828 protein-coding genes, 14 tRNA genes, 3 rRNA genes, 1 other RNA gene, 7 pseudogenes and 1 riboswitch (2 of these 854 running past the window's edge) are annotated in these 919,738 nt (G+C 60.6%); of the genes and pseudogenes, 381 read left to right on the forward strand and 472 right to left on the reverse strand.

Features of this window, described 5'->3' with window-relative positions; translation table 11 throughout:
* The 10 genes from tolQ to GDV60_RS20890 all read right to left on the reverse strand — a co-directional run.
* Nucleotides 1–71 carry the 5' end (the start) of a protein TolQ gene (tolQ, locus tag GDV60_RS20845; RefSeq protein WP_029300305.1) on the reverse strand. Its footprint begins 625 nt before the window's first position, so only the first 71 of its 696 coding nucleotides appear in the window; the start codon lies at nt 69–71; its stop codon lies beyond the left edge, outside the window.
* A 1-nt stretch (nt 72) separates the two neighbouring features.
* Entirely contained in the window at nt 73–528 is a 456-nt protein-coding gene (ybgC, locus tag GDV60_RS20850; RefSeq protein ID WP_029300306.1) for a tol-pal system-associated acyl-CoA thioesterase, read from the reverse strand.
* 138 nt (nt 529–666) lie between these two features.
* Nucleotides 667–1,725, reverse strand: coding sequence for a Holliday junction branch migration DNA helicase RuvB (gene ruvB, locus GDV60_RS20855; protein WP_029300308.1), 1,059 nt, complete (start codon nt 1,723–1,725; stop codon nt 667–669).
* On the reverse strand, nt 1,726–2,337 hold the full coding sequence (gene ruvA, locus GDV60_RS20860; protein WP_029300310.1) for a Holliday junction branch migration protein RuvA: 612 nt from the start codon (nt 2,335–2,337) through the stop codon (nt 1,726–1,728).
* Nucleotides 2,338–2,400: 63 nt separating this feature from the next.
* Nucleotides 2,401–2,925 carry a crossover junction endodeoxyribonuclease RuvC gene (gene ruvC, locus GDV60_RS20865; protein WP_005790910.1) on the reverse strand — a complete coding sequence of 175 codons (525 nt, stop codon included), beginning with the start codon at nt 2,923–2,925 and terminating at the stop codon, nt 2,401–2,403.
* Between the two features lie 157 nt (nt 2,926–3,082).
* Nucleotides 3,083–3,829 (reverse strand): YebC/PmpR family DNA-binding transcriptional regulator, encoded by a 747-nt coding sequence (locus GDV60_RS20870; RefSeq protein WP_029300315.1) that lies wholly within the window; start codon nt 3,827–3,829, stop codon nt 3,083–3,085.
* 135 nt (nt 3,830–3,964) lie between these two features.
* On the reverse strand, nt 3,965–5,740 hold the full coding sequence (gene aspS / locus GDV60_RS20875; protein ID WP_029300316.1) for an aspartate--tRNA ligase: 1,776 nt from the start codon (nt 5,738–5,740) through the stop codon (nt 3,965–3,967).
* Nucleotides 5,741–5,850: 110 nt separating this feature from the next.
* The gene (locus GDV60_RS20880; RefSeq protein ID WP_029300317.1) at nt 5,851–6,072 is read right to left on the reverse strand and encodes an FmdB family zinc ribbon protein; all 222 of its coding nucleotides are present in this window, start codon (nt 6,070–6,072) and stop codon (nt 5,851–5,853) included.
* Between the two features lie 163 nt (nt 6,073–6,235).
* The gene (locus tag GDV60_RS20885; RefSeq protein ID WP_029300318.1) at nt 6,236–6,586 is read right to left on the reverse strand and encodes a ribbon-helix-helix domain-containing protein; all 351 of its coding nucleotides are present in this window, start codon (nt 6,584–6,586) and stop codon (nt 6,236–6,238) included.
* Between the two features lie 192 nt (nt 6,587–6,778).
* Complete coding sequence (locus GDV60_RS20890) at nt 6,779–7,252, reverse strand: Dps family protein (protein WP_029300319.1); 474 nt, start codon at nt 7,250–7,252, stop codon at nt 6,779–6,781.
* Between the two features lie 405 nt (nt 7,253–7,657).
* Between GDV60_RS20890 and GDV60_RS27030 the strand changes: the two genes are divergently transcribed.
* On the forward strand, nt 7,658–8,260 hold the full coding sequence (locus tag GDV60_RS27030) for a cold-shock protein (protein ID WP_029300321.1): 603 nt from the start codon (nt 7,658–7,660) through the stop codon (nt 8,258–8,260).
* Nucleotides 8,261–8,341: 81 nt separating this feature from the next.
* Here the strand turns inward: GDV60_RS27030 and GDV60_RS20900 are convergent, their stop codons facing one another.
* Nucleotides 8,342–8,548: a SlyX family protein gene (locus GDV60_RS20900; protein ID WP_159908624.1), complete on the reverse strand. Its 207-nt coding sequence runs from the start codon at nt 8,546–8,548 to the stop codon at nt 8,342–8,344.
* A gap of 3 nt (nt 8,549–8,551) precedes the next feature.
* Nucleotides 8,552–8,977 carry an HIT domain-containing protein gene (locus tag GDV60_RS20905; protein WP_029300324.1) on the reverse strand — a complete coding sequence of 142 codons (426 nt, stop codon included), beginning with the start codon at nt 8,975–8,977 and terminating at the stop codon, nt 8,552–8,554.
* Nucleotides 8,978–9,705: 728 nt separating this feature from the next.
* Here GDV60_RS20905 and GDV60_RS20910 point away from each other — a divergent pair.
* Nucleotides 9,706–11,001 carry an OprD family porin gene (locus tag GDV60_RS20910; RefSeq protein WP_092237826.1) on the forward strand — a complete coding sequence of 432 codons (1,296 nt, stop codon included), beginning with the start codon at nt 9,706–9,708 and terminating at the stop codon, nt 10,999–11,001.
* Between the two features lie 174 nt (nt 11,002–11,175).
* Here the strand turns inward: GDV60_RS20910 and GDV60_RS20915 are convergent, their stop codons facing one another.
* Together GDV60_RS20915 and GDV60_RS20920 are read right to left on the reverse strand one after the other, a co-directional pair.
* Nucleotides 11,176–12,018 carry a mechanosensitive ion channel family protein gene (locus GDV60_RS20915; RefSeq protein ID WP_092237829.1) on the reverse strand — a complete coding sequence of 281 codons (843 nt, stop codon included), beginning with the start codon at nt 12,016–12,018 and terminating at the stop codon, nt 11,176–11,178.
* A 127-nt stretch (nt 12,019–12,145) separates the two neighbouring features.
* A complete protein-coding gene (locus GDV60_RS20920) occupies nt 12,146–12,631 on the reverse strand; it encodes a YajQ family cyclic di-GMP-binding protein (protein ID WP_159908626.1) in 486 nt (161 codons plus the stop codon).
* A gap of 137 nt (nt 12,632–12,768) precedes the next feature.
* On the opposite strand from GDV60_RS20920, the gene GDV60_RS20925 reads away from it, so the two are divergent.
* Genes GDV60_RS20925 through GDV60_RS20935 form a run of 3 tightly spaced genes read left to right on the forward strand, consistent with a single transcriptional unit; the run spans nt 12,769 to nt 16,350 of the window.
* Nucleotides 12,769–13,686 (forward strand): putative 2-dehydropantoate 2-reductase, encoded by a 918-nt coding sequence (locus GDV60_RS20925; protein ID WP_159908628.1) that lies wholly within the window; start codon nt 12,769–12,771, stop codon nt 13,684–13,686.
* 46 nt (nt 13,687–13,732) lie between these two features.
* Nucleotides 13,733–15,769 (forward strand): ATP-binding protein, encoded by a 2,037-nt coding sequence (locus GDV60_RS20930; protein ID WP_092237835.1) that lies wholly within the window; start codon nt 13,733–13,735, stop codon nt 15,767–15,769.
* 2 nt (nt 15,770–15,771) lie between these two features.
* Entirely contained in the window at nt 15,772–16,350 is a 579-nt protein-coding gene (locus tag GDV60_RS20935; RefSeq protein ID WP_159908630.1) for a cob(I)yrinic acid a,c-diamide adenosyltransferase, read from the forward strand.
* Nucleotides 16,351–16,465: 115 nt separating this feature from the next.
* On the opposite strand, the gene GDV60_RS20940 is transcribed toward GDV60_RS20935, so the two are convergent.
* From GDV60_RS20940 to secA, 3 genes are all read right to left on the reverse strand, one after another.
* The gene (locus GDV60_RS20940) at nt 16,466–17,410 is read right to left on the reverse strand and encodes a Nudix family hydrolase (protein WP_029295488.1); all 945 of its coding nucleotides are present in this window, start codon (nt 17,408–17,410) and stop codon (nt 16,466–16,468) included.
* A 58-nt stretch (nt 17,411–17,468) separates the two neighbouring features.
* On the reverse strand, nt 17,469–18,686 hold the full coding sequence (gene argJ, locus GDV60_RS20945) for a bifunctional glutamate N-acetyltransferase/amino-acid acetyltransferase ArgJ (RefSeq protein ID WP_029295486.1): 1,218 nt from the start codon (nt 18,684–18,686) through the stop codon (nt 17,469–17,471).
* A gap of 120 nt (nt 18,687–18,806) precedes the next feature.
* Nucleotides 18,807–21,542, reverse strand: coding sequence for a preprotein translocase subunit SecA (gene secA, locus GDV60_RS20950; protein WP_029295483.1), 2,736 nt, complete (start codon nt 21,540–21,542; stop codon nt 18,807–18,809).
* Nucleotides 21,543–21,850: 308 nt separating this feature from the next.
* On the opposite strand from secA, the gene GDV60_RS20955 reads away from it, so the two are divergent.
* Complete coding sequence (locus GDV60_RS20955) at nt 21,851–22,306, forward strand: DUF721 domain-containing protein (protein ID WP_029295480.1); 456 nt, start codon at nt 21,851–21,853, stop codon at nt 22,304–22,306.
* Nucleotides 22,307–22,435: 129 nt separating this feature from the next.
* Here GDV60_RS20955 and GDV60_RS20960 read toward each other — a convergent pair whose 3' ends face one another.
* A complete protein-coding gene (locus GDV60_RS20960) occupies nt 22,436–23,914 on the reverse strand; it encodes a helicase HerA-like domain-containing protein (RefSeq protein WP_029295478.1) in 1,479 nt (492 codons plus the stop codon).
* Between the two features lie 197 nt (nt 23,915–24,111).
* Between GDV60_RS20960 and GDV60_RS27185 the strand changes: the two are divergent.
* Together GDV60_RS27185 and GDV60_RS27190 are read left to right on the forward strand one after the other, a co-directional pair.
* A pseudogene (locus GDV60_RS27185) lies at nt 24,112–25,143 on the forward strand (cache domain-containing protein); the annotation flags it as partial.
* 93 nt (nt 25,144–25,236) lie between these two features.
* Nucleotides 25,237–26,001 carry a methyl-accepting chemotaxis protein gene (locus GDV60_RS27190; RefSeq protein ID WP_371923390.1) on the forward strand — a complete coding sequence of 255 codons (765 nt, stop codon included), beginning with the start codon at nt 25,237–25,239 and terminating at the stop codon, nt 25,999–26,001.
* Between the two features lie 54 nt (nt 26,002–26,055).
* On the opposite strand, the gene GDV60_RS20970 is transcribed toward GDV60_RS27190, so the two are convergent.
* Nucleotides 26,056–26,253, reverse strand: coding sequence for a hypothetical protein (locus GDV60_RS20970; RefSeq protein ID WP_029295474.1), 198 nt, complete (start codon nt 26,251–26,253; stop codon nt 26,056–26,058).
* 86 nt (nt 26,254–26,339) lie between these two features.
* The gene (gene purU, locus GDV60_RS20975; RefSeq protein ID WP_029295472.1) at nt 26,340–27,188 is read right to left on the reverse strand and encodes a formyltetrahydrofolate deformylase; all 849 of its coding nucleotides are present in this window, start codon (nt 27,186–27,188) and stop codon (nt 26,340–26,342) included.
* Between the two features lie 349 nt (nt 27,189–27,537).
* Here purU (GDV60_RS20975) and mvaT point away from each other — a divergent pair, with 349 nt between their 5' ends.
* Nucleotides 27,538–27,912 carry a histone-like nucleoid-structuring protein MvaT gene (mvaT, locus tag GDV60_RS20980; RefSeq protein WP_029295469.1) on the forward strand — a complete coding sequence of 125 codons (375 nt, stop codon included), beginning with the start codon at nt 27,538–27,540 and terminating at the stop codon, nt 27,910–27,912.
* Nucleotides 27,913–28,001: 89 nt separating this feature from the next.
* On the opposite strand, the gene sbcB is transcribed toward mvaT, so the two are convergent.
* Nucleotides 28,002–29,429 (reverse strand): exodeoxyribonuclease I, encoded by a 1,428-nt coding sequence (sbcB, locus tag GDV60_RS20985; protein WP_104910792.1) that lies wholly within the window; start codon nt 29,427–29,429, stop codon nt 28,002–28,004.
* A gap of 210 nt (nt 29,430–29,639) precedes the next feature.
* Between sbcB and GDV60_RS20990 the strand changes: the two genes are divergently transcribed.
* The 6 genes from GDV60_RS20990 to GDV60_RS21015 are packed head-to-tail and all read left to right on the forward strand — an operon-like array spanning nt 29,640 to nt 36,307.
* The gene (locus GDV60_RS20990; RefSeq protein ID WP_159909291.1) at nt 29,640–30,332 is read left to right on the forward strand and encodes an RDD family protein; all 693 of its coding nucleotides are present in this window, start codon (nt 29,640–29,642) and stop codon (nt 30,330–30,332) included.
* On the forward strand, nt 30,329–31,309 hold the full coding sequence (locus GDV60_RS20995; RefSeq protein WP_159908632.1) for a stage II sporulation protein M: 981 nt from the start codon (nt 30,329–30,331) through the stop codon (nt 31,307–31,309). The genes GDV60_RS20990 and GDV60_RS20995 overlap by 4 nt, the downstream gene beginning before the upstream one ends.
* A complete protein-coding gene (locus tag GDV60_RS21000) occupies nt 31,296–32,825 on the forward strand; it encodes a DUF4129 domain-containing protein (protein ID WP_159908634.1) in 1,530 nt (509 codons plus the stop codon). Before GDV60_RS20995 ends, GDV60_RS21000 begins: the two co-directional genes overlap by 14 nt.
* Nucleotides 32,822–33,979, forward strand: a complete 1,158-nt coding sequence (locus tag GDV60_RS21005; protein WP_159908636.1) for a DUF4350 domain-containing protein — start codon at nt 32,822–32,824, stop codon at nt 33,977–33,979. Before GDV60_RS21000 ends, GDV60_RS21005 begins: the two co-directional genes overlap by 4 nt.
* Complete coding sequence (locus tag GDV60_RS21010) at nt 33,976–34,968, forward strand: MoxR family ATPase (protein WP_159908638.1); 993 nt, start codon at nt 33,976–33,978, stop codon at nt 34,966–34,968. Before GDV60_RS21005 ends, GDV60_RS21010 begins: the two co-directional genes overlap by 4 nt.
* A gap of 7 nt (nt 34,969–34,975) precedes the next feature.
* The gene (locus GDV60_RS21015; protein ID WP_159908640.1) at nt 34,976–36,307 is read left to right on the forward strand and encodes a DUF58 domain-containing protein; all 1,332 of its coding nucleotides are present in this window, start codon (nt 34,976–34,978) and stop codon (nt 36,305–36,307) included.
* 61 nt (nt 36,308–36,368) lie between these two features.
* Here GDV60_RS21015 and GDV60_RS21020 read toward each other — a convergent pair whose 3' ends face one another.
* Together GDV60_RS21020 and GDV60_RS21025 are read right to left on the reverse strand one after the other, a co-directional pair.
* On the reverse strand, nt 36,369–36,728 hold the full coding sequence (locus tag GDV60_RS21020; RefSeq protein WP_029295457.1) for a PilZ domain-containing protein: 360 nt from the start codon (nt 36,726–36,728) through the stop codon (nt 36,369–36,371).
* A 223-nt stretch (nt 36,729–36,951) separates the two neighbouring features.
* Nucleotides 36,952–37,326 (reverse strand): hypothetical protein, encoded by a 375-nt coding sequence (locus GDV60_RS21025; protein ID WP_032862465.1) that lies wholly within the window; start codon nt 37,324–37,326, stop codon nt 36,952–36,954.
* Nucleotides 37,327–37,502: 176 nt separating this feature from the next.
* Between GDV60_RS21025 and pyk the strand changes: the two genes are divergently transcribed.
* Complete coding sequence (gene pyk, locus GDV60_RS21030) at nt 37,503–38,954, forward strand: pyruvate kinase (protein ID WP_159908642.1); 1,452 nt, start codon at nt 37,503–37,505, stop codon at nt 38,952–38,954.
* 176 nt (nt 38,955–39,130) lie between these two features.
* Here the strand turns inward: pyk and GDV60_RS21035 are convergent, their stop codons facing one another.
* Nucleotides 39,131–39,880 (reverse strand): enoyl-CoA hydratase, encoded by a 750-nt coding sequence (locus GDV60_RS21035; protein ID WP_029295453.1) that lies wholly within the window; start codon nt 39,878–39,880, stop codon nt 39,131–39,133.
* Between the two features lie 22 nt (nt 39,881–39,902).
* Nucleotides 39,903–40,835 carry an iron-sulfur-binding ferredoxin reductase gene (locus GDV60_RS21040; protein WP_029295450.1) on the reverse strand — a complete coding sequence of 311 codons (933 nt, stop codon included), beginning with the start codon at nt 40,833–40,835 and terminating at the stop codon, nt 39,903–39,905.
* Nucleotides 40,836–41,135: 300 nt separating this feature from the next.
* On the opposite strand from GDV60_RS21040, the gene GDV60_RS21045 reads away from it, so the two are divergent.
* The 4 genes from GDV60_RS21045 (at nt 41,136) to GDV60_RS21060 (ending at nt 47,781) form a co-directional block, all read left to right on the forward strand.
* Nucleotides 41,136–42,659: a fumarate hydratase gene (locus GDV60_RS21045; protein ID WP_070994445.1), complete on the forward strand. Its 1,524-nt coding sequence runs from the start codon at nt 41,136–41,138 to the stop codon at nt 42,657–42,659.
* 260 nt (nt 42,660–42,919) lie between these two features.
* Nucleotides 42,920–44,686, forward strand: coding sequence for an ATP-binding protein (locus GDV60_RS21050; RefSeq protein WP_159908644.1), 1,767 nt, complete (start codon nt 42,920–42,922; stop codon nt 44,684–44,686).
* A complete protein-coding gene (locus GDV60_RS21055; protein ID WP_092237869.1) occupies nt 44,680–46,014 on the forward strand; it encodes a sigma-54 dependent transcriptional regulator in 1,335 nt (444 codons plus the stop codon). The genes GDV60_RS21050 and GDV60_RS21055 overlap by 7 nt, the downstream gene beginning before the upstream one ends.
* A 447-nt stretch (nt 46,015–46,461) precedes the next feature.
* Nucleotides 46,462–47,781, forward strand: a complete 1,320-nt coding sequence (locus tag GDV60_RS21060) for an MFS transporter (protein ID WP_029295432.1) — start codon at nt 46,462–46,464, stop codon at nt 47,779–47,781.
* Nucleotides 47,782–47,846: 65 nt separating this feature from the next.
* Here GDV60_RS21060 and GDV60_RS21065 read toward each other — a convergent pair whose 3' ends face one another.
* Entirely contained in the window at nt 47,847–48,602 is a 756-nt protein-coding gene (locus tag GDV60_RS21065) for a hypothetical protein (protein WP_104910801.1), read from the reverse strand.
* Nucleotides 48,603–48,791: 189 nt separating this feature from the next.
* On the opposite strand from GDV60_RS21065, the gene GDV60_RS21070 reads away from it, so the two are divergent.
* A complete protein-coding gene (locus GDV60_RS21070; RefSeq protein WP_029295430.1) occupies nt 48,792–49,424 on the forward strand; it encodes a flavin reductase family protein in 633 nt (210 codons plus the stop codon).
* 159 nt (nt 49,425–49,583) lie between these two features.
* Here the strand turns inward: GDV60_RS21070 and GDV60_RS21075 are convergent, their stop codons facing one another.
* A complete protein-coding gene (locus GDV60_RS21075; protein WP_104910802.1) occupies nt 49,584–49,865 on the reverse strand; it encodes a hypothetical protein in 282 nt (93 codons plus the stop codon).
* An 8-nt stretch (nt 49,866–49,873) separates the two neighbouring features.
* Nucleotides 49,874–50,215, reverse strand: coding sequence for an antibiotic biosynthesis monooxygenase family protein (locus GDV60_RS21080; protein ID WP_029295426.1), 342 nt, complete (start codon nt 50,213–50,215; stop codon nt 49,874–49,876).
* Between the two features lie 327 nt (nt 50,216–50,542).
* On the opposite strand from GDV60_RS21080, the gene GDV60_RS21085 reads away from it, so the two are divergent.
* Entirely contained in the window at nt 50,543–51,472 is a 930-nt protein-coding gene (locus GDV60_RS21085; protein ID WP_029295424.1) for an AraC family transcriptional regulator, read from the forward strand.
* Between the two features lie 32 nt (nt 51,473–51,504).
* Here the strand turns inward: GDV60_RS21085 and GDV60_RS21090 are convergent, their stop codons facing one another.
* The 4 genes from GDV60_RS21090 to edd all read right to left on the reverse strand — a co-directional run bounded on the left by GDV60_RS21090 (nt 51,505) and on the right by edd (nt 56,598).
* On the reverse strand, nt 51,505–52,932 hold the full coding sequence (locus tag GDV60_RS21090) for an ATP-binding protein (RefSeq protein ID WP_166647890.1): 1,428 nt from the start codon (nt 52,930–52,932) through the stop codon (nt 51,505–51,507).
* Between the two features lie 16 nt (nt 52,933–52,948).
* Nucleotides 52,949–53,680, reverse strand: a complete 732-nt coding sequence (locus tag GDV60_RS21095) for a response regulator (RefSeq protein WP_029295420.1) — start codon at nt 53,678–53,680, stop codon at nt 52,949–52,951.
* 138 nt (nt 53,681–53,818) lie between these two features.
* Entirely contained in the window at nt 53,819–54,775 is a 957-nt protein-coding gene (locus GDV60_RS21100) for a glucokinase (protein WP_029295418.1), read from the reverse strand.
* Nucleotides 54,772–56,598, reverse strand: coding sequence for a phosphogluconate dehydratase (gene edd / locus GDV60_RS21105; protein WP_029295417.1), 1,827 nt, complete (start codon nt 56,596–56,598; stop codon nt 54,772–54,774). The genes GDV60_RS21100 and edd overlap by 4 nt, the downstream gene beginning before the upstream one ends.
* A 221-nt stretch (nt 56,599–56,819) precedes the next feature.
* On the opposite strand from edd, the gene gap reads away from it, so the two are divergent.
* From gap to GDV60_RS27200, 8 genes and pseudogenes are all read left to right on the forward strand, one after another.
* Nucleotides 56,820–57,821 carry a type I glyceraldehyde-3-phosphate dehydrogenase gene (gene gap / locus GDV60_RS21110; protein WP_029295415.1) on the forward strand — a complete coding sequence of 334 codons (1,002 nt, stop codon included), beginning with the start codon at nt 56,820–56,822 and terminating at the stop codon, nt 57,819–57,821.
* A gap of 217 nt (nt 57,822–58,038) precedes the next feature.
* Nucleotides 58,039–58,557 carry an RNA polymerase sigma factor gene (locus GDV60_RS21115; RefSeq protein WP_032862444.1) on the forward strand — a complete coding sequence of 173 codons (519 nt, stop codon included), beginning with the start codon at nt 58,039–58,041 and terminating at the stop codon, nt 58,555–58,557.
* Between the two features lie 82 nt (nt 58,558–58,639).
* A complete protein-coding gene (locus GDV60_RS21120; protein WP_029295411.1) occupies nt 58,640–59,608 on the forward strand; it encodes a FecR domain-containing protein in 969 nt (322 codons plus the stop codon).
* Nucleotides 59,609–59,723: 115 nt separating this feature from the next.
* Nucleotides 59,724–62,291, forward strand: a complete 2,568-nt coding sequence (locus tag GDV60_RS21125) for a TonB-dependent receptor (protein ID WP_159908646.1) — start codon at nt 59,724–59,726, stop codon at nt 62,289–62,291.
* A 127-nt stretch (nt 62,292–62,418) separates the two neighbouring features.
* Entirely contained in the window at nt 62,419–63,027 is a 609-nt protein-coding gene (locus GDV60_RS21130; protein WP_092237877.1) for a biliverdin-producing heme oxygenase, read from the forward strand.
* 213 nt (nt 63,028–63,240) lie between these two features.
* Nucleotides 63,241–63,645 carry a YbaN family protein gene (locus GDV60_RS21135; protein WP_092237880.1) on the forward strand — a complete coding sequence of 135 codons (405 nt, stop codon included), beginning with the start codon at nt 63,241–63,243 and terminating at the stop codon, nt 63,643–63,645.
* A gap of 397 nt (nt 63,646–64,042) precedes the next feature.
* A pseudogene (locus GDV60_RS27195) lies at nt 64,043–65,050 on the forward strand (HAMP domain-containing protein); the annotation flags it as partial.
* A 102-nt stretch (nt 65,051–65,152) separates the two neighbouring features.
* Nucleotides 65,153–65,908, forward strand: a complete 756-nt coding sequence (locus GDV60_RS27200; RefSeq protein WP_371128906.1) for a methyl-accepting chemotaxis protein — start codon at nt 65,153–65,155, stop codon at nt 65,906–65,908.
* 43 nt (nt 65,909–65,951) lie between these two features.
* On the opposite strand, the gene GDV60_RS21145 is transcribed toward GDV60_RS27200, so the two are convergent.
* Nucleotides 65,952–66,515: a nitroreductase family protein gene (locus GDV60_RS21145; RefSeq protein ID WP_092237887.1), complete on the reverse strand. Its 564-nt coding sequence runs from the start codon at nt 66,513–66,515 to the stop codon at nt 65,952–65,954.
* 148 nt (nt 66,516–66,663) lie between these two features.
* Here GDV60_RS21145 and GDV60_RS21150 point away from each other — a divergent pair, with 148 nt between their 5' ends.
* The 5 genes from GDV60_RS21150 (at nt 66,664) to GDV60_RS21170 (ending at nt 74,625) form a co-directional block, all read left to right on the forward strand.
* Nucleotides 66,664–68,094: a di-heme oxidoredictase family protein gene (locus tag GDV60_RS21150; RefSeq protein WP_070994459.1), complete on the forward strand. Its 1,431-nt coding sequence runs from the start codon at nt 66,664–66,666 to the stop codon at nt 68,092–68,094.
* A 31-nt stretch (nt 68,095–68,125) separates the two neighbouring features.
* On the forward strand, nt 68,126–69,190 hold the full coding sequence (locus GDV60_RS21155; RefSeq protein ID WP_029295394.1) for an imelysin family protein: 1,065 nt from the start codon (nt 68,126–68,128) through the stop codon (nt 69,188–69,190).
* 2 nt (nt 69,191–69,192) lie between these two features.
* Entirely contained in the window at nt 69,193–70,290 is a 1,098-nt protein-coding gene (locus GDV60_RS21160; RefSeq protein WP_159909293.1) for a DUF1513 domain-containing protein, read from the forward strand.
* A 135-nt stretch (nt 70,291–70,425) separates the two neighbouring features.
* The gene (locus GDV60_RS21165; RefSeq protein WP_159908656.1) at nt 70,426–71,589 is read left to right on the forward strand and encodes an efflux RND transporter periplasmic adaptor subunit; all 1,164 of its coding nucleotides are present in this window, start codon (nt 70,426–70,428) and stop codon (nt 71,587–71,589) included.
* 3 nt (nt 71,590–71,592) lie between these two features.
* On the forward strand, nt 71,593–74,625 hold the full coding sequence (locus GDV60_RS21170) for a multidrug efflux RND transporter permease subunit (protein WP_029295388.1): 3,033 nt from the start codon (nt 71,593–71,595) through the stop codon (nt 74,623–74,625).
* A 219-nt stretch (nt 74,626–74,844) separates the two neighbouring features.
* Here GDV60_RS21170 and GDV60_RS26960 read toward each other — a convergent pair whose 3' ends face one another.
* From GDV60_RS26960 to colR, 5 genes are all read right to left on the reverse strand, one after another.
* Nucleotides 74,845–75,072 (reverse strand): hypothetical protein, encoded by a 228-nt coding sequence (locus GDV60_RS26960; protein ID WP_159908658.1) that lies wholly within the window; start codon nt 75,070–75,072, stop codon nt 74,845–74,847.
* Nucleotides 75,072–75,788 (reverse strand): lipopolysaccharide kinase InaA family protein, encoded by a 717-nt coding sequence (locus GDV60_RS21180; RefSeq protein ID WP_159908660.1) that lies wholly within the window; start codon nt 75,786–75,788, stop codon nt 75,072–75,074. Before GDV60_RS21180 ends, GDV60_RS26960 begins: the two co-directional genes overlap by 1 nt.
* A 4-nt stretch (nt 75,789–75,792) precedes the next feature.
* A complete protein-coding gene (locus GDV60_RS21185; RefSeq protein WP_029295381.1) occupies nt 75,793–76,473 on the reverse strand; it encodes a class I SAM-dependent methyltransferase in 681 nt (226 codons plus the stop codon).
* A gap of 179 nt (nt 76,474–76,652) precedes the next feature.
* A complete protein-coding gene (locus GDV60_RS21190; RefSeq protein WP_029295380.1) occupies nt 76,653–77,933 on the reverse strand; it encodes a HAMP domain-containing sensor histidine kinase in 1,281 nt (426 codons plus the stop codon).
* Nucleotides 77,923–78,606: a two-component system response regulator ColR gene (gene colR / locus GDV60_RS21195; RefSeq protein WP_029295378.1), complete on the reverse strand. Its 684-nt coding sequence runs from the start codon at nt 78,604–78,606 to the stop codon at nt 77,923–77,925. The genes GDV60_RS21190 and colR overlap by 11 nt, the downstream gene beginning before the upstream one ends.
* A gap of 201 nt (nt 78,607–78,807) precedes the next feature.
* Here colR and GDV60_RS21200 point away from each other — a divergent pair, with 201 nt between their 5' ends.
* Nucleotides 78,808–80,745 carry an LTA synthase family protein gene (locus GDV60_RS21200; protein ID WP_159908662.1) on the forward strand — a complete coding sequence of 646 codons (1,938 nt, stop codon included), beginning with the start codon at nt 78,808–78,810 and terminating at the stop codon, nt 80,743–80,745.
* Between the two features lie 164 nt (nt 80,746–80,909).
* On the opposite strand, the gene groL is transcribed toward GDV60_RS21200, so the two are convergent.
* The 4 genes from groL to GDV60_RS21220 all read right to left on the reverse strand — a co-directional run bounded on the left by groL (nt 80,910) and on the right by GDV60_RS21220 (nt 84,406).
* On the reverse strand, nt 80,910–82,556 hold the full coding sequence (gene groL / locus GDV60_RS21205; protein WP_029295372.1) for a chaperonin GroEL: 1,647 nt from the start codon (nt 82,554–82,556) through the stop codon (nt 80,910–80,912).
* A gap of 49 nt (nt 82,557–82,605) precedes the next feature.
* Nucleotides 82,606–82,902, reverse strand: a complete 297-nt coding sequence (gene groES, locus GDV60_RS21210) for a co-chaperone GroES (protein WP_003175874.1) — start codon at nt 82,900–82,902, stop codon at nt 82,606–82,608.
* Nucleotides 82,903–83,131: 229 nt separating this feature from the next.
* Complete coding sequence (locus GDV60_RS21215; RefSeq protein ID WP_104910809.1) at nt 83,132–83,608, reverse strand: FxsA family protein; 477 nt, start codon at nt 83,606–83,608, stop codon at nt 83,132–83,134.
* A 66-nt stretch (nt 83,609–83,674) separates the two neighbouring features.
* Nucleotides 83,675–84,406 carry a HugZ family protein gene (locus GDV60_RS21220; protein ID WP_092237903.1) on the reverse strand — a complete coding sequence of 244 codons (732 nt, stop codon included), beginning with the start codon at nt 84,404–84,406 and terminating at the stop codon, nt 83,675–83,677.
* A 75-nt stretch (nt 84,407–84,481) separates the two neighbouring features.
* On the opposite strand from GDV60_RS21220, the gene GDV60_RS21225 reads away from it, so the two are divergent.
* Nucleotides 84,482–85,240 carry an SDR family oxidoreductase gene (locus GDV60_RS21225; protein ID WP_029295359.1) on the forward strand — a complete coding sequence of 253 codons (759 nt, stop codon included), beginning with the start codon at nt 84,482–84,484 and terminating at the stop codon, nt 85,238–85,240.
* A 96-nt stretch (nt 85,241–85,336) separates the two neighbouring features.
* On the opposite strand, the gene GDV60_RS21230 is transcribed toward GDV60_RS21225, so the two are convergent.
* Nucleotides 85,337–86,344, reverse strand: a complete 1,008-nt coding sequence (locus GDV60_RS21230; RefSeq protein WP_029295357.1) for a DUF481 domain-containing protein — start codon at nt 86,342–86,344, stop codon at nt 85,337–85,339.
* Between the two features lie 165 nt (nt 86,345–86,509).
* Here GDV60_RS21230 and GDV60_RS21235 point away from each other — a divergent pair, with 165 nt between their 5' ends.
* The 4 genes from GDV60_RS21235 to GDV60_RS21250 all read left to right on the forward strand — a co-directional run bounded on the left by GDV60_RS21235 (nt 86,510) and on the right by GDV60_RS21250 (nt 91,349).
* Entirely contained in the window at nt 86,510–86,863 is a 354-nt protein-coding gene (locus GDV60_RS21235; protein ID WP_029295355.1) for an MGMT family protein, read from the forward strand.
* A 43-nt stretch (nt 86,864–86,906) separates the two neighbouring features.
* On the forward strand, nt 86,907–88,439 hold the full coding sequence (locus GDV60_RS21240) for an AmpG family muropeptide MFS transporter (protein WP_029295353.1): 1,533 nt from the start codon (nt 86,907–86,909) through the stop codon (nt 88,437–88,439).
* A 220-nt stretch (nt 88,440–88,659) separates the two neighbouring features.
* Nucleotides 88,660–90,375: a proline--tRNA ligase gene (locus tag GDV60_RS21245; RefSeq protein WP_029295351.1), complete on the forward strand. Its 1,716-nt coding sequence runs from the start codon at nt 88,660–88,662 to the stop codon at nt 90,373–90,375.
* A gap of 20 nt (nt 90,376–90,395) precedes the next feature.
* Nucleotides 90,396–91,349: a hypothetical protein gene (locus tag GDV60_RS21250; protein ID WP_029295348.1), complete on the forward strand. Its 954-nt coding sequence runs from the start codon at nt 90,396–90,398 to the stop codon at nt 91,347–91,349.
* A gap of 28 nt (nt 91,350–91,377) precedes the next feature.
* On the opposite strand, the gene dinB is transcribed toward GDV60_RS21250, so the two are convergent.
* A complete protein-coding gene (gene dinB / locus GDV60_RS21255; RefSeq protein ID WP_159908664.1) occupies nt 91,378–92,436 on the reverse strand; it encodes a DNA polymerase IV in 1,059 nt (352 codons plus the stop codon).
* 291 nt (nt 92,437–92,727) lie between these two features.
* On the opposite strand from dinB, the gene GDV60_RS21260 reads away from it, so the two are divergent.
* The 4 genes from GDV60_RS21260 (at nt 92,728) to GDV60_RS21275 (ending at nt 97,353) form a co-directional block, all read left to right on the forward strand.
* Nucleotides 92,728–92,804: transfer RNA gene (locus GDV60_RS21260), tRNA-Met, on the forward strand.
* 270 nt (nt 92,805–93,074) lie between these two features.
* A tRNA-Met gene (locus tag GDV60_RS21265) sits at nt 93,075–93,151 on the forward strand.
* Between the two features lie 279 nt (nt 93,152–93,430).
* On the forward strand, nt 93,431–96,073 hold the full coding sequence (gene mprF / locus GDV60_RS21270; RefSeq protein ID WP_029295344.1) for a bifunctional lysylphosphatidylglycerol flippase/synthetase MprF: 2,643 nt from the start codon (nt 93,431–93,433) through the stop codon (nt 96,071–96,073).
* Nucleotides 96,073–97,353 carry a virulence factor family protein gene (locus GDV60_RS21275; protein ID WP_029295343.1) on the forward strand — a complete coding sequence of 427 codons (1,281 nt, stop codon included), beginning with the start codon at nt 96,073–96,075 and terminating at the stop codon, nt 97,351–97,353. Before mprF ends, GDV60_RS21275 begins: the two co-directional genes overlap by 1 nt.
* 73 nt (nt 97,354–97,426) lie before the next feature.
* Here GDV60_RS21275 and GDV60_RS21280 read toward each other — a convergent pair whose 3' ends face one another.
* Nucleotides 97,427–99,328 (reverse strand): potassium transporter Kup, encoded by a 1,902-nt coding sequence (locus GDV60_RS21280; protein WP_029295342.1) that lies wholly within the window; start codon nt 99,326–99,328, stop codon nt 97,427–97,429.
* Between the two features lie 303 nt (nt 99,329–99,631).
* Here GDV60_RS21280 and rimO point away from each other — a divergent pair, with 303 nt between their 5' ends.
* From rimO to tsaA, 5 genes are all read left to right on the forward strand, one after another.
* Nucleotides 99,632–100,972: a 30S ribosomal protein S12 methylthiotransferase RimO gene (rimO, locus tag GDV60_RS21285; protein WP_029295337.1), complete on the forward strand. Its 1,341-nt coding sequence runs from the start codon at nt 99,632–99,634 to the stop codon at nt 100,970–100,972.
* A gap of 103 nt (nt 100,973–101,075) precedes the next feature.
* Nucleotides 101,076–101,546: a GNAT family N-acetyltransferase gene (locus GDV60_RS21290; RefSeq protein WP_029295335.1), complete on the forward strand. Its 471-nt coding sequence runs from the start codon at nt 101,076–101,078 to the stop codon at nt 101,544–101,546.
* Nucleotides 101,547–101,971: 425 nt separating this feature from the next.
* Nucleotides 101,972–102,682, forward strand: coding sequence for an rRNA pseudouridine synthase (locus GDV60_RS21295; RefSeq protein WP_029295333.1), 711 nt, complete (start codon nt 101,972–101,974; stop codon nt 102,680–102,682).
* Between the two features lie 66 nt (nt 102,683–102,748).
* Nucleotides 102,749–103,210 carry a DUF1456 family protein gene (locus GDV60_RS21300; RefSeq protein ID WP_029295331.1) on the forward strand — a complete coding sequence of 154 codons (462 nt, stop codon included), beginning with the start codon at nt 102,749–102,751 and terminating at the stop codon, nt 103,208–103,210.
* Between the two features lie 3 nt (nt 103,211–103,213).
* Entirely contained in the window at nt 103,214–103,909 is a 696-nt protein-coding gene (tsaA, locus tag GDV60_RS21305) for a tRNA (N6-threonylcarbamoyladenosine(37)-N6)-methyltransferase TrmO (RefSeq protein ID WP_092237912.1), read from the forward strand.
* A gap of 177 nt (nt 103,910–104,086) precedes the next feature.
* Here tsaA and fpr read toward each other — a convergent pair whose 3' ends face one another.
* The gene (gene fpr, locus GDV60_RS21310) at nt 104,087–104,866 is read right to left on the reverse strand and encodes a ferredoxin-NADP reductase (RefSeq protein WP_003172178.1); all 780 of its coding nucleotides are present in this window, start codon (nt 104,864–104,866) and stop codon (nt 104,087–104,089) included.
* Between the two features lie 125 nt (nt 104,867–104,991).
* Between fpr and GDV60_RS21315 the strand changes: the two genes are divergently transcribed.
* On the forward strand, nt 104,992–105,918 hold the full coding sequence (locus GDV60_RS21315; protein WP_029295328.1) for a LysR family transcriptional regulator: 927 nt from the start codon (nt 104,992–104,994) through the stop codon (nt 105,916–105,918).
* Here GDV60_RS21315 and GDV60_RS21320 read toward each other — a convergent pair.
* The 3 genes from GDV60_RS21320 to GDV60_RS21330 form a co-directional block, all read right to left on the reverse strand.
* Entirely contained in the window at nt 105,915–106,277 is a 363-nt protein-coding gene (locus GDV60_RS21320) for a diacylglycerol kinase (protein ID WP_029295326.1), read from the reverse strand. The genes GDV60_RS21315 and GDV60_RS21320 overlap by 4 nt on opposite strands.
* 74 nt (nt 106,278–106,351) lie before the next feature.
* On the reverse strand, nt 106,352–107,002 hold the full coding sequence (gene erdR / locus GDV60_RS21325; protein ID WP_029295324.1) for a response regulator transcription factor ErdR: 651 nt from the start codon (nt 107,000–107,002) through the stop codon (nt 106,352–106,354).
* A gap of 161 nt (nt 107,003–107,163) precedes the next feature.
* Nucleotides 107,164–107,874: a tRNA-uridine aminocarboxypropyltransferase gene (locus GDV60_RS21330; RefSeq protein ID WP_070994808.1), complete on the reverse strand. Its 711-nt coding sequence runs from the start codon at nt 107,872–107,874 to the stop codon at nt 107,164–107,166.
* A 193-nt stretch (nt 107,875–108,067) separates the two neighbouring features.
* Between GDV60_RS21330 and GDV60_RS21335 the strand changes: the two genes are divergently transcribed.
* Together GDV60_RS21335 and GDV60_RS21340 are read left to right on the forward strand one after the other, a co-directional pair.
* Nucleotides 108,068–108,502, forward strand: coding sequence for a PA3611 family quorum-sensing-regulated virulence factor (locus GDV60_RS21335; protein WP_070994807.1), 435 nt, complete (start codon nt 108,068–108,070; stop codon nt 108,500–108,502).
* A gap of 273 nt (nt 108,503–108,775) precedes the next feature.
* Nucleotides 108,776–109,888, forward strand: coding sequence for a TIGR00730 family Rossman fold protein (locus tag GDV60_RS21340; RefSeq protein WP_159908666.1), 1,113 nt, complete (start codon nt 108,776–108,778; stop codon nt 109,886–109,888).
* A gap of 168 nt (nt 109,889–110,056) precedes the next feature.
* Here GDV60_RS21340 and recX read toward each other — a convergent pair whose 3' ends face one another.
* The 23 genes from recX to GDV60_RS21455 form a co-directional block, all read right to left on the reverse strand.
* Complete coding sequence (gene recX / locus GDV60_RS21345) at nt 110,057–110,524, reverse strand: recombination regulator RecX (protein ID WP_159908668.1); 468 nt, start codon at nt 110,522–110,524, stop codon at nt 110,057–110,059.
* 8 nt (nt 110,525–110,532) lie between these two features.
* The gene (recA, locus tag GDV60_RS21350) at nt 110,533–111,591 is read right to left on the reverse strand and encodes a recombinase RecA (protein WP_029295312.1); all 1,059 of its coding nucleotides are present in this window, start codon (nt 111,589–111,591) and stop codon (nt 110,533–110,535) included.
* Nucleotides 111,592–111,674: 83 nt separating this feature from the next.
* Nucleotides 111,675–112,175 (reverse strand): CinA family protein, encoded by a 501-nt coding sequence (locus GDV60_RS21355; RefSeq protein ID WP_029295310.1) that lies wholly within the window; start codon nt 112,173–112,175, stop codon nt 111,675–111,677.
* 81 nt (nt 112,176–112,256) lie between these two features.
* Nucleotides 112,257–112,745, reverse strand: coding sequence for a lysis system i-spanin subunit Rz (locus tag GDV60_RS21360; RefSeq protein WP_256679326.1), 489 nt, complete (start codon nt 112,743–112,745; stop codon nt 112,257–112,259).
* Between the two features lie 8 nt (nt 112,746–112,753).
* Complete coding sequence (locus GDV60_RS21365) at nt 112,754–113,302, reverse strand: glycoside hydrolase family 19 protein (RefSeq protein WP_159909295.1); 549 nt, start codon at nt 113,300–113,302, stop codon at nt 112,754–112,756.
* 19 nt (nt 113,303–113,321) lie between these two features.
* Nucleotides 113,322–114,332, reverse strand: a complete 1,011-nt coding sequence (locus tag GDV60_RS21370) for a contractile injection system protein, VgrG/Pvc8 family (protein ID WP_029295299.1) — start codon at nt 114,330–114,332, stop codon at nt 113,322–113,324.
* Between the two features lie 9 nt (nt 114,333–114,341).
* Nucleotides 114,342–114,554 (reverse strand): tail protein X, encoded by a 213-nt coding sequence (locus GDV60_RS21375; protein ID WP_070994803.1) that lies wholly within the window; start codon nt 114,552–114,554, stop codon nt 114,342–114,344.
* Nucleotides 114,547–114,930 carry a phage tail protein gene (locus tag GDV60_RS21380; RefSeq protein ID WP_029295297.1) on the reverse strand — a complete coding sequence of 128 codons (384 nt, stop codon included), beginning with the start codon at nt 114,928–114,930 and terminating at the stop codon, nt 114,547–114,549. The genes GDV60_RS21375 and GDV60_RS21380 overlap by 8 nt, the downstream gene beginning before the upstream one ends.
* A complete protein-coding gene (locus GDV60_RS21385; RefSeq protein WP_159908672.1) occupies nt 114,930–116,294 on the reverse strand; it encodes a hypothetical protein in 1,365 nt (454 codons plus the stop codon). The genes GDV60_RS21380 and GDV60_RS21385 overlap by 1 nt, the downstream gene beginning before the upstream one ends.
* Before the next feature lie 128 nt (nt 116,295–116,422).
* Nucleotides 116,423–116,989 (reverse strand): phage tail assembly protein, encoded by a 567-nt coding sequence (locus GDV60_RS21390; RefSeq protein ID WP_029295295.1) that lies wholly within the window; start codon nt 116,987–116,989, stop codon nt 116,423–116,425.
* A 170-nt stretch (nt 116,990–117,159) separates the two neighbouring features.
* Complete coding sequence (locus GDV60_RS21395) at nt 117,160–117,666, reverse strand: phage major tail tube protein (protein WP_159908674.1); 507 nt, start codon at nt 117,664–117,666, stop codon at nt 117,160–117,162.
* Complete coding sequence (locus GDV60_RS21400; protein WP_029295293.1) at nt 117,666–118,832, reverse strand: tail protein; 1,167 nt, start codon at nt 118,830–118,832, stop codon at nt 117,666–117,668. Before GDV60_RS21400 ends, GDV60_RS21395 begins: the two co-directional genes overlap by 1 nt.
* 2 nt (nt 118,833–118,834) lie before the next feature.
* Complete coding sequence (locus tag GDV60_RS21405) at nt 118,835–119,038, reverse strand: hypothetical protein (RefSeq protein ID WP_029295291.1); 204 nt, start codon at nt 119,036–119,038, stop codon at nt 118,835–118,837.
* Between the two features lie 92 nt (nt 119,039–119,130).
* Nucleotides 119,131–119,400, reverse strand: a complete 270-nt coding sequence (locus GDV60_RS21410; protein ID WP_224791125.1) for a hypothetical protein — start codon at nt 119,398–119,400, stop codon at nt 119,131–119,133.
* A 2-nt stretch (nt 119,401–119,402) separates the two neighbouring features.
* A complete protein-coding gene (locus GDV60_RS21415; protein WP_159908676.1) occupies nt 119,403–120,248 on the reverse strand; it encodes a hypothetical protein in 846 nt (281 codons plus the stop codon).
* 39 nt (nt 120,249–120,287) lie between these two features.
* Nucleotides 120,288–120,818, reverse strand: a complete 531-nt coding sequence (locus GDV60_RS21420) for a phage tail protein (protein ID WP_104910822.1) — start codon at nt 120,816–120,818, stop codon at nt 120,288–120,290.
* Nucleotides 120,815–121,453, reverse strand: coding sequence for a phage tail protein I (locus GDV60_RS21425; RefSeq protein ID WP_159908678.1), 639 nt, complete (start codon nt 121,451–121,453; stop codon nt 120,815–120,817). The genes GDV60_RS21420 and GDV60_RS21425 overlap by 4 nt, the downstream gene beginning before the upstream one ends.
* Entirely contained in the window at nt 121,450–122,445 is a 996-nt protein-coding gene (locus tag GDV60_RS21430; RefSeq protein WP_159908680.1) for a baseplate J/gp47 family protein, read from the reverse strand. Before GDV60_RS21430 ends, GDV60_RS21425 begins: the two co-directional genes overlap by 4 nt.
* The gene (locus tag GDV60_RS21435) at nt 122,442–122,774 is read right to left on the reverse strand and encodes a phage baseplate protein (protein WP_159908682.1); all 333 of its coding nucleotides are present in this window, start codon (nt 122,772–122,774) and stop codon (nt 122,442–122,444) included. The genes GDV60_RS21430 and GDV60_RS21435 overlap by 4 nt, the downstream gene beginning before the upstream one ends.
* Nucleotides 122,775–122,783: 9 nt before the next feature.
* The gene (locus GDV60_RS21440; protein ID WP_092237950.1) at nt 122,784–123,395 is read right to left on the reverse strand and encodes a phage baseplate assembly protein V; all 612 of its coding nucleotides are present in this window, start codon (nt 123,393–123,395) and stop codon (nt 122,784–122,786) included.
* Between the two features lie 3 nt (nt 123,396–123,398).
* On the reverse strand, nt 123,399–123,911 hold the full coding sequence (locus GDV60_RS21445) for a hypothetical protein (protein ID WP_159908684.1): 513 nt from the start codon (nt 123,909–123,911) through the stop codon (nt 123,399–123,401).
* A gap of 21 nt (nt 123,912–123,932) precedes the next feature.
* Complete coding sequence (locus GDV60_RS21450; protein ID WP_029295276.1) at nt 123,933–124,265, reverse strand: phage holin family protein; 333 nt, start codon at nt 124,263–124,265, stop codon at nt 123,933–123,935.
* Nucleotides 124,266–124,866: 601 nt separating this feature from the next.
* Nucleotides 124,867–125,595, reverse strand: a complete 729-nt coding sequence (locus tag GDV60_RS21455; protein ID WP_071610020.1) for an XRE family transcriptional regulator — start codon at nt 125,593–125,595, stop codon at nt 124,867–124,869.
* A gap of 156 nt (nt 125,596–125,751) precedes the next feature.
* Here GDV60_RS21455 and GDV60_RS21460 point away from each other — a divergent pair, with 156 nt between their 5' ends.
* The 4 genes from GDV60_RS21460 (at nt 125,752) to fdxA (ending at nt 129,949) form a co-directional block, all read left to right on the forward strand.
* On the forward strand, nt 125,752–126,510 hold the full coding sequence (locus GDV60_RS21460) for a zeta toxin family protein (RefSeq protein ID WP_256679327.1): 759 nt from the start codon (nt 125,752–125,754) through the stop codon (nt 126,508–126,510).
* Entirely contained in the window at nt 126,507–126,677 is a 171-nt protein-coding gene (locus GDV60_RS21465; protein WP_159908687.1) for a hypothetical protein, read from the forward strand. Before GDV60_RS21460 ends, GDV60_RS21465 begins: the two co-directional genes overlap by 4 nt.
* A 214-nt stretch (nt 126,678–126,891) precedes the next feature.
* Nucleotides 126,892–129,483 (forward strand): DNA mismatch repair protein MutS, encoded by a 2,592-nt coding sequence (gene mutS, locus GDV60_RS21470; RefSeq protein ID WP_159908689.1) that lies wholly within the window; start codon nt 126,892–126,894, stop codon nt 129,481–129,483.
* Nucleotides 129,484–129,625: 142 nt separating this feature from the next.
* Nucleotides 129,626–129,949, forward strand: a complete 324-nt coding sequence (gene fdxA, locus GDV60_RS21475) for a ferredoxin FdxA (protein ID WP_029295271.1) — start codon at nt 129,626–129,628, stop codon at nt 129,947–129,949.
* 498 nt (nt 129,950–130,447) lie between these two features.
* Here fdxA and apbC read toward each other — a convergent pair whose 3' ends face one another.
* On the reverse strand, nt 130,448–131,542 hold the full coding sequence (apbC, locus tag GDV60_RS21480; RefSeq protein WP_070994790.1) for an iron-sulfur cluster carrier protein ApbC: 1,095 nt from the start codon (nt 131,540–131,542) through the stop codon (nt 130,448–130,450).
* Nucleotides 131,543–131,713: 171 nt separating this feature from the next.
* Between apbC and metG the strand changes: the two genes are divergently transcribed.
* The 8 genes from metG (at nt 131,714) to GDV60_RS21520 (ending at nt 138,623) form a co-directional block, all read left to right on the forward strand.
* The gene (gene metG / locus GDV60_RS21485; RefSeq protein WP_029295265.1) at nt 131,714–133,765 is read left to right on the forward strand and encodes a methionine--tRNA ligase; all 2,052 of its coding nucleotides are present in this window, start codon (nt 131,714–131,716) and stop codon (nt 133,763–133,765) included.
* 106 nt (nt 133,766–133,871) lie between these two features.
* On the forward strand, nt 133,872–134,423 hold the full coding sequence (locus tag GDV60_RS21490; RefSeq protein ID WP_159908691.1) for an Rnf-Nqr domain containing protein: 552 nt from the start codon (nt 133,872–133,874) through the stop codon (nt 134,421–134,423).
* Nucleotides 134,420–135,628: an electron transport complex subunit RsxB gene (gene rsxB, locus GDV60_RS21495; RefSeq protein ID WP_159908693.1), complete on the forward strand. Its 1,209-nt coding sequence runs from the start codon at nt 134,420–134,422 to the stop codon at nt 135,626–135,628. The genes GDV60_RS21490 and rsxB overlap by 4 nt, the downstream gene beginning before the upstream one ends.
* Complete coding sequence (locus GDV60_RS21500) at nt 135,615–136,580, forward strand: RnfABCDGE type electron transport complex subunit D (protein WP_159908695.1); 966 nt, start codon at nt 135,615–135,617, stop codon at nt 136,578–136,580. The genes rsxB and GDV60_RS21500 overlap by 14 nt, the downstream gene beginning before the upstream one ends.
* On the forward strand, nt 136,577–137,182 hold the full coding sequence (locus tag GDV60_RS21505; RefSeq protein WP_159908697.1) for an RnfABCDGE type electron transport complex subunit G: 606 nt from the start codon (nt 136,577–136,579) through the stop codon (nt 137,180–137,182). Before GDV60_RS21500 ends, GDV60_RS21505 begins: the two co-directional genes overlap by 4 nt.
* Nucleotides 137,175–137,678: an Rnf-Nqr domain containing protein gene (locus tag GDV60_RS21510; protein ID WP_159908699.1), complete on the forward strand. Its 504-nt coding sequence runs from the start codon at nt 137,175–137,177 to the stop codon at nt 137,676–137,678. The genes GDV60_RS21505 and GDV60_RS21510 overlap by 8 nt, the downstream gene beginning before the upstream one ends.
* A 16-nt stretch (nt 137,679–137,694) precedes the next feature.
* Complete coding sequence (gene nth / locus GDV60_RS21515; RefSeq protein WP_029295251.1) at nt 137,695–138,333, forward strand: endonuclease III; 639 nt, start codon at nt 137,695–137,697, stop codon at nt 138,331–138,333.
* Between the two features lie 107 nt (nt 138,334–138,440).
* A complete protein-coding gene (locus GDV60_RS21520) occupies nt 138,441–138,623 on the forward strand; it encodes a PA3496 family putative envelope integrity protein (RefSeq protein WP_029295249.1) in 183 nt (60 codons plus the stop codon).
* Nucleotides 138,624–138,684: 61 nt separating this feature from the next.
* On the opposite strand, the gene GDV60_RS21525 is transcribed toward GDV60_RS21520, so the two are convergent.
* From GDV60_RS21525 to GDV60_RS21535, 3 genes are all read right to left on the reverse strand, one after another.
* Complete coding sequence (locus GDV60_RS21525) at nt 138,685–139,317, reverse strand: response regulator transcription factor (RefSeq protein WP_029295246.1); 633 nt, start codon at nt 139,315–139,317, stop codon at nt 138,685–138,687.
* Nucleotides 139,318–139,939: 622 nt separating this feature from the next.
* Nucleotides 139,940–141,157, reverse strand: a complete 1,218-nt coding sequence (locus GDV60_RS21530) for an argininosuccinate synthase (protein ID WP_029295244.1) — start codon at nt 141,155–141,157, stop codon at nt 139,940–139,942.
* A 212-nt stretch (nt 141,158–141,369) separates the two neighbouring features.
* Nucleotides 141,370–142,278 (reverse strand): OmpA family protein, encoded by a 909-nt coding sequence (locus GDV60_RS21535; protein ID WP_159908701.1) that lies wholly within the window; start codon nt 142,276–142,278, stop codon nt 141,370–141,372.
* Nucleotides 142,279–142,434: 156 nt separating this feature from the next.
* On the opposite strand from GDV60_RS21535, the gene pyrC reads away from it, so the two are divergent.
* Nucleotides 142,435–143,481, forward strand: coding sequence for a dihydroorotase (gene pyrC / locus GDV60_RS21540; protein WP_070994783.1), 1,047 nt, complete (start codon nt 142,435–142,437; stop codon nt 143,479–143,481).
* Nucleotides 143,478–144,149 (forward strand): ribonuclease T, encoded by a 672-nt coding sequence (gene rnt, locus GDV60_RS21545; RefSeq protein WP_029295237.1) that lies wholly within the window; start codon nt 143,478–143,480, stop codon nt 144,147–144,149. The genes pyrC and rnt overlap by 4 nt, the downstream gene beginning before the upstream one ends.
* Nucleotides 144,150–144,219: 70 nt before the next feature.
* Here the strand turns inward: rnt and GDV60_RS21550 are convergent, their stop codons facing one another.
* Nucleotides 144,220–144,822, reverse strand: a complete 603-nt coding sequence (locus GDV60_RS21550; protein ID WP_003172097.1) for a peroxiredoxin — start codon at nt 144,820–144,822, stop codon at nt 144,220–144,222.
* A 235-nt stretch (nt 144,823–145,057) separates the two neighbouring features.
* Between GDV60_RS21550 and GDV60_RS21555 the strand changes: the two genes are divergently transcribed.
* Together GDV60_RS21555 and bfr (GDV60_RS21560) are read left to right on the forward strand one after the other, a co-directional pair.
* Nucleotides 145,058–145,276: a bacterioferritin-associated ferredoxin gene (locus GDV60_RS21555; protein ID WP_038442994.1), complete on the forward strand. Its 219-nt coding sequence runs from the start codon at nt 145,058–145,060 to the stop codon at nt 145,274–145,276.
* A gap of 201 nt (nt 145,277–145,477) precedes the next feature.
* Complete coding sequence (bfr, locus tag GDV60_RS21560; protein ID WP_038442996.1) at nt 145,478–145,948, forward strand: bacterioferritin; 471 nt, start codon at nt 145,478–145,480, stop codon at nt 145,946–145,948.
* Nucleotides 145,949–146,114: 166 nt separating this feature from the next.
* Here bfr (GDV60_RS21560) and grxD read toward each other — a convergent pair whose 3' ends face one another.
* Nucleotides 146,115–146,453 (reverse strand): Grx4 family monothiol glutaredoxin, encoded by a 339-nt coding sequence (grxD, locus tag GDV60_RS21565; protein WP_029295186.1) that lies wholly within the window; start codon nt 146,451–146,453, stop codon nt 146,115–146,117.
* Nucleotides 146,454–146,556: 103 nt separating this feature from the next.
* Nucleotides 146,557–148,665 (reverse strand): molybdopterin oxidoreductase family protein, encoded by a 2,109-nt coding sequence (locus GDV60_RS21570; protein ID WP_159908703.1) that lies wholly within the window; start codon nt 148,663–148,665, stop codon nt 146,557–146,559.
* 435 nt (nt 148,666–149,100) lie between these two features.
* On the opposite strand from GDV60_RS21570, the gene argF reads away from it, so the two are divergent.
* Nucleotides 149,101–150,021, forward strand: coding sequence for an ornithine carbamoyltransferase (argF, locus tag GDV60_RS21575; RefSeq protein ID WP_159908705.1), 921 nt, complete (start codon nt 149,101–149,103; stop codon nt 150,019–150,021).
* Entirely contained in the window at nt 150,018–151,127 is a 1,110-nt protein-coding gene (locus tag GDV60_RS21580; protein WP_092237980.1) for an ABC transporter ATP-binding protein, read from the forward strand. The genes argF and GDV60_RS21580 overlap by 4 nt, the downstream gene beginning before the upstream one ends.
* A 159-nt stretch (nt 151,128–151,286) precedes the next feature.
* Here GDV60_RS21580 and ybaK read toward each other — a convergent pair whose 3' ends face one another.
* Nucleotides 151,287–151,757: a Cys-tRNA(Pro) deacylase gene (gene ybaK / locus GDV60_RS21585; protein WP_029295178.1), complete on the reverse strand. Its 471-nt coding sequence runs from the start codon at nt 151,755–151,757 to the stop codon at nt 151,287–151,289.
* A gap of 371 nt (nt 151,758–152,128) precedes the next feature.
* Between ybaK and GDV60_RS21590 the strand changes: the two genes are divergently transcribed.
* The 11 genes from GDV60_RS21590 (at nt 152,129) to GDV60_RS21640 (ending at nt 164,592) form a co-directional block, all read left to right on the forward strand.
* A complete protein-coding gene (locus GDV60_RS21590) occupies nt 152,129–152,983 on the forward strand; it encodes an MIP/aquaporin family protein (protein WP_029295174.1) in 855 nt (284 codons plus the stop codon).
* Between the two features lie 78 nt (nt 152,984–153,061).
* On the forward strand, nt 153,062–154,567 hold the full coding sequence (gene glpK / locus GDV60_RS21595; RefSeq protein ID WP_070994780.1) for a glycerol kinase GlpK: 1,506 nt from the start codon (nt 153,062–153,064) through the stop codon (nt 154,565–154,567).
* A gap of 97 nt (nt 154,568–154,664) precedes the next feature.
* Complete coding sequence (locus GDV60_RS21600) at nt 154,665–155,420, forward strand: DeoR/GlpR family transcriptional regulator (RefSeq protein ID WP_029295172.1); 756 nt, start codon at nt 154,665–154,667, stop codon at nt 155,418–155,420.
* Between the two features lie 292 nt (nt 155,421–155,712).
* Nucleotides 155,713–157,251, forward strand: a complete 1,539-nt coding sequence (gene glpD, locus GDV60_RS21605) for a glycerol-3-phosphate dehydrogenase (RefSeq protein WP_070994779.1) — start codon at nt 155,713–155,715, stop codon at nt 157,249–157,251.
* Between the two features lie 317 nt (nt 157,252–157,568).
* Complete coding sequence (locus tag GDV60_RS21610) at nt 157,569–158,501, forward strand: glutamate/aspartate ABC transporter substrate-binding protein (RefSeq protein ID WP_092237983.1); 933 nt, start codon at nt 157,569–157,571, stop codon at nt 158,499–158,501.
* A gap of 192 nt (nt 158,502–158,693) precedes the next feature.
* The gene (locus GDV60_RS21615) at nt 158,694–159,440 is read left to right on the forward strand and encodes an amino acid ABC transporter permease (RefSeq protein ID WP_029295164.1); all 747 of its coding nucleotides are present in this window, start codon (nt 158,694–158,696) and stop codon (nt 159,438–159,440) included.
* Nucleotides 159,440–160,111: an amino acid ABC transporter permease gene (locus tag GDV60_RS21620; protein WP_029295163.1), complete on the forward strand. Its 672-nt coding sequence runs from the start codon at nt 159,440–159,442 to the stop codon at nt 160,109–160,111. The genes GDV60_RS21615 and GDV60_RS21620 overlap by 1 nt, the downstream gene beginning before the upstream one ends.
* The gene (locus GDV60_RS21625; protein WP_092237986.1) at nt 160,108–160,842 is read left to right on the forward strand and encodes an amino acid ABC transporter ATP-binding protein; all 735 of its coding nucleotides are present in this window, start codon (nt 160,108–160,110) and stop codon (nt 160,840–160,842) included. Before GDV60_RS21620 ends, GDV60_RS21625 begins: the two co-directional genes overlap by 4 nt.
* A gap of 162 nt (nt 160,843–161,004) precedes the next feature.
* Nucleotides 161,005–162,906: an ATP-binding protein gene (locus GDV60_RS21630; RefSeq protein WP_159908707.1), complete on the forward strand. Its 1,902-nt coding sequence runs from the start codon at nt 161,005–161,007 to the stop codon at nt 162,904–162,906.
* Complete coding sequence (locus GDV60_RS21635; RefSeq protein WP_029295159.1) at nt 162,903–164,243, forward strand: sigma-54 dependent transcriptional regulator; 1,341 nt, start codon at nt 162,903–162,905, stop codon at nt 164,241–164,243. Before GDV60_RS21630 ends, GDV60_RS21635 begins: the two co-directional genes overlap by 4 nt.
* Before the next feature lie 10 nt (nt 164,244–164,253).
* Nucleotides 164,254–164,592 carry a GlpM family protein gene (locus tag GDV60_RS21640; protein WP_029295158.1) on the forward strand — a complete coding sequence of 113 codons (339 nt, stop codon included), beginning with the start codon at nt 164,254–164,256 and terminating at the stop codon, nt 164,590–164,592.
* A 147-nt stretch (nt 164,593–164,739) separates the two neighbouring features.
* Here GDV60_RS21640 and GDV60_RS21645 read toward each other — a convergent pair whose 3' ends face one another.
* The 6 genes from GDV60_RS21645 to GDV60_RS21670 form a co-directional block, all read right to left on the reverse strand.
* A complete protein-coding gene (locus tag GDV60_RS21645; protein WP_029295157.1) occupies nt 164,740–166,137 on the reverse strand; it encodes a sigma-54 dependent transcriptional regulator in 1,398 nt (465 codons plus the stop codon).
* Nucleotides 166,127–167,905 carry a HAMP domain-containing sensor histidine kinase gene (locus GDV60_RS21650; protein ID WP_159908708.1) on the reverse strand — a complete coding sequence of 593 codons (1,779 nt, stop codon included), beginning with the start codon at nt 167,903–167,905 and terminating at the stop codon, nt 166,127–166,129. The genes GDV60_RS21645 and GDV60_RS21650 overlap by 11 nt, the downstream gene beginning before the upstream one ends.
* The gene (locus GDV60_RS21655) at nt 167,902–169,029 is read right to left on the reverse strand and encodes a GNAT family N-acetyltransferase (RefSeq protein ID WP_159908709.1); all 1,128 of its coding nucleotides are present in this window, start codon (nt 169,027–169,029) and stop codon (nt 167,902–167,904) included. Before GDV60_RS21655 ends, GDV60_RS21650 begins: the two co-directional genes overlap by 4 nt.
* Before the next feature lie 168 nt (nt 169,030–169,197).
* Complete coding sequence (locus GDV60_RS21660; protein ID WP_159908710.1) at nt 169,198–170,052, reverse strand: carboxylesterase; 855 nt, start codon at nt 170,050–170,052, stop codon at nt 169,198–169,200.
* Nucleotides 170,049–171,443: an aspartate aminotransferase family protein gene (locus tag GDV60_RS21665; protein WP_104910840.1), complete on the reverse strand. Its 1,395-nt coding sequence runs from the start codon at nt 171,441–171,443 to the stop codon at nt 170,049–170,051. Before GDV60_RS21665 ends, GDV60_RS21660 begins: the two co-directional genes overlap by 4 nt.
* Nucleotides 171,436–172,134, reverse strand: a complete 699-nt coding sequence (locus tag GDV60_RS21670; protein WP_029295151.1) for an MtnX-like HAD-IB family phosphatase — start codon at nt 172,132–172,134, stop codon at nt 171,436–171,438. Before GDV60_RS21670 ends, GDV60_RS21665 begins: the two co-directional genes overlap by 8 nt.
* A gap of 230 nt (nt 172,135–172,364) precedes the next feature.
* On the opposite strand from GDV60_RS21670, the gene GDV60_RS21675 reads away from it, so the two are divergent.
* Nucleotides 172,365–173,129: a MipA/OmpV family protein gene (locus GDV60_RS21675; protein WP_159908711.1), complete on the forward strand. Its 765-nt coding sequence runs from the start codon at nt 172,365–172,367 to the stop codon at nt 173,127–173,129.
* Between the two features lie 171 nt (nt 173,130–173,300).
* On the opposite strand, the gene GDV60_RS21680 is transcribed toward GDV60_RS21675, so the two are convergent.
* The 5 genes from GDV60_RS21680 to GDV60_RS21700 form a co-directional block, all read right to left on the reverse strand.
* Nucleotides 173,301–173,714: an EamA family transporter gene (locus GDV60_RS21680; protein WP_029297410.1), complete on the reverse strand. Its 414-nt coding sequence runs from the start codon at nt 173,712–173,714 to the stop codon at nt 173,301–173,303.
* Nucleotides 173,711–174,091 (reverse strand): EamA family transporter, encoded by a 381-nt coding sequence (locus GDV60_RS21685; RefSeq protein ID WP_065944150.1) that lies wholly within the window; start codon nt 174,089–174,091, stop codon nt 173,711–173,713. The genes GDV60_RS21680 and GDV60_RS21685 overlap by 4 nt, the downstream gene beginning before the upstream one ends.
* The gene (locus tag GDV60_RS21690; RefSeq protein ID WP_159908712.1) at nt 174,088–175,008 is read right to left on the reverse strand and encodes an arginase; all 921 of its coding nucleotides are present in this window, start codon (nt 175,006–175,008) and stop codon (nt 174,088–174,090) included. Before GDV60_RS21690 ends, GDV60_RS21685 begins: the two co-directional genes overlap by 4 nt.
* 206 nt (nt 175,009–175,214) lie before the next feature.
* Nucleotides 175,215–175,868: a DsbA family oxidoreductase gene (locus GDV60_RS21695; RefSeq protein ID WP_070994772.1), complete on the reverse strand. Its 654-nt coding sequence runs from the start codon at nt 175,866–175,868 to the stop codon at nt 175,215–175,217.
* 61 nt (nt 175,869–175,929) lie between these two features.
* A complete protein-coding gene (locus GDV60_RS21700; RefSeq protein WP_029297417.1) occupies nt 175,930–176,949 on the reverse strand; it encodes an alpha/beta fold hydrolase in 1,020 nt (339 codons plus the stop codon).
* Between the two features lie 182 nt (nt 176,950–177,131).
* On the opposite strand from GDV60_RS21700, the gene metR reads away from it, so the two are divergent.
* Entirely contained in the window at nt 177,132–178,049 is a 918-nt protein-coding gene (gene metR, locus GDV60_RS21705) for a transcriptional regulator MetR (protein WP_032859924.1), read from the forward strand.
* A gap of 4 nt (nt 178,050–178,053) precedes the next feature.
* On the opposite strand, the gene GDV60_RS21710 is transcribed toward metR, so the two are convergent.
* From GDV60_RS21710 to GDV60_RS21725, 4 genes are all read right to left on the reverse strand, one after another.
* Nucleotides 178,054–178,692, reverse strand: coding sequence for a LysE family translocator (locus GDV60_RS21710; RefSeq protein WP_159908713.1), 639 nt, complete (start codon nt 178,690–178,692; stop codon nt 178,054–178,056).
* Nucleotides 178,693–178,717: 25 nt separating this feature from the next.
* Nucleotides 178,718–179,131, reverse strand: coding sequence for an NUDIX domain-containing protein (locus tag GDV60_RS21715; protein ID WP_092238016.1), 414 nt, complete (start codon nt 179,129–179,131; stop codon nt 178,718–178,720).
* Between the two features lie 271 nt (nt 179,132–179,402).
* Nucleotides 179,403–180,734: an HD domain-containing phosphohydrolase gene (locus tag GDV60_RS21720; protein WP_159908714.1), complete on the reverse strand. Its 1,332-nt coding sequence runs from the start codon at nt 180,732–180,734 to the stop codon at nt 179,403–179,405.
* A gap of 150 nt (nt 180,735–180,884) precedes the next feature.
* Nucleotides 180,885–181,157: a type B 50S ribosomal protein L31 gene (locus GDV60_RS21725; RefSeq protein ID WP_029297428.1), complete on the reverse strand. Its 273-nt coding sequence runs from the start codon at nt 181,155–181,157 to the stop codon at nt 180,885–180,887.
* A 268-nt stretch (nt 181,158–181,425) separates the two neighbouring features.
* Between GDV60_RS21725 and GDV60_RS21730 the strand changes: the two genes are divergently transcribed.
* The 3 genes from GDV60_RS21730 (at nt 181,426) to GDV60_RS21740 (ending at nt 190,956) form a co-directional block, all read left to right on the forward strand.
* Nucleotides 181,426–183,045, forward strand: coding sequence for an FMN-binding glutamate synthase family protein (locus GDV60_RS21730; RefSeq protein WP_092238022.1), 1,620 nt, complete (start codon nt 181,426–181,428; stop codon nt 183,043–183,045).
* Between the two features lie 224 nt (nt 183,046–183,269).
* Nucleotides 183,270–184,403: an OpgC family protein gene (locus GDV60_RS21735; RefSeq protein ID WP_159908715.1), complete on the forward strand. Its 1,134-nt coding sequence runs from the start codon at nt 183,270–183,272 to the stop codon at nt 184,401–184,403.
* A 70-nt stretch (nt 184,404–184,473) separates the two neighbouring features.
* Nucleotides 184,474–190,956 carry an NEL-type E3 ubiquitin ligase domain-containing protein gene (locus tag GDV60_RS21740; RefSeq protein WP_159908716.1) on the forward strand — a complete coding sequence of 2,161 codons (6,483 nt, stop codon included), beginning with the start codon at nt 184,474–184,476 and terminating at the stop codon, nt 190,954–190,956.
* 37 nt (nt 190,957–190,993) lie between these two features.
* On the opposite strand, the gene GDV60_RS21745 is transcribed toward GDV60_RS21740, so the two are convergent.
* Entirely contained in the window at nt 190,994–192,409 is a 1,416-nt protein-coding gene (locus GDV60_RS21745) for an amino acid permease (RefSeq protein ID WP_092238031.1), read from the reverse strand.
* 781 nt (nt 192,410–193,190) lie between these two features.
* Here GDV60_RS21745 and GDV60_RS21750 point away from each other — a divergent pair.
* The 3 genes from GDV60_RS21750 (at nt 193,191) to GDV60_RS21760 (ending at nt 202,841) form a co-directional block, all read left to right on the forward strand.
* Nucleotides 193,191–193,649 carry a transposase gene (locus GDV60_RS21750; RefSeq protein WP_092238034.1) on the forward strand — a complete coding sequence of 153 codons (459 nt, stop codon included), beginning with the start codon at nt 193,191–193,193 and terminating at the stop codon, nt 193,647–193,649.
* An 834-nt stretch (nt 193,650–194,483) separates the two neighbouring features.
* Nucleotides 194,484–197,642: a transglycosylase domain-containing protein gene (locus tag GDV60_RS21755; protein ID WP_159908718.1), complete on the forward strand. Its 3,159-nt coding sequence runs from the start codon at nt 194,484–194,486 to the stop codon at nt 197,640–197,642.
* Between the two features lie 108 nt (nt 197,643–197,750).
* Nucleotides 197,751–202,841 carry an NEL-type E3 ubiquitin ligase domain-containing protein gene (locus GDV60_RS21760; protein ID WP_159908720.1) on the forward strand — a complete coding sequence of 1,697 codons (5,091 nt, stop codon included), beginning with the start codon at nt 197,751–197,753 and terminating at the stop codon, nt 202,839–202,841.
* A 1,046-nt stretch (nt 202,842–203,887) separates the two neighbouring features.
* Here GDV60_RS21760 and GDV60_RS21765 read toward each other — a convergent pair.
* The 5 genes from GDV60_RS21765 to GDV60_RS21785 form a co-directional block, all read right to left on the reverse strand.
* A complete protein-coding gene (locus GDV60_RS21765) occupies nt 203,888–204,370 on the reverse strand; it encodes a CS1 type fimbrial major subunit (protein ID WP_092238445.1) in 483 nt (160 codons plus the stop codon).
* A 5-nt stretch (nt 204,371–204,375) separates the two neighbouring features.
* A complete protein-coding gene (locus GDV60_RS21770; protein WP_159908722.1) occupies nt 204,376–205,137 on the reverse strand; it encodes a molecular chaperone in 762 nt (253 codons plus the stop codon).
* 59 nt (nt 205,138–205,196) lie between these two features.
* Nucleotides 205,197–206,435 carry a hypothetical protein gene (locus GDV60_RS21775; protein WP_240160325.1) on the reverse strand — a complete coding sequence of 413 codons (1,239 nt, stop codon included), beginning with the start codon at nt 206,433–206,435 and terminating at the stop codon, nt 205,197–205,199.
* 8 nt (nt 206,436–206,443) lie between these two features.
* Nucleotides 206,444–208,963: a TcfC E-set like domain-containing protein gene (locus tag GDV60_RS21780; protein ID WP_159908724.1), complete on the reverse strand. Its 2,520-nt coding sequence runs from the start codon at nt 208,961–208,963 to the stop codon at nt 206,444–206,446.
* Nucleotides 208,964–209,082: 119 nt separating this feature from the next.
* Complete coding sequence (locus tag GDV60_RS21785) at nt 209,083–209,580, reverse strand: CS1 type fimbrial major subunit (protein ID WP_104910852.1); 498 nt, start codon at nt 209,578–209,580, stop codon at nt 209,083–209,085.
* Between the two features lie 496 nt (nt 209,581–210,076).
* On the opposite strand from GDV60_RS21785, the gene GDV60_RS21790 reads away from it, so the two are divergent.
* Together GDV60_RS21790 and GDV60_RS21795 are read left to right on the forward strand one after the other, a co-directional pair.
* A complete protein-coding gene (locus GDV60_RS21790) occupies nt 210,077–210,649 on the forward strand; it encodes a PadR family transcriptional regulator (RefSeq protein ID WP_159908726.1) in 573 nt (190 codons plus the stop codon).
* A complete protein-coding gene (locus GDV60_RS21795; protein WP_159908728.1) occupies nt 210,646–211,413 on the forward strand; it encodes a siderophore-interacting protein in 768 nt (255 codons plus the stop codon). The genes GDV60_RS21790 and GDV60_RS21795 overlap by 4 nt, the downstream gene beginning before the upstream one ends.
* 157 nt (nt 211,414–211,570) lie before the next feature.
* Here GDV60_RS21795 and GDV60_RS21800 read toward each other — a convergent pair whose 3' ends face one another.
* Both GDV60_RS21800 and GDV60_RS21805 read right to left on the reverse strand, forming a co-directional pair.
* Nucleotides 211,571–212,194, reverse strand: coding sequence for a Pr6Pr family membrane protein (locus GDV60_RS21800; RefSeq protein WP_159908730.1), 624 nt, complete (start codon nt 212,192–212,194; stop codon nt 211,571–211,573).
* Complete coding sequence (locus GDV60_RS21805) at nt 212,191–212,424, reverse strand: VF530 family DNA-binding protein (protein ID WP_029297450.1); 234 nt, start codon at nt 212,422–212,424, stop codon at nt 212,191–212,193. Before GDV60_RS21805 ends, GDV60_RS21800 begins: the two co-directional genes overlap by 4 nt.
* A gap of 295 nt (nt 212,425–212,719) precedes the next feature.
* On the opposite strand from GDV60_RS21805, the gene GDV60_RS21810 reads away from it, so the two are divergent.
* The 3 genes from GDV60_RS21810 to GDV60_RS21820 all read left to right on the forward strand — a co-directional run bounded on the left by GDV60_RS21810 (nt 212,720) and on the right by GDV60_RS21820 (nt 218,897).
* On the forward strand, nt 212,720–214,738 hold the full coding sequence (locus GDV60_RS21810) for a TonB-dependent receptor (RefSeq protein ID WP_159908732.1): 2,019 nt from the start codon (nt 212,720–212,722) through the stop codon (nt 214,736–214,738).
* A gap of 309 nt (nt 214,739–215,047) precedes the next feature.
* The gene (locus GDV60_RS21815; protein WP_029297452.1) at nt 215,048–216,385 is read left to right on the forward strand and encodes a carbohydrate porin; all 1,338 of its coding nucleotides are present in this window, start codon (nt 215,048–215,050) and stop codon (nt 216,383–216,385) included.
* 100 nt (nt 216,386–216,485) lie between these two features.
* Nucleotides 216,486–218,897 (forward strand): glucose/quinate/shikimate family membrane-bound PQQ-dependent dehydrogenase, encoded by a 2,412-nt coding sequence (locus tag GDV60_RS21820; protein WP_133714545.1) that lies wholly within the window; start codon nt 216,486–216,488, stop codon nt 218,895–218,897.
* A gap of 266 nt (nt 218,898–219,163) precedes the next feature.
* Here GDV60_RS21820 and GDV60_RS21825 read toward each other — a convergent pair whose 3' ends face one another.
* Nucleotides 219,164–221,500, reverse strand: coding sequence for a bifunctional diguanylate cyclase/phosphodiesterase (locus tag GDV60_RS21825; RefSeq protein WP_159908734.1), 2,337 nt, complete (start codon nt 221,498–221,500; stop codon nt 219,164–219,166).
* A gap of 398 nt (nt 221,501–221,898) precedes the next feature.
* Between GDV60_RS21825 and lon the strand changes: the two genes are divergently transcribed.
* From lon to cmoB, 5 genes are all read left to right on the forward strand, one after another.
* A complete protein-coding gene (gene lon, locus GDV60_RS21830; protein WP_029297455.1) occupies nt 221,899–224,319 on the forward strand; it encodes an endopeptidase La in 2,421 nt (806 codons plus the stop codon).
* 200 nt (nt 224,320–224,519) lie between these two features.
* Nucleotides 224,520–224,912: a protease inhibitor I42 family protein gene (locus GDV60_RS21835; RefSeq protein ID WP_159908736.1), complete on the forward strand. Its 393-nt coding sequence runs from the start codon at nt 224,520–224,522 to the stop codon at nt 224,910–224,912.
* 1 nt (nt 224,913) lies between these two features.
* Entirely contained in the window at nt 224,914–225,570 is a 657-nt protein-coding gene (locus GDV60_RS21840; protein WP_092238070.1) for a lysoplasmalogenase, read from the forward strand.
* 36 nt (nt 225,571–225,606) lie between these two features.
* Nucleotides 225,607–226,350, forward strand: a complete 744-nt coding sequence (cmoA, locus tag GDV60_RS21845; RefSeq protein ID WP_029297461.1) for a carboxy-S-adenosyl-L-methionine synthase CmoA — start codon at nt 225,607–225,609, stop codon at nt 226,348–226,350.
* Nucleotides 226,347–227,303 (forward strand): tRNA 5-methoxyuridine(34)/uridine 5-oxyacetic acid(34) synthase CmoB, encoded by a 957-nt coding sequence (gene cmoB, locus GDV60_RS21850; protein ID WP_029297462.1) that lies wholly within the window; start codon nt 226,347–226,349, stop codon nt 227,301–227,303. Before cmoA ends, cmoB begins: the two co-directional genes overlap by 4 nt.
* Nucleotides 227,304–227,457: 154 nt before the next feature.
* Here cmoB and tadA read toward each other — a convergent pair whose 3' ends face one another.
* From tadA to lptF, 10 genes are all read right to left on the reverse strand, one after another.
* Nucleotides 227,458–227,958: a tRNA adenosine(34) deaminase TadA gene (gene tadA, locus GDV60_RS21855; RefSeq protein WP_092238073.1), complete on the reverse strand. Its 501-nt coding sequence runs from the start codon at nt 227,956–227,958 to the stop codon at nt 227,458–227,460.
* Nucleotides 227,958–229,337 carry a multicopper oxidase family protein gene (locus tag GDV60_RS21860; protein WP_133714549.1) on the reverse strand — a complete coding sequence of 460 codons (1,380 nt, stop codon included), beginning with the start codon at nt 229,335–229,337 and terminating at the stop codon, nt 227,958–227,960. The genes tadA and GDV60_RS21860 overlap by 1 nt, the downstream gene beginning before the upstream one ends.
* A 213-nt stretch (nt 229,338–229,550) precedes the next feature.
* Nucleotides 229,551–230,294, reverse strand: a complete 744-nt coding sequence (gene pdxJ, locus GDV60_RS21865) for a pyridoxine 5'-phosphate synthase (RefSeq protein WP_029297469.1) — start codon at nt 230,292–230,294, stop codon at nt 229,551–229,553.
* A gap of 51 nt (nt 230,295–230,345) precedes the next feature.
* Nucleotides 230,346–231,035 (reverse strand): DNA repair protein RecO, encoded by a 690-nt coding sequence (gene recO, locus GDV60_RS21870; protein ID WP_104910860.1) that lies wholly within the window; start codon nt 231,033–231,035, stop codon nt 230,346–230,348.
* Between the two features lie 166 nt (nt 231,036–231,201).
* Nucleotides 231,202–232,104, reverse strand: coding sequence for a GTPase Era (gene era / locus GDV60_RS21875; protein ID WP_029297473.1), 903 nt, complete (start codon nt 232,102–232,104; stop codon nt 231,202–231,204).
* Nucleotides 232,097–232,786, reverse strand: coding sequence for a ribonuclease III (rnc, locus tag GDV60_RS21880; RefSeq protein WP_029297476.1), 690 nt, complete (start codon nt 232,784–232,786; stop codon nt 232,097–232,099). The genes era and rnc overlap by 8 nt, the downstream gene beginning before the upstream one ends.
* A 154-nt stretch (nt 232,787–232,940) precedes the next feature.
* Nucleotides 232,941–233,795 carry a signal peptidase I gene (gene lepB, locus GDV60_RS21885; protein ID WP_029297478.1) on the reverse strand — a complete coding sequence of 285 codons (855 nt, stop codon included), beginning with the start codon at nt 233,793–233,795 and terminating at the stop codon, nt 232,941–232,943.
* 5 nt (nt 233,796–233,800) lie between these two features.
* The gene (lepA, locus tag GDV60_RS21890; RefSeq protein WP_029297480.1) at nt 233,801–235,600 is read right to left on the reverse strand and encodes a translation elongation factor 4; all 1,800 of its coding nucleotides are present in this window, start codon (nt 235,598–235,600) and stop codon (nt 233,801–233,803) included.
* A gap of 152 nt (nt 235,601–235,752) precedes the next feature.
* Nucleotides 235,753–236,832 carry an LPS export ABC transporter permease LptG gene (gene lptG / locus GDV60_RS21895; protein WP_029297482.1) on the reverse strand — a complete coding sequence of 360 codons (1,080 nt, stop codon included), beginning with the start codon at nt 236,830–236,832 and terminating at the stop codon, nt 235,753–235,755.
* On the reverse strand, nt 236,825–237,943 hold the full coding sequence (lptF, locus tag GDV60_RS21900) for an LPS export ABC transporter permease LptF (protein ID WP_029297484.1): 1,119 nt from the start codon (nt 237,941–237,943) through the stop codon (nt 236,825–236,827). The genes lptG and lptF overlap by 8 nt, the downstream gene beginning before the upstream one ends.
* Nucleotides 237,944–238,225: 282 nt before the next feature.
* Between lptF and GDV60_RS21905 the strand changes: the two genes are divergently transcribed.
* From GDV60_RS21905 to rlmF, 5 genes are all read left to right on the forward strand, one after another.
* Nucleotides 238,226–239,716, forward strand: coding sequence for a leucyl aminopeptidase (locus GDV60_RS21905; protein WP_029297486.1), 1,491 nt, complete (start codon nt 238,226–238,228; stop codon nt 239,714–239,716).
* A 156-nt stretch (nt 239,717–239,872) separates the two neighbouring features.
* Nucleotides 239,873–240,301: a DNA polymerase III subunit chi gene (locus GDV60_RS21910; protein WP_029297488.1), complete on the forward strand. Its 429-nt coding sequence runs from the start codon at nt 239,873–239,875 to the stop codon at nt 240,299–240,301.
* Between the two features lie 7 nt (nt 240,302–240,308).
* Nucleotides 240,309–240,692: a DNA polymerase III subunit chi gene (locus GDV60_RS21915; protein WP_159908738.1), complete on the forward strand. Its 384-nt coding sequence runs from the start codon at nt 240,309–240,311 to the stop codon at nt 240,690–240,692.
* Nucleotides 240,693–240,905: 213 nt separating this feature from the next.
* Nucleotides 240,906–243,752, forward strand: a complete 2,847-nt coding sequence (locus tag GDV60_RS21920; protein WP_029297493.1) for a valine--tRNA ligase — start codon at nt 240,906–240,908, stop codon at nt 243,750–243,752.
* Between the two features lie 226 nt (nt 243,753–243,978).
* On the forward strand, nt 243,979–244,995 hold the full coding sequence (rlmF, locus tag GDV60_RS21925; RefSeq protein ID WP_159908740.1) for a 23S rRNA (adenine(1618)-N(6))-methyltransferase RlmF: 1,017 nt from the start codon (nt 243,979–243,981) through the stop codon (nt 244,993–244,995).
* Between the two features lie 110 nt (nt 244,996–245,105).
* On the opposite strand, the gene GDV60_RS21930 is transcribed toward rlmF, so the two are convergent.
* Nucleotides 245,106–245,387: an HU family DNA-binding protein gene (locus tag GDV60_RS21930; RefSeq protein ID WP_029297497.1), complete on the reverse strand. Its 282-nt coding sequence runs from the start codon at nt 245,385–245,387 to the stop codon at nt 245,106–245,108.
* A gap of 396 nt (nt 245,388–245,783) precedes the next feature.
* Between GDV60_RS21930 and yejK the strand changes: the two genes are divergently transcribed.
* Entirely contained in the window at nt 245,784–246,788 is a 1,005-nt protein-coding gene (gene yejK / locus GDV60_RS21935; RefSeq protein ID WP_029297499.1) for a nucleoid-associated protein YejK, read from the forward strand.
* Complete coding sequence (locus GDV60_RS21940; protein ID WP_029297501.1) at nt 246,788–247,138, forward strand: glutaredoxin family protein; 351 nt, start codon at nt 246,788–246,790, stop codon at nt 247,136–247,138. Before yejK ends, GDV60_RS21940 begins: the two co-directional genes overlap by 1 nt.
* Nucleotides 247,139–247,312: 174 nt before the next feature.
* Here GDV60_RS21940 and GDV60_RS21945 read toward each other — a convergent pair whose 3' ends face one another.
* From GDV60_RS21945 to GDV60_RS21965, 5 genes are all read right to left on the reverse strand, one after another.
* Nucleotides 247,313–248,248, reverse strand: coding sequence for a glutathione S-transferase family protein (locus tag GDV60_RS21945; RefSeq protein ID WP_159908742.1), 936 nt, complete (start codon nt 248,246–248,248; stop codon nt 247,313–247,315).
* A gap of 81 nt (nt 248,249–248,329) precedes the next feature.
* Nucleotides 248,330–248,614 (reverse strand): GIY-YIG nuclease family protein, encoded by a 285-nt coding sequence (locus GDV60_RS21950; RefSeq protein ID WP_133714553.1) that lies wholly within the window; start codon nt 248,612–248,614, stop codon nt 248,330–248,332.
* A 36-nt stretch (nt 248,615–248,650) separates the two neighbouring features.
* Entirely contained in the window at nt 248,651–249,121 is a 471-nt protein-coding gene (locus GDV60_RS21955; RefSeq protein ID WP_159908744.1) for a nuclear transport factor 2 family protein, read from the reverse strand.
* A gap of 304 nt (nt 249,122–249,425) precedes the next feature.
* Nucleotides 249,426–250,061, reverse strand: coding sequence for a response regulator transcription factor (locus GDV60_RS21960; protein ID WP_029297509.1), 636 nt, complete (start codon nt 250,059–250,061; stop codon nt 249,426–249,428).
* 211 nt (nt 250,062–250,272) lie between these two features.
* The gene (locus tag GDV60_RS21965) at nt 250,273–251,064 is read right to left on the reverse strand and encodes a response regulator (protein ID WP_159908746.1); all 792 of its coding nucleotides are present in this window, start codon (nt 251,062–251,064) and stop codon (nt 250,273–250,275) included.
* 502 nt (nt 251,065–251,566) lie between these two features.
* Here GDV60_RS21965 and GDV60_RS21970 point away from each other — a divergent pair.
* From GDV60_RS21970 to GDV60_RS22005, 8 genes are all read left to right on the forward strand, one after another.
* Complete coding sequence (locus GDV60_RS21970) at nt 251,567–252,181, forward strand: DUF1120 domain-containing protein (protein WP_092238100.1); 615 nt, start codon at nt 251,567–251,569, stop codon at nt 252,179–252,181.
* A 32-nt stretch (nt 252,182–252,213) separates the two neighbouring features.
* Complete coding sequence (locus GDV60_RS21975; RefSeq protein ID WP_092238103.1) at nt 252,214–252,834, forward strand: DUF1120 domain-containing protein; 621 nt, start codon at nt 252,214–252,216, stop codon at nt 252,832–252,834.
* A 36-nt stretch (nt 252,835–252,870) separates the two neighbouring features.
* Nucleotides 252,871–253,494: a DUF1120 domain-containing protein gene (locus GDV60_RS21980; RefSeq protein WP_092238105.1), complete on the forward strand. Its 624-nt coding sequence runs from the start codon at nt 252,871–252,873 to the stop codon at nt 253,492–253,494.
* Nucleotides 253,495–253,496: 2 nt separating this feature from the next.
* Nucleotides 253,497–254,168, forward strand: a complete 672-nt coding sequence (locus GDV60_RS21985) for a DUF1120 domain-containing protein (RefSeq protein WP_133714558.1) — start codon at nt 253,497–253,499, stop codon at nt 254,166–254,168.
* A gap of 38 nt (nt 254,169–254,206) precedes the next feature.
* On the forward strand, nt 254,207–254,911 hold the full coding sequence (locus GDV60_RS21990) for a fimbria/pilus chaperone family protein (protein ID WP_159908748.1): 705 nt from the start codon (nt 254,207–254,209) through the stop codon (nt 254,909–254,911).
* Between the two features lie 184 nt (nt 254,912–255,095).
* A complete protein-coding gene (locus GDV60_RS21995) occupies nt 255,096–257,447 on the forward strand; it encodes a fimbria/pilus outer membrane usher protein (protein ID WP_178121367.1) in 2,352 nt (783 codons plus the stop codon).
* Between the two features lie 11 nt (nt 257,448–257,458).
* Nucleotides 257,459–258,595 carry a DUF1120 domain-containing protein gene (locus GDV60_RS22000; RefSeq protein WP_159908750.1) on the forward strand — a complete coding sequence of 379 codons (1,137 nt, stop codon included), beginning with the start codon at nt 257,459–257,461 and terminating at the stop codon, nt 258,593–258,595.
* A 23-nt stretch (nt 258,596–258,618) separates the two neighbouring features.
* Nucleotides 258,619–259,263: a DUF1120 domain-containing protein gene (locus tag GDV60_RS22005; RefSeq protein WP_159908752.1), complete on the forward strand. Its 645-nt coding sequence runs from the start codon at nt 258,619–258,621 to the stop codon at nt 259,261–259,263.
* Here the strand turns inward: GDV60_RS22005 and GDV60_RS22010 are convergent.
* The 5 genes from GDV60_RS22010 to GDV60_RS22030 form a co-directional block, all read right to left on the reverse strand.
* Nucleotides 259,260–260,516 (reverse strand): CynX/NimT family MFS transporter, encoded by a 1,257-nt coding sequence (locus GDV60_RS22010; protein WP_104910868.1) that lies wholly within the window; start codon nt 260,514–260,516, stop codon nt 259,260–259,262. The genes GDV60_RS22005 and GDV60_RS22010 overlap by 4 nt on opposite strands.
* Nucleotides 260,517–260,760: 244 nt before the next feature.
* Nucleotides 260,761–261,525, reverse strand: a complete 765-nt coding sequence (locus GDV60_RS22015) for an amino acid ABC transporter ATP-binding protein (RefSeq protein WP_029297941.1) — start codon at nt 261,523–261,525, stop codon at nt 260,761–260,763.
* An 11-nt stretch (nt 261,526–261,536) separates the two neighbouring features.
* Complete coding sequence (locus GDV60_RS22020; RefSeq protein WP_159908754.1) at nt 261,537–262,634, reverse strand: amino acid ABC transporter permease; 1,098 nt, start codon at nt 262,632–262,634, stop codon at nt 261,537–261,539.
* 10 nt (nt 262,635–262,644) lie between these two features.
* Entirely contained in the window at nt 262,645–263,826 is a 1,182-nt protein-coding gene (locus GDV60_RS22025; protein ID WP_092238124.1) for an amino acid ABC transporter permease, read from the reverse strand.
* Nucleotides 263,827–263,898: 72 nt separating this feature from the next.
* Nucleotides 263,899–264,930 (reverse strand): amino acid ABC transporter substrate-binding protein, encoded by a 1,032-nt coding sequence (locus GDV60_RS22030; protein ID WP_029297935.1) that lies wholly within the window; start codon nt 264,928–264,930, stop codon nt 263,899–263,901.
* Between the two features lie 343 nt (nt 264,931–265,273).
* On the opposite strand from GDV60_RS22030, the gene GDV60_RS22035 reads away from it, so the two are divergent.
* From GDV60_RS22035 to GDV60_RS22045, 3 genes are all read left to right on the forward strand, one after another.
* Nucleotides 265,274–265,930 (forward strand): alpha/beta hydrolase, encoded by a 657-nt coding sequence (locus GDV60_RS22035; protein ID WP_159908756.1) that lies wholly within the window; start codon nt 265,274–265,276, stop codon nt 265,928–265,930.
* 96 nt (nt 265,931–266,026) lie between these two features.
* Nucleotides 266,027–267,502 carry an ATP-dependent RNA helicase RhlB gene (gene rhlB / locus GDV60_RS22040; RefSeq protein WP_092238130.1) on the forward strand — a complete coding sequence of 492 codons (1,476 nt, stop codon included), beginning with the start codon at nt 266,027–266,029 and terminating at the stop codon, nt 267,500–267,502.
* 148 nt (nt 267,503–267,650) lie between these two features.
* Nucleotides 267,651–268,778 (forward strand): FAD-binding oxidoreductase, encoded by a 1,128-nt coding sequence (locus GDV60_RS22045; RefSeq protein WP_159908758.1) that lies wholly within the window; start codon nt 267,651–267,653, stop codon nt 268,776–268,778.
* Between the two features lie 67 nt (nt 268,779–268,845).
* On the opposite strand, the gene moaE is transcribed toward GDV60_RS22045, so the two are convergent.
* From moaE to GDV60_RS22070, 5 genes are all read right to left on the reverse strand, one after another.
* A complete protein-coding gene (moaE, locus tag GDV60_RS22050; protein WP_092238136.1) occupies nt 268,846–269,298 on the reverse strand; it encodes a molybdopterin synthase catalytic subunit MoaE in 453 nt (150 codons plus the stop codon).
* A 2-nt stretch (nt 269,299–269,300) separates the two neighbouring features.
* Nucleotides 269,301–269,543, reverse strand: coding sequence for a molybdopterin converting factor subunit 1 (gene moaD, locus GDV60_RS22055; protein WP_092238139.1), 243 nt, complete (start codon nt 269,541–269,543; stop codon nt 269,301–269,303).
* A complete protein-coding gene (gene moaC / locus GDV60_RS22060; protein WP_029297921.1) occupies nt 269,540–270,013 on the reverse strand; it encodes a cyclic pyranopterin monophosphate synthase MoaC in 474 nt (157 codons plus the stop codon). The genes moaD and moaC overlap by 4 nt, the downstream gene beginning before the upstream one ends.
* A gap of 150 nt (nt 270,014–270,163) precedes the next feature.
* Nucleotides 270,164–271,558, reverse strand: coding sequence for a PhoH family protein (locus GDV60_RS22065; protein ID WP_029297919.1), 1,395 nt, complete (start codon nt 271,556–271,558; stop codon nt 270,164–270,166).
* A 339-nt stretch (nt 271,559–271,897) separates the two neighbouring features.
* Nucleotides 271,898–273,022, reverse strand: a complete 1,125-nt coding sequence (locus tag GDV60_RS22070) for a polysaccharide deacetylase family protein (RefSeq protein WP_159908760.1) — start codon at nt 273,020–273,022, stop codon at nt 271,898–271,900.
* 236 nt (nt 273,023–273,258) lie between these two features.
* Between GDV60_RS22070 and yaaA the strand changes: the two genes are divergently transcribed.
* From yaaA to GDV60_RS22135, 13 genes are all read left to right on the forward strand, one after another.
* On the forward strand, nt 273,259–274,038 hold the full coding sequence (gene yaaA / locus GDV60_RS22075; RefSeq protein WP_159908762.1) for a peroxide stress protein YaaA: 780 nt from the start codon (nt 273,259–273,261) through the stop codon (nt 274,036–274,038).
* An 870-nt stretch (nt 274,039–274,908) separates the two neighbouring features.
* Nucleotides 274,909–276,225 (forward strand): nucleotide sugar dehydrogenase, encoded by a 1,317-nt coding sequence (locus tag GDV60_RS22080; protein WP_029297911.1) that lies wholly within the window; start codon nt 274,909–274,911, stop codon nt 276,223–276,225.
* 148 nt (nt 276,226–276,373) lie between these two features.
* Entirely contained in the window at nt 276,374–277,855 is a 1,482-nt protein-coding gene (alg8, locus tag GDV60_RS22085; RefSeq protein WP_371923372.1) for a mannuronan synthase, read from the forward strand.
* A 38-nt stretch (nt 277,856–277,893) separates the two neighbouring features.
* Nucleotides 277,894–279,063, forward strand: coding sequence for an alginate biosynthesis protein Alg44 (locus tag GDV60_RS22090; protein ID WP_029297907.1), 1,170 nt, complete (start codon nt 277,894–277,896; stop codon nt 279,061–279,063).
* 98 nt (nt 279,064–279,161) lie between these two features.
* Nucleotides 279,162–280,607 carry an alginate biosynthesis TPR repeat lipoprotein AlgK gene (gene algK / locus GDV60_RS22095; RefSeq protein ID WP_050492962.1) on the forward strand — a complete coding sequence of 482 codons (1,446 nt, stop codon included), beginning with the start codon at nt 279,162–279,164 and terminating at the stop codon, nt 280,605–280,607.
* The gene (locus tag GDV60_RS22100; protein ID WP_159908764.1) at nt 280,604–282,091 is read left to right on the forward strand and encodes an alginate export family protein; all 1,488 of its coding nucleotides are present in this window, start codon (nt 280,604–280,606) and stop codon (nt 282,089–282,091) included. The genes algK and GDV60_RS22100 overlap by 4 nt, the downstream gene beginning before the upstream one ends.
* Nucleotides 282,091–283,680, forward strand: a complete 1,590-nt coding sequence (algG, locus tag GDV60_RS22105; protein ID WP_159908766.1) for a mannuronan 5-epimerase AlgG — start codon at nt 282,091–282,093, stop codon at nt 283,678–283,680. Before GDV60_RS22100 ends, algG begins: the two co-directional genes overlap by 1 nt.
* An 11-nt stretch (nt 283,681–283,691) precedes the next feature.
* Nucleotides 283,692–285,140: an alginate O-acetyltransferase gene (locus GDV60_RS22110; protein WP_029297898.1), complete on the forward strand. Its 1,449-nt coding sequence runs from the start codon at nt 283,692–283,694 to the stop codon at nt 285,138–285,140.
* Between the two features lie 8 nt (nt 285,141–285,148).
* Nucleotides 285,149–286,249 carry a mannuronate-specific alginate lyase gene (locus GDV60_RS22115; RefSeq protein WP_159908768.1) on the forward strand — a complete coding sequence of 367 codons (1,101 nt, stop codon included), beginning with the start codon at nt 285,149–285,151 and terminating at the stop codon, nt 286,247–286,249.
* A 217-nt stretch (nt 286,250–286,466) separates the two neighbouring features.
* Nucleotides 286,467–287,999: an MBOAT family protein gene (locus GDV60_RS22120; RefSeq protein WP_029297894.1), complete on the forward strand. Its 1,533-nt coding sequence runs from the start codon at nt 286,467–286,469 to the stop codon at nt 287,997–287,999.
* 11 nt (nt 288,000–288,010) lie between these two features.
* Nucleotides 288,011–289,201: an alginate O-acetyltransferase gene (locus GDV60_RS22125; protein ID WP_029297893.1), complete on the forward strand. Its 1,191-nt coding sequence runs from the start codon at nt 288,011–288,013 to the stop codon at nt 289,199–289,201.
* Nucleotides 289,202–289,217: 16 nt separating this feature from the next.
* The gene (locus tag GDV60_RS22130; protein WP_029297892.1) at nt 289,218–289,871 is read left to right on the forward strand and encodes an alginate O-acetyltransferase AlgF; all 654 of its coding nucleotides are present in this window, start codon (nt 289,218–289,220) and stop codon (nt 289,869–289,871) included.
* Between the two features lie 185 nt (nt 289,872–290,056).
* Nucleotides 290,057–291,508, forward strand: coding sequence for a mannose-1-phosphate guanylyltransferase/mannose-6-phosphate isomerase (locus GDV60_RS22135; RefSeq protein WP_029297891.1), 1,452 nt, complete (start codon nt 290,057–290,059; stop codon nt 291,506–291,508).
* 78 nt (nt 291,509–291,586) lie between these two features.
* On the opposite strand, the gene GDV60_RS22140 is transcribed toward GDV60_RS22135, so the two are convergent.
* The gene (locus GDV60_RS22140) at nt 291,587–294,391 is read right to left on the reverse strand and encodes a dermonecrotic toxin domain-containing protein (protein ID WP_159908770.1); all 2,805 of its coding nucleotides are present in this window, start codon (nt 294,389–294,391) and stop codon (nt 291,587–291,589) included.
* A 202-nt stretch (nt 294,392–294,593) separates the two neighbouring features.
* Between GDV60_RS22140 and GDV60_RS22145 the strand changes: the two genes are divergently transcribed.
* The 4 genes from GDV60_RS22145 (at nt 294,594) to GDV60_RS22160 (ending at nt 297,964) form a co-directional block, all read left to right on the forward strand.
* Nucleotides 294,594–295,058 (forward strand): multidrug transporter, encoded by a 465-nt coding sequence (locus tag GDV60_RS22145; RefSeq protein WP_159908772.1) that lies wholly within the window; start codon nt 294,594–294,596, stop codon nt 295,056–295,058.
* 24 nt (nt 295,059–295,082) lie between these two features.
* A complete protein-coding gene (locus GDV60_RS22150; RefSeq protein WP_159908774.1) occupies nt 295,083–295,895 on the forward strand; it encodes an SDR family oxidoreductase in 813 nt (270 codons plus the stop codon).
* Between the two features lie 91 nt (nt 295,896–295,986).
* A complete protein-coding gene (locus tag GDV60_RS22155) occupies nt 295,987–297,342 on the forward strand; it encodes an AAA family ATPase (RefSeq protein ID WP_159908775.1) in 1,356 nt (451 codons plus the stop codon).
* Entirely contained in the window at nt 297,335–297,964 is a 630-nt protein-coding gene (locus GDV60_RS22160) for a TIGR02646 family protein (RefSeq protein ID WP_159908776.1), read from the forward strand. The genes GDV60_RS22155 and GDV60_RS22160 overlap by 8 nt, the downstream gene beginning before the upstream one ends.
* Nucleotides 297,965–297,966: 2 nt before the next feature.
* On the opposite strand, the gene GDV60_RS22165 is transcribed toward GDV60_RS22160, so the two are convergent.
* Nucleotides 297,967–298,824 (reverse strand): LysR family transcriptional regulator, encoded by an 858-nt coding sequence (locus tag GDV60_RS22165; protein ID WP_159908777.1) that lies wholly within the window; start codon nt 298,822–298,824, stop codon nt 297,967–297,969.
* 111 nt (nt 298,825–298,935) lie between these two features.
* Here GDV60_RS22165 and GDV60_RS22170 point away from each other — a divergent pair.
* The 4 genes and pseudogenes from GDV60_RS22170 to GDV60_RS22185 all read left to right on the forward strand — a co-directional run bounded on the left by GDV60_RS22170 (nt 298,936) and on the right by GDV60_RS22185 (nt 302,084).
* Nucleotides 298,936–300,117: pseudogene (locus tag GDV60_RS22170) on the forward strand (MFS transporter).
* On the forward strand, nt 300,117–300,521 hold the full coding sequence (locus tag GDV60_RS22175; RefSeq protein WP_159909301.1) for a DUF4440 domain-containing protein: 405 nt from the start codon (nt 300,117–300,119) through the stop codon (nt 300,519–300,521). Before GDV60_RS22170 ends, GDV60_RS22175 begins: the two are co-directional and overlap by 1 nt.
* A gap of 188 nt (nt 300,522–300,709) precedes the next feature.
* Complete coding sequence (locus GDV60_RS22180) at nt 300,710–301,633, forward strand: NAD synthetase (RefSeq protein WP_159908778.1); 924 nt, start codon at nt 300,710–300,712, stop codon at nt 301,631–301,633.
* Nucleotides 301,623–302,084 (forward strand): hypothetical protein, encoded by a 462-nt coding sequence (locus GDV60_RS22185; RefSeq protein WP_240160228.1) that lies wholly within the window; start codon nt 301,623–301,625, stop codon nt 302,082–302,084. The genes GDV60_RS22180 and GDV60_RS22185 overlap by 11 nt, the downstream gene beginning before the upstream one ends.
* Here the strand turns inward: GDV60_RS22185 and GDV60_RS22190 are convergent.
* Genes GDV60_RS22190 through GDV60_RS22205 form a run of 4 tightly spaced genes read right to left on the reverse strand, consistent with a single transcriptional unit; the run spans nt 302,081 to nt 306,848 of the window.
* Nucleotides 302,081–302,941: an HlyD family secretion protein gene (locus GDV60_RS22190; protein ID WP_029297880.1), complete on the reverse strand. Its 861-nt coding sequence runs from the start codon at nt 302,939–302,941 to the stop codon at nt 302,081–302,083. The genes GDV60_RS22185 and GDV60_RS22190 overlap by 4 nt on opposite strands.
* A gap of 10 nt (nt 302,942–302,951) precedes the next feature.
* Nucleotides 302,952–303,152 carry a DUF1656 domain-containing protein gene (locus GDV60_RS22195; RefSeq protein ID WP_029297878.1) on the reverse strand — a complete coding sequence of 67 codons (201 nt, stop codon included), beginning with the start codon at nt 303,150–303,152 and terminating at the stop codon, nt 302,952–302,954.
* Nucleotides 303,142–305,325 carry an FUSC family protein gene (locus tag GDV60_RS22200; RefSeq protein WP_029297875.1) on the reverse strand — a complete coding sequence of 728 codons (2,184 nt, stop codon included), beginning with the start codon at nt 305,323–305,325 and terminating at the stop codon, nt 303,142–303,144. The genes GDV60_RS22195 and GDV60_RS22200 overlap by 11 nt, the downstream gene beginning before the upstream one ends.
* A gap of 11 nt (nt 305,326–305,336) precedes the next feature.
* Nucleotides 305,337–306,848 carry an efflux transporter outer membrane subunit gene (locus GDV60_RS22205; protein WP_159908779.1) on the reverse strand — a complete coding sequence of 504 codons (1,512 nt, stop codon included), beginning with the start codon at nt 306,846–306,848 and terminating at the stop codon, nt 305,337–305,339.
* Between the two features lie 181 nt (nt 306,849–307,029).
* Between GDV60_RS22205 and GDV60_RS22210 the strand changes: the two genes are divergently transcribed.
* The 5 genes from GDV60_RS22210 (at nt 307,030) to GDV60_RS22230 (ending at nt 311,594) form a co-directional block, all read left to right on the forward strand.
* Nucleotides 307,030–307,998, forward strand: a complete 969-nt coding sequence (locus GDV60_RS22210) for a LysR family transcriptional regulator (RefSeq protein ID WP_029297870.1) — start codon at nt 307,030–307,032, stop codon at nt 307,996–307,998.
* 200 nt (nt 307,999–308,198) lie between these two features.
* Nucleotides 308,199–309,173, forward strand: a complete 975-nt coding sequence (locus tag GDV60_RS22215) for a D-glycerate dehydrogenase (RefSeq protein WP_159908780.1) — start codon at nt 308,199–308,201, stop codon at nt 309,171–309,173.
* Between the two features lie 183 nt (nt 309,174–309,356).
* The gene (locus tag GDV60_RS22220) at nt 309,357–310,259 is read left to right on the forward strand and encodes a chemotaxis protein CheV (protein WP_159908781.1); all 903 of its coding nucleotides are present in this window, start codon (nt 309,357–309,359) and stop codon (nt 310,257–310,259) included.
* Nucleotides 310,260–310,742, forward strand: coding sequence for an N-acetyltransferase (locus tag GDV60_RS22225; protein WP_070995630.1), 483 nt, complete (start codon nt 310,260–310,262; stop codon nt 310,740–310,742). It abuts the gene before it with no gap.
* Between the two features lie 108 nt (nt 310,743–310,850).
* Nucleotides 310,851–311,594: a YkgJ family cysteine cluster protein gene (locus GDV60_RS22230; RefSeq protein WP_159908782.1), complete on the forward strand. Its 744-nt coding sequence runs from the start codon at nt 310,851–310,853 to the stop codon at nt 311,592–311,594.
* Between the two features lie 2,014 nt (nt 311,595–313,608).
* Here GDV60_RS22230 and GDV60_RS22235 read toward each other — a convergent pair.
* The 3 genes from GDV60_RS22235 to GDV60_RS22245 form a co-directional block, all read right to left on the reverse strand.
* On the reverse strand, nt 313,609–315,183 hold the full coding sequence (locus GDV60_RS22235) for a PAS domain-containing methyl-accepting chemotaxis protein (protein ID WP_092238192.1): 1,575 nt from the start codon (nt 315,181–315,183) through the stop codon (nt 313,609–313,611).
* Nucleotides 315,184–315,279: 96 nt separating this feature from the next.
* Nucleotides 315,280–316,491, reverse strand: a complete 1,212-nt coding sequence (locus GDV60_RS22240; RefSeq protein WP_159908783.1) for a transporter substrate-binding domain-containing protein — start codon at nt 316,489–316,491, stop codon at nt 315,280–315,282.
* A gap of 146 nt (nt 316,492–316,637) precedes the next feature.
* The gene (locus tag GDV60_RS22245; RefSeq protein WP_029297855.1) at nt 316,638–316,871 is read right to left on the reverse strand and encodes a hypothetical protein; all 234 of its coding nucleotides are present in this window, start codon (nt 316,869–316,871) and stop codon (nt 316,638–316,640) included.
* 215 nt (nt 316,872–317,086) lie between these two features.
* Here GDV60_RS22245 and GDV60_RS22250 point away from each other — a divergent pair, with 215 nt between their 5' ends.
* From GDV60_RS22250 to GDV60_RS22275, 6 genes are all read left to right on the forward strand, one after another.
* Nucleotides 317,087–318,253 (forward strand): efflux RND transporter periplasmic adaptor subunit, encoded by a 1,167-nt coding sequence (locus tag GDV60_RS22250; protein WP_159908784.1) that lies wholly within the window; start codon nt 317,087–317,089, stop codon nt 318,251–318,253.
* A complete protein-coding gene (locus tag GDV60_RS22255; RefSeq protein WP_159908785.1) occupies nt 318,250–321,345 on the forward strand; it encodes a multidrug efflux RND transporter permease subunit in 3,096 nt (1,031 codons plus the stop codon). Before GDV60_RS22250 ends, GDV60_RS22255 begins: the two co-directional genes overlap by 4 nt.
* A 9-nt stretch (nt 321,346–321,354) precedes the next feature.
* A complete protein-coding gene (locus tag GDV60_RS22260) occupies nt 321,355–322,032 on the forward strand; it encodes a heavy metal response regulator transcription factor (RefSeq protein ID WP_029297848.1) in 678 nt (225 codons plus the stop codon).
* A complete protein-coding gene (locus GDV60_RS22265; protein WP_092238202.1) occupies nt 322,022–323,386 on the forward strand; it encodes a heavy metal sensor histidine kinase in 1,365 nt (454 codons plus the stop codon). The genes GDV60_RS22260 and GDV60_RS22265 overlap by 11 nt, the downstream gene beginning before the upstream one ends.
* Nucleotides 323,387–323,732: 346 nt before the next feature.
* Nucleotides 323,733–325,055 (forward strand): OprD family porin, encoded by a 1,323-nt coding sequence (locus tag GDV60_RS22270; protein ID WP_159908786.1) that lies wholly within the window; start codon nt 323,733–323,735, stop codon nt 325,053–325,055.
* An 84-nt stretch (nt 325,056–325,139) separates the two neighbouring features.
* Complete coding sequence (locus GDV60_RS22275) at nt 325,140–326,639, forward strand: sensor domain-containing diguanylate cyclase (RefSeq protein WP_159908787.1); 1,500 nt, start codon at nt 325,140–325,142, stop codon at nt 326,637–326,639.
* 100 nt (nt 326,640–326,739) lie between these two features.
* Here the strand turns inward: GDV60_RS22275 and lpxC are convergent, their stop codons facing one another.
* The 18 genes from lpxC to rsmI all read right to left on the reverse strand — a co-directional run bounded on the left by lpxC (nt 326,740) and on the right by rsmI (nt 346,217).
* Nucleotides 326,740–327,651, reverse strand: a complete 912-nt coding sequence (gene lpxC, locus GDV60_RS22280; protein WP_029297841.1) for a UDP-3-O-acyl-N-acetylglucosamine deacetylase — start codon at nt 327,649–327,651, stop codon at nt 326,740–326,742.
* Nucleotides 327,652–327,763: 112 nt separating this feature from the next.
* Complete coding sequence (gene ftsZ / locus GDV60_RS22285) at nt 327,764–328,957, reverse strand: cell division protein FtsZ (RefSeq protein ID WP_029297839.1); 1,194 nt, start codon at nt 328,955–328,957, stop codon at nt 327,764–327,766.
* Between the two features lie 65 nt (nt 328,958–329,022).
* Nucleotides 329,023–330,282 (reverse strand): cell division protein FtsA, encoded by a 1,260-nt coding sequence (gene ftsA, locus GDV60_RS22290; protein ID WP_029297837.1) that lies wholly within the window; start codon nt 330,280–330,282, stop codon nt 329,023–329,025.
* Nucleotides 330,283–330,297: 15 nt separating this feature from the next.
* Nucleotides 330,298–331,164: a cell division protein FtsQ/DivIB gene (locus GDV60_RS22295; protein WP_029297835.1), complete on the reverse strand. Its 867-nt coding sequence runs from the start codon at nt 331,162–331,164 to the stop codon at nt 330,298–330,300.
* 4 nt (nt 331,165–331,168) lie between these two features.
* On the reverse strand, nt 331,169–332,128 hold the full coding sequence (locus tag GDV60_RS22300; protein ID WP_159908788.1) for a D-alanine--D-alanine ligase: 960 nt from the start codon (nt 332,126–332,128) through the stop codon (nt 331,169–331,171).
* Nucleotides 332,125–333,576 (reverse strand): UDP-N-acetylmuramate--L-alanine ligase, encoded by a 1,452-nt coding sequence (gene murC / locus GDV60_RS22305; RefSeq protein WP_159908789.1) that lies wholly within the window; start codon nt 333,574–333,576, stop codon nt 332,125–332,127. The genes GDV60_RS22300 and murC overlap by 4 nt, the downstream gene beginning before the upstream one ends.
* Nucleotides 333,569–334,639 carry an undecaprenyldiphospho-muramoylpentapeptide beta-N-acetylglucosaminyltransferase gene (gene murG / locus GDV60_RS22310; protein WP_092238209.1) on the reverse strand — a complete coding sequence of 357 codons (1,071 nt, stop codon included), beginning with the start codon at nt 334,637–334,639 and terminating at the stop codon, nt 333,569–333,571. The genes murC and murG overlap by 8 nt, the downstream gene beginning before the upstream one ends.
* Nucleotides 334,629–335,852, reverse strand: a complete 1,224-nt coding sequence (gene ftsW / locus GDV60_RS22315) for a putative lipid II flippase FtsW (protein WP_029297828.1) — start codon at nt 335,850–335,852, stop codon at nt 334,629–334,631. The genes murG and ftsW overlap by 11 nt, the downstream gene beginning before the upstream one ends.
* Entirely contained in the window at nt 335,849–337,195 is a 1,347-nt protein-coding gene (murD, locus tag GDV60_RS22320) for a UDP-N-acetylmuramoyl-L-alanine--D-glutamate ligase (RefSeq protein WP_159908790.1), read from the reverse strand. The genes ftsW and murD overlap by 4 nt, the downstream gene beginning before the upstream one ends.
* A 6-nt stretch (nt 337,196–337,201) precedes the next feature.
* Nucleotides 337,202–338,284 (reverse strand): phospho-N-acetylmuramoyl-pentapeptide-transferase, encoded by a 1,083-nt coding sequence (gene mraY / locus GDV60_RS22325; RefSeq protein ID WP_029297824.1) that lies wholly within the window; start codon nt 338,282–338,284, stop codon nt 337,202–337,204.
* Nucleotides 338,284–339,654 carry a UDP-N-acetylmuramoyl-tripeptide--D-alanyl-D-alanine ligase gene (gene murF, locus GDV60_RS22330; RefSeq protein ID WP_159908791.1) on the reverse strand — a complete coding sequence of 457 codons (1,371 nt, stop codon included), beginning with the start codon at nt 339,652–339,654 and terminating at the stop codon, nt 338,284–338,286. Before murF ends, mraY begins: the two co-directional genes overlap by 1 nt.
* Nucleotides 339,647–341,110: a UDP-N-acetylmuramoyl-L-alanyl-D-glutamate--2,6-diaminopimelate ligase gene (locus tag GDV60_RS22335; RefSeq protein WP_159908793.1), complete on the reverse strand. Its 1,464-nt coding sequence runs from the start codon at nt 341,108–341,110 to the stop codon at nt 339,647–339,649. Before GDV60_RS22335 ends, murF begins: the two co-directional genes overlap by 8 nt.
* Nucleotides 341,110–342,852 (reverse strand): penicillin-binding protein 2, encoded by a 1,743-nt coding sequence (locus GDV60_RS22340; protein ID WP_166647860.1) that lies wholly within the window; start codon nt 342,850–342,852, stop codon nt 341,110–341,112. Before GDV60_RS22340 ends, GDV60_RS22335 begins: the two co-directional genes overlap by 1 nt.
* Nucleotides 342,852–343,145: a cell division protein FtsL gene (ftsL, locus tag GDV60_RS22345; protein ID WP_029297818.1), complete on the reverse strand. Its 294-nt coding sequence runs from the start codon at nt 343,143–343,145 to the stop codon at nt 342,852–342,854. The genes GDV60_RS22340 and ftsL overlap by 1 nt, the downstream gene beginning before the upstream one ends.
* Nucleotides 343,142–344,089, reverse strand: a complete 948-nt coding sequence (gene rsmH / locus GDV60_RS22350) for a 16S rRNA (cytosine(1402)-N(4))-methyltransferase RsmH (RefSeq protein ID WP_371923796.1) — start codon at nt 344,087–344,089, stop codon at nt 343,142–343,144. Before rsmH ends, ftsL begins: the two co-directional genes overlap by 4 nt.
* Complete coding sequence (gene mraZ, locus GDV60_RS22355; RefSeq protein ID WP_003171868.1) at nt 344,086–344,541, reverse strand: division/cell wall cluster transcriptional repressor MraZ; 456 nt, start codon at nt 344,539–344,541, stop codon at nt 344,086–344,088. The genes rsmH and mraZ overlap by 4 nt, the downstream gene beginning before the upstream one ends.
* Before the next feature lie 354 nt (nt 344,542–344,895).
* Nucleotides 344,896–345,249, reverse strand: an RNA gene (gene rnpB, locus GDV60_RS22360) — RNase P RNA component class A.
* A 95-nt stretch (nt 345,250–345,344) separates the two neighbouring features.
* Nucleotides 345,345–346,217: a 16S rRNA (cytidine(1402)-2'-O)-methyltransferase gene (gene rsmI / locus GDV60_RS22365; RefSeq protein WP_029297815.1), complete on the reverse strand. Its 873-nt coding sequence runs from the start codon at nt 346,215–346,217 to the stop codon at nt 345,345–345,347.
* Between the two features lie 219 nt (nt 346,218–346,436).
* On the opposite strand from rsmI, the gene GDV60_RS22370 reads away from it, so the two are divergent.
* The 4 genes from GDV60_RS22370 (at nt 346,437) to GDV60_RS22385 (ending at nt 349,895) form a co-directional block, all read left to right on the forward strand.
* The gene (locus GDV60_RS22370; protein ID WP_104910895.1) at nt 346,437–348,248 is read left to right on the forward strand and encodes a penicillin-binding protein activator; all 1,812 of its coding nucleotides are present in this window, start codon (nt 346,437–346,439) and stop codon (nt 348,246–348,248) included.
* Entirely contained in the window at nt 348,248–348,619 is a 372-nt protein-coding gene (locus tag GDV60_RS22375; protein WP_029297812.1) for a YraN family protein, read from the forward strand. Before GDV60_RS22370 ends, GDV60_RS22375 begins: the two co-directional genes overlap by 1 nt.
* Nucleotides 348,620–348,723: 104 nt before the next feature.
* Nucleotides 348,724–349,317: a phosphoheptose isomerase gene (locus tag GDV60_RS22380; protein ID WP_003171862.1), complete on the forward strand. Its 594-nt coding sequence runs from the start codon at nt 348,724–348,726 to the stop codon at nt 349,315–349,317.
* Nucleotides 349,314–349,895, forward strand: a complete 582-nt coding sequence (locus tag GDV60_RS22385) for a BON domain-containing protein (RefSeq protein ID WP_029297811.1) — start codon at nt 349,314–349,316, stop codon at nt 349,893–349,895. The genes GDV60_RS22380 and GDV60_RS22385 overlap by 4 nt, the downstream gene beginning before the upstream one ends.
* A 68-nt stretch (nt 349,896–349,963) precedes the next feature.
* Here GDV60_RS22385 and GDV60_RS22390 read toward each other — a convergent pair whose 3' ends face one another.
* From GDV60_RS22390 to GDV60_RS22425, 8 genes are all read right to left on the reverse strand, one after another.
* Nucleotides 349,964–350,725: an OmpA family protein gene (locus tag GDV60_RS22390; RefSeq protein WP_029297808.1), complete on the reverse strand. Its 762-nt coding sequence runs from the start codon at nt 350,723–350,725 to the stop codon at nt 349,964–349,966.
* A 166-nt stretch (nt 350,726–350,891) separates the two neighbouring features.
* Nucleotides 350,892–351,536 carry an MBL fold metallo-hydrolase gene (locus tag GDV60_RS22395; protein WP_029297806.1) on the reverse strand — a complete coding sequence of 215 codons (645 nt, stop codon included), beginning with the start codon at nt 351,534–351,536 and terminating at the stop codon, nt 350,892–350,894.
* Between the two features lie 12 nt (nt 351,537–351,548).
* The gene (locus GDV60_RS22400) at nt 351,549–353,738 is read right to left on the reverse strand and encodes an OsmC domain/YcaO domain-containing protein (RefSeq protein ID WP_029297804.1); all 2,190 of its coding nucleotides are present in this window, start codon (nt 353,736–353,738) and stop codon (nt 351,549–351,551) included.
* Nucleotides 353,739–353,810: 72 nt separating this feature from the next.
* Entirely contained in the window at nt 353,811–356,546 is a 2,736-nt protein-coding gene (locus GDV60_RS22405; protein ID WP_159908795.1) for a LuxR C-terminal-related transcriptional regulator, read from the reverse strand.
* Between the two features lie 257 nt (nt 356,547–356,803).
* A complete protein-coding gene (locus GDV60_RS22410; protein ID WP_029297800.1) occupies nt 356,804–358,168 on the reverse strand; it encodes a DUF1329 domain-containing protein in 1,365 nt (454 codons plus the stop codon).
* 28 nt (nt 358,169–358,196) lie between these two features.
* Entirely contained in the window at nt 358,197–360,071 is a 1,875-nt protein-coding gene (locus GDV60_RS22415) for a DUF1302 domain-containing protein (protein WP_092238225.1), read from the reverse strand.
* Nucleotides 360,072–360,406: 335 nt separating this feature from the next.
* Nucleotides 360,407–362,089, reverse strand: coding sequence for a fatty acid--CoA ligase (locus GDV60_RS22420; protein ID WP_029297796.1), 1,683 nt, complete (start codon nt 362,087–362,089; stop codon nt 360,407–360,409).
* A gap of 147 nt (nt 362,090–362,236) precedes the next feature.
* Nucleotides 362,237–362,866, reverse strand: a complete 630-nt coding sequence (locus GDV60_RS22425) for a LysE family translocator (RefSeq protein ID WP_029297794.1) — start codon at nt 362,864–362,866, stop codon at nt 362,237–362,239.
* Between the two features lie 84 nt (nt 362,867–362,950).
* Between GDV60_RS22425 and GDV60_RS22430 the strand changes: the two genes are divergently transcribed.
* The 3 genes from GDV60_RS22430 to GDV60_RS22440 all read left to right on the forward strand — a co-directional run bounded on the left by GDV60_RS22430 (nt 362,951) and on the right by GDV60_RS22440 (nt 365,791).
* Nucleotides 362,951–363,916, forward strand: coding sequence for a 2-hydroxyacid dehydrogenase (locus GDV60_RS22430; protein ID WP_133714589.1), 966 nt, complete (start codon nt 362,951–362,953; stop codon nt 363,914–363,916).
* A 31-nt stretch (nt 363,917–363,947) separates the two neighbouring features.
* On the forward strand, nt 363,948–364,946 hold the full coding sequence (locus GDV60_RS22435) for a class I SAM-dependent methyltransferase (RefSeq protein ID WP_029297791.1): 999 nt from the start codon (nt 363,948–363,950) through the stop codon (nt 364,944–364,946).
* 51 nt (nt 364,947–364,997) lie between these two features.
* Nucleotides 364,998–365,117, forward strand: a riboswitch (yybP-ykoY riboswitch).
* Between the two features lie 89 nt (nt 365,118–365,206).
* Complete coding sequence (locus GDV60_RS22440) at nt 365,207–365,791, forward strand: TMEM165/GDT1 family protein (RefSeq protein ID WP_029297789.1); 585 nt, start codon at nt 365,207–365,209, stop codon at nt 365,789–365,791.
* A gap of 116 nt (nt 365,792–365,907) precedes the next feature.
* Here the strand turns inward: GDV60_RS22440 and GDV60_RS22445 are convergent, their stop codons facing one another.
* Complete coding sequence (locus GDV60_RS22445; RefSeq protein ID WP_029297787.1) at nt 365,908–366,726, reverse strand: M48 family metallopeptidase; 819 nt, start codon at nt 366,724–366,726, stop codon at nt 365,908–365,910.
* A 1,306-nt stretch (nt 366,727–368,032) separates the two neighbouring features.
* Here GDV60_RS22445 and GDV60_RS27205 point away from each other — a divergent pair.
* Nucleotides 368,033–368,227 (forward strand): annotated as a pseudogene (locus GDV60_RS27205) (HAMP domain-containing protein); the annotation flags it as partial.
* A 114-nt stretch (nt 368,228–368,341) separates the two neighbouring features.
* Complete coding sequence (locus GDV60_RS27210; RefSeq protein WP_371923833.1) at nt 368,342–369,085, forward strand: methyl-accepting chemotaxis protein; 744 nt, start codon at nt 368,342–368,344, stop codon at nt 369,083–369,085.
* Between the two features lie 368 nt (nt 369,086–369,453).
* Here the strand turns inward: GDV60_RS27210 and GDV60_RS22455 are convergent, their stop codons facing one another.
* The 3 genes from GDV60_RS22455 to GDV60_RS22465 are packed head-to-tail and all read right to left on the reverse strand — an operon-like array spanning nt 369,454 to nt 370,565.
* Nucleotides 369,454–370,074, reverse strand: a complete 621-nt coding sequence (locus GDV60_RS22455; RefSeq protein ID WP_159908799.1) for an SOS response-associated peptidase — start codon at nt 370,072–370,074, stop codon at nt 369,454–369,456.
* Between the two features lie 36 nt (nt 370,075–370,110).
* Nucleotides 370,111–370,371, reverse strand: a complete 261-nt coding sequence (locus tag GDV60_RS22460) for a putative signal transducing protein (protein ID WP_029297781.1) — start codon at nt 370,369–370,371, stop codon at nt 370,111–370,113.
* Between the two features lie 11 nt (nt 370,372–370,382).
* Nucleotides 370,383–370,565 (reverse strand): CPXCG motif-containing cysteine-rich protein, encoded by a 183-nt coding sequence (locus GDV60_RS22465; RefSeq protein WP_159909305.1) that lies wholly within the window; start codon nt 370,563–370,565, stop codon nt 370,383–370,385.
* Nucleotides 370,566–370,708: 143 nt separating this feature from the next.
* On the opposite strand from GDV60_RS22465, the gene GDV60_RS22470 reads away from it, so the two are divergent.
* Nucleotides 370,709–371,872, forward strand: a complete 1,164-nt coding sequence (locus GDV60_RS22470) for a 1-acyl-sn-glycerol-3-phosphate acyltransferase (RefSeq protein WP_029297779.1) — start codon at nt 370,709–370,711, stop codon at nt 371,870–371,872.
* 119 nt (nt 371,873–371,991) lie between these two features.
* Here the strand turns inward: GDV60_RS22470 and GDV60_RS22475 are convergent, their stop codons facing one another.
* Nucleotides 371,992–372,249, reverse strand: coding sequence for a hypothetical protein (locus GDV60_RS22475; RefSeq protein ID WP_092238240.1), 258 nt, complete (start codon nt 372,247–372,249; stop codon nt 371,992–371,994).
* A gap of 160 nt (nt 372,250–372,409) precedes the next feature.
* Between GDV60_RS22475 and GDV60_RS22480 the strand changes: the two genes are divergently transcribed.
* Nucleotides 372,410–372,619, forward strand: coding sequence for a hypothetical protein (locus tag GDV60_RS22480; RefSeq protein WP_008434269.1), 210 nt, complete (start codon nt 372,410–372,412; stop codon nt 372,617–372,619).
* Between the two features lie 57 nt (nt 372,620–372,676).
* Here GDV60_RS22480 and GDV60_RS22485 read toward each other — a convergent pair whose 3' ends face one another.
* Nucleotides 372,677–373,264: a YajG family lipoprotein gene (locus GDV60_RS22485; protein WP_029291738.1), complete on the reverse strand. Its 588-nt coding sequence runs from the start codon at nt 373,262–373,264 to the stop codon at nt 372,677–372,679.
* 170 nt (nt 373,265–373,434) lie between these two features.
* On the opposite strand from GDV60_RS22485, the gene GDV60_RS22490 reads away from it, so the two are divergent.
* A complete protein-coding gene (locus tag GDV60_RS22490) occupies nt 373,435–373,671 on the forward strand; it encodes a hypothetical protein (protein ID WP_092238243.1) in 237 nt (78 codons plus the stop codon).
* Between the two features lie 733 nt (nt 373,672–374,404).
* Complete coding sequence (gene mqo / locus GDV60_RS22495; RefSeq protein ID WP_029291742.1) at nt 374,405–375,931, forward strand: malate dehydrogenase (quinone); 1,527 nt, start codon at nt 374,405–374,407, stop codon at nt 375,929–375,931.
* 132 nt (nt 375,932–376,063) lie between these two features.
* Here mqo and GDV60_RS22500 read toward each other — a convergent pair whose 3' ends face one another.
* From GDV60_RS22500 to GDV60_RS22510, 3 genes are all read right to left on the reverse strand, one after another.
* Complete coding sequence (locus GDV60_RS22500; RefSeq protein WP_070994097.1) at nt 376,064–376,351, reverse strand: PA4642 family protein; 288 nt, start codon at nt 376,349–376,351, stop codon at nt 376,064–376,066.
* Between the two features lie 102 nt (nt 376,352–376,453).
* Nucleotides 376,454–376,921 (reverse strand): WbuC family cupin fold metalloprotein, encoded by a 468-nt coding sequence (locus GDV60_RS22505; RefSeq protein ID WP_029291746.1) that lies wholly within the window; start codon nt 376,919–376,921, stop codon nt 376,454–376,456.
* A 3-nt stretch (nt 376,922–376,924) separates the two neighbouring features.
* On the reverse strand, nt 376,925–377,482 hold the full coding sequence (locus GDV60_RS22510) for a hypoxanthine-guanine phosphoribosyltransferase (RefSeq protein WP_029291749.1): 558 nt from the start codon (nt 377,480–377,482) through the stop codon (nt 376,925–376,927).
* A gap of 163 nt (nt 377,483–377,645) precedes the next feature.
* Here GDV60_RS22510 and upp point away from each other — a divergent pair, with 163 nt between their 5' ends.
* Both upp and GDV60_RS22520 read left to right on the forward strand, forming a co-directional pair.
* Nucleotides 377,646–378,284 carry a uracil phosphoribosyltransferase gene (gene upp / locus GDV60_RS22515; protein ID WP_029291751.1) on the forward strand — a complete coding sequence of 213 codons (639 nt, stop codon included), beginning with the start codon at nt 377,646–377,648 and terminating at the stop codon, nt 378,282–378,284.
* 2 nt (nt 378,285–378,286) lie between these two features.
* Nucleotides 378,287–379,561: a uracil-xanthine permease family protein gene (locus GDV60_RS22520; RefSeq protein ID WP_029291753.1), complete on the forward strand. Its 1,275-nt coding sequence runs from the start codon at nt 378,287–378,289 to the stop codon at nt 379,559–379,561.
* Between the two features lie 369 nt (nt 379,562–379,930).
* On the opposite strand, the gene hisC is transcribed toward GDV60_RS22520, so the two are convergent.
* The 10 genes from hisC to GDV60_RS22570 all read right to left on the reverse strand — a co-directional run bounded on the left by hisC (nt 379,931) and on the right by GDV60_RS22570 (nt 387,990).
* Nucleotides 379,931–380,983 (reverse strand): histidinol-phosphate transaminase, encoded by a 1,053-nt coding sequence (gene hisC / locus GDV60_RS22525; protein ID WP_159908801.1) that lies wholly within the window; start codon nt 380,981–380,983, stop codon nt 379,931–379,933.
* 3 nt (nt 380,984–380,986) lie between these two features.
* On the reverse strand, nt 380,987–382,303 hold the full coding sequence (hisD, locus tag GDV60_RS22530; RefSeq protein WP_029291757.1) for a histidinol dehydrogenase: 1,317 nt from the start codon (nt 382,301–382,303) through the stop codon (nt 380,987–380,989).
* 127 nt (nt 382,304–382,430) lie between these two features.
* Nucleotides 382,431–383,066, reverse strand: a complete 636-nt coding sequence (hisG, locus tag GDV60_RS22535; protein ID WP_003188599.1) for an ATP phosphoribosyltransferase — start codon at nt 383,064–383,066, stop codon at nt 382,431–382,433.
* Nucleotides 383,067–383,306: 240 nt separating this feature from the next.
* Complete coding sequence (murA, locus tag GDV60_RS22540) at nt 383,307–384,572, reverse strand: UDP-N-acetylglucosamine 1-carboxyvinyltransferase (RefSeq protein WP_029291769.1); 1,266 nt, start codon at nt 384,570–384,572, stop codon at nt 383,307–383,309.
* A 23-nt stretch (nt 384,573–384,595) separates the two neighbouring features.
* Nucleotides 384,596–384,835 carry a BolA family protein gene (locus tag GDV60_RS22545; protein WP_010567702.1) on the reverse strand — a complete coding sequence of 80 codons (240 nt, stop codon included), beginning with the start codon at nt 384,833–384,835 and terminating at the stop codon, nt 384,596–384,598.
* 114 nt (nt 384,836–384,949) lie between these two features.
* Nucleotides 384,950–385,255 carry a lipid asymmetry maintenance protein MlaB gene (locus tag GDV60_RS22550; RefSeq protein WP_029291773.1) on the reverse strand — a complete coding sequence of 102 codons (306 nt, stop codon included), beginning with the start codon at nt 385,253–385,255 and terminating at the stop codon, nt 384,950–384,952.
* Nucleotides 385,252–385,905 (reverse strand): phospholipid-binding protein MlaC, encoded by a 654-nt coding sequence (locus GDV60_RS22555; protein ID WP_159908803.1) that lies wholly within the window; start codon nt 385,903–385,905, stop codon nt 385,252–385,254. Before GDV60_RS22555 ends, GDV60_RS22550 begins: the two co-directional genes overlap by 4 nt.
* An 11-nt stretch (nt 385,906–385,916) precedes the next feature.
* Complete coding sequence (gene mlaD / locus GDV60_RS22560) at nt 385,917–386,384, reverse strand: outer membrane lipid asymmetry maintenance protein MlaD (RefSeq protein WP_029291777.1); 468 nt, start codon at nt 386,382–386,384, stop codon at nt 385,917–385,919.
* Complete coding sequence (mlaE, locus tag GDV60_RS22565; RefSeq protein WP_029291779.1) at nt 386,384–387,181, reverse strand: lipid asymmetry maintenance ABC transporter permease subunit MlaE; 798 nt, start codon at nt 387,179–387,181, stop codon at nt 386,384–386,386. The genes mlaD and mlaE overlap by 1 nt, the downstream gene beginning before the upstream one ends.
* Complete coding sequence (locus tag GDV60_RS22570) at nt 387,181–387,990, reverse strand: ATP-binding cassette domain-containing protein (RefSeq protein WP_029291781.1); 810 nt, start codon at nt 387,988–387,990, stop codon at nt 387,181–387,183. The genes mlaE and GDV60_RS22570 overlap by 1 nt, the downstream gene beginning before the upstream one ends.
* Nucleotides 387,991–388,277: 287 nt before the next feature.
* Here GDV60_RS22570 and GDV60_RS22575 point away from each other — a divergent pair, with 287 nt between their 5' ends.
* From GDV60_RS22575 to GDV60_RS22620, 10 genes are all read left to right on the forward strand, one after another.
* The gene (locus GDV60_RS22575) at nt 388,278–389,252 is read left to right on the forward strand and encodes a KpsF/GutQ family sugar-phosphate isomerase (RefSeq protein ID WP_159908805.1); all 975 of its coding nucleotides are present in this window, start codon (nt 388,278–388,280) and stop codon (nt 389,250–389,252) included.
* On the forward strand, nt 389,253–389,777 hold the full coding sequence (locus GDV60_RS22580) for an HAD family hydrolase (RefSeq protein ID WP_029291786.1): 525 nt from the start codon (nt 389,253–389,255) through the stop codon (nt 389,775–389,777). It abuts the gene before it with no gap.
* An 8-nt stretch (nt 389,778–389,785) separates the two neighbouring features.
* Nucleotides 389,786–390,358 (forward strand): LPS export ABC transporter periplasmic protein LptC, encoded by a 573-nt coding sequence (gene lptC / locus GDV60_RS22585; RefSeq protein ID WP_029291788.1) that lies wholly within the window; start codon nt 389,786–389,788, stop codon nt 390,356–390,358.
* Nucleotides 390,345–390,878, forward strand: coding sequence for a lipopolysaccharide transport periplasmic protein LptA (gene lptA, locus GDV60_RS22590; RefSeq protein WP_159908807.1), 534 nt, complete (start codon nt 390,345–390,347; stop codon nt 390,876–390,878). Before lptC ends, lptA begins: the two co-directional genes overlap by 14 nt.
* Nucleotides 390,878–391,603, forward strand: coding sequence for an LPS export ABC transporter ATP-binding protein (lptB, locus tag GDV60_RS22595; protein WP_029291791.1), 726 nt, complete (start codon nt 390,878–390,880; stop codon nt 391,601–391,603). Before lptA ends, lptB begins: the two co-directional genes overlap by 1 nt.
* A 184-nt stretch (nt 391,604–391,787) precedes the next feature.
* The gene (locus tag GDV60_RS22600) at nt 391,788–393,281 is read left to right on the forward strand and encodes an RNA polymerase factor sigma-54 (protein ID WP_029291792.1); all 1,494 of its coding nucleotides are present in this window, start codon (nt 391,788–391,790) and stop codon (nt 393,279–393,281) included.
* 75 nt (nt 393,282–393,356) lie between these two features.
* A complete protein-coding gene (gene hpf / locus GDV60_RS22605) occupies nt 393,357–393,662 on the forward strand; it encodes a ribosome hibernation-promoting factor, HPF/YfiA family (protein ID WP_029291794.1) in 306 nt (101 codons plus the stop codon).
* Between the two features lie 12 nt (nt 393,663–393,674).
* Nucleotides 393,675–394,139 carry a PTS IIA-like nitrogen regulatory protein PtsN gene (gene ptsN / locus GDV60_RS22610; protein ID WP_029291796.1) on the forward strand — a complete coding sequence of 155 codons (465 nt, stop codon included), beginning with the start codon at nt 393,675–393,677 and terminating at the stop codon, nt 394,137–394,139.
* A gap of 2 nt (nt 394,140–394,141) precedes the next feature.
* Complete coding sequence (gene rapZ, locus GDV60_RS22615; RefSeq protein ID WP_092238260.1) at nt 394,142–394,999, forward strand: RNase adapter RapZ; 858 nt, start codon at nt 394,142–394,144, stop codon at nt 394,997–394,999.
* Between the two features lie 16 nt (nt 395,000–395,015).
* The gene (locus tag GDV60_RS22620; RefSeq protein WP_057438107.1) at nt 395,016–395,288 is read left to right on the forward strand and encodes an HPr family phosphocarrier protein; all 273 of its coding nucleotides are present in this window, start codon (nt 395,016–395,018) and stop codon (nt 395,286–395,288) included.
* A 145-nt stretch (nt 395,289–395,433) separates the two neighbouring features.
* Here the strand turns inward: GDV60_RS22620 and GDV60_RS22625 are convergent, their stop codons facing one another.
* The 6 genes from GDV60_RS22625 to pmbA all read right to left on the reverse strand — a co-directional run bounded on the left by GDV60_RS22625 (nt 395,434) and on the right by pmbA (nt 400,704).
* Entirely contained in the window at nt 395,434–396,327 is an 894-nt protein-coding gene (locus tag GDV60_RS22625) for a ZIP family metal transporter (RefSeq protein WP_029291803.1), read from the reverse strand.
* 31 nt (nt 396,328–396,358) lie between these two features.
* A complete protein-coding gene (locus GDV60_RS22630) occupies nt 396,359–396,970 on the reverse strand; it encodes a superoxide dismutase (protein ID WP_029291805.1) in 612 nt (203 codons plus the stop codon).
* A 1-nt stretch (nt 396,971) separates the two neighbouring features.
* A complete protein-coding gene (locus GDV60_RS22635) occupies nt 396,972–397,415 on the reverse strand; it encodes a hypothetical protein (RefSeq protein ID WP_029291807.1) in 444 nt (147 codons plus the stop codon).
* 27 nt (nt 397,416–397,442) lie between these two features.
* Nucleotides 397,443–398,819, reverse strand: a complete 1,377-nt coding sequence (locus GDV60_RS22640; RefSeq protein ID WP_029291809.1) for a lyase family protein — start codon at nt 398,817–398,819, stop codon at nt 397,443–397,445.
* Nucleotides 398,812–399,207: a hypothetical protein gene (locus GDV60_RS22645; protein WP_029291811.1), complete on the reverse strand. Its 396-nt coding sequence runs from the start codon at nt 399,205–399,207 to the stop codon at nt 398,812–398,814. Before GDV60_RS22645 ends, GDV60_RS22640 begins: the two co-directional genes overlap by 8 nt.
* Nucleotides 399,208–399,357: 150 nt before the next feature.
* Entirely contained in the window at nt 399,358–400,704 is a 1,347-nt protein-coding gene (pmbA, locus tag GDV60_RS22650) for a metalloprotease PmbA (RefSeq protein WP_070994106.1), read from the reverse strand.
* A 108-nt stretch (nt 400,705–400,812) separates the two neighbouring features.
* On the opposite strand from pmbA, the gene yjgA reads away from it, so the two are divergent.
* Entirely contained in the window at nt 400,813–401,334 is a 522-nt protein-coding gene (yjgA, locus tag GDV60_RS22655) for a ribosome biogenesis factor YjgA (RefSeq protein ID WP_029291815.1), read from the forward strand.
* Nucleotides 401,335–401,379: 45 nt separating this feature from the next.
* Here the strand turns inward: yjgA and tldD are convergent, their stop codons facing one another.
* From tldD to mreB, 8 genes are all read right to left on the reverse strand, one after another.
* Nucleotides 401,380–402,822, reverse strand: a complete 1,443-nt coding sequence (gene tldD / locus GDV60_RS22660) for a metalloprotease TldD (protein WP_029291818.1) — start codon at nt 402,820–402,822, stop codon at nt 401,380–401,382.
* A 16-nt stretch (nt 402,823–402,838) separates the two neighbouring features.
* A complete protein-coding gene (locus tag GDV60_RS22665; RefSeq protein ID WP_159908809.1) occupies nt 402,839–403,687 on the reverse strand; it encodes a carbon-nitrogen hydrolase family protein in 849 nt (282 codons plus the stop codon).
* A 48-nt stretch (nt 403,688–403,735) separates the two neighbouring features.
* Entirely contained in the window at nt 403,736–407,551 is a 3,816-nt protein-coding gene (locus GDV60_RS22670) for a YhdP family protein (protein ID WP_159908811.1), read from the reverse strand.
* Nucleotides 407,552–407,626: 75 nt separating this feature from the next.
* On the reverse strand, nt 407,627–409,084 hold the full coding sequence (rng, locus tag GDV60_RS22675) for a ribonuclease G (RefSeq protein WP_029291823.1): 1,458 nt from the start codon (nt 409,082–409,084) through the stop codon (nt 407,627–407,629).
* A 69-nt stretch (nt 409,085–409,153) separates the two neighbouring features.
* Nucleotides 409,154–409,750 (reverse strand): nucleoside triphosphate pyrophosphatase, encoded by a 597-nt coding sequence (locus tag GDV60_RS22680; protein ID WP_159908813.1) that lies wholly within the window; start codon nt 409,748–409,750, stop codon nt 409,154–409,156.
* 50 nt (nt 409,751–409,800) lie between these two features.
* Nucleotides 409,801–410,289: a rod shape-determining protein MreD gene (mreD, locus tag GDV60_RS22685; RefSeq protein WP_029291827.1), complete on the reverse strand. Its 489-nt coding sequence runs from the start codon at nt 410,287–410,289 to the stop codon at nt 409,801–409,803.
* Nucleotides 410,289–411,365 (reverse strand): rod shape-determining protein MreC, encoded by a 1,077-nt coding sequence (mreC, locus tag GDV60_RS22690; protein WP_071609992.1) that lies wholly within the window; start codon nt 411,363–411,365, stop codon nt 410,289–410,291. The genes mreD and mreC overlap by 1 nt, the downstream gene beginning before the upstream one ends.
* A gap of 138 nt (nt 411,366–411,503) precedes the next feature.
* Complete coding sequence (mreB, locus tag GDV60_RS22695; RefSeq protein ID WP_002555108.1) at nt 411,504–412,541, reverse strand: rod shape-determining protein MreB; 1,038 nt, start codon at nt 412,539–412,541, stop codon at nt 411,504–411,506.
* 210 nt (nt 412,542–412,751) lie between these two features.
* On the opposite strand from mreB, the gene gatC reads away from it, so the two are divergent.
* The 6 genes from gatC to GDV60_RS22725 all read left to right on the forward strand — a co-directional run bounded on the left by gatC (nt 412,752) and on the right by GDV60_RS22725 (nt 417,978).
* Nucleotides 412,752–413,039 carry an Asp-tRNA(Asn)/Glu-tRNA(Gln) amidotransferase subunit GatC gene (gene gatC / locus GDV60_RS22700; RefSeq protein ID WP_003216077.1) on the forward strand — a complete coding sequence of 96 codons (288 nt, stop codon included), beginning with the start codon at nt 412,752–412,754 and terminating at the stop codon, nt 413,037–413,039.
* A 16-nt stretch (nt 413,040–413,055) separates the two neighbouring features.
* On the forward strand, nt 413,056–414,507 hold the full coding sequence (gene gatA / locus GDV60_RS22705; RefSeq protein WP_159908815.1) for an Asp-tRNA(Asn)/Glu-tRNA(Gln) amidotransferase subunit GatA: 1,452 nt from the start codon (nt 413,056–413,058) through the stop codon (nt 414,505–414,507).
* A gap of 10 nt (nt 414,508–414,517) precedes the next feature.
* Nucleotides 414,518–415,963, forward strand: a complete 1,446-nt coding sequence (gene gatB / locus GDV60_RS22710) for an Asp-tRNA(Asn)/Glu-tRNA(Gln) amidotransferase subunit GatB (protein WP_159908817.1) — start codon at nt 414,518–414,520, stop codon at nt 415,961–415,963.
* Between the two features lie 157 nt (nt 415,964–416,120).
* A complete protein-coding gene (locus GDV60_RS22715) occupies nt 416,121–416,492 on the forward strand; it encodes a septal ring lytic transglycosylase RlpA family protein (protein ID WP_029291879.1) in 372 nt (123 codons plus the stop codon).
* A 59-nt stretch (nt 416,493–416,551) separates the two neighbouring features.
* Nucleotides 416,552–417,598: a calcium/sodium antiporter gene (locus GDV60_RS22720; protein WP_032866451.1), complete on the forward strand. Its 1,047-nt coding sequence runs from the start codon at nt 416,552–416,554 to the stop codon at nt 417,596–417,598.
* Nucleotides 417,595–417,978, forward strand: a complete 384-nt coding sequence (locus GDV60_RS22725; protein WP_159908819.1) for a carboxymuconolactone decarboxylase family protein — start codon at nt 417,595–417,597, stop codon at nt 417,976–417,978. Before GDV60_RS22720 ends, GDV60_RS22725 begins: the two co-directional genes overlap by 4 nt.
* A gap of 110 nt (nt 417,979–418,088) precedes the next feature.
* Here the strand turns inward: GDV60_RS22725 and GDV60_RS22730 are convergent, their stop codons facing one another.
* From GDV60_RS22730 to kdgD, 5 genes are all read right to left on the reverse strand, one after another.
* Nucleotides 418,089–419,030 carry an AEC family transporter gene (locus GDV60_RS22730; protein WP_070994111.1) on the reverse strand — a complete coding sequence of 314 codons (942 nt, stop codon included), beginning with the start codon at nt 419,028–419,030 and terminating at the stop codon, nt 418,089–418,091.
* 168 nt (nt 419,031–419,198) lie between these two features.
* The gene (gene garD / locus GDV60_RS22735; protein WP_070994112.1) at nt 419,199–420,752 is read right to left on the reverse strand and encodes a galactarate dehydratase; all 1,554 of its coding nucleotides are present in this window, start codon (nt 420,750–420,752) and stop codon (nt 419,199–419,201) included.
* Between the two features lie 12 nt (nt 420,753–420,764).
* Complete coding sequence (locus tag GDV60_RS22740) at nt 420,765–422,129, reverse strand: MFS transporter (protein WP_029291889.1); 1,365 nt, start codon at nt 422,127–422,129, stop codon at nt 420,765–420,767.
* Nucleotides 422,130–422,321: 192 nt separating this feature from the next.
* Nucleotides 422,322–423,767, reverse strand: coding sequence for an aldehyde dehydrogenase family protein (locus GDV60_RS22745; protein ID WP_159908821.1), 1,446 nt, complete (start codon nt 423,765–423,767; stop codon nt 422,322–422,324).
* Nucleotides 423,768–423,821: 54 nt separating this feature from the next.
* Complete coding sequence (gene kdgD, locus GDV60_RS22750) at nt 423,822–424,733, reverse strand: 5-dehydro-4-deoxyglucarate dehydratase (protein ID WP_029291893.1); 912 nt, start codon at nt 424,731–424,733, stop codon at nt 423,822–423,824.
* A gap of 228 nt (nt 424,734–424,961) precedes the next feature.
* Between kdgD and GDV60_RS22755 the strand changes: the two genes are divergently transcribed.
* The gene (locus GDV60_RS22755) at nt 424,962–426,116 is read left to right on the forward strand and encodes a phospholipase (protein ID WP_104910906.1); all 1,155 of its coding nucleotides are present in this window, start codon (nt 424,962–424,964) and stop codon (nt 426,114–426,116) included.
* A 48-nt stretch (nt 426,117–426,164) separates the two neighbouring features.
* Here GDV60_RS22755 and GDV60_RS22760 read toward each other — a convergent pair whose 3' ends face one another.
* The 8 genes from GDV60_RS22760 to rplM all read right to left on the reverse strand — a co-directional run bounded on the left by GDV60_RS22760 (nt 426,165) and on the right by rplM (nt 431,953).
* Nucleotides 426,165–426,914, reverse strand: coding sequence for a FadR/GntR family transcriptional regulator (locus GDV60_RS22760; protein WP_029291897.1), 750 nt, complete (start codon nt 426,912–426,914; stop codon nt 426,165–426,167).
* A gap of 150 nt (nt 426,915–427,064) precedes the next feature.
* The gene (locus GDV60_RS22765; protein ID WP_029291899.1) at nt 427,065–427,481 is read right to left on the reverse strand and encodes a ClpXP protease specificity-enhancing factor; all 417 of its coding nucleotides are present in this window, start codon (nt 427,479–427,481) and stop codon (nt 427,065–427,067) included.
* A gap of 17 nt (nt 427,482–427,498) precedes the next feature.
* Nucleotides 427,499–428,116 carry a glutathione S-transferase N-terminal domain-containing protein gene (locus GDV60_RS22770; RefSeq protein ID WP_027604841.1) on the reverse strand — a complete coding sequence of 206 codons (618 nt, stop codon included), beginning with the start codon at nt 428,114–428,116 and terminating at the stop codon, nt 427,499–427,501.
* A 150-nt stretch (nt 428,117–428,266) separates the two neighbouring features.
* Entirely contained in the window at nt 428,267–429,046 is a 780-nt protein-coding gene (locus GDV60_RS22775; protein ID WP_029291902.1) for a cytochrome c1, read from the reverse strand.
* Nucleotides 429,046–430,257 carry a cytochrome bc complex cytochrome b subunit gene (locus GDV60_RS22780; protein ID WP_003188526.1) on the reverse strand — a complete coding sequence of 404 codons (1,212 nt, stop codon included), beginning with the start codon at nt 430,255–430,257 and terminating at the stop codon, nt 429,046–429,048. The genes GDV60_RS22775 and GDV60_RS22780 overlap by 1 nt, the downstream gene beginning before the upstream one ends.
* Entirely contained in the window at nt 430,257–430,850 is a 594-nt protein-coding gene (petA, locus tag GDV60_RS22785; protein WP_029291905.1) for a ubiquinol-cytochrome c reductase iron-sulfur subunit, read from the reverse strand. Before petA ends, GDV60_RS22780 begins: the two co-directional genes overlap by 1 nt.
* A gap of 267 nt (nt 430,851–431,117) precedes the next feature.
* The gene (gene rpsI / locus GDV60_RS22790; RefSeq protein ID WP_003171743.1) at nt 431,118–431,510 is read right to left on the reverse strand and encodes a 30S ribosomal protein S9; all 393 of its coding nucleotides are present in this window, start codon (nt 431,508–431,510) and stop codon (nt 431,118–431,120) included.
* A 14-nt stretch (nt 431,511–431,524) separates the two neighbouring features.
* Nucleotides 431,525–431,953 (reverse strand): 50S ribosomal protein L13, encoded by a 429-nt coding sequence (gene rplM, locus GDV60_RS22795; protein ID WP_029291908.1) that lies wholly within the window; start codon nt 431,951–431,953, stop codon nt 431,525–431,527.
* A 247-nt stretch (nt 431,954–432,200) separates the two neighbouring features.
* On the opposite strand from rplM, the gene GDV60_RS22800 reads away from it, so the two are divergent.
* Nucleotides 432,201–433,241 (forward strand): NADP(H)-dependent aldo-keto reductase, encoded by a 1,041-nt coding sequence (locus GDV60_RS22800; protein WP_029291910.1) that lies wholly within the window; start codon nt 432,201–432,203, stop codon nt 433,239–433,241.
* Nucleotides 433,242–433,354: 113 nt separating this feature from the next.
* On the opposite strand, the gene GDV60_RS22805 is transcribed toward GDV60_RS22800, so the two are convergent.
* Nucleotides 433,355–434,491: an acyl-CoA dehydrogenase family protein gene (locus tag GDV60_RS22805; protein WP_029291912.1), complete on the reverse strand. Its 1,137-nt coding sequence runs from the start codon at nt 434,489–434,491 to the stop codon at nt 433,355–433,357.
* 220 nt (nt 434,492–434,711) lie between these two features.
* Between GDV60_RS22805 and GDV60_RS22810 the strand changes: the two genes are divergently transcribed.
* Entirely contained in the window at nt 434,712–435,632 is a 921-nt protein-coding gene (locus tag GDV60_RS22810) for a GlxA family transcriptional regulator (RefSeq protein WP_169851207.1), read from the forward strand.
* Nucleotides 435,633–435,759: 127 nt separating this feature from the next.
* Here GDV60_RS22810 and zapE read toward each other — a convergent pair whose 3' ends face one another.
* The 3 genes from zapE to GDV60_RS22825 all read right to left on the reverse strand — a co-directional run bounded on the left by zapE (nt 435,760) and on the right by GDV60_RS22825 (nt 438,943).
* Nucleotides 435,760–436,854, reverse strand: coding sequence for a cell division protein ZapE (zapE, locus tag GDV60_RS22815; protein WP_029291916.1), 1,095 nt, complete (start codon nt 436,852–436,854; stop codon nt 435,760–435,762).
* 79 nt (nt 436,855–436,933) lie between these two features.
* Nucleotides 436,934–438,289 carry a tryptophan--tRNA ligase gene (locus GDV60_RS22820; protein WP_159908823.1) on the reverse strand — a complete coding sequence of 452 codons (1,356 nt, stop codon included), beginning with the start codon at nt 438,287–438,289 and terminating at the stop codon, nt 436,934–436,936.
* Between the two features lie 24 nt (nt 438,290–438,313).
* Nucleotides 438,314–438,943 (reverse strand): alpha/beta hydrolase, encoded by a 630-nt coding sequence (locus GDV60_RS22825; RefSeq protein ID WP_029291919.1) that lies wholly within the window; start codon nt 438,941–438,943, stop codon nt 438,314–438,316.
* Nucleotides 438,944–439,090: 147 nt separating this feature from the next.
* Here GDV60_RS22825 and GDV60_RS22830 point away from each other — a divergent pair, with 147 nt between their 5' ends.
* Both GDV60_RS22830 and GDV60_RS22835 read left to right on the forward strand, forming a co-directional pair.
* Nucleotides 439,091–439,528, forward strand: coding sequence for a YhcB family protein (locus GDV60_RS22830; RefSeq protein ID WP_029291922.1), 438 nt, complete (start codon nt 439,091–439,093; stop codon nt 439,526–439,528).
* Nucleotides 439,529–439,945: 417 nt separating this feature from the next.
* Entirely contained in the window at nt 439,946–442,450 is a 2,505-nt protein-coding gene (locus GDV60_RS22835) for a dermonecrotic toxin domain-containing protein (protein WP_133714605.1), read from the forward strand.
* A 125-nt stretch (nt 442,451–442,575) separates the two neighbouring features.
* Here GDV60_RS22835 and GDV60_RS22840 read toward each other — a convergent pair whose 3' ends face one another.
* Both GDV60_RS22840 and GDV60_RS22845 read right to left on the reverse strand, forming a co-directional pair.
* Nucleotides 442,576–443,136 carry a response regulator transcription factor gene (locus GDV60_RS22840; RefSeq protein WP_029291924.1) on the reverse strand — a complete coding sequence of 187 codons (561 nt, stop codon included), beginning with the start codon at nt 443,134–443,136 and terminating at the stop codon, nt 442,576–442,578.
* Nucleotides 443,129–444,391: an ATP-binding protein gene (locus GDV60_RS22845; protein WP_029291925.1), complete on the reverse strand. Its 1,263-nt coding sequence runs from the start codon at nt 444,389–444,391 to the stop codon at nt 443,129–443,131. Before GDV60_RS22845 ends, GDV60_RS22840 begins: the two co-directional genes overlap by 8 nt.
* Before the next feature lie 225 nt (nt 444,392–444,616).
* Here GDV60_RS22845 and GDV60_RS22850 point away from each other — a divergent pair, with 225 nt between their 5' ends.
* The 13 genes from GDV60_RS22850 (at nt 444,617) to GDV60_RS22910 (ending at nt 464,328) form a co-directional block, all read left to right on the forward strand.
* Complete coding sequence (locus tag GDV60_RS22850; RefSeq protein ID WP_029291927.1) at nt 444,617–445,327, forward strand: SIMPL domain-containing protein; 711 nt, start codon at nt 444,617–444,619, stop codon at nt 445,325–445,327.
* A 304-nt stretch (nt 445,328–445,631) separates the two neighbouring features.
* Nucleotides 445,632–448,412 (forward strand): hypothetical protein, encoded by a 2,781-nt coding sequence (locus GDV60_RS22855; protein ID WP_256679341.1) that lies wholly within the window; start codon nt 445,632–445,634, stop codon nt 448,410–448,412.
* A 111-nt stretch (nt 448,413–448,523) separates the two neighbouring features.
* Nucleotides 448,524–450,125 (forward strand): ABC transporter substrate-binding protein, encoded by a 1,602-nt coding sequence (locus GDV60_RS22860; protein WP_159908825.1) that lies wholly within the window; start codon nt 448,524–448,526, stop codon nt 450,123–450,125.
* Nucleotides 450,126–450,382: 257 nt separating this feature from the next.
* Nucleotides 450,383–452,008 (forward strand): ABC transporter substrate-binding protein, encoded by a 1,626-nt coding sequence (locus tag GDV60_RS22865; RefSeq protein ID WP_092238310.1) that lies wholly within the window; start codon nt 450,383–450,385, stop codon nt 452,006–452,008.
* Between the two features lie 305 nt (nt 452,009–452,313).
* Nucleotides 452,314–453,918, forward strand: coding sequence for an ABC transporter substrate-binding protein (locus GDV60_RS22870; protein WP_159908827.1), 1,605 nt, complete (start codon nt 452,314–452,316; stop codon nt 453,916–453,918).
* A gap of 169 nt (nt 453,919–454,087) precedes the next feature.
* Nucleotides 454,088–455,491 carry an OprD family outer membrane porin gene (locus GDV60_RS22875; protein WP_159908829.1) on the forward strand — a complete coding sequence of 468 codons (1,404 nt, stop codon included), beginning with the start codon at nt 454,088–454,090 and terminating at the stop codon, nt 455,489–455,491.
* An 81-nt stretch (nt 455,492–455,572) separates the two neighbouring features.
* A complete protein-coding gene (locus tag GDV60_RS22880; RefSeq protein ID WP_159908831.1) occupies nt 455,573–457,168 on the forward strand; it encodes an ABC transporter substrate-binding protein in 1,596 nt (531 codons plus the stop codon).
* A gap of 73 nt (nt 457,169–457,241) precedes the next feature.
* The gene (locus GDV60_RS22885) at nt 457,242–458,252 is read left to right on the forward strand and encodes an ABC transporter permease subunit (protein ID WP_032860135.1); all 1,011 of its coding nucleotides are present in this window, start codon (nt 457,242–457,244) and stop codon (nt 458,250–458,252) included.
* A 10-nt stretch (nt 458,253–458,262) separates the two neighbouring features.
* Nucleotides 458,263–459,174: an ABC transporter permease subunit gene (locus tag GDV60_RS22890; protein WP_029291943.1), complete on the forward strand. Its 912-nt coding sequence runs from the start codon at nt 458,263–458,265 to the stop codon at nt 459,172–459,174.
* 10 nt (nt 459,175–459,184) lie between these two features.
* A complete protein-coding gene (locus GDV60_RS22895; protein WP_029291945.1) occupies nt 459,185–460,153 on the forward strand; it encodes an ABC transporter ATP-binding protein in 969 nt (322 codons plus the stop codon).
* A complete protein-coding gene (locus GDV60_RS22900) occupies nt 460,153–461,124 on the forward strand; it encodes a peptide ABC transporter ATP-binding protein (RefSeq protein ID WP_029291946.1) in 972 nt (323 codons plus the stop codon). Before GDV60_RS22895 ends, GDV60_RS22900 begins: the two co-directional genes overlap by 1 nt.
* A 343-nt stretch (nt 461,125–461,467) precedes the next feature.
* On the forward strand, nt 461,468–463,726 hold the full coding sequence (locus GDV60_RS22905; protein WP_133714610.1) for a TonB-dependent siderophore receptor: 2,259 nt from the start codon (nt 461,468–461,470) through the stop codon (nt 463,724–463,726).
* A 254-nt stretch (nt 463,727–463,980) separates the two neighbouring features.
* Entirely contained in the window at nt 463,981–464,328 is a 348-nt protein-coding gene (locus GDV60_RS22910; protein ID WP_104910915.1) for a hypothetical protein, read from the forward strand.
* Nucleotides 464,329–464,415: 87 nt separating this feature from the next.
* On the opposite strand, the gene GDV60_RS22915 is transcribed toward GDV60_RS22910, so the two are convergent.
* Together GDV60_RS22915 and GDV60_RS22920 are read right to left on the reverse strand one after the other, a co-directional pair.
* Entirely contained in the window at nt 464,416–464,844 is a 429-nt protein-coding gene (locus GDV60_RS22915) for a hypothetical protein (protein WP_133714612.1), read from the reverse strand.
* 243 nt (nt 464,845–465,087) lie between these two features.
* Nucleotides 465,088–466,671: a peptide chain release factor 3 gene (locus GDV60_RS22920; RefSeq protein ID WP_029291952.1), complete on the reverse strand. Its 1,584-nt coding sequence runs from the start codon at nt 466,669–466,671 to the stop codon at nt 465,088–465,090.
* A 295-nt stretch (nt 466,672–466,966) separates the two neighbouring features.
* Between GDV60_RS22920 and GDV60_RS22925 the strand changes: the two genes are divergently transcribed.
* From GDV60_RS22925 to GDV60_RS22945, 5 genes are all read left to right on the forward strand, one after another.
* On the forward strand, nt 466,967–467,719 hold the full coding sequence (locus tag GDV60_RS22925) for an ABC transporter permease (RefSeq protein WP_262375158.1): 753 nt from the start codon (nt 466,967–466,969) through the stop codon (nt 467,717–467,719).
* 20 nt (nt 467,720–467,739) lie between these two features.
* Nucleotides 467,740–468,633, forward strand: coding sequence for a glycine betaine ABC transporter substrate-binding protein (locus tag GDV60_RS22930; protein WP_029291956.1), 894 nt, complete (start codon nt 467,740–467,742; stop codon nt 468,631–468,633).
* Nucleotides 468,634–468,646: 13 nt separating this feature from the next.
* Nucleotides 468,647–469,300 carry an ABC transporter permease gene (locus GDV60_RS22935; RefSeq protein ID WP_027604864.1) on the forward strand — a complete coding sequence of 218 codons (654 nt, stop codon included), beginning with the start codon at nt 468,647–468,649 and terminating at the stop codon, nt 469,298–469,300.
* Nucleotides 469,297–470,454: a betaine/proline/choline family ABC transporter ATP-binding protein gene (locus GDV60_RS22940; protein ID WP_029291958.1), complete on the forward strand. Its 1,158-nt coding sequence runs from the start codon at nt 469,297–469,299 to the stop codon at nt 470,452–470,454. The genes GDV60_RS22935 and GDV60_RS22940 overlap by 4 nt, the downstream gene beginning before the upstream one ends.
* 468 nt (nt 470,455–470,922) lie before the next feature.
* Entirely contained in the window at nt 470,923–472,086 is a 1,164-nt protein-coding gene (locus GDV60_RS22945) for a type III PLP-dependent enzyme (protein ID WP_032861941.1), read from the forward strand.
* A gap of 106 nt (nt 472,087–472,192) precedes the next feature.
* Here GDV60_RS22945 and GDV60_RS22950 read toward each other — a convergent pair whose 3' ends face one another.
* Together GDV60_RS22950 and GDV60_RS22955 are read right to left on the reverse strand one after the other, a co-directional pair.
* Nucleotides 472,193–472,948 carry a tetratricopeptide repeat protein gene (locus GDV60_RS22950; RefSeq protein WP_159908833.1) on the reverse strand — a complete coding sequence of 252 codons (756 nt, stop codon included), beginning with the start codon at nt 472,946–472,948 and terminating at the stop codon, nt 472,193–472,195.
* Nucleotides 472,949–472,950: 2 nt separating this feature from the next.
* Nucleotides 472,951–473,631: a Fe2+-dependent dioxygenase gene (locus GDV60_RS22955; RefSeq protein ID WP_092238343.1), complete on the reverse strand. Its 681-nt coding sequence runs from the start codon at nt 473,629–473,631 to the stop codon at nt 472,951–472,953.
* A 216-nt stretch (nt 473,632–473,847) separates the two neighbouring features.
* On the opposite strand from GDV60_RS22955, the gene GDV60_RS22960 reads away from it, so the two are divergent.
* Both GDV60_RS22960 and GDV60_RS22965 read left to right on the forward strand, forming a co-directional pair.
* A complete protein-coding gene (locus GDV60_RS22960) occupies nt 473,848–476,136 on the forward strand; it encodes a TonB-dependent siderophore receptor (protein WP_159908835.1) in 2,289 nt (762 codons plus the stop codon).
* A 136-nt stretch (nt 476,137–476,272) separates the two neighbouring features.
* Entirely contained in the window at nt 476,273–478,798 is a 2,526-nt protein-coding gene (locus GDV60_RS22965) for a sulfite reductase flavoprotein subunit alpha (protein WP_154906597.1), read from the forward strand.
* A 213-nt stretch (nt 478,799–479,011) separates the two neighbouring features.
* Here the strand turns inward: GDV60_RS22965 and GDV60_RS22970 are convergent, their stop codons facing one another.
* From GDV60_RS22970 to ptsP, 3 genes are read right to left on the reverse strand one after another with little or no spacing between them, the layout of a single operon-like run.
* Entirely contained in the window at nt 479,012–480,718 is a 1,707-nt protein-coding gene (locus tag GDV60_RS22970; RefSeq protein ID WP_159908837.1) for a PTS fructose-like transporter subunit IIB, read from the reverse strand.
* Nucleotides 480,719–480,729: 11 nt separating this feature from the next.
* Nucleotides 480,730–481,671 (reverse strand): 1-phosphofructokinase, encoded by a 942-nt coding sequence (gene pfkB / locus GDV60_RS22975; protein WP_029291966.1) that lies wholly within the window; start codon nt 481,669–481,671, stop codon nt 480,730–480,732.
* On the reverse strand, nt 481,672–484,530 hold the full coding sequence (gene ptsP / locus GDV60_RS22980; protein WP_159908839.1) for a phosphoenolpyruvate--protein phosphotransferase: 2,859 nt from the start codon (nt 484,528–484,530) through the stop codon (nt 481,672–481,674).
* A 295-nt stretch (nt 484,531–484,825) separates the two neighbouring features.
* Between ptsP and cra the strand changes: the two genes are divergently transcribed.
* Entirely contained in the window at nt 484,826–485,821 is a 996-nt protein-coding gene (gene cra, locus GDV60_RS22985; protein ID WP_070994124.1) for a catabolite repressor/activator, read from the forward strand.
* A 2-nt stretch (nt 485,822–485,823) separates the two neighbouring features.
* Nucleotides 485,824–486,627, forward strand: coding sequence for a TatD family hydrolase (locus GDV60_RS22990; protein ID WP_159908841.1), 804 nt, complete (start codon nt 485,824–485,826; stop codon nt 486,625–486,627).
* On the opposite strand, the gene GDV60_RS22995 is transcribed toward GDV60_RS22990, so the two are convergent.
* The 6 genes and pseudogenes from GDV60_RS22995 to GDV60_RS23015 form a co-directional block, all read right to left on the reverse strand.
* On the reverse strand, nt 486,547–486,987 hold the full coding sequence (locus tag GDV60_RS22995; RefSeq protein ID WP_029291972.1) for a hypothetical protein: 441 nt from the start codon (nt 486,985–486,987) through the stop codon (nt 486,547–486,549). The genes GDV60_RS22990 and GDV60_RS22995 overlap by 81 nt on opposite strands.
* A 129-nt stretch (nt 486,988–487,116) precedes the next feature.
* Nucleotides 487,117–488,046 carry a methyl-accepting chemotaxis protein gene (locus GDV60_RS27215; RefSeq protein ID WP_371923834.1) on the reverse strand — a complete coding sequence of 310 codons (930 nt, stop codon included), beginning with the start codon at nt 488,044–488,046 and terminating at the stop codon, nt 487,117–487,119.
* Nucleotides 488,023–489,114 (reverse strand): annotated as a pseudogene (locus GDV60_RS27220) (methyl-accepting chemotaxis protein); the annotation flags it as partial. The gene GDV60_RS27215 and the pseudogene GDV60_RS27220, both read right to left, overlap by 24 nt.
* 399 nt (nt 489,115–489,513) lie before the next feature.
* Nucleotides 489,514–490,350, reverse strand: a complete 837-nt coding sequence (gene ampE / locus GDV60_RS23005; protein WP_029291976.1) for a regulatory signaling modulator protein AmpE — start codon at nt 490,348–490,350, stop codon at nt 489,514–489,516.
* Nucleotides 490,347–490,910, reverse strand: a complete 564-nt coding sequence (gene ampD, locus GDV60_RS23010; protein WP_029291979.1) for a 1,6-anhydro-N-acetylmuramyl-L-alanine amidase AmpD — start codon at nt 490,908–490,910, stop codon at nt 490,347–490,349. The genes ampE and ampD overlap by 4 nt, the downstream gene beginning before the upstream one ends.
* A 62-nt stretch (nt 490,911–490,972) precedes the next feature.
* A complete protein-coding gene (locus GDV60_RS23015; RefSeq protein ID WP_159908845.1) occupies nt 490,973–493,132 on the reverse strand; it encodes a DUF1631 domain-containing protein in 2,160 nt (719 codons plus the stop codon).
* A gap of 266 nt (nt 493,133–493,398) precedes the next feature.
* Between GDV60_RS23015 and nadC the strand changes: the two genes are divergently transcribed.
* On the forward strand, nt 493,399–494,247 hold the full coding sequence (gene nadC, locus GDV60_RS23020; RefSeq protein ID WP_159908847.1) for a carboxylating nicotinate-nucleotide diphosphorylase: 849 nt from the start codon (nt 493,399–493,401) through the stop codon (nt 494,245–494,247).
* Between the two features lie 66 nt (nt 494,248–494,313).
* Here the strand turns inward: nadC and GDV60_RS23025 are convergent, their stop codons facing one another.
* From GDV60_RS23025 to GDV60_RS23040, 4 genes are all read right to left on the reverse strand, one after another.
* Nucleotides 494,314–494,619 (reverse strand): DUF6388 family protein, encoded by a 306-nt coding sequence (locus GDV60_RS23025; protein WP_159908849.1) that lies wholly within the window; start codon nt 494,617–494,619, stop codon nt 494,314–494,316.
* A 136-nt stretch (nt 494,620–494,755) separates the two neighbouring features.
* Nucleotides 494,756–494,828, reverse strand: a tRNA-Thr gene (locus GDV60_RS23030).
* Between the two features lie 39 nt (nt 494,829–494,867).
* The gene (locus GDV60_RS23035) at nt 494,868–496,274 is read right to left on the reverse strand and encodes an O-antigen ligase (protein ID WP_159908851.1); all 1,407 of its coding nucleotides are present in this window, start codon (nt 496,272–496,274) and stop codon (nt 494,868–494,870) included.
* Nucleotides 496,275–496,351: 77 nt separating this feature from the next.
* Entirely contained in the window at nt 496,352–496,762 is a 411-nt protein-coding gene (locus GDV60_RS23040; RefSeq protein ID WP_029291989.1) for a pilin, read from the reverse strand.
* 203 nt (nt 496,763–496,965) lie between these two features.
* Here GDV60_RS23040 and GDV60_RS23045 point away from each other — a divergent pair, with 203 nt between their 5' ends.
* From GDV60_RS23045 to yacG, 4 genes are read left to right on the forward strand one after another with little or no spacing between them, the layout of a single operon-like run.
* Nucleotides 496,966–498,186: a type II secretion system F family protein gene (locus GDV60_RS23045; protein ID WP_159908853.1), complete on the forward strand. Its 1,221-nt coding sequence runs from the start codon at nt 496,966–496,968 to the stop codon at nt 498,184–498,186.
* A gap of 2 nt (nt 498,187–498,188) precedes the next feature.
* Nucleotides 498,189–499,061, forward strand: a complete 873-nt coding sequence (locus tag GDV60_RS23050; protein WP_159908855.1) for an A24 family peptidase — start codon at nt 498,189–498,191, stop codon at nt 499,059–499,061.
* On the forward strand, nt 499,058–499,681 hold the full coding sequence (gene coaE, locus GDV60_RS23055) for a dephospho-CoA kinase (protein WP_159908857.1): 624 nt from the start codon (nt 499,058–499,060) through the stop codon (nt 499,679–499,681). Before GDV60_RS23050 ends, coaE begins: the two co-directional genes overlap by 4 nt.
* Nucleotides 499,678–499,881 carry a DNA gyrase inhibitor YacG gene (yacG, locus tag GDV60_RS23060; RefSeq protein WP_092238375.1) on the forward strand — a complete coding sequence of 68 codons (204 nt, stop codon included), beginning with the start codon at nt 499,678–499,680 and terminating at the stop codon, nt 499,879–499,881. The genes coaE and yacG overlap by 4 nt, the downstream gene beginning before the upstream one ends.
* Here yacG and GDV60_RS23065 read toward each other — a convergent pair.
* From GDV60_RS23065 to GDV60_RS23075, 3 genes are all read right to left on the reverse strand, one after another.
* On the reverse strand, nt 499,878–500,093 hold the full coding sequence (locus tag GDV60_RS23065) for a hypothetical protein (RefSeq protein WP_029292000.1): 216 nt from the start codon (nt 500,091–500,093) through the stop codon (nt 499,878–499,880). The two genes, yacG and GDV60_RS23065, sit on opposite strands and share 4 nt — an antisense overlap.
* Before the next feature lie 63 nt (nt 500,094–500,156).
* Nucleotides 500,157–500,846 carry an energy-coupling factor ABC transporter permease gene (locus GDV60_RS23070; RefSeq protein ID WP_029292001.1) on the reverse strand — a complete coding sequence of 230 codons (690 nt, stop codon included), beginning with the start codon at nt 500,844–500,846 and terminating at the stop codon, nt 500,157–500,159.
* The gene (locus tag GDV60_RS23075) at nt 500,843–501,334 is read right to left on the reverse strand and encodes an FAD/FMN-containing dehydrogenase (protein ID WP_169390310.1); all 492 of its coding nucleotides are present in this window, start codon (nt 501,332–501,334) and stop codon (nt 500,843–500,845) included. The genes GDV60_RS23070 and GDV60_RS23075 overlap by 4 nt, the downstream gene beginning before the upstream one ends.
* A 78-nt stretch (nt 501,335–501,412) precedes the next feature.
* Between GDV60_RS23075 and GDV60_RS23080 the strand changes: the two genes are divergently transcribed.
* Genes GDV60_RS23080 through GDV60_RS23090 form a run of 3 tightly spaced genes read left to right on the forward strand, consistent with a single transcriptional unit; the run spans nt 501,413 to nt 503,614 of the window.
* The gene (locus GDV60_RS23080; RefSeq protein WP_029292005.1) at nt 501,413–502,042 is read left to right on the forward strand and encodes a DUF1780 domain-containing protein; all 630 of its coding nucleotides are present in this window, start codon (nt 501,413–501,415) and stop codon (nt 502,040–502,042) included.
* Between the two features lie 39 nt (nt 502,043–502,081).
* On the forward strand, nt 502,082–502,255 hold the full coding sequence (locus GDV60_RS23085) for a DUF3094 family protein (RefSeq protein ID WP_104910930.1): 174 nt from the start codon (nt 502,082–502,084) through the stop codon (nt 502,253–502,255).
* Nucleotides 502,256–502,315: 60 nt separating this feature from the next.
* The gene (locus GDV60_RS23090; RefSeq protein WP_159908859.1) at nt 502,316–503,614 is read left to right on the forward strand and encodes an NAD(P)/FAD-dependent oxidoreductase; all 1,299 of its coding nucleotides are present in this window, start codon (nt 502,316–502,318) and stop codon (nt 503,612–503,614) included.
* A 157-nt stretch (nt 503,615–503,771) separates the two neighbouring features.
* On the opposite strand, the gene GDV60_RS23095 is transcribed toward GDV60_RS23090, so the two are convergent.
* From GDV60_RS23095 to rluD, 7 genes are all read right to left on the reverse strand, one after another.
* Nucleotides 503,772–503,848 (reverse strand) — tRNA-Pro (locus tag GDV60_RS23095).
* A 96-nt stretch (nt 503,849–503,944) separates the two neighbouring features.
* Nucleotides 503,945–504,020, reverse strand: a tRNA-Lys gene (locus tag GDV60_RS23100).
* A gap of 5 nt (nt 504,021–504,025) precedes the next feature.
* Nucleotides 504,026–504,102: transfer RNA gene (locus GDV60_RS23105), tRNA-Pro, on the reverse strand.
* A gap of 9 nt (nt 504,103–504,111) precedes the next feature.
* Nucleotides 504,112–504,187 (reverse strand) — tRNA-Asn (locus tag GDV60_RS23110).
* Between the two features lie 303 nt (nt 504,188–504,490).
* Entirely contained in the window at nt 504,491–507,055 is a 2,565-nt protein-coding gene (gene clpB / locus GDV60_RS23115; protein ID WP_092230488.1) for an ATP-dependent chaperone ClpB, read from the reverse strand.
* 154 nt (nt 507,056–507,209) lie between these two features.
* Complete coding sequence (gene pgeF, locus GDV60_RS23120) at nt 507,210–507,935, reverse strand: peptidoglycan editing factor PgeF (RefSeq protein WP_029292012.1); 726 nt, start codon at nt 507,933–507,935, stop codon at nt 507,210–507,212.
* Nucleotides 507,932–508,894, reverse strand: a complete 963-nt coding sequence (gene rluD, locus GDV60_RS23125; protein WP_029292014.1) for a 23S rRNA pseudouridine(1911/1915/1917) synthase RluD — start codon at nt 508,892–508,894, stop codon at nt 507,932–507,934. The genes pgeF and rluD overlap by 4 nt, the downstream gene beginning before the upstream one ends.
* A gap of 149 nt (nt 508,895–509,043) precedes the next feature.
* Here rluD and GDV60_RS23130 point away from each other — a divergent pair, with 149 nt between their 5' ends.
* On the forward strand, nt 509,044–510,069 hold the full coding sequence (locus tag GDV60_RS23130; protein WP_029292017.1) for an outer membrane protein assembly factor BamD: 1,026 nt from the start codon (nt 509,044–509,046) through the stop codon (nt 510,067–510,069).
* Nucleotides 510,070–510,196: 127 nt separating this feature from the next.
* Nucleotides 510,197–510,430, forward strand: coding sequence for a PP0621 family protein (locus GDV60_RS23135; RefSeq protein ID WP_029292019.1), 234 nt, complete (start codon nt 510,197–510,199; stop codon nt 510,428–510,430).
* A gap of 50 nt (nt 510,431–510,480) precedes the next feature.
* Here the strand turns inward: GDV60_RS23135 and thiO are convergent, their stop codons facing one another.
* From thiO to pilV, 5 genes are read right to left on the reverse strand one after another with little or no spacing between them, the layout of a single operon-like run.
* Complete coding sequence (thiO, locus tag GDV60_RS23140; protein ID WP_070994137.1) at nt 510,481–511,581, reverse strand: glycine oxidase ThiO; 1,101 nt, start codon at nt 511,579–511,581, stop codon at nt 510,481–510,483.
* 59 nt (nt 511,582–511,640) lie between these two features.
* Nucleotides 511,641–512,039, reverse strand: coding sequence for a type IV pilin protein (locus GDV60_RS23145; protein ID WP_070994138.1), 399 nt, complete (start codon nt 512,037–512,039; stop codon nt 511,641–511,643).
* A gap of 12 nt (nt 512,040–512,051) precedes the next feature.
* Nucleotides 512,052–512,543: a PilX N-terminal domain-containing pilus assembly protein gene (locus GDV60_RS23150; protein ID WP_092230491.1), complete on the reverse strand. Its 492-nt coding sequence runs from the start codon at nt 512,541–512,543 to the stop codon at nt 512,052–512,054.
* Between the two features lie 34 nt (nt 512,544–512,577).
* Entirely contained in the window at nt 512,578–513,285 is a 708-nt protein-coding gene (locus tag GDV60_RS23155; RefSeq protein ID WP_092230494.1) for a PilW family protein, read from the reverse strand.
* Nucleotides 513,282–513,767, reverse strand: a complete 486-nt coding sequence (pilV, locus tag GDV60_RS23160) for a type IV pilus modification protein PilV (protein ID WP_371923835.1) — start codon at nt 513,765–513,767, stop codon at nt 513,282–513,284. Before pilV ends, GDV60_RS23155 begins: the two co-directional genes overlap by 4 nt.
* 203 nt (nt 513,768–513,970) lie before the next feature.
* On the opposite strand from pilV, the gene GDV60_RS23165 reads away from it, so the two are divergent.
* Nucleotides 513,971–514,552 (forward strand): GspH/FimT family pseudopilin, encoded by a 582-nt coding sequence (locus tag GDV60_RS23165; RefSeq protein ID WP_029292030.1) that lies wholly within the window; start codon nt 513,971–513,973, stop codon nt 514,550–514,552.
* Here the strand turns inward: GDV60_RS23165 and ispH are convergent.
* The 6 genes from ispH to murJ form a co-directional block, all read right to left on the reverse strand.
* Nucleotides 514,506–515,453: a 4-hydroxy-3-methylbut-2-enyl diphosphate reductase gene (gene ispH, locus GDV60_RS23170; RefSeq protein WP_029292032.1), complete on the reverse strand. Its 948-nt coding sequence runs from the start codon at nt 515,451–515,453 to the stop codon at nt 514,506–514,508. The two genes, GDV60_RS23165 and ispH, sit on opposite strands and share 47 nt — an antisense overlap.
* Before the next feature lie 139 nt (nt 515,454–515,592).
* The gene (gene fkpB, locus GDV60_RS23175; RefSeq protein ID WP_178121370.1) at nt 515,593–516,030 is read right to left on the reverse strand and encodes an FKBP-type peptidyl-prolyl cis-trans isomerase; all 438 of its coding nucleotides are present in this window, start codon (nt 516,028–516,030) and stop codon (nt 515,593–515,595) included.
* 7 nt (nt 516,031–516,037) lie between these two features.
* Nucleotides 516,038–516,547 carry a signal peptidase II gene (gene lspA / locus GDV60_RS23180; protein WP_029292036.1) on the reverse strand — a complete coding sequence of 170 codons (510 nt, stop codon included), beginning with the start codon at nt 516,545–516,547 and terminating at the stop codon, nt 516,038–516,040.
* Nucleotides 516,540–519,371 (reverse strand): isoleucine--tRNA ligase, encoded by a 2,832-nt coding sequence (gene ileS / locus GDV60_RS23185; RefSeq protein WP_159908863.1) that lies wholly within the window; start codon nt 519,369–519,371, stop codon nt 516,540–516,542. The genes lspA and ileS overlap by 8 nt, the downstream gene beginning before the upstream one ends.
* Nucleotides 519,372–519,384: 13 nt before the next feature.
* Nucleotides 519,385–520,323: a bifunctional riboflavin kinase/FAD synthetase gene (ribF, locus tag GDV60_RS23190; RefSeq protein ID WP_029292040.1), complete on the reverse strand. Its 939-nt coding sequence runs from the start codon at nt 520,321–520,323 to the stop codon at nt 519,385–519,387.
* 118 nt (nt 520,324–520,441) lie between these two features.
* Complete coding sequence (gene murJ / locus GDV60_RS23195) at nt 520,442–521,980, reverse strand: murein biosynthesis integral membrane protein MurJ (protein WP_092230500.1); 1,539 nt, start codon at nt 521,978–521,980, stop codon at nt 520,442–520,444.
* A 253-nt stretch (nt 521,981–522,233) separates the two neighbouring features.
* Between murJ and rpsT the strand changes: the two genes are divergently transcribed.
* A complete protein-coding gene (gene rpsT / locus GDV60_RS23200; RefSeq protein ID WP_029292043.1) occupies nt 522,234–522,512 on the forward strand; it encodes a 30S ribosomal protein S20 in 279 nt (92 codons plus the stop codon).
* Nucleotides 522,513–522,941: 429 nt separating this feature from the next.
* Here rpsT and GDV60_RS23205 read toward each other — a convergent pair whose 3' ends face one another.
* From GDV60_RS23205 to rplU, 5 genes are all read right to left on the reverse strand, one after another.
* A complete protein-coding gene (locus GDV60_RS23205; protein ID WP_029292045.1) occupies nt 522,942–523,406 on the reverse strand; it encodes a CreA family protein in 465 nt (154 codons plus the stop codon).
* A 13-nt stretch (nt 523,407–523,419) separates the two neighbouring features.
* Nucleotides 523,420–524,538, reverse strand: a complete 1,119-nt coding sequence (gene proB / locus GDV60_RS23210; protein WP_070994146.1) for a glutamate 5-kinase — start codon at nt 524,536–524,538, stop codon at nt 523,420–523,422.
* A gap of 123 nt (nt 524,539–524,661) precedes the next feature.
* A complete protein-coding gene (cgtA, locus tag GDV60_RS23215; protein WP_154906582.1) occupies nt 524,662–525,885 on the reverse strand; it encodes an Obg family GTPase CgtA in 1,224 nt (407 codons plus the stop codon).
* 193 nt (nt 525,886–526,078) lie between these two features.
* Nucleotides 526,079–526,336: a 50S ribosomal protein L27 gene (gene rpmA, locus GDV60_RS23220; RefSeq protein WP_029292052.1), complete on the reverse strand. Its 258-nt coding sequence runs from the start codon at nt 526,334–526,336 to the stop codon at nt 526,079–526,081.
* A 34-nt stretch (nt 526,337–526,370) separates the two neighbouring features.
* Nucleotides 526,371–526,685 carry a 50S ribosomal protein L21 gene (rplU, locus tag GDV60_RS23225; RefSeq protein ID WP_003176051.1) on the reverse strand — a complete coding sequence of 105 codons (315 nt, stop codon included), beginning with the start codon at nt 526,683–526,685 and terminating at the stop codon, nt 526,371–526,373.
* 377 nt (nt 526,686–527,062) lie between these two features.
* Between rplU and GDV60_RS23230 the strand changes: the two genes are divergently transcribed.
* From GDV60_RS23230 to GDV60_RS23240, 3 genes are all read left to right on the forward strand, one after another.
* On the forward strand, nt 527,063–528,031 hold the full coding sequence (locus tag GDV60_RS23230) for a polyprenyl synthetase family protein (RefSeq protein WP_092230507.1): 969 nt from the start codon (nt 527,063–527,065) through the stop codon (nt 528,029–528,031).
* Between the two features lie 172 nt (nt 528,032–528,203).
* Entirely contained in the window at nt 528,204–528,545 is a 342-nt protein-coding gene (locus GDV60_RS23235; protein WP_029292067.1) for a zinc ribbon domain-containing protein YjdM, read from the forward strand.
* A 196-nt stretch (nt 528,546–528,741) separates the two neighbouring features.
* Nucleotides 528,742–528,999, forward strand: a complete 258-nt coding sequence (locus GDV60_RS23240; RefSeq protein ID WP_029292069.1) for a hypothetical protein — start codon at nt 528,742–528,744, stop codon at nt 528,997–528,999.
* Nucleotides 529,000–529,146: 147 nt separating this feature from the next.
* Here GDV60_RS23240 and GDV60_RS23245 read toward each other — a convergent pair whose 3' ends face one another.
* Both GDV60_RS23245 and GDV60_RS23250 read right to left on the reverse strand, forming a co-directional pair.
* On the reverse strand, nt 529,147–529,764 hold the full coding sequence (locus tag GDV60_RS23245; protein WP_029292071.1) for an FKBP-type peptidyl-prolyl cis-trans isomerase: 618 nt from the start codon (nt 529,762–529,764) through the stop codon (nt 529,147–529,149).
* Nucleotides 529,765–529,910: 146 nt separating this feature from the next.
* A complete protein-coding gene (locus tag GDV60_RS23250; RefSeq protein ID WP_029292073.1) occupies nt 529,911–530,399 on the reverse strand; it encodes a TIGR00645 family protein in 489 nt (162 codons plus the stop codon).
* 164 nt (nt 530,400–530,563) lie between these two features.
* On the opposite strand from GDV60_RS23250, the gene GDV60_RS23255 reads away from it, so the two are divergent.
* On the forward strand, nt 530,564–532,384 hold the full coding sequence (locus GDV60_RS23255; RefSeq protein WP_159908865.1) for a hypothetical protein: 1,821 nt from the start codon (nt 530,564–530,566) through the stop codon (nt 532,382–532,384).
* A gap of 41 nt (nt 532,385–532,425) precedes the next feature.
* On the opposite strand, the gene GDV60_RS23260 is transcribed toward GDV60_RS23255, so the two are convergent.
* Both GDV60_RS23260 and GDV60_RS23265 read right to left on the reverse strand, forming a co-directional pair.
* A complete protein-coding gene (locus GDV60_RS23260; protein WP_029292076.1) occupies nt 532,426–532,746 on the reverse strand; it encodes a hypothetical protein in 321 nt (106 codons plus the stop codon).
* Between the two features lie 272 nt (nt 532,747–533,018).
* Nucleotides 533,019–535,457 carry a Lon protease family protein gene (locus GDV60_RS23265; protein ID WP_029292078.1) on the reverse strand — a complete coding sequence of 813 codons (2,439 nt, stop codon included), beginning with the start codon at nt 535,455–535,457 and terminating at the stop codon, nt 533,019–533,021.
* 265 nt (nt 535,458–535,722) lie between these two features.
* Between GDV60_RS23265 and GDV60_RS23270 the strand changes: the two genes are divergently transcribed.
* The 4 genes from GDV60_RS23270 to GDV60_RS23285 all read left to right on the forward strand — a co-directional run bounded on the left by GDV60_RS23270 (nt 535,723) and on the right by GDV60_RS23285 (nt 539,327).
* The gene (locus tag GDV60_RS23270) at nt 535,723–536,211 is read left to right on the forward strand and encodes a DUF3015 domain-containing protein (protein WP_029292080.1); all 489 of its coding nucleotides are present in this window, start codon (nt 535,723–535,725) and stop codon (nt 536,209–536,211) included.
* Nucleotides 536,212–536,303: 92 nt separating this feature from the next.
* Nucleotides 536,304–538,157: a DUF4105 domain-containing protein gene (locus GDV60_RS23275; protein ID WP_070994149.1), complete on the forward strand. Its 1,854-nt coding sequence runs from the start codon at nt 536,304–536,306 to the stop codon at nt 538,155–538,157.
* 378 nt (nt 538,158–538,535) lie between these two features.
* A complete protein-coding gene (locus GDV60_RS23280) occupies nt 538,536–538,838 on the forward strand; it encodes a chorismate mutase (RefSeq protein WP_159908867.1) in 303 nt (100 codons plus the stop codon).
* Between the two features lie 132 nt (nt 538,839–538,970).
* Nucleotides 538,971–539,327: a hypothetical protein gene (locus GDV60_RS23285; RefSeq protein WP_092230517.1), complete on the forward strand. Its 357-nt coding sequence runs from the start codon at nt 538,971–538,973 to the stop codon at nt 539,325–539,327.
* 66 nt (nt 539,328–539,393) lie between these two features.
* Here GDV60_RS23285 and gdhA read toward each other — a convergent pair whose 3' ends face one another.
* The 3 genes from gdhA to GDV60_RS23300 all read right to left on the reverse strand — a co-directional run bounded on the left by gdhA (nt 539,394) and on the right by GDV60_RS23300 (nt 544,063).
* On the reverse strand, nt 539,394–540,731 hold the full coding sequence (gdhA, locus tag GDV60_RS23290; RefSeq protein ID WP_029292088.1) for an NADP-specific glutamate dehydrogenase: 1,338 nt from the start codon (nt 540,729–540,731) through the stop codon (nt 539,394–539,396).
* A 349-nt stretch (nt 540,732–541,080) separates the two neighbouring features.
* Nucleotides 541,081–542,745 carry an energy-dependent translational throttle protein EttA gene (gene ettA, locus GDV60_RS23295; protein ID WP_029292090.1) on the reverse strand — a complete coding sequence of 555 codons (1,665 nt, stop codon included), beginning with the start codon at nt 542,743–542,745 and terminating at the stop codon, nt 541,081–541,083.
* A gap of 121 nt (nt 542,746–542,866) precedes the next feature.
* Nucleotides 542,867–544,063 carry a benzoate/H(+) symporter BenE family transporter gene (locus GDV60_RS23300; RefSeq protein ID WP_159908869.1) on the reverse strand — a complete coding sequence of 399 codons (1,197 nt, stop codon included), beginning with the start codon at nt 544,061–544,063 and terminating at the stop codon, nt 542,867–542,869.
* 127 nt (nt 544,064–544,190) lie between these two features.
* On the opposite strand from GDV60_RS23300, the gene GDV60_RS23305 reads away from it, so the two are divergent.
* The 13 genes from GDV60_RS23305 (at nt 544,191) to glyA (GDV60_RS23365) (ending at nt 558,557) form a co-directional block, all read left to right on the forward strand.
* Nucleotides 544,191–544,862 carry a GntR family transcriptional regulator gene (locus GDV60_RS23305; protein ID WP_029292093.1) on the forward strand — a complete coding sequence of 224 codons (672 nt, stop codon included), beginning with the start codon at nt 544,191–544,193 and terminating at the stop codon, nt 544,860–544,862.
* Nucleotides 544,863–544,896: 34 nt separating this feature from the next.
* Nucleotides 544,897–545,889, forward strand: a complete 993-nt coding sequence (locus GDV60_RS23310; RefSeq protein ID WP_029292095.1) for a trans-aconitate 2-methyltransferase — start codon at nt 544,897–544,899, stop codon at nt 545,887–545,889.
* An 83-nt stretch (nt 545,890–545,972) separates the two neighbouring features.
* Entirely contained in the window at nt 545,973–546,755 is a 783-nt protein-coding gene (locus tag GDV60_RS23315) for a hypothetical protein (protein WP_256679343.1), read from the forward strand.
* Nucleotides 546,756–546,812: 57 nt separating this feature from the next.
* Nucleotides 546,813–547,043 (forward strand): acyl carrier protein, encoded by a 231-nt coding sequence (locus GDV60_RS23320; protein ID WP_029292099.1) that lies wholly within the window; start codon nt 546,813–546,815, stop codon nt 547,041–547,043.
* A gap of 11 nt (nt 547,044–547,054) precedes the next feature.
* Nucleotides 547,055–547,903, forward strand: coding sequence for an alpha/beta fold hydrolase (locus tag GDV60_RS23325; protein WP_159908871.1), 849 nt, complete (start codon nt 547,055–547,057; stop codon nt 547,901–547,903).
* The gene (locus GDV60_RS23330; protein ID WP_159908873.1) at nt 547,900–549,675 is read left to right on the forward strand and encodes a non-ribosomal peptide synthetase; all 1,776 of its coding nucleotides are present in this window, start codon (nt 547,900–547,902) and stop codon (nt 549,673–549,675) included. Before GDV60_RS23325 ends, GDV60_RS23330 begins: the two co-directional genes overlap by 4 nt.
* 8 nt (nt 549,676–549,683) lie before the next feature.
* Nucleotides 549,684–550,610 carry a chlorinating enzyme gene (locus GDV60_RS23335; protein ID WP_070994156.1) on the forward strand — a complete coding sequence of 309 codons (927 nt, stop codon included), beginning with the start codon at nt 549,684–549,686 and terminating at the stop codon, nt 550,608–550,610.
* A 12-nt stretch (nt 550,611–550,622) separates the two neighbouring features.
* Nucleotides 550,623–551,045 (forward strand): VOC family protein, encoded by a 423-nt coding sequence (locus tag GDV60_RS23340; RefSeq protein WP_070994157.1) that lies wholly within the window; start codon nt 550,623–550,625, stop codon nt 551,043–551,045.
* A 10-nt stretch (nt 551,046–551,055) separates the two neighbouring features.
* Nucleotides 551,056–551,820 (forward strand): thioesterase II family protein, encoded by a 765-nt coding sequence (locus GDV60_RS23345; protein ID WP_159908875.1) that lies wholly within the window; start codon nt 551,056–551,058, stop codon nt 551,818–551,820.
* 5 nt (nt 551,821–551,825) lie between these two features.
* Complete coding sequence (locus GDV60_RS23350) at nt 551,826–552,464, forward strand: alanyl-tRNA editing protein (RefSeq protein ID WP_159908877.1); 639 nt, start codon at nt 551,826–551,828, stop codon at nt 552,462–552,464.
* A 37-nt stretch (nt 552,465–552,501) separates the two neighbouring features.
* A complete protein-coding gene (locus tag GDV60_RS23355) occupies nt 552,502–553,113 on the forward strand; it encodes a LysE family translocator (RefSeq protein WP_159908879.1) in 612 nt (203 codons plus the stop codon).
* A 115-nt stretch (nt 553,114–553,228) separates the two neighbouring features.
* Complete coding sequence (locus GDV60_RS23360) at nt 553,229–557,080, forward strand: bifunctional diguanylate cyclase/phosphodiesterase (protein ID WP_159908881.1); 3,852 nt, start codon at nt 553,229–553,231, stop codon at nt 557,078–557,080.
* Nucleotides 557,081–557,303: 223 nt separating this feature from the next.
* Entirely contained in the window at nt 557,304–558,557 is a 1,254-nt protein-coding gene (gene glyA, locus GDV60_RS23365) for a serine hydroxymethyltransferase (protein WP_029292115.1), read from the forward strand.
* A gap of 188 nt (nt 558,558–558,745) precedes the next feature.
* Here glyA (GDV60_RS23365) and yjiA read toward each other — a convergent pair whose 3' ends face one another.
* The 3 genes from yjiA to GDV60_RS23380 form a co-directional block, all read right to left on the reverse strand.
* Nucleotides 558,746–559,705 (reverse strand): GTPase, encoded by a 960-nt coding sequence (gene yjiA / locus GDV60_RS23370; RefSeq protein ID WP_029292117.1) that lies wholly within the window; start codon nt 559,703–559,705, stop codon nt 558,746–558,748.
* Nucleotides 559,706–559,855: 150 nt separating this feature from the next.
* Nucleotides 559,856–560,053 (reverse strand): YbdD/YjiX family protein, encoded by a 198-nt coding sequence (locus GDV60_RS23375; protein ID WP_029292120.1) that lies wholly within the window; start codon nt 560,051–560,053, stop codon nt 559,856–559,858.
* 15 nt (nt 560,054–560,068) lie between these two features.
* Entirely contained in the window at nt 560,069–562,135 is a 2,067-nt protein-coding gene (locus GDV60_RS23380) for a carbon starvation CstA family protein (protein ID WP_029292122.1), read from the reverse strand.
* 173 nt (nt 562,136–562,308) lie between these two features.
* Here GDV60_RS23380 and GDV60_RS23385 point away from each other — a divergent pair, with 173 nt between their 5' ends.
* Nucleotides 562,309–562,677 carry a PilZ domain-containing protein gene (locus tag GDV60_RS23385; RefSeq protein ID WP_159908883.1) on the forward strand — a complete coding sequence of 123 codons (369 nt, stop codon included), beginning with the start codon at nt 562,309–562,311 and terminating at the stop codon, nt 562,675–562,677.
* 89 nt (nt 562,678–562,766) lie between these two features.
* Here GDV60_RS23385 and radA read toward each other — a convergent pair whose 3' ends face one another.
* The 3 genes from radA to GDV60_RS23400 all read right to left on the reverse strand — a co-directional run bounded on the left by radA (nt 562,767) and on the right by GDV60_RS23400 (nt 566,379).
* Nucleotides 562,767–564,134: a DNA repair protein RadA gene (gene radA / locus GDV60_RS23390; RefSeq protein WP_029292126.1), complete on the reverse strand. Its 1,368-nt coding sequence runs from the start codon at nt 564,132–564,134 to the stop codon at nt 562,767–562,769.
* A 35-nt stretch (nt 564,135–564,169) separates the two neighbouring features.
* Nucleotides 564,170–564,700 (reverse strand): ankyrin repeat domain-containing protein, encoded by a 531-nt coding sequence (locus tag GDV60_RS23395; protein ID WP_029292128.1) that lies wholly within the window; start codon nt 564,698–564,700, stop codon nt 564,170–564,172.
* A 137-nt stretch (nt 564,701–564,837) separates the two neighbouring features.
* Nucleotides 564,838–566,379: a catalase gene (locus tag GDV60_RS23400; RefSeq protein ID WP_159908885.1), complete on the reverse strand. Its 1,542-nt coding sequence runs from the start codon at nt 566,377–566,379 to the stop codon at nt 564,838–564,840.
* 286 nt (nt 566,380–566,665) lie between these two features.
* Here GDV60_RS23400 and mscL point away from each other — a divergent pair, with 286 nt between their 5' ends.
* The gene (gene mscL / locus GDV60_RS23405) at nt 566,666–567,082 is read left to right on the forward strand and encodes a large-conductance mechanosensitive channel protein MscL (RefSeq protein WP_029292131.1); all 417 of its coding nucleotides are present in this window, start codon (nt 566,666–566,668) and stop codon (nt 567,080–567,082) included.
* Nucleotides 567,083–567,141: 59 nt separating this feature from the next.
* On the opposite strand, the gene GDV60_RS23410 is transcribed toward mscL, so the two are convergent.
* The gene (locus GDV60_RS23410; RefSeq protein ID WP_159908887.1) at nt 567,142–567,918 is read right to left on the reverse strand and encodes a ferredoxin--NADP reductase; all 777 of its coding nucleotides are present in this window, start codon (nt 567,916–567,918) and stop codon (nt 567,142–567,144) included.
* 428 nt (nt 567,919–568,346) lie between these two features.
* On the opposite strand from GDV60_RS23410, the gene GDV60_RS23415 reads away from it, so the two are divergent.
* Together GDV60_RS23415 and GDV60_RS23420 are read left to right on the forward strand one after the other, a co-directional pair.
* Complete coding sequence (locus tag GDV60_RS23415; RefSeq protein ID WP_159908889.1) at nt 568,347–569,057, forward strand: LuxR family transcriptional regulator; 711 nt, start codon at nt 568,347–568,349, stop codon at nt 569,055–569,057.
* 165 nt (nt 569,058–569,222) lie between these two features.
* The gene (locus GDV60_RS23420) at nt 569,223–570,347 is read left to right on the forward strand and encodes a methyltransferase (RefSeq protein WP_159908891.1); all 1,125 of its coding nucleotides are present in this window, start codon (nt 569,223–569,225) and stop codon (nt 570,345–570,347) included.
* A gap of 48 nt (nt 570,348–570,395) precedes the next feature.
* On the opposite strand, the gene GDV60_RS23425 is transcribed toward GDV60_RS23420, so the two are convergent.
* From GDV60_RS23425 to GDV60_RS23435, 3 genes are read right to left on the reverse strand one after another with little or no spacing between them, the layout of a single operon-like run.
* Complete coding sequence (locus tag GDV60_RS23425; RefSeq protein WP_065942821.1) at nt 570,396–570,563, reverse strand: DUF2474 domain-containing protein; 168 nt, start codon at nt 570,561–570,563, stop codon at nt 570,396–570,398.
* 12 nt (nt 570,564–570,575) lie between these two features.
* Entirely contained in the window at nt 570,576–571,583 is a 1,008-nt protein-coding gene (gene cydB / locus GDV60_RS23430; RefSeq protein WP_029292140.1) for a cytochrome d ubiquinol oxidase subunit II, read from the reverse strand.
* Nucleotides 571,584–571,586: 3 nt separating this feature from the next.
* Nucleotides 571,587–573,026 (reverse strand): cytochrome ubiquinol oxidase subunit I, encoded by a 1,440-nt coding sequence (locus tag GDV60_RS23435; RefSeq protein WP_029292142.1) that lies wholly within the window; start codon nt 573,024–573,026, stop codon nt 571,587–571,589.
* Nucleotides 573,027–573,369: 343 nt separating this feature from the next.
* Between GDV60_RS23435 and GDV60_RS23440 the strand changes: the two genes are divergently transcribed.
* Complete coding sequence (locus tag GDV60_RS23440; protein WP_159908893.1) at nt 573,370–574,602, forward strand: MFS transporter; 1,233 nt, start codon at nt 573,370–573,372, stop codon at nt 574,600–574,602.
* Between the two features lie 39 nt (nt 574,603–574,641).
* Here GDV60_RS23440 and GDV60_RS23445 read toward each other — a convergent pair whose 3' ends face one another.
* On the reverse strand, nt 574,642–575,088 hold the full coding sequence (locus GDV60_RS23445; protein WP_154906569.1) for a DUF4879 domain-containing protein: 447 nt from the start codon (nt 575,086–575,088) through the stop codon (nt 574,642–574,644).
* A gap of 211 nt (nt 575,089–575,299) precedes the next feature.
* Between GDV60_RS23445 and GDV60_RS23450 the strand changes: the two genes are divergently transcribed.
* Both GDV60_RS23450 and trmA read left to right on the forward strand, forming a co-directional pair.
* Nucleotides 575,300–576,595, forward strand: coding sequence for an NCS2 family permease (locus GDV60_RS23450; RefSeq protein ID WP_029292147.1), 1,296 nt, complete (start codon nt 575,300–575,302; stop codon nt 576,593–576,595).
* Nucleotides 576,592–577,671, forward strand: coding sequence for a tRNA (uridine(54)-C5)-methyltransferase TrmA (gene trmA / locus GDV60_RS23455; RefSeq protein WP_029292149.1), 1,080 nt, complete (start codon nt 576,592–576,594; stop codon nt 577,669–577,671). The genes GDV60_RS23450 and trmA overlap by 4 nt, the downstream gene beginning before the upstream one ends.
* Nucleotides 577,672–577,836: 165 nt before the next feature.
* Here the strand turns inward: trmA and GDV60_RS23460 are convergent, their stop codons facing one another.
* The 5 genes from GDV60_RS23460 to GDV60_RS23480 form a co-directional block, all read right to left on the reverse strand.
* Nucleotides 577,837–578,274: a DUF2442 domain-containing protein gene (locus tag GDV60_RS23460; RefSeq protein WP_092230561.1), complete on the reverse strand. Its 438-nt coding sequence runs from the start codon at nt 578,272–578,274 to the stop codon at nt 577,837–577,839.
* Nucleotides 578,271–578,699 carry a DUF4160 domain-containing protein gene (locus GDV60_RS23465; RefSeq protein ID WP_070994169.1) on the reverse strand — a complete coding sequence of 143 codons (429 nt, stop codon included), beginning with the start codon at nt 578,697–578,699 and terminating at the stop codon, nt 578,271–578,273. The genes GDV60_RS23460 and GDV60_RS23465 overlap by 4 nt, the downstream gene beginning before the upstream one ends.
* 162 nt (nt 578,700–578,861) lie before the next feature.
* Nucleotides 578,862–581,612, reverse strand: coding sequence for a TonB-dependent receptor (locus GDV60_RS23470; protein ID WP_133714640.1), 2,751 nt, complete (start codon nt 581,610–581,612; stop codon nt 578,862–578,864).
* A gap of 209 nt (nt 581,613–581,821) precedes the next feature.
* Nucleotides 581,822–582,808: a FecR family protein gene (locus GDV60_RS23475; protein WP_159908895.1), complete on the reverse strand. Its 987-nt coding sequence runs from the start codon at nt 582,806–582,808 to the stop codon at nt 581,822–581,824.
* 62 nt (nt 582,809–582,870) lie between these two features.
* Entirely contained in the window at nt 582,871–583,392 is a 522-nt protein-coding gene (locus GDV60_RS23480) for an RNA polymerase sigma factor (protein WP_029292158.1), read from the reverse strand.
* Nucleotides 583,393–583,608: 216 nt separating this feature from the next.
* Between GDV60_RS23480 and aroQ the strand changes: the two genes are divergently transcribed.
* Both aroQ and GDV60_RS23490 read left to right on the forward strand, forming a co-directional pair.
* Nucleotides 583,609–584,046: a type II 3-dehydroquinate dehydratase gene (gene aroQ, locus GDV60_RS23485; RefSeq protein WP_029292159.1), complete on the forward strand. Its 438-nt coding sequence runs from the start codon at nt 583,609–583,611 to the stop codon at nt 584,044–584,046.
* Nucleotides 584,043–584,897 (forward strand): shikimate dehydrogenase, encoded by an 855-nt coding sequence (locus GDV60_RS23490; protein ID WP_029292162.1) that lies wholly within the window; start codon nt 584,043–584,045, stop codon nt 584,895–584,897. The genes aroQ and GDV60_RS23490 overlap by 4 nt, the downstream gene beginning before the upstream one ends.
* Before the next feature lie 74 nt (nt 584,898–584,971).
* Here the strand turns inward: GDV60_RS23490 and GDV60_RS23495 are convergent, their stop codons facing one another.
* Nucleotides 584,972–585,637 (reverse strand): TetR/AcrR family transcriptional regulator, encoded by a 666-nt coding sequence (locus GDV60_RS23495; RefSeq protein ID WP_029292164.1) that lies wholly within the window; start codon nt 585,635–585,637, stop codon nt 584,972–584,974.
* 71 nt (nt 585,638–585,708) lie between these two features.
* On the reverse strand, nt 585,709–587,604 hold the full coding sequence (gene quiC / locus GDV60_RS23500) for a 3-dehydroshikimate dehydratase QuiC (protein ID WP_159908897.1): 1,896 nt from the start codon (nt 587,602–587,604) through the stop codon (nt 585,709–585,711).
* Nucleotides 587,605–587,857: 253 nt separating this feature from the next.
* Between quiC and GDV60_RS23505 the strand changes: the two genes are divergently transcribed.
* Nucleotides 587,858–589,192: an MFS transporter gene (locus tag GDV60_RS23505; protein ID WP_029292168.1), complete on the forward strand. Its 1,335-nt coding sequence runs from the start codon at nt 587,858–587,860 to the stop codon at nt 589,190–589,192.
* A gap of 1 nt (nt 589,193) precedes the next feature.
* Here GDV60_RS23505 and GDV60_RS23510 read toward each other — a convergent pair whose 3' ends face one another.
* Nucleotides 589,194–590,072 carry a DMT family transporter gene (locus GDV60_RS23510; RefSeq protein ID WP_032861818.1) on the reverse strand — a complete coding sequence of 293 codons (879 nt, stop codon included), beginning with the start codon at nt 590,070–590,072 and terminating at the stop codon, nt 589,194–589,196.
* A 193-nt stretch (nt 590,073–590,265) separates the two neighbouring features.
* Here GDV60_RS23510 and GDV60_RS23515 point away from each other — a divergent pair, with 193 nt between their 5' ends.
* The 3 genes from GDV60_RS23515 to GDV60_RS23525 all read left to right on the forward strand — a co-directional run bounded on the left by GDV60_RS23515 (nt 590,266) and on the right by GDV60_RS23525 (nt 592,702).
* A complete protein-coding gene (locus GDV60_RS23515) occupies nt 590,266–590,679 on the forward strand; it encodes a hypothetical protein (protein ID WP_029292170.1) in 414 nt (137 codons plus the stop codon).
* Nucleotides 590,680–590,836: 157 nt separating this feature from the next.
* On the forward strand, nt 590,837–591,724 hold the full coding sequence (locus tag GDV60_RS23520; protein ID WP_029292172.1) for a neutral zinc metallopeptidase: 888 nt from the start codon (nt 590,837–590,839) through the stop codon (nt 591,722–591,724).
* Nucleotides 591,725–592,702: a hypothetical protein gene (locus GDV60_RS23525; RefSeq protein WP_029292174.1), complete on the forward strand. Its 978-nt coding sequence runs from the start codon at nt 591,725–591,727 to the stop codon at nt 592,700–592,702.
* A 136-nt stretch (nt 592,703–592,838) separates the two neighbouring features.
* Here the strand turns inward: GDV60_RS23525 and GDV60_RS23530 are convergent, their stop codons facing one another.
* The 3 genes from GDV60_RS23530 to GDV60_RS23540 all read right to left on the reverse strand — a co-directional run bounded on the left by GDV60_RS23530 (nt 592,839) and on the right by GDV60_RS23540 (nt 595,021).
* Nucleotides 592,839–593,426, reverse strand: a complete 588-nt coding sequence (locus GDV60_RS23530; protein ID WP_029292176.1) for an HAD family hydrolase — start codon at nt 593,424–593,426, stop codon at nt 592,839–592,841.
* Nucleotides 593,423–594,292, reverse strand: a complete 870-nt coding sequence (gene tesB, locus GDV60_RS23535) for an acyl-CoA thioesterase II (RefSeq protein WP_029292178.1) — start codon at nt 594,290–594,292, stop codon at nt 593,423–593,425. Before tesB ends, GDV60_RS23530 begins: the two co-directional genes overlap by 4 nt.
* Nucleotides 594,293–594,451: 159 nt before the next feature.
* Nucleotides 594,452–595,021, reverse strand: a complete 570-nt coding sequence (locus GDV60_RS23540) for a GNAT family N-acetyltransferase (protein WP_070994176.1) — start codon at nt 595,019–595,021, stop codon at nt 594,452–594,454.
* A 75-nt stretch (nt 595,022–595,096) separates the two neighbouring features.
* On the opposite strand from GDV60_RS23540, the gene GDV60_RS23545 reads away from it, so the two are divergent.
* Nucleotides 595,097–596,017, forward strand: a complete 921-nt coding sequence (locus GDV60_RS23545; protein ID WP_029292181.1) for a histone deacetylase — start codon at nt 595,097–595,099, stop codon at nt 596,015–596,017.
* 174 nt (nt 596,018–596,191) lie between these two features.
* Nucleotides 596,192–597,427: a TIGR03862 family flavoprotein gene (locus GDV60_RS23550; RefSeq protein WP_133714645.1), complete on the forward strand. Its 1,236-nt coding sequence runs from the start codon at nt 596,192–596,194 to the stop codon at nt 597,425–597,427.
* 118 nt (nt 597,428–597,545) lie between these two features.
* Here the strand turns inward: GDV60_RS23550 and GDV60_RS23555 are convergent, their stop codons facing one another.
* Both GDV60_RS23555 and yedA read right to left on the reverse strand, forming a co-directional pair.
* Nucleotides 597,546–598,877, reverse strand: coding sequence for a DEAD/DEAH box helicase (locus GDV60_RS23555; protein ID WP_070994178.1), 1,332 nt, complete (start codon nt 598,875–598,877; stop codon nt 597,546–597,548).
* A 48-nt stretch (nt 598,878–598,925) separates the two neighbouring features.
* On the reverse strand, nt 598,926–599,822 hold the full coding sequence (yedA, locus tag GDV60_RS23560; protein ID WP_029292188.1) for a drug/metabolite exporter YedA: 897 nt from the start codon (nt 599,820–599,822) through the stop codon (nt 598,926–598,928).
* Nucleotides 599,823–599,981: 159 nt separating this feature from the next.
* Here yedA and GDV60_RS23565 point away from each other — a divergent pair, with 159 nt between their 5' ends.
* Nucleotides 599,982–600,440: an Lrp/AsnC family transcriptional regulator gene (locus GDV60_RS23565; RefSeq protein WP_029292189.1), complete on the forward strand. Its 459-nt coding sequence runs from the start codon at nt 599,982–599,984 to the stop codon at nt 600,438–600,440.
* 166 nt (nt 600,441–600,606) lie between these two features.
* Here the strand turns inward: GDV60_RS23565 and GDV60_RS23570 are convergent, their stop codons facing one another.
* The 3 genes from GDV60_RS23570 to GDV60_RS23580 form a co-directional block, all read right to left on the reverse strand.
* Nucleotides 600,607–601,218: a PolC-type DNA polymerase III gene (locus GDV60_RS23570; RefSeq protein ID WP_029292191.1), complete on the reverse strand. Its 612-nt coding sequence runs from the start codon at nt 601,216–601,218 to the stop codon at nt 600,607–600,609.
* Between the two features lie 25 nt (nt 601,219–601,243).
* Nucleotides 601,244–601,720, reverse strand: a complete 477-nt coding sequence (locus tag GDV60_RS23575; protein ID WP_029292193.1) for an NYN domain-containing protein — start codon at nt 601,718–601,720, stop codon at nt 601,244–601,246.
* Between the two features lie 119 nt (nt 601,721–601,839).
* Nucleotides 601,840–602,556 (reverse strand): DUF2076 domain-containing protein, encoded by a 717-nt coding sequence (locus GDV60_RS23580; RefSeq protein ID WP_070994179.1) that lies wholly within the window; start codon nt 602,554–602,556, stop codon nt 601,840–601,842.
* 169 nt (nt 602,557–602,725) lie between these two features.
* Between GDV60_RS23580 and GDV60_RS23585 the strand changes: the two genes are divergently transcribed.
* Both GDV60_RS23585 and GDV60_RS23590 read left to right on the forward strand, forming a co-directional pair.
* On the forward strand, nt 602,726–603,388 hold the full coding sequence (locus tag GDV60_RS23585; RefSeq protein ID WP_070994180.1) for a YciC family protein: 663 nt from the start codon (nt 602,726–602,728) through the stop codon (nt 603,386–603,388).
* A 72-nt stretch (nt 603,389–603,460) separates the two neighbouring features.
* A complete protein-coding gene (locus GDV60_RS23590) occupies nt 603,461–604,549 on the forward strand; it encodes an endonuclease/exonuclease/phosphatase family protein (RefSeq protein ID WP_029292198.1) in 1,089 nt (362 codons plus the stop codon).
* A gap of 142 nt (nt 604,550–604,691) precedes the next feature.
* Here the strand turns inward: GDV60_RS23590 and hrpB are convergent, their stop codons facing one another.
* Nucleotides 604,692–607,199, reverse strand: a complete 2,508-nt coding sequence (gene hrpB / locus GDV60_RS23595) for an ATP-dependent helicase HrpB (protein ID WP_092230606.1) — start codon at nt 607,197–607,199, stop codon at nt 604,692–604,694.
* Between the two features lie 167 nt (nt 607,200–607,366).
* On the opposite strand from hrpB, the gene GDV60_RS23600 reads away from it, so the two are divergent.
* Together GDV60_RS23600 and GDV60_RS23605 are read left to right on the forward strand one after the other, a co-directional pair.
* Nucleotides 607,367–607,786, forward strand: coding sequence for a hypothetical protein (locus GDV60_RS23600; RefSeq protein WP_029292202.1), 420 nt, complete (start codon nt 607,367–607,369; stop codon nt 607,784–607,786).
* Nucleotides 607,787–607,801: 15 nt separating this feature from the next.
* Nucleotides 607,802–608,695, forward strand: a complete 894-nt coding sequence (locus GDV60_RS23605) for a cation diffusion facilitator family transporter (protein ID WP_029292204.1) — start codon at nt 607,802–607,804, stop codon at nt 608,693–608,695.
* Here GDV60_RS23605 and GDV60_RS23610 read toward each other — a convergent pair.
* On the reverse strand, nt 608,692–609,690 hold the full coding sequence (locus GDV60_RS23610) for a DUF6515 family protein (RefSeq protein ID WP_104910963.1): 999 nt from the start codon (nt 609,688–609,690) through the stop codon (nt 608,692–608,694). The two genes, GDV60_RS23605 and GDV60_RS23610, sit on opposite strands and share 4 nt — an antisense overlap.
* 417 nt (nt 609,691–610,107) lie before the next feature.
* Here GDV60_RS23610 and GDV60_RS23615 point away from each other — a divergent pair, with 417 nt between their 5' ends.
* Complete coding sequence (locus GDV60_RS23615; RefSeq protein WP_003176264.1) at nt 610,108–610,587, forward strand: Lrp/AsnC family transcriptional regulator; 480 nt, start codon at nt 610,108–610,110, stop codon at nt 610,585–610,587.
* A 496-nt stretch (nt 610,588–611,083) separates the two neighbouring features.
* Nucleotides 611,084–611,293 (forward strand): DUF2788 domain-containing protein, encoded by a 210-nt coding sequence (locus GDV60_RS23620; RefSeq protein ID WP_029292208.1) that lies wholly within the window; start codon nt 611,084–611,086, stop codon nt 611,291–611,293.
* Here GDV60_RS23620 and GDV60_RS23625 read toward each other — a convergent pair.
* The 4 genes from GDV60_RS23625 to GDV60_RS23640 all read right to left on the reverse strand — a co-directional run bounded on the left by GDV60_RS23625 (nt 611,288) and on the right by GDV60_RS23640 (nt 617,731).
* Complete coding sequence (locus GDV60_RS23625; protein WP_029292210.1) at nt 611,288–611,923, reverse strand: pseudouridine synthase; 636 nt, start codon at nt 611,921–611,923, stop codon at nt 611,288–611,290. The genes GDV60_RS23620 and GDV60_RS23625 overlap by 6 nt on opposite strands.
* 70 nt (nt 611,924–611,993) lie before the next feature.
* Nucleotides 611,994–613,493, reverse strand: coding sequence for an AMP nucleosidase (amn, locus tag GDV60_RS23630; protein ID WP_169851182.1), 1,500 nt, complete (start codon nt 613,491–613,493; stop codon nt 611,994–611,996).
* Between the two features lie 136 nt (nt 613,494–613,629).
* Nucleotides 613,630–615,276, reverse strand: a complete 1,647-nt coding sequence (locus GDV60_RS23635) for an acyl-CoA dehydrogenase family protein (protein WP_159908899.1) — start codon at nt 615,274–615,276, stop codon at nt 613,630–613,632.
* Nucleotides 615,277–615,364: 88 nt separating this feature from the next.
* A complete protein-coding gene (locus GDV60_RS23640; protein ID WP_159908901.1) occupies nt 615,365–617,731 on the reverse strand; it encodes a 7TM diverse intracellular signaling domain-containing protein in 2,367 nt (788 codons plus the stop codon).
* Between the two features lie 286 nt (nt 617,732–618,017).
* Between GDV60_RS23640 and GDV60_RS23645 the strand changes: the two genes are divergently transcribed.
* The 4 genes from GDV60_RS23645 to GDV60_RS23660 all read left to right on the forward strand — a co-directional run bounded on the left by GDV60_RS23645 (nt 618,018) and on the right by GDV60_RS23660 (nt 621,538).
* Nucleotides 618,018–618,815, forward strand: coding sequence for a hydroxymethylpyrimidine/phosphomethylpyrimidine kinase (locus tag GDV60_RS23645; protein WP_038443553.1), 798 nt, complete (start codon nt 618,018–618,020; stop codon nt 618,813–618,815).
* Between the two features lie 18 nt (nt 618,816–618,833).
* Complete coding sequence (gene thiE / locus GDV60_RS23650) at nt 618,834–619,457, forward strand: thiamine phosphate synthase (protein WP_029292218.1); 624 nt, start codon at nt 618,834–618,836, stop codon at nt 619,455–619,457.
* Nucleotides 619,458–619,474: 17 nt separating this feature from the next.
* Nucleotides 619,475–620,758: a glutamate-1-semialdehyde 2,1-aminomutase gene (gene hemL, locus GDV60_RS23655; protein ID WP_133714651.1), complete on the forward strand. Its 1,284-nt coding sequence runs from the start codon at nt 619,475–619,477 to the stop codon at nt 620,756–620,758.
* Nucleotides 620,759–620,983: 225 nt separating this feature from the next.
* Nucleotides 620,984–621,538 carry a tetratricopeptide repeat protein gene (locus GDV60_RS23660; protein WP_029292222.1) on the forward strand — a complete coding sequence of 185 codons (555 nt, stop codon included), beginning with the start codon at nt 620,984–620,986 and terminating at the stop codon, nt 621,536–621,538.
* 118 nt (nt 621,539–621,656) lie between these two features.
* On the opposite strand, the gene GDV60_RS23665 is transcribed toward GDV60_RS23660, so the two are convergent.
* Nucleotides 621,657–621,983: a DUF1820 family protein gene (locus GDV60_RS23665; protein ID WP_003215457.1), complete on the reverse strand. Its 327-nt coding sequence runs from the start codon at nt 621,981–621,983 to the stop codon at nt 621,657–621,659.
* Nucleotides 621,984–622,115: 132 nt separating this feature from the next.
* Here GDV60_RS23665 and miaB point away from each other — a divergent pair, with 132 nt between their 5' ends.
* The 5 genes from miaB (at nt 622,116) to lnt (ending at nt 627,551) form a co-directional block, all read left to right on the forward strand.
* Complete coding sequence (gene miaB / locus GDV60_RS23670) at nt 622,116–623,444, forward strand: tRNA (N6-isopentenyl adenosine(37)-C2)-methylthiotransferase MiaB (RefSeq protein ID WP_159908903.1); 1,329 nt, start codon at nt 622,116–622,118, stop codon at nt 623,442–623,444.
* Between the two features lie 237 nt (nt 623,445–623,681).
* On the forward strand, nt 623,682–624,686 hold the full coding sequence (locus GDV60_RS23675; RefSeq protein WP_029292238.1) for a PhoH family protein: 1,005 nt from the start codon (nt 623,682–623,684) through the stop codon (nt 624,684–624,686).
* Complete coding sequence (gene ybeY / locus GDV60_RS23680) at nt 624,679–625,137, forward strand: rRNA maturation RNase YbeY (RefSeq protein WP_029292240.1); 459 nt, start codon at nt 624,679–624,681, stop codon at nt 625,135–625,137. The genes GDV60_RS23675 and ybeY overlap by 8 nt, the downstream gene beginning before the upstream one ends.
* Before the next feature lie 42 nt (nt 625,138–625,179).
* Entirely contained in the window at nt 625,180–626,019 is an 840-nt protein-coding gene (locus GDV60_RS23685; RefSeq protein WP_005791724.1) for an HlyC/CorC family transporter, read from the forward strand.
* Between the two features lie 8 nt (nt 626,020–626,027).
* Entirely contained in the window at nt 626,028–627,551 is a 1,524-nt protein-coding gene (gene lnt, locus GDV60_RS23690) for an apolipoprotein N-acyltransferase (RefSeq protein WP_092230644.1), read from the forward strand.
* 141 nt (nt 627,552–627,692) lie between these two features.
* Here the strand turns inward: lnt and GDV60_RS23695 are convergent, their stop codons facing one another.
* Together GDV60_RS23695 and GDV60_RS23700 are read right to left on the reverse strand one after the other, a co-directional pair.
* Nucleotides 627,693–628,454 carry a YdcF family protein gene (locus GDV60_RS23695; protein ID WP_159908905.1) on the reverse strand — a complete coding sequence of 254 codons (762 nt, stop codon included), beginning with the start codon at nt 628,452–628,454 and terminating at the stop codon, nt 627,693–627,695.
* Nucleotides 628,455–628,538: 84 nt separating this feature from the next.
* Complete coding sequence (locus tag GDV60_RS23700; protein ID WP_092230650.1) at nt 628,539–628,856, reverse strand: hypothetical protein; 318 nt, start codon at nt 628,854–628,856, stop codon at nt 628,539–628,541.
* A gap of 262 nt (nt 628,857–629,118) precedes the next feature.
* Between GDV60_RS23700 and leuS the strand changes: the two genes are divergently transcribed.
* The 5 genes from leuS (at nt 629,119) to GDV60_RS23725 (ending at nt 635,198) form a co-directional block, all read left to right on the forward strand.
* Nucleotides 629,119–631,725 carry a leucine--tRNA ligase gene (gene leuS, locus GDV60_RS23705; RefSeq protein WP_159908907.1) on the forward strand — a complete coding sequence of 869 codons (2,607 nt, stop codon included), beginning with the start codon at nt 629,119–629,121 and terminating at the stop codon, nt 631,723–631,725.
* 90 nt (nt 631,726–631,815) lie between these two features.
* Nucleotides 631,816–632,421 (forward strand): LPS assembly lipoprotein LptE, encoded by a 606-nt coding sequence (gene lptE, locus GDV60_RS23710; protein ID WP_092230657.1) that lies wholly within the window; start codon nt 631,816–631,818, stop codon nt 632,419–632,421.
* A gap of 39 nt (nt 632,422–632,460) precedes the next feature.
* Entirely contained in the window at nt 632,461–633,498 is a 1,038-nt protein-coding gene (gene holA, locus GDV60_RS23715) for a DNA polymerase III subunit delta (protein ID WP_029292250.1), read from the forward strand.
* A gap of 148 nt (nt 633,499–633,646) precedes the next feature.
* Nucleotides 633,647–633,811 (forward strand): alternative ribosome rescue factor ArfA, encoded by a 165-nt coding sequence (gene arfA, locus GDV60_RS23720; RefSeq protein ID WP_003176285.1) that lies wholly within the window; start codon nt 633,647–633,649, stop codon nt 633,809–633,811.
* Between the two features lie 61 nt (nt 633,812–633,872).
* Nucleotides 633,873–635,198, forward strand: coding sequence for a lytic murein transglycosylase (locus tag GDV60_RS23725; protein ID WP_104910972.1), 1,326 nt, complete (start codon nt 633,873–633,875; stop codon nt 635,196–635,198).
* 55 nt (nt 635,199–635,253) lie between these two features.
* On the opposite strand, the gene GDV60_RS23730 is transcribed toward GDV60_RS23725, so the two are convergent.
* The 13 genes from GDV60_RS23730 to GDV60_RS23790 form a co-directional block, all read right to left on the reverse strand.
* Nucleotides 635,254–636,216, reverse strand: coding sequence for an LD-carboxypeptidase (locus tag GDV60_RS23730; RefSeq protein WP_159908909.1), 963 nt, complete (start codon nt 636,214–636,216; stop codon nt 635,254–635,256).
* 153 nt (nt 636,217–636,369) lie between these two features.
* Nucleotides 636,370–637,371: a lipoyl synthase gene (gene lipA, locus GDV60_RS23735; protein WP_166647861.1), complete on the reverse strand. Its 1,002-nt coding sequence runs from the start codon at nt 637,369–637,371 to the stop codon at nt 636,370–636,372.
* A gap of 25 nt (nt 637,372–637,396) precedes the next feature.
* Nucleotides 637,397–638,044 carry a lipoyl(octanoyl) transferase LipB gene (gene lipB, locus GDV60_RS23740; protein WP_029292255.1) on the reverse strand — a complete coding sequence of 216 codons (648 nt, stop codon included), beginning with the start codon at nt 638,042–638,044 and terminating at the stop codon, nt 637,397–637,399.
* Nucleotides 638,044–638,319 (reverse strand): DUF493 domain-containing protein, encoded by a 276-nt coding sequence (locus GDV60_RS23745; protein WP_015886061.1) that lies wholly within the window; start codon nt 638,317–638,319, stop codon nt 638,044–638,046. The genes lipB and GDV60_RS23745 overlap by 1 nt, the downstream gene beginning before the upstream one ends.
* Nucleotides 638,320–638,404: 85 nt before the next feature.
* On the reverse strand, nt 638,405–639,562 hold the full coding sequence (locus GDV60_RS23750) for a D-alanyl-D-alanine carboxypeptidase family protein (protein ID WP_029292257.1): 1,158 nt from the start codon (nt 639,560–639,562) through the stop codon (nt 638,405–638,407).
* A gap of 183 nt (nt 639,563–639,745) precedes the next feature.
* Nucleotides 639,746–640,741, reverse strand: a complete 996-nt coding sequence (locus tag GDV60_RS23755) for a septal ring lytic transglycosylase RlpA family protein (RefSeq protein WP_029292258.1) — start codon at nt 640,739–640,741, stop codon at nt 639,746–639,748.
* Nucleotides 640,741–641,751, reverse strand: coding sequence for a lytic murein transglycosylase B (mltB, locus tag GDV60_RS23760; protein WP_029292259.1), 1,011 nt, complete (start codon nt 641,749–641,751; stop codon nt 640,741–640,743). The genes GDV60_RS23755 and mltB overlap by 1 nt, the downstream gene beginning before the upstream one ends.
* Nucleotides 641,752–641,768: 17 nt before the next feature.
* Nucleotides 641,769–642,872: a rod shape-determining protein RodA gene (rodA, locus tag GDV60_RS23765; protein WP_050492738.1), complete on the reverse strand. Its 1,104-nt coding sequence runs from the start codon at nt 642,870–642,872 to the stop codon at nt 641,769–641,771.
* Between the two features lie 31 nt (nt 642,873–642,903).
* Nucleotides 642,904–644,799 carry a penicillin-binding protein 2 gene (gene mrdA, locus GDV60_RS23770; protein ID WP_029292261.1) on the reverse strand — a complete coding sequence of 632 codons (1,896 nt, stop codon included), beginning with the start codon at nt 644,797–644,799 and terminating at the stop codon, nt 642,904–642,906.
* 15 nt (nt 644,800–644,814) lie between these two features.
* Entirely contained in the window at nt 644,815–645,282 is a 468-nt protein-coding gene (rlmH, locus tag GDV60_RS23775) for a 23S rRNA (pseudouridine(1915)-N(3))-methyltransferase RlmH (RefSeq protein ID WP_104910974.1), read from the reverse strand.
* A gap of 9 nt (nt 645,283–645,291) precedes the next feature.
* Entirely contained in the window at nt 645,292–645,786 is a 495-nt protein-coding gene (rsfS, locus tag GDV60_RS23780) for a ribosome silencing factor (RefSeq protein ID WP_032861691.1), read from the reverse strand.
* Nucleotides 645,787–645,856: 70 nt separating this feature from the next.
* Nucleotides 645,857–646,501 (reverse strand): nicotinate-nucleotide adenylyltransferase, encoded by a 645-nt coding sequence (gene nadD, locus GDV60_RS23785; protein WP_029292264.1) that lies wholly within the window; start codon nt 646,499–646,501, stop codon nt 645,857–645,859.
* Nucleotides 646,501–647,766, reverse strand: coding sequence for a glutamate-5-semialdehyde dehydrogenase (locus GDV60_RS23790; RefSeq protein ID WP_159908911.1), 1,266 nt, complete (start codon nt 647,764–647,766; stop codon nt 646,501–646,503). The genes nadD and GDV60_RS23790 overlap by 1 nt, the downstream gene beginning before the upstream one ends.
* Nucleotides 647,767–647,943: 177 nt before the next feature.
* Between GDV60_RS23790 and GDV60_RS23795 the strand changes: the two genes are divergently transcribed.
* A complete protein-coding gene (locus GDV60_RS23795; protein ID WP_159908913.1) occupies nt 647,944–648,627 on the forward strand; it encodes a DNA-3-methyladenine glycosylase in 684 nt (227 codons plus the stop codon).
* A gap of 143 nt (nt 648,628–648,770) precedes the next feature.
* A complete protein-coding gene (locus tag GDV60_RS23800; protein WP_029292267.1) occupies nt 648,771–650,087 on the forward strand; it encodes a bifunctional DedA family/phosphatase PAP2 family protein in 1,317 nt (438 codons plus the stop codon).
* A gap of 1 nt (nt 650,088) precedes the next feature.
* On the opposite strand, the gene GDV60_RS23805 is transcribed toward GDV60_RS23800, so the two are convergent.
* The 4 genes from GDV60_RS23805 to GDV60_RS23820 form a co-directional block, all read right to left on the reverse strand.
* Nucleotides 650,089–650,295: a hypothetical protein gene (locus GDV60_RS23805; protein ID WP_029292268.1), complete on the reverse strand. Its 207-nt coding sequence runs from the start codon at nt 650,293–650,295 to the stop codon at nt 650,089–650,091.
* Nucleotides 650,296–650,402: 107 nt separating this feature from the next.
* Nucleotides 650,403–650,993 (reverse strand): LON peptidase substrate-binding domain-containing protein, encoded by a 591-nt coding sequence (locus GDV60_RS23810; RefSeq protein WP_070995636.1) that lies wholly within the window; start codon nt 650,991–650,993, stop codon nt 650,403–650,405.
* A 21-nt stretch (nt 650,994–651,014) separates the two neighbouring features.
* A complete protein-coding gene (locus GDV60_RS23815; protein ID WP_029292270.1) occupies nt 651,015–651,731 on the reverse strand; it encodes an LrgB family protein in 717 nt (238 codons plus the stop codon).
* Nucleotides 651,728–652,090 (reverse strand): CidA/LrgA family protein, encoded by a 363-nt coding sequence (locus GDV60_RS23820; protein ID WP_029292271.1) that lies wholly within the window; start codon nt 652,088–652,090, stop codon nt 651,728–651,730. Before GDV60_RS23820 ends, GDV60_RS23815 begins: the two co-directional genes overlap by 4 nt.
* 281 nt (nt 652,091–652,371) lie before the next feature.
* On the opposite strand from GDV60_RS23820, the gene GDV60_RS23825 reads away from it, so the two are divergent.
* The 3 genes from GDV60_RS23825 to GDV60_RS23835 all read left to right on the forward strand — a co-directional run bounded on the left by GDV60_RS23825 (nt 652,372) and on the right by GDV60_RS23835 (nt 655,354).
* Nucleotides 652,372–652,827, forward strand: a complete 456-nt coding sequence (locus GDV60_RS23825) for a MaoC family dehydratase (RefSeq protein WP_159908915.1) — start codon at nt 652,372–652,374, stop codon at nt 652,825–652,827.
* 138 nt (nt 652,828–652,965) lie between these two features.
* Complete coding sequence (locus tag GDV60_RS23830; protein ID WP_092230683.1) at nt 652,966–654,684, forward strand: C13 family peptidase; 1,719 nt, start codon at nt 652,966–652,968, stop codon at nt 654,682–654,684.
* Nucleotides 654,685–654,712: 28 nt separating this feature from the next.
* Nucleotides 654,713–655,354 carry an oxidoreductase gene (locus GDV60_RS23835; protein WP_029292274.1) on the forward strand — a complete coding sequence of 214 codons (642 nt, stop codon included), beginning with the start codon at nt 654,713–654,715 and terminating at the stop codon, nt 655,352–655,354.
* Nucleotides 655,355–655,504: 150 nt separating this feature from the next.
* Here the strand turns inward: GDV60_RS23835 and GDV60_RS23840 are convergent, their stop codons facing one another.
* From GDV60_RS23840 to GDV60_RS23860, 5 genes are all read right to left on the reverse strand, one after another.
* Entirely contained in the window at nt 655,505–655,789 is a 285-nt protein-coding gene (locus GDV60_RS23840; protein ID WP_029292275.1) for a YceK/YidQ family lipoprotein, read from the reverse strand.
* Entirely contained in the window at nt 655,782–656,411 is a 630-nt protein-coding gene (ubiX, locus tag GDV60_RS23845; RefSeq protein WP_038443595.1) for a flavin prenyltransferase UbiX, read from the reverse strand. Before ubiX ends, GDV60_RS23840 begins: the two co-directional genes overlap by 8 nt.
* Nucleotides 656,408–657,757, reverse strand: a complete 1,350-nt coding sequence (gene mpl / locus GDV60_RS23850) for a UDP-N-acetylmuramate:L-alanyl-gamma-D-glutamyl-meso-diaminopimelate ligase (RefSeq protein ID WP_133714658.1) — start codon at nt 657,755–657,757, stop codon at nt 656,408–656,410. The genes ubiX and mpl overlap by 4 nt, the downstream gene beginning before the upstream one ends.
* A 191-nt stretch (nt 657,758–657,948) precedes the next feature.
* Nucleotides 657,949–659,049, reverse strand: coding sequence for a hypothetical protein (locus tag GDV60_RS23855; protein WP_159908917.1), 1,101 nt, complete (start codon nt 659,047–659,049; stop codon nt 657,949–657,951).
* Between the two features lie 404 nt (nt 659,050–659,453).
* Nucleotides 659,454–661,373, reverse strand: coding sequence for a sigma-54-dependent Fis family transcriptional regulator (locus GDV60_RS23860; RefSeq protein ID WP_159908919.1), 1,920 nt, complete (start codon nt 661,371–661,373; stop codon nt 659,454–659,456).
* Nucleotides 661,374–661,664: 291 nt separating this feature from the next.
* Here GDV60_RS23860 and GDV60_RS23865 point away from each other — a divergent pair, with 291 nt between their 5' ends.
* The 9 genes from GDV60_RS23865 (at nt 661,665) to GDV60_RS23905 (ending at nt 671,098) form a co-directional block, all read left to right on the forward strand.
* Nucleotides 661,665–663,185, forward strand: coding sequence for an aldehyde dehydrogenase family protein (locus tag GDV60_RS23865; protein ID WP_029292280.1), 1,521 nt, complete (start codon nt 661,665–661,667; stop codon nt 663,183–663,185).
* 212 nt (nt 663,186–663,397) lie between these two features.
* Nucleotides 663,398–664,831 carry an ethanolamine permease gene (gene eat / locus GDV60_RS23870; RefSeq protein ID WP_029292281.1) on the forward strand — a complete coding sequence of 478 codons (1,434 nt, stop codon included), beginning with the start codon at nt 663,398–663,400 and terminating at the stop codon, nt 664,829–664,831.
* A gap of 52 nt (nt 664,832–664,883) precedes the next feature.
* On the forward strand, nt 664,884–666,278 hold the full coding sequence (locus GDV60_RS23875; protein WP_092230694.1) for an ethanolamine ammonia-lyase subunit EutB: 1,395 nt from the start codon (nt 664,884–664,886) through the stop codon (nt 666,276–666,278).
* Nucleotides 666,275–667,117: an ethanolamine ammonia-lyase subunit EutC gene (gene eutC, locus GDV60_RS23880; protein WP_159908921.1), complete on the forward strand. Its 843-nt coding sequence runs from the start codon at nt 666,275–666,277 to the stop codon at nt 667,115–667,117. Before GDV60_RS23875 ends, eutC begins: the two co-directional genes overlap by 4 nt.
* Before the next feature lie 105 nt (nt 667,118–667,222).
* Nucleotides 667,223–667,681, forward strand: a complete 459-nt coding sequence (locus GDV60_RS23885; RefSeq protein ID WP_029292284.1) for an N-acetyltransferase — start codon at nt 667,223–667,225, stop codon at nt 667,679–667,681.
* A gap of 288 nt (nt 667,682–667,969) precedes the next feature.
* Complete coding sequence (locus GDV60_RS23890; RefSeq protein ID WP_029292285.1) at nt 667,970–668,626, forward strand: DedA family protein; 657 nt, start codon at nt 667,970–667,972, stop codon at nt 668,624–668,626.
* Nucleotides 668,627–668,632: 6 nt separating this feature from the next.
* Nucleotides 668,633–669,445: a zinc-dependent peptidase gene (locus GDV60_RS23895; RefSeq protein ID WP_133714660.1), complete on the forward strand. Its 813-nt coding sequence runs from the start codon at nt 668,633–668,635 to the stop codon at nt 669,443–669,445.
* Nucleotides 669,446–669,556: 111 nt separating this feature from the next.
* Nucleotides 669,557–670,084 carry an inorganic diphosphatase gene (gene ppa, locus GDV60_RS23900; RefSeq protein ID WP_003176323.1) on the forward strand — a complete coding sequence of 176 codons (528 nt, stop codon included), beginning with the start codon at nt 669,557–669,559 and terminating at the stop codon, nt 670,082–670,084.
* Nucleotides 670,085–670,309: 225 nt separating this feature from the next.
* Nucleotides 670,310–671,098: an XRE family transcriptional regulator gene (locus tag GDV60_RS23905; protein ID WP_029292287.1), complete on the forward strand. Its 789-nt coding sequence runs from the start codon at nt 670,310–670,312 to the stop codon at nt 671,096–671,098.
* 399 nt (nt 671,099–671,497) lie between these two features.
* Here the strand turns inward: GDV60_RS23905 and GDV60_RS23910 are convergent, their stop codons facing one another.
* From GDV60_RS23910 to GDV60_RS23940, 7 genes are all read right to left on the reverse strand, one after another.
* On the reverse strand, nt 671,498–673,681 hold the full coding sequence (locus GDV60_RS23910; RefSeq protein ID WP_371923799.1) for a TonB-dependent receptor: 2,184 nt from the start codon (nt 673,679–673,681) through the stop codon (nt 671,498–671,500).
* A gap of 66 nt (nt 673,682–673,747) precedes the next feature.
* Nucleotides 673,748–674,680: a siderophore ABC transporter substrate-binding protein gene (locus tag GDV60_RS23915; protein WP_159908923.1), complete on the reverse strand. Its 933-nt coding sequence runs from the start codon at nt 674,678–674,680 to the stop codon at nt 673,748–673,750.
* 8 nt (nt 674,681–674,688) lie between these two features.
* Nucleotides 674,689–675,453: an ABC transporter ATP-binding protein gene (locus GDV60_RS23920; protein ID WP_029292290.1), complete on the reverse strand. Its 765-nt coding sequence runs from the start codon at nt 675,451–675,453 to the stop codon at nt 674,689–674,691.
* Nucleotides 675,450–676,382: an iron chelate uptake ABC transporter family permease subunit gene (locus GDV60_RS23925; RefSeq protein ID WP_029292291.1), complete on the reverse strand. Its 933-nt coding sequence runs from the start codon at nt 676,380–676,382 to the stop codon at nt 675,450–675,452. Before GDV60_RS23925 ends, GDV60_RS23920 begins: the two co-directional genes overlap by 4 nt.
* Nucleotides 676,379–677,311 (reverse strand): ABC transporter permease, encoded by a 933-nt coding sequence (locus tag GDV60_RS23930; RefSeq protein WP_029292292.1) that lies wholly within the window; start codon nt 677,309–677,311, stop codon nt 676,379–676,381. The genes GDV60_RS23925 and GDV60_RS23930 overlap by 4 nt, the downstream gene beginning before the upstream one ends.
* A complete protein-coding gene (locus tag GDV60_RS23935) occupies nt 677,311–679,038 on the reverse strand; it encodes an ABC transporter ATP-binding protein (RefSeq protein ID WP_159908925.1) in 1,728 nt (575 codons plus the stop codon). The genes GDV60_RS23930 and GDV60_RS23935 overlap by 1 nt, the downstream gene beginning before the upstream one ends.
* Nucleotides 679,032–680,810, reverse strand: coding sequence for an ABC transporter ATP-binding protein (locus GDV60_RS23940; RefSeq protein ID WP_159908927.1), 1,779 nt, complete (start codon nt 680,808–680,810; stop codon nt 679,032–679,034). Before GDV60_RS23940 ends, GDV60_RS23935 begins: the two co-directional genes overlap by 7 nt.
* Nucleotides 680,811–680,926: 116 nt before the next feature.
* Here GDV60_RS23940 and GDV60_RS23945 point away from each other — a divergent pair, with 116 nt between their 5' ends.
* Entirely contained in the window at nt 680,927–681,538 is a 612-nt protein-coding gene (locus GDV60_RS23945; RefSeq protein ID WP_029292295.1) for a TetR/AcrR family transcriptional regulator, read from the forward strand.
* 387 nt (nt 681,539–681,925) lie between these two features.
* On the opposite strand, the gene GDV60_RS23950 is transcribed toward GDV60_RS23945, so the two are convergent.
* The 6 genes from GDV60_RS23950 to GDV60_RS23975 form a co-directional block, all read right to left on the reverse strand.
* A complete protein-coding gene (locus GDV60_RS23950) occupies nt 681,926–683,299 on the reverse strand; it encodes a DUF1329 domain-containing protein (protein WP_029292296.1) in 1,374 nt (457 codons plus the stop codon).
* A 60-nt stretch (nt 683,300–683,359) separates the two neighbouring features.
* Nucleotides 683,360–685,345: a DUF1302 domain-containing protein gene (locus GDV60_RS23955; RefSeq protein WP_159908929.1), complete on the reverse strand. Its 1,986-nt coding sequence runs from the start codon at nt 685,343–685,345 to the stop codon at nt 683,360–683,362.
* A 57-nt stretch (nt 685,346–685,402) separates the two neighbouring features.
* Nucleotides 685,403–686,707 (reverse strand): phospholipase, encoded by a 1,305-nt coding sequence (locus tag GDV60_RS23960; protein ID WP_159908931.1) that lies wholly within the window; start codon nt 686,705–686,707, stop codon nt 685,403–685,405.
* A gap of 223 nt (nt 686,708–686,930) precedes the next feature.
* Nucleotides 686,931–688,520 carry an FGGY-family carbohydrate kinase gene (locus tag GDV60_RS23965; protein ID WP_050492741.1) on the reverse strand — a complete coding sequence of 530 codons (1,590 nt, stop codon included), beginning with the start codon at nt 688,518–688,520 and terminating at the stop codon, nt 686,931–686,933.
* Between the two features lie 10 nt (nt 688,521–688,530).
* Nucleotides 688,531–690,120, reverse strand: coding sequence for a glycerol-3-phosphate dehydrogenase/oxidase (locus tag GDV60_RS23970; RefSeq protein WP_159908932.1), 1,590 nt, complete (start codon nt 690,118–690,120; stop codon nt 688,531–688,533).
* A 4-nt stretch (nt 690,121–690,124) separates the two neighbouring features.
* A complete protein-coding gene (locus GDV60_RS23975) occupies nt 690,125–691,720 on the reverse strand; it encodes an FAD-binding oxidoreductase (RefSeq protein ID WP_159908934.1) in 1,596 nt (531 codons plus the stop codon).
* Nucleotides 691,721–691,949: 229 nt separating this feature from the next.
* Between GDV60_RS23975 and GDV60_RS23980 the strand changes: the two genes are divergently transcribed.
* Nucleotides 691,950–692,969, forward strand: coding sequence for an AraC family transcriptional regulator (locus tag GDV60_RS23980; protein WP_159908936.1), 1,020 nt, complete (start codon nt 691,950–691,952; stop codon nt 692,967–692,969).
* Nucleotides 692,970–692,980: 11 nt separating this feature from the next.
* Here the strand turns inward: GDV60_RS23980 and GDV60_RS23985 are convergent, their stop codons facing one another.
* Complete coding sequence (locus GDV60_RS23985; protein WP_159908938.1) at nt 692,981–694,054, reverse strand: GlxA family transcriptional regulator; 1,074 nt, start codon at nt 694,052–694,054, stop codon at nt 692,981–692,983.
* Between the two features lie 249 nt (nt 694,055–694,303).
* Here GDV60_RS23985 and GDV60_RS23990 point away from each other — a divergent pair, with 249 nt between their 5' ends.
* The 15 genes and pseudogenes from GDV60_RS23990 to GDV60_RS24060 all read left to right on the forward strand — a co-directional run bounded on the left by GDV60_RS23990 (nt 694,304) and on the right by GDV60_RS24060 (nt 714,792).
* Entirely contained in the window at nt 694,304–696,163 is a 1,860-nt protein-coding gene (locus tag GDV60_RS23990) for a DUF1302 domain-containing protein (RefSeq protein ID WP_256679345.1), read from the forward strand.
* Nucleotides 696,164–696,190: 27 nt separating this feature from the next.
* On the forward strand, nt 696,191–697,483 hold the full coding sequence (locus GDV60_RS23995) for an MFS transporter (RefSeq protein WP_104910985.1): 1,293 nt from the start codon (nt 696,191–696,193) through the stop codon (nt 697,481–697,483).
* Nucleotides 697,484–697,557: 74 nt separating this feature from the next.
* The gene (locus GDV60_RS24000; protein ID WP_159908940.1) at nt 697,558–698,646 is read left to right on the forward strand and encodes a M14 family metallopeptidase; all 1,089 of its coding nucleotides are present in this window, start codon (nt 697,558–697,560) and stop codon (nt 698,644–698,646) included.
* Nucleotides 698,647–698,700: 54 nt separating this feature from the next.
* Nucleotides 698,701–700,341 carry a CapA family protein gene (locus GDV60_RS24005; protein ID WP_159908942.1) on the forward strand — a complete coding sequence of 547 codons (1,641 nt, stop codon included), beginning with the start codon at nt 698,701–698,703 and terminating at the stop codon, nt 700,339–700,341.
* Nucleotides 700,342–700,455: 114 nt separating this feature from the next.
* A pseudogene (locus GDV60_RS24010) lies at nt 700,456–701,051 on the forward strand (NAD(P)H-dependent oxidoreductase).
* Nucleotides 701,038–701,436, forward strand: coding sequence for a MerR family transcriptional regulator (locus GDV60_RS24015; protein ID WP_104910988.1), 399 nt, complete (start codon nt 701,038–701,040; stop codon nt 701,434–701,436). Before GDV60_RS24010 ends, GDV60_RS24015 begins: the two are co-directional and overlap by 14 nt.
* A 340-nt stretch (nt 701,437–701,776) precedes the next feature.
* Nucleotides 701,777–706,396, forward strand: coding sequence for an RHS repeat-associated core domain-containing protein (locus tag GDV60_RS24020; RefSeq protein ID WP_159908946.1), 4,620 nt, complete (start codon nt 701,777–701,779; stop codon nt 706,394–706,396).
* Nucleotides 706,396–706,785, forward strand: a complete 390-nt coding sequence (locus GDV60_RS24025) for a hypothetical protein (protein ID WP_159908948.1) — start codon at nt 706,396–706,398, stop codon at nt 706,783–706,785. Before GDV60_RS24020 ends, GDV60_RS24025 begins: the two co-directional genes overlap by 1 nt.
* Before the next feature lie 1,035 nt (nt 706,786–707,820).
* Nucleotides 707,821–708,267 carry a hypothetical protein gene (locus GDV60_RS24030; protein ID WP_240160306.1) on the forward strand — a complete coding sequence of 149 codons (447 nt, stop codon included), beginning with the start codon at nt 707,821–707,823 and terminating at the stop codon, nt 708,265–708,267.
* Nucleotides 708,268–708,381: 114 nt separating this feature from the next.
* Nucleotides 708,382–708,795 carry a hypothetical protein gene (locus tag GDV60_RS24035; RefSeq protein WP_159908950.1) on the forward strand — a complete coding sequence of 138 codons (414 nt, stop codon included), beginning with the start codon at nt 708,382–708,384 and terminating at the stop codon, nt 708,793–708,795.
* 287 nt (nt 708,796–709,082) lie between these two features.
* Complete coding sequence (locus GDV60_RS24040; RefSeq protein ID WP_070995311.1) at nt 709,083–709,499, forward strand: hypothetical protein; 417 nt, start codon at nt 709,083–709,085, stop codon at nt 709,497–709,499.
* Between the two features lie 111 nt (nt 709,500–709,610).
* Nucleotides 709,611–709,853 carry an exodeoxyribonuclease VII small subunit gene (locus GDV60_RS24045; protein ID WP_029299452.1) on the forward strand — a complete coding sequence of 81 codons (243 nt, stop codon included), beginning with the start codon at nt 709,611–709,613 and terminating at the stop codon, nt 709,851–709,853.
* The gene (ispA, locus tag GDV60_RS24050; protein WP_070995310.1) at nt 709,850–710,737 is read left to right on the forward strand and encodes a (2E,6E)-farnesyl diphosphate synthase; all 888 of its coding nucleotides are present in this window, start codon (nt 709,850–709,852) and stop codon (nt 710,735–710,737) included. The genes GDV60_RS24045 and ispA overlap by 4 nt, the downstream gene beginning before the upstream one ends.
* A 110-nt stretch (nt 710,738–710,847) precedes the next feature.
* Nucleotides 710,848–712,746, forward strand: a complete 1,899-nt coding sequence (dxs, locus tag GDV60_RS24055; protein WP_159908952.1) for a 1-deoxy-D-xylulose-5-phosphate synthase — start codon at nt 710,848–710,850, stop codon at nt 712,744–712,746.
* Between the two features lie 153 nt (nt 712,747–712,899).
* Nucleotides 712,900–714,792, forward strand: a complete 1,893-nt coding sequence (locus GDV60_RS24060; protein WP_159908954.1) for a TonB-dependent receptor domain-containing protein — start codon at nt 712,900–712,902, stop codon at nt 714,790–714,792.
* Between the two features lie 130 nt (nt 714,793–714,922).
* On the opposite strand, the gene GDV60_RS24065 is transcribed toward GDV60_RS24060, so the two are convergent.
* The 11 genes from GDV60_RS24065 to nrdR form a co-directional block, all read right to left on the reverse strand.
* Entirely contained in the window at nt 714,923–715,720 is a 798-nt protein-coding gene (locus GDV60_RS24065) for a cobalamin-binding protein (protein ID WP_070995308.1), read from the reverse strand.
* A complete protein-coding gene (locus tag GDV60_RS24070; RefSeq protein WP_159908956.1) occupies nt 715,720–716,139 on the reverse strand; it encodes an MFS transporter in 420 nt (139 codons plus the stop codon). The genes GDV60_RS24065 and GDV60_RS24070 overlap by 1 nt, the downstream gene beginning before the upstream one ends.
* Complete coding sequence (ribA, locus tag GDV60_RS24075; RefSeq protein WP_029299440.1) at nt 716,136–716,753, reverse strand: GTP cyclohydrolase II; 618 nt, start codon at nt 716,751–716,753, stop codon at nt 716,136–716,138. The genes GDV60_RS24070 and ribA overlap by 4 nt, the downstream gene beginning before the upstream one ends.
* Before the next feature lie 255 nt (nt 716,754–717,008).
* Nucleotides 717,009–717,737, reverse strand: coding sequence for an ABC transporter substrate-binding protein (locus GDV60_RS24080; protein WP_029299439.1), 729 nt, complete (start codon nt 717,735–717,737; stop codon nt 717,009–717,011).
* 65 nt (nt 717,738–717,802) lie between these two features.
* Nucleotides 717,803–718,768, reverse strand: coding sequence for a thiamine-phosphate kinase (gene thiL, locus GDV60_RS24085; protein WP_159908958.1), 966 nt, complete (start codon nt 718,766–718,768; stop codon nt 717,803–717,805).
* Between the two features lie 18 nt (nt 718,769–718,786).
* Nucleotides 718,787–719,287: a transcription antitermination factor NusB gene (gene nusB, locus GDV60_RS24090; RefSeq protein WP_029299437.1), complete on the reverse strand. Its 501-nt coding sequence runs from the start codon at nt 719,285–719,287 to the stop codon at nt 718,787–718,789.
* Complete coding sequence (ribE, locus tag GDV60_RS24095; RefSeq protein WP_003176356.1) at nt 719,284–719,760, reverse strand: 6,7-dimethyl-8-ribityllumazine synthase; 477 nt, start codon at nt 719,758–719,760, stop codon at nt 719,284–719,286. The genes nusB and ribE overlap by 4 nt, the downstream gene beginning before the upstream one ends.
* A 90-nt stretch (nt 719,761–719,850) precedes the next feature.
* The gene (gene ribBA, locus GDV60_RS24100; protein ID WP_029299436.1) at nt 719,851–720,942 is read right to left on the reverse strand and encodes a bifunctional 3,4-dihydroxy-2-butanone-4-phosphate synthase/GTP cyclohydrolase II; all 1,092 of its coding nucleotides are present in this window, start codon (nt 720,940–720,942) and stop codon (nt 719,851–719,853) included.
* Between the two features lie 15 nt (nt 720,943–720,957).
* Nucleotides 720,958–721,620, reverse strand: a complete 663-nt coding sequence (locus GDV60_RS24105) for a riboflavin synthase (protein WP_029299435.1) — start codon at nt 721,618–721,620, stop codon at nt 720,958–720,960.
* Nucleotides 721,621–721,667: 47 nt separating this feature from the next.
* Nucleotides 721,668–722,804 (reverse strand): bifunctional diaminohydroxyphosphoribosylaminopyrimidine deaminase/5-amino-6-(5-phosphoribosylamino)uracil reductase RibD, encoded by a 1,137-nt coding sequence (gene ribD, locus GDV60_RS24110; protein WP_029299434.1) that lies wholly within the window; start codon nt 722,802–722,804, stop codon nt 721,668–721,670.
* A complete protein-coding gene (gene nrdR / locus GDV60_RS24115; protein ID WP_029299433.1) occupies nt 722,801–723,265 on the reverse strand; it encodes a transcriptional regulator NrdR in 465 nt (154 codons plus the stop codon). The genes ribD and nrdR overlap by 4 nt, the downstream gene beginning before the upstream one ends.
* Before the next feature lie 139 nt (nt 723,266–723,404).
* Between nrdR and GDV60_RS24120 the strand changes: the two genes are divergently transcribed.
* The 3 genes from GDV60_RS24120 (at nt 723,405) to trxA (ending at nt 725,488) form a co-directional block, all read left to right on the forward strand.
* Nucleotides 723,405–723,860: a YbaY family lipoprotein gene (locus tag GDV60_RS24120; RefSeq protein WP_029299432.1), complete on the forward strand. Its 456-nt coding sequence runs from the start codon at nt 723,405–723,407 to the stop codon at nt 723,858–723,860.
* Nucleotides 723,857–724,513, forward strand: coding sequence for a methyltransferase (locus GDV60_RS24125; RefSeq protein WP_159908960.1), 657 nt, complete (start codon nt 723,857–723,859; stop codon nt 724,511–724,513). Before GDV60_RS24120 ends, GDV60_RS24125 begins: the two co-directional genes overlap by 4 nt.
* Before the next feature lie 102 nt (nt 724,514–724,615).
* Nucleotides 724,616–725,488, forward strand: coding sequence for a thioredoxin (gene trxA / locus GDV60_RS24130; protein ID WP_029299428.1), 873 nt, complete (start codon nt 724,616–724,618; stop codon nt 725,486–725,488).
* Here trxA and GDV60_RS24135 read toward each other — a convergent pair.
* Nucleotides 725,485–725,835, reverse strand: coding sequence for a hypothetical protein (locus tag GDV60_RS24135; protein ID WP_029299425.1), 351 nt, complete (start codon nt 725,833–725,835; stop codon nt 725,485–725,487). The two genes, trxA and GDV60_RS24135, sit on opposite strands and share 4 nt — an antisense overlap.
* A gap of 135 nt (nt 725,836–725,970) precedes the next feature.
* Between GDV60_RS24135 and GDV60_RS24140 the strand changes: the two genes are divergently transcribed.
* The 5 genes from GDV60_RS24140 (at nt 725,971) to GDV60_RS24160 (ending at nt 730,032) form a co-directional block, all read left to right on the forward strand.
* Nucleotides 725,971–726,564, forward strand: coding sequence for a DUF2796 domain-containing protein (locus GDV60_RS24140; RefSeq protein WP_159908962.1), 594 nt, complete (start codon nt 725,971–725,973; stop codon nt 726,562–726,564).
* 136 nt (nt 726,565–726,700) lie between these two features.
* Nucleotides 726,701–727,411, forward strand: coding sequence for an ABC transporter ATP-binding protein (locus GDV60_RS24145; RefSeq protein WP_092230762.1), 711 nt, complete (start codon nt 726,701–726,703; stop codon nt 727,409–727,411).
* 1 nt (nt 727,412) lies between these two features.
* Nucleotides 727,413–728,678, forward strand: a complete 1,266-nt coding sequence (locus GDV60_RS24150) for an ABC transporter permease (RefSeq protein WP_029299419.1) — start codon at nt 727,413–727,415, stop codon at nt 728,676–728,678.
* A gap of 11 nt (nt 728,679–728,689) precedes the next feature.
* Complete coding sequence (locus GDV60_RS24155) at nt 728,690–729,208, forward strand: DUF3299 domain-containing protein (RefSeq protein ID WP_159908964.1); 519 nt, start codon at nt 728,690–728,692, stop codon at nt 729,206–729,208.
* 125 nt (nt 729,209–729,333) lie between these two features.
* The gene (locus GDV60_RS24160; protein ID WP_029299417.1) at nt 729,334–730,032 is read left to right on the forward strand and encodes an OmpW family protein; all 699 of its coding nucleotides are present in this window, start codon (nt 729,334–729,336) and stop codon (nt 730,030–730,032) included.
* 167 nt (nt 730,033–730,199) lie between these two features.
* Here GDV60_RS24160 and GDV60_RS24165 read toward each other — a convergent pair whose 3' ends face one another.
* Nucleotides 730,200–731,084, reverse strand: coding sequence for a sugar nucleotide-binding protein (locus tag GDV60_RS24165; RefSeq protein WP_032867470.1), 885 nt, complete (start codon nt 731,082–731,084; stop codon nt 730,200–730,202).
* Nucleotides 731,085–731,318: 234 nt separating this feature from the next.
* Between GDV60_RS24165 and GDV60_RS24170 the strand changes: the two genes are divergently transcribed.
* From GDV60_RS24170 to GDV60_RS24180, 3 genes are read left to right on the forward strand one after another with little or no spacing between them, the layout of a single operon-like run.
* Nucleotides 731,319–732,098 carry an endonuclease/exonuclease/phosphatase family protein gene (locus GDV60_RS24170; RefSeq protein ID WP_159908966.1) on the forward strand — a complete coding sequence of 260 codons (780 nt, stop codon included), beginning with the start codon at nt 731,319–731,321 and terminating at the stop codon, nt 732,096–732,098.
* On the forward strand, nt 732,095–733,372 hold the full coding sequence (gene clsB, locus GDV60_RS24175; RefSeq protein ID WP_070995293.1) for a cardiolipin synthase ClsB: 1,278 nt from the start codon (nt 732,095–732,097) through the stop codon (nt 733,370–733,372). The genes GDV60_RS24170 and clsB overlap by 4 nt, the downstream gene beginning before the upstream one ends.
* Complete coding sequence (locus GDV60_RS24180; RefSeq protein ID WP_092230771.1) at nt 733,350–734,318, forward strand: lysylphosphatidylglycerol synthase domain-containing protein; 969 nt, start codon at nt 733,350–733,352, stop codon at nt 734,316–734,318. Before clsB ends, GDV60_RS24180 begins: the two co-directional genes overlap by 23 nt.
* A 5-nt stretch (nt 734,319–734,323) precedes the next feature.
* Here GDV60_RS24180 and GDV60_RS24185 read toward each other — a convergent pair whose 3' ends face one another.
* The 3 genes from GDV60_RS24185 to GDV60_RS24195 all read right to left on the reverse strand — a co-directional run bounded on the left by GDV60_RS24185 (nt 734,324) and on the right by GDV60_RS24195 (nt 737,381).
* Nucleotides 734,324–735,079, reverse strand: coding sequence for a S9 family peptidase (locus tag GDV60_RS24185; protein ID WP_029299412.1), 756 nt, complete (start codon nt 735,077–735,079; stop codon nt 734,324–734,326).
* Complete coding sequence (locus GDV60_RS24190) at nt 735,069–736,178, reverse strand: DUF3182 family protein (RefSeq protein WP_159908968.1); 1,110 nt, start codon at nt 736,176–736,178, stop codon at nt 735,069–735,071. The genes GDV60_RS24185 and GDV60_RS24190 overlap by 11 nt, the downstream gene beginning before the upstream one ends.
* 219 nt (nt 736,179–736,397) lie before the next feature.
* Entirely contained in the window at nt 736,398–737,381 is a 984-nt protein-coding gene (locus GDV60_RS24195; protein ID WP_092230779.1) for a GlxA family transcriptional regulator, read from the reverse strand.
* 96 nt (nt 737,382–737,477) lie between these two features.
* Here GDV60_RS24195 and GDV60_RS24200 point away from each other — a divergent pair, with 96 nt between their 5' ends.
* Nucleotides 737,478–738,026 carry a cysteine hydrolase family protein gene (locus tag GDV60_RS24200; RefSeq protein WP_159908970.1) on the forward strand — a complete coding sequence of 183 codons (549 nt, stop codon included), beginning with the start codon at nt 737,478–737,480 and terminating at the stop codon, nt 738,024–738,026.
* A gap of 10 nt (nt 738,027–738,036) precedes the next feature.
* Here the strand turns inward: GDV60_RS24200 and tam are convergent, their stop codons facing one another.
* The 3 genes from tam to GDV60_RS24215 all read right to left on the reverse strand — a co-directional run bounded on the left by tam (nt 738,037) and on the right by GDV60_RS24215 (nt 740,876).
* Nucleotides 738,037–738,798 carry a trans-aconitate 2-methyltransferase gene (gene tam, locus GDV60_RS24205; protein ID WP_159908972.1) on the reverse strand — a complete coding sequence of 254 codons (762 nt, stop codon included), beginning with the start codon at nt 738,796–738,798 and terminating at the stop codon, nt 738,037–738,039.
* Between the two features lie 158 nt (nt 738,799–738,956).
* Nucleotides 738,957–739,472, reverse strand: coding sequence for a single-stranded DNA-binding protein (locus GDV60_RS24210; RefSeq protein ID WP_017849542.1), 516 nt, complete (start codon nt 739,470–739,472; stop codon nt 738,957–738,959).
* Nucleotides 739,473–739,481: 9 nt separating this feature from the next.
* Entirely contained in the window at nt 739,482–740,876 is a 1,395-nt protein-coding gene (locus GDV60_RS24215) for an MFS transporter (protein ID WP_029299405.1), read from the reverse strand.
* A 180-nt stretch (nt 740,877–741,056) separates the two neighbouring features.
* On the opposite strand from GDV60_RS24215, the gene uvrA reads away from it, so the two are divergent.
* Nucleotides 741,057–743,891 carry an excinuclease ABC subunit UvrA gene (uvrA, locus tag GDV60_RS24220; protein ID WP_029299403.1) on the forward strand — a complete coding sequence of 945 codons (2,835 nt, stop codon included), beginning with the start codon at nt 741,057–741,059 and terminating at the stop codon, nt 743,889–743,891.
* A 67-nt stretch (nt 743,892–743,958) separates the two neighbouring features.
* Here uvrA and bfr (GDV60_RS24225) read toward each other — a convergent pair whose 3' ends face one another.
* The 55 genes from bfr (GDV60_RS24225) to tyrS all read right to left on the reverse strand — a co-directional run bounded on the left by bfr (GDV60_RS24225) (nt 743,959) and on the right by tyrS (nt 786,433).
* On the reverse strand, nt 743,959–744,423 hold the full coding sequence (gene bfr, locus GDV60_RS24225) for a bacterioferritin (RefSeq protein WP_029299402.1): 465 nt from the start codon (nt 744,421–744,423) through the stop codon (nt 743,959–743,961).
* A 155-nt stretch (nt 744,424–744,578) separates the two neighbouring features.
* Nucleotides 744,579–746,024: a catalase gene (locus tag GDV60_RS24230; RefSeq protein WP_029299400.1), complete on the reverse strand. Its 1,446-nt coding sequence runs from the start codon at nt 746,022–746,024 to the stop codon at nt 744,579–744,581.
* Nucleotides 746,025–746,251: 227 nt separating this feature from the next.
* Nucleotides 746,252–746,638 carry a 50S ribosomal protein L17 gene (rplQ, locus tag GDV60_RS24235; protein ID WP_007918448.1) on the reverse strand — a complete coding sequence of 129 codons (387 nt, stop codon included), beginning with the start codon at nt 746,636–746,638 and terminating at the stop codon, nt 746,252–746,254.
* 41 nt (nt 746,639–746,679) lie between these two features.
* Complete coding sequence (rpoA, locus tag GDV60_RS24240; protein ID WP_003176403.1) at nt 746,680–747,681, reverse strand: DNA-directed RNA polymerase subunit alpha; 1,002 nt, start codon at nt 747,679–747,681, stop codon at nt 746,680–746,682.
* A gap of 22 nt (nt 747,682–747,703) precedes the next feature.
* The gene (gene rpsD, locus GDV60_RS24245; RefSeq protein WP_003210056.1) at nt 747,704–748,324 is read right to left on the reverse strand and encodes a 30S ribosomal protein S4; all 621 of its coding nucleotides are present in this window, start codon (nt 748,322–748,324) and stop codon (nt 747,704–747,706) included.
* 18 nt (nt 748,325–748,342) lie between these two features.
* The gene (gene rpsK, locus GDV60_RS24250; RefSeq protein WP_002555466.1) at nt 748,343–748,732 is read right to left on the reverse strand and encodes a 30S ribosomal protein S11; all 390 of its coding nucleotides are present in this window, start codon (nt 748,730–748,732) and stop codon (nt 748,343–748,345) included.
* 30 nt (nt 748,733–748,762) lie between these two features.
* The gene (rpsM, locus tag GDV60_RS24255; protein WP_024077676.1) at nt 748,763–749,119 is read right to left on the reverse strand and encodes a 30S ribosomal protein S13; all 357 of its coding nucleotides are present in this window, start codon (nt 749,117–749,119) and stop codon (nt 748,763–748,765) included.
* A gap of 129 nt (nt 749,120–749,248) precedes the next feature.
* Nucleotides 749,249–749,365 (reverse strand): 50S ribosomal protein L36, encoded by a 117-nt coding sequence (rpmJ, locus tag GDV60_RS24260; protein WP_002555468.1) that lies wholly within the window; start codon nt 749,363–749,365, stop codon nt 749,249–749,251.
* A 28-nt stretch (nt 749,366–749,393) separates the two neighbouring features.
* The gene (secY, locus tag GDV60_RS24265; RefSeq protein WP_018612224.1) at nt 749,394–750,722 is read right to left on the reverse strand and encodes a preprotein translocase subunit SecY; all 1,329 of its coding nucleotides are present in this window, start codon (nt 750,720–750,722) and stop codon (nt 749,394–749,396) included.
* Nucleotides 750,723–751,160: a 50S ribosomal protein L15 gene (gene rplO, locus GDV60_RS24270; protein WP_016969471.1), complete on the reverse strand. Its 438-nt coding sequence runs from the start codon at nt 751,158–751,160 to the stop codon at nt 750,723–750,725.
* A gap of 3 nt (nt 751,161–751,163) precedes the next feature.
* Nucleotides 751,164–751,340 (reverse strand): 50S ribosomal protein L30, encoded by a 177-nt coding sequence (rpmD, locus tag GDV60_RS24275; RefSeq protein ID WP_003176408.1) that lies wholly within the window; start codon nt 751,338–751,340, stop codon nt 751,164–751,166.
* A gap of 2 nt (nt 751,341–751,342) precedes the next feature.
* Nucleotides 751,343–751,843 carry a 30S ribosomal protein S5 gene (gene rpsE / locus GDV60_RS24280; protein WP_003186035.1) on the reverse strand — a complete coding sequence of 167 codons (501 nt, stop codon included), beginning with the start codon at nt 751,841–751,843 and terminating at the stop codon, nt 751,343–751,345.
* Nucleotides 751,844–751,846: 3 nt separating this feature from the next.
* Nucleotides 751,847–752,197, reverse strand: a complete 351-nt coding sequence (rplR, locus tag GDV60_RS24285) for a 50S ribosomal protein L18 (RefSeq protein ID WP_003186037.1) — start codon at nt 752,195–752,197, stop codon at nt 751,847–751,849.
* A gap of 10 nt (nt 752,198–752,207) precedes the next feature.
* The gene (gene rplF / locus GDV60_RS24290) at nt 752,208–752,741 is read right to left on the reverse strand and encodes a 50S ribosomal protein L6 (protein WP_003176412.1); all 534 of its coding nucleotides are present in this window, start codon (nt 752,739–752,741) and stop codon (nt 752,208–752,210) included.
* 12 nt (nt 752,742–752,753) lie between these two features.
* Nucleotides 752,754–753,146: a 30S ribosomal protein S8 gene (gene rpsH, locus GDV60_RS24295; protein WP_017848802.1), complete on the reverse strand. Its 393-nt coding sequence runs from the start codon at nt 753,144–753,146 to the stop codon at nt 752,754–752,756.
* 208 nt (nt 753,147–753,354) lie between these two features.
* On the reverse strand, nt 753,355–753,660 hold the full coding sequence (gene rpsN, locus GDV60_RS24300) for a 30S ribosomal protein S14 (RefSeq protein ID WP_003176414.1): 306 nt from the start codon (nt 753,658–753,660) through the stop codon (nt 753,355–753,357).
* Nucleotides 753,661–753,673: 13 nt separating this feature from the next.
* A complete protein-coding gene (gene rplE / locus GDV60_RS24305) occupies nt 753,674–754,213 on the reverse strand; it encodes a 50S ribosomal protein L5 (RefSeq protein ID WP_003210069.1) in 540 nt (179 codons plus the stop codon).
* A gap of 22 nt (nt 754,214–754,235) precedes the next feature.
* A complete protein-coding gene (rplX, locus tag GDV60_RS24310; RefSeq protein WP_029299388.1) occupies nt 754,236–754,550 on the reverse strand; it encodes a 50S ribosomal protein L24 in 315 nt (104 codons plus the stop codon).
* 11 nt (nt 754,551–754,561) lie between these two features.
* Nucleotides 754,562–754,930 (reverse strand): 50S ribosomal protein L14, encoded by a 369-nt coding sequence (gene rplN / locus GDV60_RS24315; RefSeq protein WP_002555479.1) that lies wholly within the window; start codon nt 754,928–754,930, stop codon nt 754,562–754,564.
* A 23-nt stretch (nt 754,931–754,953) separates the two neighbouring features.
* A complete protein-coding gene (gene rpsQ / locus GDV60_RS24320; protein WP_003176419.1) occupies nt 754,954–755,220 on the reverse strand; it encodes a 30S ribosomal protein S17 in 267 nt (88 codons plus the stop codon).
* 2 nt (nt 755,221–755,222) lie between these two features.
* Nucleotides 755,223–755,414, reverse strand: a complete 192-nt coding sequence (rpmC, locus tag GDV60_RS24325) for a 50S ribosomal protein L29 (RefSeq protein WP_002555481.1) — start codon at nt 755,412–755,414, stop codon at nt 755,223–755,225.
* Nucleotides 755,414–755,827: a 50S ribosomal protein L16 gene (rplP, locus tag GDV60_RS24330; RefSeq protein ID WP_003232424.1), complete on the reverse strand. Its 414-nt coding sequence runs from the start codon at nt 755,825–755,827 to the stop codon at nt 755,414–755,416. Before rplP ends, rpmC begins: the two co-directional genes overlap by 1 nt.
* 12 nt (nt 755,828–755,839) lie before the next feature.
* Entirely contained in the window at nt 755,840–756,526 is a 687-nt protein-coding gene (rpsC, locus tag GDV60_RS24335; protein ID WP_003176422.1) for a 30S ribosomal protein S3, read from the reverse strand.
* A gap of 13 nt (nt 756,527–756,539) precedes the next feature.
* Nucleotides 756,540–756,872, reverse strand: a complete 333-nt coding sequence (gene rplV / locus GDV60_RS24340; protein ID WP_003103908.1) for a 50S ribosomal protein L22 — start codon at nt 756,870–756,872, stop codon at nt 756,540–756,542.
* Between the two features lie 11 nt (nt 756,873–756,883).
* Entirely contained in the window at nt 756,884–757,159 is a 276-nt protein-coding gene (rpsS, locus tag GDV60_RS24345) for a 30S ribosomal protein S19 (RefSeq protein ID WP_002555486.1), read from the reverse strand.
* 16 nt (nt 757,160–757,175) lie between these two features.
* Nucleotides 757,176–758,000 carry a 50S ribosomal protein L2 gene (rplB, locus tag GDV60_RS24350; protein ID WP_003176423.1) on the reverse strand — a complete coding sequence of 275 codons (825 nt, stop codon included), beginning with the start codon at nt 757,998–758,000 and terminating at the stop codon, nt 757,176–757,178.
* Between the two features lie 14 nt (nt 758,001–758,014).
* Nucleotides 758,015–758,314 carry a 50S ribosomal protein L23 gene (gene rplW, locus GDV60_RS24355; RefSeq protein ID WP_002555488.1) on the reverse strand — a complete coding sequence of 100 codons (300 nt, stop codon included), beginning with the start codon at nt 758,312–758,314 and terminating at the stop codon, nt 758,015–758,017.
* On the reverse strand, nt 758,311–758,913 hold the full coding sequence (gene rplD / locus GDV60_RS24360) for a 50S ribosomal protein L4 (protein WP_029299292.1): 603 nt from the start codon (nt 758,911–758,913) through the stop codon (nt 758,311–758,313). Before rplD ends, rplW begins: the two co-directional genes overlap by 4 nt.
* A gap of 12 nt (nt 758,914–758,925) precedes the next feature.
* Nucleotides 758,926–759,561, reverse strand: a complete 636-nt coding sequence (gene rplC, locus GDV60_RS24365) for a 50S ribosomal protein L3 (RefSeq protein WP_003194649.1) — start codon at nt 759,559–759,561, stop codon at nt 758,926–758,928.
* A gap of 81 nt (nt 759,562–759,642) precedes the next feature.
* Nucleotides 759,643–759,954: a 30S ribosomal protein S10 gene (gene rpsJ / locus GDV60_RS24370; RefSeq protein ID WP_003186070.1), complete on the reverse strand. Its 312-nt coding sequence runs from the start codon at nt 759,952–759,954 to the stop codon at nt 759,643–759,645.
* A gap of 158 nt (nt 759,955–760,112) precedes the next feature.
* Entirely contained in the window at nt 760,113–761,306 is a 1,194-nt protein-coding gene (tuf, locus tag GDV60_RS24375; RefSeq protein WP_029299269.1) for an elongation factor Tu, read from the reverse strand.
* Between the two features lie 30 nt (nt 761,307–761,336).
* Nucleotides 761,337–763,442 carry an elongation factor G gene (gene fusA, locus GDV60_RS24380; RefSeq protein ID WP_029299268.1) on the reverse strand — a complete coding sequence of 702 codons (2,106 nt, stop codon included), beginning with the start codon at nt 763,440–763,442 and terminating at the stop codon, nt 761,337–761,339.
* A 30-nt stretch (nt 763,443–763,472) separates the two neighbouring features.
* Entirely contained in the window at nt 763,473–763,943 is a 471-nt protein-coding gene (gene rpsG / locus GDV60_RS24385) for a 30S ribosomal protein S7 (RefSeq protein WP_002555493.1), read from the reverse strand.
* 117 nt (nt 763,944–764,060) lie between these two features.
* A complete protein-coding gene (gene rpsL, locus GDV60_RS24390) occupies nt 764,061–764,432 on the reverse strand; it encodes a 30S ribosomal protein S12 (protein ID WP_002555494.1) in 372 nt (123 codons plus the stop codon).
* A gap of 216 nt (nt 764,433–764,648) precedes the next feature.
* Nucleotides 764,649–768,848 (reverse strand): DNA-directed RNA polymerase subunit beta', encoded by a 4,200-nt coding sequence (gene rpoC, locus GDV60_RS24395; RefSeq protein ID WP_029299253.1) that lies wholly within the window; start codon nt 768,846–768,848, stop codon nt 764,649–764,651.
* Nucleotides 768,849–768,912: 64 nt separating this feature from the next.
* Complete coding sequence (gene rpoB / locus GDV60_RS24400) at nt 768,913–772,986, reverse strand: DNA-directed RNA polymerase subunit beta (protein WP_029299252.1); 4,074 nt, start codon at nt 772,984–772,986, stop codon at nt 768,913–768,915.
* Between the two features lie 219 nt (nt 772,987–773,205).
* Nucleotides 773,206–773,571, reverse strand: a complete 366-nt coding sequence (gene rplL / locus GDV60_RS24405; RefSeq protein ID WP_092230792.1) for a 50S ribosomal protein L7/L12 — start codon at nt 773,569–773,571, stop codon at nt 773,206–773,208.
* A gap of 78 nt (nt 773,572–773,649) precedes the next feature.
* Nucleotides 773,650–774,150, reverse strand: a complete 501-nt coding sequence (gene rplJ / locus GDV60_RS24410; RefSeq protein WP_003176433.1) for a 50S ribosomal protein L10 — start codon at nt 774,148–774,150, stop codon at nt 773,650–773,652.
* A 199-nt stretch (nt 774,151–774,349) separates the two neighbouring features.
* The gene (rplA, locus tag GDV60_RS24415; protein ID WP_003176434.1) at nt 774,350–775,045 is read right to left on the reverse strand and encodes a 50S ribosomal protein L1; all 696 of its coding nucleotides are present in this window, start codon (nt 775,043–775,045) and stop codon (nt 774,350–774,352) included.
* On the reverse strand, nt 775,045–775,476 hold the full coding sequence (gene rplK / locus GDV60_RS24420; RefSeq protein ID WP_003210097.1) for a 50S ribosomal protein L11: 432 nt from the start codon (nt 775,474–775,476) through the stop codon (nt 775,045–775,047). Before rplK ends, rplA begins: the two co-directional genes overlap by 1 nt.
* 117 nt (nt 775,477–775,593) lie before the next feature.
* On the reverse strand, nt 775,594–776,127 hold the full coding sequence (gene nusG, locus GDV60_RS24425; protein ID WP_003176436.1) for a transcription termination/antitermination protein NusG: 534 nt from the start codon (nt 776,125–776,127) through the stop codon (nt 775,594–775,596).
* A gap of 9 nt (nt 776,128–776,136) precedes the next feature.
* Nucleotides 776,137–776,505, reverse strand: a complete 369-nt coding sequence (secE, locus tag GDV60_RS24430) for a preprotein translocase subunit SecE (protein WP_029299242.1) — start codon at nt 776,503–776,505, stop codon at nt 776,137–776,139.
* A gap of 45 nt (nt 776,506–776,550) precedes the next feature.
* Nucleotides 776,551–776,626 (reverse strand) — tRNA-Trp (locus tag GDV60_RS24435).
* A gap of 158 nt (nt 776,627–776,784) precedes the next feature.
* Nucleotides 776,785–776,860: transfer RNA gene (locus GDV60_RS24440), tRNA-Thr, on the reverse strand.
* A 26-nt stretch (nt 776,861–776,886) separates the two neighbouring features.
* Nucleotides 776,887–776,960 (reverse strand) — tRNA-Gly (locus tag GDV60_RS24445).
* A 24-nt stretch (nt 776,961–776,984) separates the two neighbouring features.
* Nucleotides 776,985–777,069 (reverse strand) — tRNA-Tyr (locus GDV60_RS24450).
* Nucleotides 777,070–777,211: 142 nt separating this feature from the next.
* Entirely contained in the window at nt 777,212–777,658 is a 447-nt protein-coding gene (locus tag GDV60_RS24455) for a hypothetical protein (RefSeq protein ID WP_029299240.1), read from the reverse strand.
* Between the two features lie 7 nt (nt 777,659–777,665).
* Nucleotides 777,666–778,415, reverse strand: coding sequence for a pantothenate kinase (locus GDV60_RS24460; protein ID WP_029299238.1), 750 nt, complete (start codon nt 778,413–778,415; stop codon nt 777,666–777,668).
* A complete protein-coding gene (gene birA, locus GDV60_RS24465) occupies nt 778,405–779,364 on the reverse strand; it encodes a bifunctional biotin--[acetyl-CoA-carboxylase] ligase/biotin operon repressor BirA (protein WP_092230795.1) in 960 nt (319 codons plus the stop codon). The genes GDV60_RS24460 and birA overlap by 11 nt, the downstream gene beginning before the upstream one ends.
* A gap of 164 nt (nt 779,365–779,528) precedes the next feature.
* Nucleotides 779,529–779,644, reverse strand: a 5S ribosomal RNA gene (gene rrf / locus GDV60_RS24470).
* A 150-nt stretch (nt 779,645–779,794) separates the two neighbouring features.
* Nucleotides 779,795–782,688: ribosomal RNA gene (locus GDV60_RS24475) — 23S ribosomal RNA — on the reverse strand.
* 247 nt (nt 782,689–782,935) lie between these two features.
* Nucleotides 782,936–783,011 (reverse strand) — tRNA-Ala (locus GDV60_RS24480).
* Between the two features lie 30 nt (nt 783,012–783,041).
* Nucleotides 783,042–783,118, reverse strand: a tRNA-Ile gene (locus tag GDV60_RS24485).
* A gap of 82 nt (nt 783,119–783,200) precedes the next feature.
* Nucleotides 783,201–784,737: ribosomal RNA gene (locus GDV60_RS24490) — 16S ribosomal RNA — on the reverse strand.
* The 16S, 23S and 5S rRNA genes sit together here with 2 tRNA genes alongside, the layout of an rRNA operon.
* A gap of 496 nt (nt 784,738–785,233) precedes the next feature.
* Entirely contained in the window at nt 785,234–786,433 is a 1,200-nt protein-coding gene (gene tyrS / locus GDV60_RS24500; RefSeq protein ID WP_029296731.1) for a tyrosine--tRNA ligase, read from the reverse strand.
* Nucleotides 786,434–786,643: 210 nt separating this feature from the next.
* Between tyrS and GDV60_RS24510 the strand changes: the two genes are divergently transcribed.
* Complete coding sequence (locus GDV60_RS24510; protein WP_029296733.1) at nt 786,644–788,056, forward strand: peptidoglycan DD-metalloendopeptidase family protein; 1,413 nt, start codon at nt 786,644–786,646, stop codon at nt 788,054–788,056.
* A gap of 3 nt (nt 788,057–788,059) precedes the next feature.
* Nucleotides 788,060–789,151: an anhydro-N-acetylmuramic acid kinase gene (locus GDV60_RS24515; RefSeq protein WP_133715447.1), complete on the forward strand. Its 1,092-nt coding sequence runs from the start codon at nt 788,060–788,062 to the stop codon at nt 789,149–789,151.
* 67 nt (nt 789,152–789,218) lie between these two features.
* Here GDV60_RS24515 and erpA read toward each other — a convergent pair whose 3' ends face one another.
* Together erpA and argC are read right to left on the reverse strand one after the other, a co-directional pair.
* The gene (erpA, locus tag GDV60_RS24520; protein WP_003176443.1) at nt 789,219–789,569 is read right to left on the reverse strand and encodes an iron-sulfur cluster insertion protein ErpA; all 351 of its coding nucleotides are present in this window, start codon (nt 789,567–789,569) and stop codon (nt 789,219–789,221) included.
* Between the two features lie 163 nt (nt 789,570–789,732).
* Nucleotides 789,733–790,767, reverse strand: a complete 1,035-nt coding sequence (gene argC, locus GDV60_RS24525; protein WP_092239439.1) for an N-acetyl-gamma-glutamyl-phosphate reductase — start codon at nt 790,765–790,767, stop codon at nt 789,733–789,735.
* A 136-nt stretch (nt 790,768–790,903) separates the two neighbouring features.
* Here argC and hemJ point away from each other — a divergent pair, with 136 nt between their 5' ends.
* The 6 genes from hemJ to coq7 all read left to right on the forward strand — a co-directional run bounded on the left by hemJ (nt 790,904) and on the right by coq7 (nt 795,419).
* Entirely contained in the window at nt 790,904–791,332 is a 429-nt protein-coding gene (gene hemJ / locus GDV60_RS24530; protein WP_029296744.1) for a protoporphyrinogen oxidase HemJ, read from the forward strand.
* Between the two features lie 35 nt (nt 791,333–791,367).
* Nucleotides 791,368–792,330 (forward strand): nitronate monooxygenase family protein, encoded by a 963-nt coding sequence (locus GDV60_RS24535; RefSeq protein ID WP_029296746.1) that lies wholly within the window; start codon nt 791,368–791,370, stop codon nt 792,328–792,330.
* 74 nt (nt 792,331–792,404) lie between these two features.
* The gene (locus tag GDV60_RS24540; protein ID WP_092239466.1) at nt 792,405–793,367 is read left to right on the forward strand and encodes a DUF805 domain-containing protein; all 963 of its coding nucleotides are present in this window, start codon (nt 792,405–792,407) and stop codon (nt 793,365–793,367) included.
* 63 nt (nt 793,368–793,430) lie between these two features.
* Entirely contained in the window at nt 793,431–794,216 is a 786-nt protein-coding gene (locus tag GDV60_RS24545) for an SDR family oxidoreductase (RefSeq protein ID WP_029296749.1), read from the forward strand.
* Between the two features lie 46 nt (nt 794,217–794,262).
* On the forward strand, nt 794,263–794,601 hold the full coding sequence (locus GDV60_RS24550; protein ID WP_029296751.1) for a histidine triad nucleotide-binding protein: 339 nt from the start codon (nt 794,263–794,265) through the stop codon (nt 794,599–794,601).
* Nucleotides 794,602–794,771: 170 nt separating this feature from the next.
* Nucleotides 794,772–795,419 (forward strand): 2-polyprenyl-3-methyl-6-methoxy-1,4-benzoquinone monooxygenase, encoded by a 648-nt coding sequence (gene coq7, locus GDV60_RS24555; protein WP_029296753.1) that lies wholly within the window; start codon nt 794,772–794,774, stop codon nt 795,417–795,419.
* Between the two features lie 119 nt (nt 795,420–795,538).
* Here the strand turns inward: coq7 and GDV60_RS24560 are convergent, their stop codons facing one another.
* Complete coding sequence (locus GDV60_RS24560; protein WP_005792019.1) at nt 795,539–795,961, reverse strand: OsmC family protein; 423 nt, start codon at nt 795,959–795,961, stop codon at nt 795,539–795,541.
* Between the two features lie 235 nt (nt 795,962–796,196).
* On the opposite strand from GDV60_RS24560, the gene crp reads away from it, so the two are divergent.
* The gene (gene crp / locus GDV60_RS24565) at nt 796,197–796,841 is read left to right on the forward strand and encodes a cAMP-activated global transcriptional regulator CRP (protein WP_029296757.1); all 645 of its coding nucleotides are present in this window, start codon (nt 796,197–796,199) and stop codon (nt 796,839–796,841) included.
* Here crp and GDV60_RS24570 read toward each other — a convergent pair.
* Genes GDV60_RS24570 through GDV60_RS24585 form a run of 4 tightly spaced genes read right to left on the reverse strand, consistent with a single transcriptional unit; the run spans nt 796,838 to nt 800,079 of the window.
* The gene (locus tag GDV60_RS24570; RefSeq protein WP_159908974.1) at nt 796,838–797,533 is read right to left on the reverse strand and encodes a lipoate--protein ligase family protein; all 696 of its coding nucleotides are present in this window, start codon (nt 797,531–797,533) and stop codon (nt 796,838–796,840) included. The two genes, crp and GDV60_RS24570, sit on opposite strands and share 4 nt — an antisense overlap.
* Before the next feature lie 60 nt (nt 797,534–797,593).
* A complete protein-coding gene (gene trpC / locus GDV60_RS24575) occupies nt 797,594–798,430 on the reverse strand; it encodes an indole-3-glycerol phosphate synthase TrpC (RefSeq protein WP_029296761.1) in 837 nt (278 codons plus the stop codon).
* Nucleotides 798,427–799,476: an anthranilate phosphoribosyltransferase gene (trpD, locus tag GDV60_RS24580; protein WP_029296763.1), complete on the reverse strand. Its 1,050-nt coding sequence runs from the start codon at nt 799,474–799,476 to the stop codon at nt 798,427–798,429. The genes trpC and trpD overlap by 4 nt, the downstream gene beginning before the upstream one ends.
* A gap of 9 nt (nt 799,477–799,485) precedes the next feature.
* A complete protein-coding gene (locus GDV60_RS24585) occupies nt 799,486–800,079 on the reverse strand; it encodes an aminodeoxychorismate/anthranilate synthase component II (protein ID WP_029296765.1) in 594 nt (197 codons plus the stop codon).
* 419 nt (nt 800,080–800,498) lie between these two features.
* Here GDV60_RS24585 and estP point away from each other — a divergent pair, with 419 nt between their 5' ends.
* Complete coding sequence (gene estP / locus GDV60_RS24590) at nt 800,499–802,421, forward strand: esterase EstP (protein WP_159908976.1); 1,923 nt, start codon at nt 800,499–800,501, stop codon at nt 802,419–802,421.
* 152 nt (nt 802,422–802,573) lie between these two features.
* Here estP and trpE read toward each other — a convergent pair whose 3' ends face one another.
* The 10 genes from trpE to GDV60_RS24640 all read right to left on the reverse strand — a co-directional run bounded on the left by trpE (nt 802,574) and on the right by GDV60_RS24640 (nt 814,962).
* Nucleotides 802,574–804,055 (reverse strand): anthranilate synthase component I, encoded by a 1,482-nt coding sequence (trpE, locus tag GDV60_RS24595; RefSeq protein ID WP_159908978.1) that lies wholly within the window; start codon nt 804,053–804,055, stop codon nt 802,574–802,576.
* Nucleotides 804,056–804,123: 68 nt separating this feature from the next.
* Nucleotides 804,124–804,942 (reverse strand): phosphoglycolate phosphatase, encoded by an 819-nt coding sequence (locus GDV60_RS24600; RefSeq protein ID WP_133715451.1) that lies wholly within the window; start codon nt 804,940–804,942, stop codon nt 804,124–804,126.
* Nucleotides 804,939–805,613: a ribulose-phosphate 3-epimerase gene (rpe, locus tag GDV60_RS24605; RefSeq protein WP_029296776.1), complete on the reverse strand. Its 675-nt coding sequence runs from the start codon at nt 805,611–805,613 to the stop codon at nt 804,939–804,941. Before rpe ends, GDV60_RS24600 begins: the two co-directional genes overlap by 4 nt.
* 84 nt (nt 805,614–805,697) lie before the next feature.
* On the reverse strand, nt 805,698–806,846 hold the full coding sequence (locus GDV60_RS24610; protein ID WP_029296779.1) for an iron-containing alcohol dehydrogenase: 1,149 nt from the start codon (nt 806,844–806,846) through the stop codon (nt 805,698–805,700).
* 216 nt (nt 806,847–807,062) lie between these two features.
* Complete coding sequence (locus GDV60_RS24615) at nt 807,063–807,890, reverse strand: ABC transporter permease (protein ID WP_029296783.1); 828 nt, start codon at nt 807,888–807,890, stop codon at nt 807,063–807,065.
* Nucleotides 807,891–807,902: 12 nt separating this feature from the next.
* Nucleotides 807,903–809,150, reverse strand: coding sequence for an ABC transporter permease (locus GDV60_RS24620; RefSeq protein ID WP_029296786.1), 1,248 nt, complete (start codon nt 809,148–809,150; stop codon nt 807,903–807,905).
* A gap of 165 nt (nt 809,151–809,315) precedes the next feature.
* A complete protein-coding gene (locus tag GDV60_RS24625) occupies nt 809,316–810,356 on the reverse strand; it encodes an ABC transporter substrate-binding protein (protein ID WP_159908980.1) in 1,041 nt (346 codons plus the stop codon).
* A gap of 46 nt (nt 810,357–810,402) precedes the next feature.
* Nucleotides 810,403–811,515, reverse strand: a complete 1,113-nt coding sequence (locus GDV60_RS24630; protein WP_029296791.1) for an ABC transporter ATP-binding protein — start codon at nt 811,513–811,515, stop codon at nt 810,403–810,405.
* A gap of 291 nt (nt 811,516–811,806) precedes the next feature.
* Entirely contained in the window at nt 811,807–812,436 is a 630-nt protein-coding gene (locus GDV60_RS24635) for a response regulator transcription factor (RefSeq protein WP_029296794.1), read from the reverse strand.
* Between the two features lie 132 nt (nt 812,437–812,568).
* The gene (locus tag GDV60_RS24640; protein ID WP_175581910.1) at nt 812,569–814,962 is read right to left on the reverse strand and encodes a PAS domain S-box protein; all 2,394 of its coding nucleotides are present in this window, start codon (nt 814,960–814,962) and stop codon (nt 812,569–812,571) included.
* Between the two features lie 61 nt (nt 814,963–815,023).
* Between GDV60_RS24640 and GDV60_RS24645 the strand changes: the two genes are divergently transcribed.
* Nucleotides 815,024–816,001 (forward strand): alpha/beta hydrolase family protein, encoded by a 978-nt coding sequence (locus GDV60_RS24645; RefSeq protein WP_092239457.1) that lies wholly within the window; start codon nt 815,024–815,026, stop codon nt 815,999–816,001.
* Nucleotides 816,002–816,169: 168 nt separating this feature from the next.
* Here GDV60_RS24645 and GDV60_RS24650 read toward each other — a convergent pair whose 3' ends face one another.
* Genes GDV60_RS24650 through GDV60_RS24660 form a run of 3 tightly spaced genes read right to left on the reverse strand, consistent with a single transcriptional unit; the run spans nt 816,170 to nt 818,635 of the window.
* Nucleotides 816,170–816,937, reverse strand: a complete 768-nt coding sequence (locus tag GDV60_RS24650; RefSeq protein ID WP_029296800.1) for a DnaJ domain-containing protein — start codon at nt 816,935–816,937, stop codon at nt 816,170–816,172.
* Between the two features lies 1 nt (nt 816,938).
* Nucleotides 816,939–817,613, reverse strand: a complete 675-nt coding sequence (gene murU / locus GDV60_RS24655; RefSeq protein WP_092239459.1) for an N-acetylmuramate alpha-1-phosphate uridylyltransferase MurU — start codon at nt 817,611–817,613, stop codon at nt 816,939–816,941.
* Nucleotides 817,610–818,635, reverse strand: a complete 1,026-nt coding sequence (locus GDV60_RS24660; protein ID WP_159908982.1) for an aminoglycoside phosphotransferase family protein — start codon at nt 818,633–818,635, stop codon at nt 817,610–817,612. Before GDV60_RS24660 ends, murU begins: the two co-directional genes overlap by 4 nt.
* Nucleotides 818,636–818,765: 130 nt before the next feature.
* Here GDV60_RS24660 and GDV60_RS24665 point away from each other — a divergent pair, with 130 nt between their 5' ends.
* From GDV60_RS24665 to GDV60_RS24715, 11 genes are all read left to right on the forward strand, one after another.
* Entirely contained in the window at nt 818,766–821,552 is a 2,787-nt protein-coding gene (locus GDV60_RS24665; RefSeq protein WP_092239461.1) for an LPS-assembly protein LptD, read from the forward strand.
* Nucleotides 821,533–822,867 carry a peptidylprolyl isomerase gene (locus GDV60_RS24670; protein ID WP_169851218.1) on the forward strand — a complete coding sequence of 445 codons (1,335 nt, stop codon included), beginning with the start codon at nt 821,533–821,535 and terminating at the stop codon, nt 822,865–822,867. The genes GDV60_RS24665 and GDV60_RS24670 overlap by 20 nt, the downstream gene beginning before the upstream one ends.
* Nucleotides 822,864–823,853, forward strand: a complete 990-nt coding sequence (pdxA, locus tag GDV60_RS24675) for a 4-hydroxythreonine-4-phosphate dehydrogenase PdxA (RefSeq protein WP_029296810.1) — start codon at nt 822,864–822,866, stop codon at nt 823,851–823,853. The genes GDV60_RS24670 and pdxA overlap by 4 nt, the downstream gene beginning before the upstream one ends.
* A complete protein-coding gene (gene rsmA / locus GDV60_RS24680; RefSeq protein ID WP_029296812.1) occupies nt 823,850–824,662 on the forward strand; it encodes a 16S rRNA (adenine(1518)-N(6)/adenine(1519)-N(6))-dimethyltransferase RsmA in 813 nt (270 codons plus the stop codon). Before pdxA ends, rsmA begins: the two co-directional genes overlap by 4 nt.
* A 137-nt stretch (nt 824,663–824,799) precedes the next feature.
* The gene (gene apaG, locus GDV60_RS24685) at nt 824,800–825,180 is read left to right on the forward strand and encodes a Co2+/Mg2+ efflux protein ApaG (protein ID WP_133715459.1); all 381 of its coding nucleotides are present in this window, start codon (nt 824,800–824,802) and stop codon (nt 825,178–825,180) included.
* Nucleotides 825,180–826,031, forward strand: a complete 852-nt coding sequence (locus tag GDV60_RS24690) for a symmetrical bis(5'-nucleosyl)-tetraphosphatase (RefSeq protein ID WP_029296816.1) — start codon at nt 825,180–825,182, stop codon at nt 826,029–826,031. Before apaG ends, GDV60_RS24690 begins: the two co-directional genes overlap by 1 nt.
* Before the next feature lie 32 nt (nt 826,032–826,063).
* Nucleotides 826,064–826,393 carry a thiosulfate sulfurtransferase GlpE gene (glpE, locus tag GDV60_RS24695; RefSeq protein ID WP_092230873.1) on the forward strand — a complete coding sequence of 110 codons (330 nt, stop codon included), beginning with the start codon at nt 826,064–826,066 and terminating at the stop codon, nt 826,391–826,393.
* A gap of 283 nt (nt 826,394–826,676) precedes the next feature.
* Nucleotides 826,677–828,599 (forward strand): PrkA family serine protein kinase, encoded by a 1,923-nt coding sequence (locus GDV60_RS24700; RefSeq protein WP_017739508.1) that lies wholly within the window; start codon nt 826,677–826,679, stop codon nt 828,597–828,599.
* Nucleotides 828,600–828,712: 113 nt separating this feature from the next.
* On the forward strand, nt 828,713–829,984 hold the full coding sequence (locus GDV60_RS24705) for a YeaH/YhbH family protein (protein ID WP_029296821.1): 1,272 nt from the start codon (nt 828,713–828,715) through the stop codon (nt 829,982–829,984).
* On the forward strand, nt 829,981–831,543 hold the full coding sequence (locus GDV60_RS24710) for a SpoVR family protein (RefSeq protein WP_029296823.1): 1,563 nt from the start codon (nt 829,981–829,983) through the stop codon (nt 831,541–831,543). Before GDV60_RS24705 ends, GDV60_RS24710 begins: the two co-directional genes overlap by 4 nt.
* A 63-nt stretch (nt 831,544–831,606) precedes the next feature.
* Nucleotides 831,607–832,836, forward strand: coding sequence for a multifunctional CCA addition/repair protein (locus GDV60_RS24715; RefSeq protein WP_159908984.1), 1,230 nt, complete (start codon nt 831,607–831,609; stop codon nt 832,834–832,836).
* A 73-nt stretch (nt 832,837–832,909) separates the two neighbouring features.
* Here GDV60_RS24715 and folK read toward each other — a convergent pair whose 3' ends face one another.
* Nucleotides 832,910–833,422 carry a 2-amino-4-hydroxy-6-hydroxymethyldihydropteridine diphosphokinase gene (gene folK / locus GDV60_RS24720; RefSeq protein ID WP_070994512.1) on the reverse strand — a complete coding sequence of 171 codons (513 nt, stop codon included), beginning with the start codon at nt 833,420–833,422 and terminating at the stop codon, nt 832,910–832,912.
* Nucleotides 833,413–833,766: a dihydroneopterin aldolase gene (gene folB / locus GDV60_RS24725; RefSeq protein ID WP_092230882.1), complete on the reverse strand. Its 354-nt coding sequence runs from the start codon at nt 833,764–833,766 to the stop codon at nt 833,413–833,415. Before folB ends, folK begins: the two co-directional genes overlap by 10 nt.
* 74 nt (nt 833,767–833,840) lie before the next feature.
* Here folB and plsY point away from each other — a divergent pair, with 74 nt between their 5' ends.
* The gene (gene plsY, locus GDV60_RS24730; protein WP_029296831.1) at nt 833,841–834,410 is read left to right on the forward strand and encodes a glycerol-3-phosphate 1-O-acyltransferase PlsY; all 570 of its coding nucleotides are present in this window, start codon (nt 833,841–833,843) and stop codon (nt 834,408–834,410) included.
* Nucleotides 834,411–834,444: 34 nt separating this feature from the next.
* Here the strand turns inward: plsY and tsaD are convergent, their stop codons facing one another.
* Complete coding sequence (gene tsaD / locus GDV60_RS24735) at nt 834,445–835,470, reverse strand: tRNA (adenosine(37)-N6)-threonylcarbamoyltransferase complex transferase subunit TsaD (RefSeq protein ID WP_159908986.1); 1,026 nt, start codon at nt 835,468–835,470, stop codon at nt 834,445–834,447.
* Between the two features lie 203 nt (nt 835,471–835,673).
* Between tsaD and rpsU the strand changes: the two genes are divergently transcribed.
* From rpsU to pqqE, 16 genes are all read left to right on the forward strand, one after another.
* Nucleotides 835,674–835,889, forward strand: a complete 216-nt coding sequence (gene rpsU, locus GDV60_RS24740; protein ID WP_002551877.1) for a 30S ribosomal protein S21 — start codon at nt 835,674–835,676, stop codon at nt 835,887–835,889.
* A 454-nt stretch (nt 835,890–836,343) separates the two neighbouring features.
* A complete protein-coding gene (gene dnaG / locus GDV60_RS24745; RefSeq protein WP_029296866.1) occupies nt 836,344–838,314 on the forward strand; it encodes a DNA primase in 1,971 nt (656 codons plus the stop codon).
* A 67-nt stretch (nt 838,315–838,381) separates the two neighbouring features.
* The gene (gene rpoD / locus GDV60_RS24750; RefSeq protein WP_154907915.1) at nt 838,382–840,232 is read left to right on the forward strand and encodes an RNA polymerase sigma factor RpoD; all 1,851 of its coding nucleotides are present in this window, start codon (nt 838,382–838,384) and stop codon (nt 840,230–840,232) included.
* A 125-nt stretch (nt 840,233–840,357) separates the two neighbouring features.
* Entirely contained in the window at nt 840,358–844,101 is a 3,744-nt protein-coding gene (locus GDV60_RS24755; RefSeq protein WP_092230891.1) for a bifunctional diguanylate cyclase/phosphodiesterase, read from the forward strand.
* A 15-nt stretch (nt 844,102–844,116) separates the two neighbouring features.
* Nucleotides 844,117–844,193, forward strand: a tRNA-Ile gene (locus tag GDV60_RS24760).
* Nucleotides 844,194–844,436: 243 nt separating this feature from the next.
* Nucleotides 844,437–844,937: a hypothetical protein gene (locus GDV60_RS24765; protein WP_070994509.1), complete on the forward strand. Its 501-nt coding sequence runs from the start codon at nt 844,437–844,439 to the stop codon at nt 844,935–844,937.
* Between the two features lie 10 nt (nt 844,938–844,947).
* Nucleotides 844,948–845,190 (forward strand): hypothetical protein, encoded by a 243-nt coding sequence (locus tag GDV60_RS24770; RefSeq protein WP_070994508.1) that lies wholly within the window; start codon nt 844,948–844,950, stop codon nt 845,188–845,190.
* Between the two features lie 380 nt (nt 845,191–845,570).
* Complete coding sequence (locus GDV60_RS24775; RefSeq protein WP_104911025.1) at nt 845,571–846,032, forward strand: Lrp/AsnC family transcriptional regulator; 462 nt, start codon at nt 845,571–845,573, stop codon at nt 846,030–846,032.
* Between the two features lie 145 nt (nt 846,033–846,177).
* On the forward strand, nt 846,178–847,869 hold the full coding sequence (locus tag GDV60_RS24780) for an NAD(P)/FAD-dependent oxidoreductase (RefSeq protein WP_070994507.1): 1,692 nt from the start codon (nt 846,178–846,180) through the stop codon (nt 847,867–847,869).
* Nucleotides 847,870–847,880: 11 nt separating this feature from the next.
* Nucleotides 847,881–848,675: a carbon-nitrogen hydrolase family protein gene (locus tag GDV60_RS24785; protein ID WP_070994506.1), complete on the forward strand. Its 795-nt coding sequence runs from the start codon at nt 847,881–847,883 to the stop codon at nt 848,673–848,675.
* 50 nt (nt 848,676–848,725) lie between these two features.
* A complete protein-coding gene (pqqF, locus tag GDV60_RS24790) occupies nt 848,726–851,122 on the forward strand; it encodes a pyrroloquinoline quinone biosynthesis protein PqqF (protein WP_159908988.1) in 2,397 nt (798 codons plus the stop codon).
* Nucleotides 851,123–851,285: 163 nt separating this feature from the next.
* Entirely contained in the window at nt 851,286–851,360 is a 75-nt protein-coding gene (gene pqqA / locus GDV60_RS24795; RefSeq protein WP_003194766.1) for a pyrroloquinoline quinone precursor peptide PqqA, read from the forward strand.
* 75 nt (nt 851,361–851,435) lie between these two features.
* Nucleotides 851,436–852,347 carry a pyrroloquinoline quinone biosynthesis protein PqqB gene (gene pqqB, locus GDV60_RS24800; protein ID WP_070994504.1) on the forward strand — a complete coding sequence of 304 codons (912 nt, stop codon included), beginning with the start codon at nt 851,436–851,438 and terminating at the stop codon, nt 852,345–852,347.
* Between the two features lie 10 nt (nt 852,348–852,357).
* Complete coding sequence (gene pqqC, locus GDV60_RS24805; RefSeq protein ID WP_070994503.1) at nt 852,358–853,110, forward strand: pyrroloquinoline-quinone synthase PqqC; 753 nt, start codon at nt 852,358–852,360, stop codon at nt 853,108–853,110.
* Nucleotides 853,107–853,382: a pyrroloquinoline quinone biosynthesis peptide chaperone PqqD gene (gene pqqD, locus GDV60_RS24810; RefSeq protein WP_070994502.1), complete on the forward strand. Its 276-nt coding sequence runs from the start codon at nt 853,107–853,109 to the stop codon at nt 853,380–853,382. Before pqqC ends, pqqD begins: the two co-directional genes overlap by 4 nt.
* Nucleotides 853,375–854,505, forward strand: coding sequence for a pyrroloquinoline quinone biosynthesis protein PqqE (pqqE, locus tag GDV60_RS24815; protein ID WP_187699388.1), 1,131 nt, complete (start codon nt 853,375–853,377; stop codon nt 854,503–854,505). Before pqqD ends, pqqE begins: the two co-directional genes overlap by 8 nt.
* Nucleotides 854,506–854,509: 4 nt before the next feature.
* On the opposite strand, the gene GDV60_RS24820 is transcribed toward pqqE, so the two are convergent.
* From GDV60_RS24820 to GDV60_RS24835, 4 genes and pseudogenes are all read right to left on the reverse strand, one after another.
* Nucleotides 854,510–854,668, reverse strand: coding sequence for a YqaE/Pmp3 family membrane protein (locus GDV60_RS24820; RefSeq protein WP_007904205.1), 159 nt, complete (start codon nt 854,666–854,668; stop codon nt 854,510–854,512).
* Between the two features lie 97 nt (nt 854,669–854,765).
* The gene (locus GDV60_RS24825; protein ID WP_159908990.1) at nt 854,766–855,086 is read right to left on the reverse strand and encodes a DNA-binding transcriptional regulator; all 321 of its coding nucleotides are present in this window, start codon (nt 855,084–855,086) and stop codon (nt 854,766–854,768) included.
* A pseudogene (locus tag GDV60_RS24830) lies at nt 855,070–855,434 on the reverse strand (type II toxin-antitoxin system RelE/ParE family toxin). The gene GDV60_RS24825 and the pseudogene GDV60_RS24830 overlap by 17 nt, the downstream one beginning before the upstream one ends.
* Nucleotides 855,435–855,666: 232 nt before the next feature.
* Entirely contained in the window at nt 855,667–856,938 is a 1,272-nt protein-coding gene (locus tag GDV60_RS24835) for an aspartate aminotransferase family protein (RefSeq protein ID WP_159908992.1), read from the reverse strand.
* A 206-nt stretch (nt 856,939–857,144) separates the two neighbouring features.
* Between GDV60_RS24835 and GDV60_RS24840 the strand changes: the two genes are divergently transcribed.
* Complete coding sequence (locus tag GDV60_RS24840; RefSeq protein ID WP_159908994.1) at nt 857,145–858,065, forward strand: LysR family transcriptional regulator; 921 nt, start codon at nt 857,145–857,147, stop codon at nt 858,063–858,065.
* A 227-nt stretch (nt 858,066–858,292) separates the two neighbouring features.
* Here the strand turns inward: GDV60_RS24840 and GDV60_RS24845 are convergent, their stop codons facing one another.
* The 10 genes from GDV60_RS24845 to bioB all read right to left on the reverse strand — a co-directional run bounded on the left by GDV60_RS24845 (nt 858,293) and on the right by bioB (nt 870,747).
* The gene (locus GDV60_RS24845) at nt 858,293–860,071 is read right to left on the reverse strand and encodes an acyl-CoA dehydrogenase C-terminal domain-containing protein (protein ID WP_159908996.1); all 1,779 of its coding nucleotides are present in this window, start codon (nt 860,069–860,071) and stop codon (nt 858,293–858,295) included.
* A 134-nt stretch (nt 860,072–860,205) separates the two neighbouring features.
* Nucleotides 860,206–861,990: an acyl-CoA dehydrogenase C-terminal domain-containing protein gene (locus GDV60_RS24850; RefSeq protein ID WP_159908998.1), complete on the reverse strand. Its 1,785-nt coding sequence runs from the start codon at nt 861,988–861,990 to the stop codon at nt 860,206–860,208.
* A 90-nt stretch (nt 861,991–862,080) separates the two neighbouring features.
* Nucleotides 862,081–863,373, reverse strand: coding sequence for a diguanylate cyclase (locus GDV60_RS24855; RefSeq protein ID WP_159909000.1), 1,293 nt, complete (start codon nt 863,371–863,373; stop codon nt 862,081–862,083).
* 206 nt (nt 863,374–863,579) lie between these two features.
* Nucleotides 863,580–865,385 (reverse strand): phenylacyl-CoA dehydrogenase, encoded by a 1,806-nt coding sequence (locus GDV60_RS24860; RefSeq protein WP_029296902.1) that lies wholly within the window; start codon nt 865,383–865,385, stop codon nt 863,580–863,582.
* Between the two features lie 387 nt (nt 865,386–865,772).
* Nucleotides 865,773–866,054: a hypothetical protein gene (locus GDV60_RS24865; RefSeq protein ID WP_029296904.1), complete on the reverse strand. Its 282-nt coding sequence runs from the start codon at nt 866,052–866,054 to the stop codon at nt 865,773–865,775.
* A 107-nt stretch (nt 866,055–866,161) separates the two neighbouring features.
* Nucleotides 866,162–866,842 carry a dethiobiotin synthase gene (bioD, locus tag GDV60_RS24870; protein WP_029296906.1) on the reverse strand — a complete coding sequence of 227 codons (681 nt, stop codon included), beginning with the start codon at nt 866,840–866,842 and terminating at the stop codon, nt 866,162–866,164.
* On the reverse strand, nt 866,839–867,651 hold the full coding sequence (bioC, locus tag GDV60_RS24875; protein ID WP_159909002.1) for a malonyl-ACP O-methyltransferase BioC: 813 nt from the start codon (nt 867,649–867,651) through the stop codon (nt 866,839–866,841). Before bioC ends, bioD begins: the two co-directional genes overlap by 4 nt.
* Nucleotides 867,644–868,375: an alpha/beta fold hydrolase gene (locus tag GDV60_RS24880; RefSeq protein ID WP_104911034.1), complete on the reverse strand. Its 732-nt coding sequence runs from the start codon at nt 868,373–868,375 to the stop codon at nt 867,644–867,646. Before GDV60_RS24880 ends, bioC begins: the two co-directional genes overlap by 8 nt.
* A complete protein-coding gene (bioF, locus tag GDV60_RS24885) occupies nt 868,368–869,546 on the reverse strand; it encodes an 8-amino-7-oxononanoate synthase (RefSeq protein ID WP_154907925.1) in 1,179 nt (392 codons plus the stop codon). The genes GDV60_RS24880 and bioF overlap by 8 nt, the downstream gene beginning before the upstream one ends.
* Nucleotides 869,547–869,691: 145 nt before the next feature.
* Nucleotides 869,692–870,747 (reverse strand): biotin synthase BioB, encoded by a 1,056-nt coding sequence (gene bioB, locus GDV60_RS24890; protein ID WP_029296913.1) that lies wholly within the window; start codon nt 870,745–870,747, stop codon nt 869,692–869,694.
* A 92-nt stretch (nt 870,748–870,839) separates the two neighbouring features.
* Between bioB and GDV60_RS24895 the strand changes: the two genes are divergently transcribed.
* The 4 genes from GDV60_RS24895 (at nt 870,840) to rarD (ending at nt 874,884) form a co-directional block, all read left to right on the forward strand.
* Nucleotides 870,840–871,577 carry a ComF family protein gene (locus GDV60_RS24895; RefSeq protein WP_092230931.1) on the forward strand — a complete coding sequence of 246 codons (738 nt, stop codon included), beginning with the start codon at nt 870,840–870,842 and terminating at the stop codon, nt 871,575–871,577.
* A gap of 65 nt (nt 871,578–871,642) precedes the next feature.
* The gene (locus GDV60_RS24900; protein WP_092230934.1) at nt 871,643–872,407 is read left to right on the forward strand and encodes a TOBE domain-containing protein; all 765 of its coding nucleotides are present in this window, start codon (nt 871,643–871,645) and stop codon (nt 872,405–872,407) included.
* Nucleotides 872,408–872,817: 410 nt separating this feature from the next.
* On the forward strand, nt 872,818–873,792 hold the full coding sequence (locus GDV60_RS24905) for a serine/threonine protein kinase (RefSeq protein WP_029296919.1): 975 nt from the start codon (nt 872,818–872,820) through the stop codon (nt 873,790–873,792).
* 207 nt (nt 873,793–873,999) lie between these two features.
* A complete protein-coding gene (gene rarD / locus GDV60_RS24910) occupies nt 874,000–874,884 on the forward strand; it encodes an EamA family transporter RarD (protein ID WP_029296920.1) in 885 nt (294 codons plus the stop codon).
* Nucleotides 874,885–875,106: 222 nt separating this feature from the next.
* Here rarD and GDV60_RS24915 read toward each other — a convergent pair whose 3' ends face one another.
* Complete coding sequence (locus GDV60_RS24915) at nt 875,107–875,625, reverse strand: glycine cleavage system protein R (RefSeq protein ID WP_159909004.1); 519 nt, start codon at nt 875,623–875,625, stop codon at nt 875,107–875,109.
* 431 nt (nt 875,626–876,056) lie between these two features.
* Between GDV60_RS24915 and GDV60_RS24920 the strand changes: the two genes are divergently transcribed.
* Complete coding sequence (locus GDV60_RS24920; protein WP_092230935.1) at nt 876,057–878,234, forward strand: malate synthase G; 2,178 nt, start codon at nt 876,057–876,059, stop codon at nt 878,232–878,234.
* 71 nt (nt 878,235–878,305) lie between these two features.
* On the opposite strand, the gene GDV60_RS24925 is transcribed toward GDV60_RS24920, so the two are convergent.
* Together GDV60_RS24925 and GDV60_RS24930 are read right to left on the reverse strand one after the other, a co-directional pair.
* Nucleotides 878,306–878,737: a hypothetical protein gene (locus GDV60_RS24925; RefSeq protein ID WP_159909006.1), complete on the reverse strand. Its 432-nt coding sequence runs from the start codon at nt 878,735–878,737 to the stop codon at nt 878,306–878,308.
* Between the two features lie 121 nt (nt 878,738–878,858).
* Nucleotides 878,859–879,305, reverse strand: a complete 447-nt coding sequence (locus GDV60_RS24930; RefSeq protein WP_070994488.1) for a response regulator — start codon at nt 879,303–879,305, stop codon at nt 878,859–878,861.
* A gap of 245 nt (nt 879,306–879,550) precedes the next feature.
* Between GDV60_RS24930 and GDV60_RS24935 the strand changes: the two genes are divergently transcribed.
* The 8 genes from GDV60_RS24935 (at nt 879,551) to GDV60_RS24965 (ending at nt 888,818) form a co-directional block, all read left to right on the forward strand.
* Nucleotides 879,551–881,473, forward strand: coding sequence for a putative nucleotidyltransferase substrate binding domain-containing protein (locus GDV60_RS24935; RefSeq protein WP_159909008.1), 1,923 nt, complete (start codon nt 879,551–879,553; stop codon nt 881,471–881,473).
* The gene (locus tag GDV60_RS24940) at nt 881,470–882,177 is read left to right on the forward strand and encodes a PolC-type DNA polymerase III (RefSeq protein ID WP_159909010.1); all 708 of its coding nucleotides are present in this window, start codon (nt 881,470–881,472) and stop codon (nt 882,175–882,177) included. The genes GDV60_RS24935 and GDV60_RS24940 overlap by 4 nt, the downstream gene beginning before the upstream one ends.
* A gap of 129 nt (nt 882,178–882,306) precedes the next feature.
* A complete protein-coding gene (locus tag GDV60_RS24945) occupies nt 882,307–882,825 on the forward strand; it encodes an RNA polymerase sigma factor (RefSeq protein WP_070994528.1) in 519 nt (172 codons plus the stop codon).
* On the forward strand, nt 882,822–883,802 hold the full coding sequence (locus GDV60_RS24950; RefSeq protein ID WP_092230946.1) for a FecR domain-containing protein: 981 nt from the start codon (nt 882,822–882,824) through the stop codon (nt 883,800–883,802). Before GDV60_RS24945 ends, GDV60_RS24950 begins: the two co-directional genes overlap by 4 nt.
* A gap of 440 nt (nt 883,803–884,242) precedes the next feature.
* Nucleotides 884,243–886,672 (forward strand): TonB-dependent siderophore receptor, encoded by a 2,430-nt coding sequence (locus tag GDV60_RS24955; RefSeq protein WP_159909012.1) that lies wholly within the window; start codon nt 884,243–884,245, stop codon nt 886,670–886,672.
* Between the two features lie 72 nt (nt 886,673–886,744).
* A complete protein-coding gene (locus GDV60_RS24960; protein WP_159909014.1) occupies nt 886,745–887,848 on the forward strand; it encodes a PepSY domain-containing protein in 1,104 nt (367 codons plus the stop codon).
* Nucleotides 887,845–888,024, forward strand: a complete 180-nt coding sequence (locus tag GDV60_RS26980) for a hypothetical protein (RefSeq protein ID WP_256679346.1) — start codon at nt 887,845–887,847, stop codon at nt 888,022–888,024. The genes GDV60_RS24960 and GDV60_RS26980 overlap by 4 nt, the downstream gene beginning before the upstream one ends.
* A 164-nt stretch (nt 888,025–888,188) precedes the next feature.
* On the forward strand, nt 888,189–888,818 hold the full coding sequence (locus tag GDV60_RS24965) for a glutathione S-transferase family protein (protein WP_159909016.1): 630 nt from the start codon (nt 888,189–888,191) through the stop codon (nt 888,816–888,818).
* A 331-nt stretch (nt 888,819–889,149) separates the two neighbouring features.
* Here the strand turns inward: GDV60_RS24965 and creD are convergent, their stop codons facing one another.
* The 4 genes from creD to GDV60_RS24985 are packed head-to-tail and all read right to left on the reverse strand — an operon-like array spanning nt 889,150 to nt 893,235.
* Entirely contained in the window at nt 889,150–890,508 is a 1,359-nt protein-coding gene (gene creD / locus GDV60_RS24970; RefSeq protein WP_029296947.1) for a cell envelope integrity protein CreD, read from the reverse strand.
* A gap of 51 nt (nt 890,509–890,559) precedes the next feature.
* Nucleotides 890,560–891,999: a two-component system sensor histidine kinase CreC gene (gene creC / locus GDV60_RS24975; protein ID WP_159909018.1), complete on the reverse strand. Its 1,440-nt coding sequence runs from the start codon at nt 891,997–891,999 to the stop codon at nt 890,560–890,562.
* On the reverse strand, nt 891,999–892,676 hold the full coding sequence (creB, locus tag GDV60_RS24980) for a two-component system response regulator CreB (protein WP_159909020.1): 678 nt from the start codon (nt 892,674–892,676) through the stop codon (nt 891,999–892,001). Before creB ends, creC begins: the two co-directional genes overlap by 1 nt.
* A gap of 58 nt (nt 892,677–892,734) precedes the next feature.
* Entirely contained in the window at nt 892,735–893,235 is a 501-nt protein-coding gene (locus tag GDV60_RS24985) for an ATP-dependent zinc protease (protein ID WP_029296952.1), read from the reverse strand.
* Nucleotides 893,236–893,410: 175 nt separating this feature from the next.
* Here GDV60_RS24985 and GDV60_RS24990 point away from each other — a divergent pair, with 175 nt between their 5' ends.
* A complete protein-coding gene (locus tag GDV60_RS24990) occupies nt 893,411–894,298 on the forward strand; it encodes an acyltransferase (protein ID WP_159909022.1) in 888 nt (295 codons plus the stop codon).
* Here GDV60_RS24990 and GDV60_RS24995 read toward each other — a convergent pair.
* Nucleotides 894,295–894,864 (reverse strand): DUF2780 domain-containing protein, encoded by a 570-nt coding sequence (locus GDV60_RS24995; RefSeq protein ID WP_029296955.1) that lies wholly within the window; start codon nt 894,862–894,864, stop codon nt 894,295–894,297. The genes GDV60_RS24990 and GDV60_RS24995 overlap by 4 nt on opposite strands.
* A gap of 182 nt (nt 894,865–895,046) precedes the next feature.
* Here GDV60_RS24995 and GDV60_RS25000 point away from each other — a divergent pair, with 182 nt between their 5' ends.
* Complete coding sequence (locus GDV60_RS25000) at nt 895,047–895,505, forward strand: anti-sigma factor domain-containing protein (RefSeq protein ID WP_029296957.1); 459 nt, start codon at nt 895,047–895,049, stop codon at nt 895,503–895,505.
* 162 nt (nt 895,506–895,667) lie between these two features.
* On the opposite strand, the gene fdhA is transcribed toward GDV60_RS25000, so the two are convergent.
* The 8 genes from fdhA to GDV60_RS25040 all read right to left on the reverse strand — a co-directional run bounded on the left by fdhA (nt 895,668) and on the right by GDV60_RS25040 (nt 905,646).
* Entirely contained in the window at nt 895,668–896,867 is a 1,200-nt protein-coding gene (fdhA, locus tag GDV60_RS25005; protein ID WP_029296959.1) for a formaldehyde dehydrogenase, glutathione-independent, read from the reverse strand.
* A gap of 199 nt (nt 896,868–897,066) precedes the next feature.
* Nucleotides 897,067–897,924: a formyltetrahydrofolate deformylase gene (purU, locus tag GDV60_RS25010; protein ID WP_159909024.1), complete on the reverse strand. Its 858-nt coding sequence runs from the start codon at nt 897,922–897,924 to the stop codon at nt 897,067–897,069.
* A gap of 142 nt (nt 897,925–898,066) precedes the next feature.
* Nucleotides 898,067–898,699: a sarcosine oxidase subunit gamma gene (locus GDV60_RS25015; RefSeq protein WP_159909026.1), complete on the reverse strand. Its 633-nt coding sequence runs from the start codon at nt 898,697–898,699 to the stop codon at nt 898,067–898,069.
* A gap of 123 nt (nt 898,700–898,822) precedes the next feature.
* On the reverse strand, nt 898,823–901,840 hold the full coding sequence (locus GDV60_RS25020) for a sarcosine oxidase subunit alpha (RefSeq protein ID WP_092230973.1): 3,018 nt from the start codon (nt 901,838–901,840) through the stop codon (nt 898,823–898,825).
* On the reverse strand, nt 901,837–902,139 hold the full coding sequence (locus tag GDV60_RS25025; protein ID WP_003194855.1) for a sarcosine oxidase subunit delta: 303 nt from the start codon (nt 902,137–902,139) through the stop codon (nt 901,837–901,839). Before GDV60_RS25025 ends, GDV60_RS25020 begins: the two co-directional genes overlap by 4 nt.
* A gap of 15 nt (nt 902,140–902,154) precedes the next feature.
* On the reverse strand, nt 902,155–903,405 hold the full coding sequence (locus GDV60_RS25030) for a sarcosine oxidase subunit beta (RefSeq protein ID WP_010207084.1): 1,251 nt from the start codon (nt 903,403–903,405) through the stop codon (nt 902,155–902,157).
* Nucleotides 903,406–903,427: 22 nt separating this feature from the next.
* Nucleotides 903,428–904,681: a serine hydroxymethyltransferase gene (gene glyA, locus GDV60_RS25035; RefSeq protein WP_092230979.1), complete on the reverse strand. Its 1,254-nt coding sequence runs from the start codon at nt 904,679–904,681 to the stop codon at nt 903,428–903,430.
* Between the two features lie 236 nt (nt 904,682–904,917).
* Nucleotides 904,918–905,646 (reverse strand): TraX family protein, encoded by a 729-nt coding sequence (locus tag GDV60_RS25040; RefSeq protein WP_159909313.1) that lies wholly within the window; start codon nt 905,644–905,646, stop codon nt 904,918–904,920.
* 90 nt (nt 905,647–905,736) lie between these two features.
* Here GDV60_RS25040 and GDV60_RS25045 point away from each other — a divergent pair, with 90 nt between their 5' ends.
* Nucleotides 905,737–906,777 (forward strand): low specificity L-threonine aldolase, encoded by a 1,041-nt coding sequence (locus GDV60_RS25045; protein WP_029296975.1) that lies wholly within the window; start codon nt 905,737–905,739, stop codon nt 906,775–906,777.
* 63 nt (nt 906,778–906,840) lie between these two features.
* Here the strand turns inward: GDV60_RS25045 and GDV60_RS25050 are convergent, their stop codons facing one another.
* On the reverse strand, nt 906,841–908,655 hold the full coding sequence (locus GDV60_RS25050) for an NAD(P)/FAD-dependent oxidoreductase (RefSeq protein ID WP_159909028.1): 1,815 nt from the start codon (nt 908,653–908,655) through the stop codon (nt 906,841–906,843).
* A 264-nt stretch (nt 908,656–908,919) separates the two neighbouring features.
* On the opposite strand from GDV60_RS25050, the gene GDV60_RS25055 reads away from it, so the two are divergent.
* Both GDV60_RS25055 and GDV60_RS25060 read left to right on the forward strand, forming a co-directional pair.
* Nucleotides 908,920–910,365 carry a cytosine permease gene (locus GDV60_RS25055; protein WP_029296979.1) on the forward strand — a complete coding sequence of 482 codons (1,446 nt, stop codon included), beginning with the start codon at nt 908,920–908,922 and terminating at the stop codon, nt 910,363–910,365.
* Nucleotides 910,362–911,177, forward strand: a complete 816-nt coding sequence (locus GDV60_RS25060) for a nitrilase-related carbon-nitrogen hydrolase (RefSeq protein WP_159909030.1) — start codon at nt 910,362–910,364, stop codon at nt 911,175–911,177. The genes GDV60_RS25055 and GDV60_RS25060 overlap by 4 nt, the downstream gene beginning before the upstream one ends.
* Nucleotides 911,178–911,180: 3 nt before the next feature.
* Here the strand turns inward: GDV60_RS25060 and gbcB are convergent, their stop codons facing one another.
* Nucleotides 911,181–912,281 (reverse strand): glycine-betaine demethylase subunit GbcB, encoded by a 1,101-nt coding sequence (gene gbcB, locus GDV60_RS25065; RefSeq protein ID WP_029296985.1) that lies wholly within the window; start codon nt 912,279–912,281, stop codon nt 911,181–911,183.
* A gap of 281 nt (nt 912,282–912,562) precedes the next feature.
* Here gbcB and gbcA point away from each other — a divergent pair, with 281 nt between their 5' ends.
* A complete protein-coding gene (gene gbcA / locus GDV60_RS25070) occupies nt 912,563–913,858 on the forward strand; it encodes a glycine-betaine demethylase subunit GbcA (RefSeq protein ID WP_092230991.1) in 1,296 nt (431 codons plus the stop codon).
* Nucleotides 913,859–914,662: 804 nt separating this feature from the next.
* Here the strand turns inward: gbcA and GDV60_RS25075 are convergent.
* The 4 genes from GDV60_RS25075 to dgcA form a co-directional block, all read right to left on the reverse strand.
* A complete protein-coding gene (locus GDV60_RS25075) occupies nt 914,663–915,433 on the reverse strand; it encodes an electron transfer flavoprotein subunit beta (protein WP_092230994.1) in 771 nt (256 codons plus the stop codon).
* A gap of 15 nt (nt 915,434–915,448) precedes the next feature.
* The gene (locus GDV60_RS25080; protein ID WP_092230997.1) at nt 915,449–916,669 is read right to left on the reverse strand and encodes an electron transfer flavoprotein subunit alpha/FixB family protein; all 1,221 of its coding nucleotides are present in this window, start codon (nt 916,667–916,669) and stop codon (nt 915,449–915,451) included.
* Nucleotides 916,669–918,612 carry a dimethylglycine demethylation protein DgcB gene (dgcB, locus tag GDV60_RS25085; protein ID WP_159909032.1) on the reverse strand — a complete coding sequence of 648 codons (1,944 nt, stop codon included), beginning with the start codon at nt 918,610–918,612 and terminating at the stop codon, nt 916,669–916,671. The genes GDV60_RS25080 and dgcB overlap by 1 nt, the downstream gene beginning before the upstream one ends.
* 155 nt (nt 918,613–918,767) lie before the next feature.
* Nucleotides 918,768–919,738, reverse strand: the 3' end of a protein-coding gene (dgcA, locus tag GDV60_RS25090) for a dimethylglycine demethylation protein DgcA (protein ID WP_029296994.1). Its footprint extends 1,090 nt past the window's final position; the window shows 971 of its 2,061 coding nt (coding positions 1,091–2,061); its start codon lies beyond the right edge, outside the window — the gene reads right to left on this strand; the stop codon is at nt 918,768–918,770.

The raw sequence follows: 919,738 nt of genomic DNA on the forward strand, positions 1-919,738 counted from the left end.
AGTTGAACCACGACACTGGCATTGCTGACCAGGCTCCACATGGAGGAATGGTCGACGACGGTAGGTTCCACGCTAAATCTCCTGCTCTGATTGTTTACCGGCGCCGCTCACGCCGGCAAAGGCCGCACGTAAAGCTTCGGGAATGGCCCGGGGTTTCAAACTATTGGTGCGCACACACGCCACCAGGAACTGCCCCTCACAGAGCAGCGTTGCATCCGTTGCCCGCCTGACCTGCTGTTTAAAGCGCAGGCTGACACGGTTCAATTCGATTACTTCGGCGCTGACCAGCAACTCATCGTCCAGTCGCGCCGGCGCGTGGTAACGGGCCTCGCTGGAATGCACGACAAATAACAGGTCCTCCCCTGCAAGCTGGGATTGGGCAAAGCCCAGCTCCCGCAGCCGCTCGGTTCGAGCCCGTTCCATGAATTTCAGGTAGTTGACGTAATACACGATGCCGCCCGCATCGGTGTCCTCGTAATAAACGCGACAGCGATGTGCGAACGACTGATCCCCGTTTTGCGCGCGCATACTCTAGTGCTTACTCCTCAGGTTGCCAATCCGGCCAGGCAACTGTTTTTCATTCTCTGCAACATTTCTAACGAAAGAATGACGACGCCAGCCACTAGGACAGCACAAACGTCGAATAAATCGACTCGCCATGCCTTTTTAATCGTCCACTGCATCGAGGAATTCGTCTACCACAGGCATCTCCCCCAATCGTGACGGAATGTTTAGCCCGAAGTGCAAATACGCATGGCGCGTGACCACACGGCCCCTCGGTGTACGCATGATGTAACCCTGTTGAATCAAGTAAGGCTCCAAAACATCCTCGATGGTATGGCGCTCCTCACTGATGGCAGCGGCCAGGCTGTCCACGCCCACCGGCCCACCATCGAATTTTTCGATCATGGTCAACAGCAGACGCCGGTCCTGATGATCGAAACCATGTTCATCAACGTCCAGCAGGTTCAGCGCCAGGTCGGCCACGGCCTTGGTGATATGCCCCTTGGCTCGCACTTCGGCAAAGTCCCGTACCCGACGCAGCAAACGGTTGGCGATCCGTGGCGTGCCACGGGCGCGCCGGGCAATCTCAAAGGCACCTTCCGGATCGAGCGGCAAACCGAGAATCCCCGCCGAACGACTGACAATCGTCGCCAGGTCGGCCGTGCTATAGAACTCTAGACGTTGAACAATGCCGAAACGGTCTCGCAACGGGTTGGTCAGCATACCCGCACGGGTGGTGGCGCCAACCAGGGTGAACGGCGGCAGATCCAGCTTGATCGAGCGCGCAGCCGGCCCTTCGCCAATCATGATATCCAGCTGGAAGTCTTCCATAGCCGGGTACAGCACCTCTTCGACGATGGGCGACAACCGGTGGATTTCGTCGATGAACAGCACGTCATGGGGCTCAAGGTTGGTCAACAGCGCGGCCAGGTCGCCCGGGCGCTCCAACACCGGGCCGGAGGTGCTCTTGATCGACACCCCCATTTCCTGGGCGATGATATTGGCCAGGGTGGTCTTGCCCAGCCCCGGCGGGCCGAAGATCAACGTGTGGTCCAGGGACTCGGCACGCCCGCGCGCTGCCTGGATGAACAACTCCATCTGCTCGCGCACGGTGGGTTGGCCGATGTAGTCGGCAAGGCTCAGGGGGCGAATGGCCCGATCCTGGACCTCTTCACGGTCGCGAGGGCCGGTGGCTGCAATCAGACGATCAGCTTCAATCACTTAAATCATTCCCTTCAGGGCTCGGCGGATCATGTCTTCGGCGCTCAGGTTCTTGTCCTTGATGGCTGACACTGCCTTGCTGGCTTCCTGGGGTTTGTAACCCAGGGAAATCAGCGCATTGACGGCGTCGCTTTCGGCACTGGCAACCTGCGCCGCCGGCAGATCCGGCTGGTTGGGTACCAGGGCAAACATGCTTGGCACCACTTCCCAGGCCTTGAAGCGGTCCTTGAGCTCTACCAGCAGGCGTTCGGCGGTTTTCTTGCCGACCCCCGGCACCTTGGTCAGTGCCGAGGTGTCCTGGGCCGAAACGGCACGCACCAACTCGTCCACTTCCAGGCTCGACATCAATGCCAGGGCCAATTTCGGGCCGACACCATTGAGGCGGATCAGCTCGCGGAAGAAGTCCCGGTCGCGCTTGCCAATGAAACCATAGAGTAGTTGCGCGTCTTCGCGCACCACCAGATGGGTGTGCAAGGTTATCGGTTCACCGACCGACGGTAGGCGATACAGGGTGGTCATGGGCACTTCCAGCTCATACCCCAACCCGTTTACATCCAGAATCAGGTGCGGCGGCTGTTTCTCAGCCAGGGTGCCGCGCAAGCGTCCAATCACGGTTCAGATCCTTAAAGCTTGAGGTCAGATCGAGGCCCGACCATAACGATTGCGCTGATGCTATCAGAGACGCAGGCGCCCGCCACGACTGCGTGCCGTACCGAGGCCGTGGGGCAGCAGGCTGGAACGGGTATGGGCATGGCAAATGGCGATGGCCAACGCGTCAGAGGCATCGATCTGTGGTTTTGACGTGAGCTTGAGCATGTGCATGACCATCATCTGCACCTGCTCTTTATTGGCCGCACCGGTGCCGACCACGGCCTGCTTGACCTGGGTCGCGGTGTATTCGGCGATTTCCATACCCTCCTCCGCCCCGGCAACAATGGCTGCGCCACGGGCCTGGCCCAGCTTCAGGGCCGAGTCGGCGTTCTTGGCCATGAACACCTTTTCAATGCCCATGGTCACCGGCCCGTAGGTCTGGATCACTTCGCGCACGCCGCGATAGACGATCTGCAAGCGCTCGGCCAGCTCGCCAGCGCCGGTACGGATACACCCCGAGGCGACGTAGATGCAGCCACGCGGCGTCTGCTGCACCACGCCAAAGCCGGTGATGCGCGAACCGGGGTCGATACCTAGGATTAAAGTCATAACGCCTGCGGGTTGGATAAACACATTTTTTGATACAGAGAAGATCCCATGTGGGAGCGGGCTTGCTCGCGAAAGCGGTACTTCAGTCACGCATGTACTGATTGACAGACCGCTTTCGCGAGCAAGCCCGCTCCCACATTTTGGCCTACACCAGCCTTCAGACTAGCTGTTCGGCGACGGATTCCGGGATGTCGGCATTGGAGTACACGTTCTGCACATCATCCAGGTCTTCAAGCATATCCAGCATCTTCAGCACTTTCTGTGCGCCATCCAGGTCCAGTTCGGCGCTGGTGGTCGGCAGCATGACGATTTCCGCGTCGGTGCCCTTGAAGCCAGCAGCTTCCAAGGCGTTACGCACCGCGTAGAAGCCGGCAAACGAGGTAAACACGTCGATGGAGCCGTCTTCGTTGGTCACCACGTCGTCGGCATCCGCCTCCATCGCGGCTTCCATCAGTGCATCTTCATCCGTCCCCGGCGCGAAGCTAATCTGCCCCTTGCGCTCGAACAGATAGGCCACCGAACCATCCGTACCCAGGTTGCCGCCACACTTGCTGAACGCATGGCGTACGGCAGCTGCAGTGCGGTTGCGGTTGTCGGTCATGCACTCGACCATTACCGCGACACCGCCCGGGCCGTACCCTTCATAGGTCAGTTCGACCATATCGTCGGTATCCGCCGCACCCGCACCACGGGCCACGGCGCGGTCGATGATGTCGCGACTCATGTTGGCGCCCAGGGCCTTGTCCAACGCCAGGCGCAGGCGTGGGTTGGAGCCTGGGTCACCGCCGCCCTGGCGGGCTGCGACGGTCAGTTCGCGAATCCACTTGGTGAAGATCTTGCCTTTCTTGGCATCCTGACGCTCTTTGCGGTGCTTGATGTTCGCCCACTTGGAATGGCCAGCCATAACACAACTCCGAAATTCTCTAGAAACCTTTCAATCCCACCCCAGGCAGGATTTCCCTCTTTTAAACGCAAAGGCGCATCCGAAGATGCGCCTTTTTGACTGCGTACAACCTTATTGCGCTTTCACGCCGCAGCCTTACTCAGCCTTCGGCGCCTCGCGCAGACGGATGTGCAGCTCGCGCAGTGCCTTGGCATCCACCACACCTGGTGCCTGGGTCATGACGTCCGCAGCACTCTGGGTTTTCGGGAAGGCAATTACTTCACGGATCGACTGGGCACCGGTCATCAACATCACCAGGCGGTCAAGGCCGAAGGCCAGGCCACCGTGGGGTGGAGCACCGTATTTCAGGGCGTCGAGCAGGAAGCCGAACTTCTCTTCCTGTTCCGCTTCGTTGATACCCAGCAGGCGGAAGACCGACTGTTGCATTTCTTTGCGGTGGATACGGATCGAACCGCCACCCAGCTCAGTGCCGTTGAGCACCATGTCGTAGGCACGGGACAGAGCGCCAGCCGGGTTGGCTTCCAGCTCTTGCGGCGTGCACTTGGGCGCGGTGAACGGGTGGTGCAGGGCGCTGAAGCTGCCGTCGTCGTTCTCTTCGAACATCGGGAAGTCGACGACCCACATCGGGGCCCACTTGCAGGTCAGCAGGTCGAGGTCGTGACCCAGCTTGATCCGCAGCGCGCCCAGGGCTTCGCTGACGATCTTGGCCTTGTCGGCGCCGAAGAACACGATATCGCCATCAACGGCACCGACGCGATCGAGGATCACATTGAGCTTGTCTTCCGGGATGTTCTTGACGATTGGCGACTGCAGGCCTTCAACACCCTTGGCACGCTCGTTGACCTTGATGTAAGCCAGGCCCTTGGCGCCGTAGATGCCGACGAACTTGGTGTAGTCGTCGATCTGCTTGCGCGGCATGCTCGCGCCGCCAGGCACACGCAGTGCGGCGATACGGCATTTCGGGTCGTTGGCCGGGCCGCTGAACACCTTGAAATCCACTTCCTTGAGCTGATCGGCAACGTCGACCAGTTCCAGCGGGTTACGCAGGTCTGGCTTATCGGAACCGTAGCGGCGCATGGCCTCTTCGAAGGTCATGTGCGGGAACTCGCCGAATTCCAGGTCCAGCACTTCCTTGAACAGGTTGCGGATCATTTCTTCGGTCAGGCCCATGATCTCTTTTTCATCGAGGAAGCTGGTCTCGATGTCGATCTGGGTGAATTCAGGCTGGCGATCGGCGCGCAGGTCTTCGTCACGGAAGCACTTGGCGATCTGGTAGTAACGGTCGAAACCGGCAACCATCAGCAGTTGCTTGAACAGCTGCGGCGATTGCGGCAGGGCGAAGAAGCTACCGGCGTGGGTACGGCTCGGCACCAGGTAGTCACGTGCGCCTTCTGGCGTAGCGCGAGTCAGGATTGGCGTCTCGACGTCCAGGAAGCCATTCTCGTCGAGGAAGCGACGGATGCTGGTGGTCATGCGCGAACGCAGGCGCAGCTTCTCGGCCATTTCCGGGCGACGCAGGTCGAGGAAGCGATAACGCAGGCGGGTTTCTTCGCCAACGTCAGAGAACTCGTTGAGTGGGAACGGCGGGGTTTCCGACTCGTTCAGCACTTCCAGTTCGTAGCCCAGGACTTCGATCATGCCCGACGCCATGTTGGCGTTGGTGGCACCGGCCGGACGCAGGCGAACCTTGCCGGTGATTTTCACGACGTACTCGCTGCGCACGCGGTCGGCGGCGGCGAAGCTCTCGGCGCGATCCGGGTCGAATACCACCTGGGCCAGACCGTCACGATCACGGATATCGAGGAAAATCACCCCGCCATGGTCGCGGCGACGGTGAACCCATCCGCAAAGGGTGATTTCCTGACCTTCCAGGGTCTCGTTCAGTTGGCCGCAATAGTGGCTGCGCATCATGGTAGTGGTTTCACTTCTCGTAATTCGAAATTCGGTGGAGTTCCTGCTCGGGCACCGCACCTGTTGAGTCAGGCCACGGATAATGCAGGAGCTCGCGCGTAGAGTTCAACTCAGTCTGCTTTGTCGCCGCCCGCCAGATTCTTCTTGGCGCCGGTCTTGAAGTCGGTCTCGTACCAGCCGCTACCGCTCAGGCGAAAGCCCGGCATGGACAACATCTTTTTCAGCTCGGGCGCCCGGCAAGCGGGGCAATCGACCAACGGCGCGTCGCTGATCTTCTGAATGGCTTCCAATTGGTGACCACAGGAAGCGCATTGGTAATCGTACATGGGCATGGAGTATCTCGGCGATCACGTCACTGCTGCGCCACGCCCCGTACCAGCCGGGTGCGCAGCAAAGGGCGAGATTATATCCGTTAAATCGAGGCTGTGCAGCCGTAGCAACGTGCAGCGCACTATATAGAGAACCGCCCAGCCCCTGCACTACCGCGCAACCCGACTACATGAGGCCGGCCTGGCTTGTGGCCGATGCCTGCCCTTTAAGCGCATGAACCACACACACCACCCGGACCAGCCCGCTGAAATTCTTGACTCCGCCATAACGTAAATGCACTTCGCGATCCACGTACGACAGCAGCGCACTGATCGAGCAGGTATTGATCCTGGCAATCTCAGCAAGAATATTCCAATAGACTTCTTCAAGCCGCAGGCATGTCGAGAAACCATTTAATCGGACAGACCGCGACAATGGCCGCGCCAGCGCCATATCAAACCCTTTGACAAAGGGATCAATCTTGATCTTTTGAAAACCGGAAGTTTCCATCACACCATTACCCATACCACGCGACATACACTTGACACTCCCTTGCCAAACGGCTGTTGAATGAACTGCTCTTAGTTGCCGTTGAGCCTATAAAACATCAAGCAGCCACGAGCAGCCAGAAGACGGGGAGTCGGTGTGCGTAGGACAAGCCAACGTGAGTATCCGGAAGTGATCAGGCCAAGCCAGTGGCGCCTGCCAGGCACCACTGGCCCGTAGGGTTTATTTGCCTTCGAGCAGCGAGCGCAGCATCCAGGCGGTTTTCTCGTGGATCTGCATGCGCTGGGTCAGCAAGTCCGCGGTCGGCTCGTCGCTGACCTTATCAAGCAACGGGAAGATCCCGCGCGCCGTCCGGGTAACGGCTTCTTGCCCATCGACAAGTTGCTTGATCATGTTTTCAGCGCTGGGCACGCCTTCTTCTTCCTTGATCGAGGACAAACGGGCATAGATGGAATAAGCACCCGGCGCAGGAAAGCCCAGGGCACGAATACGCTCGGCAATGGAGTCAACTGCCAGCGCCAGCTCGTTGTATTGCTCTTCAAACATCAAGTGCAATGTACGGAATTGCGGCCCCGTGACGTTCCAATGAAAGTTATGGGTTTTCAGATAAAGTACATAGGTATCTGAAAGCAGCCGTGAAAGTCCGTCAACAATGGATTTACGATCTTCTTCACTGATACCGATATCGATTGCCATGTCTATTCCCTTCAATTGATGAAAATTCATTGATCAGGTGCTTACCCACTCTAGCAAGAGTACTCGCCTTGCGCAGCCCTGGTGCCGCAGCAGGCCTGCGGCAAATCGCCGTGTTACAGCGCGCGTAACCACGAGCGGCAAGGCGTGGCGTGGCAAAAAGCAGCCTGACCTGTCTAGGACAAGGGTTTGCCGCACAAATGCCATGATCTTCGCAACGCCTTGAAACGCTTGATTTGAGAAGGCACAGGCTTTGCTGTTAAATAGGCAGCGTGTCGCCACCGCTATTTCCTGCGGCAAGCGGCATAGGCTGATAACCGCGCACGTGCCCAACGCCTCCCATTGTTCAGAAGCGAACCGTGCCAGTCAGCTCTTCCTTGTGATCCGTCTTAACGTGAGTTAATCAAAATGTTGAAAATCGTCCACCTGCTAACGGGCGCTGCAGCTTTGCTGCTGTCCTTTATCCCGAGCCTGCAACCAGAAAGCCTGCCGTACCTGCAACAACACGACGCGCTGTACCTGGCTCTGTTCGGCCTTCTCAACCTGACGCTGGCGCCAGTGATTCCCTACTGGAACAAAGGCACACGCCATCAACTGCAAAACCTGGTCAGCGCATTGCTGGTACTGACTGTCGTCGTACAAACCCTCACCCTCCTGGCCCCCATGCCTGAAGTCGGCGGCCATCCAGCCATCCTGCTCAGCCTGGCCATCGCTGTGGTCGCTATCGTTCTTCACCTGGCCATCAGCTTCTACCGTTCGTCTGCTCCGGCCACTTCGCAAAACTACGACATGACCAACCGGGATACCGGGACCGTCAAATGGTTCAACACCTCCAAAGGCTTCGGCTTTATTTCCCGGGACTCGGGCGACGATATCTTCGTCCACTTCCGGGCTATTCGCGGCGAAGGCCATCGCGTTCTGGTAGAAGGCCAGCGCGTGGAGTTTTCCGTCATGAACCGTGACAAAGGCCTGCAAGCTGAAGACGTGATCGCCGCCCTGCCGCGTCGCTGATTCAGACCAGGTCCGAAAAAAAACCGCGATGCAGTTGAAACTGCATCGCGGTTTTTTATGGCTGCAAGTTTTCCCCTGCCCTCAATAATGAGGCGGCGGCGCCTCCTCCTCGGAGGATTCGAACTGCCCGCCCATTTCTTCCTGACGCTTGAGCAAGGCAGCCATCTGCAATTGCAGGCGCTCTACCACACGCTGCTGGGCAACCAGGATGTCATTCAATGTCTCGATGGTGTCGTCCTGGAAAGCCAGGCGGCTCTCAAGGTCCATCACGCGGTCTTGCAGGTCCATGGTTCAATCCTGGGCAAAAGTGAATTCGGGCGGCATCAACTCCCGCAGGCGGGCTCGAATCAGCGCTACCTGGTCGTCGGAATAAGGTACCGCCGGGTGCCTGCCCCAGACCGGTGCGGGCCAGGCCGCATCGTCGCGCTTGCGCACAATCACGTGCACATGCAGCTGGTTGACCACGTTACCCAGCGCACCGATGTTCATCTTATCGGCGCCGAATCCGTCATTGAGCAGTTGCGCCAACGTGGTGGTTTCGTGCCACAACCGGGACTGGTCGCCAGCATCAAGCTGGAACACTTCGCTGATACCGGCAATGCGCGGCACCAGGATAAGCCAGAGGTAGTTAGAGTCGTTGGACAGCAGCAGCCGGCACAGGGGGAATTCCCCGATGGGCAAGGTGTCGTTTTGCAGACGTGGATCCAAGGCGAACACCGCAGGCACTCCGTTCGGCTAGTCAGTTTCAGGCGCCCAGCATACCTGCGAATGACGGCTGCTTCACGGGGCAATCGCCGCACATCCAATGGGCAATCTGCCGACCGCAAGCCAACGCACCAAAATGAGTCTTTTATGCCCCGCATCGGGCAGGGCCTATCCGCCGATTACTCACTGCGCAGGGTGAACCGGTAACATTTCTGACGGAAACGTATTTTCACCCGTTCGAAATCCCGCACAACCAACGCCCCGAATTCCAAAAAAAACCACGAAAAAGCCCCGCATCCAGGCGGTTTTCACAGACTCAACACATTTTTCACGAAAAAATTACATCTACCTGGCAGTTTGAGCACGCTTGTTGCATTCACTCCCATATCGTCGACAACGGCACCTGCCAGGAAGGCGGTGTTTCACGATAAAAAGAACAGTGAGTCAATACACAAACAGGAAGTTTTAAAACTTTGAACAGGGTACTTTGCACCTCTGTCCAGGGTATTAAAAACAGTATTGAAGTTGTCAGTCTGGCTACAAACAGACTGTAGATTTGCGACATGGATCTAGCAATTTACGACAGCCTCGTAAAGAAGCTGAAAGGACAGATGTGCAAGTATCGCCAATTATTGCCAGCGTGCTATAAGTTTGCGCTGTCACAAAAAAGAAAGAGCCGCCCAGACAAAAATACAGGTGGGACGGCAGTACTCTTCCTAAAACCAAAGGAGCAAATCACGATGCGCGTGATGAAGTGGAGCATGATCGCCCTCGCTGTTTCAGCAGGCACCTCACAGTTCGCAATGGCGTCCGCCCAAGATGATGCCAAGGGCTTTGTCGAAGACAGTACGTTCAGCATCAATACCCGCACCCTGTACTTCAGCCGAGATAACCGCAACAACAAGTCGGGTACGAGCTACACCCGGGAAACCGGCCTGGGCTTCAACGGTTTGTACCAGTCGGGTTTCACCCAGGGCACCATCGGTGTGGGTGTTGACGTTATCGGCCTGCTGGGCGTGAAACTGGACAGCGGCAGAGGCCGTAATGGCACCGGCCTGTTCCCGGAAGGTTCGGATGGCCGCTCAGAGGATGAATACTCCAAGGGCGGCGGCGCCATCAAGTTCCGCCTCTCCAATACCGTGCTGAAAGTCGGCGACCAGTACACCACCGCACCGGTATTCGCATCCGACGACAGTCGCTTGCTGCCAGAGCTGCCACAAGGTATCTCGATCGTCAGTAACGAGATCAAGGACCTCAAGCTGGAAGCCGGCCACTTCACTTCCAGCGTTGCCCAGGCGCAAACCTTCAAGGACAGTATCCTCGACTTCCCTGAAACCTCCCGAGGCATCAAGCAAGCCAATTTCGTGGGCGGCACCTACGGTTGGACGCCTGAGTTCACCACCAGCCTCTACTACTCGAAAGTCGAAGACTACTGGCGCAAATACTACGCCAACGTCAACTGGACCCACGCTCTGAGCGATGACCAGTCGGTAGCCGTAGACTTCAACATCTACGACACCAAGAGCGAAGGTGCCGGCCTGCAACGCGCCGCCAAAGACGACGTGACCAAACTCGACAACCGCGCGTTCAGCTTGCAGGGTGCCTACACCATCGGTGCACACACCTTCACCCTGGCTGCACAGAAGGTTACCGGTGACGGCGATTACGGCTACGGCATCGATGGCGGCGGTACAGTGTTCCTGGCCAACTCCGTGGCCCGTTCCGACTTCAACGCCGAAGGCGAGAAATCCTTCAAGGCCCGTTATGACATCGACATGGCCACCTTCGGTGTACCTGGCCTGAGCTTCCTGGCTGCGTATGTCACTGGTAGCGGCGCCAACACCGCCTCGACCTCGAACGGCAAAGAGTGGGAACGCGACCTTGAAGCCAAGTACGTGATCCAGAGCGGCCCGGCCAAAGACCTGAGCCTGCGTATTCGCCAAGCGACTTATCGTTCGTCTGATGGTGTTTACTACGGTTCGGCGTCCATCGACGAACTGCGTCTGATCGCGCAATACCCGCTGAACATCTTGTAATCAAAGATGCCCGAGGGCTTCGGCTCTTAATGAAAAAGCCGCTCACTTTTAACCAGTGAGCGGCTTTTTTATTACACTTTTATTTCTGCGACCTTGATAACTAGCAAGCTAACTATCAAGTTTATTGCCGAGACGAAACCTGACTCTTCAGCCAAGTTAAATCCCTGTACCCGTTTATTTGGCAGGCGCTTCTTGCATCACGCGAATAACACGCTGCGGGAACGGGATATCAATTCCAGCCGCTTTCAAACGGTCACGCGCCAGTTCATTGAACATGAACATCACATCCCAATAATCCGCCGTCTTGGTCCATACGCGCAGGGAAACAGTGATTGAACTGTCGCCCAGGGTCGAAACCACAGCGACCGGCTCTGGGTCCGCCAGAACCCGTGGGTCCTTGGCCAGTTCCAGCAGCACTGCGCGGGCTTTCTGCAGGTCGGCTTCGTAGTCGACACCCACATCAAACACCACCTTGCGGGTTGGCTGGCGGTTGGTGTTGGTGATGATGCCGTTGGACAAGATGCCGTTAGGCACGATGACCGTCTTGTTGTCGCCGGTACGGATCACCGTGTGGAAGATCTGGATGCTATCGACGGTGCCCGCCGTGCCCTGGGCTTCGATCCAGTCACCGATACGGAACGGACGGAACAGCAGGATCAGCACGCCACCGGCGAAGTTGGCCAGGCTGCCTTGCAACGCCAGGCCAATGGCCAGGGTCGCGGCACCAATCGCGGCAACAAACGAAGTGGTTTCGACGCCAATCATCGAGGCCACGCTGACGATCAGCATCACCTTGAGCACGATGTTCGCAAGGCTGGTCACGAAGCCCTGCAACGCCAGGTCGGCATTGCGCAGGGCCAGCAGGCGCCCAACCTTGTGGGTCAGCTTGTTGATCAGCCACCAGCCAATGGCCAGGGTCAATACCGCCAGCAGCACCCGGCTGCCGTATTCCATGATCATCGGGACCCAGGCTTGGGAAGCCTTGATCAAATGATCCACTTCAGCATTCAAGTCCATCTAGATTCTCCTGTTTACCACTGCATATATAGGTCGCCACAGCAATTGAGCCCCGAAGGGCTCAATCGTTTCTGCAGGTGCTGGGGCGTGGGACGTCGAAAAGCCCCGCGGGTTCCCCAAAACCGGGTCAGTCGCGGAAGTTATTGAACTGCAGCGGCATATCGAAGGTCTTGGCGCGCAGGGCGGCAATCGCGTCCTGCAAGTCGTCGCGCTTCTTGCCGGTGATACGCACCTGCTCGCCCTGGATCGCGGCCTGGACCTTGAGTTTGGCATCCTTGACGTGAGCGACGATTTTCTTCGCCAGCTCCTTGTCGATACCTTCCTTGAGCATCGCTTCCTGCTTCATCAACTTGCCCGACGCATAGGCCTCCTTGACTTCAAGGCACTGCACATCGATCTTGCGCTTGACCAGGGCCAGCTTGAGGATCTCGATCATCGCTTCCAGTTGGAAGTCGGCTTCAGCGGTCAGGTTGACCGTCAGTTCCTTTTCCTTGAACTCGAAGCTGCCTTTGCCTTTCAAGTCATAACGACGGTCCAGCTCCTTGACGGCGTTCTCGACGGCGTTGGTGACTTCGTGCTTGTCCAGTTCAGATACCACGTCGAACGACGGCATGTAGTTTCTCCAATAAAAAAGGGGCGCGGCTCAGTAGAGATGGAGCGCGCCTGGCTTGCGGGTAAAATGCCGGGGCATTATAACGATTCTTTACCCTGAGCTGCTTGGCTCACCCAAAGGCCGACGGAGCAAAATTGATGTCCACCACCTGGCATGTCCTCGGCGCCGGCAGTCTCGGTACGTTATGGGCCGCACGCCTGGCCCGTGCAGGCTTGCCTGTCACACTGATCCTGCGCGACCAGGCACGCTTGGCCCGCTATCGGACAACGCCCGGGCTGACCTTGATCGAGCAGGGGCATGCCCAGTCGTACCCGGTTAGTGCACAAACATCCGACAGCCCCGAGCCGATTGATCGCCTGCTGGTCGCGTGTAAAGCCTACGACGCACCTGGCGCCGTCGCACAGCTGGCCCGACGCCTGACACCCAATGCCGAGGTGATCCTGCTGCAAAATGGCCTGGGCAGCCAGGATGCGGTTGCTGCGCAACTGCCCCAGGCCCGGTGTATCTTCGCCTCCAGCACCGAGGGTGCGTTTCGCCAGAGCGATGGCAGTGTGGTTTTCGCCGGCCATGGCTTTACCTGGCTCGGTGACACTACCCATCCCACGGCGCCGCTGTGGCTGGACGACTTGGAGGCCGCCGGCATTCCCCACCAGTGGAGCACCGATATCCTCACGCGCCTCTGGCGAAAACTGGCACTCAACTGTGCGATCAATCCACTGACCGTGCTCTATCAATGCCGCAATGGCGTGCTACAGCAGCACCAATGCGAAGTAGCGACCCTGTGTACCGAACTCGCCGAACTGCTGGAGTACTGCGGCCAGCCAGCGGCGGCGCAGGACCTGCAGACCGAAGTGGCGCGGGTGATCCAGGCGACGGCAGCGAATTTTTCGTCGATGTACCAGGATGTGGCCAGCGGCCGACGCACTGAAATCCGCTACCTGCTCGGCCATGCCTGCCAGGCGGCCTTGCGCCATCGCCTGAGCCTGCCGCACCTGCAACAACTGCATGTGCGCCTGGCCGGCTACCTGGACGCACGCGGATTGCCCAGCGACTGAAGCACGCGCTACCCTGCCCACTTGATCCTTGCCTGCGAACAACCTGATGCCACTGCGCCAGCGTCTCGAAAATCTCCCCGTTGGGCAGAAACTGCTGGCGGCCCTGCTGGTACTGCTGACCACCGTGCTGCTGGTGGCCAACCTGACCTTTATCAGCGCCGCCTACTGGATCTCCCAGGAAAGCATGGCCCCCCAGGCCCTGCAGGCAATTGGCCGACTGGTTTCCAATCCAGCCCTCGCCGCGCAAGCCCTGGACTCTCCCGCCAAGGCCGACGCCCTGCTCAACGAGCTGACCAGTTACTCGCCACTGCGCGCGGCGGCCCTCTACGACGGCGAAGGCAGCCGCCTGGCGCAGTTGCAACACGGTGACCGCCTGCAATTGCCGGCGCACTATCGTGACATCGAAGCCTGGCGGGTCACCGAGTTTCGCAGCAATCAAATCATCACCCTGCCCCGCCCCGGCCTGCCCTCGGGGCACCTGCTGCTGGTGGCCAGCAGCGAACTGCCGGTGGCCTTCTACACCGGCACCCTGACCGCCAGCCTCGGCATCCTGGTTTTCAGCATCCTGCTGTGGATGGTGATCGCCCGGCAGATCAAGCGCCTGATTACCCGGCCCATCCACGAGCTGGAAGAGTTGTCGCGCCAGGTCACCCGCGAGGAGAACTACGCGCTGCGAGCCGGTCGCGGCAACCATGACGAAATCGGCAGCCTGGCCGAAGCGTTCAATACCATGCTGTCACGCATCGAAGCCCGCGAGCAGCAACTCAAGCGCGCGCGGGACGACTCCCAGGCCGCCTATGACCAGGCCCAGGGCCTGGCCGAGGAAACGCGCCATACCAACCGCAAGCTGGAACTGGAAGTCCAGGTGCGCAGCAAAATCGAGAAAAAACTCACCGGGTTCCAGAATTATCTCAACAGCATCATCGACTCCATGCCCTCTGCCTTGATCGCCCTGGACGAGCAGCTTTACGTTACCCAATGGAACCAGGAAGCCAGCGCCCTTTCCGGCACACGCTTGGACCAAGCGCTGAACCAGCCAATCTTCCTCGCCTTCGAACCGCTCAAGCCCTACCTGCCCCAACTCAAGGCCACGGTGGAGCAACATACGGTGGAGCGCATCGAGCGCGTCACCTGGATCAAGGACGACGAGCCCAAGCACTACGCCCTGACCTTTTACCCGCTGATGGGCGGTGCCGGGCGCGGGGTGGTGATCCGCATCGATGACATCACCCAGCGCCTGTCCCTGGAAGAAATGATGGTGCAGTCAGAGAAGATGCTGTCCGTCGGCGGGCTGGCCGCCGGCATGGCCCACGAAATCAACAACCCCCTGGGGGCGATCCTGCACAACGTGCAGAACATCCGCCGACGCCTATCGACAGACCTGCCGAAAAACCTGGAGCACGCCGAGCAGGTGGGCGTGGAACTGGAAACGGTGAACCGTTACCTGCAAAGCCGCGAAGTACCGCAACTGCTCGACGGTATCCAGCAAGCCGGGGCCCGCGCGGCGAAAATCGTCACCCATATGCTCAGTTTCAGCCGCCGCAGCAACCGCCAGATGGCGCCTTGCGACCTGCCAGCCCTGATCGATCAGGCCGTGGAGATCGCCGGCAATGACTTCGACCTGGCGATCGGCTTCGACTTCAAGGGCCAGGCGATCATTCGCCAGTTCGACCCAACGCTGGGCCCGGTGCCCGGCACCGCCAACGAGCTGGAGCAGGTACTGCTCAACCTGCTGAAAAACGCCGCCCAGGCCATCCACCTGCGCGAAGACGACAGCGAGCCAGGGCGCATCATCCTGCGCACCCGGCTCAACCCGCCCTGGGCCGAGATCCAGGTGGAAGACAATGGCATCGGCATGAGTGAGAGCGTACGCAAACGCACGTTCGAGCCGTTCTTCACCACCAAGGAAATCGGCCAGGGCACGGGGCTGGGCTTGTCGGTCTCGTACTTCATCATCACCAACAATCACAAGGGCCAGATGGAGGTTCACTCCACCCTTGGCCAGGGCACCTGCTTTACCTTGCGCCTGCCGTTGGCCGGCAGCCAGCTTGCCCCCCTCGAACTGACTCAACTGGAGCACTGACCATGGGCTTTCGCCTGTCGAAAATTTACACCCGTACCGGCGACAAAGGCGAAACCGGCCTGGGTGACGGTCGCCGCGTCCCCAAGGATCACCCCCGGGTGGAAGCCATCGGCGAAGTGGACAGCCTCAACAGCCAATTGGGCCTGCTGTTGGCCGGGCTCGAGGAGCAAAGCGGCCAGCATCCTGCGTTGAAGGATGTGGTCGAAGTACTGACACCTTGCCAGCACCGGCTGTTTGACTTGGGTGGCGAGTTGGCAATGCCGGTCTACAAGGCACTGAATGCAGGCGAAGTGGACCGCTTGGAAGCCGCGATCGATCGCTGGAATGAAGAGGTAGGGCCTTTGGAAAACTTCATCCTGCCCGGCGGTTCGGCGCTGATCGCCCAGACCCACGTATGCCGCAGCCTGGCCCGCAGCGCCGAGCGCCGCTGCCAGCAGTTGAATGCACTGGAGCCGTTGGAAGGCGTGGGATTGGCGTATATCAATCGCCTATCGGATTTGCTGTTTGTCGCAGCGCGAGTAATTGCCAGGCGCCAGGGGGTTGCGGAGATTTTGTGGCAGGCGGCGGCTAAGCCGCACTGAGGTTTTGTAGAGCTTTATCGGGCCTCATCGCAGGCAAGCCAGCTCCCACATTTGAATGTACTCACCAATCAAATGTGGGAGCTGGCTTGCCTGCGATGGGGCCATCACTGACGACTCAAACCTCAGGCCAGAACGCCCGAATCCCCGCCACACCCTGTGCTCCGTTCTGCCAGGCCTTCTCCCGCTCGTCAGGCCCAACCCCACCCAACAGAAACACAGGCTTGCTGAAGCCCTTGATCAACTGCGCGGCCTCTTCCCAACCCAAAGGTTGAGCATCAGGATGAGTCTGGGTCGGCTGCACCGGCGACAGAGTGACAAAGTCCACGTCCATCAATTCGGCCAATGCCAGCTCCTCGGCATTGTGGCAAGACGCCGCCAACCAGCGATCCTTGGGCAATGGCCGGCCTTTGCTGGCGTATTTGCGCAGTTGCGCCGAAGTCATGTGCCAGCCCGCCGCCGGGAAATCACCGAGCCATTCAAACGGCCCCTTGAGCATCAACTGTGCCTTGCCGGCACACAACCCCACGGCATCCACCGCCAGGTCGCGGTACTTGGGGTCGTAGCCATTGGGTGCGCGCAATTGGATCAGCTTGATGCCGCCGGCAATGGCTTTCTGGATACCGCGCAACAACACTGGGGTTTCCAGTTCACCTGGGGTGATCAGGTAGTCAGCGGGCAAGCGCGCGGCAGCGACGATTGGCGCGTTGGCGGCTGGAAACTCGTAGTTCTGCAAGTCCCGTGGCGCCACCCATTCGAGGGGTTGCCCTTCTGCGCCATGGGGCTCGCCGGTAAACGCCGAGACCTCCCAGACATCCAGCAACACCTGCTTGTCCGGGTAATCATGCTGCACCTGGATCAACGGCCGCGCCGTGGTGACCTGGATACCCAGTTCCTCCTGCAGCTCTCGGCCCAGTGCGGTGAAAACCGATTCATCGGCCTCCACCTTGCCTCCGGGAAATTCCCAGAGGCCGCCCTGGTGCTGGGTATCTGCACGACGCGCCAGCAAAATCCGGCCATCGATACCGCGAATAACTGCGGCTGCTACATGAACTCGTTTCACGGTATTACGTCCTCTAAGCCGGCGTCTGCCGGGGCATTGCCAATGCCCCGGGCAGGTATCAAGTGCGGTATTCGGCGTTGATTTTCACGTATTCGTGGGACAGGTCGGTGGTCCAGATGGTTTCGCTGCACTCACCGCGTCCCAGTTCGATGCGAATGGTGATTTCTTCCTGCTGCATCACCGCCGAGCCCTGGGCTTCGGTGTAGGTTTCGGCACGGGCGCCACGGCTGGCGATGCACACATCACCGAGGAACACGTCGATCTTGCTCACGTCCAGGTTCGGCACGCCGGCACGACCCACCGCTGCGAGGATCCGGCCCCAGTTCGGGTCGGAGGCAAACAGCGCGGTCTTGATCAGCGGCGAGTGGGCCACGGTGTAGCCGACATCCAGGCATTCCTGGTGATTGCCGCCGCCATTGACTTCAACGGTGACGAACTTGGTCGCGCCTTCGCCATCACGCACGATGGCCTGGGCCACTTCCATGCACACTTCAAATACTGCCTGCTTCAACGCCGCGAACAGCGGGCCGTTGGAGGAGGTGATTTCCGGTAGGTTGGCTTTACCGGTGGCAATCAACATGCAGCAGTCGTTGGTCGAAGTGTCGCCGTCGATGGTGATGCGGTTGAACGACTTGTTGGCGCCATCGAGCATCAGGTTCTGCAGCACATCGCGGGAGACTTTGGCGTCAGTGGCGATGTAGCCGAGCATGGTCGCCATGTTCGGGCGGATCATGCCCGCACCTTTGCTGATGCCGGTCACGGTGACAGTCACGCCTTCATGCACGAACTGGCGGCTGGCGCCCTTGGGCAGAGTGTCGGTGGTCATGATCCCGGTGGCCGCGGCCGCCCAGTTATCCACCGACAGGTCGTCCAGCGCGGCCTGCAGGGCGCCTTCGATTTTTTCCACGGGCAACGGCTCGCCGATCACCCCGGTGGAGTACGGCAGCACCTGGCTGGCGTCCACCCCGGTCAACTCCGCCAGCTTGGCGCAAGTGCGCGCAGCCGCAGCCAGGCCAGGCTCGCCGGTACCGGCGTTGGCATTGCCGGTGTTGGTCAGCAAGTAGCGCACCGGGCCTTCGACACGTTGCTTGGCGAGGATCACGGGGGCTGCGCAAAACGCGTTCAGGGTGAACACGCCAGCGATGGTCGAGCCTTCGGCACAGCGCATCACTACCACGTCCTTGCGCCCGGGGCGCTTGATACCGGCCGAAGCGATACCGAGTTCAAAACCGGCAACCGGGTGCAACGTGGGCAAAGGACCAAGACCAACAGCCATGAATGCGCTCCTTAACGATGTGATGTCTGCACCGTCGTCGTCGACGGTGAATAAATGGCAAAACGCCGCGACGGCTGATGCCGGTCGCGGCGCGGGGTATTGCAGCGTCAGGCAAAAATCTTAGTTGATTTCGCCATGGCAGTGTTTGAACTTCTTGCCCGAACCGCACCAGCATGGCTCGTTGCGACCCAGCTTCTGCTCGTTGCGCACAGGAGCCTGGGCCAGGGCCACATCGACCTCTTCACCCAACACTTCCGGCGACTCAAGGCCCGGCGCTTCGTCATGCTGGAACTGCATGCGCGCGGCCAGGGCTTCGGCTTCCTGGCGCAGGCGGGCTTCTTCTTCGATCGGGTCTTCGCGACGCACCTGAACGTGGGACAACACACGAATCGAATCGCGCTTGATCGAATCCAGCAACTCGGAGAACAGCGTGAACGACTCGCGCTTGTACTCCTGCTTCGGGTTCTTCTGGGCGTAGCCACGCAGGTGGATACCGTGGCGCAGGTGGTCCATGGTCGACAGGTGGTCTTTCCACAGGTCGTCCAGCACACGCAGAACGATTTGCTTCTCGAAGGTGCGCAGTGCTTCGGCACTGGCTTGCTCTTCTTTCTCGTTGTACGCGGCCAGCAGTTCGGCCATCAGTTTTTCGCGCAGGGTTTCTTCGTACAGGTGATCGTCTTCGTCGAGCCATTGCTGGACCGGCAGGTCGACACCGAAGTCGCTCTTCAACGCAGCTTCCAGGCCTGCAACATCCCACTGCTCAGGCAGCGACTGTGGCGGGATATGGGCGCTGACGGTGGCGTTGAGCACGTCCTGGCGGAAGTCGGCAATGGTTTCGCCAATGTTGTCGGCGGCCAGCAACGTGTTACGCATGTGATAAATCACTTTACGCTGTTCGTTGTTGACGTCATCGAACTCCAGCAGTTGCTTACGAATATCGAAGTTGCGGCCTTCGACCTTGCGCTGGGCCTTTTCGATGGCGTTGGTCACCATGCGATGCTCGATCGCTTCGCCAGACTGCATGCCCAGGGCCTTCATGAAGTTCTTCACCCGGTCAGAGGCGAAGATGCGCATCAGGCTGTCTTCCAGGGACAGGTAGAAACGGCTGGAACCGGCGTCGCCCTGGCGACCGGCACGGCCACGCAGCTGGTTGTCGATACGGCGCGATTCGTGACGCTCGGACGCGATCACCTGCAAACCACCGGATTCCAGCACCGCCTGGTGGCGCTTCTGCCAGTCGGCCTTGATCTGGGCGATCTGCTCAGGCGTCGGGTTGTCCAGGGATGCCACTTCCACTTCCCAGTTACCGCCCAACAGAATGTCGGTACCACGACCGGCCATGTTGGTAGCGATGGTCAGTGCGCCTGGGCGACCGGCCTGGGCAATGATCTCGGCTTCTTTTTCGTGGAACTTGGCGTTGAGGACCTTGTGCTCGATACCTTCCTTGTTGAGCAGGTTCGACATGTGCTCGGAGGTTTCGATGGTTGCAGTACCCACCAGGACCGGACGGCCTTGGGCCATGCATTCCTTGATGTCGGCAACGATTGCAGCGTATTTCTCGTCGGCGGTCAGGAACACCAGGTCGTTGTAGTCTTTACGCGCCAGCGGCTTGTTCGGCGGGATCACCATCACCGACAGACCGTAGATCTGGTGGAATTCGAACGCTTCGGTGTCAGCAGTACCGGTCATGCCGGACAGCTTGTTGTACAAGCGGAAGTAGTTCTGGAAGGTGGTCGAGGCCAGCGTCTGGCTCTCGGCCTGGATGTTGAGCACTTCCTTGGCTTCGATGGCCTGGTGCAGGCCTTCGGACAAACGACGACCGGGCATGGTACGGCCGGTGTGTTCGTCGACCAGCACGACCTGGCCGTCCTGGACAATGTATTCGACGTTGCGATGGAACAGCTTGTGGGCGCGCAGGCCGGCATACACGTGGGTCAACAGGCCCAGGTTGTGTGCCGAGTACAGGCTTTCGCCTTCAGCCAGCAGGCCGATCTGGGTCAGCATCTCTTCGACGAACTGGTGACCGGCTTCGTTAAGCTCGACCTGGCGGGTCTTCTCGTCGATGGAGTAATGACCTTCTTTGGTCACGACGCCTTCCACTTCCTCGATATGTTGCTCAAGGCGCGGGATCAGCTTGTTGATTTCGGTGTACAGGCGCGAGCTGTCCTCGGCCTGGCCGGAGATGATCAGCGGAGTACGGGCTTCGTCGATGAGAATGGAGTCGACTTCGTCGATCACGGCAAAGTTGAGTTCACGCTGGAATTTTTCTTCCATGCTGAACGCCATGTTGTCGCGCAGGTAGTCGAAACCGAATTCGTTGTTGGTGCCGTAGGTGATGTCGGCGGCGTAGGCGGCACGCTTCTCTTCCGGCGGCTGGAACGGCGTTACCACGCCGACGGTCAGGCCGAGAAATTCATACAGCGGGCGCATCCAGTTGGCGTCCCGGCGAGCCAGGTAGTCGTTCACCGTCACAACGTGCACGCCCTTGCCGGACAGTGCGTTGAGGTAAACGCCCAGGGTTGCCACCAGGGTCTTGCCTTCACCGGTGCGCATTTCGGCAATCATGCCTTCATGCAAGGTCATGCCGCCGATCAACTGGACGTCGAAGTGGCGCATACCCATTACACGCTTACCGGCTTCGCGGGCGACCGCAAAGGCTTCGGGCAGCAGTTTGTCGAGGGTTTCACCTTTGGCTATGCGGGCCTTGAACTCTTCGGTCTTGGCGCGCAATTGCTCGTCCGACAAAGCAACCATCTGCTCTTCGAAGGCATTGACCAGCTGCACCGTCTTGAGCATGCGTTTGACTTCGCGCTCATTCTTGCTTCCAAAAAGTTTCTTTAACAAAGGCGCAAACATATCGGCAGGTTCTTCCACACATTAGGGATGAAGGGGCGCCCCGTAAGTCGCCCGAGCAGCCCTCACGGCCGCATGCGAACGAGCATTCTACCCGGAAACGAGGGTGAGGAAAGTGGCGTTGTTCCACGATGCAGGCACAGCGTTCCGGGAGGGCTTGTTTAAAATAAGGGCTTTTTGCTGACTTTCAACCCATTGGAGCGAGAAGTTACTTATTGATTTAATGGATAAACTGCTGACAAAGCAATGACCACAGTGCCGCACACGCTTTCTGCTACCATGGCGGCTCTGTTACCTAAGGTGTCTAGACCATGGCATTTCGCCCTCTTACGGCCCGAGCTCCCGCCGTGCTGCTGCGCGAAGCCAAGCCTTTAAAAGCCATCTTCGGCCATGCCCAGCGCCTTGGCCACCTGCAACGCCTGCTGGAAAGCCAACTGCAACCGGCGGCCCGCGAGCACTGCCATGTAGCATCGTGGCGTGACGGTACGCTGCTGCTGATTGTCACAGATGGGCATTGGGCCACCCGCCTGCGCTATCAGCAAAAACGCTTGCAGCGCCAGCTCCAGGCGTTTGAGGTCTTTGAGAGCCTGCTGCGCATCCAGTTCAAGGTCCAGCCTCCAACCGTGCAGCAAGGTGCGGTGGGGCATACCATGGATTTGTCGGTGAATGCCGCCGAAACCATCCAGGCGACAGCGGACGGCATTACCGATCCGAAGCTGCGCGCGGCGCTGGAGCGGTTGGCCGCTCACGCCAAGCCCAAAACCTGAGAGCGGCACAACCTAATGTAGGAGCGAGCTTGCTCGCGATTGCGAGAGGTCAGTCGATACAGGTATCGACTGAAACTCCCTCATCGCGGGCAAGCCCGCTCCTACAGTTGATTCCATCTGCCGTAAGAACTACTTACGCTTGCTACCGCCCAGCAAAGAACCCAACAGCCCGCGCACTAATTGGCGGCCCATCTGATTGGCAGCCTGCTGCATCGCCGACTTCAACGCCTTGCCCGCTGTAGTTCCCAGGAACGCCCCGGCCTTGTCGGTGAAACTCGGCTCTTCTGCGGCAGGCGCAGCACCCGCCTCCGGCCCCAGTTCCTTGCGCGCCATCAGCACTTCATAGGCCGACTCACGATCGACCGGCTTGTCGTAGCGCCCCAAGAGCGACGAACTGCCGATCAAGGCCGTGCGCTCAGCGGCGGTCAATGGCCCGATCCGCGATTGCGGCGGCGCTACCAGCACCCGCTGGACCACCTCGGGCGTGCCTTTTTCCTGCAGCGTGCCCACCAGCGCCTCACCGGTACCCAGCTCGGTCAACACCGCCAGTGCATCGAATGCCGGATTCGGCCGAAAACCATCCGCCACCGCCCGCAGGGATTTCTGTTCCTTGGTGGTGAATGCCCGCAAGCCATGCTGGATACGCAAACCCAATTGGGCCAGCACGTTGTCCGGCAGATCGCCCGGCGACTGGGTGACAAAATACACACCCACCCCTTTCGAACGAATCAGCCGCACCACTTGCTCCAGACGGTCCTGCAAAGCCTTGGGCGTATCGGCAAACAGCAGATGCGCCTCGTCGAAAAACAGTGCCAGCAACGGCTTGTCGGCATCCCCGCGTTCCGGCAACTGCTCGAACAACTCCGCCAACAACCACAACAGGAACGTCGCATAGACCTTGGGCGACTCGTGCACCAGGCGGCTGGCGTCCAGCAGATGAATGCGCCCTCGCCCATCGCTGGCCGGTTGCAAAATATCTTCCAGCTGCAGCGCCGGCTCACCGAACAAAGCTTCGGCGCCCTGCTGTTCGAGCACGGCCAAGCGCCGCAGCAAGGCCTGGCTGGAGCCGGTGGTCATCAGGGCGGCGTCATCGCCCAGCAGTTCGGGGTGGAACTTGAGGTGGTTGAGCAGAGCCTTGAGGTCCTTGAGGTCCAGCAGCAGCAAGCCTTCGCGATCCGCCACTTTAAAGGCCGCATACAACGTCGACTGCTGGCTGTCGGTCAGTTCCAATAGACTGCCCAGCAGCAACGGGCCCATTTCGCTCAAGGTTGTGCGAAGCGGATGACCGGACTGACCATGGATATCCCACAGCGTTACCGGATAAGCCTTAGGCGCGTAATTCAGGAACGGCATACCGGCAATACGCTCGGCCACCTTGCCCTGGGGGTTGCCTGCGGCGCCGAGGCCACACAGGTCACCCTTGATATCGGCGGCGAACACTGCGACGCCAGCATCACTGAACGCCTCCGCCAGCCGCTGCAGCGTCACAGTCTTGCCCGTGCCGGTGGCACCCGCGATCAAGCCATGGCGATTAGCCAGGCGCATGGCCTGGGCGATGGGCTGACCTTCGAGATCTGCGCCAATAAGAAGTTGCGAGGAGTCAGACATTTTGTCACCCATGGTTAATCTTTAGCGCTGCACGGTCGATACAGACAAAGCGAGAGACCCAAAAAGTCTAAAAAAGTTAGACCGGATAATTCCTGCAGGAGCAGATGGAAATATCACACTTTATTTAATGCTGCCATTTGCGCGTCTGCATAAAAGACGCGCCTCGGACACTAAGACCTTAGCGGACACGACGAGCCATGAATAAAAATCTGCGCTTCAGCCACAAAATCCTGCTTGCAGCCGCCCTTATCGTCATTGCCGCATTTGCGTTGTTCACGTTGTACAACGACTACCTGCAACGAAACGCAATTCGCGACGACCTCGACAGCTACCTGCATGAAATGGGCAGCGTGACTGCCAGCAATACCCAGAGTTGGCTGGCCGGGCGCATCGTCCTGGTGGAAAACGCCGCCCAGAACATCGCCATCAACTCCGAACCGGCCGTGGTTGCCAGCCTGCTGGAGCAGAAAGCCCTGACGTCATCGTTCATGGCCACCTATCTGGGCGACAGCCAAGGCGGCTTCACCATTCGCCCCGATGCGAAGATGCCCGACGGCTTCGATCCCCGCGTGCGCCCCTGGTACAAAGGTGCCCAGACCAGCAACGGCTCGACCCTGACCGAACCTTATATCGATGCAGCCACCGGCCAGTTGATCATTTCCATCGCCACCCCCAGCAGCAAGGCTGGGCAAAGTGTCGGTGTGGTCGGCGGCGACCTGAGCCTGCAAACCCTGGTGGACAACATCGGCGCGCTGAGCTTCGGCGGCATGGGCTACGCGTTCCTGGTCAGTGCCGACGGCAAGATCCTGGTACACCCGGATAAAAGCCTGGTGATGAAGACCCTGGGCGAGGCGTACCCGAACCAGGCCATCAAGATCAGTGCCGACTTCAGCGAAATCGAGGTTGATGGCAAAACCCGCATTGTCACCTTCGCTCCGATCAAGGGTTTGCCGTCGGTGAACTGGTATATCGGTCTGTCGGTAGATAAAGACAAATCCTTCGCCATGCTCAGCGAATTCCGCACATCGGCCATCATTGCCACCGTGATAGCCGTAGCGATCATCATCGCGCTGCTAGGCATGCTGATCCGTGTGCTGATGCAGCCTCTGTATGTAATGACCCGCGCCATGGAAGACATCGCCGATGGCGAAGGCGACCTGACGCGCCGCCTGACTATCCAGAACCATGACGAATTCGGCATCCTCGGCAAAGCCTTCAACCGCTTTGTGGAGCGGATTCATACCTCGATTCGCGAAGTGTCTTCCGCCACCGGCCAGGTCAATGAAGTGGCACTGCGCGTGGTCAGCGCCTCCAACTCGTCGATGGTCAATTCCGACGAGCAGGCCAACCGCACCAACAGCGTCGCGGCGGCAATCAACCAGTTGGGCGCCGCCGCCCAGGAAATCGCCCGTAACGCCGCCCAGGCCTCGCACCAGGCCAGCGATGCACGGCACCTGGCCGAAGATGGCCAGCAAGTGGTGGAGCGCAATATCAAGGCCATGACACAGCTGTCCGAAATGATCAGCGCCTCGAGCAGCAATATCGAGGCGCTCAACAGTAAGACGGTGAATATCGGGCAGATTCTCGAAGTGATCACCAGTATTTCCCAGCAAACCAACCTGCTGGCGCTCAACGCCGCCATTGAGGCTGCGCGCGCCGGGGAAGCCGGCCGTGGGTTTGCGGTGGTGGCAGACGAGGTGCGCAACCTGGCCCATCGCACGCAAGAATCGGCGCAACAGGTGCAAAAGATGATCGAGGAGCTGCAAGTCGGCGCTCGGGACTCGGTCAGCACCATGAGCGAAAGCCAGCGCCATAGCCTCGACAGCGTAGAAATCGCCAACCTGGCAGGTGAACGCCTGAGCAGCGTGACCCAGCGTATCGGTGAAATCGACGGCATGAACCAATCGGTGGCTACCGCGACCGAGGAGCAGACCTCGGTGGTTGAATCGATCAACATCGATATCACCGAAATCAATACGCTCAACCAGGAAGGCGTGGAAAACCTGCAGTCCACCCTGCGCGCCTGCTCCGACCTTGAGCAGCAAGCGGCACGCCTGAAACAACTGGTGGGGAGTTTCCGTATCTAAACCGGAGTACAGCGCAAATCAACTGTAGGAGTTGGGGCTAGACCTCTCCTACATTCAACCTGCGTTGTTTCTGTCAGGGCCGGGCTTGTCGTGCGGCTCTGACTCTTCCTGCAACTGCTCCCACAACCGGGCGGCGCCGGGAAAATCCGTGCCGTCCTCGGCATCCAAGTCATCCGGGTCATAGCGGCTCAAACACCCTTCGCCCAAGGTAGCGGGCGCCTTGGACGTGGCTTTATCCAGGGGATCACTCATCGTTGGATCCTCATCGCTGACACAAATAAAAAGGGCCTGGGTGATTTAACGCCCAGGCCCTTTTTGCTTCAACTAAAAACAGTCGGTCAGAACACCACGGTCTTGTTGCCGTGCACCAGCACGCGGTCTTCCAGGTGATAGCGCAGGCCGCGGGCCAGGACCATCTTCTCGACGTCGCGGCCGAAGCGCACCATGTCTTCAATACTGTCGCTGTGGCTGACGCGCACCACGTCCTGTTCGATGATAGGACCGGCGTCCAGCTCCTCGGTGACATAGTGGCACGTTGCGCCGATCAGCTTCACGCCGCGCAGGGAGGCTTGGTGATACGGCTTGGCGCCGACAAACGACGGCAGGAAGCTGTGGTGAATGTTGATCACCTTGCCTGCATATTCGCGGCACAGCTCCGGCGGCAGGATCTGCATGTAGCGCGCCAGTACCACGACGTCCGCTTGATGCTGCTCGACCAGGCGCGAGACTTCGGTGAAGGCCGGCTGTTTGTTCTGCGAGTCGACCGGCACGTGGTAGTAAGGAATACCGTGCCACTCAACCATGCTGCGCAGGTCGTCGTGGTTGGAAATCACGCAGGCGATTTCGCAGTCCAGCTCATCGCTGTGCCAGCGGTGCAGCAGGTCCGCCAGGCAATGGGACTCGCGGCTGGCCATCAGCACCACACGTTTTTTCTGCTCGGTGTCGGTAATGCGCCATGTCATCGAAAACTCTTCGGCGATGGGCGCAAACGCCTCGCGAAATGCCTCAAGACCAAAGGGCAGCGTGTCGGCACGAATTTCGTGACGCATGAAAAACCAACCACTGAGATTGTCCGAGTGATGACTCGCTTCGGTGATCCAGCCGTTGTGAGAGGCCAGAAAGTTACTGACTTTAGCGACGATACCAACCCGATCCGGGCAGGCAATCACCAGACGAAAAGTGCGCATTAGGGGCAAACTCCAGAACTTCGCAAAGGCCGCCATTCTAGCGACACCGTAGAAAAACTGCAGTATTCCTCAACGCTTATTCGAGCGATTGCTGGCGGTATCCCTAAACAGCGTACGGTTTTTACCCCAGCACTATGTCAACACAAGCATCTGTTACCGCAATAAGCCAAGATCTAATGAGAATATCTTTAGCCGGTCGAGCGCACTAAATAATGCACTCAGCGTCTCTGACTACAAACGTTCAAAGTAAATTACATAAAACAGAGCTTAAATGTTTACTTGGGGAAACTGTCTGACTATTATTAGGCCACTATCCCTGTCCCTCAGCGCCCCGCATAAGGTAGTCCACATGTCCCTGATCAACGAATACCGTGCCACCGAAGAAGCTATCAAAGAGCTGCAAGCCCGTTTGAAGAATCTGTCCCAAGACGACAAACTGCAAACCGAGCTGGAATTCGAAGGCAAATTGCGCACCCTGATGGGTGAATACTCCAAATCCCTGCGTGACATCATCGCGCTGCTGGATCCGGAATCGAAAGTTAAAGCACCTCGCGGCGCAGTAAAAGTTACCGGCACCAAGCGCGCCCGTAAGGTCAAGCAATACAAAAACCCGCACAACGGTGAAGTGATTGAAACCAAAGGTGGCAATCACAAGACTCTGAAAGAGTGGAAAGCCAAGTGGGGCGGTGACGTGGTTGAAGGCTGGGCCACCCTGCTGGGCTAAGGCTCCCTGGGTCGTCACCTGATTCGCGACACAATAAAAAACGCCAGCTTGCTGGCGTTTTTTATTGCCCGCTGTTTATCAAGCGCTGATTACAGGCTCAGGCGCTGACGTAAAGCATCAGCATATTGCTGCCATTCATCCAGTACCTGACGCTGAAACGTTGTAGCACTAACGTCCAATTCAAGCCTGGCCATATTAAAACTCTCCAGGGTATTGGGTGCACCGTAATCCGCGTCTGACAAGCGTTGCTGACAGAATAGTTTCCAGCGTTGTTGCTCTTCGTCATCCAAGGTGTACGCAAAGTTACGGGCACGATAGCGAAACAATAATTCCGGCAAACGATGATCATCAAAAGGCCACTGCTGGCGTGCTAGTTGCGCAGGTTCGGCAGCCCGGACTTGTTCACATAAACGCCGATCCCGATCACCAATAAAACCATCGTAGAGCTGTTGTTCCGGATCGGCGGTTGCCGCGAAATCTTCTTCGGCATAAATCGCCGGCAATTTATCCCGCCAAAGTTCCTGTGCGTCAGTTAGCCGCAGCGCCCGGGCCTGATACTCACCCATGTCCAGATTCAAACGCTGCTGGTCTTGCGCCCGCAACACACTCAGCGGTGCGACCACCGGGCAGCGGTTGATGTGGACTAATTTGAGCGGCACCGGCAACTCGCCTTCAGCCAACTCATCGCGCCGGGTGTACAGACGCTGGCGCAGTGTTTCGGCATCCAGGTCCAGCAATCCCTGCGGGTCGAGCCCCAGGTCACAGACGATCAACGCGTTGCGATTGCGCGGATGCCACGCCAACGGCAGCACCACCCCCAGGTAATGGCGCTCGGCGGAAAAACGCCCGGAAATATGCACCATGGGCTGCAACAGGCGGATTTGATCCATGACCCGCTGTTTGCTACGCAGTTGAAACAGCCAGTCGTACAACTTCGGTTGTTTTTCCCGGACCAGGCGCGCCAATGCGATGGTGGCACGTACGTCGGCCAATGCCTCGTGGGCCTGGCCATGGTCGATCCCATTGGCCGCCGTCAGGCGCTCCAGCTTGAGGGTCACGCGCCCGTCCTGCTCGGGCCAGACGATGCCATCGGGCCGCAGCGCATAGGCCGTGCGCAGCACATCGATCAAATCCCAACGGCTGTTGCCGCCCTGCCATTCCCGGGCATAGGGGTCGAAGAAATTGCGATACAGGCTATAGCGGGTCATTTCATCGTCAAAGCGCAGGGTGTTATAGCCTGCGCCGCAGGTGCCGGGGGCCGCCAACTCGGCATGCACCCGCGTCATGAAGTCGGCTTCGGCCAGGCCTTTTTCCGCCAGTTGGCCGGGGGTAATGCCCGTGATCATGCACGCCGCGGGGTGCGGCAGGATATCGTCGCTGGGCTGGCAATAGAGGTTGACCGGCGGCCCTATCTCATTAAGGTCAAGGTCGGTGCGAATCCCGGCGACCTGCAGCGGACGGTCGCTGCGTGGGTTGATGCCAGTGGTTTCATAGTCGTACCAGAAGATCGAGGTCACGGGCTATTCCTGTGCTGAAGACCGACAAAGTCTAGGCGCTGGACGCCGCCCGGGGCCAGCGCCATGTGCACTGGATAAACATTCAGTGAAACCTTGGCGCATTTTCAGGTGTCACTTCCATCGACGACACTGCTAGCATCGGCCTCTCAATTTGCCGGCCGCCCCAGAGGGTTGCCCATGCCAAGCCACGCCGCACTGCCAGGGAACGCAATGCCCATCGCGCCATTGGACACTCGCTACCAGATCGAGACCCCGGAAGGCATCGACCTGCCCTTGCGCCCCGCCGGGCTGATGCCTCGAGCCCTGGCCTTCGGCTTCGACCTGGGCCTGCGCGGCCTGATCCTCGGCATCCTGTTCATTGCCCTGGCGTTTCTCGGCAACCTGGGCGTCGGCCTGGGCTCGATCCTGCTGTTTCTCGTCAGTTGGTGGTACATGGTGCTCTTCGAAGTGCTCAACCAAGGCTGTTCACCGGGCAAGCAGGTCATGGGGCTGCGCGTGGTACAGGATGACGGCACGCCCATTGGCTGGTCTGCCTCCTTGATCCGCAACCTGTTGCGTTTTGTCGATATGTTGCCGTTCGGCTACTTCCTCGGTGCCATCAGTTGCCTGCAACATCCCCACTTCAAGCGCCTGGGTGATATCGCAGCCGGGACCCTGGTTGTTTATCGCGAACAGCCCCTGTCTCGTCCCCAGTTGCCCCAGGCCCCGGCATTGCGCCTGCCCTTTGCCCTGGAGTTGAACGAGCAGCGCGCGATCCTGGGTTTTGCCGAGCGCCAGGGTGAACTGTCCGCCGAGCGGACCCATGAGCTGGCAGCGATTCTGGCCACGCCCTTGCAGGTTTCCCCGGCACGTGCCGTGGAGCAGCTCAATGGCGTGGCTCGCGGCCTGTTGGGGCCAACATGAAACAGAGCCTGTTCGAAACCCGTCACCAGCCGCACTGGCAGGCCTTTGCCGCGCAACTGGCACTGCTTGAACAAGGCAAGGCCAAAGCCCACGATCTGACGCGCTTCCCCCACGATTACCGACGCCTGTGCCAACACCTGGCACTGGCACAGGAGCGCGGCTACAGCAGCTACCTGGTAGACCCGCTGCAACAACTGGCCTTGCGCGGCCATCAACAGCTGTATCGTCATCGCAGCCAGCTCGGCGCCAAGACCCTGGGCTTCCTGCTGGCGGATTTCCCCCGTACGGTTCGCGAACAATGGCGCTTCGTGCTGGTAGCCAGCCTGCTGTTCTTTGGCAGCCTGGCCGGCATTGGCCTGCTGGTCTATCTGTTCCCCGACTTGATCTACACCATCGTCAGTACCGAGCAAGTGACCGAGATGCAAGGCATGTACGACCCCGACGCCAGTCGCCTGGGACGCGCGGCCGAGCGGGCATCGAGTGAGGACTGGATGATGTTCGGCTACTACGTCATGAACAACATCGGTATTGCATTCCAGACCTTCGCCGGCGGCTTGCTGTTCGGCCTGGGCAGCGTGTTTTTCCTGTTTTTCAATGGCCTGATGATCGGGGCCGTTGCCGGGCACCTGACACAAATCGGCTACGGGCAAACCTTCTGGTCCTTTGTCATCGGCCATGGCGCCTTCGAACTGACAGCCATTGCCCTGGCCGGCGCGGCAGGCCTGCAATTGGGCTGGGCGTTGATCGCTCCGGGAGCGTTGCCCCGGGGTGAGTCGCTGCGGCTGGCAGCCCGCAAGAGCGTGCAAATGATCTGCGGTGTGATGGTGTTCCTGCTTATCGCAGCCTTTATAGAAGCCTATTGGTCCTCCACCACCGCCGTACAGCCTTGGGGCAAGTACCTGGTGGGCGCTGCACTCTGGGCGCTGGTGATCGCCTATCTGTTGTTCGCCGGCAGGAGTCGTCATGCGCCTGAGTGACGCCAGTGTGGTGATTCGTCCTCGCTCCTCGTGGGAAGCCATGGACCTGGGGGTGTTGCTGGCCCGCGAGCACCGCGTGCTATTGATGAGCAGTTGGGCCCTGGTGAGCCTGCCGATCTTTATCCTGATCAGCGTTTTGCTGTGGGACTACCCGTCTGTAGCCGTGCTGGTGTTCTGGTGGTTGAAACCGGCCTTTGAGCGCTTGCCGCTGTACATCCTGTCCAAGGCGCTGTTTGGCCAGACGCCCACGCTCAAACAGGCACTGCGCCAATGGCCGCACCTGCTCAAGGGGCAACTGCTGGCCAGCCTGACCTGGAGGCGCTTTAGCCTCAGTCGCAGCTTTACCATGCCCGTGGTGCAACTCGAAGGCCTCGCAGGCCTGGCCCGCCAACAACGGTTGGGGATCCTGCAACAGCGCAACGCTGGCGCGGCGCGCTGGCTGACGCTGATCGGCATTCACCTGGAAACGGCGCTATGGGTGGGCTTGATGGCGCTGTTCTACCTGTTCCTGCCACAACAGGTAGAACTGGACTGGGACTGGCAACAGTTGGCGCTGGCCAGCAGCCAGGATTGGCTATGGCTGGAGCACCTGAGCAATGCTTTCTACGCCCTGATCCTGGTGTTCTGGGAGCCCATCTACGTGGCGTGTGGATTCAGCCTCTACCTCAACCGGCGTACGGTGCTCGAAGCCTGGGACCTGGAATTGGTGTTCCGCCGACTGCGCCAGCGCCTGGAAGCAGCAGTGGCCGTCCTGCTGCTGGCGGTCGGCCTGCTCGTGATCGCGCCAACACCCCAGGCCATGGCCAATCCACCGGTCGACTCGAAACCATTGAGCACGCCGCAAGCCAGCCAATCGATCAAGCACCTGCTGGAACAACCCCCGTTCAAGAATCCGGAAACCGTTACCCGCTACCGTTTCGGCGAGGACCAGGGCGCCAACAAAACCAAGCCCGGCACCGATGCCAAGTTGCCTGCCTGGCTTGAATCCTTTCTGAACAACCTCAACAGCGACACATTCAAGTCCCTGGCCCTGGTGATGGAGGTACTGCTCTGGGGCCTGCTGATCGCCGGGATTACCCTGCTCGCCTGGCGTTATCGCGACTGGCTGCAGGCCTTTGTCAGCCGTCGCCGCGCCCCGCGGCCCAAGGCGGAGCAGCCCGTGCCGTCCCAGCTGTTCGGCCTGGACATGGGCGTGGCAACCCTGCCCACAGACATTGCCGGTGCCGCCGAACAACTGTGGGCCACCAAGCCCCGCGAGGCCCTTGGCCTGCTGTATCGCGGCCTGCTCAGCCGGCTGCTGCATGACTTCAACCTGCCACTGAAAAACGCCGACACCGAAGGCCAGGTCCTGGAACGTGTGCGCCACTTGCAGCAGCCGCAATTGCTGGCATTCAGCGACGACCTGACCCGGCACTGGCAAAACCTCGCCTACGGCCATCGCGTGCCGCCTGCCCTGGCCCAGCAACAGCTCTGCGCAGATTGGCGCAGCTTGTTCGACAGCGAGGCCGCGCAATGAACCGGCCGCTGATCTGGTTCGGGCTGATCCTGGCTTGCCTGCTGACAGCCGGGGGCTTCTACGCCTGGCACAAGGCGATTCCCTACAACGAAGTGGTCGACCGCGGGCCGTCACCCGAAGCCCAGGCCAACCCCTACCTGGCTGCAGAGCACTTCCTGCGCCAGCAAGGCCTGGCCGTCGAACACGCCCTCAGCCTGGAGCGCCTGGCCACCCTGCCCGCCAAGGGCACCAGCCTGCTGTTGCTCAGCGAGCGCAGCAACATGACCCCGCACCAGGTTGACCAACTGCTGGAATGGACCCAAGCCGGCGGCCATCTGCTGTTGGTGGCCGAAGCCATATGGGATGAAGAAACCCAGGACAGCGGCGACCTGCTGCTTGATCGCCTGCAGTTGCGCCAGGCCTTCAGCGATGACTTCGATCAGCCGCCCAGCGCCCGCAAGGGCAAGAAACCTGACCTGACACGCCTGTATGTCGATAACGAAACCGCACCGGCGTTTTTCAGTTTCGACACGGACTACACCCTGATCGACCCCAGGCACCTGGCCCAGTTTTCGGCCAACAGCGCCAAGTCCAGTCACCTGATGCAACTCAACCTCGGGCATGGCCGCGTGACCGTGATCACCGACAGCGAGCTGTGGAAGACCCCGGCCATCGGCTTGCACGACAACGCCTGGCTGCTCTGGTACCTGACCCAGGGCAGCGATGTAACCCTGCTGTCCAACACCGACGTCGAAAACCTGTTCAGCCTGTTGCTGCGGTATTTCCCCCAGGCCCTGGTGGCACTTGCCGCCCTGATTCTGCTGGGGTTGTGGCGTGCCGGCATACGCCTGGGGCCGATCCGGGCGCCCGCCCCGAAAGCCCGCCGCCAATTACAGGAACACCTGAATGCCAGTGCCGATTTCCTGCTGCGCCGCAGCGGGCAAAACAGCCTGTTGCAAGCCTTGCAGCGTGACATCCTGCGCACCGCGCGTCGCCGCCACCCCGGATTCGAGCAACTGGATACCGACGGCCAACGGCAGGTACTTGAACGCCTGACCCGCCAACCGTCTTCAATTATCAGCCAGGCCCTCGGCCCTCTCCCGGCAAAGCGGCTCTCCAGCGCCGACTTCAGCCGCCAGGTGGCTTGCCTGCAAACCCTCAGGAATGCCCTATGAGCGACTCTCCAGTGGATGTATCCACCCCCCTAGACACCGGGCGAGCCACCCAACTGGCCCAGGCTTTGCGCACCGAGCTGCGCAAAGCGGTGATTGGCCAGGATGCGGTGATCGATGACGTACTGACTGCGCTGATCGCCGGCGGCCATGTGCTGCTCGAAGGGGTTCCGGGCCTGGGCAAGACCTTGCTGGTACGCGCCCTGGCCCGCTGCTTTGACGGCGACTTCGCGCGCATCCAGTTCACCCCGGACCTGATGCCCAGTGATGTTACAGGCCACGCCGTGTACGACTTGCACACCGAGCAGTTCAAGCTGCGCAAGGGCCCCTTGTTCACCCACCTGCTGCTGGCGGACGAGATCAACCGGGCCCCGGCGAAAACCCAGGCCGCCTTGCTCGAAGCCATGCAGGAACGCCAGGTCACTCTGGAGGGTGAGGCCCTGCCCATCGGCCAACCCTTTATGGTGCTGGCCACCCAGAACCCCATCGAACAGGAAGGCACTTACCCGCTACCGGAGGCTGAACTCGACCGTTTCATGCTCAAGGTACGCATGGACTACCCTGACGCCCAGCAAGAGTTGGAGATGGTGCGTGAAGTAACCCGCTCCGCCCGCGCCGACATGCTCGACGTACAGCCACTGCGCACCGTGCTCCAGGCCGAAGATGTGCTGATGCTGCAGCAGGTCGCCAGTGAGTTGGCCCTGGATGAACAGGTGCTTGACTACGCCGTGCGCCTGGCACGCACCACCCGCACTTGGCCCGGCCTGGCCCTTGGCGCCGGTCCCCGCGCCTCCATAGCCCTGGTGCGAGGTGCCCGCGCCCGTGCGTTGCTGCGTGGTGGCGAGTTCGTGATCCCGGACGACATAAAGAGCTGCGCGCTGGCGGTGTTGCGCCATCGGGTACGCATCGCCCCGGAGCTGGATATCGAAGGGCTGGAAGTCGATCAGGTGCTTGCCCAGTTGCTCGACCAAGTGCCGGCGCCGCGACAGTGACTTGCCCATGAGACCCACTCGCCTGTTGCTGGCCTGGCTCGCGGTGCTGCTGGGTCTGGGCATCGCCCTCGGAACAGCCATGGCCCTGCAACTCAAGGTGCCAGCCGCCCTGCACTCCGTGGCATGGGGCCTGCTCCTGGCGCTGCTTTTGCTCGCATTGCTTGATGCTGTCCGCCTCAAACGCCGCCCCTCGCCACGCCTGCGGCGGCAGATGCCGGGCAGCCTGGCGCTGGGGCGCTGGAGCGAAGTGCGGATTACCCTGGAGCATGACTATGCACATCCCCTGGCCCTGGAGGTGTTTGATCATGTGCCGGATGGGTTGAGCGTGGAAAACCTGCCGCAGTCCATCCCACTGCGCCCCAGCGAACGCAGCGAGCTGGGCTATCGCCTGCGCCCCTTGAGCCGTGGGCACTTCAGCTTTGAGCGTTGTGAGGTGCACCTCCCCAGCCCTCTAGGGTTATGGACCGCAAAACGCCTACTGCCACTGCAGGATGACACGCGGGTCTATCCGGATTTTGCCCGCCTGTACGGTGCGCAATTGTTGGCGGTAGACAACTGGCTCAGCCAACTGGGTGTACGTCAGCGCCAGCGGCGCGGCCTGGGCCTGGAGTTTCACCAACTGCGGGAATTTCGCGAGGGTGACAGCCTGCGCCAGATTGACTGGAAAGCCACGGCACGGCAACGCACGCCGATCGCCCGGGAATACCAGGATGAGCGCGACCAGCAGATTGTCTTCATGCTCGATTGCGGCCGGCGTATGCGCAGCCAGGACGGCGAACTGTCGCATTTCGACCACGCCCTCAACGCCTGTCTGCTGCTCAGCTACGTGGCCTTGCGCCAGGGCGATGCGGTGGGCCTGTGTACCTTCGCCTGTGACCAGCCGCGCTATCTGGCACCGGTCAAGGGCAGTGGCCAACTGAACCAGTTGCTCAACGCGGTATACGACCTGGACAGCACCCGGCGCGCGGCCGATTACCAGGCCGCAGCCAATCAGTTACTGGCTCGTCAGAAACGTCGAGCGCTGGTGATCGTCGTGACCAACCTGCGTGATGAGGACGACGAGGATCTGCTGACTGCGGTCAAGCGCATCAGCCGCCAGCATCGGGTATTGGTGGCAAGCCTGCGCGAAGAAGTACTGGATCATCTGCGCCAGGCCCCTGTGCAAACCCTGCCGGAAGCGCTGGCCTACTGCGCCAGCGTCGACTATCTCAACGCCCGGGAAGAACTCCATGACCGTCTGAAGGCACAGGGCTTCGCCGTACTGGATGCTCACCCGTCGGATTTGGGTGCGGATCTGGTAACGCGTTATCTGGGCTGGAAAAAAGGCGGCGTGCTATGAAGGTGCACCTTTTACAGGTATCCGTTCAACGATCAGCACGGGGCCGACAACGTTCGTCGCGCTAGGCCGAGGCCTGCTGGGGAACAAAACTGAAGTACTGCGACAGTGCCAGGATCAATTGCCCGTACTCGGCAGGTGCCTGTAACAGCATGAAACCCGAATCATAATGCTGAGGGTTGATGTCTTCACGGCTCCACAGGCACCTGGCAGTGAAGTCAATTGCATGCACATCTCCCTCAAGCCCGGGGATCTTCAAGCACAGCTCGAAATCCACGTTGATCATCATCGGTAGCTGACTGACCAACATCAGGCCTTCACTGGAAATGTTCCCCAGATAACCGATGGGTTTGTCCGTGAAGCGGTTGAACACCTGCAAGCAACAAGGCAACTGGTGCCGCTCAATCCGTCGATTGGTAAACATGATGCCGTCCAATGGCCATGATTTGGCCGTTCAGTGGTTCGGACCGGAGCGTTATCAACAACACCCCACGCTCCATGGTTCTCGGTGGGACAGCAACCTCTGCCCTGGCACTACCGCCGCCGAATCCGAGAATTGCATCTGTTTGAATTGAAAGTTGTACAAACAGACATCCAAAGGATAGCCCAACTCCGGCAAGAGACCAGCTATGAAATGATAGACGCCATCACAATGCAGCTGGCCTTGCTCGTGCGGGGCTTGCACCTGGGTAATGCCCCAGTTGTTGCAGCGTATCCAGGCGTGCACGGGCGCGGAATGCGTATTCGCTCGCCGGGTACTGGCTGATGATGAACTGATACGTCTGCACCGCGTCCACAAACAACTTCTGCCGTTCCAGGCACTGCCCACGCAGCATCGAGACCTCCGGCTGCACGTAGCGCCGTGAGCGGCTCTCGCGGTCGACCTGGGACAATTCCAGGGTGACCCGTTCGCAGTCGCCTACGTTGTAGGCACGGTAGGCATTGTTCAAATGATGGTCCATCGACCAACGGGTGCAGCCGACAACACTGACGGCCAGGGCAGCAATGATCAAAACTCGCATGGGGTGTTCTCCTGTCTTGAGCAGTGTATCGACCCTTGGGCGAAAATCTTCAGGGTTGTTCGTCCCGCTCCTTAGAGTGAAAACAAGCGAATCGATAATAAGTAGTGCAAACGAACAATGACTACAGCCAAAGAGCATAGTAGCCTTCCCCAGCGCTAGAACTCAGGAGTCCGTGCATGTCCGTCCGTCGTACCAAAATCGTCGCCACCCTTGGCCCGGCCAGTAACTCGCCGGAAGTCCTCGAACAGCTGATTCTGGCTGGCCTGGACGTTGCCCGTCTGAACTTCTCCCACGGCACCCCGGACGAGCACAAGGCTCGCGCCAAGCTGGTACGTGACCTCGCCGCCAAGCATGGCCGCTTCGTCGCGCTGCTGGGTGACCTGCAAGGTCCGAAGATCCGGATCGCCAAATTCGCCAACAAGCGCATCGAGCTGAAGATCGGTGACAAGTTCACCTTCTCCACCAGCCATCCGCTGACCGAAGGCAACCAGCAGGTTGTGGGTATCGACTACCCGGACCTGGTGAAAGACTGCGGCGTCGGCGACGAACTGCTGTTGGACGATGGCCGAGTGGTCATGCGCGTCGACACCGCCACCGTCACCGAGCTGAACTGCACCGTGATCATCGGCGGCCCGCTGTCCGACCACAAAGGCATCAACCGTCGTGGTGGCGGCCTGACTGCACCGGCCCTGACCGAGAAAGACAAGGCTGACATCAAGCTCGCCGCCGAAATGGAAGTGGACTACCTCGCCGTGTCCTTCCCACGCGACGCTGCCGACATGGAATACGCCCGCCAACTGCGCGACGAGGCCGGCGGTACTGCCTGGCTGGTCGCGAAGATCGAGCGCGCTGAAGCCGTGGCCGACGACGAAACCCTCGACGGCCTGATCAAGGCGTCCGACGCAGTGATGGTTGCCCGTGGCGACCTCGGCGTAGAAATCGGTGACGCGGAACTGATCGGCATCCAGAAGAAAATCATCCTGCACGCACGCCGCCACAATAAAGCGGTGATCGTTGCGACCCAGATGATGGAGTCGATGATCCAGAACCCGATGCCAACCCGTGCCGAAGTGTCCGACGTGGCCAACGCCGTGCTCGACTACACCGACGCCGTAATGCTCTCGGCGGAAAGTGCCGCCGGCCCGTACCCGCTGGAAGCGGTCCAGGCCATGGCGCGGATCTGCGTCGGCGCTGAAAAGCACCCGACCAGCAAGACCTCCAGCCACCGCATCGGCAAGGTGTTCGGAAGCTGCGACCAGAGCATTGCCCTGGCCGCCATGTACACCGCCAACCACTTCCCGGGTGTGAAGGCGATCATCGCCCTGACCGAAAGTGGCTACACCCCGTTGATCATGTCGCGCATCCGCTCCTCGATCCCGATCTACGCGTTCTCCCCGCACCGCGAAACCCAGGCCCGCGCGGCCATGTTCCGTGGCGTGTACACCGTACCGTTCGACCCGGCGTCGTTGCCGCCTGAGCAAGTCAGCCAGGCTGCCATCGACGAACTGCTCAAGCGTGGCGTCGTGGAGAAAGGCGATTGGGTGATCCTGACCAAGGGTGACAGCTACCACACCATCGGCGGCACCAACGGCATGAAGATCCTGCACGTTGGCGACCCAATGGTCTGAGTGACCTGCTGAAAGCAAAGGCCCTGTCATGTGAGTGACAGGGCCTTTTGCATTTCTAATCAGGGTGAGGGGGTGGTTGCACTGGCGCTTTCGCGGGCAAGCCCACACACACTTCAAATGCATCCCCATGTGGGAGCGGGCTTGCCCGCGAAAGCGTCAGTCCAGCCACTTCGATTTCAGCGCCGGGCAATAAACCCCGACAACGCCGCAATCGCCTCCGGCGACCTCAACCGCTGGGTAAATAGCGCGCCTTCCTCCTCAATCACCTGGCGCAACTGCTCGCGATCAACGCTCTTCATCAACTGCTTGCTGATTTGCACTGCACCCGGCGCCAGAGTCTCGAAGCGTTCGGCCACCTCCCGCGCCTTGGCCAAGGCTGCCTCACCACTGTCCAGCGCTTGCGTGGCGATGCCCCACTGTGCAGCCTGCTCGCCGCTGAACCCTTCGCCCAGCAGCAACAATTCGGCAGCCTTTGCATGCCCAAGCAAGCGCGGCAGGATCAGGCTGGAGCCGAACTCCGGGCACAGTCCCAGGTTGACAAACGGCATGCGCAACCGGGCATCACGGCTGACATACACCAGGTCGCAATGCAGCAACAGCGTGGTACCAATGCCCACTGCAGCGCCCGCCACACCGGCAATCACCGGTTTGCGGCAATTGAGCAGGCTCTTCATAAAGAGGAACGGTGGGCTGTCCAGGTCCGTGGGCGGTTGCTGCAGGAAGTCGCCGATATCATTGCCGGCGGTAAAACACTCGCTACTGCCCTGGATCAGCACCGCATTGACCGTGTTGTCGGCATCGGCCTGCTCCAACGCCGCGGCCAACTGGTGGTACATCGCGCGGGTCAGGGCGTTTTTCTTGTCGGGGCGGTTGAACTGCAGAATCAGCAGCCCACGGTCACGTTGCAGCACAATGGCATCGGTCATGGCGAGTCTCGCAGATAGGCGCTCAACCACGGGGCAGGAACACATCGGCCAGCAGTTGATTACGCGGCAAGCCCGCCAGGAACAGGCGCTTGGAAAAGGCCTCGACACTGCCGGGATGCCCGCAGAGTAAGGCCAGGGTTTGCCGGGAAACAAGCCGCAGTTGCGCCAAAGCACCGGCCAACTGCGCCGCTGTCCACAACTCGACGATGAGGTTTTCATGGCTGGCGGCCAGCTGGGCCAGGGGCTCGGCCAGATAATGCGCGTGCGTATCATGGGCCAGGTGAATCACGCGGATGACGCCCTGGTGATCCTGGCGCAAGGCCTCACGCAACACGCCCCACAACGGGCCCAGGCCAGTGCCGGATGCCAGCAGCCACAGCGGCCGGGATTGCCAGTCCGGGTCATAGTGCAACGCCCCACCGCGCAATTCGCCCAGGCGCAGTTGATCACCGGCCTGTAACTGCCGGGCAAGATCGCTGAACTCGCCGGGCAGGCGGCAATCGAGATGGAACTCCAGGAACGGATCTTCCCCGGGCAAGCTGGCCAGGGAATAAGGCCGCGCCACCGTACCCGCCCACAGCACCAAGTGCTGCCCGGCCCGGTAACGCAGGCCTCGCTCCGGTTGCAGGCGCAGGCGCAGCACCGTCGGGTGCAGCCAGTCCGCGCTCAGTACTGTTGCCGCCGTGCCGTCGCGCAATGGGTCAAAGGCCTCAACCTGCACATCACCTGTAACCTGGCACTGGCAGGCCAGGCGCCAGCCATCCTGGCGCTGGGCCGGGCTCAGGGCGTCGGGTTGCTTGTCCTCGACCTCACCCCGGCAACGCACCAGGCAGGCATGGCAACTCCCCGCCCGGCAGCTGTAGGGCACCGCCACACCGGCCTGGTTCAAGGCATCCAGCAGATTGCTGCCGGTGGAGACCGACCAGTGGCGTGCGCCGACGTGCAGTTCAGGCATAAAACTCTTCAACTGTAGGAGCGAGCTTGCTCGCGAATGTCGCTAACGATAACGCGGGCTGCCTGACGAAACCCACCAGATTCACGTTTTTCGCGAGCAAGCTCGCTCCTACAGCTAAATCGAGCCGGCCATTCATGACCATCGTCGGGTGTATCGGCCACCGCGCCGGGTTATACTGCCGCGCCTTTTTAGCGTCGCGCCAGCACTACCCGGCGTGCCTTGGAAAAGGTGGCTCCAGCGACCGATACACCCATCTGAAGCCACCTTTATTGAATGTTCCCTTATAGAGGAGCGCGACTCATGACCGTGATCAAGCAAGACGACCTGATTCAGAGCGTTGCCGACGCCCTGCAATTCATTTCCTACTACCACCCCGTTGACTTCATCCAGGCAATGCACGAGGCCTACCTGCGCGAAGAATCGCCGGCCGCCCGTGACTCCATGGCCCAGATCCTGATCAACTCGCGCATGTGTGCCACCGGCCACCGTCCGATCTGCCAGGACACCGGGATCGTTACCGTGTTCGTACGCGTCGGCATGGATGTACGTTGGGATGGCGCCACCATGGGCCTGGACGACATGATCAACGAAGGCGTGCGTCGCGCCTACAACCTGCCGGAAAACGTCCTGCGGGCCTCGATCCTCGCCGACCCGGCAGGTAGCAGGAAGAACACCAAGGACAACACCCCAGCGGTAATCCACTACTCCATCGTTCCGGGTAACACCGTGGAAGTGGACGTGGCCGCCAAGGGTGGTGGTTCCGAGAACAAGTCGAAAATGGCCATGCTCAACCCGTCCGACTCTATCGTCGACTGGGTGCTCAAGACCGTGCCGACCATGGGTGCCGGCTGGTGCCCACCGGGCATGCTCGGCATTGGTATCGGCGGCACCGCCGAGAAAGCCGCGGTGATGGCCAAGGAAGTGTTGATGGAATCCATCGACATCCACGAGCTGAAAAAGCGCGGCCCCTCCAACCGTATCGAAGAGATGCGCCTGGAGCTGTTCGAGAAGGTCAACCAACTGGGGATCGGCGCCCAGGGCCTGGGTGGCCTGACCACCGTGCTCGACGTGAAGATCATGGATTACCCGACCCACGCCGCCTCGTTGCCGGTGTGCATGATCCCCAACTGCGCCGCCACCCGTCACGCACACTTCGTGCTCGACGGTTCCGGCCCGGCCTCGCTGGAAGCGCCACCGCTGGACGCCTACCCGGAAATCGTCTGGGAAGCCGGCCCGTCGGCCCGCCGCGTCAACCTCGACACCCTGACCCCGGAAGACGTGCAGAGCTGGAAACCGGGCGAAACCGTGCTGCTCAACGGCAAGATGCTCACCGGGCGCGACGCGGCGCACAAGCGCATGGTCGAGATGCTGAACAAGGGTGAAACCTTGCCGGTAGACCTCAAGGGTCGCTTCATCTACTACGTCGGCCCGGTCGATCCGGTGCGCGAAGAAGTGGTTGGCCCGGCTGGCCCGACCACCGCCACGCGGATGGACAAGTTCACCCGCCAGATCCTCGAGCAGACTGGCCTGTTGGGCATGATCGGCAAATCCGAGCGCGGCCCGACCGCCATCGAAGCGATCAAGGACCACAAGGCCGTGTACCTGATGGCCGTGGGTGGCGCGGCTTACCTGGTGGCGCAAGCCATCAAGAAATCGCGTGTGGTGGCGTTCGCCGAACTGGGCATGGAAGCGATCTACGAGTTCGACGTCAAAGACATGCCGGTAACGGTTGCTGTCGACAGCAACGGTGAGTCGGTCCACATCACTGGCCCTGCCATCTGGCAGAAAAAGATCAGTGAGAGCCTGGCGGTAGAAGTGCAGTAAGCACCTCCCTGCAAGGTTAAAAGGCGACTGTGGCTCCGTGCTGCAGTCGCCTTTTTTGTGGTCACAGTGAACGCAGTTATGTGGGAGCGGGCTTGCTCGCGAAAGCGCTGAATCAGGCGCTGGATGTGTTGAATGACACACTGCTTTCGCGAGCAAGCCCGCTCCCACACAAGCCCAGCTGTTACACCAGCCCGCTCATCACAAGATCCAAGCGGCGCATGTTATGGTGCTCGCCCCTTACTGCAGCTGCTCATTCTCGTATGATCGCGATCCCTCGCCCATTGCGTCTGACCTTCTATTCCCTGCTGATTATTGCCGGCGCCGTTCTGGCGGCCAGCGTTGCCATCCGCCAGGCCGAACGCCAGTCCCTGGTGGACGATGCCGGGCGTGCGAACCAGCAGTTGGCGCTGTATGCCAACTCCTTGCACACCCTGATCGAACGCTACCGCGCCCTGCCCGCCGTGCTGGCCCTGGACTCGGAAATGATCCGGGCCCTCAAAGGCCCGCTGGATCCGGCGACCCAGGAGGTGCTCAACCACAAACTGGAACGCATCAACGGTGCTGCGCAGTCTTCGACCCTGGAATTGATGGACCGCAGCGGCCTGGCCGTGGCGGCCAGTAACTGGCGCCTGCCCAGCAGCTATGTCGGCCACAACTACGCGTTTCGCCCCTACTTCAGCCAGACCCGCAGCCAGGGCAACGGGCGCTTTTATGCGGTGGGAGTAACCACCGGCATTCCGGGGTACTTCCTCTCCAGCGCGGTAGTGGATGAGCAGGAACAATTCCTCGGCGCCATGGTGGTCAAGCTGGAATTTCCGGAGCTGGAGCGCGAATGGGCCCAGGGCGACGACCTGCTGCTGGTCAGCGATGCCCGGGGCATCGTGTTTATCGCCAATAAACCCGGATGGCGTTACCGCAACCTGCGCCCGCTGTCGGCCAACGATCTGGCCGAACTCCAAGCCACGCGCCAGTACGACAAGAAGCAACTGCAGCCCCTGGAGACCCAGACCTTGCAGCGCTTCGACGAAAACAGTCACCTGGTCCGCGTGGCCGGCCCTGAAGGCAACGCCAACTACATCTGGGAATCCCTGCCGCTCAAAGCCGAAGGCTGGACCCTGCACCTGCTGCGCAAACCCCAGGTGGCCTTTGAAGATCAGCGTAACGCCGGCCTCGCCGCGGCCGGCCTGTGGTTGGCGCTGGTGTTCCTGCTGTTGTTCCTGACCCAGCGTTGGCGCCTGGCCCGCTTGCGCCAGCGCAGCCGCGAAGAACTGGAGCGCCTGGTGCAAGAGCGTACCCAGGCCCTGCGCACCGCCCAGGATGGCCTGGTGCAATCGGCCAAGCTGGCGGCGCTGGGGCAGATGTCTGCGGCCCTGGCCCATGAAATCAACCAGCCGCTGACCACCCAGCGCATGCAACTGGCGACCTTGCGCCTGCTGCTTGATCACGGGCGCATCGACGACGCGTACCAGGCGCTGACGCCATTGGACGACATGCTCACCCGCATGGCCGCCCTGACCGGCCATCTGAAAACCTTCGCCCGCAAAAGCCCCAGCGGCCTGCGCGAACGCCTGGACCTGGCGACCGTGGTCGACCAGTCCCTGCACTTGCTCGACGCGCGCCTGCGCGACGAAGCCATCGGCACTGTGCTTGACCTGACCCGCCCGGCCTGGGTACGCGGCGACGCCATTCGTCTGGAACAGGTGCTGATCAACCTGCTGCGCAATGCCCTGGACGCCATGGCCAACAAACCGCGCAAGCGCCTGGAAATCCGCCTGCACGCCGATCAACAACTGTGGCACCTGAGCGTCAGCGACAGCGGCGGCGGCATTGCCGAGGAGCACCTGAACAACGTGTTCGACCCGTTCTTCACCACCAAGCCGGTGGGTGACGGGCTCGGTCTCGGGTTGGCGGTGTCCTACGCTATCGTGCATGAACTGGGGGGGCGCCTGAGTGTTGCCAATCAGGGCGACGGCGCCGTATTCACCCTGACCCTGCCCATCGCACTGGAGGCGCCAGACCTATGCTGAACGCGGTGATCGTGGTTGATGACGAAGCCAGCATCCGCACGGCCGTGGAACAGTGGCTGAACCTCTCCGGGTTCGAGGTGCAGCTGTTCAGCCGCGCCGAGGACTGCCTGGCGCAACTGCCCAGGGATTTCCCCGGGGTGATTCTCAGCGACGTGCGCATGCCAGGCCTCAGCGGCCTGGAGCTGCTGGCCGAGGTGCAACGACGCGATGCCGACTTGCCGGTGATCCTGCTGACGGGCCACGGTGACGTGCCAATGGCCGTCGAAGCGATGCGCGATGGCGCCTACGACTTTCTCGAAAAACCCTTCAGCCCCGACGCCCTGCTCGCCAGCCTGCGCCGGGCCCTGGACAAGCGCGGGCTGATCCTGGAAAACCGCCGCCTGCACCAACAGGCCGATCATCGGGCCAAGCTGGAGTCGAGCCTGCTGGGGGTGTCCCGCAGCCTGCAGACACTGCGCCGCCAGGTCCTGGATTTGGCAGCCTTGCCGGTCAACGTGCTGATCCGTGGCGAGACCGGCAGCGGCAAGGAACTGGTCGCCCGCTGCCTGCACGACTTCGGGCCCCGGGCGAAGAAGCCGTTTGTCGCGCTCAACTGTGCGGCAATTCCCGAGCAACTGTTTGAAGCCGAACTGTTCGGCCATGAAAGCGGCGCCTTCACTGGCGCCCAGGGCAAGCGTATCGGCAAGCTGGAGTACGCCGACGGCGGCACGTTGTTTCTCGACGAGATCGAAAGCATGCCCCTGGCCCAGCAGGTGAAACTGCTGCGGGTGCTGCAAGAGCAGAAGCTCGAGCGCCTGGGCTCCAACCAGAGCATCAAGGTCGACCTGCGCATCATTGCCGCGACCAAGCCCGACTTGCTGGACGAAGCCCGCGCCGGGCGGTTCCGTGAGGACCTGGCCTACCGCCTGACCGTCGCACAATTGCGCCTGCCGCCGCTGCGCGAACGCCGCGAAGATATTCCGCTGCTGTTCGAACACTTTGCCCAGAGCGCCGCCGAGCGCCTGGGCCGCGCGGCCGCCCCCCTCAGCGGGCCGCAGCTGGGGCGACTGCTCAGCCATGACTGGCCGGGCAACGTGCGCGAGTTGGCCAACGCTGCCGAACGCCAGGTACTGGGCCTCGGTGAGCCGGAGCCGGAGGGTATCGAGGCCGGGCAGTCCCTGGCAGCGCAGCAGGAAGCGTTCGAGGCGCACTGCTTGAAAGCCGCGCTGACCCGGCACAAGGGCGATATCAAGGCGGTACTGGCCGAGCTGCAACTGCCACGGCGTACGTTCAATGAAAAGATGCAGCGCCATGGGCTGACCCGGGAAATGTTTCTGTCGATGGACTGAGGGGGCTGCTGGAGGCCTCATCGCTGCATAGGTATCTACACAACTTTCAGAAACTGACGAACTCTCCTGTGGCGAGCGGGCTTGCCCCGCGCTGGGCTGCGAAGCAGCCCCAAAACCAGCCGCTGCGGTGTATCTGGTACAACGCATTCTGCTTATTGGGGCTGCTTCGCAGCCCAGCGCGGGGCAAGCCCGCTCGCCACAACTGCGCTATCTGCCTGGATTTAGGCGTTGCAGCAAAGTTGTGTAGATACCGATGCAGCGATAAGCACAGCCGCCATAAGCGGATTTCCGCTCATCACCCAGAAATCATCAGCGACTTTCCGCTCAAAAAATCCCCCCAACCCTTCTAAACCGGGCTTTCACCCGCTTGGCACAGCTCCTGCTATAGCTTGCGCCAGGCTGCGCTGACGCGCGCTCCACAAAAACAATGACATGAAGGATCCTTCAATGGATAACTCCAACTCCCTGCCTCTGGGGTCGGCCGCCGTGCCGGCAAAAGAACGCACTACCTCCAGCCGGATCAAGTCGATCTTCAGCGGATCGGTCGGCAACATGGTCGAGTGGTACGACTGGTACGTCTACGCCGCCTTCTCGCTGTACTTCGCAAAAACCTTCTTCCCGAAAGGCGACACCACTGCCCAACTGCTCAATACCGCCGCGATCTTCGCCGTAGGCTTCCTGATGCGCCCGATCGGCGGCTGGTTGATGGGGCTGTACGCTGACAAAGTCGGGCGTAAAAAGGCCCTGATGGCCTCTGTCTACCTGATGTGCTTCGGCTCATTGCTGATTGCCCTGAGCCCGGGCTATGAAATCATCGGTATCGGCGCGCCGATCCTGCTGGTATTTGCCCGTTTGCTGCAGGGCCTGTCGGTGGGCGGCGAATACGGCACCTCCGCCACTTACCTCAGCGAGATGGCGACCAAGGAACGTCGCGGTTTCTACTCCAGCTTCCAATACGTGACCCTGATCTCTGGCCAGCTCATCGCATTGGCGGTGCTGATCGTGCTGCAACAGCTCCTCACCACCGAAGAACTGTATGCCTGGGGCTGGCGTATCCCGTTCGCCATTGGTGCCCTGTGCGCGGTGGTGGCCCTGTACCTGCGACGCGGCATGGAAGAAACCGAATCGTTCACCAAGAAGGAAAAAGCCAAGGAAAGCGCCATGCGCACCTTGATGCGCCACCCCAAGGAACTGATGACCGTGGTCGGCCTGACCATGGGCGGCACCCTGGCCTTCTACACCTACACCACCTATATGCAGAAGTACCTGGTGAACACCGTCGGCATGAGCATCTCCGACTCCACCACCATTTCTGCGGCCACGCTGTTCCTGTTCATGTGCTTGCAACCGATTGTCGGCGGCCTGTCGGACAAGGTCGGTCGCCGACCGATCCTGATTGCCTTCGGCATCCTCGGGACGCTGTTCACCGTGCCGATCCTCACCACCCTGCACACCGTCCAGACCTGGTGGGGTGCGTTCTTCCTGATCATGGCGGCGCTGATCATCGTCAGCGGCTACACCTCGATCAACGCGGTGGTGAAGGCCGAGCTGTTCCCTACCGAAATCCGTGCACTGGGTGTAGGCCTGCCTTACGCACTGACCGTGTCGATCTTCGGCGGCACCGCCGAATACATCGCGCTGTGGTTCAAGAGCATCGGCATGGAAACCGGCTACTACTGGTACGTGACCGCGTGTATTGCCGTGTCGTTGCTGGTCTACATCACCATGAAAGACACCCGCAAGCATTCGCGGATTACCACGGACTGACCGTTCGCCAGGTGTAGAAAAGGGGCCATGTCATGCAATGACATGGCCCCTTTTTTCATCCTGTGTCAGGACAGCTCAGCCAGCGGCTGGCGGTTGTCCCGGCGCTGTACATACCAGGCACCGGCGATCATCAACAACAGCACCGCCGCCAGCACCGCCGACGAGCCAACCGTGCCAAAGTCCAGGCCGCCCTTCTCATGGGGTTTGGTCAGGAAGTCCCCGAGGGTCGCGCCAAAGGGGCGGGTCAAGACAAACGCTACCCAGAACAACACCACCGACGAAACCGTCGTGCAGTACTTGAGCGCCACCACCAGCAGGATACTCGCGCCGATCAACATGGCACCGCCGGCAAAGCCCAGCCCCGAGTCGTCGGCGAGGAAATCCCCTAGCGCCGTACCCAGGGTGTTGGAGAGCAGGATTGCCACCCAGTAGAACAACTCGCCGCGCGGGGTCTGCACCTTATTCACGTTCAGCGAATTGCCGCTCAAGTGCCAGAGCGCGAAGACCATCAGCAACAGGACAATCAGAATCATCGAGCCGCAGGCGTACCCCAGGCCCAAGGTGCGGTCCATAAAATCGGACATAGTGGTGCCCGCCGTACTCGTCGACAAAATCACGATCCAGTACAGCACCGGATTGTAGGTTTTCGACCATAACTGCGTCAGCAATGTGATCAGGAACACACTGAGCAGGATCATCGAACTGATGGCATAGCCGACGTTCAAGGTCATCGACAACAAGTCCCCGGCGGTTTCGCCGAGGGTGGTCGCACAGATCTTCATGACCCAGAACGCCAGGGTAATCTGAGGAAGTTTGTTCATTGTGCAGAAGGCTCCAGAGTTCAGTCTCGAAAGGCCGACTCAGGGGGGGGGGGGTATCGACCTGGCGTGCAGACTGGCCGTGCAGCGGTGAAAAATAGGTGGGCGATAAATGAAAATTCCATACGGTCGGTAGAAATCCTGCCCTTGGGCCTGCACTATTGCGCTTTTCCCGCCGCAGGAACCCCGTCCATGCCCGACGATATCCATTTCTACGAACCCGCCAACGGCCACGGCCTGCCCCATGACCCGTTCAACGCCATCGTCGGCCCGCGGCCAATTGGCTGGATTTCCTCCCAGGACAACGAAGGCCGCCTGAACCTGGCGCCCTACAGTTTTTTCAACGCGTTCAACTACATTCCGCCGATCATTGGTTTTTCCAGCGTCGGGCGCAAAGACAGCCTGAACAACATCGAGCAGACCGGCGAATTTGTCTGGAACCTGGCCACGCGCCCACTGGCCGAGCAGATGAACCAGAGCTGCGCCGCCGTGTCACCCGAGGTCAACGAGTTTGAACTGGCCGGGCTGACGCCGGTGGCGTCCAAGGTGATTGCCGTGCCCCGAGTGGGCGAAAGCCCGGTGTCGTTCGAGTGCAAGGTGACGCAGATCATTCAGCTGCAGCGGGCTGACAAGGAACTGGTGCCCAGTTGGCTGGTGCTTGGCGAAGTGGTCGCGGTGCATATTGCCAAATGGCTGCTCAAGGATGGGGTATACGACACGGCGGCTGCCGAGCCGATTCTGCGAGGTGGTGGGCCGGCGGATTACTTCCAACTGGGCCCGGAAGCGCTGTTCAAGATGTACCGCCCGGGTGCCGGCAAACCCTGATTGGATGGAATGCAATTAAAAATGTGGGAGCGGGCTTGTGTGGGAGCGGGCTTGCCCGCGATAGCGGTGTATCAGTCGACTCATGTATCGACTGACACTCAGTCATCGCGGGCAAGCCCGCTCCCACACAGAACCCCACAGCTGGGTCGGTGGCGCTCTTTAGTTTGCTGCGATCGCCCAGGCCAACTGACCCTCTTCATCGATATCGATCAAGCGCTCCAATTGCTGGGCCGCTGCATCGTCAGCGTCATCAGCAGTCTTGAACAATTGGCCATCGAGGATCTTGTGAAAGCGCGGGGCGCTCATGCCATCCAGTGCCTTGACGGCGATGGCGGCGCTATAGCCCCCCTGGTCTTCACGCACTAGGGCGGAAACAGCTTCGTGGTGGGCAAACTCTTTACGTGCCATGTTGCAGGTCCTGGCCAATGGAAAGTCGGCCATTCTAAACCCTAACCGGCCAATTGCAGGTACTCGCCGTAGGCATTGGCGGCGGATGCGTCGGTGAAGGTCTGGAAGTCCATGCTGCGCACGACCATGTCGTTCAACAGCTCGGTAAACAGCATCAAGGCCGGCGAGTTGAAGTAGGCACTCATCGCCTGTTCACTGCTCCAGAAACCTGAGACCAACCATACATCGGGGTCAACCTGAGAGTGCTGCAACGAGAATTGCAGGCAACCCTGAGCCTGGCGGCCCGGTTCGATCAAACTGCTCAAGCGCGCACCCAGTTCGGTGCTGCACCCGCTGCGGGCGCGGATAAAGGCCATATGGCTCGCGGGAATGGGGGTGGACATGTTCGACTCTCCCGTTGAGAAGTGATGCTCGGCAAGCACTGTGAGGGCGTGCTGCCACAGGGTCAAAGATACGGGCGCCTGCCCCTGGCCGGTTAGTCGATTCCTGCCGGCTTATTGCACAATCCTGCCAGAAGCCTGGAAAGACGGTTTGGCGCCCGGCTTTATTCCACGCATCGGCGCCTTGTTTCAGGGAGATGACAGGCCACGGGCTTGCCTGATTCAAGACGCGCCGCAGGATCAGGCAAGGATTGTGCAGAATCGACCTAACACGACTGCAACAGGCACCGCTAAGCTGTGCCCATCAAAGAAGCATGCAGAGGACGCCCCATGTCGTCGCCCGAACAGCAGTCCATTCCCCTCGATGCCGAGATGGAAAAACAGCGCGCCGAACTGGCCGGTATCGTGCACAGGCATACCTGGGAGGACGGTTCCTACGGCACGGCGATCACTTCGTTGTACCTGAACCGCCACAACACGCCGCGCGATTTCATGCCGGTGCTGGTGGAACCCGCCCTGTGCATCCTCGCCAACGGCAGCAAGGAGGTGCGCCTGGCCGACGAAATCTTTGCCTACGATCCGCTCAACTACCTGGTGTTCTCGGTCGCAATGCCGGTGGCCGGGCGGGTCATCGACGCCACGCCCGAAGACCCCAACCTGTCGGTGCGGATCAATATCGACCCGGCGCAACTGACCGCCTTGATTGCCGAAGCCGGCCCGATGGGCGTGCCTACACGCCCGACATCGCGCGGGATGTATGTCGACCGGATCGACACCCAGTTGCTTGATGCCGTACTGCGCCTGGCACGCCTGCTGGATACGCCCAAAGACATCGCGATGTTGGCGCCGTTGATCAATCGCGAAATTCTCTACCGTCTGCTGCGTGGGCCACAGGGCTATCGCCTGTACGAAATTGCCGTGGCCAATAGCCAAAGCCATCGGGTCAGCCGTGCGATCACCTGGTTGAACGGTAACTACGAACAACCGCTGCGCATCGACGACCTGGCCAAGGAAGTGAATCTGAGCGTGTCGACCCTGCACCATCGCTTCAAGGCCATCACCGCCATGAGCCCGCTGCAGTATCAGAAACAGCTACGCCTGCAGGAAGCACGACGGCTGATGATCGCCGAAGGCCTGGAGGCCTCGGCGGCGGGGTATCGGGTGGGGTATGAAAGCCCGTCGCAGTTCAGCCGGGAATACAGCCGGTTGTTTGGCGCGCCGCCGTTGCGCGACTTGGCCAGGCTACGCCAGAGCATCTGACCCAGCGCTCCTACAGGGTGACGCGGTGTTGTTTAGTCCAGGGTCCGGGGCAGTTGCAAGGTCACCCGTAGGCCACCTTCGCGCAAATTCTGCAGGCTGACTTCGCCGCCATGGCTGTGGGCGATATTGCGTGCAATTCCCAACCCCAAGCCATAGCCCTGCTGCTGACCGGCCAGGCGAAAGTGCGGTTCGAAGACCTGTTCCAAACGCTGTTCCGGCACACCCGGCCCCTCGTCATCCACATGCAGGATGAACTGCGCACCATCGTCCTCGATACGCAGGTGAGCGTTCTGCCCGTACTTCAAAGCATTGTCGATCAGGTTGCCAATGCAGCGCTTGAGCGCCAGCGGCTTGCCCGGGTAGGCCGTCAGCGCCCGACCGTGCTGCGTCACCCGCCCATTGCCATGGGGCGCCAGGTACGGCTCCACCAGACAGTCGAGCACATGATTGAGGTCCACCGGCTCGATGTTCTCGTGGATATCGGTGTCCTTGACGCACTGCAACGCGCCCTTGACCAGCAGTTCCAGCTCATCCAGGTCACGGCCGAACTTGGCTTGCAGCTTTTCATCTTCCAGCAGCTCCACGCGCAGCCGCAGGCGTGTGATCGGCGTGCGCAGGTCGTGGGAAATTGCGCTGAACAACTGGCTGCGTTCGGTCAGGTAGCGGCTGATCCGCTCGCGCATGGCATTGAACGCACGCCCCACTTCCACCACTTCGCTACCACCACCTTCGGCCACCGGTTCCACGTCGGCGCCCAGGGACAGGTCCCGCGCCGCCCGCGCCAGGCGCTTGAGCGGCCGGCTCTGCCAATGCACCAGCAAACCGATAAACAGCAGCAGGAAACCACTGGTCAGCACGATAAACCACACCTGTTGGGAGGGCAGGCCCTGTTCTTCGAGGCTGGTGTAGGGTTCGGGCAGCAACGAGGCGATATACAGCCACTCGCCGGCGCCCAACTCGATCTGCGTCACCAGCACCGGCGGGTTGACCGGTTCCAGGGTCAGTGCGTAATGCGCCCAGGAACGTGGCAACTCATCAAGCTTGAGCCCGGCATTGAAAATGCGCAGGTCTTCGGCACTGACAAACTCCACCGAAAAATGCACGTCACTGCCCAGGGTCTGGCGCAGTACTTCATCCACGGCACCGAGCACCGCCTGTTTGCGCGGGGTTTGCGGCAGGATCTGCATATCCAGGGGCTTGTCGTTGAGCGTTACGACAAAGCGCGTACCGCCCATGCTGCGCAACTGGTCAAGCACCAGCGGCCGATAAGCCACCGGCAGTGAGCGGAAATAGCTGACGCTGGCAGTCATCGAGTGGGCCAGGCTGCGGGCGCTGGTGACCAGGCCTTCGAGCTGGGTAGCGCGCAATTGCGACACCCAGATCACACTGGATAAAGCCTGGGCAAACAGCACTGCCAACAGGGTCAGCAGCAGCATGCGCCCCAGCAATGAGCGCGGCACCGGAATACGCCGGCGCTCAGTGGGCATTGCTGGCAACCACACTGGCCGCCAGTTGGTAACCGCTGCCACGTACGGTGCGGATCAGCCGTGGAGGTTTCTCGGTATCGCGTAGGCGTTGTCGCAGGCGGCTGACCGCCATATCCACAATTCGATCGAGGGGCATCAGGTCACGGCCACGGGTGGCGTTGCCAATGGTGTCGCGATCAAGGATTTGCTGCGGATGATCAAGGAACAGCTTGAGCAGGGCAAAGTCGGCACCGGACAGGATGACTTCCTCACCATCGAGGTGAAACAGCCGATGGCTGATCATATCCAGCCGCCACTCATCGAACACCAGCACATCGCCGCCGGTACGTTCCTGGCCAAACTGGCAGCGGCGCAGCAGGGCCTTGATGCGGGCCTGCAACTCTCGCGGGCTGAAAGGTTTGCCGATGTAATCGTCGGCGCCCAGTTCCAGGCCGATGACCCGGTCGGCTTCGTCGGAACTGGCGGTGAGCATGATGATCGGCACCTGGGCCTGGCGCGGGTGCTGGCGTACCCAGCGGCAGAGGCTGAAGCCGTCTTCGTCGGGCAGCATCACGTCGAGGATCACCAAGTCGCACGGAGCCTCGTCCATGGCCTGGCGAAACCCCGCGCCATTGGGCACGCCCCGCACCTGGAAGCCGGCGCGGCTGAGGTAGGTTTGCAGCAACTCGCGGATTTCCTCGTCGTCATCGACGAGGAGAATGGATTTACTGATTACGCTCACGGGGGCCTCCTTGTTGTTATGGGCCAAGCCTTGAAGCATGGGTTGTTCTCAGGGGCCTCATCGCGGGCAAGCCCGCTCCCACCTTTGGAATGCATTCTCCTGTGGGAGCGGGCTTGCCCGCGATGAGGCCATCACTGCCTACGCAAATGCCTGTTCGAGCGCCACACCCGCGCCGGTCAACCCCGAATACGGCGCCGTCACCAACCACACCGGGATCCCCTTGAAGTAGTCACTCATGCAGCCTTTGTCAGCAAAGCTCTTGGCAAAGCCACTGTTGATAAAAAACTCGGCAAACCGCGGGATCACCCCACCCACGATATACACACCGCCCCGGGCACCCGTGGTCAGCACGTTATTGCCGGCGACGCGGCCCAGCCAGATGCTGAACTGGTCGAGGACCTCCAGCGCAACCGGATCGCCAGCCAGCCCCGCCGCTGTAATCGCCTCTGGGGTTTCCAATACCGCCGGATGACCATCCACCGCACAGATCGCCCGGTACAAACGTGGCAATCCGCCGCCGCTCAGGGCCGTTTCGGCGCTGACATGCCCGATCTCGTTGTAGATGTGCTGCCACAACTGGGTTTCCCGGGGGCTGCTCAAGGGCAGGTCGACATGCCCGCCCTCCCCCGGCAACGCTGCCCAACGGCCGGCGCCCAGGTCGAGCAAGGTGCCCACGCCCAAGCCCGTTCCAGGGCCAATCACCACCGCCGGGCGCCATGGTTCCGGGGTGCCGGCGCACACCACGCGGTATTCGTCGGGTTGCAGGCGGGTCATGCCCAGGGCCATGGCCGAGAAGTCATTGACCAGCAGTAGCTCGTCCACTTGCAGGGCCTTGCAGAACGCGGTCTTGCTCAGGCGCCAGTGGTTGTTGGTGAACTTGAACTCATCACCGCTTACAGGCCCGGCGACCGACAGGCACACCGCGCCTATGGAGCCCGGCTCCAAGCCTTCCTCGGCGAGGTAGACCTTGATCGCTTCCTCGGGGCTGGCGTGATCCGCCGTGGCCAACACTCGGATCGAATGCAGTGCCTGGTCCCGCCACAACGCGAACCGGGCGTTGGTACCGCCAATATCACCTACCAGCGCAAGCTTCACTTAAGTGTCTCCAGGGCAGAGGTAAAGGCGCTGGCGCCCTGCTCTGCGGAGCTTGCGGCCAGACGCATAAATGCAAACAGCTCGCGACCGGCCCCCACGTTATTGCCCAACAGGCCCGTGGCAGGCGCGCGCGCTGCAAATTCTTCGGCGTCCACCTTAAGCTCCAGGGTGCCTTTGACGCCATCGACGCGAATGATATCGCCATCCCTGACCCGCGCCAGCGCCCCACCGCGCTGCGCTTCGGGGCTGACGTGAATCGCGGCGGGAATCTTACCCGAGGCGCCGGACATGCGCCCGTCTGTCACCAGTGCCACCTTGAAGCCACGGTCCTGGAGCACGCCGAGGAACGGCGTCATCTTGTGCAATTCCGGCATGCCATTGGAGCGCGGGCCCTGGAAGCGCATCACGGCGACGAAATCCTTCTCCAACTGGCCGGCCTTGAACGCATCGGCCAGGTCCTGCTGGTCCTGGAACACCACGGCCGGCGCTTCGACGATTTGATGTTCGAGGGCCACCGCCGAGACTTTCATTACCCCACGGCCGAGGTTGCCTTGCATCACACGCAAGCCGCCCTCCGGGGAGAAGGCACGGGCGACGGGGCGCAGGATGGTTTCGTCGAGGCTTTCGATCGGGCCTTCGCGCCAGATCAGTTCGCCGTCCACCAGGAAGGGTTCGCGGGTGTAGCGGCTCAGGCCATGGCCGGCGACGGTGTTGACGTCTTCGTGGAGCAGCCCGGCTTCCAGCAGCTCGCGGATCAGGAACGACATGCCGCCCGCCGCCTGGAAGTGGTTGATGTCAGCCTTGCCGTTCGGATAGACGTGGGACAGGGTCGGCACCACTTCCGAGAGGTCGGCCATGTCCTGCCAGGTGAGGATGATCCCCGCCGCCATGGCGATGGCTGGCATATGCAGGGTGTGGTTGGTCGAGCCGCCGGTGGCGTTGAGGGCGACGATGGAGTTGACCAGGGATTTTTCGTCGACGATCTCGCCAATCGGCGTGAAGTTGCCATTGGCCTTGGTCAAGCGCGTGACCTGGTGCGCGGCTTCACGGGTCAGCGCATCACGCAGCGGCGTGTACGGGTTGACGAACGAGGCGCCCGGCAGGTGCAGGCCCATGACTTCCATCAGCAACTGGTTGGTGTTGGCGGTGCCGTAGAAGGTGCAGGTGCCGGGGCTGTGGTAGGACTTCATCTCCGACTCCAGCAGCTCTTCACGGCTGGCCTTGCCTTCGGCGTAGCGCTGGCGCACGTCGGCCTTCTGCTTGTTGGAGATCCCCGACGGCATCGGCCCGCCGGGCACAAAGATCATCGGCAGGTGGCCATAACGCAGGGCGCCCATCATCAGGCCCGGGACGATCTTGTCGCAGATCCCCAGCATCAGCGCGGCGTCGAACATGTTGTGGGACAGCGCTACCGCCGTGGACATGGCAATCACTTCGCGGCTCAGCAGGCTCAGCTCCATCCCAGGCTCGCCCTGGGTCACGCCGTCGCACATGGCCGGGGTGCCACCGGCGAACTGGCCGACCGAGCCAACCTCGCGCAGGGCTTTCTTGATCTGTTCCGGGAAGTGTTCGTAGGGCTGGTGCGCCGAGAGCATGTCGTTATATGACGAAACAATTGCCACGTTGGCAGCGTTCATCATTCGCAGGCTGTTTTTGTCTTCGGTGCCGCATCCGGCCACGCCGTGGGCAAAGTTGGCGCATTGCAGCTTGCCGCGCATCGGCCCGTCGCTGGCCGCGCCGCGAATCAGCGCAAGGTACGCCTCACGGGTTGCCCGGCTGCGGGCGATAAGGCGTTCGGTGACCTCAAGTACGCGGGGATGCATGTGTAGAACTCCAGGCTAACGGATGTGGCGACCTGAAAGTCTATGCTGGTCAAAAGCCCGCCGCGCAGAGGTTGGCAGGGAGTTACTTGACCAATCGGACCAGTTGATTCAGGTCACTCGTTGTAGATTGAACAAAATATTGCCACTAAAAAGGCTTGTTTTCTATTTTTATGCGAATAATCTTGTAATTCTTACAACAAATCGACGACAGGCGCTTTCAAATGACTCTTCGAATTGCAATCAATGGTTTTGGCCGCATTGGCCGCAACGTCCTGCGCGCACTTTATACCCAAGGCTACCGCCAGGATTTGCAGATCGTCGCCATCAACGATCTGGGCGACAGTTCGATCAATGCCCACCTGCTCAAATACGACACCGTCCATGGCACTTTCGATGCAGAGGTCGCTCACGATCAGGAAAGCCTGACCGTCAATGGCGACCGGATTGCCGTCAGCGCCATTCGCAACCCCGCCGACCTGCCGTGGGCTGCACACAAGATCGACGTGGTGTTCGAATGCACCGGCCTGTTCACCGATCGTGACAAGGCTGCCGCCCATATTAGCGCCGGTGCGCGCAAGGTGATCATCTCTGCCCCGGCCAAGGGCGCGGATGCGACCGTGGTCTACGGGGTGAACCATGACATTTTGCGTCAATCGCACCAGATCATCTCCAATGCGTCCTGCACCACCAACTGCCTGGCGCCTGTCGCCCAGGTGCTGCACCGCGAACTGGGCATTGAAAGCGGCCTGATGACCACCATCCACGCCTACACCAATGACCAGAACCTGACCGACGTCTACCACACCGACCCGTACCGCGCCCGTTCGGCCACGCAGAACATGATCCCGAGCAAGACCGGCGCCGCCGAGGCGGTGGGCCTGGTACTCCCGGAACTGGCCGGCAAGCTGACCGGCATGGCGGTGCGGGTGCCGGTGATCAACGTGTCGCTGGTGGACCTGACCGTGCAATTGAAAAAAGAAGCCACGGCCGATGAGGTCAACGCGCTGCTCAAGGAAGCCAGCCAACACTCGAAAATCCTCGGTTACAACACCTTGCCGCTGGTTTCCAGCGACTTCAACCATAACCCGCTGTCGTCGATCTTCGATGCCAACCACACCAAGTCCAGCGGCAAGCTGCTCAAGGTATTGGCTTGGTACGACAACGAATGGGGCTTCTCCAACCGCATGCTGGATAACTGCCTGGCGCTGTGTAACGCCGAATAACTCCACTGAAAACCTGATCGACCCGATCACTGTAGGAGCGAGCTTGCTCGCGAGAAACGCAAAGGCGCCACGCTCATTCAGGATGCCAGCGTTATCGTTGACGATCTTCGCGAGCAAGCTCGCTCCTACAGGGTTGAGCAGATTGCAGCAAAGTGATACTTGCCATTTGCGTTGATGATAAGCATTATCATTAACTGCCTATCGGTCTGGTACCCCCGTGAGCCTATCTCGCTTCAATCAAGTCTTCCTCAGCCAACGGCTGGTGCTGCTGCGAACCCTGCAGCGGATGGTGAACAACCACAGCACCGCCGAGGACCTGTTGCAGGAAACCTACCTGCGCGTGACGCGGGCCCTCAGCGAACGACCGATTGATCACCTCGAACCCTTCGTGTTCCAGACCGCGCGTAACCTGGCTCTGGATCATCTGCGCTCGCGCAGGATCCAGTCCCGCACCTTGCAGGAAGATGTCCCGATGGACGTCCTGCAAAGCGTCGCCTCCCCTGTCACCACCCCTGAAGATGCCGCCCACGCCGAGCAATTACTGGAGCACCTGAGCGTCAGCCTTGGGCAGTTGAGCGCCCGCCAGCAGCAGATCTTCATCCTCAGCCGCCTGCACGGCTGCAGCTATCAAGAGATCGCCGACCAGTTGCAAGTGTCGTTGAGCACCGTGCAAAAGGAACTGAAGTTGATCATGGCCATCTGCATAGGTGTGGCCGAACGACTCGATCACCCTTAAGCTTTGTCGGGACAAGCCGACAGAAATGTCGCAAAAATACGCAAGACACTGAATAAAACGTGGCGAAGACCCGAGGAACACCGTGACGGACCCGAACAAACTGCATCCCCATGAGCTGGCTCATGAGGTGTTGCAACATGCGGCTATGGACCAAGCCCTCGACTGGCTGATCGCGTTGCAGTGCCCGCAGCCAGGGCAGCAAGCCGAGTTCCAGGCCTGGCTGGATGCCGACCCGAGTCACGCCCAAGCCTTCGCCAAGGCCCAGGCCGCCTGGGGCGGTGCGCCCGTGCACAGCGCCGCCGTGGCCCTCAATGCACCACGCAAGCCCAGCGCCTGGCGGCGGATCAGACCGCACTGGAAGCCCTTGGCCACAGCAGCGGTGTTGCTGCTCGGGCTGTTCAGCTTCAGCAACCTGCCGGTACGCCTGCAAGCCGACCATTTGACCGTGGTCGGCGAGCGCCAGCGCTTGCAACTGGATGACGGCTCCAAGGTACTGCTCAATACCAATTCGGCGTTTTCCAGCACCATCGACGAGCATCAGCGCATTGCCCGCCTGTATCAGGGCGAGGCGTTTTTCGAAGTCGCCGCCAACCGCGGCCTGCCCCTGCAAATCGACGCCGGCCCGGTGCGCGCCAGCGTCAGCGATACGGCATTTGCCGTGCGCTACCTCAACGGTGAGGCGCAGGTCCAGGTGCAACGCGGGGATGTCGACCTGAGCACCACCTTCGGCAACAACCGGGTGCGCCTGAGTGCCGGCGAGAGCATCCGCGTCGGCCCCAAGGGCTTCGGCCAACCAGCCAAGCTCGATGCCACCAAGGAACTGGCGTGGGTCCAGGGCCGGCTGATCTTTGAAAACTGCCCGATGAGCGAGGTGCTGGCTGAGCTGCGGCGCTATTACCCGGGCTGGATCGTCAATACCAATGAGCAATTGGCCAGCGTCGCCGTGACCGGCAATTACCGCCTGGACCAGCCGCTGGACGTGGTGCGCTCCCTGGCCCACATCACCTCCGCCAAGCTCTCGGAGTTCCCGGCGCTAGTCATTCTCAACTGAGAATAATTATTTTTACTCGATAGTCCCTGCTGGTACGTCTCGTCTTAGCCAATGCAACTGATTCCTATTTGATTCAGGCTCGCAACTATAAGACTCGTCCCTCGGAGCGCTCTCGATGTCCTCTCGTTTCAACCGCCGGTCCTCTTCGCCCACGCTGTGCCTGCTGACCGCCGCGATCCTGCTGGCCGGCAGCCCGGTGCTCACGGCCAATGCGGCCGAACCCGCTGCGCGCAGCCACGCCAATTACACTTTCAGCATCGAGCAGCAACCCCTGGTATCGGCACTCAACGCCTTTACCGCCGTCACCGGCTGGCAGATCGGCCTGCCAGCCGAACTGGGCCAAGGGGTTTCCTCCCCCGGCGCGCGCGGTTCGCTGACCCCGGAAAAAGCCCTGGACCGGCTGTTGGTGGGGACCAATCTGAACTACCGCAAACTGGGCAATAACAACATCGTCCTGGAAAAGCGCACGGCGGGGAGTGCCATCACCCTGCAACAAATGACCATCAGCGCCACCCGCACGGAACAGGCGGTCGATAGCGTGCCCAGCACCGTCAGCGTGCATGAGCGCGAGGAACTGGACCGCCAGAACGTCAACACCATCCGCGAACTGGTGCGCTACGAGCCCGGTGTCTCGGTCGGCGGTGCCGGCACCCGCTCCGGTAATTCGGGCTACAACATCCGTGGTATCGACGGTGACCGCATCCTCACCCAGGTGGACGGCGTAGAAGTCCCGGACAACTTCTTCAACGGCCCGTACGCCAAGACCCGCCGCAACTATGTCGACCCGGAAATCGTCAAGCGTGTGGAAATCATCCGCGGCCCGGCCTCGGCCCTGTACGGCAGCAGCGCCATCGGCGGCGCCGTCAGCTACTTCACCCTAGACCCGGATGACATCATCAAGCCCGGCCAGGACGTGGGCGCACGCCTGAAGACCGGCTACAGCTCAGCCGACGAAAGCTGGCTGACCTCCGGCACCGTCGCCGGGCGCGTCCAGGACTTCGATGGCTTGCTGCACCTGAGCCAGCGCAATGGTCACGAGATGGAGTCCCACAACGGCAACAACGCCACCGGCCTGGCCCGCACCGGCGCCAACCCGGAAGACGTACGCACCACCAACGTGCTGGCCAAGCTGGGCTGGAACTACGGCGATGAAAACCGCCTGGGCCTGACGTACGAAAAGTACAAGGACGATCGCGACATCAATCAGAAAAGCGCGGTGGGTGGGCTTTTCCTTCAAGGTCAAGGCATGAACTTCTATCGTGACCGTCGCGGTAACGACACCATCACCCGCGAGCGTTTTGGCCTGGAAAACAAGTTTGCACTCGACGCCCCGTTTGCCGATCACATCAAGACCAGCCTCAACTACCAGATCGCCAAGACCGACCAGTCCACCGCCGAGATCTATCAGGTGGGCCGTCGCGTGCTGCGTACCCGTGACACTCTCTACGAAGAAAAACAGTGGGTGTTCGACGCCCAACTGGACAAAGCCTTCGCCATCGGCGACACCGATCATGTCGTGACCTATGGCACCACGATCAAGCAACAGAAAGTCACCGGTTCGCGCGAAGGCGCGGCGACCTGCCTGGCTGTCGGTGCCGGCTGTACGGCCATCGGTGCCCCAAGCCCATCGCCCAGCGACAGCGTGAAAAAAGCCAGCGACTTCCCTGACCCAACCATCAACAGCTACGCGCTGTTCGCCCAGGATCAGATCAGCTGGAACGACTGGACCTTCCTGCCCAGCCTGCGCTACGACTACATCCAGCTCAAACCCAAGCTGACCGAAGAGTTCCTCAACACCACCGACCCGGACCGTGAGTTTCCCCACGACGACTCGAATAAAACCTGGCACCGCTTCTCGCCGAAACTCGGCGTGACCTACGCGTTGACCGAGCAATACACCTGGTTCGGCCAGTACGCCGAAGGTTTCCGCACACCCTCGGCCAAAGCGTTGTACGGCCGCTTTGAAAACCTGGATGTAGGCTATGTCGTCGAGCCCAACTCCAACCTCAAGCCGGAAACCAGCAAGAGCTATGAAACCGGGGTTCGTGGCAATTTCGACGCCGGTAATTTCGACGTCGCGGTGTTCTACAACAAGTACCGCGACTTCATCGACGAAGACAACGCCGCGCTGGGCCCGTCTGGCACCATCTTCCAGCCAGGCAACATCAAGCGCGCCACCATCAAGGGCATGGAAGTCAAAGGCCGCTTGAACCTGGACGCCTTCGGCGCACCGCAAGGCCTGTACACCAAAGGCGCGATTGCGTACGCCCACGGTCGCAATGACGAAACCGGCCAGCCGCTGAACAGCGTCAACCCGCTCAAGGGTGTGTTTGGCCTGGGCTACGACCAGGATAACTACGGTGCGCTGGTCAGTTGGACCCTGGTCAAGCAACAGAATCGAGTGGACAGCACCACCTTCTTTGCACCGGACGGCATCACCGCCAACGGCCCGTTCAAGACCCCGGGCTTTGGCATTGTCGACCTGACGGGTTTCTACAAAGTCACCAACGATCTGACCGTCAACGGCGGCCTGTACAACCTGACCGACAAGAAATACTGGAACTGGGATGACGTGCGCAGCTACGACGGTGTGGGTGAAGCCGGCGTGACCTCACCGGCCAGCCTGGACCGGCTGACCCAGCCCGGTCGCAACTTCGCGATCAACCTGATCTGGGACATCTGATCCCTGCAACCCCACCCCGCCGGATTTATCGCCAGCGGGGTGAGGTTTTTTTACTGTGACGCGTCTTCTTGTTCGTCTAGTAATAACAGCCTGGCAATAAGGCGCTTTTCCTTCTCAAGGACATCCCATGACCGCTTCCACCACCGCAGAACGTGCAAGCCTGCGCTCCCAGCGCCTGAACCAGATCACCAACGAGCCACACACCAAGCTCGACGCACTGGTCAAGGCCCACGCCCCGTTCGAAACCCAGGCCAACTTCGCCCGTTTTGTCGTCGCCCAGTACCTGTTCCAGTCGGAACTGGTGGCGCTGTACAACGATCCCGAGCTGATCAAGCTGTTCCCGGACCTGGCCGAGCGCTGCCGCGCCGAAGCCGCCAAACTGGACCTGGCCGACCTGGAAACCGAAGTACCCGCCCCTGTGGCCGGTGCCGTGCATAACCCGAGCAAGGCCCAAGCCCTGGGCTGGCTGTTCGTGTCCGAAGGTTCCAAGCTTGGCGCTGCGTTCCTGATCAAGCGCGCCGTCGGCCTGGGCCTGAGCGAAACCTTCGGTGCCCGCCACCTGGGCGAACCAGCCGGTGGCCGTGCCGAAGGCTGGAAGAGCTTCACCCGTACCCTCGACGGCCTGGAACTGAGCGCCGAAGAAGAAGCGGCAGCGGAAAAAGGTGCGGTGGATGCATTCGTACGCTTCACCGTGTTGCTGGAACAGGCGTACGCTAGCGCCCCAGAACTGGCCTGATCCCCTGCTGGTGTAGGAACCAGCTTGTTTAGGAACCAGCTGTTTAGGAGCTGGCTTGTGTGGGAGCTGGCTTGCCTGCGATGCAGGCGCCTCGGTGTATCAGGTGGACCGAGGCGATGCCATCGCAGGCAAGCCAGCTCCCACACAGGCCAGCCTCTACATATTGATCGCACTGCACTTTCAGATTTTTCGCACCCCATACAAATCGTACCTATGACCGGCACAACCCAATCCTCCTCCAAACTCGCCCGAATCCTGTTCGGCCTGCTGGCCTACGTCAGCCTGGGGATCGGCTTGATTGCGATTGTCGTGCCGGGCCTGCCCACCACCGAATTCATCCTGCTGGCTGCCTGGGCTGCCACCAAGAGTTCGCCACGCCTGAGCGCCTGGCTGGAAAACCACCGCCTGTTCGGGCCGATCCTGTTCAACTGGCGCAACGGCAAGATCATTGCCCGCCGGGCCAAGGTCAGCGCCACCGTGAGCATGCTGCTGTGTGCCGGCCTGATGCTGGTGGTGCTCGATCACGGCTGGCCGATCTACCTGGCCATCGCCGGGATGAGCCTGGGCAACCTGTGGATCTGGTCACGCCCCGAACGCCTCGCGCAAACCGCGACCTGAGCGCTACCGCTGATCGCCTGCCCCTCATGAATTACCCGCCGGTGCCGATGTTGCGGGCATAGCGCCGAATGGACTTGGCCGTTGCCCTGCTTGCACACCAACAAGTCCAATCGCGAGTAAGCCCATGTTCGACACCCTCTCCATCCGCTTGAAAATCGTGCTGCTGTCTGGCCTCTGCCTGTTGGGGGTGATTGCATTGATCGTCAGCCTGAACATCTACCAGACCAACCGGAACGACCAACTGGTCAGCGCCTCCAGCTCGCGCATGCTCACCACCAGCGTGGAGAACCTGCTCCAGTCCAAGGCCGCCGAGCAAGCCGTGCAGCTACAGAAAGCCTTCGGCGAGAGCCTGTTGGTGGTCACCGCCCTCGCCGACCAGGTCAAGGACTTGCGCAACATGGCCGCCAAGCGCTCGCTGGAAGCCGGGGCCGTGCGCGAGGAGCTCAACCAGCGGATCAAGACCGCCTTCGAGCGCAATACCAAGGTGCTGGGGATCTGGTTGTCGTTTGAACCCAACGGCCTGGATGGCAGGGACAGCGAATTTGTCGACGACAAACTGCGCGCTTCCAACGAAGTCGGGCGCTTTTCCAGCTACTGGAGCCGCGCCGGCGGTGAAGGCCTGAACACGGTGATGGTGGAAGCGGACCTGACCAAGACCACCCTCAACCTTAGCGGTACGCCCTACAACATCTGGTACACCTGCCCACGGGATACCCGCAACGTTTGCCTGCTGGACCCGTACGCCGACGAAGTCGCCGGCAAGGCGATGCTGATGACCACTATCTCGCTGCCGCTGCTGGCAGATGGCAAGGTGATTGGTGTGATCGGCGTCGATATTGCGCTGGACGCCCTGCAAGCGGCGGCCAATACCGCGCAAAAAGAATTGTTCGATGGCGCGGGGATCATGGAAATCCTCTCCAGCAGCGGCCTGATCGCCAGTTACAGCGGTGAGCCGGACAAGGTCGGCAAAAGCATCGTTGATGTGCTGGGTGGCGAAGGCAAAGAGATCGTGCAACTGCTGGCCAGTGACACGCGCAAGGTGCGCGAGCAAGACGACACGATCCGCGCGGTGTACCCAGTCAAGCCGATTGCCGAGGCCAAGCCCTGGGGCGTGGTGATCAAGCTACCCAAGGACGTGCTGCTGGCCGATTCGGTCAAGTTGCAAGGCGTGCTCCACGACGCCCAGGCCCGAGGCACACTGCAAGCGCTGCTGGTGGGCGCCGCAGCCGGCCTGCTGGGTCTGTTGCTGATATGGCTGACGGCCACAGGCGTGACTCGCCCGATCAACAGCGTGGCAGCGATGCTCAAGGACATTGCCAGCGGCGACGGCGACCTGACCCAACGCCTGGCCTACACGAAAAAAGATGAACTGGGGGAGTTGGTCAGTTGGTTCAACCGCTTCCTCGACAAGCTGCAACCGACCATTGCCCAGATCAAGCAGAGCATCACCGAAGCCCGAGGCACTGCCGATCAATCCTCGGAAATCGCGCGCCAGACCAGTGAAGGCATGCAGGTGCAGTTCCGCGAGATCGACCAGGTGGCAACCGCCTCCAACGAGATGAGCGCCACCGCCCATGATGTGGCCAACAGCGCCTCTAACGCTGCCAGTGCAGCTCGCGGCGCCGATCAGTCAGCCCGCGAGGGCCTGGCGATCATCGAACGCAGCACCCGCGATATCACCACCCTTGCCGAGGAAGTCAGCAAGGCCGTGACCGAAGTTGAAGCCCTGGCGGTCAACAGCGAGCAGATCGGCTCGGTGCTGGAAGTGATCCGCAGCATTGCCGAGCAGACCAACCTGCTGGCCCTCAACGCCGCAATTGAAGCCGCGCGCGCCGGGGAAAGCGGGCGGGGTTTTGCGGTGGTCGCAGACGAAGTGCGCAACCTGGCGCGACGCACCCAGGATTCGGTGGAGGAAATCCGCCTGGTGATCGAACGCATCCAGAGCGCGACCCGTGGGGTGGTGACCACCATGCATTCGAGCCAGAGCCAGGCGCAGAGCAATGCCGGGCAGATCCAACAAGCCGTACAGGCCCTGGGCAAGATCAGTGATGCGGTGACGGTGATCAGCGACATGAACCTGCAAATCGCCAGCGCCGCCGAAGAACAAAGCGCCGTGGCCGAAGAGGTCAACCGCAACGTCTCGGCGATCCGTACCGTGACCGAGACCCTGACCGGCCAGGCGACAGAATCAGCGGCGATCAGCAGCCAGTTGAATGCATTGGCCAACCAGCAGATGAAACTGATGGATCAGTTCCGGGTGTAGACCCAAATACCCATGTGGGAGCCAGCTCCCACACAGTGTGAGGTTAGAGCCCGGTCCAGGCACTGACAAACGCGGTGAGGTCTTCCTTTGCCGCCGTACGCGGCGGGTTCTGCGCGGTACCCAGATACAGGAAGCCAATCACCTCCTCACCCGCGCTCAACCCCAACCCCTTGGCCACATGCGCCGAATACGACAACTCCCCGGTGCGCCACACTGCGCCAATCCCCTGGGCATAGGCCGCCAGCAGAATACCGTGGGCCGCACAGGCCGCCGCCAGCAGTTGCTCGGACTTGGGCACCTTGAAGTGTTCTTGCAGACGGGCAATCACCACCACCACCAAAGGTGCACGCAACGGGCCGTTCTGTGCCTTGTCGATCACCGCTTGCGGGGCCGCGGGGTCTTGCAGGCGGGCCGCTTCGGCCAGCAGAGTGCCCATCTGCTCGCGAGCCGGGCCTTCCACGGTGAGAAAACGCCAAGGCCGCAACTGGCCATGATCCGGCGCACGCATGGCTGCCGCGAACAGCACTTCGCGCTGTTCGGCAGTCGGCGCCGGCTCCAGCAGGCGCGGCACGGAAACACGGTTGAGCAAAGCGTCGAGAGCCTGCATTGGCCACCTCCAGGAAAAATGTGCGGCCATTCTAGCGGGAATGCATCAGATTGGAGCAAACGATAATTGCTCTTATTCAATCCGCCCCGCCCTGTTAGACTTTGCCCCCTGAATTTCATCCACCGTCGCCCGCCTTCCAGGATTATCGATGCCCCGTTTGCTTCTTCGCCTGTCTGCACTCTTGGTGGCCGTGAGCCTGAGTGCCTGCGATGACGCCGCGCCGCCGACGTTTACCCAGGCCGAGCCGGGTGAGGCGCGTTCGGGAGGCAGCACGACGGTAAGGAAGACAGACCAGAATGCCTTTTCGCTGCCTTCAGCGAACCTGGCGCCGACCCGTCGCCTGGACTTCAGCGTCGGCAACAGCTTTTTCCGCAATCCGTGGGTGATCGCCCCGGCCACTACCACCGCCCGCGATGGGCTGGGGCCGCTGTTCAACACCAACGCCTGCCAGAACTGCCACATCAAGGACGGGCGCGGCCATCCGCCCTTGCCCGAGGCCAGCAATGCGGTGTCGATGTTGGTGCGTCTGTCGATCCCGGATTCGCCGCCTTATGCCAAGGTCATCGAGCAACTGGGTATCGTCCCCGAGCCGGTGTACGGCGGGCAGTTGCAGGACATGGCCGTGCCCGGCGTAGTCCCGGAAGGCAAGGTGCGGGTCGACTACACGCCGGTCAACGTCACATTCAAGGACGGCACAGTGGTCGAGTTGCGCAAGCCGAGCCTGCAGATTACCCAGCTCGGCTACGGGGCGATGCACCCCGATACGCGGTTTTCCGCCCGCGTGGCTCCGCCGATGATCGGCCTGGGTTTGCTCGAAGCCATCAGCGACGCAGACATCCTGCAAAACGCCAGCAAACGCCCGGACAAAAACGGCGTGTTCGGCCGCCCGAACTGGGTCTGGGATGATGCCCGACAAAAAACCGTGCTCGGCCGTTTCGGCTGGAAAGCCGGGCAACCGAACCTCAATCAACAAAATGTTCACGCGTTTTCGGGTGACATGGGCCTGACGACCAGCCTGCGCCCCTTCGATGACTGCACCGACGCACAGGTTGCCTGTAAGCAGGCGCCCAACGGCAACGGCGAAAATGGCGAGCAGGAAGTCAGCGATAACATCCTGCGCCTGGTGCTGTTCTATACCCGCAACCTGGCCGTGCCGGCGCGCCGTGATGTCAACGAACAACAAGTGCTGGCCGGCAAGAACCTGTTCTTCCAGGCTGGCTGCCAGTCGTGCCATACGCCGAAATTCACCACTGCAGCCAACGCCGCTGAACCTGAGCTGGCCAACCAGGTGATTCGCCCCTACACCGACCTGTTGCTGCACGATATGGGCGAGGGCCTGGCCGATAACCGTACCGAATTCAAGGCCGGTGGCCGCGACTGGCGCACGCCGCCGTTGTGGGGCATCGGCCTGACGCAAAACGTCAGTGGCCACACCCAGTTCCTGCATGACGGCCGCGCCCGCAACCTGCTTGAAGCCGTGCTGTGGCACGGCGGTGAAGCCCAGGCGGCGCAGCAACATGTGTTGTCATTTAGCGCCGAGCAGCGCGCCGCGTTGCTCGCGTTCCTGAATTCTCTATAAGCTTTGCCCCAATTAATGAAGGGAGCTCGACATGTTCCGTCCCAAGTTGTTGTTCACCAGCCTGGCCGCCCTGGCCCTTGGCGCCTGCTCGCCGCAGGATCCGCAAGCAGTCACTTCGGCGGCCATCGCCAAGCAAGTGATCCTGCCGACCTACAGCCGCTGGGTCGAAGCTGACCGGCAATTGGCCGTCAGCGCCCTGGCGTACTGCCAAGGCAAGGAATCCCTGGAGACCGCCCGCGCCGACTTCCTCCACGCGCAAAAAGCCTGGGCTGAGTTGCAACCGCTGCTGATCGGCCCGCTAGCCGAAGGCAATCGCGCCTGGCAGGTGCAGTTCTGGCCCGACAAGAAAAACCTCGTCGGCCGCCAGGTCGAGCAACTGGCCACCGCCCAGCCGCAGATCGATGCCGCCGCCCTGGCCAAGTCCAGCGTCGTGGTGCAAGGCCTGTCGGCCTACGAATACATCCTGTATGACGCCAAGACCGACATCGCCAACGACGCCCAGAAAGCCCGCTACTGCCCTCTGCTGATCGCCATCGGCGAGCGTCAGAAACAACTCGCCGAGGAAATCCTCGCCAGTTGGAACAGCACCGACGGCATGCTCGCGCAGATGACCAAGTTCCCCAACCAGCGCTACGCCGATTCCCACGAAGCCATTGCCGAACTGCTGCGCGTGCAAGTCACGGCCCTCGATACCCTGAAGAAAAAGCTCGGCACGCCAATGGGTCGCCTGTCCAAAGGCATCCCCCAGCCGTTCCAGGCCGATGCGTGGCGTAGCCAGTCGTCCCTGCAAGGCTTGCGCGCCAGCCTCGCGGCGGCCCAGACCGTGTGGGTCGGGGTGGACAACAAAGGCCTGCGCGGTCTGCTGCCCGCCGACCAGAAGCCGTTGGCCGAGAAGGTCGATGCGGCCTACGCTGCTTCCCTGAAACTGTTCGACAGCAACCAGCGCTCGCTCAACGACCTGCTGGCCGACGACGCCGGGCGCCAGCAACTCAACGATATCTACGACAGCCTCAACGTCGTCCACCGCCTGCACGAAGGCGAATTGGCCAAGGCGCTGGGCATCCAACTGGGCTTCAACGCCAACGACGGTGACTGATGATGCTCAGGCGACAGGCTTTGGCCATCGGCAGCGTGCTGCTCAGTGCAATTACCCTGGGCGGCTGGACGCTGTTCAAGCGCAAGGGCGACAGCCCGCTGCTGCTATCAGCCCGGGATGATGGCGACGGCAAGCACTATGCAGTGGGCTATCGCCTGGATGGCACCCAGGTGTTCGCCACCCAGGTCGCCCAGCGCTGCCACGACATCATCAACCACCCGACCCTGGCCATCGCCCTGTTCGTGGCCCGCCGCCCAGGCACCGAGAGCTACCTGGTGGACCTGCGCGACGGCACGCTCCTGCAAACCGTGACGTCCCAGGCCAACCGGCACTTCTATGGCCATGCGGTGATCCACAAGAGCGGCGACTGGCTGTACGCCACAGAAAACGACACCACCGACCCGGGTCGCGGCCTGTTGGGCGTGTACAAGTTCGAAGGTGAGCGCCTGATACACACCGGTGAGATTTCTACCCACGGCATCGGCCCGCACCAGGTGTCGTGGATGCCCGACGGTGAAACCCTGATCGTGGCCAATGGCGGTATTCGCACCGAGGCCGAGAGCCGGGTCGAGATGAACCTCAACGCCATGGAGCCCAGCCTGGTGCTGATGCAGCGCGACGGTACGCTGTTGAGCAAGGAAACCCTCGGCCAGCAGATGAACAGCGTGCGCCATATGGGGATCGCCAGCGATGGCACGATCCTCACCGGGCAACAGTTCATGGGCCCGTCCCAGGAGCGTTCCGAGCTGTTGGCGATCAAGCGTCCGGGCCAGCCGTTCGTGGCGTTCCCGGTGGCCGACGAGCAATTGCAGGCCATGGGGCACTACACCGCCAGCGTCGCCGTGCACAGTGAGTTGCGCCTGGTGGCACTGACCGCACCACGGGGCAATCGCTTTTTTATCTGGGACATGGACAGCGGCGAGCTGCGCCTGGACGGGCCGTTGCCCGACTGCGCCGGCGTGGGTGCAGTGGCGGATGGGTTTGTCGTGACTTCAGGCCAGGGCCGCTGCCGCTTCTACGATTGCCGGCAGCCACAACTGGTGGCCAAGCCCCTGGAATTGCCGGCAGGGCTCTGGGACAACCATCTGCATCTGATCTGATCGCAGGCGCCGGCTTGCCGGCGCCTGCAGGGGGGCTGACGGCTAAAAATGCCAGTTGGAATCCCCCAGGCACTCGGAGTAATGTGCCAAATCGTTCGTCTTCGTCTGCCTCAGTTTTTTCCAAGGAACCGGAATATGCTGCGTCGTCGCATGCTGATCATGTTGGCCGTTGCCCTGCTAATCGTCCTGCTGCTGGCAGGCTATAAGGCCTTTTCCATCTATCAGCAGATCCAGGTCTTTTCCGCGCCCAAACCACCGATCAGCGTGGCGGTGGCCACGGCGGTCGAACAGCCCTGGCAACAGCGCCTGCCGGCGGTGGGTACACTCAAGGCGTTACAAGGGGTGAACCTCGCCCTGGAGATTGCCGGCACCGTCAAGAGCGTGCAGTTCGAGTCCGGGCAAAAGGTCAAGGCCGGGCAACCGCTGGTGCAACTGGACAGCGCAGTGGAAGACGCCCTGCTACAAACCGCCCAGGCCGACCTCGGTTTGGCCCAGCTCGACTACGGGCGCGGCAGCCAACTGGTGGGCAGCCAGGCGATCTCCAAGGGCGAGTTCGACCGACTCTCGGCGCAACTGCAAAAAAACAAGGCCACGGTCAACCAGCTCAAGGCGTCCCTGGCCAAGAAACACATCGTCGCGCCATTCAGCGGCACCATCGGCATTCGCCAGGTGGATGTCGGCGACTATCTGGCCAGCGGCACGGTGATCGCCACCTTGCAGGACCTGAGCAGCCTCTACGTGGACTTCTATGTGCCCGAGCAATCGGTGCCCAAGCTGGCGGTCGGCCAGGAGGTACAAGTGCATGTCTCGGCCTACCCGACACTGACCTTCCCCGGCACCCTCAGCGCCATCAACCCAAAAGTCGAAAGCAGCACCCGTAACGTACTGGTGCGGGCAACCCTGGCCAACCCGGATAACAAACTGCTGCCGGGCATGTTCAGCAGCCTGCAAGTGCTGCTGCCCGATCCGCAGGCACAGGTGGTGATACCGGAAAGCGCGATCACCTACACCCTTTACGGCAACTCGGCCTATGTGGTGGCGCAGAAGAAGAGCGAAGACGGCAGCCTCGAAAAGGATGCCAACGGCCAACCGATATTGATCGCCGAACGGCGCTTTATCGAGACCGGCGAGCGGCGTGACGGCCTGGTGCTGGTGACCAAGGGCCTGAGCAGTGGCGAGCAAGTGGTCAGCGCCGGCCAACTCAAGCTCGACACCGGCGCGCATATTGCTATCACCGCAGACAAAAACCTGCCGGCCACTCCTGGCCAACCTCCGCGCAACGACGGTTCAAGGAACTGAGCCATGGCGTTTACCGACACGTTTATCCGCCGTCCGGTGCTGGCCATGGTGGTCAGCCTGCTGATCGTGCTGTTGGGTTTCCAGGCCTACAGCAAACTACCGTTGCGCCAATACCCGTCCATGGAAAATGCGCTGATCACGGTGACCACCGCTTACCCGGGGGCCAATGCCGAGACCATCCAGGGCTACATCACACAACCTTTGCAGCAAAGCCTGGCGAGCGCCGAAGGCATCGACTACATGACCTCGGTCAGTCGCCAGAACTTCTCGGTGATTTCCATCTATGCGCGGATCGGCGCCAACAGCGACCGCCTGTTCACCGAACTGTTGGCCAAGGCCAACGAGGTGAAGAACAAGCTGCCGCAAGACGCTGAAGATCCGGTATTGAGCAAAGAGGCCGCAGATGCGTCGGCCCTGATGTACATCAGCTTCTCCAGCCAACAACTGAGCAACCCGCAGATCACCGACTACCTGTCGCGGGTGATCCAGCCCAAGTTGGCGACCCTGCCTGGCATGGCCGAAGCCGAGATCCTCGGCAATCAGGTATTTGCCATGCGCCTGTGGCTGGACCCGGTCAAGCTCGCGGGGTTCGGCCTGAGCGCCGGCGACGTGACCAATGCCGTGCGCAACTACAACTTTCTCTCTGCCGCCGGTGAAGTGAAAGGCGAGTATGTGGTCACCAGCATCAATGCCAACACCGACCTCAAGACCGCCGAAGCCTTCGCTGCCATCACCGTGAAGACCGATGGCGACAGCCGGGTGCTGCTCGGTGACGTGGCCCGGGTGGAAATGGGCGCGGAAAACTACAACGCCATCAGCTCCTTTGGCGGCACGCCCTCGGTGTATATCGGCATCAAGGCCACGCCCAGCGCCAACCCGCTGGATGTGATCAAAGAGGTGCGCAAGATCATGCCGGAGCTGGAATCCCAGCTACCGCCCAACCTCAAGGCAGAAATTGCCTACGACGCCACGCTGTTTATCCAGGCGTCCATCAACGAGGTGGTCAAGACCCTGTTTGAAGCGGTGCTGATCGTGATCGTCGTGGTGTTCCTGTTTCTCGGGGCGCTGCGCTCGGTGGTGATCCCGGTGGTTACCATTCCGCTGTCGATGATTGGCGTGCTGTTTTTCATGCAACTGATGGGCTACTCCATCAACCTGCTGACGCTGCTGGCTATGGTCCTGGCCATCGGCCTGGTGGTGGACGATGCGATTGTGGTGGTGGAGAACATCCACCGCCATATCGAAGACGGCAAGAAACCACTGGACGCCGCGCTGGAAGGCGCGCGGGAGATTGCGGTGCCGGTGGTGTCGATGACCATCACCCTGGCGGCGGTGTATGCGCCCATCGGCTTCCTGGAGGGGCTGACCGGGGCCCTGTTCAAGGAGTTCGCCCTGACCCTGGCCGGGGCGGTGGTGATTTCCGGTATCGTCGCCCTGACCCTGTCGCCGATGATGTGCGCCCTGCTGTTGCGCCACGACGAAAACCCCAGCGGCCTGGCCCATCGCCTGGACCGGATCTTCGAAGGCCTCAAGCGCCGCTACCAGAGCCTGTTGCACGGCACCTTGAACACCCGGCCGGTGGTGATCGTGTTTGCCCTGATCGTGCTGTGCCTGATCCCGGTATTCCTCAAGTTCACCCAGTCGCAACTGGCCCCGGACGAAGACCAGGGCATTATCTTCATGATGGCCAGCGCACCGCAGCCGACCAACCTGGACTACCTGAACACCTACACCGACGAGTTCATCGCGATCTTCAAGGACTTCCCGGAGTATTACTCCTCGTTCCAGATCAATGGCTTCAATGGCGTGCAATCGGGTATCGGCGGCTTCCTGCTCAAGCCGTGGAACGAGCGCGAGCGCACCCAGATGCAAATCCTGCCGGAGGTGCAAAAGCGCCTGGAGCAGATTCCGGGCTTGCAGGTATTTGGCTTCAACCTGCCATCGCTGCCGGGCACTGGCGAGGGCCTGCCCTTTGGTTTTGTGATCAACACGCCCAATGACTATGAGTCATTGCTGCAAGTGGCCGATCGTGTGAAAAAACGCGCCATGGAGTCGGGCAAGTTCGCCTTCGTGGATATCGACCTGGCGTTCGACAAACCCGAGGTGGTGGTGGATATCGACCGTGCCAAGGCGGCGCAGATGGGCGTCTCGATGCAGGACCTGGGCAGCACCCTGGCGACTTTGCTGGCGGAAGCGGAAATCAACCGGTTCACCATTGATGGCCGCAGCTACAAGGTCATCGCCCAGGTCGAGCGGGCCTACCGGGACAACCCCGAATGGCTGAACAATTACTACGTGAAAAACACCCAGGGCGAACTGCTGCCGCTGTCGACCCTGATCAGCGTCAGCGACCGCGCTCGGCCGCGTCAACTGAACCAGTTCCAGCAACTCAACTCGGCGCTGATCTCGGGCTTTCCGATTGTCAGCATGGGCGAGGCCATCGACACCGTGCGCCAGATCGCCCTCGAAGAAACCCCGGCCGGCTACGCCTTCGACTACAGCGGCGCCTCGCGCCAGTTCATCCAGGAAGGCAGCGCACTGTGGGTCACCTTTGGCCTGGCACTGGCGATCATCTTCCTGGTACTGGCGGCACAGTTCGAGAGCTTCCGTGACCCGCTGGTGATACTGGTGACAGTGCCGCTATCGATCTGTGGGGCGTTGATCCCGTTGTTCCTTGGTTGGTCGAGCATGAACATCTACACCCAGGTGGGGTTGGTGACGTTGATCGGGCTGATCAGCAAGCACGGGATTCTGATCGTCGAGTTTGCCAACCAGTTGCGCAAGGACAAGGGGCTGACAGCCCGCGAAGCAGTGGAAGAAGCGGCAGCGATTCGCCTGCGCCCGGTATTGATGACCACGGCAGCGATGGTGTTTGGCATGGTGCCGTTGATCTTTGCCACCGGGGCGGGGGCGGTCAGCCGGTTTGATATCGGGATGGTGATTGCCACGGGGATGTCGGTGGGCACCTTGTTTACTTTGTTTGTATTGCCGTGTGTGTATACGTTGCTGGCCAAGCGTGATCCCTTGGCGGATTGAGTACCTATCCATTTGTGCGTACTTGTGGCGAGGGGGCTAGCCCCGTTGGGCTGCGAAGCAGCCCCAATCTGTAAGCTCCACTGCGGCTGATCAGATACGCCGAGGTGCCAGGTTTTAGGGCTGCTGTGCAGCCCAACGGGGGACTAGCCCCCTCGCCACAGGTATGCACAAAACAAAAGGCCTCGCTATGCGAGGCCTTTTATCGGGGGGTCAATCTCTTCAACTCGCAGGCCTCATCCCTTGGGACATCCCGAACATAAACAGCAAAAGCTGATGGTCAGGCTGTGTAACCCCCGTGGTCTTGGCGATCCGCGGCAGCGGGCATTGCGCGCCACTGTGCACCGCGCTGAGGACTTCTGTGCGGGGCTGCTCCCAGGCAGCCAGGGCCAGGGAGGCGATGCCCAAGGCCCCCAACAGAAACAAACCTCGTGCTATTTCTAGCTTCATTAGGTTAAACCCTTGATAGCGCTGCCAAACGCCGCTTCGTAAAAGTAGCTGAGTTTTTGCCAGTCAGCGGCATTCCACGACGAATGGCGACGCAATTGCTGCATGTCATGGGCTGCGGCCCGTCGGGCGGTCAAACGCTGGCGGCACTTTTCCAGGTCCAGCAGCGCCACTTCGACCGTCGCGCCCTCTCCCGCACCGCTGACCCGCACAAAGATATGCTTGCTGTACAAGCAGCCATGCTGCCAACGCCCTTTGTGCATGCGCGCCAGGGTTTGCGCCAGTTCATCAAGCAGCCGCTCATGCACCAGTTCCCCGCATTGCTTGCGGCCACCGGCGGCGTACCAGTTGTCGATTTCCTCGAAACCATCCAATGACGCCGTCACCAACAAGGCCTTCCATTGATGTTCAGGGTCACGTCGGGCGCCACAGAACACCAGCTCCGGAACACCGACATCGAGCAAACGCAGGCCCCTGAGCGCATCACGCTCACGCAGCACCGTAGGCCGCCCGAAGGGGTGCAGCCAGCTGCGATAGGTATGGCCGGTCTGACGTTTGCTGTAGAGCAGCCGCCCATTGGTCCCGATCACCCGCTGCACGCCGCTTTCGCCACCTCGACGACGATTGGGTGCCTCAACCCACTCGCCCTGCTGCCGCCAGAAATATTCGAACCGCTCTTCGGGAGCTACGTGACTGCCTCCTACGTACTCAACCACCATCCTGCTACCTCTTGCGCAATACATACACTCGCCACATGGCATACAGCGGTATGAAGTCCAAATACTCCTGGACGCGGAAACCAGCTTGCTCAAACTCAGCCTCAACAGTAGCAGCCGGTAACACAAATCGATTTCGGTAACTCTCCTGCTCACTTTTGTTGCGGCGCTGCACTTCCAGGCGCTTGCGTTTCCAGGCCTTGAAGTTGCCATCCACCCACAATGAAATGATCACGCTGTCGCGGGTAACTCGTTGAAATTCCTTCAATATCGCCATTCGGTGGGCAGGCTCGCCGATGTGGTGCAACAGGCGCATGCAAAAAATGCTGTCCACGGCGCTGTCTGGCAAATCGATATCAAAGGCAGATGTCTGCAAGGGTCGTACCTGCTTGACCACATCCGCCGGTTGCGCCCCCATGGCGATGTTCAGCATGGACTCGGAATTGTCCGCACCGATAACGATCCGGTTGGGCTTTTCTGTCAGCAACGGCCAGAAACGCCCGGCACCGCACGGCAAGTCCAATACCAGGCCAGGCTCACCGGCCATCGCCAGCGCACCACGGGCCAATTGTTCGTCGCGTTTATGGGACAGCCGGCGCGCCAACGTGTCCTGGTGTTTGAGCAAATATTGCTGAGCGTGGCGGTCGTCGTACTTTGCGGAAAATTCAAGCTTGATCGGAGTAGCCATCAACGAGTCTCCTGGACTGATGCCTACGACTTTAAGCAGCCGCACGTCATCCACAGGTCAACCCTTTGTGAAAAAAACGTCCCGTCTAACCCTAAAGAATTACAAAGTTTTACAGGGAAAAAAGCATGGCAGGAAGCCATCTTCGTCGAACAGCAGGGAATCTGCCCCAACGCAAGGGATCAGGGTTTGACGTGGCTCAATTCAACATGGAAACGGCAGCCGCTAGGCTCCATGGTGCTGAGGCTGACCACCCAGCCCTGGTTATCGCAGATCCGCTGCACCAGCGACAAACCCAGGCCCAGGCCATCGCCGCGTTTTTCATTGCCGCGCACAAAGGGCTCGAACATCGCTTCGCGCTTGTCCTCGGGGATGCCCACGCCGGTGTCTTCCACCACAAACCCCGTGGGTTCCAGGGTCAGGCGGATAAAGCCCTGCTCCGTGTAGTGCAGGGCGTTGCGCAACAGGTTCCCCATCACCGCATGCAAAAAGGTGGCGTTGTAGCGGATATCGAGGGGGTTGCCCGGCTGGTAGAACAGCTCGATGCCCTTGCGTTCGATGGGTTCACGCCAGATCCCCAGCAAGTCCTCGGCGACCTGGGCCAGGGTGACTTGGGGTGACATGGTGGTGTCGTCATGCTGGGCGCGGGCGAGCATCAGGAAGGTCTGCACCAGTTCGCGCATTTCCTCGCAGGCCCGGGCGATGCGCTCGACCTGTTTGCGTCCCCGCGAATCGATGGCCGGGTTTTCCAGCAGCAGTTCGCAGGAGCTGGCCAGCACCATCAGTGGCGTCCGCAGTTCATGGCTGACATCACTGGTAAAGAGCCGCTCGCGGGTCAGTGCCTGGCGCAGGCGGCCCAGGGTGGCGTCGAAGGCCACTGCCAGCTCGCCCACTTCGTCGGCGGCATAGTCCGGGGCCAACGGCGGGGCCAGGCCCAACAATTGGTCACGATGACGCACCTGGCGCGCCAGGCGCACCACCGGAGCCATCACCTTGCGGGCCAGGACCCAGCCGAGGAATACCGCCAGCGCCAGGCTGAGGACAAACCCCACCAGCACCACCGCAAACAGCACACGCTCACGCTCTTCAAAATCGCTCTGGTCTTGCAGTAGGACATAACGCCGGCCGTCGACGATCTCAACCATGGCATGGTAGGACAGCGCTTCGCGAAACACTTCGTGAAAGCCCGCATCCAGATGCCGCAAGTCCTTGGGCAGCTCAAAATCGCCGCGCCCGCCGCTGAAGTAGAACAACTGGTCCGGCTCGGGCCGGTGGCGCCAGTCTTCGACACTGTCCATCAGCAGCAAGCGTTGCAAGTCGCCGCCCAGGCCCGCCGAAATCAGTTTTTCTTCCACCAGGTGCACCGTGGCGACGATGCCCATGGCAAAGGCCCCCGCCACCAGCGCGCTCATCAGCGCAAAGGCGATGATGATCCGCTGGGCAAGGCTTTGCTTAAACTCCATCACGGCCCTCGGCCAAGCGATAACCCACGCCATGCACGGTTTGCAGCAATGGTTTGGCAAATGGCTTGTCGATCACCTGGCGCAGTTGGTGGACATGGCTGCGCAGGCTGTCGCTGTCCGGGCAGTCATCGCCCCACAGGGCTTCTTCCAACACTTCGCGACGCAGGACGTGAGGGCTTTTCTGCATCAGCACGGCGAGCAATTTCAGGCCGACCGGGTTGAGCTTGAGCAAACGCCCTTCGCGGGTCACTTCCAGGGTATCGAGGTCGTAGGACAGATCGCCGACTTGCAGCTCACGCCGCCCGCCGCCCTGGGCCCGGCGCAGCACCGCTTCGATGCGTGCAGCCAACTCCGATAGGGCAAACGGCTTGAGCAGATAGTCGTCGGCACCCGACTTGAAACCTTGCAGGCGGTCGTCCAATTGATCGCGGGCGGTGAGCATGATCACCGGCGTATCGCGACGCGCATCTTCACGCAGGCGTTTGCACAAGGTGTAGCCATCAATGCCGGGCAGCATGATATCGAGCACGATCAGGTCGTAATGCTCGGTGGCGGCCAGATGCAGGCCCGACAAACCGTCCTGCGCACAGTCCACGGTATAACCCTTGAGCCCCAGGTAATCCGCCAGGTTGGCCAGAATATCGCGGTTGTCTTCAACCAATAAAATTCGCATGGGCAGTGTCTCCGTACGCGGTAACGGCCGTGTTGGCTCGCGCAGCTTAAGGCCAAGTATGGCTTACCGCTAGGCCTGAACGAGCAACCGATTACTGTTTTCAACCGATTAAGCAGCTTAACGAGTTTTTCACTATAGGTTCACAAGCCGACCACAGTGCCAGGGTGAATATCGCCGCCCATCGCTCTCAGGAATCTAGACATGGGCCTGCCCAAGACTGCGCCAATGCGTTATTTGCTACTGCTGACCAGCATCTGGTTGGGCATTTTTCTACTGACCCGCAGCGTACTGCTCATCACCCATCTGGATGAAGTCAGCGGCAACCTGCTGCCAGTATTCGGCGTGGGCCTGCTCTATGACCTGGGTTTTCTGGCCTACGCCGCATTACCCCTCGGCCTGTATCTGCTGCTGTGTCCGCCCGCTCTATGGCGGCGGCGCGGCCATCGCTGGTTCCTGCAAGGCGTACTGACCGTCAGCCTGTTCGCCATGTTGTTCACCTCGGTGGCCGAATGGCTGTTCTGGGATGAGTTCGGCGTGCGCTTCAACTTTATTGCCGTCGATTACCTGGTGTATTCCGATGAGGTGTTGAACAACCTGTTGGAGTCGTACCCGGTCGGCAAACTGTTGAGCCTGTTGGCGATACTGGCGATTGTCCTGAGCCTGGCCTTGCGCAAACCGTTCAACGCAGCACTCGACTCGCCCCTGCCGGCCATGCGCGGGCGCGTGCTCAATGCCTTGGGATTGCTGCTGGTTGCCGGCCTGAGCCTGCAGTTGGTCAGCCAGGACAGCCCGCGCACCCAGGGTGGCAACGCCTATAACAACGAGCTGGCCAGCAATGGCCCTTACCAATTCTTCGCCGCGTTCCGCAACAATGAACTGGACTACAGCCAGTTCTACAAAAGCCTGCCGGCCGATATCGTAGCCCGCCAACTGCGGGCGGAACTCAGTGAACCCAATGCCCGTTTCATCGGCACTGACCCACTGGATATCCGCCGCGCCATCGACAACCCCGGCACCCTGCGCAAACCCAATATCGTCCTGGTGACCATCGAAAGTTTCAGCGCCAAATACATGGGCAGTAACGGCGATGGACGCAACCTGACCCCCAACCTTGATGAGTTGCGTAAACACAGCCTGTATTTCAACAACTTCTACGCCACCGGTACCCGCACCGACCGCGGCCTGGAAGCCATTACCCTGGCGATCCCGCCCACTCCGGGGCGCTCCATCGTCAAGCGGATTGGCCGGGAAAGCGGCTTTGCCAGCCTAGGCCAACAACTTAGTGCAATCGGTTATGACAGCGTGTTTGTGTATGGTGGCCGCGGCTACTTCGACAATATGAATGCGTTTTTCAGCGGCAACGGTTACCGAGTGGTCGACCAGAGCAGTGTCAACGAATCCGGAATCAGCTTTAAAAACGCCTGGGGCATGGCCGATGAGGACCTCTTCAAGCAAACCTTGAAGCTGGCGGATGCCGGTTATGCCAAGCAGCAACCGTTCCTGTTGCAGTTGATGACCACTTCAAACCATCGGCCCTATACCTACCCGGACGGCCGGATCGACATCCAGTCCGGCAAGGGTCGCGACGGTGCGGTGAAATACACCGACTACGCCATCGGACAGTTCCTGCAGGCAGCGCGCCAAAAACCGTGGTTCGACAATACGATCTTCGTGTTTGTCGCCGATCACACCGCCGGCAGCGCGGGCAAGGAAGACTTGCCCATCGCCAACTACCAGATTCCGTTGTTTATCTATGCACCGAAATTGATCGAGGCCCGGGAAAGCGCGCAACTGGCCAGCCAGATCGACATCGCCCCGACCCTTCTGGGCCTGTTGAACCTGAGCTATGAATCGACGTTTTTCGGCCGCAACCTGTTGCAGGACAACCCGCTGCCACCTCGTGTGGTGGTCGGCAACTATCAGCACCTGGGCTTGTTTGACGGTACCAACCTGGCAATCCTCAGCCCACGCCAAGGCCTGCGGCGCCATGACCAGGCCCTGGGGGCAAGCCAGGAATCGCGGAGCAACAGCGATGATCCGCTGATCCAGCGCGCGATCACTTACTACCAGGCGGCCAGTTATGACTTCAAGCAACACTTGCTCAGTTGGAAGTTACACAAGAACGCCGCAGCCCTGTAGGAGCGAGCTTGCTCGCGAAGAACGTCAACGATAATGCGTTCACCATGAACAAACGCATCGCCCTCAGGTTCTTCGCGAGCAAGCTCGCTCCTACACAAGGCACATAAAAAAGCCCCGCCAGCATGACGCTGGCGGGGCTTTTTCAGTACAGGGGTAAGGCTGGCTTACATCATGCCGCCCATGCCACCCATGCCGCCCATGTCTGGCATACCGCCGCCAGCCGAGCTTTCTTTCTTCGGTGCATCAGCGATCGCAGCTTCGGTGGTCAGGATCAGACCGCCGATGGAGGATGCCGCTTGCAGCGCGGAACGAGTCACCTTGGTAGGGTCCAGGATGCCCATTTCGATCATGTCGCCGTAGATGCCAGTCGCAGCGTTGTAACCGTAGTTACCTTTGCCGTTCTTGACTTCGTTGACCACAACGCTTGGCTCGTCGCCGGAGTTGGCAGCGATCTGACGCAGCGGTGCTTCAACAGCACGACGCAGTACAGCAATACCGACGTTCTGGTCAGCATTGTCGCCGGTCAGACCGGTCAGTGCTTCCAGAGCACGGATCAGCGCAACGCCACCGCCAGGTACCACGCCTTCTTCAACGGCTGCACGGGTTGCGTGCAGGGCGTCTTCAACGCGGGCTTTCTTCTCTTTCATTTCAACTTCGGAACCAGCGCCAACCTTGATCACTGCAACACCGCCGGACAGCTTGGCCAGACGCTCTTGCAGTTTTTCACGGTCGTAGTCCGAGGAGGTTTCAGCAACCTGGGCACGGATCTGGGTGATGCGCGCCTGGATGTCCTGCTCAACGCCAGCACCGTCAACGATGATGGTGTTTTCCTTGGAGATGGTCACGCGCTTGGCGCTACCCAGGTTTTCCAGGGTGGCGCTTTCCAGGCTCAGGCCGATCTCTTCGGAGATAACGGTACCGCCGGTCAGAACGGCGATGTCCTGCAGCATGGCCTTGCGACGGTCGCCGAAGCCTGGAGCCTTGACGGCTGCGACTTTGACGATGCCACGCATGTTGTTCACAACCAGAGTCGCCAGGGCTTCGCCTTCAACGTCTTCGGAAACGATCAGCAGTGGACGGCCGGCTTTGGCAACGGCTTCCAGCACTGGCAGCATTTCACGGATGTTCGAGATCTTTTTGTCGACCAGCAGGATCAGCGGGCTGTCCAGCTCGGCAACCATGGTCTCAGGCTTGTTGACGAAGTACGGGGACAGGTAGCCACGGTCGAACTGCATGCCTTCTACAACCGACAGTTCGTTTTCCAGGCCAGTGCCTTCTTCAACGGTGATCACGCCTTCTTTACCGACTTTTTCCATGGCTTCGGCAATGATGTCGCCGATGGAGCTGTCGGAGTTGGCGGAGATGGTGCCTACCTGAGCGATAGCCTTGGTGTCGGCGCATGGCTTGGACAGGTTTTTCAGCTCAGCAACGATGGCGATGGTGGCCTTGTCGATGCCGCGCTTGAGGTCCATTGGGTTCATGCCGGCAGCGACGGCTTTGTAGCCTTCGTTGACGATTGCCTGAGCCAGAACGGTGGCGGTGGTAGTACCGTCGCCTGCGTCATCGTTGGCACGGGAGGCAACGTCTTTGACCAGCTGCGCGCCCATGTTTTCGAAACGGTCTTCCAGTTCGATTTCTTTTGCTACGGAAACGCCGTCCTTGGTGATGGTCGGAGCGCCGAAGCTCTTCTCGATGATCACGTTACGGCCTTTCGGGCCCAGGGTCGCTTTTACTGCGTCAGCCAGGATGTTGACACCGGTGAGCATTTTCTTACGGGCGGAATCGCCGAATTTAACTTCTTTAGCAGCCATGATCGATATTCCTTAAATACTTTGTAGTAACGGGAAAATGAGCGGGGAATCAGTCTTCCAGAACAGCGAGAATCTCGTTCTCAGCCATAACCAGCAGGTCTTCGCCGTCGACTTTCACAGTGTTGCTGCCGGAGTAAGGACCGAATACAACCTTGTCACCGACTTTAACGGCCAGCGCACGCACGTCACCATTTTCCAGAGTCTTGCCTGGGCCTGCAGCGACGATCACACCGTGGTTGGCTTTTTCAGCAGCCGAACCTGGCAGAACGATACCGCCAGCGGTTTTCTTTTCTTCTTCGCTGCGACGGATAACGACGCGGTCGTGCAGAGGACGAAGCTTGCTCATTGTCGATCTCTCCTAATTGTAAGTTTCATCGGCCGGTATCAGTACCGGCTGGTGGTATTCCGGCGGGGCCGGTCGCGGTTCGCCAGGCGAAACGCGGAAGTCTGTCTGGTGTCGCCACCAGAAACCTTGCGGTGACCGTTACATAAGGGCGTATATGCTTATTACAAGGGCCACAGGTGAAAATTTTTGTGTCAGCAGGGCACCCGAAGGCACCCTACCTGGCATGGCGTTACTTGGAGTCGCGGTGCTCGAACTCGCCTTCGATCACATCACCTTCACGCCCCAGCGGCTGGCGAGGTGCCGGGCCGCCGCGTGGCTGCAGGTCGTCGGCAAAGGCGCGCTGGCGCACCGCCGCTTCTTCGGCACGCTGGCGCAACTTGCCTGCCAGCAACCGACGAGTGGATGGCAGCAGCAGAATCAAGCCCAGCACATCGCTGACAAAACCCGGCACGATCAGCAGGCCACCGGCCAAGGCCATCATCAGGCCTTCAAGCATGGTCTGGGCCGGCAGTTCGCCGCGATTCAGGCTTTCACGGGCACGCAGTGCGGTGGCCAGTCCGGCGATGCGCAGCACGAACACGCCGAGCATCGAGCCGAGAATGATCAGCAGCAGCGCCGGGAAAAACCCGATAGCCCCGCTGACCTTGACGAATACGAACAGCTCCAGCACCGGAAACAGCAGAAAGAGCAATAAAAAAGGGCGCATCAAATGGTTCCTCAACGCAAGAATGCCTTGCTACTAGACCTTAGATGACGTCGCCCTTTCGTGAATTCAAGCTTGGGTGGTGGATTTTTTCGGCCATTGCTCGGCGTGAGCCAGGAAAACCAAGGCTTCGCGCACTTGTGTCGGCGTATTGCAAGTCGCCGCAAACGGCAACCAGTGCAAGCCCTGGCCGATGCGCAGGTGCATGCCTTCACTATCGATACCCGCCAGCTGCGCGGGCTCGGAGGTCGACAGGCCGGCCAACTCGACATAGTGGGCAATGGCTTTGGTGTGATCGCTGTTCATGTGCTCGATCATGCTCAACTCGGCCTTGCCGGCAAACGGGTTGGCCAGGGTCAGTTGGTCGACCCAATGGATCGCGCCGAAACCGCCGATGTAGCGATGACGCACCGGCTTGAGCACCCAGAAATCAAAGTCATGGGCTTTATGGTAGTTAGCCGAGTCGGGGAAATACCGGTAGTAACGCTCGGCGGCGGCGGCGATGGCCTCCTCGTCCTCGAGTTTTTCGGCTTCAGCCAGGTAAGTCAGGCGGCCCACGGCCTGCACATCATCTGCCTCACGCTCGCCTACCAGCAACGAGCATTTCGGATCTTTTTGCAGGTTGTGGGTGTGCTGGGCGATACGGCTGATCAGGATCAACGGCCGGCCCTCTGCGTCCAGGCAATAAGGCACTACCGAACCAAAGGGAAAACCGGGCATGGCCTTGGAGTGCGTGGCGAGCGCCCCACGGTATTCCTTGAGCAGTAGTTCTCGGGCATTCTTGGCAACGTGGACGCTCAACTTATGACTCCTTCGATAAGATCCGTCACAAAACGGACTTGGACAACCGCTTAAATCTGCTCACAGGACATGCGAATGCATCTCAACGACAAAGTAATCATTATCACCGGCGGTTGCCAGGGTTTGGGCCGCTCCATGGCCGAGTATTTTGCAAGCAAAGGTGCCCACCTGGCGCTGGTGGACCTCAATCAGGAAAAGCTCGATGCCGCAGTGGCTGCATGCCAGTCCCATGGCGTCACCGCACGCAGCTATCTATGCAACGTGGCGGATGAAGAACAGGTGACCCATACCGTGGCACGGATCGCCGATGACTTTGGCGCGATCCATGGTTTGATCAACAACGCCGGGATCCTGCGCGATGGCTTGCTGCTCAAGGTCAAGGACGGCGAGATGACCAAGATGAGCCTGGCCCAGTGGCAGGCGGTGATCGACGTCAATCTGACCGGCGTGTTCCTCTGCACCCGTGAAGTGGCGGCGAAGATGGTGGAGCTGAAAAACCAGGGCGCCATTATCAACATCTCGTCCATCTCCCGCGCGGGCAATGTGGGCCAGACCAACTATTCGGCGGCCAAGGCCGGCGTGGCCGCAGCGACGGTGACCTGGGCCAGGGAGCTGGCGCGTTATGGCATACGTGTGGCGGGGATTGCGCCGGGCTTTATCGAGACCGAAATGACCCTGGGCATGAAGCCCGAAGCATTGGAGAAGATGACGTCGGGGATTCCGCTCAAGCGCATGGGCCGGCCGCAAGAGATCGCCCACTCGGCAGCCTATATCTTCGAGAACGACTACTACACCGGGCGCATCCTGGAGTTGGATGGCGGGTTGCGCCTGTAACACCACTGAAAAACAAATCAGGGGGGGCGCTACGCGCCCCAACGCGGGCGATGCGGCGTTCCGACAAGCCGGCTCGCCACAAAAGCACTGGCAGGCTTACCAGGTCACGCCAAACCCTGCGGTGTAGCGGGTCTTGCTCAAGTCGCTGTCCGAACCGCCGCTGATGATGTCGCGCTCGGCCTTGAGGTTGAGCGAGGCCCATTCGGTGACTTTGTAGCGCAGGCCCATTTCGGCATCGAGCGCGTAGTCGGCGGGGCCGGCCAAGGGCTTGCCCACTTCACCGTTGGTGAAGAACTCCACGGTCTTGCCGATCAGATAGCGGTTGTAGTCCCACTTCATCGCCAGGGAATAGAAGTTGTCCTTGCCGCCATCCTGGTACTCGTAGTCAGTGCGGTTGAGCAATGACCCCAGGGAGAACGCCCCCAGCTCATCATCCCAGAACTGATAACCCGGACCGGTACCGACGGTGCGCTGGCGACGCAGGTCTTCGACCTTGTCGTGCTTGTAGGTCAGGCGCCCCTGCCAGAACCACTGGTCGGTGATAAAGCGGTCCAGCGCGTACTCGGCGCTCCAGTTATCGGTGGTGACCACATCGTTCTGGAATTCGCGGTTGTATTCGCCTTCTGCTATATGGCGCCACTTGCCGTGACGGGCAGTGGTCTTGAAGTCGATGTCATAGTCGTCGGTGTCTTTTTCCGCACGCTTGTAGTCCAGCGCCACGTCGACATTGCCCTTCCACACCAGGTCCTCGATCACAGGCTTGGGCTTGATGATCTGCTGGATACTGGCCAACTCCACCGTCTTCGGTGTTTCGCCGTTGGCCAGGACCACCTTGCCGTCCTCGGCCGGATGCAGGGACTTGGCCTTCTCGCCGATATAGGCATCCTGCTTGACCAGCAACTCCTGGTCGCTTTCCAGGGTTTTCACCTGTTTCCAGTCCACCGGGATCGCGCCCGCGTATTCGGTCTGGATCAGCAGCTTGCCGCCGTCGAAAACCTTGATCTTGCCGGTCAGGCGATCACCGTTTTTCAACCAGACCGTATCGGCCAGCACAGGGGTAGAAGCAGTAAAGACAGCGAGGCACAGCAGGGTTCTGGACAACATAAGCGGTTACGGGGCTCAAGTTTGGCGAAAAAGGAGGCATTATCGGCGTAGCTGAAGTCTTAGCAAGGACTGACTCAAGGTTTTGTATTGAGTTCAATTCTCAACGGCATCTTTACAGACGTTTCTTACATATCCACGACTATTTTCAACTGAGCCGCCAGAACAGTGAACGAGCCCGCCGACACCCCGCAAAACCCGGCCGAAATGCGCCGAACCGCGCTGTACCTGACCTTGGCCCAAGTGCCCGAAGGCTGCGTGGTCAGCTACGGCGAACTGGCGCACCTGGCCGGTCTGGGGCGGGCCGCACGCTTCGTGGGCCGTACGTTGAGCCAACTTCCCGAGGGTTCGAAGTTGCCCTGGCACCGGGTGGTCGCCGCCGGCGGTCGGATAAGTCTGCCGGTGGGCAGCGTCTCGGGCGATGAACAACGTGCGCGTTTACGCAGTGAAGGTGTCAGTATCCTGAACAATCGCGTTGATATTCAGCGTCATGGCTGGCGCCCGGTAGAGCACAGCGGTTAGAGTGCGCGCTTTGTTTCCGTAAATCTGAGGCAGACTCCAGCCCATGCCCCGTAAAACCTGGCGCGCCGCGCTCGCTGCCTATGCCAGCCCCTCGACATTAGTGCTGTTACTGCTCGGCTTTGCCGCCGGCCTGCCTTACATGTTGGTGTTCTCGACGCTCTCGGTCTGGTTGCGCGAAGCCGGTGTGGCACGCGAGACCATCGGCTATGCGAGCCTGATCGGCCTGGCGTATGCGTTCAAGTGGGTCTGGTCACCGCTGCTGGACCAATGGCGCCTGCCGCTGTTGGGTAAGCTGGGACGTCGTCGTTCCTGGCTGGTGCTGTCCCAATCCCTGGTGATTCTCGGCTTGATCGGCATGGGCTTCTGCGACCCGCAGAAACACCTGTCCTGGCTGATCGCCATTGCCGTTATCGTCGCATTTGCCTCCGCAACCCAAGACATCGCGGTGGACGCCTATCGCCTGGAAATCGCCGACGACAGCCGCCAGGCCGCCCTGGCCGCCAGCTATATGTCCGGCTATCGCATCGCCGCTCTGCTGGCCACGGCGGGCGCGCTGTTCTTTGCCGAAGGCTTTGGCTCCACGGGGTTCAATTACAAGCATTCGGCGTGGACCGGCACCTACGTGCTGTTCGGCGTGCTGATGATCCCGGCCCTGCTCACCAGCTTTTTCATGCGTGAACCCGATGTGCCCCTGCGCACCCAGTTGCAGGCCGGGCGCTATACGTTTGCCCACCAACTGATGTCGGTGTTTGTGCTGATCATCTTGCTGGTGTCGGTACCGGCGATGTTCACCCAGTTGTACAACACCGACTTCGCCAGCGTGCTGTTCGAAGGCGTGAGCCTGCTCGACCTGTTGCTGGAAGACCGCGCCTTCCTGCGCGCCATCCTCTATATCACCCTCACCGCCCTGTGCCTCTCGGCCATGGGCCGCCGGGGTCTGGCGCCTGTGCTGACGCCGGTCAACGACTTTATCCTGCGCTACCGCTGGCAGGCCTTGCTGCTGTTGGGGCTGATCGCCACCTACCGGATGTCGGACACGGTGATGGGCGTGATGGCCAACGTGTTCTATATCGACCAGGGGTTCACCAAGGACCAGATCGCCAGCGTCAGCAAGATCTTCGGCCTGATCATGACCCTGGTCGGCGCCGGCATGGGCGGCCTGTTGATCGTGCGGTTCGGCATCCTGCCGATCCTGTTTATCGGCGGCATCACCTCGGCCGGCACCAACCTGCTGTTCCTGATGCTCGCCGACATGGGCGCCGACCTGCAGATGCTGATCTTCACCATCTCCCTGGACAACTTCAGCTCAGGCCTGGCGACCTCGGCATTCGTCGCCTATCTGTCGAGCCTGACCAACCTGAAGTTCTCCGCCACCCAGTACGCCCTGCTCAGCTCGATCATGTTGCTGTTGCCGCGGCTGATCGGCGGCTACTCGGGGGTCATGGTGGAAAAGTTCGGCTATCACAACTTCTTCCTGATCACCGCACTGCTCGGCGTGCCAACGCTGCTGCTGATTGCCTTGCACTGGTACCAGGAAAGCCGGCGGATCCGCTTGAATCCCCCCGAAGAAGGCTGACACCTGCAGGGCCGGGCTTGTGTGGGAGCGGGCTTGCCCGCGATAGCATCACTGCGGTTTGAAGTGCGCCCCGAGGCGCCTGCATCGCGGGCAAGCCCGCTCCCACATTGACGCCGGCGCCCCACAGAAATCCCGTCACCACCTGATGCCTGTACTCTGGCGGCGACCGCCCGTACAATCCCAGGTCACTTCAAGTCCAAGCAACCGACAACGGCCTACCATGCGCACCAGTCAATATTTGCTCGCCACACAGAAAGAAACGCCTTCCGACGCGGTCGTGATCAGCCACCAGCTGATGCTGCGCGCCGGCATGATCCGCAAACTGGCCTCCGGCCTGTACACCTGGCTGCCCATGGGCTTGAAGGTGATGCGCAAGGTCGAAGCGATCGTTCGCGAAGAAATGAACGCCGCCGGCTCTCTGGAAGTATTGATGCCGAGCACTCAGCCGGCTGAACTGTGGCAGGAATCCGGGCGCTGGGAAGAGTACGGTCCGGAATTGCTGCGCTTCAAGGATCGTCATGGCCGCGACTTCTGCGCAGGCCCGACCCATGAAGAAGTGATCACCGACCTGATGCGCAACGAGTTGAGCAGCTATAAACAGCTGCCCCTCAACCTGTATCAGATCCAGACCAAGTTCCGTGACGAAATCCGCCCACGCTTCGGCTTGATGCGTGGCCGCGAATTCATCATGAAGGACGCCTATTCGTTCCACGCCGACCAGCCTTCGCTGCAAGTCACCTATGACCGCATGCACCAGGCCTATTGCAACGTGTTCACCCGCCTGGGCCTGAAGTTCCGCCCAGTGGAGGCAGATAACGGTTCGATCGGCGGCGCGGGCTCCCACGAGTTCCACGTACTGGCAGAATCTGGCGAAGACGACATCGTCTTCAGCGACGGCTCCGACTACGCAGCCAACATCGAGAAAGCCGAAGCCGTGCCACGGGAAACTTCCCGTCCGGCGCCGGCTGAAGAGCTGCGCCTGGTCGATACCCCAGACACCAAGACCATCGCGGCCCTGGTCGAGAAATTCAATCTGCCGATTGAAAAGACCATCAAGACCCTGATCGTGCATGCCGAAGAAGAAGGCAAGCTGATCGCCCTGGTTATCCGTGGCGACCACGAGCTCAACGAAATCAAGGCTGCCCAGCAACCTGGCGTGGCCAGCCCGCTGGTCATGGCCTCGGACGCCGAACTGCGTGACGCCATTGGCGCCGGCGCTGGTTCCCTGGGCCCGCTGAACCTGCCACTGCCGATCATCATCGACCGTTCGGTCGAGCTGATGAGCGACTTCGGCATCGGTGCCAATATCGACGACAAGCACTACTTTGGCGTCAACTGGGAACGTGATCTGCCGGTGCCTACCGTGGCCGACCTGCGCAACGTGGTTGCCGGTGATCCAAGCCCGGATGGCAAGGGCACCCTGGAAATCAAGCGCGGTATCGAAGTGGGGCACATCTTCCAGCTGGGCAACAAGTACAGCAAGGCGATGAAGTGCGAAGTACTGGGCGAAAACGGCAAGCCGGTAACCCTGGAAATGGGTTGCTACGGTATTGGTGTTTCCCGCGTGGTGGCGGCTGCCATCGAGCAGAACCACGACGACAAAGGCATCATCTGGAGCGACACTTTGGCGCCGTTCCAGATCGCCCTGGTACCCCTGCGCTACGAAACCGAGCAAGTTCGCGAAGCCACCGACAAGCTGTATGCCGAACTGACGGCCGCTGGCTTCGAAGTACTGCTGGACGATCGCGACAAGAAGACCAGCCCGGGCATCAAGTTTGCCGACATGGAACTGATTGGCATCCCTCACCGGATCGTGGTCAGTGACCGCGGCCTGGCCGATGGCAATCTGGAATACAAGAGCCGGACCGAAGCCCAAGCCCAACCGTTGCCGGTGGCTGACGTGCTGCCCTTCCTTCAGGCGCGTATTCGTCGCTGAAAACCAGATCAAGAGAAGTCATGTTCAAGCGAAACACCAAAGCCCTGGGGGGCGCCGCCTTGTGCGGCGCCCTGCTGGTCAGCGGCTGTGCCAATCAGATGTCGCAGCGTAGCGAGCACGAGGAACGGATCGAGCGCAAATTGCTCGACCACAGCCTGCAGATTGATGTGGGCGAACCCAAAGTACTCGAGTTGCCGCAACGCCGCGTGCGCATTCATGAGCAGCGGACTTTCGAAGTCACTGAATTTGAAGTCACGCGTCACTATGATCGCTACACGCCCTACCAGCCCTGGCGCGAACTCTACGAGATCCCGCTGGGTGCCGTGGCAGTGGTGGCGGGCGCCGGGGCCAATGTGGCGAACATCTTTGCCCTGGGCAACCTGCCAGACAGCATGACCCATGACTGGATCAGCTACGGCGTGGCCGGGCTCAACCCGTTCATGAACGTGCAGTCCCATGGCCGGGCGCAACAGAACCTGGCGGGCATCGATGAAGTCCAGCGTGACCGACGCCTGGAATACACCAGCCTGCCGTGGAGCGAGCGACCGGTGCAGGTAAAGGCCGGCAAGCAGACCCACGAGATGACCACCGACCGCAACGGCGTCCTGCGCCTGAACCTGTTGGACAGCCCGTTTGCCGAGCAGGACCTGAGCAAGGTCCGCACCTTGCGGATCAGCATTGAAGATGCTCAGGACGATGTGCATTCGGACTCATCCCTGGCCATCAGCACCACCCTGCGTGGCAAGCTGCTGGAAGCACACGCCTTGATCTACGACGACCTGGAGGATGACGAAGTCAACCAATGGGTCCATCGAGTCAAGCGCTTGTCGGAACTGGGCCTGGAAGAAGAAGCCAGCGAACTTGAACAGAGCCTGATTGAACTGACACGCAATGATCCTGAATTGCAGCAGGAATTTCTCAAGGCCCTGACCAAGGACGGCGGCCGACTGGTGGCCGACCCCGGCACCCGCTGACCCCCTGTAGGAGCCGGCTTGCCGGCTCCTACAGGGACAGCTCTAGCTGTTCATTTCCCACGCTCAAATCGAGCAGCCGCACACCAATCCCCAGCAAGCGCACCGGTTTTGCGCCGCGATTGAACGCCTGGGTCAGTAACTGCCGATAGCTCTCCAGATCCCGCCCCGCCCCCGCCTGCTCCAGGGTGGTTTGGGTAAAGTCATGGAACTTCACTTTGACAAAGGGTTTGCCCGGCCGATAACTGCTGTCGATACGCTGTATGCGCCCGGCCAGGGTTTCCATCAGTTCCGGTAGCTTTTCCAGGCAACTGGGCAGGTCCGGCAGGTCGACATCGTAGGTGTTCTCCACGCTGATCGATTGCCGGCGACTGTCGTTATGCACCGCGCGATCATCAATCCCACGCGCCAAACTCCATAACCGCTCACCAAAGCTGCCGAATTCGCGCACCAGCGCCAGCTTGTTCCACTCGCGCAATTGCAGGCAATCCTCGATCCCCAGGCGTGCCAGCTTGTCGGCGGTGACCTTGCCGACGCCATGCAACTTGCTCACCGGCAGCTGCGATACGAAGTCTTCCACCTGGTTCGGGGTGATCACAAACAGCCCATTGGGCTTTTTCCAGTCGCTGGCGATCTTGGCCAGAAACTTGTTGGGGGCAACTCCCGCAGAAACCGTGATGTGCAACTGATTGGAAACGCGCCGACGGATATCCTGGGCAATGCGCGTGGCGCTGCCGCCAAAGTGCGCGCAATCGGAAACATCCAGGTAAGCCTCGTCCAGGGACAACGGCTCGATCATGTCGGTGTAGTCACGGAAAATCGTGTGGATTTCCTTGGACGCTTCTTTATAGGCATCCATGCGCGGCTTGACGATGGTCAGGTCAGGGCAGAGCTTCAACGCATGGCGCGACGACATCGCCGAACGCACGCCGTAGGCCCGGGCCTCGTAGTTGCAGGTAGCGATCACCCCGCGCCGATCAGCCGAGCCCCCTACCGCCAGCGGCTTTTGCGCCAGGCTCGGGTTATCCCGCATTTCGATGGCAGCGTAGAAACAATCACAGTCGACATGGATGATTTTGCGCTGCGTCATATAAAGGGAGGCGTGATCGGGACATAAAGTAGACGGATCGCCAGTATCGCATTCACACCTGTATATAGCACCAGTACTTTGAATCATCTGACAAAGCAGTCGGAAAAAACCTTGATGAATTCATTTTCTCAATCGAAAGGCTCCCCTCAATAGAGCTGGAAGCCACGGCCAGACTGGCCCCAAACCCTTCCAGCAGCCCTCTTGGAGAGCTAAGCGATTGAAGCACAAGCGCTTTTCTTGAAATCAGCGGTTGACACACCGTCATTCCTCTGTAGAATGCCGACACACAGACGCGGGATGGAGCAGTCTGGTAGCTCGTCGGGCTCATAACCCGAAGGTCGTCGGTTCAAATCCGGCTCCCGCAACCAAACATCAAAAAAGGCTACTCGAAAGAGTGGCCTTTTTTGTGCGCGTCTATTTCCTCCCCCCTGTAGGAGCGAGCTTGCTCGCGAAGGTCGTCAACGATAACGCGCACATCCAGCATCAACCCGCCGCCCTCGAGCTTTTCGCGAGTAAGCTCGCGCCTACAGTGAAAACTCGTTTTCAATCGAGCACTTAGGCTGATTGGCAGTTATTTTGCCCTTTATGTCATTAACGGTTGACACCTCGTCGCTGCGCTGTAGAATGCCGCCCACAGACGCGGGATGGAGCAGTCTGGTAGCTCGTCGGGCTCATAACCCGAAGGTCGTCGGTTCAAATCCGGCTCCCGCAACCAAACATCAAAAAAGGCTACTCGAAAGAGTGGCCTTTTTTGTATCCGTAGAAAAAGTTCTTTTGAAACAATGGCATGGCATCTTTCATGAAACCGCGCGCGGGTTTCGGAGTCCTTCCATTTGCAGGCTATGCTCAAGTCTCGAGCACATCCTTGCGCGACTAATGGACGCTGTCGCCGGCCCCGGTGATCCGCGTTACTATTTGTAATTATTTTGTCCATAGGGATTGGTAACTTGGCTGGATACCCCCATCCTGTCGCGCACAATCCAAGAGGTGATTGATGCGCGCCAATTCGTCTGAACCACAAGACAACATCACAGCTACACAACCGATCGCGCCCACCCGCCTGCGCTGGCTGGATCTGTTGAGCAAGTATCGACAACCCATTGGGTTGGCGGTCACGTTGCTGCTATTTGCAATCGCTTTGATCGCCTGCCGCCACTTGCTGCTAGAGCTGGATCTGTACGCCCTCCACGATTCGATCCTGGAAGTACCGAAGCCGTCACTGTTGGGCGCCTTCGCCGCTGCGATCGCCGGGTTCATCATTCTATTGGGCTACGAATTTTCCGGGGCGCGCTATGCCGGAGTAAAACTTCCCGCCAGGACCCTGGCCTACGGCGGCTTTACTGCTTTCGCCATCGGCAATGCGATTGGCCTGTCGATGCTGTCTGGCGGCTCAGTGCGCTACCGTTTATATGCACGGCATGGCATTGGGGCTTCGGAAGTGGCCCATATGACCGTATTTGCCAGCCTGGCCCTGGGCTGCGCCCTGCCACCGCTCGCCGCACTGGCGACCTTGAGCAACCTGCCCGCCGCGTCCAGTGCCTTGCATTTGCCTGCAGCACTGCTCGGCGCAATCGCAGGCGCGGTACTGCTGCTCTCTGCCGTGCTGTGTATCGGGATCTATCGCCGTCGTCTGCCAGAACAACCCTACCCCGACAACCTGCTGGTCAAGGCCGGCCGCCGCACCTTGCGCCTGCCTGGGCGCCGCCTGACCTTCCTGCAATTGATCATCACTGCCCTGGATGTCGCTGCCGCCGCGACCGTTCTCTATCTGTTGCTGCCAGAAGCCCCGCCGTTCGGCCCGTTCCTGCTGGTGTACCTGCTGGCGCTGGCGGCGGGTGTCCTCAGCCATGTACCGGGCGGCGTCGGCGTGTTCGAAGCGATTCTGCTGGCCGCGTTTGCCGACAAGCTCGGCGCCGCGCCGCTGGCCGCCGCCCTGCTGTTGTATCGCATGATCTACGTTGTGCTGCCGTTACTGATCGCGTGCATCTTCCTGCTGATCAACGAGGCCCAACGGCTGTTCCAGACCCAGCAGAGCCTGCGGGTCGCCTCAGGCCTCGCAGCCCCGGTACTGGCCGTGCTGGTTTTTTTGTCCGGGGTGGTGCTGCTGTTCTCCGGCGCCACCCCGGAAATCGACTCACGCCTGGAAAACATCGGCTTCCTGATTCCCCACCGCCTGATTGACGCCTCGCACTTTGGTGCCAGCCTGATCGGCGTGCTGTGCCTGCTGCTGGCCCAAGGCCTGCGTCGACGCCTGTCGGCAGCCTGGATGCTGACCATGGTGCTGTTGCTGGTGGGCGCCCTGCTCTCGCTGCTCAAAGGCTTCGACTGGGAAGAAGCCAGCCTGATGACCACCACCGCAGTGCTGCTGGCGATCTTCCGGCGCTCGTTCTACCGTGCCAGTCGCCTGACCGAGCTGCCCTTTTCGCCGCTGTACCTGGTGGCCAGCGTCTGCGTGCTGGGCGCTTCGATCTGGCTGCTGCTGTTTGCTTACCAGGATGTGCCTTATAGCCATCAACTGTGGTGGCAGTTCACCCTCGACGCCAACGCCCCGCGCGGCCTGCGCTCGCTGCTGGGCGCCGCCATCTTGCTGGTGATTGTGTCCCTGACCTGGCTGTTGCGCACCGCCCGCCCTGTGATCCACCTGCCAACCGCCGATGAGCTGGAGCGCGCCACCAAGATCCTGATGGCCTCATCGCAACCCGACGGCGGCCTGGCACTGACCGGCGACAAGGCCCTGCTATTTCACCCCAACGACGAAGCGTTCCTGATGTACGCCCGGCGCGGCCGCAGCCTGGTGGCGCTGTACGACCCGATCGGCCCGACCCAGCCCCGGGCCGAGATGATCTGGCAGTTCCGCGACCTCTGCGACATTCACCACGCCCGCCCGGTGTTCTACCAGGTGCGCGCGGAGAACCTGCCCTTCTATATGGACATTGGCCTGACTGCGATCAAGCTGGGCGAAGAGGCCCGGGTCGACCTCAAGCGCTTTGACCTGGAAGCCAAGGGCAAGGAGATGAAGGATTTGCGCTACACCTGGAACCGCGGGACCCGGGACGGCCTGTCCCTGGAAATCTTCGAGGCGGGCCAGGCGCCGATGGACGCACTGAAAGTCATCTCCGATGCCTGGTTGACCGGTAAGAACGTGCGCGAAAAAGGCTTCTCTCTGGGCCGTTTCAGCGACGAATACCTCAAGCACTTTCGCATTGCGGTGATTCGCTTCGAAGGCCAGCCGGTGGCGTTCGCCAACCTGCTGGAGACCTACAGCCATGATCTGGCCAGCCTCGACCTGATGCGCGCGCATCCCGAGGCGCCAAAGCTGACCATGGAGTTCATGATGATCGGCTTGATCCTGCACTATAAGAGCCACAACTATGCACGCTTCAGCCTCGGCATGGTGCCGTTGTCGGGCCTGCAGCCGCGCCGTGGCGCACCGCTGACCCAGCGCCTGGGCTCGATGGTGTTCCGCCGTGGCGAGCAACTGTATAACTTCCAAGGTTTGCGCCGCTTCAAAGACAAGTTCCAGCCTGACTGGGAACCTCGTTACATGGCCGTGCCCGCAGGACTTGATCCGCTGGTGGCACTGGCCGATACCGCCGCCCTGATCGCGGGCGGCTTGACTGGATTGGTGAAACGCTGATGATTCGACGCTCCTGGCGGTATGTATTGGCAAGCCTGGTGGTGCTGGCCCTGATCCTCGGTGGCGGCTACTGGTACTGGAATCGCCCCGCCCCTCAACCGACCCTGGAACAACTGCCCCAGGCCGACGGCTCGACCATGACCCGTGTGACCCCTGGCACCAGCGCCAAGGCCCGTGTAGCGGTAGCCGTGATGGCCGACGCCAGCCTGACCGACAGCCAACTGATTGCCCTGAGCCAGGGCGGCAGCGCGCAGATCGTGCAAGTGATCCTGCCCAAGGACGACTGCAAGCTGCAAGAACAAGCCCTGCAAGCGGCCCTCGGCCAGCTCAAGGGCCCGGCCACCCTGGTCAGCGGCATCGGCCCTGGCGCCGCGCTGGCCTGGCGCTGGCTGGCAACGCAGAACGACGACAAGGCCAACGCCATCTCCGTAGGCTTCGCCCTGGTCCAGGAAGGTTGCAAGGACCCGCTGCCCAAGACTGCCGCCCACGGCAACTGGCTGGTGGCCTGGAACGATAACCCTGACGACGAAAGCGCCAGCTTCGTACGCGACACGCCGCGTGCCACCACCAGCATCAGCGACTACGACATCAACTACCCGCAGGTATTGAACAACGAGCTGCGCAAGCAACTGGTGGGTTCGGACAATGGCGGCCTGGCGATCCCGGTGGTTGAAGTGCCGGCTGGCCAGGCCAAGGACACCGTGACCCTGTTCCTTTCCGGCGACGGCGGCTGGCGCGACCTGGACCGCGACGTGGCCGGCGAGATGGCGAAGATCGGTTATCCGGTGGTTGGCATCGACACCCTGCGCTACTACTGGCAGCACAAAAGCCCGGAGCAGAGTGCCAAGGACCTGACCGAGCTGATGCAACACTACCGGCAAAAATGGGGCACCAAGCGTTTTGTACTGACCGGCTATTCGTTCGGCGCCGATGTGCTGCCAGCCATCTACAACCGCCTGCCGGAAGCCGAACAGCAACGGGTAGACGCTATTATCCTGCTGGCCTTCGCCCGCACCGGCAGCTTTGAGATCGAAGTGGAAGGCTGGCTGGGCAATGCCGGCAAAGAGGCAGCCACCGGCCCGGAAATGGCCAAGCTGCCAGCAGCCAAAGTGGTGTGCATCTACGGCGAAGAAGAGGTCGACGAGAGTGGCTGCACCGACAAGACCGCCGTGGGTGAAGCCATGAAGCTACCGGGCGGCCATCACTTCGACGAGAACTACCCGGCACTGGCCAAGCGCCTGGTGGATATCATCGAGAAGCGCCAGGCCAAGGCCGAGTAATCCTGTAGGAGCCAGTTTCCTCAGGCACTAAAAAGCCCCCGCTGCCGCACGGCAACGGGGGCTTTTTGTTGGGTTACATTTCTACCTGGGTGCCCAGCTCAATCACCCGGTTCACCGGCAGCTTGAAGAAGCGCAGGTTGCCGTTGGCGTTCTTCAGCATGAAGGCGAACAACCCTTCCCGCCAGCGCGCCATGCCCTCAAGCTTGGAGGCGATGACCGTCTCGCGGCTGAGGAAGTACGTGGTGCGCATGGGGCTGAAGTCCAGGTCATCCAAGTGGCACAGCTTCAGGGCTTCGGGCACGTCCGGCTCATCGGTAAAGCCGAAGTGCAGGATCACCCGGAAGAAGCCGTCACCGTAGGAGTCCACCTCGAAGCGGCGCTGGGCCGGGACGCGCGGGATGTCTTCATAGACCACCGTCAACAGCACCACTTGCTCGTGCAGCACCTGGTTGTGCAGCAGGTTGTGCAACAAGGCGTGGGGCACCGCGTCCGGGCGGGCGGTGAGGAACACCGCCGTGCCCTGTACGCGATGGGGCGGTTGCACGCGGATGCTGCTGATAAAGATCGGCAGCGGCAGCCCGCCCTCGTCCAGGCGCTCCACCAGCAATTGCTTACCGCGCTTCCAGGTGGTCATCAACACAAACAGCACGATCCCCGCCAGCACCGGGAACGCGCCGCCCTGGACGACTTTCGGCACGTTGGCCGCGAAGAACAGGCCATCCACCAGCAAAAAGCCCAGCAAAACAGGCACTGCCAATACCGGCGGCCACTTCCACAGCAGCAGCATCACGGCGGATACCAGGATGGTGGTCATCAGCATGGTCCCGGTCACGGCCACCCCGTAAGCCGAGGCCAGGGCGCCCGAGGACTCGAAGCCCAGCACCAGCAGGATTACACCGACCATCAGCGACCAGTTCACCGCGCCAATATAGATCTGGCCCTGTTCGGCGCTGGAGGTGTGCTGGATATGCATGCGCGGGATGTAACCCAACTGGATCGCCTGGCGCGTCAACGAGAACGCACCGGAAATCACCGCCTGGGAAGCAATCACCGTCGCCAGGGTGGACAACCCCACCAGCGGCAGCAATGCCCAGCTTGGCGCCAGCAGGTAGAACGGGTTGCGCGCGGCTTCGGGGTCGCCCAGCAACATCGCGCCCTGGCCAAAATAGTTGAGCACCAGCGCCGGCAGCACCAGGATGAACCAGGCGCGGGCAATGGGTTTGCGGCCGAAGTGGCCCATGTCGGCATACAGCGCCTCGGCACCGGTCAAGGCCAGCACCACCGCGCCTAGGATCGCCACGCCGATACCCGGATGCACCATGAAGAAACGCACGCCCCACATCGGGTTCATCGCGTTGAGCACTTCGGGATGCTGGACAATGCCATAGATGCCCAGGCCGCCCAGCACCAGGAACCAGGTGACCATCACCGGCCCGAACAGCTTGCCGATGCGGTCTGTCCCGTGTTTCTGGATCAGGAACAACCCCACCAGCACCACCAGCGCCACCGGCACCACCCAGTGCTCCAGGCCATCGAACGCCAGTTCCAGGCCCTCGATGGCCGACAATACCGAAATCGCCGGGGTGATCATGCTGTCGCCATAGAACAGCGCCGCGCCGCACAGGCCGCACACCACCAGGAAACTGCGCAACCGCGGGTGATTGCCGGCCGCCCGTCGGGCCAGCGCGGTAAGGGCCATGATGCCGCCCTCACCCTGGTTGTCGGCGCGCAGTACGAACAACATGTACTTGATCGACACCACCCAGATCAGCGACCAGAAGATCAGGGCCAGGATCCCCAGCACCCCATCATGATTGACCTGGACCCCATAACCACCGGAAAACACCTCTTTAAGGGTGTAGAGCGGGCTGGTACCGATATCGCCGTAGACCACCCCGACAGCTGCCACCAACATGCCAATTGGCTTTGCGCTGGAATGCCCGGCACCTGCCGCCTGACTATTTGCCTGACCCATCAACCACTCCTGCCCTTTTGACCTGAGGTCTTTTATAAACAGCACAGCTGTACAGCTAAGCCTAAGCTGTCCACAGCATGCGCTGTTTTACTTCTAGTAACAGATGATTTGTTGACCATCGGCTTTACACAAGTGCAACGGCGCGAAGCATAGCGCAGCACTCGTCGTATTTCCCTGCATAAAGCTGGTCAAGCGCGTTTCCCGCCGCTAGAATTGCGCACTTTTTGATCAGAGGCACATCAAGTGCCCGTCCGCTGCCCTGTCGTGCCCGACTGGCGGCGTCATTCAATACCGAGGTTAGACATGTCCACCACCATCGCAAAAGCCAACCCCAAGGTTGGCTTTGTTTCCCTGGGTTGCCCGAAGGCGCTCGTCGACTCCGAGCGCATCCTCACCCAACTGCGCATGGAAGGTTACGATGTCGTGTCCACCTACCAGGACGCCGATGTGGTGGTGGTCAACACCTGTGGCTTCATTGACTCGGCCAAGGCAGAGTCTTTGGAAGTGATCGGCGAAGCCATCAAGGAAAACGGCAAGGTGATCGTCACCGGCTGCATGGGCGTGGAAGAAGGCAATATCCGCAACGTGCACCCAAGCGTGCTGGCCGTGACCGGCCCGCAGCAGTACGAGCAGGTGGTCAACGCCGTGCATGAGGTGGTGCCGCCGCGCCAGGATCACAACCCGTTGATCGACCTGGTGCCGCCGCAAGGCATCAAGCTGACGCCACGTCATTACGCTTACCTGAAGATTTCCGAAGGCTGTAACCACAGCTGCAGCTTCTGCATCATCCCGTCGATGCGCGGCAAGCTGGTCAGCCGCCCGGTGGGTGATGTGCTGGACGAAGCCCAGCGCCTGGTCAAGTCTGGCGTCAAAGAGCTGCTGGTGATCTCCCAGGACACCAGCGCCTACGGCGTGGACGTGAAGTACCGCACCGGCTTCTGGAATGGCGCGCCGGTGAAAACCCGCATGACCGAACTCTGCGAAGCCTTGAGCAGCCTGGGTGTGTGGGTACGCCTGCACTACGTCTATCCGTACCCGCACGTCGACGAGCTGATCCCGCTGATGGCCGCCGGCAAGATCCTGCCGTACCTGGACATCCCGTTCCAACACGCCAGCCCGAAAGTGCTCAAGGCCATGAAACGCCCGGCCTTTGAAGACAAGACCCTGGCGCGGATCAAGAACTGGCGCCAGATCTGCCCCGAGCTGATCATCCGCTCGACCTTTATCGTCGGCTTCCCCGGCGAAACCGAAGAAGACTTCCAGTACCTGCTGGACTGGCTGACCGAAGCCCAACTCGATCGCGTCGGCTGCTTCCAGTATTCGCCGGTGGAAGGTGCGCCAGCCAACCTGCTGGACCTGGCCGTGGTGCCGGATGACGTCAAGCAGGACCGTTGGGAGCGTTTCATGGCCCATCAGCAGGCCATCAGCTCGGCACGCCTGCAACTGCGTATCGGCAAGGAAATCGAAGTACTGATCGACGAAGTGGACGAGCAAGGCGCGGTAGGCCGCTGCTTCTTCGACGCTCCGGAAATCGACGGTAACGTATTCATCGACGATGCCAGCGGTCTCAAGCCCGGCGACAAGGTGTGGTGCACAGTCACCGACGCCGACGAGTACGACCTCTGGGCGCAAAAACGCGACTAAGCTGTAAAAAATTGAAAAAGCCCTGCTTCTGGACAAGATGCGGGGCTTTTTTAGGTCTATCGTTTGCCCCATCACCGCCAACAAGCAGCAAGGAGCAGCGGGCATGGGCCAGCACTCGGTTATTCACACGCCTAAACCCAGCGACTATCAGGAGCTGACCCGGATCTGGGAGGCATCGGTGCGGGCCACCCATGACTTCCTGCCGCAAAGCTACATCGAGCGCCTGCGACACCTGGTGCTGACGCGTTACCTCGATGCGGTGATGCTGATCTGTACCAAGGACGCGCGCCAACGGATCACCGGGTTTGCCGGCGTCGCCGCAGGCAAGGTCGAGATGCTGTTCATCGACCCGCAGTACCGGGGCCAAGGCCTGGGGCGGCAATTGCTGCACTATGCCGTTGCGTCGATGAATGCCGATGAACTGGACGTCAACGAACAGAACCCACAGGCCCTGGGCTTCTATATCAAACAAGGTTTTGAAGTGATCGGACGCACCGAGCATGACGGCATGGGCCAGCCCTATCCCTTGCTGCACATGCGTTTGCGCCAGGCCCAGCAAACACGCAGCGGCTGACACAACCCAAATCAAATGTAGGAGCTGGCTTGCCTGCGATGCGCATAGGTATCTACACAACTTTGCCGCAACGTCTAGATCCAGGCAGATAGCGCAGTTGTGCCGAGCGGGCTTGCCCGCGCTGGGCTGCGAAGCAGCCCCAATAAGCCGAATGCGTTGTACCAGATACACCGCAGCGGCTGGTTTTGGGGCTGCTTCGCAGCCCAGCGCGGGCAAGCCCGCTCGCCACAGGGGAGTTCGTCAGTTTCTGAAAGTTGTGTAGATACTTACGCTGCGATGCGGTCAACTCGGTGCATCAGGTAGGCCGAGGTGATGCCATCGCAGGCAAGCCAGCTCCCACAAAAAGCGCGAGCACTGAAATGGGGCCGGGATTAACCGGCGCCAGGCAGGTACAATAGCGGCCCCCTTTTGTTACGGCCCTTGTCATGACTGACCCCATACGCCTCTCCAAACGCCTTATCGAACTGGTCGGTTGCTCCCGTCGGGAGGCCGAGCTGTTTATCGAAGGCGGCTGGGTCTCGGTGGATGGCGAAGTGATCGACGAGCCGCAGTTCAAGGTCACGACACAAAAAGTCGAACTTGATCCCGAGGCCAAGGCCACGGCTCCGGAGCCGGTGACTATCCTGTTTCATGCCCCGGCCGGCGTGGACGTCGACAGCGCGATGCAATCTCTGAGCGCCGAGACGCTGTCGGAAGAACACCGCTTCAGCAAGCGCCCGCTCAAAGGCCACTTCCTGCGCCTGACCGCCAGCGCCGATCTGCAAGCCAAGGCCAGCGGCCTGCTGGTGTTTACCCAGGACTGGAAGATCCTGCGCAAGCTGACGGCCGACGCCGCCAAGATCGAGCAGGAATATGTGGTCGAGGTCGCAGGCGACGTGGCAGAGCACGGCCTGAACCGCCTCGCCCACGGCCTGATGTACAAAGGCAAGGAATTGCCGGCGGTCAAAGCCAGCTGGCAGAACGAAAACCGCCTGCGCTTTGCCCTGAAAAACCCGCAGCCCGGCATCATCGCCCTGTTCTGCGAAGCCATTGGCCTGAAGGTTGTGGCCATTCGCCGCATCCGCATTGGCGGCGTGTCCATCGGCAAGGTGCCGGTCGGCCAGTGGCGCTACATGTCCGGCAAAGAAAAGTTCTAAGCCACCCTATCTATCGACATCGCCCGCCCGGGCGGTGTCTACAGTCGAATACCAGGATTGCCCACCATGATTCACAATGACGTACTGCGCAGCGTGCGCTACATGCTCGACATCAGCGACAACAAGATGGTCGAGATCATCAAGATCGGCGGCATGGAAGTGTCCAAGGAAGACCTGCTGACCTACCTCAAGAAAGACGAGGAAGAAGGCTTCGTGTTCTGCCCCGACGAGGTCATGGCGCATTTCCTCGATGGCCTGGTGATCTTCAAGCGCGGCAAGGACGAAAGCCGTCCACCACAGCCGATCGAAACCCCGGTGACCAACAACATCATCCTCAAGAAGCTGCGCGTGGCCTTCGAACTCAAGGAAGACGACATGCACGCCATCCTCAAGGCCGCCGAGTTCCCGGTGTCCAAGCCAGAGCTGAGCGCGCTGTTCCGCAAGTTCGGCCACACCAACTATCGTCCGTGTGGCGACCAGTTGCTGCGTAACTTCCTCAAGGGCCTGACCCTGCGGGTTCGCGCGTAAGCCATGAGTTACAACGTCTCGCCCGTGGGCTTCGTGCGCTCCTGCTTCAAGGAGAAGTTCGCCATCCCGCGCCAGCCACAACTGGCGCCCGCCGCACGGGGCGTGTTGGAGTTGGTGGCGCCGTTCGACCAAGGCGAGGCGGTGCAAGGCCTGGAGCAGGTCAGCCATGTGTGGCTGCTGTTCCTGTTTCATCAGGCCCTGGAAGACAAGCCGCGCTTGAAAGTGCGCCCACCGCGCCTGGGCGGCAACACATCCATGGGTGTATTTGCCACCCGCGCAACCCATCGCCCCAACGGGATCGGCCAGTCGGTGGTGAAACTGGACAAGGTGGAGCCGGGCCGGCTGTGGGTTTCCGGGATCGATCTGCTCGATGGCACGCCGGTATTGGATATCAAGCCGTATGTGCCGTATGCCGACATCATCGACACGGCTACCAACAGCATTGCCAGTGCCGCACCGGCGCTGATCCCCGTGCAATGGCTGAAGACCGCCCTGCAACAGGCTCACACTCACGCTCAGCGCCTTGGCGAGCCGTTGGTGGAGCTGATTGAACAATGCCTGGCGCAGGATCCACGCCCGGCCTATCAGACGCCCGGGCCAGAGCGCGAATACGGCGTGCGGTTCTGGGATGTGGATGTGCGTTGGCACTATCCAGAGGCAGGGATGATTTGTGTGCTTGAAGTGGTTGCCGCGCAGTAAATCGCAGTAATGAAAAAGCCCGCACTGCCTTCACAGGCAATGCGGGCTTTTCTTTGCAAACGCCTTCACCTGTAGGAGCGAGCTTGCTCGCGAAGAACCCAAGGGCAGCGCGTCAACTCGACCGCGTTAACGTTGACGACTTTCGCGAGCAAGCTCGCTCCTACAGATGTGCCGGGGTCACTTCTCGACGAAGGCGCGTTCGATCAGGTAGTCACCCGGCTCACGCATCCGTGGCGAAACCTTCAGGCCGAAGCTGTTCAGCACTTCGCTGGTCTCATCCAACATGCTTGGGCTGCCGCACAGCATGGCGCGGTCGTCTTCAGGGTTGATCGGCGGCAGGCCGATATCGCTGAACAGTTTGCCGCTGCGCATCAGGTCGGTCAGGCGGCCTTCGTTTTCGAAGGGTTCGCGGGTCACGGTTGGGTAGTAGATCAACTTTTCACGCAGCGCCTCGCCGAAGAATTCGTTCTGCGGCAGGTGTTCGGTGATGAATTCGCGATAGGCGACTTCGTTGACGTAACGCACACCGTGGCACAGGATCACTTTTTCAAAGCGCTCGTAGGTTTCCGGGTCCTGGATCACGCTCATGAAGGGGGCGAGGCCAGTACCGGTACTGAGCAGGTACAGGTGCTTGCCCGGCTTCAAATCGTCCAGCACCAGGGTGCCAGTCGGTTTTTTGCTGATGATGATCTCATCGCCTTCCTTCAAATGCTGCAATTGGGAAGTCAGCGGGCCATCCGGAACCTTGATGCTGAAGAACTCCAGATGCTCTTCCCAGTTCGGGCTGGCGATGGAGTAAGCGCGCATGAGCGGGCGGCCGTTAGGCTGTTGCAGGCCGATCATCACGAACTGACCGTTCTCGAAGCGCAAGCCCGGGTCGCGGGTGCACTTGAAGCTGAACAGAGTGTCGTTCCAGTGATGAACACTGAGGACACGCTCGTGGTTCATGTTGCTCATGTACGGGGAACTCCTGGAAATGGGTCTGCGCCAAAATGATAGGTGCGCAATTGCACAGTATTCTAATGGCGGCGACAATATCTGTTAACTGGATTATTAAGATAAGGGTTATCGGTTATATCGATATGCGATTTACTCTCCGTCAACTGCAAGTCTTCGTCGCCGTCGCCCAGCAGGAAAGTGTGTCACGCGCTGCTGGCCTTCTGGCCTTATCTCAATCCGCCGCCAGCACCTCGATCACCGAGCTGGAGCGCCAATCCAGCTGTCAATTATTCGACCGCGCCGGTAAACGCCTGAGCCTCAACGCCCTGGGCCATCAACTGCTACCCCAGGCGGTGGCGCTGCTGGACCAGGCCAAGGAGATCGAAGACCTGCTCAACGGCAAGTCCGGCTTCGGTTCCCTGGCGGTCGGCGCCACCCTGACCATCGGCAATTACCTGGCCACCCTGCTGATCGGCAGTTTCATGCAGCAGCATCCCGAGAGCCAGGTGAAGCTGCATGTACAGAACACTGCGCATATCGTGCATCAGGTTGCGCATTACGAAATTGATCTGGGTCTAATCGAAGGCGACTGCAGCCACCCGGACATCGAGGTGCAAACCTGGGTCGAGGATGAGCTGGTGGTGTTCTGCGCGCCGCAGCATCCCCTGGCCCAGCGCGGTCAGGCGACCATGGAGCAACTGACCCATGAAGCATGGATCCTGCGGGAACAGGGCTCCGGGACACGCCTGACCTTTGATCAAGCCATGCGCCATCATCGCAGCGCGCTGAACATCCGCCTGGAGCTGGAGCACACCGAGGCGATCAAGCGGGCCGTGGAGTCAGGATTGGGGATTGGCTGCATTTCACGCCTGGCGCTACGGGATGCATTCCGCCGTGGCAGCCTGGTGCCAGTGGAGACGCCGGACCTGGACCTGGCCCGGCAGTTCTACTTTATCTGGCATAAACAGAAGTACCAGACCTCGGCCATGCGCGAGTTCCTCGAACTGTGCCGCGCCTTCACCGCTGGGGTGCAGCGCAGCGACGAGATCGTACTGCCGAATATCGCCTAGATCAGGATTACGGCCCACACCACGGTGATCATGGTCAGCGCCACGAATTGCGCGGCGCTGCCCATGTCCTTGGCGTTTTTCGACAGGGGGTGGCGATCCAGGGAAATCCGATCGATTGCCGCTTCCACGGCCGAGTTGAGCAACTCGACAATCAACGCCAGCAGGCACACGGCGATCAGCAGTGCGCGCTCTACGCGGCTGACCGTGAGGAAGAAGCTCAACGGAATCAGGATGACATTGAGCAAGACCAACTGGCGAAAGGCCGCCTCGCCGGTGAAAGCCGCACGCAGGCCATCAAGGGAGTAACCCCCTGCGTTGAAGATACGTTTGATACCGGTTTGACCCTTGAAAGGCGACATAGGTAGGCAACTGAGCAAAAAAGATGGGAGGAAGCTAGAGCACGCCTGGTCAAAAAAGCGTGAATCGAGCCACCCTACGAGTGGGAAATTGACTCAAGTTGTTGCAACAGCAGCGCCGCCTGGGTCCGGGTGCGCACACCCAGCTTGCGGAAAATCGCGGTAACGTGCGCCTTGATCGTCGCTTCGGACACGCTCAATTCATAGGCGATCTGCTTGTTCAGCAAGCCTTCGCAGACCATGGTCAACACACGGAACTGCTGGGGCGTAAGGCTGGCGAGTCCTTCCTGGGCAGCCTTGGCTTCAGCGGACACGTTGATTTCTTCGAAGGCCTGGGGCGGCCACGAGACGTCACCGTCCAACACCGTACGCACCGCTGTTTGAATCTGCTCCATGGAACTGGATTTGGGGATAAAACCACTGGCCCCGAACTCCCGGGAACGCACTACGATATCGGCCTCTTCCTGGGCCGACACCATCACCACCGGAATCTGCGGATATTGCCCGCGTAACAGCACCAAGCCGGAAAACCCGTAGGCGCCGGGCATATTCAGGTCCAGCAGCACCAAATCCCAATCGGTCTTGTCAGTCAGGCGGGCTTCCAGTTCCGCGATGCTGCCCACTTCCACCAGGCGTACATCCGGGCCCAGGCCCAGTGTGACCGCCTGGTGCAGCGCGCTGCGAAAAAGTGGGTGGTCATCGGCAATCAGGATTTCGTATGTGGCCATCTATTAAATGATCCTGTTTTTTATGGGAGCACCGATGGGTTCGGTGCTCACCAACGTACGAGGTGCCAGCCAGCGGCTGTCACGAACAGTTACGCTTGATGGCATTTTAGCCGGCTCAGGCGTTGCAGTGCCATCATGCAAAGGTAATCTGGCCCCAATGCCTACAGATAAGGGGCAAGACGCGTGTGGACGCTGTCCGTCGGGTCCAGGGCCAACTGGAACTTGGCCGCCAGGTAATGGGTACTGAACACATCCAGGTAGGCATCCAGTACTTCACTGGCCTGCTGGTCCTGGGCCAGTTCCAGGCACAAGGCAGCCACTTCGGCCGTGCAGAAATGGTCATCGCGTTTGGAACGGCGCAATTTGTAGCGCGATAGCTGCTCCGGCTCCAGGCTCAATACCGGTAGGTGTTCCAGATACGGACTTTTGCGGAACATCTTGCGCGCTTCGCTCCAGGTGCCGTCCAGCAGGATAAACAACGGGCGCTTGCCATCCGCCACCTTGACCTGGTTGACCACCCGCTGCGGCGCCACAAACTCACCGGGAAAGACGATGTAGGGCTGCCATTGCGGGTCGGCCAGCAGCGCCAGCAGTTCAGGTTCGACGGCCGTGCGCGCCCAGGGGAAGGCGCTGGTGTCGTCGATGACATCAGCGATCAGCCAACCGGTATTGCTGGGTTTCATCGGTTCCACGTCGTGCATCAACAGGCACATGGCCGACTTGGCCGCGACCTTGGGGCGCCAGGCGCACAGGCAGTATTCGGGGATGACCCGGCACCTGGGGCAACGTTCGGCACGCGAGCCACGGGCAACAAAGGGGCTCACGGCACGGGCCAGGCGCTGGGTACGCAGACGGAACACTGCGTGGCTCATAGCGGGTGCCGTTGTGAAGCGATGAAAATCAACACGGACAAAACTCGGGGCAGGCAAAAGTGCCGGCAGTTTACCAGAGCCGCCCAGCCAATACGCCTGGCCGTCGCGGCTGCCGGTCACCTATAATCCCGCGCCACTGAACGCACAGCGCAGTGACGGGTCTATGGACCAGTAACCGAATCAGGAGAGTTTCATGCTGCGTCTTATGTTGCGTCTTGCCGCCCCCACCGTCGCCCTGGCGCTGGTATTGCCCTTGGGCGCCCAGGCAGCCTCCCTGGTGGAGCTGCAAATGAACAAGAAACTGCAAAGCGTCGCGGCAGAAAGCAACAAAGACCTGCCCAGGGAAATTGATGAACAAACCCTGGAAGTGGCCTACACCGTTGAAGGCATGCATCTGATTGACCACCTGAGCGTGCTGCCAGAACGGGCCGAACAAATGCGCGCCAACCCCAAAGCTGTGTATTTCCAGCTGGGGCAAAGCGTTTGCCTGAACAAAGGCTATCGCGAGTTGATGGCCAAGGGCGCCGTGATGCGCTACGAAATCACCGAGAACAAGACCAATCGCCCGGTGGCGTCGGTCAAGTTCGTTGAAGCTGATTGCCCGGCCCCAGCCAAGAAGAAAAAGTAAGTACCTTCCCCAAGAGCCATGTGGCGAGGGGGCCTGTCCTCTCACCACAACTCCTCCTGCAAAACCTTCGTCAATCCCCATTAAGTTATTGCCAGACAAGACTTTAGGGGCTCATGATCGAGTGATCCGGTAACATTTCCAGGGTAAAAAAGGTTGCCCTCGAGTGGCTTGCAGTGCCAAGGTTTTTAATCACAAGGAACATACAGAGCCTGTTTCGTCGCCGTCAGCAGCCTGCAATAAGACGCCTGGGCTCTGTAACGAAGGAGAAGCTGAATGCCTGATCAACCGAATGACCTCCTGACCCGTCATTTTCCAGAGAACGGGGCCGACCTCACGCAGCAGGTCGAAGCGCAACTCAACCTGATTGCCCCCAGCAGCCCGAATATTCCGCTTTATCGCGACATGATCCTCACCGTGCTACGCATGGCCCAGGACGACCGTGACCGTTGGAACGCAAAGATCACCTTGAAAGCCATTAATGAACTGGACCATGCGTTTCGCGTGCTCGAACAGTTCAAGGGCCGCCGCAAGGTCACTGTCTTCGGTTCGGCCCGTACCCCGGTTGAAAGCCCGCTCTATGCCCTGGCCCGGGAAGTGGGCGCAGCCCTGGCCCGCTCAGACCTGATGGTCATTACCGGTGGTGGTGGCGGCATCATGGCCGCGGCCCACGAAGGCGCTGGCCTGGCCCACAGCCTGGGGTTCAATATCACCCTGCCCTTTGAACAGCATGCCAACCCGACCATTGATGGCACGGAGAACCTGCTGTCGTTCCATTTCTTCTTTACCCGCAAACTGTTTTTCGTCAAGGAAGCCGACGGCTTGGTGCTGTGCCCGGGGGGCTTCGGCACCCTGGATGAAGCGCTGGAAGTACTGACGCTGATCCAGACGGGCAAGAGCCCACTGGTTCCCGTGGTGCTGCTAGACGAGCCAGGCGGTGGATTCTGGAAAGGCGCCCTGGATTTTACTCGCAGCCAGTTGGAGGCCAACCGCTACATCCTGCCTACGGATCTAAAGCTGGTGCGCCTGGTACACAGCGCGGAAGAGGCAGTGAATGAAATCAACCAGTTCTACGCCAACTTCCACTCCACCCGCTGGCTCAAACGTCAGTTTGTGGTACGCATGAACCACCCGCTCAGCGAGCGCGCATTGGCGCATATGCAGACCGAATTCGCTGACCTGCGGTTGAGTGATGACTTCCAGCAACTGGCCTATGGGGGTGAAGAACACGATGAAGCGCGCTTCGGCCACCTGACGCGTCTGGTGTTCAATTTCACCGGCCGCAACCAAGGGCGGTTGCGGGAGTTGGTGGATTACATCAACTTGCCGGAAAACTGGGCGCAGGCCCAGGGTAAAACACAGCAACGGCTGACGCCGGAGCCAGCGTGATGTCGTAAAACGCAAAAAAGGCCCGCTATTTTCATAGCGGGCCTTTTTGTATAAACGCAAAATCTTTGTAGGAACTGGCTTGCCAGCGATAGCGGCCTATCTGTCATTGTACTGATACCTGGCCCACCGCTATCGCCGGCAAGCCGGCTGCTACAAAGGGCTCACGCTTCAGTCGTCCAGATCACGACCGCTCAACAAGCGGCTGATCATCTCCATCGAAAATCCGCGATAGCTCAAAAAACGCCCTTGCTTGGCACGCTCACGGGCATCAATCGGCAGATGGCCGGCAAACTTGCGGCGCCAGGTGTCTTCCAGTTGTGCTTGCCAACTGATGCCACACTCACGCAGCGCCAGATCGATATCGGCGCGTTGCAAGCCTCGCTGGCTCAGCTCTTCGCGAATCCGCGCAGGCCCGTAGCCCGAGCGTGCCCGGTAGGAAACAAAACTTTCGAGATAACGGGCTTCCGAAAGCAGCCCCTCTTCCGTCAAGCGGTCGAGGGCTGTTTCGATCATTTCGGGAAGGGCGCCACGCTGACGCAGTTTACGCGTCAGCTCGACACGACCATGCTCGCGACGTGCGAGCAGGTCCATTGCCGTACGCCGTACCGCAACCAGCGTATCGAGTACAACGGTCATCGTTGGGCTCAGATATCAGCGTCGGCTTCTGCCATGTCGTCAACAGGTTCGCGGTTGGCGGCGGCCTTGACGTCTGGCGCTGGGGTCAGCAGCTTGTCGCGGATCTGCTTCTCAAGGGTCGCCGCGATATCGGGGTTGTCCTGCAGGAACTTGGCCGAGTTGGCCTTGCCCTGACCGATCTTGCTGCCGTTGTAGGCATACCAGGCACCGGACTTCTCGACAAAACCGTGCAGCACGCCCAGGTCGATCATCTCGCCGTTCAGGTAAATACCCTTGCCGTAGAGAATCTGGAACTCAGCCTGACGGAATGGCGGAGCCACCTTGTTCTTCACTACCTTGACGCGGGTTTCGCTACCGACAACCTCGTCACCTTCCTTCACCGCGCCGGTACGACGGATGTCCAGGCGGACCGAAGCGTAGAACTTCAGCGCGTTACCACCGGTAGTGGTTTCCGGGCTGCCGAACATCACGCCGATTTTCATCCGGATCTGGTTGATGAAGATCACCAGGCAGTTGGCGTTCTTGATGTTACCGGTGATTTTACGCAGGGCCTGGGACATCAGACGGGCTTGCAGGCCGACGTGCATGTCGCCCATTTCGCCTTCGATCTCGGCCTTCGGCACCAGGGCCGCCACGGAGTCGACCACGATCACGTCGATGGCGTTGGAGCGCACCAGCATGTCGGTGATTTCCAGCGCTTGCTCGCCGGTGTCCGGCTGCGAAACCAGCAGGTCGTCAACATTGACGCCCAGCTTGCCAGCGTATTCAGGATCCAGGGCGTGCTCGGCATCGACGAACGCGCAGGTGGCGCCCATTTTTTGTGCCTGGGCAATCACCGACAGGGTCAGGGTGGTTTTACCAGAAGACTCTGGACCGTAGATTTCAACGATACGGCCTTTTGGCAAGCCGCCAATGCCGAGCGCGATGTCCAGACCCAGAGAGCCAGTGGAAATAGCCGGGATCGCCTGACGGTCGTGATCGCCCATACGCATTACGGCACCCTTGCCGAATTGACGTTCGATCTGACCCAGGGCCGCAGCCAAGGCTTTCTTCTTGTTGTCGTCCATTAAAGTCCTCACGTAATCAATAAGGCCTGACGGCCAACACCTGTATAAGTAGACAGTATTGTTCCATAAAGATCGGGGATCGCCTACCCCTGATTTTCTATTTCTGCTGCAGCTCGTCGCAACAGCCCCTCTAATGCGGCCTTTACCGTTTGTCGGCGGACCTCGTCGCGGTTGCCGGGGAAGTGCTGGCACTCGGCCGTAACCTCGTCACCCACCCCCCAGGCCAGCCAGACGGTGCCTACCGGTTTGTCCGGCGAGCCGCCATCGGGGCCCGCCACACCGCTGACCGCCACGGCAAACCGCGCCAGGCTTTTTTCCTGGGCGCCACGGGCCATGGCCTCGACCACTTCACGGCTCACCGCGCCGACCTTGGGGAACAACCCTTGCGGCACATTCAACTGGCGGGTCTTCTGCCGATTGGAGTAGGTCACGTAGCCGGCCTCGAACCAGGCCGAACTTCCGGGGATCCGCGTGATGGCTTCAGCGATACCGCCACCGGTACAGGATTCGGCAGTGGTGACGTGGGCATTGAGCACCTGCAAACGCCGGCCAAGTTCGGCGGCGAGTTGGGTTATTTCCTTCACGGTCGTCTCCAGGAAAGTGCGGGGGTTTGCCTACCCTACAGGAGCCCATCGGCCACGCAAGCTGCAGACAGCGTCAACAGATTACCGGGCGATAGCCTGCACATAGGCCTGGCAGGCCCGCAGCGCGATCAGTCCGTTATCACCGGCATCGGTGATGCCGATAATTCGTTGAGCATGCGCCGGGTCAAGTCGGCCTCGCGGGGCTCCATGAACCACGCCGCGGGTGGCGGCGGTGGCTCGCATAGCGGGGCTGTCGGCGGGGTCGCTGGCGTCGAGAAGGACTGACAGGCGCACATCAGCAGTGGCCAACCGATCACGCAGATAAACCTGATTACGCTGTGCATCGCTCAACTCCCGTGTGTGCTGTTGGTCGCTGGCGCGCAGTTGTTGCTCCAGAGCCTGGCGCTTGTGTTGTTCGGCCTGGTGTTGAGCCAGTGCCGCCTGGCTTTGCTGGTTGAGCACCTGTGAATGCCGCGCGGCCTGGCGTTCAAGGGCCAGGCCATGGCGCCAGGCCTGGACCTGCCAACTGGCCGCCGCCGGGATGAGCATCAGCAGAGCAATAACCAGCATGCGCCCGCTCAGTTGCATAGCACCGCCCTCGCCTTCGCCCACAGTTGCTGGCGATGCTCCAACCCATTGAGCCCGCCATTGATCCGGCGGGTGATGGTGGTGAATTGGTCCTGGTCAGCCAGTTCATTCAAGCCATGGCTGTGCCAGAACCAGGCGGCGGATTCAGCGGCCCATTGCGGTTGCTCCAGCAACTCAGGAAAGTGCAGCAGGCGCTCATCACCAAACAGCGCCCGGCTACAGGCCAGGTAATTGCTTCGCCCGGTAATTTGGATCAGCCCACGGCCGCGATACTTCTGGCCGTCACCGTCGGCTTCGGGGCTATTACCCAAGCGTGCGGCCAAGGTGCCAGTGTCGTACTTGCTCAGGTAGCGCTCGCCACCCAGTTCACGCACGTAGCGCAACTCACCGGACTCATGGCCGACCTGGGCGATAAAGGCTGCCATGCGTTTGGGGGCAGTGATGTCGCGGTGAAGCATGGCGGCGTTGAGCGCCGAAATAAAAACGCCCGCTTGGGCGCGGGCATTGGGCAGGATCTGTTGCAATTGCGTCAGTGTCATCATCCTTGATCTCCACGGCCTAAGAGGCCAATCCACGGGCCATGATCGAGCTGCGATAGCCCGTCGCCGTGTCACCTGCATGGGTCACCTTGTCAATCGACCAGCGCCCCTGCATATACCCCGGCCAGGTCTCATCCAGCAGCAACAGCCCTTCGGCGGACAGCAACGGGTTGCCAGGGCAATCGATGGCGATGGTCAGCCCTTCGCGACCCACCCGGCGCAACTCGCCCTCGGCCACGGAGCGCGCCTCGGTTTCGCTCTGGCAACGTTGGCGCAAGGTCTTGAACGGCGCGATCCCCACCTCGACCACACGCTGGCGAGAAGCCGCGGCATCCCACCAATTGACACGGCAGCCCTGGTATTTGGCCCGGGCACTTTCATCCACCCGCGCGCTGATAAACGCCTGCTCGCCAGGACGGTTGTCATGGGTCACCGACAGCCGCACATCCGGCAACTGCTGGCCCGACAGCGACTTGACCTGACCGCTTTCGGCCAGCACATACAACTCGTTGATCGGTTTAGTCACTGCGTTGTAGCGCCTGGCCAGCCGGGTGATGAAGCCCATGTCAGTCTCATTCGACTGATCGATATGGTCGATCACAACCCCGTCCAATACCGGCGCCACCCGGGGTGAAAACCCGTGCCGCGTGGCCAGTTGGCGAAACAACGCGCCCAGGGTCGTGGGACCATGGCTGGCGGAGCGGCGCTGACGATAACCGCTTGGGTCCATCACGCTGAACGGCGCCGCCGTGGCCACGATCGCCAGGCGCATGGGAAACAGGTAGGGAGTGCGCTGGGTGATCACAAACTCGCCTTTTTCCACCAGCCCCGACTCGCGGTACCCCACGCGCAAGCCGATCTTGGCGCCCAGGCTCGGCAGGCCCTCCAGGCCCTCGATATTGATGGTCAGCTCCAGGCGGTCGGATTCGATGCCCGCCGCGTCGGTGTGTTTCCACTGCATCAGCCGTGGGTTGATCAACGCCGCGTTGGCGCCGTAGATCTCCACGACCGGGGTAAATCCCATAGCCATGCCGCCTCCTTAATCCCAGGCTGAAACGGGTGTTGCGACACCCGGTTGCGCATCCATCTCGGGCACGATCACCCATACGCCCGCCGGCAACACCGGGCCCTGCTCGGCAAGCCCGGGGTTCAAGCGCCAGAGGGTTTCTTCGGCCGCGTCATCGCAACGCCCCAGCTCGCGGTAAAGCAGCAGGTTGACCGAATCACCGGCAATACTTCGCACTCTACGCATTGACGAACTCCTCCAGCACCAGCGACCAGGTGACCACCATGGCCGTGCCGTCATCGATCACATTGGACTGGTTTTCGGTGAGCGCGGTTATGCGCCACAGCCCCCAGTTGCGGCCGATACCATCGACCAGCGGCAGCGGCGCCCGGGCATCCTGCAAGGCACGCAATTGATCGAGGCGCTGCATGCCAACCGCCGCCATGGCGGTACCGGCGAAGGTCAGTTTTTCCAGCTTCTGGCCGTTCTGTCGCGACTGGGGCTTGCTGGCAATAATCTCCAGGTCGCCCCAGCCGCCATCACTGCTGCGCTGGAGCGTGGAATAGGCGAACCCTCGGGACAGCCCGAAAATAAAGTCGCCCAGCACCATCTGCTGTCGCATTAATCACCTCCATCGGTCAGTGCCGCATTGCGCCGAACCGCCAAAGAGTCGGTGAGCATCGGCACGCATTGGTTTTGCAGGGATTGCAGAACCCGGTCGACCACCTGCTGAGCGTCTGCGGGGTTGACGCCGGTGATCTGGATGCTCGGTGCCAGGGTGACCTGGACGTTGTCCGAGCGGGCGCTGTTGAGCTCTTTGCTCACTGCATCGGGTGATGGCAGGCGGTCACTGGGGCCGAACAATTTTTCACCGAGCCAACTACCGCCCTCGCCGCCCAACAGGCCACCGATAACGCCGCCCACCGCAGTGCCCACGCCAGGGAAGACCAGGGTGCCAAGGGCCGCTCCGGCAGAAGCGCCGGCCCATGCGGCACCGGCGGTACCGAGGCCGCTGCCGACGGCTCGCATGTTGCCGCTGCGCACGCCCTGGACGACGTTGATGGCGGCATCGGCGGAGCGCAATGGCGTCAACCTGCGCACGCCGATGGACCCCAGCCGGCTCAGGGTTGGGACCAGGCGGGAGGCTGGGGCCTTGCGCAGGCCGAGGGCTGATGCACTCTTTAATAGCAACGCCTTGCCTGCGCTCAACCCACGGGTAGAAACCCTTCGCAGGCTGGCGCTTACCGCAGTCAGCCGCGCCAGGAACCCCGTTTTCAGGCCGTCAAAAACCTTGCCTGCGCGCTCGCCCAGGCTCCTCATGATTGCCATGGGCCCAGTGGCGCTCCTGCCGGTCCCTGAGGTTTTTCTCAGCATCGGTGGGCTGGTGCGGCCAGTGCCGTTTTGCCTCACCGTTTTTCGTGACCCTTTGGGCCCGTAACGAGCCCGCCCGGTCAAGGGTTCGCTGGCGCCTGGGCAGCAGCAGTCCTTGCTATCGTCCCGGAACAATTTCCCGACGTAGGGCAACTTGCCCAGCGTTGCATCGACTACCTTGCCCGATACCCGGCTCTTGACCGTATCAAGCAAGCTTTCACCCACCCATTTGGAACTCTTGCTCAACCAGGACTCAGTCGCCGAGGCCTTGTCTTCGGGCGCAGCTTGCGGCGCAGTGGTCATGGCTTCAGCGACCGTACCGCCCAGCGGTCCACCCGTGATAAACAGGGTGCCATTGAGGGTTTCCAGGCTCTCGCGCAGGCGCACCTGTTCCTCGGTCAACGCGTGGATATGCAGGCTGGCGTTGGCCAGGGCCAGGCTCAGCTCAGACGGCGGCTCGGTTGCGCCGCCCACACTGGAGGCGCCAACCAGACTTTCGTCCTGTGCTTCAAGCAGGCCCGGCAGTTGCAAGGCTCCACTTTCGGCCAGCCCGGGAAAGGTCATCCAGCGCTTGTCTTCGTCGGCGAGCTTGAGCGTATATCGAGGGTCTTGCATCTCGCTCTACTCCTATTTGACGCCAAGGCGATTAATCGCGATGTCGTAGCGGCGCAATGCTTTGGCGGCATTCCATTCGAGAATTTCCGCTTCGTTTACCGAATAAACCAGCGGGACGACGTCGAGGATTACTTCGATGTCGCGCTGCGAAAGAAGTCCGCCGGTTTGTTTAAAAAATCGTCGATGCGCTCCTGCAGTTGTGTCCAGTCGGGCACGGCCAGGCCGTCCAGATCGGGGATCATCAGGCCGGTGCAGTGCGAGGTAATGAACTCGGCGCGCTCTTTGTTGGTGGCGAGTTTTTTCATCACCTTGGTGGCACGCAGGGCGGGCATTTCCAGGGTGACGCTGGTCAACACGCGGCCGGCCACTTCCAGCGGCAGCAGCAGTTGCACTTGCTCGCCAGGCTCGGTGGAGTCGCCCAGAAAGAACGAGGTCGGGCGCGTCGACATATCGTGCACGTGCTGGGCAATGCTCACGTAGTCCGGGCGCTTGAGTTGGTCGAGTTCCTTTTCCGAGAGGCCGGTGGCCAGTTTGGCCAGTTCGAAGAACTGGTCGTCCTCGTCCTCGCCGGCGCGGGCCAACGCTTGTTTTTGCGCGGCGTAGAACAAGGGTTTGAGTTGGATCTGCTCGATGCTCGCACCGCTGTCGGCGGTGATCGGCGCCAGCAGGATATGCAGGGGTGGCTTCCAGGCCATGGGCGAAATTCCTTGAGTAAAAATGTTGGACCCGTCGTGGGCACGGTCAATGTAGGAGCTGGCTTGCCTGCGATACGGGCAGCGCGGTCTTTCAGTTGAACAGAGGTGATGCAATCGCAGGCAAGCCAGCTCCCACACTGACCGTGCCTATTTCAGATCCGTGAAAAGGCTTACGGCATCAGCACCGCGCGCCGGGCATCACCGAGGATGTCGACGCCGTTGAGCACGAACTTCTGGGTGCGCACGTCGATGTCGATCACCGGCACGCCGTTGTCCAGGCGCTGGTAGGTGCGGCAGGACAGATCCAGTGTAGTGGTGGCCTTGTCGCCCATCTTCAACTTGGCCTCGTCCAGGGATTTGAGCTTGCCGCCGACGGTGTGGTAGGTGAAGTAGGTTTTACCATCCTGGTCCTGGCCCGCTTCACGCACGTTGAGCAGGATGTCTTCACCCAAGCCCACGCCCAGGGCCAGCATGATTTCGGGACCGGCGCCTTGCAGCACCAATTTGGCGTTCAGCACCTTGGCGCTCTTGGCCATTTCTTCGGCGATAAAGCGCCCGCCGGACATGAGCTCCATTTCGAATTCGATCTTCGGCGGGGTGAACTCTTCGACGGTCGCCGACAGCGGCAGGCCCTGGAGGGTGGCCGCAATGGCCTGTCTGACTCGGTTGGTAAACATTAGAGAACGTCCTCCAGGAATTGCTCGATGATTTCATCGCGGGCATTGAGTTGATAAACCATGTGTTCGTTCGGCGCATAGCGGCCGTAGTCGATCACGATGAACCAGGTGCCGTTCTTGTACTTCTCGACACTGTTGAGTTCCGGGTGCAGGTACACGCTGCCGCCCGGGATGGTCTCGTCGGCCACCAGGGTTTGCAGCCAGTCGTTGATACGCTTGACCTCCTGGTCCATGAACGACTTGGTCAGGTTGTGCGCCATGGCTTTCTGCCCGGCCTTGACCAGCTTGCGGCTGATGGCGTCTTCCAGGCCCACATAGCTGATGAACTTGCCGGTGATGGAGCGGTTACCCAGCAGCGAGAAGCCGCCGAGGATGGTGCGCGCGTAATAGCTCACGCCGTAGCGGTTGAGCAGGTCGCCCTCGGTGGAGGTGTCGAGGATGTTGTACTCGACCACCCGCGACACGTCTTCGGCGAAGGTCACCTGGTTGCCTGGGCTCTCCCACTGCTTGACCTTGGCCAAGGCGGCGATGGCCAGGGACGACGGCGCGAGGAACACGTTTTTCTTCGCCGCCTTGGAGTACACCGACGGCATGTTGTGTACCAGCAGGCAGCGGTCGAAACCCAGGTCGGCGCCACCCAGCTCGCCGCTGTAGGTCACTTGATCGGCGACGCTGGCGTCTTTGCCGTCCAGCACCACGCGGGCCTTGATGCGCTTGCCGAAAGCGGCAAACTCACCGGCCACGGCCTTGGTCCCGGTAAAGCCTGGCGCGCCAATGATCGTCAGGTCTTCCGGGACGCTGCCAAGCGCCGCGAGGCCCAGTTTGCGACCGGTCACCGGCTCATTGCCGCCGATCACGTTATTGAGCGTATCGGCGGGCGTGCTGCCCTCTTCGACGATCACCACATAGACCGGCACCTTGACCACTTTGAGGATCTGGTACACCGCATGAAACAGCGTGCCCGACTCGGCGCCGGTAGGGTCCAGCAGTGCCTGGGCGGTGAAGCTGTTGATGCGAAACGGGGCGTTTTTCGGGATCGACAGGTGCGCATTTGGCGCGGTACCGACCAGGCCGATCACGTTGTCACCCAGGCCACCCATGGCCTCGGGGGATTCGCTGGCATTGACGGTGATGCCGTTATGCTCGAAGTTCAAAACCTCAGCCATGATTATTCAGCCTTCTTGGTGACGGCCTTCTTGGCCGGTGGGGTGTCTTGGGCGGCAGCCAGCACGCTGGTCAGTTCCAGGCGGCCGGCAGTGCGCAGAGCGGATGCTTCGACGTCCAGCAGGTCCAGTTCCTGGCCGACGGTGGACCAGTGACCACCTCCGGTGGGGAATGGGATGAGGACGGTGTAGGTTTGGCGGTTGGCCATGGGGGTACTCCAGAAACGCGAAAGCCCCAGCGATGGGGCTTTCTTGGATGCGAAAAAAAACCGCTCTCGCGGTGTTTATGGTTGCTGCCGGGTTACTCACCCGGCAGTGGGTAGCGCGCCTTGATTTCGGCGACTTTAGCCCGCCACGCTTTCTCCTTGGCCTCGGTTTGATCGTACTGCCACTCCATATAGAGCGGGTCCGAATCTGTTCGGTAAGCCAGGCGACGATTGAACGCTATATCAGCGGCCTGCTCGACCTGCAAAGCGGTGTCGACTTCGGCTTTAGAAAATCCCATCTCAAGCAACTGCTCTACAGTCACATTGTAGAAAGTCTGATCTTTATTTCTGAACTCTTTAATCATCATCAAACTCCAGCAGCTACGACGTTGCCGACATTACTCAGCAAATTGGACAAACTCCCACCGGAGTCCTTGACCAAACCACTAACAAGGTGCGCCCAAGTCTTGTTTTGGGTAATCGACGACGCAAACACCGACAACACCATCGTGGCACCGCTCAACTCAGCAAGTTTTGTTGAGAGCTCTGCATCTACAATAGAATACGTAAACTCTACCCTATAGTTCGCGGAGTACCCCGAGTAAAAAACATTGACCGCGCCTAACGTCAGCCTACTCCCTGAAAAGGTAACCGATCCCTGCACGGAAGCGGACGGGCCATGTGCGCGGTGAAATAGAGATGAAGCGAAGGAATACCAGCCAGACGTTCCTGCTTTTAATACCGTAGGCATAACAACATCAACAAATCGAAAGTAAACACTTCCCCCCTCGAGCGACAAGAAGTGAATATTTGAGCTGCCAGGCATATACTCGCCAACCTTCGGAGAAAAAACCGGTTTACTTCCTGTACCATACATCATGAAAATCAATTTATTCGAGATTGACCAATAAGGGATTTGATCAGTAGGCGCCGCATATTCATGCGTCTGAGCAGCCTTCAAATAAATCGTTACATAAGGGGTAGTATTCGATCGCCCCATCGCCTCCTTAATTGATTTAAGTGGTGCCTCGACCGAGCCCAAGGCCAGATCGTTACCACTTACCGCATCGACATAAAACGACCTGGACATTTCAGGAATCGCGCGAACCGCTGCCACAACAGAAGCATCAATTTCAGCGACCTTCCCATTTACTGCACTCGTCAACTTATTTGCCGCCGCGACCAAACTGGTGATCGTAGTTTCCATACTCATAATTAACTTCCTATATTACTTATCTCTTGAGCCAACTCATCAGTTGACTTCCAAGGCCATGACCCGAAATAGAACACCAACATGCCGAGCCATATTGTCAACGCTGGCCGTAGCAAGCTCCGCAATCTCCTCCGTCAACAACACATTCAGGTTTTCACTGCCCACCACAATCGTCACGCTATCCACCGGCAACGGCGAAATATCCAACGTAAACTTCTGCAACACCCGCGCAGCCGCCGCCTTATACGTCAGTAACTTCCCCGCCACCGAGTACACGGCCAACAGGGTGCCACTGGCGAGATAAAACCCAAACTCGCCAATCTCATACTCGCCATCGCCATCAAACAGCGCGGCCATGCGCAGTTGGCGCTGGCCCAGGTCTTCGTAATCCACAATCGCCACGCGCTGGCGCTCGTTGCGCAGGGCGGTTTCGTTGCCGGTGGGGTTGTAGCGGCCGGTGCCGGCGGCGATGTGGGTGATTTCGCCTTTCAAGCCTTGGTTCTTTGCCTGCAGCACTTCATCCAAACCCTTGGAGGTGAAGCGCACCAGGCGCGTAGTGTCATCGGTCATGGCTGCGCCCTGAGGTCGTAGTCGTTAATGGTGTAGTGCTGGGCGACGCCCGCACTGTTAAGCCTTGAACTCAATACAAGTTCCGGCAGCGCGCCGCACAACGACAACTCGCCGTCGTTCAGCGCCCGGTGGGCGGCGCCGGTGAGCGGCAGCCCACCGAACACTTCATGCACCAGGGTAATGGTGGCCAGGTCGCGCTCGCTCTTGGCCGCGTTGATGCGGCGGATCAGGCGGTTGTGGTCGCCACTGGACCAACTGCGGCCGATGATCGCCTGCACGTCGAAGGTGTAGGGCTGGGCCAGCGGACGCTGTTGGTACCAGGCCAGGATGTTGGGGGTAAACCCCAGGGATTCGACCGCGTGGCTCAACGCCTTGGGTGTGCCGGCCTGGCGCTGGATCTGCCAGGACAGGGCGACCGTGAGGCGTTTTTCGGTTTCGTCGGCTGCGGCGTTCCATTCACTCACGCCACGGTCGGCGGCCAGGTAAGGCAGGAATGCCTGCGGCGTTTGCAGCGGATTCATCAGCGTCGGAAACGGCGGCTCGACCCGTTCGAGCAGCTTGCCCAAGCCCAGGTCCAACGCCTTCTCCAGCGGTGAACTGTTGGCCGGCAATAAACTGGATGTGTGCTCACTCATAGCGTCAGCACCTGCACCTCGACACCCGTGCAATACGGAGCCTGGAAGGCTGTGGTGACGATCGGTGCCAACGGTTCGAGAATCTCCAGTTGCGCAGCCCCGGCGGTGTGAATGGTGTAGTCGATCCAACTCGGGTCCACGCGCCCTTCAAGACGGTGGCAGGATTCGGCATAACGTTGCAGCAACTGCTGAGCCGCCACTTGCGTCAGCCCCGAGTCCGGGCCGGCGTTGATCCGGGCGACCACGCGGATCTTGTAGGGCACGATCTGCGCGCCCTGCACCGTCACCCAATCGGTTTCCGGGCGCACATCGGGCCGGGCGAAATGGCGGCGCACACCTTCAAGCAAATCTGTCGATGGCGTGCCATTACCCGAGCGGGAAAGCACTGTGACCATTACCTCGCCAGGTGCCGTGCGCCGGGCGTTGCCATCCTTGACCTGGGCGGCATAACCATCCGGGTCGAAGGTATAACTGACCGTCACCACGCCTGCAGCGGCACTCTGTACTTTCACCACCGGCCGCTCGCCAAGGGTGAAGACCTCACGGCGATACTGCATGCGTGAACCCGCAGCCGGCGCGTGGGGCGCCAGGTAGTAGCGCAGCCGCGCATCGTCATCGCTTTCCAGGGTTGGCGGCACCGGCGGGAACGCCGCCGGGTCGCCCGGGTCGAGTACCTGGCGTTCCAAACCCATATCGGCCAGGCGCGCATCCAGGTTACTGCCGGTGGCCCACCACGCCAGCATCTGCTGGATGCGGGCGTTGTACTTGCGCTCATGGGTTTGCAGGCGCACGCAAAAGGCTTCCAGGGCCAGGGTCAACAACTCGCTTTCGTTGTCTAGGCTGACCTTGAGCTTGGCCGCGCTTTGCGGGGCGCGGGCGGCCACATAGTCGACGACAAACGTCTTGAACTGCGCCAGCAACGGTTCAAATTCATCGACGGCGATGAGGTCGGGCGGCGCCAGTTGGTTTTGCCCAGGGATCAACATGCTCATGTCACCACCTCAAAGGATTGCTTGCGGTTTTTCCAGATGCCGGCAAACCGCAACAGCAGGCCTGCACCCTGGCGATTGGCGACGATGACTTGCGGCACAAAATCGCCGATGCCGTTCTGCGGGTTGTAAAAGGCCTGGGCGGCATGGCTTTGGGCGAGGATCAGCAGATCGTCGCCCAGGTTCTGCCCCAACAGCTGCGGGATCAGTGAACCGTAAAGCGGGCGTTTCTGCCGTGTGCCCAAAGGCGTGGTCAGGGCCCGGGTGGCGCGCTGGACGAATTGCGGCCAGTCGTCCACCACGGCCCCGGTGTTTCTCTCAATTCCGATCATGGCAAATCCTTATGCCGTGCTGATAACTCGGCCCTGGTGATCCACCACCGGGCCACTCAAGTGCACGCCGGATGCATCCAGCAGCATGCCGACGGCTCCGACCTGCAGACTGATGGTTGCGGCGGTCATGACTAAACGGGCGGCGCCCAAACTCATTTCCACTTGCTCGCGAGAGCCGCTGAATGCCGCTGGTCCATTGTTCCAAGCCAATACATGTGCCGCGGCGTCGTAGGCGCTTTGCGTGCCGTCCTCATAACGCCGGCTGGTCAGGCTGGCCACACTGGACAGCGGCGGAAAGCGGTCACTGTTCAGGCCAAACAACGCCACCGACTGGCCCCCGCCCTCGCCGCCGCCGTAGTTGAGCAGCAGGCATTGCTCACCCACCGTGGGGATTCGCGTTTCCGTCTGCGCCCCGGCGCTGGGGTTGAAAAAGCGAATCGCCGGGGTCAGCAATTCACCATGGCTGACCTTGCAGGTATTGCTGGCCGCGTCGACCTCCTGGCACACGCCGATCCGGCAAAAGCTCTCGGCCCGCCGATAGAGGTCTTCAAGCTGGGTTTCCATCTGCGCCAGGCGCTCGACAATGGGCGCCAGTTGCAGGCGTAACAGTGCATCGAACATGGGCTACTCCTGCAATGGCCGGTATTGATCGGGGTCGTCGATATTCGACACCTCCCAGGTGCAGGCAAACAGCGGCTTGCCGATGGGGTCGTCGAGCAGCGGCGGGCCGAGGTACAGGGTTTGGTTGAAGGACACGGTCCAACTGTCGTAATGGGTCTCGCCCCCCGCCACGGTCGCCGGCAGCGCGACGATATTCATGGGCACATCGCATTGGGCCGCCGGCAATTGCCAACGGTTATCCAGCACCAGGTCCATCAACTGGCTCGCCAGGTCACAGGCCTCAAAGGGCTGCGCGCCCTGGGCGACCATGATCTTGAGTGAAATCGACAGCACATGGGCCTTGCGCCCTTCAAGGGAGCGTACGCCCGGGCCATTACGCTCGAGCGTGATCGCCACACCGGTTTCATCCGCCGCCAGAACGCCCGGCGGGCTGCCTACCTGTAGCCTGGGGAACGCCGCACGCAGCGCCTGGCCGATGGCAATCGGCAGCTGTGAAGGTTTTTCAATGAGGGTCATGGTGTGGCTTCCTTGCAACAATCATTTTGAATCCGGGGGCTGGTTGATCCCGATGCGCTTGGCGGCCCAGCGCTCATAAAGGCCGATGGCGACATCGGCACCGGCCATGGCGGTCAAGCATCCCAGAGCACCGGCCGTCCAGATCGACATGCCAGCGGCGTACAGCAACATCAACGCTGAAACCCCGCACACCATGCATGCCCCGGAACGCAGGGCCAGGCGGCGGACCAGCGACCAACCCCGGGCGCCCTCCTTGTCGGCGCGCCACATCTCCCCGGATACGCCGCCGATCAGGGCCAGAATAATCACCAGCCAGATAGGCATTTCTGCCAACGCTTGCTGCTCGTTTGTCATGTCACGCCTCCTGGAATGCGTAAAACCGGCAGATGGCCGGTACGTTGATAAATAGATGGATGGGGTTGTCGGTAGGCATTCCAAAAAGCCCGGTGGCCCGGGCTTTTCAGTAATACGGTCCGTGCGATCTTTCGGCGCTACTGGCGCGGTACGGATCTTTCCTCGATGTTTTTCCGACCACGATCCCTGTCTGCCGGATAACTGCTTCTGGTGCTTTACGCTGCACACCCGGGTCAGTTGCCAACCCTCTGAACCGTCAAGGCCGGTTCATCGCTGCCTGTTGTAAAACTGTGAAACTAAAGAGCGTCGGCATCCTTGCCGGTGTTGCCTGGCGTCCTTGCCATCACTCGATGGCGTCCATGCCAGTGTTGCGTGCCTTCCTTATCTTCCTTGGCAGCATCCTTGCCGCCTCCACCAGGCCTAGTTGGCTGGCTTGAGATGGAGAATATGCATGTATGCATATACAGTCAATGCATAAATGCATTTAATTTTGCAGTTGAAATGCACAAACGCATTAAACCCTTGGGCAGCGGGCACTTGGCGGTTTTCCACAGGCGAAAAAAAGCCCGCTCTCAGGCGGGCTGTTTCTTACAGATAAGGTTTAGCGAGCGTACATGCCCCACCAGAAAACGTGGCCGAGAATGCTGATCTGCTCCTCTTGGATATCCTGGAAGCTGTAGTCCTCATCCGGATGCTCATCGCGATTGAAGCTACGCAGGCGGATCCCCGAAGGTAGACGATAGAGCTGTTTGACCCGCAATTGGCCGTTGTGGTTGATGGCATACAAATCGCCATCCACGATATCGCCAATCCCGCTCTTGCCGGCGTTCACCCCCACCGTCGCCCCATCACGCAACACCGGCAACATGCTGTTGCCACGCACCGTCACACACTTGGCCTGGTCGAACTGCACACCGTTATGCCGCAGGCTGCGCTTGCCGAACCGCAAGCTGGCCTTCTCGCTTTCCTCGATGACGAATCTTCCTGATCCAGCAGCCAATTCAACCTCGCGCAAAAAGGGGATCGACACCTCGTCATCATTAACGGGCGTGTCGTCGTCCCACAGGCTTATGTCCTTGAGCTCCGAATGCATCGGGTCACGCTCTTCCTGCCACGCCGACCCCGCGCGCCCGCGCAACTGGTCAGTGCTCACCCGAAAATAATCGGCGATACGCGAGATGTGCTTGTCCGACGGATCAACGATCTTGCCGCTGAGAATCCGGGACAGAGTAGATTGAGGCACGCCGGTACGCCGGTGAAGCTCCGTGGGGGAGATCCCGTCGCGATCGAGCAGCTCTCTTAAGACGATTGAAACGTTGCGTTTTTGCATAAACGGGATAGTGACGGGAGTTTTGGGGGTTGGCAAATGCTAATTTGCATATTTTGTGCATGAAGCATGCGGTTGTACCTAGATGTTTGTGAACTGCGAAGCACTGACCTCGCATGTTAACCTTGCCGCCATCGCAAAAAATGCAGAGCTTGTTTGATGGAAAATGGTGCAGATCCAAGTGATCAACTGATGACGCCGAACGAGAGAAAAACCTCAGACGACGCCTTGAGCTTTGCTCGTTCAAACAAGAAATCCATCGCCAAACGCCTGACCGATAAGAGTATTTATCTACCAGAGGAAGCTCCGGTCTCCGTCTATATGGCGGGCTCACCTGGTGCCGGAAAAACCGAGGCTTCAATTGCCTTGGTAAATCTGTTTGCCGACAGCAAGATCCTGCGAATTGATCCTGATGAACTGCGTGGCGAATTCGCCGCCTATACAGGAGGAAACTCATGGTTATTTCAACGCGGCGTTTCGATTCTAGTTGAAAAAATCGTGGATCTTGCGATGGAGCAACGGCAGTCATTTCTGCTCGACGGCACATTCTCAAATATTGAGGTAGCCAGAAGAAACGTAGAACGCTCCTTGAGAAAAGGAAGATTCGTCCAGATATTGTATGTCTACCAAGATCCAATGCTTGCGTGGGGCTTCGTCAAAGCCCGCGAGGCAGCTGAAGGAAGAAAAATTCGCAAAGAGCACTTCATCGAGCAGTACTTCGCTGCACGTGACGTGGTCAACGCACTTAAGCTAGAGTACGGAAGCGATATTCATGTGGATTTGCTGCTCAAGCATATCGACAACTCGGGACGGCTCTACAAAGCCGGCGTCGAAAAAATTGACTACCATATTCCCGAACGACACTCGCTGGCTGATCTAAAAGCCAGGCTCGAACTACCACCATCGGGGGCGCAATGATGATTTCGATCAAGCTGGGCTTGTCCAAAGGAGCGAAAAACCCCTTTGCTGACTTTATTCGTAACGCAAAATCGGATCAAAAAAAGCGCGTCTACAGCCAGGTGCTAATCGAAGCCACCAAGCAACAGAATCTTGTCATGATGCAGGCAGAAGCAAAGCGGACCTGACGTCTATCCCGCCTATGGACAAAAGCCCGACCTGATGTCGGGCTTTTTATTGGCCACCCTTTAAGTAAATGCGTCACCTCGTTTTACGTTTTACCTAGCCGCTTGCAACCTGCGAACGGCCGAGCTCACATGTTAACCTTGCCGCCATCGCAAAAAATGCTGGGCCAAGCGCCCCCTTTGCCCCATCACTTTCAACGAATTTGCCTACTATCCAATGAGTAAAAACACGTCCGATCTGTCCTCCCACACCCCGATGATGCAGCAGTACTGGCGCCTGAAAAACCAGCACCCTGATCAGTTGATGTTCTATCGCATGGGCGACTTCTACGAGATCTTCTATGAAGATGCGAAGAAGGCGGCCAAGTTGCTGGACATCACCCTGACCGCGCGCGGGCAGTCGGCTGGGCAGGCGATTCCGATGTGTGGGATTCCCTATCACTCGTTGGAAGGTTACTTGGCCAAGCTGGTCAAGCTCGGTGAGTCGGTGGTGATCTGCGAGCAGATCGGCGACCCGGCCACCAGCAAGGGGCCGGTGGAGCGTCAGGTGGTGCGCATCATTACACCGGGGACGGTGAGTGATGAGGCCCTGCTGGATGAGCGGCGTGACAACCTGATCGCGGCGGTGCTGGGGGATGAGCGGCTGTTCGGCCTGGCGGTGCTGGATATCACCAGTGGCAATTTCACGGTCCTGGAAATCAAGGGCTGGGAAAACCTGCTGGCGGAACTGGAGCGGATCAATCCGGTGGAGTTGATGATTCCGGATGACTGGCCCAAGGATTTGCCGGCAGAAAAACGCCGTGGGGCCAAGCGTCGTGCGCCGTGGGATTTCGAGCGCGATTCGGCGCTGAAAAGTCTGTGCCAGCAATTTTCCGTACAAGATTTGAAGGGTTTTGGTTGCGAGACCCTGACCCTGGCCATCGGCGCCGCCGGTTGCCTGCTCAATTACGCCAAGGAAACCCAGCGCACCGCCCTGCCCCATTTGCGCAGCCTGCGCCATGAGCGCCTGGACGACACGGTAGTGCTCGATGGGGCCAGCCGACGCAATCTGGAGTTGGACACCAACCTGGCCGGTGGGCGCGACAACACCCTGCAGTCGGTGATGGACCGTTGCCAGACCGCCATGGGCAGCCGCTTGCTGACCCGTTGGCTGAACCGCCCGTTGCGCGACCTGACCGTGCTACAGGCACGCCAGTCCTCTATTACCTGCCTACTGGACGGCTACCGCTTTGAAAAGCTGCAACCGCAGCTCAAGGAAATCGGCGATATCGAGCGGATTCTCGCGCGCATCGGCCTGCGTAATGCCCGCCCGCGCGACCTGGCGCGCCTGCGTGACGCGCTGGGCGTACTGCCCGAGCTGCAACAGGCGATGACCGAGCTGGAAGCGCCGCACCTGCAGCAACTTGCCGTCACGGCCAGCACCTACCCGGAACTGGCTGCGCTGCTGGAAAAAGCCATTATCGACAACCCACCGGCGATCATCCGCGACGGCGGCGTGCTCAAGACCGGCTACGACAGCGAGCTGGACGAGCTGCAAGCCTTGAGCGAGAACGCCGGGCAGTTCCTGATCGACCTGGAAGCCCGCGAAAAGGCGCGTACCGGCCTGGCTAACCTGAAAGTCGGCTATAACCGCGTGCACGGCTACTTTATTGAGTTGCCGAGCAAGCAGGCCGAACAGGCGCCTATCGATTACCAGCGCCGCCAGACACTCAAGGGTGCCGAACGCTTCATTACCCCCGAGTTGAAGGAGTTCGAAGACAAGGCGCTGTCGGCCAAGAGCCGCGCCCTGGCCCGGGAGAAGATGCTCTATGAGGCCTTGCTCGAAGACCTGATCGGCAAGCTCGCCCCCTTGCAGGACACCGCCGCGGCCCTGGCCGAGCTGGATGTGTTGAGCAACCTTGCCGAACGCGCCTTGAACCTTGACCTGAACTGTCCGCGGTTTGTCAGCGAGCCGTGCATGCGCATTGTCCAGGGTCGCCACCCGGTAGTGGAACAAGTGCTGACCACCCCGTTCGTGGCCAACGACCTGTCGCTGGATGACGATACGCGCATGCTGGTGATCACCGGTCCGAACATGGGCGGTAAATCCACCTACATGCGCCAGACCGCATTGATCGTGTTGCTGGCCCATATCGGTAGCTTCGTGCCGGCGGCCAGTTGCGAGTTGTCCCTGGTGGACCGCATCTTTACCCGGATCGGCTCCAGCGATGACCTGGCCGGTGGCCGATCGACCTTTATGGTGGAAATGAGCGAGACCGCCAATATCCTGCACAACGCCAGCGACCGTAGCCTCGTGCTGATGGACGAAGTGGGACGCGGCACCAGTACCTTCGACGGCCTGTCCCTGGCCTGGGCTGCCGCCGAGCGCCTGGCGCATCTGCGGGCCTATACGCTGTTTGCCACCCACTACTTCGAACTGACCGTGCTGCCGGAAAGCGAGCCACTGGTGGCCAACGTGCATCTCAATGCCACCGAGCACAACGAACGCATCGTGTTCCTGCACCATGTGCTGCCAGGGCCGGCCAGCCAGAGTTACGGCCTGGCCGTGGCCCAGTTGGCCGGTGTACCGAACGACGTGATTTTGCGCGCCCGCGAGCACCTCAGCCGCCTGGAAACCACGGCCCTGCCCCATGAGAATGTGGTCGCCAGCCCAGCCAAGGCCGCCAGCAAACCGGCGGCACCGCACCAGAGCGATATGTTCGCCAGCCTGCCCCATCCGGTGCTGGATGAGTTAGCAAAGCTTGACCTGGATGACTTGACACCGCGTAAAGCGCTCGAAATGTTATATGCACTGAAGACTCGGATATAACGCAGACGCTTGCAAGCTGGTAGACTCTCGCGCGGTTTGGGATGCTGCGGGCTTTTAGCCTGGCCTGCAGACTATCGCTCCCGAACCTCGCGAGCCCTGCCACAAGGGGTTTCGCTGCCGCCGCCTGAGGAGAGAATTAGAAATGACCTTCGTCGTCACCGACAACTGCATCAAGTGCAAGTACACCGACTGCGTAGAAGTGTGTCCGGTGGACTGCTTTTACGAAGGCCCGAACTTCTTGGTAATCCACCCGGACGAGTGCATTGACTGCGCCCTGTGTGAGCCAGAATGCCCGGCCGTTGCGATTTTCTCCGAGGATGAAGTCCCGGAAGAGATGCAGGAATTTATTCAGTTGAACGTTGAGCTGGCGGAAATCTGGCCAAACATCACTGAGAAGAAAGACTCGCTGCCAGACGCAGCCGAGTGGGATGGCGTAAAAGGCAAGATCAAAGACCTCGAACGCTAACAGCGTCGCGCCCCTCCAAAAGGCCCCTTGCGGGCCTTTTTGCGTTTCTGCGTGGCGGCCTTTCACTTTTCTGCAGGCAAAAAAAAGGGGCGGTTTGACCCGCCCACATTTTTTCCCTAGTCCCTGTGTTCCTTTTCATCGTCCTGATGAATCGCATCCTGCGAGGTTCCTTGAGTCATCATTCCTTGATGACCGTGTCAATCCGTGGACACAGGGCTGATATTAGAGACTTCCCGAACAAGTTCAACGGGATCCATTCTCAAGCACAACACGCAATCGCCCTCCTCATCAAAAAATTAAATGTTATTTTTCAATGAGATATAAATGTATCCGGGTAATTTGAGACGTCCCGGCACGGTTAAAAAACCAAACACTTACGAAAAAGTAAGCGAATGCTTACACGGGCCATTAGGGAAATGCGTACCCAGCCTCCCAAAAGGTTTACGCCAGACATTAAAAAGCCCCGACAAGGTCGAGGCTTTTTTACCTTGAGGTCGATCAGTCGTCGCTGACAGTGATGGTCGGCATTGCCTGGGAACCGGCTTCCTGCAAGACGATCCGCGCGCCCACGTGACGGGCAAGCTCCTGGTAGACCATGGCGATCTGCCCGTCGGGCTCGGCGACCACCGTCGGTTTGCCACCATCGGCCTGCTCACGAATGCCCATCGACAGCGGCAACGACGCCAGCAGCTCAACGCCATATTGGGTGGCGAGTTTCTCGCCGCCGCCTTCGCCGAACAGATGCTCGGCATGACCGCAGTTGGAGCAGATGTGCACCGCCATGTTTTCCACCACACCCAGCACCGGGATGTTGACCTTGCGGAACATCTCCACGCCTTTACGCGCGTCGAGCAGCGCCAGGTCCTGGGGCGTGGTCACGATCACGGCACCCGCCACCGGCACCTTTTGCGCCAGGGTCAGTTGGATATCACCGGTGCCTGGCGGCATGTCGATCACCAGGTAGTCGAGGTTGCCCCAATCGGTCTGCATCACCAACTGCATCAAGGCCCCGGAGACCATCGGCCCACGCCAGACCATGGGCGTGTTGTCATCGGTGAGGAATGCCATCGACATCACTTCCACGCCATGGGCCTGGATCGGCACGAACCACTTCTGATCCTTGATCTTCGGCCGCGAACCTTCGGCAATGCCGAACATCACACCTTGGCTGGGGCCATAGATATCGGCGTCGAGAATCCCCACCCTGGCCCCTTCACGGGCCAGGGCCAGGGCCAGGTTGGCCGCAGTGGTCGACTTGCCCACGCCGCCCTTGCCGGATGCCACGGCCACCACGTTTTTGACGTTGGCCAGGCCAGGGATCTGGGCCTGGGCCTTGTGCGCAGCGATCACGCACTGGATGTCGACCTTGGCCGAACGCACACCGTCCAGGCCTTCAATGGCCATTTGCAGCATCTGTGCCCAGCCACTCTTGAACAAACCTGCGGCGTAGCCCAGTTCAAGCTGGACCGTGACCTGATCGCCCTGCACATCAATGGCCCGGACACAGCCGGCGCTGACCGGGTCCTGGTTCAGATAGGGATCGGTGTACTGGCGAAGAACGGCTTCCACCGCTGCGCGATTGACGGCGCTCATGGGCTACTCCCGGAAAAGACAGACTAAAACAGGCGGCTATCCTAACCGTTCCCGCGCTTGAGGGGCATGCTTTCGCGACATTGGAAAACCCTGAAACAGCCTCACGGGGTGAAATAAATTTCCCGGCGCTTTATAGTGGCCGACCTCCGTTTCATCAAGTAGCCGAGCCCCATGTCCGAGCCACGCAAGATCCTCGTCACCAGCGCCCTGCCCTATGCCAATGGTTCCATCCATCTTGGCCATATGCTTGAGTACATCCAGACCGATATGTGGGTGCGCTTCCAGAAGCATCGCGGCAATCAATGCATTTATGTCTGCGCGGACGACGCCCACGGTTCGGCCATCATGTTGCGCGCCGAAAAGGAAGGCATCACCCCGGAACAACTGATCGCCAACGTCCAGGCTGAACATAGCGCCGACTTTGCCGAGTTCCTGGTGGATTTCGACAACTTCCACTCGACCCACGCCGAAGAAAACCGCGAGCTGTCGAGCCAGATCTACCTGAAACTGCGTGACGCCGGGCACATTGCCACGCGCTCGATCACCCAGTATTTCGACCCGGAAAAGAAAATGTTCCTGGCCGACCGCTTCATCAAGGGCACCTGCCCCAAGTGCGGCACTGAAGATCAGTACGGCGACAACTGCGAAAAATGCGGTGCCACCTACGCACCGACCGACCTGAAGGATCCGAAGTCGGCGATCTCGGGCGCCACCCCGGTGCTCAAGGATTCCCAGCACTTCTTCTTCAAGCTCCCGGACTTCCAGGAAATGCTGCAGACCTGGACCCGCAGCGGCACCCTGCAGGACGCGGTGGCGAACAAGATCGCCGAATGGCTGGATGCCGGCCTGCAACAGTGGGACATCTCCCGCGATGCGCCGTACTTCGGCTTCGAGATCCCCGATGAGCCGGGCAAATACTTTTATGTATGGCTGGATGCGCCGATCGGCTACATGGCCAGCTTCAAGAACCTCTGCGACCGCACGCCTGAGCTGGACTTCGACGCGTTCTGGGGCAAGGACTCCACCGCCGAGTTGTACCATTTCATCGGCAAGGATATCGTCAACTTCCACGCCCTGTTCTGGCCGGCAATGCTCGAAGGTTCGGGCTACCGCAAGCCAACCGGCATCGCCGTACACGGTTACCTGACGGTCAATGGCCAGAAGATGTCCAAGTCCCGTGGCACCTTTATCAAGGCGCGCACCTATCTGGACCACCTGTCGCCGGAATACCTGCGCTACTACTACGCCTCCAAGCTGGGCCGTGGCGTCGACGACCTGGACCTGAACCTGGAAGACTTCGTGCAGAAGGTCAATTCGGACCTGGTGGGCAAGGTGGTCAACATCGCCAGCCGTTGCGCCGGGTTTATCCACAAGGGCAATGCTGGCGTGATGGTGCCGGTCAACGCTGCGCCGGAGCTGACCGACGCCTTCCTGGCCGCCGCGCCAAGCATCGCCGATGCCTATGAAGCCCGCGACTTTGCCCGTGCCATGCGCGAGATCATGGGCCTGGCCGACCGTGCCAACGCCTGGATCGCCGACAAGGCGCCGTGGTCATTGAACAAGCAGGAAGGCAAGCAGGATGAAGTCCAGGCCATCTGCGCCACCGGCATCAACCTGTTCCGCCAGTTGGTGATTTTCCTCAAGCCGGTGCTGCCGTTGCTGGCCGCTGACGCCGAGGCGTTCCTCAACGTTGCACCGTTGACCTGGAATGACCACACCAGCCTGCTCAACAACCATCAGCTCAACGAATTCAAGCCGCTGATGACCCGTATCGACCCGGTCAAGGTACAGGCCATGACGGACGCCTCCAAGGAAGACCTGACTGCCAGCCAGACCGATACCGGCCAGGCAGCCCCAGCGGGCAATGGCGAGCTGGCCAAGGATCCGCTGTCGCCAGAAATCGACTTCGACGCGTTTGCCGCGGTGGACCTGCGGGTTGCACTGATCATCAAGGCCGAAGCCGTGGAAGGCGCCGACAAGCTGTTGCGCCTGACCCTGGATATCGGTGATGAGCAGCGTAATGTGTTCTCCGGGATCAAGAGTGCCTATCCGGATCCGTCCAAGCTCGATGGTCGGCTGACCATGATGATCGCCAACCTCAAGCCACGGAAAATGAAGTTCGGTATTTCCGAAGGCATGGTGATGGCGGCAGGTCCCGGCGGCGAGGAAATCTACCTGCTCAGCCCGGACAGCGGCGCCAAGCCTGGCCAGCGCATCAAGTAACCCGAAGTGCCCTGTCGCGGTGATTGGCCGCGACAGGGCGGTTTGCGCTAGTACCCTCTTCCTGCTTGCCGGATAATCAGGCCCTGTTTGCTTAACCGGCTCGACCATGACCGAACTGCTTGTCGCCCTTCTCAGCGCCGCCCTGATCAGCCATTACCTGCTGCGTCTGACGCTGCCCGGTGATCCACAGCTGGAGCGGCGGCGAGTGCATGCCCTGGGGTTGGCGACCACGTTGTTGATCGCATTCAGCGGCCTATCGGCCTGCCTGCTGGATAAATTTGTATTACAACCCTTGGCGCTGGGCGCGTTATGGCTGTTTGCTTATGTACCCGTGGTGATTCTATTGAGCCAGCCGTTGCTGAATACGCTTGCCCGCCGCGTGCCCGCACTGCCCTTCGATGGGTTATGGGTGCCGCTGCTGGCTAGCACCGGCGTGCTCAGCGTGGCCCTCCTGGGCCTGGGCAACGCAGGCGAGCTGATCTATAGCCTGGGCATCGGCCCCGCGTTCTGGCTGGTCCTCAGCCTGTTCAACGACCTGCGCCAGCGAATAGACGAAAACGATATCCCCAGGCCCTTCAAAGGCCTGCCCGTGGACCTGCTGAGTGCCGGGCTGCTGGCGGTGGCGTTCCTGGGCTTAAACGCAATGATCAAACCATGAGCCTGATTCAACGTATCGATGCCCTGCTGCCCCAGACCCAATGCGGCAAATGCGGGCACCCGGGTTGCAGGCCCTACGCCGAGGGTATCGCCCAGGGCGAAGCCATCAACAAGTGCCCCCCGGGCGGCACCGAGACCATTGCCGAGCTGGCGCAGTTGTTGAGCTTGCCCCCCTTGGAGCTGGACCGCGCCCGTGGCGAAGCCCCCGCGCAGGTTGCCTTCATCCGCGAGGCCGAGTGCATCGGCTGCACCAAGTGCATCCAGGCCTGCCCGGTGGATGCGATTGTCGGCGCGGCCAAGCTGATGCACACCGTTATCGTGGATGAATGCACCGGCTGCGACCTGTGTGTTGCGCCTTGCCCGGTGGATTGCATCGACATGCTGCCACTGCCCCAGGCCACGGTACTGCCGATTGTCGCGGGCTATGCCACTACGGCCGAGGAGCGCCAGGCGCGAGCGACCAAGCGTGATCGCGCCCGGCGTCGCTTCGAACAGCGCAATGCACGGCTGCAACGCGAGGACGCGCACAAGCTGGCCGAACGCCTGGCCCGCAACCAACGCCCGGCCCCCAGCGAAGCGATCAATAGCAATCCGCTACAGGCCGCCATCGAACGCGTGCGTGCGCAAAAAGCCGTAGACATCGACGCAGCGCTTAAAAAAGCCAAGATCAACCTGGCCATGAGCCGGGCCCAACTGCACAAATCCTTGAAAGCCTTTGGCCATCCGCCGACCTTTGAGCAGCAGTCGCAATTGATCATCCTGCAGCAGCAATTTGAGTGCGCCGAGCAGGCATTGATCGCACTCCAAGCAAACGCCCCAGCGGTGGCGCCTCCCAAGGCCAGTAAAGATCCTGGGCTCAAGCAGGCAAAAATCCAGCTGGCCATGCGCCGCGCCGCGCTGAAAAAAGCCCAGGACACCCTGGCCGATGCCGAGCAACTGGCCACGCTGGCTGCAGCCCTGACCGCCGCCGAACAGGCCTTGCATGCCGCCGAAGAAACCTCCGAGCAGCCCCGGCCTGACCTGCAACGTGTCGAGAAGCGGCCCATCGACAGCCAGCTTCGCCAGTTGAAGACGGCGCTGGCCTATGCCCGCGCCGACCTGAGCAAACTCGAGCGCCAACCTGCCAGCAGTACAACCGAGTTGACGAACGCCAGGCAGCGCCTGGATGACGCCCAGCGCTTGGTGGATGAACATGTCGGCGCCTGACGTTATCGAGCGCCAGCAACAGGCCATGCAGCGCCTGTTAATGGCGGCAACGCCTGGCTTGCTGGTGCTGTTCTGGCTATATGGCTGGGGCGTGTTGATCAATCTGTTGCTGGCCGGCACCTGCGCATGGGCAGTCGAAGCCGGGGTGCGCCGGTTGCGCGGTCAGGGTTCCAGCGACCTGAGCGGCCTGGTCAGCGCGACGCTGCTGGCCCTGGCGCTGCCCCCTTATTGCCCGTGGTGGTTATGCCTGGGCGCCGTCAGCAGTGGATTGCTGTTGGGCAAACACCTGTATGGCGGCAAACAGAACCCCTTCAACCCGGCCATGCTCGGTTATGCGCTGATGCTACTGGCTTTCCCCCAACCGATGACCCATTGGCCGGCGTCCCACGGCCTCGACCTGCTGGCCGGCCTGCAGCAGGTGTTCGGCCTGCACGGCGAGACCGCCGATGCCTGGGCCCGAGCCACGGCGCTGGACGCTTTGCGCATCAACAACAGCCTGACCATCGATGAGCTGTTTGCCCGCCACCCGGCCTTCGGCCAAATCGCCGGTAAAGGCAGCGAGTGGGTGAACCTGGCGTTTCTCGCGGGCGGCCTCTTTTTGCTGCAGCAACGGGTCTTCAGTTGGCATGCGCCGGTGGGCATGCTTGCCAGCCTGTTTGTTATCAGCTTGCTGTGCTGGAACGGCTCCGGGTCCGACTCCCACGGCTCGCCGCTGTTTCATCTGTTGACCGGGGCCACCATGCTCGGGGCCTTCTTCATCATCACCGAGCCCGTGTCGGGTGCGAAAAGTGCGCGGGCGCGCCTGCTGTTTGGTGTGGGCGTGGGAGTGCTGACCTATCTGATCCGCACCTGGGGCAGTTACCCGGATGGCCTGGCGTTTGCGGTGCTGATGATGAACCTGGCGGTGCCGGCACTTGAGCGCTGGACGCGGCCGCAGGCGGTGAAGGCATGAAGCGCACGTCTCAAGCCCTGATCGTGCTGCTGATCGCCATCGGCGTGGCGGGCCTGACGATAGGCCTGCAACAGCTGACCGCCAAGCCGATTGCCGCGCAGCTGCGTGAAATGCACAGTCGGGCGCTGTTGGATGTGCTGCCCGTTGGCAGCTATGACAATCAACCGCTGGAGCAGTCTTTGGGCATCACTTCGGGAATGCTGGACAACAGTCAACTGCTGGGTGGTTACCGCGCGACCTTGGCCGGCACCCCCAGTGCGGTGGTGCTGCGCTCGCAGGTCGATGGATACGGTGGGCGCATAGAGTTGCTGATTGCCATCGACCACAACGCCAAGCTGCTCGGGGTAAAGACCCTGGAGCACAGAGAAACGCCGAGCCTGGGCGGGCACATTGGCGAGCCTGGTAATGCGTGGCTGGCGTCATTCAAGGGCCTGTCGCGGGAAAACCCACAGGTTTGGGCGCTGAAGAAAGACAGCGGCCAGTTTGACCAGATAGCCGGTGCGACTATTACCTCCCGCGCGGTGATCAACGCAATCCATGATGCCTTGCGTTACTTTGACGAACATCGTCAGGCGCTGCTGGAGACCACCGGCCATGACTAAGCCATTCGCCCTCGGCAGCCTGTTGCTGCTGCCTGCGCTGCTGGGTGTCAGCGCTACGCTGGCGAGCGCTGTGGCCTTCTGGGCTCTGTGGGTAACGATCTTGACGTTGCATGGCTGCAGCTGCGGCTGGGTACGCAACCACCTCAGTGGCAACTGGCGGCTGGCTGCCAATGTGTTGCTGACCACCACTTGGGTCAGTTGCGCGCATTTAGTGGCGCAAGCCCTGGCCTTAGGCCCGTCTAAACCCGTGGGGGCATACCTGGCGCTGATCGGTATGCAATGCGTACTGCTTGAGCATGAGGGTTTGTTCGCCACCGACCGGCGCAGGGCGCGGCTCCAACTGTTCGCCGTATCCACCGGGTTGCTGCTCGCAGTCGCCCTATTGCGTTTTTTACTCGGCAGCAGCATCGCCATCCTTGCCCCTACAGGGTTTATCCTGCTCGGGTTACTGCTTGCCGGGTGGCAAGCCTGGACCCAACGCCGCACACCTCTTTGAAGGAACAGCTCGCCCCATGAATGCCGCAAAACGCCTGGAGATCTTTCGCCGGTTTCACGAGGACAACCCGGAGCCCAAGACCGAACTGGCCTACTCGTCGCCGTTCGAGTTGCTGATTGCCGTGATCCTGTCTGCGCAATCGACGGACGTGGGCGTTAACAAGGCCACGGCCAAGCTGTTCCCGGTCGCCAACACCCCGGCCGCGATCCACGCCCTGGGGGTTGAAGGGTTGTCGCAGTACATCAAGACCATTGGCCTTTACAACAGCAAGGCGAAAAACGTCATTGAAACCTGCCGGTTGCTGGTCGAGTTGCATGGTGGAGAAGTGCCAGAAACCCGGGAAGCACTCGAGGCACTGCCCGGCGTAGGCCGCAAGACCGCCAATGTGGTGCTCAATACTGCATTTCGCCAATTGACCATGGCGGTGGACACCCACATTTTCCGCGTCAGCAACCGCACCGGAATCGCTCCGGGCAAGAATGTGGTCGAAGTGGAGAAGCAACTGATGAAGTTTGTACCCAAACCTTACCTGCTCGACTCACACCATTGGTTGATCCTGCACGGTCGTTATGTGTGCCAGGCCCGCAAGCCGCGCTGTGGCAGCTGTCGCATCGAAGATTTGTGTGAATACAAGGAAAAGACGTCGGACGATTGAGCAATCATTGCTTTTATTGATCAGTCGATTGAAAAAATCTTTTTTACCCGGTGCAAGATTGTCGATATAAGGAGCCCCAACGGCAGTCTTAGCCTGGAGTTAACCTTATGAGCACTGGCAAAGAACAACTGGATGTAGAAGATGACTTTGTGGCCACCGACGCCGACGAGGCAGCCGAGGCACCTGTAGAAGTTGCCAAGACCAATTTGAGCAAACGCCGCACCATCGACAACCTTCTGGAAGAGCGACGCTTGCAAAAACAGTTGGCCGAATACGATTTCGATCTCTAGCCAAGCGATCACACAGAAGCCTCCGCCATGGAGGCTTTTCCTGCCTGTTGCTCCCTGCTTCTTAAACCAGGCCGTTACGCTGAGCGAGCTCGATCAGGTCCACCAGGGACCGGGCATTGAGCTTGAGCAGCAAGCGAGTCTTGTACGTGCTCACCGTCTTGTTGCTGAGGAACATCCCATCAGCGATCTCCTTGTTGGTCTTTCCCTGGGCCAATTGCTGCAACACCATCATCTCCCGGCCTGAGAGCCGCTCGACCATATCGGCTTCACTGGTGTTGCCCTGTGTGGAGCGCACCGAGTTAAGTGCCTGGTTGGGGAAGTAGCTGTAGCCAGACAGCACCGCCTTTATCGCGCTCAGCAACTCGGTGAGGTCCTGCTGCTTGCACACGTAGCCCGCTGCGCCGGCCTGCATGCAGCGCATGGAAAAATGGCCGGGCGCCTGTGAGGTCAGCACCAGTACCTTGAACGGTTGCACCTGTTTTGTGGAAGACAGGCGACAAATAACTTCCAGGCCGTCAAGTTTGGGGATTCCAATATCCAGGATGACAATATCCGGCATATGCTCCCGTGCTAGTTGCAACGCGTCGACTCCGTTATCGGTCTCTGCAACGACCTCATAACCATGACGTTCCATTAGCATGCGTACAGCAAGACGAATGACGGGATGATCATCCACGATCAGCACTTTATTCATGGGCAAGTCCAATTTCGCTGTTCGAATTATTCAGAACCAGCACAATAGCCTAGTCGTTTCGTCCTTGGCATAGCACTCCCCCCCAAGTAACGACAAGCAGAGACCCAACCCACAAAGTTATGAGAATAGGACTACAAAAAAACGCCTATATGGATGTGTCGGTTTTTATTCAGCCTTTCAGAACTTTCCGCGGCCAAACATATTTTGAGCAAAAAAAGCCCCCGGCGCCCCGGAAAAGTAAACGGGACGCACGCCAATCACAGCAAATACCTATTGCACGGCCCGCTTGTGCGGGCGCCGCAGCCGCCCAAGGCATTTCAAAAAAGTTCCCTTGTGCAATAGCTACTGACAATACCTGGAATTATCTGACAGATATTTCCACAAACTAAATAAAACACCCCGTCCGCCCTACTAAACAACCGATTGGATTTAAACACAATTAACACCACGCACCGGGCGGACCAACTTTCAGATACAAAATCCAAGCGCAAAAATACTAAGAAACACCGCAAGCCTCACTCTCGAGTGACAACATTAAACATCAATAAACACTCACCCTAATTCCAGGCAAAAAAAATGGCCCCTCTTACCGAGGGACCATTTTTATGAGGCTTCAGATACTTCAGAACAACTTGCGGCCTTTGTTCGCCGCAATGCGCATGCGCAGTGCATTGAGCTTGATGAAACCAGCAGCGTCAGCCTGATTGTAAGCACCGCCATCTTCTTCAAACGTGGCGATGTTGGCATCGAACAGCGACTCATCGGACTTGCGACCGGTAACGATCACGTTGCCCTTGTACAGTTTCAGGCGCACAACACCGTTCACATGGACCTGGGAAGCGTCGATCATCTGTTGCAGCATCAGGCGCTCAGGGCTCCACCAGTAACCGGTGTAGATCAGGCTGGCGTACTTGGGCATCAGCTCATCTTTGAGGTGTGCCACTTCGCGGTCCAGGGTGATGGACTCGATGGCGCGGTGAGCGCGCAGCATGATGGTGCCACCTGGGGTTTCGTAGCAGCCACGGGACTTCATGCCCACGTAACGGTTCTCTACGATATCCAGACGACCAATACCGTGCTCGCCACCGATACGGTTCAGGGTCGCCAGTACGGTGGCCGGGGTCATTTCGACGCCGTCCAGCGCGACGATATCGCCGTTGCGATAGGTCAGTTCAAGGTACTGCGGCTTATCGGGAGCGTTCTCCGGGGAGACGGTCCACTTCCACATGTCTTCTTCGTGCTCGGTCCAGGTGTCTTCCAGCACGCCGCCTTCATAAGAGATATGCAGCAGGTTGGCGTCCATCGAGTACGGGGACTTCTTCTTACCGTGGCGCTCGATCGGGATGGCGTGCTTTTCAGCGTAATCCATCAGTTTTTCACGGGACAGCAGGTCCCACTCACGCCAAGGGGCAATCACTTTTACGCCGGGTTTCAAGGCATAGGCGCCCAGTTCGAAACGCACCTGGTCGTTGCCCTTGCCGGTGGCGCCATGGGAAATGGCGTCAGCGCCAGTTTCGTTGGCGATTTCGATCAGGCGCTTGGCGATCAGCGGACGTGCGATGGAAGTACCCAGCAGGTACTCGCCTTCGTAGACGGTGTTGGCGCGAAACATCGGGAAAACGAAATCGCGGACGAATTCTTCGCGCAGGTCGTCAATGTAGATCTCTTTGACGCCCATGGCTTGCGCCTTGGCTCGTGCAGGTTCGACCTCTTCGCCCTGACCCAGGTCAGCGGTAAAGGTCACCACTTCACAGTTATAAGTATCCTGCAGCCACTTGAGGATCACCGAAGTGTCCAGGCCGCCGGAATACGCGAGAACGACCTTGTTTACGTCGGCCATGCCATCACTCCACGGGGTTTTACGGAAAGGCGTCGATTCTACCGATCAAAACCGTGAAATTACAGGGGCGCGACAGCAAATGAAGATAAAGCGACAGATTATGTCGGGCGAGCGACGAATGGCCGCACCTCAAAACGCCTTAGCCGTGGGCATCAGATGCCCAGCGTCATCGCTGACAGCCAACGCTGGCAGCCAGCTCCCGCAGAGTAATATCAGGAGGTCGCTGCCGCATTCGCCGGGGCCGTGGCCTGGGGGGCCGGTTTTTCGGGGGCCGGTACGCGATCGAGGTGGATATTGACCCGCCGGTTCTTCGCCCGGTTGGCCGGATTGGTATTGGGTACCAACGGATAACGCTCACCATGGAAGCGCAGGACAATCTGCGACTCGGGGATGCCGTTGGCCTTGAAGAAGTCCATCACCGCCAAGCCCCGGCGCCGGGACAGGTCGCGATTGGTCAGGCGGTTGCCGCTGTTGTCCGAGTGGCCGTCCAGTTCGATATGGTTGACCGTAGGGTCGGCCTTGATGAATTCGAGCATCACCATCAGCTTGGCCTTGGCGGCCGGGTCCAGGTCGATACCCCCGCCCGGAAAACCTACTTCCGCCTGCTTGACCTGCTCGAAGTTCATCGGCAGCAACTTCGCGGTACACAACTGGTAGTCGCTATAGGCCTTATTGAATCGCACCGGCAGCAGGCGGATTTCCGAATAGCCGCCGTCCCGGGCATAGTGGCGCACGGTGGGGCTGCGGCCATCCAGCAAGCCATTGAACAGGCGTCCGGCCTGGGCCTGGGAGCTGTTGAACAGCACATCACCGCTGCCCGCACGCACGGCACCGAGGTTGATATCACCGCGCCCCGGCTGCCACGGCGCGGCCGCCGCCAATAGCGTGGCAGATCCAACGCCCAGCGCGCCGTTATAGGCTTTCAGACGAAATGTCGCCTGCTCGCCGGCCCTGCGCACGAACTCCCCCGAACCAAAATCGGCGATCGGCTGGCTCAAGCGGCACTCGAACTTGTCGCCTTCCACCTTCCACTCGATATTCTCCAGACGCGTCTGGAATGTCAGGGCCATCGCGGGCAGGCTGGCGAACACGCTGAGCAGGGCTAGATATTGCTGGCGCACGGGCGGCTCCACTGGTTTCTACAACACATCAAGGCGTCATACATCGTTAAGGCATACCCAGGGATATCGGTCGCACCCTGCAAAACTTGATAGCGAGTGCCTGCAAGAGTCTTTTCCGGTAGCATTCCCACCAGATTGACCCGCCTGGAATCCCCAATGTCCGACCGCCTGACCCTGCTGCGTCCCGACGACTGGCATATTCATCTTCGCGATGGTGCTGCGTTGCCCCAAACCGTGGCCGATGTTGCGCGCACGTTTGGCCGCGCCATCATCATGCCTAACCTGGTACCTCCGGTGCGTAATGCCGCTGAAGCCGACGCCTATCGCCAGCGCATCCTCGCTGCACGACCGGCCGGTAGCCGCTTCGAACCGTTGATGGTGCTTTACCTTACCGACCGCACCCAGCCTGCCGAAATCCGCGAGGCCAAGGCCAGCGGTTTCGTGCACGCCGCCAAGCTGTACCCGGCCGGCGCCACGACCAACTCCGACTCCGGCGTAACCAGTATCGACAAGATCCTGCCCGCCATCGAAGCCATGGCCGAAGTGGGCATGCCGCTGCTGATCCACGGTGAAGTCACCCGTGGCGATGTGGATGTCTTCGATCGCGAGAAGATCTTCATCGACGAGCACATGCGCCGTGTGGTCGAGCTGTTCCCGACCCTCAAGGTCGTGTTCGAGCACATCACCACCGCAGACGCCGTGCAGTTCGTCACCGAGGCTTCGGCCAACGTCGGCGCAACCATCACCGCGCACCACCTGCTGTACAACCGCAACCACATGCTGGTGGGCGGGATTCGGCCGCACTTCTATTGCCTGCCGATCCTCAAGCGCAACACCCATCAGGTGGCATTGCTCGATGCGGCTACCAGCGGCAGCGCGAAGTTCTTCCTCGGCACCGACTCGGCGCCCCACGCCCAGCACGCCAAGGAAGCCGCCTGCGGTTGCGCCGGTTGCTACACCGCCTACGCGGCGATCGAGCTGTACGCCGAGGCCTTCGAATCGCGCAATGCCCTGGACAAACTCGAGGCCTTCGCCAGCCTCAATGGCCCGCGTTTCTATGGCCTGCCGGCGAATACCGACCGTATTACCCTGGTCCGTGAAGACTGGACCGCCCCCACCAGCCTGCCATTTGGCGAGCTGACCGTTATCCCGCTGCGCGCCGGTGAAACACTGCGCTGGCGCCTGCTGGAGGAACACCCGTGAGTGAAGACCATTACGACGACGAACAGGAACACGGTGGCGGCGGTTCGCGTCACCCGATGGCCGAGCGTTTTCGCGGCTATCTGCCGGTCGTTATCGACGTAGAAACCGGCGGCTTCAATTGCGCCACCGATGCACTGCTGGAAATTGCGGCAACCACCATCGGCATGGACGAACAGGGCTTTGTGTATCCAGAACACACCCATTTCTTCCGCGTCGAGCCGTTTGAAGGCGCCAATATCGAAGCAGCAGCCCTGGAGTTCACCGGGATCAAGCTCGACCATCCGCTGCGCATGGCCGTCAGCGAAGAGGCGGCATTGACCGACATCTTCCGTGGCGTGCGCAAGGCCTTGAAGGCCAACGGCTGCAAACGCGCGATCCTGGTCGGCCACAACAGCAGTTTCGACCTGGGCTTCCTCAACGCCGCCGTGGCGCGCCTGGACATGAAACGCAACCCGTTTCACCCGTTCTCCAGCTTTGACACCGCGACCCTGGCTGGCCTGGCTTATGGTCAGACCGTATTGGCCAAGGCATGCCAGGCAGCCGGCATCGACTTCGACGGACGTGAAGCCCACTCGGCTCGCTACGACACCGAGAAGACCGCCGACCTGTTCTGCGGCATCGTCAACCGCTGGAAACAGATGGGCGGCTGGGAAGACTTCAGCGACTGATTGCGTCGCCAAATCCCACGCATAAAAAAACCGGCCTTCTCAGGCCGGTTTTTTTTACCGCAACCCTGGCTTACAGCTTGCCAGCGTTCTCGGTCAGGTAAGCGGCAACGCCTTCTGGCGAAGCGTTCATGCCCTTGTCGCCTTTTTTCCAGTTGGCTGGGCAGACTTCGCCGTGCTCTTCGTGGAATTGCAGAGCGTCGACCAGGCGGATCAGCTCTTCCATGTTACGGCCCAGCGGCAGGTCGTTGATGATCTGCGAGCGCACAACGCCCTTGTCGTCGATCAGGAACGCGCCACGGAAAGCCACGCCGCCTTCGGACTCAACGTCGTAGGCCTTGGCGATGTCGTGCTTCATGTCGGCAGCCATGGTGTATTTGACTTTGCCGATGCCGCCATCATTGATAGCGGTGTTGCGCCAGGCGTTGTGGGTGAAATGGGAGTCGATGGAAACGGCAACCACTTCAACGTTACGCGCCTTGAAATCGTCCATGCGGTGATCCAGGGCGATCAGCTCGGACGGGCAGACGAAGGTGAAGTCCAGCGGGTAGAAGAACACCAGGCCGTATTTGCCTTTGATAGCTTCAGACAGCTTGAAGCTGTCAACGATTTCGCCATTGCCGAGGACGGCTGGTACGTCGAAATCCGGGGCTTGTTTGCCGACGAGTACGCTCATTGGTTATCTCCTGATGGTAATTGAAGTAAATGGACCGCCCTTGAGTCTGCCGCGAATTGACGACAGGCCTGTGACGCGATCACGCTTCGTAAAGACCGACCATCATACCTGAAAAAAGCCGTTCGTCAGTGAGGGCCCCACGGGGGGCAACGGTTTGAGAAAGCACTTTGACAATCATTCTCGTTAACATTAAGATCCATCGCACTTAAGCCTTAAACCGCGATGGTTCTCCCTTATGTATGTCTGCCTCTGCACTGGCGTCACCGACGGACAAATCCGCGAAGCGATCTATGAAGGTTGCTGCAGCTACAAGGAAGTGCGTGAAACCACCGGCGTTGCCAGTCAATGCGGCAAATGTGCCTGCCTTGCCAAGCAAGTCGTACGGGAAACCCTGACAAAACTGCAGGTAGCCCAGGCCGCGATCCCCTACTCGGCAGAATTTACACACGCCTGAAACAGCCTATTTTAAAGAACCGGACTTAGTGTCCGGTTTTTTTATGCCTGTAATTCAAATAGTTAGGCCCAAGACGCGGAACACAAACATTCTTATTCCGATTAATTTTCATTTATTATTCAATAACTTAGGTTTGACACTAGTAATCGTGCAGCTCAAACTCCGCCCTATATACAACGAACACAGGGCAGGACCCCAATCATGAAAGGCGACATCTCAGTCATCCAGCAACTCAACAAAATCCTTGCCAATGAACTGGTCGCGATCAATCAGTACTTCCTGCATGCACGCATGTATGACGACTGGGGCCTGGAAAAACTCGGCAAGCGTGAGTACAAGGAATCGATCAAGGCCATGAAGGACGCAGACGCGCTGATCAAGCGCATCCTGTTCCTCGAAGGCCTGCCGAACGTACAGGACCTGGGCAAGCTGAACATCGGCGAGCACACCCTGGAAATGCTCAATAGCGACCTGGGTTTCGAACGCAAGAGCCATGCCGACCTCAAGGCCGCCATAGCCCACTGCGAGACCAAGGGCGACTTCGGCAGCCGTGAGCTGCTGGAAGATATCCTGGAAGACCAGGAAGAACATATCGACTGGCTGGAAACCCAAGTTGGCCTGATCGACAAAGTGACTCTGGAGAACTACCTGCAATCGCAGATGGGTGAGTAATCTCTAATTATTGTAGGAGCGAGCTTGCTCGCGAAGGACGTTAACGATAACGCGAGCATTCTGAATGAACGCGGTGCCTTTACGCTTTTCGCGAGCAAGCTCGCTCCTACAGGTACAAAAAAGCCCCGCTCTCGAATGAGAAGCGGGGCTTTTTATTGTGCGCCAATTACGCTTCGGTCTTGGCAGCCGCTTTTTCAGCAGCCTCCTTGATCAGCGCCTGCAACGAACCATCAGCCGCCATTTCGGTGATGATATCGCTACCGCCGACCAGCTCACCGGCCACCCACAGTTGTGGGAACGTTGGCCAATTGGCGTACTTCGGCAGGTTGGCGCGGATTTCCGGGTTTTGCAGGATATCCACGTAAGCGAACTTTTCACCACACTGCATGACAGCCTGGGAAGCCTTCGCGGAGAAGCCACACTGAGGGGCATTCGGGGCGCCCTTCATGTAAAGCAGAATGGTGTTGTTGGCAATCTGCTCTTTAATCGTTTCGATGATATCCATGGAACACCTCGGCTGGAACTTTGCGACTCACAGGTCGGCACGGTGGCGCATTGTAACGCAAAATCCCAGCGTGGTGCTCGGGCTCCCCGACAGACTCACTGCGTCACGCCGCCGCGACCTGTACCGGCACGCCATTCAATGCCGCGTTGCCCGACAACTCATCCAACTGCCGTTCATCCGTCAGGTCGTTGGCACTCGCCCCAGGCTGGGCACTGGCGATGTTCATGTGCACACCCGGGCGGTCATGGCCCCAACCGTGGGGCAGGCTGACCACGCCGGGCATCATTTCCAGGCTGGCCAACACCTGTACTTCGATCATGCCGATCCGCGAACTGACCCGCACCCGCTGCCCGTCACTCAGTTGCCGACTGGCAAGGTCATCGGGGTGCATCAGCAATTGATGCCGGGGTTTGCCCTTCACCAGCCGGTGATAATTATGCATCCACGAATTATTGCTGCGTACATGCCGGCGGCCGATCAACAGTAACTCGTCGACCTTGGGCAGCGGCAACGCCGCAAACCGCGCCAGGTCCGCCAGGATCACCGGCGGCGCCGCCTGGACCCGGCCATTGGCAGTTTTCAAGCGTCCCGCCAGATTGGCCTTCAGGGGCCCCAGGTCCAGACCATGGGGATGATCGGCCAGCATGGCCACCGACAGCTTGTGCGGTGAGGCGTCACCATAGGCGCCCGCCCGCAAGCCAAAATCAATCATCTGCGCCGGCGCCATCGTGGGCTTGAGCGGGCTGCCGGTACGGGCCGCAAACGCCTGGGCCAAGCCGACGAAAATCTCCCAATCGTGCAACGCCCCCTCGGGCTTGGGCAGAATCGCCCGGTTGAAGCGGGTGACATTACGCACCGCAAACATATTGAACGTGGTGTCGTAATGATCGTTTTCCAGGGCCGAAGTCGATGGCAGGATCAGGTCGGCATAACGGGTGGTTTCATTGATATACAGGTCGACGCTGACCATAAACTCCAGACCATTCAGCGCCTGCTCCAGTTGCCGACCGTTCGGCGTGGACAACACCGGATTGCCAGCCACTGTGACCAGCGCGCGGATCTGCCCTTCGCCCGCGGTAAGCATTTCTTCGGCCAGGGCCGACACGGGCAACTCGCCGCTGTATTCGGGACGCCCGGACACCCGGCTCTGCCACCGATTGAAGTGCCCGCCGGATGTGGCCGCCACCAGGTCCACCGCAGGCTCGGTGCACAAGGCGCCACCTACCCGATCCAGATTGCCCGTGACCAGGTTGATCAACTGCACCAGCCAGTGGCACAAGGTGCCAAATGCCTGGGTCGACACCCCCATACGCCCGTAGCAGACGGCATTGTCTGCGGCCGCAAAATCCCGCGCCAACTGGCGAATCTGCTCGGCCGGCACCGCGCATTGAGCGCTCATGGCTTCGGCGGTAAAGCCCGCGATGGCGCGGCGCACCTCGTCCAGTCCGTCCACCGGCAAGTGGCTATCACGGGTCAGATGTTCGGCGAACAATGTGTTGAGCAGCCCGAACAGCAACGCCGCGTCCCCACCGGGACGCACAAACAGATGCTGGTCGGCCATGGCCGCCGTCTCACTGCGCCGGGGGTCGACCACCACCACTTTGCCGCCCCGCGCCTGAATCGCCTTCAGGCGCTTTTCCACGTCCGGCACAGTCATGATGCTGCCATTGGAAGCCAGTGGGTTGCCGCCCAGGATCAGCATGAAGTCGGTCTGGTCGATATCCGGGATGGGCAGCAACAGCCCGTGCCCATACATCAGGTGGCTTGTGAGGTGATGGGGCAGTTGGTCCACCGAGGTCGCGGAAAAGCGATTGCGCGTCTTCAACTGCCCGAGGAAATAGTTGCTGTGGGTCATCAAGCCATAGTTGTGCACGCTGGGATTGCCCTGGTACACCGCCACCGCATTTTGCCCATGCCGCGCCTGGATGCCCGCCAGCCGCTCGGCCACCAGGGCGAAGGCCTCGTCCCAGGGGATCGGCTGCCATTGGCTGCCCACCCGCAGCATCGGCTGGTGCAGGCGATCGGGATCGTTCTGGATATCCTGCAGGGCCACGGCCTTGGGGCAGATATGGCCACGACTGAAGGTGTCCTGGGCGTCACCCTTGATCGAGGTGATGGCAATACTGCCTGCGTCCGAGGTGGTGGTTTCCAGGGTCAGGCCGCAGATCGCTTCGCACAGGTGGCAGGCACGGTGATGGAGAGTCTTGGTCATGGCCAGTCTCTTTATTAGGGCTTTGGCCCGACTATGGGCCGCGCCCTCCAGCGACGCCAGCAACGTTCGCCCTGTGAATCAACGGGCATCAGGCCAGGCCATGGGTAAGCATGAGTAAATGTTTCAAAAACCTCCCGCACCGCCCGGGAAACCGACGCGACCTGGCCCGAGGCCGCCATCACACATTGCAAAAGGTCGCGGCGCCAGTGTACAAATGACCCGCTGCTGTCCGTAAACAGGCCTCAAAAGTGCAATTCCCGCCCCTTTGACCCCCTCTAAAAAACCGTAGCCTATTGGTAAGACGCGACATTTAGTGTCAATATCGCGCCTCCCCCTATTTCGTCGCCCAGTGCGGCTTTCGCCGCAGGTCTCGCCCGTTGTCACAATAAACAAGGCTTTGAGTATCTGCGGTCTGTTGCAAAAAGGTAGTTAATGATGAGCGCAAGGCACTTTCTCTCCCTGATGGATTGCACGCCCGAAGAGCTGGTCAGCGTGATCCGTCGAGGCATTGAGCTTAAAGACCTGCGTAATCGCGGCGTACTGTTCGAGCCTTTGAAAAACCGCGTACTCGGGATGATTTTCGAGAAATCGTCCACCCGTACCCGCCTGTCCTTCGAAGCCGGCATGATCCAGCTCGGCGGCCAAGCCATTTTCCTGTCGCCCCGGGACACCCAACTGGGCCGGGGCGAGCCGATCAGCGATTGCGCCATTGTCATGTCGCGCATGCTCGATGCGGTGATGATCCGTACCTTCGCCCATAGCACCCTCACCGAATTTGCCGCCAACTCGCGGGTGCCGGTGATCAACGGGCTGTCCGATGACCTGCATCCGTGCCAGTTGCTGGCCGATATGCAGACGTTCCTCGAACATCGCGGCTCGATCCAGGGCAAGACCGTGGCCTGGATCGGCGATGGCAACAATATGTGCAACAGCTATATAGAAGCGGCGATCCAGTTCGACTTCCATCTGCGCATTGCCTGCCCTGAAGGCTACGAGCCCAGCGCCGAATTCCTGGCCAAGGCCGACGCCCGCGTTCAAATCGTGCGCGACCCGAAAGACGCGGTGGTCGGCGCGCACCTGGTGAGCACCGACGTCTGGACCTCCATGGGCCAGGAAGACGAGACCGCCAAGCGCCTGGCCTTGTTCGCACCTTATCAAGTCACCCGTGAATTGCTCGACCTTGCCGCGCCGGATGTGCTGTTCATGCACTGCCTGCCGGCCCATCGCGGCGAAGAAATCAGCCTCGACCTGTTAGACGACCAGCGCTCCGTCGCCTGGGACCAGGCAGAAAACCGCCTGCACGCCCAGAAGGCCCTGCTGGAGTTCCTGGTGCCTCCGGCGTATCACCACGCATGAGCCAGCCACTTCTGCTGAACCTGCGCAATCTGGCATGCGGCTATCAGGACCAACGGGTGGTGCAGAACCTCAATCTGCACCTCAATGCCGGGGATATCGGTTGCCTGCTGGGCTCTTCCGGCTGCGGCAAGACCACCACCCTGCGCGCGATTGCCGGGTTTGAACCGGTGCACGAAGGCGAAATAAACCTGGCCGGCCAAGTGATCTCCAGCGCCGGTTTTACCCTGGCACCGGAGAAACGCCGCATTGGCATGGTGTTCCAGGACTACGCACTGTTTCCACACCTCTGCGTGGCCGACAACATCGGCTTCGGCATTCGCAAACACCCGCAAAAAGACCGCGTGGTGGCTGAATTGCTGGAATTGGTCAACCTGAAGAACCTGGGCAAGCGCTTCCCCCACGAACTTTCCGGCGGCCAGCAACAGCGTGTGGCCCTGGCCCGTGCGCTGGCACCCGAGCCGCAGTTGCTGCTGCTGGACGAGCCCTTCTCCAACCTTGATGGTGAGCTGCGGCGCAAGCTCAGCCATGAAGTACGGGACATCCTCAAGGCCCGTGGTACCAGTGCGATCCTGGTCACCCATGACCAGGAAGAAGCCTTTGCCGTGAGCGACCACGTAGGTGTGTTCAAGGAAGGCCGGCTGGAACAATGGGATACGCCCTACAACCTCTATCACGAACCGCTGACGCCTTATGTCGCAAGTTTTATTGGCCAGGGTTACTTCATCCGCGGGCAATTGAGTTCGCCGGAATCGGTCAGCACCGAACTGGGCGAATTGCGCGGCAATCGTGCCTATACCTGGCCGACTGGCAGTGCGGTGGATGTGTTACTGCGCCCGGATGACGTCGTTTATGCACCCGACAGCACGCTGAAAGCGCAGATCGTCGGCAAGACGTTCCTCGGTGCCTCGACCCTCTACCGCTTGCAGTTGCCGACCGGGGCCCAGCTGGAATCGATTTTCCCCAGCCATGCCGACCATCAGGTGGGTGCGCAGGTGGGAGTCCGCGTGGCGGCCGAGCATCTGGTGCTGTTCCAGGCCTCGGGGAGCACGGCGGCGCAGATTCCGCAGGTGGAGTCAGGTGTGCGGCGCTACAGCACTACCAGTTGAAGAAACCCGATCCAAAATGTGACAGCGCGCTAGTGTGGGAACCGGGCTTGCTCGCGATGCGGGCGCCTGGGTCTGTCAGTTGCATCAAGGTGATGCTATCGCAGGCAAGCCAGCTCCCACAGAGGCTGGCTTGCACATTCGATCCCGCTATTCTTGACGTTACGCCCGGCCAATCGGCGCAAATGTCGCCTGGGTGTGCTCTGCCAACACCGCCGCCGCCAACTCCACCTCAAGTCCTCTCCTGCCTGCGCTGACAAATATTGTCGCAAAAGGCTGCGCGCTCACATCGATGAACGTGCGCAAGCGCTTCTTCTGCCCCAACGGGCTGATCCCCCCCAACAAATAACCGGTAGAACGCTGCGCCGCTGCCGGGTCGGCCATCTCGACTTTCTTCACGCCCGCAGCATGCGCCAGGGCCTTCAAATCCAGACTTCCGACGACCGGCACCACCGCCACCAATAACTCAGCTTTTTCGCTGCTGGCGAGCAAGGTCTTGAACACCCGCGCAGGATCCAGGCTCAATTTTTCCGCGGCCTCCAGGCCATAAGAGGCGGCCTTGGGGTCATGTTCGTAACTGTGGATACGATGTTCGGCGCGAACTTTTTTCAACAAGTCCAATGCGGGTGTCATTGGGGGCTCCAGGCTTGTGGGAAACGTGGAAAAGCAGACCGCCGATTCTAGGACAAACCCAGGCAAAACGCTCTAGTGCAGGGCACCGTGCGACCAATCCGCGCAGCGCCTGGGCATGCTTGCCGCCCGTTGCGCCAACGTAGTAGCGCGATCATTCATCACACTAATAGTTTGAAAATGACCGGCCGTTCACTTTCGACCTTTGACAGCGGTGTTTCTTGTCTATATTTTTTCGTTTCCGAATACTGTAGGAATACACCCACAGTATCCGAGCAGTAAGCCGTGGCCGGGATGGGGATTTTGGTGACGGTGAAAATCGCGCGAGGCCCGTTGAGGCACAGCGCCAGACAAGAAAAAAAACGAGGTTTTCAATGACAACTGCTCTTCAACAGCCTTCACTTTCAAGCCAATGCATGGCCGAGTTCCTCGGCACCGCGCTGCTGATCTTCTTCGGCACCGGTTGCGTCGCTGCGCTCAAGGTCGCGGGTGCCAGCTTCGGCTTGTGGGAGATCAGCATCATCTGGGGGATCGGCGTGAGCATGGCGATCTACCTGAGTGCCGGCATTTCCGGGGCTCATCTCAATCCAGCCGTCAGCATCGCGCTGTGCATCTTTGCCGATTTCGACAAGCGCAAACTGCCCTTCTATATCATCGCCCAGGTGGCCGGCGCCTTCTGTTCGGCTGCGTTGGTCTACACGCTCTACAGCAACCTGTTTTTCGATTACGAACAAACTCACCACATGGTCCGTGGCTCGGCGGCCAGCCTGGAACTGGCTTCGGTTTTCTCCACCTACCCTCACGCCTTGCTCAATACCGCCCAGGCGTTCCTGGTGGAGATGGTTATCACCGCCATCCTGATGGGCGTGATCATGGCCCTGACCGACGACAATAACGGCTTGCCCCGCGGCCCCCTGGCGCCACTGCTGATCGGCTTGCTGATCGCGGTGATCGGCAGTGCCATGGGCCCGCTGACCGGGTTTGCGATGAACCCGGCCCGGGATTTCGGCCCCAAGCTGATGACGTTTTTCGCCGGTTGGGGTGAAATGGCCTTCACCGGCGGGCGCGATATTCCTTATTTCCTGATTCCGATCCTTGCACCGATTGTCGGTGCCTGCCTCGGCGCTGCGGCCTATCGCGGGTTGATTGCCCGCCATCTGCCCAACGCTGCACCTGCTACAACTGATGCAGCCGACACCGCCGCCAGCGGTAACACCCGAACTTCCTGAAAGCGGTAGCCTGGGCCCTTCTGCCCTTTGCGGCCCAGGCTACTTACCCACTCCCTTTTTCCGTCCAAGGCAATCGACATGACCGACACACAGAATAAGAACTACATCATTGCCCTCGATCAGGGCACCACCAGTTCCCGGGCGATCATCTTTGATCGTGACGCCAACGTGGTGTGCACCGCCCAACGTGAATTCGTCCAGCATTACCCGCAAGCCGGTTGGGTCGAACATGACCCGATGGAAATCTTCGCCACCCAAAGCGCCGTGATGGTCGAGGCCCTGGCGCAAGCCGGCCTGCACCACGATCAGGTGGCCGCCATCGGCATCACCAACCAGCGTGAAACCACGGTGGTCTGGGACAAGATCACCGGCCGCCCGATCTACAACGCCATCGTCTGGCAATGCCGCCGCAGCACCGAGATTTGCCAGCAACTCAAGCGTGACGGCCATGAGCAATACATCAGCGACACCACCGGCCTGGTCACCGACCCGTACTTCTCTGGCACCAAGCTCAAGTGGATCCTCGATAACGTCGAAGGCAGCCGCGAACGCGCGCGCAATGGCGAACTGCTGTTCGGCACCATCGACAGCTGGCTGATCTGGAAATTTACCGGCGGCAAGACCCACGTCACTGACTACACCAACGCCTCGCGCACCATGCTCTTCAATATCCACACCCTGGAGTGGGACGCGAAGATGCTCGAGGTGCTGGACATCCCGCGCGAGATGCTGCCAGAGGTTAAATCCTCCTCGGAAATCTACGGCCGCACCAAAAGCGGGATTGCCATTGGCGGGATTGCCGGCGACCAGCAAGCGGCGCTGTTCGGCCAGATGTGCGTCGAGCCGGGCCAGGCGAAAAATACCTACGGCACCGGCTGCTTCCTGCTGATGAACACCGGCGACAAGGCGGTCAAATCCAAGCACGGCATGCTCACCACCATCGCTTGCGGCCCACGTGGCGAAGTGGCCTACGCCCTCGAAGGCGCAGTGTTCAACGGCGGCTCCACCGTGCAATGGCTGCGCGACGAGCTGAAGATCATCAACGATGCCCACGACACCGAGTACTTCGCCAACAAGGTCAAGGACAGCAACGGCGTGTACCTGGTGCCAGCGTTCACCGGCCTCGGCGCACCGTACTGGGACCCCTATGCCCGTGGCGCACTGTTCGGCCTGACCCGCGGCGTACGCGTCGATCACATCATTCGTGCGGCCCTGGAGTCGATTGCCTACCAGACCCGCGATGTGCTCGACGCCATGCAGCAGGACTCTGGTGAACGCCTCAAATCCCTGCGAGTGGACGGCGGCGCCGTGGCCAACAACTTCTTGATGCAGTTCCAGGCCGACATCCTCGGCACCCAGGTCGAGCGCCCGCAAATGCGCGAGACCACCGCATTGGGCGCGGCCTACCTGGCCGGCCTGGCCTGTGGCTTCTGGGGCAGCCTGGATGAGCTGCGTGGCAAGGCGGTGATCGAGCGCGAATTCGAACCGCAACTGGACGAGCCGGCCAAAGAAAAACTCTACGCCGGCTGGAAAAAAGCCGTCAGCCGCACCCGCGACTGGGAACCCCACGAAGGCGCTGAATAAGCCACGCGCCGGACCCACTTAGGGTTGTAACTGGCAGGGAGCAGATTCCTGCGTCATCATGGGCCACTTTTTTGTACGGCAGCCCAAAGGACGCCCCATGAATCTGCCTCCCCGTCAGCAGCAAATCCTCGAACTGGTCCGCGAACGCGGCTATGTCAGCATCGAGGAAATGGCGCAGCTGTTCGTTGTTACCCCGCAAACCATCCGCCGCGACATCAATCAACTGGCCGAAGCCAACCTGCTGCGCCGCTACCATGGCGGCGCCGCCTATGACTCCAGCGTCGAAAACACCGAGTACGCCATGCGTGCCGACCAGATGCGCGATGAAAAACAGCGTATCGGCGAAGCCATTGCCGCACAGATCCCTGATCACGCCTCGCTATTCATCAATATCGGCACCACCACCGAATCCATCGCCCGGGCGCTGCTCAACCACAGCCACCTGAAGATCATCACCAACAACCTCAACGTCGCCATGATGCTCAGCGCCAAGGACGACTTCGACGTGCTCCTCACCGGCGGCAATGTGCGCCGTGACGGCGGCGTGGTGGGCCAGGCCAGCGTGGACTTTATCAACCAGTTCAAAGTCGACTTCGCCTTGGTGGGGATCAGCGGTATCGACGAGGACGGCAGCCTGCTGGACTTCGATTACCAGGAAGTGCGGGTTTCCCAGGCGATCATTGCCAATGCGCGCAAGGTGATCCTGGCGGCGGACTCCAGCAAATTCGGGCGCAACGCCATGATTCGCCTGGGCCCGATCAGCTTGATTGATTGCCTGGTTACCGATCAGCAGCCGGTGCCGGCGCTGGTGCAGTTGCTCAACCAGCATAAGATTCGCCTGGAAGTCGTATAAGCCTCCTACTGAATCTCTGGTGCCTGTACTGCCGTCATCGCGGGCAAGCCCGCTCCCACATTGGAATGTGATCAACCTGTGGGAGCGGGCTTGCCCGCGATAGCGACCTATAAGCCCACAACTCGCTTGAGCCAACACCAGGCTCAATGTTCACAATTTTTCCTTTTCCGGCCCCTCGATGAGTTTTTTCAATCGAAGGCGACTGGCTGCGCCCGCGTTTATGAGCTACCATTTTCGCAAATGAACATTAATGTTCGAATTCAAATATAAATAAAGATCGCGAGGCCAGCCGATGACCCCCTCCACCTTGCCTGCTCCACCCCTTGCCGAAGTCTATGATGTTGCCGTTATCGGTGGCGGGATCAATGGCGTGGGCATCGCGGCAGATGCAGCCGGTCGCGGCCTGTCGGTATTCCTTTGCGAAAAGGACGACCTGGCCAGCCACACCTCCTCCGCCAGCAGCAAGCTGATCCACGGCGGCCTGCGCTACCTTGAACATTACGAATTCCGCCTGGTGCGCGAAGCCCTGGCCGAACGCGAAGTGCTGCTGGCCAAGGCCCCGCACATCGTCAAGCAGATGCGCTTTGTGCTGCCCCATCGTCCACATCTGCGCCCGGCGTGGATGATCCGCGCTGGCCTGTTTCTGTACGACCACCTCGGCAAGCGCGAAAAACTCGCTGGCTCCAAAAGCCTGAAGTTCGGTGCCGACAGCCCGCTGAAAAGCGAAATCACCAAGGGTTTCGAATACTCCGACTGCTGGGTCGATGACGCACGCCTGGTCGTGCTCAACGCCATGGCCGCCCGGGAAAAAGGGGCACATATCCACACCCAGACCCGTTGCGTCAGCGCCCGTCGCAGCAAGGGCCTGTGGCACCTGCACCTGGAGCGCGCCGATGGCAGCCTGTTCTCGATCCGCGCCAAGGCGCTGGTGAACGCGGCCGGCCCGTGGGTTGCCAAGTTCATCAAGGATGACCTGAAGCTGGATTCGCCCTACGGCATCCGCCTGATCCAGGGCAGCCACCTGATCGTGCCGAAACTGTACGAAGGTGCCCACGCGCACATCCTGCAGAACGAAGACGGGCGCATCGTCTTCACCATTCCGTACCTCAATCACCTGACCATCATCGGTACCACCGACCGTGAGTACACAGGCGATCCAGCGAAAGTGGCGATTACCGAAGGTGAAACGGACTACATGCTCAAGGTGGTCAACGCTCACTTCAAGCAGCAGTTGAGCCGCGACGATATCGTGCACACCTACTCCGGCGTGCGTCCGCTGTGCAACGACGAGTCGGACAACCCGTCGGCCATTACCCGCGACTACACCCTGGCGTTGTCGGGCACAGGTGAAGAAGCGCCGATCCTGTCGGTGTTCGGCGGCAAGCTGACCACCTACCGTAAGCTTGCGGAGTCGGCACTGGCGCAACTGGCCCCCTACTTCCCCCATATCAAGCCAAGCTGGACCGCCAAGGCCAGCCTGCCCGGCGGCGAAGAAATGACCACGCCAGAAGCCCTGGCCACGGACATTCGCAGCAAGTACGAATGGATCCCCAGCGAAATCGCCCGCCGTTGGTCGACCACCTATGGCAGCCGCACCTGGCGCCTGCTCGAAGGCGTGCAATCCTTGGCCGACCTCGGCGAGCATCTGGGTGGCGGGCTGTATACCCGGGAAGTGGACTACCTGTGCGCCGAGGAATGGGCGACCCAGGCCTACGACATTCTATGGCGCCGCACCAAGCTCGGCCTGTTCACCACCCCCGAGGAGCAGGAAAACCTGCAGCGCTACCTGATCAAGCTGGAGCAGAACCGCAGCAAGATCGAAGCGGCATGACTACCCAGCCCCTGCACCGAAAGGTCCAGGGGCTTTTTTTGGCTTGCGCCTCAAGCCGACTCCTATAAATTCGGTTTTCCGAACGCGTTACTGCCGGCGATTCGGTTTGCCGGACTTAAACATCGGATAAACATCGTCACATAAAGTTAATCACTATATAAATCATATAGTTATATCTTTATTAACAGTCTGGCACGACTCATGCTCTACACTTGGGACGTGTTTGCCTGAGATGCTTCAGGAGCCGTCACAGGCATTCGCTGTATCGAAAGAGCCGTCCAGGCTTCATAAAAAAAACAAATGTCGAGGAAGTATTGATGCGTATCGTTCCCCATATTTTGGGCGCAGCCATCGCTGCCGCTCTGATTAGCACTCCAGTCTTCGCCGCCGAACTGACCGGCACGCTGAAGAAAATCAAAGAGTCGGGCACCATCACACTGGGCCACCGCGACGCCTCCATCCCGTTCTCCTACATCGCGGACGGCTCTGGCAAGCCAGTGGGCTACTCCCACGACATTCAACTGGCCATCGTGAAAGCTGTCGAGAAAGACCTCGGCATGAAGGAAGGCGAGCTGAAGGTCAAATACAACCTGGTCACCTCCCAAACCCGCATCCCGCTGGTGCAGAACGGCACCGTAGACGTTGAGTGTGGTTCCACCACCAACAACGTCGAGCGTCAGCAACAAGTCGACTTCTCCGTTGGCATCTTCGAAATTGGTACCCGTCTGCTGTCCAAAAAGGACTCGACCTACAAGGATTTCGCTGACCTCAAGGGCAAGAACGTCGTAACCACCGCCGGTACCACCTCCGAGCGCATCCTCAAGTCCATGAACGCTGACAAGCAGATGGGCATGAACGTCATCTCCGCCAAGGACCACGGTGAATCCTTCCAGATGCTGGAAAGCGGCCGTGCCGTTGCCTTCATGATGGACGACGCACTGCTGGCCGGTGAAATGGCCAAGGCCAAGAAGCCAGATGACTGGGCTGTAACGGGCACTGCTCAGTCGTACGAAATCTACGGCTGCATGGTTCGCAAAGGCGATGCGCCGTTCAAGAAAGCGGTTGACGATGCAATCGTTGCTACCTTTAAGTCGGGCGAAATCAACAAGATCTATGACACCTGGTTCCAAAAGCCGATCGCACCAAAAGGCCTGAACCTGATGTTCCCGATGAGCGACGAACTCAAGGCCCTGATCGCCAATCCGACCGACAAAGCGGCCGACGACAAAACGGCTGAAAAAAAGTCCTGATTCCGAACTAACCTTATCCCCTGAGGGAGCCAACCCTCCCTCAGGTGTCTGTTACTACCTGCTGGCATTATTTGGAACACTCGACCTGGCGGTTTCCGAGCCGATCTTGTGTGCCTGACGTTCACCGTCAGGCGGGAATGGATTTTCCCCAAGCGGGTGCTTGTACATCGATCGATTTCGGGGGAGACCCTAATGAATTACAACTGGGACTGGGGCGTATTCTTCAAGTCCACCGGCGTGGGCAGCGAGACCTATCTCGACTGGTTCATCTCCGGTTTGGGCTGGACCATCGCCATCGCCATCGTGGCCTGGATCGTTGCCTTGCTGCTGGGCTCGGTACTGGGCGTAATGCGCACGATGCCTAATCGGCTCGTGGCCGGCATCGCCACCTGCTACGTGGAACTCTTTCGTAACGTGCCACTGCTGGTACAGCTGTTCATCTGGTACTTCCTGGTACCCGACCTGCTGCCGCAGAACCTGCAGGACTGGTACAAACAAGACTTGAACCCGACCACCTCGGCCTACCTGAGCGTTGTCGTGTGCCTGGGCCTGTTCACCGCCGCCCGCGTATGTGAACAAGTGCGTACCGGTATCCAGGCCCTGCCCCACGGTCAGGAAGCCGCCGCGCGCGCCATGGGTTTCAGCCTGTCACAGATCTACTGGAACGTGCTGTTGCCCCAGGCCTACCGGATCATCATTCCGCCGCTCACCTCGGAATTCCTCAACGTCTTCAAGAACTCCTCCGTGGCGTCCTTGATCGGCCTGATGGAGTTGCTGGCGCAAACCAAGCAGACCGCCGAGTTCTCGGCCAACCTGTTTGAAGCCTTCACCCTGGCCACGCTGATCTACTTCACCCTGAACATGAGCCTGATGTTGCTGATGCGCGTGGTCGAGAAGAAAGTCGCAGTGCCCGGCCTGATTTCCGTGGGGGGTAAATAATGGAATTCGATTTCAGCGGCATTATCCCGGCCTTCCCTGGCCTGTGGAACGGCATGGTCATGACCTTGAAGCTGATGGTCATGGGCGTGGTCGGCGGCATCGTCCTCGGGACCATCCTGGCGTTGATGCGCCTGTCCTCCAGCAAACTGCTGTCCCGCGTGGCCGGCGCCTACGTGAACTACTTCCGCTCGATCCCGCTGCTGCTGGTGATCACCTGGTTCTACCTGGCGGTGCCGTTCGTGTTGCGCTGGATCACCGGCGAAGACACGCCAATCGGCGCGTTCACCTCCTGCGTCGTGGCATTCATGATGTTCGAGGCGGCGTACTTCTGCGAAATCGTGCGGGCCGGCGTGCAGTCGATCCCCAAGGGCCAGATGGCTGCAGCACAAGCGATGGGCATGACCTACGGCCAGACCATGCGCCTGATCATCCTGCCCCAGGCGTTCCGCAAGATGACCCCGCTGCTGTTGCAGCAGAGCATCATCCTGTTCCAGGACACCTCGCTGGTCTACACCGTGGGCCTGGTGGACTTCCTCAACTCCGCTCGCTCCAACGGCGACATTATCGGCCGCTCCAATGAGTTCCTGATCTTTGCCGGTGTCGTCTACTTCATCATCAGCTTTGCCGCCTCGCTGCTGGTCAAGCGTCTGCAAAAAAGGTTTGCCGTATGATCTCTATCAAGAACATCAACAAGTGGTATGGCGACTTCCAGGTGCTGACCGATTGCAGCACTGATGTCAAAAAAGGCGAAGTGATCGTGGTGTGCGGGCCGTCCGGCTCGGGCAAATCCACCCTGATCAAGTGCGTCAACGCCCTGGAACCGTTCCAGAAAGGTGACGTCGTGGTCGACGGCACCTCGATTGCCGACCCGAAGACCAACCTGCCGCAACTGCGCTCGCGCGTGGGCATGGTGTTCCAGCACTTCGAACTGTTCCCGCACATGACCATCACCGAAAACCTGACAATTGCGCAGATCAAGGTGCTGGGCCGCAGCAAGGAAGAAGCCACCAAGAAAGGCCTGCAATTGCTGGAGCGCGTGGGTCTGACGGCGCACAAGGACAAGCACCCGGGCCAACTGTCCGGCGGCCAGCAGCAGCGCGTGGCGATTGCCCGTGCACTGGCCATGGACCCGATCGTCATGCTGTTCGACGAACCGACTTCGGCTCTGGACCCGGAGATGGTCAACGAAGTACTGGACGTGATGGTGCAACTGGCCCAGGAAGGCATGACCATGATGTGCGTGACCCACGAAATGGGCTTCGCCCGTAAAGTGGCCGACCGTGTGATCTTCATGGATGCCGGCAAGATCATCGAGGACTGCCCTAAAGAAGAGTTCTTCGGCGATATCAGCGCCCGCTCCGAACGTGCGCAGCACTTCCTCGAGAAAATCCTGCAGCACTAAGCACGACACAGCGTCCACTGTAGAACCCGGGCCCTGTGGGAGCGGGCTTGCCCGCGATTACGGTGTATCAGTCAACCTATCTGTGGCTGACCTACCGTCATCGCGGGCAAGCCCGCTCCCACACCGGTCCAGGCAAGCGCTGGTTGACCCAAGGCATCTGTGATGAAATGCGACCCCACCCTCTATCGCGCCGCGCCGCCATCACTTGCCGTGAAGCCCCGTCTGATTCGCCAGTTGTTCCTGCCGCCCCTGATCATCCTGTTGATGATCGGCCTGGGCTATATCGGCTTCTGGACCAGCGAGTACTACGGCATTCGCACCCTGGGCGAGAACGGTGAGCGCCAGTTGGAGCTGCATGCGCGCACGGTCGAAAGTGAGATCAGCAAATACACCTACCTGCCCAGCCTGCTGGAGCTGGAGTCCAGTGTCTCCAAGCTGCTGGCCGAGCCAAGCCCGGAACACCGGCAAACCGTCAACGAATACCTCGAAGGCCTGAACCGGCGCAGCCGCAGCCGGGCGATTTATGTGATGGACACCACCGGCCGTGTGATGGCCACCAGTAACTGGCGCGATATCGACAGTTACCTGGGTGAAGACCTGTCGTTCCGCGCCTATTTCCAGAATGCCGTGCGTGGCCAGCCCGGCCGTTTCTATGGCATCGGCAGCACCAATGGCGAACCCGGCTACTACCTGGCCCATGGCCTGGAAGAACGCGGCAAGATCATTGGCGTCGCGGTGGTCAAGGTGCGTCTCGAAGCGTTGGAAGAACGCTGGCAGCGCGCGCGCCTGGAAGCCTTCGTCAGCGATGAGAACGGCATCATCATCCTCTCCAGCGACCCGGCGCGCCGGCTCAAGGCCGTGCGCCCGCTGAGCGACGAGACCAAGGAACGCCTGGCCCGCAGCCTGCAGTATTACTGGGCGACCCTCAACGAACTGCAACCCCTGGCCCGCGAGCACCTCGACGCCGGCACCGAGAAGCTGACCTTCCCCGCCAACAGTGAAGTGGTGGCCGACGACCAGGAAGTCACCTACCTGGCCCAGACCCGGCCACTGAACGACACGCCGTGGAATTTCACCCTGCTCACCCCGCTCAACGACCTGCGCCAGGCGGCGATCAACCAGGGCATCCTCGTGGCGGTGGCCTTTGCCCTGGTGGCGTTCCTGCTGATTGCCTGGAATGAGCGGCGCAAGGTGATCGCCACACGCCTGGCCGCCCGCGAGGCCCTGCAGGAAGCCAACAACCAACTGGAGCGGCGGATTGCCGAGCGCACCGGCGACCTGCGCGCCAGCAACGAACGGCTCAAGGCGCAGATCCGCGAGCGACGCCAGGCCGAAGAAACCCTGCGCCGGGCCCAGGACGAATTGGTCCAGGCCGGAAAACTGGCGGCCATCGGCCAGATGTCGACCAGCATCGCCCATGAACTGAACCAGCCCCTGGCGGCCTTGCGCACCTTGTCCGGCAACACCGTGCGCTTCCTGGAACGCGGTGCCCTGGATACCGCCAGCACCAACCTCAAGACCATCAATGAACTGATCGACCGCATGGGCCGCATCACCGCCAGCCTGCGCTCGTTTGCCCGGCGTGGTGACGACCAGGGTGAAGCCAGCCTGGCCAAGGCCGTGGACGCGGCGTTCCAGGTCCTGGGCAGCCGCCTCGACAACCTGCCGCTGACCGTACACCGCGGTTTCAGCCAGGCCATGTTGCAAATCGACCAGACGCGCCTGGAGCAGATCCTGGTCAACCTGATCGGCAACGCCCTGGACGCGATGCACGCCCAACCCGCCCCCGAGCTGTGGCTGGAAAGTGATATCCATGAAGGCAAATACCGCCTGCGGGTGCGGGACAACGGGCATGGCATCGACCCAGAGACCCGCAAGCACCTGTTCGAACCCTTTTTCACCACCAAACCCGGCGAACAAGGATTGGGCCTGGGCCTGACCCTGTCGGCCAGCCTCGCGGCGGCCACCGGCGGCAACCTGGCCGTCGAGCACCCGGCCGATGGTGGTACGGCCTTTGTCCTGAGCCTGCCCCTGGCAGGCCATCAACCCGGCGAATCGATATGAACAGCCAACCCAATACCGAACTGACCGTGCTGATCGTCGAAGACGATCCCCATGTGTTGCTCGGCTGCCAGCAAGCCCTGGCCCTGGAAGATATTCCCAGCGTCGGCGTGGCCAGTGCCGAAGAGGCCCTCAAGCGCGTCGGCGAGAACTTTGCCGGCATTGTGATCAGCGATATCCGCCTGCCCGGCATCGACGGCCTGGAGCTGTTGACCCGCCTCAAGGCCCTGGATAAAAGCCTGCCGGTGGTGCTGATCACCGGCCACGGCGACATCTCCATGGCCGTGGGCGCGATGCGCAACGGCGCCTATGACTTCATGGAAAAACCTTTTTCCCCGGAACGCCTGGTGGACGTGGTGCGCCGCGCCCTCGAACAGCGCGGCCTGGCCCGGGAAGTCTGGGCGTTGCGCCGGCAGCTGGCCGAGCGTGACTCCCTGGAAGGCCGGATCATCGGGCGCTCGCCGGCAATGCAGAACCTGCGGGAGTTGATCGCCAATGTCGCCGACACCTCAGCCAACGTGCTGATCGAAGGCGAGACCGGCACCGGCAAGGAACTGGTCGCCCGCTGCCTGCACGACTTCAGCCGCCGCCACGCCCACCAGTTCGTGGCCCTGAACTGCGGCGGCCTGCCGGAAAACCTGTTTGAAAGCGAGATTTTCGGTCACGAAGCCAACGCCTTCACCGGCGCGGGCAAGCGGCGGATCGGCAAGATCGAACATGCTCACGAAGGCACGCTGTTCCTCGACGAAGTGGAAAGCATGCCGATGAACCTGCAGATCAAACTGCTGCGGGTCTTGCAGGAGCGCACCCTGGAACGCCTGGGCTCGAACCAGAGCGTGGCGGTGGATTGCCGGGTGATCGCCGCGACCAAGTCCGACCTTGACGAATTGAGCCGCGCCAACCAGTTCCGCAGCGACTTGTACTACCGCCTGAACGTAGTGACCCTGGAACTGCCGCCCCTGCGCGAGCGTCGCGAAGATATCCTGCAACTGTTCGAACACTTCCTGCAGCAGTCATCCCTGCGTTTCGACCGCATCGCCCCGGAGCTGGACAACCAGACCCTGTCCAGCCTGATGAGCCACGACTGGCCCGGCAACGTGCGTGAACTGCGCAACGTCGCCGAACGCTTTGCCCTGGGCCTGCCGGCCTTCAAGAAGAGCGGCAACAGCCCCGACAACCATGGCCTGGCCTTTACCGAGGCGGTGGAAGCCTTTGAGCGCAACCTGCTCAGCGACGCCCTGCAGCGCAGCGGCGGCAACCTGACCCAGGCCAGCCTGGAGCTGGGCATGGCCAAGACCACCCTGTTCGACAAGGTCAAGAAATACGGCCTGAACCACTAAGGAGTACTGCGTGGATTTAGTTTTCAAGGCCGCCCTCGGTGCGGCGGTGGTATTGCTCCTGGCAGTGCTGGCCAAGACCAGGAACTACTACATCGCTGGCCTGGTGCCGCTGTTTCCGACCTTTGCCCTGATCGCCCACTACATCGTCGGCAAGGGCCGCTCGGTGGACGACTTGAAAACCACGATTGTGTTCGGCATGTGGTCGATCATTCCGTACTTTGTGTACTTGGCGACCTTGTATGTGATGGTCGACCGCATGCGCCTGGAGGCCTCGCTGGCAGTCGCCGCAGTAGCCTGGCTGATGGCCGCGACGGTACTGGTCAGCGTGTGGGTACGCATCCACGCCTGAGCCTGCGCTGATCCCCTGTGGGAGCTGTCGAGCCCCGGCGAGGCTGCGATAGGATCAACTCGATACACCTGTAAAACCGAGTTGCCTGCATCGCAGCCTCGCTGGGGCTCGACAGCTCCCACATTTGATCTGTGTGACTCCCAGGGCTCAGCGCACGATCTTGTCGATCTGGATCCCGAGCTTTTTCAAGCGGTACCAGAAGCTGCGCTCGGAAATCCCGATCCTTGACGCCGCAGCCGCCTGCACGCCATTGCTCTCCTGCAGCGCCGCCAGGATGTACGCCTTCTCCACTTCTGCCAGCGCCGCATCCAGGTCCCGAGGCACGCCCGGGCCTTCGCTGAGAATCGTCGTCACGTCACCCGCCGTCGGCTGGGACGCGAACAGATAGGCCGGCAAGTCGATATCTTCAATCACCGGGCTCGCCGCGACGATGGTCGCGCGCTCCACGCAGTTTTGCAGCTCGCGGATATTGCCCGGCCAGCTGTAGGCCGCCATGGCCTGCAAGGCGTCTGCGCTGAAGCCGGTGATGCGTTTACCGGCATTGGCGCTCAGGCTGCGGGCAAAGTGGCGTGCCAGCGGGGCGATGTCTTCGACACGCTCGCGCAGAGCGGGCAGCGGGATTGGGAACACGTTGAGACGGTAGTAGAGGTCCTCGCGAAACTCCTTGTTCGCCACGGCTTCCAGCAGGTTCTTGTTGGTGGCGGCGATCACCCGCACATCCACCTTGCGCTCGCGGGGGTCGCCCACCGGTTCGATCACCCGTTCCTGCAAGGCGCGCAGGATCTTGGCCTGCAACGCCAGGGGCATATCGCCCACCTCGTCGAGAAACAGCGTGCCCTTGTCGGCCTGCATGAAACGCCCGACCCGGTCGGCCACGGCGCCGGTGAAGGCGCCCTTGCGATGGCCGAACATTTCGCTTTCCAGCAAGCCTTCGGGGATCGCAGCGCAATTGACTGCGACAAAGGGTTTATCGGCGCGGTTGCCATGCTTGTGAATGGCGCGGGCGACCATTTCCTTGCCGGTGCCGCTTTCGCCGGTCAACAGGATGGTGGCGTTGCTTTCGCGCACCGAATCCACCGCTTGCAGCACACGGCGGAACGCCGGGCTGTCGCCCACCAGGCTGTCGAACTGCGCATGCTCGTCGAGCTCGGCGCGCAGCCGTGCGTTGTCGCGCATGATGTCGCGAAACTGCAAGGCCTTGGCCACGGTGATATCCAGCTCGTCGATATCGAAGGGCTTGGCAATGTAGTCGTAGGCGCCGTTGCGCATCGACTGCACGGCATTTTTCACAGTGCTGTAGGCCGTCATCACGATCACCGGCAACTGTGGGTAGCGCACCTTGATCTCGGCCAGCAACTGCGGGCCGTCCATGCCGGGCATGCGCCAGTCGCTGATCACCAGGTCGATATCTTCCTGCTCCAGCACCTTGAGGGCATGCAGGCCATTACCGGCGATAAACACCTGGATATCGTTCTGGCTCAGGGCCGAGGCCAGCAAATCGCAGAGCTTGGGCTCGTCGTCGACCACCAATATGTTATGCGTCATGACTGTCCTCGTCGTCGCCGTCATCTTCACCGCTGGCCGGAATGTACAGGCTGAAGGTTGCGCCGGCATCCTTCTCGCTGGTGCATTCGATGCGGCCATCGTGACTTTCCATGATCGAATAGACTTTCGCCAGGCCAAGGCCGGTGCCCGAGGCCTTGGTGGTGACGAAGGGGGTAAAGATCCGCTCGATCATCTCTGCCGGGATGCCCTGCCCGCTGTCGCTGACGCTGATCACTGTGGACTGGTCCGCGCGGCTGATGCTTAACGTCAGGCGCCCGCCCTGGGGCATGGCATCGATGGCGTTGAGAATCAGGTTCAGGCACGCCTGCTTGAATTGCTTGGCGTCCACATAGAGGGTCGCGCCAGGCGCCTGGTCGTCGAGATGGGCGTCGATGGCGTGGCTCGCCAGCTCCGGCGCGCAGAACCCCAGGATGTCTTCCACCAGTGGCCGCGCCAGCTGCTGGCTGCGCAGGGGCTCGCTGGGTTTGGCGAAATCGAGAAAGTCGGTGATCAGGTCATTGATCCGGCTGACTTCGCTGACCACATATTCCAGGTGGCGCTTGTCGGTCTCCGGCAGGTCCGTGCGGCGGTGCAGCAGTTGGGTCGCGGTCTTGATGATGCCCAATGGGTTGCGGATTTCGTGGGCCAGGCCCATCGCCACTTCGCCCAGGGCATGCAGGCGGTCGCGCCGACGCAGTTGGGCCTCGAGGTGATGCAATTCGCCCAGGCGCTCGGTCATGTGGTTGAAGGTGCTGCTCAGTTGCGCCAACTCATCGCCGCCGGTGACGGCCACGCGGTGCTGGTAATTGCCGCTGATCACCGCACTCACGCCCTGGGACAACTCACGCAGCGGCCGCGTCAGGTGCCGGGAGACCAGCACGCCGGCGCCCAGGGACAAGGCGGAACTGAGCAGGAAGATCAGCACGAACAGATTGCTCTGGTTCACCAGCCCCACCAGGCTGGTGTGGCGTAGCAGGCCGCTGAAGATCACGCCCTGCAACTCGCCGGTGTCATTGAAGATCGGCCAGTACAGGCCACTGTAGTTGCTGGTGAATTGCTCGCTAGGCTGCTTGGTGCTGCGCAGCAGGGTTTCCACGGATTTCGGCACGCGGGTCGGGTGATCTTCAAAACGCTGGGTCGAGAAGATCTCCGAGAAGCCGTCGGTGTTGGCCAGGTACAGGCGCAAGTCCAGGGAGTGGACCTCGGCGACACTGGTCAGGAAGCTGCTGTCCAGATAGGTGCCCACCAACAGTTCGTAATCGACACCGTCCTGAGTGGTTTCGAACGAGGAAATCACCGCCCCGGTGGCCACGCCGGCAACCTGCACGGTTTGCAATACGGCATTGGGGGCGAGGCTGATTTGTTTCACCACATCGTCGCCCACGGTGCTGAACATCACTTTGCCGTCGCTGCTGCGAATCAGCGTTACCACGTCAATATCAGTGGCGCTGGCAATGTCCGCGATCAAACGGTCATGCCGCATCGCTTCATGGGTGGAGGGCGGACGCACATAACGCAGGAAGATCTGCGCCACGCGGGCGTTGTCGTGCAGGATGTCGCTGACTTCGTCCTTGACGATGCGGGTCGACTCTTGCAGCCAGATGCGCACGTTACTGTCGAAAATCTGCGACAGGGTGGTGGCCGCCAGCTCCGCGGCGATCATCGTCGGGATCACCGTCACCAGCCAGAACGCCAACACCAGCTTGCGCTGCAGGCTCCAGCGGGAAATGGCGAACGGGCGGGCTTTCTGGCGGGTTTTGGCAATCATCGGGTTTCGCTTATTGCAGCAGCCATGGCAGGGTCGGATCGGTCCGGGCGAATAAACACTTTTAGCACTTTGAGCAGGGTGTCGAGCAAGCGGTTGCGGTGCTGGAAAAACAGGGTATTGCCGGCGAACCCGCAGCCCAGGCGTAGCTTACTGGCATACCCGGCCTGCCCGCACTCATACAACGCAATATTGTGCTCGATGCAGTAGTCGACGTTGGTCAGCCAACTGCGAAAGTACAGGTTATGTTCGCGGCTGTGGGCCAGGTCATGGGCAAAGAACTTGTCGATCAGCCGATGCTGGTCGAGCAGCACCAGGTTGAACGCCACCAACTGCCCATCCACCCAGTAAAGTACACAGCGCGCCCGTTGTTCAAGCTGGGCGAGCACCTGGCTGAAATAACCGGCGGGCAGGCGTTCGAATTGCAGGTCGGCGCGGGCCAGGGTCGCTTCGTAGAGACGCATGATATCTGGCAATACGTCATCGACATTGTCCCGCCACTCCACCTGTGGCCCCGGCGCGCGTAGCTTGCGCCGCAAGTCCTTGCGCGTGGATTTGCCCAGGGAGCCCAGGTAGGCATCCACCGAGCCGTAGGGCAGCGGCAGCAGCCCGGTCGGCAGGCTCGGCATGCTGTGCAGGCCGGCGGCCTTGCAACTGTGGGCCCAGTCCTGATCCTGGGTCGGAGCATCCTTGACCGCCAGCAAACCGATGCCGAATGCATCGGCATCCCGCCGTGCGGCGGCCAGCAGTTGCTGCAACAAGGCACCACGGCGCGCCGCCGGCACATGGCTGGCGACACCGGCATGGCATTGCTCGGCCACCGGCGAACCGATGGCGTACAGGCCCAGGCACAATGCGCCCGGCCACCAGCGTTCCAGGCGTTGGGTGAAGCGTTTGCCCATACCCGAGACGGTGGTGTCGAGGCGGTAATGGGTGATGAACGCCGGGGCCACCGCCAGCAGCCGCCCCTCCTCATAAAGGGCCAGGTAGCGCCATTGGAAGTCGTCGATAGCGGCGTTTTCCACGGCGACGTAGTAGTCCCAATCCTCCAGGGCCTGGGGAAAGCAGTCGTTCCAGGCACTGCGGTCGATGGCTTGGATGCTCGGGAAGGTTTGCGCGGTTATCACATCTGATCCCTGTCAATACTGTGGCAAGCGGACAACCCGGCGCCTACAGGGAGAACCTTGTAGGCGCTGGCTTGCCAGCGAAAAACTCGAGGCCGCCGCGTTGAACCAGGCGCTACCTGTCATCGTTGGCGACCATCGCGGGCAAGCCCGCTCCTACAGGGGGCGGTGTCAGGCCCGGCGATATTCGTCCACAGGGGTGGTGTGCTGCTCAATGAAGTCGGCACTCAACTCGATCACCCGCCGGTATTGCAGGTCGACGGTGATCATGTGGTAACAGTTGTCCAACAGGATCTTGGTCACCGGGCCGCCGAGGTGGCGTTCCACGTAGTCGGCGTTCCAGCGGCTGGTGATGTCGTCCTCGATGGAGTGCAGGACCAGCGCCGGGGCCTTGATCGACGGCATGCGTTTCTTCACCACGGCATTCATCCAGTGCAACTCGCGCACGGTGACGCCTTCCATGGTCAACAACCCGGCTTCACTGCTCTCGCCCTCTTTCATCTGCCGCTCGACGATCGCCCGCAAGCGTTCGTTCTTGATGCCGTAGGGCGGCTTCTCGGTAAAGCGGAACAGGCGCACGCCGAAGGGAATGCGGATCAGCAACGGCGTGATGAACGCCATTTTGTTGATGCTCCAACCGTCGTACTTGAGGGTCGTGGAATACATCAGCAACCCCGCGACCTGGCCCGGAAATTCCGAAGCCAGGTACATCGACATCACCGCGCCCATGGACAAGCCACCGACGAACACCTGCGCATGACGCTGCTGCACCCCGACAAAGGTCTTGCGCACGCCCTCGTACCAGTCGCGCCAGCCGGTGGCCTGCAGGTCCTCGTTGCCCCCGCAGTGCCCGGCCAGGGTTGGCACGTACACCGTGCAATTACCCGCCTTGACCAGGCCCTGGGCAACCCGACGCAATTCGGTCGGGGTGCCGGTCAGGCCGTGGATCAACAGGACCCCGACCGGACCGTTGCCGAGAACGAAGCCGGCGTTGCCTTCGCCGAGATCGATATCGGCCAGACTCACCGCTTCATCGCTCGGGTCAGCAGTTGCTCCAGCAGCTTCAAGCCCAGGTCGATTTCCGGGTAGCTGATTTCCAGGGACGGCGCCAGGGTGATCACGTTCTTGTAGTAACCGCCCACATCGAGGATCAGCCCGAGTTTCTGGCCGTCTACCAGCATGTCGCCTTTCATGCCTTCCTCAACCATGTAGTCCAGGGTCGCCTTGTCCGGAGTGAAACCATCGGAGCCGCAGATTTCGCAGCGCAGGGCCAGGCCCAGGCCATCCACATCGCCGATGATCGGGAAGCGCTTTTGCAGGTCCTGCAGGCCTTCAAGGAAGTATTTGCCCTTGGCCATGACCATCGCGCCGTAGTCGACTTCGCTGGTCATCTTGAACATTTCCAGGCCCACCGCCGTGCCCAGCGGGTTGGAGGCGAAGGTGGAGTGGGTGGAACCCGGCGGGAACAGTTTCGGGTTGATCAGCTCTTCCTTGGCCCAGATGCCGCCCAATGGGTTGAGGCCGTTGGTCAGGGCTTTACCGAACACGATCACGTCCGGTTGCACATCGAAGTGCTCGATCGACCACAACTTGCCGGTGCGCCAGAAGCCCATCTGGATTTCGTCGACCACCATCAGGATGCCGTGCTGGTCGAGCACTTGCTTGAGCTCGCTGTAGAAGTTCATCGGCGGGATCACGTAGCCGCCGGTGCCCTGGATCGGCTCGACGTAAAACGCGGCGTATTCGCTCTGGCCGACTTTCGGGTCCCAGACACCGTTGTATTCGGTCTCGAACAGGCGCGCGAATTGCTGCACGCAGTGGCTACCGTATTCTTCCTTGGTCATGCCCTTTGGCCCACGGAAGTGGTACGGGAACGGGATGAAGTTGGCGCGCTCGCCAAAGTGGCCGTAGCGGCGACGGTAGCGGTAGCTGGAGGTGATGGACGACGCGCCGAGGGTACGCCCGTGGTAGCCGCCTTCGAAGGCGAACATCAGGCTCTTGCCGTTGCAGGCGTTACGCACCACCTTCAGGGAGTCCTCGATGGACTGCGAACCGCCGACGTTGAAATGCACGCGGCCATCGAGGCCGAATTTTTTCTTGGCATCCACCGCGATCATTTCCGACAGCTCGATCTTGCCCTTGTGCAGGTACTGGCTGGCGATTTGCGGCAGGGTATCGATCTGCTGTTTCAGCGCATTGTTCAGGCGCGGGTTGGCGTAGCCGAAGTTGACCGCCGAGTACCACATTTGCAGGTCGAGGTAGGCCTGGTCTTCGGTGTCCCAGACGTAGGAGCCTTCGCAGCGGCTGAAGATACGCGGTGGGTCGATGTAGTGGACGGTGTCGCCGTAAGAGCAGTATTTGGCTTCTTTATCCAGCAGAACCTGGTCTTCGGCGGTAGCGATACGGATATCAGACATGATGAAAGAGTTCCTGAGTGTCAGAAGTAAAGTGAGTGGCGTTGGCGGCCATGCCCTGGGGCAGTCGGGCCAGTAATGCAGGCAGTTCGGCAAAGCTGTCGAAGCGCAGATGGGGGATGGCGTGGGCCTGGCAGTACTGCGCCAGGCTGCCTTTGGCGAAGACGAAATCGGCGGTAGTCGATACGCACATATCGGACTTGCCGTCGCCGATCACCAACACCCGCTTGTTGCGCGGGGTGGACTTGCATTTGCAGTTGCCCGAGGCCGCGCGGCAGGCGTCGCTGGCATGGGGGAAGTCGATGCGCCAGCTGTTCTGGTCGACCTGACGCAGGCGGTTGGCGATGATCGGCAGCAAGGTCACGTAGTTGCGCGAGAGGATCCGCGCGATGCCCTGCTCGATGCCGTCACTGACCACCTCAAGGGAGGCCCCGAGGCCAAGGACATGGTCGACGAAGTCCGGGAAGTCCGGATCGATCTCGACCGTGTCGAAGTACGCCAGCAGCTCGGCCGGCGTCGCCTTGATCAGCGCCAGTTGGCGGCTCAGGCATTCGCGCGAACCGATATGGCCGTCCAGCCATTGCTGCTCGATGGTTTCCCATTCTCTGCCTGCGAAGCGTTGGAGAACGTTGTCGATGACATCGGTGGGTGTGATGGTCCCATCGAAGTCACACACGATATGCCAGTCATTCATCTGCGTTTACCTTGGATGCTAGCGCGCTGATGCGCCGTTGACAGGGATAGAGCAGGGACTGTGCCAAGTGGGCAAAACCCAGCAGGGCCGGGGTTCGCGGGCATGCGCGGGTGATAAAGGACGCGGCCAAGCTACAAATTTTGTAGGTCGCTACAAACAACATGAGTGCTTGCACAAGCCCCCGCGCCTGCGCGTTCATGCGCGCATGTTTTGCAAGAGGAGCAAGCACTATGTTCAGGGTGACTTCGCTGGTGTGCGCCGGCGTCCTGGGGCTATGGATGGACTCGGCAGCGGCGGCCGGCATCAGCGGCGAGGTGGGCCTGGGCCTGAGCTATCAGCCACGGGAACCCACCGCCAGCCGCTATCAGACGGTACCGGTGCCGTACTTCGACCTGGATTGGGGAGATGTCAGCCTCGATACCGATGACGGCCTGACCTGGAGCGTGCTCAACAACAATGGCTTGAGCGCCGGGCCGTACCTCAACTACCTGCCGGGACGCACGGCCAACGGGCCGCTAAAGGGCCTGCGGGACGTGTCGGACATGGCTGAGGTCGGTGGGTTTATCCAGTATGCGCCGGCCGATTTCTGGCGGGTCTATGCGCAACTGGGGCGCAGCGTTGGTGGCGCCCATGACCAGAGCGGGATATTGGGCAAGCTCGGCGGCGAACTGGGTTATCCGCTGGGCGGCGGGGTCATTGGCAGTACGGGGCTGGTGGCGCACTTTGCCGACGATAACCAGACCCAGACGTTTTTCGGGGTCGATGAGCATGAGGCGCAAGCCTCGGGAATTCGCCCGTACAACGCCAGCGGCGGGTTCCAGAACCTGACATTGACCCAGAGCCTGCAGATCCCGCTGGCACCCAAGTGGTCGCTGCTGGCCAGTGCCAGTTGGATACACCTGACAGGTTCGGCGGCCGACAGCAACATCGTGCGCCAGACCGGCGAGGTGAACCAGGGGCAGGTGCAGACGGCGATCAGCTACACCTTCGATTGATTGTCCAAAGCCCAAGCCCCATTCGACCGCGTCCATCCTGTGGGAATACGGTCAAAAATGTGGGAGCGGGCTTGCTCGCGAAGGCGGTGTGTCAGACTGGAATTACTTAACTGACCCACCGCCTTCGCGAGCAAGCCCGCTCCCACATTTGTCCGGCACTCCAGTCTGGGCTCAGTTTTCTTCGCCCTCGGCCAGCAGCGCGATACCGCCAATAATCACCACCACGCCCACCCAGTGCAGGAAGCTGATGTGCTCGCCCAGGCCCAGCCATGAGCCGAGCAACACCACCACAAACACCAGCGAACTCAGGGGGAACGCCAGGGACAGGCTGCTGCGCCGCAGGATCAGCATCCACACAAAGAACGCGCCGATATAACAGGCAATGGCCGCCAGGATCCCCGGGTTGACCGCTACCGCTGCCAACCATTGCCAGTTGAAATCCATCTGCCCCAGCTGATCGCCGGCCACCTTGGTAAACAACTGGCCGCCGCTTTCGGTCAAGATCAACAACGCCCACAACACCAGCGTCCCCAGGCGACCGTGCAGCCAGCCAACCGGACGGATAGCGATATTTTCCGAATTCATGCTTGAGTCCCCGCAACAGCCACCAGCATCACGCCGGCCGTAATCACCAGGGTGCCCAGCCACCGACGGCGGCTGACGGTTTCCCCCAGTACGACTTTGCCCACCAGCACCACCAGGCAATACGCCAGCGCCGCCAGCGGAAACAACAGGCTCAGCGGCGCACGGGACAAGGCCTCCAGCCACACGAAAAATTCAATCACATAGGCGCCGATGCCCGCCCAGAGCAACGGTGCATTGAGCACCTGGCCCCAAAATGCACTCAGGCGAAAACCGCCATTGATCTCGGGCAAGCGGTCCACGCCCAGCTTGAAACACAACTGGCCAATCACATCGAGCACGATGGAAAAGACCAATAACACCACCACGGTCAGGGTCACGGAAACAGCTCCTCGAACAGGTTGATCAACGCCTCGTTGGTCGCCGCGTTGCGCAGCAAATCGTCCGTGCTCCAGCGCTCGGCCGGCGGTTGGTCAGACTTGGCTTCCCAGCGTTTGAACGCGTTGCTGAACGCCGGCTGGGCAAACTCGCCACACACATCGATACCGATGATCCGCTTGCTCGCCGCCAACGCCCGCAGGGCTTGCAAAAGATGCGTCAGGCGCATGCCGCCCTGGTCCCAGTTGGTGGCGGCGTCTTCGCTGGCCAGCACGTCTTTGTCCAGGGTGATCCACACGGCCTCGGTGGGCAGGCTGGCGATCATTTGCTCAAGGAATGCGCCCCAGTCGAGCTCAGCCAGGTTGCGCCAGTGCAGGTGGTTTTCCTGTTGCGCGTGGCCGGCGCCATCCCCTACCCGGCCCCAGACTTTCGACGGCGCGTGCTGCCAGGGAAACAACTGCAAGTGCCCGCGCTTGAGCGCGCCCAGGTTGCCGCCGCGCAGTTGCGGGTTATGCAGGTCATCGCTGCACGGGCCGAGGGTGACGATACGTTTGATCGCCGGCATCTTCAGCGCCTGGTTGACCCACGAACCGCAGTGCCGGCGCGGCGCCAGGCGCACCCAGTCGGGGTGGTTGTCGAAGTGGATCAGGCTGATGGGCTCCTGCACCTCGGCGAGAAAAGCCGGGGTCAAGTGGTGATAGTCGCCAGAACCGACAAAGAAAATTTCGGGTCGTGCCGTGGTCGGCCGGGGCCGTTGGGCCAGGCGCTGGGCAAAGCGTTTCCAGGTTTTTTCGGTGGACCACAGGCGCAGTTTCGGGCCCAGGTCGAGCAGGTCCAGGCGCGTGGCGTGACCGCTGGCCAGACGCCGGGCAATGGGTGCCTGGGCTGTGAGGCTGTGGTCGAGATCGAGGATATTCAAGGTAATGTTTCACCCCTTGGCAGCGCCCAACCGCACGCCGGCTGGGCTTTAAGGGGGTAATGCAAGGGATGGGCCAGGGGGGGGCAACAATGATCCAATGTGGGAGCGGGCTTGCTCGCGAAAGCGGTGGGTCAGTTAAGAGATACTTAGCTGATATACCGCTTTCGCGAGCAAGCCCGCTCCCACATTTTGCTTTGCGCTCGGCTTTAGGCCTTGGACTCCTGGATGATCTGGCGGATCGCCCCGACAAACGCCTCAGCCGGCTGCCCGCCGCTGACCGCGTACTGGTCGTTGAACACAATGGTCGGCACCGAGGTCACGCCACGGGAGACCCACAGTTGTTCCTGCTCGCGCACTTGTGCGGCGTATTCGTCCGAGGCCAAGATCTCGGCTGCGCGCTTGAGGTCCAGCCCGACGCTTTCGGCGATGATCGCCAAGGTAGCGTGGTCGGAGGGGTCCTGGCCATCGCTGAAGTAGGCTTTGAATAGCGCTTCCTTGAGGTTGTACTGCAAGCCCTCGAGCCCGGCCCAGTGCAGCAGGCGATGGGCGTCGAAGGTGTTGTAGATACGGCTCTGGCCATCGGTACGAAACGCAAAGCCCAGCGCGGCGCCCATGTCGCGGATGCGGGCGCGGGTGGCCTGGGACTCTTCGGCGGTGGAGCCGTATTTTTCGGTGATGTGCTCAACGATGTTCTGCCCTTCGGCGGGCATGTTCGGGTTCAGTTCGAAGGGCTGGAAGTGGATCTCGGCCTGCACTTCGGCGCCCAGTTGGTCCAGGGCTTCGGTCAGGCCGCGCAGGCCGATGATGCACCAGGGGCAGGACACGTCGCTGACGAAATCGATTTTCAGGGAAGTACTCATTCAGGCAACCTCGCAGGCATTACACGCCATAAATGTCGCACCATACACCCCTAGGCGCTGCTCATAAAACCTTGGCTGGCAGCGCGCGATCAACCTGCGCCCAATGCGCCGCCTCTTCGCGGTGGGCTTGCAGGTAGGGCAACACCGCCGCCAGCAACGGCGCCTTGAATGCCTCCTGGAAACGATGAGCCAAGCCCGGGATCAGCCGCAACTGGCTGCCCTGGATATGCGCCGCCAGGTGCACGCCATGCATGACCGGCAGCAACGGGTCGGCCGTGCCGTGGACCACCAGGGTCGGCACGCGCAATTGATTGAGCAATGGCACCCGGCTCGGTTCGGCGAGGATCGCCATGATCTGGCGCTTCACACCCTCGGGGTTGAATGCCCGGTCGTAGGACTGCGCCGCCTGCTGCAGCAAGGCCTGGCGATCATCCTTGACCTCAGGGCTGCCCAGGGCCGCGAGCAAATCGGCTTGCTGCTCCAGGGCCACTTCGCGGTTGGGTGCGCTGCGCCGTGACAACAGTTGCACCAGCGCAGCATTCGGCGCGGGCAGGCCTTCGGCGCCGGAGCTGGTCATGATCAGGGTCAGGCTTTCCACGCGCTGCGGGGCCATGGCCGCCAGGTGCTGGGCGATCATCCCGCCCATGCTCGCACCCAACACATGGAACTGGCGCACCTGCAGCGCATCCATCAACCCCAGCGCGTCATCGGCCATGTCAGTCAAGGTGTAGGGCGCAGCCACCGGCAGGCCCAGTTTGTAGCGCAGCACTTCAAAGGTCAGGTTGGCGCTGGCGGGCGCCTGGCGCCAGGTGGACAGGCCAACGTCACGGTTGTCGTAGCGGATCACCCGAAAACCCTGTTGGCACAGGGCGACCACCACTTCGTCCGGCCAGTGGATCAACTGCCCGCCCAGACCCATCACCAGCAACAAGGCCGGATCGGAGGCACGACCAATGCTCTGGTACGCCAGGCTCACCTGGTCCAGGTCGACCCGCTCAGTCGGGACATTGACATCACATCGAGAAGCCGCAAAAGACGGCAGGCCGAACAGTAAGGCGGCCAGTAAAAACAACACGCGCATGAAAAACACCGAAACGCAGAACCCCAGTAGAGCGCGAGTCTGATGAAGTTTGTTCAAGCGCGCTGCCACAGTTACGTGACAGTTTGATGAAGAGCGCCCAGCGGTCATGGTCGACAGATTTGGCAACATGAGACAAACTCACGCTATCCGAACTTGTCACAAATTATCTTCATGGAGAGCCCGTGCTCGAAATCCGTCATCTCAAGACCCTGCACGCCTTGCGCGAAGCCGACAGCCTGGTGGAAGCCGCCGAACGCCTGCACCTGACCCAATCGGCGTTGTCCCACCAGTTCAAGGAGCTGGAGGAACGCATGGGCATGCCGCTGTTTGTGCGCAAGACCAAGCCCGTGCGCTTCACCAGCGCTGGCTTGCGCCTGCTGCAACTGGCGGATGCCACCTTGCCGCTGCTGCGCGGGGCCGAACGGGATATTGCGCGCTTGGCCGGTGGCACTGCCGGGCGCCTGCACATGGCGATCGAGTGCCACAGCTGCTTCCAGTGGCTGATGCCGACCATCGACCAGTTCCGCGATGCCTGGCCGGAGGTCGAGCTGGACCTGGCCTCCGGCTTTGCCTTTGCCCCACTGCCGGCCCTGGCCCGTGGCGACCTGGACTTGGTGGTGACCTCCGACCCACTGGAGCTGGCGGGCATCACCTATGTGCCGCTGTTCACCTACGAAGCGATGCTCGCGGTGGCCAACCAGCACGCGCTGGCGAACAAGCCGTATATCGTGCCCGAAGATTTACTCAGCGAAACCCTGATCACCTACCCGGTGGAACGCGACCGCCTGGATATCTTCACCCGGTTCCTGGAACCGGCCGATGTCGAGCCTGCACAAGTCCGCACTTCGGAGCTGACGGTGATGATGATGCAGTTGGTGGCCAGCGGTCGCGGCGTGTGCGGCATGCCCCACTGGGCGCTGCATGAGTACAGCTCGCGGGGTTATGTGAAGGCCAAGCGGCTGGGGGAGAAAGGTTTGTTCGCCACGCTGTACGCCGGGATCCGTGCGGATATGCTGGATGCACCGTACATGCGCGACTTTTTGCTGACCGCCAAGGACACGTCGTTTTCAACCCTCGATGGGGTCAGCGCGGTCCGTTGATTGTTCACGCGCTGCGCCGTTGCTCGAGCATCAGGCGCACCGCCAGGGCTGCCAGCACGAACCCCATGAAATAACGCTGGACCGCCAGCCACGTGGGGTTGTGGATAAACCAGGCGGCGATGCTGGCAGCGCACAGCGAGATCAGCAGGTTGACCACAAAGCTGACGCTGATCTGGGTAAAGCCCAGCATCAGGCTCTGGATGAAGATCGAGCCGTGCTCCGGGGTGATGAACTGCGGGAATACCGACAGGTAGAACACGGCGATTTTCGGGTTCAGTGCGCTGGTCAGAAAGCCCATGGTCACCAGCTTGCGTGGCGAATCGGCAGGCAATTGCTGGGCTTGGAACGGTGAGCGGGCACCCGGTTTCACCGCTTGCCAGGCCAGCCACAGCAGGTAGAGCGCACCGGCCCATTTCAGTACTTCATAAGCCAGCGGCACAGTGAGGAACACCGCCGTCAAACCGGCGGCAGCAGCGAACAGGTGCACGAAAAAACCCGCGACCACCCCCAGCAACGACGTCACCCCGGCCTTGCGGCCCTGGCAGATCGAGCGGGAAATCAGGTAGATCATGTTCGGCCCGGGGGTCAGTACCAGCAGCAGCGAGGCGGCGGCAAAAATCAGCAAGTCATTGAGGGGGATCACGGCTCAGTCCTTTGTGCCCGACAGCTCAGGCAATAGTGGTCAGCGATGCGCGATAGAAAGGCAGGATCAGGTCACGTGTCAAGGGCGCCAACTGCAGGCCACCGTCGCCGGCCGGGTCGATCCAGCGCACTTCTTCGATCTCGGCGGCGGGTGTCACCGGTACGTCGATATGCACTTCAAACAACTCGGCTTCCACGGTGAACCCTGGCTCATTGGCCGCCGGTGCCGAGAAATGGCCAAGGTACTGCGCCGCTGCCGGGTCAATGCGTAGGCCAAGCTCTTCGTGCAGTTCACGCGCCAGGGCCTGCGCCGGTTGCTCGCCCGCATCGATCTTGCCGCCCGGTTGCATAAAAGCCTGGGTGCCGCGTTTGCGCACCAGCAGGGTCTGGCCGTCGCTGCCGATCAACAGGGCGGCGGCGATACGGATGGTCTTGGACATGAAATAAACGCCTTGAATAAAGGCGCGAAGGATCACATGACTGTGCGCCGCGCTGCAATGCCACCTTGTGGCTGTGGTTGTGGTTGTGGCTATGGCTGTGGCGAGCGGGCTTGCCCCGCGCTGGGCTGCGAAGCGGCCCCAGACCTGCCAATGAGTTTTAACTGAAAGTATGCAGTGAACGGATTAGGGCCGCTTCGCAGCCCAGCGCGGGGCAAGCCCGCTCGCCACAACCACAACCACAACCACAACCACAGTCATAGCCACAGCTGACTTACTCTTCGGGTTCCTTGATGAACACGCTGTACTTGGCACCTTCCATGGCTTCAAACGCGATCAGCTTGTCCACCAGCGGCAGGTTCAGCACCTTGCCGGCATTGAGCAGCAGCATGCCGTTGTCGGCATTGAGGTTGCGCGCCAGGACCATACCTTCGGCCAACTCGCGAGTGCCCAGCACCCTGACCGTCGGGTCGCCCAGGGTCACGTCGCTGAGGAAGGCCGCGCAGGCCTGGACGAAGTCTTCCACCATGTCCGGGTCATACAGGCGCCCGGCGTATTTGCGGATATACAGCAGCGCCTCGTCGCTGTTCATCTGCCGCTCAAGAATCAACCCGCGCTGCAGTTCGATAAAATCCACCGCCAGTTTCAGCAAGCGTGAGCCAAAAGGAATGGCCTCGCCCTTGAGGTGATCAGGGAAACCACTGCCGTCCCAGCGCTCCTGGTGATGGCGGATCAGCCGGGCGGCGTCCTTCATCGGTTCCAGGGTCATCAACAACGATTCACTCTGTGTGGCGTACTCGCGAAAACGCTCGCGGTCGGTGCTGTGCAGCAAGTCCGAGGGCGCGACCATCATGCTGTCGCTCCAGCTCAGCTTGCCGATGTTGTACAGCGCTGCCGCCATGGTCAGGTCGCGGCTGCTGGCGTCGTCCAGGCCATGGAGCACGCACCAGGTGCGCACCAGCTCGATGATCTGGCGGTTGGTCTGCTTGCTGCGCGGCAGGCGCAGGTTGGCCAGCAGCGAGAACACCTCGGTGCCGGTGGCGTAGCTGTGCTTGAGTTCTTCGTAGGCCAGGTCGAGCATATCGGCGGTCTGCTGCAGTTCACTGGTGCGCGAGACCACGCGCTTTTCCAGGGACGCATTGAGCTGCTTGAGCTCCTCGTTCTGCTGGCGGATCAGTTGTTCCAGGCGCAGGCGCTCACGCTCGGAATGCTGGTGGGCCAAGGACTGACGCAGCGCCAGCAGCAACTCTTCGTCCTTCCAGGGTTTGCTCAGGTAGCGGTAGATCTGCCCTTCGTTGATGGCCTTGATGATCAGGGTCAGGTCGGTTTCGCCGGTCAACAGCAGGCGCACGGTATGGGGGTAGTCGTGATGGATCTGTGCCAGCAACGTGGCCCCATCCATATCCGGCAGGCGTGCAGCACTCATCACCAGGTCCACAGGCTGGCGCGCCAGCGTGGCTAACGCTTCGACCGCCGTGGTGGCGCTGCACAGTTCAAAGGGTTCCAGGCGCAGTAACTGCGCGAGGCGGTCATGCACGTCCGGGTGAGTGTCGATCAACAGCACCACGGGACGATCGGTTTCAGAAAAGGTAACTGACTCTCCCACGGGACACCTCGGATCTAGTCGCGTCGGTGTGCGCTTCCTACGGTCAAGGTAACAGCCTCCTGGCTATTACCTAGCAGTTTAGTCAGTTTTTTAGCCGGTAGTGGCCTAATGATGCTATTTACCACTACCGCGCCTGAAGCCTCGAACCGGTCAGGCCTCGGCGGCTTTGCTGGACGAACCAAACGAGGCAAAGCGCTTGTTGAAGCCGGCAATCCGCCCTTCGACCTGGGTCTTGCGCTGTTGCCCGGTGTAGATAGGGTGGGAAGCGCTGGACACGTCGAGAGCCATATAAGGATAAGTATTGCCATCGCTGTGTTGGTGGGTGCGGTCCGTGTCGACCGTGGAGCCGATCAGGAAGAACACGTCGGCGGCAGTGTCGTGGAACAATACGGTGCGATAGGCGGGATGGATACCAGCTTTCATAGGGCCTCCGGGGGCATCTGGGCAAGATTAATACGTTATACAGTAACGTAAATAATGCACCCAAACGAGAACGTATTGCAATACCGATAGAAGCCCAGGTTCTATGCGGTTGCCCTGGCAACGAACTCGCCCGTAAGCTGGTACTTCCGTGAGAGCACAGGCATCCATAGCCTGGAGATCCTTGTAGGAACTGGCTTGCTGTCGTAAACGCCGTCGCCGGCAAGCCGGTTCCTGCAGGTCATAAAGAGTCCGAACCCAAGGAAACCGTATGAGCCTGTCGTTGCTTAGCCGTTATGCATTCTTTGCCGTGTGTGTCATTTTCACCCTCGCCAGCCTGCCCTTTATCCAACACGAATGGCTATGGCCGTTTACTCTGGTCACCGCTGTACTCAGCCTGATCGGCGTGTTCGACCTACTGCAAAGCCCGCACGCCGTGCGCCGCAACTACCCGATCCTGGGCAATATCCGCTACCTGGTGGAAGGCATCCGCCCGGAAATCCGCCAATACCTGCTCGAATCCGACAGCGACGCCCTGCCCTTCTCCCGATCCCAGCGCTCGCTGGTGTATTCGCGGGCCAAAAACGAAACCGCTGACAAACCCTTCGGCACCCTGATTGATGTGTACCAATCCGGTTTCGAGTTTATCGGCCACTCCATGCGCCCGGCGCCGTTGAGCGATCCCAGCGCGTTCCGCGTGATCGTCGGCGGCCCGCAATGCACACAGCCGTATTCGGCGTCGGTGTTCAATATCTCGGCAATGAGCTTTGGCTCCCTCAGTGCCAACGCCATTCGCGCCCTCAACCAAGGGGCCAAGCTCGGCAACTTCGCCCACGACACCGGCGAAGGCAGCATCAGCCCCTATCACCGCGAACACGGCGGCGACCTGACTTGGGAGCTGGGCAGCGGCTATTTTGGCTGCCGCACCAGCGACGGCCGCTTCGACCCGGAGCGCTTCGCCGTGCAGGCGCAAAACCCGCAAGTGCGGATGATCGAAATCAAGATGAGCCAGGGCGCCAAGCCCGGCCACGGCGGGATCCTGCCCAAGCACAAGGTGACCAAGGAAATCGCCGAGACCCGCGGCATCCTGATGGGCGAAGACTGCATCTCGCCGTCACGCCACAGCGCGTTTTCCACGCCGATCGAGCTGATGCAGTTCATCGCTCAATTACGTGAACTGTCCGGCGGCAAACCGGTGGGTTTCAAATTCTGCCTGGGCCACCCGTGGGAATTCATGGGGATTGCCAAGGCCATGCTGGAAACCGGGATCCTGCCGGACTTTATCGTGGTCGACGGCAAGGAAGGCGGCACCGGCGCCGCCCCCGTGGAGTTCACCGACCATATCGGCGTGCCCCTGCGCGAAGGCCTGCTGTTTGTGCACAACACCCTGGTAGGCCTGAACCTGCGGGACAAGATCAAGCTCGGCGCCAGCGGCAAGATCGTCAGTGCCTTCGACATCGCCAGCGTCCTGGCCATCGGTGCCGACTGGGCCAACTCGGCCCGGGGCTTTATGTTCGCCATTGGTTGCATCCAGTCGCAAAGCTGCCACACCAACAAATGCCCCACCGGCGTCGCCACGCAAGACCCGCTGCGCCAGCGGGCACTGGTGGTCCCGGACAAGGCCCAGCGCGTATTCAACTTCCACCGCAACACCCTCAAGGCCCTGGCCGAAATGCTCGCGGCAGCAGGGCTGGATCATCCGTCGCAACTGTCGGCCAAGCACCTGGTGCGGCGCATGTCGGCCACCGAGATCAAGTTGTTCTCACAGTTGCACGTGTTCCTCAAGCCCGGTGAATTGCTCACTGGCGAGGTGAACGGCGAGTTCTATTCGCGGATGTGGCAGATGGCGCGGGCAGACAGTTTTGAGCCCCATGAGGTGGAAGCCGCGTAAACAGTCGGCCACGACAACCCTGCGCAGGTCAAGGCCCTGCGCAAGGGATACTGGCCGGCAGTCATGACACGCGGGTGATCCTCGATGCCTAGCGGGCGCGCATGAGACATTCAGTAATACCCAACCTTTGCAATTGCTTACAAATACCGCCAACCTGCGCCCGCCCGACGCACGGCAGGACCATTCGCGTCACTATTCAACCCATTGTTCAAGAGCCCGCAGCCATGCTTAAAGGACGCGACCCGCGCATCGATTTTTTTCGGGGCCTGGCGTTGATCTTCATTTTCTGGGATCACGTCCCCCACAACCCACTGGGCCAGATCACCCTACGCAACTTCGGTTTCAGCGATGCCGCCGAGGTCTTTGTGTTTCTCGCCGGCTACGCCTGCGTGCTGGCCTACGGCAAAATCCTGCAGGGCGAAGGTTATTGGATGGCCAGCCTGAAAATCCTGCGCCGCGCCTGGGTGTTGTACGTGGTGCATATCTTTTTGCTGGCAATGCTGATGGGCATCGTGTTCTTCGCCAACAGCAAGGTAGAAACCCGCGACCTGGTCCAGGAAATGGGCCTGACGCACTTCATCACCAACCCCCAACAAGCCCTCACCGATGAGTTGCTGTTGCGCTTCAAGCCCAACCTGATGGACCCGTTGCCCCTGTACATCGTGCTGTTGCTGGGCCTGCCGCTGGTGCTGCCGCTGTTGCTGCGCAAGCCGTTGGCAGTGGTGGCTGCGTCGATGACGGTGTACCTGTTGGCACCACGCCTGGGCTGGAACCTGGCGGCGATTGCCGACGGCGTCTGGTATTTCAACCCGGTGACCTGGCAGTTTCTGTTTATCCTCGGCGGCGCGGCCGCGGTGCATGCCAGCCAACCGCGCGCACCCGATACGCGGCCGCTGCACCGGCAACCGGTGTTTATCGCCGCGGCCACCTACACCCTGCTGGCCGCGGTGATTACCCTGTCCTGGCGCTGGCCCGAGATCCACGATGCGGTGATGCCCGCCGTCATCAGCGACCTGTTGTACCCCATCAGCAAGACCGATCTGTCGCCAGCGCGCCTGTTGCACTTCCTTGCCCTGGCCTATGTCACCGCCAAGCTGCTGCCGGGTCGGGCGTGGAGGCAAAACTGGTTGGCCCGGCAAAGCTGTCGCATGGGCCGCTATTCACTGGAAGTGTTTTGCCTGGGGGTGTTGCTCGCGCCGTTGGCGGACATGCTCAACGCCCAGGTCAACGACGCCTGGCCGATGCAGATTTTCAGTGCCCTGCTGGGCCTGATGCTGATGGCGGCGCTGGCGGCCTGGCTGGAGTTCAACAAGCACCTGGATGCGTCGCGACAACGCCAGTGGGTGGCGGGTAGATAGTTAGCCCCAGGTGACGCACCGGCGATGATTACATCGGCCTTCCACTTAATTTGTGAAAGGCCACTCCCTTATGCCGACCTCTGAGTTACTCAACGGCTTATCCGGCAACCTGCAATCGAGCACCTCCTGGGAACAACAAGAGGCCATTGAGCAGATCCGGCAAAACCTCACGCAAGCCTTGAGCGGCCTCACGCTCGATGAACAAAAGCGCTATGTGCAACTGCAGCGTGAGGCCCTGACGGCCCTGTCCGCAGTCGAAACCGAAAAGGACCGCGTGGTCCAGGCCTTCAAGACCGAAGGCCTGGCCCAACTGCGCAGCCGGATTGGCGGGCGCGATCCCGAAGCCTTCCGCTTCGATACCACCTACCGGGAAAAAGTCGAAAAGCCTTTCCCGTGGGAGCCCAAACGCGGCGAACGCACACGCTTTCGCCGCCGCTCCTACACGCAAGACTGGGACTACATCGACCACGTTAAAAGCATGACCTTATGGGAGGCGGCCTGCGTCAACTTTGGCTTTACCCACGGCAGGATTACCGAGTCTGGCTACAGCCTGGTCCAAGCCAGCAAAGTGATTGGTCCTGGCGATGACCGCAGCCTCTCGGCGCAGGCGTTTATCGACGTGGTGCGCGAACTGGACCTGGGCGGCCAGCTGAAAACCCGGATCAACGCCACCTTGGGCGAGAATGGCCTGCTTCGTCGCCTGATGGGCACTTCAGCACGCACGCTCCTGCAGTTCGACGTGCTGGATGCCTGGCGCAACCGGGCCCAGAGCGGTCTTACCCGTGAAATGTACAACACGCTGAACGCGGCGATTGAGAACACCGGTGCTCAACCGGAGATTGAAACACTAGGCCTGACCTCGGGCGTAACCTTAGTGGTGGCCGTTCCCTTCGTCCCCTGGGAAAACATCATTTCAGTGCCCCTGCTACTGATTCGTGTCGCGGCCCTGGGTGTGTTGTCGTACTTTCCATTCCGCCCAGGGGGCGCGCTGCGCCATCACCCCGACGCACGCGCCGCCGAACAGGCGTTCCGCCAGCAACTGCACGATAGCCATCAAAAACAAGATCTGGGCTGGTTTTCCCGGCAGTTACCCCTGGTAGGCATGTCCGTCTTCAACAAACTGTTGAGCCGTAAGACGCGTCCGCAAAACCTGGGTTGGCTGGAGGGAGCCCTGTATGACGGGTTTCACAAAGCCTTCCCGCCCAGCACCCTTGACGACATCCGCTTCACCGCCACCCCCAAGTCAAAGCCACCAGTAAGCCTAGTGCAGGCCCTGACTTACCGACAGATTCAGCGCTGCAAGACTGACCTGGATACACTTGCCGTTGATCGCGCCGAAGCCGACTGGGAAGCCCTCAAGGACGCGGTGCAGGAGATCAAGGGCGAAATTCTCGGCTTGCTCCTGACGCCTCTACCCGGTGGCATCACCGGCATGATGCGTATCACCCAACTGCTGATGCTAGGGAGCCTGACCTACAGCGTGATCCAAGGCCTGGATCAAGCGGTAAAAGGCGAAACCATCGCGTTTGCCAGCAGCCTGACAGATGTGGCCGACCTGATCGTCAGCGGCCGGCTGACCGTAACCGCCAGCCGCTTGCAGCGCCGGCGCATGCAAACACTGATGCAGAACATCGGCAACCCGCGCAAAATCAGCAACCAGCGCCTCTGGAAACCAGACGCACAGCCCTATGCCCACGACCGCCAGGCGCTGCTCGACGGCCGCAGCCCCGATGCACTGGGGATCTACCACGTCGATGGCGAGCAGTACGTCAAGCTGAACCAGAATGAGCAATTTCTGGTGGCCAAGGTCAAGCACGACGACCAGCAGATGCGCTACGTGCTCACGCACCAACGCAACGAGGGCTACACACCGCCGATTATTTTTAACCCAGCGAAACAAGCGTGGGTGTTCGACCTGCACAACGCCCACACCCTCTCGGACATCGAGTTGCTGCAACGTATGCTGCCCAATGGTTCCTCCGTGGCACCGCCAGCAGAGATACAAACCATGCTGCGCAGCACCGCCACCACCCGTACTACGCTGGACAAGGTCTGGCGCTCGGAGCCGGCGCCGTTGAACCTGACCGAAGGGGTGCGGCGTGTGCAGGCCGATCAATTGATCCAACTGCTGATCGACCGTTTCAACGAGCCCGGCTACCTCCCCCCCTACGGTGACAGCGCGGTGTTTTGCCTGCTGACACAACTGCCGCAGTGGCCTGCCAACGCCACCTTGAGCATCCGCGACCCCCAGCACACAGTGATCGAGAGCTTCAGCAAAACCGAAGTCGTGCCACTCGGCGCACACACCATCAATATTGTCCGCGGCGATGATGGACGCTATAGCGCCCTGGGCGCTGCGCACCCGCCCTCCAATACCGACGAGCCGCTGTTGAGCCTGATCATCGTGCTGCAACCTGGCACCTCGCGCCTGGGCATCGAAGGCCATGGCGCTCAGACTACCGCGCAACGCATCACGCGGCTGCGCCAGCAGGTCACGACCCTGGTCAGCGACGAGCGGCTGAGTGTGTTCAGCGCGCTGGTGAATTACGCCGGTTATGAAAAAAGCGAGCCGCTTGCCCCGGCGAATGTACGCCGTTTTCTTCCCACCCAGGCTTCGCCGCCCCTGGTGACCGTCACCCCCTTACTGAAAAAGCTGCGCAACCTCAACCGCCCCTTGTCACCGGCCAATCTGGAACGCCTGTTGCAGGAGCACCCTCTGACGCCACGCCAGCAACAGGCTTACTTGCAGCATGGTTCGCTGCCGGCAGCCTTTCATGAACGGTTGGACAACCACCGTACCGCGCTGCGCATCGATGCGGCCATCGACGGCTTGTACCACCCTCGCGCCTACAGTGACGACATTGACCAATGGGCCAGGGAGTTCGCCTCGGCGCTGGTGCGCAACACCCTCAAGCGCCCGTTCGTCATCACCGAAGTGGTCGCCGGCGACATCGCCAAACCCTACGTTTCAAGCGGGCCACAGGATCCCACCGTGGAACTGCGCCATTACGGCAACGGAGTCTATGAGGCATACGACATGCCTAACGGCGGTACGATTCCCGTGCCCGCCACCGTGGACAGTTTCTACCTGGCCATCGGTTCGGTGTTACAGCCCCACGAACGTCAGTTGCTGGGCATGAACAGCGCCACCGACGCTCAGGGCCTGCGCACCAAGCTGGGCAACTACATGAGCAGCCAACGCAGCCCGGCGGGGTATGTCAGCCTGGCCAGCGGTTCGCTGATGCAATACGAACAGCCCCTGAAGCTGCCCGCCGACCTGGCACCGGACACCCAGGGTATTTTTAAGTGGAATGCTCAACATTTACTGCCACTCTTCGGTTCTCTGTACCGGGTCGTGTTTGACAAAAGCCTGTACAAATGGCGCCTGGTCCACCCCGAGAAAATCGGGGTCGACACCCCCGTCCTGTCTCACAACGGCCAAGGTGCCTGGCGCCTGGCCAGCGAAAACCCGATGAACTGGAACGACCACGAGTTGCTCTACCGCCTGGGCAATCACCCCTACTCCTTTACCCAGGCCGAGTCGGTCAATATCCTCGCCCTCACCAACACCCCGCCCAGGCTCCTGCGCCACATCCACCATGCAGGACTTGCCGCCCCCCCATTGCTGGCCGATACCTGCAAACGCCTGAAGATCGAACAGGAAATCCTGCAGTTCATCGAAGCACTGGGCAACACCCCTACCTCGCGTATCGCCCGCCCGGACTTGCAACTGCTGGTGCTCTCCAGCCTGCCAAGCTGGCCCGACAGTCACGCCATTCGTGTAATCGACAGCGACAACCGGGTCATCCAGCAGTACCCCGATCGCAACCTGCCAAACGACAAGGTATTGCTGGTCAAAAAGAGTGACTATGAAAACGCCAGGCTGCTGGACACCGTTATCACCAACGACGAGGTGACCCAGGCCTTGCTCGGTGAACTGCCAGACTCCAGCAATGACCGCTTGTTCAAGCTGGTGAAACAGATCGTCGAATTCACCGAAAAGGAAAAGCCGCAATTACTCAACTCGCTCTACCTACGCAGCGAAAGCGATAGTCCTGAATGGGTCCGGCAATTCAAAGCCCACCATCCACACTTGCCCACCAGCAGTGTCCAGGCGATCCTCGGGCAAGCCACCCCCAGGGAACTCAAGCAACTGCAACAAAAGAAAGCCCCCGGTCTGCGCCTTGCCGAGCAGGCGCGCCTGTCGGCCGATGACGTGCGTCTGAACCGGGCCTATGAAGGTCTGTACAGCGACGCGTGCAGCAACGCCGACAGCGACCGGATCACCGCACATTTGCTCAAGGATCTGCCCACCTGGCCGGCGGACCTGCGCATCGACATCCACCAAGCCAATCTCCAGGGGCACCTGCTGCAAAGCGCAGGTCCGCGCTCCGCCAGCCAACATCGACAGATCGCCCGGACCCAAGGCGGCTATCAGGCTTACGACGCGTCGGGCAAGCTTGTGGGGCAACCGTCGGACCGCTTGCTGGAGGTGATTGTGTCGACGTTGTCCGACAGCGAAAAAATCGCGCTGGAGGTGACCGACGACGCAGGCGTTGCCGCGCTGCGCCAACAGATTTTCACCCTGGCGCTCAACCAACGGGTAGCAATCAAAAGCCTGCTGGACCTCAAACACCTGCAACCCTGGATGGTGCCGCCGATGGGGGGTGAGCGCACACTCCTGGTGTACCCGTTCTGGAACCGGTTCTGGCCGTTCAGTGGCAATCGCTCGCCCGACCTGGTCACCAAGGTCCAGGAGCTTTACCCCCGGATGAGCAACGATCAAGCCCGGCAACTGATCCAATCGCTGAACCTGAGCGAGCCGGCGGCGCTGATTGAAATAGAGCGGCGGCGTACCGAATACCAAGCGATGGAAACGGCACTGTCACGCTGGGCCGACACGCCCGTAAGCGAGGACGAACACCTGCACGACCCACTGGGTATGAGCCTGGGCAACCGCCGCTACATTGCCCAGCAGTTGTGCTCAGCGTGGCGCCGGGAAAATCGTTCGCTGTATCTGGCGGGGATCGTGGACGCCCAATTCGTCGAGCTGCAACTGGATGACGGCAACCTGCCCCCTGCCGATTTCATCAGCGGCACCCAGGGTTTTGCGCACATCGACTTCCTGAAAATCGCGGGCAATCACTTTCCTCAAACGGCCAGTGACTTCCTCAGCAAGTTCGCCGGGTTGCGAGGGCTGCATCTGGATTGCATGGTGACCGAGTTACCCAGCGCCATCACTGACATGACTCAGCTCACACACTTGAACCTCAGTGACAACGACATCCGACTCACCGAGGCTTCGGCCCAGCGCCTGGCCTCCATGGTCAACCTGCGCGAGTTGATTATGGACAACAACCCCCATCTTGGCGTGACCCCGGATGTGAGCGCCATGAGCCAGTTGCACCGGCTGCAGCTGGTGAATACCGGATTGACCCAATGGCCCATCGGAGCGGAGACGCTCGCCCGCCTGGAGGATTTGCACCTGCAGGAGAACGCCATCAGCGAGATCCCTGAAGCGGTATTCACCCAGGAACGCATCGGCTTGCCCCGCCGCAATGTCCTGCTGCACGACAACCCCCTCTCGCCGGCCACCCTGGAGCGTATCGAAGAGTACCGACGCAACACGGGCGTGCGGCTGGGCGGTGTACTTGGCCCCAGGCATCAACCGCCAGCGACGGACGGCGTGTCCCAATGGTTGAGCGGGGTACCCGCTGCCGATGTTCCGGCCTGCAGGGCGCTGTGGGAGCAACTCAAGGCCCATGAGGGCGCCAGCCCCGATGATGCCTTCCGGGTGCTCTCGGACCTGACTCAAACCTATGCGTACATCGCCGCGGGCGCGTCGCGCAACGCGCTGACCCAAAGGGTGTGGACCTTGCTGCGGGCCATGGGGGAATCCACCGAATTGCGCAATAACGTGTTCCTCAACACCTATGGTTCAGGCAACTGTGGCGACAGTGTGCTGCTGGCCTTTACCAACATGGAGCTTGAGCACCAGGTCCACCTGGCCAAGCTGCAGAGCTCCAGCCAAGCCAGTGATCGCGCGCTGATCGCGCTGTCTACCGGGCGCTTCTACCTCAACCAACTGGACTATATTTCCGACAAGTTCATTCATGATCGGGAAGTAGCCCGCCAGGCAGTCGATCCCGCCGAGGTCACTATCTACTTCCGCGAAAAACTGGCAGCGGAGTTCAAGCTGCCCTTTCACCCACTGGAGCTGCTGTACACCGTTGAGGACTATGTGACCGCAGACATCATTGATAACGCGCGCACGCAACTGCAAACGCTCGGGCAAAGTCCGGCGCTGCGCGAGTGGCTGTTGATGGAGGGGTTCTGGATCGAATATCTGGCCAGGTGCTATCCGGAGCCCTTTGCGACCGTCAAGGACAGTATCCGCTACCGAATAGGGTTGCTGGAGCAGGAGATACCGGACCGGCACTCGGACGAGTACCTGGAACGGCGTCAGTCACTGATTGACCTGGAGCAGGCAGAGCAAAATCGCCTGGTACGCCAGTTGACCATTGCCGCCCAGGCGGCGCAGCAACGCACGTAAAAAAATGCCCCGGCTTTATGGGCCGGGGCATGTTCCATCAAGCCGAGCGGGGCGAGCCGCTGACTTGGGTCGGTTGCAGTTTGAACGTGTAGAACAACACGGTCAGCAACACCAGGAAGGCCGGGCCGACATACAACGCAATGCGGGTATCGGGGAAGTACGCCATCAGGCCCACCACCAACACCAGGAAGGCCAGCGCCAGGTACGAACTGACCGGGTACAACCACATGCGGTACTTCAACGCCTTGTTCTCGGCGGGGCTCAGGCTCTTACGGAACTTGAGCTGCGCCAGGAGGATCATCACCCACGTCCAGATCGCGCCGAAGGTGGCGATGGACGTCACCCACACAAACACCTTTTCAGGCACCAGGTAGTTGAGCAGTACGCCCAGCAGCAAGGCGAAGATCGACAGCAGCAGCGCACGACGCGGTACGCCGTTGCTGGAGGTGGTGCCGAATGTCGCCGGGGCCTGGCCGTTCTGCGCCAGGCTGTAGAGCATGCGCCCGGTGCTGAAGATCCCACCGTTGCAGGACGACAGCGCCGCGGTAATCACCACGAAGTTGATGATACCGGCCGCCGTCTTGATGCCCAGACGCTCAAAGGTCATGACAAACGGGCTGCCCTGGGTGCCGATTTCGTTCCACGGGTAGATCGACAGAATCACGAACAACGCACCGACGTAGAACAGCAGAATCCGCCAGAACACCGAGCCGATGGCGTTCGGGATAGTCTTCTGCGGGTTCTTCGCTTCGCCGGCGGTCAGGCCGATCATCTCCACGCCGAGGTAGGCGAACATCACCATCTGCAACGACATCAACACGCCCTGCACACCATTGGGCAGGAAGCCGCCGTGGGCCCACAGGTTGGAAATGCCCAGCGCCACACCGTCGTTGCCGAAGCCAAAGGCGATGATACCGACGCCGCCGATGACCATGGCGATGATGGTGACGATCTTGATCAGGGCGAACCAGAACTCGAACTCACCGAACGCCTTCACGGCGATCAGGTTGATCGTGCCCATGCTCACCAGGGCCGCCAGGGCCCAGATCCAGCGGGGCGTATCGGGGAACCAGACGCCCATGTACACGGCGACGGCGGTGATTTCGGCCACACAGGTCACCAGCCACAGGAACCAATAGTTCCAGCCAGTGAGAAAGCCCGCCAACGGGCCGAGGTAATCCTGGGCATAACGGCTGAACGAACCGGCGACGGGGTTATGCACCGCCATTTCGCCGAGGGCACGCATGATCACCAGGATCGCCAGGCCGCCGATGATGTACGACAGCATGATTGCCGGGCCGGCCATTTCAATGGCCTTGGCCGAACCCAGGAACAGACCGACACCGATACAGGCGCCAAGCGCCATCAGGCGAATATGCCGTTCGCCCAGTTCACGTTTGAGCGGGCCGCCGGAAGCGGTCTCGCCGTGGGGCAGGTGATTGCCAACGGGCATAGGGGTACAACCTCATCTTGTTATTGGATAGGAACCACCCAGTGTCCATCCTCACGGCGGGTCGCCATAAGGATGTCGTACCAGGCTCGCCTTTTGGACAAGCCCGTCTGACCCGGTTAAACCGGCCAGCTTGGCGGCGGTGCAGTATAAAAAGCCGCAAGTAGGGCTTTTCACTCAATAAGCAGCAAAGTTCAGCGATAAGTCCCGGAAAACCCCGGCTCGACAGAGGAGCATTCCCTGAGACCTGTAGGAATCGCCTTCAATAAACGCCGGCGAGTATTGCACAGGGCGGGTGCGCCGTCATGCCCCTACCTTCGGCGGATATACCTGCCTTAAAGGCTCTAAACCAGCTATTCCAGACCAGCATCCATCATGGCGAACGGGCTATCAGCCCAGTGACTCCAGGGGCATTGAGCAAGCAGGCTTTGGGGCGGCTTCGCCCCCCAACGGGGGACAAGCCCCCTCTCCACATTTACCGCGCCAGCCTGCCTTCTGTGCCCGGAGCGCCCGTCGTGGCGAGCGGGCTCGTCATGGCAACCGGGCTTGTCGTGGCGAGCGGGCTTGCCCGCGCTGGGCTGCGCAGCAGCCCCAACAAACCCACCCCAGTTACCCCAGACACACCGAGCAATAAGGTTCTGGCGTCGCGCCCCCCGCTACAGCGCTCCGGCCATAGGGCAAACACCCCATCACAGATACATCCGCACACCGATTTCAGGATCTCGTTCCAACACCAAGTACTAGGGTCAATAAACCTTCCACCCATACCTCAAGGAGCAAAGGATTGCCCCAGAAACCCAACTCCCATTTGTTACGCCTGGGCCGCTATTGCGAGCCAGGGCGGGCCTATCTCATCACCACCGTGGTCCACCAACGCTATCCACTATTCAGCAACTTGCGCCTGGGTAGGTTATTGGTTGCAGAACTCAAGCACACCCATGACCTGGGCCTGGTCAACTCGCTGGCATGGGTCATCATGCCGGATCACCTGCATTGGTTATTTGAGCTAGGCGACGCCCCCTTGTCCCAGGTCATCGGCAGGACCAAGTCCCGCAGCACATTGACCATCAACCGCGCACGGGGCATCAGGGAACGCTTCTGGCAAAGTGGCTACCATGACCGCGCAGTCCGCGCCGAAGAAGACATTCGCCGAATTGCCCGCTACATCGTCGCCAACCCCCTGCGTGCCGGCTTGGTCGACCACATCGGTGACTACCCCCTCTGGGACGCCGCCTGGCTTTAGCCCACTTACTGTGGCAACTGGGCTCGTCATGGCAACCGGGCTTGTCGTGGCGAGCGGGCTTGCCCGCGCTGGGCTGCGCAGCAGCCCCAACACCAGCACCCCAGTTACCCCAGACACACCGAGCAAGCAGGCTTTGGGGCGGCTTCGCCACCCAACGGGGGGCAAGCCCCCTCTCCACATTTACCGCGCCAGCCCCCCGACTGCGGCCAGAGCGCCCGTTGTGGCAAGCGGGCTCGTCGTGGCGAGCGGGCTTGTTGTGGCGAGCGGGCTTGCCCCGCGCTGGGCTGCGCAGCAGCCCCAACAAACCCACCCCAGTTTCTCCAGGCACACCGCACAAGCAGGCTTTGGGGCGGCTTCGCCACCCAACGGGGGACAAGCCCCCTCTCCACATTTACCGCGCCAGCCCCCCGACTGCGGCCAGAGCGCCCGTTGTGGCAACTGGGCTTGTCGTGGCGAGCGGGCTTGCCCCGCGCTGGGCTGCGCAGCAGCCCCAACACCAGCACCCCAGTTACCCCAGACACACCGAGCAAGCAGGCTTTGGGGCGGCTTCGCCCCCCAACGGGGGACAAGCCCCCTCTCCACATTTACCGCGCCAGCCTGCCTTCTGTGCCCGGAGCGCCCGTTGTTGCAACCGGGCTCGTCGTGGCGAGCGGGCTTGCCCCGCGCTGGGCTGCGCAGCAGCCCCAAAAAACCCACCCCAGCTCCCCAGACACACCGAGCAAGCAGGCTTTGGGGCGGCGCCCTCCACGACCACATACAAATTCTGCCTACCCGCCAACCAGCGTCTAAGCTTCAGGCAAGTCCGATCAATCTGCGTGAATGGATCAATCGACTATGGGCGCGTTATGGCAAACCGGTTCGACCACCGCTGCGCAACCCACCGACAGTCCGGACGATCAGTCATTGCCACAAATTCCCCGTAGACGCAGGCGCGGGTGGCGCTGGTTCTGGCTTTTGCTGGTGGTGGGGCTGGTCGCTCTGGCGTATGCCGCCTCGCGGGAGGTGCGCAGTTCCAAATGGCAGGCCCGGGAGTTCAGCCGTGTCGCGGCCACGCTGGTGTACACCGTGCAACCGGGGCCCAGCGACGCCATTGTGTACCCAGGAGACGGCCCCTTCGACAAACGCCTGGGCTACAGCGCACTGGGTGATTTCCTGCCGCGCCTGCGGCAGCGCAATTACCTGATTCAGAGCCAGGCCCACTTTTCCCAGGACTTGCTGGACTACACCCGCCATGGCCTGTTCGTACCCTATGCCGAAAAGATTCAGGCCGGCTTGTCGATCAGCGACTGCCGTGCGCAACCGCTGTACCAGTTCAACTATCCACAACAGTTCTATCCAAGCTTCAGCGCCATTCCCCCGGTGATCGTCAGCAGTCTTCTGTTTATTGAAAACCGCGACCTGTTGGACCCCGCCCAACCCCAGGCCAACCCCGCCGTGGACTGGCCGCGTTTTGCCAAGGCCGCGTGGTCGCAGCTGGCCAAGCTGCTGCACCTTCCCGGCCAGACCGCAGGTGGCAGTACCCTGGCCACGCAATTGGAAAAGTATCGTCACTCCCCCGATGGGCTGACTCTCTCCGGCGGCGAGAAGATCCGCCAGATGATTTCCGCCAGCGTGCGCACCTACCAGGGCGGTCCGCAAACCCTGGCCGCGCGGCAAAATATCGTGCGCGATTACCTCAACAGCGTGCCGCTGTCCGCCGTTCCCGGGCATGGTGAAGTGCATGGCATCGCCGAAGGCCTGCGGGTCTGGTACGGCGCCGACTTCAACCAGACCAACGCGCTGCTGGCAGGCAACGATGCAAAAAACCTGGCACAAAAAGGCCTGGCCCTGCGCGAGGTGTTGTCGCTGATGATCGCCCAGCGCCGCCCGTCCCATTACCTGTCCAAGGGCCGCGATGAGCTGGCCAGCCTTACCGACAGTCACCTGCGCCTGCTGGGGCAAAGTGGCGAGATCGAACCGACACTGATCAACGCCGCCCTGGCGAGCAAGGTGACTTACCGCGACTGGCAGCAACAGCCGACAATCCAACCCATCGAAACCAACAAAGGTATCAGCGTGGTGCGCAGCCGCCTGGCCGCCCTGCTCAACCGTCCGCTGTACGATCTGGATAGGCTGGACCTGGCCGCCACCAGCACCCTGCAAAGCGAGCTGCAAACCCAGGCCACCGACTACCTCAAGCGCCTGGCAGACCCGGCGTTTGCCGCGCAATTGGGGCTGCTCGGCCCGCGCTTGTTGACGCCCACCAGCACCGCCCAGGTGCGCTATAGCTTCAACCTCTACGAGATGACCGCCGACGGCGCGCGGGTGCGGGTGCAGACCGACAGCACCGACCAACCCTTCGATATCAACGAGGGCAGCAAGCTGGAACTGGGCTCTACCGCCAAGCTGCGGGTGCTGACCACCTACCTGCAGATGATCAGCGAACTGCATGAGCGCTATGCCGGGCAGGCGCCCGCCGCGCTGAAAAAAATCGAGGTCAACGACCAGGATCGCCTGACTCGCTGGGCCGTGGATTACCTGATACAGCACAACGACCACAGCCTGGCGAACATGCTCGATGCGGCCCTCGACCGGCAATACTCGGCCAGCCCCGGCGAAGCTTTTTTTACTGGGGGCGGCTTGCATCGCTTCCATAACTTTCGCAATGAAGACAACGGCCGCAACCCGACCCTGCGCGATGCCCTGCGCGAGTCGATCAACCTGCCGTTCATCCGCCTGATGCGTGACCTGGTGCGCTACAGCACTTACCAGGGGCCCAACAACAGCGCCGAGTTGCTCAAGGACGACAGCGACCCGCGTCGTCAGGAATACCTGGCTCGTTTTGCCGACCGCGAGGGCACCACGTTCCTGCTGCGTTTCTGGAAAAAGTACCGCAACAAAGACACCCAGGCCCGTCTCGACACCTTTCTCGACAGCATGCACCCCACCGCCATGCGCCTGGCCGCCGTGCATCGCTACCTGTTGCCGCAGGCCAGTCAGCAGAGTTTCAACAGCTTCGTCCGGGCCCACCTGCCGGCGACCAAAAGCGCCGAAAAACTCACCGATGCGCGCCTCGACACGCTCTATATCAACTACGGCCCCGGGGTCTATGACCTGCCCGACCAGGGCTATATTGCCAAGGTCCACCCGCTGGACCTATGGCTGTTGGGCTACCTGCTCAACCACCCCGACGCGACGTTCTCCCAGGCCGTCGCCGCCAGCGAACATGAGCGCCAGGAAGTCTACAGCTGGCTGTTCAAGAGCCGGCACAAGAGCGCCCGCGACAGTCGGATCCGCACCATGCTGGAGATTGAAGCGTTCCTGGACATTCACCAGCGCTGGCAGCAGGTCGGCTACCCCTTCGACCACCTGGTGCCGTCCCTGGCCACCGCCATCGGCAGTTCGGGCGACCGTCCGGCAGCGCTGGCGGAGTTGGTGGGCACCATCCTCAATGACGGTGTGCGCCAGCCACCCTTGCGCATCGACAGCCTGCACTTTGCCGCCGCCACGCCCTACGACACCCGCGTGGTCAACGACCCGGACCGCGGCAAACGGGTGATGCCCAGTGCGGTGGCCACCGCCCTGCGCGCCGCGCTGTCGCAAGTGGTGGACGCCGGCACAGCCAAACGCGTGGCGGGTAGTTTCAAACTCGCCGATGGCACGCCCCTGACCATGGGCGGCAAGACCGGCACCGGCGACAACCGCATCGAGGCCGTGGGCGCCGGCGGCCGTATTCTCAGTTCCAAGTCGATCAACCGTACTGCGACTTTCGTGTTCTATATCGGCGACCAGCACTTCGGCACGCTGACGGCCTTTGTCCCCGGCAGTTCAGCGCAAAACTTCACCTTCACCTCTGCGCTACCGGTCCAGGTGCTCAAGGGGATGGCACCGATCCTCAGCCCTTACCTGCAACCGGGCGCACACACGTTGTGCCAGGCCCCGGCATCCACTTCGGTTGAATACACGCAAGCTCCGCAACCGGGTGTTAGTTATCTCAGTCATGCATTTGAATAATGAACTTTTGCCGCACTTGAACCGCGAATCATCCCCAGGATTTTGAACTTTTGTTCTGAACTTCAGCAGATACGCTAATGCTTAAAATCATCTAGCGAGCGTTACTGCATGCCCGAATTGCCCACTCCTGCCCAATCGCCTACGACACTCTATAAAGGGCCCCACTATGAACGGCTAACACAGCTCATCCCCGACTGGCTTACCACCGCCACCCTGGCCAGGGTCAGCCCATTGGGCAGCGCCGAACTGTCCCGACCGGCCTGGTACGCCAGCGCCTCGCCCAGCCAACACCAAGTGCTGCAGCGCACCAATGCCGAAGGCTGGCGCGCGCAAAACGCGGTGGATCGCCAACTGCGCGAGGTGCAAGACGTGTATGCGTTTGCCGAGCCGTTGTTGAAGCAGGCCATCTACTACAAATACCACCTGAACGTCGACGTCAAAAGTACGTTCCTCAACCTGTATATCCCCAAAAAATTGCCCTGGTACGCACTCACTATTGTCCCTGGCGTGACCAGCCGCAAAGTGTCACTGCTGGATGCGGCGCTGCATAACTTTGCCGCGAGCGAAACCTTTGAAGACGACTCCTGCTACATCTCTCAACCCGACTACCGGGGCCACTTCACCCTCAAACCCCTGCACCCCAAAATGTCCATCCAGCAGTTCAAGGCGCTGTGCCGAGAACTGGACCTTGGCACCCGCTATCAGCAGCATTTGCAAGACCACCTGCTGCCCAGCGATCCCGCCGCCCGCGCCGCACTCAAGCACAGCATCATCGCCAGTCAAAAAGCCGCCCTCAAAGCCGCCGCGCAACTGGCGGCGCTGAAAACCAATGACCAACAGGTTCCAGACCTGGGGCGGGCGGCCTACGGGGTGTTGATGCGCGCATTGCGCGGTGAGCGCGGGGTGTTGCAGTTCTACCAATTGCACATTCTGGATGCGCCACTGACCGGGATCCTGCTGATTGCCGCAGACCTGGATCGGGTATCCAGCGTGTCAAAACTGATCGCCTATATCCCCCATGATCCCGAAAGCCCGGTCAAGGAATACGACTCCAGCCTGGCCTTCATGCGCGACTTGACGCGCAAACTGCAAGCCAACGCGCCGATCCCCTCACGGGGGCAGCAGACTTACCAGCAGTTCTTCAGCCAGTTTGTCGACCATGGGCTGCGCGGGCATTTCTTTGCCGGGCTGGATCAGCGTTTGTGCCGGGTGCAGTGGCATCAAGCATCGCCCCTGGACCCGCGCCCGCAATGGCGCGAAACGCTGCTGGACAATCCCCGCCTGCAGTTTTCGGCGGTGCGTATCGACGTTGATCTGTGGGAGCACCTCTATCAGCAAGCCCTGAACAAGATTCTCAATGATGGGCGCACGATTGCCGTCGCCACCGCCGATGCCGACAGTCACCAGCGCTGGGCCTGGTGGGACAACCTGACAAAAATCGTCGCGGATATTTTCAACATCGCCCTGCTGGTCATCACACCCTTCGTGCCGTTCCTCGGTGAGTTGATGCTGGCCTATACCGCCTATCAACTGAGCAGCGATGCCATCGAAGGCCTGGTAGACCTGGGTGAAGGGCAATTTCGCGAAGCGGCCGACCACCTTGTCAGCGTGGCCACCGATGTCGTGCAACTGGCCACCTTCGCCGCCGGAGCAGGCCTTGGCAGTGCCTTCAAGCGCTCGTCGTTTGTCGACGGTTTGCACCCGATCGACGTCGACGGGCAACCCCGCCTATGGAACCCGGACCTGACGCCTTACGCACGCAACGACCTGCAACTGCACAGCGACGCACAGCCCGATGCCCTGGGCCTGCATGCCCAGGGCGACACCGCCATCCTGCGCCTGGAGGGCCGGCACTATGTGGTCGAACACGACCCCACCGCCGACACGTACCGGATCAAGCACCCGAGCCGGCCGCACGCCTATGCACCGAAACTCGACCACAACGACCATGGCGCCTGGCTGCATGAGGCAGAAGACCCGCATAGCTGGGACCGTGAGACCTTGCGCACCCGCCTGGGCCCCTTGGCGCAGGGCCTCACGCCCGCAGAGCTGGAGCAGGCCTGTGAAACCAGCGGCACCCACGACGGCGCCTTGCGCATGATGTACGCCCACCGCGAACCGCCGCCGCCCCTGCTGGCCGACAGCCTCAAGCGCCGCCGCCTGCACCGGCAAGTCGAACAGGCACCGCAGCAGATGCGCACCGGCGCCATGCCTGATCTGCCGACCAATTGGTCAGTGCAAACCATCAGCGAGCTGGCCGGCTGGCCCTCAGACAAAGCCATCGATGTGTTTATCAATAACGATTTGAGCGGCTATGCCATGCGCTACGGAGCCACCGACGCCACACACGCCAACACCCTGAAAATCAGCCATCAAGACGTCCGGGCCGGCAAGTTGCCCGAGCACGTCGTGGCGTTTCTCAGCGAGGCAGAACTCAAGGCGCTACTGCCCTCGCCGGTGCCCGCCACGCAATCCGGGCAGGTCGAGGCCTTGCGCGGGCAACTGGCCGAGCGCCTGGTGCCGCAGAAGACCGCGATTTTCAACCACCTCTATAGCACCCGCGAAGTGCTCGACACGCCTCACGGCCAACTGATTCAACAGCAGTTCCCGCACCTGCCCAGCGATCTGGTGAGCCTGTTGCTGCTGCGCACCTCGCCCGAGGAGCTGGAGGTGATGAGCAGCGAGCAGCGCATCCCCCTGCGCCTGAAAAACCTCGCCCGGGAACTGGCCAACGAAGTACGCGCCAGCCACGCCAGCGAAGGCCTGTACGACGATGCCTTACTGACGCCGGATACCGAGCGCATGGCCTTGAATATCGTGCGCTTGAACAGCGACTCGCTGGGCGACCTGAATATCGCCATCCATAGGCAATCGGCCGATGGTCCCTTGCGTTGTCAGGTCGGCCCGACTGACGCCGGCACGCAGAAAATCCTGTTGTACCAAAGCCAGGGACGCTACCAGATCCACGGTGCACCGGACGTGGCGCAGTACAGTTTCTACGAAGCCCTGTTGCGCGTGCTCCCCGCTGACGCGCTCGGCTACCGGCCAGGCCAGGGCGAGATATTCAGGGCCTGGTTCAAGGAGCAACTTGAACCCCTGGCCGCACGCCGTACGGTATTGGAAGCACCCAGCCGACGTCGGGCCGACGAGGGCGTCACTCAACGCCTGCTGCAAAAGCCCGGCTTCGAAGCCTTCCGCCGCTTGTTTCGCCGCCGGCCGGCGCAAACGCCGACGCTCAGAGAAACCCTGAGCACACTGTGCCCCTTGCTCAACGAGGAGGAGATCGCCCAGGTCATGCCCTTTCTCGGCACCCCAGCGGGTAAGCAATTGCTGGGCAAGCTGCAAGCCGACCACCTGAGGCTGCTCGAAGACCTGCGCTACATTCGCAAACGCCGAACCCTCGGCCCGGCAGGCAGCGTGCTCGCGGAAAACGAACTGTTGATGCGCAAGATGATCCTCAAGGAGTTGCGCACCTGTTGGGAGGATGGCGCCTACCAGAGCATGTTGCCAACGCAACCCCGCGCTCGCGGCACCTTGCTGGACTTGAGTGAGCTGGTACTGGGCCGCTACATACACCACATTGAACCGTTGCGGGCCGACTTCAGCCATGTCACCCGCCTGAACCTGAGTGGTACGCGCCTGCAGGACCAGGAAATGGGCTTTCTGCATAACTTTCCCAGCGTGCGTACGGTGGACCTGTCCCACAACAAACTGACCGGTCTGCCCCCTCAACTGACCGACCTGAAGCACCTGAGCGCGCTGAACCTGGGCCATAACCCGATCAGGTGGGTGCGCTATGACTACGAGGTGCTCAAACGGCTGTGGCAGTTGCGCTCCTTGAACCTGGAGGGGCACAACCAGCTGAAAGTGCCACCGGACATCAGCCTGATGCCCGAACTGCGCCGACTGGCCCTGCGCCGAACCGGTATCACCCAATGGCCAGACGGCCTGGACAGCCCACGACTGGCAATCCCCGAACTGGACCTGACCCACACTGAGGTCAGCAGCGTGCCGCAATTCGCCGAAGACTCGGTGGGCGCGCGTATCGTCGCCGGCAGTTGGCTGGACCGTGGCAAGCTCGAACCCGAGGATGAAAACCGTTTTGTCAGCTACCGCCGGGCGTTTGGTTTCGACCCCTATCGCACGGCGCCCCGCAGCGGTGCGAGTGAGCGGCAGTATTGGTTGTCTGGCCTGGACGGCGACGAGCGCGACGTGGCCATCAACGTCTGGGACGACGTTGAAAAAGAGCATGGCTCCCAGGGAGTTTTCGACCTCCTCAAACTGTTGCGCCCACCGGTGGAGTTCCAGACCGAGATAGATGCGCAATTGTTTCGCGAAGGCCGGGAAGACCTGGCCATACGGGTCTGGCAGTTGCTGTTTGCGATGGATGAGAACCCGCAGTTTCGCGAGCGGATGTTCAGCCTGGCCGCGACGCCGGTCAATTGCGCGGATGCCGGCGCGCATGTATTCAATCGCATGGGCGTCGAGACTATGCTCGAACACATTCTCAAGGATAACTCCCCGCAGGCACTGCTCCAACGCGAGAGCCGCCTGGTGAACCTGGCCAGGCAATCCTGGCGCCTGGACCAGGTCAACCGACTGGCCCGCGAAGAAGTCCTGCACCGCGTCACCCCGGTCAGCGAAGGCGGCCTGGGGCAAACCTTTGGCAGCGGTGAAGGCCAGGTGGATGACGTGCAGGTCTACCTCGCCTACCAGACCGGGCTCAAGACACGCCTGAACCTGCCGTGGGTGTCCGAACACATGGTCTACCGCAACACCGCCAGGGTAACCCAGGCCCATCTCGACAGAGCGGCACGTGCGATTCGCCAGTTGCAGCAAGGTGACGGGCTGGTCAACGGCGTACTGGAGCAACCGTTCTGGAACGACTACCTGCACGACGCCCATCTCCAAGCCTTCAACACCCAGGACGAACTGCGGGAAAAGGCCGGCAGCCAACTGCAGGACCTGCTGGAACTGCACCAACAATGGTCCGCAGGCCAACTGACGGCCGAGGCCAAGACACAAGTGCGCGAGCAACTGGTGGTGCTGGCCGACGAACTGGTTATCCCACACAACGTGGTACTTACCGAACAACCATTGCCAGACAGCACTGTGCTGGGTTTTTACGAGCGCATCCAAAATGACTACAACGAACTTGCCCGCCGCCTGACCCGCCAGGCTTTAATCCAGTTCAGTTAGCACTGAGCGGACGATCGGCGCGTGTCCTGGCCTGCCGGCCTGTTGTGGCAACCGGGCTTCTCGTGGCCTGCAGACCTCTTGTGGCGAGCGGGCTTCCTGTGGCGAGCGGGCTTGCCCCGCGCTGGGCTGCGCAGCAGCCCCACTCCACCCACCGTAGATATTTCAGGCACACCGCGCCAGCAGGGTTTGGGGCGGCTTCGCCACCCAGCGCGGGGCAAGCCCGCTCGCCACAGGGACGGGGGCAGCCGGTCAGGTTTTTTTGGAAAATTCACCGTGGGCGGCAGCAGCACTACAGGACTTTTGTGCCCCGCAGACTTCTTGTGGCGAGCGGGCTTGCCCCGCGCTGGGCTGCGCAGCAGCCCCACTCCAACCGCCGTAGATATTTCTGGTACACCGCGCCAGCAGGGTTTGGGGCGGCTTCGCCACCCAGCGCGGGGCAAGCCCGCTCGCCACAGGGGCGGGGGCAGCCGGTCAGGATTTTTTGGAAACTTCGCAGCAGGCGGCAGCAGCACTACAGGACTTTTGTGGCCCGCAGACTTCTTGTGGCGAGCGGGCTTGCCCCGCGCTGGGCTGCGCAGCAGCCCCAACAAACCCACCCCAGTTTCTCCAGGCACACCGCGCAAGCAGGCTTTGGGGCGGCTTCGCCACCCAACGGGGGACAAGCCCCCTCTCCACATTTACCGCGCCAGCCCCCCGACTGCGGCCAGAGCGCCCGTTGTGGCGAGCGGGCTTGCCCCGCGCTGGGCTGCGCAGCAGCCCCACTCCAGACGCCGTAGATATTTCAGGCACACCGAGCCAGCAGGATTTGGGGCGGCTTCGCCACCCAACGGGGGACAAGCCCCCTCTCCACATTTACCGCGCCAGCCCCCCGACTGCGGCCAGAGCGCCCGTTGTGGCGAGCGGGCTTGCCCCGCGCTGGGCTGCGCAGCAGCCCCACTCCAGACGCCGTAGATATTTCTGGCACACCGCGCCAGTAGGGTTTGGGGCGGCTTCGCCACCCAGCGCGGGGCAAGCCCGCTCGCCACAGGGCGGGGTTTGAGTGCGGTTCAGGGGGCCAGGAAGTCGAACACCAGGTGCACTGTGCCGTAGTACTCGCCGCCGCGATATCCGTCATCGGGTTTTATCGCGGCGATGTCCAGTTCGGCGCGGCGGCCGGCGCGGGCGTCGTTGGCGTTGACTACTTCTATCGGGTCCAGGGTCAGGGCTACCCGGTTGAATTGCACCTGCAGGTCGATGCGGTTACGCCCGTTGTACAGGTACGGCTCGGCACCCAGGCGGGCCGCGACCCCGCCGTTGAGGTTTTTCACGTCGAAGTTCTTGCGCAGCCTGCCCAGTTGCTCGGTCACCAGGTTCCAGGCCAATAGTTGGTCCTGGCCCATCCAGTCCGGCTCGGACGGCAGTACATAGGCCTCATGCACCGGGATGGTCACCGAAACATCGAATGAGTGGCGCTCCTGGATTGCCGCGGTGTGGGTAGCCGCCAGCATGCAAGCCGCCAGTACACCGAGTCTTGTCAGTTGCTTGAACATCATCATCACCCGTTACTTTTCTCGACCTTCATCGGTTTTTTATCCAGCCCTTCCACCAGCACGAAGCTGTAGCGCCGGCCCGGTTTTTTCTCGAACTTCAATTGCCGCTCGGGCAGGATGTGGTGCTTGGTGGTAGGCACGCAGTCGGTGGCGTCGGTCACCGAGCAATCGTGAAACTCATCGAGCACCACGGTGCTGTTGCCGGCGTTGCGCAGTTGGTATTGATCGGTGGAGTCGTTGATCTGGGTATCAAACCGCGTGTCTTTGGGGCGCACGAAAAACACCGTGCCGTAGCCGGCCATCACGTTGATCCCGGCAGCGAGGTGGTCCTTGTAGTCGACGCGCTCTTCATCGGTGATGCCGAAGTTGTCGTCTTTTTCCGGAACCACGGGGATAAAGCGCAGGCGGAAATAGCGCTCCTTGTCACGCGGGCCCATGTACAACAGGCGCGTGCCCTGGCGGCCGTTTACCGGGACGATCAGCCGTGACGGGCTGGCCATCAGGCCGTCGCGGCTGGTAGTGGCGCCCTTGTCGTCGGTCATCGAAGCCACCGGAACTTCGCGGGTGGTGCCGTCGGCGTTGTAGACGATCTCCAGCACATTGACCTTGATGAACGCGGTGCTGGTGCCGCCATTGAATACACGCTTGAGGTAGGAGCTGCGATCGCCTTCGAGGTAGTCATACACCACCCCCACATTGATCAGCGGCCCGGCCTGGGCGGTGAGGGACATCAGGCTCAACCCGATCCATAACGCTGCTTGTTTCATGTTTACTACGCCTCATTGATTGAATGCGGCGGGCCCGGCCCGCCGGTGGTGCGGCGAGACTAAATCTCGGAATCCCAGATCACTGTCACCACGCCCGAGTAAGTGCTGCCCGGCTGGTTGAGCATGCCGGCCATGTCGTCCCGCAGGACTTCAAAATGCAGGGTGCCGGGACGGTCGTTGACGTAGAACAACGGCTGGAACAGATCGGTGCCGTCTCCGTCCAGGCGCAAGGGGCGTTTTTGCACGGCCTGGTTGCCACGCCCATCGATGCCGCTGGGCAGTGTCACGGCGATCTGCAACGGCACTTCATCGCCATTGGCGTTGCGCAAGCCGCAGGTGTTGCCCATCACGATCGAGCACTCCAGCTGCATCTTGAAACGCGAACTGGCGGCGATGCGGAAGGTCTGGTCGCGGTACAGCCGGGTCGGCGCACGCCCACGGTTGAGCCAGGCTTGCCAGCCGCCCTCGGGGAGCAACTCGATGCGGTTGCCGCCCGGGGGGATATCGACTTTGAGGTCATGTTCCACCGACAGATTAAAATTCAGTGTCAGCTGGGAGTCGTTTGGAATGACTACGTCGCCAAAGTCAAAGTCCAGTCCTGGCCCCATGGTGTAAGTCAGGCTGCCCGTGTACTCACCCGATGACATGCTCAGCGGGTTGGGAGTCCTGAGCGCATAGGCGAATTCGAGCGTGCGATATTGAAAAAAGGTGATGGTGGTTCCGGGAAAACGACTGCATACACCCGCATTTTCCGGCACCAACCAGAAGAACAACGCTAACGTCGAATGCCCGGTAAGGAACCCCGTACTCTGGCAAGGCGCGGGCGCGTTCAGCCACTGTCCCTGCCAGGAAACACCTGGCCGTGCCCACGCGCTGGTATTTGGCCGAATATCCCAACGGTGCCCAATTCCGGCTATCCGCACCTGCACTGTCTCGACTTCACCGGTGCGCGTATGGGTCACCGGAACATCGCGCCACTGCGAAGGCACTTGCCACATGGCGCCTTTGCGCGGGTCTTCGTGATAGGCCTCGATGGGCGCAATGGCGTCCGCTCGAAACGAGTCATCAATGCGGATCGTGAAAATCCCCATCTGCTTGCATCGTGCAGGCATGTGCCCTTGGCAAATGCCTGTCACTGGTGTGGTGTTAACAAATTCGTTCTTGGTCGGATTTGCCGGGTCAGGTTTAAAGACGGCGGTGATGTTTTGGCTAATAGCGTTTGCAGGCTCAGCCAACACCGCGCCCAATAAGCCAGCCAACAACAGGCCAAACACATTTCTCTCAAACTGCTTTTTCATAAACGTCCTTAACCAGCGGTCTCGGTCTGGAATGTGTTTTCAGCCAGGGTGTCCGGCGTGCAGCGCAGGTCACCGATCATCAACACGTCGTTTTCATTGGCGGAGGTGGCCGGGTCGAGGCGGAACTGGCAGAGCAACTGGTTGCGGTAGCGCACTTCGAGGGTCGGTGAGCTGGCGCTCATTTCCATGGAGAAGAACCCGTCGACTTCGCTGACCCCACGGCTGGCGTGGTTGATCACGTGATGGCCCCTGAGCGGCTGGCCCTGGGCATCGAGCAGGCGCCCGAGCACTGACACGGTCTTCATTACGGTGATTTTTCGGTAGTCCACCCCGCCCTTGTTCAGGTGATAAGTGGTCCGCCCCGGCTGGATGTTGGCCGCCGGTGGGTGGTTACCCTCAAAGTCGAAGTTCACCGTGCTGCTCTTGTAGGCGGCCACCGGCACAAAGTTGCGCCCGGGCCGCAGGATCGCGCCGCCACCGCTGAAGTCGTCGGCACGCAAGGTGATCTCATCGAGGTCGGTCTCGACGTCGACGATCATCCCCGCGCCATAGGTCTGGTACTGGCTGGTCATCAGCATCTGGTCGCCACCGGCAACGAAGGTGCTGTGCAGGTTCAGGCCACCGCTGAGGTTGCCGTTGAACGAGCTGCGCTGGACGAAGCCATCACCGCTGACGACATCGCTGTCAAAGCTGGCCATGCCCGACAGGCCGACGCCGTAGGTGTCGGTGATCGCCGTGGCCGAGACGCTTTGCAGCAGGTGCTCGGTGAGGTCCTGGCGGTAGGTGACCGAGGCATTGTTATCGCGGCCACCGTCGCGGTCGGTACGGGTACCGATGCTGCCGGAAATCTGCCGGCCATCGCCGCCCAAGGCCAGGCTCACGGAGAGGTCCACGCCACGATTGCGCTGATCGCCGGTGCCAGAAGTGCCCGGTCGATCGAACACCGAGAACCGCCAGTTGGCGTCGCTGCCCCACAAGGTATCGCGCCGGCTCCAGCCCAGGTCCAGGCCGGTGCCTTCGACGTTGCCCTCGCTGTGGGACAGGCGCAGGTTCCAGGAATTTCTTGCGTCGACCCGTTGGTTGACCGAGAGCGCCGAGTTGCTGGTCTGGCCGACAAAGGTATTGCGCCGCAGACGCGTGCCGTCCGGCAGGGTTTCATAGGTGTCACGGGTGTCGAGCCAACTGCGGTTATGGCTGAACACCAGGTTGGTGGCCCCAAAGGTATAGAGCCCCTGCAAGTCCATGCCGGTGCCGTGTTCACGGGTCTGGTAGAGGTTGGCAAAAACGCTGGTGTTGTTGGCCACCGTCCAGTCTGCCGAGCCGCCGTATTGCAGTTGATCGCGCACTTCGCGCGCCGACAGGCCGAGGATCACCCGTGGGTGTACCAGGTAGTTGAGCGAGGCGCCGGCAGTAACCGCGCCGGACGACTGTTCGTCCCAATTGCTGAACAACTTGGTTTCGCGCCCGGCAAACACGTTGTAGCGCCAGCGGTCTTCGGCGTTGCGCCAGTTGCTGGGTTTGTAGACCAGCTCCTGGGTGGTGCTGACGGTCAGGCCATCTTCCACCAGGCGCACTTCGACTTCGTAGATGCCGCCGGGCAACGGTCGCGTGTCCAGGGTCTGCAAGCCTGCCGCCACCGCCTGGGTGTTGACTAGCAGGCCGTTGCGGTAAATCTCCACGGCGGCCTGGCGATTGGCGGTGACGTAGATCGGATAGACACTGGCCTTGGTGTTGTTGATCGCCAGACTGTCGGAGCTGCCGTACATGACACCCAGCGCCGTATCGGGGCTGGCGCCAAAGCTGCGCAACTGACGGGTCAGGCCATCGGAGTTGGGCGTGAAATGGCCCAGGCGCAAAAAGCGACCTTCCAGTTCACGTTGGGTGTAGAGCTCGTGAATCGCGTGGCGCAGTTGTTCTTCATCGCCACTCTGGCGCGCCAGTTGCAAATTGAACACCTGGGTCCAGTTGCCCAGGCTGGCACTGGCCTGCAGACCATAACGCCCGCCCAGGTCTTCATCCTCGCCGCCGTTGAGGTTGAGCTGGTTGTTGATAATCAAGCCACGGCTGCCGCCTTCGGGCTGTGCGTGATAGCGCGGAGCGTCGCCGCCATGTTCGACGTTCTGGGTGATGATCGAGAGCAGCGAGCTTTCAAGGTTGTAGTGGGTGGACACCAGTTGTTGTGGGCATGACTGGGTACACGCACCAAGAGCAACACCACTGGCCAGCACCGCTTGCCAGATGTCGCGGGTGGCCGCCGGGACTTTGCTGTCGCCGGTGTCGGTGAACTCCAGCAACGTCACATGTTCGTCCTGCGACAGGGAAATCAGCGCCTCTCCCATGGGTTGCTGGTCCAGTTCAACCTGTACCGCCAACGGCACATCGAAGAAGTGATCGCTGAACCCGGCAGGCAAACCCTGGGCCTGGGTCAACAGACTGGCGGGCGTGACGGTACCTGGCGTGGGCGCGGCCACGGCACTCGTACAAATCACTAGCGCAAGCGCAACCGCGATGGGCGTCATCGGGAACATGAAAGGAATACTCTGAGGGCCAAGAGACAAAACAAAAAACCAGGCCGGCCTACGGGGAGAATCAGCCGGCCCGAACGCCAATGCCCGCGGGCGTACAAGCCCGGCGGGCACCTACACCATCAAGGTGTCGTTGGCAGCACCGCGTCGAACACCAACGCCACAGCGGAGGTGTAGGCACCGCGCTGGGTTGCCGAAGGCTTGGCTGCCACGATGCGCAGTTCAGCAGCGACGCCTGGGGTGGAGTCCGCTTCGGTGACGACTTCTTTAGGGGTGCCGGTCATCTCTACACCGTTAAAGCTGGTGGTCAGCGCAATGTTCTGTGCAACGTTGCCGTTGAACAGCACGGCCGGGCCGCCTTCGATGTAGGCGTGGACCGAGCCGTTGGTGTTTTTCACGTCGTAGACGGCGGTCAACGGCGCCAGCTCACCGCTGACAAGGTTGTAGCTCATGCTTTCATCGCGGCCGAAGTTAGGGTCACGTGGCTGCGCGTGGAACACGGTTGTCGGGATATTCGCCTTGATGTTGACGGTGTGGTTGGCTTCACCGGCGGCGAATGCCATCGACGAATTCAGCGCCAGGAGGGCCAGAGGGGCAGCAATTGCGAACTTCTTGAACATGGTGATTTCCTGTTTTCGGACAAGTTAGTGACCCACTGAAAGTTGAACCATAGATCCAACACACAATGAGAGCCGTCGCGATGAAACTTAAGTGATTGCAACGCGAGGCAGATGATCCACCAACTTCAAAAACAGATATGCAAGGCAGTTCCCACGCTGCCGTAGCCAATAGATACAGGACAACTCGGAAAAATATGGCACTTTGCCAAAACTTTAATTTCTTCCGTAGGATACAGACTACATGAATGGTTACAGCGAATACGCAATGAAAATTCCGTAAGAACGGTACCACAAAAGCAACTAACCAGACATATAACACAGCCAATGAAAGTTTGAGCTTTAGCTCTAATACTAGTTATGAAGCGCAACTTATGGGGAATAAATTAACTTGGCGCTCGGCTCGTCCGCCCACGGATGACCGTTGGTCACCTGCCTCTGGCCGGAATTTAAGATATATCTTACGTTATGTCTAAACCACACAGCAGAGAGCATGACAATGAGAGACCCTCATTCCCACCGTGAACCCGGTGACGACCGCGACGGCTTCGAAAAACGCCCAGGCCGCGAACGCGCTGGTCGAGGCCCGCGGGTCTTCGCCCCCGGCGACCTGAAGCTGTTGCTACCGGCGTTGATCGCCGAACAGCCGTGCCATGGCTACGACCTGATCCGCCAGATCGAAGGCCTGTTCGATGGCGCCTACAGCCCCAGCCCCGGGGTGATCTACCCCACCCTGACCTTCCTTGAAGAAAGCGAACTGATCACCGGCGACGCCCAGGGTGGAAAAAAACGCTACACAATCACCGACGCCGGACGTCTGTTCTTAAGTGAGCAAGCCATTGCGCTGGACGGTGTGCGCATGCGCATTGATGTCAGCAAACGCTCATTGCGCGGCCACGACCGACCGCCGCAAATCCACGAGGCGGTGCACAACCTGCGCCATGCCTTGCAGTTGCACCACGGGCGCTGGAGCCCGGAAGAAATCACCCGCGTCGCGGCGCTGCTCAACAGCACCGCCCAAGCCATTGTGGACGGCCCGGCCGTCCCACCTGTACAGGGGAAAACCCTATGAGTACGCCTGTCATTCACCGTGTGAGCCACGAGATCAAACGCCGGCGCCTGGAGGTGCTGCGCGTGGTCGACATCACCCCGCGCATGCGCCGTATCACCCTGGGTGGCGAGCAGTTGGCGGGGTTCGTCAGCCTGGGTAGCGATGACCATATCAAGCTGCTGTTCGCACAGAACGCTGCCGAGCAGGCGGCACTGGAAAGCCCGACATTCAGTGTCAAGGGCGAGGGGCCACAACCGGCGATGCGCGACTACACCCCGCGTCGGATCGACTTGAGCCGCGGCGAGTTGGATATCGACTTCGTGCTGCACGGCGACGGCCCGGCCTCCACCTGGGCCGAACAGGCCAAGCCCGGCCAGCACCTGCACATTGCCGGCCCCCGCGGGTCGATGATCGTGCCGGACATCTTCGACAGCTATCTGCTGGTGGGCGACGAAACCGCCATCCCGGCCATTGCCCGCCGCCTGGAAGAACTGCCGGCAGGGCGCAAGGCGCTGGTGGTGATCGAGATTGCCGATGAGCATGAAAAGCAGGCACTCGACAGCGCAGCCGATGTGCAGGTGACCTGGGTAGTGCGTGGCCAGGATGAGTTGCTCGGCACCCTACGCGACCTGCAAGTGCCAGAAGGCTCGTTGTATGCCTGGGTCGCCACCGAGACCAAGCTGTCGCGCCAGGTACGCCGGGTGCTGCTTGACGAGCACAAGCTCAACGATGAGTTCGTCAAGGCCGTGGGTTACTGGCGTGCACAGGGCAGCGACGAGGAATAGCCCTTCTCCAGGCAGACAGAGCTGCTGTGGCGAGCGGGCTTGCCCCGCGCTGGGCTGCGAAGCAGCCCCCTCTAGTTCAGACACACCGAGCCAGCAGGGTTTGGGGCGGCTTCGCCACCCAGCGCGGGGCAAGCCCGCTCGCCACAGGGGTTTTGAACTACGCTGCCGGCTTCAGGATCTTGTCCAGGCCCACTAGCGCCAATGCCACCAACACAAACCCCAACAGGATGCCCCCGGCATTCATAAACACCTGTGGATAACCCAGCGTCCCTACATCAATGAACGGGTACTGGTATTGCCCCAGGGCGTGCCCGCGCAGCAGTACATAAGCGAAGTACACCAACGGGTAAATCACCCAGTACCCGACGTGCCTGAGCCGCAGCGCGCCCTTGGGCACACAGAACCACCAGTAGCCCAGGAACAGCAACGGCATCACATCGTGCAGCAATTCGTCGGCGATAAACTGCCAGCCCTCGGGGCTCCACAAATGCCGCAACAGCAAGCTATACGCCAGGCCCACCACGACAATGCTCACCGCAATACCGCTGCTGACCGCCGGGAGCAGGAAAAACCGGCGTGCGGCCGAAGGGCGATTCACCAGTGCATAACTCAACACCACAGCGGCCAGGGTGTTGGTCAGCACGGTAAAAAAGCTGAAGAAGTTCACCAGGCCGCCCAACAGGCTGGCATCGGCCATCCAGCGCGAATAGCCAATCAGGTACAGCTGGATCGTCAGGCCCGCCCAACCGGCCAGCGCTGCCCCTGCCACATATGCCCTCATTCCTGGGGGCGTTTGGTGCGCATCAACTTGACGTACAACCCTTCGACCTTTTCCCGCGCCCATGGCGTCTTGCGCAAGAACGTCAGGCTCGACTTGATGCTCGGGTCGTTCTTGAAGCAGCGGATGTCGATGCGCTCGGCAAGGCCTTGCCATTCGTAATGCGCTACCAGCGCGGTGAGCACCTGTTCGAGGGTAACGCCGTGCAGTGGGTTGTTGTTCGGTGCGGTCATGCCGGGCCTTTGCCAAGTAAATGAAGAAGAAGCCGCGCACCTTAGCCGAGGTGCCAGGCCGGTGGAAGCACGACCTTGATTGTAGCCCCACCCCCGCCCCCCTGTAGGAGCGAGCTTGCTCGCGAAAATCGTCAATGCTGAAGCGGGGCATCAGGTTTAACGCGGCGTCCTGAAGTTTTTCGCGAGCAAGCTCGCTCCTACAGGGCTTGTGAAAAGTTCCACTCCACGGCCTAAAAAGAGATGTTATATTGTAACTATAAGTATCCAACTCTCTGCTCGACCAAGGAACCTCCCGATGTCCCTCTCCCCTCTCTGGCGCCTGACCCCGCTGGCGGCTGCCCTGTTGATCGGCTCCCAGGCCCACGCCCTGGAACTGCAACCCCAAGTCATCACCGGCAACCCCCTGGGCAGCCAGCAACTGGCCTCGCCCACGACGGTGCTGGAAGGCGATGACCTGACCCTGCAACAAAAAGGCAGCCTGGGCGAAACCCTGAACAAGCAGCCAGGGGTGTCGTCGTCGTACTTCGGCCCTGGCGCCAGCCGCCCGATCATCCGTGGCCAGGATGGCGACCGCATTCGCATCCTGCGCAATGGCGTCGGCGCGCTGGATGCCTCGTCGCTGTCCTATGACCATGCGGTGCCGCTGGACCCGGTCAACGTCGAGCGCATCGAGATCGTGCGCGGCCCGGCTGCCCTGCTCTACGGCGGCAGCGCCATTGGCGGCGTAGTCAACACCTTCGACAATCGCATCCCCACCGAAGCCATCGAAGGCATCCACGGTGCCGGTGAACTGCGCTACGGCGGCGCCGACACCACCCGCAGCAGCGCCGGCAAACTGGAAGCCGGCAACGGCACCTTCGCCCTGCATCTGGATGCCAGCGCGCGGGAATTCAACGACCTGAAAATCCCCGGTTACGCCCGCAGCCGCCACGCCCCCCAAAGCGAGAATGGCCCCGGCAAAAACGGCCGCCTGGGCAACAGCGACGGACGCCAGGACGGCGGCGCGGTGGGCGGTTCCTACACGTGGGACGACGGTTATGCCGGGCTGTCCTACAGCAACTCCGACAGCAACTACGGCTCACCCGCCGAACAGGATGTGCGCATCCGCATGCAGCAGGAGCATTACGCGTTCGCATCGGAGATTCGCAACCTGCAAGGCCCGTTTACCTCGGTCAAACTCGACGCCGGCTACACCGATTACGAACACCGCGAAATCGAAGGTGGCGAAACCGGCACCACCTTCAAGAACAAAGGCTATGAAGCACGCATCGAAGCGCGCCACCAGCCGATGGGGCCTTTCGATGGCATCGTCGGTGCCCAGGTCAGCCGTAGCGAATTCTCCGCCTTGGGCGAGGAAGCTTTCGTACCGCAGACCGATACCAATGCTGGCGCGCTGTTCATCCTCGAAGAAATGCAGGCCAGCGAACGCCTGAAACTGAGCCTGGGTGCACGCCTGGAGCACACCACCGTCGACCCGGACGGCAAAGGCAAAGAGCGTTTCGCCAAGGCCAACAGCTCCAGCAGCTTCACCGCCGGCAGCCTGTCGTCGGGCGCGGTGTATACGCTGACGCCCATCTGGTCGCTGGCCGCGACCTTGGGCTACACCGAGCGCGCGCCGACTTTCTACGAGCTGTATGCCAACGGCGCCCACGTCGCCACCGGTACCTATGAAGTGGGTGATGCCAAGCTGTCGAAGGAAAAGGCCGTGGCCAGCGATCTGGCCCTGCGCTTTGACAATGGCACCCACAAGGGCAGCTTCGGCGTGTTCTACAGCCACTTCTCCAACTACATTGGCTTGCTGAACAGCGGCCGCACCTTGAATGACGAGGGCGAAGAAGACGCCGATGGCATCCCGGAATACACCTACTCCGGCGTGCGCGCACGTTTCGTCGGCTTCGAAGCCCAGGATCACTGGAAACTCAGCGAAGGGGCCTACGGCAAATTCGCCCTGGAGCTGTCGGGCGACTACACCCGCGCCACCAACCTGGATACCGGCGAAGCCTTGCCGCGCATCGCCCCACTGCGCTTGAACAGTGGTTTGTTGTGGGAACTGGACCGCTGGCAGGCGCGCATTGATGTCGAGCACGCTGCCGGCCAGGGCCGTGTACCGCGCAACGAAAGCGGGACCGACGGCTACACCACCCTGGGCGCCAGCGCCGGTTATCGCTTCAACCTGGGCGGCAGCCAATGGCTGGCGTTCGTCAACGGCGAGAACCTGACCAACCAGACCGTACGCTATGCCAGCTCGATCCTGCGCGATATTGCGCCGGCGCCGGGGCGCAGTGTGCAGGTGGGCTTGCGCACGACCTTCTAACAGCCACTGATTAACCCTGTGGGAGCGGGCTTGCTCGCGAAAGCGGTGTTTCAGTCAATCTATCCGGTGACTGATACACCGCTTTCGCGAGCAAGCCCGCTCACATGAGATATGCGGTATTGCGTCGCACTGTTACCAAATCCGAAAGAATCCATCTTGCGATTAGCGCTTTCTCTCCCCGAGCCGGCGCTTTATCCTTGTCGGCAACAACCTGAAACGTTTCATCCGCCGCTCAAACCTGACCCGTTGGCACCCGCCAATCGCGGTTTGCGTACTAAAACCAAAAACTATTAAGACCTGCCCTTGCCTATGCCTGCTTTCCCAACACTGCGCCTGTGCGCTGCGCTGCTGCCTTTGTGCCTGATCACCTGCGCCCAGGCCGCGCCGGCCTTTGACCGTGAGTCCCCGTGGATGCTGGGTGATTTCGGCGGCTCTCGGACAGCGCTGTCTCAACAGGGCTACGACTTCAAGATCGACTACACCGGTGAGATGGGCAGCAACCTGCACGGCGGCTCGGACCACGACCGCACTGCGCGCTACAGCGATCAATGGGCCTTCGGCAGCCACCTGGACCTGCAGAAGATCCTTGGCTGGCACGACGCCGAGTTCCAACTGACGATCACCGAGCGCAGTGGCAACAACATCACCAACGATCGCATCAACGATCCGCGGGTCGGCGGCTTTACCTCGTCCCAGGAAGTCTGGGGCCGTGGCCAGACCTGGCGCCTGACGCAGATGTGGTACCAGCAGAAGTTCTTCGACCAGAAGCTGGATATCAAGGCTGGGCGTTTTGGCGAAGGCGAGGACTTCAACAGCTTCCCCTGCGACTTCCAGAACCTGGCGTTCTGCGGCTCCCAAGTGGGCAACTGGGTCGGCGGCATCTGGTACAACTGGCCGGTGAGCCAATGGGCGCTGCGGGTCAAATACCACCTGACGCCCGAGCTGTACGCGCAAATCGGCGCCTATGAGCAGAACCCGTCCAACCTCGAGCGTGGCAATGGCTTCAAGCTCAGCGGCAGCGGCACCCAAGGCGCCCTGCTGCCGGTGGAGTTGGTGTGGACCCCGAAGATCCACGGCCTTGCTGGTGAATACCGCGCCGGCTATTACTACAGCAGCGCCAAGGCCAGCGACGTGTACAAAGACCGCAACGACCAGCCCGCGGCCGTCAGTGGCGAGGCCTACCGCAGCGCCTCCAGCAAGCACGGCGTGTGGCTGGGCGTGCAGCAGCAAGTCAGCAGCCTGGCCAGCGACAACACCCGGGGCTTGAGCGTGTTCGCCAACGCGACGATGCACGATAAGAAAACCAACGCTGTGGATAACTATGTCCAGGCCGGGGTGGTCTACAAAGGCCCGTTCGATGCCCGTGCCAAGGACGATATCGGCTTTGCCGTGGCCCGCGTCCACGTCAACCCGGCGTACCGCAAGAACGCCCAGGCCAGCAACCAGGCCCGCGCGGTCTACGACTTTGACGACGCCGCCTACCTGCCGGTGCAAGACACCGAATACAGCGCCGAACTCTATTACGGCGTGCACGTCAGCAACTGGCTGACGGTGCGCCCGAACCTGCAGTACATCCGTCATCCGGGGGCCGTCGCCCAGGTGGATGACGCGCTGGTCGGCGGGATCAAGCTGCAAGCGTCCTTCTGAATCGCAATAAACGCAATTAGCCCTGAACCAAGCCTGCGCGCAAACGTCATCTACAGTGAACAAGCGCGGGACTACCTTAAACGTCACGGAGAATCACACTATGAGCACTGATGGTGCTTCAAGTCCAAGCCGCCTGCTGCCCAGGCTACTGGGGATCTTGCTGCTGATCATGGGCCTGGCCTTGTTGGCCGGGGGCATCAAGCTGAGCATGCTCGGCGGGTCGCTGTACTACCTGCTGGCCGGTATCGGCATCACCCTGACCGGCCTCCTGCTGCTGGCCACCCGCCGTGCGGCGCTGGGCCTGTACGCGGTGGTGCTGTTCGCCAGTACCGTGTGGGCCCTGTGGGAAGTCGGCCTGGACTGGTGGCAGTTGGTACCGCGCCTGGCCCTGCTGTTTGGCTTGGGTATCGTCATGCTCCTGCCGTGGTTCCGCCGCCCCTTGCTGCGTGGGCAACCTGCCCCGCTGGGCACTGGCGCGCTGAGCGTGGCCGTGGTGCTGGCCGGTGCAACCGCCGTGGCCAGCCAGTTCACCAACCCCGGTGAAATCAAAGGCCAACTGGACCGCGATGCGGTACCGGGCATGACCAATGCCGCGCCGGCCCAGGCCGATGGCGACTGGAACTCCTATGGCCGCTCGGCTTTCGGTGACCGCTACTCGCCCCTGGCACAGATCACCCCGCAGAACGCGCACAAGCTGGTACCCGCCTGGACCTATCGCACCGGCGACCTGCCTGGCCCTGGCGACCCCGGTGAAACCACCGCGGAAAACACCCCGCTGAAAGTCAACGGCATGCTCTATGTGTGCACGCCGCACAGCCAGGTGATCGCCCTTGACCCGGATACCGGCAAGGAAATCTGGCGTTTCGACCCTAAGCTCTCGACGCAGAAAGCCGAGAACTTCAAGGGCTGGGCGCACATGACCTGCCGTGGCGTGACTTATCACGATGACGCCGCCTATGCCGCCACCGAGCAAAGCCCGGCCACTGACGCCACTGCGCCAGCCGCCAATGCGTGCCCGCGCCGGATTTTCCTGCCGACCGCCGACACCCGCCTGATCGCCCTGAACGCCGACACCGGCAAGATGTGCGAAGACTTCGGTGACAAAGGCCAGGTCGACCTGGGCGCCAACATCGGCGCTTTCGCCCCAGGTGGCTACTACTCCACCTCGCCGCCCGCCGTTACCAAGAACCTGGTGGTGATTGGCGGTCACGTGACTGATAACGTCTCCACCGACGAGCCGAGCGGCGTGATCCGCGCGTTCGACGTGCACACCGGCAAGCTGGTGTGGAACTGGGACAGCGGCAACCCGGACGACACTACGCCGATTGCCGAAGGCAAGACCTACACCCGCAACTCGCCGAACATGTGGTCCATGTTCGCCGTCGACGAAAAACTCGGCATGCTCTACCTGCCGATGGGCAACCAGACCCCGGACCAGTTCGGTGGCTACCGCACGCCTGCGTCGGAACTGCACGCTGCCGGCCTGACAGCGCTGGATATCGACACCGGTAAAGTGCGCTGGCACTACCAGTTCACCCACCATGACCTGTGGGACATGGACGTGGGCGGCCAGCCGAGCCTGATCGACATCAAGACCGCCGCCGGCGTGAAACAAGCCGTGATGGCCTCGACCAAGCAAGGCAGCATCTACGTGCTGGACCGGGCGACCGGCGAGCCGGTGGTGCCGATCAACGAAATCCCTGTGCCGCAAGGCGCGGTGGCCGGTGATCACACTTCGCCAACCCAGCCCAAGTCCGACCTCAACTTCATGCCACCGCCCCTCAAGGAACGTGACATGTGGGGTGTGACTCCGTTCGACCAACTGCTGTGCCGGATCGACTTCAAGTCCCTGCGCTACGACGGCCCGTTCACCCCGCCATCGCTGCAAGGCTCGATCGTCTACCCAGGCAACTTCGGCGTATTCGACTGGGGCGGCATCTCGGTTGACCCGGTGCGCCAGATCGCGTTCGTCAACCCGAGCTACATGGCGTTCAAATCGACCATGATCCCGGCCGAGAAAATCGCCGCCATGGGCCCGCGTGTCAGCGAGACCGAAGGCGTGCAGCCGAACAAAGGCACGCCATATGGCGTGGTCCTGGAAGCGATGCTCTCGCCAATGGGCCTGCCCTGCCAGGCTCCGGCCTGGGGTTATGTGGCAGCCGTGGACTTGACCAACAACAAGACCATCTGGATGCACAAGAACGGCACCGTGCGTGACAGCTCGCCGGTTCCCATCCCCCTGAGCATGGGCGTGCCAAGCCTGGGCGGGACCTTCACCACTGCCGGTGGCGTGTCCTTCCTCAGCGGTACCCTTGATCAGTACCTGCGTGCCTATGACGTGAAAAACGGCAAGCAACTGTGGGAAGGCCGCCTGCCTGCAGGCGCACAGACCACCCCAATGACCTACACCGGCAAAGACGGCAAGCAGTACGTGCTGGTCGTGGCGGGCGGTCATGGTTCCCTGGGGACCAAGCAGGGTGACTATGTAATGGCGTTCAAACTGGCCGACTAAGCCAGCCAGCAACAAAAGAGCCCCGCAATTGCGGGGCTCTTTATTGGCAAAATATAACTCAACTGTGGCGAGCGGGCTTGCCCCGCGCTGGGCTGCGAAGCAGCCCCAGTCAGCCGAATGCGGTGTGTCAGATACTCCGCAGCGGCTGGTTCTGGGGCTGCTTCGCAGCCCAGCGCGGGCGATGCGGCGTTCCGACAAGCCCGCTCGCCACAGAGAATTCGGCAGTTTAACTATGCCTATCGCACGCAAGCCCGCGCCCACACATTTCAGACAGTACTGCGGTCGCGGCGCATCCACATCTCAAAGGCCATGGCATTCAGCGGCCGGCTGATCAGGTAGCCCTGGGCCGTGTCGCAATTCCATTGCTTGAGCAGCCTCAAGCTCGGCTCGAACTCCACCCCTTCGGCCACGACCTTGAGCCCCAGGTTGTGGCTCATCTCGATGGTCGAACGCACGATCACCGCGTCGCCGCTGGTGCTGTCGAGGTTGCGTACAAAGGACTGGTCGATCTTCAGTTCCTGCACCGGCAGGCGCTGCAATTGGGCCAGGGACGAGTAGCCCGTGCCGAAGTCGTCCACCGACAGGCTGATGCCACAGCCACGCAGTTGCTCGAGGATGCGCAAGGCCTGTTCCGGGTTGTGCATGATCGCGCTTTCGGTGATCTCGAAAATCAACTGCCCGGCCAGCACCCCGTGCAGTTCCAGCAACTCGGTCACCCGCGGCGCCAGCCCTTCGTCGCCCAGGTCGTCGACCGAGATGTTCACCGAAAGCTGCACCTCCAGCCCGCGCACGCTCCACTCTGCCAACTGGCGGATCGCCTCTTCGATCACCCAGTGAGTCAGGCTGGCCATGCTGCCGGAGCGTTCGGCCAGGGGGATGAATTCGGCGGGGGACACCAGGCCCAGGGTCGGGTGCTGCCAGCGCAACAGCGCTTCGGCCTGGCGCACGTAGCCGTGGCGCAGGTCGAGCTTGGGTTGATAACACAGGAACAATTCGTCTTCGATGGCGGCACGCCGCAGGTCGCGGATCAGGCTGATCTGGCGTTGATGGGCGAGGTCACGGTCCTGTTGATAGATCTGCAAATAGCCGGGCAGCGCGGCGGCATCATGGCGGGCAATGGCGGCGCGGCTGATCAGTTCTTCAACCTGCAGGCCATCTTCGGGGTAGGCGGCAATGCCCATGCTCACTTCGTGGCGCAGTTCATCGCCACCGACCCGCTGCGGCTCGGTGAGCAGGCTGTAGAGGCGGTCGGCGCGGGCCACGGCGCTGTCGAGCTTGGTGTTTTCCAGCAACACGAGAAATTCGCTGCCGGTAATGCGCGCCGCCGAATCCCCCGCCGCCAGGCTCGACAGCAGGCAGCGGCTGGCTTCACGAAGCATTTCCTCGACGCCCTGGGGGCCGAAGCCTTCGTTGATCACCCGGTAGTTTTCGATCCCCAGGTACAGCAACACCACCGGCCGCCGCGCACTGATAGCACTGCCCAGGCGCTCCATGGCCAGGGCGCGGTTGGGCAGCCCGGTCAGGGCATCGTGCAAGGCGTTATGGGCCAGTTGTCGTTCACGCACGGCGATGCCGCTCTGCATCGCGTTGAAGGCGCGGGCCAGCAGGCCGAATTCATCCTTGCCACGCACCGCTACGGGCGTGCGGTAATCACCGGCGCCGATACGCTCGGCCGCCTGCACCAGGGCATCCAGCGGACGCGATACGCGGCGCGCCATCAGCAGTGCGCCCACCAGAGAAACCATCAAGGCCGCCAGGGCAATGCCGAGAAATTGCCGGTCCAGCGGCGCGAAGGATTGCAGGGCATGGTCCAGCGGGCTTTGCAGCAAAGCCATGACTTGCCCGCCATCGCCGGTGTTGGCCAGGGCCAGGACCTGGCTGAGAAAACGCTGGCCGTGCCATTCGCTCATCTGCGCCAATGGGTTGATGTTCGAGTTCTGCAGCGCCTGGATAATAGCCGGGCGGTCCGCCAACGGCTGGGTGCTGAACAAGGTGCCTGGCTGGCCGTTGTCCAGGCTCATGAACGACACTTCCAGATTGCTCAGGGAGCGGAGTTCGGCGGCGAATACCTCATCCATGGCGAACCCCATGACCACCCGGGCGATGGGCAGCGGGTCCAGGACATCTTCCTGGACCAGCAGGAACGGTTGCCCGGCCAGGGCGACGATGAGCATTTGCAGGGAGTTGCGCCGGGCATGGCGCAGCGCCTGGGCATAGGGAAAGGCCTGTTGGGCGGGCACCCCTTCGAGGGTACTGACGAGGACCTGCCCATCGAGCCCCAGCACAAACACCTCGCTGCTGCGGATCCCCGTGCCGTGGCGCTGCAGGGCCGCGAGGATCTGTGCCGGCTGGCCTGCGGCAACTGCGCGGCGAAACTGCGCGTCCACCGTGAGCCAGTCCAGGCCGTATTGCAGGCGGCGGCCACGCAAGTCCAGCAAGCGCTCGAACACTCGGCTGCCGGTCTCCAATTGCACTTGGGCCTGGTTTTCCACGGCGCGGGAGGTAGCGCCCTGGACGGCGAAGTACACCGCGCCCACCACGACCAGCAGCAATAACGCCAACACCCCGGCCAGACGGGTCTGGAAGGCATGGCGCCATTTCATCCGCTTGCCTCCTGGCAGCGTGCCCGCGCCCCAGCTCAAGCGTCCTTTTGTCATACGCATCCCTCGCGACTGCAGAGCCGGTGTCAAATAAATGCCCGTTCACTGAGCACATTCGGAAAACCCAGATTAGCCGTCGCTGGGCAGAAGTAAACCTAATAAATGCGGGCGGTTGGCTGACATTATTTTGACGACAGATCACCGTCCAAATGGCCCTGACAGGCCGTAAATTACCCCTGTTTTGTACCGGCGCGGCGCGACGATCCGACTGGCCCACGCCCATAGGGCTGCTGCACTGACATTCGAAAATGTCATGCAATTTGTTGCTAACAACGCGCCGCCATTGAAACCACCCCTCACCTGCCCCATCTAACCTCCATACTTCACTATGCAGGTGCCCCATGAGCGACCAGCAAGAATTCCCCGATATCGACCTCAACGACTACGCCGACCCCGAAAACGCCGAAACGCCGTCGTCCAACACCGGCCTCGCCCTGCCTGGGCAGAACCTGCCGGACAAGGTCTATATCATTCCGATCCACAACCGCCCGTTCTTCCCGGCGCAAGTGTTGCCGGTGATCGTCAATGAAGAGCCCTGGGCCGAGACCCTGGAGTTGGTGAGCAAATCCGACCATCACTCCCTGGCCCTGTTCTTCATGGACACCCCGCCCGAAGACCCACGGCATTTCGATACCTCTGCCTTGCCGCTGTACGGCACCCTGGTCAAGGTGCACCACGCCAGCCGCGAGAACGGCAAGCTGCAATTCGTCGCCCAGGGCCTGACCCGCGTGCGCATCAAGACCTGGCTCAAGCACCACCGCCCACCGTACCTGGTGGAAGTCGAATACCCGCACCAGCCCAGCGAGCCGACCGACGAGGTCAAGGCCTACGGCATGGCGCTGATCAATGCGATCAAGGAGCTGCTGCCGCTCAATCCGCTGTACAGCGAAGAGCTGAAGAACTACCTCAACCGCTTCAGCCCCAACGATCCGTCGCCCCTGACTGACTTCGCCGCCGCGCTGACTTCGGCCACCGGTAACGAGTTGCAGGAAGTGCTGGACTGCGTGCCGATGCTCAAGCGCATGGAAAAAGTGTTGCCGATGCTGCGCAAAGAGGTGGAAGTCGCGCGCCTGCAAAAGGAAATTTCCGCCGAGGTAAACCGCAAGATCGGCGAACATCAGCGCGAGTTCTTCCTCAAAGAACAGCTCAAGGTGATCCAGCAGGAACTGGGGCTAACCAAGGACGATCGCAGCGCTGACGTCGAACAGTTCGAGCAACGCCTGGAAGGCAAAGTGCTGCCGGCCCAGGCGCAGAAACGCATCGATGAAGAACTCAACAAGCTGTCGATCCTCGAGACCGGCTCGCCGGAATACGCGGTCACGCGCAACTACCTGGACTGGGCCACCTCGGTGCCGTGGGGCGTGTATGGCGAGGACAAGCTGGACCTCAAGCACGCGCGCAAAGTCCTGGATAAGCACCATGCGGGCCTGGATGACATCAAGAGCCGCATCCTCGAGTTCCTCGCCGTCGGTGCCTATAAAGGCGAAGTCGCCGGGTCCATCGTGCTGCTGGTGGGCCCGCCGGGCGTGGGCAAGACCAGCGTCGGCAAATCCATTGCCGAGTCTCTGGGGCGGCCGTTCTACCGCTTCAGCGTCGGCGGCATGCGCGACGAGGCCGAGATCAAGGGCCATCGCCGCACCTACATCGGCGCCCTGCCGGGCAAGCTGGTGCAGGCGCTCAAGGATGTGGAAGTGATGAACCCGGTGATCATGCTCGACGAGATCGACAAGATGGGCCAGAGCTTCCAGGGCGACCCCGCGTCGGCCCTGCTGGAAACCCTCGACCCGGAACAGAACGTCGAATTCCTCGACCACTACCTGGACCTGCGCCTGGACCTGTCCAAAGTGCTGTTCGTGTGTACCGCCAACACCCTGGACTCAATCCCCGGCCCGCTGCTGGACCGCATGGAAGTGATTCGTCTGTCGGGCTACATCACCGAAGAAAAAGTCGCCATCGCCAAGCGTCACCTGTGGCCAAAACAGCTGGAAAAAGCCGGCGTGGCCAAGAACAGCCTGAGCATCACCGACGGCGCCCTGCGCGCGCTGATCGACGGCTATGCCCGCGAAGCCGGGGTGCGTCAGTTGGAAAAACAGCTGGGCAAGCTGGTACGCAAAGCGGTGGTCAAGCTGCTGGATGAACCGGATTCAGTGATCAAGATCGGCAACAAGGACCTGGAAAGCTCCCTGGGGATGCCGGTGTTTCGCAACGAGCAAGTGCTGTCGGGCACCGGCGTCATCACCGGCCTGGCCTGGACCAGCATGGGTGGCGCGACCTTGCCGATCGAGGCGACGCGCATCCACACGCTCAATCGCGGCTTCAAGCTCACCGGGCAATTGGGTGAAGTGATGAAGGAATCCGCCGAAATCGCCTACAGCTACATCAGCTCCAACCTGAAGTCGTTTGGCGGTGATCCGAAGTTCTTCGATGAAGCCTTCGTGCACCTGCACGTACCGGAAGGCGCCACGCCCAAAGACGGCCCGAGTGCCGGGGTGACCATGGCCAGTGCGTTGTTGTCGCTGGCACGTAACCAGCCGCCGAAAAAAGGCGTGGCCATGACCGGCGAACTGACCCTGACCGGGCACGTGCTGCCGATTGGCGGCGTGCGTGAGAAGGTGATTGCGGCGCGGCGGCAGAAGATTCACGAGTTGATCCTGCCAGAGCCTAACCGTGGCAGCTTCGAGGAATTGCCGGAGTACCTCAAAGAGGGCATGACGGTGCACTTTGCCAAGCGGTTTGCGGATGTGGCGAAGGTGTTGTTCTGATAGTTCTGTAGCGCCTGCACTGGCCTCATCGCGGGCAAGCCCGCTCCCACATTTGACCGAGTGCATCCTTTGGAACGCGGTCGAATGTGGGAGCGGGCTTGCCCGCGATGGCGCCAGCCGCCTCAACACAAAACCCTGCTGTAACACCTTGTCTCATCTTCGGTTATGCTCGCCCTTCGTCGCCAATAAACGGAGCCTTCATGACCGCTGCCCGCCTGCTTCTTCCGCTAAGCCTCGCCCTGCTCGCGGCTTGCGCCAGTGCACCGAAGCAAAACGTCACCGTCGAAAAACAGAGTGCCTGCCCGCTCAAGCTCAAGGCCGGGCAAAACCTGACCCTGACCTTGCCGAGCAACCCCACCACCGGTTATCGCTGGGCGATCCAGGATTCGGCCGGCGGCGTGCTGCGCAGCCTCGGCCCCGAGGTCTACAGCAATCCCGAGGACGCCGGTGTGGTCGGTGCCGCGGGGCAATCGACCTGGCGCTTCCAGGCCTTTACCGCCGGTAATGGCCGCCTGCGCCTGACCTCCCAACAACCCTGGGCCCCGGAAGTGAATCCGGTGGACACCTTTGACTGCGCCATTACGGTGAACTGATATGCCATGGATGATTCTTGCGTTGATGGGGGCGGGTACCTTTATCTACGGCCTGAGCACGCACGCGACATTGCTCTGCCTGTTGGTCAAGCCGCTGCCGGTACTGGCGATGTTGGGTTGGCTGCATGACGCGCCACCCAGCGACTATCGACGCTGGATCAGCCTGGGGTTGATCTTCTCCCTGGTCGGCGATGTGTTGCTGGCCTGGCCCGGCGACCTGTTTATCTTCGGCCTGGGCGCATTCCTGGTCGCGCACCTGGCGTACCTCAAGGCCTACTTCAGCGACTGCCGCCGCCCGGCACTGTTGCCACTGGCACTGGCGCTGGGGGTTGGGGCGATCTTGTTGAGCATCCTGATTTCCCACGGCCTGGGCGACTTGCTGATTCCGGTGGTGGTGTATGCGCTGGTGATCAGCGCCATGCTCTGGCGTGCACTGGCTCGCCTGGGCAGCGATGTACCCAAGCGCTCGGCGCAACTGGCGGCCATTGGCGCGGCGTTGTTTGTGTTTTCCGACACGCTGATCGGCATCAACCGCTTTGTGGTGACCTTCGATGCCGCGCCGTACCTGTTGATCATTACCTATTGGTTGGGCCAGTGGGGCATCACCGCATCGGCGTTCCATCAGACAACCCGCGCATCCAAGGAGCAAGTTGGCTAAAATGCCGGCCTTTTCCCCTTCGTCGCCGGAACAGCCGTGAGCAAAGAACCCGATCGCCTATTCGCCCAGCCCTTGCCCCAGGTGCCGGACTTCGCCTTTAACGAGGACGTGGTGCGGGTGTTCCCGGACATGATCAAGCGCTCGGTGCCCGGCTACCCGACCATTGTCGAGAACCTCGGTGTGCTCGCCGCGCAGTTTGCCCAGCCCAATAGCGTGCTGTACGACCTGGGCTCGTCCCTCGGCGCCGTGACCCAGGCCCTGCGCCGCCACGTGCGCACCGACGGTTGCCGAGTGATCGCTGTGGATAACTCGGCGGCGATGGTGGAGCGCTGTCGCGAATACCTCAACGGCCAGGACTCGATGTTCCAGGAGCTGTTGCCGGTGGAGGTGATCGACGGCGATATCCTCGCCCTGCAGTTCCAGCCGGCCTCGGTGGTGGCGCTGAATTTCACCCTGCAATTTATCGCCCCCGAGGAACGCCTGGCGCTGCTTGGGCGGATCCGCCAGGCGCTGCTGCCGGGTGGCGCGCTGATTCTCTCGGAAAAACTGCGCTTCAATGATCCCCAAGAGCATGCACTGCTCACCGACCTGCATGTGGCGTTCAAGCGCGCCAACGGCTACAGCGAGCTGGAAATCGCCCAGAAGCGCAGCGCCATCGAAAACGTCATGAAGCCCGACAGCCTCGAAGAACACCGCGAACGCCTGTTGGCGGCCGGGTTCTCGAAAGTCGTGCCGTGGTTCCAGTGTCTTAACTTTGCCTCGTTGATTGCCTTGCCATGATTGATCTGTCTCCCCTCGCCCGCCATCTGGTCGGCACGCCCCTGGCCGTCTGGGCCCAAGGCCTGCAAGCACAACTCGATGCAAAAATGGAAAAGGGTCATGGCGACCTCGCGCGCTGGCAAAGTGCGCTGGACGCATTACCCAAGATCCTGCCCAGTGAAATCGACCTGCTCAACGGTCTGACCCTCGACACCGATTGCGATGACGCGACCCGCACGCAGATGCATGCCGCGTTGATGGGCCTGAGCCCGTGGCGCAAGGGGCCGTTCGATCTGTTCGGGGTGCATGTGGACACCGAATGGCGCTCGGACTGGAAATGGTCGCGGGTCGCGCCGCACCTGAACCTCAAAGGCAAACGCATCCTCGATGTGGGTTGTGGCAACGGCTACTACATGTGGCGCATGCTCGGCGCCGGTGCCGACAGCGTGATTGGCGTCGATCCCAACTGGCTGTTTTTCTGCCAGTTCCAGGCGGTGCAACGCTATCTGTCGGCTCCCAACGCCTGGCACCTGCCGTTCCCGTTCGAAGACCTGCCGCCGAACATGGAAGGTTTCGACACCGTGTTTTCCATGGGCGTGTTCTACCACCGCCGCTCGCCGATCGAGCACTTGCTGGCACTCAAGGATTGCCTGGTCAAGGGCGGCGAACTGGTGCTGGAGACCTTGGTGATCGAAGGTGATCAGCAGCAGGTGCTGGTGCCGGAAGACCGCTATGCGCAGATGCGCAACGTGTGGTTTCTGCCATCCGTACCTGCACTGATGCTGTGGCTGCGCCGTGCTGGCTTCAGCGATGTGCGTTGCGTGGATGTCAGCGTGACCACGGTCGAGGAACAACGCGGGACCGAGTGGATGAAGTATCAATCCCTGAGTGACTTCCTCGACCCTGAGGATCACAGCAAAACGATTGAAGGGCTGCCAGCGCCGATGCGGGCGGTGATCATCGCCAAGAAATAACCCTCAATCTCGCTGAAAAAATGAAGATCAAACATGTGGGAGCGGGCTTGCTCGCGAAGGCGGTGTGTCAGTCAATTGATTCGTTGGCTGATACACCGCCTTCGCGAGCAAGCCCGCTCCCACACTTGATTGGGTCTCACATTGAGGTCTGGTGTTAGTCGAGCGTGGGTTTAGCCCGGCGCGCCTTGAAGAACTCACTCAACACCGCCCCGCACTCCTCGGCCAACACCCCGCCTTCATACAACACCCGATGGTTCAAAAAGCCCTGGGTAAAGAACTGCCCCTGGCTCTGCACAATCCCCGCTTTGGGCTCCAGCGCGCCGTACACCACCCGGGCGATGCGCGAATGCACGATCAAACCTGCGCACATGCTGCACGGCTCCAGGGTCACATACAGGGTGCTGCCCGGCAGACGGTAGTTGCTGACGGCCTGGGCGGCCGCGCGGATGGCGACCATCTCGGCGTGGGCGCTCGGGTCGCTGCCGCTGATCGGGCAGTTGAAGCCGCGCCCGATGATTTCACCGTCCTGCACCAGCACCGCACCCACCGGTACTTCACCAAGGGCCGCGCCTTGGGCGGCGAGGGCCAGGGCTTCGCGCATAAAGTCCTGGTCACGGCTGCGGTCGATAATCGCCGTCGGGCGAATCTGGCGCATCACGCCACCTCGATGGCGGCCATCAGGCCGGTTTCCATATGGTCGATCACGTGGCAATGGAACATCCACACCCCGGGGTTATCCGCCACCAACGCCACGCGGGCGCGCTCGTTCTTGCCCAGCAGGTAGGTGTCGGTGAAGTACGGTGTGACCTTGTGGCGGTTCGAGGCGATCACCTTGAAACTCATGCCATGCAGGTGGATCGGGTGCTGGTACTGGGTCATGTTTTTCAATTCAAAAATATAGCTCTTGCCCAATTCGAGCTTGGCAATCGGCCGGTCGGCGCAGGTCTTGTCGGTGATATCCCAGGCCTGGCCGTTGATCTGCCACAGGCTCGGCGGCCTGTTCTCGACATTGACCGAGACCGAACCGACCCATTCGAAATTGAAGTTGAGTTTCTCGGCATTGGCCAGGTCCGGTTCGGCAATCGGGTTGGCCGGCAACGCGGGCGGCCACTCGCCAGGGGCATCGGTGCTGGCCACCGAGCGGAAGGTGCCCAGGCGCACCGGGCCATTGCGGATCGACAGCTCTTCGCCGGCCGGCGGGGCCTTGATTGCCAGGCAAATACGCATGCCCGGACCCAGCCAGTACTCCTTGCCCAAGGGCCGTGGCTCGATGGGGTTACCGTCCAGGGCGTAGATCTGTGCCTCGGCGTTGGGGATATTCAGGCGATAGGTCAGGGTGTTGTCGAGGTTGAGCAGGCGCACCCGGGTGATTTGCCCGGCCGGCAGGTCAATGACCGCCTGAGGCACGCCATTGATGGTCGACAGGCGCCCGGCCGTACCGCCACGCGCCGCTTCGCGAGGGATGCTGAACTCGACAAATTCACCCTGTTCGTCGATATGCCAGTTTTTCAGGCTCAGGGTGCGCTCATGCTTGAAGCCGGTGGGCTCGCGCTCTTCGACAATCAACGGGCCGACCAGGCCACGGCCCAGCTCTTCGCTGCTGCTCACATGGGGGTGATACCAGTAGCTGCCGGCATCCGGCACGCGGAACTGGTAATCGAAATACTCGCCGGGCAATACCGGCAGTTGCGAGACGTAGGGCACGCCGTCCATTTCCAGGGGCAGGCGGATACCGTGCCAGTGGATGGTGGTGGCGACCGGCAGGTGGTTGATAAACCGTACCCGCAGCCATTCGCCCTGGCGTACGCGCAACTCGGTACCCGGCGCCGACGGGCCGAACGCCCAGGCCTGGGTTGTGTGCCCCGGCACCAGTTCCACGTCCAGTGGCGCGGCGATCAGTTCGTAATCGCGCCCGGCACTGGCGTCCGCGACTTTCCCCAGCCAGTAGCGATAGGCGCCACCGGCACCCACGCCCACTACTGCCAGGCCGGCGAGGCCACCTAGGATTTGTCGACGGGAAAAGGATCGGGACACAACAACCTCACGTATCTGCGCGGGCGCAAGGCCCGCAAAGGGCAAATACGATACACCCCCACAGGCTAAACAGTAAGGCTTCGCATTGCCGCAGGAGACCTGTAGGAGCGAGCGCGCTCGCGAAGGTCGTTAACGATGACGCGGGGATGCTGGCCCCCCGCGCTGTTCTCTGGCTTTTCGCGAGCAAGCTCGCTCCTACAGGTTGATTCAGAGTCAGTGCTTGGCGGCGGCCAGGATCAGCGCTTTCATCTCGGCTACCGCGCCTTTGAAACCGACGAACAGCGCATGGGCGACCAGCGCGTGGCCGATGTTCAGTTCGTTGATGCCCTTGATCGCCGCCACAGCCTCAACGTTGTGGTAGTGCAGGCCATGGCCGGCATTGACGATCAAGCCTTCACGCAGGCCGCAGGCCACGCCGTCGATGATGCGTTGCAGTTCGTCGGCGACTTCGGTCGGGGTGGTGGCATCGGCGTAACGGCCAGTGTGCAGTTCGATCGCTGGGGCACCCACGCGGCGCGAAGCTTCGATCTGCCGTTGGTCGGCGTCGATAAACAGCGAGACTTCGCTGCCGATCTGCGACAGGCGTTCGACCGCGGCTTTGATCCGCGCTTCCTGGCCGGCCACATCCAGACCGCCTTCGGTGGTCAGTTCCTGACGGGTTTCCGGAACCAGGCAAATATGCGCCGGGCGGATGCGCTCGGCGAAGGCCATCATTTCTTCGGTGATGCCCATCTCGAAGTTCATGCGGGTCTGCAGCACATCCTTGAGCACCAGCACGTCGCGTTCCTGGATGTGCCGGCGGTCTTCGCGCAGGTGCACGGTGATCCCGTCGGCGCCTGCTTCTTCGGCGTCCAGCGCGGCCTTGACCGGGTCAGGGTAACGGGTGCCCCGGGCCTGGCGCAGGGTAGCAACGTGGTCGATGTTGACGCCAAGAAGAATGCGATTGCTGGTGGTCACGGAAGCGCTCCTGAAAAGGGAAAGAATCGGCGCACAGCATACACGGGGATGTCAGGGCTTTCGAAACAACTCGCGACTGACCAGAGGCCGGCCGCCCAGATGCACGGCTAGGGCCTGGCGCATCAGGCGCTTGGCGGCGGACAGGGCGCCAGGCGCGCTCCAGTCGGCCTCGGCCATCGCCAGCAACTCAGTGCCCTGGAACAGGCCCGGTTGCAGCAGGTAGACCCGCTCCAGCCCGGCATCCACTTGCAGGCGGTACATGCCGTCGCTGGCGATCGGTTCGCCGTGCAAGTCATTGCTCAATTCGAAGCCGTAGCCCAGGTCGTCAAGCAGGCGCCATTCGAATGCGCGCAACAGCGGCTCCAGCGGGCGGCCTTCGGCCAGGGCCAACAGGGTAGCGGCGTAGTGATCGAACACCGCAGGGTGCGGGTCCTCGGCGGGCAGCAGGCGGATCAGCAGTTCGTTGAGGTAGAGGCCACTGAACAGCGCCTCGCCATTGAGCCAGGCAGAAGTGCCGATGCTTTCCAGGCGCCCGACGTTTTTCAGCTCGCCCTTGCCACGAAATTCCACGTCCAGGGCCACGAATGGTCGCGCCAGCGTCCCCGCCTTGCCCCGCGCACTGCGCAACACCGCGCGCAGGCGGCCTTGGGGCGTGAGGAAGTCCACCAGGGCGCTGGTCTCGCGGTAGGCGCGGCTGTGCAGCACGTAGGCGGGTTGGCTGGGAGGTGGAGTTGGGGACATTGGGTTCTCGCTGACGGAACACGGTCTTGAAAACTACGACGATCCAATGTGGGAGCGGGCTTGCTCGCGAATGCGGTGGACCAGCCAACGCATCCGGTGACTGATCCACTGCATTCGCGAGCAAGCCCGCTCCCACATTTCGTGCTGCGATGTGACTGGAGACTGATTACAGGTCGCCGTAGCCCAGGGAGCGCAGTGCGCGCTCGTCATCGGACCAGCCACCCTTAACCTTCACCCACAGGTTGAGCATGATCTTGGAATCGAACAGCAATTCCATGTCCTTGCGCGCTTCGGTGCCGATGCGCTTGATGCGCTCGCCCTTGTCGCCAATGATGATTTTCTTCTGGCCGTCACGTTCGACGAGGATCAGCGCATGGATATGCAGGGTCTTGCCCTGCTGCTTGAACTCTTCGATTTCCACGGTGATCTGGTACGGCAGCTCGGCGCCCATCTGGCGCATGATTTTCTCGCGTACCAGCTCGGCGGCAAGGAAACGGCTGCTGCGGTCGGTGATCTGGTCTTCCGGGAAGAAGTGCTCGTTCTCCGGCAGGTAGCCAGCGATCACCCGCTCCAGGGCTTCGAGGTTGTGCCCGTGCTGGGCCGAGATCGGCATGATCTGGGCGTTCGGCAGTTGTTCCTGCAACCAGCTCAGGTGCGGCATCAACTCGGCTTTGTCTTCGATGCGGTCGGTCTTGTTCAGCGCGACGATCAATGGCCCGGTGACGTACTGCACACGCTCCAGCACCATCTGGTCTTCATCGGTCCACTTGGTGCGGTCAACCACGAAGATCACCACGTCGACGTCTTTCAACGCCGCCGAAGCAGTCTTGTTCATGTAACGGTTCAGGGCTTTCTCGCCGCCTTTGTGCATGCCCGGGGTGTCGACATAGACCGCTTGCACGTTGCCTTCGGTCTTGATGCCCAGCATGTTGTGGCGGGTGGTCTGCGGCTTGCGCGAGGTGATCGCCAGCTTCTGCCCCAGGATATGGTTCAGCAGCGTGGACTTGCCCACGTTGGGACGGCCGACGATGGCAACATAGCCACAGCGTGTTGCGGTTGAATCAGTCATGGCCATTCTCCACGCCCAGGGCAATCAGTGCTGCAGCGGCCGCTACCTGTTCGGCAATACGACGGCTCACACCCTGACCTCGGCTTTTTTCGTTCAATAAGGTGACTTCGCATTCGACGAAGAACACACGGCAGTGCGGTTCACCCTGGATATCCACCACTTCGTAGCGTGGCAGTTCGCAGCCGCGCGACTGCAAGAATTCCTGCAGGCGGGTCTTGGGATCCTTGTTGGTATCCACCAGGGTCAGGCTGTCGATTTCCGACGCCAGCCAGGCCATGACCCGCTCCTTGGCCACTTCCATCCCGGCATCCAGGTAGATCGCACCGATCAGGGCTTCCAGGGCATCGGCCAGGATCGACTCGCGACGGAAACCGCCGCTCTTCAACTCACCGGAACCCAAGCGCAGGTACTCGCCCAGGTCAAAACCACGGGCCAGCACGGCCAGGGTCTCGCCCTTCACCAGGCGCGCGCGCAGGCGCGACAGCTGGCCTTCACGGGCCAGGGGGAAGCGGTTGAACAGGGCTTCGCCAGCGGCGAAGTTGAGAATGGCATCACCCAAAAATTCCAGGCGTTCGTTGTTGCGCCCGGCAAAACTGCGGTGTGTGAGGGCAAGGACCATCAATTCCTGGTCCTTGAAGGTGTAGCCGAGCTGACGCTCAAGACGACTCAAAGAAACGCTCACGGTTTACCTACTTTCAGTACGTGGCGGCAAAGGCCATCGACGATTAACGCTGTGTTCAAATTCAAATCCTGGCAATGCTGTGTATTGCTCGAGGCCGGACCAATGTCCAAGCCCCAGAAAAGCATTCGGCGCTGTGTTCACAGCGCCGCATGGATTACTTGATCAGCCCCACCCGCGAGAAGTTCGGCAGGTGGCTGAGTTTGGGTTCCGGCCAGCTCATCCAGACCGCGAAGGCCTTGCCGACGATATTCTGGTCGGGAACCATACCCAGCAGCTCCTTGGGAATGCTTGGATCGTCCCAGTAGCGGCTGTCATTGGAGTTGTCGCGGTTGTCGCCCATCATGAAGTAGTGCCCGGCAGGCACGGTCCACTGGTTGTCGGGCGGCGAACGGTAGCGGCTCATTTCCTTGCGGATCTGGTGCTCTACCGCCCCGAGTTTTTCCTCGTACAGCTCGGCGCTGCCCAGGGTGTTCGGCTCGGAACCGATGAGTTTCTCGGCCACCGACTCACCATTGACGAACAGGCGCTTGTCGCTGGTGTAGCGGATCACGTCACCCGGCAGGCCGACCACACGCTTGATGTAGTTGACGTTCGGGTCGCTTGGGTAGCGGAACACCATCACATCGCCGCGTTGCGGATCACCCACCTCGATGATTTTCTTGTCGATCACCGGCAAGCGGATCCCGTAGGAAAACTTGTTCACCAGGATGAAGTCGCCGACATCCAGGGTTGGCTTCATCGACCCCGAAGGGATCTGGAACGGCTCCACCAGAAACGAGCGCAGCACCAGCACGATGAACAACACCGGGAAGAACGACTTGCCGTATTCAACCAGCAAGGGCTCTTTGTTCAGCTTCTCGATCACCACGCCATCGGGCTGGCTGACGCTGCCCTGATAGGACGCGATGGCCGCCCGACGACGCGGGGCGAAGAACACCAGATCGAGCAGCGCCAGGAGACCACAGACGGCAACGGCGATGACCAGCAACAGCGGGAAATTTAGTGACATAGGACCTAACTATCCAACCTGAGCACCGCAAGGAAGGCTTCTTGTGGAATTTCCACGTTGCCCACTTGCTTCATGCGTTTTTTACCGGCCTTTTGCTTCTCAAGCAGCTTGCGCTTACGGCTCACGTCGCCACCGTAGCATTTGGCCAGTACGTTCTTTCTGAGTGCCTTGACGGAGGTCCGCGCAATGATCTGCCCGCCAATGGCGGCCTGGATCGCGACGTCGAACATCTGGCGCGGAATCAGTTCTTTCATCTTCTCGGTAAGCTGGCGGCCTTTGTAGTGCGCATTGTCCTTGTGGACGATGAGCGCCAGGGCATCCACCTTGTCACCGTTGATCAATACATCGAGCTTCACCAGATTGGCCGATTGGTAACGGTCGAAATGGTAATCCAGCGAAGCATAGCCGCGACTGGTGGATTTGAGACGGTCAAAGAAGTCCAGGACCACTTCGTTCATCGGCAAATCATAGGTCACTTGGACCTGGGTACCGAGGAACAGCATGTCGTGCTGTACGCCACGTTTTTCGATACACAGGGTAATGACGTTACCCAGGTGCTCTTGCGGCACAAGAATATTGGCCCGCACGATCGGTTCGCGCATGTCTTCGATGGACGACAGATCCGGCAGCTTGGACGGGTTGTCGACGTAAATCGTTTCACCGGTTTTCAGCGCCAGCTCAAAAATAACCGTCGGCGCGGTGGTGATCAGGTCCAGGTCGTACTCGCGCTCCAGGCGCTCCTGGATGATCTCCATGTGCAGCATGCCCAGGAACCCGCAGCGGAAACCGAAGCCCAGGGCGTCGGAGCTTTCCGGGGTGTACTGCAACGACGAGTCGTTGAGGGTCAGCTTCTGCAGGGCTTCGCGGAAGTCCTCGAAGTCGTCGGAGCTGACCGGGAACAGGCCGGCGTAGACCTGTGGCTGGATGCGCTTGAAACCTGGCAGCACGTCGACATCAGGCGTCGAGCTCAAGGTCAGGGTGTCACCGACCGGTGCACCGTGGATGTCCTTGATACCGGCGATGATGAAGCCTACTTCACCGGCTTTCAGGTCAACGGTGGCGGTGTGTTTCGGGTTGAATACACCGACGCTGTCCACCAGGTGGATCTTGCCGGTGGACTTGACCAGGATCTTGTCGCCCTTCTTCACCCGGCCATGGCGCACACGTACCAGGGAGACAACGCCCAGGTAGTTGTCGAACCAGGAGTCGATGATCAACGCTTGCAGCGGATCTTCGATGTTGCCGGTGGGGGCCGGAATGGTCTTGACCAGGCGCTCGAGCACTTCGTCGACGCCCAGGCCGGTCTTGGCGCTGCACTCGACGGCGTCGGTGGCGTCAATGCCGATGATTTTTTCGATTTCTTCCTTCACCCGGTCCGGATCGGCCTGTGGCAGGTCGATCTTGTTCAGCACCGGCATGACTTCCAGGCCCTGCTCGATGGCGGTGTAGCAGTTGGCCACGGACTGGGCTTCTACACCCTGACCCGCGTCCACCACCAGCAACGCGCCTTCACAGGCCGCCAGGGAACGGCTGACTTCGTAGGTGAAGTCGACGTGGCCCGGGGTGTCAATGAAGTTCAGTTGGTACTTGATACCGTCTTTGGCGGTGTAGTACAGGGTAACGCTGTGGGCCTTGATGGTGATCCCGCGCTCGCGTTCGAGATCCATGGAGTCCAGGACCTGGGCTTCCATTTCACGCTCGGCAAGGCCGCCGCACATCTGGATGAATCGATCGGCCAGCGTCGACTTACCATGGTCAATGTGGGCGATGATGGAGAAATTGCGGATATGACTCAAATCACTCACGGATCAACACTCAAAAAGGCTGCAGGCAGATTGCCCGCTGAAAAATAGCCGGGAATTGTACCTGATGCTCGGGCCAGACGTCATCTTTGGCGACCAATAACAAAAATGCCCCGTTCTTGCGAATGGGGCATTTTTTGTTCAACACGTGCGAATCAACCGGCCCGCCGCAGCAGCCAGAACCCGGCCAGGGCACAGATGCCGGTCGGCACCAGCACCGCAAACAGCGGCGAGAAGCCGAATACCAGGCTCGACGGCCCCAGCAGGTCCTGGGCAATGCGGAAGGTGAAACCGACCAATACCCCGGTAAATACACGCTGGCCCAGGGTTACCGAGCGCAACGGGCCGAAAATAAACGAAATCGCCATCAGCACCAGCGCGGCGGTCACCACCGGCTGCAACACCTTGACCCAAAATGCCAACCAGTAGCGGCCGTTGTTCAGGCCCTGCTCCTTGAGGTAGTGGATATAGCTCCACAAACCGGAGATCGGCAGGCTTTCCGGGATCATCACCACGGTATTGAGCAGTTCCGGCTTGAGCGCGATGTCCCAGGCCTGGGTCGGCTCGTTGATCACTTCGGTGCTGGCCTCGGTGCCTTTGCCAGGATTGCGGAAATGGGTGGTGGTGACATCGCTCAACACCCACTGGTTATCACTGAACTGTGCCCGCTTGGCAAAACTCGACGACAGCATGTGGCGCTCGTCATCAAAGCGATAGCGGGTGACACCCACCAAAAGGCCGCCGGGTTGCACCGCGTTGATGTGAATGAATTCATCACCCTGGCGGTGCCACAGGCCCCGCTTGGAGCTCTGGGCATCGCCCGAACCCTGGGCCAGCGCACGGTTGGCCTGGGCTGTGGTTTCCGCCGGTGGCGCCACGTATTCGCCGATCAGCACGCTGGCGGCCATCAGCAGCAGCATGGGTTTCATCACGGCCCAGACGATACGGGCAATGGACACCCCGGCTGCGCGCATGATGGTCAGTTCGCTGTTGCTGGCCAGGCTGCCCAGGCCGATCAGGCAACCGATCAGCGCCGCCATCGGCATCATGTCGTAGAGCCGGCGCGGCGCGGTCAGCGCCACATAGCTCAGTACGTCAGTGACCGTATAGGTATCGGTGACGTTGCCCACTTCATCAATGAAGGCAAACAACGACGCCAGGCCGAGGATGATGCCCAATACCGCCAGGATGGCGACCAGTACGCTGCTACCGATGTAGCGATCCAACTTACCCACGAGCCATCTCCTTCATGCCGCGACGGCTCTGCATTTTCAAACGAATCGGTTCCCAGTACAGCAGGCCCAGGCCAATCATCAGGAAGATGCCGTGGACCCACCACAACCCCAGGGTCGGCGACAGCTTGCCCTTCTCCAGGGAGCCACGGGCGGAAATCAGGATGGTCAGGTAGGCCATGTACAAAAGGATCGCCGGCAGCAACTTGAGGAAGCGGCCCTGCCGCGGGTTGACCCGGGACAGTGGCACCGCCATCAAGGTGACGATAAACACCAGCAACGGCAGGGAAATACGCCATTGCAGCTCGGCAATCGAGCGCCGTTCCTGGCTACCGATCAGGGCCTGGGTCGGGATCGCATCGCGGTCGGTGACCTCGTTGCTCACATCCGGCCGGGCCAGCATGACGCCATAGGTGTCGTACTTGATGGCGCGGTAGTCGGCCTGGCCGGGGCTGCCGTCGTAGCGGTAGCCGTTTTCCAGGATCAGGTAGCGGCTGCCGTCCGGACGCACTTCCTGGCGCCCGCTATCGGCCACCAACACGGAAATGCCACGGTCTTTTTTGTCCTGGCCCAGGCGTTTCTCGGAGATGAATACACCACCGAGGTTGGCCCGATCATCGGTCATGCGCTCGGTGTAGGTCACCCGGGTGCCGTCGTTGAGCGCCTGGAAGCGGCCCGGCTCGAGGGTATCGAACTCGGTCATGGCGTCCTGTTTGTTGAGCACCAGCTGAAACTGCATGGCGCCCTGGGGGGCCAGGCTCAGGCTCAGCCAGGCCACCACCAGCGCCACGCCGGTGGCCGGAACCATGGTCATGGCCAACAGCCGCTGCTGGCTCATGCCGGTGGCCGACAGTACGGTCATCTCGCTTTCGAGATAGAGCCGGCCATAGGCCAGCAGGATCCCGAGAAACAGGCCCAGGGGCAGGATCAGTTGCAGGAAGCCTGGCAGGCGAAAGCCCATGATCAGGAACAGAGAACCCGGATCCAGGGCACCCGAGGCAGCCTGGGCCAGGTATTTGACGAAACGACCACTCATGATGATGACCAGCAATACCGCACTCACGGCACTCAGGGTCAGCAGGACTTCGCGGGACAGATAACGGAAGACGATCAAACCAGACACTCCAGGGTTGTCAGGCTAAGGCGGCCAAACAAGCAAGCATATCAAGTCGCCCCGTTGACACGGGCCGGCGAAAAAGATGGCGCATTATCCTGTGATTGTCGGCGCCTGTCACGGAGCTTGCTCACACCGGTGCACAAAGCTGGCTTCAAGGGTTGTCAGGCTCGGGCGGCGCGGTACAAACTGCGGGCTTTGTCGCGGTCACCCACAGGTGGCCCAGCCTACAGGCCGGAGTACAGACTCCAGGCTCTTTGACCTTATATAAGGGACCCGAACATGGAATTGGTTGTAAAAAGCGTTAGCCCCGAAACGTTGAAGACCGCCACCCTCGTGGTCGCCGTCGGCGAAGGCCGCAAGCTCGGCGCCGCCGCCAAACAAGTCGACGAACTGAGCGGTGGCGCCATCAGCGCCGTGCTCAAGCGTGGCGACCTGGCCGGCAAAGTCGGGCAAAGCCTGCTGCTGCAAAGCCTGCCCAACCTTAAAGCCGACCGCGTATTGCTGGTAGGCGTGGGCAAGGACGCTGAACTGGGCGACCGCCCGTTCCGCAAGATCATCAGCGGCATCCTCAGCACCCTCAAGGGCCTGGGCGGCAGCGATGCGGCACTGGCGCTGGACGAAATCGTGGTCAAGGGCCGCGACAGCTACGGCAAGACCCGCCTGCTGGCCGAAACCCTGCTGGATGGCGGCTACACCTTCGATCAGTTCAAGAGCCAGAAAGCCGAACCCCGCGCCCTGAAGAAAATCACCCTGCTGACCATCAAGGCCGCCCAGGCTGAAGTGCAGCGCGCCGCCACCCACGCCCAGGCCATCGCGGCCGGCATGGCGTTCACCCGCGACTTGGGCAATATGCCACCAAACATCTGCCACCCAACCTACCTGGGCGAACAGGCCAAGGCCCTGGGCAAAGAGTTCAAGGGCCTGAAAGTCGAGGTCCTGGACGAGAAGAAGATCAAGGACCTGGGCATGGGCTCGTTCTATGCCGTGGGCCAGGGCAGCGACCAGCCACCGCGCCTGATCGTCATGCAATACAACGGCGGCAAGAAAGCCGACAAACCGTTCGCCCTGGTCGGTAAAGGCATCACGTTCGACACCGGCGGCATCAGCCTCAAGCCGGGCGCCGGCATGGACGAGATGAAATACGACATGGGCGGCGCAGCCAGTGTCTTCGGTACTCTGCGTGCCGTGCTCGAACTCAAGCTGCCGATCAACCTGGTGTGCATCCTGGCCTGTGCCGAGAACATGCCGAGCGGCGGCGCTGCCCGCCCAGGCGATATCGTGACCACCATGAGCGGCCAGACCGTGGAAATCCTCAACACCGACGCCGAAGGCCGCCTGGTGCTGTGCGATGCCCTGACCTACGCCGAGCGCTTCAAGCCGCAAGCGGTGATCGATATTGCTACCTTGACCGGCGCCTGCATCGTGGCGCTGGGCTCCCATACTTCGGGCCTTTTGGGCAACAACGACGAACTGGTCGAACAACTGCTCAGCGCCGGCAAGGCTGCCGACGACCGCGCCTGGCAATTGCCGCTGTTCGATGAGTACCAGGAGCAACTGGACAGCCCGTTCGCCGACATCGCCAACATTGGCGGGCCAAAGGCCGGCACCATCACCGCCGCCTGCTTCCTGTCGCGGTTTGCCAAGAACTTCAACTGGGCCCACCTGGATATCGCCGGCACGGCCTGGACCAGCGGCGGCAAGGACAAGGGCGCTACCGGTCGTCCGGTTCCGCTGCTGACCCAGTACCTGCTGGATCGCGCCAAGGCCTAAACATCACGGCCCCTGCTTGACCCTGTAGGAGCGAGCTTGCTCGCGAAAAACGTCAACGATAACGCGTACAGCCTGAATAAACGCGTTGCTCTTGAGTTCTTCGCGAGCAAGCTCGCTCCTTCAGGGGAAAGCATGCAGGCCGCTGCAGGACATGTAATGACCCAAGTCGACTTCTATATATTGCCCAGCGCCGATCCGTCGGCTCGCCTGGACTTTGCCTGCAAACTCACGGAAAAGGCCTGGCGCATGGGCCACCGCATCTACCTGCATTGCAGCGACGCCGCCCAGCGTGACGACCTCGATGCCCGCCTGTGGCGCTTCAAGGGTGAGAGCTTCGTGCCCCACGGCCCCGCAGAATCTGAGCCCGAAGGGCTGGTGGTGCTGGGTTTGGGCGACAGTTGTGGTGATCACCATGACCTATTGGTCAACCTGGACCTGAAAGTGCCGGCCTTCGCCAAGGGTTTCGCCCGCGTGGCGGAAGTGGTGGTGGAAGATCCGGCTATTCGTCAGGCCGCGCGGGAGAGTTTCCGTTTCTACCGCGAACAGGGCTATTCTCTGCAAGATCACCGATTACAGCGACTCTGAGCACATGATGGACACTTCCAACCCGCTAAAACCCTCCGACCACCTGCTGGACGACCTTGAGTCGATCCGCCAGTTGCTGGGTGATGACAACCTGCAACCGCCGCTGCTGACCGATACCGTCGCAGAAGAGGTGCAGATCCCCCTGCTGTTCGACCTGGTCAACGCCAAGCCCGCCGCTGTCGAGCCTGTGGAGCCGCCCGTCGTCCAGGCAGAGGCCGCCGCCGAAAAAGCCCCCGATGCCCTGCTGCTGCACCTGGACAACGAACTGCGCGCCGCAGCGCAATTGATCATGCAGGACGTGATCGACGACTTTGCCCCGCATATCGAAACCGAGATCAAGCGCCGGATGGATGCGCGCATGGAGCGGTTGCTCAGCCAGTACCAGTCCTAAGCCACATAGATATCCCCTGTAGTAGCGGGCTTGCCCGCGATGGCGGTGGATCAGTCGATTTGTCGATGACTGACACACCGCTATCGCGGGCAAGCCCGTTCCCACATTTGCCCCGCGCCAGCCTTGGCCCCTCTCTTCGTCTCGCCCTCTCCCCTATCCCCCGTTATACTTGTCGGCTTTCCTGAATAAATGCCAACTAGGGTCCCGCCGCGCATGGATAAGACCTACCAGCCGCACGCCATTGAAACTTCCTGGTACAACACCTGGGAATCCGAGAATTACTTCGCCCCTCAAGGCGCGGGTGATTCCTACACGATCATGATCCCGCCGCCGAACGTCACCGGCAGCCTGCACATGGGTCACGGTTTCAACAACGCGATCATGGACGCCCTGATCCGTTTCCGCCGCATGCAGGGTCGCAACACCCTGTGGCAGCCGGGCACCGACCATGCCGGCATCGCCACCCAGATGCTGGTGGAACGCCAACTGGAAGCCACCGGCCAGAGCCGTCACGACCTGGGCCGCGAGAAATTCCTGGAGAAGATCTGGGAGTGGAAGGACCAGTCCGGCGGCAATATCAGCCGTCAGATCCGTCGCCTCGGTTCGTCCGTAGACTGGAGCCGCGAGCGCTTCACCATGGACGATGGCCTGTCGGAAGCGGTCAAGGAAGCCTTCGTGCGCCTGCATGAAGATGGCCTGATCTACCGCGGCAAGCGCCTGGTCAACTGGGACACCAAGCTGCACACCGCTATTTCCGACCTTGAAGTGGAAAACCACGACGAGAAAGGTTTCCTGTGGAACCTCAAGTACCCGCTGGCCGACGGCGCCAAGACCGCCGAGGGCAATGACTACCTGATCGTCGCCACCACCCGTCCGGAAACCATGCTCGGCGACTCCGCCGTGGCCGTTAACCCGAACGATGAGCGCTACCAGGCACTGATCGGCAAATTCGTCGAGCTGCCACTGGTTGGCCGTCGCATCCCGATCATCGCCGATGATTACTGCGACCCTGAATTCGGCACCGGCTGTGTGAAAATCACTCCGGCCCACGATTTCAACGACTATGAAGTCGGCAAGCGCCACAACCTGCCGCTGCTGAACATCTTCGACAAGAACGCCGCCATTCTGCCGGCCTGCCAGGTGTTCAACCTCGACGGCACGCTGAACGACAGCATCGACGGCAAGATCCCGGCCGAATATGCCGGCCTCGACCGTTTCGAAGCGCGCAAGCAGATCGTTGCCGCCTTCGATGCCGCAGGCTTGCTGGTCAGCGTGGATGACCACGCCCTGAAAGTGCCGAAAGGCGACCGCTCCGGCACCGTGATCGAGCCGTGGCTGACCGACCAGTGGTACGTGTCCACCAAACCGCTGGCAGAACCTGCGATTGCTGCCGTGGAAGATGGCCGCATCCAGTTCGTGCCCAAACAGTACGAAAACATGTACTTCTCATGGATGCGTGATATCCAGGATTGGTGCATCAGCCGTCAACTGTGGTGGGGCCACCGCATTCCGGCCTGGTACGACGAGTCGGGCAAAGTCTATGTAGGGCGTGACGAAGCCGAAGTGCGGGCCAAGCACAACCTCGGCCCGGACGTGGCGCTGCAACAGGACAACGACGTACTGGACACCTGGTTCAGCTCTGGCCTGTGGACGTTCTCCACCCTGGGCTGGCCGCAGCAGACCGAATTCCTGAAGAAATTCCACTCCACCGACGTGCTCGTCACCGGCTTCGATATCATTTTCTTCTGGGTTGCCCGGATGATCATGCTCACCATGCACTTGGTGAAGAACGAGGACGGCACCCCGCAGGTACCGTTCAAGACCGTGTACGTGCACGGCCTGGTGCGTGATGGCCAGGGCCAGAAGATGTCCAAGTCCAAGGGCAACGTCCTTGACCCGCTGGACATCATCGACGGCATCGACCTCGAAACCCTGGTGCAAAAGCGCACCTCGGGCCTGATGCAGCCGAAACTGGCGAAGAAGATCGAGAAGCAGACCCGCGACGAGTTTGCCGACGGCATCGCCAGCTACGGCACCGACGCCCTGCGCTTCACCTTCTGCTCGCTGGCGTCCACCGGTCGCGACATCAAGTTCGACATGGGCCGCGTCGAAGGCTACCGCAACTTCTGCAACAAGATCTGGAACGCAGCGCGCTACGTGCTGGACAAGGGCGAAGACTGCGGCCAGAACGGCGAAGCCTTCGAACTGAGCCTGGCGGATCGCTGGATCATCTCGCAGTTGCAGCGCACCGAAGCCGAAGTGACCCGCCAACTCGACCAGTTCCGTTTCGACCTGGCCGCGCAGGCGCTGTACGAGTTCATCTGGAACCAGTATTGCGACTGGTACCTGGAACTGTCCAAGCCCGTGCTGTGGGACGAGAACGCGCCGATCGAGCGTCAGCGCGGCACCCGCCGCACCCTGGTGCGCGTGCTGGAAGTGGCGCTGCGCCTGGCGCACCCGTTCATGCCGTTCATCACCGAAGAAATCTGGCAGCGCCTGGCGCCGCTGGCCGGTATCGAAGGCAAGACCATCATGCTACAACCTTGGCCAGTGGCCAATGAAGCACGCATCGACGAGGCTGCCGAAAGCGATATCGAATGGCTCAAGGCCCTGATGCTTGGCACGCGCAACATCCGCGCCGAGATGAACATCGGCCCGGGCAAGCCATTGGCGGTGTTCGTGAAGAACGCCAGCGCCGAAGACCAGCGCCGTCTCACCGAGAACGACGCGCTGCTCAAGAAGCTGGCCAAGCTGGAGTCGATCACCGTATTGGCGGCTGGCGCCGAAGCACCGCTGTCCGCTACCGCACTGGTGGGCGAGATGGAAGTGCTGGTGCCGATGGCCGGCCTGATCGACAAAGGCGCCGAACTGGCGCGCCTGGACAAGGAAATCCTGCGTCTGCAAGGCGAAGTGCAGCGCGTGGGCGGCAAGCTGTCCAACGCCGCCTTCGTGGACAAGGCCCCGGCCGAAGTCATCGACAAGGAACGCGCCAAGCTGGCCGAAGCCGAACAGGCGTTGGGCAAGCTGGCGGAGCAACATGCGCGGATTTCCAGCCTGTAAGGTGGACCGTGTGTAAGAAAGAGGCCTTCGGGCCTCTTTTTTTTGTGTTGAAAACCCAATCAGAGTGGGAGCGGGCTTGCTCGCGAATGCGGTATATCAGACACACACCCAATAACTGACACACTGCATTCGCGAGCAAGCCCGCTCCCACATTTAACCGAGATCAACTTCGGAATGTGTGACAATACTCACCACTTTTGAAGCAACCCCAGAATCGACGTAGCCCATGACCGCCCCCAGCACACCCAAACCGCCCCGCAAGAAGCCGAAAACCGCCGCCACGGCCAAGCCCGTCGTGCCGCGCAAGGAAGCGACCCTGCATCCGCGCAACCGCCACCAGGGCCGCTACGACTTCCCCGCGCTGATCAAGACCACGCCAGAACTGGCCCAGTTTGTGATCATCAACCCCTACGGCAAGGAAAGCATCGACTTCGCCAGCCCGGACGCGGTGCGGGTGTTCAACCGGGCGCTGCTCAAGGCGTTCTATGGCGTGCAGCACTGGGACATCCCCGCAGACTACCTGTGCCCACCGGTGCCGGGCCGTGCCGATTACGTGCACTTCCTCGCCGACCTGCTGGCCAGCGTCAACGACGGCAAGATTCCCCGTGGCTCGATCGTCAAGGTGCTGGACATCGGCATGGGCGCCAACTGTGTCTATCCGCTGATCGGCTACATGGACTACCGCTGGAACTTCCTCGGCTCCGAGATTGATCCGACAGCGGTCGCCGCGGCCAAGGCCATCGTGAAGTCCAACGACTTGAGCAAGGTTATCCAACTGCGCCAGCAAACCAACCCCAAGCATATTCTGCTGGGCCTGCTGGAGCCGGGCGAACGGTTTGACCTGACCATGTGCAACCCGCCGTTCCATGCCTCCATGGACGAAGCGACCAAAGGCAGCGAGCGTAAATGGCGCGCCCTGGGCAAGGCCGATCCCAAGCGCAAATTGCCGGTGCTGAACTTCGGCGGCCAATCGGCAGAGTTGTGGTGTGAAGGCGGTGAGGCGCGGTTTGTCACGCAATTGATCGCCGAAAGCGCGCATTTCGCCCATAAAGTGCTGTGGTTCAGCACCCTGGTGTCAAAAGCGTCCAACCTGCCTGCCATCGAGACCGCCCTGAAAAAAGCCGGTGTCCTGGAAAGCCAGGTGGTGGAGATGTCCCAGGGCCAGAAACAAAGCCGTTTTGTGGCCTGGACCTTCCAGACCAAGAACGAGCAGCAGATCTGGCGCCAGCGCTGGGTGCGCTGACCCCGCGTCTGTAGGAGCGAGCTTGCTCGCTCCTACAGATAAAGCAAAAAACGCAGGCAACAAAAAACCGTGCCCGGATCGCTCCGGTGCACGGTTTTTTTTACTGCGTCTTACTTGTTGATCGAGTCGGTCAGGCCTTTGGCCACAACCAGCTTGATCACTTTCTTGGCAGCGATTTCGATGGCAGCGCCAGTCGAAGGGTTACGGCCGGTACGGGCTGGACGCTCGGTCACTTTCAGCTTGCCAACACCTGGCAGAGTGATTTCGCCACCGTTTTCCAGCTGGTCAGCAACAACTTGGCTCAGTTGATCCAGCAGAGCGCGCACGGTAGTTTTCGGTGCGTCTACTGCTTCAGCCAGGTCAGCGATCAGTTGGTCTTTAGTAATAGCCATTGTGGTGTTCCTTCCCTATCAAATTCATTTGGATTGCAGAGTGCAGTGTCAGCCATCGAGCCCGACCGTCATGGCCTGGCACCCCTGGCCATAACCGCGAGAGATCGGGGTTATAGATGCTTGAAACGGGGTTTGGTTCGACCTGACAAATGCTGAATGCACGCTTAACGCCGAGACATCGCGTAAGACGGGGCAAAACTAGCACAGAGACGGGGAAATATCCGCTTCTACCTACCCATTTGGTCAGCTTTATCGCTCTAAACCGTGAAAAAAAGGCATATGGGTCGTCAGAGGCCTCCCGAAACCGCTTCAAACGACGCCGCGACCAACGGGTGCGGTACACTGGCGACTTTTTCCGGGAGGCCAACCGCTCCCGCTCAACCAGCCGAGAAGCCCATGCCGATCCGTCATTGCATCGTCCACCTGATCGACAAAAAACCCGACGGCACGCCCGCAGTTCTCCATGCCCGTGACTCTGAATTGGCCGAGTCCGCTGCCATCGAGAACATGCTCGCCGACCTCAACGAGAGCTATAACGCCAAACAAGGCAAGGCCTGGGGTTTCTTCCATGCCGAGTCCGGCGCGCACCCGTTCAGCGGCTGGTTGAAGGAATACTTCGATGGCGGCAAGGATTTCACCGCCTTCAGCCGAATTGCCGTGGAACACCTGCAAAAGCTGATGGAGGAGTCCAACCTCTCCGTCGGCGGCCATGTGCTGTTTGCCCACTATCAACAAGGCATGACCGACTACCTGGCCATCGCCCTGCTGCACCACAGCGAAGGTGTGGCGGTGACCGACGAGCTGGACGTGACGCCCTCGCGCCACCTGGACCTGGGCCAACTGCACCTGGCAGCACGCATCAACGTGTCCGAATGGCAGAACAACAAGCAGTCCAAGCAGTACATCTCGTTTATCAAGGGCAAGAACGGCAAGAAGGTCTCGGAGTACTTCCGCGACTTTATCGGCTGCCAGGAAGGTGTCGATGGGCCGGGCGAGACCCGCACCCTGCTCAAGGCCTTCAGTGATTTCGTCGAAAGCGAAGACCTGCCGGACGAGTCGGCCCGCGAGAAAACCAAGACCCTGGTGGACTACGCCAGCAGCCAGGCCAAGCTCGGCGAGCCCATGGGCCTGGAAGAGCTGTCGGGGTTGATCGATGAAGATCGGCCAAAAGCGTTCTACGATCATATCCGCAACAAGGATTACGGCCTGTCGCCGGAAATTCCCGCAGATAAGCGCACCCTCAACCAGTTCCGCCGCTTCACCGGGCGCGCCGAAGGGTTGTCGATCAGCTTTGAAGCGCACTTGCTGGGCGACAAGATCGAGTATGACGAAGCCGCTGGCACCTTGATCATCAAGGGCCTGCCGACCCAGCTCACCGACCAGCTCAAGCGTCGTAACTGATGCTTGGCGGGGTGCTGAAGAAGGTCCTGCTGGTGTTGCTGGTGGTGGTGGCGATCCAGAACTGGGGCAAGATCGAGCGGCTGTTCAACCCCTCGCAGGTGGTCCCGGAGCAAACCCGAGCGTCAGCGCGGGTGGTGCTGTATGCCACCGACTGGTGTGGCTACTGCAAGCAGATCCAGCGATTCCTGGATCAGAAGGGCATTCCCTACAAAAACGTGGATATCGACAAGGATCCCGAAGGCCGCAAGGCCTATCAGGCGCTGGGCGGCGGCGGGATTCCGTTTGTGGATGTGAACGGCACGCTGATTCGCGAATACAACCCGGACGCGATCCTGTCCGCCCTCAAATAACTGTGGCGAGGGGGCTTGTCCCCGCTGGGCTGCGCAGCAGCCCCAAAACCTGCCACCTCGGTGTATCTGATAAACCTTGGCGGGTCTTATTGGGGCTGCTGCGCAACCCAACGGGGGACAAGCCCCCTTGCCACTGAAATATCCAACCTGCACCACAGATACACCTAATCCAACCTACAGCTGCTGGATACCGAACCCCAATCGCGGGAAGTGCACATGCACGGTGCCGGCGCGCTCATCTTCGCGGCGCAGGATCAGTTCTTCGCGACCGGCAAATATCAACTCGCCTACCACCGGGTCGACACCATAGTCGGTCGCAGCGATGCTCACTGGCTGGCCCACCTTGAACCCGTTGGGATCTTCAAACACCTCAGCCGGCAACGCCGCAGGCGCACTATCACGGGCGATTTCCAGTGCCTGGCTGGCACTCATCTCGCTGGCGGTGCCATGCCCAAAGCCCAGCACCCGAGCAAGCCAGGCGCCGACAACCGGATAGTTATCCACCAGCGGCGACGTCACCGACGAGCCCTTGAGGAACCACAGCGGATGGGCCATGGAGAAGTCGGCAATCGACGGCTCGCCAAACAGGAAATCCCCCGTCTGACGCTGCAACTGTTGCTCCAGCCGCGCAATGATGGCCGGCCACTGGTGCAGGGCCACGTCCAGTTGCACGCGGGTGGCAGTACCGTCGCCGAACATCTTGCTGCGGTCTGCAACCAGTACCTGCAGCAAATGCGGCGGCACCTTGGCAAATTTCACGGCCAGGGATTCAGGCTGGAATACCAGGGCCACGGCGTGGGAAAACACTACCGAATCGGCCCAGGCCGCAAAGCTCTGGCTGACCAACTCCTGACCTTCGGGAAACAGCGGGGGCGTGGCCTTTTCCTGCTCCAGGCGGCGGGCGATCAGCGCAGTGTCGCAATAGATATCCGCACCGACCTGCAGCACCGGGGTTTTACGGTAGCCGCCGGTCAGGGCCGTCAGGTCGGGCTTGGGCATCACCGGGGGAATGGTCACCGATTGCCAGGACAGCCCTTTGAAGCCCAGGAGCAGGCGGGCTTTTTCCGCGAAGGGGGATTGAGGGTAGTGGTGCAGGATCAACTCAGACATTCCGGACTCCGCCAGATGAAGGAACCGCCAGCTTATCGTGCAAAAACGCAGTGGCCTACCCATTGGCCTGATGGGAACCGATCAATCAGATTGATAAGCCCGCGCCAGGCACTCCTTGGCGCTTTTCTTGAGCTTTTTTATCAAGCGTTCCTGGCGCAAGGCCTCGCCCTTGCTCGCGCAGGCCTCGGTATACACCAGCGCCACCGCCGGGCTGGAAAGAAAGAACCGCGCGCCTTTGCCGCTTTGATGTGTCGCAAAGCGGCGCACCGGATCATTGCTGATGCCGCAATAGAGCGAGCCATTGGCGGCACGGACCAGGTACACAAACCAGGGTTTCGGCACGACGGGTTCAGGCGAACTGTTCACAAAGTATTCTGGCCGGTGAAAAGAGCGCCAATCTTATCAACGACCGGCCTGGAACGCTTTCAAGCCTTTCAAGGCCTGTGCCCGCACGGCGTTGCGTACCAGTGGCGTCCAGCCCAACAACAGGCCCTTGGCCCCGAGCGCCTGGCGCGACCAGCGCCACAGGTCAAAGTGATCGTGGTGCTCGCAGATCTTGCCATCGCGGAACACAAAGCGTGCCTGGATATCGTTGACCACGGTGTTGCCGGTCTGGCTGAACAGGTACGTCGCCACCCAATGGGCGCTGCCGGTGGTGTCGTCGCTGCGCACTTGGTCAAAGGTCAGGGAAAAGTCCTTGGCCCGGGTGGTGAGCATGCGCCACATGTCGCCGGCATCGCGCCCACGCAGTTCACCAAATGCAGGATCGCTGAACAGCACATCGTCGGTGTAGCAGGCGCTCATGGCTTCAGCGTCCAGACGCTCAAAGGCACGATAGAACTCGACGATCAGGGCGTTATGGGCATCACTCATGGGCAGCTTCCAAAAGTAGGTAGTCAAGCCAAGCACTGTACCCGTGTCGAGCGCGCCGTGGCGAGCGGACCTGTCGTGGCGAGCGGGCTTGTCGTGGCGAGCGGGCTTGTCGTGGCGAGCGGGCTTGCCCCGCGCTGGACTGCGCAGCAGGCCCAAAACCAGCCAACTCGGTTTGCCTGAAGAACCTCGGTCGGTTGGGGTTGGGGTTTGGGGCTGCTGCGCAGCCCAGCGCGGGACAAGCCCCCTCGCCACAAAAAGCCCCTATTCCCCCCTTCAGCACAACAGCAGGCTTGCCAAGACCCACCTAAGGCACCATCCCGCAATTACGCGCATAGGCGAACAAATCCACATCGGTGGAAATGCACAGGCGTTGCATCGCGGTACTTTTCTGTTTGCTGATCGTGGAAATACTGCGATTGACCCGTGCGGCGATCTGGCTGACGGTCAAGCCGCTGGCCAGCATCCGCACCACTTCCCGCTCTTTGCCCGACAACTGCGGCAGTTGTGACTGGTCCCCCGTCCCGGCTTCCACCAGTTGTACCCGCAGGCACTCGCTGGCAAAGGTCTGGCCGCCGATCACGGCGTTGATTGCCTGTGGCAACTCCCTGGCCGAAGCGCTCTTGGCAACGATGGCGCGGGCGCCATGGGCGAGGGAGGCCCGCAGGGTGGCGACATTGGCGAACATGGTCACCAGGATGACCGGCAAGTTGGGATACTGCCGAGCCAGCAGGCTCAACAAACCATAACCATCTGCCTGCTGCCCTCCAGGCATGGCGAAGTCGGTGACCAGGACATCGCACGGCGTGGTACTCAATAACCTGAGCAGCGCGTCGGGGCCGTCGGCCTCCCCCACCACTTTGCAGCGACCATTCGCCTCGATCACCACTCTCTGCCCGATACGCACAATGGGATGATCGTCAGCAATAATTACTCGAAGCATAGATACCCACGGATGATGGCAACTTGAATCCGCGCAAAATAACCCCGCTGGCGATCCTCAACAACCGTTCAGGATAAGCCTCCTAAGGCGGCGTCCCGTGTTTGGTAGTTACCAATTCTTTCCCTACACAACAAAAGGAAACACCCTACAGCCAAAAACCAGACAGCCAGATTGCCAAATGCATCTCGACACAAGTCACTCCCCACTGCGCTTACACACTGCGCAAATATTCCAGACACCGCCGCAAGTCCGCCCGGAATGCCTGCAGCGCCGGAGCGTGGGCCAATACGCCATCGGCGTGAACCAGCTCAATCAACTTCACCCCTCTTAATTCAAGGTCCGTCCCGCCCAAAAACGCCAGACTGCCTACCAGGCGATGCAAGCGCTGCGCGGTCAATAAAGTACTCAGGGTGCAACAGGCTTGTTCCAGGATCGCGAAGTCTTCCCAGGCTTCGTCCAGCAGGCCGGGGAGCATCTGGTCGACGACCTGCTCATTGCCGAAGGTTTGCACAAGCTGCGCACGCGTCGGCCATGTCCCGGCAGAGGGCCGGCCCCACGCCGAAAAAGTACCCGGCAGCCAGCGCACCAACACCGCATGCAATTGCTCCAGCGCCAGCGGTTTGAGCAACCAGGCATCCATGCCGGCGTCGCGGCAACGTTGTGGGTCGTCGTTTTGCAGATTGGCGGTCAAGGCAATGATCGGCACGCGCTTGAGCCCCTTGCGCCGTTCGTGCTGGCGAATGGCGCGAGCCATGCGGTAACCGTCCATATCCGGCATTTGGCAGTCGCTGATAACCAGGTCCGAAGGCCGGTTGATAACGGCTAACAAGCCCTGGCGGCCATCGGCCACGGACTGATGGGCAACACCCAGTTTTTGCAGAAAGCAGCCCAGCATCGCGCGATAGGCTGAATGATCATCCACAACCAGTACGTTCAGCTGCGGTGCGGGGGGTGGCTGCGACGCTCGGCCCTCGCCGGTGGTTGAACGTACCACAGAGCCCATGGGCACCCCTTGTGCGCGATCGGACTGGAGGCAGGCAGCCCCGAGTCACCTCCGGCAGCGCTGGCGTAATAGGCAGGAAGGCACTGTGCAGCGCCTTAAGTGACACCGGTGACTATCATCGCGGCAAAAATATATCCTTTTGGATACTCCGACGCCGATACAACAACTACGAAAAACAACTTTCCTACGTCACTGAAAACCTATTCTTACGGACTTGCCGCGGATTTCCGTACGACCGCCCATTGTCGTATTTTTTGTATTTGCCCCCCGCCCTGCCCTCGCTAAATTGCGCCCCACCCCGGAGAGGGACGGCTTGCCACTCGGCGTGCCAGCCACAACAAACAACACCCCGCACACTGCCAGCCCATTGGGGGCCAGGCATTGCCGTGCATCTTTTTTATCGATCAGCCTTGCAATGGACAATTGAAATGAACGCCTCCCGACACCTGATGAGCACCACCCCCCAAGCCTTCCCAACAGCCGCAAATCAGGTCCTGTAACCATGAAAAACTTTGCCTCGCGCCTCATGCTCACCCTGCTGTTCACGCCTTCGGTATTTGCCGCAAGCTCCATCGAACTGGCCGTCAGGGGGACTATCACCCCGAGCGCCTGCACACCCGCATTCGCCGGTGGCAACGTCGTCGATCACGGAAAAATCTCGGCCAAGGATTTGGTACAGGGCAACACCACTTACCTGCCCACGGCCACCGTGCAATTGTCGATCACTTGCGAGGCCAGCACGCTTTTCGCGATCAAGCCCATCGACAATCGTAGCGGTACAGCTACCAGCCCCCGCGACTTCGGCCTGGGCCTGATCAATGGCGACAAAAAGCTGGGGCGCTTCCACCTGACGCCCAAGGACATGACCGCCGACGGCGTCGCTGTGCAGCCGATTGCTTCGGAAGACGGTGGTCGCACCTGGTTTGCCGAACACATATGGGAACTGGGCGTGCTGTGGGGCGCCGGGGCCATGGACGACGCCAGCGCTTTGCTGCCATCCCGAGTACTGGTACTGGGCCTGGATGTCAACACCTCGATCGCTCGCGCCGATCAATTTGACTTGAGCGATGAGGTCTCCATCGACGGCTCCGGCACCCTGGAAGTGCTGTACCTGTAGTTCCCGTTTCACCCACAAGGAAGGTCCATCGAATGAAACTCTCCAGCGCAGTACCTCTGGTTGCACTGCTGTACGCCACCGCCTCAGTGGCGTTGGCCGCCAGTGACACAGAGCTGGCCATCAAGGGCTCGATCACCCCCAGCGCTTGTGAGCCGCTGGTCTCCAGTGATGGGATGGTCGACTTCGGAAAAATATCCGTCAAGCAACTCAACAGCGATTCTTACACCCCTCTGCCAGATGAAAGGCTGCTGTTGAATGTGCACTGCGATGGCCCGACCTTTTTTACGCTCAACAGCATTGATAACCGCTCGGGCTCCTCGGCTCACCACGACATGTATCACGGCCTGGGTATGACCCCCGACGGTGAAAAGCTGGGGGGTACAGGCTTTGGTTTCTACGGACTCATAGCCGACGGCGTAAGCCGCAACTCGATTATTTCAACCGACGGCGGCGTGACCTGGCACCCCGCCGCAGTAATAAGCCCGATGTCGCTGACGGCCGTCGCTGCAGGCCGCGAGTTGGTACCCATTGCCGTGCAGAACCTGGACGCGGAATTGGCGCTTTTCACCCACATTGCCCCCGCCGACGGCCTGACGCTTATTGACGAAGTCCCTCTGGATGGCCACGTCACCGTGCAAGTCAATTACCTCTGATGGCTTGAACAGGCCCATTTAAAAGGAGCTCCTCCGATGAAAACCCTATTGACCACGCTTGCCACCAGCGCCCTGCTGCTGGGTAGCGCCACCGCCTTTGCCGCCTCGACCGTCGAACTGGTCGTCAGGGGCAAGATTATTCCTGCCGCCTGCGTTCCCGGCCTCTCCAGTAGCGGGGTGATCGATCACGGCAAGATTTCCGCCAAGGACTTGCGAGCGGACAACCCAACGCTGATCGGCACGCACCTGCTGAACATGACGGTCAACTGCGACGCCCCCGTCTTGTTCGCCCTGCATGCCATCGACAACCGTGCCGCCTCGGCAGCGATGCCCAGTGACTACGGCCTGGGCTTTATCAACGATAACCAGAAACTCGGTTGGTACACCCTGAGTCTGCTCAACCCGGTGGCTGAAGACGGCGTGGTGGTGCAACCGATTGCCTCCGGCGATCAGGGCAAGACCTGGTACCGGGAAAGTGCCTGGGAGCCGAGTCTGTACATGTCGGTCGCCTCGATGGACGACGACACCCAGCCGCTGCCGGTCAAGGAGCTGCGGGTAGGCCTGGAAGTACGCACGTCGATCGCCCGAACCGACTCCCTGGACTTGAGCAATGAGGTGACCATCGACGGCTCGGCCACCCTCGAAGTGAAGTACCTGTAACCATGGCCGCCCATGCCCAGAACGCTTGCGGGCATGGGCGGCGCTCACCTGTGCCAGTGATCGCCCACGTTGCAGCCGTGCTGCTGTGTATGGCAATCACGACACAGGCCAATGCGCTGTCCCATGTCGACCTCACGGTGACCGGTCGCTTGACGCCGGATGCCTGCCATATCGAGCTGTCCGACCTAGGCACCATCGAGCATGGAGAGATCCCGACCCACCAGCTCAATACCCACGAACCCACGGTACTGCCCAGCCAGAAGCTGGACCTGACGGTGATCTGCGAAAGGCCGATGCTGTTTGCGCTGGTGGGCATCGACAACCGCCAGGACTCCGCGCCGGCCCCCGACACGTTCGGCCTGGGCGTCAACATTTATGCCCCGGACCAGATGCTGGGAGCCGTGAAGCTGTCCTATCGCGCAGCCCTCGGCGATTTACAGCCGATGCAGGTGCTGGCCTCCAGCGACAACGGCGAAACCTGGACACCCCAGGCTGGCGCCCATCCCCACGCGTACATGGGCTTTGCCCCGCCGGGCGACCGCCAGCCGGATTTCATCAGCCAGCTGTTCACCCAGTTGTGGGTCGACACCTCCATCAATGCCGCACGCCTCCTGACCCTGGATCAGGAAGTGCCGCTGGATGGCTCCATCGTCCTGGATCTGCGCTACCTCTGATTCGCGCCCTTTTTGTTGCACCAACGGAACCTGCTGTCATGACCACGACCCTCTCAACCACCGCTGCCGGTCTCATTGCCTTGCTGCTTGTGCTCGGCAATCACGTCAAAGCCGACGGTATGGTGCCCGACACCTCGGTGGTGATCGTTTACGAAGCCGATGGCGAAGCCGCCGTGTCGGTGACCAATACCGACAGCAAACTGTCGCTGCTGCACGTCACCTTGCAAGACATTCCCGAAGACACCGAGCCGTTGCTGGTGGTGACGCCGCCGTTATCGCGGGTAGAAGCGTCCAAATCGCAGCTGGTGCGTTTCATCCTGCAAAACCAGACACCGCTGCTCACCCAACGGCTCAAGCGGGCGGTGTTCGAAGGCATGCCCCAGGGCCGCGCCGCCCCTGCTGCCGGGCACGCCCGCGTCGGCGTGACCGTGCGCCAGAACCTGCCGGTGATCGTGCATCCCAAGGGCCTGCCACTCAACCGCACGCCCTGGACCGACCTGACCTGGACCCTGCGCGACGGCAGGTTGCACGTACACAATGACACCCCCTATGTGGTGCGCCTGGCCCAGGATCTGCGGCTGCTGCCCGGCGACGGCAAGGCGATGCTGCCGCGCACCTATGTGTTGCCGGGCGAAAACCTGAGCGTCCCGGCCACTGGCGGCCCGGCCACTAAAGTCAGGCTGCAACCAGCCACGGTGTACGGCTTTGCCGTCAAGGCCTACGAAGCACCTCTGAGCCTCTGACTGGACACCTGCAGGCGCCTGCCACGAGGCGGCGCCTGGCTTAAGCAAGTGACGGCGCATCGACCGTCACCGCAATGCCCGCAAGCACCGGAACAACCGGGCCGGGACGTTGAACATTTGAGTGCCTTGCGTGAAAACAGTATTGAATTACCGTGACGGCGTAGCCGTGCCCGCAGCACCTGCAATGGCGTTGCTGCTGTGGGGGCTACTGCCGAGTCAAACCTGGGCCAGCGGCTTCGACGCCCAGACCCTGCATCAGCGTGGCATTGATCCGCAGTTGGCCAGCCTGCTGCTGGACGCCCCGCGTTTTGCCGCCGGGCAGCATGCAGTCAGCCTGCGGGTCAACGGCCAGGGGCGTGGCCGGCTGGAGGTGAGTTTCGATCAACAGGGCAACCTGTGCTTCGACCGGGCCTTGCTCGACGCCGCAAACCTGATAATCCCGGACGACGCCGAGCGCTGCCACGCCTTCCTCGCGCAATTTCCCCAGACCCTGGTGGAACCGGACCCGGCCACACTCAGCGTGGCGCTGGTGGTGCCCACCGAAGCCCTGCGTCCGGTGCTGCAAGACATATCAGGCTATGAAACCGGCGGCTTCGCCGGCTTGCTCAACTACGACCTCACAGGCTTCTACAACCGCTATGGCGATGACGCCAGCCGTTTTGGCTCGGCCAACACCGAAGTGGGGTTCAACGCCGGCGACTGGATCGTGCGCAGCCGCCAGGTGCAGACCTGGCAGGAGGGCCAGTCCCGTAGCACGCACCTGGAGGCCTACGCCCAACGCACGTTCGCCAGCCATCAGGCGGTGCTCCAGGCCGGGCAGATCAGCCTGTACAACCCGGTGTTATCCGGGGCGCAGATCACCGGCGTCCAGGTCCTCACCGAGCACGCCCTTCAAGAGCAAGGCCAGAGCGCCGTGATCGAAGGTATCGCCAACAGCCCGGCGCAAGTGGAGGTGCGGCAGAACGGCGTGCTGATTCATTCCACCGTAGTGCCCGCCGGGCCTTTTTCGCTGAACGATGTGCGCCGTCTCAATACCCGTTCGGACGTCGAGGTCACGGTCAAAGAAAGCGACGGTGGCGAGCGGCGCTTCAACGTGCCGGCGGCCATGCTCGGCCTCGGGTTGCCGGCGCCGGGCTACTCGGTGGCCGCCGGGCGGGTGCGCAATGTCGGCGATGCCCAGGGTGACGACCCGTGGGTGGTGAGCGCCGGCTGGACAGCGGCCGTGCATCCGCAACTGACCCTGGGCAGCGGCGTCTTGGCTGCCAGCGAGTACCGCTCCGCAGGCTTGAGCCTGGGCTGGCTACCGTGGCTGGACAGCCAGGTCCAGCTGTCGACACAACTGTCCAATACCAATGGGCGGGAAAAGGTGTCCGGGGTGCAGACGGATCTTTCCTGGGCCCAGCGCCTGAATGACCAGTGGTCCTTCAGCACCAGTAATTCCTGGCGCAGCGCAGGCTATCGCGAGCTGGAAGAAAGCACCTACGCGCGCAACCAGCACTCGCAACGCTCACGCTATCGCGATCAACAAAGCATCAACCTGGGCTGGTCCCATCCCTGGCTGGGCGCATTCAGCGCCGGGCTGTCGCGCTCGGCCAACTTTGCCGGGGACAGCAGCAGCCGGGCCCTGATGTCCTGGGGCAGCAACATCGGCGCAGTGTCGCTATCGGCCAGTGCCGAATGGCAAATGGGCGGGGCCCAGCAACAAGACAACGCGGTGTACCTGAACATCAGCGCGCCGCTGGGCGAGCAGCGCCGGGTGCGCGGCTGGGTACGCCACAGCGCTGGCGAAAACCGCACCGGCCTGGGGCTGACCGAACAGATCGACGAGCAACTCAGCTACCGGGTCAGCGCCGAGCGTGACTCGCGCGATCGTCAGGTCGAAACCAGCGTGGGCCTCTCGGCGTTGCCGCGCTACAGCCAGTTGGATTTGAGCTACAGCCGCTCCGATGCACAGCGCTCAAGCTATCAGGGCGGCGCGCGCGGTGGGGTGGTGATGCATGACGGTGGCGTCACGTTTTCACCGTATCCGGTGCGCGATACCTTCGCCCTGGTGACGGTGGGCCAGATGAGCGGCATCCGCATCAGTACCCCCAGCGGCCCGGTGTGGACCGACTGGCAAGGCCAGGCCGTGGTGCCGCAAGTCAGCGCCTATGGCCGCAGCCCCGTGGAAGTCCAGACCCGCTCGTTGCCGCGCAACGCCGACATCAGTAACGGCCTGGCGATGATCCAGGCCGGGCGCGGCGCAGTGGACCGGGTGGACTTTGGCGTCAGCCTGACCCGCCGCGTCTTGCTGACCGTCAGCACTGACCACGGCGCGCCACTGCCCTCGGGCGCGTCAGTGAGTACTGCCGAGGGCGAGTTCGTCACCCTGGTCCAGGAAGGCAGCCAAGTATTCCTGCCCAATGTGCTCGATCAACCGCCCCTGTGGATAACCTCGCCGGGAGGTCAACGCTGCCTTTTGCGCTACACGCTGGCGCAAAAGGCCGACCCCTCGGTGTACTTCGAAACTGCCCCGGCCCGTTGCCACGCGCCTTGAGGACGACTGCCATGCCCCTTCCCCGCTTGCACCACCTGAGTTTATGGCTATTGATCGGCATTGCCGGCACCGCCCATGGGCTGGAGGAATGCCAACTCAACCTCAGCGAACCCACGGTGGATTTTGGCTTGATGAGCCGCCTGGCCCAAAACGACAGCGCGCCCGAACGCCTGCTGGGCGAGCGGCGGCTGAGCTTGACGTTCAGTTGCCCCCAGGCCGACGACTTGAGCCTGTTCTACCGTGCCCTGGCGGCCTCCGCTGAACGCCTGCAGTTTACCGAGCACGGCAGCTACCAAATCGAGGTCAGTCACGGCGTACTCGACGGACAGGCAGTGGAGCTGGGGCTGATTGCTGCCATGGGCCAGCCGCCAGTGAGTAGCGCCAGTACGCTCACCTGGCGCACCGGGCATGGCATCGCGCCGATAGAACACGGTGCCGTGCGCATGGGCAAAACCCTGTCGCTGCAATTGACCTTGCGCGCCTGGGCCGACCCCGCAGCTACCCGGGTGCGCGATGCCACCACCTGGGAAGTCCCCGGCATGCTCTACAGCGCCAGTCATGGGCGCTACCGCGAGATGACGCTGCGTGCGCACTTTGCCCCCGTCGCCTGCCAGCCGGCGTTGTCGGACCAGGGAGTAGTGGACTACGGCATCCTGTTTGCCAAGAACCTCAACCCCACCACCGAAACGCCATTGCCCATCCGCACCCTGCGCTTGAGTGTCACCTGCGATGCACAGACGCGCTTCGCCCTGCGCATGCATGACAACCGCGACGGCTCGGCCACCGGCGGCACCGATGAAACCGCCTATGGGCTGGACCTGGACGCCAGCCATAACAAAATCGGGCGTTTTTACCTGACCATCGACCCCGCCGAGTTCAGCGCCGATACCCTGCGCACCTTGTACCGGACCGACTCCACCAGCAACGGCGCCGCCTGGAGCAACTCCAGCGCACGCCAGATCCCGATGGCGGCCAACAGCTACATGGGCTTTACCGACAAAAGCGGCCTGAGTACCGGCCCAGTGGCTATCCAGACCCTGGCCGGCACCGTGCGGATCAAGACTTACCTGGCTCCCATGCAGTCGCTGGACCTGCGCCAGGTGGTCCATATCAACGGCTCCGGCACCATCGAAATCATCTACCTGTGACTTGCCCCTGCGAGGTATGCGCCATGAAAACCGTTGCCCTTTCCAGCCTGCTGTTTCTGACCTGCGCTCAATCGGCGGTGGCCGTGTCGATGGTCGACCTGAGCGTCCAGGGCCAGATCATTCCCCGCGCCTGTACGCCGCAGTTATCCGGCAGTGGCCTGATCGACTACGGCAAGATTTCCCGCCAAGACTTGAATCTGGAGCAAGGCACGCGTCTGCCGCTCAAAACCCTGCAGGTCAGCATCGACTGCAACGGGCCCAGCCGCTATGCCTTGCGCATGCGCGACAACCGCGACGGGTCGGCCACGGTCAACAGCGAAATCTACTACGGGCTGGGATTCGACACGGCGGGCAATCGGCTCGGCCTCTACTCCATGAGCTTTGATCCGCGCCAGACCCAGGCGGACAGTAGCGCGCAGATCTACGGCACCGAGTCCACCACCGGCGGCCTGGGCTGGCGCACGGCCAACCTGAACCCTGTCGACATTGGCGCCACCAGCTACCTGGGTTTCACCGACACCGAGGGCAGTACCGCCGGGCCGACGGCAATTGCCACCCTCAACACCACAGTACAAATCAGCACCGTTATCAATGCCCGGAAAAACCTGGACTTGAGCGTTGAAACCGACCTCGATGGCTCGGCGACTCTGGAAGTGGTGTACCTCTAGAGTCTCTCGCTGGCGACGTGAACATAACGGGCGCGCCCGGCACCGAGGCCAGCGATGATCGCCCCCACACCCAGCAGCGCGAAAATCCAGCCGGTTGCCGCCCAGCCACCGGTCCAGTCGTGTACCAGACCGACCGCCAGCGGGCCGAGGGACGCCAGGGTGTAGCCGACGCCCTGGGCCATGCTCGACAGGTTGGCGGCCACATGGGCGTCGCGTGAGCGCAGCACGATCAGGGTCAGCGCCAGGCTGAACGTACCGCCCTGCCCCAGGCCCAAGACAATCGCCCAGCCCCACAGGCCGTCGAGCGGCGCATACAGGCAACCGAACAGGCCGCCGAGGGTCAGCAGCATCACCACCACAATGGCCAGGCGCTGATCCTTGCCGCGGGTGGCCAGCCACGGTGCCGCAAGGGAACTGGCCAGTTGCACGATCACCGATCCCGACAGCACCAGCCCGGCCTGGGTCGCGCTCAAGCCACGGTCGATCAGGATCGACGGCAGCCAGCCAAACACGATGTAGGCCAGGGAGGATTGCAGGCCCATGTACAACGTGACTTGCCAGGCCAGGGGATCACGCAGCAAACCGCGCACCCGATAGGCCACTTGATGGGTTCCCTGTTTCTGTCCGACCTGAGGCAACCAACACAGCGCCGCCAGCAGTGCCGGCACCATCCAGAAGCCCAGGCCGATTTTCCAGCTGTCGCCAAAATGCTGGCTCAACGGCACCGTGGCCCCGGCGGCGAGCGCCGCGCCCAGGCACAGGGCCATGGTGTAGACACCGGTCATGACCCCTGCATGCCGGGCGAAATCACGCTTGACGATCCCGGGCAACAGCACGCCGATGATGCCGATGCTGGCCCCGGCCAGCAGGCTGCCGGCGAACAGCCCGACAGCGCCCAACGAACTGCGCAGGATGATCCCCGCCGCCAGTGTCAGCAAAATCCCCAGCACCACCCGTTCGGCGCCAAAGCGCCGGGCCAGGAACGGCGCCAGCGGCGCAAACAGGCCCAGGCACAGGACCGGCAGCGTCGTCAGCAACCCAGCCCTGGCCGCCGAGAGGCCGAGGCTTTCGGACACGTCGTTGAGCAACGGCGCCATGCTCGACAATGCCGGGCGCAGGTTCAAAGCCACCAGCACCAACCCCAGCAGCAACAGCCAGGCCCGGTTGACGACCGGCTGACTGTGCTGCACCTGGTCATCATCGGCTTCGGCGTCGATCAGCAATTCTTCAAGTGCGTTTTCTGGGCGGGGCATGATGCTCTCGGGTTCAAGGCGGGATTGTGCGCGAGGGAGCCATGGTAATGCCCTGCACCGCCTTGTGGCGAGCGGGCTTGTTGTGGCGAGCGGGCTTGCCCCGCGCTGGGTTGCGCAGCAGCCCAAAGAGCATCACCGAGGAGTGTCAGGTGTAACCAGGGGGGAGGTTTGGGGCTGCTGCGCAGCCCAGCGCGGGGCAAGCCCGCTCGCCACAAGCAAGCAGGCTCGCCACAGTGGGGGCGTGTTAATGCAGGATCTGGCTCAGGAACAACCGGGTCCGGTCGTTCTGCGGGTTGTCGAAGAAATCGTTCGGCGCCGCCTGTTCGACGATTTCGCCCTTGTCCATGAAGATCACGCGGTTGGCCACGGTGCGCGCAAAGCCCATCTCGTGGGTCACGCAGAGCATGGTCATGCCGTCTTCGGCCAGGCCGATCATGGTGTCGAGGACTTCCTTGACCATCTCCGGGTCGAGGGCCGAGGTCGGCTCATCGAACAGCATGATCTTGGGCTTCATGCACAACGCCCGGGCAATCGCCACGCGCTGTTGCTGGCCGCCGGACAATTGCCCCGGAAACTTGTGGGCCTGCTCCGGGATGCGCACGCGCTCCAGGTAGTGCATGGCAATTTCCTCGGCCTTGCGCTTGGGCATCTTGCGCACCCACATCGGCGCCAACGTGCAGTTCTGCAGGATGGTCAGGTGTGGGAACAGGTTGAAGTGCTGGAACACCATCCCCACTTCGCGGCGCACGGTTTCGATCTGCTTGAGGTCGTTGGTCAGCTCCACGCCATCGACCACAATGCGCCCCTGCTGGTGCTCTTCCAGGCGGTTGAGGCAGCGGATGGTGGTGGACTTGCCCGAACCCGACGGGCCGCACAGCACGATGCGCTCGCCCTGCTTGACGTTGAGGTTGATGTCTTTCAGTACATGGAACTGGCCGTACCACTTGTTGACGCCCTGCATCTGGATAATGCCTTCAGGGCTCACCGGCTGTTTGATCGCTTCGCTCATAACAACAACTCCTAACGCTTGTGGCCAGTGTCGAGCTTGTGTTCCAAATGAATGGAATAGCGCGACATGCCAAAACAGAAAATCCAGAACACCAGGGCCGCGAACACATAGCCTTCAGTAGCCATGCCCAGCCATTTCGGGTCGGCGGCGGCTTGCTTGACGCTGTTGAGCAGGTCGAACAGGCCGATGATGATCACCAGGCTCGTATCCTTGAACAGCGCGATAAAGGTGTTGACGATGCCCGGTATCACCAGCTTCAACGCTTGCGGCAGGATCACCAGGCCCATGCTGCGCCAGTAACCCAGGCCCATCGCCGCCGCGGCTTCGTACTGGCCTTTGGGAATGGCCTGCAAGCCACCGCGCACCACTTCTGCCACGTAGGCCGACTGGAACAGGATCACGCCGATCAACGCCCGCAGCAGCTTGTCGAAGTTCATGCCTTCAGGCAGGAACAGCGGCAGCATCACCGACGCCATGAACAGCACCGTGATCAACGGCACGCCGCGCCAGAACTCAATGAAGGTCACGCAGATCACGCGAATCGCCGGCATATTGGAGCGCCGCCCCAACGCCAGCACGATACCCAGCGGCAAGGCGCCAGCGATACCGACGGTGGCGATCACCAAGGTGAGCATCAGGCCGCCCCATTGGCTGGTCGCGACGTTGGTCAGGCCAAAGATCCCGCCGTGCAGCAGGAAGAAGGCAATGATCGGGTACAACACCAGAAAGCCCAGGCCATAGATCGCCTTGGGTTTAAAACGCGAGATGAACAACGGCGCCACACCGACGATCGCCAGCCACACGGTCAGGTCTACGCGCCAGCGCAGGTCGCCGGGGTAATAGCCGTACATGAATTGCCCGAAGCGCTGCTGGACAAACACCCAGCAGGCGCCCTCCTTGGTGCAATCGGCCTGGGTGGTGCCGACCCAGTTGGCGTCGAGGATCGCCCAATGCAAAATCGGCGGCACCACCAGGTAGACCAGGTAGATCGCCAGCAACGTCAGCAGGGTGTTGAACCAACTGGAGAACAGGTTGGCGCGCATCCACGCCATCGGCCCGAACACTTTGTCCGGTGGCGGCATGTCAGGTTTGAAAATATGGGAAGTCATGCAGGTTTCCTCACCGCTCGATCAGCGCAATGCGCTTGTTGTACCAGTTCATCAACAGGGAAATGCTGATGCTGATCGCCAGGTACACGCTCATGGTGATGGCAATGACCTCAATGGCCTGGCCGGTCTGGTTGAGCACCGTGCCGGCAAACAGTGAGACCATTTCCGGGTAGCCGATGCCGGCGGCCAGGGATGAGTTTTTCGCCAGGTTCAGGTATTGGCTGGTCAGCGGCGGGATGATCACCCGCAGCGCTTGCGGGATGATGACCTTGCGCAGCGTAGGCCCCGGACGCAGGCCCAGGGAGCGCGCGGCTTCGGTCTGGCCGTGGCTCACAGACTCAATGCCCGAGCGCACGATCTCGGCAATAAACGCGGCGGTGTAGACGGTAAGCGCCAGGGTCAGTGCCAGCAGTTCGGGGATCAATACCCAGCCACCGACAAAGTTGAAACCCGCAAGCCTTGGCATTTCCCAGTGCAGCGGCACACCGAAGATCAGGACGCACAACGCCGGAATCACGATGAACAGCGCCAGGCCCGCCCAGAACTTATGGAACGGTACGCCGGTGGCTTCAAAGCGCTTGTTGGCCCAACGCGCCATCAGCACGATTGCCACGATGGCCACCCCGACACTGGCCACAAACGGCCAAAAACCGTCAGCCGCCAGCGCCGCCGGCATATTCAGGCCCCGGGCGCTCATAAAGAATGTATCGCCCAAGTTGTGGCTGTTGCGCGGCAACGGCATGGTCAGGAAGACCGCGAAGTACCAGAACAGGATCTGCAACAACGGCGGAATGTTGCGGAACACTTCCACATACACCGTCGCCAGTTTGTTGATCATCCAGTTCGGTGACAGACGCGCCACCCCTATGATGAAACCGAGCAGTGTCGCCAGGACCACACCGATCACGGTCACCAGCAACGTGTTGAGCAGGCCGATCACAAAGACCCGGGCATAGCTGTCCGATTCGGTGTAGTCGATCAAATGCTGAGCGATGCCAAACCCGGCACTGCGCTCCAGGAAGTCAAAGCCGGAGGTAATGCCCCGGTGCTGAAGATTGGTTTGCGTGTTGTTGAACAGATACCAGCCCAACGAAACCACCGCGACGATGGTGATGATCTGAAATAGCCACGCGCGCACTTTGGGATCGCTGAAGCTGAGCTTCTGCTTGGGTGCGCCGATTTGAGTTTGCATTGAGTGCCCCAGAAATAATGGAACAGAACATCACCCGGCGGTTGGCCCACCGGGTGATAGAACCATCAGCGATCAGCGCACAGGGGGTGCGTATTGAATGCCACCGTTGTTCCACAGCGCGTTCAGGCCACGGTCGATTTCCAGGGGAGTGCTCTTGCCCAGGTTGCGCTCGAACACTTCGCCGTAGTTACCGACCTGCTTGACGATCTGTACGACCCAATCCTTCTTCACTTTCAGGTCTTTGCCGTATTCGCCGTCAGCACCGAGCAGACGCGCGACGTCCGGGTTCTTGGTGGCCTTGGCTTCGGCTTCAACGTTTTTCGAGGTGATACCGGCTTCTTCAGCGTTGAGCATGGCGTAGCCTACCCAGCGCACGATGGCCAGCCACTCGTCGTCGCCATTACGCACGACCGGGCCCAGGGGCTCCTTGGAGATGGTTTCCGGCAGCACCACGTAGTCCTTCGGCGCGGCCAGCTTGCTGCGCTGGGCAAACAGTTGCGACTTGTCGGAGGTCAGCACGTCGCAGCGCCCGGACTCCAGGGACTTGGCGCTTTCATCGGAGGTGTCGAAGGTGATCGGGGTGTACTTGAGGTTGTTGCCACGGAAGTAGTCGGAAACGTTCAGCTCGGTGGTGGTACCGGCCTGGATGCAGATGGTTGCACCGTCCAGTTCCTTGGCACTTTTTACGCCCAGCTTGCTGTTGACCAGAAAGCCGATGCCGTCGTAGTAGGTGATAAAGCCCGGGAATTTCAGGCCCATGCCCGCATCGCGGGAGCTGGTCATGGTGGTGTTGCGCGACAGGATGTCGACTTCGCCCGATTGCAGCGCGGTGAAACGCTCCTTGGCATTCAACTGGCTGAACTTGACCTTGGTCGCATCGCCAAACACGGCTGCGGCCACGGCGCGGCAGTAGTCAGCGTCGATCCCGAGGATCTTGCCGCTGGCATCCGGCACCGAGAAACCCGGCAGGCCGTCGCTGACGCCACATTGCACAAAACCTTTCTTCTGCACTGCATCCAGGGTGGCGCCGGCCTGGGCCAGGCCACTGATCCCTAATACGGTCGCCGCGGTCACGATGGCCAGGGTGGACTTCAATACCTTCATTCAAACCTCCAGTTGCTCTTGTTGTGTCGGAGCTCGAACCCCTGCCCACCCTTGTGAGGCGATATCGACCCGTGTTGGCTTTTTTTGGGGTCAAGCAGCAGAGGCTGTCGCTGTCATTGCAGCGGCTATCCCAGAGGCGGCAGTCACTGATAGTGTTACCGTCCCGGATAGTTCTGACATCGACCTACACATAGCAAGCGCCGTACCAGAGTGTCGGCTGAGCCGTTTGCGCCCAGGATCTGTCGCAAAACAGTCAACCATGCGACATCCTGTTAACTGATCCACCGTCCACGCACTGCCCCGACGCCTCCCATCGGCGCGCACGCACATTTTTGGAGCACACATGACCGACCCCTTGATTCTTCAGCCCGCCAAGCCCGCAGATGCCTGCGTCATCTGGTTGCATGGCCTGGGTGCCGATCGCTACGACTTCCTGCCGGTGGCCGAAGCGCTGCAGGAAACCTTGCTGTCCACACGCTTCGTATTGCCCCAGGCACCGACCCGCGCGGTGACCGTCAATGGGGGCTACGAGATGCCAAGCTGGTACGACATATTGGCCATAAGCCCGGCGCGGGCCATCAGCCGTGAGCAGCTGGATGAATCGGCCAAAATGGTCATCGATTTGATCGAGCAACAAAAAGCCAGCGGGATAGACGCCTCGCGAATTTTCCTCGCCGGTTTTTCCCAGGGTGGCGCCGTGGTCCTGCACGCCGCGTTTGTGAAATGGCAAGGGGCCCTGGGTGGCGTGCTTGCCCTCTCCACCTATGCACCCACTTTCAGCGATGAGCTGGAACTGTCCGCCAGCCAACAGCGCATTCCGGCCCTGTGCCTGCACGGCCAGCACGATGAAGTGGTGCTCAACGCCATGGGCCGCAGCGCCTATGAGCATTTAAAGCAGCGCGGTATCACCGTGACATGGCAGGAATACCCAATGGGTCACGAAGTGTTACCCGAAGAAATCCGCGACATCGGCACCTGGTTGGCCGGCCGCCTGGGCTGAAAACCGACCATTGTGTAGCCGCATGACCAACGCACTACGCCGCGCCCGATTCTTGCATTACACTGGCCGGCGTACATTCCTTAACCAATTGATGAGATGACCGTGCTCAAAGCACTCAAGAAGATGTTCGGTAAAAGCGAGGCTGAACCACTCGCCCCTGTTCCCAGCGCCCCTGTCCAGACGTCAGGCAGCCGCAACGACGGTAAACAGCCTGGCCGAACAGCGCCTGTTACCTCGCCAAAACCGCCGCCCGTAAAGCCTGCTGTCCCGGCACCCGTCGCCGCCCAGCCCGCAGAAGAACCCGCGCGTGCGGAAAAACCGCGCCGCGAACGCGCGCCAAAACCGGTGGTAAAGCCGTGGAAGCTGGAAGACTTCGTGGTCGAGCCCCAAGAGGGCAAGACGCGCTTTCACGACTTCAAGCTGGCCCCGGAACTGATGCACGCCATCCAGGACCTGGGCTTCCCGTACTGCACGCCGATCCAGGCACAGGTATTGGGCTTCACCCTGGCCGGCAAAGACGCCATCGGCCGCGCCCAGACCGGTACCGGCAAGACCGCTGCGTTCCTGATCTCGATCATCACCCAACTGCTGCAGACCCCGCCGCCCAAAGAGCGCTACATGGGTGAACCTCGAGCCCTGATCATCGCCCCGACCCGGGAGCTGGTGGTACAGATCGCCAAGGACGCCGCCGACCTGACCAAGTACACCGGCCTCAACGTCATGACGTTCGTGGGCGGCATGGACTTCGACAAACAGCTCAAGCACCTGGAAGCGCGGCACTGCGACATCCTGGTCGCCACCCCGGGCCGTTTGCTCGACTTCAACCAGCGCGGCGACGTGCACCTGGACATGGTCGAGGTGATGGTGCTGGACGAAGCCGACCGCATGCTCGACATGGGTTTTATCCCGCAAGTGCGCCAGATCATTCGCCAGACCCCACCGAAAAACGAGCGCCAGACCCTGCTGTTCTCCGCGACCTTCACCGAAGACGTGATGAACCTCGCCAAGCAGTGGACCACCGACCCGTCCATCGTCGAGATCGAAGCGCTGAACGTCGCCAGCGAAAACGTCGAACAGCATATCTATGCCGTGGCCGGTGCCGACAAATACAAGCTGCTCTACAACCTGGTCAACGATAACGGCTGGGAGCGGGTCATGGTGTTTGCCAACCGCAAGGACGAAGTGCGGCGCATTGAAGAACGCCTGGTGCGCGATGGCGTCAATGCTGCGCAGTTGTCCGGTGATGTGCCGCAGCACAAGCGGATCAAGACTCTGGAAGGCTTTCGCGAAGGCAAGATCCGCGTGCTGGTGGCCACCGATGTGGCAGGGCGTGGGATTCATATCGACGGCATCAGCCACGTCATCAACTTCACCCTGCCGGAAGTACCGGACGATTACGTGCACCGGATCGGCCGTACCGGGCGTGCCGGCGCTGCGGGTGTGTCGATCAGCTTTGCCGGGGAAGATGACTCGTACCAGTTGCCATCGATCGAGACGCTGCTGGGCCGCAAGATCAGTTGCGAAACGCCGCCGACGCACCTGTTGCGGGCCGTGGAGCGCAAACGCCCTTAAAACGGGTGCAGGAGCGGGCTTATGTGGGAGCGGGCTTGCCCGCGATAGCGGTGTGACAATCACTGAAGTGATTGACTGACACACCGCATTCGCGAGCAAGCCCGCTCCCACATTTGTCTTCAGCGCTTTCAAATTCAAGGAGGACCACATGAACCAGGCTGATTACCTCATCATCGGCGGCGGTATTGCCGGTGCCAGCGCCGGTTACTGGCTGTCCCGACACGCCCGCGTCATCGTGCTGGAGCGTGAGTCCATGCCGGGCTATCACTCCACTGGCCGCTCCGCCGCCCTCTATATCGCCGCCTATGGCACGCCACAAGTGCGCGCCCTGACCCTGGGCAGCCGCGACTTCTTCGATCACCCGCCTGCAGGTTTTACCGAGCACGCTTTGCTCACGCCCCGTGGCGAAGTACTGGTGGACCTGCTTGGCGACCCAGAAGAGCTACAGCGCCAATACCTGAGCGCCAAGGCGCTGGTAGCCGAAACACGCCTGCTGGACACCGAAGAAGCGCTGCAGATGCTGCCGATCCTGCGCCGGGAAAAAGTCCATGGCGCGATCTACGACCCGACCGTCTGCGATATCGACACCGATGCGTTGTACCAGGGCTATTTGCGCGGCATTCGGCGTAACGGCGGGGCTATTCATACCGACAGTGAAGTGCAAAAGCTCAACCGTGACGGTCAGGGCCAGTGGCAAGTGCGCACCTCACAACAGCGCTACAGTGCGCCAGTGATCATCAACGCCGCCGGGGCCTGGGCCGATACCATCGGCGAGCTGGCCGGTGCACAAAAAATCGGCCTGCAGCCCAAGCGCCGCAGTGCCTTTGTGTTCGCCCCGCCTGCCGGGCTGGATATTCATGACTGGCCGGAGTTGGCGGCCCTCGACGGTTCGTTCTACATGAAGCCTGACGCTGGAATGTTCCTCGGCTCGCCAGCCAACGCCGACCCAGTGGAACCTCACGACGTGCAGCCCGAAGAGCTGGATATCGCCACGGGCATCTATCACATTGAAGAGGCCACGACCCTGACCATCCGCCGCCCAGCCCGGACTTGGGCGGGGCTGCGCAGTTTTGTCAGTGATGGCGACCTGGTATGCGGCTTTGATCCGCAGGTAGAGGGTTTTTTCTGGATCGCGGCCCAGGGCGGCTACGGGATCCAGACCTCGCCGGCGATGGGTCAGGCCAGCGCGGCGCTGGTGCGTGGGCTCGGATTGCCCGAGCCTTTGCAGCGCGCCGGGCTGACCGAGGCGATGTTATCGCCTGGTCGCCTGGGTTGATCGTGCTGCTGGACTCGTCCAATACAGCGGCCAAACGATAGGGTGTGACGGGCACACGGAAGGCCACTCACGCCTTCCAGCGATCAGCCGCCCTATGATCACTGGCCCGCCCTTCCACCCAGCGCGCCCCTTCGCTGGTGTTTTCCTTCTTCCAGAACGGCGCTCGGGTCTTCAGGTAGTCCATCACAAACGCACAAGCATCAAACGCGGCCTGTCGATGGGCACTGGCGGCGGCGACGAACACAATAGGTTCGCCGGGCTCCAGGGCGCCGATGCGGTGCAACACCTCGAGCTTGAGCAACGGCCAGCGTTGCTCGGCCTCAACCGCGATCTTGGCCAGGGCCTTTTCGGTCATGCCGGGGTAGTGTTCGAGGAACATCCCCGCCACATCCAGGCCATCGTTGAAGTCGCGTACATAGCCGACGAAACTCACCACGGCGCCCACACCCACATTGGCGGCGTGCATGGCGTTGACTTCGGCGCCGGGATCGAACGGTTGGGCTTGCACACGAATAGCCACGGTCAGCCTCCGGTCACGGGCGGGAAAAAAGCCACTTCGTCGCCGGCCTGCAGAGGCTCGTCGAGGCCACACAGTTCCTGGTTGCGCGCACACATCAGGCTGGCCTCGTTGAGCACCGCAAATTCTGGGTCACTGGCCAGCGCCAGGCGTACGGCATCGACCGTGGCGAAGTCGCCTTCGACCTCCATGGAATCGAGGCCCACCGCTTCGCTGTAACGGGCAAAAAACAAAACGTTGATACTCATGCCTGGTCCGCCTTGAAATGCCCGCTCTTGCCACCGAGTTTTTCCAGCAGGCGAATGTTTTCGATGGTCATGCCACGGTCCACCGCTTTGCACATGTCGTAGATGGTCAGCGCGGCGACGCTGGCCGCCGTCAACGCTTCCATCTCCACGCCGGTCTGCCCGGACAGCTTGCAGCGCGCGACGATATGCACGGTATTTTCCCCTTCGGCGGCCAGCTCGACCTTGACCCCGGTCAGCATCAGCGGATGGCACAGGGGGATCAGATCACTGGTCTTTTTCGCGGCCTGGATCCCGGCAATGCGGGCCACGGCGAACACGTCGCCCTTGGGGTGGGCGCCGTCGACGATCATTTGCAGGGTCTGGGGCAGCATGCGCACCCGCGCTTCGGCCACGGCTTCACGGAACGTCACGCTTTTGTCGGTGACGTCGACCATATGGGCACGGCCCTGGGAATCGAGATGAGTCAGCACGGGGATACTCCTGATCAGAAGCCCCGATTGTAAACCCAACGCCGATCAAAATGTGGGAGCTGGCTTGCCTGCGATAGCGCTGTGTCAATCAACCTATCATCGACTGAACCACCACTATCGCGGGCAAGCCCGCTCCCACACTGAACGCGGTTACAGGTGGGATTCGGCGTATTCGGCCAGAATCGAGCGTGGTACCCCTTGCAGCGCAATGTGCACGCCGTTCGGGAAGTCCTTGAAGCGTTCCGTCAGGTAGGTCAGCCCGGAGCTGGTCGCGGACAGGTAAGGGGTGTCGATCTGTGCCAGGTTGCCCAGGCACACCACTTTGGAACCGGCACCGGCACGGGTGATGATGGTTTTCATCTGGTGCGGTGTGAGGTTCTGGCATTCATCGATCAAAATCAGGCTCTGCTGGAAGCTGCGACCTCGGATGTAGTTGAGGGATTTGAACTGCAACGGCACTTTGCTGAGGATGTAGTCGACGCTGCCATGGGTGTTTTCGTCATCCATATGCAAGGCTTCGAGGTTGTCGGTGATCGCCCCCAGCCACGGCTCCATTTTTTCTGCTTCGGTGCCGGGCAAAAAACCGATTTCCTGGTCCAGGCCCTGCACGCTGCGGGTGGCAATGATGCGGCGGTAGCGCTTGGTGACCATGGTCTGCTCGATGGCAGCCGCCAGGGCGAGGATGGTTTTCCCCGAGCCGGCAGCCCCCGTCAGGTTGACCAGGTGGATGTCCGGGTCGAGCAGCGCGTACAGCGCCAGGCTCTGGTAGATATCACGCGGTTTCAGGCCCCAGGCTTCCTGGTGCAGCAGGGGTTCCTGATGCAGGTCGAGGATCAGCAGCTTGTCGACCTGGATCTCTTTGATCCAGCCCACAAAGCCCTGTTCGTCGATGATGAATTCGTTGATGTGCACGGCCGGCAGGTTGTCGGTCAGCTGCACCTGGTGCCAGGTGCGGCCATGGTCCTGGCGGGTCTCGACCTTGCTGACGCGGTCCCAGAACGAGCCGGTCATGGTGTGATAACCACGGGACAGCATCGACACGTCGTCGACCAGTTGGTCGGTACTGTAATCCTCGGCAGCGATCCCACACGCTCGTGCCTTGAGGCGCATATTGATGTCTTTGGTCACCAGCACCAGGCGCAGGTCCTTGTCGCGCGCATGCAGGTCGATCAATTGGTTGATGATCTTGTTGTCGTTGAGGTTTTCCGGCAGCAGGCTGTTGGGTTCGCTGCGCTTGCTCATCAGGATCGACAGCAAGCCCTTGGGCCCGCTCTTGCCACGTTGAATCGGTACGCCGACCTCTACATCCTCGGGCGAGGCTTCACCCAGGGTCTTGTCGATCAGGCGGATCGCCTGGCGGCATTCGGCGGCGACGCTGTGGTGCCCACTTTTGAGTTTGTCGAGCTCCTCAAGCACGATCATCGGGATGGCGACGTGGTGTTCTTCGAAATTGAGCAACGCGTTTGGATCGTGGATCAAAACATTGGTATCAAGCACATAAAGGATTGGCTGGTCGGAAGAAGGGGTACGTCCATGATCATCCATACTCGGTCACCTTTGTGGGAGCCAGTCGACGCAATACCACAACAGTGCTGCGCCTCGATTCGACCACCGAATGCACCTGAGGGACGTCAAGTGCATTGCCCACCTGAGGAGTCTGGGAAGACGCCACCTGTGGTGCAGGTTTCGGCGATCTGTCTTCGTAATACCGCAAAACCCATGACAGGAAAAAGCACTTTGACGCTTTTTTGAAGTTTATTTTTCAGGATGACGAATAGCACTGGCGGGGCGCCACGCACACCGCTAAAGTCGGAAGTCCGCCTGCATCGAAATGTCGCAGCAAATCACCCCAAAAAACCCTCATCCCCAGCAGGGCCGGGCACTTCAGCGAAATGCCTCGCGACACTCCTGCCAACCCAAGCCACTCTGCGCCGTTGCCTGCAACAACATCGGCAATGCCACCCGCGCCTTGTCCTGGGTGTCGTGGAACACAATCACCCCTTTGCGCCACAACAACATCAGCGTCAGCACCCGATGGGCCGACTCGTCAGCCTTGAGCTGGCCGGGCTCATCCTGGGAGTCGATATCCCACAACGCCACTTGCAGGCCCTGGGCCTGGAAGAAGCCCTGGCTGTCGGCCCGGCGCTGGCCATAGGGCGGACGGAACAGCGGCACATAGTTTTCCGGCAGCAGGTTCTGAGTCAGTGATGCACTGCGGGTGATCGAACTCTGCCAGTCGACCCAATGGCTGTGGGAGCGGTACTGCCAGCCCTGGATGCCCACGCACTGGCCTTGATACAACGCCTGCACATCAGCGGCCGACGTCTTCTCCAGGCGGGTTTGCAGGCTGTTGCCCAGGGCAAAGAAGGTGGCCGTCATTTTCTGCTTGCGCAGGTAATCGGCCAGCCAGTCGGTTTGGCCGTTAAGCGGCGCCGGGCCACCATCGAAGGTCAATAGAAACAGGCGGTCGTTGAGCTCGTCGCCATTGCGCTCGAAATCACCAAACCGTGCGACTTCGCTGCTGATCTGCGGGAACAGAGCAGCCTTGCGCAGCAACTCGTCCAGATAGCGCTGGTGAAAGGTGCGGCTAGGGCCGGCCCAGCCTATGTAGAAGGATTGGTCGCTGACCTCGAATTTGCCGGCCTGCTCGCGCAGGTCGTCCATGTTCTCCACCAGGTAGCAGAACGAGGCGTCCTGTTCGCAGCTTTGCTGGGCAAATCCGTAATTCTCCAGCAACCGTTGCCAGAGGTGGCGACGCAGGTCGTCGATGGCGCCCTGGTTGATGATCTTCAGCCCCAGGCGTTGCTTGAGGGCCGCCTCATCCAAGGCCTCGCTGGCCAGCAGCGTGTGGGCGAACATGAGGATTTCGGCGCGTGACGCCACATCGAACAGCGCCGGGCTGCTGAGCTTTTCCGGCCAGGTGCCACGGTCCAGGCTCGCGACATCTACAGTGGCCGCCTGGGCGCCCAGGCACGTCAGCCAGGCGCATAAAAAAAGCGCAATTCGCACAAAGGGTCCCCCGTTCCTGATTCGTCGGCCACTATAGCCGATCACAATCCTCCCTGTGGGAGACGGGCTTGCCCGCGATGGCGGAGTGTCAATTGGCCTATTGGCAAGCTGTCACGCCGCCATCGCGGGCAAGCCCGGCTCCCACAGGGACAACCGTATGGCAACTATTGGCGTGATAGGTGGAGTCAAACCGCCCTACCCCCTAGAATCCCCCGACGATTACAGGAGACGACTTCATGCTGATGGTGATTTCCCCCGCCAAAACCCTCGATTTCGAGACTGCGCCTGCGACCCAGCGCTTTACCCAGCCGCAATACCTCGACCACTCCCAGGAATTGATCGAGCAGTTGCGCGAACTGAGCCCGGCGCAGATCAGTGAACTGATGCATGTTTCCGACAAGATCGGCGGCCTCAACGCCGCGCGCTTCGGTAGCTGGACCCCGGCCTTCACCCCCGCCAATGCCAAGCAGGCGCTGCTGGCGTTCAAAGGTGACGTGTACACCGGTCTTAATGCCCAGACCTTTAACGACGCCGACTTCGCCTACGCCCAGGACCACCTGCGCATGCTCTCCGGCCTGTACGGCCTGCTGCGCCCGCTGGACCTGATGATGCCGTACCGCCTGGAGATGGGCACCAAGTTGGCCAACGCCCGTGGCAAGGACTTGTACGCATTCTGGGGCACGCGGATCAGCGAGTGGCTCAATGAAGCCCTGGCTGAGCAAGGCGATGATGTACTGCTCAACCTGGCGTCCAACGAGTACTTCTCCGCGGTCAAGCGCCCGGCCCTCAATGCGCGGATCATCAACACCGAGTTCAAGGACCTGAAGAACGGCCAGTACAAGATCATCAGTTTCTACGCCAAAAAGGCCCGGGGCATGATGAGCCGCTTCGTGATCGAAGAACGCATCAACGACCCGGCCCAGCTCAAGCAATTCGATGTGCAGGGCTACCGCTTCAATGCCGAGCAGTCCAAGCCGGATAACCTGGTGTTTTTGCGCGATCACGCACCGGATTGAGGCTGCACCCGGCTTAAAATGTGGGAGCGGGCTTGCTCGCGAAAGCGGTGTATCAGTCACCGGATAGATTGACTGAAGCACCGCTTTCGCGAGCAAGCCCGCTCCCACATTTGTCCTACATTCCTTCAACAGAATCGTCATTATTTTGGCGCCAAAAATATTTCTTCAGAATTCATAACGTTTCTTTCACTCGACATCCGTCAGTTTTTTTCGTAGTGGCACCACTTTTTTCAAACAGTAGTGGCATAAAACTATATCCCCGCGCCAACTCCCTATATCCACTAGCCCAATCTGCAAGTGCTATCAATATAGTACTAGTGCCATCTTTGCTTATATTTCAAGAAATTTCGAGAAACAGGATGAGCGGCCAGGAACTATGTCTGCGAGTGCCGCTCATACCACCGGTAACGATTATCTCTGTTCTTGTGCGATATGACTTACACAGCGACCAACGGAAGTAGCAAAGTTGTCATATATAACTTTGACTGCTCGGTCTAATTACCAACTGTTTAGTTGAGGGCGGGCGATCAGGTTGCATGACCATCCCCTACAAGGCCAGGGCTAAAGCCTACCTAAATGGGTCAGTGAGACAACCCAAGGCATTGATAGATAAAGGCTAAATGCCAATATCAAGGCTTTGCGGCACTGACGCCAGACCCTTCTCACAGAAGACTGGCTGCATTTCAGGGCAAGCCCCAACAACAAGGCCAAGTTGCGCACAACTTGAGTGCATTAGTTAGTCACTCGACTTTTAACATGCCTGTACATGGCAATGCAGTGTCTATTCACGGCATTTCCTAGTGCATGAGTGACGCTTGAAAACATGAACTCCGGCCATTTAATGGCGTGATAAAGATAGAGGTAAATGCGATGCGCATCAGCATATTTGGTTTGGGTTACGTGGGCGCAGTATGTGCCGGTTGCCTGTCTGCACGGGGCCATGAAGTGGTCGGTGTAGACATTTCCAAGGATAAGATCGACCTGATCAATGCGGGCAAATCCCCCATCGTTGAACCGGGCCTGGGCGAACTATTGAGCCAGGGCATTGCCAGCGGCCGGTTGCGCGGCACCACCAACTTCGCCGACGCCATCCGCGATACCGACCTGTCGATGATTTGCGTCGGCACGCCCAGCAAGAAAAACGGCGACCTGGAACTCAACTACATCGAAGCGGTGTGCCGCGAAATCGGTTTTGTCCTGCGTGACAAGACCACCCGCCACACCATCGTGGTGCGCAGCACCGTGCTGCCCGGCACTGTGGCCAACGTGGTAATCCCGATCCTCGAAGACTGCTCCGGCAAAAAAGCCGGCGTCGACTTCGGTGTCGCGGTCAACCCGGAGTTCCTGCGCGAATCCACCGCCATCGCCGACTACGACCTGCCACCGATGACCGTAATCGGTGAACTGGACAAAGCCTCGGGCGACGTCCTGCAGTCGCTGTACGAAGAACTCGACGCCCCGATCATCCGCAAGGACATCGCCGTTGCCGAGATGATCAAGTACACCTGCAACGTGTGGCACGCCACCAAAGTCACCTTCGCCAACGAAATCGGCAACATCGCCAAGGCCGTGGGCGTCGATGGTCGCGAAGTGATGGAAGTGGTCTGCCAGGACAAGACCCTCAACCTGTCCCAGTACTACATGCGTCCGGGCTTTGCCTTCGGCGGCTCGTGCCTGCCCAAGGACGTGCGCGCCCTGACCTACCGCGCCAGCTCCCTGGATGTGGAAGCACCGCTGCTCAACTCGCTGATGCGCAGCAACGAATCCCAGGTGCAGAACGCCTTCGACATCGTCTCCGGTCACGACAAGCGCAAGGTCGCCCTGCTGGGCCTGAGCTTCAAGGCCGGCACTGATGACTTGCGCGAAAGCCCACTGGTGGAGCTGGCGGAAATGCTGATCGGCAAGGGCTTCGACCTGAGCATCTACGACAGCAACGTCGAATACGCCCGTGTGCATGGGGCAAACAAGGATTACATCGAAGGCAAGATCCCCCATGTGTCGTCCCTGCTCAACTCGGACTTCGACGATGTGATCAACAACAGCGACGTGATCATCCTCGGCAACCGCGACGAGAAATTCCGCGCCCTGGCGCAGAACGCCCCGCACGGCAAGCAAGTGATCGACCTGGTGGGCTTCATGTCCCAGGCCACCAGCGTCAATGGCCGTACCGAAGGCATTTGCTGGTAACCGCGCTGATCGCCGGCAAGCCGGCTCCTGCAGGTCGCGCATGTCATGTAGGAGCCGGCTCGCCGGCGATGGCGCCCCACTGTAAGCCTGCCACAACCCCATCGGGCCACCCCACAGGCTCGCCCGAGACTCCAGACGGATGCAGATTATGCACAGGCTAAAGCACGGCCTCCTTCAGGCCGCCGGTTGGCTGTTGTTTTTAAGCGTGTTGATGTGCCTGGCCCTGGCGTTGCCGGCGAGCACATTCGACTCGCAGTCGAGAAATTTCATCTTCCTGATTGGCGCCGTCGGTATCTGGCGCTACTCCATGGGCGCCACGCACTTTGTACGCGGCATGCTGTTCCTGTACGTGGTCTACCCGCACCTGCGGCGCAAAGTGCGCAAGCTGGGCAAGGCGGCGGACCCCTCCCACGTATTCCTGATGGTCACCAGTTTTCGGATCGACGCGCTGACCACCGCCCAGGTCTACAGCTCGGTGATTCGCGAGGCCATCGAGTGCGGCTTCCCTACCACCGTGGTCTGCTCCCTGGTGGAAATGTCCGATGAGCTGCTGGTCAAGAGCCTCTGGGAAAAGATGAACCCACCGGATCACGTCAAGCTCGACTTCGTGCGCATCGCCGGCACCGGCAAGCGCGATGGCCTGGCCTTCGGCTTTCGTGCGATCTCCCGCCACTTGCCGGACGACCGCGCCGTGGTTGCGGTAATCGACGGCGACACCGTGCTGGCCGAGGGCGTGGTGCGCAAGACCGTGCCGTGGTTCCAGCTGTTCGGCAATGTCGGCGGCCTGACCACCAACGAGTTTTGCGAAGTGCGCGGCGGCTACATCATGAGCGAGTGGCACAAACTGCGCTTCGCCCAGCGCCACATCAACATGTGCTCCATGGCCTTGTCCAAGCGCGTGCTGACCATGACCGGGCGCATGTCGGTGTTCCGGGCCAGCGTCGTCACCGACCCCGGCTTTATCGCCGACGTGGAAAGCGACTCGCTGCAACACTGGCGCCTGGGCCGCTTCAAGTTCCTGACCGGGGACGACAAGTCCAGTTGGTTCAGCCTGATGCGCCTGGGCTACGACACCTTCTACGTGCCCGATGCAGCGATCAACACCGTGGAACACCCCCCTGAAAAGAGCTTCATCAAGGCCAGCCGCAAGCTGATGTTCCGCTGGTACGGCAACAACCTGCGCCAGAACTCCCGAGCCCTGGGCCTGGGTATGCAGCGCCTGGGCCTGTTCACCAGCGTGGTGCTGTTCGACCAGCGTGTGTCGATGTGGACTTCGCTGCTGGGCCTGACCGTGGCGATCCTCGCCACCTTCAAGTACGGCGGTGCGTTCATCCTCGCTTACCTGCTGTGGATTGGTATCACGCGCCTGATCCTGACCCTGTTGCTGTCGTGCTCGGGCCACAAGATCGGCCCCGCCTACCCGGTGATTCTCTATTACAACCAGATCATGGGCGCGCTGGTGAAGATCTACGTGTTCTTCCGCCTCGATCAACAGTCCTGGACCCGCCAGGACACCAAACTGACCCGCGATTTGGCCAGCTTTCAACGTTGGTTCAACACCTGGTCGTCTCGGACCATGACCTTCTCCGCCGGCAGCATTTTCGTCGCCGTGTTGCTGATGATGGTCTGACCCTGCCAAGCCTGAATTAACCTAGGAATTAGTACGCCATGAACAGCCAAGTAAACGCCAACGTTGTCCACGAATCCGAAGCCCAGCGCCAACACGCCCGGGTCAAAATCCCGGCCAAGCTGCGCTTTTTCGGCGCCGACCGCACGCCCATGGAAGTGCGGGTCATCGACCTCTCCGCCGGCGGCCTGGCCTTCAATGCCGCCCAACAACCGTTGAAAGTCGGTGATGTGCACAAAGCGCGCCTGCAATTTGTGATCGACAATCTGGGCCTGGCGATGGACGTGGAGCTGTTGATCCGCTCCCACGACCGCCAGACCGGCCGCACCGGTTGCCAGTTCCAGAACCTGGATGCCCAGGATATTTCCACACTGCGTCACCTGATCACCTCGCACCTGTCAGGCGACATCGTGACCATGGGTGACGTGCTGGCCACCTTGCAGCGCGACAACTTCACCAAGGCGCGCAAGGTCAAGGATAGCGGCAGCGGCATGAGTGCCTTTGGCCGCCTGCGCGCCGTGACCTTCAGCCTGGCGATCTTCCTGGTGGGCCTGGCGGCGTTCGGGTTTGTGTTCAAGTCGGTGTACGGCATGTACTTCGTCAGCCACGCCCAGGCCGGCCTGGTCAGCGTGCCGGGGATGAACGTCACGATGCCCCGTGACGGCACCGTGCAAAGCCTGATCAAAGACAACGGCGTTGCCGCCAAAGGCGCGCCACTGGCGACCTTCAGCACCAGCATGCTCGATGTGCTCAAGGGCCACCTGGACGAAGACCAGCTGCAACCGGCCAAGGTCGAAGAGCTGTTCGGCAAGCAAATGACCGGCACCCTGACCTCGCCTTGCGACTGCATCGTCGCCCAGCAGTTGGTGGCCGACGGTCAATACGCGAGCAAGGGTGATGTGATCTTCCAGTTGGTGCCGCGCGGCAGCCAGGCCAACGTCGAGGCGCGTTTCTCCTATCGCCAGTTCGGTGATGTACGCCCAGGCACGCCGGTGAGCTTCCAGGTCGCCGATGAAGAACAGACCCGCACCGGCACCATCGTCAGCAGCACCAGCCTCAACAGCGCCGACCTGTCTTCGGATATCCGCGTGCAGATCAAGCCCGACGCCCCCCTGGACAGCGCCTACGCCGGCCGCCCGGTGGAAGTGACCAGCGACCGTGGCCCGTCCCTGAACTGGCTGATCGATAAAGCCATGGCTGCTGGTTTGTAAGCGAGGACATGCCTGTGAACCCTATTTCAAGAACAACACAATCCCTGTGGGAACCGCCTGTTGTGGGAGCCGGGCTTGCCCGCGATGCAGGCGACGCGATGCATCAGACAAACCGCGACGATGCCATCGCAGGCAAGCCAGCTCCCACAAAAGCGCGCTCCCACATCCGCCCTGTGGCGCTGCTGGCATTGGCGGTCAGCCTGGCCGGTTGCGCCGGCCTGCCCGACCAGCGCCTGGCCAATGAAGCGCTCAAGCGTGGCGACACCGCCACCGCTGCGCAGAACTATCAGCAACTGGCAGACCTGGGTTACAGCGAGGCCCAAGTCGGCCTCGCGGATATCCAGGTCGGCAGCCGCGACCCAGCGCAGATCAAGCAGGCCGAGGCCACCTATCGCGCGGCCGCCGATGTATCGCCACGCGCCCAGGCCCGCCTCGGTCGCCTGCTGGTGGCCAAGCCCGGTGCCACCGAGGCCGAGCACCGCGAAGCCGAAAGCCTGTTGAAAAAAGCCTTTGCCAATGGCGAGGGCAACACCCTGATCCCGCTGGCGATGCTGTACCTGCAATACCCCCACGATTTCCCCAGCGTCAACGCACAGCAGCAGATCGATACCTGGCGCACTGCCGGCTACCCCGAAGCGGGCCTGGCGCAGGTGCTGCTGTATCGCACCCAGGGCACTTACGACCAGCACCTGGATGACATCGAGAAAATCTGCAAGGCCGCGCTCAGCAGCACCGATATCTGCTACGTCGAGCTGGCCACCGTCTACCAGAAGCGCGAGCAACCGGAGCAACAGGCCGAACTGCTCAAGCAGATGGAGGCCGGCTACAGCCGTGGCACCGTCACCGCCCAGCGGGTCGACAGTGTGGCCCGTGTGCTGGGCGATGCCTCCCTGGGCAAGACTGATGAAAAAACCGCCCAGGCCCTGCTGGAAAAAATCGCCCCTGGCTACCCGGCGTCCTGGGTCAGCCTCGCGCAGTTGCTCTACGACTTCCCGGAACTGGGCGACGTCGAGCAGATGATGAAGTATCTGGACAACGGCCGTGCGGCCGACCAGCCCCGCGCCGAATTGTTGCTGGGCAAGCTGTACTACGAAGGCAAGTGGGTGCCGGCCGATGCCAAGGCCGCCGAAGCGCACTTCCAGAAAGCCCAAGGCCAGGAAGTGGCTGCCGATTACTACCTCGGCCAGATCTACCGCCGGGGCTACCTGGGCCAGGTCTACTCGCAAAAGGCCCTGGACCATTTGCTGACCGCGGCGCGCAACGGCCAGAACAGTGCCGACTTCGCGATCGCCCAATTGTTTTCCCAGGGTAAGGGCACCCGGCCCGACCCGCTCAACGCCTATGTGTTCAGCCAACTGGCAAAGATCCAGGACACTCCGCAGGCCAATGAGCTGGCCGCGCAACTTGAACAACAACTGCCGCCCGCCCAGCGCGCCGAGGGCCAGCGCCTGCTGCAACAAGAGCTGGCCGCCCGTGGCGCCTTGAGCCAAAGCACGCTGCAACTGCACGCCCTGCAAGAAGAAGACGGCGAGGAATCCCTATGAAACTCAATCCATTCGTCAAGGCCGGCATTGGCCTGACCTTCGCCCTGCTGTGGTCGTGCCCGACCCTGGCCGCGCTGACCGAAGACAAAAACTTTGGCCTGGAAGTGAAAGTCACCGGCCAGTCCGAAGATGACCGCGACCTGGGCACGCAAAAAGGCGGCGACGTCAACGGCATCGGCCTGGATGTGCGCCCGTGGATCTACGGCGAAAGCGGCGCCTGGAGCGCCTACGCCATGGGCCAGGCGGTGGCGTCCAGCGACATCATCGAGACCGACACCCTGCAACAGTCCGATGGCGACACCACCGAGCAGTCGAGCAACAACGACCGCAAGACCAAGAAGAACTACCTGGCCCTGCGCGAGTTCTGGGTCGGCTACAGCGGTTTCACGCCCTACCCTGGCGAGATCCTCAAGCTCGGCCGCCAGCGCCTGCGCAATAACGATGGGCAATGGCGCGACACCAATATCGAAGCGCTGAACTGGACCTTCGACACCACCCTGCTCAAGGCCAATGTCGGCGCTGCCGAACGCTTCAGCGAGTACCGCACCGACCTCAAGGAATTGTCTCCCGAAGACAAGGACCGCCAGCACCTCTATGCCGATGCGGCCTACCAGTGGACTCCCGGCCATTGGGTCGGCGTGCGCGGGCATCACACCCACGACGACGGCAAGCTCGACTACCCACAACCGGGCGTGGCTGCCGACCCACTGGACAAGCGCCAGAACGGCGACCTGACCTGGCTCGGCCTGGAAGCCAACAGTGACGCCTACAACTGGCGCAACACCAATACCGTCAACTACTGGGCCAGCGTCACCGGCATGCAGGGCGAGCGCAGCAACGTCAACACGTTGAACGCCGACGGTAGTCGCCCCACCAACGCCAAGCGCAACACCGATGTAGACGGCTGGGCCACTGACCTCGGCGTGCGCCTGCGCCTCGACCCGCAGTGGCAAGTGGGCGCGGCCTATGCCCGCGCCAGCGCCGACTACGAACAGAACGGCCTGCAAAGCAACCGCTCGAACTTCACCGGCACCCAGTCGCGGGTGCATCGTTTTGGCGAGGCGTTTCGCGGCGAGATGAACAATATGCAGTCCATGAGCCTGTTCGGTTCCTGGCAGCTGCGCGACGACTACGACGCCAGCCTGGTCTACCACAAGTTCTGGCGCGTGGACGGCAACAAGCCGGTGGGCAGCAACGGCATCAATGCCGTGCAGAACAACTACGACGATGTCACCGGTGCCGTGTTGTCCAGCGCATCCCTGCCGCTGGTAGACGGCAACAAGGACCTAGGCCAGGAGATGGACCTGGTGGTCACCAAGTACTTCAAGAAAGGCCTGCTGCCCGCAGCCCTCAGCCAGTCGATCGACGAACCGTCGGCCCTGGTGCGCTTTCGTGGCGGCGTGTTCAAACCGGGCGATGCCTATGGCAAGCAAGTCGACTCGTACATGCACCGCGCCTTTGTCGACGTAGTCTGGCGCTTCTGATGGGAGCCTGCGCAATGAATCCTCACGCCCTCAAAGGCTCGGCCCTGCTCGCTGCGGCAATGCTGCTGGCGTGCGCCCCGGCCTTTGCCAATGTCGAGCCGCAGGTCAAGGCGCCCACCATCGCCAAGGAACTGCAACAGGCCAAGACCTACACCATCACCAGCCCGCCCACCGCGCCGCTGGAGATGCCCAAGCCGGCGCTGCCGGACCTCTCGGGCTACACCGCACAAGCCGTGGCGAAGAAAATCGTGCGCAGCAAGGCCGGCAAGGTCAGCGTGCGCCGGATGATGCAGGAAAACGCCCTCAAGGACTTTATCGGCGGCGACAACAAGATGGCCGAATGGGTGGTGCGCCAGCATGGCATCCCCCAGGCGATCTTTATCGACGACGGCTATATGAACCTCAAGGACCTGCTCAAGAAGGTGCCCAAGCAATACCTGAGCGAAACCTCGCCCGGGGTATTCCTGGCCAGGCTGCCGATTGTGGTCGGCGAAAAAGGCATCCTCGAAATCGATAACCAGACCCAGGAATTGCGCCTGTCCCAGGAGGCCGGTTCGTTCCTGGTCAACGACGGCCAGCTGTTTGTGCGCGACACCAAGATCACCGGCTGGCGCGAGAAGACCAACGGCCCGGCGACCTTCCGCTCGCCCAAGGAATTTCGCCCGTTCCTGCTGGCCTGGGGCGGCACCCAGACCTATATCGTCAACAGCAAAATGGCCAGCTTCGGCTACGCCAACAGCAAGTCCTATGGCGTGAGTATTTCCCAGTACACACCGAACATGGCCAAGGTCCTCAAGCGCCCGGAACCCACCGGCTGGATTGTCGATTCCGAGTTCTCCGACATGTGGTACGGCTTCTACTGCTACGAGACCACCGGCTTTGTGATCAAGGGCAGCACCTACAAAGACAACATCGTCTACGGCATCGACCCCCACGACCGTTCCCACGGTCTGATCATTGCCGACAACACCGTCTACGGCACCAAGAAAAAGCACGGGATCATTATTTCCCGTGAGGTCAACAACAGCTTCATCTTCAACAACCGCAGCTACGACAACAAGCTCTCGGGCCTGGTGATCGACCGTAACAGCGTGAACAACCTGATCGCCGATAACGAGATTTACCGCAACCACACCGACGGCATCACCCTCTATGAGAGCGGCGACAACCTGCTGTGGGGCAACAAGGTGATCAGCAACCGTCGCCACGGCATTCGGATCCGTAACAGCGTGAATATCCGCCTGTACGAGAACCTCGCCATGGCCAACGGCCTGACCGGCGTCTACGGCCATATCAAGGACCTGACCGACACCGACCGCGACATTGAGCTCGACCCGTTCGACACCAAAGTCTCGCTGATCGTGGTCGGCGGCGAACTGGCGGCCAATGGCAGCGGGCCGCTGTCCATCGACTCGCCGTTGAGCATCGAGCTGTACCGCGTGTCGATGCTCGCGCCGACCAAATCCAGTGGCATCAGCTTCTCCGGCGTTCTTGGTGAGCGCCAGGAAGAGATTCTCGACTTGCTGGTACGCCAGAAAAAAGCCGTGCTGATCGACCCTGTCGAACGCCAGACCCAATTGCAGGACTGAGGATGACCTTTATGCACCCACACATGATCAAGCTGCTCAGCCTCTCGGGTTTGACCCTCGGCATCCTGGCCGCCAGCAGCGGCGTGCGCGCCGATGAAGCCAAGGCGCCGAGCTTTACCGCCGAGCCGTGCTGCAACCTGTGCCCCGAGGCTCACGACGCAAAGAACTACACCACTCGCTACCAGCAGAACTTCACCACCCTGGTACAGGCCCAGGGCGACTGGCTGTTCCGTACCCAGGAAGACCTGCGCACCGAATTCGACACCACCCCGGCCGGCTACAAGCGCATGCAGCAACTGCACGATGCGTTCAAGAGCAAGGGCGTGGAGTTGGTGGTGGTCTACCAGCCGACCCGTGGCCTGGTAAACCGCAACAAGCTCAACCCGGCAGAGAAAGCGCGCTTTGATTTCGACAAGGCCCTGGGCAACTACAAAACCATGCTTGGGCGTTTTGCCAAGATGGGCTACGTGGTGCCGGACCTGTCGCCGCTGACCAATGAACAACTGCCGGACGAACTGCCGGCCCACGACTTCTACTTCCGCGGCGACCAGCACTGGACCCCCTATGGCGCCCAGCGCACCGCGAAAATCGTCGGGGCCAAGGTGCGCGCCATGCCTGAATTCGCCGGGATCCCCCAGCGTGAATTCGAGACCAAGAAATCCGGACGCATGGGCAAGACCGGCACCCTGCACAACATGGCCGGGCAGTTGTGCGGCACCAGCTACGCGATCCAATACATGGACCAGTTCAGCACCGAGCCCAAGGGCGAGGCTGCGGACGGCGACCTGTTCGGCGATTCCGGCAACCCGCAGATCACCCTGGTGGGCACCAGCCACAGCGGCAAGAACTACAACTTCGCCGGCTTCCTGGAACAGGAAATCGGCGCCGACATCCTTAACGTCGCCTTCCCCGGCGGTGGCCTGGAAGGCTCGATGATCCAGTACCTGGGCAGCGAAGAATTCCAGAAAAGCCCACCGAAGATTCTGATCTGGGAGTTCTCGCCGCTGTATCGCCTCGACCAGGAAACCATCTACCGCCAGATGATGGCCCTGCTCGACAACGGCTGCGAAGGCAAGCCGGCGCAGATGAGCGCCAGCACCACCCTCAAGCCCGGCAAGAACGAGCTGATGGTCAACAGCAAGAACATGGACCTGCGCAATAGCCGCCATCAGGTCGACATTCGCTTCGCCGATCCTTCGGTGAAAACCCTGCAAGCCACCCTCTGGTACATGAACGGTCGCCACGAGGACATCAAGATCGACAAACCCGAAACATCCGAGACAGACGGGCGTTTCGCCTTTGAACTGCGCACCGATGAAGACTGGGCCTCGCAGAACCTGCTGGCCGTGGAAGTGCAGGGCCCCGAAGCGGGCGCTGCCGCGCAGAAAGTCGAAGCGAAAATTTGCACACGCAACGTGTTCCCAAGCGGCGGTCAGCAGACCGCGCAACTTGGGCAATGAGGTTACCTATGCACAAGTTACTGATTCCAACGCTGCTGGGCCTGGCGATGTTTGCAGGCCAAGTCAACGCCGCCGCGCCGCTGCGCCCGCCCCAGGGCTATTTCGCGCCGATTGAAGCGTTCAAGACCGGCGACTTCAAGAACGACTGCGACGCCATGCCGACGCCCTACACCGGCTCGCTGCAGTTTCGCAGCAAATACGAAGGCTCCGATAAAGCCCGTTCGACCCTGAACGTGCAATCGGAAAAAGCCTTTCGCGACAGCACCGCCGATATCACCAAACTGGAAAAAGACACCAGCAAGCGGGTGATGCAGTTCATGCGCGACGGTCGCCCGGAACAATTGCAATGCACCCTGAACTGGCTGGTGAACTGGGCCAAGGCCGATGCGCTGATGTCCAAGGACTTCAACCACACCGGCAAGTCCATGCGCAAATGGGCGTTGGGCAGCATGGCCTCGGCCTATGTGCGCCTGAAGTTCTCCGAGTCGCAACCGCTGGCCAAGTACCCGCAGGAGTCGCAACTGATCGAAGCCTGGTTCAACAAACTGGCCGAGCAAGTGGTCAGCGACTGGGACAACCTGCCCCTGGAAAAAACCAACAACCACTCGTACTGGGCCGCCTGGTCGGTGATGGCCACGTCCGTCGCCACCAACCGTCGCGACCTGTTCGATTGGGCCGTCAAGGAATACAAGGTCGGCGCCAATCAGGTCGACGCCCAGGGCTACCTGCCCAACGAATTGAAGCGCCAGCAACGGGCCTTGGCCTACCACAACTACGCCCTGCCGCCGCTGGCGATGATCGCCAGTTTTGCCCTGGTCAATGGCGTGGATGTGCGCGGTGAGAACAACGGCGCGCTCAAGCGCCTGGGCGACAAGGTGCTGGCCGGGGTGAAGGATCCGGACATCTTCGAGCAGAAGAACGGCAAGGAGCAGGACATGCATGACCTGGAGCAGGACTCCAAATTCGCCTGGCTCGAACCCTTCTGCACCCTCTACACCTGCGCCCCGGAAGTGATCGAACGCAAGCACGACATGCAACCGTTCAAGACCTTCCGCCTGGGCGGCGACCTGACCAAGGTCTACGACCCGGCGCACGAAAAAGGCCGTTGATGGAACGGGCTCCCAATGTGGGAGCGGGCTTGCTCGCGAAAGCGGTCTGACATTCAGCATTGATGTCACCTGACACACCGTTATCGCAGGCAAGCCAGCTCCCACATTTCGAGCCGGTTTCGACAGTGAAAAAGTAGTACCGCCCTCCCCGGTTTTGCGTGGGGGGTTTGGGGGGGCCGTTGGCCCTTGACTGTTGGTTAAACATGGAGAGATCGGGATGGTTTTCTCGTCCAATGTGTTCCTGTTTCTGTTCTTGCCGATCTTTCTCGGCTTGTACTATTTGAGCGGGCAACGCTATCGCAATCTGCTGCTGCTGATTGCCAGCTATGTGTTCTACGCCTGGTGGCGGGTGGACTTCCTGGCGCTGTTCGCCGCCGTGACCCTGTGGAACTACTGGATCGGCCTCAAGGTCGGTGCGGCAGGCGTGCGCACCAAGCCGGCACAGCGCTGGCTGCTGCTCGGGGTGGCGGTCGACCTGTGCATCCTGGGCTACTTCAAGTACGCCAACTTTGGCGTCGACAGCATCAACCTGATGATGAAATCGGCGGGCCTGGAGCCGTTTATCCTCACCCACGTGCTGTTGCCGATCGGGATCTCGTTCTACATCTTCGAGTCCATCAGCTACATCATCGACGTGTACCGCGGCGACACTCCGGCGACCCGCAACCTCATCGACTTTGCCGCGTTCGTGGCAATCTTCCCGCACCTGATCGCCGGCCCCGTGTTGCGCTTTCGCGACCTGGCCGACCAGTTCAACAACCGCACCCACACCCTGGATAAATTCTCCGAGGGCTGCACGCGGTTCATGCAGGGCTTTATCAAGAAGGTGTTTATCGCCGACACCCTGGCGGTGGTGGCCGACCATTGCTTCGCCCTGCAAAACCCCACCACGGGCGATGCCTGGCTCGGCGCACTGGCGTATACCGCGCAGCTGTATTTCGACTTCTCCGGCTACAGCGACATGGCCATCGGCCTGGGCTTGATGATGGGTTTCCGCTTCATGGAAAACTTCAAGCAGCCGTATATCAGCCAGTCGATCACCGAGTTCTGGCGGCGCTGGCATATCAGCCTGTCTACCTGGTTGCGCGACTACCTGTACATCACCCTGGGTGGCAACCGCAAAGGCACGCTGACCACCTACCGCAACCTGTTCCTGACCATGTTGCTCGGCGGCCTGTGGCACGGCGCGAACATCACCTACATCGTGTGGGGCGCCTGGCACGGCATGTGGCTGGCGATTGAAAAAGCCATCGGCCTGAACACTTCGCCACGCAGCTTCAACCCGGTGCGCTGGGCCTTCACCTTCCTGCTGGTGGTGATGGGCTGGGTGATCTTCCGCGCCGAAAACCTGCACGTTGCCGGGCGCATGTACGGCGCGATGTTCAGCTTTGGCGAGTGGTCGCTGTCGGAACTCAACCGCGCCAACCTCACCGGCCTGCAAGTGGCAACCATGGTGGTGGCCTACGCCACGCTGGCGTTCTTCGGCCTGCGCGACTTCTACAGCAATCGCCCGGCCGACAAGGCCAAGCCGGCTGACCCGAGCCTGATCAAGGCGGTGCCTGGCGATACCCCCGGCAGCATCCAGGAACCCGGCTTCAGCGTCGGCAGCAACGCCGCCGTGCAACCGGCCTACTGGACTGCCGACTGGCCACGCTATGCCATGCGCGCGGTGATCCTGCTGCTGTTCGTGGCTTCGATACTGAAACTCTCGGCGCAAAGCTTCTCGCCGTTCCTTTACTTCCAATTCTGAGGGAGCCGACCATGACCCGTTCATTCCGCATCCTCTACGCCGCGCTGTTCATGGCCCTGCTGCTGGCCCTGGGCGCGTGGTCGGTGCGCAGTTTCTTCGGTTTCAATACCAACGCCGACGCCACCGTGCTCAACGGGCGCTGGGCCAAGGCGGTCGAAACCCATTACGACGATGAGTTCCCGATCAAGCGCCTGGGCACCAACCTCTGGGCGGCCCTGGACTACAAGCTGTTTAACGAAGGCCGTCCCGGCGTGGTGCTGGGTCGCGATCACTGGCTATACAGCGACGAGGAGTTCAACCCCGCCGTCAACGAAGAGCAGAACCTGCAAGACAACTACGCCCTGGTCGAAGGCGTACGCCAGACCCTCAAGGCCAAGGGTGTGCAATTGGTCATGGCGATTGTCCCGGCCAAGGTGCGCCTGTACCCCGAGCATCTGGGTGAAGTGCAACCAGCGAGTATTCATGCCGGGCTCTACCAGGATTTCCATGCCCGGGTGGCCGCCGACAAGATCATCGCCCCCGACCTGCTGGGCCCGCTGCAACAGGCCAAGCTCCACGGCCAGCAAGTGTTCCTGCGCACCGACACCCACTGGACCCCGGATGGCGCCGAAGTCGCCGCCAAGCAACTGGCCAGCGTGATCAACGCCAAGACCCTGCTCAGCGGCGAGCCCCAGCGGTTTGTCACCGACGCCGAAAGCATCGCCCCCCACAGCGGTGACCTGCGCCTGTTCCTGCCCCTGGACCCGCTGTTCGAAAACCTGATGCCGCCCAAGGAACCCCTGCAAAAACGCGTGACCCACGCGGTGCAGGCCCAGGCGGCGGGCGACGATGCGTTGTTTGCCGACAGCGAGATGCCGGTGGCCCTGGTGGGCACCAGCTACAGCGCCAACCCCAACTGGAATTTCGTCGGTGCCCTCAAGCAAGCCCTGGGCAGTGAAGTGGTGAACTACTCCGAGGACGGTCACGGCCCGATCCTGCCGATGCTCAGCTACCTGAAAAGCGATGACTTCAAGAACAGCCCGCCGCAGGTGCTGATCTGGGAGTTCCCGGAACGCTATCTGCCGGTGAACAACGAAATCGGCGACGCCGACCCCAAGTGGGTTGCGCAACTCAAGCAAGCCGGTACACGCCAACAGAACATGGCAATCAACACACCCGTTAAAACCCAGAAATCCGAGACGCCCGACCGGGCGCAAAACTGAAAGAGAGGTAACTCACATGACTTTCACTACTACTCCTCGTCGTCTCGCCAAGACCCTGGCCCTGGCCGCCGGCATGAGCTTCGTGTCGATGTCCGCCTTCGCCGGCGACGCCGCCCTCTACGGACCCATCGCGCCGAAAGGCTCGAGCTTCGTGCGCCTGTTCAACGCCAGCAACCAGGAAGTCAGCGCCAGCGTCGGCAACACCGCGTTGAGCGATGTGGCGCCACTGGCCAGCAGCGACTTCAGCTTCCTGCCGGGCGGTGACTACAGCGCCAAGGTCGGCAGCCAGAACGTCACGGTCAAGCTGGCCGCCGATCACTACTACACCCTGGTCAACAGCGGCACCGGCCAGCCGCAACTGATCGAAGAACCACCGTTCAAGAACAAGCAGAAATCCCTGGTGCGCGTGCAGAACCTCAGCGACAAGGCCCTGACCCTGAAGACCGCCGACGGCAAGACCGACGTGGTCAAGGCCGTGGCCGCCAAGGGCCGTGGCGAGCGCGAGATCAACCCAGTGAAGGTCAGCCTGGCGCTGTATGACGGCGATAAAAAAGTCGGCGACGTGAAGCCGGTGGCGCTGGAGCGTGGTGAGGCGGCGGTGCTGTATGTCACCGGTTCCGGTTCGAGCCTGTCGCCAGTGTGGGTCAAGCGCCCCGTGTCGACCCGCTAAAAAATTCCCTGAGTTGAGACGCCCCTTGTGGGAGCTGGCTTGCCTGCGATAGCGCCTTCAAGGCCGCCATCGCAGGCAAGCCAGCTCCCACAGGGTCCGCGTTTCGACTCGAGACACGAGACAAAAACAAGAGTGAAACGACTGAATTTCGTTGCTCTAACCCATACAGATTCAAGGAGAAACCCATGATCCCAGTAATCCTTTCCGGTGGTAGCGGCTCACGTCTTTGGCCGCTTTCGCGTAAACAGTTCCCTAAGCAGTTCCTGGCCCTGACCGGCGAGCACACGCTGTTCCAGCAAACCCTGGAGCGCCTGGTGTTCGAAGGCATGGACAGCCCGATCATTGTCTGCAACAAAGACCACCGCTTCATCGTCAACGAGCAGTTGAGCGCGCGCAAGCTGGAGAGCCAGCGCATCCTGATGGAGCCGTTTGGCCGCAACACCGCGCCGGCCGTGGCCCTGACCGCGATGATGCTGGTCAATGAAGGCCGTGACGAGCTGATGCTGGTCCTGCCCGCCGACCATGTACTGGACGACCAGAAAGCCCTGCAACGCGCCCTGGCCCTGGCAACCGTGGCCGCCGAGCGTGGCGAGATGGTGCTGTTCGGCGTGCCGGCCACCCGCCCGGAAACCGGCTACGGCTACATCAAGTCCACCAACGACTCACTGCTGCCCGAAGGCGTCAGCCGCGTGCAGCAGTTCGTCGAGAAGCCGGATGAAAAACGTGCGGTGGAGTTCGTCAAAAGCGGTGGTTATTTCTGGAACAGCGGCATGTTCCTGTTCCGCGCCAGCCGCTTCCTCGAAGAGCTGAAAAAACACGACCCGGACATCTACGACACCTGTGTGCTGACCCTCGAGCGCAGCGAGCATACCGCTGATACCGTGACCTTCGACGAAGCCACCTTCGCCTGCTGCCCGGACAATTCCATCGACTACGCGGTGATGGAAAAAACCCAGCGCGCCTGCGTGGTGCCGCTCAGTGCCGGCTGGAGCGACGTGGGCTGCTGGGCCTCGCTGTGGGCGGTCAATGACAAAGACGCCAACGGCAACGTGACCAAGGGCGACGTGGTGATCCAGGACAGCAAGAACTGCATGATCCACGGCAACGGCAAGCTGGTGTCGGTGATCGGCCTGGAAAACATCGTGGTGGTGGAAACCAAGGACGCGATGATGATTGCCCACAAGGACAAGGTCCAGGGCGTCAAACAGATGGTCAACACCCTCAACGAACAAGGGCGCAGCGAGACCCAGAACCACTGCGAAGTCTACCGCCCGTGGGGCTCCTACGACTCGGTGGACATGGGCGGGCGCTTCCAGGTCAAACACATCTCGGTCAAGCCGGGCGCGTGCCTGTCGCTGCAGATGCACCATCACCGCGCCGAACACTGGATCGTGGTCAGTGGTACCGCTGAAGTGACGTGCGACGAGAACGTGTTCCTGCTGTGCGAGAACCAGTCGACCTACATCCCGATTGCCTCGGTGCATCGCCTGCGCAACCCGGGCAAGATCCCCTTGGAGATTATCGAAGTGCAATCGGGCAGCTATCTGGGCGAGGATGATATCGAGCGGTTTGAAGATATCTACGGGCGCTCGACGCCGGTTGAGCGTGGCGTGTCGGTGAAAACTATCGCGCAGTAGACCCCGCAAAAAACAGCCGCCTATCACGCTCTGCGTCCCCTATCCGCAGCGAGTGATGGGCGGTTTGTCTATTTGCGGTCAAGCGGTGTACGGCGTCTCGCCGCGAGAAATGACGCGACTCACCAGTTCACCGCTGGCGCCATCCCTGTATTGCAACGGAATGGAGAAAGGGGTCTCCACATAAAAAATATGTGGATGTCCGGGGACTTCCACCAACTTCAGACCGGTGGTGTTTATCTCAAAGTAATCGGTCATCTTATTCAACGTTTTGCCATATTTGTTACGCCCGAAAATCATCTGGGATATGACCTCCGTAGGCTTATCTTCAGGCGCCAGATCGGTGAAGTAATGCCTGCCCTGCCCTTTAGGCAGCGGGCCACCTCTTAAATCGGTAGAGGACGGTGAAAAAGAGCGATCAGCGACGAAAGCGGAATGACGACTTCGGTTGTTGTATTTGTAGAAGACGTTCTTTCCTTTAATGGGAGGTTCCAGGGTGGCTTTTTCACCGGGAAAGGCTTCAGGTAACTTGGGGCGTTTTAAGGTGGATTGCCCACCGGAAGTGGATGGCCCCGAAGAACTGCCTGGCTCAGCAAGGCGTTTTCGACCAATGCTCACATCCCTATCGATACTTTGGACCCCGCCCAGCATCCTGCTCGAACGCCATTGGCCATTAGCCACAGCGTCGACTGTCAATACAGGCTTGCCGCTCTGGGGATCGATAATCTGGACATAGTCGTTACTGAGTTTGAAATCACTCTTGATCTCATACGTGTTGGCGATACCTGTCTGGTCGGTATAACGGATAAACCAACGGTCTTTTCCCAGCTCGTCCTTGAATTGATAAATACCTTTGGCATTAACTGTACTTTTGGCAAGTAATGACTCGCCGTCCGCAACAGCGTAGATGCTGATATTGCCCGCTTGTGACGGCAGCAGGCGATTGGGTATGTCGAAACTAGCGTATTCAGGGCCGGATGCCGGCTCAAGGATTGGCGGCTCCTTTTCCGGCAGCATGAAAGGATCTTCAGCTTTTGAGCCGACACCTACAGAAGAGAACAACACGTTGAGCATTCCATCGAATACCTTCGCCGCCCCGTCATGACGCTCAGCTTGAGTATCGCCCGTGATCTCTTTTTCAGTGCCCAGCGCCACTTCAGTGAGCCCCGTGATGACTGCGGCTGCGGCGATTGGAGCCGCCAGCGGGGCCAGCTTGACCAGCAACTCTGCGCCGACCGAGATGTCATTGAGCCAAATGTCACGAGTGACCTCGCTGTTGGACTTGATCGCGGTGTCTGCATCACTTTTCATGCGCTGCTGGCTTAGATGCGCCATGTGGCTGAACACATCGCCCTTGATCGCGAAGTTGGCGCGGTCGATGACCCTGCCCTCTTGATTACTGACGGTTCCTGCACCGAGGTATTCCAACGATGTATCGACGCCATCTTTCGGACGGACTTCAGGGGCCAGGGAGCTTAGCGGCACTATTGCATTAAATAATAGGGTCCCCGCCCCGGGTTCACCGTTCTGCCGATCAGCCAGCGAGAAGTGCGACTCCAGGGCTTGACGCAAGGAGGGCGTGCTGGCCTGATCGCTGACCCATCGATCCATTTTTTCCAACGAGTCGAATTTCAGAAAGGCTGGCTGGGCGTCAGGAATGTAGAGGACTTGCACGCCGTCCAGACGACCATTGACGTATTTTTTGGGCAACTTGCCGGGTAGGGTAAAACGCACAATGTCATTTGACTGGAAGCCATTGATATCGAAAGCATGGGCCTGGACAGCACCTGTTACCGGGGATGTTGCCTGCAATTGTGCAAAGGTCAGGGGCTGGTTTTCAGATACGCCCTCACCACAAACAGCCGTCATCAGCTGTTTATAGTCGCTCCTGGTGAATTCATGCTCGGGCGGCTGCAGCGCTCGTTCAGCAGGTAACTTGGCCTCCTGGGACTTGAGTTGTTCGCTTGCCTTATGGATGAACACCCCCTTCTGGACAGTCCGATAGTTATCGGCGTGGTGTTCCCAGAAGTCGTCGATTTTTTCCGACATTACCGTTTGGAAGTCGACGTTCCAAAGCGACTTCATAAACTGGGAAGGCGCCAGGGGAATTTGGTTATGAGCGCCGTAGCCTGCTTTTTTGCTGTGTCCGGGGCCGTCTTTATACAAGCCCGCTTCCGAGTCCAGATTGCCGGGAACCCCGTCGTTTTCGGAGAAGTTCTTCAATACCGCATCGGTCAACGTAATTGAAGAGGAAGGTTCTTCCTTCATATGCTCCCAGCCGGTAGCGGTTGTAGCAGATTGCGTGCCGTTAAAACGATTCAGATACGTCTTGTCGGCGTCTACATGGAGGCCGGTCAACTTGAACACGATGTCTTGCGCGCACTTTTTGGCTTCTGCGCGCACATCTGGAAATGCCGCAGCCGTGCCTAAGGCAATATTGTTGAATTTGGCTTTCTCGACATTGGCCTTGGCCACTTGCTCGGTAATGACTGCATAGGCATTGGAAGTGCTTTCCGGTGCCTGTGAAGACACGATTTGTCTGAGTTGGATGAGTTCTTCATGATTTTTCGGAATGTTCCAGCCGTTGGCTGTGATGTATTGCCATAGGCTGACTTCTATGGCCGGGCCTGCATCTTTCGTATCGGGCTCCAGTTGGATCTTCGTGGTTTGCAAGGCCGGAAAAATAAGCTCATTGGTTATGCGACCCGTTGTGATGCCTTGCTCCAGGCCTGCCAGTGTCTGAGTCAGCGAGTTACGGTTGTCCAGATCACTGGAGCCTGTACCGGTGGTTGGTTGCGTATTGGATGTTGGCTTTATTGAGCTGCTCTCTTGGGTAACCTCGTATTCGTAGGCTCCGGAAGAAAGATTCTGTATCGATATACTCATGGTGTTTATCCCCGACAGATACAAAAAAATCCGCAGAACAACAGTTGTCAGTCTGTGGCTGTATCTATGTAAGTGATGCGAACAACGCCATCCATTCCAGTGAAAAGGTAACGGGGGATATCTCCAGAGCGTACTCGCAACCCGATAGGCAACCGTACCCCGCCAACGGTACGATGGTTCCCCCATCCGCGAGGCTGCCTCCATGTTCTTCGGCGTTCTACTGATCATCACCTGGCTGATCCTGCTGCTGCGCTATCCCGCCAAGGCGTTGCCTGTATCCCTCGTAGCAGCAGTGGGTCTGGGTTTCGTGGCGATGTGGGTGGTATGGCTGGACAACCGCGAAGCCGCGCAACTGGCGCGCCTGGAGCTACGCATCAGCTACGCCCCCGAGCAATGCCCTGCCGATCGCCCCTTGCAGCTCAAACTCAGCAATGGCAATGACGTCCCCCTCACCGAATTGCGCTGGCGCGTCGCCGCCTATGCGCCGGGCGATACGGTCAACCTGGCCGACAACGTCTATGCTGCCCCACGCTATCGCGGCCCCGGCGAATTGCAGGCCGGCACCACCTGGGAAGATTGCCTGCCGATGCCGCCGCTGCGCCCCGGCTATCGCCCGCAAACCCTGGAGTTTCGTGCCGAACGGTTGCAAGGCAGCTTCTGCGACTAATTAATAACGACAAAGGATTGAGCCATGCCCAACGTGCTTATCACCGGTTGCTCCAGCGGCATCGGCCGCGCCCTGGCCGATGCCTTCAAGGCAGCCGGCTATGACGTGTGGGCCAGCGCCCGCCGTCCCGAAGACGTCGCGACCCTGGCAGCAGCCGGCTTCAAGGCCGTGCAACTGGATGTCAACGATGGGGCCGCCCTGGCGCAACTGGCCGGGCAAGTGGGCGAGCTGGATGTGCTGATCAACAACGCCGGCTACGGCGCCATGGGCCCGTTGCTCGATGGCGGTACCGCGGCGATGCAGCGCCAGTTCGAGACCAATGTGTTCTCCATCGTCGGCGTGACCCAGGCGTTGTTTCCCGCGTTGCGCCGTAACAAAGGGTTGGTGGTCAATATCGGCAGCGTGTCCGGGGTATTGGTCACCCCGTTTGCCGGCGCCTACTGCGCCTCCAAAGCCGCCGTCCATGCCCTGAGCGATGCCCTGCGCATGGAGCTGGCGCCGTTTGGCGTGCGGGTCATGGAAGTGCAGCCGGGGGCAATCAACACTAGTTTCGCCAAGAACGCCGGCACCCAGGCCGAACGGCTGATCAACGAACAATCGCCATGGTGGCCGTTGCGCGAAAGCATCCGTGCGCGCTCCCAGGCGTCCCAGGACAAGCCAACCCCAGCCAGCGTGTTTGCGGCGGATGTGCTCAAGGCCGCGCAACAACCTGAACCACCGCGCCTGTTGCGCTCAGGCAATGGCAGCCGCGCGTTGCCGTGGATGGCGGCGCTGTTGCCCAAGGCGTTGCTGGAGAAGATATTGAAAAAACGCTTTGGCTTGAACGGTGTGTTGTAAGCAACCATGAAGCCCACCTGCCAAAACCCGGGATGAGTGCCATAATCGCCGCCTGCCTCTAGAATCTGACTGGCCCCACAAGGGTAATGCGATGGAAATCAGAAAAATTCGACTTAATAATGTCGGTCGTTTTACCGACTTGGAAGTCGCCTTTGCACCTACCGAAAAGCATGCGTCGAAGGTGACTGTGTTTGTCGGGAATAACGGGGCGGGGAAAACAACGATTTTGAAGTCGCTCGCCACGTCGTTAAGTTGGCTGGTAGGGCGCATTCGCACCGATAATGGCGGTGGCAGTCCCATCCAAGAAAATGTGATCACAAATGGTGAGCGATTCGCCTCAATTGATGCTGAAGTCGGCGGTGTAACTCACACGTCAGCATCAACTTCCGCGACCTACTCATGGACACTCGCTCGCACCTTGCGAGGGCATAAAGCAAAGGCAAATAGTTCTCTTACTAAACTAACCGAACTGGCTGAGCTCTATCGTCTTCATATAGGGCTGGTTGACGACAACGGTTCACTTCCACTTGTGGCCTTCTACCCTGTCGAAAGGTCTGTCCTTGACGTTCCACTATCTATCCGGAAATCCGAAAAACCATTCGACCAATTTGACGGATACGAAAACGCTCTAAATGGTGGCGTAGATTTCGGACGTTTTTTTGAATGGTTCCGTGACAGGGAAGACACTGAGAACGAACAGGGAATATCCTCGGCCGTAATGGAACAGTTGAAAAAAATCTCTAGTTCGGATGAAAAGTTGGTATCCGAACTAAAAAGTCTGCATCTAGCGTCCCGCGACCCACAGTTAAATGCTGTGCGATCTGCCGTCTACAAGTTCATGCCTCATTTTAAGAACCTTCGAGTCCAACGAAAGCCTAGATTGCATATGGCCATCGATAAGTTAGGCAATACACTCAATGTTTCTCAGCTTTCTCAAGGTGAGAAATCACTGATGGCACTTGTCGGCGATATTGCTCGCCGCTTGGCAATCATGAACCCATCATTAAGCAATCCGCTTGAAGGTGCCGGTATTGTCCTGATCGACGAGGTAGACCTCCATCTTCATCCTCAGTGGCAGCGCCGTCTGATCCACCAGCTCACTGAGACCTTCCCCAACTGCCAATTCATCCTGACTACCCACTCTCCACTGGTGATCAGCGATACCAAGGACATCCTGTGCTACGTCCTTGACGACGGTGAATTGGAAGAGCGCAACGGTCTCTATGGCCTAGACGCAAATCAGGTCTTACTCGACGTCATGGACACCGACGCGCGCAACAGCGAGGTCCAGGACCGTCTGGATCGTTTGCTGGATCTGCTTCATGACAAAAAATTGAAAGAAGCCAAGGCTCTTTTCGAAAGCCTTTCGGCAGACCTTCCCCCCGGTCATATCGAGCTGACCAAAGCAGCCCTTCTGATTCGCAAGCAGGAGTTGCGCAGTGCGTAAAATCACCAAAGGGCATGAACCAGCAGCACTGACGCAATGGAAGCGCGTACACCCGAAGGGTCGCTATCCAGAATTAACGCATGAAGAAAGAAGCGCAATACGCCAAGCATGCATAGAAGAGCAATACGGCCTATGTGCTCACTGCTGTGATGCAATTACGCCGAATAGTGCTCACAATGAGCATGTAGAGGCACAGAGAGAAGCGCAAAACCGCACAGTGGACTTCTCCAACATCGTAGCGAGCTGTAATCGACTTAAACAATGCGGGGATGCGCACGCGCATCAACCATTGCCCCTCACTGCGTTGATGGATGAGTGTGAAACAGAGTTGAAGTTTTATATTTCAGGGCGAGTGGAAGGTTTGAGTCCAAGAGCTATCACGTCTATTCAGGTTCTGAATTTAGGGGATAGCCGCGAGAAAAACCGGGCGTTGTTCAATGATCGGCGAGACATCATCAGCGCGCTTCTTTTCAACAGCGGCATGGATGGTTCTGATCTCGCGATAGAAAACATCGATCTGCTGACAATTCTTGAAGAAGAGCTGCAACAACCCAATGAGAATGGACAACTCAAGCCATTCTCTCCGATCTTGATAAACGTGATTCGCCATATCAGCGCCTGACACTATCCCTTCATAAAATCAATAAACGCCCGGACCTTCAACGGCAAGTGCCGGGTATCCGGATACATCGCGTAAACGCCTTGCACGGCGAAGCGATGGTCTACCAGCAACCGCACCAATCGCCCAGCCTCCAGGTCATCCTGCACCAGCCATTGAGGCAGGATTGCCACGCCATGGCCGCGCACGGCAAAAACTTGCAGGACGGCCGCGCTGTCGGCCGTGAGCGCCGGAAAGCCGGGACAATATTGATGCCCGCCGCCCGCCGGATCGATCAGGCTCAGTTCCGTCAAACGGACATGACCCAGCTTGGGCACACGCTCCAACTCATCCAACGTCTTTACCCAGGCAAACGCTGGCGCCGCTACCGCAAACACCTCGAACGTGGACAACTGCACCGCACGATGATTGGAATCCAGCAGGCGCCCGAGCCGAATCGCCACGTCAAAGCGTTCGGAGATCAGATCGGCATGGGTGGAGGATGTGGATAAGTGGACATTCAGATCCGGGTGCAAACGGCCAAAGGCCTCCACCGCTGGGACGACCACGGCCAGCGCATATTCCACGGTGGTGGTGATGCGCAGGGTGCCTTTGAGCTGGGTGTGCTCCGAACGCGCCTCTTCCACCGCCAACTGCGCTTCTTCGAGCATGCGTGTACAGCGCAGGTAGAACCGCTCGCCGGCATCGGTCAACGCCAATTGCCGGGTGTTGCGCGTCAGCAGGGTGACACCGAGTTCAGCCTCCAGGCGCTTGAGATTAAAGCTGACCACGGCGCGGGTCTGCCCCAGTCTATCGGCCGCGGCAGTCAGCGAGCCGGCCTCCACCACCGTCTTGAACGTCTCGAAACGATCCAGGCTGACCATGGGCCACGCCTCCACTTGTCAAAATATTTTTGACAAACTAACAGTCAAACCAGCGTTCCCCAAGTATCCGCAGCACTCTACCCTGCCGGGATTGAATGCAGGAACGCCCCAATGACCTACCGCTCGAAAATCGCCTGGATCTTTTTACTGGGTTTCGCCCTCGATCTGGTGAACATGTTTGTCGCCACCGTCGCCTACCCGGATATCGCCCACGAACTGCAGGCTTCGGTCACGCAATTGGCGTGGGTCAGCAATGCCTACCTGCTCGGACTGACCGTGATCATTCCCTTCAGTGTATGGCTGGCGGCAATGCTCGGAGAACGACGTTTGATTGCCGCCAGCCTGCTGCTGTTCGCGGGCGCTTCAGTGATGGTTGGTCAGGCCGGCTCGATTGAGGCGCTGATCGGTTGGCGTTTGCTGCAAGGTTTGGGCGGTGGCCTGCTGATCCCGGTGGGGTAGGCCCTGGCTTATCGACACTTTCCAGCCGCAGAACGCAGCCAACTCACCGCCCGGGTGATGTCCGTGGCCCTGCTGGTGCCGGCGCTGTCCCCGGCGCTGGGTGGGTGGCTGGTCGATAGCCTGTCCTGGCGCTGGATCTTCCACGCCAATTTGCCGCTGGCGTTAATCATCCTGCTGCTGGCGTGGCTGTGGATAAAACCGGACGCGCCTGCAACTGCGCGCCCCTCCCTGGAGATGGGCAACCTGTTCAAACAGATCGGCAACCCGATGCTGCGCATCGCGATGCTGATCTACTTGTGCGTCCCCGGTGTGTTTATCGGCACCAGCCTGATCGCCATCCTCTACCTGCGCGGCCTGGGCTATGACGCCGCGCACACCGGCGCGCTGATGCTGCCCTGGGCGCTGGCATCGGCGCTGGCCATCTTCCTCAGCAAGACCTTATTCAACCGCTACGGCCCCAAGCCCTTGCTGCTGGTGGGCATGGGGCTGCAATGCAGCGGTATTGTGTTGCTCAACGAGCCTTCCCTGATCATTCTCGCCTACGGCCTGATGGGCCTGGGCGGCAGCCTGTGCAGCAGCACCGCGCAGACCCTGGCCTTTCTCGATATCCCCGCCCCGCGCATGGGCCACGCCAGCGCGCTGTGGAATATCAATCGGCAGCTGAGCTTTTGCCTAGGTGCAGCGGCACTCAGCGCCGTGCTATCAGCCTCGGATTCCTTCACCATGACCTTCTTGATCGCGGCAGCCCTGACACTACTGCCGCTCTTCGCGGTGCTGAGCCTGGATACCTCCAGGGTTCGCGCACTGCTTCACCCAGCCAGCGAGCCTCAATGATGATTGATTACAGCGACTTTTTTGAAGAAGTGATCCAGACCCACATCGAGATCGAGCAATGGTTTGCCGGCGTCGCGCCGGATGGCACCTTGCAAAACCTGCTGGCGCGCTTCTCCCCGGAGTTCAGCATGATCGCCCCCGCCACCGGCGCACGGGTCAACACAGCCGGGGTCAACGCCCTGTTCACCCGCCTGGGCGGCATGCGTCCTGGGTTGAAAATCACCTTGAGCGAAATGGCAGGTATTGACCGACATGTACGGGGCGCCACGGTGACCTACCGTGAACACCAGATCGATGACAGCGGCACCCAAACGGACCGCCGCGCCACCGTGGTGTTCGAGAAACAGGCAAGCGGCGCGTTGCTGTGGCGGCATTTGCATGAGACCTATATCCAGGGCCAATAACTCTCCCCTGTAGGAGCCGGCTTGCCGGCGAAAATCGTCAACGCTAACACCGGGCATCAGATTCCCCGCGTTGCTCTCAGGTTCTTCGCCGGCAAGCCGGCTCCTACAGTAAACCGCGAACTAGCTGACATCATTCGACGGACTCAGTCTTCAGGCTCTTTCACCTCTGCCCGCGGGAAGGTGAATGGATGCTCAAGGATTTCCTCAACAGCGGCGTGCCCAACGCTCATACAACCACCCGCCAGCGACTGACCAGCCTGCTGGATTTGCCAAAACTCTATCGAACCATTGACGCCAACCCTGCCATCGTCGGCGCCGGCGTGGTGCACATCGGCAGTGACTACCGGGTAACGGTACTGCGCGAGTTTGTGCCGTTGTGCAGTATCACGCCCAAGCGGGTGATATTGCGGGAAGTGGCGGGGGCAATGACAGCCAATCAATATGCTGAGCTGGCGACCAGTTCGCCTCGTGAGTCAAAGCTACTTGTAGAAGCAACGGGGATGACTTTCGCTTGCGCAGGAGCCGTTATCGGAATAGCCGTCGCAGCTACCGGTGTTGCATCCACGCCATTAAGTGGGGGCGCCAGTCTTGCAGTTACCCGTATCGCCTATACAGCTGCAGCCGCCAGCGGCTTGCAGTGCATCAACGGTGCCTGGAGGACTTATACAGAATTAACTAACCCCGCTGAGAATGACTATTACGATTCGCTGAGTTGGTACCAATCCATGAGCGTTGCGCTGGATGGTATTTCATTGGTCGGCGCAGGTAGCACTACGTTTGTCACGGTCAGAACAGTGATGACGATCAAAAAGTCGACGGGCAGAAACCTGGCAGACATCCTGAGGAGCCTAAGCCGCCGAGAGCGTGCAAAGTTGACGGATGAAGTCCTGCGACTGAAAAACCCTCGCCATCCCCGCGAAATACTCCGGTTAAAACAGCTAGCTGGAATACTTCCAAAACGCTATAGCAACAGCCAATTACGCCAAGACATTCTCACTCAAATAGCAGATCAGGTGGGTGCAGCTCTCGCACTCACAGGCAGCAGCATTTCCGGAAACATTAACCACATTGTCATCGCGATTTATGAAGAGTTCAGCAACCATGACCAATAACGGCAATCCCGCGCGCGCGCCGCGAACAGTGCGTAGTTACACCCACCGTTTTGCTTTCACGGTGGGCACCGCAGTATCAGTGAGCTTAGTGAGTATCTCAGGCAACCTGTCACACAGCCTGTCGTATTACGCCCGAATTAACTATCTGACTAGCGAATACGCTGTGATGGCGAGCCTGGTACTGTTGTTGGCCATGTGTATCGGGTTGGCTCTGCTGGTGGCGGGATTTCGTTCAGGCCCCGCTGTACTTGTAGGCGTCGCTGCTCTGAATGCTCTGCTTGCGACAGGCTACTTGGTTAGTCACCCCGTGACTCTGTTTGCGCTATTTCCTCTGTTTCAATCACTGATCTGCCTGATCATGCTCAATACAAAAAACCACCGCCGCTACACCAGCATGCTAAGGGTCAAACGACGGCGCAAAATCAGGGCAAGAACACCTACCGCTGTTTAGTTTTGAGCCTGGTTGACAATCACGGTGCAGGTAATCCCCGCCGCCAACAACACGCCCTCCGGCACTTCATCGATATGGATCCGCACGGGCACGCGCTGGGCCAAACGCACCCAGTTGAAGGTCGGGTTCACATCGGCAATCAGTTCGCGGCTCTCGGGGTTGTCGCGGTCGTAGATGCCGCGGGAGATGCTTTCTACGTGGCCCTTCAACGTCTCGCCGCTCATCAGTTGCATATCGGCTTTGTCGCCGACTTTGACGTGGGGCAGCTTGGTTTCTTCGAAGAAGCCATACACCCAGAACGAGTGCATATCGACCACGGCCATCTTGGCTTCGCCTATGCGCGCGTAGTCGCCGCGATGCACGTTGAGGTTGGTGACGTAACCATCCACCGCAGCCAGCACTTGCGTGCGTTTCAAATTCAACTCCGCCGCTTCCAACTGCGCCAGCGCGTGTTGGTAATCAGCCAGCGCGGAATCAGCAATGTTGCTCGCGTCGTCGCGGTTTTCCTTGGAGATCACCAGTGCATCAAGGTCCGCACGGCGATGGGCGTTGACCTTGCGCATTTCCCAGGTGGCTTTGCGTGAGGCGACCAGGGACTGCGCCTGCTTGACCGCGATGCGGTAGTGCTCGGGGTCGATCTGCATCAGCAGGTCGCCCTTTTTCACCAACTGGTTGTCCCGCACCGGCACGTCGACCACTTCGCCGGTGACGTCGGCGGCGACGTTGATGATATCGGCGCGTACCCGACCATCGCGGGTCCACGGGGTTTGCATGTAATGCACCCACAACGTACGGCCAATCCAGATCGCCAGGGCCAGCACCAGCAGGGTTGCGAGCAGGCTGAAAAACTTTTTCATCGGGGCATTCTCAACGGTAGACGGTCAGCGCCATGGCGCCAAAAAGACAGGTGAACAGGCTCAGGCGCAGCAACGCCGGGTGCCAGAAAAAACGGTACAGGTCAAAGCCGGCCAGGAAGCGATCCAGGGCCCAGGCCAGTCCCGCGGCGATAAAAAACATCAGGGTCATGGTCGGCATGTAGATGCCATGGAAGGCGATTTCACGCGGCATGAACGGTTCCTTCAAGCTTGAGAGCAGCCAGGGGCGATTGCGGGTCCAGCAGGGACGTGCGGATAAAGTGCAGGTAGCTTTTGACCCGGCGCAGGGCCGAGGTATCGAAGTGTGGGGCGAAGGGTTCGTCGGTGGCCTGCACACGGCTGATGGCGTGGTCCACCGCAATCAAGGCGCGCTCAAGATTGCTCTGGCTCGGTTGCAGGAACAGCCGCACCAGCGAACGCCCCATCACCCGGATCGCCTGGCGCCACGATTGAGACTCGGCATACGCCGGATGCACCGGCAAGATCGCCTGCTCTTTGCGCAATTCAATAATGGCGTGGCCGACTTCCAACACCACGAACATCCAGCGCAACAGGTTGCGTTGCACCTGCGGCTGGCCGGCGGCCAGGCCATAGGCCTGGTGCAGCAGGTCACGGGTGCGGCTTTCAAACCCCGAGGCCAGGCCCTTGAGTTTGCCGCTGATGGCATACACCACTTGCTCGCGCAGGTCGCGCTCCAGACGGCGCCACAGCCAGGGGCTGTTGGGCGGCAGGATGATCGCCCCCGCCGCTGCGCACACCAGCATGCCGATGATCATGGCGATGTAGTCGTTGATAAAGGTGTAGGGGTTGTAGATCGTCAGGTTATCCGGCACCGAACCGGTGCTGAAGAAAATCAGCAGGCCCAGGCCGACCCCAGCGTATTGCGGGCGCGAGGACAGGAACGCGCCGAGCACGATCACCGGGGCGAGCATCACACAGAGCAAAGGGAACCCGTCGATCCAGGGAAACACGAAGAACATCTCGACGAACCCCACCAGGGCGCCGATCAAGGTGCCACAGGCCATTTGAAACGCCATGCGCTTGGGGTTCGGCGTGGCAGCCGACAGGCCGACGGTGGCCGCCGCGATCAGGGTCATGGTGGCGCCACTGGGCCAGGCGGTGGCCACCCAGTAACTGCCCAGCACCACCAGAATGAACGACGCGCGAATCCCCGACGCGGCGCAGGCCAGCCAGTTGGTTTTCGGCGTGTAGGCCTCATCCCAGTGCTCACGCGCGTGGCTGTGTTCGGCCAGGGAGGCGTGGGTCTGCGCGTAGTTGTGCAGGTCGTCGACAAAGCGGTACAGCAGCTCATAAGCGGTGTGGAAATCCAACTGCTCGGCATCGCTGGGGCTGCTCTGCTGGAACTGCGCCCGCAGGCTGCGGACCTTGGCGGGCAGGCTCTCTTTATAGGCCGTCAGTTGGCTGACCAGGCGCGTGGCATCGGGGCTGGTCAGGGCGCGCCCGCTGAAGCCATCGAGCAACTCGGCCAAGTCCTGCAGGCCGGGTTTGATTGCGGCCACCACATGGTCGGCAGCATCGCTGCGCAGGCGTTCAAGCAACTGGTGCAGGGCGTTGAAGCGCGTGGTGATGCCCATGAATTCGCTGTTCAAGCGGCTGAGCCGGCCATTGCGCCGACGCATATGCGGGTCTTCGAACACGGTGACACTGCGCAGCCCTTCAAGGCCCACGGCTTCGGCGATAAAGCGCACGTTGCTGCTTTCAAAACCTTCGCGCTGGCTGCGGCCACGCAGGCCGTCGGTAACGAACAGGGCGAAGGTGCCGAAACGCTGGTACAAGGCGTTGCGCATGGCCGCACTGCTGGTCTGCGGGAGGATCGCGGCGCTGACCAGGGTCGCGCAGAGAATCCCCAGGGAGATTTCCAGCACCCGCCACACCGCCGCCATAAAGGCGCCGTCCGGGTGGGCCAGCGCCGGCAGGCCCACCATCGCCGCCGTGTAGCCCGCCAGTACAAAACCATAGGCGCGGAAGTTGCGGTTGCGCGTGGCACCGGCCGTGCACACGCCCACCCAGATCGCCAGCGCGCCCAAAAACAACTCGGTGTTCTGCGCAAACAGCGCGATCAACAACACCATCACCGCCGACCCCGCCAGGGTGCCGAGGAAGCGGTAGAAGCTCTTGGCAAACACCTGGCCGCTTTGCGGTTGCATCACGATAAACACGGTGATCATCGCGGTACGCGGTTGCGGCAGCTCCAGGCGCATGGCCAGCCACAGGGTGAGGAACGCGGCGATCAGCACTTTGAAGATGTAGACCCAGGTCACGCCGTCACTGCGCGCCCAGTCGAAAAAGCCACGGCGCCATTCCAGGGAATGCAGCCAACGCAGCGGTGCAGGCAAGGGAGTCATGGGAAACCTGATCAGTGATCGAATACGGCCAACGCCGCCGGGGTCTTGCTCGCGAGGGTCGTGCCTGCTGCCGGCGCATCGTTGCCCGCGCCCAGGCCGCCGCCCAGGGCAGTGACCAGTTCGGCATGGGCACTCAGGCGCGCGGCCTGGACCTGCTGCTGGACCTGTTGCTGGCGAAACAGCAAGGTCTGGGCATTGAGTACGTTGAGGTAATCGGTCAGGCCGCGCTGGTAGGCGATCATCGCGATGTCATAGGTTTTCTGCGCCGAGGCCACCGATTCGGCGGCGAAGGTCTGCTGCTTGGCCATGGACTCACGGCGGATCAGTTGGTCGCTGATGCCCTTGAGCGCATTGACCAGGGTCTGGTTGTAGCGGGCCACGGCAATGTCGTAACCGGCGCTGGCTTCGCCCAATTGCGCACGCAGGCGGCCACCGTCGAAGATCGGCAGGGTGATCGCCGGGCCGACGCTGTAGTTGAGCTTCTTGCCGGTGAGGAATTCCAGCATGCCGCCGCCGGTAGCGACGTAGCCGAGGCTGCCCACCAGGTCGACATTGGGGTAGAAACCGGCGTGGGCCACGTCGATGCCCCGGGCCTGGGCCGCCACTTGCCAGCGGCTGGCGACCACATCCGGACGCTGGCCGAGCAGTTGCGCGGGCAGTGCCGATGGCAATTTCAGGGGCGCAGCGAGGGCCAGGGTCGGCCGCTGCAATCTCGCGCCCTCCCCCGGGCCCTTGCCGGCCAAGGCCGCCAGTTGGTTGCGGGTCAGGGCGATTTCTTCGTCGAGGGCGTCCAGTTGCCGATGGGTTTCGGGCAATGGGGTCTGGGCCTGGCTGACTTCAAAGTGGGTGCCGATGCCGCCATCCAGGCGCTTTTGCGCCAGGTCGAGGATCTGCTGTTGCTGGGCCAGGGTCGCGGCGACGATATCGCGCTGGGCGTAATGCAGCGACAGTTGGATGTAGGCGCGTACCACGTTGTTCTGCAGCTCCAACTGGGCCTGGCGCGCCTGGGCGACGCTCATATGGGCCAGGTCGAGCGCGCGCTCAGTGGCGTTGCGCTCACGCCCCCACAGGTCGAGGGCGTAGCTCAGGCCCAGGGCGGCGTTGTTGTCCCAGGTCGTGGAGTTATCCAGTTTTCCAGGGCCGTAGAACTGATCGCTCGGCCAGTTGTGGCGCTTGAGCGTGGCATCCCCATTGATCTGCACAGCCTCGGCAGACTCGGCCAGCCCAGCCATGGCCCGCGCTTCACGTACCCGGGCGGCGGCTTCGGCGATGCTTGGGCTGCCTTGAACGGCGAGGTCGACCCAAGCATTGAGTTGCGGATCGCCGTAGGCTTGCCACCACTGGGTGGTCGGCCAACGGGCATCCCGGGCGGCGCTCTGGATTGCGTCGTCGGTGGCCAGGTTATTGGCGGCGAGGCTCTTGCCTTGGGGGGCAATTCCACCGGTTCCGATGCAGCCGCTGATTGCTAACGATAAAGCCCAAACACTGAGAGTCTTCAGCTCTCTGCTGATGCGACGCGGCACTGCTGCGAATTCCTGAGGTGGTGTTGCGGGGACGGTGCGGCAATTCTAGGGGGCGCGAGGAATGGCGATAAGGTGGGATTCCTGTGAATCTTTGTTACCGTTCAGGCGATAATCCATTGGTCGGGGTCACTCGCCCCCGTAACTTCGTGTCACAATTTGCCATCTCCCTTGAGAGCACCCCATGGACACTTTGCAAAACATGCGCGCCTTCAGTTGTGTCGCCGAAGCCGGCAGCTTCACCGCCGCCGCGGTGCAACTGGACACCACTACAGCCAACGTCTCGCGCGCGGTCTCCAATCTGGAGGCCCATCTGCAAACCCGCTTGCTCAACCGCACTACCCGCCGCATCGCCCTGACCGAGGCCGGCAAGCGCTATTTATTGCGTTGCGAGCAAATCCTGGCCTATGTCGAGGAAGCCGAAGCCGAGGCCAGCGACGCCCATGCACGCCCTGCCGGGCAGCTCAAAGTGCACACCATGACCGGCATCGGCCAGCATTTCGTGATCGATGCGATTGCCCGCTACCGCCGCACCCACCCCGATGTGACCTTCGACCTGACCCTGGCCAACCGCGTGCCGGACCTGCTCGACGAGGGCTACGACGTGTCCATCGTGCTCGCCAGCGAGTTGCCGGATTCGGGGTTTGTCTCCCAGCGCCTGGGGATCACCTACAGCATCGTCTGTGCCTCGCCGGCCTACGTCAAAGCCAACGGCTGCGCGCAGCGGCCCAGTGATTTGCTCAACCATGCGTGCCTGCGCCTGGTCAGCCCGGTGATCCAATTGGACAAATGGGTGTTCAACGGCCCCGATGGCCAGGAAAGCGTGAGCATCAACAGTTCGCCATTTTTGGTGAACTCCGCCGACGCGATGAAGACCGCGATCATCAGCGGCATGGGCGTTGGCCTGCTGCCGGTCTACGCGGCCATCGAAGGCCTGCGCAATGGCACCCTGGTGCGGATGATGCCGACTTACCGCTCCCAGGAACTGAACCTGTACGCCATCTACCCGTCGCGCCAGTACCTGGATGCGAAGATCAAGACCTGGGTGGAATACCTGCGTGGCTCACTGCCAGAGATCCTGGCGGCGCACCAGGCGGAGCTGGCGGCGTATGAGTTAAGCGGTAGTTTGGGAGCGGTGCGCCTTACCACCTGATTTGGAACAGGGCCCCAAAATATTGAAAATCCCCTGTGGGGCTTGCCCGCGATAGCGGTGTATCAGTGCCAGATGTAATGCCTGACACACCGCCATCGCGGGCAAGCCCGCTCCCACATTGGTGATGCGGTGTCCTGACAAGTGGGTGCAGGAATGTTAGCTTGCTTGGCATTCTTCCCTGTCGATGAGCCCCACTTGCGATGAAAAAGACTGTCCTCGCCTTCAGCCGTGTCACCCCCCAGATGATCGAACGCCTGCAACAGGACTTCGAGGTCATCGTCCCCAATCCCAAGCAAGGCGATATCAACGCGCAGTTCAATGAAGCGCTGCCCCACGCCCACGGTTTGATCGGGGTGGGCCGCAAGCTGGGCCGGGCGCAGCTCGAAGGTGCGGGCAAGCTTGAGGTGGTGTCCAGCGTCTCGGTGGGTTATGACAACTACGACGTGGACTACTTCAACGAACGCGGGATCATGCTCACCAATACCCCCGATGTGTTGACCGAAAGCACCGCCGACCTGGCCTTCGCCCTGTTGATGAGCAGCGCCCGCCGCGTGGCCGAACTGGATGCGTGGACCAAGGCCGGGCAGTGGAAGGCCAGCGTCGGTGCGCCGTTGTTCGGCTGTGATGTGCACGGCAAGACCCTGGGCATCGTCGGCATGGGCAATATCGGCGCAGCCATCGCCCGCCGTGGGCGCCTGGGCTTCAATATGCCGATCCTCTACAGCGGCAACAGCCGCAAGACCGCAGTGGAACAGGAACTGGGTGCGCAGTTTCGTAGCCTGGACCAGTTGCTGGCCGAGGCGGATTTTGTGTGCCTGGTGGTGCCCTTGAGTGAAAAGACCAAGCACCTGATCAGCCATCGCGAGTTGGGCCTGATGAAACTTAGTGCGATCCTGGTGAATATCTCCCGTGGCCCTGTGGTGGACGAGCCGGCACTGATCGAGGCCCTGCAAACCCAGCGCATTCGCGGCGCCGGGCTGGATGTGTATGAGCGCGAGCCCCTGGCGGAGTCGCCGCTGTTCCAACTGAGCAATGCCGTGACCTTGCCGCATATCGGTTCGGCCACCCATGAAACCCGCGAAGCCATGGCCAACCGTGCCCTGGATAACCTGCGCAGCGCCCTGTTGGGCCAACGCCCGCAGGATCTGGTGAATCCGCAAGTCTGGAAAGGCTAAGACACAACACGACCCACTGTAGGAGCGAGCTTGCTCGCGAAAAACATTAACGATAACGCGTCTATCCTGAACAAACGCAGCGTACTCGGGTTTTTCGCGAGCAAGCTCGCTCCTACAGTTTTTTGGGCCGGCGTCGATAACCTGCCATAGAAGATTGTTATCGCCGATCCACAGAAGGTTTTTATGTCCACCACCAAAGCCCGCGCAGATTCACTCTCGCTTCTGCTCTTTACCTTGCGCAGCGGCAAGCTGATGGCCATCAACCTGCTGAAAGTCAGCGAAATCATTCCCTGCCCGCCGCTGACCAAGCTGCCGGAGTCCCACCCCCACGTCAAAGGCATCGCCACCCTGCGTGGTGCAGCCCTGTCGGTGATCGACCTCAGCCGTGCCCTGGGCGAGATGCCCCTGCAAGACCCCGACGGCGGCTGCCTGATTGTTACCGATGTCAGCCGGTCCAAGCAGGGCCTGCATGTGCAGGCAGTGAGCCGGATCGTGCATTGCCTGACCACTGACATCCGCCCGCCACCCTTTGGCTCCGGCGGCACGCGCTCGTTTATCACCGGCGTGACCCAGGTGGACGGCGTGCTGGTGCAAGTGCTGGACATCGAAAAAGTCATCCACGCCATTGCCCCCGCGCAAATCGAAGTCGCGCCCACCGACCTGACCATGGAAGAAGCCGAAGTGCTCGGCAATGCGCGCATCCTGGTGGTGGACGACAGCCAGGTGGCCCTGCAGCAATCGGTGCACACCCTGCGCAACCTCGGCCTGACCTGCCACACCGCACGCAGTGCCAAGGAAGCCATCGATGTGCTGCTGGAGCTGCAAGGCAGCGCCGGGCAGATCAATGTGGTGGTGTCTGACATCGAAATGTCGGAAATGGACGGTTACGCCCTCACCCGTACCCTGCGTGAAACCCCGGACTTCCAGGACCTCTACGTGCTTCTGCACACCTCCCTGGACAGCGCGATGAACAGCGAAAAAGCGCGCTTGGCCGGGGCCGACTCGGTGCTGACCAAGTTCTCCTCGCCCGAGCTGACCAAATGCCTGGTGGTCGCGGCCCAGACCGTGGCGCAAAAAGGCCTGTAAGTGACAGCGTATTACCAACTGCTGCGCCGCGACCTCACCAAGAGCCTGCCCGCGCCGCAGTGGCCAGCCGACACCCGTCTGGACCATTACCGCGATGAGCTCGCCCCGGCGATCCATGCGGTGTTACGCATGACCCAGGCCCAGGGCGGCGGCCACGTGCCCAACCTGAAGACCTGGCAGCAGCAATTCATCACCGATGCGGAATTTGACCCCACGCTGTGCCTGGTGGCGAGTAATGCCGACGGTATTCTTGGCGTGGCCCAATGTTGGACCAGTGCGTTTATCAAGCATCTGTGCATCCACCCTTGCGCCCAGGGCCAGGGACTGGGGCGCGCCTTGCTGCTACATAGCTTCCAGGTGTTCAAGCAGCGCGGCGAACCCTACGTGGACCTCAAGGTGCTGGAAAGCAATCAGCGCGCACGCCAACTGTATGAGAGCGCCGGCATGGTCTTGGTGCTGCGTGACGTGGTCAGCGAAGACTGAGCGGCGCTGGCGCATAACTTGCTTCCAGAGTCTGCGAGCGGCGGATAGAGGTAAAAACCCGTCACCGCTCAAGAGAGCCCTCTGACCTGGCCTGGTAGCAGATCCTCCATGAATACCCATTTTTCCTGCGTTGGTTGCGGCAAATGCTGCACCGACCATCATGTCCCCCTGACCCTCGACGAAGCCCGCCAGTGGGCGGCAGATGGCGGCAACGTCATCGTGCTGGTGGAAGGTTTCCTGGGCAATGGCCTGGGCCTGCCTCTGCAACAGCGCGAGCATGCCGAACGGCGTTCAGTGGTGGTGCCCAGCGGCAATACCCAGGCGTTCGTGGCAATCACCTTTGCCGCCTACAACGCCGGGCGCTGCCGGAATCTTGACGAAGACAACCGTTGCGGCATCTATGAGCGCAGGCCGCTGGTCTGTCGCATCTACCCGATGGAGATCAACCCGCATATCCCGCTGAACCCGGCCGCCAAGGATTGCCCGCCGCAATCCTGGGAACAAGGCCCGGCGCTGATCGTCGGCGGTGAACTGATGGACCAGGAACTGGCGGACCTGATCCGCCGCTCGCGCCAGGCCGACCGTGACGATGTGCAGACCAAGGAGGCGGTGTGCGCCCTGCTGGGGATTCGGACCACGGCGCTCAAGGGCGATGGGTTTACCGCTTACCTGCCGGACATGGGCGCCTTTGCCCAGGCCATTGAATTGGCCGCGACCCAGCCAGCTGGGGCCAATGAATGGGTGTTCCATGTCTCCGGGATGGACATTGCCGAGCAGTTGCTGGACGCCGGGGCGCAGATCGCCACCGACGTGCCGGCCAACTACGCGTTCATCTCCCTGCGCGCTGCCTGAGGGCCGTCAGAGGCGTAAGCCTGTCGCTGTGTCGGGCGCGCTTGTAGTGGCGAGCGGGCTTGCCCCGCGCTGGGCTGCGTAGCAGCCCCACTCCAGGCACCGCAGTTGTTTCAGACATACCGAGCCAGCAGGTTTTGGGGCGGCTTCGCCACCCAGCGCGGGGCAAGCCCGCTCGCCACTGGGAGGGCGGCGGCAGGTCGGGAGTTTGGGGGCGGCTGCAGCGCAGCAGTTTTCTTGGACTGTAGATTTCTTGCGGCCAGCGCGCTTGTGGTGGCGAGCGGGCTTGTCGTGGCGAGCGGGCTTGCCCCGCGCTGGGCTGCGGAGCAGCCCCACCCCAGGCACCGCAGTTGTTTCAGACATACCGAGCCAGCAGGTTTTGGGGCGGCTTCGCCACCCAGCGCGGGGCAAGCCCGCTCGCCACTGGGAGGGCGGCGGCAGGTCGGGAGTTTGGGGGCGGCTGCAGCGCAGCAGTTTTCTTGGACTGTAGATTTCTTGCGGCCAGCGCGCTTGTGGTGGCGAGCGGGCTTGCCCCGCGCTGGGCTGCGTAGCAGCCCCACCCCAGGCACCGCAGTTGTTTCAGACATACCGAGCCAGCAGGTTTTGGGGCGGCTTCGCCACCCAGCGCGGGGCAAGCCCGCTCGCCACTGGGAGGGCGGCGGCAGGTCGGGAGTTTGGGGGCGGCTGCAGCGCAGCAGTTTTCTTGGACTGTAGATTTCTTGCGGCCAGCGCGCTTGTGGTGGCGAGCGGGCTTGCCCCGCGCTGGGCTGCGTAGCAGCCCCACCCCAGGCACCGCAGTTGTTTCAGACATACCGAGCCAGCAGGTTTTGGGGCGGCTTCGCCACCCAGCGCGGGGCAAGCCCGCTCGCCACTGGGAGGGCGGCGGCAGGTCGGGAGTTTGGGGGCGGCTGCAGCGCAGCAGTTTTCTTGGACTGTAGATTTCTTGCGGCCAGCGCGCTTGTGGTGGCGAGCGGGCTTGCCCCGCGCTGGGCTGCGTAGCAGCCCCACCCCAGGCACCGCAGTTGTTTCAGACATACCGAGCCAGCAGGTTTTGGGGCGGCTTCGCCACCCAGCGCGGGGCAAGCCCGCTCGCCACTGGGAGGGCGGCGGCAGGTCGGGAGTTTGGGGGCGGCTGCAGCGCAGTAGTTTTCTTGGACTGTAGATTTCTTGCGGCCAGCGCGCTTGTGGTGGCGAGCGGGCTTGCCCCGCGCTGGGCTGCGGAGCAGCCCCACCCCAGGCACCGCAGTTGTTTCAGACATACCGAACCAGCAGGTTTTGGGGCGGCTTCGCCACCCAGCGCGGGGCAAGCCCGCTCGCCACTGGGAGGGCGGCGGCAGGTCGGGAGTTTGGGGGGCTGCAGCACAGTAGTTTTCTTGGACTGTAGATTTCTTGCGGCCAGCGCGCTTGTGGTGGCGAGCGGGCTTGCCCCGCGCTGGGCTGCGGAGCAGCCCCACCCCAGGCACCGCAGTTGTTTCAGACATACCGAACCAGCAGGTTTTGGGGCGGCTTCGCCACCCAGCGCGGGGCAAGCCCGCTCGCCACTGGGAGGGCGGCGGCAGGTCGGGAGTTTGGGGGGCTGCAGCACAGTAGTTTTCTTGGACTGTAGATTTCTTGCGGCCAGCGCGCTTGTGGTGGCGAGCGGGCTTGCCCCGCGCTGGGCTGCGGAGCAGCCCCACCCCAGGCACCGCAGTTGTTTCAGACATACCGAACCAGCAGGTTTTGGGGCGGCTTCGCCACCCAGCGCGGGGCAAGCCCGCTCGCCACTGGGAGGGCGGCGGCAGGTCGGGAGTTTGGGGGGCTGCAGCACAGTAGTTTTCTTGGACTGTAGATTTCTTGCGGCCAGCGCGCTTGTGGTGGCGAGCGGGCTTGCCCCGCGCTGGGCTGCGTAGCAGCCCCACTCCAGGCACCGCAGTTGTTTCAGACATACCGAGCCAACAGGTTTTGGGGCGGCTTCGCCACCCAGCGCGGGGCAAGCCCGCTCGCCACGACAAGCGCGCTCGCTCGTCACTGCCGCAGGTTAGCGGCGTTTGCCCCAGAACTCTTCTGCCAAGCGCCGCAGGTCTTCCGCCAGCGCGGCGACGTCGCCCGAGCTGAGCTGGCTCTGTTGGCCGGCGCTGACGGTCGCCTCGCCTGCATTGCGGATGCCGACGATATTGCGATTGATGTCCTCGCTCACCGCGCTCTGTTCTTCCACCGCCGCCGCAATCTGCACACTCATGGCCGTGATCTGGTTGACCCGCTGGCTGATGCCATCCAGGGCCGACGCGGCGCGCTGGGCATGGTCGACGCTGACTTCGACATGCTGGCTGCTTTGCTCCATGGCCATCACCGCATCACGGGCGCCGCCCTGCAAGGTGCTGATCATGCGTTGGATTTCATTGGTGGATTGCTGGGTACGTTGCGCCAGGCCGCGCACTTCGTCGGCCACCACCGCAAAGCCACGGCCCTGCTCGCCAGCCCGCGCCGCCTCGATGGCCGCGTTGAGGGCCAGCAGGTTGGTCTGTTCGGCAATCGCCCGGATCACTTCCAGTACGCTGGAGATATCCCCGCTGTGGCTTTCCAGTTGATGGATCACGGTGGTGGCCCTGGCCAGTTCCTGGGACAGGCGCAGCACCGCATCGCGGCTTTCGTCCACGCGCAGATGGCCTTCACGGGTCTCGCTGCCGGCCAGGTCTGCCGCTTTCGAGGCTTGTTGGGCGTGGCTGGCAACTTGCGCCACACTGGCCGCCATCTGCTGGATGGCGGTCGCCACCTGGTCGGTCTGGCTCTGCTGGCCCAGGGTGCTGGTGTGGCTGCTGTCCAGTTGCTGGACCAGGGCGGCGGCGTGCCCGGATAAACGCTGCGAGGCATCGCCAATCCGACCCACCACCGCGCCCGCCTGGGCTTCGAGCATTTGCATGGCAAATTCGATTTGCCCCAGCTCGTCCGCGCGCCCGGTGTAGATCGCCTGGCTGACGGGGTTGTCGGCAATCTGCCGCGCCCGCTCGCTCAATTGCCTCAGGGGCCGCAACAACAGATTGATGCCCAGCACGCCAACCGCGCCCACTGCCGCCAGGCCCAGCACTTGCAACGCCCATGAATAACTGGCCAGCCCGGCCCCCACGCCCCAGGTCAGCGCGCACGTCGCCCCAGTGACCAGCGACAACTTCATCGGCATCTCCAGCACCGGCCGCATGCGCCGGGAGCCTGCGCGCAAACGCACATAGGCGCGCTCTGCCGCTCTCACTCGGCGTGCGTCGGGCTTGGTGCGCACCGACTGGTATTCCACCGTCGCCCCGTCGCGGGTGACCGGCGAGGCATAGGCGCTGACCCAGTAGTGATCACCGTTCTTGCAGCGATTCTTCACCATGCCCATCCACGAGCGACCACTTTTGAGGGTCTGCCACATATGGGCAAACGCCGCCGACGGCATGTCGGGATGGCGTAGCAGATTATGTGGCGCGCCCAGCAGTTCCTCACGGCTGTAGCCACTGATGTCGATAAAGTCCTGGTTGGCGTAGGTAATCGAACTACCTAGGTCAGTGGTCGAGAGGATGTTGGCGTCTTGGGCAATGTCCACACTTCGACCCGTGACCGGGAGATTGATCTTCATGGAAAGCGCGCTCGGGGTTGTTGAGGGAGTCGGCAGGGGCACCGACTCTAAGCGCACCGGTTGAGCAAATACTGATCCAGCTCATGTTCCACGCATTTAGTTACCCGCTACCCCCGTCAACGATCCGGGAGGGTCGCCGACCACGGCCACGCACTCGATCGCCACCCGTGCGCCGCGCGGCAGCCGGCGCACGGCCAGCACACTGCGGGCGGGCAGCCGGCCTTGGGCGAAGTAGCCCAGGTACACGTCGTTGACCAGCTTCAGGTCCTCCAGCTCGACCAGCATCAAGGTGCACTTGACCACGCGGTCCAGCGACGACTCATGACGCACCAATAGTTCGTGCAGCGTATTCATCAGCTGTTTCATCTGCGCGCCCGTACCGCCCTTCACCAGATTGAGGTTGGCATCCACCCCGGCAATGCTGGAGGTGTACAGCGTATTACCGACCCGCACGGCCTCGGAAAACGGCAGCTTCGGGTCAGCGGGGTAAAACTGCGGCTCGAGCGGGTCCTGAGCATTGGCGGCGTCGTGTGCCTCCTGTGGATAACCCTGGAGAATGCGCTGGTACTCGCCGCTCTGCCTGAGCTGCTCCAGTGCGCGGTTCAGCTCACTGCGCAACTCGGGGTCGGACTTGCGCACGCCGATGGCCACGGCAGTGCCCATCTGCTGGCCGGCCACCGGCGGGCCGACGAAGTCAAAAGCCCGGCCCTGTTCGGTATCGAGCAACTCCTGGCGGATTTCTGCGGTGCCTTGCAGCGTCGCGTCGATATCGCCCGCGACCAGGCTGCGGATCAACTGGTCGTTAAGCCAGAAGCTCTTGATGATCACCCCGGCCGGCGCCCATTGCGCCAAGGCGAAGGCTTCACGGTTACTGCCGGCCAGCACCCCGACGCGCTTGCCCTTGAGCGCACGCACGGTCGGCAGCAGCCCGGAGTACTTGCGGGCCACCAGGTGGGTGGTGAGGGGATAGAGGTCGTCGGTGAAGTCGATCAGTTGCCGACGCTGGGGGGTGGATGCCATGCCCATGATCGCATCGAAACGCCGGCGTTCCAGGGCATCAATGCTGTGGGAAAATACCTGGTCGACCCAGGTGCAGCGCACATCGAGCTGGGCACACAGGGCATTGCCCAGTTCGATGTTCAAGCCCACCAATCGCCCTTGGGCATTGCGGCTTTCATAGGGCGGGAACTGCGGGGAGATCGCGAAGCGGATCTCGCTGCGCGGCGCAGTGCCGGCCACCGCCGCCATAAAAAAGCCGCCCGACAGCAGCAGCCCAACGGATAACACGAAGATCTTTGCCAAAGCCATGCAGACATCCCTTTCCTGAAAAACCCACACCCTCAACCCAAACTGCTGCCAACCAGGCGCGGCGAAGGGGTATCAGGCAAGCTTTCAAGAAAAGGTCGTGGACCGACAAGACGAAAAGTCAGCAATGGCTGTAGGCACAACTGCCGTCAGCGTTTACCCATCGAGCGGCGGGTGCCTGGCGGCGCCATACCAGGGGTTTTGGTGTGGCCGTTCTTCGCGCCGTTTTTGTACCACGGCTGATTGCTGTCTTTCGCCCCGGCCAGTTCACCCGGTTTGAAGGGGAATTTGAAGGCCGGGATCACCGGCTTGGCCTCACTGTCGAGGCTGTCTGGATCAGCGAGTTCGGCGCTTTCAACAGGCGGTTGTGTCGGGCAATTCATGGAAGCTCCGGAGCGTGCAAAAAATGACGCGGGCCCGACTTGCGGGCCACGCTGGCGCGCAGTATACCTGCGCGCCCTGGTTCTTTAACCACTGCCCGTACGAATGGTCGACCTTTGCTGTCAGCGCTGTCAGTTAACGGTCACTTTGCTGACCGGGTTTGCCGGCTATAAAGAGCCTTCACTCTTCCCATTCTCTGTCCGGACGCCGCGAGCCCATGCACATTCAACGCAAAACCACCTTGATTGTGCTCGCCGTCGTGGCCCTGGCGGTCGTGGCCTGGGTCGCGACCCGGCCGGCCAAGACCAAGCTGTCCGCCTCCACTGCGATCCCGGTGCGGGTGGTCAGTGTCGCCCAGCAGGACATCCCGCGGTTTGTCAGCGGCATCGGCTCGGTGCTGTCGCTGCACAGTGTGGTGATTCGCCCGCAAGTCGACGGCATCCTCACCCGATTGCAGGTCAAGGAAGGGCAACTGGTCAAGGCCGGCGACCTGCTGGCGAGCATCGACGACCGGGCGATCCGCGCCAGCCTCGACCAGGCCAGGGCCCAGTTGGGCGAAAGCCAGGCGCAGTTGCAGGTGGCCCAGGTCAATCTCAAGCGCTACAAGGAGTTGAGCATCGACGACGGCGTGTCGAAGCAGACTTACGACCAGCAGCAAGCCCTGGTCAATCAGCTCAAGGCCACGGTCCAGGGCAACCAGGCGGCGATTGATGCGGCCCAGGTCCAGCTTTCCTACACGCAGATTCGCTCCCCAGTCAGCGGTCGCGTCGGGATTCGCAATGTGGATGAAGGCAACTTCCTGCGCACCAGCGACACCCAAGGCCTGTTCTCGGTGACGCAGATCGACCCGATTGCGGTGGAGTTTTCCCTGCCACAACAGATGCTGCCGACCCTGCAAGGCCTGATCGCCGCGCAACACCCGGCCAGTGTCGATGCGTTCCTGGGTGCCGACACCGAGAGCCCGGCCGCGATCCTGCTCGGCGAGGGCCGCCTGAGCCTGATCGATAACCAGATCAGCGCCACCACCGGCACCATCCGCGCCAAGGCCGAGTTCAGCAATGCCGCGCAAACGCTGTGGCCGGGGCAACTGGTCACGGTAAAGATCCAGACCGCCCTCGACAAGGCCGCCCTGGTGGTGCCACCGACCGTGGTCCAGCGCGGCATGGACTCGCACTTTGTGTACCGCCTCAATGGCGACAAAGTGGACGTGGTGCCCGTGCACGTGGCCTACCAGAACAGCGACCTGACGATTGTCACCGGCGTGCAGCCCGGTGATGTGCTGGTCAGCGACGGCCAGTCACGCCTCAAGGCCGGCGCCCAGGTGGAGGTGCTCAAGGAGCCGCCGCAAGTGATCCAGACCGCCCAAGCGCAGGCCCGGCCATGAAGGGCCGTGGCTCGGTATCGGCGTGGTGCGTCGACCATCCGGTCGCCACCCTGCTGTTGACCTTTGCCCTGGTGCTACTGGGGTTGATCGCCTTCCCGCGCCTGCCGGTCGCGCCGCTGCCAGAGGCGGAGTTCCCGACGATCCAAGTCACCGCCCAACTGCCCGGCGCCAGCCCCGATACCATGGCGTCCTCGGTGGCAACGCCCTTGGAAGTGCAATTCAGCGCCATCCCCGGCATGACCCAGATGACGTCCAGCAGCGCCCTGGGTTCCAGCCTCCTGACCCTGCAATTCACCCTCGACAAGAGCATCGATACCGCCGCCCAGGAAGTCCAGGCAGCGATCAACACCGCGGCCGGCAAGTTGCCCAGCGATATGCCCAACCTGCCGACTTGGCGCAAGGTCAACCCGGCGGACAGCCCGGTGCTGATCCTCAGTATCAGCTCCAACAACATGCCCGGCACCGAACTGAGCGACTACGTGGAAACCCTGCTGGCCCGGCAGATCAGCCAGATCGACGGGGTCGGCCAGATCAGCATCACCGGCCAGCAACGCCCGGCGATCCGCGTGCAGGCCTCGCCGGACAAGCTCGCCGCCATCGGCCTGACCCTGGCCGACATCCGCCTGGTGCTCCAGCAATCGAGCCTGAACCTGGCCAAGGGCGCGCTGTATGGGCGCGACAGCGTGTCGACGCTGTCGACCAACGATCAACTGTTCCACCCCGAGGAATACGGCGACCTGATCGTTTCCTACAAGGACGGCGCGCCGGTGCAATTGCGCGATGTGGCCCGGGTGATCAATGGTTCGGAGAACGCCTACGTGCAGGCCTGGTCCGGTGACACGCCGGGGGTCAACCTGGTGATTTTCCGCCAGCCGGGGGCCAATATCGTCGACACCGTGGACCGCATCCAGGCCGAGTTGCCGCGCCTGCAGGCGATGCTGCCGGCGTCGGTGGACGTCAGCTCGTTGTCGGACCGCACCAAGACCATTCGCGCCTCGCTGCATGAAGTGGAAATCACCCTGTTGATCGCCGTGTTGCTGGTGGTGGCGGTGATGGCGCTGTTCCTGCGCCAATGGTCGGCAACCCTGATTGTTTCCAGCGTGCTGGGAGTATCGCTGGTGGCCACTTTTGCCTTGATGTACGTGATGGGCTTCAGCCTGAATAACCTGACCCTGGTGGCCATCGTCATCGCCGTGGGTTTTGTGGTGGACGATGCGATTGTGGTGGTGGAGAACATCCACCGCCACCTTGAGGCCGGCCTGGACAAGCGTGAAGCAGCAATCAAGGGCGCCGGCGAGATCGGGTTTACCGTGGTGTCCATCAGCTTCTCGCTGGTGGCGGCGTTTATCCCGCTGCTGTTCATGGGCGGCGTGGTCGGGCGCCTGTTCAAGGAATTTGCCCTGACGGCGACCTCGACCATCCTGATTTCGGTGGTGGTGTCCCTGACCCTGGCGCCGATGCTGGCCGGGCAGTTCATGCGCGCCCCCACCCACCATCCCCACGACAAGCCGGGCTTTGGCGAACGCCTGCTGGCCGGCTATGCGCGGAACCTGCAACGGGCACTGGCCCATCCGCGCACGATGCTCGCTGTCTTCACCGTGACCCTGGGCCTGGCGGTGGCCGGCTACGTGTTTATTCCCAAGGGGTTTTTCCCGGTACAAGACACCGGCTTTATCCTCGGCACCAGCGAGGCGGCGGCGGATGTGTCCTACCCGGATATGGTGGCCAAGCACCAGGCCCTGGCCGAGATCATCAAGGCTGACCCGGCAGTGGAAAACTTCTCTCATTCGGTGGGTGTCACCGGCAGCAACCAGACCATCGCCAACGGCCGCTTCTGGATTGCCTTGAAGGATCGGGGTGAGCGTGATGTGTCGGCCAGCCAGTTTATCGACCGGATCCGCGCCAAACTGGCCCAGGTGCCGGGGATCGTGCTGTACCTGCGCGCTGGCCAGGATATCAACCTCAGTTCCGGGCCCAGCCGCAGCCAGTACCAGTACGTGCTCAAGAGCAACGATGGCGCGACCCTGAACACCTGGACCCAGCGCCTGACCGAAAAACTGCGCGCCAACCCGGCCTTTCGCGATCTGTCCAACGACCTGCAACTGGGCGGCAGCATCACCCACATCAGCATCGACCGCCAGGCGGCGGCACGGTTTGGACTGACGGCCACCGATGTCGATCAGGCGCTGTACGATGCGTTTGGCCAACGCCAGGTCAATGAATTCCAGACCGAAACCAACCAATACCAAGTGGTGCTGGAGCTGGACAGCCAGCAACGGGGCAAGGCCGAGAGCCTGAATTATTTCTACCTGCGCTCGCCGCTCAGTGGCGAGATGGTGCCGTTGTCGGCGCTGGCCAAGGTCGACCCGCCGACGGTCGGGCCGTTGTCCATCAGCCATGACGGCATGTTCCCGGCGGCCAACCTGTCGTTCAACCTGGCACCGGGCGTGGCCCTGGGCGACGCGGTGATCATGCTCGACCAGGCGAAGAACGAAATCGGCATGCCGAGCACCATCATCGGTAACTTCCAGGGCGCGGCCCAGGCGTTCCAGAGTTCATTGGCCAGCCAGCCGTGGTTGATCCTCGCGGCGCTGGTGGCGGTCTATATCATCCTCGGCGTGCTGTATGAGAGCTTCGTGCACCCGCTGACGATCATCTCGACCCTGCCCTCGGCCGGCCTGGGCGCGCTGATCATGCTCTGGCTGCTAGGCCAGGACTTTTCCATCATGGCGTTGATCGGCCTGGTGCTGTTGATCGGTATCGTCAAGAAAAACGGCATCCTGATGATCGACTTTGCCCTGGAAGCCCAGCGCGTGCGTGGGCTGGCACCTGGCGAGGCGATTTACGAAGCCTGTATCACGCGGTTCCGGCCGATCATCATGACCACCCTCGCCGCCCTGCTGGGCGCGGTGCCGCTGATGCTCGGCGCAGGCCCCGGCGCGGAGTTGCGCCAGCCCCTGGGGATCGCGGTGGTCGGCGGGTTGCTGGTGAGCCAGGCGCTGACGTTGTTCACCACGCCGGTCATATACTTGTACCTTGAGAAACTTTTCCACAGACCCAAACCGGCCCTCGGGTTGGCGACCACACATTGAGGCGGGGTCATGCGCGTCCTGATTATTGAAGACGAAGAAAAAACCGCCGACTACCTGCATCGCGGGCTGACGGAACAAGGCTACACCGTGGACGTGGCCCGCGACGGCATCGAGGGCCTGCACCTGGCCCTGGAAAGCGACTACGCGGTGATCGTGCTCGATGTGATGCTGCCCGGCCTCGACGGCTTTGGCGTGCTGCGCGCACTGCGGGCCCGCAAGCAGACGCCAGTGATCATGCTCACCGCCCGCGAGCGTGTGGAAGACCGCATTCGCGGCCTGCGCGAAGGCGCCGACGATTACCTGGGCAAGCCGTTTTCGTTCCTCGAACTGGTGGCGCGCCTGCAAGCCCTGACCCGGCGCAGCGGCGGGCATGAGCCGGTACAGGTGAGCATCGCCGACCTGTGGATCGACCTGATCAGCCGCAAGGCCAGCCGCGCCGGCCAGCGCCTGGACCTGACCGCCAAGGAGTTCTCGCTGCTCAGCGTCCTGGCCCGGCGCCAGGGCGAAATCCTGTCGAAGACGGCGATTGCGGAAATGGTCTGGGACATCAATTTCGACAGCGATGCCAATGTGGTCGAAGTGGCAATCAAGCGCCTGCGAGCCAAGCTCGACGGGCCATTTGAGCACAAGCTGCTGCACACCATCCGCGGCATGGGCTATGTGCTGGAGAACCGCAGTGTCGAGTAACTCGATTGCCCTGCGCCTGAGCGGCATGTTCACCCTGGTGGCGCTGGTGATTTTCCTGCTGATCGGTGGCGCGTTGTACCAGCAGGTGGACCGTGGCCTGGGCTTGTTGCCGGGGGCCGAGTTGGATGCGCGCTACAGTGTGCTGGAGTCGTCGATCACGCGTTTCGGCACGCCGGATCATTGGGTGAAGATGGCCAGCAAACTCAAGCTGCTGGGGGAAGAGGACACGCGCATTCGTTTCTGGGTGGTGAGCAGTGACCCGACCTATGAGTACGGCAAACCCGACGCACGTATCCGCGAATTCGCCGCCGGCCCCACGGGCAAGCGTGATTTGTACCTGCCGGGCCACGCCTATCCGTTCAAGGTGCTGGTCAGTCAGTTCCCGGCCAAGGACCAGCGCCCGCCGCTGCGCTTTATGATCGCCATCGACACCGCCAACTTCCGCGCCACCCAGCACCATCTGCTGATGGCGTTGATCAGCCTGTCGTTTGTCGGCGTGGTACTGGCTTCGCTGCTGGGCTTCTGGGTCGCGCGCATCGGTCTCAAACCGTTGATCAAGCTGTCGGATGAGGCGCAAAAACTGGCACCGCCCAAACTGTCGGGGCGCTTGCAGTTGTCGCCGTTGCCGCCGGAGCTCAAGCAGTTCGTCAACTCCTTCAACTCGACCCTGGAGCGGGTAGAAACCGCCTACTCACGCCTGGAGTCCTTCAATGCCGACGTGGCCCACGAACTGCGCTCGCCACTGACCAACCTGATCGGCCAGACCCAGGTGGCGCTGACCCGTGGCCGCTCCGCCGAGCACTACTTCGAAGTGCTGCAATCGAACCTGGAAGAGTTGGAGCGCCTGCGCTCGATCATCAATGACATGCTGTTCCTGGCCAGCGCCGACCAGGGCAGCAAGGCCACCAAACTGATTGAGTGCTCCCTGGCCGATGAGGTGGCGACGACCCTCGAGTACCTGGACTTTATCCTCGAAGACGCCCAGGTGCGGGTCACCGTGGTCGGCGATGCCCAGGTCCAGATCGAAAAGGCTCATTTGCGCCGGGCGCTGATCAACCTGCTGAACAATGCCGTGCAGCACACCTCGCCGGGGCAGGAGATCCAGGTACGGATTGAAACGCAGGAGCAGCAGGTGCTGATTGGCGTGACCAACCCAGGGGAGCTGATCGCCCGCGAACATCTGCCCCGCTTGTTCGAGCGCTTCTACCGCGTCGACGCCTCGCGCAGTAACAGCGGAGCCAATCATGGGTTGGGGCTGGCCATCGTCAAGGCGATTGCCTTGATGCATGGCGGGGATGTGTTCGTGCGCAGTGAACACGGTGGCAATACCTTTGGTATCACCCTGCCCATCTAATTTTTTTAAACCACTACACAATCAAAATGTGGGAGCGGGCTTGCCCGCTCCCACACAAGCCCATCCCCATAGGTAGATCGCCGTCTCGACTGTTGCGATTTGGGCAACAGTCATTATCTTGTTACACTCTGTACCGTACCGCTCGCCTGCGCCAATATGTCGCATCGACGAGCGAGACGGCAAAGACAGCCGACCCGCCCTGCTATTTCCCTCGACTTATTTCCAGGGCTCTACACTGGGAATCTGTCTTAAAGCCGCTGACTTCAGCGGCTTTTTTTTGCCGTAAAAAAGGCCAGGAACACCCCACAACATTGGCCGTTCAGACTCATCCAAAGGAGCTTCCCCGGTGAAACCCGCGCTGACATTCACCCCGTTATTCCTCGCGATTGCAGCAACTATCTCCCCTCTCGCCCATGCCGCAGATGCCCCTCCCGCCGACGGATTCGTCGAAGGCTCCATCCTCACTATCAACACTCGCAACTACTACATGAACCGCGACCGCCGCGACATCCACACTGACGACAGCAAAGAGTGGGGCCAGGGCTTCCTCGGGGTCTTCGAGTCTGGCTACACCCAAGGCACCGTGGGTTTTGGCCTGGACGCCCATGCCATGCTCGGCCTGAAACTGGACGGCGGCGGTGGCACCGACGGTTCCAGTATCCTGCCGTACGGCAGCGGCAACGGCAAAGCGCCGGGCTCGTTTTCTACCGGTGGCGGCACCCTGAAAATGCGCGCCTTCGACACCGAACTCAAAGCTGGCGACCTGTTCCTCAACAACCCGGTGATTGCCGGTGGCATGACGCGCATGCTGCCCGAGACCTTTCGTGGCGTCAGCCTGACCAACCACAGCCTTGACGGCTGGATGTTCGAAGGTGGCCAGGCGAGTTTCGCCAAGCTCTATAACCAGAGCGGCCACGGGCGTATCGGCACCAGCTACGGCGCGCTGCCCAAGGGCCAGGACAGCCAGCACATGAACTGGGCCGGCGTGGCCTGGAGCGGCCTGCCAGGGCTGACCAGCAACCTGTACGCCTCTGAACTCAAGGACGTGTGGAACCAGTACTACTACGACCTGGACTACACCTACGCGCTCAATGACCTGGTCAGCCTCAACCCCGGCCTGCACTTCTACCACACCCAAGACACCGGCCATGCCCTGCTGGGGGATATCGACAACAACACCTACAGCCTGCATTTCACCGTGGGCGTGGGCAATCACAGCGTCACGGCCGCGTACCAGCGGGTCAATGGCAACACGCCGTTCGACTACATCGCCCAGGGCGACAGCGTGTACCTGGACAACTCCCAGCAATACTCGGACTTCAACGGGCCCAACGAGCGCTCGTGGAAGCTCAAGTACGCCTACGACTTCGCAGGCCTTGGCGTGCCCGGCCTGACCTCGGCGGTGTCGTACATCAGCGGCAAGACCGACCTGACCAAGGTCGACCCCAACAGCCGCGGCTACTCGGCCTGGTACAGCGCCGACGGCAAGAATGCCAAGCACTGGGAACGGGATATCGACCTCAAGTACGTGGTACAGGGCGGCAAGGCCAAGGACTTGGCGGTGCGCCTGCAATGGGCGACCAACCGTGGCAGCAATGGCTACTCGGCGGTGGACCGTGACGTGGATGAGTACCGGGTAATCGTCGACTACCCGATCAATGTGTTCTGACGGCGAATTATCTTTTTCGCCGATTGCTTAATTTCAGGCGCGCGGAATTAAACTGCCATCATCGTCACCGCCGAAGTCAGTCCGATGAGTCAACGCCGCGCCCTTAAACTGCCTGCACGCCCGGAGCTTTTGCTGATTCTGGGCAGTGGCCTCACCGTTGTGCTGATTCTGATCATCGTCGCCGTGCTGCTGATCCGCGAGCACGCCAGCACGTTACAGACCGCCCAGCGCTCCACCAGCAATATCACCCAGTTGATCAATGCCGATGTGCTGCGCAACGTCGAGCTGTATGACTTGGCGCTGCAAGGGCTGATTGCTGCTGCAGGTCGGGATTTGTCCGGACTGCCGGGCGATGTGCGGCACCAACTGCAATTCGACCAATCCACCGCAGCGCCCTACAAAGGCGAAGTCCTGCTGTTGGACGCACAGGGCACGGTGCTGGCCGACTCGTCGACGCAGACCCCCACCCTGCGCAACTTCGCCGACCGCGACTACTTCCAAATCCATCAGCAAAACCCCGAGACCGGCCTGTTTATCAGCCGCCCGTTCAAGATCCACTGTGACTGCGAGCAAATCTGGCGCATCGCTTTCAGCCGCCGCGTGACCGGGCCCAATGGCGAATTTACCGGGGTAGCGGTGGCGACCATGCGCCTGGCGTATTTCGATCAGTTGTTCAGCAGCCTGACCATTGGTAGCGGCAACACCATCAACCTGCTGAACAACCAGGGCATCCTGCTGGCCCAGCAGCCCCTGCTCGAACGGGACATGATCGACAAGGACCTGAGTTCGCGCCCCAACTTCAAGCGCATGCTGCAAGAGGGCAGCGGCAGCTTCCGGGCGATCTCTGCGATCAGTGGTACCCCCCGGCTCTACACCTTCACCAATGTCGGCCAGTTGCCATTGATCGTGGTGGTGGCCTTGGCCAGCGACGATGTATTCGCCGCCTGGCAACGCGCCGCATGGCTGACGGCAGGCGCCACCGGGGTGTTGTGTGTGGGCCTGTTATGGTTGAGCTGGATGTTGCGCCTGGAACTACGGCGGCGTTACCGCGCCGAGAAGGTGCTGTCAGAACTGGCAGCCACCGACGGCCTGACCGGCCTGGCCAACCGCCGTATCCTCGACCAGCGCCTGACCCTGGAGTGGGACCGCGCCCGCCGCTCCGCCGAGCCCTTGGCGCTGCTGATGATCGACGTCGACCACTTCAAGGCCTTCAACGACCGCCATGGTCACCTGGGCGGCGACGAAGCGCTGCGCAGCGTGGCACAGGTGATCGGCAGCCAGATCCGCCGCCCGGCCGACCTGGCGGCACGTTATGGCGGCGAAGAGTTTGCGGTGATCCTGCCCAATACCGATGCCAGCGGTGCCCGGGCGATTGCTGAGCGTATCCGCCAGGGGATCCAGCACTTGCCGCCGGTTGCGGGTGATAGTCAGCCAGTTACGGTGAGTATCGGCTTGAGCACCTGGGACAAACGCAGCAGCGCGTCATTGGAGCAGTTGCTGCTCAGTGCTGACCGGGCGTTGTATGAGGCGAAAAATAGCGGGCGCAACCGCGTGGTCGATGCGGCCACACTGCTGGCGCCTTGAATGTAGGAGCCGACTTGCCGGCTCCTGCAGGGGGATGTTTGCCAATAAAAAAAGGCCACCCGAAGGCAGCCTTTAAAAACTAAAGAAAGAGAGTTGTTACTTACACCGCCGCAACGGGACGCATGTAAGAGATCGGTGCGGTGCTGGCATCTTCGAAGGTCACGACTTCCCAAGCATCTTTCTGCTCAATCAATTTGCGCAGGAGCTGGTTGTTCAGTGCATGGCCCGACTTGAAGCCTTTGAACTCGCCTATCAGGCTATTGCCCAGCAGGTAGAGGTCACCAATTGCATCGAGGATCTTGTGCTTCACGAACTCGTCTTCATAGCGAAGGCCGTCTTCGTTCAGTACACCATCCGCGTCGACCACGATGGCGTTTTCCACGCTGCCGCCGAGTGCGAGGTTGTGCTTGCGCAGGTACTCGATGTCACTCATGAAACCAAAGGTACGGGCGCGGCTGACTTCTTTTACGAACGAAGTGCTGGAAAAATCCACGCTTGCACTTTGGGTGCGGTCACGGAATACCGGGTGATCGAAATCGATCTCAAAGCTCACTTTAAAGCCTTCGAACGGGACGAAGGTGGCGCGCTTGTCGCCGTCTTCTACTGTCACTTCCCGCAGAATGCGAATGAACTTCTTGGCTGCGTCCTGTTCTTCCAGGCCGGCAGATTGAATCAGGAATACGAAAGGTCCAGCGCTACCATCCATGATCGGGACTTCAGACGCGGAGAGCTCGACGTAGGCGTTATCGATGCCCAGGCCAGCCATGGCCGAGAGCAAGTGCTCCACCGTGTCCACTTTGACGTCACCGTTGACCAATGTGGTCGACATGGTGGTTTCGCCAACGTTTTCCGCGCGAGCAGGAATCTGCACCACAGGGTCCAGGTCGGCACGAACAAACACGATGCCGGTGTCGACAGGTGCGGGCTTGAGGGTCAGGTATACCTTCTCCCCGGAGTGCAGACCTACACCTGTGGCACGGATAATATTCTTCAGGGTGCGTTGTTTAATCATGGCTTGGACCGCTTCAGCGCAAATTGCGAACTGGTATCAACAAAGGCTGGCGATAATAACAGACCAGACCTTTGCTGAACACCAATCACCTTCATAGCCCTGATACATTCCATCAATCGGCCTGACGACGCAGGAAAGCCGGGATGTCCAGGTAATCCAGATCATCTTGCGGATTCGGGCTACGGGACGCAGCAGCACCGGCCTGAGCCTGGTTGCGCATCACGGTCGGACGATCCAGGTCACGGTAGTTCACCGACGGCATTTCCGGGCGCACAGGCGCTGGAGCGGCAGTCGAAGACGCCTGGCTGGTATGAACGGTATTGTCGATGACCTTCACAGGCTTCTCGATTTTAGCGCCCAGGCCAGTGGCAACCACGGTCACATGCAGTTCGTCGCGCATGTCCGGATCGATAACGGTACCGACCTTGACCATCGCGTGCTCGGAAGCGAAGGCTTCGATGATGCTACCCACGTCGGAGTACTCACCCAGGGACAGGTCAGGACCGGCGGTGATGTTCACCAGGATGCCGCGTGCACCTTGCAGGTTCACGTCTTCGAGCAACGGGTTGCGGATGGCCGCTTCGGTCGCTTCACGTGCACGGTTAGGACCGCTGGCGCAGCCAGTGCCCATCATCGCCATGCCCATTTCGCTCATGACAGTGCGTACGTCGGCGAAGTCGACGTTGATCATGCCCGGGCGCTTGATGATGTCGGAGATACCGCGAACGGCACCGGCCAGTACGTCATCAGCCTTGGCGAAAGCCGACAGCAGGCTTGCGTCTTTACCGAGGATGGTCAGCAGTTTCTCGTTGGGGATGGTGATCAACGAGTCAACGCTTTCAGACAGCAGACGGATACCTTCGTCGGCGATCTGCATGCGCTTGCGGCCTTCGAACGGGAACGGACGGGTCACGACAGCAACCGTCAGGATCCCCATTTCCTTGGCCACTTCGGCAATGATCGGCGCTGCACCGGTACCGGTACCGCCGCCCATGCCAGTGGTGATGAACACCATGTTGGTGCCTTGCAGCACTTCGGCAATACGCTCGCGGTCTTCCAGGGCGGCTTGACGGCCGACTTCCGGATTGGCGCCAGCGCCCAGGCCCTTGGTCACCGCAGTGCCCAATTGCAGGATGGTCCGCGCGCCAATGCTCTTGAGCGCCTGGGCATCAGTGTTGGCGCAGATGAATTCAACGCCTTCAATGTTGCTCTTGACCATATGGTTGACAGCGTTGCCGCCGCCACCGCCGACACCGATTACTTTGATAACCGGGCTTGCGGGGATGTTGTCTACGAGTTCGAACATTTTCCCTCTCCTTTCATTTCTCTAGTTTTTTCGCCTACTACTTGAAACGGTGTTGCGGTAAATCTTTAGAAATTGCCCTTCACCCAGGCTTGCAGGCGCTCCAGTAACGGCGCTTTAGGCTCGTCACTGCTGTAGCTTTCGCGGCTGCCAATGCCCGACAGGGAAATGCCGTCGGTCTGCTTTTGCAGGCCGTACAACAGCAAGCCCACACCGGTGGAATAAATCGGGTTGCGCACCACGTCGCCCAGGCCCTTGACGCCATGGGGCACGCCCAGGCGGACCGGCATGTGGAAGATTTCCTCGGCCAGTTCGACCGCGCCTTCCATCTTCGAGGTGCCACCGGTCAGCACGATGCCGGCCGGGATCAAATCTTCGTAGCCACTGCGGCGCAGTTCAGCCTGGATCAGGGTGAACAGTTCGTCGTAGCGCGGCTCGACCACTTCGGCCAGGGCCTGGCGCGACAGTTCGCGCGGTGGACGATCGCCCACGCTTGGCACCTTGATGGTTTCACCGGCACCGGCCAGCTTGGCCAGGGCGCAGGCGTAGCGGATCTTGATTTCTTCGGCGTACTGGGTCGGTGTACGCAACGCCATGGCGATGTCGTTGGTCACCTGGTCGCCGGCAATCGGGATCACTGCGGTGTGACGGATCGCACCCTCGGTGAAGATTGCGATGTCGGTGGTGCCGCCGCCGATGTCCACCAGGCACACGCCCAGTTCTTTTTCGTCGTCGGTCAGTACCGAGTAGGCCGAGGCCAGTTGCTCAAGAATGATGTCGTCGATTTCCAGGCCGCAGCGGCGCACGCATTTTTCGATGTTCTGTGCGGCATTCACCGCGCAGGTCACTACGTGGACCTTGGCTTCCAGACGTACGCCCGACATGCCCAGGGGCTCACGTACGCCTTCCTGGTTATCGATCACGTAGTCCTGCGGCAGGGTGTGCAACACGCGCTGGTCAGCCGGGATCGCCACGGCCTGGGCGGCGTCAAGGACGCGCTCAAGGTCGGCGGAGCTGACTTCACGGTCGCGGATCGCCACGATGCCGTGGGAGTTCAGGCTGCGGATGTGATTGCCCGCCACGCCGACGAACGCCGAGTGAATCCGGCAGCCGGCCATCAGTTGCGCTTCTTCGATGGCGCGCTGGATCGATTGCACGGTGGATTCGATATTGACCACCACGCCCTTCTTCAGGCCCCGGGACGGATGCGTGCCGATTCCGACGATTTCCAGCGTGCCGTCGTCCGCGACCTCGCCTACCAGCGCCACCACCTTGGAGGTGCCGATATCGAGACCGACGATCATTTTGCCGCTTTGCACGTTTGCCATGGGTCCTGCCTCTTCTTAATTCTTCGCGACAGCGGGTTGCGCTGCCGTGGGCGCAGCCGGTTCGCGCCAGCTAACGGCCAGGCCGTTGGCATAACGCAGGTCGATGCTCGCAATGTTCGTAATCTGTTCTTTCAGGGTTTTGTCGTAGATGGCGATAAAGCGGCGCATCTTCTCCACCAAGTGGTCGCGTCCCAGCAACAACTCGATGCCCGGGCCGGAACTGCCTGCCCCGGTGGTCAGGAACCAACTGCCCCGCTCGCGCAATTCCAGGCGCGCAATGGAGAAGCCCAGTGGCCGCAGCATCTGGCTCAAGGCCTGGTACTGCTGCATCACTTGCTGCTGTGCCCGTTGCGGTCCGAACAACTGCGGCAAATGCTCGTAGTTGGCCAACTCGCGCGGGTTGAATGCCTGGCCCTGGTTGTTCAACAGCGCCTCGTCGCCCCAACGGGCCACGGGCAGTTGTTCTTCCAGGCGGATCGTCACTTGATCCGGCCACACGCGCCGTACTTCGGCGTGGGCAATCCACGGCATCTGTTCCAGTTCGGCACGCATGCCTGCCAGGTCGATGGTGAAGAAGCTCGCGGCCACGAAAGGCGCGATCCGCTGCTGCACCGCTTGCTGGCTGATGTAGCTCAAGTCGCCCTGCACGCTGATCTTGGTGATCGGGCGGTCGGCATACGGCAACAGCCGCTGCGCACCTTCATAGGTACCAAAGCCCAGCGCTACCAGCAGCACCGGCCAGAACAAGGCCTTGAGAAAACCAAAGTTGGCTTTCGGCAGGCGCGCCGACATCGGCTCTTTAGCCACCATTCGACTGGCACCACGCGGCACCGGCTTGCGGCCGGGAGCGGGTTGCTGATGACGAAGCGATGCGCCTTGCATGGTCTTAACCTCGTGCCTCTGTATAGCTAGCCGCCAGAATTGCCAGCACCAACTGCTGGAAGTCCAGGCCGGCTGCCCGTGCAGCCATGGGTACCAGGCTATGGTCGGTCATGCCCGGTGCAGTGTTGACTTCCAGGAACCAGAAATTCCCTTGGTCATCCTGCATCACGTCTGCCCGCGCCCAACCAGCGATACCCAACGCCTCACAGGCTTTCGCCGTGAGGTCCATCAATTCCTGCTCTTTGGTTGCATCGAGGCCGCATGGGATCCGGTACTGGGTATCGGAAGCCACATACTTGGCGTCGTAGTCGTAAAAGGTGTGGGGCGTGCCCAATGCGATGGGCGGCAATACCTGGTCACGCAGGGTGGCGATGGTGTACTCGGGACCCTGGATCCACTGTTCCACCAACACTTGCGAATCGTAGGTACTTGCCGCTTTCCATGCGTCGATCAATTCGGCGGCCGAGTTCACTTTAGCCATGCCGATACTGGAGCCTTCATGGGCTGGTTTGACGATCAAAGGCAGGCCCAGTTCCTTGGCTGCAGAAATACAATCGTCTTCGCTGCACAGCACACTGTGACGCGGTGTCGGAATGCCCAGGCTGTGCCACACCTGCTTGGTGCGCAACTTGTCCATGGCCAGTGCCGAAGCGAGGATGCCGCTGCCGGTGTAAGGAATACCGGCGCACTCCAGCAGGCCCTGCATGCTGCCGTCTTCACCGCCACGGCCGTGCAGGATGATGAAGGCGCGGTCGATCTTCTCGGCCTGCAGGCGGGCGAGGAAGTCATCGCCCACGTCGATGCCGAAGGCGTTCACACCCGCGCTTTGCAGCGCTTGGAGCACGGCGTTGCCAGACTTGAGCGACACTTCGCGCTCAGCGCTCTTGCCGCCGAACAGCACGGCCACGCGGCCGAAGTCGGCAGGCGCGATGGTGGAAAACAGAGAGCCGTAGTTCGTGTTCATTTCGACTTCCCCTGCACAGCAGCGGCCGCAAACAGCGGGCTCGCCAGCAATTTAGGGGCAAGGCCGCCGATATCACCGGCACCCTGGCACAGCAGGATGTCGCCGGCACGCAGCAGCGGCTTGACGATCGGCGCGAGGTCGACGCCACGCTCGATATAGATCGGGTCCAGTTGCCCGCGCTGGCGGATGCTGTTGCACAGCTTGCGGCTGTCGGCACCGGGGATCGGTTCTTCACCGGCCGGGTAGACTTCCATCAGCAGCAACACGTTGGCATCGGCCAATACATTGACGAAATCGTCGTACAGGTCGCGAGTGCGGCTGTAGCGGTGCGGCTGGTAGACCATCACCAGGCGGCGCTCCGGCCAACCACCGCGCACGGCCTTGATCACGGCGGCAACTTCGGTCGGGTGGTGACCGTAGTCGTCCACCAGCATCACGTCGCCGCCGTCTACCGGCAACTGGCCGTAGACCTGGAAGCGCCGGCCCACGCCAGCGAAGCCCGACAGGCCTTCGACGATGGCTCCATCGCTGACACCCTCATCGGTGGCGATGCAGATGGTCGCCAGGGAATTGAGCACATTGTGGTTGCCCGGCATGTTCACCGACACATCCAGTGGTTCGCGATCCGGGCGCAGCACGGTGAAGAAGGTCTGCATGCCTTGCTGACGTACATTGATCGCACGCACGTCGGCGTCTTCGCTGAAGCCGTAGGTCACGGTCGGACGCTTGACCAGCGGCAGGATTTCCCGCACCACCGGATCGTCCAGGCACACCACGGCCAGGCCGTAGAACGGCAGGTTGTGCAGGAATTCGACGAAGGTTTTCTTCAGTTTGTTGAAGTCACCGTCGTAGGTCGCCATGTGGTCAGCGTCGATGTTGGTGACCACGGCCACCAGCGGTTGCAGATGCAGGAAGCTGGCGTCGCTTTCATCGGCTTCGGCGATCAGATAGCGGCTGGTACCCAGTTGTGCATTGGTACCTGCTGCATTCAGCCGGCCACCGATCACGAAGGTCGGGTCCAGGCCGCCGGCAGCGAACACCGAGGCGATCAGGCTGGTCGTGGTGGTCTTGCCGTGGGTACCGGCGACGGCGATGCCGTGGCGGTAGCGCATCAGCTCAGCCAGCATCTCGGCGCGGGGCACCACGGGAATACGGCGCTCAAGGGCGGTGGCCACTTCCGGGTTGGAGGTGTTCACGGCACTGGAAACCACCAGTACATCGGCTTGCGCGGCGTTCTCGGCGCGGTGGCCGATAAAGATCTGCGCGCCGAACGACTCCAGGCGCTCAGTGACCGGCGAGGTCTTGAGGTCGGAACCGGAAACCTGGTAACCCAGGTTCAGCAACACCTCGGCGATCCCGCACATGCCCACGCCGCCGATACCGACGAAGTGGATGCGACGGATGCGGCGCATTTCCGGTTGCGGCATGGCTTTTTGATTCTCAACCATGGGCCACCTCCAGGCAGATATCGACCACGCTGCGGGTGGCGTCGGGTTTGGCCAGGCGGCTTGCGGTGCTCGCCATGCTGTTCAGTCGTTCGGGTTGCATCAAAACCTCAGTCAGGCGTGCGGCCAGATCGGCGGCGCCAGTCGTTCTTTGCGGCAGCAGGAAGGCAGCGCCCTCCCCGGCCAAATATTCGGCGTTGCGGGTCTGGTGGTCGTCAATCGCATGGGGCAAAGGCACCAGCAAGGACGGCAGACCGGCAGCAGCCAGTTCACTGACGGTCAACGCACCTGCGCGACAGACCACCAGGTCGGCCCAGCCATAGGCATGGGCCATGTCTTTGATAAAGGGCTCTACCGTCGCCTCGACACCGGCCTCGCGATAGCGGGCGGCAGTCACTTCATCGTGGTTCTTGCCCGCCTGGTGGAAGATCTCGGGACGCAGTTCCACAGGCAGTTGCGCCAGCGCTTCTGGCAGCAATTTGTTCAACGGCTCGGCGCCCAGGCTTCCGCCCAGGATCAGCAGATGCGCCTTGCGCCCGGCCAGGGTTTGGCGGGCAATGTCCATGAACAATTCGGTACGCACCGGATTGCCGGTGGTACGCCGCTTGTCCATGGCCGCAAACGTATTCGGGAACGCCTCGCAGACCCGCGCCGCCAATGGCGCCAACAGACGGTTGGCAGTACCGGCCACGGCATTCTGTTCGTGGACGATCACCGGCACACCCGCCAACCGCGCGGCCACACCGCCGGGACCGGTGACGTAGCCACCAAAACCCAGCACGCATACCGGCTTCAACTCACGAATGACCTTGCGCGCCTGCCACACCGCCTTGAGCAATACGAACGGCGCCTTGAGCAGGGACAATTTGCTCTTGCCGCGCAGGCCGCTGACGTTGATCAGGTGCAGGCGCAAACCGGCAGCCGGGACCAGTTCATTTTCAATGCCACGGGGCGTACCCAGCCAATGCACGGTGTAGCCACGGGCCTGGAACTCACGGGCACAGGCCAGCGCCGGGAACACGTGGCCGCCGGTGCCGCCGGCCATGATCAGCACGTTAGCGCCCATGGGTCGGCTCCTCGGCGAAATCGCTCTCGCTGAATTCCATCTCTTCGCTACCCAGATGGGTTCGACTCTCCCATTCGATACGCAGCAACAAGCCCAGACAGGCACAGCAGATCACCAGCGAGCTGCCGCCGTAGCTGAGGAACGGCAAGGTCAGGCCCTTGGTCGGCAGCAGGCCGACGTTCACGCCGATGTTGATCAGGAACTGGCCGATCCACAGGAAGGCCAGGCCGTACGCGACATAGGCCGCAAAGAATTGCTTGGCTTTCTCGGCCCACAGGCCGATGTACATGGCCCGCACGCAGACGAACACGAACAGCCCGACAGTGGCCAGGGAACCGACCACGCCCAACTCTTCGGCGAGCACCGAGAACACGAAGTCGGTATGCGCTTCCGGCAGGTAGAACTGCTTCTGCACGCTGTTGCCCAGGCCCACGCCCAGCCACTCGCCGCGACCGAAGGCGATCAGCGCCTGGGTCAACTGGTAGCCGGAACCGAACTGGTCGGACCACGGGTCGGTAAAGGTGATCAGTCGCGCCATCCGGTAGGGTTGCGCCTGCACCAGGATCGTCACAGCGGCCACCGCCAGCCCGACCATCAGGGCAAAGCGGAACAGGCCCACACCGCCGAGGAACAGCATCGCCGCAGCGGCGCCCATCATCACCACGGTGGCGCCGAAGTCCGGCTCCATCAACAGCAGGCCAGCCATGGGCAGCAGCACGATGAACGGCTTGAAGAAGCCCATCCAGCTTTCGCGCACTTCTTTCTGTCGGCGCACCAGGTAACCGGCCAGGTAAATCACCACGAAGACCTTGGCGATTTCCGAAGGCTGCACGTTGAACGCGCCGAAGCCGATCCAGCGCATCGACCCGTTCACTTCGCGGCCGATACCGGGGACGATCACCATCACCAGCAAGCCGAAGGCACCGATCAGCATCAGCCAACCCAGGCGCTGCCAGGTGGCGATAGGGATCATCATGGTGACGATGCAGGCACCGAGACCAATCACCAGGTAAATCAGGTGGCGAATCATGTGGTAAAGGGTGTTGCCCGACTGTACCGCAGCCACTTCCGAGGAGGCCGAGGTGATCATCACCAGGCCCAGGCCCAGCAGCGCCAGGCAACCGGCGAGCATCGGGAAGTCGAGGTCGATCCCGCGCCCGGTAATGATCGGCGACGGGTACGGCTTGATGATGTTCTTCAGGTCCAGACTCATGCCAAGCCCTCCACGGCGCGGGCGAACAACTGGCCGCGCTCTTCGTAGTTCTTGAACATGTCGAAACTGGCGCACGCCGGCGACAGCAGCACCGCATCGCCGGTCTGGGCCAGGGCACGGCATTGGGCGATGGCGTCGTCCAGGGAGGCGGCACGCACTTGTGGCACAGCGTCGCCCAGGGCGGCGGCGATCAAGTCGCTGTCACGGCCCATCAACACCACCGCGCGGCAATGGGTAGCCACCGGGCCCTTGAGGTCCTTGAAGTCGGCGCCCTTGCCATCGCCACCGGCGATCAGCACCAGCTTGCCTTCGATGTCCGCGCCCAGGCCTTCAATGGCGGCCAATGCCGCACCGACGTTGGTGGCCTTGGAATCGTTGTAGTAGCTCACGCCATCCAGGTCGCGCACCCACTGGCAGCGGTGCTCAAGGCCGGCAAAGGTGCGCAGGCTCGACAGCATCGCGTCGAACGGCAGGCCAACCGCGTGCCCCAACGCCAAGGCCGCCAGGGCATTGGACTGGTTATGGGCGCCACGGATCTTCAGTTCACGCACCGGCATCAGGTTCTGGAATTCGAAGGCCAGGTATTTCTCGCCATTCTCTTCACGGATACCAAAGGCCTTGAAATCGGGTTTGCTCAAGCCAAACGTCCAGCATGGCAGGCCTTCGCTCATCAACGGACGGCTCAGGGCATCCTGGCGATTGACCACCACTTGCCGCGCACCCCGGAAGATCCGGTGCTTGGCCAGGTGGTAAGCCGGCAGGCCGCTGTAGCGGTCCATATGGTCTTCGCTGACGTTCAACACGGTGGCCACTTCGGCGCCGAGTTGATCGGTGGTCTCCAGTTGGAAGCTCGACAGCTCCATCACGTACAGTTCGATATCGTCACTGAGCAGGTCCAGCGCCGGCGTACCGAGGTTGCCGCCCACGGCCACGCGCTTGCCGGCCGCAGCCGCCATTTCGCCAACCAGGGTGGTGACGGTGCTCTTGGCGTTGGAGCCGCTGATCGCCACGATCGGCGCCTTGGCGTTACGCGCAAACAGCTCGATATCGCCAGACAATTTCACCCCACGCGCCGCGGCCGCTTGCAGCGCCGGGGTCGCCAGGGCCAGGCCGGGGCTCACGTAGAGTTCGTCGGCACGGCACAGAAACTCGACATCCAACTCGCCACAACGCACTTCCACGTGCGGGTAGTCACGGCGCAGCGTGACCAGCTCCGGTGGATTTTCCCGCGTATCGGCCACGGCAAACGACGTGCCCCGGTTCGCCAGGAAGCGAACCAGGGACATGCCGCTCTTGCCGAGGCCGACAACGATGCGGAAGTGGTCTGAAGCGATCAGGGACACTCGTTTCTACCTCAGTTTCAGGGTGGCAAGGCCAACCAGCACAAGAATCACGGTGATGATCCAGAAACGGACGATCACCCGCGGCTCAGGCCAGCCCTTGAGTTCAAAGTGGTGATGAATCGGCGCCATGCGAAACACACGGCGGCCAGTCAACTTGAAGGACGCAACCTGGATCACCACCGACAGGGTCTCCATCACGAACACACCGCCCATGATGAACAGGACGATTTCCTGGCGCACGATCACGGCGATGGTGCCCAGGGCCGCACCCAGCGCCAGGGCGCCGACGTCACCCATGAACACTTGGGCCGGATAGGTGTTGAACCACAGGAAGCCCAGGCCGGCACCGATCAGCGCGCCGCAGAACACAATCAATTCACCGGCGCCCGGTACATAAGGGATCAGCAGGTATTCAGCGAATTTCACGTTACCCGACAGGTAGCAGAAGATGCCCAGGGCACCGCCCACCATCACCGTCGGCATGATCGCCAGGCCATCGAGGCCATCAGTCAGGTTGACCGCGTTGCTGGAGCCGACGATCACAAAGTAGGTCAGCACCACGAAACCAATGCCCAACGGGATGCTGGCATCCTTGAGCATCGGGAAAATCAGGGTGGTTTCCACCGCGCTCGGCGCTGTCATATAAAGGAAGATCGCCGCGCCCAGGCCGAACACCGACTGCCAGAAATATTTCCAGCGGCTTGGCAGGCCCTTGGAGTTCTTCTCGATCACCTTGCGATAGTCATCGACCCAGCCGATGGCGCCGAACAAGAGGGTTACCAGCAACACCACCCACACGTAGCGGTTGGCCAGGTCGGCCCAGAGCAAGGTGCTGATGCCGATGGACGACAGGATCAACGCGCCGCCCATGGTCGGTGTGCCGGACTTGGACAAGTGCGACTGCGGGCCGTCATTGCGCACGGACTGGCCGATCTGCAGGTTTTGCAGGGTACGGATCATCCATGGCCCGAGAAACAGCGACAAACACAGCGCGGTCAGCACACCCAGGATCCCGCGCAGGGTCAGGTACTGAAAGACCGCGAAGCCTTTGTGGAACTGTTGCAGATACTCAGCCAGCAGCAGCAGCATTAATGTTTCTCCGTACTTGAGCCACACAAGGCCGCGACGACGTTTTCCATCACCGCGCTGCGCGATCCCTTGATCAAAATGGTTGTGTGTTTGTCTTGTTCGGCCATACCCAGCGCCTGGATCAATTCGGCCTGGGTCGCGAAATGCCGCGCGCCTGCGCCGAACGCGGCGACGGCGTGGGCCATGTTCGGGCCGACGGCGTAGAGCGCGTCGACTTTACCGCCGGCGTAGGCGCCGACTTCACGATGGGACTGTTCGGCCCAGTCGCCCAGTTCGGCGATATCGCCCAGCACCAGGACCTTGCGACCGTCAAAGCCCTTGAGCAGGTCAATGGCAGCACAGACCGAGGACTGGTTGGCGTTGTACGTGTCATCAATCACGCGCATGCCGTTGGTCGCCAACTGCGCCACGGTGCGGCCCTTGACCGGCTGCACGGCGCCAAGGCCGGTGGCGATGCCGAACAGCGACACGCCCAGGGCGTAGGCGGCAGCCGCAGCGGCCAAGGCGTTGGCAACGTTATGGTTGCCCAGCAGGTTCAGTTGCACAGGCTCGTCACCTTGCGGGCTGTGCAAGGTGAAAGCCGGGCAGCCACGGGCATCGAGCGTGATGTTCGAGGCATGGAAGTCAGCCGCAGCGTTGTGCACGGCGAAGCTCAGGACCTTGCGCCCGGCGGCACGTACACGCCAGGTTTCGAAGGCTTTGTCATCGAGGTTCAGTACGGCAACGCCGCAAGCGTCCAGGCCCTCAAGGATTTCACCCTTGGCCTGGACGATCTTCTCAGGGCCACCAAACTCGCCGACATGGGCGGTACCCGCGTTGTTGATAATGGCGACGTGCGGCCGGGTCATAGCCACGGTGTAGGCAATTTCGCCAATGCGCGACGCGCCCAACTCGATGACCGCCGCCGTGTGTTCCGGGGCCAGTTCGAGCAGCGTCAGCGGTGCGCCAAAATCGTTGTTGAGGTTGCCACGGGTGGCAAGCACCGGCCCGCGCGTGCGCAGGATGCCAGCGAGCAATTCCTTGACCGTGGTTTTGCCGCTGGAACCTGTGATCGCCGCAACCGGGTTGGTAAACGCTGCACGGTTAAGGGCTCCCAGTTGACCAAGGGCCAGGCGAGTGTCAGCCACCAGCAACTGCGGCAGTGTCGAGTCAGCGACTTCACGCTGTACCAAGGCGCCGACGGCACCTTTGTCAGCTACTTCGTTCAGGTAGTCGTGCCCGTCGAAACGCGGCCCGGCCAGCGCAACGAACAACTGCCCCGGCTTTATGTTGCGACTATCGATGCTGACGCCGTCAAAGCTGCAATCGCTCGACAGGACGCGGGCCGCCAGGGCCTGGGTCAGCTCGCTGAATTTCATGGCCTTAAGCATGGGCAACCTCCCATTCAGTCAAGGCGTGATCGGCCTCGACCAGATCGGAAAAAGCGTGGCGCTCGCCGTTGATTTCCTGGTAGTCCTCATGGCCTTTACCGGCCAGGACCACCACGTCGTCTGCGCTGGCGCTGGCGATCAATTGGGCAATGGCAGCACCGCGACCGGCAACAAAGGTCACTTGGGAGGCGTCTTTGAAGCCTGCACGAATATCATCGAAAATCTGGCTCGGGGCTTCGCTGCGCGGGTTGTCGTCGGTGACCAGCACGCCATCAGCCAGGCGTTCGACGATCTCGGCCATCAGCGGGCGTTTGCCGCGATCACGGTCGCCGCCGCAGCCGAACAGGCACAGCAACTTGCCCTTGGCATGCGGGCGCAGGGCCTCGAGCACTTTTTCCAGGGCATCGGGGGTGTGGGCGTAATCAACCACCACCAGCGGTTGCGTCCCGCCACCCAGGCGCTGCATGCGCCCGGCCGGGCCTTCGAGCTTGGGCAACACGCGCAGGATTTCGTCCAGGGCGTAATCCAGGCCCAGCAAGGCGCCGATGGCTGCGAGGACGTTGCTCAGGTTGAAGCGGCCCAGCAAGGTGCTGCGCAAGTGGTGCTCGCCCTGGGGCGTGACCAGCGTTGCGAGCACGCCTTCATCATTGAACTGTGCTTCGCGGCAATACAGGTAGGCGCTGGAGTCTTCCAGGCTGTAGCTGATCAGGCGCGCTTCGCTTTTTTCTGCGGCCAGCTGGCGACCGAATGCATCGTCCAGGTTCACCACCCGGCACTTGAGGTCATTCCAGCCGAACAGCTTGGCCTTGGCGGCAGCGTAGGCCTCCATGCTGCCGTGGTAATCCAGGTGGTCGCGGGACAGGTTGGTCATCACCGCCACGTCGAACGCCAGCGCGGTCACCCGGCCCTGATCCAGGCCGTGGGACGAGACTTCCATGGCGACGGCCTTGGCCCCGGCCTTTTTCAGGTCGGCCAGGGTCGCCTGCACGGCAATCGGATTCGGCGTGGTATGCAGGCCGCTTTGCAGCGCGCCGTAGAAACCGGTGCCCAGGGTCCCGACGATGCCGCAGTGCTGACCCAGCAGGTCCAGCGCCTGGGCCACCAGTTGGGTGACGCTGGTCTTGCCGTTGGTGCCAGTGACACCAATCAGGTTGAGCTGGCGGCTCGGGTCGCCATAAAAACGCCCGGCGATATCCGACAACTGCGCCGCCAGGCCCTTGACCGGGATCAGCGGCACATCGGTGATTGGCAGGACGGTGGCGCCTTCAACTTCATAGGCCACCGCTGCCGCACCGCGCTGCAAGGCGTCGGCAATATGAGCACGGCCATCGAGTTTGCAACCCGGCACGGCCAGGAACAGGTCACCGGCACGTACATTGCGGCTGTCCAGGCTCAGTTCGCGAATCAACAGATCGCGGCCAGCGTGGGCGAAAATCTTGTTCAGGCTAAGAGACATCAGCCGCGCCCTCCATTGGCTTTTACCGCAGCGGCCGGTGGTCCGGCGTTGGCTTGTTGGGTCGGCGGCAGGTTGTCCGGCGTGATGTTCATCAAGCGCAGGGTGCCGGACATGACTTTGCTGAATACCGGTGCCGAGACCAGGCCACCGAAGTAGCCGGCCTTGCTCGGTTCATCGATGACGACAACGATGGCGTAGCGCGGATCGCTCATCGGGCCGAAGCCAGCGAACAGCGAACGGTAGGAGTTTTCGGCATAACCCTTGGTGCCCACCGACGTCTTGCGCGCGGTACCGGATTTGCCGGCCACGTGATAGGCCGGGACCTGGGCACGGAACACACCACGCGGCGCCTCGATCACCTGTTGCAGCATGGTCTGCATGGTCTTGGCGACGCTTTCCGGGATGACCTGTTCGGATTTCGGCGCTTCGTCCACGTGGATCAAGCTCAACGGCGTCATGCGGCCATTGTTGGCCAGCACGGAGAAGGCATGGGCCAATTGGATCGCGGTCACCGACAGGCCGTAGCCGTAGGAGAGGGTCGCCGTCTCGGCCTTGCGCCATTCACGGTAGTTGGGCAGGTTGCCGACGCGCTCGCCCGGGAAGTCCAGGCCAGTGGGCTGGCCCAGGCCGATCTTCTGCGCCAGGTGGTAGATGGTCTCGCCGCCGATATCAAAGGCGACTTTACTCATGCCGACGTTACTGGAGTTGATCAGGATGCCGGTCAGGTCCAGCACCGGCCCTTCGCTGCGGGATACGTCGCGGATGGTGTACTTGCCCAGTTGCAGGGTGCCGGGATAAACCTCGACCTTGTCGGTCGGCTTCCAGCGCCCGGATTCCAGGGCCGCACTCATGGAGATGGCTTTCATGGTCGAACCCGGCTCGAACACGTCGATCATCGCGCGGTTGCGCATCATCGCCGGTTGCAGGTTGCGACGGTTGTTGGGGTTGTAGGTCGGCTGGTTGACCATCGCGAGGATCTCGCCGGTCTTCACGTCCATGATCACCAGGCTGCCGGCCTTGGCACCGTTCTCGATGATGGCGTTGCGCAGCTCGCGGTTGGCCAGGTATTGCAGGCGCAGGTCAATCGACAACGCCAAGGGCTTACCGGCCTTGGCGTTTTTGGTGACCTGGACATCCTTGATCAGTCTGCCGCGACGATCCTTGATGACCTGTCGTTTGCCGGGAACCCCGGCCAGCCACTCGTCGTAGGCAAGTTCCACCCCTTCGCGGCCATGATCATCAATGTCGGTGAAGCCAACCATATGGGCAGTGGTTTCACCGGCCGGGTAGAAACGTCGGAATTCCTCGATGCCATAGACACCGGGGATTTTCAGGTCGAGCACACCTTGACCCTGTTCAGGGGTGAGGCCGCGAACCAGATAGATGAATTCTTTATTGGCCTGGGCCTCAAGACGCTCCTTGAGGGCCTTGGGATCCTGGCCGAGGGCATGGGCCAGCTCGGTCCATTTGTCCTTGGCGACTTGCAGTTCCTTGGCGTTGGCCCACAGGGTGGTAACCGGGGTACTGACAGCCAGGGGCTCACCGTTACGGTCGGTGATCAGGCCGCGGTGCGCAGGAATCGGGATGTGCCGCAGGCTACGGGCGTCGCCCTGGCCGATCAGGAAGTCGCGGTCTACCACTTGCAGGTCAATGATGCGCCAGGCAATCGCGCCCACCATCAATGCGAGCAAGCCCAGCACGACGCGGAAGCGCCACGGGTAGAGAGCGCCTTCAAGTTTCATCATGGCGCCACCATGCGGACTTCTGCTGCGCCAGGAATATGCATCTTCAGTTGCTCAGCGGCGAGCACTTCGATGCGGCTGTGGGCCGTCCAGGTGCTCTGCTCCAGGATCAACCGACCCCATTCCGCCTGCGCCTTGTCACGCACGCTCAATTCGCCGTACAGGCTATTGAGCAACTGACGATTCCAGTGGGCGCTGTAGGACACCGCTATCGCGGACACCAGCACGCCGACATACAGCAGCATCATAAAGAAGCTGCCGCCCGGAAGGGGCTTGGCGAAAAGCTTGCTCACCGCAGCTTCTCCGCAACGCGCATGACGGCGCTGCGAGCACGTGGGTTGGCCTTGAGTTCGGCTTCGGAAGCGAACTGCGCTTTGCCATGGATTTTGATTTTCGGCACAAAGGCTTCGAAACGTACCGGCAGGTTGCGCGGCAGGTTATCGGTTTCGCCCTTGACCAGACGACGCATGAACAGTTTGACGATGCGGTCTTCCAGGGAGTGGAAGCTGATCACTACGAGACGACCGCCCACTTCCAGGGACTCCAGGACAGCCTCGAGGCCAGCCTCCAGGTCACCCAGTTCGTTGTTGACGTGAATGCGCAGGCCCTGGAACGCGCGGGTTGCCGGGTTCTTGCCCTTTTCCCACGCCGGGTTGGCGACTTTCAGTACTTCAGCCAGGTCGGCGGTGCGTTCGAACGGCTGGATTTCCCGGCGCTCGACCACGGCACGGGCCATGCGGCCGGCGAAACGTTCTTCGCCATATTCCTTGAATACACGGGTGATTTCTTCGTGGGGTGCGGTGGCGATGAACTGCGCGGCACTGATGCCACGGCTCGGGTCCATGCGCATGTCCAGCGGGCCGTCGTTCATGAAGCTGAAGCCGCGCTCAGGGTCGTCCAGCTGCGGCGAGGACACGCCCAGGTCCAGCAAAACCCCGGCCACCTTGCCCGCCATGCCGCGTTCGGCGACTTCTGCGCCCAGCTCGGCAAAGCTGCGCTGCACAACGACAAAGCGGCCGTCTTCGGCCGCTAGCGCTTGCCCGGTGGCAATCGCCTGGGGATCCTTGTCGAACCCGAGGAGTTTGCCCTCCGGACCGAGCTGGCTGAGGATCAACCGGCTGTGCCCCCCGCGCCCAAACGTGCCATCCAGATAGCAGCCATCAGGGCGCACGGCGAGAGCCTCGACGGCTTCGTCAAGCAGCACGGTGATGTGGTTAAAGCCGCTATCAATAGTCACAGGATCAAATCACGCAGTTCATCAGGCATGGCGCCCGGTTGTTGAATAGCAGCCAGGTCAGCTGCAGAAACAGCATCCCAGGCATCTTCGTCCCACAATTGGAACTTGTTCAGTTGGCCTACCAGCATCGCGCGCTTATCCAGCTTGGCGTATTCGCGCAGACGCGGCGGAACCAGGAAACGACCACTGCCATCGAGTTCGAGGTCGACGGCATTACCAATCAGCAAACGTTGCAGACGGCGGTTTTCTTCACGTAACGAAGGCAGAGCGCGCAACTTGGTTTCAATCAACTCCCACTCATCGAGGGGGTAAACACACAAACATGGATCAACGGCATCAATCGTGATGATTAACTGGCCTGAACTCCGCGAAATGAGCTCGTCACGATACCGGCTCGGCATGGCGAGACGGCCTTTTGCATCGAGACTTATAGCGTTAGCTCCGCGAAACACAGATGCGTTTCTCCAAATTTTAGCGTTTTACGTTCAAAAAACCCACTTTGTGCCACTTTCCGCCACTTGCGCACACTATAGGAATGCGCCCACCACACCGTCAAGGCGCGGATTAAAGGAAAAGCCTTACAGAACGGAGATTTAGGAGCGCAAAAGGAGGAGAAACGAGAGTTCGGTGATGTTTTTGACTCAACAACCCCAAATAGCTCAAAGAGCTAGAGCTTGAACTTAAAGTAATTTATTAAGAGTAAGATTTTTTCGGTATTACGAAGACGCATCTGCCAATGATTTGGCAGGGAGGGATTCTTGCGTTACTACCTGGTTTCTGCCCGAGACTCGCGCAGAAGGAAAAAGGTGGAGAGTCGATCTATAAGCCGGGTTCTGTCTTGAACAGTCATTCGTCTACGATGGCCATCACTGGACATCTTTAGCAACCTACCCGGTTCCAGCGCGGGCCACGCCTTGGAACCCTATTTGGTCTTGCTCCAAGTGGGGTTTACCTAGCCACGAACTGTTGCCAGTCGTGCGGTGCGCTCTTACCGCACCTTTTCACCCTTACCGGCACCGAAGTGCTTAGGCGGTTATTTTCTGTGGCACTTTCCGTAGGCTCACGCCCCCCAGGCATTACCTGGCACTTCGCCCTATGGAGCCCGGACTTTCCTCCCCCCCCTAATTTTCATAGAGGGCAGCGACTGTCCAATCGACTCTCCGCCGCGAAGGTTAACGGCACGGCGGCCTTAGAACAAGTATTAAAAGACAGCATTGCCATCATGTTCCGACGTCGTGCACGTTAAACCCAGGAACTATTCGCTCTTTTGCTTATCAAGCGCGGCCTGATACAACACGTTCTTGCGCACTCCGGTTATTTCCGCCGCCAGGGCCGCGGCACGCTTGAGCGGCATCTCCTTGAGCAACAGGTCCAGCACGCGCATGGCTTCGCTACCCACCGCGTCTTCGCTTTGCGGTGCAGTCCAACCCGCAACCAGTACCACGCACTCGCCACGCTGCTGATTGCTGTCACCCTCGACAAAGGCGCGCAACGCTTCCAGAGGCAGGCCCTTGAGGGTTTCAAAGGTCTTGGTCAGTTCCCGCGCCAGCAGCGCCAGGCGCTCGCCACCGAAGACCAGTTCCATGTCTTGCAGGCACTCAAGGATACGGTGCGGTGCTTCGTAGAAGATCAGGGTGCGCGGCTCTTCCTTCAATAACTCCAGGCGCGCCCGCCGCCCCACGGCCTTGGCCGGCAGGAAACCTTCGAAGATAAAGCGGTCGGACGGCAGGCCCGCCGCCGACAACGCGGCAATCAACGCGCACGCACCGGGAACCGGGACTACATTGATACCAGCGGCACGTGCCTGGCGCACCAGGTGGTAGCCAGGGTCGGAGATCAGCGGCGTACCAGCGTCGGAAATCAACGCCACGTCGTCGCCCGCAAGCAGGCGGGTAATAAAGCGGCTGCCTTCGTCGCGCTCGTTATGTTCATGGCAGGCGGCCAATGGCGTGGCAATACCAAAGTGCTGCATCAAGCGCAGGGAGTGCCGGGTGTCTTCGGCAGCAATCAATTTGACGTCACGCAACACTTTCAGCGCCCGTGCACTGATGTCGTCCAGGTTGCCAATGGGCGTCGCCACCACAAAAAGCGAGCCAGCAGTGGAATTCAAAGGACCTGGAGCAGTCAAAGCGCACACCTCGAAGATTGGCAAAAGCCATATTGTAGCGCGTAGACGTCAAGAAAATGCGCCGACAAGGTTGCGTCCAGAAGGTCTGTTTGCGGCGGTTACCGACGCCCTGCAACATTTAAACGATCTAAATAGACGGTTTCACGCCACTAACATCGCGCCCCGGCCAGTGCTTGGGTACAATTCCACGCTAATTTGATCGGTATCAGGAACACTTACATGATCGCTTGCCTGCGGCTGTTCTCTGCCCTTTGCCTGGCTGCCCTGTTGGCGGCTTGCGCAAGCTCGCCCTCGTCAAGCCTTGGCGAACTCCCACGGACCCCGGATGCCACCATCGAGCAACTGCTCGAACAGGCGACTTCGGCCAAGACCCCGGAAAAAGCTGCACTGCTGCGCCTGAGCGCGGCAGACATGGCCTTTCACCAGAACAACCCCGGCCGCTCTGCGCAGATCCTTGCGCAAGTGCCACTGGACAGCCTCAAGCCGGCCGCCCAGGTCTTTGCCAGCACCCTCACGGCAGAACTGGCCATGACCCGCAACCAGCCGAAGGCTGCGTTGACGGCGCTGGGCCATCCAAGCCTGCAAAACCTCAAGGAATTGCCGCCGGAGCAACAGATCCGCACTGGCACCGTGCATGCTCGCGCCTATGAAGCCGACGGCCAGACCCTGGCCGCCGCCCGTGAACGCGTAGCCATGGCGCCGCTACTCACCGGCGATGCCGCCGCCAGCAACCACGACGCCATCTGGAGCCTGATTGCCGCCGTGCCTGGCGAGCAGTTGCAAGCCAGTGGCAACCCGACTCTCGATGGCTGGATCACCCTGGCGCAGGCCGTGAAAAACGCCGGCACCCTGGAGCAGCAGCAAGCCGCCATCGACACCTGGCGCGCGCAGAACCCTGCGCACCCGGCTGCGGTGCAACTGCCGACGCCGCTGACCAAGCTCAAGGAGCTGGCCAGCCAGCCGCTGAATAAAATCGCCCTGCTGCTACCACAGCAAGGTCCGCTGGCCAGCGTGGCCAAGGCCCTGCGCGAAGGTTTCATGGCTGCTCACTACCAGGCGCAACAGGCCGGGCAGAAGCCGCCGGTCATCGAGGTTTATGACAGCTCGCGCGTCAGCTCCATCGATGAGTTCTACAAGCAGGCCCAGGCTGACGGCGTGCAATTGGTTGTCGGCCCGCTGGAAAAACCGCTGGTCAAGCAACTCAGCGCCCGCCCGCAATTGCCTATCACCACCCTGGCCCTGAACTACAGCGAAGGCGACCAAGGCTCGGCCCAACTGTTCCAGTTCGGCCTCGCGGCCGAGGACGAAGCCCGTGAAGTGTCGCGCCGCGCCCGCGCTGACGGCCTGCACCGCGCCGCTGCCATGGTGCCCAAAGGCGAATGGGGCGAACGCGTGTTCAAGGCCTTCCGCCAGGACTGGGAAGCCAACGGCGGCACCCTGATCGGCGTCGAATATGTCGACCAGCCGGTGGCCCTGGCCCAGCAAATCGCCGACCTGTTCAAGCTGCGCCAGAGCGAAGGTCGCGCCAAGAGCCTGCAAAGCACGGTTGGCGCTGACGTCGCGGCACAGCCATCGCGTCGCCAGGATATCGAGTTCATCTTCCTCGCTGTGACACCGCAACAGGCCCAGCAGATCAAGCCGACGCTGAACTTCCAGTACGCGGGTGATGTGCCGGTGTACGCCACGTCCCACGTGTTCAGCGCCAGCGGCGACAAGAACCAGTACAACGACATGAACGGCATTATGTTCTGCGAGACGCCGTGGCTGCTCAACACCACCGACCCGCTGCGCAACCAGGTCGCTACACAATGGCCACAAGCCAATGGCAGCCTGGGCCGCCTGTACGCGATGGGTGTTGATGCCTACCGCCTGGCACCGCGCCTGGGTCAGCTCAAGGCGCTGCCTGATACCCGTATCGAAGGTCTTTCCGGCAACCTGGGCATGAGCCCGAGCCAGCGGATCGAACGCCAGATGCCGTGGGCCAAGTTTGTCAGTGGCCAGATCGAACGCCTGCCCGATACCCCGCGCTGATGCCCCCACGCTCCAGCGCACAAAGCGGCAAGGACGCCGAACAACAAGCACTTGAACACCTGCAGCAACAGGGTCTGCGCCTACTGGCGCAGAACTGGTTGTGTAAACGCGGCGAGCTTGATCTGGTCATGCTTGACGGCGATACAGTAGTATTTGTCGAAGTCCGCTACAGAAAATACGCACAATGGGGTGGCGCACTCGCCAGTATCGACGAGCGCAAACGCCAAAAGCTGATACTCGCCGCGCAGTTTTTCCTGCTCAGTGAACGTCGCTGGGCCGACTCACCCTGCCGTTTCGATGTGGTCGCCATAGAAAGCACCGCCCACGGAACCGCTGATCTGAACTGGCTGCGCAACGCCTTCGATGGTTGAGCGCCACCGCTACGGATCGGACATCTTCACCGCACACTTTTGCTCTTTGCTTTGCGGGCTGCACATTCGTGTGCCATACAGCCGCGCTACTTAAGGTCACACAGATGGACATGCAATCCCGAATTCGCCAGCTTTTCCAGGCCAGTATCGATACCAAGCAACAGGCGATGGACGTACTTGCACCGCACATCGAGCAAGCCAGCCAGGTCATGGTCAACGCCCTGCTCAACGAAGGCAAAATGCTTTCGTGCGGCAACGGTGGTTCGGCCGGCGACGCCCAGCATTTCTCTTCGGAGCTGCTCAACCGCTTTGAGCGCGAGCGCCCGAGCTTGCCGGCGATCGCACTGACCACCGACTCGTCGACGATCACCTCGATCGCCAACGACTACAGCTACAACGAAATCTTTTCCAAACAAATCCGTGCCCTCGGCCAACCGGGCGATGTGCTGCTGGCTATTTCAACCAGCGGCAACTCGGCGAACATTATTCAAGCGATCCAGGCCGCACATGATCGCGAAATGATTGTCGTAGCATTGACCGGGCGCGACGGCGGCGGCATGGCCTCGCTGCTATTGCCTGAAGACGTGGAAATCCGCGTCCCGGCCAATGTCACTGCACGTATTCAGGAAGTCCATCTGCTGACGATCCACTGCCTGTGCGATCTGATCGACAGCCAACTGTTCGGGAGTGAAGAATGACCGTTAACCGCCTCAGCCTTATGGCCATCACGCTGTGCCTCGCTATCAGCGGCTGCACCTCGGCCATTACTGCCACCCGCGACACACCGATCCAGGACGACCGGGGCACACGCACCTTTGGCAGCAAGATCGATGACTCGCTGATCGAAACCAAGGTCGGCGTCAACGTGGCCAAGGCCGCGCCCGACCTGGGCAACGGTGCATCGCGCATTGTCGTGACCAGCTTCAACGGCATCGTGCTGCTCGCCGGGCAAACCCCGCGCGCCGACCTCAAGACCCAGGCTGAACAAGCCGCCTCGACCGTACAACGGGTCAAGAAGGTCCACAACGAATTACAGGTCGCACAACCCATCACCCTGCTGGCTATCAGCAACGATGCGGTGCTGACCACCAAGATCAAGGCGCAGATGCTGACCGACAGCGCGATTCCCGGCTCTCGGATCAAGGTCGTGACCGACAACGGCATCGTCTACCTGATGGGCCTGTTGACCCAGCAGGAGGCCACCCGCGCTACCAACCTGGTACAGGGTGTGTCCGGAGTACAGAAAATCGTGAAGCTGTTCGAATACATCGACTGATGTAATCACCAGCCACAAAAAAGGGCGCCGTGCATTGACTGCACGGCGCCCTTTTTATTGGTATTTGGTTACTGGTACTGCTGGTACGGATTGCCCTGGAACTGGTTGTTCTGCTGCTGTTGCTGCGCCGGCTGGCCATACTGCTGGCCGGGAATCGGACCGAGGTTGACCTCCACGCGACGGTTCTGCGCGCGACCATTGACGTCGGCGTTGCTGGCAATCGGGTTATCCGGGCCGGCACCACGGGTGGTCAGGTTGGTCGGGCTGACACCTTGGGAGGTCAGGTAATTGGCCACGCTTTGCGCACGACGCTGGGACAGGTCCATATTGAGCTGGCGGCTGCCGGTGCTGTCGGTATAACCGACGATCTGGATGGTGTTCTGATTGAACTGCTTGAGCGAACCGGCCAGGTTATTCAGTGGGGTATAGAAGCTGCTGGCGATAGCATCGGAGTTGGTGGCAAACGTGATGTTACCCGGCATGATCAACTTGATCTGATCACCCTGGCGCTGCACCTCAACGCCGGTGTTGGCCATGCTTTCGCGCAGTTTCTTTTCCTGCTGGTCAGCGTAATAGCCATAACCCGCAGCACCGATACCCGCCACTGCTGCGCCGATCAGCGCGCCCTTGCCACGGTTGTTATGGTCAATGGCCGCACCGGCCAGCGCACCCGCCAGCGCGCCGAGGCCGCCGTACTTGGCGGTTTTGCTCATGCCTTGTGAACCGTTGTCCGCCTGTCCCTGGCTGCCATCGTAAGGATTAGGGGAAGCACAGCCCGACAATAGGGCTACCGCGGTAGCAACAACAAGCAGACGACGCGAAGTGAACATGAAGGAAGCTCCTACTTTTGCATTCTGTGATGCAGAGGACATTGGCAATGGACCTGTGCCGAGTTTGGAACGCGACAAACGGCAAAAATTCCATGACCGGCCTCTGTCCTGTAACAAAAGATGGAGGCCGGTGCAGCTACCTAAACCCTAGCAGAGCCTCGCGATTTCACGCCCTGACGAACGGATTCTCACGCATTTCATCCCCCAGGCGTGTATCCGGGCCATGCCCCGTCACCACGGTCGCGTCTTCGTCCAGGGTATACAGGCGCTGCTGGATCGAACGCACGATGGTTGCCTGGTCGCCACCCCACAAATCCGTACGCCCTACCCCGCGCCGGAACAGCGTATCCCCGGCGATCAGCAGCTTGGCATCGGCAAACCAGAAACTCATGGAACCCGGCGTATGCCCAGGCGTATGCAAAGCCACGCCACAGCCACAGGCCAACTCCTCATCATCGGCCAGCCAACGATCCGGCGACGGCACCGGGGTGTAGGGCACACCGAACATCTGGCACTGCATTTCCAGGTTATCCCACAGGAACTGATCTTCCTTGTGCAGGTGCAGCGTGGCGCCGGTCTTTTCTTTCAATTGGCCGGAAGCCAGGAAGTGATCCAGGTGCGCGTGGGTATGAATGATGCTCACCACCTTCAAGCCCAGCGCATCCAGGCGTGCCAGGATCAGCTCATGGTTGCCGCCCGGATCGACCACGATCGCCTTCTTGCTGATCGGGTCGCCGATGATCGTGCAGTTGCACTGCAACGGGCCGACGGGAAAGGTTTCGCGGATCAGTCGGGGAGTTGTCGCGTGCATAAGGAATCCCTTCTAGCTGTTGGCCCGTGCGGCGTGCAGTTTCTTGTAGCTGTCGATCAACCGCAGGTGTCGGTCCAGGCCTTCGAGCTTCATGCTGGTCGGCGTCAAGCCATGGAACCGCACGCTGCCCTGCACCGAACCGATGGCCGCATCCATGCGCTCGTTGCCAAACATCCGGCGGAAGTTGGCCTCGTAGTCTTCCAACTCCAGGTCTTCGTCCAGTTGCATCTCCAGCACCGCATTCACCGCCTGGTAGAACAGGCCGCGCTCGACGGTGTTGTCGTTGTATTGCAGGAACATCTCTACCGCCTCTTTCGCCTCTTCATACTGCTGCAGGGCGAGATAGATCAACAGCTTCAACTCCAGGATGGTCAACTGGCCCCATGCGGTGTTGTCGTCGAACTCGATACCGATCAGCGTGGTGATATCGGTGTAGTCATCCAGCTCGCTTTCCACCAGGCGCTCGACCAGCGCTTGCAGGCCTTCCTCATCCAGGCTGTGCAAGTTCAGGATATCGGCGCGGAAGAACAACGCCTTGTTGGTGTTATCCCAGATCAGGTCGTCAACCGGATAGATTTCCGAATAGTCCGGCACCAGGATGCGGCAGGCCTTGGCGCCGATATGCTCGTAGACCGCCATATAGACCTGCTTGCCCATGCCTTCGAGAATGCCGAACAACGTGGCGGCCTCTTCGGCGTTGGAGTCTTCGCCCTGGCCGGAGAAGTCCCATTCCACGAATTCGTAATCGGACTTGGCACTGAAGAAGCGCCACGACACCACGCCACTGGAGTCGATGAAGTGTTCGACAAAGTTGTTCGGCTCGGTGACCGCATGACCTTCGAAGGTCGGCTGCGGCAAGTCGTTCAGGCCTTCGAAACTGCGGCCCTGGAGCAGCTCGGTCAAGCTGCGCTCCAGCGCCACTTCCAGGCTTGGGTGGGCACCGAACGAGGCAAACACCCCACCGGTACGCGGGTTCATCAGGGTCACGCACATCACCGGGAATTCGCCGCCCAGGGAGGCGTCCTTGACCAGCACCGGGAACCCCTGTTCTTCCAGGGCCTGGATACCGGCGAGGATGCCCGGGTATTTGGCCAGCACGTGGGCCGGGACATCCGGCAGGGCGAATTCGCCTTCGATGATTTCGCGTTTCACCGCGCGCTCGAAGATCTCCGACAGGCACTGCACCTGGGCTTCGGCCAGGGTGTTACCGGCACTCATGCCGTTGCTCAGGTACAGGTTTTCGATCAGGTTGGAGGGGAAATACACCACCTCGCCGTCCGACTGACGCACGAACGGCAGCGAGACGATGCCACGCTCCTCGTTGCCGGAGTTGGTGTCGATCAGGTGCGAACCACGCAATTCGCCATCGCGGTTGTAGATCTTCAGGCAGTACTCGTCGAGGATCTCAGGCGGCAGCGCATCTTTGCGGCCCGGCTTGAACCAGCGCTCGTCCGGGTAATGCACAAACGCCGCGTTGGCGATGTCTTCGCCCCAGAATTGGTCGTTGTAGAAGAAGTTGCAGTTCAGGCGTTCGATAAACTCGCCCAGGGCCGACGCCAGTGCGCCTTCCTTGGTCGCGCCCTTGCCGTTGGTAAAGCACATCGGCGAATGGGCATCGCGGATATGCAGCGACCAGACATTGGGCACGATATTGCGCCACGAGGCGATTTCAATCTTCATGCCCAGGCCCGCCAGAATCGCCGACATGTTGGCGATGGTCTGCTCCAGCGGCAGGTCCTTGCCTGCGATATAGGTGCCCGCGTCTGAAGCAGAAGCCGGCATCAACAATGCCTGGGCGTCGGCGTCGAGGTTTTCCACCTCTTCGATGACAAACTCAGGCCCGGCCTGGACCACCTTCTTGACCGTGCAGCGGTCAATGGAGCGCAGGATGCCTTGGCGATCCTTATCGGAAATATCCGCGGGCAACTCGACCTGAATCTTGAAGATCTGGTTGTAGCGGTTTTCCGGGTCGACAATATTGTTCTGCGACAGGCGGATGTTGTCCGTGGGGATATTGCGCGTGCTGCAGTACAACTTCACAAAGTAAGCCGCGCACAACGCCGACGAAGCCAGGAAGTAGTCGAACGGACCGGGGGCCGAGCCATCGCCCTTGTAGCGAATCGGCTGGTCGGCCACCACGGTGAAGTCATCGAACTTGGCTTCAAGCCGGAGGTTGTCGAGAAAATTGACCTTGATTTCCATGCGGGATTACCAGAATAGCGGAGCAAACGAATTGGCCGCCATTATCCGGCTTTTGCAGCGCAAGTCTCCCCCTTACCCCAACAACCCCATCTCCTGTGCCCGCGCGACCGCCTGAGTGCGGCGCTCGACCCCCAGTTTGCTGTTGATATGACTGGCGTGGGTCTTGACGGTGTGCAGCGAGATAAACAGCTGGTTGCTGATTTCCTGGTTGGAGCACCCTTGGGCGATCAACTGCAGCACCGCCAACTCACGGGCGCTCAAGGTTTCGCTGGAGTGGCTGGTTTCGACCGGCTCACGCGGGGCAACCGCCGGCAGCAGGGCCCACAGGTTTTGCCGTAGCAAGTCACGCGGCGCCTGGAGTTGCTCGCGCATCCACTCGGGATAACGCTCCAACAGGCGCTGGAAGGGTTGCAACGCGCCGCCGCTCGCCATTTGCAGAGCCCGGGCAAAAACCGGCCGGGCTGACGCAGCCTGGCCATCATCCAGCAACAACAGGGTGTGCTGGTTCAGAGCCATCACCGCGATCATCTGCTGGCCCTTGCCTTCAGCCTGCCGGGCGAGCGCATCGAGCCGACGCAGGGCGCTTTCGGAATGTCCTCGAATGGCCTCCAGGGCCGCCTGTTGCAATTCGATATGTTGCGGCAGATGTGGATGAAACTCCGGGGCCGCCGCTGCCTGGTCGCCGTTATAGGTCTGCCCCAGGCGTACCAGCCAGGCATCGGCCAGGTCAGTACGGCCCTGGGCCAGCCACAACTCGCATTTGATCAGGGTAATCATGGCCAGGTAGTAAATCGGCGGCACATCCCAGATATGCATCAGCCGCTCGGCTTCGGCCAGTTCGGCAAAGGCCTTGGGGAAGTCGCCACGGCGCCCCTCAAGGTTGGCGATGACACAGTGGCCGATCAGCACGCTGATATCCCGGCAGGCGCGGGCCTCGGCAAGCCCCGCGCGCAGGCGCAACAGGCCGGCTTCGGGCTGGCAACGCATCAACAACAGGAACCCTTCGTACAGCGCAAGCCGCGCGCGCACCGCATACAGGCGCTGGGACGCCAGGCCCTGCAAACGTTGCAAGCCGTCACGCACTTCCTCCAGGGAACGCAGGATTTCCCCACGCGCCTGCAGCACCCGCGCCCGGTCGTAATGGGCCAGGGCCTCGAACAGCGGGTTGCCGACGCGTTGCGCCAGCTCCAGGGATTCGCGATTCAAGCCCCGCGCGCGCCACAGGTCGGCATCGACGATGGCCAGGTTCGACAAGGTCGACAGGCACATCAAGCGCTGGCCGTAACGCTTGTGCGGCAGGCTTTCCAGGGCTTCGCTGCAATACAACTGGGTCAACTCGCGATTGCCGCGCCCCCGGGCAATGATGCCGCTGAGCGCCAGCCATTGGGCAAGCATCGACTTCTGCGCCGTGGCGGACGGTGCCGGCAAGAACCGGCTGAGATGGCTGGACAATTCCTCTGCGGCGTCCAACTGACAGGCCAGCCCCAGCGCCCAGCTGTAGAGCACGATCAGGCGTGGCGTGCTGATCAACAGGCTGTCGGGCAAGTCCATCTTCCAGCGCAGGAGCATGCCGACGTTCTGTTCGGCCAGCAGTTGCTCTTCGGAGAGGTTCTGCACCAGGTTCGCCGCTACATCCAGATGCCCCGCGCGCAGCGCCTGTTCGACCGCCTCATCGAGCAAGCCCTGGGCATTGAACCAGCGACAAGCGCGCAAGTGCAGGCTGGCGGCCGGCAGCATCGCGTTCGGTGAGCGCCGGGTGCGCAGCAAATCGGAAAACAGGTGGTGATAGCGATACCAGTGGCCCTGCTCGTCCAGCGGCACCAGGAACACTTGGTGGGCTTGCAGGTAACGCAGGATCTCCGCACTGTCATGGGCCTCGCGCACGGCGTCGCACAGCTCGCTGCAAAAACGCTCCTGGGAAGCGGTGTCGTAGAGGAAGGCCTGGACCTCCGGCGGCAGGCAGTCGATCACCTCTTCCAGCAGATAGTCACGGATCAGCCCTTCCCCACCATGCAGGCCTTGGGGCAGGTCGGCCTCGCTGCCGGCTTCGGAGGCCGCCAGCAACCAAAAACGCAGGCCGGCAACCCAGCCTTCGCTACGGCGGATCAGGTTGTCCAGTGCCTCACCGCGCAACGAGCTGCTATGGCGGTCGAGCAAGGCCAGGGATTCATCGTTGGTCAGGCGCAGGTCCTGTTCGTGCAACTCCAGCAAATGCCGGGACAAACGCAACCGCGCCAGATGCCAATCGGGACGCTGGCGGCTGGTGACCAGCACCAACAAGCCATCGGGCAAATGATTGAGAAAAAACTGCAGGCAGCGATCCAGCACCGGGCCCTGGGCCAGGTGATAGTCATCCAGCACCAGCAACAAGGGCGCGCGGGTGGAAAGGCAGACGGTTAGTTCATCGAGCAGGCCATCGAGCCACTCTTCAAAGGCAAACGGTTGATGGCGCTGGCGCATTTTCAACAGGCCCAGGGCCTGGTTGCCTACCTGCGGGAAATACTGTTGCAGACCTTCCAGCAGACGCTCAAGGAAACGTCCCGGATCACTGTCCCGCGAACTGAGACCCAGCCACAGGCTTTGCCAGTGATCGGGCAGGCTTTGGCAAAACTCCACCGCCAGCGAGCTTTTGCCAAACCCGGCTGGCGCGCTGACTAGCAGCAAACGGCCATCCAGGCCCGCGCTCAAACGCTCGCACAGGCGCGGGCGCAGCACATAGCCATCAGGCAGCGGGGGTCGATAGAAGCGCCCTTCCAGCGTGGGGATTACCGCACTGGCAGGCCCTTGGATTCGGGACAGATCAGTCATCGCCGGGCTCTTGTAGTAGGCTGTGGTCGGCATTGCAGATGTCGGCAGACTAGCGTTAAAAGCAGCAGCTTTGTAGATCTTTGCAACATTTGTCTGAAAAAGACTACAACAAGAAATAACCAGCGATGTTCAGGCCCCCCAAACAAATGTAGGAGCTGGCTTGCCTGCGATGGCATCGCCTCGGTATGTCAGATAGACCGAGGTGATGCCATCGCTGGCAAGCCAGCTCCTACAGAGGCCAACGTGTTTACTGCACGTTAGCGAACACCCTCTTGGCGCAGGGCTGCCGGGGTGAAGTCTTTGGTAGTGGCCGTAAAGCCGAAGTCATAGGCCTTCTTCTCTTCGTTCTTCATGCCCAGTGCCAGGTAACGGCCGGACTGCAGGTCGTAGAGGGTTTCGAGGGCGTACCACGGCACTTGCTTGTCGTAGTAGTTCTCGCCATGGGCTTCGGCCACGCGCCACAGTTGGCCACGACCGTCGTAGTGGTCGATCACGGCTGCTTGCCAGGTGTCTTCGTCGATATAGAAGTCACGTTTGGCGTAGATATGACGCTGGCCTTCCTTCAGGGTCGCGACCACGTGCCAGACGCGGCGCAGTTCATAACGTGCCAGGTCCTGGTTGATGTGGCCGGCCTTGATGATGTCGGCGTACTTGAGCTTCGGATCGTCGAGCTTGTAGCTGTTGGAGGCGATGTAGATTTCCTTCTTGCCTTCCAGCTTCCAGTCGTAACGATCCGGCGCGCCGTTGTACATGTCGAGGTTGTCGGAGGTCCGCAGGCCATCGGCAGCGGTACCCGGCCCGTCATAGGACACTTGCGGTGCACGACGCACACGGCGCTGGCCGGCGTTGTAGACCCATGCCGCGCGTGGCTCCTTCACCTGGTCCAGGGTCTCGTGTACCAGCAATACGCCACCGGCCAGACGCGCCGGTGCAGTCACTTGCTGCTTGAAGTAGAACAGGATGTTGCCCGGATTGGCCGGATCGTAGTCCTTCATCTTGTCGCGGAACACGAACTGATCCTGGAAGTACACCAGGCTGTACGAGCCGTTGGCCTGCGGCGTGGCCTGGGTCACCAGGCGCGTCACGCTGCCGCCGCGATAACGGGTGATGTGGTTCCAGATCACCTCGACCCCGCTTTTAGGGATCGGGAACGGAATCGCAGTCTCGAAGTTTTCCAGGCCGTTACCGCCACCTACCAGGTTGGTGCTGGTGGCGTTTTTCTTGATGGAGGCGAACACTTCGGCCGGCACTGTGGCGCCGCGATGGGTGGTGTACACCGGCATCTTGAAGGTTTCGGGGTAGCGCTTGAACATCGCGTACTGCCCCGGCGCCAGCTTGTCTTTGTACTGCTCGACGTTCTGCGCGGTGATGGTGAACTGCGGTTGCTCGCTGGCATAGGGGTTGGCCAGGAAGCCCTTGGCATCCACGGCGCCGGCGTTGGTTGGCAGGGCTTTCCAGGCAGGGATGGTGCCGGCAGCGTTGCCGGCCATTTCCGCGCCCATCGGGGTCAGCGTGGTGCCCAGCTTGGCGGCTTCATCCGCCGAGACGGCCGCCATGACGCTGCTGGCCATGATCGACAGTCCCAGCACACCCACGTGCAACAGACTTTTGGTTATTTTCATGTTCTGGTCTTCCTGAAATGCAGTGTGCTTAGAAGTTCGCGCCGAAACTCAGGGCCACGAAATCGCGGTCAACCGAGGTGTTGTAGTCGCCACCAAAGAAGTTGGTGTAGGCCAGGCTCGCGGTGTAGGTGTTCTGGTATTCCGCGTCCAGCCCCAGGCTCACCGCTTTGCGACCTTCTTCGAAGTTGCCGCCAGGACCTGGCGAGTAACCGTTCACGTCATGGGACCACGCCACGTTAGGCTTGAGGTTCACACCAGCGAAGACATCCGGGTATTCCCAGATCGCACGACCGCGGTAGCCCCAGGAAGTGGCGGTGGTGAAGCCGTCGTTGTTGCAATTGGCGGTACGGTTGCTGGCATCGGTGCCAGGCCCGGCGCCGGCGATGGTGCCGGAGTTAAGCGTTGCACAGAGGGCGCCTTGCCCTGGGCCATACACCGGGTCACGTCCGTAACGCGCTTTGTTACTGCTTTCCAGGCCACCGACATGGGTCACACCCACTTCACCGACCAACGTCAAGCGACTTGCTCCCATCACTTGATCGAAGAAGTGCGTGAAGGTCGTCTGGAACTGGGTAACTTCCTTACGCCGGTAGCCGTTCAGATCCTGGTCAGCAGAGCCTTTGAGTGGCGAAGCCGCCCCCAGGCCCAACAGCGGTGTTACGCCCGCATACAGAATATCGGTGGTATTGAGTTGCACCGGCGCATTCGGCCGATAGCTCAACTCACCGCTCCATGCGGTCCCTGTCGCCAGCGTGGTGGAGAAGCTCAAGCCATACAGCCGGATGTCCTCCGGGTACTCGACAAAGTAGCTGGAGTTGCCGGCCACAATCAGAGGACGCAACTGACTGGCACCGGGCACAGTCGTCAACGCGTTAGCGGCCGCGTAGGTCGCCGCAGAGGCGCCCCGGGCGCTGAAAATCGGCGCGCGGCTGTGATAGTTCATGAAGTAAGCACCGAACTCAGTGTCCAGCGGCTCAAAGTTGTAGTGCATGGCCACGCCGAACTGACCGCTGTCGCGTGCATCGCGATCAGGGCCACGCTTGACCAGTACACCCTCTTCATTGATGTTCACGCCAAACGCGTTCATCAACGGCAAGCCACCGCCCGCCGCGACCACTGAACGCTTGCTGAGCAAGCGCAAGTTGTCGCTGCAGCCGTCGGCAATCACATCGGGCTGGGAGAAGAATGTGCCGCAGTTGTCGGTGATCGTCTGGTCCCATTCCAATTGATAGAAGGCTTCTGCCGACAGGTTATCGGTCAAGGATTGCGACACGTAGAACATGTTGACCGGAATCAGGCCTTCCTTGATTTCGGCGCCCGGACGACGGAACGCAGACACGTCGATCGGGTTGACGGAGTTGATACCGCCGCCGATGAAAGTACTTTCACCCCAGCTCACGACTTGCTTACCGAACCGCACCGAACCCGGCGCATCGGCAATTGAGTAGTTGTGGTAGATGAACGCATCGAGGATCTGCCCGCCAGAAGACTTGGCGCCCTCTTTGCGGTTGTGATCGCTGATGTCCTTGAACTCGCGGCTCTCATCCTTGAGTTCAAAGTCATACCAATACTTGCCACGCACAAACACACCGGTATCGCCGTACTTCAGCTCCAGGTCATGGATACCCTTGAAAATCTTCGAGAACGTCTCCCCACGCTTGAAGTTCAAGTGACCGTCATCGGAGGTCTGCGACAGGCCCTTGCCACCGTTGTTGACACCAATCAGGTCGCGATCGGGCTTGGCCGTGCTCCAGCTGGCCCCCACCGACAGGGATGAGTCGAAGCTGCCTTCGACTTCACCGATGTTGAAACTGACGCCGAATGCGGGCCCGGCGAGGGTCGAGGCAAGACTGACCGCCAGGGGCAATCTCGCCCGGCGCCAGAACTGATTTACTGAGGTCATCGACGCTACTCCATGTGCATTTTATTGTTATGGCAGTGAGCCTTTTCAAACACGCTTGTAACGGCCGGAATACAACGATTCCAATGCCAGACAGCCGCCGTACCACCCAGGACCGCAGCGCCGCATCCTTGAAAAACTCTGGGAGGGACTATAGCCAGCAGGGGGTATCGCTTGATCCCTCTAAAGTGTGATTTGCATCACCAACCCGTCTGCAACAGCCCTTTCGCCATGTCAGCGAAGGCTGACGCGAGAGAGGATGGCTCAAATCTGGGAAATGACAAGGCGAAGGCTTGTGATAGAGCATTGCCGTGCCCGAACGGGCACGGCGCAAAGGGTCAGAGCGTGGAGAGGAAGGTGCTGTTATTGGCCTGCCATTCGACGATGTCGATACGGATACGCTTCTTGTCCAGCTTGCCGACGCTGGTCTTGGGAATTTCCGTAACAATGGCAATCTGACTGGGGATTGCCCACTTGCTCAAGTGGCCCTGCTCGACATACGGCTTGAGGTGTTCCTTGAGTTCACGGGCGCCAATCCCGTGCCCTTCACGGACCACCAACAGCGCAAACGGGCGCTCGCCCCACTGCGGGTCGGCAATCCCCACCACCGCTACTTCGCGTACCGCCGGGTGACGGCTGACCAGGTCTTCGAGGGCCAGGGACGAAATCCACTCGCCGCCAGTCTTGATCACGTCCTTGATGCGATCACGAATATCGATCACACCAAAGGCATCCAGGGTGGCCACGTCGCCCGTGTGCATCCAGCCGCCTTCCCAGAGCTCGGCGCCCTTCTGCGGCTCGTTGAAATAGCCTTCGCTGAGCCACGGCGCACGCAGCACCAGTTCGCCCTGGGACTCGCCATCGGCCGGCAGGAAGTTGCCAGCCCCGTCGATGATCGCAGCTTCCACCAACGGCCCGGGCACACCGGCCTTGATCCGATAGGTCGTGCGCTCGTCTTCGCTGCCGGCCATCAGTTCTTCATTGAGATGGGCACAGGACACCAGCGGCCCGGTCTCGGACATGCCATAGGCTGCGGTCAACTGGATGCCACGGGCCTTGGCCGCTTCATACAACGAACGGTTGAGTGCGCTGCCACCAATCACGATTTTCCAGCCGCCAAAATCCACGCCTTGGGCGGCCTTGGCGTTAAGCACCATCTGCAGGATGGTCGGCACGCAGTGGGAGAACGTGACCTTTTCCTTGCGCCACAACTCCACCAGGTATTCCGGGTCGTAGCGGCCCGGGTAGACCTGCTTCAGGCCGAGCATGGTCGCCACATAGGGCAAGCCCCAGGCGTGCACATGGAACATCGGCGTAATCGGCATGTACACGTCGTTGGTGCCGAGCAAGCGCACGCTGTCGACGCTGCCCATGATGGTCGCCACGCCGATGGTGTGCAGCACCAACTGACGATGGGTGAAATACACACCCTTGGGGTTACCGGTGGTGCCGGTGGTGTAGAAGGTGGTGGCCACCGAATGCTCGTCGAAGTCCTCGAAGGTGTATTGAGTACTGGCGGCGGCCAACAGGGTTTCATACTCACCCACCAGGTTGGGCAGGTCGGCGGTTTTCTCGTCGCCATCGGTCAACAGCAAGGTCTTGTCGACCGTGGTCAACTGCCCGGCAATGGCCTGGTACAACCCGACGAACTCGCTGTTGACCAACACAAAGCGGTCTTCGGCGTGGTTCATCGTGTAGAGGATCTGCTCCGGCGACAGGCGCACGTTAATGGTGTGGATCACCGCGCCAATCATCGGGATGGCGAACATGCACTCCAGGTAACGGTGGCTGTCCCAGTCCATCACGGCCACGGTATCACCGGCCTTGACCCCGGCTGCGGTCAGCACGTTGGCCAGGCGGGCGACACGTTCGATCAGGGTCGGGTAGGTGTAGCGCAGCTTGTCGCGGTAGACGATTTCCCGGGTTTTCTCGTAGCGGGCACCCGACATCAACAGGCGCTTGATCAACAGCGGGTATTGGTAGGCGCCTTCTGCGGGCGGGATAACACGAGTCTGCAACATACGAATCCCTTTTTATGACTGCACGGTCTTGGCTAAAGGATTTGCACTGTAGAGACCTTGCACGCCGGCCAAATCAGCCGAAGGAATGATTTGCAGAGCGGGATGAATGCTAGCTTTGCGCCAGCATTCATTCAGCCGATGACGCGCCTAGCGCTCAGTGAGGGCCACTTTTACACCGATAGCAATCAGCACTGCGCCCATGCTCCGGTCAAACCAATGGCCCATGCGCGCAAAGCCGGCGCGCACGCGTTGTTGGCTGAACAGCATTGCCACCATGCAAAACCACAGGGCGGTGGCCACGGCCAGGTACAGGCCATAACCGGCCTGGATCGCCAGCGGCGTGTGGGGGTTGATCACCACGGTGAACAGCGACAGGAAAAACAGCGTGGCCTTGGGGTTCAAGCCATTGGTCACAAAGCCCGAGGTAAAGGCGCCGCGGGCAGTGCGCTCGCCCACTTCGCGGTGCAGGTCTTCTTCACTGGCAGGCTTGGCCGGTTGCGCACGCAGGGCCTTGAAGCCGATGTACAGCAGGTAGGCTGCCGCAGCCCATTTCAGGGCGTTGAACAGCACGATGGACTGGGACACGATCAAGCCGATACCGAGCAGCGAGTAGCCGACATGCAGGAAAATCGCCGAGCCGACGCCCAGCGCCGTCCAGGTACCCGCGCGGCGGCCATGGGTCACGCTCTCGCGTACCACCACGGCAAAGTCCGGCCCGGGACTGGCCACGGCCAGCAGGTGAATCAACGCCACGGTCAAAAACTCGGTGAGGTACATGCACACTCCAAGAAGTAACTGATTATTTCATCTGGTAGGCTCGGCAGATTACGCCTTCGAACCCTGTCGCAAAAGGTACAGTTGATGACGAACAATCGCCGCGCCGTCTTCCTTGATCACCCTTCCCTGGACCAGGGGGACCTTGACCTCAGCGAGTTGCGGGAAGTTTTCAGCGACTTGCAGCTGTGCGAGCAGACCTCGGCGGACCAGGTGGTCGAGCGCCTGCAAGGTGCCCAGGTAGCGATCAGTAACAAGATCCTGCTCAACGCCCAGACCCTGGCCGCCTGCCCCGACCTGAAGCTGATCCTGATCGCCGCCACCGGCACCAACAACGTCGACCTGGCCGCCGCCCGTGCCCAGGGTATTACCGTAAGTAACTGCCAGGGCTACGGCACACCTTCGGTGGCGCAACATACGATCATGCTGCTGCTCAACCTCGCCACACGCCTGAAGGACTATCAAAAAGACGTCGACGCCGGTCTGTGGCAGCAAGCCAAGCAGTTCTGCCTGCTGGATTACCCGATTGTCGAGCTGGAAGGTAAAACCCTGGGTTTGCTCGGCCACGGCGAACTGGGCGGCGCCGTCGCGCGCCTGGCCGAAGCCTTTGGTATGCGCGTGGTGCTGGGAGCCATTCCTGGCCGCCCGGCCCGTGCAGATCGGGTACCGCTGGATGAACTGCTGCCGCAAATCGACGCCCTGACCCTGCATTGCCCGCTCAATGAACACACGCGTCACTTTATCGGTGCCCGCGAGTTGGCGCTGCTCAAGCCGGGCGCGTTTGTGGTCAACACCGCACGCGGTGGCCTGATCGATGAACAAGCCTTGGCCGATGCCTTGCGCGGCGGTCATCTGGGCGGCGCGGCCACCGATGTGCTGAGCGTCGAACCGCCGACCACCGGCAACCCACTGCTGGCCGGCGACATCCCGCGGCTGATCATCACCCCCCACAGTGCCTGGGGCAGTCGCGAGGCGCGGCAACGGATCGTCGGCCAATTGACCGAAAACGCCCGAGGCTTTTTCAGCGGCGCACCGCAGCGCGTCGTCAGTTGATAAACTGCGCTCCTTTTTCAGGGAGCAGACCATGGATCCGCGCAGTGAAGTACTGCTTCGTCAGGCCGAACTTTTTCAAGGCAACGTGTTGCTGGCCGGCCTGCCCGCCGACGACCTGCTGGGGCGGCTGCCCAATGCCCATGGCTGGTGCTGGCATGCCGGCGACCAGGCGGCGCTGGATGCACGGTTTGCCGAGCGCAGCCATTTCGGGGTGAATGTGCCGGATCGCGCATTCGATACGGCGGTGGTGTTCCTGCCCAAGTCCAAGGACCTGGCTGATTACATCCTCAAGGCCGTGGCCGCCCGTCTGCCGGGCGCCGAACTGTACCTGGTGGGCGAAAAACGCGGCGGCATCGAAAGCGCCGCCAAGCAACTGAACGCCTTTGGCAAACCACGCAAGCTCGACAATGCGCGGCACTGCCAACTGTGGCTGGCTACCGTGGCCGACGCCCCGCCAGCCCCCGAACTGGCGAGCCTGGCCCAAGTCTTTGAAGTGCCACTGGCCGACGGCCCGCTCAAGGTCGTCAGCCTGCCGGGCGTGTTCAGCCATGGCCGCCTGGATCGCGGCACCGCACTGTTGCTGGAACACCTGGACAAACTGCCCAGCGGTCATCTGCTGGACTTCGGCTGTGGCGCCGGCGTGCTGGGCGCGGCGGTCAAGCGGCGCTACCCGCACAACACCGTGACGCTGCTTGATGTGGACGCCTTCGCCACCGCCAGCAGTCGCCTGACACTGGAGGCCAATGGCCTGGAAGGCGACGTGCTGACCGGCGATGGCATCGACGCCGCGCCCATGGGCCTGGATGCGATTCTGAGCAACCCGCCGTTCCATGTCGGGGTGCATACGGACTATTTCGCAACGGAAAACCTGCTGCGAAAAGCACGCCAACATCTGAAAAACGGCGGCGAACTTCGGCTAGTTGCCAATAGCTTCCTGAAGTATCAACCGCTGATCGAAGAGCATCTGGGCGTCTGCGCAGTCAAGGCTGAGGGCCAGGGTTTTCGCATCTACCGCGCCAAGCGCGGCTGACGGGCGTTTGAAAAAGAAGGCTTGCCGAATGGATTTTGCCAAGGCAGAATCCGCTCCGTCCTAGGGGAGTAGTCTCCCACGAGCAACATGCTCGTCCGGCATACGTCAACATACTTGGTCAGCAGACCATGGCGTATGCGACCCAGGAGTCCGCACAGACGGACCGGGGTTTGACAAGACCTATGACACGCACACCTTACCCGGGGCGGGAAGGCTGTACGTGTCATAGCCGTGTCGACCCGCCCCTGGAAACCTACCTGATGCTGGATTCACTTCTCGTTCCTACCGCAATCGTTGCCTTGGCCGAAATCGGCGACAAGACGCAGTTGCTCGCGCTTATTCTTGCCGCACGCTTTCGCAAACCATGGCCGATCATCGCCGGCATCATCGCCGCGACCCTGGCCAACCACGCCGCCGCCGGTGCCGTGGGCGCCTGGTTTGGCAGTTTCTTCTCGGACGCGGTGCTGCACTGGATCCTCGCCGCGAGCTTCTGCGCCACGGCCTTGTGGACCCTGGTGCCAGACAAACTCGACGATGACGAGGCCAGCACCTCACGCAAGTTCGGGCCGTTCCTGACCACACTGATTGCGTTCTTTATCGCGGAAATCGGTGACAAGACGCAGATCGCCACAGTGATGCTGGCGGCGCAATATCCGGAGTTGTGGCTGGTGATTATCGGCACCACCTTAGGGATGCTGATTGCCAACGTGCCGGTGGTTCTGGCGGGGAATTTCGCGGCAGAGAAACTGCCATTGACCCTGATTCGGCGCCTGGCGGCCTCGGCGTTCTTCATCCTGGCGCTGGTGGCGGTGTACAAGGCCATGCAAAGCAGCGGCTGGATCTGATGTGGTGTGCGGGCTTGCCCGCGATAACAGTGGCTCAGTTGATAAATATGTAACTGATACACCGCTATCGCAGGCAAGCCAGCTCCCACATTTGGCGCTTCACACAGTCCGAGCTATCAGGACTTCTTGGCCTGTTGGTAAAGCGGCATCACCTTGGGAATCGCCGCCTGCAGCGAAGCGATCCGGCTGCTGGAGGCCGGGTGGGTGCTCATGAATTCAGGCGGTGCGCCTTCCGAGGCCTTGGCCATCTTGTTCCACAGCGTGATCGCGGCGTTCGGGTTGTAACCGGCGCGGGCCGACAGTTCCAGGCCAATCAGGTCGGCTTCGTTTTCATTGCTGCGGCTGTTGGGCAAGGTCATGCCGTAGTTGGCCACCGTGTCGGCCAGCGCCATGCTGTCCTGGCCCAGGCCCAGCAATGCGCCGGCGCCTTGCTTGGCCATCTCGATGCCATAGGCCTTGGACATGGCTTCACGGCCATGTTCACGCAGGGCGTGGGCAATTTCATGGCCCATGACCGCGGCCAATTCATCATCGGTCAACTTGAGCGTGTCGATCAGCCCACTGTAGACAAAGATCTTGCCGCCAGGCCCGCAGTTGGCGTTCATCTCGTCGCTCTTGATCAGGTTCACTTCCCACTTCCACTGCGCCGCATCCGGGCGGAAGGTGGGGGCCTGGGCGATCAGCCGCTTGGCAATGGCCTGCACGCGCTTGGCGTTGGCGCTGGTCTTGTCCACCAAGCCCTTGCCGCTGGCTTCGCCCAGGGTCTGCTGGTACGACTGCGCGTACATCTGGTCGACTTCCTGGCTCGACAGCATGCTGAACATGTACTGCTTGCGCTCCACACCCACGGCACCGCCGCTGGTGGTGTTGACCGACTGGCAACCGGCGAGCAGCAGGGCTGCGCTCAATGCCGTTACCGCCAAATATTTTTTCATGCACATTCTCCCTGAAAACATGGCGCGTATCGTAGGCCCTCCTCTGTATCGGCGCTAGATACACCAGACGCTTAACCGCTAATTTCAGACTCCCCCCACGCCCATGACCATTCTATAAGCGACATTCCTGATTCTTTTGCAGGGCAGCGCCTCATGTCTGCCGGGCCTGTGGCCGATATAAAAAAGGCAGATCATGCCCCCAGCGCCCGGAGCCATCATGAAATTCAAGTCGATTCAGTTTTCTGTCGCGGCATTGGCCGGAGCCATTGTCCTGAGCGTCGTGGCGGCCCTGGTGCTGTACGCGCTGTTCGCCGGCGCACGGACCCAGGAAATGGTGCAGCAACGTACCCAGGCGCAATTTGAGCAAGTCATCGAACAACGTCTTACGGCATTGGCGCAAACCCAGGCCACCCTTATCCAGCGCGAACTGGAAGCGCCACTGGTGACCGCCAAAGGCCTGGCCACCACCAATGCGCTGATGGGCATGAAAGACGCAAACGGCGCCGCCCCGCTGCAGGTCAGTCGTGAACAACTGATGAACCTGCTGCACGAAACCGTGGTGCGCAACCCGAAAATCCTCGGTTCCTATATCGCCTGGGAACCCAATGCCATCGACCACAATGACGCCAATTACCTGAACTCCACCGTGGTTGGTGTAGAACCCAGCAACGGGCGCTTCATGCCCTGGTGGTTCCGCAACCAGGACGGCAGCCTGGGCCTGGAAAAACTCGCCGACCTGACTGACCAGAAAATCCTCTCCACCGGCATTCGCGCCAGCGAGTACTACCTCTGCTCCAAGGAAACCCAGAAGCCCTGCGCCATCGACCCGGCCCCCTATCGTGTGGGCAACACCACAGTGATGCTGGCCTCGTTTATCGAACCGATCATGGTCGACGGCGCGTTCCAGGGCATCGTCGGCGCCGATCTGTCGGTGAATTTCATCCAGGAAATGCTCACCGCAGCCGACCAGAAGCTTTACAACGGCGCCGGTGAAATGGCACTGATTTCCAACAACGGCCGCCTGGTGGCCTACACCCAGGACCCTAGCAAGCTGGGGGAAAAGGCCAGCGACCTGCTCGACAAAAATGAACTGGACAACCTCGGCCAACTGAAAACCGGTGAGGTGCGCTACGACATCGACCAGGCCAACGGGCATATCGAGTTGTTCCTGCCCTTTAACATCGGCCAGACCGATGCGCGCTGGACCCTGATGCTGCAACTGCCCCTGGGCGCGGTCATGGCCGACCTGCACACCCTGCAAGGCGACCTCGAGGCCCAACGCAAAACCGATATTTTCGGCATGACCATGGTCGGCCTGTTGATTGCTGGCATCGGCCTGCTGGTGATCTGGCTGGTGGGCCATGGCATTGCCCGGCCGCTCAAGCAAATGGTGGCGATGCTCAATGACATCGCCCAGGGCGAAGGCGACCTGACGCGCCGCCTGACCAGTGACCGCGCCGATGAACTGGGCGCGATTGCCGCGGGCTTCAACACCTTCCTGATCAAGTTGCAGGGCATGATTACCCAGGTGGTCAGTTCGGTGCAGAAGGTCAGCGACTCCTCGGAGCACACCGCCGATATCGCCATCCGCACCAACCAGGGCGTGCACAAACAGATGGTCGAGATCGACCAGGTCGCCACTGCCGTGCACGAAATGACTGCCACCGCCCAAGACGTGGCGCGCAATGCCACCCAGGCCGCCCAGGCTGCCACCCACGCGGACCAGGCCGCGAGCCAGGGCATGCAGATCGTGCGCGACACCTCCACATCCATCGGCGCCCTGGCCCTGGAGATAGGCAAAGCCGTGGGCGTGGTCCAAACCCTGGCCAAGGACAGCGAAAACATCAATGCCATCCTGATTGCTATCCGCGGCATTGCCGAGCAGACCAACCTGCTGGCCCTCAACGCCGCAATCGAAGCCGCCCGGGCTGGCGAGCAGGGCCGGGGGTTTGCGGTAGTAGCCGATGAAGTGCGCAACCTGGCGCAGAAAACCCAGAAAGCCACCGAAGAAATCCAGACCATGATCCAGCAACTGCAGCAAGGCACGCGGGACGTGGTGCGGGTCATGGAAGACAGCCAGCAGCGCACCGATGAAAGCGTGCACCATGCCGCCAAGGCCGCCCAGGCTCTGGAGACCATCACCCAGGCCGTATCGGTGATCAATGATATGAACACGCAGATTGCCAGTGCAGCGGAAGAACAGAGCGCGGTGGCCGAGGACATCAACCGGAATGTGATCAATATCGGCCAGGTGGCCAACGAAGTGGCAGGCGGTGCCGATGAGTCCAGTGCCGCGAGCGCGGGGCTGACCCAGTTGGCGGAGCAGCAGCGGCGGTTGATCAATCAGTTCAAGGTCTGAAGGCTTTAGTGGACTTTAGGGCCTCATCGCTGGCAAGCCAGCTCCCACATGTGATGTGTGAATACATTCAAATGTGGGAGCTGGCTTGCCAGCGATGGCCATAAGTATCTACACAACTTTGCCGCAACGCCTAAATCCAGGCAGATAGCGCAGTTGTGGCGAGCGGGCTTGCCCCGCGCTGGGCTGCGAAGCAGCCCCAGTAAGCCGTATGCGGTGTATCAGATACTCCGTAGCGGCTGGTTTTAGGGCTGCTTCGTAGCCCAGCGCGGGGCAAGCCCGCTCGCCACAGGAGAGTTCGTCAGTTTCTGAAAGTTGTGTAGATACCTATGCAGCGATGGTGGCAGTACATCCCCCCACAACCTTCAAGCTCACCCCGGAGTAAGGCATTCCGGCCCATTGAGCTTGGGATCATTGACCATATTAGCCAGCACCCGCTCGCGCAACGCGGTGGGCTCACCGGCCAGCAATCCCTGCAACACATGCAACGACGTCTCGGGATCCAGCCAGGCCTCCTGCCCCGCCGCATCCAGAATCAACGGCCGGCGCTGGCTCTGCGCCGCCTGGGTAACCACCGCCGCGCTCAGCCATACCTGCTCCTGCACTGGGTAGGCCTCCCAGATCGCCGCAAAAAACAGGGTCGAACCCTCCCCCGGCGTCAACCAGTACGGGCGCTTGCGCTGGGTGCCGCGCCATTCATAAAAGCCATTGGCCGGCAGCAGGCAACGGCGCAGGCGAAAGGCCTCGCGAAACATCGGCTGTTCGGCCAGGGTTTCGGCGCGGGCGTGGGCCGGGGTGCGGGACAGATCGGTCAACCACGGCGGCGTCAGCCCCCAACGGGCCCGCGCCAGGGTGCGCTGGCCGTCAGTGGCGCGCTGGATCAGCACCGAATCATTGGGGGAAATATTCCACTGGGCCTGTTGATCCGCCGGGAAACCCGGCAAGGCAGCAAAGGCGGGATTCCAGCGAAACAGGGCATAACGTCCACACATGGGGCAACACGACTCTTGGGTAAACCGGTCGACAGCCTAACAGACCAGCACGTCGGGGTAGCTGTCGGGTTCGTCGCCGGGCAATGGTTGCGCACCGATATACGCAGTAATCAGCTCGCGGGCGTAGGTGGCCTGGTCGTTCTCCACCTCCAGGCCCAACAGGCCGAAAATCGGCAGCTCACCCGTGCCACCGAGCAGATGGCGCCCCACCAGATGGGCATCGATGCCTTCGCTGGCGAGCATTTGCTGCAACAACTCACCTTCCATCAGGTTTTCCGGCTCGTAGATTCGTTGCATGGCCGCCCCCTTTACTCGTTCTCGCTGCGCACTTCGAGCATCCATTCGTCGCCATGTACCTGCAGGTCGAAAATGACCGGCCGACAGCACACCTGGCAGTCTTCTACATAGTTCTGGTCACCGCCGGACAAATCCACGCTTGTCTCGATCCGTTCACCACAATAAGGACAATCGTACAGCGCACTTTCGAGCATCGCGGTCTCCCAGGTGACTTGTGCGTATAATCGCCGGTCTATTTGCAGGGCTTTTTCGTTTGATGCCATTTGTTCAGACCTTGCCCTGTCACTTATCGATCCAAACCTTTACTTACCCTAGCCGTTTCTAACAAGAGAGCATGATGGGCGAATTCGATACCATCCGACCTTACAACGACAGCGAAGTCCCGGCAGTGCTGGCCCGGCTGTTCAGTGACAAGGCCTTTCTGGACATCCTGACCCACTTTCGCTTCCCGCGCTTTGCCGGCGCCTTTGGCTGGCTGCTCAAGCCGCTGATCGCCCAGAAGCTGCGCCGTGAGTTCGCCGGTGTCACCACCGTCGCCACCTTGCAGGACAAAGTCGAGTTTTACGTCGACCACACCATTGACCGGGCGACCGACGGCGTCACCTATACCGGGGTCGAGCAGCTCAAGTCCGGCACGGCCTACGTGTTCCTGGCCAACCACCGCGATATCGTGATGGACCCGGCCTTCGTCAACTATGCGGTGTACCACGCCGGCCTGCCAACACCGCGTATTGCCATCGGTGACAACCTGCTGCAGAAGCCGTTTGTCAGCGACCTGATGCGCCTGAACAAGAGTTTTATCGTGCACCGCTCCATCACCGGGCGGCGCGAGAAAATGGCGGCGTATCAGTTGCTGTCGGCCTACATCAACCATTCGATCCGCAACGACTGCCAGTCGATCTGGATCGCCCAGGCCGAAGGTCGCGCCAAGGATGGGGATGATCGCACCGAGTCGGCGATCCTCAAGATGTTCCATATGAGCCGCAAGGACGAGCCATTCGCCGACGTCATCCTGTCGCTGAACCTGACGCCAGTGTCCATCAGCTACGAATACGACCCGTGCGACGCCGCCAAGGCCCGTGAGCTGTATATCCGCGCCACCACCGGGACCTACACCAAGGCGCCAGGTGAGGATGACGTGAGCATTGCCCTGGGCATCACCGGCTACAAGGGCCGGGTCCATATCAACTTTGCGCCGCCCATCACCGAGCGTTTTGAAGACACCAAGCTGCTGGCCATCGAGATGGACCGGCAGATTCTCGGCGGGTATCGGTTGTTTCCAGTGCACTACCTGGCGTATGCACAGTGGAGCGACGCCGACCCGCAGCTGCAGGTGCCGACGGCGGCCGAGGTATTCCCGGCGGACGAATTGGCCAAGGCGAAAGCGGAGTGGGAACGGCGTTTGAATGCCTGCCCGGCAGAGCACCGACCGTATCTGGTGCTGCAATATGCGACGCCAGTGCGTAATCAGTACCGGGTCAAAGCCGGGATCCCCCTTTAAACTACCGTCTAAATGTGGGAGCGGGCTTGCTCGCGAAAGCGGTGGATCAGTTAGTACAGATTTGACTGATCCACCGCTTTCGCGAGCAAGCCCGCTCCCACAGTTGTTTTGTGGTGTTTTTACAGTCGAGTACTGAGCCAGGACAGCAGCAACGCCAGGCTAAGACAGGCAAAGCTAATGCGATAGCCAAGGCGATGACTGCGCTCGGCACGCACATCCAGAAACAACATCGGCTGGTCGATGGCCCGCTCTTCGCTCTGTGCGGCCAGATTGGCCATTGCGCGTTGTTCGCGCAGCCGAGTGATGAACAGCAGCCCCGCGCCAGGGCACGCAATCAGCAGTGCAGCGGTATTGATCAGTAGCGCAGACAACGGCATTTCAAACCCCAGTGTGACAATTGTCCATCCAGATGCGCTCTCCCGCGCATTGCAGCTCCCTGCCCCCATTGACGAGCAATGTATCGGGTAATTTACAACGTCACCTGAACGTCACCTTAACAAGCCACTCTGTTGCCCTTCGAACACCCGGGAGCTTGTCATGTTGCACGCGCAGAACCAGGATCGGCTGTACCTGATCGCCCCAAGCGATGAGCAAGAGGCGCTGGTCGGCGGCCTGGCGTTCAATGTCCAAGACCGGCACTGGCTGGTGTATTGCGCCCTCGGCGGGCATCAACATGCCGACCTGCCGGAGCTGGATCTGCTGACTGGCGTGAGTGTGCTGGACTTTTATGTCGAAACGGCGGCATGACGCCCACAGGCACAAAAAAGCCGGGCCCGTGACGGGGCCCGGCTTTTTTACCAGCGATTATTGCGAGCTGAGGATCTGGCCGATGCTTGGATCCTTGAACAAGCGCGTCAGGGCATCACTCAACACGTCGCTGACCAGCTTGGTGTTGGTTTCCTGATTCGGCGCCATGCCGAAGCGTTGGTCCAGGGATGCACCGTAACGGCCGCTGTAGCGGCGGTTGCCGGCCGACACATCAGAGCGGAAGGTCGCGCCGATGGTGGCTTCAGTCACGTACAGGCCTTCCTTGGGCGACTGGTACTTCAGCTCGGCCAGGGTCACGGTCAACTGCGGTGCGCCTGGCGAGTTGCTGGTCGGGGTGAAGCCCAGCAGACGCACAGCCGCTTCGGCCTGGGCTTGCAGCTTGGGCAGTACGTCGGCGCCGGTCACCGTGATAGCGCTGGTTTCCGGGTACAGGCCGCCGCGGGTGCCCAGGGTCGGCGATGGACGACCATCAACAACACGCACCGATACCGGCTGGCCATGGCCCACAGGCGCCAACTGGGTGGTGAGCTTGGGTTGCGGGCTGAGTTGCTGCGGGCTGTGCGCGCAGCCAACCAGGGTCAAGCTGGTCACAGTGATCAAACCGAACAACAGGCGTTGCAACATGCTTTTCTCTCCAGAATTCAGGTACCGACAGGCCGGCAGTATAGCGGCGCGCCACCGCCTGGAACTAGCGCCAGTTACAACCTCGGACCCAGGCCCGCCTGCCGCGGTTCAATGTCACCGATATGTCATGCTGGGCTGGCATGCTTGCCCCCATTATCAGGAGGCCGACCATGCTCAATCTTCTCTGGCGCTTTTTCGCTCGCACCCCCGTCCGTCGCAACTTTGCCCTGCTCGACCTGCAAGGTCGCTGCCAGGCATTCAAGCAATGCAGCCAGCCGCCCGTAGGCGAGGGTTGGGTCGAAGTCGACGAGATCCGCCTGAGCTGGATGCACCATCCGCTGCCCGCCCGCGCACGCGTCAGCCCGCGCCGCGCACGGTCATCGCACCGCCTGCCGTTGACCGCCTGACCGAAGCGCTAATAAAAGTCATAAAACACGTCCATTTCCCCGCAGTTCTTCGCTACAATCTCCCCCCGATTATAAGGACGTCTCCTGATCGGGCCTCGCAGCATCGCTAATGCCCAGGTATTAGCTCCCCCGCACCGCCCACAGAGAGCCGCCCACACAGATCGAGTGAAGCTGGTGAGCTGGCTGTTTTGTCTGCAAACCTGCGCCTTTACCGAATCTGCCAGAGCTGCCATTGCGCTCGGCCACTTGAGTTGTTTGCCCGTTATGCCGCGTGTCGGCAGTGATTTCGGGCCAGGTGCCAGACTGGGGCAGCCCTTTTTTGAGGTTCACGTCTTCAAAAGAGCGTGAAAAAAACGGGTTTTCACAACTTCACAAGAGTGTGGCGAGCAAATGAATAGTTTTGCGTTTGTACAAGCACCATCAACGTCTGGCACTGCCCAACCACACAGGACCGAGTACTCCTCAAAAACCGGAGCTTGAAGCCTGTCCGCTACGGATTTGGTTGCACGATCGGACGTACTTGACCATAAGTCGAATTGCCACAGGGCCCCTGAAATGCGTTCATATGCAGATAAGGCCTGGTCGGCAGCGTCCGCTGAAGTTGCAAAAAAATTGCGAAGAATCGGACATGGCGATCCTGGCCATGGGTAACCTGGGGCATTACGTGAACCGCCCTGTCACTCCTGGCAGCCATGCCGTCAATTTGGTGCTGCAGATTTTGGAGACGCGTTAAATGGCGCATAACGAAGCAGTCGACGTAGTACTGGTAGGTGCGGGCATCATGAGTGCCACCCTCGCCGTACTGCTCAAGGAGCTCGACCCCGGCCTCAAGCTGGAAGTCGTTGAGCTGATGGACTCGGGTGCCGCGGAGAGTTCCAACCCGTGGAACAACGCCGGTACCGGTCACGCAGGGCTGTGTGAGCTGAACTACACCCCGCAGGCTGGCGATGGCTCCATCGACATCAAGAAAGCCGTGCACATCAACACCCAGTTCGAGGTGTCGAAGCAGTTCTGGGCGTACCTGACCAAAAAAGGCACCTTTGGCTCGTCCAAGTCCTTTATCAGCCCGGTGCCGCACTTGAGCTTCGTGCAGGGCGAAAAAGGCGTGTCGTTCCTCAAGAAGCGCTTTGAGACACTCAGCCAACACCACGCGTTCTCGGACATGCACTACACCGAAGACCGGGCAGAAATGGCCGAGTGGATGCCGCTGATGATGCCCGGCCGCCCCGCTGACGAAAAAGTCGCCGCGACCCGCGTGATGAACGGTACCGACGTCAACTTCGGCGCCCTGACCAACCAATTGCTGGCGCACCTGAGCAGCTCGGCAGATGCCCAGGTCAAGTACAGCAAGCGCGTCACCGGCCTCAAGCGCAATGGCGCCGGCTGGACCGTGAGCATCAAGGACGTCAACAGCGGCAACACCCGCCATGTCGACGCCAAGTTCGTGTTCCTCGGCGCCGGTGGCGCGGCCCTGCCGCTGCTGCAAGCCTCGGGCATCGAAGAAAGCAAAGGTTTTGGTGGCTTCCCGGTCAGCGGCCAGTGGCTGCGTTGCGACAACCCGGAAGTGGTCAAGCAGCACCAGGCCAAGGTCTACAGCCAGGCGGCCGTGGGTTCGCCACCGATGTCGGTGCCGCACCTGGACACCCGCGTGGTGGAGGGCAAGAAATCCCTGCTGTTCGGACCATACGCAGGCTTTACTACCAAGTTCCTCAAGTTCGGCTCGTTCCTTGACCTGCCCATGTCGATCCGCCTCGGCAATATCGGCCCGATGCTGGCCGTAGCCCGCGACAACATGGACCTGACCAAGTACCTGGTCAGCGAAGTGATGCAATCGATGGAGCAGCGCCTGGAATCCCTGCGCCGCTTCTACCCCGAGGCCAAAGCCGAGGACTGGCGCCTGGAAGTCGCCGGCCAACGGGTGCAGATCATCAAGAAAGACCCGAAGAAAGGCGGCGTGCTGCAATTTGGTACCGAACTGGTTGCGGCCAAGGACGGTTCGCTGGCTGCGCTGCTGGGCGCCTCCCCAGGTGCTTCGGTGACGGTTTCAATCATGCTGGAACTGATCGAACGCTGCTTCCCGGCACAGGCGGCCGGCGAGTGGGCGGCCAAGCTGCAGGAAATCTTCCCGGCCCGGGAAAAAATCCTGGAGACCGATGCCGAGCTGTACCGCAAGATCAGCGTGCAGAACAACATCAGCCTGGAACTGGTTGAGCAAAGCAGCGAAACCTGTGGGAGCGAGCTTGCTCGCGAAAATCGTTAACGATAACGCAGCGTACTTGATTCAACGCGGCGCTCTCAGGCCCTTCGCGAGCAAGCTCGCTCCTACAAAGAAGCGATAAAAAACGCCCCGCTCTCGTGATGAGAGCGGGGCGTTTTTTTATGTCTTGGACAATCAGCCGCGAGCTTGGTCGATCAACTCGATGTACTCGTCCGCATTGCGCTGGTCCTTGATCAGGTCGACGAAGGTCTGGCCGTGCTCGTCCTTGCCATCGAGGTCCAGGCCGGCCTCCTTGAAAAAGGTCAGGAAACGCCCGAAATCGTCGATGCGCAAGCCGCGATAGGCTTTGATCAGTTTGTGCAGGGAAGGTGAAGTGGCGTCGACCGGTTCAAAATCCAGGAACAGCTTGATCTGATCGTCGCCGATCTCGTCACCAATCACTTGTTTCTTATCTTTACGCATTGCCGACTCCAGCCTGCAGACATTTACACGGGGGTACGAAGTCTACCTGCGGGACACACGCTTGTGTAGGAGCCGGCTTACTGGCTGCTACACAGCAAGTGTTCAATCGAACTGGGCCAGCATCCAGCGATGATACTCAGCCATACCGGCTTCGCCTTCCCGGGGTGCCCAGGTGGCCAGTTCGCCTTCGCCCACCGGGCGATAGGGGCCAGCCTTGCACTCGAACATCACCGAGTCGGGCTCAAGCACCACCAGGCCGTGGAAAACGCCGGGCGACAGATCAACGCCCTGGCAATCGCCACCCGCCTGCAGGACGCGCCGTTCCAGGACTTCGCCTGACTCGCTGAAGATCAGAATGCCCAGGCGCCCCTTGAGCACCAGCAAGGTCTCGGCCTTGTCAGCGGTGAGGTGACGATGAGGTTGCACGTAGGTGTGTGGCTGCAAACCTACAGCCATGCGATGGCACGGCTCTTCCATCTGATGGAAGTTGACGTTCTGCCGGCCCCGGGGGTTGGCGGCGGCTTTCTCGGCCAATTCGGCAAACAGCGATTGATCAAGAAAACGCGCCATGGCTTACATCCCCTTCACAGCAAAGATGCCATTGGCATTGCGCCAGTAGCCCTTGTAGTCCATGCCATAACCGAAAATGTAGCGGTCGATGCACGGCAGGCCAACGTAATCGGCCTTCAGGTCCGGGCGGGCCTTGCGGTCGTGGTCCTTGTCGATCAGCACCGCGGTGTGCACTTTGCGCGCGCCGGCGTGTTTGCAGAAGTCGATGATCGCGCCCAGGGTGTGACCCTCGTCGAGGATGTCGTCGATGATCAATACGTCGCGGTCGATGAACGACACTTCCGGCTTGGCCTTCCAGAACAGGTCGCCGCCGCTGGTTTCATTGCGATAGCGCGTGGCGTGCAGGTAGGACGCTTCCAGGGGGAATTGCAGATGAGTCAGCAATTTGCCGGCGAAAATCAGACCACCGTTCATCACACAGAACACCACCGGGTTGGTGTCGGCCATTTCGCGGGTGATGTGCGCGCCGACCTTGGCGATAGCCTCTTCGACTTGTGCTTCGGTGTACAGGCAGTCAGCCTCGCGCATGATTTGACGGATATGGTCGAGATCAGCGGACATGGCGCTCTCCAGGGGTACTGTGGCAAGAAAAGCGGGCGAAGGTACGCCTCTGGGACGCAACGTTCAAGCCTTTATGGACTAACGTACTGGTTGTCTATAGGACAACACCCTCGGATAGATTAATCTAGGCCGGTTTTTTTGCCCGCCGCCGGAGCCTTTCCCCATGCCCATCCGTGAGATCCGCCACCCGCTGATCCGACACAAGCTCGGCCTTATGCGCCGCGCCGACATTAGCACGAAGAACTTCCGTGAGCTTGCTCAGGAAGTCGGAGCGTTGCTCACCTACGAAGCCACGAAAGATTTACCCCTGGAAAACTACGAGATCCCCGGTTGGTGCGGTCCCGTCCAGGTCGAGAAAATCGCCGGCAAGAAAATTACCGTGGTGCCGATCCTGCGCGCCGGTATCGGCATGCTCGAAGGCGTGCTGAGCCTGATCCCGGGCGCCAAGGTCAGCGCTGTGGGCGTCGCCCGCAACGAAGAAACCCTGCAGGCCCACACCTACCTGGAAAAACTCGTCCCGGAAATCGACGAACGCCTGGCGATGATCATCGACCCGATGCTGGCCACCGGCAGTTCCATGGTCGCCACCATCGACCTGCTGAAGAAAGCCGGCTGCAAGGACATCCGCGCCATGGTGCTGGTGGCTGCGCCCGAAGGTATCGCCGCCGTAGAAAAAGCGCACCCGGATGTGGTGATTTACACCGCGTCCATCGATGAACGCCTGAACGAACACGGCTACATCATTCCGGGCCTGGGCGATGCGGGCGATAAAATCTTCGGCACCAAGCAGAAGGACGCGTGAACATGCAGGATGAATTCAACGACCCGCTTTGGCGCCAGATCCTGTCTGGCGCACAGATGCTCTTCGTAGCATTTGGCGCGTTGGTGTTGATGCCACTGATCACAGGTCTTGATCCAAACGTTGCACTGTTTACCGCAGGCCTGGGCACGTTGTTGTTCCAGATCGTGACAGGGCGCCAAGTGCCGGTGTTCCTGGCATCGAGCTTTGCCTTTATCACCCCGATCATTCTCGCCAAGGGCCAGTTCGGCCTCGCGGCGACCATGGGCGGCGTGATGGCAGCGGGCTTTGTCTACACCTTTCTCGGCCTGGCCGTGAAGATCAAGGGCACCGGTTTTATCGACCGGCTGCTGCCGCCCGTGGTCATCGGGCCGGTGATCATCTCCATTGGCCTGGCCATGGCGCCGATTGCCGCCAATATGGCGATGGGCAAGAGTGGTGACGGTGCCGAGCTGATCCATTACCAGACGGCCATGATGATCTCGATGCCAGCGCTGCTGACCACGCTGATCGTGGCCGTGTTCGGCAAGGGCATTTTCCGCCTGGTGCCGATCATTGCCGGGGTATTGGTGGGTTTTGGCATGTCGTTCTACTTTGGCGTGGTCGACACCGCGAAGATCGCCGCCGCGCCATGGCTCGCCCTGCCCCACTTCACCGCGCCGGAATTCAACTGGCAGGCGATCCTGTTTATCGTGCCGGTGGCCCTGGCACCCGCTATCGAACACATCGGCGGCGTGATTGCCGTGGGTAGCGTGACCGGTCGCGATTACCTGAAAAAGCCCGGCCTGCATCGCACGCTATTGGGCGACGGCATCGCCACCACCACTGCCGGCCTGTTCGGCGGCCCGCCCAACACCACCTACGCCGAAGTGACCGGCGCGGTGATGCTGACCAAGAACTACAACCCGAAGATCATGACCTGGGCGGCGGTATTTGCCATCACCCTGGCCTTTGTCGGCAAGTTCGGCGCGCTGCTGCAGAGCATTCCGGTGCCGGTGATGGGCGGGATTCTGTGCCTGTTGTTCGGCTCGATTGCCGCGGTGGGGATGAATACCCTGATCCGTCACCAGATCGACCTGGGGGAAGCACGCAATCTGGTGATTGTGTCGGTAACCCTGGTATTCGGGATTGGCGGTGTGCTGATCGGCACCGGCACCGGCCCGGACGATTTCGGCCTCAAGGGCATCGCCCTGTGTGCGGTGGTAGCGATTGGCTTGAACCTGCTGCTGCCGGGCAATGACGGCTGGAAGCACAAGAAGCCGGACGAGCCGTTGCTCTAAAGGCTACGGATTGTCGGTGTTGCTGATGACCTCATCGCGGGCAAGCCCGGTTCCCACATTGCAATGCATTTGTGTGTGGGAGCCGGGCTGGCCCGCGATGAGCATAGGTATCTACACAACTTTGCCGCAACGCCCAAATCCAGACAGATAGAGCAGTTGTGGCGAGCGGGCTTGCCCCGCGCTGGGCTGCGAAGCAGCCCTAAACCCGGGCGTCGCGGTTTATCTGAAGAAACGTGGAGGGCTTTTTGGGCTGCTTCGCAGCCCAGCGCGGGGCAAGCCCGCTCGCCACAGGAGAGTTCGTCAGTTTCTGAAAGTTGTGTAGATACCTATGCCGCGATGAGGCCAGGGCAGCCAATACAGGTTTAAGCCTTAAAGATCGCCCAAGCCATCGACCAGCGCCTGGTTCTGCTCTGGCGTGCCGATGCTGATCCGCAGGAACTGGGCAATCCGCTCCTGCTTGAAGTGCCGCACGATCACCCCTTGCTCGCGCAGCTTGGCCGCCAGGCCGGCGGCGTCGTGCCGTGGGTGGCGGGCAAAGATGAAGTTGGCCGCCGAAGGCAGCACTTCAAAGCCTTTACCCTGCAACTGCGCAACCACCTTCTCGCGACTGTCGATGACCAACTGGCAGGTCTTCTCGAAGTATTCACAATCTTCAAAGGCCGCCGCCGCACCAACAATCGCCAGGCGATCCAGCGGATAGGAGTTGAAGCTGTTCTTGACCCGCTCCAGCGCTTCTATCAGGTCCGGATGGCCCACCGCCAGGCCTACGCGCAAACCGGCCAGTGAGCGCGATTTGGAGAGGGTCTGGGTGACCAGCAGGTTGGGATAACGGTCCACCAGGCTGATGGCGGTTTCGCCACCGAAGTCGATATAGGCCTCATCGACCACCACCACCGAATCCGGGCTGGCCTTGAGCAACTGCTCCACCGCATCCAGCGCCAGCACGCAGCCGGTCGGCGCGTTCGGGTTGGGGAAGATGATGCCGCCATTGGGCTTGGCGTAGTCCGCCACGCGGATCTGGAACTGCTCGTCCAGCGGCACCGGGTCGGACTTGATGCCGTACAGCCCGCAGTAGACTGGATAAAAGCTGTAGCTGATATCCGGAAACAGCAGCGGCAAGTCGTGCTGGAACAGGCCGTGGAAGATGTGCGCCAGGACTTCATCGGAACCATTGCCGAGGAAGACCTTGCTCGCATCGACCCCGTAATACTTGGCCACGGCCTGCTTGAGCAGGTCGCTGTTGGGGTCGGGGTACAAACGCAGGTTGTCGTTCAGCTCGGCCTGCATGGCTGCCAGCGCCTTGGGCGATGGCCCATAAGGGTTTTCGTTGGTGTTGAGCTTGACCAGCTTGGTCAGCTTCGGCTGCTCGCCGGGCACGTAAGGCACCAGGTTCTTGACGAAGGGGCTCCAGAATTTGCTCATGCCTTACTCTCCCTTGACGATGCGGTATTCGGCGCTACGGGCGTGTGCGCTCAACGATTCGCCACGGGCCAGCACCGAGGCAGTCTTGCCCAGCTCGGAAGCGCCCTGGGGCGAGCAGAAGATGATCGACGAGCGCTTCTGGAAGTCATACACCCCCAGCGGCGACGAGAAACGCGCGGTACCGGACGTTGGCAATACGTGGTTGGGACCCGCGCAGTAGTCGCCCAGGGCCTCACTGGTGTGGCGGCCCATGAAGATCGCCCCGGCGTGGCGAATCGACGGCAGCCAGGCTTGTGGGTCGGCCACGGACAGCTCCAAGTGCTCGGGAGCGATGCGATTGGCCACTTCGATGGCCTGCTCCATGTCCTGCACCAGGATCAGCGCGCCACGGCCATTGATCGACTTCTCGATAATCTCGGCACGTTCCATGGTCGGCAACAGTTTATTGATGCTGGCCGCCACCTTGTCGAGGAACTCGGCGTCGGGGCTGACCAGGATCGCCTGGGCGTCTTCGTCGTGTTCGGCCTGGGAGAACAGGTCCATGGCGATCCAGTCCGGGTCGGTCTGGCCGTCGCACACCACGAGGATTTCCGACGGGCCGGCAATCATGTCGATACCGACCTGGCCAAACACGTGGCGTTTGGCGGTGGCCACGTAGATATTGCCGGGGCCGACCACCTTGTCCACCTTCGGCACACTTTCGGTGCCGTAGGCCAACGCGGCGACTGCCTGGGCACCGCCGATGGTGAACACACGATCAACCCCGGCAATGCAGGCCGCGGCCAGCACCAGCTCGTTGATTTCACCGCGCGGGGTCGGGACCACCATGACCACTTCTGTCACGCCGGCAACCTTGGCGGGGATGGCATTCATCAAGACCGATGACGGATAAGAAGCCTTGCCACCCGGCACGTACAGGCCGGCGCGGTCCAGGGGCGTGACTTTCTGCCCCAGCACCGTGCCATCAGCCTCGGTGTAGCTCCAGGAATCCTGTTTCTGTTTTTCGTGGTAGCTGCGCACCCGCGCTGCCGCGACTTCCAGGGCTTCACGCTGGGGCGCAGTGATGCGCGTCAGGGCCAGCTCCAGGCGTTCGCGGGGCAGGATCAGGTCGGCCATGGACTTGACGTCCAGGCCGTCGAACTGCCGGGTAAAGTCCACCAGCGCCGCATCGCCGCGCTCGCGCACAGCCTTGATGATGTCGAGAACCCGCTGGTTGACCGAGTCGTCGGACACACTTTCCCAGCTCAGCAGATGATCCAGATGATGGGCGAAATCCGGGTCGGCAGCGTTGAGTCGGGCAATTGCAGTGGACGTGGTCATAGCGAGGGCCTCAATAGAATTGGCAAAAACTCAGGCGCCCTAAACTAGCAGTCGTTTCCGCTTGGGCACCCGAGAATTCTGGCTATGAGGCGGATAGACGGGCGCGACCTAAGGCCGCGCAGGTGAGTCAACCGCGGTGTCGAGACTCCACTGCCTTGCGCAGGGTGTCGATCAACGCCTGGATACGGGCGTGCTGCATTTTCATCGAAGCTTTGTTGACGATCAGGCGGGAGCTGATGTCGGCGATAAAGTCCTGGGGTTCCAGGCCATTGGCGCGCAGGGTGTTGCCGGTGTCGACCACGTCGATGATCTTGTCGGCCAGGCCAATCAGCGGCGCCAGCTCCATCGAGCCGTAGAGCTTGATGATATCGACCTGACGGCCTTGCTCGGCGTAATAACGCTTGGCGACGTTGACGAACTTGGTGGCTACCCGCAGGCGGCCCTTGGGCTCGACGTCACCGACACGGCCGGCGGTCATCAGCTTGCACAGGGCAATACGCAGGTCCAGCGGCTCGTACAGGCCCTGGCCACCGTATTCCATCAGCACGTCCTTACCGGCGACACCGAGGTCGGCGGCGCCATGTTCAACATAGGTCGGCACGTCGGTAGCACGCACGATCAACAGGCGAACGTCGTCCTGGGTCGTGGGGATGATCAGCTTGCGGCTCTTGTCCGGATTCTCGGTCGGCACGATGCCCGCTTCAGCCAGAAGCGGCAATGTATCGTCAAGGATGCGGCCCTTGGACAGTGCGATGGTCAACATGGGAAACGTCAGTCCTTCATCAGGCTATTGCTGTCCGGTCGCAAACGGCGCCAGACACAGATCGAGGCCATGACAGCCTCGATTTGAAACAAATCTGCTAACAGCATACATCGTCCTGTGGCGAGGGAGCTTGCTCCCGCTGGACTGCGCAGCAGTCCCGGCCTTAAAGAGCAGGGCCGCTTCGCGCCCCAGCGGGAGCAAGCTCCCTCGCCACAATGACGGTGTTGACAGCCCCGAGGACTAGCCCGGTACGCGGCGGATTTTTGCGCCGAGCATCTGCAGTTTTTCTTCGATGCACTCGTAGCCACGGTCTATGTGGTAGATGCGATCGATCAGGGTGTCGCCATCAGCGCACAGCGCCGAGATCACCAGGCTGGCCGAAGCCCGCAGGTCGGTGGCCATTACTGGCGCGCCCTTGAGCTGCTCGATACCGGTAACGATGGCAGTGTTGCCTTCGACCTGGATCTTGGCGCCCATGCGGTGCAATTCATACACGTGCATGAAGCGGTTTTCGAAAATGGTCTCGATCACCGCACCGGTGCCTTCGGCAATCGCGTTCAAGGAGATGAACTGCGCCTGCATGTCGGTCGGGAAGGCCGGGTACGGAGCGGTACGCACGTTGACGGCTTTAGGCCGCTTGCCGTGCATGTTCAGCTCGATCCAGTCTTCGCCGGTGGTGATTTCGGCACCCGCTTCGCGCAGCTTTTCCAGGACCGCTTCAAGGATGGTCGGATCGGTGTCCTTGACCTTGACGCGACCACCGGTGACGGCAGCAGCAACCAGGTAGGTACCGGTCTCGATACGGTCCGGCATCACTTTGTAGGTCGCCGAGTGCAGGCGCTTCACACCGTCGATGGTGATGGTGTCGGTGCCGGCGCCGGTGATGTTGGCACCCATGGCGATCAGGAAGTTGGCCAGGTCGACCACTTCCGGCTCACGCGCGGCGTTCTGCAGGACACTACGGCCATTGGCCAGGGCCGCAGCCATCATGATGTTCTCGGTACCGGTCACGCTGACGGTATCAAAGAAGAAGTTGGCGCCACGCAGGCCGCCTTCCGGCGCCTTGGCCTTGATGTAGCCGCCTTCGACGTCGATGGTCGCGCCCATGGCCTCAAGGCCACGGATGTGCAGGTCGACCGGACGCGAGCCAATGGCGCAACCGCCAGGCAGTGCCACTTCGGCTTCGCCGAAACGGGCAACCATCGGGCCCAGTACCAGGATCGAGGCACGCATGGTTTTCACCAATTCGTACGGTGCGATCAGGGTCTTGATGGTGCGCGGGTCAATTTCGACCGACAGCTTCTCGTCGATCACCGGCTCAATGCCCATGCGACCGAACAGCTCGATCATGGTGGTGATGTCGTGCAGGTGTGGCAGGTTGGCTACGGTAACCGGGCCATCGCACAGCAAGGTAGCGGCCAGGATCGGCAAGGCCGAGTTTTTAGCCCCGGAGATACGGATTTCGCCATCAAGACGGGCACCGCCGGTAATAATCAATTTATCCATAAGAATCTCGACGCCTTGGGGGCTCAGGTGCGCTCGGCCCAGGCCGCGCGGCTGAAAAATTTCATAGTGACCGCATGGATGCTGCCATCGGTGATCCACGGGTTCAAATGGGCATAGATCTGCTGCTGACGCTTGACCGGGCTCAATGCCGCCAGTTCATCGCTAATCACGTTCAGCTGGAAATTGCAGCCTTCGCCTTCAACTGCAACCTCAGTATTCGGCAGCTTTCCTTCAAGGAAGCTTTTAACTTCTAGGGCCTGCATGCTCAACCTCTATCGGCGCCCAGTGCGCGCGGGTCGCACATCATACAAAAAAGCCCCGCGCCTGCGAACCCCGCATAGCAGGACTCTGACGGGGGGCTTCTTCAATAATGTGTATTAAGGATGCGCCAACAGCTCGGTCAAACCGCTAACCTGGGCAATTTCACGCATATCCTCGGGTAATGCGCGAATACTGACAGGTTTATTGACCGCTGCGGCGTCACGTAGGAAACACAGGAGCAATGACAAGCCAACACTGCTGGACTTCACCACCGCCGAGCAATCGATAACCAATGCCTGCGCGGTGCTGGCATTGATCAACGCCTGGCCCTGCTTGCGCAGGGCCGGCCCGGTGCTGTAGTCGAGCACGCCGCTGAGGAGCAGCTCGCCGGCCTGGCCTTGACGAACAGCCGACTCGGTCATGGGGCCTGCTTCTCTGCGGCTTCTTCGGTCACTTCCTTGGCCTTGGCCACTTCGCCAGCCCAACCATTGATGGTCTTGTCCAGGTCGTTGCCATTGCGCTGCATGGCATCGGCGAACTGGTCACGGAACAGCTTGCCAATGTTGATGCCATTGATGATCACGTTGCGCACTTTCCACTCACCGTTGATTTTCTCAAGGGTGTAGGAAACCGGATAGATCGAGCCATTGTTGCCCTTGACCTGCATATCCACGCTGGTGCGGTCACCGGACTCATCCTTGGCCGGGGAAACGACGATACCCTGGTTGTTGTATTCCAGCAGGGCGTTGCCGTAGAACTGCATCAGGCTGCGCTTGAAGTTTTCCTGGAAGCGCTGCATCTGCTCAGGCGTAGCCTTGCGCGAGTACTTGACGGTCATGATGCTGCGGGAGATGCCATCAGCGTCGACCACTGGCCCCACAATCCCGTTGAGGGCATCGTAGAACGCGCTTGGGCTCTGCTTGTACTGTTCCTTGTTTGCCGCAAGGTCAGCCAGCAACTCCTTGGTGGTTCTATCAATAATGTCGTGCGCCGACGGCGCCGCCACGGCGTTAGCCATCAATGGCAAGGCTGCCAACAGCACCAACAGGCCACGTCGCAAGGTAGAGATCATGAACAAACTCCTCATTTGGCGTCTTTACTAACCGTATTAAGCAGGAATTTACCGATCAGGTCCTCCAATACCAGCGACGACTGTGTGTCATGAATGGTCGAACCATCCTTGAGCAAGGCTTCTTCCCCGCCCACGCTGATACCGATGTACTTTTCGCCCAGCAGACCCGCCGTGAGGATAGACGCCGTGGAGTCAGTCGGCAGGTTATCTACCTTCTTGTCCAGTTGCAGGGTCACTCGGCCGGTGAAGCTGTCGCGGTCCAGATCGATTGCCGTGACCTTGCCGATGGTCACACCGGCCATGGTCACTTTAGCTCTGACCGTCAAACCGGCGATATTGTCGAAGTAGGCGTAAAGTTTATAGGTATCGGCGGCCGGGCTGGCCGACAAGCCGCTGACTCGCAGGGCGAGCAACAGTAAAGCCAGGATGCCAGCCAGCAAGAAAAGGCCGACACCGATTTCCACAGTGCGGTTTTGCATCAGAAATCTCCAAACATCAAGGCGGTCAAAATGAAGTCAAGGCCCAGTACCGCCAGCGAGGCGTACACAACGGTCTTGGTGGTGGCTCGACTGATCCCTTCTGAAGTGGGCTCACAGTCATAGCCTTGGAATACGGCGATCCAAGTCACGACAAAGGCGAAGACGATGCTCTTGATAATGCCATTGAGCACGTCACCGCTGAAGGTCACGCTGTTTTGCATATTGGCCCAGTAGGAGCCGTCGTAGACTCCCAGCCAATCCACCGCCACCCAGGAACCGCCCCAGATCCCGACCACGCTGAAAATCATCGCCAGCAGTGGCAAGGAGATGAAGCCGGCCCACAGGCGCGGGGCAACAATGTACTTGAGCGGGTCCACGCCGATCATTTCCAGGCTGGACAGCTGCTCGGTGGCCTTCATATTACCGATCTCGGCGGTCAAGGCAGAACCGGCGCGCCCGGCAAACAGCAATGCCGTGACTACCGGCCCCAGTTCACGCAGTAGCGTCAGCGCAACCATCTGCCCCACCGCCTGCTCTGAACCGTAGCTGGACAGGATATTGAACCCCTGCAACGCCAGTACCATGCCGATGAACACCCCGGAGACCACGATGATCACCAGGGACATCACGCCAACCGAATGCAACTGCTTGAGCAGCAAGCCAAAACCGCCGCCGATGCCGCCGCGGCCAAGCAAGGCGTGAAACAGGAAAATCGTCGAACGCCCGAGCACTTCGACGATGTCGATGCCCGAGCGACCGAAAAGGCGAACCTTCTCGATTAAAGATGTCTTGCGCATCAGCGCTTCCCCAGAAGATCTGAGCGGTAGTCCGCTGCCGGAAAATGAAAAGGCACCGGGCCATCAGGATCGCCGGTCATGAATTGGCGGATGCGCGGGTTATCAGCATTCATCAGCTCTTCAGGCGTGCCCTGCCCCAATACCTGGCCATCGCCGACGACATAGAGATAGTCGGCGATGCTCGCGGTTTCGGCCAGGTCATGGGAAACCACGATGCTGGTGATGCCCAGCGCATCGTTGAGCAGGCGGATCAGGCGCACCAGTACGCCCATGGCGATAGGGTCCTGACCGACAAACGGCTCGTCATACATCAGGATCTGCGGGTCGAGAGCAATCGCCCGTGCCAGGGCTACACGTCGTTTCATACCGCCGGAAAGCTCGTCAGGCATCAAGTCGATGGCACCGCGAAGCCCCACGGCCTGCAGTTTCAACAGCACGATGTCACGAATCATTTCTTCGGACAGCTGGGTATGCACCCGCAGCGGGAACGCGACGTTTTCGAAAACATCAAGATCGGTGAACAGAGCACCGCTCTGGAACAGCACCCCCATGTGCTTGCGCGCATCGAACAGGTCGCTGCGCGACAGGGTCGGCAGGTTCTGGCCATTGACCCAGACTTCGCCGGCAGTGGGACGCAGCTGCATGCCCATCAGGCGCAGCAGGGTCGTCTTGCCGCAACCGGACGGCCCCATGATGCCCGTCACCTTGCCGCGGGGAATGCGAATATCGACATTATTGAAGATGCTGCGCGTACCGCGCTTGAAGGAAAGGCCCTTCAGCTCGACCGCGTAGGCGTTATCGGCACTCATCTAAACTCCTTGGGATGCAGCTTCTCACTCAGACACCACGTTTGGGACAACTGCTTGCGACAGTTAGACACATGTGAGCTGCGCGGACCGAACTGGCGGCGAACTATATCACTGCTGACATAAAGCGCCCAAGGCCGCAGCAGCGCTTGTTCAGAAACATGACAGGTAAACGCGTATTTGAGAGTGTTCTCACATCCGAGGCGAACAAACCCTGACGAACTTGCGTGAGGGAATTGTTCATTACCGCTATAATCGCCGACTTTTCGTCAGGCTATACGATTTCAGACATGAGCCAATCCAGCGACCTTATTCAATCCGCACAACGCACCATCCGCCTCGAGCTTGAAGCCGTAGAAGGCTTGCTGGCCCATATCGACGCAGATTTCGTACGCGCCTGCGAGATGATCCTGGCCAGCAAAGGCCGGGTTGTCGTGGTCGGCATGGGCAAGTCTGGCCATGTCGGCAACAAGATTGCCGCCACCCTGGCCAGCACCGGCACCACGGCGTTTTTCGTGCACCCGGCCGAAGCCAGCCATGGCGACATGGGCATGATTACCCGTGATGACGTGATTGTGGCCCTGTCCAACTCCGGCACCACCAACGAAATCGTGACCCTGCTGCCGCTGATCAAACGCCTGGGCATCAAGCTGATCAGCATGACCGGCAACCCGGACTCGACGCTGGCCAAGGCCGCCGAAGTGAACCTGAATGTGCATGTGGCGCACGAGGCCTGCCCGCTCAACCTGGCACCGACCTCGTCCACCACCGCCGCCCTGGTCATGGGCGACGCGCTGGCCGTGGCCCTGCTGGAAGCCCGCGGCTTTACCGCCGAAGACTTCGCTTTTTCCCACCCAGGTGGCGCCCTTGGCCGTCGCCTGTTGCTGAAAGTGGAAAATGTGATGCATGCCGGGGACGAACTGCCCCAGGTACAGCGCGGCACCCTGCTTAAGGACGCGCTGATGGAAATGACCCGCAAGGGCCTGGGCATGACCGTGATTCTGGAGGCCGACGGCCGCCTGGCCGGGGTTTTCACCGACGGCGACCTGCGCCGCACCCTGGATCGCGCCATTGATATCCATACCGCGACCATCGATCAGGTCATGACCCCTCATGGCAAGACCGCCCGCGCCGAAATGCTCGCCGCCGAAGCCCTGAAGATCATGGAAGACCACAAAGTCGGCGCCCTGGTGGTGGTCGACGATGCCGATCATCCGATTGGCGCCCTGAATATGCACGATTTGCTGCGCGCAGGAGTGATGTAAATGAACACCGACCTGTTGCAACGGGGCAAGGCCATCAAGCTGGCGATTTTCGACGTCGATGGCGTACTGACTGACGGCCGCCTGTACTTCCTCGAAGATGGCAGCGAATTCAAGACGTTCAATACGCTGGACGGCCAGGGCATCAAGATGCTGATGGCCTCTGGCGTGCAGACTGCGATTATCAGTGGTCGCAAGACCCCGGTCGTGGAACGCCGCGCACAAAACCTGGGGATTCCTTACCTCTACCAGGGCCGCGAGGATAAACTGGTGGTTCTGGATGAGCTTCTTGGCAAACTCAACCTAAGCTATGAGCAAGTCGCCTATCTGGGCGATGACTTGCCTGACCTGCCGGTGATCCGGCGCGTGGGCCTGGGCATGGCCGTGGCCAATGCCGCATCGTTTGTTCGCGAACACGCCCACGGCATTACCCAGGCCCGTGGCGGCGAAGGTGCCGCCCGCGAGTTCTGCGAGCTGATCCTGCGCGCCCAGGGCAGCCTTGAAGCGGCCCACGCCGCCTACCTATAGAGCCTTCTATGCTGAGCAAAAAGATTCGCAACTTCCTGATATTCGGAGCCATTGCCGCACTGTTCCTCGCGGTGGGCTACTGGAATATCAGCCCGGAGCGCTTCCTCGATCAGCCTGTCGTGCAGGCCGACCAGGGCGCCATCGACTATTACGCCACCAACGCCTACAGCGTGCAGTTCCTGCCTGACGGCAAGGTGCAGTACGAAATGACGTCGGACAAGGTCGAACACTTGAAGGCTTCAGAGGTCACATTGCTGACCAATCCGGACCTGAATCTGTATCGCGGCACCGAATTCCCGTGGCACGTCACCAGCAAGCGTGGCGAGGTCAACCCGGACGGTACCGAAGTGGAACTGATCGATTCGGTGCGCGTTGCGCGTACTGACGCCCAGAACCGCGACACCATCATTACCAGCAGTCGCATGACCGTATTCCCACAGAAGCAATATGCGCAGACCGAGCAAGACGTTAGAATCGACGGCGCTGGCGGTGTATCGACTGGCAAGGGAATGAAAGCGTATTTGAAAGAAAGCAGGATACACCTGCTATCGAACGTAAGAGGACAGTATGAGGCTCGTTAAAACCCTCCCTATTTTGCTCGGTCTGGGCGCAGCACTGGGAAGCGTGAGCGCCTGGGCTCTGCCGAACGATAGCCAGCAACCGATCCATATTCAGGCTGACGATGCGCAACTGGATGACAAGCAAGGTATCGCGACCTACAAGGGCGACGTAATCATCACTCAAGGTTCGATGAAGATTACCGGCAATACCGTCACCCTGACCCGCACCCCGGCCGGCGACATCGACGTCGTGACCTCGGTGGGCAACCTTGCCTATTTCGAACAGAAGCAAAACGCCGCCGATCCAGGCCCGATCAAAGGCTACGGCGTAACCATCCAGTACCACGCGCCGCAGAACCGAATCGTACTGACTGACCGCGCCAAAGTGATCAGCAGCGACGGCAACTCGACCGAAGGCGAGAAAATCGTCTACGACACCGTCAAGCAGATCGCCACTGCTGGCCGCGCCAATGGCACCAAGGTCACCGCGCCACGTCCGCGCATTGACATGGTTATCCAGCCGAAGAAGAAGGCCCAGTAATGGCAACCCTGAAAGCCCAGCATCTGGCCAAGGCCTATAAAAGCCGTCAGGTCGTGCGCGACGTCAGCCTGTCGATCGACAGCGGCCAGATCGTCGGCCTGCTTGGCCCCAACGGTGCCGGCAAGACCACCTGTTTCTACATGATTGTCGGCCTGGTCCAGGCAGACCAGGGCCGTGTATTGATCGATGACCTGGACGTGAGCCACCAGCCAATGCACGGTCGTGCACGGGCCGGTATCGGCTATCTCCCCCAGGAGGCGTCGATCTTCCGCAAACTGTCAGTGTCCGACAACATCATGGCGATCCTTGAGACCCGCAAGGAACTGGATCGCGATGGGCGCCGCCAGGAGCTGGAAAGCCTGCTGCAGGAGTTCCACATCAACCACATTCGCGACAACCTCGGCATGAGCCTGTCCGGCGGCGAACGTCGTCGCGTGGAAATCGCCCGCGCCCTGGCCACTGCACCGAAGTTCATCCTGCTGGACGAACCCTTCGCCGGTGTCGACCCGATTTCGGTAGGCGACATCAAGCAGATCATCCATCACCTCAAGGCCAAGGGGATCGGCGTGCTGATCACCGACCACAACGTGCGTGAGACCCTGGATATCTGTGAAACCGCCTACATCGTAAACGACGGCCAACTGATTGCCGAAGGCGACTCCGCCACCATCCTGGCCAACGAACTGGTCAAGGAAGTGTATCTGGGGCACGAGTTCCGCCTGTAACCACTGTGATGTCAGGACATTCGCCATCGGGCGCGGGAGTCAATAAAAACCTCATTATTTTTATTGTTACCGCGCTCTAGGCAAAGCCCCCGATATCAGGCATATAATTTGCTTATGTTTGGCGCTCACGCGCCCTGTCGTGGATGGCGCATTGCGCCGGCGAATAAGGTGTTAAGCCCCTGCCATGAAACCATCGCTAGTCCTGAGAATGGGCCAGCAGCTGACGATGACACCGCAGCTGCAACAGGCCATCCGCCTGCTCCAATTGTCGACCCTGGACCTGCAACAGGAAATCCAGGAGGCCCTGGAGTCCAACCCGATGCTCGAACGCCAGGAAGAAGGCGACGACTTCGATAATGCCGACCCACTGGCCGACAACATAGAGCAAAAACCCAATCCCGACGTCCAGGAACCGTCCTACCAGGAAGCCGCCCCCACGGTGGATAACCTGGAAGAAGGCGAATGGAACGAACGCATTCCCAATGAACTGCCCGTGGACACGGCCTGGGAAGATGTCTACCAGACCAGCGCCAGCAGCCTGCCCAGCAACGACGATGACGAGTGGGACTTCACCACCCGCACCTCCGTTGGCGAGAGCCTGCAGAGCCATCTGCTGTGGCAACTGAACCTTGCCCCGATGTCCGACACCGATCGCCTGATCGCCGTGACCCTGATCGATTGCATCAATAATCAGGGCTACCTGGACGAGACCCTTGAGGAAATCCTCGAGGCCTTCGACCCGGAACTGGACATCGAGCTGGACGAAATCGAAGCGGTGCTGCACCGCATCCAGCAGTTCGAGCCTGCCGGCATTGGCGCGCGCAATCTCAGCGAGTGCCTGTTGCTGCAACTGCGCCAGCTACCCGCCAAGACCCCGTGGCTGACCGAGGCCCAACGCCTGGTCACCGACTACATCGACCTGCTGGGCAGCCGCGACTACAGCCAGTTGATGCGCCGCATGAAGCTCAAGGAAGATGACCTGCGCCAGATCATCGAGCTGGTACAGAGCCTCAACCCGCGCCCCGGCTCGCAGATCGAGTCCAGCGAAGCCGAATATGTCGTGCCTGACGTGATCGTGCGCAAGGACAACGAGCGCTGGCTGGTGGAACTGAACCAGGAATCGGTGCCACGCCTGCGGGTCAACCCGCAATACGCCGGGTTCGTGCGCCGGGCCGATACCAGTGCCGACAACACCTTCATGCGCAACCAGTTGCAGGAAGCGCGCTGGTTCATCAAGAGCCTGCAAAGCCGCAACGAGACCCTGATGAAGGTAGCCACCCAGATCGTCGAGCATCAGCGCGGCTTCCTGGAGTACGGCGACGAGGCGATGAAGCCGTTGGTACTGCATGATATTGCCGAAGCCGTTGGCATGCATGAGTCGACCATTTCCCGGGTAACCACCCAGAAATTCATGCATACCCCACGGGGTATATATGAGCTGAAATACTTTTTCTCCAGCCACGTCAGCACCTCCGAAGGCGGCGAATGCTCGTCCACGGCGATCCGCGCGATCATCAAAAAACTGGTTGCCGCGGAAAATCAGAAAAAGCCGTTGAGTGACAGCAAGATCGCTGGTTTACTGGAGGCACAAGGCATTCAGGTCGCCCGTCGAACCGTCGCCAAGTACCGCGAGTCCCTTGGGATCGCGCCTTCCAGCGAGCGTAAGCGGTTGATGTGACGGGCGGGCCACAGCGTTCCAGTGGCGGGTATTCCTACCCGCCGCTTTATGCACTGGCAACGAAGGAGAAGCTGTATGCAAGTCAACATCAGTGGACACCAACTGGAAGTGACCGAACCGCTGCGCGCCTACATCAGCGAGAAACTCAAACGAATTGAGGGGCATTTCGACAAGATCACCAATGTGCAAGTCATCATGTCTGTCGAAAAGCTGAAGCAGAAAATCGAAGCCACCTTGCGTATACCCGGCGGGGAAGTAGTCGCCAATGCAGAGCATGCAGATATGTATGCCGCTATTGACGACCTGACCGACAAGCTGGATCGCCAAATCAAAAAGCATAAGGAAAAGCAGCAGAGCCTTCTTCAAGGCACAGGCCGCTAACACTCCCCACCCATGATTCGACTTGAAACCATCCTGACCCCCGGCCGTTCCCTCGTGAACGCGCCGGGCGGCAGTAAAAAGAAAGCCCTCGAACAGATTGCCAACCTGATCAGCCGCGAAGTGCCTGAACTGGTGATGCAAGACGTGTACGAGGCTCTGATTGCCCGTGAAAAACTCGGCTCGACCGGTTTTGGCAACGGCATCGCTATTCCTCATTGCCGCCTCAAGGGCTGTGAAACTCCGGTAAGCGCCCTGTTACACCTGGACGCCCCCACTGATTTCGACGCCATCGATGGCGCCCCGGTTGACCTGCTGTTTGTCCTGCTGGTCCCGGAGGCCGCTACCGATGCGCACCTGGAACTGCTCAGGCAGATCGCCAGCATGCTCGACCGTGAAGAAGTACGTAAGAAACTGCGTAGCGCCAGCACCAATGAAGCGCTGTATCAGGTTGTCCTGGATGAGCAAAGCGGGCAGTAATCATGCGTTTGATCATCGTCAGCGGGCGTTCCGGCTCAGGTAAAAGTACTGCCCTCAACGTGCTTGAGGACAACGGTTTCTATTGCATCGACAACTTGCCGGCGGGCCTGTTGCCCGAGTTGGCGGAGCGCGCGCTGATCCACACCGAGCTGGCGCAACCGCTGGTGGCGGTGTCGATTGACGCCCGCAACCTGCCCAGCCACCTCACGCGATTCCCGGAATTGCTTGAAGAGGTACGCGCCAAGCATATCCATTGCGACGTGCTGTACCTGGATGCCGACGAAGAAACGCTGCTCAAGCGCTTCTCGGAAACCCGTCGCCGCCACCCGCTGAGTAGCTCGAACCGCTCGCTGGCTGAAGCCATCGAGGACGAGACCAAGCTGTTGGGGCCGATCATTGATTTGGCCGACCTCAAGATCAACACCACCAGCCTGAACCTTTACCAACTGCGTGACGCCATCAAGCTGCGCCTGCTGAACCAGCCGGAGCCCGGCACGGCATTCCTGGTTGAATCCTTTGGTTTCAAGCGGGGCATGCCGATAGACGCCGACCTGGTATTTGACGTGCGCTGCCTACCCAACCCTTACTGGAAGCCGGAACTGCGCGATCAGTCAGGCCTGGACCAGCCGGTTGCCGAATACCTGGCGGCTCAACCGGATGTCGAAGAGATGTTCCAGGATATCTCCAGCTACCTGCTCAAGTGGCTACCACGCTTTGCCGCCAGCAACCGGGCCTATGTCACCATCGCTATCGGCTGTACCGGCGGGCACCACCGCTCCGTCTACCTGACCGAGCGCCTGGGCCAGGTCTTGCAGAAAACCCTCAAGAATGTCCAGGTTCGCCACCGCGACCTTAGCTGAAAGGAACACCTTCGCGATGCCCGCTCTGGAAATTGAAATCATCAACAAACTGGGCTTGCACGCCCGCGCGTCGGCCAAATTTGTCGGGGTTGCGGGCCAGTTTCCTTGCCAGGTCCGGGCCGGGCGTACGCCAGAATCCATGGTCGACGGCAAAAGCATCATGGCGATGATGATGCTGGCTGCCGGCAAAGGCACCACGATTCATCTGAAGACCGAAGGTGAGCAGGAACAGGAAGCGCTGGATGCGCTGGTGAAGTTGATCAACAACTACTTCGATGAAGGCGAATAGCCCTTTGCCCAACATAAATCCCATGTGTACGGGCTGGTGTGGGAGCTGGCTTGCCTGCGATAGCTGTGGATCAGCCAACATTTTTATCGACTAGTACACCGCTATCGCCGGCAAGCCAGCGCCTACATTGGTTTTGCGCTAAAAGTCAGCCCAGCGCTGTATCCATCGCCATCATCAGGCAAAACCCGATGCATAGCCCCAGGCTCGCCAGCTTGTCATGGCCATTGCGCCGCGACTCGGGAATGACCTCATGAGTCACCACCAATAACATCGCCCCAGCCGCCAGGGCCAGGCCCAGGGGCAACAGCATTTCGGCCAGGCTGACCAGCCAGGCACAGAGCACGGCAAACACCGGTTCCACCAGCCCGGATGCAGCGCCGATCAGGAACGCCTTGACCCGCGACATCCCCGCCCCTGCCAGCACCAATGCAATCACCAGCCCCTCGGGCACATCCTGCAACGCGATACCCATGGCCAGGCTATCGGCATCGGGCATACCGCCACCAGCCGAGACACCTACCGCCATGCCTTCGGGAATGTTGTGGGCAATGATGGCAAACACAAATAGCCAGATGCGCGGTGGGATTACCGGTTTGTCAGGCGTGCCGACCAGCATTTCCGGGCTGGCACCGGAGACCTTGCGGTCCACCAGGAACAAACCGAATGCGCCCAGCATGATGCCAAAACTGATCAACCCGCTGGAGGCCCAGGGCGTCAGCCCCAGGTTTTCGGCAGCGGCGATTCCCGGCACGACCAGCGAAAACGCCGTCGCCGCCAGCATCACCCCGGCGCCAAACCCCAGTAATGTGTCGCTGACCGCCAGCGGCATCCGCCGGATCACCAGCACCGGCACCGCACCCAATGCCGTGCCTAGGGCACAGATTGCACCACCTTGCAGGGCGCGCAGGATGCGCGGTTCCAGGTCCAGCCAGGCCAGCCCGTGGGCCACCAGCAATGCAGTTCCCGCCAATAGCAGCAGCGAGCCAAACGCATAGCGGAACATTCGCACGCTGCTGATCGCCAGTGTTTCAGTGCCCATAGTCGGCCTTAGGTCTTGTTATGAGAGGGCATTAAGCCAGTGCAGCCTGGTAGCGCTCAGCGACTTCCGGCCAGTTGATAACACTGTAGAAGGCGTTGATGTACTCAGGGCGACGGTTTTGATAGAGCAGATAGTAGGCGTGCTCCCAGACGTCCAGGCCGAGGATCGGCGTATTGCCGTTCATCAATGGGCTGTCCTGGTTGCCACTGCTTTCGACGACAAGGGTCTTTTGCGGGGTGACGCTCAGCCAGGCCCAACCACTGCCAAAGCGAGTCAGCGCGGCCTTGGTGAATGCATCCTTGAATGCGTCAAAACCACCCAGCTGCGCGTCAATCGCCTGACCCAAGGCGCCCTCGGGCTTACCACCGCCCTTGGGCGACATGACCGCCCAGAACAACGAATGGTTGGCATGCCCACCGCCTTGGTTGATCACTGCCGCACGCAGTTTTTCCGGTAGTTGCTGGACGCTGGAGACCAGTTTTTCTACCGGCCAGCCTGCAAACTCGGTGCCTTCGACGGCAGCGTTGAGGTTATTGATATAGGTCTGGTGGTGCTTGGTGTAGTGGATTTCCATGGTTTGCGCATCGATATGCGGCTCCAGGGCATCGTAGGCGTAGGGCAAGGCAGGCAAGGTGTAGGACATATCAATGTGCTCCATAAAAAGGGCTGTTGCGGGTCGGCGTATCCGTCTGCGCCGTATTGCTGCCCAGTAAGCGATGGGTACGGGGGTACTCGCCGTGATCGCTGATGAAATTCAACAGTTCGACGTAGGTCTTGCTGCTCTGGCGCAAGGCCGCCTCGCGCAATGCTTGAGGCAGCCGGGTGTCCTGCATCGTCTGCAGCAAGCGCTGGTGAATGGCGCAGAGGTATTCGGCGCTTTCCTCAGGCTGGTTCAAGCGCAGGTGCAGGTCCGCCAGGTTGTGGTGGGAAATAACGCAAGCTGCCACGGCCTCGTCGGCATCACCCCAGCGCTCAAACAACACTTGGGCCAGGGCCAGGGCCTGCAGGTAATGCTCGCGGGCATCCACCAGTTCGCCCTGCATAAAGCAGCGATTGGCCCGTTCGATCGTGCGTTTCCAGTGCTCCATGGTGAGCCTCCAAAGCAGGGTCGGTAATTACACGCCACCCGCCGTGAGCTTTTCCGGGTCCAGCAGGACTTCCAGTTGGCTGCGCGGCAAGTCGGTGTGCTCGAGCGCCACATCAATCACCGGCCGGCCTTGTTGGTAGGCTTTCTTGGCGATTTCAGCGGCCTTTTGGTAACCAATGATCGGGTTGAGTGCAGTGACCAGGATCGGGTTGCGCGACAGCGCTTCCTTGAGCTTGGGTTCGTTGACCTTGAAGCTGGCGATGGCCTTGTCCGCCAGCAGGCGGCTGGAGTTGGCCAGCAACTCCAGGCTGCCGAGCAGGTTCTGGGCGATGATCGGCAGCATCACGTTGAGTTCGAAGTTGCCGGACTGGCCTGCGATGGTGATTACGCTGTCATTGCCGATAACCTGTGCTGCAACCATCGCGGTGGCCTCCGGGATCACCGGGTTGACCTTGCCGGGCATGATCGACGACCCCGGCTGCAGGCCTTCGAGCTCGATTTCACCAAGGCCTGCCAGTGGGCCGGAGTTCATCCAGCGCAGGTCGTTGGCGATTTTCATCAGTGTTACGGCAATGGCTTTGAGTTGGCCGGAAACGGCAACGGCAGTGTCCTGGGAGCCAATCAAGGCGAACAGGTTCTTGCCCGGTGTGAACTGCACCTGGGTCAGACGGCTCAGTTGCTGGCTGAAACGTGCAGCGAATTCTGGGTGTGCATTGATCCCGGTCCCAACCGCGGTGCCGCCCTGAGCCAGGGCCTGCAGACTTGGCAACAGGCCTTGCAGGTGACCGATATTGGCCTTGAGTTGCTGCGCCCAACCCTCCAGGACCTGGCTCATGCGCACCGGCATGGCATCCATGAGGTGCGTACGCCCGGTCTTGATGAACGGATGGACTTCAACCGCCTTGCGCTCGATCACTTCAACCAAGTGCAGCAACGCCGGCAAAGTCTGCTCATGCAGCACCAGCGCGGCGCTGACATGGATGGTGGTCGGGATGATGTCGTTGCTGCTCTGCCCGCAGTTGACGTGGTCGTTGGGGTTGACCGCCTCGCCCAGCAGGCGGCTGGCCAGGGTCGCGATCACTTCGTTGGCATTCATGTTGGAACTGGTGCCGGAACCGGTCTGGAAAATATCCACCGGGAAATGCTGCATGAAGTCGCCTTCCAGCAAGCCCTGGGCGGCCTCGACGATGGCTTTGCCCTGGCCTTCGCTGATCTGCTTGAGGTCGACATTGGCCTTGGCGGCCGCCGCCTTGGCCAGGATCAGGGCGCGAATGAACTGGGTCGGCATGCGTTGGTGGCTGATCGGGAAGTTGTTCACCGCACGCTGAGTCTGGGCGCCATACAAAGCTTCTGCGGGTACTTGCAACTCGCCCATGCTGTCGCGTTCGATACGGGTATTACTCATCGGAAGATCCTTGCACCAAGTCGGAGTGAGAAATAGACGGCAACAATTCACAGGTCGCCAATTGCCAGGCAAAGGTCTGCCAGCGCTTGAGGCGGCAGGCACAGTGAGAGAGGTTTTCCAGGTCGCGTAGCGGGCGCCAGGCCTGGTCCAGGCACGTGGACCGCCAATGCCAGGGCAAGGCGATGTCGGTGGCGGTATCGATCAACAGGCGAAACGAGGTCTCAGCGATGGTCCACGGGTGCGTGGCCGTGCAGCAGGCCAGATAACGCCCTTCGTTTAGGTAATGTTCGATCAGGCGTGGCTCGTCAGGGTTGAGCCCACAGCGAATCTGGCGACTCATCCAGCGCCAGCTTTCCAGGTAGGGATCCTCGTGCAGGACAGAACTCATGATCCAAGCTCACTCGATAATGATATTTATTATTAAATGATATTGAGAATCAAAACAAGCTATTGAACCTATAGCTTTGTCGGCCTTGTGAGATTCCAGGCAAAAAAAAGCGCCACCCTTGGGGTGGCGCTGCTGTGTAAGGAATAGTGTTTAGCTGCCGGCAACGGTCATCCGTTCGATCAGCACCGAACCGGTGCGGATATTGCTGCGCAGTTCCAGATCGTTACCCACGGCGACGATCTGCTTGAACATATCGCGCATATTGCCGGCGATGGTCACTTCCTGGACGGCGAACTGGATTTCACCATTCTCCACCCAGAAACCCGCCGCGCCTCGGGAATAATCACCCGTCACCATGTTCAAGCCGTGCCCCATCAACTCGGTCACCAGCAAGCCACGGCCCATGCGTCGCAGCAGCGCCGCCTGGTCTTCATCGCCATGGGTCACGAACAGGTTGTGAACGCCACCGGAGTTCGCGGTACTGGGCAAACCAAGCTTGCGCCCGGCGTAGGTGCCGAGCACGTAGGACACCAGCTCACCATTTTCGACAAACGGCTTGGCGTAGGTCGCCAGGCCATCACCATCAAAGGCCGAGCTACCCATGGCGCGCATCAGGTGCGGACGTTCATCCAGGGTCAGCCACTCAGGAAACAACTTCTGCCCCATCGCACCCTCAAGGAACGACGACTTGCGGTACAGGTTCCCCCCGGAAATCGCCCCCAGGAAGCTACCGAACAGACCGCCGGCCAACTCCGCCGAAAACAGCACCGGCACTTCGCAAGTCGGCACCGGGCGCGCGCCCAGGCGGCTCGCGGCCCGTTGCGCAGCGCGCTGGCCAATGCTCACCGGATCCGCCAACAACTCACCCTGGCGGCTTACGTCATACCAGTAGTCACGCTGCATCTGGCCATCGGCCTCGGCGATCATCACGCAGCTCAAGCTATGGCGTGTCGACGCATAGCCGCCGATAAAGCCATGACTGTTGCCATACACACGGCAACCCTGATGAGTGCTCAGGGTGGTGCCATCGGCATTCTTGATCCGGCTATCGGTATCGAATGCCGCAGCTTCGCAGGCCAGGGCCTTTTCGATGGCCTGCTCGGGAGTGATATCCCAGGCGTGATACAGATCGAAATCTTTCAGGTCGCGCGCCATCAAGGCCGCATCCGCCAAACCGGACGCCTCGTCTTCGGAGGTGTGCTTGGCAATTGCCAGGGCGGCAGCAACGGTTTCGCGAATGGCTTCCGGACCGCTGGCCGAGGTACTGGCCGACCCCTTGCGCTGCCCTACATACAAGGTGATGCCAAAACCCTGGTCACGGTTGAACTCAACGGTTTCCACTTCCCGCTGGCGCACCGAAGTCGACAAGCCCTGCTCCAGCGACACCGCCACTTCACAGGCACTGGCGCCCTGGCGCTTGGCCTCGGCAATGATCTGCTCAACTTGTTCCTGCAGTGCCGGTAACGCTTGTGGACCGACGCTTTGGGCTGCACTCATGGTTTTCTCCACTCAAATTCTGCTTTCGGTTAAGGCCATCGAGCGACCGGGCCGGACAAGCGGCCCCCGACTGGTTATCATGGCGGCGTTTCTTTGCGGACTGCCACCATGGTTGATTCTTACGACGACTCCCTCGATGGGGAGAAAAGCAAAACCCAGGTCAAACGCGAGCTGCATGCTCTGGTTGATCTCGGCGAGCGCCTTACAACACTCAAGCCGGACTTGATTGCCAAACTGCCATTGACCGACGAAATGCGCCGGGCCCTGGCAGATGCACCCAAGCACACCGCGAACATCGCGCGTAAACGGCACATCATGTTTATCGGCAAGCTGATGCGCGACCAGGACACTGACGCCATTCTGACTTTGCTCGACCAACTTGATGCTTCCACCCGCCAGTACAACGAACGCTTCCATAACCTGGAACGTTGGCGCGACCGCCTGATCGGCGGTGACGACGCTGTATTGGAGAAGTTCGTCCTGGACTATCCGGATGCCGACCGCCAGCAACTGCGCTCCCTGATCCGTCAGGCCCAGCACGAACTGGCACAGAACAAGGCGCCGGCCACCAGCCGTAAAATCTTCAAGTACATCCGTGAGCTGGACGAGACTCAACGCGGCCTGCGCTGATCCTCTTCCCCGGGTGGCGGTCTTCGCCACCCGAAGCTCCACGCCTTACGATCCCGTGCCACCCACGGTGATCGCATCAATTTTCAGGGTTGGCTGGCCGACACCGACCGGCACCGACTGCCCATCCTTGCCACACATCCCTACACCACTGTCCAGCGCCAGGTCGTTACCGACCATCGACACCTTGCTCATGGCCTCCGGACCGTTGCCAATCAAGGTTGCGCCCTTGACCGGTGCGGTGATCTTGCCGTCCTCGATCAAATAGGCTTCGCTGGTAGAGAACACGAACTTGCCGCTGGTGATATCCACCTGGCCACCACCCAGATTGGCGCAATAGATCCCGCGTTTGACCGAGGCAATGATCTCTGCCGGGTCGCTTTCGCCCGCCAGCATGTAGGTATTGGTCATGCGCGGCATCGGCAAATGCGCGTAGGACTCACGCCGACCGTTGCCGGTGCGCGCCACGCCCATCAGGCGCGCGTTGAGCTTGTCTTGCATATAACCCTTGAGCACGCCGTTTTCGATCAGCGTGGTGCACTCGGTGGGCGTGCCTTCATCGTCGACGCTCAGGGAGCCACGACGACCGGCCAATGTACCGTCATCGACGATGGTGCAGAGCTTCGAGGCGACCATTTCGCCCATGCGCCCGCTATAGGCGGAACTGCCCTTGCGGTTGAAATCGCCTTCCAGGCCGTGCCCCACCGCTTCATGCAGCAATACACCGGACCAGCCCGAACCCAGCACCACCGGCAGCGTACCGGCCGGCGCCGGGATGGCTTCCAGGTTGACCAGCGCCTGGCGCAACGCCTCGCGGGCGTAGCCCATGGCTCGGTCTTCGGTGAGGAAATAGCGATAATCCGTACGCCCGCCGCCGCCATGGCCGCCACGCTCGCGACGGCCGTTCTGCTCGACGATCACACTGACATTGAAGCGCACCAACGGCCGCACATCCGCCGCCAGGCTGCCATCGGTGGACGCCACCAGGATGCGCTCCCAGACACCGGCCATGCTCACACTCACCTGCTGGATACGCGGGTCGAGGGCACGGGTTGCGGCATCTACACGCTTGAGCAGCTCGACCTTTTCGGCCCGGCTGATCACTTCCAGCGGGTTGTCCGGGCCGTACAACTGGGTCACGTCCTGGGTGCTGAACGCCTGCACGGTACCGTTCTGGCCGGCACGGGAAATCGAGCGCGCCGCACGGGCTGCCAGGCCCAGGGCTTCCAGGGTGATGGCATTGCTATAGGCAAAGCCGGTCTTCTCACCGGACTGCGCACGCACCCCAACCCCTTGGTCCAGGTTGAAACTGCCGTCCTTGACGATCCCATCTTCCAAGGACCATGACTCGGAGATCTGCCCCTGGAAATACAGGTCGGCGGCATCGATGCCAGGCCCGGCCAGGTCGCCCAGTACGGTTTGCAGACTTTCGATGGTCACGCCACCGGGCGCCAGGAGGTGTTCACTGACTGAGGACAACAACTCGCTCATAGGTTCGGCCTTAAATTCATCGTTCTGAAGCAGGTCGCTGTGCGCCCTGCGAGAAAAAGCGCCGGTGGCCTGCCACCGGCATGCGCGCCCGTATCGACGCTTGTTCGCTACTATCACGTTCGGCCAACAACACCGCTTCGCCTTGATCCTGTTGCGCCAGCACCCGCCCCCATGGATCAACAATCGCCCCATGACCATAGGTTTCCCGCGGTCCCGGATGCACGCCACCTTGTGCGGCCGCGAGCAGGTAACACTGGGTTTCGATGGCCCGCGCACGGATCAACACATCCCAGTGCGCCGCGCCCGTTACCGCCGTAAAAGCCGAGGGTGCGGTAATCAATTCGGCACCCGCAGCACGTAATTCGCTGTATAGCTCCGGGAAGCGCAGGTCATAACAGACCGTCAGCCCCAGGCGCCCGACCGGCGTATCGGCCACCACCACTTGGTTGCCGTAAGCATAGTCGTCGGATTCACGATAACGACCGCGCGCGTCAGCCACATCCACGTCAAACAGGTGCAGCTTGTCGTAGCGAGCAACGATCTGACCCTGCGCGTCGATCAACAACGAGCAGGCATTGGACTTGGCATCGGGGTGATCCAATGGAGGCAACGGCAATGTGCCGGCCACTATCCATAAGTTGAGGTCACGGGCGGCCAGTTTCAACCAGGGCAGGATCGGCCCATCGCCCAAGGCTTCGGCGCGGCCGATGGCGGCCACATCGCGCCGGCCCATGGCGGCGAAGTTTTCCGGCAGGACCGCCAGTTGCGCGCCCCCTGCCGCCGCCTGCTCCAACAAGCGCCTGGCCTCGGCCAGGTTGGCCAGGACATCGCTCTGGCTGACCATCTGGATTACCGCAAAGGACATGGGCCGACACTCCATAAAAAGCATGGGGCCATGCTACTCCACAGGCGCTTATTGTGGTTTTTCAAATGGCTTGTCGAAGGTGATTTTTGGATCTTTCCATGGCCCTTCCACCTTGTACTGGACGCTGGCAAAACGCGAAACCCGATCACCGATCAACTTGTCGATCAAAAACAACGCGCCACCAATGGCCGGCGCGCCCACGATCAATGCGGCGATAGGCAGGTTGTTGGTCACCGGCAAGGTCACCAGTAACTTGGCATCGACGCGATCAGCCACCAGGTCCAGGGTACCGTTGAGTTCCAGGTTGCTCGACGGCCCCGTGAGGATTATCGGCTCGCGGGTCACAAACACACCATTGCTGGCAGCCAGCAGGCCCTTGACCCGGTCATAGCTCAGGCCCTTGCCAAGCAAGTCCGAGAAGTCCAGGCGCAAACGCCGGCCAATGGAGTTGAAGTTCAGCAGGCCAAACACCCGCAACGCCTGGGCACCGCCCTCGACCTCGACAAACTGGCCTTTGCGGAACGACGCATCCAGGCTGCCGGAAAAACGCTTGGGCCCAACCCACGCAGGCGAACCCGGCCAGCGCCCGTCTACATCCAGATGAAAATCCTGGCTGGTCACGGTGGGCGCAAAGCCCCAGCCCTTGAGCACATCGGCGATATTCTTGCCATCCAGGCGCCCCTTGTACCAGCTGTTGCTGGCGCCAGGAGCCCCTTCCCAACCACCAGCGCCCTTGAGCTGCATGCCCTTGAGACCCAGGTCGAGGTTGTTGAAGGCCATGCCCTTGGCTGTCGGACGCACCTTCAAGGACCAGGCGCCGATCAGGTCGGGGCCCTGGAACAACTGGGCAATGGCGATATCCAGCGCGGGAATATCCTTGGGATCGATGCCGGCCAGGGGATCAGGCGCGTTTTCATCGGCCTGTACCGTAGGGTCGACCGCCGGCAGCTTCACATACTGCAGGTTGATGGCAATGGGCGCGCCCTTGGCATCTGGCAGGCCAACAGTGCCCTTGGCCTGCTGGCTGTCGAGCTGCAAGCCCCAGGCGGCGGGCTTGCGGTCCAGTTTCAGGGTGACCTGATCGAGTTGGGTCCCAAACCCGGTCAGCTTGCCAAGCTTGAAATCGGCACTGCTCAGCAGTTGCTTGGCATTGCCGCCCGGATCATTGCCGGCGTAGCGCTCCACCAACTTCTTCCAGGGATCGATATCCAGTTCCGACAGCACCCCGCGAATCCGCAGGCCCTTGCCACCGGGCAACAAGGCATCGCCATCACCGAGGAACAGCTCGCCCCGGCCCTGGGTAAAGTTGTCCGCCGGGGCTGCAAAGGTAAAGTTCGCCAACTCGCCGTAATCAAACCAGTAACGCCGCTCCGCGCCTTGCAAAGTCATGCGGAACACACTGTCACGCCCCTGGCTGGCGGGCATGCCAAATGGCGCAGGCAAGTCCACCGCCACGCCCTTGAGGTTGGAGCTGACCCGCAACTGGCTGTCGGCGCCATCCAGGTCAAGCTGCAGTTGATACGGGATATCCCCGGATACCGGCAGCGGCTGGCTGACTTTCAGCCAGTCGGTAAGGCGCTTGACCGTTACCTGGCCCTTGGCGGTGACCCGAGTGCTGAGATTGCCCGGCTTGCCCCCAGGCGCAATCTGCGCCGTGATCGGCCGGTCGAAGGCTTGGGCGCTGATGTTCTGGCCACTCAGGCCCTTGGCGCTGTCGAAGCGGAACTCGCCCTTGAGCTGGTTCAGGTCCAGGGTCGGCTCGGCCAGTTGCAAGCGCGCCTTGTCGGTCTTGAAGTCCACTACAATTTTCGGTTCGGTGCCCTTCGCCAGGGGAATATCCAGGTCCAGGGAGCCCTGTAGGTCGCCCTCGCCTTTCCAGCCGGCAAACGTCGACGCCGTGCCGATGGGTGCGTCCTGAAGGATCTTCAGGCCGTCCCCCAGACCGCCGGCAAAACCGCCCGTCAGCAGCAAATGGCTGTCATGGCCGGGCAGCGCATGGGGAATGTTGACGTAGATATCCTTGACCTTGGTATCGAGCAGTTGCCCCTTGCTGGCCAGGATGCGCACGCCGGTCTCTTCGACGAACACTTCACCGGCCACCTTGCTGACATGGGGCCAGCCCGGCTGGAACGCCAGCTCGGCGTCATGGACCTTGAAGAACAGGCTGATATTGCGCGCCGCCGTCACCGCATCGTGGTTCAGCGAGCCTTGGTACTGGAAGAAACCTTCATCGACCGCGCCCTTGAGAATCGCAGTACGCAGCCACTCATCCAGGGCCGGGCTCAACACAGCCGGCAAGTATTTGGAAGTAAAACGCCCATCGCCATCGACCATGCCGACCCGCAGGTCCATGTAGTCTTCCTGGCTATGATCGAAATGCAGGCGAATCAGGAAATCCGCCGCGACCTTGCCCTCTTCCCCAAGCACCTTGATATACGGCGCGATCAGGGTGAAGCCTTGCTTATCCAGCTTCCACGTCAGGCGTGCATTGGCCTGGATGTACTGCCAGGGCTTGGCGAAAATCGGGTCCAGGTGCAGGACGAAATCCTTGCTGTCCATGCGCAACTCGCCCTGGCCCAGGTCGCCACTGATGCTGCCGGATACATTGCGGGCCGCCGGCGCGCCGAAATAGGCGTCAAAGCCCACGCGCTCGAGGTTGGCAGCGAAGCTGACGCGCTGGTCGCCGGCCTCCTGCGGGCGATAATCGACCCGCACATTGCGCAGTACGCCCGTGGCCTTCAACGCTTCTACGGTCTTGGCAAAACCTTCCGGCAATGGCGCCAGGGCGTTGAGCAAAGGGGTAATCGGCGTCAGGTCCAAGCGGTCGGCCTGCAGGTTCCAGGTCTCCTGTGCCTTGTCGGTAGCCAGGGTTTGCTGCAATTGCAGGTGCGACTCCCAACGGGTATCGCCCAGGTTCATGGCCAACGAGTCGAAGACCACCTTCAGGCCACTGTCACTGCGCTGCAGGTAGGCCGTCAGCCCCAGATTCTGGATGCTCGTGGATTTGCGCTGGGCGTAACGAACCTTCACCTGCGGCGCATTGAGCCGCGCGGCCGCGCTTTGCAGCGTGCCATTGGCCCAGGTCAGCCAGAATTCACCACCGGCTTTCAACTCGCTGAGCTTCCAGTCCCGGGTCAACTTCGCCGGAACCCATTGCGCCCAATTGCTCTGGGGCAGGCTCAGGTAAGCCTGGACCTCGCCGTCGCGCCACTGGCTGGCACGGATCCGCGTGCGCAGGCTCAGGGCCAGCGGTTGCCCGTCGGGCAAGGTCAGGCGGGCATCCAGGCGCTGGCGAGTGGCACCGGTTTGCAGGCTCAAGCCCACGTAGGTCAAGGTCAGCGGCGCTTGGTCGAACGGCTGCAAGGTAACCTGGCTGTCCAGCAGCGAGACCTTCGCCACCGCTTGCATGCGCTTGAGCAGTTGCTCCGGGTCCAGGGGTTGGTCGTCCTGTACCGGCAGGCCTTGCAATGCCCAATGCCCGTCCTGGTCCTCCTTGACGCTGAGCTGCAAGCCGCTGACTTCCAGATGGGCGATGCGCACATCCCACGCCAGCAGGCTGGCCCAGAGATCGGGCACCACTTGCACCTGGTCCAGGCGCAGGGCGCTAGGGCCTTCGCCGACCATCACATCATGGGCGAGCAATACCGGGGCAAAGCCGCTCCAGCGCCCTTCCAGGCTGCCGATGCTCAGTGGCATGTCGACCGCCGCCTGTGCCTTGGCCTCGACTTCGCCGCGGTACTCCGCGACCAATGGCGTCAATTCACGGCCCAGGCTGACGTAGACCGCCGCCAGTACCAACAGCAATGCACACAGGCCAAGGCCCCAACGGGTCAGTGCGGCAAAAAAGCGTTGCAGACGCTCCATGTCAGGCGACCCTCAAGGTAATAGTCGGACGGCAGATCAAGGTTTGCCGGTCTCGTTGAAAAGGACTGATGCGGATCAGAGCAGCACCACGTCGTATTGTTCCTGGGAATACATGGTTTCGACCTGGAAACGGATGGTGCGGCCAATAAACCCCTCCAACTCCGCAACGTTGCCCGACTCTTCGTCCAGCAATCGGTCCACCACCTTCTGGTTGGCCAAAACTCTGTAACCCTCGGCCTGGTAAGCGCGCGCCTCCCGTAGGATTTCCCGGAAAATCTCGTAGCAAACCGTTTCCGGGGTCTTCAACTTGCCGCGCCCCTGGCAACTGCTGCACGGCTCGCACAGCACTTGCTCAAGGCTTTCGCGAGTACGCTTGCGGGTCATCTGCACCAGGCCCAATTCGGTGATACCGATGATGTTGGTCTTGGCGTGATCGCGCTCCAGCTGCTTCTCAAGGGTGCGCAACACCTGGCGCTGGTGCTCTTCATCTTCCATGTCGATGAAGTCGATGATGATGATCCCGCCCAGGTTACGCAGGCGCAGTTGGCGGGCAATGGCAGTGGCGGCTTCGAGGTTGGTCTTGAAGATAGTTTCTTCAAGGTTGCGATGGCCAACGAAGGCGCCGGTGTTCACGTCAATGGTGCTCATGGCTTCCGCCGGGTCCACCACCAGGTAGCCGCCGGACTTGAGCGGCACCTTGCGTTCCAGGGCCTTCTGGATTTCGTCCTCGACGCCATACAGGTCAAAAATCGGCCGCTCGCCGGGATAGTGTTCAAGGCGGTCGGCGATCTCCGGCATCAGTTCGGCGACGAATTGCGTGGTTCGCTGGAAAGTTTCCCGCGAATCGATGCGAATTTTCTCGATCTTCGGGCTGACCAGATCACGCAGGGTACGCAGGGCCAGGCCCAGGTCTTCATAGATGACGCTCGGCGCGCCGATGGTCTTGATCTGGGCAGCGATCTGATCCCACAGGCGCCGCAGGTAGCGGATGTCCATGAGGATCTCGTCGGCACCGGCGCCCTCGGCGGCGGTGCGCAGGATAAAGCCGCCCGCCTCCTTGATGCCTTCGGCCGCCACGCAATCGCTGACGACCTTTTTCAGACGCTCACGCTCACCTTCGTCTTCGATTTTCAGGGAAATGCCGACATGGGCGGTGCGTGGCATGTACACCAGGTAGCGCGATGGAATCGATAGCTGCGTGGTCAGGCGCGCGCCCTTGGAGCCGATCGGGTCTTTGGTGACTTGCACCACCAGGCTCTGCCCTTCATGCACGAGGGCGCTGATGCTCTCGACCGCCGGACCTTCGCGCAGGGAAATTTCCGAGGCATGGATAAACGCAGCACGGTCCAGGCCGATATCGACAAAAGCCGCCTGCATGCCCGGCAATACCCGCACGACCTTGCCTTTATAGATATTGCCAACGATCCCGCGCTTCTGGGTGCGCTCGACGTGCACTTCCTGCAAAACACCGTTTTCTACCACCGCCACGCGCGATTCCATCGGCGTGATATTGATCAGAATCTCTTCACTCATGGCTGGGTCTCGTTCAGGCGTTTTCACAATAGTGGCCGATCGCTTAAATGTGGCGCTGGAGTAACGCGTTCAGCGCACGGAAAGGTGTTGCCAACAGGGTATGCCGAAATGGCCCAGCAGTTCTGCTGTTTCGCAGACCGGCAGGCCAACGACTGCGGAGTAACTGCCATTGAGGCCGGCGACGAATACTGCCGCCAACCCTTGGATAGCATAGCCGCCCGCCTTGTCCTGGGGTTCCCCGCTGTGCCAGTAAGTCGTTGCCTCGTGTGTGGAAACCTTGCGAAAGCGCACGCGGCTACTGACCAGGCGCGTTTCGCAGCGCTGGCCATCGAGCACGGCAATGGCGGTGAGGACTTCGTGTTCCCGATCAGAAAGGGCCAGCAACATGGCAAGGGCATCGGCCTGATCCAGGGGCTTGCCCAGGATCCGCCCATCGAGGATGACGGCGGTATCGGCGCCCAGCACGCAGGCATTCGCGGTATCGGTCAATGTCGCTAGGCCAGCGGCGGCTTTGCCACGGGCCAGGCGTTCGACGTAGGACGCAGGCGATTCGTCGCCCAGGGGTGTTTCATCGATGGCGGCGTTGACCAAGGTGAACGGCACGCCGATCTGGGTCAGCAGCTCGCGCCGCCGAGGAGAGCCGGAGGCCAGATAAAGCGCATGCATTGCAGACTCTCCCTGTGGGTTCGATAACCAGGCAGAGCCTCGCGACCCACTCAATTGATTTTATAGCGGCGACGCAACCCACGCAGGCCGAAACTGATCCATGGCCACAACAGCGCACTGACCAGGGCCGGCAAGACCAGCGCCAAGGTGGGTTGGCGGTTGCCGGTCAAGGCACTGAGCCACAGCTGCACCAGTTGGGCCAGGCCGAAGATCACCAGGATGACCAGGCACTGTTGCCACATCGGGAACATGCGCAGGCGTTGCTGCAACGACAGCACCAGGAAGGTAATCAGCGTAAGAATCAACGCATTCTGCCCAAGCAACGTGCCATACATCACGTCTTCAGCCAGCCCCAGGCACATCGCGGTGACCATGCCGACCTTATGCGGCAGGGCCAGGGCCCAGAATGCCAGGAGCAATGCCAGCCATAGCGGGCGCAGGATTTCCATGAATTGCGGCATCGGCGAAACGCTGAGCAGCATACCGATGGCGAAGGTCAACCAGACCATCCAGCCATTGCGTGAATGAGTACCGGCCATTATTGCGCCCCCTGTCGAGTGGTTGCCGGCGTGGGCGCCGCAGCAGGCGCAGTCGCCGCTGGTTTGACTGGCCGAGCAGGTTGGGCCACCGGCTTGGCCGGTGTCGCGGCAGCAGGCGTAGCGGGTACAACCGGTGTCGCCACAGGTGCCGCTGGCTTGGGTACGGTTGCCGGGATGATCGGCGTCGCAGTGCCGTCTTGCTTGTCCTGTGCTTCCTGGGCCTGGGCGGCGTCGTTGGCGCGCTCTTCCGGGGTGCGCGTGTCACTGAACACCAGCAACAGGTAGCGGCTGCGGTTCAGCGCAGCCGTTGGCACCGCACGCACAATCGCAAAGGGCTGCCCGGAATCGTGGATCACTTCCTTGACCGTCGCCACCGGGTAGCCTGCCGGGAACCGCTGGCCAAGGCCGGAGCTGACCAGCAGGTCACCTTCCTTGATGTCGGCCGTGTCTGCCACATGTCGCAGTTCCAGGCGCTCCGGATTGCCCGTGCCACTGGCAATCGCCCGCAGGCCGTTGCGGTTGACCTGCACCGGAATGCTATGGGTGGTGTCGGTCAGCAGCAGCACGCGGGAGGTATAGGGCATCAACTCCACCACCTGGCCCATCAGGCCACGGGCATCGAGCACCGGCTGGCCAAGGACCACGCCATCGCGCTCACCTTTATTGATGATGATGCGATGGGTGAAGGGGTTGGGGTCCATGCCGATCAACTCGGCCACTTCGACCTTTTCGTTGACCAGCGCGGAAGAATTGAGCAACTCGCGCAGCCGCACGTTCTGCTCGGTCAGGGCCGCCAGCTTTTGCATGCGCCCCTGCAACAGCAGGTTTTCGGTCTTGAGTTTTTCGTTCTCGGCAACCAGTTCGGTACGGCTGCCAAACTGGCTGGCCACACCTTGCCATAGCCGTTGCGGCAGGTCAGTGATCCAGTAGGACTGCATCAATACCAGCGACATTTGGCTACGCACCGGCTTGAGCAGTGTGAAGCGGGCGTCGACCACCATCAGCGCGACCGATAGCACGACCAGCACCAACAAGCGCACGCCCAATGAGGGGCCTTTAGTGAAGAGCGGTTTAATAGGCCGCTCCTCCCGGGCAGATATTCTCTTTATTCATACGGCATCAAACCGGCCTGGATGCAGATTGAAGAAGATAAACGCCAACAGGCAGCACTGCAAAGTGCTGCCTGTTGGCGAAACATGGCGTAACCAACGATCTTATTCGCTGGAGAGCAGGTCCATGGTGTGTTTATCCATCATTTCCAGTGCACGACCACCGCCACGGGCCACGCAGGTCAGCGGGTCTTCGGCGACGATCACCGGCAGGCCGGTTTCCTGGGCCAGCAACTTGTCGAGGTCGCGCAGCAAGGCGCCACCACCGGTCAGCACCAGGCCACGCTCGGCGATATCGGAAGCCAGTTCCGGCGGCGATTGCTCCAGGGCGCTTTTTACCGCCTGAACGATAGTAGCCAGGGACTCTTGCAGAGCTTCCAGCACTTCATTGGAGTTCAGGGTAAAGGCACGTGGCACGCCTTCGGCCAGGTTGCGACCGCGCACATCGACTTCGCGTACTTCGCCGCCCGGGTAAGCGGTACCAATTTCCTGCTTGATGCGCTCGGCGGTGGATTCGCCGATCAGGCTGCCGTAGTTACGACGCACATAAGTGATGATCGCTTCGTCGAAGCGGTCGCCGCCAACCCGTACGGATTCGGCATACACCACGCCATTGAGGGAGATCAGGGCGATTTCAGTGGTACCACCACCGATATCCACCACCATCGAACCGCGCGCTTCTTCAACCGGCAGGCCGGCACCGATGGCCGCAGCCATTGGTTCTTCGATCAGGAACACTTCGCGGGCACCGGCACCAAGGGCCGATTCACGGATGGCACGACGCTCCACCTGGGTGGATTTGCATGGAACGCAGATCAGCACACGAGGGCTGGGCTGCAGGAAACTGTTTTCGTGAACCTTGTTGATGAAGTACTGCAGCATCTTCTCGCAGACGCTGAAGTCGGCGATCACGCCGTCTTTCATCGGACGAATGGCGGCAATGTTGCCAGGTGTACGGCCGAGCATGCGCTTGGCCTCGGTGCCCACGGCAACGACACTTTTCTGATTACCATGGGTCCGAATGGCCACAACCGATGGCTCATTCAGGACGATACCGCGCTCGCGCACGTAAATAAGGGTGTTGGCAGTGCCCAGGTCGATGGAAAGATCGCTGGAAAACATGCCACGCAGTTTCTTGAACATGGGAAAGGGACCCTAGGCAACGCGTGGGTAAAAAAGTGCGGCAAACTCTAACAACGACAGGGATTTTGGGCAAGGCGCCAATGTGCTAAATTGGCCGACTTTCTGTGCACCTAACCCCACAATCGCGGCCTTATGACCGTAGAAATGCGGTAGTGTTCCGACAATCTAACACACGGATAGCTTCCGTTCTGTTTTCCACTGGAGAATCCCATGGCGCTTGAACGCTCCGACGTGGAAAAAATCGCTCATCTGGCCTGCCTGGGCCTCAATGAAGCCGATCTTCCACAGACCACCGCAGCCCTGAACAGCATTCTCGGGCTGGTCGACCAGATGCAAGCGGTGAATACCGACGGCATCGAACCCCTGGCCCACCCACTGGAAGCCAGCCAGCGCCTGCGCGCAGACGTCGTGACCGAACGCAATAATCGCGAGGCCTACCAGTCCATCGCACCAGCGGTCGAAAACGGCCTGTACCTGGTTCCGAAAGTCATCGACTAAAGGGAAAGAGCCTGCAATGCATCAATTGACTCTGGCCGAGATCGCCCGCGGTCTCGCCGATAAAAAGTTTTCGTCCGAAGAGCTGACCAAGACCCTCCTGGCGCGCATCGCCGCACTGGATCCGAAGGTCAACAGCTTCATCAGCCTCACCGAGGAACTGGCCCTGGGCCAGGCCAAGGCCGCCGACGCCAGTCGCGCCAACGGTGAAAGCGGCGCGCTGCTGGGTGCGCCAATCGGTCACAAGGACCTGTTCTGCACCCAGGGCATCCGCACCAGCTGCGGCTCGAAGATGCTCGACAACTTCAAGGCGCCCTACGACGCCACCGTCGTCGCCAAGCTGGCCGAAGCCGGGGCCGTGACCCTGGGCAAGACCAACATGGACGAATTCGCCATGGGCTCGGCCAACGAATCGAGCTACTACGGCGCGGTGAAAAACCCGTGGAACGCGGAGCACGTGCCCGGCGGTTCGTCCGGTGGTTCGGCCGCAGCCGTTGCCGCGCGCTTCCTGCCAGCCGCCACGGCCACTGATACCGGCGGCTCGATCCGCCAGCCCGCCGCCTTCACCAACCTCACCGGCCTGAAACCGACCTACGGTCGCGTTTCCCGCTGGGGCATGATTGCCTACGCGTCCAGCCTCGACCAGGGCGGCCCTTTGGCCCGCACCGCCGAAGACTGCGCAATATTGTTACAAGGCATGGCCGGTTTCGATGCAAAGGACTCCACCAGCATCGATGAGCCGGTGCCGGACTACAGCGCCAGCCTCAACACCTCGCTCAAAGGCCTGCGCATCGGCGTGCCGAAAGAGTACTTCAGCGCCGGTCTCGACCCGCGTATCGCCGAACTGGTGCACAACAGCATCAAGACGCTGGAAAAACTCGGCGCGGTGATCAAGGAAATCAGCCTGCCGAACAACCAGCACGCGATTCCGGCTTACTACGTGATTGCTCCGGCCGAAGCCTCCTCCAACCTGTCGCGTTTCGACGGCGTGCGCTTTGGCTACCGCTGTGAAGACCCGAAAGATCTCACCGACCTGTACAAGCGTTCCCGTGGCGAAGGTTTCGGCGTGGAAGTACAGCGCCGGATCATGGTCGGGGCCTACGCCTTGTCGGCTGGCTACTACGACGCGTACTACCTCAAGGCGCAAAAAATCCGACGCCTGGTAAAGAACGACTTCATGGCGGCCTTTAATGAAGTCGACGTGATCATCGGCCCAACCACGCCGAACCCGGCCTGGAAACTCGGCGCCAAGAATGGCGACCCGGTGGCCGCGTATCTGGAAGACCTGTACACCATCACCGCCAACCTCGCGGGCTTGCCGGGCTTGTCCATGCCAGCCGGTTTCGTCGATGGCCTGCCGGTGGGCGTGCAGTTGCTTGCCCCGTATTTCCAGGAAGGCCGCTTGCTCAATGTGGCGCACCAGTACCAGTTGAATACTGACTGGCACACTCGCACCCCAACCGGCTTCTGAGGAGAACACTATGCAATGGGAAGTTGTGATCGGGCTGGAGATTCATACCCAGCTTGCCACCCAATCGAAGATTTTCTCCGGTAGCGCCACCACGTTCGGCTCAGAGCCCAACACCCAGGCCAGCCTCGTAGACCTGGGCATGCCTGGCGTATTGCCAGTGCTGAACCAGGAAGCGGTGCGCATGGCGGTGATGTTCGGCCTGGCGATTGACGCCGAAATCGGCCAGCACAACGTGTTCGCGCGCAAGAACTACTTCTATCCGGACCTGCCCAAGGGCTACCAGATCAGCCAGATGGAATTGCCGATCGTCGGCAAGGGCTACCTGGATATCCCCCTGGAAGACGGCACCATCAAGCGTGTTGGCGTGACCCGTGCGCACCTGGAAGAAGATGCCGGCAAGAGCCTGCATGAAGAATTCAATGGCGCCACCGGCATCGACCTGAACCGCGCCGGCACGCCGCTGCTGGAGATCGTGTCCGAGCCGGACATGCGCAGTGCCAAGGAAGCGGTGGCCTACGTGAAGACCATCCACGCACTGGTGCGCTACCTGGGCATTTGCGACGGCAACATGGCCGAAGGCTCCCTGCGTTGCGACTGCAACGTGTCGGTGCGTCCTAAAGGCCAGGTTGAGTACGGCACCCGCTGTGAGATCAAGAACGTCAACTCGTTCCGTTTCATCGAAAAGGCGATCAACACCGAAGTCCGTCGCCAGATCGAGCTGATCGAAGACGGCGGCAAGGTGATCCAGCAGACGCGCCTGTACGACCCGAACAAAGACGAAACCCGCGCCATGCGCAGCAAGGAGGAAGCCAACGACTACCGTTACTTCCCCGATCCGGACCTGTTGCCGGTGGTCATCGAGGATTCGTTCCTCAATGACGTGCGCGCCACCCTGCCGGAATTGCCACCGCAAAAACGCGAACGCTTCCAGGCGCAGTTCGGCCTGTCGGTGTATGACGCCAGCGTCCTGGCATCGAGCCGCGAGCAGGCCGACTACTTCGAAAAAGTCGTGAGCATCGCTGGCGACGCCAAGTTGGCAGCCAACTGGGTCATGGTCGAACTGGGTAGCCTGTTGAACAAACAGGGCCTGGAAATCGACGACGCCCCGGTCTCGGCCGAACAACTGGGCGGCATGTTGCTGCGCATCAAGGACAACACCATCTCCGGCAAAATCGCCAAGACCGTGTTTGAGGCCATGGCCAGCGGTGAAGGCAACGCCGACGAGATCATCGAGAAGCGCGGCCTCAAGCAAGTCACCGACAGCGGCGCCATCTCGGCCGTTCTTGATGAAATGCTCGCAGCCAATGCGGAGCAGGTCGAACAGTACCGTGCGGCCGACGAAGCCAAGCGCGGCAAGATGTTCGGCTTCTTTGTGGGCCAGGCGATGAAGGCCTCCAAAGGCAAGGCCAACCCGCAACAGGTCAACGAATTGCTCAAGAGCAAGCTCGAAGGCTGATAACGGTTGCCGCCCTGTGGGAACCGGCTTATGTGGGAGCTGGCTTGCCTGCGATAGCATCACCTCGGTACATCTGAAAAACCGAGGCGCCCGCATCGCAGGCAAGCCAGCTCCTACAGGGGTCGGTTCCCATATCAATTTTGGGGACACCTTGAAAATGAAGCGTCTACTCGGCCTCTGCGCCCTGTTCTCCCTGCTCACCGGCTGCGCCAGCGGCATGATCGACCCCAACGGCTACGACGAAACCGGCACCGCGTCCTACTACGGCGCCAAGCACCATGGCAAGAAGACCGCCAGCGGTGAACCCTTCAACCAACACGCCCTGACCGCCGCCCACCGGCGCCTGCCATTCGGCACGCGGGTCAAGGTCACCAATCTTGCCAGCAACAAAACCGTGGTGGTGCGCATCAATGATCGCGGCCCGCATACCCGTGGGCGGCTGATCGATCTTTCACGCCAGGCCGCCGAGCAGTTGGGTATGCTGCGCAGCGGAACCGCGCGCGTGCGCGTGCAAGCCCTGAGCAACTGACTGACGGAGCCCGGACCATTTTCGGATTAAGCGCCCTTTCGCCCATAAGCCTGATTGAACTGACCAGCGGCCTGCTGCTGCTGATTGCCGGAGCCGAAATGCTGGTACGCGCCGCCGTGCGCCTGGCCGCCAGCCTCAAAGTCCGGCCACTGATCATTGGCTTGAGCATCGTCGCCTTTGGCAGCAGCGCGCCGCAAATCGCCGTCAGCCTGCAGGCCACCCTGGCCGGCAATACTGATATTGCCGTGGGCAGTGTGATTGGCAGCAGCATCTTCAATATCCTCGTCACCCTGGGTCTTTCGGCGCTGATTATTCCCCTGCGCGTCTCGCGGCAACTGGTGCGCCTGGATATCCCGGTGATGATCGGCGCCAGCATGCTGCTGTTTATTCTCGCCAGTGATGAAGCACTGACACCGCTCGACGGCCTGACCTTGCTTGCCGCCCTGCTCGCCTATCTGGGCCTGTTGCTGTACCAGACCCGCCATTCGCGCCGCCCGCGGACCCGCGACACGGTGGTGCAGGCGCCGTGGCTGAGCAGTTTGCTGTGGATGATCGGCGGGCTCGTGTTGCTGGTGTTCGCCGGGCATCTGGTGCTGGGCGCAGCGGTGGAAGTGGCCAGCGACCTGGGCCTGTCCGAGCGGGTGATCGGCCTGACCATCGTCGCCGTCAGCACCTCGCTGCCGTGCCTGGCGACCTCGCTGATCGCTGCCCTACGCGGCGAGCGGGAGATTGCGGTGGGGAACGTGATCGGCAGCAACCTGTTCAACCTGTTGGGGGTTCTGGGTTTTACCGCGCTGGTGGCGCCGTTGCCTTTGTCGGTGTCGCCCAACGCCCTGGATTTTGACCTGCCGGTGATGCTCGGCGTCGTGGTGTTGTGCCTGCCCGTGTTTTACACCGGCTACCGCATCACCCGCGCCGAAGGCTTACTGCTGCTGGGGCTGTACCTGGCGTATGGGCTGCACGTGGTGTCATTTACCACCGGCATGCCACTGGCCAACAAACTGGAACAACTGATGCTGTATTACGTCCTGCCAGCGCTGGTGGCCTTCCTGTTGTTCACCTCGCTGCGAGCCTGGCACCGCCAACACAAGAGGGAGTCGCAATGACCGAACAAGCGAAATCCGGCGTTGAAATGCGCCGCCAGGTAATGGGCGATGCATTTGTCGACCGCGCCCTGGGCAATGCCACCGAATTCACCCAGCCGTTGCAGGACTTCGTCAACGAACATGCCTGGGGCGGGGTGTGGAACCGTGAAGGCTTGCCGCTGAAGACGCGCAGCCTGATTACCCTCGCCGCGCTGACCGCCTTGAAGTGCCCGCAGGAGCTCAAGGGCCATGTACGCGGTGCGCTGAACAACGGCTGTACTGTTGAAGAAATTCGCGAAGCGCTGCTGCATTGCGCGGTGTATGCCGGCGTGCCGGCGGCGATCGATGCCTTTCGGGCGGCACAAGAAGTGATCGAGGCGTATCAGCCAGCTCAGCAGTGACTGCAAGAGAGCTATCGCGGGCAAGCCCGCTCCCACATTTTGAGTTGTGAACATACTTCAAGTGTAGGAGCGGGCTTGCCCGCGATTGGCCCTGAAGACCACCCCTCATTTCAGATCCAGCCGCCCGCCTGCAGCACAAAGATCCCGATATTGGTGGTCACCGCCGCCATCAATGTGGTGATCACGATAATCGCCGCCGCCAGTTCATGGTTACCCTGGGCCGCACGGGCCATGACAAAACTGGCAGCGGCCGTCGGTGCGCCAAAATACAGGAACAGAATCCCCAACTCCGGCCCCCGGAAGCCATACAGCCAGGCGCCGACGGTCGCCACGAGCGGCAGGCCGATCATCTTCACCAGGCTGGCGCTTAATGCCATGTTGCCGCTCTGGCGCAATGCGGCCAGCGACAGAGTGCCGCCAATGCAGATCAGCGCCAGGGGCAGCGTCATATCGGCCAGGTACCGCCCGGAGGTTTCCAGCCAATTGGGCAAGCCAATCTGGAAATAGGCAAACGGTGTCGCAGCTATCACACTGAGGATCAGCGGGTTGGCCAGTACGCTCTTGCAGATACTCCACGGGTCAGACTTGATCACTGGGCTGTAGACCGCCAGCACAATGGTCGACAGGGTGTTGTAGAACAGGATCACCAACCCCGCGAGGATCGCCCCGAGGGAAATGCCGTAGTCCCCATACATGCTGGCTGCCAGTGCCAGGCCGATCACCCCGTTGTTACCGCGAAATGCCCCTTGGGTATAGATACCCCGGTCCTCACGCGGGCAGCGAAAAATCGCCCAGCCCCAGGCCAGAGCAAAGCCGACCAGCGTGGCGACAGAGAAATAGATCAGCAGTTCTGGCTTGAGCGCCGAATGCAGGTCGGCGTGCAGAATCCCCAGAAACAGCAACGCCGGCATGGTGACGTTGAACACCAGGGACGATGCGGTGTGGATAAAGTTGTCGTTGATCCAATTGATGCGCTTGAGCAGGACGCCCAGAAACAACATGGCAAATACCGGCGCGGTGATTGTCAGGGTTTGCAGGAATATAGCCAGCATGCTGGGGAGAACCTTGGGTGAGCTTCGGTAGGTGGCTAATGATAAGCCAAAAACGCCCAGCGCCGCCTGACAGACCGCTTTCGCGAGCAAGCGCTCTCCCACATTTTTGTCCGTGCTCCTACAGGAATGTGTGAAGCGGGCTTGCTCGCGAATACAGGCAACTCGGTCTCAGGTAATAGGCGCCGGGTTGAACAAGGTGATGTCATTGTGCAGCTTGTGCTGCTCGGCCCAGGTCTGCTTTTTGCCGCTGGCCACGTCCAGGTAGAAGTGGAACAACTCCCACCCCAACTCCTCGATGGTCGCACGCCCAGTCGCGATCCTTCCGGCATCGATATCGATCAGGTCTGGCCAGCGCTGCGCCAACTCCGTACGGGTCGAGACCTTCACCACGGGGGCCATCGCCAACCCATAGGGCGTGCCCCGCCCCGTGGTGAACACATGCAGGTTCATCCCCGCCGCCAGTTGCAAGGTGCCACAGACAAAATCGCTGGCCGGCGTCGCGCAAAAGATCAGGCCTTTGCCCTTGAACCGCTCACCCGGCCCGAGCACGCCATTGATCGCGCTGCTACCGGACTTGACGATGGAGCCCAGGGACTTCTCGACAATGTTCGACAGGCCGCCCTTCTTGTTGCCCGGCGTGGTGTTGGCGCTGCGATCGGCCTCGCCCTTGGCCAGGTAGCGGTCGTACCAGTCCATTTCCCGCACCAGTTCGCGGGCGACTTCCTGGTTTTCGGCGCGGGAAGTCAGCAGGTAAATGGCGTCGCGCACTTCAGTCACTTCGGAAAACATCACCGTCGCCCCGGCCCGCAGCAACAGGTCCGAGGCGTAGCCCAGCGCCGGGTTGGCGGTGATCCCGGAAAACGCGTCGCTCCCCCCACATTGCATGCCGAGGATCAGTTGCGCAGCCGGTACCGTTTCCCGCCGGCGCAGGTCGAGTTTTTTCAGGCGGGTTTCGGCCAGCTCCATGATCTGTTCGATCATTTCGGTAAAACCGTGACTGGCGTCCTGTAGGCGATACAGCCACGGTTCGCTGAGGTCCACCGAGCTGTCGTTGTCGTGCATCACCTGCCCGGCCTGCAACTTCTCGCAGCCCAGGCTGATCACCAACGCTTCGCCACCCAGGTTCGGGTTGCGCGCCAGATTGCGCACGGTGCGGATCGGGATATAGGCGTCGGTGGCGGTGATGGCCACGCCGCAACCATAGCTGTGGGTCAGTGCCACCACGTCATCGACATGCGGGTACTTGGGCAGCAACTCGTCCTTGATGCGCTTGACCGCATGGTCCAGCACGCCGGTCACGCACTGCACAGTGGTGGTGATGCCAAGGATATTGCGCGTGCCCACGGTGCCATCCGCATTGCGATAGCCCTCGAAGGTGAAACCTTCCAAGGGCGCCTGGGCGTCGGGCACTTCGGTGGACAGCGGCAAGCTGTCCAGCGGCGGCGCGGTGGGCATACGCAGTTGGTCTTCCTGGACCCAACTGCCGCGCGGTATCGGCTGCAAGGCGTAACCGATAGTTTGGCCATAGCGAATGATCTGACCGCCTTGGGGGATATCTTCCAGAGTCACCTTGTGGCTCTGGGGAATGAACTCCACGGTCACCAGGCCGTCCGGGAACTCGGTCCCGGCCGGCACGCCCTGGTCGTTGACCACAATCACTACATTGTCGCGCTCGTGCAAACGGATGGAGCGCGGCGAGTCGGCATGTTCAATCAACTGCATCACACGGCCCCTTCAGGATTGCGCTTGGGAAAGGTTAGTCAACTCGGGGCCTTTGCTCGGCGGCTCATTGAGCACCACACGCTTGATCGGGCCGACAATCACCAGGTAACTGAATACTGCTACCAGCGCATTGGCGCCGACGAACACCAGGGCCCACTTGAACGAACCGGTGGTGCTGATGATGTAGCCAATCACGATTGGCGTGGTGATGGAAGCCAGGTTGCCAAACGTGTTGAACAGGCCGCCGCTGAGGCCGGCGATTTGTTTTGGCGAGGTGTCAGACACAACCGCCCAACCCAGTGCGCCAACGCCTTTGCCGAAGAAGGCCAGGGCCATGAAGCCAACGACCATCCATTCCACATCCACGTAGTTGCAGGCAATGATGCTGCTGGAAACCAGCAAGCCGGCAATGATCGGGGCCTTGCGCGCGAAAGTCAGGGAATGGCCCTTGCGCAGCAGGTAGTCGGAAATCACCCCGCCCAGCACGCCGCCGATAAAGCCGCAGATCGCCGGGAGCGACGCGATGAAGCCGGCCTTGAGGATGGTCATGCCACGGTCCTGTACCAGGTACACCGGGAACCAGGTCAGGAAGAAGTAGGTAATGCCGTTGATGCAGTACTGGCCCAGGTACACGCCGAGCATCATGCGATTGGTCAGCAACTGACGGATGTAATCCCACTTCGGCCCGTCGGTTTTCTTACCCTTGGCCTTGTCCTGATCCATATCGACCATCGCCCCATTGGCAGCGATGTGATTGAACTCGGCCTCGTTGATCAGCGGGTGCTGACGCGGGCTGTAGATCACTTTCAGCCAGATCAGGGAGAACACGATGCCGATCACGCCCATCACGATAAATACGTGCTGCCAGCCGAAGCTGTAGACGATCCATCCCATCAAGGGTGCAAACAATACCGTGGCGAAGTACTGCGCCGAGTTGAAGATCGCCGACGCCGTACCGCGTTCGGCGGTGGGGAACCAGGCCGCGACAATGCGCGCATTGCCGGGGAAAGAAGGTGCCTCTGCCAGGCCCACCAAAAACCGCAACATAAACAGCGCAACCACCGCGGTGGAGACCCCGAATTCACCGACATAGCCTTGCAGCACGGTGAACAGCGACCAGGTGAAGATGCTCAGGGCATAGACTTTTTTCGAACCGAACCGGTCCAGCAGCCAACCGCCAGGGATTTGCCCGGCCACGTAGGCCCAACCGAAAGCAGAGAAGATGTAACCGAGGGTGACGGCGTCGATGCCGAGGTCTTTTTGCAGGCTGGAACCTGCGATGGCGATGGTGGCGCGGTCGGCGTAGTTGATCGTCGTCACCAGGAACAGCATGAGCAAGATCAAATAACGGACGTGCGTCGGCTTGGTCGCTTGCATGTAGATGTACTCCCACTAATTATTTTTTTTGCGGGTAATTGTTGTGTGTTGCGTAACGCTGGCTCTTGTAGGAGCGAGCTTGCTCGCGAAAAACTTCAGGGCGACACGTCCTACCTGGATGTACGCGTTATCGTTGACGTTTTTCGCGAGCAAGCTCGCTCCTACAGAAATCCCCTCTTTCCAGGGCTGGGTTTATGAGCCGATGTAGCTGGTTTTCACCACGGTGTAGAACTCTTGCGCATAGCGACCTTGCTCACGCGAACCGTAGGATGAACCCTTCCGGCCACCAAAGGGAACGTGATAATCCACACCTGCGGTCGGCAGGTTGACCATCACCATCCCGGCCTGGGAGTGGCGCTTGAAGTGGTTGGCATACTTGAGCGAGGTAGTCGCGATGCCCGCCGACAGGCCGAACTCGGTGTCATTGGCCATGGCCAGCGCCGCCTCGTAGTCCGCTACGCGCACCACGTTGGCCACTGGGCCGAAGATTTCTTCACGGCTGATACGCATGGCGGCCTCGCTGTCGGCAAACAGTGTCGGCGCCAGGAAATAGCCCTCGGTGTCGCAGGTCACCAGGCCACCACCGATGACCAACCGCGCGCCTTCGCCTTGGCCGATATCGATGTATTTCAAGTCCTGGTCCAACTGGGCCTGGGACACGACCGGGCCGATATCCGTCCCGGCATGCAGGGCATGGCCGACCTTGATCGATTGCATGCGCTCGGCCATGGCCGCGACAAACCGGTCATGAATCCCGGCCGTCACGATAAAGCGACTCGATGCCGTGCAGCGCTGGCCAGTGGAGTAGAAGGCACTCTGCACCGACAGTTCGACGGCCTGCTTGAGGTCAGCGTCGTCGAGAATGATCTGCGGATTCTTGCCGCCCATTTCCAACTGCACCTTGGCCTGGCGCGACACGCAGCTGACCGCGATCTGCCGCCCCACGCCCACGGAACCGGTGAAGCTGATGCCATCGACCTTCGAACTGTTGACCAGCGCATCGCCGACCACGCGACCACTGCCCATCACCAGGTTGAACACGCCACTGGGGAAGCCGGCGCGGGAGATGATTTCTGCCAGGGCCCAGGCGCAGCCGGGCACCAGGTCGGCCGGTTTGAGCACCACGCAGTTGCCATAGGCCAGGGCCGGGGCGATTTTCCAGGCGGGGATGGCAATCGGGAAGTTCCATGGGGTGATCAGACCCACCACGCCCAAGGCTTCGCGGGTGACTTCGACATTCACCCCTGGGCGCACCGACGGCAGGTAATCACCGGACAAGCGCAGGCACTCACCGGCAAAGAACTTGAAGATATTGCCGGCGCGGGTCACCTCGCCGATGGCTTCCGGCAGGGTCTTGCCCTCTTCGCGAGCCAGCAGCGTACCGAGTTCTTCGCGGCGGGCGAGGATCTCGCTGCCGACTTTATCCAAGGCGTCATGCCGGGCCTGGATGCCGGAAGTCGACCACGCCGGGAACGCCGCGCGCGCGGCGTCGATGGCGGCGTCGACCTGGGCCAGATCGGCCTTGGCAAATTCGCCGATCACATCCGACAGGTCCGAGGGGTTGATATTGCTTGAGTAGTCAGCACCGGCCACCCACTGGCCACCGATGTAGTTGTCAAAACGCTTGGCTTGGGACACGAATCTTCTCCTGACGCAAAAAGCCGCTGATCACTCAGCGGCTTTATTCATGGGTTATTGCGCACCTTGCTTGTCGATCAGCGCGGCCAGGGCTTCATATTCTTCTGGCAGCAGATCGGTCAGCGGGGTGCGCACTGGGCCTGCGTCATAGCCGGCGATTTTTGCACCCGCCTTGACGATGCTCACGGCATAACCGGCCTTGCGGTTACGGATGTCGAGATAAGGCAAGAAGAAGTCGTCGATGATCTTGTCGACAGTGGCGTGATCTTCCCGGGCAATCGCGTGGTAGAAGTCCATCGCGGTTTTGGGAATGAAGTTGAACACCGCCGAGGAATACACCGGGACGCCAAGCGCCTTGTAGGCTGCGGCGTAAACCTCGGCGGTCGGCAGGCCGCCCAGGTAGCTGAAACGATCGCCCAGGCGACGGCGGATCGACACCATCAGTTCGATATCGCCCAGGCCATCCTTGTAGCCGATCAGGTTCGGGCAACGTTCGGCCAGGCGTTCGAGCAGTGGCGCGGTCAGGCGGCAGACGTTGCGGTTGTACACCACCACACCAATTTTTACTGACTTGCACACCGCCTCGACGTGGGCGGCGACGCCGTCCTGGCTGGCTTCGGTCAAGTAGTGCGGCAGCAGCAGCAGACCCTTGGCCCCCAGGCGCTCGGCTTCCTGGGCGTATTCGATGGCTTGGCGCGTGGAGCCGCCGACACCGGCGAGGATCGGCACACTGGTGGCGCAGGTATCAACGGCGGTTTTCACCACTTGGGAATATTCACTGGCTGCCAGGGAGAAAAACTCACCGGTGCCGCCTGCCGCGAACAAGGCAGTGGCGCCGTAGGGGGCCAGCCACTCCAGACGCTTGATGTAACCCGCCTGGTTGAAATCACCCTGGGCATTGAAATCGGTGACCGGGAAAGACAGCAGACCGTGGGAAAGGATGGACTTCAGTTCTTGTGGATTCATTATTCGAACACCCTGGATAACGACTGATACTGGGGAATGGTTTTTGTTGTCGTACGTCATCGTACAACTATAAAAATATTCGTCAACACTATTTCGTCGACTTGCATGGGACTCGAGGACGTTTACTGACAAGCCCCTTGACGTAGGAAATTGCTCCGCTATTCTTGCGATAGCTGTATATACATACAGCTATCAAGGAAGAATCCTACGACATAGCAAGGAGCTAACATGTCAGAACTTGAATCGGTCATCACCCGCAAGCCCCTCCCCTCCCTACGCTTCGAAGGCGGCGAGCACACCGCTATTGGCGATGAGACGCTACTGCGGTTCGTACAGGGCGAGCCCTCTATTCCGGGGGCGCAAGTCAAACTGCATCTGCCTAATGGCCTGGCTTTGACCTATGGCCAGATCATCGCCCTGGGCGGTGATTTCTATGGGATCCCCGGCCAGCCCATCAGCGACGGTGCATCACCAGCCGAGCGCGTGCAGCGCTTTACCGCCGCGTTCAACTCCCTGGCCACGCTGCCGGCGTCGCGGGACGAAGCGGGCAAAATTCTCGCGGTCATGCAAAAGGAGATCAACGCGGTCAAGCAGGCCATCAAGGAGGGTAAGCAGGCCCATGAAGCCTATGACGCACTCGGAGATACGTTGTCTGAAGAGTGGAATCGCATCACCGGCGGCGGCAGCGTCGTTTCAGCCATGGTGCCCTTGGGGCGCTACCTTAAGCTGGCCGCCGACAACGCCGATCATTTCGGCGAATGGGCGCTGTCAGCCTATCTGGCTGGGCACACCGGCGCCCTGCAACAAGCGGTCGTCGCCCACCAAAGTGGCAGCGACCAGCAATTGGAACTGGCTTATGCCATGAACAGCTTTGCTGATCACTTTTTGACCGACCTGTTTTCCGCGGGGCACCTGCGCGTACCGCGCAAGCAACTGGCTCGCGTAGTCACACCGGGTGAGCTGGGGTCGTTGATCAGCCGCTTCATGCATGACGAAGACAGCAAGTTCGGGCTCAAGGTACGCAACGCACTGGGTGATGAGTGGCACGCCTATGGCGACAAACGCTATTTCGACAGCAATGATGCGGCCAACCGCGCTCAGGTCAAACGCGCGGTGCAGGCCTCGGCCGATGAGATTTTCGAGGCCTATGTCAGTGGCATCCTGCCCTCCCCGGCCACGTACAAGGCACCGCTGTACGTGCCGGACCTGAATGCGGTGAACAACCCGAGTACTAACTTCTCACCGCTGTTCAAGGCCGAGGGCGACAAGGTGCTGCGACGCAAGGACGTCAACAACCTCAACGACAAACAGTGGACGAATGATTGGTGGGGCTGGAGCACCTACCTGCTGCTGCAAAACTACACACCCAATACTCCAGCCTGAAACCAGGCGCAGATGCCGGGACGCCGGCATCTGCGCCATCGACGAGCATCAGCCGCGCTGCGCCTGCGCCTCTTCATGTGCCTGGCGCAACCGCTCGCGGCTGTTTGTCAGGTGCAGGCGCATCGCCGCTCGCGCCGCATCCGAATCCTGGCGGGCGATCGCTTCGTAAATTTCTTCGTGCTCACGGCTCAGGCGGCTCATGTAGTGCTGCTGGTCATCATGGGCCAGGCGCGCTGAGTTCAGGCGCGTACGCGGGATAATGCTGGTGCCCAGGTGCGTCATGATATCGGTGAAGTAGCGATTGCCGGTGGACAACGCAATCTGCAGATGGAACTGGAAGTCCGACGCCACTGCATCGCTGGCGTGCGCCGCACTTTCATTCAAGGCATCGAGGGCGGCGCGCATCGCGGCCAACTGTTCGTCGCTGCGACGCTGGGCCGCGAGGCCGGCGGATTCCACTTCCAGGCTGATGCGCAGTTCCAGAATCGCCAACACATCGCGCAACGTCACCACCGTCGCCGGATCGATCCGGAACCCGCTGGGGCTCGGCGTATCCAGCACAAAGGTGCCGATGCCATGCCGGGTCTCCACCTGCCCGGCCGCCTGCAGGCGCGAGATCGCCTCGCGCACCACCGTACGGCTGACCCCATGGGCTTCCATGATCGCTGACTCGGTGGGCAACTTATCCCCACGATTGAGCTGGCCGTCGCGGATCTGCTCGGACAACACCGTGACCAGTTCCTGGGCAAGGCTGCGACGCTTGCGGGGAAGACGCGGGGCGGTGCTGAGGTTTTCCATGGGTAACCAATTATCTCGATGATCTGAAGGCGCATCATAGCCCAAGCAGGTTGTACGATCACCGCTCACCGCGACTTTGTAGCGCGCAAAAAAATACCCCGGCCAAAGCCGGGGCACTTTTTCAGCACGTGCCCGCAGGCGCATGCTCCATCACTTCACCACTTTCAAGCTCGGCCGGCCCGTAGGGCGCGGCGGCTCGGAGTCAGGCGGCGGCAGGTCGTCATCTTCAACTTCGATCGCTTCGTCGTCGTCAAGCGACGACTCCAGATCAAACACCATGCCCTGGCCATTTTCCCGGGCATAAATGCCCAGGATCGCGCCGATGGGCACATAGAGCGTATGGGGTACACCACCAAAACGCCCTTCAAAGCTGACCGCTTCATTGTCCATGTGCAGTTGGCGTACGGCACTGGGCGAAACGTTCAGGACAATCTGTCCGTCACTGGCAAAACCTTGTGGCACCTGCACCGCAGGAAACTCGGAATTGACCAGCATGTGCGGGGTGCAATCGTTATCCACAATCCACTCATAGAGCGCGCGGACCAGATAAGGTCGACTGGAGTTCATCAACGGCTCCTTAAGCCTTAGCGCATATCACGTTCGACGCCAGACAGACTTGCCTGGAAAGCCTCACGCGCAAACTGGCGCTCCATGTAATCAAGCAGCGGCTTGGCAGGCCGCGGCAATTCAATGCCCAAAATCGGCAAACGCCAGAGTATGGGTAATAGGCAGCAATCCACCAGGCTTTGTTCCTCACTGAGGAAAAAAGGTTTGTCGGCGAACAACGGTGAAACGCCGGTCAGGCTCTCGCGCAATTCCTTGCGCGCCTGCACACGGGCCGCTTCTTTGCTGCGTGTATCCAGAATCAGATCCACCAGCCCACACCAGTCACGCTGGATCCGATGGATCAGCAAGCGGCTGTTGGCACGCGCCACCGGATACACCGGCAGCAAAGGTGGATGGGGGTAACGCTCATCCAGATATTCCATCACCACGGTTGACTCCCACAACGCCAGGTCACGATCGACCAGGGTGGGCAAGCTGCCGTAAGGGTTCACTTCGATCAGTTTCGGCGGATGACGACCCACCTCCACACTGATGATCTCGGCGCTGACACCCTTCTCTGCGAGCACGATGCGTACTCGGTGGGAATAGTGGTCGGCGGGGTCGGAGTAACAGGCCAACCGGTTGGTCACGCCCATGGCGGTCCTCCTCGCTTGTTGAAATTATCGAAAGCTCAAAAACGAGCGCGCCCAGAAAGCATCTCCCGTAACACCTGGATCAACCAGAGCGTTACCCGTTCAGAGACGTCGCTGGGCGCGCAAGATTAACAGCAATTGCCTAAGGTTGGATCAATGCACATCCTTCCAGTATTCACGCTTGAGCAAATAAGCGAATACGAAGAAGAAAGCCAGGTACAGCAACACATAGGTACCGATGCGTTGATGCTCCAGTTTGACCGGGTTGGCGGAGTACGCCAGGAAGGTCACCAGGTTCTTGACCTTCTCGTCGAACTGCTCCTCGTTCAGCGCACCGCTCTTGGGCACGATGGTCAGTTGATCACAGGCCTCATGGGTCAACGGTGTGCCGGTCAGCGGGTCATATTGCTTCTTGCCGTTTTCCACGACTTGAACCTGCTTGCATCCTACCACCTGACGCCCTTGCAGGCCGACCAGCACGTTAGGCATACCGACGTTCGGGAACACCTTGTTGTTCACGCCCCATGGACGTGTAGGGTCTTCGTAGAACGACTTCAGGTAGCCATACAGCCAGTCGGTGCCGCGTACGCGCGCTACCAAGGTCAGGTCGGGCGGTGCAGCCCCGAACCAGGCCTTGGCGTCGGCCGGTTGCATGCCGATGTTCATGTGGTCACCAATCTTGGCGCCGGTGAACACCAGGTTCTTGAGCATCAGCTCATGGGGGATACCCAGGTCGTCGGCAACCCGCTCGTAACGCTGGAACTTGGCGCTGTGGCAGCCCATGCAGTAGTTGGCGAACGTACGGGCGCCGTCTTGCATGGCAGCCTTGTCAGAAACGTCGATGTCGACTTTTTCCAGTTCCGCGCCGTGCTCGGCCGCGAAGGACAGTACCGGCAGGGCAGCAAGAATCAATGCAGCAAATAATTTTTTCATCAGCCAGTCACCCTTTCCGGAACCGGTTTTGTCTTCTCGAGCCGGGTGTAGAACGGCATCAGAATGAAGTAGGCGAAGTACAGGAAGGTGCAGACCTGCGACAACAACGTCCGCTCAGGGGTTGGCGCCAATACGCCCAGCACGCCCAGGATCACGAACGAGATGCAGAACACCCACAGCCAGATCTTGCTCAGCCAGCCTTTGTAGCGCATGGACTTGACCGGGCTACGGTCAAGCCACGGCAACACGAACAGCACGGCAATGGCTGCACCCATGGCGATAACGCCCATGAGCTTGTCGGGGATCGCCCGCAAAATGGCGTAGAACGGCGTGAAGTACCAGACCGGGGCAATGTGTTCCGGGGTCTTGAAGGCGTTCGCCTGTTCGAAGTTCGGCTTCTCAAGGAAATAGCCGCCCATTTCCGGGAAGAAGAACACGATCGAGCAGAACACAAACAGGAACACCACCACGCCGACGATATCCTTGACGGTGTAGTAAGGGTGGAATGGAATGCCGTCCAGCGGAATGCCGTTCTCGTCCTTGTGCTTCTTGATGTCCACGCCGTCCGGGTTGTTCGAACCCACTTCGTGCAGCGCCAGGATGTGCAGCACTACCAGGCCGAGAATCACGATCGGCAAGGCCACCACATGCAAGGCAAAGAAGCGGTTCAGAGTGATGCCCGAGATCAGGTAGTCACCACGGATCCACTGGGTCAGGTCATTGCCGATGACCGGGATCGCGCCAAACAGCGAGATGATCACCTGGGCACCCCAGTAGGACATCTGGCCCCAAGGCAGCAGGTAGCCCATGAAGGCCTCTGCCATGAGCGCCAGGTAGATCAGCATGCCAAACACCCACACCAGCTCACGTGGCTTCTGGTACGACCCGTAGAGCAAGCCACGGAACATGTGCAGATAGACCACGATGAAGAACGCCGAAGCGCCAGTGGAGTGCAGCAGACGCAGGATCGAGCCGTACTCGACATCACGCATGATGTATTCGACGGAGGCGAATGCTTCTTCTGCCGACGGGGTGTAGCTCATGGTCAGCCAGACACCGGTAACGATCTGATTGACCAGTACCAGCAATGCCAGGGAACCAAAGAAATAGAAGAAGTTGAAGTTCTTCGGCGCGTAATACTTGCTGAGATGGTCTTCCCACATTTTGGTGGCGGGGAAGCGCGCATCCACCCAATCCATGAACTTGCTCATTACGCGCTCTCCTTATCGACACCAATGACAATAACGTCGTCAGATTCGTAGTTGTGCGGCGGAACCGGCAGGTTCAACGGGGCAGGCTGGGATTTGTAGACGCGACCGGCCAGGTCGTAGTGGGAACCGTGGCAAGGGCAGAAATAGCCGCCGACCCAGTCCTTGCCCAGGTCCACTGGCGCGACTTCCGGGCGGAAGGTCGGCGAGCAGCCCAGGTGGGTGCAAAGACCGACCAGCAGCAGGATCTCTGGCTTGATCGAACGCACTTCGTTTTGGGCGTAGGCGGGTTGTTCGGAATTCTTGGACTCGGGGTCAGACAGCTGGCCCTCGATCTTCTTCAGATTCCCCAGGATTTCCTCGGTACGACGAACGATGAATACTGGCTGGCCGCGCCACTCAGCAATCATCTGCTGGCCTGGCTCGATCTTGCTGACATTCACCTTCACCGGTGCACCTGCGGCTTTCGCCTTGGCACTGGGAAACCATGACCCCACGAACGGGACCGCAGCCCCCACCGCTCCTGCAGCACCCACCACGGATGTGGCTGCTACCAAGAAGCGACGCCGGCCTGCATTCACGCCGTCATTGCTCATTCAGTCCTCTCCCATCAGCTTTTTGGCCTGTTAAATCAGGCGTCTACTAAGTATTAAATCTGAACTTATAAAAATTTTGCCGAATGGTAATGAAAAGCCCCACCTCTGACAAGGTAATTACCCGGAGCCTAAGCCCCAAGCCTTGTAGTATAGGGGGTCTACGGATGTGGCAAGTTGTCACACAGAAAAAACCCGCACAAAACGCGGGCAATAAAAAACGCCCAGCTCCGTGAGGAGGCTGGGCGTTTTTGTGGAACGTAAAGCGAATTAACGCTTCGAGTACTGCGGACGCTTACGCGCTTTACGCAGACCGACTTTCTTACGTTCAACTTCACGGGCATCACGAGTCACGAAGCCAGCTTTGCGCAGAGCGCCGCGCAGGGTTTCGTCGTACTGCATCAGAGCGCGAGTGATACCGTGGCGGATTGCGCCAGCTTGACCACTTACACCGCCACCGATAACGGTGACGTAGATGTCGAACTTTTCAACGGTCTCGGTCAGTTCCAGCGGCTGACGAACTACCATGCGGGCAGTTTCGCGGCCGAAGAAGTTGTCCAGAGTGCGGTTGTTGATCGAGATGTTACCAGTGCCCGGACGCAGGAAAACGCGTGCGGTTGCGGTTTTGCGACGGCCAGTGCCGTAATTTTGAGTCGCCGACATAATGAACTATTCCGTTAAAACTTCAGTTCTTGGGGCTGCTGAGCAGCATGAGGGTGAGCAGCGCCCGCATAGACTTTCAGCTTGCGATACATGTCGCGACCCAGTGGGCCCTTCGGCAGCATACCTTTAACCGCGATCTCGATCGGGGCTTCAGGCTTCTTGGCAATCAGGCCTTCGAAGTTCGAAGACTTGATACCGCCTGGGAAACCGGAGTGACGGTAGTACATTTTGTCGCTTGCTTTGTTGCCGGTTACACGAACCTGCTCAGCGTTGATGATTACGATGTAGTCACCGGTATCAACGTGAGGGGTGTACTCAGGCTTGTGCTTGCCACGCAGACGGCTGGCGACTTCAGTGGCCAGACGACCCAGGGTCTGACCAGCGGCGTCGACGACAAACCAGTCGCGCTGAACTGTTTCCGGTTTTGCAGTAAAAGTTGTCATTCTTTAATAGCCTCAGGGGCCGCCCTGTAAATTAGACGGCGGATCTTACTGAATAGTGCGTACTTTGACAAGTCAAAGGCAGCCGGATACAGACGCTATCGGGGGCTCGGGTCAGCGCGTCCGTTCAACGGCAAGATTCTTCGGCAGGCGGCGCATCACTTCCACTGCAGAAAGAGGTGGGCAATTATGCAGATTGCGAAAAAAAATTCAACCTGCTTTTATGATTGTTTTCCCGAAGGAGCACCCGATGAAGTATCGACAGCTGGGCCGGACCGATCTGAACGTGAGCGAGATCTGCCTCGGGACCATGACCTGGGGTGAGCAGAACACCGAGGCAGAGGCCTTCGCGCAGATTGAGCGGGCCAAAGGCGCGGGGATCAACTTCCTCGATACCGCAGAGATGTACCCGGTGCCGCCCAAGGCCGACACCTATGCCACCACCGAGCGCTACATCGGCAATTACTTCAAGAGCCGTGGCGACCGCGCCGACTGGATCCTCGCCAGCAAGATCGCCGGCCCCGGCAATACCATCGACTACATCCGCGATGGCCACCTCAAGCACAACCGCAAACATATCGTCGACGCCCTGGATGCCAGCCTCAAGCGCCTGCAGACCGACTGGATCGACCTGTACCAGTTGCACTGGCCGGAACGCAGCACCAACTTCTTCGGCCAACTGAGCTACAAGCACCAGGAAGAGCCCGACCTGACACCCCTGGAAGAAACCCTCGAAGCCCTCGACGAGCAGGTCAAGGCCGGCAAGATCCGCCACATCGGCCTGTCCAATGAAACGCCCTGGGGCACCATGAAGTTCCTGGCCCTGGCCGAGGCCCGTGGCTGGACCCGCGCAGTGTCGATCCAGAACCCCTACAACCTGCTCAACCGCAGCTTTGAAGTGGGCCTGGCGGAGATCGCCATCCGCGAGCAATGTGGCTTGCTGGCTTACTCGCCCCTGGCGTTCGGCATGCTCAGCGGCAAGTACGAAGGCGGCGCACGGCCAGCCAAGGGCCGCTTGAGCCTGTACAGCCGCTTCAGCCGCTACTTCAACCCGCAATCGGAAGCCGCGTGCAGCCGCTACGTGGCCCTGGCCCGCGAGCACGGCCTGGACCCGGCGCAGATGGCCCTGGCGTTTGTGACGCAGCAGCCGTTTGTGACCAGCAATATCATTGGCGCCACGACGCTTGCGCAGTTGGATAGCAACATCGCCAGTGCCGACCTGAAGCTGTCGAAAGAGGTGCTGGAGGGGATTGAGGCGATTCAGAAGGATCATCCCAACCCTGCGCCTTGATTGACCTTTAGGCCGCCTTCGCGAGCAAGCCCGCTCCCACATTCGAATGTGTTCACACATCAAAATGTGGGAGCGGGCTTGCCTGCGATGAGGCCCTCAAAGGCACCGAAGATTCACAATGCCCGCGCAATGATCTCCTTCATGATCTCGTTGGTCCCAGCATAAATGCGCTGCACGCGCGCATCCGCCCAGGCCCGGGCGATCGGGTACTCCCACATGAAGCCGTAGCCGCCGTGCAACTGCACGCACTCGTCGAGCACCTTGCATTGCAGGTCAGTGGTCCAATACTTGGCCATCGCCGCCGTGGGCACGTCCAGCTTGCCTTGCAGGTGCTGTTCCAGGCACTTGTCGACAAACACCCGGCCGATCTGCACCTCGGTGGCAATCTCCGCCAGCTTGAAGCGGGTGTTCTGAAAGTCCGCAATCGCCTTGCCAAACGCCTTGCGCTCGCGGGTGTAGTCCAACGTCCATTGCAATGCAGCTTCGGCCGAGGCCAGGGCGCCGATGGCCACGGTCAGGCGCTCCTGGGGCAACTCCTGCATCAGGTAGGCAAAGCCCATCCCCGCCTGGCCCAGCAGGTTCTCCTTGGGCACGCGCACATCCTGGAAGAACAGCTCGGAGGTGTCCTGGGCCTTCATCCCGACCTTTTCCAGGCGCTTGCCCTTGTCGAACCCCGGCGTATTGGCCTCGACCAGAAACAGGCTGGTGCCTTTGGCGCCAGCCTTGGGGTCGGTCTTGGCCACCACAATCACCAGGTCCGCCAGGAAGCCGTTGGTGATAAAGGTCTTGGAGCCGTTGATCACATATTCGTCGCCATCCAACACGGCAGTGGTCTTGACCCCTTGCAGGTCGGACCCGGCACCCGGCTCGGTCATGGCAATCGCGGTGACCATTTCCCCGGACACCAACTTGGGCAAGTACTTGTGCTTCAGTGCCTCACTGCCGTAATGCAGGATATACGGCGCAACAATGTCCGAATGCAGGGAGAAGCCAATGCCGGTCAGCCCCAGGCGGCCGATCTCTTCGATCACCACGGTGCTGTAGAGAAAGTCGGCGCCCAGGCCGCCGTATTCTTCCGGTAGATGGGAACAGAGCATGCCCGCCTCCCCCGCCTTGCTCCACAGATTGCGATCAATATGCCCCTGCTTTTCCCATTGCGCATGGAACGGCACCGCGTCCTTTTCAAGGAAGGTGCGCACGCTCTGACGGAAGAGTTCGTGCTCGGAGCTGAACAAGGTTCTGGGAATCATGGGTCACCTGCGTCGATTGTCAGACAAAAACAAGATCACAGAGCCTAAGCTGCACGGACGTCACAGGACACTGGACACATGCGACAAAAAATAAGACGATCCAGCCGTTAGTTGACCACTTTCCCCTATAAGAATAATCGAAATTATGTCTAGCCTCGTCTCCACGCCCTTGCGGCGCGTCAGCATTTTGGCCATTGATCGGGTGTTTGCTTCAACCCTCATGCAAGCCAAGGATTTTTTCCACCTCGCCAGCCTGCGTTACGGCAAACAGCAAGGCCTGGGCCTCACGCCAGCCTTTGAAACCCGCCTTGTCAGCCCCGACGGGCAACCGGTATGTAGCTTCAGCGATGTGATCATGCCGGTGGACGGCGGCCTGGAAAACGCCGACATCATTGTGCTCCCAGCCTTCTGGGATGACTTCGACGCCCTGAGCAAACGCTACCCGCAGATCCTGCCATGGCTGCGTGAGCAGCATGCCCGGGGCGCAGTGCTGTGCGGTGAGGCCACCGGGGTGTTCTGGCTCGCCGAAGCCGGCCTGCTCGATGGCAAGGAGGCGACCACCTACTGGCGCTTCTTCAATGCGTTCAGCGAGCGCTTCCCCAAGGTCCAGCTCAATCAGGACAAGCACCTGACCGACGCCGACAACCTGTACTGCGCCGGTGGCACAACATCGGCCTGCGATCTTTATATCTATCTGATCGAGCGTTTCTGCGGCGCCAATATTGCCCAGGCCGTGGCCCGCGACATTCTCTACGAAGTGCAGCGCAGCTACGCACCGGGGCGCATCGGGTTTGGCGGGCAGAAGCTGCACCAGGACGTGATCATCCTGCAGATCCAGCATTGGCTCGAAGAGCACTTCGCCGACAAGTTCCGCTTTGAAGACGTCGCCCGCGAACACGGCATGAGCATCCGCAACTTTATGCGCAGGTTCCAGACCGCGACCGGCGACAAGCCGCTGCACTACCTGCAACGCCTGCGGATCGAGACCGCCAAGGGGTTGTTGTCGGGCAGCCGCAAGAGCATCAAGACCATCAGCTACGAGGTGGGTTACGACGATGCGAGCTTCTTTGCGCGGCTGTTCAGGCAGCACACGGAGTTGTCGCCGAACCAGTATCGCCAGCAGTTCCAGCAGGCCGCCTAACTAAAGCCGGGCACAATCAAATGTGGGAGCGGGCTTGCTCGCGAATGCGGAGTCAGTTAACGAATAAGTCGACTGATACACCGCATTCGCGAGCAAGCCCGCTCCCACATTTTGGTTCGGTGTTTGCCTAAGGCTTGTGCGCCCGCGCCAGGAACTCGTGGGACTGCATTTCCAGCAAACGACTCAAGGTGCGCTGGAATTCGAAGTTCAAGCGACCGCCGGTGTAGAGGTCCTTGAGTTCGACTTCAGCTGAAATGATCAGCTTGACGTTACGGTCGTAGAACTCATCGACCATGTTGATAAAGCGCCGGGCGATGTCGTCGGTGGTGACGCTCATTTGCTCCACGCCACTCAAGATCACGGCATGGAAGATCTTGCCCAGTTCGATGTAGTCGTTCTGGCTGCGCGGGCCGTCGCACAGTTCGCGGAAGTCGAACCAGGCCACGTCGTCACAGGTGCGCAGGGCGATGATCTGGCGATTTTCGATGATCAACTTATCGTTTTCCACCGCCTGTGTGCATTCCGGCGTCAGCGCGCGAAAGCTCTTGCGCAGGCTTTCATGGGCCGCTTCGTCGAGGGGGAAGTGGAACAGTTCCGCCTGCTCAAGGTGACGCAGACGGTAGTCGACGCCGCTGTCGACGTTGACGATATCGGTGTGCTGCTTGATCAGGGCGATGGCCGGCAGGAAGCGCGCGCGTTGCAGGCCGTCCTTGTACAGGCCGTCGGGCACGATGTTCGAGGTGGCGACCAGAGTCACGCCGTTCTTGAACAACTCTTCCATCAGGGTGCCAAGGATCATCGCGTCGGTGATATCGGACACGAAGAACTCATCGAAGCAGATCACACGCGCCTCTTGGGAGAAGCGTTTGGCGATGATGGTCAGCGGGTTTTTCTCGCCGTGCAGGGTCTTCATCTCTTCGTGCACACGCTTCATGAAGCGGTGGAAGTGCGTGCGCGATTTTTCCTTGAACGGCAGCGCTTCGAAGAAGGTATCGACCAGGTACGTCTTGCCCCGGCCCACGCCGCCCCAGAAATACAGGCCCTTGACCGGCACCTGGTCTTTCTTGCCAAACAACTTGCTGAGCATCCCGGGCTTGCTCTGCGAGGCCGCGACCAGGTCTTCGTACAGGCGCTGCAAATGGCGCACCGCCGTTTCCTGGGCCGCATCATGGAAGAAGTCGGGGCGCTTCAGATCAGCTTGATATCGTTCTAGGGGCGTCATAATTTCGTTAGCAAGGCAACAAAAACGGGCCGTCACTGTAACGACGGCCCCGGATAATGGCAATCAACCCTTGGTCGGGTCAGTCCTCGATGGGGGTCAATGCCACGCGCACAGCTTGGATGGCGGCATCCCGCGCAGCCGCATCGGCAAAGGCCGGGCTGTCGGCGACACAGGCGCCTTCGAGCCACACACTGAAGCCCAGGGCCTCACTGCGCACATCCAGCGCCTGGCCGGACTGCAACTGCTTGGTGGCAGCACCTGCCGCCTTGCCGTCGGCAAAGTTGCGCGACAACAACAGTTGCTCGCCATCAGCCGCCAGCAGGCGGAAACGGAAGCTGCCGTCGTCTTCACGGAAGCTGACAAAACGCGCGGCCTTGACTGCCTTCTTCTTGACGCTGGCAGCTTCGCTCGCCTGGTTGACGAACGAACGCAGGCCCACGGCTTCGCGCAGCTCTTGCAGGAATGGAGCGGCCACGGCGCGGGCTTTCTTGGCGCCGACCAGCAACAGGTCTTCCATGTCCGAAGGGCGCGACATCAATTGATGGTAGCGCTCGCGGGCTTCGCCCAACTGGCCGTCCAGCAGTTGGAACAGACGGTTCTTCGCCTCGCCCCAACCCAGGCCATCGAGCAGTTCGCGGCGCAGTTGCTGTTCCTGTTCAGGGGTGGCGAACGCCTGGTACAGAGTGAACAGGTGCGAGTTGTCCGGATCCTTGGCCTCACCCGGCGCGCGGGAGTCGGTGACGATCCGCGAGATCGCGTCCTTCATGTCCTTGGCGGTGGTGAACAACGGGATGGTGTTGTCGTAGCTTTTCGACATCTTGCGCCCATCCAGGCCCGGCAAGGTGGCGACGCTTTCTTCGATCAACGCCTCGGGCATGGTGAAGAACTCACGGCCCTTGCCAAACAGGTGGTTGAAACGCTGGCCGATATCACGGGCCATTTCCACGTGCTGGATCTGGTCGCGGCCGACCGGCACCTTGTGCGCGTTGAACATCAGGATGTCTGCGGCCATCAGCACCGGGTAGCTGTACAGGCCCATGCTGATCCCGGCGTCCGGGTCTTCGCCGTTTTCCAGGTTCTTGTCCACCGAGGCCTTGTAGGCGTGGGCGCGGTTGAGCAGGCCCTTGGCCGCGACGCAGGTCAGCAGCCAGGTCAGCTCGGGAATTTCCGGGATATCGGACTGACGATAGAACGTCACCCGGTTCACATCCAGGCCACCCGCCAGCCAGGTCGCGGCGATTTCCATACGCGAGCGCTGGATGCGCTGCGGGTCATCGCACTTGATCAGGGCGTGGTAGTCGGCCAGGAAGTAGAACGAATCGGCATTGGCATCCTGGCTGGCGAGGATCGCCGGGCGGATGGCACCGGCGTAGTTGCCCAGGTGCGGGGTGCCGGTGGTGGTGATGCCGGTGAGGATACGGGTACGAGTCGTCATGGGTAATCGCTTATCAGACTGCTATCAATTCGAAAGGCGCGGCAGCACCAGATCCTTGAGATCGGTGAGCTTGCCATGAAAAAAGTGCCCGCATTCTGCCACTTTCAGCAGCTCATGGGGGCGTTTCAGGGCTGCGGACCAGTCGTAGACGGTCTGCGGGTCGACCACTTCGTCGGTTTCCGGCTGGATCAGGGTCAACGGGCAGTCCTGTGGCAGCACGTCCTCATCACGCAAACGCATGACCGCCGCAGCCACCATGAACAGGTGCGCGAGTTTTTCGCCCTTGGCTTCCAGGCGCCCGCCCAGGCTTGCAGCAACAAAACCACCGAACGAGAAACCCAGCAAGGTGATGGGCAGGCCCGGGTGCTTTTCACGCAGCCAACCGGCCGCCGCTTCGGCGTCGTCCACTTCACCACTGCTCATGTCGTGGGTACCGGCACTGGCACCCACGCCACGGTAATTGAAACGCAAAGTAATCAAACCGGCATCGCGGGCGGTGCGTTGCAAGGTCGATACGACTTTATTGAGCATGGTGCCGCCCTGCACCGGGTTGGGGTGGCAGATCAGCGCCAGGCCACGTGGCTCGGGGTGATCCAGATACAGGGCTTCCAATTGGCCTACCGGGCCATCGATCAAAACGGGGGTTTCACGCATGAGCAAGGAATGAACTCCGTGACCTCTCAAGGGGTCGACTCGTCTAGCTAAAAGTCTGTGCATGGCATCATTGCGAGCTTAATCGCGGTATACAGCGCAGGTCCGAGCCGTTAACGTAAAGCAAAGCCGTTTATAGAGGAAGGACTCGTGGAACACTCGCTCTTAGTTTGGTTGTTGCCGACTCTTGCCCTGGTTGCCGGTGTCGCCATTGGATTCCTGGTTGCTCGCCTGCTGCCGAATGCCGCGCCTAACCGCACGCAGCGTCAGTTGGATGACATTCAGGAACGTTTTGACAGTTATCAGAACGAGGTTGTTACCCACTTCAACAGCACCGCGACCCTGGTCAAGAAGCTCACCCAGAGCTACCAGGAAGTACAGGATCACCTCGCCGATGGCGCCAACCGCCTGGCCCTGGATGACATCACCCGTCAGCGCCTGCTGGCCGCGCTGCATTCCGATGCCACACAAGCCCCACGGGAGCGCCTGACCCCGCCAAGGGAAAATCAGGAGCCGCCACGGGACTACGCGCCAAAAACGCCGAACGCCCCCGGCATGCTGGATGAGCATTACGGCTTGAAGAAGTAATAAGGTTTCAAGCGATAAAAAGCCCGCCACCGATCACTCGGTGGCGGGCTTTTTTATTTTCTCAAGGCTGGCACGCTGTCCGACGTTGACGATGCTCAAGCCCAGCAGTTCAGCAATCAGCGCCTGGTACAACATCGCCCATCCTCTTCGTCCATGCCCGAGGAATACTCAGCGTCCTGGTTCATTGCTCAGTTTTAGGGCTCCGTGCAGCCTAAGGAAAACTGTTCAGTCGCCGTTCAGCGCCAGACTGAGCGCCTTGCAATCTGCACTGCGAACCTGATGGAGAAAGACCTGCAAAACTTCTGATAAGGGAAATGTATTCTACATAGCTATTCCTGGAACTCTTCCTACGTACGCGACCACACAACGGACGAAACTAAGCCCTACTCCTCCGACACGCGCTACGAGTTCCCTTTTATGCAAATCAAGACCGCCTCAGCCACTCCCTGGAATCACTCAGCCAACGATCAACTAACTGCATCGAATACGGGCTATCGCAACAAACGTTCAATTGATTCCAGCGCGCAGGCGGATCAGCAATTAGTGCAGGAAGTCAGGCCAGCCCCCGCAACACAAGGTGGAGGTTACACTGAGGTGAGCGTTGACCCCTCCCCTGGCAAAGATGTCGAGAATAGTCAAAAAGTACCACCCCCCATTGATGTGGGTCTCAACATAAATGTTGACCCCGTTGCAAAGCATATTTCCAGTGCATTTAAAACTGTCGAACAAAAAGCATCTGATTTTCTCAAAGAAAAATTTGCAGAGTTGAAAAAGAAAGACCCCGCCAACAAGGAGAAATGGGATATTGATCCCGACAATACCTACCTAGTGACCTACGACTATAACAGTGTGGGGGAAGAGCCTTACCCGGCAAAGGTTATCCAGCGTATTTCACTGACGCAAGCGCTGATCAAAAATGCGCAAGATACTCCCACTGGGAAGGGATACAAGATCCCATTCTTCGCTGGCGGTCCTAATGTAAAAACCCAGAACAGTTTACCCATGAATAACCCAGGTATCTTTGACTTCTCAACCCGGTTTTCCCCTTATCGTAAAGACGCGGATGTTACCCATACTTATCAAGGAATTTATGTAGAATCATCCGACGCTCCCTCACAGACATATAACTCTACCAACCAGAGTTCAATTACCCCGAAAGAGTTCAAAAACCTTGTTTGGCAGGCTGACTTTCAACAGCCTTATACTAATTTTCTGGATGAGTTCTGGAGCACCCACATAGAAAAATACCCGGTACTGGCCAAAGCGTCATTCGTCAAGTCAGCCATGACTCAACATCAAGAAGGCAGCTTGACTACTGATGGTCGAAAACTGATCATGCGAGCCGCCGGGTTATCAGGCAACCAGGAATCATGGCCTGACATTACTTATGATGACTTACAAAAAAATCCCCCCAAGGACCCCAACATTGAAGTCGGGTTGCTCAAGATCGGAGAATATCAATCGACCGACCTCATATACATTACTGATAATAAGGTAACGTTTGACAGCGACGGGAAGAGGATTCCTCCCCTCACCCTTCTCTATATACCCGGAAACTCCTCACCCATTCACAGTTTCAATAGCCAGGCAGAGATGAAGAAGTGGCTCGCCGAACAAATGGCTGATCCTGCCAAACGCAATGCCCTGGCCTCACACTTTAAGCTTGAAGACAAGCCCAACGGCTGGAAGCGAGCCGGGTTAGACGAAACACTGATCGGCCTCGGTACCTGGCCTGAAACACGTGAAACCCCAGGAGGAATACTTTCCTATGACCATCGGGCCTTTAGCGGTAAATGGGATCCTGAAAAATTCATCACCACAGAACCTAACAACCTACCGTTCCAAGAAGTCACCAAACGCCAGAAAGATCGCTCTTATGCAGATGCGGCTGTCAAAATAACCAGTGACAGAGACGAGACCAAGAAGAACATCATTGAAGGCCTGACAAAGACTTCAAAAATTGCTCTATTTTTAACTCCACTGGCTTTCGTGGTACCTGAAGTCGCATTGGCCCTGGACACTTTTTATCTCGCCAGTGGCGGCGTAACTGCCAGCATCGGAGTTGATGACAACCTACATAACAAGGCCAAAGGTACTGATCGGATTGTATTCGGCCTGTTCAACGCAGCGACAGTGGCGATACCCAAAGTCATAGGTAAAGCCCGGGAGCAGTCTATCGGTGAATTCAAAGCCCCAGAAGAGACTGCATCGCCCCCGGACCAAGAACCACCCCAACCTCCAGAGAACCCTGACAATGGGGTGATTGGTACGGACATAGCGAGCGAAACAGGTCCGGTTACTGTCGTTCAAATGGGCGGCCCGATGAATGAACTAAAATATGTCTCCAACGAAGTCCATACCTATGTAGACATCTACAAATCCGGAAAGCGACTTAACATTGTTGCCCATGGTTCCAAACCAAGTTGGGCTGATAAGTTCTTAGGCAATGGATCACAGGTTGTCATAGATGGAAAAGGCTACACACCTCAAAAATTAGTCGCCCTATTGAAAGACAAAGGCATAGACCCGGAAAGATATGACTCTGTGCGTCTTATAATGTGTCACTCTGCGGAGGGGCGAGGCAATTCGTTTGCGGCAAAATTTCAAAAAGAGATCAACAAGCCGGTAAAAGCTTACGATGGGACGGTGAGCCTCAGTTTCGGTTCAACAGCCATGAAAAAAATTCGAGATCAGGTCGTGACTCAAATCATGCAGTCAGATCCAACAATCTCTCTTGAAAATGCAGAAAACCTGGCTGAAATCAAACTGCAAGATGCTTTGAATGGCTATGCAGTTCCAGAACTCAAAAAAGCCAATGGTCAGTTGGTCAAAATCAATACTGCGCCTGCAGGGGATCCGCCGAAATATGAGGTTGTTAGAATTGAATACAAGCCGGTTCACTTCCCAAAGACCGGTTCATGAGCCTTATTTCGCAATGTTCTGAACGTAGCATACAAGCATGACGCTATATGTTGACGGCTGAAAAAACCCCGGAAAGCTTTCAGCCGTCATTGAGACGCGCAGTACCCCGCGCTCTGATTCGCCGTTCAGCGCCGAACCGGGCGCTTTTGCAGTTTGCGCTGCAGTGTCCGGCGGTGCATGCCAAGAGCACGAGCGGTGGCCGAGATATTACCTTCATGCTCGGTCAACACACGCTGGATGTGCTCCCACTGCAGACGGTCCACCGACATCGGGTTTTCCGGCACCAGGGTGTCGAGGTCGGCGTGTTCGGAGAGCAGCGCTGCCAGTACATCATCGGCATCGGCCGGCTTGCACAGGTAATTGCAGGCGCCGCGCTTGATCGCCTCGACGGCGGTGGCAATGCTGGAATACCCGGTAAGGATCAGCACGCGCATTTCCGGGTCCAGTTCCAGCAGCTTGGGCAACAGCACCAGGCCGGAGTCGCCGTCCATTTTCAGGTCCAGTGCCGCGTAGTCCGGCAGGTCGGCCTGGGCGATGGTCAGGCCTTCTTCGGCGGAGCCTGCGGTGCTGACGCGAAACCCGCGGCGGCTCATGGCTCGCGCCATTACGCGGGTAAAGGTGGCGTCATCATCTACCAGCAACAGGTGCGGCAGTTCTTCGCCTTCGACTTGGATCTCGTCACTCATCGATGTCTCCTCGTGCAGCACGGGGCAGGCGCAGCTCGGTGAGCGTGCCGCCTTCCTCATGGGGGTAAAGTTTCACCGAGCCGCCAGCGCGGGTCACGCTGGCCTTGCTCAAGAACAGGCCCAGGCCGAAGCCCTTGCCCTTGGTGGTAAAGAATGGCTTGCCGATCTGTTCGGCAATCGCCAGCGGCACGCCGGCACCGTGGTCGCGAATGCTGATGGTGAGGTTTTCCGAATCCCAGTCCAACTGCACTTCCAGCCCTTCCGGGCAGGCATCGGCTGCATTGTTCAACAGGTTCAGCAACGCCTGGGTCAGATCCGGCGGTGGCGCCATGCGAGGCACTGCGCCCTGCCCCAACAGGTGGAAGCGGTAACTGGCTTCGGGGCGCATCAGGTGCCAGCGGTTCAAGGCTTCGTCCAACCACTGGGTGACATCCTGCATATCCACCGCCAGGCGCCGGTTGGCTTCAGCGGCACGCACCAGTTGTTGCAAGGTTTGCTTGCACTGCTTGACCTGTTCCTGCAGCACGCCGAGGTCGTCCTGTAGCGCCGGGTCGTGATGGTCCTGGCGCATTTCCTTGATCAGCACGCTCATGGTTGCCAGCGGCGTACCCAGCTCATGGGCCGCGCCGGCGGCTTGGGTCGCCACGGCCAACAGTTGCTGGTCACGCAAGCCTTCTTCGCGGCGGATAGCACGCAGTTCTTCCTGGCGCCGCAGCTCTTCGGCCATGCGCGCAGCGAAAAACGTGATCACGGCTGCCGACAGCGCGAAGCTCAGCCACATACCGTAGATCTGTAGGTTTTCCCGGGCGATCGGGAAGGTTTCCAGGGGATAGAACTGCGCCAGCAACAAGGTGTAGAGCGCCAGGGCAATACCCGACAGGATCACCGAGTAGCGCCACGGCAACGTCACGGCGGCAATGGTCAGCGGCACCAGATAATAGGAAACGAACGGGTTGGTGGAGCCACCGGAGAAATACAGCAACACACTGTGGATAAACAGGTCACAGGCCAGTTGCAGGGCGTACTCCAGCTCTGTCACCGGCCACGTGGTGCGCAGGCGGATGGCCGTGAACACACACAACACCGTGGAAAAAGCCAAAGTCACCCACAGTTGCAGCCAGGGCAACGGCAGCAGCTCAAACCAATAGGCAAGCCCCACGGAACCGGCTTGGGCGGCCAGGACCAGGGTGCGGATAAACGTCAGGCGCCAGAGGTTCTGGCGAGTGGCGGAAGTCAGTTGTACGGGGGCGAGCATGAGCTCTCCTGATGAGCGCTCCAGGCGGATCGCAAGGAGTATAAACGAAGCCAGGGTATCGACAGCGTGTGTGTGGCCCTTTGACGCAGGTCACACAATCAGGAACGCCGGACGCAATTTGACCGTTCGTCGGCATCGGGCCAAGGTGTAGAGAATTTGTAACCCGCCGAACCCGAATCCCCCGTCTACAGTCTTACCGAACACGATCACCCTCAAGGAGCTTCCATGTCACGTTTCACTCGCAGTGCCGCCCTTATTGCCCTCAGCGTTGGCAGCGTCGCCAGCCTGCCTGTGCTGGCTGCCGATCAACTGCACTACAACCAGATTTCCCTGCGGGCCGAAGTCAGCCAGGAAGTGGCCCGTGACCAGATGATCGTCACCCTGTACACCGAGTCCCAGAACACCGACCCGGCCAAGCTGGCCGCCGAGATCACCACCACCATGAACAAGGCGCTGGCCCAGGCCCGCGAAGTCAAGGGCGTCACCCTGCGCCAGGGCAGCCGCAACAGCTACCCGATCTACGACAACAAGAACCAGAAGATCACCGGCTGGCGTGAACGCGCCGAATTGCGCATGGAAAGCTCGGACTTCGCGGCGCTGTCCAAGCTCACCGGCGAGATGCTGACCAATCTGAAAATGGACAGCATGGACTTCGCCATCGCCAACCCGACCCGCAAGGCCAGCGAAGATGCGCTGCTCAAGGAAGCGGTCGCTGCATTCAAGGCCCGCGCGCAATTGGCCACTGATGCGCTGGGTGGCAAGGGTTACAAGATCGTCAACCTGAACTTCAACACTAATGGTTATCCACAGCCTTATGCCCGCGGCGGCATGATGATGAAGGCTGCGGCGATGGATTCAGCGCCGACGCCAGAGGTCGAGGCGGGCACCAGCCAAGTCAGCATGAGTGCGGACGGGGTGATTGAAGTCTTACAGTAAGCGTTTCAACCTACAAAGACGGCACAGCCTAATAGCTTGTGCCGTTTTTTTTGGCCTGCTGTTGGATAACAAGACGAACGATGTAGGGGTTTACTTAAACGATCAACCGCGCCTAAAACCCAAGCATAAAAAATGAACCATTTCCCTGCACGCTGCCACCTAGTTAAGCCAAAGTTATCCAAAAAACTAGACATTTAATAAAACATTCCCATAGACAAATACCTATGTCTAAGACAGGGACATATAGGCAACTTCATTCGGACTCTCACAGGGAGGATGGGAACGCGAATAAAACGAGACGTTCATGAATATAAATCCTGCGCCCGCTCTACCGAACTCGGCAACAACCCATTCATTATCCGCCGTCAATCCATTGCCCGCAGATACTACTGCCCCCGCCCATCGGCGGCACACTCGTGCACCCTCTCCGCAGAATACAGCGCAGAGAGAGGGCACTGGCTCGCTGCAAACTACAAACCCTGAAATAGCAGTCCAAAAAAGGGTTATCTACGGTTCAGACACCGTGTCTGCGCCCTCGGCTGACTACACCCTGCAAGAGCGCAAGCAGCGCATTGATGACTACGCTTTTCGCGTAACGACGCTGATTGAAGAAATACCCAGCATCAACCAAGGTGAAATGGCCGTCAGGTTCCAGAACGCCCGCCTGTTCATGGAGCCGGCAGGCTACTTCAGCGGTGGTTTACTGGCCGCAGGCTATGACCCCCATGAAAAAATCACGGTGACGTTCACGTCCTACACGGGGGTGGGAAAACCAGAAAATCTGAGCAGTACCTCAAAGCGTACTTACTTTGCCTGGGAAATAGCTGCAGGTGCTTTAGAGCACGACAAAGTACAACGGGGCGGCCCGATCAACTTCAACTTTATGGAGATAGATCCAAAAGATCAAACTAAGGTTGACAATCTGGAGTCGTTGGGAAAAAACCTTCAAAACCACTGGGAACATGAAATATCCAAACCCATGCGAGACCCGTCGGGCCAACTCGCAACCCTCTCGGGACAAGCGGACGCCTACGCAGTAAGGGGAACCTTGCAAACCTTGCGCAGTGATACGCAGAGTTTTAAAAAATTGAGCCCTGAAGGGCAAGAAGCCGTCGCGCGGACACTGGATAAGAATGGGCAAGTCATCGTTCCAAATGTCTACGGCTACCCCTTGTCAGGCTATGCATTTATTCCGTACACGCCCTATGACGGGGATTATAAAAACAGGCCCAACCAAGGATTGATGTTAGACCTGAAGAATGGCACCGTCCGTGAAATACATGGGGATGCCGACTTTGCAAGCTGGGCCAAAGACAACCGGGACAACTTGCTGAGAAACTTCAACACCCGAGATATACAAGGCGGCAAGGATTCACACTGGCCCAGCGCGGGTTATGTACTTGACACGTTGATCTCCGGCGCCAACGCCCACTTCCCCGGCTATCACAACCTGGTTTCAGATGAGGAAATACCGGCGTCACAACTGTTCAATTACACCCGAGCCCGAGGCAGCGAGTATCAGTTGAAGTTCGGCAATCTTTACAGCGGTGTGGCCAGCCAATACCAAGCGGTGAATGCCAAGAATGCACTATGGTCCGACCAAACCCAGGTGTTTGGTTCCTCACAGCAGGATTGGAAGTCGGCGAAAGACTTCTGGGGCAATACATTCGGCTACGTGCCCGTGATTGGCAACACTGGCAATATCGTCTTCGGCGTCCATGACAGTCTCTACGGCATGACGGCGCAGGATCGAGTGGGCGGCAATGCAGCGGCGGTAATATCAGGCCTGCAACTGGCCCACGAACTTGCGCCAGGTGCCGTCGAGTCCGGGCTAGGTGAACCCGCCAAAGTCCCTGGCGTCCCAAGAGCCGAAGATTACCAATGGAAGCAGAACTCAAAGACAAACGACTTTGAGTTCGTGCACGCCCCCAAGCCCGCAAAGAATACCGATGAAGTCACCGTGCCAAGCGAGGCCCAACCTGCCAACCCCTTGCGCCCAAGCCAGGCCGGGCATATCAGCCAGCATGCGCTGCCAAATGGCGAACAGTTGATTGAAAATGTGACGCCCAACGCCAAGGGGATTTATCAGGTCAAGGATGCAACCACCAACGAAGATCGCTGGTTAATCCGCTACACCGACGCCAGCGGTGTCAGCAACGTGTATGAGATCCGAGGGGATTTCAAACTGAGCAACGGCTATGTGCAGATCATTGATCAGCAAACCAGGCGACCCGTGATGACCGTCCACTCTTCGGGCAATGGCGAGTGGGTCTCAGCCAATGGAAAAGGTGGCGTCAGGGCGCCTGAGGGGCGCAGTCTCTCATCCCCCGTCAGCGATGCCACGAAGCGCCCTCCATCTTTTGCCAATCATTTCCTCGATCTCGAAGACAAACCAATGAAAGGCGCCAACAAGATCGACGATTTCTTGAAAATCAAAGCGGGATCCAGCTACGAGTTCGCCAGCAGCAATTTCGAGGATAAAGGCGTCATCAAAACAAACTTCAGGGTTTCCTGGAACATCGACGAGACTGGCTTTTCCGTTGAGCCCGGAGAAAAGGCACAGCCCACGGAGCACAGTTCGAGCCAGTACTCACCCAACTTTGTCTTGGATATAAACCGTAACCCTTACACCGTCACCACCACAGAAAATGGGCTATCCGTCAGCCACCGACTGGACGCCACAGCGAACTCGGCCGAGGGCATCCGGCAAGCGAGGCTGAAGCAGTTCGAGAGCACAATTGCGGACCCCGACCTGCGTGCGCGTATTTCCGAGGTCGCTCATCAAGGTTCGATAGCCCCCGCCACCATTGACTTGAACGGAGGATCGGTACTGCAAGATGGCTACTACTTTGGCGCTGACGACACCCAGTTCCACGTCCATCACGACGCTTCGAGCAACGTGACGACGGTCCAAATCACATCCAAAGGACACCTGTCCAACCCCGAAAAAGACATCAACCGGGTGCCTGGCGTGGAGGTGATCATCAAGAGAACGTTCACGATACGCGAAGGGAATGAGCTCGACAGCCAGTTCACCATCGACAAGGACGCGCCCACCACTATCGAGGTCGTGACGCTCTCGTAGCCAAGGCACGGCTACAACGGCCACTTACCTGATCCCCTGAACGGCGGTAACCTCGGTGACTGCCGTTTTTCGTATGGGCAGCCTTATATACCTGCCATCTCAGGGGTCTCCATGGAAAAAAACGCCTTGAAAACGCTGTTCCTCGCTGCGGGGTTGTTGGCATTGACGCCCATGGCCCATGCCGCCAGCACCCTGGTCTACTGCTCCGAAGCCAGCCCCGCCGGTTTCGACCCCAGCCAATACACCAGCGGCACCGACTTTGATGCCTCGGCCGAAACCGTGTTCAACCGCCTGACCCAGTTCAAGCGCGGCGGGACCGAAGTCGAGCCGGGACTGGCGACCCGTTGGGAGGTGTCCGAGGATGGCCTGGCCTACACCTTCCACCTGCGCGACGGGGTCAAGTTCCACAGCACCGAGTACTTCACACCGACCCGCGACTTTAATGCCGATGATGTGCTGTTCACCTTCCAGCGCCTGTTGGACGCCAACACCCCATTCCGCCAGGCCTACCCGTCCGAATCGCCGTACTTCACCGATATGGGCCTGAACACCACGATCAAAAGCGTGGAAAAGCTCGACGAGCACAGCGTGCGCTTCAACCTCAATAACGTCGACGCCGCTTTCGTGCAGAACCTGGCCATGAGCTTTGCTTCCGTGCAATCGGCCGAGTACGCCGCGCAGTTGCTTGAACAAGGCAAGGCCTCCGATATCAACCAGAAGCCGGTCGGCACCGGGCCGTTTGTGTTCAAGCGCTACCAGAAGGACTCGCAGATTCGCTACGTCGCCAATAAACAGTATTGGAAGCCTGAGGATGTGAAGCTCGACAACCTGGTATTCGCCATCACCCCCGACGCCGCGTCGCGCCTGCAAAAGCTCAAGGCCGGCGAATGCCAGGTCAGCGGCTATCCGCGCCCCTCGGATATAGAGGTGATGAAGCAGGATCCCAACCTGCGCGTGCTGCAACAGGCAGGTTTCAATCTGGGCTTCCTGGCCTATAACGTGACCCATCCGCCGCTGGATCAACTCAAGGTGCGCCAGGCCCTGGACATGGCCATCGATAAGCCGGCGATTATCCAGGCGGTGTACCAAAGTGCCGGGCAATTGGCGCAAAACGCGCTACCTCCGGCCCAGTGGTCTTATGACCCCAACATCAAGGACGCGCCGCACGATCCGGCCAAAGCCCGGGCGCTACTAAAAGAAGCAGGGGTTGCACCAGGTACCACCATCAACTTGTGGGCGATGACCGTGCAGCGCGCCTCCAATCCCAATGCGCGAATGTCGGCGCAGATGATCCAGCAGGATTGGGCCAAGGTCGGGATCACCGCCAATATCGTCAGCTATGAGTGGGGCGAATACATAAAGCGCGCGAAAAACGGCGAGCACGATGTGATGATTTACGGCTGGACCGGCGACAACGGAGACCCCGATAACTGGCTTGGGGTGCTCTACAGTTGTGCGGCGGTAAAGGGCAGCAACTATGCAAAATGGTGTAACCCGCAGTACGACCAACTGGTGCAGAAGGCCAAGCTCAGCAGCAACCGTGACGAGCGCATCAAGTGGTATCAACAGGCGCAAAAAATACTTAAGGATCAAGTACCTATAACGCCTATTGCGAACTCGACGGTTTTCCAGCCACTGCGCAAGGAAGTCCAGGACTTCAAAATCAGCCCGTTTGGGCTGACGCCGTTCTATGGCGTAAGTCTGAATAAGTAACAATCACGCCCCAACCGAGTGCGCCAGACACCTCGGTTGGGCCGATTTAGTGCGCTGCGCGCACCGAAAAAAACCTCGAAAATGCAGATTTGTGTCGAAAATTATATGAATGCGACATTCTTGTACGTTCGTACCACTCTTTGCCGCTTGTTGCCTCTCAACGTCTTGCAATGGGTATGGGGCCTGCATAAGTATCCGCAGGCCGACTCACGAGGTCGCCCTCAATTCCAAAAATGACAACAAATCATGAGGCCAACATGCTTAAACACGCAGTCATTCCGTTTTTAGTCAGCGCCGGTTTAATGGCCGCTGCACCTTTCGCCCAGGCGGCGACTAATCTGGTGTTCTGCTCCGAAGGGAGCCCGGCGGGTTTCGACCCAGGCCAGTACACCACCGGAACAGACTTCGATGCTTCGGCCGAAACCATGTTCAACCGTCTCAGCCAGTTCGAGCGTGGCGGCACCGCCGTGATTCCTGGCCTGGCCACCAAGTGGGACGTTTCCGAAGATGGCCTGACCTACACCTTCCACCTGCGCGAAGGGGTCAAGTTCCATACCACGCCGTACTTCAAGCCGACTCGTGAATTCAACGCCGACGACGTGCTCTTCACCTTCAACCGGATGATCAACAAAGACGACCCGTTCCGTAAGGCCTACCCCACCGAGTTCCCGTACTTCACGGACATGGGGATGGACACCAACATCAAGAACATCGAGAAAATCGACGACCACACCGTCAAGTTCACCCTTGGCACCGTGGACGCCGCATTTATCCAGAACCTGGCCATGAGCTTCGCCTCCCTGCAGTCGGCCGAATACGCTGCCCAACTGTTGAAGGACGGCAAGCCCCAGGACATCAACCAGAAGCCAGTGGGCACTGGCCCGTTCGTGTTCAAGAGCTACCAGAAAGACTCCAACATCCGCTTCACCGGCAACAAGGATTACTGGAAGCCTGAAGACGTGAAGATCGATAACCTGATCTTCGCCATCACCACCGACCCATCGGTACGTGTGCAAAAACTCAAGAAGAACGAATGCCAGGTCACCCTCTTCCCACGTCCGGCCGACCTCAAGGCCCTGGGCGAAGACAAGACCCTGAAACTGCCACACCAGGCCGGTTTCAACCTGGGCTACATCGCCTACAACGTGATGCCTGTGCTCAAGGGCCAGACGGCGGCCAACCCACTGGCCGACCTGCGCGTACGCCAGGCCCTGGACATGTCGGTCAACAAGCAGCAGATCATCGACTCGGTTTACCAGGGCGCAGGCCAGCTGGCGGTCAACGCCATGCCGCCGACCCAGTGGTCCTATGACGAGACCATCAAGGACGTCCCGCACGACGTGGCCAAGGCCAAGGAGCTGCTCAAGGAAGCCGGCGTCAAGGAAGGCACCGAAATCACCCTGTGGGCCATGCCGGTCCAGCGTCCGTACAACCCCAACGCCAAGCTGATGGCCGAGATGCTGCAGAACGACTGGAAGCAGATAGGCTTGAAGGTCAACATCGTCAGCTACGAGTGGGGCGAGTACATCAAGCGTTCCAAAGGCGGTGAAAACCAGGCCATGATCATCGGCTGGAGCGGTGACAATGGTGACCCGGACAACTGGCTGAACGTGCTGTTCGGCTGCGACTCCCTGGCGGGCAACAACTTCTCCAAATGGTGTGACAAGAAATTCGACGGCATCGTGAAAGAAGCCAAGGCCACGTCGGATGTCGCCAAGCGCACCGAACTGTACAAACAGGCGCAACACGTCCTCAAAGATGCAGTCCCCATGACACCTATCGCACACTCGACGGTGTATCAACCCATGCGCAACAACGTGCAGGACTTCAAGATCAGCCCATTTGGCTTGAATTCCTTCTACGGGGTGAGCGTCAGCAAGTAGGACGCCTTGGCGGCGACGTTTCATAACGTCGCCGTTATTGCATCCGCCAAGACCTTAGGAATCGGACTACGTTCGCAGGCGCTGCCGACCTACAGCAGCTGACTGCAAGGGTAAAGTCCGATCCCTACAAGGTCTGTCCGGTTCTGCGCATTTACTGCCTTGCCCGCGTTCCCTAACGTCGAGGTAGGCAAACTCGCAGTTCCGATACGGCATTTGCTGTGGATGGGAGCAGTGCTTTCGCCATGCCAGGTAAGGCGTTGCGACTGTTCACTGACGAAAACGATAAACATGGATTGGGGACCGTCATGCGCCATACCACCGTTCTATCTGCAATATTGGGTACCAGCCTGTTGGCCGTCGCTTCGATGGGCCTGGCTGGCGAGAAGAAAAGCCTGGTGTTCTGCTCTGAAGGCAGCCCGGCCGGGTTCGATACCGCGCAATACACCACCGCCACCGACAACGATGTGGCCGAGCCGATCTACAACCGCCTGGTTGAGTTTGAAAAGGGCGAGACCGGTGTCGTACCAGGCTTGGCGACCAAGTGGGATATTTCGCCCGATGGCCTGACCTACACCTTCCATCTGCGCGAAGGGGTGAAGTTCCACAGCAACAAGGAATTCAAGCCGACACGGGATTTCAATGCCGACGACGTGCTGTTCACCTTCAACCGCATGCTTGATCCCAACCACCCGTTCCGCAAGGCCTACCCCACGGAGTTTCCTTACTTCAACGGGATGAGCCTGAACAAGAACATCGCCAAGGTCGAAAAAACCGACCCGCACACCGTGGTGATGACCCTCAATACGGTCGACGCGGCGTTTGTCCAAAACATCGCCATGAGCTTCGCGGCGATCCTCTCCGCTGAATACGCCGAGCAACTGCTCAAGGCCGGCAAACCCAGCGACATCAACCAGAAGCCGATCGGCACCGGGCCGTTCGTGTTCCAGCGTTACCAGAAGGATTCGCAGATCCGTTACGCCGGCAATAAACAGTATTGGGACCCGAGCAAGGTCAAGCTCGACCAACTGATTTTCGCCATCAACACCGACGCTTCGGTGCGGGTACAAAAGCTCAAGGCCAATGAATGCCAGGTCACCCTGCATCCACGCCCGGCCGATGTCGACGCGCTCAAGGCCGACCCGAACCTGCAACTGCTGACCAAGCCAGGCTTCAATCTCGGCTACATCGCCTATAACGTGCGGCACAAGCCCTTCGACCAGCTCGAAGTGCGCCAGGCGCTGGACATGGCGGTGAACAAGCAGAGCATCCTCAACGCCGTGTACCAGGGCGCCGGGCAGTTGGCAGTCAATGCCATGCCGCCGACCCAATGGTCCTACGACGACAGCATCAAGGACGCCACCTACAACCCGGAAAAAGCCAAGGAATTGCTCAAGGCTGCGGGCGTCAAGGAAGGCACCGAGATCACCCTGTGGGCCATGCCGGTACAGCGCCCGTACAACCCCAACGCCAAGCTGATGGCCGAGATGCTGCAAAACGATTGGGCCAAGATCGGCCTCAAGGTCAAGATCGTCAGCTACGAGTGGGGCGAGTACATCAAGCGCATCAAGAACGGCGAACACGATATCAGCCTGATTGGCTGGACCGGCGACAACGGTGACCCGGACAACTGGCTGGGCACTCTCTACAGCTGCGACGCCATCGGCGGGAACAACTACTCGATGTGGTGTGACCCGGCGTACGACAAGCTGATCAAGCAAGCCAAGGTCGTCACCGACCGAGAACAACGGACTGTTCTGTACAAACAGGCGCAGCAACTGCTCAAACAGCAGGTGCCGATCACGCCTGTCGCCCACTCGACGGTCAACCAGCCGTTAAGCACCAAAGTCGAAGGCTTCAAAGTGAGCCCCTTCGGCCGCAACGTGTTCTCGGGCGTCAGTATTACCCCATAAGAAAATAACCGGATGCGCAGAGCGAAGTTGGCTCTGCTGCAAACGTGCAGCTGTAATTCGCGAAATTTCCTACAGCAAACGTTTGCCATAGCTTGAAGAGTTACACACCCAATAGCCGGCTCACTTAATAAGGCCGGCATAAAAAAAGAGAACCAAAGGAGCTCCACCCATGAAATTGAGCAGCAAAGTGCTACTGGCCATGGCCATCAGCAGCATCACCGCCACCGCTTACGCCGAACCTGCAAGCCAGGAATTCGTGCCAACCACACTGGCCGGCGCCAGCGCCCAAAGCGAAGCCAAAGGCTTTATCGAAGACTTCAGCCTGGGCGGCAGTACGCGCAACTGGTACTCCAATGAACACCTGTACCGCGGGGGCAGTTTCAAATACAAAGAGCACGGTGTAACGAAGACCGACCGCAACCGTACCAACTGGGTCCAGGGCACCATCATCAATGCCAGCTCGGGGTTCACCCAGGGCACTGTGGGCGTCAAGGCCGAAGTAGCGGTGTACAACGCTCTGGTTCTAGACCGCAGCAAACGCGATATCAAGGGCGGCTCCAACCGTACCTTGGCTGACTCTGACGGCAATGCCGTAGACCAGTGGAGCAAACTGGGCCTGGCCAACTTGCAGTTCCGCGTGTCGAACACCACACTGACCGCCGGCCGCCAGAACTTCAGCACGCCGATTGTCGACACCATCGGCAACCGTCCCCTGCCATCGAGCTTCCAAGGTGTGAGCTTCAACAGCGCAGAGTTCAGCAACCTGTCGTTCCAAGGTGGCGTGTTTGACCGCGTCTCGCCACGGTCCGAGCAGAGCCTGTCGAAGTTCCGTAGCGAGTACAGCCAACAAGGCGCCAACAGCGCTACAACCGACAAGGTCTACACCCTGGGCGCCAACTACCAGCCGTTCGCGAGCCTGAAAACCAGCGTCTTCGGCGCCAACGTCAAGGACTTCTGGAACCAGTACTACTTTGGCGCTACCCATGAGTTGGGTGACAGCCAGCAACTGGCCCTGACCACTGGCTTCAACTACTACAAAACCGTCGACGAAGGCAAAAAGCTGATGGGGGAAATCGACAACGATACCTTCTCCCTGTCCCTCGGCCTGGCGCATCAGGCTCACAGCCTGACCTTCTCCTACCAGCAAGTGAACGGTAACGAGTACTTCGACTACCTGCACGAAACCAACGGCATCTACCTGGCCAACTCCCTGACGTCGGACTTCAACGGCCCGAACGAGAAGTCCTTCCAGGTCGCCTACGCCATCAACATGGCCGAATACGGCGTGCCAGGCCTGAAGTTCAACGTCTACTCCGCACGCGGCTGGGGCATCGACGGTACCCACTACACCGGTAACAGCAACGGCGCTTACGCCTACACCGGCATCGAAACTCAAGACGGCGAGAAACACCAGGAATACGGTGTTGGCGCGGCCTACGCGGTCCAGAGCGGCCCGCTCAAGGCCACCGCGATTCGTGCCACCTACGTTGAACACCGTGGCAGCGCCAACCAGTTCGACGGCAGCATCAAAGAATTCCGTCTGGTTACCACCGTCCCATTCAACATTCTTTAATTCGCACCAGGTAGACGGCGGGCTCAGGACGAGCCTGCCGTCTACATTTGTGTGGTTGAATTGATCGCAGAGGGCTCTTCGATGAAAATGCTCCCGTTACAAGCTGCCATGACCGCTGCACTGTTGAGTGTCGCGTTGGGCATTTCGGCCAAGCCGCTGGTGGTCTGCACCGAAGCCAGTCCGGAAGGCTTCGACCCGGTCGTGTACGTCACGGCCGTCACCGCCGATGCCGCCGCCGAAACCATGTTCAACCGCCTGGTGGACTTCAAGCCCGGCACCACTGAAATCGTGCCCGCACTCGCCAAATCGTGGGACATCAGTGAGGACGGCCTGACCTATACCTTCCACCTGCGTGATGACGTCAAGTTCCACACCACCGACTACTTCAAGCCGACGCGCAACCTGAATGCCGACGACGTGCTCTGGAGCTTCCAGCGTCAACTGGACCCGAAACACCCGTGGCACGACAAGTCCACCACCGGCTTCCCCTATTTCGAAAGCATGGGTTTCAAGGAACTGCTCAAAAGCGTCGAGAAGACCGATGACCACACCGTGGTCTTCACCCTGACCCGCCCCGAAGCGCCGTTCCTGGCCGATGTCGCAATGCCGTTCACCGCCATCCATTCCGCCGAATACGCCGACAAGCTGCTGGCCGCCAACAAGACCGGCGAGCTCAACAGCAAACCGATCGGCACCGGCCCGTTCATTTTCACCCGCTACCAGAAAGACGCCCAGGTGCGCTTCAAGGCCAACCCGGAGTACTTCCGTGGCAAGCCGCCCGCTGATCCGCTGATCCTGGCCATCGCGGTGGATAACAACGTGCGCCTGCAAAAGCTCAAGGCCAATGAGTGCCAGATCGCCCTGTATCCAAAACCCGATGACCTGCCAAGTATCAAGGCCGATCCAAACCTTAAGGTCTCGGAGCTGGCGGCGATGACCACCGCGTACACCGCGATGAACACCACCCGCAAGTACATGAGCGACGCGCGGGTGCGCCACGCGATCAACATCGCGTTCGACAAACAGGGCTATAACCAATCCCTGTACGGCAAAGGCAATGCCATCGATGCCACCGGCCCGTACCCGCCGACCCTGCTAGGCTTCAACGACAAATTGCAGAACCCGGCCCGCGACCTGGACAAGGCCCGCGCCCTGCTCAAGGAAGCCGGCGTGCCGGAAGGCACCGAGTTCACCCTGTTCACCCGCAACGGCGGCGGCCCGACCAACCCCAACCCGATGCTTGGCGCCCAGCGCATGCAGGCGGATCTGGCGCAGATTGGGCTGAAGGTCAATATCAAGGTCATGGAGTGGGGCGAAATGCTCAAGCGCGCCAAGGCTGGCGAGCACGACATGGTCTCTGCCGGCTGGGCCGGGGATAACGGCGATCCAGACAACTTCCTCACGCCGAACCTGAGTTGCGATGCCGCCAAAAACGGCGAAAACTACGCCCGCTGGTGTAACGAAGAGTTTCAGGGCTTGATCGACAAGGCCCGCGCCGTGGCTGAACCCGCCGAGCGCGCCGCACTCTATGAACAAGCGTTGGACGTTTTCGACAAGGACCAACCGTGGATCCCCATGGCTTACCCGAAAATGTTCACCGCCATGCGTAAAAACGTCGAGGGATATACCCAAAGCCCCCTGACCAACAATAACTTCGCCACCACCCAGGTGAAGTAATAAGAGACGCCCGGCACCGTCGACGTTGACGGTGCCGGACCTGCCTAACCGGCTGATTGAGGTAGATACCACGATGTTTAGTTTTATTGCCCGCCGATTGGGGTTGTTGATCCCAACGTTCTTCGGCATCACGTTGCTGACTTTTGCGTTGATTCGCATGATCCCTGGCGACCCCGTAGAAGTCATGATGGGCGAAAGGCGGGTCGACCCCGAGATGCACGCCCAGGCAATGGAACGCCTTGGCTTGAACAAACCCTTGTATGCGCAATACCTGGACTACGTCGGCAAGCTCGCCCAGGGCGACCTCGGCGAATCCCTGCGTACCCGCACCAGCGTCTGGACCGAGTTCAGCGCCCTGTTCCCCGCGACCCTGGAACTGTCCATGGCCGCCCTGTTGTTCGCCGGTATCCTCGGGCTCTTGGCCGGGGTGATCGCGGCCTTGAAGCGAGGATCCCTGTTCGACCATGGGGTGATGGGCATCTCCCTGGCGGGATATTCGATGCCGATCTTCTGGTGGGGCCTGATCCTGATCATGTTCTTCTCGGTGAGCCTGGGCTGGACCCCGGTTTCCGGGCGTATCGACCTGCTCTACGACATCGAGCCGCGCACCGGCTTCATGCTGATCGACACCCTGCTGGCCGATGAGCCGGACGCGTTCTGGGATGCCCTGCACCACCTGATCCTGCCAGCCATCGTGCTCGGCACCATCCCGCTGGCGGTGATTGCGCGGATGACCCGCTCCTCGATGCTCGAAGTCCTGCGCGAAGACTACATCCGCACCGCCAAGGCCAAAGGCCTGTCGCCGGCACGCGTGGTGTTCGTACACGGCCTGCGCAATGCGCTGATTCCGGTGCTGACCGTGGTCGGCCTGCAAGTCGGCACGCTGCTGGCCGGTGCAGTCCTGACCGAAACCATCTTCTCGTGGCCCGGCATCGGCAAATGGCTGATCGAAGCCATTGGCGCACGGGACTACCCGGTGGTGCAAAACGGCATCCTGCTGATCGCCTGCCTGGTGATCCTGGTGAACTTCGTGGTGGATATCCTCTACGGCTTCGCCAACCCACGCATCCGTCACCAGCGCTGAGATCATGACCATGACCACACCTACTCAAGTGTCAGCAGTCGATCAAAGCCTGCTGTACCCGTCGCCGTACAAAGAATTCTGGCAAGCCTTCTCCAAGAACAAGGGCGCGGTTGCCGGCCTGCTGTTCATGTTGCTGATCGTGTTCTGTGCGATCTTTGCCCCGTGGGTTGCCCCCCATAACCCCAGCGAGCAATACCGTGACTTCCTGCTGACCCCGCCGTCATGGCTTGAAGGCGGGCAGATACAGTTCCTGCTGGGCACCGACGAACTGGGCCGTGACTTGCTGTCGCGCCTGATCCAGGGCTCGCGCCTGTCGTTGCTGATCGGCTTGTCATCGGTGGTGATGTCGCTGATTCCGGGGATCCTGCTGGGCCTGTTCGCCGGGTTCTTCCCGCGCCTGCTCGGCCCGACCATCATGCGATTGATGGACATCATGCTGGCCCTGCCATCGCTGCTGCTGGCCGTGGCGATTGTCGCCATCCTCGGCCCTGGCCTGATCAACACCGTGATCGCGATTGCCATTGTGTCGCTGCCATCCTATGTGCGCCTGACCCGCGCCGCCGTGATGGGCGAGCTCAACCGTGACTACGTGACGGCCGCGCGCCTGGCCGGTGCCGGCCTGCCGCGCCTGATGTTCGTCACGGTGCTGCCCAACTGCATGGCCCCCCTGATCGTGCAGGCCACCTTGAGCTTCTCCTCGGCGATTCTCGATGCCGCGGCCCTGGGTTTCCTCGGCCTTGGTGTCCAACCGCCAACCCCCGAGTGGGGCACCATGCTGGCTTCGGCCCGTGACTATATCGAACGCGCCTGGTGGGTCGTGAGCCTGCCTGGCTTGACCATTTTGCTCAGCGTGCTGGCAATCAACCTGATGGGCGACGGACTGCGCGATGCGCTGGACCCGAAACTCAAGAATGCCGCGTGAGGAGATTCCCATGTCACTGCTAGAAATCAAGAATCTCAATGTGCGCTTCGGCGACAAGACTGCCGTGCCAGTGGTCGACGGGCTCGACCTGTCCGTGGACAAAGGCGAAGTACTGGCCATCGTTGGCGAGTCGGGCTCGGGTAAATCCGTGACCATGATGGCGCTGATGGGCCTGATCGAGCATCCCGGCATCGTCAGCGCCGACTCGCTGACCTTCGACGGCAAGGACATGCTCAAGCTGAGCAATCGTCAGCGCCGGCAGATCGTCGGTAAAGACCTGGCGATGGTGTTCCAGGACCCGATGACCGCGCTGAACCCCAGCTATACCGTGGGGTTCCAGATTGAAGAAGTGCTGCGCCTGCACCTGAAAATGTCCGGCAAGCAAGCGCGCAAGCGTGCCATCGAGTTGCTGGAAAAAGTCGAAATCCCCGGCGCTGCCAGCCGCATGGACGCCTACCCGCACCAGTTGTCGGGCGGTATGAGCCAGCGTGTGGCGATTGCCATGGCCATTGCCGGCGAGCCCAAACTGCTGATCGCAGATGAACCGACCACGGCGCTGGACGTAACCATCCAGGCACAGATCATGGAGCTGCTGCTGGCTCTGCAGAAAGAACAGAACATGGGCCTGGTACTGATCACCCACGACCTCGCGGTAGTAGCAGAAACCGCCCAGCGCGTGTGCGTGATGTATGCCGGCCAAGCGGTGGAAGTCGGCCAGGTGCCGGGGTTGTTCGACGTACCGGCGCACCCGTACAGCGAAGCATTGCTGGCGGCGATCCCGGAACACAGCATGGGTGCCGAGCGCCTGGCAACGTTGCCGGGTATCGTCCCTGGTCGCTATGACCGCCCACAAGGTTGCCTGTTGTCGCCGCGCTGCCCGTACGTGCAAGACAGCTGCCGCCAGACCCGTCCGACCCTGGACCCGCAAGCCCACAGCCTTGTGCGCTGCTTCTACCCCTTGAACCAGGAGGTGGCGTAATGGCCGTCGTTCTTACCGCCCGCGACCTGACCCGTCACTACGAAGTGTCCCGCGGCCTGTTCAAGGGCCACGCCACCGTGCGCGCCCTCAATGGCGTGTCGTTTGAGCTGGAGGCCGGCAAGACCCTGGCGGTTGTGGGTGAGTCGGGTTGCGGCAAATCCACCCTGGCCCGGGCATTGACGCTGATTGAAGAGCCATCGTCCGGATCCTTGAAAATCGCCGGCCAGGAAGTCGCCGGCGCCGACAAGGCCCAGCGCAAACAACTGCGCAAAGACGTGCAGATGGTGTTCCAGAGCCCTTACGCGTCGTTGAATCCACGGCAGAAAGTCGGTGATCAACTGGGCGAGCCGCTGCTGATCAACACCAACCTGTCCGCCGCCGAGCGCCGGGAAAAAGTCCAGGCGATGATGAAGCAAGTGGGCTTGCGCCCTGAGCATTATCAGCGCTACCCGCACATGTTCTCCGGTGGCCAGCGCCAGCGGATCGCCCTGGCCCGGGCGATGATGTTGCAGCCCAAGGTGTTGGTGGCGGATGAGCCGACCTCGGCGCTGGACGTGTCGATCCAGGCCCAGGTGCTCAACCTGTTCATGGATCTGCAGCAGCAGTACAACACCGCCTATGTGTTCATCTCCCACAACCTGGCGGTGGTGCAACACGTGGCAGATGACGTGATGGTGATGTACCTCGGCCGCCCGGTGGAAGTGGGTCCCAAGGAAGACATCTACGCACGCCCCCTGCACCCTTACACCCAGGCGCTGTTGTCGGCCACCCCGACCATCCATCCGGACCCGAACAAGCCGAAGATCAAGATCGTCGGCGAACTGCCCAACCCGCTGAACCCGCCACCTGGCTGCGCCTTCCACAAGCGCTGCCCGTACGCGACCGAGCGCTGCAGCAGTGAAGAGCCGCTGCTGCGTGAGCTGGACAACCGCCAGGTGGCTTGCCACCACGCGGAGCAGTTCGTGGCCTAAACCCCTTTGTGTGGGAGCGGGCTTGCCCGCGAAGGCGGCGTGTCAGCCACTGAATGAGGTGCTGACCCACCGTCTTCGCGGGCAAGCCCGCTCCCACAGGGAATCGCGGTAATACCGAGTTGTACAGCCTCTCCCGCCAGATTGCGCATCAGTCTGGCCGGAGGGGCTTTTTTGTTTTTGGGGGCCGTATCGGGGCTTGGGCAAAGTGTAAAAGTTGTAAATGACATTTACTTGTATTTGATAATGAATAGCATTCCGGCGCATAGAGCGCGCCGAATCCTGCTGGAAGGCAATTCTGGTGCGTCTCGCTCAGTTGCCACCTTCCTTAAAGGATTTTGCGGACATGTCACCTCGATTCAGGCTCAGCCATTTCTCCCTGGCGTTTATCGCCGCCCTTTCTTCCCCCGCACTGCTCGCGGACACCCAGGAAAGAGAACACGGCAAAGTGCCGGTGCAAGCGAGCGACCTGCCAGTCGATGGCACCTCCCAAGCGTTGGAACTGAGCGAAACACGAATTCTGGGCACCGCCGCCGAAGAGCTCAAACAAGCTCCCGGCGTGTCGATCATCACCGCCGAAGACATCAAGAAGCGCCCACCGACCAACGATCTGTCGGACATCATCCGCCGTGAGCCAGGTGTCAACCTGACCGGCAACAGCTCCAGCGGCAGCCGCGGCAACAATCGCCAGATCGACCTGCGCGGCATGGGCCCGGAAAACACCCTGATCCTGATCGATGGCAAGCCATCGACCTCGCGCAACGCCGTGCGCTACGGCTGGAGCGGCGATCGCGACACCCGTGGCGAAACCAACTGGGTGCCGGCCGAGGAAGTCGAACGCATCGAAATCCTGCGTGGCCCGGCTGCCGCGCGCTATGGCTCCGGCGCCATGGGCGGGGTGATCAACATCATCACCAAGCGCCCGACCGACCAGTTGCACGGCTCGCTGACCACCTATGTGTCACTGCCGGAAGACGACGCCGAAGGCATGAGCAAACGCACCAACTTCAACCTCAGCGGCCCGTTGAGCGATACCTTGGCGTTCCGGGTCTACGGCGGCCTGAACAAGACCGATGCCGACGACTCCAACATCAACCAGGCCGAGCAGGCCACCGCCGACTCGTTGGTAGCGGGCCGCGAAGGCGTGCGCAACAAGGACGTCAACGGCCTGCTCAGCTGGCAATTCACCCCTGAACAAACCTTGGACCTGGAAGCCAGCTACAGCCGCCAGGGCAATATCTTCGCCGGCGACACCATGCTCAACGGCGGCGGCACCTTCGTTAACAGCCTGGTCGGCAAGGAAACCAGCGTGATCCAGCGCAGCAGCTTCTCCGCCACCCACCGCGGCGAGTTTGACTGGGGTTCGACCATGGCCTCGCTGAGCCACGACCTGACCCGCAACGAGCGCCTCAACGAAGGCCTGGCGGGCTCCGGCGAGGGCGCGCCGTCAGCCACGGCCGGGCGTTTCGAATCGCGGTTGCGCAACACCCGCGCCACTGCCGAGGTCAACCTGCCCCTGAGCTTGGGCACTGAGCAAGTCCTGACCCTGGGCAGCGAATACCTCTATGAGTCGATGAACGACCCAGGCTCGCTGCGCCCCCAAAGCTACGACCCAGGCACCGGCGGCGTTCCCAGCATTCCGGGCGTCAGCCGCAGCAGCACCAAGACCACCGCGTCGAGTTACGCGCTGTTCGCCGAAGACAACATCGAAGTCGGCAGCAAGACCATCATTACCCCCGGCCTGCGCTACGACAACCATGAAGAGTACGGCGGCAACTGGAGCCCGAGCCTCAACGCCTCACACCAGTTGACCGATGAACTGAGCCTCAAGGGTGGTATCGCCCGGGCCTACAAGACGCCCAACCTGTACCAGTCCAACCCCAACTATTTGCTGTACAGCCGGGGCAACGGCTGCAATGCCGGCGAAACCAACTCCGGTGGCTGCTACCTGGTGGGTAACCCGGACCTGAAACCGGAAATCAGCGTCAACAAGGAAATCGGCCTGGCCTTCGACAAAGGCACCTGGCGCACCAGCGCGACCTATTTCCGCAATGACTACAAGAACAAAATCAACGCCAGCAACCAGGCCGCCTTCCGCCTGGACGGTGGTCGGCGCGTGCTGCAATGGGAAAACAGCGGCGCGGCATTGGTCCAGGGCATCGAGGGCAACCTGTTCATGACCCTGCGCGACGACCTGGACTGGAACACCAACCTGACCTACATGATCGACTCCAAGGACAAAGACACCGGCGAGCCGTTGAGCATCATCCCCAAGTACACGGTCAACACCACGCTCGACTGGCAGGCCACCGACAAGCTGTCGTTCCAGGTCAGCGGCACCTACTACGGCAAGCAAGAGGCGCCCACCCTCAACTCCCGTAGCGCCAACAATTACGATCGCACCGCCCAGCAGGATGTCGACCCGTACGGCTTGATGGGCTTGAGCAGTGGTTATGAGTTCACCAAGAACCTGAGCGTGCGCGTGGGCATCGAAAACCTGCTGGACAAGCGCCTGTATCGCAAAGGCAACGCGGATGACGCGGGCGCACAGACCTATAACGAGCCAGGGCGTGCTTACTTTGCGTCGGTGACTGCTTCGTTCTGATAATGACCGTTGCGCCCGGCACACCGGGCGCAACGTTTCCTGGTGCTTTTGAACTACCGCTCACTCAACTTTATTTGTAGTCCGCTTATCAAAAAAAACAAAAACAGTGGAAGCGCCCTACAAAAAGATCGCATTAAAACCCTTCAAAAATTCGCAATTTCCGAAACATGTAACATCCTCCGTTTTAATATTGCCCCCCCTATAAGCTGCGATTAAAGTCTACCGCCTTCCCTCTTACCAACAGGTAGACATTCATGAAGTATCGCGCCATATCCCGCTCCTTGGAAAACCTACTGACCGCTATCTACGCAGATGATGACGTTACATTTGACGAGTTCAAAAATATCCAGAAAGAATCGGATCGCCGCTGGGAAGCGGTCATGGAGGAACTAGGGCAGAACAATACCTTGGTATCTTTCCAGAGTGCCATGGACGTCGCCCTGCACTTGCTCTACCTCAGCGTGGAACATATCAAGAATCAAGAACTGACTGACTTTGGTGAAGCGATTGTGAAAGATGCCGTTATTGCGCAGGTTGAAGCCGTACGGGTGGGTGCCGAGCTTTCCTTGAAACAGCTGCGAGTGGGGCCAAATACACTCTAGTCGTCAAACAAGAAAGGGCGGAACCTTGAGGTTTCGCCCTTTCTTCAGGTTTGGTTCAATCAGTACCCACCCTACGCAGCCTGTGTCTCACTCCTTGAATACAGAGTCCTTTGTCAGAGCGTTAAACCCTTTGCAATGCCAAAAGCCTTCTATTTCGTGAGTAAAAGGCACACCGGGATATCGCGCAGTAAACTTGAATGAGACGATTGCAAGTGCATCACGCTGGCTTACCACAGCACTAATAGTTCCCGCATTGGCTGTCCATGTGCGCCCCGGATCTGAACGCGGAATAAATTCTGCCTTCCAACTTGAACCCAAAGGCATATTGAGCGCCCACAATTCCGGAGTATCATAAAACCACAACTGAATACTCCCACCGTCACTTACACTACCCGCATTCCCAACCAATACAATGTAGTTTCCACCGCTATACATATTGCCGCCACCCGCTTCAAAACGTTGGCCATTATCCGTAAGTATCAACTGACCAACGCCCAAGCTCGATTTATCCGACATGATTCCTTCCTCCCGCTCATGGTTCATTCACGAGGGCGAACCCTCACGCTGAGGAAAATAGGAGGATTGCCATAGAGCGTCTACTGTCAAACCTGACAGTAACGCTGTTGAGTTGCTGGCCTGTCAGAACTTTTTCAAATACCGGATATAACAAACCCCCGCAGATGTTTAAATCTGCGGGGGTTCAAGGGTATAAGCAGTGGATAGCGCTCCATTTGTCAGAAGCGCCAAACACTCTCTTTATCAGTGATGCTCACGCGTCGCCCGGAACTTCACATCCGGCCAGCGCTCTTCCATCAGCGCCAGATTGACCCGGGTCGGGGCCAGGTAGGTCAGGTGACCACCGCCGTCGATGGCGAGGTTTTCCACCGCTTTGTTGGAAAACTCCTCCAGCTTCTTCTTGTCACTGCAATCGATCCAACGCGCGGAATACACGGTGATCGGCTCGTAGGAGCATTCGACCTTGTATTCCTCTTTCAAGCGGCTGGCGACCACATCGAACTGCAGCACACCGACGGCGCCGAGGATGATGTCGTTGCTGCGCTCGGGGAAGAACACCTGGGTCGCGCCCTCTTCGGCCAATTGCTGCAAGCCCTGGCGCAGTTGCTTGGACTTGAGCGGGTCGCGCAGGCGTACGCGGCGGAACAGTTCCGGGGCGAAGTGCGGGATACCGGTGAAGCCCAGTGCTTCGCCTTCAGTGAAGGTGTCACCGATCTGGATGGTGCCGTGGTTGTGCAGGCCGATAATGTCGCCGGCAAACGCTTCTTCCAGTTGCTCACGCTCGGAAGAGAAGAACGTCAGGGCGTCGCCGATGCGCACGTCCTTGCCGGTGCGCACGTGGCGCATCTTCATGCCTTTTTCGTATTTGCCGGAGCAGATACGCATAAAGGCGATACGGTCGCGGTGCTTGGGATCCATGTTCGCCTGGATCTTGAATACGAAACCGCTGAATTTTTCTTCGACCGGCTCAACGGTGCGCTCATTGGCAACCCGCGCCAGGGGTTTCGGCGCCCAGTTCACGACAGCATCAAGCACGTGATCGACACCAAAGTTGCCCAGTGCAGTACCGAAGAATACCGGGGTCAACTGGCCGTCGAGGAATTCCTGCTGGTTGAATTCGTGGCAGGCGCCCTGCACCAGTTCCAGTTGGTCGACAAAGCGGTCGTACTCGTCACCCAGGTGGGCGCGGGCTTCGTCGGAGTCGAGCTTCTCGATGATTTTCACATCGGTGCGTTCGTGACCATGGCCGGCGGTGTAGACAATGATGTAGTCATCGGCCAGGTGGTACACGCCCTTGAAGTCGCGGTAGCAACCAATCGGCCAGGTGATCGGCGCGGCCTTGATTTTCAGGACAGCTTCGATTTCATCGAGCAGTTCGATAGGGTCGCGGATATCCCGGTCGAGTTTGTTGATAAAGCTGACGATCGGCGTATCACGCAGGCGGCACACGTCCATCAGGGCGATGGTGCGTGGCTCGACGCCTTTACCGCCGTCGAGGACCATCAAGGCCGAGTCCACCGCGGTCAGGGTGCGGTAGGTGTCTTCGGAGAAGTCTTCGTGGCCCGGGGTGTCGAGCAGGTTGATCATGTGTTCGCGATAGGGGAACTGCATGACCGACGTGGTAATGGAAATACCCCGCTGCTTCTCCATCTCCATCCAGTCGGAGGTGGCATGGCGATCGGACTTGCGGGATTTCACCGTGCCGGCCACCGCGATTGCCTTGCCCATCAGCAGGAGCTTTTCGGTGATGGTGGTTTTACCGGCATCGGGGTGGGAAATAATGGCGAAAGTGCGGCGTTTCGCGACTTCGGCGGCCTGGTGGGTCATGGGAAATCGCCTGGCAGGTGAGTCAAAAAAGGGCGGCGAGTATAGCGCAAACCCAGGGAGCCAGACCACCGTTCAGCCCATTGGGGGTGGCTAAATGCTGCCAAGTATGGAACCTTTTAAAAGGTAGAGACGTCCACTCCCCTGCTACCGCACTCGTAACAGGGGCTGAAAAATCAGCAAGTTAGCCTGACGAGGCTGCGCTCATGGCTCGATTTGATACCGCGTTGCCGGTATTGGCGAGCTGCTTTTCGCGACCCTATTCGCCGACAGCCAGGAATGGCATTGCCGCTCGGAAATGTGTTCGCCGACAAAAGAAAAAAGGAGTCCGCCTGTGGCTATTCGCTATGGCAAAGGGCTGATAGGAGGAGTGGTTGTCGTCGCTCTCCTGGCCCTGCTGGTCCACTGGATCGGCATCAACACGATCGAACTGTACCGCGACGATTTGTTGTTTTACCTGCAAGCTCATTTGATCCTGGTTCTAGTCTCCATGCTGGCCGCCCTCGTTGTGGGCATCCCCGCCGGTATCCTGCTTAGCCGACCGAACATGGTCGGGCGCGCAGAACGCTTCATGCAGATCTTCAACATCGGCAACACCGTCCCTCCCCTGGCCGTACTGGCCATCGCCCTCGGCGTCCTCGGCATCGGCAGCGGCCCGGCGATCTTCGCCCTGTTCCTCGCCTCCTTGCTGCCCATTGTGCGCAACACCTACGAAGGCCTGAAAAACGTGCAGGGTTCCTTGAAGGAAGCCGCCGTCGGCATCGGCATGACCCCGCGCCAGGTGTTGTTTCGCGTCGAACTGCCCAACGCCGTGCCGATCATCATCGGTGGCGTGCGCGTGGCCCTGGCAATCAACGTCGGCACCGCACCGCTGGCGTTCCTGATTGGTGCCAACAGCCTGGGTAGCCTGATCTTCCCCGGCATCGCCCTGAACAATCAGCCGCAATTGCTGCTCGGCGCCGCGTGTACCGCGCTGCTGGCCTTGCTGCTTGACGGTCTGGTGACCATGGCCAGCCGCCTCTGGCTGGAACGCGGGTTGCGTCCGTCTTAAGGCTGGGTAAAGGAATCGACATGAAAAAATTGAGCTTGATATTAGGCTGCGTCCTGCTGTTTGCAGGCATTGCGCAAGCCGCCGAAAAACCGGTGATCCGCATCGGCGCCCGGGTATTTACCGAGCAGACCCTGCTGGCGGAAATCACCTCCCAGTACCTGCGCACCAAGGGCTATGACACCCGCGTGACCGGCGGCCTGGGCAGCAACCTGGCGCGCAGCGCCCAGGAAAGCGGGCAACTGGACCTGATCTGGGAATACACCGGCGTGTCCCTGGTGGCCTACAACCATGTGGACGAGAAGCTCGACAGCGAACAGTCCTACGCAAGGGTTAAAGAACTCGACGCGAAAAAAGGCCTGGTCTGGCTGTCGCCGTCGAAGTTCAGCAACACCTACGCGCTGGCACTGCCAGAAAACGTGGCCAAGGAATTCCCGCAGGTCAACAGCATCAGCGACCTGACCAAGGCCCTGGCCGAGGACACCAAGGAAAACCGCCTGGTGGCCCTGGACACAGAGTTTGCCAACCGTTCCGACGGCATGGCCGGCATGGTCAAGCTGTACGACATGAACCTCACCCGCAAGAACACCCGGCAGATGGACGCAGGCCTGGTCTACACCGCGCTGCGTAATGGCCAAGTGTTTGCCGGGCTGGTGTACACCACTGACGGACGCCTCAACGCCTTCAAGTTGAAGCTGCTGGAAGACGATCTGCATTACTTCCCGGACTACACCGCAGCGCCTGTGGTGCGTCAGGTGTATCTGGATGCTCACCCGCAACTGGCCGCCGACCTCAAGCCACTGGCGGCGCTGTTCGACGATGAAACCATGCGCCAGCTGAACGCGCGGGTCGACGTCGACCATGAAAGCCCATCCGCCGTTGCCGCTGATTTCCTGCGCCAGCACCCACTCAACTAAAAGAGGAGAAGACATGGAATTCCTGAACGCCTTTTCCCATCTTGATTGGGCCCAAGTCCTGCACCTGACCTGGCAGCACATCACCCTGGTCGGTATCGCCGTGATCCTCGCGATTGTCGTAGGCGTGCCCCTGGGCGTGCTGATGACCCGCTTCCCGACCCTGGCCGGCCCGTTGCAGGCCAGCGCCACCGTGCTGCTGACCGTGCCGTCGATTGCGCTGTTCGGCCTGCTGCTGCCGTTCTACTCCAAGTTCGGCCAGGGCCTGGGGCCGATGCCGGCGATCACCGCGGTGTTCCTCTACTCGCTGCTGCCGATCATGCGTAACACCTACCTGGCCCTGACCGGCGTCGAACCGGGTATCCGCGAAGCCGCCAAAGGCATCGGCATGACCTTCGGCCAGCGCCTGCGCATGGTCGAGCTGCCCATCGCCGTGCCGGTGATCCTCGCCGGCGTGCGCACCGCCGTCGTGATGAACATCGGTGTGATGACCATTGCCGCCACCATCGGTGCCGGTGGTCTGGGTGTACTTATTCTGGCTTCCATCAGCCGCAGCGACATGTCGATGCTGATCGTTGGCGCCGTGTTGGTCAGTCTCCTGGCCATCTTCGCCGACCTGCTTCTGCAATGGCTGCAACGCTCGCTGACTCCAAAAGGATTGCTCAAATGATCGAACTTCAAAACCTGTCCAAGACCTTCCAAAGCAACGGCAAGACTGTCACCGCCGTCAACGATGTAAGCCTGACCGTCAATGAAGGCGAGATTTGCGTATTCCTCGGCCCCTCGGGCTGTGGCAAGAGCACCACGCTGAAAATGATCAACCGCCTGATCAAGCCCACCTCGGGCAAGATCCTGATCAACGGCGAAGACACCACCGACCTCGACGAAGTGACCCTGCGCCGCAACATCGGCTACGTGATCCAGCAGATCGGCCTGTTCCCCAACATGACCATCGAGGAAAACATCGTGGTCGTGCCCAAGCTGCTGGGCTGGGACAAGCAGAAATGCCACGACCGCGCCCGCGAGTTGATGAGCATGATCAAGCTCGAACCCAAGCAGTACCTGCACCGCTACCCGCGCGAACTGTCGGGCGGCCAGCAACAGCGGATCGGCGTGATCCGTGCCCTGGCGGCCGACGCACCGCTGCTGCTAATGGATGAGCCGTTCGGCGCGGTCGACCCGATCAACCGCGAGATGATCCAGAACGAGTTCTTCGAGATGCAACGCGCGCTGAACAAGACCGTGATCATGGTCAGCCACGACATCGACGAAGCAATCAAGCTGGGCGACAAGATCGCCATCTTCCGCGCCGGCAAGCTGTTGCAGATCGACCATCCGGACACCCTGCTGGCCCATCCTGCCGACGAGTTTGTCAGCAACTTTGTCGGCCAGGACAGCACCCTCAAGCGCCTGCTGCTGGTCAAGGCCGAAGACGCGGCGGACAACGCCCCGTCGGTCAGCCCGGAAACCCCGGTAGCCGATGCCCTGGAATTGATGGACGAGCATGACCGCCGCTATGTGGTGGTCACTTGCGCCGAGAACAAGGCGCTGGGGTATGTACGACGTCGCGACCTGCATCGTCAGACTGGTACCTGCGCCCAATACCTGCGCGAATTCAACGCCACCGCAGCGTTTGACGAGCACTTGCGCATCCTGTTGTCACGCATGTACGAGTTCAACCGCTCGTGGCTGCCGGTGATGGATGCCGAGCGGGTGTTTTTGGGTGAAGTGACCCAGGAGTCGATTGCCGAGTACCTGAGCTCCGGCAAGTCCCGTGGGGGCAAGACCAGTATCGTGTCGCCTGCCGAGACTGCGCTGGCCTGACACCACTCGGTCAAAATTGTGGGAGCGGGCTTGCTCGCGAAAGCGGCGTGTCAGTCACTCAATGGGCTGCTGACCCACCGCCTTCGCGAGCAAGCCCGCTCCCACATTTAGTTCTGCTGGGTGTCAGGAAATAGCCTGATTCCTCCTCTCTGGGGAACATCAATCCGTCACACCGGTCGGTTACATAAGTAGCTGCACTGCGCCTCGCGACGAACGCGTGCAAAAACGCGACATTTTTAGTTGATCTCAAGCCCCTCACGCCCTAAAGTTCGCGCCGAACGTCCATGCTGGAAACGATCCATCCGGCTCAAGTACTGACGACGAGACAGCAAGGCCAAGGGAAGCTTATCCCATGGCCTTTTTGCTTTCGGCGACATGCCTTGGGAAGTAGGCGAACCAAAGTGGGGATACGGAGGACGTTCATTTGCACCCATTGTTAATTTCAGTTTGCCCTTAGGAGTTCCCAGCATGTCGATCAATGTCGAAGACTATTTCGCGCGCGCCACGTTTGACAAAATGAAGGCGTTCGCCGACAAGCAAGAAACCCCGTTCGTGGTGATCGACACCGCGATGATCAGCCAGGCCTACGACGACCTGCGCGCCGGTTTCGAATTCGCCAAGGTGTACTACGCCGTCAAGGCCAACCCTGCCGTCGAGATCATCGACCTGTTGAAAGACAAGGGCTCGAGCTTCGACATCGCCTCGATCTACGAGCTGGACAAGGTCATGGACCGTGGCGTCAGCGCCGATCGTATCAGCTACGGCAACACCATCAAGAAATCCAAGGACATCCGCTACTTCTACGAGAAAGGCGTGCGCCTGTTCTCCACCGACTCCGAAGCCGACCTGCGCAACATCGCCAAGGCCGCGCCGGGTTCGAAAGTGTATGTGCGTATCCTCACCGAAGGCTCGACCACGGCTGACTGGCCTTTGTCGCGCAAATTCGGCTGCCAGACCGACATGGCCATGGACCTGCTGATCCTCGCCCGCGACCTGGGCCTGGTGCCCTACGGCATCTCGTTCCACGTCGGCTCGCAACAACGTGATATCAGCGTGTGGGACGCAGCCATCGCCAAGGTCAAGGTGATCTTCGAGCGCTTGAAAGAAGAAGACGGCATCCACCTCAAGCTGATCAACATGGGTGGCGGCTTCCCGGCCAACTACATCACCCGTACCAACAGCCTGGAAACCTACGCCGAGGAAATCATCCGCTTCCTCAAGGAAGACTTCGGTGACGAACTGCCGGAAATCATCCTGGAGCCAGGCCGTTCGTTGATCGCCAACGCCGGGATCCTGGTCAGTGAAGTGGTGTTGGTTGCACGTAAATCGCGCACCGCCGTCGAGCGTTGGGTGTACACGGATGTGGGCAAGTTCTCCGGCCTGATCGAAACCATGGACGAAGCCATCAAGTTCCCGATCTGGACCGAGAAAAAAGGCGAGATGGAAGAAGTGGTCATCGCCGGTCCTACCTGCGATAGCGCCGATATCATGTACGAAAACTACAAGTACGGCCTGCCGCTGAACCTGGCCATTGGTGATCGCCTGTACTGGTTGTCCACCGGTGCGTACACCACCAGTTACAGCGCAGTTGAATTCAACGGTTTCCCACCGCTGAAATCCTTCTACGTCTAACACCGGCCCACTGTAGGAGCGAGCTCGCTCGCGAAGAACCCGAGGACGACGCGTTCACTCTGAATGAGCGCGTTATCGTTAGCGATCTTCGCGAGCAAGCTCGCTCCTACAGGGTTTCAAGCTGCGCCTCACGTTGTTGGTAGGCGACGGCCATGGCGCGAATCTGCGGATCATGCGCCGCAGCCAGCGCTTGCTGCGCCACCCGCAAGAACTTCAGGTTCCCACCCTCCAGCGCCTTGTGCAGCCACTCCAGCGCCGCTTCGACCAGGCCTTGGTCTGCCAACACAGCCGCATAACTGAACTGCCCGCGAAAATCCCCACCTTCAGCCGAGCGGCGATACCAATCACGCGCTGCGGGCACATCTTGGGCGCAGAACTGCCCTTCTTCCAGATAACGCCCCACCAGGTTCATCGACTTGGCGTGCCCTAGGCCAGCAGCCTGGCGGTAACAGGCCAATGCCTGTTGTTGGTCCTGCGTCACGCCGCGCCCGGTGGCCAGCAGGTTGGCGTAGTTGTACAACCCCCAATCCAACCCGGCGTGTGCGGCCAGACGATACTCCCCGGCAGCCGCCCGCTCATCGGCGACGCAACCCCAGCCATGTTCAAGGCAACGCCCCAGCATATTGCGCGCCATCAGGTGGCCGCCCCGTGCGGCTATCTGGAACCAGCGCAGGGCCAGTGCTTCGTCGCGTTCGATACCGCGCCCTTCCAGGAGGATTTGCCCCAGTAGCGCCTGGGCATCGAGCACGCCCTCCTTCGCCGCCATCAGGATCGCCTGGGCCGCACGGGCCGGTGATTCGTCGAGCATCGCGCGCAATTGTTCGCCGTCGAGAACTTCTGCGCGGCGCAAGTGAAAAGCCATGTTCAGACCTCGACCCAACGACGCAACAGGTTGTGATAGGTGCCGGTGAGCTGGATCAGCGCCGGGTGGTCCGGCACATCGCGGGTCAGCTGTTGGATCGCGCCGTCCATTTCGAACAGCAACGTGCGCTGGCTGTCTTCACGCACCAGGCTTTGGGTCCAGAAAAACGAGGCATAGCGCGCGCCACGGGTCACGGCGTTGACTTTGTGCAGGCTGGAGCCGGGGTACAAGACCATATCACCGGCGGGCAGCTTGACCCGCTGCAGGCCGAAGGTGTCCTGGATCTCCAGTTCGCCGCCGTCGTATTCATCCGGGTCGCTGAAAAACAGCGTGGAGGACAGGTCGGTACGCACCCGCTCCGGGCTGCCCTTGGGCTGGCGCACGGCGTTATCGATATGGAAGTCGAAGCTGCCACCGGCGGTATAGCAATTGAGCAATGGCGGGAAGACTTTATGCGGCAAGGCCGCCGACATGAATTGCGGGTTTTGCCACAGGCGATCGAGCATGGCTGCGCCGATTTCCTTGGCCAGTGGATGGCCCTCCGGCAATTGCAGGTTGTGCTTGGCCTTGGCCGACTGGTGCCCGGCGGTGATTTTGCCATCAGCCCAGTCCGCCTGCTCCAGGGCTTCGCGGATGCGCAGCACCTCTTCGCGGGAGAACAGGCCGGGAATATGCAGCAGCATGAGGCGTTACCTGAGAGCAGAGGGGCGCCAATGGTATTGATTACTATTGACGCTGTAAAACCCTGATCCGACGGGCAGACGTATGAGCCGTAAAAAACCGTAACCCCAGAAGTGTAAATTTTGTAAATTGAGCGCAAATAGCAATGCATCTCAATTGCTATGCATAATTGTTTACAATATATTTCGCGCCCTAACATCCTTGGGGTAGGGAATTTCATGTCGCGCCACATTACAAAAACACCAAACAGTTCACCGCGCTTGCTGGCCTCGGCCATTGGCGTGGCCATCAGCGCCAGCTCCGTCGCCCATATGGCGCAAGCGGCCGAAGAGACCGAACAAAAAGGCGAGCGCAACAGTATTTCCCTCGGTGCCACCAGCATCACCGGCCAGGAACAGGACGCAACGTCGTACCAGACCGAAAAAGCGTCTTCGCAGAAATACACCGCGCCACTGGTGGACACTCCCCGTTCCGTCACCGTGGTGCCGGCGCAGGTACTCAAGGACACCGCCGCGACCTCGCTGCAAGATGCTTTGCGCACCGTACCGGGTATTACCTTTGGTGCCGGTGAAGGCGGCAACCCCCAGGGCGACCGCCCGTTTATCCGCGGCTTCGATGCCCAGGGCGATACCTACCTGGACGGCGTGCGTGATACCGGCGGCCAGAGCCGGGAAATTTTCGATATCGAGTCCATCGAAGTCAGCAAAGGCCCCAACTCCTCGTTCGGCGGTCGCGGTTCGGCCGGTGGCAGCCTCAACCTGGTAAGCAAGACCCCACAAGCGCGGGACTTCCTCAATGGCGGCTTTACCTACGGTTCCGACCAGACTCGTCGCTATGCACTCGACGTCAACCGCCAGTTCCTCGATAACGCCGCGTTCCGCCTGAACCTGATGAGCCACGAACAGAACGTGGCCGGCCGCGACGCCGTCAATTACGACCGTTGGGGCGTGGCACCGTCGCTGACCTTTGGCCTGGGCACTCCGACCCGCGTCAACCTCAGCTACTACCACATGGAAAGCAACGACCTGCCGGATTCGGGCATTCCCTACGGTTACAGCAGCAGCGCGTCAAATGCCGCCCACGTACATGACAAACCCACCGACAGCGGCGACAGCAGCAACTTCTACGGCCTCAAGGATCGGGACTTTCGCAAGACCCGCGCCGATATCAGTACGTTCTCCATCGAGCACGATCTGAACGACAACATGACGATCAAGAACACCCTGCGCCACGGCAGCACCGGCCAGGACTACGTGCTCACTCAGCCGGACGACAGCCAGCACAACGTCAACCAGTTCGGCACCGTCTGGCGCCGGGCCAACAGCCGCGTGTCCACTACCACGACCACCACCAACCAGACTGATCTGTTTGGCAATTTCCAGGCCCTGGGCTTCAAGCACAGCTACTCTACCGGCCTGGAATTTACCGGTGAAGAAACCCGCGTCAGCGGCTATACCGTCAGTCCAAACGCCAACCCGGTCTGCACGGTGGCCGGTGGCGGCAAGGGTGGTCAGTGCACATCGTTGAGCAACCCGAACCCGGACGATGCCTGGACCGGCAGCGTCGCCCGCAACTACCTGGGCACCAACACCAAGGCCACCAGCCGCGCCGCCTACGTGTTCGACACCATTGAGCTTGATCCGCAATGGCTGCTGAACGTCGGCCTGCGCTACGACACCTTCGATACCGAAGCCAACAGCAACGCAGCCACCGGCCGTACCAAGCTCAAGGACGATAGCCAGTTCTTCAACTGGCAAGCCGGCCTGGTCTGGAAGCCGATGGAAAACGGCAGCATCTACACCTCCTATGCCACTTCGGCCTCGCCTGCTGGCGGCCTGGTGGGTGAAGGTGTCGATTCCAACGCCATCCCGACTGGCATCAACACCAGCGACATGAAGCCGGAAGAAACCGTCAACTACGAACTGGGCACCAAGTGGGACCTGTTCCACGACCGCCTGTCCCTGACCGCAGCGGTGTTCCGCACCGAGAAGAAAAACGCGCGCATCCTGGTGAACTCCAACACCTATGAGAACGCTGGCGAGTCCCGCGTCGACGGCCTGGAGTTGTCGGCCAGCGGCAAGCTCACCGAGCAGTGGCAAGTGTTCGCCGGCTACAGCTACCTGAAAAGCGAGCTGGTAGACCCGGGCAAAAACGGCAACCGCCAGGGCGTCGTCACTGCCGGCTCCAACAAAGGCAACGAAATGCCCAACACGCCGAAGAACTCGTTCAGCCTGTGGACAACGTATGACATCACCTCGAAGCTGACCGTCGGCGGCGGCGCGTTCTATGTGGACGACGTCTACGGCGACGCGGGCAATACCGTCTACGTACCGTCCTACACCCGCTACGACGCCATGGCCAGCTACAAGCTGACCAAGAACGTCGACCTGCAATTGAACGTGCAGAACCTGACCGACAAGACCTACTACGACAAGGCCTACGGCGCGCATTTCGCCAACCAGGCAGCCGGTCGTACAGCGCTGTTGACCACCAGCTTCCACTTCTAAGCGGCTGGACGTTTCACGCAAAAGCCCCGCGCATCGGATGCCTGGGGCTTTTGTATGTAAAAAAGAATCTTTCTCGACAACTCACGGCATAATGCGCGCCGTAAAATTCCTATCCAGCTCAGCGAGGCCGTCCGACGTGTTGAAGAAGACCCTATTCCAGTTGCACTGGTTTTTCGGCATTACCGCCGGGCTGGTGTTGGCATTGATGGGGATTACCGGGGCTGCGTACTCGTTCCAGGATGAGATCCTGCGGGCGCTCAACCCGACGGTACTGACCGTGGAGAAGCAACCTGCCGGTGTGCTGCCGCCCGCCGAACTGGTGCGCAAACTCGAAACCACCGAAGGCAAGACCGTGTCCATGCTGTGGGTGGAAAGCGAAAGCGGCAACGCCGCCCGCGTCTTCTTCACGCCGCCAGCGGGCGAACGCCGGGGGCAGATGCGCTACTTCGACCCGTACACCGGCGACTACCTGGGCGACGCCGTCGGCCAGGATTTTTTCGGCTTGATGTTGCAACTGCACCGCTTCCTGGCCATCGGTGATACCGGCCGGCAAATCACCGGTGCCTGTACGCTGATCCTGATTTTCTTCTGCCTCTCTGGCCTGTACCTGCGCTGGCCGCGCCAGGTAGCGAGCTGGCGCGCCTGGTTGACCCTGGACTGGCGCAAGAAAGGCCGCAGCTTCAACTGGGACCTGCACTCGGTGTTCGGCACGTGGTGCTTGCTGTTCTATCTGTTGGCGGCGCTCACCGGCCTGTACTGGTCCTACGAGTGGTACAGCAAAGGCCTGACCCGATTGTTGTCCGATGCCCCGCAAAACGAGCGAGTGCGCAACCGTGGCCCAGCGCCTGCGGGGCCCGCTCCCGTCGCCAACTACGACGCCATCTGGAGCAGCATCTACAGCACCGCCGGCCCGCACTTGAGCGCCTACAACATTCGTATGCCAGCTGTCGCCGGGCAACCGGCCACGGTCTACTACCTGTTGCAGAGTTCTCCCCATGACCGCGCGTTGAACCAGATCAACCTGGACCCGGCCACCGGCGTGGTCAAAAGCGTCGAGCGCTATGCCGACAAAAGCCTCAAGGCGCAGTTGCTGACCAGCATCTATGCGCTGCATGTGGGCAGTTATTTCGGCCTGGCGGGGCGGATCATCCTCACCGTCACTTCGCTGTGCATGCCGCTGTTCTTTATTACCGGCTGGCTGCTGTACCTCGACCGCCGTCGCAAAAAGCGCCAGGTGCGCGATGCCCGCAAAAGCCTGGGCAGCAACCGCAGTGATGCACCCGCGTGGCTGATCGGTTTCGCCAGCCAGAGCGGCTTTGCCGAACAGCTTGCCTGGCAGACCGCCGGCCAATTGCAGGCCGCCGGGTTGCCGGTCAAGGTGCGATCCCTGGGCAGCGTCAGCGAAGAGGACTTGCGCCAGTCGGAACATGCACTATTTGTAGTCAGTACCTTCGGCGACGGCGAAGCACCAGACAGCGCACGCGGCTTCGAACGCAGCGTGCTGGGCGGCGACCTCAGTCTCAAGGGCCTGAACTATTCAGTGCTGGCCCTGGGCGATCGTCAATACCAACACTTCTGCGGCTTTGCCCGGCGCCTGCACTTCTGGCTGACCAACCAGGGCGGCAACGCCTTGTTCGCCCCGGTCGAGGTCGACAGCGGCGACGAAGAAGCCCTGCTGCACTGGCAACAACAACTGGGCCAGATCACCGGCCACGCACCGGCAGCTGCATGGGCCAGCGCCAGCTACGAGAACTGGACCTTGAGCCAGCGCACCCTGCTCAACCCTGACAGCAGCGGCTCGGGTGTCTACCTGTTGGGGCTCAACCCGCCCGCACCACGCGACTGGCTGGCCGGCGACCTGGTGGAAGTCGTGCCGCGCAATTGTCCGTGGGCCGTCGAACATTTCCTCGATGGCCTGGGCATTGCCGGCACGGACGAAGTACTGATCGATGGCTTGGCGCGCCCCTTGGAACAGGTACTTGCCGGCCGTCAGCTGCCGGACAATCGCGTACACCTGGTCGGCCTGCATGCGCGCGCCCTGGTGGACGCACTGGTGCCGTTGGCCATGCGCGAATACTCCATCGCCTCGATTGCCAGCGATGGCGTGCTGGAATTGATCGTGCGCCAGGAGCGTCATAGCGACGGCAGCCTGGGCCTGGCATCCGGCTGGCTGACCGAGCACGCACCACTGGGTTCGGCGATCAGCCTGCGTGTACGGCGCAACAGCGGTTTCCACCTTCCAGTCGACCCAGTGCCGATGATTCTGCTGGGCAACGGCACCGGCCTGGCGGGCTTGCGCAGCTTGCTCAAGGCACGCATCGCCGACGGCCAGCAACGTAACTGGCTGCTGTTTGGCGAACGCAACATCGCCCATGACTACCACTGCCAGGACGAGCTGCAAGGCTGGCTGGCCAGTGGCGACCTGGCGTTACTGGACCTGGCGTTTTCGCGGGACCAGGCAGAGAAGGTCTACGTTCAGGATCGCCTGCGCGAATCCGCCGATGTGCTGCGTAAATGGCTGGCCGATGGCGCGGTGATTTATGTATGCGGGAGTTTGCAGGGCATGGCGGCGGGGGTCGATCAGGTGTTGGTGGAGGTCCTGGGAAGTGAAGCCGTGGAACGGCTGATCGAACAGGGCCGTTACCGCCGGGATGTCTACTGACAAAAATGATGGTTCCAGCTGGCTTGCCAGCGATGAGCATAAGTATCTACACAACATCCAGAAACTGACGCCCCCCCCCGTGGCGAGCGGGCTTGCCACGGGGGGCGTCAGTTTCTGAAAGTGGTGTAGATACCGATGCAGCGACGAGGCCCTTGAGCCTTGCATCAACCTCGCGGCCGCCATCGCCGGCAAGCCGGCTTCTACGGGGGTTAGTTAGGCGACTGCCAGTTCGACGGCCTCGGGGCGCTTGATCACGGCGTATACCAACCCGGTGAGCACGCTGCCGGCAACGATCGCCGCCAGATACAGCAGCGCATGGTTGATCGTGTTCGGGATCAGCATCACAAACAGCCCGCCATGGGGTGCCATCAACTTGCAGCCGAAGTACATCGACAAGGCACCGGTCAATGCGCCACCCGCGATGCTGGCCGGGATAACACGCAGCGGGTCCTTGGCAGCGAACGGGATGGCGCCTTCCGAGATAAAGCACATGCCCAGGATCAACGCGGCCTTGCCGGCTTCGCGTTCGGTCTGGGCAAACTTGCGCCGGGCCAGAAACGTAGCGATAGCCATGCCAATCGGCGGCACCATGCCCGCCGCCATGGTGGCGGCCATCGGCGCGCCGCTCTGGGAGGCCAGCAGGCCGACGGAGAACGCGTAAGCCGCCTTGTTGATCGGCCCGCCGAGGTCGGCGCACATCATCCCGCCCAACAAGATACCCAGCAGCACCGCATTGGTGGTGCCCATGGTGCTGAGGAAGTCGGTCAGGCCAGCCAGCATTTGCGCCACGGGCGGGCCGATCAGGTAGATCATCGCCAGGCCGGTGAACAGGCTCGCCAGTAACGGGATGATCAGGATCGGCTTGAGCGACTCCAGGCTTTGCGGCAACGGCACCATACGGGTGATCAGCTTGACGCTGTAGCCAGCGAGAAAACCGGCGAAGATCCCGCCGATAAACCCTGCGCCCAGGGTACTGGCCAACAGCCCGCCGATCATCCCCGGCGCGAGCCCCGGACGGTCGGCGATCGAGTAGGCGATGTAGCCGGCGAGCAGCGGCACCATCAGGGTGAAGGCGTGGTCGCCGACCGCCCTGAGGGCCGCCGCCAAGGTGCCGGGCTGCTCGTAAGCGTGGATACCGAACACGTAGGACAGGGCAATCAACAAGCCCCCCGCCACCACCATCGGCAACATGAACGACACCCCGGTCAGCAGGTGTTTGTAGACCCCGGTTTTCTCCGTCTTGGCTACCGCGCCACTGGCGGCGCTTTCCTGCTGGGCCTCGGCCAGGGCTTTATCGAGGATCGCGGCGGATTGCTTGAGCGCGATGCCGGTGCCGCAACGGTAGATTTTCTTGCCGGCAAAGCGCTCCGTGGCCACTTCGATATCGGCGGCCAGCAGCACCACATCGGCATCGCGAATGGCTTGCTCGCTCAAGGGTGTACGTGCGCCCACCGAGCCCTGGGTTTCCACCTGCAGGTCATAGCCCTTGGCCTTGGCGGCCTGCTGCAATGCCTCGGCGGCCATAAAGGTGTGGGCCACGCCGGTAGGGCAGGCCGTGATGGCGACAATGCGCGGTGCGTTTTTTACGGTCGGCACGCTGGCGCTGGCAACGTACAACTGGGCTTCTTGCGCGCCCCGTTGCAGCACCGCTTCAACGTCCTGCAACGCCTGGGCCGGGGTGCTCTGATACACGCGTTTGCCGACAAAGCGCTGCATGTCCACGGGCGTGCTGGCGACCAGCAACACCCACTCGGCCGCGTCAATTGTGGCCTGGGAAAGTGCGCGCTCGGGGTGGTTCGCATCCACCACTTCGACGCTGGTGCTCCAGCCCTGGCGTTGCGCGGCGGCGTCCAGCAAGCGGGCGCACAGCACACTGGTGACCATGCCGTTGGGGCAGGCAGTAACAATGGCTAATTTCATCACAAACCCTCTTATTGTTCTGTCAGCGGGCGTACGTGCACGCCGCTTTCCAGACGCGCCAGTTGCGCGTCGTCGCTGATGCCGAATCCGATCTGCGTGACCGCCATGGCGGCAATCGCGGTGGCGCGGCGCAGGGTCTGCTCGGGCGCTTCGCCGCTGAGCAGGCCGTGCAGCATGCCCGCCAGCAAGGAGTCGCCGGCACCCACGGTACTGGCGACGCTGACCTTGGGCGGCGTGGCGTGCAACGCTGCGTTGGGGCTGAACCAGTTCACACCGTCGGCCCCGTGGGACACCACCACATGCTCCACGCCTTGGGCGTGCAAATGCGCAGCCGCGCGGGCTTGTTGGGCGATGGTTTGCGTGGGGCAGTCGAGCGCTTCAGCGAGTTCTTCAGTGTTGGGTTTGATCAACCACGGCGCGGCTTTCAAGCCAGCACGCAGCGCTTGGCCACTGGTGTCCAGGGCGACTTTCAAACCGAGGTCTTTGAGCGTCTCCAGCAAACCCTGGAACCACTGCGGGCTGACGCCCCGCGGCAAGCTGCCGGCGACCACCACCGCATCGAACTCGGGGCCGATCACCGCGATCAGCTTGAGCAATTGCGCTTGCGCTTTTTCGCTCACCAGCGGCCCCGGTGCATTGATATCGGTGACCCGACCATCCTGCTCGGCAATCTTGATATTGCTGCGGGTTTCGCCCGGCACACGAATAAACGCATCGCCAAACCCGCGGCTGGCGATCAGGGCCTCGAAAGCCTCGGGGTTTTGCGCGCCGAGAAATCCACCGACGCTCACGTAATGGCCCAAATCAGCCAACACCTGCGCCACGTTCACGCCCTTGCCGGCGGCATGGGTCAGCAGGGTTTCGCTGCGGTTGACCTCACCCGGTTCCAGGCACGCCAAACGCACCGTCAGGTCCAACGCCGGGTTCAGCGTCAGGGTCAGAATCTTCGCCATTTACACGGCCTCCAGAAGCGTACGCACTTGGGCAGGGGAGCCCATCGCCAGTGCTTGCTGCGCCAGGCCCCGGGCCTCGCTCAGACTGAATTCACGCACCCGGGCCTTGACCTCGGGAATACTGCGCGCCGACACACTCAACTCATCCACACCCAGGCCCACCAGCACCGGCACCGCCAGCGGATCCGCTGCCAACTCACCGCACACACCCACCCATTTGCCATGGGCATGGGCCGCACGCACCGTGATGTCGATCAGTTGCAACACCGCCGGGTGCAGGCCGTCAGCCTGGGCCGACAGGGTTGGGTGACCACGGTCGATCGCCAAGGTGTACTGGGTCAGGTCATTGGTGCCGATGCTGAAAAAGTCCACTTCCTGGGCCAATACCGGCGCCAGCAACGCCGCCGAGGGCACTTCGATCATGATCCCCAATTGCAGGTCCGCCACCGGGATCTGCTCGCGCAAACGTTCGGTCATGTCCCGGGCCTGGCGCCATTCATCGACGCTGCCGACCATGGGAAACATGATGCGCAGCGGGCGACCGTCCGCCGAGCGCAACAGCGCGCGCAGTTGCGCTTCCATGATCTGTGGGCGTTGCAGGGTCAGGCGGATGCCCCGCACACCGAGGAACGGGTTTTCTTCCTTGGCAATCGGCCAGTAAGGCAGCGGCTTGTCACCGCCCACATCCAGGGTGCGCACCACCAGCGGACGGCCGGCCAGGCCGTCGAGCACACGGCGGTATTCGGCTTCCTGGGTGGCTTCGTCCGGGGCCTGGGAATGGGCCATGAAAATCAACTCGGTACGCAGCAGGCCAATACCCTCGGCGCCCTGCTCGACGGCGCCAGCCACACCGACGCTTTCGCCGATATTGGCGAACACTTCCACAGCATGCCCGTCACGGGTCAAGGCCGGTTCATGGCGCTGTGCGGCAGCGGCCTGCAGCCGTTGCTCGCGGGTATCGCGCTCCTGGATGGCGCGCTGCAAAGTGCTGGCATCGGCCTCCACATGCAGGCGCCCACGCTGGCCGTCGAGCAATAAAGGCGTGCCCGAGGCCAGCAGCAACACCGCCGGCCCGGCGCCGACCAGCGCCGGGATCCCCAGGGCGCGGGCGACGATGGCGCTGTGGGCCGTAGCACCACCGCGTGCGGTAAGAATCCCGGCCACCCGCACCGGATCGAGGCGCGCCACATCCGATGGGCCAACTTCATCCATCACCAGAATGTAGGGCTCGTCGGGTTCCTGTGGGGTTTGGACACCACACAGTTGCGCCAGCACACGCCGGCCGATATCCCGCAGGTCGGCGGCGCGTTCGGCGAGCAACGCGTCCTGCAAGGACTCCTGCTGTTTGGCGGCGGCTTCGATCACACTCATCCACGCGGCTTCGGCGCTTTCGCCCTGTTTGAGCCGGGTGTCGACTTCGTCGGTCAGTTCCGGGTCGTCGAGCATTTCCTGGTGGGTGATGAAAATCTCGCGGATCGCCTTGGACGTGCTGCGCTCGATCAAACCCTGGATATCAGCGCGCACCTCGCGCAACCCCGCGGATAAACGCTCGCGCTCGGCACTGGCCGACTCGCCGCGCAGTGGATAGTCAAAAGGCTGCAACACCTGGATATGGGCCGGGCCGATGGCAATCCCGGGGGCGGCGGCGATGGCCTGGATCAGGCTGCCGGAAGCGGGCGCGCGCAATGGCGGCTCGCTCTCGACCTCTTCGACCCGCGCACTGACGGCCGGCAGAGGCTCAACCTCTTCGCCCAGGCCGGCTTGTACTGCCGCCAACAACGCCGGCAGGGCGTCGTCGGCAATGCCGGGCTCGGCGACAAATTCCAGCACCTGACCGCGCCGGGCGCCGAGGCTGAGCAGTTTGCTCAAGCTCTTGACCGACACGGCACCGCCCTGCCCGTCCACGATCCGCACGCGGATCTCACCGTCGAAGCTCTTCGCCAGTTGGGCCAGGGCCTTGGCCGGCCGCGCATGCAGGCCATGGGCGTTGGCCAGGGCGATCCGGGCGCTGGGCCAGTCGGCGGGCAATTCGCCACCCAGCACTTCGAGAACCGCGCGGCTGCTGGTGGCACGTCCCAGTTCCTGGCCGCGCCCTTCAATCAGCAAGGCGCACAGGCGCTCGAGCAATGCCTGATGAGCTTCGCCGAGGCTGGCCAGGCAAAACAGGCCGCTCAAGGGTTGGCCCAGGTAGCGCATGGGCTTGTCCGGGGTGACGAAGGCCAGGCCCGGACGCTTGACCGTTTGTTCACTGTGCAACCACCACAGGCCATCGCCCAGGGGCAGTGCATCGACTTGCTGTAGCACCGCCGCGAAGCCATTGCTCACACAGTCGGCCTGGCGCAGCAGGCGGGCGCCGCGCCACACCAGCTCTTCAAAATCGTCGGCGGATACGCCCAGGCCGATCATCTGGGCATCCAGCGCCAACTCCTGGGGCGCGCCTTGCAGCAGTTTGAGCAGTGCATCGGCCGAGGTGGCGCGGCACAACGCCTGGCCCAGGTCGGTTTCACCGAGGGCGCGGGTCAGCAGTTGCAGCAGGCGCAGGTGTTCGTCGGATTTGGCGGCAATGCCAATCGCCAGGTAGACGATCTGGCCATCGCCCCAATCCACACCTTGGGGAAACTGCAACAGGCGCACGCCGGTGGCGAACACCTGGTCGCGGGTTTCGGGGGTGCCGTGGGGGATCGCAATACCTTGGCCGAGGAAGGTCGAGCCTTGCGCTTCACGGGCTTGCAGGCCGCTCAGGTAGCCTTCGGCGACCAGGCCGTCGGCCACCAGTTTTTCGGCGAGCAGTTGCAAGGCAGCAGACTTATCCACAGCCACCTGGCCCATGGATATCTGCTCTACGGTGAGCTCAAGCATGCCTTTCTCCTAGTTAGTGCGGTGTGCGCACTAGGTATTGTTTTGAATAAATCAGCGCAAATCTGTTCATGAAAAACTGACTGAGCAGTCAATTGGCAGTGACTACTCAGCAGCGAACATCGTAAAAATACCCTTGCTGAAACGTTTAATCTAGATTTTCTGGCAGATTACTGGGTAATTCTGCATTCTTGAATGCACCACTCGGCACTTGAGTTGCGACAATGGTCGCCTGCAGTAATCGGTTACGATTGGACAAAATGTCGGGGCAAGCTCTAAAAAACAAGGAAATCCCGGTTTGAAACTCAGTGATATCGCACGTATAGCCGGTGTGTCCGTGACCACCGCCAGCTACGTCATCAATGGCAAGGCCGAACAGCAACGGATCAGCAGCGCCACCGTCGAACGGGTGCGCGCGGTGGTCGAGGAGCATGGCTTTACCCCCAATCCCCAGGCCGCCGGGTTGCGCAGCCGACACACGCGCACCTTGGGTTTTATCCTGCCGGACCTGGAAAACCCCAGTTACGCACGGATCGCCAAGCTGTTGGAACAAGGCGCACGGGCCCGTGGCTATCAGTTGCTGATCGCCAGTTCCGACGATGATGCCAACAGCGAGCGCCAGTTGCTGCAACTGTTCCGCGCGCGACGTTGCGATGCCCTGTTCGTCGCCAGTTGCCTGCCCGCCAGCGATGACAGTTATCGCGAGCTGCAAGCCAAGGGCCTGCCGGTGATCGCCATCGACCGGGTGATGGCGCCTGAGCAGTTCTGCTCGGTGGTCAGCGATGACCGCCAGGCCTGCCAGCAATTGACCAGCAGCCTGCTGCAACCGCTGCCCCGGCAGATCGCATTGATCGGCGCCCACCCCGAATTGAGCATCAGCCAGGAACGTGCGGCAGGTTTCCAGCAAGCCCTGCACGACTTCAAGGGCGATATTCTGATCGAGCATGGCGACGCCTTCAGCCGCGACTGTGGCCGCCAGTTGATGGAAGAACTCCTGCAACGCCTGGGGCATTTACCCGATGCGCTGGTGACCACTTCCTACGTGCTACTGCAAGGTGTGTTTGATGCGCTGCATGACTTCCCGCTCAAGTCCCGATCGCTACGCCTCGGCACTTTCGGTGACACCCAATTACTGGACTTCCTGCCGTTGCCAGTCAACGCCATGGCCCAGCAACATGCGCTGATCGCCGACACGGCCCTGCGCCTGGCACTGGCGGCGATTGAAGAGCAGCACTACCAGCCGGGTGTGCATGCCATCGGCCGGACTTTCAAGCAGCGGATTCACGAGATATAGGCATGGAGCTGGTCGACAGCCACACCCACCTCGACTTCGAGGACTTCGACGCAGATCGCGACGAGGTGCTCAAGCACAGCCGTCAGCTCGGCGTGCGGCGCATGGTGGTGTTGGGGGTGTACCAGCGTAATTGGCAACGGTTATGGGACCTGACCCAACAGGACCCGCACTTGTACGGGGCATTTGGCCTGCATCCGGTGTACCTGGATGAGCATCGCCCCACAGACCTGGTCGAACTGGGGGATTGGCTGACACGCCTCAAGGGGCATCGCCAGCTGTGCGCCGTTGGCGAGATCGGCCTGGATTACTTTCTCGAGCACCTGGACCGCGAGCGCCAGCAAGTCCTGTTTGAAGCCCAACTGCAGTTGGCCGTGGACTTCCAACTGCCGGCGCTGTTGCATGTGCGGCGCAGCCACGCGGCCGTCATCGCCAGCCTCAAGCGCATCCGCTTACCCCGGGGCGGGATCATCCATGCCTTCGCCGGCAGCCGCGAAGAAGCCCGCGAATACATCAAGCTGGGGTTCAAGCTGGGCCTGGGCGGCGCGCCGACCTGGCCCCAGGCTTTGCGCATGCACAAGGTCATCGCCCAACTGCCGCTGGAATCAGTGGTGCTGGAAACCGACTCGCCGGATATGGCGCCCGCCATGTACCCCGGCCAACGCAACAGCCCGCAGCACCTGCCGGCCATCTGCACTGCCCTGGCCGAGCGGATGGGCATCAGCCCTTCAGCGTTGGCCGAAGCGAGCACCCGCAACGCCTGCGAACTGTTCAACTGGCCGCTCGATGATGGGGTTGACCGCCTGTAGCGTCAGGGTCATGCGATGCCGATGGCGGGCGTGGCGCAGGGTCAGGAAGTGAATCAGGATCGCCACCAGCGACACGTTCAGTTGCCCGACCCTGCTGATCAAGCCGACCCACTCGACCACCAGGGCCACCAATAAAGCCACGCAGGTCAACACGAGCATGCTGGGGCGCAGCAAAGCCAGGTTGTCCAGGGACTTCAACTGGCGCAGTTGCCGGGGGCAATTGAGCTGCAGGACTTTGTGGCAATACGGACAATCAAAAGGCTCGTTCAGAGCAATGGCATTGAGCTGCCAGGGCTTGAGTGCAAAGGTGATATCGCAATGGGCGCAATGCCCTTTCACGCCAAGGGTAGTCTCGGTCATGGCCCTGCCTCCCGGGAGCGCTGGATGGGGTGTGAAACAAATTCTCACCCAATCTCGTTGCGAGAGAAGCTCACGCGGGAAAACAGGACATGCACCACACATCCAACAGACAAAGCCTACGTATGCGTCCTACACGCGAAATGCACCGATCAGCTTTTTCAGTTCAATCACCTGCAGGGACAGTTGCCGGCTGGCCTCTTCGGTCTGGTGCGCGCCCTGGGCCGCGTGCTCGCCAGCCCGATTGATCTCGACAATATTCTGGTCAATGTCGTGGGCCACGGCCGTCTGTTGCTCCACCGCCGCGGCGATTTGCTGGTTCTGATCGACGATCATGCCTACCGCGCCCAGGATGTTCTCCAGAGCCATCTGGACTTTTTCCGACTGGCCGACCGTACCGCTGGCCATTTTATGGCTACTGCCCATGGCCTTCACGGCCGCGCCGACGCCTTGGTGCAGCTTGGCGATCATTTGCTCGATTTCTTCGGTGGAGTGCTGGGTGCGCCGGGCCAGGGTGCGCACCTCATCGGCCACCACCGCAAACCCGCGCCCTTGCTCACCCGCCCGCGCCGCCTCGATGGCCGCGTTCAACGCCAGCAGGTTGGTTTGTTCGGCAATGCTCTTGATCACCTCCAGCACGCTGCTGATGGATTGGCTGTCGATGGCCAATTGATTGATCACCAGCACTGACTGGTCGATCTCCGACGCCAGTTGCGCGATGCTGCCCTGCTGGGATTGCACCAGGCCACGCCCGCTGAGGGTTTCATCGTTGACGCTATGGGCACTGCTGACAGCCGCCGCCGCACTGCGCGCCACTTCGTGGGCGGTCGCCGACATCTGGTTCATGGCCGTGGCCACCTGTTCGATCTGACTGCGCTGGCCCGACACCGCCTGGTTGCTGCGCGCCGAAACCGACTCCACTTGCCCGGCCTGATGCTCGACTTCCTGGACGGTCTGCCCTACCCGTTCGATCAGGTCGTGGATTTTGGCCACGGTGCCATTGAACACTTCACCCAACTCACCCAGCTCGTCGCGGCTCTGGGACTTGAAGCTGACCGTCATATCCCCGGCGGCGACCTTATCCATCATCGCCCCCAGGCGGCGCAGGGTAGTGCGCGTCGAGGCATAGAAGCCGCCGTACAAATAGAAGATCAACAAAAACACCGCCGCCAGCGCCGCCACCAGCAGCACCATGTGCGTACGGTTCTGGGCCAGGCGTTGTTGCAATTGCTGGTCGAGGAAGGACAGGGTCGCGTCGTCCAGTTGGTAGGTCTTGGCCATCAAGGCAGTCACTTGATCATAGAAAGCCTGCCACGGCGTCTCCAGGGTTTCGGCCATCACTACCTGTTCCTCGAACAGTTCGCTGCCCTGCTTGAGACTGGCCTGGCTGGCTTGGGCCAGAGCGTCCAGGGAACCATGGGCGGCCTTGCTGGAGCCCAGGGCGTCCTGCACTTTCAGGCCGTATTCCGCCTGGAGCTTCTCCAATTGCTGCAGCAGTTCATCAAAGCGCGTGCTGGACGATGAGTTGAGAAAACCCTGGCCCAGGGAGTACGCGCCCATGGCCCGGCCCTCGCCCAAGGTCTGGGTGACTTGCGGGGTGACGCTGGTCACCAGTTCGCTGAGTTGGCGCACATCGCCCTGCACATCACGGCTCAACCCCGACTGGCTGGCGATGATCTGGCTGAACATCTGCGCCTTGTTGAGCAACTTGCCGATCAGCGCACTTTTGCTCAACAACGAGGATTCGCTTTGCTGGACCTTGAAGGCCGCGATCATCTCGTCGCGCTTGCCCTCGAACACCGCGACCTGCTCAGGGTCGACCGTCATCGCCTGGAAGCCTTGCAGGCGTTCAAGGACACGCTGTTCCAGTGCGCTGATCTGGCTTTCGATATCGCCCGCCTTGCCCGCCTGGCCGAGGGTGGCGTTGATTTGCACCTGATTGTTCAGGGTTTCCAGGTCGCGGCGCAGGATCAGGCTGCTGCCCAGTAGGTCCAGGCTCCGCAACTCAACCTGGGTGCCCTGGAACTCACGCCAGGAATCCCGGACCAGGTAATAGTTGGTCACCAGCATCGGCAGGAAAAACAACACACTGATCAGGCTGAACTTCATGCCGAAGCTCAGGCGATTCATCAACGCGATGGCGGGATAGAGCAAGCTCTTCACAGATGAACTCCCTTTTCTTTTATTTTTATTGAAGGCGCAGGGCAGCGGCAGAAAGCCACTATTGGGCGCGCTGTCTGTATAGCTTAAATCGGCGGGGAGTTTTGTAACTTAAGGTTAACGCGATCGGCGGAGCTTAGCCGCCAACTGATTTTTTGAAGCCACAACAGATTCTCTGTGGGAGCGGGCTTGCCCTAATTGCCAGTCAGTTAAGCGGTCATCGCCTTCTGTAGGAGCGAGCTTGTCTCCGGGCGGCGTTCCGACGAAAAACGTCAACGATAACGCGTGCTTACTGAATGAACGCGGCGCCTGTAAGTTTTTCGTCGGAACGCCGCCCGGAGACAAGCTCGCTCCTACAAAGGGCGCTTCTCAGGGCAAAACAGTCCAGATCGCAAACCCGGCATACCACAACACTGCAGCGCGCAGCAGCAGTTCCCACAAGCGATCCAGGCTGTTGATGCCTTCGGCACCGACCACCGGCGCCGGAATCTCGCCGGCCACCAGGCCAACCTTTTCCACCAGTTGCGCTGCACTGATATCCCAGTTCAGCAGCTCATGCAGCATCACCCGGCTGACCGCGACAAAGTTGCCCACCAAGGCAAAACTCGCCGCAAGCAACCGCACCGGCAACCAGTCGAACGCGTGGCGCAATTGCCCGGCACGCTCGGCCACTAATGGGTTCTGACTGTGTTCACTGGCCAGCGCCAGCAAGCGGTAAGCCAGTGCCACCACCGGGCCGAGGAGGAAGTACCAGAAAATCACCGCAAAAAAGCTCTGGTAGGCTTGCCACAGCAAATGCCCCTGGACCCGCTCCAGCAGTTGCTCGCCGCTGTCGGCGCCAATGGCCAGGTCACGTTCGGCAACATGTTCAGCCGCTTGCAGGTCACCCCGGCGCCAGGCATCGCGGAACGGTCCCAACTGGCCGAGCAGATCACCGCGCCCCAGGCTGTAGATCACCACCAGCAAATGCACCGGCAGCGCCAGCAAGCCATAAGCCACCGGTTCCAGGACCAGCAACAACAGCCCCAGCAGCGCCACCGGCAGCAACACCAGCAGCGCCAGGATCAACCAGGGCTGCTTGCCCAACCGAGCGCTCGACTCAAGCCGGGCCAGTTCGCGCAGCCAACCGCCATCGCGCTGCACCCGCTGACGCAAGGCCGAGAACTTCTCGATCCATACCGCCAGCACCAACACCAGGAAACTCATTGTGCATGTCCTCCATCCTGCAAGGCGCCACGAAAACGCGCCCAATCAAAAGCCGGTCCAGGATCGGTCTTGCGTCCTGGGGCGATGTCACTATGACCGCAAATGCGCTGGAGCGTGATGCCCGGGTAGGCGACCAGCAATTGGCGGCTCAGTTCGATCAAGGATTGGTACTGGGCATCGGTAAAGGGCTGGTCGTCGGTCCCTTCCAGCTCGATGCCCAGGGAAAAGTCATTGCAGGTTTCGCGCCCCTCGAAACAGGAGACACCCGCATGCCAGGCTCGGTCCTGACAGGAAACAAATTGCGTCACCGCACCCTCACGCTCAATCAGAAAATGCGCGGATACCCGTAGGTCAGCGATGCCTGCAAAGTAGGGATGTTCCGTGACATCCAGGCGATTCTGGAAAAACTCTTGCACTTTACCCGTGGCGAACTGGGCCGGTGGCAAGCTGATGTTATGCACCACCAACAGGGAAATCTCGCCGTTTGGGCGTTCATTGAAGTTGGGCGACGGGCAATGGGCAATGCCCTGGCACCAACCGCTGGTGGGGTCCAACTGCATACAGGTTCCTTGCGCAAGACTTAGGAGCACTCAGTATGCCGTGATCGGCCTGGTGGTTGCGATCACTTGGCGCGATTGAGTTGCCGCAGATTGCCGATCACCGACGCCAGGGCGCGGTCGAACAACAGCGCGTCATCCAGGGTACGGACCCCGCCACGCTTGAACTCGAGGGCCAACTCCGTGCAGGTTTTTTCCAGGACCTTAAGGCCCGTGCGATTGACGAAGATGTAGCTGTTGGCCGGGGCGATAATCGCCGTCAGCTTGCAGCGCAGGGTGTTTTCTTCATCTTCGCGGAACTCGACCCAACTGCCGATGTGCAATTGCCGAACCTTGAGCAGATCGGGATCATCCTCCGCCAGGCTGAGCGCCTGCGAAGGCATTTCGGCGCTCGCATCCCCGCGCACTTCGACCAGCGCCACGCTGGGCGGCGGCGTGCCCTGGAATGCCTGGGTATGCAGCGCCTGTAACTGGATAAAAAACTCCCGGGTGACAAAGGAGTCGAACGCCGCCTCGCTCAACCCCTCACGCAGGGCCTTGAGCAGCGCGGGTAATTGCTCCAGCAAGCGACGACCGGCCTCGGTGTGCTCACTCAGGCTGACACTCCAGATCAATTCGTCCATGGACCGCAGCCGTGCCTGCCATTGCGGCGAGTGCTGGCCGTGCTTGAGGCATTCAAGCAACAAGACCTGGCTCCACGCATGTTGCAGGAACTGCACTACGAAATGCGGCAAGACCTTACCCTGCAAGCGCTGATTGACTGCATCGGCAACCCGCTGCCGCGCCTGCTCGGTACGGGCGCGCCCTTCTTCGGCGTCGCGGGTGCGCTGTTCGAGCAACTCACTGCGGCGGCGCTCGTCCTGGGTATAAGCAGTGAACTCTTGCAGGAGCACCGAGAAAATTGCCGGATCGTCGACAAAGTCGTTCAACAGGCGTTGCACCACCTGCTCGATGCGCAGGTAAAGGCTGTCACGCTGATAATCATCACGCTTGCCCCAGCCCATGGCCGCAGCCCCGATTTCATTGAGCAAGCGCCGCGCCGGGTGGCTGCCGCGGCTGAAGAAACTCTTGTCCAGCACGGCCACTTTCAACATGGGAATCTGCAGGCGCGCAATCAACGCCTTGAAGGAATCAGGCAAGGTGCGGTCGTCGAGGATGAACTCAAACAGCATGGCGATCAGGTTGATCACATCCTCGTCAGCATCCTCCACTACCCGCGACTTGCCACTCTTGACGCTGACCCGGGTGAGCAGTTCTTCCAACTGGCGGCGCAAGTCAAAATCGTCCTCCACCGCAGGCTCCGGCACATACTGCTGCAGATGGGACAGCAGGCGCAGCAGGTCGCGGGTGGAAATCGGCTGGGCCTGGGCGCTGGCCTCCAGGGTCGGCGCCACACTGCCGCGCACCGTCAGCAGCAGCTCCTGCAGAGCCGCGAAGACTTGTTGCTCGGCCTCGTCGGCCTGTGGGTCGGCTGCCGGCGGTACCTCGGCCGGCGGGCGGGCGCTGCTGGCGCGCTCGCCGGAACGGCGCGAAGGTACGGCCTTGAGCTCGGGCAGTACGCCCGTGGCGGCCAGCAACTGATTGGCCTCGCCGTACAGCAGATCGGCATCGCTGAGTACGTACTTTTCAAACAGTTTCAAAATAATCAGCTTGACCCGGATCTCCACCCCCAGGCTGCGCCCGGCCCGCAGGAAGTACTCACAGAGCATCGCCGGGCCAAGGGGGTTTTCCCGATCATCCAGGCGCTTGCCCAACAACGCACCCAGGCGCGCGGTCAGTTGTCCCAGGGCCAGGCCGTCACGGTGCATGACCTTGTCGAGCATGGCCTCCAGGGCCACGGCTTTTTCCAGATCGTCAGCCGACACCCCCGGCGCGGCCTCGTAGGAGACCGTCGGCAGCAACAGTTCGCCTTGCCCGGCCTGCCCCAGGTTGGCGAACGCGGCGAAAAGCTGCTCCATGAACACACGCTCGAAGTTCTTGCGCTTGAGGCGCAGGTCGCGCATGGCTTCAAAGAAAATATTGTGGTCGGCGTTGTTGCGCGCCTTGTCGGCCATTTCGAACAGAGTGTCGTCGGCGTTATCGAACAGTTCCTGCAAACCCCGGTCCAGTTGCTGCGTGGCCTTGTCACGAACCTGAAGCACGATCACGGGCAGGCGGGCGAGCGGCGATGGCATCGCTTGTGCGGCGACCTTATTGATCGGCACCACCTTTGCGTCATTGTGCATGCTGGCCTCCTGGAATGACGGGGTTCGGTTTTATGAGCGCTCGCCGCAACCGCCGGCGGAACAGCGGCAGGTAGCGATTATCTATAGATCACCGAGACGTCAAAGCTATGACGCCAATTGCAAGGCGCGAGATTATCTTGCAATTAGACCCTGTAGCGCCAGCAAACTCTGTAGCTGCTTTGTAATCAGGCAGGTTATGCCTGCATACCTTGGGTTCGGCGCTGCCATGCCCCTATAATCGGGGCACTTTGTATGTGGAGCCCGCTATGCCGAATCTACGCCTCGCCGACCTCACCGCCGAAATCGAAGCCAACGTGCGCCGCGCACTGCTGGAAGACATCGGCAGCGGCGACATCACCGCGCAATTGATCCCTGCCGAACGGCTGGCCAAGGCCACGATCATCACCCGTGATGCTGCCGTCATCAGTGGCACCGCCTGGGTCGATGCCGTGTTCCGCCAGTTGGACCCACGGGTTGCCGTGCACTGGCAGGTGCGCGACGGTGAGCGCGTCAGCCCCAACCAGGCGCTGTTCCACCTCGAAGGCCCTGCCCGCTCGCTGTTGACCGGTGAGCGCAGCGCGCTGAACTTCCTGCAGTTGTTATCCGGCGTGGCCACACGTGCGCAATACCTGGCGGACTTCGTCGCAGCCACCCAGGTCAAGCTGCTGGACACCCGCAAGACCCTGCCCGGCCTGCGCCTGGCGCAAAAGTACGCAGTGACCTGCGGCGGTTGCCACAATCACCGCATCGGCCTGTATGACGCGTTCCTGATCAAGGAAAACCATATCGCCGCCTGCGGTGGCATTGCCCAGGCCATTACTGCCGCCCACAAGATCGCCCCCGGCAAGCCGGTGGAAGTCGAAGTGGAGAGCCTGGAAGAGTTACGCGAAGCGCTGGCGGCGGGCGCCGATATCATCATGCTGGATGAGTTGAGCCTGGACGACATGCGCGAAGCCGTACGCTTGAACGGCGGCAAGGCCAAGCTGGAAGCCAGCGGCGGGATCAATGAAAACACCTTGTTGCCCATTGCCGAGACCGGCGTGGACTACATCTCCATCGGGGCGATGACCAAGGATGTGAAGGCGGTGGATTTGTCGATGCGGCTCAGTATTTGAGTCGCGGCGGGCTACAAGCTGCAAGCGTGTCGATCGGCACTTGCAGCTTGTGGCTTGCGACTGGGCTTAAACCACCAGATTGTTCATCTCGCAGTACTCTTCCCACTCGACACCCAACACCTCGGCCGCCTCTTTATGCAGGGCCAGGCGTGCCACTTCGAACTCCTCTGGCGTGGACGTGTACTTGAGGGTCAGCTCCCAAGGCTGGAAGCCCTGGCTCTCGGCCTCGTCCTCGAATGCCCACTGGATCTGGTCGCGCTGCTCATCAGCACTCAAGTCCTTGATCTCTTCCTTAAGCTGCGGCGACTCCTCGAGGTACTTGTTGAGGGCTTTTGTGTGCCGCTCTTGCTGGGTCATTTCTGTCGTGGTCATGGCGTTCTCTTAGATCGAGGAATGGGGATGCATCTGGGTCATCAAGGTTGCGCAGATACAAAAGAACGGGCATGAATACCGGTTCGTCTGGCCTTCAGAACCATTCTGGGATCATCTGAAAACTGTGGTGCCTTTTTGCCCGAGACAGGAGTCGAACCTGCGACCTTCGCGTTACGAGTGCGCTGCTCTACCAACTGAGCTACACGGGCGGTGGGCTAAAGCTAGCACTGCATGGGGCGCCCGGCAACTTACCGGATGTGCGGCGCAATGACTCCCTGGACCCAGAACCGTGGCTGCAGGTGGCCTTTGGCAGTGTCGATGTAGTGTTGGCTGCGCTCCGTGGAGCCAGGCAGGTCGCGGTACACGACAACTACCAGCAACGCCGCCGCAAGCACAGCCGCCACTTGCCAGGCCCGATGCAACAGCGGCATCGGTTCGACAACCGGCGCGTGCCACGGATGCAATGCCATCAGCCAGCCCACCACCAGCGCCAACCAGAGTTGCGAATAGGGCATCACCATCACCCCGTCGACCATCGCCTGCACGGTCGCGCCCAGCAACGCGGCGAACAGACACAGGCGCAACAGGTCTTGCGGTGACCGTGCCGGCCCTTGCCGATGGATCACCCTCAACGTGGCCCAACCACCGCGCAGCGCCAGCAACGACACACACAAGGCCGAGGGCACGCCCCACTCACTGGCCCACTGCAGGATTGCCTGGTGTGGGTGGGCTGCGATCGGGTTGGGGATATCAGCAAAGTGCATCGGCCCAAAACCGAGCCATGGCCGTTCGCGGATCATGTCCCAGGCTTGCCACCAGATCACTTCACGACCTGAAAGGCTGGTGGTGAGCCGGTCATTGGAAAGACTGGCAATCTCCAGCCCCAGGTAACGCGCCAAAACCATGAACAACAACCAGTACAAAAACAGCCCGCCACACAACGCAGCCACCTGCCAGGCCAACCAGCGACGCCCCGCAGCCCCCAAAAAAGCCAGGATGACCGCCGCAACGCCGATCCCCAGCCAGGTACCACGGGTGCCACCACCAATTGCAATCAACCACCAGGCACACAACAGGGCGAACACCAGGCCACGCGTCAACCGCGAAGTGCTCGCAAGCAGCAGCGGCAACGCCAGCAAGGGCAAGGTAAAGGTCTGGAACTGGCCGTAGAAGCGCTTGTTGGAGAACCCACCAAGCAGAAGATCTGTGTCCAGTGTCGTGTCGCCACTGGTAAACGCCAGCACGCCTGCGTACCCATACTGAAGGGTCTTGATCAGGCACAGCAGCAACACAAACAGGATCAGCGCCTGATCCAGGGCCTGATCGCCATTGCGTCGCAGCCGGGCAAAAGCCACCGCAATCACCCCGCAGGTGAGCATCAGCGCCCACTCGGTCAACGCCCAAAGTGGCTGGTGGGCCAACCACGTGGAGACCAACCCCAGGCCAAGAACCAGCGCCAGGCCGATCGCGGTGGGCCTGTCGACCAGCCTGCCGGCGGGAGTCACCAGGCCATAGACCACTGCGCACACGCCAACGCCAACCTGCACCACACGCTGCCAGTCATGACCACTGAAGGATAGGGTGATGCCCAGTAGCAGAAGGCTCAGCGCCAGCACTAGGAACACGCTTCCTCGCTGTTGCACGGATAACGTCATGGGCAACCTTTACTTCCTTGTGGAGTGCCTGGGAGCCGTTACGCCCGGCTCCCGTCACTGATTCAGGCGACCCGGCCTCATTTGACAGCCGCGCACCCCTTTGCAATGTACTGCTCGTCAGCGGTCGTGGTGCACTTCCAACCCTCACTGGCACTGCGCGCCAGGGTAATGAGCTTGCCCTGGATGGGCGCAGGCGCATCGAGAATTTCACAGGCAATCGAACCCGTGCCCGTAGCCACATCACCTGCAACGCTGATCGTGCAGTTGGCGGTCGGGCTGGTACCACCGATCAGCGCCAGCGTGGGCACCGTGCCCTGGTTGAAGGTGTCCTCGAAACCGGCCTTCAACGCCGAGATTTCCGCCAGCCCTGCCGTGAACTTGGCCTTGGCCTGATGCTTGGTATACATGGGCAGGCCAATCGTGGCCAAGATGCCGATGATCGCCACGACGATCAACAACTCGATCAAAGTAAAGCCGTTCTGACGCATCACACTCACTCTCCAGAATAAAAACCCATCGCAAGGCACATCCTGCGCCCTGCCCTTGGCAACCGCGCCAGTGTACTCATCCGCGTCGGGCCAGGCCCTCACAAGACGCACAATCTGACATTTTTCCCCTCCCCAATAGCCGGATGGACACAGAGGCCTGACTAAGCTGTAGATCATCACCTGCCGATGAGCTATCGCCGCCAATGAATGATGTCACTGTGAGCCCCTCCGCCACCTATGCTTGGGAAGGCACGTTGCGCAATGGCCGCAAGGTGTCCGGCGAAACCCGTGGCCATAGCCCGGCCGTGATCAAGGCACAACTGCGCCGGCAAGGCATAACCCCGGTTCGGGTACACGTGCGCTCCAGACTCCTTTGCGGCCTGGGCAACCCAATCACCCCAGCCGATATTGCGCTGTTCACCCGCCAACTGGCGACCCTGCTGAAGGCGGGAATTCCCTTGCTACAAGCCTTCGACATGATTGGCGAAGGCTTTGACAGCCGGGCCATGCGCACAATGGTCCAAGGGCTGAAGCAGGAGATTGCCGCCGGCAACAGCCTGACCGCTGCGCTATCGAAACAGCCGCAGTGCTTCAACCCCCTGTATTGCAGCCTGATCGCGGCCGGCGAACAGGCCGGCACCCTGGAGACCTTGCTGGAGCGGGTAGCCACCCACCTGGAGAAGAGCCAGCGCCTCAAGGCCCGGATCAAGAAGGCCATGACCTATCCGCTGGTGGTCGTGCTCGTGGCGATGCTGGTCAGCAGCATCTTGCTGATCCACGTCGTGCCCCAATTCGAAAGCCTGTTCGCCGGCATCGACACACCGCTGCCACGCTTTACCCTGCTGGTCATCGGGCTGTCCGAATTCATGCAAGGCGCATGGTGGATGCTATTGCTGACCGCAATCGCAAGTGCCTGGGGAATACGCCGCGCCTACCGCCGACACAACGGTTTGCGCCTGTGGCTGGACACGGGTTTGTTGAAACTGCCGCTGGCAGGCACACTGCTGAAAAAAACCGCAGTCGCCCGCTACGCTCGCACACTCGCCACCACCTTTGCCGCTGGCGTACCGCTGGCACAGGCGCTGGACTCAGTGGCCGCAGCCGCCGGCAACGAGCGGTTCACACAGGCAATCACGCGTATGCGCCAGGACGTGGCAATAGGAATGCAATTGAATCGAACCATGACCGCCAGCGGCCTGTTCCCTGGCATGGCGATCCAGATGACAGCCATCGGCGAAGAATCAGGAGCGCTGGACAGCATGCTGGAGAAGGTCGCCGATCATTATGAAACGGACGTCGACAACCTGGTGGACAACCTCAGCAGCCTGATGGAGCCGCTGATCATGGTGGTGCTCGGCAGCATTGTCGGGGCACTGGTAATCGCCATGTACCTGCCGATCTTCCAGCTTGGCACGGCGTTTTGAATATGACCCTGGACCAACTCCTGATCCTCCATCCCTGGTTGTTCGTCTGGGCAGCACTGGTGCTCGGGCTGATCGTCGGCAGCTTCCTCAACGTGCTGGTCTGGCGCCTGCCAAAAATGCTCGAACGGGACTGGCGCGCCCAGGCCCATGAGATACTCGGCCTGCCTCCGGAGCCCGGTGGCCCGACCTATAACCTGTTGCACCCCAACTCCTGTTGCCCGCATTGTTCGACGCCGATTCGCCCATGGGAAAATATCCCGGTGATCAGTTATCTGCTGCTCAGGGGGCGCTGCGCGCGATGCCACGGCTCCATCAGCCCGCGCTACCCGCTCACCGAACTGGCCTGCGGGCTGCTCTCGGCATTTATCGCCTGGCACTACGGCTTCGGCTGGCCGGCCGCTGGAGTGCTGCTCTTGAGCTGGGGCTTGCTAGCCATGAGCCTGATTGATGCCGACCACCAGCTATTACCGGATGTGCTGGTGCTGCCACTGCTGTGGCTGGGGCTGATCCTCAATTACTTCGAGCTGTATGTAACGCTGCCCGATGCAGTGCTGGGCGCGGTTGCCGGGTACCTGAGCCTGTGGTCGGTGTTCTGGCTATTCAAGCTGTGCACCGGCAAGGACGGCATGGGCTATGGCGACTTCAAGCTGCTAGCCCTGCTCGGCGCCTGGGGTGGCTGGCAGATCCTGCCGCTGACGCTGTTGCTGGCGTCGCTGGTGGGTGCGATCGCAGGGGTGATTGTGTTGCGCATGCGTAACGCGCAGACCTCGGTGCCCCTGCCTTTTGGCCCCTATCTGGCGATTGCCGGCTGGATTGCATTGCTCTGGGGTGGTCAAATAACCGACTTCTATTTGCAGTCTGTCGGTTTCAAATGACCACTTCTGTCGCAACACCCTGGATTCTTGGCCTGACGGGCGGCATCGGCAGCGGCAAAAGCGCTGCGGCCCAGCACTTTATCGACCTTGGCGTGGACCTGATCGACGCCGACCATGCCTCACGCTGGGTGGTGGAGCCCGGGCGGCCAGCGCTGGCGAAGATTGCCGAGCACTTCGGTGGTGGGATTCTGCTGCCCGATGGCCAGTTGGATCGCGCCGCCTTGCGCAGGCGTATTTTCGAGGCGCCGCAAGAGCGCCTGTGGCTGGAAGCCCTGCTGCACCCGCTGATTGCCGACGAGATCCGCAGCCATCTGGCCCGCGCCCGCTCGCCCTATGCGATTTTGGTGTCGCCGTTGTTGATCGAGTCGGGTCAATACACCATGACCCAACGCATCCTGGTGATCGATGTGCCGCAATCAACGCAAATTCAGCGTACCCTGCTGCGCGACGGCATCAGCGAAGAACAGGTGCAGGCTATTCTCAAGGCCCAGGCCTCCCGGGAAGATCGCTTGCGCCATGCCGACGATGTACTGGTCAATGACCAGGACCTGGCCTGGCTACAGGCCGAGGTCGAGCGACTGCACCACTTTTACCTTACTTTGCGTGGAGGCCGAACATGAGCCAACCCTTGACCGTCGAATGCCCAACCTGCGGCGCCCCCGTGGAATGGAAAGCGACCAACCTCAACCGGCCATTCTGCTCGGATCGCTGCAAACTGATCGACCTGGGTGCCTGGGCCTCAGAAGAACACAAGATTCCGGTCAGCCCGGACGCCGAAGACGAGCTGTTCTCCGAAGACCTGCCACCGCGCGCCCATTAAGGCCGCATAAAAGCGTATTCCTGCTGGTCGTCGAGGTTTTCCGCAAGGTATTGCAACTCGTCGGCCAGGTCTTCAAAACTGCGCACGCCCTTGCTCTGCTGCACCACGGCACTCAACAGGGCACGCAGGCTCAAACCTGGATCAAAGCCAATTTCCAGCGCCGCTTCCTGACTCCTGCGTATCTCTTGCCGCGCCCACTCGTACACACTCATGATCGTGCTCCTGGAAGTTTCGCAGAGCATGCGACCACTTGCGCGTTGTGCCTTTGATTTGGATCAAGGCCGCGAATTGTCGTCCTTCCAGGGCGCCGAGAGGTAGCGCGTGCGGTTGAACGTCTCAAGCCACTCCGGGCAAAACACCACCAAGGCACTGATCACCATGCCGTTGATGAAGGCTTCGGGAAAGATGATCAGCCACAGGTAGCCGATAAAGTCTTCGATCCACTCGGGCATGGCGAAGCGACCGTCCAGCCACAGCAAGCCCAGGCCGGCCAACAGGCACAGCAACGCCGACAATGCGGCGGCAAAAAAACCGGAACAGAAGATATACACGAACGGATTGCGCGGTTGCGCCCGCTCCACCAGCAACGCACATGTCTCGGTCACCAATACCGGCAAGAGGATCAGCAGTGCACCGTTGACCCCGACCGCCGCCAGGTCCTGGCGCCCGAGCAGCACCAGGCCCAGTTGCGCAGCCAGCCCACCGACAATTGCCAGCGGCCAGTCGAGCAACAGGGTCACGGCGGTCATGCCGATAAAGTGGTAGGACACGCCGGTATCGAAATCCCGACGCACCAGCCACAGCATGAACAGCGCGAACACCGTACCGAACAACAAATGCTGGCGCCGTCGGTCGGCAAACAACTCGACCCAGGACGAGCGCAGGACCGCCCAAACAATCACCGGCGCATACAGCAGCCAGCCCAGCCACAGGGTTTGCGGCGCCAGCACGGCGGCACTGATCACGGCTGCACCTGCTCCAGGGCCTGGCGCAGTTCGGTGGCAGAGGCGTACTCATGGCGCGCGACCAGCTTGCCGTCTTCCAGTTGCAGCCACAGCACTTTATCCACAGGCGCCGGATAACGTGGAGCGATCCGTGCATCACGGTCGAGCATGACCCGGTAGTTGTAGGCCTGCATCGCGGGGACGGCGAAAAGCTTGGCGATCAACCTCGGCATGCGCTGGATATCGGCGACAAACACCACATGGCGCGCCTCCAGATAGCCCTTGGGCTGGCCCTGCAATGCCGCATCCACCTGTTTGGCTGCGTCCATGCTGCGCGCCACCAGCAGGACCTGCGCCTGATTATCCAGGGTATAGGCCTGGTCGAATTGATCCAGCAAGGTCCAGGGCGCTAGCCGCTCCCCGAGCTCAACTGCCTGGGCCCACAGGGGCAGAAAGACCAGAAACACCGCAACCAAAAACCTCACCGCGAACTCCTTGAGCAAAACCATCAACCGAACCGCCAGTCTACACCGAGCCTTTTCACACGGGACTTCCTGCGGTCATCATTTGAACGCTAAGCTGGAACCATGGATGACTCAGATTATTTGCGCCTGCTCACCATAGCGGCCGAACAAGCCAACGCGTTCCTGTCCAATGCCCGCAAATGGGAGCGTGAGCGTTGGGTCTGCCAGCGCCTGCTACAAGGCCTGAATGTGCCCTACCGCGCCGAAGAATTTCATGCCGCCGGTCAAGAACCGCCGGATGTGCTGTTTCGCGACGCCAGTTTCGAAGTGTTTTTTGTCCTGGACGAAGGCCGGCGCCTGAATGACGAATGGCGCGACGAACTGCTACGGCGGCGCAGCGCTTTTTCCCTGAGCCAATTGGTGCGACGTGAAGCCAAGCCCAGGCGCATTCCCGCCCATGAGTTCCTGCTGCGCCTGGCGCCGACCCTGCGCAAGAAGGCCCATAACTATAAAGAACGCGGCATGGACCTGGGGGAGCTGGATATCATCGCCTTCGCCAGCCTCAAGCGCGAAGTGCTGGACCTCAACAGCCATTTCCCGCCGCCCACGGAATACCTGCGCCAGGGCTGGCGCTCGCTGTCATTGGTCGGCCCGACCTTTGCACGCGTGTTGTTCGCCCACCCGGACGCCCCGGATTTCTTGCGCAACAACCTGGGGCGCAGCATAGTGTTCGACGTGGGTATCAGCCTGTAACGTGATGCCCTTTTGCAACGTCTACCTGACGAGGCCTTTATGACCAGCCGCCTGAACCCTGACGACCAAGAACATGTCGAAGAGTACCTGCAACTGTCCCAACACCAGGTTGAGCGCAAGCCTTTCCGGCCGTGGCTGCTCCTTGGGGTGGTACTGATTGTGGTGATTGGCCTGGGCCTCCTGAGCCGCCTTTTGAGTTACCTGACGCTATGAGCTGCCTGGCGCTCGCTCGGGTAACTGCACCGATTTCTTTTAGCCTTGCGAGATACCCCCATGACCCATCGTATTATTATCGTCGGCGGCGGCGCCGGCGGCCTGGAGTTGGCTACCCGACTGGGTAAGACTCTGGGCAAGCGCGGTACCGCCAGCATCACGCTGGTGGACACCAACCTGACCCATATCTGGAAACCCCTGCTGCACGAGGTTGCCGCCGGCTCGCTGAACTCCTCTGAAGACGAACTCAATTACGTTGCCCAGGCAAAATGGAACCACTTCGAGTTCCAACTGGGGCGCATGAGCGGGCTCGATCGTGAACAGAAGATAATCCAGCTGGCCGCGACCCTTGATGAAGAAGGCCGGGAACTGGTGCCTGCGCGCGTGTTGGGCTATGACACCCTGGTGATTGCGGTCGGTAGCACCACCAATGACTTCGGCACCGAGGGCGCAGCACAACACTGCCTGTTCCTCGATACCCGCAAACAGGCAGAGCGCTTCCACCAGCAATTGCTCAACCACTACCTGCGCGCCCATGCCGGGCAAACCGATGTGGTGGAAAAAATCAGCGTGGCAATCGTTGGCGCTGGCGCCACCGGTGTCGAGTTGGCCGCGGAGCTGCACAACGCGGCCCATGAGCTGGCAGCCTATGGCCTGGACCGGATCAAACCAGAAAACATGTCCATCACCCTGATCGAAGCCGGGCCACGGGTATTGCCAGCCCTGCCAGAGCGGATCAGCGGACCTGTGCATAAAACCCTGGAAAAGCTCGGGGTGACGGTCATGACCAACTCCGCCGTGAGCGAAGTCACCGCCGACAGCCTGATCACCAGCAGTGGCCAGGTGATTCCCGCCAGCCTCAAGGTGTGGGCCGCCGGGATTCGCGCGCCGGGCTTTCTCAAGGACATCGACGGCCTGGAGACCAACCGCATCAACCAACTGCAGGTGCTGCCAACACTGCAGACCACCCGTGACGAGAATATCTTCGCCTTTGGCGACTGCGCGGCCTGCCCGCAGCCAGGTACCGACCGTAACGTTCCACCGCGGGCGCAAGCGGCCCACCAGCAGGCGTCGTTGCTGGCCAAATCGCTGAAATTGCGCATCGAGGGCAAATCCCTGCCCAGCTATAAGTACACCGACTACGGCTCACTGATCTCGCTGTCGCGTTTTTCGGCTGTGGGTAACTTGATGGGCAACCTGACCGGCAGCGTGATGCTTGAAGGCTGGCTGGCGCGGATGTTCTATGTGTCGCTGTACCGCATGCACCAGATGGCCTTGTACGGGTTCTTCCGCACGATGATGTTGATGCTGGGCAGCAAGATTGGGCGGGGCACTGAGCCGCGGCTCAAACTCCACTAACAACACGGTCCCGGATGGGGGGGCTTGCTCCCGATAGCGGTGGTTCACACACACCGCAATCGGGAGCAAGCCCCCTTCTACATTGGATCGGCGGCACTTTCAGGTTTTGCGCAGGCAAAAAAAATCCCCGTATCTTTCGATACGAGGATTTTTAATATGGTCGGGGTAAGGGGATTCGAACTCCTGACATCCTGCTCCCAAAGCAGGCGCGCTACCGGACTGCGCTATACCCCGGTAAAAAAAAGGCGACCTTTTCAAGTCGCCTTCTTCGATCAGTGCTTTTGGCCTCTGATCTTAAGATTCGATTCCAGCGTTAACTGGTCTCAAAAATGGTGGGTCGTGTGGGATTCGAACCTACGACCAATTGGTTAAAAGCCAACTGCTCTACCAACTGAGCTAACGACCCAAAAATGGTCGGGGTAAGGGGATTCGAACTCCTGACATCCTGCTCCCAAAGCAGGCGCGCTACCGGACTGCGCTATACCCCGGTTTGAAATTGGCTCCGTGACCAGGACTCGAACCTGGGACCCAATGATTAACAGTCATTTGCTCTACCGACTGAGCTATCACGGAACTACATATTTCAAAGTACAACTTTTACTGCGGTGTATCCTTCTCTTCGACGCTGTCCGTATCGCTACGTTAGCGTGTCTGAGGCGCGCTATTCTACAATCTTAAAAACCCCTGTCAACCCTTTAAATTGCTTTTAAGACAATGATTTGCGCTTCTTTCTGATTTCTCCTTGGGGAGAAGAAACCCGTGGGCTGACGTTGCTGCGGGGCGCACTTTACAAGCCTTTGCCTTACAGTTCAACGCCCTATCGAAAAAAAAGGCCCCGCAATGCGGGGCCTTTGCTTATAACCACCCAATCGGCACTTAGTGGAAGACGATTTCGTCGTTTTCCACGGTGGCCTTGACGCTGGTCCCCGGCATAAAGCTGCCCGACAGGATCAGTTGGGCCAACGGGTTCTCGATCCAGCGCTGGATCGCACGTTTTAATGGCCGTGCGCCATACACCGGGTCGTAACCCACGGCGATCAACTTGTCCAAGGCCTCGCTGCTCAGTTCCAGCATCAGCTCGCGCTCCGCCAGACGGCTGCGCAGGCGGCCCAACTGGATCTCGGTAATGCCCGCGATCTGATCCCGCGCCAGAGGCTCGAAGATCACCACTTCATCGACCCGGTTGATAAATTCCGGGCGGAAGTGGCTGGTCAGCGCATCCATTACCGCAGCACGCTGACCTTCACGATCCCCGACCATTTCCTGGATCTGTACCGAGCCCAGGTTGGAGGTCATCACGATCACCGTATTACGGAAATCCACGGTACGCCCGTGGCTGTCCGTCAGCCGGCCATCTTCCAGCACTTGCAGCAACACGTTGAACACGTCCGGGTGAGCCTTCTCGACCTCATCCAGCAGGATCACCGAGTAAGGCTTACGCCGTACCGCTTCGGTCAGGTAGCCACCTTCCTCGTAGCCCACATAGCCTGGTGGCGCCCCGATCAAGCGAGCCACGGAATGTTTCTCCATGAACTCGGACATATCGATACGCACCATCGCCTCTTCTGTATCAAAGAGGAACTCGGCCAGGGCCTTGCACAACTCGGTCTTACCCACGCCGGTCGGGCCGAGGAACATGAACGAGCCACTCGGGCGGTTCGGGTCGGACAACCCGGCGCGCGAACGCCGTACCGCGTTGGACACAGCCACCACCGCCTCTTCCTGGCCGATGACGCGCTGGTGCAACAGGCTTTCCATACGCAACAGCTTGTCACGCTCGCCTTCCAGCATCTTCGACACCGGAATGCCGGTCCACTTGGACACAACCTCGGCAATTTCTTCCTCGGTCACCTTGCTGCGCAGCAACTGGTTTTCGCTGTGACCATGCTGGTCGACCATCTGCAGGCTGCGCTCCAGATCCGGGATCACCCCGTACTGCAGCTCGGCCATGCGGTTCAGGTCGCCTTTACGGCGGGCAGCTTCCAGCTCCTGGCGCGACTGCTCGATCTTTTGCTGGATCTGTGCGGAACCCTGCACTTCGGCTTTTTCCGAGGTCCAGATTTCTTCCAGGTCCGAATACTCACGTTCCAGGCGGACGATTTCTTCCTGGAGTTTTTCCAGGCGTTTCTTCGCCGCGTCATCGTCCTCTTTCTTCAGCGCCTGGGATTCGACTTTCAGTTGAATCAGGCGGCGCTCAAGGCGGTCCAGCACTTCAGGCTTGGAGTCGATTTCCATGCGAATACGGCTGGCCGCTTCGTCGATCAGGTCGATGGCCTTGTCCGGCAACTGACGGTCAGTGATGTAGCGATGGCTCAACTTGGCCGCCGCAATGATCGCGCCATCAGTGATTGCTACCCGGTGGTGGACCTCATAACGCTCTTTCAGGCCACGCAGGATCGCGATGGTGTCTTCTTCACTCGGCTCTTCCACCAGGACTTTCTGGAAACGACGTTCAAGGGCCGCGTCCTTTTCAATGTACTGGCGGTACTCGTTGAGCGTGGTCGCGCCAACGCAATGCAACTCGCCCCGAGCCAGTGCTGGCTTGAGCATGTTGCCCGCATCCATCGAGCCTTCGCCTTTACCGGCGCCGACCATGGTGTGCAGTTCGTCGATAAACAGAATGATCTGCCCTTCCTGCTTCGACAGTTCGTTAAGCAGGGATTTGAGGCGCTCTTCGAACTCACCACGGAACTTGGCACCGGCGATCAACGCGCCCATGTCCAGGGACAGCAAGCGCTTGCCCTTGAGGCCGTCCGGCACCTCACCATTAATGATGCGCTGGGCCAGGCCTTCGGCGATGGCGGTTTTACCCACGCCAGGCTCGCCGATCAGCACCGGGTTGTTCTTGGTGCGTCGCTGCAGGACCTGGATGGTGCGACGAATTTCATCGTCACGCCCGATCACCGGGTCCAGCTTGCCGTCTTCGGCGCGCTTGGTCAGGTCGACGGTGTATTTGTCCAGGGCCTGGCGCGACTCCTCGTGATTGGGGTCATTCACCGCCTCGCCGCCGCGCAGGTTGTTGATGGCATTTTCCAGGGCCTTTTTGCTCACGCCCTGGCCCAGCAACAACTTGCCGAGCTTGCTGTTGTCGTCCATGGCAGCGAGCAGCACCAGTTCGCTGGAGATGAACTGGTCGCCCTTCTGCTGAGCCAGGCGGTCCGCCTGATTGAGCAGGCGCGCCAAATCCTGGGACATATTCACGTCGCCCGTCGGATTCTGGATTTTCGGCAGCTGGTCGAGCTCTTTGCTCAATTCCTTGCGCAGGCTGTTGACGTCAAAGCCCACCTGCATCAGTAGGGGTTTGATCGAACCACCCTGCTGTTCGAGGAGCGCCTGCATCAAGTGCGCGGGCTCAATGGCCGGATGGTCGAGGCCAACCGCCAGGGATTGGGAATCCGATAACGCCAATTGTAATTTGCTGGTTAAACGATCAATACGCATTAGTCACCTTCCTTTTGAGCAGGCCGGAGCTATGTGCGAGCGAGCTTGCTCGCGATTAACGCATCCTGAATGAAGAAACCTGCCAGATACCCTTATAGATGGGGTGGATTCTGGAGGATTCAAGCCGGCAATGCATGATATGGATCAGCAGAGTCTAGCGTTCGAGCCAGATCAGGGAGGCAAATCGACCGGTGCGCGGGCTGCGCCGGTAAGAAAAGAAGCGTGGGTCGGTCACCGTACACAAACCGCCACCATAAACGGCGGTGATACCGCGCGCAGCCAGGCGCAGACGCGCCAACTGATAGATGTCGGCCAGGAACTTGCCAGGATTATGGCTGGGAACGAAAGCCTGCGCGGTTTGCGGATGTTGCTGCACGAAGGCTTCACGCACTTCTGGGCCCACTTCAAAGGCCTTCGGGCCAATCGCCGGGCCTAACCAGACCAGTACGTCGGCAGGCGCAGTGTCCAGGCTTTCGGCGGCAGCTTCCAGCACTCCCGCGGCCAGTCCACGCCAACCGGCATGGGCAGCGGCAACCCGGGTCCCGGCTTTGTTGCAAAACAAGGCCGGCAGGCAATCGGCGGTCATCGCCGTGCAGGCGATGCCGGGCGTATCGGTCCAGCTGCCATCTGCCTCGGCAATCTGCCCCGGATCGGCCTTGACCACGACGACACCATGGACCTGGCGCAGCCAGGCCGGCTGGATATCGAACGCGGCAGTGAGACGACGGCGATTCTCAAGTACAGCCCCAAGGCTGTCCTCGACATGATCGCCCAGATTCAGACTGTCGAACGGCGCCAGACTGACGCCGCCCGCACGGGTAGTGACACAGGCTTTCACCCCGGCCGGCGCAGGCCAGTCAGGAATCAGCCAGTCACTCATCCGACAAAGGCCTCGCGGTCTTGCTTGAGTAGCGACAGCAACCAGACAAAATCGTCGGGCAGTGGCGATTCCCAGCTCATCCGCTCACCGCTCGTCGGATGATCCAGCTCCAGGAAGCGTGCATGCAACGCCTGGCGCGGGAACGACTTCAACGATTCGACCATGGTCACACTGGCGGCCGGCGGAATACGGAAGCGACCACCGTAGGCCGGATCGCCGACCAACGGGAAGTTGATATGCGCCATATGCACCCGGATCTGGTGGGTACGGCCGGTTTCCAGCTTGACCCGCACATGGGTGTGGGAACGGAAACGCTCCAGCACGCGGTAGTGGCTGACGGCCTGCTTGCCACCCTCCATCACCGCCATGCGCTGGCGCTGCTGGCCATGACGACCGATAGGCGCGTTGATCTTGCCACCCGCCACGACCACACCAATCACGATGCACTCATAGATGCGGCTGACGCTGCGGCTCTGCAATTGTGTGACCAACTGCGTCTGTGCCTGGATGGTCTTGGCCACCACCATCAGACCGGTGGTGTCCTTGTCCAGGCGGTGGACAATGCCGCAGCGCGGGACATTGATGATGTCCGGCACATGGTGCAACAAGGCATTGAGCAAGGTGCCATCAGCGTGCCCGGCCGCCGGGTGAACCACCAGGCCTGCGGGTTTGTTGATCACCAGGATGTCGTCGTCTTCATAGACGATATCCAGCTCGATGTCCTGGGCGATCCATTCTCCCTGGGCTTCCTGCTCGGCAGTCAGCTCAAGAACCGAACCGCCATGAACTATGTCTCGCGGGCGGATAACCGCTCCATCCACAGTCAGGCGGCCGTCTTTGATCCAGGCGGAAAGGCGCGAGCGCGAGTGCTCAGCGAATAGTTGTGCGGCGACTTGATCGAGGCGTTGGCCGCCCAATTCGGACGGCACCTCTGCGCGAAGTTCAATTTTATCGGACATGCTCAGACTAGGCGTGGCACAGCCTTTGGTTTCGGCTGCGCGCTTGTGGTTAAATACGGCGTCTTTTGCCCCGAGGCTTTCATCGGGGCGCTCATCATAACAGGACGGCCCCGCCCAAGACAGCGGCCGTCATAGGGACGCAAGCCGCCATGCAAGTGAAACACCTGCTGCTGATCGCCATCCTCGCCATGACTGCTGCTTGCTCGTCAACAAAGGACGTCGTCGACGAAAACCTCAGTGAAGTCGAGCTGTACCAGCAGGCTCAGGCCGACCTGGACAATAATAGCTACACAAGCGCCACGGCCAAGCTCAAGGCCTTGGAGTCGCGTTATCCGTTTGGCCGCTATGCCGACCAGGCCCAGCTCGAACTGATCTACGCGAACTACAAGAACGCCGAGCCGGAAGCTGCCAAGTCCGCTGCCGAGCGTTTTATCCGCCTGCACCCGCAACACCCGAACGTGGACTACGCCTACTACCTCAAGGGCCTGACCTCGTTTGACCAGGACGTTGGCCTGCTGGCGCGCTTCCTGCCGCTGGACATGACCAAGCGTGACCCTGGTGCTGCGCGCGACTCCTATAACGAGTTCGCCCAACTGACCAGCCGCTTCCCCAACAGCCGCTACGCGCCGGACGCCAAGCAGCGCATGATCTACCTGCGCAACCTGCTGGCTTCCTACGAAATCCACGTAGCCCACTACTACCTGACGCGCCAGGCTTATGTCGCTGCCGCCAACCGTGGCCGCTATGTAGTGGAAAACTTCCAGGAAACCCCTTCGGTGGGTGATGGCCTGGCAGTAATGACCGAAGCCTACATGCGCCTGCATCTGGATACCCTGGCGGACACCAGCCTGCAGACCTTGAAACTCAACTACCCAGACCACCCAAGCCTGAAAGACGGCCAGTTTGTGCCGCAGGTTGCCGAAGCGGACAACCGCTCGTGGCTGAGCAAGTACACCCTGGGCCTGATCGAGTCCCGTCCGCCGTTGCCGCCAGGTGAAACCCGCGCCAACCAGGACATCCTCAAGCAGTATCAGGACGCCAAGGACTCCATCCCGTCCGAGCTCAAGCCCCATGACGAGAACGGCGACGTGATCGAGGAAGAAGCACCAGAGGCCCTGGGCAACAACCAGGATCGCTCGTGGTTCAGCTACATGACGTTCGGTGTCTTTGACTGAAAACCAGTCTGGCAGCGCAAGAAGGAGCCTCTCGGGGCTCCTTTTTTCATGACGCGACTTTATTACCCTGTGCGCCGTTAACATCCTTGGCTAAACTGCCGCATTCCCTGTCGAGAAGCTGCCTGCCATGGTTCGTTTACTGTTCTGGATTGCCCTGATTGCTGCTGCGGTATGGTTCTGGCGCAAGTTCAAGCGCTCCGCTTCTACGCAGCAACAGCCCCGCGAACAAGGCGCCGCGCCCATGGTTCGCTGTGCCCACTGTGGCGTACATCTGCCTCAGGACCGGGCATTGAGCCAGCAGCAGGAGTGGTACTGCACCCAGGCGCACCTCGAGCAGGGACCAAAGTCTATCGAACGCTGAAAGCCTGGAACCGTAGGAGCTGGCTTGCCGGCTCCTACAAGGGCCCACGCTTATATCCGACCAACGGGCGCATAGGGAGCGGGGTCAATAACCGGCTCATGCCCCAACAGCAAGTCAGCAAACAACTGGCAAGACGCAGGTGCCAATACCAGGCCGTTGCGGTAATGCCCGCAGTTGAGCCACAGCCCTTCAAACCCTGGCACCTTGCCAATATAAGGGATGCCCTCGGGCGAACCTGGCCGCAACCCGGCCCAATGCCCCACCACGGCGGCATCCGCCAGTGCCGGAATCAACTCCACCGCCGAGGCTTTCAGGCTTTCCAGGGCCGGTTCGGTCGGCGTCTTGTCGAAGCCTTCATGTTCCAGCGTACTGCCAACCAGGATGTGCCCATCCCGGCGTGGAATCGCATAGCGCCCTTTCGCCAGGACCATGCTCGACAGAAAGTCCGAGGCGCACTTGTACAGAATCATCTGCCCCTTGACCGGCTCCACGGGCAACGTCAGCCCCAGGCTGTCCAGCAATTCACCACTCCAGGCCCCGGCCGCGAGCACGACCTGATCGCCACGCACCTCACCCTGAGCCGTATTGACCCCGACGATGCTGCCGCCCTCCTGGATAAAGCCCTGTACCGCGCAATGCTCATGCAAGGTCACCCCGGGCAACGCCAACAACGCAGCCTTCAGGGATTTGACCAGGCGCGGATTACGCACGTTGGCCACGTCTGCCATATAAATGGCCTGTGAAAACCCTGCCCCCAGCACAGGAACCGCATCACGGGCGGCCGACACATCCACCTTGCTCAATGGCCGACCTTCCCGTGCAGCCCAGGCCAGGGCATCGGCCTCGTCGTCGAGGTCCAGCCAATAAAGGCCGGTGGTATGAACCTCGGGATCCACACCGGTGGCGGCAAACAGGCGCTGGGCCAATTGCGGATAGAAATCCTGGGACCAATGGGCCAGCGCCGTGACGGCCGGGCTGTAGCGCCACGGGTATAACGGCGAAACAATCCCGCCACCGGCCCAGGAAGACTCTTGCCCGACCGATGAACGGTCCAGCACGACCACTGCCTGCCCCTGCGTTGCCAGGTTGAACGCCGTCAACAGCCCGATAACACCACCACCCACCACTACGACTTGCTGTTGCTTAGTCATTGTTCGATCCAGCCCATGAAAAGAAAGGAGTACCCCTGGCACCCCGTCGCCCACCAGCCTCATCGCCCCCAGCACTCCTGACGAGTGGTGCCGGGCACCGCGCCGGGATTAGCCCGCGCGCCAGTGCTGGTCAAGCTGAACTCACCACAAGTATCACCCAGCATCGCGCCGGCAAGAGGCGTCGCGGTCAGGGTGAAGTCCTGCGGGTTCAGTATCACCGTGATTCTATAGCGATCATTACCGGTACTGACGCCGCTGGCATCAATAAAAGTGCCATTTCTCACGTAATAGCGTTCCAGCTGCTGGGCTTGCTCCGTGAGCAGCCCGACGATTTCTGTGCGGTAGGCCTTTTTCACATGGGCGCTGTACCCCGGATAAACCACCGCAGCCAATGTGGCAATGATCGCTAGTGCAATCAGTAACTCTATCAAGGTGAATCCTTTGCAGTTGCCGCTCATCGTGATGCTCACCTATTGAAGTTGTCGCCATAGAACTCGTCGAAATCCCCCACCGGCATCCGGGTCGACGCGCGCAAAGACGCTCTCCAGAACGGTGCGCGACTGACCGCTGAACCCCACAGCCGTGACCCGATATAAAGTTGCGGGGGTATTGGGCGGCAAATGTGCCATTCCGATACCGGGCCCCAGGTTTTGAATACCGTATACGCCCCCCTTCAGGCCGACCCAGGCGATGACCGAGACCGGATCGACACCCGGCTGGCTGATGGCATACGCCTCTTTTGGCGGTGCGCAGGTGACTTGCGACTGACAGGCCGGCAAACCGAACCCATGCGCCTGCACAGCCGACTCACCGCGCCTGAGCCCGTCTTCGGCCGCTTGAAACGATAAGTTGCGGTGCCTGATGCTGCCGGCGAGTTGCTCCTGCGACGTTGCGCCCTGCATCGATGACAGCCCGAGAACCGTCAACAGCAGCAGCAATACCAGGCTGATCAAGAGCACCATGCCGCGCTGCCTGGAGGCCGATATCCGGAGCCCACTATTCAAGGCGATTACGCACAGCTGCGACGGCGCTGTAGATCTGGTCGCGCGCGCGACGTGCCGGATCGCGGAGCGTCAACGCCACACGCACAGTGCGGATCAGCGATTCGTCGCTGGGGTGGCTGTCATACCGGGTCACGACACTGGACCCGGGCCGGCTGGCCATCCCGAAACTCATTTCGAACGCCCCCACGTTATCCACCAGCACCGCCTTGGCCGGGGTTGTTGGAGTGCTGATCTTCAGTTGCCCTGACTCAAAGGTGTAGGTCAGCTTGCGCACGGGAAAAGCGATCTGCCCGGTCCCTGGCTTGGGGGGGACCCCCGAATAGGCCTGAGCACTGTCAATACAATTGCTGAGCACCGTCCAGTCAGGACGACTGCCCTGGTCGCCGACATCGCCCGTGACCAGCGTCAGGCTGGTTGAGGCACCATTGACCAGCACACTGACGGGCCTGGAAAAGTCAGCAGGCGCCTGAGCAATCAAAGGCAGGGACAGGCAACCGAACATCCCCGCCAAGCGAATCTCCTGGAGCATCTTGCCCAGGACAAACCGCCCATCATCCTGCAATAGCGCCGAGGCGTGCTGGCTGGCCGCAGTGCTTCGGGCAGCCAGTGTTACCTGGACGGCCGCCAGGACTACAAGTAACCCCAGGAGCGTCGCCAGCAGTGCCTCGACCAGGCCAAAGCCCGCACTGGAGCGCCTCATAGCACAGGCCTCGGATCAACCGCGACACGACTGGTCAGGGTGAATGTTTCACGGGTGTTGTCAGCATTGGCTGCACGCGAATCATCCCAACTGATGTTGATAGTCACCTCGCGCTGGCTGATCGCAATCGAACCTTTGGCGGAATCGCCAGCCAAGTGGCGGATATTGGCCTCGAAGTCGTGCAAGTCCAGGTCGCGGACACTCGCGGCCAAGGTGTTGGCTGCCCAGCTATCGCCACTTTCCCAGGAGTAGTCAGCACCCGCGTTGGCGCGAATCCGGTCGAGCATGTCATAGGCGATGAAACTCGCCTGGCTGATCATTCTGGAGCTGTCGGTGTACTTGAGTGCATTCAGCTGGATCAACCCGGCCCCCAGCAGGCCGACGCCGAGAATCAGCAGCGAGACCAGCACTTCGATCAGGCTCATGCCAACCTCCCGAGCGGCGGGGACGGGAGTACAACACGTTATCGGGCAGGCTCGCATAGCCATCGTCATCCTTGTCGAGGGTCATGAAAACGGCCGAAATGGCCGTGGGTTGTCCAAGACTAGCGCCGCCCTGACAGCCGCGCTGCCCCTCGGAATATAGGGAAATACTTTGGACAGGAAGGCCATCACTGCGCAGTCGTGGACCGCCGCTATAACTATTCCTGTCACAAGCAAATGAACTGTCCACGGAGGGACGATGTATGAAACAACGCGGTTTCACATTGATCGAATTGCTGCTCGGTTTGATCGTCAGCGGCATCCTGGCGCAATTGGCAGTGCCCGGATTCAAGAGCCTGATGGACTCACAAACGCGACTGAGCGCGGCACAGGCACTGGCCTCCGGCCTGCGCTACGCCCGCACCCAAGCCATTGCTCGCAATCGGACGGTCGTCATCCATGCACTGGATGACGACTGGAGCAAAGGCTGGAGGGTGGTGGTGGACATGAATGGGCGCGGCCACCTGGACGACGACAACCCGGTACTGCTGGAGCGCCAGGACAATGGGCGGACTCCCATCGTAGGCAATACACCGGTGCGCACGCAGATTCGTTTCAGCGGGCTGGGCGAACCCCTGCTGTCTGCGGGAGGGTTTCGTGCCGGCACCGTGCATGTGTGCTCAGCGGAGCAGCCGCTGAGCCTGCATCAGGTAGTGCTGGCACCCAGCGGCCGGATCAGCTTGCGCAGCGACAAGGCCGAGCAGGCATTGTGCCGCGGGTACACCAGCGAGACAGGGCTCAGAGCAGCGAACGAACCCGCAGCTCCTTGGGCATGGAAAAAGTGATGTTTTCTTCACGCCCTGCCAGCTCATCGGCGCCTGTCGCGCCCCACGCCTGCAACTGCTGGATGACGCCACGCACCAAGACTTCCGGCGCCGAGGCGCCCGCCGTGATACCGATACGCTCGACACCGTCGAACCAACTGCGCTGCAGGTCTTCGGCGCCATCGATCAGGTATGCCGGAGTAGCCATGCGTTCGGCCAGCTCACGCAGACGATTGGAGTTGGAGCTGTTGGGACTACCCACCACCAGTACTACGTCGCACTCGTCGGCCAGTTGTTTGACGGCATCCTGGCGGTTTTGTGTGGCGTAGCAAATATCGTCCTTGCGTGGCCCACCAATGGCGGGGAAACGAGTACGCAGGGCATCAATGACGCGGCTGGTGTCATCCATCGACAAGGTGGTCTGGGTCACGAAGGCCAACTTTTCAGGGTTATGCACTTGCAGCTCGGCGACGTCTTTTTCGTCTTCCACGAGGTAGATCGCGCCGCCATTGCTGGCGTCGTACTGCCCCATGGTGCCTTCGACCTCCGGGTGGCCGGCGTGGCCGATCAGGATGCACTCACGGCCGTCACGGCTGTAGCGTGCCACTTCGATATGCACCTTGGTAACCAGCGGGCACGTCGCGTCGAAGACTTTCAGGCCGCGGCCTGCCGCTTCGGTGCGCACGGCCTGGGACACGCCGTGGGCGCTGAAAATGACGATAACGTCATCCGGCACCTGTTCCAGTTCCTCGACAAAAATCGCGCCGCGAGCCCGAAGGTCTTCGACAACGAACTTGTTGTGGACAACTTCATGGCGCACGTAGATCGGTGGCCCGAAGACTTCCAGGGCGCGATTGACGATTTCGATCGCCCGGTCCACGCCGGCGCAGAAGCCACGGGGGTTGGCGAGTTTGATTTGCATGCTGTGCCTCGTGTCTTGCCATGTAGGAGCGAGCTTGCTCGCGAAAATTTCACAGGCACCGCGATCATTCAGGATGCCAGGATTTTCGTTGAAGACCTTCGCGAGCTAGCTCGCTCCTACAATAGGCCGGAATCGTCAGTTAGAGCGCTTTAACGTCGATGATTTCAACATCAAAGGTCAAGGTCTTGCCGGCCAACGGGTGGTTGAAGTCGATAGTCACCTGAGTCTCATCAAAGGTTTTGACCACGCCGGGCAGCTCAGTATTCGCCGCATCGTTGAAGATCACCAGCAAGCCTTCCGACAGCTCCATATCCTGGAACTGCGAACGCGGGATGATCTGTACGTTTTGCGGGTTGGGCTGGCCAAAGGCGTTTTCCGGCGGGATCTGCAAGTTGCGCTTGTCGCCTGCCTTGAAGCCGAAAAGTGCCGCTTCGAAGCCCGGCAGCAGGTTGCCGTCGCCGACCTTGAAGGTCGCCGGGGCCTTGTCGAACGTGCTGTCGACCGTGTCGCCATTCTCCAGGCGCAATGCAAAATGCAAGGTGACTTCCGTGTTCTGGCCAATGCGTTGTTCGGCCAATACTTGTTCAGTCATTTACGGCTTCTCCGGGTTTGTTGCCCTTGAACATATCCAGCGCCAGCATGACAGCGCCAACGCAGATGGCGCTGTCGGCAAAATTGAACGCCGGGAAATAATGGCGGTTCTGCCAGTGCACCAGAATGAAGTCGATCACATGGCCAAGGGCTATGCGGTCGTACAGATTGCCCAGGGCCCCGCCCAGCACCAGTGCCAGGGCGATAGCCAGCCAGGTGTCGTTGCGGCCCAGGCGCTTGAGCCAGACCACCAGCACCGCGCTGACCACCACGGCGATCAGGGCAAACAGCCAGCGCTGCCAACCGCCACTGTCAGCCAGGAAACTGAATGCAGCACCGGTGTTGTAGGCCAGGGTCCAGCTGAAGTAGTCAGGAATCACCACGATCTGCTGGAACATTTCCAGGGAGCCCTCGAAGTGAGCCTTGCTGACCTGGTCGATGACCAGGACCAGCAAGCTCAACACGAGCCAACCCAGACGTCCGAAACGGCTGGATTTAGGCATAGTGGCGAACCTCGCCAGCACCGCTGATGTTGTCGACGCAACGACCGCAGATTTCCGGATGCTCAGGGTTCACGCCAACGTCTTCACGGCAGTGCCAGCAACGGGCGCACTTGGCGAAGGTCGACTTGACCACCTTGAGCTTGAGGCCCGGTACTTCGGTAGCCACCGCATCAGCCGGGGCCTGGGCGAATGGCGCGAGGCTGGCTGTGGAGGTAATCAGCACGAAGCGCAGTTCGTTGCTCAACTTGCCCAGGTCGGCGGTCAGGCCCTCCTCGGCAAACAGCGTGACTTCGGCTTGCAGGTTGCCACCGACGGCCTTGGCCGCACGCTGGACTTCCAGTTCCTTGTTCACCGCAACCTTGACGGCCATCACACCTTCCCAGTACTCGCGGCCCAGTTCGAAGTCGGCCGGCAATTCGGTCAGGCCTTCGTACCAGGTGTTGAGCATCACGGACTCGTTACGCTCGCCCGGCAGGTACTCCCACAGTTCGTCGGCGGTGAAGGCCAGGATCGGTGCGATCCAGCGCACCAGCGCTTCGGAGATGTGATACAGCGCGGTTTGCGCCGAGCGGCGCGCCTTGCTGTTGGCGCCGGTGGTGTACTGGCGGTCCTTGATGATGTCGAGGTAGAAGCCACCCAACTCCTGCACGCAGAAGTTGTGGATCTTCGAATAGACGTTCCAGAACCGGTACTCGCCGTAGTGTTCCTGCAACTCGCGCTGCAGCAACAGGGTACGGTCCACGGCCCAACGGTCCAGGGCGAGCATTTCCTCGGCCGGCAGGATGTCGGTGGCCGGGTTGAAGCCGGTCAGGTTCGACAGCATGAAGCGTGCGGTATTGCGGATACGGCGGTAGGCATCGGCGCTACGTTGCAGGATCTGCTCCGAAACGGCCATCTCGCCCGAGTAGTCGGTGGAAGCCACCCACAGGCGCATGATATCGGCGCCCAGGGTGTCGTTGACCTTCTGCGGCGCGATCACGTTGCCCAGGGACTTGGACATCTTGCGACCGTTCTCGTCGACGGTGAAGCCGTGGGTCAGCAGTTCGCGGTATGGGGCGTGATCGTCGATGGCGCAGCCGGTCAGCAGGGACGAGTGGAACCAGCCACGGTGCTGGTCCGAGCCTTCCAGGTACAGGTCGGCACGCGGGCCGGTCTCGTGACCCATCGGGTGCGAACCACGCAGTACGTGCCAGTGGGTGGTACCGGAGTCGAACCACACGTCGAGGGTGTCGCTGATCTTGTCGTACAGCGGCGCTTCGTCGCCCAGCAGCTCAGCGGCATCCAGCTTGAACCAGGCTTCGATGCCTTCCTGTTCAACGCGCTGGGCCACCACTTCCATCAACTCAACGGTACGTGGGTGCAGTTCGCCGCTTTCCTTGTTCAGGAAGAACGGGATCGGCACGCCCCAGTTGCGCTGGCGGGAGATGCACCAGTCCGGACGGTTGGCAATCATCGAGTGCAGACGTGCCTGGCCCCAGGCCGGGACGAACTTGGTGTCTTCGATGGCTTTGATCGCACGCTTGCGCAGGGTTTCGCCGGCGACTGGCTCTTTGTCCATGCCGATGAACCACTGCGCGGTGGCGCGGTAGATCAGCGGGGTCTTGTGGCGCCAGCAGTGCATGTAGCTGTGCTTGATGGTTTCGGTGTGCAGCAGCGCACCGACTTCCGACAGCTTGTCGATGATCGGCTGGTTGGCCTTGAAGATGAACTGGCCGCCGAAGAACTCCAACGAAGGCGCGTACACGCCATTGCTCTGCACCGGGTTGAGGATGTCATCGTTGACCATGCCATAGGCTTTGCAGGTCACGAAGTCGTCCACGCCGTAGGCCGGCGCGGAGTGAACCACACCGGTACCCGAACCCAGTTCGACGTAGTCAGCCAGGTACACCGGCGACAGGCGGTCATAGAACGGGTGACGGAAGTTGATCAGTTCCAGCGCAGAGCCGGTGGCGGTGGCGATCACCGAGCCTTGCAGCTCGTAGCGGGCCAGGCAGGCCTCGACCATGTCCTCGGCCAGCACCAGCAGGCGATCACCAACGTCCACCAGGGCGTAGGTGAATTCCGGATGCACGTTCAGCGCCTGGTTGGCTGGGATGGTCCACGGGGTGGTGGTCCAGATCACGATGGCAGCTGGCTTGGCCAGGCTCGCCAGGCCAAAGGCCCCGGCCAGCTTGGCGTCGTCGGCAATCGGGAACGCGACGTCGATGGTCGAGGACTTCTTGTCTTCGTACTCGACTTCCGCTTCGGCCAGGGCCGAGCCGCAGTCAAAGCACCAGTTCACGGGCTTGAGGCCCTTGAACACGAAGCCGCCCTTGACGATCTCGGCCAAGGCACGGATTTCACCGGCCTCGTTCTTGAAGTTCATGGTCTTGTACGGGTTGTCCCAGTCCCCCAACACACCCAGGCGGATGAATTCGGACTTCTGCCCTTCGATCTGCTCGGTGGCGTAGGCACGGCACAGCTCGCGGGTCTTGTCGGCGCCCAGGTTCTTGCCGTAGGTCACTTCGACCTTGTGTTCGATCGGCAGGCCGTGGCAGTCCCAACCCGGGACATAAGGCGCATCGAAGCCCGCAAGGGTTTTCGAGCGGATGATCATGTCCTTGAGAATCTTGTTCAGCGCATGACCGATGTGAATCGTGCCGTTGGCATAAGGAGGGCCGTCGTGCAGGACGAATTTCGGACGATCCTTGCCAATCTCGCGCAACTTTCCGTACAGGCCAATACTGTCCCAGCGCTGCAGGATCTGCGGTTCGCGCTGTGGCAGGCCGGCCTTCATTGGGAAGGCGGTGTCCGGAAGGTTTAGCGTGGCTTTATAGTCGGTCATTTAAGGCTCTTCATTAGCGATGGGCGCTAGGTGCGGCTAGTGCACGGGCGGCGGCGACATCCGCATTGATCGCCGTTTTCAACGCCTCAAGGGAGGCGAATCGCTGCTCTTCACGCAGCTTTTGGTGGAAAACCACCGTCAAACGCCGGTCATACAAATCCCCGGCAAAATCCAAAAGATGAACTTCCAGGTGGGCCTTGCCATCACCTGCAACCGTTGGCCTGACGCCTATATTGGCGACTCCGGGCCACGGTTGGCCGTCGATCTCGACACTCACCAGATACACCCCGGTCAGTGGCACGCGACGGCGCTTGAGTTGCACGTTGGCGGTTGGCGTGCCCAGTTGGCGCGCCAGCTTCTGGCCGTGCAGGACCCGCCCGGCAATCCGGAACGGGCGACCGAGCAAACGCTCGGCCAAGGCGAAGTCGGCAGCGGCCAGGGCATTTCGCACCTGGGTGCTGCTCACGCGCAGACCGTCCAGTTCAACGGTTTGCGCGGCTTCGACGGTAAACCCCTGGGTTACGCCGGCTTGTTGCAGGAAATCGAAATCCCCTACCCGGTCGCAACCGAAGCGGAAGTCGTCACCGACCTCCAAATGCTGCACACCCAAGCCATCGACAAGGATACGGTCGACGAACTCGGTGGCGCTGAGACTGCGTAAACGCTGGTTGAACGCCAGGCACAAGACCCGGTCCACGCCTTCTTCGGCCAGCAGCTGCAGTTTGTCCCGCAAGCGGGCCAAACGGGCCGGGGCCGTCTCGGGGGTGAAGAATTCACGGGGCTGCGGCTCGAAAATCACCACGCAGCTGGGCACACCCAACTCGACTGCGCGCTCGCGCAGCCGCGCCAGGATAGCCTGGTGGCCACGGTGAACACCGTCAAAGTTGCCAATAGTGGCGACGCAGCCCCGATGCTCGGGGCGCAGGTTGTGGAGACCTCGAACCAGCTGCATAACGCGCTTCTTGCTCATAAAGTGGTCGATTATAACCACACCCGGCCCCGGACGACAGGCAACAGCACAGGCCAAATGATTCGAATCGAAAAAACAGCCAGCTTATTGTTGATTGCGATCAATTCAGCGCCTTGCGATTGAAATCCCGCAGACGGAAGCCCAGCAGCAACAACATGCCAAAGTAGGCGATCACCCCGGCCACGACCAGCAGGCCCAGGCGCAGGAATCGCTCGAGCATCTGCCCTTCGTCCCACGCCGGCATCCAATGCATCAGCCCCAGCAATACTGCCGACATCACGGCCACGGCCAGCAGCAACTTGAGGGCAAACACGCCCCAGCCTGGCTGCGGCTGATACATTTTTTGTTTACGCAGTTGATAAAACAGCAGGCCAGCATTGATGCAGGCGCCGGCGCTGATAGCCAGGGCCAGGCCGGCGTGAGCCAGCGGCCCGATGAATATCAGGTTGAACAGTTGGGTGACCACCAGGGTGAAAATGGCGATTTTCACTGGGGTACGAATGTTTTGCTGGGCATAAAAGCCCGGCGCCAAGACCTTGATCACAATAATCCCCAGCAACCCCACCGAATAAGCGACCAGCGCGCGCTGGGTCATCAAGGCATCAAAGGCACTGAATTGGCCATACTGGAACAGCGAAACCGTCAGCGGCTCCGCCAGGATTCCCAGGGCCAGGGCGCATGGCAGCACCAGCACAAAGCACAGGCGCAGGCCCCAGTCGAGAATGCGCGAGTATTCATGGCGGTCCTTGCTGGCGTAAGTACGTGCCAGGGTCGGCAGCAAAATGGTGCCCAGCGCCACGCCCAGCACGCCGGATGGCAATTCCATCAGACGGTCGGCGTAATACATCCACGACACGGAGCCGGAAACCAGTAGCGAAGCAAACGCGGTGTTGATGATCAGGGAGATCTGGCTGACCGACACACCGAGGATCGCCGGCAGCATGTTTTTCATCACGCGCCACACGCCAGTGTCCTTGAGATTGAGGCGCGGCAACACGAGCATGCCGATCTTTTTCAGGTGCGGCAGCTGATACAACAGTTGCGCCAGGCCACCGGCCAGCACTGCCCAGCCGAGCGCCATGACCGGCGGATCGAAGTACGGCGTGAGGAACAACGCAAAGATGATCATGCTGACGTTAAGCAGGGTTGGCACAAACGCCGGCACCGAGAAACGATTCCAGGTATTGAGGATCGCGCCCGCCAGGGACGATAGGGAGATCAGCAATATATAAGGAAAGGTCACTCGCAACAGATCGCTGGTGAGGGCGAATTTTTCCGGGGTGTTGGCAAAACCGGGCGCCGTGGCCCAGATAATCCAGGGTGCGGCGAGCATCCCGGCGATGGTCACCAGCATCAGCACCAGGGTCAACAGGCCCGAGACGTAGGCGATGAAGGTGCGGGTGGCCTCCTCGCCTTGCTGGGTTTTGTATTCCGCCAGAATCGGCACAAATGCCTGGGAAAACGCACCCTCGGCGAAGATCCGCCGCAGCAGGTTGGGCAGCTTGAAGGCGATAAAGAAGGCATCCGTGGCCATGCTCGCGCCAAAAATACGTGCAATGAGGGTGTCACGTACAAACCCCAGAACCCTGGAAATCATCGTGATAGAGCTGACGGCGGCCAACGACTTGAGCAGATTCATTGAAAGAGTTTTTGCCTATAGATAAAGAGCAGGCGAACAAAGCGCCCACTTATGCGATACTGCGCGCCTGCAACAGCACAGAGCCAAAGCTCGCGAGTTTACAGGTCAAGCGCCGGAAATAAATAACCCGCCTCTTCAGATCGACCACTCAGCAGTTCGCATCAGCCGCCCTTGACAAGACTTCAACTCATCGGCATGATTCGCGGCCTATTTTGTTTGCTATTTCCTAAAAAGTCTTTCGAGGAGCTCGACGGTGGCCAACACACCTTCCGCCAAAAAACGTGCAAAACAGGCTGAGAAGCGTCGCAGCCACAACGCCAGCCTGCGTTCCATGGTTCGTACCTACATCAAGAATGTAGTTAAGGCCATTGACGCAAAAGACGCTGAAAAAGCTCAAGCTGCTTACGTTCTGGCCGTGCCAGTTATCGACCGTATGGCCGATAAAGGCATCATCCACAAGAACAAAGCTGCTCGCCATAAAGGTCGTCTGAATGGCCACATCAAGGCTCTGAACCTTGCTGTTGCAGCCTAAGCGATAAGCTTGTTAAAAAACCGACCCCAGGGTCGGTTTTTTATTGCCTACGATTTATGCCAACCCCAAAACAAATGCGGGAGCTGGCTTGCCTGCGACGGGCACATAACATTCAACACAGATGTCGACTGTTAAACCGCTATCGCAGCATAGGTATCTACACAACTTTGCCGCAACGCCTAAATCCAGGCAGATAGCGCAGTTGTGGCGAGCGGGCTTGCCCCGCGCTGGGCTGCGAAGCAGCCCCAATAAGCCGAATGCGTTGTACCAGATACACCGCAGCGGCTGGTTTTGGGGCTGCTTCGCAGCCCAGCGCGGGGCAAGCCCGCTCGCCACAGGAGAGTTCGTCAGTTTCTGAAAGTTGTGTAGATACCTATGGCTATCGCAGGCAAGCCAGCTCCCACATAAAGCAACGCTGCACTGTCAGGCTTATTGCGCACTAGGCCAAGGCAGGATCGGAATCGCCGTCACCGCATTCTGCGGACTGCCTTCGATCAGGCGGTCGCTGTAGACCAGATACACCAGGGTATTGCGCTTCTTATCAAGGAAACGCACCACCTGCATGGTCTTGAACACCAGCGAGGTGCGCTCCTTGAACACTTCGTCGCCATCCTTGAGCTCACCCTTGAAGCGGATCGGCCCGACCTGGCGGCAGGCAATCGACGCTTCGGCGCGATCTTCGGCCAGGCCCAGGCCACCTTTGACGCCGCCGGTCTTGGCGCGAGACAAGTAGCAGGTCACGCCGTCAACCTTGGGGTCGTCAAACGCTTCGACGACGATTCGGTCGTTGGGGCCGACAAACTTGAACACCGTCGATACCTGGCCAATCTCTTCAGCCGAAGCCAGCAGCGGCATCGCCACCAACAACCCCAGCAACCCCTTCAATACACGCATCGCAGCTTTTCCTTTAAACCAGGATCAGGTTATCGCGGTGAACCAGTTCCGGCTCAGCCATGTAACCCAACAGACCGACAATCGACTCAGACGACTGCCCAATGATTTTCTGCGCCTCAAGGGCGCTGTAGTTGGCCAGGCCACGGGCGATCTCACGACCGTCCGGCGCTACGCACACCACCATTTCACCACGGCGGAAGCTGCCCTGGACCAGCTTGACGCCTACCGGCAACAAGCTCTTGTTACCCTGGGACAACGCCGACACCGCCCCCGCATCCAGCACCAGGGTGCCGCGGGTCTGCAGATGGCCGGCCAACCACTGCTTGCGCGCCGCCAGCATGCCACGCTCGGGCGATAGCAACGTGCCAATGCGCTCGCCAGCCTTGAGGCGATCCAGCACGCGCTCCAGGCGCCCGCCGACGATGATGGTATGGGCACCAGAGCGGGCCGCCAAGCGCGCAGCGCGCAGCTTGGTCTGCATGCCACCACGCCCCAGCGCACCACCGACACTGCCGGCCACGGCATCGAGCGCCGGGTCATCGGCACGCGCCTCGTAGATCAGTTGGGCGTCCGGATTGTTGCGCGGATCGGCGTCGAACATGCCATCGCGATCCGTGAGGATCACCAGCAGGTCAGCCTCCACCAAGTTGGCCACCAGGGCAGCCAAGGTGTCGTTGTCGCCAAAACGGATCTCGTCGGTCACCACGGTGTCATTCTCGTTGATCACCGGGATCACCTTGAGCTCGACCAGGGCACGCAAGGTGCTACGGGCATTGAGGTAACGCTTGCGGTCAGACAGATCGTCATGGGTCAACAGAATCTGCGCGGTATGGCGCCCGTGCTCGGCGAAGCTGGACTCCCAAGCCTGCACCAACCCCATCTGACCAATCGCCGCAGCAGCCTGCAACTCATGCATCGCGCTGGGTCGCGCGGTCCAGCCAAGGCGGCTCATCCCGGCGGCAACCGCCCCGGACGACACCAGCACCAACTCGACACCCGCCTCATGCAAGGCCACCATCTGTTCAACCCAGATGCTCATGGCTGCGCGATCCAGCCCCTTGCCATCTGCCGTCAGCAGCGCACTTCCGATCTTTACGACCCAGCGTTGCGCACCCGTCACTTTGCTCCGCATCATCTTCAACCTTAGATTGAGGGCCACGCGACCCAGCGCCGCCCATAACGTTATTCATGACTACCGATTACCAGATACTAAAACGCCGCTCGATTGAGCGGCGTTTAAGTTTATCGCAACAGATCAGTCACGCACGTAAATGATTTCTGGACCATCTTCATCATCCACATCTTCCTCGTCCCAATCATCGTCACCGATATCATGGACCGACTTGACGCCGCTGCGACGCAGGGCACGCTGGTCATCCAGCGCCTGCAACTGCGCACGCGCCTCGTCTTCGATGCGCTGATCAAGATCCGCCAGCTCGGCCTTGTAGACCGGATCGGCAGCCAGGCGATCGGCACGATCTTCCAGGTAGCGCATGATGTCGCGGGTCAGACGCTCAGTGCCTTCTTTGGCAATGGCGGAGATCACGTAGACCGGACCTTCCCACTGCAGGCGGTCAACGATTTCCTTGACCCGCTCCTCGTGCTCTTCCTCGAGGATCTGGTCGCACTTGTTCAACACCAACCAACGGTCACGCTCAGCCAGGGACGGGCTGAACTTGGCCAGTTCGTTGACGATCACCTCGGCAGCATCCGGGGCACTGGTTTCATCCAGCGGCGCCATATCGACGAGGTGCAGTAACAGACGGGTACGGGACAAATGCTTGAGGAAGCGAATCCCCAGGCCCGCGCCATCGGAAGCACCTTCGATCAGACCCGGAATGTCCGCGACCACGAAGCTCTTCCAACGATCGACACTGACCACACCCAGGTTCGGCACCAGGGTGGTGAACGGATAATCCGCCACTTTCGGCTTGGCGGCAGACACCGAGCGAATGAAGGTACTTTTACCGGCGTTCGGCAGGCCCAGCAGGCCAACGTCTGCCAGTACTTTCATTTCCAGCTTCAGGTCACGCTGCTCGCCCGGCTTGCCCGGCGTAGTCTGGCGTGGCGCACGATTGGTACTGGACTTGAATCGGGTATTACCCAGACCGTGCCAGCCACCCTGCACAACCATCAGCTTCTGGCCGGCCTTGGTCAGGTCGCCAATCACTTCCTGGGTCGCAGAGTCGATGATCGTGGTGCCGACCGGTACGCGCAGCACCAGGTCCTCACCTTTTTTACCGGTGCAGTCGGTGCTGCCGCCGTTGGAGCCACGCTCGGCATCAAAGTGCCGGGTGTAACGATAGTCCACCAGGGTGTTGAGGTTTTCGTCGGCCATCATGTAGATGGAACCGCCATCACCACCATCACCACCGTTCGGACCACCATTCTCGATGAACTTTTCGCGGCGGAAACTCATGCAACCGTTACCGCCGTCGCCTGCTTTTACTCGGATGGAAACTTCATCAACGAACTTCATAACAAAACGCCTCTCGCCGCACGGACGAGCTTAAGAAACCAAGACATAAGACTCTTGCAAAAATGAGCGCAGCGACCTCAATCAACGACCGCAAATCCAGCGCTTGAGCCCATCACAAACAGCTTTGCAAGAGACTCACCCCACAAACGAAAAAGCCCCGTCGCAAGACAGGGCTTTTCCAGCGAGCTCGCAATTAAGCCGAGACAACGCTCACGTAACGGCGGTTGAACGCGCCTTTTACTTCAAACTTGATCACGCCTTCGATTTTCGCGAAGAGGGTGTGATCTTTACCCATGCCTACACCGTAACCGGCGTGGAATTGGGTGCCGCGCTGACGCACGATGATGTTGCCCGGAATGATTTTCTGGCCGCCATACATCTTAACGCCAAGGCGTTTGGCTTCTGAGTCGCGACCGTTACGGGTACTACCACCAGCTTTTTTGTGTGCCATGAGTCAATTCTCCTAGTGAGGAATTAGGCTGAAATTAAGCCTGAATACCGGTGATTTTGATCTCGGTGTACCACTGGCGGTGGCCCATACGCTTCATGTGGTGCTTACGACGACGGAACTTGATGATGCGGACTTTATCGTGACGACCTTGGGAGATCACTTCAGCCACAACGGTAGCGCCAGCAACAACTGGAGCGCCGATGTTCACGTCATCGCCATTGGCGACCAACAGAACGCGATCAAAAGTAACGGATTCGCCGGTAGCGATTTCCAGTTTTTCGATCTTCAGGTATTCACCTGGGGCGACCTTGTATTGCTTGCCACCAGTAACAATTACTGCGTACGACATGGTATTTCTCCGATAATCCTGCTCACCCAGCGCTTTATAAGAAGAGGTATTGGCTGGCATGGCTGCATGGGATGGACGTCCCGAATGCAATTGCGTAAGGCAGGTGCTGCCCAGGAAGTTCAGGGTGCGCGATTGTACGCAAGCTGTGGAAGGCTTGCAAGTAGCCGCCAGTCGCCGGGAAAGCGTAGCGAGCGAAGGGAAGACAAGGAAAAAACAGGCGAGGAAGCGGAGTTTACTGGTTGTAAATGAGCATTCCGAGCCTGTTTTTGACGCAGGATTACCGAGCGCAGTAGCTTTCACGGTGACTGGACGCGCCTTGACACCCGGGGGCGCGGGTCCTAGCATGCCGCGCAACCCTTCTGGAGCGACTGTCGCTGATGCAACCCCAAGCTTTCTACCGCGCGGTGGCGGACGATTTTAGCGCCGTCGACGACATCATCAAGAAGCAACTGACTTCTAAAGTGCCGCTGGTCTCCAAAATTGGCGACTATATTACGTCGGCCGGCGGTAAACGCCTGCGTCCTTTATTAGTGTTGCTGTGTGGCAAGGCCCTGGGCCGCGAAGGCGATGACCTGCGCCTGCTGGCCGCTACTATCGAGTTCCTGCACACCGCCACCCTGCTGCACGACGACGTGGTCGACATGTCCGGCATGCGCCGTGGTCGCGAGACCGCCAACGCCATGTGGGGCAATGCGCCCAGCGTGTTGGTGGGCGACTTCCTGTATTCGCGCTCGTTCGAAATGATGGTCGAACTGGGCTCGATGCCGGTGATGAAAATCCTGTCCCAGGCCACGCGCATCATCGCTGAAGGCGAAGTGCTGCAACTGTCCAAGGTGCGTGACGCGAGCACCACCGAAGAAACCTACATGGAAGTGATTCGCGGCAAGACCGCGATGCTCTTCGAAGCCTCGACCCACAGCGCCGCCGCCCTGTGCCAGGCGACTGCCGAACAGGCCGAAGCCCTGCGCACCTTTGGTGACCACCTGGGCGTGGCCTTCCAACTGGTGGACGACCTGCTCGACTATCGCGGCGATGCTGAAACCCTGGGCAAGAACGTCGGTGACGACCTGGCCGAAGGCAAGCCGACCCTGCCGCTGATCTACACCATGCGCGAAGGCACGCCGGAACAGGCGGCACTGGTGCGCAAGGCGATCCAGAAAGGCGGCATCGAGGACCTGGAAAGCATCCGCGCAGCCGTGGAAGCTTCGGGCTCTCTGGAGTACACCGCACAACTGGCGCGCGACTACGTGGCCCGTGCCATCAAGTGCCTGGAAGCCCTCCCCGCCAGCGAATACCGGGACGCCCTGGTGGAGCTGAGTGAGTTTGCGGTAGCCCGTACTCACTAACGCTCTGTGGGAGCTGGCTTGCCTGCAATAGCATCACCTCGGTACCGCTGATAGACCGAGGTGCCTGCATCGCAGGCAAGCCAGCTCCCACATTTAGACCGCAGCGCCCCCGCCCCAGCAAAACCCTATATAATGTGCGACTTTTAGCCATCCTGACTTTCAAGGAGCTTTAGTGAGCACGTTGCCACCCTGCCCAAAATGCAATTCCGAATACACCTATGAAGACGGCGCCCAGCTGATCTGCCCGGAATGCGCCCACGAGTGGTCCGTCGGTGGTGAAGCCGAAGCAGCCAATGATGAAGCCGTGAAGAAAGACTCCGTGGGTAACGTCCTGCAAGACGGTGACACCATCACCGTGATCAAAGACCTCAAGGTCAAGGGCACCTCGCTGGTGGTCAAGGTCGGCACCAAGGTCAAGAACATCCGCCTGTGCGATGGCGACCACGATATCGACTGCAAGATCGACGGTATCGGCCCGATGAAGCTCAAGTCCGAGTTCGTCCGCAAGGTCTGACCTGCCTGCTCCATCCCGCGCCCGCCGCGGGATGGCGTCTCACCCTCCCCGCTTCACCTCCCTCCAAGTAGCAAAAAGCCATCCCTTTTGACCTTGCACAATGCCCACACAGAAAAATCAGGAAATTGCCAATAGGGACTTGCTATTCTACGAATAAGAATTATTCTCATTGAAACCTTTCAAGGAGATGCGAACCATGACTTATTTGATTGATGCCTGGCTGGACCGTCCGCACCCTTACCTGCGGATCCTTCATCGGGAAACCGGCGAAGTGTGTGCGGTGCTCGAAGAAGAAGCGCTGAATGAATTGCAGGACCAGGGCGACCTGGACGTCAACGGCCTGAGTTCCAGTGAACCTGGGGTGCTGAAGGAGGTAGTGAGGAATCTGTTTCTGTTCTGCTATGCCCGAGCATTGCGCCCGGTGACAGAGCTGCATGGCAAGTTTCACCCATGAGCAACCCGAAAAGCCCTGATTGCACCGGGCTCATGTGGGAGCTGGCTTGCCTGCGATAGCAGCACCTCGGTGTAGCTCAAGACCGAGTCGTCTGCATCGCACGCAAGCCAGCGCCTACGCAGAGCCAGGCGCAACCATCAGCAGGTCTTACAGAACGTCGAGCAGCTCGACGTCGAATACCAGAACGCTGTGCGGCGGGATGCTGCCAACGCCTTGTGCGCCGTAAGCCAGTTCGCTCGGCACGTACAGGCGCCATTTGCTACCGGCATTCATCAATTGCAGGGCTTCGGTCCAGCCAGCGATCACGCCACCCACCGGGAATTCTGCCGGCTGGCCACGCTCGTAGGAGCTGTCGAACACAGTGCCGTCGATCAGGGTGCCATGGTAGTGGGTACGCACCTGGTCTTCACGGGTCGGCTTGGCGCCTTCACCGGCGGTCAGCACTTCAAACTGCAGGCCGGAAGCCAGGGTGGTGATGCCTTCACGCTTGGCGTTTTCAGCCAGGAATGCCAGGCCAGCGCCTGCGGCGGCTTCAGCCTTGGCTGCGGCTTCGGCTTGCATGATGTCGCGGATCACCTTGAAGCTGGCAGCCATTTGCTCTTGGTCAACACGGCTTGGCTTGCCGCCGAACGCGTCGGTCAGGCCAGCCAGGATCGCGTCCAGGCTCACGCCAGGTGGCGGGTTGTCGCGCAGTTGGTCGCCCAACTGACGGCCAATACCGTAGCTGACGCGGGTTTCGTCGGTGGACAGATTAACTTCGGACATGGAAAGGCTCCGCTGTAGGACAACCGCAAAGGCCTGCAAAAGCGCAGTTTCTGCGTGCTATCCAAACTAAAAGGGCGAGCAGACTAGCACACTCGCCCTACGCTTGATGAGCCCAAAATCCCGGGCCAAAAGGCGCCGGGCCTGAATCAATGCTTGGTGACTTTATCCAGGTAACCCATGGCAAACGCCGAGATCACGAAGGTCATGTGAATGATCACGTACCACATCAGGTGCTGTGGATCGACATTCTTGGCATCCATGAAGATACGCAGCAGGTGGATCGAGGAAATCGCCACGATGGATGCCGCCACTTTCATCTTCAGCGACGAAGAGTCCATGGTGCCCAGCCAGTTGAGCTTTTCCTTGTTGTCGTCGATATCCAATTGCGAGACGAAGTTCTCGTAGCCGGAAATCATCACCATCACCAGCAACCCACCCACCAGGGCCATGTCGATCAGCGACAGCAGCACCAGGATCAGCTCCGACTCGGCCATCGCAAAGACATTAGGCAGCAGGTGGATCACTTCCTGGAAGAATTTCAGCGCCAACGCCAGCAGCCCGAGGGACAAGCCGAAATAGATCGGCGCCAGCAGCCAGCGGGAGGCATACATTGCATTTTCGATAAAGCGTTCCATGGAGTCTCACACAGCGTGGCTAGAAATGGCGGCGAGTATATCAGCCACGTACATCGCGCCATAACCACCCGGAAACTGACCTGTAGCGCTTCTGTAAGACAATTTTTCTGCTAGTGTCGGCCTCATCAAAGTGGCTCGATGCTGCCAGACAGGAATCTCAAATAATGGATGTGCGATCTCCCTTGGCCAGTCTTGGCCTGTGTGTGGCATTGCTGGCGGCCAGTGGCTGCTCCCCCAGCGACGAGCACAAGCAAGCCAGTCTCGAAGAAAAAACCGCTCAGTTCGAGCAATCCCTGGACGCCATCCAGGACCCACGCCTCAAGGAGGCCGTAGCCGAACTGGGCGGTTCGCTGTTGCTGCTGGAGCGTGCGCGCATCAAGCTCGACACCAAACCCGTCGAGACCGAGTACGGGGAAAACACCCTGGCCGCGCTTGCGCACTACCCGACGCCACAAGCACTGGTGGATACCTACATCAACGGGCTATTCGTCCTGCGCAAGAACTCGCACTCGGACTACCTGACCGATCTGCAACCGGTGTTCCCGTTCAGCTTCAATATGCCGGACCAATTCCCCTTTCCCCATGGCCTGGAATGGCAATCGGTGACCTTGAGCAACAACAAGATCATCCCATTCCAGCCGGAATGGTCGGAAACCGACCCCGGCATTCAACTGAGCCCCAGCAGCTCCAACCTGACCAACCCGGACGATCTGACCGTCACCTATCCGTTCATCGAAGGCATCGAGACGGACAACAAGAGCCAGCCCCAACCCGTCACGCTCAAGGGCCAGGTCGAGGTCATCGCACCGCGCAAAGTCCTGACCTTCGACCTGACTCGCAAAGACGTGGGCCAGAAACGCAGCGAGGAAAACCTCACCGTTACCCTGCTGGCCCTGGAAAACAACTACGCCGAGATCGAACTGACCAACACCGCGCCCCTGGCGCCGCAAGTAGCGGATGAATCGCCCAACCCGCTGCTCGTCCAGGCCCGCGACACTACAGGGCAGTTTCTTTCCCGCTCCGGCTCAATCAACGAGAGCGCCGCCCAGGTGGCGTTCTACGAGCAACAACTGGCGCAGATGCGCAAGCAGAAAACCTGGTCCAACGCCTTTGAGAAACAGCTGGGGGACGAGCAGAAAGCCTTTGAACAAAAGCAGGCCAGCCACTACGCCAAGGTCTACTTCAATGGGCAGATCGATAACCTGCAGGTCAGCGTACTGGACTTTTCCGAAGCAACCCTCACCCGCAAGGACCTTGAGCTGCCGATCCGGCGCTTCGACAAAAACAGCCTGGAAAAAACCGTGCAGGCCCTGCCCATGCCGGTCACGGTGTATGACGACCAGGCCGCAGACTGGCTGCAAAGCGCCAGCCTCACCGAAGACCAGTTGAAAAGCAGCATCACCATCAGCCAGTCAGTGGAGGACGCCAGCGCCGCCCACATCGCCTTTGACCATCCTTTCACGTTCAATGACGACCTGATCGGCTCTACACGCACCAGCAGCGATGCACCGCTGACGTTCTTTACGGCAAACGATGAAGGCAAGCGCGGCGAGCCCATCGAGTTGCCCACCGAGGCCTTTGAGGTCGACCCATGGCGCGGCACGATCACCTACGATCTGAATTTATTCCCGGAAAACCCAGGGTTTGCCGTGGGATCGATCCCACTGTTCCTCGCCACCATCGAAAAAAGCACCGTCAGCACGGCACAATTGCCCAAGGGCCTGTCGCTCCAGGACAACGCGCTGATTGTCGACCAGGCGCTTTTTCCTTCAGACAGCTGGCGGTTCTTTGCCAAGGACGCCAGCGGCAACTACTTGAAGGAAATCCTCGGCGTCAGCCATCGCGCCCAGGAATACGGCACTGCACTGTTTGATGTGCATTACTTTTATGGCCGGCCGACCGAGCTTGAAACCTACCAACGCACGGCGTTGAACACGGTGCAGTACGGCTTTGAGGTCAAGCTGGACAAACCCGAGACCAAGTAACCTGTAGGAGCCGGCAAGCCGGCTCCTACAGGGGTTGCGGGTTACAGGTGCAGGGCGTGGGGCCGGCCGCCGTTGAGCTGGCGCAGATGGGCTTGCAGGTGAATGCACCATATCTGCGGGTCGTCGGCCAGTTCGTAGCCGTGCAGGGTCAGGCTTTGCACGATGGATTCAAGAATGTTTTCCGCGACGAACGGCCCGTGGAACGGCCCTTGGGACTTGATGGTCGAGGGCTGCTCACCGGTCATTCCGGCGGCAAACAGCAACGTCCACATCCCTGCGTCCCCCGCAAGAGGACGAATGGAACATTCAATTCGGGTAACCAGGCCCAGGCACTGGCGGGTGAGGCAAAGGCTGCGCGGCATGGCGGCGACCCTCGGTAGATCCGGTGTTCAGCCTCCAAGTGCAAGGCTGTCTCTATCCCATGACTCCTGTAGATATCCCTTGAGCTGAGAATAGAAGAAAACCTGTACAAACCAAGGTTGTAGGGACCAACGGCGGTTGGCCCCATACAATTGAGCCAAAAATATGGCACCCCCTGTAGGAGACGGCGTGCCGGCGATAGCGCCAAAGCTGCTGGCCTATCAATACCTGACAGACCGCCATCGCCGGCATGCCGGCTCCTACAATGGATACATCAGGTTGGCTTGGCCTCAGCCAACGCCTGCTGCGCCAGTTCCTTTTCCGCCTCTTTGAGGTCTTCCTCGCTGATCATCTCGGCAATCGCCCGCAGACGCTCAACCACGCGGGCGTTGACGCTACCCTCGGGGAATTGCCCTTCTGCATCCGGCTCTCCCGCAGGTTCGCCCACCAACAGGCTCAACGCCTCGTCGGCCTGGCGCACGGCATACACATGGAACTGCCCTGCCCGCACGGCCTGCAAGACCTTCTCATCGAGCATCAACGTCGCGACGTTGGCCTGGGGAATGATCGCGCCCTGCTCGCCCGTCAAACCACGAGCCTCGCACAGACGGAAGAAGCCTTCGATCTTCTCGTTGACCCCGCCCACCGCCTGCACTTCGCCGAACTGGTTGATCGAGCCGGTGATGGCAAAGCACTGCTTGAGCGGCGTCTTCGACAGCGCCGAAATCAATGTACAGGCCTCGCCCAACGAGGCACTGTCGCCGTCGACGTAACCGTAGGACTGCTCCAGGGCAATGCTCGCGGAGATCGCCAGGGGGAATTCCTGGGCATAACGGCTGCCCAGGTAACCGGTGAGGATCATCACGCCCTTGGAGTGGATCGGTTGCCCAAGGTTGACCTCGCGCTCGATATCGACAATGCCGCTACCGCCCGGGTACACCGTGGCGGAAATCCGCGCCGGCACGCCAAACGCCGAATCACCGACCTCGAGCACAGTCAGCCCGTTGCATTTACCCACCGCGGCGCCAGCCGTGTCGATGAGGATGACCCCGGCGAGCATGTCGTCGAGAATCCGCGCAGAGACCCGCCCGGTACGCGTGGCCTTGGCTTTCAGGGCACGTTCGATATGCCCGGCGTCAGTGCGTTCGTCGCCTGCCAAGTGGCGGATGAAGTCCGCCTCGCTGACCAGTTGGAACAGGTCGCCAATCCGGGCCGACAGGCGTGCCTGGTGCTCCGCCAAGCGAGCGCTGTAGGTCGCCAACCGCGCCACGGCATCCGAGGTCAGCGGTGCCATGCCTTCTTCCGAGGTGCGGGTTTTCAGCAATTGGGCAAATTGCTCCAGGCTCTCATCGACCATCGGGATATCTTCATCGAAATCCACCAGTACCCGGAACATCTCCTGGAAGTCCGGATCCAGGTCTTGCAACGTGTAGTACAGCGAACGGGCGCCAATGATGATGACCTTCACCTGCAATGGAATCACTTGCGGGTTGAGGGTCACGGTGGCCAGGCGGCCCAACTCGCCCAGTGGCGATTCCATCTTCAACTTGCGTGATTGCAGGGCCCGCTTGAGCGCGTCCCAGACAAACGGCTCGCTGAGCATTTTCTCGGCTTCCAGGATCAGGAAGCCGCCGTTGGCGCGGTGCAGCGCCCCCGGGCGCAATTGCCGATAGGTGGTGTAGAGCGCGCCCTGGTCGGTGCTGTACTCGATCCGGCCGAACAGGTTGTCGTAGGTCGGGTGCGGCTCGAACACCACGGGTGCGCCGCCATTGAGCGCATGGCCCACTACCAGGCTCGGGCAGTACTGCTCTTCGAGCAGCTTGCGCGCCTGGGCGTCGGTTTTCGCGTCATCCACCAACAACTCGACCACGGTCTTGAGCAGATAGACCTGCATCGCCTGCAGGTAGCCGCAGACGCCGGCGTTCTCGGCGTACTTCTCCGACAGCGGCGCCAGCAATGGCTGCAAGGCCAGGGTGATGGTCTCTTCGTTGAACTGGCGCATCTGGTTGTTGGACTCGCGCTTCCACTGCGGCAGGCTGGCGAGTTCTTCGTTGAGGCGTTCTTCGAGCTCGGAAATATCCGTGTGGAAGCGCTCACGATCGGCTTCCGGCAGTTGCGAGAACTCGGCCTCGTCCAGGGCCTTGCCATCGAGCATCGGGGTAAAGGCGATGTTGGTGCTGTCACGGTACAGCGCCACGTCCTTTTCCAGGGCCAGGCGCTCGATCACGTCCAACGCACGGTCGTAGCGCTGGTTGAAGGCGCGGTCGATGGCGCTTTTGCGCTGCTGATACGTCGGGTGCTCGAACACCGCCGGGAACGTGGCGACCAGGTTGTCGATCAGGCCACTGATATCGGCAATGAACGGGGCCGCGCCGCCTGCAGGCAATTCCAGGGCGCGGGGCTCGCGGGGCTCGTCGAAATTATTGACATAGACCCAGTCTGCCGGGGTCTGCAGGCGCTTGCCTTCGGCCTTGAGGTAGCGTTTGACGAACGAAAAGCGCCCGGTACCGGGCTCACCCATGACAAACACGTTGTAACCGGGGCGTGGCATCGCCACACCGAACTGCAACGCTTCAACCGCGCGTTCCTGGCCAAGCACACCGCGAAAGGGCTCCAAGTCATTGGTGGTCGAGAAGCTGAACTGTTCAGCGGAGAAAGGACGAGTCAGCGCTTCGGGCGCTAGACGCAAGCTGGCAGCAACAGGATCAGGCATCGGGCTTCCTTACATCAGGCGGGGCAATGGCGGCATTCTGGCGCCGTGCGTAGCTGGCTGGCAAGGCACGACTGAGGTAAAGCATAGACACGGGATGCGGCGTGCAAAAAAACCGGTCTGCATTGATTGTTTTACAAAAACCCACGGAACCCTTGGAACATGCCTAAACTCCAAACTGCGCGGGTTGGACTAATAACTGGCCCCTAGGGCGCCATGAGGCGCCTGAACCCTTGTCCATTGGTTTGCACACTAAGAGAACAAAGCTATGAAACGGATCCTTCTCGGTACTCTCTTCACCGTTGTCTCCCTCAATGCAATGGCCGAAGCGCCAGGTGGCCCGAACTGCGGTTGGGGCAACATGCTGTTCGAAGGCCAGCGCGGCACGCCGGCCCACTTCCTGGCCTCCACCACCAACGGCACCTCCGGTAACGCCACCTTCGGCATGACCTCGGGCACCAACGGTTGCAGCACCAACAGCGCGCTGACCTACGGCGGCAAATCGTGGATTGCCATGAATGGCATGATGAACGAGCTGTCCGAAGACATGGCCAAAGGCAATGGCGAAGCGCTGACCACCTATGCCGTGGTCCTGGGCGTTGCTCCAGAGGATCGTGATCACTTCGCAGCAGTGACTCACGAACACTTCCAGCAGATCTTCAGCAAGGCTGACGTAACCGCAGAAGACGTGCACTCCAACACCATCGCTGTTCTCAAAGGCGATGCCCGCCTGGCGAAATACGCCACCCAGGCTTAAGCTCGACCTGCCCGCGCCCTTATCCGGCGCGGGTTTTGTTTTTTGGACCTGCCCGCTTTGGGTCTTTATTTATTCCGACTTAAGTTGCCCCTATGCTCAAACGCCTTGCCTACCTGGCACTCTTCGCCTGCGCCCCGCTGTCTGCGGCGCCGCATCTTGATGATCAACGTTTGCAGCAACTGGCCAATGATCCGTTCTGGCTTTCGCTGGGGCACTACGAAGCCGGCAAGATCAGCGGTTGGCGCAGCTATGTCAGCGACCAGAAATTCTTCATCGCCAAAGACGGTGCCCATCACCCGGACGCCGAGCTCAAGGCCACCGTAGAGGCGTTGTACGCCCCGGCCAGCCTTGGCGAAAAACACACCCAATGCGTGTACCCGGCCCGCACCCGCTGGCTCAAAGATCAGTTGCAGCTGAGCGACCTGCCGGCCGTGGACTGCGCCGAGTTCAAGCAATGGTTCAAGGACGTCGCGCCCCACAGCGCGGTGATGATCTTCCCGGCGGCCTATCTCAACAGCCCGTCCTCGATGTTCGGCCATACCTTGCTGCGCATCGACCAGGCCGACGTACAAAGCAACAAGACTGCCCTGCTCAGCTACGCGATCAATTTCGGCGCCTACATTGAAGGCTCGGACAACAGCATCCTCTACGCCTGGAAAGGCCTGATGGGCGGTTATCCCGGCCTGTTTGCCCTGGTGCCCTACCAGGAAAAACTCTCGGAATACCGTAGCCTGGAGAACCGCGACCTGTGGGAATACCGCCTGAACCTGACCCAGGTCGAAACCGAGCGCATGGTCGAGCACGTGTGGGAGCTCAAGCAGATCCAGTTCGACTACTTCTTCTTCGATGAAAACTGTTCGTACCGCCTGCTGGAGCTGCTGCAAGTGGCGCGCCCCGGCCTGCGCCTGACCGAACAGTTCCCGCTGACTGCCATTCCTACCGACACCGTAAAAGCGGTGAAGGACGCCGGCCTGGTGGAAAAAATCGATTACCGCCCGTCCCGTGAACGGGAGTTGCTGGAGCGCGCCAAGCCCCTGGACAGCGACGAGCAACAATGGGTGCTGAAGATCAGCGATGACCAGAAACAACTGCAAGACCCAACGTTCAAAAGCCTGGGCAAAGACCGCCAGGCCCTGATCATCGACGCTGCCTACCGCCTTGGCCGCTACCGTGCCAACGGCCTGGAGCGCGACAGCGAGCGCTCCCAGCGCAGTTTCGAGTTGCTGCGGGCAATCAACCAGAACCCGGCGCCCGACCTCCAGATCGATCGCCCTGGCCTGCCGGAAAACGGCCATGAGTCGCGCACCTGGCAAGCAGGCATCGGTACCCGTGGCGACAAGGCCTTCGGCGAATACGGCCTGCGCATGGCTTACCACGACCTCAATGACAACGCCGAAGGCTTCCCCCTGGGCGCGCAGATTGAAATCCTGCAGATGAAACTGCGCCAGTACGAAGGTAACAACTGGCAACTGCAGCAACTGGACCTGGCGACCATCCGCTCCCTGACCCCGCGCAATGAGCTGCTGCAGCCGTTGTCCTGGCAAGTCACCGGCGGCCTTGAGCGAGTACCGGGCAAACATGACGACGAAACCCTGGTCAGCCACGTCAATGGCGGCGCCGGCGGCACCTGGCAACTGCACGACGACATGCTCGGCTTCGCCCTCGGCACCGTGCGCGTGGAACATAACAACGACTTCAGTGAATTCATCTCCCCGGCGGCCGGCTTCAACACTGGTGTCTTGTGGAAAAACCCGCTGGGCAACCTCAGCCTGGAGGCCAAGGGCGACTTCTTCACCAATGGCGAAGTACGCCGTAGTATCAGCCTGAATCAGCAGTGGGAAGTATCACGTAACCTCGGCGTACGCCTGAGCGCACAACGCGAGTTCAGCCACATGGCCACGCCGGTGAACGAAGTGATGCTGGAAGTGAAGTGGTATCACTACTGACCCGGCGCAAAACCCACTGAAATTCCAGTGTGGGCTTGCCCGCGATGACCATAGGTATCTACACAACTTTGCCGCAACGCCTAAATCCAGGCAGATAGCGCCGTTGTGGCGAGCGGGCTTGCCCCGCGCTGGGCTGCGAAGCAGCCCCAATAAGACGAATGCGTTGTACCAGATACACCGCAGCGGCTGGTTTTGGGGCTGCTTCGCACCCCAGCGCGGGGCAAGCCCGCTCGCCACAGGAGAGTTCGTCAGTTTCTGAAAGTTGTGTAGATACCTATGCCGCGATGACCGAGGTTCAGCTAGCACATATGCTGGCTGACACACCGCCATCGCCGACAAGCCCGCTGCCACATTTTGACATCCAGGAGCTCTCACGATATGGCCGTCACCTGCACCACCCTTGAACAAGTCCGGGAAAACATCGACCGCCTGGACCGCCAGATCGTCGCCCTGCTGGCCGAACGCGGCAGTTTCGTCTCCCAGGCTGCGCGCTTTAAAAAAGACAGCGACGGCGTCAAGGCTCCCCAGCGTGTCGAACAAGTCATCAACAAGGTTCGCGAGCTATCGCACACCCTTGGCGCCAACCCCGACGTCACTGAACAGGTGTACCGGGCGATGATCAGCGCATTCATCCAGCAGGAATTGGCCGAACACGCCGCTCTCACCCAATCCACGACATAACCCCCTGTGGCAAGCGGGCTTGCCACCAAAAATACGTCGTCCAAACAAATAGCTCACCCAGCTTTCACATCTCCCCGACGAATCCCCTTCTAGACTTCCCTTATCAGCCGCTCGACGGCCGGGGAGTATGAGATGTGGCGGTTCGCTGTGATGCTGGGCGTGGTGATGGCGCTTTCAGGGTGCCAGACCACCCACGAGGAGTTGCTGGCCAGGGGTTATCCACCGGCCTTCGCCGACGGTTTTGAGGATGGCTGCGGCAGTGGGCGCCAGGCGGCCGGGGTGATCACTGGGGTGTTTCGCAAGGACGTCCCACGCTATGTGAAGGACCGCACCTACGCCGAAGGCTGGGAGGATGGCTTTCGCCAGTGCAAGGCCATGCGCGAGAGCGAGGACCAGCAGGACTACCGGGAGCGCCACTGGGACGAGCGCGAGCGCGCCTGGCAGCAAGAGAAGGACCGCGACGCCGCACGGGCCTATCGCAGCCAATAACACCTCTGTAGGAACTGGCGTGCCAGCGATGGCAAGCCAGTTCCTACAGTGGATCAGCGTTATGGCTTAGACGATGCCCTGGGCCAGCATTGCATCGGCCACTTTCACAAAGCCCGCGATGTTGGCGCCCTTCACGTAGTTGACCCGGCCATTTTCCTCACCGTAGTGCACACAGGCGTGGTGGATCGATTGCATGATGTTGTGCAGTTTGCTGTCCACTTCACCGGCGGTCCACAGCAGGCGCATGGCGTTTTGCGACATTTCCAGGCCACTCACCGCCACGCCGCCGGCATTGGAGGCTTTGCCCGGTGCGAACAGGATGCCGGCGTCGATAAAGATATCCACAGCCTCGAGGGTGGTCGGCATATTGGCGCCTTCGGCCACGCAGATGCAGCCGTTGCGCAACAGGTGGTGGGCGGCTTCGGCGTCCAGTTCGTTCTGGGTCGCGCATGGCAGGGCGATATCGCAGGCCAGTTCCCACGGGGTCTTGCCGGCGCGGAATTCCAGGCCGAAGCGCGAGGCCAATTCGCTGATGCGCCCGCGCTGTACGTTTTTCAGCTCCAGCAGCGCCGACCATTGCTCCTCGGTCAAACCACTTTCGCAATACAGGGTGCCTTCGGAATCGGACAGGGAAATTACTTTGCCGCCCAGGTCCATGACTTTGCGCGCCGCGTACTGCGCGACGTTGCCCGAGCCAGAAACCGCCACGCGCTTGCCTTCGACACGCTGGCCCTGGCGCTTGAGCATTTCTTCAGCGAAGTACACACAGCCAAAACCGGTGGCCTCGGGGCGGATCAGGCTGCCGCCGTAGCTCATGCCCTTACCGGTAAACACCGAGGTGAATTGGTTGCTCAGGCGCTTGTACTGGCCGAACAGAAAGCCGATTTCCCGGGCGCCCACGCCAATGTCGCCAGCGGGTACGTCCACGTCCGCGCCGATATGGCGATACAACTCGCTCATGAACGACTGGCAGAAACGCATGACCTCGGCGTCGCTCTTGCCCTTGGGATCAAAGTCCGAGCCGCCCTTGCCGCCGCCCATGGGCAGCGAGGTCAGGGAGTTCTTGAAGGTCTGCTCGAAGGCGAGGAATTTCAGCACCCCGAGGTTGACCGACGGATGGAAGCGCAGGCCGCCTTTATAGGGACCAATGGCGCTGTTCATCTGGATACGGAAACCGCGATTGACCTGGACCTTGCCCTGGTCATCGACCCACGATACCCGGAAGGTAATGGCCCGTTCCGGCTCGCAGATGCGCTCGAGGATGCCCGAAGTCAGGTAGTGGGGATTGGCTTCAAGAAAAGGCCACAGGCTACGTAGGACTTCTTCCACGGCTTGGTGGAATTCCGGCTGGTCCGGGTCGCGTTTTTTGAGGCGGGCAAGGAAGGATTCGACGGATTCGATCATGAAAAGTCTCGGCAGATTTATTGTCGTTAATGGCGAATTGCCCAGGACTTTATCAATTCATGTCGCACCGCGACAGGGCAAAATGTCGCTTTTGTGAATTTAAATGGTGCATTGGATATAAATAACCCCGATTTTCTGCCCCCTAACGGGGATTTCAACTCAGGGAATGCACCAATAGTTAAACCGCTATCGCAGGCAAGCCAGCTCCCACATTTGATCGTGTTGTAGCGCAGGTACTCGATCTAATGTGGGAGCCGGCTTGCCTGCGATGAAGTCACCTCGGCGTACCTGAAATGCGCCCCAAAAAAACGGAGCCCGAAGGCTCCGCTTTTCAAACCACCGACCCGATTCAGGCCAGTTTCTTGTGCCGTACACGATGCGGCTGGGCAGCCGCTTCGCCCAGGCGCTTCTTGCGATCGGCTTCGTACTCGGTGTAGTTGCCTTCGAAGAACACAGCTTGCGAGTCATCTTCGTACGCGAGGATGTGTGTCGCCACGCGGTCAAGGAACCACCGATCGTGAGAGATCACAATCGCGGCGCCCGGGAAGTCCAGCAGGGCTTCTTCCAGGGAACGCAGGGTTTCAACGTCGAGGTCGTTGGACGGTTCGTCGAGCAGCAGGACGTTGCCGCCCTCTTTCAGGGTCAGGGCCAGGTGCAAGCGACCACGCTCACCACCGGACAGGTCCTTGACGAACTTCTGCTGGTCGCCACCCTTGAAGTTGAAGCGGCCGACATAGGTGCGCGACGGGATTTCATAGTTGCCGATGCGGATCTGGTCGGAACCGTCGGAAATCTGCTGGAACACGGTCTTGCTGCCGTCGAGGTCTTCGCGGCTCTGGTCGACGCAGGCCAGTTGCACGGTTTCGCCGACTTCGATGGTGCCCGAATCCGGTTGCTCCTTGCCCATCAGCATGCGGAACAGCGTGGATTTACCCGCACCGTTACCACCGATCACGCCAACGATGGCGCCTTTAGGCATGGAGAACGACAGGTTGTCGATCAGCACGCGGTCGCCATAGCCTTTGCAGACGTTCTTGAACTCGATGACCTTGTCACCCAGGCGCGGACCGGCCGGGATGTAGATTTCGTTGGTCTCGCTGCGCTTCTGGAATTCCTGGGACTGCATTTCCTCGAAGCGTTGCAGACGGGCCTTGGATTTCGACTGACGGGCCTTGGCGCCTTTGCGCACCCATTCCAGCTCGTCTTTCATGGCCTTTTCATGGGCCGACTGCTGCTTGGATTCAGCGGCCAGACGGTCGGACTTGGCTTCCAGCCAACCGGAGTAGTTGCCCTCGTAAGGGATACCCGCGCCACGGTCGAGTTCCAGGATCCAGCCGGCGACGTTGTCCAGGAAGTACCGGTCGTGCGTGATCGCAACCACGGTGCCCGGGAAGTCATGGAGGAAGTGTTCCAGCCAGGCCACGGAGTCGGCGTCCAAGTGGTTGGTCGGTTCGTCGAGCAGCAGCATGTCGGGGGCCGACAGCAGCAGGCGGCACAAGGCCACGCGGCGCTTTTCACCACCGGACAGGTGCTCGACCTTGGCGTCCCACGCCGGCAGGCGCAGCGCATCGGCGGCGACTTCCAGCTGGCGTTCCAGGTTGTGACCGTCACCGGCCTGCAGGATGGCTTCGAGCTTGGCCTGTTCGGCGGCCAGTTTGTCGAAGTCGGCATCCGGCTCGGCGTAGGCGGCGTAGACCTCGTCCAGGCGGGCCTGGGCGTCCTTGATGACGCTGACGGCTTCCTCGACCACTTCACGCACAGTCTTGGACGGATCCAGGATCGGCTCTTGCGGCAGGTAGCCGATGTTCAGTTCGGGCATCGGGCGGGCTTCGCCTTCGAACTCGGTGTCGACGCCAGCCATGATTTTCAGGAGCGTGGACTTACCCGAACCGTTGAGGCCGAGCACACCGATCTTGGCGCCCGGAAAAAAGGACAACGAAATGTTTTTCAGGATTTCCCGCTTCGGTGGAACAACTTTGCCCAACCGATGCATGGTGAAAACGTATTGAGCCAAAATATGGACCTCGTAAAAAGATGAGAACAGGGCCTGCGTAGCGGCATGGCGCTGTACGTAGCACATCGAATGATCAAGGTTAACCTAAGTCAGCGGCGGCGGGCAGGTTGACAGGTGCTTTTCAGCCGCGCTTTTTCCTGCTGTAGGCCAGATAGAACACAAACCCTAGCGCCAACCCCCAAAATGAAGAAGACACATGGAAGAAGTCGGGGAAATACACGGTGATCATCAAGGTGGCGACAGCCGGGTAATAAAGATCACTTTTGAGCGCGTCCCTCAGGGCGTCCGCCAGCGTGCTGAACAATGCCAGTGCAGCCAGCGCCAGCACAACCGCCGAAGGAATGACCGATAACAGGCTCACCAACCCGGCGGCAAAGAACGCCATGACCCAGTAACTGATGCCCGCCGCACAACTGGCGATATACCGCTGCGACTTGTCTTCGCAGGCCAAGGGCCCGGCACACATGGCCGCCGTCAGCGCTGCCAGGTTGAGATTGTGGCAGCCGAACAGGGAGGCACAACTGGTGGCGAATCCGGTGACGAACAACATCCCGGGGAAATGGCTGGTGTAGCCGTTATTACGCAAAATCAGATAGCCGGGAATATTCTGTGAAAACAACGTGACCACAAACAGTGGGATGGACAGGTTGATAAACGAAGACAAGGTGAAGACCGGCACTACCCACTCAAACGTCAGGGCTGAAGCCTCCACCACCGGTGCCAGCGGTGGCTGGAGCAGGAAATAGGCAAATAGCGCGCAAAGCGTCACCGGCAAGGCGAATAACGGTTTGAAGATAAACAGCACCAACCAAAGGGCGGCCACCACTCCCATGATCAAGGGGTAGCGCTCAAAGGCCGGTACAAACGAGGTGGACAGTGAGAGCAAAACCCCCGCCAGCATCGCCGATGACAGGCTGGCGGGTATTTTTTCAATATAGCGGGCAATGTTCGGTACCACGGCCAGCGCCAGCATCAGTACCCCGGACATGAAAAAGGCACCGACTGCTTCACCAAACCCAACCAGGGGCTGGTTATACCCAAGCAGGATCGCCGACCCCGGTGTCGACCACGCAAACGCGTACGGCTTTCGGGTTAACAAGGAGTAGGCGATCCCCAGCCCTCCCTGAAACAGACACAGTACCGCCAGGGCGCTGACCGCCTGGCTGGGTGAAGCCCCGACGTTGTAAAAACCCTGCAGCACAATAAAAAAAGTACTGATAAACCCTATCAGCGCTGCACTCGCACCTGTGCTGATCAGGCTCCACCAAGCCACGGGTCGACCACTGCGTGCACTCCATCGCTTGCTTGAAACACTCATCACCGCCACCTCGCTTGTCGACTTTTCGAGCCGTGACAGGAACAAACTTGCACAATCGAAAATACGATGCTAAACCAATATCCAATGGATATTGGTTGCTTCGTCTGAATAGTAGTGAGTAGTAGATTTGAAAAGCAAACGGCTTAGTGACCTGGGTGAGATTCAACACAGAACAGCAAGCGAGCAGATTGAACAGGTGCTGAAGCAGGCAATCCTGGAGGGCCGGCTCCCTCCCGGAGAGGTGTTGCGCCAAGAGGAGCTGGCGCAGACCTTCAACGTCAGTCGCATGCCGGTTCGAGAAGCGCTGAAGAAACTGGAGGCACAGGCGCTAGTGGATTTCGTGCCTTACAAAGGCGCGATCGTGACGCAGATATCGAAGGCCGATGGCCTTGATAACTACGCGATCCGCCTGGCACTGGAACCGGCCGCCATACGGCAGTCGATTCCCTACTTGACCCACGAAGATCTGCAGATGGCCAGGGACTTGATCCAGCAGATGAATGACGAAACGGAAATGGACCAACTGGGGGTGCTGAACAAGCGTTTTCACATGTGCCTCTACGGGAAGACGCCCCATGCCAAGTTCTTGCAACTGGTCGAGAAACAACTGTCCGTGGAGGATCGTTACCTGCGCTTTCACTTGTCTGCCATGGGCCGTGAGCACATGTCACAGGACGAACACCTGGCGATGGTCGAGGCCGCCACCCACCAGGATCTGGACCGCGCCGAGGAGTTGGTGCGCAAGCACTTGATAAAGGCCGCTATTGCACTGGAAAACTTTTTCGACCGCAAAACTTAAAAGTGAGTGCTTACCGCACAACAAGGAGGTAGTCGTGGTAGAGGTCATTTCAGCAACCGCCGTGGATTCGGCGCAGAACCTGGCCGGGAAGTCGATTTTCCTGGAAATGGGCGCACGTCTGGGCGTTGTCGAGCTGCTGTTGCAAGCAGAGCCCTTCGATGCGCAACAGGTCGTAGACCTGAGCGGCGCCAAGCACCATTTCGTCGTGTCCTACCTCAACGCGCTATGCAAGTTGGGGCTGGCCGCGCCTGGCCCTGACCCCGAAAGCTACAAGGGCACCGCCGAACTGCCGGCGGCGGTGAACAACTGCGGCTACCTGCTGTGGGCCTTGCAGTCCTGCGCGCCGTTGATCGAACACCCTGTGCAGTTCGCCAATGATATGCAGGGTGCTATCGACACCTACGTACGCAATGGTGAGCACGTGGCCAGGACGTCCAAATGGATGGGGGCGACCGACTTTTATCCCCATGCCGAAAAGGAAATCCTGCAAGCCAACCCGCAAAAAATCATTGATTTCGGCTCAGGCACTTGCGGCCTGCTGATCCGCCTGCTTGAGCAACTGCCACAGGCCACGGCAATTGGCATAGACCTGAGTGCCAGCGCTTGCCAGAAAGCCCGGGAAATCATTGAAGGCAAAGGCCTGAGCCAGCGGATCCAGGTGATTCATGCACCGGTTGAAAGCCTTATCAACGATCCGGCCTTGCTCAAGGACGTCGATGTCATTCACGCAGGCTTCGTGTTCCATGACCTGAACCCGACGCAAAGCCAGGTTCTGCCGCGCCTGCTGGCGGCCATCAAGGGCGCATCCCCCCGCGCCAAACTGGTGATTGCGGACGCCATCCCCGACGACACGCCTTGGCAAAACAACGCCTATTCGCTGGCGTTCACGTTTTTACATACCCACTTCATGGATCGACGGTTTCCTTCTGAGCAAGGCTGGCGAGCGCTGCTCGAACAGGCTGGGTTCATGGACGTGACCATCAGTAAACCCGGCCTGTCGGGCAGTCGCCTGATTGTCGGTCACTAAAGCACCACCCTTCCTTTAAAGCAGTAAGGAACCCTATGTCGTAACCAATCCTTGGGAGATCGATCATGCGTATAGAAACCCTTGTGGACCGTGTCAAAACCCATCGCTGCTACAGCCACCCCATCTTCCACAACTGGGCCCGGGTCAACCCCAGAACCGAAGCTATCGGCGCCTTGTTCCACCATATACGCAGCTTTTGCGATGCCACCCGCCCGGGCTGGAACCTGCCTGAAGGCCTGAAGCAGATCGGCCTGCCCACCGAAAGCCATCTGCTGCAGGAAATCGTCGACAGCGAGGAAAACCATGGCCCGGAACTGGCGATGATGGCCGGGCATATCATCAACCGTTCAGTGCCGGGCAAGGCGTTGTTCGACGACCTGTCCGACCAGGCCCATATCGAGTCCATGCTCAAGCGTTGCTCCGACAAGTTGCTCGGCCAACTGCCTGGTTACGACTTTGCCACCGGCCTGATGCCGCAAACCAAAAAAGCCATCCACACCTTTGAAGCACGCAAATCGACGGCGCCCCAGGATGTGTACAAAAGCCTGGGCACCGCGCTGGCCCTGGAGATCATCTCCAATCGCCAACTGATACCCGGAGAAAAAGCCTGCCTGATTGATAGCGGCCTGTACCGCGCCAGCTTCGACGAGCCGGCCATGCACTACCTGCTGGAGCACTACGGTGAAACCGGCGCCGAATGCCAGCACGAACAGAATGCCATCGAAGCCGTAGGGTCAGTCCTCAGCGCCGAGAACAGCACGGCAATCGTCCAGGGCGCCGATGATTTCCTCAATAACCTGGAAGCGTTATGGGACTTGCTGGACGCCACTCTCCTCCAGGCCGAGGATAGCCGCGCCGCGGCCTAAAGCGTACCGACGGGCCGGGCGACCGGCCCCTTTCACCGACCAAACCACAGGTGAACCATGAACCTACAAGCACTCGACACCCTCTTCGAAGAGTTCTTCCGCAGGCCCGTCGCCAATGCCGAGGACATATTCGACCTGGGCGCGAACTCCTTGACGGCCATTCAATTGATCGGCCGGGTCAATGAGGCGTTTGGCGCGAATATCAACATGGAGCAGTTTTTCCTAAAGCCGTGCAAACAAACCATCATCGATCAGTTGCAGCCGGCAACGGCGGCCCATTACGCCTGATGAGGTACGCCATGCACAGCCTGTTCCCCTTGACCCTGAACCTGCCGCGCGCCGGCAAGGTGATCTGTGTACAGAGCCTGCCAATTGATCCGGCCCGGGAGACCTTGCTGCTGTTATCGCCAGTCGGCACGCAGTGTTTCTACATGAAGAACGCCGCATTGTTTTTCATCAGCCGCTTCAATGTGATCATTCTGGAAAGTGACGCCCTGCTGTCCTATGCCTCCACAGCGCAACTGACACCGAGCGCGGGGGTCAGCGATTTTTTCACGCAACTGCGCACTGCGCTGCCTGAGGGCGTAAGCCTGGATGCTCTGGTGGGTTACTGCTCTTCCGCACCTTTGGCGCTGTTGGCCGCGACCCAGGGTGCCTGCCGCAAATTGCTATTGCTCAACGGCGCCTACTTTCTCAGGGGCGATGAAATTGCCAAGAGCCAGTATGAACGCGACGTCGAACGCATGATGCAATCGATCGCGCAGGGGAACTGGGCCCAAGTGTATGAAGCCGTCAGCCTGATCCACACCGCGTGCAGCTATACCCCCAGCGACTACCGCTACCAACAGGTCCGGCCTTTGCGCGAGCTACAGGCCTTTCACCAATACCTGACCTTCCTCAACCACTTGGCGAGCCTGGAAGTGGCGAGCACCGCCCAGGCCGTCAAGACACCCACCCTGGTCTGGTGTGGCAGCAACGATCGCTACACCGACACTGCGTCTTCAAAATACGTGGCGCAGTGGCTGCCTGACTGCCAACTGATCGAAGACCCGGCCGGACATCATCACGACTTTGTCGACGGCCATGAACAGCTGTACCAGGCCATGAGCTGTTTTCTGACCCGCGACACAGCGCAGGCCAACCGATGAACACACATAATCGGTCCACAACCCGGGTGTTTCGCAAGTTCCAATCGATTTGCACGGTGACGCCCGACGCGGTCGCGGTTGTCGCTGAAGACGCGTCGATTACCTATCAACAGTTGCATGAGCGAGTACTGGGGCTGTGCGAGCAATTGACCCAGCGGGGCCTGGCCGATACCCCATGCCTGCCGCTGGTCGCCAATCGTTGCCTGGACTATCTGGTGACGCTGCTGGCTTGCGCCAAGCTGGGGCTGGCCTATGTTGCCATCGATCCCGGCACCCCCGCCAAGCGCATTGTCGCGCAGCTTGATCAACTGGGCTGCAACCATGTTTTGCTGCTCGACCAGCCCGAAGCAGTCAATTTAGATCCACGCCTGACCCACTTGCGTCTTGACGAAAGCGGCGCCCTTAGCGCCCAAGGTCCAGCCTTTCGCCGGCCCACCCGGCCGTATCCAATGGACATCGATCCGCTCACGGTGATGTTCACCTCCGGCACCACTGGCGTCCCCAAAGGTGTGCTGATTGGCCAGGATGGGCTGCTGAACCTGGTGGAGAACGTACAGCGGCAAGTTCAAGGCCTGGCGCGCAACTATGTTCATCACTCCTCGATCGGCTTTGACGCCGCGTTGTTTGAGGTCTGGGTCCCTTTGCTGACAGGTGCCTGCGTCACCTTGCACAAACCCGCTTTCAATATCGAGACCCTTTCCGAGGCGGTGCAAAAAGCCCGGTGCGACGTGCTGCTGTTGACCACCTCGCTGTTTCATCTGGTGGCGCAGCACCGCCTGCACATGCTCGCCGCAGTGCGGGTGCTGTACGTCGGTGGCGAAGTACTCAAGCCGGTGCATGCCCGGGCGCTGCTGGCGGCCAATCCAGGCATCACCCTCATCAACGGCTACGGCCCGACCGAGAACACCGTGTTTTCCACCTGGCATAGCCTGGGCACACTCAAGGATGCCCAGGCGCAGGTCATCCCGATTGGCCATCTGCTCAGCCAGGTTTACGCCAAAGTCGTCGATGCCGACCTTCGAGAGGTCACACCCGGCACGTCCGGCGAGTTGCTCCTCGGCGGACGAAACCTGGCCCTCGGCTATCTGGACGTCGAACTGACCTGCAAGCGTTTCCTGCGCCTGCCAGAAGGTATCTATTACCGTACCGGCGACTATGTGATCGAGGACGAACATGGGGTTTTCCGCTATCAGGGCCGCATCGACGAACAGGTCAAGATCCACGGCTACCGCGTCGAGCTCGCCGAGGTCGAACAGGGGCTGATGCAGTTACCGGGCATCGCCCAAGCGGTGGTGCTGGCCCGCGCCATGAATCCTCTGGAAAGCTGCCTGCATGCCTTCATTGTGTTCCAGCATGGCTGGCCGGATACCGACGAAGGCAAGTTACTGAGCCTGCTATCCAGCCGGCTTCCCCCCTATATGCTGCCATCGCGCATCCATCGGTTGTTCGAACTGCCGGTGACGGCCAATGGCAAGGTGGATAAACGCGCGCTGCAATCACTGGCGGACGAACAGGCCGTTCATATTGCGCCCCACCCTGCAGGCTCCGCGGTGCTGGAAGCCTGGTCCAGCATCCTGGGCACCCGCGACTTGCGGCCTGAAAACTCCATTTATACCTATGGCGCCTCATCCCTGAGCGTCGTCATGGCCCACACGCGAATCAACCAGACCCTTGGCAGAAAAACCCCATTCGATGAAGTCGCCCGGCTGAACACCTTGCAGGAATGGGTGCAGTACTACGTAGCGCATGAAAACCTCAGTAACCTCTCTTAGGAGCCGACATGGATATCACTGACTTTTCGTTGACGGAACAGGAGCATCAGCAATTCGACCGGGACGGCTTTATCGGGCCCTTCACGCTCTACGAGCCTGAAGAAATGATGCAACTGCATAAAACCGTACGGGCGCAATTGTTCAACCGTACGCACGCGCCCTATGACGCGCCCCTGGATGTGGCGATCACCAATTACGACCGGCACCTGGACGTTGAATTGCTGACCCGTCATGTCTTTCGCAAAGAGATCGTGCACCGCCTCAAAAGCATCCTGGGCCCGGACGTAATCTGCTGGCGCAGCGAGTTCATTCCCAAATATCCCGGCAATGAAGGCACCGATTGGCACCAGGCGGACACGTTCGGCCATGCCTCCGGGGAACCCCAACTGGTCTGGCCCGAGGATGAAGCATTCGGCGGCGCCATCAACGTGTGGACCGGTTTTACCGACGCCACCCCGGAAAACGGCTGCATGCTGTTTATTCCAGGCACCCACAAAAAAATGAACTACGACGAGTCCATCGGCATGACGTTCGACCCGGTCGCCAATAAAGATGTGGTCAAGGGCCAATACGCCCGCGGCTTCAACGGCTACGACTACAGCACCCTGCAAAAAGACAAATCCTGGCAACCGGACGAAGCCGCAGCGGTGCCGATCGTGATGAAAGCCGGGCAGTTTGTGATCTTCCGCTCGATGCTGATGCACTCCTCGCTGCCCAACTCGACGTCGGACAAAACCCGCCTGGGGTATGTGGCGCGCTATGTTCCAGGGCGGGTGAAGGTCTACCCCGGCACCGACTATGTGAAAGAGTTTGGTGGCGAGTATCGCCTCGACAAATTCGGCGTGGTGCAAGTTGCCGGGACCTGTACCGACCAGCAAAACCGCGTGGCGAACAGGAGCCTCAGTGGCCTGGACCTCAAGCCTCTGGCCAGTTGACAAGGATCGCCCATGGAACAGCCCTCGTACCTGGCGATCGACCATATCGCCTACGCCACCCGATCCACGGAAAAAACCTCAGCGTTCTTCAAGACCCTGGGGTTCGAGGTGCTGTTTCATCGGCAACCGATCGAGACCTTTGGCGTATTCATCACCAAATTGCGTTCTCCGGCGGGTGAGATCGTCGAAGTGGTCGAACCCTTTCGCGCCGACAGCGTGGTCAGCCGGCTGCTGGTGGACGTGGAGGCGTGTATCTATCACGTGGCCTTCAAGGTCGGTGACCTGCACACCACCCAGGCGTCACTGGCAAAAATCGGGGGGGTGACCGTGACCAATGCCATGACGATTCCCTATCCCGCCACACCAGAACACCGTTCACTGACGACGTCACACATGTTTCATCCGGCGGTCGGCCTGTTCGAGATCACTGGATGAGAGGGACGCCATGAACCACACAACCCTGGCGCAGCCCCGCTGGCTCGCACCGTTCCACACAGGGCACGCCGCCGTCCAGCGACGCATATTGCTGTGCTTCCCCTATGGCGGTGGAGGCATGGCGCCGTTCCTCGGGTTGAACGCCTTAAACAGCATCGACATCGCGGCCTGGGGGGTCAGGCTGCCTGGACGTGAGGAACGTATCCAGGAGGCGCCAGCGCTCAGTGTCGAGCAAATGATCAATGCCATAGTCACCGAGCTGCAAGCGCTGACACTTCCGTTTGCCTTCTATGGCCACAGCTTCGGCGCCGGCCTGGCACTGGATATCGCCCATGCCCTGGCCGAACGGGGCCACCCTTTACCCACCCACCTGCTTCTTTCCGGGCGCATGCCGCCCCATACCGGCTATTCCCCGTTACTGGGAGCGATGAACGATCAGCAGTTATGGGCGCACATCCGAGCGCAAAGCACCCTGCCGTTGCCACCGGACCCTGCGTGCAGTTTCGCCCGTACCGCCGTGAAGAAACTCAAGGCCGACCTGGCGCTCAACCAACAACTGACCTACCGCTTCCTGCGACCCTTGCCGGTCCCCCTGCATACCCTCAACGGCTATGACGACCCGTTGATCGACCCCCATCGCCTCGACGAGTGGGGTTGCTACACCAGTGCCACTTTTCAGAGCCAGTGCGTACCAGGCGGGCACTTTTTTTTCGAAGACGACTTTCCACGCTTTTACTCGTTTTTTTTAACCGCCCTCAGTGAACAAGGCAGCTAAGTCATATGGAACGCGCATTCTGGAATACCCCTTACCTTTCGACCCTGGACGCTCGTGTGCTGAGTATCGAGGGGCGTAACGTGGAGATCAGCCCGACGATTTTTTTTGCCGAGTCGGGCGGCCAGGAGTCTGATCACGGTACGATCAACCACATTGAGGTCAGCCAGGCCACGGTGGCAGGTGAGCGGATCATCTATGCCCTGGCCCAGGACCCGGACTTTGCCGTTGGCGACCAGGTCAACGTAACGATCGACTGGCCTCGGCGCTACGCATTGATGCGGTTACACTTCGCCGCGGAAATCGTGCTGGAACTGTTCTACAAGAAATTCCCCGACCTGCAGAAAATCGGCGCCCACATAGGCCAGACCAAGGCGCGGATCGACTTTACCCTGGCAGAGAATGTCAGCCAGTACTTTCCCGATATCCTGCAGGAAGTCGATACGCTGGTCGCGGCCGATCTGCCCATTGAAAGCCGCTTCACCGACACCGCGCGCTTGCGCCGCTGCTGGCACATCGACGGGTTTTCCCAAGTGCCCTGTGGCGGTACGCACCTGAACACCACTGGCGAAATCGGCAAGATCCGCCTCAAGCGCAATAACATCGGGGCGCAAAAAGAGCGTGTCGAAATCTACCTGCTGGACTAACCGCCCTAACCCCTGACTGTCCTGGGAGACAGCCTTCATGCTCAACGTCATGTCTGCACTTGGGTTGCTGCTATTAATGCCGGGGCCGACCAATACCCTGTTATTGCGCTCTGGGGTGCTTTCTGGTTTCAGGCGGGCCTGGACCTTGAGCTTGTTGGAATGCCTGGCTTACCTGCTGCAGATTTCATTTTGGGGCTACCTGCTCAGCCATATGGGTGCCAGCGCGCCCTGGTGCCTGAAAGTGATGCAGTTTGTCTCGATCTGTTACCTGGCCAAGACCTCGTACTGCCTGTGGCGCGAGCCCACCGCCGGCCTGCCCGCCATGCCGGGCGCGCGGGTATCGCGCCGGCAGTTCTTTTTGCTGACGCTGATCAACCCCAAGGGCTTGCTGGTGGTGTCGTTCATCGTGCCCGTGCAAACCTTTGCCGATACCGCCTTGTATGGGCAGTTCGTCATGCAATTCACCGCGGTAGTGATCCCCGTAGGCTGCGCCTGGGTGCTCTTCGGTGCGCGTATCAAGCGCAGCGGGCATGCCTGGTTGACCCCGCAAAACATAAACCGCACGGCGTCTGTGGTTATTAGTTGCTTTGCACTGGCAATTCTATTCAAACTGGCGGATGCGTTGATCCGTACCGGCCCGGCCTTATAGTCCTGCCAGGCGGCGCTGGCACTTTGCCACAACTCAAGGCATGCTAGCCGCCCTTCGGGCGTCCGGCTTATAGTGCACGTCGCGCGCCAGTACAGCCAAACCGCAGGATCACAGCTTGACCAACGTAACAAAGCCAAGCCCGTTGCGCGCAGCCCATATTGCGCCGGGCGCCCCCCTGCACGGAACCCTCAAGGGCGCGTTGGCGACGCTGGTCCTGTTGCTGCTCGCGCTATTGTTCTGGCAACTGCTGGACCAACTGCAGCAAAACCAGAAGAACCAGCAGCAATACACCATCAACTACAGCGCCGACCTGGCCGAACAGATCAGCCTGAACATGGCCCTGAGCGCGCAAATCGCCCTCAACCTGCTGCCGATTGTCGAGCCCCCACGCAACGAAGAACAGCACCAGGCCCTGGTGCGCAGCTTGCAACGCTCGCTGCCGGAACTACGCAGCGTCGCCCTGCTCGCCCCCAGCGGCGCGATCATCAGTGACACCGCCGACAACAGCCAGGACGGTGCCTGGCTAGAAGAACTGGTCAAGCGCAGCCATGCCCAGTCCTATTACCTGAGCAACAACAGCGACGGCTCCGTCATCTACTTGCTGCTGCACCAACCCAGTGGCGGCGCAAAAATGTACTGGGCGTTGCGCCTGGCCCCCAATTACCTGGCCAACCTGACGCGCCAGGACGGCCAGGGGCCGCGCCCGATGTGGGCGATTGAAAACCAGTTGAACCATCGGATTGTCAGTCGCGACAGCGGCATGCCCAGCCAATGGTCGTCCGGGCTGACCCCGGAAGAACTGAATAAAACCGTACTGGTCACCCCCTTGAGCAAAAGCGACTGGCAACTGCGCGGCCTGTTCGACCGCGCCGCCGTGCTGGAGCAACTGCTGCCGGCGTTTATCGGCAAGTGCCTGCTGGGCCTGGCCTTTTCGCTGATCCCGGTGCTGGTGCTGCTGAACATGCGCCGCCGCCAGCGCCAGGTCAACGAAGGCCGGCGCCGCTATCAGGATATCTTCGACGGCACCGGCGTGGCCTTGTGCGTGCTCGACCTGTCGGGCCTGCGGGGGTTCTTCGACAAGGCCCAGTTGCACACCCGCGAGCAGTTGCAGGACTGGCTGCAAAACAGCCCCGAGCAACGCCAGCATCTGCTCAAGGAACTGCGCATCACTGAAGTCAACCAGGTGGCGGTGCGCCTGCTGAATGTGGCGTCCTGCGAACAGGCCTGGGACCGTTTGATCGACGGTTGCGCGCTGAACACCAGCGCCATTGGCTACCAAGTGCTGGAAGCCGTGCTGACCCAGCAAAAACAGCTGGAGCTGGAGATTCAACTCAGCGACATCGACGGCAACGACCAGTACCTGTGGCTGGTGATGCGCCTGCCGGAAGCACAGCACGACTATAAGGCAGTGATCCTCAGCATCAGCGATATCACCAGCCGCAAACTGATCGAACTGTCGCTGGTGGAGCGCGAAGGGTTCTGGTCGGACGTGGTGCGTACCGTGCCGGATCACCTGTATGTGCAGGATGTGATCAGCCAGCGGATGATCTTCAGCAACCACCACCTGGGCCATACCCTGGGCTACAACCGGCACGAACTGCAACAGATGGGCGAGTACTTCTGGGAGATCCTGCTGCACCCCGAAGACGCCGAGTACTACCACGAACTGCGCCAGCAACAGCGCGCCGCCGGATACCTGGCACAGTTGCAGTGCCAGCTGCGCTTTAGGCACCGCAACAATCAGTGGCGGCGCTTCGAGATCCGCGAACAGGCCCTGGCCCGGGACAAGACCGACCAAGTCACGCGGATCATCGGCGTGGCCAAGGACATCACCGACCAGATCGAAGCCAGCGAGTCCCTGCGCGACAGCGAGCAGCGCTACCGGATGCTGGCCGAAAGCATCAGCGACGTGATTTTCTCCACCGACAGCAAGCTGGCCCTCAACTATGTCAGCCCGTCGGTGAATGCAGTGCTGGGCTATGAAGTCGACTGGATCTTCAAGAACGGCTGGCAATCGACCATCGCCAACCCGCAACAACTGACCGGTATTTACACCCTGGTAGAACGGGTCAGCCGCTCCCTCGACCAGCCCGAAGCCCTGGCCCTGCTGCGCGATGACGTGCAGACCCAACTGTTCCTGTTCGACTGCCTGCGGGCCGATGGGCGCAAGGTGCCGATCGAGCTGCGCCTGGTGCTGGTGTGGGACGAGCACGGCGCGTTCGAAGGCATCCTCGGCGTGGGTCGCGATATCAGCCAGCAACGCCGCGCCGAGAAAGACCTGCGCATGGCGGCCACGGTATTCGAGCATTCCACCTCGGCAATCCTGATCACCGACCCGGCCGGCTATATCGTGCAGGCCAACGAAGCGTTCAGCCGGGTCAGCGGTTATGCGGTGGCCGACGTCCTCGACCAGTTGCCGAACATGCTCACCGTCGACGAACAGCAGGAAGCGCACCTGCGCTACGTGCTCAAGCAGTTGCACCAGCACAGCACCTGGGAAGGCGAAGTGTGGCTCAAGCGCCGCAGCGGCGAACATTACCCGGCCTGGGTCGGCATTACCGCCGTACTCGATGATGAAGGCGACCTGGCCAGTTATGTGTGCTTCTTCAGTGATATCAGCGAGCGCAAGGCCAGCGAACAACGCATCCACCGCCTGGCCTACTACGACGCTCTGACCCACCTGCCCAACCGCACCCTGTTCCAGGATCGCCTGCACACCGCGTTGCAGTCGGCCGAACGGCAGAAGTCGTGGGTGGTGCTGATGTTCCTCGACCTCGACCGTTTCAAGCCGATCAACGACTCCCTGGGCCACGCCGCCGGCGATCGCATGCTCAAGGAAATGGCCACCCGCCTGCTCGGCTGTGTGGCCGAAGACGACACCGTGGCGCGCATGGGCGGTGACGAGTTCACCTTGCTCCTGCAACCGCGGGTCAGCCGCGAAATGGCGCTGAACCGGGCTATTCATGTGGCCGAGCAGATCCTCGCCAGCCTGGTGAAGCCGTTTGTGCTCGAAGGCCGCGAGTTTTTTGTCACCGCCAGCATCGGTATCGCCCTGAGCCCTCAGGACGGCAACGAACTGAGCCAACTGATGAAAAACGCCGACACGGCGATGTACCACGCCAAGGAGCGCGGCAAGAACAACTTCCAGTTCTACCAGGCCGACATGAACGCCAGCGCCCTGGAGCGCCTGGAACTGGAGAGCGACCTGCGCCATGCCTTGGACCAGAACGAATTCGTGCTGTATTACCAACCGCAGTTCAGTGGCGATGGCAAACGTTTGACCGGCGCCGAAGCCCTGCTGCGCTGGCGCCACCCACGGCGCGGGCTGGTACCGCCGGGGGATTTCATCCCGGTACTGGAAGAATTGGGCCTGGTGGTGGATGTGGGCGACTGGGTGATCGACGAGGCCTGCCGCCAACTCAAGACCTGGCACCAGAACAAGGTGCGGGTACCCAAGGTTTCGGTGAACATTTCGGCCCGGCAGTTCTCGGACGGGCAGTTGGGTACGCGGATCGCTACCATCCTCAAGGAAACCGGGCTGCCGCCGGCGTGCCTGGAACTGGAGCTGACCGAAAGTATCCTGATGCGCGAAGTCAACGAAGCCCTGCAGATCCTCGCCAGCCTGAAAAACCTTGGCCTGAGCATCGCCGTAGACGACTTCGGCACGGGTTATTCATCGCTCAACTACCTCAAGCAATTCCCCATCGACGTGCTCAAGATCGACCGCACCTTCGTCGACGGCCTGCCGTCCGGCGAGCAGGACGCGCAGATCGCCCGCGCAATCATCGCCATGGCCCACAGCCTGAACCTGGCGGTGATCGCCGAAGGCGTGGAAACCCATGAGCAACTGGACTTCCTGCGCGAGCATGGCTGTGACGAGGTACAGGGCTATCTGTTTGGGCGGCCGATGCCGGCCAATCGGTTTGAGGCGCAGTTCAGTAATGATGCGCTGTTCATGTTTGACTGAAATTTTGCGGTGAGGCTGATGGCCTCTTCGCGAGCAAGCCCGCTCCCACAGTTGAAATGCGTTCCCATGTGGGAGCGGGCTTGCCCGCGATGAGGCCCTCAAATACGCCATCCATCTCTGGATGAGCGCCACTTGTCCGCGACATGATGTCCTTTCATATGCCATCTAAAACCCATTGGGTTAGAATGCCCCTCTTTTCTGCCCCCGATCCTTGAGGACCGCCATGTTCAGCCGTGATTTGACTATTGCCAAGTACGACGCCGATCTCTTTGCCGCCATGGAGCAAGAAGCTGTGCGCCAGGAAGAGCACATTGAGCTGATCGCTTCGGAAAACTACACCAGCCCTGCGGTGATGGAGGCTCAAGGTTCGGTTCTGACCAACAAGTACGCCGAAGGCTACCCAGGCAAGCGCTACTACGGCGGTTGCGAGTTCGTCGACGTGGTTGAGCAACTGGCCATCGACCGTGCCAAGGAACTGTTCGGCGCCGATTACGCCAACGTCCAGCCACACGCCGGCTCCCAAGCCAACGCGGCCGTTTACCTGGCCCTGCTGCAAGGCGGCGACACCATCCTGGGCATGAGCCTGGCCCACGGCGGTCACCTGACCCACGGCGCCAGCGTTTCGTCCTCCGGCAAGCTGTACAACGCTGTGCAGTACGGCATCGACGGCAATGGCCTGATCGACTACGACGAAGTCGAGCGCCTGGCGGTCGAGCACAAGCCAAAAATGATCGTGGCCGGTTTCTCTGCCTACTCGCAGATCCTCGACTTCCCACGCTTCCGTGAAATCGCCGACAAGGTTGGCGCCTACCTGTTCGTCGACATGGCCCACGTGGCCGGTCTGGTCGCCGCTGGCGTCTACCCGAACCCAGTGCCTTACGCTGACGTCGTGACCACCACGACCCACAAGACCCTGCGCGGTCCACGTGGCGGCCTGATCCTGGCGCGTGCCAACGCCGAGATCGAGAAGAAGCTGAACTCCGCGGTATTCCCGGGCGCCCAGGGTGGCCCGCTGGAGCACGTGATCGCCGCTAAAGCGATCTGCTTCAAGGAAGCGTTGCAGCCTGAGTTCAAGACTTACCAGCAACAAGTGGTGAAAAACGCCCAGGCCATGGCCAGTGTGTTCATCGAGCGCGGTTTTGACGTGGTTTCCGGCGGTACTGAAAACCACCTGTTCCTGCTGTCGCTGATCAAGCAGGACATCTCCGGTAAAGATGCTGACGCTGCCCTGGGCAAAGCCTTCATCACCGTGAACAAGAACTCGGTACCGAACGACCCACGTTCGCCGTTCGTCACCTCGGGCCTGCGCTTCGGCACCCCGGCCGTGACCACTCGTGGCTTCAAGGAAGCAGAGTGCAAGGAACTGGCTGGCTGGATCTGCGACATCCTGGCAGACCTGTCCAACGAAGCCGTGATCGACGCGGTACGTGAGAAGGTCAAGGCCATCTGCAAGAAGCTGCCGGTGTACGGCGCTTGATTGCAGTTGCTTGAATGAAAAGCCCGGCTCTTGAGCCGGGCTTTTTTATGCCGATTTGAATTTGGAATGCAGATCAAAAGGTGGGAGCGGGCTTGCTCGCGAAGGCAGTGTATCAGTCGGCACATGCATCAACTGACAGGTCGCCTTCGCGAGCAAGCCCGCTCCCACATTTTTGACTGTATTTCAGGTCAGGGTTGGTAGACCCGCTGGAAGCCCGCGCGAATCTTCTCTTCGGGCAATTCGTCAGCAATAAACACAATCACACTCTCCCGCGCCTCGCCCTCGGCCCATTCAGTATCCCAATCGAAACCGTAGAGCTTGAGCACGCCCTGGAACACCATGCGCCGGTCTTCCCCGGCGATGTTCAGCACGCCCTTGTAGCGCAGCAGTTGCTTGCCGTGCTCCTCCAGCAGTTCGTTCATGAACTCACTGAGGCGGTCGATATCCAGCGGCTGGTCGGTACGCAATACCAGGCTGGAGATACGGTCGATGGACGGTGCCTGGCTGACCGGGCGCAAGGTCATGCCGGCGTTGAGGTTGAAGCCACGCACGTCCAGCAACTCGGCGAGGTCAATCTTGCCGTGCTCCACCACCCGGATCGGCGCACGGCGGTTGATGCGGGTCAGGCGCTCGCAAAGGGCGTCGAAGCTGGCGTCGTCCACCAGGTCACGCTTGCTCACCAACAGGCGGTCGGCAAAGCCGATCTGCGCCTGGGCGATGGTCTGGGTCAGGTGGTGTTCGGCGTGGGCCGCGTCCACCAGGGTGATGATGCCGTCGAGGATGTAGCGCTCGCGCAGTTCTTCATCGATGAAAAAGGTCTGGGCCACCGGCGCCGGGTCGGCCAGGCCGGTGCATTCGATCACCAGGCGGTCGAAGGCGATCTCGCCGCTGTCCAGGCGTTCGAGCAGCAGGTACAGGGCTTTGGTCAGGTCGGTGTGGATGGTGCAGCACACGCAACCGTTGGACAGGGTCATGACTTGCACCGGCTCATCGCCCAGCAACTGGGTGTCGATACCGGCGTCGCTGAATTCGTTTTCGATCACGGCGATTTTCAAGCCGTGTTCGGCCTTGAGCAGATGACGCAACAAGGTGGTCTTGCCAGCGCCGAGGAAGCCGCTGAGGACGGTGACGGGGATGGGAGAGGACAAAAATATTCTCCTTGAGGAAACTTAAAACAAATGTGGGAGCGGGCTTGCCCGCGATTGCGATCTCACATTCAACATCGCTGCTGACTGACAGTCCGCCATCGCGGGCAAGCCCGCTCCCACAAGGGATCACATAGGCCCAAGCCTATGGGTTCAACAGCACTTGGGCCCGCCCTTGCCGCCGTAACGGGCTTCCTGGCGTTCCCGGAAGAACGCCTTGTAGTCCATCATCGGCTTGTCCGGGTGCTTGGTTTGCATATGCTCGACGTAGGTGTCGTAGTCGGGCATGCCGACCATCAGGCGCGCGGCCTGACCGAGGTATTTACCGAGGCGACCAATGTCATTGAACATGTTTGCAACCCTCTATCACGCGTCCGGCATGGCTTGGAATGGCGCTTCTTTATCCGTACGTTCCTTGGTACCCCAGGCGGCTACGCCGACTTTGATCGCATAGAACAAGATGCTGAAGACCACGAACAGGAACAGTACCGTCAGCGTCGCGTTGGTGTAGGCGTTCCAGATCACGTGCTGCATCTGGTCGATGTTCTTCGCCGGGGCAAGGATCTGGCCGTTGGCCAACGCATCGCTGTACTTCTTGGCCAGCGACAGGAAGCCGATTGCCGGGTTGGCGTCGAACAGCTTGATAAAGCCTGCGGTGGTGGTGCAGATCAGCAGCCAGACAGCCGGCAGCAGCGTGACCCAGATGTAGCGCTGGCGCTTCATTTTGATCAGCACAACAGTGGCGAGCATCAGCGCGATACCGGCCAGCATCTGGTTGGAGATGCCGAACAGCGGCCACAAGGTGTTGATGCCACCCAGCGGATCGATCACGCCTTGGTACAGCAAGTAACCCCACATCGCCACACAGCCTGCGGTCGCGATCAGGTTGGCGGTCCAGGACTCGGTACGCTTGAGCGCCGGGACGAAGGAGCCGAGCAAGTCCTGGAGCATGAAGCGACCGGCACGGGTACCGGCGTCAACTGCAGTCAGGATGAACAGCGCTTCGAACAGGATCGCAAAGTGGTACCAGAATGCCATGGTGTTTTCACCCGGCAGGACACTGTGCAGGATCTGCGCGATACCGACCGCCAGGGTCGGCGCACCGCCGGCACGGGCCAGGATGGTGGTTTCACCGATATCGTTGGCCACTGCCTGCAGCGCTTCCGGGGTAATTGCAAAGCCCCAACTGCTGACGGTCTGGGCAACGGTCACCACATCAGTGCCGACAATCGCCGCAGGGCTGTTCATGGCGAAGTACACGCCTGGCTCGATCACCGAAGCGGCAACCATGGCCATGATGGCGACGAACGACTCCATCAACATGCCGCCATAGCCGATGTAGCGCGAGTGGGCTTCATTGGCCAACAACTTGGGCGTGGTGCCCGAGGAGATCAGCGCATGGAAGCCGGACACCGCACCACAGGCGATGGTGATGAACAGGAACGGGAACAGGCCGCCCTTCCACACCGGGCCAGTGCCATCGATAAACTGGGTCAGCGCAGGCATTTTCAGGTCAGGCATGGTGACCAGAATGCCGATCGCCAGGGCGATGATCGTGCCGATTTTCAGGAACGTCGACAGGTAGTCACGGGGAGCCAGGATCAGCCACACCGGCAATACCGCCGCCACGAAGCCGTAGCCGACCAGCATCCAGGTGATCTGGATCCCGGTGAAGGTGAAGGCCTTGGCCCAGACCGGATCAGCGGCAATCTGCCCGCCCAGCCAGATCGAACCCAGCAGCAACAGCACGCCGATGATCGAAATCTCGCCAATGCGGCCCGGCCGGATGTAGCGCATGTACACGCCCATGAACATCGCAATCGGGATGGTCGCCATCACCGTGAAGATGCCCCACGGGCTTTCGGCCAGGGCCTTGACCACGATCAGCGACAACACCGCGAGGATGATGATCATGATCAGGAAGCAGCCAAACAGCGCGATGGTCCCGGGAATGCGGCCCATCTCTTCGCGAACCATATCCCCCAGGGAGCGGCCGTTGCGACGGGTGGACAGGAACAGGATCATGAAGTCCTGCACCGCACCCGCCAGCACCACGCCGGCAATCAGCCACAGGGTACCTGGCAGGTAGCCCATCTGCGCGGCCAAGACCGGGCCGACCAAAGGCCCTGCACCGGCAATGGCGGCGAAGTGGTGACCGAACAGGATATGTTTGTTGGTCGGCACATAGTCCAGACCGTCGTTGTTGATCACTGCGGGGGTGGCCCGCCGTGGATCGAGTTGCATCACATTATTTGCAATGAACAGGCTGTAGTAACGATAAGCCACCAGATAGATGGCGACTGCCGCGACTACAATCCACAAGGCGTTGATCGCCTCGCCGCGACGCAAAGCCACTACGCCCAGGGCGCACGCTCCTACGATTGCCAGCAACAGCCAGGGTAGATGGCGGAGCAGGCTATTATTATTTTTCATTTTTTTATTCCAGCCAGGTTGGACAGAAAGACAGCCATCCGGAGTTTAGCGCGCTGTGCCCTAAAGACCAGCCCCCTACGTTGGTCTAGAGCCTTGCCGGGGCGAAAAAAACAGAAATAAATGCCCGATAATGGCGCAAGGCTACAATCCCTGTACCTACAGAGGGTTTCACCATGAGCGACCAGCCGTCAGATCGCCGCCGTTTTCGGCGGATTGCCTTCGATGCCAGGACCGAACTCAAGCAGAACGGCCAGCAATGGCCGGTGCAACTGGTGGATTTATCGCTCAAGGGGCTGCTGGTGCAAAAGCCCGCGCCGTGGTTGGGCAAGGGTGATGAGCCGTTTGAAGTGGACATTCACCTGGACGCCCAGACCGACGTCAGCATGCAGGTGCGGCTGACCCATGATTACCAGGGGCAACTGGGGTTTGTCTGTGAGCATATCGACCTGGACTCGATCAGCCATTTGCGCAGGTTGATCGAGCTGAATCTGGGGGATGAGGAGGAGTTGCATCGGGAGCTGGGCGAGTTGCTGAACATCTGACCTTTGCCGGCGATGGCGGCGTGTCAGTCAGGGATGTAGCGACTGATTCGACGTCATCGCTGGCAAGCCAGCACCTACAGGGTTTTGGGTTATTCGAACAAGGCGTCCAGGGCCTGCTCCAGACGCGTCACCGCAATCACCTGCAACCCCGGTGGCGCCTCCTTCGGTGCATTGCCCTTGGGCACGATGGCACGCTTGAAGCCATGCTTGGCCGCTTCCTTCAGACGCTCCTGGCCGCTGGGCACCGGACGCACTTCGCCCGACAAGCCCACCTCACCAAATACCAGCAGGTCATGGGGCAACGGCCGATTGCGCAGGCTGGACATCACCGCCGCCATCAACGCTAGGTCCGACGCGGTTTCCAGTACCTTTACACCGCCAACCACGTTGAGGAACACGTCCTGGTCATGGGTCGGGATCCCGCCGTGGCGATGCAGTACCGCCAGCAGCATCGCCAGGCGGTTCTGATCCAGGCCCAGGGTCACGCGGCGCGGGTTGGCCAGGTGGCTGTCGTCCACCAGGGCCTGGACTTCCACGAGCATCGGCCGGGTGCCCTCCCACGTTGCCATTACCACACTGCCCGGTACTTCTTCCTGGGCGCGTGTCAGAAAGATCGCCGAGGGGTTGGAGACTTCTTTGAGCCCCCGGTCCGTCATGGCGAACACCCCCAACTCGTTGACCGCACCAAAACGGTTTTTCACCGCGCGCAACAGGCGCAGGCGCCCATCGGACTCGCCCTCGAAATACAGCACCGTATCGACCATATGCTCCAGCACCCGCGGGCCGGCCAACGCGCCTTCCTTGGTGACATGGCCCACCAGGAAAATCGCCGTACCGCTTTGCTTGGCATAGCGCACCAGCAACGCCGCGCTCTCCCGCACCTGGGACACCCCTCCCGGCGCCGATTGCAGCTGCTCGGTGAAGATCGTCTGGATCGAGTCGATCACCATCACCTTGGGTTTTTCCACACGGGCGGTGGCGATGATGCTTTCGATACAGGTCTCGGTCATGACCCGCAACTGGTCCTGGGGCAGGCCCAGGCGACGGGCGCGCATGGCCACTTGCTGCTGGGATTCTTCGCCGGTGACATACAAGGCCGGCATGCGGCTGGCGATGCTGCACAGGGTTTGCAGGAGGATGGTCGATTTGCCGATCCCCGGATCGCCGCCGATCAACACCACCGAGCCGTCCACTAGGCCGCCACCGAGCACCCGGTCAAGCTCGCCGGAAGCGGTAGAAAAGCGCGGGATTTCTTCGACGCTGACTTCAGCCAGGGTCTTGATCTGGGCTTGCTGGCCGGTCCAGCCTGCGCGACCGGTGGGCGCTGCGGCGCCGCCACTTTCGATCATGGTTTCAGTGAGGGTGTTCCACGCCCCGCATTCGCCACACTGGCCCGCCCATTTGGGAAAGGTCGCGCCGCACTCCGTGCAGCCGTACATGCGCTTGGCCTTTGCCATCTGAGAACCTCCAACCGAAAAACCGCGATGATAGCTCAGCGCGGCGGCGCGGTACGGATTTCACCGTTGGCCAATCGTGTAGCGCTGTTGCCCAGCGGGTCCTCGGCGTTCAGGTCGGCGCCCTGGGCCTTGAGTGCATCGAGCAGTTCCACGCGCTTGAACAGCCCGGCGTACATGGCCGCCGTCTGTCCGGCACCGTTGCGTTGGTCAGGGTTGCAGGCGGTGCCCAGCAAACGCCGGGCAATGCTCAGCTCACCCTTGAAAATCGCTCCCATCAACGCCGTGTTGCCGCGTTTGTCCTGCACGCAAGCATCGGCACCGGCCGCCAGCAGTTGCTCCACGGCCGGTCCCTGCCCGTGATAGGCGGCCAGGATCAGCGCGGTGTAGCCCTTGTCATCGACGGTATTCAGGGAATAGCCGGACTCGATAAAGGTGTTGAGCATCTCCACATCGCCACGCCGGGCGGCGTCGAAGTAGTAGTCCTGCAATTGCGCCTTGAGGGCCTGCGGGTCGGCCAATACGCTCAAGGACCAGCAGGCCAAAAGCGCTCCAATAAAGCTACGCATAAGCGACATCCTCCAAGGCTCCTGTGGGAGCGAGCTTGCTCGCGAAAAACGTAAGGGCACCGCGTTAATCCTGAATGTACGCGGTGCCTTTGAGAGCTTCGCGAGCAAGCTCGCTCCTACAGAAGTGGGTATTAAGATCAGTCGTTCAGCTTTTCAGCCAATGCCTTGACCCGCGCCAGATCACCCTTGGCCACTTTGGCCACGCCAGTGCCATATTCCGGGTCGGCCTTGTACAGGAACGACAGGATAATGTGCTTGCTGACGTCATCCGTGGTCGCCAGGGAGCCACCGAAGTTGTCGATCAAGTCCTGGCGCTCCTTCTTGCTGAAGGAGCGGTACAAGTCGCCTGCCTGCTTGAAGTTCTGCTCACGCTGGATCTTCGCCTGCTGGGTGCTGCCGGCCAGGGGCATCTGGCTGTAGCGCGCACTTTGCGGCTCTTCCCGCGGTTCCAGGCGGCTTGGCTGGTAGTTCACGCCGCTGCTGGTCTTGCCGAAGTTCATCGTGCCGTCCTGGTTACCGTTGTTGACGGTGACCCGTGGTGCGTTGATCGGCAATTGCAGGGCATTGGCGCCCAGGCGGTACATTTGCGTATCCGCATAGGAGAACACTCGGCCTTGCAGCAGGCGATCTTCCGACGGCTCGATACCCGGCACCAGGTTCGCCGGGGCCATGGCCACTTGCTCGGTTTCCTGGAAGACGTTGGCCGGGTTGCGGTTGAGCACCATCTGCCCGACTTTGCGCTGGGGAACATCGGGCCAGATCTTAGTGGCGTCCAGAGGATCGAAATCAAACTTGGCCAGTTCTTCCGGCTTGAGCACTTGTACGTACAGATCCCACTTGGGGAAGTCGCCCTTGTTGATATGGGTGACTAGGTCGTTAGTCATATGGCTGTAGTCACGGCCCTGGACCTCGACAACTTGTTTTGGATCCAGGTTCTTGATGCCCTGCAGGCTCTTCCAATGGAACTTGACGTAGTGCACTTCACCCTTGGCATTGATCAACTTGTAGGCATGTACGCCATTACCATCCATCTCGCGGTAGCTGGCCGGGGTTCCGGAGTCCGAATACAACTCGGTGAGTGTGCGGGTGGACTCGGGAACATGGGAGAAGAAGTCAAAACGACGGGAGTCGTCATCCAGGTTAGTGCGTGGGTCAGGTTTGAACGCATGCACCATGTCCGGGAACTTGATGGCATCGCGAATAAAGAACGTCGGGAAATTATTACCTACCAGGTCCCAGTTACCTTCGGCGGTATAGAACTTGGTGGCGAAGCCGCGAGGGTCGCGCAGGGTTTCCGGGGAATGGTTGCCGTGGACTACGGCAGAGAACCGGACGAATACCGGCGTGGCCTCACCTGCGGCAAATACTTTGGCCCTGGTCAGGTCGCTGAGGTTATCGGTGACGGTGAAGGTGCCGTGGGCACCAGTGCCACGGGCATGCACCACACGCTCGGGGATGCGCTCGCGGTCAAAGCGTTGCAGCTTCTGGATCAGTTGGACGTCCTGCAGCAGCACCGGGCCGTTGGCGCCGGCGGTCTGCGAGTTCTGGTTGTCGCCCACCGCCGCGCCATTATCGCGCGTCAAGTTGGCGGCACTGACCGACAATGACAATAGACTGATACCGGCAATCAACAGCAGATTGCGCGCAGCAATAGGCCTGCGACTATTAAGGTTTTTCATCAAGGATTCCTCTGGTTTTATAGGCACTTTTTAAGGGTGCATGCCAGAGGCTAGTGATCCTGGCGCCAGAAGATAAATAGAAAACTCACACACACTCGATTGAGAAAATAGTGTGGTAAACCACTGAAATGGCGGGTATTTCGCGCGCGATTGGTGGCACTTTGCAAACTATTTGCGTTTTAATGTGTCGATTACAACGAACAGTGTTAACAGTTGTGTCGAGCAAGTCACTGCAGACTGACTTACACTGAGTTCCTCTCCTCTCAACTGTAACAAGGAATAACCTATGGGCGTGATCAGTGAGTTCAAGGCCTTCGCGGTCAAAGGTAATGTGGTCGACATGGCGGTCGGTATTATCATCGGCGCCGCCTTCGGCAAAATTGTTTCGTCCTTTGTAGGCGACGTGGTGATGCCGCCGATCGGTCTGCTGATCGGTGGTGTGGATTTCGGTGATCTGGCGGTAACGCTCAAGGCCGCCCAGGGCGATGTCCCAGCAGTGGTCCTGGCCTACGGCAAATTCATCCAGAGCGTGATTGACTTCGTGATCGTCGCGTTCGCGATCTTCATGGGCGTCAAGGCTATCAACCGCCTCAAGCGTGAAGAAGCCGCCGCGCCAAGCCTGCCGCCGGTGCCGACCAAGGAAGAAGAACTGCTGGGCGAGATCCGCGACCTGCTCAAGGCTCAGAACAACAAGCCCCTGTAGCCGACCTGCAACACCTGTCGGCCACTGAAAAAAGGCGCCTCTGATCGGGCGCCTTTTTGCTACCAGTAGTTTTCTACCGCCACCTGCCCTGGCCGACGCGTCAGGCTCAATTGCATATCGCGCTGTTTAAGCAATTGCCGGGTGTCGTCGATCATCTGTGGGTTGCCGCAAATCATCACCCGCGAATGCTCTGGCGTCAGGGCCACACCCGCCGCACGTTCCAGCTCACCATTTTCGATCAGGGTGGTGATACGCCCATTCAGTGCGCCCGGGTGCTGCTCACGGGTCACGATGGGCAGGTAGGTGAGTTTATGGGCGTACTCCTTAAGGTACTCACGCTCGCCCAACTGCTGGATCAGTGTCTGGTAGGCCAGCTCGCGAGCCTCGCGGGCGCTGTAGACCAGAATGATGCGCTCGAATTTATCCCAGACTTCAAAGTCCTGCAGGATCGACAGAAACGGCGCAATGCCGGTGCCGGTCCCCAGCAACCACAGGTCCCGGCCATCGACAAACCGGTCCAGGGTCAGGAAGCCCGTGGCTTGGCGCTCCACCAGCAGTTCGTCGCCGACACGCAAGCGGCTCAACTCACTGGTGAATTCGCCGCCGGGCACCACAATCGAGAAGAACTCCAGGAACTCATCGAAGGGCGACGACACCACCGAGTAGGCGCGCCACACCAGGCTGCCATCGGGTTTGGTCACACCCAGACGGACAAACTGCCCGGCGACGAAACGAAACCCCGGGTCGCGGGTGGTCCGCAGGGTAAACAGACTGGGGGTCAATGACTGCACATCGATCAGGGTCTGGCGTGTGAATTTTTCAGCACTGGCCGTCATAGCGGGCTCCGGGCGACAGGTAACCCCTAGTGTCGCCCAAAGTGGCGCCGGCAAACACCGTTGGTTTGTAGTGACATCCGCCCAGCCGGCGACAACCGGCATGTATCACTGCTGTAACGGCACTTGAGTAATAGCTCTAATTGCGCAAACCAAACTATTTCGCGATTAACCAGGCCCCTTGACTGCACATCTAAACAGCCACTGTTGAGCGCGCGTTTAAAGGCAAGCGGCTAACCCTCTCTAAGAGAAGGAAAATCGTCTATCGCAAGAAAACGTAGTTTGTTGCTCATCTCGCAATCCGACTAAAAAGCATGGCGCTAAGTACGAAAATTCCCATGCCCACTTTAGAAGCTGTCCTACACTCGATCGATACCGGTATGGGGACCCGCGTTACGAAGTGTCAGTGTGCGACTCATGGAGAGTTACCGATGGTCAAATGGCGCAACACACGTCTACCCAAGCTAGAGGGCGAGGATGAGGTGAATACGATGTTCGAGGCGGCTCTGAACATTACCTATGAGCTGGGTTTTGAGTACTGTGGTTATGTGATGGGTTCCAATGCTCTTTACCGCCCCAGTAAGAACGTTCGCCTCAACAACTATCCAGATGAATGGAACAACATCTACAAGGCAGAGAATTACTTCGAAATGGATCCCTTGGTCGGCCATTGCAAACGCGATGTCTTGCCGATCGTCTGGGACGAAAAAACCTTCGCAGCAGTGCCGGACATGTGGGTTCACGCACAAGCCCATGGCTTGAACCATGGCTGGGCCCAGTCAGTGCATGACTTCCGTGGTCTTTTCAGCATGATTATCCTGGGCCGCAGCAAGGGTGCGGTGAAAGCCCATGAGCTTTACGAAAAAGCCGGCCAGGTCCTGTGGATATGCCATGCACTGCATACCGTTGCCGTCCAGTCCTATGTCAAGGAGCCGTTTTTCCAAAGGCCCAACAAACTTACCAGCCGTGAGACCGAGATTCTGCAATGGTCAGCCATGGGCAAGACAGCTGCCGATATTGCGACGATTCTGTGCCTGTCAGAACGCACCGTCGGCTTTCATATCAGCAGTTCGATGAAAAAACTGGGCGTCACCAACAAGATTGCCGCCGTATTTACCGCAGTCAGACAAGGCCTTTTTTAAACGCAACTAGCACGAGCCCCCTGAAAACACTGAATGTATTCCCTTTGAAAAAAACGTAACATTTACGGCCAGTTCTGAGTGATGACGCCGCCCGCGTCGCAGTCCACTCAGAAGGTTCCTCGCCCCGCGAGGAACACCCGCCGATTAGCCAGAGTTCCCCCCGCCATGCCCCTGCTCGATAGCCCCTTCGCCCAACTCGACCTGATCCGCCAGCCCGAGCAGCCAAATGAGCCGCTGCAAGCATTCGATGCGGCAGACGAATACCTGCTTGCCCACTTGGCCGAGCAGCAACCGGCCAGCAATACCCGCGTGCTGGTGCTCAATGACAACTTTGGCGCGCTGGCAGCCAGCCTGGAGGGGCATGTGCACGTCACCAGCAGTGGTGACTCGTTTTTGGGCACCCAGGCCTTGCAGAAAAACCTGATACGCAATGGCAAGGCCTTCGACGCCCTGTCGCTCGTGCCTGCCAGCCAGGCATTCAGCGGGCCCTTCGACCGCGTCCTGATCCGGGTACCAAAAACCCTGGCGCTGTTGGAAGAACAGTTGATCCGTCTGCAAGGCCAATTGGCGCCCGGCGCCGAAGTGATCGCTGGCGCGATGGTCAAGCATCTGCCCCGGGCCGCCGGTGAACTGCTGGAACGTTACATCGGCCCGATGCACGCCTCGCTGGCGGTGAAAAAGGCCCGGTTGCTGATCGCCACCCCGGCCGATCGACCGTTGGCCGTATCCCCCTACCCCACGCGCTATCGCCTCGACGCCCCGGCCATCGAGTTGCTCAACCACGCCAATGTGTTCTGCCGCGAAGGCCTGGACATCGGCACCCGCGCCTTCCTCCCGCACCTGCCGCAAAACCTGGGTAGCGCCCGGGTGGCGGACCTGGGTTGCGGCAACGGAGTACTGGCCATTGCCAGCGCCCTGCAAAACCCAGAGGCGCAGTACACCTTGGTCGACGAGTCCTATATGGCCGTGCAATCAGCGACCGAGAACTGGCAGGCCGCACTGGGCGAGCGGGCAGTGACCATTCGCCCCGGCGACGGCCTGGCGGATCAGGAACCGCAATCCCTGGACGTGGTGCTGTGCAACCCGCCGTTCCACCAACAGCAGGTAGTGGGCGACTTCCTCGCCTGGCGCATGTTCCAGCAAGCCCGCGAAGCGCTGGTGGTCGGTGGCGCCTTGTACATCGTCGGCAACCGCCACCTGGGCTATCACAGCAAACTGGCGCGGTTGTTCCGCGGTGTGGAGCAGGTGGCAGCGACGCCAAAGTTCGTGATTCTCAAGGCCCGCAAATAATCCCAGGCAAAAAAAACCCTCCACAAGGAGGGTCAAAAGCGTGGGATATCAGTGAGTGCTCAGGCCTGCAGCGTTCATAAACATGCGCATCAGGCTGGCCACCACGAACAGGGCCAGGACGCTGCCGGTCCAGATCATCGCCAGCCAACCCAGGCGCTGCCAGAGCGGCTTTTTCTCGGCCTGCTCGATGTCATCCAGTGAAGGTTTACCGCTCATGGTGCAAGCCTCCTAGTGATAGCCGTCTTCATGGGTCACCTTGCCGCGGAACACGTAGTAGCTCCAGAAGGTGTAGCCCAGGATGAATGGGATGATGAACAGCGTACCCACCAGCATGAAACCCTGGCTTTGCGGCGGTGCGGCAGCGTCCCAGATCGAGACCGACGGCGGGATGATGTTTGGCCACAGGCTGATACCCAGGCCGCTATAGCCCAGGAAGATCAGCACCAACGTCAACAGGAACGGCGCGTAATGGGCATTGCGGGCCACGGCGCGCACCAGGGCGTACATGGTCACCAACACCAGGATCGGCACCGGCAGGAACCAGAACAGGTTCGGCAGGGTGAACCAGCGCGAGGCGATGTCCGGGTGGGCCAGGGGCGTCCAGATGCTGACAATGCCAATCACCGCCAACACTACAAACGCCAGGGGCCGCGCCAGGTTGTGCATCTGCTCCTGCAACTTGCCTTCGGTCTTCATGATCAGCCAGGTGCAACCCAGCAGCGCATAGGCCACGATCAAGGCCACACCGCAAAACAAAGCAAACGGGGAGAACCAGTCCAATGAACCACCGGCAAACTGGCGGTCGACCACCGGGATGCCTTCAATGAATGCCCCCAGCGCCACGCCCTGGAAGAAGGTTGCCGCGAGCGAGCCACCGATAAACGCCTTGTCCCACAGGTGGCGCTTGTCATCCTTGGCCTTGAAGCGGAACTCAAAGGCCACGCCACGGAAGATCAGGCCGATCAGCATCAGGATCAGCGGCAGGTACAGCGCCGAGAGCACCACCGAGTAGGCCAGCGGAAACGCGCCGAACAACGCCGCGCCCCCCAGTACCAGCCAGGTCTCGTTGCCGTCCCACACGGGGGCGACGGTGTTCATCATCACGTCACGGTCAGTCTTGCCCGGGATAAAGGGGAAGAGAATGCCGATCCCCAGGTCAAAGCCATCCATGACCACGTACATCATGATGCCGAAGATGATGATCACGGCCCAGATCAGCGGAAGATCAATACCCATGACTCAATTCCCCTTGTTCAGAGTGTCGCCGTGATCGGCGTCGCCGCTGTCATCGGCCGCCGACAATGGACGCGCCGGGGTGCGTTGCTGCCCGGGGCCGCCGTGGGCCGGCTCAGTGCTTTCGTGGGTGACCGGGCCTTTGCGCACCAGGCGCATCATGTAGCCCAGGCCCGCGCCGAACAGGGCGAAGTACACCACCACAAACAGCGCCAGGGTGATGCTCATCTGCACCACGCTGTGATTGGAGGAGGCATCCGCCGTGCGCATCAAGCCGTAGACCACCCAGGGCTGGCGCCCGATTTCGGTGGTGAACCAGCCGGCCAGGATTGCAATCAAGCCCGACGGGCCCATCCACAGCGCCAGATAGAGGAACGGTTTGTTGGTGTACATCCTGTCGCCCTTGCGCAGCCAGAGGCTGAACAGGCCGGTGAAGATCATCAGCATGCCCAGGCCGACCATGATGCGGAACGACCAGAATACGATGGTCGAATTGGCGCGGTCCTCGGGCGGGAACTCCTTGAGGGCCGGCACTTGCTTGTCCAGGGAATGGGTGAGGATCAGGCTGCCCAGGTAGGGGATTTCCACCTTGTACTTGGTTCGCTCCTCCTTCATGTCCGGCCAGCCGAACAGGATCAGCGGGGTCGGTTCATTCCCAATGTTTTCCCAATGGCCTTCAATCGCGGCAATTTTTGCCGGCTGATGCTTGAGGGTGTTGAGGCCGTGGAAGTCACCGATCACCGCCTGGATCGGCGCGACGATCAGCGCCATCCACATTGCCATCGACAGCATGGTGCGGATCGCCGGGTTGTCCTTGCCCCGCAACAAGTGCCAGGCCGCCGACGAACCGACGAAGAACGCGGTGGCGACAAACGCCGCCGTGGCCATGTGCGCCAGGCGATAGGGGAACGAGGGGTTGAAGATCACTGCCAGCCAATCGGTGGGGATCACTCGGCCATCGATGATTTCAAAGCCTTGCGGCGTCTGCATCCAGCTGTTGGACGCGAGGATCCAGAAGGTCGAGATCAACGTACCGACGGCCACCATCACCGTGGCAAAGAAGTGCAACTTGCGCCCGACCTTGTTCCAGCCGAACAGCATCACCCCCAGAAAGCCCGCTTCGAGGAAGAATGCGGTGAGCACTTCATAGGTCAGCAAGGGTCCCGTGACGGAACCGGCGAAGTCCGAGAAGCGGCTCCAGTTGGTGCCGAACTGATAAGCCATGACCAGGCCCGAGACCACACCCATGCCGAAGTTGACGGCAAAGATCTTCGACCAGAAGTGGTAGAGGTCACGGTAGGTATCGTTGTGGGTCTTGAGCCACAGGCCTTCCAGCACCGCGAGGTAACTGGCCAGGCCAATGGTGATGGCCGGGAACAGGATATGGAACGAGATGGTGAATGCGAATTGAATTCGGGCGAGATCTAGCGCCTCCAAACCGAACATAAGTCTTCCTCTGTCAGGTAATACCGGCTGCTGGCTGGGGGCCTGCACCCACTGCCCCCACGGATATGGAGTGTGGCGAATTGCAATTCGTTCTTTTTTTACCAACCACGTTGGGATTCTGGCCTTCTGGCCGCCACACCAACGCTCCAATCAGCATTGATCTGGATCAAGCAACGATGAAAGAGTAGTCCCATTTTCCGGCTTGGACTGTGTGGTCTTTTGCCGCGTGACAGGATGACTCAGCGAAATAGATGCCTTGCTAAGGATATTTCCTTGGCAGCAACTATTTGTTACAGCTTGATGCTAATCTCGGCGCTTCCCAGGTTCAGTCCAGTGCTTGCCGATGCCCAGTGAAACCCCGCTGCTGTTACGTCATCACCGCCCGTTTATTGCGTTTTGGCTGGCCCGGATCTTTACCGCCAGTGGCTTCCAGATGCTCACGGTGGCCATCGGCTGGAACCTCTACCAACTGACCGGCAATGTGCTGGACCTGGGGTTGGTGGGCCTGGTGGAGTTTGTGCCGCGGGTGCTGTTCATGCTGCACACCGGGCATGTGGCCGATCGCTACGAACGACGCAGAGTCGCCGCCATCTGCCAGACGCTGCAGGCGTTAATCGCCCTGGCGCTGGTCGTTGGCAGCCTGACGGACAATATCACCCGCGAGATGATTTTTATCCTGGCCTTCCTGCTGGGCGCGGCCCGCTCCTTCGAGCTGCCCACCACCCAGGCCCTGCTGCCAAGCATCGTGCCCACTGCCCTGTTCCCACGGGCGGTGGCGGCGGCGCAGTCAGCCCAGCAATCGGCAACCATCGTCGCGCCGGCACTGGGCGGCCTGCTCTATGCCTTCGGCAGCGCATGGGTGTATGGCCCGACGGTATTGCTGTACCTGATTGCCTGCCTGCTGACCCTCAACCTGCCCGCCCGGCAGACCCCACTGAACAAGGGCAAGGCGACGCTGGATTCGTTGCTGGCGGGGATCCGCTTTATCCGCAGCCGCCCAGACATCCTCGGGGCGATTTCCCTGGACCTGTTTGCGGTGCTGCTGGGCGGCGCCACGGCGTTGTTGCCGGTGTTCGCCAAGGACATCCTGCTGACCGGCCCCTGGGGCTTGGGGCTGCTGCGTTCGGCGCCAGCGGTGGGCGCGCTGCTGATGTCGTTGTGGCTGGCGCGGTTTGCCGTGGACCGGCATGTGGGCCGCGTGATGTTTACTGCCGTCGGGGTGTTTGGCGTGGCGACGATTGCCTTTGGCCTGTCCACCTCCTTCTGGTTCTCGTTGGCGGTGCTGGTGGTGCTGGGGGCGGCGGACATGATCAGCATGGTGATCCGCGCCTCATTCGTGCAACTGGAAACCCCCGATGAAATGCGCGGGCGGGTCAGTGCAGTCAATGGCTTGTTTATCGGCGCGTCCAATCAGTTGGGCGAGTTCGAGTCCGGCGTCACCGCCCACTGGCTGGGCACGGTGCCCGCCGTGGTGCTGGGCGGGGTCGGAACGCTGGTGGTGACCGGGGTGTGGATCAAGCTGTTCCCGACGCTGGCCAAGCGGGATCGCATGCATACCCCGGCCGAAACGCCCTGAACCTGTAGGAGCCGGCTTGCCGGCTCCTACAGGGGGTCATCATTGGATGCGCAACTGAGTCTTCAGGGTATTGCGCGGCACATTGATCGACGTGTTGCTGTACTCGAACCAGCCCGCGGCGCGGATATCCACGTCAAATACATAGATGTAGCCCATCAACGTGCCGGCGCCATTGCAGGCCTGGCTGATGGAGCCCACCTGGCAAATCGCCGTCTTTTGCCCCGCAAGCCGCGCCCCATCAAAGGTGGCGATGGCGTTATTGCCCAGCCCCACTTCCATCACCGAGACCCGCGTCGGCCCGCGGTGCTGGCACTGCCGGGTGCTGTCGACGCCTTCGGCGACGGTCTCCTTGCACGCCTGGGATTGCACCTGGAACACCCGCACCTCGCTCAAGGCCGGTGCAGGCGCGCCCCACGCCGGTGCCGCCGCCAGCCACAGGCCAATGCAGGCGAACGGAGCTAGACTCCACGCGATGGCTTTTTTCATGCTTTGGATGACCCCGGACTGAACGTCGACGGAGTATGCCTCAAGGCCACACTCAACAAAACCGAGGCCGGGCGCCACAGGCCGTCGACCTGCTGGTATGATGCGCCGCTTTTTCCGATCCTCTGTAGAAAACACGCGGCGCTTGGCGCAGTTTGTGCTTTGACTTTGAGGTCAACAAATCACGGCGCCAAGCGCGCCACAGGGAGCAGGCATGCTGGAAAAGCTGTTTCAACTCAAGGCACACAACACCAACGTGCGTACCGAGATTCTGGCCGGTATCACGACATTCCTGGCCATGGCCTACATCCTGTTCGTCAACCCGAGCATCCTCGGCGAGACCGGTATGGACAAGGGCGCGCTGTTTGTCGCCACCTGCCTGGCGGCGGCCATCGGCTCGACGATCATGGGCCTGATCGCCAACTACCCGATTGCCCTGGCACCGGGCATGGGCCTGAACGCCTTCTTTACCTACACCGTAGTGCTGCATCTGGGGCATACTTGGCAAGTGGCGCTCGGCGCGGTGTTTATCTCCGCCGTGCTGTTTTTCCTGCTGTCGATCTTCCGCATCCGCGAGTGGATCATCAATGCCATCCCCCTGCCCCTGCGTTCGGCAATTGCCGCCGGTATCGGCCTGTTCCTGGCGCTGATCGCCCTGCATAACGCCGGGATCGTGGTCAGCAACCCGGCGACCATGCTGGGCATGGGCGACCTGGCCAAACCTGCACCGATCCTGGCCACCCTGGGCTTTTTCCTGATCGTGGCCCTGGAAGCCCTGAAGGTGCGCGGCGCGGTGTTGATCGGCATCCTTGCGGTGACCGTCGCGGCCATCGCGCTCGGCGTGACCCCATTCGGCGGCGTGGTTTCGATGCCTCCGTCCCTGGCCCCGACCTTCCTGCAACTGGATATCGCCGGCGCCCTCGACGTAGGCTTGATCAGCGTGATCTTCGCCTTTCTGTTCGTTGATCTGTTCGACAACTCCGGCACCCTGATCGGCGTCGCCAAGCGCGCGGGCCTGATGGGCAAGGATGGCCACATGCCGAAAATGGGGCGCGCGCTGATCGCAGACAGCACCGCGGCCATGGCCGGTTCGCTGCTGGGCACCTCGACCACCACCAGCTACATCGAGTCTGCTGCTGGCGTGAGCGCTGGTGGCCGCACTGGCCTGACCGCCATCGTGGTGGCGATCATGTTCCTGCTGGCGCTGTTCTTCTCGCCACTGGCGGCCAGCGTCCCGGCGTTTGCCACCGCTCCCGCGCTGCTGTTTGTCGCGGTGCTGATGACCTCGGGCCTGGCGGAAATCGACTGGGACGATATTACTGTTGCCGCACCGGTGGTGATCACCGCCCTGGCGATGCCCTTCACTTACTCCATCGCCAATGGCATCGCCTTCGGCTTCATCGCCTGGACCGGTATCAAGCTGCTTACGGGCCGCTACCGTGAACTCAACCCAGCGCTGGTGATCCTGTCGATCCTGTTCGTGATCAAGCTAGGCTGGTTCCCCGCATGACTTTTGACGCAGCAAGTTACGCCCTGCAACTGCAAGAAAAGGTCACGCGCTTGCGTGACCTGCTCGCGCCGTTCGACGCGCCCGAGCCGCAGGTGTTCGATTCGCCCCTGCAGAACTTCCGCCTGCGCGCCGAGTTCCGCCTGTGGCGCGAAGACGGCCAGCGCCACTACGCGATGTTTTCCCAGGACGACAAGCGCACGCCGATCCTGATCGAAGAGTTCCCCATCGCCAGCTTGCGTATCAACCAGTTGATGCCGCAACTCAAGGCCGCCTGGCAAGCCAGCGCCGCCCTGAGCCACAAGCTGTTCCAGGTGGAGTTCCTCACCACCCTGGCCGGTGACGCGATGATCACTCTGTGCTATCACCGCCCGCTGGACGAGCATTGGCACACCGCTGCCAACAAGCTGGCGGCCGACCTGAACGTCAGCATCATCGGCCGCTCCAAGGGCAAGCGCGATGTGATTGGCCACGACTACGTGGTCGAGAAACTCGCTGTCGGCGGTCGCACCTTCAGTTATCGCCAGCCCGAAGGCGCCTTCACCCAGCCCAACGGTACGGTGAACCAGAAGATGCTCAACTGGGCCTATGACGCCCTGGGCGATCGCAGTGATGACCTGCTGGAGTTGTATTGCGGTAACGGCAACTTCACCCTGCCCCTGGCGACCCGCGTGCGCAAGGTGCTGGCCACCGAGATCAGCAAGACGTCGGTCAATGCTGCCTTGAGCAATCTCGATGAAAACGCGGTGGATAACGTGACCCTGGTACGCCTGTCCGCCGAAGAACTGACCGAAGCCCTGAACGAAGTGCGGCCGTTCCGACGCCTGCACGGTATCGACCTCAAGAGCTACGAGTTCGGCAGCGTCTTCGTCGACCCGCCCCGTGCCGGCATGGACCCGGACACCTGCGAGTTGACCCGGCGCTTCGAGAACATCCTGTACATCTCCTGCAACCCGGAAACGTTGGCGGCGAACATTGCACAACTGCACGACACCCACCGCATCACCCGCTGCGCGATGTTCGACCAGTTCCCGTGGACCCACCATATGGAATCGGGCGTGCTGCTGACCCGGCGCTAACCCTTTAGGCCATAGCAGATCCAAAAATGTGGGGCTTATGTGGGAGCGGGCTTGCTCGCGAATGCGGTGGATCAGTTGCCAAGTAGTTGGCTGACCTACCGCATTCGCGAGCAAGCCCGCTCCCACATAAGCCCGTACACATTAGATTGGCGGCTATCCCCCGGCTTATTCTTCCTTACGCGGCCGACCGCCCTTCTTGCCATTGGCGCGGGCGGCCTCGGACTTGGCGGCACTGGTTTTACGGCCATTACGCGATGCCACCATGCTCGCAGCCAGGTCCATCAACGGCTGGCTGGTGGCGATCAGGCCTGTGATCGATACATGCAGGTCACGGGCTTCACAGCACAGCGCCTTGCCACCAAACCCGACCTCCAGTGCCCGAAAGTCCTCTACAGAAAAACCTTCGAACTCCGTAAGACCGGCCACTGGCAACATGATGCGGCTACCGTCGCTGAAGCCAATGCAAATGCAGTCGTCTGCGTAACTCACCGAACTGGCGTTGGCGTACACCCGCTTGAGCTTGCGCCCACGGGCTACAGCCTTATCGATGTCGGCCTCAGTGATCGGGACATCGGGCCGTACTTTGGCTTTTACACTTTTCATAACTCAATCTCCACGGATCCTGGCGCCCTCACCAGATTCAAAATGGTTCGCCGCCCCGCAACATCGTGCCGGGCACTGGCAATCACGTAGACCCCCGGCCGGATGACCAGCCCCGGCACAACCTCATCGGCCTCCCAATCCCAGGAGTGGTTGTCCAGGCAGACCGTTTGCAGCTTCTCCCACCAGATCCTTCGTGCCCGCGCCAGATAATGCTGCTGCATCAACGTCTGGCGAATGCCCTCCAGAACGCTACTGGAGGGGCACCGCCGCTCAGGATCCACATCCCACAACACCACGTTCCCATCCAGAAAGCTGAAACGAAAACGCGCATCCCAGTCCTTGCCCATGACATGTACGTGGGGCGGGCAATGCTCATCCCTGAGCAACACTGCAATCACATGTCCCTTGTAAGCGCCTACTCTCATCGTAACCCATCCGTTAGGTTATTTATTACCCGCCGGCGCCCGATCGGGCACCAACCGACAGCCGGCTCCTTCCAAATGCCAGGACTGCCTCACAGACTAGTAACGATTGGCACGGCTTCAAATGCCGGGTTGTAACCGCGAATGCCCAGGACTTGCGGGGGCTCAAAACCGGTATTCGAGCATCCCGCTCAGCGTGCGGCCGCGCGCCAGGCTGAGGTTGTTGGCATCGCCCATGGCCACGAAATAGGCTTCGTCGGTGGCGTTTTCCAAGGCCAGGCCAAGGTTCAGGTGGTCGGTCATCCAGTAACTGGCGTACAGGTCGTAGAGGGTGTATTGCGGCCACAGCGCCTGGTCGATGAAGTCGTAGCCCTGCTGGTTGAGGTTGGCACCGTTACCCGAGCTGTAGCGCACCCGCACCCCGGTATCCAGGCGTTTTTCCAGAAACCGCGCGCCCAGCGTCAGCGAGCCGCGATCCGCTGGCATATAGGTAGCGTTGCCCATGATCCGGCCGCAGCTCTCTTTGTTGTTGGCAACCTCATCATCCAGCACCTCATAAGTGGTGACGGGCCTGACCCCCGGACGGCCGTCGGGACGAATGTAGGATTCGATACGCGTAGTCCTCGGCCCGCTGGTCTTGGCTCCGCCCATGTAATAGTTTTTCGAGCAGAAGTCGTTACTGCCGATCATATGGGTGTAGCTCAGGTTGGCGTAGGCCCGGCCCATGTCGTAGTTGAGCTGGTATTCCATGCCGCGAAAGCGCGTCGGTGCAGTGTTGTTGACGTAGGCCATGGTCCCCAGGAAACCGCCAACGCTGGTTTCCGGCAAGCTGACGCTGTGGTTGAGGAACGAGAAGTTTTCGATCTTGGTATCGAAGTAGGCGACCTTGATGCCCAGGCGGTCGTCGTTGAAAAACAGCCCTTCCTTGAACACGTTGACCCCCATTTCCCAATCCCGCGACTCTTCAGCCTTCAGATAAGGGTTGGGAAACACCCGCTCTGACGAGCTGCCGCCATGGGGCCGACCGGTCATGAAGGTCTCGGTGACTGCCGGCGGGCGCCAGCCCTTGCCCCAGCGCGCATAGAGTTGCATCCACTCCAGCCCAGGCTTGATACCGATGCCAAAGGTGGGCGAGAAGTGCCCCTCTTCATTGTCGATATCAAACACCTCGGCCACCCGCTTGGCGCCCACCAGGCTGTTGTAGAAACGGTCACGTTTGTAGAGGGTCATCCCGGTCTGGCCTTCAAGCCGGTAGCGGTCGTACCGCAGGCCGGCATCCAGGGTCAGCCAGTTGTCGTATTCGTATTGCAGGTTATTGAACAGGCTGGCGATGGTGCGCTTGCCGCCAGGGGTGGCGCCTTCGACGTACGGCAGCAACCCCTGGAGGTTGACCGCCTCGACCTTGTTGCTGCGCGGTTTGAATTCGTCCTGGTACATCTCCAGGCCGTAGTTCCAGCTGACTCGCCCCAACGTATTGAAATCGAAGCGTGAGGTGTTGTCGGCCTGCAAGCCCCAGGTGTCGGTCTGGAAGTGATCGGTGTAGCCGCCGACCTCGTTGCCCGTGCCCGGCGTCGCCAGGTTCGGCGCATTGGTCCGCTCCAATTGCGTCGTGACGTAGTACGCCTTGGCCTTGAAGTCGATCAGTGGGTTGTCCGGGGTGTAGCTGTAGTCCAGCGCGACGTTCTTGGCGTTGAGGTTGTTCTTGCTCACACGCTGGTAGTAAACGCTTTGCGCATCGTCGGCGGTATAGGCCCACGCGTCGTTACTGTCGCTGTCGCTTTGCAGGTAGCTCAGTTGCACACGCTGGTCGTTGGGCAGGTTCAGGCCCAGCTTGACGATCTGCGAGCGGGTCACGCTGCCCATGTCGCCGACTTCGCTGTTCAACCAATCGTCAAACGCTTCGGGTTGGTATTTGCGCGCGCGCAGGTTGGTGCCCAGTTTCTGATCGTTGTGGGTACCGGCGCGGTAATCGCCAAAGTGTCGCTCGCTATAACCCAGCAGTACATCGCCACGCTCATCGCCAAAGGCAAACACGCCGCTGCCGTTGAAGTGGGTGCCGTTACCCAGTTTACCGATGCCGTTACCCGCGCGCAGACGCCCGCCGTACTCCTTGCCATCGGCCAAAAACTCACTGGCGTCCAGGGTCTTGAAAGACGCGATCCCGCCGAGCACCGCCGCGCCGCCCATGCCCGACTGGCTGCCTTTGTCGATCTCGATGCTGGAGACAAACTCCGGGTCGATCACCATCGTGCCGTTGCGTTGCTGGTGGCCGTTGACGTTGAAGTTCTGGCGCATGCCATCGATGTTCATATTGACCCGGCCGTAGTCCTGCACCCCACGGATATTCACCGACAGGCCAGGGTCACGCTGATTGACGGCGGTGTAGACGCCGGCGGTTTCTTCAAGCATGTCGGCGGCGTGCCGGGGTGGGCGCTTGTCGATCTGCTCGCGGGTGATCACCGCTACCGAGCGCGGCGTTTCATACACCCAGTCACTGGGCTTGCCGTTGGTATTGGCATGGATGGTGGTGGTACCGACAGTCAACGCGCCGTCCTGTTCGACACTCACGCGATTGAGGGTGACCTGGCGTGCGCCGGTAAAGCGATACTCCACCGGCGCGCTGCCCAACAAGCGTCCCAGGCCTTCCTGGACACTGTACTGGCCCTTGAGCGCGGTGCTGCTGAGGCCTTGCAGGCGCGGGCTGTCGAACAGCACCTGCAGGCCGGCCTGGTCGGCAAAGGCCAGGACTGCGCCGCCCAGAGGTTGGGCGGGAATATCGAACATCAGCGTCGCAGGCTGCGAAGCGCCGGCCACGGGGGCAGCGGCGTAGGCCTGCCCTGCAGTGGCAAACAGAGCCAAGTGAATGGCCAGGGCCAACCGGCTGCCAGTGGTGCGCCCTTTGGTGATTGCAGACATTGTGGTGATCCCTTCGCTGAGCGTTTTTTGTTTATGCGAATACTTCTCGATTAGCAAGACGCGTCAGGGATAGAGACTCAGTAAGTGTTTCTGAAAATTGTTTGAAGATCAGCCAGGAATGCGGGCTTGTGTAGGAGCTGGCTTGCCGGCGATGCAGGCAAGCCAGCGCCCACACACAAGCGCCCGTTCACAGGGAGGTTTGCGGTAGGTCAGTAGATCAGGCTGACGCCCGCCAGATCAAAGCGTCGCACCTGCAACTCTTCGGTCAAGGTGCCCAGCGCCTGGTCCAGCATGTCGAGGCGGAACACCGCGCTGACTTCACGATTGGCCAGGTCGGCATTGCTCAATACCACCCGGCCGGGGCGGTAGCGATTGAGTTCTTCAACCACCTTGGCCAGCGGCTGGCGATCGAACACCAGCACCCCACGCCGCCAACTGGTGGCCCGCGCCAGGTCAAAATCTGGCAAGCCGCTCACACCATCCTGCGCCCTGTAGCGGGCGGCCTGCCCTTCGTGGAGGACCGTGGTTTGCGCTCGGTCTTGTTGGGTCAGCGCCACGCTGTGTTGCAGCACGCCCACCCACGCCTGGTCGTCGGCCTCGCGACCGACCACAAAGCGCGTGCCCAGCGCCCGGGTTTGGCCGCCGGCACTCTGCACCACGAATGGCCGGGTTTCCTGCCCGACCATGGGCGCCACGTCAAAAATCGCCGAGCCGGCCAACAGGCTGATCCGCCGCTGCTCGCCGTCGAAGTCCAGGCGGATGGCGCTGGAGGAATCCAGCTCCACAGTGCTGCCGTCAATCAGGCGGACCATGCGCACTTCGCCCTTGGCGGTCAGGTAGTCGGCCTGCATCTGCAGCAAGGCTTGCGGCCCCTGCAACCAGCCAACACCGGCGACCACCAGTAACAGCGCGACACTCGCAGCCACGCGCCAGGTTCGCCGACGCTGGGCGCGACGCGGTGCCACGCCAGCAGGTGGTGGACGCTGGCGATGCACCGGCGCATCCAGTTGCAGTTCACCCAGGGCCGCCCAGGTCTGCTGGGCAAACTCCAGTTCTGCGGCGTGGCGACTGTCGCTGTCGATCCAGCGTTGCAGTGCGGCATGTTCCTGCACATCCAGCCCCCCCGCATGCAGGCGCACCGCCCAATCGGCGGCGACCTCGGTAATGCTGGGCTGTTGCGACTCCTGGCTATTCACGTGTGAGTCTCGAATTCTCGTTGTATGAAACAGTGACGTTTGAGCAGCATTTTTTCAGTAATTCATTCGTCGGATGGCGTCACATCGCCCTCCCGCAAACGCTGTATGACATGCGCCAGCGCCTTGGCCAGATGCTTTTGCACTGAACTGTCGGAAATTTCAAGATGCCGCGCGACCTGGGCATGGGTCATGCCTTCGACGCGGTTCAGGCGGAAAATCTGCTGGGTGCGCTCCGGCAGTTCCGCCAACGCCTGCTTCAATGCCTGTCGTTGTTGCTGCGCCATTGCCTGAGCCTCCAACCCGGCCACTTCATCTTCAATCTCGGCCAACGCCTCATGGGGCACGGAGTCGGTCTTGCGCCGTGCTTCCTGGCGGATATGGTCGATCAGCAGATTGCTCGCCGTGCGGTAGAGATAGCCCTGGGAGTTGTCGATCCGCTCGCTGGACGGCTTTTGTGCCAGGCGCAAGAAGCTCTCCTGCACCAGGTCCGCAGCCAACTGAGGGTCCCGCACCTTGCGCAGCAGATACCGACGCAGGGTATCGGCATGCTTGAGAAACAGGCCCTTGAGATCCACGTCCGACAAACCGACTCCCTGGGGGTGTAAAGGAAACAGGCGCGCATCTTAAGCGTTGTCGAGAATGATTTTCAATTGATATCAACTCTTGAGTGGTCTCGCCAGCTTTTATTCAGCGTTCGATAATCGAACGGTTATACACCGTGCGGCGTTTGGCCAATTGACCAAATTAACCATTCAGTACATTTTGTCTCCATCAATAAAAACAACAGTGGAGACATTTCCATGGCGCCTATCGTGCTGGTCCTCAACGGCCCTAACCTGAACCTGCTTGGCACCCGCGAACCGGCCACCTATGGCCACGAGACCCTGGCCGACGTCGCCGCGCTGTGCGGGCGCAGCGCCGAACAATTGGGGTTGAAACTGGAGTTTCGCCAGACCAACCACGAAGGCGAACTGCTGGACTGGATCCACGGGGCCCGCGCCCGTTGTGCCGGGATCGTGATCAACCCGGCGGCCTGGACCCACACCTCAGTGGCCATCCGCGACGCCTTGGTGGCCAGTGAACTGCCGGTGATCGAAGTGCATCTTTCCAACGTGCACGCCCGTGAACCCTTCCGCCATCACTCCTTTGTTTCCCCTATCGCCAAGGCCGTGCTCGCCGGGTTTGGCAGCCACGGCTATCACTTGGCCCTTGAGCATTTCAGCCGGGTGCTCAAATGAAGCCACGCATCCTCGCCGGCCTGATCGGTGCCGGCATCCAGGCCTCCCGCACGCCGGCCCTGCATGAGCAGGAAGGCGATGCCCAGGGCTTGCGCTACCTGTATCGCCTGATCGACCTCGATCAGTTGCACATGGACAGCAGCGCCCTGCCCGACTTGCTCACGGCCGCCGAACAGATGAACTTCACCGGGTTGAACATCACCTACCCATGCAAGCAAGTGATCCTGGCGCTGCTCGATGAACTGTCGCCCGAAGCGCGGGGCATCGGTGCGGTCAACACCGTGATCTGGCGCGACGGCAAGCGCATCGGCCACAACACCGATTGCCTGGGTTTTGCCGAAGGATTTCGCCGTGGCCTGCATGAGGCTGCGCGCCAGCGTGTGGTGCAGATGGGGGCCGGTGGCGCGGGCGCAGCAGTGGCCCACGCACTGTTGGCCGAGGGTGTGGGGCAGTTGAGTATTTTCGATGTGGACCATGGGCGCGCGCAAAGCCTGGCGGATAACCTCAACCAGCATTTCGGCCCCGGCCGCGCGCAGGCCGGCAGTGATCTGGACAGCGCGATGGCGGCGGCTGACGGCCTGGTCAATACCACGCCCATGGGCATGGCCAAGCTGCCGGGCATGCCAGTGCCAGCGCGGTTGCTACGCGCTGCGCTGTGGGTCGCGGAAATCGTCTACTTCCCGCTGGAAACCGAACTGCTGCGCACGGCCCGGGCCTTGGGCTGTCGCACGCTGGATGGGGGCAATATGGCCGTGTTCCAGGCGGTGAAGGCGTTTGAGTTGTTCAGTGGCAAGAAAGCAGATGCACAAAGGATGCTCGATCATTTCCAGAGCATGAATACTTCACTGTAGAAACCGGTTCCTAATGTGGGAGCAGGCTTGCCTGCTCCCACACAAGCCCGCACCACATTGAATTCGGCGGTGGATCAGGCCTGCAGGTAACGCAGCACCGACTCGCAGATCATCGCGCGATGCCGTTGCTTGATCGCGTCATCCGACAATTCGATCTGAAAGATCTCACTGAAAGTATGCCGGTTGGACACCCGGTAAAAGCTGAACGAATTGATCAGTAAATGCACATCCAACGGCTCCAGCCCTGCGCGAAACACCCCCAGTTCCGCCCCCCGGCGCAAGGTCGCGCCCAGCGCTTCGAGGATATTGCTGTTCATCGCCTTGATCGCATCCGACTGTTTCACATACTCGGCGTTGTGAATGTTCTCGATGCTGACGATCCGCACAAAATCCACATTCTGGTCATGGTGGTCGAAGGTGAACTCCACCAGGCGCCGAATCGCTTCCCGCGGCTCCAGCGCGGTGAGGTTCATCCGCGTCTCGGTGTTGCGGATATCACCGTAGAGTTTTTCCAGGACCTCGACGTACAACTGCTCCTTACTGCCGAAGTAGTAATAGATCATGCGTTTGGAGGTGTGGATGCGCTCGGCGATAGCGTCCACCCGCGCTCCGGAAAGCCCCTGCTGCACGAACTCTGCAATGGCCTCTTGCAAAATGTTCTCGCGGGTCTTTTCCGGGTTGTTCTTGCGACTCTTGCGCGGCGCCACGGGGGCGACGGGCAGTTCGGACGTCGGGGTCATGGTGCGCTCACGGCCATTTATGCAGGCCGTGATTATGGGCCGCCAGGTCTCACGAAGGAAGCGCCAACACCCTACAACTTGGCCTGGCGCAACGCCCCACTGCGCGACTTGGCCATCGCCGCCAGGCGTACCGCCACGTTGGCGGCGCCATAGCCGGCGTACCCGTTCTTGCGCTGGATAATCTCGAAGAAAAACCGTCCTTCGAAGGGCTCGGTGTACACATGAAACAGCTCACCGCCCTGGGCGTCACGGTCGTACAACACGTTGTAGTACGCCAGTTCGCTGAGGAACTGATCGTCGAAATCAAACCGCGCCGCGAGGTCATCGTAATAATTGAGCGGGATATCCAGCAGCGGCACGCCCGCCTCTTTGGCCCGGCTGACCTCGGCGAAAATATCCGCACAATCGAAGGCAATGTGATGCACCCCGGAGCCACGGTAGCTCGATAGCGCGTGGGAAATCGCCGTATTGCGGTTCTCGGAAATATTCAGCGGCAGGCGGATCGAGCTGCAGCGGCTACGCAGCGCCCGGCTCTTGACCAGGCCGTAGGGGTCCGGCAGCACCACCTCGTCGTCGGCCTCGAAATCCAACAGGCTCTTGTAGAACAGCACCCAACTGTCGAGGCTGTCGGCCGGCAGGGCCATGGCCATATGGTCGATGCGCAGCAAGCCGCCGCCGCTGGTGTTGGCGGCCTGCAGGTTGAAATCGGTGTCGTAGATCCCGCCCGCGTGCTGGTCCACCAGGTAGATCAGGCTGCCATCCGGCGCGCGGACCGCCGCCAGCTCCAGTTCATTGGGCCCGACCAGGCCGCGATAAGGTTGGCCCTTGTAGGCCACCGCCCGTTCCAGGGCCTTGGCGCTGTCCTTGACGCGCATCGCCGTAGCGCACAACGACGGGCCATGGGCCTCGAAAAAGTTGTGGGCAAAGGAGTAAGGCTCGCAGTTGAGGATCAGGTTGATATCGCCCTGGCGCAGCAGGCTGACGCTCTTGGAGCGGTGCTGCCCAGCCTTGACGAAGCCCAGGCGTTGCAGCCACTGGGTCAACCGGGCGCCAAGGTTTTCATCCACCGCGAATTCCAGGAACTCGATGCCGTCGTACTCGCTGGCGGCTGGGGTCTCAAACAGGATATCCACCGGCGCGGCCTGTTTTTCCAGGCGTTGGCGGGTCTTCTCTTCCAGGTACAGCAACGACCGCAAACCATCCGCCGCGTTGGCCCGGGTGGGCGCGGCGCGAAAGCCATCGTTGAAAATCTCCAGGGACAGCGGCCCGGTGTAGCCACTCTGGATGATCGGCGCGAGAAAGCCCGGCAGGTCGAACTCGCCCTGGCCGGGGAAGCAGCGAAAGTGCCGGCTCCACTCCAGCACGTCCATGGCCAGGATCGGCGCGTCGGCCATTTGCACAAAAAAGATCTTATCGCCAGGGATCTGGGCGATCGCCGTCGGATCGCCTTTGAGTGACAAGGTATGAAAACTGTCCAGCAACACCCCGAGGCTGGGGTGATCGATCTCGCGCACCAGTTGCCAGACCTGTTGCCAGGTGTTGACGTGCCGCCCCCAGGCCAAGGCTTCATAGCCAATGCGCAAGCCACGGCGGCCGGCGTGTTCGGCCAGCAGGCCGAGGTCATCACGCAGGATCGAATGCTCGCCCGTCGAGTCCGCCGAGGCATTGCTGCACACCAGCACCAGGTCAGTGCCCAGCTCCTGCATCAGGTCGAACTTGCGCTCGGCGCGCTCCAGGTTGCGCACCAGGCGATCGCGGCGGCATCCTTCAAAGTCACGAAACGGCTGGAACAACGTGATGGCAATACCCAGGTCGGCACACATCTGCCGCACCTCACGGGGGCTGCCGTCGTAATACAGCAAGTCGTTCTCGAAGATTTCCACCCCATCAAACCCGGCCGCAGCAATGGCTTCGAGCTTTTCCGGCAGGGTGCCGCTCAGGGAAACAGTGGCGATGGAACGTTGCATGGGGTGACTCCCGGCAATGAAGGCTGGTCTTATTTGCGGCAAATTATTGGCCGCGCGCGATAAAGCAGCAATTTAAAATGTACCAACCGGTTAGTTTTATGGGCGATTATCGAACACAATGGCGATTGGTGAATTGACGATTTTTTAGCCGCTGCGCACCATCGATTGCGCATCCAGGGCCGTTTTTTGTTGGCGCGCACCTGTGATCACGACCCAGAACACACCATAAAAATTTCAAAAACGGGTACCTCTCATGCCTTCGCAAAATTCCGCCGTGGCCCCGCGCCCCGGCAACCCGCAAGCGGCCATTGGCGACAAGATTCGCGGCGCCCTCGCCGTCGGCAAAACCCGCTGGGGCATGCTGGCCCTGGTGTTTTTCGCCACCACCCTGAACTACATCGACCGTGCCGCCCTGGGCGTGATGCAGCCGATCCTGGCCAAGGAGATGAGCTGGACGGCGATGGACTACGCCAACATCAACTTCTGGTTCCAGGTCGGCTACGCCATTGGTTTTGTCTTGCAAGGCCGGTTGATCGATCGGGTCGGCGTCAAGCGCGTGTTCTTCTGCGCGGTGCTGCTGTGGAGCATCGCCACCGGCGCCCACGGCCTGGCGACCTCGGCGGTGGGCTTTATGGTTTGCCGCTTTATCCTCGGCCTGACCGAAGCGGCCAACTACCCCGCCTGCGTCAAGACCACCCGCCTGTGGTTCCCCGCCGGTGAGCGCGCGGTGGCCACCGGCATCTTCAACGCCGGCACCAACGTCGGCGCCATGATGACCCCGATGCTGTTGCCGCTGGTGCTGCATGTGTGGGGTTGGCAGGCTGCCTTCCTGTGCATGGCGGCGCTGGGTGGGGTCTGGCTGGTGTTCTGGGGCCTGAAGTACTACAACCCCGAAGACCATCCGAGCGTGAAGCAATCGGAACTGGACTACGTGCAACAGGAAGTCGAGCCGGAACAACCTCGCGTGCCCTTCAGCCGTATCCTGCGCATGCGCGGCACATGGGCCTTCGCCATTGCCTACGCCCTGACCGCCCCGGTGTTCTGGTTCTACCTGTACTGGCTGCCGCCGTTTCTCAACCAGCAATACAACCTGGGGATCAACGTGACCCAGATGGGCATCCCGCTGATCATCATCTACCTGACGGCGGACTTCGGCAGCGTGGGCGGCGGGATTCTGTCCTCGTTCCTCATCGGTCGCGGCATGCAGCCGATCAAGGCGCGCTTGCTGTCGATGCTGCTGTTTGCCTGCTGCATCGTCGGCGTGATCATGGCTGCAGGCTCCAGCCAGCTATGGGTCGCGGTGTTTGCCATCTCCCTGGCCATCGGCGCACACCAGGCCTGGACCGCCAATATCTGGAGCCTGGTGATGGACTACACGCCCAAGCACATGATGAGCACGGTGTTCGGTTTTGGCGGGATGTGCGCGGCCATCGGCGGGATGTTCATGACGCAGATCGTCGGCCATATCCTGACCGTGACCAACAACAACTACACCGTGCTGTTCACCCTGATCCCGGCGATGTACTTCCTCGCCCTGACCTGGATGTACTTCATGGCGCCGCGCAAGATTCCGACGGTCGAGGTCTGACTCACCGCCGCCGCTGCTGCCAGGCAGCGGCCAACCCGCTCAGGCAGATCACTCCGATCCCGACCACCGTGGTCAGGTCCGGGGTGTGGTTGAACACCAGCCAGCCCAATAACCCCGCAAACACGATCTGGCAATAGCCGAACGGCGCCAGCAAGGCCGGCGCAGCGAAGCGGAAGGCCTGGGTCAGCATCAAGTGCGCGGTCATCCCGCAACTGCCCAGCGCCAGCATCAACAGGCCATGACCCAGGGTTGGCACCTCCCAGAAGAACGGCACCAGCGCGCTCATCACCAAGGTGTTGCACAGGCCGGCGAAGAAGTTGCTGGTGGTCGGGCTGTCGTACTGGCTGAGGATGCGGGTCAGCAGTTGGTAGAAACAGAAGAACAACGCCGAGACCAAGGGCAACAACACCGCCGGGGTGAACAACTCACCACCGGGATGCACGATGATGATCACCCCGACAAACCCGCAGATCACCGCCAGCCATTGGCCCCGCGTCACATGCTCGCCCAGCAGCGGCACCGACAGGGCCGTCACCAGGATCGGCGCGAGAAAGTTCACCGCCGTGGCTTCCGCCAGCGGGATGTAATGCAAGGCTGCGGTAAAAAACAGGCTGGTACCCAGCAGGCACAGGGCCCTGGCGACCTGCAACAACGGGCGTTTGCTGCGCAGCACGCGCAAGCCCGATTGCGGCAGGAAAATCCCCGCCATCAGCAGCGTATGCACCATGTAGCGGGCCCACACCACCATCACGATGGGATAGAACCCGGCCAGGTACTTGGACAAGGCGTCATGGCTGGAAAACAGGAGCGTCGCCAGTACAATCAGCGCGATGCCCTTGAAGGGATGGTTGACGCCGGAAAGAGGGGTGCTGAGGGTCATTGAATTCTCGTGCGTGACAGGCTGAAATGACCGCCGCAAGCAGTGGCACTCAACGCGCTAATCTAGAGCGGGTGGTGCATCGGTCTCAAGAGCATAACCAAACAGCGGGCGATCAGCGCACTAAATTGCCCAAACCCAGTCCAACGCTGCACGCCAGCCTGCCATTGCACGCTTTTTAACCAAGGCCCACTCCATGAAAAAATCCCTGTTGCTCCTTTCGACCCTCGCCCTGCTCAGCGCCTGCGATAAAGCCCCCGAGGCCCCGAAGCCGGCGCCGCCCTCGGTGCAGGCGACCCTGGTCCCGGAAACCCTGCCCACCGACAAATGGGTCGGCAAATGGATCGGCGTCGAAGGCCTGCACCTGACGGTCAGCAAAGACGACAGCATTGGCCGCGGGCACTACCTGCTGACCATGCAATACGGCCTTGATGCAGATGCCTCCGGCACCTTCAAGGGCGAGGCCGGCGAAGACGGCATCATCTTCAACCGCCCCGACGGCCCGCAAGTGCTGCGCGCCGGCGACGGTGCCGCGACCGGTTTGAAATGGCTGGCTGATAAAAAAGATTGCCTGGTGGTCAATACGGGCGAAGGGTATTGCCGCGAATAACGGCCATACTCAATCACCACAACCCCGATTACTGTAGGAGCGAGCTTGCTCGCGAAAGTCGTTAACGCTAACGCCGCATGCCTGGTTTAACGCGGTGCCTTTGCGTTTTTCGCGAGCAAGCTCGCCCCTACATAACGATCATCAAGAGGATTGCCACATGCTATGGAAAAAGGGTCGGCGCAGCGACAACGTGGTCGACGCGCGTAATGACGGCGGCGGTGGCGGCGGCATGCGCTTTGGCGGCGGCAAGGGCCTGAGCCTGACCGCTATCGTGCTGATCGTCGGCATCGGCCTGCTGACCGGCCAGGACCCGATGCAAATCCTCGGGCAACTGAGCGGCCAGATGACCGAGCAAGCCCCCTCGGTCAGCCCGCAAACACGCCAGGCACCACCGGCCAACGATGAACAGGCGGACTTCGTGCGTGCCGTGCTGGGCGATACCGAAGACACCTGGGGCCAGGTGTTCCAGGAAAACGGCCTGGCCTACAAGAATCCCAAGCTGATCCTGTTCCGTGGCCGAGTGAATTCCGCCTGCGGCGGCGCCACCTCCGCCAGCGGCCCGTTCTATTGCCCGGCCGACCAGCAGGTCTACCTGGACCTGGACTTCTTCCGGGAAATGTCCCAACGCTTCCAGGCGGCCGGCGATTTTGCCCAGGCTTATGTGATCGCCCACGAAGTGGGTCACCACGTGCAAACCCTGCTGGGGATTTCGTCGAAAATCCAGGTCGCGCGCCAGCAAGGCCGGCAGATGCAAGGCGATGGTGGCCTGCTGGTCCGCCAGGAACTGCAAGCCGACTGCTTCGCCGGGGTCTGGGCCAACCGTGCGCAAAAACGCCTGAACTGGCTGGAGCCGGGTGATATCGAAGAGGCGCTGAACGCTGCCAACGCCATCGGCGATGACCGCTTGCAGCAGCAGGGCCAAGGCCGCGTAGTACCGGACTCGTTCACCCATGGCACTTCGCAACAGCGCGTGCGCTGGTTCAAGACCGGGTTTGCCCAGGGCCAGATCAGCCAATGCGACACGTTTTCGGCCAAGAGTCTGTAAATGAATAAACGCTGCGGATGGCTGCTGGGCCTGCTGATCACCTGCTCGACCGCCACCCTGGCCGCCGGGCAGGCGGTCAAGGTGATCAGCCCCGATCGATTCACCCTGCAAGCCGGCGACCTGAGCCTGGGCCTTAGCCAGGACTGGCGCCAGCCGCTGCCACAGGTCACCCGCGCATTGATTATCGTGCATGGCCGGCTGCGCAACGCCCAGACCTACCTCAAAAGCGCCAAAGACGCCGCCGCCCACGCCGGGCAAAGTGCCAATACCCTGGTGATCGCGCCGCAGTTCCTCAACGACGCCGATGTCCAGCGCCATCACTTGGGCGACAGCGTGCTGCGCTGGCACGGTAATGCCTGGATGGCGGGCGAGTCGTCAATCGGCCATGGCCAGATCAGCTCCTACGGTGCCCTGGACCAAATCATCAAGCACCTGGGCAACCGCAAACTATTCCCGGCCCTCAAAGAAATAGTGATCGCCGGGCATTCCGGGGGTGGCCAGGTGGTGCAACGCTTTGCCCTGACCGGCCATGACCACCCGGCCCTGCAAGCGGCGGGGATCAGCCTGCGCTATGTGATTGCCAACCCGTCGTCCTATGCCTACTTCAGCCCGCAACGCCCGGTGCAATTCGCGCCGGCCAGTTGCTCAGGATTCAACGACTGGAAGTACGGCATGCAAAAGCTGCCGGCCTACGCCAACGGCCAAAGCCCCGAGCAACTGGAAAAAGCCTACGCCGCGCGCGAAATCACCTACCTGCTCGGCCAGCAGGACACAGACCCCAACCATCCGGCCCTGGACAAAAGCTGCGCAGCCGAGACCCAGGGCGCCTACCGGCTGATTCGCGGGCACAACTATTTCAACTACCTCAAGCAACGCCATCCGCAGTTGAGCCAGCGGTTGGTTGAAGTGCCAGGGGTTGGGCATGACGGCGACAAGATGTTCACCTCGCCGCAGGGGCAGGCGGTCCTGTTCCACTAATCCGTCAGACAAAACCCAATCAAAAATGTGGGAGCGGGCTTGCTCGCGAAAGCAGCCTGTCAGTTGATGCATGTGCCGACTGACACACCGCTTTCGCGAGCAAGCCCGCTCCCACATTTGATTTTTGATGCTTGCTTTAGATCATCTGGCGTAATGCCGCGCAGTCCCTGGCGTGCCAATCGGCCAATTCCGGCCATGGGTTTTCCGGCACGTTCACCAACACCGTCCGCGTCCCCGCCGCCCGCCCGCAATCGAGGTCGAAGCGATAGTCACCCACCATCACCATCTCGCCGGGGGCCACGTCCCAGGCCTGCGCCAGTTTCAGCAGGCCACCGGGGTCCGGCTTGGGCGGGGCGTCGTCGCGGCCCAACACATCTTCCACGGCAAAACAGTCCGCCAGGCCGATGGCCTGCAAGGTAATGTGAGCCAGTTCCTGGGCATTGCGCGTCAGGATCCCCAGGCGATAGCCTCGGGCCGCCAAGTCCCGCACCAATTCCACCGCGCCCGCAGCTGCCACCGAGCCCAGCGCCAGCTCGCGTTCATGCTCCAGCAACCAGGCATGCTTGGCCGCCGCTTCAGCCGCCGGCAACGCCGCCAAATGGGTGAGGATGTCGTCGGCAGGCGGAATGTCCAGGGCCACGCGGATCGCCGCGAAGTCATGCACAGCCACAGTCAGGGTGCCGTCCATATCAAACACCCAGTGTTTAACCTGCGCCAGGCTCATGCCCAATCCTTGCGATGCCGGATCAAGCCTTCCTGAGTCACCGAGGCCACCAGTTGACCGGCGCGGTTATACACGCTGCCACGGGAGAAGCCACGGGAATTGCCGGCCCATGGGCTGTCCATGGCGTACAGCAACCAGTCGTCGGCGCGCAGATCGGCGTGGAACCACAACGCGTGGTCGAGGCTGGCCACTTGCATATCCTTCTGCCACACCGTCTTGCCATGGGGCAGCAACGAGGTGGTCAGCAGGCCGAAGTCCGAGGCATAGGCCAGCAGGTATTTATGCAGCGCCGGTAAGTCGGCCAGGGCGCCATCGGCGCGGAACCACACGTATTTGACCGGATCGGTGGGCTGCGGGTTGAACGGGTCTTTTTCGGTCACCGGCCGCACTTCGATCGGCTTGGGGCACAGCAGTTTTTCGCGCATGGCTTCGGGAATCAGGTGCGCCCGTTGCTGGGTCAATTCCAACTCCGACGGCAAGTTCTCCGGCCCCACCACCACCGGCATGGTGGTCTGATGCTCGAAGCCTTCCTCGTCGTACTGGAACGAGGCGCTGCAGGTGAAGATCGGGTTGCCCTTCTGGATCGCCGTGACCCGGCGCGTGCTGAAGCTGCCGCCATCGCGTACCCGGTCCACTTGATAGACCACCGGCAGGCCGGCATCCCCAGGGCGCAGGAAATAGCCGTGCAACGAATGCACATGCCGCGCTTCTTCGACGGTCTGGCTGGCCGCCGACAGCGACTGGCCCAATACCTGGCCGCCGAACAGTTGGCGAAAGCCCAAGTCCTGGCTGCGGCCGCGAAAGAGGTTTTCTTCGATCGGTTCCAGGGTCAGCAAGTCGACCAGATCTTCCAACACTTGGCTCATACACTCTCCTCAGAGCAAAACGGTTTCTACCTTCTATTTTCTACTGTAGGAGCGAGCATGCTCGCGAAAAAACCAGAGACGCCGCTGGGTATCAGGCCCTGCGCGTTATCGTTGACGTTTTTCGCGAGTAAGCCCGCTCCTACAAGTATTACCGCCTGCTTATCCGTGCAGCGTGTCCAACCATTGGGCGCGGGTGATGCGATACAACACATGATGGCGCAGCGGATCGTCCGCCGCGAGCCTGGGGTGCTGAAAATCTGCGGCCGGATCGTAATGCATGCCGATGGCCTGCATGACTTTCTGCGACGGCAAGTTGGCCTCGGTGGTGAAGGCCACTATCTCGTCCAACTGCAAACGGTCAAAACCACAGCGCAATGCGGTCCAGGCCGCCTCACTGGCAAACCCCAGGCCCCAGTGCTCGCGGGCCAGGCGCCAGCCTATTTCCACCGCTGGGGTGAAGTCGGCGTCAAAGCCGACATTCAGCAACCCCGTCAGGCCGATAAACTCGCCGCTGTCCTTGCGTTCCAGGGCCCACAGGCCAAAGCCGTACTCGGCAAAATGCCCACGTATTCGCCCGATCAATGCCGCGCTTTCCAGGCGATCCAAGGGGGCCGGAAAATAGCGCATCACCTGCGGATCGGCGCACATCCGGGCAAACGCCGGCAGATCGCTGTCGCGCCACTGGCGCAGCACCAGGCGCGCGCTTTCCAACTCGAGTATCGGCTCCATCGTTCCCCTCCCTTGCCATGTGCGTGAGTGTACAGCGCTGTTAAGATCCGTCGCTGGTTCCTGTCAGAAATTGCCATGCCTTTGCCACTGATCTACCACGACGACTACAGCCCCGAGTTCCCGGCGGATCATCGCTTCCCCATGGACAAGTTCCGGCTGCTGCGCGATCACCTGGTCGACAGCGGCCTGACCCAGGACAGCCAACTGCTGCGCCCACAATTATGCCCGGCCGAGGTCCTCGCCCTGGCCCATGACCCTGGCTATATCGAACGCTATATGAGCGGTGAGTTGTCCCGCGAAGACCAACGGCGCCTGGGCCTGCCCTGGAGCGAAGCCCTGGCCCGGCGCACCGTGCGCGCGGTCGGCGGCTCGTTGCTGGCGGCCGAACAGGCCCTGGAACACGGCCTGGCCTGCCACCTGGCGGGCGGCACCCACCACGCCCACTACGACTACCCGGCGGGCTTTTGCATCTTCAATGACCTGGCGGTGATCAGCCACTACCTGCTGGCCAGCGGGCGGGTCAACCGCGTGCTGATCTTCGACTGCGACGTGCATCAAGGCGATGGCACCGCGCGCATCCTCCACGACACGCCGGATGCCATTACCGTGTCCCTGCACTGCGAAAAGAACTTCCCGGCGCGCAAGGCCACCAGCGACTGGGATATCCCGCTGCCCATGGGCATGGGCGATGCCGACTACCTCAAGGTGGTGGACGACGCCCTCAACTACCTGCTGCCGCTCTACCAGCCCGACCTGGTGCTGTATGACGCGGGTGTCGATGTGCACAAGGACGACGCCCTGGGTTATCTCAAGCTGACAGACGCAGGCGTCGCCGCTCGTGATGAAAGCGTGATGCGCCATTGCCTGGGCCGCGACATCCCGGTGGTGGGCGTAATTGGCGGCGGCTACAGCAAGGATCGCCCTGCCCTGGCCCGTCGCCATGGCATCCTGCATCACAGTGCCCAACGGGTGTGGACATCATCAGGCTGTCATTGAAGTGTGGGTGCGTTACCCACAATGCCTGTGGAACGGCCTGTGGATAAGTTGAGCGTAAGCGCCTGCAAGGCACACGCCACATAGGGTGTAGGAACGTGTACGTTTTTTGATCAGGCAGTTTCGCGGTGCTCGGGTAGAATGCTCGGCCTACTTCGCCGAACCGCAGTCACCGCCATGCCCCAGATCCCAGCCCAGCTCCCTCACGTCACGATCATCGGTGGCGGCCCCGCCGGGCTGATGGCCGCCGAAGTATTGAGCCAGGCCGGGGTCCGAGTGGACCTGTATGACGGCATGCCATCGGTGGGTCGCAAGTTCCTGCTGGCCGGGGTTGGCGGCATGAACATCACCCATTCCGAGGCCTACCCGGCATTTCTCTCACGCTACGCCGAGCGCGCACCCGACATCGCCCCTTTGCTGCGCCAGTTTGGCGCCGAGGCGTTGTGCGAATGGATCCATGGGCTGGGGATAGAAACCTTTGTCGGCAGCTCTGGCCGGGTGTTTCCCACCGATATGAAAGCCGCGCCGCTGCTGCGCGCCTGGCTCAAGCGCTTGCGCGACCAAGGGGTAGTTATCCACACCCGCCACCGCTGGCAGGGCTGGAATGCCGACGGCGGATTAATTATCCACAGCCCGGATGGCGAGAAAACTGTCCACAGCGATGCCGTGCTCCTGGCGCTCGGCGGCGGCAGTTGGTCGCGCCTGGGTTCCGACGGCGCCTGGCTCAAGTTGCTGGAAGCCCAAGGCGTGCCTTACGCCCCGCTGCAACCGAGCAACTGTGGCTTCGAGGTAACAGCCTGGAGCGACTTGATGGTGAGCAAATTCGCCGGAGCACCGCTGAAAAACGTCGCCATCGGTTTGGCAGATGACAAACCCCGATTGGGCGAATGCGTGATCACCTCGACCGGTATCGAGGGCAGTTTGATCTACGCCCTGTCGGCGCCGATTCGCGAAGCCATCAACCGCGACGGCTCAGCCACCGTGCATATCGACCTGCTGCCGGGCAAGCCGCTGGACAAGGTGCAGGCGGCACTGGCCAAACCCCGTGGCTCACGTTCGATGAGCAAGCATTTGCACAGTCAGTTGGGGTTGGATGGGGTGAAGGCCGCGCTGTTGCGCGAGTTGGCGCCTGCCGAACATTTCAACGACCCGCAGCAATTGGCCGTCGATATCAAGGCTCTGCCGCTGCCCCTGGTGAAAACCCGGCCAATGGACGAAGCCATCAGCACCGCAGGCGGCGTGTCGTTTGAGGCACTGGATGAGCGCTTGATGCTCAAGCAATTGCCGGGAGTGTTCTGTGCCGGAGAGATGCTGGACTGGGAAGCGCCGACGGGCGGGTATTTGCTGACGGGGTGTTTTGCCAGTGGGCGGGCTGCGGGGCGCGGGGTGTTGGAATGGCTCCAACGCCAATAGTTGCGGCGAACTCAGGTCCGCCATCGCAGGCAAGCCAGCTCCCACATTTGAATGGGTTCACAGTTCAAAATGTGGGAGCTGGCTTGCCTGCGATGAGGCCCTGACAGGCAGCAAAGAATTACTTCTTCTTACGCGGCCCGGTATTAAAGACCGGCACCTTGCGCACCGGCTTGATCGAAGGCTCGGCCGCCACTTCACCGCTCTCCACCCACTTGCCCAGGTTGCGCTTGCCGCCACCACCCGAGGTCTTGGGCTTCTTCGGTTTTTTCGGCTTCTTCACCACCTGGCCACTGGCATCGGTGTCCGGCACGCGGTGTTCCGGTTCGAAGTCCTGTTCCATTTTGCGGGTCAGGGTCTGGCGGGTCAGCATCTCGATGGCCGAAAGCATATTCACTTCATCGGCACACACCAGGGAAATCGCCTCGCCGGTGTTGCCAGCCCGGCCAGTACGGCCGATGCGGTGGATGTAATCCTCGGCGACAATCGGCAGGTCAAAGTTGACCACCATCGGCAAATCTTCGATATCCAGACCACGGGCCGCCACATCGGTGGCCACCAGGATCTGCACATCGCTGGCCTTGAAGCGGTCCAGGGCACGTTGGCGCGTAGCTTGTGGCTTGTCGCCGTGGATGCCGTCGGCATTGATCCCCAAGCCTTGTAGCTTATCTACCAGCGCATCCACGCCATTGCGGGTCTTGGCGAACACCAGTACCTGCTTCCACTTGCCCTTGCGCATCAGGTGCACAAACAGCTCGGCCTTGCGCTTCTTGTCCACCGGCACCACCCATTGCTTGACGGTGTTGGCGGCGACGTTGCGCGGGCTGACTTCAATGCTCAAAGGGTCATTGAGCATCTGCCCGGCCAGCAGGCGGATATCGTCGGAGAAGGTCGCGGAAAACAGCAGGGTCTGGCGCTTTTTCGGCAGCATGCGGTAAATGTTCGCCAGTTCTTCCGAGAAGCCCAGGTCGAGCATGCGGTCGGCTTCATCCAGCACCAGGGTTTGCAGCTGATTGAGTTTCAGCGCGTTCTGGCGGAACAGGTCGATCAAGCGCCCAGGGGTGGCAACCAGAATGTCGACGCCCTTGCGCAGCTTCATCATCTGCGGGTTGATGCTCACCCCGCCATACACCGCGTAGGTGGTCAGGGGCAGATGTTCGGCGTATTGGGCAACGCTGGCGTGAACCTGCTCGGCCAACTCGCGGGTGGGGCACAGGATCAGCGCACGCACCGAGTTGGCGGTGACCTTCGGCCCTTCCATGGTCAGCAGTTGCAGGAGCGGCACGGCAAAGCCGGCAGTCTTGCCGGTACCGGTCTGGGCCGCGGCCATCAGGTCGCGACCGGCCAGCACCGCCGGAATGGCTTGCGCCTGCACCGGCGTCGGGGTCTGGTAGCCAAGCGCCTCAAGGGCGCGCAGCAAGGGTTCGATCAGGCCAAGTGTGGCGAAAGTCATGTGTTTACCGTAGGAAAAATTCAGCGCAAGGGCGTAATGCGCGGCAGTTTACCTTATTTCCGGCTTCGGCTTACGCCACTGGGGCAGGCTGATCAACAGCACAGCGCTGATGATCACGAGCATCGCCAGGGCTTCTTCCAGGCCGATGGTCTCGCCGACAAACACAATCCCCAGCAATACCGCCACGGCCGGGTTGACGTAGGCATAGCTGGTGGCCGCTGCCGGACGCACATGCTTGAGCAGGTACATATAAGCGTTGAAGGCGATGATCGAGCCAAACACGGTCAGGTAAGCCAGGGCCAGCCAACCTTCCACCGGCGGCATCGCCTCCAGGTGTTCGCCCTTGAGTGCGCTGCCGATCAACAGCACCACACCGGCGATCAGCATTTCGGCGGCGCTAGCCATGGCGCCCTGAGGCAACGGCAAGTGCCGGCTCCAGACCGAACCAAACGCCCAGGAAGCGGCGGCGAACAACAGCAGCCCAGCGCCCAGCGGGCTCGACTGCAGGTTGGAGCCCATGTTGAGCATGGCGATGCCGATCATCCCCAGAATCACCCCGGCCCATTCCAGACGGGTATTACGCGCGCCCCAGAAATAGCCACAGAGCAAGGTAAACAGCGGCACCGTCGCCACGGCCAGCGCGGCGACGCCGGAGGTCACGCCGGTGTGTTCAGCCACACTCACGGCGCCATTGCCGAACGTCAGCAGCAAAATGCCGATCATGCCCGCGGCTTTCCACTGCGCCCAGGTCGGCGCCGGCACCCCGCGCCAGCGCAAGTAGCCATACATCAGCGCCCCCGCCGTACAAAAGCGAATCCCCGCCAGCATCAACGGCGGCCAGTACTCCACGCCAATGCGGATAACCAGGTAGGTAGAACCCCAGATCACGTACAACGCAAAAAAAGCGGCGATCAACGGTAACGGAAAACGACGTGGGCCAGGCATGGGCAGCTCTGCGGCAAGACAAGGGATCGCTATTTTAGGAATCCGCGCCAGTAAACATAAGTTACAAAACCTGTTTAAAGCGCCCATACACTTTTCAAATCATGGTTATCAAGGCTATAAGCCTTGTATTCGAAAGCCCCCTACTGCCAGAGCCTTATCATGGACAAATACGACCGCATGCTCCTCAGCGCCCTGCTGGAGGATGGCCGCGCCACCTACGCACAACTGGCCCGTACCGTTAACCTCTCCGCCCCCGCCGTGGCCGAACGCGTGGCCAAGCTGGAGGCCAGCGGCGTAATCACCGGCTACCAGGCCAAGGTCGACCTGTCCAAGATCGGCTTGCCGATCCAATGTACGATCGAACTGCGCTTGACCAACAACGGCAGCCAGAAGGTGTACGACGCCCTGGCAGAAATCCCCGAACTGACCGAATGCCACCGGGTCACCGGCGACCCCTGCGTGATCATGCAAGCGGCGGTGGGTTCGATGCCGGAATTGGAAAACCTGATCAACCGGGTGGCAAAGTTTGGCTTCAGCAAGACCTCGATCATCCTGTCGAGCGCCATAGAGCGGCGGGTGCCGTTGGGGCATTTGGAAGGGAAGAATGGCGGTGCCTGAGCACAGGCCTACTGTTGATCGGGTTGCCGGGGCTGGATGCGAATAAGTGTAGAAGCGGGCTTGCCCGCGATGGCGGTGCGTCAGGCCCGAATGGCTAAACTGACCCACCGCCATCGCGGGCAAGCCCACTCCCACAGTTTGATCTTGGTTGTGCTCGGGATTGCTATCAGAACCCGCGATGTTTCTTCAGATGATCATTGATCTTCGCCGCCGGCACTTTCTGCAAACTGCACAGCAGGTCATGGGACAACTCGCGCAAGCCATGGGCACGGCGCAGTTCCTGCGCCAGGTGGGCGGTGAGGTTGGCTGCCATTTCCGCGTCGGCCATGGCCCGGTGAGCCTTGCCGGTGTGGGGCAACTGAGCGTAGGAGGTCAGGGTGCCAAGCTTGTGGTTCGGTGCGGCAGGCATCAGCCGGCGCGCCAACAGTAGCGAACAGGCGAATTTTTGCAGGCGGGTGCGGCGGATCAGGCCCAGTTCGAAGTCCCAGAACTTCTGGTCGAACGCGGCGTTGTGCGCCAGCAGCGGCGTGGTGCCGACAAACTCATTGACCTCGTTCATCACCCGCTCCGCCGGCGGCGCGCTGCGCAGCATGGCGTTGCTGATGCCGGTCAGTTGCTCGATAAACCCCGGCACGCGCACGCCGGCGTTCATCAGGCTCTGGTAGCGGTCCACGATCTGGCCCTGCTCCAGGATGACCACGGCAATTTCCGTGGCCCGGCAACTGCTGCTCGGCGAAATGCCGGTGGTTTCAAAGTCGATGACCGCTATACGTTCCAAACCTGTTCCAACCCCATCTGAAAATCTATTTGAGCAACAACGCGCCTTCGATAGGCACGTAGCGGCTGGCCGCGCGGATCAACGAGTTGGCCGTCAGCCCCGGCACGCCGTAGGCCACGGCTTCGACGCCATGTTTATGAATGATGCGATCGAGCAACATGTCGAAATCGCCATCACCCGAGGCCAGCACTATTTCGTCGACATGGTCGGCAGCGTCCATGATGTCGATGGTGATGCCCACGTCCCAATCGCCTTTGGCCGAGCCATCGCTGCGCTGGATGTAAGGCTTGAGCTTCACGGTAAAGCCCAGGTTGCGCAGGATCTGCTGGAACTGCTGCTGCTTGCTGTCGCCACGGTCGATGGCGTAGGCATACGCCTCGACGATCTGCCCGCGCTGGCTGATATCAGCCCACAGGGCGGCGTAGTTGAAGTGGCAGCCATAAGCCTGGCGCACGGTGTAGTAGAGGTTCTGCACATCGGCGAACACTGCTATTTTTTTCACCGCATATCCTCATGGCACCGGGGACGTGATGGCCCGCAAAGGCGCTCAGTATGCCAGCCAAGAGGAGGTTTCCGAGAAAAATCAGACCGGGGCGACAACGCGCCCCGATTCAGTGAGTGTCAGACGAAGGAGTCGTCGTCGCCAAAGTAGGAAGAATCATCGGCATAACCACTGTCGGCGAAGCTGTCAGTGCTGTCATTGCCCGCGAAACGTTGCTCGTCATTGCCCCAACCGCTGTTGTCACTGGCCGGTGCCGGCTCTTCGCGGATGATCTCTTCCACCACCTGCGGCTGCTGGTTATGGCTGAACAGGCTGCTGATGCCTTGGGCCAGCATCACACCACCGGCCACGCCGGCTGCGGTTTTCAGGGCGCCGCCGAGAAAGCCGCCACCGGCGGGCGCTGCCGGCTGGGGTTGCTGATAATTCTGTTGTGGCGCAGGCGCGCTGTTGAAGCCCGGCCGGCTCGGCTCGCGCCAACCGCCCGCGCCAGAGGCCGGCGCGCTGGGCGCAGGCTGCGGTTCGCGGGAGCTGCCACCAAAGATGCTCGACAGAAAACCACCACCGCTCGCGGCCGGCGGTGCTGTCCGGGTGCGTTGCAACTCATCCTGCAACTGCTGAATTTGCTGCGCCTGCTGCTTGTTCTGCGCATCCAGGCTCTTGATCGCGGCTTCCTGCACCAGAATCGCCTGGGTCATGAAGTACCCGGCGGCTGGTTGGCGAGTGATGTGCTCCTTGATCCGCGCTTCTGCCTGGGCGTCGCGGGGGGCTGAATCCGTTTCGGCTTGCTGCAACCGTGAAAACAGTCCATCGATCAGGGTTTGCTCTTCGCTGTTCATGGCGACCTCGTTAGATTGCCGGTAAAAATCTGCGTCCCGCCCGCAATGGGCAAGGTACGCCACCAGTAATGGGGCTGGGCCGCGGCGTTTCAATGGTCTTTACCCAAGGTTTACGTTTGTCGGTGATCAGTTAAAGTGTCTGCTGCTTTTTTGGCCTGTGATGACTTTGATGAATCCGTTGACCGTTCTGCGCGACTCTTTCTATTTCTTCCAGCGCAACCTGGGCGCCATCGTGCAGTTGTGCCTGCCCTTGGTGATCCTGGAAGCCGTACTGCAACAAGTGCTCGATCGCACGCTGGGCCCGGAGGCGTTCACCGGCTACAGCATGATCGTCGGGCTGCTGGTGTATCCGCTGTACACCGCCGCGTTGATCCTGTTCCTCGACGCCCGCAGCCGTGGCGAGTCGCCGCGCACCGCCGACGTGCTGGCCATGGCGCTGACCCTGTGGCCTCGCTATGCGCTACTGACCGCCATGAGCACCTTGCTGATTCTGCTGGGGCTGTCGCTGTATTTCCTGCCGGGGCTATGGCTGATGGTCACCCTGGCCTTCGCCGAATACCTGCTGGTACTGCGCGGCATGCCTGCGCTGGCCGCGATGAAGGAAAGTTTCCGCCTGACCCGCGGGCATTTCCTGCGCATCCTGATCTGCCTGTTGTGCGTAATGACCCCGCTGTGGCTGCTCAAGGGCGCCAGCGTCGCGGCCTGGCCCGACCTGCAGAACCCGCTGCTGGCGGTGCTGATCGACAGTGCCCACAGCTTCTTGCAGTTGTTTACCAGCGTGGTGCTGTTCCGCCTGTTCATGCTGATCGCCGGTGATGCAGACGCCCGTTAACATGGTCCTTGGGCTCCCGGCTGCCGGTCGGGTATGCTCCGTGCCTGTCCTGCAGCGCCATAAGGCGAGCCGATGAACCGTTTACTGCGTACAACCCTGGTAGGTCTGCTGATTCTGGCTGGCGTGCTGACCGCCCTGGTCTACAGCCTGACCTGGCGCCCCGCCGACAAACAGACCTTGCCCGTAAGCTGCGTCGCCCCGCGCGCGCCGACGCTGCTGCCCGGCCAGGCGCTCAAGGTGATGACCTGGAACGTGCAGTACCTGGCGGGCAAGAACTACGTGTTCTGGTACGACACCCCCGACGGCAGCGGCCCGGACGAGCGCCCCACCATCGAAGACATGGCCTCCAGCCTGGACGAAGTGGCACGGGTGATCCGTGACGAACAGCCAGACGTACTGTTGTTGCAGGAGCTGGACGAAGGCGCCAAACCATCCCACTACCAGGATCAACTGGCGCTGCTCCAGGAGCGTCTGGTGGACCTCTACCCTTGCAGCGTCCAGGCTTTCGACTGGAAAGCCGACTTTGTGCCCGACTGGCATATCTTCGGCAGCGTCGGCCGCAAGCTGGTGACCCTCAGCCGCTACCAGATCGAACACGCCGAACGCCTGCAACTGCCCGTGGCCTCGGCCAACCTGCTCAGTCGCCAATTCCAGCCAAAGCCTGCGTTACTGCTCAGTTACCTGCCGTTGAGCGACGGCGGCCAACTGGCAGTGCTCAACACCCGCCTGGACAATGGCGCACCCGGCCATAGCGCGGTGCGCGAACAAGTGCAGGCAACCATCAAACTGCTGGATAAATTCGAAAGCCGAGGCACGCCGTGGCTGATTGGCGGGGATTTCAACCTGTTGCCGCTGGGGCAATTCCTGCGCCTGGACCCTGGCCGACGCGGGCAGTACTCACCGGACAGCGAACTGCATCTGCTGTGGGACAAATACCCGATGGTCCCCAGCAACAGCCAATCCAGCGGGATTGACCGCGCCCAGTGGCTGACCCACTTCCCCAACGACCCGGGCCTCGATGGGCCGGATCGCACGGTGGATTATCTGTTCTTCAGCCCAAGGCTGAAGAAGGTCGAAGCCAGAGTGCGGCAGGACGATACGTTGCGTATTTCCAATCATTTGCCGGTGATTGCGCGGTTCCTGCTGCCTGCGGCGCAATAGCAAACACCCCCAAACCCAATGTGGAACAGGGTTTGTGTAGGCGCTGGCTTGCCTGCGATAGCGGTCTGTCATCCAGCACCTGGCTAACTGACCCACCGCCATCGCAGGCAAGCCAGCTCCCACAGTTAGATCTTGATCGGGATTACTTGCGCGGTTTGATCCGCGCAGTCGCCTCTGCCACCAAGGGGTCATCCGGCCAGTAATGCTTGGGATACCGCCCCTTCAGATCCTTCTTCACCTCGGCGTAGGTACTGCGCCAGAAGTTCGCCAGATCCTGGGTCACCTGCACCGGCCGCCGTGCTGGGGACAGCAGGTGCAACTTGACCACCTGCCGCCCACCGGCGATGCGTGGGGTGTCGGCCAGGCCGAACAGCTCCTGCAAGCGCACCGCAAGAATCGGCGGCTGTTCACTGTAGTCCAGGCGCACCGATGAGCCCGAAGGCACTTTCAAATGATGGGGCGCCAGTTCGTCCAGGCGCTGGGGCAGCGGCCAGGGCAACAGGTTATGCAGGAAGCTGGAAACATCCAGGTTGGCGAAATGGCTCAAGCGCGAGACCTTGCCCAAGTACGGCATCAACCAATGTTCCAGGCTGGCGAGCAAGGCGCTGTCGCTGACGTCGGGCCACTCACTGGGCTTGCCGGCATCCAGTTGACGCAGCAGCATGACGCGGGCCTGCCACTGGCGCAGTTCGGGGGTCCAGGGCAGCAGCTCCAGGCCCTTGCGCCGCACCAGGTTGACCAGCGCCTGGCTGCGGGCGGACTCGTCCAGGCCCGTCAGCGGCTCGCGGCTGAGGATCAGCTCACCGACCTTGCGCTGGCGTTCAGCGCGCAGCACGCCCTCGCGCTCATCCCAATCCAGTTGATCGAAGCAGCGCACTTGCTCGGCCAATACCGAATCGAACAGCGCCGGATCAAAATCCGCGGCCAGGTAGATCCGCTCTTCACGCTGGCCCTGCCGGCTGCCCAGGTCGGCAATCACCAACCATGCTTGTTTCATCAGGCTGTCGGCCTCTGCAAACAACGCGGCGCGACCGTTGGCCAGGCGATACTCCGCACCGCCCGCACGACGCTGCTGCGCCACCCGGTCCGGGTAGGCCAGCGCCAGCAACGCCCCAAGCCAACGCGGGTGATCGGGATCGGCCACCGGCTGCTCGGCCTTGCCTCTCAGATAGCCGCGATATTGCCGGGCCAACTGCCTGGCCCGCTGTACGCCACCCTGGGTGCCACGGGCGCGCTCCTCGCCGGACAACAACGCCAGGCGACTGTGCAAGTCCGCACCGGCGCCACGCAAGATGTCGCGCTCGCCCAGTAGCGCGGCAACATCACACGCCATGTTCGCCAGCCCCAGGTCCTGCCCCCGCAGCAACAAATGCGCGATGCGCGGGTGCGCCGGCAGGCTGGCCATTTTCTGCCCGTGGGGAGTCAAGGTCGCGTCCTTCAACGCGCCCAAACGTTCCAGCAAATCCTGGGCCTGGGCATAGGCGGCGGTGGGCGGGACATCAAGCCAGACCAACTGCGTCGGCGTCACGCCCCAGCGCGCCAGTTGCAGGGCGAGGCCGGCCAGGTCCGCCGAGAGAATTTCCGCGCTGCCATAGGCCGCCAGCGCTTCATGCTGGTCTTCGGACCACAAGCGATAACACACGCCTGGCTCCAGTCGCCCGGCCCGGCCTGCGCGCTGGGTAGCACTGGCACGGGAGATGCGCTGGGTGTCGAGACGGGTCATGCCGCTACCGGGGTCAAAGCGCGGTACCCGCGCCAGCCCGGCGTCGATCACCACTCGCACGCCATTGATGGTCAGGCTGGTCTCGGCAATGTTGGTGGCCAGCACCACCTTGCGCTTGCCGGCGGGTGCCGGGTCGATAGCCGCCCGCTGGGCTGTCAGGTCGAGCTCGCCATGCAACGGGCAGAGCAGCACATCGCTGCGCTCACCGAGGGCGTCGGCCAGTTGTTGATTGACCCGGCGAATCTCCGCCTGCCCCGGCAGGAACACCAGCACGCTGCCGGTTTCGTCGTGCAGGGCTTCAAGGATGGTCTGCACCAACCGTGGCTCGATAAACTCACCGGGCTGGAATGGCCGCCCCCAGCGCATCTGCACCGGGTACATGCGGCCTTCGCTGCGCAGGATCGGTGCGTTGTCCAGCAGACCCGACAAGCGTTCGCCTTCGAGGGTGGCAGACATGAGGAGGATTTTCAGCGGCTGCTCGTCGCGAAACAACTCGCGGCCATTGAGGCTCAGGGCCAATGCCAGGTCGGCGTCGAGGCTGCGCTCATGGAATTCGTCGAAGATCAGCAAGCCCACGCCATCGAGTGCCGGATCATCCTGCAGGCGGCGGGTGAGGATGCCTTCGGTGACCACTTCGATACGGGTGTTGGGGCCGACCTTGCTGTCCAGGCGGATACGGTAGCCAACGGTCTCCCCGACCTTCTCCCCCAGTTCACTGGCCAACCGCTCGGCGGCGGCACGGGCGGCGAGCCGGCGGGGTTCAAGCATCAGGATGGTTTGCCCGGCCAGCCAGGTTTCATTCAACAGCGCCAACGGCACCCGCGTGGTTTTACCGGCGCCGGGCGGTGCTTCGAGCACGGCTTCATGGCGCGTCGCCAAGGCTTTACGCAAGGCGGGTAAAACATCATCGATTGGCAACGAATTCATACTGGCTCCAAGGCAGAGCGGCGAGTATAACGGCGAACTGCTGGATATCGGTGGAGTGCCGCCTCCAATTGGAATGCGACTAAAAGTAGGCGCTGGCCCCCACATTAGAGGGGTGGCGCGCGGTAGATCTGCTTTATAGTCACCCCATACAAGTTCAGGAGAATCCCATGCGTATTGCTTCCCGTGTCATCGGCGGTGTTCTGGCCGTCACCCTGTTGAGCCAACTGACGGCCTGCGGTTCGATTTTCTATCCTGATCGCCGTGGCCAGATCGACGGCAAGATCGACCCGGCGATTGCCGTGCTCGATGCGGTCGGCCTGCTGTTCTACGTGATCCCCGGCCTGATCGCCTTTGGCGTGGACTTCGCCACCGGTGCGATTTACTTCGAACCGGGCAAGAGCGCACAAGTGGCCCCCGAGAAGCTGCAAGAAGCCATCGGCGCCGACGGCAAAGTGGATAACACCAAGCTGCAAACCATCATCGAACACGAAACCGGCCGCAGCTTGCCGCTGGACGACCCACGCCTGATCCAGTTCAAGGGCAGCGTGCAACAACTCGCGTCTCTGGGCCTGCAACCTGCCGCGTAAGGATTTGACTGCCCCATGAGCACCAGCACCGAACACGCCCGCCTGTTGCGCCTGGCCACCCGCGCTTCGGTCGGCGTGGCCAGCATCCTGATTATCGGTAAAGCCGTCGCATGGTGGTTCAGTGGTTCGGTGAGCATGCTCGCCGGGCTGACCGATTCGCTGCTCGACGGCGTGACGTCGCTGCTCAACCTGCTGGCGGTGCATTACGCGCTGCGCCCGGCGGATGACGATCACCGTTATGGGCATGGCAAGGCAGAATCCCTGGCGGGCATGGCCCAGGCGCTGTTTATCGCCGGCAGTGCAGTGTTGATCGCCTTCCAGGCTTACCAGCGTTTGCAGCACCCGGAACCGGTGGGCGCGCCATGGCTGAGTATCGCGGTGATTGTGCTGTCGCTGGCGCTGACCGTGGCGCTGCTGATCTTGCAACACCGGGTGATCCGCGAAACCGGCTCGAACGCGGTGCGCGCTGACTCGCTGCATTACCGGTCGGACCTGCTGCTCAATGGCAGCATCCTCCTGGCGCTGGTGCTGGCGGCTTTTGGCTTGCATCAAGTCGATGCCTGGTTTGGCCTGGGGATCGCCGCCTACATCTTGTGGAGCGCGATCCAGATCGCCCGGGAAAGCTTTGCCGTGCTGATGGACGAGGAACTGCCGGCCGAAGTCAGCCAGCACATGCTCGAACTGGCCCGTGGCGTGCCCGGCGTATTGGGTGCCCATGATTTACGCACGCGGATTTCCGGCAACCACTGGTTTGTACAGTTGCATCTGGAGTTACCGGGAGAGTTGAGCCTGTCGGTGGCCCACGGCATCAGCGACCAGGCCGCCGATGCCATCCATCAGGCCTACCCTCGGGCCGAGGTGCTGGTGCACGCCGACCCGCTGGAAGTGGTCACCGGCAACAAGGCTTAGTAGGTCACCTGATAGCCGCGGCTGCCCAGGCAGTTGCCCTGGGCCTGGCGGTAAGTTTGCACCACCGCTGGCGCAGGCGCGTAGGTGACGGTCTGCGGGTCGAAGCCACTCTGCTGCACCGCCCAGCGATAGCAATCGTAACCGTCCTGCTGCACCTGGGCAGGCGATTGACCGTTGGCGGGATAGGCCACCACGTCATACCCATTGCCCTGGGGCGCCGGCTGCGGAGGCAGGCTGGCCACCGGTGGTTGCACCACCACGTACTGCTGGGTACTGCTCTCGTAGCTGTAATAGGCGCCAGCAGCGAGGAAAAACAGCGCGCTGCCTACCCACACTTCCCGCGCATAGTCCGGCAGGTAATGCACACGAATCCCGTAGGGTGGCGCGACCACTACATAGCGCGGGCCTTGGGGCCGATACCAATAACCACCCGAGAAGAAATAATCCTGGCCGCGATAGGGCACGCGGTAATTGCGGTCGGGGAAGCGGTCCACCGTGTAGCCCGGCCGATATTGCGGGCCGGGCCCCCAGCCATTGCCATGCCCGTCGGGGCGGCCTGGCCAGCGGTTGTCATTGGGGTGGCCGTTGTAGCCTGGGCGCGAGCCGGGGCCGCCGGCTTGCCAATGCGGGTTGCCGTCGTTGCGCCTGGGAATGTCACGGTAATTGCCCTGGCGCGGCTCCTGGGTCTGGCCTACGGAATCGGGCCGGCCCTGGATTGGCAGGTTGCTACCGGCCTGGGGCGCCGGGCGTGGTGCTTCGTGGCCTTGCGGACGAGCCTGCCACTGGCCATTCTGGCCACCGCGCTCACCCTGCGGGCTTGGCTGGATGTGTTCCGGGCGCGGCGGGTTGGCTGAATGCCCTCGCTCTCGCTGCCCGTCACCGCCCTGCGGGCCTTGCCCCTGCCGTGGTGAGTTGTCTCGTTCGTCGGCCATCAACTGCGTGCCGAAGGTGACCATCAACACCCCTACACCTGCCAAACGCCAGATGCGCTTCATGCTATTCCTCACTGCGGATTAGGGCCTGTGCATGAGACTGGAAAAGCCGGGCCCGGTTCTGCAACAGGTTATCAGTCGCCAGAACAATTTTCGCCGGCAAAAGAAAAGGGGCGACCCGTCGGTCGCCCCTTGAGAACTTCGTCCTGGCTCAACGCTTATGACGTTGGCTCACCTCACGCCGTCTTGTGGACAGTGTGCAGCCCGGGGGCCGGCCCAACCCGGTGGGGTTGGCGGGCCGCAGCCGGCCTGATTGGGCGGGCTGCAGTGGACTCTATGTCCGGGCAGTGATTCTGTTGGTAATCATAGGCGTGAGGCGCCGACAGATGATTGCGAAGATTGCGTCAATAAACAGTGCTTGCGCAATTTTTAACCCTGGATAGATAATTCACAGCAATAGTTACGACAAAGGCCATCCCCATGAGCAAACTTGACCGATACGACCTGAGTATTTTGGCGGAATTACAGCGCGACGCGAGGATCTCCAACCAGGAGCTGGCCGAGCGGATCGGCCTGTCGCCGTCACCCTGCTCGCGCCGGGTCAAGCAATTGGAAGACGACGGCTATATCTCGCGCCAGGTCGCCCTGCTCGACCGCAAGATGCTTGGCCTAAGCCTTACTGCCTACGTGTTGATCGGCATGGACCGACACACCCCCGAGCGTTTCGAGAACTTCGAAGCGGCCATCCGCACCTTGCCGCAAGTACTGGAATGCAGCCTGGTCACCGGGATGGATGCCGACTATCAGTTGAAAGTGGTGGTGCCGGATATGGATCACTATCAGAAACTGCTGCTGGGCCACCTGACCCGGATTGAAGGGGTGACCAGCGTGCGCTCAAGCTTCGTGCTCAACCAGGTGCTTAACAGCACCGAGTTGCCGTTGACTCACCTGCGTACCTAAGACTCACCACCCAACCCATGTAGGAGCAGGCTCGCCTGCGATAGCGGAATTTCAGTCGCTGATATGCCAGCTTCAGTCCGCTATCGCAGCATAGGTATCTACACAACTTTGCCGCAACGCCTAAATCCAGGCAGATAGCGCAGTTGTGGCGAGCGGGCTTGTCGGAACGCCGTATCGCCCGCGCTGGGCTGCGAAGCAGCCCCAAAACCAGCCGCTGCGGTGTATCTGGTACAACGCATTCGGCTTATTGGGGCTGCTTCGCAGCCCAGCGCGGGCGATACGGCGTTCCGACAAGCCCGCTCGCCACAGGAGAGCTCGTCAGTTTCTGAAAGTTATGTAGATACTTATGGCTATCGCAGGCAAGCCAGCTCCCACATTTTGAGCGCGCTCAGGCAGTGACACCTGGGTGCGACGCACCGACGCAGGTCAACGTTGCACCTGCCGTCTTGCCTTATACTGCGCGCCTGCCTTTGTCGGAAACTGCCCAATGAATTCGATTGACCCCGTGCTGTTTGAAGAGTGGATGATGACCGGACTGGTCACCCTCCTGATCGTTTTCATGGGCTTTATCGTCTGGGACCTGGCGAAGAAATCCAAAGCCGGGCGCTTTGGCTCGATGATTCTGTTCTTCGTGCTGGGCCTGGGCGTGGCCGCGTTTATCATCAAGAGCGTAGTGATCGGCCTGATCGAATCCGGGGCGTTATAAGCGCGCCGGCACTTCGCGGTATTGGCCCTGGTCCAGGCCTTCAATCGACCAATCACCGATTTTCACCCGCACCAGGCGTAAGGTCGGCAAGCCCACGGCGGCGGTCATGCGCCGCACCTGGCGGTTGCGCCCCTCGCGAATCACCAGTTCCAGCCAATAGGTTGGCAGGTTTTTACGAAACCGCACCGGCGGGTTGCGCGGCCACAGTTCTGGCTCCTCCAGTCGCCGGGCCTGGGCCGGCAGGGTCATGCCGTCGTTCAACTCCACCCCCGCGCGCAGGCGTTGCAGATGCTCCTCGGTGGGCTCGCCTTCCACCTGTACCCAGTAGGTCTTTGCCAGTTTGTGCTTGGGGTCGGCAATCCGCGCCTGCAACTGGCCATCGTTGGTCAGCAGCAACAGGCCTTCACTGTCCCGATCCAGGCGCCCGGCGGGGTAGATGCCGGGGATATCAATGAAATCCTTGAGGGTCGCGCGCCCGCCTTCGTCACTGAATTGGGTCAGCACGTCGAAGGGTTTATTGAACAGGATCAACTTCGGCTCGGCCGGCGGCGCCTTGGCGACACGGCGAGCAGCGGCATGTGGAGGTTTCACGCCAGGGCGGCGCGAGTCGGGACGGGCAGGACGGGACATGGCAACGGAATATCTAACGGTCAGGACCGACCATGCTAGTGGCCTGACCGTTAAATAACCACCCTGCTATTTAGCGGAACGGCGGCTCGTCAAAGCTGCGCAGTTTGCGCGAATGCAACGAGTTGAGCTCGGTGCGCAACAAGTCCACCGCCTCGATGCCGATCTTCAAGTGCTGGCTCACGGCCCGCTCATAGAACGCGTTGGCCGAACCTGGCAACTTGATTTCACTGTGCAGCGGCTTGTCCGACACACACAGCAAGGTGCCGTAAGGCACCCGCAAACGGTAGCCTTGCGCGGCGATGGTGCCGCTTTCCATATCCACCGCCACCGCACGCGACAGGTTGATCAACGGCCGTTCCTGGGCCCAGCGCAGCTCCCAGTTGCGGTCGTCGTAGGTCAACACGGTGCCGGTGCGCAGGCGTTTTTTCAGCTCTTCGCCCTTCTCGCCGGTGACGTTGGCCGCCGCTTGCTGCAACGCCATCTGCACTTCAGCCAGCGCCGGGATCGGGATGTTCGGCGGCACCACGCGGTCGAGAATGCCGTCGCGCCGCATGTAAGCATGGGCCAGCACATAGTCGCCGATGGTCTGGGATTGGCGCAGGCCACCGCAGTGACCGATCATCAGCCAGCAATGGGGACGCAACACCGCCAAGTGGTCGGTGATGTTCTTGGCATTGGACGGGCCGACACCGATGTTGACCAGGGTCACGCCATGGCCGTCGCTGGCCTGCAAGTGGTAGGCCGGCATCTGATAACGGTGCCAGACCACGCCTGCGGCAATGGCAGACGCTTCGCCGTGGTCCATGCCTTTTTCGATGATCACGTTGCCCGGCAACACCATGCGGATAAAGCGTGGGTCGCTGCGCAATTGTTCCAGGCCATGGACGATGAACTGGTCGACGTAACGGTGGTAGTTGGTCAGCAGAATCCACGGCTGCACATGCCGCCAATCGCTGCCGGTGTAGTGCACCAGACGGCGCAGGGAGAAATCCACGCGGGCCGCATCGAAGAGCGCCAGGGGCAGCGGATCGGTGTTTTCCCAGTCATACAGACCATCGGCGATACCATCGGTGGCGGCGGACAGATCGGTGCTCGGGAACACCCGCGCCAGGGTCGCTGCGGTCACGCCGGAGCCGGCCAACTCGTCGCCCTGCTCCACCACGTACGGGTACGGGATATTCTGCTGGCTGACGCCCACCTCCACCGTCACGGTGAAGTCGTGCATCAGTGGCACCAGTTGTTCCAGCAGGTATTTGCGGAACGCCGCCGGATGGGTGACGGTGACGCTGTAGGTGCCCGGCAACTGCACCTTGGCGTAAGCGCGAGTGGTCTGTGGGACTTCGCCATGGCAGTGGTAGGTCAGCCGCAGTTCGGGGTAGCGAAAGAGCGCACGTTGTGCGGCGTCGGGCTCGACGCGATCCTTGAGGTATTGCTTGAGAGCCTGGTTGAGCGCGCCGGTGGCTCGCTCATGCAGAGCTGCCAGCCGATCCACGGCCTCTTCGGCGGTTTGGACGACAACAAAAGCTTCGGTCACGGTAAGCATCCTGTGTTCTGACGTGCAGGCCTTCATCTTGCCTGCATCGCCGCCAGACGCAAACTCTGAATTGGCATGCCTGGTTATCCACAGGCTGACCTAACCACCTCTGAATTGGAATACGTTCAAATGTGGGAGCAGGCTTGCCTGCTCCAATTACATGGGATCACGTTTAGGCAGGGGTTGAGCGGGCGACGATGGCCTGCACATCCACACCCCGTGGCAAGGTGCCATACACCCGCCCCGACGACTCACCCAACCGACTGCCGATAAACCCATCGCTGACACTGGCGTTGCCCGCCTCCAGCAACAACTTAGCCTGCAACGCCACGGCGATATCCTCAGTCAGTTGCCGCGCCCGGTACTGGATGTCCTGGGTGTCCATAAACGCCGACTTCAATTGCTCGATATGCCGCGCCAGGCGCTTATCGCCATGCCCATCGCCCAATTCGACGAACAATGTCTCCAGCACCCCTGGCTCTTTCGACAACGCCCGTAGCACGTCCAGGCATTGCACGTTGCCAGAACCTTCCCACGTTGAATTGACCGGTGCCTCACGGTACAGGCGCGGCAAGATGCTGTCTTCGACATACCCGGCGCCGCCCATGCATTCGGCGGCTTCGTTGATCATGGCCGGCGCGCGCTTGCAGATCCAATACTTGCCCACGGCCGTCACCAACCGGGCGAACTTGGCTTCTTGCTCATCCCCCAGATGGTCCAGCGCCCGGCCCATGCGCAGGCTCAAGGCCAGGGCCGCCTCGCTTTCCAGGGCGAGATCGGCCAGGACGTTTTGCATCAAAGGTTGTTCACTGAGCACGCGCCCACCGACCGAACGATGGGCACAATGATGGCTGGCTTGGGTCAGGGCCTGGCGCATCAAGGCGCTGGAACCGACCATGCAATCGAAACGGGTCATGGCAACCATTTCGATGATGGTCGGCACGCCACGGCCCTCTTCGCCGATCATCCAGGCCAGGGCGCCCCGGAATTCCACTTCGCTGGAGGCGTTGGAGCAATTGCCGAGTTTGTTTTTCAGGCGCTGGATATAGAACTGGTTACGCGTGTCATCCGGGCGGTGCCGGGGCAGCAGGAAACAGGTCAGGCCCTTGTCGGTCTGGGCCAGGGTCAGGAAGGCATCGCACATCGGCGCCGAGCAGAACCACTTATGCCCCACCAATTCATAAGGCTGGCCAGGGCCGCCAGTACCCACGGGGTAAGCGCGGGTGGTATTGGCACGCACGTCGGTGCCGCCCTGCTTCTCGGTCATGGCCATGCCGATGGTTGCGCCGGCCTTGTGGGCGATGCCGACGTTGCGCGGGTCATATTCGGTGTTGAGGATTTTTGCCAGCCAGGTGTCGGCCAGGTCCGGTTGCAGACGCAGGGCCGGCACGCAGGCGAAGGTCATGGTCAGCGGGCAGCCCGTGCCGGCTTCGGCCTGGCTGTGCAGGTAGGTCAGGGCCGCTCGGGCGACATGGGCGCCCGCCTGGGGATGGGCCCAGGGCAGCGACGGCAGGCCATGTTCAACGGCGGTGCGCATCAGTTGGTGATACGCCGGGTGGAACTCCACCAGGTCAATGCGGTGACCATAGCGATCATGGCTGCTGAACACCGGCTTGTTCTGATTCGCCAGGAACCCGGCCTCCATCAGCGGCCCGCCCGCCAAGGCGCCATAGGCATCGATACGCGCCTCGGCCCAGCCCGCGCCAAAGCGCCGCGACCATTCCTGCAGGGGCAGGTCGAGGCGATACAGATTGGCGCCGTCCAGGGACGGCGGCTGGTTGGTAACGTCGTGGGTTTCGGCGAACTGGTGCAGATTCATGACGGGCCTCCTGATAAAAGGCCACGCTGATTGAGGCCTTGAATTCAGTTAAGCATCGTCACTGCGCTTAAAAAAGTGGCATATGCGCCTAACTGCCGGCGCTTTCGCCCTCTAGCGGGCACAGCAGGCGCCGCTGCAATACGGCCTGCAATAGCTCAAAACGTATTGGTTTGAGCAACTGCTCGGAAAGGCCAATGCCATGACAATGCTGACGTGCGCCGCCCAGGGAGTCACTCAGGCCGATCACTGGCAGTTCAGCGCAGCCGGGCAAGGCCCGGATCTGGCAGCACAGGGAAAAGCCATCCTCGGGCACATCCAGCAACACCGCATCAAACGCCCCATCCTGCAGCATGGCCAGGGCCACGGGGCCGCTGTCTGCCACTTTTACCCGGTAACCGAGCTTGAGCAACATGCCGCGCAAGACCAATTGCGTGACGCTGTTGTCGTCCACCAGCAGTACCGTGCAATCCTGGGGTGCGCGGTGCAGATCCACGGCCCGGGCCGGCTCCGGTGGCACCGCAATGACGGCCACCTCCAACTGGAAACGGCTGCCTTTGCGCGGCTCGGAATGATGGGTCAGCCGCCCGCCGAGCAATTCGATCAACTGCCGGCAGATCGCCAGGCCAATGCCCAGGCCGCCATATTCACGAGTGGTCGAGCCATCCACTTGGAAGAAGCGCTGATACAGGGTCGCTTCATCCAGGTGCGCAAAACCGATTCCGGAGTCGGTGACGATAAAGGTCAGATCCAGATGACCATCAGGCCGCGGCACGCCCACCACCCGCAGGCGCACGGCGCCTTCATGGGTGAACTTGAACGCGTTATCCAGCAGGCATTCCAGGCACTGCATCAGCTTGCCTGCGTCGCCCTCCAGGCGATCGGGCAACTGCCCCGCCACATCGATGGAGAACTCCAGGCCCTTACCTTGGGCATTACCCTGGAATTGCTGGCGCAAGGTATCGAGCACCCCACGCAGGCTGAACACTTGCGCCTGCGCGCTGAGCCGGCCGGCTTGCAATTCGGTGAGGGTGAGGATGCCATTGACCATGCGCATCATGTCCCGCGCCGAGCCGGCGGCGGTGTGCTGGTACTGCGCTAGGTCCCCGGCCAGGGGCACGGTCTGCATCAACTCCAATGAACCAATCACCCCATTCATCGGCGTGCGCAGTTCATGGGTCAGGGTCGCGAGGAATTCGTCTTTCAACTGGTTGCTGTGGGCCAGTTGCTGGTTGAGCACTTCCAGTTTCTGGCTGGCATCAAACAGGATTTGCGCCTGCTGTTCGCGCATCGCGTTGATTCGATCGGCCAGGGCCAGGGACAACAGGGCGACTTCGATGGCCGAGCCGATCTGGCTCGCATACATGGTGAGAAACACATTGGGCAGGTAGCCCAGCACCATCATCGTGTTCACCACCCCGCCGATCAGGAACGCCGACCAGGCGATGATGAAATACCGCGCCACGCGCTGGCCGCAGCACCAGGCCTTGATCCCGGCGACAAAGATGGTCACGGTGAAAACCAGGGCCAGCGCGGTCGCCAGGCGCAGGGCCAGGGCGTAGCTGGTCATGAGCGACAACAACATCACCACCGCCCCCGTGCCCACCAGCACCAGCAGCAACCGGTCCAGCCAACGACTATAGAGGGCGGTGTGCAGGAAGCTGCGGGCAAACAGGCTGCCAAACAACGCTGACGCGCCGATCAGGAACGGCGTCGCCGCATTCGCCCACCAGGGGTTGTCGGGCCAGAAATACTCGACCGCCGCGCCATTCACCGAGAGCTGGTACATGCCGAACGAGGCGATATAGAGAATGTAATAGAGGTAACTGGTGTCGCGCACGCTGAGGTAAATGAACAGGTTGTACACCAGCATGCCCAGCAGCACGCCATAGATCAGGCCCAGCACATAGAGGCGCAGCGGCTGGTCTTCCAGGTACGCAGTGCTCGACCACAGCGTCAACGGCGCCTGGATCGAACCTTCGCTCTGCAGGCGCAAATAGAGTGTTTTCTGTTCACCCGCCTTGAAGTCGACAGTGAACAGGTAGTTGTTCTGGCGAATCTCACGGCTGGCAAAGGGCAATGCATCCCCGGTACGCCCGGCCAGGCGATAGCCACCGGCATCGTCAGGGACGTACAGCTCCAGATGATCAAGGGGCGGATAGGCCAGCTCCAGCAGCCAGGTGCGCTGGGCCTGGGGATCCTTGGGCAGGTAATGCAGGTCGACCTTGAGCCAGAACGCCGAGCGTGAATAGCCAGCATTGAGGGTGTCTTTATCATGGCGGGTGTAACGAGTGGCCATTAGCGCAGAACGGGCATCGGCAATGGTGACGCTACCACTTGGGTCTTCGAGTACTTGCATGACCCGGCCCAAGGGAAGGCTTCGGGTGGCCTCGTTGAACTCGACGGCGCCGGCCAGCAGCGGCAGCCCACACAAGAGAAACATCAGCAAATAGCGCATAGAGCCCCAGCGTGGCCTGTCCGGTTATGTCAAAAGCCCCCCATTCCTTTTGAGAAGACGTACACCGGCGATACATTAAGTTGTTTGGATCCACTTTAGCATAGCCGGTAAAGGCCAAAAGACACCATTGAAATAATTTTCCGGATGGCTCTAGGACGGGACTTTCAGAGCATAAATTGCTGAAAATGAATGATAGCCCGTAGCCATCTTTCCAAGTATTTCCCCATGAAATACAGGCGCCGCCCGACAGCCACGCAAAAAGCGTTTGGTGGTAAGCTCGCGCACCATGAATATCTACAGCTCTCGTCCCGTTGTCCTCTGTCTCTCCGGCCATGATCCTAGTGGTGGCGCCGGCTTGCAGGCAGATATCGAAGCCCTGCTCGCCCAAGGCTGTCACGCGGCCCCGGCCGTGACCGCGCTGACCGTGCAGAACACCGTGAATGTCAGTGACTTCCGCGTGCTCGATCGTGAGTGGGTATTGGCCCAGGCCAACGCCGTGCTTGGCGACTCCGAAGTCGCGGCGGTCAAGCTGGGCATGCTCGGTTCTACGGTGATGGTTGATACCGTGGTCGAACTGCTACAGCAGCACCCGCACCTGCCGGTGGTCTGCGATCCGGTGCTGCGCGCCGGTGGCGGCGGCAGCCTGGGCAAGGATGAAGTCGGCTATGCGATGCGCGAGCGGCTGTTGCCGTTATCGCTGATTGCCACGCCCAACCTGCCTGAAGCACGCATCCTCGCCGAACTGCCCGATGGCACGGCAGACGAATGCGCCGAGAAACTACTGCCGTTTATCAAGCACCTGTTGATCACCGGCGGCCACGGCGACGAGCATGAGGTGCACAATCGCCTGTACAGCCGCGACGGCACGCGCCGCACTTTCACCTGCCAGCGCCTGCCCGGCAGCTATCACGGCTCCGGCTGCACCCTGGCCAGCGCCCTCGCCGGTCGCCTGGCCCAAGGCGAAGGCCTGGCCAGCGCCGTGGAGTCGGCACTCAATTACACCTGGCGCACCCTGCGGGACGCCGAACAACTGGGCCAGGGGCAGTTTGTGCCGCGTCGCCTGCCACTGGATTTCTGTTCGTAATATCAAGGGGCCTGCTCGATGAAACTACGTGGCCTGTATGCCATTACCGACAGCCAACTATTGGCCGGTAAGTTCCTGTCCTACGTCGAAGCTGCGCTGGAAGGCGGCGTGACCTTGCTGCAGTACCGCGATAAAAGCAGCGACGAGGCCCGCCGCCTACGCGAAGCCGAGGCCCTGCGTGAACTGTGCTCGCGCTACAAGACCCAGTTGATCATCAATGACGATGCCGAGCTGGCCGCGCGCCTGGGCGTCGGCGTGCACCTCGGCCAGACCGACGGCCCGCTGACCCCGGCCCGGGCGTTACTGGGGCGCAATGCAATCATCGGCTCCACCTGTCATAGCCAGATCGAACTGGCTGAACAGGCCGCGCGCGAAGGCGCCAGCTATGTCGCCTTTGGCCGCTTCTTCAATTCCAGCACCAAACCCGGCGCCCCGGCAGCCACCCTCGAAATGCTGGCCCAGGCCCGCGCCCGCTTGCAGGTGCCGATCTGCGTGATCGGCGGCATCTCCCTGGAGAATGCTGCGCCTCTGGTGGAGCACGGCGCCGACCTGCTGGCCGTGGTCCACGGCCTGTTCGGTGCCGACAGCCCCCAGGAAGTGACGCGCCGCGCCCGCGCCTTCAACGAACTCCTTAAATCCTGAATTCAGAGAGCCTGCCCATGTCTCGTTCCGAAACCCTGTTTGCCAATGCCCAGAAACACATCCCCGGCGGTGTGAACTCCCCCGTGCGTGCGTTCAAGAGCGTTGGCGGCACCCCGCTGTTCTTCAAGCACGCCGAAGGCGCCTACGTCACCGACGAAGATGACAAGCGCTATGTGGACTATGTGGGTTCCTGGGGCCCGATGATTCTCGGCCACAGCCACCCCGACGTGCTGGACGCGGTGCGCAAGCAACTGGAGCACGGCCTGTCCTATGGCGCGCCAACCGCCATGGAAACCGAGATGGCGGACCTGGTGTGCTCGATCGTGCCGTCGATGGAGATGGTGCGCATGGTCAGCTCCGGCACCGAGGCGACCATGAGCGCAATCCGCCTGGCCCGTGGTTTCACCGGCCGCGACAGCATCATCAAGTTCGAAGGCTGCTACCACGGGCACTCCGACAGCCTGTTGGTAAAAGCCGGCTCCGGCCTGCTGACCCAGGGCGTACCGAGTTCGGCCGGCGTGCCGGCAGCGTTTGCCAAGCACACCCTGACCCTGCCGTTCAACGACATCGCCGCCGTCGAAAAAATGCTCAGCGAAGTCGGCCAGGACGTGGCGTGCATCATCGTCGAGCCGGTCGCCGGCAACATGAACTGCGTGCCACCGGCGCCGGGGTTCCTCGAAGGCCTGCGCGAGCAGTGCGACAAGCATGGCGTGGTGTTGATTTTCGATGAAGTGATGACCGGTTTCCGTGTTGCCCTCGGCGGTGCCCAGGCTTACTACGGTGTCACACCGGACCTGAGCACCTTCGGCAAGATCATCGGCGGCGGCATGCCTGTAGGCTGCTTCGGCGGCAAGCGCGAAATCATGCAGCACATCGCGCCACTGGGCCCGGTCTACCAGGCCGGCACCCTGTCCGGTAACCCGCTGGCCATGGCCGCCGGCCTGACTACCCTGCGCCTGATCAGCCGCCCGGGCTTCCACGCCGAGCTGACCGACTACACCACGCGCCTGCTGGACGGCCTGCAACAACGCGCCGATGCGGCGGGCATCCCGTTCGTCACCACCCAGGCCGGCGGTATGTTCGGCCTGTATTTCAGTGGCGCCGACGACATCGTGACCTTTGACGATGTGATGGGCAGCGATGCCGACCTGTTCAAGCGCTTCTTCCACCTGATGCTCGAAGGCGGTGTGTACCTGGCACCGAGTGCCTTTGAGGCCGGTTTCACCTCCATCGCCCATGGCGACGCCGAGCTGAAGCTGACTCTGGACGCCGCCGAACGTGCCTTTGCCGCACTGAAGTAAGCCAGCCACAACCTGACGTCGCCCGTGGCGGCGTCAGATTTGCTACCTTGCTTACAGAAATTTCCTTCTTTTTTCGAGAAATCACCTGCAATCCGGCAGATAACTTGCCCACGCAGCAGAAAAACGAGTAAAGACTTTGTAAGCAGAGGTCTGCTTATTTCATAATGCGCGCTTATTGGATCCCCACGTGGCTCCACGCGCCCCGTCAGAGGTAAGTCGATTCCCATGAAACGCACCGGCCGCACCCTGGTTCTGGGCTGCCTGTTGCTCCTTCAACCGCTGCTTGCACTTGCACAAGCGGGCGGCAACTCGTTGTTGATCCCAGCGATGGGTCGCTGCACCCTCAATACTCAGCCAGAAAGCCAGGCCGAGGCGCTGAGCGCCTGCCAGACGCTGGCCGACGGTGGGGATGCGCAGGCGCAATACGAGTTGGGCGAATTCTTCTATGACGACAAAAACCCTGCCCGCGACCTGAACAAGGCCTTGAGCTTCTTCGAGAAAGCCTCGTTGCAGGGCCATGCCCAGGCGCAATTCAAGCTGGGCAGCATGTTCTTCCATGGCGAAGGCGTGCCGGCCAATAACGTGCAGGCGTACATCGTGCTGAAAATGGCCGCGGTCAACGGCGCCGAAGACGCGCTGGACACTGCCGACGAAGTCGCCGAACACATGCAGCGCGATGAATTGGAAGTGGCGACCCAGGTGCTGGGCCAGATTTTCCGCAACTACTTGCAGGAATTGCAGAGTGCGGATGGGCGTTCGCCGTTCTCGCCACTGCCCTGACATTATCTAAACCCTTCTGACGCCATCGCAGGCAAGCCAGCCCCCACATTTGAATGTGTTCACAAATCAAAATGTGGGAGCTGGCTTGCCTGCGATGGGCGCGATGCGGTCTAGAAGACTACTTCTCAGGCATCGGCATCGGAAACGGCATGACATTGCTCATGCCCCGGGCCTCGCTGATTTTTGGCGTGCCCAGGCGCTCGACTTCATCGATGCGCACGATCGAATGCATCGGCACAAAACTGCGCACCACGCCTTCGAACTGGGCCTTGAGCTTTTCCTCGCCCGGATCGACGACCAGTTGCGTGCGCTCGCCAAAGACGAACTCTTCCACTTCCAGGAAGCCCCACAGATCACTTTGATAGATCTGCTTGGCGTACATTTCGAACACCTGGCCCTGGTTAAGGAAAATCACCTTGTAGATTGGAGCTTCACGTTTGGTCATGGGGGGTGGGCAGCACATCGGCGGATATAAATGAGGGCGCGAACTATAGCATGGCACCCGATGCACAGTGCTAGGAACCAATGGGCATGCCCCCTATAATGCGCGGTTCTTTACCACCAGTTGACGATTCCCATGGCCAAGAAGCTTTACATCGAAACCCACGGTTGCCAGATGAACGAGTACGACAGCTCGCGCATGGTCGATCTGCTGGGTGAACATCAGGCCCTGGAAGTCACGGCTCGCGCCGAAGATGCCGACGTGATCCTGCTCAATACCTGCTCGATCCGCGAACGGGCCCAGGACCGGGTCTACTCGCAGCTGGGCCGCTGGCGCGAACTGAAACTGGCCAACCCGGAGATGGTGATCGCCGTCGGCGGTTGCGTGGCCAGCCAGGAAGGCGCCGCCATTCGCGACCGCGCGCCCTATGTCGACGTGGTCTTCGGCCCGCAGACCCTGCACCGCCTGCCAGAAATGATCGACGCCGCGCGCATTACCAAACTGCCGCAGGTGGACGTCTCGTTCCCGGAAATCGAAAAATTCGACCATTTGCCCGAACCACGCATCGACGGCCCAAGCGCTTATGTGTCGGTGATGGAAGGTTGCAGCAAGTACTGCACCTTCTGCGTGGTGCCTTATACCCGTGGTGAAGAGGTCAGCCGCCCGTTCGACGACGTACTGGCAGAAATCATCCACCTGGCCGAAAACGGCGTGCGCGAAGTGACCCTGCTGGGGCAGAACGTCAACGGCTACCGGGGCCAGACCCATGACGGGCGCCTGGCGGACCTGGCCGAGCTGATTCGCGTGGTCGCGGCGGTGGACGGTATCGAGCGCATTCGCTACACCACCTCGCACCCGCTGGAATTCTCCGACAGCCTGATCCAGGCACACGCCGAAGTGCCAGAGTTGGTCAAACACCTGCACTTGCCCGTGCAATCGGGCTCGGACCGCATCCTGTCGGCGATGAAGCGCAACCACACGGCCCTGGAATACAAGTCCAAGCTACGCAAACTGCGCGCCGCCGTGCCGGGCATCTGCATCAGTTCGGACTTTATCGTTGGTTTCCCCGGCGAGACCGAGAAAGACTTCCAGCAGACCATGAAGCTGATTGAAGACGTCGGTTTCGACTTCTCCTACTCCTTCGTCTACAGCCAGCGCCCCGGCACCCCGGCTGCCGACTTGCCGGACGAGACCCCGGAAGCGCTGAAAAAGGAGCGCCTGAACGCCCTGCAACATCGCCTTAACCAACAGGGTTTCGAGATCAGCCGACAAATGGTCGGTTCGACCCAGCGCATTCTGGTTACCGATTACTCGAAGAAAGACCCGGGCGAATTGCAGGGGCGTACCGAGAATAATCGGATCGTGAACTTCCGCTGCGATAACCCGACGCTGATCGGCCAGTTCGCCGACGTGCACATCGACGCGGCGCAACCGCACTCGCTGCGCGGCTCGTTGATCAACTGACGGAGCAGATCCGAAGGCAAATGCAGATCAAATGTGGGAGCTGGCTTGCCTGCGATAGCGATGTAACAGGCAGTATCTCTTTCGAACGGGGCGGCCCTATCGCAGGCAAGCCAGCTCCCACAGTGGATCTTCGTTGTTCCTGAGAGCCAAGCCCGTCCATTTAAGTGCTTTCGCACACCGGCGGCTGGCGTTATCCTCTATTTCACCTAAACAGCCAAAGGGCGGCTAAAAGCAACCTTGAACGCACCCATAGCAGAACCCCATCGTTTCCTCCTCGAGCCGTTTGAGGCTCGTCGTTTCGCCAATCTGTGCGGACAGTTCGACGAGCACCTGCGCCTGATCGAACAACGCCTGAGCATCGAGATCCGCAATCGCGGCAATCAGTTCGAGCTCATTGGTGAACCCCAGCACACCACGTCTGCAGAAAACCTGCTGCGTCGCCTCTACCGCGAAACCAAGGGTAGCGAGCTGTCGCCGGAGACGGTGCACCTGTACCTGCAGGAATCAGCCGTGGAAGACCTGGCCAACAACCCGGTGGCCGAAGCCAGCGTGGCGCTGCGTACCAAAAAAGGCATGATTCGCCCACGCGGCTTGAATCAGCAGCGCTACGTCAAGGAAATCCTCGGCAACGACATCAACTTCGGCATCGGCCCGGCCGGTACGGGCAAGACCTACCTGGCCGTGGCCTGTGCGGTGGATGCCCTGGAGCGCGAACAGGTGCGACGCATCCTGTTGGTGCGCCCGGCAGTGGAAGCGGGCGAGAAGCTGGGCTTTCTGCCCGGCGACCTGGCCCAGAAGATCGACCCGTACCTGCGCCCGCTGTACGACGCACTGTATGAAATGCTCGGCTTCGAATACGTGGCCAAGCTGATCGAGCGCCAGGTGATCGAGATCGCCCCACTGGCCTATATGCGCGGCCGCACCTTGAACAACAGCTTCATCATCCTCGACGAAAGCCAGAACACCACGGTCGAGCAGATGAAGATGTTCCTGACCCGTATCGGGTTCGGCTCAACGGCAGTGATCACCGGCGATATCACCCAGGTCGACCTGCCCAAGGGCACCAAGTCGGGCCTGGGCCAAGTCATCGAAGTGCTCAAGGACGTACCGGGGATCAGCTTTACCCATTTCATGCCCAAGGACGTGGTGCGTCACCCGCTGGTGCAGCGCATTGTCGAGGCCTACGAGCGCTTCGAACACCGCGACGATGGCCTGTCGAAGGACAACCGTCGCGATGCTTGAGCTTGACCTGCAACTGGCCACCCAAGCGCCAGCCCCCAGCGAAGCACAGTTCCGCCAATGGTGCGCACTGGCCCTGCGCCAGCGCACCGCCGACTCGGAACTGACCATCCGCCTGGTGGATGAGCCTGAAGGCCGCGAGCTGAATCACACCTGGCGCCAGAAAGACTACGCAACCAACGTGCTGTCGTTCCCCGCCGATGTACCGGATGAATTGCTGGATATCCCGCTGCTGGGTGACCTGGTGATCTGCGTCGAGGTGGTGGAGCGCGAGGCAAAGGAACAAGGCAAGGCCCTGGAGGCCCACTGGGCCCACCTGGTCATGCACGGCTGCTTGCATCTATTGGGTTACGACCATATAGATGATGAAGAAGCCGAAGAAATGGAAGCACTGGAACGAACGTTGCTTGCAGAGTTGGGTCATCCTGATCCCTATGCGGACGACGAACACTAATCGACACTCAACTGAAACAATCAAGGATTTAGAGTAATCGCTATGAGCGAAGACCGATCGAGCAACGGGCAAAAGTCATGGCTGGGTAAACTGACCCAGGCTTTTGCCCACGAGCCGAAAAACCGCCAGGAGCTGCTGGAGCTGCTGCGCGAGGCCCATCAGAACAAGTTGCTGGACAGCGAAGCGCTGGCCATCGTCGAAGGCGCCATCCAGGTGGCTGACCTGCAAGTCCGGGACATCATGGTCCCGCGCTCGCAGATGATCAGCATCAAGGCGACCCAGACCCCACGGGAATTCCTCCCGGCCGTGATCGACTCGGCGCACTCGCGCTACCCGGTGATCGGCGAAAGCCATGACGACGTCATGGGTGTCCTGCTGGCCAAGGACTTGCTGCCGCTGATCCTCAAGGAAAACGGCGACAGCTTCAACATCAAGGACCTGCTGCGCCCTGCGACCTTCGTGCCTGAGTCCAAGCGCCTGAATGTGCTGCTGCGCGAATTTCGCGCCAACCACAATCACATGGCCATCGTCATTGACGAGTACGGCGGCGTCGCCGGCCTGGTGACTATCGAAGACGTGCTGGAACAGATCGTCGGCGATATCGAAGACGAACACGACGTCGAAGAAGACAGCTACATCAAGCCGCTGCCCAGCGGGGATTTCCTGGTCAAGGCGCTGACGCCGATCGAGAACTTCAATGAGTTCTTCGATAGCGAATTCTCCGACGACGAATTCGACACCGTCGGCGGCCTGGTGATGAGTGCGTTTGGCCACCTGCCCAAGCGCAACGAAACCACCGAGATCGGCGCCTACCGCTTCCGCATCCTGAATGCCGATAGCCGTCGCATCCACCTGATCCGCCTGACACCTATTGCCCGCTAAGGACTGATATGCGCCGTCTCACCGCACCCGGCTGGCCCGGTAACCTGCTGGCCGTGGTGGCCGGTGCTATCACCACCCTGGCGCTGGCGCCGTTCGATATCTGGCCGCTGGCACTGGTGGCGGTCGGGGTGTTCTATGCCGGCATGCGCCAACTGACACCACGCCAGGCCTTCGGGCGTGGCTGGTGTTTCGGTTTTGGCCTGTTTGGGGCGGGCACCAGCTGGATCTACTACAGCATCCATCACTTTGGTGGCGCTTCGGTGTTGCTGGCCGGGTTGTTGATGCTCGCGTTCACCGCAGCGATCGCCCTGTTCTTTGCCCTGCCCGCCTGGCTCTGGGCGCGGTGGCTGCGCCGCAACGAAGCGCCCCTGGCCGATGCCTTGGCGTTTGCCGCGCTGTGGGTGGGCCAGGAAGCGTTTCGCGGCTGGTTCCTCACCGGTTTCCCCTGGTTGTACTCCGGTTACAGCCAACTCGACGGGCCGCTGGCCGGGCTCGCGCCGCTGGGCGGGGTGTGGCTGATTTCGTTTGCCCTGGCCCTGAGCGCTGCGCTGATCGTCAACCTGCCCCGCATGCTGGCGGCCCGCCGCAACGTGTTTGTCGGCGCCGGCCTGGTACTGCTGGTCGCACCGTGGGCCATTGGCCTGGCACTCAAGCACCATGCCTGGACCAGCCCCGCAGGCGAGCCGCTGACCGTCGCCGCGATTCAGGGCAATGTCGAACAGAGCATGAAGTGGGACCCGGCGCAGCTCAACGAGCAACTGGCGCTGTATCGCGACATGAGTTTTGCGTCCAAGCGCGTCGACCTGCTGATCTGGCCGGAAACCGCCGTGCCAGTGCTCAAGGAGTCCGTCGAGGGCTACCTGGGGATGATGGGCAAGTTCGCCGCTGACCGAAACGGCGCAATGATCACCGGCGTGCCGATTCGCCAGGAAGTGCGCCATGAAAAGCGCTACTTCAATGGCATCACCGTGGTCGGCCAGGGCGATGGCACCTATCTGAAGCAGAAGCTGGTGCCCTTTGGCGAATACGTACCGCTGCAGGATGTATTACGCGGCCTGATTGCGTTCTTCGACCTGCCGATGTCGGACTTTGCCCGCGGCCCTGAAGACCAGGCGCTGCTGCAAGCCAAGGGCTATCAGATCGCGCCGTACATCTGCTACGAAGTGGTCTACCCCGAGTTCGCCGCCAGCCTCGCCGCCCGCAGCGACTTGCTGCTGACCATCAGCAATGACACCTGGTTCGGCACCTCCATCGGCCCCTTGCAGCACCTGCAAATGGCCCAGATGCGCGCCCTTGAGGCTGGCCGCTGGATGATTCGCGCCACCAACAATGGCGTGACCGGCCTGATCAACCCGTACGGGCAGATCACCGAGCAGATCCCGCAGTTCCAGCGGGGCATCCTCTACGGTGAAGTGGTACCGATGCACAACCTGACGCCGTACCTGCAATGGCGCTCGTGGCCGCTGATCATCCTGTGCCTGGGGCTGTTTGGCTGGGCGTTGCTGGCCGGGCGCATGGCCAAGACGGTCTAGGCAGAAAAACACAAAACCCAATGTGGGAGCGGGCTTGCTCCCGAAAGCGGTGGGTCAGTCAAATATCCAATAACTGACCCACCGCTTTCGCGAGCAAGCCCGCTCCCACACAAGCCCACTCCCACATTTTGGTTTGCGGCGTTAACGGTAGAACAGCCGGTAACCTACCTGCCCCACCGCCTCATTGATCAACTGCCCGCTCTGCCAGATCGACTTGAACTCCGGCATCCAGCCACCCAGCGGCCGGGCATTGTCCACACCCAGGAAGCCGACCGGCGCCGGCACTACGGTAAAGCCGGCCTTCTCGAAGCTCCACACCGAACGGGGCATATGCCAGGCCTGGGTCACGAGCACCACGCGCTTGACGCCCTGGGGCAGCAGGATTTCGGCACTCATCTGCGCATTTTCCCAGGTCGTGCGGCTGCGTTCTTCCTTCCAGCGCACGGCTACGCCAAAGTCTTGTTGCATCGACACCGCCATCAACTCCGCCTCGCTGGGCGGCGTGCCATAGTGCAGGCCGCCGGTGGTCAGCACCGGCAACCCCGACGCCTTGGCCAAGCGCGCCGCATACCGCTGGCGTTCAAGGCCGACACCGGTCGGTTGGTCTGCGCCCCAGGCCGGATCGCCCCGCTCGCGACCCGAGCCCAACACCACAATGGCATCGGCCCGTTGCGCCAGGCTGGCCCAGTCGTCCACGGCCAATGGTGGTTCGGTTTCCAGCGCCCGTGCGCCCCACTCCACCATCACCGGCAGGCTGATCAGCCAAATCCCGCCAAACCCCAAGGCAAAGCACAGCCCGGCCAAGCGCGGGCGGCTGCGACGAAACCACCAGGCAAGGGCCAGCAGCAGCAAGAGAATGCCGGGCGGCAGCAATAATTGTTTGATGAAATAACGAATAGGCATCGAGCATCTCCAAAGATGCCCGAAGCCTAAGGTGTAACGGGGTTTAGCGACAATCTTTACACGCGGTGGATAACGCTGATCAGGTTACTTGAATCGTGCAGACCGCAGCTTTTCCGGGCCACGGCTGGCCGACAAGTCCTTGAGCCATACCACCTTGGACGATCGCACCGCCTCCCTGGCTGGCACAGGAGCCACCCATTGCGGGATTGGGCGCGCGTTCAAGTCCAGGTAGGCCTTGATCACTTCAAACTCTGCGGGGCTCAAGCCTCGCAGTTCCAGCTCATCAGGCCGTTCGTCACGCAATCGGCCAGCGGTTCTGGCTGCGTCCAGTGCTCGACCCAAACGGTCGATCAGTCCTTCATACACGTCAGGTTTCGTTCTCATTCGCTGCGAATCAACCATCCCCTCACCTCATTAAAGATAAGTCTCACTCCCCAATAAACAGCGTAGCTGCGCTGACGCAACCAACCGCGCGCCGCGACCAACGGCCTGTGCTGCGCAATCAGGGTTTCCCTCGATAGAGTGGGGTCATGTATGCTACGGCGCTTCCTGTAACTCCACTTCCCGCAGGGTTTGGGCACGGACGCGCCGCTTTTTGGTGTCGATCAACCCGGACAATGCACCGAAGAGGATTAGGCCACCCCTATTCAGTTCAAAAGTAGCCATGCACGAACAATATCAGCCCCGTGAAATAGAAAATGCCGCCCAAACTTTCTGGGATGAGCAAAAGTCCTTTGAAGTCAGTGAACAGCCAGGCAAGGAGACTTACTACTGCCTATCGATGTTCCCTTACCCCAGCGGCAAACTACACATGGGGCACGTGCGTAACTACACCATCGGCGACGTGATTTCCCGCTATCAGCGCATGCTCGGCAAGAATGTCCTGCAACCTATGGGTTGGGACGCCTTCGGCATGCCTGCGGAAAACGCCGCGATGAAAAACAACGTAGCGCCCGCCAAGTGGACCTACGAAAACATCGCCTACATGAAGTCCCAGCTGCGCAGCCTGGGCCTGGCCGTGGACTGGTCCCGCGAAGTGACCACCTGCAAGCCGGACTACTACCGCTGGGAACAATGGCTGTTCACTCGCCTGTTCGAAAAAGGCGTGATCTACAAAAAAAGCGGCACCGTGAACTGGGACCCGGTCGACCAGACCGTCCTGGCCAACGAGCAAGTGATCGACGGTCGCGGCTGGCGTTCCGGCGCGCTGATCGAGAAGCGCGAAATCCCGATGTACTACTTCAAGATCACCGCCTACGCGGATGAACTCTTGTCGAGCCTCGACGACCTGCCGGGCTGGCCTGAACAGGTCAAGACCATGCAACGCAACTGGATCGGCAAGTCCAAGGGCATGGAAGTGCAGTTCCCGTACAACGTCGATTCCATCGGCGCCGAGGGCGCACTGAAAGTCTTCACTACCCGTCCGGACACCCTGATGGGCGCGACCTACGTCGCCGTGGCCGCGGAACACCCGCTGGCCACCCTGGCCGCCAAGAACAATCCTGAGCTGCAGGCTTTTATCGCCGAATGCAAAGGCGGCAGCGTGGCCGAAGCCGACGTCGCCACCCAGGAGAAAAAAGGCCTGCCGACCGGCCTGTTCGTCGAGCACCCGCTGACCGGTGAAAAACTGCCGGTGTGGGTCGCCAACTACGTGCTCATGCACTACGGCGATGGCGCAGTAATGGCCGTACCGGCCCACGATGAGCGCGACTTCGAATTCGCCACCAAGTACAACCTGCCGATCAAGTCGGTGGTACGCACCAGCTCCGGCGACAGCAACCCGGCCCCGTGGCAAGACGCCTACGGCGAGCACGGCACCCTGATCAACTCCGGCGAGTTCGACGGCCTGGACTTCGCAGGCGCTTTCGACGCCATGGAAGTCGCCCTGATCAAGAAAAACCTTGGTGCCTCGCGCACCCAGTTCCGCCTGCGCGACTGGGGTATCAGCCGCCAGCGCTACTGGGGCTGCCCGATCCCGATCATCCACTGCGAAAGCTGTGGCGATGTGCCAGTGCCGGAAGACCAACTGCCGGTGGTACTGCCAGAAGACGTGGTGCCAGACGGCGCCGGCTCGCCGCTGGCGCGCATGCCCGAGTTCTACGAGTGCACCTGCCCCAAATGCGGCCAGCCTGCCAAGCGTGAAACCGACACCATGGACACCTTCGTCGAGTCCTCGTGGTACTACGCCCGCTACGCCTCGCCGCACTATGAAGGCGGTCTGGTGGAAAAATCCGCAGCCGACCACTGGTTGCCGGTGGATCAGTACATCGGCGGTATCGAACACGCGATTCTGCACCTGCTCTACGCGCGCTTCTTCCACAAGCTGATGCGCGACGAAGGCCTGGTGAGCTCCGACGAGCCGTTCAAGAACCTGCTGACCCAAGGCATGGTGATCGCCGACACTTACTATCGCCGCGAAGCCAATGGCGCCTACACCTGGTTCAACCCGGCGGACGTCGAGTTGGAGCGCGACAGCAAGGCCAAGGTGATCAGCGCCAAGTTGAAATCCGACGGCCTGCCGGTGGAAATCGGCGGCACTGAGAAAATGGCCAAGTCGAAGAACAACGGCGTTGACCCGCAGTCGATGATCGATCAGTTCGGCGCCGATACCTGCCGCCTGTTCATGATGTTCGCCTCGCCTCCCGATATGAGCGCCGAATGGTCGGACTCCGGCGTCGAAGGCTCGCACCGCTTCCTCAAGCGCGTCTGGCGCCTGGCCCATGCCCATATCAGCCAGGGCTTGCCGGGCAAACTGGACGTGGCGTCGCTGAACGATGAGCAAAAACTGATTCGCCGCAGCACTCACCTGGCCATCAAGCAAGCCAGCCAGGACGTGGGCCAGCATCACAAGTTCAACACCGCTATCGCCCAGGTGATGACGCTGATGAACGTGCTGGAAAAAGCCCCGCAGATCACCGAGCAGGACCGCGCGCTGGTACAGGAAGGCCTCGAAACCGTCGTGCTGCTGCTGGCGCCGATTACTCCGCACATCAGCCACGACCTGTGGAGCCAGCTGGGCCACAGCGGCGCGGTGATCGACGCTACATGGCCGGTCGCGGATGACAGCGCCCTGGTACAGGACACGCTGCAACTGGTGATTCAGGTCAACGGCAAACTGCGCGGCCAGATCGACATGCCCGCCAGCGCCAGCCGTGAAGAAGTCGAAGCCGCTGCTCGCTGCAATGAGAACGTGCTGCGCTTCACCGAAGGCCTGACGATCCGCAAAGTGATCGTGGTGCCCGGCAAACTGGTCAATATCGTCGCTAGCTAATCGGATCGGGCGCCGGGGCAAGAACCCTGGCGCCGAACAAAACCTCCAGGGCCTCGATAAGGCCCACATGGTTTCAAGGGGAGCAATAAAATGATCAAACGCAACCTGCTGGTTATGGGCCTTGCCGTATTGCTGAGCGCTTGCGGCTTCCAGCTGCGCGGCACCGGCACCACGGAACTGGCGATCAAGGAACTGGATGTCAGCGCACGCAACGCCTATGGCGAAACCGTGACCCAACTGCGCCAAACCCTGGAAAACAGCGGCGTAAAAGTCTATCCCGGTGCGGCTTACAAGCTGGTGCTGACTGACGAGAAAGAAACCCAGCGTAATCTCAGCTACGCTAGTGCCGGCCGCTCTTCGGACATCGAGCTGAGCAACATTCTCATGTTCCAGATCCAGGGCCACGACCAACTGCCGCTGATCAGCGACAAGTTGCAAGTGCAGAAGGTCGTGACTCATGACGGCAACAATCTGGTCGGCTCGGACACCGAGGTCAATCAGGTGCGCACTGAAATGCGTCGTGACCTGGTCCAGCGTATGGTGCTACGCCTGCAAATGATCAGCCCGGCCCAACTGGATGCCCTGCAGCAGACTGCCGACGCCAAGGCCAAGGCGGACGCCGAAGCGCTGAAAGCCGCGCAAGACTATGAAAACAGCATCCCCAAGCAATCGCCTGTTGAAGTCCCAGCCGAGTAAACCAGACGGGGCGCGTCAAGCGCCCCGTTCACCCTGCCTATGAAACTCGCTCCCGCCCAACTCGCCAAACACTTGCAAGGCAACCTCGCGCCTGTATACATCGTCAGTGGCGATGATCCGCTGCTGTGCCAGGAAGCCGCCGACACCATTCGCCAGGCTGCGCGCCAGCAAGGCTTTGATGAACGCCAAGTGTTCAGCGCCGATGCCAGCTTCGACTGGGGCACCCTGCTCCAGGCCGGGGCCAGCATGTCGCTGTTTGCCGAAAAACGCTTGCTGGAGTTGCGCCTGCCCTCGGGCAAGCCTGGGGATAAAGGCGCGGCAGCCCTGATGGAATACTGTTCACGCCCCGCCGAGGACACGCTGTTGCTGATCAGCCTGCCCAAGCTCGATGGCAGCGCGCAGAAAACCAAATGGGGCAAGGCCTTGGTGGAAGGGGCGCAAACCCAGTTCATCCAGATCTGGCCGGTCGACAGCAGCCAGTTGCCGCAATGGATTCGCCAGCGCTTGTCGCAAGCCGGGCTGTCTGCCACCCAAGATGCTGTCGAGCTGATTGCTGCTCGGGTCGAAGGCAACCTGCTGGCCGCCGCCCAGGAAATCGAAAAGCTCAAGCTGATGGCCGAAGACGGGCAGATCACCGTCGAAACCGTGCAAGGTGCGGTGGCCGACAGTGCAAGGTTTGACGTATTCGGGCTGGTGGACGCGATCCTCAATGGCGAACCGGCGCATGCCCTGCGCATGCTCGAAGGGCTGCGCGGCGAAGGTGTGGAGCCGCCAGTGATTCTCTGGGCCCTGGCCCGCGAACTGCGTGTGCTGGCCAATATTGCCCTGCAATACAGCCAGGGCACGCCACTGGACAAATGTTTCAGCCAGGCCCGCCCGCCGGTCTGGGACAAACGCAAGCCCCTGATGAGCAAGGCGCTGCAACGGCACTCGGCGCAACGCTGGGCGCAATTGCTGCTCGAAGCCCAGCGCATCGATGCGCAGATCAAGGGCCAGGCTGCCGGGTCGCCGTGGATGAGTTTGAGCCGTTTGTCGCTGCTTATGTCCGGCCAACGCCTGACACTGCCTGCCGAATAATAAATCCTCCAGAGCAACACAAAACAATGTGGGAGCGGCATTTCACATTCAGACCGAGGCCATGTCCTACATCGCGCCGGGCTGGACAGCCGGCCAACTTCGGCAGATGATTCGCAGCGCATTACCCACCTATCGGAGAGCACCGATCATGAGCAAAAAGCCATCCAAGCATGGCCCCAACAAGGCCAAATCCATCATCGCCCAGCCGTTGTTCCGCAGTCGCCAGGAACGAGCCGGCAAAGGCAAAGGCAGCTACCGCCGCGAAGCCTTCCAGTCTAATAGCTGGGAGGCTTCTTACTTTCTGGCTGCCTGAAGGCAAGTGCCCCTCTGGCATGATAAGGTCTGCACCTGATTCGTATTTCCTGGACCTGTGCATGCCCTCTAGTCTTTCCCGTCGTTGGCACCTTCGCCAATTGATTGCTGCCTCCAGCCTGATCCTGTTAGTCGCCTGCGCCGAAAAACCCACCGCCGCCGACGCTCAGCCCCTGCCCACACTCCAGACCGCACCGGTTGCTGCACCCGCCGTAGTTGCGCCCCTGGCCGTGACCAATCTCGATATCCAACCGACCCAGACCTTCGCCGAATGGCAGGCGGGTTTTCGCGTCGAAGCCCTGAAGGCCGGCATTACGCCTGCAGTGTTCGACAGCGCCTTCGCCAACGTCACCCCTGACATGGCGATCATCCGTGCCGACCGCAGCCAACCGGAGTTCTCCCGGCCGGTGTGGGAATACCTCAACGGTGCCCTGTCGGCGTTGCGCGTGCGCAATGGCCAGGCATTGCTGATCAAGCATGCCGATATCCTGCAAAGCATCGAACAACGCTACGGCGTGGACCGCCAGGTATTGGTCTCGGTGTGGGGCATGGAAAGCAACTTCGGCTCCTTCCAGGGCAACAACTCGGTGATCCGCTCCCTGGCGACCCTGGCCTACGAAGGCCGCCGCCCGGCATTCGCCCAGGCGCAATTGCTGGCCGCGCTGCAAATCATCCAGCATGGTGATATCCCGGCCGAACAGATGCGCGGTTCCTGGGCCGGTGCCATGGGCCAGACCCAGTTCATTCCAACCACCTATAACACCCACGCGGTGGACTTCGATGGCGACGGTCGCCGCGATATCTGGAATAGCTCGGCCGACGCCCTCGCCTCCACCGCGCACTACCTGCAAAGCTCTGGCTGGCAGAAGGGCCAGCCGTGGGGCTTTGAAGTGCAGCAATTGCCAACGAACTTCGACTACGCCCTGGCCGATGGCGTGGTGCGCAAGCCGGTGGGCGAATGGTTGAAACTCGGGCTGCAGGTGCCGGCCGGCGCCAGCGTGCCGCCCAACGTAGACACCCTGTCCGCTGCCCTGCTACTGCCGGCAGGCCACCGTGGCCCGGCATTCCTGGTGCTGGATAACTTCCGCGCGATCCTCAAGTACAACAACTCGTCGTCCTACGCCCTGGCAGTCGGCCTGTTGTCCGAGCGTTTTGGTGGGGGCGGCGTGATTCGTGGGGATTGGCCAACGGACGAACTGCCACTGACCCGCTCCCAGCGTATCGAGTTGCAGACGGTGTTGAGTGCCAAGGGTTATGAGGCGGGCAACCCGGATGGGATTATCGGCGCCAATACGCGCAAGGCGATTCGTGCGGCGCAGCAGTCGTTGGGCTGGCCGGCGGATGGGTACCCGACGGTGAAGTTACTGGAGTCGTTGCAGAACCGCTGATGGGCTTGGTGGTGAGCGGGCTTGTCACAAAAGCCCGTTCGTCACAGCGCAGTGCCTAGTCAACAAAAAGCACTGGCCCACTAAAGTCAGGCTTACGCACCACATCCTGCTCCAACACCAACCGCTGCTCCCCCGCATCCAGGCGCACCAAAGCGCCTATCGGCAAGGTCAGGTTCGGGTCGCAATGGCCGCTGCGCCAGCCGGACAGGACCGGGATGCATAACGGTGCGAACGTCTGTTTCAGCAGCCTGTCCAGCGCCGCGCTATCTACCCCCGCTACATCCCCCACCAGCACACCGCGAACCTGCGCCAACTTGCCCGCCAGGCGCAAATGCGTCAGTAGGCGGTCGATGCGGTAGATCGGTTCGTTGACGTCCTCGATAAACAGGATGATGCCCTCGGCATCGATTTCGAACGGCGTGCCCATCACGGCCGCGATCATTGACAGGTTGCCCCCCAACAGGCGCCCACTGGCGATGCCTGGCTCAACGGTGGTCAACGGGTAGGCCACCGGGTGCGCTAGCACACTGCCAGCCCCCAGTTGCCCACGCAGCAGGCTGAACAGTGATGATTCGGTGGGTTGTTGCTTGTCACCGAGCAGGTCGGCATTGAGCATCGGGCCGTGGAAGGTCACAAAACCGGCGTAGCGGCTGATCGCCAAGTGCAGCGCGGTGATATCGCTGTAGCCGACGAAGGGCTTGGGGTTGGCGGCCAGCAGGGCGAAATCCACGCCGTCGAGCAAACGTGGAGTGCCGTAGCCACCGCGCAGGCAGAAGATGGCGTCGATATCGGGGTCGGCGAAGGCTGCATGCAGGTCGCGCAGGCGTACTTTATCGCTGCCGGCCAGGTAGCCGTCGCGCTCGTACACCCCCGAGAAGATCCGCAGCTCGTAGCCGCGGGTACGCATCCATTGCCCGGCCTTTTCCACATCCAGCGCGGCAGGGCCGGCGGGGGCGATCAGGCCGATAGTGCCTTCAGCTCGCAACGCGGGTACGACGGCACTCGCTTGAGCGGTCATCCATGTTCTCCCTATCTGTAGCGCAGAACCCAATGTGGGAGCGGGCTTGCTCGCGATGCAGGCGCCTCGGTATATCAGTTGCACCGAGGTGATGCTATCGCGGGCAAGCCCGCTCCCACACAAGCCCGCACTCCACATTGATTGCGGTGCGGCTTACGAAACCAGGCTCGCCTTGACCAGCTTGGCCTGCTCGTCGGCGTGGTACGACGAACGCACCAGCGGACCCGACGCGACGTTCTTGAAGCCCATCTTGTAGCCTTCTTCGGCAAACCAGGCAAAGGTGTCCGGGTGCACGAAGCGCTGTACCGGCAAGTGGCTACGCGATGGCTGCAGGTACTGGCCGAGGGTCAGCATGTCGATGTCATGCTCGCGCATGCGCTTCATGACTTCGATCACTTCATCGTCGGTTTCGCCCAGGCCCAGCATCAGGCCGGACTTGGTCGGGATGTGCGGCATCATCTGCTTGAATTTCTGCAGCAGGGTCAGCGACCACTGGTAGTCCGAACCCGGGCGCGCGGCCTTGTACAGGCGTGGCACGGTTTCCAGGTTGTGGTTGAACACATCTGGAGGCTCGGCAGCGGTGATTTCCAGGGCGACATCCATGCGGCCGCGGTAGTCCGGGACCAGGGTCTCAAGCATCACGTTCGGCGACAGCTTGCGGATTTCGCGGATGCAGTCGGCAAAGTGCTGGGCACCGCCGTCACGCAGGTCGTCGCGGTCTACAGAGGTGATGACCACGTACTTGAGCTTCAGGTCGGCAATGGCGATGGCCAGGCTTTCTGGCTCGTTGACGTCCAGTGGCTTCGGCCGGCCATGACCAACGTCGCAGAACGGGCAACGACGGGTGCAGATATCACCCATGATCATGAAGGTGGCGGTGCCACCGGAGAAGCACTCACCCAGGTTCGGGCAGGAGGCTTCTTCACACACGCTGTGCAGCTTGTGTTTACGCAGCAGCGCCTTGATACGGTCGACTTCCGGCGAAACCGGGATGCGGACGCGGATCCAGTCGGGCTTTTTCGGCAGTTCGGTGGTCGGAATGATCTTCACCGGGATGCGTGCAACCTTCTCGGCGCCGCGCAGCTTGACGCCGGCTTCCACCTTGGCACGCGGAGCCGGGGCCGGACGGTCGGTAATGTCCAGCGTCGGGATCATGGTTTGCACAACATCAGTAGTCATATCAGTCGATTCCGCCCGTCAGGGTCGTCTGCTCAGCATAGTCGAGGTGTTTGACGAGCTGCGCGCGCAGCCGGGCACTTACCTCGGCAAATTCTATGGGTGTTGCGTGATCGCTCAACTGGGTCATGGCCAAACCGGCGTAACCACAGGGATTGATCCGGCGAAACGGCGCCAGGTCCATGTCCACGTTCAGGGCCAGGCCATGAAAGGAACAACCATGGCGGATGCGCAGGCCCAGGGAGGCGATTTTCGCGCCGTCGACATACACTCCGGGTGCATCGGGCTTGGCCGCTGCCGTTACGCCGTAGCTGGCCAAGAGTTCGATCAGGCAGTTTTCCATGCGACTGACCAGCTCGCGCACGCCATAACCCAGCTTGCGCACATCCAGCAGCAGATAGGCCACCAGTTGCCCGGGCCCATGGTAAGTCACTTGGCCACCTCGGTCGACCTGCACCACCGGAATATCACCCGGAAGTAGTAGATGTTCGGCCTTGCCAGCCTGGCCCTGGGTGAACACTGGCGGGTGTTCCACCAGCCAGATTTCATCAGGAGCCGAAGTGCCACGCTCGTTGGTGAACCGTTGCATCGCATGCCAAACCGGCTCGTAGGCCATCTGGCCGAGCTCGCGAAAGCCCAGGACCTGTGACATCACAACACCATGTGCACGAAGCCGGTGGCCCGCAGTTCACTGTTGATGTTGTAGAGCTGGTCTTGATCAGTCGCAACGATGTGCAACTGGATCGTGGTGTATTTGCCGGTAGAGCTGGAGCGCTCATCCACGCGCTGATCGTTGATCGTAGCGTGCTTGCGCACGATTTCGAGGATCAGGTCTTTACGGCCTACACCGGTATCGCTGATCACCTTGATGGGATAGTCCACCACCGGGAATTCGATCTTTGGCGCCTTTACTTCTTTATCGGTCATGGCGTAACGGCCTCGTAAGCGGTAAGCCGTGGCGACGGGCAAAGCCCCGCGTCGGATCAACGCGGGGCTTTGCGGGTGCACACAATCAGTTGAACAAGCCGTAGAAGAATAGACGGATGCTATCCCACACGCGGCGGAAGATACCACCTTCCTCAACGGCGTCGAGCGCGATCAGATCGGCGCTGTGTACGACTTTGTCGTCCAGCTTCACTTCGACTTTACCGATCACATCGCCCTTGGCGATAGGCGCGGTCAGTTGTGGGTTCATGGTCATGCTGGCAGCCAGTTTCTTCAGCTGGCCTTTAGGCATGGTCAGGGTCAGGTCATCAGCCAGGCCGGCCTTGACTTGACGCTCGGTGCCTTTCCAGACCGGAGCCTGGGCCAGTTCAGCGCCCTTCTGGTAGAAGGTCTGGGTTTCGAAGAAGCGGAAACCGTAGGTCAGCAGCTTCTGGGTTTCAGCCGCACGAGCCTGCTCGCTGTTGGTGCCGAACACTACGGCGATCAAGCGTTGGCCATCACGTACAGCCGAGGACACCATGCAGTAGCCGGCTTCGTCGGTGTGGCCGGTTTTCAGGCCATCCACAGTCTTGTCACGCCACAGCAGCAGATTGCGGTTAGGCTGCTTGATGTTGTTCCAGAAGAACTCTTTCTGGGAGTAGATGGCGTAGTGCACCGGGTCGACACGAATGATCGCGCGCGCCAGGATCGCCATGTCATGGGCCGACGAGTAGTGGTCTGGGTTCGGCAGGCCGGTCGGGTTCATGAAGTGGCTGTTGGTCATGCCCAGGTCAGTCACGGTTTTGTTCATCATGTCGGCGAATGCATCTTCGCTGCCGGCAATGTGCTCGGCCAGGGCGACGCTGGCGTCGTTACCGGACTGGATGATGATGCCGTGCAGCAGGTCGCTGACAGTCACCTGGGAGCCGACCTTGATGAACATCCGCGAACCGCCGGTACGCCAGGCGTTTTCGCTGACGGTTACCGGATCGTTTTCACCGATCTGGCCACGACGGATTTCCAGGGTCGCGATGTAGGCGGTCATCAGTTTGGTCAGGCTGGCCGGCGGGAGGCGCTGGTCACCATTGTTTTCGACCAGCACGTTGCCGCTGGCGGCATCCATGAGCACGTAGGACTTGGCAGCCAGTTGCGGTGGCGCTGGCATCATTTCGACGGCCCAGGCAGCGGGCGCGATGATCAGCGGGACAAGCAGGCACAGGCGTTTGGCTAAGGTGGTGATGTTCATCCGTCTCTCGAAATTGCTTATGGAAACTTGCCCTCGCGGGCAAAACTATTCAGACAACCCGTTGCCAGGCTGTCGCGTATTCAGTTGCCAGCTCAACCCTTGCCTTCGGGTTTTTATTATTCGACGAGCCTGCAACCAGGGCCCCGGCACGCAAGCGCACCAGCACCCTAGATCCGCTACTGCTTATTCGGCGCTGACCACGCTGGGCTGACCCAGGTTGGCCAATCGCACGCTGTTCTGCACCTGGGCAATCTCGCCCGCCGAGCCGATGGGGCCCAGGCGTACACGGTGCAGGGTCTGCTGGTTACGCACGATGGAGCTGATAAACACCGGCGCGCTGACCATCCCGCTGAGCTTGGACCTTAACAGTTCTGCCGCATCCGGGTTGGCGAAAGCGCCGACTTGCAGGTATTGCCCGCCCGCCGCACTACCCGGCGCCGCCTGTGGCACGGCCACGACTGGCGCGGCGTGTTGCTGGGGCGGCGGCGTCCACTGCTCGACCTTGCCCGCCGAGGCGGTGATCTGCGGTTGCGCGCTTTGTGGCTCGTTGAGCATCAATGGCGCCGGCTTGCCGCGCTGCGCCCAATACTGGGCAGGGTCGATGCCTTCGACCTTGACCCGCGCCGTGCCGGTTTCGGCATAGCCGAGTTTTTTCGCGGCGGCGTAGGACAAGTCGATGATTCGGTCGGAATAGAACGGCCCACGGTCGTTGACCCGCAGGATCACCGTGCGGTTGTTGTCAAGGTTGGTCACGCGCACATAGGCAGGCAGCGGCAGGGTCTTGTGCGCCGCGCTCATGCCGTACAGGTCATACACCTCGCCGTTGGCGGTGTTCTGGCCGTGGAACTTGGTGCCGTACCAGGACGCCGTGCCCGACTGCACGTAGTTCTTGGACTCTTGCAGCGGGAAGTAGGTCTTGCCCAGCACCGTGTAGGGGTTGGCTTTGTAGTTGCCGGTATGCAGGGTCGGCGTGGCATCCGGGATACGCGAGACGTCGACGTCCCACCACGGCGCGCCGTCCTTGTGGGCACGGTTGATGTCCAGCCCCGGCTGCGCGCGGACTACCGGGCCACCGGCCTTCTGCACCGGCGCTCGGCTGGTGGAGCAACTGACAACCAGCAAGGACAATGCGGCCAGCGCCACCAGCTTGAGCGGTTTATTGATCGGCGATACCCGCATTACTTGACGCCCCGTGCTTGAACCAGCATGTCTGACAGCTGATGCACGGCCATGGCGTACATCACACTGCGGTTATAACGCGTGATTGCGTAAAAATTCTTCAGGCCCATCCAATATTCCGGGCCGTCTGCACCTTCCAGGCGGAAGGCGGTAACCGGCATATCATCGCGCAGCGCATCATGACTTGACCAGCCCAGCGCCCGCAACTCCCCGACGGTTTTCACCGGCTCGATGCCCTGGGTCAGGCCCTCATCGGCGCGATCGCCCGTGACGTCAGCACGGATCACCACCGGTTCGCCACCTACCCAGCCATGACGCTTGAAGTAACTGGCAACACTGCCAATGGCATCATCGGGATTGCTCCAGATATTGATATGGCCATCACCGTCAAAATCCACGGCGTAGGCGCGAAAGCTGCTGGGCATGAACTGTGGCAGGCCCATGGCGCCGGCGTAGGAGCCTTTGAGGGTCAACGGGTCGACCTGCTCCTCGCGGGCCAACAGCAGGAACTCACGCAGTTCCTTGCGGAAGAACTCGGCACGGGGCGGGTAATCGAAGCCCAGGGTCGACAAGGCGTCGATCACCCGGTAACTGCCGGTATTGCGCCCGTAAAAGGTTTCAACGCCGATGATCGACACGATCACCTGGGCCGGCACGCCATATTCCTGCTCGGCGCGGGCCAGCACGGCCTCGTGCTGCCGCCAGAAATCCACGCCCCTGGCCACGCGGGCGTCAGTCAGGAACATCGGACGATATTCCTTCCACTGCTTGACGCGCTCGGCGGGCCGGGAGATCGCGTCGAGGATCGACTGCTTGCGCTGCGCCTCGCGGAATACACCCATCAGTTGTTCGCCGGCGAAACCATAGTCACGGGTCATCTCACCGACAAATTCGGCGACCTGGGGCGAGCCGTCGTAATCGCCGGCCAGGGCGGGCGGCGAAGCGCCAAAGGCGCCCAACAGGCCCAGACAGGACGCGTATCGAGCAGCCCAGCCGCGCATTGCTTGCATTGACATCTTCACCTTATTCAAACCTGTGCGATCCACTTGCGATGGGTATGGATCGACATCAAAACCCCAAACGCTGACAGTAATGTCACCAGCGAAGTTCCGCCGTAGCTAATGAACGGCAACGGCACCCCAACCACCGGCAGCAGGCCACTGACCATACCGATGTTGACGAAAACGTAAACAAAAAAAGTCATTGTCAGCGCACCGGCGAGCAATTTGCCGAACAACGTCTGCGCTTGTGCGGTAATCACCAGGCCGCGCCCGATCAACAACAAGTAGATCAACAGCAGTGCGCAGATACCCACCAGGCCGAACTCCTCGCCCATCACCGCAATAATAAAGTCGGTGTGGCTTTCCGGCAGGAAGTCCAGGTGGGACTGGGTGCCCAGCAACCAGCCCTTGCCAAACACGCCGCCGGAACCGATCGCGGCCTTGGACTGGATGATATTCCAGCCGGTGCCCAGCGGATCGCTCTCGGGATCGAGGAAGGTCAGGACCCGCTGTTTCTGATAGTCATGCATGAAAAAGAACCACATGGCGACAGCCACCGGCACGGCCGCCACCAGCACGCTGACGATCCAGCGCCAGCGCAGGCCGCCCATGAACAGCACGAACGCACCGCCGGCGAGGATCAGCAGGCCGGTGCCGAGGTCCGGCTGGCGCACAATCAGGATGAAGGGAATGCCGATCAGGATCAGGCTTATCCCCACATGCTTGAGCTGCGGCGGCAAGGTGCGCTTGGCCAGGTACCAGGCGATCGTGGCCGGCATCAGGATCTTCATGAATTCCGACGGCTGGAAGCGAATCACCCCGGGGATATTGATCCAGCGGGTGGCGCCCATGGCGTTATGCCCCATGACGTCCACCACCACCAGCAACAGTACGCCGGCGACGTAGCCCAGCGGCACCCAGCGCGCCATGAAGCGCGGCTCCAGCTGGGCGATCACGACCATCGACAACAGGCCCAGGCCAAACGACGACGCCTGCTTGATCAACAGATCCCAGTTCTTGCCACTGGCCGAATACAGCACGAACAGGCTGCCGGCCGCCAGGGTCAGCAGCAGGATCAGCAAGGGGCCATCAATGTGCATGCGCTGCAACAAGGTGGCGCGGCGACGCATCACATCCTCACTGGAGAGAATGCGGTCAAAATTACTCTTCACGGGCCGTAGCCTCCGCGCTTGAAGGGTTGGCAAACTCAGGCCTGAGCTTGCCGTCCTGGTCCAGCAACCAGGCGTCCATGATCTGGCGCACCACCGGGGCGGCCACGCCGGAACCGGACTCGCCGTTCTCGACCATCACCGCCACGGTGATCTTCGGGTTGTCGGCCGGGGCAAAACCGACGAACAAGGCGTGGTCGCGATGGCGTTCCTGGACCTTGGAGCGGTCGTACTTCTCGCCCTGCTTGATTGCCACCACCTGGGCGGTACCGCTCTTGCCGGCAATCCGGTACTGCGCGCCAGCGGCGGCCTTGCGCGCCGTGCCCCGGGCACCGTGCATGACTTGCTGCATACCGTGGTTGACCTTGGTCCAGTCGGACGGGTCGCGCAGGATGATGTCCGCAATCGGGTTTTCATCCACCGGCTTTTCACCCTCGATGGTCTTGGCCAGGTGCGGGCGAATCCACTTGCCCTTGCTGGCCACCAGCGCCGTGGCCTGGGCCAGTTGCAAGGGGGTGGCCTGCATGTAGCCCTGGCCGATCCCCAGGATCAGGGTCTCGCCCGGGAACCAGGCCTGGCGCCGGGTGGCGCGCTTCCACTCCCGGGAAGGCATCAGGCCCGGGGATTCTTCAAACATGTCCAGGGATACTTTCTGACCCAGGCCGAACTTGCCCATGTAGGTCGACAAACGATCAATCCCCAGCTTATGGGCCAGGTCATAGAAGTAGGTGTCGTTGGAACGCATGATCGCCGTGTCCAGGTCCACATAGCCGTCGCCGGTGCGGTTCCAGTTACGGTACTTGTGATCGTAGTTGGGCAACATGTAATAGCCCGGATCGTAGACCCGGCTGGAAGCGGTGACCACACCCGCGTCCAGGCCGGCAATCGCCACCGCCGGCTTGATGGTCGAGCCCGGCGGATACAGACCGCGCAGCACCCGGTTGAACAGTGGCCGGTCAATGGAGTCGCGCAATTCGGCATAGGCCTTGAAGCTGATCCCGGTCACGAACAGGTTGGGGTCGAAACTCGGCTGGCTGACCATCGCCAGCACCTCGCCCGTGTTCGGATCCAGCGCCACCACCGCGCCACGACGCCCGCCGAGGGCCATTTCTGCGGCCTCCTGCAGCTTGATATCCAGGCTCAGGACAATGTCCTTGCCGGGAATCGGGTCGGTCCGCTTGAGCACCCGCAGCACGCGGCCGCGGGCGTTGGTCTCGACTTCCTCGTAACCCACCTGGCCGTGCAACTGCGGCTCGTAGAAACGCTCGATACCGGTTTTGCCGATATGGTGCGTACCGCTGTAATTGACCGGGTCGAGGGTTTTCAGCTCTTTCTCGTTGATCCGCCCCATGTAACCAACCGAGTGGGCAAAGTGCGCCCCTTGCGGGTAGTGGCGCACCAACTGCGCCACCACTTCCACACCCGGTAGGCGGAACTGGTTCACCGCAATCCTGGCGATCTGTTCTTCGGTCAGCTCAAACAGGATCGGCACCGGTTCGAACGGGCGGCGCCCCTGTTTCATGCGTTTTTCGAAGATCACACGGTCTTCCGGGGTCAGTTGCAGCACCTCGACGATCACATCGAGGACCTGCGGCCAATCACCGGAGCGTTCGCGGGTCATGCTCAGGCTGAAACTGGGCCGGTTATCGGCGATCACCACACCATTGCGGTCGAAAATCAGGCCACGGGTCGGCGGAATCGGTTGCACATGCACCCGGTTGTTTTCCGACAACGTGGAGTGATACTCGTACTGAATCACCTGCAGGTAATACAGACGGGCGATCAACACGCACATCAACGCCACCACCGCGATAGCGCCAAAGATCACCCGCGCGCGTACAAGGCGTGCGTCTTTCTCGTGGTCCTTGATGCGGATCGGCTGGGTCATCAGGCAGGGCGCAGACTATTTGTGGTAAGGGTGCCCGGACAGAACTGTCCAGGCGCGATACAGCTGTTCACCAATCAGGATCCGCACCAGCGGATGGGGCAACGTCAGGGGCGACAGCGACCAGCGCTGATCGGCCCGCGCGCAGACTTCCGGCGCCAGCCCCTCGGGGCCGCCGACCATGAAGTTGACCGTACGCGAGTCCAGGCGCCAACGATCCAGCTCCACCGCCAACTGCTCGGTGCTCCAGGGCTTGCCGTGCACCTCAAGGGTGACGATGCGCTCGTTGGTACCGACCTTGGCCAGCATCGCCTCGCCTTCCTGACGGATAAAACGCGCCACGTCGGCGTTCTTGCCCCGGGTGTTGAGCGGTATTTCCACCAGTTCCAGCGCAAGCTCGGATGGCAGACGCTTGGCATACTCATGCCAGCCTTCTTCCACCCACTTGGGCATGCGTGAACCGACAGCAATCAGACGCAGGCGCACAGCCGTTCCTTATTCCTGGTCTTTGTTGAGCTTGTCGAAGTGCGCGTGACCGACTTCCGGGCTGTGGTGCTTGCCATCGGCGGCACGGCTCTGCTCGGCGCCTTTCCACAGACGCTCCAGGTCGTAGAACTGACGAGCGTTGCTGGTCATCATGTGTACGATCACGGTGTCCAGGTCAGCCAGCACCCAGTCGCTGTCGCCCTTGCCTTCTTCACCCAATGGCTTGACGCCCTGGGCTTTGACGGCTTCGCGAACCTTGTCCAGCATCGCGCCGATCTGGCGGTTGGAGGTACCGGTGGCGATGATCATGAAGTCGGTGATGCTTTGCTTGTCACGCACGTCCAGGACCTGAATGTCCTGAGCCTTCACGTCTTCCAGGGCCGCGACGGCCAGCGCTACCAGCGCTTCACCCTCAGGAGCCGGGACCAACAGGGCTTCCACCGGCAACGGTGCGCTCTTGAACGTGCCTTTGCGCTTAACTTTGCTTACGTCTTTGTTCGTCATATAAAACTCGTTTTGCTCAATAGTTCGGGCGCTTCAATACACGATTATTCGTGCCTTCAAGCGCGCCTTTTCAGTTCGACGCACGGTAAAGCCCGTGCGCATCGATGTAGGCCAGGACCGCGTCAGGCACCAGGAAACGTACCGACTTACCGCTGGCCAGCAGTTGACGGATCTGGGTGGCGGACACCGCAAGCGGGGTCTGCCAGACGAATGCAATATTCCCGCTCGGCCCGGTCAGGGCCTGTGGGTCACTTACCGACCGCGCTGCCAGCAGGTTGCGCAAGGCATCCGGCGGTTCGCTGTCGGCATCCGGGCGTTGCAAAACCAGGATGTGGCAATGCTGGAGCAACTCTTCCCAGCGATGCCAAGTGGGCAGTCCGCAAAATGCGTCCCAGCCCAAAAGCAGAAACAACTGGTCATCGGCGGCCAACTCGGCCCGCGTCTGTTCCAGGGTGTCGATAGTGTAGGACGGTTTATCGCGCTTGAGTTCGCGGTCGTCCACCACCAACGGGGCAATGCCGGCCACCGCACACTGCACCATCGCCAGGCGCTCCTGCGCGCTGACTTGCGGCGTGTCCCGGTGCGGCGGCCTGGCGTTGGGGATCAGCCGCAGCTCTTGCAGCCCGAGGGTATCCGCCACTTCCAGGGCACTGCGCAAATGGCCGATGTGCACGGGGTCGAAGGTACCGCCGAACAGCCCGATGCGTTTACCCATCAAGTGCGCACATGACCGTCACCAAACACCACGTACTTCTCGCTGGTCAGGCCTTCCAGGCCAACCGGCCCACGGGCATGCAGCTTATCGGTGGAAATCCCGATCTCCGCCCCCAGGCCATACTCGAAGCCATCGGCAAAGCGTGTCGAGGCGTTGATCATCACCGAAGCGGAATCCACTTCGTTAAGGAAACGCCGGGCATCGCTGAAATGCTCGGAAACAATGGCGTCAGTATGCTTGGAGCCGTAGGTGTTGATGTGCTCGATGGCCTGGTCCAGATCGTCGACGATCCGAATCGACAGGATCGGCGCGGTGTATTCGGTGTACCAATCCTGCTCGGTCGCCTCGATCACATCGCTGCCCAACAGCGCCCGGGTACGCTCGCAACCCCGCAGTTCCACGCCCTTGTCACGGTAGATCGCAGCCAGCGGCGGCAACACGCGCTCGGCAATACCGGCGTGGACCAACAGGGTTTCCATGGTGTTGCACGGCGCATAGCGATGGGTCTTGGCGTTATCGGCAATGCGGATCGCCTTGTCGAGATCGGCCGCCACATCGATAAAGACGTGGCAGACGCCATCCAGGTGCTTGATCACTGGCACCTTGGCATCACGGCTGACGCGCTCGATCAGGCTCTTGCCACCGCGCGGCACGATCACGTCGACAAACTCAGGCATGGTGATCAACGCGCCCACGGCCGCGCGGTCGGTGGTTTCCACCACTTGCACCACTTCGGCCGGCAACTCTGCCACGGCCAGGCCCTGCTGGATGCATGCGGCGATAGCGCGGTTGGAGTTGATGGCCTCTGAGCCGCCACGCAGGATGGTGGCGTTACCGGACTTCAGGCACAGGCTCGCGGCGTCGATGGTCACGTTCGGGCGCGACTCATAGATGATGCCGATCACGCCCAGGGGCACGCGCATCTTGCCAACCTGGATGCCTGACGGCAGGTAGCGCATGTCGCGGATTTCGCCGATGGGGTCAGGCAGCTTGGCCACCTGGCGCAGCCCTTCGATCATGTCGTCGATACGTGTCGGCGTCAGCGCCAGGCGATCCAGCAATGCCGGCTCCAGACCATTGGCCCGGCCGTTGGCCAGGTCCAACTCGTTGGCGGCGGTCAACTCGGAGCGCGAGGCATCCAGAGCATCGGCGGCAGCCAGCAGGGCACGGTTCTTCTGCGCGGTGCTCGCACGGGCGATCAACCGCGAGGCCTGACGGGCAGCGCGGCCCAGGCGGGTCATGTAGTCAAGAACGGACTCAGTCATGGTCTGGTGGGGTCTTGGCAAAGAGGAAAGCGGCAGATTATAGCTGTCGCGCCGTCCTACGGACAGCGGTGAGGGGCGGATGGTCGAAATGAACTGTAAAAACTCGACGTTCAGCGGTGATTAAGCCTGGAGTTGATATCATCCTGTCACATTTGGCCTGCGCAACCGCCCTTCGTTATGTCCAGTTCACCCCCCAAGTACCCCGCCAAGCCCCTGCCTGATGGGTTTTTCGACCGCGACGCACAAACGCTCGCGAAAGATTTGCTGGGCAAAGTCATCCGTCATCGTGTCGGCGAGGTGTGGCTGTCGGCGCGAATTATTGAAACCGAAGCCTATTACCTGGCCGAAAAAGGCAGCCATGCGTCCCTCGGCTACACAGAAAAGCGTAAGGCTTTGTTTCTGGATGGCGGCCACATCTATATGTACTACGCCCGTGGTGGCGACTCCCTGAACTTCAGCGCCCAGGGGCCGGGCAATGCCGTGCTGATCAAGTCGGCCTACCCGTGGGTGGATGAGGTTTCAGGGCCTGCAAGCCTGGCGCAGATGCTGTTGAACAATCCCGACACCAGCGGCCGCCCGCGCCCGGCCCACAAGCTCTGCGCCGGGCAGACGTTGCTGTGCAAGGCCCTGGGTTTGAAAGTGCCGATGTGGGACGCCAAGCGCTTCGACCAGGCGCTGCTCTACGTGGAGGATGTGGGCCTGGCGCCCACGCAAATTATCCAGACCACCCGCCTGGGCATTCCCGGCGGGCGCGATGAACACCTGATGTATCGCTTCGTCGATGCTGACTTCGCACCCTATTGCACGCGGAACCCGTTGCGACGCGGCCAGGTCGAAGGCCGCGATTACGTTTTGATTTGAATATCTGAAACAACCGTTTCTGCTGGAAATGGCATCTGCAACACAGCCGATGCCCTGTAGGAGCTGGCTTGCCAGCCCCTACAAGGGTCGCCGGTGTTTTGAGAAGCGCATTCCAGGCAGCGGTTCATTGATGGAGTGATTGTATGGGCCCATGGCTCGATGGCATTACCGGCTGGCTGACCCTCAATCCGCAATGGCTGGCGGCAGCGGTGTTTATCGTCGCCTTTGTGGAATGCCTGGCCATCGCCGGGATTATCGTGCCGGGTACGGTGCTGCTGTTCGCCATTGCCGCACTGGCCGGCAGCGGCGCGCTGTCCCTGGGCGAGACCTTGCTGCTGGGCTTGCTCGGCGGGCTGCTGGGCGATGGGATTTCCTACTACCTGGGTCGGCATTTCCACCAGAACATCCGGCGCCTGCCCGGCCTGCGTCATCATCCCGAATGGATGGACGGGGCCGAGGCCTACTTTCAGAAGTACGGCATCGTCAGCCTGCTGGTAGGACGCTTCATTGGCCCACTACGCCCCATGCTGCCCATGGTCGCCGGGATGTGCGACATGCCATTCCCGCGCTTTGCTGCCGTCAGCGTGCTGGCCGCCGCCGGCTGGTCGGTCGCCTACCTGTTGCCTGGCTGGGCCGCAGGTGCAGCGTTCCGCCTGCCGCTGCCCGAAGGGTTCTGGCCTGAGGCTGGGGTGGTTGCCGCCTGCCTGGCCGTGTTGTTCGGTATCGCCCTCAACAGCACCCTGCGCGGCCACCGCCGCGCCACTCTGTGGGTGGGCTGCGCCAGCCTGGCCTTGTTGATTGCGATGTTTATCGGTTATCCGTACCTGAACCACTTTGACCAGGGATTGATGGCCCTGGTCCAGGAGCATCGAAGCCCAACCATGGACCGGGTCATGGTGATGATCACGCAGTTGGGCGAGTTCAAGAAGATGTTCGTCGCCAGCGCCGTGCTGACCGGCCTGCTGTTCCTGGCACGGCAATGGCGCCAGGGGATCTTTGTCGGCGCCACACTGCTGGGCGCCGCGCTGATCAATACCGGGAGCAAGCTGTTCTTTGCCCGTGGCCGACCAGAAATCCTCGTCGACCCACTGACCAGCTTCAGCATGCCCAGCGGTCACGCCTCGGGCTCGTTTGCGTTCTTCCTCGCGTTGGCGGTGCTGGCCGGTCGCGGCCAACCGATTCGCATGCGTCTGGCCTGGCTGCTGCTGGGGGCTATCCCGGCCGCCGCCATTGCACTGTCACGGGTGTATCTGGGGGCGCACTGGCCGAGCGATATCCTGGCTGGCACCTTGCTGGCAATGACGGTTTGCGCCTTCAGCCTAACGCTGAGCCAGCGCCAGAGCTCGCTACCGCCCATGGCGCCAAAGGTCTGGTGGCTGATCGTGCCGGGATGCGTGGCGGTTCTGGGGTTCTTTGCCCTGACCGGGACCTCCCACGCCTTGCTGCGCTACGCCTACTGATCTAGGCCGGACCAACCCAGTCCACGGGAGTGCTACGCCGCTCAGCACAGCGCTCCCGGCGTTCGAACAACATCTCATCGGCGATTTCGGCAGCCCGCTCGGCAATGTACTCCGGGCCACGATCGCCGGCCTGCTGAATCAATTGCGCGGTCACACTGACAAAAAAAGCATCCCAGATCGGCTGCTCCGATGGCGGCAATCGAATCATGTTCATTCCCTGATAGTAGTGGCTGAAGCTCCACTATTTCAGGCGATGGGCACCCAGCATCGAAGAAAAATCCGAACCTTGCGCGGATGAATCCGAGACAACCCGGCTCAGGGAAACAGTTCACCCTGCAACTCATCCAGCAGCAATTGGATCGCATCCAGACGCTGCTGGGGGTCGTCGAGTTGCAGCAACTTGATCTTGTCTGCATCGGTGAACGGCAACAAGTAGGCCAGGCGGTTGCCCAACACCTGCTGCCCCTGCGCATCGGCGCCCATGTCCAACGAGGCGACCATCGGGTGCTCCGCCAGGGCCTCAAGCAGCGCCAACAAATCAGCATCCTCCTCGTCCAACGGCCGCTCGGGGAGGTCTTCCAGCCACTCGACATCTGCTACCAACAGTTGATCACGCTGCACATCCGCCTCGCGCACCCGAAACCTGCGCCCACCCTCGACCCTAATCCCCAGCAAGCCATTGTCCTGCTGCTTGAAATCACGAATCAGCGCTTCGCAACCAATCACTGCATAGCCATCGGGCGCCAGGCCGACTTCCTGGCCATCAAGGATGCAGACCACACCAAAGCCTTCGCCCTTTTTCATGCAGCGGCCGATCATGTCCAGGTAGCGCGCCTCGAACAGTTGCAGGTCGAGGGTGCAGCCTGGAAACAGCACCGTATTGAGAGGGAACAGCGCCAGACTCATAAAGCGTTCCTTAAACCCGATTTAAATCACCAAAGACACGGCCAGTGGCAGGAACACTGCCGTGGCCACGCCCATCAAACTCATCGCCAGTGCGGCAAAGGCCCCGCACTCTTCGCTTTCCTGCAAGGCCACCGAGGTGCCGACCGCGTGGGCGGTCATGCCCAGGGCCATGCCCCGTGCCTCAGGGCTGTGCACCCCCAGGCGAGACAGGAAAGCCGGCCCGATCATCGCACCGATCACCCCGGTGATCAGCACGAACACCGCCGCCAGCGCCGCGACGCCGCCGATCTGCTCGGCCACCAGCATGGCGATAGGCGAGGTCACGGACTTGGGCGCCATGGTCATCAGCACCATATGTTCGGCACCAAACCACCAGCCGAGCCACACACACAGGCCGGTGGCAAACACCCCGCCCACCATCAGCGTAGTAAAAATCGGCCAGAACAACTGGCGGATCCGCCGCAGGTTCAAATACAGCGGCACCGCCAGCGCCACGGTGGCCGGGCCCAGCAAGATGCTCATGATCTCGGTGCTTTTGCGGTACTCGACATAGGTCAACCCGCACCCCAGCAGCACGCCGATCACCAGCAACATCGAGACCAGTACCGGCTGCAGGAAGATCCAGCGGGTTTTCTCGAACCCCGCCAGTACCAGTTGATAGGCGCCCAACGTGATGCCAATACCAAACAAGGGATGGTGGATCACCGCCGCCCACGCGCCCTGCCAATCGAAGGTCATTGCCCCTCCTCCCGCCGCGCCTGGCGCTTGACCAGTTTTTGCATCATCACACCAACAACGCCCATGGCGATTACCAGCGACAGGACCAACGCCCCGACGATGGCCCAGAAATCGGCGGCAATGTCCTTGGCATATACCATCACCCCCACCGCTGGCGGCACCAGCAGCAGTGGCAGGTAACGCAGCAGGCTGCTGGCCGCCAGGCTCAGCGGTTCACCGACCTCGCCGCGCCACACCAGATACGCCAGCAGCAACAGCAAGCCGACAATCGGCCCCGGCAAGATCGGCAGGAACAAGTGATTGATCGCCGTGCCCAGCAATTGAAACAACACCAGCCAAGTCAGACCGCGTAACAGCATGGGTTTTCTCCCCCCAAAAGCCCGTGGGCATTATAAGCACGCCGCTCCTATGAACAGGCATTCGCCAAAAGCATGGTGGGTTGACCGGGCCATTTGCCCATGATGATCTACATTGGTTCTCGGGAATCCACCTAAAACAATAACCCCCTATAGGAACGAGCTTGCTCGCGAAAGCCGTCGACGATAACGGGTGCACCCAGGCAGTACGCGGTGACATTGGGTTTTTCGCGAGCAAGCTCGCTCCTACAAGGGAATAGATTGATGAACCAAGGAGAGTCGCAATGCCTTTCGTACCTGTAGTGCAACTCAATGAATATGTCGGCAAGGAACTGGGACGTTCCGCATGGCTCACCATCGACCAGGAGCGTATCAACCTGTTCGCAGAAGCGACCGGCGATTTTCAGTTCATCCACGTCGATCCGGTAAAAGCCGCCCAGACCCCATTTGGCAGCACCATTGCCCATGGTTTCCTGTCGCTGTCGTTGATCCCCAAGTTGATCGAAGACATCCTGATCATGCCCGAGGGCCTGAAGATGGCGGTCAACTACGGCCTGGACAGCGTGCGCTTTATCCAGCCGGTGAAGGTCAACTCCAAGGTGCGCCTGGCAGTGACCCTCACCGACGCCACCGAGAAAAAGCCGGGGCAGTGGCTGCTCAAGGCCACTTGCACCCTGGAAATCGAGGGCCAGGAAAAACCCGCCTACATCGCCGAATCATTGTCACTGTGCTTCGTCTGATACATCTGTAGGAGCCGGCTTGCCGGCGATAGCGCCAGCAGTCGCGCCATCGCCGACAAGTCTGTATTAGCACACAGACCACTAGGTATAGCTTCCCCCGCTGCGGCATACTCGGCGCTCAATTATCCGGATCCCGCTATGCGCCCAATCGTTCCCCTTGCTCTGGCCTTGTTGCTCACCGCTTGCGGCGACGGCGAACCCCTGTTGCCGCCCGACGCCCGGCTGCCGGACGGCGGGCGTTATCGCGGGGATGTGGTCGATGGGCTGTTGCAAGGCCAGGGCCGGGTGGACTACCCCAACGGCAGTTGGTACGCCGGGCAATTCGACAAGGGCCAGTGGCATGGCCAGGGCGAATGGCACGGCAGCAATGGCGAAGTCTATAAAGGTCAGTTCCAGCAAGGTCTGTTCGATGGCCAGGGCACCCTGACCACCGCAGCCAACACCTATGTCGGCGGCTTCAAGCAAGGCCGGCGCAACGGCGAAGGCACCCTCCGAGAGGGGCAGATGACCTATCGCGGCGAATTCAAGGACGACCAGTATTCCGGCCTCGGCCGCCTGGAGTTGGCGGACGGCAGCCAATACCAGGGGCTGTTCGCCCACGGCAAACCCAACGGTGAAGGCCAGCGCAACGACGACAGCGGCAACCAGTTCAGCGGTCACTTCGTCAATGGCCAACTGGAAGGCAACGGCACCTTCAACAGTGCCGAAGGCGACATGTACATCGGCCACTTCAAGCAGAACCAACTCAACGGCAAGGGCCGCTACGAAAACGCCGACGGCGATGTGTGGACCGGCGAGTTCCGCGAAGGCGCCCTCAGCGGCAAAGGTGAACTGACCGGTGTGGATGGCAGCCATTACATCGGGCAATTCAGTGATTGGCGCTTCACCGGTGAAGGGCGCCTGAACCTCAGCGATGGCAGTTTCTACATCGGTGGCTTCGACAACGACAGCTATCACGGGCAAGGCACCCTGGTGCTCACCGATGGCACGGTACAGGCCGGGACCTGGGCCAATGGCCTGCGCGTACGCGATGCCGACGGCAAGCTGTTGCCCGATGCCCTGGAGGTCGGGGTACTGGCCCAGGGGCGTCTGCTCGATAACGCCCTTGCCGCCGTGCCGGCGTCGACCCCGGCGGTCGAGTTGTACACCCTGGTGGTGGCCGGCGACGGCAAGCAAAGCGTATTCCTGCGCGAGGCCGACTATGTCAGCAACCTGCTGGCCAGCCGTTTCGGCGCCCGCGGGCAGATCCGCCTGGTCAACCATCGCGACCACATCGCCGACCGCCCGATGGCAACCCGCGAAAGCCTGCGCCGTGCCGTGCAGACCCTGGCCGAGCGCACCGGCCCCGAAGACCTGGTGTTTATCTACCTGACCAGCCACGGCACCCACGAACACCAACTGGTGCTCGACCAACCCCGCATGGAACTGGCCGACCTGCCGAGCGACGAACTGGCAGCGGTGATGGCGCCGCTGAAAAACCGCGACAAGGTCATCGTGATTTCAGCCTGCTACTCCGGTGGATTTATCCCGGCGCTCAAGGATGATCACACCCTGATCATGACCGCCTCGCGCGCCGATCGTGTGTCGTTTGGCTGCTCGGAAGAAGCCGACTTCACCTACTTTGGCGATGCCTTGTTCGCCCAGGCCCTGACCCAGACCGACGATTTGCAACATGCCTTCAAGCTGGCCCAACGGCATGTGACCGAACGCGAAATGGCTGACAACTTCGAAGCCTCCGAACCACAGATCTGGGCCCCCAAGAGCGTCATCGCCCGCTGGCAATTATTACGCAAACAGCAGGCACGAAAGGCGCTGGAAAGCGTCTCTATCAATAGCAAGGAAGCAAAGAGCAACTAAGCTGAAACTGTATCAAGGGGGAAATACCATGTACTTGACGCCTCAGCATATATTGCTTGCCGGAGCCTCGGGCTTGACCGGGGAACATCTGCTGGACCGCCTGCTCAACGAGCCCACCGTCACCCGCGTATTGGCGCCCAGCCGCCGCCCGCTGGCCGAACACCCGCACCTGGAAAACCCGGTCGGCGATCCCAACGTATTGCTGCCACAACTGAGCGGCCGGGTCGACCTGGCCTTCTGCTGCCTGGGCACCACCTTGAAAAAGGCCGGCTCGGAGGAAGCCTTTCGCGCGATCGACCTGGACCTGGTGGTAGCGTTCGGCAAGCGCGCACGGGAGATGGGCGCACGGCACCTGATTGTGATCAGCGCCATTGCCGCCGATCCAAAGTCCTCGGTGTTCTACAACCGGGTCAAAGGGGAAATGGAGCAGGCGTTGCAGGCCCAGGACTGGCCGCAGTTGACCATCGTGAGGCCTTCGCTGCTGCTGGGCGAACGGCTGGAGACCCGGCTCGCGGAAAAGCTCGCGGGCCCGCTGTCGCGGCTGATTCCCGGCAAATATCGCGGCATTGAAGTGTGTGAACTGGCCCGGGCCATGTGGCGCCTGGCGCTGGAAGAGCAGGATGGAGTGCGGATCGTCGAGTCGGACGAGTTGCGCAAGCTCGGCAAGTGAGTCTGTTCAACGGTTTTGCACCGGCCCAATGTGGGAGCGGGCTTGCTCGCGAAGGCGTAGTGTCAGTCAATGGATCAGGTGACTGACACTGCGCCTTCGCGAGCAAGCCTGCTCCCACATTTCAGGTCGGTGTTACACCTTGGCTCAGCGTTACAACCCACCCGTCGCATTGAACCCAACCCCCAATACCGTCAACGCCGACAGCGGCAACAGCAGTGTGTCGAGCAACGCACTGGCTGGCAGATCAAGGCCCGGATAGCTCGGCGCTTCGGCGCCAAAGCGGTCCATGGCGCAACAACCACCCTGCATCGCATACAAGTCCAGGCGCGTCCCCGCATACACCACTGGCGCGCCGGGCTTGGCCGCATCCAGGGTGCGCGCGGTGGCGCAGCCCATCAGTTGCAGTGCCAGCACCATCAACAAGAATTTATTCATCACTGCTCAAATGATGCTCACCCCAACGCGGCAACATGTCCTGGGGGATATTCAGCAGGTTGAGAATCCGCGCCACCACGAAATCCACCAGGTCATCGATGGTCTGTGGCTGATGATAGAAGCCCGGCGAGGCCGGCAGGATAGTCACGCCCATATTCGACAGCTTGAGCATATGCTCCAGGTGAATGCTCGAGTAAGGCGCCTCGCGCGGCACCAGGATCAACTGGCGGCGTTCCTTCAAGGTCACGTCCGCCGCGCGCTCGATCAGGTTATTGCAAGCGCCGGTGGCGATCGCCGACAACGTGCCGGTGGAGCATGGCACCACCACCATCGCCGCAGGCGCACCGGAGCCGGAGGCCACCGGTGACATCCAGTCTTCCTTGCCATAGACCTTGATCTGCCCTGCCGCCGCACCGGTGTATTCGGTGAGGAAGGCCTGCATCATCTGCACCTTGGGCGGCAGCGAGACGTCAGTCTCGGTGGCCATCACCAATTGCGCGGCCTTGGAAATCAGGAAATGCACCTCGCGGTCTTCACGCACCAGGCAATCGAGCAAACGCAACCCATAAGGCGCGCCGGACGCGCCGGTCATCGCCAGGGTAATGCGCTCCGGGCCGCTCATTGCAGCGCCTCGGCCAGTTTGCCGTGCAAGCCGCCGAAGCCGCCATTGCTCATGATCACCACGTGGGTCCCCGGTTTGGCCTGGCTCTTGACCCGCTCAATGATGCCTTCCAGGGAATCGCTGACAATCGACGGCACGCTGCAGAGTTTGGCAACGGCCGCCAAGTCCCAGCCCAGGTTGGCCGGCGCGTACCACACAACCTGGTCGGCATCGTTGACGCTTTCCGGCAGGCCGTCGCGGTGTGCACCGAGTTTCATGGAGTTGGAACGCGGCTCGATGATCGCGATCACCGGCGCATCGCCAACGCGCTTGCGCAGGCCGTCGAGGGTGGTGGCAATCGCCGTAGGGTGGTGGGCAAAGTCGTCGTAGATGGTAATCCCATTCACTTCGGCAACCTTTTCCATGCGCCGCTTGACGCTCTTGAACGCGCTCAGCGCCGCAATGCCCATGGCCGGCACCACACCGACATGACGCGCCGCCGCGAGAGTGACCAAGGCGTTGGCGACGTTGTGCTGGCCGGTCATGTCCCAGTCGACGATGCCTTGGGGCTCGCCCTCGAACAGCACTTCGAACCGGGACCCGTCCTCGCGCAGCAACTTGACCTGCCACTGCCCGCCCGCGCCGGTGGTTTGCACTGGCGTCCAGCAACCCATGTCGATCACGCGCTGCAAGGCCGGTTCGGTGGTCGGATGGATCACCAGGCCTTCGCTTGGGATGGTGCGCACCAAGTGATGGAACTGCCGCTCGATAGCCGGCAGATCGGGGAAGATGTCTGCGTGATCGAACTCCAGGTTGTTCAGGATCGCCGTGCGCGGACGGTAGTGGACGAACTTGGAGCGTTTATCGAAGAAGGCACTGTCGTATTCATCGGCCTCGATCACAAAGAATGGGGTATCACCCAGGCGTGCCGACACCGAAAAGTTCTGCGGGACGCCGCCGATCAGGAAGCCAGGGCTCATGCCCGCGTGTTCCAGGACCCAGGCCAGCATGCTGCTGGTGGTGGTCTTGCCGTGCGTACCGGCAACCGCCAGCACCCAGCGCCCTTGCAGCACATGATCGGCCAACCATTGCGGGCCGGAGACATAGGGCAAACCTTTGTTGAGCACGTATTCCACGGCGGGGTTGCCACGGGACATGGCATTGCCGATCACCACCAGGTCTGGGGCCGGGTCAAATTGCGCCGGATCGTAGCCCTGGGTCAATTCAATGCCCTGGGCCTGCAATTGCGTGCTCATGGGCGGATAGACGTTGGCGTCGGAGCCCGTGACGTGATGGCCCAGCTCTTTAGCCAGGACAGCCATTGAGCCCATGAAGGTGCCGCAAATACCGAGAATATGAATGTGCATAGTGGACCTCGTAAAACATCGAGGCAGGTTAGCGCAGGGCGTGGAAAATCGCACTCTTTTACTGCGCCCCGAAGAGTTGCAATCACGCCTGGTACTTGGGCATTGCTGCACAGTACCAGGCTTGATTGCGCACCTTTGGCGAAACAAACAAATGCACTCTGGCTAACGAATCAGAAACAATGAAACTTGCCTCACACCGTCTGAGGCTTTCTCGTCTCCACCTCCCGCACCGCCAGAAGTCTGCCTATGCCATTACTATTGAGATGTTCATACCTTTTATCCAGCGCATCCAACCTGGCAGTAACACTTTTCGACCCTACTGTTGAATCATCTTTATAGGGTTTGTAAATAAATCCGTTTTGCTCCGAAACTTCCGCCATGTTTTTCTCGGACGCATCGTAAATCTTTTCCATCAAATCAAGGCGTTCATTTATGTCAACTGGCCATGTCGAGCTTTTTTCCAGGGCCTTACCATCTCCCCCTTCAACCATGGCCTGAATCGTATTGACGGCATACGTCATTTTTAACTCAGCACTTTCTGTACGCGTCTTAACCAATGCAGCACTTTGTTCTGCCCCACCACTTCCCGCCGCAGAAGCAGCATTGGCGGCCTGGCTTGGGGCGGGCTGATGAGCCGGAGGAAGTAGCGGGGTATTGGCAGCAAAATTACCTTTGATGGTTTCGCCCGTCCAGACAGACCCCGCGTAGGTACCAATACTCAGCGGAGTGCTGACAAGTCCGTTTACGGAGGCGTTCACAAAAGCATCGCGCGTGACGGTTTTCAAGCTAGTGTCCGTTTTGAACACCCCGGCCTTGACCAGACGATCAGCTGAAACCAGATTGGCCGCCACATCACCGAATGTTTTCGGTTTGGCAACAGCGGGTTTGGCCGGGCCGGTGAGTGATGAATTTGGGTGCTGCGCTTTGAACACCATCTCCCTGAATTTAGTCACCCCCTGGGTGTTTGAGGGGCCTACTGGCCGGGTAGGGCCCAGAGTAGAGGTGGGTTTATAAGCATGTGCTATCAAATTAGTCTTGGGGGGCTTTGGACTTACAAAAGAATAAATTTTGGAGCCTATCCCCTTAAACCCCCTCTTAGTCCGTGTATTGATTTCATCCAAGGATTCACCAGCGGTATTCCCCTCGCTGGATGCTTGCGTCTTCTGCTTATCCACGGACGCACTCCAATCTGAGGCCCCTTTCGTGCCGGCAGCTGCCTGCTGGCCCGGCGCCTCGGACACCCAGTCCTTTACCTGAAAGGAGGTTGAAACAGGGGAGCCTGTAATATTCATGTCTTCACCCATAGTATATGCATGTAACTATTAATTTTACTTATCCCTAAACCTGAAAACCCAATGCAATGATTCGTCCCTTACCCCTAAGTATTAAAAAAACAAAACTTAGTTCCACCCAATACACATTTAAAATCAGATATGAAATTTTGCTCCAGGCAAAACAACCGCTCATCACTTCGAACAGCACCAAAAGCAAAAAAATATCAAATAGATACCGCCAGAAAATTATTTCCAGCCAGCCGCCCGCCACATAAGTTTCATAAGAACTTCATATCAAACATATTTATATACTACAAAATGCGATCAAAACATCGCCGACTTGCCCACCGGTACCTTTTGTAAAAGGCGAGCGTGGGCGAGTCTTCCAAAAGACAGTAAGAGAGCAGGAGTCTCCCTTGACGTCACTCTGCTGCGGAGCGCAAAGCGATACCATGCTTGCGTAACTTGCGGTATAGCGTATTACGACTAACACCCAACTGTTCTGCTGCCTGGGTCATATGCCAGCGCTGCTGTTCGAGCGTGGTCAACAGTGCCAAGCGCTCGGCGTCCTCCAGCGGCTGTTTTTCCCGCGGTACGGTAATTTGCACCTGGGAAGGCACCTGGCGAATCATTGCCGGCAAATCGCCCACCCCTATCCGCCCACCGTCACACAGCGCGGTCAAGGTACGTAGTACCGTACGCAGTTGCCGGACGTTCCCCGGCCAGGAAAAGTCCAGCAGCGCCTGACGGGCATCGCCATCCAGTTCTATCCCCTGCCCTTCTGCCTCTTGCGCCAGCACAAAGTCCAGTAGCTGCGACTTGTCGCTACGCTCACGCAACGCCGGCAACGCCACCTCCAGACCATTGAGGCGATAGTACAAGTCCTCACGGAAGGTGCCGTCGGCCACCCGCATCAACAAATCACGGTGGGTTGCGCTGATGATGCGCACGTTCACTGCTTGCGGTTCACCGCCGATGGGCACCACCAATCGGTCTTCCAGCACCCTTAATAGCCGGGTTTGCAGGGCCAGGGGCATATCGCCGATTTCATCGAGAAACAAGGTGCCACCGTCAGCCTGTTGCAGCTTGCCACGCATGCCTTCCTTGCGGGCCCCGGTGAAACTGCCGCCGCGATAACCGAACAGCTCGCTCTCGATCAGGCTTTCAGGGATGGCTGCGCAGTTCAGGGCCACGAAGGCTTTGTCGGCGCGCTGGCTGGCATGGTGGACGGCCTTGGCAAAGGCCTCCTTGCCGGAGCCGGTTTCGCCATTGACCAACAACGGTACGTCCCGCTCAAACACCCGCAAGGCCTTGCGAAAGTCGCTCTGCAGCGCCTCATCTCCCAGGCAGATCCCCGCCAGCCGGGGCCGCTCGACCGGCGGTGGCGCCGACACCACCGGGCTCGGGGCGCGCCGCGCCTCGCCACGCAGTACCGCAAACACGCTGCGCCCGTCACGGGTACGCAAAGGCCAACTGGCGCTGGCATTGGCGCGACCGAGCAATTGATCCAGGGTGCAGTCGAAAAACATCTCCACCGGCAGGCCCAGCAAGCGCCCCCGTGGCAGGCCCAACAAGTTCTGCGCACTTTGGTTGAGCGCACAGATCCGCCCTTCGCCGTCGAATGCCAGCAGCCCTTCGCTGAACAGGCCCACGGATTCGGCCTGCAGGTGGAAACGCAGCAACCAGTGATTTTCGAAGTGCCGCAGGAAATAACAGCTCTCGATCATCTTCGCCGAAAGATTGACCAGCGCCATGGTGTGGAACTGGCTCTGGCGCGACACCGCTTCGCGGGCCGACGACACGTCAAGCACCGCCAGCAGGTCGCCATGGGGATCAAACACCGGGCTCGCCGAGCAGGTCAGCCCGGTATGGCGACCGCGAAAGTGTTCATCGCGATGAATGGTCAGGGCCTGGCGCTCCACCAGGCAGGTGCCGATACCGTTGGTGCCTTCGCAGGCTTCGCTCCAGTCGGCGCCGAGCCATAACCCGGCACCCTCGAATACCTTGCGTTCGCTGGGCGCAGTGACGCAATTGAGGATCACCCCGCGCGCATCGGTCAGCAGCACCGCATGGCCGGCGCCAGAGAGTTGTTGATGCAAACTGTTCATTTCGTTGCCGGCGATGTGCAGCACTTGCTGCAGGCGCTCGCGGCTTTCCAGCAGGCGCTCATGCTCGAGCACCGTGGGCGCGACGGTCAACGTCGGGTCGAGGTGATAGTCCTCTACGCAGCGCAGCCAGGAGCGGGCAATCGATGGGTCGCTGCCAGGACCGTGCAACGGGTCTTGCCCACGGGTGACGGTCAGGACTTGCCGGGCATGGCGGCTGAAATGATCGTTGTGCATGTTCTTATTGTTCTCCTGTTGCGCGGGACACACCGCGGACCGGGACGCCCAGCATCCTCCAGGCCTGGGCGCATTGCAATCCCGCGGCGACCCATGGGTCACAAGCTGTATCGCTTATGGCACAAAGTGTCACCCTGACTGTACCGCCGGTGTCACAGCAAAGCCTTGCAACAAACCCCAAGCCCTTGATTTACCTGCGCTGCAGGGCGCTGGCCCGACCTTTGCTCTACGCTTTATCAAGCGCAGCAATGCTGCACTCCAATAAACACAAGAAGTCAGGAGATACCCACCATGCGTTACGCACACCCTGGTACCGAAGGCGCTATCGTTTCGTTCAAGGCCAAGTACGGCAACTACATCGGTGGCGAATTTGTGGCACCGGTCGACGGCAACTACTTCACCAATACTTCGCCAGTGAACGGCAAGCCCATCGCCGACTTCCCGCGCTCCACGGCCAAGGATATCGACAAGGCGCTGGACGCCGCCCACGCCGCCGCTGATGCCTGGGGCAAGACCTCGGCCCAGGACCGTTCGCTGGTGCTGCTGAAAATCGCCGACCGCATCGAACAGAACCTGGAACTGCTGGCCATCACCGAAACCTGGGACAACGGCAAGGCGGTACGCGAGACCCTCAACGCCGATATCCCCCTCGCCGCCGACCACTTCCGCTACTTCGCTGGCTGCATCCGCGCCCAGGAAGGCAGCAGCGCCGAGATCAACGAACACACCGCCGCCTACCACTTCCATGAGCCCCTGGGCGTGGTCGGGCAGATCATCCCGTGGAACTTCCCCCTGCTGATGGCCGCCTGGAAACTCGCGCCAGCCCTGGCCGCCGGCAACTGCGTGGTACTCAAGCCCGCCGAGCAGACCCCACTGGGCATCAACGTGCTGATGGAAGTGATCGGCGACCTGCTGCCACCCGGCGTGCTGAACGTGGTTCACGGTTTCGGCAAGGAGGCAGGCGAAGCCCTGGCCACCAGCAAGCGCATCGCCAAGATCGCCTTCACCGGCTCCACCCCGGTGGGCTCGCACATCATGCATTGCGCGGCCGAGAACATTATTCCGTCCACCGTTGAGCTGGGCGGCAAGTCGCCGAACATCTTCTTCGCCGACATCATGAAAGCCGAGCCGCAATTTATCGAAAAGGCCGCCGAAGGCCTGGTGCTGGCGTTCTTCAACCAAGGCGAAGTGTGCACCTGCCCATCCCGTGCGCTGGTGGAAGAGTCGATCTACGACGACTTCATGAAAGTGGTGATGAAGAAGGTTGAGTCGATCAAGCGTGGCGACCCGCTGGACACTGACACCATGGTTGGCGCCCAGGCGTCCGAGCAGCAGTTCGACAAGATCCTGTCGTACCTGGAAATCGCCAAGGGCGAAGGTGCCGAGTTGCTGACCGGCGGCAAAGTGGAAAAACTGACCGGCGATCTGGCCACCGGCTATTACATCCAGCCGACCCTGCTCAAAGGCACCAACAAGATGCGCGTGTTCCAGGAAGAAATCTTTGGCCCGGTGGTGAGCATCACGACCTTCAAGGATGAAGCCGAAGCACTGGCGATCGCCAACGACACCGAGTTTGGCCTGGGCGCAGGCTTGTGGACCCGCGATATCAACCGTGCGTACCGTATGGGCCGGGCGATCAAAGCCGGGCGCGTGTGGACCAACTGCTACCACCTGTACCCCGCGCATGCGGCGTTTGGTGGCTACAAGAAGTCCGGGGTGGGTCGTGAGACACACAAGATGATGTTGGATCACTATCAGCAGACCAAAAACCTGCTGGTGAGCTACGACATCAACCCACTGGGTTTCTTCTAAGTTTCGTCAGCACCACACTCCCACACTTGAAATGCAATCAAGTGTGGGAGCTGGCTTGCCTGCGATGAGGCCAGTACAGCCAATACTCATGTTGAATGTGAAACCGCTATCGCAGGCAAGCCAGCTCCCACACTGAATCATCATAAATACTCGGCATCTCATCCGACTCAAGTCAGTCGGGATAAAACAATAAGAACCAAAGGTACTTCCCCATGCCTAGCGAACCGACAGGATCCTCCGTCGACTTCGAAAAAGTCGACTCCGAATATTTCCAACAACGCGAACTGAAAAAAGGCGCTGCCGGCTGGGTGCTATTAGTCGGCCTCGGCGTTGCCTATGTGATCTCCGGCGACTACGCCGGCTGGAACTTCGGCCTGGCCCAAGGCGGCTGGGGCGGGATGTTCCTCGCCACATTGCTGATGGCCACCATGTACTTGTGCATGTGCTTTTCCCTCGCTGAACTGTCTTCCATGATCCCCACCGCCGGCGGTGGCTACGGGTTTGCCCGCAGTGCATTCGGGCCCTGGGGTGGGTTCCTCACCGGCACGGCGATCCTCATCGAGTACGCGATCGCCCCCGCCGCCATTGCGGTGTTTATCGGCGCCTATTGCGAGTCGCTGTTCGGCATCGGCGGCTGGATGATCTACCTGGCGTTCTACATCATCTTTATCGGCATCCACATCTTTGGTGTCGGGGAAGCGCTGAAGCTGATGTTTGTGATCACCGCCGTCGCCGCGATTGCCCTGGGCGTGTTCCTGGTATCGATGGTGCCGCACTTCAGCGTCGCCAACCTGTTGGATATCCCCGTGACCGAGGCCAAGGGCGCCAGCAGTTTCCTGCCGTTTGGCTACGTTGGCGTGTGGGCCGCGATCCCCTATGCGATCTGGTTCTTCCTGGCGGTCGAAGGCGTGCCCCTGGCCGCCGAAGAAACCAAGAACCCGAAACGCGACCTGCCCCGCGGCCTGATCGGCGCGATTGTGGTGCTGACCAGTTTTGCCCTGCTGATCCTGGTGATCGCACCCGGTGGCGCCGGCACCCTGGCGCTGGTCAAGTCCGGCAACCCGCTGGTGGAGTCCCTGGCCCTGGCCTACGGCGGTTCGACCTGGATGGGCAGCTTCGTCAACCTGGTGGGTCTGGCCGGGCTGATCGCGAGTTTCTTCTCGATCATCTACGCCTACTCCCGGCAGATCTTCGCCCTGTCCCGCGCCGGCTACCTGCCGCGCAAGCTGTCGCAGACCAATAAAAGCAAGGCGCCGGTACTGGCCCTGGTTATCCCCGGGATCATCGGCTTCGGCCTGTCGCTGACCGGCCAGGGCGACCTGCTGATTTTGGTGGCGGTGTTTGGCGCGACCATTTCCTATGTATTGATGATGGCCGCGCATATCACCCTGCGCATCCGTCGCCCCAAAATGGAGCGTCCATACCGCACGCCGGGTGGCATCTTCACCTCGGGCCTGGCCCTGATACTGGCCTGCATCGCGGTCGTGGCGGGTTTCCTGGTGGATCCACGCGTGGTGATTGGCGCGGCGATCATCTATGGAGTATTAATTGCTTACTTTGCTTTCTACAGTCGGCATCACTTGGTAGCAGGCACGCCGGAAGAAGAATTCGCGGCGATCCAGGCCGCAGAGGCCGCCTTGCACTAAACGCCGTAAACCACGATGCGGGCCAGCGCCCGCGTCGTCATGGAGAGTCTGTATGGCAAGTTTTTCCCATTCGGTCGGTGCATTGACCTACCGCTTCGACAGCCTCAAGGACGTGATGGCCAAGGCCAGTCCCGCACGCTCCGGGGATTTTCTCGCAGGCGTCGCCGCGCAGAACGATGGCGAACGGGTTGCGGCGCAAATGGCCCTGGCCAATATCCCGTTGAAGCACTTCCTTGAAGAGGCGCTGATCCCTTACGAAAGCGATGAAGTCACCCGGCTGATCATCGACACCCACGACCAGCAAGCCTTTGCCGTGGTCAGCCACCTGACCGTCGGCGGCTTGCGCGACTGGCTGCTCAGCGACGCCGCCGACGAACACAGCCTGCGCGCCCTGGCGCCAGGGCTAACCCCGGAAATGGCCGCCGCCGTGTCGAAGATCATGCGCGTGCAGGACCTGGTGCTGGTGGCGCAGAAGATCCGCGTCGTTACCCAATTTCGCGGCACCCTGGGCCTGCGCGGGCGCCTGTCCACACGCCTGCAACCCAACCACCCTACGGATGAACCGGCGGGCATTGCCGCGAGCATCCTCGACGGGCTGCTGTACGGCAACGGCGACGCCATGATCGGCATCAACCCGGCCACCGACAGCATCGCCTCGATCTGCGCCATGCTGGAGATGCTCGACGCGATCATCCAGCGCTACGAGATTCCGACCCAGGCCTGCGTGCTGACCCACGTCACCACCTCCATCGAGGCGATCAACCGGGGCGTGCCCCTGGACCTGGTGTTCCAGTCGATTGCCGGCACCGAAGCGGCCAACGCCAGCTTCGGGATCAACCTGAATGTGCTGCAGGAAGGCTACGATGCGGGCTTGAGCCTGAATCGCGGGACCCTGGGGCAAAACCTGATGTATTTCGAGACCGGGCAAGGCAGTGCCCTGTCGGCCAACGCGCACTTTGGCATCGACCAGCAAACCTGCGAAACCCGCGCCTACGCCGTGGCGCGGCATTTCAAGCCGTTCCTGGTCAACACCGTGGTCGGTTTTATCGGCCCCGAGTACCTGTACAACGGCAAGCAGATCATCCGCGCCGGCCTCGAAGACCACTTCTGCGGCAAGCTGCTGGGCGTGCCCATGGGTTGCGACATCTGCTACACCAACCATGCCGAAGCCGACCAGGATGATATGGACACCCTGCTGACCCTGCTGGGCGTGGCCGGGATCAACTTCATCATGGGCATCCCGGGCTCCGACGACATCATGCTCAACTACCAGACCACGTCCTTTCACGACGCGCTCTACGCCCGCCAGACCCTGGGGCTCAAGCCCGCGCCGGAATTCGAACAGTGGCTGGCGAAAATGGGCATCTTCACGCAAGCCGATGGCAAGGTGCAGTTTGGCAACAACCTGCCACCGGCCTTCCGCCATGCCTTGGCGCAATTGGGATGAAGAAGGAGCCTGAAGTGCAGACCGACACACCTCCAAGCGATAACCCATGGCTGGAACTGCGGCGCCTGACCCCGGCGCGGATTGCCCTGGGCCGCACCGGCACCAGCATCCCCACCGGCGCGCAACTGGATTTCCAGTTCGCCCATGCCCAGGCGCGGGACGCGGTGCACCTACCGTTCGACCATGCCGGCCTGAGCAGCCAGATGGCCGAGCGCGGCCGCGACAGCCTGTTGCTGCACAGCGCCGCCCCCGACCGCCATAGCTACCTGCAGCGCCCGGACCTGGGGCGGCGCCTGAGCGATGAGTCGGCGCAGACCCTGCGCGACTACGCCCTGGCCAACCCGGGTGGCGTGGACCTGGCGGTGGTGGTGGCCGATGGTTTATCGGCGCTGGCGGTGCATAAACATACCGTGCCGTTTCTGACACGCATGGAAGAACAGACCCACGCCGAAGGCTGGTCGTTGTCGCCGGTGATTCTGGTGGAACAAGGCCGGGTCGCGGTCGCCGATGAAATCGGTCAGTTGCTCGGCGCCAAAATGGTGGTGATCCTGATCGGCGAACGGCCGGGGCTCAGCTCGCCGGACAGCCTGGGGCTGTATTTCACCTACAACCCCAAGGTGGGCCTGACCGATGCGTACCGCAACTGCATTTCCAACGTGCGCCTGGAGGGCCTGAGCTACGGCATGGCGGCCCACCGTTTGCTGTACTTGATGCGCGAGGCCTGCCGGCGACAGCTGTCGGGGGTCAACCTCAAGGACGAGGCGCAGGTTCAGACCCTGGAAACGGATGATCCGGACTTGATGAAAGGCAACTTCCTGCTCAGCCCACCCAAGGAGTGATACCAGCACGATTGCGATTTTTCACCGCTTTAGGCAGCATCAAGCAGCGGGCGCCCGAGTAAAGGACCGTTTGCCGTCGTATTCCTATAGAAGTTGAGGCCTAGCATGCGGATCACTCAAGCGACTCTGGAACACCTGGACCTGTTGACCCCGTTATTCGTCAAATACCGTGAGTTCTATGGCGCGCTGCCCTTTCCTGACTCATCCCGGGCCTTTCTGGAAAAGCGCCTGCGGCGCAAGGAATCGGTAATCTACCTGGCCCTGCCCGATGACGACGACAGCAAATTGCTCGGCTTTTGCCAGCTGTATCCGAGCTTTTCTTCGCTGTCATTGAAACGGGTGTGGATCCTCAACGACATCTACGTCGCCGAGGATGCCCGGCGCCAATTGGTGGCCGATAACCTGATGCGTACCGCAAAAAAGATGGCCAAGGAAACCAATGCCGTGCGTTTGCGCGTGTCGACCAGCAGCGACAACGCCGTGGCGCAAAAGACCTATGAGTCCATGGGCTTTCGTGAAGACACCGAGTTCAAGAACTACACGCTCCCGATCAGCGAAGACTGAAACACCGCAAAAAAATGTAGGAGCTGGCTTGCCTGCGATAACCTCACCGAGGTCTGGCTGACACACCGAGGTGCCTGCATCGCAGGCAAGCCAGCTCCCACATTTGGATCAGTGCTAGGCAGAATAGCTGCGACATCCCCCGCTACAAAACCAACACGCATTTCATCATTCAATCCGTATAATGCCGACCTTTTAGGACTGTAAGAAAACCGGCATACGCCTGTAGCCTTATTGCCCGAAGCTTCCGCACAGGCCCGCTGAGCCAGGCCGTCCACACAGGTGCCATCCATGGATTTCAACCCGCTCGACCTTATCCTGCATCTCGACGTGTACCTCGACTTGCTGGTAACCAATTACGGTCCGTGGATCTACGCCATCCTGTTCCTGGTGATTTTTTGCGAAACCGGCCTGGTGGTCATGCCGTTCCTACCGGGCGATTCGCTGCTGTTCATTGCCGGCGCCGTAGCTGCAGGCGGCGGCATGGACCCGGTCCTGCTGGGCGGCCTGCTGATGCTGGCGGCGATCATGGGTGACAGTACCAACTACGTGATCGGCCGAACCGCCGGGGAACGCTTGTTCAGCAACCCCAACTCGAAAATCTTCCGTCGCGACTACCTGCAAAAAACCCACGACTTCTACGACAAGCACGGCGGCAAAACCGTGACCCTGGCGCGCTTCCTGCCGATCCTGCGGACCTTCGCGCCGTTCGTCGCCGGTGTTGCCAGAATGCCTTACCCGCGGTTCTTCGGCTTCAGCGTGCTGGGCACCATCCTCTGGGTCGGCGGCCTGGTCACCCTCGGCTACTTCTTCGGCAACGTACCGTTCATCAAGAAAAACCTCTCGCTGCTGGTGGTGTTCATCATCCTGCTGTCGCTGGTGCCGATGATCATTGGCGTGGCCCGCAGCCGCTTTGGCCGCACCTCATCCGAAGCCAAGCCGCACTGATCGGCCATGTGGTCCCTCAGCGCCTGGCGTCGCCGGCGCCTCCTGGCCAAGCATCCCGTTGCCGATGACACTTGGCAGCGGGTGCGCCATCACCTGACCTTCCTCGACGGTATCAGTGCCGAACAGGACCAATGGTTGCGTGAGGCCAGCGTGCTGTTCCTCGCCGAAAAGCACCTCACCGCCCTGCCCGGTGTCGAACTGCACCAGGTACAACGCCTGCTGCTCGCCGCCCAGGCGCAACTGCCGCTGATGAACCTGGGCGACCTGGATTGGTACCAGGGTTTCCACGAAATCATCCTTTACCCCGATGACTTCCGCAGCCCCCAGCGCCATCGCGATACCAGCGGCGTGGAACATGAATGGGACGGCGAACACAGTGGTGAAGCCTGGCAGCAAGGCCCGGTGATCCTCGCCTGGCCGGGGGTGCTGGCCAGTGGCAATTGGGAAGGCTACAACCTGGTGATCCACGAACTGGCACACAAACTCGACATGCTCAATGGCGACGCCAACGGCCTGCCACCCCTGCACCACGACATGCGCGTCCAGGAGTGGGCCAGCGTGATGCAGAGCGCTTATGACGACCTCAACCGCCAGCTCGACCACAACCCCGACGCCGAAACCGCCATCGACCCCTACGCGGCGGAAAACCCTGCGGAATTTTTTGCCGTCACCAGCGAGTATTTTTTCAGTGCGCCGGATTTACTCACTGAGAGTTATCCACAGGTCTACGAGCAACTGAGCCACTTTTACCGCCAGGATCCCCTGGCCCGCCTGAAACATCTGCAGGCCAGCGACCTGCGCTATCAGACTGAAGGCTAAGTACCGTACGACGTCTGGCGCGTGGCATCGGCACAGGAATATGCCTATAATCGCCGCCACTTTTAGGCCAATCCGGCCAATTTACCTGGCCACCAACGGGGGCAACGCCCAATGAGCTACAGCAAGATTCCGGCTGGCAAAGACCTGCCGAACGACATCTACGTCGCCATCGAGATTCCGGCCAACCACGCGCCGATCAAATACGAAATCGACAAAGACAGCGACTGCCTGTTCGTTGACCGTTTCATGGCCACCCCGATGTTCTACCCGGCCAACTACGGTTTCATCCCTAACACCCTGGCTGACGACGGTGACCCCCTCGACGTGCTGGTCGTGACCCCTTACCCGGTCACCCCAGGCTCGGTCATCCGCGCTCGCCCGGTGGGCATCCTGAACATGACCGACGACGGCGGCGGCGATGCCAAAGTTATCGCCGTGCCACACGACAAGCTGTCCCAGCTGTACGTCGACGTGAAGGAATACACCGACCTGCCGCCACTGTTGCTGGAGCAGATCAAGCACTTCTTCGAGAACTACAAAGACCTCGAAAAAGGCAAATGGGTGAAGATCGACGGTTGGGGCAACGCAGACGCCGCCCGCGCCGAGATCATGAAGTCGGTAGCCGCCTACAAAGGCTGATACCCGCTAGTCATTGCCACGGCAATCAAAAAAGCCCCGATCATTCGGGGCTTTTTTTGTGGGAAAAAATAAACGGCAAGTTCATTTAGATAAACAAAACAGCAACTAACGTTTAACTAACCTCAATTCAATCAAGACTTTACTTGCAATAAGGAAATACCTACATACACCAACTCAACGCATGGTTTATTTGATCTAGTTTTCCGGCCAGTAAACTCTGCGTTTATGAATACATCAGGTGATCGCTTAAGAACGTTACTTAGGGAAGTGCATCTTTCCGCCTCCGACTTCGCCAAGAATCGCGACGTCACGCCCCAGCACGTCAATAACTGGTTCAAGCGTGGCGTGCCCATGGCCCGGCTCGACGAAATAGCAGAACTGCTGTGTGTCACCAGCCGCTGGCTGCGTACCGGCGAAGGCCCCAAACACCCGCCGACCAACTACCACCTGGAAGGCTCCAACCGCGCAAACAATGCCGCCGCACGCGAAGACTGCGGCCACTACCTCTGTGACCCCAGCAGCGGCCCGGAAAAAGTCGACGTGGAAGTCCCCCTCCACGCCTCCTTCAACGCCCAGGAAACCCTACGCCTGTCCCTGCATACCCTGGAACAACTCAACGTCACCGCCGACCGCGCCTTGGGAGCCTATATGGTTGGCAACAGCATGATCGACATCATCCAGGACGGCGCCATCCTGGCCATCGACCGCGGCCGCACGCAAATCATCGACGGCGAGATCTACGCCCTCGAACACGACGGCATGCTGCGCATCAAATACCTCTACAACCGACCCGGCGGCGGCCTGCGCATCCGCAGCCACAACAGCAACGAACACCCCGACGAACTCCTGACCTACGACCAGCGCTTCGAGCAAAACGTCCACATCCTGGGCTGGGTGTTCTGGTGGTCCACCCTCAACAAACGCCGCCCTCCCGTCCCGCTGGACGACCACCTGATCGGCCACGACAGCTCTAAATCAGACCAGACGCTGGGAAAATCAAATAAATGTGAGTAACATGCGCGGCACATTTGGCAGGGTCGGCGTAAAGCCCACACACCCTGCCCGGCGACGCGGAGGAGTTCCCGCCGATGCCCCCTTTATCACTTGGGCGAGCGCTTGAGTGAACGATTGAAGGCTGGTGAGGTTTACCAAAAATAGACTTAACCAGTCCCCGAGAAGCCGGCCACAAGCCGGCTTTTTAATTGTCCGAAATAAACCTGTTCCATCCGAGAATCCTGCCGATAGCTCAGCTATCACGGGCGTTTCAGGCTCGTCCCTGTCCAATGGCGTTCAACGCCACTTGACCTCATCCGACGATGAAGTGGGGGGACAAAAGACTCGCATTCTGAATAGCTGTGTGGCGAGGGAGCTTGCTCCCTCGCCACAGGTTGAAGTTTTACTCTTGCTAAAGCGTCAAAAATCCACGGTCGCCGACAACTCGTACGTGCGCGGCGCGCCCAGGCCCAGGCTGGACGTCAGCGGCATGCCCCAGTACGCCTTGTCAGTGACGTTGGTCACCGTGCCACGCAGGGTCACTGGTCGCCCGGCGACCTGCATTGCATACCGCGAGCCCAGGTCGAAAATGGTGTAGCCGGGGATCGACTGCGAGTTGTCATCACTGATGTATTGCTGGGAAACCGACGTCGCGTTGGCGGTCAGGGTCAGGCCCGGCACCAGTGGCGTGTCCCATTCCGCGCCGAGCTTGCCTTGCAGCTTGGGCAACCCGGTGGCCGTCTTGCCTTCGTCATCGCCGCCTGGCGATTTGGTGATCTTCGGATCAACATGGGCAACGCCGCCCATCAGGCGGACGTCGTCGATGGGCGAGCCGAAGAAGCCCCACTCGATGCCTCGGTTGCGCTGTTCGCCACCAAAGGAGAACACATTGGTCACCGGATCGGTGGAGCTGCCCGGGCGCTCGATCTGATACAGGCTAAGAGTGTGGGTGAACGCGCCCAAGTCGAGCTTGAGGCCGATTTCCTTCTGCTTGGATTTGTACGGGGCAAAAACGTCGCCGTAGTTAGCCGCCGTCATCGGCGCCATCGCGCCTTTGCTCAGGCCCTCGATGTAGTTGGCATACACCGAAACCTGTTCCGTGAGCTTGACCACCACGGCTGCGGCGGGTGTTGTCGCGCTTTCGTCATAGCCGGGCTTGTTACGCGCGCCGGTGGTGGTATTGAAGGTGTCCGTGACCACGTTCTGGCGGCGCACGCCAAGGGTCAGTTGCACCTTGTCGTCAAGGACCGACAAGGTGTCCGCCACGCCATAGCTGGTCAGCGTGGATTCGGTGTGTGCCACCGGCGCAAAGCTGCGCGGCGCCTCCGGCCCCCAGGTCGGGTGATAGATATTGGTCAGCCAATCCGCACCGGGCACCCAACGCCGGCCATAGTCTTTTTGCTTGTCGGCATACCGCGTGGCATTGACCACCCACTGGTGCCCGATCGGCCCGGTCTGCCATTTGCCCTTGAGCCCCGCCTCGCCCGAGGTTTTCTCGATGTCCATCTTCAGTTGGCCCATGCTGGTCTTCAAATCCCCCGCATTGTTGATCACCTGGGCCGACATCGCGCCGCTGTAGCGGTAGTGGGTCTCGCTGGCGCCGAACGCCGCGTAGGCCGACAGTTGCTCAGTCAGGTCAAATTCGCCGCGCACAATCGCGCCCTGATCCTTGGTATCGACAAACGCCCAGTCCGGGTTGAGCAAAGTGTCCGACTTCGGCGGCTTGGGCAAGGCCACATTCGCCGCCAGGCTGATCCCACGGTTTTGCCCGCGCACGCGGTCTTCGCTGTTGTAGAGGTCGGCCGACAGCCGCGCCCGCTCACCGCGCCAATCCAGGCCCAACGAATTCAACTGCGCTTTCTGCTGTTGCTGCTCGGTCGCTGTGTCGCCATCGCGGTACACACCGTTGAAGCGCACGCCAAATTGCTGTTCATCGCCAAAGCGACGGCCTACGTCGAGGTGGCCGCCAAACTGCGCCTCGGACATGTAGGTGGTGGTAAAGCGCGTCAGCGGCTCAGCACCGGCACGCTTGGGCACCAGGTTGACCATGCCTCCCACCGAACCGCCTGGCGGCATGCCATTGAGCAGCGCCGACGGGCCTTTCAACACTTCGATGCGCTCGTACATTTCCGGCGAAATGCGGTAGTACGGCGCCACGCCAAACAGGCCGTCGATGGTCACGTCGCTGATGCTGGTGGCAAAACCACGGATCGAATAGTTCTCGCTGTAGGTGCCCTTCAGGCCATTGCTGAACACCGCAGGGTCGGTCGCGGCGATCACATCGGTGACGGTCTGGGCCTGGCGGTCGGCAATGAACTTTTCCGTGTAGCTGATGGTGCTGAACGGCGTTTCCATAAAGTCCTTGTTGCCCAGCAGGCCGAGCCGGCTGCCATACGCCACCTGGTCACCGGCGTAGCTCAGCGGCAGATCGGCGGCCGGCATTTCACCCTCGACGCGTATCGCCGGCAAGGTGGACACGCGGTTTTCTTCGGCTTGCACGAGTTCTTCGGCGAACGCAGGGGCGCTGCTGATTGCCAGGCCGAGCAAGGCCATGGAGGTAAAACCCGGACGAGCGGGCACAGGGGTACGTGTACGGTGAGTCATGGAAGGCTCCGTAAGGTGGGATGTTTTTTTAGTGTTGGCAGCTTGAAGCGGGGTTAACGCCTGGAATCAGGGTTGATAGCCCTGGATCACATCGGCGATCACTTGCTTGATCGAGCTAGGGCTGGCCGCCATGACGTACCAGGCATCGGCATCGACAAACACCACGCGCCCGGTTTTCCAGGCATTGGTCTGGCGCAACAACGGGTTGCCCAGGGTTTGCGCATTCAGCAACGGGCGATGCTCCATGACGGCCGTGCGATCAACTACGTAGAGAATGTCCGGGTTGGCCTGCTGGATGAATTCACTGGAAATCGGCTGGCCATGCAAGCCGGCCTCGGCGGTCGGGCTGGCCGGTTTCACCCCCAGCTCGGTGAACACAAAGCCGTAGCGCGACTGCACGCCAAACGAGCTGAACGCACCGTTGTTATGCAGCACCACCAGGGCGCGCTCGGGGCGGTCGGCGGTGATGCGTTTCGCTTCTGCAACCTTGGCGTCGAGGGCGCCAACCTGTTGTTGCGCCAGGGCCGGCTTGGCGAAGATCTGCCCGAGGGTCAGCAGGTGCTGCTTGATTACTTCGATATGGCGCTTCTGGCTGTCGCGGTAATCCACGTCGAAATGCACGGTGGGCGCGATCTCGCTGAGTTCGCCGTAGTGCGGGGCCTGCAGCGAGGTGATCAGGATCAGGTCCGGCTTGGCCGCGTGCACCCGCTCCAGATTCGGCTGGACGATGGCGCCGGTGTCCACCACCGCCGCGTCGTCCTTGTAGCGTTGCAGGAACGGCGGCACGAAGTCCTTGGGCATACCGGCCACCGGTACGCCCAGTTGGTCGAGAAAATCCACTTCGTTCATGTCCAGGGCCACCACGCGCTGTACGGGCGGCTGGATCAGCGTGCTGCCCAACGCGTGGGTCACGCTGATCGGGGCGGCGGCCGAAGCCGGCCCTGCGCCAAGCGCGGCCAGTAACAGGGCGCAGGCCCAGACTATGTGTGTGCGGTTCATGGGAGTTCTCATGCGGGGTTGAAGTAGTTGCACAGGCGGCCACGGGCGCCGTGGGTGATCTCGAAGTCGAGGTCGTACAGTTCGCCCAGGCGGGTTTCGTTGACCACCTCGGCCACGCTGCCGGCGCAATGCACGGCACCGCCTTTCATCGCGAGGATGTGGTCGGAGTAATGGGCGGCGAAGTTGATGTCGTGCACCACCAGGATCACCGTACGGCCCTGCTCGTCACACAGCCGGCGCAGCGCACGCATGATGTGCACGGCGTGTTTGATATCGAGGTTGTTCAACGGCTCGTCTAGCAGCAGGCAGTCGGTTTGCTGGGCGATGGTCATGGCCAGGAACGCCATTTGCCGCTGGCCGCCGCTGAGCTCGTCGAGGTAGGCGCGGCGCAGGGGTTGCAGCGCGAGAAAGCTCAGCGCGTCATCGATCACGCGGTGATCTTCGCCGGTCAGCGCGCCACGGCTGTAAGGGAAGCGCCCGAAGGCCACCAGTTCCTCGACGGTCAGGCGCAGGTTGAAATCCGGCGCCTGGCGCAAGGTGGCCACGCGCTTGGCGTAGTCGCGCAGCGGGATATCGCCGACCTGGCGGCCATCCAGGCGAATGTCGCCGCCGCTCGGTGCCATCAGCCTCGCGATCATCATCAACAGCGTGGTCTTGCCGGCGCCATTGGGGCCGATCAGCGAGGTCAGGCGCCCAGCGGCAAAGCTGGCGTTGACGCCGGCCAGCACGGTCTGGGTGCCGTAGGTTTTGTGAAGGTTGTGCACAGTGATCATCGGGTGCCTCGGGTGCGCAGCATCAGCGCCAGGAAATACGTGCCGCACAGCAGGTTCACAAGAATGCTGACGGTGGTCTTGTAGTTGAAGACGTGCTCGACCAGCAGTTGCGCCGCGATAAAAATCGCGATGGCAATCGTGCTGCCCATGGGCAACGTGACCCGGTGGCGGAACGTGCGCGCCAACGCATAGGTGGTGTTGGCCACGAGCACGCCCATGAACGCCGTGGGCCCCAGCAGCCCAGTGGAAATCGCCACCAACGCCGCGACCAATGCCAGTTGCAGGCGCACCACGCGCGGGTAGTCCACCCCCAGCGACATGGCTTGGTCGCGGCCCAGGGCGAGCACATCGAGGGTCGGCAACGTGCGTGCAAAGCCCAGGCACAGCGCCGCCACCAATAACCCCGAGAACAGCAGTTGCTGCGGCTGCACGCGGTTGAACGAGGCCTGGCTGAAGCCTTGCAGGATCGAGAACTCGCCGGGGCTGATCTTCAACTGCACAAACTGCGTGACCGTGCCGATCACCAGGCTCAACACCAGGCCCAGCAGCAACAGGAAGTACACGTTGCTGTTGCCCTCGCGCAGCAACCAGCGTTGCAGCGCCCAGGAATAGCCGAGCATCAGCAGCACCGACAGCACAAAGTTGCCCTGGCTGCCCAGCAGCATCAGGCTGGCGGTGCCCAGCAACAACACCAACAACGCCTGGAACAACAGGTACACCGCTTCATAACCCATGATCGCCGGCGTGAGGATGCGGTTGCCGGTGAGGGTCTGGAAAATGATCGACGACCACGCCACGCACACCCCGCCGATACACATCGCCGCCAACCGCGCGAGCCGCTTGGGGATCACGTAGTCAAAATCCAGCCCCGAACGGAACAGCACAAAGCCCGACGCCAGGGCGAATACCAAGGCCCACAGCCGCTTCATCGCTGCCTCCAGACGATCAACGCGAGGAACATCCCGCCACCCACGATGCCCGCGGTGAGGCCAATCGGCACTTCGAACGGGAAGATCAGCAGGCGCCCGAGAATGTCGCAGGCCACCAGCAACGCGGCACCGCCGAGGGCGACGATGGGCAGCGTGCGGCTGAGGTTTTCGCCGTAATACAAGGCCACCAAATTGGGAATCATCAGGCCGACAAAGGGGATCGAACCGATGGTGATCACCGTCGCCGCCACGGTCACGGCCACCAGCAACAGGCCCAGCGCCGCCGTGGCCGCGTAGTTCACGCCCAGGCTAGTGGCCATGCCCTCGCCCATGCCCATCACGGTAAAGCGCTGCGCATAAAGGTACGCCAGCGCGACGATGGGCAGGATCAGATAAATGATCTCGTAGTTGCCCTGCACCACCTTGGAAAAATCCCCCAGCAGCCAGCCCTGCATGCTTTGCAGGATGTTGTGGCGGTACGCATAAAACTCGGAAATGGCGCTGAGCACACCGCCGTACATCAGGCCAATCACCGGCACCAGCAAGGTATGGTGAAAACGCAAGCGCCGGATGATCGCCAGGAACACTAGGCTCGCCGCGAAGCAACACAGCAGCGCAAACAGCATGCGCACGCCGGCGCTGGCGGCCGGCGCCACGCCCAGCGAGACGAGGATGCCAAGCTTGGCCGCGTCCAGGCCGCCGGTGGTCCCCGGCTCCACGAACTTGTTGCGCAGGATGTGCTGCAAGATCACCCCGCACACCGCCAAGCCCACGCCGGTCAGCACCAACGCGGCCAAGCGCGGCAAGCGGCTGGCCGTCAGCGTCAGCCACGCGTCGCCGTCGACTGCCAACAGGTCGATCTCGCGGGCGCCGACCAGCAGCGACGCGCCGCACAGCACCAGCAACACGCCACAGCCCACTAGACGCATCATGCAATCCGCCAACCACGGGCCGCCCGGCGCTGGGCGAGAAACTGCGCGTACCGCCCAGCGCTGGCCGCCAGGATCGCTGGCGTGCCCTGCTCGACAATCTCGCCGTCATCCAGCACTAAAATCTGATCGGCCATGGCCACCGTCGACAACTGATGCGCGATCACAATCAACGTGCAGCGCCCGCGCAACCTGGCCAGCGCATCGGCGATGGCGGCTTGGTTGTAGGTGTCGAGGGCGGCGGTGGCTTCGTCCACCAGCAGGATCGGCGCGTCCTTGAGCAACGCACGGGCAATGGCGATACGTTGGCGCTCGCCCCCTGACAACCGCGCCCCGCCCTCGCCCACCGGCGTGTGCAGGCCCAGGGGCAAACGCGCAATGATCTCGGCCACGCCGGCTTGCTGCGCCACCGCCGCAATCTCGGCCAGGCTGGCGCCCGGTTTACCGAGGCGGATGTTGTCGGCAATGCTGCCCTGGAACAGGTAGGTGTCCTGGAAAATCTGGCTGATCTGCGCGGCCAGCACCGCTTCGGACATCTCGCGCACCTCCACGCCACCGATCAACACCTGGCCCCGGTTCGCATCGAAGAAGCGCGCCAGCAGCCGCACCAACGTGGTCTTTCCCGAGCCCGACGCGCCGATCAGCGCGGTCATGCTGCCCGGCTCGATACGCAGGCTCACCCCGCGCAGCACCTGGGGTTCGTTGGGGGCATAACGAAAACTGACGTTGCGCAATTCCACCGAACTATCCATGGGCATTTTCGCTTGCGCGGCGACCGGCAGCGGCTGCTCGGCAAGAATGCTGTGCACCTCATCGAGCTGGGCGTTGGCGCTGCGCAGGATCTCGCCATAACTGGCCACTTCCAGCAGCGGTTCGATATAACGACACACCAGCACCAAGGCCACGCAGGCGGCGATGGCTTCGTGGGCATCCAGGGCGTCGCACCACAGCGCGACCGCCACCAGTAAGGCGCAGAAGATCCCTTGCACCGCCCAGGCATTGAACACCGCCGACAATGAGGAGCGATAGATCAAACGCTGGCCGGACTGGCGTTGCTGGTCGATGGCCTGGTCCAGCAAACGCGTAGCGCCGCCGCTACCATTGAACGCGCGCAACACCGACTGGGCCTGCGCGAACTCGACCATGCGCTGGCTGGTCTGGGCGAAGTTCTGCTGATAGGTGTTGTCGGCACTTTGGCCCAGGCGCGCGGTGAGCAGCATCACGCCCACCAACACCGGTAGCGCGAGCAACGCCAAAACACCCAAGGGCCAGTGCAAGGCAAACAGCGCGGCAACCAGCACCAACGGCGTCACCGCGCCGCTGATCACCGGGGTGAACACATGCGCCGGCAACTGCGCCACCGCCATCATGCCCTGGGTGATCAGATGGCCCAGCCGCGCACTGTTTTGCGCGCTGAACCAGCCCAGCGGCAGGCGCGCCACGTGATCGCCAACGCGTTGTCGCGCACCTTGCAGCACCGCCACGCCGACGGCTACACCGGCTTTGTCGAGGGTGCGACGCCACAGCGCGCAAGCGGTCACGCCAAACAGCAGCGCAATCAACCAACGCCCTGCCTCCAGCGCATCACCGGCCAACAGGTGGCTGATCAGCGGCACCAGCGTGATCAGGGTCAGCCCGCTGAGCAGGCCGTAGAACACCGCCATCACGGCATAGCGGCGCAGCGTGGGCGCGTCTTCACCGAGCAGGCGCACAAAAGTCTTCAGCATGGTTGCACCGCCTGTGATTCGCTGCGGGCGTAATCGCCCAGTTGCCATAACTGCGCGTAGAGCCCGCCATGGGCCAGCAGGTCGGCGTGACGGCCCTGCTCGTGCAGGGTGCCGTCGTGGATCACGAGGATCTGATCGGCGTGCATCACCGTGTCGAGCCGATGGGCGATGACCAACAATGTGCGGCCCTGGGCGAAGCGTGACAGTGCTTCCTGGATCGCCACTTCGTTGTCGGCATCGGCCGCGGCGGTGGCCTCGTCGAGCACCAGCACTGGCGGGTCCAGCAGCACTGCACGGGCGATGCTGAGGCGCTGTTGCTCGCCGCCGGAGAGCTGGGCGTCCTCGCCGATCATCGAGTCGTAACCACGCGCCAGGCGCAGAATGCGCTCGTGGATATTCGCCGCGCGGGCGGCGTCTTCGATCTGTTGGGCGGTGGCGGACGGTCGGCCGAGGGCGATGTTGTCGCGCACGCTGGCGTTGATCAGGCGCACCTCTTGCAGCACAAAACCGATGCGCTGGTACAACAGCGGCGTATCGATGTGGCGCAGGTCCGCACCGCCCAAAGTGATGCGCCCACTGCTGGGATCGAAAAACCGCAGCAGCAGGCGCGCCAGCGTTGACTTGCCGGCGCCGGACAGGCCGACGATGGCCGTGGTGGTGCCCGGTTGCAGGGTGAAGTTGATGTCCCTCAGCACCGCGTGGTCGCGCTCATAGGCATAGCCGACCTGCTCAAAGCAGATTGCGTTGCCGCTCGGCAACTGCACGGCCGATTGCGTCAGCGTCGGCGTGTCCAGCAACCCCTGCACGCGCTGCGCAGCGCCGGTGGCGTTGTTCAAATCGTGGGTGATGTAGTGCAACAGCAGCAACGGCGCGCTCAGACCCGGCGCCACCAATACGAAGGGCAGCACGTCCACTGGCGCGATCCAACCCAGGCTAACAAACAGCGTGCCCGCTGCCAGTACTACGCCGAGCACAGTGACCGGCGCGATCATCGCGTTGGCATTCGCCATCGACGCCACCAGCGGGCGGGTGAAGTCGATAAAGGTCGTGGCAAAGGTGTCGATGGCGCTGCGATAAGCCCCGTGCGCTTTGCCACTGGCGCCGAAAGCCTTGACCACCGGAATGCCGTTGACGAACTCCACCACCGCGTTGTCGATGCGAGCCATCCCGCTGACAAATTCCTGCATACTCGCGCCGCTGGCGCGCATGGCCCGCGAGAGAAACAGGAAATACCCGGCAAACGGCACCAGCGACACCAGCGCCAAACGCCAGTCCATCGCCAACAGGTAAACCATCGATACCAACACCGCTCCGCCCGCGCGCCCGGCGGTGGTGTAGAAATGCGCGGTGAGGCTGTGCAGCGTATTGATATCGTCCTGCATCGCCCGTTTCACTTCGCCCGATGCTCGGCTGCTGAACCAACCCAGTGGCACACGGCTCAGGCGCTGGGTGATCGCGCGGCGTAAATGGTGAGTGAGGCGATTGTCGGCCAGGTGGGCGAGCAGCTCAGCGATAAAAATCAATGCCATGCCCGCGAATAGGCTTAAAGCGCTAAGGCCAACAACCCACCACACTTCGCTCGACAGCTGAGCGCCAGCGCCGAGGACACGTGCGCCGATATGGGCGATGGCCGCCAGCGGCACCAGCGTCAGCATGCCGCCGACAGCGGCAAGCCCTGCGGCGACACACAGACGCCCACGGATAGGCGTCAGAATCCGGCTAAGCGTGCCTGCGACTTGAGGGTTGGCCGAAGCCGCTTCAGGTGAGTCCATTGACAGAAAAAGTCCGTTTGAGAATCAGAATCATATTTAATTGCATGACTATAAACTAATTTGCGCAAAGCCGACAAGACAGCTACAACCTTGTGTTCAGCGATTAAGGAATACCCATGGAACCCGCAAAAAAAACCGCCACCCGCGGCCGCCCGCCAAGCATCACCCGCGAACGCATCGTCGACGCCGGCATCGAGATGGGCCTGCCCAACATCACCTTCGTCGGCCTGGCGGCGGCGTTGGGGGTCAGCCATATGGCGCTGTACAAACACGTGGCCAACCTCGAAGCGCTCAAGGCCATGGTTGCTGAAGAAATCTTCACCCGCTGGCAGATCCCCCAGGACTGCGGCGAGGCCGACGGTGGGTTGAAGGACTACCTGATCGTGTTCGCCACCTCGGTACGCGAGTTCGTCAAAACCCACCCCGGGCTGACGCCCTACGTGATCCGCCGCGCGGCAGCAACCGCGCCGATGCTGGCCAAGATTGATGGGCACCAAGCGTTGATTGCGCAGGGGTTTGGGGTGAGCAAGGAACAGGCGCGGTGGCTACTGGCGACGGTGGCGTTTCACTGCATGGCGGTGGCGGATACGGTGTATACGGTGACGCAGCGGGAGCCCGTGGTGGAAACGGCGCGGGATACGGAAGAAGCGGAGATGGAGGTGGAGTTGGCGCGGGGGATGGAGGCGTTGGTGGTGGGGGCGTTGGTATTGGTGGAGGGCGTTGCCTGAGCGTTGCCAAGGCCTGCCTTGGGCAGGCCGATAGGATGTCATCGTCCCAATCTGGACTTAATCGGTTTCTGAGGCCATCCAGATCAGAAAGCTACGTAGTTGCGCGGTAAATTCTTTCGGCTTGGCGCCCGGGTGCGTAGAGCATCGAAGAGTTCTACCTCAATGACCTTACTTTCGCCGCCCCTATCCACAACATCTGGGGAGCGCCTGTGGCCTCACTGAAAATCGGAATAAATTTTATAAATAACGCCGCACAAGCCGGCTTTTTATTTGCCCCGAATAAAGCGTCCCCAACAGCCTGACTACCCATCAGGCTAGACACCTCAAAAAAAGCAAAGAGCCGCACCCTCAAGCACGGCTCTCGCCATCTAACTAACAACGACAGCCCTATCGAGTCCCGCGCAAGCGCAACGCCGAGGGCATGAAGTACGAGTCTTCCGGAATCGGCTGCGCAAAGTCCACCGTCTGCGGCTCTTCGTTATCCAGGTTCTGCACGTAGTACCGCCGTGCCTGCAGGTCATGGAACACGTCCAATGCGCTCCAGGTAGTCGGCAAATCGTAGAAGTTTTTCAGGTAGGCCATCGACACCCGCCACAGTTCGCCACGGCCGTCGTACTGATCAACCACTGCCGCGCCCCAGCTGTCTTCATCAAGGTACAGCACGCGTTTGGAGTACAGGTGCCGCGCCGTTGGTTTGAGGGTGCCTTCGACTACCCACACGCGGTGTAGCTCGTAGCGGGTGTATTGCGGGTTGAGGTGGCCGACTTTGAGCAGGTCGGCGTATTTCACGTCGGCGCTGGCGAGTTTGTAGTTGTTGTAGGGGATGTAGATTTCTTTCTTGCCCAGCAATTTCCAGTCGTAGCGATCCGGCGAGCCGTTGAACATGTCGGTGTCGTCCGCCGTGCGCAGGCCATCGGAGGATGAGATCGGTGTGTCGTAGGCCAGGTTCGGTGCGCGGCGTACGCGGCGTTGGCCGGCGTCGTAGATCCAGGCTTGGCGGGCGTCTTTGATCTGGTCGAGGGTCTCGTGCACCAGGGTCGCACCACCGGCCAGGCGGGCCGGGCTTTTTACGAAGGTCAGGTAGTAGAACAGGATGTTTTTCAGGTCGGCGTATTGCCCGCCCTGGCGGTAGTAGTTGAACAGCCCCTCCTGCTGCGCCGTGACCAGGGCGAAGCTGCCGTTGCGTTGCACGGGCGCCTCCGAGGCGCGGCGCACGATGTAGGTGCCGCGGTAGCGGGTGATGTGGTTCCACAGTGCTTCCACGCCGTTTTGCGGAATGGGGAACGGCACGCCGCCAAAGGCATCTGCGAAGCCGGTACCACCGTCCAGCAGCTTGGCGCTGGTGGCGTTCTTGAAGGTGTTGTCATACACCCACTGCGGCGCCGAGCCGGAGCGTCGGCTCGGATAGATGGGCATCTGGAAGCTGTCGGGGTAGCTGTTGAACAAGGCGATCTCGCCCGCCGTCAGGTTGGCCTTGTACTGTTCCAGGTTGGCCTTGGTGATGGTGAACAGCGGTTTGTCACCGGCAAAGGGGTCGACGTGGTGCTTGCCCTTTTCATAGCCCTTGGGCGCCTGGGTGATACCGCCTTCCCAAGTCGGGATGGTGCCGGCGGCATTGCCCGCGCGCTCGGCGCCAAAGGGTGTGAGCTGGGCCTTGAGCTGTTGCGCATCTTGGGGCGAGAGCGCCGCAAGGGCATTGCCAGCGGCCAGGCCGAGGGCCAGCGCCAGGCCGGCGGTGAGCATTCGAGGTGTGTGGAACATGGCGAATCTCCAAAAGAACGAGGGCGGGCAACCGCCCTCGCGCCGCAGCATGGCAGCGGCTTACAGGAAGTACTTGAGGTTGAAACCGATGTTGTCGCGGTCGCGGATAACGTTGTTCTGGCCGCCACCAAAGAACTCGGTGTATTGCAGCTCGGCTTCCAGCTTGTTCTGGTAGTTGGCCTTGAGCCCCAGGGTGTAAGCCTTGCGGCCCTCGATGTAGTTGCCGGCCTGGTAGGAGTTGCCTTTGAAGTCGTCTTTGAAGACCACGTAGGGCGACAGGTTGACCCCGGCGTACACGTCGTTCCAGGTACCGTTGAACATCACCGTGTAGCTGTAGGAATCACGGCTGACCTGGTCATCACGATCACCACCCGACACATAGGAAGTGTTGCCGCTGCCCGCGTAGTAACGGGTGCTGCCATCGTAGGCCTGGTACTTCAGGCCACTGCCGCGCAGGTGCTCGGAGGCCAGTTCGAAGACGCCGAACAGCGAGTCGAAGCCCAGGCCCGGGCCGAAGTTATAGATGCTGCCCAAGGAGGTATTGAAAGCCTCTACGCGCTCGGAGTTGTCGATCTGGCTGTCGAGGTTGACCATCTGCCCGCCGACATTGATGAACTGCCCGCCCGCTGCCGCGCCGGCACCATTGGCCAGGTCGCCGATCAGGTCGTTGGTGGCGGCGACACCGATGGGCAGGTTCGGCCGGTAGGCCAGCTCGCCAAACACCGAGGCCTTGCCCAGGGTGGTGTTGAAGCTGAAGCCGTACATGCGGATATCTTCAGCGTAGCGCCGGTGCGCCTGGATGTTGCCCATCACGTCCACCGTCGCCAGGCCATTGGCCAGGGCCGCCGCCTGGCTGCCGGCCACCGACGACAGCATGCTGGTCAGGGCCGCCATGTCGATACCTTTGTAGCCCGCCAGGTTAGCGGCGATGGTCGGCTCCTTGGCGTGGTAGTTGACCAGGTACAGGCCGAACTCGGTGCTATTGAGCTCCTCGGCGATGTAACGGAAGGCGAAGCCGAACTGGCCATCGTTGCGCGCGTTGTAGTCCTTGCCGATCGACGCCACCTTGAGGGTGTTGCCGTAGGCCGGGGTCATGCCGTTGGCGTAGAGCCCGGTGCTGCGCAGCATGCCCCCGAGCATCGGGTTGTTGCCCAGGGCGTCGTATAGCCCGATGACGTTGCCGCCGATGGGCGTCGGGGTGTCGAGGGCGCTGCCGGTGAAGTTGTTGTAGCCGGTGCGGCCGCCATCGGCGAACAGGTCGCTCTGGGAGTAGAAGGTGCCGACCGGATCGATGCGTGTCTCCTTCCAGTTCCACTGGTAGAAACTCTCCATCGACAGGTTGTCGCTCAGCCCGATATTGAAGCTGATGGCTTCTACCGGCATCAGCACTTCCTTGACCTCGGCACCCGGCAGGCGGTACTTCGCCGCATCCACCGGGTTGGTGGTGTTGACCCCGCCGCGATAGAAGATGCCCTCGCCCCAGTTGAATACCTGGCGCCCCAGCCGGGCAGTCAGCGGCATCTGGCCAACGTCCCAGTTGCCGTAGACGTAGGAGTCGAGAATCTCCACGCGGCTACCGGCAATATCCCGGGTCTGGTCAGTGAAGTGGTTATCCTGGGGATGGCTCTGGCTGGGTTGCGATGGGCTGTTGTTGCGGTAGTAGTCGTTGCGCTTATCCATGATCTGGGTGTCATAGAACGCCGTGCCACGCACGAACAACCCGTAGTTCTGGTAGTTGGCTTCCAGCTCCGACGTGATCTTGTACACCTCGGAAACCAACCCGGTATCGAAGTTGCGATTGCCGTCGTTGGTGTTGACGTCGTCGTTGCCCTTGTCCCGCCCCTGGACCCGCCACAGGCGCCCATAAGACAGGGTACTGTCGAGCGAGCCGGTGACCTGCTTGTCCAGCAGGCTGAACTCCATGGCCTGCACGCCCCCGCTGCTGCACAGTTGCAGCAGGCCCACCAGGCCGACACCCGCCCCAGTGGATTTGATGGACCATTTACCCTCGGATCCCGAGCCTTGCGCGCGCACTGTCGTGCTCATTGCGGTCTCTCCCCTGCAATCTTTCTTGTTGTTATTGCACTGCGATGTGTTGTGGTTTCACTGCGCCGGGCGATCGAGGCCGGCCCGGACGTAGTTGCGGCTGTGGGCGCCAAAGTGGCGCAGCAACTGCACCAACTGCTCGTTGAGCCGGGCATGGTCGTAGCGCTCGACGGGCAACTGGTTGCCGGCACTGAAGCTCTGGGTTGCCCCGGGCGTGGCCAGCCACTGGCCGATGGCCTCGTCGAACGCCACCGCCTGGGCATCCGCCTCGGCGCTGACCACCTGGCGCAGGTAGTCCGTCGAATAGCCGGGGTAATCGCCGTCTTGGCGGGTGTCGGCATAGGCCGCCAGCATCGGGTTGTTCGCCCCCGTCAGCAGCAGGTGACGTAGCCAGGCAAACTGGTAGCGCTCCACCTCGTTGTGGCGCGTGGCGACACGTTCGATTGCCGCTCGCTTGTCGCTGTCATAGCCGGCCAGGGCCTTGCCTTCCATCAGCAGCATGCTGGTCAAATCGTCGCCCGGCAGCGTGGTGGCGTGATAGGGCTGGGTCAGGTCCTGCAGGTAGTGCATGCCCCAGCCGAGGAAGCGATAACCCCAGTAGGGATGGCCATTGGCGAAGGCAAAACGTGCCAGGCCGAAGTACTGGTAGGCGCGCCAGTCCGGCCAGTTGCGCAGCAGGAACGGCGCAGCGGCATACACCAGCGCGCTCTCGTGGAAGAACCCCATGTGGAACGGCGCCTGGGAGCTGTACTGGAAACGCGCATCGCCAAACGACTGCACGCCAAAGCCATATAACGCGCCGACGGCTCCCGGGTTATCGCTGAACAGGTTGATATCGTGGCCGTAGTCCGGCTCGTCGGCAGCGGTCGCCAGCACCGCCAGCGGCGCGACCTTCTGCCCCGGTTGCAGTTGGATAAAGCGCTGGCGATTCCACGGTGAGAGGGTTTGTTCGACCATCACGTCGGCCGCCTTGAGTTGCGGGCGCCCCGCCAGGTCTTCGCCGGGCATGGGCTGGATCACCTGGGCCAGGTGGATCTGTGGATTGACCCGCAGGGCCATGAGGAAGTCGCGGCGCAAATCGGCGCTGGGCTGGGGCGCCAGGCGCAGGTTAGCGGGGCGCGGCGGATAGTCGGGAAAGTGGCTGCGGGCGAAGTTTTCCTGCTCGTCCAACAGGGCCACCAGGCCAGCGTATTGCTGGGAAAGAAACTGCTCAAGCGTCTCGACCTGCACCTCGGGCGCCTCGCGCAACGCGGGCAAATCTTGCAGGGCCAGGTAGCTGCCCACGCTGTGATTGGACCAGGCACCGACCCCCGGCGACAGACTCCATAGCCCCAGGCACAGCAGCAACGACGGCAACTTCATGGCTTTACGCTCTTGTTGTAGATGCGTTCAGCCTAACAATCCGGGTATGCCGCGACACTGTCCGATCTTGCCAAAACGACTCACCAATAGCGCCACGTAGCGGGGTCTAATGCCCCTGTAGGAGCGAGCTTGCTCGCGAAGGACGTCAACGATAACGCGTGCTTGCAGGATAAACGCGGAGCTCTCAAGTTCTTCGCGAGCAAGCTCGCCCCTACAGGGGGGCCTACGCCGGGTAGCCGGTAATCTCGCGGATGCTCTGGTACAGCGGCTTGAGCTGGCGATACATGCGCAGGTAAACCTCGCGGTACAAACGGTCGTACATCTGTTGTGCCTCGGGTTGAGGCATGAAGACTTCGGCGGTGCGGGTCATGGCGGCGATGGCGGTATCAAAATCCGCGTACAACCCAAGCCCCACGGCACAGGCGATCCCTGCGCCCAGCCCGGACGCCTCATACACATGGGGACGCTCGGCGGGCAGGCCAAAGATATCGGCGGTCAGTTGCATCGCCGCGTCGCTCTGGGAGCCGCCACCGGCCACGCGCAAGCGCGTGATCGACAGTTTCGAACGACGCTCGATACGCTCTTTGCCCTGGCGTAGCGCATAGGCCAGGCCCTCAAGAATCGCCCGGTAGATATGGGCCCGGGTGTGCACATCGCCAAAGCCGATCATCGCCCCCTTGGCCTCCACCCCCGGCTCGCGGATGCCGGGCGACCAGTAGGGTTGCAGGGTCAGCCCCATGGAGCCAGGTGGCACAGCGTTGACCAGTGCATCAAACAACTGTTCCGGCTCCAGGCCCTGCTCGCGGGCCTGTTGCATTTCCCGCAGGCCGAATTCGTTTTTGAACCAACTGACCATCCAGTAGCCGCGATAGATCATGACTTCGCAGTTGTAGTGATCGGGAATCGCCGCCGGGTAAGGCGGGATCAGCGGGACAATTTCCAGGTAGCGCGAGCGAGTGGTGGTGATGGTCGCCGTGGTGCCATAGGACAGGCACGCGGTCGTCGCTTCCACCACGCCGGAACCAAGCACCTCGCAGGCCTTGTCGGAGCCGGCGGCTATCAGTGGCAACCCTTCCGGGATGCCGGTATGGCGGCTGGCCTCGGCGGTGATGCGGCCCAGCTCTTCCCCCGGTTTGTACAGGCTCGGCAGTTGTTCCGCACGCACCGCCAGGGCCTGCCATTTCCAGTCCCGGGGGGCGGCCCAGCGCAGATGCTTGAAGTCGAAAGGCAAGTAGCCCACGCAACAGCCCACCGAGTCGACAAAACGCCCGGTCAGGCGATGGCTGAGAAACCCCGAGAGCAGCAGGAACTTGTCAGTGGCAGCCCAGATATCCGGCTGATGCTGGGCGATCCAATTGGCCTCGGCCTGGGCGCGGAAGTAGTCCACCGTGGCCTCGGCCCCCACCAGTTTGAACAGCCAACCCCAGGGCCCCTTGATCCCGCCCTCCGGCTCGCACTGGCGCTGGTCGAGCCAAAGGATGGCCGGCCGCAGCGCCTGGCCCTGGGCATCGACATTGATCAAGGTGCCGCGCTGAGTGGTCAGGGATACGCCACGGATCAGACTGCGGTCGATGCCGGTCTGCGCCCACAACTGCTGGCAGGCCTCCCCCAGTTTGCGCCAGTAATAGTCCGGGTCCTGCTCGGCCCAGCCGGGCTGGCTGGAATAGTAGGCCTGCAACTCGACCTTGCCTTTGCCCAACAGGTTGCCCTGCAGGTCGAACAACAGCGCACGGACACTCTGGGTGCCGTTGTCGATCGCCAGCACATAGTCTTTGCCGGGGGTGTTGTTATCCACGAAGCTCTCTTTTTTCATGAGGCACTCTTCAGATCGAGGCGCAAGGGACGCTGTGATGGCGTTGCCAGAGTTGCAGGTAGCGCTGCTGTTCCTGTTCCCAGCGCGTGTCGTCCCAACCCAGGCGAGGCTGGCATAGCCGACGGATGTCCGCCAGGTAGTGGGCAGCGCCTTCGGCCAGTAGCAAGCCGAGGCGCGTGCGCCGCAGTAGCAGGTCGTCCAGGTGCAAAACCATCTCGGTCTCGGCGGCAAACGCCAGCTCCGCCCAGAGGGTATCGCTGGCGCCCACACAATCACTGCCCAGGCTGTTGATCAGGCTGGCCAGGCGCGGCAAATCGCGGCCATGACGCCCGGCCAGGCGCCGCACGCCGGTGTCGCTCAGCCCGGGGATCGCCTGCAACGGTACGGCCTGGAACACCGGCGCGCCGTCATCTTCCAGAGGTTTGCCGAGCATCCCGGCACAGGCCCGCAACACCTCAATGGCCTGGGGCCGGAAGGTGGTCAGCTTGCCTCCCGCCAAGGTCACGCAGCCGGGTTCCTGCCACAGCACGTGCTCGCGGGTTTCATTCGATGGCTTGGCCTGGGAGTCGGCGGCGCCCACCACCGGGCGCACCCCGGACCAGGTGCACAGCACGTCCGCCGCCGTCACTTGGGCCTGGGGAAATGGCTGGGCGCAGGCTTCCAGCAGGTAGTCGAGTTCATCAAAGGTGATGCTCGCACCAAGGTCCAGATCCTCGCGGTGATCCAGGTCTGTGGTGCCCACCACCGTGGCCCCTTCCCACGGAAAGACAAACACCGGGCGGCCGTCGCGCCGGTGCATGAAACTGAAGGCATGGGCCACCGGCAAGCGCCAGCCCGGCAACAACAGATGGCTGCCACGCAAGGGCCGCAACTGGCGCTGCCCCCCGCCCGGTTGCAGGCGTTCAGCCCAGGCACCAGTGGCCACCGCCAGCACCGCGCAGCGCACGTGCATAACCGCGCCGCCCTCAGTGTCCTCGACCTCGACCCCACACACTCGCTCGCCGTCGCGCAACACCTGGCGCACCCGCAGGCCATTGAGCGCCCAGGCGCCATCGGCACGGGCCTCGGCCAGCACGCGCATGACCAGCCGCGCATCGTCGGTCAGCGCATCGCGAAACTGCGAAGCCCCCAGCAGCCCCGGCTCCTTCAAGCCCGGTGCCAGATAGCGCAGTTGCTCAGGCTTGTGGAACTGCCGACTGCGACAACCGGCCAGGGCGTCATACAGGCGCAGCAAACCGCCGAATACCCGCGGCCCGGGGAACCCGCCGCGATAGTGCGGCATCAGGAAACTCATGGGGTCCACCAACCCCGGTGCTTCGCCCATCAAGCGTTGGCGCTCGCGCACCGAATCACGGGCCAGGCGCCACTGGCCCTTGGCGATGTAGCGCAGGCCACCATGAACCATTTTCGACGAGCGGCTGGAAGTGCCCCAGGCAAAATCCCGCTGCTCCAGCAACAGGCAGCGCCAGCCGCGCCGGGCCGCCTCGCGCAGGATCCCGGCGCCGCTGATGCCGCCGCCGATCACGATCAGGTCCCAGGTTTCACTCGCCAGTTGCGGCAGCGCGGCCTCGCGCCATTGGGCATTCCAGTCATTGCTCATGGGCCTAGTCTTCCAGCAGCGTGCCGGGGTTGAGGCGCCCGGCCGGATCAAAATGCCGGCTCAGGCTGTGCAGCGCTGCCATCGCCAACTCGCCCTTTTCCCTCGGCAGGTAGGGCGCGTGGTCCTTGCCCACGCCATGCTGGTGGCTGATGGTGCCGTGGTTTTCGACGATGGTGCGGCTGGCCGCCTGCTTCAGGGCCTTCCAGCGTTCGAGGGTGGCCGGGTAGTCCGCCGCCGGGCGGAACACATAGCTGGTGTAGATGCTCGACCCTTCGCCATAGACGTGGGACAGGTGGGTGAACACATGGACCCGCTCGCCCTCGGCCGCCAGGCAATCGCGCAGGCTGGCCTCGATCGCGTGCAGCAAGGCATCGACATGGCACCAGTCGGTCGCGGTCTCCAGGGTGTCGACCACGTAGCCGGCCTGCCAGAGGTTCTCCCGCAGGTAGGGGAAGCGAAAGCGGTTCTGTTGCCATTTCTTGCCCAGCAGGGTGCCGGTGAACACGCCGCCAAAGGCCTTCAGATGCTGGCGGGCCTGGCGCAACGACAGGGCATTCTGCCGACGATTGCCGGTGACACCGAAGGTCAGCAGGCACTTGCCCTCGCCAGCGCCACGCAGCGCCAGGTAGCGCTCCAGCCAGGCGATTTGGTTGGGGTGGCCGGCCAGCGCCAGCTGAGTCTGGGTTTCCATGGCATTGGACAGGCGCAGCATCGACAGCGGCACCCGTGCCTGCACCAGTTGCCGAATGGCCTGCAGGGCCCGGGGCCAGTCCGGCAGGAACACGCCATAGAAGCGTTCATCCTCGGGCAAGGCGCTGACCCGCACCTTGACCTCGGAAATGATGCCGAAACGTCCTTCACTGCCCAGCACCACTTCCCGCAGGTCGGGGCCGGCGGCCGACGCCGGGAAGCTCGGGATCGCCAGGGGCCCGGCGAACGTTTCCAGGGTGCCGCCGGCGAACAGTTGCTCGATCCGCCCATAGCGCAGCGATTGCTGGCCGCTGGAGCGACTGGCGACCCAGCCGCCCAGGGTCGACAGTTCCCAGGACTGCGGGAAGTGCCCCAGGGTGTAGCCTTTGGCCCGCAACTGGCTCTCCACCTGGGGGCCACTGGCACCAGGGCCGAAGGTGGCAATAAGGCTTTGCTCGTCCAAGTCGAGCAGGCGATTCATATGGGCCAGGGACACCGTCAGCACCGGGCGCAAGGACGCCGGCGGGTTGATATGCCCGGCCACCGAGGTGCCACCGCCATAGGGAATCAGGCACAGGTCGGCACTGTCGGCCAGGGCCAGCAACTGGCGGATCTGCTCGACGCTTTCCGGCAGGGCCACCCCATCCGGATACTGGCCCAACGTCCCCTCACGCAGGGCCAGCCAGTCCGGCAAGCTCTGGCCCCGGGCATGCATCAGGCGGTCACGGGGCTCGATGCTGTAAAGCGGATGGGGCGCCAGGCGCGAGGCGGGAACCCTGGCCAGGGCGCTGTCCAGGCTGGCGTCAGGCAGGGTGTGACCCTCGCCCAGTCGCTCGCGCAAAAACGCCGCCCCATGGGCCGGCATCTCCATCTGCGTGGTTTCTTCGCCCCAGCCGTTCCAGCGTCGCATGCGTGTTTCTCCCAGCAGATCGTGTGATTTTCAGTCCACCCATACTAATCAGCCGGCGCAAGCTGTCACGGTCGCATCAGGACAAATGGAGTAGCCAATTGGGTCAATCGGTCCATTACCCGATGTCGCCACGGGAGCATTTACTTTAGCCACGGTTTCAAATTACCTTGCCAGCCATCGAAGCGCGCAAGGTAATGCCGCCGGCAACACCCCCGCCAGGAACCCGATCATGCAGACACTCGGCTCGACCTCAGTCCCTCCTCTGCTGAAATATCTGCGCCATGCCGAACAACTCGGCGTAGCGACCGCCCCCGCCCTGGCGGCGGCCGGGATCACTGCCGGCCAACTGGACGACAACAGCCTGCGCCTGCCCGTGCACGTCCACGAACGCCTGCTGGAGTATTTCTGCGAACACTCCGGGGACCTACTGTTCGGGCTCAATTCGGCACGTTTCGTGTTGCCCAACTCGTGGAGCGTGCTGGGTTACATCACCATGAACTGCGCCACCCTGGGCGAGGCGATGAACCGCATCATGCCGTTCGAAAAGCTGGTGGGCGACATGGGCACCAGCCGCGCGGAGATGGTCGGTGAGCAGGTTCGGCTGATTTGGAACTGCCGCCACCAGCAGCCACGGATCCGTCGGCATATGGTCGAGAACGTGCTGGCGTCCTGGCTGGTGTATGCACGCTGGATCGCCGACGCCGAACTGTCGCCCAGCCAGGTGCTGCTCGAACACCCTTTGCCGGACGGCGCGCAACTGAGCCAATACGAGGACTTCTTCGGTTGCCCGGTGCTCTTCGAGCAACCCTGCTCGGCCCTGGTAGCGCCGTTGAGTTACCTGCAAACGCCCCTGCGCCAGGCCGATGCGCAACTGCTGCGGACCCTGGAAGAACACGCCCTGGGCCTGATGGCCTCGCTGGACGACTCGACCCTGGCGCTACGGGTGAAGAACGCCCTGCGCCAGTTGCTCAAGGAAGGCCTGCCGCGCAAGGAACAGGTGGCCGAGCAGTTCGCCATGTCGGTGCGTACCTTGCAACGCCAGTTGCAGCAGGCCGGCACGTCCTACCAGCAGATCCTCGACGACTTGCGCCAGGAACTGGCCGAGCACTACCTGCTGCACAGCGACCTGCCGATCCAGGACATCGCCCAATATTTGGGCTTTACCGAACCGCGCTCGTTCCACCGCACCTTCAAGAGCCGCACCGGCATGCCGCCGGGCGAGTATCGGCAGACTCACCGCGCCAGCTGAAACAGCGCAGATTACAGGCGGTCGAGCCCCAACCCCTCAATCAAATCCTCCCCCGCCTCGTCCGCCCGCCACCGCCGGCTGGATATGCGCATGGTGTAGCGCCGCCGATACTCTGAAGGCGTCAGCCCCGTAGTGCGCAAAAACAGGCGGCGAAACGCACTGGCGTCCTGATAACCGCAGTACTCCATGACTTCCGTCAGATCGATCAAGGTCACTTCCAGCAATTGCTTGGCCCGTTCAACCCGCAGGCGGTGCAGGTAGTCCAGGGGCGTCATGCCTTCCACCTCTTTGAAGTGCCGCAGCAAGGTCCGCGGGCTGGCGGTCGCGGCCTCGGCTACCGCGTCCAGGCTGTAGGGTGTCTGAATATGCTGCTGCAGCCATTGCTTGGCGCGGAACACTACGCTGTCGCGGGTTTTTACCGAGATGCCGGGGAAGTTCAGGCTGGAATGCTCAAAACGCATCGGGTGGTAAAGCAGGCCGTTGGTGGCGATCTGGGCCATTTCTTCGCCGGCGAAGTGACGGATCAATTCCACCATCAGGTCGCAGACCGCCGCAGGGGCTCCGGCAGTGAATACCGGCCCGTCGACTACCACCGGGCCTTCCATCGCCAATTGCACGTTAGGAAAGGCGGACGCAAACCAATTGGCAATCATCCAGGTGACGGTTGCGCGCCGGCCATCCAGTACCCCTGCACGCGCAAGCAGCACGGCGCCGTTAAAACTGGCAGCCACCACACGCCCTTGGGCGTGATACCGCGCAATGCAGTTCAACTCGTCGGTGCATTGAGCAAGAACCTGGTTCAGGTCCGGCACGCTTCTCATCTGCACGCCAGGCACAAACAGGACCGTCTGCGAGGGCCGCAGGGTTTTGCGGCCGGGACTGGGCGGGCGCATTTCCGACAGCCAGTCCGGAAGTGGCAGTTCATTGCCCGCCGCATCGATCAAGCGCCAGTGGAAAAACGCCCCGCGCTTATCCGGGTTGCGCAGCTGCCAGAGGTTGTTGAAGGTGCGCAGCGTGTCGATAACGCTAAACAGCGTGCCAGCGAGATTGTGCGGGCCATGCAATAAATCGACGCGGACATTCATGGGCTTACCTGGCGATATTGGATTTATGGTTGGCGATATTAGCCCTACGCCTCATAAAAACCAGCCCTGGCACTGCGCTGACTTGTGGCGATGAAGCTTGCCCCCTCGACAAAGCTCAGCAGATCCCTGGTTTTTTCTTGGCGATATTAGCTCTATTGCTGTCGGTATTCGCCGTATTACCGCAATCGCTTCGACGCTAGACTGAAAAACACCTGGCCTCAGCAAGAAAAAAAACAAGGGTATCAGTCAGTGAAAACAACAATAAGAAACGCCTGGGGAAGTACCGGCAAGCCAGTGGCTGCAGGGTTGGCCACGACCTTGCTCAGTGCGGGTATCAGCGCTCCAGTCAGCGCAGGGGAGCTGGTGTTCAGTGACCTCAAGTCAGGGCTGGGTAACGGCATGCAATGGCAACATGAAGACACGCGCCTGCAGGTCAAAGGCGCCCTGGCCCTGGGCACGGTACGACGCATGGACGACCCAAGCCACCGCCTGACCAGCGCCGAATACGGTATGAACCTGTTCAACGACGGCAACCTCAACTACAAGCGCGGCGATGCGGTTTCTACGTCTGCCGAAGCCTACCTGCAAGCCGATCTGAGCCACCGCAACCTCGGGGTTTTCGTCAGCGCAAAGGGTTGGTACGACTATACCCAGAAACACCAGGACGTCGACCACGGCAGCGTCCCCAACGGCTATCGCTCGGGAGAACCACTCAGTGACTCGGGGTTCGATTCCCTGGCGCGCTTCTCCAATGCGCTGTTCAACGATGCCTACGTCTACGGCAACTTCCAGCCTGGCGGGCATGACCTGCTGGTGCGCCTGGGCGACCAGGCGATCCCGTGGGTCACGCCCACCACCATCAGCGGTGGCCTGCAGGCGGTGAACGCGTTTGACTGGGCGGCGGCACGCCGGGCCACCTCGATTGCCGAAGCCCGCACCGTGCCAATGCCGACCCTGTACGCCAAGCTGGCCCTGACCGAGAACCTGTCGGTGGATGCGTTCAACCAGTTTGAATTGCGCCCCAGTGCCTACTCTGGCTGCGGCACATTTCTGTCGACCAGCGACTACGCCCAACCGGGCTGCAACCAATTCATCCTTAACGGCAGCGTGATGAGCGCGATCGCCGGACGGCCGATCTACACCAGCGATGGCCAGGCCCTCAACAATCCCCTGGACTACGTGGCCCGCGGCCCGGACCATCGCCCAGGCAACAATCAATTCGGCGCCAGCCTGCAGTATTTGTGGAAGGACGTCGGGTTGTTCGGTTTGTATTTCGCTGACTACAGTAGCCGCGAAGCGCTGACCCAAGTGGTGCGCACCGGCCCTGGCGTACTGACGCCACCGGCCGCGAACGTGGGGCAGGCAACGCCAACTGGCGTGGCGGCTTATTATCAGCGCGCCTATCCAACCCGCATTCGCCTGTATGCCCTCAACTTCAAGACGCGGCTACCGGGCGGCACCGGGATTTATGCCGAATACAGTTACCGCCCCAATCAACCGATTGCGTGGAACGGCGCCGACTTTATTGCCGGGCTGCTCGCCGGCAGCGGCCCCCTGGGCTACCTGTCCAAAACCCCGACGGGCTACCTGGCAAGCGGCTACGACCGCTTCCACGTCAGCCAATTGAATCTGGGCGCCAGCCACCCTTTTGGCCAGGTGTTGGGCGGCGCGATGAAGCTGTCCGCAGAAGCCGGATTGAAATACGTACACGACCTGCCCGACACCGAGCAGATCCGTTATGGCCGCCCCGGTTTCGGCAGCGCGCCCTACGGTAAAGCCGCGAAGTGCACAGGCCCGGCGGCCAGGTGCGCGGATGACGGGTTTATCACGCCATTTGCCTGGGGCACCCGCGTCAAAGGCGAAATCAACTACAGGAATGTGTTGCCCGGGCTGGACGTGACGCCGTCGCTGACACTGGTCTACGACATCAAGGGGCATGCCTATGACGGGGTATTTTCCGAGGGCCGCTACGCACAAATACTCGGTGTGCGCGGCGATTACAAAAGCACTTACACCTTCGATCTCAGCTACCTGAACACCGGTGGCGGCGATTACAACCTGGTGGCAGATCGCAGCCTGTTAGAGGCCAGTGTCGGCATTCGCTTCTAGCACTCCCCTTAAAACAAGGCCATTTCCATGCGTTCATTGACCGATAGCCGACGCCCGCTCGTAGTTGCCCTGCTGATGACAGTGGTGATTATCAGCGTGCTGGACAAGACCATTTTCGCCTTCGCCGGCCCGCAGATCATTGATGAGTTAAAGCTCACGCCAGCGCAGTTCGGCTTTATCAGCAGCGCGTTCTTTTTTCTCTATTCGATCTCGGGGGTGCTGGTGGGTTTTCTTGCCAACCGCATGCCGAGCCGCTGGATTCTCTCCGGCATGGCCCTGGTGTGGATGACCGCACAATTGCTCGCGGCCCTGTCCACCAGTTTCTTTACCCTGTTGGCCAGCCGCGTCCTGCTCGGCGCCGGTTGCGGCCCGGGCACGGCGGTGACCCAACACGCCTGCTTCAAGTGGTACACCAGCCGCGAGCGGGTGCTGCCGGCGGCGCTGATTCAGGTTGCGATCATGCTCGGTGCGATTGCCGGTGCCGTGGCGCTGCCCAAGTTGATCGAGCAGTACGGCTGGCGCACGGGCTATGTGCTGCTGGCCGGTGTCGGCCTGGTGTGGCTGCTGCTGTGGCAACGGTATGGCCGCGAAGGCCAGCATGACGATACACGGGACACCCAGGGCGACCTGCTGCCTACGCTGCCCTACAAGCGGCTGTTGCTCAACCGCACGTTTGTCTGCATTACCTTGGTTGCGTTCTGCAGCTACCTGCCCAATGCCTTGCTCTACAGTTGGTTGCCCACCTACCTGCAAAGAGGCCTGGGCATGACGCCGATGCAATCGGGCTACCTGGTGCTGGCCACCACACTGGGGGTGATCTTTATCAACCTGCTGGTTTCCAGCCTGGCGCAACGCGCAATGAAACGCGGCGCCAGCATCCGCAAGGCGATGGTCGTGCCGCCCCTGCTGGCTTGCCTGGTCGCCGCCGTGACCTACATCCTGATGGGTTTTACCAACACCAGCCTGACCGTGACCCTGGGCTTTTTTCTGCTCGGCAGTATTCTCCTCAACCTGCTGTCGGCCTTCGGTTTCAGCATCGTTGCCCACATCGCACCGGCTCGCCAACGCGGGAGCATGCTGGCGATCCATATCGCCCTGCTGACCACCGCCGGCATGCTCGCGCCCGTGCTGGTCGGGCAAGCCATCGGCTGGCAGAACGGCGACCTGGTGCGTGGCTTCGAACTGGCCATCGGCCTGTTTGGTATTGCCCTGCTGGTGTTCAGCCTGCTTGGGCTTGCGCTGATCGACCCGGAACGCAGTCGCCGCGCACTCACGGCCAGCATTCCCGACGCAGGTTCTGCGGCCATCAGCCCGGCATAAGCCGCGCAGCGGCGGCCCCACCACCTTGATCGCTGCGCGCAGCGCCCAGCACGACTGCCAATAGGGAACACCCGATGGACTTATCCTGCTTTTCACAAAGCTACGCCGAAGCTCGGCAAAAATTCCTCCAGGCCTGCGCAAACGCCGGCCTGGAGGTCCAATCCCATCCTCACCCGTTGCCGGGCAGCGATGGCGAGGAACTGGCCCTGGACGTGGCGCTTGCAGGCTCGCCCACGGCCACCAACCTGCTGGTCCTGAGCAGCGGTGTGCATGGCGTGGAAGGTTTCTGCGGCTCGGCCGTGCAGGTCGATCACCTGCGCAACCGCGAGTGGATGCAACACGGCCAGCGCCAGGACCTGGCGGTGCTATACCTGCATGCGATCAACCCCTACGGCTTCTCCTGGCTGCGCCGGGTCAACGAAGACAATGTCGACCTCAACCGTAACTTCATTGACTTCGCGCAACCGCTGCCCGACAACCCTGACTACCACGCCCTTGCCCCACTGCTGCTGCCGCGACGGCAACCACCCACCCTGCTCAGCACGTTGGGCCTGGCCGGATACGCCCTGCGCCATGGCAGCAAAGCCCTGCAGTCAGCCATTACCCGCGGCCAACACAGCCACGCGGATGGCCTGTTTTTCGCGGGCACCTCACCGACCTGGAGCAATCAGCAACTGCGCCAGATTATCCGTCGCCTGGGCAACCACTGCCGGCGCATCGGCTGGATCGATGTGCACACGGGGCTAGGTCCGTGTGGCGTGGGTGAGCGGATCTACAAAGGGCTCAACCACCCCGGCGATATTGCACGGGCGCGAAGCTGGTGGGGCGCGCAGGTCACGACCAGCGCAGACGGAACCTCCTCGTCGGCCATGCTCAACGGCACCCTGGACCTGGCCGTGATGGAGGAATGCCCCCACGCGCAATACAACGGCTTGACCCTGGAGTACGGCACACAGCCGGGGCCACGGGTGCTGTCGGCCCTACGTGCCGATCACTGGCTGCACACCCATCCGGATACGGCACACGCCCGGCGAGTGCAGATCAAGCGCCAGTTGCGCGATGCTTTCTACATCGATACCGAGCGCTGGAAACGCCAGGTACTGGAACAAGCCCGCGAAGTGACGGCGCTGACCCTGCGCGGTCTTGCCACACGCCTTGAATGACAAAAATACCCACTATCGGTGGGGTACCCACTCAAACCACAGAGGATGTTCATGATGAGTGCCTATTTGGTGCAAGCGTTAAAAGAGGTCATGCAAAAGATCCAGGCCCGTCTCGACCAGCATCAGGATCAGGTCGTCGCCACACTCAACCAGGTGGCGACTGGCGAACTGCAGATGACCGAGACGCTCAGCCCCCAGGAGCAGGAAAGCGCCCGGGGGCTGTTCGGCTGGGTGGCCCAGGAGGGCCCGCAAAAGGTGTTTGCCGCGATCCAGCCAATCTTGGCCGACCCTGCCAAGTTGAGCGCGGGCGTCACCTTCGATGACCTCATCAACGGCCCGCGGTTCGGGATCATCCCCCCTGCTCTCAAGCACATTGACCTGCGCGGCCTGACCCGGCTCGCGGTCCTGCTGGCCAGCTACGTTTTCTATGAGCAATTCCACTACCCGCAGGCAGAAACCGGGGTGTACGACATCTCGGGCAAGCCCTTCCAAAAACTCAAGTGGCTTTATCGCTACTGGTTCAATCAACTTGAGGTGGCCGAGAAAGGCTCGGGGCTGGAGGAGCTGTTTGAGTCGCAGGCGTTCAACTTCTTCAACCTCAATCAATCGCCGCTGGACCCAGGCTTCGGCTACCCACCTTTGCGCTCGGTCACGGTGTCATGTGCCGGAGACCTGCTGGCGGTCGATGTCCTGACCCCGGAAAACACCCCGCACCTGTTCGATGACATCACGGACTTCTACAGCACCGCAGACATCGTCAGCGCCAACCTGGAATCGACCGTTGACCGGCACAGTGAACTGGGACGCTATCAGGCCAAGGGGCAACCGGCCAAGATGAACACCTCCGAGGCGATGTTCCGCAAGTTCCGTGATGAGGCGAACATCAACTTCTTCAGTACCGCGACCAATCACGCCCTGGACTGGGGTGAACAAGGCGTACTCGCCACCCTCGATGTACTGAAAAAATCCGGCGCCTACTATGCCGGCACTGCCGCCAGCCAGGCCGAGCAGGATGACGTGGTGGTGGTGGAGAAAAACGGCATCAAGGTTGCCCTGCTGGCCTATACCTTTGACCTCAATGGCCGCGACCCATCGCCTGACAAGGCGTACCTGGCCAACGTGGTGCGCTTCAACGATGTAAACCCGGCGCCCGACTACTCACTGATCGAAAAACAGGTCGCCCGTGCCAAAGCCAAGGGTGCGGACTGGATCATCGCCTACTGCCACTGGGGCTGGGAGTTCGAGATGTACCCCCACGTCAATATCGTGGAAGCCGCACGCAAGGTGATTGCCTGCGGTGTAGACACGATCCTCGGCAACCATGCCCATGTCAGCCAGCCCGCAGAACTTATCCCGCGCCCTGGCAAGCAGGATGCGCTGGTGATCTACGCGTTCGGCGACTTCGTCAGTTACCACCCCGAAAGCCGTAACTCAAAACTGGCCTACACCCTCAAATTCAGCATCGGGAAATTCCTGGGGGTTACTCGCCTGTTCAACGTCAAGGCACTGCCTATCTACATCGTTAACGAAAGATTGGATGACAAGCGTTTCAACTGCCGCATCGTCAAGTTCTTCGATGTGCTGGAGAACCCGGATGGCTACGGGCTGACCGAACTGGAGAAGAGCCAACTGCCCCATCTGCGGGACAAGGTGTGGAACGAGATCCTTTCGCCACTTTCCAGCCTCCCGGACTGATGGGAGCAACAGCGCCAAGCCTGCCTTGAACCGCAGGCTTTTTTGTCGCGGGCCTTGACTCTCCCCTATACGGCAGACCCTACGCTGAACATCACTCCTTTCAGGACTTCCCCCGTGGTTCAGCGCACCCTGGTCATCCTTGGCCACTCCTCCAGCACCAGCTTCTGTTCGGCCCTCGCCGAGACCTACCTGCAGTCGGCCCGAAACGCCGGCCATGAGGTGCGCATCCTGCGCCTTGGCGAGTTGGTTTTCGACCCGATCCTGCACCATGCCTATCACCAGACCCAACCCCTGGAGCCCGACTTGCTCGGCGCCCAATCCGACATTCTGTGGGCGACACATCTGACGTTCGTGTTCCCCATCTGGTGGGGCGGTGTTCCGGCCTTGTTGAAGGGGTTCATCGAGCGGATTTTCCTTGCCGGCTTCGCCTTCAAATACCGCAAGGGCAAAGCGTTCCCCGACAAGCTGCTGCAAGGCCGAACCGCTCACCTGCTGGTGGCCCTGGATACGCCGCCGTGGTATTACCGCTGGTTCTACCGCATGCCCGGCGTGCACCAGATGCGCAAGACCACCCTTGAGTTTTGTGGCATCAAGCCGACCAAGACCTTAATGTTCGGGCCTGTGCTGGGCTCTACCGCAGCGCAGCGCGACAAGTGGCTGAAAAAGGCCGGCACACTCTTTTAGGAAAGGATCTGCATGTACATCGGTAAAGCCGCGCAGCTGTCAGGTACGACAATCAAGGCCATTCGTCACTATGAGGACATCGGCTTGCTGCCACCGCCACAACGCGAGGGGCGGTATCGGGTTTACTCGGCGCAGAGCGTGGAGCTGCTGACGTTTATCAAGTGTGCGCAACAGCTGGGTTTCAAGCTCAAGGAGTTGCAGGAGATTCTGCACGGGCACCGTGGCGATGAGCTGCCATGGCAGCGCGCCAACCAGGCGATAGCGCAAAAGAAGCGCGAGTTGATGACGCAGATCGAAGCCCTGCAACAGGTGCATGCAGGGCTGGTGGCGTTTGAGGGCAGCCTGGAGCAGGCCCAGGGTCAGTGCCAGTTTGCACGGCTGGTGGAAACCGGCACTGCGCGCAACAGCTAGTTCAGCAGATCGCCCCATTTGTTTTGCAGGGCGCGCTCTTCGGCCAGGATTTCCCGCGTCATGGCGTCAACCCAGCGCTGGGCAAAACCGTTGGCTGGACCCCAAACCCGAGGCCCAGCAGATTGTGGTGAAAAACCTGCAGGAGCTGACGCCTTGGCTATATGACTAAAAAGCGGCTTTTGCCAATCAGCAGCATCGCCGTCTCATGTGGGCATAAGCGGCGATCCCACCTAGTAAATTCTCCCTGCACGTAAGCCCATTCTGATTTAACAGACCACACCTCCAACCGCCCTTTTCCTGCGGCATTCTCCGACGCCTTTCTTTTGCAGAGACGTCATGGATGCCAGCCCCTGCCCCTGATTCATCGCCCATCGACCTGATCGAATACGAGCTGAATGGCTTTCACCAGAGCCTGGCGGTATATCGCCAGCAAGTCACCAGCTGGTACGCGCAGGCCCTGGACAAGGCCAGCCATGCCGCGGACTTGCCGGCGTTACTGGGCATGGAGCGGGTGCTGCGGGTCGGGGATTCCCAAATGTCGGTGAGCATGACCGACAGCGATTTTGCTTCCAGTGTTGCCGTGTGTCCGGCAGGCGGTGAGCTGAAGATCGAGAGCAAGTTCGAGTCGGTGTATGACGTGCCGCTGGGCAATCTCCAGGTGCAGGTGATTGGCCTGGATGACGGCAGTTCCACGTTTATCCAACTGGATGAACAGGGTCAGGCCTCCCATCACTGCGTGGCCGGCGGGCGCTATCAGGTGCGTGTGCAGGGTGGGGTGTCGGCGGCGCAGGTCGAGGCGCTGTTTGCGTCCTACGACGGTTTGACCGCTGAGCTGGAAGCCTGGCTGCGCAAGGAGTGGAGTGGGTTCAAACCGCACTGGCAGGCCTCCAGCGCGAGCGCCATTGGCAGTGGGATATTGGCCGGGACCTGGTCAGCCATTTCCGGGGTGTGGGACAGCGTGTCGTTGGTGCAGGACATCCTCAAGGACCCGGCCAAGCACATCGAACGCCTCGGCACCCAGGCCGCCGAGTTGGCGGCCCTGGCGCATGAGGCGCCCCAGGTGATGGAACAGGCGATGTTGCTGGCCAGCGACGAGGCGGCGCTGTACCTGATGCTGCGCACGGCGATGATCTGGCTGTCGGCGTTGCCGCCCAGCCAGGTGGCGGGGAAAACCGCCGAGGTGATTGCCGGCTTTGCCGTGTCGCTGCTCATTGATTTGCTGATTGCGCTGGTGCTGACCATTGCCCTGCAAGGTGCCGGGATCGCGTATCTGGGGCTGCGGCTGGCGAAGTATGGAGCGCAGGTGGTTGAGCTTGCGGTGGGCTTCGTCAAAGGCGTGTTCGACATCCTCAAGCGTTTTACGGCGGCGGTGGATCGCTACAAGGCGGTGGCCGTGCGCGGCGTCGTCGGCGGCTTACAAAAAGGTGGCCTGCAGATGCACTGGGGGGCTCGGCGCAATACCACGCTCAAGCAAATTGAAGCGGTGGACGACGCACCTTCCTCCGCGAAAAACCCCAACGGCGCAGCCAGCGCCAGCGCCGATAAAACCGCGACCCATGGCTGCCCGGTGTCCATGGTCACTGGCGAAGAACTGCTGACCCTGACCGATGGCGAGTTGCAGGGCGTACTGCCATTTGCCTGGACGCGGCTGTATCGCACCAGCGCCGTGGAGGTGGATAGCGGGTTGGGCTTTGGCTGGAGCCATTCCCTGGCGCAGCGGCTGGAAGTGGCCGGCGAGTCAGTGGTGTGGACTGACCACGAGAACCGCAGCACCACCTTTCCCCTGCCCACCGTAGAGCGACCAGCCATCAGTAATAGCCTGGCTGAAGCAGCGATTTATCTGGGGGCGGCGTCGGATGAGTTGGTGCTGGCTCAAGGGGCACGGTTCTACCACTTCCAGGGCGGTGTGCTGACGGCGATCAGCGATCGGTATGACAACCGCCTGCGCATTTCCCGCGATGGGTTGGGGCGGATTCTGCGCCTGGATAACGATGCCGGGCGGGCGCTGCTGTTGCGCTATGAGCGCGGGCACATCGTGGCGGTGGACTACCAGGTGTTTCGCGTGGAAAGCGAAGCGGATGACGCCTGGGTGACTGAGCAGAACGTCGTTTCCTACCGCTACGACGAACAGTGGCGACTGGTTGAGGCGACCAATGCTGTAGGCGAAAGCGAGCGCTATCAGTACGACAGCCTTGCGGTGATCACTGAGCGGCAGTTGGCCGGTGGGGCGAGTTTCTTCTGGGCGTGGGAACGGTCTGGCAAGGCGGCGCGCTGTGTGCGGCATTGGGCCAGTTTTGCGCAGATGGATACGCGCTATGTCTGGGGTGACGACGGCCGCGTCACCCTGCTCAACGCCGATGGCAGCCAGGAAGTGTATGTGCATGACCCACGCGCACGCCTGGTGCAGCGGGTTGATCCGGACGGCGGCGAGCATTTCAAGTCTTACGACGCACAGGGCCGGCTGACGGTTGAGCAGGATCCCCTCGGCGCGATTACGGCCTATCAGTACGACGAGGCTGGGCGCTTGGTGGCGCTGTTTCCGGGGGATGACGAGCCTACCGCCTACGAGTATGAGCATGGTTTCGTACGGGTCATGCGCCGGGGTGCGGCGGTCTGGAAGTACCAGCGTAATGATCAGGGCGATATCACACGCAAAACCGATCCAGATGGAAACGTTACTGAGTACAGCTATGACAAGCGCGGGCAGCTTTTAGCGGTTTGGCATCCGGACCACAGCTGTCAGCGCCTGACGTGGAATGACCTTGGGCAGTTGGTTGCGGAACAACTGCCCAATGGCGGCGTGCGGCGTTATCGCTACGACGCTTTGGGCCGGCAAATTGCCCGTGAAGATGAACACGGCGCGTTGACCCACTATCACTGGGACGCGGTAGGCCGACTGCTCAAGGTGGTATTGCCGGGCGGCGCCACCCGCGAATTGAGCTACAACCCCTACGGAAAAGTCACCGCCGAGCGCGATGAACTGGGGCGTGTGACCCGGTATGAATATGCCGACGGACTGCACCTGATCAGTCGTCGGATCAACCCCGACGGTTCTCAACTCAAGTACCGCTACGACAACACCCGCCTGCTGCTGACCGAAATCGAAAACGAGTCAGGCGAGCGCTATCAACTGGCGTACCACCCCAACGGCCTGATCCAGCAGGAAACCGGCTTCGACGGCAAACGCACCGCCTACGTCTACGACCTCAACGGCCACCTGCAGGAAAAAACCGAGTTTGGCGACGATGACCGTCAGCTGATTACCGCCTACCAGCGCGATAACGCCGGGCGCCTCATCCGAAAAACCCTGCCCGATGGCAGCACGGTGGATTACACCTACGACCGCCTTGGCAATCTCCTAAGCGTCGACGACGGCCACTGGCCGCTGCACTACGAATACGACAGCCAGAATCGCCTGACCGCTGAACACCAGGGCTGGGGCACCTTGCGTTACGGCTACGACAGCTGCGGCCAACTCGACCACCTGCGCCTGCCCGACAACAACCACCTGGCCTTCAACCACGACAAGGGCGGCCACCTCGCCACCGTTGACCTCAATGGCCGCACACTCACCTCGCACCTGTTCAAGGCCGGCCGCGAGCAGCAGCGCCAGCAGGGCCACCTGCTGAGCCACTACCACTACGACGACCAGGGCCGCCTGGCCCAACACGAACACCGCCACGGCCTTCGCCGCTACACCTACGACCCAGCCGGCAACCTCACCCGCCTGCTCGACACCCGCAAGGGCCAGCACGACTACCACTACGACCCCCTCGACCGCCTGACCTGCGCCGACCACTCGCAAGACGTGCAAGAACGCTTCGCCCACGACCCGGCGGGCAACCTGCTGATGCAAGACCGCCCAGGCCCCGGCATCGTCGTCGGCAACCGCCTGTTACTACAAGGCGACCGGCATTACGACTACGACGCCTTCGGAAACCTCATACGCGAACGCCGCGGCCGCGCGCAGCAACTGGTTACCGAATACCGCTACGACTGCCAGCACCGCCTGATCGGCATCACCCAACCGGACGGCAGCCAGGCCAGCTATCGCTACGACCCGTTTGGCCGGCGCATCAGCAAAACCGTGGCGGGCAAGACCACCGAGTTTTTCTGGCAAGGCGACAAGCTCATCGCCGAACACACCCATGGCCAGCACCGCAGCTACCTCTACGAGCCTGACAGCTTCAGGCCACTGGCCTTGCTCGACGGTTTCGGGCCGGCCAATACACAGGTCTTCCACTACCAACTCGACCACCTGGGCACGCCGCAGGAACTGACCAGCGCGGACGGCAAAATCGTTTGGTCTGCCCATTACCAGGCCTACGGGAAAATCACCCGGTTGGATGTAGGCACGGTCGACAACCCACTGCGCTTTCAGGGGCAGTATTACGACCGGGAAAGCGGGCTGCATTACAACCGGCATCGCTACTACAATCCGGACAACGGACGCTACCTGACCCCCGACCCGGTGAAGTTGGCGGGTGGGGTGAACGGATATTTGTATGTGCCCAACCCAACGGGGTGGGTGGATCCGTTGGGGTTGGTATGTAAACCTACAGATTGCCCTCAGCTAAACGCCAAAAAAGAGTGGCAGTTAAACTCCAACGTTGATCTTGACTGGCGTAAACAAAGCGGTAGTGCCTATGAACAAATGCATAAAGGCTTAAATGAGGCATTCCACCGCACAGGTATCCCCAAGCACGATTACAGCGTGACCAAGTGGGGAAAGGATAAATACGGAAAGTCATTTCCAACCGAGTGGCGTGTACAGAAAGGACCAAACAGGGGAACGGAAGTCAACATTGACGACCCAGTACTGGTTTCTAGCAAACAGGGTCCTCAATCACCTCATATTGGTTACCAAACTGCCGGAAAAAGGACAGATGGTGGTGCAGTAAGAGGGCATATACTCCTAGAATCACTTCCAGTTAGCCGCTCAAGAATCGGAGCACCGTAATGAATTACCTAGAAGAAGAACTAGACGAAGTTCTAAAAACACTGAAGATCACCTCAAAAAAACTCAACCCGGAAGAACTTGAAACATTAATACTTAATTTAACAAAAAAATACTTTAAAACTGAAAAAAATGTACTAGACCCACTCGACTTCAATGAGAAACACACCGAACACAACCCCGACTTTTGGAAGCAAATACCAGAACGCATAAAAAAAACCGAACTTACTCTTTTGGTTTTTGATACTGACTATAGAGGATGGAAACTCAAAAATGCACACGACCTAGCACTAGTCATAGGGGAAACAACTGGCTATCCGTTCTGGCTTACCGATCAGGACCTATCGTTTTTAGTTCACTTGGATGACCATGATTGCGTGCTATGGGCTTAAAAGCAAAGCACCCAACCGGACGGATTTATTTGATAGCGGGTCAGCGCAACAATAGATCCGCCATTGACGCGCCCACCCCCACTGAGTCTAGTGCTTATATGAAAAGTGCGATGAGCGGTGAACACTTACGGCCATTGTACGCGCACTGCACTAAATAGACCCGCCGTTCACACACAGCGCATACGGACTTCTAATATGAAACCACCACCAAAACTTTCAACCATCAAAAGCCTGTTATTTACATACAGCTTTGATAATTACGACGACCCCGAAAGGGAGCGATTTATTGTTTCAAAAAACGTTAATGACGACAAAGAACTTTCAGAGCTATTCTGACAAACTGACGAAACCTGAGTTTCTTAATTACAAAAAAGAAGAAAGAGAATGGTACATCAATACACTAGAGCACTTCTTGAAAACCGACGAGAACTTTGATTCAGTTTTTTATCTTTTCGATACTTACTTTGACGATGAAATTACTGATCAGAGGCAGTTTATGAAAATCTTACTCGAATGCCTCAATCGCTATCACGCCGAGGCGATGCAGAATGAGTCATAAAATTAAAGCATCTGAACAACGCTCCTCAAATTTACTATTTCAACAACAGAAAGCTATGAGGTTCAACCCCCAGCACAGCTTCACTTAGTAAACCAAGCCATGACCGGCGAGTTGTAAAAAACGCCACCCTCGATAACCAGGACGACTCTATTTAATCGTAGTTCGATACAGCAGCACGTTTGCCACTGCCCCCGCGCAAGCCATTACTCTATGCGTAAATGCCGGAAAATACTTACGACCGTTGCTCTCGCGCAGCGTTAAAAAAATCCGCACCTTTATATTGTAGAAAGGCAAAAAAATACACTTATCACAATAAGGCTCATTGACAACATCAACACCCATCCAGGCTCATTAAACAGCATCAATGACGTTGTAAGCTTTTCAAAAACCGTAGAAATAGATAAATCAAAAAGGCTAAGAGAATGAAAAACCCGACGATATAAAATCTGATCAGCGATTATTTAGGGCAAGTCAAAATGGCAACTGACTTACTTGAGTCAGCTTTTGGTACAAAAAATATTCTAGGTCTGTGGCGTTCCAAAAAAATCCCACAACGCGGGAAAATCACTGATGACGCGACCTACGAACCACATGGAATTGGTTGCAGAGTTTACATATCCCAGATATGTATTGACTTCGACTACAGTACCGACGGGCGGATTGACGGCTTCGACGCATGGAGACTTTACTTGTATGCATGCGAAGTTCCAAAAAAACACCAAAAATACACTAACAAAACGACGACCGAGCAGGAGTTCAGCGAGTACGTAGCAAAAGGAAAGCAAAGAAAATACATGACTCAACCTCTAACTTATATTTTCAAAGCTCTTGACAAAAAACCAAACATTAACACCAGTGCAGCTAATTTCTCTTTAACGACAATAATAAATGGCAAAAATAGAGATAGCTATTCAATCAAATAACAATTATCTCGACAGGTCAATTTCTAAATAGATCCGTCCCCTTGAGCCCTAATAAAGCAGGTCAAATAACAACTTTGCACACAAAAAGCGGTAAGGAATTTTGGAGAACCATAAATGGCAACGTCGCTGAAAAAATCATCAGGCCCTACACCGAATAACCAAATAAAGGCACTAGTAGTCGCAATTAACGAACATGTGGACGAAGACGTGACGCTTGTCATCGACGGTGTCACAGTAAACTGTTTTGCCAGCGTCTGCCCTTATGAAATCTCAATAGGCAACACGTACAGTGTTGAGTTGACTTTGACACTTGCTGAAAACTATGAAATCCAAAGCGTCACCTCTATCGACTTCCTAATTGAAAAGAAAGGAGATGGGTTCGCTTACTTCCTATACGGCAAGCTCTGCAACGATGTTTTCAACACCTTTACTGTATTCCATGATGAGGAAATCCATTATAAACATCCCAACCTAAACGACCAGTTTATAAAATTAGAAGTCTCACGAATTAATGCCGCCTTTCTTTAACGCCCAGGTCGCCATCACATTCACGCGACCGACTTTGAATAACGGCACGACAAACGACAAAGGTGGCGGAAATTTTAATCCAAAAATCCACCACTGATGCATCAATGCCCTCCCTGAGAGTATGCGCTTGAATAAAGATAACCACTAAGTTGTGATGCGCGGCAAACGCTTATGGCCATTATCCGCACACAGCGCTAAATAGATCCGTCACGTTTACAAGACAGAAGTCAGACTTGATAAAAACTATCCAACACGGCCATTTACGGCATGCCCAAAGTGAGCAATCTATGCTGAAAGCCCCCTTCACGGACACCCCCTACATCCCAAACATCTCCCACATACTGGGAGCGCTATCAATATACGACCTTGAAAACACCGTCGGAGAAGAACTTCGAAAATACGATCCAAATAACGCACAAGAAAGAGAGAAGATAATTAGGGATTTTATAATAAAAGATCTTCTATATCTGTCTTATAGGCACCGTTACTATTTAATTTTAGAACTCGAAAAGGCTTTGAAAACACCCAAGTACAATTTTGCCAAAGAATTTGAAAGCGATTACGACGAACACATAACTATGGCTTGGGACGAGACCGAGATAGATGATCCGCGACTTTTTTTTGCAGATATTCTGCGCCTAGCCAATGAAGAGTGGAAAGACGACCTGTACAAGGCCAGCCTGGAAGATCAGTCCACCTGGTGACTACTGCCTCAACGGCGACGGCCAGCCCGCCCCAACACCGTGCCCCAATTTGCCCCTCCCCCCCCTATCTGCTAGTGTCGCGCCCGTTTACCGTCAACCGGAATAGCCGCCATGGCCCGTAAAAAAGTTGCACTCGATTTCGAACAATCCCTCGCCGATCTGCAAACCCTGGTCGAGCGTCTGGAGAACGGCGAGTTGTCGCTGGAAGACTCGTTGACGGCGTTTGAGCAAGGTATCGGCCTGACCCGCGATTGCCAGAGCGCCCTGGCGCAGGCCGAGCAGAAGGTTCAGGTGTTGCTGGAACGGGATGGGGAGTTGGCCGAAGAACCTTTCGACGCGGAACAAGCGCAATGATCGACGTTTATCAGGCCAGCAGTCAGGCCCGGGTCAATGCTGCGCTGGAACCGCTGTTTGTCGCGCCAAGCCCGGAGCTGGCGCGGCTGTATGACGCCATGCGCTACAGCGTGATGAACGGCGGCAAGCGGGTGCGGCCCTTGCTCGCTTATGCGGCCTGTGAGGCGCTGGGTGTGGACGCCGCGCAAGCCAATGGTGCGGCGTGTGCGGTGGAGTTGATTCATGCCTACTCGCTGGTACACGACGATTTGCCGGCGATGGACGATGACGATCTGCGTCGCGGCCAGCCCACCACCCATAAAGCGTTTGACGAAGCCTGTGCGATCCTCGCCGGTGACGGCCTGCAAAGCCTGGCGTTCAGCGCCTTGCTTGATCCGCGCCTGAGCGGCGTCGATGCCCAGATCCGCCTGCGTATGGTCACCGCGTTGGCCGCTGCCGCAGGTCCGGCCGGTATGGTCGGGGGTCAGGCGATTGACCTGGGTTCGGTGGGCCTCAAGCTGGACCAGCAAGCCCTGGAATATATGCACCGGCACAAGACCGGTGCGCTGATCGAGGCTGCCGTGCACCTCGGTGCCTTGGCCAGTGGCCGCGCCGAAGCTGCGCAGTTGGCCGCCTTGCAGGTTTATGCCCGGGCTGTCGGCCTGGCGTTCCAGGTGCAGGACGATATTCTCGACGTAGAAAGCGACACCGCGACCCTTGGCAAACGCCAGGGCGCCGATATTGCCCGTGACAAGCCGACCTATCCGTCGCTGCTGGGGCTGGAATCCGCCAAGGCCTATGCCCTGGAGCTGCGTGACCAGGCCCTGGCCGCCCTGCGACCATTCGACGCGGCAGCCGAGCCGCTGCGTGACTTGGCGCGGTATATCGTCGAACGCCGCCACTGATTACAGCGGCCATTAGCGCCGCATATCGGCCAAGTTCGGTGCTCTGCGTGGGCAGTTTGCGATGCTTGAGGTAAACTGCCGCCTCTTCTATACCTATAACGATTCGCCTGATGCCCACGACGTTTCAAGAGATTCCCCGCAAGCGCCCGACCACGCCGCTGCTGGACCGTGCCAACACGCCGGCCGGCTTGCGCCGCCTGGGTGAAGCCGAGCTGGAAACCCTGGCCGATGAGTTGCGCCTGGAATTGCTCTACACGGTCGGCCAGACCGGTGGGCATTTTGGTGCCGGCCTGGGCGTCATCGAGCTGACCATCGCGTTGCATTACGTATTCGACACCCCGGACGACCGGCTGGTGTGGGACGTGGGTCACCAGGCGTATCCGCATAAAATCCTCACCGGACGCCGCGAGCGCATGGCCACCTTGCGCCAGAAGGACGGCATTGCCGCCTTCCCGCGCCGCTCCGAGAGCGAGTACGACACCTTCGGCGTCGGCCATTCCAGCACCTCGATCAGCGCAGCCCTGGGCATGGCGATTGCCGCCCGTCTGCAAAACAGCGATCGCAAGGCGATTGCCGTGATCGGTGATGGCGCGCTGACAGCCGGCATGGCGTTCGAAGCGTTGAACCATGCGCCGGAAGTGGACGCCAACATGTTGGTGATCCTCAACGACAACGACATGTCGATCTCGCGCAATGTCGGTGGTTTGTCCAATTACCTGGCGAAAATTCTGTCCAGCCGCACCTACGCCAGCATGCGCGAAGGCAGTAAAAAAGTGCTGTCGCGCCTACCCGGCGCGTGGGAAATCGCCCGTCGCACCGAAGAATACGCCAAGGGCATGCTGGTCCCCGGCACCCTGTTCGAGGAGCTTGGCTGGAACTATATCGGCCCGATCGACGGCCACGACCTGCCGACCCTGATCGCCACCCTGCGCAATATGCGTGACCTCAAGGGCCCGCAGTTCCTGCATATCGTCACCAAGAAAGGCAAAGGCTTCGCCCCGGCGGAAGTCGACCCGATTGGTTACCACGCCATCACCAAGCTCGAACCCCTGGACGCGCCCGTGGCGGCGCCGAAAAAAGCCAGCGGGCCGAAGTATTCCGGCGTGTTTGGCGAATGGCTGTGCGACATGGCCGCCGCCGATCCGCGCTTGGTGGGCATTACCCCGGCGATGAAAGAAGGCTCCGACCTGGTAGCGTTCAGCGAGCGTTTCCCGCTGCGCTACTTCGACGTGGCGATTGCCGAGCAACACGCGGTAACCTTTGCTGCCGGCATGGCCTGCGAAGGCGCCAAGCCAGTGGTGGCGATCTATTCCACCTTCCTGCAACGCGGTTATGACCAATTGGTGCATGACGTGGCGGTGCAGAACCTCGACGTGCTGTTCGCCATCGACCGCGCCGGTTTGGTGGGCGAAGACGGCCCGACCCACGCGGGCAGCTACGACTTGTCCTACTTGCGCTGCATCCCCGGCATGCTGGTGATGACCCCAAGCGACGAGAACGAACTGCGCAAGATGCTCAGCACCGGGCACCTGTACAACGGCCCGGCGGCGGTACGCTACCCCCGTGGCAACGGCCCGAACGCGGTGATCGAGAAAGACCTGGAACCGATCGAGATCGGCAAGGGTATCGTGCGTCGCCAGGGCAGCAAGGCCGCGTTCCTGGTATTCGGCGTGCAACTGGCCGAAGCCCTGAAAGTGGCGGAGAAAATCGACGCCACGGTGATCGACATGCGCTTCGTCAAACCTCTGGACGAAGCCTTGGTGCGCGAAATCGCCGGCAGCCATGAGTTGCTGGTGACCGTTGAAGAAAACGCCATCATGGGCGGCGCCGGTGCGGCAGTCAGCGAGTTCCTGGCGCGGGAGAATATCCTCAAGTCGGTGCTGCACCTGGGCTTGCCGGACATCTACGTGGAGCACGCCAAGCCGGCGCAGATGCTGGCTGAGTGCGGGTTGGATGAAGCAGGAATCGAGGCCGCGGTGCGCCAGCGCATGGCCTTGCTCGACCTGTAACCCAATCCTCCGGTAAAAACCGGATCAAATTGTGGGAGCTGGCTTGCCTGCGATAGCATCACCCCGGTCTATCTGAAAGACCGAGGTGTCTGCATCGCAGGCAAGCCAGCTCCCACATTTGTTTTGTATTGCCTTGGAACCCATGGACGGCCCATGAAATACCTTCGATTTGCCCTGCCCCTCCTGTTTTTACCCTCTGCGCAACTATTCGCCGACAGCCGCGACGCCGCCCTGAAGCTCCCCGACGTGGTGATCAGCGCCAACCGCCAGGTGCAGGCGCGCAATGACAGCAGCGCCGCCAACACGGTGTTCACCCGCGACGATATCGACCGCCTGCAACCCTCCAGCGTCACTGACCTGCTCAGCCGCGTGCCCGGCGTGCAAGTGGCGCGGACCGGTGGCCGGGGCAGCTTGCCGGGGATTTTCATACGCGGCACCAAGTCGGCACAAAGCCTGGTGCTGGTGGATGGCCAGCGGATCGCGAATACCACCTCCGGCGACAGCGGCTTGCAATACCTGAATGTCGATCAGATTGAACGGGTGGAAGTGCTACGCGGGTCGCGCTCGGTGATTTACGGCAGTGATGCGATTGGCGGGGTGATCCAGATATTCACCCGCCGCAATGCCGGACAAGGCCTGCAACCGCGCCTGAAACTGGGCTTTGGCAGTAACAACACCTGGGAGCGCAGCCTGGGGCTGTCGGGCGGCGATGAACGCACGCGCTTCAACCTGGGCGCGAGCCTGGATGAAACCGCCGGTATCGATTGGAGCCACGCCTCATTCCCCAGTGACCGTGACCATGATGCCTATCGCAATAAGTCGCTGAGCCTGAACCTCAGCCATGAGTTCAGTGATGAACTGGAGGTGGGCTTCAACCTGCTGGATAGCCGGGGCAAGTCGGAATATGACAATAGCTTTGGTCGCTATGATTTCGCCACTGGGCAAAGCGTCGGCCAGAAGCCCTATACCGACTACACCGTCAGCAGCGCCAGCGCCTATATCGACGCCCAACTCAACGAGGCATGGCAGACCCGTGTGGAGCTGGGCCACAGCGAAAACCGCGATACCAAACGCGACAAGCTCAGCCCTGACTTCAGTGTGTTCAACACCTACCGCGACTCGATCAACTGGCAGAACGACCTCACGCTCGATCAGCAAAACAGCCTGATCCTGGGTGGCGATTGGTATGAAGACCGTTTTCACGGCAGCACCACGTTCAGCGAAAACAGCCGCTGGAACCGCGCAGCGTTTATCCAGCATCGCTTCAAGGGAGAGTGGTTTTCCACCGAACTGGGGCTGCGTCACGACGACAACCAGCAATTCGGCGCGCAGAACAGTTGGAGCGGTACGCTGACCTTGCCGGTCAATAGCGACAACGACGTATTACTGAGTTACAGCGAAGGCTTTCGTGCGCCGACCTTCAATGACCTGTATTACCCCGACCCCCAATACAGCAACCCAAATCTGCAGCCCGAAACGTCAAAAAGCTACGAACTGCAATGGCGCAGCCAGCTCAGCGACAGCACGCGGCTGGAGGCCTCGCTGTATCGCACCGACTTGAAAGACGCGATCATTCTCGACGGCGGCAAACCGCAAAACGTCGCCACCGCCCGCATCAACGGCTTCGAAGCCGCCCTCAAGCAAGAATTGTTCGGCTGGCAAGGCAACCTCGGCCTGTCGATCATCGACCCGCGCGACCGCACCAGCGGCCATACCCTGGCCCGCCGCGCCCGGCGCACCCTGAACCTGGACCTGGATCGGCAGTTCGATCAGTTGAGCCTGGGCGCCAGTTGGCAGGCCATCAGCAGCAGCTACGACGCCGAGGACAACAAGAACCGCCTCGCGGGCTATTACCTGGTGGGATTGCGCAGCGGCTGGGCGCTGAGTCGGGAAGTGGCGTTGTCGCTTAAGGTCGATAACCTGCTGGATCGCCGTTACACACGGGCGTGGTACAGCTATAACGATCCGAATTTCCAGAACAACCAGCCGTATCGGGAAGAAGGCCGGACGTGGATGGTTGGGGTGACGTGGACGCCGCAGCTCTGAGGTTGTCTGGGCCGACGTCATCGCAGGCAAGCCAGCTCCCACATTTGACTGTACTCACACGCGGCAGTACAGAATATTTTGGCCGCACCCCAGAACAAATGTGGGAGCTGGCTTGCCTGCGATAGCGGTCTCAGCGGTTCGGCGCAATCACCTGACACAACCTGCCCACCGCCTCCACCATCTGCCCACTGGGCCGCTCCAGCCCTTTATCCGGCACGATCAGCAAGCGCCCCTGGGCCACCGCCGCCACCTGGGGCCAGGCCTTCCAGTCGTCCAGTTGCGCTTGATCCGCCGCCAGGATCACCTCGGGGTCACGCTGTAACACCGACTCGATACTGACCTGCGGCGCTGGCAGCTTGAGGTCGTCAAACACATTGCGCGCGCCACACACACTTAGCGCGTCGCTGATGATCTGCCCACCGCCCACGGTGTACAGCGGCTGGTTCCAAACCTGGTAGAACACCCGCAACGGCTCGCTGCGGTAATAGCGCTGACGCAGCTCGGCCAAGCGTTGGCGCAAGCGGGCGGCCAGTTGGCGACCATCCTCGGCACGGCCCAACTGCCGGGCGATGGCCTCGACCTGGCTGCTCAGTTGTTCAAGGCTATGGGGTTCGGCGACGTAGATCGGGATGTTCAAGCGCTTGAGCTGCTCGCGCTGGGCAGGGCCGACGCTGCCGGGCCAGAGCAGCAGCAAGTCAGGCTGCAGGCTGAGCAGGCGTTCCAGGTCCAACTGCCCATAACGCCCCACCGAGGGCACATTGCGCAGCGCGTCAGGTCGTTCGCCGCCGTCGAGAACGCCCACCAACAGATCACTGGCGCCCAGTTCAACGACGATTTCAGATAAGGATGGCGCGAGACTGACCACCCGCTCGACCGCCGTCGCCGACGCGCTGGCGGCCAGCAGCAAAACCGCCAGCCAGAGGCGCATCAACCGAGCTGACGCGGGATGCGATAGAGGTAGAACAGCACCAGGGTCGACAAGGCCAGGAGAAACAGCGGCACCGCTTCCAGGCCGACGAACACCGCCAGCGCACCGATCCAGGCGGGGAATGCCGCGACCAGCAACGCCGTGCGTCGACGGGCCGCAAGGGTGATCCACGCGGCGGGCTCTTCAGCCGTATCGAGGGCCTTGGAGGTGGCGATCAGCGCGTGTTTGTAGCCATGGAAGTAACGCAGGCTGGCAAACATCGAGGCGACACCGGCGATAAAGAACGGCATCGCCAACACCGGCAACAATGGCTCACCCTGGCCAAATACCAGGTTGATCACGAACAACGGCAACACCGCCAGCGCCAGGTACTGCCACCAACTGAACGACAGCCGCCGCTTGACCTGCCCGCGCGTCACGCCCGGTCAACCTCGCCCTGGTGCTCGTTGCCCATCATGTGGTCGAGCTTGCTGGCCTTGGTCGCCAGGTAGAGTTTGTTGTGCGGGTTATGCCCGGTGTGCAGCGGCACGCGCTCGGCAACGGTGATGCCCATTTCGGTCAAGGCTTTGACCTTGCGTGGGTTGTTGGTCATCAGGCGCAGGGACTGGATGCCCAGGTGTTCCAGCATCGGCAGGCAGATGGCGTAGTCGCGCTGGTCGGCGGCAAAGCCCAGGCGCTCGTTGGCCTCGACCGTATCGGCGCCACCGTCTTGCAGTTCGTAGGCGCGGATCTTGTTCAGCAGGCCAATGCCACGGCCTTCCTGACGCAGATACAGCAGCACACCACGGCCTTCACGGGCGATGGCTTGCAACGCGGCTTCCAGTTGCGAACCGCAGTCGCAGCGCTGGCTGAACAGTGCGTCACCGGTCAGGCACTCGGAGTGCACCCGGCCCAGGACCGGGGCGCCATCGGCCACGTCGCCCAGGCTGAGCACGACATGCTCGCGCCCGGAGGCTTTTTCAAGAAAGCCATGCATGGTGAACGTGGCAAAAGGGGTAGGCAGCTTGGAAGCAGCGACGAAAACGACGGGCACCGTGTGCTCCTGATTTCAGATTTCACAGAGGCGGGCATTGTAACAGCACGTTCCTACACACGCTTAAGCTGAATTATCGCTGATAAAGATCAATCGGTTCGATTGGCCTTTGCCTTGGTTCTATGAATGCTCGGCTTTGCATGCAGGAGCGAGCTTGCTTGCGAAGAACCAGAGAGCGCCGCGCTTATCCTGCAACCAAGCGTTATCGTTGACGTTCTTCGCGAGCAAGCTCGCTCCTACATAAAAGCGGGGTGATCAGAACGGATAGGGCTGGTGCCAACGTTCGAAGATGGGTTTCAACTCGCCGCTTGTCACCAGCGACTCCATGCGCCGGTCAAACAACGCCATCAACGCCCGGCCCCGCTCATTGTCGGTAAACCCAAGGAACAGCGGCAGTTCGGCAATGTGCGTGAGCTTGAACACCGCGGGGTCGTCGGCTTGGCCAAGGATGTATTTCAGTTCGGCCAGGGCATCGATGTAGAAATCGGCCCGCCCGTGCTGGAGCATCGGCAAAATCCCGCCGCGCCGCTCGATCTGGTTGAAGCGGTGAATATTGGGCAGGTATTCCTCGTACTTGTAGCCGCGCACCCAGGCCAGCCGGTAGGCACCCAGCGTCTTCAGCGTCGGCTCTGGGCTGCTCGCCAGGCCCAGGGCGTAGATGTGGTCGGCGTCATAGTTCCAGCGGGCGTACAGCACGCCCTCGGTCTCATCGTGATAGGAGCCGACCCAGGCATCTACTTCGCCGCGCCGCGCCAGGCCGACCGAACGGGTGTAAGGTACGCTGCGGATCTTGACCTTGACCCCGGCGGGCTCGAAGACTTCCCGCAGCACGTCCCAGGCCAGGCCGCTGCCATCGGCGTTGGTGTAGTCATTCCAGGCTTCACTGGCCAGGCGAATCTGGCCGGGTACTTCGGGAGTGTCAGCGGCCCACCCGGCAGATGCGCCAACACACAGCAGGATCAGCAACCAGCGACGTAGGCCCATGATGACGTCCTCCTGGGAAAGCGACCTTTTCTGTAACGTTGTAAAGGGTAGCGCAGCCAGCCGTGTCACGGCGTCTCGCGAAAATGCTGATAACCGCGCACGGCCGGGGTGATGTCGTGGCCACCGGCATCCAGCAGCCTCACTCCCGCTCCCGCCTCCACCCGCCCGACGACATGCACCGGCCACCCCTCAGCCAGCAATGACCCCAGCTCAGTGGGTGGCAAGGTGAACGCGAGGACATAATCATCCCCCCCACTCAAGGCTGCGGACCGCGCCTGCTCATCGCCGAGAAAGGCCAGCAACGCGGCCGACAGCGGCAGCCGTTGTCGCTCGATCACCAGGCTTACGGCCGAAGCCTTGGCGATATGCCCACAATCAGCCAGCAGGCCGTCAGAGATATCCAGCGCAGACGTAGCCTTGCCCCGCAAGGCCATGCCCAAGGCCAACTGCGGTTGCGGCGACCAGTAGTGGCCCAGCAGCGGCTCGCCGATTTGCGCTGCGGCGCTACGCTGCCCCAATACCAACGGCAAGGCCCCCGCGGCATTGCCCAGGTCGCCGCCGACACACAGCAGGTCGCCCGGTTGCGCGCCACTACGGGTCAACGCCAGCCCGGCCGGGACACGGCCAAACACGGTGACGGTCAGGCTCAGCGGGCCACGGGTAGTGTCGCCGCCCACCAGGCCCACGCCACAACGCTGGGCCATGGCGTTCAAACCCAGGGCATAGCGTTGCAACCAATCGGCCGCGACCGTAGGTGTGGTGAGTGCAAGGGTAAAAGCAAGGGGGCAGGCGCCCATGGCCGCCAGGTCACTGACTGCCACCGCCAGCGAGCGCTGGCCGAGCAGGAACGGATCGCAGGGGTCGGCAAAGTGCACGCCGGCCACCAGGGTATCGGTAGAAATCGCCAGCTGTTCCCCGTGGGGAACCGCCAGCAAGGCGCAGTCGTCGCCGATCCCCAGGGCAATGCCTTCGCCGCCTTGCGCACAGGGCGCGGCGGCGAAGTAGGTGCGGATCAGCTCGAACTCGCCCATCAGGGAGCCAAGCGCAGGTTAGCGCTTGTACGCCTTCACTTCGGCTTCACGCAGGCGCGGGGCCAGCTTGTCGAGCACGCCGTTGACGAACTTGTGACCGTCGGTCGAACCGTAGACTTTCGCCAGTTCGATACCTTCGTTGATCACAACGCGATACGGCACGTCGACGCGCTTGAGCAGCTCCCAGGTGGACAGGCGCATCACGCACAGTTCAACCGGGTCCAACTCTTCGAGGGTCAGGTCCAGGCAAGGTGCCAGGGCCGTGTCGATCTCGCTCAGGTTGGCATGCACGCCGTGCAGGATGTCGTGGAAGTACGGCAGGTCGGCGAAGGTAAAGTCGTTATCGACGCGAAACTGCGCTTCGATTTCGTTCAGCGAAGTACCCGCCATCTGACGCTGATACAGCGCCTGGGTCGCCAGCTGACGGGCAGCACGGCGCTTTTCGTTCTTCGACGGTTTGCCGGCGTCCGCAGGACGTGGCTCGCGTGGGTTGAAACGATCGCTCTCGTCGGAAATCACTTGGCCTCCAACTGCGACAGCAGGCTGACCATTTCCAGGGCGGACAGGGCAGCTTCAGCGCCTTTGTTGCCGGCCTTGGTGCCGGAACGCTCGATGGCTTGCTCGATGGAATCAACGGTCAGTACGCCGAAGGCCACTGGCACGCCGAACTCCATAGACACCTGGGCCAGGCCCTTGGTGCACTCGCCAGCCACGTATTCGAAGTGCGGAGTACCGCCACGAATGACCGCGCCCAGGGCGATGATCGCTGCGTATTCGCCTTGCTGGGCAACTTTCTGCGCAACCAGTGGAATTTCGAAGGCGCCAGGGGCACGGATAATCGTGATATCGCTTTCGCTCACACCGTGGCGAACCAGGGCGTCCACGGCACCGCTTACCAGGCTTTCAACCACGAAGCTGTTGAAGCGGCCAACCACCAGGGCGTAGCGGCCTTTGGGGGCGATGAAGGTACCTTCGATGGTCTTCAGGGTCATTCGACAAATCTCTTAAAGAGCCGGGACGCGTCTATGACGCGCCCCTTAGTGATATTTGAACCGCGAACAAGGAGCGAAAATCGCCGGCCTTTATTCGGAGGGCACGTATTCTACTACTTCCAGGTCGAAACCGGATATCGCATTAAATTTCATGGGTGCGCTCATCAGGCGCATTTTGCGCACGCCCAGGTCACGCAGGATCTGCGAACCGGCACCGACGATGCTGTAGGTGGTCGGCTTTTTCACCGGTACCTGGTCAGCGCTTTCGCGGATATGCGCCAGCAGCACATCGCCATCCACCGGATTGCCCAGCAGCAGCACGACACCGCTGCCCGCCTGGGAAACCGCGGCCATGGCGGCTCGCAGGCTCCAGCGGCCCGGCTGCTTGACCATCAACAGGTCGCGCAGCGGGTCCATGTTGTGCACACGCACCAGGGTCGGCTCTTCGGCGCAGATGTTGCCCAGGGTCAGGGCCATGTGCACGTCGCCTTCCACCGAATCACGGTAGGTCACCAGGTTGAAATGCCCCAGTTCGCTGTCCAGCGGCTGCTCGGCAATCCGCTGAACGGTACGTTCGTGGATCATCCGGTAGTGAATCAGGTCGGCAATGGTGCCGATCTTGATGTTGTGCTCGGCGGCAAAGGCTTCCAGTTCCGGACGACGCGCCATGGTGCCGTCGTCGTTCATCACTTCGCAGATCACCCCACTCGGCTCGAACCCGGCCATGCGCGCCAGGTCGCAGGCAGCCTCTGTGTGGCCGGCACGGGCCAGGGTGCCGCCAGGCTGGGCCATCAGCGGGAAGATATGGCCAGGGCTGACGATATCTTCGGCCTTGGCGTCTTTGGCGGCAGCGGCTTGCACGGTGCGGGCGCGGTCAGCGGCAGAGATGCCGGTGGTCACGCCGGTGGTCGCTTCAATCGAGACGGTGAACTTGGTGCCAAACCCCGAACCATTGCGCGGCGCCATCAGCGGCAGCTTGAGCAGTTCGCAGCGCTCGCGGCTCATGGGCATGCAGATCAGGCCACGGGCGTGCTTGGCCATGAAGTTGATGTGTTCAGGCTGGCACAACTCGGCGGCCATGATCAGGTCGCCTTCGTTCTCGCGGTCTTCGTCATCCATCAGGATGACCATCTTGCCTTGGCGGATGTCTTCAACCAGTTCTTCGATGCTATTGAGCGCCACGCGGCACCCCCTTGGTCAGGATTTCAGGTAGCCGTTAGCGGCCAGAAAACTTTCGGTGATGTTACCGGCTGCAGGCTCTGCGGCCTTATCGCCCAGCAACAGGCGCTCCAGGTAACGGGCAAGCAAGTCCACTTCCAGGTTCACCCGGCGACCTGGCTGGTATGAGGCCATGATGGTTTCGCTGAGGGTGTGGGGAATGATCGTCAGTTCGAATTCGGCGCCGTTCACGGCGTTCACGGTCAGGCTGGTGCCATCGACGGTGATCGAGCCTTTGTGGGCGATGTACTTGGCCAGTTCTTTAGGGGCCCGGATGCGGAACTCCACGGCCCGCGCGTTTTCGCTGCGCGCCACCACTTCGCCGACGCCGTCGACATGGCCGCTGACCAAGTGGCCGCCCAAACGGGTGGTCGGGGTCAGGGCTTTTTCCAGGTTGACCGGGCTGCCAGCCTTGAGGTCATTCATCGCGGTGCAGTCCAGGGTTTCTCGGCTGACGTCGGCGGCAAAGCCGTTGCCCGGCAGTTCGATGACGGTCAGGCACACGCCGCTGACGGCGATGCTGTCGCCCAGCTTGACGTCGCCAAGGTCGAGCTTGCCGGTTTCAACCAACAGGCGCACGTCGCCGCCTTTGGGGGTCATGGCGCGGATGCTGCCGATGGATTCGATAATGCCGGTGAACATGGCCTTCTCCTGGAAAACATTGCGGGCGCCTGGGCGCCCGGTCGGAATTATACGCTCGCTGGGGGGAGCGGGATGGCAGTGACTCGCCAGTCGTCGCCGACAGCGCGCATTTGCGTGATCTTGAGTTGGGGGGCGTCGGCCAGCTTCTCAAGCGGCCAGTCCAACAATGGCCGAGCGGCGGAGCCCAGGAACTTGCCGGCGACGAAAATCACGTACTCGTCCACCAGGCCCTGCTGGGCAAACGCCCCCGCCAGGCTCGGCCCGGCTTCCACCAGCACCTCGTTGACGCCACGGGCCGCCAGGGCCACCAGCGCCGAGCGCAGGTCGACCTGGCCGTCGACACCCGGTACCACCAGGCATTCGGGGCCACGGGGGAACTGGTTTTCCGGGGTCACGCAGGTGATGACCAGCGCCGGGCCGGCCTTGAAGAACGGCGCGTTGAGCGGCACCCGCAGGCGGCCGTCGATCAGCACGCGCAGCGGCGGGCGCGACATCGCCAGGGCGGTGGTCTGCGCATCCAGGCCCAGTTCGGCGGCGCGCACGGTCAGGCGCGCGCCATCGGCCAGCACTGTGTCGGCGCCAGTCAGCACCACACTGGCCTCGGCCCGCAGGCGCTGTACGGCGGCGCGGGCGGCAGGGCCGGTGATCCACTGGCTTTCACCACTGGCCATTGCGGTGCGGCCATCCAGGCTCATCGCCAGTTTGACCCGCACAAACGGCAGGCCGTGTTCCATACGCTTGAGGAACCCGGGGTTCAAGGCGCGCGCCTGGCTTTCCAGTACGCCGCTGAGCACCTCGATACCGGCCTGGGCCAGGCGCTGCATGCCGCGCCCGGCCACTTCCGGATTCGGGTCCTGCATGCCCGCCACCACCCGCGCCACGCCAGCCGTCACCAGCGCATCGGCGCAAGGTGGCGTATGACCATAATGGCTGCACGGTTCAAGGGTCACGTACACCGTGGCACCCCGGGCTTTATCGCCAGCAGCGCGCAAGGCGTTGGGCTCGGCATGGGGTTCGCCGGTGCGCTCGTGCCAGCCTTCGCCGACAATCTGCCCATCACGCACAATCACGCAGCCGACCCGTGGGTTGGGGTGGGTGGTGTACAGGCCCTTGCGCGCCAATTCGAGGGCGCGGGCCATGTAATGGGCGTCAAGCACGGCCTGCTCAGCAGAAGGAAGGTTCATTCTTTGACCGGCTCACGGGCCAGGCGGTCGATCTCTTCGCGGAACTCGTTGAGGTCCTGGAAGCGTCGATACACCGAGGCGAAACGAATGTAGGCGACTTCGTCGAGCTTTTGCAGCTCGCCCATCACCAGTTCTCCAACCACCAGGCTCTTGACCTCGCGCTCACCGGTCGCCCGCAGCTTGTGCTTGATATGCACCAGCGCCGCTTCCAGCCGCTCGACACTCACCGGGCGTTTTTCCAGGGCGCGCTGCATACCAGCGCGCAATTTGTCTTCGTCGAAGGGCTGGCGGCTGCCGTCGGACTTGATCAGGCGTGGCAGTACCAGTTCGGCGGTTTCGAAGGTGGTGAAACGTTCACCGCAGGCCAGGCATTCACGCCGGCGACGCACTTGATCGCCCTCGGCGACCAGACGCGAGTCAATGACCTTGGTGTCGTTGGCACCGCAGAAGGGACAGTGCATGGTGGCAGGCAACAAAAAAAGGGAGGGCCATGGTAGCGCATCCCCGTGGCAAGACAAGCCATAGCCTTTACGGTATATAGGCTGACTATTATGTTTCTTATGTTTAGTTCACGGATTTTTGCCCTTTTTGGAGCCGTACATGCCGTTACGACCGCTGGTTTTACTCACAATGTTCAGTTTTCTGGTCGCCTGCAGCAGCGAGGCACCAAAACCAGCGGCCCCGCAACCCACGCCGCAACAAGAGAAAAAAATCCCCGGCCAGGAGCCTCTCGGGCCTTTGCCGGCGTATCAACGTGAAGTGAGCGGCACCCTCAATGGCGTGCCGGCCGGCGCCGAAGTCGAGCTGGCGTTGCTGGTGATCGACGAGCGCAGCCGCCCGCAACAATTGCTGGCCAGCAGCGTGCTGATCGGCAACAACAAACCACTGGCCTTCCGCCTGCGCTTCAACCCCCAAGCCTTCCCGAGCGGCGCCCGCGTTGAGTTGCGTGGTCGCGCCAGCCAGTCCGGGCAGTTGATCCTGCATCTGCCGGCGGTGCGTATCCAGCAGCCGATCACCCAGACCACCGGGCCACTGCAACTCGTCCGCGCACCATGACGCCACCGCTGCACCTGCAACGAGCCTTGAGCGAGCTGATCGGCGACGCGCAACTGGTGCCCTGCCCGTTACCGGGCACCGACCTGTCGTTATGGCTGCTGGACGCCGACAACATGCACCGCGCCTTCAGCCCTGAGGAAACCCGGCGCATCCTGCACGAGCCGCCCTACTGGAGCTTCTGCTGGGCCAGCGGCCTGGCACTGGCCCGTTACCTGGCGGCCAACCCGCAGTGGGTGCAGGGCAAGCGGGTCCTGGATTTTGGCGCCGGCTCCGGGGTGGCGGGGATTGGCGCAGTAAAAGCCGGTGCCCTGGAAGTGGTGGCCTGCGACCTCGACCCGCTGGCACTCGGCGCCTGCCGGGCGAATGCTCAACTCAATGGCGTAACGCTGGGCTATTCGGCGGATTTTTTTGCCGAGGCCGATCGTTTCGACCTGATCCTGGTGGCGGACGTGCTGTACGACCGGGCGAACCTGCCACTGCTGGATCAGTTCCTCACCCGCGGACGAGAAGCGCTGGTCGCCGATTCACGGGTGCGGGATTTCCAGCATCCGGACTATCAGCGGCTGGGGATTCTGGAGGCGTTGACGTTGCCGGATCTGGCGGAGCCTTGGGAGTTTCGCAAGGTGAGCCTGTACCATTCGCGCAGGCCTTGAGTCCGTCGCCAGCAAGCCGGCTCCTACAGCGCTTGTATGCGCTTTCAGCCAACTGCGCCAAGCCTTATAGTTGCCCCATTCCCGCTTTCTTCGAGATACCCCATGAGTGAGCCCACGCCGTACATTTTCGATGTCACCACCGCCACCTTCGATCAGGCTGTCATCGAAAACTCGTTCCACAAACCCGTGCTGGTGGATTTCTGGGCCGAATGGTGCGCGCCATGCAAGGCGCTGATGCCGTTGCTGGCGCAGATTGCCGAGAGTTATCAGGGCGAGCTGCTGCTGGCCAAGGTCGATTGCGAAGCCGAGCAGGATATCGTTGCGCGCTTTGGCATTCGCAGCCTGCCGACCGTGGTGCTGTTCAAGGACGGTCAGCCGGTGGATGGGTTTGCCGGGGCCAAGCCGGAGTCTGAGATTCGCGCGTTGCTGGAGCCCCATGTGCAACTGCCGCCACCGGCCGATGAGGACCCGCTGGAGCAGGCCCAGGCGCTGTTTGCCGAGGGCCGAATCAGTGAGGCCGAGGCTGTGCTGGTGACCTTGCTGGGTGAAGACAACACCAACGCCGCGGCGTTGATCCTCTACGCCCGCTGCCTGGCCGAGCGTGGCGAACTGGGCGAAGCGCAGACCGTACTCGACGCGGTCAAGAGCGACGCACACAAGGCGGCCCTCGCCGGTGCCAAGGCGCAGATCACCTTCCTGCGCCAGGCTGCTGACCTGCCTGATACCGCCGACCTCAAGGCCCGTCTGGCGCAAAACCCGCAGGACGATGAAGCCGCGTATCAACTGGCCGTGCAGCAATTGGCCCGCCAGCAATACGACGCGGCGCTGGAAGGCCTGCTGAAGCTGTTTATCCGCAACCGCAGCTACAACGAAGGCCTGCCACACAAGACGCTGCTGCAAGTGTTCGAGTTGCTGGGCAACGACCACCCGCTGGTCACGGTGTATCGCCGCAAGTTGTTCGCCGCGCTGTACTAATCAGCGATCCAACTGTATTGCGGCGTATCCCCGCCGCTGGCCACCTTCACCTTGGCGCTATGGCGCAGGCGTACCAACAGGCGCTTGCCCGCCTGGGCGTTGCCGGCCAGGCCTTCGAGGCGGTCCGACAGCTCCAGCCCGCTGAGTTGCCCGGCCTCACGCAGCAGGTCCTGGGCGGCCTGCCACAGGTTTGCGTCCTGATTGAGCGGCGCGGGGGTGACAGGCGCCTCGCCCGTCACCGGCGTGGTCGCCTGCAGGTGTACGCCCAGCCGTGCCCAATCGCTCTCGTCCAACTCCAGAGTCAAGTCCACGGGCAGCTCGCCGATGGTTCCACGAATTCGCATCATTGCTCGTCCTCCAAGACTTTTCTGACGAGCATGCTCCCATGCGTCTTGCGCTGCGCCAAGCAGACGGTCAAACTCTCACGGCTTTTGTTATAAGATCACATAACAAAGTATTCATTCACGCCCGGGAGTTTTTCTATGCGCCGCCTGTTGCTCGCTTTGCCGTTTGCCCTGTTGCCCCTGGCTGCCCTGGCGGCTGACGAACACGACCACGATCATGACCATGAACACGGCAGCCTTGGCGCCCATGAGCATGGCGTTGCCCGCCTTAACGCGGTGCTCGATGGCAAGGCCTTGGAACTGGAGCTGGAAAGCCCGGCGATGAACCTGGTGGGTTTCGAGCACTTGGCCACCACCGATGCAGACAAAGCCAAGGTCGCCGCCGCCCGTAAACAGTTGGAACAGCCCTTGGCGCTGTTCAGCCTGCCAAAAGCCGCCGGTTGTGTGGTCAGCAGCCAAGAGCTCGAAAGCCCGCTGTTCGGCGACAAGCCAGAAGACGATCATGACCACGCCACCGATGGCAAAGGCGCCGCTGCCCATGACCATGACCACAGTGAAATCCACGCCCACTACCAGTTCACCTGCACCAGCCCTGCCGCGCTGAAAAACCTCGACCTGGCGAACCTCTTCAAGACCTTCCCCGCCACCCAGAAAATTCAGGTACAACTGATCGGCCCAAGCGGCCAGCAGGGTGTTGAAACGACGGCCAAGACTGCCACCCTGAAATTCTGACTCCACACGCTCAACTGTAGGAGCTGGCTTGCCTGCGATGGCATCGGCGCGGTGTCGCAGATACACCGCGTAGTCTGCATCGCAGGCAAGCCAGCTCCTACAGGTGACCGCGCTCTGCAGGTGATACTGAGTTCCCATGACCCAAGCACTGATCGAACTGTCCGACCTGGGCTTTAACTGGCCCGGGCACCCCCAGTTGCTGGATATCCCGGTGTTTCGCCTGGAGCCTGGGGAAACCCTGTTTCTCAAGGGCCCCAGCGGTAGCGGCAAGACCACCCTGCTAGGCCTGTTGGGCGGCGTGCAGAAACCCACGCGTGGCAGCATTCGCTTGCTCGGCCAGGAGCTGACCGAGCTGTCGGCCGGCGCCCGTGATCGGTTTCGGGTCGACCACACCGGCTACATCTTCCAGCAGTTCAACCTGCTGCCGTTTCTCTCGGTACGCGAGAACGTTGAACTGCCTTGCCATTTCTCCAAGCTGCGCGCGCAACGCGCGACCCAGCGGCATGGCAGCATCGATCAAGCCGCCGCGACCTTGCTCGCGCACCTGGGCCTCAAGGATGAGGGCTTGCTGGAACGCCGCGCCGACTCGCTGTCCATCGGCCAGCAGCAACGGGTCGCCGCCGCCCGCGCACTGATCGGCCAACCGGAACTGGTGATCGCCGACGAGCCGACCTCGGCCCTGGACCACGATGCACGGGAAGCCTTCCTTCAATTGTTGTTCGCCGAATGCCGCGAGGCGGGCGCCAGCCTGTTGTTCGTCAGCCATGACCAGAGCCTGGCTTCGCTGTTCGACCGCAACCTGTCGTTGGCCGAACTCAATCGCGCCGCCACGCCGCTCGAGGTTTGAGATGTATTTGTTCCGTCTAGCCATGGCCAGCCTGGCAAACCGCCGCTTTACCGCGATCCTCACCGCCTTCGCCATCGCCCTGTCGGTGTGCCTGCTATTGGCGGTCGAACGTGTGCGTACCGAGGCGCGCGCCAGCTTTGCCAGCACCATCAGCGGCACCGACCTGATCGTCGGCGCCCGCTCCGGCTCGGTCAACCTGCTGCTGTACTCGGTATTTCGCATCGGCAACGCCACCAACAACATCCGCTGGGACAGCTTCGAACACTTCGCCGCCAACCCGCAGGTGAAATGGGCGATCCCCATGTCCCTGGGCGACTCCCATCGCGGTTACCGAGTGATGGGCACTACCGACGCCTACTTCGAGCACTACCAATACGGGCGCAGGCAGAACCTGCAACTGGCCAGCGGCCGCGCCTTTGCCACTGACCCTTTTGAAGTGGTGCTCGGCGCCGAAGTAGCTGACGCGCTGCATTACAAACTCGGTGACAAGCTGGTGCTCGCCCACGGCGTGGCGGTGGTCAGCCTGGTCAAACACGATGACAAACCCTTCACCGTGGTTGGCATTCTGCAACGCACCGGCACCCCGGTGGACCGCACGCTGCATATCAGCCTGGGCGGCATGGAAGCGATCCATATCGACTGGCACAACGGCGTGCCGGCCCAGGGCAAGGGCCGGATCAGTGCCGACCAGGCGCGCAATATGGACCTCACGCCACAAGCCATCACCGCGTTTATGCTGGGCTTGAACAACAAGATTTCGACCTTCGCCCTGCAACGCCAGATCAACGAGTTCCGTGGCGAGCCGATGCTGGCGATCCTGCCGGGCGTGGCCTTGCAAGAGCTGTGGAGCATGATGGGCACTGCGGAAAAGGCGTTGTTCGTGATCTCGCTGTTTGTGGTGCTGACCGGGTTGATCGGCATGCTCACGGCGATCCTCACCAGCCTCAATGAGCGGCGCCGCGAAATGGCGATCCTGCGTTCCGTGGGGGCGCGGCCCTGGCATATTGCGAGCCTGCTGATTTTCGAGGCCTTCGCCCTGGCCCTGGCCGGAGTGGTAGCGGGGGTTGGCCTGCTGTATGTGTGTATTGCGGCGTCCCGTGGCTATTTGCAGGCCAATTACGGGCTGGACCTGCCGCTGGCGCTGCCCAGCCCGTATGAATGGACGCTGCTCGCCGGTATTCTGGGCGCCGCCCTGCTGATGGGCAGCGTGCCGGCCTGGCGCGCCTATCGCCAATCCTTGGCCGATGGCCTGTCGATCCGTTTATGAGGAAGGCTTTGATGCGTCATGCCCTGCTTGCGCTGTTGTTGATGATCGCCCTGCCCGCCTGGGCCGCCGAGCCTCGGGATTTGTCGTGGCAGGAAATGATTCCACCGGACGCTCCGGTGGAGGTGCCGAATATGACGCCGCTGCACGACCTGTCGAACATGGCCGACGCCCTGTCAGCAGAGGCCGCACCAGCGGCCAAGCAGGATTTGCCCAACGCGCCGGTGGTCGCAACCCTCAACGACCAGCACATCCGCCTGCCGGGCTATATCGTGCCGTTGGAGGTCAGCGAAGAAGGCCGCACCACTGAGTTCCTGCTGGTACCGTACTTCGGCGCCTGCATCCATGTGCCGCCGCCGCCGTCGAACCAGATTGTGCATGTACGCAGTGAGATCGGCGTGAAGCTGGAGGAGTTGTACCAGCCGTACTGGATCGAGGGGCAGATGCAGGTAAAACCGTCTACCAGCGAACTGGCGGATGCGGGCTATCAGATGGAAGCCGAGAAGATCTACGTCTACGAGTTGCCCGAATAGCACCCTCAATCAAATATGGGAGCAGGCTTATCGGATCACGGTTTCATTGAGCTGAGTCAAAGGCTCACGCGTAACGATCTTTACCATTGGACACAGCCAACTAAAAACGTCCTTTGGAGCCACCCATGCATAAGTCACTGCTCAGCGCTTCCCTCTTCGCGCTTGCACTCGCCGCCCCTCTCGCCCACGCTCACGAAGCTGGCGACATCCTCGTTCGCGCCGGTGCCATCACCGTTAACCCGAAGGCCGATAGCGGCAGCGTCAAGGTTGACCAGGGCCCATTGGCCGGCACCAACCTGGGTGGCAAGGCGACCATGAGCAGCGACACGCAGCTGGGCCTCAACTTCGCCTACATGCTGACCAACCACGTCGGTATCGAACTGCTGGCCGCCACGCCGTTCGAGCATGATGTGAAGATCAAGAACACCGCCCTCGGCGCCGCCAACGGCAAGCTCGGTACCCTCAAGCACCTGCCGCCTACCCTGAGCGTCGTGTACTACCCGCTGGACAGCAAATCGGCGTTCCAGCCTTACGTCGGTGCCGGTATCAACTACACCTGGATCTACGACGAACACGTTGGTAGCCGCGCCCAGGGCGAAGGCTTCAGCAACTTCAAGGCCGAGAACTCCTGGGGCTGGGCCGCGCAGATCGGCGCGGACTACATGATCAATGACAAGTGGATGATCAACGGCCAGGTGCGCTACATCGACATCAGCACCAAAGCCACCGTCGACAACAACGCCCTGGCGGCGGGCACTCGTGCCAAGGTCAATGTGGACGTGGATCCGATGGTCTACATGGTCGGTATCGGCTACAAGTTCTAAGCCCGGCTTAACAAACGCTACACAACAATGTGGGAGCCCGGCTTGTGTAGGAGCTGGCTTGCCTGCGATGCATCGCCTCGGTGTCTTTGAAAGACCGAGGTGTGTGCATCGCAGGCAAGCCAGTTCCGGCACAGGACGGGCTCCCACATTTTTTTGTGTTCAGTCAGCTAGTTATGCCGGTAGAAGCGATCGAGTAGCGCCGGCAGGCCCGCGCGCCACGCCCGGGGCTTGATGCCAAACGTGTGCAGGATCTTCTTGCAGGCCAGCACCGCATGTTGCGGTTCGTCGGCGGCGTCTGGCCGGGCGGCGTGGGCTTGGGCGGTTGGCGCTTCGACCGCCAGCGCATGGAAATTGCGCGCTTCGGTGAGGATCGCCTGGCCAAGGGCCACAGGGGTGGTCGCCTCTTGCCCCGCGTAATGGTAGGTGCCCCACAACGGCGCCGCACAATCGAGTTGCTTGAGCACCGAGATAATCACCCGTGCCGCATCGTCCACCGGCGTCGGGTTGCCCCGTCGATCATCGGCCAGCAACAACTCCTCGGACTTCTCGGCACGCGCCAGGAAGCGCCCAAGCGCACCGTCGACACTGTCATCGAGCAACCAGCCAAAGCGCAGCAGCACATGTTGCGGGCAGGTAGCACGCACACTCTGCTCAATGCGCCATAGCGCCTGGCCGCGCAGGCCCAGGGGCACCGGCTCGTCTTTTTCGCTGTAGGCCGTGGCGCGCGAGCCATCGAACACCCGGTAGCTGGACGGTTGCAGCAGCGTGATGTTGTGGTGTTGGCACAGCTGCGCCAGGCGCTCGACGGCAGATTCCTGCCCGGCCAGACGGGCCTCGTTCACGCTCTCGGCCTGGAACCAGTCGAAATAGTAGGCGAGGTTGATCAAGGCATCGGGACGGGTGTCGTCGAGCAATTGGGTAAGACTGGCGGCATCCCAGCCGTCTTGGGGCGGGCGCGGGGCGAGGAAACCGATATCTTCCTCCGCACCGAGGCGAATCAGCGCCTGCCCGAGGGCATTCCCGCCGCCCAGTAACATAAGGCGCATTCGCATAAATTGAGCAGGCCCGGTCTGTTTGGAACGATGGCTATTGTCGACAGGCGTTGATGCCGTGCCGTTGGTATTTGCCAGAATCGTTGCATTTTGCGGGTTTGTAGCGCAACCGTCACTTACTAAGTGGCGTTAGGACAACGCGCCGTTTGTAGGATCGTCGAAACTTTCGCGCGAGCACCACAGTCAGCCATTAACGAACGGAGGCCACTGCCCCGCCAACCCACGGGAGCCACCATGGCTGTGATTCCAGAATGGGTGCCTGTCACGCCCACTGCTGCCATCACCCGCTTCAAGGTGCTGACAGTCAATACCCACAAGGGCTTCACTGCCCTCAATCGACGCTTCATCCTGCCGGAATTGCGCGAAGCGGTGCGGGGTGTCGCAGCGGATGTGGTGTTCTTGCAGGAGGTGCATGGCACCCATGAGCACCACCCCCGGCGCTACAGCAACTGGCCGAGCATGCCGCAGTATGAGTTTCTCGCCGACAGTATCTGGCCGCAGTTCGCCTACGGGCGCAACGCGGTGTATCCCCATGGCGACCACGGCAACGCGTTGCTGTCGAAATTCCAGATCATTCGCTATGACAACCTCGATATCTCCCAGAGCGGCCACGAAAGCCGCGGGCTGCTGCATTGCGTGCTACGCCTGCCCGGCAGCGGCCAGGAGGTGCACGCCATTTGCGTGCACCTGGGGCTGCGCGAGGTGCATCGCCAACAACAGCTCAAATTGCTGGCCCAGCGGGTGGCCGAGATCCCCGGCGACGCGCCGCTGATCGTCGCCGGTGACTTCAATGACTGGCGCCAGCAGGCCGACCTGAGCCACAGCGGCCTGCAGGAAGTGTTTGTGCAGGCCCATGGCAAACCGGCGCGTACGTTTCCGGCGCGCCTGCCCTTGCTGCCGCTGGACCGCATTTACGTGCGCAACCTCAAGGTCCATCACGCGCAAGTGCTGACGGCCCGTCCCTGGTCGCACTTGTCCGATCACGCACCACTGTCGGTGGAGATTGAGTTATGAACGGCGCCGTAGAACACATCGCCACCGATCAGCCACCCGATGACGCCAGGGCCAGGGACCCGGACTACGGCTGGCAACCCGGCAACCAGGTGCAACTGCTGGAAAACGGCGAGGCGTACTTCCCCAAAGTCTTCGAGGCTTTGCGCCAGGCTCGCCAGGAAATCCTCCTGGAGACATTCATTCTGTTCGAAGACAAGGTCGGCCATGAACTGCACCGGATTCTGATCGAGGCCGCCCAGCGTGGGGTGAAGGTAGTGGTCAGTCTTGATGGCTTTGGCTGCGGCGAACTGAGCCCCGGGTTTCTCGGCGAGTTGTCCCAGGCCGGGGTCACGGTTCAGATGTTCGACCCGGCGCCCAAGACCCTGGGGTTTCGCACCAACTGGTTTCGCCGCCTGCACCGCAAGATCGTGGTCGTGGACGCTGAGGTGGGGTTTATCGGCGGGATCAATTTTTCTGCAGACCATCTGGCGGACTTCGGCCCCGAGGCCAAGCAGGATTATGCGGTGCAGGTGATCGGGCCGGCCGTGGCGGACCTGCATCACTTTGCCCTGGCGCAAAGTGGCCGCCCGGTGCGCACGCGGCGCGGTTGGCGACGGCGCCAGCAACCGTCCTGGGCGGCCGACGACGGTGAAGGCCTGGTACGCCTGATCTACCGCGACAATCTGCAACACCGCAGCGATATCGAAGAGGCCTACCTGCATGCCCTGCGCCACGCCCGCCAGCGCGTGGTGATCGCCAACGCTTACTTCTTTCCCGGTTACCGCCTGCTGCGGGAACTGCGCAATGCCGCCCGGCGCGGTGTGCAGGTGCAGTTGATCATGCAGGGCCAGCCCGATGTGCTGCTGGCCAAGCTGGCGGCGCGCATGCTCTACGACTATCTGCTCAAGGAAGGCGTGGTGATCCACGAGTATTGCCAGCGCCCCCTGCACGGCAAGGTGGCCCTGGTGGATGAGGCGTGGAGCACCGTGGGCTCGAGCAACCTCGACCCGTTGAGCCTGTCACTGAACCTGGAGGCCAACGTGCTGATTCGTGACCGGGAGTTCAATCAACACTTGTTCGAGCGCCTGGAAGACCTGAGCCGCAACCACTGCAAGACCATGCCGGAAAACCGCACCCCGCGCGGCTGGTTGTGGCGGGTGACCGTGGGGTTTGTGGTGTTCCATGTACTGCGGCATTTCCCGGCCTGGACCGGCTGGCTGCCCGCACACAAACCGCGCTTGAAACCCTTCGTGCATGCCGGGAGCCAGGACCATGAGCCAAGCCCACACAGCTGATGCGCGCGCCCATGCGTTCAAACGCTGGAAGAAGCCGCTGACCGTCGCCTTCTTCCTGTTGCTGATCGTGCTCTTTACCCTGCTCGCGCGGCGTATCGACTGGAGCGAAGTATTTGCCACCCTCAGCGACTTCAAGCTACGCACCTTGTGGATCGCGGCCGGGCTGACGCTGTGCAGTTTCCTGGTGTATGCGTGCTTTGACCTGATCGGGCGGACCTACATCCGCCAGCCCTTGCGCTGGAAGCAGATCCTGCCGGTGGGCATCATCAGTTACGCGTTCAACCTCAACCTCAGCGCCTGGGTCGGCGGGATTGCCATGCGCTACCGGCTGTATTCGCGGCTGGGGGTCAGCAACGCCAATATCGCGAAAATCCTTGGCTTGAGCCTGGCCACCAATTGGTTTGGCTATATGGCCCTGGCCGGGGCGGTGTTCAGCAGCGGCCTGGTGACGATGCCGCCGGGCTGGAAACTCAGTAGCGGCGCCCTGCAAGGTGTTGGCGTATTGCTGGTATTGGCGAGCCTCGGCTATCTGGCTGCCTGTCAGTTCTCCAGGAAACGCGCCTGGTCGATTCGCGGGATCGAGATCAATCTGCCGTCGCTGCGCATGGCATGCCTGCAACTGGCCCTCGGTGCGTTGAACTGGTCGCTGATGGCGGCGGTGATCTTTACCTTGCTGCCGGCCAAGCTCGACTACCCGCTGGTGCTGGGGGTGTTGCTGATCAGCGCGATTGCCGGTGTGGTGACGCATATTCCGGCCGGCCTGGGCGTGTTGGAGGCGGTGTTTATCGCCCTGCTGCAACATGAAGCCTCACGGGGCAGCCTGCTCGCCGGGTTGATTGCCTACCGGGCGATCTATTTTATCTTGCCGTTGCTGATCGCCCTGGTGATGTACCTCGCCGTAGAGGCGAAGGCCAAGGCTTTGCGGGTGAAGAAAACACCCGCGTAAACCCGTCATTGGGATTGAATGATGCTCAACCGCTCGCCCACCACCATCTCGGTGATCCAGTCCACCAGGATCGAGGTGTAGGCCTGCTGGGACACCGGGTCGCTCAATGAGTGGTCGCCACCGTCGATGATCCGATGCGTCAGCGAATGGGTCTGCTGGCAGGCAGCGCGGTAGCTCATGATGGTGGCATGGGGCACGTGGTCGTCGGTTTCCGACTCGACGATCAACACATCCCCGGTAAAGGCAGCACAGGCGTGCAGTGCGCGATTGGTTTCGGCGTGCACCAGCGTGCTGCGGTAATCCATCAAGTCGGCTTTATCCAGGTCGCGCTTGGGGGTGTGCCATTGCTGGTCGCGGTACAGCGCCGGCACGCGCAGTGCCAGCCAGCGCACCGGGCGCAGGGAGGTGAGGATCGCTGCCAGGTAGCCCCCGTAACTGGTGCCCACCACCGCCACCGCCGAGGTGTCGATGGCCGGGTGCGCCAGCAGGCGATCATAGGCCGCGAGCAAGTCCCGCAGGTTGTCCTCCCGGGTGACCCGCGACAAGGGGATGCCATTGCCAGCATGCCCGCGCAGATCAAAGGTCAGGCACACGCAACCGAGGCCGGCGATGCCCTTGGCCCGCTCCAGGTCGCGCTCTTGGCTACCGCCCCAGCCGTGCACAAACAACACTCCGGGCACTTTTGACTTGGGACTGAGAAAGGTCCCGCTCATCTGTTCATCGTCGATATCAATGGTGATGGTTTCGCTTCTAGCCGTCATAGGGTTGGACCGTTACGTACTTGAGAAGAAAGTCGCTGTTTTCTGCCGGGCCGCGATAGATCTCGATGGCATTGGCGGGCAATGGCTGGTCGATATAGGTCTCCACGGACGATACGCGAATCGCACGCAGGCCGGGATCGTTGATAAAGCTCTGCAACGCCGCGACCTCCGCGCTGCTGGCGCCGCCCATGCGCCAGGACTGCTCCAGCACACCACTGCGCTGCGTACCTTGGCTGTCCAGGCCCTGGGCAATGTCGTAATTGCGCCGCGAGGCATAAAAACCAGGATAGGCCTCATCGGCGGCGTTATCGAAGACTTGTGCCTGCTCAATGGCCAGGCGCACATCCTCGCCAAGCGACAGGGTCAGCAGCTCTTCGTAGTACCCCGGCACCACCAGCAGGTTGGAGCCACCGTAGACGGCTTCGCCCTGCCCGTCCTGGGTCAGGTATTGCTCGCCGCAGTAACTGAACACCCGCCCGCCGATAAAGCTTTGGCCGACGCTGTGAGTCACCACATCTACCAGGTCTTGTTCCAGCACCACACCTTGGGCGAACAGGTCTGCCACATCGGCGCGGGCCAGGATTGCGTCGAATTGCTTGAGGCTGTCGACCACCTCTTGGCCCCGACCAGCGCAGGCATGCACCGGCTTCAGGCGAATCGGCCCGAGCTCCAGCAACTGCATGGCGGCCGCGCGAGCATCTTGCACGGCAAACACGCTCAGGCCGTCGAGCACCACGGCGCGTACCCGCTCGGCAAACAGCGGCGACCAACCCTCGGGCGCCACCGCGTCAGGGCCATGCAGGCCGTGGGTAATGGCTTTGGTGCAGATGAAGTCATGGTCAACGTAACCGCCCCACAAGTCCTCCGGGCCCTTTACGCCCAGGCTCAATGCCTGGGCCGGGCCGACCAGTGTCTGGGTGGGCAGCAGGTACAGGTCCGCCTGGGCGTGCAGGTCGACGCTGTAGCTACCGCCGTAGTCGAGCCCGAGGATTTGCGCCAGCCAGCGAGCGAGGGCGCGGTTGGTTTCCACTTCGTGAAGGGGCGCGTCGGGCCGGATCGAGTGGGCCACCACGATTTTTTTACGGTTGGTCGGGGTCATGCGTCCCCCTTGGGCGAGGCTTGCAGGTGTGTAGCACGAGGGTTGCAGGGTTCAGGCCAAGCTACGCTCGGGGCAAAAGGTTGGCAGATCAAGCGGTTAGCGGGAAGGAGATGGCATTTGGCCTGCCTCATTCTGCACGAAGCGTGATCAAGGGTCCGGCGTTCTGCACGATGCAGGGCCTGGCAGCGAGCAAAAATGTGGGAGCGGGGTGTCCGGTCGTCAGGCGGGGGCTTTTACTCCGAATCGGTTGCGGTAATCGCTGGGCGCAAGGCCGGTGATTTTTTTGAAGATTGCGCGAAAGGCGCTGGGGTCTTGATAACCCACGGTCCAGGCGATGTGGTCAATGGTGGTATTGGTAAATTCAAGCATCTGCCGCGCTTTGCCGACCCGCAGGTGCTGGCAGTATTCGGTGGGTTTGAGGCCGGTGGCAGTGCGAAAACGGCGCAGGAAAGTGCGTTCTTCCAGGCCGGCTGCCTGCGCCATTGCCGCAAGCGAAACATCCACCGCCCCGCTGGCCTGCAAGGCGTGCTGGACCTTGAGGATCGCCCCATCACCATGGCTCAGGATCGGTGCAAAATTGCTGCCGCACTGGCTGGCGCTGTCACTGTGTTCAATCACCAGAAAACGCGCGGTGCCGGCCGCGATGCTCGGGCCCATGAGGCGGTCGACCAGGCGCAGGCCCAGTTCGGACCAGGCCATCAGCCCGGCGGTGGTAATCAGGTCGCCATCATCGACGATAGGTTTGTCGGCCTCCAAGCGCACCGCGGGAAAACGCCTGGCAAAGGTGCTGGCCGAAGACCAGTGGGTGGTGGCGCTGCGCCCATCGAGCAAGCCGCTGCGCGCCAGCATGATCGAACCGATGCACACGCCTCCCAGCACCGTGCCGGCTGCATGTTGCTCGCGCAGCCACTGCAACAGCCGGGGCGGTGCCTGTTCTTCGCAGAATTCACCAATCGAGGGCGGTACCAGCACCGCCATCAAAGGTTGTTCGGGCCCAGGCAAGCTGTCGAAAGCCCGAACAGGAGTACCATCGCTATCAACCTGCCAATGGCTGATACGCAACACGGGCAACTGCTCGGCCTGATGCTCGGCGGCGATGCGGTTGGCGACCCCAAACAGGTCGGTCAAACCGTGTACAGCAGCCATCTGCGCACCGCTGTAAATCAGCACGCCAAGCTCGACGATCGAGCGTTCCAGAGCCATTGTCAGTTTTCCCCCTGTTATTGTCGGTGCAGCCAATCCCTGAGCCTCGCGCCAGCCACGATACTGGACGCATCAACCCATCACGAGAAAATACTCATGGCCAAGCAAGCACTTATCCTAATTGATATCCAGAACGACTACTTCCCCCAGGGCAAATGGCCACTGGTTGGTGTCGAGGCTGCCGCAGACAAGGCACAACAGCTGCTCCAGGCGTTCCGCCAGGCAGGTGATGCGGTGATCCATGTGCGCCATGAGTTCACCGCCGACGACGCCCCCTTCTTCACGCCTGGCTCCGAAGGCGCGCACTTGCATCCCAAGGTGCTGAACGAGAATGACGAACCGGTGGTGCTCAAGCATTTTGTAAATGCGTTTCGCCAAACCAACCTGCGCGAGGTGCTGGAACAGCGCAGCATCACCGACCTGGTGGTGGTGGGCAGCATGAGCCATATGTGCATCGACGCCGTGGTTCGGGCGGCGGCGGACTATGGCTACACCGTTACCGTGATCCACGATGCCTGTGCCACCCGTGACCTGGAATTCAATGGCAAGACTGTTGCGGCGGCCCAGGTGCATGAGGCCTACATGGCGTCACTGGCATTTGCCTATGCCAGCGTGGTTTCGGCGGACGAGTTCCTCAATGCCTGAAAGCTGACTGTCAGCGCGTGGCGATAATGAACAGGCGTGGAAACGGCAGCAACACTGTGCCATCGGCCAGGGCCGGGTAAGCCTCGCGGATGCGCGCCAGATAGGCGTCAAGGAAGGCGCCTTGCTCGGCCTCATCCAGCAACGCCAGGAATGGCCGCAGGCCCGTGCCCTTGAACCACTCCACCACCGCCTCATGGCCGCTGAGCGGGTGGTAATAAGTGGTGTGCCATACATCCACGACGCTGCAATGCTTGCTCAGCAATTCAAAGTAGTAACTCGCCGGGTGACGCGCTTCATGTTTGACCGCGCCAATCTTGCCCGCCCACGGCCCTTGCGCTGCCACTTCACGGGCCAGGCGATGGGCGGGCTCGTTGAGGTTGTCCGGGGTTTGCACCGCCAGCGTACCGCCCGGTGCCAGTTGCGCCACCAGGTGCGGGTAGAGGCTGGCGTGGTCGGGCACCCACTGCAGCGAGGCGTTGGCAAGGATCACATCGAACTGTTGCGCAGGCTGCCAGGCGCCGATATCGGCCAATTCAAAATGAAGTGCCGGCAGCCGCCCACGGGCGCTGACCAACATGTCCTGAGAACTGTCCAAACCAGTAATCGTCGCCTGGGGGAAACGTTCGGCCAACACCGCTGTGGAGTTGCCGGGGCCACAACCCAGGTCGACCGCAGTGCGCACTTTACCTGCAGGAATGGAGGCGACCAGGTCCCGGACGGGACGGGTACGCTGTTGTTCAAACATCGAATACTGCTGGGCAGACCAAGTCATCGGGGCTTCCTTCTTGGGTAAGACTACAGACTAGGTTTTGTGGCGCACGGGGACAAATACCAGAGCGCAGGACTTTTCCTACTCAAAAACAAGAAACCCCCGAGGCAAATGCCATCGGGGGTTCCGGGTGTTACTGGATAGTCCGGACCAAGGTGGCCTCAGAACGGGATATCGTCATCAAAGCTGTCAAAGTCAGCGGCCGGCTGCGGTGCCGCCTGCTGTGGCGCTGGACGCGACTCACGCTGTGGCTGCTGGCTTGGCTGCGGACGCGACTGCTGTGGACGCGGCGCCGAGTTGGACATACCGCCCTGGCCCTGTTGGTCGCCCTGTGGACGGCCGCCCAGCAGTTGCATGGTGCCTTGCATGTCGACCACGATTTCGGTGGTGTAACGCTTGATACCGTCTTTTTCCCACTCGCGGGTCTGCAGTTTGCCTTCGATGTAGACCTGCGAACCCTTGCGCAGGTATTCACCGGCGATCTCTGCAACCTTGCCGAACATCGATACACGGTGCCATTCGGTTTTCTCGACCTTCTGGCCGGTCTGCTTGTCGGTCCATTGTTCGCTGGTCGCCAGACTCAGGTTGGTCACGGCGTTACCGTTAGGCAAGTAGCGAACTTCGGGATCCTGGCCGCATGTACCGACCAATATGACTTTGTTAACCCCACGGGCCATAACGTTCTCCTAGGCTGGGCGCGCTGTCGGCACTGGGTTGACCAGTTGCTCGAGCGTCGCGCGATCCAATAGTTCGGTGTCCAATTTGATGTAAATGGCCGCCTCTTCAGCGACCACGACTGCATCTGTTACCCCTACGACGGCCTTCAGGCGCTCTACCAGACCGCTTTCACGGATCGCCTCGGGCGATAGCGGCAAACGCAGACTTGTGACGTAGGGAGGTTCGCGCATGGTAACAGCAAAGACCAGCCAAAGTGCAGCCAGCCCGGCGCATCCGAGGAACACAACCGACAAACCGCCATGCTGGAACATCCAGCCGCCCATGATGCCGCCCAGCGCCGAACCAAGGAACTGACTGGTGGAATACACCCCCATTGCCGTGCCTTTGCCGCCTGCCGGTGAAACTTTACTGATCAGCGAAGGCAGTGACGCCTCCAGCAGGTTGAACGCGGTGAAAAACACCACCGTGCCGATTACCAGTGCCCGTAGGCTGTCGCCGAACTGCCAGAAGAATAGTTCAGTGAGCATCAATGTCGCGACGGCGCCGAGCAAAACTCGTTTCATTTTGCGTTTCTTCTCGCCGTAGATGATGAACGGGATCATGGCGAAGAATGAAATCAACAAGGCGGTGAGGTAGACCCACCAGTGCTGCTCCTTGGGCAACCCGGCTTTTTCCACCAGGGCCAGGGGCAAGGCGACGAAGCTGCACATCAGCATCGCATGCAATACAAAGATACCTAAATCCAGGCGCAGCAGGTCGGGGTGCTTGAGCGTCGGCAGCAATGCTTGCTTTGCCACGCCCGATTCACGGTGCTGCAGCGGCCCGGTGGAGCGCGGCACCATAAAGGCCACGATCACGATCCCAACCAGCGCCATGCCGCCGGTGGCCAGGAACAGGCCGTGCAAGCCGAACGCGCGGGTCAGCAGCGGGCCAACCACCATCGCAACGGCAAACGAAAGACCGATGGTCATGCCAATCATGGCCATGGCCTTGGTGCGATGCTGCTCGCGGGTCAGATCTGACAGCAGCGCCATCACCGCCGCAGAAATCGCCCCGGCACCTTGCAGGATACGTCCGGCGATCACGCCCCAGATCGAATCGGCATTGGCTGCCAGCACGCTGCCCAGGGCGAACACGATCAGCCCCAGGTAGATCACCGGCCGGCGGCCAATGCGGTCGGAAATGATCCCGAACGGAATCTGGAAAATCGCCTGGGTCAGACCATAGGCACCAATCGCCAGGCCAATCAAGGCCGGGGTCGCGCCTGCGAGGTCCATGCCATAGGTCGCCAGTACCGGCAACACCATGAACATGCCCAGCATACGGAAGGCGAACACCAGGGCCAGACCGCTTGCCGCTCGGGTCTCGCCGCTACTCATGCGTTCGCTGTGGGGATCGTGCATGGAAAAACCTCGTGTGAACCGGCGGCGATTCTACCAGTCCCATCGATTGAGAGGGTATATGCGGCGCTTTGCCGCGCAGCTTTCATGTAAGGCTGAAATGGGCAAACCGACAGTGTATATTCATCCAGTCTTTAGCCGTATACTCCTGCATTATTTATACGCCCGCCGTGCGAGGCCATCTTGGACAAGATCCTGATTCGTGGGGCTAGAACCCACAACCTGAAGAACATCGACCTGACCCTGCCCCGGGACAAACTGATTGTCATCACCGGCTTGTCCGGGTCCGGCAAGTCATCGCTGGCGTTCGATACGCTGTATGCCGAAGGCCAGCGTCGTTATGTGGAGTCGCTGTCGGCCTATGCCCGGCAGTTCCTGTCGATGATGGAAAAGCCTGATGTCGACACCATTGAAGGCCTGTCGCCAGCCATTTCCATCGAACAGAAGTCGACTTCTCACAACCCACGCTCCACCGTGGGCACCATCACCGAAATCTACGACTACCTGCGCCTGCTGTACGCACGCGTAGGTATTCCACGCTGCCCGGATCACGATATCCCGCTGGAAGCCCAGACCGTCAGCCAGATGGTTGACCTGGTGCTGGCCCAGCCGGAAGGCGCCAAGCTGATGCTGTTGGCGCCGGTGATCCGCGAGCGCAAGGGCGAACACCTGTCGGTCTTCGAAGAGCTGCGCGCCCAGGGTTTTGTCCGTGCCCGGATCAACGGCAAGCTGTATGAGCTGGACGAAGCACCGAAGCTGGATAAGCAGAAGAAGCACACCATTGATGTGGTGGTCGACCGCTTCAAGGTACGTGCCGACCTGCAGCAACGCCTGGCGGAGTCGTTCGAGACCGCGCTGAAGCTGGCGGACGGTATCGCCCTGGTCGCACCGATGGACGACGAGCCCGGTGAAGAAATCATCTTCTCTGCACGCTTCGCCTGCCCGATCTGCGGCCATGCCATCAGCGAACTGGAACCCAAGCTGTTCTCTTTCAACAATCCGGCCGGCGCCTGCCCGACCTGTGACGGGTTGGGGGTCAAGCAGTTCTTCGATATCAAGCGTCTGGTCAATGGCGACCTGACGCTGGCGGAGGGCGCCATACGCGGCTGGGACCGGCGCAATGTCTACTACTTCCAGATGCTCGGGTCGTTGGCTGCCCACTATAAATTCAGCCTGGAAGTACCGTTCAACGAGCTACCGGCAGAGCAGCAGAAAGTCATCCTGCATGGCAGCGGCTCGCAGAACGTCGATTTCAAATACCTGAATGACCGTGGCGATATCGTCAAGCGCTCCCACCCATTCGAAGGCATCGTGCCCAACCTGGAGCGCCGCTACCGGGAAACCGAGTCGGCCAGCGTGCGCGAGGAACTGGCCAAGTTCCTCAGCACCCAGCCCTGCCCGGATTGCCGTGGCACCCGCTTGCGTCGCGAGGCACGCCACGTATGGGTGGGCGAGAAAACATTGCCCGCAGTGACCAACCTGCCCATCGGTGATGCCTGCGAATACTTCGGTGTATTGAAGCTGACCGGGCGACGCGGCGAGATTGCCGACAAGATCCTCAAGGAGATCCGCGAGCGCCTGCAGTTCCTGGTGAATGTGGGCCTGGATTACCTGTCCCTGGACCGCAGTGCCGACACCCTGTCCGGCGGCGAAGCCCAGCGCATTCGCCTGGCCAGCCAGATCGGTGCAGGCCTGGTGGGCGTGCTGTACATCCTCGACGAGCCCTCAATCGGCCTGCACCAGCGCGACAATGATCGCTTGCTGGGCACGCTCAAGCACCTGCGTGATATCGGCAACACGGTGATCGTGGTCGAGCACGATGAGGATGCCATTCGCCTGGCGGACTATGTGGTCGATATCGGCCCCGGCGCTGGCGTCCATGGCGGGCACATCGTTGCCCAGGGCACGCCAGCCGAAGTCATGGCCCACCCGGACTCCCTGACCGGCAAATACTTGTCTGGCCGGGTCAAAATCGAGGTGCCAGCCAAGCGTACGCCACGCAACAAAAAACAGGCGCTGCACCTCAAGGGCGCGCGCGGCAACAATCTGCGCAATGTCGACCTGGAAATCCCCTTGGGCCTGCTGACCTGCGTCACCGGTGTTTCCGGGTCAGGCAAATCCACGCTGATCAACAACACCCTGTTCCCCCTCAGCGCCACGGCGTTGAACGGCGCCACTACCCTGGAAGCTGCAGCGCATGACAGCATCAAGGGCCTGGAGCTCCTGGACAAGGTGGTGGATATCGACCAGAGCCCGATTGGTCGCACCCCCCGCTCCAACCCGGCGACCTATACCGGGCTGTTCACACCGATTCGCGAACTGTTCGCCGGCGTGCCGGAGTCCCGCTCCCGGGGTTATGGGCCTGGGCGCTTCTCCTTCAACGTCAAGGGTGGGCGCTGCGAGGCGTGCCAGGGCGACGGCTTGATCAAGGTGGAGATGCACTTCCTACCGGACATCTACGTGCCATGCGATGTGTGCAAGAGTAAGCGCTACAACCGCGAAACCCTGGAGATCAAATACAAGGGCAAGAACATCCATGAAACCCTCGAGATGACCATCGAGGAAGCGCGGGTGTTCTTTGACGCCGTGCCGGCCCTGGCACGCAAGCTTCAGACCCTGATGGACGTGGGCTTGTCGTATATCAAGCTAGGGCAGTCAGCAACAACACTGTCCGGTGGCGAAGCGCAGCGGGTCAAGTTGTCTCGTGAACTCTCCAAGCGCGATACCGGCAAGACCCTGTATATCCTCGATGAACCGACCACCGGCCTGCACTTCGCAGACATCCAGCAATTGCTCGACGTGCTGCACCGTCTACGCGATCACGGCAATACTGTGGTGGTGATCGAGCACAACCTGGATGTGATCAAGACAGCCGACTGGCTGGTGGACCTTGGGCCGGAAGGTGGCTCCAAGGGCGGGCAGATAATTGCAGTGGGCACGCCGGAGCAGGTTTCCGAGATGCCGCAATCCCATACTGGCTACTATCTGAAGCCGCTGCTGGCGCGCGACCGGGCCTGATTGCCAGGCCCAACAAAAAGCCCCTGTCACCATAGCGGTGACAGGGGCTTTTTTATTGCCGGCTGAATCAGAACTGCGATTGCAGGTAGTTCTCCAGGCCGATCAACTTGATCAGGCCCAACTGCTTTTCCAGCCAGTAGGTGTGATCTTCTTCAGTGTCATTCAACTGTACGCGTAGGATTTCCCGGGTCACGTAGTCGTTGTGCTTCTCGCAAAGCTCAATGCCCTTGCATAGCGCGGCGCGGACTTTGTACTCCAGGCGCAAGTCGCTGGCGAGCATCTCAGGCACCGTAGTGCCGGTATCCAGGTCGTCAGGACGCATACGCGGCGTGCCTTCGAGCATCAGGATACGACGCATCAGCGCGTCGGCGTGCTGTGCCTCTTCTTCCATTTCGTGGTTGATACGCTCGTAGAGCTCAGTAAAGCCCCAGTCTTCGTACATACGCGAGTGAATGAAATATTGGTCACGAGCTGCCAGTTCGCCCGTCAGCAACGTGTTGAGGTAATCGATTACGTCGGGGTGACCTTGCATCGCCCTACATCTCCCTGCTTGAAAGGCCCTAGTTTGAACCATGCTGACCTGCAGGTCACGGGACGAACGGCAGAAAAGTGAAGATTTCCGGAGAAAAGTAGCTGAAATAACGCAAAAACCGCCCAAATGAGGGCGGTTCTGCTTATCACTTAGAGTTAGTTAAGCGATACACCCAGCGCAGTTGCGATTCCTTCTCCATAAGCCGCATCTGCCTTGAAGAAGTGTTGCAGCTGACGTTGAACCACATCGCTGGAAACACCCGCCATCGCGCCGGCGATGTTGTTGATCAACAGCGCTTTTTGCTCGGCATTCATCAGGCGGAACAGCGCACCGGCATGGCTGTAATAATCGGTGTCTTCACGGTGATCATAACGATCCGCCGCGCCACTGAGTGCCAAGGCAGGTTCTGCGTACTGCGGCGCCTGCTTAGGTGCGTCCCCATAGCTATTAGGCTCGTAGTTGGGAGCCGCGCCACCGTTGCTGCCAAACGCCATAGAGCCATCACGCTGGTAGTTATGGACCGGACTGCGCGAAGCATTCACCGGCAGGTGCTGATGGTTAGTGCCAATCCGGTAGCGGTGCGCGTCGGCGTAAGCGAATACACGGCCTTGCAGCATGCGGTCCGGGGACAGACCGACACCTGGCACCATGTTGCTTGGGCCGAACGCTGCCTGCTCCACTTCGGCGAAGTAGTTCAGTGGGTTGCGGTTCAACTCCAACTCACCGACCTCAATCAGCGGAAACTCTTTTTGCGACCAGGTCTTGGTCACGTCGAAGGGATTCTCGTAGTGAGCGTTGGCCTGGGCTTCAGTCATGATCTGGATGCAGACGCGCCATTTCGGGAAGTCACCACGCTCGATGGCCTCAAACAGATCGCGCTGGGCGTAATCCGGGTCAGTACCCGCAATGCGCGCCGCATCGGCAGGCGCCAGATTCTTGATGCCTTGCTTGGTCTTGTAGTGCCACTTCACCCAGTGACGCTCGCCATTGGCGCTGATCAAGCTGTAGGTATGGCTACCGAAGCCGTGCATGTGACGGTAGCCGTCCGGGATGCCACGGTCTGAAAACAGAATGGTGACCTGGTGCAGCGCCTCAGGCGAATGCGACCAGAAGTCCCACATCATTTGCGCGCTTTTCAGGTTGCTTTGCGGCAGGCGCTTTTGGGTGTGGATAAAGTCAGGGAATTTCAGCGGGTCACGGATAAAGAACACCGGGGTGTTGTTACCGACAATGTCCCAGTTGCCTTCTTCGGTGTAGAACTTCAACGCAAAGCCACGTGGGTCGCGCTCGGTATCTGCGGAGCCGCGCTCGCCACCGACTGTCGAGAAGCGCAAGAAGGTCGGCGTCTGCTTACCAACAGCTTCAAACAGCTTGGCGCTGGTGTACTGGGTGATGTCTTTGGTGACCGTGAAGGTTCCGTACGCTCCCGAGCCTTTGGCGTGTACACGACGCTCTGGGATGTTTTCACGGTTGAAGTGGGCAAGCTTCTCGATCAGGTGGAAGTCGTCGAGCAGCAACGGGCCACGCGGGCCGGCGGAACGGGAATTCTGATTATCGGCAACGGGAGCGCCGCTGGCGGTTGTAAGGGTTTTCTGGCTCATGCTCAATTTCCTCAGGTCAGTCTTGGAACTGCCGGCTAATCGGCTTGGAAGAAGTATTGACCAGGAAGATGACACCATCAAATTTATTAAATCATGCCTATCGATAGTTAATTACTAACGATGTACTGGCTCGCATAGCCAAAACTCAATCAAGACCCGCCATGGGCTTTTCTATCGCCCACAAAAAACCGGGCACTAGGCCCGGTTTTTCGTAGCAGACTGTCGTCTTACTCGGCGGATACAGCTTCGCCAGCAGTAGCACGATCAACCAACTCGACGTACGCCATAGGCGCGTTGTCGCCAGTGCGGAAACCGCACTTGAGGATGCGCAGGTAGCCACCCTCACGGGTAGCATAACGCTTGCCCAGGTCGTTGAAGAGCTTACCAACGATAGCCTTCGAACGGGTACGGTCGAAAGCCAGACGGCGGTTAGCCAGGCTGTCTGTCTTGGCCAAAGTGATCAGCGGCTCAGCAACGCGACGCAGTTCTTTGGCTTTCGGCAGTGTAGTTTTAATCAGCTCGTGCTCGAACAGCGACACCGCCATGTTTTGAAACATGGCCTTGCGGTGCGAGCTGGTACGGCTCAGGTGACGACCACTTTTACGATGACGCATGGTTCATTCCTTACCAAACTCACGTTCGGTGATTACGACGATCAGGCAGTCGCCTTGTCGTCCTTCTTAAGACTTGCAGGCGGCCAGTTGTCGAGGCGCATGCCGAGGGACAGACCGCGGGAGGCCAGAACGTCCTTGATTTCAGTCAAGGATTTCTTGCCCAGGTTCGGAGTCTTCAACAGTTCTACTTCGGTGCGCTGGATCAGGTCACCGATGTAGTAAATGTTTTCCGCCTTAAGGCAGTTAGCCGAACGTACAGTCAGTTCCAGATCGTCAACCGGGCGAAGCAGGATCGGATCGATCTCGTCTTCCTGCTCGATTACCACTGGTTCGCTGTCACCTTTGAGGTCGACGAACGCAGCCAACTGCTGTTGCAGAATGGTTGCAGCGCGGCGAATAGCCTCTTCAGGATCCAGAGTACCGTTGGTTTCCAGATCAATAACCAGCTTGTCCAGGTTAGTACGCTGCTCGACACGGGCGTTTTCCACCACGTATGCGATGCGGCGAACCGGGCTGAACGAAGAGTCAAGCTGCAAGCGACCAATGCTGCGGCTTTCGTCTTCATCGCTCTGACGCGAGTCGGCCGGTTCATAACCACGACCACGAGCTACGGTGAGCTTCATGTTCAAAGCGCCGTTAGACGCCAGGTTAGCGATTACGTGATCGGGGTTAACGATCTCGACATCATGATCCAGCTGAATATCGGCAGCGGTAACCACCCCCGAACCCTTCTTCGACAAGGTCAGCGTAACTTCGTCACGGCCGTGCAGCTTGATAGCCAGACCTTTAAGGTTCAACAGGATTTCAATTACGTCTTCCTGTACACCTTCGATGGCGCTGTACTCGTGGAGCACACCGTCAATCTCGGCCTCGACTACTGCACAGCCGGGCATTGAGGACAACAGGATGCGGCGCAGCGCGTTGCCCAGGGTGTGGCCAAAACCACGCTCGAGAGGCTCGAGAGTGATCTTGGCGCGGGTTGGACTGACAACCTGCACATCAATGTGGCGGGGTGTCAGGAACTCATTTACCGAAATCTGCATGGATGCACCTATTTTCTAGCCCTTACTTGGAGTAGAGCTCGACAATCAGGCTTTCGTTGATGTCGGCGGACAGATCACTGCGAGCAGGAACGTTCTTGAAAACGCCCGACTTCTTCTCAGTGTCTACTTCTACCCATTCTACGCGGCCACGTTGGGCACACAGATCGAGAGCTTGGACAATGCGAAGTTGGTTTTTTGCTTTCTCGCGAATCGCGACCACGTCACCAGCACGAACCTGGTAGGACGGGACGTTAACGGTTTGGCCGTTTACGCTGACGGATTTGTGCGATACCAGCTGACGGGATTCGGCACGAGTCGAACCAAAGCCCATACGGTATACAACGTTGTCCAGACGGCATTCGAGCAGTTGCAGCAGGTTTTCACCGGTTGCACCTTTCTTGCCAGCAGCTTCTTTGTAGTAGCCGCTGAACTGACGCTCGAGAACGCCGTAGATACGACGGACCTTCTGCTTTTCACGCAGTTGGGTGCCGTAGTCGGACTGGCGACCGCGGCGTTGGCCGTGGATACCAGGTGCTGCTTCAATGTTGCACTTCGATTCGATCGCGCGCACGCCGCTCTTCAGAAAGAGATCGGTGCCTTCGCGACGAGCGAGTTTGCATTTTGGACCAATGTAACGAGCCATTCTTTACAATCTCCTGGATTACACGCGGCGCTTCTTCGGCGGACGGCACCCGTTGTGCGGGATTGGCGTCACGTCGGTGATGCTGGCGATCTTATAGCCACAGCCGTTCAAAGCACGGACAGCAGACTCACGACCTGGACCTGGACCCTTGACGTTAACGTCGAGGTTTTTCAGGCCATATTCCAGCGCAGCTTGACCAGCACGTTCAGCAGCTACTTGAGCAGCAAACGGGGTGGACTTGCGGGAACCGCGGAAACCCGAACCACCAGAGGTAGCCCAAGAAAGCGCGTTACCTTGACGGTCGGTGATGGTCACGATGGTGTTGTTAAAAGATGCATGGATGTGGGCGATGCCATCAACCACTGTCTTTTTAACTTTTTTACGAGGACGAGCAGCAGGTTTTGCCATGATAATTTTCCTGTCGATTCGCTGGGGCGATTACTTGCGGATCGGCTTACGCGGACCTTTACGGGTACGCGCGTTAGTCTTGGTACGCTGACCGCGTACTGGAAGACCACGACGATGACGCAGACCGCGATAGCAACCGAGGTCCATCAAACGCTTGATTTTCATGTTGATTTCGCGACGCAGGTCACCTTCAGTGGTGAACTTCGCCACTTCGCCACGCAGCAATTCAATCTGCTCGTCGCTCAGATCCTTGATCTTAGCGGCTGGGTTTACCCCAGCAACTGCGCAAATTTTCTGCGCAGTAGTGCGACCAACACCATAGATGTAGGTCAGCGAGATAACAGTGTGCTTGTTATCTGGAATGTTAACGCCTGCAATACGGGCCATTCAGTGGGACTCCAATTGACAGCTACCTACGCCCCGGAAGCCAAGAAATAGGGCGCGAGATAATATCGCTGTAATAACAAATAATCAACCCGGCAGCGCACTAGCTGCCGGGCTTCAAGCGGATCACACTCAGCCTTGGCGCTGTTTGTGACGCGGTTCCGCGCTGCAAATTACTCGAACAACACCTTCGCGGCGAATAATCTTGCAGTTACGGCACAGCTTTTTCACCGATGCACGAACTTTCATCACCAACTCCTCGAACCTTATGGGGTACTCAGCGCAACATGCCGCTGCCGTAGCCCTTCAGGTTGGCTTTCTTCATCAGGGATTCGTACTGGTGCGAAACGAGGTGCGATTGTACTTGGGACATGAAGTCCATCACAACCACGACGACGATCAGCAACGAGGTCCCGCCAAGGTAGAACGGAACGTTGGCTGCAACCACCAGGAACTGGGGCAACAAGCACACGGCCGTCATATATAGAGCACCGAACAGGGTCAAACGGGTCAGAACGCCATCAATGTAGCGCGCCGACTGCTCGCCCGGACGAATACCCGGAATAAAGGCACCGGACTTCTTCAGGTTTTCCGCTACGTCTTTCGGATTGAACATCAACGCCGTATAGAAGAAGCAGAAGAAAATAATCCCTGCACTAAACAGCAGAATATTCAACGGCTGACCAGGAGCGATCGACTGCGAGATGTCCTGCAACCAGCCCATACCTTCAGACTGACCGAACCAGGCACCCAACGAAGCCGGAAACAGCAAAATGCTGCTCGCGAAGATAGCAGGAATAACACCGGCCATATTCACTTTCAGCGGCAAGTGGCTGGTCTGCGCAGCGAAGACCTTGCGGCCCTGCTGACGCTTAGCGTAGTGAACAGCAATACGACGCTGACCACGCTCAATGAACACCACAAAACCGATAATCGCTACTGCCAGCAAACCGATGGCAACCAAGGCGAAGATATTGATATCACCCTGACGTGCAGACTCGAAAGACTGCCCGATTGCCCTCGGAAGACCGGCGACGATACCTGCGAAAATCAACATCGAGATACCGTTGCCAACACCACGCTCAGTAATCTGCTCACCCAGCCACATCATGAACATCGCACCAGCCACAAATGTGGTTACCGCGACGAAATGGAAGCCAAAGTCACCAGTGAACGCTACGCCCTGCCCTGCCAGACCGATGGACATGCCAACAGCCTGGACAAGAGCAAGAACGACAGTGAGGTAGCGGGTGTACTGGCTAATCTTGCGACGACCAGCTTCACCTTCCTTCTTCAACTGCTCCAGCTGCGGGCTGACGGCGCTCATCAACTGCATGATGATCGATGCCGAAATGTACGGCATGATCCCCAGTGCAAAGATGCTCATCCGCTCCAGCGCGCCGCCGGAAAACATGTTGAACAAGCTAAGAATGGTCCCCTCATTCTGTCGAAACAGGTCTGCGAGTCGGTCCGGGTTGATACCTGGAACCGGGATGTGTGCGCCTATTCGGTAGACGATAATCGCCAGGAACAGAAAACGCAGACGAGCCCAAAGTTCAGACATACCGCCTTTGCCGAGCGCTGAGAGAGCACCTTGCTTAGCCATTTATTCCTCGAACTTGCCGCCAGCTGCTTCGATAGCCGAACGCGCACCTTTGGTGGCGCCGATTCCCTTGCCGATAGTGACAGCGCGAGTCACTTCACCGGACAGCATGATTTTCACACGCTGTACGTTGACGTTGATCACGTTGGCATCTTTCAGGGTCTGCAGAGTAACGATGTCGCCTTCCACTTTAGCCAGTTCGGACAAACGCACTTCTGCGCGATCCATGGCCTTCAGGGAAACGAAACCGAACTTCGGCAGGCGACGATGCAGCGGCTGTTGACCGCCTTCAAAGCCTGGAGCGATGGTGCCACCGGAGCGGGAGGTTTGACCTTTGTGGCCACGGCCACCAGTCTTACCCAAACCGCTACCGATACCACGGCCCGGACGATGCTTTTCGCGACGGGAACCCGGCGCTGGACTCAGATCATTGAGTTTCATCGATTAACCCTCGACACGCAGCATGTAGTAAGCCTTGTTGATCATCCCGCGATTCTCGGGAGTATCCTGGACTTCTACAGTGTGACCGATGCGACGCAGACCCAAACCCTTAACGCACAATTTGTGGTTAGGGATGCGGCCGGTCATGCTTTTGATCAGCGTTACTTTAACGGTAGCCATGATCAGAAGATCTCCTTGACGCTTTTGCCACGCTTGGCGGCAATGGATTCAGGAGATTGCATAGCTTTCAAACCTTTGAAAGTGGCGTGAACCACGTTTACCGGGTTAGTCGAGCCGTAGCACTTGGCCAGAACGTTCTGAACGCCAGCAACCTCGAGGACAGCACGCATAGCGCCGCCAGCGATGATACCGGTACCTTCAGAGGCAGGCTGCATGTACACCTTCGAAGCGCCATGGGCAGACTTCATTGCGTACTGCAGGGTGGTGCCGTTCAGGTCAACTTGGATCATGTTGCGACGAGCAGCTTCCATTGCCTTCTGGATCGCAGCAGGCACTTCACGCGACTTGCCACGGCCGAAGCCAACACGGCCCTTACCATCACCAACCACGGTCAACGCGGTGAAGGTGAAGATACGGCCGCCTTTAACGGTCTTGGCTACGCGGTTAACTTGAACCAGCTTCTCAATGTAGCCTTCGTCGCGCTTTTGGTCGTTATTTGACATAACTTAGAACTCCAGCCCAGCTTCACGAGCAGCATCAGCCAGCGCTTTAACGCGGCCGTGGTACTTGAAGCCAGAGCGGTCGAAAGCCACTTGCGAGACGCCAGCGGCCTTAGCACGCGTAGCGACCAGCTGGCCAACCTTAGTGGCCGCGTCGATGTTGCCAGTGGCACCATCACGCAGTTCTTTATCCAAAGTCGAGGCGCTTGCCAGGACTTTGTTGCCGTCGGCCGAGATGACCTGGGCGTAGATGTGCTGCGACGAGCGGAACACGCAGAGACGCACGACTTCGAGTTCGTGCATTTTCAGGCGTGCTTTGCGAGCGCGACGCAGTCGAGTAACTTTTTTGTCGGTCATTTGCTATGCCCTACTTCTTCTTGGCTTCTTTACGACGGACGACTTCGTCCGCGTAGCGCACACCTTTGCCTTTGTACGGCTCTGGTGGACGGAAGTCGCGGATCTCGGCAGCCACTTGACCTACCAGCTGCTTATCGATGCCCTTGATCAGGATATCGGTCTGGCTAGGAGTTTCAGCGGTGATGCCTTCCGGCAGTTCGTAATCCACTGGGTGCGAGAAGCCAAGGGCCAGGTTCAAAACCGTGCCTTTTGCTTGCGCTTTGTAACCAACACCGACCAGCTGGAGCTTACGCTCGAAGCCTTGGCTTACGCCTTGGACCATGTTGTTTACCAACGCACGCGTGGTACCGGCCATTGCGCGAGTTTGTTGATCGCCATTGCGAGCAGCGAAACGCAGCTCACCAGCTTCTTCAACGATCTCAACGGACGAATGGATGTTCAGTTCAAGAGTACCCTTGGCACCCTTCACCGAAAGCTGTTGGCCTGCGAATTTTACTTCGACACCGGCTGGCAGCTTAACGGGGTTCTTAGCGACGCGAGACATGCTTATCCCCCCTTAGAACACAGTGCAAAGAACTTCGCCGCCGACACCGGCAGCGCGCGCAGCACGATCCGTCATCACACCTTTGTTGGTGGAGACGATAGACACACCGAGACCGCCACGAACTTTCGGCAGATCTTCAACGGACTTGTACTGACGCAGGCCTGGACGGCTAACGCGCTTCACTTCCTCGATGACCGGACGGCCTTCGAAGTACTTCAGCTCGATGGACAGCAGTGGCTTGATTTCGCTGCTGATCTGATAACCCGCAATGTAGCCTTCGTCTTTCAGGACTTTGGCAACAGCTACCTTCAACGTGGAAGATGGCATGCTTACGACGGACTTTTCAGCCATCTGGGCATTACGGATACGAGTTAGCATGTCCGCTAACGGGTCCTGCATACTCATGGGCTAGACGCTCCTAATACAAAAAAATTAGCCTTGCGGCTACATATGTCACCGAGAATCTCCGAGCATAAAACACACGGGCTCAGGCGAGCCGCGTATTTTAGACACACTCCGGAAATGAAACAAGCCCCAAAAGGGGCTTGTTCCAGATTCTAGGCCACCGGTGGTCAGTATCTTGCGATCCTGACCACCTGGACTTCGAAAGTACTTACCAGCTGGCTTTAACCAGACCTGGTACGTCACCACGCATTGCCGCTTCACGCAGTTTGTTACGGCCGAGGCCGAACTTGCGGTAAACGCCGTGTGGACGACCGGTCAGGCGGCAGCGGTTACGCATGCGCGAGGCGCTTGCGTCACGTGGCTGCTTCTGCAGAGCTACTGTAGCTTCCCAACGCGCCTCTGGACTTGCGTTCAGATCAACGATGATAGCTTTCAGTGCTGCACGCTTCTTGGCGTACTTGGCAACCGTGAGCTGACGCTTCAGCTCGCGGTTTTTCATGCTCATCTTGGCCATGGTCCTACTCCAATCAGTTGCGGAACGGGAATTTGAACGCACGCAGCAGAGCGCGGCCTTCATCATCGTTCTTGGCAGTGGTGGTCAGGGTGATGTCCAGACCGCGGAGAGCATCGATCTTGTCGTAGTCGATTTCCGGGAAGATGATCTGCTCTTTCACGCCCATGCTGTAGTTACCACGACCATCGAAGGACTTGGCATTCAGGCCGCGGAAGTCGCGAACCCGAGGCAGGGAGATCGACAGCAGACGATCCAGGAACTCGTACATACGCTCACGGCGCAGAGTCACTTTGACACCGATCGGCCAACCTTCACGGACTTTAAAGCCAGCGATGGATTTCCGAGCGTAAGTCACAACGACTTTTTGACCGGTGATCTTTTCCAGGTCAGCAACAGCGTGCTCGATGACTTTTTTGTCACCGATCGCTTCGCCCAGACCCATGTTCAGGGTGATTTTGGTAACGCGCGGAACTTCCATCACGTTCGAAAGCTTAAGTTCTTCCTTAAGCTTCGGAGCGATTTCCTTCCGGTAAATCTCTTTTAGTCGTGCCATGGTCTTATCTACCTAGCAGTGTTCAAGCATCAACCGCTTTTTGGGTCGACTTGAAGACACGAATTTTCTTACCGTCTTCTACTTTGAAACCAACGCGGTCAGCCTTGTTGGTTTCGCCGTTGAAGATGGCGACGTTAGAAGCGTGCAATGGCGCTTCTTTCTCGACGATACCGCCCTGTACGCCCGACGCGGGGTTAGGCTTGGTATGACGCTTGACCAGGTTCAGACCACCAATGACCAGACGGTCATCAGCAAGAACCTTCAGCACCTTACCGCGCTTACCTTTGTCTTTGCCGGCGATCACGATGATCTCGTCGTCACGACGAATCTTTTGCATGTCGGATCTCCTTACAGCACTTCTGGGGCGAGCGAGACGATCTTCATGAACTTCTCAGTACGAAGTTCACGGGTCACTGGCCCAAAGATACGGGTGCCGATCGGCTCTTGCTTGTTGTTCAGAAGAACAGCAGCGTTGCCATCAAAGCGGATAATGGAGCCATCAGCACGACGTACGCCGTGACGAGTGCGGACTACAACAGCAGTCATCACTTGGCCTTTTTTCACTTTACCGCGAGGAATTGCTTCCTTGACGGTAACTTTGATGATGTCACCGATACCAGCGTAACGACGATGGGAGCCACCCAGCACCTTGATGCACATAACACGGCGAGCGCCGCTGTTATCGGCCACATCGAGCATGGATTGAGTCTGAATCATATAATTTCTCCGACCCCTAGTCCTTAGACTTCCACAGCGCGTTCGAGAACATCAACCAGCGCCCAAGACTTAGTCTTGGCCAGCGGACGAGTTTCACGAATAGTGACTTTGTCGCCGATGTGGCACTGGTTGGTTTCGTCGTGCGCGTGCAGCTTAGTCGAACGCTTAACATATTTACCGTAGATCGGGTGCTTAACGCGACGCTCGATCAAAACGGTGATGGTTTTGTCCATCTTGTCGCTGACAACACGGCCAGTCAGCGTACGGACAGTCTTTTCGGCTTCAGCCATGATCACTTACCTGCCTGCTGGTTGAGCACAGTCTTCACGCGAGCAATGTCACGCTTAACTTGCGAGAGCAGATGAGACTGCCCCAACTGGCCAGTTGCTTTCTGCATACGCAGATTGAACTGGTCGCGCAGCAGGCCGAGCAGTTGCTCGTTCAGCTGCTGTGCGGATTTTTCACGAAGTTCATTCGCTTTCATCACATCACCGTCCGTTTAACAAAGGCGGTGGCGAGCGGCAGCTTTGCAGCAGCCAGGGCAAAAGCCTCACGCGCCAGCTCTTCAGTTACACCCTCGATTTCATACAGGACTTTGCCTGGCTGAATCTGGGCTACCCAGTATTCCACGTTACCCTTACCTTTACCCATCCGAACCTCGAGAGGCTTTTTGGAGATCGGCTTGTCCGGGAATACACGGATCCAGATCTTGCCGCCACGTTTTACGTGACGGGTCAGTGCACGACGCGCTGACTCGATCTGACGAGCGGTGAGACGACCACGAGCTACAGACTTCAGCGCGAACTCGCCGAAGCTGACTTTGCTACCGCGCTGAGCCAGACCACGGTTGTGGCCTGTCATCTGCTTGCGGAACTTCGTACGCTTAGGTTGCAACATTTGGCGTACCCCTTACTTAGCAGCTTTTTTACGAGGCGCTGGTGCTTGTGGTTTCAGTTCTTCTTGGCGACCACCAATTACTTCGCCTTTGAAGATCCAAACCTTTACACCGATCACACCGTAAGTGGTGTGAGCTTCGTAGTTGGCATAGTCGATGTCGGCACGCAGGGTGTGCAACGGCACACGACCTTCGCGATACCATTCAGTACGTGCGATTTCAGCACCGCCGAGACGACCGCTCACTTGGATTTTGATGCCCTTGGCACCAATACGCATTGCGTTCTGCACGGCGCGCTTCATAGCACGACGGAACATTACGCGGCGCTCCAGCTGCTGAGCTACGCTCTGCGCAACCAGCATACCGTCGAGCTCCGGCTTGCGGATCTCTTCGATATTGATGTGCACAGGCACACCCATTTGCTTGGTCAGGTCCTGACGCAGTTTCTCAACATCTTCACCTTTCTTCCCGATAACGATACCTGGACGAGCGGTGTGGATGGTGATACGTGCAGTTTGAGCCGGACGATGGATATCGATACGGCTTACGGACGCGCTTTTTAGTTTGTCTTGGAGATACTCACGCACCTTCAGATCAGCGAACAAATAGTCCGCATAAGTCCGACCGTCTGCGTACCAGACGGAGGTGTGCTCCTTGACGATTCCCAGGCGAATGCCAATGGGATGTACTTTCTGACCCATCTCTTCGACTCCGTTACTTGTCAGCAACCTTGACAGTGATATGGCAAGACCGCTTGACGATGCGATCAGCACGGCCTTTGGCACGCGGCATGATACGCTTCAGCGAACGCCCTTCGTTGACGAAAACGGTGCTGACCTTCAGGTCATCAACGTCTGCGCCTTCGTTATGCTCGGCGTTGGCTACGGCCGACTCCAGCACTTTCTTCATGATCTCGGCGGCTTTCTTACTGCTGAAAGCCAACAGGTTGAGCGCTTCGCCCACCTTCTTCCCGCGGATCTGGTCGGCGACCAAGCGGGCTTTCTGGGCGGAGATTCGAGCGCCCGACAACTTAGCGGCTACTTCCATTTCCTAACCCCTTAACGCTTGGCTTTCTTGTCTGCCACGTGCCCACGGTAAGTGCGGGTACCGGCAAACTCGCCCAGTTTGTGGCCGACCATGTCTTCGTTAACGAGAACTGGGACGTGTTGACGACCGTTGTGTACTGCGATGGTCAAACCGACCATTTGTGGCAGGATCATAGAACGGCGCGACCAGGTCTTAACTGGTTTGCGATCGTTCTTTTCCGCCGCCACTTCGATCTTCTTCAGTAGGTGAAGATCAATAAAAGGACCTTTTTTCAGAGAACGTGGCACTGTCGTATCCCTCTATTTACTTGCGACGACGGACGATCATTTTGTCGGTACGCTTATTACCACGAGTCTTCGCGCCCTTAGTCGGGAAGCCCCATGGCGATACCGGATGACGACCACCAGAGGTACGACCTTCACCACCACCGTGTGGGTGGTCAACCGGGTTCATGGCAACACCACGAACGGTTGGGCGAACGCCACGCCAGCGTTTGGCACCAGCTTTACCCAGCGAACGCAGGCTGTGCTCGGAGTTCGAGACTTCGCCCAGGGTCGCACGGCATTCAGCCAGTACTTTACGCATCTCACCAGAACGCAGACGCAGGGTCACGTAGACACCTTCACGAGCGATCAGCTGAGCCGAAGCACCAGCGGAACGAGCGATCTGTGCGCCTTTACCTGGCTTCAATTCGATGCCGTGTACGGTGCTACCAACTGGAATGTTACGCAGTTGCAGAGCGTTGCCCGGCTTGATCGGTGCCAGGGCACCTGCGATCAGCTGGTCGCCAGCACTCACGCCTTTAGGCGCGATGATATAGCGACGCTCGCCATCTGCGTACAGCAGCAGAGCGATGTGAGCAGTACGGTTTGGATCGTATTCGATACGCTCGACAGTGGCAGAGATGCCATCTTTGTCGTTGCGACGGAAATCGACCAGACGATAATGCTGCTTATGGCCACCACCGATGTGACGAGTGGTAATACGACCATTGTTGTTACGACCACCAGTCTTCGATTTCTTCTCGAGCAGCGGTGCGTGAGGAGCGCCTTTATGCAGCTCCTGGTTGACCACCTTGACCACAAAACGGCGGCCAGGGGAAGTCGGTTTGCATTTAACGATTGCCATGATGCACCCCTTCCTTACTCAGCACTGCTGCTGAAATCGAGATCTTGGCCTGGCTGAAGGGAGATAACTGCCTTCTTCCAGTCATTACGCTTGCCCAGACCGCGAGCAGTGCGCTTGCTCTTACCCAGAACATTCAGGGTAGTAACACGCTCTACTTTCACGCTGAACAGGCTTTCGACGGCCTTCTTGATTTCCAGCTTGGTTGCGTCAGTTGCAACCTTGAAAACGAACTGGCCTTTCTTGTCAGCCAGAACCGTAGCCTTTTCGGAAACGTGCGGGCCAAGCAGAACTTTAAATACGCGTTCCTGGTTCATCCCAGCAGCTCCTCGAATTTCTTCACGGCCGACACGGTGATCAACACCTTGTCGTATGCGATCAGACTAACTGGATCGGAACCTTGCACGTCACGTACATCAACGTGTGGCAGGTTGCGAGCAGCCAGGTACAGGTTCTGATCAACAGCTTCGGACACGATCAAAACGTCGGTCAGATTCATGTTGTTCAGCTTGCCCAGCAGATCTTTGGTTTTTGGACCTTCAACAGCGAAGTCCTGAACCACGACCAGACGATCAGTACGCACGAGTTCAGCAAGGATGGAGCGCAGTGCTGCGCGATACATCTTCTTGTTGAGCTTCTGAGAGTGATCCTGTGGACGAGCTGCGAAAGTGGTACCGCCGCCACGCCAGATTGGGCTACGGATAGTACCGGCACGAGCACGGCCAGTACCTTTCTGACGCCAAGGGCGCTTACCGCCACCACGAACGTCGGAACGGGTCTTTTGCTGCTTGCTACCTTGACGGCCGCCGGCCATGTAGGCCACGACTGCTTGGTGAACGAGCGTCTCGTTGAATTCGCCGCCAAATGTCAGTTCGGAAACTTCGATCGCTTGAGCGTCATTTACATTTAATTGCATGTCAGCTTCCCCTTAACCGCGAGCCTTGGCCGCTGGACGTACAACCAGGTTGCCGCCAGTAGCGCCAGGAACAGCACCCTTGACCAACAACAGATTGCGTTCAGCGTCGACGCGCACTACTTCGAGGGACTGCACGGTCACGCGCTCAGCGCCCATATGACCGGACATTTTTTTGCCCTTGAATACACGACCAGGAGTCTGGCACTGGCCAATAGAGCCCGGGACGCGGTGGGAAACGGAGTTACCGTGAGTGTTGTCTTGGCCACGGAAATTCCAACGCTTGATCGTACCCTGGAAGCCTTTACCTTTGGACTGACCGGTTACATCAACCAGTTGACCAGCGGCGAAGATTTCAGCGTTGATCAGATCGCCAGCCTGGTAGTCACCATCTTCAAGACGGAACTCCATGACAGTACGACCAGCTGCAACGTTTGCTTTAGCGAAGTGACCTGCTTGAGCAGCAGTCACGCGCGAAGCACGACGCTCGCCGACAGTGACTTGCACTGCACGATAGCCATCGGTTTCTTCAGTTTTGAACTGGGTGACGCGATTCGGCTCGATCTCAATGACCGTGACCGGAATGGAGACACCTTCTTCGGTGAAAATACGGGTCATACCGCATTTACGACCGACTACACCAATAGTCATGTTGTAAACCTCATGAGTGTACGGGGCTTTCACCCGCTATGGCCGCCCATTTCAGAGCGTTACACGACTAAGACCCGAGTCTTAGCCGAGGCTGATCTGTACTTCCACACCGGCCGCCAGATCAAGCTTCATAAGAGCATCAACGGTTTTATCCGTTGGCTGGACGATGTCCAGAACGCGCTTATGAGTACGGATCTCGTACTGGTCACGCGCGTCTTTGTTGACGTGCGGGGAGACCAGAACGGTGAACCGCTCTTTGCGGGTAGGCAGTGGAATAGGACCACGCACTTGTGCCCCAGTACGTTTCGCGGTTTCCACGATTTCCTGGGTGGATTGGTCGATCAGGCGATGGTCAAAAGCCTTCAACCTGATACGGATTTGCTGATTTTGCATTGGATTTCAGACTCCGGCTGCTATTCCCAGCGAGCGCAATACGCCCGTTAAAAGGAGGCGCAATTCTATAGACGCCCCAGATAGGTGTCAACCCAATAAAAAAGGCCTCCGCTAAGCGGAGGCCTTCTCAAAAAACCGAGCTACCTCAGAAGAGATAATTACTCGATGATTTTAGCTACAACACCAGCACCAACGGTACGGCCGCCTTCACGGATAGCGAAGCGCAGACCGTCTTCCATTGCGATGGTTTTGATCAGGGTGACAACCATTTTGATGTTGTCGCCTGGCATTACCATCTCAACGCCTTCCGGCAGTTCGCAGTTACCAGTTACGTCGGTAGTACGGAAGTAGAACTGTGGACGGTAGCCTTTGAAGAACGGAGTGTGACGACCGCCTTCTTCTTTGCTCAGCACGTACACTTCAGCTTCGAACTTGGTGTGCGGCTTAACCGAACCTGGCTTAACCAGAACCTGGCCACGCTCAACGTCGTCACGCTTGGTACCACGCAGCAGAACGCCGCAGTTCTCGCCAGCACGACCTTCGTCGAGCAGCTTACGGAACATTTCAACACCGGTGCAGGTGGTGACGGTAGTGTCACGCAGACCAACGATTTCCAGTGGATCCTGAACCTTGACGATACCGCGCTCGATACGGCCAGTTACAACAGTACCGCGACCGGAGATCGAGAATACGTCTTCGATTGGCATCAGGAACGGCTTGTCGATAACACGAACTGGATCTGGGATGTAGCTGTCCAGAGTCTCAACCAGTTTACGAACGGCAGTGGTGCCCATTTCGTTTTCGTCGTTACCTTCCAGAGCCATACGAGCAGAACCGATGATGATCGGAGTGTCGTCGCCTGGGAAGTCGTAAGTGCTCAGCAGATCGCGCACTTCCATCTCAACCAGTTCCAGCAGCTCAGCGTCGTCTACCAGGTCAGCCTTGTTCAGGAAGACCACGATGTACGGAACGCCAACCTGACGGGACAGCAGGATGTGCTCACGGGTTTGTGGCATCGGACCATCAGCGGCCGAGCAAACCAGGATTGCGCCGTCCATCTGGGCAGCACCGGTGATCATGTTCTTCACATAGTCAGCGTGACCTGGGCAGTCAACGTGAGCGTAGTGACGGATCAGCGAGTTGTATTCAACGTGCGCGGTGTTGATGGTGATACCACGAGCTTTTTCTTCTGGCGCGCTGTCGATTTTATCGAAATCAACGATTGCGGAACCGAATACTTCGGAGCAAACGCGAGTCAGAGCAGCAGTCAGAGTGGTTTTACCATGGTCAACGTGACCGATGGTGCCAACGTTGACGTGCGGTAGGGAACGATCAAATTTTTCTTTAGCCACGACAATTAACTCCTTGCCTAAAGGACTGAATCAGCCTTGTTTTTTGGATACAGTTTCAGCGATATGCGCCGGAGCTGTGTTGTATTTTTTGAATTCCATAGAGTAGCTTGCGCGACCCTGGGACATGGAACGAACGTCGGTCGCATAACCGAACATCTCACCCAACGGAACCTCGGCGCGAATCACTTTGCCGGAAACCGTGTCTTCCATACCCAAGATCATGCCGCGACGACGGTTAAGGTCGCCCATGACATCACCCATATAGTCTTCAGGTGTAACAACTTCTACCGCCATGATTGGCTCAAGCAACTCACCACCGCCCTTCTGGGCCAGTTGCTTGGTTGCCATGGAAGCAGCCACCTTAAACGCCATCTCGTTGGAGTCGACGTCGTGGTAAGAACCGTCAAAAACGGTTGCTTTCAGGCCGATCAGCGGATAGCCGGCAACAACACCGTTCTTCATCTGCTCTTCGATGCCCTTCTGGATAGCAGGGATGTATTCCTTAGGAACCACACCACCTACTACTTCGTTCACGAATTGCAGACCTTCCTGACCTTCGTCAGCAGGAGCAAAACGGATCCAGCAGTGACCGAACTGACCACGACCGCCGGACTGACGAACGAACTTGCCTTCGATTTCACAGTTCTTCGTGATGCGCTCACGATAGGAAACCTGAGGCTTACCGATGTTGGCTTCGACGTTGAACTCACGGCGCATCCGGTCAACCAGGATGTCCAGGTGCAGCTCGCCCATGCCGGAGATGATCGTTTGACCAGTCTCTTCATCAGTCTTGACGCGGAAAGATGGATCTTCCTGAGCAAGCTTGCCCAGAGCGATACCCATTTTTTCCTGGTCATCCTTGGTCTTAGGCTCTACGGCAACCGAGATAACCGGCTCCGGGAAGTCCATGCGAACCAGGATGATTGGCTTAGCAGCGTCGCACAAAGTCTCACCAGTGGTGACGTCCTTCATGCCGATCAGGGCCGCGATGTCACCAGCGCGTACTTCCTTGATCTCTTCGCGGGCGTTTGCGTGCATTTGCACCATACGACCCACGCGCTCTTTCTTGCCTTTAACCGAGTTGATCACGCCGTCGCCGGAGGCCAACACGCCCGAGTAAACGCGGACGAAGGTCAAAGTACCCACGAATGGGTCAGTAGCGATCTTGAACGCCAGAGCCGAGAACGGCTCGCTGTCGTCAGCATGACGCTCCATCTCTTCTTCCTCGTTATCAGGGTTGGTACCCTTGATAGCAGGAATGTCGGTTGGAGCAGGCAGGTAGTCGATAACGGCGTCGAGAACCAGGGGAACACCCTTGTTCTTGAAGGAAGAACCGCAAACAGCCAAGACGATCTCACCAGCAATAGTACGCTGACGCAGAGCGGCCTTGATTTCCACGTTGGTGAGTTCTTCACCTTCGAGGTACTTGTTCATCAGCTCTTCGCTGGCTTCGGCAGCAGCCTCAACCAGGTTATTGCGCCACTCGTCAGCCAGTTCCTGCAACTCTGCAGGGATAGGCTTGCGAACAGGAACCATACCTTTGTCGGCGTCATTCCAGTAGACGGCTTCCATGGTGATCAGATCGATCTGGCCCTGGAAGTTGTCTTCGGAACCGATAGCCAATTGGATTGGCACCGGAGTGTGACCCAGACGCTGCTTGATCTGACCGATCACGCGCAGGAAGTTCGCACCAGCACGGTCCATCTTGTTTACGTAAACAAGACGCGGAACACCGTACTTGTTGGCTTGACGCCATACGGTTTCCGACTGAGGCTCAACACCCGAAGTACCGCAGAACACAACGACCGCGCCGTCGAGTACACGCAGGGAACGTTCAACTTCAATAGTGAAGTCAACGTGGCCCGGGGTATCGATTACGTTGAAGCGATGCTCGTCTTTGTACTGCTTGGCAGAACCTTTCCAGAAGGCGGTAATAGCAGCAGAAGTAATGGTAATACCACGCTCCTGCTCCTGAACCATCCAGTCTGTGGTCGCGGCGCCATCATGCACCTCGCCCATTTTGTGACTTTTGCCGGTGTAAAACAGTACGCGCTCGGTGGTGGTGGTTTTACCAGCATCCACGTGAGCAACGATACCGATGTTACGGTAGCGGCTAATCGGAGTAGTACGAGCCATAAAGCCCTCGCAAAATTAGTGAAGCTAAGATTAGAAGCGGTAGTGCGAGAAAGCTTTGTTAGCTTCAGCCATACGGTGCACGTCTTCACGCTTCTTAACAGCAGCACCTTTACCTTCAGCAGCGTCCAACAGCTCGCCGGCCAAACGCAGAGCCATAGACTTCTCGCCGCGCTTACGGGCGAAGTCTACCAACCAGCGCATTGCCAGGGCGTTACGACGGGACGGGCGAACTTCAACCGGAACCTGGTAAGTAGCACCGCCTACACGGCGCGACTTCACTTCGACCAGCGGAGCGATGGCGTCGAGAGCTTTCTCGAAGATTTCCAGGGGGTCGCTGTTCTTGCGTTCTTTAACCTTTTCCAGCGCGCCATAAACGATACGCTCGGCAACGGCTTTCTTGCCGCTTTCCATCACGTGGTTCATGAACTTGGCCAGGATTTGGCTTCCGTATTTTGGATCGTCAAGCACTTCGCGCTTGGCTGCTACGCGTCTTCTTGGCATGGATAAGCCCTCAAACGGTCTTCAGGTTCGTTCGGAATCGGTGCCCTTGCGGGACGCCTCCGACCTTACTCTTATCGACTCAGAAAATAAGATGATTCAGTTTACAAAAAGCCGCTACTACTTAGGCTTCTTGGTACCGTACTTCGAACGACCCTGGTTACGACCTTTAACGCCGGAAGTATCCAAGGAGCCGCGTACGGTGTGATAACGAACACCTGGCAAGTCTTTTACACGACCGCCGCGGATCAGTACCACGCTGTGCTCTTGCAGGTTGTGGCCTTCACCGCCGATGTACGAGGAAACCTCGAAACCGTTGGTCAGGCGCACACGGCATACTTTACGCAGTGCCGAGTTAGGTTTTTTCGGCGTAGTGGTATACACGCGAGTGCATACGCCACGACGTTGCGGGCAGTTCTGCAGCGCAGGCACGTCGGATTTCTCGACGATACGCTTACGCGGCTGACGTACCAGCTGGTTGATAGTTGCCATCTACTAGCTCCACTGTTGTCTTGCGACGCTATTGTCTTGCAAGAAAAGCAAAATGGCAGGAACGAATTCCCGCCAAATTTAGGGGTACAAGAGTCTAAAGAGGATCTTGCCCCCAGTCAAGGCAAGGCCCCGACCTCCCCCTCCACCGAAACCCGACAAAACTGTCTTGTTCCGACGAACGGGGCTGCCAGGGCCCGGTCTTATTTATCGCAGAACTCAGTTACCGCTAGAGTTCAGCGCTTCGGTCAGTGCAGCTTCCACTTCACTGGCGCTTACGCGCAGCGGCTTGTCGAGTTCACGGCGACGCTTACGCTCGCTGTGGTAGGCCAAGCCGGTACCGGCCGGGATCAGACGACCCACAACCACGTTTTCTTTCAGGCCGCGCAGGTAGTCGCGCTTGCCGGTTACCGCCGCTTCGGTCAGTACGCGAGTGGTTTCCTGGAAGGAAGCCGCCGAGATGAACGATTCGGTGGACAACGACGCCTTGGTGATACCCAGCAGAACACGAGTGAACTTGGAGACAAACTTGTCCTCCGTGCTCAGGCGCTCGTTTTCTACCAGTACGTGAGTCAGTTCCATCTGGTCGCCCTTGATGAAACTCGAATCGCCGGATTCAGCGATTTCAACTTTACGCAGCATCTGACGCAGGATGGTCTCGATGTGCTTATCGTTGATCTTCACGCCCTGCAGACGGTAAACGTCCTGGATCTCGTTGACGATGTACTTGGCCAGCGCACTCACACCCAGCAGACGCAGGATGTCGTGTGGATCGCTCGGGCCGTCGGAGATAACTTCGCCGCGGTTTACCTGTTCGCCTTCGAAGACGTTCAGGTGACGCCACTTCGGAATCAGCTCTTCATACGGATCGCTACCGTCGTTCGGGGTAATGACCAGACGGCGCTTGCCCTTGGTCTCTTTACCGAACGCGATGGTGCCGCTGACTTCAGCCAGGATCGACGCTTCTTTCGGACGACGAGCTTCGAACAAGTCGGCAACACGCGGCAGACCACCGGTGATGTCGCGGGTTTTCGAAGTTTCTTGCGGGATACGAGCGATAACATCACCGATCGCGATCTTCGCACCATCCGCTACACCGACCAAGGCGTTGGCTGGCAGGAAGTACTGAGCGATAACGTCAGTGCCTGGCAGCAACAGATCCTTGCCGTTGTCATCGACCATCTTCACGGCAGGACGGATGTCTTTACCGGCAGCTGGACGATCTTTGGCGTCGAGTACTTCAATGTTGGTCATACCGGTCAATTCGTCAGTCTGACGCTTGATCGTGATGCCTTCTTCCATGCCCACGTAGGTCACGGTACCTTTCATTTCGGTAACGATTGGGTGAGTGTGCGGATCCCACTTGGCCACGATTGCGCCAGCGTCGACCTTGTCACCTTCTTTAACCGAAATCACAGCACCGTACGGCAGCTTGTAACGCTCACGCTCACGACCGAAGTCATCAGCGATTGCCAGCTCACCGGAACGGGACACAGCAACAAGGTGGCCATCCACTCGCTCAACGTGCTTGAGGTTATGCAGGCGGACGGTACCGCCATTCTTCACCTGAACGCTGTCAGCTGCGGAGGTCCGGCTAGCCGCACCACCGATGTGGAACGTACGCATGGTCAGCTGGGTACCCGGCTCACCGATGGACTGGGCAGCGATAACGCCGACCGCTTCACCGATGTTCACCTGGTGACCACGAGCCAAGTCACGGCCATAGCACTTGGCGCAGATGCCGTAGCGGGTTTCGCAGCTGATCGGCGAGCGAACAATCACTTCGTCGATGCTGTTGAGTTCGATGAACTCGACCCACTTCTCATCTACCAGGGTGCCGGCAGGAACGATAACTTCCTCGGTACCTGGCTTGAATACGTCACGGGCAATAACACGGCCCAATACGCGCTCACCCAGCGGCTCTACAACGTCACCGCCTTCAATGTGCGGAGTCATCAGCAGGCCGTGCTCGGTGCCGCAATCGATCTCGGTTACAACCAGATCTTGTGCAACGTCTACCAGACGACGAGTCAGGTAACCGGAGTTAGCGGTTTTCAACGCGGTATCCGCCAGACCTTTACGAGCACCGTGCGTGGAGATGAAGTACTGAAGTACGCTCAAACCTTCACGGAAGTTCGCAGTAATCGGCGTTTCGATGATGGAACCATCCGGCTTGGCCATCAGGCCACGCATACCGGCGAGCTGACGGATCTGCGCAGCAGAACCCCGTGCGCCCGAGTCGGCCATCATGTACATCGAGTTGAAAGACTCTTGATCGACTTCGACGCCGTGGCGGTCGATGACCTTCTCTTTCGAGAGGTTGGCCATCATCGCCTTGGACACTTCGTCGTTGGCCTTGGACCAAAGGTCGATCACTTTGTTGTACTTCTCGCCCTGGGTTACCAGGCCGGAGGCGTACTGGCTCTCGATCTCTTTCACTTCGTCAGTAGCGGCACTGATGATGCGGGCTTTTTCATCCGGGATAACGAAGTCGTTAACACCGATGGAAACGCCGGAAATGGTCGAGTAAGCGAAACCGGTATACATCAACTGGTCAGCGAAGATCACGGTCTCTTTCAGACCAACCACGCGGTAGCACTGGTTGATCAGCTTGGAGATCGCCTTTTTCTTCATCGGCAGGTTGACGACGTCGTAAGACAGACCTTTTGGCACAACCTGGTACAACAGCGCACGGCCGACAGTGGTGTCGACGATACGGGTGTTGCTCACGCTGCCGCCGTCACGGTCGTTGACGGTTTCGTGGATCCGCACCTTGACCTTGGCGTGCAGTGCGGCTTCGCCGGCACGGAACACACGGTCAACTTCTTGCAGGTCAGCGAATACACGACCTTCGCCCTTGGCGTTGATCGCTTCACGGGTCATGTAGTACAGACCCAATACAACGTCCTGCGACGGAACGATGATTGGCTCACCGTTGGCTGGCGACAGGATGTTGTTGGTCGACATCATCAACGCACGCGCTTCCAACTGGGCTTCCAGTGTCAGCGGTACGTGCACGGCCATTTGGTCGCCGTCGAAGTCGGCGTTGTACGCAGCACAGACCAGAGGGTGCAGCTGGATAGCCTTACCTTCGATCAGTACCGGTTCAAACGCCTGGATACCCAGACGGTGAAGGGTCGGTGCACGGTTGAGGAGAACCGGGTGTTCGCGAATCACTTCAGCAAGAACGTCCCAAACCTCTGGCAGTTCGCGCTCGACCATTTTCTTGGCCGCTTTGATGGTGGTCGCAAGACCGCGCATTTCCAGCTTGCCGAAGATGAACGGCTTGAACAGCTCCAGCGCCATCTTCTTAGGCAGACCGCACTGGTGCAGACGCAGGGTCGGGCCTACGGTAATTACCGAACGACCGGAGTAGTCAACACGCTTACCGAGCAAGTTCTGACGGAAACGACCTTGCTTACCCTTGATCATGTCAGCCAGGGATTTCAGAGGACGCTTGTTCGAACCGGTGATAGCGCGGCCACGACGACCGTTGTCGAGCAAGGCATCGACCGCTTCTTGCAACATACGCTTTTCGTTGCGCACGATGATGTCCGGAGCGGACAGATCAAGCAGGCGCTTCAAGCGGTTGTTACGGTTGATCACGCGGCGGTACAGGTCGTTGAGGTCGGACGTCGCGAAACGACCACCGTCCAACGGTACCAGCGGACGCAGGTCTGGCGGCAGAACCGGCAGAACGGTCAGCACCATCCACTCTGGTAGGTTGCCGGAGCCCTGGAAGGCTTCCATCAACTTCAGACGCTTGGACAGTTTCTTGATCTTGGTTTCGGAGTTGGTTTGCGGAATTTCTTCGCGCAGACGACCAATCTCGTGCTCCAGGTCGATAGCGTGCAGCAGTTCGCGGACAGCCTCGGCACCCATGCGGGCATCGAAATCGTCGCCGAACTCTTCCAGCGCTTCGAAGTACTGCTCGTCGTTCAGCAGCTGACCCTTTTCAAGGGTGGTCATGCCTGGATCGATAACGACATAGCTCTCGAAGTAGAGAACGCGCTCGATATCACGCAGGGTCATGTCCATCAGCAAACCGATACGGGACGGCAGCGATTTCAGGAACCAGATGTGGGCAACTGGCGAAGCCAGCTCGATGTGCGCCATGCGCTCACGACGAACCTTGGCCAGCGCGACTTCAACGCCGCACTTCTCGCAGATAACACCACGGTGCTTCAAGCGCTTGTACTTACCGCACAGGCACTCGTAATCCTTTACCGGGCCAAAGATCTTGGCGCAGAACAGGCCGTCACGCTCAGGTTTGAACGTACGGTAGTTGATGGTTTCCGGCTTTTTAACTTCACCGAACGACCACGAACGGATCATCTCAGGCGATGCCAATCCAATACGGATGGCGTCGAACTCTTCGACTTGACCCTGGTTTTTCAGCAAATTCAGTAGGTCTTTCAAGGCCTTTCCTCCTGGCGGAGCAGAGAGCGGGCTAAACAGCCCCGCTCTCGATTCGCGTCACGTGTTATTCGGTTTCCAGATCGATATCGATGCCGAGGGAACGAATTTCTTTGATCAACACGTTGAAAGACTCGGGCATGCCCGGCTCCATACGGTGATCGCCGTCCACGATGTTTTTGTACATCTTGGTACGGCCGTTCACATCGTCCGACTTCACTGTGAGCATTTCTTGCAGAGTGTATGCAGCACCGTATGCTTCCAGTGCCCAGACCTCCATCTCCCCGAAACGCTGACCACCGAACTGAGCCTTACCACCCAGCGGCTGCTGGGTAACCAGGCTGTACGAACCGGTAGAACGAGCGTGCATCTTATCGTCTACCAAGTGGTTCAGCTTCAGCATGTACATGTAGCCAACAGTAACCGGGCGCTCGAACTTGTTGCCGGTACGGCCGTCGAACAGCTGCATCTGGCCGCTTTCTGGCAGGTCTGCCAGTTTCAGCATGGCCTTGATTTCGCTTTCCTTGGCACCGTCGAACACCGGGGTAGCCATTGGAACGCCGCCGCGCAGGTTCTTCGCCAGATCCAGGATCTCCTGGTCGGAGAAAGTGTCCAGCTCTTCTTTGCGGCCGCCGATCTCGTTGTAGATCTCGTGCAGGAACTTACGCAGGTCTGCAACCTTGCGCTGCTCTTCGATCATACGGTTGATCTTCTCGCCCAAACCTTTAGCCGCGAGGCCCAGGTGGGTTTCAAGGATCTGACCAACGTTCATACGCGAAGGTACGCCCAACGGGTTGAGGACGACGTCGACCGGGGTGCCATTGGCATCGTGCGGCATGTCTTCAACCGGCATGATCACGGAGACCACACCTTTGTTACCGTGACGACCGGCCATCTTGTCGCCCGGCTGGATGCGACGACGGATTGCCAGGTAAACCTTGACGATTTTCAGCACGCCTGGAGCCAGGTCATCGCCCTGCTGCAGTTTGCGCTTCTTGTCTTCGAACTTGTCGTCCAGCAGACGGCGGCGATCAACGATATAGGCCTGAGCCTTCTCGAGCTGCTCGTTCAGAGCATCTTCAGCCATGCGCAGTTTGAACCACTGCCCATGCTCAAGACCGTCGAGGATTTCGTCGGTGATGTCCTGACCTTTCTTCAGACCTGCGCCGCCTTCGGCCTTGTGGCCTACGAGTGCGGAACGCAGACGTTCGAAGGTCGCGCCTTCAACGATACGGAACTCTTCGTTCAGATCCTTGCGGATCTCGTCGAGCTGGGTCTTCTCGATGGACAGTGCACGAGCATCACGCTCAACGCCGTCACGGGTGAAGACCTGTACGTCGATGACAGTACCCTTGGTACCGGTAGGTACACGCAGGGAAGTGTCTTTAACGTCGCTGGCTTTTTCACCGAAAATGGCGCGCAACAGCTTCTCTTCCGGAGTCAGTTGAGTCTCGCCTTTCGGGGTGACCTTACCAACCAGGATGTCGCCTGCGCCAACTTCAGCACCTACGTAAACGATACCGGCTTCGTCCAGTTTGTTCAGTGCAGCCTCACCCACGTTCGGGATGTCTGCAGTGATTTCCTCAGGCCCAAGCTTGGTGTCACGCGCCACACAGGTCAGTTCCTGGATGTGGATCGTGGTGAAGCGGTCTTCCTGAACCACACGCTCGGACAGGCAGATGGAGTCTTCGAAGTTGAAGCCGTTCCACGCCATGAACGCGATGCGCATGTTCTGACCCAGAGCCAGCTCACCCATATCGGTGGACGGGCCGTCGGCCATGATGTCGCTACGCTGAACGCGATCACCCTTGCTCACCAGCGGACGCTGGTTGATGCAGGTGTTCTGGTTCGAGCGGGTGTATTTGGTCAGGTTGTAGATGTCGACACCGGCTTCGCCAGTTTCAACTTCGTCATCGGCAACACGAACCACGATACGGCTGGCATCAACAGAGTCGATCACGCCGCCACGACGAGCCACGACGCAAACGCCGGAGTCACGGGCTACGTTACGCTCCATGCCGGTACCTACCAGCGGCTTGTCGGCACGCAGGGTCGGTACAGCTTGACGCTGCATGTTGGAACCCATCAACGCACGGTTGGCGTCATCGTGTTCCAGGAACGGGATCAGCGACGCTGCGACCGAAACTACCTGCTTGGGCGATACGTCCATCAAGGTGACGTCTTCCGGCGCCTTGACGGTGAACTCGTTCAAGTGACGAACAGCTACCAACTCGTCGATCAGGACTTTCTTGTCGTTCATCGTGGCCGAAGCCTGAGCGATCACGTGATCAGCTTCTTCGATGGCGGACAGGAACACGATCTCGTCGGTGACCAGAGCGTCTTTCACCACACGGTACGGGCTCTCGAGGAAGCCGTACTGGTTGGTGCGCGCATAAGCGGCCAGGGAGTTGATCAGACCGATGTTCGGACCTTCCGGCGTTTCGATCGGGCATACACGACCGTAGTGCGTCGGGTGAACGTCACGAACTTCAAAGCCAGCACGCTCGCGGGTCAGACCGCCCGGGCCCAGTGCAGAAACACGGCGCTTGTGGGTGATCTCGGAGAGCGGGTTGTTCTGGTCCATGAACTGCGAGAGCTGGCTGGAACCGAAGAACTCTTTCACCGCCGCAGCCACTGGCTTGGCGTTGATCAGGTCTTGCGGCATCAGGCCTTCGCTTTCAGCCATCGACAGACGCTCTTTGACCGCACGCTCAACACGTACCAGGCCAACGCGGAACTGGTTCTCGGCCATTTCGCCTACGCAGCGAACACGACGGTTACCCAGGTGGTCGATGTCATCGACTATGCCTTTGCCGTTACGGATGTCGACCAGGGTCTTCAGCACCGCAACGATGTCTTCCTTGCACAACACGCCCGAACCTTCGATCTCGGTACGACCGATACGACGGTTGAACTTCATCCGGCCTACAGCAGACAGGTCATAGCGCTCTGGGCTGAAGAACAGGTTGTTGAACAGGGTTTCGGCAGCGTCTTTGGTTGGTGGCTCGCCAGGACGCATCATGCGATAGATCTCGACCAGCGCTTCCAATTGGTTGCTGGTGGAGTCGATCTTCAGGGTGTCGGAGACGAACGGACCGCAGTCGATATCGTTGGTGTACAAGGTCTCGATGCGAACAACCTGAGCCTTGGCGATTTTTGCCAGGATCTCGGTGTTCAGCTCGGTGTTGCACTCGGCCAGGATCTCGCCTGTAGCCGGGTGAACGATGACCTTGGCAGTGGTGCGACCCAGGACGTAGTCCAGAGGCACGTCCAGCGACTTGATACCGGCTTTTTCGATCTGGTTGATGTGGCGCGCAGTAATACGACGGCCAGCCTCAACGATGACCTTGCCCTTCTCATCCTGGATGTCCAGGACCGCAATTTCACCACGCAGACGCGAAGCAATCAGTTCCAGGCTGAGGGTTTCATCCTTCAGGCTGAATACGTTGGTGGTGTAGAAAGCGTCCAGCACCTGCTCGGTGGTATAGCCGAGCGCGCGCAGCAGTACCGAGGCCGGCAGCTTGCGACGACGGTCGATACGCACGAACACGCAGTCTTTCGGGTCGAACTCGAAGTCCAACCACGAACCACGGTACGGAATGATCCGCGCGGAGTACAGGAGCTTACCGGAGCTGTGCGTCTTGCCACGGTCGTGATCGAAGAACACGCCCGGGGAACGGTGCAGCTGGGAAACGATTACACGCTCGGTACCGTTGATAACGAAGGTACCGTTCTCAGTCATCAACGGGATTTCGCCCATGTAGACTTCTTGCTCTTTGATGTCCTTGATCGCTTTGTTCGACGATTCTTTGTCGAAAATGATCAGACGAACTTTTACCCGCAAAGGTACGGCGTACGTAACACCGCGCAACACGCATTCTTTGACATCAAATGCCGGTTCGCCCAGGCGATAACCGACGTACTCCAGCGCAGCATTGCCGGAGTAGCTGATGATCGGGAAAACGGATTTGAAGGCCGCATGCAGGCCCACGTCGCGGAACTGATCTTTGGTCGCTCCCGCCTGCAAGAATTCACGATACGAATCCAGCTGGATAGCCAGAAGGTACGGGACATCCATGACGTCCGGCAACTTGCTAAAGTCCTTGCGGATACGTTTTTTCTCAGTATATGAGTAAGCCATCAGCGTTCCCCAGCTTGGTCACCTGCTTGTTTGGCCCTCCCGACGGGAGCAGCCAGAAAATCTTGCAAACCCCATGGTTTGCACCACCGCATCGGGTGGCTACAGCGCGTTAGTGGCGGCGACCGAGTCGACAGCCAAGAACGGAAAAAGGCCGGTGGCAAGAGCCACCAGCCATCAGCCTTCAGCTTAACGCTTGGGCTGGAAACGCAAGGTCGATGCTTACTTCAGCTCGACTTTAGCGCCTGCTTCTTCCAGAGTAGCTTTGGCTTTGTCAGCAGCGTCTTTCGACACAGCTTCCAGAACCTGGGCAGGAGCGCCGTCAACTACAGCCTTGGCTTCTTTCAGGCCCAGACCGGTCAGTTCACGTACTGCCTTGATCACGTTTACTTTCTTCTCGCCAGCTTCCAGCAGCATGACGTTGAATTCGGTTTGCTCTTCAACAACGGCAGCAGCAGCAGCTGGACCGGCGGAAGCAGCGGCAGCAGAAACGCCGAATTTTTCTTCGAAAGCTTTGATCAGCTCAACAACCTGCAGAACCGACATTTCAGCTACGGCGTTGAGGATATCGTCTTGGGAGATAGACATTGCTGTATTTCCTGAATTGGGGGACGGCCTACGCGGCCATCGAAATAAACAAAAATACGCGAGAGAAAGTGCTCAGCCTTAGGCTGCGGCAGCTTCTTTTTGCTCGCGAACTGCAGCCAGAGTACGAGCCAGCTTGCTGGTAGCGCCTTGAATCACGCTCATCAGCTGCGAAATAGCTTCGTTACGGGTCGGCAGTGTTGCCAGTACGTCGATTTGGTTAGCTGCGAGGAACTTGCCCTCGAACGCAGCTGCCTTGATCTCGAACTTATCCTGACTCTTGGCGAATTCCTTGAACAAACGGGCAGCAGCGCCTGGATGGTCCTTGGAGAACGCGATCAGAGTCGGGCCGGTGAACACGTCGTTGAGGACACTGTATTCAGTGTCAGCAACAGCGCGCTTGAGCAGGGTGTTACGTACAACACGTACGTATACGCCAGCTTCACGAGCCTCTTTACGGAGTCCGGTCATAGCGCCTACTGTCACACCACGGGCATCAGCCACGACAGCGGACAGAGCAGCTTTGGCAGCCTCGTTGACTTCAGCGACGATGGCCTTCTTGTCTTCGAGATTAATTGCCACGGGTTTAACTCCTGCTTGTTACCGTTTCATCTGGCCTAGGCCGGATGTCGTTTTGGTGTCTGATTCGGTAAGGAACCGGGAGCACCATCTGCGTAGGCTTGATGGTTTAAGACTTGCGTCGCCTACGGTCTTGGATAGCCCCCGCCAGGCAGGGACCCCAATTTTTCAACTGGCACGATCACTCGCGCCAATTTGTGTCTTATACGTCCAGCGAACCTTGGTCGATGACCAGACCTGGGCCCATAGTGGTGCTCAGGGTAACGCGCTTGACGTAGATGCCTTTCGAGGAAGCTGGCTTGATACGCTTCAGATCAGCGATCAGGGCTTCAACGTTTTCCTTCAGCTTGACGGCGTCGAAGCCAACCTTGCCAACGGAGGTGTGAATGATGCCGTTTTTGTCGGTGCGATAACGAACCTGACCAGCCTTGGCGTTTTTAACCGCGGTGGCTACGTCTGGCGTTACGGTACCGACTTTCGGGTTAGGCATCAGGCCACGTGGGCCCAGGATCTGACCCAACTGACCTACAACGCGCATTGCATCCGGGGAGGCAATTACTACGTCATAGTTCAGGTCGCCGCCTTTCATTTCGGCAGCCAGGTCGTCCATGCCAACGCGATCGGCGCCAGCGGCCAGAGCAGCTTCAGCTGCCGGGCCTTGGGTGAAGACAGCAACACGTACAGTCTTGCCAGTACCGTGTGGCAGCACAGTAGCGCTACGAACGACCTGGTCGGATTTACGTGGGTCAACACCCAGGTTTACAGCAACGTCAACGGACTCGCTGAACTTGACAGTCGACAGCTCGGTCAGCAGGGCGGCAGCGTCTACAAAGTTGTAGGACTTGCCCGCTTCGATTTTGCCGGCGATAGCCTTTTGGCGCTTGGTCAGCTTAGCCATTACACACCCTCCACGTTAAGGCCCATGCTACGAGCAGAACCGGCGATGGTACGCACGGCTGCATCCATATCAGCTGCAGTCAGATCCGCGTTTTTGGTTTTCGCGATTTCTTCCAGCTGAGCACGAGTTACAGTGCCAACCTTAACGGTGTTCGGACGAGCGGAACCGCTAGTCAGACCAGCAGCTTTCTTCAACAAAACCGAAGCCGGGGTCGACTTGGTTTCGAAAGTGAAGCTACGGTCGCTATATACAGTGATGATCACTGGAGTCGGCAAACCTGGCTCAATACCCTGAGTACGGGCGTTGAAGGCCTTGCAGAATTCCATGATGTTCACGCCGTGCTGACCCAGAGCTGGACCGACGGGTGGGCTAGGGTTGGCCTGAGCGGCCTTCACTTGCAGCTTGATGTAAGCGGTAATCTTCTTGGCCATGAGGCACTCCAATTACGGGTTCAAGCGCCTCGAAAGGCTCCCCGGTTACTTGCGCGTTTATCCCAGTGACGACAAAACCCCACAGCCTAAGGCTGCGGGGTTGGGATGCTTTGTCAGCTAGACCTTCTCGACCTGGCTGAACTCCAACTCTACCGGAGTAGAGCGACCGAAAATGAGCACCGCCACTTGGATCCGGCTCTTTTCGTAGTTAACTTCTTCGACAGTACCGTTGAAATCAGCAAACGGACCATCTGTGACACGAACAACTTCGCCCGGCTCGAACAACGTCTTCGGCTTCGGCTTGTCGCTACCGTCAGCAACACGACGCAGAATCGCTTCTGCCTCTTTGTCGGTGATCGGCGCAGGCTTGTCAGCGGTACCGCCGATGAAGCCCATCACGCGAGGAGTGTCCTTGACCAAGTGCCAAGTACCCTCGTTCATGTCCATCTGTACCAGCACATAGCCAGGGAAGAACTTGCGTTCGCTTTTGCGCTTCTGGCCATTCCGCATTTCAACCACTTCTTCAGTGGGAACCAGAATTTCGCCGAAGCCATCTTCCATGCCTGCCAGCTTTACGCGCTCTAGCAAAGAGCGCATGACATGCTTCTCGTAACCCGAGTAAGCATGCACAACGTACCAACGCTTAGCCACGGGACACCCTTAGCCAACAATCAAGGAAACAAGCCAGCCGAGCAGGGAATCTAGCCCCCACAACAGCAACGCCATAACCAAAACAACAGCCACAACAATCAGCGTGGTCTGCGTGGTTTCTTGGCGAGTCGGCCAAACGACTTTACGTATTTCGGTGCGAGCTTCCTTTACCAGTACAGCGAAAGACTTACCCTTTACAGTCTGCAGACCAATGAAGACAGCCACAGCAGCAAGAGCGAGCAATACGAGTACGCGATACAGGATCGGCGAAGCAGAATAGTACTGATTGCCAACAACGCCTACGACCACCAAAGCGACGACAGCGAGCCACTTAACCAGATCGAAACGAGAGCTTTGAGCTTCAGCCTTAGGAGTCATCTATGAAGATCCTGTGAAAAGAAAGCCAGATACACCACGTGAATCTGGCAGGTCAGGAGGGAATCGAACCCCCAACCTACGGTTTTGGAGACCGTCGCTCTGCCAATTGAGCTACTGACCTAAAACAAAATCAGGCCGACCATTATGCAGGCCTGAAAAAGACTTTACAACAACCAACCCCAAGAGACTTGAAACAACCCAGCAAAACCAGGTAAAACAGAATCAAGCCGAGACAGCTGTTAAAACAAAGGCAGATATTTTCATATCTGCCTTGTTATATGGAGCTCTTGAGCGGATTTGAACCGCTGACCTCACCCTTACCAAGGGTGTGCTCTACCAACTGAGCTACAAGAGCGAAACATCTTGCACAACCTGCAAACTTGGAGCGGGTAGCGGGAATCGAACCCGCATCATCAGCTTGGAAGGCTGAGGTTCTACCACTAAACTATACCCGCGGAGCTTGCAGCTCACGCTAAAAATGGTGGAGGGGGAAGGATTCGAACCTTCGAAGTCGTAGACGTCAGATTTACAGTCTGATCCCTTTGGCCGCTCGGGAACCCCTCCTAAGCGAGCCGGCATTTTACATTACGCCGACCTTCTGTCAAGCATTTTCTCATTAAAAATATGAGGTTAGCTGCGTGACGATCGCCTCACACCAACTTCCCTAAAGGGTCATCACTGTGGAGCGGGCGCCATTCTATGCAAACTATTCGACAGTTGCAATGCCTTCGCACGGCATTATTTTATGTTTTAACTCATTGAATTCATTAGCAAGGCTTTCAAACGGCAGATCGTCAGCCAGGCGGCGACTTTCAGGCGCCACGCGCAACCAAAAAGCAGGCACACCTGCGGCAAGCATTTGCTGGATCCTCACCTTGATATCCAGGCTGATCAGGCGCTGCTCAAGGAACTGCGCCTGCTCCTGACTGGCAAAACCGCCGATATACAAGCAACCAGCGGGCACCTCTGGAGCCCGAGACCGATCACGGCGCGTCATTGCTTCAGCTGACTCACTCAGCAACTGAATATCCTGCTGAGAGCCCTTGTATAGCGCCAGGGGCGTTACATCCTTCGCACGCAACGGAGCCTCTTGCTGGTGCCAGACGTAATAAAAGACATTGAGAACCAGCAACAACAGAAACAACCAACGCATAAAAACCTCAAGACAAAGGGCACGCCATCGCCAAGCCAACAAATACCAGGTCCGGAACGAAGCGAGCACCCGGCAAGGCGTCGGCTACCAGCTCAGCATCCCCACCCGTAAGGAAAACCGAGAAATCCTCCCCCCAGTAACTGCGGGCCAACTCCAGCTGTGAGTGAGCAAAACCGCGGAGCATAAGCGTACAACCCCGCTCAACGGCTTGCGCAGTCGTACGCCCAGGCACCAGGCTTTCCAGCGCACGCTCAGCTGCAACGTCGTCATACCGTATTTTACGGGTATGGGTTCGCAGCTGATTACGCATCAGCGGCATGCCAGGACAGATAAATCCTCCAAGATGCTCCCCATCTGCCGTAATAAAATCGGCCGTGGCGGCTGTACCAAAATCTAGTACCAGGCATGCTCCAGAGGCCAACTGGAAGCCCCCAAGCATCGCCAGCCAGCGGTCAAGCCCCAGGCGGGCATACTCGTCATAACCATTGCGCACACCCGCCATCTCACGCGATGGCGCAGCACAACTGATAGAGACACCAAAGGCCGCAACCAAAACGCCGACCAGGCGATCCGTCTCTTCCAGGGCGCGCACGCTGACTAACCTGCAGTGTTGCAGCGAAAGACCGATCAGCGAATGAAGAGCACCCAGCAGCGCCACATCGGAATCAACAACGCCCTCAGCAAAAACGGCTGCCTGGCTTGCCTCGAGGACTCGCCACTTGATGAAGCTATTCCCACAGTCGAGCTCAAGAATCATCACGCAACCTCAGGCTTAACTCACCACCACTGTATGTTTTCTCAACACCATTTACGTCGAGACGCAGGGCACCTTGATCATCAATGCCCAGCACGATGCCGTCTACCTGGTTAACACCTGCGATCAACGACACAGCCTTACCCTGCCAGAGATGATTCTGCTCCCACTCATCCCGGATTACCGAGAAACCAGAGTCCCTATGGCGCTCCAAATAAGCCTGCAATGCCTGACTCAGATGAGCGACCAGATGATTTCGATCCACCGAACGACCTGTTTCGAGCTGTATCGATGTCCACTGCTGATCAACCTCCTCAGCGCTCTGCATGTTGGCGTTAATACCAATACCGAGCACTACATGACAGACATCAGCAGGATCACCGACCAGCTCAAGAAGGATGCCTGCAACCTTCTTCGATCCAACAAGAACGTCATTCGGCCATTTCAAACCTGAGCCATGGACACCAACGTCGCGCAAGGCTTGCATGACCGCCAAGCCCACGACAAGGCTCAGCCCCTCAAGCTGGCGCATCCCCCCATCGATACGAAGCACAAGGCTGTAGTAAAGGTTCTGCGCAAATGGACTGACCCACTTGCGCCCTCGACGCCCCCTGCCCGCAGTCTGCCGCTCCGATAGAACCAGGAATGGCGACGCCTGCCCCGCATCGATTAGACGCAACGCCTCTGCATTAGTGGAGTCGATGGTATCCGATATGAAAATCGAACCAGCGCAGATCGACGAGCTCAAGGTGATCTCGTCAGCATTCAACAGAACCAGAGGGGATGCCAATTGATAGCCCCTCCCCCTGACCTTATGAATTGTCAGATCCAGCTCAACCTCCAGATGCTGGAGCTGCTTCCACACAGCACTGCGACTGACACCCAGGGCTGCGCCTAGCGCTTCACCCGAGTGGAATCGGCCATCTTTCAGAAGTGTTAACAACGTCAGCATGCAAGTCTCGCCTCACAATGAGGCACGCATGATAGCTATGCGTAGAGCCATTGCATAGAAAGCAAGCAAGGACTTCAATTGGACAACCCACCAGCCCTGTCGCACTTTTCGACCGCCCAAAACAAAACCCCAACTGCTTTCGCAATTGGGGTTTCGGAATTTAATCTTGACGATGACCTACTCTCACATGGGGAAACCCCACACTACCATCGGCGATGCATCGTTTCACTACTGAGTTCGGGATGGGATCAGGTGGTTCCAATGCTCTATGGTCGTCAAGAAATTCGGGTACTGAGTCGTGGCCAGTTGGCCTCGCTTCAGCAAATTGGGTATGTAATAGAAGTCGGTGTTTTGCAAGATCGAACTTTCGGTTCGTTTCGTCTTCACACACCGCAATCTGGCCTTTCGACGCAAATTGCTTGGGTGTTATATGGTCAAGCCTCACGGGCAATTAGTATTGGTTAGCTCAACGCCTCACAGCGCTTACACACCCAACCTATCAACGTCGTAGTCTTCGACGGCCCTTCAGGGAACTCAAGGTTCCAGTGAGATCTCATCTTGAGGCTAGTTTCCCGCTTAGATGCTTTCAGCGGTTATCTATTCCGAACATAGCTACCCGGCAATGCCACTGGCGTGACAACCGGAACACCAGAGGTTCGTCCACTCCGGTCCTCTCGTACTAGGAGCAGCCCCTCTCAAATCTCAAACGTCCACGGCAGATAGGGACCGAACTGTCTCACGACGTTCTAAACCCAGCTCGCGTACCACTTTAAATGGCGAACAGCCATACCCTTGGGACCGGCTTCAGCCCCAGGATGTGATGAGCCGACATCGAGGTGCCAAACACCGCCGTCGATATGAACTCTTGGGCGGTATCAGCCTGTTATCCCCGGAGTACCTTTTATCCGTTGAGCGATGGCCCTTCCATACAGAACCACCGGATCACTAAGACCTACTTTCGTACCTGCTCGACGTGTCTGTCTCGCAGTCAAGCGCGCTTTTGCCTTTATACTCTACGACCGATTTCCGACCGGTCTGAGCGCACCTTCGTACTCCTCCGTTACTCTTTAGGAGGAGACCGCCCCAGTCAAACTACCCACCATACACTGTCCTCGATCCGGATAACGGACCTGAGTTAGAACCTCAAAGTTGCCAGGGTGGTATTTCAAGGTTGGCTCCACGCAGACTGGCGTCCACGCTTCAAAGCCTCCCACCTATCCTACACAAGCAAATTCAAAGTCCAGTGCAAAGCTATAGTAAAGGTTCACGGGGTCTTTCCGTCTAGCCGCGGATACACTGCATCTTCACAGCGATTTCAATTTCACTGAGTCTCGGGTGGAGACAGCGCCGCCATCGTTACGCCATTCGTGCAGGTCGGAACTTACCCGACAAGGAATTTCGCTACCTTAGGACCGTTATAGTTACGGCCGCCGTTTACCGGGGCTTCGATCAAGAGCTTCGCGTTAGCTAACCCCATCAATTAACCTTCCGGCACCGGGCAGGCGTCACACCCTATACGTCCACTTTCGTGTTTGCAGAGTGCTGTGTTTTTAATAAACAGTCGCAGCGGCCTGGTATCTTCGACCGGCATGAGCTTACGGAGCAAGTCCTTCACCCTCACCGGCGCACCTTCTCCCGAAGTTACGGTGCCATTTTGCCTAGTTCCTTCACCCGAGTTCTCTCAAGCGCCTTGGTATTCTCTACCCAACCACCTGTGTCGGTTTGGGGTACGGTTCCTGGTTACCTGAAGCTTAGAAGCTTTTCTTGGAAGCATGGCATCAACCACTTCGTCACCCAAAGGGTAACTCGTCATCAGCTCTCGGCCTTAGAATCCCGGATTTACCTAAGATTCCAGCCTACCACCTTAAACTTGGACAACCAACGCCAAGCTGGCCTAGCCTTCTCCGTCCCTCCATCGCAATAACCAGAAGTACAGGAATATTAACCTGTTTTCCATCGACTACGCTTTTCAGCCTCGCCTTAGGGACCGACTAACCCTGCGTCGATTAACGTTGCGCAGGAAACCTTGGTCTTTCGGCGTGGGTGTTTTTCACACCCATTGTCGTTACTCATGTCAGCATTCGCACTTCTGATACCTCCAGCAAGCTTCTCAACTCACCTTCACAGGCTTACAGAACGCTCCTCTACCGCATCACCCGAGGGTGATACCCGTAGCTTCGGTGTATGGTTTGAGCCCCGTTACATCTTCCGCGCAGGCCGACTCGACTAGTGAGCTATTACGCTTTCTTTAAAGGGTGGCTGCTTCTAAGCCAACCTCCTAGCTGTCTAAGCCTTCCCACATCGTTTCCCACTTAACCATAACTTTGGGACCTTAGCTGACGGTCTGGGTTGTTTCCCTTTTCACGACGGACGTTAGCACCCGCCGTGTGTCTCCCATGCTCGGCACTTGTAGGTATTCGGAGTTTGCATCGGTTTGGTAAGTCGGGATGACCCCCTAGCCGAAACAGTGCTCTACCCCCTACAGTGATACATGAGGCGCTACCTAAATAGCTTTCGAGGAGAACCAGCTATCTCCGAGCTTGATTAGCCTTTCACTCCGATCCACAGGTCATCCGCTAACTTTTCAACGGTAGTCGGTTCGGTCCTCCAGTTAGTGTTACCCAACCTTCAACCTGCCCATGGATAGATCGCCCGGTTTCGGGTCTATTCCCAGCGACTAGACGCCCTATTAAGACTCGCTTTCGCTACGCCTCCCCTATTCGGTTAAGCTCGCCACTGAAAATAAGTCGCTGACCCATTATACAAAAGGTACGCAGTCACCCAACAAAGTGGGCTCCCACTGCTTGTACGCATACGGTTTCAGGATCTATTTCACTCCCCTCTCCGGGGTTCTTTTCGCCTTTCCCTCACGGTACTAGTTCACTATCGGTCAGTCAGTAGTATTTAGCCTTGGAGGATGGTCCCCCCATATTCAGACAAAGTTTCTCGTGCTCCGTCCTACTCGATTTCATGACTAAGAGATTTTCGCGTACAGGGCTATCACCCACTATGGCCGCACTTTCCAGAGCGTTCCGCTAATCTCAAAGCCACTTAAGGGCTAGTCCCCGTTCGCTCGCCACTACTAAGGGAATCTCGGTTGATTTCTTTTCCTCAGGGTACTTAGATGTTTCAGTTCCCCTGGTTCGCCTCTTACGCCTATGTATTCAGCGTAAGATAACCATCTTATGATGGCTGGGTTCCCCCATTCAGACATCTCCGGATCAAAGTCTGTTTGCCGACTCCCCGAAGCTTTTCGCAGGCTACCACGTCTTTCATCGCCTCTGACTGCCAAGGCATCCACCGTATGCGCTTCTTCACTTGACCATATAACCCCAAGCAATCTGGTTATACTGTGAAGACGACATTCGCCGAAAATTCGAATTTCTCAACTAAGAGAACTCACAAATTTTACCTTAGCCTGATCCGTTACCAGTGAAAGTAACGTTCAGTCTATCTTTCTATCACATACCCAAATTTTTAAAGAACGAACTAGTCAAAGACTAGAAATCAACATTCACCATCATAACGATGGAATGCTCATTTCTAAGCTTTATACAAACAGAAGCAGTAGTGGTGGAGCCAAACGGGATCGAACCGTTGACCTCCTGCGTGCAAGGCAGGCGCTCTCCCAGCTGAGCTATGGCCCCGTATTTCTACAGGCGTTTCCCACACAAAATTGGTGGGTCTGGGCAGATTCGAACTGCCGACCTCACCCTTATCAGGGGTGCGCTCTAACCAACTGAGCTACAGACCCAATTTCGGGCTGCTTCTTTTCGTCTTCTTCAATGAATCAAGCAATTCGTGTGGGAACTTATGGAGCAGCTGATGTCGTCGATTAAGGAGGTGATCCAGCCGCAGGTTCCCCTACGGCTACCTTGTTACGACTTCACCCCAGTCATGAATCACACCGTGGTAACCGTCCTCCCGAAGGTTAGACTAGCTACTTCTGGTGCAACCCACTCCCATGGTGTGACGGGCGGTGTGTACAAGGCCCGGGAACGTATTCACCGCGACATTCTGATTCGCGATTACTAGCGATTCCGACTTCACGCAGTCGAGTTGCAGACTGCGATCCGGACTACGATCGGTTTTGTGGGATTAGCTCCACCTCGCGGCTTGGCAACCCTCTGTACCGACCATTGTAGCACGTGTGTAGCCCAGGCCGTAAGGGCCATGATGACTTGACGTCATCCCCACCTTCCTCCGGTTTGTCACCGGCAGTCTCCTTAGAGTGCCCACCATAACGTGCTGGTAACTAAGGACAAGGGTTGCGCTCGTTACGGGACTTAACCCAACATCTCACGACACGAGCTGACGACAGCCATGCAGCACCTGTCTCAATGTTCCCGAAGGCACCAATCTATCTCTAGAAAGTTCATTGGATGTCAAGGCCTGGTAAGGTTCTTCGCGTTGCTTCGAATTAAACCACATGCTCCACCGCTTGTGCGGGCCCCCGTCAATTCATTTGAGTTTTAACCTTGCGGCCGTACTCCCCAGGCGGTCAACTTAATGCGTTAGCTGCGCCACTAAGAGCTCAAGGCTCCCAACGGCTAGTTGACATCGTTTACGGCGTGGACTACCAGGGTATCTAATCCTGTTTGCTCCCCACGCTTTCGCACCTCAGTGTCAGTATCAGTCCAGGTGGTCGCCTTCGCCACTGGTGTTCCTTCCTATATCTACGCATTTCACCGCTACACAGGAAATTCCACCACCCTCTACCATACTCTAGTCAGTCAGTTTTGAATGCAGTTCCCAGGTTGAGCCCGGGGATTTCACATCCAACTTAACTAACCACCTACGCGCGCTTTACGCCCAGTAATTCCGATTAACGCTTGCACCCTCTGTATTACCGCGGCTGCTGGCACAGAGTTAGCCGGTGCTTATTCTGTCGGTAACGTCAAAACAGCAAAGTATTAATTTACTGCCCTTCCTCCCAACTTAAAGTGCTTTACAATCCGAAGACCTTCTTCACACACGCGGCATGGCTGGATCAGGCTTTCGCCCATTGTCCAATATTCCCCACTGCTGCCTCCCGTAGGAGTCTGGACCGTGTCTCAGTTCCAGTGTGACTGATCATCCTCTCAGACCAGTTACGGATCGTCGCCTTGGTGAGCCATTACCCCACCAACTAGCTAATCCGACCTAGGCTCATCTGATAGCGCAAGGCCCGAAGGTCCCCTGCTTTCTCCCGTAGGACGTATGCGGTATTAGCGTCCGTTTCCGAACGTTATCCCCCACTACCAGGCAGATTCCTAGGCATTACTCACCCGTCCGCCGCTCTCAAGAGAAGCAAGCTTCTCTCTACCGCTCGACTTGCATGTGTTAGGCCTGCCGCCAGCGTTCAATCTGAGCCATGATCAAACTCTTCAGTTCAAACATCTTTGGGTTTTTAAGAAACCCTAAACTTGGCTCAGCAATCGTTGGTTACATCTTTGATTTCTCGCGGAGTAACTTGTGATGCTGATAATCTTGTTGACTATCAGTCTGACTCCACAAGCACCCACACGAATTGCTTGATTCAGTTGTTAAAGAGCGATTGGTTAAGATCTTTCGTCTCAACCGAGGCGCGCATTCTACAGCAGCCTCATTTGCTGTCAAGTGGTTATTTTCAGAAGCTTTCGAGGTTTTCCTCAACAACTTCAACCACTTGCGCTTCCGATCTCTCGTCAGCGGGAGGCGAATTCTACAGCGTTACACGCTGCTGTCAACACCTCTTTTTCAACTTCCTTTTGGCTTCGATGAACTGAAGCAACTTGCTGTCGAATCTCGCATAACTCATTGTTTATCAAGGAGTTTTCCGTTTCGACTGCGCCGGAAGTGGGGCGAATTATAGACAGATATAATTCGCCGTCAACCGTTAATTCTAGGTTTATTCGGATTTAAGCGTAATACGCGCAAATGCCTTCTTACCGGCCTGACAGACGTGGGTCGCGCCCAGCTCGTATATAAAGGTGCGATCGACAACCTCACCATCTATACGCACACCGCCAGACCCCAGGAGGTCGCGCGCCACTGCCGAGTTCTTCACCAGGCCCGCCTTATTGAGCACAGCGGCAATCGGCATCGCTTCGGTTGCAGTCAACTCGATCTCCGGCAGATCATCCGGCAGCTCGCCATCCTTCATGCGATTGCCCGCAGCACGGTGAGCGCTGGCCGCAGCCTCTTCACCATGGAAGCGCGCAACAATCTCTTCCGCCAGCTTGATCTTGACGTCCCGCGGGTTCGCACCAGCCTCAACGTCGGCACGCAATGCGTTGATCTCATCCATGGAGCGGAAGCTCAACAGCTCGAAGTAACGCCACATCAGCGCATCCGGGATAGAAACCAGCTTGCCGTACATCACCCCCGGTGCCTCCTGGATGCCGACATAGTTGCCCAAGGACTTGGACATTTTCTTCACGCCATCCAACCCTTCCAGCAATGGCATGGTCAGAATGCACTGAGCTTCCTGACCATACGCGCGCTGCAGCTCGCGCCCCATCAACAGGTTGAACTTCTGGTCGGTACCACCCAACTCGACATCCGCACGCAGGGCCACCGAGTCATACCCTTGAACCAGCGGGTACAGGAACTCATGAATAGCGATAGGCTGGTTGGTGGAGTAGCGCTTATCGAAGTCATCGCGCTCAAGCATCCGCGCAACGGTGTACTGGGATGTCAGGCGAATGAAGTCCGCCGGCCCCATCTGATCCATCCACGTGGAGTTGAACGCCACCTCGGTCTTGGCCGGATCGAGAATCTTGAAGACCTGGGTCTTGTAGGTCTCGGCATTGTCCAAAACCTGCTCGCGGGTCAGCGGCGGGCGTGTGGCACTCTTACCGCTCGGGTCACCGATCATCCCGGTGAAATCACCTATAAGGAAGATCACCTGATGCCCCAGCTCCTGGAACTGGCGCAGCTTATTAATAAGCACGGTGTGACCCAAGTGCAGATCCGGCGCTGTCGGATCAAAGCCAGCCTTAATACGCAGGGGTTGGCCACGCTTGAGCTTTTCGATCAGCTCGGCCTCGACCAACAGTTCTTCCGCACCACGTTTGATCAGCGCTAGCTGCTCTTCAACCGACTTCATAACAGACCCGCAAGGCTCAGATTCAAAGGGAACCAACCATACAAGATCAGGGACTAATTACAAGTTTTGCCCTGCAAACGAGCACCATTCGGCGAGCCCGGCATTCGCAAGCTTGCACCACAGATGATTTGGTTATATTTTATACAGTTATTTCATCTTCATCATGTCATTCATCTTTTCCATTTCATCTTTTCAAAGTCAAAATTACCTATGACCACTGAACCGTCTAAAGCGCCGCCGCTTTACCCGAAGACCCACCTGCTCGCAGCAAGTGGTATCGCCGCCCTTCTCAGCCTGGCACTCCTGGTATTCCCTTCCAGTGACGTAGAAGCCAAACGAACGACTCTGAGCCTTGACTTGGAGAGCCCGATTGAACAACTGACACAAGATCAAGACGCTTCTGACGCGCAACAAGCCACAACCGCGAGCGTCGAGTCGCCATTTGCACAGATTGAAGACAGCGCGGATGACACCAAGACAACCGCCCAGGCAGCTCCTGTACCCCAGGTAGCAAAGGGCCCCGAGCATCGCGAAGTGATCGTGGCCAAAGGCGACACGCTGTCGACGCTGTTCGAAAAAGTCGGCCTTCCAGCCGCGACCGTTAACGATGTGCTGGCCAGCGATAAGCAAGCCAAGCAATTCACCCAGCTCAAGCGCGGCCAGAAACTTGAGTTCGAGCTGAGCCCAGAAGGTCAACTGACCACCCTGCACACCAATCTCAGCGATCTTGAAAGCATCACCTTGACCAAGGGCGCCAAGGGATTTGCCTTCAATCGCGTGACCACCAAGCCGGTGATGCGCTCTGCCTACATCCATGGCGTGATCAACAGCTCGCTGTCCCAGTCGGCGGCACGCGCAGGCCTGTCCCATAGCATGACCATGGACATGGCCAGCGTGTTTGGCTACGACATCGACTTCGCTCAGGATATTCGCCAGGGTGACGAATTCGACGTGATCTACGAGCAAAAGGTGGCCAACGGCAAGGTCGTCGGCACCGGCAATATCCTGTCGGCGCGCTTTACCAATCGCGGCAAGACCTACACTGCCGTGCGCTACACCAACAAACAAGGCAACAGCAGCTACTACACCGCCGATGGCAATAGCATGCGCAAGGCCTTCATCCGTACTCCTGTTGACTTCGCCCGTATTAGCTCGCGTTTTTCCATGGGCCGCAAGCATCCAATTCTGAACAAAATCCGCGCCCACAAAGGTGTCGACTATGCCGCACCGCGCGGCACGCCGATCAAGGCTGCCGGCGATGGCAAGGTGCTGCTGGCCGGGCGCCGCGGCGGCTACGGCAACACCGTGATCATCCAGCACGGCAACAGCTACCGTACGCTTTACGGCCACATGCAAGGCTTTGCCAAAGGCGTGAAAACCGGCGGCAACGTCAAGCAAGGCCAGGTGATTGGCTATATCGGCACCACCGGCCTGTCCACCGGGCCGCACTTGCACTATGAGTTCCAGGTCAACGGCGTGCACGTCGACCCACTGGGCCAGAAGCTGCCGATGGCCGACCCGATCGCAAAGGCCGAGCGCGCGCGCTTCCTTCAGCAAAGCCAACCGCTGATGGCACGTATGGACCAGGAACGCGCCACTATGCTGGCTTCGGCGAAGCGTTAAGCGATGGCGCTCTATATAGGTGTCATGTCCGGGACCAGCCTCGATGGCCTGGACATTGCGCTGATCGAGCAGGACACGGCGGTCAAACTGATCGCCACCCATTACATTCCCATGCCTGAAACGCTGCGGGCGGAGCTGCTGGGTCTTTGCGCCAGCGGCCCGGACGAGATTGCCCGCTCGGCGATTGCCCAGCAAAACTGGGTAACACTCGCCGCCCATGGCATTCATGCCTTGCTGGAGCAACAGCAGCTCACTCACCACGACATCCGCGCCATTGGCAGCCACGGGCAAACCATTCGCCACGAGCCCGCCCGCGGTTTTACCGTACAGATCGGCAACCCCGCACTACTGACCGAGCTGACCGGAATCACCGTGGTCAGTGACTTTCGTAGCCGCGATGTGGCCGCCGGCGGCCAGGGTGCGCCGCTGGTGCCAGCCTTTCACGAAGCGTTGTTTGGCGAGGCTGCCGGCAGCCGCGCAGTACTGAACGTCGGCGGCTTCAGCAATCTGAGCCTGATCGAGACCGGCAAACCGGTAGCTGGCTTTGATTGCGGCCCAGGCAATGTCCTGCTGGATGCCTGGATTCACCAGCAAAGGGGCGATAGCTTTGACCGTGACGGCCAATGGGCGTCCACAGGAACGATCGAACCACAACTGCTGGCCGCGCTGCTCAGCGACCCCTTCTTCCTGACAAAGGGTCCGAAAAGCACGGGGCGCGAAGTGTTCAACCTGCCATGGCTGGAACACCACCTCGGTCGACTGCCATCATTCAATGCGCAGGATGTCCAGGCCACGCTGCTGGAGCTGACAGCGCAGACCATCGTCGAATCGCTGAAAACCGCACAGCCGCAAACCGAAACCCTGCTGGTATGTGGTGGTGGCGCCCATAACACGACGCTGATGAACCGTATCGCAGCCTTGCTGCCGGCCACTCGCGTCAGCAGTACCGCCACCCACGGCGTCGATCCCGACTGGGTTGAGGCCATGGCCTTCGCCTGGCTGGCCCATTGCTGCCTTGAAGGCATCGCCGCCAACCGTCCAAGCGTTACCGGCGCCCGCGGCCTTCGCGTACTTGGCGCGATCTACCCCGCCTGACACGCAGATAGCAAAACGCCGCTTGGCCCCATAAGAGCCAAACGGCGTTTTGCCTATCCGCTATCGATCAGATCGAGAACGACGAACCGCAACCACAAGTCGTGGTGGCATTCGGGTTTTTGATCACAAAGCGCGAGCCTTCCAAACCTTCCTGGTAATCAACCTCGGCACCTGCCAAGTACTGGAAGCTCATCGGATCCACGACCAGGCTTACGCCCTCGCGCTCGACAATGGTGTCGTCATCGGCCACATCTTCATCGAAGGTAAAGCCGTACTGAAACCCTGAACAACCGCCGCCCGTAACGAATACGCGCAGCTTCAAGCGATCATTACCCTCTTCATCGACCAGGCTCTTCACCTTGTGCGCAGCACCGTGGGTGAATTGCAAAGCCGTGGGGGTGAAGGATTCAACGCTCATGCTGATAATCTCCCGGCGTAGCGCCGCCATATGCGTGATGGCGGCCATTATCCGCTTCTCCTAGAAAAGCGGTCAACTATTGTTACGGTATATCAATCTGCGTAGCCGCCCTTAAAAACGCAAAAGGCCCGATCAACGGGCCTTTTGCACAGCAGCCGACGCTTTAAGGCAGCATGCCGGCATGGGACAAACCGAGCTTCTCATCGAGGCCGAACAAGATGTTCATGTTCTGCACAGCCTGGCCCGACGCGCCTTTGACCAGGTTATCAATGACCGACAGCACCACGACCAGGTCGCCGTCCTGCGGACGATGCACGGCGATCCGGCATACGTTGGCGCCGCGCACGCTACGGGTTTCCGGGTGGCTGCCAGCTGGCATCACATCGACGAACGGTTCATTGGCATAGCGTTTTTCAAACAGTGCCTGCAGGTCCACCGAGCGATCCTTGACGGTTGCATACAGCGTCGAGTGAATCCCACGGATCATCGGGGTCAGGTGCGGCACGAACGTCAGACCGACGTCACTGCCGGCAGCCCGACGCAGGCCTTGGCGAATTTCCGGCAAGTGGCGATGCCCTTTTACGGCATACGCTTTCATGCTTTCCGAGGTCTCGGCGTACAAGGAGCCTACGGCCGCACCACGACCAGCGCCGCTGACGCCCGACTTGCAGTCGGCAATCAGGCACGAAGCATCCGCCAGGCCAGCTTCGAGCAGCGGCAGGAAGCCCAACTGGGTCGCCGTCGGATAGCAACCTGGCACGGCAATCAGGCGCGCCTTGCTGATCTGCTCGCGATTGACCTCAGGCAAACCATACACCGCCTCCTCAAGCAGCTCCGGAGCACCGTGGGGCTGGCCGTACCACTTGGCCCACTCATCGGCATCCTGCAGGCGGAAGTCCGCCGAGAGGTCGATGACCTTGGTCCCGGCCGCCAGCAACTCACCCGCCAAGGCATGGGCAACCCCATGTGGTGTGGCGAAGAACACGACGTCGCAGGCACCCAGGGTCTTGATGTCCGGAACGCTGAACGCCAGGCCATCGTAATGGCCGCGCAGGTTCGGATACATATCGGCAACGGCCAGGCCAGCCTCGGATCGGGAGGTGATGACCACCACCTCAGCTTGCGGATGCTGAGCCAACAGACGCAGCAATTCGACACCGGTGTAACCCGTGCCGCCGACGATACCGACCTTGACCATAAACCTGCCCTCAACGAACCCACTGGAAAGCCGTCGATAATAGGGGTCGTATCGTTCTGCGACAACCGTCAACGTGACGTGCGCGCACTCTAACCTCTACTATCTCCAGTCACCGTGAACCTGGGAATAACTAAAAATGCTTTATCTATGGCTCAAAGCCTTTCATATCGTCAGCATTGTCTGCTGGTTTGCCGGGCTGTTTTACCTGCCGCGCCTGTTCGTCTACCACGCACAAAGCCAGGATGCCGTCAGTCAGGAGCGTTTCAGCCTGATGGAGCGCAAGCTGTACAAGGGCATCATGCTGCCAGCGATGATCGCCACCCTGGTATTCGGCATCTGGTTGATCAGCCTTAACCCAAGCGTATTCAGCCAGGGTGGATGGATGCACGCCAAGCTGACCCTGGTAGTAATCCTGATCGGTTACCACCACATGTGTGGCGCCCAGGTAAAACGTTTCGCCCGTGGCGAAAACACCCGCAGCCATGTCTTTTATCGCTGGTTCAATGAAGTGCCGGTTCTGATATTGCTGGCTATTGTAATTTTGGTCGTCGTAAAGCCGTTCTAACTCTAATCAGCCGCACCTAAACCGGGGTACTTCCAATGTCGCTGCCCGCTTTGCTTGAACAACGTCTGCGCCTGCCCGTGGTGGCTGCGCCGATGTTCCTGATTTCCAACCCGCAACTAGTCCTGGCGTGCTGTCGCAATGGCGTGGTCGGGAGCTTCCCGGCACTCAACCAGCGCGAGAGCAGCGGGTTCAAGGCCTGGCTGGAGGAAATCGAAGCGGGCCTGGCGCTACTGGACAATCCCGCGCCTTACGCGGTCAACCTGATCGTGCACAACAGCAACCCGCGCCTTGAGGCTGACCTGGCGATCTGCGTCGAGCACAAGGTGCCGATCGTTATCACCAGCCTGGGTGCGGTCAAGGAGTTGGTAGACGCCGTACACAGTTACGGCGGCCTGGTGTTCCACGACGTCACCACCCGACGCCATGCCGAGAAAGCCGCCGAGGCCGGGGTCGACGGACTGATCGCCGTAGCCGCAGGGGCTGGTGGTCACGCGGGCACCTGGAGTCCATTCTCGCTGATCGCCGAAATCCGCCAGTTTTTCGACAAGACCCTGCTACTGGCCGGCTGCTTGAACCATGGGCACGAGATTCTCGCCGCGCAATTGCTCGGTGCTGACCTCGCGTATTTCGGTACCCGCTTTATCGGCACCACTGAAAGCCACGCCCCCGATGCCTATAAAGAGATGCTGCTCACATCCCGCGCAGCCGATATCGTGCACACTCCGGCGGTATCCGGCGTGCCTGCCAGTTTTATGCGGCAAAGCCTGGAAAACGCCGGCTTCGACCTCGCCGCCCTGCAAGGCAAAGGTGAAGTCAACTTCGGCTCCAAGCTCAAGCCTCTCAGCGACGAGGCAAAAGCTTGGAAGACTGTATGGTCCGCCGGCCAGGGCGTCGGTGAAATTGACGACTTACCCAGCGTCGATGAACTGGTTGCCCGTCTCGATGCCGAATACCGCAAGGCGCGTGAGCAAGCGGCACAATTGCGCTGGCCACGCTGACACCCCCCCCCCAGGCCTGCCGATTGAAGCAGGCCTGCATTACCTACCCCCTGGAAAGTGACAAGGATGCCCGCATGAGCGACAACCGTTTCAAGATTGTGTTTGATGGAGCCCTGCTCCCGGGTGTCGAAAGCACCACCGCCAAGCTGAACCTGGCCGAACTGTTCAAAAGCGACGTTGAAGCGATCGAAAAGCTTTTCACCGGTCGTCCGGTCGCCCTGAAGCGCGACCTGTCTCACTCCGATGCCGAAACCTACCTGACGGCCCTGAAAAACACCGGGATTGATGCACGCATCGAAGCCGAACAACCCGTGGCCTTCAGCCTGGCTGAAACTCACGAGACTGACTCCGCCCGCCCTGACGTCTCAAGCGCGGCTGCTTCGCCATACGCACCGCCGCGCGCAGCTGTCGGGGATAACCTTCCCGAGTTTTCCACCCTCAAGGTGTTTACCGTCAACGGCCGTATCGGGCGCCTGCGCTTCCTGGCCTGGACCCTGGTGCTGAGCCTGGCGATGTTCGCCATCGTGGGTGCCCTGTTCACCGTGGGCCTGGGTATTGCCGCAGCCTCCCCCACCGCCGCAATCATCATTGGCTCGCTGCTTGGCTTCGTCGTACTCGTGGCGTCTGTATGGATCAGTGTCCAGATCACCGTACAGCGCCTGCATGACCTGGGCTGGTCCGGCTGGTTATGGTTCCTGAACCTCGTACCGATCGTAGGCAGCATTTTCCCGATCCTGCTGATCGTGCTGCCAGGCAATGCGGGCGCCAACCAATATGGTGCGCCACCGCCACGCAACTCGACGGCGGTGAAGGTCCTGGCCACCCTGTGGCTAGCGCTGCTCCCATTGATCTTCGCCGCTATGGTGATGCTGGCCATGGGCGGTTACCTGGACCAGCTCGAAAGCAGCGTGGACAGCGGCTATGAAAGCAGCTCCATGACCACCGATGAAGACGCGGACCAGAGCGTCATCGCCGGTGAAGAAGACGCGCAAAGTGCTGACGATGCGGCCGAACCTGTAGACTCTCCGGAAGAATGAAGAAACGCCCCGCGCCTGTGACGCATCTGTCGCAGGCGCGGTGGCGTTGCGATGGAGAAACGCATGACCCGTTACGCTCTGATCACCGGTGCCTCCAGCGGCATCGGCCTGGCCTTGGCCGAAGCACTGGCCCGTCGCGGCCGCAGCTTGATTCTGGTGGCCCGCCAGCGTGATCAGTTGGAAAGTATTGCCATAGAACTGACCCAACGCTTTGGCGTCGAGGTGCTGTTCCGTGCCTGCGACCTGGGCGAACCGTTGCGCCTGTCCGGGTTCCTGCTGGAGCTGGAAGAAGGCGAGCGGCAGATAGACTTGCTGGTCAACTGCGCCGGCATCGGCACCAGCGGGCCATTCCTGGCCCAGGATTGGATGACCGAGCAAGACCTGATCGAAGTCAACGTCCTGGCCCTGACTCGTCTGTGCCACGCACTGGGTAACTCCATGGCCCTGCAGGGTGGCGGGCAGATTCTCAACGTCGCGTCGGTCGCAGCCTTCCAGCCGGGACCGTGGATGAGCACGTATTACGCCAGCAAAGCCTATGTGCTGCACTTCTCCGAAGGCCTGCGCGAAGAGCTGAAGAGCTGCGGCATCAAGGTTTCAGTACTTTGCCCCGGCCCGACACGCACCGCGTTCTTCGGTACCGCACAGATGGACACCGCCAAGCTGGACCGCTTGGCGTTGATGAGCCCGGAAGAGGTGGCGCTGCACACCGTTCGCGCCCTGGCAAAGAACAAAGCGATCATTATTCCCGGGCGCCGTAATCGCTGGCTGGCGTTCAGCCCGCGCTTGAGCCCACGCTGGTTGACCCGCAAGATTGCCGGCGCCATCAACAAGGCCTATTGCCCGCGTTGAACTGCTGAGTACACTCACCCTGCACTTTCATAATGGAGAAACAGCTGTGGATACTCTGTTCACCAAGATCATCAACAGAGAAATACCCGCGAGGATTATCTACGAGGATGACCAGGTCCTGGCCTTCCACGATATTGCGCCAATGGCCCCCGTGCATTTCCTGGTGATTCCGAAAAAGCCGATCCGCACCCTCAACGACCTGACGGAAGAAGATAAAGGCCTGGCTGGACACATCCTGTACACCGCCCAGCGCCTGGCCGTGGAACAAGGCTGTGAAAAAGGCTTTCGCGTGGTCATGAACTGCAATGAGGATGGCGGCCAGACCGTCTATCACATTCATATGCATGTATTGGGTCAACGCCAGATGAACTGGCCACCGGGCTGAAACCCTATTGTAGGAGCCGGCTCGCCGGCGATGTCGCCCTCCAGAGCACCGTAACCCTCAGGAGCCTCATCGCCAGCAAGCCGCCCCCCCTACAAGAAGCATGACCCAACGCAAACGCACGCCCCTGTCTTGCGGTAAACTGGGCGCCGAGATTTTTCCCGGAGGTCAGCATGACTACCCAACGTCACTACTCGCCGATTGACCGACTGCTGCTGCAAGCCGATACGGCCATGCGCACGCTGCTACCCTTCAGCGGCCAGCCGTATCGCCCATCACCCGCCATCGTGCAACCCGAAGCGCAAATGAGCGAGACGGACACCCGTCATGTCGCCGGCCTGATGCGTATCAACCATACCGGTGAAGTCTGCGCCCAGGCGCTGTACCAGGGCCAAGCCCTGACCGCCAAGCTGCCGCAAGTACGCGCAGCCATGGAGCATGCGGCCGAGGAAGAGATCGACCACTTGGCCTGGTGTGAACAGCGCATCCGCCAGTTGGGCAGCCACCCCAGCGTGCTGAACCCACTGTTTTACGGTTTGTCGTTTGGTATCGGGGCCGCTGCGGGATTGATCAGCGACAAGGTCAGCCTGGGTTTTGTCGCGGCGACCGAACATCAGGTGTGCAAGCACCTGGATGAGCATCTGGAACAACTGCCGGCCGAGGACGAAAAATCCCGGGCGATTCTTGAGCAGATGCGTATCGACGAAGAGCACCACGCCGAAAGCGCGTTGGATGCCGGCGGATTCCGCTTCCCGGCGCCGGTAAGGTTTGGCATGAGCCTGATGGCCAAGGTCATGACCAAAAGCACTTACCGCATTTAAACCTCGCACGAACATTGTAGGAGCGAGCTTGCTCGCGAAAACTCAAGAGCACCGCGGGCAGCCTGACTAAACCCGCTGTCGCTGGCGTTCTTCGCGAGCAAGCTCGCTCCTACAAAGGGTCAACCCAGCTCAATGATCTCGTAATCATGAGTAATGGCCACTCCGGCCGCGCCAAGCATGATCGAGGCCGAGCAGTACTTCTCTGCCGACAGCTCGATAGCCCGCTTGACCTGCGCCTCCTTCAGCGCGCGCCCCTTGACCACAAAATGCATATGGATCTTGGTAAACACCTTTGGATCTTCAGTGGCGCGCTCGGCCTCCAGAAAGGCTTCGCAGCTTTCCACTGCCTGGCGCGACTTCTTCAGGATGCTGACCACATCGAAATTACTGCAGCCGCCCACGCCTAGCAGGAGCATTTCCATGGGCCGTACCCCCAGATTGCGACCACCGGCCTCCGGCGGGCCATCCATGACCACCACATGGCCACTGCCCGACTCACCGAGGAACATGGCTTCGCCCGCCCATTGGATGCGTGCCTTCATCGCCCAGACTCCACTGCTAAAAAAGGGGCGCCAGCTTATCACAGGCCCCCGCGAGCGCAGCGTTCTGCCGCAATGCGCTCAACAGTAGGCCTTGATAGATAAATTCCCTGATCGAGTCAGAATGTGTCTGTTAAGCTGGCGCCAAATCAATGGCGCATTGCCATCCATTGGATGGACCTCGCTCGATAAAAAATACAAGTCCAACCACACCGTGCAGTCTTTTCGGGATACAACCATGGTTGCTATTACCCCCATACCCAAGATCAAGAACCTCGACAAGCTACTGACTCATTGTCAGCGGCGACGCTATCCGGCGAAACAGAACATCATCTGCGCCGGGGAACGCTCGGAAACCCTCTTCTTCATTATCAAAGGTTCGGTCACGATCCTGATCGAGGATGAAGACGGCCGTGAAATGATCATCGCCTACCTCAACACCGGTGATTTTTTCGGCGAACTGGGGCTGTTTGAGCAAGCCGGCAAAGAACAGGAACGTAGCGCCTGGGTGAGAGCCAAGATCGAGTGTGAGGTCGCGGAAATCAGCTACGCAAAATTTCGCGAGCTGGCCCAACAGGATCCGGAAATTCTCTACGCCCTGAGCGGCCAGATTGCCCAGCGCTTACGCAACACCACACGCAAAGTCGGCGACCTGGCATTCTTCGATGTCACAGGGCGCGTCGCCCGCTGCCTGCTGGAGTTGTGCAAGCAGCCAGATGCCATGACTCATCCTGACGGTATGCAGATCAAGGTTACGCGCCAAGAGATCGGGCGCATCGTCGGTTGCTCGCGGGAGATGGTCGGTCGGGTGCTCAAGGATCTGGAAGAGCGCAACCTGGTTCACGTCAAAGGCAAGACGATGGTGGTGTTCGGCACCCGCTAGGGTGCAAAGACCTGCGCCAGCATCTGCCGGTATAAAGCGTCGAGGCGGCTGATCGCATCCGGCGCAGCAAAGGCTTCATGCAGGGCGATATGGCTGTCGGCACGAACCCGTTGCTCCAGGCCACACGCCTGGTTGAAGCGATTGACCGCATCAATCAGTTCTTCGCGATGGTCATCCAGCAACAATGCGCCATGCACCAGGCCCACCGGGCGTCCACCACTCTGGCGCCAACGCTGGGCAGTACCGACCATCTTGCGTCCGTCGAGATTGACGTTATAGCGGCCATCGCAAAAGGCGCCGTCGATTTCGCCTACAGAAGCATCGCCCCCCAACTCAGTCAGCAAATCGCAGATAGGTTGGCACAGACGCAAGTACCCGGTTTCAATCCGGCCCTGGTCGCCTTCACTGCGCGGCGGTGCGTAGACCAGAGCGATATTGACCGTGGCGCTCGATTGCGGCACCGGTTCACCGCCGGTTTCCCGTAGCAATACCGGCCAGCCATGGGCGGCCGATACTTGGCTCGCCACTTCAAACGCAGGCAAGCGGCTCAGGCGGCGAGGCATCACCAATGCCTGGTCGCTGGGTTGCCAGAACAGCAGCCCGAATGACTGCTCACCCGCACAGACGGCGGCCAGCAAGTCCTGCTCGGCGGCAAGGCCTGCTTCAACGGTCATCGCTACGGGGTGGATCATCGGGCATTTACCTCTCTGAATAAACACACAAGCCAGCTCCCACAGTGACCGCGTTTCAAATCAATCCAGCGTCGAACCGCTGACCGGCACACCACGCTCCGGGAAAAACAGGCGCTGCAACTCAGCCCCAGGATTTTCCGCACGCATAAAGGTTTCGCCGACCAGGAACGAGTAGACGTCGCTGATTTCCATCAGCTCCACATCCGCACGATTGACGATCCCACTCTCGGTAATCACCAGCCGGTCGCGGGGAATGCGCGGCAGCAAGTCCAAGGTGGTTTCGAGGTTGACTTCAAAGGTATGCAGATTGCGGTTGTTGACCCCAACCAGCCGTGTATCGAGGGTTTTCAGTGCGCGCTCCAGCTCGTCACCGTCGTGGACTTCGACCAGTACATCCAGGCCCACGCCTTTGGCAACAGCCGCCAGCTCGGCCATCTGCACGTCGTCCAGCGCCGAAACGATCAGCAGCACGCAATCGGCGCCCAATGCCCGGGCTTCGACGATCTGGTACGGGTCGATCATGAAGTCCTTGCGGATCACCGGTAACTTGCACGCGGCGCGGGCTTGTTGCAGGTAAGCGTCGGAACCTTGGAAATAGTCGATGTCAGTCAGCACGGAAAGGCAGGTCGCCCCGCCCTTCTCGTAACTGGCAGCAATTTCTGCTGGCACGAAGTGCTCGCGGATCACACCTTTGCTCGGCGAGGCCTTTTTGATCTCTGCGATCACCGCCGGCTGCTTGAGCTTGGCCTGGGTAATCAGGGCATTGGCGAAGCCGCGCGGTGCATCGGCGCTTCTCGCCAGGCCTTCCAGCTCGGCCAGGCTCACGCGGGCGCGGCGCTCGGCGACTTCTTCAACTTTGCGGGCGAGGATGTTTTCCAGGACTGTTGGCACACTCATCCTTCATTCTCCATTTTGAATACGGCCGTGAATGCTCCCAGCTCTTCGAGTTTTTCGCGAGCCAGACCCGTGTGCAGCGCATCGTGGGCTAAGGCGACACCTTCTTTAAGACTATAGGCGTGATCGGCTGCGTAAAGTGCCGCGCCAGCATTCAGAACAATCATCTCAGCCGCTTTCTGGCCGTTTTCGGTCTTGCGGCGCCCCAAGGCATCGCGAATCAACTCCAGGGAAGCCGCCGGGCTTTCCACCGCCAGGCCATGCAGGCTCTGGCTCTTCATACCGAGGTCTTCTGGCTCGACCCAGTACTCAGTGACCTGGTCGTTCTTGAGCTCCGCCACAAAGGTCGGGGCCGCCAGGCTGAATTCGTCCAGGCCATCCTTGGAATGCACCACCAGCACATGCTTGCTGCCCAGGCGTTGCAGGACTTCGGCCAACGGCCGGCACAGCGCCTGGCTGAACACGCCCACCACCTGATGTTTCACACCGGCCGGATTCGTAAGCGGGCCAAGCATGTTGAACAGGGTACGCAGGCCCAGGTCCTTGCGCGGGCCAGCGGCGTGCTTCATCGCCCCATGGTGGGACTGGGCAAACATAAAGCCGATGCCAACGTTATCGATGCAGCGCGCCACCTGCACCGGCGTCAGGTTCAGGTAGATACCTGCCGCTTCCAGCAGGTCGGCACTGCCGCTCTTGCCCGATACCGCGCGGTTGCCATGCTTGGCCACGGTGCAGCCAGCGGCCGCGACCACAAAGGAAGACGCCGTCGATACGTTGAAGATATTCGCACCATCGCCGCCGGTGCCGACCACATCGACCACGCCGTCGAGGGTCTTGAGTTCGACCTTGTCCGCCAGCTCGCGCATCACTGAGACGGCGCCGACGATTTCGTCGATGCTCTCGCTTTTCATGCGCATGGCCATCATAAAGGCGCCAATCTGCGCATCGGTGCATTGACCGGTCATGATTTCGCGCATGACATCGCTCATTTCAGCGGTGCTCAGGTCCAGATGGCCGACGATACGGCTCAGGGCAGTCTTGATATCCATGGAAAGTCCTTAGCGCGTGCCGCCGCTCTGCTTGAGAAAGTTGGCGAACAGCTCGTAGCCCTGCTCGGTCAGAATCGATTCGGGGTGAAATTGCACCCCTTCGACATTCAGTGTCTTGTGCCGCAGGCCCATGATCTCATCGACCGAGCCGTCTTCCAGTTGGGTCCAGGCCGTCAGTTCCAGGCACTCGGGCAGGGTTTCGCGCTTGACCACCAGTGAGTGGTAGCGGGTCACCGTCACCGGTAGGTTCAGGCCCTGGAACACGCCCAGGTCACGATGAAACACCGGGCTGGTCTTGCCGTGCATTACCTGGCGGGCACGCACTACATCGCCACCAAACGCCTGGCCGATGGATTGGTGGCCCAGGCAAACCCCGAGAATCGGCAGCTTGCCGGCAAAATACTTGATCGCTTCAAGGGAAATTCCCGCCTCGGTCGGCGTGCACGGCCCGGGCGAAACTACGATGCGCTCCGGGTTCAAGGCCGCAATCTGCGCCACGGTCATTTCATCGTTGCGCACCACCTTGACCTCGGCACCCAGCTCGCCCAGGTATTGCACAACGTTGTAGGTAAAGGAGTCGTAGTTATCAATCATCAGCAACATGTGGGTTCAAACCTCTTGAATTCACTGATTTCGAATGACCGCCTTCCCAGAGAGTGACCCGCTGCCAGACGCACTTTCCGGTTGCCAGGGTGAGCCGGCAAGGGGCGTCGAACAAAGGGTGAAGAAGGCAAATCGGTACAGGTCCGGCGGGGCCGGCAGAGAAAATTCAGGCGCGCCAACGCCAACGGGCGTGTGCCTTGACTACTCGCATCAAGAGTTTGCTGATGATCAACACGGGGAGGGTCTCATTCATACGTTCCCGCACAGTAACGTAGCCTCGCCGGCCGTGCAATATGGAGCAGCAAATACGGGGGCGATGACCAAGGGTTTGTAGGAAAAAACGATTTTCCTCACAGGCAACTCCCACTACATTGCTAGTGTTCCACTTCCGATACAAAAACAATCACATGGAATTTCGTATGCTCAGACCATATTTTGTTGCGCCCCTTGCCGGCTGCCTCTTGGGACTGGCCTGCGCGCAGGCGTTTGCAGCACCTTCACCTTATTCAACCATGGTCGTTTTCGGCGATAGCCTGGCGGACGCCGGCCAGTTCCCCGACGGGTTGTCTGGCGCCAGCCTGCGCTTCACCAACCGTACCGGTCCTACATTCCAAGGCGACTATGGCCTGGTGTCATCAACCCTGCTGGGCTCGAAACTGGGCGTAGCGCCAAACGACCTGAATGCCTCCACCTCCCCGGTTCGCGCGGCGCAAGGCTTGCCTGACGGCAACAACTGGGCGGTCGGTGGTTACCGGACCGACAACATCCTGGATTCCATCACCTCGGTATCCAACACCGCGATCCCACCCGGCAATGCGGGCGCGGGCACGGTGTTGCGCAGTCGCCAGGGCTACCTGCCGGCAAACGGCGGGCGCGCCGACCCCAATGCCCTGTACTTTCTGTCCGGTGGCGGCAATGACTTCCTGCAACAGCGCATCGGCAGCCCTGGCGACGCCGTTGCGGCAGGCGGCCGCCTGGCCGACAGCGCCCAGGTCCTGCAACAAGCCGGTGCGCGCTACATCATGGTGTGGATGCTACCCGACCTGGGCCTGACACCTGCCATCAACGGCACACCACAGCAGGCAGCGACCTCCGCCCTGAGTAATATTTTCAACCAGGCATTGGTACAACGCCTGTCGCAGATCGATGCCCAGATCATCCCGTTGAATATTCCACTGTTGTTGCAAGAATCCTTCGCCGACCCGGGCCGCTTTGGCCTGGCGACCGGGCAGAACCTTACCGGCACCTGCTTCAGTGGCAACAGTTGCACCGCCAACCCGGTCTACGGCATTGGCGGCACCAACCCGGATCCGACCAAGCTGATCTACAACGACTCGGTCCACCCCACCGTCGCCGGGCAGCGCCTGATCGCCGACTACGCCTATTCCCTGCTGGCCGCCCCCTGGGAGCTGACCTTGCTGCCGGAAATGGCCCAGAGCACCCTGCGTGCCCACCAGGATGAGCTGCGCAACCAATGGCAAGCGGACAATGGCAACTGGCAGGCCGTTGGCCAGTGGCGCGCAATTGTGGCCGGCGGTGGCCAGCGCCTGGACTTTGATGATCAACGCAGTTCGGCCAGTGGCGACGGCAGTGGCTACAACCTGAATGTCGGCACCAGCTATCGGCTCGACGAGAGTTGGCGCGTAGGCGTCGCGGCTGGCTTGTATCGCCAGACCCTGGAAGCCGGCGCCAACGACTCGGACTACCAGCTCAACAGCTACATGGGCAGCGCATTCGCGCAGTATCAGCACAATCACTGGTGGGCCGATGCCGCGCTGACCGGTGGCCGCCTGGACTTCGACAGCCTCAAACGCAAATTCGCCCTGGGCGTCAGCGAAGGCTCCGAAAAAGGCGACACCGACGGCTGGCTCTGGGCCTTGAGCGGCCGCGTGGGTTATGACATTGCCGGGGTCGGCAGCGACTGGCACCTGTCACCGTTCATCAGCGCCGACTATGCGCGGGTCGAAGTCGATGGCTACGAGGAAAAAGGCAACCGCTCCACGGCGCTGACCTTTGATGACCAGCAGCGCGACTCCAAACGCCTGGGGGTTGGCCTGCAGGGCAGCTACCGGGTCACCCCGCAAACCCAGGTGTTTGGCGAAGTGGCTCACGAGCATGAGTTCGAGAATGACACCCAGAAGGTGAACATTTCGCTCAACAGCGTGCAGGGGATCGACTTCAAGCTGGACGGCTACACGCCCCGCAGCAACTCAGACCGCCTGAGCCTCGGGGTCAGCCACAAGTTGACCCAGGAGCTGGCGTTGCGGGCCGCCTATAACGTAAGGAAGGATGACAGCCTGACCCAGCAGGGAGTCAGTGTCGGGGTGAGCCTGGATTTCTAATACGGTCGCAAGTCCAACGTAAAACCCATGTGGGAGCGGGCTTGCTCGCGAATGCGGTGGATCAGTCGGTACGTGTATTGACTGATCCATCGCATTCGCGAGCAAGCCCGCTCCCACACAAGCTCGCCCCACAGTTGGATCTGGATTGGCCGTCAGTCCTGCGGGGTCTGCTCGGCCAACGCCACCGCACGGAACATCGCCCGGCGCTTGTTCAAGGTTTCTTCCCACTCAAGGGCCGGCACCGAGTCGGCCACGATCCCGCCGCCCGCCTGCACATGCAGTTCGCCGTCCTTGATCACCGCCGTGCGAATCGCAATGGCGGTGTCCATGTTGCCATTCCACGCAAAGTAGCCCACGGCACCGCCGTAGACACCACGTTTGACCGGCTCCAGTTCGTCGATGATTTCCATCGCGCGGATCTTCGGTGCGCCAGACAAGGTGCCCGCCGGCAGAATTGCGCGCAGCGCGTCCATTGCCGTCAGGCCGGCCTTCAGCTCGCCGGTAACGTTGGAGACGATGTGCATCACGTTGGAATAGCGCTCGATCACCATTTTTTCGGTGAGTTTCACCGAGCCGATTTCCGAAACACGCCCGGTGTCGTTGCGCCCCAGGTCGATCAGCATCAAGTGCTCGGCGATTTCCTTGTCGTCGGACAGCAGGTCTTCTTCGAGCGCCAGGTCGGCCTCTTCGGTGACGCCACGGGGCCGGGTGCCGGCAATCGGGCGCACGGTGATGAGGTTATCTTCGACACGTACCAACACTTCCGGCGAGCTGCCCACCACGTGGAAGTCGCCAAAGTTGAAGAAGTACATGTACGGCGTAGGGTTGAAGCAACGCAGCGCCCGGTACAGGTCGATGGGTGCCGCTTTGAAGTCGATGGACATGCGTTGCGACGGCACCACTTGCATGCAGTCACCGGCGAGGATGTATTCCTTGATGGTATCGACCGCGCGCTCGTAGTCATCCTGGGTAAAGCTGGAGCGAAATACCGGGTCGGCCGCCGGCGGACGGCTGAGGTCCAGGCCGCGACGTGGGGTGATCGGCTGGCGCAGCTTGTCCAGCAGGGCCTCGAGGCTGGCCTGGCCTTGCTCGAAAGCATCGGCCTGGGCCGGGTCGGCGAGGACGATCGCGTGCATCTTGCCTGCCAGGTTGTCGAACACCACCACCGCGTCGGAAACCATCAGCAGAATGTCCGGCACCCCCAAAGGATCGGGGTTTGGGCATTTGCCCAGGCGCTGTTCCACGTAACGCACGCAGTCGTAGCCGAAATACCCCACCAGGCCGCCATTGAAGCGCGGCAGGCCAGGGATGGTCGGCACGTTGTAGCGCGCCTTGAACGCTTCGACGAAGGCCAGCGGGTCTTGCACATCGTGGCTTTCGATCTCGACGCCGTCATGGGTGATGCTGACGTGATAGTCATGCACCCGCAGGACCGTGCGGCACGGCAGGCCGATGATCGAGTAACGGCCCCACTTTTCACCGCCCTGCACCGATTCCAGCAGGTAGGAATTGGGCTCGTCGGCCAGCTTCAGGTAGATCGACAGCGGCGTATCGAAGTCGGCCAGGGTTTCCCGGGCCATGGGGATACGGTTGTAGCCGGCAGCGGCCAAACGCAGGAATTCTTCGCGGATCATGAGGTGCCTCGTGGCGTGAGGGTCTAACGGTCAGGTATGCAAACGTGCCGCAGCGCGGCCAGGATCAGTCAGGCGCGCCAACGCCAGCGGGCCAGGGCCTTGATGACTTTCATCCAGAGTTTGCGAGTGACCACCACGATGGGATTTCCAGAAGGGGATGGGACGGCATCGGGCAACGTTATCTCAGCGCCCGCTCCCAAGCAACCGGGGATTAGCAGTCGCAGGTCGTCAATCACCAGCGCCGGCGACTCTTCAGCAATCGGCCGGCCATGGTTATAGCCGTAGCTCAGGGCCACGCACTGCACGCCCGCCGCTTTTGCCGCTAGCACATCACTGCGCGAATCGCCGACAAACAGCGATTGGGACGCCGGGATGTTGGCCATTTTCATCACGAAGAACAGCGCCGCCGGATCAGGCTTTTTCTGCGGCAGGGTATCGCCACCGATGATCCAGCGGAAATACCGGCCGATCTTCATCTGATCCAGCAGCGGCGCAACGAAGCGTTCCGGCTTGTTGGTGATCAGGGCCATTTCCACGCCCTGCTTGTGCAACCACTTGAGGGTGTCGCGTACGCCGGGGTAAACCACGGTCAGTTCGTGGCCGTCTTCGTAGGCGGCGTTGAACAATTCCAGCGCGTGCTCGGCCTCCACGTCATCGACACCCTCGGCGTCGATGTGATTGGCCAGGGCCCGGCGCACCAGCATCTGCACGCCGTTGCCGACCCAGTCGCGCACCGACTCGATACCCACAGGCTTGCGCCCCAGTTTGAGCAGCATCTGGTCCACCGCCACTGCCAGGTCCGGCACCGAGTCGACCAGGGTGCCGTCCAGATCAAACATCACCAGCCGTGGCAACTTGCCGGGGAACAACTGCTCAAAACCGCTCATGGACGCGCCAGCGCCAGTTCTGCACGCATCTTGGCGATCACCGCCTGATAGTCAGGGGTGTTGAAGATCGCCGAGCCGGCGACGAAGGTGTCGGCGCCCGCCGCCGCGATGTCACGGATGTTGTTGACGTTGACCCCACCGTCGATCTCCAGGCGGATATCGCGGCCAGAGGCATCGATCAGCGCGCGGGCTTCACGCAGCTTGTCGAGGGTGCCGGGGATGAACTTCTGCCCGCCAAAGCCTGGGTTGACGCTCATCAGCAAGACCATGTCGACCTTGTCCATCACGTACTTGAGCGTGTCCAGCGGCGTCGCCGGGTTGAACACCAGCCCGGCCTTGCAACCGCCTTCGCGGATCAACTGCAGGGAACGGTCGATGTGCAGCGTGGCTTCCGGGTGGAAGGTGATGTAGGTCGCGCCGGCTTCAATGAAGTCGCCGATGATGCGATCCACCGGGCTGACCATCAGGTGCACGTCAATCGGCGCGGTCACGCCGTACTTGCGCAGCGCTGCGCAGACCATCGGACCGATGGTCAGGTTCGGCACATAGTGGTTGTCCATGACATCGAAGTGCACGAAGTCGGCACCGGCGGCCAACACGTTGTCCACTTCCTCACCCAGGCGGGCGAAGTCGGCGGAGAGGATCGATGGAGCAATAACGAAGGGCTGCATGACGCACCTTTTCTGAGCTAAATCACGATGGCGCGCATTGTATACCTCATGCTTTGCTGCGCGCACCGTGACCTGACTCAATGGCTAATAGGCGGCGCGGTAGATTTTCTCGATATCCGCCGCACTGAGCTTGCGCGGATTGTTGCGCATCAGCCGCTCGATTCCCGCGGCCTCTACCGCCATGGCCGGGATCGCCTCCTCCGGCACGCCGAAGCTGCGCAGGCCCTGGGGGATCTCCACTGCGGCACATAGCCGCGTCATCGCCTCCACCGCCTGGTCGGCAGCGTCGTTGAGACTCAAAGCGCTGACATTCACGCCCATGGCCTGGGCAATATCCTGCATGCGCTCGACACAGGCCAGCTTGTTCCAGTGCATCACGTAGGGCAGCAGCAACGCGTTGCTCACCCCATGGGCAATATTGAAACGCCCGCCCAACGGATAGGCCAGCGCATGCACCGCGCCCACCCCGGCATTGCCGAACGCCATGCCGGCCATCAGGCTGGCGGTGGCCATATCGTCACGCGCCTGCAGGTTGGCCGGGTTGGCATAGGCCTTGGGCAAGGCCTTGGCAATCAACTTGATCGCACCGATGGCCAAGGCATCGGTGATCGGCGAGGCGTTCAGCGACAGATAGGACTCGATGGCATGCACCAGGGCATCCACGCCACTGGCCGCCGTGACACTGCGCGGGCACGTCAGGGTCATTTGCGGGCTGATCAGCGCGACATCCGGCAGCAGATAGTCGCTGACGATGCCTTTTTTCAATTGCGCGGCCTTGTCTGAAAGAATCGCCACATTGGTCACTTCCGAACCGGTGCCGGCCGTGGTGGGAATCGCAATCAGCGGCGGCCCCTTGCGCGGCACCTGGTCCACGCCGAACAAATCCGCGAGGGCGCCGTGATAACCGGCATAGGCGGCAACGCTCTTGGCGATATCAATGGCACTGCCACCGCCCACACCGATCAGGCCGTCATGCCCGCCTTCGCGGTAGACCTGCATGCAGTCTTCGACAATGGCGATCTCCGGGTCAGGCAACACCCGGTCGAAAATCTCATAGGGACGATCCCCCAACTGCGCCAACGCCAGTTGCACCGTACCGGACTTGACCAGCGCGGCATCGGTGACGATCAGCGGGTTATCGATATCCAGCCGGGTCAATTCGGCGGCCAATTGTTCGATGGCGCCTGGGCCGGTGAGCAATTTATGGGCGATCTTGAATGAGGAGGTACTCATGTGCGCGGCCTCTTATAAGTTGGGGGGCTGGCACAAGAATAGCTGGGGAATGTGGGTTGTCTGCCATTCAGCGGCTGAATGGTCGGATGACTCCAGGCAGGCACGGTCACTGTAGGAGCTGGCTTGCCTGCGATGGTATCGGCTCGGTGTGTCAGGTGTACCGAGGTGATGCCATCGCAGGCAAGCCAGCTCCCACAGGTGATCGAGTTTCAGCAGTCAGACCTGCGCGGTGCGCAGTTTTTCGCTGCGACCACGCAGCCATTCCAGGGTCAGCAGCAAAACCACCGAGAAGGCGATCAACAAGGTCGCCGCCGCGGCAATGGTCGGGCTGAGGTTTTCACGGATGCCGCTGAACATCTGCCGTGGCAAGGTTGCTTGCTCGGGCCCGGCGAGGAATAGCGTCACCACCACCTCATCGAACGACGTGGCAAAGGCAAACAGCGCCCCGGAAATAACCCCCGGCGCAATCAACGGCAAGGTCACCCGGCGAAAGGCAGTCAGTGGCGATGCTCCCAGGCTGGCCGCCGCGCGCACCAGGTTATGGTTGAACCCCTGCAAGGTCGCCGACACCGTGATGATCACAAAGGGCACGCCCAACACCGCATGCACCACGATCAGCGAAAAGAAGCTGTTGCCCAATCCCAGCGGGGCAAAGAACAGATAACTGGCCACGCCGATAATCACCACGGGCACCACCATTGGCGAAATCACCAGGGCCATCACCAGCGCTTTGCCGGGGAAATGGCCACGGGTCAGGCCGATGGCCGCCAGCGTACCGAATACCATCGCCAGCACCGTCGCTGCCGGGGCGACGATGATGCTGTTCTTCAAGGCGCGCATCCATTCCGCCGAGGCGAAGAAGTCCTGGTACCAGTGCAGCGAAAACCCCTGCAACGGGTACACCAGGAAACTTCCGGAGTTGAATGACAGCGGGATAATCACCAACACCGGCAGGATCAGGAACAACAGGATCAGGCCGCAGAGGATCCGCAAGCTGTAGAACCACACCCGTTCGATGGGTGACATGTAAGGACTGCTGGACATATCAGGCGCTCCTCAGCTCAGGCGCAGGCGGCTGGCGCCCACCAGCCAGTTGTAGATCAGGTACAGCACCACGGTCGCCAGCAGCAGCAAGCCGCCCAGCGCGGTGGCCATGCCCCAGTTGATGCTGGTGTTGGTGTAGAACGCCACGAAGTAGCTGACCATCTGGTCGTTCGGGCTGCCCAGCAGCGCCGGGGTGATGTAGTAACCAATCGCCAGGATGAACACCAACAGGCAACCGGCACCGACGCCCGCATAGGTTTGCGGGAAGTACACCCGCCAGAAACTGGCAAACGGATGACAGCCCAGGGAAATCGCCGCGCGCATATAGGTCGGTGAAATACCCTTCATTACGCTGTAGATCGGCAAAATCATGAACGGCAGCAGGATATGCACCATGGAGATGTAGACCCCAAGCCGGTTGAACACCAACTCCAGGGGCTTATCGATGATGCCCATGCTCATCAGCGCGCCGTTGATCAAGCCACCGGACTGCAGCAACACAATCCACGCGGCGACCCGCACCAGCACCGAGGTCCAGAAGGGCAGCAGCACCAGGATCATCAACAGGTTGCTCTGCCGCGCCGGCAGGTTGGCCAGCAGGTACGCCAGCGGATAGGCCAGCAACAGGCAGCACACGGTAATCACCAGGCCCATCCAGAAGGTGCGGGCGAAGATATCGAGGTAGATCGCCTGGTCCGGCGTGGCCGGGGCGACTTCGCCCAGGTCGTCGATCCGATGATCGACCGCCGCCAGCAGGTAGTAAGGCGTCAGGCTGCTGGTATTGCGGCGGATTGCCTGCCAGTACGCGGGGTCGCCCCAGCGTTCGTCGAGGTTTTCCAGCGCTTCTTTATAAGAGGCCGGCACTTCGCTGAACGGCAGCGCCCGCGCGGTTTTGGTCAGCAGGCTGCGATAGCCCGCCAGTTCCATGTTCAGGCGCTTGGACAGATCGCCCAGGGTCTGGTTTTTGCGGGCTTCGCCCAGGTCCTCGCTGATGGCCTGGTACACCGGCTCGCCGGGCAAGCCACGACCATCCCAGGCCGTCACCGCCACCACGGTGCGCGGCAGGCCGGCGACCACCTCCGGGTTACCGACGCTTTTGTAGAGCAGCGCGACGATGGGCACCAGGAACACCAGCAGCAAAAACACCACCAGTGGCGCGATCAGCGCCTGGGCCTTCCAGCGGTTAAGCCGCTCGGCACGCGCCAGGCGCTGCTTCAAGCTGGGGGTGGTGACCTCGTTCGAGGGAACGGCGATGGCCATGGCAAACTCCGGGTAACGAAAATAAATGCAATCTGCTGAACAACGCAGATCCCCTGTGGGAGCGGGCTTGCTCGCGATGGCGGCCTGTCAGTTGACTCATGTGTAACTGATACACCGCCATCGCGAGCAAGCCCGCTCCCACAATGGGTTATGTGGCGCGGCTTATTACTTGGCGGCCCAGGAATTGAAGCGCTGCTCCAACTGCTCGCCGTTATCCGCCCAGAAGCTCACATCGATCTGCACCTGGTTGGCGATGTTTTCCGGGGTGGTCGGCATATCCTTGAGGATGTCCTTGGCCAGCAGCGGCACAGCCCGGGTATTGGCCGGGCCGTAGGCGATGTTTTCCGAATAGGTTTTCTGCTGTTCCCGGGCCACGGAGAAGGCGATGAATTTCTTCGCCGCCTCAGCGCGCTCCTTGCTCAGGCCCTTGGGGATCGCCCAGGCGTCGAAATCGTAGATACCGCCGTTCCACACCACTTTCAGGTTGCTCTCTTTCTGCACAGCGGCGATCCGGCCGTTGTAGGCCGAGCTCATGACCACATCACCCGAGGCCAGGTACTGCGGCGGCTGTGCGCCGGCTTCCCACCACTGGATCGACGGTTTGAGCTCATCGAGTTTCTTGAAGGCGCGGTCCTGGCCATCTTTGCTGGCCAGCACTTTGTAGACATCCTTGGGCGCCACGCCGTCGGCCATCAGGGCGAATTCCAGGGTGTATTTGGCGCCTTTGCGCAGGCCACGCTTGCCCGGGAAGTTCTTGGTGTCCCAGAAGTCTGCCCAACTGGTGGGCGCAGTCTTCAGTTTGTCGGCGTTGTAGGCCATTATTGTGGACCACACAAAGAACCCCACGCCGCAGGATTGGATCGCGCCTTTCACATAGTCGTCGGGGTTGCCGAACAGTTTCGGGTCCAGCGGTTCGAACATGTCTTCGTCACAGCCACGGGACAGTTCCGGCGACTCGACTTCCACCAGGTCCCAGGACACGCTCTTGGTGTCGACCATGGCTTTGACCTTGGCCATCTCACCGTTGTACTCGCCGGCGATGATCTTGCCGTTGCCCGCGCTTTCCCACGGGGTATAGAAAGCCTTGACCTGGGCCGCCTTGTTCGCGCCGCCAAACGACACCACCGTCAGGTCGGTACCTGCCATGACCTGTGAAGCACCCGCCAGGCCAATGGCCAGGGCGGTCAATTTCAGGGATCTCAACATTTATTGTTCTCTCCACGTGCAGGGTTGGGTGAAGCCAAGGGGGCGATCAATTCGCCTCTAGAAGTGGGTCGAGTGCGCGAACGTGCTCGACTTGCCAGCCAATCGGAACCACATCGCCGACCGTCAGTGCCGGGTCCAGCTCGGCGATCGGTTGTTTCACAAAGAAATCAGCCTTGCCGCAGACTTCCAGGCGTACACGTACGTGATCGCCCAGGTAGATGAATTCGGCCACCCGACCCGAGAAGCGATTGCTGCAGCTTTCGCTGGAGCCATTGAGGCTGACCCGTTCCGGGCGCACCGACAGGGTCACCGGGCCGCCGATCTGCCCGACATTCACCGCCAGCGCCTCGACCTTCTCGCCCCGTGCCAGCTCGACCACGCAACGCTCACCGGTGTGGCTGTGCAGGCGGCCGTTAAGGCGGTTGTTCTCACCGATAAAGTTGGCGACGAAGGTGTTTTTTGGCTCTTCATACAAGGTGCGCGGCGGTGCGATCTGCTGGATCTCGCCCTGATGGAACACCGCCACGCGGTCGGACATGGTCAGCGCTTCACCCTGGTCGTGGGTCACGTAGACCACGGTCACGCCGAGGCGCTGGTGCAGGTGCTTGATCTCCATCTGCATGTGTTCACGCAGCTGTTTATCGAGGGCGCCGAGGGGTTCGTCCATCAACACCAACTGCGGTTCGAATACCAATGCACGGGCCAGCGCGACCCGTTGTTGCTGGCCGCCGGATAGTTGCGCGGGGTAGCGCTGGGCGAAGGCGTCGAGTTGCACCATGCTCAGCACGCGCTTGACCCGCTCACTGACATCGGTCTTGCTCAAACCCCGGACTGTCAGGGGGAACGCCAGGTTCTCGGCCACGGTCATGTGCGGGAACAGCGCGTAGTTCTGGAACACCATGCCAATGTCGCGCTTGTGCGGCGGCACGTTGTTGATCGAGCGTCCGGCCAGGAGGATTTCCCCGGCGGTCGGCGTTTCAAAGCCCGCCAGCATCATCAGGCTGGTGGTCTTGCCCGAGCCGGACGGGCCCAGCAGGGTAAGGAACTCGCCTTTGCGAATGTCCAGGTTGAGGTCTTTGACGATCAGGTTCTCGCCGTCGTAGCTCTTCTGCACACCACGAAAGCTGACCAGCACATCATTTGAATCCACCTCGCTCATACCCGCACCTTTGTGTTTTGGAATGCTGTGGAGCAAGCGTAGTCCAGGCGCCAGCCCACGAAAATCGGGGCGCAAGAGAGATTGGCATCAGCGCGGTGGAAGGTTCGGGGTAGGGATTGCCCTACACGGATGGCGGGCATGGGACAGTTGAGCGGCCAGGAGGACGCGACAAGCCGCAGGCATGGGCTGCGGGGTGCTGCCGGGGTGTCGCAAATAGATACGCCTCCCTGTAGGAGCCCGGCTTGCCGGCGATGGCGCCCTCAAGATAGCCACCACCGGCAAGCCGGGCGCCTACAGGAGTTTGTGCTCCATCGCGTACTTCACCAGTTCTGCCAGGGAGGTGATGTTGAGCTTTTGCATCAACCGCGCCTTGTGGGTGCTGATGGTCTTGCTGCTCAGGGCCAGTTGCTGGGCGATATCGTTGACATTGGCGCCCTGGGCCAAACGCTCGAACACCGAGAATTCACGCTCGGACAATAGCGAATGCAAGGGCCGGGCATCGGTGAGGCCGACTTCGAACACCATGCGGTCGGCCAGGTCCGGGTCGATATAGCGCCCGCCCGCGGCCACCTTGCGAATCGCCGTCAACAGCAGCGCCGGATCACTGTCCTTGGTCGCGTACCCCGCCGCGCCGACCTTCAACGCCCGGGCAGCCATTTGCGCTTCGTCATGCATCGACAGTACCAGGATCGCCGGCGGATTGTTCAGAGCGCGAATCCGTGCAATCGCTTCCAGGCCATTGACCCCAGGCATCGAGATATCCAGCAACACGACCTCGCATGGTGTATGGCGCAAGGCTTCCAACAGCTGTTCGCCATTCCCCGCCTCGCCCACCACCAGTAGATCCTTGGCCAGGCCGATCAACTGCTTGATGCCCTCACGGACGATGGTGTGGTCTTCGGCTACCAATACGCGGATCACAGGACTTTCCTCTCTATAACGATTAAACGCCAATATTCAAAATGTGGGGCTTGCTCGCGAATGCGGTTTAGCAGCTTATGCATCCGCTGACTGTGACACCGCCATCGCGGGCAAGCCCACTCCCACAAGGGCCTAGGGGGCATCCAACGGCACCGTCACGCTCAGGGTGGTGCCCTCCCCCAGTTCGCTGTCCAGGCTCAACTGCCCGCCCATGATCAGCACCCGCTCGCGCATGCCCACCAGGCCAAACGACACCGGCCGCCCCGGCGCGGCGACAAAGCCTGCGCCATCGTCGCTGATGGTCAGCCGCAGATTGGCGCCCTCCACCGCCAGGGTCAGTTCCACAGTATGCGCCTGGGCATGGCGCATGACATTGGTCAGCGCCTCTTGCAGGATGCGGAACAGGCCAATGGCCTTGGCGTCGCTCAACGCCGGAAGGTTATCTGGCACTTGCACCAGGCAAGGGATCTGCGTGCGCGCCTCAAAGCGCCGCGCCTGCCATTCAATGGCCGAGGCAATCCCTGCGTCGAGAATCGGCGGGCGCAGCGCGGTGGCCACATCGCGCACCAGTTGAAACAACTGGGCGATCAGGCGCTTCATACTGTTCAGGCGTTCGTGCAGGCCGGGGTCCAGTTGCGCGTAGGCCAGCTCGCACATGGAGGTTTCCAGTTTCAGCACCGTGAGCATCTGCCCCAGCTCATCGTGGACTTCGCGGGCAATCCGCGCCTTCTCTTCCTCGCGCACCGTCTCCAGGTGGGCTGACAGCTCGCGCAGTTGCGCACGCGAGGCATCCAGTTCCAATTCAATTCGCTTGCTGTCGCTGATGTCCCAGACGATCCCGTCCCAGACCACCGCGCCATCCTCCAGGCGCCGGGTAACGGCCTTGATCTCGGCCCAGCGCTGCTCGCCCTGGCGAGTGAGGATGCGGCCCTGCCACGACCAGTTACTCTCGCTGTCGATGGCCTGGTCCTGGGTCTGGTGGTAACTGGCGCGGTCATCGGGGTGTACCAGGCTGCGAATCCCCACATCGCGATGGCTGAGCACGGACGGCGAGTAGCCCACCAGGCGCTCGCTGCCTTCGCTGATATAGGCGAAGTCGATATCGGCACTCAGCGCCAGCCGCTCCAGGCGAAAGACCATCCCCGGCACATTGGCGGCGATGCCTTGCAAGCGCGCTTCACTTTCCTGCAGGGCGGCCAATGCGCGGCGGCGCTCGGTAACGTCGGTGAGGTACACCACCAGGTATTCGCCACCGGCAAAACGCAGGAAACTCAGGGACACATCCGTGGGCAACAGGCTGCCATCCGCACGCAGGCACTGGGTGGCGAAGCTCTGGGGGCCGTCTTCGCTGGCTCGCGCGCGCTTCCACAGGTTCAGCCAGCGGTCCATGCTCAGGTTGGGTTCGAACTCGATCAACGGGCGTTCGATCAGCGCGCCTGGGGCGTAGCCGAGCATGGCTTCGGCGGCGACATTGGCATAGCGCACATGGCTGTCCCAATTGACCCAGAGGATACCGACGGTGCTTTGGTCGATGGAAAACTGGGTCAGGCGCAAGGCTTCGGCACCGGCGGCGCGGGCCGCGCTTTCTTCGCGGGTGGCCAGCAACTGGTGCTCCAGGGCATGTTTTTGCCGACGCTGCCACACAGCGACCGCCAGGCACGCGAGCAACAGCAGGCCCAGCAGCAGGCTGAGGTTTTGCCAGAACCCCGGAGATTCCGAGAGCCGCGGATATTTGGGTTGCAGCCAACGGGCGTGCAATTGCTCCAACTCACGGGCGGGAATGGCCCGCAGGCCGCTCTCGACAATGTCCGCCAAGGGTGGCCAGTCCCGCCGCGTGGCCACCCGCAGCAGTTGCGGCAGGCCAATATCACCGACCACCGCCAGGCCGGCGAATTCGGGCTCGACCGACAGCCGACTCAACTGCGCCTCATCGATCACCGCATAGCGCGCCTGCTGGCTGACCAACAATTGCAGGGCCTGGCGCTCCAGGGGCACGCCTTGCAGGTTCAGGTTGGGGTAATTGCTGCGCAGGTATTCGGCCACGGCACTGGGCATGCGCACCGCAACCCGCGAGTGTTCGTCGAGCTTTTCCAGGTCCACTGCGCCGCTGCCGTCACGAATACCCACGATGTGCTGGGGCACACGCATATAGGGGTCGGAAAACAGCCACAGGCGCAGGCCGGCCGGGGTTTGCAGCAGGCCAGGCGCGAGGTCGACCGCGTCCTCACGCAAGGCGTCCTCCAACTGCTCTTGCGTGGGGAAGTTGCGCCAGGTCAGTTCGATATTCAGCGCCTTGGCCAGCGCCTGCATCAGCTCGACATTGGCCCCGGACAAGCGCTGCAGGCGCCGGTCGTATTGTGCGTAGGGTGCCTGCAACACCACACCGACCCGCAGTTGCGGGTGCTGCGCCAGCCACTCGCGCTGCTGGGCACTGAGCACCGCCGGCGGCACCACGGAAGCAGGCGCGGCACTCGCCATCAAGGGAAAGCACAGATAGCCGATAACCAGCAGACAGCGAAAAATCATCATTCACATCTCACATCCAACCCATTAGGCTGCCGGGATCACTTCTGGCCGGGATTCCACTATGCCCCTGCTTCACCGTTCGACACTGCCAGCATTGTGCCTGTCGCTACTGTTTACCAGCACCTTTTGCGTACAGGCGGCTGATACCGCGCCGGCTACCGCCGAAAAGCCACCGGAACGCCAGCCGTTACCCGAGCGCAGCCAAGAAGAAGCCAGCGCCCTGGAGCGGCAATTGCCGCCTCAGGAACAGCAACAGTTACAGGCCGGCGACGAGTCGTTCCTGGCCCTGTGGAAACCAGCCAACAGCGCCGAGCCGCAAGGTTTGGTGATTATCGTCCCCGGCGCCGGAGAAACGGCTGACTGGCCGCAAGCAATCGGGCCTTTGCGCCAGAAATTACCGGATGCCGCCTGGGGCAGCCTGAGCCTGTCGCTGCCCGACCTGAGCCTGGACACCCTGCCACCTCGGGTCATGCAGGCGCCCGACGCGGCCGTCGACACCAGCAGCAAGGATGCCAGCAGCGCCGCACCCAAGCCGATCGAACAAGCGGCCAGCGCCGAAGCCGAGGGCACCGATCCGGTCGTGGTTCCCGGCGTGGACGAGCAGGACAAGACCGATGCGACACGGATCTTCGCCCGTATCGATGCCGCTGTCGCCTATGCCCAGACCCAGAACGCCCGCAGCGTCGTGCTGCTGGGGCACGGCACCGGGGCCTGGTGGGCAGCGCGCTACCTGAGCGAAAAACAACCAGCCCAGGTGCAGAAATTCGTTATGGTCGCCGCGCAGACGCCGGTGGGTCGTCAACCGGACCTGCAACAGTTGGTGCCGGCCTTGAAGTTGGCGACTGCCGATGTCTTCTATCAGGACAGCGCCCTGGCAAGCAAACTGGCGCTCGAACGCGGCCAGGCGAGCAAGCGGCTGAAGAATGACAACTATAAGCAGGTGTCGTTGAAGACGATCCCCGGCAATAGCGCAGCGGCCCAGGAACAGTTGTACCGGCGGATTCGCGGCTGGTTGAGCCCGCAAAACAGCGCAAGCTGATCCCAGCGTGGCGAGGGGCTTGTTGTGGCGAGGGGGCTTGTCCCCCGTTGGGCTGCACAGCAGCCCCAATAAGCCTCCCCCCGGTCTATCAGATAAACCGAGATAGCAGGTTTTGGGGCTGCTGCGCAGCCCAACGGGGGACAAGCCCCCTAGCCACAGGCCGTCGGCTCAGCGGAAATTGCGCTGCTCGCGAATGATCGTGTAGGCACTATGCAGTTCCCGCGTACGTTCCGTGGCCTCGCGTACCTGCGCGGGGCTGGCGCCGCTGCCGGCAATCTTGTCCGGGTGATGACGGCTGAGCAGCCGTCGATAGGCACGCTTGATGACCGCCGGCTCAGTAGTCGCGCTGACCCCGAGAATCCGAAGCGCATCCTGGTAAGTGCCGCCGCGAGTGGCCAAGGGTTTACGCTCCGGCTCGTAATCATGGGCCAGTGCCTGGATCTGTTGTGGCGTCCACCCCAGCCATTTGCCCCATAGCGCGATCAGGTCGCGCTCGGCGAGGCTGGCCTTGCCGTCAGCCCAGACCATGCGCCAGCAAGCACGCAGCACACCTTCGGCCGCATGGGGCTGGGACTTGAGCACACGCAGGTAACTGCGCACACGATCGGTCCCCGACTTGCCCCGATTGAACGCCGCGATCGCCCGGCGCTGCGCCGGCTCGGTCATATCCAGCGAGCGCATCTCCACCCGCGCCTGCTGGATATGCCCGTCCACCACCCGCCCGTTGCTCTTGGCCAGGCGGCCGAGCAACACAAACAGCAATTCGTCATTGCGTAGCGCCGGTCGGCCACCCAGGCGCTCGCGCAGATGCGCCCAACTGCGCAATTGCAGGCGCCGATCCAGCGCCTGGCCCAATAGCGCGCCCAACATGGCCCCCGGAATACTGGCGATGGCAAACCCCGCCCCGGCTCCGATCAGAGTCCCTGGCCACAGCATCTTACTGGCCCACGGTCAGCAGACTTTCAACCTGCGCCAGGCGCTCCAGCGTACCGACGTCAATCCAGCGTCCATCCATGTGTTCCCCCGAAACCAAGCCTTGAGCCATCGCCGTGCGCAACAAGGGCGCCAGCTTGAAGGCACCGGCGCTGCAACCCGCGAACAGCTTGGGATGCAGCAGCGAAATGCCACTGAAGGTCAGGTTATCGGCATCGGGCGCGGCATCATGAAGCAAACCGTCCTTGATATAGAAATCGCCACCAGTGGGGTGATGAGGCGGGTTGTCGACCATCACCAAGTGCGCGAGGCCGCTCAAGGGCTGCTTGAGGCGGGCGAAGTCGTAGTCGGTCCAGATATCGCCATTGACCACCAGGAACGGCTGGTCCCCCAGCAGGGGCAGGGCCTGGAAAATCCCGCCGCCGGTTTCCAGCGGTTCGCCTTCGGGCGAATACTGGATGCGCACGCCGTATTGAGCGCCATTGCCCAGGTAACTCTCGATTTGCTGGCCCAGCCAGGCATGGTTGATGACGATTTCGGTGAATCCGGCTTTCGCCAGCGCCTCCAGGTGATACTCGATCAGGCGCTTGCCACCGGCCTGGACCAGTGGCTTGGGGGTGTGCAGGGTAAGCGGACGCATCCGCTCGCCCTTGCCGGCCGCCAGGATCATGGCCTTCATACGTGGGCCTCGACCGGTTGCCGCAGGCTGGACAGCAACTCGCCCAGGTCGGCCAGTTCCGGGCGATCAGCCAGCACCGCGTCTATATAGGCAAAGAAGCGCGGCACGTCCGCCAGGTAGCGCGGCTTGCCGTCACGGTGGCAGATACGCGCGAAGATCCCGATCACCTTGAGGTGACGCTGCACCCCCATCAAGTCGCTGGCACGCAGGAAGTCTTCAACATCCGCCTGTACCGGGATACCCAACTGGCCAGCACGTTCCCAGTAACCACGCTGCCATTCACGCACCCGCGCTTGGGGCCAACTGAGGAAGGCGTCCTTGAACAGGCAGGTAATGTCGTAGGTCACGGGGCCGTAGACCGCATCCTGGAAGTCCAGCACGCCAGGGTTCGGCACGCTGATCATCAGGTTGCGCGGCATATAGTCGCGATGCACCAGGACCTTGGGCTGGGCCAGGGCGCTCTCGATCAGCAATTGGCTGACCCGCTGCCATAACGCCGCCTGTTGCTCATCGAACTCAATGCCCAGGTGCCGGCGCACGTACCATTCGGGGAACAACTCCAACTCCCGGCGCAACAACGGCACGTCGTAGCTGGGCAACCCGGCGTCCATCGGCAATTGCTGGAAAGCCAGCAACGCGTCGATGGCCTCGGCAAATAATTGGTCGGCATTTTCACCGTCAATCACATCCAGGTAGGTGTTTTTGCCCAGGTCATTGAGCAAAAGAAAGCCTTGGGACAGATCTTCGGCATAAATTTGTGGAACATTTATTCCCGATTTGGCCAACATTCGTGCGATATCGACGAAAGGTTTGCAGTTTTCCTGGGGGGGTGGGGCATCCATCACGACGAATGTGCGACCTTCGCCTTCCCAACGGAAGTACCGTCTGAAACTCGCGTCGCTGCTGGCCGCAGTCAATGTAGCCGGGGGTACGCCCCCCCAACCCTGGGCATGGAAAAGCTCGGGTAACTGCTGATCAAGCCAGACTTTCAGGTGTTGCAAACGTAGATCTTGGTCGGGCATTACAAGGGTCTCCGACGGCGCTAGCCGTCAAGCGGGTCATGCTTTATTATCACGCATCTTTTTCAGACCATCGAGAGGCGTGCGGCCCACACCGCGGGCAGATGGCACGCAGGAAGCCCGGACTAATAAGATGGCATTGAAATCCCCCGCGTTTCGTAGAAAATTTCCGTTGCTGGTAACCGGCAGTCTGCTGGCCATGCAACCTTTCGCCACCTCATTCGTGGTCGCCGCGGAACAGTATGACTGCTCAGTCTCTGCTTCGGGTGCCTGGGATTGCGCGCCGAAAGCCAGCGCAGCCCCTTTGCCACCGCGTCCGGTGCATGACGGCAGTGCCGTCAGCTCGGCCAACGGCACGCCGCAAGGCGAAGCTGCTGGTACCGAAGCCGTGCCGCAGACCACGCTGGTCACCGAATCCAAGGGCCGTGGCCTGCGCTCGCGCAGCGCCGACTACAGCCACCTGGACTGGGTCCCTCGCGAGAAACTCACCGCCGCGCAACTGGCCGAAACCGGTCCTTATTGCGCCGGTGCGTACATCGAGCCGATCCGTCCTGGCATGAACGACAAGACGGACAAGAGCGACGCGCCGACCTTCATCGGTGCCAAAGCCTCTCGTTACGAGCAGGAAACCCAAGTCGCAACCCTGGCCGGTGACGTAGTCATGCGCCAGGGCAGCATGCAGGTCGAGGCCCAAGAGGCCAGCCTGTACCAGGCCGAGAACCGTGGCGAGCTGAACGGCAACGTGCGTATGCGCGATAACGGCGCGCTGATCGTCGGCGACCACGCCCAGGTCCAGCTGGACACCGGTGCGGCCCAGATCGACAACGCCGAATACGTGATGCACAAATCGCGCATCCGCGGTAACGCGCTGTACGCCAAGCGTGCCGAAAACGCGATCATCCGCCTCAAGGATGGTACGTACACCACCTGCGAACCAGACAGCAATGCCTGGCAACTGCGTGGCAACAACATCACGTTGAACCCGGCCACCGGCTTCGGTACGGCGACCAACGCGACGTTGCGGGTCAAGAACATCCCGATCCTGTACACCCCGTACATCTACTTCCCGATTGACGATCGTCGTCAATCCGGCTTCCTGCCGCCGAGCTTCAGCTCGGGTGGGGAAAGCGGCTTTACCCTGGTAACGCCTTACTACTTCAACCTGGCGCCGAACTACGATGCCACGTTGTACCCGCAATACATGACCAAGCGCGGCATGTTGATGGAAGGCGAGTTCCGCTACCTCACCAAGTCCAGCGAAGGTCAGTTCGGCGGCGCGTATCTGAACGATGACAGCGACGAACGGAAGAAACAGAGCGACTACAACAAAACCCGCTACATGCTCAATTGGCAACACAAGGGCGGGTTGGATTCGCGGCTGTTGACTGAGATCGACTACACCAAGATCAGCGACCCGTTCTACTTCCAGGATTTGAAGTCCAATCAGATCGGCGTTGAATCTCGTGAATTCGTTAACCAGCAAGGTGCCGCTAGCTACCGTGGCGATACCTATACGGCTCAACTGAATCTTCAAGCCTACGAACTGGCGACGATCTCGCAGATCACTCCATACAACCGGTTGCCGCAGTTAACCATCAATGGTGCACTGCCTTACCGTCCTGGCGGGCTGTACTTTGCTTATGACGCCGAGGCCGTCCGGTTTGATCGGGATCTGAGGACTGGCAATATCTTCAATAAAGACGGAGGCCCGTTCCCTGACGGCGAACGCCGTCTGGATACATATGTAACTGGGTTGACCCGTGCCAACGGCACTCGATTGAACGTAGCACCAAGCATTTCGCTACCGATGACCTCGAGTTACGGCTTCATCACGCCAAAGCTCAAATACGCCTATACCAAGTATGACCTGGACCTTGACGGCACTGGCAAGGCCGATATGGCTCGCGCGGGCCAGGACTTCAAGAGTTCTCAAGATCGCTCCATTCCGATCGCCAGTGTCGATAGCGGGCTGTTTTTCGACCGCAGCACCCAATGGTTTGGCAAGGACTACACCCAAACCCTGGAGCCGCGCCTGTTCTATCTCTATGTTCCAGAGAAAGACCAGTCCGATATCCCGGTGTTCGATAGCAGCGAAACCACGTTCAACTACAACTCGCTGTTCCGCGACAACCGCTTCTCGGGCACTGACCGGATCGGTGACGAAAACAAACTGTCGCTGGGCCTGACCAGCCGCTGGATCGAAGACAACGGCTTTGAGCGTCAGCGTGTCGCCATCGGCCAAGCGTTGTACTTCAAGGACCGTGAGGTTCAACTGCCTGGCATCGTGGCTGCCGATCGCGCCGACTCCCGGTCGGACGTCTCGCCAATCGCCCTGGACTACGAGTTCCGCTTCAACCGCGACTGGCGCGCGACCGCCGACTACAACTGGGACACCGAGGAGCACTCCGCACGCTCCGGCAGCGCGATGTTCCACTACCAGCCGGAAGACAACCTGAACAAGGTGATCAACGTCGGTTATCGCTATCGCAATGACCAGGTGGTCTACAACCAACTGACTGGTAAATGGCAGTTTGGCGGCGACTACGGGACAGCAGGGCAACCGAACTTCGTGAAGGATTACTACAAAATCCAGCAACACGACTTCTCGATGATGTGGCCGATCGTTCCACAGTGGAACCTGATCACCCGCTGGCAGTATGACTATGCACGCAACCGTACCCTGGAAGCCTTCGGTGGTTTCGAGTACGACAACTGCTGCTGGAAACTGCGTGTGATCAACCGTTATTGGGTTTCCAACGACGAATACACCCAGATCGCCCCACAGAACGAAAAAGGCGACCACGGGCTCTTCCTCCAAATCGTCCTCAAGGGACTCGGCGGCCTGACTGGCGCCAAGGTAGAGAGCTTCCTCGACAAAGGCATCCAAGGTTATCGTGAACGTGAAGATCAAGCTTTCTGATTGTCTGCGCCCGCTGATGCTGGGCGCGTTGTTCCTGGGTACTGCAGCGGCGCACGCTGCAGTGCAACCGTTGGACAAAGTAGTGGCCATCGTCGATAACGACGTGATCATGCAGAGCCAACTCGACCAACGGGTCAAGGAAGTTCAGCAAACCATCGCCAAGCGTGGCGGTGGCGTGCCGCCGACCAGCGTCCTGGACCAACAGGTGCTGGAACGCCTGATCGTCGAAAACCTGCAACTGCAGATTGGCGACCGCTCCGGCATCCGCATCACCGACGAAGAGCTGAACCAGGCCGTCGGCACCATCGCTCAACGCAACAACATGAGCATTGATCAGTTCCGTGCAGCCCTGGCTCGTGACGGCCTCTCCTATGAGGACGCCCGTGACCAGATCCGCCGCGAAATGATCATCAGCCGTGTGCGCCAGCGCCGTGTGGCCGAACGCGTGCAGGTCTCTGAGCAGGAAGTGAAGAACTTCCTGGCCTCGGACCTGGGCAAGATGCAGCTCTCCGAAGAACTGCACCTGGCCAATATCCTGATCCCGACGCCAGACAGCGCCAACGCCGAGCAACTCAATGCCGCAGCGGCCAAGACCCAGGCGATCTACGACCGCCTCAAGGCCGGTGCTGACTTTGCCCAGATGGCCATTGCCCAGTCCGGCAGCGATAACGCCCTCGAAGGCGGTGATATGGGCTGGCGTAAAGCTGCTCAATTGCCACCACCGTTTGACCGTGAGCTGAGCGCCATGGAAGTGGGTGGCATCACCCAACCTGCGCGTACGCCGGGTGGTTTCATCATTCTGAAATTGCTGGAGCGTCGCGGCGGTGAGGCTTCGTTGAAAGACGAAGTGCATGTCCGCCACATCCTGGTCAAGCCAAGCGAGATTCGCACCGAGGCTCAAACCAAGGAACTGGCGCAAAAGATCTATGAGCGCATCGAAGGCGGTGAAGACTTCGCCACCTTGGCCAAAAGCTTCTCGGAAGACCCGGGTTCTGCCCTCAACGGCGGCGACCTTAACTGGATCGACCCACGTGCCCTGGTGCCCGAGTTCCAGCAAGTCATGAACGATACGCCGCAAGGCGTGCTGTCCAAGCCGTTCAAGACCCAATATGGCTGGCACGTCCTGGAAGTCCTTGGCCGCCGCGCCACCGACAACACCACCCAGGCCCGTGAGCAACAAGCGCTGACCGTACTGCGTAACCGCAAGTACGACGAAGAGCTGCAAACCTGGTTGCGTCAGATCCGTGACGAAGCCTACGTGGAAAACAAGCTTCCTGGCGCCGACACAACAGGCACCGACCAGGCAGCCCAGTGAAACCCCAGCGTTTCGCATTGACACCCGGCGAGCCGGCCGGCATAGGTCCAGACCTGTGCCTGCTGCTCGCCTCGCAAGCTCAGCCCCACCCCCTGATTGCCATTACCAGCCGCGACCTGCTCCTTGAGCGGGCCGCGCAGTTGGGCGTGGCTGTCAACCTGCTGGACGCCGCACCGGGCAACTGGCCCAACCTGCCGGCACCCGCGGGCAGCCTGTATGTGTGGGATACCCCGCTGCAAGCCAAGGTGGTCGCCGGGCATCTGGACAAGGCCAATGCGGCCTTTGTGCTGGAGACCCTGACCCGTGCCGGGCAAGGCTGCATCGACGGCGACTTCGCCGGGATGATCACAGCGCCGGTGCATAAAGGCGTGATCAACGAAGCCGGCATCGCCTTTTCCGGTCACACGGAGTTTCTTGCCGAGCTGACCCACACCGAACAAGTGGTGATGATGCTGGCAACCCGCGGCCTGCGCGTGGCACTGGTGACCACTCACCTGCCCTTGCGCCAGATTGCCGATGCCATCACCCCTGAACGCCTGGAGCGCGTAACGCGCATCCTGCACGCTGACTTGCAACACAAGTTCGGCATCGCCCAGCCACGGATCCTGGTGTGCGGCCTCAACCCCCACGCGGGTGAAGGCGGCCACCTGGGCCATGAAGAAATCGACATCATCGAACCAACCCTGGAGCGTCTGCGCCAAGAAGGCATGGACCTGCGTGGCCCACTGCCTGCGGACACTCTGTTTACCCCCAAATATCTGGAGCACTGCGACGCAGTGCTGGCGATGTACCATGACCAGGGGCTGCCCGTGCTGAAATACAAAGGTTTCGGCGCCGCAGTCAACGTGACACTGGGCCTGCCGATCATCCGCACCTCCGTCGACCATGGCACCGCCCTGGACCTGGCGGGCAGCGGCAAGATCGATACCGGCAGCCTGCACGTGGCCCTGGAAACCGCCTATCAGATGGCCGAGACCCGTATATGACCGAGCATTACCAACACCGGGCGCGCAAGCGCTTCGGGCAAAACTTCCTGCACGATGCTGGCGTTATCGACCGTATCCTGCGCTCCATCCATGCCAAGCCCGAAGACCGCCTGCTGGAAATCGGCCCGGGCCAGGGCGCACTCACCCAGGGCCTGCTCAATAGTGGCGGCCAGCTGGATGTGATTGAGCTGGACAAGGACCTGGTTCCGATCCTCAACCAGCAGTTTGCCGGCAAGTCCAACTTCAACCTGCACCAAGGCGACGCGTTGAAGTTCGACTTCAACAGCCTCAATGCCGCCCCCCACAGCCTGCGGGTGGTCGGCAACCTGCCATACAACATCTCCACGCCGCTGATCTTCCACCTGCTGAACAACGCCGGGATCATCCGCGACATGCATTTCATGTTGCAGAAAGAAGTGGTCGAACGTCTTGCGGCCGGTCCTGGCGGCGGTGATTGGGGTCGTCTGTCGATCATGGTTCAGTACCACTGCCGGGTCGAACACCTGTTCAATGTGGGGCCGGGCGCGTTCAATCCACCGCCAAAAGTTGATTCGGCGATTGTGCGCCTGGTGCCACACGCCGTGCTGCCGCATCCGGCCAAGGATCATCGCCTGCTGGAGCGAGTGGTGCGCGAAGCGTTCAACCAGCGGCGCAAGACCTTGCGCAATACGCTCAAGGCGCTGCTGAGCAACGCCGAGATCGAAGCGGCCGGTGTCGACGGCAGCCTGCGCCCGGAGCAGTTGGACCTGGCCGCGTTCGTACGCTTGGCCGACCAGCTAGCGATTCAGCCGGCACCCACTGCCGACTGACCCAGCGCCATCGCCGGCAAGCCGGCTCCTACAAGGGTGGACACCCGGTCAGACAGCATGTCTGGCCTAGTGCCCACCTCATGGCCTAGACTGATCCGCATCTGCTGTCCTCCGCTTTTGCTCTTAAGGCCTCTTGCATGTCCGATCCTCGCTATCAGATCGACGTCAGCGTCGTCACCCGCTTCCTGGCGGAACAATCGCAACCCGAACAGAACCGCTACGCCTTTGCCTACACCGTCACGGTGAAGAACAACGGCCAAGTGTCCGCCCAGCTGCTGTCGCGTCACTGGGTGATCACCGACGGTGACGGCCATGTCGAAGAAGTGCGCGGTGCCGGCGTCATCGGCCAACAGCCACGAATCGACAGCGGCGCCAGCCATACCTACAGCAGCGGCACCGTGATGACCTCCAAGGTCGGCACGATGCAGGGCAGCTACCAGATGCTGGCCGAAGACGGCGAACATTTCGACGCCATCATTGCCCCCTTCCGCCTGGCGGTGCCGGGAGCCCTGCACTGATGGCAGCCTATGCTGTCGGCGACCTGCAAGGTTGCCTGGAGCCGCTTAAATGCCTGCTTGAGCGCGTAGCCTTCGACCCGGCCGAAGATCGGCTGTGGCTGGTGGGCGACTTGGTCAACCGTGGGCCGCAATCCCTGGAGACCCTGCGCTACCTGTATCGCCTGCGCGATTCCCTGGTCTGCGTGCTGGGCAACCACGACCTGCACTTACTGGCGGCCGGCAATAACATCGAGCGTCTGAAAAAGGGCGACACCCTGCGGGAAATCCTCGAAGCCCCGGATCGCGCCGAACTGCTCGACTGGCTGCGCAGGCAAAAGCTCGTCCATTACGATGAAAGCCGAAATACCGCCCTGGTGCATGCTGGCATCCCGCCGCAGTGGACCCTGAAAAAAGCCCTCAAATGTGCCGCCGAAGTCGAAACCGTCCTGGCCGATGACACCCTGTTCGCCACCTATCTGGACGGCATGTACGGCAATGAGCCAGTGAAGTGGGATAACGACCTGACCGGCATCACCCGCCTGCGGGTCATTACCAACTACTTCACGCGCATGCGCTTCTGCACCGCCGAAGGCAAACTCGACCTCAAGAGCAAGGAAGGCGCCGAAACCGCCCTGCCCGGCTACAAACCCTGGTTCGCCCACAAGGAGCGCAAGACCCGCGACACGAAGATCATCTTCGGTCACTGGGCCGCCCTTGAAGGCCATTGCGACGAGCCCGGCGTCTTCGCCCTCGACACCGGGTGTGTGTGGGGCGGGGCCATGACCTTGATGAACATCGACACCGGCGAGCGTCTGAGCTGCCAGTGTGAATCTCCCCTTCCCGTAACACAGCCGGCTGCCGCCAAGCGCTAGACGCCGCTTGCCGCCCGCCCAAGGAGCCCGCCATGACCGAATTCAAACGTATCCCCCCCGAACAAGCCCAGGCCCTGCGCGAGCAGGGCGCCGTGGTGGTGGATATCCGTGACCAGCCTACTTACGCTGCTGCCCACATCAGCGGGGCCAAGCATTTGGACAACGTCAATATCGCCGACTTCATCCGCGCAGCCGACCTCGACGCGCCGCTGATAGTGGCCTGTTATCACGGTAACTCCAGCCAGAGTGCTGCCGCCTATCTGGTCAGCCAGGGCTTCTCCGATGTCTACAGCCTGGACGGTGGCTTTGAGCTATGGCGTGCGACGTATCCTGCGGAAATTGTCACAGGCGATTCGCAATAATTTTTTTCAAACCCCGCTACCCCGCGTGACGCTTGGGCTCGCGCCGATTCTGACGAACGGTGCGCCCAAACTAATTCGGCATCTCGCCTTGACCTCCCGGATTCCCAACTATCATTAAGCGCAGGCCATCCAAAACAGGGGAGAGCCGGTACACCGGCGTGCGGGTCATCGGTAGCGTTTCAGGGTGTTCTGGGGGGAAATGGCCACGGCAAGCGCCACTGGCTGCCAGCATCGACTGATTGATCCGGCGTCGGCTCCACGTATCGAGCGAGGTGACGACGTCATGAGTATTTTTAGCCACTTCCAACAACGCTTCGAGTCCACACAGCAGGAAGAGCTCACGCTGCAAGAGTATCTTGAGCTGTGCAAAAAGGACCGCAGCACCTACGCGTCTGCCGCCGAACGCCTGCTACTGGCGATTGGCGAGCCGGAGCTGGTAGACACCTCCAACAATTCGCGACTGTCGCGAATATTTTCCAACAAGGTGATCCGCCGCTACCCGGCCTTTGAAGACTTCCATGGCATGGAAGAATGCATCGACCAGATCGTCTCCTACTTCCGCCATGCCGCCCAAGGCCTGGAAGAGAAGAAACAGATCCTCTACCTGCTCGGCCCGGTGGGCGGCGGTAAATCTTCCCTGGCCGAAAAACTCAAGCAACTGATCGAAAAGGTGCCTTTCTACGCGATCAAGGGCTCCCCGGTGTTCGAGTCGCCCCTGGGCCTGTTCAACGCCACGGAAGATGGCGCGATCCTCGAGGAAGACTTCGGCATCCCGCGCCGCTATCTCAATACCATCATGTCGCCCTGGGCCACCAAGCGCCTGGCCGAGTTTGGCGGCGATATCAGCCAGTTCCGGGTGGTCAAACTCTATCCGTCGATCCTCAACCAGATCGGCGTCGCCAAGACCGAACCAGGGGATGAAAACAACCAGGACATTTCGGCGCTGGTGGGCAAGGTCGATATCCGCAAGCTGGAAGAATTCCCGCAGAACGACGCCGATGCCTACAGCTACTCAGGCGCACTGTGCCGGGCGAACCAGGGCCTGATGGAGTTCGTGGAGATGTTCAAGGCGCCGATCAAGGTGCTGCACCCACTGCTCACCGCGACCCAGGAAGGCAACTACAACAGTACCGAAGGCCTGGGGGCGATTCCGTTCACCGGTATCCTGCTGGCCCACTCCAACGAATCGGAATGGCACACCTTCCGCAACAACAAGAACAACGAAGCCTTCATCGACCGGATCTATATCGTCAAGGTGCCGTACTGCCTGCGGGTCAGCGATGAAATCAAGATCTACGACAAGCTGCTGTTCAACAGCTCCCTGGCCAAGGCCCATTGCGCGCCAGACACCCTGAAGATGCTCGCCCAGTTCACCGTGCTGTCGCGCCTCAAGGAGCCGGAAAACTCGAATATCTACTCGAAAATGCGCGTCTACGACGGGGAAAACCTCAAGGACACCGACCCCAAGGCCAAGTCGATCCAGGAATACCGCGATACGGCGGGCGTGGATGAAGGCATGAACGGCCTGTCGACCCGCTTCGCGTTCAAGATCCTGTCCAAGGTCTTCAACTTCGACCCCCATGAGATCGCTGCCAACCCGGTGCACCTGCTCTATGTACTGGAGCAGCAGATCGAACAGGAGCAATTCCAGGCCGAAACCCGCGAGCGCTACCTGCGCTTCCTCAAGGAGTACCTGGCGCCGCGTTATATCGAATTCATCGGCAAGGAAATCCAGACTGCTTACCTGGAGTCCTACAGCGAATACGGGCAGAACATCTTCGATCGCTATGTGCTTTACGCAGATTTCTGGATCCAGGACCAGGAATACCGTGACCCGGAAACCGGCGAGATCCTTAACCGCGTAGCCCTCAACGAGGAACTGGAGAAGATCGAAAAACCGGCCGGCATCAGCAATCCGAAGGATTTCCGCAACGAAATCGTCAACTTCGTACTGCGCGCCCGGGCCAACAACAACGGCAAGAACCCTACCTGGCTCAGCTACGAGAAGCTGCGGGTGGTCATCGAGAAGAAAATGTTCTCCAACACCGAGGACCTGCTGCCAGTCATCAGCTTCAACGCCAAGGCCAGCAAGGAGGACCAGCAAAAACACAACGACTTCGTCACACGAATGGTCGAGCGTGGCTACACCGACAAACAGGTACGGCTGCTTTCCGAGTGGTACCTGCGGGTTCGCAAATCGCAGTAAGGCAGCGACAGGCGCGCGCTGCCGGGCCCCAGGCCTGGCAGCTGACCGCTTGTCTCTAAGCTTCCAGCTCGCGGCTTGAAGCTTGTAACGTGAAGCTGCCCGGAGGGCTCCCTATGAGCTATGTGATCGACCGACGCCTCAATGGCAAGAACAAGAGCACGGTAAACCGCCAGCGTTTCCTGCGGCGCTACCGTGACCACATCAAAAAGGCCGTCGAAGAGGCGGTGAGTCGTCGTTCCATCACCGATATGGAACACGGCGAGCAGATCAGCATCCCCGGCCGGGATATCGACGAACCGGTGCTGCATCACGGCCGTGGCGGCAAACAGACTGTGGTTCACCCGGGAAACAAGGAATTCACCACCGGCGAGCATATCCAGCGCCCTCAAGGCGGTGGCGGTGGTAAAGGTCCAGGCAAGGCCGGCAATTCCGGCGAAGGCATGGACGAGTTCGTGTTCCAGATTACCCAGGAAGAATTCCTCGAGTTCATGTTCGAAGACCTGGAGCTGCCCAACCTGGTCAAGCGCAACCTGACCGGCACCGACACGTTCAAGACCGTACGCGCGGGCATCAGCAACGAGGGTAATCCTTCACGCATCAATATCATCCGCACCCTGCGCTCGGCCCATGCCCGGCGTATTGCCCTGTCCGGCAGCAGCCGCGCCAAACTCAAGGAGGCCAAGGAAGAGTTGGCGCGCTTGAAGCGCGAAGAACCGGACAACTTCGGCGATATCCAGGAAATCGAGGCAGAAATCGAGAAACTCAGCGCGCGCATTCACCGCGTGCCATTCCTCGATACCTTCGACTTGAAGTACAACCTGCTGGTCAAGCAACCCAACCCCAGTTCCAAGGCAGTGATGTTCTGCCTGATGGACGTTTCCGGCTCGATGACCCAGGCGACCAAGGACATCGCCAAGCGCTTTTTTATCTTGCTGTACCTGTTTCTCAAGCGTAACTACGACAAGATCGACGTGGTGTTTATCCGCCATCACACCAGTGCCCGTGAGGTCGACGAAGAAGAGTTTTTCTATTCACGGGAGACCGGCGGCACCATCGTGTCCAGCGCGCTGAAATTGATGCAGGAAATCATGGCCGAGCGCTACCCGGCCAACGAGTGGAACATCTACGCCGCCCAGGCTTCCGACGGCGACAACTGGAACGACGACTCGCCCATCTGCCGCGACATCCTGGTCAACCAGATCATGCCGTTCGTGCAGTACTACACTTATGTGGAGATTACCCCCCGCGAGCACCAGGCCCTGTGGTTCGAATACGAGCGCATCGGTGAAGCCTTCGCCGATACCTTCGCCCAGCAACAACTGGTCTCGGCCGGCGATATCTATCCGGTCTTCCGTGAACTCTTCCAGCGCAGGTTAGTGACATGACCGCCAAAGAGCATAAGCGCCAACCCATTTCCACGGGGTCCGAATGGACCTTCGAACTGATCCAGGCCTATGACCGGGAAATCAGCCGTATTGCGGCCGGATATGCCCTGGATACCTACCCCAACCAGATCGAAGTGATCACCGCCGAGCAGATGATGGACGCGTATGCCTCGGTGGGCATGCCCCTGGGCTATCACCACTGGTCCTACGGCAAGCACTTCCTCAGCACCGAGAAATCCTACACCCGTGGCCAGATGGGCCTGGCCTACGAGATCGTGATCAACTCCGACCCGTGCATCGCCTACCTGATGGAAGAAAACACCATCTGCATGCAGGCATTGGTAGTCGCCCACGCTTGCTACGGTCACAACAGCTTTTTCAAGGGCAACTATCTGTTCCGTACCTGGACCGACGCCAGTTCGATCATCGACTACCTGGTGTTCGCCAAGCAGTACATCATGCAGTGCGAGGAACGCCACGGGATCGACGCCGTGGAGGATCTGCTGGACTCCTGCCATGCCCTGATGAACTACGGCGTGGACCGCTACAAACGCCCCTACCCTATCTCCGCCGAAGAAGAACGGCTTCGCCAGAAGGATCGTGAAGAGCATTTGCAGAAACAGATCAACGATCTGTGGCGCACCATCCCCAAACGCGCCGACAAGAACAGCGACAAGGACAATGCGCGCTTCCCCGTCGAACCCCAGGAAAACATCCTGTATTTTCTGGAAAAACACGCGCCACTGCTGGAGCCATGGCAACGGGAGATCGTGCGGATCGTGCGCAAGATCGCGCAGTACTTCTATCCACAGCGCCAGACCCAGGTGATGAACGAGGGCTGGGCCACGTTCTGGCACTACACGCTGATGAACGACCTCTACGACGAAGGGCTGGTGACCGACGGTTTCATGATGGAGTTCCTCACCTCCCACACCAGCGTGGTCTTCCAACCGGGCTTCGACAGCCCCTACTACAGCGGCATCAACCCCTATGCCCTGGGCTTCGCCATGTACCGGGATATCCGACGCATGTGCGAACACCCTACCGAAGAGGACCGCCGCTGGTTTCCGGAGATCGCCGGCAGTGACTGGCTATCAACCATCAAGTTCGCCATGAGCAGCTTCAAGGACGAGAGCTTTATCCTGCAGTACCTGTCGCCCCAAGTGATTCGCGACCTCAAGCTGTTCAGCATCATGGATGACGACCTCAAGGACGACCTGCTGGTACCCGCGATCCACGACGAGGCCGGTTACCGCACGATCCGCGAAACCCTGGCAGCCCAATACAACCTGGGCAACCGCGAACCCAACGTGCAGATCTACAGCATCGACATGCGTGGTGATCGCTCCCTGACCCTGCGTCACCAGCAGCATGATCGCAAACCCCTGGGTGAATCCACGGATGAAGTGCTCAAGCACTTGCACCGGCTGTGGGGGTTCGACATCCATCTGGAGACGCTGCAAGGCGACCAGGTCATGAAGACCCACCATGTTCCGCCGCGCAACGACCACAACGACAACGACTATGGCCGCCTGGACCTGGCCGTGGTTCACCTTTGACGCAGCAATGCCTCCATTGGCCTGGCACAGGCGTTATCCTGTAGGGCTAATGGAGGCTTTTTCATGCAAATCTACAAAGTCGGCGGAGCAGTGCGTGATCGCTTGCTGGGCATTGCCGTTACCGATATAGATCGGGTCGTTGTTGGCGCCACCACCGAACAAATGCTCGCCAAGGGCTATCGGCCCGTAGGCTCTGACTTTCCGGTGTTCCTTGATCCGAACAACAACGAGGAGTACGCCCTCGCCCGTACAGAGCGCAAAAGTGGCCGGGGTTATGGCGGCTTTGTGTTTCATGCCAGCCCCGAAGTCACGCTCGAACAAGACTTGATCCGCCGCGACCTGACCATCAATGCCATGGCCGAAGACGACGACGGCAACCTGACCGACCCGTATAACGGCCAGCGCGACCTGCAAGCGCGGGTATTGCGCCACGTCTCCCCGGCGTTCGCCGAAGACCCGCTGCGCGTGCTACGCGTCGCACGGTTTGCCGCCCGTTATGCCGGCCTCGGTTTTACTATCGCCCCCGAAACCCTGGAATTGATGCGCCAACTCAGTGACTCCGGTGAACTGGAAGCCCTGACGCCAGAGCGCAGCTGGAAGGAAATCTCCCGAGCCCTGATGGAAGATCAGCCACAGGTGTTTATCCAGGTACTGCGCGACTGCCACGCCTTGAAAACCCTGCTGCCAGAAGTGGATGCGCTGTTCGGTGTGCCCCAGCCCGAGGCCCACCACCCCGAGATCGATACCGGCATCCATACCCTGAGCGTGCTGGAGCAAGCCGCCCTGCACGCCCAACCCCTGACTGTGCGCTGGGCCTGCCTGCTGCACGACTTGGGCAAGGGCCTGACACCTGTGGATAAGTTACCCAGGCATATCGCTCACGAGCAGAGAGGCCTGAAGCTAATCAAAGCGGTCAATGAGCGCTTCAAAGTGCCAAAGGACTGCCAGGAATTGGCGCTGCTGGTCGGCGAGTATCACACCCATGGGCATCGGGCACTGGAGCTCAAGGCCTCGACCCTGCTGGAGTTGCTGCAGAGTTTTGACGTGTTCCGCCGGCCACAGCGCTTTGAGGAGTTTATCGTCGCCTGCGAAATGGACGCGCGGGGCCGCAAGGGCCTTGAGCAGAGAAGTTATCCACAGGCGGATTATCTACGGGGTGCTGCGCAGGTGGCGCGAGGTGTTGCAGTGGCGCCACTGCTGGAGAAAGGCTTCAAGGGCCCGCAACTGGGCGAGGCACTCAAGCGTGAACGGCTCAACGCCCTGAAAGCCTACAAAGAACAGCATTCAGTGTAGGAGCGGGCTTGCCCGCGATGGCGTCAGCAGCATCCCCGCAAACCAGAGGGCGCCGTCGCCGGCAAGCCGCCGCCTACAGGCCCTGGGTGAGCTGCTGGTCGCGCCACTTGAAGGCAACCGGGGCCAGCACCTGATCGATCTGCGCGTCGCGCCACAACGCGGCGAACGTTTTGCCCACCTCCGGATGCACGCGCTCTGGCGCCATCAACGACAGCGGCCACAACACAAAGGCGTTCTTCAGGATTTCCGCACGCGGCAACACCAATCCATCGAAGTTACCGCTCAGGTCGCCATACAGCAGCACGTCGATATCCAAAGGCAGACCCTTGCGATCCGGCGCATAGCGACCATTATCGGCCTCGATGAACTTCAAGCGGCGATCCAGTTCCATCAAGGGCAAATCGGTATATGCCGACACCACCAGGTTGAAAAACGGCCCGCTCTTGATTCCCACTGGCTGGCTTTCGAACACCGCCGAGCAGCGCAAGTCCGTCAAAAAGCCCGCCAACGCGTCAAGGCCCGCACACAGATGGGACTCGCGCTCGATATTGCTGCCAAGACCAAGGTAAACCTGAGTTAGCGACATCCGCGCTCGATCTCCACGCCCACGCCCTTGGCGGCCGGGACGGCACCGGGCTTGGTCAACTTGAGGTGCAGCCAGGGAATCTGGAACTCTTCCATCAGGACTTGCGCCAGGCGCTCGGCAAACGTTTCCACCAGTTGGAATTGCGCCTGCGCGGCGAAGGCCTGGATACGTGCGGAAACACTGGCGTAATCGAGCGCCAGGGTCAGGTCATCACCGGCCGCGGCGGGGCGATTGTCCCAGGCGAAACTCAGGTCCAGGCGCAGGCACTGACGGATACCTCGCTCCCAGTCGTAGGCCCCGATCACGGTGTCGACTTCCAGGCCTTCGATAAACACTCTGTCCAAGCACTCTTCTCCACAGCACGACAAGGGCGCAATGCCCCGTTAGAATCAAGGCGTCCTCGCCCGGAATAGTTAGCATGTCTTGGTTACTGGCGACCCTCGCCTACCTGCTCGGCTCGCTGTCCTTTGCCATCTTGCTCAGCCGCCTGACGGGAAATCCCGACCCGCGAATGAGTGGCTCAGGCAATGCCGGCGCCACCAATATGTTGCGCCTGGCCGGCAAAAAACTCGCCGTGCTGACCTTGTTCGGCGACGTCTGCAAAGGCCTGCTGCCGGTACTGATAGCCGATCTGGCTGGCCTCTCCCTGCAACAACAGGCCTGGATTGGCGTATGCGCCGTGCTCGGCCATCTGTTCCCACTGTACTTTCGCTTTCGCGGCGGCAAGGGCGTCGCGACGGCGGCCGGCATGCTGCTGGGAATCTACCCACCAGCGGCGTTGCTGGCCATTGCCGCCTGGTTGCTGACGTTCTACCTGACCCGCACCAGCTCCCTCGCAGCGTTGATCGCCACCCCCCTGACCCTGCCACTACTGGCCTGGCAGGAGCCGGCAGCGCTGCTGCCGATGAGCGTGCTCACCCTGCTGATCGTCTGGCGCCATCGCGGCAATTTACGCGACCTGTTTGCCGGGCGCGAACGGCATTTTTAAATATGCCCGGTGAGCCCGGCTCATGTTCGTCTGCTCACAAGGGCGGCAGCTGCTCCATCGGCCAGCGCGCCTGCACGCTGATGGCCAGGCTCTCGTGCTGGCCTGCCTGCAAGCGCTGGCATCCGGCAAAGGCAATCATCGCGCCGTTATCGGTACAGAACTCGGGGCGCGCGTAAAACACATCGCCCTTCATGTCGCCGAGCATTTTCTCCAGGGACAGACGCAAGGCCTTATTGGCGCTGACGCCGCCCGCAATCACCAGGCGCTTCATCCCGGCCTGCTTCAAGGCGCGCTTGCACTTGATGGTCAAAGTCTCCACCACCGCCTGCTGGAACGCCAGAGAGATGTCGCAACGGGCTTGCTCACTGTCGTCCCCGGCGCTGACGCTTTGCTGCCAGGTGTTCAAGGCCGAGGTTTTCAAGCCACTGAAGCTGAACATCAAGCCTGGGCGATCACACATGGGACGGGGGAAGGTATAGCGCCCAGCCACACCTTTTTGCGCCAGGCGTGCGATTTCCGGACCGCCGGGGTAATTGAGGCCCATCATCTTGGCGGTCTTGTCGAACGCTTCACCGGCGGCATCGTCCAGGGTTTCCCCCAGAAGCGTGTACTGACCGATTGCATCGACCTGAACCAGCTGCGTATGGCCGCCCGAAACCAACAAAGCGACGAACGGGAACTCGGGCGGGTTTTCTTCCAGCATGGGCGCCAGTAAATGGCCTTCCATATGGTGCACACCAAGGGCTGGAATACCCCAGGCAAATGCCAGCGCCTGGGCGCAGGAAGCCCCAACCAGCAGGGCCCCGACCAATCCAGGGCCAGCGGTGTAGGCAATGGCATCGATCTCGGTCGCGACACAATCGGCCTCGTCCAACACCTGGCGGATCAATGGCAACATGCGTTTGACGTGATCACGGCTGGCCAGCTCCGGCACCACGCCACCATAGGCGCGATGCAGGTCTATCTGACTGAACAGTGCATCGGCCAAAAGCCCGCGTTCACTGTCGTAAAGCGCGACGCCGGTCTCGTCGCAGGAGGTTTCTAAGCCCAGTACTAACATGGGTTTGCGCCTTGTAGAGGCTGAATTCGAAGGCGCGCATAATAGTCGCCATGCCCCCTCCCGACTAGCGGTTTTCGATCAGAGGCTTTGCATTCCGGGCAATGAGGGGTTAACATCCGCAACCCTTAAAAACCGACGACCTCAGCCGCGAATTTTTTGCGACGAGAACGTTGATTCCCGGTAATGAAAGAAGGTAGCTCTGGATGCCAGCCGTCAAAGTAAAAGAGAACGAACCCTTCGACGTAGCTCTGCGTCGTTTCAAGCGCTCCTGCGAAAAAGCCGGTGTTCTGGCTGAAGTTCGTAGCCGCGAATTTTATGAGAAGCCAACTTCTGAGCGTAAACGTAAAGCAGCAGCCGCTGTTAAGCGTCACGCCAAGAAAGTTCAGCGCGAACAGCGCCGCGCCGTTCGTCTGTACTAATACACAGACGTTCGTAGCAAGCTTCTGCCAAGCCCGGCCCTCAGCCGGGCTGTTGGCATTTGCGGATATCGCTTGATGCTTCACCGTCGACGCCGCACATGCGACCGAGACAAAGCTTCACTGTTTCAAACGTCAGGACTGGCTCTTTTGCCAGCGGTGCACGTCTCTTCTGACGAGCCTAACAAGGCTACTGACGAGCACACTTATTTTCCAAACAGGCGATCAATAGGTCGGCTGTGCCCCACGATGAGCTTCCGAGGCCGCCATTGGCCGTGACCGGACTCCAGGGCAACACTTTCAGATACGTCGAAGACTGATTGGAACTAACGTCAGTGAACGCTCGACAGATAGACTTCCTGACAGCCCAAACAGACAATCGATGATCAAGCCGCCGACATGCGCGACTTGAGTGCGTCACGGGCCCTCATTTACACGCAGTGATGACGAGAACGCCATGGCCGGGCTAATTCCCCAGAGCTTTATTGACGACCTTCTGAACCGCACCGACATCGTCGATGTTGTCAGCTCGCGCGTGCAAATGAAAAAGGCCGGCAAGAACTACACCGCCTGCTGCCCGTTCCACAAAGAAAAGACTCCATCGTTCAGCGTCAGCCCCGACAAGCAGTTCTACTACTGCTTCGGTTGCGGCGCGGGCGGCAATGCCCTCGGCTTTATCATGGACCATGACAACCTGGACTTCCCCCAGGCCGTCGAGGAACTGGCAAAAGCCGCCGGCATGGAAATCCCCCGCGAAGAAAGTGGCCGACCGCACAAACCACGCCAGCCCACGGATTCGCCGCTGTATCCGCTGCTCACCGCCGCCGCCGAGTTCTACCGCCAGGCCCTTAAAAGCCATCCACAGCGCAAAGCCGCCGTGGATTACCTCAAGGGCCGCGGCCTGACCGGGGAAATCGCCCGCGACTTCGGCCTGGGCTTCGCCCCGCCGGGTTGGGACAACCTGTACAAGCACCTGAGCAGCGATACCCTGCAGCAAAAAGCCATGATCGACGCTGGCTTGCTGGTGGAAAATGCCGAGACCGGCAAGCGCTATGACCGCTTCCGCGACCGAGTGATGTTCCCGATCCGCGACAGCCGTGGCCGCATCATCGCCTTCGGCGGCCGGGTACTGGGTGACGACAAGCCCAAATACCTGAACTCCCCGGAAACCCCGGTGTTTCACAAGGGCCAGGAACTCTACGGCCTGTTTGAAGCGCGCAAGAACAACCGCAACCTCGATGAAATAATCGTGGTTGAAGGCTATATGGACGTTATCGCCCTGGCCCAGCAAGGCTTGCGCAATGCCGTGGCTACCCTCGGCACTGCCACCAGCGAAGAACACATGAAACGCCTGTTTCGCGTGGTGCCTAGCGTGCTGTTCTGCTTCGACGGTGACCAGGCCGGCCGCAATGCCGCCTGGCGCGCCCTCGAAGCGACCCTGTCGAGCCTGCAGGACGGGCGCCGCGCGCGCTTTCTGTTCCTGCCCGAAGGTGAAGACCCGGATACCCTGGTGCGCTCCGAAGGTACCGATGCGTTTCGCGCGCGCATTCATCAGCACGCGCAGCCGCTGGCCGACTATTTCTTCCAGCAATTGACCGAAGAAGCCGACCCGCGCTCCCTCGAAGGCAAGGCCCACATGGCCACCCTCGCGGCACCGCTGATCGACAAGGTTCCCGGCGCCAACCTCAAGGCCCTGATGCGCCAGCGCTTGCTGGAAATCACCGGGCTGAGCGGCGAGGCGGTCAGCCAGCTGGTGCACAGCGCACCCCAGGATGCGCCACCGGCCTACGACCCGGGCTTCGACTACGACGCCATGCCGGACTATGGGGATTTTCACCAGCCTCAAGAAGCCTTTGTGCCGCAACAGGACTGGACACCGAAAAAACCCGGCGCCGGCGGCAAGAAATGGGACAAGAAGCCCTGGAACAAAAACGGCAAGCGCGGCGACCGCGACGAACCGTACGCCCCGCGCACGCCGGTGGCCGTAGAAGCGCCGACGCTGATTGCCCTGCGCACCCTGATCCACCACCCGCAACTGGCGGGCCGAGTGGAAAGCGCCGAACATTTTGCCAACGAAAGCAACACCTACGCCCAGGTGCTGATTGCCCTGATCGAGGCCGTGCAGAAAAATCCTAAGCTAAACTCAATCCAGCTGATGGCCCGCTGGCATGGCACGGAGCAAGGACGTTTGTTGAAAGCACTCGCAGAAAAGGAGTGGTTAATTGACGGCGATAACCTTGAACAACAGTTTTTAGACACCATTACTAGGTTATCCGCGGGTCAGCACACGCAGACCCTCGATGAACTTATCAAGAAAGCAAGGCAGCCAGGATTGTCGGCTGAAGAGCAAATTCAGATAGCAAAGCAGATGCGCGACCTCTTAAAACAGAATGTTTCCGCATCAAACCCGACCTCAGCTGGCGTGTGAGGTCATAGCTCGGGTATAATCCTCGGCTTGTTTTTTGCCCGCCAAGACCTTCAGTGGATAGGGTGTTATGTCCGGAAAAGCGCAACAGCAGTCTCGTATCAAAGAGTTGATCGTCCTTGGTCGTGAGCAGGGTTACCTGACTTACGCGGAGGTCAACGACCACCTGCCGGAGGATATTTCAGATCCGGAACAGGTGGAAGACATCATCCGCATGATTAACGACATGGGGATCAACGTATTCGAAGCTGCGCCAGATAAGGATTCTCTTATGCTGGCCGACGCTGATACCGACGAGGCCGCCGCTGAAGAAGCTGCTGCCGCGCTGGCTGCAGTGGAGACCGATATCGGTCGCACCACCGACCCTGTGCGCATGTATATGCGTGAAATGGGTACGGTTGAGCTGCTGACACGCGAAGGCGAAATCGAAATCGCCAAGCGTATCGAAGAGGGCATCCGCGAAGTGATGGGCGCAATTGCGCACTTCCCCGGCACGGTTGACCACATTCTCTCCGAGTACACCCGCGTTACCACCGAAGGTGGCCGCCTGTCCGACGTCCTGAGCGGTTATATCGACCCGGACGACGGCATTACGCCGCCTGCCGCCGAAATACCGCCGCCTGTCGACCCGAAGGCCGTGAAAGCGGACGACGAAACCGACGACGACGAGGCTGAAGCCAGCACCGACGACGACGAAGAAGTCGAAAGCGGCCCGGATCCGATCATCGCAGCCCAGCGCTTTGGCGCGGTCTCCGATCAGATGGAACTGGCGCGCAAGGCCCTGAAGAAGCACGGTCGTGGCAGCAAGCAGGCAACCGCCGAGCTGCTGGCCCTGGCTGAGCTGTTCATGCCGATCAAACTGGTGCCGAAGCAATTCGAAGGCCTGGTTGAGCGGGTTCGTAGCGCCCTTGAGCGTCTGCGTGCACAAGAGCGTGCGATCATGCAGCTCTGTGTCCGTGATGCGCGCATGCCGCGTACCGACTTCCTGCGCCAGTTCCCGGGCAATGAAGTTGACGAAAGCTGGACCGACGCACTGGCCAAGGGCAAAAGCAAATACGCTGAAGCCATTGGTCGCTTCCAGGCCGACATCGTTCGTTGCCAGCAGAAGCTGACTGCATTGCAGACCGAAACCGGTCTGACGATTGCCGAGATCAAGGACATCAACCGTCGCATGTCGATCGGCGAGGCCAAGGCCCGTCGCGCGAAGAAAGAGATGGTTGAAGCGAACTTGCGTCTGGTGATCTCCATCGCCAAGAAGTACACCAACCGTGGCTTGCAATTCCTCGACCTGATCCAGGAAGGCAACATCGGCTTGATGAAGGCTGTGGACAAGTTCGAATACCGTCGCGGCTACAAGTTCTCGACTTATGCCACCTGGTGGATCCGTCAGGCGATCACTCGCTCGATCGCCGACCAGGCCCGCACCATCCGTATTCCGGTGCACATGATCGAGACCATCAACAAGCTCAACCGTATTTCCCGGCAGATGTTGCAGGAAATGGGTCGCGAACCGACCCCGGAAGAGCTGGGTGAACGCATGGAAATGCCTGAGGATAAAATCCGCAAGGTATTGAAGATCGCTAAAGAGCCGATCTCCATGGAAACCCCGATTGGTGATGACGAAGACTCCCATCTGGGTGACTTCATCGAAGACTCGACCATGCAGTCGCCAATCGATGTCGCCACCGTTGAGAGCCTCAAAGAAGCGACACGCGACGTACTGTCCGGCCTCACTGCCCGTGAAGCCAAGGTACTGCGCATGCGTTTCGGCATCGACATGAATACCGACCACACCCTTGAGGAAGTCGGTAAGCAGTTTGACGTGACCCGCGAGCGGATCCGTCAGATCGAAGCCAAGGCGCTGCGCAAGTTGCGCCACCCGACGAGAAGCGAGCATTTGCGCTCCTTCCTCGACGAGTGATCACAAAACCCCCAGGCCCAGGCCTGGGGGTTTTGCTTTGTGCAGATAAAATCTCCCCCCGCTTTACCTCCCCTCGCAATGCCCGTCTACACTCGAAATATTCCCCGTGCCATAACGAGACCGTTATGCCCAGACTGCCGACCGTGCTGCTGCTGTCGCTGCTGACCTGGACCGCAACGGCTGGCGCGTTGACTCTCACTGATGAAGAGCATGGCTGGTTGGCGGACCACCCGGAGCTGCGCCTGGGCGTTGATGCGTCGTGGCCGCCATTTGAATATCGCGATGAAGAAGGCCGCTACCAGGGCCTGGCGGCTGACTATGTTCGACTGATCCAGGATCGCCTGGGTATCAAGGTCAAGTTGATCGAGCCCGCCAACTGGAGCGCACTGCTGGAGCAGGCCAGGAACAACCAGCTCGACCTCTTGCCGGGCATTATGTCCACCCCGGAGCGCCAGGGTTTCCTGGCATTTTCCCGGCCTTATCTCGACTTCCCGATAGTCATCCTCGCCCACGAAGGCGGCGCCCAACCCCGCTCCCTCAAGGACCTGTACGGGTTGAAGATTGCCGTGGTGGAGAACTATGCCCCCCACGAGTTGCTGCGCACCCACCATCCCGACTTGAACCTGGTGGCGATGCCCAACGTCAGCTCAACGTTACAGGCCCTGGCTACCGATGAGGTGGACGCCGTCGTCGGGGACCTGGCCTCCAGTGTCTGGAGCCTGCGCCAACTCAAGCTCGATGGTTTATATGTCAGTGGCGAAACGCCTTATCGCTATCAACTGGCGATGGGCGTACCCCGCGAAAACAAAATGCTGATTGGCATCCTGGATAAAGTCCTCGCCGACCTCAGCCCCCGGGAAATTGACGAGATCCAGGAACACTGGGTCGGCAATGTCATCGATCACCGCGCCTTCTGGACCGACTTGCTGCTCTACGGCCTGCCTGCGGTGCTGCTGTTGAGTACCGTGCTGGCCATCGTGATTCGGATCAATCGTCGGCTCAGTTCGGAGATTTCCCGCAGGGTGGCCTTGGAGCAGGAGTTGCGCAGCAGCGAATACCATTACCGCGGGCTGGTAGAAAGCCTGTCAGCCATCGCCTGGGAAGCTGACATCCATGACTTCACCTACAGCTATGTGTCGCCCCACGCCGAGGAACTGCTGGGCTATCCAAGGGCGCACTGGCTGATCCCAGGCTTCTGGCGCAATATCATCCACCCCGCCGACCTGACTCGCGCCGACACCTTCTGCCAACGGGAAACCCGCGCCAACCGCGACCACAGCATCGATTACCGGGTAATCACCGCCGACGGCCGCTGCCTATGGGTCAGGGACATTGTCAGCCTGATCAAGCATGGGCATGAGCCCGTCATGCGAGGCCTGATGATCGATATCAGCGAGGCCAAGCGCACCGAGGAAGCATTGCAGCTCTCAGAGGAGAAGTTCGCCTCGGTGTTCCAGCAATGCCCGGACATACTCGTGATCGCTCGCCTGTCCGATGGTTGCCTGCTGGAGGTCAACAAGGCATTCGAGGACCAGATAGGCCTGAGTGCTGCAGACGTCATCGGCAAGACCGCCACCGAGCTGAACATCTGGGGCATCCAGGGCGTAGGCCCCAACCTGCTCAAGCGCGTGCAGACCACCAGCATCCGCAACCTGGAGATGCCGTTCCTGCGCAGCAATGGCCAGGCGTTTACCGGGCTGATCTCCGCCGAACCCTTCCAACTCGATGCAACCGAAGCGCTGGTCGTGGTGGTGCGGGACATCACCCAACTGAAGGAAACCCAGCAACTACTGCAGACTTCCGAAGAAAAGTTCGCCAAGGCCTTCCATGCCTCGCCCGACGGCTTGCTGCTGACACGCCAGCATGATGGCCTGCTGCTGGAGGTCAACGAAGGCTTCAGCCGCATCACCGGTTTCAACAGTGCAATGTCCCTGGACCAGTCGACCCTGGACCTGGGCATCTGGGTGGACTTGAACGAACGCAGACACATGCTCGACCTGCTGCACCGCGACGGCCTGGTGCGTGATTTTGTCTGTCATATCCGGCGCAGTGACGGCCAGATTCGCCTGTGCGAAGTGTCCAGTCGTCCACTGCCGATCGGGGATGACGACTGTATGCTGACCATCGCCCGCGACATTACCGAACGCCAGTTGATGCAGGAAAAACTGCAACAGGCCGCGACGGTTTTTGAAAGCACGGCCGAAGGCGTACTGATCACCGATACCCGGCAAAACATCAGCGCCGTCAACCGTGCCTTCAGCGAAATCACCGGCTACAGCGAAGCCGAAGCCCTCGGCCACACCCCGCGCCTGCTGGCCTCCGGCCTGCATGACAGCGCGTTCTACGCGGCCATGTGGCATCAACTGACCGCCAACGGCCATTGGCAAGGCGAGATCTCCAACCGACGCAAGAACGGCGAGTTGTACCCCAGTTGGCTGACCATCAGTGCCGTGCGCAACCACGAGCAGTCAATCACCCACTTCGTGGCGGTTTTTGCCGACATCTCCAGCCTCAAGCACGCCCAGGCGCGCCTCGACTACCAGGCGCATCACGATCCGCTTACCGGGCTGCCCAACCGCACCCTGTTTGAGAGCCGCCTGCAGACCGCCCTCACCGGCCAACAGGAAACCGGCAGCCAGGGTGCGGTGCTGTTTCTCGACCTCGACCGCTTCAAACACATCAACGACAGCCTCGGCCACCCGATTGGCGACCTGCTGCTCAAGGACATCGCGGTGCGCCTCAAGGAGCAACTGCGCGACATCGACACCGTGGCCCGCCTGGGCGGTGACGAATTCATCATCCTGCTGCCCGGCCTGCAACAAGCCAGCGACGCGCAGCACCTGGCCAATAAGCTGCTGGCCTGCTTCACCCTGCCCTTTCAGGCGGGCGAGCACGAGTTCTTTATCAGCGCCAGCATCGGCACCAGCCTCTACCCGCAGGACGGCATCGACGTCGCCACCCTGGTCAAAAACGCCGATGCCGCCATGTACCGTTCCAAAGCCAAGGGCCGCAATCGGGTCGAACGTTACACCCAGGACCTCACCGCCCAGGCCAATGAGCGCGTTGCCCTCGAACACGAACTGCGCCGCGCCATAGAGCGAGACGAACTGTTTCTGTATTACCAGCCAAAGCTGAGCCTGGAGACCCAGCAACTGATCGGCGCCGAAGCCCTGATCCGCTGGCGCCACCCCACCTTTGGCGACGTGCCACCTGAGCACTTCATTGCCCTGGCCGAAGAGAACGGCATGATCCTGCAAATCGGCGACTGGGTCCTGGAACAGGCTTGCCGCCAACTGCACCTGTGGCGCAAAACCTATGACGACTTTGGCCCGCTCTCCGTCAACCTTGCCGGTGCCCAACTGCGCCACCCCAACCTGCTGGGGCGCATCGAGCAACTGCTGCGGGACAACCGCCTGGAGCCGGACTGCCTGCAACTGGAGATCACCGAAAACTTCATCATGAGCCAGGCCGAAGAGGCTCTTGAAGTGCTGCATAAACTCAAGCGCCTGGGCGTCCAACTGGCCATCGACGACTTTGGCACCGGCTACTCGTCCTTGAGTTACCTCAAGCGCCTGCCCCTGGACTTCCTGAAAATCGACCAGTCCTTCGTCCGCGGCCTGCCAGACGACCCCCACGATGCCGCCATCGTGCGCGCCATCATCGCCCTGGGCCACAGCATGCAATTCACCATCATCGCCGAAGGCGTCGAAACCCCCGCCCAGCAAGCCTTCCTCGCCGACGAGGGCTGCGAACAAATGCAAGGCTACATCGTCAGCCTGCCCCTACCCGCCGACATCTTCGCCGCGACCTTCCTTCACATGACCCATTCAGATTTTTCGGATAGCACAGTGGAGAAACCATCGTTATAATCCGCGACCTACTGAGGGCCTATAGCTCAGTTGGTTAGAGCAGGGGACTCATAATCCCTTGGTCGTAGGTTCGAGTCCTACTGGGCCCACCATACTCAAAGCCGCGCATTGCGCGGCTTTCGTGTTTCTGGATGGACCACCGCAGATACACGGAGGCGCCTCGGCCTAACGTCTCCAAAACCGACGCACTCGATGTGTTGTTATCGGGGAGTTGGCTTGCTGGCGATGAGCCCCATGCAGACGTCAAATTCCCCGGGGCCTCACATCAAAGACTGTTTGCATCTTAGTCACCGCTTGTAGAAAATCGTCGTCTTTTTGCACGAATGGATACGCGCATGAAGTTCGAGAAGACCACGCAGTACAGGTCCGAGGAAGGGATCGTCTTCAATCTGTCTCAAATCACCCTCATGGAAAGCGACCGAGGTCGCCTGCGCGAGCTGCACTTTGGCGAAGCGAAACGCGCCCATTACCAAGTCAACAGCATGGTCGTCGATATGTACGACCGAATGCAGGCTCGAAACCTGCCATGCCTGCTGACAGTCTGCATTTCCAATCCCCTCACCCGTCAGCAGGCCGATGCTATCAACACTATGCGCGGCAACGTCGCCAAGGGAATTGCTGCGGCCTCAGGTGGTGTTGCCGGGAGGGTAGGTGCGTTGGGCGGGCCGCTCATTGGCTGGGCTTCAGGTGCAGTCGTGACGACAGGTGTCAACTGGTACCTCAAAGGAGCCCTGCCGACCCTGCATGCAGGTGACGTGCTGGTCAGCATCGAGGGAGAGGTCCATGGCGGGATTGGCCCACAGCGCTCTGTCGTGACGCTGGTCATCAAGGTCTGAGGAACTGCACATGCCCTACATCATGCAAACTGTCGTCCTTCTGGTGCTGGGCGCGATTCTCGTTCAGTTTCTGAAACCATACCCGCTGCGCAAGTGGCTGGGTTTGGCGCTGCTGGCAACGGGCTTGGTCAGCCTCTTCAAGGTGGGTGAGCAGCAGGTGCTGGGCTTTGACCTGGAGCTGCTAGCACTGCTGGCCGTGCCGCTGGGCGTGGTACTTTTCCTGACGCGGCGGCGGTTCACGGAGGGGGACTGAAGCCCTGGCACGATTTCTCGGTGCCGTCTCTGCCCCAAAATCAGATGGGACAACAGTCGATCAACAGCGCGTTGATCGATGATCTTAGCGTTGGACCTTGCCGGCGGATTGGGGGGTTACTTTGAACATACTGGTAACGCCTAACGTAGGTTAGATGCCGCCAAAATCACTGCTAAATGATGGGTGGCGGCTGTCACGCAGGCCAGGTGCATCGCAAATGTGTAATGCCACATTGACCAGCCTCGCCAACTCTGCGGGCGCGGCCTAATTCTGATCCTAGGCAGTCCGGATCTAGCGCACATGAAAGGTCACCGCAATCGCCACCCGCGAACACGAGCCTGTAACATGCTCCCCCATTGCCACCCACGCCGGAGCCCATCTTGTCCGCCCCCCGCCCTCCCGTTCTCGATGAGATCGACCGCCAGTTGATTGCGGCCTTGCAGATCAATGCCCGTGAAAGCGTGGCCATGCTCGCTCGCCAGCTGGGGATTGCCCGCACCACCGTGACCTCGCGCCTGGCGCGCCTGGAAAAGACCCAGGTGATTACCGGCTATGGCGTGCGCCTTGGCCAGCGCGTGGTGGATGGTGGGTTGCAGGCGTATGTGGGGATTACCGTGCAACCGCGCTCCGGCAAGGAAGTGCTGCGTCGCCTCAGCGCCATGGCCCAGGTTCAGCAGTTGTGTGCGGTCAGTGGTGAGTTTGATTATGTGGCCTGGCTGCGTACCGATTCGCCGGAACAGTTGGATCAACTGCTGGACCAGATCGGCAGTGTCGATGGGGTAGAAAAGACCACCACCTCGATCATCCTCAGTAACAAATTGGATCGCGGCCAACCAATCTGACCGCCAACCTCGTCACTTCGACTAAAAACAATTCAATACGACGACACATTGCGTCTTATTAACGAGCGCTACGCTCCCTAGAATGGCTGCCATCTTTTCCTATACTTCACGGGTCGTGCCCCGTCGAGTGCCAGCAAGGTCAGCCATGAACGCCACCTACAAGAACAATCGCCACCCTGCAGACGGTAAAAAACCCATCACTATCTTTGGCCCGGATTTTCCGTTCGCCTTTGATGACTGGATCGAACACCCCGCCGGGCTGGGCAGTATTCCCGTCGCCAACCATGGCGCCGAAGTGGCGATTGTCGGTGCGGGTATCGCCGGCCTGGTGGCCGCCTACGAGTTGATGAAGCTGGGCCTCAAGCCGGTGGTGTACGAAGCCTCGAAAATGGGCGGGCGCCTGCGCTCCCAGGCTTTTGAAGGGGCCGAAGGCATCATCGCTGAGCTGGGCGGGATGCGCTTCCCGGTGTCATCGACAGCGTTCTACCACTATGTGGACAAGCTGGGCCTTGAAACCAAGCCGTTCCCCAACCCGCTGACACCAGCCTCGGGTAGCACTGTGATCGACCTGGAAGGCCAGACTCACTACGCACAGAAAATCTCCGACCTTCCTGCGCTATTCCAGGAAGTGGCTGACGCCTGGGCCGACGCCCTGGAGGCCGGTTCGCAGTTCGGTGATATCCAGCAAGCGATTCGCGACCGTGACGTGCCACGGCTCAAGGAGCTGTGGAACAAGCTGGTGCCGCTGTGGGACGACCGCACGTTCTACGACTTCGTCGCCACGTCCAAGGCATTCGCCAAGTTGTCGTTCCATCACCGCGAAGTGTTTGGCCAGGTAGGTTTCGGCACCGGTGGCTGGGACTCGGACTTCCCCAACTCGATGCTGGAAATCTTCCGCGTGGTGATGACCAACTGCGACGATCACCAACACCTGGTGGTCGGTGGCGTGGCGCAAGTGCCCATGGGGATCTGGCGCCATGTGCCAGAGCGATGCGCCCATTGGCCGGCCGGCACCAGCCTCAGCTCCCTGCATCACGGCGCGCCACGGGCAGGGGTCAAGCGCATTGCCCATGCCGCCGATGGGCGTTTTGCGGTAACCGACAACTACGGTGACACCCGGGAATACGCCGCCGTGCTGACCACTTGCCAGAGCTGGCTGCTGACCACCCAGATCGAATGCGACGAAAGCCTGTTCTCGCAAAAAATGTGGATGGCCCTGGACCGCACGCGCTATATGCAGTCGTCGAAAACCTTTGTCATGGTCGACCGGCCTTTCTGGAAGGACAAGGACCCGGAAACCGGCCGCGACCTGATGAGCATGACCCTCACTGATCGCCTGACCCGTGGCACCTACCTGTTCGACAATGGCGACGACAAGCCGGGAGTTATTTGCCTGTCTTACTCGTGGATGAGCGACGCCCTGAAAATGCTCCCGCAGCCCATCGATAAACGGGTGAAGCTGGCCCTCGATGCGCTGAAAAAAATCTACCCGAAGGTCGATATCAAGGCGCGCATCATTGGCGACCCGATCACCGTTTCCTGGGAAGCCGATCCGCACTTCCTCGGCGCGTTCAAGGGCGCTTTGCCGGGCCACTACCGCTACAACCAGCGCATGTACGCGCACTTCATGCAAAAGGATATGCCAGCCGAGCAGCGCGGGATTTTCATCGCCGGCGACGATGTGTCCTGGACCCCAGCCTGGGTCGAAGGCGCAGTGCAGACCTCGTTGAACGCGGTTTGGGGCATCATGACCCACTTCGGTGGCAGTACCCACCCACAAAACCCGGGGCCGGGGGATGTGTTCGACGAGATCGGCCCTATCGCCCTGGCCGAATAAGGAGCCAAGCCATGCGTGTTGCCCTGTACCAATGCCCACCATTGCCGCTGGATGTCGCTGGCAATCTCAAGCGTCTGCACAGCGTTGCGCATGAAGCATGCGATGCCGACGTGCTGGTGCTGCCGGAGATGTTCCTCACCGGCTACAACATCGGTGCTGAAGCAGTCGGCGCCCTGGCCGAAGCGCAGGACGGGCAGTCGGCCCAGACCATTGCCGAACTGGCGCGCAACACGGGCCTGGCGATTCTCTATGGCTATCCGGAACGGGCCGAGGACGGCCAGATCTACAATGCCGTGCAGCTGATCGACGCCAATGGCCAGCGCCTGTGCAACTACCGCAAGACCCATCTGTTCGGCGACCTCGATCACTCGATGTTCAGCCCAGGCGGCGACGAGTTCCCTGTCGTCGAACTGAACGGCTGGAAGCTGGGGTTTCTCATCTGCTACGACCTGGAGTTCCCGGAAAACACTCGGCGCCTGGCCCTGGCAGGTGCCGAGTTGATCCTGGTACCGACGGCCAACATGGTGCCCTTCGACTTCGTCGCGGACGTCACCGTGCGCGCCCGGGCCTTTGAAAACCAGTGCTATGTGGCCTACGCCAACTATTGCGGGCATGAAGACCAGATCCACTATTGTGGGCAAAGCAGCATCGCCGCGCCGGATGGGCAACGCGTTGCCCTGGCGGGGCTGGATGAGGCGCTGATCGTCGCGACCCTCGACCGCCAGGTGATACACGCCGCGCAAGCGGCCAACCACTACCTGGCGGACCGTCGCCCCGAACTCTATGCCGCGCTGCATAAACACTGACCACTGCGCTTTGCGCTAGCATAGGCACTTCCTACGTTCTGGAAGTGCTCATGCCTGTGCCGGCCCACCCTCATCACCTGCAACTGACCCTGGCCAATGGCCTGCGGGTTTCCCTGCGTCATGCCCCACGTCTCAAGCGCTGTGCAGCTGTCCTGCGGGTAGCGGCGGGCAGCCATGACGTGCCGTTGGCCTGGCCGGGGCTGGCGCACTTTCTGGAACACCTGCTGTTTCTTGGCACCGAGGCTTTTCCTGCACCGGACGGTTTGATGGCCTACGTGCAGCGCCATGGCGGACAGGTCAACGCCAGCACCCGTGAGCGCACCACGGACTTCTTCTTTGAAGTACCTGCCACGGTGTTTGACGGCGCACTGCAGCGCCTGGCCGATATGCTCGCTCATCCGCGCCTGGCCATGGACGATCAACTGCGCGAGCGCGAAGTGCTGCAGGCCGAGTTTATCGCCTGGTCCCAGGATGCCGAGGCACAGCATCAAGTCGCGATCCTTGAAGGCCTCGCTGCCGGGCATCCGCTGCGGGGTTTTCATGCGGGCAACCGCGAGAGCCTGCCGGTGCCACAGGAGGATTTCCAACAAGGCTTGCTGGGGTTTTATCAAGACTTCTATCAAGCAGGACAGCTGACCTTGAGCCTTGCCGGCCCGCAATCGCTGGAAGAACTGCAAGCCTTGGCCGAGCGCTTTGGCGAGTGCCTGCGCCCGGGCCCGCTACGACCGCAGCAGCCACCACCGGCCTTGATGGACGGCGATAAATATCGCTATCAATACCTCGACAACCAGCACCTGCATCACCTCATCGCCTGTAACGCGCCCCGCGAAGCCCTGGATTTCCTCTGCACCTGGCTGAATGCCACGGCACCCGGTGGTCTGCTGGCAGAATTGAAAACCCGGGGCTGGGCAAGCGCGCTGCACGCCAGGGTGCTGTACTCGTTCGCCGGGCAGGCGCTGCTGGATATCGAATTCACCCTGGGGCCACAGGGCTCACAACAGTCCCTGGCAATCGAAGCCCTGTTGAACGACTGGTTGAGCTTTTTCGCCCACAGCGATTGGACTGCGTTGCGCGAAGAGTACGCGCTGCTAATCAGCCGCCAACAGCAGATCAATGGCGCCTTGGCCCTGGCCCGCCATGACAGTGAGAACCGCGAAGCGCCGTTGTCCGAGCAGCATTGCCAAGCGCTCAAGACCCTGCTGAACCTGCTGCAATCGGCTCCTGCGCAACAGGCCTGGCAGTTGCCGCCGGGCAACCCATTCTTGCGACCGCAAGCCCAGGAACCACGCCCCGGACTGATTCGCGGCCAGACCAGCGCCCATCGTGGCTTGCGCACCTTCGCCCAGGATCGCTCCCGTGGCCGGCGCGAACTGCCAGGCCTTTCATTCAGCCAAGCGTTGCCCGCCGATCACGATGAGGGCGCCCTTTACTTGTGCTGGCAACTGGATTCGACCGCCCATGGCATAGGCAACAGCCTGCAAACTTTGCAGACCAACGCCCGCCAGGCCGGCGTGGAAATGTCCTGCGAAGCTGTAGGCAATTGTTGGCTGCTGAAAATGAGCGGGCTGCATGACCCCATGCCCGCTATCGTCGAGCAACTGGCTCGCGAACTGACCCAGGCCGACGCCAATCTTGAACAAGACGCGCCCGCCAGCCCGACGCCACAGATGGCCATCCGCGAACTGCTCAAGGCATTGCCAGCCTGCGCGACCCACATTGCCTCCACTGGGCACCTCCATCCATTGCCCAACGGATGGACCACTGCCACGTGGCAAGGCCTGGGCATGGGCCTGCCGGCTGCGTGCGAAACGGCGATCAAACATGCGGCCGCACGCCTGCCCGGGCAATGTGCCGAGATTGCACGCATCGCTCACCCCATCAATGGACTGTATCGCTGGCATCAGCTAGACACCGCTTCCACCGAAGCCGCCTTGCTGCTGCTGTGCCCGGCCCCGAGCCAATCCCTGGCCGACGAGGCCGACTGGCGATTGCTCGCTCACTTGGCCCAGACTCCGTTCTACCAGCGTCTACGGGGCGAATTGCAGGTGGGCTACGCCGTATTCAGCGGTATCCGACAGTTCAACGGGCAAACCGGTCTGTTATTTGGCGTGCAGTCGCCCGATGTGGCGCTGGCGGACCTTCTCGATCACATCCAGGCCTTCATCAAGCAATTGCCGGCCTTGATCAATGGGAGCGACGAGCTGGGCAACGCGGCCCTGGCCCGGCAATTTTCGCCGCAGGCGCTGCCCACATCCCAAGCCGCCGAGCTGCTCTGGCAGGCCAGGTTGGCCGGGCATGGCGCGAACTATCTTGAACAATTACGCGAGTTGATCCAGACCCGTACACGCCAGCATCTGGTGGAGGCGGCGGCGCAACTCAGCCAAGCCGCAGGCGGCTGGCGCTGCCTGGCGAATGGCGCGGCAGCGGGCGATCACTGGCAGATATGACGTTGATCGTTGCCGATGCTGCAACAGGCTTTTTCCACCAAGACAGCGCTAGCTTGACCAGAAATGAGTAAAATCGCGCCACGCATCTGAACATCTCCGACTGGAGGTGGACTATATGTATTACTTGGTAGTAAACGTCCCATCCCTTCGTAGGAGTATGAATATGACCTGGTCCAAACCTGCTTACACTGATCTGCGTATTGGTTTTGAAGTCACCATGTACTTCGCCAGCCGCTGATTGCTTTTGTATTGCAATGCAACGCCTCGGCTCGCCGGGGCGTTTTTATTTTGAGTCTTGTGTAAAGGAGCAGCGATGTTCGTCCAGATTCTAGGTTCGGCGGCCGGTGGCGGTTTCCCGCAGTGGAATTGCAACTGCGTGAACTGCGCCGGCTTTCGCGACGGCAGCCTGCGGGCCCAGGCGCGCACCCAATCGTCCATCGCCCTCTCCGACGATGGCGTGAACTGGGTGCTGTGCAACGCCTCGCCGGATATCCGCGCCCAACTGCAAAATTTTGCGCCGATGCAACCTGGCCGCGCGCTACGCGATACCGGTATCAGCGCAATCATCCTGATGGACAGCCAGATCGACCACACCACCGGCCTGCTCAGCCTGCGCGAGGGCTGCCCGCACCAGGTGTGGTGCACCGACATGGTCCATGAAGACCTGAGCACCGGCTTCCCGCTGTTCACCATGTTGACCCACTGGAATGGCGGCCTGGCGTGGAACCGTATCGAACTGGACGCCAGTTTCAGCATTCCTGCCTGCCCCAACCTGCGCTTTACCCCGTTGCCCCTGCGCAGCGCCGCGCCGCCCTACTCGCCCCATCGGTTCGACCCGCACCCGGGTGACAATATCGGCTTGATCGTCGAAGACCTGCGCACCGGCGGCAAACTGTTCTACGCCCCCGGGCTGGGCAAAGTCGACGCGCCGCTGCTTCAAATCATGGCGCAAAGCGACTGCCTGCTGGTGGACGGCACGATGTGGGATGACGACGAAATGCAGCGCCGTGGCGTCGGCACCCGCACGGGCCGCGAAATGGGCCACTTGGCGCAGAACGGCCCCGGCGGCATGCTGCAAGTGCTGGAGCAATTGCCCAAGCAGCGCAAGGTACTTATCCATATCAACAACACCAACCCGATCCTCGACGAAGACTCGCCTGAACGGGCCGAGTTGGCGCGGCGCAATGTAGAAGTAGCCTACGACGGCATGAGCATTGAATTGTAGGAGAGCCCCAATGACCGACACACCGCTGACCCCCGCCGAATTTGAACAGGCCTTGCGGGCCAAGGGCGCGTTCTACCATATCCATCACCCGTACCACGTGGCGATGTATGAAGGCCGGGCCACCCGCGAGCAGATCCAGGGCTGGGTCGCCAACCGGTTCTACTACCAGGTGAACATCCCGCTGAAGGACGCCGCGATCCTGGCCAACTGCCCGGACCGGGAAATCCGTCGCGAGTGGATCCAGCGCCTGCTCGATCATGACGGCGCACCCGGCGAAGACGGCGGCATCGAAGCCTGGCTGCGCCTGGGCCAGGCGGTGGGCCTGGACCCGGATCAACTGCGCTCCCAGGAGCTGGTTTTGCCTGGCGTGCGGTTTGCCGTGGATGCCTACGTCAATTTCGCCCGCCGGGCCAGTTGGCAGGAAGCCGCCAGCAGCTCGCTGACCGAGTTGTTCGCCCCGCACATCCACCAGTCGCGCCTCGACAGCTGGCCCCAGCATTACCCATGGATCGACCCTGCCGGCTACGAGTATTTCCGTACCCGCCTGGGCCAGGCCCGGCGTGATGTCGAGCACGGGCTGGCGATCACGCTTGCGCACTACACCAGCCGCGCCGGTCAGGAGCGGATGCTGGAGATTCTCCAGTTCAAACTCGACATCCTTTGGAGCATGCTCGATGCCATGAGCATGGCCTACGAACTGAACCGCCCGCCTTATCACAGCGTGACCGCGCAACGGGTCTGGCATAAAGGGATCACCCTATGAGTTTCGACCGCAGCAAAAAGCCGACCTGGCGCCAAGGTTACCGCTACCAGTACGAGCCAGCGCAGAAGGGCCATGTGTTGCTATACCCCGAAGGCATGATCAAGCTCAACGACAGCGCCGCCTTGATTGGCGGTTTGATCGACGGCGAGCGCAGTGTGGCGGCCATCATTGGCGAGCTGGAGCAGCAATTCCCCGGCGTACCCGAACTCGGTGAAGACATCGAGCAATTCATGGAGGTGGCGCGTGCACAGCACTGGATCGAACTTGCCTGAAAAGCCCGAGATCGGCCTGCCGCTATGGTTGCTCGCCGAGTTGACCTATCGCTGCCCGCTGCAGTGCCCGTACTGCTCCAACCCGCTGGATTTCGCCGAGCAGGGCAAGGAGTTGAGTACCGAGCAATGGATCAAGGTGTTTCGCGAAGCCCGGGAAATGGGCGCGGCACAACTGGGGTTTTCCGGCGGTGAGCCGCTGGTGCGCCAGGATCTCGCCGAGCTGATCGCCGAGGCGCGCCAGCTGGGGTTCTATACCAACCTGATCACCTCCGGCATCGGCTTGACCGAGCAGAAGATCAGCGACTTCAAGAAAGCCGGCCTGGACCATATCCAGATCAGCTTCCAGGCCAGCGATGAACAGGTGAACAACCTGCTGGCTGGCTCCAAAAAGGCTTTCGCGCAGAAGCTGGAAATGGCCCGGGCGGTCAAAGCCCATGGCTATCCGATGGTGCTGAACTTCGTAACCCATCGGCACAATATCGACAAGATCGACCGCATCATCGAACTGTGCATTGCGCTGGAGGCAGACTTTGTCGAACTCGCCACCTGCCAGTTCTATGGCTGGGCCCAGCTCAACCGTGTTGGCCTGCTGCCGACTCAGGAACAACTGACCCGTGCCGAGCGCATCACCAACGAATACCGCGCCAAGCTGGAAGCCGAAGGGCATCCGTGCAAGCTGATTTTTGTCACGCCGGACTACTACGAGGAACGCCCTAAGGCCTGTATGAATGGCTGGGGCAGTATCTTTCTGACAGTGACACCAGACGGCACTGCCCTACCTTGTCACGGCGCCCGACAGATGCCGGTGCAGTTTCCCAATGTGCGCGACCACAGCATGCAGCACATCTGGTACGACTCGTTTGGCTTCAACCGCTTTCGTGGTTACGACTGGATGCCAGAGCCATGCCGCTCGTGCGACGAGAAGGAAAAGGACTTCGGCGGCTGCCGCTGCCAGGCGTTCATGCTCACAGGGGATGCCAGCAATGCTGACCCGGTGTGCAGCAAATCCGCCGATCACGGCATCATCCTCAATGCCCGGCTCGAAGCCGAGCACGCTACGCAGACCATCGAGCACCTGGCTTTTCGCAATGAGCGAAACTCCCGGCTGATCGCCAAAGGCTGACCGATCAACGCTTGGCGATGATGTACACCGCATGCACGATGCCAGGGATGTAGCCGCACAGGGTCAACAGGATATTCAGCCAGAACGCGCCGGCGAAACCCACTTGCAGGAACACACCCAGTGGCGGCAGCAGAATGGCGATGATGATACGAATGAAATCCATGGGTCAGCTCCGAATAATCGGCTCGTGTGAGCCGTACAGCTAATCGACCCTGGCCGCGCGTGAGGGTTCAGTGGAATCTGGCACCGGGCCATCCTCCTCAGGCAAGGATCTCCAATCCGTGCTTTTGCACGATGCTCAGCAGCTTGAGCGCCATGCCGCTGGGTTGCTTCTCGCCGGACTCCCATTGCTTGATTGTCGACGCACTGGTGTTCAGGTAGCGGGCGAACACCGGTTGGCTGACATGACTGCGCTCGCGCAGTTGCTTGATCTGGTCGGCAGGTATCTGTGCCGGCACAGGCGCAATGCACAGCTCATCGAATTCACGAAGGGTGGTCTTGCTGATGGCGCCAATCGAATGCAGCGCGCTGGCCGATTGGTGAATAGACTCCAGCGCTTGGCTTTCATATTTTTTGCTCATGATGTATCTCCACAAACTCCCTGAGATCCAGCAACTGCCGGATCTGTATTTCGTTTAAGCCTTCATAGGCCTTTGCCAACGCCCGAAACCCAGTCAATTCCTTGTGACTGATATTGCTTTGATCTTGCTTGGCGAACAGAAACTGATAAACCCAGTAATGCCTGCCCTTCGCCAGGACGATGGTGCGATGCCGGTTGTGATTGAGGCGTTTCTTCCAGACTCCACCACCCAGATTGTCCGCCTGGCCCCTGAGCATCTCCCAAATGCCTCTCTTAATTGCGAATCGCAGATCCAGGCCTTGCTGGCGGCATCAGCAAAATGCCGGCTTTTGAACAGTCGCAGCTTCATAGGCATCCCTTCCCCAAAACATACCACCTGGTGGTATAGATTAGAAATAGGGGTCACAAAAAATCTTTGCGCCCTTCCGGCACTCCCTGCCGGTGCCCGCTAAAAAGCCATTTTTCTCGATGAGCCTCAAGCGTCCTTTTCAATCCAGAAATTACACACAAAAAAACGCCCCCAGCCAAAAGAATCAAGCTGGAGGCGCTGCGTATACCGCGAGACGGTTCAGGAATAAGGGTTAAACAGCGATGCCCTTGCGGCATTGCAGTTGGGCGGTATGCACACGGGAAAACGCACGGGCCAGGCGCAGTAGCATTTCGTCGATGTTGCTCTTGCTTACCGTCAACGCCGGGGTAAAGCGCAGGCAGTCGGGTTGTGGGGCATTGAGGATCAGGCCCTCATAAAGCGCCGCTTTTACCACCGCATCTGCCGAATCATCTGACAAGCTCAGGCCCAACAACAGGCCCTGGCCCCGCAGTTCGCCCTGGCCATAGCGGTGGGCAAGCCGCGCCAGGCCTTCGCCCAGGTACTGGCTGGTATCGCATACGTGTTCGAGAAAGCCGTGCCCCAGCACGTTATCGAGCACAGCGACGCCGGCGGCCGCCATCAGGGCATTGCCGTGATGGGTGCCTTCCAACTCACCGATTTCAAAGCAGCAGGCTTTGCCGCGAGCCAGCAGCGCAGCCAATGGCACTCCACCACCCAGGCCTTTACCCAAGGCGACGATATCGGCGCGCACGCCGTAGCGCTGTTCGGCCAGCAAGGTGCCGCAACGGCCCATCCCCGTCTGTACTTCATCAAGAATCAGCAGAATGCCCAACTCCCGGCACAGCCGCTCCACACCCTTGAGGTAATGCTCGGTGGCCGGGATGACGCCGGCTTCGCCCTGGATCGGTTCCAGCATGATCGCGACGGTTTGTGCGTCGACCGCTGCGTGCAGGGCTGGCAGGTCATTAAACGGTACGTGACAGAAGCCTGGCAGTTGTGGCTCGAAACGATTGTCGCCAGAGGCCGCCAACGTCGCCAGGCTGCGCCCGTGGCTGGCGTTGCCAGCGGTAATAATGCGATAGGCGCCACTACGGTGCAGCTGGCCCCACTTGCGCGCCAGCTTGATCGCCGCCTCGCAGGCTTCCGTACCGCTGTTGAGCAGGTAGGCCTGGTCGCTGCCGGTGCTGTGACACAAGCGGTCCACCAGGTTCAGTTGGCTGCGGTTGTGCAGGCCGTTGCCGGGGTTGATCAGCGCTTGCGCTTGGTCGGCCAACGCGCGCACCAGTACTGAAGGGCTGTGGCCAAGGCTGTTGGCCGCACCACCCTGGGTAAAGTCGAGGTAGGCACGGTCTTCACTGTCCCATAGCCACGAACCCTGGCCGCGTACGAAAACCTGCGGAGGGCGGGCCACTGTGGGCATCAGGGATTGACTGGAAAGCTCATCACGCAGCATCGGGGTTTTCGCGTCCAGTAACAGATCGTCCAGGCTCGGCGCCGGACGGCGCAAGTTGAACAGGTTCATGCCTGCACACCCCACGGGTTGTTGGCAACCCTGGACTGGCGGAAGCCCGGCAATTCGTTTTTTGCCTTGCCTATGTAAACACCATCGCTGTAAACGGTATTCATCTCGCGTCTTGGCCCTGTAAGCCCTATGAATAGGCGCTAGACTAGGCGCCTTGGGGGCGTACAGCCATTTCGATTTTCCAGCATTTTCGATAAGCATTACTTATGGATTTCAAGCAACTGCGTTATTTCGTCGCGGTGTACGAAGAGGGCCATGTGGGCCGGGCCGCAGAGCGCCTGTCGATCTCCCAGCCAGCGCTGTCGCAGCAGATCCGCCAACTGGAGCAGCACCTCGATGTCAGCTTGTTCGAACGCAGCAGCAAACGCCTGTTGCCGACCCTGGCTGCCCACACCTTGTACAACCACGCCCTGCCGCTGCTCGATGGCATGCAGCAAGCCGTCGAGGCCCTGCGGCACTTCAAGGGCCAGGCGCTGAGGACCCTGGCTATCGGTGTGCTGCAAACCGTGCACACCAGCCTGGTGCCGCAGATGCTCGAACGCGTGCGCAAAGCCCAGCCACACCTGGTGGTGCAGATCTATGAGCTGACGGGCCTGGAGATCGAACGTCGCCTGCTCAATGGCTCGCTGGACATTGGCATCAGCTACCTACCGGCACGCCAACCGGGCTTGCACGGCGTAATGCTGTATGAAGATGAACTGAAAGTAGTCATCCCTGCCGACCATCCTTTGCGTGAATTCAAGAAGGTCTCCCTCAAACAAGCAGCGGAACTGCCCATGCTGTTGCTGGGGGAAGAGTTCCAGATCAGGCAAATCTGGCAGGCGCAACTGGCGAACCTGGGGCGCCGGCCGCAGGTCCAGGCCGAGCTGAACACCATGGTGGGGATTCTCGACAGCCTGCCTCATACCCGGCTGGCGACAGTACTGCCTGGCCGATCACAGGATGAACACAGCAGCCACGCGCTATTGTGGAAGCCCTTGAGTGAGCCACGGGTGCCGCTGAAAGTGGGTTTGGTGTGCCGAGATGTACAACGTCAGCAAGCCACGCTGGAGTTGCTGCGCACCTTGCTCGAAGACGTGATGAATGGGCCACATGGGCCGGCAAGCACGGTAGACGGGCTGGCCTGAACTTTTTCGCGGGCAATAAGAAAACCCCGCCGAAGCGGGGCTTTGCAGACTGTTTCCCTGACATCCATTTCACTCCGCCACCCTGGCAGAATCCTACGTGTCCCTGTTGTTGCTTTGCGCTTCCTGCGCGACGTCCATGTGAAGTAGATTAGCTGTGGATCCAATCTGGCGATAGAGGACGATTAGCAGTACGTCATGTAAGAGAATGCTTACATTACCTCCCCCGATTAGAACTGCGCTTCGTCCAGCAAGAACAGCGATTCACTGCCGGCCTTCACGGAGGCACTCAGGGAGTGAATACGCGGCAGCAGACGAGCGAAGTAGAAGCGCGCCGTCCCCAGTTTGCTGGCATAGAAGTCTTCCTCGGTCTCCTTGCCCAAAGCCGCCTTGGCCATCAACGCCCACATATAGGCATAGGCCATGTAGCCGAAGGCATGCAGATACTCCACCGAGGCCGCGCCGATTTCATTCGGGTTGGTCTTGGCGCGATCCAGCACCCAGGCAGTCAAGGTGTCGAGCTCGTCCACCGCAGCGCTCAGGGGCTGGGTGAACTCAGCCAGGTCGCTTCTGGCCGTGGCGATGAAGTGGCGGATCTCATCGGCAAACAGGGTGTAGAACGCCCCGCCGCTGCCAACGATCTTGCGCCCCATCAAGTCCAGCGCCTGGATGCCGTTGGTGCCTTCGTAGATCTGCGTGATACGCACGTCACGCACCAACTGCTCCTGGCCCCACTCACGGATATAACCATGGCCGCCGAAGATCTGCTGGCCGTGCACGGTGGTTTCCAGGCCCAGGTCGGTGAGGAAGGCCTTGGATACCGGGGTCAGCAGCGCCACCAGGTCATCCGCACGCTTGCGGGTCGCGGCGTCTTCGCTGAACTTGGCGGTGTCCAGTTGCATCGCCACATAAGTGGAAAACGCACGGCCGCCTTCGTTCGCCGCCTTCATGGTCAGCAACATGCGGCGCACGTCAGGGTGGTTGATGATCGGGTCGGCGATCTTGTCCTTGGCCTTGGGGCCAGTCGGCGAACGGCTTTGCAGGCGGTCACGCGCGTATTCCACAGCGTTCTGGTAAGAACGCTCGCCGGTCGCCAGGCCCTGGATGCCGACGCCCAGGCGCTCGTAGTTCATCATGGTGAACATCGCCGCCAGGCCACGGTTCGGCTCGCCGACCAGGTAGCCAACGGCGTCGTCGAAGTTCATCACACAAGTGGCGGAAGCCTGGATGCCCATCTTGTGTTCGATCGAACCACAGGTCACCGGGTTGCGTGCGCCCAGGCTGCCATCGGCATTGACCATGAACTTGGGCACCAGGAACAGCGAGATGCCCTTGGGACCGGCCGGAGCGTCCGGCAACTTGGCCAGCACCAGGTGGATGATGTTTTCGGTGAGGTCGTGTTCGCCACCGGTGATGAAGATCTTGGTCCCGCTGACCTTGTAGGAACCGTCTGCCTGGGGCTCGGCCTTAGTACGAATAATCCCCAGATCGGTACCGGCATGGGGCTCGGTCAGGCACATGGAACCGGCCCACACGCCCGCGTACATATTCGGCAGGTAAGTGGCTTTCAGTTCTTCACTGGCGTGGGTGTTGATAGACACGCAGGCGCCGGACGTCAGCATCGGGTACAGGCCAAACGCCAGGCCCGAGGAGTTGATCATTTCTTCGACCTGGGCCGACACGGCCTTGGGCATGCCCATGCCACCGTAGGCCGGGTCGCCACCGACGCCCACCCAGCCGCCTTCGGCATAGGTTTTGTAGGCTTCGGGAAAGCCGGCCGGGGTGGTGACCACGCCATTGTCCCAGCGGCAACCTTCCTCGTCGCCGCTGCGGCTCAACGGGGCGATGGTCTTGGCGGTGACTTTGCCAGCCTCTTCAAGGATTGCCTCGACGGTTTGGGCGTCGACGGTCTCGGCCAGGGCCGGCAATTGCGCCCACAGCTTGGCAACCTCGAATACTTCGTTGAGGACGAAGCGCATATCGCGCAGCGGCGCTTTGTAGTCAGCCATGGCAAACCTCGTAGGAACGTTAAAAGTGATTCGGTAGGATCGGTTTCACAGACCCGGAGTGTAACCGAACAACTTTTGTGACACATAGGGTCTGCTTGTGACCAATTGGTATTTAACAGTCACACCACCGATTCCTACAAGGCGAACAGCTCGGCAGGCAGGCTCATCAAGCAATCGCTGCCCGCCTCCACCGCCGCCCGATGTGCACTGGTGCGCGGCAACAGACGCTTGAAGTAAAACTCGCAGGTCGCCAACTTGCCACGGGCGTAGTCCGCATCGCCTTGGCCTGCATCCAGCTGCGCCTGGGCCACCAGCGCCATGCGCAGCCACAGGTAGGCATGGATGATGTAACCGCTGTACATCAAGTAATCCAGGGCCGCCGCGCCGACTTCGTCGGGATTTTTCATCGCGGCCATGCCGACTCTGGTCGTCAACTCGCCCCATTGTTGGTTCAGCTCATTGAGCTGCGCGACTTGGGCCTTGAGTTGTGGATGCTCGGCATTCGCCGCGCAAAACTTATGCACGATTTTGGTAAAGCCGCGCAGCAACTTGCCCTGGCTGCCCAACACCTTGCGCCCCAGCAAATCCAGGGCCTGGATGCCGTTGGTACCTTCGTAGATCGGCGCGATCCGGCAGTCGCGCACCAACTGTTCCATGCCCCACTCGCGGATAAAACCGTGGCCGCCAAACACCTGCATGCCGTGGTTGGTCACCTCCAGCCCGGTTTCGGTCATAAAGGCTTTGCAGATCGGCGTGAGGAACGCCAACAGGTCTTCGGCCTGCTGGCGCTGCTGCGGGTCGTCGCTCAGGTGTGCGGTGTCCAGCAGTTGCGCGGTGAAATAAGTCAGGGCGCGGTTGCCTTCGTTGAAGGCTTTCATGGTCAGCAGCATGCGCCGCACATCGGGATGCACGATGATCGGATCTGCCGGCTTATCCGGGGCCTTGGCGCCGGTCAGGGCGCGCATCTGCAGACGGTCGTTGGCGTACTGGATCGCCCCCTGGAAGCTCGCTTCACCCAGGCACAGCCCCTGCATGCCCGTGCCCAGGCGCGCATGGTTCATCATGGTGAACATGCAGTTCAGGCCCTTGTTGGCCTCGCCGATCAGATAGCCCTCGGCACCATCGAAGTTCAGCACGCAGGTGGCCGAGGCCTTGATCCCCATCTTGTGCTCGATGGAGCCGCAACTGACCCCATTGCGCGCGCCGGAACCGGCGAGGAACTTGGGCACGATAAACAGCGAAATGCCCTTGGTGCCAGCCGGCGCGTCCGGCAACTTGGCCAGCACCAGGTGGATGATGTTTTCGCTCATATCGTGTTCACCGGCGGAGATGAAAATCTTGCTGCCGGTTACCGCATAGCTGCCGTTGGCCTGGGGCACGGCGCGGGTCTTGATGATGCCAAGGTCGGTGCCGCAGTGGGCTTCGGTCAGGCACATGGTGCCCGTCCACTGGCCGGCGGTGAGTTTGGTCAGGTAGGTGTCTTTCTGCTCGGCAGTGCCATGGGCGTGGATCGCCGACATGGCGCCGTGGGTCAGGCCCGGGTACATGCCCCAGGAAGTGTTGCTGGAGCCGATCATCTCGCTGAGCACCAACCCCAGGGAAGACGGCAGGCCTTGGCCGCCGTAGGCCGGATCCGCCGCCAGGCCGTGCCAGCCGCCTTCGACGTATTGCCCAAAGGCTTCCTTGAAGCCTTTGGGTGTGGTCACCACGCCATTATCAAAATGGCAGCCCTCTTCATCACCCGGGCGATTCAACGGTGCCAGCACGTTTTCGCAGAACCTGGCGCCTTCTTCGAGGATCGCGCTGACCATGTCCGGGCTGGCCTCGGTGGCGCCCAGGGCCGCGTAGTGAGCAGGGAAATCAAACACGTGATCGATCAGAAAGCGCATGTCGCGCAGGGGAGCTTTATAGGCAGGCATGGTGATGTCTCCGGCGGCAGATGACTGCAACCTACTGCCGTAGGTGCCCCCGGACAATCACTGTACAGGCGCTGAATACACCACCATCACTCAACCGGCAGCGCCCTGCATGCGCACCGCGCCACGGCGGTTCTGGCCGGCCGCCACTACACAGTTACGCCCGGCCCCCTTGGCGTTGTACAGCGCCTGGTCAGCAGACTTGAGCACTTCTTCCGGGGTGCGCTGCTCGACCTGGCGCTCGGCGACGCCGATGCTGACGGTCACCGACACGCTGGAGTCGCCGCCACCCGAACGGCGCTGACGCCCCTGGTGATCGTCCTGGGGGCGACTGTCCTGGTTGCGCAACTTGATGTGGTAGTTGGCAATGACCTCGCGGATTGCTTCCAGGTGCGGCAGGCACTCATCCAGGGTCTTGCCGGCGAACACTACGGCAAATTCTTCGCCGCCATACCGATAGGCCCGACCACCGCCGCTGACTTTCGACAGTTTGCTGGCGACCAACCGCAGCACCTGGTCGCCGACGTCGTGACCGTGGGTGTCGTTGAAGCGCTTGAAGTGGTCGACGTCGCTCATCGCCAGCACATAGTTGCGCCCCAGACGCTGCATGCGCTCGTTGAGGGCGCGACGCCCCGGCAGGCCGGTGAGCTCATCGCGAAAGGCCATTTGATAGGCCTCATGGGACACGCCCGCAGCGATCATCAACATCACCTGGCTGCACATGATGTTCAGGGTGAACGGCAGGATAAAGGTCTGCGGCAACATCCAGAACATTCCCAGCAACCCCACCAACTGCGCCGCATGCAACGGCCGCGGCTCGCGCCAGTACTGGGCTGCCAGGGCGACAAAACCCAGCAGGAACATCGGGTACGACAGTTGGACCAAGCTCATCCACGCGCCATGCAACGCCGGCCAGCGAATCTCCGCCAACCAGTTGAGCAACGGTCCCGGGTAACTCTGCTCCAGGCCAAGGGCTACGCTGCCCACGGCAAGCAGCACCGCGCAACGTGCGACAAAGTCGCGGAACAGGTGGGTTTTCTCCTGCCAGAGGGCATAGATACTGAACAACATCGGCAACAGCAGGCATACCAGATGAAACACCACGGCAGCGTCTTCGCGCACGCGGCCATGGTCGCGATAGAAATCGGTCTGGGTATCCAGGAGGAAGTAAGCGACGTACACCGTCACCATCAGGAACAGCTCGCGCTGGCGGCGGTACACCGCGCAATAGGCACCGCCCAGCAGCAACACCAGGGTCGGCAGCACGTTGAACAGCGAGGTGAAGAAGACGTTGAGGTCCTTGACGTAAGCAGCCGACAACCCCGCCAGCAATAACAGCAACGATGGTAGGAAATGACTGAAACGTACAGCAGACGCGCGCGACAAGGGTAAAGCTCCAACCCACAAAAAAGATGGCACAGTGCCTTCACTACTGACAGTTAAGCACACTCAATGTGACCTGTATCACATTGCCATCACTGTAACGGCAGCAACGGGCAATCCCTGAGCGCGCCACTCAGGTTTTTTCACCCACCTATAAAAAAGCCGCCGCTCCCGAAAGAGCGGCGGCCTGGCAGTGCACCCTCCGGGGCTTAGTAGCCCAGGTCGAAGTTCTCTTCTTTCATGTCCATCAGGTTGTTGGCACCCGACAGCATGGTCGCTACGTGGGTACGGGTACGCGGCAGGATGCGCTGGAAGTAGAAGCGCGCAGTCTGCAGCTTGGCGGTGTAGAAGCCTTCTTCACTGGTGCCGGCAGCCAGTTTTTCGGCAGCCAGGCGCGCCATGTCGGCCCAGAAGTAAGCCAGGCAGGCATAACCGGAGTACATCAGGTAGTCCACGGAGGCGGCACCGACTTCTTCACGGTCCTTCATGGCAGCCATGCCGACCTTCATGGTCAACTCGCCCCATTCCTTGTTCAGTGCCGCCAACGGTGCGACGAACTCGCTGACCGCTGCGTTGCCTTCGTTGGCCTGGCAGAACTTGTGCACGATCTTGGTGAAGCCCTTGAGCGCTTCGCCCTGGGTCATCAGCACTTTACGGCCGAGCAGGTCCAGCGCCTGGATGCCGGTGGTGCCTTCGTACAGCATCGAGATGCGGCTGTCGCGAACGTTCTGCTCCATGCCCCACTCGGCAATGAAGCCGTGACCGCCGTAGATCTGTACGCCGTGGTTGGCAGATTCAAAACCGACTTCGGTCATGAACGCCTTGGCGATCGGGGTCATGAAAGCCAGCAGGCCATCAGCCTGTTTCTTGGCTTCGTCGTCGGTGCCGTACTTGACGATATCCACTTGCTTGGCGGTGAAGTACACCATCGCACGGTTGCCTTCAGCGAAGGCTTTCATGGTCAGCAGCATGCGACGCACGTCCGGGTGGACGATGATCGGGTCAGCGGCCTTGTCCGGCGCTTTCGGGCCAGTCAGGGAACGCATTTGCAGGCGGTCACGCGCATATTTCAAGCCACCCTGGAAACCGATTTCGGCGTGGGACAGGCCTTGCAGCGCGGTACCCAGGCGAGCGGTGTTCATAAAGGTGAACATGCAGTTCAGGCCTTTGTTCGCCGGGCCGATCAGGTAACCGGTGGCCGCGTCGAAGTTCATCACGCAGGTGGCATTGCCGTGGATACCCATCTTGTGTTCCAGGGAGCCACAGGACACCGCGTTGCGCTCACCCACCGAACCATCGGCGTTGGGCAGGAACTTAGGCACGATAAACAGCGAAATGCCTTTGGTGCCAGCCGGAGCATCCGGCAGGCGGGCCAGTACGATGTGGACGATGTTGTCGGCCATGTCGTGTTCACCGGCCGAGATGAAGATCTTGGTCCCGGAGACTTTGTAGGAACCGTCGGCCTGAGGTTCGGCCTTGGTGCGCAGCATGCCCAGGTCGGTGCCGCAGTGCGGCTCGGTCAGGCACATGGTGCCGGTCCATTCGCCCGAGACCAGTTTGGTCAGGTAGGCATCTTGCTGCTCGGGGGTACCGTGCTCGGAAATGGTGTTCATCGCGCCATGGGACAGGCCTGGGTACATGCCCCACGACCAGTTGGCCTCACCGACCATCTCGCTGACGGCCAGGCCCAGGGATTCCGGCAGGCCTTGGCCGCCGTGCGCCACGTCGTGGGCCAGGCTTGGCCAGCCACCTTCGACGAATTGTTTGTAGGCTTCTTTGAAACCAGTAGGGGTTTTAACGCCTGACTCGCTCCAGGTGCACCCTTCGATGTCACCGACGCGGTTCAACGGGGCCAGCACTTGCTCACAAAACTTGGCGCCTTCTTCGAGAATGGCGTCAACCATGTCTGGGGTAGCGTCCTGGCAAGCCGGCAGGCTCTGATAGTGCGCTTCGTAGCCGAGCAGTTCGTCACGAACGAAGCGAATATCACGCAAGGGGGCCTTGTAGTCAGGCATAGCGATAAACCTCTGCTGATGAATCCTGGAATGAACAACCGCGTGGATTTGTTGTAGCGGTCAAACAGTTGTTTGAAACATACGTTTACGCCCAATCCTTGTCAAGCGCCCCGCAGATGCCGTTTGTCATGACGCAGGTCAACGCCAGGCGCGACAAGGCCTGCAGCGTGATGCCGCATGACCGGTCAAAGATTGGAAGATAGGTATGTTGAAGAAATCGGGGTGGCTAGAGGCTTGTCGTGGCGAGGGGGCTTGTCCCCCGTTGGGCTGCAAAGCAGCCCCAATAAGACACACCGAGACTTATCAGATACACCGAGGTGGCAGATTCTGGGGCTGCTGCGCAGCCCAACGGGGGACTAGCCCCCTCGCCACAATGATCCCGCTGGATCAGGCGTAGGTATCGATCAACGTGCCGAGCATTTCGTCGGAAGCCTTGGCGACTTTCGCGCCCAGCTCAACCTGGAGCTTGCCTTCAGCCAGTTCCACCATGTTGCTCGCGGAGCTGGTCGGCTGGCCGCGATTGACCGCCTGCAAGCGGTCATTCTGCGCATCCGAAGGCTGGCTGGTGGCAGCACTGGCGATTTTGCCGGCGGCCTGGTCGACGCGGTTTTGCCCGGCCTGAATAGTGCTCAGGCCTGAATAAAACGCACTGCTTCCAGAGATTTCCATGGCGTAAACCTGCCTTGCAATAAATCGTGAATCCTTATTGAAGCAGACAATCTGGCAAAAGGCCCGTCAATAACACTAATGGCATAATGCCTTATCCCTAGGAAAAACTAATCAAGCAAGTCCAGTTGCAGGTACTCGGCCACCGCTTCGGCCGTGGGTTGCTTGAGCCGTGGCACCCGGCCCAGGCACGGCGCCGGCAGGCGTTCGGCCAAGGTGGCGAGGTTTTCTTCCAGACGGGAGGTCTTCGGATCGATGATATTGGCCACCCATCCCGCCAGCGGCAAACCGTCCCGGGCGATGGCTTCGGCGCTCAGCAGCGCATGATTGATACACCCCAGGCGCACGCCCACCACCAGGATCACCGGTAACTGTAAAGCCTTGGCCAAATCCGACAGGTTGTCCTGATCAGCCAGCGGCACGCGCCAGCCACCGGCACCTTCAATCAGCGTGAAGTCCGCGTGTTTGTCGAGGATGTGCTGCATCGGCTTGAGCAGGGCTTGCACGGTCAGCGCCACACCCGCTTCACGGGCCGCCAGGTGCGGCGCGATGGCGGGTTCAAAGGCCAGTGGATTGACTTCGGCATAGGCCAGCGGCAACGAACACTCCGCCAGCAAGGCCAGAGCATCGGCGTTGCGCAAGCCCCGTGTGGTCACTTCGCAGCCCGAGGCCACCGGCTTGCCGGCAGCGGTGCTCTTGCCGGCCTGTCGGGCCGCATGCAACAGGCCTGCGGCGACGGTGGTCTTGCCGACATCGGTGTCGGTGCCCGTGACGAAATAGGCAGCGCTCATAAGGGCTTCTCCAGTACGGCATACACGACTTGATAGGTGGCTGGCAGGCCCTGGGCCTGGCGCAACTGCTCGTAGGCCTGCACCAAGGCAACAATCCGCGCCCGGCCCGTCAAGCCGCCAGGGCGCCCCGGGTTGAGATTGTGGGCCCCCAATGCTTTCAATTCGTGGGTCAGGCTGCGTACATCCGGGTAATGCAACACGTGGGGGCGCTGCTCCAGGCTCACCACGCGCAAGCCACTGGCCGCGCACTGCTGTTGGTACGTGCTGAACGGGCGGAACCGGTTGACGTGAACCATTGCGTCCGCCGCCCGCCAACTGTCGCGCAACTCATCCAGGGTGCCGACGCACAGGCTGGCAAACGCCAGCACGCCACCGGGCTGCAACACCCGCCGCGCCTCACTGAGTACCGCCGGGAAGTCAGCACACCACTGCACCGCCAGGCTGGAGAAGACCAGCCCGCAACTACCGTCCTGTAGCGGCAAACGCTCGGCATCCCCGGCGATAAAGTGCTCGGCACCGCCCAAGGGCCGCGCGTGGCTGAGCATCCCTTCGGCGATATCCAGCGCCAGGCCTTGGCCCTGCGGGAACGTGCTATTCAATGCGCGGCTGAAATATCCGGTGCCGCAGCCCAGATCCAGCCAGCGCCGGGGCATCAACGCCGATGGCAAGCGCCCAAGCAACTCGCTGCCCACGTCACGCTGCAACGCTGCAACGCTGTCATAACTGGCCGCCGCCCTGGAAAACGACGCCGCCACCTGGCGTTTGTCGGGCAAGGCGCCCGGCAGTGGAGGATGGGACAAATCAGTCATCGCCGCACTCATGCAAAAAAGCCTGGATCGCCGCCGCCACTCCATGGGGGTTGTCCAGTAGGAAAGCGTGTCCGGCCTGTTCAATCAGACCGACCTCAACATCAGGCAATAACTTCAGCAGCTCAGTGGCGGCCTCGCAGGGCACCAACTCATCCAGGCCGGCGAACACGTGCAACTGCGGGCCACGAAAGGCCTGCAGGGCCTCGCGGGTGTCCAGTTGTGCAAGCAGCTCCAGGCCGCTCATCAGCGCACTGGACGCCGTAGCCGGCGCGCTGCTGACCAGCAAGCGCGCGATGCCCCGTGGGTCTTGCGTCCCCTTGGCGCACAACAGGCCAAAGCGCTTGAGGGTGACTTGCGAATCGGCGTGGCAACCCGCTAGGAACGCGTCGAACGTCTCGGCCGGCATTGCGCTGGGCCAGCCCTCGTGCGCCACAAAACAGGGGTTACTGGCCAAGGTCAGCAAGCCGCAGCAGCGATCGCCGCGCCGTGCCGCCAACTCGGATGCGAGCATTCCGCCCAGGGACCAACCGCCCAGCCAGGCGTTGTCTGGCAACGTGGCATCGAGCTCGTCGAGCCATTCATCAGGGTCGCTGCTGGTGAGCACCGGCAACGGTTCGATATCCACCCGCAAGCGCTCATCCAGACCGCGCAAGGCGGCGGCCAAGGGCTCCAGTGGCGACACACCCAGCCCCCAGCCGGGGAGCAGTATCAGTCGATCACGCATGGTCGGACTCCAGGTCTGACAAGCGGAAACACTCTTCCAATGCGTCTAACAATAGTCGCACCTGCGCCTCAGTGTGGGCGGCCGTCAAGGTCACCCGCAAACGGGCACTGCCGGCCGGCACGGTGGGCGGGCGGATGGCCGTGACCATGATGCCGCGCTCGCGCAGCATCTGCGACAGGCGCACCGCGCGCGCACTGTCGCCAATCATGATTGGCTGGATCGGGGTAAAGCTGTCCATCAACACCAGGCCGATCTGCTCGGCACCCTGGCGGAACTGGCGGATCAGTGTGTGCAAATGCTCACGCCGCCAGTGCTCGCTGCGCAGCAGTTCCAGGCTTTTGAGAGTGGCGCAGGCCAGCGCCGGCGGTTGGCTGGTGGTGTAGATATACGGGCGGGCGAATTGGATCAGGCTTTCGATCAGCTCCTCGCTGCCAGCGACGAACGCCCCGGCGGTCCCGAAGGCTTTGCCCAGGGTGCCGACCAACACCGGCACATCCTCCTGGCTCAGGCCAAAATGCTCGACGATCCCGCCGCCCGTGGCGCCCAACGGCCCGAAGCCATGGGCATCATCCACCATCAGCCAGGCGCCCTTGGCCCGGGTTTCGCGGGCCAGGGCCGGTAGGTCTGCGAGGTCGCCGTCCATGCTGAACACGCCGTCAGTGACTACCAGGGTATTGCCGCAGGCTCTTTCCAGGCGCTTGGCCAGGCTGACCGCATCGTTATGCAGATAGCGATTGAACCGCGCGCCGGACAGTAAGCCTGCATCCAGCAGGGACGCGTGGTTGAGCCGGTCTTCAAGTACCGTATCGCCCTGCCCCACCAAGGCGGTGACGGTACCGAGGTTGGCCATATAACCGGTGGTGAACAACAGCGCACGCGGGCGCCCGGTGAACTCGGCCAGCGCCTCTTCCAACTCATGGTGTGGCGTGCTGTGACCAACGACCAAGTGCGAGGCCCCTCCGCCCACGCCCCAACGGGCAGCACCGGCCTGCCAGGCTTCAATCACTTGCGGGTGATTGGCCAGGCCCAGGTAGTCGTTATTGCAAAAGGCCAACAACGGCTGGCCATCCACCACCACCTGCGGGCCCTGGGGACTTTGCAGCAGCGGGCGCTGGCGATAGAGGTGTTCTGTACGGCGGGCAGCGAGGCGCGCGGCGAGATCAAAAGACATGCTGGCCTCATATTCAAGGGATTGAACTCGATCAAAAATGTGGGAGCGGGCTTGCCCGCGATTACGGTGTGTCAGCCAGCTAATGTCTTGACTGACCCTCCCTGATCGCGGGCAAGCCCGCTCCCACATTTGGATGGCATTTCAATCAGACGACAGCGTTGTAGAACTGCTCGCTGCTTTTCTGCTCGACCAACGCCTGCTCAATCGCCGCCTGGTGCACTTCATCGGCGTGCTCTTCACGAGCTTCCGGCAGGATGCCCAGCCGTGAGAACAGCTGCATGTCCTTGTCGGCCTGCGGGTTGGCGGTGGTCAGCAACTTGTCGCCGTAGAAAATCGAGTTGGCACCGGCAAAGAACGCCAAAGCCTGCATCTGCTCGTTCATCGCTTCACGGCCGGCGGACAGCCGCACATGGGATTGCGGCATCAGGATGCGCGCCACGGCGAGCATGCGGATAAAGTCGAACGGGTCGATATCCTCGGCATTCTCCAGGGGCGTACCGGCCACCTTCACCAGCATGTTGATCGGCACCGATTCCGGATGCTCCGGCAGGTTGGCCAACTGGATCAGCAGGTTGGCGCGGTCGTCGAGGGATTCGCCCATGCCGAGGATACCGCCCGAGCAGATCTTCATCCCCGAATCACGTACATACGCCAGGGTTTGCAGGCGTTCGCTGTAGGTGCGGGTGGTGATGATCGAGCCGTAGAACTCCGGCGACGTATCCAGGTTGTGGTTGTAGTAGTCCAGGCCGGCCTGGGCCAGGGCCTCGGTTTGGTCCTGGTCCAGACGCCCCAGGGTCATGCAGGTTTCCAGGCCCATGGCCTTGACGCCTTTGACCATCTGCAACACATAGGGCATGTCTTTGGCCGATGGATGCTTCCACGCGGCGCCCATGCAGAAGCGGGTCGAACCGATGGCCTTGGCACGTGCCGCCTCTTCGAGGACTTTCTGCACTTCCATCAGCTTTTCTTTTTCCAGGCCGGTGTTGTAGTGGCCCGACTGCGGACAATATTTGCAATCTTCCGGGCAGGCACCGGTCTTGATCGACAGCAAGGTCGAAACCTGCACTCGATTGGCATCGAAATGCGCGCGGTGCACGGTCTGCGCCTGGAACAGCAGGTCATTGAACGGCTGGACGAACAGGGCTTTGACTTCGGCCAAAGACCAGTCGTGACGCAAGGTGGCAGTGAGGCTGGCGCTCATGGGCGATTCCTTGTTTATGCTTGGGCAAGCGCTGTGGGAAGGGCAATACCCACAGGCACGACACGGATGCTCGGCATATTTAAGGAAGATTCATGCACTGTCAACCTGACTACAAACACGAGGTTTACATCTGGTTAAAAAGCAACCAGACCTGTTTGCTCTGCGATGAAGCCACGGACTCCCCCGCTACGCTATGCAATGCCTGCGAAATCGACCTGCCGTGGCTGACGGATTGCTGCCAGGTGTGCGCCCTGCCCTTACCCGTCAGCGGCCTGACCTGCGGCCAATGCCTGCACTCACCCCCGGCATTCCAGCAAGTCGTGGCGCCCTGGACCTATGGCTTTCCCCTGGACAGCCTGATCAGCCGCTTCAAACATCAGGGCAAATGGCCCCTGGGGCATCTGCTGGCAAGCCTGCTGGGGCAATGCCTGCAAGACCGCTTCGACAACGCCGAACTGGCACGCCCCGACCGCCTGCTTCCTGTGCCGATGGCCGCCAAACGCCTGCGCCAGCGCGGCTACAACCAGGCCACCATGCTCGCCCGCTGGCTGGGCCGGGACCTCGACCTGCCTGTGGATGAACAACTGCTGCTGCGCCCCCAGGACACCATCGCCCAACAGCAACTGGACGCCAGGCAGCGCCAGCGCAACCTGCTCAAGGCCTTTGCCCTGGCCCCAGGCGCGCAGGTACAGGGCCAGCACCTGGCGCTGGTGGACGATGTGCTGACCACCGGCGCCACCGCCCACAGCCTGGCCCGCCTGCTGCTACACGCCGGCGCGCGCCAGGTCGATGTGTATTGCCTGGCGCGCACACCCAAGCCCGGCACATGACTTGACTCCGGCGACGCCTGCCCGCAACGTCCCGCGTATCCCAAGCCAGTGTGCAGCCGTTCGCCATGCCTTTACCGTCTCTGTTGAGCCAACATATCGTTCGTCGCCCCCAGCGTATCGCCTTGCTGCAACATATCGCCGAGCAGGGCTCCATCACCCGTGCCGCGAAAAGCGCCGGTTTGAGCTACAAGGCCGCGTGGGATGCCATCGATGAACTGAACAACCTGGCGCAAAAGCCCCTGGTTGAACGCAGCGTCGGCGGCAAGGGCGGCGGCGGCGCGCGGCTCTCGGCCGAAGGTGAGCGGGTATTGCGCCTGTATCAGCGCCTGCAGACCGTGCAGGCCCAGGTCCTGGAGGCTGCCGAAGACGCCAGCGATTTCAACCTGCTGGGCCGCCTGATGCTGCGCACCAGTGCGCGTAACCAATTGCATGGCCAAGTGATCGCCATCGACAGCCATGGCCGCAATGATCGAGTGCGCCTGGAGCTGGCCGGTGGCTTGACCCTCGATGCGCAAATCACCCATGACAGCACCCTGCGCCTGGAACTGGAAATCGGCACTGAAGTGGTCGCGCTGATCAAGGCCGGCTGGCTGGAGCTGATCGCCGCTGACCAAGCGCCGACGCCTGGATTCAACTGCATGGGCGGCGTGATCGAGGCCATGCTTGATGCCGATGACGGCCCCAGTGAGGTGCGCATCACCTTGCCCAATGGCCTGGTGCTGTGTGCATTGGCGGCGCCCGAGCAGCTCAAGGCGCTGGCAGCAAGTGAAGGCACGCAGGTTCAGGTGCAGTTTGCGCCGAGCAATGTGCTGCTGGGCACGCCGGTTTAGGTGATCTTCAGGGCCTCATCGCGGCATAAGTATCTACACAACTTTCACAAACTAATGAACTCCCCCGTGGCGAGCGGGCTTGCCCCGCGCTGGGCTGCGAAGCAGCCCTAAACCCGCCTATCGCGGTTTATCTGAAGAAACGCGGCGGGCTTGTTGGGGCTGCTTCGCAGCCCAGCGCGGGGCAAGCCCGCTCGCCACAACTGCGCTATCTGCCTGAATCTAGGCGTTGCGGCAAAGTTGTGTAGATACCTATGCTCATCGCGGGCAAGCCCACAGTGTTTCTGTGTACACCGGCCAAGTGTGGGAGCGGGCTTGCTCGCGAAGGCGATAGTACACACACCACCTATCTCCAGCCCGGTGCGCTACCATACCCGGCCGGACGCGGCGACCTGCTGCGCGCAGGAGTTCGCATGGCCCACCCGTTTGAAACATTGACCCCCGACCTGGTTCTCGACGCTGTCGAAAGCATCGGTTTTCTCAGCGACGCCCGCGTTTTGGCGCTCAACAGCTACGAAAACCGGGTGTATCAAGTCGGCATCGAAGACTGCGAGCCGCTGATCGCCAAGTTCTACCGACCCCAGCGCTGGACCAACGAAGCGATCCTTGAAGAACACCGCTTCACCTTCGAACTGGCCGAATGCGAAGTGCCTGTGGTCGCCCCGATGATCCATAACGGCGAAAGCCTGTTCGAACACGCGGGCTTTCGTTTCACCCTGTTCCCTCGCCGTGGTGGCCGGGCGCCGGAGCCGGGCAATCTCGATCAGTTGTACCGCCTTGGGCAGTTGCTCGGGCGCTTGCATGCGGTGGGCGCCACCCGCCCCTTCGAACACCGTGAAGCCCTGGGGGTGAAGAACTTCGGTCATGACTCCCTGAACACGTTGCTCGAAGGCAACTTCATTCCCAAGAGCCTGCTGCCTGCCTACGAATCCGTGGCCCGTGACTTGCTCAAGCGCGTGGAGGATGTGTACAGCGCCACGCCGCACAAGAACATCCGCATGCATGGCGACTGCCACCCCGGCAACATGATGTGTCGCGATGAGATGTTCCATATCGTCGACCTCGACGACTGCCGCATGGGCCCGGCGGTCCAGGATTTATGGATGATGCTCGCCGGCGATCGCCAGGAATGCCTGGGGCAGTTGTCGGAGTTGATGGACGGCTACCAGGAATTCCACGATTTCGATCCTCGCGAACTGGCGCTGATCGAGCCTCTGCGCGCCCTGCGCCTGATGCACTACAGCGCCTGGCTGGCACGGCGCTGGGATGATCCGGCATTCCCCCACAGCTTCCCGTGGTTTGGCAGCGAGCGGTACTGGGGCGACCAGGTGCTGGCGCTGCGCGAGCAATTGTCGGCACTCAACGAAGAACCCCTGAAATTGTTCTAGGAAATCACGCTCGCTCATCATGTAGGAGCGAGCTTGTTTCCGGGCGGCGTGCCGACGAAGGTCGTTAGCGATAACGCGGGAAACCTGACACCCAGCGGCGCCCTCAGGTTTTTCGCGAGCAAGCGCGCTCCTACAAAAAGCCGCCCCATCGATAGACAAACTTCCTTACAATCACGGCTTTGTTAGCTGCCTATGCAAGGATTCTGCATGCAAGCCGCCAACCCGCGTCGCGGGTATATCCTGGGCCTGAGTGCCTACGTCATCTGGGGCCTGTTCCCGCTCTACTTCAAAGCCATCGCCAGCGTGCCGGCCGCCGAAATCATCGTCCACCGCGTGCTGTGGTCGGCGCTGTTCGGCGGTTTGCTGTTGCTGGTATGGAAACACCCCGGCTGGTGGCGCGAACTGCGGGACAACCCCAAGCGCCTGGCGATCCTGGCGTTGAGCGGCTCGTTGATCGCAGGCAACTGGCTGACCTATGTATGGTCGGTCAACAGTGGGCGCATGCTCGAAGCCAGCCTGGGTTACTACATCAACCCGCTGGTCAACGTGCTGCTGGGCATGCTGCTGCTCGGTGAACGCCTGCGGCGCCTGCAATGGGTCGCCGTCGGGCTGGCCGCCGTGGGTGTGGCGCAACAGGTATGGCAGGTCGGGAGTTTGCCGTGGGTGTCGCTGGTGCTGGCGTTGACCTTTGGTTTCTACGGCTTGATCCGCAAGCAGGCGCCGGTCAAGGCATTGCCGGGCCTGGTGGTGGAAACCTGGATGCTGGTGCCGATTGCCCTGGCGTGGCTGCTGCTCAACCCCACTGCCCATAGCGCCAATATGGCGTTCTGGAGCACATCCGAAGCCTGGTGGCTGGTGGCGGCAGGCCCGGTGACATTGATCCCGCTGGTGTGTTTCAACGCCGCCGCGCGGCACTTGCCGTACACCACGCTCGGTTTCCTGCAGTACTTGGCGCCGACCCTGGTCCTGCTGCAGGCGGTGCTGCTCTTCGACGAACACATGAGCCCCGCCAGCCTGGTCGCGTTCGTGTTTATCTGGGCGGGGCTTGCGGTCTACAGCATCGACGCATGGCTGAGCCTGCGTAAACGCTGATCAAATAATGTACAAACCCTTGCAAGCCACAGCCGGCTTGGCTTGCAGGGTTTCACCCCAAGGTTATCCACAACCTGATCCCCGGCGTTTGTGCACAAGCCTTTGAAATTGCTCGTTTTTTGCTCAACACGTCGCAAGCCACGGCCGGCGTGGCCTGGCGCCGAGTCTCTACAGCTTATCCACAGGCCCATGCAAGATTTCCATGAACAACCCTGTGGACGGTTATTCCTCGCTGCGTAGCTGCAACTCCACCATCAGATCATCGGCCAGGGTTTCCAGGGCAGCCTGCAACGTGTCCAGCGCCAGGGTGGAAGGCACCGCCAGCGCGGCCTCGGCGTGAAACAACGGGTCGCTGCTCATGGGCGCCGGGCGCACGTCGGTACTCAGGCGCTCCAGGTTCACCCCTTGCTTGCTCAACAGCGCGGTGATTTCACGCACGATCCCTGGCCGGTCATTGCCCACCAGGGTCATCAGGATCGGCTTGCTTGCCGATGCCTGCGCGCCGCTGCTTTCACCGACCAGCACACGAATGCCATGGGTGGACAGGTCCTCCAGGGCACTGACCAGCTCACTGCGGTTTTCCATTGGCACACTGACCCGCAGGATCCCGGCAAATTGCCCGGCCATATGGGCCATGCGACTTTCCAGCCAGTTGCCACCGCGCTGGGCAATGCAGTGGGCTACACGCTCGACCACGCCGGGTTTGTCGGCGGCGATGACGGTGAGTACGAGATGGTCCATGGCAACAGTCCTCTGGTGATGAATACTCGATTATAGGCACCTGCCTGTAGGAGCGAGCCGCAAAACAAATCGTGTACCATTTTTATATTTATCTGGAACAATCCATTGGTTTTTTGAGAACATCCCATTCCCCGCTGTGACCGTACAACCAAAGTGGGTCGCTAAACGACGTATTTAGTCTAATTTTCACAACCGCAACTCATCATGTAGTATGCCTCGGCGCGCACTACATAACGTTAGGTCGATGTCTGCCCAGGCGCCGTCAGAACCCCGAACAGCCCGTCAGCAAGCCTTGCGCCGTTGATTGGAACCACCCAGCCGCCGTTGATGGCATGTACTGGTGCCTTGGGTTTGTGGTTTAAATGGCCAGAGGCTTCATTGGTAAATTGAAAAGCTGAAAAGCGAATTAGCTCCGCAGAGTGAGGCAAGCAATGACTGAACACGTTCAAGTCGGTGGCCTGCAGGTCGCCAAAGTCCTGTTCGACTTCGTGAACAACGAAGCCATTCCCGGTACCGGCCTGACCGCCGACCAGTTCTGGGCCGGCGCCGACAAGGTCATCCACGACCTGGCACCGAAGAACAAAGCCCTACTCGCCAAACGCGACGATTTCCAAGCGCGGATCGATGCCTGGCACCAGACCCACGCCGGCAAGGCCCACGACGCGGTGGCCTACAAAGCCTTCCTGCAAGATATTGGCTACCTGCTGCCAGAAGCGGCGGATTTCCAGGCGACCACACAAAACGTCGATGACGAAATCGCCCGCATGGCCGGCCCGCAGTTGGTGGTGCCGGTGATGAATGCGCGGTTCGCCCTCAACGCCTCCAACGCCCGTTGGGGCTCGCTGTACGACGCGCTGTATGGCACCGACGCCATCAGCGAAGCCGACGGCGCCGAGAAAGGCCAGGGCTACAACAAGGTGCGCGGTGACAAGGTCATCGCCTTCGCCCGCGCCTTCCTCGACGAAGCCGCACCGCTCACCGCCGGCAGCCATGTCGATTCCACCGGCTACAAGATCGTCGACGGCAAGTTGGTGGTCAGCCTCAAGGGTGGCAGCAACAGCGGCCTGCGCAGCGATGCCCAGTTGATCGGCTACCAGGGCGATGCCGCCCAACCAATCGCCATCTTGTTCAAGCACAACGGCCTGCACTTCGAAATCCAGGTCGACGCCAGCACCCCGGTCGGCCAGACCGACGCCGCCGGCATCAAAGACATCCTGATGGAAGCCGCGCTGACCACCATCATGGACTGCGAAGACTCCGTCGCCGCCGTCGATGCCGACGACAAAGTGGTGATCTACCGCAACTGGCTCGGCCTGATGAAGGGCGACCTGGCCGAAGAAGTGGCCAAGGGCGGCAAGACCTTTACCCGCACCATGAACGCCGACCGCACCTACACCGGTGTCGACGGCAATGCGGTGACGCTGCATGGTCGCTCGCTGCTGTTCGTGCGCAACGTTGGCCACCTGATGACCATCGACGCCATCCTCGATGCCCAGGGCAATGAAGTGCCAGAAGGCATCCTCGACGGCCTGATCACCAGCCTGGCAGCGGTCCACAGCCTCAATGGCAACAACAGCCGTAAGAACAGCCGCACCGGCTCGGTGTACATCGTTAAACCGAAGATGCACGGCCCCGAAGAAGCCGCGTTCACCAACGAACTGTTCGGGCGCATCGAAGAGGTGCTGAACCTGCCGCGCAACACCCTCAAGGTCGGCATCATGGACGAGGAGCGCCGCACCACGGTCAACCTCAAGGCCTGTATCAAGGCTGCCAGCGAGCGCGTGGTGTTTATCAACACCGGCTTCCTCGACCGCACCGGCGACGAAATCCACACCTCCATGGAAGCCGGCGCGATGGTGCGCAAGGCGGCGATGAAGGCGGAAAAATGGATCGGCGCCTATGAGAACTGGAACGTCGATATCGGCTTGAGCACCGGCCTGCAAGGTCGTGCGCAAATCGGTAAAGGCATGTGGGCAATGCCCGACTTGATGGCCGCCATGCTCGAGCAGAAAATCGCGCACCCGCTGGCCGGCGCCAACACCGCGTGGGTACCGTCGCCGACGGCTGCCGCCCTGCACGCGCTGCATTACCACAAGGTCGACGTGTTTGCCCGCCAGGCCGAACTGGCCAAGCGCGAACGCGCTTCGGTGGACGACATCCTGACTATTCCCCTGGCCCAGAACACCGACTGGTCCGAGGAAGAAATCCGCAACGAGCTGGACAACAACGCCCAGGGCATCCTCGGCTACGTGGTGCGCTGGATCGACCAGGGCGTGGGTTGCTCGAAAGTGCCGGATATCAACGATGTGGGCCTGATGGAAGACCGCGCCACCCTGCGTATCTCCAGCCAGCACATCGCCAACTGGCTGCGCCATGGCGTGGTCAGCGAAGCCCAGGTCATGGAAAGCCTCAAGCGCATGGCGCCAGTGGTGGATCGGCAGAATGCCGGGGACGCGCTGTACCGTCCCTTGGCCCCGGACTTCGACAGCAATATCGCGTTCCAAGCAGCGGTGGAGTTGGTGATTGAAGGGACCAAGCAACCCAACGGTTATACCGAGCCGGTGTTGCATCGTCGGCGGAGGGAGTTCAAGGCCAAGAATGGTCTTTGAGTAACCGCACGCAAAAAAGCCCTGATCGAAAGATCAGGGCTTTTTAATACGTGGCTCCAATAACAAAAACATCAGGTAGACGAGTTATTGAAGGAGCCATTGAGCACGATAGGAGAGCCATCACTCTTCTCGAAACGTACGTTCACCAGGAAGCCAGCATGTTCAAACTCAGTGCCAGACTCTGGCCGAATGACATTGAGAAAAACCTTACCGTCTAAAGCGGAAGTGTAAACTTCGCCGTCGGGCGCACGATACCAAGGCCTTAAAACCACGGCATCGAAAGTATAAGCGCCAGTCCGTAAGTCACTCCCATAACGAAGGTCAATACGCTCGGGCTCCGGCCCCTCTATCGCTGTCCAAGACAAATATCCAAACACCTCATCCGCCATGAAAAGACGAGCGGAATTGTTCTCAAGGATCAAAATATGGGCTTGCCCCTCTTCAGCCTTGCCCCTGGCTTCTTCTAGTTCAGCATCGTCGATAGACATTTTTTTAACGTTCATGATGAGCTCCTGTTCAGTGGTCTATGAAGCATGGAACTTGCGTTCCAGTGCTTTCAGAGCACTAAACAATTTCAGCACCATGAGTTCTACTGTCAGAATTGACAGTTTCGATGAGTGGTAACTACTGCGCCATCCCCAACTCGCGCTTGACCATCTTCGCCAACTTCACGCTATCAATCGGCTTGAGCAGAAAGTCCACCACGCTCAGATGCATTGCATCGATCACGTCCGGCGCTTCGGCGTCCCCGGACATGATGATGATCGGCAATGCCGCGCGGGTGGATTCGCGCACCTGGCGGATAAGTTGCAGGCCGTTGCTGGGTGCCATGCGCAGGTCGGTGATCAGTAAGCCGATGGAAGTGCTGGACTTCAACAATTCCCACGCAGCCTCGCCACTGTCCGCCGTCATGCAGCGAATGCCGTCCAGCCCCAGGATTTCGGCCAGCAATTCCCGGGCGTCTTTATCGTCATCGACGATCAGCACCCGCTGCGGCGGCAAATCAGGCTCCAGCATCACGGCGCTCAGCGCTTCGCGCTCGGCGTCACTCAGAATATCTAGGTCGGGCATACGTCTCTCGGCAGTTCTTCTCAATCTCCCAGCACACTAGTCAGACATCGCCGGAAGGGCGAACAATGTGCACTTCGTCGGATAGTTTTCCTAGTGGGCGTTCTACGGGTCTGGACGATATTCATGTAGGGTTTTTCCTTAGTCATCGAAGGTCTTATAGCTACCTAGACTTACGTCCAATGGGCACCCGCCGCGTGGGGGTCGACCATGAAGGACGATAACGACAAAAAACTGCGGTCATGGTTATGAGTAAAGCTGATGCTTTCACCCAGGCAGGGAAAACTGCGGTGTTGCAGAACATTCACGGCACCCTGCAATTCCTTCAACGGTTCCCGCCCTTCAACCAGATGGAAAACGCCCACCTGGCGTTCCTGGTGGAACAGTGCCAATTGCGCTTCTACGGCCCCGGCGAGAGCATTCTCAAACCGTCGGCGGGCCCCGTGGAGCACTTCTATATCGTCAAGCAGGGCCGCGTGGTCGGGCAGCGCCCGGATTCGGCCGAAACCACCTTCGAAATCGCCACCGGAGAATGCTTCCCCCTGGCCGCGCTGCTGGGAGAGCGGGCCACCCGCACCGAGCACAAGGCCGCCGAAGACACCTTCTGCCTGCAATTGAATAAACCGGCGTTTATCAAGCTGTTTGCGCTGTCCGGGGCGTTCCGCGATTTTGCCTTGCGCGGGGTCAGTAGCCTGTTGGATCAGGTCAACCAGCAAGTCCAGCAGAAAGCCGTAGAAAACCTCGGCACCCAGTACTCACTCAATACCCGCCTGGGCGAATTGGCCATGCGCCACCCGGTAACGTGCAGCCCGCTGACGCCGCTGCGTGAGGCGGTCACGTTGATGCATGAGCAGCAGGTCGGTAGCATCGTGGTGGTCGATGAACACAAGGCGCCCCTGGGGATTTTCACCCTGCGTGACCTGCGCCACGTAGTGGCCGATGGCACCAGCGACTTCACCCAGGCCATCGAACGCCATATGACCCAGGCGCCGTTCTTCCTCAGCCCGGATCACAGCGCCTTCGACGCGGCTATCGCCATGACCGAACGGCACATCGCCCACGTGTGCCTGGTCAAGGATCGACGCTTGTGTGGCGTGGTGTCCGAGCGTGACCTGTTTTCCCTGCAACGGGTCGACCTGGTGCACCTGGCCCGCACCATCCGCAATGCACCACGGGTGGAAAACCTGGTGGCGCTGCGTGGCGAAATCGGTCAACTGGTGGAGCGCATGCTGGCCCATGGCGCGTCCTCGACCCAGATCACCCATATCATCACGCTGCTCAACGATCACACGGTGTGCCGGGTGATCGAACTGAGCATCGCCGATAAAGGCGACCCCGGCGTACCGTTCAGTTGGCTGTGTTTCGGCAGCGAGGGCCGCCGCGAACAGACCCTGCATACCGACCAGGACAACGGCATCCTGTTTGATGCACGGGACGCCGCCCACGCGGCCGAGATCCGCGGCCTGCTGTTGCCGCTGGCGCAGCAGATCAACCAAAGCCTGGCGCTGTGCGGCTTTACCCTGTGCAAAGGCAATATCATGGCCGGCAACCCCGAGCTGTGCCTGTCCCGCGCCGAGTGGGCCCGGCGCTTTGCCGCATTTATCCGCGAGGCGACGCCGGAGAACTTGCTCAGATCCAGCATCTACTTCGATCTGCGCGTGGTATGGGGCGATGAACTGGGCTGCGACCAGTTGCGCCAGGGCATTCTTGACCAGGTCGCAGACAACCGCCTGTTCCAACGGATGATGGCCGAGAACGCCTTGCGCCAGCGCCCGCCGGTGGGGCGCTTCCGGGACTTTGTGTTGACGCGCAAAGGCTCGGACAAGGCCACCCTGGACCTCAAGGTTCAGGGCCTGACACCTTTCGTAGACGGTGCCCGCCTGTTGGCCCTGGCCAATGGGATCGCCACCAACAACACCCTGGAACGCTTACGCCAACTGGTAGATAAAGAGGTGATCGAACGCCTGGACGGCGCAGCCTATGAAGAGGCCTACCACTTTATCCAGCAAACCCGCATGCAGCAGCACCAGTTGCAGACCCGCGAGAACCAGCCGTACTCCAACCGGGTCGACCCTGACAGCCTCAACCACCTGGACCGGCGCATCCTGCGCGAATCCCTGCGCCAGGCCCAGCGCCTGCAAAGCAGCCTGGCCCTGAGGTATCAGCTGTGAGCCTGTTCAGTTGGCTACGCCCTCACCGGCCGGGGCTGGATGAGCATCAACAAGTACGGCTGGCGCAACTGCCAACTGCCGGCGCACTCGGCGAAAACACCTTGCGTGACCAGCGCTGGGTGGTCCTGGACCTGGAAACCAGCGGCCTGAACCTCAATCGCGACCTGGTACTGTCGATTGGCGCGGTGGTGATCGAAGACGGTGCCATCGACTTTTCCCAGCAGTTCGAGCGCACCTTGCTGCGGGCGCACACCAAACTCAGCCCCAGTGTATTGATCCATGGTCTGGGCCCCAGTGCGATCGCCGCCGGTTGCGATCCTGCCGAGGCGTTGCTGGATTTCATGGATTTTGTCGGCGACAGCCCGCTGCTGGCATTCCACGCACCGTTCGACCAACACATGCTCGGCCGGGCGTTCAAGGACAGCCTGGGTTATCGCCTGGCCCATCCGTTCCTCGACGTGGCAGACCTGGCGCCGCTGCTGTGTCCCCAAGCGCATATTCGCGAAGCGGGCCTGGATGACTGGATCGCCCACTTCAACCTGCAAGTCGGTGAACGCCATCACGCCAGCGCCGATGCCCTGGCCACTGCCGAGTTGATGTTGATTCTGTTCAGCCGTGCCCGCCAGCAAGGGCTGGACAGCCCGGCACTGTTGCAGCAGCGCCTGAGCCAGTGGAAACGTCGCAAGCAAGCCCCGTCCTTCTAAACACCACAACCCGGCTCCTGGAATGGGTTGTGGTGCCATCATCCGACCAACGCCAATTGCGCCGCTTCATCGCCTCTGCCACAATCGCGAATAATTCTCGTTAGTTTAAACTTGCCGATTGGTGATGCCTTGTCGTCAGCCCAAAGTCCCCACAGTGAGCTTGTTGGCACGTTGTACCGTGACCATCGCGGCTGGCTGCTGGCATGGCTGCGGCGCAACGTGGCGTGCCCCAGCCGTGCCGAGGACCTGAGCCAGGACACCTTCATGCGCCTGCTGGGCCGTGAAGAACTGCGCGAGCCGCGCGAACCCCGGGCCTTCCTGGTGGCCGTCGCCAAGGGCTTGCTGTTCGACTATTTCCGCCGCGCGGCGCTGGAACAGGCCTACCTCACCGAACTGATGCTGATCCCGGAAAGCGAGCACCCTTCCCCACAAGAACAGCATCTGATCCTCGAAGACCTCAAGGCCATCGACCGCCTGCTCGGCAAGCTCTCCAGCAAGGCCCGCGCCGCCTTCCTCTATAACCGCCTCGATGGCCTGGGCCACGCCGAAATCGCCCAGCGCCTGGGGGTTTCCGTGCCGCGGGTGCGACAGTACCTGGCCCAGGGCATTCGCCAGTGCTACATCGCACTGTATGGCGAGCCGCTGTGACTCAGATCAGCTCCAAGCCGGTTTCGGCACGCGTGCTGGATGCTGCGATTGCCTGGCAACTGTCCCTCGATTCCGGGGAGCGCAGTGCCGTGGAGCATGAAGAATTCAGGAAATGGCTGGCCAGCAACGATGAGCACGCCCGTGCCTGGCGCCAACTGGGCATGCTCGATCAGCGTTTCAGCGTGGCCAGCGGCCCGGCGCGGGCGGCGCTGCTGCAATCGCGTGAAAACATCCGCCAGCGGGTGCGCAAGCTCGGCAGCGGCCTGGCCAGTGTGGTGCTGGTCTGCGGCCTGGCGCTGTTCGCCGGCCAGCGCTACGTGCCGATCAACTATTGGCTGGCCGACCAACGCACCGCCACCGGCGAACAGCGCACGCTGAAACTGGCGGATGGCACGCTGATCAACCTCAATACCCACAGCGCCATTGATGTGCGCTTTGACGAAAAACGCCGGGTGATCGTGTTGCAGGACGGCGAGATCCTCGTCGAGACCGGCCACAACGATGCCCGCCCCTTTATCGTCGAGACCCGCGACGGCAGCCTGCGCGCCCTGGGCACGCGGTTTATCGTCAAACGCGAGGACGACGGTACGCGGCTCAGCGTTTTGCAGTCGGCCGTCGCGGCGCAGCCCGAGGCGTTGCAGCAGGAGCAGGTGTTCAAGGAAGGCCAGCAGGTGCTGATGCGCCATGACGGCCTCGGCCCACTGCTGACCGTCAGCCCCGGCACCGACGCCTGGACCCGCGGCATGCTGGTGGTAGACAACGCACGGCTGGCGGATGTGGTCGAGGAACTCGGCCGCTACCGCAGCGGCTACCTGGGTGTGGACAAAAACGTGGCCGACCTGCGCATCACCGGCAGCTTCCCGTTGCAGGACACCGACCTGGCCTTGAATGCGCTGCTGCCAACCCTGCCAGTGCAGATCCAGCAGCGTACGCCGTGGTGGGTGACGGTGGTGCCAAAGGTTACGGGTAAGCCTTAGGGCCCTATCGCAGGCAAGCCAGCGCCTACACTTGAGGGTGTTCACAATTCAAAAATGTGGGAGCTGGCTTGCCGGCGATAAGCATCGGTATCTACACAACTTTGCCGCAACGCTTAAATCCAGGCAGATAGCGCAGTTGTGGCGAGCGGGCTTGCCCCGCGCTGGGCTGCGAAGCAGCCCCAAAAAGCCCGCCGCGTTTCTTCAGATAAACCACGATGGCCGGGTTTAGGGCTGCTTCGCAGCCCAGCGCGGGGCAAGCCCGCTCGCCACAGGAAAGTTCGTCAGTTTCTGAAAGTTGTGCAGATACCTATGCGGCGATAAGGCCCTCAAAGCCCTCCATTTCCTCCCAGACAAAAAATATTTCCCCACAGCCCTATCACTTTTTGATTCTCGCTCGGCACACAGGCAATTGAGAAATATTTCCATTCAGGAGCCGCCGTATGTCCCGCATGCTAGACACCTTGTTGCGCCCCAGCCTGTTAGCCGTGGCCATTGCCCTCAGCGCCCCGCTGGCCAGCACTGCGCTGATCGCCGCCGAACAGGCGTCCAGCGTGCGCGCCTACAACCTGCCTGCCGCGCCCCTGGCGAGCACCCTGAACCAGATCGCCAGCCAGGCCGGCCTGGCATTGACCCTCAACCCAGCACTGGCCGCAGGCAAGACCTCGGCCCCGGTCAAGGGCCAGTTCGACGCCCAGGGCGCCCTGCGTGAAGCCTTGCGCGGTAGCGGTTTGCAGTTGGAGCAGAGCAGCGCCGGCACCTTCAGCCTGGTGCCGGTTCCGGAGGGTGTCGTTGCCCTGCCCGAGACCAGCATCATTGGCCAGGGCAACTATGAAAGCGCCTGGGGCCCGGTGGAGGGTTATGTCGCTACGCGTACGGCGGCGGGGAGCAAGACTGATACCGCGCTGGTAGAAGCACCACGTTCAATCTCCGTAGCGACCCGCCAGCAGATGCTGGACCGCAACGTGCAGAACCTGGATGACGCGGTCAAGTACATGCCCGGCATCGTTTCCGCCAGCTACGGCAGTGACACTCGCTACGACTGGATGCGCGTACGAGGCTTCGAACCCACCCATTTCCTCGATGGCCTGCCATTGCCGCGTGGCGTTTACGCCAACCCGAAAGCAGAAACCTGGAACCTCGACCGCCTCGCCCTGCTGCGTGGCCCTGCCTCGTCGGTCTACGGCCAGACCCCACCAGGCGGTCTGCTGGATATGGTCAGCCGACGCCCCAGCGCAGAATCGAGCAATGCCATCCAGGTGCAGTACGGCAGCGACAACTATCGCCAGATCAACTTCGCCAGCACCGGCAAGATCGATGATGAAGGTCAGTTCCTCTATGGCCTCAGTGGCGTGGTGCGTGACGCCGGCACACAAGTCGATCGCATCGACAACAAGCGCTATAACATCGCGCCGAGCCTGACCTGGAATATCGATACCGATACCAAGCTGACCCTGCTCTCGCAGTTCACTCGCGACGATACCGGCACCACCAGCCAGTTCCTGCCGATCGTGGGTACCAAGATCAAATCACCGCTGGGCAAAGTATCCCATCACAAGAACCTGGGTGACCCGGACTACGAGTTCTACGACCGTACCTACTACGCATTGGGCTATGCCTTTGAACATCGCCTCAACGATACCTGGCAATTCAAGCAAAACCTGCGTTACACCAAGTCGGAGCTGTCCTTCCAGCAACTGACGGTGGGCGCTTACTTGTACGCCCCGGTGGATGCTGAAGGCAATATCAGCCGCTCTTCGACCAATGTGGACGAGGACATCGCTCAGTTTGCCGTGGACAACAATTTCCAGGCTGACTTCGCTACCGGCAATATCAACCACACTGTGCTGATCGGCCTGGATCATCAGCGCACTGACTCCTCTTACCTGTCCATTTTCGGCGGCGCCGGGACTACTAACATCTACAAACCGGTTTATGGGCAACCAATCGAGCGTCCAGCGCGTAAGGATGCGTACTACGACTACGACCAGAAAACCGTGCAGACGGGCCTCTACGTGCAAGACCAGATGGCCCTGGATAAATGGCGCCTGACCCTCGGTGGACGTGAAGACTGGGTACATCAAGGCACCACGTACCTCAATAAGAGCGACGCGACCAACACTGACCGCAGCAAAAACTTCAGCGGCAATGCTGCACTGAGCTACGTGTTCGACTCGGGCTTTGTACCGTACCTGTCCTACGCCGAATCATTCCAGCCAGCGAGCAACGCCAGCGCCGACCCGGTCAAGTCGTACAAACCCACCGAAGGCAAGCAATGGGAATTGGGGGTCAAGTACCAGCCCCCCGGCAGTAACACACTGCTCAGCGCAGCGATTTACGACCTGACCCAGAAAAACGTACTGGTCACTCGATTTGGCTCGGGTGGCGAGTCGATCACCGACCAGGCCGGCGAAGTGAAGGTCAAGGGCCTGGAGCTGGAAGCCATCTCTGATGTAACCGAGAACCTCAAGGTCATCGCTGCCTACACCCTGGCCAAGTCGGAGGTGCAGACAGGCACCTACAAAGGCAACCGCCTGCAACTGATGCCAAATCAACAAGCCTCGTTGTGGACCGACTACACCTGGCACGACGGCGTGCTCGACGGTTTCGGCATCGGCTTTGGTGCCCGCTACACCGGAAATACCTATGGCGACCAAGCCAACACCTGGCTGGGTAAAGCCGATGCTTACACGGTGTTCGACGGTGCAGTGCATTACGACTTGGGCCGCCTGAACAATAGCCTCAAAGGTGCTTCGGTAAAACTGAACGCCACCAACCTGTTCGATAAGCAGTACATCTCCACCTGTGATGCCTCCTACTGCTACTACGGTGATCAACGCAGCGTCGTCGCCAGCGCCACCTACCAGTGGTAATGCACTGAGCTAACCTGCTCCACAGCCAGGCCGCCTCCCGTGGGCGGCTTTGGCTTGTCTGAAGGCTATGAAATGAAAAGCACAACCATCCGCCGCTGGTCCTTCATCCACACCTGGACCAGCCTGATCTGCACCGTATTCCTGCTGATGCTGGCGCTGACCGGCCTGCCGTTGATCTTTCACCATGAGATCGATCACTTGCTGGGCAACGAGCCCGAGCTCAAGCAGATGCCGGCCGATACCCCGCAGCTCAACCTTGAGCAACTGGTGGCCAAGGCCCAGGCCCATCGTCCTGGCGAAGCCATGCAGTACCTGGCCTGGGACGAAGACGACAAGAACGGCGTGATTGCAATCATGGCGGCCACCGCCGGGACCGAGCCCAATTCGTCGCACACCTTCATGCTGGACGCGCGCACCGGGGACAGTGTGGAGATGCCTTCGGCCAATGGCGGCTTGACGATGTTCCTGCTGCGCCTGCATGTGGATATGTTCGCCGGGCTGCCGGGCAAGTTGCTGCTGGCGTTCATGGGTGTACTGTTTGTGGTCGCGATCATTTCCGGCACGGTGTTGTACCTGCCGTTCATGCGGCGTTTGAAGTTCGCCACCGTGCGCCAGGACAAATCCACGCGCCTGCGCTGGCTGGACCTGCATAACCTGATCGGCGTCGTCACCCTGACCTGGGCGCTGGTGGTGGGCGTCACCGGGGTGATCAGCGCCTGTGCCGACCTGATCATCGCCGCCTGGCGCAATGACAGCCTCACCGCGATGATCGAACCCTACAAGAACGCACCGCCGCTGACCTTGCGGGCGCCGGCCACTGACCTGCTGAAAATCGCCGAACAGGTCGCGCCGGGAATGACCCCGGACTTTATTGCGTTCCCCGGCACGCGGTTTTCCAGCGAGCACCATTACGCGGTGTTCATGAAAGGCAGCAAACACCTGACCTCGCACCTGCTGACGCCGGTGCTGATCGACGCCAGCGATCTGAGCGTCACCGCCGTGGCCGGGCGGCCGTGGTACATGGACGCCATGGGCATGTCCCAGCCCTTGCACTTTGGCGACTATGGCGGCATGCCGATGAAAATCCTCTGGGCGGTGCTGGATGTGCTGACCATCATCGTGCTGGGCAGCGGTGTGTACCTGTGGCTGGTGCGGCGCAAGGCGGCCAAGCCATGAGGCCGCGGCAATCGAATTTCTGGAAGGTGTTCGGGGTGCCGCTGGCAATCGGGCTGCTCAGTGCCGGGGGGTTGTTTGCGGCGCTGTTGGGGGATGGGGTTTGGGATTCGTTGAGCTGGGTGGGCTTGGGGATACCAGCACTTATCGGTGTGTGGGGGTTGATGCGGCGGCCTTGAGGACGCTATCACAGGCAAGCCAGCTCCCACAGTTTGATGTGTGAACACCGTCAAATGTCGGAGCTGGCTTGCCTGCGATGAGGCTCGCAAAAACAACCAAGATCCCCCTCGCCAGTCACCTCGCAACTGTCTAGTCTATGGCCGACCCTTTCCGAGGATTGCCCATGTCCGCGCCAAGCATGACGTTGTTCCAGCACCCCGCTTCGCCGTTTGTCCGCAAAGTCCTGGTCCTGCTCCACGAAACCGGCCAGCAAGACCGGGTCGCCCTGGAGACCGTGCTGGTCACGCCGGTCAACCCGATCCTTGCGCTGAACGAAGGCAACCCCGTGGGCAAGATCCCGGCCCTGCGCCTGGCCGATGGCAATGTGTTGCACGACAGCCGGGTGATCCTCGACTACTTCGACCACCAGCACGTCGGCAACCCACTGATCCCCCGCGATGGCTCGGCCCGCTGGCGGCGCCTGACCCTGGCCTCGATGGCCGACGGGATCATGGATGCGGCCGTATTGATGCGCTATGAAACCGCCCTGCGCCCAACCGACAAGCAGTGGGAAAGCTGGCTGCAAGAACAGCGCAACAAAATCCGCCGCACCCTGGCCGAGCTGGAGCGGGACGCTATCGCCGAGTTGGCCTGCCATTTCGACATCGCAGCCATCAGTGTCGCCTGCGCCTTGGGCTATGTGGATTTTCGCCATCCGGACCTGCAGTGGCGTTCGAGCAATCCCAAACTGGCCGCCTGGTACGCCGAAGTCAGCCAGCGGCCTTCGATGCTGGCGACCCAGCCGCCTGCCTGAGGCCTGCAGCTGCCAGGTTGCCGTGGCGAGAAGGCCTCTTGTGGCGAGCAGGCTTGTTGTGGCAAACGGGCTTGCCCCGCGCTGGGCTGCGTAGCAGCCCCAATCCAGCAGAATGCGGTGTGTCAGGGACTCCTCGGTGCTTGGGGTTGGGGCTGCTGCGCAGCCCAGCGCGGGGCAAGCCCGCTCGCCACAACAAGCCCGTTTGCCACGACAGGCCTGTTAGCCACAGCAAGCCCTCCAACCACCACAAGTCCATCGCGCAACTGCACAAACAGTGCGTTGATTTTCCCCACCAGTTGCGCCCTCTCCCGCTGGTCCTCCCGTAGCCCGATCATTGCATCGCCTCCTGTTCACTCGCCTTGCGCTTGCCCACGCCATACCAGTCCAGTTTGCGTGTCAGCACCATCACCGTGCCCAGCAGCCCGAACAGCAACAACGAGCCCATCAACAGCGCGTAATCCTCGGCACTCAGCAGCCCGTACAGCAAGCCGTACAACGCCGCCAACCCCGCCGAGAATCCCAGGCCGTGGGCCACGCTGCGCAGCACATGGCACACATAAAAACCGATCAACAACACACAGGCACTGGCCGAGATCAGGTACGCCAGGGCAAAGCCGATATGCTCGGACAGCGACAACAGCAGCAGGTAGAAAAACGCCAGGGCCACCCCCACCAACGCGTACTGGATCGGGTGCACCGCCAGGCTCTTGAGCACTTCGAACAGGAAGAAGCCGGCGAACGTCAGGGCGATAAACAGCAGCGCATATTTGATCGCACGGTCGCTCTTGAGGTACTGGTCCACCGGGTCGATAAAGTTCACGCCGAAGCTGCGCTGGTTGAAGTCGTCGCAGCGACTGGCGACCACGCAGCCGTACAACGACTCTTCAAGGTTGGTGGAGAAAAATGAGGTCTGCCAGTTGGCGCTGAACCCTTGGTCGTTGATCTCGCGCTGCACCGGCAGGAAGTTGCCGACAAAGCTTGGGTGGGGCCAGTTGGACGCCAGCTTGACCACACTGGTCTTGCCCACCGGCAGCACTTGCAATTGCTCGGTACCTTGCAGCCGCAGATCGAACGCGAAGTCCAGCGGCGCAGGGTTCTTGCTGTCCTGGGCGGGCAGCGGGACATGCACCCCGGCGCCAAGGAAACTCACTTGGGTGCCCGGGGCGAACTCCAGGCGTTGGCTGCCCAGCTCCAGTTTCAGGGCGTTTTCGATCCCGCGAATGTCGCTGATCCCCACGGCCAGGAACGCCTGTTCAAACGTGTAATCGGCAAAGTCTTCCTTGATCCCCATCTGCGCCGGCAGCACAAAGCGGCCACTGATACGGTTGTCGGCATGGAACAGCCGCGCCTGGTAAATCCCCCGTGCCCGCAGTTCGGTTTGCACCTTGCCGTCGAGCTCGAAATGTTCTGGCAGGAAGTACAGGCGGCCTTGCTCTTCGCTGAGCACTTCATAGCGTTTGTTGAGCTTTTCATTGAGCTTCCACTCACGCACGGTCTTGCGATACGGCACCACCATCAACGGCCCGCTCACCTGCTGGCTGTAGCTGGAACTGCGGGCAATGTCCATCAATACGCCGTCGCGTAGCGCCTGGCGCTCGTTGATGATGCCGCTGATCATCAGCAACGGAATCAGCAATAGCAGGATCAGCAGCGCAATGGCGCCCAGTTTGAATAGCAGGCTGCGGTTCATGAGTATCTCCCTGTTTTGATGGGGAGAGTCTGGCGCCAGCCTGTGGGGGATTTATGAGGGCAATGTGGAGACTGTGTGGAGATGCAGCACCACTTGCACCCCGTCCGGCACGTTGCCGATCTGCAATGAGCCGCCGTGCAGCTTCATCACCTCTTCGACAAAGTTCAGGCCCAGGCCGGTGCTTTTGCGCCCGCTGGCCGGGCGCGGCAGGGAGTAGAACCGCTCGCTCAGGCGTGGCAGGGCGTATTCGGGGATCGGCTCGGCCTGGTTGAACAGGCACACATCGACATCGTGATGCCGCACCTGGGCGCTAAAGCGCAGAATGCCGCCGGGCGGGGTAAAGTCCAGGGCGTTTTCCAGCAGGTTGCCCAAGGCCTGGCGCAGCAAGAATGGCTCGCCATACAGCTTTACATCCGCCTCGATCAGACGCTCGACCTGCAACCCGGCCTGTTCGATCCGCGCGCATTGCGCCTTGAGGACTTCATCCACCAACGCGGCCAAAGGCACCGTGGCTTGCTGCTCCAACCCTTGGCGCTGCTCGACCTGGGCCAGGTTCAACAGGCGCTCGATCAACTGCTGCAGACGTGCGCTCTCGCTGGCGATATTGCCGACAAAGCGCTGCTGCTGGGCCGCAGTCATTTCACCCTGCAACAACTCCGCCGCACCCCGGATCGCGGCCAGGGGGCTTTTCAGTTCGTGGGTCAAGGTGTGCACGTAACGCTCGACATAGGCCTTGCCTTCCAGTTGCGTGCGCATGTGCTCCACCGCCGTGGACAGCTGCTCCAACTCACCGCCGCGATAGTGCGGCAACTCGGCGCGCCGCCCTTCGCTGACAGCCTGGGCATAGGTGGTCAGGCGCCGCAGCGCAGCACTCAGCCACCACGACAACAGCGCCCCCAGCAACAGGCCCAGGGCCACCAGGCCGGCGCCGTACCACAGCAGGCGGCGCTCGGTACGGTCGACATAAGGCTGCAGCGAGCTGTTGGGCTTGGCCACCGTGACCGCGCCGATGATCTGCCCGTTATCACGGATCGGCGCGCCAACGTGCATCACCGACGAGGCCGGATCTTCGGCATCGCTGCGGGTGGAGCGGGCGCCGTATTCGCCGCGCAGGGTCAGGTACACGTCGTTCCATTTCGAGTAGTCCTGGCCCACTGCCACTCCTGCCGAATCCAGCAGCACAACGCCCTTGGCGTCGGTGACATAGATACGGTGGTTGACCTGATTCTTCGCCAGCCCCCAGATCGTCGCGCCGGGCTGGCGCTCGCCGTAGGCCTTGAGCACGTTCGGCCAGTGGCTTTGGCCGAGGGTGCCGTGCTTCACGTCCTCACGCAGGATTTCCGCCAGCAGGTTGGCGGTGTCCACCAGGGTTTCTTCGGTGGACTGGCGCACGCCGGGGCGGATTTCCTTCATCACCGTGTTGAGCACAAAGTAGCCGGTCAGGCCGATGAACAGCGCATACACCAGGAAAATCCGCAGCCCCATGCGCATCAGGCGTGGCTCGGGCTGTAGCTGTAGCCCAGGCCCCGATGGGTCTGGATCGGCTCGCCATCGGCGGCCACGCCCCGCAACTTGCTGCGCAGGCTTTTGATATGGCTGTCGATATTGCGCTCGTAGCCGGCATCGGCGGCCACGCCGACGGCATCCAGCAGTTGCTCGCGGCTGAACACCCGCTCGGGCTGCTCCAGCAGGCAGTTGAGCAAACGGAACTCATGCCGGGTCAGGCCCAGCAACTGCCCGCGATAGTGGATCTGCACGCGCTCGTGGTCCACCTGGAACAGCCCGCCGCTGGTCGGCGCTGCAACCGGCGCGACACGCTTGAGGATCGCCTTGACCCGCGCCGCCACTTCCCGTGGGCTGAAGGGCTTGACCACATAATCATCGGCGCCGATTTCCAGGCCCACCACGCGGTCGATTTCGCCGTCGCGGGCACTGAGGAACATCACCGGCACTTCGCTGAAACGGCGCAGTTGCTTACAGGTTTCAAAACCGCTGATGTCCGGCAGGCCGATGTCGAGGATCAGCAGGTCTGCCGGGGTCTGCCGTTGATGCTCCAGCGCGGCCTGGCCGAGGGTCAGCCAGGTGGTGGTGAAGCCTTCGCCTTGCAGGGCAAAAATCAGCGTATCGGCAATGGCCGCTTCGTCTTCGACAATCAGGATATGGGGCATGGCGTCCGAGCACTGGGAGCTAAAGGTGAACGGTGCCCCATGCCTTATGCGGCGTCAATCAGCAGTCGGGTTTGTCGGCGGTGTAGCGGCGAGCCGGGTTCACGGCGGCGCCGAATTCACGCAGGGCCTTGGCGCCGATCAACAGCGGGTAGTTGAAACTGCTGCGGTCGGTGAGGTTGACTTCGACGGTGCGCTTGACGTTGCCCAGGCACATCTCCAGATCCACCACCGGGCGCTTGGCCACGCTGGTTTCTTCGCCGTCTTCGTCTTCGTCGGCGCGGTTCTTGATCTTGCTGATGCGCGCCACTTTGTGTTCGTAGACCTTGTTGCTCACATCCTTGCCGCTGAGGCGGAAGCGCACCCAGTCCTCGCCATCGCGGGTGAAGGTCTCGATGTCACGGGCCGACAGCGACGCGGTCAGCGCGCCGGTGTCCATCTTGGCCTTGAAGGTCTCGCCGATCTCCGGCAGTTGGATGTATTCGTAGCGCCCGTACAGGGTCGGTTCGGCGGCCATGACCGGCAGGGCCACCACGGCTAATAGGGCAAGGAGAGATTTCACGTAGGAGGATTCCTTGAGGTAAGTAGGCGAATACTAGACTGCAAACGCAGCCCAAAGTTGAATCGTTACCCAGCATACGCAACACAAAGTGAAACATTCGTCAGGCCATTTGCGATTTGGCCTCTAGACTCAAGCTGCTTATCATGGCCCGTCCAACCGCTTGCAAGAGTTCCTTATGCGCCGCCTGCTCACCGGCTGTTTCGTCACACTGCTGCTGTTACTCAACACGCTGATCCTGATCGGCCCCCTGCTGGTCTTCGCCCTGCTCAAGCTGGTGGCGCCCGGTCGTTCACGGGACTACGCCTCAGCCGCAGTGATGTGGATCGCCGAGACCTGGGCCGAGATCGACAAGCTGATCTTCGCCTGGTGCATCCCCACCCAATGGGATATTCGCGGCGATACGGGCCTGCGCGGCGACACCTCGTACCTGGTGATCAGCAACCACCAATCCTGGGTGGATATCCCGGCGCTGATCCAGACCCTCAACCGGCGCACGCCGTTCTTCAAGTTCTTCCTGAAAAAGGAACTGATCTGGGTACCGTTCCTGGGCCTGGCCTGGTGGGCCCTGGACTACCCGTTCATGAAGCGCTACAGCAAGGCGTTCCTGGCCAAGCACCCGGAACTGGCGGGCCAGGACCTGAAGATCACCAAACAGGCCTGCGAGCTGTTCAAGCGCCAGCCGGTGACGGTGGTCAACTACCTGGAAGGCACGCGCTTCACCGAAGCCAAGCGTGCCCAACAGGGCTCACCTTTCACCCGCCTGCTCAAGCCCAAGGCCGGTGGCGTGGCGTTTGTGCTGGCGGCAATGGGCGAACAGCTGGATGCGATCCTCGACGTGACCGTGGTGTATCCACAGGAGAAGATTCCGGGGTTCTGGGATTTGATCAGCGGCGCGGTGCCCCGCGTGATCGTGGATATCCGCACCCGCGAGCTGGATCCAGCGTTGTGGCGGGGGGATTACGAGAATGATCCGGCGTTTCGCCAGAGCGTCCAGAACTGGGTCAACCAGCTCTGGATGGAGAAGGATGCGCGCATCGCCCAACTGCGCGCCGAACGGCCTTAGCTGCCGGTACCCCAGGCCTGGGCCAGCTTGCCAAGCAATGAACTGTCGGCCCCCTGGCCGCCCAGGTATTGCAGGATCACCGGGGCAAACTGGCCGATCATGCCGCTGTCCATGCCCAAGGCGCTGAACGCGGTGTTCAGGTCGTTGGTGTCCTTGACGTTACCCAGCAGGCCATCGAGGCCGCTGGTCTTGCTGCCACCGGTTTGGCCGAGCATGCCGCTCAGGGCGCCCAGGCTGCCCAATGCGTTGCTACCCGACAGCTTGTCCAGGCCCGGTACGCTTTTGCCCAACTGCGAATAGTCAGTGCTGCTGAGTTGGTTCTTGGCCAGGCCCAACATGGCGCCGGTACCACCGACAGCCTGCTCCGGGGTGACATTCAACTGCTTGGTCAAAGCGCCCAACAGGCCGGCGGTCTGTGACGTTGGCGCAGCGGCGGCGGCCTTGTTGGTACCCTGGGCACCGGCGACGGCGTTGGCCACATCGCCCAGGCTGAAGCCTGCTGCAAACACCGGGCTGGCCGCCACGGTCAGAAGGCAGGACAGGGCAAAACCGCGTGAAATCTTCATCGAGACAACCTCGTAAATTTAGGAGCTGAAGCAGCCGTTGGACTCAGCATCCAATAGGTTGTTCCACACCACAGATTTGTTCAGAAATGCCCCAAAGCCCCACACCATCAAACTGCCACTAGGAACCCATCGCCCGCCACAGGGTCAATCAACACACTACAAAACTTGTCAGGAAGAGCCTTATGACTGCGTCCCAACCCCCAGTGATCGAGCACAAGCCCTCATTCTGGACCCGCCCGCGCCTGTTCATCGGCGTCTGCGTGGTGGTGGTTGCCGGTATCGGCGGCGCGCTCTACACACAGGACAGCGTGAAGTCCGCCGCGACCCTGGTCAGCACCACCCAACAACCGGCTGCGCAAATCATGGCGCACAAGGATTACCTGGAAGTCCAACCGATTGCGGCCACTGCGCCGGAGCCGGACCGCAGCCTCGAACTGTGGGCCCTGCCTGCGGGCGGCACGCCGGTATCCCTGGGTCTGTTGCCGGAGGATGGCAAAGGCATCATCGGCCTGAATCCGCGCCAACAGGAAACCATCAGCCAGCCGGTCGAGTTGATGGTCAGTTCGGAAACCAAGGGTGGCTCGGTGAGCAAGCAGCCTACCGGCCCGACGGTGTACCAGGGCGCGCTGGCAATTCGCTAACGCTCAAACACAACACAACCAATGTGGGAGCAGACGGGTGTGGGAGCTGGCTTGCCTGCGATTGCATCGACTCGGTGTTTCAGATAGACCGAGGTGCTGCCATCGCGGGCAAGCCCGGCTCCCACATCAGCCCGCTCCCACACGGGCTATCAGGGGCTTTGATTACGCCGCGCTGAACAGCTTGTGCGGGTCAATCACAAACTTCTTCGGCACACCGGCATCGAACTCGCCATAACCGCGTGGTGCGTCGTCCAGGCTGATCACCTGTACGCCGACGATTTCGGCGATGTTGATGCGGTCCCACATGATCGCCTGCATCAACTGGCGGTTGTACTTCATCACCGGGGTCTGGCCGGTGTGGAAGCTGTGGGACTTGGCCCAGCCCAGGCCGAAGCGAATGCTCAGGCTGCCCATTTTCGCGGCAGCGTCCACCGCGCCCGGATCTTCGGTGACGTACAGGCCGGGGATGCCGATCTTGCCTGCGACGCGCACCACGCCCATCAGTGAGTTGAGTACCGTGGCCGGGGCTTCCGCCTTGACACCGTCGTGCCCATGACCGCGCGCTTCAAAGCCCACACAGTCAACAGCACAGTCCACTTCCGGCTCGCCGAGCAGCGCGGCAATCTGTTCGTGCAGCGGGGTGTCGGTGGACAGGTCGACCACTTCAAAACCCTGGGCCTTGGCATGGGCCAGGCGGATGGTGTTGACGTCACCAATGATCACCACCGCCGCACCCAGCAGGCGAGCGGAGGCCGCAGCAGCCAGGCCAACCGGACCGGCGCCTGCAATGTAGACAGTACTGCCAGGGCCAACGCCGGCGGTGACTGCACCGTGATAGCCGGTCGGCAGGATGTCGGAGAGGCACGTCAGGTCGCGGATTTTCTCCATGGCCTTGTCGCGATCCGGCAGCTTGAGCAGGTTGAAATCGGCATACGGCACCAGCACGTACTCGGCCTGGCCGCCGGTCCAGTCACCCATGTCCACATAGCCGTAGGCACCACCGGCACGGGCCGGGTTGACGGTCAGGCATACGCCGGTGTGTTGCTCCTTGCAGGAACGGCAGCGCCCGCAAGCAACGTTGAAGGGCACCGATACCAGGTCGCCGAGTTTCAGGTTCTCGACATCACTGCCCTTCTCGATCACCTCGCCGGTGATTTCATGGCCCAGTACCAGGCCGGTCTGGGCGGTGGTGCGGCCGCGCACCATGTGTTGGTCGGAGCCGCAGATATTGGTGGAGACCACGCGCAGGATGACGCCGTGCTCAATCTTCCTGCCACGGGGGTCCTGCATTTTGGGATAGTCGATTTTCTGTACTTCGACCTGACCGTTGCCGAGATACACGACACCACGATTACCAGACATGCTTTCACCTCGCTGTTGTTTTTATGGAACTGCGTAGCCCTTGGGTTGGGCTGCGCGTTTAAGTGCTCGGGTTGCAGATGCTGTTTTTTGCGCTGTTAGTGAGGGCCTCTTCGCGAGCAAGCCCGCTCCCACATTCGACTGCATTCCAACTTTGGAACACGGTCAAATGTGGGAGCGGGCTTGCTCGCGAAGGCGTCCATCAGAGCACCACCGTTCGATTGGCGTTCAAAAACACCCGCCGCTCAATGTGATACCCCACCGCCCGGGCCAAGGTCAGCCCTTCGATATCCCGCCCCTTGGCAATCAAATCCTCGGGGTAATGACTGTGGTCCACCACCTCCACGCCCTGGGCGATGATCGGGCCTTCGTCCAGGTCGTTGTTGATGTAGTGCGCAGTGGCGCCGACCAGCTTCACCCCTTTGTTGTAGGCCTGGTGATACGGCTTGGCGCCCTTGAACCCCGGCAGCAACGAGTGATGGATATTGATCGCCTTGCCATCGAGCTTGCGGCACAGCTCCGGCGACAGCACTTGCATGTAGCGCGCAAGGATCACCAGCTCGGCGCCGGCCTCTTCAATCACCTGCCACACCTGACGCTCCTGGGACGGTTTGTCGTTGGGATCGAGGGGGAAATGGTAGTAGGGAATCTGGTGCCAGTCGGCCAGGGGCTTGAGATCAGGGTGGTTGGACACCACCGCGACCACGTCCATCGACAGCTGGCCGATGCGCTGGCGATACAACAGGTCGTTGAGGCAGTGATCGGCCTTGGAGACCATGATCACCACTTTTGGCCGGTAATTAGGCGCCGTCAGCTCGAAAATCATCCCAAAGGCTTCGCCACGGGTGGCCAGGCCGTTGCGAAAACCCTGTTCGTCGAAGCCGTCGGGTTGACGGAATTCCACGCGGATAAAAAAGCGCCCCGAGAGGCGGTCATCGAACGAGTGGTGCTCGGTGACGTAGCAGCCCTGCTCGAACAGATAGCGGGTGACCGCGTCCACCGTGCCGAGCACGCTGGGGCAATCGGCGGTCAAAATCCATGTATCGGGTGCGCGGCTCATTACAGTTAACTCCTCATACAGCGATGCTGCTTACTGTAGGAGCGAGCTTGCTCGCGAAAAATCCAAGGGCACCGCGTTCATTCAGGATGCGCGCGTTTTCGTTGACGTCTTTCGCGAGCAAGCTCGCCCCTACAGGGTCATGTCAGGCTTGGACATTCAGGCCATATTCGGCCGCCGCGTCCTGCAACCACAACCACCAGTAATCCGAGAAGCTGCGCCGAATCAGCAGCTCCCACGTGTCCTCGGCCGTATGCCGGATCACCAGTTGCGACTTGGCAAACACCGTGCCCACCGCCTTGCCCACCGGGAAGTTGTCGGGGTGCACGTCGTAGCTGGTGGACTTCATCAGCACATCGCGCACGTTCGGGCCGCTGAGTTCGAGGATCTGCTGGCCGCCGCTGACATTGACGATCTGGATATGCAAATCCCCCAGCGCGGCACGCAGGTTTTGCTCGGCAGCGAACTCTTCACCGCTAGGCACCACCAGCAGCCACTCATCCGGGCCGAGCCATTGTAGGCTGGTTTCACCGTTGACGATCACCGTCAGGGCGCCGGGCAACTCGATGCCCAGAGCCTTGTGTACGCCAGCGGCAAACGCGGCGTCATGGCCATCGCCACGGAGGGTCAGGTGGCCAAGGAGTTTCTTTTCACGCACGGTCACGCCGGCGTTCTTGCGGCCCTTGCCGGCCAGGCTGGCGAGGTCGGCATGGTGCAGCGACGACTCGGCCTTGGCGCCGGCGGTGGGGCGTTGTTGGTACACATTGGCTGCGGTCATAAAGCACCTTTCTTGAATTCTGTGGTGAATCTACTGGCGCCATCGCGGGCAAGCCCACTCCGACCTTTGGAATGCATTCCCCTGTGGGAGCTGGCTTGCCTGCGATGCAGGCGACTCGGTCTATCAGATGTTCTGGCGATCACCCTTCGGATCAAAGAACACCGAAGACACAATCTCGGCCTCGATCACACTGCCATCCGCCTGCGGTGAAAACACCCGCTCACCCATACGCTTCAAGCCGCCCTTGACCACCGCCATCGCAAACGAATACCCAAGGGAGTTATGGGCATAACTCGAAGTAACGTGACCGACCATCTTCATCGGGATCGTCTGCTTCGGATCAAACACCAGTTGCGCGCCTTCCGGCAGCCACACCTTCGGATCAATCGGCTTCAAGCCCACCAGTTGCTTGCGTTCTTCACGCACGCAATCTTCGCGGTTCATCCCACGCCAGCCGATCCACGAGAACGGTTTGGTACGGCCAACGCACCAGCCCATGTTCAGGTCGTCCGGGGTCATCGAGCCGTCGGTGTCTTGCCCTACGATGATGAAGCCCTTCTCGGCCCGCAGTACGTGCATGGTCTCGGTGCCGTACGGGGTCAGGTTGTATTGCTTGCCGGCCTCGACGATCTGTTCCAGCACGCCCATGGCGTAGTCGGCCTGCACGTTGACTTCGTACGACAGCTCACCGGTAAACGAGATACGGAACACCCGCGCCGGCACGCCGCCCACCAGGCCTTCTTTCCAGGTCATGAACGGGAAGCCGTCCTTGTCCAGGTCGATGTCGGTGACTTCGCTCAACAGCTTGCGGCTGTTGGGTCCGGACAGGGTCATGGTCGCCCAGTGGTCGGTGACCGAGGTGAAGTACACCTTCAGGTCCGGCCATTCGGTCTGCTGGTAGATTTCCAGCCACTGCAGCACGCGGGCGGCGCCGCCGGTGGTGGTGGTCATCAGGAAGTGGTTGTCCGCCAGGCAGGCAGTCACGCCATCGTCGAAGACCATGCCGTCTTCCTTGCACATCAGGCCGTAACGCGCCTTGCCCACATCGAGCTTGGTCCAGGCGTTGCTGTAGATGCGGTTGAGGAACTCACGGGCATCCGGGCCCTGGATATCGATCTTGCCCAGGGTCGAGGCGTCCAGCAGGCCAACGCTGTCGCGCACGGCCAGGCATTCGCGCTTGACTGCCGCGTGCAGGTCTTCACCGTTGCGTGGGAAGTACCACGGGCGTTTCCACTGGCCGACATCCTCGAACTCGGCGCCGTTTTTGACGTGCCAGGCTTGCAGCGCGGTGTAGCGCACCGGCTCGAAGATATGCCCACAGTGCCGGCCCGCCACGGCGCCGAAAGTCACCGGCGTGTAGTTGGGGCGGAACATGGTGGTGCCCATCTGCGGGATCGTCACGTTCAGCGAACGCGCAGCAATGGCCAGGCCGTTGACGTTGCCCAGCTTGCCTTGGTCGGTACCGAAGCCCAGCGCGGTGTAGCGCTTGACGTGCTCCACCGACTCGAAGCCTTCGCGGGTCGCCAGTTCGATGGCGGCGGCGGTGACGTCGTTTTGCAGGTCGACAAATTGTTTGGGCGCCCGCGCAGTGGCCTTCTCGTGCGGCACCTGGAACAGCGCCAGGGTTGGCTCCTCAAGGCGCGTCAGGGCCTTGGGCAGCGTACCTTCCACCGGGGCAAACCCGGCTTCGCTGGCGGCACGTACGCCCCCCTCAAAGCCGTCGGCCAGTGAGTCACCCAGGCCGTAGACGCCGTTGATGCCACCGACGCACACGCGTTTCTGCGGGGCTTCGCCCGGTACAAAACCGAGGATGTCTTCACGCCAGGTCGGCTTGCCGCCCAGGTGCGAGGCCAGGTGGACCACGGGGCTGTAGCCGCCGGAACTGGCCACTAGGTCGCAGTCCAGCCATTCGCCGGGGCTGGTAACGGTGTGGGCTTTGACATCGATGGCCGCCACTCGCGCACCGGTCACGTGCTTGCTGCCACGGGCCTCGATCACAGCGCTGCCGGTGAGGATACGAATACCTTTGGCGCGGGCTTCTTCCACCAGCGCACCGCGTGGGTTGTGGCGGGCATCGGCTACCGCTACGACTGCAAGGCCGGCGTCGAACCAGTCCAGCGCCACGCGGTAGGCGTGATCGTTGTTGGTCGACAGCAGCAGTTTTTTACCCGGCGCCACGCCGTAACGGCGCACGTAAGTCGAAACCGCGCCCGCCAGCATGTTGCCCGGCACGTCGTTATTGCCGTACACCAGCGGGCGCTCGCAAGCACCGGTCGCCAGCACTACGCGCTTGGCCCGCACACGGTGGATACGCTGGCGCACCACGCCAATCGGCGCGCGGTCGCCGAGGTGATCGGTGAGGCGCTCATGGATGGTCAGGAAGTTATGGTCGTGATAGCCGTTGACGGTGGCGCGAGGCAGCAGCACCACGTCCGGCAGGGCCTTGAGCTCGGCAATCACACTGGCGACCCACTCGGCCGCCGGCTTGCCATCCAGGCTTTCACGGGAGTCCAGCAACGACCCGCCGAATTCTTCCTGCTCATCGGCGATGATCACCCGCGCACCACTGCGCGCAGCCGCCAGGGCAGCCGACAGGCCTGCAGGCCCGGCGCCGACGATCAGCACGTCGCAGTGGCGGTTCATGTAGTCGTAGGTGTCCGGATCGTTCTCGGTCGGCGAGCGACCCAGCCCTGCGGCCTTGCGGATGTACTTCTCGTAGGTCATCCAGAACGATTGCGGGTACATGAAGGTTTTGTAGTAGAAACCCGGCGGCATCAGCTTGCCGCCGACCTTGCCGAGGATGCCCATCATGTCGTTGTTCACGCTCGGCCAGCCGTTGGTGCTGGTGGCGACCAGGCCCTGGTACAGCGCCTGTTGCGTGGCGCGCACGTTGGGAATCTGCGTGGCTTCGGTGGCGCCGATCTGCAGCACCGCGTTCGGCTCTTCGGCGCCAGCGGCAAAGATGCCGCGCGGGCGCGAGTACTTGAAGCTGCGGCCGATGACATCCACGCCGTTGGCCAGCAAGGCTGCGGCCAGGGTGTCGCCTTCAAAGCCTTTGTAGCTCTGGCCGTTGAAGGTAAACGTCAGGACTTTATTACGGTCGATGCGGCCACCGTTGGACAGGCGATTGATCTGGCTCATACCTTCTCTCCAGAAGCCTTGGCGGTGAATTGTGGCTTCTCGCCGATCTTGTAGGTTTCAAGAATTTCGTAGGTCACGGTGTCGCGGGTCGCGTTGAAATACTGGCGGCAACCGGCAGCGTGAATCCACAGTTCGTGGTGCAGGCCACGGGGGTTATCGCGGAAGAACATGTAGTCGCCCCACTGCTCGTCGGTGCAGGCATTCGGGTCCAGCGGGCGCGGGATGTGCGCTTGGCCGGAGGCGTGGAATTCCTCTTCGGAGCGCAGTTCGCCACAGTGAGGACAGAAGATATGCAACATAGGGAATTTCTCCTGTTAGTGGGCGACGGCCGCAGCGCCGTGTTCGTCGATCAGCGCACCGTTGTGGAAACGGTCGATGGAGAAAGGTGCCGCCAACGGGTGCATTTCACCCTTGGCCAGGCTCGCGGCAAATACGTTGCCTGAGCCGGGGGTAGCCTTGAAGCCACCGGTGCCCCAACCGCAGTTGAAGAACATGTTCGGCACCGGGGTCTTGGAGATGATCGGGCACGCGTCCGGCGTGGTGTCGACGATGCCGCCCCACTGGCGGTTCATGCGCACCCGCGAGAGCACCGGGAACATCTCGACGATGGCCTGGATGGTGTGTTCGATCACCGGGTACGAGCCGCGCTGGCCGTAGCCGTTGTAGCCGTCGATACCGGCGCCGATCACCAGGTCGCCCTTGTCGGACTGGCTGATGTAACCGTGTACCGCGTTGGACATGATCACGCTGTCGATAATCGGCTTGATCGGCTCCGACACCAACGCTTGCAGCGGGTGGGATTCGATTGGCAGACGGAAGCCCGCCAGCGAAGCCATGTGCCCGGAATTACCCGCGGTGACCACACCGACGCGCTTGGCGCCGATAAAGCCTTTGTTGGTTTCCACGCCGATGCACACGCCGTTTTCCTTGCGAAAACCGATGACTTCGGTCTGCTGGATCAGGTCCACGCCCAGGGCGTCGGCGGCGCGGGCAAAGCCCCAGGCCACGGCATCGTGACGGGCCACGCCGCCGCGCCGTTGCACGGTGGCGCCGAGGACCGGATAGCGGGTGTTCTTCGAGCAATCGAGGTACGGGATCTCGTCGGCCACTTGCTTGGCGTTGAGCAGCTCGCCGTCCACGCCATTGAGGCGGTTGGCGCTCACGCGACGCTCGGAATCACGGATGTCCTGCAGGGTGTGGCACAGGTTGTAGACGCCGCGCTGGGAGAACATCACGTTGTAGTTCAGGTCCTGGGACAGGCCTTCCCACAGCTTCATCGCGTGTTCGTACAGGTGCGCCGACTCATCCCACAGGTAGTTGGAACGCACGATGGTGGTGTTGCGCGCGGTGTTACCGCCGCCCAGCCAACCTTTCTCGACCACGGCCACGTTGGTGATCCCGTGTTCCTTGGCCAGGTAATAAGCGGTCGCCAGACCATGCCCGCCGCCGCCGACGATGACCACGTCATACACCTTTTTAGGGGTCGGCGTGCGCCACATCTTCTGCCAGTTTTCGTGGTGGCTGAGTGAGTGCTTGAAGAGGCCGAAGCCTGAGTAGCGTTGCATAGTCATTACTCCAAAACCGCGCTCAGCGATAAACCGGGAAATCAGCGCACAGGGCAGACACGTGCTTGGCCACGTTGGCCTCGACATCGGCGTCGCCGAGGTTGTCGAGGATGTCGCAGATCCAGCCAGCCAACTCGACGCACTGCGCCACTTTGAAACCGCGCGTGGTCACCGCCGGGGTGCCGATGCGCAGGCCCGAGGTCACGAACGGCGACTGGGGGTCATTGGGCACGGCGTTCTTGTTGACGGTGATATGGGCACGACCGAGGGCAGCGTCTGCGTCTTTGCCGGTGAGGCCCTGGCGGATCAGGCTTACCAGGAACAGGTGGTTATCGGTGCCGCCGGACACCACATCGTAGCCACGCTTGATAAACACGCTGGCCATGGCCTGGGCGTTGTCGATCACCTGCTGTTGATAAGCTTTGAAGCCCGGCTCCATCGCCTCCTTGAAGCACACAGCCTTGCCCGCGATCACGTGCATCAGCGGGCCGCCCTGTGCGCCTGGGAACACGGCGGAGTTGAGTTTTTTCTCAATCTCTTCGTTGGACTTGGCCAGGATCAGGCCACCCCGTGGACCGCGCAGGGTCTTGTGGGTGGTGGTGGTCACAACATCGGCGTACGGCAGCGGGTTCGGGTACAGGCCGGCGGCAACCAAGCCTGCGACGTGGGCCATGTCGACGAACAGCAGCGCGCCCACCTTGTCGGCGATCTGGCGAAAGCGCGGGAAATCCAGGGTCTTGGAGTAGGCAGAGAAACCGGCCACGACCATTTTCGGCTTGTGCTCCACGGCCAGGCGCTCGACTTCGTCGTAGTCGATCAGGCCGGTGTCGGTGTTGATGCCGTACTGCACGGCGTTGTACAGCTTGCCCGAGGACGACACCTTGGCGCCGTGGGTCAGGTGACCGCCGTGGGCCAGGCTCATGCCGAGGATGGTGTCACCGGCGTTCAGCAGCGCCAGGTACACCGCGCTGTTGGCCGACGAACCGGAGTGCGGCTGCACGTTGGCGTAATCGGCGCCGAACAGCTGCTTGGCGCGCTCAATGGCCAGGACCTCGACTTTATCCACATGCTCGCAGCCGCCGTAGTAGCGTTTGCCCGGGTAGCCTTCGGCGTATTTGTTGGTCAGGCCGCTGCCCTGGGCCTGCATCACGCGCTTGCTGGTGTAGTTCTCCGACGCGATCAGCTCGATATGATCTTCCTGACGCTGCTCCTCGGCATTCATGGCCGCCAGCAGTGCGTCGTCATATCCCTGGATCTGGTCTTGTTTGCTGAACATCGCGTCTCTCCCAGCCTTTCGTATTGTTGAGGCCCGTGCAGGGCCCTTTGATGCGATGGTAGGGCTGGCGCAGACAGGTCAAATGCCTACGCACGCCACGCAAAGGTGCGTTTACGACATGGCCAGAACAACACCGAACAAATGTGGGAGCGGGCTTGCTCGCGAATGCGGTGTGTCAGGCAGCACATGCATTGGCTGGTCCACCGCATTCGCGAGCAAGCCCGCTCCCACAGGGACTATGTGATGACCTTTCGAAGGAGTAGCAGCAGTAAGAAATGCGCGGGATAAAGTGCATACGCCCAGCGCCGCATAGCCGGCGGTGAGACATGTGTGACCTGTCGCAACAAGACCAATCCGGCCAATGGCGCAATCAGGCATGTGGCCAACCCGAGCATCGCGACGAGATTGCCGCTATTGAGTAAGACCTGCCATTGATTGGCAGCTACACACACCAACCCCGGCAACACGCTGAAATACCAGGGGCGACTGAACACCAACAGCATCGCCAACGGCAGCAATACACCAAAAAAACCGAACATCAGGCTCGACGAGAATACCGCCGCCAACAACAAGGCAATCAGCGCCAATCCTCGATCAAAAAGCGTCTTCTGCTGCCATCCCCGGGCAACCAGCAAGCCCAGCGCCAGGGTCGGCAGCACATTCAAAGTATCGACATCCTCGATAAACATCCGATAGGGCACCTCGCTGATCACGCTGAACAGCAGCAACCAGCCCAGGTAACGCCATTGAAAGATCGCCGGCCCCGCCTTGACCCGGTGCAGGTTCGCCGCAATCGCCAGGCAAAACCAGGGGAACGCCAGGCGCCCCGGCACGTACAGGCCATCGAGGCTCAAACCGACATAGCGCAGGTGATCGAGCACCATACTCAGCAGCGCCAGCCATTTGAGCAGGTCCAGCGCGCCATCGCGGCCACGCCTTACAGGAATCGTTTCAGTACCGTGCATAATTCCCCAGAGACTTTGCATTAACAGTGCGTGCGCCCGCCGGATATTCTTGGTTAAAGTGCGCACCAACATCGACCACAGGAACGGGCCATGACCGACAAGAGCCAACAATTCGCCAGCGACAACTATTCCGGTATCTGCCCGGAAGCCTGGGCCGCCATGGAACTCGCCAACCAGGGCCATCAACGCGCCTATGGCGACGATGAATGGACCCACCGCGCCGCCGACGGTTTCCGCAAACTGTTTGAAACCGACTGTGAAGTGTTCTTCGCCTTCAACGGTACAGCGGCCAACTCCCTGGCCCTGTCTTCGCTGTGCCAGAGCTACCATAGCGTGATTTGCTCGGAAACCGCCCACGTCGAGACCGACGAATGCGGCGCACCGGAGTTTTTCTCCAATGGCTCCAAACTGCTCACCGCGCGCACCGAGAATGGCAAGCTGACCCCGGAATCGATCCGTGAGATCGCCCTCAAGCGCCAGGATATCCACTACCCCAAGCCCCGCGTCGTGACCCTGACCCAGGCCACCGAAGTGGGCAGCGTGTACACCCCGGATGAAATCCGCGCCATCAGCGTCACCTGCAAGGAGCTGGGGCTGAACCTGCATATGGATGGCGCACGCTTCTCCAACGCCTGTGCCTTCCTCGGCTGCTCGCCAGCCGACCTGACCTGGAAAGCCGGGGTGGATGTCCTGTGTTTTGGCGGCACCAAGAACGGCATGGCGGTGGGTGAGGCGATCCTGTTCTTCAACCACAAACTGGCTGAAGACTTCGACTATCGCTGCAAACAGGCCGGCCAACTGGCCTCGAAAATGCGCTTCCTGTCAGCGCCGTGGGTCGGCCTGCTGGAAAACGACGCCTGGCTCAAACACGCACGCCACGCCAACCACTGCGCGCAGTTGCTCAGCAGCCTGGTGGCGGATATTCCCGGCGTGGAATTGATGTTCCCGGTGCAGGCCAACGGCGTGTTCCTGCAACTCTCGGAGCCGGCCATCGCCGCGCTGACGGCCAAGGGCTGGCGCTTCTACACCTTTATCGGCAAGGGCGGCGCACGCTTCATGTGTGCGTGGGATACCGAGGAAGAACGGGTGCGTGAACTCGCGGCGGACATTCGCGAAGTGATGGGCGCCTGATCCCCTTGTAGGAGCCGGCTTGCCGGCGATGGCGATCCTGAGGTCGCCTCCGCCGGCAAACTCCTACAATTGGAGAGGCTGTAACGCATCCCACTGGTCAATCGGCCCGGGATTGTGTTCGAGCGTCCCACCGCCAAACGTGACCGCCAGCTTGTTCACCGCATTCAAGGCCGTGGTCACAGCGCCTTCGGCCCAGCCCCCGGTCCAGGAAATATCATCGCCAGACAGAATGAAACCGTCCGGCACCCCTTCCCTTACACCACTCATGAACTGGGAAAACAGCAGGCGCTGATACTCATACTGCCCCGGCAGGTTCATCTTGAAGGCGCACAAGTAAAACGGCTCATCTTCCCAGTTGATTTCGATGAAGGGGTCAACCATGCCGAACTCGGCCGCCAAATCCAGTTGTGTGTCGGCGTACACCGTATCGAGCAAGGTCGTACACAACTGCACATGGGTCGGCAACGGCGCACTACGGTCCCCCAGGAATTTCAGGCTGTCATCGTTCCAGGTATAGGAGAGGAACAGGCCGCTGCCTTTGTTCACCCCAGCACCTGGGGCATAGTCCAACAGATAGGTGCCTCGGGTGAGCCGGTCCGACAAGGTCACACTCATCTTGTAGCGACCGTTCTCGACATCATTCCAAAACGGCCGTCGAGTGCTGGCAAAGATCTTCGCCGATTGCATGTAATGGGTGTACATGACCGCTTCCCAGGTAGCCTGGGGCAACAAGCTGTTCATCGGCGTAAAGCGATCTTTGCCATCCATATAGCGGAACTTGTCGAGCACCCGTACGTGAGGCGTATAGACCACACTTTTAAAGTTGCGCAGGGTGTCTCGACCCAGTTTGTTGTCATGCAGGTACACATCGAAGGTGCCATCGGCCAGGCGGTGAATCTGCCGGACTTCCTGATTGAGAGGGTCGGCAATCTCCCGCCGCGTCAGGCTCTCCACGGTCGCGTCCGCTGGCCAATGGACCTGGGTGTCGCCGAACGAAGCCGGCGTGCGGCTCCATAAACGCAGGGGCAGCTCGCTGGAGCCGTCATACATCAACGTGTGGTTGGTATCCAGGCCGGTGTAAAGCACCCGCAACACTTCCAGGAAACAGTTCGGATAGTCGGTGTTCCAACCGCCGGTGCCGAAGCCGATCTGGCCAAACAGGTCAATGTCGTCCCTGCTCCACCTGGCTTGCTCGACCATGGCCGCATAGAAACTCAGGTCATCCCAGCCCGCCCTCAGGATCGTGTTCCAGATTGCCTTGATTTCGCCCTGATCGACCGCGGTTTCCTGCATCGCATTTTCCATGTCGGTAAAACGGATCGGAGCCTGCTCGAGGAAGTCGCCGAAGAACATGTCTTCGATTCGTTTGTATTTTTCCGGCAGGTCATTGCGTTCGTAGTACGTCTGTTCGTTCTCGTAATCGACAACGGTACTGGGGGCGGCGGGCGAGCCGGGGTTGGGGAAGTCCGTCGAGTTTGCGTCCATCCCGACCTTATTGAAGTAGTGCATCAACGCCTTGCCGGACTTGGGAAAACGCATGGCCCCCAGCTCACAGATCACCCGGGCGTGCGGGTCGTTGCGATCACCCACCACCTGGGAGTAGAGCCGCCCGCCAATGCGCCCGGAGGCTTCCACCACAATCGGATGCAGGCCCATGCGCATCGCCTCGTAGGCGGCCACCAGACCGGACACACCGGCCCCGACGATCAACACCTGCTCGCCATAATGCGGCACCGCGACATGGCCCAGGGGTTTCTTGAGGATCGCCGCCTGCCACAGATAGCGGGCGTAATGGAACGGAAAATCAGGAATCAGCGCCGTGACGTTTTTGTTCAACAGCCGCTGGGCCCCCTGGGAACGGGAGGGAATCGCAGACATGGTGGCTTCCTTGCAGATAGGGTGAGCGTCCACCCTTTACGACACGGCTAAAGGCGACTGCGACGGGACTAAAAACCAGACTAGAAGACCGACCGCACCCTGGTTATATCGCTTTGCAATAAGACAAAGCGGTTCCGTCGCCGCCCACGAAAAACCATTACTTAAGGAAAGTCTGAAGTAATTATTTATAGATCACGATTCAATTGGCCCGCCAGTTACCCGATGCTCCGGCACTCAGCCCCTATAAAAACAAGCCGTGAACCTATGAACGCCCTATCCGACAAGACCGCTCCCCGCGCCGCTCCCGGCCTGAAAATCGAGACCCGCTCCATTGACTACGTTCCGCGTAGCGAACGCCACGGCAAAGTCTGGCACCAGGGTCCGTTCTGGTTCACGGGTAACTTCGTCCTCACCACCATGGTCACCGGTTTCACCGGGGCCGCGTTGGGCTTGAGCCTGGTCTATGCCGTGCTGGCGATTGTCATTGGTGTGTGCCTGGGCACCTTCGCCATGGCGTTCCACGCCAACCAGGGCCCGCGCATGGGCTTGCCGCAGATGATCCAGTCACGCGCCCAGTTCGGTCTGCGCGGGGCCATCGTGCCGTTTATCGCGGTGATCTTTGTGTACATCGGCTTCAACGTGTTCAACGTGATTCTCGCCACCGATGCCATCAACACGGTCCTGCCGGGCAGCCGTGCGCCGTGGTATGCGCTGATGATCATCCTCGCGGTGGTAATCGCCGTAATCGGCCATGACCTGCTGCACACGGTGCAACGCTGGTTGACCTACGTGATGATCAGCGTATTCGCGGTGCTGACCGTCGCCGCCCTGATGAGCCTGTCGGCCGACGCAGCGGTGGCCGATGCCCACTTCTCGTGGTCGGCGTTCCTGATTCAGCTCAGCGCCGCTGCCGGTTATCAGATCAGCTACGCCGTGTACGTCTCGGACTACTCGCGTTACCTGCCCCACCAAACGCCGTCGCGCCGGGTGATTTTCTGGACTTACCTGGGCGCTGCCGGCTCTGCCTTGTGGCTGATGTCCCTGGGCGCATTCCTCGCTTCGGCGCTGCCTTCGCCGGATGCCATCACCAGCGTGCGCACCGTGGGCAACCAGGTGATCCCCGGCTTCGGCACCTTCACCGTGCTGATCGCAGTGCCGGCGTTGATTGGCATCATGGCGGTCAACTGCTACGGCGCCATGCTGACTGGCATCAGTGCCATCGACGGTTTCGTTAAGATCCAGCCGCGCCTCAAGAGCCGGATCATTGGCATCGGCCTGGTGGCCGTGGTGATTTTCCTGATCGCCCTGAGCATTCCTGACAGCTACCTGGCCAGCTTCAATACGTTTGTGCTGCTGATGTTGTATTTCCTGGTGCCGTGGACTGCCGTCAACCTCGCGGACTTTTATCTGGTGCGCAAAGGCCAATACGCCATCAGCGACATCTTCAACTCCGCCGGCATCTATGGCCAGTGGGGCAAAGCGGGCCTGGTCGCCTATGGCCTGGGCATGGCCTCGATGGTGCCGTTCATGTCGTTGAGCTTCTACGTGGGGCCGGTCGCCGTGGCACTGGGCGGTGCCGACATTGCGTTTGTGATCGGCCTGGCCGTTTCCGCCCTCGTCTACTGTGCAATGAACCGCAACCTTGACCATAACGCCGAGCGCCGTGCGATTGCCGCCAGCGAAGCCATGTTGGAAGGCAACACCCCATGAACAGCGTACGTGTCGTCTGTCATCAACTGGCCCCCCGTATCGGCGACGCCGAGTACAACCGCACCCTCAGCGCCCAGGCCATCCGCAGTGCAGCGGCGCTGGGCGCGCAGGTGGTGGTGCTGCCGGAGTTGGCCCAAAGCGGTTATGTGTTCACTGACACGCAGGAAGCCCTCAGGGTGTCCGAACCCCTCGATGGCCCGACACTGACCCTGTGGAAAACGCTGGCAAACTCACTAAACATCATTGTCGTGGCCGGCTTTTGTGAGCGGCTGACGGCAACGCAGGTGGCCAACAGCGCCGCCCTGATAGAGCCGCACGGCAGGCTGACGGTGTACCGCAAGGCGCATTTGTGGGATCGCGAAACGTTGGTCTTCACCCCCGGCACCGAGCCCCCGCCGGTGGTCGACACCGCCGTCGGCCGCATCGCCGTGATGATCTGCTACGACCTGGAGTTGCCCGAGTGGGTACGCCTGGCCGCCCTGGCCGGTGCTGACCTCCTGTGTGCGCCCGTCAACTGGCCAGATGGCCCGCGCCCCGCCGGCGAAAGGCCGGCAGAAATCGTCCGGGTCCAGGCCAATGCGGCCGTCAACCGCCTGTTCATTGCCGCCTGCGACCGCCATGGCGAAGAACGCGGGGTGAATTGGGTCGGGGGCTCGGTTATGGTCGATGCCGATGGCTACCCATTGGCCGGCGCGGTCTCGCACCAGCAAGAACAACGCTTGGTCGCCGACCTGCCACTGGCCCACGCCAGGGACAAGTTCATCAGCGCACACAACCATGTGCATCAGGATCGGCGGCCGCAGTTGTACTGAGCGTCAGAACTCGATCCGCACATCCCCCTTCGGCACGCTGCAGCACGACAGGATGTAGCCTTCGGCTTCGTCTTCTTCGGTGATGCCGCCGTTGTGCTCCATCTCGACCTCCCCGCCCAGCTTCATCACTTTGCATGTGCCACAAATCCCCATGCCGCAGGCTTTGGGGATCAGCAGGCCGAGCTTGGCGGCGGCGGCATGCACGGTTTCGCCCGGTGCCACGCGGATGCTTTTGCCCGATGCAATGAATTCCACCTGGTGCAAATCCGCCTGGTCGATTTGCGGTGCGTCGGCGGCTTGTTCGGCTTGCTCGACCGCATCGGCACGGGCTTCCGCTGGCGTGGCGCCGAAGGATTCCTCGTGGTAGCGCGCCATGTCGAAGCCCGCCGCTTCGAGCAGGCGTTTGACCGCGTTCATATAAGGCGTCGGCCCGCAGCAGAACACTTCCCGCTCGAGGAAGTCCGGCACCATCAATTCCAGCATCTTGTGGTTCAGGTAGCCGCGATACCCGGCCCAGGGTTCGCCCAGGCCGTGTTTCTCGCAGATCAGGTGCAGGCTGAAGTTGTCAATGCGCGAGGCCATGTGCTCCAGCTCGCGGTGGTAAATGATGTCTTTGGGCGAGCGCGCACTGTGGATAAAGGTCATGTCGACATTGGCGTTGGTGTCATAAAACCAACGGGCCATGGACATTACCGGGGTGATCCCCACGCCGCCGCTCAGGTACAGCACTTTAGGGCTCGGGAAGTCGATGGCGTTGAACAGCCCCACCGGCCCGTGCACCGCCAACTCTTGCCCTTCATGCAGGGTGTCGTGCAGCCAGTTCGACACCCGCCCGCCCGGCACGCGCTTGATGGTCACCGAGAAGCTGTAGGGCACCGATGGCGAGCTGGAAATGGTGTACGACCGCATGATCGGCTGGCCGTCGATTTCCAGCTCCAGGGTGACGAACTGCCCCGGCTTGAAAAAGAACAGGATCGGCTGGTCGGCCATAAAGCAGAAGGTGCGCACATCCCAGGTTTCCTGGATGACTTTGACGCACCGGACGATGTGCCGACCATTGGCCCAGGTCTGGGTAGTGACAGGATTCAGGAAGGTGTTGGACATGCTGTTCTCCACGGCCGTAGTTCGGCTTGATGCTGGCGATTCTGCGTAACGCCGCGACCTGCCATTTACCTATCTGCGACATTCGCATACTTATCGCGACCAGCCCCCATACCACTGGGGTTGCGCGTCGGGAACAGAGTGGGCCATGTCGTTAATGGACAAGGTTGCGGGCAGCGCCGGGCCCACACTCGCAGCCAACAACGACGCTTTCTTTACGCCTTGCTGCAAACCTGATTAGCCACTTATCGCGGCCACACAGAATGGCCTTGAGGACACATACGATGGACGTCACCGCAACCTTGAGCTTGGGCGATCCGCTGGAACCCGCACGCAAGGCCACCGCGCAAATGTTGCAAGAGCGCGAGCGCACTTTTTCGTTGCCCCAGCCGTTTTACTCTGACCAGCGGCTGTTCGATATCGACATGCAGGAGATCTTCCAGAAGGAATGGTTGATCGCCGGCATGACCTGCGAAATCCCCACCAAGGGCAACTACCTGACCCTGCAGATCGGCAAGAACCCGATCATCGTGATCCGTGGCGCCGAAGGCGTGGTGCATGCCTTTCACAACGTCTGCCGCCACCGCGGTTCGCGCTTGTGTACCAGCGACAAGGGCAAGGTCGCCAAACTGGTTTGCCATTACCACCAGTGGACCTACGAACTGGACGGGCGCCTACTGTTCGCCGGCACCGAGATGGGCGCCGACTTCGACATGAAGCAGTACGGCCTCAAGCCGGTAAACGTGAAGACCGCCGGCGGCTACATCTTCATCAGCCTGGCCGAGAACCCGCCGGCCATCGATGACTTTCTGTCGACGCTCAACCACTACATGGAACCCTACGACATGGAAAACACCAAGGTGGCGATCCAGACCACCTTGTTTGAAAAAGCCAACTGGAAACTGGTGCTGGAAAACAACCGCGAGTGCTACCACTGCAACGCCTCGCACCCCGAGTTGCTGAAAACCCTGCTGGAATGGGACGACGTCACCGACCCGCGGGCCGACCAGGCCTTTAAAGACCACGTCGCCGCATCCGCCGCTGCCTGGGACGCCGAGAAGATCCCTTACGCCCACGCCAGCTTCGGCCTGCGAAACCGCATCGTGCGCATGCCGCTGCTCAAGGGCACCGTCTCCATGACCCTGGATGGCAAGCAGGGCTGCAAGAAACTCATGGGCCGGATCCAGAACCCCGACCTGGGCTCGATGCGCATCCTGCACCTGCCCCACTCGTGGAACCACTGCATGGGCGATCACATCATCGTCTTCACGGTATGGCCGATCAGCGCCCAGGAAACCATGGTCACCACCAAGTGGCTGGTGCACAAGGATGCCGTGGAAGGTGTGGACTACGACGTCGACCGCATGCGCCAAGTGTGGGATGCCACCAATGACCAGGACCGGCGCCTGGCCGAAGAGAACCAGCGCGGGATCAACTCCACCGCTTACCAGCCGGGGCCTTACTCCAAGACCTATGAGTTTGGCGTGGTGAACTTTGTGGACTGGTACAGCGAGCGCATGCTCAACAACCTGGGAGCGGCACCGGCCCCGTACCTCAAGGGCGTTGCCGCGCACGAGTAACTGACCCACCCGGGATCAAAAAATGTGGGAGCGGGCTTGCTCGCTCCCACATTTGGGTCCGCATCTGGTCAAAAATTGAGCATAGGGCCGTCAGCCCACTGTTATCCTGCCCTACAGCCATCCTCCAACAACTTATCCACAAACCCACCCACAGCAATTGTGGGCAACTGCGCTCTTACCTCGAAATAAAACCAAGAAAATCCGTGACTTATTCAAAGCAACGGGTTTTATCCAACATTGATGATTTTTTGACCTAAAGCCTACAAGCCACGTTCTATATAGCCTGTAGCGGAACGCAAACACCTTATCCACAGAAGCGCCAACAGACTTTGGGGGCAACTTTGGCCTATCTGTGGAAAACCGTCTGCAACCGAGCAAAATCGAGGCTTTACGCGAAGATTCAAGCGGAAACGGCCACATTGATCATATTTCAACCAACCCACTGCACGCCTTTATTTATAAGGCCTGTAGCGGGTAGCGAACATCTTATCCACAGAAGCACCAACAGACTTTGGGGGCAACTCCGGGCCGGGCTTTTTCCTTATCCACAGAAAAAGCCCAGTAAAAACCGTCGCTTAGGTTGGTTGTTTTTCGTACAGAGGGCTGTAGGGCTTGATTTACATGGGGTGTGGACAGCCGCGAACAGGTTATCCACAGGTGGGTTAACAGGGATTGTGGGTAAACACCCACGCACACGCCTTGTAGGAGCGAGCTGCTCGCGAAAAAGGCCAACGGTAACGCAGCGTGTCTGGTTTAACGCTGCGCGCTCAGGTTCTTCGCGAGCAAGCTCGCGCCTACAGGGGGTCAGCGCACCACGCCTTCTTCGATCAGCAGCTTGAGAATAGCTTCGGCGCCCGCCTCGGGGCCTAGGCCCTTGAGCACCTGGCCACCGCCGCCGCTGGCCTTGGCCGTGGCGGCCTTCATGCGGTCGGCGCCGCTCTTGGCCTTGATCACTTTGAGGCGCTTGGGTCGAGGCTTGGCCGGTTGCAGCACGGCGCCTGTGAATAACTCATCGTCCACCACCTGCACGTCGTGCTCCTGGAGCACACCGCGCTGGGCCGGGCCATAGGCGCTTTGCCGCGGCTTGGGCCCAGCGTTATCCACCGTGGCCACAAACGGCAGGCGCACCTTCAGGCGCCGCCGCTGCCCGCGCGGCAAGGCTTGCAGCACATGGGCCACACCGCTGTCGATGGACTCCACCTGGGCCAGCCCGACAATCAGCGGCCAGCCCAGGTGTTCGGCCAACAGGAAGGGCAGCATGCCCGAGCCTTCGCCGGTTTCTGCCTGGCTGCCGGTAAGCACCACCTGGGCACCAGCGTCCTGTAGATAGTCACCGAGTACCGGCAAGGCATCGGCGCCGGCCGGTTGCTCCAGCACGTGCAACTGCGCCAATCCCATGCCCAGGTAGGCGCGCAGGGTCGGTTCGGCAATGTCGCCGGCATGCAGCACTTGCAGGTTATCCCCAGCCAGTTGCAACCCCAATTCCACGGCGCGGGCATCCTGTTCGGCGCGACGGGGGCGGCCGGAGGTCGGGTGGGCGCCTATGGAGACCAGGCTGATTACATGGGTCGTCATGGCCATATCCTTTGCTTAAGCCGCATCGCGCTTGGCGCCGTTGCGGTGGGCCTGGACCGCTGCGATCAAGGCCCGGAGAATTTCGCCGCTGTCACCGATCACCGACAGGTCGGCGCGCTTGATCATGTCGCAACCCGGATCGAGGTTGATCGCCACGACTTTGTCGCAGGCACCAATGCCTTGCAGGTGCTGGATCGCCCCGGAGATCCCCACGGCCACATACACCCGTGCGGTGACCCAGATACCACTGGCGCCAACCTGCCGGTCCCGTGCCATGAAGCCATCGTCCACAGCCACCCGCGACGCACCTTCGGTAGCCCCCAGCGCGGCAGCGGTCTGGTGGAACAGCTCCCAGTCCTTGACCCCATTGCCGCCCGAGAAAATAAACTCGGCCTCGGCCATGGGAATCGCGCCCGGGTCCACCGCCACCGCGCCCAGGTCCTCGATACGCGGCAAGCTGCGCGCCAGCGCTGTGGATAACTCCAGCGGCAACACTTCATGGCGCGTATCGCTGACGGGATCGGCACATTCCACCGCGGCCAGGATCAGCCTTGGCAGCGCTCGCGCCAGGTCCTCCCGGCCCGCACCGGCACGGCCGATACACTCGCTGCCCTTGATCTGCCAGACCCGGGTGGCCGGGCGTTCCTTGAGGCTCGCGGCAAAGCGCCGCCCCAGTTCGCCACCGCCACTGCGGCTGTCGGGCAGCAGCCAGTGACGCGGGCTGAACTGGTTATCCACAGCCCGCAGGCCATGGACCCGTTGCTCCGGTGAATAACCGTCGAATTCGCGGCCATCCAACACCAGCAGGCGGTCCACGCCGGCCGTGTCGAACGCGCTTTCCTTGTGCTCGCCAAACACCACCGCCAGCACCGCGCCGTCGCTGCCGGCGAGTTGCCGCGCCAGGCCCAGCAAGTCGCGGTCGTGGCTGCTCAGGCGGCCGCCGACCATATCCGGCACCACGTTGATGTAGAACGCCGGGGCTGGCACCTGATGCAACGGCAACTGCACTTGCACCGCTGCCGTGCGCTTGGTGGCGCCACCCTGCTGGGCGCCGCTGCGGTCGATACGCTTGATGCCGTTGGGGCCGATAAAACCCATGCCGTGCACATTCTTGCGGATGATGCCGTTAGGCCCCATCCAACTGTGCTGCTCCGGTTGCATTGCCGCATGCAGCGGGTGCAGGCGGTTGCGGGCGATCCATTCGGCCCGTGGGTCGCGGCGGATAATGTCGCTCATCAATGCACCTCCGCAGGTTCACGCAAATTCGGGGTCTTGGCCGGTGCAGGCTCTTCGAGCAGGGCATCCGCCACCAGTTCGGCAATGTCTTTGATCAGGGGGCGTGGCTCGACCACCCCTTCGAGCATCGCCGTGCACTGTGGACAACCGACGGCCACCAGTTCGGCGCCGGTCTCGCGGATGTCTTCCATGCGCATGTCGGGGATGCGCTGCTTGCCGGGAATATCGGTGATCGGCGCGCCGCCCCCGCCGCCACAGCAACGGGAACGGAAGCCCGAACGCTGCATCTCCTTGACCTCGATCCCCAGCGCCCGCAGCACGTGGCGCGGTGCCTCATACTCGCCGTTGTAACGGCCCAGGTAGCACGGGTCGTGATAGGTCACGCTGTTGCCTTTGTGCTGGCCCAGGTTCAGCGCGCCGGCGTCGATCAGCTCGGCCATGTAGGTGCTGTGGTGCTGCACCAGGTAATGGCCGTCGAAGGCGCCATATTCGTTTTTCAGCACGTGGAAACTGTGAGGGTCACAGGTCACGATGCGCTGGAAACTGTACTTGGCCAGGGTCTGGATATTGCGTGCGGCCAGCAGCTGGAACGTCGCCTCATCCCCCAGGCGCCGGGCCACGTCGCCACTGTCGCGCTCCTCCAGGCCCAGCACGGCGAAATCGACCCTGGCTGCCTTCAGCACTTTGACGAAGGCGCGCAAGGTCCGCTGGTTACGCATGTCGAAGGCACCATCGCCAACCCAGAACAGTACGTCAGTTGTCTTCTTGTCGCCGAGCAGCGGCAGGTTCAAGTCCGCCGCCCAGTTCATCCGCCCGCCCGGGGCAAAACCGCCAGGGTTGTCGGTGGCGATCAGGTTTTCCAGGACTTCGGCGCCCTTGTTCGGGGTCGCGCCTTTTTCCAGGGTCAGGTGACGGCGCATATCGACGATGGCATCCACGTGCTCGATCATCATCGGGCATTCTTCGACGCAGGCGCGGCAGGTGGTGCACGACCACAAGGTCTCGGCGTCCACCAGGCCGTTGACGATCGGTTGGTGCGGGTTGCCGCTGTGCTCGCCAATGGCCTTGCCCGGATACGGGCTGCCGGCGAACTTGGCATCGGTGCCACCGGCCAGGCCGACCACCATGTCCTGGATCAGTTTTTTCGGGTTCAGCGGCTGGCCGGCGGCGAATGCAGGGCACGCGGCTTCGCACTTGCCGCACTGCACGCAGGCGTCGAAACCGAGCAGTTGGTTCCAGGTGAAGTCCTTGGGTTTTTCCACGCCCAGGGGCGCGCTTTTGTCACTCAGGTCCAACGGCTTCAAGCCGGTGGAACGGCCACCCCCAAAACGTTCGGCGCGGCGGTGCCAGGCCAGGTGCAGGGCACCGGCAAACGCATGCTTCATCGGCCCGCCCCAGGTCATGCCGAAGAACATCTCCGACACGCCCCACAGCACACCCACACCGAGCAGCGCGGCCAGCAGCCAGCCACCGAAGTCGGCGGGCAGGATCCCGGCCACCGGCAAGGTCACCAGGAAGAAACTTACCGAGAACGCCATCAGGCTTTTCGGCAGGCGCATCCACGGGCCTTTGGACAGGCGCGCGGGTGGGTTGCGCCGGCGCAGGTAGACGAAGGTGGCGCCGACAAACATCAGCACCGAGGCCAGCAGCAAGGCGTAGCCGAGGATGCGATTGTGCAGGCCGAAACCGTGCACAAAAATTGCCAGCAACGCCGACAACACAAAGCCCAGGGCCGTGGCCACGTGGGTATTGGCGATGTATTTGTCGCGGGCAACCACGTGGTGCAGGTCGACCATGTAGCGCTTGGGCATGGCCATCAGGCCGCCCAGCAGGTCGACCTTGGCGGCACGGCCACGGCGCCACATGGTCACCCGGCGCAAAGCGCCGAGGACAGCGAGGCCCAGGGCTGCAAACAGGAGAATCGGAAGAAGGGTGTTCAACATGGTGAAGCTCCCACAGACCACACAGCTCTAATGTGGGAGCGGGCTTGCTCGCGAAGGCGGTGCATCCGCCACCGGATGTATCGACTGACACACCGCTTTCGCGAGCAAGCCCGCTCCCACATTTTTGACCGAGTCCACATTGGTTCGGTGTTGGGTCAGAAATCCTTGCACAAGCGCAGGGCGTCATAGATCGCGGCGTGGGTATTGCGCTGGGCCACACAGTCACCGATGCGGAACAGCAAGTACCCTTCCCCCGGTTCGCTAAGGCACGGTTGCGGCTTGATCGCGAACAACGCTTCGACGTCCATCTGCCCCTTGTTGCGCGCCCCTTGCTTGAGGGCGTAGTAGATTTCTTCATCCGGGCGCACGCCGTTCTCCACCACCACCTGGTCCACCACCCGCTCTTCCTTGGCGCCGGTGTATTCGTTCTCCAGCACGGCTATCAGCTTGTCGCCCTCGCGGTAGACCTTCTCCAGCATCATGTCGCCGGTCATGATCACTTCCTTGGGGTACATGCTGCGGTAGTAAGTCGGGAATGACGTACCGCCGATGGCCACGCCGGGCTTGATGTCGTCGGTGACGATCTCGACCTGGCAACCCTTGTCGGCCAGAAAGTCGGCCACTGACATGCCGGTGAATTCGCAGATGGTGTCGTACACCAGCACGTTCTTGCCCGGCGCCACCTTGCCGTCGAGCACATCCCAACTGCTGACCACCAGGCCTTCTGCCGCGCCCCAGTGTTCGTTCTGCTCGATGAACGGATGCCCGCCCACCGCCAGCACCACCACATCCGGACGCAGGTCGAGGATGGTTGCGGCATCCGCCGCCACGCCCAGGCGCAGGTCGACGTTGAGCCGTGCCAGTTCCAGCTGGAACCAGCGGGTGATACCGGCGATCTGGTCGCGCTGCGGTGCCTTGGAGGCGGTGGTGATCTGCCCACCGATAAAGTCTTTTTTCTCGAACAGGGTCACATCGTGGCCACGCTCGGCAGCAACCCGAGCGGCCTCCATCCCGGCCGGGCCGGCACCGACCACGACCACTTTGCGTTTGGGCCCGGTGGATTTCTCGATGATGTGCGGTACACCCATGTATTCCCGGGAGGTCGCGGCGTTCTGGATGCACAGTA

It is taken from the genome of Pseudomonas sp. DTU12.1 (assembly GCF_009873475.1).
Taxonomy (GTDB): Bacteria; Pseudomonadota; Gammaproteobacteria; order Pseudomonadales; family Pseudomonadaceae; genus Aquipseudomonas; species Aquipseudomonas proteolytica.

Excerpts from the sequence above, each read along its gene's own strand:
- GDV60_RS22425 (WP_029297794.1), bottom strand. The coding sequence starts at position 362,866 with ATGTACCTCACCGAGTTTTTGACCGTGGCGTTGATTCACCTGCTGGCC.
- recA (WP_029295312.1), bottom strand. The coding sequence starts at position 111,591 with ATGGACGACAACAAGAAGAAAGCCTTGGCTGCGGCCCTGGGTCAGATC.
- argJ (WP_029295486.1), bottom strand. The coding sequence starts at position 18,686 with ATGGCTGTTGGTCTTGGTCCTTTGCCCACGTTGCACCCGGTTGCCGGT.
- GDV60_RS20955 (WP_029295480.1), top strand. The coding sequence starts at position 21,851 with ATGGCATTTCGCCCTCTTACGGCCCGAGCTCCCGCCGTGCTGCTGCGC.
- GDV60_RS24965 (WP_159909016.1), top strand. The coding sequence starts at position 888,189 with ATGTCCGCGCCAAGCATGACGTTGTTCCAGCACCCCGCTTCGCCGTTT.
- GDV60_RS23980 (WP_159908936.1), top strand. The coding sequence starts at position 691,950 with ATGCAGACACTCGGCTCGACCTCAGTCCCTCCTCTGCTGAAATATCTG.
- GDV60_RS21435 (WP_159908682.1), bottom strand. The coding sequence starts at position 122,774 with ATGATCGGAATTGAGAGAAACACCGGGGCCGTGGTGGACGACTGGCCG.
- clsB (WP_070995293.1), top strand. The coding sequence starts at position 732,095 with ATGAACGGCGCCGTAGAACACATCGCCACCGATCAGCCACCCGATGAC.
- GDV60_RS24540 (WP_092239466.1), top strand. The coding sequence starts at position 792,405 with ATGAGCGACAACCGTTTCAAGATTGTGTTTGATGGAGCCCTGCTCCCG.
- pfkB (WP_029291966.1), bottom strand. The coding sequence starts at position 481,671 with ATGGCGAAGATTCTGACCCTGACGCTGAACCCGGCGTTGGACCTGACG.
- GDV60_RS24065 (WP_070995308.1), bottom strand. The coding sequence starts at position 715,720 with ATGCGCCTCTGGCTGGCGGTTTTGCTGCTGGCCGCCAGCGCGTCGGCG.
- GDV60_RS21610 (WP_092237983.1), top strand. The coding sequence starts at position 157,569 with ATGCGTATCGTTCCCCATATTTTGGGCGCAGCCATCGCTGCCGCTCTG.
- lspA (WP_029292036.1), bottom strand. The coding sequence starts at position 516,547 with ATGCCTAAATCCAGCCGTTTCGGACGTCTGGGTTGGCTCGTGTTGAGC.
- GDV60_RS23970 (WP_159908932.1), bottom strand. The coding sequence starts at position 690,120 with ATGAGCAATGACTGGAATGCCCAATGGCGCGAGGCCGCGCTGCCGCAA.
- GDV60_RS22680 (WP_159908813.1), bottom strand. The coding sequence starts at position 409,750 with ATGCATGCGCTTTATCTGGCCTCCGGCTCTCCTCGGCGGCGCGAGCTG.
- GDV60_RS21180 (WP_159908660.1), bottom strand. The coding sequence starts at position 75,788 with ATGGTGGTTGAGTACGTAGGAGGCAGTCACGTAGCTCCCGAAGAGCGG.
- eutC (WP_159908921.1), top strand. The coding sequence starts at position 666,275 with ATGAAGAAGGAGCCTGAAGTGCAGACCGACACACCTCCAAGCGATAAC.
- GDV60_RS23985 (WP_159908938.1), bottom strand. The coding sequence starts at position 694,054 with ATGAATGTCCGCGTCGATTTATTGCATGGCCCGCACAATCTCGCTGGC.
- GDV60_RS23615 (WP_003176264.1), top strand. The coding sequence starts at position 610,108 with ATGAGCAAACTTGACCGATACGACCTGAGTATTTTGGCGGAATTACAG.
- GDV60_RS22620 (WP_057438107.1), top strand. The coding sequence starts at position 395,016 with ATGCCCGCTCTGGAAATTGAAATCATCAACAAACTGGGCTTGCACGCC.
- GDV60_RS24690 (WP_029296816.1), top strand. The coding sequence starts at position 825,180 with ATGGCAGCCTATGCTGTCGGCGACCTGCAAGGTTGCCTGGAGCCGCTT.
- apbC (WP_070994790.1), bottom strand. The coding sequence starts at position 131,542 with ATGAGCGCCGTCAATCGCGCAGCGGTGGAAGCCGTTCTTCGCCAGTAC.
- eat (WP_029292281.1), top strand. The coding sequence starts at position 663,398 with ATGCCTAGCGAACCGACAGGATCCTCCGTCGACTTCGAAAAAGTCGAC.
- GDV60_RS24850 (WP_159908998.1), bottom strand. The coding sequence starts at position 861,990 with ATGCCTGCCTATAAAGCTCCCCTGCGCGACATGCGCTTTCTGATCGAT.
- GDV60_RS24905 (WP_029296919.1), top strand. The coding sequence starts at position 872,818 with ATGGCCCACCCGTTTGAAACATTGACCCCCGACCTGGTTCTCGACGCT.
- rplA (WP_003176434.1), bottom strand. The coding sequence starts at position 775,045 with ATGGCTAAGCTGACCAAGCGCCAAAAGGCTATCGCCGGCAAAATCGAA.
- ileS (WP_159908863.1), bottom strand. The coding sequence starts at position 519,371 with ATGACCGACTATAAAGCCACGCTAAACCTTCCGGACACCGCCTTCCCA.
- GDV60_RS23470 (WP_133714640.1), bottom strand. The coding sequence starts at position 581,612 with ATGTCTGCAATCACCAAAGGGCGCACCACTGGCAGCCGGTTGGCCCTG.
- GDV60_RS21230 (WP_029295357.1), bottom strand. The coding sequence starts at position 86,344 with ATGTTGTCCAGAACCCTGCTGTGCCTCGCTGTCTTTACTGCTTCTACC.
- GDV60_RS21625 (WP_092237986.1), top strand. The coding sequence starts at position 160,108 with ATGATCTCTATCAAGAACATCAACAAGTGGTATGGCGACTTCCAGGTG.
- GDV60_RS20890 (WP_029300319.1), bottom strand. The coding sequence starts at position 7,252 with ATGGCAATCGATATCGGTATCAGTGAAGAAGATCGTAAATCCATTGTT.
- lon (WP_029297455.1), top strand. The coding sequence starts at position 221,899 with ATGAGCGACCAGCAAGAATTCCCCGATATCGACCTCAACGACTACGCC.
- GDV60_RS23380 (WP_029292122.1), bottom strand. The coding sequence starts at position 562,135 with ATGAAAAATAATAATAGCCTGCTCCGCCATCTACCCTGGCTGTTGCTG.
- GDV60_RS22880 (WP_159908831.1), top strand. The coding sequence starts at position 455,573 with ATGAAAATGCTCCCGTTACAAGCTGCCATGACCGCTGCACTGTTGAGT.
- GDV60_RS22210 (WP_029297870.1), top strand. The coding sequence starts at position 307,030 with ATGGACACTTTGCAAAACATGCGCGCCTTCAGTTGTGTCGCCGAAGCC.
- GDV60_RS22130 (WP_029297892.1), top strand. The coding sequence starts at position 289,218 with ATGACTTTCACTACTACTCCTCGTCGTCTCGCCAAGACCCTGGCCCTG.
- GDV60_RS24125 (WP_159908960.1), top strand. The coding sequence starts at position 723,857 with ATGACGCCACCGCTGCACCTGCAACGAGCCTTGAGCGAGCTGATCGGC.
- GDV60_RS21650 (WP_159908708.1), bottom strand. The coding sequence starts at position 167,905 with ATGATTGCCAAAACCCGCCAGAAAGCCCGCCCGTTCGCCATTTCCCGC.
- GDV60_RS25075 (WP_092230994.1), bottom strand. The coding sequence starts at position 915,433 with ATGACGACCCATGTAATCAGCCTGGTCTCCATAGGCGCCCACCCGACC.
- argC (WP_092239439.1), bottom strand. The coding sequence starts at position 790,767 with ATGGTCAAGGTCGGTATCGTCGGCGGCACGGGTTACACCGGTGTCGAA.
- mqo (WP_029291742.1), top strand. The coding sequence starts at position 374,405 with ATGGCGCATAACGAAGCAGTCGACGTAGTACTGGTAGGTGCGGGCATC.
- GDV60_RS24860 (WP_029296902.1), bottom strand. The coding sequence starts at position 865,385 with ATGCCTGACTACAAGGCCCCCTTGCGTGATATTCGCTTCGTTCGTGAC.
- GDV60_RS22455 (WP_159908799.1), bottom strand. The coding sequence starts at position 370,074 with ATGTGTGGACGTTATGCCCTGTTTCGCTGGAATCCCGCCTTTGCTGCC.
- GDV60_RS23685 (WP_005791724.1), top strand. The coding sequence starts at position 625,180 with ATGAGCGAAGACCGATCGAGCAACGGGCAAAAGTCATGGCTGGGTAAA.
- GDV60_RS23950 (WP_029292296.1), bottom strand. The coding sequence starts at position 683,299 with ATGTTCCACACACCTCGAATGCTCACCGCCGGCCTGGCGCTGGCCCTC.
- GDV60_RS22500 (WP_070994097.1), bottom strand. The coding sequence starts at position 376,351 with ATGCGTAAAGATAAGAAACAAGTGATTGGTGACGAGATCGGCGACGAT.
- GDV60_RS21155 (WP_029295394.1), top strand. The coding sequence starts at position 68,126 with ATGTTCCGTCCCAAGTTGTTGTTCACCAGCCTGGCCGCCCTGGCCCTT.
- GDV60_RS22220 (WP_159908781.1), top strand. The coding sequence starts at position 309,357 with ATGTCCACCACCAAAGCCCGCGCAGATTCACTCTCGCTTCTGCTCTTT.
- GDV60_RS23800 (WP_029292267.1), top strand. The coding sequence starts at position 648,771 with ATGGGCCCATGGCTCGATGGCATTACCGGCTGGCTGACCCTCAATCCG.
- GDV60_RS24900 (WP_092230934.1), top strand. The coding sequence starts at position 871,643 with ATGCCTTTACCGTCTCTGTTGAGCCAACATATCGTTCGTCGCCCCCAG.
- GDV60_RS23545 (WP_029292181.1), top strand. The coding sequence starts at position 595,097 with ATGCCTTTGCCACTGATCTACCACGACGACTACAGCCCCGAGTTCCCG.
- GDV60_RS24785 (WP_070994506.1), top strand. The coding sequence starts at position 847,881 with ATGCGTGTTGCCCTGTACCAATGCCCACCATTGCCGCTGGATGTCGCT.
- purU (WP_029295472.1), bottom strand. The coding sequence starts at position 27,188 with ATGCGCACTTTTCGTCTGGTGATTGCCTGCCCGGATCGGGTTGGTATC.
- algG (WP_159908766.1), top strand. The coding sequence starts at position 282,091 with ATGGGAGCCTGCGCAATGAATCCTCACGCCCTCAAAGGCTCGGCCCTG.
- GDV60_RS23050 (WP_159908855.1), top strand. The coding sequence starts at position 498,189 with ATGACCCTGGACCAACTCCTGATCCTCCATCCCTGGTTGTTCGTCTGG.
- GDV60_RS24840 (WP_159908994.1), top strand. The coding sequence starts at position 857,145 with ATGGATTTCAAGCAACTGCGTTATTTCGTCGCGGTGTACGAAGAGGGC.
- rplD (WP_029299292.1), bottom strand. The coding sequence starts at position 758,913 with ATGCAATTAAATGTAAATGACGCTCAAGCGATCGAAGTTTCCGAACTG.
- GDV60_RS24665 (WP_092239461.1), top strand. The coding sequence starts at position 818,766 with ATGGCATTGAAATCCCCCGCGTTTCGTAGAAAATTTCCGTTGCTGGTA.
- GDV60_RS22775 (WP_029291902.1), bottom strand. The coding sequence starts at position 429,046 with ATGAAAAAATTATTTGCTGCATTGATTCTTGCTGCCCTGCCGGTACTG.
- mprF (WP_029295344.1), top strand. The coding sequence starts at position 93,431 with ATGCGCGCCAATTCGTCTGAACCACAAGACAACATCACAGCTACACAA.
- mvaT (WP_029295469.1), top strand. The coding sequence starts at position 27,538 with ATGTCCCTGATCAACGAATACCGTGCCACCGAAGAAGCTATCAAAGAG.
- pqqC (WP_070994503.1), top strand. The coding sequence starts at position 852,358 with ATGACCGACACACCGCTGACCCCCGCCGAATTTGAACAGGCCTTGCGG.
- GDV60_RS24040 (WP_070995311.1), top strand. The coding sequence starts at position 709,083 with ATGCTGAAAGCCCCCTTCACGGACACCCCCTACATCCCAAACATCTCC.
- moaD (WP_092238139.1), bottom strand. The coding sequence starts at position 269,543 with ATGAGTATCAACGTTTTGTTTTTTGCCCGTTACAGCGAAGCGGTGGGC.
- argF (WP_159908705.1), top strand. The coding sequence starts at position 149,101 with ATGAGCGCAAGGCACTTTCTCTCCCTGATGGATTGCACGCCCGAAGAG.
- thiE (WP_029292218.1), top strand. The coding sequence starts at position 618,834 with ATGAAACTACGTGGCCTGTATGCCATTACCGACAGCCAACTATTGGCC.
- GDV60_RS22885 (WP_032860135.1), top strand. The coding sequence starts at position 457,242 with ATGTTTAGTTTTATTGCCCGCCGATTGGGGTTGTTGATCCCAACGTTC.
- creD (WP_029296947.1), bottom strand. The coding sequence starts at position 890,508 with ATGAACCGCAGCCTGCTATTCAAACTGGGCGCCATTGCGCTGCTGATC.
- GDV60_RS23910 (WP_371923799.1), bottom strand. The coding sequence starts at position 673,681 with ATGACTCACCGTACACGTACCCCTGTGCCCGCTCGTCCGGGTTTTACC.
- GDV60_RS22760 (WP_029291897.1), bottom strand. The coding sequence starts at position 426,914 with ATGGAAAACCTCAGCACCGCCCCGCGTCTTCCCCGCAAGCGTCGCAGC.
- GDV60_RS22670 (WP_159908811.1), bottom strand. The coding sequence starts at position 407,551 with ATGGAGCGTCTGCAACGCTTTTTTGCCGCACTGACCCGTTGGGGCCTT.
- erpA (WP_003176443.1), bottom strand. The coding sequence starts at position 789,569 with ATGAGCGTTGAATCCTTCACCCCCACGGCTTTGCAATTCACCCACGGT.
- GDV60_RS24865 (WP_029296904.1), bottom strand. The coding sequence starts at position 866,054 with ATGGAAATCTCTGGAAGCAGTGCGTTTTATTCAGGCCTGAGCACTATT.
- rpmA (WP_029292052.1), bottom strand. The coding sequence starts at position 526,336 with ATGGCACACAAAAAAGCTGGTGGTAGTACCCGTAACGGTCGCGACTCA.
- GDV60_RS21760 (WP_159908720.1), top strand. The coding sequence starts at position 197,751 with ATGCCCGAATTGCCCACTCCTGCCCAATCGCCTACGACACTCTATAAA.
- rpsU (WP_002551877.1), top strand. The coding sequence starts at position 835,674 with ATGCCAGCCGTCAAAGTAAAAGAGAACGAACCCTTCGACGTAGCTCTG.
- GDV60_RS21920 (WP_029297493.1), top strand. The coding sequence starts at position 240,906 with ATGGATAAGACCTACCAGCCGCACGCCATTGAAACTTCCTGGTACAAC.
- GDV60_RS23130 (WP_029292017.1), top strand. The coding sequence starts at position 509,044 with ATGCAAGTGAAACACCTGCTGCTGATCGCCATCCTCGCCATGACTGCT.
- ispH (WP_029292032.1), bottom strand. The coding sequence starts at position 515,453 with ATGCAAATCAAACTCGCCAACCCCCGTGGCTTCTGCGCCGGCGTGGAC.
- GDV60_RS25040 (WP_159909313.1), bottom strand. The coding sequence starts at position 905,646 with ATGCACGGTACTGAAACGATTCCTGTAAGGCGTGGCCGCGATGGCGCG.
- cmoB (WP_029297462.1), top strand. The coding sequence starts at position 226,347 with ATGATTGATCTGTCTCCCCTCGCCCGCCATCTGGTCGGCACGCCCCTG.
- ispA (WP_070995310.1), top strand. The coding sequence starts at position 709,850 with ATGATCGACGTTTATCAGGCCAGCAGTCAGGCCCGGGTCAATGCTGCG.
- GDV60_RS24215 (WP_029299405.1), bottom strand. The coding sequence starts at position 740,876 with ATGCACGATCCCCACAGCGAACGCATGAGTAGCGGCGAGACCCGAGCG.
- GDV60_RS23860 (WP_159908919.1), bottom strand. The coding sequence starts at position 661,373 with ATGCACAACGATCATTTCAGCCGCCATGCCCGGCAAGTCCTGACCGTC.
- GDV60_RS27030 (WP_029300321.1), top strand. The coding sequence starts at position 7,658 with ATGTTGAAAATCGTCCACCTGCTAACGGGCGCTGCAGCTTTGCTGCTG.
- ybaK (WP_029295178.1), bottom strand. The coding sequence starts at position 151,757 with ATGACACCCGCATTGGACTTGTTGAAAAAAGTTCGCGCCGAACATCGT.
- GDV60_RS21070 (WP_029295430.1), top strand. The coding sequence starts at position 48,792 with ATGCCCGACGATATCCATTTCTACGAACCCGCCAACGGCCACGGCCTG.
- rplF (WP_003176412.1), bottom strand. The coding sequence starts at position 752,741 with ATGTCTCGCGTCGCTAAGAACCCCGTTAAGCTGCCAGCCGGTGTCGAA.
- GDV60_RS21015 (WP_159908640.1), top strand. The coding sequence starts at position 34,976 with ATGAGACCCACTCGCCTGTTGCTGGCCTGGCTCGCGGTGCTGCTGGGT.
- mutS (WP_159908689.1), top strand. The coding sequence starts at position 126,892 with ATGAGTAAAAACACGTCCGATCTGTCCTCCCACACCCCGATGATGCAG.
- GDV60_RS22200 (WP_029297875.1), bottom strand. The coding sequence starts at position 305,325 with ATGACTCCCTTGCCTGCACCGCTGCGTTGGCTGCATTCCCTGGAATGG.
- murF (WP_159908791.1), bottom strand. The coding sequence starts at position 339,654 with ATGCTTAAGGCCATGAAATTCAGCGAGCTGACCCAGGCCCTGGCGGCC.
- GDV60_RS22835 (WP_133714605.1), top strand. The coding sequence starts at position 439,946 with ATGCAAATCAAGACCGCCTCAGCCACTCCCTGGAATCACTCAGCCAAC.
- mscL (WP_029292131.1), top strand. The coding sequence starts at position 566,666 with ATGGGCGTGATCAGTGAGTTCAAGGCCTTCGCGGTCAAAGGTAATGTG.
- GDV60_RS22375 (WP_029297812.1), top strand. The coding sequence starts at position 348,248 with ATGCCCCCACGCTCCAGCGCACAAAGCGGCAAGGACGCCGAACAACAA.
- rplL (WP_092230792.1), bottom strand. The coding sequence starts at position 773,571 with ATGTCTATCTCCCAAGACGATATCCTCAACGCCGTAGCTGAAATGTCG.
- glpD (WP_070994779.1), top strand. The coding sequence starts at position 155,713 with ATGACCCCCTCCACCTTGCCTGCTCCACCCCTTGCCGAAGTCTATGAT.
- birA (WP_092230795.1), bottom strand. The coding sequence starts at position 779,364 with ATGCTGACGTTGTTAACACTTCTGAAAGATGGCCGATTCCACTCGGGT.
- secA (WP_029295483.1), bottom strand. The coding sequence starts at position 21,542 with ATGTTTGCGCCTTTGTTAAAGAAACTTTTTGGAAGCAAGAATGAGCGC.
- GDV60_RS20915 (WP_092237829.1), bottom strand. The coding sequence starts at position 12,018 with ATGGACTTGAATGCTGAAGTGGATCATTTGATCAAGGCTTCCCAAGCC.
- rplP (WP_003232424.1), bottom strand. The coding sequence starts at position 755,827 with ATGTTGCAACCTAAGCGTACGAAGTTCCGCAAGCAGATGACAGGCCAC.
- GDV60_RS22920 (WP_029291952.1), bottom strand. The coding sequence starts at position 466,671 with ATGACCCACCAGGCCGCCGAAGTCGCGAAACGCCGCACTTTCGCCATT.
- GDV60_RS21085 (WP_029295424.1), top strand. The coding sequence starts at position 50,543 with ATGTCGTCGCCCGAACAGCAGTCCATTCCCCTCGATGCCGAGATGGAA.
- gdhA (WP_029292088.1), bottom strand. The coding sequence starts at position 540,731 with ATGATCGAATCCGTCGAATCCTTCCTTGCCCGCCTCAAAAAACGCGAC.
- glyA (WP_092230979.1), bottom strand. The coding sequence starts at position 904,681 with ATGTTCAGCAAACAAGACCAGATCCAGGGATATGACGACGCACTGCTG.
- GDV60_RS27210 (WP_371923833.1), top strand. The coding sequence starts at position 368,342 with ATGGTCGAGATCGACCAGGTCGCCACTGCCGTGCACGAAATGACTGCC.
- murJ (WP_092230500.1), bottom strand. The coding sequence starts at position 521,980 with ATGAATCTGCTCAAGTCGTTGGCCGCCGTCAGCTCTATCACGATGATT.
- GDV60_RS22385 (WP_029297811.1), top strand. The coding sequence starts at position 349,314 with ATGACCGTTAACCGCCTCAGCCTTATGGCCATCACGCTGTGCCTCGCT.
- GDV60_RS26980 (WP_256679346.1), top strand. The coding sequence starts at position 887,845 with ATGAGGCCGCGGCAATCGAATTTCTGGAAGGTGTTCGGGGTGCCGCTG.
- GDV60_RS21910 (WP_029297488.1), top strand. The coding sequence starts at position 239,873 with ATGACCCAAGTCGACTTCTATATATTGCCCAGCGCCGATCCGTCGGCT.
- GDV60_RS21375 (WP_070994803.1), bottom strand. The coding sequence starts at position 114,554 with ATGCGTAGAGTGCGAAGTATTGCCGGTGATTCGGTCAACCTGCTGCTT.
- GDV60_RS23525 (WP_029292174.1), top strand. The coding sequence starts at position 591,725 with ATGAATAAACGCTGCGGATGGCTGCTGGGCCTGCTGATCACCTGCTCG.
- ybgC (WP_029300306.1), bottom strand. The coding sequence starts at position 528 with ATGCGCGCGCAAAACGGGGATCAGTCGTTCGCACATCGCTGTCGCGTT.
- rplE (WP_003210069.1), bottom strand. The coding sequence starts at position 754,213 with ATGGCACGACTAAAAGAGATTTACCGGAAGGAAATCGCTCCGAAGCTT.
- gbcB (WP_029296985.1), bottom strand. The coding sequence starts at position 912,281 with ATGTCCAACACCTTCCTGAATCCTGTCACTACCCAGACCTGGGCCAAT.
- petA (WP_029291905.1), bottom strand. The coding sequence starts at position 430,850 with ATGAGCAATGACGGCGTGAATGCAGGCCGGCGTCGCTTCTTGGTAGCA.
- rpe (WP_029296776.1), bottom strand. The coding sequence starts at position 805,613 with ATGCAGCCCTTCGTTATTGCTCCATCGATCCTCTCCGCCGACTTCGCC.
- GDV60_RS22245 (WP_029297855.1), bottom strand. The coding sequence starts at position 316,871 with ATGAATTGCCCGACACAACCGCCTGTTGAAAGCGCCGAACTCGCTGAT.
- mreB (WP_002555108.1), bottom strand. The coding sequence starts at position 412,541 with ATGTTCAAGAAACTGCGTGGCATGTTTTCCAGCGATCTTTCCATCGAC.
- GDV60_RS21385 (WP_159908672.1), bottom strand. The coding sequence starts at position 116,294 with ATGCAAGACCCTCGATATACGCTCAAGCTCGCCGACGAAGACAAGCGC.
- GDV60_RS23300 (WP_159908869.1), bottom strand. The coding sequence starts at position 544,063 with ATGAGTGTTTCAAGCAAGCGATGGAGTGCACGCAGTGGTCGACCCGTG.
- rplM (WP_029291908.1), bottom strand. The coding sequence starts at position 431,953 with ATGACAACTTTTACTGCAAAACCGGAAACAGTTCAGCGCGACTGGTTT.
- GDV60_RS23695 (WP_159908905.1), bottom strand. The coding sequence starts at position 628,454 with ATGCCTATTCGTTATTTCATCAAACAATTATTGCTGCCGCCCGGCATT.
- recX (WP_159908668.1), bottom strand. The coding sequence starts at position 110,524 with ATGACCGTTGTACTCGATACGCTGGTTGCGGTACGGCGTACGGCAATG.
- trpE (WP_159908978.1), bottom strand. The coding sequence starts at position 804,055 with ATGATCCGCGAAGAATTCCTGCGTTTGGCCGCTGCCGGCTACAACCGT.
- GDV60_RS24060 (WP_159908954.1), top strand. The coding sequence starts at position 712,900 with ATGAAATACCTTCGATTTGCCCTGCCCCTCCTGTTTTTACCCTCTGCG.
- GDV60_RS24765 (WP_070994509.1), top strand. The coding sequence starts at position 844,437 with ATGAAGTTCGAGAAGACCACGCAGTACAGGTCCGAGGAAGGGATCGTC.
- GDV60_RS23530 (WP_029292176.1), bottom strand. The coding sequence starts at position 593,426 with ATGAGCCTGGCGCAGGTTAAACACTGGGTGTTTGATATGGACGGCACC.
- GDV60_RS23645 (WP_038443553.1), top strand. The coding sequence starts at position 618,018 with ATGAATATCTACAGCTCTCGTCCCGTTGTCCTCTGTCTCTCCGGCCAT.
- GDV60_RS21695 (WP_070994772.1), bottom strand. The coding sequence starts at position 175,868 with ATGAGTACTTCCCTGAAAATCGATTTCGTCAGCGACGTGTCCTGCCCC.
- ftsZ (WP_029297839.1), bottom strand. The coding sequence starts at position 328,957 with ATGTTCGAACTCGTAGACAACATCCCCGCAAGCCCGGTTATCAAAGTA.
- GDV60_RS21380 (WP_029295297.1), bottom strand. The coding sequence starts at position 114,930 with ATGCGACAGCAGATGGTGCTGGGCGACTTTATTTTCGGGCTGTCCCGA.
- GDV60_RS21570 (WP_159908703.1), bottom strand. The coding sequence starts at position 148,665 with ATGACCAAGACTCTCCATCACCGTGCCTGCCACCTGTGCGAAGCGATC.
- rpoB (WP_029299252.1), bottom strand. The coding sequence starts at position 772,986 with ATGGCTTACTCATATACTGAGAAAAAACGTATCCGCAAGGACTTTAGC.
- GDV60_RS21445 (WP_159908684.1), bottom strand. The coding sequence starts at position 123,911 with ATGACCCTCATTGAAAAACCTTCACAGCTGCCGATTGCCATCGGCCAG.
- GDV60_RS23825 (WP_159908915.1), top strand. The coding sequence starts at position 652,372 with ATGCCTTTCGTACCTGTAGTGCAACTCAATGAATATGTCGGCAAGGAA.
- GDV60_RS22300 (WP_159908788.1), bottom strand. The coding sequence starts at position 332,128 with ATGAACACGAACTACGGCTCTCTGTTTTCCACCATCGCGCCTGCCGAC.
- GDV60_RS22215 (WP_159908780.1), top strand. The coding sequence starts at position 308,199 with ATGAAAAAGACTGTCCTCGCCTTCAGCCGTGTCACCCCCCAGATGATC.
- GDV60_RS24200 (WP_159908970.1), top strand. The coding sequence starts at position 737,478 with ATGGCCAAGCAAGCACTTATCCTAATTGATATCCAGAACGACTACTTC.
- creB (WP_159909020.1), bottom strand. The coding sequence starts at position 892,676 with ATGCCCCATATCCTGATTGTCGAAGACGAAGCGGCCATTGCCGATACG.
- GDV60_RS24770 (WP_070994508.1), top strand. The coding sequence starts at position 844,948 with ATGCCCTACATCATGCAAACTGTCGTCCTTCTGGTGCTGGGCGCGATT.
- GDV60_RS23330 (WP_159908873.1), top strand. The coding sequence starts at position 547,900 with ATGAACACACATAATCGGTCCACAACCCGGGTGTTTCGCAAGTTCCAA.
- GDV60_RS21590 (WP_029295174.1), top strand. The coding sequence starts at position 152,129 with ATGACAACTGCTCTTCAACAGCCTTCACTTTCAAGCCAATGCATGGCC.
- folK (WP_070994512.1), bottom strand. The coding sequence starts at position 833,422 with ATGTCGCTAACTCAGGTTTACCTTGGTCTTGGCAGCAATATCGAGCGC.
- GDV60_RS22490 (WP_092238243.1), top strand. The coding sequence starts at position 373,435 with ATGCTCAATCTTCTCTGGCGCTTTTTCGCTCGCACCCCCGTCCGTCGC.
- GDV60_RS22065 (WP_029297919.1), bottom strand. The coding sequence starts at position 271,558 with ATGGATGATCATGGACGTACCCCTTCTTCCGACCAGCCAATCCTTTAT.
- GDV60_RS22555 (WP_159908803.1), bottom strand. The coding sequence starts at position 385,905 with ATGATCTCTACCTTGCGACGTGGCCTGTTGGTGCTGTTGGCAGCCTTG.
- GDV60_RS22955 (WP_092238343.1), bottom strand. The coding sequence starts at position 473,631 with ATGCTGCTGCATATTCCCGGCCTGTTCTCCCGCGAAGAGGTGCTGCGC.
- GDV60_RS23135 (WP_029292019.1), top strand. The coding sequence starts at position 510,197 with ATGGTTCGTTTACTGTTCTGGATTGCCCTGATTGCTGCTGCGGTATGG.
- lnt (WP_092230644.1), top strand. The coding sequence starts at position 626,028 with ATGCGCCGTCTCACCGCACCCGGCTGGCCCGGTAACCTGCTGGCCGTG.
- GDV60_RS20925 (WP_159908628.1), top strand. The coding sequence starts at position 12,769 with ATGTCCACCACCTGGCATGTCCTCGGCGCCGGCAGTCTCGGTACGTTA.
- GDV60_RS23045 (WP_159908853.1), top strand. The coding sequence starts at position 496,966 with ATGAATGATGTCACTGTGAGCCCCTCCGCCACCTATGCTTGGGAAGGC.
- fusA (WP_029299268.1), bottom strand. The coding sequence starts at position 763,442 with ATGGCTCGTACTACTCCGATTAGCCGCTACCGTAACATCGGTATCGTT.
- GDV60_RS23865 (WP_029292280.1), top strand. The coding sequence starts at position 661,665 with ATGCGTTACGCACACCCTGGTACCGAAGGCGCTATCGTTTCGTTCAAG.
- pqqF (WP_159908988.1), top strand. The coding sequence starts at position 848,726 with ATGCCTGTGCCGGCCCACCCTCATCACCTGCAACTGACCCTGGCCAAT.
- clpB (WP_092230488.1), bottom strand. The coding sequence starts at position 507,055 with ATGCGTATTGATCGTTTAACCAGCAAATTACAATTGGCGTTATCGGAT.
- GDV60_RS21765 (WP_092238445.1), bottom strand. The coding sequence starts at position 204,370 with ATGTTCAAGCAACTGACAAGACTCGGTGTACTGGCGGCTTGCATGCTG.
- secY (WP_018612224.1), bottom strand. The coding sequence starts at position 750,722 with ATGGCTAAGCAAGGTGCTCTCTCAGCGCTCGGCAAAGGCGGTATGTCT.
- trpC (WP_029296761.1), bottom strand. The coding sequence starts at position 798,430 with ATGAGTGTGCCAACAGTCCTGGAAAACATCCTCGCCCGCAAAGTTGAA.
- rpsL (WP_002555494.1), bottom strand. The coding sequence starts at position 764,432 with ATGGCAACTATCAACCAGCTGGTACGTCAGCCGCGTAAGCGTATCGTC.
- GDV60_RS23565 (WP_029292189.1), top strand. The coding sequence starts at position 599,982 with ATGGACAAATACGACCGCATGCTCCTCAGCGCCCTGCTGGAGGATGGC.
- GDV60_RS21580 (WP_092237980.1), top strand. The coding sequence starts at position 150,018 with ATGAGCCAGCCACTTCTGCTGAACCTGCGCAATCTGGCATGCGGCTAT.
- miaB (WP_159908903.1), top strand. The coding sequence starts at position 622,116 with ATGGCCAAGAAGCTTTACATCGAAACCCACGGTTGCCAGATGAACGAG.
- GDV60_RS23855 (WP_159908917.1), bottom strand. The coding sequence starts at position 659,049 with ATGAATATTACAGGCTCCCCTGTTTCAACCTCCTTTCAGGTAAAGGAC.
- creC (WP_159909018.1), bottom strand. The coding sequence starts at position 891,999 with ATGCGCATGGGGCTGCGGATTTTCCTGGTGTATGCGCTGTTCATCGGC.
- GDV60_RS22125 (WP_029297893.1), top strand. The coding sequence starts at position 288,011 with ATGACCCGTTCATTCCGCATCCTCTACGCCGCGCTGTTCATGGCCCTG.
- GDV60_RS22925 (WP_262375158.1), top strand. The coding sequence starts at position 466,967 with ATGTGTTCGCCGACAAAAGAAAAAAGGAGTCCGCCTGTGGCTATTCGC.
- GDV60_RS22845 (WP_029291925.1), bottom strand. The coding sequence starts at position 444,391 with ATGCTCGCCCCCGTACAACTGACTTCCGCCACTCGCCAGAACCTCTGG.
- GDV60_RS23725 (WP_104910972.1), top strand. The coding sequence starts at position 633,873 with ATGCCCTCTAGTCTTTCCCGTCGTTGGCACCTTCGCCAATTGATTGCT.
- GDV60_RS24585 (WP_029296765.1), bottom strand. The coding sequence starts at position 800,079 with ATGTTGCTGATGATTGATAACTACGACTCCTTTACCTACAACGTTGTG.
- GDV60_RS22630 (WP_029291805.1), bottom strand. The coding sequence starts at position 396,970 with ATGTCCTACACCTTGCCTGCCTTGCCCTACGCCTACGATGCCCTGGAG.
- nrdR (WP_029299433.1), bottom strand. The coding sequence starts at position 723,265 with ATGCACTGTCCCTTCTGCGGTGCCAACGACACCAAGGTCATTGACTCG.
- GDV60_RS22420 (WP_029297796.1), bottom strand. The coding sequence starts at position 362,089 with ATGTTGCAGACTCGTGTTATCCCGCCCGCAGAAGGCGCCTACCAATAC.
- hisG (WP_003188599.1), bottom strand. The coding sequence starts at position 383,066 with ATGTTGACCATCGCACTGTCCAAGGGCCGCATCCTTGACGATACATTG.
- GDV60_RS20870 (WP_029300315.1), bottom strand. The coding sequence starts at position 3,829 with ATGGCTGGCCATTCCAAGTGGGCGAACATCAAGCACCGCAAAGAGCGT.
- rarD (WP_029296920.1), top strand. The coding sequence starts at position 874,000 with ATGCAAGCCGCCAACCCGCGTCGCGGGTATATCCTGGGCCTGAGTGCC.
- GDV60_RS24535 (WP_029296746.1), top strand. The coding sequence starts at position 791,368 with ATGTCGCTGCCCGCTTTGCTTGAACAACGTCTGCGCCTGCCCGTGGTG.
- GDV60_RS23590 (WP_029292198.1), top strand. The coding sequence starts at position 603,461 with ATGAACCGTTTACTGCGTACAACCCTGGTAGGTCTGCTGATTCTGGCT.
- GDV60_RS22935 (WP_027604864.1), top strand. The coding sequence starts at position 468,647 with ATGGAATTCCTGAACGCCTTTTCCCATCTTGATTGGGCCCAAGTCCTG.
- mlaE (WP_029291779.1), bottom strand. The coding sequence starts at position 387,181 with ATGCGCAAGACATCTTTAATCGAGAAGGTTCGCCTTTTCGGTCGCTCG.
- GDV60_RS22825 (WP_029291919.1), bottom strand. The coding sequence starts at position 438,943 with ATGCGTGAAACCCCCGTTTTGATCGATGGCCCGGTAGGCCAATTGGAA.
- GDV60_RS21460 (WP_256679327.1), top strand. The coding sequence starts at position 125,752 with ATGGAAAATGGTGCAGATCCAAGTGATCAACTGATGACGCCGAACGAG.
- lpxC (WP_029297841.1), bottom strand. The coding sequence starts at position 327,651 with ATGATTAAACAACGCACCCTGAAGAATATTATCCGTGCCACAGGTGTA.
- GDV60_RS21960 (WP_029297509.1), bottom strand. The coding sequence starts at position 250,061 with ATGCTTCGAGTAATTATTGCTGACGATCATCCCATTGTGCGTATCGGG.
- GDV60_RS21815 (WP_029297452.1), top strand. The coding sequence starts at position 215,048 with ATGCCTGCTTTCCCAACACTGCGCCTGTGCGCTGCGCTGCTGCCTTTG.
- rluD (WP_029292014.1), bottom strand. The coding sequence starts at position 508,894 with ATGTCCGATAAAATTGAACTTCGCGCAGAGGTGCCGTCCGAATTGGGC.
- glyA (WP_029292115.1), top strand. The coding sequence starts at position 557,304 with ATGTTCAGCCGTGATTTGACTATTGCCAAGTACGACGCCGATCTCTTT.
- GDV60_RS23320 (WP_029292099.1), top strand. The coding sequence starts at position 546,813 with ATGAACCTACAAGCACTCGACACCCTCTTCGAAGAGTTCTTCCGCAGG.
- crp (WP_029296757.1), top strand. The coding sequence starts at position 796,197 with ATGGTTGCTATTACCCCCATACCCAAGATCAAGAACCTCGACAAGCTA.
- GDV60_RS24780 (WP_070994507.1), top strand. The coding sequence starts at position 846,178 with ATGAACGCCACCTACAAGAACAATCGCCACCCTGCAGACGGTAAAAAA.
- GDV60_RS22465 (WP_159909305.1), bottom strand. The coding sequence starts at position 370,565 with ATGCTCGAAAGTGCGCTGTACGATTGTCCTTATTGTGGTGAACGGATC.
- GDV60_RS23540 (WP_070994176.1), bottom strand. The coding sequence starts at position 595,021 with ATGGAGCCGATACTCGAGTTGGAAAGCGCGCGCCTGGTGCTGCGCCAG.
- GDV60_RS22820 (WP_159908823.1), bottom strand. The coding sequence starts at position 438,289 with ATGACGACTCGTACCCGTATCCTCACCGGCATCACCACCACCGGCACC.
- dxs (WP_159908952.1), top strand. The coding sequence starts at position 710,848 with ATGCCCACGACGTTTCAAGAGATTCCCCGCAAGCGCCCGACCACGCCG.
- GDV60_RS21730 (WP_092238022.1), top strand. The coding sequence starts at position 181,426 with ATGAGCCTGTCGTTGCTTAGCCGTTATGCATTCTTTGCCGTGTGTGTC.
- grxD (WP_029295186.1), bottom strand. The coding sequence starts at position 146,453 with ATGGATATCATCGAAACGATTAAAGAGCAGATTGCCAACAACACCATT.
- hemJ (WP_029296744.1), top strand. The coding sequence starts at position 790,904 with ATGCTTTATCTATGGCTCAAAGCCTTTCATATCGTCAGCATTGTCTGC.
- GDV60_RS23270 (WP_029292080.1), top strand. The coding sequence starts at position 535,723 with ATGAAACGGATCCTTCTCGGTACTCTCTTCACCGTTGTCTCCCTCAAT.
- thiL (WP_159908958.1), bottom strand. The coding sequence starts at position 718,768 with ATGGGCGAGTTCGAGCTGATCCGCACCTACTTCGCCGCCGCGCCCTGT.
- GDV60_RS23080 (WP_029292005.1), top strand. The coding sequence starts at position 501,413 with ATGGATGACTCAGATTATTTGCGCCTGCTCACCATAGCGGCCGAACAA.
- GDV60_RS21995 (WP_178121367.1), top strand. The coding sequence starts at position 255,096 with ATGGCGTTGCTGCTGTGGGGGCTACTGCCGAGTCAAACCTGGGCCAGC.
- ftsW (WP_029297828.1), bottom strand. The coding sequence starts at position 335,852 with ATGAGTCTGGACCTGAAGAACATCATCAAGCCGTACCCGTCGCCGATC.
- GDV60_RS24915 (WP_159909004.1), bottom strand. The coding sequence starts at position 875,625 with ATGGACCATCTCGTACTCACCGTCATCGCCGCCGACAAACCCGGCGTG.
- GDV60_RS24015 (WP_104910988.1), top strand. The coding sequence starts at position 701,038 with ATGTACATCGGTAAAGCCGCGCAGCTGTCAGGTACGACAATCAAGGCC.
- GDV60_RS22295 (WP_029297835.1), bottom strand. The coding sequence starts at position 331,164 with ATGCAAGGCGCATCGCTTCGTCATCAGCAACCCGCTCCCGGCCGCAAG.
- GDV60_RS23940 (WP_159908927.1), bottom strand. The coding sequence starts at position 680,810 with ATGGACTCACCTGAAGCGGCTTCGGCCAACCCTCAAGTCGCAGGCACG.
- GDV60_RS22190 (WP_029297880.1), bottom strand. The coding sequence starts at position 302,941 with ATGAAAAAGTTTTTCAGCCTGCTCGCAACCCTGCTGGTGCTGGCCCTG.
- hemL (WP_133714651.1), top strand. The coding sequence starts at position 619,475 with ATGTCTCGTTCCGAAACCCTGTTTGCCAATGCCCAGAAACACATCCCC.
- GDV60_RS21290 (WP_029295335.1), top strand. The coding sequence starts at position 101,076 with ATGGGCCAGCACTCGGTTATTCACACGCCTAAACCCAGCGACTATCAG.
- GDV60_RS22840 (WP_029291924.1), bottom strand. The coding sequence starts at position 443,136 with ATGAGTGACGAGATCCAAGTCGAAGGCGAAGAACTGCCGCACCTGTTG.
- GDV60_RS24600 (WP_133715451.1), bottom strand. The coding sequence starts at position 804,942 with ATGAGCGGTTTTGAGCAGTTGTTCCCCGGCAAGTTGCCACGGCTGGTG.
- GDV60_RS21505 (WP_159908697.1), top strand. The coding sequence starts at position 136,577 with ATGAAGCGCACGTCTCAAGCCCTGATCGTGCTGCTGATCGCCATCGGC.
- yacG (WP_092238375.1), top strand. The coding sequence starts at position 499,678 with ATGAGCCAACCCTTGACCGTCGAATGCCCAACCTGCGGCGCCCCCGTG.
- GDV60_RS22575 (WP_159908805.1), top strand. The coding sequence starts at position 388,278 with ATGAGCCAATCCAGCGACCTTATTCAATCCGCACAACGCACCATCCGC.
- GDV60_RS21945 (WP_159908742.1), bottom strand. The coding sequence starts at position 248,248 with ATGTCTGAGTTGATCCTGCACCACTACCCTCAATCCCCCTTCGCGGAA.
- rplX (WP_029299388.1), bottom strand. The coding sequence starts at position 754,550 with ATGCAAAAGATTCGTCGTGACGACGAGATCATCGTGATCGCCGGCAAA.
- GDV60_RS23035 (WP_159908851.1), bottom strand. The coding sequence starts at position 496,274 with ATGACGTTATCCGTGCAACAGCGAGGAAGCGTGTTCCTAGTGCTGGCG.
- GDV60_RS22645 (WP_029291811.1), bottom strand. The coding sequence starts at position 399,207 with ATGAGTTCTGTCCTGCACGAGGATCCCTACCTGGAAAGCTGGCGCTGG.
- rplR (WP_003186037.1), bottom strand. The coding sequence starts at position 752,197 with ATGACCGACAAAAAAGTTACTCGACTGCGTCGCGCTCGCAAAGCACGC.
- GDV60_RS24035 (WP_159908950.1), top strand. The coding sequence starts at position 708,382 with ATGGCAACGTCGCTGAAAAAATCATCAGGCCCTACACCGAATAACCAA.
- GDV60_RS22895 (WP_029291945.1), top strand. The coding sequence starts at position 459,185 with ATGTCACTGCTAGAAATCAAGAATCTCAATGTGCGCTTCGGCGACAAG.
- GDV60_RS23890 (WP_029292285.1), top strand. The coding sequence starts at position 667,970 with ATGGATTTCAACCCGCTCGACCTTATCCTGCATCTCGACGTGTACCTC.
- recO (WP_104910860.1), bottom strand. The coding sequence starts at position 231,035 with ATGTCCCCAACTCCACCTCCCAGCCAACCCGCCTACGTGCTGCACAGC.
- murA (WP_029291769.1), bottom strand. The coding sequence starts at position 384,572 with ATGGATAAATTGATTATTACCGGCGGTGCCCGTCTTGATGGCGAAATC.
- arfA (WP_003176285.1), top strand. The coding sequence starts at position 633,647 with ATGAGCAAAAAGCCATCCAAGCATGGCCCCAACAAGGCCAAATCCATC.
- coq7 (WP_029296753.1), top strand. The coding sequence starts at position 794,772 with ATGACTACCCAACGTCACTACTCGCCGATTGACCGACTGCTGCTGCAA.
- rpsE (WP_003186035.1), bottom strand. The coding sequence starts at position 751,843 with ATGTCAAATAACGACCAAAAGCGCGACGAAGGCTACATTGAGAAGCTG.
- ftsA (WP_029297837.1), bottom strand. The coding sequence starts at position 330,282 with ATGGCAAACGTGCAAAGCGGCAAAATGATCGTCGGTCTCGATATCGGC.
- GDV60_RS23410 (WP_159908887.1), bottom strand. The coding sequence starts at position 567,918 with ATGACGGCCAGTGCTGAAAAATTCACACGCCAGACCCTGATCGATGTG.
- ruvC (WP_005790910.1), bottom strand. The coding sequence starts at position 2,925 with ATGACTTTAATCCTAGGTATCGACCCCGGTTCGCGCATCACCGGCTTT.
- pyk (WP_159908642.1), top strand. The coding sequence starts at position 37,503 with ATGTCCGTCCGTCGTACCAAAATCGTCGCCACCCTTGGCCCGGCCAGT.
- rpsK (WP_002555466.1), bottom strand. The coding sequence starts at position 748,732 with ATGGCAAAACCTGCTGCTCGTCCTCGTAAAAAAGTTAAAAAGACAGTG.
- GDV60_RS24455 (WP_029299240.1), bottom strand. The coding sequence starts at position 777,658 with ATGCGTTGGTTGTTTCTGTTGTTGCTGGTTCTCAATGTCTTTTATTAC.
- GDV60_RS23435 (WP_029292142.1), bottom strand. The coding sequence starts at position 573,026 with ATGTTCGGTTTGGAGGCGCTAGATCTCGCCCGAATTCAATTCGCATTC.
- GDV60_RS24705 (WP_029296821.1), top strand. The coding sequence starts at position 828,713 with ATGAGCTATGTGATCGACCGACGCCTCAATGGCAAGAACAAGAGCACG.
- GDV60_RS23995 (WP_104910985.1), top strand. The coding sequence starts at position 696,191 with ATGCGTTCATTGACCGATAGCCGACGCCCGCTCGTAGTTGCCCTGCTG.
- GDV60_RS23075 (WP_169390310.1), bottom strand. The coding sequence starts at position 501,334 with ATGGTTTTGCTCAAGGAGTTCGCGGTGAGGTTTTTGGTTGCGGTGTTT.
- GDV60_RS22870 (WP_159908827.1), top strand. The coding sequence starts at position 452,314 with ATGCGCCATACCACCGTTCTATCTGCAATATTGGGTACCAGCCTGTTG.
- GDV60_RS20960 (WP_029295478.1), bottom strand. The coding sequence starts at position 23,914 with ATGTCTGACTCCTCGCAACTTCTTATTGGCGCAGATCTCGAAGGTCAG.
- GDV60_RS24045 (WP_029299452.1), top strand. The coding sequence starts at position 709,611 with ATGGCCCGTAAAAAAGTTGCACTCGATTTCGAACAATCCCTCGCCGAT.
- GDV60_RS24920 (WP_092230935.1), top strand. The coding sequence starts at position 876,057 with ATGACTGAACACGTTCAAGTCGGTGGCCTGCAGGTCGCCAAAGTCCTG.
- GDV60_RS22435 (WP_029297791.1), top strand. The coding sequence starts at position 363,948 with ATGGATCCGCGCAGTGAAGTACTGCTTCGTCAGGCCGAACTTTTTCAA.
- GDV60_RS21775 (WP_240160325.1), bottom strand. The coding sequence starts at position 206,435 with ATGAAAAAGCAGTTTGAGAGAAATGTGTTTGGCCTGTTGTTGGCTGGC.
- GDV60_RS21630 (WP_159908707.1), top strand. The coding sequence starts at position 161,005 with ATGAAATGCGACCCCACCCTCTATCGCGCCGCGCCGCCATCACTTGCC.
- nadD (WP_029292264.1), bottom strand. The coding sequence starts at position 646,501 with ATGGGTAAACGCATCGGGCTGTTCGGCGGTACCTTCGACCCCGTGCAC.
- dgcB (WP_159909032.1), bottom strand. The coding sequence starts at position 918,612 with ATGTTGAACACCCTTCTTCCGATTCTCCTGTTTGCAGCCCTGGGCCTC.
- pilV (WP_371923835.1), bottom strand. The coding sequence starts at position 513,767 with ATGCGAGCCTGCCCGATAACGTGTTGTACTCCCGTCCCCGCCGCTCGG.
- coaE (WP_159908857.1), top strand. The coding sequence starts at position 499,058 with ATGACCACTTCTGTCGCAACACCCTGGATTCTTGGCCTGACGGGCGGC.
- yjgA (WP_029291815.1), top strand. The coding sequence starts at position 400,813 with ATGGTTGATTCTTACGACGACTCCCTCGATGGGGAGAAAAGCAAAACC.
- GDV60_RS21315 (WP_029295328.1), top strand. The coding sequence starts at position 104,992 with ATGCGATTTACTCTCCGTCAACTGCAAGTCTTCGTCGCCGTCGCCCAG.
- GDV60_RS24820 (WP_007904205.1), bottom strand. The coding sequence starts at position 854,668 with ATGGATTTCATTCGTATCATCATCGCCATTCTGCTGCCGCCACTGGGT.
- GDV60_RS24755 (WP_092230891.1), top strand. The coding sequence starts at position 840,358 with ATGCCCAGACTGCCGACCGTGCTGCTGCTGTCGCTGCTGACCTGGACC.
- GDV60_RS22400 (WP_029297804.1), bottom strand. The coding sequence starts at position 353,738 with ATGGAAATCAAGGTCAATTTTCTCGACAACCTCCGGCTTGAAGCCAAG.
- glpE (WP_092230873.1), top strand. The coding sequence starts at position 826,064 with ATGACCGAATTCAAACGTATCCCCCCCGAACAAGCCCAGGCCCTGCGC.
- GDV60_RS21455 (WP_071610020.1), bottom strand. The coding sequence starts at position 125,595 with ATGCAAAAACGCAACGTTTCAATCGTCTTAAGAGAGCTGCTCGATCGC.
- GDV60_RS21390 (WP_029295295.1), bottom strand. The coding sequence starts at position 116,989 with ATGGCCTGGAAGCCACCCCTGCATATCCTGCTGGCGCCGATCACCGCC.
- algK (WP_050492962.1), top strand. The coding sequence starts at position 279,162 with ATGCATCAGACAAACCGCGACGATGCCATCGCAGGCAAGCCAGCTCCC.
- GDV60_RS22900 (WP_029291946.1), top strand. The coding sequence starts at position 460,153 with ATGGCCGTCGTTCTTACCGCCCGCGACCTGACCCGTCACTACGAAGTG.
- GDV60_RS21940 (WP_029297501.1), top strand. The coding sequence starts at position 246,788 with ATGCTTGGCGGGGTGCTGAAGAAGGTCCTGCTGGTGTTGCTGGTGGTG.
- GDV60_RS22945 (WP_032861941.1), top strand. The coding sequence starts at position 470,923 with ATGTCGATCAATGTCGAAGACTATTTCGCGCGCGCCACGTTTGACAAA.
- GDV60_RS21555 (WP_038442994.1), top strand. The coding sequence starts at position 145,058 with ATGTATGTCTGCCTCTGCACTGGCGTCACCGACGGACAAATCCGCGAA.
- GDV60_RS24020 (WP_159908946.1), top strand. The coding sequence starts at position 701,777 with ATGCCAGCCCCTGCCCCTGATTCATCGCCCATCGACCTGATCGAATAC.
- GDV60_RS20995 (WP_159908632.1), top strand. The coding sequence starts at position 30,329 with ATGAAACAGAGCCTGTTCGAAACCCGTCACCAGCCGCACTGGCAGGCC.
- pmbA (WP_070994106.1), bottom strand. The coding sequence starts at position 400,704 with ATGAGTGCAGCCCAAAGCGTCGGTCCACAAGCGTTACCGGCACTGCAG.
- GDV60_RS23275 (WP_070994149.1), top strand. The coding sequence starts at position 536,304 with ATGCTCAAACGCCTTGCCTACCTGGCACTCTTCGCCTGCGCCCCGCTG.
- GDV60_RS21465 (WP_159908687.1), top strand. The coding sequence starts at position 126,507 with ATGATGATTTCGATCAAGCTGGGCTTGTCCAAAGGAGCGAAAAACCCC.
- GDV60_RS20885 (WP_029300318.1), bottom strand. The coding sequence starts at position 6,586 with ATGTCGCGTGGTATGGGTAATGGTGTGATGGAAACTTCCGGTTTTCAA.
- GDV60_RS21825 (WP_159908734.1), bottom strand. The coding sequence starts at position 221,500 with ATGAAATGGCGCCATGCCTTCCAGACCCGTCTGGCCGGGGTGTTGGCG.
- GDV60_RS22855 (WP_256679341.1), top strand. The coding sequence starts at position 445,632 with ATGAATATAAATCCTGCGCCCGCTCTACCGAACTCGGCAACAACCCAT.
- trxA (WP_029299428.1), top strand. The coding sequence starts at position 724,616 with ATGAGTGAGCCCACGCCGTACATTTTCGATGTCACCACCGCCACCTTC.
- GDV60_RS23445 (WP_154906569.1), bottom strand. The coding sequence starts at position 575,088 with ATGAAAAAAGCCATCGCGTGGAGTCTAGCTCCGTTCGCCTGCATTGGC.
- GDV60_RS24185 (WP_029299412.1), bottom strand. The coding sequence starts at position 735,079 with ATGACGGCTAGAAGCGAAACCATCACCATTGATATCGACGATGAACAG.
- GDV60_RS21005 (WP_159908636.1), top strand. The coding sequence starts at position 32,822 with ATGAACCGGCCGCTGATCTGGTTCGGGCTGATCCTGGCTTGCCTGCTG.
- GDV60_RS21340 (WP_159908666.1), top strand. The coding sequence starts at position 108,776 with ATGCCTGATCAACCGAATGACCTCCTGACCCGTCATTTTCCAGAGAAC.
- GDV60_RS27215 (WP_371923834.1), bottom strand. The coding sequence starts at position 488,046 with ATGACGGTCAGCTTCAAGTCCCAGAGCCGCGACGAGCTGGGTGAGTTG.
- GDV60_RS23555 (WP_070994178.1), bottom strand. The coding sequence starts at position 598,877 with ATGACTTTCGCCACACTTGGCCTGATCGAACCCTTGCTGCGCGCCCTT.
- GDV60_RS24930 (WP_070994488.1), bottom strand. The coding sequence starts at position 879,305 with ATGCCCGACCTAGATATTCTGAGTGACGCCGAGCGCGAAGCGCTGAGC.
- GDV60_RS25025 (WP_003194855.1), bottom strand. The coding sequence starts at position 902,139 with ATGTTGCATATCTTCTGTCCTCACTGTGGCGAACTGCGCTCCGAAGAG.
- GDV60_RS23345 (WP_159908875.1), top strand. The coding sequence starts at position 551,056 with ATGAACCACACAACCCTGGCGCAGCCCCGCTGGCTCGCACCGTTCCAC.
- GDV60_RS22045 (WP_159908758.1), top strand. The coding sequence starts at position 267,651 with ATGAACCAGGCTGATTACCTCATCATCGGCGGCGGTATTGCCGGTGCC.
- radA (WP_029292126.1), bottom strand. The coding sequence starts at position 564,134 with ATGGCAAAGGCCAAGCGCATGTACGGCTGCACGGAGTGCGGCGCGACC.
- GDV60_RS21600 (WP_029295172.1), top strand. The coding sequence starts at position 154,665 with ATGAATCTGCCTCCCCGTCAGCAGCAAATCCTCGAACTGGTCCGCGAA.
- GDV60_RS23265 (WP_029292078.1), bottom strand. The coding sequence starts at position 535,457 with ATGCCTGATCCTGTTGCTGCCAGCTTGCGTCTAGCGCCCGAAGCGCTG.
- GDV60_RS21125 (WP_159908646.1), top strand. The coding sequence starts at position 59,724 with ATGTCCTCTCGTTTCAACCGCCGGTCCTCTTCGCCCACGCTGTGCCTG.
- GDV60_RS25055 (WP_029296979.1), top strand. The coding sequence starts at position 908,920 with ATGAACGCCCTATCCGACAAGACCGCTCCCCGCGCCGCTCCCGGCCTG.
- GDV60_RS22175 (WP_159909301.1), top strand. The coding sequence starts at position 300,117 with ATGATTGATTACAGCGACTTTTTTGAAGAAGTGATCCAGACCCACATC.
- GDV60_RS25080 (WP_092230997.1), bottom strand. The coding sequence starts at position 916,669 with ATGAGCGACATTATCCGCCGCGACCCACGGGCCGAATGGATCGCCCGC.
- GDV60_RS21675 (WP_159908711.1), top strand. The coding sequence starts at position 172,365 with ATGTTCAGGGTGACTTCGCTGGTGTGCGCCGGCGTCCTGGGGCTATGG.
- GDV60_RS21835 (WP_159908736.1), top strand. The coding sequence starts at position 224,520 with ATGACCGCTGCCCGCCTGCTTCTTCCGCTAAGCCTCGCCCTGCTCGCG.
- GDV60_RS22010 (WP_104910868.1), bottom strand. The coding sequence starts at position 260,516 with ATGCCCCGCCCAGAAAACGCACTTGAAGAATTGCTGATCGACGCCGAA.
- GDV60_RS21025 (WP_032862465.1), bottom strand. The coding sequence starts at position 37,326 with ATGCGAGTTTTGATCATTGCTGCCCTGGCCGTCAGTGTTGTCGGCTGC.
- GDV60_RS22580 (WP_029291786.1), top strand. The coding sequence starts at position 389,253 with ATGAACACCGACCTGTTGCAACGGGGCAAGGCCATCAAGCTGGCGATT.
- trpD (WP_029296763.1), bottom strand. The coding sequence starts at position 799,476 with ATGGATATCAAGACTGCCCTGAGCCGTATCGTCGGCCATCTGGACCTG.
- GDV60_RS20880 (WP_029300317.1), bottom strand. The coding sequence starts at position 6,072 with ATGCCCATGTACGATTACCAATGCGCTTCCTGTGGTCACCAATTGGAA.
- tldD (WP_029291818.1), bottom strand. The coding sequence starts at position 402,822 with ATGAGCGAGTTGTTGTCCTCAGTCAGTGAACACCTCCTGGCGCCCGGT.
- GDV60_RS21840 (WP_092238070.1), top strand. The coding sequence starts at position 224,914 with ATGCCATGGATGATTCTTGCGTTGATGGGGGCGGGTACCTTTATCTAC.
- rodA (WP_050492738.1), bottom strand. The coding sequence starts at position 642,872 with ATGCGTCGCCGCGCCACCTTGTTGCAGCGCATGCACATTGATGGCCCC.
- GDV60_RS22025 (WP_092238124.1), bottom strand. The coding sequence starts at position 263,826 with ATGCAAACTCAAATCGGCGCACCCAAGCAGAAGCTCAGCTTCAGCGAT.
- GDV60_RS21670 (WP_029295151.1), bottom strand. The coding sequence starts at position 172,134 with ATGAATGACTGGCATATCGTGTGTGACTTCGATGGGACCATCACACCC.
- fdxA (WP_029295271.1), top strand. The coding sequence starts at position 129,626 with ATGACCTTCGTCGTCACCGACAACTGCATCAAGTGCAAGTACACCGAC.
- GDV60_RS22520 (WP_029291753.1), top strand. The coding sequence starts at position 378,287 with ATGCAGGATGAATTCAACGACCCGCTTTGGCGCCAGATCCTGTCTGGC.
- GDV60_RS23230 (WP_092230507.1), top strand. The coding sequence starts at position 527,063 with ATGCAACCCCAAGCTTTCTACCGCGCGGTGGCGGACGATTTTAGCGCC.
- estP (WP_159908976.1), top strand. The coding sequence starts at position 800,499 with ATGCTCAGACCATATTTTGTTGCGCCCCTTGCCGGCTGCCTCTTGGGA.
- glpK (WP_070994780.1), top strand. The coding sequence starts at position 153,062 with ATGACCGACACACAGAATAAGAACTACATCATTGCCCTCGATCAGGGC.
- pqqB (WP_070994504.1), top strand. The coding sequence starts at position 851,436 with ATGTTCGTCCAGATTCTAGGTTCGGCGGCCGGTGGCGGTTTCCCGCAG.
- ampE (WP_029291976.1), bottom strand. The coding sequence starts at position 490,350 with ATGAGTTTCCTGGTGTTGGTGCTGGCGGTATGGATCGAGAAGTTCTCG.
- GDV60_RS27200 (WP_371128906.1), top strand. The coding sequence starts at position 65,153 with ATGCAGGTGCAGTTCCGCGAGATCGACCAGGTGGCAACCGCCTCCAAC.
- rpoD (WP_154907915.1), top strand. The coding sequence starts at position 838,382 with ATGTCCGGAAAAGCGCAACAGCAGTCTCGTATCAAAGAGTTGATCGTC.
- GDV60_RS22640 (WP_029291809.1), bottom strand. The coding sequence starts at position 398,819 with ATGAGTAATACCCGTATCGAACGCGACAGCATGGGCGAGTTGCAAGTA.
- GDV60_RS23955 (WP_159908929.1), bottom strand. The coding sequence starts at position 685,345 with ATGAGCACGACAGTGCGCGCGCAAGGCTCGGGATCCGAGGGTAAATGG.
- GDV60_RS22120 (WP_029297894.1), top strand. The coding sequence starts at position 286,467 with ATGGTTTTCTCGTCCAATGTGTTCCTGTTTCTGTTCTTGCCGATCTTT.
- GDV60_RS22275 (WP_159908787.1), top strand. The coding sequence starts at position 325,140 with ATGAGTCAACGCCGCGCCCTTAAACTGCCTGCACGCCCGGAGCTTTTG.
- GDV60_RS25060 (WP_159909030.1), top strand. The coding sequence starts at position 910,362 with ATGAACAGCGTACGTGTCGTCTGTCATCAACTGGCCCCCCGTATCGGC.
- GDV60_RS23895 (WP_133714660.1), top strand. The coding sequence starts at position 668,633 with ATGTGGTCCCTCAGCGCCTGGCGTCGCCGGCGCCTCCTGGCCAAGCAT.
- GDV60_RS22395 (WP_029297806.1), bottom strand. The coding sequence starts at position 351,536 with ATGCACGCGACAACTCCCCGACTGATCCGCGAAACCTTTCCCGTCGGC.
- GDV60_RS22440 (WP_029297789.1), top strand. The coding sequence starts at position 365,207 with ATGCTGGATTCACTTCTCGTTCCTACCGCAATCGTTGCCTTGGCCGAA.
- GDV60_RS24515 (WP_133715447.1), top strand. The coding sequence starts at position 788,060 with ATGGCGCTCTATATAGGTGTCATGTCCGGGACCAGCCTCGATGGCCTG.
- GDV60_RS22550 (WP_029291773.1), bottom strand. The coding sequence starts at position 385,255 with ATGACCGAGTCGGCTGTTCGTCAAGGCCAGGCCGGCGAGCTGCTCCTC.
- ampD (WP_029291979.1), bottom strand. The coding sequence starts at position 490,910 with ATGCAGTTGGACCCCACCAGCGGTTGGTGCCAGGGCATTGCCCATTGC.
- GDV60_RS23585 (WP_070994180.1), top strand. The coding sequence starts at position 602,726 with ATGAATCCGTTGACCGTTCTGCGCGACTCTTTCTATTTCTTCCAGCGC.
- ptsN (WP_029291796.1), top strand. The coding sequence starts at position 393,675 with ATGATTCGACTTGAAACCATCCTGACCCCCGGCCGTTCCCTCGTGAAC.
- GDV60_RS22180 (WP_159908778.1), top strand. The coding sequence starts at position 300,710 with ATGCTCAAGGATTTCCTCAACAGCGGCGTGCCCAACGCTCATACAACC.
- GDV60_RS20935 (WP_159908630.1), top strand. The coding sequence starts at position 15,772 with ATGGGCTTTCGCCTGTCGAAAATTTACACCCGTACCGGCGACAAAGGC.
- GDV60_RS23255 (WP_159908865.1), top strand. The coding sequence starts at position 530,564 with ATGGATGTGCGATCTCCCTTGGCCAGTCTTGGCCTGTGTGTGGCATTG.
- GDV60_RS23610 (WP_104910963.1), bottom strand. The coding sequence starts at position 609,690 with ATGAAGCGCATCTGGCGTTTGGCAGGTGTAGGGGTGTTGATGGTCACC.
- GDV60_RS21400 (WP_029295293.1), bottom strand. The coding sequence starts at position 118,832 with ATGGCTGAGGTTTTGAACTTCGAGCATAACGGCATCACCGTCAATGCC.
- GDV60_RS21755 (WP_159908718.1), top strand. The coding sequence starts at position 194,484 with ATGGGCGCGTTATGGCAAACCGGTTCGACCACCGCTGCGCAACCCACC.
- GDV60_RS23915 (WP_159908923.1), bottom strand. The coding sequence starts at position 674,680 with ATGAACCGCACACACATAGTCTGGGCCTGCGCCCTGTTACTGGCCGCG.
- GDV60_RS21250 (WP_029295348.1), top strand. The coding sequence starts at position 90,396 with ATGTTCAAGCGAAACACCAAAGCCCTGGGGGGCGCCGCCTTGTGCGGC.
- rpsG (WP_002555493.1), bottom strand. The coding sequence starts at position 763,943 with ATGCCAAGAAGACGCGTAGCAGCCAAGCGCGAAGTGCTTGACGATCCA.
- GDV60_RS21680 (WP_029297410.1), bottom strand. The coding sequence starts at position 173,714 with ATGAATTCGGAAAATATCGCTATCCGTCCGGTTGGCTGGCTGCACGGT.
- GDV60_RS24610 (WP_029296779.1), bottom strand. The coding sequence starts at position 806,846 with ATGAGTACCTCCTCATTCAAGATCGCCCATAAATTGCTCACCGGCCCA.
- GDV60_RS22940 (WP_029291958.1), top strand. The coding sequence starts at position 469,297 with ATGATCGAACTTCAAAACCTGTCCAAGACCTTCCAAAGCAACGGCAAG.
- GDV60_RS23830 (WP_092230683.1), top strand. The coding sequence starts at position 652,966 with ATGCGCCCAATCGTTCCCCTTGCTCTGGCCTTGTTGCTCACCGCTTGC.
- cgtA (WP_154906582.1), bottom strand. The coding sequence starts at position 525,885 with ATGAAGTTCGTTGATGAAGTTTCCATCCGAGTAAAAGCAGGCGACGGC.
- rsfS (WP_032861691.1), bottom strand. The coding sequence starts at position 645,786 with ATGACGAACAAAGACGTAAGCAAAGTTAAGCGCAAAGGCACGTTCAAG.
- GDV60_RS22770 (WP_027604841.1), bottom strand. The coding sequence starts at position 428,116 with ATGGGCGTGACCAACCGGTTGGCCTGTTACTCCGACCCCGCCGACCAC.
- fdhA (WP_029296959.1), bottom strand. The coding sequence starts at position 896,867 with ATGTCTGGTAATCGTGGTGTCGTGTATCTCGGCAACGGTCAGGTCGAA.
- GDV60_RS21645 (WP_029295157.1), bottom strand. The coding sequence starts at position 166,137 with ATGACGCATAACATATTGGTGGTCGACGACGAGCCCAAGCTCTGCGAT.
- GDV60_RS24210 (WP_017849542.1), bottom strand. The coding sequence starts at position 739,472 with ATGGCCCGTGGGGTTAACAAAGTCATATTGGTCGGTACATGCGGCCAG.
- GDV60_RS23025 (WP_159908849.1), bottom strand. The coding sequence starts at position 494,619 with ATGACCACGACAGAAATGACCCAGCAAGAGCGGCACACAAAAGCCCTC.
- GDV60_RS21770 (WP_159908722.1), bottom strand. The coding sequence starts at position 205,137 with ATGAAACAAGCAGCGTTATGGATCGGGTTGAGCCTGATGTCCCTCACC.
- GDV60_RS22250 (WP_159908784.1), top strand. The coding sequence starts at position 317,087 with ATGCACATTCAACGCAAAACCACCTTGATTGTGCTCGCCGTCGTGGCC.
- GDV60_RS21795 (WP_159908728.1), top strand. The coding sequence starts at position 210,646 with ATGAGTACGCCTGTCATTCACCGTGTGAGCCACGAGATCAAACGCCGG.
- GDV60_RS20970 (WP_029295474.1), bottom strand. The coding sequence starts at position 26,253 with ATGAGTGATCCCCTGGATAAAGCCACGTCCAAGGCGCCCGCTACCTTG.
- rpsC (WP_003176422.1), bottom strand. The coding sequence starts at position 756,526 with ATGGGTCAGAAAGTACATCCCATTGGCATTCGCCTGGGAATCGTCAAG.
- hisC (WP_159908801.1), bottom strand. The coding sequence starts at position 380,983 with ATGAGCAAATTCTGGAGCCCCTTCGTCAAGAACCTGGTGCCTTACGTG.
- dinB (WP_159908664.1), bottom strand. The coding sequence starts at position 92,436 with ATGACGCAGCGCAAAATCATCCATGTCGACTGTGATTGTTTCTACGCT.
- GDV60_RS21330 (WP_070994808.1), bottom strand. The coding sequence starts at position 107,874 with ATGAGCCACGCAGTGTTCCGTCTGCGTACCCAGCGCCTGGCCCGTGCC.
- GDV60_RS21715 (WP_092238016.1), bottom strand. The coding sequence starts at position 179,131 with ATGTCCAAGACCATCCGTATCGCCGCCGCCCTGTTGATCGGCAGCGAC.
- GDV60_RS21510 (WP_159908699.1), top strand. The coding sequence starts at position 137,175 with ATGACTAAGCCATTCGCCCTCGGCAGCCTGTTGCTGCTGCCTGCGCTG.
- GDV60_RS22140 (WP_159908770.1), bottom strand. The coding sequence starts at position 294,391 with ATGAGTATATCGATACAGAATCTTTCTTCCGGAGCCTACGAATACGAG.
- GDV60_RS24615 (WP_029296783.1), bottom strand. The coding sequence starts at position 807,890 with ATGTCCAGCAGTCCTTACATGTCACCCATCGAACGGGTGTGGTTCTAC.
- GDV60_RS23420 (WP_159908891.1), top strand. The coding sequence starts at position 569,223 with ATGCCCCTGCTCGATAGCCCCTTCGCCCAACTCGACCTGATCCGCCAG.
- GDV60_RS22115 (WP_159908768.1), top strand. The coding sequence starts at position 285,149 with ATGCACAAGTTACTGATTCCAACGCTGCTGGGCCTGGCGATGTTTGCA.
- rsmA (WP_029296812.1), top strand. The coding sequence starts at position 823,850 with ATGACCGAGCATTACCAACACCGGGCGCGCAAGCGCTTCGGGCAAAAC.
- GDV60_RS23355 (WP_159908879.1), top strand. The coding sequence starts at position 552,502 with ATGCTCAACGTCATGTCTGCACTTGGGTTGCTGCTATTAATGCCGGGG.
- rng (WP_029291823.1), bottom strand. The coding sequence starts at position 409,084 with ATGAGTGAAGAGATTCTGATCAATATCACGCCGATGGAATCGCGCGTG.
- rpsQ (WP_003176419.1), bottom strand. The coding sequence starts at position 755,220 with ATGGCTGAAGCCGAAAAGACTGTCCGTACGCTGACTGGCCGTGTTGTC.
- GDV60_RS23465 (WP_070994169.1), bottom strand. The coding sequence starts at position 578,699 with ATGAGAGTAGGCGCTTACAAGGGACATGTGATTGCAGTGTTGCTCAGG.
- GDV60_RS22185 (WP_240160228.1), top strand. The coding sequence starts at position 301,623 with ATGACCAATAACGGCAATCCCGCGCGCGCGCCGCGAACAGTGCGTAGT.
- GDV60_RS24155 (WP_159908964.1), top strand. The coding sequence starts at position 728,690 with ATGCGTCATGCCCTGCTTGCGCTGTTGTTGATGATCGCCCTGCCCGCC.
- rpmD (WP_003176408.1), bottom strand. The coding sequence starts at position 751,340 with ATGGCTACCGTTAAAGTAACGCTGATCAAAAGCATGACCGGCCGCATC.
- GDV60_RS24560 (WP_005792019.1), bottom strand. The coding sequence starts at position 795,961 with ATGAAGGCACGCATCCAATGGGCGGGCGAAGCCATGTTCCTCGGTGAG.
- GDV60_RS22260 (WP_029297848.1), top strand. The coding sequence starts at position 321,355 with ATGCGCGTCCTGATTATTGAAGACGAAGAAAAAACCGCCGACTACCTG.
- GDV60_RS24960 (WP_159909014.1), top strand. The coding sequence starts at position 886,745 with ATGAAAAGCACAACCATCCGCCGCTGGTCCTTCATCCACACCTGGACC.
- GDV60_RS23790 (WP_159908911.1), bottom strand. The coding sequence starts at position 647,766 with ATGACTGAGTCCGTTCTTGACTACATGACCCGCCTGGGCCGCGCTGCC.
- GDV60_RS23515 (WP_029292170.1), top strand. The coding sequence starts at position 590,266 with ATGAAAAAATCCCTGTTGCTCCTTTCGACCCTCGCCCTGCTCAGCGCC.
- GDV60_RS21130 (WP_092237877.1), top strand. The coding sequence starts at position 62,419 with ATGACCGCTTCCACCACCGCAGAACGTGCAAGCCTGCGCTCCCAGCGC.
- GDV60_RS21790 (WP_159908726.1), top strand. The coding sequence starts at position 210,077 with ATGAGAGACCCTCATTCCCACCGTGAACCCGGTGACGACCGCGACGGC.
- GDV60_RS20920 (WP_159908626.1), bottom strand. The coding sequence starts at position 12,631 with ATGCCGTCGTTCGACGTGGTATCTGAACTGGACAAGCACGAAGTCACC.
- GDV60_RS24145 (WP_092230762.1), top strand. The coding sequence starts at position 726,701 with ATGACCCAAGCACTGATCGAACTGTCCGACCTGGGCTTTAACTGGCCC.
- GDV60_RS21035 (WP_029295453.1), bottom strand. The coding sequence starts at position 39,880 with ATGACCGATGCCATTGTGCTGCAACGTGACCGTGGGCTGCTGATTCTG.
- GDV60_RS24105 (WP_029299435.1), bottom strand. The coding sequence starts at position 721,620 with ATGTTCACCGGCATTATCGAATCCATCGGCAGCATCCGCGCCATGACC.
- GDV60_RS21335 (WP_070994807.1), top strand. The coding sequence starts at position 108,068 with ATGCTGCGTCTTATGTTGCGTCTTGCCGCCCCCACCGTCGCCCTGGCG.
- GDV60_RS25000 (WP_029296957.1), top strand. The coding sequence starts at position 895,047 with ATGACTGCGTCCCAACCCCCAGTGATCGAGCACAAGCCCTCATTCTGG.
- GDV60_RS22865 (WP_092238310.1), top strand. The coding sequence starts at position 450,383 with ATGCTTAAACACGCAGTCATTCCGTTTTTAGTCAGCGCCGGTTTAATG.
- GDV60_RS22370 (WP_104910895.1), top strand. The coding sequence starts at position 346,437 with ATGATCGCTTGCCTGCGGCTGTTCTCTGCCCTTTGCCTGGCTGCCCTG.
- GDV60_RS23605 (WP_029292204.1), top strand. The coding sequence starts at position 607,802 with ATGAGCACCAGCACCGAACACGCCCGCCTGTTGCGCCTGGCCACCCGC.
- rpsJ (WP_003186070.1), bottom strand. The coding sequence starts at position 759,954 with ATGCAAAATCAGCAAATCCGTATCAGGTTGAAGGCTTTTGACCATCGC.
- GDV60_RS24825 (WP_159908990.1), bottom strand. The coding sequence starts at position 855,086 with ATGAGCAAAAAATATGAAAGCCAAGCGCTGGAGTCTATTCACCAATCG.
- GDV60_RS22740 (WP_029291889.1), bottom strand. The coding sequence starts at position 422,129 with ATGCAAGCGACCAAGCCGACGCACGTCCGTTATTTGATCTTGCTCATG.
- gbcA (WP_092230991.1), top strand. The coding sequence starts at position 912,563 with ATGGACGTCACCGCAACCTTGAGCTTGGGCGATCCGCTGGAACCCGCA.
- GDV60_RS21635 (WP_029295159.1), top strand. The coding sequence starts at position 162,903 with ATGAACAGCCAACCCAATACCGAACTGACCGTGCTGATCGTCGAAGAC.
- GDV60_RS23820 (WP_029292271.1), bottom strand. The coding sequence starts at position 652,090 with ATGCTGTTACGCGGTCTGACTTGGCTGGTGTTGTTTCAATTGCTGGGC.
- GDV60_RS22600 (WP_029291792.1), top strand. The coding sequence starts at position 391,788 with ATGAAACCATCGCTAGTCCTGAGAATGGGCCAGCAGCTGACGATGACA.
- GDV60_RS24700 (WP_017739508.1), top strand. The coding sequence starts at position 826,677 with ATGAGTATTTTTAGCCACTTCCAACAACGCTTCGAGTCCACACAGCAG.
- GDV60_RS24000 (WP_159908940.1), top strand. The coding sequence starts at position 697,558 with ATGGACTTATCCTGCTTTTCACAAAGCTACGCCGAAGCTCGGCAAAAA.
- GDV60_RS23815 (WP_029292270.1), bottom strand. The coding sequence starts at position 651,731 with ATGACCTTCGATTGGCAGGGCGCGTGGGCGGCGGTGATCCACCATCCC.
- mraY (WP_029297824.1), bottom strand. The coding sequence starts at position 338,284 with ATGCTGCTGCTGCTGGCTGAGTATCTGCAACAGTTCCACAAAGGCTTC.
- GDV60_RS22470 (WP_029297779.1), top strand. The coding sequence starts at position 370,709 with ATGGGCGAATTCGATACCATCCGACCTTACAACGACAGCGAAGTCCCG.
- GDV60_RS22380 (WP_003171862.1), top strand. The coding sequence starts at position 348,724 with ATGGACATGCAATCCCGAATTCGCCAGCTTTTCCAGGCCAGTATCGAT.
- murC (WP_159908789.1), bottom strand. The coding sequence starts at position 333,576 with ATGGTTGAGAATCAAAAAGCCATGCCGCAACCGGAAATGCGCCGCATC.
- GDV60_RS21805 (WP_029297450.1), bottom strand. The coding sequence starts at position 212,424 with ATGACCGCACCGAACAACAACCCACTGCACGGCGTTACCCTCGAACAG.
- GDV60_RS24190 (WP_159908968.1), bottom strand. The coding sequence starts at position 736,178 with ATGACCCCGACCAACCGTAAAAAAATCGTGGTGGCCCACTCGATCCGG.
- rhlB (WP_092238130.1), top strand. The coding sequence starts at position 266,027 with ATGACCGTGCTCAAAGCACTCAAGAAGATGTTCGGTAAAAGCGAGGCT.
- GDV60_RS21620 (WP_029295163.1), top strand. The coding sequence starts at position 159,440 with ATGGAATTCGATTTCAGCGGCATTATCCCGGCCTTCCCTGGCCTGTGG.
- GDV60_RS23550 (WP_133714645.1), top strand. The coding sequence starts at position 596,192 with ATGCCCCAGATCCCAGCCCAGCTCCCTCACGTCACGATCATCGGTGGC.
- GDV60_RS21965 (WP_159908746.1), bottom strand. The coding sequence starts at position 251,064 with ATGGGCTCTGTGGTACGTTCAACCACCGGCGAGGGCCGAGCGTCGCAG.
- GDV60_RS22485 (WP_029291738.1), bottom strand. The coding sequence starts at position 373,264 with ATGTTGCAACGCCTGTTGTTCGGTTTGATCACTGTGACCAGCTTGACC.
- GDV60_RS22080 (WP_029297911.1), top strand. The coding sequence starts at position 274,909 with ATGCGCATCAGCATATTTGGTTTGGGTTACGTGGGCGCAGTATGTGCC.
- GDV60_RS22030 (WP_029297935.1), bottom strand. The coding sequence starts at position 264,930 with ATGAAGGTATTGAAGTCCACCCTGGCCATCGTGACCGCGGCGACCGTA.
- GDV60_RS23795 (WP_159908913.1), top strand. The coding sequence starts at position 647,944 with ATGTCCAGTTCACCCCCCAAGTACCCCGCCAAGCCCCTGCCTGATGGG.
- GDV60_RS21010 (WP_159908638.1), top strand. The coding sequence starts at position 33,976 with ATGAGCGACTCTCCAGTGGATGTATCCACCCCCCTAGACACCGGGCGA.
- GDV60_RS21170 (WP_029295388.1), top strand. The coding sequence starts at position 71,593 with ATGGCGTTTACCGACACGTTTATCCGCCGTCCGGTGCTGGCCATGGTG.
- GDV60_RS22950 (WP_159908833.1), bottom strand. The coding sequence starts at position 472,948 with ATGGCTTTTCACTTGCGCCGCGCAGAAGTTCTCGACGGCGAACAATTG.
- GDV60_RS23755 (WP_029292258.1), bottom strand. The coding sequence starts at position 640,741 with ATGCGGGTATCGCCGATCAATAAACCGCTCAAGCTGGTGGCGCTGGCC.
- GDV60_RS22800 (WP_029291910.1), top strand. The coding sequence starts at position 432,201 with ATGAAGTATCGACAGCTGGGCCGGACCGATCTGAACGTGAGCGAGATC.
- rpsH (WP_017848802.1), bottom strand. The coding sequence starts at position 753,146 with ATGAGTATGCAGGACCCGTTAGCGGACATGCTAACTCGTATCCGTAAT.
- GDV60_RS20910 (WP_092237826.1), top strand. The coding sequence starts at position 9,706 with ATGCGCGTGATGAAGTGGAGCATGATCGCCCTCGCTGTTTCAGCAGGC.
- pqqD (WP_070994502.1), top strand. The coding sequence starts at position 853,107 with ATGAGTTTCGACCGCAGCAAAAAGCCGACCTGGCGCCAAGGTTACCGC.
- murU (WP_092239459.1), bottom strand. The coding sequence starts at position 817,613 with ATGAAGGCCATGATCCTGGCGGCCGGCAAGGGCGAGCGGATGCGTCCG.
- GDV60_RS21700 (WP_029297417.1), bottom strand. The coding sequence starts at position 176,949 with ATGCGCGTGTTGTTTTTACTGGCCGCCTTACTGTTCGGCCTGCCGTCT.
- GDV60_RS24625 (WP_159908980.1), bottom strand. The coding sequence starts at position 810,356 with ATGTTGAGATCCCTGAAATTGACCGCCCTGGCCATTGGCCTGGCGGGT.
- GDV60_RS21820 (WP_133714545.1), top strand. The coding sequence starts at position 216,486 with ATGAGCACTGATGGTGCTTCAAGTCCAAGCCGCCTGCTGCCCAGGCTA.
- GDV60_RS23165 (WP_029292030.1), top strand. The coding sequence starts at position 513,971 with ATGAAACAACGCGGTTTCACATTGATCGAATTGCTGCTCGGTTTGATC.
- GDV60_RS21065 (WP_104910801.1), bottom strand. The coding sequence starts at position 48,602 with ATGAACAAACTTCCTCAGATTACCCTGGCGTTCTGGGTCATGAAGATC.
- rplW (WP_002555488.1), bottom strand. The coding sequence starts at position 758,314 with ATGAACCAGGAACGCGTATTTAAAGTTCTGCTTGGCCCGCACGTTTCC.
- GDV60_RS21530 (WP_029295244.1), bottom strand. The coding sequence starts at position 141,157 with ATGGCCGACGTAAACAAGGTCGTTCTCGCGTATTCCGGCGGCCTGGAC.
- GDV60_RS22915 (WP_133714612.1), bottom strand. The coding sequence starts at position 464,844 with ATGTCGGATAAATCGAGCTTGGGCGTTGGTCAGTTGATACTTACGGAT.
- GDV60_RS23425 (WP_065942821.1), bottom strand. The coding sequence starts at position 570,563 with ATGAGCGGTAAACCTTCACTGGATGACATCGAGCAGGCCGAGAAAAAG.
- rpsM (WP_024077676.1), bottom strand. The coding sequence starts at position 749,119 with ATGGCCCGTATTGCAGGCGTTAACATTCCAGATAACAAGCACACTGTT.
- mlaD (WP_029291777.1), bottom strand. The coding sequence starts at position 386,384 with ATGCAAAACCGCACTGTGGAAATCGGTGTCGGCCTTTTCTTGCTGGCT.
- rpsN (WP_003176414.1), bottom strand. The coding sequence starts at position 753,660 with ATGGCCAAGATGAGCATGAAAAACCGCGAGCTGAAGCGTCAGCTCACG.
- GDV60_RS22625 (WP_029291803.1), bottom strand. The coding sequence starts at position 396,327 with ATGGGCACTGAAACACTGGCGATCAGCAGCGTGCGAATGTTCCGCTAT.
- lepB (WP_029297478.1), bottom strand. The coding sequence starts at position 233,795 with ATGTCACTAAATTTCCCGCTGTTGCTGGTCATCGCCGTTGCCGTCTGT.
- GDV60_RS23730 (WP_159908909.1), bottom strand. The coding sequence starts at position 636,216 with ATGACCGCTCAAGCGAGTGCCGTCGTACCCGCGTTGCGAGCTGAAGGC.
- GDV60_RS24620 (WP_029296786.1), bottom strand. The coding sequence starts at position 809,150 with ATGGCCATCGCCGTTCCCTCGAACGAGGTCACCACCCCCAGCTTGAAG.
- GDV60_RS22035 (WP_159908756.1), top strand. The coding sequence starts at position 265,274 with ATGACCGACCCCTTGATTCTTCAGCCCGCCAAGCCCGCAGATGCCTGC.
- GDV60_RS21145 (WP_092237887.1), bottom strand. The coding sequence starts at position 66,515 with ATGCAGGCTCTCGACGCTTTGCTCAACCGTGTTTCCGTGCCGCGCCTG.
- GDV60_RS24170 (WP_159908966.1), top strand. The coding sequence starts at position 731,319 with ATGGCTGTGATTCCAGAATGGGTGCCTGTCACGCCCACTGCTGCCATC.
- rplB (WP_003176423.1), bottom strand. The coding sequence starts at position 758,000 with ATGGCAATCGTTAAATGCAAACCGACTTCCCCTGGCCGCCGTTTTGTG.
- zapE (WP_029291916.1), bottom strand. The coding sequence starts at position 436,854 with ATGACGCCCCTAGAACGATATCAAGCTGATCTGAAGCGCCCCGACTTC.
- GDV60_RS21245 (WP_029295351.1), top strand. The coding sequence starts at position 88,660 with ATGCGCACCAGTCAATATTTGCTCGCCACACAGAAAGAAACGCCTTCC.
- GDV60_RS22665 (WP_159908809.1), bottom strand. The coding sequence starts at position 403,687 with ATGTCCTTTGCGGTAATCCAGATGGTCAGCCAGAGCGATGTCCTGGCC.
- GDV60_RS23805 (WP_029292268.1), bottom strand. The coding sequence starts at position 650,295 with ATGATTCGATTGCCGCCATCGGAGCAGCCGATCTGGGATGCTTTTTTT.
- GDV60_RS23090 (WP_159908859.1), top strand. The coding sequence starts at position 502,316 with ATGACCCATCGTATTATTATCGTCGGCGGCGGCGCCGGCGGCCTGGAG.
- GDV60_RS21190 (WP_029295380.1), bottom strand. The coding sequence starts at position 77,933 with ATGGAGTTTAAGCAAAGCCTTGCCCAGCGGATCATCATCGCCTTTGCG.
- GDV60_RS22390 (WP_029297808.1), bottom strand. The coding sequence starts at position 350,725 with ATGTTCACTTCGCGTCGTCTGCTTGTTGTTGCTACCGCGGTAGCCCTA.
- erdR (WP_029295324.1), bottom strand. The coding sequence starts at position 107,002 with ATGGCCACATACGAAATCCTGATTGCCGATGACCACCCACTTTTTCGC.
- GDV60_RS24570 (WP_159908974.1), bottom strand. The coding sequence starts at position 797,533 with ATGATCCACCCCGTAGCGATGACCGTTGAAGCAGGCCTTGCCGCCGAG.
- GDV60_RS21075 (WP_104910802.1), bottom strand. The coding sequence starts at position 49,865 with ATGGCCGACTTTCCATTGGCCAGGACCTGCAACATGGCACGTAAAGAG.
- GDV60_RS21185 (WP_029295381.1), bottom strand. The coding sequence starts at position 76,473 with ATGGCTACTCCGATCAAGCTTGAATTTTCCGCAAAGTACGACGACCGC.
- bioB (WP_029296913.1), bottom strand. The coding sequence starts at position 870,747 with ATGAGCGCCAGCCTCACTGCCACCTTGCGTCACGACTGGTCTTTGGCC.
- tsaD (WP_159908986.1), bottom strand. The coding sequence starts at position 835,470 with ATGTTAGTACTGGGCTTAGAAACCTCCTGCGACGAGACCGGCGTCGCG.
- GDV60_RS22570 (WP_029291781.1), bottom strand. The coding sequence starts at position 387,990 with ATGAGTGCCGATAACGCCTACGCGGTCGAGCTGAAGGGCCTTTCCTTC.
- gatB (WP_159908817.1), top strand. The coding sequence starts at position 414,518 with ATGCAATGGGAAGTTGTGATCGGGCTGGAGATTCATACCCAGCTTGCC.
- GDV60_RS27190 (WP_371923390.1), top strand. The coding sequence starts at position 25,237 with ATGGTCAATTCCGACGAGCAGGCCAACCGCACCAACAGCGTCGCGGCG.
- GDV60_RS23340 (WP_070994157.1), top strand. The coding sequence starts at position 550,623 with ATGGAACAGCCCTCGTACCTGGCGATCGACCATATCGCCTACGCCACC.
- GDV60_RS22195 (WP_029297878.1), bottom strand. The coding sequence starts at position 303,152 with ATGCCGCGTGAAATCGCCTTCCATGGCATCTACATGCCGACCATGACC.
- GDV60_RS22230 (WP_159908782.1), top strand. The coding sequence starts at position 310,851 with ATGAATACCCATTTTTCCTGCGTTGGTTGCGGCAAATGCTGCACCGAC.
- rsxB (WP_159908693.1), top strand. The coding sequence starts at position 134,420 with ATGAGCCTGATTCAACGTATCGATGCCCTGCTGCCCCAGACCCAATGC.
- GDV60_RS23875 (WP_092230694.1), top strand. The coding sequence starts at position 664,884 with ATGGCAAGTTTTTCCCATTCGGTCGGTGCATTGACCTACCGCTTCGAC.
- rpmC (WP_002555481.1), bottom strand. The coding sequence starts at position 755,414 with ATGAAAGCGAATGAACTTCGTGAAAAATCCGCACAGCAGCTGAACGAG.
- GDV60_RS21725 (WP_029297428.1), bottom strand. The coding sequence starts at position 181,157 with ATGAAAGCTGGTATCCATCCCGCCTATCGCACCGTATTGTTCCACGAC.
- GDV60_RS23490 (WP_029292162.1), top strand. The coding sequence starts at position 584,043 with ATGAAGCCACGCATCCTCGCCGGCCTGATCGGTGCCGGCATCCAGGCC.
- GDV60_RS21365 (WP_159909295.1), bottom strand. The coding sequence starts at position 113,302 with ATGACACTGACGCAATTGCAACAGATCCTGCCCAATGCCCGCGCCCAA.
- rpsI (WP_003171743.1), bottom strand. The coding sequence starts at position 431,510 with ATGTCGGCGACTCAAAATTACGGCACTGGCCGTCGCAAAACCGCAACC.
- dnaG (WP_029296866.1), top strand. The coding sequence starts at position 836,344 with ATGGCCGGGCTAATTCCCCAGAGCTTTATTGACGACCTTCTGAACCGC.
- GDV60_RS23635 (WP_159908899.1), bottom strand. The coding sequence starts at position 615,276 with ATGAATCTGCACCAGTTCGCCGAAACCCACGACGTTACCAACCAGCCG.
- GDV60_RS25045 (WP_029296975.1), top strand. The coding sequence starts at position 905,737 with ATGACCGACAAGAGCCAACAATTCGCCAGCGACAACTATTCCGGTATC.
- GDV60_RS21080 (WP_029295426.1), bottom strand. The coding sequence starts at position 50,215 with ATGTCCACCCCCATTCCCGCGAGCCATATGGCCTTTATCCGCGCCCGC.
- GDV60_RS22905 (WP_133714610.1), top strand. The coding sequence starts at position 461,468 with ATGTCACCTCGATTCAGGCTCAGCCATTTCTCCCTGGCGTTTATCGCC.
- hisD (WP_029291757.1), bottom strand. The coding sequence starts at position 382,303 with ATGACCACGTCCACTGCAATTGCCCGACTCAACGCTGCCGACCCGGAT.
- GDV60_RS21735 (WP_159908715.1), top strand. The coding sequence starts at position 183,270 with ATGCTTAAAGGACGCGACCCGCGCATCGATTTTTTTCGGGGCCTGGCG.
- GDV60_RS21240 (WP_029295353.1), top strand. The coding sequence starts at position 86,907 with ATGCCCCGTAAAACCTGGCGCGCCGCGCTCGCTGCCTATGCCAGCCCC.
- gap (WP_029295415.1), top strand. The coding sequence starts at position 56,820 with ATGACTCTTCGAATTGCAATCAATGGTTTTGGCCGCATTGGCCGCAAC.
- rlmF (WP_159908740.1), top strand. The coding sequence starts at position 243,979 with ATGACCGCCCCCAGCACACCCAAACCGCCCCGCAAGAAGCCGAAAACC.
- GDV60_RS20990 (WP_159909291.1), top strand. The coding sequence starts at position 29,640 with ATGCCCATCGCGCCATTGGACACTCGCTACCAGATCGAGACCCCGGAA.
- GDV60_RS24715 (WP_159908984.1), top strand. The coding sequence starts at position 831,607 with ATGCAAATCTACAAAGTCGGCGGAGCAGTGCGTGATCGCTTGCTGGGC.
- GDV60_RS23400 (WP_159908885.1), bottom strand. The coding sequence starts at position 566,379 with ATGAAAAACCTTAATAGTCGCAGGCCTATTGCTGCGCGCAATCTGCTG.
- GDV60_RS21985 (WP_133714558.1), top strand. The coding sequence starts at position 253,497 with ATGGCCGCCCATGCCCAGAACGCTTGCGGGCATGGGCGGCGCTCACCT.
- GDV60_RS22910 (WP_104910915.1), top strand. The coding sequence starts at position 463,981 with ATGAAGTATCGCGCCATATCCCGCTCCTTGGAAAACCTACTGACCGCT.
- GDV60_RS21745 (WP_092238031.1), bottom strand. The coding sequence starts at position 192,409 with ATGCCCGTTGGCAATCACCTGCCCCACGGCGAGACCGCTTCCGGCGGC.
- GDV60_RS21810 (WP_159908732.1), top strand. The coding sequence starts at position 212,720 with ATGTCCCTCTCCCCTCTCTGGCGCCTGACCCCGCTGGCGGCTGCCCTG.
- GDV60_RS23510 (WP_032861818.1), bottom strand. The coding sequence starts at position 590,072 with ATGACCCTCAGCACCCCTCTTTCCGGCGTCAACCATCCCTTCAAGGGC.
- murG (WP_092238209.1), bottom strand. The coding sequence starts at position 334,639 with ATGGGCGCTAACGTGCTGATCATGGCCGGCGGCACCGGCGGCCACGTG.
- GDV60_RS23440 (WP_159908893.1), top strand. The coding sequence starts at position 573,370 with ATGCCCAGTGAAACCCCGCTGCTGTTACGTCATCACCGCCCGTTTATT.
- GDV60_RS21740 (WP_159908716.1), top strand. The coding sequence starts at position 184,474 with ATGCCGACCTCTGAGTTACTCAACGGCTTATCCGGCAACCTGCAATCG.
- GDV60_RS23350 (WP_159908877.1), top strand. The coding sequence starts at position 551,826 with ATGGAACGCGCATTCTGGAATACCCCTTACCTTTCGACCCTGGACGCT.
- GDV60_RS22875 (WP_159908829.1), top strand. The coding sequence starts at position 454,088 with ATGAAATTGAGCAGCAAAGTGCTACTGGCCATGGCCATCAGCAGCATC.
- GDV60_RS21050 (WP_159908644.1), top strand. The coding sequence starts at position 42,920 with ATGATCGCGATCCCTCGCCCATTGCGTCTGACCTTCTATTCCCTGCTG.
- lptB (WP_029291791.1), top strand. The coding sequence starts at position 390,878 with ATGGCAACCCTGAAAGCCCAGCATCTGGCCAAGGCCTATAAAAGCCGT.
- GDV60_RS23580 (WP_070994179.1), bottom strand. The coding sequence starts at position 602,556 with ATGAACAGCGAAGAGCAAACCCTGATCGATGGACTGTTTTCACGGTTG.
- GDV60_RS22240 (WP_159908783.1), bottom strand. The coding sequence starts at position 316,491 with ATGGCTTTGGCAAAGATCTTCGTGTTATCCGTTGGGCTGCTGCTGTCG.
- gatC (WP_003216077.1), top strand. The coding sequence starts at position 412,752 with ATGGCGCTTGAACGCTCCGACGTGGAAAAAATCGCTCATCTGGCCTGC.
- GDV60_RS23945 (WP_029292295.1), top strand. The coding sequence starts at position 680,927 with ATGGAACCCGCAAAAAAAACCGCCACCCGCGGCCGCCCGCCAAGCATC.
- GDV60_RS21295 (WP_029295333.1), top strand. The coding sequence starts at position 101,972 with ATGACTGACCCCATACGCCTCTCCAAACGCCTTATCGAACTGGTCGGT.
- GDV60_RS23395 (WP_029292128.1), bottom strand. The coding sequence starts at position 564,700 with ATGCGTAGCTTTATTGGAGCGCTTTTGGCCTGCTGGTCCTTGAGCGTA.
- GDV60_RS21915 (WP_159908738.1), top strand. The coding sequence starts at position 240,309 with ATGGACACTTCCAACCCGCTAAAACCCTCCGACCACCTGCTGGACGAC.
- GDV60_RS21440 (WP_092237950.1), bottom strand. The coding sequence starts at position 123,395 with ATGTTCGATGCACTGTTACGCCTGCAACTGGCGCCCATTGTCGAGCGC.
- nadC (WP_159908847.1), top strand. The coding sequence starts at position 493,399 with ATGCCGAATCTACGCCTCGCCGACCTCACCGCCGAAATCGAAGCCAAC.
- GDV60_RS23960 (WP_159908931.1), bottom strand. The coding sequence starts at position 686,707 with ATGAAGTTGCCGTCGTTGCTGCTGTGCCTGGGGCTATGGAGTCTGTCG.
- GDV60_RS22165 (WP_159908777.1), bottom strand. The coding sequence starts at position 298,824 with ATGGTCAGCCTGGATCGTTTCGAGACGTTCAAGACGGTGGTGGAGGCC.
- GDV60_RS23600 (WP_029292202.1), top strand. The coding sequence starts at position 607,367 with ATGCGTATTGCTTCCCGTGTCATCGGCGGTGTTCTGGCCGTCACCCTG.
- upp (WP_029291751.1), top strand. The coding sequence starts at position 377,646 with ATGCCCATCCGTGAGATCCGCCACCCGCTGATCCGACACAAGCTCGGC.
- mltB (WP_029292259.1), bottom strand. The coding sequence starts at position 641,751 with ATGCAAGCAATGCGCGGCTGGGCTGCTCGATACGCGTCCTGTCTGGGC.
- GDV60_RS22475 (WP_092238240.1), bottom strand. The coding sequence starts at position 372,249 with ATGCCGTTGTCTGCGCTACTGATCAATACCGCTGCACTGCTGATTGCG.
- GDV60_RS21420 (WP_104910822.1), bottom strand. The coding sequence starts at position 120,818 with ATGACCGATGACACTACGCGCCTGGTGCGCTTCACCTCCAAGGGTTTG.
- GDV60_RS22335 (WP_159908793.1), bottom strand. The coding sequence starts at position 341,110 with ATGTCTCTTAGCCTGAACAAGATTTTCGCCCACGCTGGCCGCGATCTG.
- rimO (WP_029295337.1), top strand. The coding sequence starts at position 99,632 with ATGTCCACCACCATCGCAAAAGCCAACCCCAAGGTTGGCTTTGTTTCC.
- GDV60_RS24135 (WP_029299425.1), bottom strand. The coding sequence starts at position 725,835 with ATGATGCGAATTCGTGGAACCATCGGCGAGCTGCCCGTGGACTTGACT.
- GDV60_RS24025 (WP_159908948.1), top strand. The coding sequence starts at position 706,396 with ATGAATTACCTAGAAGAAGAACTAGACGAAGTTCTAAAAACACTGAAG.
- GDV60_RS22410 (WP_029297800.1), bottom strand. The coding sequence starts at position 358,168 with ATGAAAATAACCAAAAGTCTGTTGCACGTGGGTGTGCTGGGACTGTCG.
- GDV60_RS23810 (WP_070995636.1), bottom strand. The coding sequence starts at position 650,993 with ATGAGTCTGGCGCTGTTCCCTCTCAATACGGTGCTGTTTCCAGGCTGC.
- GDV60_RS23375 (WP_029292120.1), bottom strand. The coding sequence starts at position 560,053 with ATGTTCAATGACATTGGTCGCCTCGGTAAATACCTCGGTCAGGCCGCG.
- GDV60_RS24510 (WP_029296733.1), top strand. The coding sequence starts at position 786,644 with ATGACCACTGAACCGTCTAAAGCGCCGCCGCTTTACCCGAAGACCCAC.
- GDV60_RS23040 (WP_029291989.1), bottom strand. The coding sequence starts at position 496,762 with ATGCGTCAGAACGGCTTTACTTTGATCGAGTTGTTGATCGTCGTGGCG.
- GDV60_RS22780 (WP_003188526.1), bottom strand. The coding sequence starts at position 430,257 with ATGAGCAAGTTCATGGATTGGGTGGATGCGCGCTTCCCCGCCACCAAA.
- GDV60_RS22805 (WP_029291912.1), bottom strand. The coding sequence starts at position 434,491 with ATGATTCCCAGAACCTTGTTCAGCTCCGAGCACGAACTCTTCCGTCAG.
- purU (WP_159909024.1), bottom strand. The coding sequence starts at position 897,924 with ATGAGCCGCGCACCCGATACATGGATTTTGACCGCCGATTGCCCCAGC.
- GDV60_RS22430 (WP_133714589.1), top strand. The coding sequence starts at position 362,951 with ATGACGAACAATCGCCGCGCCGTCTTCCTTGATCACCCTTCCCTGGAC.
- GDV60_RS23750 (WP_029292257.1), bottom strand. The coding sequence starts at position 639,562 with ATGAACATCACCACCTTAGCCAAACGCCTGTGCCTGCTTGTCCCGCTG.
- GDV60_RS23520 (WP_029292172.1), top strand. The coding sequence starts at position 590,837 with ATGCTATGGAAAAAGGGTCGGCGCAGCGACAACGTGGTCGACGCGCGT.
- GDV60_RS22015 (WP_029297941.1), bottom strand. The coding sequence starts at position 261,525 with ATGAGCGAAGCGATCAAACAGCCGGTGAGCCCTGAAGGCATTATCCAG.
- rpmJ (WP_002555468.1), bottom strand. The coding sequence starts at position 749,365 with ATGAAAGTTCGTGCATCGGTGAAAAAGCTGTGCCGTAACTGCAAGATT.
- GDV60_RS25020 (WP_092230973.1), bottom strand. The coding sequence starts at position 901,840 with ATGAGCCAGATCAATCGCCTGTCCAACGGTGGCCGCATCGACCGTAAT.
- secE (WP_029299242.1), bottom strand. The coding sequence starts at position 776,505 with ATGACTCCTAAGGCTGAAGCTCAAAGCTCTCGTTTCGATCTGGTTAAG.
- GDV60_RS21020 (WP_029295457.1), bottom strand. The coding sequence starts at position 36,728 with ATGTTTACCAATCGACGGATTGAGCGGCACCAGTTGCCTTGTTGCTTG.
- GDV60_RS23150 (WP_092230491.1), bottom strand. The coding sequence starts at position 512,543 with ATGGTGCTCTTGATCAGCCTGGTATTGCTGCTGCTGTTGACGGTTCTC.
- GDV60_RS22715 (WP_029291879.1), top strand. The coding sequence starts at position 416,121 with ATGAAGCGTCTACTCGGCCTCTGCGCCCTGTTCTCCCTGCTCACCGGC.
- GDV60_RS22155 (WP_159908775.1), top strand. The coding sequence starts at position 295,987 with ATGGAAATCAGAAAAATTCGACTTAATAATGTCGGTCGTTTTACCGAC.
- GDV60_RS24645 (WP_092239457.1), top strand. The coding sequence starts at position 815,024 with ATGCCCCTGCTTCACCGTTCGACACTGCCAGCATTGTGCCTGTCGCTA.
- GDV60_RS23015 (WP_159908845.1), bottom strand. The coding sequence starts at position 493,132 with ATGCACAATGACGCAAAGGTGGTGCCGATCAATAAGGTCGCCGCACAA.
- GDV60_RS22930 (WP_029291956.1), top strand. The coding sequence starts at position 467,740 with ATGAAAAAATTGAGCTTGATATTAGGCTGCGTCCTGCTGTTTGCAGGC.
- GDV60_RS24660 (WP_159908982.1), bottom strand. The coding sequence starts at position 818,635 with ATGCCCGACCAAGATCTACGTTTGCAACACCTGAAAGTCTGGCTTGAT.
- GDV60_RS21990 (WP_159908748.1), top strand. The coding sequence starts at position 254,207 with ATGACCACGACCCTCTCAACCACCGCTGCCGGTCTCATTGCCTTGCTG.
- GDV60_RS21160 (WP_159909293.1), top strand. The coding sequence starts at position 69,193 with ATGCTCAGGCGACAGGCTTTGGCCATCGGCAGCGTGCTGCTCAGTGCA.
- GDV60_RS24835 (WP_159908992.1), bottom strand. The coding sequence starts at position 856,938 with ATGAACCTGTTCAACTTGCGCCGTCCGGCGCCGAGCCTGGACGATCTG.
- GDV60_RS21320 (WP_029295326.1), bottom strand. The coding sequence starts at position 106,277 with ATGTCGCCTTTCAAGGGTCAAACCGGTATCAAACGTATCTTCAACGCA.
- GDV60_RS21930 (WP_029297497.1), bottom strand. The coding sequence starts at position 245,387 with ATGGCTATTACTAAAGACCAACTGATCGCTGACCTGGCTGAAGCAGTA.
- GDV60_RS23640 (WP_159908901.1), bottom strand. The coding sequence starts at position 617,731 with ATGCGCTATTTGCTGATGTTTCTCTTGTGTGGGCTGCCGCTGCTGGCC.
- rplC (WP_003194649.1), bottom strand. The coding sequence starts at position 759,561 with ATGACTATTGGTGTAGTCGGTCGTAAATGCGGTATGACCCGTATTTTC.
- GDV60_RS21955 (WP_159908744.1), bottom strand. The coding sequence starts at position 249,121 with ATGAGTGATGCCCATAACGCCCTGATCGTCGAGTTCTATCGTGCCTTT.
- GDV60_RS22255 (WP_159908785.1), top strand. The coding sequence starts at position 318,250 with ATGAAGGGCCGTGGCTCGGTATCGGCGTGGTGCGTCGACCATCCGGTC.
- GDV60_RS23935 (WP_159908925.1), bottom strand. The coding sequence starts at position 679,038 with ATGCTGAAGACTTTTGTGCGCCTGCTCGGTGAAGACGCGCCCACGCTG.
- GDV60_RS22635 (WP_029291807.1), bottom strand. The coding sequence starts at position 397,415 with ATGGAGCACTGGAAACGCACGATCGAACGGGCCAATCGCTGCTTTATG.
- ybeY (WP_029292240.1), top strand. The coding sequence starts at position 624,679 with ATGCTTGAGCTTGACCTGCAACTGGCCACCCAAGCGCCAGCCCCCAGC.
- rplK (WP_003210097.1), bottom strand. The coding sequence starts at position 775,476 with ATGGCCAAGAAGATTACCGCTTACATCAAGCTGCAAGTGAAGGCCGCT.
- GDV60_RS24140 (WP_159908962.1), top strand. The coding sequence starts at position 725,971 with ATGCGCCGCCTGTTGCTCGCTTTGCCGTTTGCCCTGTTGCCCCTGGCT.
- GDV60_RS22405 (WP_159908795.1), bottom strand. The coding sequence starts at position 356,546 with ATGACTGATCTGTCCCGAATCCAAGGGCCTGCCAGTGCGGTAATCCCC.
- GDV60_RS22020 (WP_159908754.1), bottom strand. The coding sequence starts at position 262,634 with ATGACTTCCCATATTTTCAAACCTGACATGCCGCCACCGGACAAAGTG.
- yaaA (WP_159908762.1), top strand. The coding sequence starts at position 273,259 with ATGCTGATGGTGATTTCCCCCGCCAAAACCCTCGATTTCGAGACTGCG.
- GDV60_RS21665 (WP_104910840.1), bottom strand. The coding sequence starts at position 171,443 with ATGTCTGATATCCGTATCGCTACCGCCGAAGACCAGGTTCTGCTGGAT.
- GDV60_RS22000 (WP_159908750.1), top strand. The coding sequence starts at position 257,459 with ATGCCCCTTCCCCGCTTGCACCACCTGAGTTTATGGCTATTGATCGGC.
- GDV60_RS21450 (WP_029295276.1), bottom strand. The coding sequence starts at position 124,265 with ATGACAAACGAGCAGCAAGCGTTGGCAGAAATGCCTATCTGGCTGGTG.
- GDV60_RS24150 (WP_029299419.1), top strand. The coding sequence starts at position 727,413 with ATGTATTTGTTCCGTCTAGCCATGGCCAGCCTGGCAAACCGCCGCTTT.
- GDV60_RS23450 (WP_029292147.1), top strand. The coding sequence starts at position 575,300 with ATGCTGGAAAAGCTGTTTCAACTCAAGGCACACAACACCAACGTGCGT.
- bioF (WP_154907925.1), bottom strand. The coding sequence starts at position 869,546 with ATGTCTTTTGATCTCGCCGCGCGCCTCGCTGCCCGCCGTACAGAACAC.
- GDV60_RS21040 (WP_029295450.1), bottom strand. The coding sequence starts at position 40,835 with ATGCCTGAACTGCACGTCGGCGCACGCCACTGGTCGGTCTCCACCGGC.
- lptE (WP_092230657.1), top strand. The coding sequence starts at position 631,816 with ATGATCAAACGCAACCTGCTGGTTATGGGCCTTGCCGTATTGCTGAGC.
- pgeF (WP_029292012.1), bottom strand. The coding sequence starts at position 507,935 with ATGAGTGACTGGCTGATTCCTGACTGGCCTGCGCCGGCCGGGGTGAAA.
- GDV60_RS23245 (WP_029292071.1), bottom strand. The coding sequence starts at position 529,764 with ATGTCCGAAGTTAATCTGTCCACCGACGAAACCCGCGTCAGCTACGGT.
- ribD (WP_029299434.1), bottom strand. The coding sequence starts at position 722,804 with ATGAACCTTCCTTCTGCTGAGCAGGCCGTGCTTGACGCCCATTACATG.
- alg8 (WP_371923372.1), top strand. The coding sequence starts at position 276,374 with ATGCACAGGCTAAAGCACGGCCTCCTTCAGGCCGCCGGTTGGCTGTTG.
- GDV60_RS22460 (WP_029297781.1), bottom strand. The coding sequence starts at position 370,371 with ATGCAACGAATCTACGAGCCGGAAAACCTGATGGAAGGTGAGTTGTTG.
- GDV60_RS23240 (WP_029292069.1), top strand. The coding sequence starts at position 528,742 with ATGACTTATTTGATTGATGCCTGGCTGGACCGTCCGCACCCTTACCTG.
- GDV60_RS23495 (WP_029292164.1), bottom strand. The coding sequence starts at position 585,637 with ATGACCCCGACGTCCGAACTGCCCGTCGCCCCCGTGGCGCCGCGCAAG.
- GDV60_RS22505 (WP_029291746.1), bottom strand. The coding sequence starts at position 376,921 with ATGGCGCGTTTTCTTGATCAATCGCTGTTTGCCGAATTGGCCGAGAAA.
- metG (WP_029295265.1), top strand. The coding sequence starts at position 131,714 with ATGTCCGAGCCACGCAAGATCCTCGTCACCAGCGCCCTGCCCTATGCC.
- GDV60_RS21135 (WP_092237880.1), top strand. The coding sequence starts at position 63,241 with ATGACCGGCACAACCCAATCCTCCTCCAAACTCGCCCGAATCCTGTTC.
- GDV60_RS22970 (WP_159908837.1), bottom strand. The coding sequence starts at position 480,718 with ATGAAATTAGCCATTGTTACTGCCTGCCCCAACGGCATGGTCACCAGT.
- GDV60_RS22235 (WP_092238192.1), bottom strand. The coding sequence starts at position 315,183 with ATGAAGATCAATCTCCCGGTCACGGGTCGAAGTGTGGACATTGCCCAA.
- GDV60_RS23930 (WP_029292292.1), bottom strand. The coding sequence starts at position 677,311 with ATGCGTCTAGTGGGCTGTGGCGTGTTGCTGGTGCTGTGCGGCGCGTCG.
- GDV60_RS21055 (WP_092237869.1), top strand. The coding sequence starts at position 44,680 with ATGCTGAACGCGGTGATCGTGGTTGATGACGAAGCCAGCATCCGCACG.
- colR (WP_029295378.1), bottom strand. The coding sequence starts at position 78,606 with ATGCGAATTTTATTGGTTGAAGACAACCGCGATATTCTGGCCAACCTG.
- GDV60_RS22480 (WP_008434269.1), top strand. The coding sequence starts at position 372,410 with ATGTTGCACGCGCAGAACCAGGATCGGCTGTACCTGATCGCCCCAAGC.
- era (WP_029297473.1), bottom strand. The coding sequence starts at position 232,104 with ATGACTGATTCAACCGCAACACGCTGTGGCTATGTTGCCATCGTCGGC.
- GDV60_RS21215 (WP_104910809.1), bottom strand. The coding sequence starts at position 83,608 with ATGCGCCCTTTTTTATTGCTCTTTCTGCTGTTTCCGGTGCTGGAGCTG.
- GDV60_RS21425 (WP_159908678.1), bottom strand. The coding sequence starts at position 121,453 with ATGAGTGAGCACACATCCAGTTTATTGCCGGCCAACAGTTCACCGCTG.
- GDV60_RS21410 (WP_224791125.1), bottom strand. The coding sequence starts at position 119,400 with ATGATTAAAGAGTTCAGAAATAAAGATCAGACTTTCTACAATGTGACT.
- GDV60_RS21525 (WP_029295246.1), bottom strand. The coding sequence starts at position 139,317 with ATGAATAAAGTGCTGATCGTGGATGATCATCCCGTCATTCGTCTTGCT.
- mreD (WP_029291827.1), bottom strand. The coding sequence starts at position 410,289 with ATGGCCGGTACTCATTCACGCAATGGCTGGATGGTCTGGTTGACCTTC.
- GDV60_RS22145 (WP_159908772.1), top strand. The coding sequence starts at position 294,594 with ATGTTCTTCGGCGTTCTACTGATCATCACCTGGCTGATCCTGCTGCTG.
- GDV60_RS21000 (WP_159908634.1), top strand. The coding sequence starts at position 31,296 with ATGCGCCTGAGTGACGCCAGTGTGGTGATTCGTCCTCGCTCCTCGTGG.
- rapZ (WP_092238260.1), top strand. The coding sequence starts at position 394,142 with ATGCGTTTGATCATCGTCAGCGGGCGTTCCGGCTCAGGTAAAAGTACT.
- GDV60_RS24080 (WP_029299439.1), bottom strand. The coding sequence starts at position 717,737 with ATGGGCCTACGTCGCTGGTTGCTGATCCTGCTGTGTGTTGGCGCATCT.
- GDV60_RS24935 (WP_159909008.1), top strand. The coding sequence starts at position 879,551 with ATGAGTAAAGCTGATGCTTTCACCCAGGCAGGGAAAACTGCGGTGTTG.
- amn (WP_169851182.1), bottom strand. The coding sequence starts at position 613,493 with ATGAAGGCCTGCACGTCAGAACACAGGATGCTTACCGTGACCGAAGCT.
- GDV60_RS23745 (WP_015886061.1), bottom strand. The coding sequence starts at position 638,319 with ATGACCGATAAAGAAGTAAAGGCGCCAAAGATCGAATTCCCGGTGGTG.
- nth (WP_029295251.1), top strand. The coding sequence starts at position 137,695 with ATGAATGCCGCAAAACGCCTGGAGATCTTTCGCCGGTTTCACGAGGAC.
- bioC (WP_159909002.1), bottom strand. The coding sequence starts at position 867,651 with ATGACTGATTTGTCCCATCCTCCACTGCCGGGCGCCTTGCCCGACAAA.
- ribE (WP_003176356.1), bottom strand. The coding sequence starts at position 719,760 with ATGACCCTGAAGACCATCGAAGGTACCTTCATCGCCCCCAAAGGCCGC.
- tsaA (WP_092237912.1), top strand. The coding sequence starts at position 103,214 with ATGAGTTACAACGTCTCGCCCGTGGGCTTCGTGCGCTCCTGCTTCAAG.
- GDV60_RS23285 (WP_092230517.1), top strand. The coding sequence starts at position 538,971 with ATGTGGCGGTTCGCTGTGATGCTGGGCGTGGTGATGGCGCTTTCAGGG.
- GDV60_RS21280 (WP_029295342.1), bottom strand. The coding sequence starts at position 99,328 with ATGGGTCAGGCAAATAGTCAGGCGGCAGGTGCCGGGCATTCCAGCGCA.
- GDV60_RS22510 (WP_029291749.1), bottom strand. The coding sequence starts at position 377,482 with ATGTCCGCTGATCTCGACCATATCCGTCAAATCATGCGCGAGGCTGAC.
- GDV60_RS24990 (WP_159909022.1), top strand. The coding sequence starts at position 893,411 with ATGCGCCGCCTGCTCACCGGCTGTTTCGTCACACTGCTGCTGTTACTC.
- tadA (WP_092238073.1), bottom strand. The coding sequence starts at position 227,958 with ATGCGCCAGATTCGCCCGACGGCGATTATCGACCGCAGCCGTGACCAG.
- GDV60_RS24895 (WP_092230931.1), top strand. The coding sequence starts at position 870,840 with ATGCACTGTCAACCTGACTACAAACACGAGGTTTACATCTGGTTAAAA.
- GDV60_RS21970 (WP_092238100.1), top strand. The coding sequence starts at position 251,567 with ATGAAAAACTTTGCCTCGCGCCTCATGCTCACCCTGCTGTTCACGCCT.
- GDV60_RS24160 (WP_029299417.1), top strand. The coding sequence starts at position 729,334 with ATGCATAAGTCACTGCTCAGCGCTTCCCTCTTCGCGCTTGCACTCGCC.
- GDV60_RS24180 (WP_092230771.1), top strand. The coding sequence starts at position 733,350 with ATGAGCCAAGCCCACACAGCTGATGCGCGCGCCCATGCGTTCAAACGC.
- trmA (WP_029292149.1), top strand. The coding sequence starts at position 576,592 with ATGACTTTTGACGCAGCAAGTTACGCCCTGCAACTGCAAGAAAAGGTC.
- GDV60_RS23415 (WP_159908889.1), top strand. The coding sequence starts at position 568,347 with ATGGTCAAATGGCGCAACACACGTCTACCCAAGCTAGAGGGCGAGGAT.
- kdgD (WP_029291893.1), bottom strand. The coding sequence starts at position 424,733 with ATGAATCCACAAGAACTGAAGTCCATCCTTTCCCACGGTCTGCTGTCT.
- GDV60_RS22090 (WP_029297907.1), top strand. The coding sequence starts at position 277,894 with ATGAACAGCCAAGTAAACGCCAACGTTGTCCACGAATCCGAAGCCCAG.
- lptA (WP_159908807.1), top strand. The coding sequence starts at position 390,345 with ATGAGGCTCGTTAAAACCCTCCCTATTTTGCTCGGTCTGGGCGCAGCA.
- GDV60_RS23660 (WP_029292222.1), top strand. The coding sequence starts at position 620,984 with ATGAAACGCACCGGCCGCACCCTGGTTCTGGGCTGCCTGTTGCTCCTT.
- bfr (WP_029299402.1), bottom strand. The coding sequence starts at position 744,423 with ATGCAAGGTCACCCCGACGTAATCGATTACCTCAACACGTTGCTGACG.
- ribF (WP_029292040.1), bottom strand. The coding sequence starts at position 520,323 with ATGCAGCTGGTTCGAGGTCTCCACAACCTGCGCCCCGAGCATCGGGGC.
- GDV60_RS22810 (WP_169851207.1), top strand. The coding sequence starts at position 434,712 with ATGCAAGCCAAGGATTTTTTCCACCTCGCCAGCCTGCGTTACGGCAAA.
- fpr (WP_003172178.1), bottom strand. The coding sequence starts at position 104,866 with ATGAGCAACATGAACCACGAGCGTGTCCTCAGTGTTCATCACTGGAAC.
- GDV60_RS24640 (WP_175581910.1), bottom strand. The coding sequence starts at position 814,962 with ATGATTTTTCGCTGTCTGCTGGTTATCGGCTATCTGTGCTTTCCCTTG.
- GDV60_RS22415 (WP_092238225.1), bottom strand. The coding sequence starts at position 360,071 with ATGACCTCAGTAAATCAGTTCTGGCGCCGGGCGAGATTGCCCCTGGCG.
- GDV60_RS25050 (WP_159909028.1), bottom strand. The coding sequence starts at position 908,655 with ATGTCTGCGATTCCCTCCCGTTCCCAGGGGGCCCAGCGGCTGTTGAAC.
- GDV60_RS21430 (WP_159908680.1), bottom strand. The coding sequence starts at position 122,445 with ATGAGCATGTTGATCCCTGGGCAAAACCAACTGGCGCCGCCCGACCTC.
- GDV60_RS21490 (WP_159908691.1), top strand. The coding sequence starts at position 133,872 with ATGACCGAACTGCTTGTCGCCCTTCTCAGCGCCGCCCTGATCAGCCAT.
- GDV60_RS23665 (WP_003215457.1), bottom strand. The coding sequence starts at position 621,983 with ATGACCAAACGTGAAGCTCCAATCTACAAGGTGATTTTCCTTAACCAG.
- ppa (WP_003176323.1), top strand. The coding sequence starts at position 669,557 with ATGAGCTACAGCAAGATTCCGGCTGGCAAAGACCTGCCGAACGACATC.
- lipA (WP_166647861.1), bottom strand. The coding sequence starts at position 637,371 with ATGATCCCGACGCTGGACATTACCGACCGTCCGGCCCCGGCTCCGCGT.
- GDV60_RS26960 (WP_159908658.1), bottom strand. The coding sequence starts at position 75,072 with ATGAAGCTAGAAATAGCACGAGGTTTGTTTCTGTTGGGGGCCTTGGGC.
- aspS (WP_029300316.1), bottom strand. The coding sequence starts at position 5,740 with ATGATGCGCAGCCACTATTGCGGCCAACTGAACGAGACCCTGGAAGGT.
- GDV60_RS22110 (WP_029297898.1), top strand. The coding sequence starts at position 283,692 with ATGCACCCACACATGATCAAGCTGCTCAGCCTCTCGGGTTTGACCCTC.
- holA (WP_029292250.1), top strand. The coding sequence starts at position 632,461 with ATGAAACTCGCTCCCGCCCAACTCGCCAAACACTTGCAAGGCAACCTC.
- GDV60_RS22725 (WP_159908819.1), top strand. The coding sequence starts at position 417,595 with ATGACCGAACAAGCGAAATCCGGCGTTGAAATGCGCCGCCAGGTAATG.
- GDV60_RS21165 (WP_159908656.1), top strand. The coding sequence starts at position 70,426 with ATGCTGCGTCGTCGCATGCTGATCATGTTGGCCGTTGCCCTGCTAATC.
- GDV60_RS21615 (WP_029295164.1), top strand. The coding sequence starts at position 158,694 with ATGAATTACAACTGGGACTGGGGCGTATTCTTCAAGTCCACCGGCGTG.
- GDV60_RS21780 (WP_159908724.1), bottom strand. The coding sequence starts at position 208,963 with ATGTTCCCGATGACGCCCATCGCGGTTGCGCTTGCGCTAGTGATTTGT.
- hpf (WP_029291794.1), top strand. The coding sequence starts at position 393,357 with ATGCAAGTCAACATCAGTGGACACCAACTGGAAGTGACCGAACCGCTG.
- gatA (WP_159908815.1), top strand. The coding sequence starts at position 413,056 with ATGCATCAATTGACTCTGGCCGAGATCGCCCGCGGTCTCGCCGATAAA.
- GDV60_RS23700 (WP_092230650.1), bottom strand. The coding sequence starts at position 628,856 with ATGGTTGATTCGCAGCGAATGAGAACGAAACCTGACGTGTATGAAGGA.
- GDV60_RS22860 (WP_159908825.1), top strand. The coding sequence starts at position 448,524 with ATGGAAAAAAACGCCTTGAAAACGCTGTTCCTCGCTGCGGGGTTGTTG.
- aroQ (WP_029292159.1), top strand. The coding sequence starts at position 583,609 with ATGGCGCCTATCGTGCTGGTCCTCAACGGCCCTAACCTGAACCTGCTT.
- GDV60_RS21550 (WP_003172097.1), bottom strand. The coding sequence starts at position 144,822 with ATGAGCGTACTCGTCGGCAAACAAGCCCCGGATTTCGACGTACCAGCC.
- GDV60_RS21395 (WP_159908674.1), bottom strand. The coding sequence starts at position 117,666 with ATGTTTACCAACCGAGTCAGACAGGCCATTGCGGCCACCCTCCAGGGC.
- rplQ (WP_007918448.1), bottom strand. The coding sequence starts at position 746,638 with ATGCGTCATCGTAAAAGTGGTCGTCACCTGAGCCGTACCAGCTCGCAC.
- GDV60_RS21150 (WP_070994459.1), top strand. The coding sequence starts at position 66,664 with ATGCCCCGTTTGCTTCTTCGCCTGTCTGCACTCTTGGTGGCCGTGAGC.
- tam (WP_159908972.1), bottom strand. The coding sequence starts at position 738,798 with ATGACTTGGTCTGCCCAGCAGTATTCGATGTTTGAACAACAGCGTACC.
- rplN (WP_002555479.1), bottom strand. The coding sequence starts at position 754,930 with ATGATTCAGACTCAATCCATGCTCGATGTGGCCGATAACAGCGGCGCT.
- GDV60_RS23145 (WP_070994138.1), bottom strand. The coding sequence starts at position 512,039 with ATGAGCGGCAACTGCAAAGGATTCACCTTGATAGAGTTACTGATTGCA.
- GDV60_RS24460 (WP_029299238.1), bottom strand. The coding sequence starts at position 778,415 with ATGATTCTTGAGCTCGACTGTGGGAATAGCTTCATCAAGTGGCGAGTC.
- GDV60_RS23505 (WP_029292168.1), top strand. The coding sequence starts at position 587,858 with ATGCCTTCGCAAAATTCCGCCGTGGCCCCGCGCCCCGGCAACCCGCAA.
- GDV60_RS21300 (WP_029295331.1), top strand. The coding sequence starts at position 102,749 with ATGATTCACAATGACGTACTGCGCAGCGTGCGCTACATGCTCGACATC.
- GDV60_RS22135 (WP_029297891.1), top strand. The coding sequence starts at position 290,057 with ATGATCCCAGTAATCCTTTCCGGTGGTAGCGGCTCACGTCTTTGGCCG.
- edd (WP_029295417.1), bottom strand. The coding sequence starts at position 56,598 with ATGCATCCCCGCGTACTTGAGGTCACCGAACGCCTTATCGCCCGCAGC.
- apaG (WP_133715459.1), top strand. The coding sequence starts at position 824,800 with ATGTCCGATCCTCGCTATCAGATCGACGTCAGCGTCGTCACCCGCTTC.
- plsY (WP_029296831.1), top strand. The coding sequence starts at position 833,841 with ATGTCTTGGTTACTGGCGACCCTCGCCTACCTGCTCGGCTCGCTGTCC.
- GDV60_RS23835 (WP_029292274.1), top strand. The coding sequence starts at position 654,713 with ATGTACTTGACGCCTCAGCATATATTGCTTGCCGGAGCCTCGGGCTTG.
- GDV60_RS21980 (WP_092238105.1), top strand. The coding sequence starts at position 252,871 with ATGAAAACCCTATTGACCACGCTTGCCACCAGCGCCCTGCTGCTGGGT.
- quiC (WP_159908897.1), bottom strand. The coding sequence starts at position 587,604 with ATGCAACGTTCCATCGCCACTGTTTCCCTGAGCGGCACCCTGCCGGAA.
- GDV60_RS21785 (WP_104910852.1), bottom strand. The coding sequence starts at position 209,580 with ATGTTCAAGAAGTTCGCAATTGCTGCCCCTCTGGCCCTCCTGGCGCTG.
- GDV60_RS23460 (WP_092230561.1), bottom strand. The coding sequence starts at position 578,274 with ATGAAAAGTGTAAAAGCCAAAGTACGGCCCGATGTCCCGATCACTGAG.
- GDV60_RS23840 (WP_029292275.1), bottom strand. The coding sequence starts at position 655,789 with ATGAATAAATTCTTGTTGATGGTGCTGGCACTGCAACTGATGGGCTGC.
- GDV60_RS23280 (WP_159908867.1), top strand. The coding sequence starts at position 538,536 with ATGGCCGTCACCTGCACCACCCTTGAACAAGTCCGGGAAAACATCGAC.
- GDV60_RS21370 (WP_029295299.1), bottom strand. The coding sequence starts at position 114,332 with ATGGCTATGGGATTTACCCCGGTCGTGGAGATCTACGGCGCCAACGCG.
- GDV60_RS22890 (WP_029291943.1), top strand. The coding sequence starts at position 458,263 with ATGACCACACCTACTCAAGTGTCAGCAGTCGATCAAAGCCTGCTGTAC.
- GDV60_RS24880 (WP_104911034.1), bottom strand. The coding sequence starts at position 868,375 with ATGCGTGATCGACTGATACTGCTCCCCGGCTGGGGGCTGGGTGTGTCG.
- GDV60_RS23905 (WP_029292287.1), top strand. The coding sequence starts at position 670,310 with ATGAATACATCAGGTGATCGCTTAAGAACGTTACTTAGGGAAGTGCAT.
- GDV60_RS24710 (WP_029296823.1), top strand. The coding sequence starts at position 829,981 with ATGACCGCCAAAGAGCATAAGCGCCAACCCATTTCCACGGGGTCCGAA.
- GDV60_RS23885 (WP_029292284.1), top strand. The coding sequence starts at position 667,223 with ATGCGGATCACTCAAGCGACTCTGGAACACCTGGACCTGTTGACCCCG.
- GDV60_RS22755 (WP_104910906.1), top strand. The coding sequence starts at position 424,962 with ATGTCAGAACTTGAATCGGTCATCACCCGCAAGCCCCTCCCCTCCCTA.
- GDV60_RS21275 (WP_029295343.1), top strand. The coding sequence starts at position 96,073 with ATGATTCGACGCTCCTGGCGGTATGTATTGGCAAGCCTGGTGGTGCTG.
- GDV60_RS24030 (WP_240160306.1), top strand. The coding sequence starts at position 707,821 with ATGGCAACTGACTTACTTGAGTCAGCTTTTGGTACAAAAAATATTCTA.
- yejK (WP_029297499.1), top strand. The coding sequence starts at position 245,784 with ATGCCGATCCGTCATTGCATCGTCCACCTGATCGACAAAAAACCCGAC.
- GDV60_RS21520 (WP_029295249.1), top strand. The coding sequence starts at position 138,441 with ATGAGCACTGGCAAAGAACAACTGGATGTAGAAGATGACTTTGTGGCC.
- groL (WP_029295372.1), bottom strand. The coding sequence starts at position 82,556 with ATGGCTGCTAAAGAAGTTAAATTCGGCGATTCCGCCCGTAAGAAAATG.
- GDV60_RS23965 (WP_050492741.1), bottom strand. The coding sequence starts at position 688,520 with ATGAAAAAAGAGAGCTTCGTGGATAACAACACCCCCGGCAAAGACTAT.
- hrpB (WP_092230606.1), bottom strand. The coding sequence starts at position 607,199 with ATGAATTCGTTGCCAATCGATGATGTTTTACCCGCCTTGCGTAAAGCC.
- garD (WP_070994112.1), bottom strand. The coding sequence starts at position 420,752 with ATGCAGTTGATTGAACATGCCGACTCGCCGCGCTCCATCCGTTTGCAC.
- thiO (WP_070994137.1), bottom strand. The coding sequence starts at position 511,581 with ATGACTAAGCAACAGCAAGTCGTAGTGGTGGGTGGTGGTGTTATCGGG.
- tesB (WP_029292178.1), bottom strand. The coding sequence starts at position 594,292 with ATGAGCCAAGTGTTGGAAGATCTGGTCGACTTGCTGACCCTGGAACCG.
- GDV60_RS21060 (WP_029295432.1), top strand. The coding sequence starts at position 46,462 with ATGGATAACTCCAACTCCCTGCCTCTGGGGTCGGCCGCCGTGCCGGCA.
- mrdA (WP_029292261.1), bottom strand. The coding sequence starts at position 644,799 with ATGACCCAGCCGATCCGCATCAAGGACCACGAGAAAGACGCACGCCTT.
- GDV60_RS23325 (WP_159908871.1), top strand. The coding sequence starts at position 547,055 with ATGCACAGCCTGTTCCCCTTGACCCTGAACCTGCCGCGCGCCGGCAAG.
- rpsD (WP_003210056.1), bottom strand. The coding sequence starts at position 748,324 with ATGGCTCGTTACATTGGTCCAAAATGCAAACTCGCTCGTCGCGAAGGC.
- ptsP (WP_159908839.1), bottom strand. The coding sequence starts at position 484,530 with ATGCTTGAGCTCACCGTAGAGCAGATATCCATGGGCCAGGTGGCTGTG.
- GDV60_RS25015 (WP_159909026.1), bottom strand. The coding sequence starts at position 898,699 with ATGACCGCAGCCAATGTGTACCAACAACGCCCCACCGCCGGCGCCAAG.
- GDV60_RS24995 (WP_029296955.1), bottom strand. The coding sequence starts at position 894,864 with ATGAAGATTTCACGCGGTTTTGCCCTGTCCTGCCTTCTGACCGTGGCG.
- rpoA (WP_003176403.1), bottom strand. The coding sequence starts at position 747,681 with ATGCAGATTTCGGTAAATGAGTTCCTGACACCCCGCCACATTGATGTG.
- leuS (WP_159908907.1), top strand. The coding sequence starts at position 629,119 with ATGCACGAACAATATCAGCCCCGTGAAATAGAAAATGCCGCCCAAACT.
- GDV60_RS22960 (WP_159908835.1), top strand. The coding sequence starts at position 473,848 with ATGTCGCGCCACATTACAAAAACACCAAACAGTTCACCGCGCTTGCTG.
- rplV (WP_003103908.1), bottom strand. The coding sequence starts at position 756,872 with ATGGAAGTAGCCGCTAAGTTGTCGGGCGCTCGAATCTCCGCCCAGAAA.
- GDV60_RS20900 (WP_159908624.1), bottom strand. The coding sequence starts at position 8,548 with ATGGACCTGCAAGACCGCGTGATGGACCTTGAGAGCCGCCTGGCTTTC.
- GDV60_RS21905 (WP_029297486.1), top strand. The coding sequence starts at position 238,226 with ATGGAATTGGTTGTAAAAAGCGTTAGCCCCGAAACGTTGAAGACCGCC.
- GDV60_RS22990 (WP_159908841.1), top strand. The coding sequence starts at position 485,824 with ATGGAGCTGGTCGACAGCCACACCCACCTCGACTTCGAGGACTTCGAC.
- pyrC (WP_070994783.1), top strand. The coding sequence starts at position 142,435 with ATGTCCGACCGCCTGACCCTGCTGCGTCCCGACGACTGGCATATTCAT.
- GDV60_RS25030 (WP_010207084.1), bottom strand. The coding sequence starts at position 903,405 with ATGCAACGCTACTCAGGCTTCGGCCTCTTCAAGCACTCACTCAGCCAC.
- GDV60_RS24120 (WP_029299432.1), top strand. The coding sequence starts at position 723,405 with ATGCCGTTACGACCGCTGGTTTTACTCACAATGTTCAGTTTTCTGGTC.
- GDV60_RS24165 (WP_032867470.1), bottom strand. The coding sequence starts at position 731,084 with ATGCGAATGCGCCTTATGTTACTGGGCGGCGGGAATGCCCTCGGGCAG.
- GDV60_RS22545 (WP_010567702.1), bottom strand. The coding sequence starts at position 384,835 with ATGCAGGCCCTAGAAGTTAAAAGCTTCCTTGAAGGAAAGCTGCCGAAT.
- GDV60_RS22340 (WP_166647860.1), bottom strand. The coding sequence starts at position 342,852 with ATGAAACTTGAAGGCGCTCTCTACCCGTGGCGCTTCCGCGTCGTGCTG.
- GDV60_RS22100 (WP_159908764.1), top strand. The coding sequence starts at position 280,604 with ATGAAACTCAATCCATTCGTCAAGGCCGGCATTGGCCTGACCTTCGCC.
- GDV60_RS24650 (WP_029296800.1), bottom strand. The coding sequence starts at position 816,937 with ATGCTGTGGCCAGGGACTCTGATCGGAGCCGGGGCGGGGTTTGCCATC.
- GDV60_RS22445 (WP_029297787.1), bottom strand. The coding sequence starts at position 366,726 with ATGAAAAAATATTTGGCGGTAACGGCATTGAGCGCAGCCCTGCTGCTC.
- GDV60_RS23250 (WP_029292073.1), bottom strand. The coding sequence starts at position 530,399 with ATGGAACGCTTTATCGAAAATGCAATGTATGCCTCCCGCTGGCTGCTG.
- yedA (WP_029292188.1), bottom strand. The coding sequence starts at position 599,822 with ATGCCTGGCCCACGTCGTTTTCCGTTACCGTTGATCGCCGCTTTTTTT.
- mpl (WP_133714658.1), bottom strand. The coding sequence starts at position 657,757 with ATGCACATTCATATTCTCGGTATTTGCGGCACCTTCATGGGCTCAATG.
- GDV60_RS24925 (WP_159909006.1), bottom strand. The coding sequence starts at position 878,737 with ATGAACGTTAAAAAAATGTCTATCGACGATGCTGAACTAGAAGAAGCC.
- GDV60_RS21045 (WP_070994445.1), top strand. The coding sequence starts at position 41,136 with ATGACCGTGATCAAGCAAGACGACCTGATTCAGAGCGTTGCCGACGCC.
- GDV60_RS24630 (WP_029296791.1), bottom strand. The coding sequence starts at position 811,515 with ATGAGCGAGGTGGATTCAAATGATGTGCTGGTCAGCTTTCGTGGTGTG.
- GDV60_RS21800 (WP_159908730.1), bottom strand. The coding sequence starts at position 212,194 with ATGAGGGCATATGTGGCAGGGGCAGCGCTGGCCGGTTGGGCGGGCCTG.
- GDV60_RS21360 (WP_256679326.1), bottom strand. The coding sequence starts at position 112,745 with ATGCTGGTTATTGCTCTGCTGATGCTCATCCCGGCGGCGGCCAGTTGG.
- GDV60_RS24230 (WP_029299400.1), bottom strand. The coding sequence starts at position 746,024 with ATGAGCCAGAAAACCCTTACAACCGCCAGCGGCGCTCCCGTTGCCGAT.
- GDV60_RS23385 (WP_159908883.1), top strand. The coding sequence starts at position 562,309 with ATGAGCGACCAGCCGTCAGATCGCCGCCGTTTTCGGCGGATTGCCTTC.
- GDV60_RS24955 (WP_159909012.1), top strand. The coding sequence starts at position 884,243 with ATGTCCCGCATGCTAGACACCTTGTTGCGCCCCAGCCTGTTAGCCGTG.
- tyrS (WP_029296731.1), bottom strand. The coding sequence starts at position 786,433 with ATGAAGTCGGTTGAAGAGCAGCTAGCGCTGATCAAACGTGGTGCGGAA.
- GDV60_RS23335 (WP_070994156.1), top strand. The coding sequence starts at position 549,684 with ATGGATATCACTGACTTTTCGTTGACGGAACAGGAGCATCAGCAATTC.
- GDV60_RS21415 (WP_159908676.1), bottom strand. The coding sequence starts at position 120,248 with ATGAGTATGGAAACTACGATCACCAGTTTGGTCGCGGCGGCAAATAAG.
- GDV60_RS22850 (WP_029291927.1), top strand. The coding sequence starts at position 444,617 with ATGTCACGTTTCACTCGCAGTGCCGCCCTTATTGCCCTCAGCGTTGGC.
- bioD (WP_029296906.1), bottom strand. The coding sequence starts at position 866,842 with ATGAGCGCTGCCTATTTCGTCACGGGCACCGACACCGATGTCGGCAAG.
- GDV60_RS23925 (WP_029292291.1), bottom strand. The coding sequence starts at position 676,382 with ATGAAGCGGCTGTGGGCCTTGGTATTCGCCCTGGCGTCGGGCTTTGTG.
- GDV60_RS21975 (WP_092238103.1), top strand. The coding sequence starts at position 252,214 with ATGAAACTCTCCAGCGCAGTACCTCTGGTTGCACTGCTGTACGCCACC.
- rplU (WP_003176051.1), bottom strand. The coding sequence starts at position 526,685 with ATGTCGTACGCAGTAATTGTTACTGGTGGCAAGCAATACAAGGTCGCC.
- GDV60_RS23065 (WP_029292000.1), bottom strand. The coding sequence starts at position 500,093 with ATGAGTGTGTACGAGTGGGCGCGGCAAGAGATACGCAGGAGTCAGGAA.
- GDV60_RS23975 (WP_159908934.1), bottom strand. The coding sequence starts at position 691,720 with ATGCGACGCTGGAACGGCTGGGGCGAAGAAACCACGCAGATGGAGATG.
- GDV60_RS22995 (WP_029291972.1), bottom strand. The coding sequence starts at position 486,987 with ATGACCGAGACTACCCTTGGCGTGAAAGGGCATTGCGCCCATTGCGAT.
- GDV60_RS23625 (WP_029292210.1), bottom strand. The coding sequence starts at position 611,923 with ATGTCCCGTCCTGCCCGTCCCGACTCGCGCCGCCCTGGCGTGAAACCT.
- lptC (WP_029291788.1), top strand. The coding sequence starts at position 389,786 with ATGCTGAGCAAAAAGATTCGCAACTTCCTGATATTCGGAGCCATTGCC.
- GDV60_RS23155 (WP_092230494.1), bottom strand. The coding sequence starts at position 513,285 with ATGAGGCGCTCCAGTGCGGGCTTTGGCCTGGTCGAGGCACTGCTGGCG.
- GDV60_RS23085 (WP_104910930.1), top strand. The coding sequence starts at position 502,082 with ATGACCAGCCGCCTGAACCCTGACGACCAAGAACATGTCGAAGAGTAC.
- GDV60_RS22005 (WP_159908752.1), top strand. The coding sequence starts at position 258,619 with ATGAAAACCGTTGCCCTTTCCAGCCTGCTGTTTCTGACCTGCGCTCAA.
- ubiX (WP_038443595.1), bottom strand. The coding sequence starts at position 656,411 with ATGAGCGGCCCGGAGCGCATTACCCTGGCGATGACCGGCGCGTCCGGC.
- GDV60_RS24845 (WP_159908996.1), bottom strand. The coding sequence starts at position 860,071 with ATGGCTGACTACAAAGCGCCGCTGCGCGATATGCGCTTCGTCCTCAAC.
- GDV60_RS23920 (WP_029292290.1), bottom strand. The coding sequence starts at position 675,453 with ATGATCACTGTGCACAACCTTCACAAAACCTACGGCACCCAGACCGTG.
- GDV60_RS22150 (WP_159908774.1), top strand. The coding sequence starts at position 295,083 with ATGCCCAACGTGCTTATCACCGGTTGCTCCAGCGGCATCGGCCGCGCC.
- GDV60_RS21200 (WP_159908662.1), top strand. The coding sequence starts at position 78,808 with ATGGGCCTGCCCAAGACTGCGCCAATGCGTTATTTGCTACTGCTGACC.
- GDV60_RS21405 (WP_029295291.1), bottom strand. The coding sequence starts at position 119,038 with ATGGCCAACCGCCAAACCTACACCGTCCTCATCCCATTCCCCACCGGA.
- lipB (WP_029292255.1), bottom strand. The coding sequence starts at position 638,044 with ATGTCACAGGTCCTGGGCTTTCGCGAGCTCGGCCAGATGGCCTACGAG.
- GDV60_RS24005 (WP_159908942.1), top strand. The coding sequence starts at position 698,701 with ATGAGTGCCTATTTGGTGCAAGCGTTAAAAGAGGTCATGCAAAAGATC.
- GDV60_RS20930 (WP_092237835.1), top strand. The coding sequence starts at position 13,733 with ATGCCACTGCGCCAGCGTCTCGAAAATCTCCCCGTTGGGCAGAAACTG.
- GDV60_RS23260 (WP_029292076.1), bottom strand. The coding sequence starts at position 532,746 with ATGCCGCGCAGCCTTTGCCTCACCCGCCAGTGCCTGGGCCTGGTTACC.
- cydB (WP_029292140.1), bottom strand. The coding sequence starts at position 571,583 with ATGGGTATTGATCTTCCGCTGATCTGGGCCGTGATCATCATCTTCGGC.
- groES (WP_003175874.1), bottom strand. The coding sequence starts at position 82,902 with ATGAGCAAGCTTCGTCCTCTGCACGACCGCGTCGTTATCCGTCGCAGC.
- GDV60_RS22765 (WP_029291899.1), bottom strand. The coding sequence starts at position 427,481 with ATGAACTCCAGTCGACCTTATCTGGTCCGCGCGCTCTATGAGTGGATT.
- GDV60_RS22730 (WP_070994111.1), bottom strand. The coding sequence starts at position 419,030 with ATGCTGGCTATATTCCTGCAAACCCTGACAATCACCGCGCCGGTATTT.
- GDV60_RS21225 (WP_029295359.1), top strand. The coding sequence starts at position 84,482 with ATGCATCTCAACGACAAAGTAATCATTATCACCGGCGGTTGCCAGGGT.
- GDV60_RS24545 (WP_029296749.1), top strand. The coding sequence starts at position 793,431 with ATGACCCGTTACGCTCTGATCACCGGTGCCTCCAGCGGCATCGGCCTG.
- GDV60_RS24195 (WP_092230779.1), bottom strand. The coding sequence starts at position 737,381 with ATGGCTCTGGAACGCTCGATCGTCGAGCTTGGCGTGCTGATTTACAGC.
- bfr (WP_038442996.1), top strand. The coding sequence starts at position 145,478 with ATGAAAGGCGACATCTCAGTCATCCAGCAACTCAACAAAATCCTTGCC.
- GDV60_RS21500 (WP_159908695.1), top strand. The coding sequence starts at position 135,615 with ATGTCGGCGCCTGACGTTATCGAGCGCCAGCAACAGGCCATGCAGCGC.
- proB (WP_070994146.1), bottom strand. The coding sequence starts at position 524,538 with ATGCGGAGCAAAGTGACGGGTGCGCAACGCTGGGTCGTAAAGATCGGA.
- GDV60_RS23205 (WP_029292045.1), bottom strand. The coding sequence starts at position 523,406 with ATGCGTGTATTGAAGGGGTTGCTGGGGTTGTTGGTGGCGATGCCGCTG.
- rplO (WP_016969471.1), bottom strand. The coding sequence starts at position 751,160 with ATGAAACTCAATGATCTGAGTCCAGCGCCGGGTTCCCGTCGCGAAAAG.